This is a genomic window from Vibrio sp. J502 (assembly GCF_025397955.1).
GTDB classification, from domain to species: Bacteria; Pseudomonadota; Gammaproteobacteria; order Enterobacterales; family Vibrionaceae; genus Vibrio; species Vibrio anguillarum.
The window spans coordinates 1-922,746 of the sequence record NZ_CP104555.1; the positions used below are offsets into that span (position 1 = coordinate 1).

The 922,746-nt window shown below is 43.9% G+C and carries 777 protein-coding genes, 4 tRNA genes, 64 pseudogenes and 1 riboswitch (1 of these 846 only partly in view); of the genes and pseudogenes, 423 read left to right on the plus strand and 422 right to left on the minus strand.

Going from position 1 to position 922,746, the window contains the following annotated elements:
- Positions 1-882 (plus strand): annotated as a pseudogene (locus N5E84_RS15845) (glycogen debranching enzyme); the annotation flags it as partial.
- Positions 883-983: 101 nt separating this feature from the next.
- On the opposite strand, the gene ulaG reads toward N5E84_RS15845, so the two are convergent.
- Both ulaG and ulaR read right to left on the minus strand, forming a co-directional pair.
- On the minus strand, positions 984-2,051 hold the full coding sequence (gene ulaG, locus N5E84_RS15850) for an L-ascorbate 6-phosphate lactonase (protein ID WP_019282357.1): 1,068 nt from the start codon (positions 2,049-2,051) through the stop codon (positions 984-986).
- Positions 2,052-2,174: 123 nt separating this feature from the next.
- Positions 2,175-2,930: an HTH-type transcriptional regulator UlaR gene (ulaR, locus tag N5E84_RS15855; RefSeq protein WP_026027147.1), complete on the minus strand. Its 756-nt coding sequence runs from the start codon at positions 2,928-2,930 to the stop codon at positions 2,175-2,177.
- 390 nt (positions 2,931-3,320) lie between these two features.
- Between ulaR and N5E84_RS15860 the strand changes: the two genes are divergently transcribed.
- The 8 genes from N5E84_RS15860 to N5E84_RS15895 all read left to right on the plus strand — a co-directional run bounded on the left by N5E84_RS15860 (position 3,321) and on the right by N5E84_RS15895 (position 10,398).
- Positions 3,321-5,081: a PTS ascorbate-specific subunit IIBC gene (locus N5E84_RS15860; protein WP_026028425.1), complete on the plus strand. Its 1,761-nt coding sequence runs from the start codon at positions 3,321-3,323 to the stop codon at positions 5,079-5,081.
- Between the two features lie 77 nt (positions 5,082-5,158).
- Complete coding sequence (locus tag N5E84_RS15865; RefSeq protein ID WP_019282359.1) at positions 5,159-5,641, plus strand: PTS sugar transporter subunit IIA; 483 nt, start codon at positions 5,159-5,161, stop codon at positions 5,639-5,641.
- Between the two features lie 7 nt (positions 5,642-5,648).
- The gene (locus N5E84_RS15870; protein ID WP_019282360.1) at positions 5,649-6,341 is read left to right on the plus strand and encodes an L-ribulose-5-phosphate 4-epimerase; all 693 of its coding nucleotides are present in this window, start codon (positions 5,649-5,651) and stop codon (positions 6,339-6,341) included.
- Between the two features lie 5 nt (positions 6,342-6,346).
- Positions 6,347-7,168, plus strand: a complete 822-nt coding sequence (locus tag N5E84_RS15875) for a Cof-type HAD-IIB family hydrolase (RefSeq protein ID WP_019282361.1) — start codon at positions 6,347-6,349, stop codon at positions 7,166-7,168.
- 5 nt (positions 7,169-7,173) lie between these two features.
- Positions 7,174-7,821: a 3-keto-L-gulonate-6-phosphate decarboxylase UlaD gene (locus tag N5E84_RS15880; RefSeq protein WP_017049270.1), complete on the plus strand. Its 648-nt coding sequence runs from the start codon at positions 7,174-7,176 to the stop codon at positions 7,819-7,821.
- 8 nt (positions 7,822-7,829) lie between these two features.
- Positions 7,830-8,711 (plus strand): L-ribulose-5-phosphate 3-epimerase, encoded by an 882-nt coding sequence (locus N5E84_RS15885; RefSeq protein ID WP_029189691.1) that lies wholly within the window; start codon positions 7,830-7,832, stop codon positions 8,709-8,711.
- Positions 8,712-8,899: 188 nt separating this feature from the next.
- Positions 8,900-9,322, plus strand: a complete 423-nt coding sequence (locus N5E84_RS15890) for a hypothetical protein (RefSeq protein ID WP_017042894.1) — start codon at positions 8,900-8,902, stop codon at positions 9,320-9,322.
- Between the two features lie 119 nt (positions 9,323-9,441).
- The gene (locus tag N5E84_RS15895; RefSeq protein WP_026028163.1) at positions 9,442-10,398 is read left to right on the plus strand and encodes a diguanylate cyclase domain-containing protein; all 957 of its coding nucleotides are present in this window, start codon (positions 9,442-9,444) and stop codon (positions 10,396-10,398) included.
- Here the strand turns inward: N5E84_RS15895 and N5E84_RS15900 are convergent.
- Positions 10,388-11,359, minus strand: coding sequence for an arginine deiminase-related protein (locus N5E84_RS15900; protein WP_019282362.1), 972 nt, complete (start codon positions 11,357-11,359; stop codon positions 10,388-10,390). The two genes, N5E84_RS15895 and N5E84_RS15900, sit on opposite strands and share 11 nt — an antisense overlap.
- A 511-nt stretch (positions 11,360-11,870) precedes the next feature.
- Here N5E84_RS15900 and N5E84_RS15905 point away from each other — a divergent pair.
- Both N5E84_RS15905 and N5E84_RS15910 read left to right on the plus strand, forming a co-directional pair.
- Positions 11,871-13,715, plus strand: coding sequence for an ABC transporter ATP-binding protein (locus N5E84_RS15905; RefSeq protein WP_019282363.1), 1,845 nt, complete (start codon positions 11,871-11,873; stop codon positions 13,713-13,715).
- 97 nt (positions 13,716-13,812) lie between these two features.
- Entirely contained in the window at positions 13,813-14,517 is a 705-nt protein-coding gene (locus N5E84_RS15910) for a hypothetical protein (RefSeq protein WP_019282364.1), read from the plus strand.
- Positions 14,518-14,606: 89 nt separating this feature from the next.
- On the opposite strand, the gene N5E84_RS15915 is transcribed toward N5E84_RS15910, so the two are convergent.
- From N5E84_RS15915 to N5E84_RS15960, 10 genes are all read right to left on the minus strand, one after another.
- Entirely contained in the window at positions 14,607-15,362 is a 756-nt protein-coding gene (locus tag N5E84_RS15915; RefSeq protein WP_019282365.1) for a phosphatase PAP2 family protein, read from the minus strand.
- A gap of 313 nt (positions 15,363-15,675) precedes the next feature.
- Positions 15,676-17,553 carry a PhoX family protein gene (locus N5E84_RS15920; protein WP_019282366.1) on the minus strand — a complete coding sequence of 626 codons (1,878 nt, stop codon included), beginning with the start codon at positions 17,551-17,553 and terminating at the stop codon, positions 15,676-15,678.
- 106 nt (positions 17,554-17,659) lie between these two features.
- Positions 17,660-18,496: an arginase family protein gene (locus N5E84_RS15925; RefSeq protein WP_019282367.1), complete on the minus strand. Its 837-nt coding sequence runs from the start codon at positions 18,494-18,496 to the stop codon at positions 17,660-17,662.
- Between the two features lie 6 nt (positions 18,497-18,502).
- Positions 18,503-19,237 (minus strand): IclR family transcriptional regulator, encoded by a 735-nt coding sequence (locus N5E84_RS15930; RefSeq protein WP_010316838.1) that lies wholly within the window; start codon positions 19,235-19,237, stop codon positions 18,503-18,505.
- Between the two features lie 161 nt (positions 19,238-19,398).
- Positions 19,399-21,285: a methyl-accepting chemotaxis protein gene (locus N5E84_RS15935; RefSeq protein WP_019283166.1), complete on the minus strand. Its 1,887-nt coding sequence runs from the start codon at positions 21,283-21,285 to the stop codon at positions 19,399-19,401.
- 325 nt (positions 21,286-21,610) lie between these two features.
- Entirely contained in the window at positions 21,611-22,468 is an 858-nt protein-coding gene (locus tag N5E84_RS15940; RefSeq protein WP_017045015.1) for a hypothetical protein, read from the minus strand.
- Positions 22,468-23,331 (minus strand): ABC transporter ATP-binding protein, encoded by an 864-nt coding sequence (locus tag N5E84_RS15945; protein WP_019283165.1) that lies wholly within the window; start codon positions 23,329-23,331, stop codon positions 22,468-22,470. Before N5E84_RS15945 ends, N5E84_RS15940 begins: the two co-directional genes overlap by 1 nt.
- Positions 23,328-23,699 carry a GntR family transcriptional regulator gene (locus tag N5E84_RS15950; RefSeq protein ID WP_026028428.1) on the minus strand — a complete coding sequence of 124 codons (372 nt, stop codon included), beginning with the start codon at positions 23,697-23,699 and terminating at the stop codon, positions 23,328-23,330. Before N5E84_RS15950 ends, N5E84_RS15945 begins: the two co-directional genes overlap by 4 nt.
- 194 nt (positions 23,700-23,893) lie before the next feature.
- Positions 23,894-26,443, minus strand: coding sequence for a glycosyl hydrolase family 18 protein (locus tag N5E84_RS15955; RefSeq protein WP_019283163.1), 2,550 nt, complete (start codon positions 26,441-26,443; stop codon positions 23,894-23,896).
- Positions 26,444-26,455: 12 nt separating this feature from the next.
- Positions 26,456-27,487, minus strand: coding sequence for an IS630-like element ISVa15 family transposase (locus N5E84_RS15960; RefSeq protein ID WP_026027704.1), 1,032 nt, complete (start codon positions 27,485-27,487; stop codon positions 26,456-26,458).
- Between the two features lie 529 nt (positions 27,488-28,016).
- On the opposite strand from N5E84_RS15960, the gene N5E84_RS15965 reads away from it, so the two are divergent.
- Entirely contained in the window at positions 28,017-28,640 is a 624-nt protein-coding gene (locus tag N5E84_RS15965; protein ID WP_026027524.1) for a DUF2057 family protein, read from the plus strand.
- Between the two features lie 64 nt (positions 28,641-28,704).
- Here N5E84_RS15965 and N5E84_RS15970 read toward each other — a convergent pair whose 3' ends face one another.
- From N5E84_RS15970 to N5E84_RS15980, 3 genes are all read right to left on the minus strand, one after another.
- Positions 28,705-30,090, minus strand: coding sequence for an SLC13 family permease (locus tag N5E84_RS15970; RefSeq protein ID WP_017048120.1), 1,386 nt, complete (start codon positions 30,088-30,090; stop codon positions 28,705-28,707).
- Positions 30,091-30,284: 194 nt separating this feature from the next.
- The gene (locus tag N5E84_RS15975) at positions 30,285-31,142 is read right to left on the minus strand and encodes an alpha/beta fold hydrolase (protein ID WP_019283476.1); all 858 of its coding nucleotides are present in this window, start codon (positions 31,140-31,142) and stop codon (positions 30,285-30,287) included.
- 148 nt (positions 31,143-31,290) lie between these two features.
- The gene (locus N5E84_RS15980) at positions 31,291-31,899 is read right to left on the minus strand and encodes a TetR/AcrR family transcriptional regulator (protein WP_019283475.1); all 609 of its coding nucleotides are present in this window, start codon (positions 31,897-31,899) and stop codon (positions 31,291-31,293) included.
- 126 nt (positions 31,900-32,025) lie between these two features.
- On the opposite strand from N5E84_RS15980, the gene N5E84_RS15985 reads away from it, so the two are divergent.
- Complete coding sequence (locus N5E84_RS15985) at positions 32,026-32,982, plus strand: AEC family transporter (RefSeq protein WP_013868314.1); 957 nt, start codon at positions 32,026-32,028, stop codon at positions 32,980-32,982.
- Positions 32,983-33,039: 57 nt separating this feature from the next.
- Here N5E84_RS15985 and N5E84_RS15990 read toward each other — a convergent pair whose 3' ends face one another.
- The 4 genes and pseudogenes from N5E84_RS15990 to N5E84_RS16005 form a co-directional block, all read right to left on the minus strand.
- Positions 33,040-33,789, minus strand: coding sequence for a substrate-binding periplasmic protein (locus tag N5E84_RS15990; protein ID WP_019283474.1), 750 nt, complete (start codon positions 33,787-33,789; stop codon positions 33,040-33,042).
- An 89-nt stretch (positions 33,790-33,878) separates the two neighbouring features.
- A complete protein-coding gene (locus N5E84_RS15995) occupies positions 33,879-35,411 on the minus strand; it encodes an IS66-like element ISVa9 family transposase (RefSeq protein WP_069212063.1) in 1,533 nt (510 codons plus the stop codon).
- 59 nt (positions 35,412-35,470) lie between these two features.
- Positions 35,471-35,824 (minus strand): IS66 family insertion sequence element accessory protein TnpB, encoded by a 354-nt coding sequence (gene tnpB / locus N5E84_RS16000; protein WP_069212062.1) that lies wholly within the window; start codon positions 35,822-35,824, stop codon positions 35,471-35,473.
- Positions 35,821-35,955, minus strand: a pseudogene (locus tag N5E84_RS16005) (IS66 family insertion sequence element accessory protein TnpB); the annotation flags it as partial. The pseudogene N5E84_RS16005 and the gene tnpB (N5E84_RS16000), both read right to left, overlap by 4 nt.
- Positions 35,956-36,012: 57 nt before the next feature.
- Between N5E84_RS16005 and N5E84_RS16010 the strand changes: the two are divergent.
- A protein-coding gene (locus tag N5E84_RS16010) for an IS3 family transposase (protein ID WP_095661353.1) occupies positions 36,013-37,163 on the plus strand; the annotation gives its coding sequence in 2 pieces (ribosomal slippage) (positions 36,013-36,256 and positions 36,256-37,163; 1,152 coding nt in all).
- Positions 37,164-37,193: 30 nt separating this feature from the next.
- Here N5E84_RS16010 and N5E84_RS16015 read toward each other — a convergent pair.
- The 3 genes and pseudogenes from N5E84_RS16015 to tnpA (N5E84_RS16025) form a co-directional block, all read right to left on the minus strand.
- Positions 37,194-37,814: pseudogene (locus N5E84_RS16015) on the minus strand (IS66 family transposase zinc-finger binding domain-containing protein); the annotation flags it as partial.
- A 201-nt stretch (positions 37,815-38,015) separates the two neighbouring features.
- Positions 38,016-38,282 (minus strand): IS66 family insertion sequence element accessory protein TnpB, encoded by a 267-nt coding sequence (gene tnpB, locus N5E84_RS16020; protein ID WP_095661352.1) that lies wholly within the window; start codon positions 38,280-38,282, stop codon positions 38,016-38,018.
- Positions 38,279-38,599, minus strand: a complete 321-nt coding sequence (gene tnpA / locus N5E84_RS16025) for an IS66 family insertion sequence element accessory protein TnpA (protein ID WP_019281676.1) — start codon at positions 38,597-38,599, stop codon at positions 38,279-38,281. The genes tnpB (N5E84_RS16020) and tnpA (N5E84_RS16025) overlap by 4 nt, the downstream gene beginning before the upstream one ends.
- Positions 38,600-38,838: 239 nt before the next feature.
- Between tnpA (N5E84_RS16025) and N5E84_RS16030 the strand changes: the two are divergent.
- A pseudogene (locus tag N5E84_RS16030) lies at positions 38,839-38,967 on the plus strand (DUF3012 domain-containing protein); the annotation flags it as partial.
- A gap of 133 nt (positions 38,968-39,100) precedes the next feature.
- Here the strand turns inward: N5E84_RS16030 and N5E84_RS16035 are convergent.
- The 11 genes and pseudogenes from N5E84_RS16035 to tssJ form a co-directional block, all read right to left on the minus strand.
- A complete protein-coding gene (locus N5E84_RS16035) occupies positions 39,101-39,682 on the minus strand; it encodes a hypothetical protein (RefSeq protein ID WP_019281674.1) in 582 nt (193 codons plus the stop codon).
- 4 nt (positions 39,683-39,686) lie between these two features.
- A complete protein-coding gene (tssI, locus tag N5E84_RS16040) occupies positions 39,687-42,884 on the minus strand; it encodes a type VI secretion system tip protein TssI/VgrG (RefSeq protein ID WP_095661351.1) in 3,198 nt (1,065 codons plus the stop codon).
- Between the two features lie 167 nt (positions 42,885-43,051).
- Complete coding sequence (locus N5E84_RS16045) at positions 43,052-44,347, minus strand: type VI secretion system ImpA family N-terminal domain-containing protein (protein ID WP_019281677.1); 1,296 nt, start codon at positions 44,345-44,347, stop codon at positions 43,052-43,054.
- 57 nt (positions 44,348-44,404) lie between these two features.
- Positions 44,405-47,950 (minus strand): type VI secretion system membrane subunit TssM, encoded by a 3,546-nt coding sequence (gene tssM / locus N5E84_RS16050; RefSeq protein ID WP_017045001.1) that lies wholly within the window; start codon positions 47,948-47,950, stop codon positions 44,405-44,407.
- 17 nt (positions 47,951-47,967) lie between these two features.
- On the minus strand, positions 47,968-49,365 hold the full coding sequence (gene tssA, locus N5E84_RS16055; protein ID WP_019281678.1) for a type VI secretion system protein TssA: 1,398 nt from the start codon (positions 49,363-49,365) through the stop codon (positions 47,968-47,970).
- 9 nt (positions 49,366-49,374) lie between these two features.
- Positions 49,375-50,034, minus strand: coding sequence for a type VI secretion system-associated protein VasI (gene vasI / locus N5E84_RS16060; protein ID WP_019281679.1), 660 nt, complete (start codon positions 50,032-50,034; stop codon positions 49,375-49,377).
- On the minus strand, positions 50,031-51,593 hold the full coding sequence (locus N5E84_RS16065) for a sigma-54 interaction domain-containing protein (protein WP_029388109.1): 1,563 nt from the start codon (positions 51,591-51,593) through the stop codon (positions 50,031-50,033). The genes vasI and N5E84_RS16065 overlap by 4 nt, the downstream gene beginning before the upstream one ends.
- Before the next feature lie 2 nt (positions 51,594-51,595).
- On the minus strand, positions 51,596-54,214 hold the full coding sequence (gene tssH, locus N5E84_RS16070; RefSeq protein WP_029388110.1) for a type VI secretion system ATPase TssH: 2,619 nt from the start codon (positions 54,212-54,214) through the stop codon (positions 51,596-51,598).
- 23 nt (positions 54,215-54,237) lie between these two features.
- Positions 54,238-55,011: a type IVB secretion system protein IcmH/DotU gene (icmH, locus tag N5E84_RS16075; RefSeq protein WP_026028435.1), complete on the minus strand. Its 774-nt coding sequence runs from the start codon at positions 55,009-55,011 to the stop codon at positions 54,238-54,240.
- A 2-nt stretch (positions 55,012-55,013) separates the two neighbouring features.
- Positions 55,014-56,348, minus strand: coding sequence for a type VI secretion system baseplate subunit TssK (gene tssK / locus N5E84_RS16080; RefSeq protein WP_017044997.1), 1,335 nt, complete (start codon positions 56,346-56,348; stop codon positions 55,014-55,016).
- 4 nt (positions 56,349-56,352) lie between these two features.
- Positions 56,353-56,715 (minus strand): annotated as a pseudogene (gene tssJ / locus N5E84_RS16085) (type VI secretion system lipoprotein TssJ); the annotation flags it as partial.
- Between the two features lie 47 nt (positions 56,716-56,762).
- Between tssJ and N5E84_RS16090 the strand changes: the two are divergent.
- The gene (locus N5E84_RS16090; protein WP_026027704.1) at positions 56,763-57,794 is read left to right on the plus strand and encodes an IS630-like element ISVa15 family transposase; all 1,032 of its coding nucleotides are present in this window, start codon (positions 56,763-56,765) and stop codon (positions 57,792-57,794) included.
- On the opposite strand, the pseudogene N5E84_RS16095 reads toward N5E84_RS16090, so the two are convergent.
- From N5E84_RS16095 to N5E84_RS16135, 9 genes and pseudogenes are all read right to left on the minus strand, one after another.
- Positions 57,794-57,904 (minus strand): annotated as a pseudogene (locus tag N5E84_RS16095) (type VI secretion system lipoprotein TssJ); the annotation flags it as partial. The gene N5E84_RS16090 and the pseudogene N5E84_RS16095 sit on opposite strands and share 1 nt — an antisense overlap.
- Before the next feature lie 29 nt (positions 57,905-57,933).
- Positions 57,934-59,406: a type VI secretion system-associated FHA domain protein TagH gene (tagH, locus tag N5E84_RS16100; protein WP_019282043.1), complete on the minus strand. Its 1,473-nt coding sequence runs from the start codon at positions 59,404-59,406 to the stop codon at positions 57,934-57,936.
- A 4-nt stretch (positions 59,407-59,410) separates the two neighbouring features.
- Positions 59,411-60,433 (minus strand): type VI secretion system baseplate subunit TssG, encoded by a 1,023-nt coding sequence (gene tssG / locus N5E84_RS16105; RefSeq protein WP_029388193.1) that lies wholly within the window; start codon positions 60,431-60,433, stop codon positions 59,411-59,413.
- Positions 60,397-62,166 (minus strand): type VI secretion system baseplate subunit TssF, encoded by a 1,770-nt coding sequence (gene tssF / locus N5E84_RS16110; RefSeq protein ID WP_019282041.1) that lies wholly within the window; start codon positions 62,164-62,166, stop codon positions 60,397-60,399. Before tssF ends, tssG begins: the two co-directional genes overlap by 37 nt.
- Positions 62,167-62,172: 6 nt before the next feature.
- On the minus strand, positions 62,173-62,610 hold the full coding sequence (gene tssE, locus N5E84_RS16115) for a type VI secretion system baseplate subunit TssE (protein WP_013868295.1): 438 nt from the start codon (positions 62,608-62,610) through the stop codon (positions 62,173-62,175).
- Positions 62,611-62,612: 2 nt separating this feature from the next.
- On the minus strand, positions 62,613-64,088 hold the full coding sequence (gene tssC, locus N5E84_RS16120) for a type VI secretion system contractile sheath large subunit (protein WP_026027753.1): 1,476 nt from the start codon (positions 64,086-64,088) through the stop codon (positions 62,613-62,615).
- Positions 64,089-64,137: 49 nt separating this feature from the next.
- Positions 64,138-64,608 (minus strand): type VI secretion system contractile sheath small subunit, encoded by a 471-nt coding sequence (gene tssB, locus N5E84_RS16125; protein WP_069212229.1) that lies wholly within the window; start codon positions 64,606-64,608, stop codon positions 64,138-64,140.
- Positions 64,605-65,636 (minus strand): IS630-like element ISVa15 family transposase, encoded by a 1,032-nt coding sequence (locus N5E84_RS16130; protein WP_026027704.1) that lies wholly within the window; start codon positions 65,634-65,636, stop codon positions 64,605-64,607. Before N5E84_RS16130 ends, tssB begins: the two co-directional genes overlap by 4 nt.
- Positions 65,637-66,132: 496 nt before the next feature.
- Positions 66,133-67,221: a sel1 repeat family protein gene (locus N5E84_RS16135; RefSeq protein ID WP_019283171.1), complete on the minus strand. Its 1,089-nt coding sequence runs from the start codon at positions 67,219-67,221 to the stop codon at positions 66,133-66,135.
- 446 nt (positions 67,222-67,667) lie between these two features.
- On the opposite strand from N5E84_RS16135, the gene N5E84_RS16140 reads away from it, so the two are divergent.
- From N5E84_RS16140 to N5E84_RS16190, 11 genes are all read left to right on the plus strand, one after another.
- A complete protein-coding gene (locus N5E84_RS16140; protein ID WP_026027704.1) occupies positions 67,668-68,699 on the plus strand; it encodes an IS630-like element ISVa15 family transposase in 1,032 nt (343 codons plus the stop codon).
- 195 nt (positions 68,700-68,894) lie between these two features.
- Complete coding sequence (locus N5E84_RS16145) at positions 68,895-70,592, plus strand: RluA family pseudouridine synthase (RefSeq protein WP_019283072.1); 1,698 nt, start codon at positions 68,895-68,897, stop codon at positions 70,590-70,592.
- A 93-nt stretch (positions 70,593-70,685) separates the two neighbouring features.
- Positions 70,686-72,131 carry a DUF3404 domain-containing protein gene (locus N5E84_RS16150; protein ID WP_069211909.1) on the plus strand — a complete coding sequence of 482 codons (1,446 nt, stop codon included), beginning with the start codon at positions 70,686-70,688 and terminating at the stop codon, positions 72,129-72,131.
- The gene (locus tag N5E84_RS16155) at positions 72,128-72,781 is read left to right on the plus strand and encodes a response regulator transcription factor (RefSeq protein WP_013868288.1); all 654 of its coding nucleotides are present in this window, start codon (positions 72,128-72,130) and stop codon (positions 72,779-72,781) included. Before N5E84_RS16150 ends, N5E84_RS16155 begins: the two co-directional genes overlap by 4 nt.
- Positions 72,774-73,601 (plus strand): DUF2861 family protein, encoded by an 828-nt coding sequence (locus tag N5E84_RS16160; protein WP_019283071.1) that lies wholly within the window; start codon positions 72,774-72,776, stop codon positions 73,599-73,601. The genes N5E84_RS16155 and N5E84_RS16160 overlap by 8 nt, the downstream gene beginning before the upstream one ends.
- A gap of 75 nt (positions 73,602-73,676) precedes the next feature.
- Positions 73,677-75,974 (plus strand): glycoside hydrolase, encoded by a 2,298-nt coding sequence (locus N5E84_RS16165; protein WP_019283070.1) that lies wholly within the window; start codon positions 73,677-73,679, stop codon positions 75,972-75,974.
- A 173-nt stretch (positions 75,975-76,147) separates the two neighbouring features.
- On the plus strand, positions 76,148-76,744 hold the full coding sequence (locus N5E84_RS16170; RefSeq protein WP_038148298.1) for a TetR/AcrR family transcriptional regulator: 597 nt from the start codon (positions 76,148-76,150) through the stop codon (positions 76,742-76,744).
- Positions 76,745-76,827: 83 nt separating this feature from the next.
- Entirely contained in the window at positions 76,828-77,859 is a 1,032-nt protein-coding gene (locus N5E84_RS16175; protein WP_019283069.1) for an NADP-dependent oxidoreductase, read from the plus strand.
- Positions 77,860-77,872: 13 nt separating this feature from the next.
- Positions 77,873-78,478: a glutathione S-transferase family protein gene (locus N5E84_RS16180; protein WP_019283068.1), complete on the plus strand. Its 606-nt coding sequence runs from the start codon at positions 77,873-77,875 to the stop codon at positions 78,476-78,478.
- A gap of 145 nt (positions 78,479-78,623) precedes the next feature.
- Positions 78,624-80,177, plus strand: coding sequence for a YjjI family glycine radical enzyme (locus N5E84_RS16185; RefSeq protein ID WP_019283067.1), 1,554 nt, complete (start codon positions 78,624-78,626; stop codon positions 80,175-80,177).
- Positions 80,177-81,058 (plus strand): YjjW family glycine radical enzyme activase, encoded by an 882-nt coding sequence (locus tag N5E84_RS16190; RefSeq protein WP_019283066.1) that lies wholly within the window; start codon positions 80,177-80,179, stop codon positions 81,056-81,058. Before N5E84_RS16185 ends, N5E84_RS16190 begins: the two co-directional genes overlap by 1 nt.
- Positions 81,059-81,311: 253 nt before the next feature.
- Here the strand turns inward: N5E84_RS16190 and N5E84_RS16195 are convergent, their stop codons facing one another.
- Positions 81,312-83,048 carry a SulP family inorganic anion transporter gene (locus N5E84_RS16195; RefSeq protein ID WP_050934249.1) on the minus strand — a complete coding sequence of 579 codons (1,737 nt, stop codon included), beginning with the start codon at positions 83,046-83,048 and terminating at the stop codon, positions 81,312-81,314.
- Between the two features lie 216 nt (positions 83,049-83,264).
- Here N5E84_RS16195 and N5E84_RS16200 point away from each other — a divergent pair, with 216 nt between their 5' ends.
- Positions 83,265-83,921 (plus strand): HAD family hydrolase, encoded by a 657-nt coding sequence (locus tag N5E84_RS16200; RefSeq protein ID WP_017043597.1) that lies wholly within the window; start codon positions 83,265-83,267, stop codon positions 83,919-83,921.
- Between the two features lie 139 nt (positions 83,922-84,060).
- Here the strand turns inward: N5E84_RS16200 and N5E84_RS16205 are convergent, their stop codons facing one another.
- The 3 genes from N5E84_RS16205 to N5E84_RS16215 all read right to left on the minus strand — a co-directional run bounded on the left by N5E84_RS16205 (position 84,061) and on the right by N5E84_RS16215 (position 87,766).
- Positions 84,061-85,296: a RidA family protein gene (locus tag N5E84_RS16205; RefSeq protein WP_069211908.1), complete on the minus strand. Its 1,236-nt coding sequence runs from the start codon at positions 85,294-85,296 to the stop codon at positions 84,061-84,063.
- A gap of 445 nt (positions 85,297-85,741) precedes the next feature.
- Complete coding sequence (locus N5E84_RS16210) at positions 85,742-86,968, minus strand: DEAD/DEAH box helicase (RefSeq protein WP_069211907.1); 1,227 nt, start codon at positions 86,966-86,968, stop codon at positions 85,742-85,744.
- Positions 86,969-87,013: 45 nt separating this feature from the next.
- Positions 87,014-87,766 carry a UTRA domain-containing protein gene (locus N5E84_RS16215; RefSeq protein ID WP_019283065.1) on the minus strand — a complete coding sequence of 251 codons (753 nt, stop codon included), beginning with the start codon at positions 87,764-87,766 and terminating at the stop codon, positions 87,014-87,016.
- Between the two features lie 212 nt (positions 87,767-87,978).
- Between N5E84_RS16215 and N5E84_RS16220 the strand changes: the two genes are divergently transcribed.
- From N5E84_RS16220 to N5E84_RS16270, 11 genes are all read left to right on the plus strand, one after another.
- Positions 87,979-89,040, plus strand: coding sequence for an ABC transporter substrate-binding protein (locus tag N5E84_RS16220; protein WP_019283064.1), 1,062 nt, complete (start codon positions 87,979-87,981; stop codon positions 89,038-89,040).
- Positions 89,041-89,049: 9 nt separating this feature from the next.
- A complete protein-coding gene (locus N5E84_RS16225; RefSeq protein ID WP_017044979.1) occupies positions 89,050-89,853 on the plus strand; it encodes an alkaline phosphatase family protein in 804 nt (267 codons plus the stop codon).
- The gene (locus tag N5E84_RS16230; protein WP_026027756.1) at positions 89,853-90,752 is read left to right on the plus strand and encodes an ABC transporter permease; all 900 of its coding nucleotides are present in this window, start codon (positions 89,853-89,855) and stop codon (positions 90,750-90,752) included. The genes N5E84_RS16225 and N5E84_RS16230 overlap by 1 nt, the downstream gene beginning before the upstream one ends.
- Positions 90,739-91,542 carry an ABC transporter permease gene (locus N5E84_RS16235; protein WP_010318639.1) on the plus strand — a complete coding sequence of 268 codons (804 nt, stop codon included), beginning with the start codon at positions 90,739-90,741 and terminating at the stop codon, positions 91,540-91,542. The genes N5E84_RS16230 and N5E84_RS16235 overlap by 14 nt, the downstream gene beginning before the upstream one ends.
- Positions 91,539-92,588, plus strand: a complete 1,050-nt coding sequence (locus tag N5E84_RS16240; protein ID WP_019283063.1) for an ABC transporter ATP-binding protein — start codon at positions 91,539-91,541, stop codon at positions 92,586-92,588. The genes N5E84_RS16235 and N5E84_RS16240 overlap by 4 nt, the downstream gene beginning before the upstream one ends.
- A gap of 4 nt (positions 92,589-92,592) precedes the next feature.
- A complete protein-coding gene (locus N5E84_RS16245) occupies positions 92,593-93,252 on the plus strand; it encodes an HAD family hydrolase (RefSeq protein WP_017044976.1) in 660 nt (219 codons plus the stop codon).
- A 91-nt stretch (positions 93,253-93,343) separates the two neighbouring features.
- A complete protein-coding gene (locus tag N5E84_RS16250) occupies positions 93,344-94,306 on the plus strand; it encodes an HlyD family secretion protein (protein WP_019283062.1) in 963 nt (320 codons plus the stop codon).
- The gene (locus N5E84_RS16255) at positions 94,306-95,232 is read left to right on the plus strand and encodes an ABC transporter ATP-binding protein (protein WP_019283061.1); all 927 of its coding nucleotides are present in this window, start codon (positions 94,306-94,308) and stop codon (positions 95,230-95,232) included. The genes N5E84_RS16250 and N5E84_RS16255 overlap by 1 nt, the downstream gene beginning before the upstream one ends.
- A complete protein-coding gene (locus tag N5E84_RS16260; RefSeq protein WP_019283060.1) occupies positions 95,229-96,326 on the plus strand; it encodes an ABC transporter permease in 1,098 nt (365 codons plus the stop codon). The genes N5E84_RS16255 and N5E84_RS16260 overlap by 4 nt, the downstream gene beginning before the upstream one ends.
- 50 nt (positions 96,327-96,376) lie before the next feature.
- A complete protein-coding gene (locus N5E84_RS16265; protein ID WP_019283059.1) occupies positions 96,377-96,751 on the plus strand; it encodes a rhodanese-like domain-containing protein in 375 nt (124 codons plus the stop codon).
- 155 nt (positions 96,752-96,906) lie between these two features.
- The gene (locus N5E84_RS16270) at positions 96,907-98,460 is read left to right on the plus strand and encodes a cryptochrome/photolyase family protein (protein ID WP_019283057.1); all 1,554 of its coding nucleotides are present in this window, start codon (positions 96,907-96,909) and stop codon (positions 98,458-98,460) included.
- A 53-nt stretch (positions 98,461-98,513) separates the two neighbouring features.
- On the opposite strand, the gene N5E84_RS16275 is transcribed toward N5E84_RS16270, so the two are convergent.
- Positions 98,514-99,542, minus strand: a complete 1,029-nt coding sequence (locus N5E84_RS16275) for a VirK/YbjX family protein (RefSeq protein WP_017046842.1) — start codon at positions 99,540-99,542, stop codon at positions 98,514-98,516.
- A gap of 113 nt (positions 99,543-99,655) precedes the next feature.
- On the opposite strand from N5E84_RS16275, the gene slyA reads away from it, so the two are divergent.
- The 3 genes from slyA to N5E84_RS16290 are packed head-to-tail and all read left to right on the plus strand — an operon-like array spanning position 99,656 to position 102,247.
- On the plus strand, positions 99,656-100,138 hold the full coding sequence (gene slyA, locus N5E84_RS16280; protein WP_019283056.1) for a transcriptional regulator SlyA: 483 nt from the start codon (positions 99,656-99,658) through the stop codon (positions 100,136-100,138).
- 6 nt (positions 100,139-100,144) lie between these two features.
- The gene (locus N5E84_RS16285) at positions 100,145-101,200 is read left to right on the plus strand and encodes an HlyD family secretion protein (RefSeq protein ID WP_019283055.1); all 1,056 of its coding nucleotides are present in this window, start codon (positions 100,145-100,147) and stop codon (positions 101,198-101,200) included.
- 12 nt (positions 101,201-101,212) lie between these two features.
- Positions 101,213-102,247 carry a DUF2955 domain-containing protein gene (locus N5E84_RS16290; protein ID WP_019283054.1) on the plus strand — a complete coding sequence of 345 codons (1,035 nt, stop codon included), beginning with the start codon at positions 101,213-101,215 and terminating at the stop codon, positions 102,245-102,247.
- A 46-nt stretch (positions 102,248-102,293) separates the two neighbouring features.
- On the opposite strand, the gene N5E84_RS16295 is transcribed toward N5E84_RS16290, so the two are convergent.
- Both N5E84_RS16295 and N5E84_RS16300 read right to left on the minus strand, forming a co-directional pair.
- Entirely contained in the window at positions 102,294-103,529 is a 1,236-nt protein-coding gene (locus N5E84_RS16295) for a zinc-dependent metalloprotease family protein (RefSeq protein ID WP_019283053.1), read from the minus strand.
- 55 nt (positions 103,530-103,584) lie between these two features.
- Positions 103,585-104,241 (minus strand): hypothetical protein, encoded by a 657-nt coding sequence (locus N5E84_RS16300; RefSeq protein WP_019283052.1) that lies wholly within the window; start codon positions 104,239-104,241, stop codon positions 103,585-103,587.
- A gap of 1,177 nt (positions 104,242-105,418) precedes the next feature.
- Here N5E84_RS16300 and N5E84_RS16305 point away from each other — a divergent pair.
- The 3 genes from N5E84_RS16305 (at position 105,419) to nhaD (ending at position 109,267) form a co-directional block, all read left to right on the plus strand.
- A complete protein-coding gene (locus N5E84_RS16305; protein WP_013868258.1) occupies positions 105,419-105,862 on the plus strand; it encodes a DoxX family protein in 444 nt (147 codons plus the stop codon).
- 482 nt (positions 105,863-106,344) lie between these two features.
- On the plus strand, positions 106,345-107,649 hold the full coding sequence (locus N5E84_RS16310; protein WP_029388408.1) for a dicarboxylate/amino acid:cation symporter: 1,305 nt from the start codon (positions 106,345-106,347) through the stop codon (positions 107,647-107,649).
- A 169-nt stretch (positions 107,650-107,818) separates the two neighbouring features.
- Positions 107,819-109,267: a sodium:proton antiporter NhaD gene (gene nhaD, locus N5E84_RS16315; RefSeq protein ID WP_019283049.1), complete on the plus strand. Its 1,449-nt coding sequence runs from the start codon at positions 107,819-107,821 to the stop codon at positions 109,265-109,267.
- On the opposite strand, the gene N5E84_RS16320 is transcribed toward nhaD, so the two are convergent.
- The 4 genes from N5E84_RS16320 to N5E84_RS16335 form a co-directional block, all read right to left on the minus strand.
- On the minus strand, positions 109,264-110,193 hold the full coding sequence (locus N5E84_RS16320) for a Gfo/Idh/MocA family protein (protein WP_026027760.1): 930 nt from the start codon (positions 110,191-110,193) through the stop codon (positions 109,264-109,266). The two genes, nhaD and N5E84_RS16320, sit on opposite strands and share 4 nt — an antisense overlap.
- Positions 110,194-110,298: 105 nt before the next feature.
- Positions 110,299-110,829 carry an MltR family transcriptional regulator gene (locus tag N5E84_RS16325; RefSeq protein ID WP_010319258.1) on the minus strand — a complete coding sequence of 177 codons (531 nt, stop codon included), beginning with the start codon at positions 110,827-110,829 and terminating at the stop codon, positions 110,299-110,301.
- 61 nt (positions 110,830-110,890) lie between these two features.
- Positions 110,891-112,039, minus strand: a complete 1,149-nt coding sequence (locus N5E84_RS16330) for a mannitol-1-phosphate 5-dehydrogenase (RefSeq protein WP_029388407.1) — start codon at positions 112,037-112,039, stop codon at positions 110,891-110,893.
- Between the two features lie 116 nt (positions 112,040-112,155).
- On the minus strand, positions 112,156-114,105 hold the full coding sequence (locus N5E84_RS16335) for a PTS mannitol transporter subunit IICBA (protein WP_019283047.1): 1,950 nt from the start codon (positions 114,103-114,105) through the stop codon (positions 112,156-112,158).
- A 638-nt stretch (positions 114,106-114,743) separates the two neighbouring features.
- On the opposite strand from N5E84_RS16335, the gene N5E84_RS16340 reads away from it, so the two are divergent.
- Positions 114,744-115,691 (plus strand): M23 family metallopeptidase, encoded by a 948-nt coding sequence (locus N5E84_RS16340; RefSeq protein ID WP_017044959.1) that lies wholly within the window; start codon positions 114,744-114,746, stop codon positions 115,689-115,691.
- 8 nt (positions 115,692-115,699) lie between these two features.
- Positions 115,700-115,996, plus strand: a complete 297-nt coding sequence (locus N5E84_RS16345) for a polymer-forming cytoskeletal protein (protein ID WP_305951630.1) — start codon at positions 115,700-115,702, stop codon at positions 115,994-115,996.
- 127 nt (positions 115,997-116,123) lie between these two features.
- On the opposite strand, the gene nagB is transcribed toward N5E84_RS16345, so the two are convergent.
- Positions 116,124-116,924, minus strand: a complete 801-nt coding sequence (gene nagB, locus N5E84_RS16350) for a glucosamine-6-phosphate deaminase (RefSeq protein WP_019283046.1) — start codon at positions 116,922-116,924, stop codon at positions 116,124-116,126.
- 311 nt (positions 116,925-117,235) lie between these two features.
- Here nagB and N5E84_RS16355 point away from each other — a divergent pair, with 311 nt between their 5' ends.
- Positions 117,236-117,487: a DUF3081 domain-containing protein gene (locus tag N5E84_RS16355; RefSeq protein ID WP_017044957.1), complete on the plus strand. Its 252-nt coding sequence runs from the start codon at positions 117,236-117,238 to the stop codon at positions 117,485-117,487.
- Between the two features lie 266 nt (positions 117,488-117,753).
- Here the strand turns inward: N5E84_RS16355 and N5E84_RS16360 are convergent, their stop codons facing one another.
- Complete coding sequence (locus N5E84_RS16360) at positions 117,754-118,113, minus strand: DUF413 domain-containing protein (protein WP_017049330.1); 360 nt, start codon at positions 118,111-118,113, stop codon at positions 117,754-117,756.
- Between the two features lie 148 nt (positions 118,114-118,261).
- On the opposite strand from N5E84_RS16360, the gene N5E84_RS16365 reads away from it, so the two are divergent.
- The 4 genes from N5E84_RS16365 (at position 118,262) to N5E84_RS16380 (ending at position 121,579) form a co-directional block, all read left to right on the plus strand.
- Positions 118,262-119,152, plus strand: coding sequence for a LysR family transcriptional regulator (locus tag N5E84_RS16365; RefSeq protein ID WP_013868248.1), 891 nt, complete (start codon positions 118,262-118,264; stop codon positions 119,150-119,152).
- A 177-nt stretch (positions 119,153-119,329) separates the two neighbouring features.
- Entirely contained in the window at positions 119,330-120,682 is a 1,353-nt protein-coding gene (locus N5E84_RS16370) for a DNA-3-methyladenine glycosylase 2 family protein (RefSeq protein WP_019283045.1), read from the plus strand.
- Position 120,683: 1 nt separating this feature from the next.
- The gene (locus N5E84_RS16375) at positions 120,684-121,175 is read left to right on the plus strand and encodes a methylated-DNA--[protein]-cysteine S-methyltransferase (RefSeq protein WP_019283044.1); all 492 of its coding nucleotides are present in this window, start codon (positions 120,684-120,686) and stop codon (positions 121,173-121,175) included.
- On the plus strand, positions 121,172-121,579 hold the full coding sequence (locus tag N5E84_RS16380) for a hypothetical protein (protein ID WP_013868244.1): 408 nt from the start codon (positions 121,172-121,174) through the stop codon (positions 121,577-121,579). The genes N5E84_RS16375 and N5E84_RS16380 overlap by 4 nt, the downstream gene beginning before the upstream one ends.
- 15 nt (positions 121,580-121,594) lie before the next feature.
- On the opposite strand, the gene N5E84_RS16385 is transcribed toward N5E84_RS16380, so the two are convergent.
- Entirely contained in the window at positions 121,595-122,452 is an 858-nt protein-coding gene (locus tag N5E84_RS16385) for a Vmh family MBL fold metallo-hydrolase (protein ID WP_019283043.1), read from the minus strand.
- A gap of 241 nt (positions 122,453-122,693) precedes the next feature.
- Between N5E84_RS16385 and N5E84_RS16390 the strand changes: the two genes are divergently transcribed.
- Positions 122,694-123,560, plus strand: a complete 867-nt coding sequence (locus N5E84_RS16390) for a hypothetical protein (RefSeq protein WP_019283042.1) — start codon at positions 122,694-122,696, stop codon at positions 123,558-123,560.
- 79 nt (positions 123,561-123,639) lie between these two features.
- On the opposite strand, the gene N5E84_RS16395 is transcribed toward N5E84_RS16390, so the two are convergent.
- The 3 genes from N5E84_RS16395 to N5E84_RS16405 form a co-directional block, all read right to left on the minus strand.
- On the minus strand, positions 123,640-124,071 hold the full coding sequence (locus N5E84_RS16395) for a YccF domain-containing protein (RefSeq protein ID WP_029388405.1): 432 nt from the start codon (positions 124,069-124,071) through the stop codon (positions 123,640-123,642).
- Positions 124,072-124,144: 73 nt separating this feature from the next.
- Entirely contained in the window at positions 124,145-124,867 is a 723-nt protein-coding gene (locus N5E84_RS16400; RefSeq protein WP_019283040.1) for a sulfite exporter TauE/SafE family protein, read from the minus strand.
- A 115-nt stretch (positions 124,868-124,982) separates the two neighbouring features.
- The gene (locus tag N5E84_RS16405) at positions 124,983-125,621 is read right to left on the minus strand and encodes an NAD(P)-dependent oxidoreductase (protein WP_017043238.1); all 639 of its coding nucleotides are present in this window, start codon (positions 125,619-125,621) and stop codon (positions 124,983-124,985) included.
- Between the two features lie 125 nt (positions 125,622-125,746).
- Between N5E84_RS16405 and N5E84_RS16410 the strand changes: the two genes are divergently transcribed.
- The 6 genes from N5E84_RS16410 (at position 125,747) to N5E84_RS16435 (ending at position 131,370) form a co-directional block, all read left to right on the plus strand.
- A complete protein-coding gene (locus tag N5E84_RS16410; protein WP_019283039.1) occupies positions 125,747-126,634 on the plus strand; it encodes a LysR family transcriptional regulator in 888 nt (295 codons plus the stop codon).
- 625 nt (positions 126,635-127,259) lie between these two features.
- Positions 127,260-127,640 carry a hypothetical protein gene (locus N5E84_RS16415; protein WP_019283038.1) on the plus strand — a complete coding sequence of 127 codons (381 nt, stop codon included), beginning with the start codon at positions 127,260-127,262 and terminating at the stop codon, positions 127,638-127,640.
- Positions 127,641-127,664: 24 nt separating this feature from the next.
- Entirely contained in the window at positions 127,665-128,060 is a 396-nt protein-coding gene (locus N5E84_RS16420; protein ID WP_013868236.1) for a hypothetical protein, read from the plus strand.
- Positions 128,061-128,245: 185 nt separating this feature from the next.
- Positions 128,246-129,136, plus strand: coding sequence for a hypothetical protein (locus tag N5E84_RS16425; RefSeq protein ID WP_029388404.1), 891 nt, complete (start codon positions 128,246-128,248; stop codon positions 129,134-129,136).
- A 12-nt stretch (positions 129,137-129,148) separates the two neighbouring features.
- Positions 129,149-130,258, plus strand: a complete 1,110-nt coding sequence (gene makA, locus N5E84_RS16430) for a cytotoxin MakA (protein ID WP_019283035.1) — start codon at positions 129,149-129,151, stop codon at positions 130,256-130,258.
- 50 nt (positions 130,259-130,308) lie between these two features.
- Entirely contained in the window at positions 130,309-131,370 is a 1,062-nt protein-coding gene (locus N5E84_RS16435; protein ID WP_019283034.1) for an enterotoxin, read from the plus strand.
- Positions 131,371-131,405: 35 nt separating this feature from the next.
- Here the strand turns inward: N5E84_RS16435 and N5E84_RS16440 are convergent, their stop codons facing one another.
- From N5E84_RS16440 to N5E84_RS16460, 5 genes are all read right to left on the minus strand, one after another.
- Entirely contained in the window at positions 131,406-132,641 is a 1,236-nt protein-coding gene (locus tag N5E84_RS16440; RefSeq protein ID WP_206211622.1) for an aromatic amino acid transport family protein, read from the minus strand.
- A gap of 462 nt (positions 132,642-133,103) precedes the next feature.
- Complete coding sequence (locus tag N5E84_RS16445; RefSeq protein WP_019283033.1) at positions 133,104-133,967, minus strand: NAD(P)-dependent oxidoreductase; 864 nt, start codon at positions 133,965-133,967, stop codon at positions 133,104-133,106.
- Positions 133,968-134,134: 167 nt separating this feature from the next.
- Entirely contained in the window at positions 134,135-134,851 is a 717-nt protein-coding gene (locus N5E84_RS16450) for a YebC/PmpR family DNA-binding transcriptional regulator (protein ID WP_017044945.1), read from the minus strand.
- A gap of 89 nt (positions 134,852-134,940) precedes the next feature.
- Positions 134,941-135,150 carry a DUF3283 family protein gene (locus tag N5E84_RS16455; RefSeq protein ID WP_017046863.1) on the minus strand — a complete coding sequence of 70 codons (210 nt, stop codon included), beginning with the start codon at positions 135,148-135,150 and terminating at the stop codon, positions 134,941-134,943.
- Positions 135,151-135,309: 159 nt separating this feature from the next.
- On the minus strand, positions 135,310-135,507 hold the full coding sequence (locus N5E84_RS16460; protein WP_017043498.1) for a PA3496 family putative envelope integrity protein: 198 nt from the start codon (positions 135,505-135,507) through the stop codon (positions 135,310-135,312).
- A gap of 355 nt (positions 135,508-135,862) precedes the next feature.
- Between N5E84_RS16460 and N5E84_RS16465 the strand changes: the two genes are divergently transcribed.
- Entirely contained in the window at positions 135,863-136,318 is a 456-nt protein-coding gene (locus tag N5E84_RS16465) for a hypothetical protein (RefSeq protein WP_019283032.1), read from the plus strand.
- A 189-nt stretch (positions 136,319-136,507) separates the two neighbouring features.
- On the opposite strand, the gene N5E84_RS16470 is transcribed toward N5E84_RS16465, so the two are convergent.
- The gene (locus tag N5E84_RS16470; protein ID WP_017043500.1) at positions 136,508-138,484 is read right to left on the minus strand and encodes a replication initiator protein RctB domain-containing protein; all 1,977 of its coding nucleotides are present in this window, start codon (positions 138,482-138,484) and stop codon (positions 136,508-136,510) included.
- A 1,229-nt stretch (positions 138,485-139,713) separates the two neighbouring features.
- Here N5E84_RS16470 and N5E84_RS16475 point away from each other — a divergent pair.
- On the plus strand, positions 139,714-140,931 hold the full coding sequence (locus tag N5E84_RS16475) for a ParA family protein (protein WP_026027506.1): 1,218 nt from the start codon (positions 139,714-139,716) through the stop codon (positions 140,929-140,931).
- Positions 140,932-140,938: 7 nt separating this feature from the next.
- Positions 140,939-141,910: a ParB/RepB/Spo0J family partition protein gene (locus N5E84_RS16480; RefSeq protein ID WP_017049342.1), complete on the plus strand. Its 972-nt coding sequence runs from the start codon at positions 140,939-140,941 to the stop codon at positions 141,908-141,910.
- 71 nt (positions 141,911-141,981) lie between these two features.
- On the opposite strand, the gene N5E84_RS16485 is transcribed toward N5E84_RS16480, so the two are convergent.
- Positions 141,982-143,016, minus strand: a complete 1,035-nt coding sequence (locus N5E84_RS16485) for a PotD/PotF family extracellular solute-binding protein (RefSeq protein WP_017044942.1) — start codon at positions 143,014-143,016, stop codon at positions 141,982-141,984.
- Between the two features lie 173 nt (positions 143,017-143,189).
- On the opposite strand from N5E84_RS16485, the gene N5E84_RS16490 reads away from it, so the two are divergent.
- The 13 genes from N5E84_RS16490 (at position 143,190) to N5E84_RS16550 (ending at position 157,252) form a co-directional block, all read left to right on the plus strand.
- Positions 143,190-145,253 (plus strand): tRNA(Met) cytidine acetyltransferase TmcA, encoded by a 2,064-nt coding sequence (locus tag N5E84_RS16490; protein ID WP_019283031.1) that lies wholly within the window; start codon positions 143,190-143,192, stop codon positions 145,251-145,253.
- Between the two features lie 307 nt (positions 145,254-145,560).
- On the plus strand, positions 145,561-145,824 hold the full coding sequence (locus tag N5E84_RS16495) for a lipid asymmetry maintenance protein MlaB (RefSeq protein ID WP_019283030.1): 264 nt from the start codon (positions 145,561-145,563) through the stop codon (positions 145,822-145,824).
- 23 nt (positions 145,825-145,847) lie between these two features.
- A complete protein-coding gene (locus N5E84_RS16500) occupies positions 145,848-146,207 on the plus strand; it encodes a response regulator (protein ID WP_029388403.1) in 360 nt (119 codons plus the stop codon).
- Between the two features lie 59 nt (positions 146,208-146,266).
- Positions 146,267-148,423 carry a chemotaxis protein CheA gene (locus N5E84_RS16505; protein WP_069211905.1) on the plus strand — a complete coding sequence of 719 codons (2,157 nt, stop codon included), beginning with the start codon at positions 146,267-146,269 and terminating at the stop codon, positions 148,421-148,423.
- 21 nt (positions 148,424-148,444) lie between these two features.
- The gene (locus tag N5E84_RS16510; RefSeq protein WP_017044938.1) at positions 148,445-148,975 is read left to right on the plus strand and encodes a chemotaxis protein CheW; all 531 of its coding nucleotides are present in this window, start codon (positions 148,445-148,447) and stop codon (positions 148,973-148,975) included.
- Positions 148,975-149,439: a chemotaxis protein CheW gene (locus N5E84_RS16515; protein ID WP_017042330.1), complete on the plus strand. Its 465-nt coding sequence runs from the start codon at positions 148,975-148,977 to the stop codon at positions 149,437-149,439. The genes N5E84_RS16510 and N5E84_RS16515 overlap by 1 nt, the downstream gene beginning before the upstream one ends.
- A gap of 10 nt (positions 149,440-149,449) precedes the next feature.
- Positions 149,450-151,468 (plus strand): methyl-accepting chemotaxis protein, encoded by a 2,019-nt coding sequence (locus tag N5E84_RS16520; RefSeq protein ID WP_019283028.1) that lies wholly within the window; start codon positions 149,450-149,452, stop codon positions 151,466-151,468.
- On the plus strand, positions 151,453-152,313 hold the full coding sequence (locus tag N5E84_RS16525) for a CheR family methyltransferase (protein WP_017044936.1): 861 nt from the start codon (positions 151,453-151,455) through the stop codon (positions 152,311-152,313). The genes N5E84_RS16520 and N5E84_RS16525 overlap by 16 nt, the downstream gene beginning before the upstream one ends.
- Before the next feature lie 10 nt (positions 152,314-152,323).
- A complete protein-coding gene (locus N5E84_RS16530; RefSeq protein ID WP_019283027.1) occupies positions 152,324-152,965 on the plus strand; it encodes a chemotaxis protein CheD in 642 nt (213 codons plus the stop codon).
- The gene (locus tag N5E84_RS16535) at positions 152,962-154,005 is read left to right on the plus strand and encodes a chemotaxis response regulator protein-glutamate methylesterase (protein WP_017042334.1); all 1,044 of its coding nucleotides are present in this window, start codon (positions 152,962-152,964) and stop codon (positions 154,003-154,005) included. Before N5E84_RS16530 ends, N5E84_RS16535 begins: the two co-directional genes overlap by 4 nt.
- Positions 154,006-154,049: 44 nt before the next feature.
- Positions 154,050-155,228: a methyl-accepting chemotaxis protein gene (locus N5E84_RS16540; protein WP_017044935.1), complete on the plus strand. Its 1,179-nt coding sequence runs from the start codon at positions 154,050-154,052 to the stop codon at positions 155,226-155,228.
- Positions 155,229-155,239: 11 nt separating this feature from the next.
- Complete coding sequence (locus N5E84_RS16545) at positions 155,240-155,539, plus strand: STAS domain-containing protein (protein ID WP_013868210.1); 300 nt, start codon at positions 155,240-155,242, stop codon at positions 155,537-155,539.
- Positions 155,540-155,557: 18 nt separating this feature from the next.
- Positions 155,558-157,252, plus strand: a complete 1,695-nt coding sequence (locus N5E84_RS16550) for a fused response regulator/phosphatase (RefSeq protein WP_017044934.1) — start codon at positions 155,558-155,560, stop codon at positions 157,250-157,252.
- Between the two features lie 25 nt (positions 157,253-157,277).
- On the opposite strand, the gene N5E84_RS16555 is transcribed toward N5E84_RS16550, so the two are convergent.
- Complete coding sequence (locus tag N5E84_RS16555) at positions 157,278-158,309, minus strand: IS630-like element ISVa15 family transposase (protein ID WP_026027704.1); 1,032 nt, start codon at positions 158,307-158,309, stop codon at positions 157,278-157,280.
- Between the two features lie 230 nt (positions 158,310-158,539).
- On the opposite strand from N5E84_RS16555, the gene N5E84_RS16560 reads away from it, so the two are divergent.
- Entirely contained in the window at positions 158,540-160,216 is a 1,677-nt protein-coding gene (locus tag N5E84_RS16560; RefSeq protein WP_069211904.1) for a DUF342 domain-containing protein, read from the plus strand.
- Between the two features lie 81 nt (positions 160,217-160,297).
- Here the strand turns inward: N5E84_RS16560 and N5E84_RS16565 are convergent, their stop codons facing one another.
- From N5E84_RS16565 to N5E84_RS16580, 4 genes are read right to left on the minus strand one after another with little or no spacing between them, the layout of a single operon-like run.
- Positions 160,298-162,412 (minus strand): type I secretion system permease/ATPase, encoded by a 2,115-nt coding sequence (locus N5E84_RS16565; RefSeq protein WP_013868207.1) that lies wholly within the window; start codon positions 162,410-162,412, stop codon positions 160,298-160,300.
- Positions 162,413-162,427: 15 nt separating this feature from the next.
- The gene (locus tag N5E84_RS16570; protein WP_019283026.1) at positions 162,428-164,338 is read right to left on the minus strand and encodes an EAL domain-containing protein; all 1,911 of its coding nucleotides are present in this window, start codon (positions 164,336-164,338) and stop codon (positions 162,428-162,430) included.
- A gap of 5 nt (positions 164,339-164,343) precedes the next feature.
- On the minus strand, positions 164,344-165,006 hold the full coding sequence (locus tag N5E84_RS16575) for a transglutaminase-like cysteine peptidase (protein WP_026027195.1): 663 nt from the start codon (positions 165,004-165,006) through the stop codon (positions 164,344-164,346).
- A gap of 44 nt (positions 165,007-165,050) precedes the next feature.
- Entirely contained in the window at positions 165,051-166,442 is a 1,392-nt protein-coding gene (locus N5E84_RS16580) for an HlyD family type I secretion periplasmic adaptor subunit (RefSeq protein WP_019283025.1), read from the minus strand.
- 297 nt (positions 166,443-166,739) lie between these two features.
- On the opposite strand from N5E84_RS16580, the gene pdxH reads away from it, so the two are divergent.
- Positions 166,740-167,375, plus strand: a complete 636-nt coding sequence (gene pdxH / locus N5E84_RS16585) for a pyridoxamine 5'-phosphate oxidase (RefSeq protein WP_019283024.1) — start codon at positions 166,740-166,742, stop codon at positions 167,373-167,375.
- Between the two features lie 39 nt (positions 167,376-167,414).
- Here pdxH and N5E84_RS16590 read toward each other — a convergent pair whose 3' ends face one another.
- The 3 genes from N5E84_RS16590 to N5E84_RS16600 all read right to left on the minus strand — a co-directional run bounded on the left by N5E84_RS16590 (position 167,415) and on the right by N5E84_RS16600 (position 171,521).
- Positions 167,415-168,131 carry a PAS domain-containing protein gene (locus N5E84_RS16590; protein ID WP_017044931.1) on the minus strand — a complete coding sequence of 239 codons (717 nt, stop codon included), beginning with the start codon at positions 168,129-168,131 and terminating at the stop codon, positions 167,415-167,417.
- A 309-nt stretch (positions 168,132-168,440) separates the two neighbouring features.
- On the minus strand, positions 168,441-170,261 hold the full coding sequence (locus N5E84_RS16595) for an SUMF1/EgtB/PvdO family nonheme iron enzyme (RefSeq protein ID WP_019283023.1): 1,821 nt from the start codon (positions 170,259-170,261) through the stop codon (positions 168,441-168,443).
- Positions 170,262-170,417: 156 nt separating this feature from the next.
- Positions 170,418-171,521: a PEGA domain-containing protein gene (locus tag N5E84_RS16600; RefSeq protein ID WP_026028446.1), complete on the minus strand. Its 1,104-nt coding sequence runs from the start codon at positions 171,519-171,521 to the stop codon at positions 170,418-170,420.
- A 426-nt stretch (positions 171,522-171,947) separates the two neighbouring features.
- On the opposite strand from N5E84_RS16600, the gene N5E84_RS16605 reads away from it, so the two are divergent.
- The 6 genes and pseudogenes from N5E84_RS16605 to N5E84_RS16630 form a co-directional block, all read left to right on the plus strand.
- Complete coding sequence (locus N5E84_RS16605) at positions 171,948-172,772, plus strand: AraC family transcriptional regulator (RefSeq protein WP_017042345.1); 825 nt, start codon at positions 171,948-171,950, stop codon at positions 172,770-172,772.
- Positions 172,773-173,063: 291 nt separating this feature from the next.
- Positions 173,064-176,186, plus strand: a complete 3,123-nt coding sequence (gene putA / locus N5E84_RS16610) for a bifunctional proline dehydrogenase/L-glutamate gamma-semialdehyde dehydrogenase PutA (protein WP_069211903.1) — start codon at positions 173,064-173,066, stop codon at positions 176,184-176,186.
- A gap of 21 nt (positions 176,187-176,207) precedes the next feature.
- Positions 176,208-176,906 (plus strand): 1-pyrroline-5-carboxylate dehydrogenase, encoded by a 699-nt coding sequence (locus N5E84_RS16615; protein ID WP_017042347.1) that lies wholly within the window; start codon positions 176,208-176,210, stop codon positions 176,904-176,906.
- A gap of 68 nt (positions 176,907-176,974) precedes the next feature.
- Entirely contained in the window at positions 176,975-178,465 is a 1,491-nt protein-coding gene (gene putP, locus N5E84_RS16620; RefSeq protein ID WP_019283022.1) for a sodium/proline symporter PutP, read from the plus strand.
- A 215-nt stretch (positions 178,466-178,680) separates the two neighbouring features.
- A complete protein-coding gene (locus N5E84_RS16625) occupies positions 178,681-178,908 on the plus strand; it encodes a hypothetical protein (protein WP_013868195.1) in 228 nt (75 codons plus the stop codon).
- A 218-nt stretch (positions 178,909-179,126) separates the two neighbouring features.
- Positions 179,127-179,363, plus strand: a pseudogene (locus N5E84_RS16630) (methyl-accepting chemotaxis protein); the annotation flags it as partial.
- A 7-nt stretch (positions 179,364-179,370) separates the two neighbouring features.
- Here N5E84_RS16630 and N5E84_RS16635 read toward each other — a convergent pair.
- A complete protein-coding gene (locus N5E84_RS16635; protein ID WP_026027704.1) occupies positions 179,371-180,402 on the minus strand; it encodes an IS630-like element ISVa15 family transposase in 1,032 nt (343 codons plus the stop codon).
- Between the two features lie 57 nt (positions 180,403-180,459).
- On the opposite strand from N5E84_RS16635, the pseudogene N5E84_RS16640 reads away from it, so the two are divergent.
- The 3 genes and pseudogenes from N5E84_RS16640 to N5E84_RS16650 all read left to right on the plus strand — a co-directional run.
- Positions 180,460-182,115, plus strand: a pseudogene (locus N5E84_RS16640) (methyl-accepting chemotaxis protein); the annotation flags it as partial.
- Between the two features lie 221 nt (positions 182,116-182,336).
- Positions 182,337-182,819 (plus strand): Lrp/AsnC family transcriptional regulator, encoded by a 483-nt coding sequence (locus N5E84_RS16645; protein WP_019281759.1) that lies wholly within the window; start codon positions 182,337-182,339, stop codon positions 182,817-182,819.
- Positions 182,820-182,840: 21 nt separating this feature from the next.
- Positions 182,841-184,256, plus strand: coding sequence for a coniferyl aldehyde dehydrogenase (locus N5E84_RS16650; RefSeq protein WP_019281760.1), 1,416 nt, complete (start codon positions 182,841-182,843; stop codon positions 184,254-184,256).
- Here the strand turns inward: N5E84_RS16650 and N5E84_RS16655 are convergent.
- Positions 184,253-186,151: an SgrR family transcriptional regulator gene (locus tag N5E84_RS16655; protein WP_019281761.1), complete on the minus strand. Its 1,899-nt coding sequence runs from the start codon at positions 186,149-186,151 to the stop codon at positions 184,253-184,255. The genes N5E84_RS16650 and N5E84_RS16655 overlap by 4 nt on opposite strands.
- Before the next feature lie 148 nt (positions 186,152-186,299).
- On the opposite strand from N5E84_RS16655, the gene N5E84_RS16660 reads away from it, so the two are divergent.
- The 5 genes and pseudogenes from N5E84_RS16660 to N5E84_RS16675 all read left to right on the plus strand — a co-directional run bounded on the left by N5E84_RS16660 (position 186,300) and on the right by N5E84_RS16675 (position 189,356).
- Positions 186,300-186,434: a hypothetical protein gene (locus N5E84_RS16660; protein ID WP_017042351.1), complete on the plus strand. Its 135-nt coding sequence runs from the start codon at positions 186,300-186,302 to the stop codon at positions 186,432-186,434.
- Positions 186,435-186,615: 181 nt separating this feature from the next.
- Positions 186,616-186,772: riboswitch (FMN riboswitch) on the plus strand.
- A 92-nt stretch (positions 186,773-186,864) separates the two neighbouring features.
- Complete coding sequence (gene ribB, locus N5E84_RS16665; protein ID WP_019281762.1) at positions 186,865-187,521, plus strand: 3,4-dihydroxy-2-butanone-4-phosphate synthase; 657 nt, start codon at positions 186,865-186,867, stop codon at positions 187,519-187,521.
- A 336-nt stretch (positions 187,522-187,857) separates the two neighbouring features.
- Positions 187,858-188,331 (plus strand): annotated as a pseudogene (locus N5E84_RS21505) (methyl-accepting chemotaxis protein); the annotation flags it as partial.
- 42 nt (positions 188,332-188,373) lie between these two features.
- Complete coding sequence (locus N5E84_RS21510) at positions 188,374-188,754, plus strand: CZB domain-containing protein (RefSeq protein ID WP_410001445.1); 381 nt, start codon at positions 188,374-188,376, stop codon at positions 188,752-188,754.
- A gap of 119 nt (positions 188,755-188,873) precedes the next feature.
- A complete protein-coding gene (locus N5E84_RS16675) occupies positions 188,874-189,356 on the plus strand; it encodes a DUF1456 family protein (RefSeq protein WP_043004148.1) in 483 nt (160 codons plus the stop codon).
- Positions 189,357-189,485: 129 nt separating this feature from the next.
- On the opposite strand, the gene N5E84_RS16680 is transcribed toward N5E84_RS16675, so the two are convergent.
- A complete protein-coding gene (locus N5E84_RS16680) occupies positions 189,486-191,147 on the minus strand; it encodes a methyl-accepting chemotaxis protein (RefSeq protein WP_019281765.1) in 1,662 nt (553 codons plus the stop codon).
- 291 nt (positions 191,148-191,438) lie between these two features.
- Between N5E84_RS16680 and N5E84_RS16685 the strand changes: the two genes are divergently transcribed.
- Positions 191,439-191,795 (plus strand): YibL family ribosome-associated protein, encoded by a 357-nt coding sequence (locus N5E84_RS16685; protein ID WP_026027197.1) that lies wholly within the window; start codon positions 191,439-191,441, stop codon positions 191,793-191,795.
- 62 nt (positions 191,796-191,857) lie between these two features.
- Here N5E84_RS16685 and malT read toward each other — a convergent pair whose 3' ends face one another.
- Positions 191,858-194,566: an HTH-type transcriptional regulator MalT gene (gene malT, locus N5E84_RS16690; RefSeq protein ID WP_017046883.1), complete on the minus strand. Its 2,709-nt coding sequence runs from the start codon at positions 194,564-194,566 to the stop codon at positions 191,858-191,860.
- Between the two features lie 587 nt (positions 194,567-195,153).
- Between malT and N5E84_RS16695 the strand changes: the two genes are divergently transcribed.
- From N5E84_RS16695 to N5E84_RS16735, 9 genes are all read left to right on the plus strand, one after another.
- Positions 195,154-197,607 carry a glycogen/starch/alpha-glucan phosphorylase gene (locus N5E84_RS16695; protein WP_013868184.1) on the plus strand — a complete coding sequence of 818 codons (2,454 nt, stop codon included), beginning with the start codon at positions 195,154-195,156 and terminating at the stop codon, positions 197,605-197,607.
- 101 nt (positions 197,608-197,708) lie between these two features.
- Positions 197,709-199,886 carry a 4-alpha-glucanotransferase gene (gene malQ, locus N5E84_RS16700; protein WP_029388124.1) on the plus strand — a complete coding sequence of 726 codons (2,178 nt, stop codon included), beginning with the start codon at positions 197,709-197,711 and terminating at the stop codon, positions 199,884-199,886.
- Between the two features lie 181 nt (positions 199,887-200,067).
- Positions 200,068-202,257 (plus strand): 1,4-alpha-glucan branching protein GlgB, encoded by a 2,190-nt coding sequence (glgB, locus tag N5E84_RS16705; protein ID WP_019281768.1) that lies wholly within the window; start codon positions 200,068-200,070, stop codon positions 202,255-202,257.
- A gap of 290 nt (positions 202,258-202,547) precedes the next feature.
- The gene (locus tag N5E84_RS16710; protein ID WP_013868180.1) at positions 202,548-203,066 is read left to right on the plus strand and encodes an Hcp family type VI secretion system effector; all 519 of its coding nucleotides are present in this window, start codon (positions 202,548-202,550) and stop codon (positions 203,064-203,066) included.
- A 141-nt stretch (positions 203,067-203,207) separates the two neighbouring features.
- Positions 203,208-206,672: a type VI secretion system tip protein TssI/VgrG gene (gene tssI, locus N5E84_RS16715; RefSeq protein WP_095661395.1), complete on the plus strand. Its 3,465-nt coding sequence runs from the start codon at positions 203,208-203,210 to the stop codon at positions 206,670-206,672.
- Between the two features lie 21 nt (positions 206,673-206,693).
- Positions 206,694-207,494: a DUF4123 domain-containing protein gene (locus N5E84_RS16720; protein WP_232513696.1), complete on the plus strand. Its 801-nt coding sequence runs from the start codon at positions 206,694-206,696 to the stop codon at positions 207,492-207,494.
- Positions 207,491-209,632 (plus strand): phospholipase effector Tle1 domain-containing protein, encoded by a 2,142-nt coding sequence (locus N5E84_RS16725; protein WP_019283120.1) that lies wholly within the window; start codon positions 207,491-207,493, stop codon positions 209,630-209,632. The genes N5E84_RS16720 and N5E84_RS16725 overlap by 4 nt, the downstream gene beginning before the upstream one ends.
- A gap of 1 nt (position 209,633) precedes the next feature.
- Entirely contained in the window at positions 209,634-210,374 is a 741-nt protein-coding gene (locus tag N5E84_RS16730) for a DUF2931 family protein (protein WP_019283121.1), read from the plus strand.
- A 76-nt stretch (positions 210,375-210,450) separates the two neighbouring features.
- Complete coding sequence (locus N5E84_RS16735) at positions 210,451-210,846, plus strand: MAPEG family protein (RefSeq protein ID WP_017048116.1); 396 nt, start codon at positions 210,451-210,453, stop codon at positions 210,844-210,846.
- A 5-nt stretch (positions 210,847-210,851) separates the two neighbouring features.
- On the opposite strand, the gene N5E84_RS16740 is transcribed toward N5E84_RS16735, so the two are convergent.
- Positions 210,852-211,481: an START domain-containing protein gene (locus tag N5E84_RS16740; RefSeq protein ID WP_026028159.1), complete on the minus strand. Its 630-nt coding sequence runs from the start codon at positions 211,479-211,481 to the stop codon at positions 210,852-210,854.
- A 203-nt stretch (positions 211,482-211,684) separates the two neighbouring features.
- Between N5E84_RS16740 and tnpA (N5E84_RS16745) the strand changes: the two genes are divergently transcribed.
- From tnpA (N5E84_RS16745) to N5E84_RS16760, 4 genes and pseudogenes are all read left to right on the plus strand, one after another.
- On the plus strand, positions 211,685-212,005 hold the full coding sequence (tnpA, locus tag N5E84_RS16745) for an IS66 family insertion sequence element accessory protein TnpA (RefSeq protein WP_081245520.1): 321 nt from the start codon (positions 211,685-211,687) through the stop codon (positions 212,003-212,005).
- A complete protein-coding gene (gene tnpB / locus N5E84_RS16750; protein ID WP_069212062.1) occupies positions 212,002-212,355 on the plus strand; it encodes an IS66 family insertion sequence element accessory protein TnpB in 354 nt (117 codons plus the stop codon). The genes tnpA (N5E84_RS16745) and tnpB (N5E84_RS16750) overlap by 4 nt, the downstream gene beginning before the upstream one ends.
- A 59-nt stretch (positions 212,356-212,414) precedes the next feature.
- Entirely contained in the window at positions 212,415-213,947 is a 1,533-nt protein-coding gene (locus N5E84_RS16755; RefSeq protein WP_069212063.1) for an IS66-like element ISVa9 family transposase, read from the plus strand.
- 74 nt (positions 213,948-214,021) lie between these two features.
- A pseudogene (locus N5E84_RS16760) lies at positions 214,022-215,178 on the plus strand (IS256 family transposase).
- Between the two features lie 100 nt (positions 215,179-215,278).
- Here the strand turns inward: N5E84_RS16760 and N5E84_RS16765 are convergent.
- The gene (locus tag N5E84_RS16765; RefSeq protein ID WP_017050233.1) at positions 215,279-215,539 is read right to left on the minus strand and encodes a DUF3012 domain-containing protein; all 261 of its coding nucleotides are present in this window, start codon (positions 215,537-215,539) and stop codon (positions 215,279-215,281) included.
- Between the two features lie 306 nt (positions 215,540-215,845).
- Here N5E84_RS16765 and rbsD point away from each other — a divergent pair, with 306 nt between their 5' ends.
- The 6 genes from rbsD to N5E84_RS16795 all read left to right on the plus strand — a co-directional run bounded on the left by rbsD (position 215,846) and on the right by N5E84_RS16795 (position 221,843).
- Positions 215,846-216,265 carry a D-ribose pyranase gene (rbsD, locus tag N5E84_RS16770; protein WP_013868176.1) on the plus strand — a complete coding sequence of 140 codons (420 nt, stop codon included), beginning with the start codon at positions 215,846-215,848 and terminating at the stop codon, positions 216,263-216,265.
- Positions 216,266-216,285: 20 nt separating this feature from the next.
- Complete coding sequence (gene rbsA / locus N5E84_RS16775; RefSeq protein ID WP_019283134.1) at positions 216,286-217,791, plus strand: ribose ABC transporter ATP-binding protein RbsA; 1,506 nt, start codon at positions 216,286-216,288, stop codon at positions 217,789-217,791.
- An 11-nt stretch (positions 217,792-217,802) separates the two neighbouring features.
- On the plus strand, positions 217,803-218,771 hold the full coding sequence (rbsC, locus tag N5E84_RS16780) for a ribose ABC transporter permease (protein ID WP_010320544.1): 969 nt from the start codon (positions 217,803-217,805) through the stop codon (positions 218,769-218,771).
- Between the two features lie 73 nt (positions 218,772-218,844).
- On the plus strand, positions 218,845-219,723 hold the full coding sequence (rbsB, locus tag N5E84_RS16785; RefSeq protein WP_010320543.1) for a ribose ABC transporter substrate-binding protein RbsB: 879 nt from the start codon (positions 218,845-218,847) through the stop codon (positions 219,721-219,723).
- A gap of 175 nt (positions 219,724-219,898) precedes the next feature.
- Positions 219,899-220,819 carry a ribokinase gene (rbsK, locus tag N5E84_RS16790; RefSeq protein WP_026027599.1) on the plus strand — a complete coding sequence of 307 codons (921 nt, stop codon included), beginning with the start codon at positions 219,899-219,901 and terminating at the stop codon, positions 220,817-220,819.
- Between the two features lie 16 nt (positions 220,820-220,835).
- Complete coding sequence (locus N5E84_RS16795) at positions 220,836-221,843, plus strand: substrate-binding domain-containing protein (protein ID WP_069212039.1); 1,008 nt, start codon at positions 220,836-220,838, stop codon at positions 221,841-221,843.
- 45 nt (positions 221,844-221,888) lie between these two features.
- On the opposite strand, the gene N5E84_RS16800 is transcribed toward N5E84_RS16795, so the two are convergent.
- Together N5E84_RS16800 and N5E84_RS16805 are read right to left on the minus strand one after the other, a co-directional pair.
- Positions 221,889-222,512 (minus strand): DsbA family protein, encoded by a 624-nt coding sequence (locus N5E84_RS16800; protein ID WP_069212038.1) that lies wholly within the window; start codon positions 222,510-222,512, stop codon positions 221,889-221,891.
- Complete coding sequence (locus tag N5E84_RS16805) at positions 222,506-223,369, minus strand: MBL fold metallo-hydrolase (RefSeq protein WP_010320539.1); 864 nt, start codon at positions 223,367-223,369, stop codon at positions 222,506-222,508. The genes N5E84_RS16800 and N5E84_RS16805 overlap by 7 nt, the downstream gene beginning before the upstream one ends.
- Positions 223,370-223,479: 110 nt before the next feature.
- Here N5E84_RS16805 and N5E84_RS16810 point away from each other — a divergent pair, with 110 nt between their 5' ends.
- Positions 223,480-224,382: a LysR family transcriptional regulator gene (locus tag N5E84_RS16810; RefSeq protein WP_019283137.1), complete on the plus strand. Its 903-nt coding sequence runs from the start codon at positions 223,480-223,482 to the stop codon at positions 224,380-224,382.
- A gap of 53 nt (positions 224,383-224,435) precedes the next feature.
- Here N5E84_RS16810 and N5E84_RS16815 read toward each other — a convergent pair whose 3' ends face one another.
- The 5 genes from N5E84_RS16815 to N5E84_RS16835 form a co-directional block, all read right to left on the minus strand.
- Positions 224,436-224,576 (minus strand): hypothetical protein, encoded by a 141-nt coding sequence (locus N5E84_RS16815; protein WP_017050239.1) that lies wholly within the window; start codon positions 224,574-224,576, stop codon positions 224,436-224,438.
- A 133-nt stretch (positions 224,577-224,709) separates the two neighbouring features.
- Positions 224,710-226,158, minus strand: a complete 1,449-nt coding sequence (gene gnd / locus N5E84_RS16820) for a decarboxylating NADP(+)-dependent phosphogluconate dehydrogenase (protein WP_019283138.1) — start codon at positions 226,156-226,158, stop codon at positions 224,710-224,712.
- A gap of 13 nt (positions 226,159-226,171) precedes the next feature.
- A complete protein-coding gene (pgl, locus tag N5E84_RS16825) occupies positions 226,172-226,888 on the minus strand; it encodes a 6-phosphogluconolactonase (protein ID WP_019283139.1) in 717 nt (238 codons plus the stop codon).
- Complete coding sequence (zwf, locus tag N5E84_RS16830) at positions 226,885-228,387, minus strand: glucose-6-phosphate dehydrogenase (protein ID WP_029388423.1); 1,503 nt, start codon at positions 228,385-228,387, stop codon at positions 226,885-226,887. The genes pgl and zwf overlap by 4 nt, the downstream gene beginning before the upstream one ends.
- A 356-nt stretch (positions 228,388-228,743) precedes the next feature.
- On the minus strand, positions 228,744-229,256 hold the full coding sequence (locus N5E84_RS16835; protein ID WP_029388424.1) for a hypothetical protein: 513 nt from the start codon (positions 229,254-229,256) through the stop codon (positions 228,744-228,746).
- Positions 229,257-229,465: 209 nt separating this feature from the next.
- Here N5E84_RS16835 and N5E84_RS16840 point away from each other — a divergent pair, with 209 nt between their 5' ends.
- The 3 genes from N5E84_RS16840 to N5E84_RS16850 all read left to right on the plus strand — a co-directional run bounded on the left by N5E84_RS16840 (position 229,466) and on the right by N5E84_RS16850 (position 235,226).
- Positions 229,466-231,826, plus strand: a complete 2,361-nt coding sequence (locus N5E84_RS16840; RefSeq protein ID WP_026027772.1) for a Lon protease family protein — start codon at positions 229,466-229,468, stop codon at positions 231,824-231,826.
- 270 nt (positions 231,827-232,096) lie between these two features.
- Positions 232,097-233,725: a methyl-accepting chemotaxis protein gene (locus tag N5E84_RS16845; protein WP_116285039.1), complete on the plus strand. Its 1,629-nt coding sequence runs from the start codon at positions 232,097-232,099 to the stop codon at positions 233,723-233,725.
- A 256-nt stretch (positions 233,726-233,981) separates the two neighbouring features.
- A complete protein-coding gene (locus N5E84_RS16850; RefSeq protein WP_069212036.1) occupies positions 233,982-235,226 on the plus strand; it encodes an MDR family MFS transporter in 1,245 nt (414 codons plus the stop codon).
- A gap of 42 nt (positions 235,227-235,268) precedes the next feature.
- Here the strand turns inward: N5E84_RS16850 and N5E84_RS16855 are convergent, their stop codons facing one another.
- The 3 genes from N5E84_RS16855 to N5E84_RS16865 all read right to left on the minus strand — a co-directional run bounded on the left by N5E84_RS16855 (position 235,269) and on the right by N5E84_RS16865 (position 238,047).
- Positions 235,269-236,006, minus strand: a complete 738-nt coding sequence (locus N5E84_RS16855) for an MBL fold metallo-hydrolase (protein WP_013868161.1) — start codon at positions 236,004-236,006, stop codon at positions 235,269-235,271.
- A complete protein-coding gene (locus N5E84_RS16860; RefSeq protein WP_017043842.1) occupies positions 235,984-236,613 on the minus strand; it encodes a hypothetical protein in 630 nt (209 codons plus the stop codon). Before N5E84_RS16860 ends, N5E84_RS16855 begins: the two co-directional genes overlap by 23 nt.
- A gap of 99 nt (positions 236,614-236,712) precedes the next feature.
- Positions 236,713-238,047: an MATE family efflux transporter gene (locus tag N5E84_RS16865; RefSeq protein ID WP_069212035.1), complete on the minus strand. Its 1,335-nt coding sequence runs from the start codon at positions 238,045-238,047 to the stop codon at positions 236,713-236,715.
- A 363-nt stretch (positions 238,048-238,410) separates the two neighbouring features.
- Between N5E84_RS16865 and N5E84_RS16870 the strand changes: the two are divergent.
- From N5E84_RS16870 to N5E84_RS16880, 3 pseudogenes are all read left to right on the plus strand, one after another.
- A pseudogene (locus N5E84_RS16870) lies at positions 238,411-238,614 on the plus strand (ATP-binding cassette domain-containing protein); the annotation flags it as partial.
- Positions 238,602-239,587 (plus strand): annotated as a pseudogene (locus tag N5E84_RS16875) (glycoside hydrolase family 3 protein); the annotation flags it as partial. The pseudogenes N5E84_RS16870 and N5E84_RS16875, both read left to right, overlap by 13 nt.
- Positions 239,564-239,704: pseudogene (locus N5E84_RS16880) on the plus strand (LacI family transcriptional regulator); the annotation flags it as partial. The pseudogenes N5E84_RS16875 and N5E84_RS16880, both read left to right, overlap by 24 nt.
- Positions 239,705-239,741: 37 nt before the next feature.
- On the opposite strand, the gene N5E84_RS16885 reads toward N5E84_RS16880, so the two are convergent.
- Positions 239,742-241,298, minus strand: coding sequence for a PAS domain-containing methyl-accepting chemotaxis protein (locus N5E84_RS16885; RefSeq protein WP_069212034.1), 1,557 nt, complete (start codon positions 241,296-241,298; stop codon positions 239,742-239,744).
- Positions 241,299-241,533: 235 nt separating this feature from the next.
- Between N5E84_RS16885 and N5E84_RS16890 the strand changes: the two are divergent.
- Positions 241,534-241,890, plus strand: a pseudogene (locus N5E84_RS16890) (nucleotide pyrophosphatase); the annotation flags it as partial.
- A 1-nt stretch (position 241,891) separates the two neighbouring features.
- Here N5E84_RS16890 and N5E84_RS16895 read toward each other — a convergent pair.
- Complete coding sequence (locus N5E84_RS16895; RefSeq protein WP_026027704.1) at positions 241,892-242,923, minus strand: IS630-like element ISVa15 family transposase; 1,032 nt, start codon at positions 242,921-242,923, stop codon at positions 241,892-241,894.
- Between the two features lie 57 nt (positions 242,924-242,980).
- Here N5E84_RS16895 and N5E84_RS16900 point away from each other — a divergent pair.
- Positions 242,981-245,551 (plus strand): annotated as a pseudogene (locus N5E84_RS16900) (alkaline phosphatase family protein); the annotation flags it as partial.
- Between the two features lie 96 nt (positions 245,552-245,647).
- Here the strand turns inward: N5E84_RS16900 and N5E84_RS16905 are convergent.
- Positions 245,648-246,178, minus strand: coding sequence for an RNA methyltransferase (locus N5E84_RS16905; RefSeq protein ID WP_410001444.1), 531 nt, complete (start codon positions 246,176-246,178; stop codon positions 245,648-245,650).
- A 217-nt stretch (positions 246,179-246,395) separates the two neighbouring features.
- Between N5E84_RS16905 and N5E84_RS16910 the strand changes: the two genes are divergently transcribed.
- From N5E84_RS16910 to N5E84_RS16930, 5 genes are all read left to right on the plus strand, one after another.
- Positions 246,396-247,703: a sphingomyelin phosphodiesterase gene (locus N5E84_RS16910; RefSeq protein WP_214650816.1), complete on the plus strand. Its 1,308-nt coding sequence runs from the start codon at positions 246,396-246,398 to the stop codon at positions 247,701-247,703.
- Positions 247,704-248,651, plus strand: coding sequence for a hypothetical protein (locus N5E84_RS16915; RefSeq protein ID WP_231494643.1), 948 nt, complete (start codon positions 247,704-247,706; stop codon positions 248,649-248,651). It abuts the gene before it with no gap.
- An 83-nt stretch (positions 248,652-248,734) separates the two neighbouring features.
- Positions 248,735-249,256, plus strand: coding sequence for a DUF2058 domain-containing protein (locus N5E84_RS16920; protein ID WP_026027777.1), 522 nt, complete (start codon positions 248,735-248,737; stop codon positions 249,254-249,256).
- Positions 249,257-249,438: 182 nt separating this feature from the next.
- On the plus strand, positions 249,439-250,380 hold the full coding sequence (gene dmeF, locus N5E84_RS16925) for a CDF family Co(II)/Ni(II) efflux transporter DmeF (RefSeq protein WP_116285051.1): 942 nt from the start codon (positions 249,439-249,441) through the stop codon (positions 250,378-250,380).
- The gene (locus tag N5E84_RS16930) at positions 250,380-250,796 is read left to right on the plus strand and encodes a MarR family winged helix-turn-helix transcriptional regulator (RefSeq protein WP_069211994.1); all 417 of its coding nucleotides are present in this window, start codon (positions 250,380-250,382) and stop codon (positions 250,794-250,796) included. The genes dmeF and N5E84_RS16930 overlap by 1 nt, the downstream gene beginning before the upstream one ends.
- A gap of 53 nt (positions 250,797-250,849) precedes the next feature.
- On the opposite strand, the gene N5E84_RS16935 is transcribed toward N5E84_RS16930, so the two are convergent.
- Entirely contained in the window at positions 250,850-252,319 is a 1,470-nt protein-coding gene (locus N5E84_RS16935; RefSeq protein ID WP_069211995.1) for a serine protease, read from the minus strand.
- A 275-nt stretch (positions 252,320-252,594) separates the two neighbouring features.
- Here N5E84_RS16935 and N5E84_RS16940 point away from each other — a divergent pair, with 275 nt between their 5' ends.
- Together N5E84_RS16940 and N5E84_RS16945 are read left to right on the plus strand one after the other, a co-directional pair.
- Positions 252,595-253,146, plus strand: a complete 552-nt coding sequence (locus tag N5E84_RS16940) for a YbhB/YbcL family Raf kinase inhibitor-like protein (RefSeq protein WP_069211996.1) — start codon at positions 252,595-252,597, stop codon at positions 253,144-253,146.
- Positions 253,147-253,160: 14 nt separating this feature from the next.
- Positions 253,161-254,003: a helix-turn-helix transcriptional regulator gene (locus N5E84_RS16945; protein WP_212756370.1), complete on the plus strand. Its 843-nt coding sequence runs from the start codon at positions 253,161-253,163 to the stop codon at positions 254,001-254,003.
- Positions 254,004-254,016: 13 nt separating this feature from the next.
- Here the strand turns inward: N5E84_RS16945 and N5E84_RS16950 are convergent, their stop codons facing one another.
- The 3 genes from N5E84_RS16950 to N5E84_RS16960 form a co-directional block, all read right to left on the minus strand.
- Positions 254,017-256,857 carry an FAD-binding and (Fe-S)-binding domain-containing protein gene (locus N5E84_RS16950; protein ID WP_069211998.1) on the minus strand — a complete coding sequence of 947 codons (2,841 nt, stop codon included), beginning with the start codon at positions 256,855-256,857 and terminating at the stop codon, positions 254,017-254,019.
- A 69-nt stretch (positions 256,858-256,926) separates the two neighbouring features.
- A complete protein-coding gene (gene lldD / locus N5E84_RS16955) occupies positions 256,927-258,063 on the minus strand; it encodes an FMN-dependent L-lactate dehydrogenase LldD (protein ID WP_069211999.1) in 1,137 nt (378 codons plus the stop codon).
- Between the two features lie 107 nt (positions 258,064-258,170).
- Positions 258,171-259,871, minus strand: a complete 1,701-nt coding sequence (locus tag N5E84_RS16960) for an L-lactate permease (RefSeq protein ID WP_164732801.1) — start codon at positions 259,869-259,871, stop codon at positions 258,171-258,173.
- A 220-nt stretch (positions 259,872-260,091) separates the two neighbouring features.
- Between N5E84_RS16960 and N5E84_RS16965 the strand changes: the two genes are divergently transcribed.
- Positions 260,092-260,991 carry a LysR family transcriptional regulator gene (locus tag N5E84_RS16965; protein WP_013868134.1) on the plus strand — a complete coding sequence of 300 codons (900 nt, stop codon included), beginning with the start codon at positions 260,092-260,094 and terminating at the stop codon, positions 260,989-260,991.
- 515 nt (positions 260,992-261,506) lie between these two features.
- On the plus strand, positions 261,507-263,492 hold the full coding sequence (locus N5E84_RS16970) for a DUF262 domain-containing protein (protein WP_069212234.1): 1,986 nt from the start codon (positions 261,507-261,509) through the stop codon (positions 263,490-263,492).
- Between the two features lie 591 nt (positions 263,493-264,083).
- On the opposite strand, the gene N5E84_RS16975 is transcribed toward N5E84_RS16970, so the two are convergent.
- From N5E84_RS16975 to budA, 3 genes are all read right to left on the minus strand, one after another.
- Entirely contained in the window at positions 264,084-264,842 is a 759-nt protein-coding gene (locus tag N5E84_RS16975) for an SDR family NAD(P)-dependent oxidoreductase (RefSeq protein ID WP_069212235.1), read from the minus strand.
- On the minus strand, positions 264,839-266,542 hold the full coding sequence (alsS, locus tag N5E84_RS16980) for an acetolactate synthase AlsS (protein ID WP_069212236.1): 1,704 nt from the start codon (positions 266,540-266,542) through the stop codon (positions 264,839-264,841). Before alsS ends, N5E84_RS16975 begins: the two co-directional genes overlap by 4 nt.
- A 100-nt stretch (positions 266,543-266,642) precedes the next feature.
- Positions 266,643-267,440: an acetolactate decarboxylase gene (gene budA, locus N5E84_RS16985; protein WP_069212237.1), complete on the minus strand. Its 798-nt coding sequence runs from the start codon at positions 267,438-267,440 to the stop codon at positions 266,643-266,645.
- 85 nt (positions 267,441-267,525) lie between these two features.
- Here budA and N5E84_RS16990 point away from each other — a divergent pair, with 85 nt between their 5' ends.
- The gene (locus tag N5E84_RS16990) at positions 267,526-268,410 is read left to right on the plus strand and encodes a LysR family transcriptional regulator (RefSeq protein WP_069212238.1); all 885 of its coding nucleotides are present in this window, start codon (positions 267,526-267,528) and stop codon (positions 268,408-268,410) included.
- Between the two features lie 63 nt (positions 268,411-268,473).
- Here N5E84_RS16990 and glpQ read toward each other — a convergent pair whose 3' ends face one another.
- Positions 268,474-269,535, minus strand: a complete 1,062-nt coding sequence (gene glpQ, locus N5E84_RS16995) for a glycerophosphodiester phosphodiesterase (protein WP_026028651.1) — start codon at positions 269,533-269,535, stop codon at positions 268,474-268,476.
- A 99-nt stretch (positions 269,536-269,634) separates the two neighbouring features.
- A complete protein-coding gene (gene glpT, locus N5E84_RS17000; protein WP_069212239.1) occupies positions 269,635-271,011 on the minus strand; it encodes a glycerol-3-phosphate transporter in 1,377 nt (458 codons plus the stop codon).
- 494 nt (positions 271,012-271,505) lie between these two features.
- Between glpT and N5E84_RS17005 the strand changes: the two are divergent.
- Positions 271,506-272,682 (plus strand): annotated as a pseudogene (locus tag N5E84_RS17005) (lytic polysaccharide monooxygenase).
- A gap of 91 nt (positions 272,683-272,773) precedes the next feature.
- Here the strand turns inward: N5E84_RS17005 and N5E84_RS17010 are convergent.
- Positions 272,774-273,178: a cystatin domain-containing protein gene (locus tag N5E84_RS17010; protein WP_069212240.1), complete on the minus strand. Its 405-nt coding sequence runs from the start codon at positions 273,176-273,178 to the stop codon at positions 272,774-272,776.
- Between the two features lie 152 nt (positions 273,179-273,330).
- On the minus strand, positions 273,331-273,678 hold the full coding sequence (locus N5E84_RS17015) for a DUF3316 domain-containing protein (protein ID WP_069212241.1): 348 nt from the start codon (positions 273,676-273,678) through the stop codon (positions 273,331-273,333).
- Positions 273,679-274,118: 440 nt separating this feature from the next.
- Here N5E84_RS17015 and N5E84_RS17020 point away from each other — a divergent pair, with 440 nt between their 5' ends.
- From N5E84_RS17020 to N5E84_RS17030, 3 genes are all read left to right on the plus strand, one after another.
- Positions 274,119-274,262, plus strand: a complete 144-nt coding sequence (locus N5E84_RS17020) for a hypothetical protein (protein ID WP_019281242.1) — start codon at positions 274,119-274,121, stop codon at positions 274,260-274,262.
- A 41-nt stretch (positions 274,263-274,303) separates the two neighbouring features.
- Positions 274,304-276,139 carry a zinc metalloprotease EmpA gene (gene empA / locus N5E84_RS17025; RefSeq protein ID WP_069212243.1) on the plus strand — a complete coding sequence of 612 codons (1,836 nt, stop codon included), beginning with the start codon at positions 274,304-274,306 and terminating at the stop codon, positions 276,137-276,139.
- 227 nt (positions 276,140-276,366) lie between these two features.
- Positions 276,367-276,975 (plus strand): 2OG-Fe(II) oxygenase, encoded by a 609-nt coding sequence (locus N5E84_RS17030; RefSeq protein WP_026027933.1) that lies wholly within the window; start codon positions 276,367-276,369, stop codon positions 276,973-276,975.
- 51 nt (positions 276,976-277,026) lie between these two features.
- Here N5E84_RS17030 and N5E84_RS17035 read toward each other — a convergent pair whose 3' ends face one another.
- The 3 genes from N5E84_RS17035 to N5E84_RS17045 form a co-directional block, all read right to left on the minus strand.
- Entirely contained in the window at positions 277,027-277,272 is a 246-nt protein-coding gene (locus N5E84_RS17035; protein WP_017045964.1) for a Rho-binding antiterminator, read from the minus strand.
- A gap of 17 nt (positions 277,273-277,289) precedes the next feature.
- Positions 277,290-277,811 carry a spermidine N1-acetyltransferase gene (speG, locus tag N5E84_RS17040; protein ID WP_013868118.1) on the minus strand — a complete coding sequence of 174 codons (522 nt, stop codon included), beginning with the start codon at positions 277,809-277,811 and terminating at the stop codon, positions 277,290-277,292.
- 90 nt (positions 277,812-277,901) lie between these two features.
- Positions 277,902-279,347, minus strand: coding sequence for a PLP-dependent aminotransferase family protein (locus N5E84_RS17045; protein WP_069212244.1), 1,446 nt, complete (start codon positions 279,345-279,347; stop codon positions 277,902-277,904).
- A 97-nt stretch (positions 279,348-279,444) separates the two neighbouring features.
- Here N5E84_RS17045 and N5E84_RS17050 point away from each other — a divergent pair, with 97 nt between their 5' ends.
- The 5 genes from N5E84_RS17050 to pstB all read left to right on the plus strand — a co-directional run bounded on the left by N5E84_RS17050 (position 279,445) and on the right by pstB (position 284,259).
- Entirely contained in the window at positions 279,445-280,347 is a 903-nt protein-coding gene (locus tag N5E84_RS17050; RefSeq protein ID WP_069212245.1) for a DMT family transporter, read from the plus strand.
- A 282-nt stretch (positions 280,348-280,629) separates the two neighbouring features.
- Positions 280,630-281,451, plus strand: coding sequence for a phosphate ABC transporter substrate-binding protein (locus tag N5E84_RS17055; RefSeq protein WP_026027935.1), 822 nt, complete (start codon positions 280,630-280,632; stop codon positions 281,449-281,451).
- Positions 281,452-281,662: 211 nt separating this feature from the next.
- Positions 281,663-282,595, plus strand: a complete 933-nt coding sequence (pstC, locus tag N5E84_RS17060) for a phosphate ABC transporter permease subunit PstC (protein WP_017045968.1) — start codon at positions 281,663-281,665, stop codon at positions 282,593-282,595.
- A 5-nt stretch (positions 282,596-282,600) separates the two neighbouring features.
- Positions 282,601-283,464 (plus strand): phosphate ABC transporter permease PstA, encoded by an 864-nt coding sequence (gene pstA / locus N5E84_RS17065; protein ID WP_026027681.1) that lies wholly within the window; start codon positions 282,601-282,603, stop codon positions 283,462-283,464.
- A 45-nt stretch (positions 283,465-283,509) separates the two neighbouring features.
- Positions 283,510-284,259, plus strand: coding sequence for a phosphate ABC transporter ATP-binding protein PstB (pstB, locus tag N5E84_RS17070; RefSeq protein ID WP_013868112.1), 750 nt, complete (start codon positions 283,510-283,512; stop codon positions 284,257-284,259).
- A gap of 132 nt (positions 284,260-284,391) precedes the next feature.
- Here the strand turns inward: pstB and N5E84_RS17075 are convergent, their stop codons facing one another.
- From N5E84_RS17075 to N5E84_RS17095, 5 genes are all read right to left on the minus strand, one after another.
- The gene (locus tag N5E84_RS17075) at positions 284,392-285,561 is read right to left on the minus strand and encodes an ISL3-like element ISVa10 family transposase (RefSeq protein ID WP_076611988.1); all 1,170 of its coding nucleotides are present in this window, start codon (positions 285,559-285,561) and stop codon (positions 284,392-284,394) included.
- 145 nt (positions 285,562-285,706) lie between these two features.
- Positions 285,707-286,789, minus strand: a complete 1,083-nt coding sequence (locus tag N5E84_RS17080; protein WP_069211989.1) for a GGDEF domain-containing protein — start codon at positions 286,787-286,789, stop codon at positions 285,707-285,709.
- Positions 286,789-287,256 (minus strand): molybdopterin-dependent oxidoreductase, encoded by a 468-nt coding sequence (locus N5E84_RS17085; RefSeq protein ID WP_013868110.1) that lies wholly within the window; start codon positions 287,254-287,256, stop codon positions 286,789-286,791. Before N5E84_RS17085 ends, N5E84_RS17080 begins: the two co-directional genes overlap by 1 nt.
- Before the next feature lie 201 nt (positions 287,257-287,457).
- Complete coding sequence (locus N5E84_RS17090; RefSeq protein ID WP_026027937.1) at positions 287,458-288,834, minus strand: YjiH family protein; 1,377 nt, start codon at positions 288,832-288,834, stop codon at positions 287,458-287,460.
- Positions 288,835-289,185: 351 nt separating this feature from the next.
- Positions 289,186-290,847 carry a SulP family inorganic anion transporter gene (locus tag N5E84_RS17095; protein ID WP_019281935.1) on the minus strand — a complete coding sequence of 554 codons (1,662 nt, stop codon included), beginning with the start codon at positions 290,845-290,847 and terminating at the stop codon, positions 289,186-289,188.
- Between the two features lie 211 nt (positions 290,848-291,058).
- On the opposite strand from N5E84_RS17095, the gene N5E84_RS17100 reads away from it, so the two are divergent.
- Positions 291,059-291,358: an isoamylase early set domain-containing protein gene (locus N5E84_RS17100; protein WP_026028657.1), complete on the plus strand. Its 300-nt coding sequence runs from the start codon at positions 291,059-291,061 to the stop codon at positions 291,356-291,358.
- Positions 291,359-291,544: 186 nt separating this feature from the next.
- Positions 291,545-292,852: a peptidoglycan DD-metalloendopeptidase family protein gene (locus tag N5E84_RS17105; RefSeq protein ID WP_069211988.1), complete on the plus strand. Its 1,308-nt coding sequence runs from the start codon at positions 291,545-291,547 to the stop codon at positions 292,850-292,852.
- 52 nt (positions 292,853-292,904) lie between these two features.
- Here the strand turns inward: N5E84_RS17105 and N5E84_RS17110 are convergent, their stop codons facing one another.
- Both N5E84_RS17110 and N5E84_RS17115 read right to left on the minus strand, forming a co-directional pair.
- Positions 292,905-294,737 (minus strand): putative bifunctional diguanylate cyclase/phosphodiesterase, encoded by a 1,833-nt coding sequence (locus tag N5E84_RS17110; RefSeq protein WP_013868105.1) that lies wholly within the window; start codon positions 294,735-294,737, stop codon positions 292,905-292,907.
- Positions 294,738-294,952: 215 nt separating this feature from the next.
- Positions 294,953-295,837 carry a LysR family transcriptional regulator gene (locus tag N5E84_RS17115; RefSeq protein WP_175418683.1) on the minus strand — a complete coding sequence of 295 codons (885 nt, stop codon included), beginning with the start codon at positions 295,835-295,837 and terminating at the stop codon, positions 294,953-294,955.
- Positions 295,838-295,971: 134 nt separating this feature from the next.
- On the opposite strand from N5E84_RS17115, the gene N5E84_RS17120 reads away from it, so the two are divergent.
- The 3 genes from N5E84_RS17120 (at position 295,972) to N5E84_RS17130 (ending at position 297,881) form a co-directional block, all read left to right on the plus strand.
- Positions 295,972-297,168, plus strand: coding sequence for a multidrug effflux MFS transporter (locus tag N5E84_RS17120; RefSeq protein ID WP_019281938.1), 1,197 nt, complete (start codon positions 295,972-295,974; stop codon positions 297,166-297,168).
- A gap of 124 nt (positions 297,169-297,292) precedes the next feature.
- A complete protein-coding gene (locus tag N5E84_RS17125) occupies positions 297,293-297,643 on the plus strand; it encodes a hypothetical protein (RefSeq protein WP_026027570.1) in 351 nt (116 codons plus the stop codon).
- 103 nt (positions 297,644-297,746) lie between these two features.
- Complete coding sequence (locus N5E84_RS17130) at positions 297,747-297,881, plus strand: hypothetical protein (protein ID WP_013868100.1); 135 nt, start codon at positions 297,747-297,749, stop codon at positions 297,879-297,881.
- 198 nt (positions 297,882-298,079) lie between these two features.
- On the opposite strand, the gene N5E84_RS17135 is transcribed toward N5E84_RS17130, so the two are convergent.
- The 3 genes from N5E84_RS17135 to N5E84_RS17145 form a co-directional block, all read right to left on the minus strand.
- Positions 298,080-298,649, minus strand: a complete 570-nt coding sequence (locus N5E84_RS17135) for a glutaredoxin domain-containing protein (RefSeq protein ID WP_010320515.1) — start codon at positions 298,647-298,649, stop codon at positions 298,080-298,082.
- Positions 298,650-298,708: 59 nt separating this feature from the next.
- Complete coding sequence (locus N5E84_RS17140; RefSeq protein ID WP_069211986.1) at positions 298,709-299,593, minus strand: DMT family transporter; 885 nt, start codon at positions 299,591-299,593, stop codon at positions 298,709-298,711.
- Positions 299,594-300,053: 460 nt separating this feature from the next.
- Positions 300,054-301,049, minus strand: a complete 996-nt coding sequence (locus N5E84_RS17145; protein WP_029388158.1) for a porin — start codon at positions 301,047-301,049, stop codon at positions 300,054-300,056.
- 284 nt (positions 301,050-301,333) lie between these two features.
- On the opposite strand from N5E84_RS17145, the gene N5E84_RS17150 reads away from it, so the two are divergent.
- Positions 301,334-301,948: a fumarylacetoacetate hydrolase family protein gene (locus N5E84_RS17150; protein ID WP_019281942.1), complete on the plus strand. Its 615-nt coding sequence runs from the start codon at positions 301,334-301,336 to the stop codon at positions 301,946-301,948.
- Positions 301,949-302,006: 58 nt separating this feature from the next.
- Here N5E84_RS17150 and N5E84_RS17155 read toward each other — a convergent pair whose 3' ends face one another.
- The 8 genes from N5E84_RS17155 to N5E84_RS17190 all read right to left on the minus strand — a co-directional run bounded on the left by N5E84_RS17155 (position 302,007) and on the right by N5E84_RS17190 (position 309,378).
- On the minus strand, positions 302,007-302,327 hold the full coding sequence (locus N5E84_RS17155; RefSeq protein WP_013868095.1) for an AzlD domain-containing protein: 321 nt from the start codon (positions 302,325-302,327) through the stop codon (positions 302,007-302,009).
- Positions 302,324-303,055, minus strand: coding sequence for an AzlC family ABC transporter permease (locus N5E84_RS17160; RefSeq protein WP_029388159.1), 732 nt, complete (start codon positions 303,053-303,055; stop codon positions 302,324-302,326). Before N5E84_RS17160 ends, N5E84_RS17155 begins: the two co-directional genes overlap by 4 nt.
- A gap of 76 nt (positions 303,056-303,131) precedes the next feature.
- On the minus strand, positions 303,132-303,965 hold the full coding sequence (locus N5E84_RS17165) for an AraC family transcriptional regulator (RefSeq protein ID WP_029388160.1): 834 nt from the start codon (positions 303,963-303,965) through the stop codon (positions 303,132-303,134).
- A 207-nt stretch (positions 303,966-304,172) separates the two neighbouring features.
- Positions 304,173-305,876, minus strand: a complete 1,704-nt coding sequence (locus N5E84_RS17170; RefSeq protein ID WP_019281944.1) for a phospho-sugar mutase — start codon at positions 305,874-305,876, stop codon at positions 304,173-304,175.
- 158 nt (positions 305,877-306,034) lie between these two features.
- Positions 306,035-306,949 (minus strand): amino acid ABC transporter permease, encoded by a 915-nt coding sequence (locus N5E84_RS17175; RefSeq protein ID WP_170899085.1) that lies wholly within the window; start codon positions 306,947-306,949, stop codon positions 306,035-306,037.
- Positions 306,950-306,981: 32 nt separating this feature from the next.
- Positions 306,982-307,764 (minus strand): transporter substrate-binding domain-containing protein, encoded by a 783-nt coding sequence (locus N5E84_RS17180; RefSeq protein ID WP_095661402.1) that lies wholly within the window; start codon positions 307,762-307,764, stop codon positions 306,982-306,984.
- 97 nt (positions 307,765-307,861) lie between these two features.
- Positions 307,862-308,659 carry an amino acid ABC transporter permease gene (locus N5E84_RS17185; protein WP_029388161.1) on the minus strand — a complete coding sequence of 266 codons (798 nt, stop codon included), beginning with the start codon at positions 308,657-308,659 and terminating at the stop codon, positions 307,862-307,864.
- Positions 308,659-309,378 (minus strand): amino acid ABC transporter ATP-binding protein, encoded by a 720-nt coding sequence (locus tag N5E84_RS17190; RefSeq protein WP_029388162.1) that lies wholly within the window; start codon positions 309,376-309,378, stop codon positions 308,659-308,661. Before N5E84_RS17190 ends, N5E84_RS17185 begins: the two co-directional genes overlap by 1 nt.
- Positions 309,379-309,677: 299 nt before the next feature.
- On the opposite strand from N5E84_RS17190, the gene aroG reads away from it, so the two are divergent.
- A complete protein-coding gene (gene aroG / locus N5E84_RS17195) occupies positions 309,678-310,730 on the plus strand; it encodes a 3-deoxy-7-phosphoheptulonate synthase AroG (protein WP_013868087.1) in 1,053 nt (350 codons plus the stop codon).
- Positions 310,731-310,830: 100 nt separating this feature from the next.
- Here the strand turns inward: aroG and N5E84_RS17200 are convergent, their stop codons facing one another.
- Complete coding sequence (locus N5E84_RS17200; protein WP_026027337.1) at positions 310,831-311,274, minus strand: DUF2850 domain-containing protein; 444 nt, start codon at positions 311,272-311,274, stop codon at positions 310,831-310,833.
- A 369-nt stretch (positions 311,275-311,643) separates the two neighbouring features.
- On the opposite strand from N5E84_RS17200, the gene N5E84_RS17205 reads away from it, so the two are divergent.
- The gene (locus tag N5E84_RS17205; protein WP_029388163.1) at positions 311,644-311,925 is read left to right on the plus strand and encodes a pyrimidine/purine nucleoside phosphorylase; all 282 of its coding nucleotides are present in this window, start codon (positions 311,644-311,646) and stop codon (positions 311,923-311,925) included.
- Positions 311,926-311,953: 28 nt separating this feature from the next.
- Here N5E84_RS17205 and N5E84_RS17210 read toward each other — a convergent pair whose 3' ends face one another.
- Entirely contained in the window at positions 311,954-312,700 is a 747-nt protein-coding gene (locus N5E84_RS17210) for a substrate-binding periplasmic protein (RefSeq protein ID WP_017047426.1), read from the minus strand.
- Positions 312,701-312,797: 97 nt separating this feature from the next.
- The gene (locus N5E84_RS17215) at positions 312,798-313,646 is read right to left on the minus strand and encodes a pirin family protein (protein WP_019281951.1); all 849 of its coding nucleotides are present in this window, start codon (positions 313,644-313,646) and stop codon (positions 312,798-312,800) included.
- Between the two features lie 148 nt (positions 313,647-313,794).
- Between N5E84_RS17215 and N5E84_RS17220 the strand changes: the two genes are divergently transcribed.
- Positions 313,795-314,085 carry a hypothetical protein gene (locus tag N5E84_RS17220; protein ID WP_013868082.1) on the plus strand — a complete coding sequence of 97 codons (291 nt, stop codon included), beginning with the start codon at positions 313,795-313,797 and terminating at the stop codon, positions 314,083-314,085.
- Here N5E84_RS17220 and N5E84_RS17225 read toward each other — a convergent pair.
- Entirely contained in the window at positions 314,066-315,241 is a 1,176-nt protein-coding gene (locus N5E84_RS17225; protein ID WP_047687751.1) for a GGDEF domain-containing protein, read from the minus strand. The two genes, N5E84_RS17220 and N5E84_RS17225, sit on opposite strands and share 20 nt — an antisense overlap.
- Positions 315,242-315,566: 325 nt before the next feature.
- A pseudogene (locus N5E84_RS17230) lies at positions 315,567-316,474 on the minus strand (LysR substrate-binding domain-containing protein).
- Positions 316,475-316,564: 90 nt separating this feature from the next.
- Between N5E84_RS17230 and N5E84_RS17235 the strand changes: the two are divergent.
- Positions 316,565-317,491: pseudogene (locus N5E84_RS17235) on the plus strand (DMT family transporter).
- A gap of 11 nt (positions 317,492-317,502) precedes the next feature.
- Here the strand turns inward: N5E84_RS17235 and N5E84_RS17240 are convergent.
- Positions 317,503-318,594 (minus strand): DUF3541 domain-containing protein, encoded by a 1,092-nt coding sequence (locus N5E84_RS17240; RefSeq protein WP_019281952.1) that lies wholly within the window; start codon positions 318,592-318,594, stop codon positions 317,503-317,505.
- Between the two features lie 328 nt (positions 318,595-318,922).
- Here N5E84_RS17240 and N5E84_RS17245 point away from each other — a divergent pair, with 328 nt between their 5' ends.
- Complete coding sequence (locus tag N5E84_RS17245; protein WP_019281953.1) at positions 318,923-320,299, plus strand: diguanylate cyclase; 1,377 nt, start codon at positions 318,923-318,925, stop codon at positions 320,297-320,299.
- A 272-nt stretch (positions 320,300-320,571) separates the two neighbouring features.
- Here N5E84_RS17245 and N5E84_RS17250 read toward each other — a convergent pair whose 3' ends face one another.
- Positions 320,572-322,089 (minus strand): DUF3612 domain-containing protein, encoded by a 1,518-nt coding sequence (locus tag N5E84_RS17250; protein ID WP_017047432.1) that lies wholly within the window; start codon positions 322,087-322,089, stop codon positions 320,572-320,574.
- Positions 322,090-322,250: 161 nt separating this feature from the next.
- Between N5E84_RS17250 and N5E84_RS17255 the strand changes: the two genes are divergently transcribed.
- On the plus strand, positions 322,251-322,829 hold the full coding sequence (locus N5E84_RS17255; RefSeq protein ID WP_013868075.1) for a malate synthase: 579 nt from the start codon (positions 322,251-322,253) through the stop codon (positions 322,827-322,829).
- A 118-nt stretch (positions 322,830-322,947) separates the two neighbouring features.
- On the opposite strand, the gene N5E84_RS17260 is transcribed toward N5E84_RS17255, so the two are convergent.
- Both N5E84_RS17260 and N5E84_RS17265 read right to left on the minus strand, forming a co-directional pair.
- Positions 322,948-323,964: a GGDEF domain-containing protein gene (locus N5E84_RS17260; RefSeq protein ID WP_069211984.1), complete on the minus strand. Its 1,017-nt coding sequence runs from the start codon at positions 323,962-323,964 to the stop codon at positions 322,948-322,950.
- A 23-nt stretch (positions 323,965-323,987) separates the two neighbouring features.
- Positions 323,988-325,019: an IS630-like element ISVa15 family transposase gene (locus N5E84_RS17265; protein ID WP_026027704.1), complete on the minus strand. Its 1,032-nt coding sequence runs from the start codon at positions 325,017-325,019 to the stop codon at positions 323,988-323,990.
- Positions 325,020-325,295: 276 nt separating this feature from the next.
- Between N5E84_RS17265 and N5E84_RS17270 the strand changes: the two genes are divergently transcribed.
- Positions 325,296-325,673 carry an MmcQ/YjbR family DNA-binding protein gene (locus N5E84_RS17270; protein WP_019281769.1) on the plus strand — a complete coding sequence of 126 codons (378 nt, stop codon included), beginning with the start codon at positions 325,296-325,298 and terminating at the stop codon, positions 325,671-325,673.
- Here N5E84_RS17270 and N5E84_RS17275 read toward each other — a convergent pair.
- Together N5E84_RS17275 and N5E84_RS17280 are read right to left on the minus strand one after the other, a co-directional pair.
- Positions 325,670-326,587: a chemotaxis protein gene (locus tag N5E84_RS17275; protein ID WP_069212178.1), complete on the minus strand. Its 918-nt coding sequence runs from the start codon at positions 326,585-326,587 to the stop codon at positions 325,670-325,672. The two genes, N5E84_RS17270 and N5E84_RS17275, sit on opposite strands and share 4 nt — an antisense overlap.
- A 93-nt stretch (positions 326,588-326,680) precedes the next feature.
- On the minus strand, positions 326,681-327,712 hold the full coding sequence (locus N5E84_RS17280; protein ID WP_026027704.1) for an IS630-like element ISVa15 family transposase: 1,032 nt from the start codon (positions 327,710-327,712) through the stop codon (positions 326,681-326,683).
- Positions 327,713-327,871: 159 nt separating this feature from the next.
- On the opposite strand from N5E84_RS17280, the gene ppiC reads away from it, so the two are divergent.
- Entirely contained in the window at positions 327,872-328,150 is a 279-nt protein-coding gene (ppiC, locus tag N5E84_RS17285; RefSeq protein ID WP_026027858.1) for a peptidylprolyl isomerase PpiC, read from the plus strand.
- Positions 328,151-328,542: 392 nt separating this feature from the next.
- Complete coding sequence (locus N5E84_RS17290; RefSeq protein ID WP_410001446.1) at positions 328,543-329,196, plus strand: LuxR C-terminal-related transcriptional regulator; 654 nt, start codon at positions 328,543-328,545, stop codon at positions 329,194-329,196.
- 70 nt (positions 329,197-329,266) lie between these two features.
- Here the strand turns inward: N5E84_RS17290 and malK are convergent, their stop codons facing one another.
- A complete protein-coding gene (gene malK, locus N5E84_RS17295) occupies positions 329,267-330,385 on the minus strand; it encodes a maltose/maltodextrin ABC transporter ATP-binding protein MalK (RefSeq protein ID WP_017045996.1) in 1,119 nt (372 codons plus the stop codon).
- A 656-nt stretch (positions 330,386-331,041) separates the two neighbouring features.
- Here malK and malE point away from each other — a divergent pair.
- From malE to malG, 3 genes are all read left to right on the plus strand, one after another.
- The gene (gene malE, locus N5E84_RS17300) at positions 331,042-332,223 is read left to right on the plus strand and encodes a maltose/maltodextrin ABC transporter substrate-binding protein MalE (RefSeq protein ID WP_026027705.1); all 1,182 of its coding nucleotides are present in this window, start codon (positions 331,042-331,044) and stop codon (positions 332,221-332,223) included.
- A gap of 76 nt (positions 332,224-332,299) precedes the next feature.
- Complete coding sequence (gene malF, locus N5E84_RS17305) at positions 332,300-333,874, plus strand: maltose ABC transporter permease MalF (RefSeq protein ID WP_019281771.1); 1,575 nt, start codon at positions 332,300-332,302, stop codon at positions 333,872-333,874.
- Between the two features lie 12 nt (positions 333,875-333,886).
- Positions 333,887-334,777 (plus strand): maltose ABC transporter permease MalG, encoded by an 891-nt coding sequence (gene malG, locus N5E84_RS17310; protein ID WP_019281772.1) that lies wholly within the window; start codon positions 333,887-333,889, stop codon positions 334,775-334,777.
- Between the two features lie 319 nt (positions 334,778-335,096).
- On the opposite strand, the gene N5E84_RS17315 is transcribed toward malG, so the two are convergent.
- Both N5E84_RS17315 and N5E84_RS17320 read right to left on the minus strand, forming a co-directional pair.
- On the minus strand, positions 335,097-335,342 hold the full coding sequence (locus N5E84_RS17315) for a hypothetical protein (protein ID WP_017045998.1): 246 nt from the start codon (positions 335,340-335,342) through the stop codon (positions 335,097-335,099).
- Positions 335,343-335,435: 93 nt separating this feature from the next.
- The gene (locus tag N5E84_RS17320) at positions 335,436-335,921 is read right to left on the minus strand and encodes an acyl-CoA thioesterase (protein ID WP_026027856.1); all 486 of its coding nucleotides are present in this window, start codon (positions 335,919-335,921) and stop codon (positions 335,436-335,438) included.
- Between the two features lie 300 nt (positions 335,922-336,221).
- On the opposite strand from N5E84_RS17320, the gene N5E84_RS17325 reads away from it, so the two are divergent.
- The gene (locus N5E84_RS17325; protein WP_017046000.1) at positions 336,222-336,803 is read left to right on the plus strand and encodes an acyl-homoserine-lactone synthase; all 582 of its coding nucleotides are present in this window, start codon (positions 336,222-336,224) and stop codon (positions 336,801-336,803) included.
- A 3-nt stretch (positions 336,804-336,806) separates the two neighbouring features.
- Here the strand turns inward: N5E84_RS17325 and N5E84_RS17330 are convergent, their stop codons facing one another.
- The 4 genes from N5E84_RS17330 to N5E84_RS17345 form a co-directional block, all read right to left on the minus strand.
- Positions 336,807-337,529 (minus strand): LuxR family transcriptional regulator, encoded by a 723-nt coding sequence (locus tag N5E84_RS17330; protein ID WP_019281773.1) that lies wholly within the window; start codon positions 337,527-337,529, stop codon positions 336,807-336,809.
- A 139-nt stretch (positions 337,530-337,668) separates the two neighbouring features.
- Positions 337,669-338,430, minus strand: a complete 762-nt coding sequence (locus N5E84_RS17335; RefSeq protein ID WP_013868063.1) for a DeoR/GlpR family transcriptional regulator — start codon at positions 338,428-338,430, stop codon at positions 337,669-337,671.
- A 196-nt stretch (positions 338,431-338,626) separates the two neighbouring features.
- The gene (locus N5E84_RS17340; RefSeq protein WP_019281774.1) at positions 338,627-339,544 is read right to left on the minus strand and encodes a GGDEF domain-containing protein; all 918 of its coding nucleotides are present in this window, start codon (positions 339,542-339,544) and stop codon (positions 338,627-338,629) included.
- 129 nt (positions 339,545-339,673) lie between these two features.
- Positions 339,674-340,573 carry a DMT family transporter gene (locus N5E84_RS17345; protein ID WP_019281775.1) on the minus strand — a complete coding sequence of 300 codons (900 nt, stop codon included), beginning with the start codon at positions 340,571-340,573 and terminating at the stop codon, positions 339,674-339,676.
- A gap of 99 nt (positions 340,574-340,672) precedes the next feature.
- Here N5E84_RS17345 and N5E84_RS17350 point away from each other — a divergent pair, with 99 nt between their 5' ends.
- On the plus strand, positions 340,673-341,461 hold the full coding sequence (locus N5E84_RS17350) for an AraC family transcriptional regulator (RefSeq protein WP_069212179.1): 789 nt from the start codon (positions 340,673-340,675) through the stop codon (positions 341,459-341,461).
- 132 nt (positions 341,462-341,593) lie between these two features.
- On the opposite strand, the gene N5E84_RS17355 is transcribed toward N5E84_RS17350, so the two are convergent.
- Positions 341,594-342,505, minus strand: a complete 912-nt coding sequence (locus N5E84_RS17355; RefSeq protein WP_019281776.1) for a M14 family metallocarboxypeptidase — start codon at positions 342,503-342,505, stop codon at positions 341,594-341,596.
- A 318-nt stretch (positions 342,506-342,823) separates the two neighbouring features.
- On the opposite strand from N5E84_RS17355, the gene N5E84_RS17360 reads away from it, so the two are divergent.
- Positions 342,824-343,735: a DUF808 domain-containing protein gene (locus N5E84_RS17360; RefSeq protein ID WP_019281777.1), complete on the plus strand. Its 912-nt coding sequence runs from the start codon at positions 342,824-342,826 to the stop codon at positions 343,733-343,735.
- Positions 343,736-343,823: 88 nt separating this feature from the next.
- Positions 343,824-344,972, plus strand: coding sequence for a 23S rRNA (uracil(747)-C(5))-methyltransferase RlmC (gene rlmC / locus N5E84_RS17365; protein WP_029388127.1), 1,149 nt, complete (start codon positions 343,824-343,826; stop codon positions 344,970-344,972).
- Between the two features lie 73 nt (positions 344,973-345,045).
- Here rlmC and pyrC read toward each other — a convergent pair whose 3' ends face one another.
- Positions 345,046-346,074 carry a dihydroorotase gene (pyrC, locus tag N5E84_RS17370; RefSeq protein ID WP_017047152.1) on the minus strand — a complete coding sequence of 343 codons (1,029 nt, stop codon included), beginning with the start codon at positions 346,072-346,074 and terminating at the stop codon, positions 345,046-345,048.
- 208 nt (positions 346,075-346,282) lie between these two features.
- Between pyrC and N5E84_RS17375 the strand changes: the two genes are divergently transcribed.
- The 3 genes from N5E84_RS17375 to pepT all read left to right on the plus strand — a co-directional run bounded on the left by N5E84_RS17375 (position 346,283) and on the right by pepT (position 351,327).
- Positions 346,283-348,100: a hybrid-cluster NAD(P)-dependent oxidoreductase gene (locus N5E84_RS17375; protein WP_019281779.1), complete on the plus strand. Its 1,818-nt coding sequence runs from the start codon at positions 346,283-346,285 to the stop codon at positions 348,098-348,100.
- A 587-nt stretch (positions 348,101-348,687) separates the two neighbouring features.
- Positions 348,688-349,896, plus strand: coding sequence for a NupC/NupG family nucleoside CNT transporter (locus tag N5E84_RS17380; protein WP_013868046.1), 1,209 nt, complete (start codon positions 348,688-348,690; stop codon positions 349,894-349,896).
- A gap of 198 nt (positions 349,897-350,094) precedes the next feature.
- Positions 350,095-351,327, plus strand: a complete 1,233-nt coding sequence (gene pepT / locus N5E84_RS17385; protein WP_043004160.1) for a peptidase T — start codon at positions 350,095-350,097, stop codon at positions 351,325-351,327.
- Between the two features lie 218 nt (positions 351,328-351,545).
- Here pepT and N5E84_RS17390 read toward each other — a convergent pair whose 3' ends face one another.
- Positions 351,546-352,514 (minus strand): IS30 family transposase, encoded by a 969-nt coding sequence (locus N5E84_RS17390; RefSeq protein ID WP_081245536.1) that lies wholly within the window; start codon positions 352,512-352,514, stop codon positions 351,546-351,548.
- Positions 352,515-352,632: 118 nt separating this feature from the next.
- Between N5E84_RS17390 and N5E84_RS17395 the strand changes: the two genes are divergently transcribed.
- The gene (locus tag N5E84_RS17395) at positions 352,633-353,511 is read left to right on the plus strand and encodes a mechanosensitive ion channel family protein (RefSeq protein ID WP_069212099.1); all 879 of its coding nucleotides are present in this window, start codon (positions 352,633-352,635) and stop codon (positions 353,509-353,511) included.
- 93 nt (positions 353,512-353,604) lie between these two features.
- Here the strand turns inward: N5E84_RS17395 and norR are convergent, their stop codons facing one another.
- Positions 353,605-355,191 carry a nitric oxide reductase transcriptional regulator NorR gene (gene norR, locus N5E84_RS17400; protein WP_069212100.1) on the minus strand — a complete coding sequence of 529 codons (1,587 nt, stop codon included), beginning with the start codon at positions 355,189-355,191 and terminating at the stop codon, positions 353,605-353,607.
- A gap of 203 nt (positions 355,192-355,394) precedes the next feature.
- Between norR and hmpA the strand changes: the two genes are divergently transcribed.
- The gene (gene hmpA, locus N5E84_RS17405; RefSeq protein WP_019281659.1) at positions 355,395-356,582 is read left to right on the plus strand and encodes an NO-inducible flavohemoprotein; all 1,188 of its coding nucleotides are present in this window, start codon (positions 355,395-355,397) and stop codon (positions 356,580-356,582) included.
- A gap of 190 nt (positions 356,583-356,772) precedes the next feature.
- Here the strand turns inward: hmpA and N5E84_RS17410 are convergent, their stop codons facing one another.
- Positions 356,773-357,318, minus strand: a complete 546-nt coding sequence (locus N5E84_RS17410; RefSeq protein WP_019281660.1) for a YaeQ family protein — start codon at positions 357,316-357,318, stop codon at positions 356,773-356,775.
- Between the two features lie 71 nt (positions 357,319-357,389).
- The gene (locus N5E84_RS17415; protein ID WP_010318975.1) at positions 357,390-357,599 is read right to left on the minus strand and encodes a cold-shock protein; all 210 of its coding nucleotides are present in this window, start codon (positions 357,597-357,599) and stop codon (positions 357,390-357,392) included.
- 794 nt (positions 357,600-358,393) lie between these two features.
- Between N5E84_RS17415 and N5E84_RS17420 the strand changes: the two genes are divergently transcribed.
- The 4 genes from N5E84_RS17420 (at position 358,394) to N5E84_RS17435 (ending at position 360,817) form a co-directional block, all read left to right on the plus strand.
- Positions 358,394-358,756, plus strand: coding sequence for a hypothetical protein (locus N5E84_RS17420; RefSeq protein ID WP_029388108.1), 363 nt, complete (start codon positions 358,394-358,396; stop codon positions 358,754-358,756).
- Between the two features lie 209 nt (positions 358,757-358,965).
- On the plus strand, positions 358,966-359,205 hold the full coding sequence (locus N5E84_RS17425) for a hypothetical protein (protein ID WP_017046015.1): 240 nt from the start codon (positions 358,966-358,968) through the stop codon (positions 359,203-359,205).
- Positions 359,206-359,369: 164 nt separating this feature from the next.
- Positions 359,370-360,374: a response regulator gene (locus N5E84_RS17430; protein WP_019281663.1), complete on the plus strand. Its 1,005-nt coding sequence runs from the start codon at positions 359,370-359,372 to the stop codon at positions 360,372-360,374.
- A 2-nt stretch (positions 360,375-360,376) separates the two neighbouring features.
- Positions 360,377-360,817: a PAS domain-containing protein gene (locus tag N5E84_RS17435; RefSeq protein ID WP_019281664.1), complete on the plus strand. Its 441-nt coding sequence runs from the start codon at positions 360,377-360,379 to the stop codon at positions 360,815-360,817.
- Between the two features lie 75 nt (positions 360,818-360,892).
- Here the strand turns inward: N5E84_RS17435 and N5E84_RS17440 are convergent, their stop codons facing one another.
- Positions 360,893-361,894, minus strand: a complete 1,002-nt coding sequence (locus N5E84_RS17440; protein WP_019281665.1) for a 2-hydroxyacid dehydrogenase — start codon at positions 361,892-361,894, stop codon at positions 360,893-360,895.
- A 565-nt stretch (positions 361,895-362,459) separates the two neighbouring features.
- On the opposite strand from N5E84_RS17440, the gene N5E84_RS17445 reads away from it, so the two are divergent.
- From N5E84_RS17445 to N5E84_RS17460, 4 genes are all read left to right on the plus strand, one after another.
- The gene (locus N5E84_RS17445; RefSeq protein ID WP_019281666.1) at positions 362,460-363,503 is read left to right on the plus strand and encodes a GMP reductase; all 1,044 of its coding nucleotides are present in this window, start codon (positions 362,460-362,462) and stop codon (positions 363,501-363,503) included.
- A 122-nt stretch (positions 363,504-363,625) separates the two neighbouring features.
- The gene (locus N5E84_RS17450) at positions 363,626-364,249 is read left to right on the plus strand and encodes a heteromeric transposase endonuclease subunit TnsA (protein WP_069212101.1); all 624 of its coding nucleotides are present in this window, start codon (positions 363,626-363,628) and stop codon (positions 364,247-364,249) included.
- Positions 364,246-366,120, plus strand: a complete 1,875-nt coding sequence (locus tag N5E84_RS17455) for a Mu transposase C-terminal domain-containing protein (RefSeq protein ID WP_019281668.1) — start codon at positions 364,246-364,248, stop codon at positions 366,118-366,120. Before N5E84_RS17450 ends, N5E84_RS17455 begins: the two co-directional genes overlap by 4 nt.
- Positions 366,117-367,070, plus strand: coding sequence for a TniB family NTP-binding protein (locus N5E84_RS17460; RefSeq protein WP_069212102.1), 954 nt, complete (start codon positions 366,117-366,119; stop codon positions 367,068-367,070). The genes N5E84_RS17455 and N5E84_RS17460 overlap by 4 nt, the downstream gene beginning before the upstream one ends.
- A gap of 1,391 nt (positions 367,071-368,461) precedes the next feature.
- On the opposite strand, the gene N5E84_RS17465 is transcribed toward N5E84_RS17460, so the two are convergent.
- The 3 genes from N5E84_RS17465 to N5E84_RS17475 form a co-directional block, all read right to left on the minus strand.
- Positions 368,462-369,370 carry an IS5 family transposase gene (locus tag N5E84_RS17465; RefSeq protein WP_019281855.1) on the minus strand — a complete coding sequence of 303 codons (909 nt, stop codon included), beginning with the start codon at positions 369,368-369,370 and terminating at the stop codon, positions 368,462-368,464.
- A gap of 218 nt (positions 369,371-369,588) precedes the next feature.
- Positions 369,589-370,971, minus strand: a complete 1,383-nt coding sequence (locus tag N5E84_RS17470) for a DEAD/DEAH box helicase (RefSeq protein WP_081245513.1) — start codon at positions 370,969-370,971, stop codon at positions 369,589-369,591.
- Entirely contained in the window at positions 370,956-371,498 is a 543-nt protein-coding gene (locus N5E84_RS17475; protein ID WP_019281891.1) for a hypothetical protein, read from the minus strand. The genes N5E84_RS17470 and N5E84_RS17475 overlap by 16 nt, the downstream gene beginning before the upstream one ends.
- A 101-nt stretch (positions 371,499-371,599) precedes the next feature.
- On the opposite strand from N5E84_RS17475, the gene N5E84_RS17480 reads away from it, so the two are divergent.
- The 8 genes and pseudogenes from N5E84_RS17480 (at position 371,600) to N5E84_RS17515 (ending at position 379,211) form a co-directional block, all read left to right on the plus strand.
- On the plus strand, positions 371,600-371,929 hold the full coding sequence (locus tag N5E84_RS17480; RefSeq protein ID WP_019281890.1) for a helix-turn-helix domain-containing protein: 330 nt from the start codon (positions 371,600-371,602) through the stop codon (positions 371,927-371,929).
- A 244-nt stretch (positions 371,930-372,173) separates the two neighbouring features.
- On the plus strand, positions 372,174-372,692 hold the full coding sequence (locus N5E84_RS17485) for an Hcp family type VI secretion system effector (RefSeq protein WP_019281889.1): 519 nt from the start codon (positions 372,174-372,176) through the stop codon (positions 372,690-372,692).
- 139 nt (positions 372,693-372,831) lie between these two features.
- Positions 372,832-374,811 (plus strand): type VI secretion system tip protein VgrG, encoded by a 1,980-nt coding sequence (tssI, locus tag N5E84_RS17490; protein ID WP_019281888.1) that lies wholly within the window; start codon positions 372,832-372,834, stop codon positions 374,809-374,811.
- Positions 374,811-375,599 (plus strand): DUF4123 domain-containing protein, encoded by a 789-nt coding sequence (locus N5E84_RS17495; RefSeq protein WP_019281887.1) that lies wholly within the window; start codon positions 374,811-374,813, stop codon positions 375,597-375,599. Before tssI (N5E84_RS17490) ends, N5E84_RS17495 begins: the two co-directional genes overlap by 1 nt.
- Positions 375,589-377,205, plus strand: a complete 1,617-nt coding sequence (locus N5E84_RS17500) for a hypothetical protein (protein ID WP_095661392.1) — start codon at positions 375,589-375,591, stop codon at positions 377,203-377,205. The genes N5E84_RS17495 and N5E84_RS17500 overlap by 11 nt, the downstream gene beginning before the upstream one ends.
- A gap of 204 nt (positions 377,206-377,409) precedes the next feature.
- The gene (locus N5E84_RS17505) at positions 377,410-378,198 is read left to right on the plus strand and encodes a glycosyl hydrolase family 26 (RefSeq protein WP_081245289.1); all 789 of its coding nucleotides are present in this window, start codon (positions 377,410-377,412) and stop codon (positions 378,196-378,198) included.
- 9 nt (positions 378,199-378,207) lie between these two features.
- Entirely contained in the window at positions 378,208-378,507 is a 300-nt protein-coding gene (locus N5E84_RS17510; RefSeq protein ID WP_081245287.1) for a type VI secretion system PAAR protein, read from the plus strand.
- A gap of 496 nt (positions 378,508-379,003) precedes the next feature.
- Positions 379,004-379,211, plus strand: a pseudogene (locus tag N5E84_RS17515) (helix-turn-helix domain-containing protein).
- A gap of 375 nt (positions 379,212-379,586) precedes the next feature.
- On the opposite strand, the gene cas6f reads toward N5E84_RS17515, so the two are convergent.
- The 4 genes from cas6f to N5E84_RS17535 are packed head-to-tail and all read right to left on the minus strand — an operon-like array spanning position 379,587 to position 384,326.
- Positions 379,587-380,186 (minus strand): type I-F CRISPR-associated endoribonuclease Cas6/Csy4, encoded by a 600-nt coding sequence (gene cas6f / locus N5E84_RS17520; RefSeq protein ID WP_019283234.1) that lies wholly within the window; start codon positions 380,184-380,186, stop codon positions 379,587-379,589.
- 2 nt (positions 380,187-380,188) lie between these two features.
- Complete coding sequence (gene csy3, locus N5E84_RS17525) at positions 380,189-381,247, minus strand: type I-F CRISPR-associated protein Csy3 (protein WP_019283233.1); 1,059 nt, start codon at positions 381,245-381,247, stop codon at positions 380,189-380,191.
- Complete coding sequence (locus N5E84_RS17530) at positions 381,219-383,141, minus strand: type I-F CRISPR-associated protein Csy2 (RefSeq protein ID WP_019283232.1); 1,923 nt, start codon at positions 383,139-383,141, stop codon at positions 381,219-381,221. Before N5E84_RS17530 ends, csy3 begins: the two co-directional genes overlap by 29 nt.
- The gene (locus tag N5E84_RS17535; protein WP_019283231.1) at positions 383,142-384,326 is read right to left on the minus strand and encodes a TniQ family protein; all 1,185 of its coding nucleotides are present in this window, start codon (positions 384,324-384,326) and stop codon (positions 383,142-383,144) included. It abuts the gene before it with no gap.
- Between the two features lie 190 nt (positions 384,327-384,516).
- Here N5E84_RS17535 and N5E84_RS17540 point away from each other — a divergent pair, with 190 nt between their 5' ends.
- The 5 genes from N5E84_RS17540 to N5E84_RS17560 all read left to right on the plus strand — a co-directional run bounded on the left by N5E84_RS17540 (position 384,517) and on the right by N5E84_RS17560 (position 394,249).
- A complete protein-coding gene (locus tag N5E84_RS17540) occupies positions 384,517-386,001 on the plus strand; it encodes a sigma-54 interaction domain-containing protein (RefSeq protein WP_019283230.1) in 1,485 nt (494 codons plus the stop codon).
- Positions 386,002-386,063: 62 nt separating this feature from the next.
- Positions 386,064-389,495 (plus strand): DEAD/DEAH box helicase family protein, encoded by a 3,432-nt coding sequence (locus N5E84_RS17545; RefSeq protein WP_019283229.1) that lies wholly within the window; start codon positions 386,064-386,066, stop codon positions 389,493-389,495.
- Between the two features lie 162 nt (positions 389,496-389,657).
- Positions 389,658-391,253 carry a class I SAM-dependent DNA methyltransferase gene (locus N5E84_RS17550; RefSeq protein WP_019283228.1) on the plus strand — a complete coding sequence of 532 codons (1,596 nt, stop codon included), beginning with the start codon at positions 389,658-389,660 and terminating at the stop codon, positions 391,251-391,253.
- Positions 391,250-392,482 (plus strand): restriction endonuclease subunit S, encoded by a 1,233-nt coding sequence (locus N5E84_RS17555; RefSeq protein WP_019283227.1) that lies wholly within the window; start codon positions 391,250-391,252, stop codon positions 392,480-392,482. The genes N5E84_RS17550 and N5E84_RS17555 overlap by 4 nt, the downstream gene beginning before the upstream one ends.
- Before the next feature lie 378 nt (positions 392,483-392,860).
- Positions 392,861-394,249 carry an STY4851/ECs_5259 family protein gene (locus tag N5E84_RS17560; RefSeq protein ID WP_095661391.1) on the plus strand — a complete coding sequence of 463 codons (1,389 nt, stop codon included), beginning with the start codon at positions 392,861-392,863 and terminating at the stop codon, positions 394,247-394,249.
- Here the strand turns inward: N5E84_RS17560 and N5E84_RS17565 are convergent.
- Positions 394,219-395,250 carry an IS630-like element ISVa15 family transposase gene (locus tag N5E84_RS17565; RefSeq protein ID WP_026027704.1) on the minus strand — a complete coding sequence of 344 codons (1,032 nt, stop codon included), beginning with the start codon at positions 395,248-395,250 and terminating at the stop codon, positions 394,219-394,221. The two genes, N5E84_RS17560 and N5E84_RS17565, sit on opposite strands and share 31 nt — an antisense overlap.
- A gap of 38 nt (positions 395,251-395,288) precedes the next feature.
- Here N5E84_RS17565 and N5E84_RS17570 point away from each other — a divergent pair, with 38 nt between their 5' ends.
- From N5E84_RS17570 to qatC, 11 genes are all read left to right on the plus strand, one after another.
- Complete coding sequence (locus tag N5E84_RS17570) at positions 395,289-397,268, plus strand: STY4851/ECs_5259 family protein (protein WP_206499666.1); 1,980 nt, start codon at positions 395,289-395,291, stop codon at positions 397,266-397,268.
- The gene (locus N5E84_RS17575; RefSeq protein WP_019281655.1) at positions 397,269-403,598 is read left to right on the plus strand and encodes a DEAD/DEAH box helicase; all 6,330 of its coding nucleotides are present in this window, start codon (positions 397,269-397,271) and stop codon (positions 403,596-403,598) included. It begins immediately after the preceding gene.
- 26 nt (positions 403,599-403,624) lie between these two features.
- Entirely contained in the window at positions 403,625-405,067 is a 1,443-nt protein-coding gene (locus N5E84_RS17580) for an AAA family ATPase (RefSeq protein WP_069212166.1), read from the plus strand.
- A gap of 2 nt (positions 405,068-405,069) precedes the next feature.
- Complete coding sequence (locus N5E84_RS17585; protein ID WP_019281653.1) at positions 405,070-405,963, plus strand: hypothetical protein; 894 nt, start codon at positions 405,070-405,072, stop codon at positions 405,961-405,963.
- A gap of 69 nt (positions 405,964-406,032) precedes the next feature.
- Positions 406,033-406,689, plus strand: coding sequence for an amino acid adenylation (locus N5E84_RS17590; protein WP_069212165.1), 657 nt, complete (start codon positions 406,033-406,035; stop codon positions 406,687-406,689).
- Between the two features lie 164 nt (positions 406,690-406,853).
- The gene (locus N5E84_RS17595) at positions 406,854-407,945 is read left to right on the plus strand and encodes a ComEC/Rec2 family competence protein (RefSeq protein ID WP_069212164.1); all 1,092 of its coding nucleotides are present in this window, start codon (positions 406,854-406,856) and stop codon (positions 407,943-407,945) included.
- A gap of 14 nt (positions 407,946-407,959) precedes the next feature.
- Complete coding sequence (locus N5E84_RS17600; protein WP_237333967.1) at positions 407,960-408,568, plus strand: hypothetical protein; 609 nt, start codon at positions 407,960-407,962, stop codon at positions 408,566-408,568.
- A gap of 40 nt (positions 408,569-408,608) precedes the next feature.
- Positions 408,609-408,803, plus strand: coding sequence for an ATP-binding protein (locus tag N5E84_RS17605; protein WP_231494641.1), 195 nt, complete (start codon positions 408,609-408,611; stop codon positions 408,801-408,803).
- A gap of 638 nt (positions 408,804-409,441) precedes the next feature.
- A complete protein-coding gene (locus N5E84_RS17610; protein WP_019281649.1) occupies positions 409,442-411,211 on the plus strand; it encodes a P-loop NTPase fold protein in 1,770 nt (589 codons plus the stop codon).
- Positions 411,212-412,069: a hypothetical protein gene (locus N5E84_RS17615; protein WP_019281648.1), complete on the plus strand. Its 858-nt coding sequence runs from the start codon at positions 411,212-411,214 to the stop codon at positions 412,067-412,069.
- Positions 412,062-413,477: a Qat anti-phage system QueC-like protein QatC gene (gene qatC, locus N5E84_RS17620; protein WP_232513694.1), complete on the plus strand. Its 1,416-nt coding sequence runs from the start codon at positions 412,062-412,064 to the stop codon at positions 413,475-413,477. The genes N5E84_RS17615 and qatC overlap by 8 nt, the downstream gene beginning before the upstream one ends.
- On the opposite strand, the gene N5E84_RS17625 is transcribed toward qatC, so the two are convergent.
- Positions 413,409-414,377 (minus strand): IS30-like element ISVa6 family transposase, encoded by a 969-nt coding sequence (locus N5E84_RS17625; protein ID WP_081245537.1) that lies wholly within the window; start codon positions 414,375-414,377, stop codon positions 413,409-413,411. The two genes, qatC and N5E84_RS17625, sit on opposite strands and share 69 nt — an antisense overlap.
- A 109-nt stretch (positions 414,378-414,486) precedes the next feature.
- Here N5E84_RS17625 and qatD point away from each other — a divergent pair, with 109 nt between their 5' ends.
- The 3 genes from qatD to N5E84_RS17640 all read left to right on the plus strand — a co-directional run bounded on the left by qatD (position 414,487) and on the right by N5E84_RS17640 (position 419,333).
- Positions 414,487-415,227, plus strand: coding sequence for a Qat anti-phage system TatD family nuclease QatD (gene qatD, locus N5E84_RS17630; protein WP_029388143.1), 741 nt, complete (start codon positions 414,487-414,489; stop codon positions 415,225-415,227).
- A 760-nt stretch (positions 415,228-415,987) separates the two neighbouring features.
- On the plus strand, positions 415,988-417,643 hold the full coding sequence (locus tag N5E84_RS17635; RefSeq protein ID WP_017046020.1) for an ABC transporter ATP-binding protein: 1,656 nt from the start codon (positions 415,988-415,990) through the stop codon (positions 417,641-417,643).
- Entirely contained in the window at positions 417,636-419,333 is a 1,698-nt protein-coding gene (locus N5E84_RS17640) for an ABC transporter ATP-binding protein (RefSeq protein ID WP_019281884.1), read from the plus strand. The genes N5E84_RS17635 and N5E84_RS17640 overlap by 8 nt, the downstream gene beginning before the upstream one ends.
- 347 nt (positions 419,334-419,680) lie before the next feature.
- Here N5E84_RS17640 and N5E84_RS17645 read toward each other — a convergent pair whose 3' ends face one another.
- The 10 genes from N5E84_RS17645 to N5E84_RS17690 form a co-directional block, all read right to left on the minus strand.
- The gene (locus N5E84_RS17645) at positions 419,681-421,339 is read right to left on the minus strand and encodes a (2,3-dihydroxybenzoyl)adenylate synthase (RefSeq protein WP_019281883.1); all 1,659 of its coding nucleotides are present in this window, start codon (positions 421,337-421,339) and stop codon (positions 419,681-419,683) included.
- Positions 421,336-422,730 (minus strand): salicylate synthase, encoded by a 1,395-nt coding sequence (locus N5E84_RS17650; protein WP_019281882.1) that lies wholly within the window; start codon positions 422,728-422,730, stop codon positions 421,336-421,338. Before N5E84_RS17650 ends, N5E84_RS17645 begins: the two co-directional genes overlap by 4 nt.
- On the minus strand, positions 422,723-423,595 hold the full coding sequence (locus N5E84_RS17655) for a thioesterase II family protein (protein ID WP_019281881.1): 873 nt from the start codon (positions 423,593-423,595) through the stop codon (positions 422,723-422,725). Before N5E84_RS17655 ends, N5E84_RS17650 begins: the two co-directional genes overlap by 8 nt.
- Positions 423,592-424,692: a thiazolinyl imide reductase gene (locus tag N5E84_RS17660; protein WP_019281880.1), complete on the minus strand. Its 1,101-nt coding sequence runs from the start codon at positions 424,690-424,692 to the stop codon at positions 423,592-423,594. Before N5E84_RS17660 ends, N5E84_RS17655 begins: the two co-directional genes overlap by 4 nt.
- Complete coding sequence (locus N5E84_RS17665) at positions 424,679-436,582, minus strand: hybrid non-ribosomal peptide synthetase/type I polyketide synthase (protein ID WP_019281879.1); 11,904 nt, start codon at positions 436,580-436,582, stop codon at positions 424,679-424,681. The genes N5E84_RS17660 and N5E84_RS17665 overlap by 14 nt, the downstream gene beginning before the upstream one ends.
- Positions 436,583-436,656: 74 nt before the next feature.
- Positions 436,657-442,845, minus strand: a complete 6,189-nt coding sequence (locus tag N5E84_RS17670) for a non-ribosomal peptide synthetase (protein WP_019281878.1) — start codon at positions 442,843-442,845, stop codon at positions 436,657-436,659.
- 111 nt (positions 442,846-442,956) lie between these two features.
- Positions 442,957-444,225, minus strand: a complete 1,269-nt coding sequence (locus N5E84_RS17675) for an MFS transporter (RefSeq protein WP_019281877.1) — start codon at positions 444,223-444,225, stop codon at positions 442,957-442,959.
- A gap of 4 nt (positions 444,226-444,229) precedes the next feature.
- Positions 444,230-446,173, minus strand: a complete 1,944-nt coding sequence (locus N5E84_RS17680; RefSeq protein WP_019281876.1) for a TonB-dependent receptor — start codon at positions 446,171-446,173, stop codon at positions 444,230-444,232.
- 375 nt (positions 446,174-446,548) lie between these two features.
- Positions 446,549-447,427 carry a helix-turn-helix transcriptional regulator gene (locus N5E84_RS17685; RefSeq protein WP_019281875.1) on the minus strand — a complete coding sequence of 293 codons (879 nt, stop codon included), beginning with the start codon at positions 447,425-447,427 and terminating at the stop codon, positions 446,549-446,551.
- Positions 447,428-447,689: 262 nt separating this feature from the next.
- Positions 447,690-448,670, minus strand: a complete 981-nt coding sequence (locus N5E84_RS17690) for a helix-turn-helix transcriptional regulator (RefSeq protein ID WP_019281874.1) — start codon at positions 448,668-448,670, stop codon at positions 447,690-447,692.
- Positions 448,671-449,000: 330 nt separating this feature from the next.
- Between N5E84_RS17690 and N5E84_RS17695 the strand changes: the two genes are divergently transcribed.
- Positions 449,001-449,309, plus strand: a complete 309-nt coding sequence (locus N5E84_RS17695) for a hypothetical protein (RefSeq protein ID WP_017044469.1) — start codon at positions 449,001-449,003, stop codon at positions 449,307-449,309.
- A gap of 357 nt (positions 449,310-449,666) precedes the next feature.
- Here N5E84_RS17695 and N5E84_RS17700 read toward each other — a convergent pair whose 3' ends face one another.
- The 4 genes from N5E84_RS17700 to N5E84_RS17715 all read right to left on the minus strand — a co-directional run bounded on the left by N5E84_RS17700 (position 449,667) and on the right by N5E84_RS17715 (position 456,069).
- The gene (locus tag N5E84_RS17700; RefSeq protein WP_019281872.1) at positions 449,667-452,246 is read right to left on the minus strand and encodes a hybrid sensor histidine kinase/response regulator; all 2,580 of its coding nucleotides are present in this window, start codon (positions 452,244-452,246) and stop codon (positions 449,667-449,669) included.
- Positions 452,239-453,441, minus strand: coding sequence for an acyl-homoserine-lactone synthase VanM (gene vanM, locus N5E84_RS17705; RefSeq protein ID WP_019281871.1), 1,203 nt, complete (start codon positions 453,439-453,441; stop codon positions 452,239-452,241). The genes N5E84_RS17700 and vanM overlap by 8 nt, the downstream gene beginning before the upstream one ends.
- A gap of 278 nt (positions 453,442-453,719) precedes the next feature.
- Complete coding sequence (locus tag N5E84_RS17710) at positions 453,720-454,568, minus strand: universal stress protein (protein WP_019281870.1); 849 nt, start codon at positions 454,566-454,568, stop codon at positions 453,720-453,722.
- 10 nt (positions 454,569-454,578) lie between these two features.
- The gene (locus tag N5E84_RS17715) at positions 454,579-456,069 is read right to left on the minus strand and encodes a SulP family inorganic anion transporter (protein WP_013868030.1); all 1,491 of its coding nucleotides are present in this window, start codon (positions 456,067-456,069) and stop codon (positions 454,579-454,581) included.
- 294 nt (positions 456,070-456,363) lie between these two features.
- Between N5E84_RS17715 and N5E84_RS17720 the strand changes: the two genes are divergently transcribed.
- From N5E84_RS17720 to trmY, 7 genes are all read left to right on the plus strand, one after another.
- Positions 456,364-456,693: a metalloregulator ArsR/SmtB family transcription factor gene (locus N5E84_RS17720; RefSeq protein WP_069212032.1), complete on the plus strand. Its 330-nt coding sequence runs from the start codon at positions 456,364-456,366 to the stop codon at positions 456,691-456,693.
- Between the two features lie 84 nt (positions 456,694-456,777).
- Positions 456,778-457,836 (plus strand): ACR3 family arsenite efflux transporter, encoded by a 1,059-nt coding sequence (gene arsB, locus N5E84_RS17725; RefSeq protein ID WP_017046038.1) that lies wholly within the window; start codon positions 456,778-456,780, stop codon positions 457,834-457,836.
- 256 nt (positions 457,837-458,092) lie between these two features.
- Positions 458,093-458,434, plus strand: a complete 342-nt coding sequence (locus N5E84_RS17730) for a metalloregulator ArsR/SmtB family transcription factor (protein ID WP_017043720.1) — start codon at positions 458,093-458,095, stop codon at positions 458,432-458,434.
- A 21-nt stretch (positions 458,435-458,455) separates the two neighbouring features.
- Positions 458,456-459,457, plus strand: coding sequence for an ArsJ-associated glyceraldehyde-3-phosphate dehydrogenase (locus N5E84_RS17735; RefSeq protein WP_019281869.1), 1,002 nt, complete (start codon positions 458,456-458,458; stop codon positions 459,455-459,457).
- A 12-nt stretch (positions 459,458-459,469) separates the two neighbouring features.
- A complete protein-coding gene (locus tag N5E84_RS17740; RefSeq protein WP_019281868.1) occupies positions 459,470-459,967 on the plus strand; it encodes a cyclin-dependent kinase inhibitor 3 family protein in 498 nt (165 codons plus the stop codon).
- A 42-nt stretch (positions 459,968-460,009) separates the two neighbouring features.
- The gene (gene arsJ / locus N5E84_RS17745; protein ID WP_069212031.1) at positions 460,010-461,242 is read left to right on the plus strand and encodes an organoarsenical effux MFS transporter ArsJ; all 1,233 of its coding nucleotides are present in this window, start codon (positions 460,010-460,012) and stop codon (positions 461,240-461,242) included.
- A gap of 79 nt (positions 461,243-461,321) precedes the next feature.
- A complete protein-coding gene (gene trmY / locus N5E84_RS17750; protein WP_019281867.1) occupies positions 461,322-461,921 on the plus strand; it encodes a tRNA (pseudouridine(54)-N(1))-methyltransferase TrmY in 600 nt (199 codons plus the stop codon).
- On the opposite strand, the gene N5E84_RS17755 is transcribed toward trmY, so the two are convergent.
- Complete coding sequence (locus N5E84_RS17755; protein WP_069212030.1) at positions 461,918-464,794, minus strand: HD domain-containing phosphohydrolase; 2,877 nt, start codon at positions 464,792-464,794, stop codon at positions 461,918-461,920. The two genes, trmY and N5E84_RS17755, sit on opposite strands and share 4 nt — an antisense overlap.
- 189 nt (positions 464,795-464,983) lie before the next feature.
- Between N5E84_RS17755 and N5E84_RS17760 the strand changes: the two genes are divergently transcribed.
- Both N5E84_RS17760 and N5E84_RS17765 read left to right on the plus strand, forming a co-directional pair.
- Positions 464,984-465,727, plus strand: coding sequence for a phosphatase (locus tag N5E84_RS17760; RefSeq protein WP_013868021.1), 744 nt, complete (start codon positions 464,984-464,986; stop codon positions 465,725-465,727).
- A 98-nt stretch (positions 465,728-465,825) separates the two neighbouring features.
- The gene (locus N5E84_RS17765; RefSeq protein ID WP_019281866.1) at positions 465,826-466,212 is read left to right on the plus strand and encodes a cytochrome b562; all 387 of its coding nucleotides are present in this window, start codon (positions 465,826-465,828) and stop codon (positions 466,210-466,212) included.
- Between the two features lie 46 nt (positions 466,213-466,258).
- On the opposite strand, the gene N5E84_RS17770 is transcribed toward N5E84_RS17765, so the two are convergent.
- The 4 genes from N5E84_RS17770 to uhpT form a co-directional block, all read right to left on the minus strand.
- On the minus strand, positions 466,259-467,593 hold the full coding sequence (locus N5E84_RS17770) for an MFS transporter (protein ID WP_019281865.1): 1,335 nt from the start codon (positions 467,591-467,593) through the stop codon (positions 466,259-466,261).
- A 19-nt stretch (positions 467,594-467,612) separates the two neighbouring features.
- Positions 467,613-469,148: a signal transduction histidine-protein kinase/phosphatase UhpB gene (gene uhpB, locus N5E84_RS17775; RefSeq protein WP_069212029.1), complete on the minus strand. Its 1,536-nt coding sequence runs from the start codon at positions 469,146-469,148 to the stop codon at positions 467,613-467,615.
- Positions 469,148-469,753, minus strand: a complete 606-nt coding sequence (gene uhpA, locus N5E84_RS17780) for a transcriptional regulator UhpA (RefSeq protein WP_029388141.1) — start codon at positions 469,751-469,753, stop codon at positions 469,148-469,150. The genes uhpB and uhpA overlap by 1 nt, the downstream gene beginning before the upstream one ends.
- Before the next feature lie 195 nt (positions 469,754-469,948).
- Positions 469,949-471,343, minus strand: a complete 1,395-nt coding sequence (gene uhpT / locus N5E84_RS17785; RefSeq protein ID WP_069212028.1) for a hexose-6-phosphate:phosphate antiporter — start codon at positions 471,341-471,343, stop codon at positions 469,949-469,951.
- Between the two features lie 344 nt (positions 471,344-471,687).
- Between uhpT and N5E84_RS17790 the strand changes: the two genes are divergently transcribed.
- Complete coding sequence (locus N5E84_RS17790; protein WP_019281863.1) at positions 471,688-472,053, plus strand: hypothetical protein; 366 nt, start codon at positions 471,688-471,690, stop codon at positions 472,051-472,053.
- A 36-nt stretch (positions 472,054-472,089) separates the two neighbouring features.
- Here the strand turns inward: N5E84_RS17790 and N5E84_RS17795 are convergent, their stop codons facing one another.
- Positions 472,090-472,473, minus strand: coding sequence for a VOC family protein (locus N5E84_RS17795; RefSeq protein WP_017046047.1), 384 nt, complete (start codon positions 472,471-472,473; stop codon positions 472,090-472,092).
- A gap of 9 nt (positions 472,474-472,482) precedes the next feature.
- Positions 472,483-473,406, minus strand: coding sequence for a LysR family transcriptional regulator (locus tag N5E84_RS17800; protein ID WP_017046048.1), 924 nt, complete (start codon positions 473,404-473,406; stop codon positions 472,483-472,485).
- A gap of 174 nt (positions 473,407-473,580) precedes the next feature.
- Between N5E84_RS17800 and N5E84_RS17805 the strand changes: the two genes are divergently transcribed.
- The 3 genes from N5E84_RS17805 (at position 473,581) to N5E84_RS17815 (ending at position 476,752) form a co-directional block, all read left to right on the plus strand.
- Positions 473,581-474,777, plus strand: a complete 1,197-nt coding sequence (locus N5E84_RS17805) for a glycine C-acetyltransferase (RefSeq protein WP_029388140.1) — start codon at positions 473,581-473,583, stop codon at positions 474,775-474,777.
- On the plus strand, positions 474,774-475,805 hold the full coding sequence (gene tdh / locus N5E84_RS17810) for an L-threonine 3-dehydrogenase (RefSeq protein WP_019281861.1): 1,032 nt from the start codon (positions 474,774-474,776) through the stop codon (positions 475,803-475,805). The genes N5E84_RS17805 and tdh overlap by 4 nt, the downstream gene beginning before the upstream one ends.
- A 197-nt stretch (positions 475,806-476,002) precedes the next feature.
- Positions 476,003-476,752 (plus strand): substrate-binding periplasmic protein, encoded by a 750-nt coding sequence (locus N5E84_RS17815; protein WP_019281860.1) that lies wholly within the window; start codon positions 476,003-476,005, stop codon positions 476,750-476,752.
- 142 nt (positions 476,753-476,894) lie between these two features.
- Here the strand turns inward: N5E84_RS17815 and N5E84_RS17820 are convergent, their stop codons facing one another.
- Positions 476,895-477,761 (minus strand): LysR family transcriptional regulator, encoded by an 867-nt coding sequence (locus N5E84_RS17820; protein ID WP_019281859.1) that lies wholly within the window; start codon positions 477,759-477,761, stop codon positions 476,895-476,897.
- Positions 477,762-477,868: 107 nt separating this feature from the next.
- Here N5E84_RS17820 and N5E84_RS17825 point away from each other — a divergent pair, with 107 nt between their 5' ends.
- Positions 477,869-478,243 (plus strand): isochorismatase, encoded by a 375-nt coding sequence (locus N5E84_RS17825; RefSeq protein ID WP_019281858.1) that lies wholly within the window; start codon positions 477,869-477,871, stop codon positions 478,241-478,243.
- 126 nt (positions 478,244-478,369) lie between these two features.
- On the opposite strand, the gene N5E84_RS17830 is transcribed toward N5E84_RS17825, so the two are convergent.
- Positions 478,370-478,915 carry a hypothetical protein gene (locus N5E84_RS17830; protein WP_019281857.1) on the minus strand — a complete coding sequence of 182 codons (546 nt, stop codon included), beginning with the start codon at positions 478,913-478,915 and terminating at the stop codon, positions 478,370-478,372.
- An 85-nt stretch (positions 478,916-479,000) separates the two neighbouring features.
- Here N5E84_RS17830 and N5E84_RS17835 point away from each other — a divergent pair, with 85 nt between their 5' ends.
- The gene (locus tag N5E84_RS17835; protein ID WP_019281856.1) at positions 479,001-479,234 is read left to right on the plus strand and encodes a hypothetical protein; all 234 of its coding nucleotides are present in this window, start codon (positions 479,001-479,003) and stop codon (positions 479,232-479,234) included.
- A 138-nt stretch (positions 479,235-479,372) separates the two neighbouring features.
- Here the strand turns inward: N5E84_RS17835 and N5E84_RS17840 are convergent, their stop codons facing one another.
- A complete protein-coding gene (locus N5E84_RS17840) occupies positions 479,373-480,281 on the minus strand; it encodes an IS5 family transposase (RefSeq protein ID WP_019281855.1) in 909 nt (302 codons plus the stop codon).
- A 269-nt stretch (positions 480,282-480,550) separates the two neighbouring features.
- Between N5E84_RS17840 and N5E84_RS17845 the strand changes: the two are divergent.
- Positions 480,551-482,496: pseudogene (locus N5E84_RS17845) on the plus strand (M4 family metallopeptidase).
- A gap of 370 nt (positions 482,497-482,866) precedes the next feature.
- Here N5E84_RS17845 and N5E84_RS17850 read toward each other — a convergent pair.
- Both N5E84_RS17850 and N5E84_RS17855 read right to left on the minus strand, forming a co-directional pair.
- Positions 482,867-483,226 carry a diacylglycerol kinase gene (locus N5E84_RS17850; protein WP_013868010.1) on the minus strand — a complete coding sequence of 120 codons (360 nt, stop codon included), beginning with the start codon at positions 483,224-483,226 and terminating at the stop codon, positions 482,867-482,869.
- Between the two features lie 350 nt (positions 483,227-483,576).
- A complete protein-coding gene (locus N5E84_RS17855; RefSeq protein ID WP_069212158.1) occupies positions 483,577-484,086 on the minus strand; it encodes a cytochrome b/b6 domain-containing protein in 510 nt (169 codons plus the stop codon).
- 273 nt (positions 484,087-484,359) lie between these two features.
- Between N5E84_RS17855 and N5E84_RS17860 the strand changes: the two genes are divergently transcribed.
- Both N5E84_RS17860 and N5E84_RS17865 read left to right on the plus strand, forming a co-directional pair.
- On the plus strand, positions 484,360-486,315 hold the full coding sequence (locus tag N5E84_RS17860) for an LTA synthase family protein (RefSeq protein WP_038220420.1): 1,956 nt from the start codon (positions 484,360-484,362) through the stop codon (positions 486,313-486,315).
- A gap of 110 nt (positions 486,316-486,425) precedes the next feature.
- Entirely contained in the window at positions 486,426-486,641 is a 216-nt protein-coding gene (locus tag N5E84_RS17865) for a DUF3820 family protein (protein WP_026028221.1), read from the plus strand.
- Between the two features lie 17 nt (positions 486,642-486,658).
- On the opposite strand, the gene N5E84_RS17870 is transcribed toward N5E84_RS17865, so the two are convergent.
- Both N5E84_RS17870 and N5E84_RS17875 read right to left on the minus strand, forming a co-directional pair.
- Positions 486,659-487,003, minus strand: coding sequence for a YajD family HNH nuclease (locus N5E84_RS17870; RefSeq protein ID WP_010318547.1), 345 nt, complete (start codon positions 487,001-487,003; stop codon positions 486,659-486,661).
- A gap of 121 nt (positions 487,004-487,124) precedes the next feature.
- Complete coding sequence (locus tag N5E84_RS17875) at positions 487,125-487,607, minus strand: murein L,D-transpeptidase family protein (RefSeq protein ID WP_019281839.1); 483 nt, start codon at positions 487,605-487,607, stop codon at positions 487,125-487,127.
- A gap of 290 nt (positions 487,608-487,897) precedes the next feature.
- Between N5E84_RS17875 and N5E84_RS17880 the strand changes: the two genes are divergently transcribed.
- The gene (locus tag N5E84_RS17880; protein WP_019281840.1) at positions 487,898-490,045 is read left to right on the plus strand and encodes a GGDEF domain-containing protein; all 2,148 of its coding nucleotides are present in this window, start codon (positions 487,898-487,900) and stop codon (positions 490,043-490,045) included.
- A 47-nt stretch (positions 490,046-490,092) separates the two neighbouring features.
- On the opposite strand, the gene N5E84_RS17885 is transcribed toward N5E84_RS17880, so the two are convergent.
- The 7 genes and pseudogenes from N5E84_RS17885 to N5E84_RS17915 form a co-directional block, all read right to left on the minus strand.
- Positions 490,093-490,809 (minus strand): SIMPL domain-containing protein, encoded by a 717-nt coding sequence (locus N5E84_RS17885; RefSeq protein WP_026027736.1) that lies wholly within the window; start codon positions 490,807-490,809, stop codon positions 490,093-490,095.
- Positions 490,810-490,927: 118 nt separating this feature from the next.
- Entirely contained in the window at positions 490,928-492,580 is a 1,653-nt protein-coding gene (locus tag N5E84_RS17890; protein WP_069212159.1) for a BatD family protein, read from the minus strand.
- Positions 492,574-494,550 (minus strand): vWA domain-containing protein, encoded by a 1,977-nt coding sequence (locus tag N5E84_RS17895; RefSeq protein WP_261676536.1) that lies wholly within the window; start codon positions 494,548-494,550, stop codon positions 492,574-492,576. Before N5E84_RS17895 ends, N5E84_RS17890 begins: the two co-directional genes overlap by 7 nt.
- Positions 494,543-495,511 carry a vWA domain-containing protein gene (locus N5E84_RS17900; protein WP_019281842.1) on the minus strand — a complete coding sequence of 323 codons (969 nt, stop codon included), beginning with the start codon at positions 495,509-495,511 and terminating at the stop codon, positions 494,543-494,545. Before N5E84_RS17900 ends, N5E84_RS17895 begins: the two co-directional genes overlap by 8 nt.
- A 7-nt stretch (positions 495,512-495,518) precedes the next feature.
- A complete protein-coding gene (locus N5E84_RS17905) occupies positions 495,519-495,989 on the minus strand; it encodes a DUF4381 domain-containing protein (RefSeq protein WP_010318552.1) in 471 nt (156 codons plus the stop codon).
- Positions 495,986-496,911 (minus strand): annotated as a pseudogene (locus tag N5E84_RS17910) (DUF58 domain-containing protein). Before N5E84_RS17910 ends, N5E84_RS17905 begins: the two are co-directional and overlap by 4 nt.
- Positions 496,912-496,931: 20 nt before the next feature.
- Positions 496,932-497,879: an AAA family ATPase gene (locus tag N5E84_RS17915; RefSeq protein WP_050934213.1), complete on the minus strand. Its 948-nt coding sequence runs from the start codon at positions 497,877-497,879 to the stop codon at positions 496,932-496,934.
- 277 nt (positions 497,880-498,156) lie between these two features.
- On the opposite strand from N5E84_RS17915, the pseudogene N5E84_RS17920 reads away from it, so the two are divergent.
- Positions 498,157-500,080, plus strand: a pseudogene (locus N5E84_RS17920) (methyl-accepting chemotaxis protein).
- Positions 500,081-500,138: 58 nt separating this feature from the next.
- Complete coding sequence (locus N5E84_RS17925) at positions 500,139-500,339, plus strand: restriction endonuclease subunit S (protein ID WP_013867995.1); 201 nt, start codon at positions 500,139-500,141, stop codon at positions 500,337-500,339.
- 120 nt (positions 500,340-500,459) lie between these two features.
- On the opposite strand, the gene N5E84_RS17930 is transcribed toward N5E84_RS17925, so the two are convergent.
- Positions 500,460-501,140, minus strand: coding sequence for a DsbA family oxidoreductase (locus tag N5E84_RS17930; protein WP_019281843.1), 681 nt, complete (start codon positions 501,138-501,140; stop codon positions 500,460-500,462).
- A gap of 272 nt (positions 501,141-501,412) precedes the next feature.
- Here N5E84_RS17930 and N5E84_RS17935 point away from each other — a divergent pair, with 272 nt between their 5' ends.
- Positions 501,413-502,774, plus strand: a complete 1,362-nt coding sequence (locus N5E84_RS17935; RefSeq protein WP_019281844.1) for an alpha-amylase family protein — start codon at positions 501,413-501,415, stop codon at positions 502,772-502,774.
- A gap of 86 nt (positions 502,775-502,860) precedes the next feature.
- Here the strand turns inward: N5E84_RS17935 and N5E84_RS17940 are convergent, their stop codons facing one another.
- The 3 genes from N5E84_RS17940 to N5E84_RS17950 all read right to left on the minus strand — a co-directional run bounded on the left by N5E84_RS17940 (position 502,861) and on the right by N5E84_RS17950 (position 506,534).
- Positions 502,861-504,729 (minus strand): methyl-accepting chemotaxis protein, encoded by a 1,869-nt coding sequence (locus N5E84_RS17940; RefSeq protein ID WP_029388139.1) that lies wholly within the window; start codon positions 504,727-504,729, stop codon positions 502,861-502,863.
- A 54-nt stretch (positions 504,730-504,783) separates the two neighbouring features.
- Entirely contained in the window at positions 504,784-505,815 is a 1,032-nt protein-coding gene (locus tag N5E84_RS17945; RefSeq protein ID WP_164732806.1) for an IS630-like element ISVa15 family transposase, read from the minus strand.
- Between the two features lie 110 nt (positions 505,816-505,925).
- Positions 505,926-506,534, minus strand: a complete 609-nt coding sequence (locus tag N5E84_RS17950) for a hypothetical protein (protein ID WP_017043337.1) — start codon at positions 506,532-506,534, stop codon at positions 505,926-505,928.
- 176 nt (positions 506,535-506,710) lie between these two features.
- Between N5E84_RS17950 and N5E84_RS17955 the strand changes: the two genes are divergently transcribed.
- Positions 506,711-507,817 carry a 1-acyl-sn-glycerol-3-phosphate acyltransferase gene (locus N5E84_RS17955; RefSeq protein ID WP_026028217.1) on the plus strand — a complete coding sequence of 369 codons (1,107 nt, stop codon included), beginning with the start codon at positions 506,711-506,713 and terminating at the stop codon, positions 507,815-507,817.
- 54 nt (positions 507,818-507,871) lie between these two features.
- Here the strand turns inward: N5E84_RS17955 and N5E84_RS17960 are convergent, their stop codons facing one another.
- Complete coding sequence (locus N5E84_RS17960; RefSeq protein ID WP_013867989.1) at positions 507,872-508,498, minus strand: hypothetical protein; 627 nt, start codon at positions 508,496-508,498, stop codon at positions 507,872-507,874.
- 121 nt (positions 508,499-508,619) lie between these two features.
- On the minus strand, positions 508,620-508,922 hold the full coding sequence (locus N5E84_RS17965; RefSeq protein ID WP_010318562.1) for a YfcZ/YiiS family protein: 303 nt from the start codon (positions 508,920-508,922) through the stop codon (positions 508,620-508,622).
- A gap of 510 nt (positions 508,923-509,432) precedes the next feature.
- On the opposite strand from N5E84_RS17965, the gene N5E84_RS17970 reads away from it, so the two are divergent.
- The gene (locus N5E84_RS17970) at positions 509,433-509,894 is read left to right on the plus strand and encodes a TetR/AcrR family transcriptional regulator (RefSeq protein ID WP_013867986.1); all 462 of its coding nucleotides are present in this window, start codon (positions 509,433-509,435) and stop codon (positions 509,892-509,894) included.
- Positions 509,895-509,987: 93 nt separating this feature from the next.
- Here N5E84_RS17970 and nadE read toward each other — a convergent pair whose 3' ends face one another.
- Positions 509,988-510,818, minus strand: a complete 831-nt coding sequence (gene nadE, locus N5E84_RS17975; RefSeq protein WP_029388415.1) for an ammonia-dependent NAD(+) synthetase — start codon at positions 510,816-510,818, stop codon at positions 509,988-509,990.
- Positions 510,819-510,922: 104 nt separating this feature from the next.
- Between nadE and N5E84_RS17980 the strand changes: the two genes are divergently transcribed.
- The 6 genes from N5E84_RS17980 (at position 510,923) to N5E84_RS18005 (ending at position 516,179) form a co-directional block, all read left to right on the plus strand.
- The gene (locus tag N5E84_RS17980; RefSeq protein WP_029388414.1) at positions 510,923-511,435 is read left to right on the plus strand and encodes a nicotinate-nicotinamide nucleotide adenylyltransferase; all 513 of its coding nucleotides are present in this window, start codon (positions 510,923-510,925) and stop codon (positions 511,433-511,435) included.
- A 40-nt stretch (positions 511,436-511,475) separates the two neighbouring features.
- Positions 511,476-511,985: a hypothetical protein gene (locus N5E84_RS17985; RefSeq protein WP_017046067.1), complete on the plus strand. Its 510-nt coding sequence runs from the start codon at positions 511,476-511,478 to the stop codon at positions 511,983-511,985.
- 490 nt (positions 511,986-512,475) lie between these two features.
- On the plus strand, positions 512,476-513,042 hold the full coding sequence (gene ectA, locus N5E84_RS17990) for a diaminobutyrate acetyltransferase (RefSeq protein WP_017046068.1): 567 nt from the start codon (positions 512,476-512,478) through the stop codon (positions 513,040-513,042).
- A gap of 11 nt (positions 513,043-513,053) precedes the next feature.
- On the plus strand, positions 513,054-514,319 hold the full coding sequence (gene ectB / locus N5E84_RS17995) for a diaminobutyrate--2-oxoglutarate transaminase (protein WP_019283090.1): 1,266 nt from the start codon (positions 513,054-513,056) through the stop codon (positions 514,317-514,319).
- A gap of 9 nt (positions 514,320-514,328) precedes the next feature.
- Entirely contained in the window at positions 514,329-514,715 is a 387-nt protein-coding gene (locus tag N5E84_RS18000) for an ectoine synthase (RefSeq protein WP_019283089.1), read from the plus strand.
- Positions 514,716-514,763: 48 nt separating this feature from the next.
- Entirely contained in the window at positions 514,764-516,179 is a 1,416-nt protein-coding gene (locus tag N5E84_RS18005) for an aspartate kinase (RefSeq protein ID WP_019283088.1), read from the plus strand.
- Between the two features lie 124 nt (positions 516,180-516,303).
- Here N5E84_RS18005 and N5E84_RS18010 read toward each other — a convergent pair whose 3' ends face one another.
- From N5E84_RS18010 to proX, 4 genes are all read right to left on the minus strand, one after another.
- Positions 516,304-517,650, minus strand: a complete 1,347-nt coding sequence (locus N5E84_RS18010; protein WP_069212089.1) for a magnesium transporter — start codon at positions 517,648-517,650, stop codon at positions 516,304-516,306.
- Positions 517,647-518,213: a mechanosensitive ion channel domain-containing protein gene (locus N5E84_RS18015; RefSeq protein WP_013867977.1), complete on the minus strand. Its 567-nt coding sequence runs from the start codon at positions 518,211-518,213 to the stop codon at positions 517,647-517,649. The genes N5E84_RS18010 and N5E84_RS18015 overlap by 4 nt, the downstream gene beginning before the upstream one ends.
- 136 nt (positions 518,214-518,349) lie before the next feature.
- The gene (locus N5E84_RS18020; RefSeq protein WP_013867975.1) at positions 518,350-518,880 is read right to left on the minus strand and encodes a MarR family winged helix-turn-helix transcriptional regulator; all 531 of its coding nucleotides are present in this window, start codon (positions 518,878-518,880) and stop codon (positions 518,350-518,352) included.
- Between the two features lie 6 nt (positions 518,881-518,886).
- Entirely contained in the window at positions 518,887-519,894 is a 1,008-nt protein-coding gene (gene proX, locus N5E84_RS18025; protein ID WP_029388413.1) for a glycine betaine/L-proline ABC transporter substrate-binding protein ProX, read from the minus strand.
- A gap of 592 nt (positions 519,895-520,486) precedes the next feature.
- Here proX and ltrA point away from each other — a divergent pair.
- A complete protein-coding gene (ltrA, locus tag N5E84_RS18030; protein ID WP_019283123.1) occupies positions 520,487-521,959 on the plus strand; it encodes a group II intron reverse transcriptase/maturase in 1,473 nt (490 codons plus the stop codon).
- A 102-nt stretch (positions 521,960-522,061) separates the two neighbouring features.
- On the opposite strand, the gene proW is transcribed toward ltrA, so the two are convergent.
- On the minus strand, positions 522,062-523,165 hold the full coding sequence (proW, locus tag N5E84_RS18035) for a glycine betaine/L-proline ABC transporter permease ProW (protein ID WP_069212088.1): 1,104 nt from the start codon (positions 523,163-523,165) through the stop codon (positions 522,062-522,064).
- Between the two features lie 2 nt (positions 523,166-523,167).
- On the minus strand, positions 523,168-524,355 hold the full coding sequence (gene proV / locus N5E84_RS18040; RefSeq protein WP_019283216.1) for a glycine betaine/L-proline ABC transporter ATP-binding protein ProV: 1,188 nt from the start codon (positions 524,353-524,355) through the stop codon (positions 523,168-523,170).
- A 333-nt stretch (positions 524,356-524,688) separates the two neighbouring features.
- Here proV and N5E84_RS18045 point away from each other — a divergent pair, with 333 nt between their 5' ends.
- From N5E84_RS18045 to N5E84_RS18070, 6 genes are all read left to right on the plus strand, one after another.
- Positions 524,689-525,519, plus strand: coding sequence for a tetratricopeptide repeat protein (locus N5E84_RS18045; RefSeq protein WP_050934255.1), 831 nt, complete (start codon positions 524,689-524,691; stop codon positions 525,517-525,519).
- A gap of 187 nt (positions 525,520-525,706) precedes the next feature.
- Positions 525,707-527,617: an arginine decarboxylase gene (speA, locus tag N5E84_RS18050; protein WP_026027469.1), complete on the plus strand. Its 1,911-nt coding sequence runs from the start codon at positions 525,707-525,709 to the stop codon at positions 527,615-527,617.
- On the plus strand, positions 527,618-528,547 hold the full coding sequence (speB, locus tag N5E84_RS18055; protein WP_013867969.1) for an agmatinase: 930 nt from the start codon (positions 527,618-527,620) through the stop codon (positions 528,545-528,547).
- Between the two features lie 268 nt (positions 528,548-528,815).
- The gene (locus N5E84_RS18060) at positions 528,816-530,726 is read left to right on the plus strand and encodes a methyl-accepting chemotaxis protein (RefSeq protein ID WP_019283214.1); all 1,911 of its coding nucleotides are present in this window, start codon (positions 528,816-528,818) and stop codon (positions 530,724-530,726) included.
- 53 nt (positions 530,727-530,779) lie between these two features.
- Entirely contained in the window at positions 530,780-532,462 is a 1,683-nt protein-coding gene (locus tag N5E84_RS18065) for a pyridoxal phosphate-dependent decarboxylase family protein (protein WP_019283213.1), read from the plus strand.
- Between the two features lie 158 nt (positions 532,463-532,620).
- A complete protein-coding gene (locus N5E84_RS18070; protein WP_019283212.1) occupies positions 532,621-533,340 on the plus strand; it encodes a carbonic anhydrase in 720 nt (239 codons plus the stop codon).
- Between the two features lie 120 nt (positions 533,341-533,460).
- On the opposite strand, the pseudogene N5E84_RS18075 reads toward N5E84_RS18070, so the two are convergent.
- The 3 genes and pseudogenes from N5E84_RS18075 to N5E84_RS18085 form a co-directional block, all read right to left on the minus strand.
- Positions 533,461-535,177, minus strand: a pseudogene (locus N5E84_RS18075) (putative bifunctional diguanylate cyclase/phosphodiesterase).
- Between the two features lie 296 nt (positions 535,178-535,473).
- Entirely contained in the window at positions 535,474-536,778 is a 1,305-nt protein-coding gene (locus tag N5E84_RS18080) for an inosine/guanosine kinase (protein WP_019283210.1), read from the minus strand.
- A gap of 113 nt (positions 536,779-536,891) precedes the next feature.
- Positions 536,892-537,368 (minus strand): CreA family protein, encoded by a 477-nt coding sequence (locus N5E84_RS18085; protein ID WP_029388434.1) that lies wholly within the window; start codon positions 537,366-537,368, stop codon positions 536,892-536,894.
- Positions 537,369-537,556: 188 nt separating this feature from the next.
- Here N5E84_RS18085 and N5E84_RS18090 point away from each other — a divergent pair, with 188 nt between their 5' ends.
- Positions 537,557-538,066, plus strand: a complete 510-nt coding sequence (locus tag N5E84_RS18090; RefSeq protein WP_013867962.1) for a hypothetical protein — start codon at positions 537,557-537,559, stop codon at positions 538,064-538,066.
- A 233-nt stretch (positions 538,067-538,299) separates the two neighbouring features.
- A complete protein-coding gene (locus N5E84_RS18095; protein WP_029189709.1) occupies positions 538,300-538,992 on the plus strand; it encodes an HAD family hydrolase in 693 nt (230 codons plus the stop codon).
- Here N5E84_RS18095 and N5E84_RS21275 read toward each other — a convergent pair.
- Together N5E84_RS21275 and N5E84_RS18100 are read right to left on the minus strand one after the other, a co-directional pair.
- Positions 538,949-539,161, minus strand: coding sequence for a hypothetical protein (locus N5E84_RS21275; RefSeq protein ID WP_010318303.1), 213 nt, complete (start codon positions 539,159-539,161; stop codon positions 538,949-538,951). The genes N5E84_RS18095 and N5E84_RS21275 overlap by 44 nt on opposite strands.
- A 114-nt stretch (positions 539,162-539,275) precedes the next feature.
- Positions 539,276-539,944, minus strand: a complete 669-nt coding sequence (locus N5E84_RS18100) for a DUF2238 domain-containing protein (protein WP_017048994.1) — start codon at positions 539,942-539,944, stop codon at positions 539,276-539,278.
- Between the two features lie 306 nt (positions 539,945-540,250).
- On the opposite strand from N5E84_RS18100, the gene N5E84_RS18105 reads away from it, so the two are divergent.
- Positions 540,251-540,874 (plus strand): DNA-J related domain-containing protein, encoded by a 624-nt coding sequence (locus tag N5E84_RS18105; RefSeq protein ID WP_175418687.1) that lies wholly within the window; start codon positions 540,251-540,253, stop codon positions 540,872-540,874.
- Between the two features lie 166 nt (positions 540,875-541,040).
- Here the strand turns inward: N5E84_RS18105 and N5E84_RS18110 are convergent, their stop codons facing one another.
- From N5E84_RS18110 to tesA, 4 genes are all read right to left on the minus strand, one after another.
- On the minus strand, positions 541,041-542,696 hold the full coding sequence (locus N5E84_RS18110) for an ABC-ATPase domain-containing protein (protein WP_026028209.1): 1,656 nt from the start codon (positions 542,694-542,696) through the stop codon (positions 541,041-541,043).
- Between the two features lie 87 nt (positions 542,697-542,783).
- On the minus strand, positions 542,784-544,694 hold the full coding sequence (locus tag N5E84_RS18115) for an EAL domain-containing protein (RefSeq protein WP_029388433.1): 1,911 nt from the start codon (positions 544,692-544,694) through the stop codon (positions 542,784-542,786).
- A gap of 200 nt (positions 544,695-544,894) precedes the next feature.
- A complete protein-coding gene (fabV, locus tag N5E84_RS18120; RefSeq protein WP_017043170.1) occupies positions 544,895-546,094 on the minus strand; it encodes an enoyl-ACP reductase FabV in 1,200 nt (399 codons plus the stop codon).
- 81 nt (positions 546,095-546,175) lie between these two features.
- Positions 546,176-546,778, minus strand: coding sequence for a multifunctional acyl-CoA thioesterase I/protease I/lysophospholipase L1 (gene tesA / locus N5E84_RS18125; protein WP_069212086.1), 603 nt, complete (start codon positions 546,776-546,778; stop codon positions 546,176-546,178).
- Between tesA and N5E84_RS18130 the strand changes: the two genes are divergently transcribed.
- The 3 genes from N5E84_RS18130 (at position 546,777) to N5E84_RS18140 (ending at position 551,649) form a co-directional block, all read left to right on the plus strand.
- Positions 546,777-547,451, plus strand: coding sequence for an ABC transporter ATP-binding protein (locus tag N5E84_RS18130; protein ID WP_019283206.1), 675 nt, complete (start codon positions 546,777-546,779; stop codon positions 547,449-547,451). The genes tesA and N5E84_RS18130 overlap by 2 nt on opposite strands.
- Entirely contained in the window at positions 547,451-549,892 is a 2,442-nt protein-coding gene (locus N5E84_RS18135; protein ID WP_019283205.1) for an ABC transporter permease, read from the plus strand. Before N5E84_RS18130 ends, N5E84_RS18135 begins: the two co-directional genes overlap by 1 nt.
- Positions 549,893-550,167: 275 nt before the next feature.
- Positions 550,168-551,649 (plus strand): FAD-dependent oxidoreductase, encoded by a 1,482-nt coding sequence (locus N5E84_RS18140; RefSeq protein WP_019283204.1) that lies wholly within the window; start codon positions 550,168-550,170, stop codon positions 551,647-551,649.
- A gap of 44 nt (positions 551,650-551,693) precedes the next feature.
- Here N5E84_RS18140 and N5E84_RS18145 read toward each other — a convergent pair whose 3' ends face one another.
- Genes N5E84_RS18145 through N5E84_RS18155 form a run of 3 tightly spaced genes read right to left on the minus strand, consistent with a single transcriptional unit; the run spans position 551,694 to position 554,136 of the window.
- Positions 551,694-552,623 carry a biotin-dependent carboxyltransferase family protein gene (locus N5E84_RS18145; protein WP_043004960.1) on the minus strand — a complete coding sequence of 310 codons (930 nt, stop codon included), beginning with the start codon at positions 552,621-552,623 and terminating at the stop codon, positions 551,694-551,696.
- Positions 552,620-553,339, minus strand: a complete 720-nt coding sequence (locus tag N5E84_RS18150; RefSeq protein ID WP_019283202.1) for a 5-oxoprolinase subunit B family protein — start codon at positions 553,337-553,339, stop codon at positions 552,620-552,622. Before N5E84_RS18150 ends, N5E84_RS18145 begins: the two co-directional genes overlap by 4 nt.
- A 53-nt stretch (positions 553,340-553,392) precedes the next feature.
- A complete protein-coding gene (locus tag N5E84_RS18155; protein WP_026027410.1) occupies positions 553,393-554,136 on the minus strand; it encodes a 5-oxoprolinase subunit PxpA in 744 nt (247 codons plus the stop codon).
- A 208-nt stretch (positions 554,137-554,344) separates the two neighbouring features.
- On the opposite strand from N5E84_RS18155, the gene galE reads away from it, so the two are divergent.
- Positions 554,345-555,361: a UDP-glucose 4-epimerase GalE gene (gene galE, locus N5E84_RS18160; RefSeq protein WP_029388431.1), complete on the plus strand. Its 1,017-nt coding sequence runs from the start codon at positions 554,345-554,347 to the stop codon at positions 555,359-555,361.
- Positions 555,362-555,456: 95 nt separating this feature from the next.
- Here galE and N5E84_RS18165 read toward each other — a convergent pair whose 3' ends face one another.
- Both N5E84_RS18165 and N5E84_RS18170 read right to left on the minus strand, forming a co-directional pair.
- A complete protein-coding gene (locus N5E84_RS18165; RefSeq protein ID WP_029388430.1) occupies positions 555,457-556,884 on the minus strand; it encodes a methyl-accepting chemotaxis protein in 1,428 nt (475 codons plus the stop codon).
- Between the two features lie 186 nt (positions 556,885-557,070).
- Complete coding sequence (locus N5E84_RS18170) at positions 557,071-558,288, minus strand: aromatic amino acid transport family protein (protein ID WP_017047351.1); 1,218 nt, start codon at positions 558,286-558,288, stop codon at positions 557,071-557,073.
- Positions 558,289-558,904: 616 nt separating this feature from the next.
- Between N5E84_RS18170 and N5E84_RS18175 the strand changes: the two genes are divergently transcribed.
- Complete coding sequence (locus tag N5E84_RS18175) at positions 558,905-560,170, plus strand: DEAD/DEAH box helicase (protein WP_019283199.1); 1,266 nt, start codon at positions 558,905-558,907, stop codon at positions 560,168-560,170.
- Positions 560,171-560,180: 10 nt separating this feature from the next.
- Here N5E84_RS18175 and N5E84_RS18180 read toward each other — a convergent pair whose 3' ends face one another.
- The 3 genes from N5E84_RS18180 to N5E84_RS18190 form a co-directional block, all read right to left on the minus strand.
- Positions 560,181-560,891: a TetR/AcrR family transcriptional regulator gene (locus N5E84_RS18180; RefSeq protein WP_013867941.1), complete on the minus strand. Its 711-nt coding sequence runs from the start codon at positions 560,889-560,891 to the stop codon at positions 560,181-560,183.
- Between the two features lie 123 nt (positions 560,892-561,014).
- Entirely contained in the window at positions 561,015-562,019 is a 1,005-nt protein-coding gene (ltaE, locus tag N5E84_RS18185) for a low-specificity L-threonine aldolase (RefSeq protein ID WP_017043160.1), read from the minus strand.
- A gap of 109 nt (positions 562,020-562,128) precedes the next feature.
- Positions 562,129-562,644 (minus strand): NUDIX hydrolase, encoded by a 516-nt coding sequence (locus N5E84_RS18190; protein ID WP_017048791.1) that lies wholly within the window; start codon positions 562,642-562,644, stop codon positions 562,129-562,131.
- Between the two features lie 277 nt (positions 562,645-562,921).
- Here N5E84_RS18190 and N5E84_RS18195 point away from each other — a divergent pair, with 277 nt between their 5' ends.
- From N5E84_RS18195 to N5E84_RS18210, 4 genes are all read left to right on the plus strand, one after another.
- Entirely contained in the window at positions 562,922-564,580 is a 1,659-nt protein-coding gene (locus tag N5E84_RS18195; protein ID WP_013867938.1) for an ATPase RavA domain-containing protein, read from the plus strand.
- A gap of 9 nt (positions 564,581-564,589) precedes the next feature.
- On the plus strand, positions 564,590-566,035 hold the full coding sequence (viaA, locus tag N5E84_RS18200; RefSeq protein ID WP_019283198.1) for an ATPase RavA stimulator ViaA: 1,446 nt from the start codon (positions 564,590-564,592) through the stop codon (positions 566,033-566,035).
- Positions 566,036-566,381: 346 nt separating this feature from the next.
- Positions 566,382-566,468 (plus strand) — tRNA-Leu (locus tag N5E84_RS18205).
- 37 nt (positions 566,469-566,505) lie between these two features.
- A tRNA-Cys gene (locus N5E84_RS18210) sits at positions 566,506-566,579 on the plus strand.
- Positions 566,580-566,639: 60 nt separating this feature from the next.
- Here N5E84_RS18210 and N5E84_RS18215 read toward each other — a convergent pair.
- The 3 genes from N5E84_RS18215 to N5E84_RS18225 form a co-directional block, all read right to left on the minus strand.
- On the minus strand, positions 566,640-567,428 hold the full coding sequence (locus N5E84_RS18215) for a lipase family protein (protein WP_019283197.1): 789 nt from the start codon (positions 567,426-567,428) through the stop codon (positions 566,640-566,642).
- A 794-nt stretch (positions 567,429-568,222) separates the two neighbouring features.
- Complete coding sequence (locus tag N5E84_RS18220; RefSeq protein ID WP_019282619.1) at positions 568,223-569,257, minus strand: hypothetical protein; 1,035 nt, start codon at positions 569,255-569,257, stop codon at positions 568,223-568,225.
- A 785-nt stretch (positions 569,258-570,042) separates the two neighbouring features.
- A complete protein-coding gene (locus N5E84_RS18225) occupies positions 570,043-571,245 on the minus strand; it encodes an IS256 family transposase (RefSeq protein WP_095661319.1) in 1,203 nt (400 codons plus the stop codon).
- A 291-nt stretch (positions 571,246-571,536) separates the two neighbouring features.
- Here N5E84_RS18225 and nirB point away from each other — a divergent pair, with 291 nt between their 5' ends.
- The 5 genes from nirB (at position 571,537) to N5E84_RS18250 (ending at position 576,779) form a co-directional block, all read left to right on the plus strand.
- Positions 571,537-574,125, plus strand: a complete 2,589-nt coding sequence (nirB, locus tag N5E84_RS18230; RefSeq protein ID WP_019283180.1) for a nitrite reductase large subunit NirB — start codon at positions 571,537-571,539, stop codon at positions 574,123-574,125.
- Positions 574,126-574,127: 2 nt separating this feature from the next.
- Positions 574,128-574,463, plus strand: coding sequence for a nitrite reductase small subunit NirD (gene nirD / locus N5E84_RS18235; RefSeq protein WP_019283179.1), 336 nt, complete (start codon positions 574,128-574,130; stop codon positions 574,461-574,463).
- 142 nt (positions 574,464-574,605) lie between these two features.
- Entirely contained in the window at positions 574,606-575,418 is an 813-nt protein-coding gene (locus tag N5E84_RS18240; RefSeq protein WP_029189754.1) for a formate/nitrite transporter family protein, read from the plus strand.
- 68 nt (positions 575,419-575,486) lie between these two features.
- A complete protein-coding gene (gene cobA, locus N5E84_RS18245) occupies positions 575,487-576,242 on the plus strand; it encodes a uroporphyrinogen-III C-methyltransferase (protein WP_019283178.1) in 756 nt (251 codons plus the stop codon).
- Positions 576,243-576,305: 63 nt separating this feature from the next.
- Positions 576,306-576,779: an NYN domain-containing protein gene (locus tag N5E84_RS18250; RefSeq protein ID WP_010319683.1), complete on the plus strand. Its 474-nt coding sequence runs from the start codon at positions 576,306-576,308 to the stop codon at positions 576,777-576,779.
- On the opposite strand, the gene N5E84_RS18255 is transcribed toward N5E84_RS18250, so the two are convergent.
- Positions 576,768-576,968, minus strand: a complete 201-nt coding sequence (locus N5E84_RS18255; RefSeq protein WP_010319684.1) for a DUF2986 domain-containing protein — start codon at positions 576,966-576,968, stop codon at positions 576,768-576,770. The two genes, N5E84_RS18250 and N5E84_RS18255, sit on opposite strands and share 12 nt — an antisense overlap.
- 97 nt (positions 576,969-577,065) lie before the next feature.
- Here N5E84_RS18255 and N5E84_RS18260 point away from each other — a divergent pair, with 97 nt between their 5' ends.
- Complete coding sequence (locus N5E84_RS18260) at positions 577,066-577,470, plus strand: nitrous oxide-stimulated promoter family protein (RefSeq protein ID WP_214650808.1); 405 nt, start codon at positions 577,066-577,068, stop codon at positions 577,468-577,470.
- Between the two features lie 16 nt (positions 577,471-577,486).
- Here the strand turns inward: N5E84_RS18260 and N5E84_RS18265 are convergent, their stop codons facing one another.
- Together N5E84_RS18265 and N5E84_RS18270 are read right to left on the minus strand one after the other, a co-directional pair.
- A complete protein-coding gene (locus N5E84_RS18265) occupies positions 577,487-578,647 on the minus strand; it encodes an MFS transporter (RefSeq protein ID WP_017043321.1) in 1,161 nt (386 codons plus the stop codon).
- A gap of 193 nt (positions 578,648-578,840) precedes the next feature.
- Positions 578,841-579,065 (minus strand): annotated as a pseudogene (locus tag N5E84_RS18270) (thioredoxin domain-containing protein); the annotation flags it as partial.
- Between the two features lie 153 nt (positions 579,066-579,218).
- Here N5E84_RS18270 and N5E84_RS18275 point away from each other — a divergent pair.
- From N5E84_RS18275 to N5E84_RS18290, 4 genes are read left to right on the plus strand one after another with little or no spacing between them, the layout of a single operon-like run.
- Complete coding sequence (locus N5E84_RS18275) at positions 579,219-581,579, plus strand: hypothetical protein (protein ID WP_019283175.1); 2,361 nt, start codon at positions 579,219-579,221, stop codon at positions 581,577-581,579.
- The gene (locus N5E84_RS18280) at positions 581,573-584,041 is read left to right on the plus strand and encodes a hypothetical protein (protein ID WP_019283174.1); all 2,469 of its coding nucleotides are present in this window, start codon (positions 581,573-581,575) and stop codon (positions 584,039-584,041) included. The genes N5E84_RS18275 and N5E84_RS18280 overlap by 7 nt, the downstream gene beginning before the upstream one ends.
- On the plus strand, positions 584,041-584,568 hold the full coding sequence (locus tag N5E84_RS18285; RefSeq protein WP_234830729.1) for a hypothetical protein: 528 nt from the start codon (positions 584,041-584,043) through the stop codon (positions 584,566-584,568). The genes N5E84_RS18280 and N5E84_RS18285 overlap by 1 nt, the downstream gene beginning before the upstream one ends.
- Positions 584,565-586,019, plus strand: coding sequence for a tyrosine-type recombinase/integrase (locus N5E84_RS18290; RefSeq protein ID WP_069212258.1), 1,455 nt, complete (start codon positions 584,565-584,567; stop codon positions 586,017-586,019). Before N5E84_RS18285 ends, N5E84_RS18290 begins: the two co-directional genes overlap by 4 nt.
- Positions 586,020-586,285: 266 nt before the next feature.
- Here the strand turns inward: N5E84_RS18290 and N5E84_RS18295 are convergent, their stop codons facing one another.
- From N5E84_RS18295 to tnpA (N5E84_RS18305), 3 genes are read right to left on the minus strand one after another with little or no spacing between them, the layout of a single operon-like run.
- Positions 586,286-587,818 carry an IS66-like element ISVa11 family transposase gene (locus N5E84_RS18295; RefSeq protein ID WP_069211897.1) on the minus strand — a complete coding sequence of 511 codons (1,533 nt, stop codon included), beginning with the start codon at positions 587,816-587,818 and terminating at the stop codon, positions 586,286-586,288.
- 59 nt (positions 587,819-587,877) lie between these two features.
- Positions 587,878-588,231: an IS66 family insertion sequence element accessory protein TnpB gene (tnpB, locus tag N5E84_RS18300; protein WP_019283195.1), complete on the minus strand. Its 354-nt coding sequence runs from the start codon at positions 588,229-588,231 to the stop codon at positions 587,878-587,880.
- Positions 588,228-588,548, minus strand: a complete 321-nt coding sequence (gene tnpA, locus N5E84_RS18305; protein ID WP_019283194.1) for an IS66 family insertion sequence element accessory protein TnpA — start codon at positions 588,546-588,548, stop codon at positions 588,228-588,230. The genes tnpB (N5E84_RS18300) and tnpA (N5E84_RS18305) overlap by 4 nt, the downstream gene beginning before the upstream one ends.
- 231 nt (positions 588,549-588,779) lie before the next feature.
- Here tnpA (N5E84_RS18305) and N5E84_RS18310 point away from each other — a divergent pair, with 231 nt between their 5' ends.
- Positions 588,780-591,098, plus strand: coding sequence for a YecA family protein (locus N5E84_RS18310; RefSeq protein WP_019282231.1), 2,319 nt, complete (start codon positions 588,780-588,782; stop codon positions 591,096-591,098).
- A 485-nt stretch (positions 591,099-591,583) separates the two neighbouring features.
- Here N5E84_RS18310 and N5E84_RS18315 read toward each other — a convergent pair.
- A pseudogene (locus N5E84_RS18315) lies at positions 591,584-591,811 on the minus strand (thioredoxin domain-containing protein); the annotation flags it as partial.
- A gap of 189 nt (positions 591,812-592,000) precedes the next feature.
- On the opposite strand from N5E84_RS18315, the gene N5E84_RS18320 reads away from it, so the two are divergent.
- A complete protein-coding gene (locus N5E84_RS18320; protein ID WP_026027878.1) occupies positions 592,001-593,092 on the plus strand; it encodes a ketoacyl-ACP synthase III in 1,092 nt (363 codons plus the stop codon).
- Positions 593,093-593,181: 89 nt separating this feature from the next.
- On the opposite strand, the gene glpC is transcribed toward N5E84_RS18320, so the two are convergent.
- From glpC to glpA, 3 genes are read right to left on the minus strand one after another with little or no spacing between them, the layout of a single operon-like run.
- The gene (glpC, locus tag N5E84_RS18325; RefSeq protein ID WP_013867920.1) at positions 593,182-594,408 is read right to left on the minus strand and encodes an anaerobic glycerol-3-phosphate dehydrogenase subunit GlpC; all 1,227 of its coding nucleotides are present in this window, start codon (positions 594,406-594,408) and stop codon (positions 593,182-593,184) included.
- Positions 594,405-595,718 (minus strand): glycerol-3-phosphate dehydrogenase subunit GlpB, encoded by a 1,314-nt coding sequence (gene glpB, locus N5E84_RS18330; protein WP_019282230.1) that lies wholly within the window; start codon positions 595,716-595,718, stop codon positions 594,405-594,407. The genes glpC and glpB overlap by 4 nt, the downstream gene beginning before the upstream one ends.
- On the minus strand, positions 595,715-597,364 hold the full coding sequence (glpA, locus tag N5E84_RS18335) for an anaerobic glycerol-3-phosphate dehydrogenase subunit A (RefSeq protein WP_019282229.1): 1,650 nt from the start codon (positions 597,362-597,364) through the stop codon (positions 595,715-595,717). The genes glpB and glpA overlap by 4 nt, the downstream gene beginning before the upstream one ends.
- 529 nt (positions 597,365-597,893) lie before the next feature.
- Between glpA and N5E84_RS18340 the strand changes: the two genes are divergently transcribed.
- Together N5E84_RS18340 and glpK are read left to right on the plus strand one after the other, a co-directional pair.
- Positions 597,894-598,748 (plus strand): MIP/aquaporin family protein, encoded by an 855-nt coding sequence (locus N5E84_RS18340; RefSeq protein ID WP_069212119.1) that lies wholly within the window; start codon positions 597,894-597,896, stop codon positions 598,746-598,748.
- A 52-nt stretch (positions 598,749-598,800) separates the two neighbouring features.
- On the plus strand, positions 598,801-600,321 hold the full coding sequence (gene glpK / locus N5E84_RS18345; protein WP_026027462.1) for a glycerol kinase GlpK: 1,521 nt from the start codon (positions 598,801-598,803) through the stop codon (positions 600,319-600,321).
- 149 nt (positions 600,322-600,470) lie between these two features.
- Here glpK and N5E84_RS18350 read toward each other — a convergent pair whose 3' ends face one another.
- Together N5E84_RS18350 and N5E84_RS18355 are read right to left on the minus strand one after the other, a co-directional pair.
- A complete protein-coding gene (locus N5E84_RS18350; protein ID WP_010319896.1) occupies positions 600,471-600,722 on the minus strand; it encodes a YgjV family protein in 252 nt (83 codons plus the stop codon).
- Positions 600,723-601,029: 307 nt separating this feature from the next.
- Entirely contained in the window at positions 601,030-601,347 is a 318-nt protein-coding gene (locus N5E84_RS18355; RefSeq protein WP_010319897.1) for a DUF496 family protein, read from the minus strand.
- Between the two features lie 190 nt (positions 601,348-601,537).
- Here N5E84_RS18355 and N5E84_RS18360 point away from each other — a divergent pair, with 190 nt between their 5' ends.
- The 6 genes from N5E84_RS18360 (at position 601,538) to luxQ (ending at position 607,913) form a co-directional block, all read left to right on the plus strand.
- Entirely contained in the window at positions 601,538-601,741 is a 204-nt protein-coding gene (locus N5E84_RS18360; protein WP_026027876.1) for a hypothetical protein, read from the plus strand.
- Between the two features lie 57 nt (positions 601,742-601,798).
- Positions 601,799-602,452 carry a YceH family protein gene (locus N5E84_RS18365; RefSeq protein WP_019282227.1) on the plus strand — a complete coding sequence of 218 codons (654 nt, stop codon included), beginning with the start codon at positions 601,799-601,801 and terminating at the stop codon, positions 602,450-602,452.
- Entirely contained in the window at positions 602,453-602,776 is a 324-nt protein-coding gene (locus N5E84_RS18370) for a GIY-YIG nuclease family protein (RefSeq protein ID WP_013867913.1), read from the plus strand.
- Positions 602,777-602,871: 95 nt separating this feature from the next.
- Positions 602,872-604,023 (plus strand): conjugal transfer protein TraF, encoded by a 1,152-nt coding sequence (locus N5E84_RS18375; protein WP_019282226.1) that lies wholly within the window; start codon positions 602,872-602,874, stop codon positions 604,021-604,023.
- A gap of 224 nt (positions 604,024-604,247) precedes the next feature.
- A complete protein-coding gene (locus N5E84_RS18380) occupies positions 604,248-605,351 on the plus strand; it encodes an autoinducer 2-binding periplasmic protein LuxP (protein ID WP_069212120.1) in 1,104 nt (367 codons plus the stop codon).
- A gap of 15 nt (positions 605,352-605,366) precedes the next feature.
- Positions 605,367-607,913, plus strand: coding sequence for a quorum-sensing autoinducer 2 sensor kinase/phosphatase LuxQ (luxQ, locus tag N5E84_RS18385; RefSeq protein WP_069212121.1), 2,547 nt, complete (start codon positions 605,367-605,369; stop codon positions 607,911-607,913).
- 17 nt (positions 607,914-607,930) lie between these two features.
- Here the strand turns inward: luxQ and N5E84_RS18390 are convergent, their stop codons facing one another.
- The 6 genes from N5E84_RS18390 to yccS all read right to left on the minus strand — a co-directional run bounded on the left by N5E84_RS18390 (position 607,931) and on the right by yccS (position 614,701).
- Positions 607,931-608,596: a flagellar brake protein gene (locus N5E84_RS18390; RefSeq protein ID WP_019282225.1), complete on the minus strand. Its 666-nt coding sequence runs from the start codon at positions 608,594-608,596 to the stop codon at positions 607,931-607,933.
- Between the two features lie 143 nt (positions 608,597-608,739).
- Positions 608,740-610,284, minus strand: a complete 1,545-nt coding sequence (gene glpD, locus N5E84_RS18395; RefSeq protein ID WP_019282224.1) for a glycerol-3-phosphate dehydrogenase — start codon at positions 610,282-610,284, stop codon at positions 608,740-608,742.
- 186 nt (positions 610,285-610,470) lie between these two features.
- Entirely contained in the window at positions 610,471-611,730 is a 1,260-nt protein-coding gene (locus N5E84_RS18400; RefSeq protein ID WP_069212122.1) for a hydroxymethylglutaryl-CoA reductase, read from the minus strand.
- Positions 611,731-611,817: 87 nt separating this feature from the next.
- Entirely contained in the window at positions 611,818-612,117 is a 300-nt protein-coding gene (locus N5E84_RS18405) for a hypothetical protein (protein WP_017047233.1), read from the minus strand.
- 67 nt (positions 612,118-612,184) lie between these two features.
- Positions 612,185-612,409 (minus strand): hypothetical protein, encoded by a 225-nt coding sequence (locus N5E84_RS18410; protein ID WP_013867905.1) that lies wholly within the window; start codon positions 612,407-612,409, stop codon positions 612,185-612,187.
- Between the two features lie 138 nt (positions 612,410-612,547).
- Positions 612,548-614,701: a YccS family putative transporter gene (gene yccS, locus N5E84_RS18415; protein ID WP_013867904.1), complete on the minus strand. Its 2,154-nt coding sequence runs from the start codon at positions 614,699-614,701 to the stop codon at positions 612,548-612,550.
- Positions 614,702-614,883: 182 nt separating this feature from the next.
- Here yccS and helD point away from each other — a divergent pair, with 182 nt between their 5' ends.
- Positions 614,884-616,947 carry a DNA helicase IV gene (gene helD / locus N5E84_RS18420; RefSeq protein WP_029388232.1) on the plus strand — a complete coding sequence of 688 codons (2,064 nt, stop codon included), beginning with the start codon at positions 614,884-614,886 and terminating at the stop codon, positions 616,945-616,947.
- Positions 616,948-617,050: 103 nt separating this feature from the next.
- Here the strand turns inward: helD and N5E84_RS18425 are convergent, their stop codons facing one another.
- Both N5E84_RS18425 and torT read right to left on the minus strand, forming a co-directional pair.
- Complete coding sequence (locus tag N5E84_RS18425) at positions 617,051-617,506, minus strand: methylglyoxal synthase (protein ID WP_026027464.1); 456 nt, start codon at positions 617,504-617,506, stop codon at positions 617,051-617,053.
- 52 nt (positions 617,507-617,558) lie between these two features.
- Positions 617,559-618,560, minus strand: a complete 1,002-nt coding sequence (torT, locus tag N5E84_RS18430) for a TMAO reductase system periplasmic protein TorT (RefSeq protein ID WP_069212123.1) — start codon at positions 618,558-618,560, stop codon at positions 617,559-617,561.
- 88 nt (positions 618,561-618,648) lie between these two features.
- Here torT and torS point away from each other — a divergent pair, with 88 nt between their 5' ends.
- Entirely contained in the window at positions 618,649-621,546 is a 2,898-nt protein-coding gene (torS, locus tag N5E84_RS18435) for a TMAO reductase system sensor histidine kinase/response regulator TorS (protein ID WP_043004388.1), read from the plus strand.
- A gap of 143 nt (positions 621,547-621,689) precedes the next feature.
- On the opposite strand, the gene pyk is transcribed toward torS, so the two are convergent.
- Both pyk and N5E84_RS18445 read right to left on the minus strand, forming a co-directional pair.
- A complete protein-coding gene (gene pyk, locus N5E84_RS18440) occupies positions 621,690-623,153 on the minus strand; it encodes a pyruvate kinase (RefSeq protein WP_069212124.1) in 1,464 nt (487 codons plus the stop codon).
- A 187-nt stretch (positions 623,154-623,340) separates the two neighbouring features.
- The gene (locus tag N5E84_RS18445; protein ID WP_026028333.1) at positions 623,341-624,720 is read right to left on the minus strand and encodes an MFS transporter; all 1,380 of its coding nucleotides are present in this window, start codon (positions 624,718-624,720) and stop codon (positions 623,341-623,343) included.
- A 275-nt stretch (positions 624,721-624,995) separates the two neighbouring features.
- Here N5E84_RS18445 and N5E84_RS18450 point away from each other — a divergent pair, with 275 nt between their 5' ends.
- From N5E84_RS18450 to N5E84_RS18460, 3 genes are read left to right on the plus strand one after another with little or no spacing between them, the layout of a single operon-like run.
- A complete protein-coding gene (locus tag N5E84_RS18450) occupies positions 624,996-626,348 on the plus strand; it encodes an ABC transporter substrate-binding protein (RefSeq protein ID WP_019282221.1) in 1,353 nt (450 codons plus the stop codon).
- Positions 626,345-628,693 (plus strand): ATP-binding protein, encoded by a 2,349-nt coding sequence (locus N5E84_RS18455; protein WP_019282220.1) that lies wholly within the window; start codon positions 626,345-626,347, stop codon positions 628,691-628,693. Before N5E84_RS18450 ends, N5E84_RS18455 begins: the two co-directional genes overlap by 4 nt.
- The gene (locus N5E84_RS18460; protein WP_019282219.1) at positions 628,683-629,951 is read left to right on the plus strand and encodes a sigma-54-dependent transcriptional regulator; all 1,269 of its coding nucleotides are present in this window, start codon (positions 628,683-628,685) and stop codon (positions 629,949-629,951) included. Before N5E84_RS18455 ends, N5E84_RS18460 begins: the two co-directional genes overlap by 11 nt.
- A 181-nt stretch (positions 629,952-630,132) precedes the next feature.
- Here the strand turns inward: N5E84_RS18460 and N5E84_RS18465 are convergent, their stop codons facing one another.
- Positions 630,133-631,281, minus strand: a complete 1,149-nt coding sequence (locus N5E84_RS18465; protein ID WP_026029117.1) for an iron-containing alcohol dehydrogenase — start codon at positions 631,279-631,281, stop codon at positions 630,133-630,135.
- Between the two features lie 164 nt (positions 631,282-631,445).
- On the opposite strand from N5E84_RS18465, the gene N5E84_RS18470 reads away from it, so the two are divergent.
- Entirely contained in the window at positions 631,446-632,327 is an 882-nt protein-coding gene (locus N5E84_RS18470) for an AraC family transcriptional regulator (protein WP_017047225.1), read from the plus strand.
- A 356-nt stretch (positions 632,328-632,683) separates the two neighbouring features.
- Complete coding sequence (locus tag N5E84_RS18475; protein WP_019282218.1) at positions 632,684-635,827, plus strand: chitinase C-terminal domain-containing protein; 3,144 nt, start codon at positions 632,684-632,686, stop codon at positions 635,825-635,827.
- Positions 635,828-635,939: 112 nt separating this feature from the next.
- Here the strand turns inward: N5E84_RS18475 and glgC are convergent, their stop codons facing one another.
- The 4 genes from glgC to N5E84_RS18495 all read right to left on the minus strand — a co-directional run bounded on the left by glgC (position 635,940) and on the right by N5E84_RS18495 (position 640,450).
- Positions 635,940-637,154, minus strand: a complete 1,215-nt coding sequence (gene glgC, locus N5E84_RS18480) for a glucose-1-phosphate adenylyltransferase (RefSeq protein ID WP_019282217.1) — start codon at positions 637,152-637,154, stop codon at positions 635,940-635,942.
- Positions 637,155-637,322: 168 nt separating this feature from the next.
- Positions 637,323-639,233: a diguanylate cyclase gene (locus tag N5E84_RS18485; RefSeq protein WP_019282216.1), complete on the minus strand. Its 1,911-nt coding sequence runs from the start codon at positions 639,231-639,233 to the stop codon at positions 637,323-637,325.
- Positions 639,234-639,417: 184 nt separating this feature from the next.
- Complete coding sequence (locus N5E84_RS18490; protein ID WP_017046411.1) at positions 639,418-639,942, minus strand: hypothetical protein; 525 nt, start codon at positions 639,940-639,942, stop codon at positions 639,418-639,420.
- Between the two features lie 136 nt (positions 639,943-640,078).
- The gene (locus N5E84_RS18495; protein ID WP_029388231.1) at positions 640,079-640,450 is read right to left on the minus strand and encodes a YgiW/YdeI family stress tolerance OB fold protein; all 372 of its coding nucleotides are present in this window, start codon (positions 640,448-640,450) and stop codon (positions 640,079-640,081) included.
- A gap of 157 nt (positions 640,451-640,607) precedes the next feature.
- On the opposite strand from N5E84_RS18495, the gene N5E84_RS18500 reads away from it, so the two are divergent.
- From N5E84_RS18500 to modC, 4 genes are read left to right on the plus strand one after another with little or no spacing between them, the layout of a single operon-like run.
- Positions 640,608-642,083, plus strand: coding sequence for a cobyric acid synthase (locus N5E84_RS18500; protein WP_017042366.1), 1,476 nt, complete (start codon positions 640,608-640,610; stop codon positions 642,081-642,083).
- A 1-nt stretch (position 642,084) separates the two neighbouring features.
- Positions 642,085-642,858 carry a molybdate ABC transporter substrate-binding protein gene (gene modA, locus N5E84_RS18505; RefSeq protein ID WP_019282214.1) on the plus strand — a complete coding sequence of 258 codons (774 nt, stop codon included), beginning with the start codon at positions 642,085-642,087 and terminating at the stop codon, positions 642,856-642,858.
- Positions 642,848-643,537: a molybdate ABC transporter permease subunit gene (gene modB / locus N5E84_RS18510; protein WP_069212125.1), complete on the plus strand. Its 690-nt coding sequence runs from the start codon at positions 642,848-642,850 to the stop codon at positions 643,535-643,537. The genes modA and modB overlap by 11 nt, the downstream gene beginning before the upstream one ends.
- A complete protein-coding gene (gene modC / locus N5E84_RS18515; protein WP_029388229.1) occupies positions 643,537-644,643 on the plus strand; it encodes a molybdenum ABC transporter ATP-binding protein ModC in 1,107 nt (368 codons plus the stop codon). Before modB ends, modC begins: the two co-directional genes overlap by 1 nt.
- 117 nt (positions 644,644-644,760) lie before the next feature.
- Here modC and N5E84_RS18520 read toward each other — a convergent pair whose 3' ends face one another.
- Positions 644,761-645,198 carry a DUF3069 domain-containing protein gene (locus N5E84_RS18520; protein WP_017046416.1) on the minus strand — a complete coding sequence of 146 codons (438 nt, stop codon included), beginning with the start codon at positions 645,196-645,198 and terminating at the stop codon, positions 644,761-644,763.
- A gap of 138 nt (positions 645,199-645,336) precedes the next feature.
- Here N5E84_RS18520 and N5E84_RS18525 point away from each other — a divergent pair, with 138 nt between their 5' ends.
- The 16 genes and pseudogenes from N5E84_RS18525 to N5E84_RS18595 form a co-directional block, all read left to right on the plus strand.
- Positions 645,337-646,311 carry a diguanylate cyclase domain-containing protein gene (locus tag N5E84_RS18525; RefSeq protein ID WP_019282212.1) on the plus strand — a complete coding sequence of 325 codons (975 nt, stop codon included), beginning with the start codon at positions 645,337-645,339 and terminating at the stop codon, positions 646,309-646,311.
- Between the two features lie 164 nt (positions 646,312-646,475).
- Positions 646,476-646,781 carry an Hpt domain-containing protein gene (locus N5E84_RS18530; RefSeq protein WP_019282211.1) on the plus strand — a complete coding sequence of 102 codons (306 nt, stop codon included), beginning with the start codon at positions 646,476-646,478 and terminating at the stop codon, positions 646,779-646,781.
- A gap of 4 nt (positions 646,782-646,785) precedes the next feature.
- Positions 646,786-647,961 carry an HDOD domain-containing protein gene (locus tag N5E84_RS18535; protein WP_019282210.1) on the plus strand — a complete coding sequence of 392 codons (1,176 nt, stop codon included), beginning with the start codon at positions 646,786-646,788 and terminating at the stop codon, positions 647,959-647,961.
- A 36-nt stretch (positions 647,962-647,997) separates the two neighbouring features.
- Entirely contained in the window at positions 647,998-648,363 is a 366-nt protein-coding gene (locus N5E84_RS18540) for a response regulator (RefSeq protein ID WP_019282209.1), read from the plus strand.
- Positions 648,360-648,941 carry a chemotaxis protein CheC gene (locus N5E84_RS18545; protein WP_013867877.1) on the plus strand — a complete coding sequence of 194 codons (582 nt, stop codon included), beginning with the start codon at positions 648,360-648,362 and terminating at the stop codon, positions 648,939-648,941. Before N5E84_RS18540 ends, N5E84_RS18545 begins: the two co-directional genes overlap by 4 nt.
- Before the next feature lie 9 nt (positions 648,942-648,950).
- Positions 648,951-649,593: pseudogene (locus N5E84_RS21515) on the plus strand (PAS domain-containing protein); the annotation flags it as partial.
- Positions 649,594-649,658: 65 nt separating this feature from the next.
- Positions 649,659-650,258: pseudogene (locus tag N5E84_RS21520) on the plus strand (sensor histidine kinase); the annotation flags it as partial.
- 32 nt (positions 650,259-650,290) lie between these two features.
- Entirely contained in the window at positions 650,291-651,058 is a 768-nt protein-coding gene (locus N5E84_RS18555) for a histidine kinase dimerization/phospho-acceptor domain-containing protein (RefSeq protein WP_234830727.1), read from the plus strand.
- Positions 651,059-651,175: 117 nt separating this feature from the next.
- On the plus strand, positions 651,176-651,616 hold the full coding sequence (locus N5E84_RS18560; protein ID WP_232513691.1) for a sensor histidine kinase: 441 nt from the start codon (positions 651,176-651,178) through the stop codon (positions 651,614-651,616).
- A gap of 4 nt (positions 651,617-651,620) precedes the next feature.
- Positions 651,621-653,279, plus strand: coding sequence for an EAL domain-containing protein (locus N5E84_RS18565; RefSeq protein ID WP_013867874.1), 1,659 nt, complete (start codon positions 651,621-651,623; stop codon positions 653,277-653,279).
- The gene (locus N5E84_RS18570; RefSeq protein ID WP_019282651.1) at positions 653,255-654,610 is read left to right on the plus strand and encodes an HD domain-containing phosphohydrolase; all 1,356 of its coding nucleotides are present in this window, start codon (positions 653,255-653,257) and stop codon (positions 654,608-654,610) included. The genes N5E84_RS18565 and N5E84_RS18570 overlap by 25 nt, the downstream gene beginning before the upstream one ends.
- Positions 654,611-654,686: 76 nt before the next feature.
- Positions 654,687-654,860 (plus strand): annotated as a pseudogene (locus N5E84_RS18575) (IS256 family transposase); the annotation flags it as partial.
- 85 nt (positions 654,861-654,945) lie between these two features.
- Positions 654,946-655,266, plus strand: coding sequence for an IS66 family insertion sequence element accessory protein TnpA (gene tnpA, locus N5E84_RS18580; RefSeq protein ID WP_019283194.1), 321 nt, complete (start codon positions 654,946-654,948; stop codon positions 655,264-655,266).
- Positions 655,263-655,616 (plus strand): IS66 family insertion sequence element accessory protein TnpB, encoded by a 354-nt coding sequence (tnpB, locus tag N5E84_RS18585; RefSeq protein WP_019283195.1) that lies wholly within the window; start codon positions 655,263-655,265, stop codon positions 655,614-655,616. Before tnpA (N5E84_RS18580) ends, tnpB (N5E84_RS18585) begins: the two co-directional genes overlap by 4 nt.
- A gap of 59 nt (positions 655,617-655,675) precedes the next feature.
- The gene (locus tag N5E84_RS18590; RefSeq protein WP_069211897.1) at positions 655,676-657,208 is read left to right on the plus strand and encodes an IS66-like element ISVa11 family transposase; all 1,533 of its coding nucleotides are present in this window, start codon (positions 655,676-655,678) and stop codon (positions 657,206-657,208) included.
- A 33-nt stretch (positions 657,209-657,241) separates the two neighbouring features.
- Positions 657,242-657,346: pseudogene (locus tag N5E84_RS18595) on the plus strand (transposase); the annotation flags it as partial.
- Positions 657,347-657,373: 27 nt separating this feature from the next.
- Here N5E84_RS18595 and N5E84_RS18600 read toward each other — a convergent pair.
- The 6 genes from N5E84_RS18600 to N5E84_RS18630 all read right to left on the minus strand — a co-directional run bounded on the left by N5E84_RS18600 (position 657,374) and on the right by N5E84_RS18630 (position 661,294).
- The gene (locus tag N5E84_RS18600; protein ID WP_069212063.1) at positions 657,374-658,906 is read right to left on the minus strand and encodes an IS66-like element ISVa9 family transposase; all 1,533 of its coding nucleotides are present in this window, start codon (positions 658,904-658,906) and stop codon (positions 657,374-657,376) included.
- 59 nt (positions 658,907-658,965) lie between these two features.
- On the minus strand, positions 658,966-659,319 hold the full coding sequence (tnpB, locus tag N5E84_RS18605) for an IS66 family insertion sequence element accessory protein TnpB (RefSeq protein WP_069212062.1): 354 nt from the start codon (positions 659,317-659,319) through the stop codon (positions 658,966-658,968).
- Entirely contained in the window at positions 659,316-659,636 is a 321-nt protein-coding gene (gene tnpA / locus N5E84_RS18610; protein ID WP_081245520.1) for an IS66 family insertion sequence element accessory protein TnpA, read from the minus strand. Before tnpA (N5E84_RS18610) ends, tnpB (N5E84_RS18605) begins: the two co-directional genes overlap by 4 nt.
- A gap of 614 nt (positions 659,637-660,250) precedes the next feature.
- On the minus strand, positions 660,251-660,520 hold the full coding sequence (locus N5E84_RS18615) for a type II toxin-antitoxin system YafQ family toxin (RefSeq protein ID WP_069212181.1): 270 nt from the start codon (positions 660,518-660,520) through the stop codon (positions 660,251-660,253).
- Complete coding sequence (locus tag N5E84_RS18620) at positions 660,513-660,791, minus strand: type II toxin-antitoxin system RelB/DinJ family antitoxin (RefSeq protein WP_019283191.1); 279 nt, start codon at positions 660,789-660,791, stop codon at positions 660,513-660,515. The genes N5E84_RS18615 and N5E84_RS18620 overlap by 8 nt, the downstream gene beginning before the upstream one ends.
- Before the next feature lie 266 nt (positions 660,792-661,057).
- Positions 661,058-661,294 carry an RNA recognition motif domain-containing protein gene (locus N5E84_RS18630; protein WP_013867767.1) on the minus strand — a complete coding sequence of 79 codons (237 nt, stop codon included), beginning with the start codon at positions 661,292-661,294 and terminating at the stop codon, positions 661,058-661,060.
- Between the two features lie 786 nt (positions 661,295-662,080).
- Here N5E84_RS18630 and N5E84_RS18635 point away from each other — a divergent pair.
- Entirely contained in the window at positions 662,081-662,494 is a 414-nt protein-coding gene (locus tag N5E84_RS18635; protein WP_019283386.1) for an RDD family protein, read from the plus strand.
- Positions 662,495-662,696: 202 nt separating this feature from the next.
- On the plus strand, positions 662,697-663,167 hold the full coding sequence (locus N5E84_RS18640; protein ID WP_019282925.1) for a hypothetical protein: 471 nt from the start codon (positions 662,697-662,699) through the stop codon (positions 663,165-663,167).
- 34 nt (positions 663,168-663,201) lie between these two features.
- Here the strand turns inward: N5E84_RS18640 and N5E84_RS18645 are convergent, their stop codons facing one another.
- The gene (locus N5E84_RS18645; protein ID WP_081245536.1) at positions 663,202-664,170 is read right to left on the minus strand and encodes an IS30 family transposase; all 969 of its coding nucleotides are present in this window, start codon (positions 664,168-664,170) and stop codon (positions 663,202-663,204) included.
- A 255-nt stretch (positions 664,171-664,425) separates the two neighbouring features.
- Between N5E84_RS18645 and N5E84_RS18655 the strand changes: the two genes are divergently transcribed.
- The 4 genes from N5E84_RS18655 (at position 664,426) to N5E84_RS18670 (ending at position 669,144) form a co-directional block, all read left to right on the plus strand.
- Positions 664,426-664,833 carry a hypothetical protein gene (locus tag N5E84_RS18655; protein WP_175418697.1) on the plus strand — a complete coding sequence of 136 codons (408 nt, stop codon included), beginning with the start codon at positions 664,426-664,428 and terminating at the stop codon, positions 664,831-664,833.
- Positions 664,834-666,881: 2,048 nt separating this feature from the next.
- A complete protein-coding gene (gene tnpA, locus N5E84_RS18660; RefSeq protein WP_019283194.1) occupies positions 666,882-667,202 on the plus strand; it encodes an IS66 family insertion sequence element accessory protein TnpA in 321 nt (106 codons plus the stop codon).
- Positions 667,199-667,552: an IS66 family insertion sequence element accessory protein TnpB gene (gene tnpB / locus N5E84_RS18665; protein WP_019283195.1), complete on the plus strand. Its 354-nt coding sequence runs from the start codon at positions 667,199-667,201 to the stop codon at positions 667,550-667,552. The genes tnpA (N5E84_RS18660) and tnpB (N5E84_RS18665) overlap by 4 nt, the downstream gene beginning before the upstream one ends.
- Positions 667,553-667,611: 59 nt before the next feature.
- The gene (locus N5E84_RS18670; protein WP_069211897.1) at positions 667,612-669,144 is read left to right on the plus strand and encodes an IS66-like element ISVa11 family transposase; all 1,533 of its coding nucleotides are present in this window, start codon (positions 667,612-667,614) and stop codon (positions 669,142-669,144) included.
- Positions 669,145-669,370: 226 nt separating this feature from the next.
- On the opposite strand, the gene N5E84_RS18675 is transcribed toward N5E84_RS18670, so the two are convergent.
- The 4 genes from N5E84_RS18675 to N5E84_RS18690 form a co-directional block, all read right to left on the minus strand.
- Entirely contained in the window at positions 669,371-669,856 is a 486-nt protein-coding gene (locus tag N5E84_RS18675; protein WP_127170335.1) for a PIN domain-containing protein, read from the minus strand.
- A gap of 5 nt (positions 669,857-669,861) precedes the next feature.
- A complete protein-coding gene (locus N5E84_RS18680) occupies positions 669,862-670,110 on the minus strand; it encodes a hypothetical protein (protein ID WP_069212192.1) in 249 nt (82 codons plus the stop codon).
- A gap of 113 nt (positions 670,111-670,223) precedes the next feature.
- A complete protein-coding gene (locus tag N5E84_RS18685; RefSeq protein WP_019282910.1) occupies positions 670,224-671,195 on the minus strand; it encodes an IS110 family transposase in 972 nt (323 codons plus the stop codon).
- Positions 671,196-672,119: 924 nt separating this feature from the next.
- Positions 672,120-673,151, minus strand: coding sequence for an IS630-like element ISVa15 family transposase (locus N5E84_RS18690; RefSeq protein ID WP_026027704.1), 1,032 nt, complete (start codon positions 673,149-673,151; stop codon positions 672,120-672,122).
- Between the two features lie 45 nt (positions 673,152-673,196).
- On the opposite strand from N5E84_RS18690, the gene N5E84_RS18695 reads away from it, so the two are divergent.
- The 3 genes from N5E84_RS18695 to N5E84_RS18710 all read left to right on the plus strand — a co-directional run bounded on the left by N5E84_RS18695 (position 673,197) and on the right by N5E84_RS18710 (position 675,734).
- Positions 673,197-673,970: a hypothetical protein gene (locus tag N5E84_RS18695; protein ID WP_069211932.1), complete on the plus strand. Its 774-nt coding sequence runs from the start codon at positions 673,197-673,199 to the stop codon at positions 673,968-673,970.
- Between the two features lie 750 nt (positions 673,971-674,720).
- Positions 674,721-675,128 (plus strand): ASCH domain-containing protein, encoded by a 408-nt coding sequence (locus N5E84_RS18705; RefSeq protein WP_081245499.1) that lies wholly within the window; start codon positions 674,721-674,723, stop codon positions 675,126-675,128.
- A gap of 165 nt (positions 675,129-675,293) precedes the next feature.
- Positions 675,294-675,734, plus strand: a complete 441-nt coding sequence (locus N5E84_RS18710) for a hypothetical protein (RefSeq protein ID WP_029190018.1) — start codon at positions 675,294-675,296, stop codon at positions 675,732-675,734.
- A 13-nt stretch (positions 675,735-675,747) separates the two neighbouring features.
- On the opposite strand, the gene N5E84_RS18715 is transcribed toward N5E84_RS18710, so the two are convergent.
- The 3 genes and pseudogenes from N5E84_RS18715 to N5E84_RS18725 form a co-directional block, all read right to left on the minus strand.
- Positions 675,748-676,719 (minus strand): IS110 family transposase, encoded by a 972-nt coding sequence (locus N5E84_RS18715; protein ID WP_019282910.1) that lies wholly within the window; start codon positions 676,717-676,719, stop codon positions 675,748-675,750.
- Positions 676,720-677,181: 462 nt separating this feature from the next.
- A protein-coding gene (locus tag N5E84_RS18720) for an IS3 family transposase (protein ID WP_095661382.1) occupies positions 677,182-678,359 on the minus strand; the annotation gives its coding sequence in 2 pieces (ribosomal slippage) (positions 677,182-678,101 and positions 678,101-678,359; 1,179 coding nt in all).
- 73 nt (positions 678,360-678,432) lie between these two features.
- Positions 678,433-679,508 (minus strand): annotated as a pseudogene (locus N5E84_RS18725) (IS3 family transposase); the annotation flags it as partial.
- A 60-nt stretch (positions 679,509-679,568) separates the two neighbouring features.
- Here N5E84_RS18725 and N5E84_RS18730 point away from each other — a divergent pair.
- From N5E84_RS18730 to N5E84_RS18745, 4 genes and pseudogenes are all read left to right on the plus strand, one after another.
- A pseudogene (locus tag N5E84_RS18730) lies at positions 679,569-679,775 on the plus strand (IS4 family transposase); the annotation flags it as partial.
- 491 nt (positions 679,776-680,266) lie between these two features.
- Positions 680,267-680,536, plus strand: coding sequence for a DUF1778 domain-containing protein (locus N5E84_RS21280; RefSeq protein ID WP_069211913.1), 270 nt, complete (start codon positions 680,267-680,269; stop codon positions 680,534-680,536).
- Positions 680,533-681,066, plus strand: coding sequence for a GNAT family N-acetyltransferase (locus N5E84_RS18740; RefSeq protein ID WP_069211914.1), 534 nt, complete (start codon positions 680,533-680,535; stop codon positions 681,064-681,066). The genes N5E84_RS21280 and N5E84_RS18740 overlap by 4 nt, the downstream gene beginning before the upstream one ends.
- A 205-nt stretch (positions 681,067-681,271) precedes the next feature.
- Entirely contained in the window at positions 681,272-682,192 is a 921-nt protein-coding gene (locus N5E84_RS18745; RefSeq protein WP_069211915.1) for a hypothetical protein, read from the plus strand.
- 57 nt (positions 682,193-682,249) lie between these two features.
- On the opposite strand, the pseudogene N5E84_RS18750 reads toward N5E84_RS18745, so the two are convergent.
- A pseudogene (locus N5E84_RS18750) lies at positions 682,250-682,660 on the minus strand (IS30 family transposase); the annotation flags it as partial.
- Positions 682,661-682,724: 64 nt separating this feature from the next.
- Here N5E84_RS18750 and N5E84_RS18755 point away from each other — a divergent pair.
- From N5E84_RS18755 to N5E84_RS18765, 3 genes and pseudogenes are all read left to right on the plus strand, one after another.
- Positions 682,725-683,875 (plus strand): IS3 family transposase gene (locus N5E84_RS18755; RefSeq protein ID WP_095661380.1). Its coding sequence is split into 2 segments (ribosomal slippage): positions 682,725-682,962 and positions 682,962-683,875, totalling 1,152 coding nucleotides; the frame shifts between segments, so codons are not numbered across the junction.
- Between the two features lie 96 nt (positions 683,876-683,971).
- Positions 683,972-684,208, plus strand: a pseudogene (locus N5E84_RS18760) (gcrA cell cycle regulator family protein); the annotation flags it as partial.
- Complete coding sequence (locus N5E84_RS18765; protein WP_069212144.1) at positions 684,205-684,489, plus strand: hypothetical protein; 285 nt, start codon at positions 684,205-684,207, stop codon at positions 684,487-684,489. The pseudogene N5E84_RS18760 and the gene N5E84_RS18765, both read left to right, overlap by 4 nt.
- A gap of 269 nt (positions 684,490-684,758) precedes the next feature.
- Here N5E84_RS18765 and yciH read toward each other — a convergent pair whose 3' ends face one another.
- Together yciH and N5E84_RS18775 are read right to left on the minus strand one after the other, a co-directional pair.
- The gene (gene yciH, locus N5E84_RS18770; RefSeq protein ID WP_019282715.1) at positions 684,759-685,070 is read right to left on the minus strand and encodes a stress response translation initiation inhibitor YciH; all 312 of its coding nucleotides are present in this window, start codon (positions 685,068-685,070) and stop codon (positions 684,759-684,761) included.
- A gap of 7 nt (positions 685,071-685,077) precedes the next feature.
- Positions 685,078-685,449, minus strand: a complete 372-nt coding sequence (locus N5E84_RS18775; protein ID WP_013867787.1) for a DUF3319 domain-containing protein — start codon at positions 685,447-685,449, stop codon at positions 685,078-685,080.
- A 102-nt stretch (positions 685,450-685,551) separates the two neighbouring features.
- Here N5E84_RS18775 and N5E84_RS18780 point away from each other — a divergent pair, with 102 nt between their 5' ends.
- Complete coding sequence (locus tag N5E84_RS18780; RefSeq protein ID WP_069212145.1) at positions 685,552-686,511, plus strand: tyrosine-type recombinase/integrase; 960 nt, start codon at positions 685,552-685,554, stop codon at positions 686,509-686,511.
- Here the strand turns inward: N5E84_RS18780 and N5E84_RS18785 are convergent.
- Entirely contained in the window at positions 686,495-687,499 is a 1,005-nt protein-coding gene (locus N5E84_RS18785; protein ID WP_019282713.1) for a D-alanine--D-alanine ligase, read from the minus strand. The genes N5E84_RS18780 and N5E84_RS18785 overlap by 17 nt on opposite strands.
- A 171-nt stretch (positions 687,500-687,670) precedes the next feature.
- Entirely contained in the window at positions 687,671-688,252 is a 582-nt protein-coding gene (locus N5E84_RS18790; RefSeq protein WP_013867790.1) for an SPOR domain-containing protein, read from the minus strand.
- Between the two features lie 219 nt (positions 688,253-688,471).
- On the opposite strand from N5E84_RS18790, the gene N5E84_RS18795 reads away from it, so the two are divergent.
- A complete protein-coding gene (locus N5E84_RS18795) occupies positions 688,472-691,162 on the plus strand; it encodes a bifunctional acetate--CoA ligase family protein/GNAT family N-acetyltransferase (RefSeq protein WP_029189956.1) in 2,691 nt (896 codons plus the stop codon).
- Positions 691,163-691,205: 43 nt separating this feature from the next.
- On the opposite strand, the gene N5E84_RS18800 is transcribed toward N5E84_RS18795, so the two are convergent.
- Entirely contained in the window at positions 691,206-692,093 is an 888-nt protein-coding gene (locus N5E84_RS18800) for a LysR family transcriptional regulator (protein ID WP_069212146.1), read from the minus strand.
- 293 nt (positions 692,094-692,386) lie between these two features.
- On the opposite strand from N5E84_RS18800, the pseudogene N5E84_RS18805 reads away from it, so the two are divergent.
- From N5E84_RS18805 to N5E84_RS18820, 4 genes and pseudogenes are all read left to right on the plus strand, one after another.
- Positions 692,387-693,354 (plus strand): annotated as a pseudogene (locus tag N5E84_RS18805) (IS3 family transposase); the annotation flags it as partial.
- Positions 693,355-693,565: 211 nt separating this feature from the next.
- Positions 693,566-694,735 carry an ISL3-like element ISVa10 family transposase gene (locus N5E84_RS18810; RefSeq protein ID WP_076611988.1) on the plus strand — a complete coding sequence of 390 codons (1,170 nt, stop codon included), beginning with the start codon at positions 693,566-693,568 and terminating at the stop codon, positions 694,733-694,735.
- Between the two features lie 14 nt (positions 694,736-694,749).
- A pseudogene (tnpC, locus tag N5E84_RS18815) lies at positions 694,750-695,358 on the plus strand (IS66 family transposase); the annotation flags it as partial.
- A gap of 226 nt (positions 695,359-695,584) precedes the next feature.
- Positions 695,585-695,797, plus strand: coding sequence for a hypothetical protein (locus N5E84_RS18820; protein ID WP_019283130.1), 213 nt, complete (start codon positions 695,585-695,587; stop codon positions 695,795-695,797).
- A 341-nt stretch (positions 695,798-696,138) separates the two neighbouring features.
- Here N5E84_RS18820 and N5E84_RS18825 read toward each other — a convergent pair.
- The 22 genes and pseudogenes from N5E84_RS18825 to N5E84_RS18930 all read right to left on the minus strand — a co-directional run.
- Positions 696,139-696,915: pseudogene (locus tag N5E84_RS18825) on the minus strand (IS256 family transposase); the annotation flags it as partial.
- Between the two features lie 30 nt (positions 696,916-696,945).
- Positions 696,946-698,478: an IS66-like element ISVa9 family transposase gene (locus tag N5E84_RS18830; RefSeq protein ID WP_095661379.1), complete on the minus strand. Its 1,533-nt coding sequence runs from the start codon at positions 698,476-698,478 to the stop codon at positions 696,946-696,948.
- A 59-nt stretch (positions 698,479-698,537) separates the two neighbouring features.
- The gene (tnpB, locus tag N5E84_RS18835; RefSeq protein WP_069212062.1) at positions 698,538-698,891 is read right to left on the minus strand and encodes an IS66 family insertion sequence element accessory protein TnpB; all 354 of its coding nucleotides are present in this window, start codon (positions 698,889-698,891) and stop codon (positions 698,538-698,540) included.
- Complete coding sequence (tnpA, locus tag N5E84_RS18840) at positions 698,888-699,208, minus strand: IS66 family insertion sequence element accessory protein TnpA (protein WP_081245520.1); 321 nt, start codon at positions 699,206-699,208, stop codon at positions 698,888-698,890. The genes tnpB (N5E84_RS18835) and tnpA (N5E84_RS18840) overlap by 4 nt, the downstream gene beginning before the upstream one ends.
- 78 nt (positions 699,209-699,286) lie before the next feature.
- Positions 699,287-699,727 (minus strand): annotated as a pseudogene (locus N5E84_RS18845) (transposase); the annotation flags it as partial.
- 31 nt (positions 699,728-699,758) lie between these two features.
- A complete protein-coding gene (locus N5E84_RS18850; RefSeq protein WP_019283126.1) occupies positions 699,759-700,169 on the minus strand; it encodes a hypothetical protein in 411 nt (136 codons plus the stop codon).
- A 373-nt stretch (positions 700,170-700,542) separates the two neighbouring features.
- Positions 700,543-701,693 (minus strand): IS3 family transposase gene (locus N5E84_RS18855; RefSeq protein WP_095661212.1). Its coding sequence is split into 2 segments (ribosomal slippage): positions 700,543-701,450 and positions 701,450-701,693, totalling 1,152 coding nucleotides; the frame shifts between segments, so codons are not numbered across the junction.
- Between the two features lie 57 nt (positions 701,694-701,750).
- Positions 701,751-701,885: pseudogene (locus N5E84_RS18860) on the minus strand (transposase); the annotation flags it as partial.
- A gap of 33 nt (positions 701,886-701,918) precedes the next feature.
- Positions 701,919-703,451, minus strand: a complete 1,533-nt coding sequence (locus N5E84_RS18865; protein WP_069211897.1) for an IS66-like element ISVa11 family transposase — start codon at positions 703,449-703,451, stop codon at positions 701,919-701,921.
- A 59-nt stretch (positions 703,452-703,510) separates the two neighbouring features.
- Positions 703,511-703,864 carry an IS66 family insertion sequence element accessory protein TnpB gene (gene tnpB / locus N5E84_RS18870; protein ID WP_019283195.1) on the minus strand — a complete coding sequence of 118 codons (354 nt, stop codon included), beginning with the start codon at positions 703,862-703,864 and terminating at the stop codon, positions 703,511-703,513.
- Positions 703,861-704,181, minus strand: a complete 321-nt coding sequence (tnpA, locus tag N5E84_RS18875; RefSeq protein WP_019283194.1) for an IS66 family insertion sequence element accessory protein TnpA — start codon at positions 704,179-704,181, stop codon at positions 703,861-703,863. The genes tnpB (N5E84_RS18870) and tnpA (N5E84_RS18875) overlap by 4 nt, the downstream gene beginning before the upstream one ends.
- A 79-nt stretch (positions 704,182-704,260) precedes the next feature.
- A pseudogene (locus tag N5E84_RS18880) lies at positions 704,261-704,557 on the minus strand (transposase); the annotation flags it as partial.
- Between the two features lie 56 nt (positions 704,558-704,613).
- Positions 704,614-704,793, minus strand: a pseudogene (locus N5E84_RS18885) (transposase); the annotation flags it as partial.
- 145 nt (positions 704,794-704,938) lie between these two features.
- The gene (locus N5E84_RS18890; protein WP_013867794.1) at positions 704,939-705,094 is read right to left on the minus strand and encodes a YoaH family protein; all 156 of its coding nucleotides are present in this window, start codon (positions 705,092-705,094) and stop codon (positions 704,939-704,941) included.
- 45 nt (positions 705,095-705,139) lie between these two features.
- Entirely contained in the window at positions 705,140-706,330 is a 1,191-nt protein-coding gene (locus N5E84_RS18895) for a conjugal transfer protein TraF (RefSeq protein ID WP_013867795.1), read from the minus strand.
- A gap of 60 nt (positions 706,331-706,390) precedes the next feature.
- Positions 706,391-707,275 carry a DUF2861 family protein gene (locus N5E84_RS18900; RefSeq protein WP_019283274.1) on the minus strand — a complete coding sequence of 295 codons (885 nt, stop codon included), beginning with the start codon at positions 707,273-707,275 and terminating at the stop codon, positions 706,391-706,393.
- Entirely contained in the window at positions 707,272-707,931 is a 660-nt protein-coding gene (gene vxrB, locus N5E84_RS18905) for a response regulator transcription factor VxrB (RefSeq protein ID WP_013867797.1), read from the minus strand. The genes N5E84_RS18900 and vxrB overlap by 4 nt, the downstream gene beginning before the upstream one ends.
- Positions 707,906-709,360: a sensor histidine kinase VxrA gene (gene vxrA / locus N5E84_RS18910; RefSeq protein ID WP_013867798.1), complete on the minus strand. Its 1,455-nt coding sequence runs from the start codon at positions 709,358-709,360 to the stop codon at positions 707,906-707,908. The genes vxrB and vxrA overlap by 26 nt, the downstream gene beginning before the upstream one ends.
- Before the next feature lie 151 nt (positions 709,361-709,511).
- Complete coding sequence (pntB, locus tag N5E84_RS18915) at positions 709,512-710,888, minus strand: Re/Si-specific NAD(P)(+) transhydrogenase subunit beta (protein ID WP_017046914.1); 1,377 nt, start codon at positions 710,886-710,888, stop codon at positions 709,512-709,514.
- Positions 710,889-710,899: 11 nt separating this feature from the next.
- The gene (locus N5E84_RS18920; RefSeq protein WP_019283275.1) at positions 710,900-712,450 is read right to left on the minus strand and encodes a Re/Si-specific NAD(P)(+) transhydrogenase subunit alpha; all 1,551 of its coding nucleotides are present in this window, start codon (positions 712,448-712,450) and stop codon (positions 710,900-710,902) included.
- Between the two features lie 289 nt (positions 712,451-712,739).
- The gene (locus N5E84_RS18925; RefSeq protein ID WP_069212095.1) at positions 712,740-713,024 is read right to left on the minus strand and encodes an HlyU family transcriptional regulator; all 285 of its coding nucleotides are present in this window, start codon (positions 713,022-713,024) and stop codon (positions 712,740-712,742) included.
- 10 nt (positions 713,025-713,034) lie between these two features.
- Positions 713,035-713,403 (minus strand): late competence development ComFB family protein, encoded by a 369-nt coding sequence (locus tag N5E84_RS18930; RefSeq protein WP_013867802.1) that lies wholly within the window; start codon positions 713,401-713,403, stop codon positions 713,035-713,037.
- Between the two features lie 312 nt (positions 713,404-713,715).
- Here N5E84_RS18930 and N5E84_RS18935 point away from each other — a divergent pair, with 312 nt between their 5' ends.
- The 4 genes and pseudogenes from N5E84_RS18935 (at position 713,716) to N5E84_RS18950 (ending at position 716,369) form a co-directional block, all read left to right on the plus strand.
- Positions 713,716-714,468, plus strand: coding sequence for a hypothetical protein (locus N5E84_RS18935; RefSeq protein WP_261676535.1), 753 nt, complete (start codon positions 713,716-713,718; stop codon positions 714,466-714,468).
- A 49-nt stretch (positions 714,469-714,517) separates the two neighbouring features.
- Positions 714,518-715,549: an IS630-like element ISVa15 family transposase gene (locus tag N5E84_RS18940; protein WP_026027704.1), complete on the plus strand. Its 1,032-nt coding sequence runs from the start codon at positions 714,518-714,520 to the stop codon at positions 715,547-715,549.
- A gap of 6 nt (positions 715,550-715,555) precedes the next feature.
- Positions 715,556-715,981 (plus strand): annotated as a pseudogene (locus tag N5E84_RS18945) (GGDEF domain-containing protein); the annotation flags it as partial.
- A 175-nt stretch (positions 715,982-716,156) separates the two neighbouring features.
- Entirely contained in the window at positions 716,157-716,369 is a 213-nt protein-coding gene (locus tag N5E84_RS18950; RefSeq protein ID WP_013867804.1) for a cold-shock protein, read from the plus strand.
- Positions 716,370-716,450: 81 nt separating this feature from the next.
- Here N5E84_RS18950 and N5E84_RS18955 read toward each other — a convergent pair.
- Both N5E84_RS18955 and N5E84_RS18960 read right to left on the minus strand, forming a co-directional pair.
- A tRNA-Gly gene (locus N5E84_RS18955) sits at positions 716,451-716,525 on the minus strand.
- Between the two features lie 163 nt (positions 716,526-716,688).
- Complete coding sequence (locus N5E84_RS18960; RefSeq protein ID WP_029388468.1) at positions 716,689-718,686, minus strand: methyl-accepting chemotaxis protein; 1,998 nt, start codon at positions 718,684-718,686, stop codon at positions 716,689-716,691.
- 247 nt (positions 718,687-718,933) lie between these two features.
- Between N5E84_RS18960 and N5E84_RS18965 the strand changes: the two are divergent.
- Both N5E84_RS18965 and N5E84_RS18970 read left to right on the plus strand, forming a co-directional pair.
- Positions 718,934-721,281, plus strand: a pseudogene (locus tag N5E84_RS18965) (fatty acid cis/trans isomerase).
- Between the two features lie 35 nt (positions 721,282-721,316).
- On the plus strand, positions 721,317-721,505 hold the full coding sequence (locus N5E84_RS18970) for a hypothetical protein (RefSeq protein WP_013867807.1): 189 nt from the start codon (positions 721,317-721,319) through the stop codon (positions 721,503-721,505).
- A gap of 96 nt (positions 721,506-721,601) precedes the next feature.
- Here N5E84_RS18970 and N5E84_RS18975 read toward each other — a convergent pair whose 3' ends face one another.
- The 4 genes from N5E84_RS18975 to N5E84_RS18990 form a co-directional block, all read right to left on the minus strand.
- A complete protein-coding gene (locus tag N5E84_RS18975; protein WP_095661319.1) occupies positions 721,602-722,804 on the minus strand; it encodes an IS256 family transposase in 1,203 nt (400 codons plus the stop codon).
- 62 nt (positions 722,805-722,866) lie between these two features.
- Positions 722,867-723,316, minus strand: a complete 450-nt coding sequence (locus tag N5E84_RS18980) for an RNA-binding S4 domain-containing protein (RefSeq protein WP_010318258.1) — start codon at positions 723,314-723,316, stop codon at positions 722,867-722,869.
- A gap of 122 nt (positions 723,317-723,438) precedes the next feature.
- On the minus strand, positions 723,439-724,107 hold the full coding sequence (locus N5E84_RS18985) for a glutathione S-transferase family protein (RefSeq protein WP_019283377.1): 669 nt from the start codon (positions 724,105-724,107) through the stop codon (positions 723,439-723,441).
- Between the two features lie 2 nt (positions 724,108-724,109).
- Complete coding sequence (locus N5E84_RS18990; RefSeq protein ID WP_013867810.1) at positions 724,110-724,730, minus strand: glutathione S-transferase; 621 nt, start codon at positions 724,728-724,730, stop codon at positions 724,110-724,112.
- Between the two features lie 99 nt (positions 724,731-724,829).
- Between N5E84_RS18990 and N5E84_RS18995 the strand changes: the two genes are divergently transcribed.
- The 3 genes from N5E84_RS18995 (at position 724,830) to N5E84_RS19005 (ending at position 727,678) form a co-directional block, all read left to right on the plus strand.
- On the plus strand, positions 724,830-725,414 hold the full coding sequence (locus tag N5E84_RS18995; protein ID WP_013867811.1) for a TetR/AcrR family transcriptional regulator: 585 nt from the start codon (positions 724,830-724,832) through the stop codon (positions 725,412-725,414).
- Positions 725,411-725,806 (plus strand): PPC domain-containing DNA-binding protein, encoded by a 396-nt coding sequence (locus tag N5E84_RS19000; protein WP_019283376.1) that lies wholly within the window; start codon positions 725,411-725,413, stop codon positions 725,804-725,806. The genes N5E84_RS18995 and N5E84_RS19000 overlap by 4 nt, the downstream gene beginning before the upstream one ends.
- 267 nt (positions 725,807-726,073) lie before the next feature.
- Entirely contained in the window at positions 726,074-727,678 is a 1,605-nt protein-coding gene (locus tag N5E84_RS19005) for an ABC-F family ATPase (RefSeq protein WP_019283375.1), read from the plus strand.
- A gap of 156 nt (positions 727,679-727,834) precedes the next feature.
- On the opposite strand, the gene N5E84_RS19010 is transcribed toward N5E84_RS19005, so the two are convergent.
- The 4 genes from N5E84_RS19010 to N5E84_RS19025 all read right to left on the minus strand — a co-directional run bounded on the left by N5E84_RS19010 (position 727,835) and on the right by N5E84_RS19025 (position 731,644).
- Positions 727,835-729,523: an SgrR family transcriptional regulator gene (locus N5E84_RS19010; RefSeq protein WP_010320751.1), complete on the minus strand. Its 1,689-nt coding sequence runs from the start codon at positions 729,521-729,523 to the stop codon at positions 727,835-727,837.
- Positions 729,524-729,602: 79 nt separating this feature from the next.
- Complete coding sequence (locus N5E84_RS19015) at positions 729,603-729,836, minus strand: DUF3389 domain-containing protein (RefSeq protein ID WP_010320752.1); 234 nt, start codon at positions 729,834-729,836, stop codon at positions 729,603-729,605.
- Between the two features lies 1 nt (position 729,837).
- Positions 729,838-730,290 carry a hotdog fold thioesterase gene (locus N5E84_RS19020; protein WP_029388466.1) on the minus strand — a complete coding sequence of 151 codons (453 nt, stop codon included), beginning with the start codon at positions 730,288-730,290 and terminating at the stop codon, positions 729,838-729,840.
- Between the two features lie 271 nt (positions 730,291-730,561).
- On the minus strand, positions 730,562-731,644 hold the full coding sequence (locus N5E84_RS19025; RefSeq protein ID WP_026028966.1) for a site-2 protease family protein: 1,083 nt from the start codon (positions 731,642-731,644) through the stop codon (positions 730,562-730,564).
- A 203-nt stretch (positions 731,645-731,847) separates the two neighbouring features.
- Between N5E84_RS19025 and N5E84_RS19030 the strand changes: the two genes are divergently transcribed.
- The gene (locus N5E84_RS19030) at positions 731,848-732,405 is read left to right on the plus strand and encodes a PhnA domain-containing protein (RefSeq protein ID WP_029388465.1); all 558 of its coding nucleotides are present in this window, start codon (positions 731,848-731,850) and stop codon (positions 732,403-732,405) included.
- 150 nt (positions 732,406-732,555) lie between these two features.
- On the opposite strand, the gene N5E84_RS19035 is transcribed toward N5E84_RS19030, so the two are convergent.
- From N5E84_RS19035 to N5E84_RS19050, 4 genes are all read right to left on the minus strand, one after another.
- Complete coding sequence (locus N5E84_RS19035; RefSeq protein WP_017042819.1) at positions 732,556-732,747, minus strand: hypothetical protein; 192 nt, start codon at positions 732,745-732,747, stop codon at positions 732,556-732,558.
- Positions 732,748-733,009: 262 nt separating this feature from the next.
- Positions 733,010-734,179, minus strand: coding sequence for an ISL3-like element ISVa10 family transposase (locus N5E84_RS19040; protein ID WP_076611988.1), 1,170 nt, complete (start codon positions 734,177-734,179; stop codon positions 733,010-733,012).
- A gap of 247 nt (positions 734,180-734,426) precedes the next feature.
- Complete coding sequence (locus tag N5E84_RS19045; RefSeq protein WP_170900230.1) at positions 734,427-735,377, minus strand: TerC/Alx family metal homeostasis membrane protein; 951 nt, start codon at positions 735,375-735,377, stop codon at positions 734,427-734,429.
- 498 nt (positions 735,378-735,875) lie between these two features.
- Complete coding sequence (locus N5E84_RS19050; protein ID WP_019281897.1) at positions 735,876-737,615, minus strand: bifunctional metallophosphatase/5'-nucleotidase; 1,740 nt, start codon at positions 737,613-737,615, stop codon at positions 735,876-735,878.
- A gap of 259 nt (positions 737,616-737,874) precedes the next feature.
- On the opposite strand from N5E84_RS19050, the gene N5E84_RS19055 reads away from it, so the two are divergent.
- Positions 737,875-739,506 carry an ATP-dependent endonuclease gene (locus N5E84_RS19055; RefSeq protein WP_029388145.1) on the plus strand — a complete coding sequence of 544 codons (1,632 nt, stop codon included), beginning with the start codon at positions 737,875-737,877 and terminating at the stop codon, positions 739,504-739,506.
- A gap of 163 nt (positions 739,507-739,669) precedes the next feature.
- On the opposite strand, the gene N5E84_RS19060 is transcribed toward N5E84_RS19055, so the two are convergent.
- Positions 739,670-740,176, minus strand: coding sequence for a DUF1097 domain-containing protein (locus N5E84_RS19060; protein WP_019281895.1), 507 nt, complete (start codon positions 740,174-740,176; stop codon positions 739,670-739,672).
- A 326-nt stretch (positions 740,177-740,502) separates the two neighbouring features.
- Entirely contained in the window at positions 740,503-741,408 is a 906-nt protein-coding gene (locus N5E84_RS19065) for a LysR substrate-binding domain-containing protein (RefSeq protein WP_013867825.1), read from the minus strand.
- A gap of 239 nt (positions 741,409-741,647) precedes the next feature.
- Here N5E84_RS19065 and focA point away from each other — a divergent pair, with 239 nt between their 5' ends.
- On the plus strand, positions 741,648-743,099 hold the full coding sequence (gene focA, locus N5E84_RS19070) for a formate transporter FocA (RefSeq protein WP_026028498.1): 1,452 nt from the start codon (positions 741,648-741,650) through the stop codon (positions 743,097-743,099).
- Positions 743,100-743,206: 107 nt separating this feature from the next.
- Here the strand turns inward: focA and N5E84_RS19075 are convergent, their stop codons facing one another.
- Positions 743,207-744,079, minus strand: a complete 873-nt coding sequence (locus tag N5E84_RS19075) for a YdcF family protein (protein ID WP_019281894.1) — start codon at positions 744,077-744,079, stop codon at positions 743,207-743,209.
- A 305-nt stretch (positions 744,080-744,384) separates the two neighbouring features.
- Here N5E84_RS19075 and N5E84_RS19080 point away from each other — a divergent pair, with 305 nt between their 5' ends.
- Both N5E84_RS19080 and N5E84_RS19085 read left to right on the plus strand, forming a co-directional pair.
- The gene (locus N5E84_RS19080; protein ID WP_069212226.1) at positions 744,385-745,869 is read left to right on the plus strand and encodes a peptide MFS transporter; all 1,485 of its coding nucleotides are present in this window, start codon (positions 744,385-744,387) and stop codon (positions 745,867-745,869) included.
- Between the two features lie 187 nt (positions 745,870-746,056).
- A complete protein-coding gene (locus N5E84_RS19085; protein ID WP_017045538.1) occupies positions 746,057-746,848 on the plus strand; it encodes a siderophore-interacting protein in 792 nt (263 codons plus the stop codon).
- A 111-nt stretch (positions 746,849-746,959) separates the two neighbouring features.
- Here N5E84_RS19085 and phnR read toward each other — a convergent pair whose 3' ends face one another.
- Positions 746,960-747,670: a phosphonate utilization transcriptional regulator PhnR gene (gene phnR / locus N5E84_RS19090; protein ID WP_029388144.1), complete on the minus strand. Its 711-nt coding sequence runs from the start codon at positions 747,668-747,670 to the stop codon at positions 746,960-746,962.
- Between the two features lie 173 nt (positions 747,671-747,843).
- Between phnR and rnk the strand changes: the two genes are divergently transcribed.
- A complete protein-coding gene (rnk, locus tag N5E84_RS19095; protein WP_026027712.1) occupies positions 747,844-748,251 on the plus strand; it encodes a nucleoside diphosphate kinase regulator in 408 nt (135 codons plus the stop codon).
- A 68-nt stretch (positions 748,252-748,319) separates the two neighbouring features.
- Here rnk and yjjG read toward each other — a convergent pair whose 3' ends face one another.
- Both yjjG and N5E84_RS19105 read right to left on the minus strand, forming a co-directional pair.
- Entirely contained in the window at positions 748,320-748,994 is a 675-nt protein-coding gene (gene yjjG / locus N5E84_RS19100) for a pyrimidine 5'-nucleotidase (protein WP_017045536.1), read from the minus strand.
- A 158-nt stretch (positions 748,995-749,152) separates the two neighbouring features.
- Positions 749,153-750,772 carry an NAD(P)/FAD-dependent oxidoreductase gene (locus N5E84_RS19105; protein ID WP_043004902.1) on the minus strand — a complete coding sequence of 540 codons (1,620 nt, stop codon included), beginning with the start codon at positions 750,770-750,772 and terminating at the stop codon, positions 749,153-749,155.
- Between the two features lie 213 nt (positions 750,773-750,985).
- Here N5E84_RS19105 and fdxA point away from each other — a divergent pair, with 213 nt between their 5' ends.
- Positions 750,986-751,309 (plus strand): ferredoxin FdxA, encoded by a 324-nt coding sequence (fdxA, locus tag N5E84_RS19110; protein ID WP_019283144.1) that lies wholly within the window; start codon positions 750,986-750,988, stop codon positions 751,307-751,309.
- Between the two features lie 128 nt (positions 751,310-751,437).
- On the opposite strand, the gene N5E84_RS19115 is transcribed toward fdxA, so the two are convergent.
- Positions 751,438-752,172 carry an RNA methyltransferase gene (locus N5E84_RS19115; RefSeq protein ID WP_019283145.1) on the minus strand — a complete coding sequence of 245 codons (735 nt, stop codon included), beginning with the start codon at positions 752,170-752,172 and terminating at the stop codon, positions 751,438-751,440.
- Between the two features lie 132 nt (positions 752,173-752,304).
- On the opposite strand from N5E84_RS19115, the gene N5E84_RS19120 reads away from it, so the two are divergent.
- The 3 genes from N5E84_RS19120 (at position 752,305) to msrB (ending at position 755,595) form a co-directional block, all read left to right on the plus strand.
- On the plus strand, positions 752,305-752,487 hold the full coding sequence (locus N5E84_RS19120) for a hypothetical protein (protein ID WP_019283146.1): 183 nt from the start codon (positions 752,305-752,307) through the stop codon (positions 752,485-752,487).
- An 80-nt stretch (positions 752,488-752,567) separates the two neighbouring features.
- On the plus strand, positions 752,568-754,316 hold the full coding sequence (locus tag N5E84_RS19125; RefSeq protein ID WP_019283147.1) for a formate--tetrahydrofolate ligase: 1,749 nt from the start codon (positions 752,568-752,570) through the stop codon (positions 754,314-754,316).
- Between the two features lie 145 nt (positions 754,317-754,461).
- A complete protein-coding gene (gene msrB / locus N5E84_RS19130) occupies positions 754,462-755,595 on the plus strand; it encodes a peptide-methionine (R)-S-oxide reductase MsrB (RefSeq protein WP_019283148.1) in 1,134 nt (377 codons plus the stop codon).
- 114 nt (positions 755,596-755,709) lie between these two features.
- Here the strand turns inward: msrB and folE are convergent, their stop codons facing one another.
- Complete coding sequence (folE, locus tag N5E84_RS19135; protein ID WP_013867838.1) at positions 755,710-756,363, minus strand: GTP cyclohydrolase I FolE; 654 nt, start codon at positions 756,361-756,363, stop codon at positions 755,710-755,712.
- 151 nt (positions 756,364-756,514) lie between these two features.
- Here folE and moeA point away from each other — a divergent pair, with 151 nt between their 5' ends.
- From moeA to N5E84_RS19150, 3 genes are read left to right on the plus strand one after another with little or no spacing between them, the layout of a single operon-like run.
- Complete coding sequence (gene moeA, locus N5E84_RS19140) at positions 756,515-757,750, plus strand: molybdopterin molybdotransferase MoeA (protein WP_019283149.1); 1,236 nt, start codon at positions 756,515-756,517, stop codon at positions 757,748-757,750.
- An 8-nt stretch (positions 757,751-757,758) separates the two neighbouring features.
- Positions 757,759-758,508: a molybdopterin-synthase adenylyltransferase MoeB gene (moeB, locus tag N5E84_RS19145; protein WP_019283150.1), complete on the plus strand. Its 750-nt coding sequence runs from the start codon at positions 757,759-757,761 to the stop codon at positions 758,506-758,508.
- Positions 758,509-758,529: 21 nt separating this feature from the next.
- On the plus strand, positions 758,530-759,414 hold the full coding sequence (locus N5E84_RS19150; RefSeq protein WP_164732803.1) for a sulfurtransferase: 885 nt from the start codon (positions 758,530-758,532) through the stop codon (positions 759,412-759,414).
- A gap of 55 nt (positions 759,415-759,469) precedes the next feature.
- Here the strand turns inward: N5E84_RS19150 and N5E84_RS19155 are convergent.
- Positions 759,470-760,742, minus strand: a pseudogene (locus N5E84_RS19155) (glycoside hydrolase family 18 protein).
- 162 nt (positions 760,743-760,904) lie between these two features.
- Positions 760,905-761,897 (minus strand): sugar-binding transcriptional regulator, encoded by a 993-nt coding sequence (locus tag N5E84_RS19160; RefSeq protein ID WP_019283151.1) that lies wholly within the window; start codon positions 761,895-761,897, stop codon positions 760,905-760,907.
- Between the two features lie 455 nt (positions 761,898-762,352).
- Here N5E84_RS19160 and tal point away from each other — a divergent pair, with 455 nt between their 5' ends.
- Both tal and tkt read left to right on the plus strand, forming a co-directional pair.
- A complete protein-coding gene (gene tal, locus N5E84_RS19165) occupies positions 762,353-763,303 on the plus strand; it encodes a transaldolase (RefSeq protein ID WP_029388425.1) in 951 nt (316 codons plus the stop codon).
- Positions 763,304-763,378: 75 nt separating this feature from the next.
- A complete protein-coding gene (gene tkt / locus N5E84_RS19170) occupies positions 763,379-765,373 on the plus strand; it encodes a transketolase (RefSeq protein ID WP_164732804.1) in 1,995 nt (664 codons plus the stop codon).
- Positions 765,374-765,486: 113 nt separating this feature from the next.
- Here tkt and N5E84_RS19175 read toward each other — a convergent pair whose 3' ends face one another.
- On the minus strand, positions 765,487-766,104 hold the full coding sequence (locus N5E84_RS19175; RefSeq protein WP_013867846.1) for an OmpA family protein: 618 nt from the start codon (positions 766,102-766,104) through the stop codon (positions 765,487-765,489).
- A gap of 154 nt (positions 766,105-766,258) precedes the next feature.
- Between N5E84_RS19175 and N5E84_RS19180 the strand changes: the two genes are divergently transcribed.
- Both N5E84_RS19180 and N5E84_RS19185 read left to right on the plus strand, forming a co-directional pair.
- Positions 766,259-766,885 (plus strand): thiol:disulfide interchange protein DsbA/DsbL, encoded by a 627-nt coding sequence (locus tag N5E84_RS19180; RefSeq protein WP_019282283.1) that lies wholly within the window; start codon positions 766,259-766,261, stop codon positions 766,883-766,885.
- Positions 766,886-766,904: 19 nt separating this feature from the next.
- Positions 766,905-767,378 carry an FKBP-type peptidyl-prolyl cis-trans isomerase gene (locus N5E84_RS19185; RefSeq protein WP_017046439.1) on the plus strand — a complete coding sequence of 158 codons (474 nt, stop codon included), beginning with the start codon at positions 766,905-766,907 and terminating at the stop codon, positions 767,376-767,378.
- A 27-nt stretch (positions 767,379-767,405) separates the two neighbouring features.
- Here N5E84_RS19185 and N5E84_RS19190 read toward each other — a convergent pair whose 3' ends face one another.
- Positions 767,406-768,011, minus strand: a complete 606-nt coding sequence (locus N5E84_RS19190) for a beta-phosphoglucomutase family hydrolase (RefSeq protein WP_013867849.1) — start codon at positions 768,009-768,011, stop codon at positions 767,406-767,408.
- Between the two features lie 188 nt (positions 768,012-768,199).
- On the minus strand, positions 768,200-769,231 hold the full coding sequence (locus N5E84_RS19195) for an IS630-like element ISVa15 family transposase (protein WP_026027704.1): 1,032 nt from the start codon (positions 769,229-769,231) through the stop codon (positions 768,200-768,202).
- 73 nt (positions 769,232-769,304) lie between these two features.
- Here N5E84_RS19195 and N5E84_RS19200 point away from each other — a divergent pair, with 73 nt between their 5' ends.
- Positions 769,305-771,077 (plus strand): methyl-accepting chemotaxis protein, encoded by a 1,773-nt coding sequence (locus N5E84_RS19200; RefSeq protein ID WP_029388454.1) that lies wholly within the window; start codon positions 769,305-769,307, stop codon positions 771,075-771,077.
- 96 nt (positions 771,078-771,173) lie between these two features.
- Here the strand turns inward: N5E84_RS19200 and N5E84_RS19205 are convergent, their stop codons facing one another.
- Entirely contained in the window at positions 771,174-771,743 is a 570-nt protein-coding gene (locus N5E84_RS19205) for a YceI family protein (RefSeq protein WP_019283319.1), read from the minus strand.
- The gene (locus N5E84_RS19210; protein WP_013867852.1) at positions 771,740-772,279 is read right to left on the minus strand and encodes a cytochrome b; all 540 of its coding nucleotides are present in this window, start codon (positions 772,277-772,279) and stop codon (positions 771,740-771,742) included. The genes N5E84_RS19205 and N5E84_RS19210 overlap by 4 nt, the downstream gene beginning before the upstream one ends.
- A gap of 341 nt (positions 772,280-772,620) precedes the next feature.
- Here N5E84_RS19210 and N5E84_RS19215 point away from each other — a divergent pair, with 341 nt between their 5' ends.
- The 3 genes from N5E84_RS19215 (at position 772,621) to N5E84_RS19225 (ending at position 775,575) form a co-directional block, all read left to right on the plus strand.
- Positions 772,621-773,256: a hypothetical protein gene (locus N5E84_RS19215; protein WP_026027861.1), complete on the plus strand. Its 636-nt coding sequence runs from the start codon at positions 772,621-772,623 to the stop codon at positions 773,254-773,256.
- 132 nt (positions 773,257-773,388) lie between these two features.
- Positions 773,389-774,539, plus strand: a protein-coding gene (locus N5E84_RS19220) for an IS3 family transposase (protein WP_095661212.1) whose coding sequence is annotated in 2 segments (ribosomal slippage) — positions 773,389-773,632 and positions 773,632-774,539 — 1,152 coding nt in all. Because the reading frame shifts where the segments join, the coding sequence is not laid out codon by codon here.
- Between the two features lie 244 nt (positions 774,540-774,783).
- Positions 774,784-775,575 carry an EAL domain-containing protein gene (locus N5E84_RS19225; protein WP_013867855.1) on the plus strand — a complete coding sequence of 264 codons (792 nt, stop codon included), beginning with the start codon at positions 774,784-774,786 and terminating at the stop codon, positions 775,573-775,575.
- Between the two features lie 117 nt (positions 775,576-775,692).
- Here the strand turns inward: N5E84_RS19225 and N5E84_RS19230 are convergent, their stop codons facing one another.
- The 9 genes and pseudogenes from N5E84_RS19230 to N5E84_RS19270 form a co-directional block, all read right to left on the minus strand.
- Positions 775,693-777,285, minus strand: a complete 1,593-nt coding sequence (locus N5E84_RS19230; RefSeq protein WP_019282473.1) for an ABC transporter ATP-binding protein — start codon at positions 777,283-777,285, stop codon at positions 775,693-775,695.
- On the minus strand, positions 777,282-778,325 hold the full coding sequence (locus N5E84_RS19235) for an ABC transporter permease (RefSeq protein ID WP_017046433.1): 1,044 nt from the start codon (positions 778,323-778,325) through the stop codon (positions 777,282-777,284). The genes N5E84_RS19230 and N5E84_RS19235 overlap by 4 nt, the downstream gene beginning before the upstream one ends.
- Positions 778,322-779,407 (minus strand): microcin C ABC transporter permease YejB, encoded by a 1,086-nt coding sequence (locus tag N5E84_RS19240; protein ID WP_069212003.1) that lies wholly within the window; start codon positions 779,405-779,407, stop codon positions 778,322-778,324. Before N5E84_RS19240 ends, N5E84_RS19235 begins: the two co-directional genes overlap by 4 nt.
- 9 nt (positions 779,408-779,416) lie before the next feature.
- Positions 779,417-781,234, minus strand: a complete 1,818-nt coding sequence (locus tag N5E84_RS19245; protein WP_043004524.1) for an extracellular solute-binding protein — start codon at positions 781,232-781,234, stop codon at positions 779,417-779,419.
- Between the two features lie 251 nt (positions 781,235-781,485).
- Positions 781,486-782,433, minus strand: coding sequence for an exopolyphosphatase (locus N5E84_RS19250; RefSeq protein ID WP_038148427.1), 948 nt, complete (start codon positions 782,431-782,433; stop codon positions 781,486-781,488).
- 315 nt (positions 782,434-782,748) lie between these two features.
- Positions 782,749-783,369 (minus strand): ATP-dependent zinc protease, encoded by a 621-nt coding sequence (locus N5E84_RS19255; protein WP_019282470.1) that lies wholly within the window; start codon positions 783,367-783,369, stop codon positions 782,749-782,751.
- 28 nt (positions 783,370-783,397) lie between these two features.
- Positions 783,398-784,579, minus strand: coding sequence for an amino acid aminotransferase (locus N5E84_RS19260; RefSeq protein WP_019282469.1), 1,182 nt, complete (start codon positions 784,577-784,579; stop codon positions 783,398-783,400).
- Between the two features lie 62 nt (positions 784,580-784,641).
- A pseudogene (locus N5E84_RS19265) lies at positions 784,642-784,722 on the minus strand (anaerobic ribonucleoside-triphosphate reductase-activating protein); the annotation flags it as partial.
- 29 nt (positions 784,723-784,751) lie between these two features.
- A protein-coding gene (locus tag N5E84_RS19270) for an IS3 family transposase (RefSeq protein WP_095661212.1) occupies positions 784,752-785,902 on the minus strand; the annotation gives its coding sequence in 2 pieces (ribosomal slippage) (positions 784,752-785,659 and positions 785,659-785,902; 1,152 coding nt in all).
- Positions 785,903-786,144: 242 nt separating this feature from the next.
- On the opposite strand from N5E84_RS19270, the gene N5E84_RS19275 reads away from it, so the two are divergent.
- Together N5E84_RS19275 and N5E84_RS19280 are read left to right on the plus strand one after the other, a co-directional pair.
- Positions 786,145-786,387: a type II toxin-antitoxin system Phd/YefM family antitoxin gene (locus N5E84_RS19275; RefSeq protein ID WP_017045808.1), complete on the plus strand. Its 243-nt coding sequence runs from the start codon at positions 786,145-786,147 to the stop codon at positions 786,385-786,387.
- Between the two features lie 7 nt (positions 786,388-786,394).
- On the plus strand, positions 786,395-786,694 hold the full coding sequence (locus N5E84_RS19280) for a type II toxin-antitoxin system RelE/ParE family toxin (protein ID WP_017049509.1): 300 nt from the start codon (positions 786,395-786,397) through the stop codon (positions 786,692-786,694).
- Between the two features lie 167 nt (positions 786,695-786,861).
- Here the strand turns inward: N5E84_RS19280 and N5E84_RS19285 are convergent, their stop codons facing one another.
- The 4 genes from N5E84_RS19285 to N5E84_RS19305 all read right to left on the minus strand — a co-directional run bounded on the left by N5E84_RS19285 (position 786,862) and on the right by N5E84_RS19305 (position 789,503).
- Positions 786,862-787,326, minus strand: coding sequence for a GNAT family N-acetyltransferase (locus N5E84_RS19285; RefSeq protein WP_017046620.1), 465 nt, complete (start codon positions 787,324-787,326; stop codon positions 786,862-786,864).
- A 595-nt stretch (positions 787,327-787,921) separates the two neighbouring features.
- Positions 787,922-788,395, minus strand: coding sequence for a GNAT family N-acetyltransferase (locus N5E84_RS19295; RefSeq protein WP_019282174.1), 474 nt, complete (start codon positions 788,393-788,395; stop codon positions 787,922-787,924).
- A 140-nt stretch (positions 788,396-788,535) separates the two neighbouring features.
- Positions 788,536-789,051, minus strand: coding sequence for a lipocalin family protein (locus N5E84_RS19300; RefSeq protein WP_029388222.1), 516 nt, complete (start codon positions 789,049-789,051; stop codon positions 788,536-788,538).
- Positions 789,052-789,185: 134 nt separating this feature from the next.
- Complete coding sequence (locus tag N5E84_RS19305) at positions 789,186-789,503, minus strand: dihydrofolate reductase family protein (protein ID WP_069212157.1); 318 nt, start codon at positions 789,501-789,503, stop codon at positions 789,186-789,188.
- Positions 789,504-789,636: 133 nt separating this feature from the next.
- Here N5E84_RS19305 and N5E84_RS19310 point away from each other — a divergent pair, with 133 nt between their 5' ends.
- Positions 789,637-790,605, plus strand: coding sequence for an IS30-like element ISVa6 family transposase (locus N5E84_RS19310; RefSeq protein WP_081245537.1), 969 nt, complete (start codon positions 789,637-789,639; stop codon positions 790,603-790,605).
- Here N5E84_RS19310 and N5E84_RS19315 read toward each other — a convergent pair.
- From N5E84_RS19315 to N5E84_RS19355, 8 genes and pseudogenes are all read right to left on the minus strand, one after another.
- Complete coding sequence (locus N5E84_RS19315) at positions 790,537-791,004, minus strand: GNAT family N-acetyltransferase (protein ID WP_232513706.1); 468 nt, start codon at positions 791,002-791,004, stop codon at positions 790,537-790,539. The two genes, N5E84_RS19310 and N5E84_RS19315, sit on opposite strands and share 69 nt — an antisense overlap.
- Before the next feature lie 596 nt (positions 791,005-791,600).
- On the minus strand, positions 791,601-791,954 hold the full coding sequence (locus N5E84_RS19320; protein WP_069211916.1) for a hypothetical protein: 354 nt from the start codon (positions 791,952-791,954) through the stop codon (positions 791,601-791,603).
- Between the two features lie 135 nt (positions 791,955-792,089).
- Positions 792,090-792,494, minus strand: a pseudogene (locus N5E84_RS19330) (AAA family ATPase); the annotation flags it as partial.
- 35 nt (positions 792,495-792,529) lie between these two features.
- A complete protein-coding gene (locus tag N5E84_RS19335; RefSeq protein ID WP_069211897.1) occupies positions 792,530-794,062 on the minus strand; it encodes an IS66-like element ISVa11 family transposase in 1,533 nt (510 codons plus the stop codon).
- 59 nt (positions 794,063-794,121) lie between these two features.
- A complete protein-coding gene (tnpB, locus tag N5E84_RS19340) occupies positions 794,122-794,475 on the minus strand; it encodes an IS66 family insertion sequence element accessory protein TnpB (protein WP_019283195.1) in 354 nt (117 codons plus the stop codon).
- A complete protein-coding gene (gene tnpA, locus N5E84_RS19345; RefSeq protein WP_019283194.1) occupies positions 794,472-794,792 on the minus strand; it encodes an IS66 family insertion sequence element accessory protein TnpA in 321 nt (106 codons plus the stop codon). The genes tnpB (N5E84_RS19340) and tnpA (N5E84_RS19345) overlap by 4 nt, the downstream gene beginning before the upstream one ends.
- A gap of 80 nt (positions 794,793-794,872) precedes the next feature.
- Positions 794,873-794,965: pseudogene (locus N5E84_RS19350) on the minus strand (ATP-binding protein); the annotation flags it as partial.
- A gap of 827 nt (positions 794,966-795,792) precedes the next feature.
- Positions 795,793-796,943, minus strand: a protein-coding gene (locus tag N5E84_RS19355; RefSeq protein WP_095661212.1) for an IS3 family transposase whose coding sequence is annotated in 2 segments (ribosomal slippage) — positions 795,793-796,700 and positions 796,700-796,943 — 1,152 coding nt in all. Because the reading frame shifts where the segments join, the coding sequence is not laid out codon by codon here.
- A gap of 233 nt (positions 796,944-797,176) precedes the next feature.
- Between N5E84_RS19355 and N5E84_RS19360 the strand changes: the two genes are divergently transcribed.
- From N5E84_RS19360 to N5E84_RS19390, 6 genes are all read left to right on the plus strand, one after another.
- Entirely contained in the window at positions 797,177-798,250 is a 1,074-nt protein-coding gene (locus N5E84_RS19360) for a hypothetical protein (RefSeq protein WP_095661376.1), read from the plus strand.
- Positions 798,251-800,076: 1,826 nt separating this feature from the next.
- The gene (locus tag N5E84_RS19365) at positions 800,077-800,298 is read left to right on the plus strand and encodes a TA system antitoxin ParD family protein (RefSeq protein ID WP_017044326.1); all 222 of its coding nucleotides are present in this window, start codon (positions 800,077-800,079) and stop codon (positions 800,296-800,298) included.
- Complete coding sequence (locus N5E84_RS19370) at positions 800,291-800,581, plus strand: type II toxin-antitoxin system RelE/ParE family toxin (RefSeq protein ID WP_017044325.1); 291 nt, start codon at positions 800,291-800,293, stop codon at positions 800,579-800,581. The genes N5E84_RS19365 and N5E84_RS19370 overlap by 8 nt, the downstream gene beginning before the upstream one ends.
- Positions 800,582-800,918: 337 nt before the next feature.
- Positions 800,919-801,890, plus strand: coding sequence for an IS110 family transposase (locus tag N5E84_RS19380; protein ID WP_019282910.1), 972 nt, complete (start codon positions 800,919-800,921; stop codon positions 801,888-801,890).
- Positions 801,891-802,518: 628 nt separating this feature from the next.
- Positions 802,519-803,478: an IS30 family transposase gene (locus tag N5E84_RS19385; protein ID WP_095661375.1), complete on the plus strand. Its 960-nt coding sequence runs from the start codon at positions 802,519-802,521 to the stop codon at positions 803,476-803,478.
- 32 nt (positions 803,479-803,510) lie between these two features.
- Complete coding sequence (locus tag N5E84_RS19390; RefSeq protein WP_026027704.1) at positions 803,511-804,542, plus strand: IS630-like element ISVa15 family transposase; 1,032 nt, start codon at positions 803,511-803,513, stop codon at positions 804,540-804,542.
- A 1,225-nt stretch (positions 804,543-805,767) separates the two neighbouring features.
- On the opposite strand, the gene N5E84_RS19395 is transcribed toward N5E84_RS19390, so the two are convergent.
- The 3 genes from N5E84_RS19395 to N5E84_RS19405 form a co-directional block, all read right to left on the minus strand.
- On the minus strand, positions 805,768-806,106 hold the full coding sequence (locus tag N5E84_RS19395) for a hypothetical protein (RefSeq protein ID WP_019283167.1): 339 nt from the start codon (positions 806,104-806,106) through the stop codon (positions 805,768-805,770).
- 152 nt (positions 806,107-806,258) lie between these two features.
- Positions 806,259-806,780 carry a hypothetical protein gene (locus N5E84_RS19400; protein ID WP_019283456.1) on the minus strand — a complete coding sequence of 174 codons (522 nt, stop codon included), beginning with the start codon at positions 806,778-806,780 and terminating at the stop codon, positions 806,259-806,261.
- Between the two features lie 654 nt (positions 806,781-807,434).
- A complete protein-coding gene (locus N5E84_RS19405) occupies positions 807,435-808,184 on the minus strand; it encodes a hypothetical protein (RefSeq protein WP_029388480.1) in 750 nt (249 codons plus the stop codon).
- Between the two features lie 615 nt (positions 808,185-808,799).
- On the opposite strand from N5E84_RS19405, the gene N5E84_RS19410 reads away from it, so the two are divergent.
- From N5E84_RS19410 to N5E84_RS19420, 3 genes are all read left to right on the plus strand, one after another.
- The gene (locus N5E84_RS19410; RefSeq protein ID WP_081245536.1) at positions 808,800-809,768 is read left to right on the plus strand and encodes an IS30 family transposase; all 969 of its coding nucleotides are present in this window, start codon (positions 808,800-808,802) and stop codon (positions 809,766-809,768) included.
- A 117-nt stretch (positions 809,769-809,885) separates the two neighbouring features.
- On the plus strand, positions 809,886-810,110 hold the full coding sequence (locus N5E84_RS19415) for a hypothetical protein (RefSeq protein WP_019283271.1): 225 nt from the start codon (positions 809,886-809,888) through the stop codon (positions 810,108-810,110).
- A complete protein-coding gene (locus N5E84_RS19420) occupies positions 810,101-810,478 on the plus strand; it encodes a hypothetical protein (RefSeq protein WP_019283272.1) in 378 nt (125 codons plus the stop codon). Before N5E84_RS19415 ends, N5E84_RS19420 begins: the two co-directional genes overlap by 10 nt.
- Before the next feature lie 173 nt (positions 810,479-810,651).
- Here N5E84_RS19420 and N5E84_RS19425 read toward each other — a convergent pair whose 3' ends face one another.
- Positions 810,652-810,933: a hypothetical protein gene (locus N5E84_RS19425; protein ID WP_029388429.1), complete on the minus strand. Its 282-nt coding sequence runs from the start codon at positions 810,931-810,933 to the stop codon at positions 810,652-810,654.
- A 107-nt stretch (positions 810,934-811,040) separates the two neighbouring features.
- Here N5E84_RS19425 and tnpA (N5E84_RS19430) point away from each other — a divergent pair, with 107 nt between their 5' ends.
- Genes tnpA (N5E84_RS19430) through N5E84_RS19440 form a run of 3 tightly spaced genes read left to right on the plus strand, consistent with a single transcriptional unit; the run spans position 811,041 to position 813,303 of the window.
- Positions 811,041-811,361, plus strand: coding sequence for an IS66 family insertion sequence element accessory protein TnpA (gene tnpA, locus N5E84_RS19430; protein WP_095661309.1), 321 nt, complete (start codon positions 811,041-811,043; stop codon positions 811,359-811,361).
- A complete protein-coding gene (tnpB, locus tag N5E84_RS19435; protein WP_019283195.1) occupies positions 811,358-811,711 on the plus strand; it encodes an IS66 family insertion sequence element accessory protein TnpB in 354 nt (117 codons plus the stop codon). Before tnpA (N5E84_RS19430) ends, tnpB (N5E84_RS19435) begins: the two co-directional genes overlap by 4 nt.
- Positions 811,712-811,770: 59 nt before the next feature.
- On the plus strand, positions 811,771-813,303 hold the full coding sequence (locus tag N5E84_RS19440) for an IS66-like element ISVa11 family transposase (protein WP_069211897.1): 1,533 nt from the start codon (positions 811,771-811,773) through the stop codon (positions 813,301-813,303).
- Positions 813,304-813,901: 598 nt separating this feature from the next.
- Here N5E84_RS19440 and N5E84_RS19445 read toward each other — a convergent pair.
- Entirely contained in the window at positions 813,902-814,534 is a 633-nt protein-coding gene (locus N5E84_RS19445) for a hypothetical protein (RefSeq protein ID WP_069212064.1), read from the minus strand.
- A 244-nt stretch (positions 814,535-814,778) separates the two neighbouring features.
- Between N5E84_RS19445 and N5E84_RS19450 the strand changes: the two genes are divergently transcribed.
- The gene (locus N5E84_RS19450; protein ID WP_116285047.1) at positions 814,779-815,747 is read left to right on the plus strand and encodes an IS30 family transposase; all 969 of its coding nucleotides are present in this window, start codon (positions 814,779-814,781) and stop codon (positions 815,745-815,747) included.
- Between the two features lie 33 nt (positions 815,748-815,780).
- Here N5E84_RS19450 and N5E84_RS19455 read toward each other — a convergent pair whose 3' ends face one another.
- A complete protein-coding gene (locus N5E84_RS19455; RefSeq protein WP_017044157.1) occupies positions 815,781-816,380 on the minus strand; it encodes a pentapeptide repeat-containing protein in 600 nt (199 codons plus the stop codon).
- A gap of 816 nt (positions 816,381-817,196) precedes the next feature.
- Between N5E84_RS19455 and N5E84_RS19460 the strand changes: the two genes are divergently transcribed.
- Together N5E84_RS19460 and N5E84_RS19465 are read left to right on the plus strand one after the other, a co-directional pair.
- Positions 817,197-817,382, plus strand: a complete 186-nt coding sequence (locus tag N5E84_RS19460; protein WP_069212180.1) for a hypothetical protein — start codon at positions 817,197-817,199, stop codon at positions 817,380-817,382.
- 1,303 nt (positions 817,383-818,685) lie between these two features.
- Positions 818,686-819,657: an IS110 family transposase gene (locus tag N5E84_RS19465; RefSeq protein ID WP_019282910.1), complete on the plus strand. Its 972-nt coding sequence runs from the start codon at positions 818,686-818,688 to the stop codon at positions 819,655-819,657.
- A gap of 7 nt (positions 819,658-819,664) precedes the next feature.
- On the opposite strand, the gene N5E84_RS19470 is transcribed toward N5E84_RS19465, so the two are convergent.
- Both N5E84_RS19470 and N5E84_RS19475 read right to left on the minus strand, forming a co-directional pair.
- Positions 819,665-820,162 carry a GNAT family N-acetyltransferase gene (locus tag N5E84_RS19470; RefSeq protein ID WP_069212065.1) on the minus strand — a complete coding sequence of 166 codons (498 nt, stop codon included), beginning with the start codon at positions 820,160-820,162 and terminating at the stop codon, positions 819,665-819,667.
- 155 nt (positions 820,163-820,317) lie between these two features.
- A complete protein-coding gene (locus N5E84_RS19475) occupies positions 820,318-820,713 on the minus strand; it encodes a DUF3465 domain-containing protein (RefSeq protein ID WP_017049506.1) in 396 nt (131 codons plus the stop codon).
- A gap of 294 nt (positions 820,714-821,007) precedes the next feature.
- On the opposite strand from N5E84_RS19475, the gene N5E84_RS19485 reads away from it, so the two are divergent.
- Complete coding sequence (locus tag N5E84_RS19485) at positions 821,008-821,844, plus strand: beta-1,6-N-acetylglucosaminyltransferase (protein ID WP_019283469.1); 837 nt, start codon at positions 821,008-821,010, stop codon at positions 821,842-821,844.
- A 254-nt stretch (positions 821,845-822,098) separates the two neighbouring features.
- Here N5E84_RS19485 and N5E84_RS19490 read toward each other — a convergent pair whose 3' ends face one another.
- The 4 genes and pseudogenes from N5E84_RS19490 to N5E84_RS19505 all read right to left on the minus strand — a co-directional run.
- Entirely contained in the window at positions 822,099-823,631 is a 1,533-nt protein-coding gene (locus N5E84_RS19490) for an IS66-like element ISVa9 family transposase (protein ID WP_069212063.1), read from the minus strand.
- Between the two features lie 59 nt (positions 823,632-823,690).
- A complete protein-coding gene (gene tnpB / locus N5E84_RS19495) occupies positions 823,691-824,044 on the minus strand; it encodes an IS66 family insertion sequence element accessory protein TnpB (protein WP_069212062.1) in 354 nt (117 codons plus the stop codon).
- Entirely contained in the window at positions 824,041-824,361 is a 321-nt protein-coding gene (tnpA, locus tag N5E84_RS19500; protein WP_081245520.1) for an IS66 family insertion sequence element accessory protein TnpA, read from the minus strand. The genes tnpB (N5E84_RS19495) and tnpA (N5E84_RS19500) overlap by 4 nt, the downstream gene beginning before the upstream one ends.
- Positions 824,362-824,440: 79 nt before the next feature.
- Positions 824,441-825,315, minus strand: a pseudogene (locus N5E84_RS19505) (IS3-like element ISVch4 family transposase); the annotation flags it as partial.
- A 543-nt stretch (positions 825,316-825,858) separates the two neighbouring features.
- Here N5E84_RS19505 and nrdD (N5E84_RS19510) point away from each other — a divergent pair.
- From nrdD (N5E84_RS19510) to N5E84_RS19530, 5 genes are all read left to right on the plus strand, one after another.
- Positions 825,859-826,938, plus strand: a complete 1,080-nt coding sequence (gene nrdD, locus N5E84_RS19510) for an anaerobic ribonucleoside-triphosphate reductase (RefSeq protein WP_081245477.1) — start codon at positions 825,859-825,861, stop codon at positions 826,936-826,938.
- A gap of 27 nt (positions 826,939-826,965) precedes the next feature.
- Positions 826,966-829,104, plus strand: a complete 2,139-nt coding sequence (gene nrdD, locus N5E84_RS19515; RefSeq protein WP_019282045.1) for an anaerobic ribonucleoside-triphosphate reductase — start codon at positions 826,966-826,968, stop codon at positions 829,102-829,104.
- Between the two features lie 6 nt (positions 829,105-829,110).
- A complete protein-coding gene (gene nrdG, locus N5E84_RS19520) occupies positions 829,111-829,578 on the plus strand; it encodes an anaerobic ribonucleoside-triphosphate reductase-activating protein (RefSeq protein ID WP_019282044.1) in 468 nt (155 codons plus the stop codon).
- Positions 829,579-830,203: 625 nt separating this feature from the next.
- Positions 830,204-830,551: a hypothetical protein gene (locus tag N5E84_RS19525; RefSeq protein WP_069212150.1), complete on the plus strand. Its 348-nt coding sequence runs from the start codon at positions 830,204-830,206 to the stop codon at positions 830,549-830,551.
- A gap of 24 nt (positions 830,552-830,575) precedes the next feature.
- Positions 830,576-831,726 (plus strand): IS3 family transposase gene (locus N5E84_RS19530; RefSeq protein WP_095661212.1). Its coding sequence is split into 2 segments (ribosomal slippage): positions 830,576-830,819 and positions 830,819-831,726, totalling 1,152 coding nucleotides; the frame shifts between segments, so codons are not numbered across the junction.
- 379 nt (positions 831,727-832,105) lie between these two features.
- Here the strand turns inward: N5E84_RS19530 and N5E84_RS19535 are convergent.
- A pseudogene (locus tag N5E84_RS19535) lies at positions 832,106-832,315 on the minus strand (integrase core domain-containing protein); the annotation flags it as partial.
- Positions 832,316-832,393: 78 nt separating this feature from the next.
- Here N5E84_RS19535 and tnpA (N5E84_RS19540) point away from each other — a divergent pair.
- The 6 genes from tnpA (N5E84_RS19540) to N5E84_RS19565 are packed head-to-tail and all read left to right on the plus strand — an operon-like array spanning position 832,394 to position 836,932.
- Positions 832,394-832,714 (plus strand): IS66 family insertion sequence element accessory protein TnpA, encoded by a 321-nt coding sequence (tnpA, locus tag N5E84_RS19540; protein WP_095661309.1) that lies wholly within the window; start codon positions 832,394-832,396, stop codon positions 832,712-832,714.
- The gene (tnpB, locus tag N5E84_RS19545) at positions 832,711-833,064 is read left to right on the plus strand and encodes an IS66 family insertion sequence element accessory protein TnpB (RefSeq protein WP_019283195.1); all 354 of its coding nucleotides are present in this window, start codon (positions 832,711-832,713) and stop codon (positions 833,062-833,064) included. The genes tnpA (N5E84_RS19540) and tnpB (N5E84_RS19545) overlap by 4 nt, the downstream gene beginning before the upstream one ends.
- Before the next feature lie 59 nt (positions 833,065-833,123).
- Positions 833,124-834,656, plus strand: coding sequence for an IS66-like element ISVa11 family transposase (locus N5E84_RS19550; protein ID WP_069211897.1), 1,533 nt, complete (start codon positions 833,124-833,126; stop codon positions 834,654-834,656).
- A complete protein-coding gene (tnpA, locus tag N5E84_RS19555) occupies positions 834,625-834,990 on the plus strand; it encodes an IS66 family insertion sequence element accessory protein TnpA (protein ID WP_232513673.1) in 366 nt (121 codons plus the stop codon). Before N5E84_RS19550 ends, tnpA (N5E84_RS19555) begins: the two co-directional genes overlap by 32 nt.
- Positions 834,987-835,340 carry an IS66 family insertion sequence element accessory protein TnpB gene (gene tnpB, locus N5E84_RS19560; protein WP_069212062.1) on the plus strand — a complete coding sequence of 118 codons (354 nt, stop codon included), beginning with the start codon at positions 834,987-834,989 and terminating at the stop codon, positions 835,338-835,340. The genes tnpA (N5E84_RS19555) and tnpB (N5E84_RS19560) overlap by 4 nt, the downstream gene beginning before the upstream one ends.
- 59 nt (positions 835,341-835,399) lie before the next feature.
- A complete protein-coding gene (locus N5E84_RS19565) occupies positions 835,400-836,932 on the plus strand; it encodes an IS66-like element ISVa9 family transposase (RefSeq protein WP_069212063.1) in 1,533 nt (510 codons plus the stop codon).
- A gap of 163 nt (positions 836,933-837,095) precedes the next feature.
- Here N5E84_RS19565 and N5E84_RS19570 read toward each other — a convergent pair whose 3' ends face one another.
- The 3 genes from N5E84_RS19570 to N5E84_RS19585 form a co-directional block, all read right to left on the minus strand.
- On the minus strand, positions 837,096-837,566 hold the full coding sequence (locus N5E84_RS19570; RefSeq protein WP_127170334.1) for a hypothetical protein: 471 nt from the start codon (positions 837,564-837,566) through the stop codon (positions 837,096-837,098).
- The gene (locus tag N5E84_RS19575; protein ID WP_157731315.1) at positions 837,523-837,696 is read right to left on the minus strand and encodes a hypothetical protein; all 174 of its coding nucleotides are present in this window, start codon (positions 837,694-837,696) and stop codon (positions 837,523-837,525) included. Before N5E84_RS19575 ends, N5E84_RS19570 begins: the two co-directional genes overlap by 44 nt.
- Before the next feature lie 783 nt (positions 837,697-838,479).
- On the minus strand, positions 838,480-838,755 hold the full coding sequence (locus N5E84_RS19585) for a putative quinol monooxygenase (RefSeq protein WP_019283461.1): 276 nt from the start codon (positions 838,753-838,755) through the stop codon (positions 838,480-838,482).
- Positions 838,756-838,991: 236 nt separating this feature from the next.
- Here N5E84_RS19585 and N5E84_RS19590 point away from each other — a divergent pair, with 236 nt between their 5' ends.
- Positions 838,992-839,960, plus strand: a complete 969-nt coding sequence (locus N5E84_RS19590; protein ID WP_081245536.1) for an IS30 family transposase — start codon at positions 838,992-838,994, stop codon at positions 839,958-839,960.
- A gap of 1,702 nt (positions 839,961-841,662) precedes the next feature.
- Entirely contained in the window at positions 841,663-842,634 is a 972-nt protein-coding gene (locus N5E84_RS19600; RefSeq protein WP_019282910.1) for an IS110 family transposase, read from the plus strand.
- 7 nt (positions 842,635-842,641) lie between these two features.
- On the opposite strand, the pseudogene N5E84_RS19605 reads toward N5E84_RS19600, so the two are convergent.
- Positions 842,642-842,821 (minus strand): annotated as a pseudogene (locus N5E84_RS19605) (GNAT family N-acetyltransferase); the annotation flags it as partial.
- Between the two features lie 92 nt (positions 842,822-842,913).
- Here N5E84_RS19605 and N5E84_RS19610 point away from each other — a divergent pair.
- Positions 842,914-843,882: an IS30 family transposase gene (locus N5E84_RS19610; protein WP_095661356.1), complete on the plus strand. Its 969-nt coding sequence runs from the start codon at positions 842,914-842,916 to the stop codon at positions 843,880-843,882.
- Between the two features lie 290 nt (positions 843,883-844,172).
- Here the strand turns inward: N5E84_RS19610 and N5E84_RS19615 are convergent, their stop codons facing one another.
- From N5E84_RS19615 to tnpA (N5E84_RS19635), 5 genes are all read right to left on the minus strand, one after another.
- The gene (locus N5E84_RS19615; protein ID WP_009836584.1) at positions 844,173-844,436 is read right to left on the minus strand and encodes a Txe/YoeB family addiction module toxin; all 264 of its coding nucleotides are present in this window, start codon (positions 844,434-844,436) and stop codon (positions 844,173-844,175) included.
- Positions 844,429-844,683: a type II toxin-antitoxin system Phd/YefM family antitoxin gene (locus tag N5E84_RS19620; protein ID WP_019283323.1), complete on the minus strand. Its 255-nt coding sequence runs from the start codon at positions 844,681-844,683 to the stop codon at positions 844,429-844,431. Before N5E84_RS19620 ends, N5E84_RS19615 begins: the two co-directional genes overlap by 8 nt.
- 301 nt (positions 844,684-844,984) lie before the next feature.
- Positions 844,985-846,517, minus strand: coding sequence for an IS66-like element ISVa9 family transposase (locus tag N5E84_RS19625; RefSeq protein WP_069212063.1), 1,533 nt, complete (start codon positions 846,515-846,517; stop codon positions 844,985-844,987).
- A gap of 59 nt (positions 846,518-846,576) precedes the next feature.
- The gene (tnpB, locus tag N5E84_RS19630; RefSeq protein WP_069212062.1) at positions 846,577-846,930 is read right to left on the minus strand and encodes an IS66 family insertion sequence element accessory protein TnpB; all 354 of its coding nucleotides are present in this window, start codon (positions 846,928-846,930) and stop codon (positions 846,577-846,579) included.
- Positions 846,927-847,247: an IS66 family insertion sequence element accessory protein TnpA gene (gene tnpA / locus N5E84_RS19635; protein WP_081245520.1), complete on the minus strand. Its 321-nt coding sequence runs from the start codon at positions 847,245-847,247 to the stop codon at positions 846,927-846,929. The genes tnpB (N5E84_RS19630) and tnpA (N5E84_RS19635) overlap by 4 nt, the downstream gene beginning before the upstream one ends.
- Positions 847,248-847,327: 80 nt before the next feature.
- Here tnpA (N5E84_RS19635) and N5E84_RS19640 point away from each other — a divergent pair.
- A pseudogene (locus N5E84_RS19640) lies at positions 847,328-847,684 on the plus strand (transposase); the annotation flags it as partial.
- Positions 847,685-847,690: 6 nt separating this feature from the next.
- Here the strand turns inward: N5E84_RS19640 and N5E84_RS19645 are convergent.
- Positions 847,691-847,924, minus strand: a complete 234-nt coding sequence (locus N5E84_RS19645; RefSeq protein WP_116285044.1) for a hypothetical protein — start codon at positions 847,922-847,924, stop codon at positions 847,691-847,693.
- A gap of 332 nt (positions 847,925-848,256) precedes the next feature.
- On the opposite strand from N5E84_RS19645, the gene N5E84_RS19655 reads away from it, so the two are divergent.
- The gene (locus N5E84_RS19655; protein WP_019282910.1) at positions 848,257-849,228 is read left to right on the plus strand and encodes an IS110 family transposase; all 972 of its coding nucleotides are present in this window, start codon (positions 848,257-848,259) and stop codon (positions 849,226-849,228) included.
- Between the two features lie 12 nt (positions 849,229-849,240).
- Here N5E84_RS19655 and N5E84_RS19660 read toward each other — a convergent pair whose 3' ends face one another.
- The 3 genes from N5E84_RS19660 to N5E84_RS19675 all read right to left on the minus strand — a co-directional run bounded on the left by N5E84_RS19660 (position 849,241) and on the right by N5E84_RS19675 (position 850,421).
- Positions 849,241-849,657: a VOC family protein gene (locus N5E84_RS19660; RefSeq protein WP_017045395.1), complete on the minus strand. Its 417-nt coding sequence runs from the start codon at positions 849,655-849,657 to the stop codon at positions 849,241-849,243.
- A gap of 148 nt (positions 849,658-849,805) precedes the next feature.
- The gene (locus N5E84_RS19670; protein ID WP_001232701.1) at positions 849,806-850,123 is read right to left on the minus strand and encodes a HigA family addiction module antitoxin; all 318 of its coding nucleotides are present in this window, start codon (positions 850,121-850,123) and stop codon (positions 849,806-849,808) included.
- 10 nt (positions 850,124-850,133) lie between these two features.
- Positions 850,134-850,421: a type II toxin-antitoxin system RelE/ParE family toxin gene (locus tag N5E84_RS19675; protein ID WP_029388214.1), complete on the minus strand. Its 288-nt coding sequence runs from the start codon at positions 850,419-850,421 to the stop codon at positions 850,134-850,136.
- Between the two features lie 303 nt (positions 850,422-850,724).
- Here N5E84_RS19675 and N5E84_RS19680 point away from each other — a divergent pair, with 303 nt between their 5' ends.
- On the plus strand, positions 850,725-850,955 hold the full coding sequence (locus N5E84_RS19680) for a PAS factor family protein (protein ID WP_013868597.1): 231 nt from the start codon (positions 850,725-850,727) through the stop codon (positions 850,953-850,955).
- A 119-nt stretch (positions 850,956-851,074) separates the two neighbouring features.
- Here N5E84_RS19680 and N5E84_RS19685 read toward each other — a convergent pair whose 3' ends face one another.
- A complete protein-coding gene (locus tag N5E84_RS19685; RefSeq protein ID WP_081317735.1) occupies positions 851,075-851,269 on the minus strand; it encodes a DUF1289 domain-containing protein in 195 nt (64 codons plus the stop codon).
- Between the two features lie 46 nt (positions 851,270-851,315).
- Between N5E84_RS19685 and N5E84_RS19690 the strand changes: the two genes are divergently transcribed.
- Positions 851,316-852,466, plus strand: a protein-coding gene (locus tag N5E84_RS19690) for an IS3 family transposase (protein WP_095661212.1) whose coding sequence is annotated in 2 segments (ribosomal slippage) — positions 851,316-851,559 and positions 851,559-852,466 — 1,152 coding nt in all. Because the reading frame shifts where the segments join, the coding sequence is not laid out codon by codon here.
- A 306-nt stretch (positions 852,467-852,772) separates the two neighbouring features.
- Here the strand turns inward: N5E84_RS19690 and N5E84_RS19695 are convergent.
- Positions 852,773-853,278 (minus strand): annotated as a pseudogene (locus N5E84_RS19695) (lipocalin family protein).
- A gap of 197 nt (positions 853,279-853,475) precedes the next feature.
- On the opposite strand from N5E84_RS19695, the gene N5E84_RS19700 reads away from it, so the two are divergent.
- Positions 853,476-853,760, plus strand: a complete 285-nt coding sequence (locus tag N5E84_RS19700; protein ID WP_017040620.1) for a type II toxin-antitoxin system RelB/DinJ family antitoxin — start codon at positions 853,476-853,478, stop codon at positions 853,758-853,760.
- Positions 853,757-854,035 (plus strand): type II toxin-antitoxin system mRNA interferase toxin, RelE/StbE family, encoded by a 279-nt coding sequence (locus N5E84_RS19705; protein ID WP_010320663.1) that lies wholly within the window; start codon positions 853,757-853,759, stop codon positions 854,033-854,035. The genes N5E84_RS19700 and N5E84_RS19705 overlap by 4 nt, the downstream gene beginning before the upstream one ends.
- Positions 854,036-854,176: 141 nt before the next feature.
- Here the strand turns inward: N5E84_RS19705 and N5E84_RS19715 are convergent, their stop codons facing one another.
- Positions 854,177-854,656: a lecithin retinol acyltransferase family protein gene (locus N5E84_RS19715; RefSeq protein ID WP_017045717.1), complete on the minus strand. Its 480-nt coding sequence runs from the start codon at positions 854,654-854,656 to the stop codon at positions 854,177-854,179.
- 909 nt (positions 854,657-855,565) lie between these two features.
- On the opposite strand from N5E84_RS19715, the pseudogene tssD reads away from it, so the two are divergent.
- From tssD to N5E84_RS19750, 7 genes and pseudogenes are all read left to right on the plus strand, one after another.
- Positions 855,566-856,059: pseudogene (tssD, locus tag N5E84_RS19720) on the plus strand (type VI secretion system tube protein TssD).
- Positions 856,052-856,837 carry a DUF4225 domain-containing protein gene (locus N5E84_RS19725; RefSeq protein ID WP_019283218.1) on the plus strand — a complete coding sequence of 262 codons (786 nt, stop codon included), beginning with the start codon at positions 856,052-856,054 and terminating at the stop codon, positions 856,835-856,837. The pseudogene tssD and the gene N5E84_RS19725 overlap by 8 nt, the downstream one beginning before the upstream one ends.
- Before the next feature lie 655 nt (positions 856,838-857,492).
- Positions 857,493-857,786 (plus strand): annotated as a pseudogene (locus N5E84_RS19730) (helix-turn-helix domain-containing protein); the annotation flags it as partial.
- Between the two features lie 82 nt (positions 857,787-857,868).
- On the plus strand, positions 857,869-858,189 hold the full coding sequence (gene tnpA, locus N5E84_RS19735) for an IS66 family insertion sequence element accessory protein TnpA (protein ID WP_019283194.1): 321 nt from the start codon (positions 857,869-857,871) through the stop codon (positions 858,187-858,189).
- Entirely contained in the window at positions 858,186-858,539 is a 354-nt protein-coding gene (gene tnpB / locus N5E84_RS19740) for an IS66 family insertion sequence element accessory protein TnpB (protein WP_019283195.1), read from the plus strand. The genes tnpA (N5E84_RS19735) and tnpB (N5E84_RS19740) overlap by 4 nt, the downstream gene beginning before the upstream one ends.
- A gap of 59 nt (positions 858,540-858,598) precedes the next feature.
- Positions 858,599-860,131, plus strand: coding sequence for an IS66-like element ISVa11 family transposase (locus tag N5E84_RS19745; protein WP_069211897.1), 1,533 nt, complete (start codon positions 858,599-858,601; stop codon positions 860,129-860,131).
- Positions 860,132-860,154: 23 nt separating this feature from the next.
- Positions 860,155-860,325, plus strand: a pseudogene (locus N5E84_RS19750) (IS30 family transposase); the annotation flags it as partial.
- A 35-nt stretch (positions 860,326-860,360) separates the two neighbouring features.
- Here N5E84_RS19750 and N5E84_RS19755 read toward each other — a convergent pair.
- The 4 genes and pseudogenes from N5E84_RS19755 to N5E84_RS19770 form a co-directional block, all read right to left on the minus strand.
- Positions 860,361-860,708: an SH3 domain-containing protein gene (locus tag N5E84_RS19755; protein WP_019283292.1), complete on the minus strand. Its 348-nt coding sequence runs from the start codon at positions 860,706-860,708 to the stop codon at positions 860,361-860,363.
- 150 nt (positions 860,709-860,858) lie between these two features.
- Positions 860,859-861,380, minus strand: a complete 522-nt coding sequence (locus N5E84_RS19760) for a GNAT family N-acetyltransferase (protein WP_019283291.1) — start codon at positions 861,378-861,380, stop codon at positions 860,859-860,861.
- 143 nt (positions 861,381-861,523) lie between these two features.
- A pseudogene (locus tag N5E84_RS19765) lies at positions 861,524-861,974 on the minus strand (GyrI-like domain-containing protein).
- Between the two features lie 1,140 nt (positions 861,975-863,114).
- Positions 863,115-863,534, minus strand: a complete 420-nt coding sequence (locus N5E84_RS19770; protein WP_069212067.1) for a hypothetical protein — start codon at positions 863,532-863,534, stop codon at positions 863,115-863,117.
- Between the two features lie 749 nt (positions 863,535-864,283).
- Here N5E84_RS19770 and N5E84_RS19780 point away from each other — a divergent pair.
- Both N5E84_RS19780 and N5E84_RS19785 read left to right on the plus strand, forming a co-directional pair.
- Positions 864,284-864,556, plus strand: a complete 273-nt coding sequence (locus tag N5E84_RS19780; RefSeq protein WP_019283269.1) for a DUF1778 domain-containing protein — start codon at positions 864,284-864,286, stop codon at positions 864,554-864,556.
- On the plus strand, positions 864,553-865,050 hold the full coding sequence (locus N5E84_RS19785) for a GNAT family N-acetyltransferase (RefSeq protein ID WP_017045788.1): 498 nt from the start codon (positions 864,553-864,555) through the stop codon (positions 865,048-865,050). The genes N5E84_RS19780 and N5E84_RS19785 overlap by 4 nt, the downstream gene beginning before the upstream one ends.
- 156 nt (positions 865,051-865,206) lie before the next feature.
- Here N5E84_RS19785 and N5E84_RS19795 read toward each other — a convergent pair whose 3' ends face one another.
- The 4 genes from N5E84_RS19795 to def form a co-directional block, all read right to left on the minus strand.
- Positions 865,207-866,175, minus strand: coding sequence for an IS30 family transposase (locus N5E84_RS19795; protein ID WP_081245536.1), 969 nt, complete (start codon positions 866,173-866,175; stop codon positions 865,207-865,209).
- 115 nt (positions 866,176-866,290) lie between these two features.
- Positions 866,291-866,668, minus strand: a complete 378-nt coding sequence (locus N5E84_RS19800) for a hypothetical protein (protein ID WP_019283451.1) — start codon at positions 866,666-866,668, stop codon at positions 866,291-866,293.
- A gap of 156 nt (positions 866,669-866,824) precedes the next feature.
- Complete coding sequence (locus tag N5E84_RS19810; RefSeq protein ID WP_019283452.1) at positions 866,825-867,538, minus strand: Fic family protein; 714 nt, start codon at positions 867,536-867,538, stop codon at positions 866,825-866,827.
- 1,790 nt (positions 867,539-869,328) lie between these two features.
- Positions 869,329-869,844, minus strand: a complete 516-nt coding sequence (gene def, locus N5E84_RS19815; protein WP_019283453.1) for a peptide deformylase — start codon at positions 869,842-869,844, stop codon at positions 869,329-869,331.
- Between the two features lie 240 nt (positions 869,845-870,084).
- On the opposite strand from def, the gene N5E84_RS19820 reads away from it, so the two are divergent.
- From N5E84_RS19820 to N5E84_RS19830, 3 genes are all read left to right on the plus strand, one after another.
- Entirely contained in the window at positions 870,085-871,053 is a 969-nt protein-coding gene (locus N5E84_RS19820; RefSeq protein ID WP_081245536.1) for an IS30 family transposase, read from the plus strand.
- Between the two features lie 94 nt (positions 871,054-871,147).
- Positions 871,148-871,390: a type II toxin-antitoxin system ParD family antitoxin gene (locus N5E84_RS19825; RefSeq protein WP_019282620.1), complete on the plus strand. Its 243-nt coding sequence runs from the start codon at positions 871,148-871,150 to the stop codon at positions 871,388-871,390.
- Positions 871,387-871,686: a type II toxin-antitoxin system RelE/ParE family toxin gene (locus tag N5E84_RS19830; protein ID WP_019282621.1), complete on the plus strand. Its 300-nt coding sequence runs from the start codon at positions 871,387-871,389 to the stop codon at positions 871,684-871,686. The genes N5E84_RS19825 and N5E84_RS19830 overlap by 4 nt, the downstream gene beginning before the upstream one ends.
- A 50-nt stretch (positions 871,687-871,736) precedes the next feature.
- Here N5E84_RS19830 and N5E84_RS19835 read toward each other — a convergent pair.
- A pseudogene (locus N5E84_RS19835) lies at positions 871,737-872,626 on the minus strand (IS256 family transposase); the annotation flags it as partial.
- A gap of 81 nt (positions 872,627-872,707) precedes the next feature.
- On the opposite strand from N5E84_RS19835, the gene tnpA (N5E84_RS19840) reads away from it, so the two are divergent.
- Genes tnpA (N5E84_RS19840) through N5E84_RS19850 form a run of 3 tightly spaced genes read left to right on the plus strand, consistent with a single transcriptional unit; the run spans position 872,708 to position 874,970 of the window.
- Positions 872,708-873,028 carry an IS66 family insertion sequence element accessory protein TnpA gene (gene tnpA, locus N5E84_RS19840; RefSeq protein WP_081245520.1) on the plus strand — a complete coding sequence of 107 codons (321 nt, stop codon included), beginning with the start codon at positions 872,708-872,710 and terminating at the stop codon, positions 873,026-873,028.
- Complete coding sequence (gene tnpB / locus N5E84_RS19845; RefSeq protein WP_069212062.1) at positions 873,025-873,378, plus strand: IS66 family insertion sequence element accessory protein TnpB; 354 nt, start codon at positions 873,025-873,027, stop codon at positions 873,376-873,378. Before tnpA (N5E84_RS19840) ends, tnpB (N5E84_RS19845) begins: the two co-directional genes overlap by 4 nt.
- Before the next feature lie 59 nt (positions 873,379-873,437).
- On the plus strand, positions 873,438-874,970 hold the full coding sequence (locus N5E84_RS19850; RefSeq protein WP_069212063.1) for an IS66-like element ISVa9 family transposase: 1,533 nt from the start codon (positions 873,438-873,440) through the stop codon (positions 874,968-874,970).
- A gap of 193 nt (positions 874,971-875,163) precedes the next feature.
- Here the strand turns inward: N5E84_RS19850 and N5E84_RS19855 are convergent, their stop codons facing one another.
- Together N5E84_RS19855 and N5E84_RS19860 are read right to left on the minus strand one after the other, a co-directional pair.
- The gene (locus N5E84_RS19855) at positions 875,164-876,366 is read right to left on the minus strand and encodes a DUF3800 domain-containing protein (protein WP_029388116.1); all 1,203 of its coding nucleotides are present in this window, start codon (positions 876,364-876,366) and stop codon (positions 875,164-875,166) included.
- Between the two features lie 123 nt (positions 876,367-876,489).
- A complete protein-coding gene (locus tag N5E84_RS19860) occupies positions 876,490-877,419 on the minus strand; it encodes an S-4TM family putative pore-forming effector (RefSeq protein WP_069212233.1) in 930 nt (309 codons plus the stop codon).
- 137 nt (positions 877,420-877,556) lie between these two features.
- On the opposite strand from N5E84_RS19860, the gene N5E84_RS19865 reads away from it, so the two are divergent.
- Positions 877,557-878,525 carry an IS30 family transposase gene (locus tag N5E84_RS19865; RefSeq protein ID WP_081245536.1) on the plus strand — a complete coding sequence of 323 codons (969 nt, stop codon included), beginning with the start codon at positions 877,557-877,559 and terminating at the stop codon, positions 878,523-878,525.
- 36 nt (positions 878,526-878,561) lie between these two features.
- Here the strand turns inward: N5E84_RS19865 and N5E84_RS19870 are convergent, their stop codons facing one another.
- A complete protein-coding gene (locus tag N5E84_RS19870; protein WP_019283281.1) occupies positions 878,562-879,437 on the minus strand; it encodes an SMODS domain-containing nucleotidyltransferase in 876 nt (291 codons plus the stop codon).
- 332 nt (positions 879,438-879,769) lie between these two features.
- On the opposite strand from N5E84_RS19870, the gene N5E84_RS19880 reads away from it, so the two are divergent.
- Entirely contained in the window at positions 879,770-880,738 is a 969-nt protein-coding gene (locus N5E84_RS19880) for an IS30 family transposase (protein ID WP_095661356.1), read from the plus strand.
- 31 nt (positions 880,739-880,769) lie between these two features.
- On the opposite strand, the gene N5E84_RS19885 is transcribed toward N5E84_RS19880, so the two are convergent.
- Positions 880,770-881,711 carry a hypothetical protein gene (locus tag N5E84_RS19885; RefSeq protein ID WP_019283223.1) on the minus strand — a complete coding sequence of 314 codons (942 nt, stop codon included), beginning with the start codon at positions 881,709-881,711 and terminating at the stop codon, positions 880,770-880,772.
- 240 nt (positions 881,712-881,951) lie between these two features.
- Here N5E84_RS19885 and N5E84_RS19895 point away from each other — a divergent pair, with 240 nt between their 5' ends.
- Entirely contained in the window at positions 881,952-882,920 is a 969-nt protein-coding gene (locus N5E84_RS19895) for an IS30 family transposase (protein WP_081245536.1), read from the plus strand.
- A gap of 514 nt (positions 882,921-883,434) precedes the next feature.
- Here N5E84_RS19895 and N5E84_RS19900 read toward each other — a convergent pair.
- Positions 883,435-883,782 carry a DUF3024 domain-containing protein gene (locus tag N5E84_RS19900; protein ID WP_017042813.1) on the minus strand — a complete coding sequence of 116 codons (348 nt, stop codon included), beginning with the start codon at positions 883,780-883,782 and terminating at the stop codon, positions 883,435-883,437.
- Between the two features lie 732 nt (positions 883,783-884,514).
- Here N5E84_RS19900 and N5E84_RS19905 point away from each other — a divergent pair.
- Complete coding sequence (locus tag N5E84_RS19905; RefSeq protein ID WP_081245536.1) at positions 884,515-885,483, plus strand: IS30 family transposase; 969 nt, start codon at positions 884,515-884,517, stop codon at positions 885,481-885,483.
- Between the two features lie 25 nt (positions 885,484-885,508).
- Here the strand turns inward: N5E84_RS19905 and N5E84_RS19910 are convergent, their stop codons facing one another.
- From N5E84_RS19910 to N5E84_RS19925, 3 genes are all read right to left on the minus strand, one after another.
- Positions 885,509-886,018, minus strand: coding sequence for a ClbS/DfsB family four-helix bundle protein (locus tag N5E84_RS19910; protein WP_069212267.1), 510 nt, complete (start codon positions 886,016-886,018; stop codon positions 885,509-885,511).
- A 143-nt stretch (positions 886,019-886,161) separates the two neighbouring features.
- Entirely contained in the window at positions 886,162-886,482 is a 321-nt protein-coding gene (locus N5E84_RS19915) for a hypothetical protein (protein WP_069212182.1), read from the minus strand.
- A gap of 148 nt (positions 886,483-886,630) precedes the next feature.
- A complete protein-coding gene (locus N5E84_RS19925) occupies positions 886,631-886,996 on the minus strand; it encodes a hypothetical protein (protein ID WP_019283159.1) in 366 nt (121 codons plus the stop codon).
- Positions 886,997-887,253: 257 nt separating this feature from the next.
- Between N5E84_RS19925 and N5E84_RS19930 the strand changes: the two genes are divergently transcribed.
- Complete coding sequence (locus N5E84_RS19930; protein ID WP_081245536.1) at positions 887,254-888,222, plus strand: IS30 family transposase; 969 nt, start codon at positions 887,254-887,256, stop codon at positions 888,220-888,222.
- 25 nt (positions 888,223-888,247) lie between these two features.
- Here N5E84_RS19930 and N5E84_RS19935 read toward each other — a convergent pair whose 3' ends face one another.
- From N5E84_RS19935 to N5E84_RS19965, 6 genes are all read right to left on the minus strand, one after another.
- Positions 888,248-888,712, minus strand: a complete 465-nt coding sequence (locus N5E84_RS19935) for a GNAT family N-acetyltransferase (protein ID WP_069212199.1) — start codon at positions 888,710-888,712, stop codon at positions 888,248-888,250.
- 146 nt (positions 888,713-888,858) lie between these two features.
- Complete coding sequence (locus N5E84_RS19940; protein WP_029388418.1) at positions 888,859-889,236, minus strand: hypothetical protein; 378 nt, start codon at positions 889,234-889,236, stop codon at positions 888,859-888,861.
- Between the two features lie 233 nt (positions 889,237-889,469).
- The gene (locus N5E84_RS19945) at positions 889,470-890,597 is read right to left on the minus strand and encodes a hypothetical protein (protein ID WP_232513701.1); all 1,128 of its coding nucleotides are present in this window, start codon (positions 890,595-890,597) and stop codon (positions 889,470-889,472) included.
- A gap of 147 nt (positions 890,598-890,744) precedes the next feature.
- Positions 890,745-891,713: an IS30 family transposase gene (locus N5E84_RS19950; protein WP_081245536.1), complete on the minus strand. Its 969-nt coding sequence runs from the start codon at positions 891,711-891,713 to the stop codon at positions 890,745-890,747.
- 59 nt (positions 891,714-891,772) lie between these two features.
- Positions 891,773-891,931 (minus strand): hypothetical protein, encoded by a 159-nt coding sequence (locus tag N5E84_RS19955; protein WP_164732802.1) that lies wholly within the window; start codon positions 891,929-891,931, stop codon positions 891,773-891,775.
- A 229-nt stretch (positions 891,932-892,160) separates the two neighbouring features.
- Positions 892,161-893,213: a hypothetical protein gene (locus tag N5E84_RS19965; protein WP_198303358.1), complete on the minus strand. Its 1,053-nt coding sequence runs from the start codon at positions 893,211-893,213 to the stop codon at positions 892,161-892,163.
- A 322-nt stretch (positions 893,214-893,535) separates the two neighbouring features.
- Between N5E84_RS19965 and N5E84_RS19975 the strand changes: the two genes are divergently transcribed.
- The gene (locus tag N5E84_RS19975) at positions 893,536-894,507 is read left to right on the plus strand and encodes an IS110 family transposase (RefSeq protein ID WP_019282910.1); all 972 of its coding nucleotides are present in this window, start codon (positions 893,536-893,538) and stop codon (positions 894,505-894,507) included.
- A gap of 7 nt (positions 894,508-894,514) precedes the next feature.
- Here the strand turns inward: N5E84_RS19975 and N5E84_RS19980 are convergent, their stop codons facing one another.
- From N5E84_RS19980 to tnpA (N5E84_RS19995), 4 genes are all read right to left on the minus strand, one after another.
- Positions 894,515-895,003, minus strand: a complete 489-nt coding sequence (locus N5E84_RS19980) for an SLATT domain-containing protein (protein WP_069212263.1) — start codon at positions 895,001-895,003, stop codon at positions 894,515-894,517.
- 170 nt (positions 895,004-895,173) lie between these two features.
- The gene (locus N5E84_RS19985) at positions 895,174-896,706 is read right to left on the minus strand and encodes an IS66-like element ISVa11 family transposase (protein ID WP_069211897.1); all 1,533 of its coding nucleotides are present in this window, start codon (positions 896,704-896,706) and stop codon (positions 895,174-895,176) included.
- Between the two features lie 59 nt (positions 896,707-896,765).
- Entirely contained in the window at positions 896,766-897,119 is a 354-nt protein-coding gene (gene tnpB / locus N5E84_RS19990; RefSeq protein WP_019283195.1) for an IS66 family insertion sequence element accessory protein TnpB, read from the minus strand.
- Positions 897,116-897,436 carry an IS66 family insertion sequence element accessory protein TnpA gene (tnpA, locus tag N5E84_RS19995; RefSeq protein ID WP_019283194.1) on the minus strand — a complete coding sequence of 107 codons (321 nt, stop codon included), beginning with the start codon at positions 897,434-897,436 and terminating at the stop codon, positions 897,116-897,118. The genes tnpB (N5E84_RS19990) and tnpA (N5E84_RS19995) overlap by 4 nt, the downstream gene beginning before the upstream one ends.
- A gap of 213 nt (positions 897,437-897,649) precedes the next feature.
- Here tnpA (N5E84_RS19995) and N5E84_RS20000 point away from each other — a divergent pair, with 213 nt between their 5' ends.
- Positions 897,650-898,612 (plus strand): integron integrase, encoded by a 963-nt coding sequence (locus tag N5E84_RS20000; RefSeq protein ID WP_017043784.1) that lies wholly within the window; start codon positions 897,650-897,652, stop codon positions 898,610-898,612.
- Between the two features lie 62 nt (positions 898,613-898,674).
- On the opposite strand, the gene rplT is transcribed toward N5E84_RS20000, so the two are convergent.
- The 5 genes and pseudogenes from rplT to N5E84_RS20025 all read right to left on the minus strand — a co-directional run.
- Positions 898,675-899,028, minus strand: a complete 354-nt coding sequence (rplT, locus tag N5E84_RS20005) for a 50S ribosomal protein L20 (RefSeq protein ID WP_010319590.1) — start codon at positions 899,026-899,028, stop codon at positions 898,675-898,677.
- Positions 899,029-899,069: 41 nt separating this feature from the next.
- On the minus strand, positions 899,070-899,264 hold the full coding sequence (rpmI, locus tag N5E84_RS20010) for a 50S ribosomal protein L35 (RefSeq protein WP_010319591.1): 195 nt from the start codon (positions 899,262-899,264) through the stop codon (positions 899,070-899,072).
- Between the two features lie 103 nt (positions 899,265-899,367).
- The gene (gene infC / locus N5E84_RS20015) at positions 899,368-899,919 is read right to left on the minus strand and encodes a translation initiation factor IF-3 (protein WP_080569453.1); all 552 of its coding nucleotides are present in this window, start codon (positions 899,917-899,919) and stop codon (positions 899,368-899,370) included.
- A gap of 3 nt (positions 899,920-899,922) precedes the next feature.
- Positions 899,923-901,851, minus strand: coding sequence for a threonine--tRNA ligase (gene thrS / locus N5E84_RS20020; RefSeq protein WP_010319593.1), 1,929 nt, complete (start codon positions 901,849-901,851; stop codon positions 899,923-899,925).
- 459 nt (positions 901,852-902,310) lie between these two features.
- A pseudogene (locus tag N5E84_RS20025) lies at positions 902,311-902,899 on the minus strand (IS3 family transposase); the annotation flags it as partial.
- Between N5E84_RS20025 and N5E84_RS20030 the strand changes: the two are divergent.
- A complete protein-coding gene (locus tag N5E84_RS20030; RefSeq protein ID WP_164732800.1) occupies positions 902,845-903,090 on the plus strand; it encodes a hypothetical protein in 246 nt (81 codons plus the stop codon). The pseudogene N5E84_RS20025 and the gene N5E84_RS20030 overlap by 55 nt on opposite strands.
- Here the strand turns inward: N5E84_RS20030 and N5E84_RS20035 are convergent.
- Positions 903,017-903,425, minus strand: a pseudogene (locus N5E84_RS20035) (IS3 family transposase); the annotation flags it as partial. The gene N5E84_RS20030 and the pseudogene N5E84_RS20035 overlap by 74 nt on opposite strands.
- 130 nt (positions 903,426-903,555) lie before the next feature.
- Positions 903,556-904,011: an inner membrane protein YiaA gene (yiaA, locus tag N5E84_RS20040; protein ID WP_019281657.1), complete on the minus strand. Its 456-nt coding sequence runs from the start codon at positions 904,009-904,011 to the stop codon at positions 903,556-903,558.
- A gap of 296 nt (positions 904,012-904,307) precedes the next feature.
- Between yiaA and N5E84_RS20045 the strand changes: the two are divergent.
- Together N5E84_RS20045 and N5E84_RS20050 are read left to right on the plus strand one after the other, a co-directional pair.
- Positions 904,308-905,061, plus strand: a pseudogene (locus N5E84_RS20045) (IS30 family transposase); the annotation flags it as partial.
- Between the two features lie 63 nt (positions 905,062-905,124).
- Positions 905,125-906,275, plus strand: a protein-coding gene (locus tag N5E84_RS20050) for an IS3 family transposase (RefSeq protein WP_095661361.1) whose coding sequence is annotated in 2 segments (ribosomal slippage) — positions 905,125-905,362 and positions 905,362-906,275 — 1,152 coding nt in all. Because the reading frame shifts where the segments join, the coding sequence is not laid out codon by codon here.
- Between the two features lie 14 nt (positions 906,276-906,289).
- Here N5E84_RS20050 and N5E84_RS20055 read toward each other — a convergent pair.
- From N5E84_RS20055 to N5E84_RS20080, 6 genes and pseudogenes are all read right to left on the minus strand, one after another.
- Positions 906,290-906,589, minus strand: a pseudogene (locus N5E84_RS20055) (helix-turn-helix domain-containing protein); the annotation flags it as partial.
- Positions 906,590-906,621: 32 nt separating this feature from the next.
- On the minus strand, positions 906,622-907,167 hold the full coding sequence (locus N5E84_RS20060) for a hypothetical protein (protein ID WP_019281615.1): 546 nt from the start codon (positions 907,165-907,167) through the stop codon (positions 906,622-906,624).
- Between the two features lie 147 nt (positions 907,168-907,314).
- Positions 907,315-907,677: an SHOCT domain-containing protein gene (locus N5E84_RS20065; protein ID WP_019281616.1), complete on the minus strand. Its 363-nt coding sequence runs from the start codon at positions 907,675-907,677 to the stop codon at positions 907,315-907,317.
- 126 nt (positions 907,678-907,803) lie between these two features.
- On the minus strand, positions 907,804-908,202 hold the full coding sequence (locus N5E84_RS20070; protein ID WP_157731309.1) for an IS3 family transposase: 399 nt from the start codon (positions 908,200-908,202) through the stop codon (positions 907,804-907,806).
- Positions 908,108-908,698: an IS3 family transposase gene (locus N5E84_RS20075; RefSeq protein ID WP_103261216.1), complete on the minus strand. Its 591-nt coding sequence runs from the start codon at positions 908,696-908,698 to the stop codon at positions 908,108-908,110. The genes N5E84_RS20070 and N5E84_RS20075 overlap by 95 nt, the downstream gene beginning before the upstream one ends.
- Positions 908,653-908,961, minus strand: a complete 309-nt coding sequence (locus N5E84_RS20080; protein ID WP_019281617.1) for a transposase — start codon at positions 908,959-908,961, stop codon at positions 908,653-908,655. The genes N5E84_RS20075 and N5E84_RS20080 overlap by 46 nt, the downstream gene beginning before the upstream one ends.
- 394 nt (positions 908,962-909,355) lie before the next feature.
- Between N5E84_RS20080 and N5E84_RS20090 the strand changes: the two genes are divergently transcribed.
- From N5E84_RS20090 to N5E84_RS20105, 4 genes and pseudogenes are all read left to right on the plus strand, one after another.
- Positions 909,356-910,312: an IS110 family transposase gene (locus tag N5E84_RS20090; protein ID WP_019281619.1), complete on the plus strand. Its 957-nt coding sequence runs from the start codon at positions 909,356-909,358 to the stop codon at positions 910,310-910,312.
- Between the two features lie 276 nt (positions 910,313-910,588).
- Positions 910,589-911,384: pseudogene (locus N5E84_RS20095) on the plus strand (integrase core domain-containing protein); the annotation flags it as partial.
- 58 nt (positions 911,385-911,442) lie between these two features.
- Positions 911,443-911,665, plus strand: a pseudogene (locus N5E84_RS20100) (transposase); the annotation flags it as partial.
- Between the two features lie 144 nt (positions 911,666-911,809).
- Positions 911,810-911,914: pseudogene (locus tag N5E84_RS20105) on the plus strand (helix-turn-helix domain-containing protein); the annotation flags it as partial.
- 17 nt (positions 911,915-911,931) lie between these two features.
- Here N5E84_RS20105 and N5E84_RS20110 read toward each other — a convergent pair.
- Together N5E84_RS20110 and N5E84_RS20115 are read right to left on the minus strand one after the other, a co-directional pair.
- Positions 911,932-912,183: pseudogene (locus N5E84_RS20110) on the minus strand (Arm DNA-binding domain-containing protein); the annotation flags it as partial.
- A 380-nt stretch (positions 912,184-912,563) separates the two neighbouring features.
- Positions 912,564-914,576: a DEAD/DEAH box helicase gene (locus N5E84_RS20115; RefSeq protein ID WP_019281622.1), complete on the minus strand. Its 2,013-nt coding sequence runs from the start codon at positions 914,574-914,576 to the stop codon at positions 912,564-912,566.
- Positions 914,577-914,938: 362 nt separating this feature from the next.
- Between N5E84_RS20115 and rnb the strand changes: the two genes are divergently transcribed.
- Complete coding sequence (rnb, locus tag N5E84_RS20120) at positions 914,939-916,954, plus strand: exoribonuclease II (protein WP_029388103.1); 2,016 nt, start codon at positions 914,939-914,941, stop codon at positions 916,952-916,954.
- 60 nt (positions 916,955-917,014) lie between these two features.
- On the opposite strand, the gene N5E84_RS20125 is transcribed toward rnb, so the two are convergent.
- The gene (locus tag N5E84_RS20125) at positions 917,015-917,365 is read right to left on the minus strand and encodes a DUF3024 domain-containing protein (protein WP_029388104.1); all 351 of its coding nucleotides are present in this window, start codon (positions 917,363-917,365) and stop codon (positions 917,015-917,017) included.
- 174 nt (positions 917,366-917,539) lie between these two features.
- Between N5E84_RS20125 and N5E84_RS20130 the strand changes: the two genes are divergently transcribed.
- On the plus strand, positions 917,540-918,361 hold the full coding sequence (locus N5E84_RS20130) for a phosphate ABC transporter substrate-binding protein (protein WP_026027798.1): 822 nt from the start codon (positions 917,540-917,542) through the stop codon (positions 918,359-918,361).
- Between the two features lie 53 nt (positions 918,362-918,414).
- On the opposite strand, the gene N5E84_RS20135 is transcribed toward N5E84_RS20130, so the two are convergent.
- Positions 918,415-919,092, minus strand: a complete 678-nt coding sequence (locus N5E84_RS20135) for a MaoC family dehydratase (RefSeq protein WP_019281625.1) — start codon at positions 919,090-919,092, stop codon at positions 918,415-918,417.
- 315 nt (positions 919,093-919,407) lie between these two features.
- Between N5E84_RS20135 and N5E84_RS20140 the strand changes: the two genes are divergently transcribed.
- Positions 919,408-919,498, plus strand: a tRNA-Ser gene (locus tag N5E84_RS20140).
- Positions 919,499-919,687: 189 nt separating this feature from the next.
- Here the strand turns inward: N5E84_RS20140 and N5E84_RS20145 are convergent.
- Positions 919,688-920,230, minus strand: coding sequence for a GNAT family N-acetyltransferase (locus N5E84_RS20145; RefSeq protein WP_013868537.1), 543 nt, complete (start codon positions 920,228-920,230; stop codon positions 919,688-919,690).
- A gap of 174 nt (positions 920,231-920,404) precedes the next feature.
- On the opposite strand from N5E84_RS20145, the gene N5E84_RS20150 reads away from it, so the two are divergent.
- Entirely contained in the window at positions 920,405-921,532 is a 1,128-nt protein-coding gene (locus tag N5E84_RS20150) for an acyl-CoA desaturase (protein ID WP_019281626.1), read from the plus strand.
- A gap of 297 nt (positions 921,533-921,829) precedes the next feature.
- A protein-coding gene (gene dcuC / locus N5E84_RS20155; protein ID WP_019281627.1) for an anaerobic C4-dicarboxylate transporter DcuC crosses the window boundary here: on the plus strand, positions 921,830-922,746 show its 5' portion. 451 nt of this gene lie beyond the right edge of the window; the window shows 917 of its 1,368 coding nt (coding positions 1-917); its start codon is at positions 921,830-921,832; the stop codon falls past the right edge of the window.

Here is a 922,746-nt window from a genome sequence, read left to right on the forward strand (position 1 = left end):
GTAGGCAATTTTCCTTTCGGTTGGAATGAATGTAACGACAAATTACGTGATATCACACGCAGCTTCTGGCGCGGCGATCAAGGCTATTTAAAAGAGTTCGCCACACGCTTAATGGGCTCGCGCGACTTGTACAGTGCCGCCAACTGGCCCTACAAACTGACCGTCAATTACATCACTTATCATGATGGCTTCACCATGCAAGATTTGGTGTCATACAAGCATAAGCACAATGAATCGAATGGTGAACAAAACCGAGATGGTCACGGTGACAATCGCTCCGACAACTATGGCGTCGAAGGCGAAACAGAGAACATGGTGATAAAAGCAACTCGCGAAAAGCAAAAACGCAATATGATGGCGAGCTTACTTTTTGCTTTTGGCATTCCTCATATTCTCACCGCGGATGTGCTTTCTCATACTCAGCAAGGTAACAACAACGCTTATTGCCAAGACAATGAGATCAGTTGGCTTGACTGGAACATGACCGAACGCAAAAGCTACTTCAAACATTGGTTGAGTCAAATGGTGGCGGCAAGACACCTTTATATGGTGCCCTTTATTCGTGCTTTTAGTGGTGAGGAACGTAATGCCAACCGCGTATTCTGGCGACGCGTGGATGGCACACTGATGGAACATGATGATTGGAACCGCTTAAGTTCTGTGGCATTGCAGATGGGCATTGGATCGGATGGGGCTGAAATGCTCTATTTGATCAACCAAACCAATGCACCCGCTCGTTTTACTTTACCTAAAGATCGTAACCAAAACTGGGAAGTGATATGCGATACCAATTTACGTAACGTACAACCCGGCCATGCAGAAGGTGAGTTGTTACAGTCGCCTATATCAATGACAATTTTGCACTACCAACCTGAAGTATAAAATCAAGTGCTGCACATCATTACCGATAAGCAAAGAGATTACCAATAAACAAAGAGGCCCAATTGGCCTCTTTCTCTTCTCTAATTTTTGCTTTCAGAATATTACAAGAATGCTTTGAAAGGCAGCTCTGGTTCATCGACAAAAATGTCTTTAAAGCCTCTGAAATGCTGGTAATGCATACGTCCTTTGTCGCTTGGGTAGGTGTATTTTCCACCCACTTGCCAAAAGAATGGCGCAAAACCGTATTGCAGACGATCTTTTTTCATTTGCCACAATACTTCAATTTCACGCGGGTCATTTTGGAAGTTAGCCCAAATATCGTGATGGAATGGGATCACCACTTCACAATCTAACGCCTCGCCTGCGCGCAAAATATCAGATGCAGTCAGCTTATCTGTGATGCCTCGTGGGTTTTCACCGTATGAGAGCAGCGCCACATCAATCTTGTAGTCATTACCATGCTTGGCATAGTAGTTCGAATAATGCGAATCACCTGAATGGTAGATTGAGCCACCGGAGGTTTCCAATAAGTAGTTGACCGCGCGATCATCCATACCATCAAGAATCCCCTTATCATAAGATGAAACACCTTTAGGCAGCGTAATCAACGCAGTGCGATCAAAAGAGTCCAGCACTCGGATACTGATATCGCCGACTTCAATGCAATCACCCACTTTCGCCACAATGCAGCGCTCACTCGGTACTCCCCAGCCTTGCCACAGGTCAACGCAAGCTTGTGGCCCAATAAATTTCACATGCTCACCACAGTTTTGCAGCACAGCTGCTGCGACATTAATATCGATATGATCAGCGTGATCATGCGTCGCCAGTACCGCATCAATCTCTTTGATGCCAAATGGGTCCAACACAAAAGGAGACGTTCTTAAGTTGGGTTGCAGTTCACGCACGCCCCCCATACGCATCATCTGATGCTGTTGATTCATCAAGGCATTCTTTTGTGTTTTCTTACCCGTCCCACACCAAAAATCGATCGAAAGATTGGTATTACCGGCACTTTTTAGCCAAATGCCTGTACAACCAAGCCACCACATAGCAAAGGTGTTGGCTTCCACTTCGGTCTTTTCTATCTCTTCATTCAGCCAAGTTCCCCACTCAGGAAACGTACTGAGAACCCATGAATCGCGTGTGATTTCATCAATTTTACTCATAGCAACACCTTTTATTTCACGATCAGTTAGACAAATTTTGGATGTAGGGAGCCAAGCGTCTTAACCAAAGGTGAAGACACTGAGCCTGTGTTTATTATTAGAATGTGTAGAGCGAAGTGCTTTCTATACCAGAATCACTTCTGTCCCCTGCTGTTGTAGCGCTTGGATAACTTGCGGATCGGCGGCTTTGCCAGTGATAACAATATCAACCTTGCTGGCGGGGCAAAATAGCATGCCCGTACGCTGCCCAACTTTAGAACTATCCACTACCACCACTAACTTACCGATTTGCTCTAGCATTTGTTGCTCGGCAACGGCGGTGAGCATATCGGTTTTGTATAGGCCATTTTCCGTCAGCCCTTTGCCACTGGTGAACATCCAATGTCCGGCATAACCACCTAACGAATCAGGGGCGGGGTTGAGGAAAATGTTTTGTGCTTTGTTGTACTGCCCACCAATGATGATTACATCGTCGTGATCTTCATTGATAAGGTAACTGGCCAGTGGAAAATAGTTAGTCACGATTTGAACATCTTGGCCACACAACTCTTTACCGAGCAAGAAGGCGGTAGAACCACAGTTAATTACCACACTGTCACCTGGGTTGCAGAGCTTAGCCGCAGCCATGGCAATCTGTGATTTTTCATGGAAATGATCCGTACTGTCGATATTTAACGGCGTCCACGCTCGCTTTCTAATCTCTAAACGTTCAGCACCATTGCGAACTTTCTTCAGCTTACCTAGCTCATCTAACTTAGAAATATCGCGGCGGGCCGTTGCTGGTGACACGTTAAATTTCTCAATAATATGCGTGACGTTGATGGTGCGCATATTGTCTAGCAAAGACAGTATCTCGTTATGTCTTTGTACTTCGTTCATGGTTATCACCTTATCTTTTCATCAAGTGATTACTTGGTGATTATTTATGATTTGTTTTGATTCTATTTCTCATCCATCACAATGTCAAACACTGGACGAACAAAACTTCCCTCTCGCTCACAATAAAACATAACCAATTGATTTTATTTGAAATAAAATTTTAACTGTGACTTGAGTATCAAATAATGTCTCCATTTGGCGAAGAAATTGATAAAAATCAAAATAATCACAAATGAGCATTGAATGATTACTTTTGATTGGTAAAGTCTATTTCGTGAGCAAAACAGGATTGAAATCGGCATCACCTTGCTGATTCACTCTGACCTACACCCAGCTTCGAGTAAGACGGGAATACACATAACGATAAATAGAGAATCAAGGGGTAAAGATATGCAGTTCATCTACGATATCTTCTACATTTTTTATAGCCAAGTAATGACTAAAGCACCTTTGCTGCTGGGCTTAGTCACCCTTATCGGTTACTGGTTATTAAGAAGAGATACCACCACCATCATTAAAGGGTCGATCAAAACCATCGTCGGCTTTATGTTGGTACAGGTGGGTGCAGGGACCTTAGTGGCAGGCTTTAAGCCTGTGATTGAGAAATTATCGGAATATCATGGTTTAACTGGCTCGGTTATCGACCCGTACACCTCAATGATGGCCACCATGGAAATCATGGGGGATGATTATTCTTGGGTTGGTTATACCGTACTACTGGCACTGGCGATCAACATCTTGCTCGTTTTGCTGCGCCGCTACACAGGCATTCGCACCATCATGCTAACGGGGCATATTATGTTCCAACAGGCAGGATTAATTGCGGTGTTCTACCTTGTTCTGGGCGCAAGCATGTGGGAAACCATCCTTTATTCGGCTGTTTTGATGGCGCTCTACTGGTCTATCTCCTCCAACATTATGTTCAAACCTACCGAAGCCGTCACGGGTGGAGCCGGTTTCTCCATCGGCCACCAGCAACAAGTCGCGTCTTGGATTGCGGTTAAGATTGCCCCCAAATTGGGCGACAAAAACGAGAGTGTCGACCACCTTGAGCTGCCTAAATGGTTGCACATTTTCCACGACAGTATTGCCGCAACCGCGATTGTGATGACGCTATTTTTCGGCATTATTTTGCTCTCATTTGGTTTAGACAACCTGCAAGCAATGGCGGGAAAAACCCATTGGTCTATCTACATTCTGGAAACTGGCCTTAAATTTGCGGTAGCGATTCAAGTTATCGTAGCGGGTGTGCGTATGTTCGTTGCCGAACTGTCTGAAGCCTTTAAAGGTATCTCAGAGCGCGTCATTCCTAACGCGGTTTTAGCCATTGACTGCGCTGCTATCTACGCGTTCTCACCTAATGCCATGGTGTTTGGTTTTATGTGGGGCGCGATTGGTCAATTTACGGCGGTGCTGGCCATGCTCGCTTTTGATGCACCGATCATGATCATTCCCGGCTTTATCCCGATGTTCTTCTCCAACGCGACCATTGGTGTTTTTGCCAACCACTTTGGCGGCTGGCGCGCGGTCATGAAGATCTGTTTTGTGATGGGTATCATCGAAGTCGTTGGCTCAGCATGGGCCATTCACATCTTCAACCAATACGGCACCGAATTCAGTGGCTGGATGGGCATGGCCGACTGGGCGCTAGTCTTCCCACCGATCATGCAAGGCTTATCCGTCTCAAAACTGTTCTTCTTTGTACTGATTGCATTGGCTGGTGTGTACATGTTCTTTGCCTCTAAAAAACTGCGTGAAGAGGAAGATGCACAAGGTTTGGTGAACATCAGTGACGATCCAGAAGTCATCGCCGCCGTCGAACAAGCACTGAAAGTCAGTGATGGCGTGCGCCCGGTCAGCATTTTAGCCGTGTGTGGCAATGGGCAAGGCTCCTCAATGATGATGAAGATGAAAATCGGTAAGTATCTGGAGAAAAAAGGCATTCCACACGTGATGGATTCCTGCGCAGTGTCTGATTATAAATCTAAGCTCGCCACCACCGACATCATCGTCTCATCAAAACATCTCTCTGGTGAGATGGAGCCCGGAGAAGGCAAGTTTGTGCTCGGCGTACAAAACATGCTGAATCCGAACTCTTTTGGTGATGAGCTGCTCGATATCATCGATAAAAACTTTGTCACTTTGAAATAGCTATTTACTACAAAACGATAAGTACAAAAACAACAATAGGTGCCAGACGCACTGGCACCCACTCTGGAGATAGAACCATGGGACTGAAACAATCACTGATCGACAATGATTCCATCCAATTAAATGCACAGGCGAGCACTTGGCAAGAGGCAATCAAAATCGGTACGGATAGGCTGATCAAATCAGGAGCCATCCACCCCTGCTATCACGATGCCATCATCAGCAGCGTTGAACAATTAGGCCCGTATATCGTCATCGCGCCTAATCTTGCCCTGCCTCATGCTCGTCCTGAAAATGGCGTGATCAGAACCGCCTTTGCTTTAGTGACGCTGCAAACGCCTGTCTATTTTGACGGCGAAGATGAACCGGTCGATGTGCTGATCACCTTAGCGGGCAGCTCGTCTGATCAGCATATGGAAGGATTAATGGAAGTAACCCAAGTGCTGGATGATGAAGAGAGCGAGACTGGCGTTGATCTCGATAAACTGCGCCGTTGTCATACCGCGCAGGATGTTTACCAAGTGATTGATGAAGCGTTAGCGGCGCAATTGGTCGAGTGAGGATGTCATGTATAGCGAACTAAAACAGCGAGTATTTGCGGCAAATCTTAAGCTTCCCCAATACGGTTTAGTCACTTTCACTTGGGGCAATGTATCAGAAATAGACCGCGAGAAGGGCGTCATCGCCATCAAACCTTCAGGCGTAGAATACGATGTGATGAAAGTCGATGACATGGTGATCGTTGATCTTAACGGCGCGATTGTGGAAGGCACACTTAATCCATCCAGTGATACCGCCACTCACCTCGAACTCTATAAAGCTTATCCAGAGATTGGCGGAGTGGTACACACCCATTCGCGCAGTGCCACTATTTGGGCGCAAGCGGGCATTGACATACCCGCTTTAGGCACTACTCACGCCGATTATTTTTACGGTGACATCCCCTGCACACGCAAACTTTCTTGCGATGAAATCGCTGGCCAATATGAGAAAAATACCGGCCTTGTGATCATCGAAGAGTTCAAACATCGTCACATTGATCCGATGGCGGTGCCAAGTGTGATTGTCGCCGGGCACGCTCCTTTCTCTTGGGGCAAAGATGCTAACGATGCGGTTCATAACGCTGTCGTCTTGGAAGAGATTTCCGCCATGGCGCTGGCGACTCGTTCGCTCAACAGTGGCATCAAGATTCAACCGGAATTATCCGATAAACACTATCAACGTAAGCATGGTGATAACGCTTACTACGGTCAAAGGTAGCGGCTATGTATAAAGTTCTCGCGCTCGACCTTGATGGCACGGTGTTGACTGATGAACACACCATTCATCCTCAGCTAAAGCAGGCGATTCAACAAGTGCAGCAACACTGCCACGTGGTGATCGTGACTGGCCGTCACCACACGGCGGCTAAACCCTATTATCAAGAATTGGGGCTCACAACCCCCATAATCTGCTGCAACGGCACTTATGTGTATGACTACCAAAATGAAAAAGTGCTCAAGCACAATGCCATCACCAAACACGATGCATTGACCTTTCTTGCACTGGCTAAAGAATTTCAAATGAAACTGGTGATGTATGTGACCGACGCGATGACCTATTCCAAGCGTAGCCCAATCGCCTACATGCAAGCATTAGAAAAATGGGCCAGCCAGTACCCACCAACAGCACAGCCCAAAATCGAGCAAATTGACTCGTTTCGTCACCGCGTCGAGCAAGAAACGTTTATTTGGAAATTTGTGGTTGAAGGGCTACCGAGTTCCGTTGAACGCCTTGCCCAACAAGCTTGGGTACAAGAGACATTCAACGGTGAGCGTTCATGGTCGAATCGCATCGACTTTGCTGCCAAAGGCAACAGTAAAGGTCAGCGCTTGGCTGAATATGTGCAATCGCTTGGCTACCACGCTAATCACGTGCTGGCTGTCGGCGATAACCATAACGACATTTCAATGCTCGACTACGCCGGGCTCGGAGTGGCGATGCTCAATGCCGACGATACGGTGAAATCCCACGCCAAACTGATTTGTACAACCGATAACAATCACGACGGGCTCGCCCGTTTGATCCGTGACAAAATTCAAGGATAACTCTCATGACTAAACCAATGATCCAAATCGCTCTCGACCAAACTGACCTTATTTCTGCCATCGAAGTGGCAAAAAACGTAGCAAGCTTTGTTGATGTCATCGAAGTGGGCACCATCCTCGCCTTTGCTGAAGGCATGAAGGCCGTCAAAACGTTACGCCATAATCACCCTGACCATATTCTAGTGTGCGATATGAAAACCACCGATGGCGGCGCTATTTTAGCGCGGATGGCATTTGAAGCTGGCGCGGATTGGATCACCGTTTCTGCCGCAGCGCATATCGCCACCATCAGCGCTTGTAAGAAAGTCGCCGATGAACTGGATGGCGAAATCCAAATCGAAATTTACGGCAACTGGACCTTTGCTGATGCACAAGCGTGGATTGATCTTGGTATCACTCAAGCCATTTATCACCGTTCAAGAGATGCCGAACTGGCCGGTATTGGTTGGACAAGCGAAGATGTTGAGAAGATGCGAACTCTATCCGATATGGGGCTTGAACTTTCCATCACAGGTGGCATCGTGCCAGATGATCTCTATTTATTTGAAGGCATTAAGGCCAAAACGTTCATTGCGGGGCGTGCATTGGTCGGTGAAAAAGGTCGCGTCACTGCCGAAGCACTGCGCAGTCAAATCGATCGTTTTTGGTGCTAGGAGGCCGTATGTATCAACATTTGCCACGCCAACGTATCGGGTTGTATGAAAAAGCGCTCCCCAATCATTTCAGTTGGGAAGAAAAGCTCGCCACAACGAAAGAGCTGGGGTTTGATTTTTTAGAGATATCCGTCGATGAGTCGGATGAACGTCGTCAACGCTTAGACTGGGATGATGCAACCATCTATCAGCTACGAAGATGGTGTGAGCAATACCAAATCCCGCTGCAATCGATGTGCCTAAGTGCACACCGCAAGTTTCCTTTTGGCTCGTCAGACCCCGCCATTAGAGAGCAAGCCATTCTGCACATGGAGAAAGCAATTACCTTAGCTTACAAACTGGGCATTCGCACCATCCAACTCGCAGGCTATGATGTCTATTACGAACCCGCTAATAAAGAAACTCATCAACGTTTCATTGAAGGCATGCAGCTTGCCGCCAAACTGGCCGAGCGTGCTGGCGTGATGCTGGCAGTGGAGATCATGGATACCAGCTATCTTAATTCACTGAGCAAGTTCGAAATACTAAAGCGGGAAGTACCCTCCCCCTATTTTATGGCGTATCCAGATGTAGGCAACATTTCAGGTTGGAACTACGATGTGTGTACTGAATTGGCACTTGGTATGCCACACATTACTCAGATCCACCTTAAAGATACCCATTGCGTCACCTCTAGTTCCACGGGCCAATTTCGAGACTTGGTAATTGGTGAAGGAGAAGTCAATTTCGATGCTATTTCCCAAACGCTGAAAGAGGCAAACTGTGTTGTGCCGATGGTGATCGAAATGTGGGCGCAAGATGAACATTGGAAACACAATATTCGTGTTGCGCAGCATCGGCTAAATCAAGCCTGCGATGCCGCTGATTCGCCTCGTTTATTCAACCTATAGCTCATTTATTCAACCTATAAATTGTGCTCGGGTGCATCTTTTATGCACCCTTCATCCTCATATTGGATAATGCCGCGCCCTCTCCCCCGTGAGCGCGGTAGCTTTTCTTGGCAAATATTGACATCACCAACACAATCGCGCAGAGTTGCTTTTTGATAACGCCCCGATGCATAACACTCTGAGAACCAATGAAATTACTTCACTTACAACTCTTCTGGTATGAAAAGCATCACACCCTTTTAGAAATGGAAGCGCTCCCTACGCTCACCCCAACCCAAGAGCAAGCGCTGGCAGAATGGGTTAAGTGTCGACGCAAAATATTAAGCTTTGAGGCTCACCAGCATACTTGGGTAAAAGTGAATGTAGACGGTTTTTCTTCCGCTTTGCATTTAAAGCCTAATGGCACGTTAGTCGAGCGAGATCTGTTTGGTGAAAAAACGCTACAAGGATTATGGAAAGTCATCGACGGTTTCTTATTTATAAAAGTGATCAGCGGTGAATTTATTGTCGAATATCAGATTGTTGGCAATAACGAACAGAGCATTCACTGCGGTATTGAGTACATCAACGGCCGAGTCAGTACCTACAGCAAATTTATTCAAACCAAATAAGCTTTGTGACCCACGGGAAAAAATGAGATGTATATTGAACAAGATATCAACAACCTTGTGAATCCATCGGCAAACTGTGGCACACTCGACATAAATGCAGACTCGGTTCATCATGGTTTATGGAAGAGTACTTAAAACGAATCAAGCAGCTTGAAGAGCAAGTTGAGCATCTCAAAAAAGAAAACAGCTCTCTTGAAGAAAAACTGAATGCAACGCTAGAAGGCACTGGTCTTTGTCTTTGGGAACAACACATTCCTAGCGGAACCCTTAAAATATTCAATAGAGAATGGGGTGATATGCTTGGCTATCAATCACACGAGCTAGACGCCACCGTCGACATTTGGAAAAGCAAGCTCCACCCCGACGATTATGACTTAGCCGTGGGCGCTTTTGAGGACCATTTGAATGGCAAGGCTGACACCTATCAGGTCATACACAGGATGATCCGCAAAGATGGAGGTCAAAGCTGGGTGTCGGATCGCGGCCGAATCGTTGAATATGATGAGAATGGAAAGCCGCTGCGCATGATGGGCACCCACACGGATATTACCAATGAAAAACATTATGAATTAGAACTCTCCAAACTCGCCGCGCAAGATCCATTAACCAACCTATTAAATCGAAAAGCGCTAGAAACTAAGTTTGACGAGATGAATGATCTTGTCGAACACCCTGCGGCACTAATTTTTATCGATTTGGATGACTTTAAAACCGTCAATGATCATCTTGGGCACCAAGCTGGGGATTTCGTGCTACTCCAAGTTTCTCAATGGCTTCAAGAAAATGCGCCTCAACCATCATCGATTGCTCGTTTGGGCGGCGATGAGTTTGTCCTATTGTGCATCAACCAAAGCACAGAAACGTTAAAGCAGTTTATCGACAGTTTGCTCACCAAAGCCTATTCACCACTAAAATTAAGCCATGGAGAAGTGCAAATTGGCTTTAGTATTGGTGTTTGCCAATTCACAACCTCAACGCATACTTTTGAAACCTTATATGAATTGGCCGACCAAGCAATGTATCAGGTGAAGAAAAATGGCAAAAATGGCGTTGAGTACATCAATCTTAGCCAATAGAAGGCAAAAACACTTCCCCTAACATACATCTCACCGAACCACCGCCAATATCCTCAATGGTCTTCACATTACACGGCAGTAACTTACCGTGACTGGCCAGCTGCGCACGCTGCGCCGGCGAAAAGGCATCAAACGCCGATTGCGACATAGCGATCACTTTATCCCCTGCCGCCGTTTCTAATTGTAAAATGTTGCCGCAGAAACAGTTCATCTGCTCAAGTGAAATTGAGATGATCTGTTTATCTTTGGCCAGTGATTTAACCACAAAACGGCGTTCAAACTCCGGGATCACTTCATCGCAAATCACGCAGAATGCTTCACCAACCGCCATCATCACATTGGTGTGATAAACCGGTTGGCCTGAAGGCAACGCCGTTTGAAAAGAGACCACGCGATCATAACCGATACGTTTAGCGTACTCCTCTAGCACTTCACGGTCGCAGCGCTGTGACAACGCCGAATAGATGGTTCGATTAAGGTGATCCATCACCATCACACCGGTGCTTTCAAGATAAGCCTGCTGGTCTTGATACGCGAGCAACGAATCTTGCGCCAATACCTTACGGCCTGACAAAGTAAGAGCTTCAACCAACGCTTGTGGGCGCACTTCTTGCTGTCGATTTTTACAAGCCATCGGAAAGGTAAACAAAGTTCCCTCTGGCGTAGTGCTAAACCAGTTATTGGGAAAGACGGCATCTGGCGTTTCCACTTCAGATAATGGGTAATCAAACTCCACTACTTGTACGCCTTCGAGACGCAGTGTCTCAACCATGCTTTGATATTCGGCCATGGCTTGGATACGAACTTGTGCGGTACTCAATGCAACTTGGTGTTGAAATTCATTATCTTGTGCCGTTTGAGCGTTAAATTTGAACTCTTTTGGCGGCACCATTACGACACAATTGGCATTTTGCACCGTATTCACGGCTGGCTGTGTGATCACTTGTTCCTGCAACATCATAGAAACTTTCCCTTCTACTCACTTTAGGCCAATTGTAAGCATAATGTTAAAATAACATTGACTGAATTTTGGGTTATTTCATCGAATAACTCCTATTAATTACTGAGAAAACTACTTTTCACATTAAAAATTACGGCAAAATCCTCATCACACCTACAAATATTCACCATTATTCAAAAAATATTCACAGTAAAAACTCACTTAAAAGTAACGCAACTCGTTTATGGTTCTCTTATCGTCGATAACGATATTTTACTCGCTTCATTTTTTCATCCGATGGACGTTACTGACCATTCGAGCCGATGCTTGCTGCATTAACCACCGTATTAATCAGGCGCCGTTTTCTAGAGCCAAGCGCGAAAAGTAATCCGCCACTTATGTTGTGATTTCGTTATACTTCTGTTCGGCTTACTCCATCATTTGCTCCCCTTATAGGAGTTCAACGTTAGATTCTCGCGTTCTAGACTTTTGGTCTCTCATACTTTAGCGAGAATTGGCATAAGGATTTTCGATGTATAAAAAATTTGAAAGCTTTACCCAAGCCTTTCCCAAAGAAGAACCCAAACAGCCTCCTGCGACCTTATGGGCCTTTTGTCGTTACTACACGCGCGGCTTTGAAAAACCACTCATTTTAATGGCGTTAATCAGCACGTTAATTGCCGTTGTTGAAGTATCACTGTTCGGTTTTATGGGCCAACTGGTGGATTGGCTCTCATCCAGTAACCCAGAGACTTTCCTAACTGAGAACCGAGACACCTTGATCGGTTTATCTATTTTGGTACTCGTGATCATGCCACTTTTGATTGGCATCTATTCACTGTTGATCCACCAAACTATGCTCGGCAATTATCCCATGTCGATCCGTTGGTTGGCGCACCGTTATCTGCTCAAACAAAGCCTCTCTTTTTACCAAGATGACTTTGCGGGAAGAATTGCCACTAAAGTAATGCAAACGGCGTTATCCATCCGCGAAACAGTGATGAAGACCTTGGATGTGTTTGTCTATGTGTCAGTCTATTTCACTGCGATTGTGGTGATGTTGGCGCAAGCAGACTGGCGTTTAATGGTGCCGATGCTCGTCTGGCTCGCGGCCTACATTTGCATTCAACTTCACTTTGTACCACAGCTTAAAAAAGTAGCATCAGAACAAGCCGATGCTCGCTCAACCATGACGGGGCGCATTGTCGATAGCTACACCAATATAGCCACGGTCAAATTGTTCTCACACACCCGCCGAGAAACCGACTATGCCGAACAAGGCATGGAGAGCTTTTTAGACACGGTTCACCGCCAAATGCGTTTAGTGACTGGCTTTAACCTGTGCGTTGAACTCGCCAACTATATTTTGGTGTTCGTGATTGCGGCGACTTCGATTTATCTATGGATGCAGAGTGCCATCAGTATTGGTGCAATCGCGATTGCGATCAGCCTTTCATTGCGCATTAATGGCATGTCGAAATGGATCATGTGGGAAGTCGGTGCGCTCTTTGAAAACATGGGCACAGTCGTGGATGGCATGAAAACCCTCTCGAAACCGATCACCATTGAAGATAAACCCAACGCAAAACCGTTGCAGGTTGCACAAGGTGGCATCGAATTTGATGACGTGAGTTTCCACTATGGCGAGAATAAAGGCGTTATTAACCATTTAAACCTGACCATTAAACCGGGTGAAAAAGTGGGCTTAGTAGGGCGCTCTGGCGCTGGCAAATCGACTTTAGTCAATTTACTGCTTCGTTTTCATGATGTTGAAAGTGGGCAAATTCGTATCGATGGGCAAGCGATCAATGACGTCACCCAAGATTCATTGCGCAGCAAAATTGGTATGGTGACGCAAGATACTTCACTGTTGCATCGCTCGATCCGCGATAACATTTTGTATGGCAACCCTGATGCAAGTGAAGAACAACTGCTGCAAGCCACCCGACAGGCACACGCACATGAGTTTATCGAAACACTCACCGACCCATTTGGTAACCTAGGCTATGATGCGCAAGTGGGCGAGCGCGGCGTAAAACTGTCTGGCGGCCAGCGCCAGCGAATTGCTATTTCCCGCGTGCTGTTAAAGGATGCGCCACTGTTGGTACTCGACGAAGCCACATCCGCACTCGACTCCGAAGTGGAAGCGGCAATTCAAGAGAGCTTAAATGAGCTGATGCAAGGCAAAACCGTGATTGCCATTGCTCACCGTTTATCAACCATTGCCGCAATGGACAGGTTGATTGTACTCGATAAAGGTAACGTCGTTGAGCAAGGCACACACCAAGAGTTGATCGCTCAAAACGGCATTTATGCACACCTATGGGCGCACCAAACGGGTGGCTTTATCGGTTGCGACGACGTTGAGATTGCTTAATGGTTTATCAACGGAGTTTGCGCTCCGTTGATGCTTCCACAATTGACTCTTTTTCCTTAGAATTCGCCCATTCCCTTTATTTAACTAGATTTGGATTATGAACAAGAGCTTACTCACTAATATCATTGCGCTAGCGCTCCTTGCAGCGGGCTATCAACTGGATAACACTATTGCGCTGTATGCGGGCTTATTTGCCTTCTCTGGCGCAATCACCAACTGGCTTGCGATTCACATGCTGTTTGAAAAAGTGCCCGGACTATATGGCTCGGGTGTGATACCTGCTCGCTTTGAAGAGTTCAAAACCGCAATCAAGAGCCTGATGATGGAGCAATTTTTCACTCAGTCCAATATTGACCGCTTCCTCAGTAAAGAGATGACGGGCAGTAAAACGTTGGATCTTGAGCCTGTGATTGCCAAAGTTGACTTCAACCCAACCTTTGATTCTTTGGTCGAAGTGATTGCAAACTCTCCATTTGGCGGCATGCTGGCGATGTTTGGTGGAACCGACGCGCTACAACCACTCAAGCAACCGTTTGTCGAAAAAATGCAGCAATCTATGATTGATATCAGCCAAAGCGATAACGTTAAACAAACGCTCAAAGAGCAGTTAGAAGCTCCTGAGATGATTGAAGAGATCACCGCTAACATCGAAAACATCATCGATCAACGTCTCAATGAACTCACGCCTAAATTGGTGAAAGAGATGGTACAGAAGATGATTAAACAGCACCTTGGCTGGTTGGTTGTTTGGGGTGGAGTATTCGGTGGTTTGATTGGTGTGGCTTCCTCCTTCTTTGCCTGATTGCCGTTACTTATGTGATTGTAAAATGTGATTAAAAAAAAGCCAGCACGTTTAAATGTGCTGGCTTTTTTATGATGACTCGTGACCACTTAACAGAGATGAAGACGCGTTAATAACGGTTTTAATTTAGGGTGATCTAAGGGGTACACTTTGGGTATCACAAGGTAAATCATGCTGACAAACAGCAAGGAGCCGTATAAATCAACCGGACGATGCATCCCTAACCATAAGCGGCTAAAGGCGACCCCACAGGCCCAAAGCAGTAGACCCGCCGCAAAAATATAGCGCTTTTGTTCAATAAACAGGCCACCAAAGAAAGCCAGACAAATAGCAGCGAAGATCGTATGGCCAGAAGGAAATGAATAGTCCTTTTCACCCTGCCAATGACGTAAACGCCAGTCACTGACTTGGGTTGCGATGTCGGTCATCACACTTTCTTTTTGTAATTCACTCAATTTATAAAAATGCGCAGGGTTTGGGATAAGTAACTCATACGTCATTAATTCGGTGTATGGACGAGGGCTCTCTGTCAGATGTTTTAAACCCGTTTTGGCAGCCATACCAATCACCAATAACAAGCCAATTTGAATAATGCGGTTAAGCAGTTCAATGCGGGAAGTCGCTGTCCGTGTTGCCAAAAAAGCCAACAAAGCAAAGGTAAAGCCAAAACCTTGCCAACCAGCCGAATCGGTTAAATAGGTAAAAAATGCACCGACGCCCTCGCTCACTGGTGTGGTCAAATCAATCGAAGACCCAACCAATGAGATGGGAACTAACAGCAACGAGAACGAGGCTAAGAGTACTAAGCCCGATTTTTTCATTTGGATTTGCTTTTTCACGCTCAATAGACACCGCTGGATTATTGAAGATCAGCATAATAACGGACGACACGCAAAGAACGTATCAAGCAATTGTCAATTTGAGGGAAAATAATCGCCCCGGTCTCACCCTTTTTACTTATTTTCCTGACACAAAGAATTCATACATAACGTGTAGGAAAAGTAAACCAGACCATGTCCTGCCTAACCGAAACAACGTCTTCTTTCGTGCAAGATAGGAGGCGCCAAGAACGTGAATGGATGATGGTAACAGCGTTGACCGACAGCAGGAATGTTAAAAAGGGAGCCGCAGCTCCCTTCAGCGGAAAATGATCAGGGCTTATGCGCCAATCACCCCGCCGTCTTCACGAGTGATCATCATAATGGTCGAACGCGGCTTGGTGGTTCCACCGTATGGGAAATGCGATGGCGCTTCATCTTCCCCAGGGTGTTGAACGCCAACAAACATGGTTTTTTGATCCGGTGAAAAAGTTAACCCTGTTATTTCACAAGCAATCGGCCCAGTTAGGAAACGTTTCACTTCACCAGTAATTGGATCCCCGCACAACATTTGGTTGTTGCCTTGCCCGGCAAAATCCCCTTTGTTGGAATAGTTGCCATCGGTTTGAATCCACAAGCGACCCGCTTTGTCAAAGCCGATACCATCTGGGCTGTTGAACATGTTGTCTGCTGAGATATTGTCGCTGCCCGCATAGAGATCGCCTTTATGTACCGTTGGGTTGCCCGCAATCAAGTACAGATCCCATGCAAACACAGTGCTAGTGTGATCCTCATTGGCTGGCATCCAGCGCAGAATCTGGCCATAGTTATTCTTAGCGCGAGGGTTAGGGCCACCCACAGGCTGCCCCTCTTTACCTCGGTTTTTATTGTTGGTCAGTGTACAGAACACGTGCTTATTATCAGGGTGAATCGCAACCCATTCAGGACGATCCATTGTCGTAGCACCCACTTGAGTCGCTGCGCGGCGAGCAAAAATCATCACTTCTGCTTGGTCCTTAAAGCCATTTTCTGGCGTTAAACCATTTTTACCAAAGGTCAGTTCAAGCCATTTTCCCGAGCCTTTCAGTTCTTTATCATTCATATCAAACTTAGCGACAAAGAGGGTTCCTTCTTCTAATAAATTGCGATTCGCCGCATCGTTACCAGCTTGGTAGCGATTTTTTGAAACGAATTTGTATAGATGTTCACCGCGTTCATCATCCCCCAGATAGACCACAGCATGGCCATCTTTGTTGAGAGTAAGCGCCGCATTTTCATGTTTGAAACGGCCTAACGCCGTGCGTTTAAGTGGCGTCGATGTTGGATCGTTCGGATCAATTTCCACCACCCAACCAAAGCGGTTTGGCTCATTGGGGTTTTTCGCAACGTCAAAACGCTCATCATGTTGGTGCCACTGATAATCACTGGGTTTGGCTTCAATACCATAACGCTTATGATCAGCCGTTAACTTCACGCCATCTTGGTTACTACCAAAGAAATCATCAAAGTTCTCCTCACACGTTAAGTATGTCCCCCACGGCGTTTGACCATTCGCACAATTGTTAAAAGTTCCCAGTGGATTTAAGCCCTTAGGATCAGTGGCGGTTTTCATTAGCGTATGGCCTGCAGCTGGCCCTGTGAGCAACATTGGTGTGTTTGCCGTGATACGACGGTTACGCTTCCCTGCGCGGTCAACCGTCCACTGGCCATTTTTGTTCATCACTTCAACGACAGTAACGCCGACCGCAGCTTGCGCTTTACGCACATCATCTGCTGTCATCGATTTACCTTTGTGATCAAACAAGTATTCGTAGTTGGTGTATTCATTATTAATCGCAAGTACACCGCGATCATCCGAAATGGGGAAGAAGCTCATGCCATCAGTGTTATCACCAAATTGAAGCTCTTGTGCTCGTGAATCTTGTTTACCACTTTGGTCAAACTCAGGAGCATCAACAGAAATGGGGTCACCCCATGAAATCAACGGAGTCGCTTTATACCCTTTAGGAACAACGATGGCATCTGCCGTTGAGACAGGAATGGCTTCAAAATTGAGCAGTGAAGAGCTCGACTTTGCCGCCACAGCCTTAGCAACTGGATTTAAAGATAAAAACGCGCCTGCACTGACTGCCGCACTACCCGCCATAAAACGACGACGAGAGAGCCTCGCTTCGATCATTTCACTAAATTGAGACTCTTGCTCTTCACGCTTCCACATGTTTGCTCCTTGACTTTACTTGTCTTGTTATTGGATTTTGCAAGCAGCTTAGCGGTCTATCGTGACAAATAAGTTAAATTTACATTGCTTAACGGTGACAGTGCCACTACGCAGCGTGGATCACATTTGGCGATAAAGCACATAGCTCATCTAAAATTTCTTTGGTCTGCTTAGAATAAATCAATTTATCCTTCGCCCCCACCAGTTGGATAAGCTTTACCTTGCCCGAAAGCGCACATTGCCTTAACGTTCTTAATACCATCTGGTTATCTAACGCGTTGTTCTCATCAACCCCCACTCCCGGAACTAAAGAGGCTAAATCAATCGTCACGATCAGTTGATCACAATGCTCTATGTAGTGACCTAATTGGCTTTTTAGTTGATTACGATGACGAAAACCACACTCATTCAGCGTTAACCAATCACAGCCTAAATCTTCTGCATACTCCCACACTTGGTTGGATTGATGCATTTCATCAATTCCAATACAAAATAGGCGCGTATTGTTATAGCGAGAGAGTGCAAAATGAAATGCAGAGCCAACTTGTAGGTCCAGCGTTTGTTTCAGCTCAAAATGATGTCCGATACTCACAATACCAACTTCGTCATTCTCAAAAGCCATCACTGGTAATGCATTGAGCAGCATTTCGTGACAATTCGCTAGTACGACGGGCACTGAGCTCAGTGCTAATTGATGGCTCAAGGTGTCTTGAAAACGGGTGGCATTTTTATCTTTGACGACTATATGTCCCGCATCAGAGTAACAAGGCGTGGATTGACGCTGATAGAGCCAATCTGATGCAAATTCAAGGCTCTGCTGAGCAAATTCAAACTCTACTTGAGACATTGGCTTTATCTGTTCACAGAGTGTCATGAACGTGAATGGATAAGCGGGTTGGCTCTGTGTACGACTCATACGGTAGCGTTTGAATAAACTTAGCATTATGAATTACCTTTCTGGTGGCAACGCTCTTGCTGCCTGTAATACATGTAAAATGATCCGCTGCTTGTTGGTTTCAACACGATGGGCTGGAGCCATCACTGAAATTGCGCCGATCAACTTACTCCCTTTCATTACGGGGGCACTAATTCCGGAAACGCCAGGATCAATTTCTGACGTGCTCACGGCGTACCCATTACGACGTATTTTTTCCAACTCTGTCTGCCATTTTTCCATTTGGTGGTCTTCACCAAAATAACGAAGAATTTTTTCACAGCGCGGAGCGGGTAAATACGCCAACATCACTTTAGATGAGGCACCTCGAAGCAGGGGTTGACTTTGACCCTGGACGAAGCTGCATCGAAGTGCCTGCATACTTTCTTTTTGGCTAACGCACAAGGCTCGGTATCCCACCGGAACCATGTATGCCGCCATTTCGCCTGTCTGTTTCTGTAATCGACTTAACACCGCATCGACTGCATCTAAATTGTGTTGACTCGTTTCATAACTGCGCATTAAAAGTAGAGCCGCCGAACCGATGATCAACGTTTTGTCGTGTGGGCTCTCTTCGATCAAGTTCCACTCTTTCAAAATCTTCAGATGTCGGTACAAACTACTCAGCGGAACTTGCAATTGTTCGCTCAAGGTTTTCGCTGATACTGGCTCTTCATTTACCGCCACTTGCATCAATAATTGCAGTGACTTTTCATTAACTTGGCTGGCCGATAATTTCGTTTCGTTCATGTTTTCTTTTTAGCCTCATTTATTCCACGCCTCAACTATGATTCTTATATATCGAGAATTTAAGATTAATAACAGACTTGCTTTCTCATTAAGTGAGAAAACATAACAATCTGATCAAAAAAAGGCTCCGCAGAGCCTTTTGAACAAAAAAGAAACAACCGTTACGCTAATTTAAATGTCGCTACTTTTGCACTCAGCTCTTCCGCTTGCTGCTTGAGTTCATTGGATTGGCTCAAGCTATCTTCTGCACCAATGACCAGTTGCTCCGTCACATCCTTGATAGAAGTAACATTTTGTGTAATTTCACTAGTCACATGCGTTTGCTCTTCGGCTGCCGTCGCAATTTGCGTCGCCATATCACTGATCAAGGCAACCGCTGCTTTAATTTCTTCAAGCGCACCGGATGCTTTATCGGCATCTTCCACTGAGTTCTCAGCGAGCGTTGAGCTGCTTTGCATCAACGATACCGCACGTTTGGTCGTTTCTTGCAGGGTATCAATGGTTGATTTTATCTCTTCGGTAGAAGTATGGGTGCGCTGAGAAAGCACACGGACTTCGTCTGCTACCACGGCGAAACCTCGGCCTTGCTCACCGGCTCGCGCAGCTTCAATAGCCGCATTCAGCGCAAGTAAGTTGGTTTGCTCTGCAATGCCTTGAATGGTTGCCAGTACGGTCGAAATCTCTTGCGCGTGTTGGTTTAGTGCGGCAATCACGCCACTGGCCTCACTCACTGATTCTGCCAAGTTATTGATCGAGCCTTTGGTATGAATCACCAAGGCATGTCCATTGTTGGTGCTGGTTGCCGAGTCTTGCGCCGCTTTTGCCGTTTGCTCTGCGTGAGAGGCTATCTCTTGCGTTGCCGACGCCATTTCAGTGACCGCAGTAGCGACCATCACAATTTCTTGCTGCTGGTGACTAAGCTCTGATGCCGATTGATTAGCGCGATGCGCGCCATGTTCTGATTGCGCTTCCAATTGATGAGACTGGTGACGAATATGGCCAATAAGTTGTTGTAAGCTTTCCACAAAGGTATTGAAGTTTCTGGCCAATTCACCTACTTCATCGCTGTTCTCTACTTCAATACGTTGGGTTAAGTCACCACTACCGTTTGCAATTTGTGCCAACGCTTGAGAAACATTATTCAAAGGACGGAACAAAATATTACACAATAAGTTGAACAGCAGAGTACAGAGTATGACGACAACGGCAGTAACAATGAGCTGGCTGAAGGTAGCTTCAGATAAAGGTGCGATGAGCGAATCGTGATTGATGACCACAACAGTACTGAGATTCGTTCCGTTGATGCTTCGGGCGTAGAGAACATACTCCTCACCTCGAATATCCACCAATAAATCGCTGCTTTTCGCAATCGCTTGGCGGATATCAGCGAAATTTAAACCCAGATCAGAAACACTTTTATTGAGCAGCTTAGTATCACTATGGGTAAAAATATTGCCTTTATCGTTAGCAATAAACATATATCCCTCACCCGGCAAAATAACTTGCTTCATGCTGTTGAGGATGTCAGTAATTTCTACGTCGGCGCCTAAAACGACTTGTTGGCCATTTAAATTCAGTGCCTTACCTAATGAAACCACATTAGCGCCCGTTGCCGCAGCAACGGTTGGGTTATCCATAAACACTTTTGATGGGTTTGCTTTAGCGTTTGTATACCAGCCCCATTTGCGCGGATCATCGTTCCCCGGCGGCAAGATGACACCATTAGCGTTGTTTTGCGAACCGTCGGGGTAAGCAAGAAATACGTTGTCAAACGCTGCAGAATCTCGAACTTGTTTTAAATGTGTCACGATGGCTTGTTTCTCGGCATCTTGCGACAGCGAGGTTAAAGCACGCTCTTTCGAAAGTAACCAGTCCGTCACATACTGATTATAAGAAGCGGTGGTACTTTGCAGTCGCTGCTCAACATCAATATCTAATCGCTCCAGTGCAGCTCGATACGACAATGCTTCAACGAGTAATCCCCCAAGAATAATGGCAGCGCTGGCTGAAATCGCCAGTTTGTTTTTTAACGACATTTTTTTAAACATAGGTAGACCTATTTGTAATAGTAATTTAACTCAAACCGATAGAATTCTCGATCAATTGGACATTATAATTTCAAGCCTCAAAATAAAACTTGAAGCGGTCCACGTCTTTGTCATTGCTCACAAAGGACTACAAAATAGCATAGTGCATTTAACACATTTATATCATGTGAGTCAGAGAGTTGATTACTCATCACTTTGGAACTAACTTCTAATTTTGAGTGAATTTTTTGGTCTAACCTTTTCTAGCCTCACCATAGTAACCGCAGGAAATAGGCGAAAAAAAAGAGAACAAACGCTCTCTTTTTGACCACAATTAACCAGAAACTTATCGGGTCAACAGTGACTTCAATGAAAGTTCATCAGTACTATAGAGCTTGTGGCTAATCCAGTAACTGGCGATACCAATCATGATATACACAAATAAATTACCCCAACCAGCACCTTCAAAAGCCGTGAACATGTTTGAAGAAGTCATTAACTGCAACGGCAAGTTGAAAATCGCGTGGTAAAACTCCCCTACAATGTCAGAATTCAGCATAACAATCGAGATCCATTTAAGTGCGAAACCGCCCACGAACATCACAAGGATCGGCGAATTAAATATCTGTGAAATAACTAAAGTAAAGCAGGCTAATGGAAGCATTGTCACAGCAATCACCCACATGATACTGAGATAATTCAACCAGTGTTGAACGGCATATCCTAGAGAACGTTGTTCAAATAGTAGGGCTAAACGGTTTTCTGTCGCTAAGTTAAGCCCCCACAGCAGAACGTCCGCACAAATGACTAACACGGAACAGACCACAGGAATTACAAATAAGCCAAACCCCAGTTTCACTATGTGGGTCATATTGTTCGTCACTGGCATGCTGCGCCAGAACATCGAGCTTCCCTCTTTACGCTCCTTGCGGAATGTTCTGGGGAAATAGAGTGAACTGAGCATTAGCGAAATAAAACCAACAAGCATGATGATAAAGGTGTTGAAATCATCCACAAATTCAATATGGACATCACTGATGTCACCACCAAATTCCATCTCAAAAAACAGGTTGTGTTGCAGTGTATTGTTCATTAACAAACTGATGAACAATAGGGTTCCGCATACCAATAGAAACAAAGGAATACGCGTAACATTTTTGTTTTCAATCAGCTCTTTTTCAAGCATATAAATACTGGGGTGCATTATGCGTTCTCCTTCTGCAAGGCAAGAAATAGTTCAGCAAGTTTTACACTGTAAATAGAACCAAGCCCTTCAACGGCTTGACGGTGTTCTGAAGTCAACAACCACTTTGTTGTTCCCAAGCTTGGCTGAGATGCCAAAGGATGATAGGTTTGGATAACGTCTTGATGTGCGTTACTGGCCTCTAGAACAAAATACCCTTGTGTAATCGCCTCCATTGAGTCTTGCAGCACGACCTTACCTTGTTTCAAGATCAGCACATCCGTTAGCAAATGTTCAATTTCCGATACTTCATGACTAGCAATAATCAAGGCACGCTCACCATCATGGAACCATTCGAGTAAGTGACGATAGAAGGTATCACGGTAGATTAGGTCCAAACCAAGAGTTGGCTCATCCAAAATCAGCACTTTGGTATCGGTGGCAATCACAATGGCTAAATGCAGTTGTACTTTCATCCCTTTTGATAAGGTACGAATTTTACTTGATAAACGAATGTTGGTTTGTGCAAGGACTTGCGTGGCCTTGTCTAACGAGAAACTGGGATGCACGCCTGACGTATAACGCAAAATTTGTTTAACCGTCATCCAATCTGGCAACACATTGACGTCTGAAATGTAGGAAAGATGCGACATCACTTGCGCATGTTCCGTAATCGGATTTAAGCCCTGGATCAAAATGTCACCTTGATAATGGTGAGCACCGAGCAACGACTTAATTAAGGTCGACTTGCCCGCACCATTATGTCCGAGCAAACCGAGCACCTGTCCTGCGTAGAGCTTAAAGCTCACATTCTGCAGAGCTTCCGACTCGGCATGCTTTGCGTACTGTTTAGATACACCGTTGACTTCGACTAATGGATTCATTGGTCACCTTCAATATGCTGTTGTAGTTGGTTGATAAAATCCTCAAGCGGCATCGCCAATAGCTTGAGTGTTTGTGCAATTTCTGGGATCTGTTGCTCTAAAAAGTGCTGCTTTTGTTTCGCCTGTAATTGCGCTAGCGCTCCTTTCGCGACATACATACCTTGACCTCGTCTTTTTTCAACAATGCCTTCGTCAACAAGCAGTTGATAGCCTTTCATGACAGTTAAGTGATTGATTTTCATATCTGCCGAAACGGTTCTTACCGAAGGCAACGCACTATCTTCTAGCCAAATACCTTGTAGGATCTGCTCGGTAATTTTGTCGGCTAGCTGACGGAATATGGGTTGGTTATCTTGCCAATCTGTCACAATTTTATACCGATATAGTGTTATATACATATATAACACTAAAGCAAAAATATTGAATTGCAAGTGATGAATGAAAAAACATAGAAAAACGCACAAAAAAGCCTCGTGTTAGAACGAGGCTTGAAGTCATTGTTTGCAATAAAAAGTTTATTAAAACCCGTTAGCTTATTGAGGTAACTGGTTTATTAAAGCAATCAGCTTGTTGGGCAACTCGCAGGGCCAATCTCTTTCCATACTCCCCACACACCAGTAGTCGATGGGTTTTCGCCAGTTGTCCACCACTTGGCTTCCCATACTTTACCAGCCCAAGAAACTTGTTGACCGCCAGTATAAACCGCTGATTTATCCCACAAGTTACTGCAAGTGTCACCACCACCAGAATCTTTCTTCGCCACGATAACCGATGCACTTGCAGAGGCCGCCGCTTTACCATCACTGACAGTTACAGTGAAGCTTAGCGTGGTGTCTTGGGTATACTCAGGAGCAACAAACGAAACACTCGCACCTTGAATGGTTGCATTTAGGCCTGCAGGTACATCCCATGCGAAAGATAAGGTGTCTTGATCGACGTCACTTGAAGCGGAAGCGTCCACCACCACAACCTCACCAGCACTGGCATTGCTTGGCGCAGTAATCACCGCCACTGGTGGCGTGTTCACAGGCTCAGTTGCTTTAGGTTTGACCGTTACAGTCACAACATCAGAAGCCGTTGCGCCTTTGTTATCTGTGACCGTCAACTTGAACGTCAGCGTTTGTACTTGTACCACTTCGGCCGCGTCAAAACTGGCTCGTGCAGAATTAGCGTTTACTAAGCTCACTGCTGTGCCCGCCGTTTGCTGCCACACGTAACTGACAATAGTGCCATCACTGTCTTTTGATGCACCGCCATCAAGAACAACACTCACCGGACCAACCACCGATTGATCAACACCTGCATTTGCAGTAGGCACGCGGTTCGCAGGGGGTGTAGTACCTCCTCCTGCTAAGCTTTCATGCATCGCATTTAGGATGTCACCATTATCAGCGTCAATCTCCCAAGAGAACAACCCGGCCAAACCAAGGTTTCGAGCATAGGCGCCTTTGGCTTTGATTGAACGGTTATCATCAAAGGTAACCAGTTGGCCCGTTGTACGATTCCAAACCCAAGCTGCTTCAGCTTGTGCATCGTATCCATATTCAAAGCCATTAATACCGGTATTATTAGCCCCTAACATGAATGATTTGATGCCTTTATAGTCAATCACACCCGCTTCCCACACGCCTTGCGCGGAAGTGCCTTTCAATTTTCCGTTACCTACCCCTGTCATCGGGTCGGTTGGATCACTTAATGAAGCTGGCATCACCCCTTCCCAGCCACGGCCATACATAGCCGTACCTAAGACTAACTTATTAGCAGGGACACCCTGTGCTAGCAGTAACTGGATACCGTTATCCGCCGTATAGGCAGGGCCTTTATAAGGTTCGCCATTTTCATCCACACCTTTTCCGTCACACTGACCAGGGCGCATGAATGAACCACAATAAAGCGCGGTTTGGTGGCCTAATACGTTATTCCAACCGCCATAAAAATCATAAGTCATGGCAAAGATGTAATCCATATATTGAATGGCTTCGCCGTAATTAACATCTTCAATCTTGTCATGACCAACACCAATCGCTGATGTGAGCTCATAAGTGCGGCCGTTTTCAGCTTGCAATTCATCAAGCATGGCACGCAGTTCACGCATTAACGCAATGTACGCAGGACCATCATTGACTGGGTCACCGCGATCCGCCGCTTGGCCACCGCCTCCAGGATATTCCCAGTCGATATCCACGCCGTCGTAGAATTTCCACGTGGTTAGGAATTTCTTCACTGAGGCTACAAAAGTATCGCGGTTGGCTTTGGTGGTAAAATCAAAAAATGGGTCAGAGAGTGTCCAGCCACCGATAGAAGGGATAATTTTCAGATCCGGATTACGCTGTTTGAGCGCCATCAACATGGCGTAGTTACCCTTAATCGGGGAGCTATATTGGTGACCCGCTTGCGGGAAACTCTTTTGATACGCCGCCCAAGGATCATGAATCACCACTTCGTAGTCATCCACCCCATTACATGCGGTCATCAACGCGTTGTAGCTGTTTCCACCGACGGATTTCAATGATTCGTTAGGGCCACAAATTGGAATGAAGCCGTATAGAATATGCGTCAGATTATCGGCTGGGATGTTATCCACGGTATATTTCCGGTCATAGATGCCCCACTCAACAAAGTAGGTTCCAACCACCGTATCTTTATCGGTCGTGTAAGTCTTGTTATTGGGATCAATATTCATCACCAAAGGTTTGAGATGTGAGCCATCGGTATCGGCAATTGTTATCTCAACGGGTGCACTTTTGCTGCAACCTGTCGCATCGCAAGCTTCGATTTCCATTTGGTAAACCCCACCTTGTGCATAACTGAAGTTTGCGGTGGTTTGGTTGCTTGTGATTGGGCCTGTCGCGACCTGCGCGCCATCAAAGTAGATTTTATAAGTGTTGCCTGTTGTACCACTCCATTGGTTGAACTTAACGGCAATCGGCGCTTGATCATAATATTTGACCATTTGGTTATAACCAGCCGTGCTTTCCATGGCTAATTCAACTTTAGAAAACTGTAGATTATTCGACCCATAGACATCGACGCTAGGGGTTGCTGGTGCTGCCATTGCCGTGACCGAAAGAGCCATTGCAATACTTGCGGCGCACAAAGTAATACGATTCATACCTATACCGAATCAACTTGAAGATGCAGGCTTGAGAACCTGAAAATGATCATTAATTCGAGATGTCAAAGAGCCTGCGATCTCTGGAAGAGTCACAGAAAAAAATTGGTCTATTGCCGCCTTGAAGTCCCGTTTTCTTTTGAAGTAAACGTTGTTCCTCGACTTCTCATTCATTACTTTCCATAGCCGCTCTATTGGGTTGAGGTTTGGACTGTAAGGTGGAAGATAATGCAGTTTAATATTCAGGACAAACGCCGCATCTTTGACTAAGTCACTGCGGTGATATCCCGCACCATCTAATATGATATGAAGCTTATGGGCTAACGAATAACTCTCTCTTAACTTACAGAAAAAACGAACAATCGATTCACTGTTAATGCTCTCATAGTCGTGAACAATGGTTGCACCAATATCCGACAGGTTCAGTGCGCCAATAATGTTCAATCGGCTACGATTACCCGTTGTTTCAATCACTTTATCCTGACCAGTACGTATCCAGCCATGCGATATCTTTGTTGATAGTGTTGGGTGAACTGCATCGATAAAGACTATCGATTCATCCTCGCCACAGCTTGCCTTTAGCGCTTCATACGCCTCTATGAATGCTTGCTGTTTTGCTTCATCAAACTTGTGTGGTATGCCTTTCGGTTGCTTGTAGCTAAAACCATTATGGTGAAGCCATTTGTTCATACCAGAAACAGTATAATCAAGCCCAAACGTCTCTTTAACATAGGCGACAATTTGATGAGTATGAGAATAGGTTTTCTCAGTCAAATGCTCGATTAGGTGCATGGTTTGAATAGCAGAAAGCTTGCTTTGGCTTCCTCCATTCTCAGGCTTAAGTTTTTCAGAAAGTACGTAGTCACTGAGGTGACGTGCAACGGTCGATTCATGAATACGAAGAGCTTGTGAAATCATAGTCTGACTCCAGCCTTCAGAAGCCAGCAAAACAGCCTTAATACGGTCGCAAACTCGACTATCACGCTCAATGTCGTGCATCTGTTCGAGTTGCAGTTTCTGTTGAGGAGTCAGTGTGATTTTCATGGTTTGTAGCATGATCCTGATTCTATTGAAAATCAAGCATCTTCAATGATCACGGGTATATATCTCTCATTTCTGAATGTTTCACTTACATTTAAGCAAGCTGCTCTTCTGATAAGGCATTGAAGAACATCCATTTCAGTATTTACAAGACTTATTTTTTTTAGCAAAAAAATAAAAACGCTTTTCGAGTCATCGTTAAAATTTTGTTATGGGGATTCACCGTGTTACATCTTAAAAGCAATTTTGAGTCAGGAATTCAGAATTTTGACAAAGCAAAGCAGGTAAGTTTAATTTTTTACGCTAATTAAGGCCTTTGAAGAAGACTAAATGGAATAATTTAAAATTAAGAGAATGACATTATCACGTGACTAACGATCTGATAATATTGACGAATGCATGACGCATGCCTCGCACTAAAGATGTTACATTTCAATGAAAATTAGTCACTTATGCCGTTGAGAACTTGCTTTTACAACCAACTATCGGCAACCTCTACTCTATTGCTTGCAAGGATAAAATAATGAACCTAATTAAACCGGCTTTATGTACATTAACCATGATCTTTAGTGCCTCTGTATTGGCTAATATCACTCTTGAAATTCCAGACACCATTAACTTATTAGCGGTGAATGGTCAGAAGCCCGAAACTTCTGGCAGCCTATTTTCCTCAGCGAAAAGCCTTGAGCTGGCCGATGGTGAACAACAAATCGTCTTCAAATACGCGCCTTATTTTACGCAAGGGAATGACCGCGTGATTATCGAAAGCGATGCAGTTATTGCCACATTCACCGCAAAGGATGCAAAACTGAATTTTGCCATGCCTGAATACCGTGATGCACATCGAGCAGAGAAAGAGATTAAAACAATGCAATGGTCACTGATTGACCAAGCAGGCCAAACACTAGAGATAAAGCAAGATCGCCTTCTTAAAGAAGGGTATCAAGTAGGCCGTGACTATATCCGTGAAGCAAATGACTATAATCGCGCAGGGGGTATTGCGGCTATTGGAATGACGGATGTTGCTATGCTGCAAAATGAACTAGCTCAGTCAGGAAATGTACAAAACGCCGCCGAAGAAATGCTGCATTTTTGGTACAACAAGGCTGATGAGAAAACGAAAGCACGCTTTAAAGAATTCGTTAACCAACAGTAATAACATCTCAATATGAGCTCTCTGAATTGAGAGCTCATTAGTATTGAAGTAGTTTGTGCTTAGCTTACCAGAACAGCATCGCAATCATGGTCAACAAGCCAATACAAGCAATATTTAGCATCATACCCACTCGCATCATCTCACTTTGCTTAATGTGTCCAGAGGCAAACACAATCGCATTGGGTGGCGTTGCAACGGGCAACATAAATGCACAAGAAGCCGCAATAGCAATCAATACAGACAGAATCACGGGTGAGATACCAAAGGCTTCAGCAACACTGGCAAACACCGGAATAAGCAGCGCTGCACTGGCTGTATTACTCGCGAATTCCGTTAGGAACACCACGAACACAGCAATCACGAATACAATAAAAAACAGACCTAAATGAGAGATCAGGGCACTTAGTTCATTGGCTAGGAAAACGCTGGTTCCCGTTTGCTTAAGTACGTTGCTCAAGCAAATACCGCCACCAAACAGCAGTAATACCCCCCAATCTGCCGTTTTTTCTACATCTTTCCAGTGCACCACTCGGGCAAAATTGACCAAAACAATCGCACCCAGCGCAACCAGAGTATCAAAGCTCGCAAAACCACCCAGCATGGCATTGACTGGTTTGCTAAATATCCAACAAAAAACCGTTAATGCGAAAATACCAAGCGTGACGACTTTACCTTTATCCCAAGTAACAGGTTCATAATTAAGCTCGAACTCTCCATTAAGATCCGGTTTTAATGCGAAATATAAAATAGTAATCGCAATGGGCAGCATAATCGCCGCCGTTGGAGCACCAAATTTCATCCAATCTGTAAATGAAAGACCAACCTCAGCCGCGGCAATCGCGTTAGGAGGGCTTCCTACGATGGTGGCAATACCACCAATGCTGGCGCTGTAAGCAATACCTAAAAGCACAAAAACATAGGTAGAATGACCACGGTCTTTATCCACTTTGCTGAGCACTCCAAGCACAAGCGGTAGCATCATCGCAGCGGTGGCAGTGTTACTGATCCACATTGAAAGCGCGGCAGTCACACCAAACAACATGAATACCGCAACGCTCATTTTCCCGCGCGCCATGATAAGAACTTTATCGGCAATAACTTTATCCAGACCCTGCCGATGCATAGCAGCAGCCAATGCGAATCCACCTAAAAATAGGAAGATAATCGAGTTAGCAAAGTTATTGAGCGCCGTTTGGGTGTTAAAAACACCAAAAACGATGGCCATGATAGGCACAAGAATGGCTGTGACTGTGACGTGTAAAGCTTCCGTTAACCACAGCACAGCAATGAATGCCAGCATACTAATGCCCAAAGCGACATTAGAATCAACAGGTAAGGCATTGTACAAGATAAAAAACAGGACAATATCGGCTAGGATGATAAGGCTGTTACGGTTAAAAAACCATTCTCGGGTGTTGGAGGGTAAAGGGACACTATCATTTCTATTCATTATTATTTTCCTTATGAGGGCCTACTGGCAACAATATGATCACACATATTCAAACAAGGAGATAATAATTATTGCGAAATTGTTAACCTTATCAAGACTATGGTTAACAATTTAACACTTTGAAATAAATGAAAAACTATTGGTTAAATTACACTCATCCAATTACGGCTTCAAATTAACTTAAAACGAACACCTTAGCATGGTATTCCTGCCAACAAATCAAATCCGGACTTAACTTGTTCACCTTTCATCACACGTCCATGCCCTTGGTTTTGGGTGGTAATAAGTGACACTTTCTCGATTTCTTCTGCCGCTCGCTTTGACACAGAATATTTGGTGAACTTATCATTCTCATCGTGAACAATGACGCTGCGAGATTGACGCTGAGCAAGCTTATGGTAAGGATCAATAGATTGAATGGGATAACGATATTGATCAGCAACTTCCGCAACAACGGCCTCAAATAAGCGCATTGAATAGCCAGACCTTGCCACACTGCTGAATAAGTTATCCAAATAATCCAGCACGGGCGCAACCAATAGCATTGGACAATGCTCAATTTTATGATGTCGGCACTCTAATGCGGCGGCCGTCCCCATACTGTGTCCAACGATACCAGCAACATTGTCAATACTATCGAGTATCGCTTCCAACCCTCCAACAAACGCAGGAATGTGACCATACACGCCCTCGCTTTGACCATGTGCTGGGTGATCATAAGCTAATGCCGTATAACCACGTGCCGCAATATGCTCCATCAGTGGATAAAACTGACTTGCCGTGCCAGACCAACCATGAGTCAATAACCAAATGGGACCACTTCCGAGTTGATAAGTCGTCAGAGCCCCTTCAACGCACATTACACGGCCAGTTTTCAGGCCAATTGGCGGCTGGTTTTGAGGCTTACTTCTTGCCGGAGTCAACAATACATTTCGTGCAACTTTTTTGGCATGTGACGGTGCGAGCGTGTGATGAAGACGAGTGCTCATATTAACCAATGTACGTTTCACACTGAATGTGTTTGAGGTGCTAAAATAGATTTTTTCACTCACTGAGTTGCCCTTCCTCTCGAGAAAATAGAACGTTCGTACTATTTCTAATTAAAAATTTTTATTTTGTTAAGCATTTGATTTTGTTAAATAAAAGTGCATCTGCGCTGTTGCAGCGCTCGTTCTTCTCGCTGTGAAAAGCGAGAATTAGCTAACATTGCTGCTTCACTATATTTCGCCATCGAGACATTAAATCGTCCACGCCTTTCCAAAAATGTTGATAACTTTCCATTTGGCCGTAGATCGAGTAGAACAAATGAGCACTTAAATAGAGTCCATACAACTCATAAGCAGCCTGCTTTACATCCAACTTCGGATGAAACTGTGCGCTATCAACCCCTTTTTGAATTTGAATTTGCAAGTAATGAATCCAAGTCGCGATGGTTTTTTTAAGTACTTTTTGAATTGCGCAATCACAAGTTGCGGCATCTTTCCACGCATCTAAAAACATACAACTGCCTTGGAATGAATGATTCCAACCTAACCAGTGCTCTAACAGCACTCGCAATTTAGCTTCGATATTCTCGTCGCCAATCAGGCGAGCCGGTGTAATAACACGCTCAGTAAACACAGAATGGGCATGCTCTAATACTGCAATTTGCAAATTTTCTTTAGCATTAAAATGCGCAAACAAACCACTTTTTGATAAACCGCACTGTTTTGCCAACTCACCGATAGTGAGACTTTCCAAACCGTTTTCACTGGCTAATTCGAACGCTTTGTTCAGTACATTTTCTCTTGTAATTCTACCTTTGCTCATATTATGCCGACTCTCACTTCATACCATGCTATTTTTAGCACGTTCGTTCTTTTTTGCAAATTTGATTTTGCAAAATGAGGAACTGTGGAAGAATAGCAACGCTATGAGCAACTTCAATGGATTGATATGACAACGATTATCGAACAACTTTTGTTTTCGGCCTCAATTACAGGGCCTATCTGTTTGATGTTAGTACTGGGCGTTGTACTGAAGCGAACGGGGGTTATCAACGATAATTTCATCGATGTCGCGTCACGCATCGTATTCCAAGTCACCTTACCAGCCATGCTATTTCTTAGCATCGTCAAATCACAGCACGATTTTTCTTCCAGTGCAGCACTGATCGGCTATGGACTACTCGCTAATTTCCTATTTTTTCTTTTCACGACTTTTTTCACCAAAAAAGCGTTCCCACAACATCTGGATCACGGCGTGATCATCCAAGGCGGGTTTCGTGCGAATACCGCTATTATCGCTTTGGCTTATGTCGCAAATACTTATGGCGAACCTGGGCTAGCATTAGCGGCGATGTACGTTGCCGCAACCACTATCCTTTATAATATTCAAGCGGTGATAACACTCACGCCAAAAGGGGAAAGTTCAGGGCTCAAAGCCGCTGGAGTGATTGCCAAAACACTCACCAAAAACCCACTGATTATTGGTATTCTGCTCGGTGTTTTATGCTATTCCTTATCCCTTCCAATCCCGAAAATGGTTACTGATGCTGGCCAATATTTTGCCAATATGACACTACCATTAGCACTACTGTGTACTGGCGGCTCACTCAATATAGGTTCACTCAGAAGCGACAAAGCACCGGCTTGGTTTGCCACTGCCCATAAGCTGATTCTCGCCCCGATATTGATCACATCGGGTGCGTTACTTTTTGGCTTTCGCGGGTTAGATCTCGGGCTAGTCTTTTTGATGAGTGCATCCCCTACCGCTGCGGCCAGTTATGTTATGGCTAGAGCTATGGGAGGAAATGCAACCTTAGCGGCCAACATCATTGCATTGACGACCGTATTTTCACTGTTTACTTGTACACTAGGCATCTTCCTGCTCGCGTCTCTGAACTTAATCTAACCGCCTTTTAATTCACTGCGGAAAGGTAAGAAGGAAGGGCCATTCAAAAAAAGCGAATCATTCCATCATGGAGACATCGCTTTTTTTCAGTCCATGATTAAATAGCGTCAACAGTTGTTCACTTCGTTCACCCATTTTAGGGAACAACAGATAGTTATTATTGATGAGAAAAGGTTTGGGATGGTGCGTGATCATTTCTCGCCATTGCGGTAAGTATTTATCCAGAGTGTAATAACCGATATGAATTTCTTCTGGCATGAGATCAATCCTCTTTTTCACCAGCCGTTCGAAGTTCTGTTTTGGATCATTGACTCGAGACATTTTTATTTGCTGCGTTTCTAACAATCTGTCTAACTCGGCACCATAGCTGTAGGCAATGCCACCTCCTAAATGTAACCCCTTAAGATCATAGAGACTTTCCCAGTGAAAGTCGGTTTCTTTATGGTGAAAAAACACGAAGCGTTCATCGCTCACCGCTTCACTATAATAAAAATCTACCGTTCGCTCTTGGTTAAACATCCAAATAGCAGTTGCATCATAACGTCCAGCTTTGGCTTCGGCGTATGCTCTCGCCCATGGGAAAAAATGAAACTCAACTTCGTAGCCAGCATCCTTTAATACTTTACGGATGATCTCAGCAACAAAACCATTATTTTCAAGGTGTTGACCAATAAACGGCGGCCATTCACCAGCACTAATACGAATAATATGATTATTGTGTATTGAGGATGGCGCTGCCCATGCGGGAATAGAAATCCATGATAGGATGAGACAGAGCCAAACCTCATACCATCTTAAAGATTTCATTGCCGTACCTGAACATTGAGCAAACTTTCAAGAAACATAACAAAAACTAATAAAACAAAAGTATGCGCCCCATGATCCCACGGGGCGTTTTAATTTGAATGTGAGAAGTTCCAGGGAAGCAGTGAGTTGATATCAGGCTCAGACTTTGCCAGCTCTTTCATACATTTGACCATGTAATCGTAGAGTATCAGTCCGTTCGCTTTCGCCGTCTCGATGATGCTATACAGCAAAGCACTCGCATCAGCACCAAGCGGATTCGTCGAGAATAACCAATTTTTTCTGCCAATGACCAGCGATTTGATTGCGCGTTCCGCTCGGTTGTTGTCGATAGATAAATGCCCATCTTCAACATAGCGTATCAGCTTAGGCCACTGACCCAAGGTGTACTTGATGGCTTTACCAAGAGGACTCGATTCGATGACTTTCTGCGTGGTTAACCAGTCATAGATGTCATCCAACATCGGTTTAGCCTGCGCTTGTCTTTCTGCCCAACGCTCTTCGACCGAAGCCAGTTTTAATCGAGATTCAAGTGCGTACAACTTTTGGATTTTGGCTAACGCCACATCCGCTTTACCTGTTTTACCTTTGCCCTGAAGCTTCTTCGCTTCCATGAACTTACGACGTGCATGAGCGAAGCAACCGACATTGGTGACGTTGGTTAATCCATCATAAGCCGCGTAACCATCACTTTGCAGATAGCCTGAGTAATCACCCAAGAAGTTCACGGGGCACACTCTCGCGCGACTGTTTTGATAGTCGAACAAGACGATATTTTTCATGTCAGGGAGTTTAGCTTCAGGGGAGTCGGCTCCCGAGCAGTACAACCACATATAACATTGCTTGTCTTCCTTGAGCACATTGAGCGGCGTTTCATCGGCCTGAACCACCACTTGTTCGAGTAAGTGAGTCTTCAGTGCCTGATAAAGCGGTTTGAACTTTTCACTAACCTGGATTACCCACCTGGCCATGGTCGTTCTCGATAACTCGATACCTGATTGGGTGAACAAGGTTTCCTGACGATACAGCGGAAGCGCATACTGATATTTGCCTAAAATAATGTTGGCAAGCAGACTTTCGGTAGCGAAGCTTTTGGGGATGATACTTATCGGTGCGGGTTGTTGGTGAATGTGGCTTTTTTCAGCCTCTTGTTCACACTGACGACAGGCGTATTTCGGGCGAACATATTCCAACACTTTTAGGACGGCGGGCGTGAACTCAAGCTTTTCACTGCGGTCTTCGCCGATTTTATGCAAAATGTGTTGGCAGCATGAGCACTGTTTGTCGTGCTCATCTAGGTCAAGCTCGATAATTTCACGTGGCAAGTCTTTAGGAAGCGGTTGACGTTTACCACGACGTTTGATTGTCGTCGTGGTGATAACCTCATCTTCCGATTTCGCCGCTTCACATTCCGCCTCATTAAAGAGGTCACCCTGTGCTTCGTTATACGGCTTTAACGCTTCCGAGCGTTTGGCGAATTGACGGTCAAGGGCCAGTTTAAACTGCTCAATTAAGGATTGGCGCTCTTGTTGCCACTCTTTTTTCTCCGACATCAACGCTTTCACCATAGCTTGAAGCTCGGCGATGTCTTGGCTTTCTGGGTTAATATCGGGCGTCTTTTTCATGGCATTGATTATATTAAAAACACCACGTCAAGGCTTGGTATAACTCACTTTTATCGGGTTCAACTCATTGTAAAGTTGTCTATTTTTATCGGTTTATGGCCGATTATCGTGAAGCCAGATAACAGTCTGTCTAGGTCAAATTGAGTCAGGGTGTATACCTGCTTTTTCTCTTGAGTGGGCCATTTGAATTTGGCTTTTTCCAACCGTTTATACCACAGAGCGAAGCCCGTTTTATCCCAGTACAAGACTTTGACTTTATCGCGTTGTTTATTGGTAAACAGGAACAGCGCACCGCTTCCGAGCGGTAAATCGGTTTCAGATTCAATAATCGCCGCCAGACCATTAATGGACTTTCTAAAATCCACGAACTCCCGATACAGGTAAACATTAGGGGCACTCAGCATTCTCTTCATGACAGTGCTCCGATTAACTCTGCCAGATACGAGGCAGGTGTTCCCTGGGGGATGCTGAGTTCAACGTCATTAATCAATAGTGTCATGTTGGCAATCGGTGTTTGAGTCATCTGGTAGCGTGTCGTTTGATCCGCACCACCAGTTTTGGACACCTAATTAAGTGAGTACAATCACTAATGAGGTGAACCATGACAAACAAGAAAAAACGTATTCTCCATTCTGCTGAATTTAAAGCAGAAGCACTGAAGCTAGCAGAAAAGCTGGGAGTAGCTACGGCAGCGCAACATCTCTCGTTACACGAATCCCAGATCTACGGTTGGCGTAAAGCAGCCAAGAAAGATACTAGCACCAGTCAGCGGGAAAAAGATCTAGCCGCTGAAGTCGCAAAGCTCAAAAGGCAATTGGCCGAGCAAGCTGAAGAGCTAGATATCGTAAAAAAGGCCGCCACCTACTTCGCGAAAAATCTAAAGTAGATAGCTACGAATTTATGCTCGAACACCTGCTGTGCTTCAGTGCTGTCCGCATGGCTAAGGTGTTCGGGGTTTCACGAAGTGGGTTTTATTACTGGATTAAGCATCGCCACAAGGCCACTCAGCGCGAGGTAACTCGCCAAGAGCTTGATACGAAGGTCAAAAAGGCTTTTGACAACAGCAAAGGCCGTGATGGTTCAAGGCGTATCCAGAAAGAGCTGGCAGAGAACGGTGATAGCCGTAATGTTAAAACCATTGCCGCTAGTATGAAGCGTCAGGATTTAACGCCGAAAGCGGCACGTAAGTTTAGGTGCACTACGGATAGCAAACATAAAATGCCAGTTGCTCCGAACCTGCTAGCTCAGGATTTTAACGCGGAGGCTCCGAATCAAAAGTGGGCGGGAGACATCACCTATGTTGCGACAAGTGAAGGCTGGCTGTATTTGGCGGTAATTATTGACCTTTATTCAAGGCAAGTAGTCGGCTGGTCTATGGATACCAGAATGACCGCAACACTGGTCTGCGATGCATTATCAATGGCCTTGTTCCCTCGTGGGTTCCCTGAGCAGGTGATCGTTCATAGTGACCGAGGTAGTCAGTACTGCTCAAAAGATTATCGAGACATCATAACCGCTTATAATCTAAAGCAAAGTATGAGTAGGAAAGGAAACTGCTGGGATAATGCTTGTGTTGAGAGCTTCTTCCATTCAATGAAGGTTGAAGCGATCCAATATGAGCCGATCATGACGCGAGACGAGATGCGTCAAACGCTCTTTGAATACATCGAGGTTGATTATAATCGGACAAGAAGGCACAGTGCTCTTGGGTATCTAAGTCCAGTTAACTTTGAAAATAAAAATGTCGCTTAATGAAGTGTCCAGTCTGGCTGGAGCAGATCACGATAGCTCGATACCTGACTGGGTAAACAGGGATTCTTGGCGATAAAGTGGCATCGCGTATTGGTATTTGCCAAGGATGATATTGGCCAGCAAGCTTTCTGTGGCGAAGCTTTTAGGGATGATGCTTATCGGTGCGGGTTGTTGGTGAATGTGGCTTTTTTCAACCTGTTGTTCACACTGACGACAGGCGTATTTTGGACGAACATATTCCAACACTTTCAATACAGCGGGCGTGAACTCCAGTTTTTCATTGCGGTCTTCGCCGATTTTATGCAGAGCGTGTTGGCAGCATGAGCACTGTTTGTCGTGCTCATCTAGGTCAAGTTCGATGATTTCACGTGGCAAGTCTTTAGGAAGCGGTTGACGTTTACCACGACGTTTAATGGTCGTCGTTGTGGTGGTCATAACCTCATCTTTCGCCTTCGCCTTCGCCGTTTCACATTCTGCCTCATTAAAGAGGTCACCCTGTGCTTCGTTATATGGCTTTAACGCTTCCGAGCGTTTGGCGAACTGGCGGTCAAGGGCGGGCTTAAACTACTCAATTAAGGATTGGCGCTCTTGTTACCATTGCGCTTCCTTCTTTTTCAGCTCATTTTTCTCCGACATCAACGCTTTCACCATAGCTTGAAGCTCGGCGATGTCTTGGCTTTCTGGGTTAATATCGGGCGTCTTTTCATGGCATTGATTATACTAAAAACACCACGGCAAGGCTTGGTATAACTGACTTTTATTGAGGTTAACTCGTTGTAAAGTTTTCTATTTTCATCGGTTTATGGCCGATTATTGTGAAGCCAGATAACAGTCTATCTAAGTCAAATTGAGTCAAGGTGTAGACCTGCTTTTTCTCTTGATTGGGCCATTTGAATTTGGCTTTTCCAACCGTTTGTACCACAGGGCAAAGCCCGTTTTATCCCAGTACAACACTTTAACTTTGTCGCGTTGTTTATTGGTAAATAGGAACAGTGCGCCCGTGCCGAGCGGCAAATCGGTTTCGGACTCGATAATCGCCGCCAGGCCATTGATAGACTTTCTAAAATCCACGAACTCCCGATACAGGTAAACATTCGGGGCGCTCAACATTCGTTTCATGACAGTGCTCCGATTAACTCTGCCAGATACGAGGCAGGTGTACCCTGTGGAATGCTGAGTTCAGTGTCATGAATAAATAATGTCATGTGGGCGGCGGGTGTTTGAGTTAATTGGTAGCGAGTCGTTTTTTCGATAACTTCTGCTTTAACAAAACCACCGATATTGGTTGATTTCGTGGTTTGTAACTGCTGGCGTTTGGCATAAAAGGTAGACAGACTTAACCCGTTACGCTCACAGAAGACCCGCTGGGATAAATGACTGGATTGGTATTTTTCAAACAGGGTTTGCCATTCTTGGTCGGTACGTCGTTTTGCCATTTCAGATCTCCTTATGGTTGGAGATTTGATCGTATAGCGTGCTGAGGTTGATTAGAATGCGGTGTTTATGATACGCTTACGCTTCTACAACGATTTTAGCTCCCGCTTTAAGGCTGATGTCGCGCCCTGTTTGTATCGCGGTCAGTTTGGCCACTTTATGCTGTAATGATCCGCTAATCTCTACACTGTTATCTTTGGTTATGTTATCGCGGCTTTCGCCCTCCACCGCGGGCTTTGGTTACGCAAAGCACTGTGTCTTCCAATCACAAATTGGCAGCGACGCGTGGTGTGAAGATATGAAAGACAAGCCAAAAGGTGATTGGACAGCGAATGAGGCTGGCGACTTCGCTAAGCATTGTATTTTTTAGGATTGGTTTAAATAAAGAGCCTAGCTATGCTGGCTCTTTTAAATTTCATAATTTATTTAAAAAATTTTAATTTAATAAGGTCTTCAAAAACGACGTAAGATATTTTAACCCACTATATGATTACTACTGTATTTTAATCATTATTCGCGACACACAATTTAGATTCAAACAACCTCTCTATGACCTTATCATTGGTATAGAATGGATATTTAATTATTAATTTCTCATCATCAATAATTCTTCTAGAAAAGTAATCATCACCATAAAAATATTCATTTTCAAAATCATATAATCTTCTTACTAAACCAGCTTCAAGAGTAAATATGTACGGTGTAAACTGAATAAACCAAGGTGCTATATTATCAGAACTTGCATATCTAGTCTGAATAAAGACTCTCACGTTACTATCTGGTGCCTTACACGAAAAAACAAATACATCTTGTCCATATGGATTAAAATCCTTTTGTTTAAAGAGTATGCTTCGTTTGCCAGAAATCGTTATGAAACTGGTAAGGCTACCATCATTGATACCTACACTTTTGGCTATGCTCTCGTTCTCGAAAGAAATTTCAAATCCATCTCCTTGAAAATTTTTTATCATCTTATTTTGAGTTTCAAGATAAGATGATGCGATTAAATCACCAACGTTTCCATCACTAGCTTTAACCATACTAGAACACAGCATTAACAAAAGAAGATACGAAAATTTTTTCATAAAATCACAACCCTAATTTATTTTTTATTTTATTAAATTTTCCAATGCGGTCATCTAAACCATTAGAGTGCCCATAACGACCACCATTTACCGCTTGACTAACTAACTCAACATCATTCGGTGCATTTTCAATTAATATATTTATATCACCATTAGCGTTGAATTTTTTAGATAGTGCTCCCCAACTTCGCCAATAAATACAAGCCGACTCAACTGAATAATTAATATTTTCAGAAACCAGATTGGGATTAATAACAAAGTTTTGAGGGTCATCAGGATTATTACCATTATGTACACTTGTAAATTTATAATATTTGTCTTTCCCTGTGATTTGAATGATCCCTCTACCTCTATATGTATATCCATCGCCGGACTTTTCATCTCCATTACCATTGCTATTTGAGTAAACAAAGTTGAACAAATCAGGCTGTTTACATCTTGCTGGATTGTCTTCTCTTATAAATTTATTATTCGAACCAGGCTTCAATGAATCAACATAATACTTATATTTTGAAAACTTTATTTTCGCCGCCATATGGCTATAGTTACTTCCTTCTATCAAACTACTAAAACATCCACTTTCATGAGCAATTTGAGATAGAAAATGCGCAATCCTAATGGGCGTATCTATTTCATATTTAGGACAGTATTTATTTAATGAATCTAATAATTCCTTGTTATCACCTGAATTAGGGCATACAGCATTTAACATATCCTTGGTAATAAGAAGATAAACCCAACCATCCATCAACGCCTCATCCAGGGCAAGCAGTGTCCCTTGGCCAACAATACCATCAATGGAGCCAATGCAGTACGACGGATGCGTTTGATGACTGGGTTGATAACTTTTTTGGAACTGCTCAATGGCCGTTTTGGTTTTATTACCGAAATCACCATCGGCTTGCAAATCAAATTTCATTTTGATTAACGCTTGCTGAATCAAGCTCACTTCTTCGCCATTGTTGCCTTTTCTGAAAGCGCTGGCTTGTTTCTTCGCTAACTTTTCCAGCTCTTCTGAAGGTTTCAACACATCCGATTGTAGCAGTGATGCTTTATCTTCGTTTTGTGCATCCTCTTTTGGGCTCTCTTCCTGAGCGCTCTTTTCTGCCGCCTTAGATTCTGACTGCTTTTGTGGTGATGCAGATGATTTCTGCGCAACGGATTGTACTGCGGCAGCCTCAAAATGAGTGATCACATTCGCTTGGCCGCTTTGCATGGTCGCGCTAATAGCACTCGCTTGTAATTCGGCCGGAGCTTTCATATCAAGTAGTGGGGTTGCCAACATGGCGGATTGCCCACCATAAGCGCTACCGCTGCCCGCACTTCCGCCAGCATTGAGGTTAATCGCAGGACCAACGATGTGCACGCCACCGGCATCCACTTTGACAAAGCTGCCACCCGCTTTTAAAGTCACTTCAGCCCCAGCTTCTACAACGATTTTAGCTCCCGCTTTAAGACTGATTTCGCGCCCTGTCTGTATCGCGGTCAGTTTGGCCACTTTATGCTGTACTGACCCGCTAATCTCTACACTACTATCTTGGGTTATGTTATCGCGGCTTTCTCCCTCCACTGTGAGGTGGTGGTTATGTTTAATGTGCGTAAACTGGTCATTATCCACCGTGAGGTGCTGGTCGTGCTTGATGTGCGCCGTGGCGTCATTGAGCACCAAGGCATCTAAGTCTTTTTGCGCGTGTAGGTAGATTTTCTCTTGCGCCGCTTGGTCTTCAAAGCTCAGCTCGTTAAACCCTTCTCCTTGGTGCGTTTCACTGCGCAGCACGGTTTTGGTTTTGTTATCCGGTAGTGTGTACGGCGCTTTATTGGTCGCATGGTAGGTACGGCCTGTCACTATCGGTTGGTCTGGGTCGCCGTTGAGAAACGAGACGATGACTTCATGACCAATGCGCGGAATGGCTATCATGCCGTATTGGCTGCCGGCCCAACCTTGTGAGACGCGCACCCAGCATGAGCTGTGTTCATCGCCGTTGGAATATCTGTCCCACGGGAAATGCAATTTGACGCGGCCATGTTCGTCACAGAAGATTTCTTCGCCGTCAGGGCCCACGACTAACGCCATGCAAGGGCCATCCACTTGAGGTTTGGCTTGCGGTGTCGCACGCCACGTGACATCGGCAGGAATGAGCGTGAATTGGTTGCTGTACGTGGTCGCGCCACTGCCGCCCTCTTCTTCCAATGCTTGTGGCTGCTGCCCCTGATGATGCACTTGCACGACAACCCAATCGCGGTTCATGCTGTCGTCAAGATGCTCTTGTAAGTCGAACTTTGTGCCCGCTTGCAGGCCAGGATGGTTACTTTTTCCGGTCGCGGTACGCGCTTCTCGTCGTAAGTACTCTAAGCGAATTTGATTAAAGGCTTTGCCGTTGACGTCGTCTTTAAAGCGACCCGGTGCATCAAAGTGTTCGTAGGTCGCTTGCTGGTAATCCATTTCGCGCCCTTGCGCTTGCTGGGCAAACGAGTAGCTCGGCTTTTTAAAGCTGTAATCTTGCAGCGCGCTGTGGCTCACTTCGGTTTGGCTGTGTTGCGTTAATTGCGACACATAAGGGCTCTCCATCACGCCACCTGCGAGGGCATTGTAAGGGATAGGCGTTTCTCGCTTCGTCAGGCTTTGGCTGTCGTCACTGAAAAAGAGGGTGTGTTTCCCCTCTTCATGGATGAAGTGATACACCAAGCCCTCTTCGGCGGCTAAGCGGTGCAAGAAGTCGATATCCGTCTCACGGTACTGCACGCAGAATTCACGCTGCGCACACTCACGTTTCAGCGAGAAGGCGTAGTCGTTAATGCCCATTTCTTGCAGTACGATGGAGAGGATTTCGGGAACGGTTTTGAGCTGGAAAATACGGCTGTTTTGGCGCAGTGATAGCCGCTCTAATGCCGGGACTAAGGTAAGTGAGTAAAAGGTGTGATGATGGCCAATATCGCCTTTACTGAACTGGCGCACAATGCCGTGCACGCGCTGCACGACAAGGCCATCACGCAGCATCTCAAGCTGAGCGCTTTTGTCCACCAGCTCCAGCGCCGTTAAGCCAGATTGGCGACTGGCCAGTTTTATCTCATAGCGAAAACCGTAGCAACGCAGGCCCGCTTGCGCGCTATCAGACAGCGATTCCACGCCTTGGTATTCACGCACCACTAACGTGTCGTCTGCCAAACCCTCCACGGTGAGCCTAAAACTTAACCTTGCCATCTTTTTCCCTTCCACTCTTTTATCGCAAAATGACACTAGTACAGCAAGTGCAGTGCCAGATATTTTTCTTTGGTATTCATGAGCTTATAAATAGCTCGATTGACAAAGGCAACAAACTGCCTGATATGAGCAAAAAGTTGCCCTTCAATAACCAATTGTTGCTCAGCTTATTGAGTCTGAGCTTCCTGATTATGTGTCACAGTCAAATGCTCAAACTGCTTGTCGAGCTCGGCCATTTTCCAGCTCAAATTATTAAGCCGCTGCTTCAGAATCATAAACTCCTGTTCAGCCTGTACAACATCACCTTTTTTGAGCAACTCTTCGACATATGCAGCTCTCCCGTAAATAGGAGACAAACTAATAGCGAACTCCTCCAACGATTTGGTTTGTCTTTGCAGTTCGGTTAATTTTCCTTTTTGCGCGAGCAGCGCGATGTTGGCCATCTTGGTTCTCGTTTCACTAAAACGCTCCATAAAGCGCTCAGTTTGTTGCAGAGCTTCACGCTTAGCATCGGCAAACGCTTGATCAACCTCCAGTACCGATTCGGTTTGGGGATAAAGTTGCAATAACGCATCCAACACTTGCTGGGCTTCAACACGAGCCGATTCAAAAGAGCGCGCCATTTTTTGCTCAATCGCCTCTCGGTACAATGGCACAATCTCATTTGACAACCGTTCAAGCTTAGCTGGCGAGTTGGCCTGTTGAAACGTATTGACCTGCTCTGGCGTATGTAAAGCAGGTAACCTTAGGTTGGTTGCATAAGATATTGAGTTGAAAAACGGCAAATAAGTGACGGCCCCATACACCATCACAACACCAAGAACACCGGATATAAAAGCGGCCACATGCGTAACACGTGAGCGCTTTTGATTACGCACCTGCTCAACTTGTTCGGTTTGAGTATGGCGCTTTAGTAGCGAATGATATTGCGTTTCTAAACGATCAATATGTTCAAAAATAGCAAAACCTACTCCTTCGAAATCAACCAAATAGTCCGGCTGTTGCAGCTCTAAAATGGCATGCATGCGCTCACAAAAGCGCTCACAACGGTATAAATCACGCAGTGCTTCATGATTCGGACGCAGATCTTTTAACTCCCGCACTACACGAGCATTAACCCAATCGAGCACTTCCTTGCGCATTTTCGCCGATTTTACGTCCGGTTTTGGCAAATTACTTAAGCAGCAGCACAACAGTTCAACACCATTGGCGTATCCCGCTAAGCCCTGCATTTTTAAACAGGCTACGGTGTAATAACCGCACAGCAAAAGGTCAATCCCCGGGCCTTTTGCTAATGTTTCACAAGCAACTTTCACCACAGCCCAGTCTGGACCACCTGATAATGGGTTGTTACGACGGTTGATCTCATCTCTCACCTTTTGGTAGGCATCAATGTGACGAACAGCAGCAGCATCATCTATCAAATGAAAACGAGCGTGGTCGATAAATACAATATTGGACATGACTACAGCGTCCTAAGTGAGTTGAGGAGCGATGACCAATCGCTCCTCACTATTATTTTAGTAAAGGGTTTTCGAGAGTTTGAATGACTTAAATAACCGCTCGGTGAATGGGTTAATATCTGCCTCTGAATTGAGTCGATAAATCATCTCACCACCGTCAACTGCAAACTTAAAGTCAACCGACGTGGAACTAGCACCCACCACATCACCTTGTTCAAGTAAGCGGAAAAATGCCCACGGGCCTTGGATATTAATACTTCGTGGCGACATATTATTTTTAGTCGGCACTAACGTTACTTTAGAGATCGCAGAATCACGCAGCGTATTTGGCCAAATCAACTCGACACTGTCTCTTGGGCCGTGACTATAAGCGAGATATTGGCCATCAACATTCAGCACACTGCGGCGTTTGTTGTTGCTCAAGCGTAGTGGTTCAACCGAGAAACTAACGTCTAAGACCCCTTTGCGGTTAAAGAAAGCTTGCTGAATTTTCTTCGCCTGCTTGAGCTGTTCTAGAACGTCTTTGCGAATAATAGACTGCGCGTTATCGTCATCATTGACCGCAATATTTTCTTCCACAAACATTCTTAGCTGGTTGTTGTAGAAGTTGTCTAATGTGCCGTTGGGCGCAAAAAATGCTTCAAAGTCAGAAAGAGAACTGTCTTTGTTGGATGACTCATTAAATGGATAGCGCCCAGCTAATTTCTCTTCAAAGGTTTTGTAAACATCGTCATGCCAACGAACTTCAAGGTGCTTAATCGCTTCTTGTTTGACAACATACCAACTCTCATCCGCCAGTTTAGACACCATAGTATCGAGCGGTTTAGGCAAACCTGATGCAATACGTTTCACCGTGTAAATTGGATCAGCGTTCACTAATTTTACGCGTGCTTTAGTGGCATCAAGCGCAGCCATACCAACATCTGGCGCTTCTTGAATAGATTTGAGGTAATTTTGTAACTCTTCCACCGCCACTAATACTTCATTGATGTACGCTGGCTTATCACCGACTGGCTTGAGCATAGCGTTTAGTTCAGCAAAGGGTGCATCAATCTGCGAAGCAACTTTGTATTTTGGATTTTTTAACAGCTCTTTTTGCGCGGCTTCATCTTTAGGCACACTGGCATACATTTGAGTATTGCTTTCTAAAGTGCGAAGCAAACGCTGCATCGGTTCAATGTTGCCGGTAAAGTTTTCTAATACTGACACCGCGTCATTGATGTCGCTAAAATACTTAACGCTGATTTCATTAAGAGCCGCACGCCAGGTATTGGTGTAGTCCGCCACATACAAGCTGCGGATTTTGTTACGAAGGTCATGCTTATCCGCTTCGCTAAATTGAGCCGATTTGGATTGCCCTAGTACCCAACTGTCGATCAAGGCCAGCTCAGAAACGGATTCTGATTGCGGCATGAAGTAATCTTCAAACCCTTTTTTGGTAAGCATTTGCGGAATATACAGCGAGCTGCTGTTGACCACTCGCTCTTCAAAAACCACATCAAAGACGGGGCCAATCAAGTTGCGTAAATTGATCGAGGGGCCAAGAACCGTTTGTGCATTCAACTTCAAATTACGGTAAACACGTTGATCGTTAGGCATAGAACCAAGATCAGACTGCACTTTCGCCACCACCTGATCATAAGGCTTCATCACCGACTCTGCATTGCGATCACCGCGCGCGCGATCACCCGCTAAATCCGTGTGTAACATGGCGTAGTCTAAATGCCCCAGTAGTTCTTCTTGGATCACGCGTTGCCCAGCGAACTCTTGCTGCCAGTATTTGGAGAAATAATCGAGTACATAATCCTTATAGCGGCCACTTTTATCTACCATCATGCGATAAACACGCAGCACGGCCAGCTTCTCTTCATCTGTTTTGGCTTGGTTAAGCTGCACAACGACATCAGCCATGAGCAGAGGTAAAAAACGGTTTTCCAATAAATTCAAATAGGTCGCTTCAACCATTGGACCAATCGTGTGGCCTTGGTACAAACCAAAATCGGAAATATACTGTGGTTTATCACGGAAGAAGCCAAACTCTAACGTCGCTTCACGAATTTTATTGAGCGGCACGAGAACATCTTGCTGAGAGGCTAAATAAAGATTAGAGGGGAACTCGTTTTTGTACTCGTTTACTTTCGCTAACACCGCATCAGAGTGCTTCACGTTACTAAGGTAATAACGATGCCAAGTGCCGACTAATAACACAGTTGCAATAGAACAAGCCACTACTGACAAACCAATCAAGCGCCGTTTTTGCTTCGCAACACGAAAATTATCCGAGGCAAGTCCAGCTTCAGGATAGATGATGTTATTAAACAGTTTTTGTGTGAAATAAACCGTTGAGTTTTTGGCTTGCTGCGCTTTGTTGATCGCATGATCTAGCCCGTAACGACGTGAAGCGGCATCATCAAATGCGTTTGTGGGTACGCCCTGTTGATACACAGAAGTGAAATACGCACCACGCACCAAAGCCGACGTAGAGAACTGATCACTGGCCAATGCATCGTTGAAAAATTGTAATAAGATCTCTTTTAAACCGGAGATTTGACGCGTGAAGCTATAAATAGCATTGCGCTCTTCCAAATCCATCGGCACAGAAACCGCGTGCGGCAGTACATCATTAATGCGCTCAACAAACTGACTGTAGTCTTTTGAAAACTCGTTGAGCCAGTTATCCAAGTCATCAATAGAGTCGAGCGAAAAGGTAAAGCCCAGCACATCTTCACGCTGACTGCGCGAGTAATGTTTAAAGAAAGGTTCAAAACCGTGTAATAAATCCAATTTCGTCAATGCAATATAGACAGGTAGACGCGTGGATAACGTCTCCATCAGTTCACGTAAGCGAGCACGTAATAAATTGGCGTAAGCTTTACGCTCGGTTGCAGTTGCGGTTGCTAAGTGAGAAACGTCTAACGCTAAAACAATACCGTTGAGTGGACGACGGCTACGCGTTCTCTCCAACCAATTAACAAAATGAAGCCACAAACGGCGCTCCATCGCACCATCGTTATCATTGCTATGGTTACCTTGTGTCAGTAGCTCTCCATCTGGATCAATCAATACCGATTCATCGCCAATCCACCAATCAAACGAATACGGGTTTTCACTTTTTTGACCCGAGGCTCGCATTACCGAAGAAAAAACAAAGTTTTGCCCAGAGCGGTTGATGAGGCTGGTTTTACCGGCATTTTCCAAACCGAGCACTAAATACCATGGCAACGCATAAAGATAATTACGTTTATTGAGGTTCTCTTTCATGCTGACCATCACTTGGTTCAGCTCAACCTCTTGGCGCTCTTCATAGGCTTTAATTGGATCTTGGCGAAGCTGATCTTCACGCTTTTGCTCGGCTTTAAAACCTTGCAATTTTCGCCACTGCCAAACACCCCAAACGGCCAATGCACCTAAAGTGAACAAGCTACTTGCCACTGCGCGAGCGGTTATCGATTCAAGTGGCTTATTACCCGCGATCTCTAGCCAAGGGCCTGCCCACCAAATCGCAACATTCAATAGAATGAATGTGCTAAATAGCAAAATAGGCATCGCCGCGGCAATGCCCGGTGTTAACTTTCTTGCGATCCCAACAATAAATTTCCACATGGGTTTGTGTCCTTCGTTTACTCTGACGTTGTGTATTGTTCTAATTGCTCAACTAATGAGGGTTCCCAATCGGTAACGCTCATGGTGCTAACCTGAGCATGTAACGTTTGGTACTGTTCTTTCGCCATCGCATCTAAATTATTGCTATTTAACAAATCAGCCGATAATAACCGCCAATAGAATTTATCCCTTGGCTCACTGGCGCTGACCAGACCATCGTTGAGCATAGAGAGCGCCACCGCAATGCCTCCCTCTTTCGCTAAGCTAAACGCCTCTTTGCGTTTGTCTTGCCAATCACCTGCTACTTGGCCTTGGGCGCTACTTTGCTGCTGGCTGAGTAGCCACTCTTTTACGCTCGCATTGACAAAAGGCTCGCCTCCTTTGAATTTCAACTCGAGCAGCGCAGGTAGACGTGCCACAAACTGCTGGCTTTCACTCAAAATGGCTTCACTCCACGCCTTTTGGCCTAAGCTTTGCGCGATTTGATAGCTCATCATCTGCCCTTCAAACCAGTAAGGTGCCATGGTCAAACTCTGCTCTACCTTGCGCCATAAGGCTAAATCTGGGCTACGCATTTGGTCGTGATACTCTTTGATTCGTTCTTGCGCCATCGCCCGTAACAGTGTTTCACCGCTTACGTCGTGCTCAGGTAATGAGGTAATACTTGACCACACGGCAAAACGCCTGACTCGTATTGCCAAGGCAATGCCGAACTCTTGTTCAGACAAAAACTCAGCTACCTTTAGTAAGGTCTGCTTAGTGGCTTTGTCACTTGAACTGTCGACTGAGATGGCGCTCTGGGTGGTGGTTTTACGTTCAACCGCCGGAGTCTCTTGCACATGTTGAGTCGCTTGCTCACGTTCTGTTGCACGGCGCAGTTGGACTTGAACTTTAGCCACTAGACTTTCAACGCTTTCAGACATCAGTCCGGCTTGAGTAGTCGCTTGCTGTAGCGCGTCGATCGCGGTGTTTAACTCATCACGATCTGGCCCATCAAATTGTGCGAAATCTAACTTGTCGATGACTAAGGCTAACCGCTGCACAATCTGGCTGAAGAATTTGCGACGTGGCAAACTGCCTCTTTTGCCTGGCGCAGGGAAGCAATCTTCCCAGTAAAGGGACATGAAATCGCTCAGCAGCTGCAGCGACGTGGTGAAACGTAGCGGTGTGACTTGGTTATGCAAACACTGCAACAAGTAGATCAATAATTTGAGATCTTTACTTTTTTCGCTGAGCAGTTTGAGCGTACTGTGTTCGACTTCATCCCATTGCACACTAGCGTGGGAGAGTGACCCCACTTTCATCATTTGATCTTCAACAAAATCAAACAGTGGATCATCAATCAGGCGCTCCCCCACAGGGTTATCGGCTTGAATAGGCTGAGTAATACAGCGGCGATAATCGGTTAACTCCATTGGAACTCCTTACCAACCACAGCGTGTTTTTAGTGCCGTTAATGATTGCGAAAGCTCGCTCGCATCAAACTGCAATCCATCAACAAAAGGAGAGTTTGAACGCAGCACAAGGCGATTTTCTCGCGCCATCGCTTTCATCATCTCAATCGCTGGCATGCCTCTGCCTGAGGAAAAGAGCAAACCTAAATCGTCACTACGCCAAGATTGTGCCTGCATATTAGCAATCGAAACTTGGATATGAGGATCATCAATCGCGCTAGGAAACGCCAATTCCACTCGACTCAAATTGTCGATACAGCTCATCAGCAGCACAGGTTTAGCGTTATCGTCAAACTTTGTATTTTGATTTAACGCAACCAAAGTAATCCACGCATTCCCTTTATCATCGTCGCCCTCAACGGTTAAGTGACTTGCTTCCCCGTCTTGATACTGGCTGATGCTATCAAAGGCACGTTGCCAAGATAGCGGCGCATTGGGCGTTGCCGCTTGAGGCATCACCACGTCAGAAGGCGTTTTAAACAGGTGGTCAAAACAGCTCAATCGCTCTAACCGAGATGTGATCGTAGTGCATTGCTCTGCTTGTGCTACAGCGTCATTTTCCGCATTTGCCATGGGAAAATACAGCGTCATAGAGAGGCAAACTGTGAGCCTAAACAACCGTTTATTCATGGTGTTTTAATCTCCAATTTTTGGCATTTATAGGCCAAGGTCCGCTTGGGAATACCGAGGCTTTGGGCCGCTTTGGCCCTGTCACCAGCAAAATATTGGAGGCGCTCACGGATAATACGAGACTCAAATTCATTCACCGCTTGTTTTAAATCATCCACCACTCGGCTGACACCTGACTCAGCTTTAGCGACCTTATGCCCATGTCGTTCAGTCTCTGGCTGCTGTTCGGCTTTAGTGTATGCTAAACGTTGTGTAAAGCAGGACTCCTCCACCTGTGTGCCATCCAATGTTTGCGCACAACCAAATTCAATAAGGTGCTTGAGTTCACGCACATTACCGGGAAAGTCATAACGTTTTAGGCAATCGATCGCTTTATAGTGCACACCCCGAATGTTGGTTGCATGCTGCTGATTAAAGCTGCGCACAAAATGTTGGCTAAGCCGTTCAATGTCATCCATCCTTGCCGCAAGGCGTGGCAAAGTGATCGGGTACTGAAATAAGCGGTAATAAAGATCCTGACGAAACGATTTATTACGCACTTGTTCGAGGAGATTGACATGCGTTGCTGAAACCAAACGAAAATCAGAAGATTGTTCGTTTTTACCGCCAATCGGCCGAAAAGATCGAGATTCCAACACCCGCAGTAATTTGGCTTGCAGGCTCAAGGGCATATCACCGATTTCATCCAAAAACAGGGTTCCGCCATCGGCTTGCGCAATCAACCCTTGTTTATCGCTATCCGCGCCGGAAAACGCCCCTTTGCAGTAGCCGAACAGTTCACTTTCCAATAAGTTTTCAGGGATAGCCGCGCAGTTAATAGCAACAAATGGCGCTTGTTTACGGGGCGAGAGTTGGTGCACCGCTTGCGCGACCAACTCTTTACCTGTCCCTGTTTCACCTTGCACCATCACTGAAAGCTGTGATGGCGCGGCGTTGATGATCTGCTCTCTTAATTTTTTCATCGCCAAACTGTTACCGATTAAGGTTTCAGAGAGGCTCGCAATTAATGAGCGACGAGCGTTGTCTCGCTGGACGTCAGACAAGGATTCCGATAAGTTTTGTCGATTTTGTTCTTCCCGTTGCATCTCATTAAGCAACGACCACTGATGGCAAAACACATCCACATACTTGATAAAATCTGGCCGCTCAAATAGGCCTTCCAAGGTATGGGTTTCACCAATCAACAGCAAAATAGACTGAACTTGTGTATCCCCATTCGGTAACGGGTGTACAACCACGCTATCTAACATGCCGACCCGGCTAGTGAGTTGACTAAACAGGCGATTAGATTGCCAAAAAACCAATTCATCAGCGGTTAAGTGCATCGATTTGGCCGATTGCAATACATGGGCAAACGGACAATCAAAATCGGTGACCGACCAGCTTAAATTCAGCGGGTTATCCTGTGGCACTAAGGTACGGCCGTCTGAACTGGGAACCAGTAACAAGCAAGTATCGAGCCTTAGCTCTCGGCGCAGCGTTTCTACAAACAATGCGGCCAATTGGCTAGGCTTTCTCGCGACAACAAGCTCGGTTGCGTAAGCTAACCAGTGACTCATGATCACTCAACCTCTCCAATAAACTCACCCTCTTCCGCCGCTAAATAGATGCGTTGCACTGGTTGTTTATCAGCCAGTTTATTTAACAAAGCTAATGAAATCGGTGGTAGTAATTGACCTTCGATGATCGCTTCCAGCATACGAGCCCCATTTTCAGAGCGCGTTGCACGGCTTAAGATCTCTTCGATCAAGCTATCTTCAATCACCACGTCAGCGGCATAACGCTGTTTAAAGAGCTGCTCAAGGCGGGTTAACTTGCCACGTACAATCTGCTCTAGCACTTCTTTGCTGAGCGGTAGATACGGAATAATCTCCATACGAGCCAGTAAGGCGGGTTTGAAGAAAGCCGCAAGTTCTGGGTAAAGCTGCTCATCAAGCAACTGAGGCTGCTGCGCGTAATCGACTATGGTTTGGTAACCTAAATTCGAGGTGAGGAAGAAGACGATGTTTTGGCAGTCGATCAATCGACCTTCACCATCGGCCAGCTCACCTTTATCAAAGGCTTGGTAGAAAATATTGAGCACTTCTGGGTGCGCTTTTTCAACTTCGTCTAACAGCACCACAGAGTACGGCATTTTACGAATCGCTTCGGTAAGAATGCCACCCTCACCATAACCAACATAACCCGGAGGCGAACCAATCAGGCGTGAAACGGTATGCTTTTCTTGATATTCCGACATGTTGATAGTGGTTAAAAATTGTTTACCACCATAAAGTTGTTGCGCCAGTTGGACTACCGTTTCGGTTTTACCAACGCCACTTGGACCCACGAGTAGGAAGGAACCTTTTGGACGCCCCGGACGGCGCAAATCCGCGCGCGCCGTTAATAAGTTACGGTGAACACGCTCAATCGCAGTATCTTGCCCTTTGATTGCCTCACCTAAAATAGCCGTTAGGTGGGTGATTTTATGCAGCTCATCGCTGTTCATTTGGTCAACGGGCACGCCCGTCCAGTCCGCAATCACTTCCGCTATTTGCTGAGCATCGACTTGTGGATGCATGAGGCGATCATTATGAGGGATCTCTTCTAAAGCTCGATATTGCTCCTGCAATTGAACAAGTAACTCATCACGCTCAACTTGGGTCAGCTCACCATGATCCTCAGCGCCATCTAAGAGCTGATCGCGTAGGGTAATAATGCGCTCAATGATCGCTTTTTGCTCTTGCCAGCTTTGAGTCAAGGTCGCTTTTTCAGCTTCATCGGCCACTTCTTGGCTACATAGCTCATCCAAGCGATGCGAATCAACCACTTGACCTAAATATTGAGCACGCTCAAGCATATCAATTTCAAGTTGACGTTGATGGCAAGCGGTCTCTAGTTGCGCTAAGCGCTTCGGCGGTGTGGTGATATTAATTGCAATACGCGCGCAAGCAGTATCCAACACATCAATCGCTTTATCCGGCAGTTGTCTACCTGAAATGTAACGCGCTGAAAGCTCGGCGGCGGCTTTCAATGCATCATCAGTAATCAATACGTTATGGGCTTTTTCGTAAACACGATTCAAGCCGCGCAGAATATCTACTGCTTGGCTGATGCTCGGCTCTTCTAATTTCACCAATTGGAAACGACGAGTCAGCGCAGGATCTTTTTCAAAATACTTTTTGTACTCTTTCCATGTGGTGGCTGCGACAGTACTGAGCTCGCCTCGCGCAAGAGCTGGCTTGAGCAAGTTGGCCGCATCACTACCACCCTCTTGGTTGCCAGAACCAATTAAAGTGTGCGCTTCATCGATAAACAAAATGATCGGTTTAGGCGAGGTTTTGATCGCGTCAATCACGCCTTTAAGACGTTTTTCAAATTCACCTTTGACTGAAGCACCCGCTTGCAACAAGCCTAGATCGAGTGAGCACAACTCTACATTTTGCAACTGTGTCGGCACATTGCCCGCAACGACGCGCAATGCAAGCCCTTCAATCATGGCGCTTTTACCGACACCAGCGTCTCCCACAACGATGGGGTTGTTTTTACGACGACGACACAAGATGTCGATCATCAAATTGAGTTCGTTTTCACGACACAATACTGGGTCCAGTTCGCCGTTACGCGCTTGCGCCGTGACATTGGTGCAGTATTTATGCAGTGGCGAAGATGACGCTGCATCCAGCGCGGCAGGAACTTGAGAACCCGCTTTGCTTTTTTCAACCGCCGACTCGGAAGAGTCTTGCAACAGCGTATCAAACCCTTTGTTTAGGCTCTCTTTGTTGATGTGTTCAAAAAGACGGATTAGTTTAAGTGGTAGGTAACGATCAGCGCGCATCAACGCGGCTAAAAACACCACACCTGAACGAAGCTGATTCTGATTCAGCTCAGTGGTAGAAAGCAACCAAGCTTCCTGCAATAGCTCAACCAACAGTGGCGAGAATGCTGGATAGGTATCTAACACTTGTTCACGAGCGTAACTTGCACTGATGGCTTGTTTTACGGTTTCCACATCTAAGTTAGCGTGCTTAGCTATCACACGCACATCCGAAAGTGGGTTCTCTAGCAACACATGTAAGAAGTGCTCATAGGTCACTTCTGGGTGCTGACGTTCAATACATAATGAAGCGGCTTGCTCTAGGGCTAGCTTACTCTGTTCATTGAGTTTTGAAATTAATGTGGGTAATTCAATACGGATCACTACAATCACCTAGCCTTTTATAATTAGAGTATTTGGTTCAATTGGTTTAATACGTCTGCCGATTGGCTGTGCAGTAAATAGGAATAGCCTAAAAACACACCGACCCAAATAATGACAAAACCAAGCAGCACTGACCAAACCGGTAACTGCCTGCTTAACTTATATTTTGATTTCACCACATGGTCGGTGGCGGAGGTCAGTTCTTTCGGCTCGTTTTCATCCAACGAACTGACGGTGTCATGTAAACGACTGATCACCTTTTCACGCTCGTTGTGGCCGCTTTCCATCACACGGTATTTACCTTCAAAACCTAACACTAGGCATTGATAGATAAACTCTAGCAACGCGCGATAACGTTTAGGTTCACCTTCCAAGCGACTTAAGATGGTAAACACTTTTTCGCCGCCCCAAGTCTCACTGTGGAAACGAGACAGCATAGAATGTTCAGCCCACACACTAGATGCACCCCACTCGGTTCCCATGACGGCTTCATCCAAAAACGCGCACAGAATGTAGCGATAAGCCATCAAAATCGCATGCTCAAACCCTTGCTCGGCAAGCTCGATTTCAATCGCTTTAATCTCTTCCACCGTCTGTTTGTAGATCTGCTCAATGTTTTCGCACTCTGACAAGCTGCGTACCCGCAGCGACAAACCAAACAGAGGGGTAGCAGCATCAATCAAAACATTAGGGTTATCACCACGCAGTTGAAACCAGTAATCTTGGTCGTGGTTGATCTGCTCGACGCTGTCAAAAAGCAGACCGCTGTATTGGGTGTTTTTTTTATCAATGGCCATCATCAGCTCCTAATCGCCCAGAATTGCAGGTCAAGATCTTCAAACGCACCCGCGACATGGAAAGCAAAACCACTTGAGCGACCTAACATCGACCATGCTGAGCTGGTTTTATCCAATTGGTAATAGGTATAACCGGCGTGGTAAGGCAACTGCCTTGGTGCCACTGGTAACGGTGTAATTGGAATGCCCGGTAATTGCAGTGAAATGAGCTCGCGGATTTTCTCCACTGACGATACTTTGGTCTGCTGAGTAAAGAGACGACGCAGTTCATCTAATGGCATGCGTGCTTTCACCGCGATGATGAATTCTGCGCTTTCAACCAGTTGAGGGTCGTGGATTGGGGCAACCATCAGGCCGTACTTACGTTTATCCAACTGAATCGAGACCGCTCTAGGCTCAAGTACGATACTTAGGCTCTGTCTTAAGTTGCGGATCAGCGGCCCAAAAGAGTGGGTCGGCATTTCATGGTTGTAGCTCGGGATGCTCGGTGGTAAACGACTTTCATCGGTAAATGTAGCCAATTCTCCACATACGCATGACAGGCACTCAAATAAACGTTCCGGGTGCAAACTGCGTAGCTCTGCCAAGTGTTGCATCTGGGGTTGTAAGCGATTCAGGGCTTGCAACAGCATAAAATCAGACACATCCGCTACCCCGCCTTGAGAGGGAGAGCTGATACGTTGAGCAATGTTTTTGGCACGTTCGCGCATTAACCCGGATATTTCGTTAATAAAACGGTGCAAAGCCGCATTGCTCGCAACATTAAGATGGCACGGAATAAAATCCGGATCGAGCACGACACTGCCATCAGGACGTTTTTCTAAAATACGAGCGATCGCAATTGAGGCATAAGAGCTTCTGTCTTCTTTTTCAAGCATCAACTGCACACGAACAGGTGAGACATCTAGTGTCGTGGTGTCACCGCGCACGGTATGCACATCACGCACTTCTAGACGATTGCTTAAATAACGCCCGGTTCCACGCTCTTCAGGCCAGTTAATCTCCATTAACGATTCACTGCGAAGTGGCACCGCTAAATAGACCAACTGGTTTGCAAGCGAAGCATCGGCAATCTCAAGCGCATCGGGCAGCACATCTTCCTGAGGAATACGGAAAACGGTTCCATCAGGCATAATGCCGACCGCACGTTCGATCGCGATACGACCAAAAGAGAGATATTCAGGGTTAAGTGATAACTCTGATACTCCGTAAAGGTAGCCACTGACTGATGAGATGCGTTCATCAATATGATATTCAAAATAGCGTTGCTGCTGCTGGAAATGCTGCGGTTTAATGAATAGACCTTCATTCCAAATGACACGATTACGCGCAAACATCTTGTTATTCCACCCTTTCCAGTTTTACATCGTAGTCTTTGAAATACATCAAAAGATGGTATTCCCTACCTTTGTTAAGCACTTTGACGGCCTTTTTCCATTCACTCAGCTCAGGTTCAACAAAATGCGCCATGACCCCAATGTAGTTCGTGCCTTCATCAATCTCGAACGCGTTCACAAACTTAAACTGGCCTGGTGTCATTACATAATCGTAATTGGCGATAAAATTGCTGCGTAACGCTTTTTTGTAGTCTGCCTTTACTTGGTCATAATCGGCAGACATAAACATCGAATCATCTTTGAGCTCAAACACTTGAACCTCTATCGGCGACGCTTCACCCCAAATATTAGGGTTATACCCGTGATCATTGAAGATGCTTGATTTTCAATAGAATCAGGATCATGCTACAAACCATGAAAATCACACTGACTCCTCAACAGAAACTGCAACTCGAACAGATGCACGACATTGAGCGTGATAGTCGAGTTTGCGACCGTATTAAGGCTGTTTTGCTGGCTTCTGAAGGCTGGAGTCAGACTATGATTTCACAAGCTCTTCGTATTCATGAATCGACCGTTGCACGTCACCTCAGTGACTACGTACTTTCTGAAAAACTTAAGCCTGAGAATGGAGGAAGCCAAAGCAAGCTTTCTGCTATTCAAACCATGCACCTAATCGAGCATTTGACTGAGAAAACCTATTCTCATACTCATCAAATTGTCGCCTATGTTAAAGAGACGTTTGGGCTTGATTATACTGTTTCTGGTATGAACAAATGGCTTCACCATAATGGTTTTAGCTACAAGCAACCGAAAGGCATACCACACAAGTTTGATGAAGCAAAACAGCAAGCATTCATAGAGGCGTATGAAGCGCTAAAGGCAAGCTGTGGCGAGGATGAATCGATAGTCTTTATCGATGCAGTTCACCCAACACTATCAACAAAGATATCGCATGGCTGGATACGTACTGGTCAGGATAAAGTGATTGAAACAACGGGTAATCGTAGCCGATTGAACATTATTGGCGCACTGAACCTGTCGGATATTGGTGCAACCATTGTTCACGACTATGAGAGCATTAACAGTGAATCGATTGTTCGTTTTTTCTGTAAGTTAAGAGAGAGTTATTCGTTAGCCCATAAGCTTCATATCATATTAGATGGTGCGGGATATCACCGCAGTGACTTAGTCAAAGATGCGGCGTTTGTCCTGAATATTAAACTGCATTATCTTCCACCTTACAGTCCAAACCTCAACCCAATAGAGCGGCTATGGAAAGTAATGAATGAGAAGTCGAGGAACAACGTTTACTTCAAAAGAAAACGGGACTTCAAGGCGGCAATAGACCAATTTTTTTCTGTGACTCTTCCAGAGATCGCAGGCTCTTTGACATCTCGAATTAATGATCATTTTCAGGTTCTCAAGCCTGCATCTTCAAGTTGATTCGGTATAGTACCTTCATCACTAACGAGACTGAACGTTACCTTGGTCGGCTGTGTGGCTGGCTCATACTTTTCTGATGAGCTACAGGCGGTTAATACCGTCAGTAGCATCAGCAGGACAAAAGACCGCTTGTTCACCGTTATAGCTCCAGCTGTTTTTCACGAATTTTCTTGTCGTAAGACTGCTCGAAAATTTCCCAAAACAGTTTCTCAAATCCTTTTTGGCGATTAGAAGTGAGCTCTTGGTAGTAGTGGCAATACATCTCCCACGCCCAAGCATCTGAAGAGTGATTCTGTGCATCACTATTGCGCTTGTAATGTTGGAAACGGCGCAGTAGCACTTGAGGAGAAAAGGCATTAAGAATCTGATTTAGGGCTTCGCTAGTGGCGTGCTGCATTGCTTCGTTATGGTCGCGCACATTTTTTAGGCTTTCGGCAATCGCCGCTGGGGCAGACAAGTGCACCACACTTTTATCAGCATCATACAGAGTACGAATGGTTTCTTCGTATGATAGCCCCAAGCGAAGTGGGTTATCTTCAATCGGTTGCAAGTTACGATTCATCATACCAAAACGCCCTTCACTCACTTGCTGGTGAAGCTCAAGCAAACCTTGCACACACGCTTGCAACGATTGCCCAAGCTCTTCTGAAAGCATGTGCATTTTCGCCATATCGTGGCTATTGCCAACGTCAACACCTAGCCCGGTGAGCATAGGGCCGGTCAATAAGTGTGATGCATTGTTTGACGAGCTGTTGTGTTGCTCTGAGTGAGGGTGGTAGCTTCTCGCCACTTCTTCCTCAAGTAGATCTAATACTTTATCGTCCATCGCTAAGCCCTCAGGTACGTTGTAAATGCTGTTATTAATGTTCAAATGAGTCGGTGGTTGCGCAGTCTCATGGTGCTCAACAGCCGGAATAGGTGGTAAATCGGTGGAGGTTTTGCCAAAACCGAGAATTTTCTTTAATCGAATCGATGACGTCATCTCATACTCGCTGTCAGCTTGAGGCGTAAACTGCAGTTGCGACTGCTGGCTATCGTATTCTGGCACTAATGAATGTTGTGCTTGTGCGAGTGGTTTTTCCGTCTCTTCAAGCAACGACTCTTCTTGTTTAATGCCTTGCAATAAATCATCTAAAGCGGCGATAGGGTCCATTGAACTCGGCTCTGGTTCATCCTCGTCGCGGCTGATATCATCCAATGGACCATCTTTGAGTAGATCGAGCCCCTCTTTAGCAAACAGCTGATCCAAAGAGCCATTAATCAGAGAATCGTCTTCACCCACTTGACCAAAAATGACACGAATTTGGTAAGGGCCAATGGACACTTCATCTTTATGCTCCAACTTAGCCGAAGCACCTTGTCCTAACGGCTTATGGGAACCATTAACATAGGTATTACCAACCAGATCTTGAATGCAAAACGCACCATCAATCACACGGATGGCGCAGTGATGATTTTGAATTTTCCCTTTACCGTCACGAAGCTGCCAATGCGCATCACTTGCAGAGCCAATCACACCGCCTTGCACATTAAACATCGCTTGTGCGGATAATCCTGATTCCAGTAGTTGCACATTCGTCACTACCATTGAAAGCGTTCGCTTCTTCTGCATATCGCTATTGCCTTACTTGTATAAGCACGCTTTTGTCCGCCAAATCGCGCCCTAAAAATGATGACCAACCCAAAGCGACACCACTGTCATGGCATAAACTCATCACCGGAGCCTCGCTCTCGTGCATGGTCAGCTCAAGGTCGTAAGCCATCTGCTCTCGTAAAATAAACTCCACCAACTTACACAGCGGTTGATATTCTTTGCCTGATGGCAAAGAATCGGCAAATCGTTCTCGAGTTAAGTTTTTGATACAGATAACAAACTTACCGTTACAGTCCATCACTGACTCACCCAACATGCTGTTGATCCCAAGCTCACCATTCTGCTTACCTAAGCAAAACTGCTGATAAGGCTCTATCCGGACTTTGCGTCGAACCCACTGGCGAATACTGACTTCTTGTAGATCAAAGCAGTGCGCGATGATGCCAGACACCACTTGCGGTGAACGACTTCGGCCAGCCAAAGTGCCCGCATAAGCCAACATCTTGCACCAATTTATCGGTGTTTCGCCGCGCAAGTCCGCATCACCCAAACCGACTAAAGCAAACAGCTGTGATGAAAATTGATCCTGCGCACCCGCTTGAAAACGGACGTAATAGCGATACTTTCGCCATACGCGATATACAAGGTTAATCAACCGGTTATTGAAAAAATCTAAAAAGGGCCGCTTGAAACCACCGGGATCTTCTTCGACCAATTGCTGCAAAATAAAACCGGGCAACGGTGACTGCGCCCCAGTTAATCCAAAAAAATTGGTTTGTAAGATCAGGCGCTCATCCGCGAACTCACGTAAATCCGTTACGTCCGCTGGTGCAAAACCTAAACTGGGGTTGGCACTGAATACCAACTGGCATGTCCGCTCCCAATCTTCTGATTCAGGATTAAACGCATTAAGTTTTTGCAGCAGTTCCACCAACTGGTAGAAGTTGTACGTTCGTACATCGCTTGGTAAACCCAGTAGAGGCTCCGGCACAGCCGCCGCAGCCATCTCTAGATCAATGGCTGCATTCCTGTCTGTGTTCCCCATGTGTACTTCTCTTGATTGGACGCGTTAATAACGATCAGCTCATGAAACGAATTGATGCTGGCATAGAGGGCAAAAAAGTGGCTAAGCACGGTGCCAAAGAGGTAAAGCTCCCCTTCTGAACCAAAACAGTTTTGATCAATATGAATCGTCGATTGCAGCCCTCGCACTGGCAAACCGCGCAATATTTTATCCACGGGTTGCGACTCAATTTTTTGGATCCCTTCAAGACGCAAACGCGCAACACGCTCCGCTTGGCGATCCACCAAGGCTCTGAAATCGTAAGCTCGCAACACACTGCTTAAGGCATCTTTGGACAGCAGCGATAAATAATTCAGCGATAAGTTAGAAATCAATACCCACAATAGACTGCCATCCAGTACTGGGCGCAGAGATTGTGAAGGCACGGTAATATTGCTGAAAGTGGCAAAGGGGGGCGAGCTGTCTGTCGGCTCACAAATGTCACCGACACCGAGTTCGAGCGGTAATAAGCGATTGGTGCAGGTGAGTTTGAGCGAGATGGCTTCATCGATATGCATGGATTGCGTTTCATCTCCGCGAATGAAAGAGATGAAATTATCAAATCCATCGCCACGGATACTGTCTCTCACTCGTGTACGGTAGTAGAGCGCTTCACGATTTCGAACCCGCTCCACTTCATGCTGAAAACTTTCAAATGCTGAATAGACACGTTTTTCACCCCGAATTCGTTGACTGGCTTGAGTTTTGTCTTGCCAACCGAACACGCCGTCAACACTGAACACTTCATAGTGAGAAGGGTAACGACTAGAGGGAATAATACGATACTCTGAACGCTTGCCCGTTAAATCGATCGGATCGGCATCATGTTCAAACAAATTAATGACAGGGGTGCAGTACAACTGGAAATTATCCTGACGCACTCGAACGTCCGCTGGCAAGGTTTTCGAAAAACTGATTTTCAGTTTGAACGCACCATGCACTGATTTCGGCACTACGCTAGCCAGACGGGTAATGTCAACAAAGTGAAATGCTTCAGGAAACGACAAGTATTCCTGCAAAACGCGATAACCTTCATACACATTGGAAGGATAGGGCAAAAGCGACTGCTCGCTATCAAATCCAACCGTTTGGAAGCTATTGCGCGGCAGCGTAAATTCTACCCCCGCGACTTCAACAGAAATCTTATCGAGGTAGTGGTTGAGCCATAAATAGAGCATTTGTGAGCTGTATTTATCACCACCTAAGTAAAAGCGCAGATCATCAAGATGCGCATCACCAACGCTTATCTCACCCAACATATTAAGCGACACTTCGATGATGGTCGCTTCTCTAGTGTGTTGCGCAGTGACGTCAGTACATTTAAGTGGGTAAATCTGCACGTCACGACAGGTTCTAAAGTGACATTTGGTGCCGAAAACAGGCTTGCTATCGAGCTGAGTGCCACGAGCGATTTGCTGCTTATCACTGACACTTTTATCCGGTGTGAACGAGACAATACTCATGCTTGGCACAGGACGTAAGTAGTTTGGCCACAGCATATTGATGATGGAGTGCGTTAGCTCAGGAAATTCATCTTCAACTTTTTCGCGCAAGCGAGCGGTGAGAAAGGCGAAGCCTTCCAATAAACGTTCGACATCAGGATCCGTCGTTTTACCGTGTAAAAAGCGAGAGAGTTGAGGATGAATTTCAGTGAAATGCTTTCCTTGTTCTTTAAGGAAAGCAAGCTCTTCTCTGAAGTACTTATCTTGAGCCATAATTTTCTAATACACTCGGTACTTTCGGTTTTGATCCAGTAGCAGGTTGAACTGCACTTTCTCATGTAACGCATCACTGTTTATTTCGGCCACAATATGGAAGCGCAGCATCAAAGGGCTAAACACGTCCGACTCGGATCGAATCACAATATTTCGTAAACGGGGCTCATACACATCTAAGCAGCTTTGTATCGCAAGCTTAATCCGCAGCGATAAGTCTAAGGTTTCTAACGTTGCATCGTTAAAATCCACTAAACCTAACGTTGGAGCACTTTGTGCCTCACCCATGCGAGTATTCAAAATATTGGAAACATTGCGTTTGATTGATTGGAGCACATCCCATGCATTTGGCCCTTGGGTCAAAGACATAGGCTTGGTGCCAGCTTCTAAACGTTCAAAGAAGCCGACACCAAATGCACTCTCTTCAGGTGCAATATAAGTCATGGTTATGCTTGATCTAATCGACCAACCAATGACAATTCAAAGTTCGCGCCCATGTACTTAAAGTGAGGACGAACAGAGAGAGAGACCTGATACCAACCTGGTTCACCTTCAACATCCATGACTTCGATTTTTGCAGCACGAAGAGGACGACGGCTACGTACGTCTGCTGGTGGATTTTCTTGGTCAGCCACGTACTGTTTGATCCAACCATTAAGCTCGCGTTCAAGATCTTGACGCTCTTTCCAAGCACCAATTTGCTCACGCTGTAGCACTTTGACGTAGTGTGCAAGGCGATTGATGATCATCATATATGGCAGTTGCGTACCCAACTTGTAGTTGGTTTCCGCTTCTTTGCCTTCTTTGGTATTCGGGAATATTTTTGGCTTTTGGATCGAGTTTGCTGAGAAGAATGCGGCGTTATCACTGCCTTTACGCATGGTTAAAGCAATGAAACCTTCTTCTGCTAATTCAAACTCTTTACGGTCAGTCACCAACACTTCAGTTGGGATCTTACTTTGCAGTGCACCCATCGATTCAAACACGTGCACTGGCAGATCTTCAACCGCACCGCCACTTTGTGGGCCAATGATGTTTGGACACCAACGGTACTTGGCAAAGCTATCGGTTAAACGAGTAGCGAAAGCAAACGCGGTATTACCCCATAGATAGTGTTCGTGTGAAGCGCTGACACTTTCCACATAATTAAATGATTTAATTGGGTTTTCTGTTGGATCATAAGGTACACGCAACAAGAAACGAGGCGCAGTCAAGCCAAGGTAACGCGCATCTTCTGATTCACGTAGAGAACGCCATTTAGTGTATTTAGGGCTTTCAAATGTTGACTTAAGATCCTTGATATTTGGTAGCTCTTCAAAAGAATCGATACCAAAAAACTCAGGGCCTACACTAGAAATGAATGGAGCATGAGCCATCGCACCAAGTGCACCCATGTATTGCAGTAGCTTCATGTCAGGGGTTGATGGCGTGAAAGCAAAGTTACCGATGATAGCGCCAGTCGGCTCACCACCAAATTGGCCATAACCAGAAGAATAAACGTGCTTATAAAGACCAGATTGCGTCGTTTCTGGTGCAAATTCAAAGTCTTCAAGCAACTCGCCTTTCGTTACATGCAACAAATCAACCTTGTTGTTTTCACGAAAATCGGTACGGTCAATAAACAGTTTCAAACCACGCCATGACGATTCCATCTGCTGGAAACGCTCTTCGTGCAAAATCTCATCCATTTGAGCACTGATTTTCTTATCAAGCTCAACCAGCATTTGATCAACGAGTGATTTGTTAACCGGCTCTTCCGTTTGATTCGAACCGATGAGATTCTCAATAAACGCAGCAACCCCTTTCTTCGCAACATCATACCCTTCTTCAGTCGGTGCAATGCGCGTTTGTGCCATGATTTCATCAAGTAAACTGCCTTGGGTGGCACTTTGTCTCTCTAAGACGGCTTCAGTAGTAGACATCAATTTCGTTCCTAAATTTGATTAAATAAAAAGTTGGGTTGATCAAGCCTTATGCTTGAGGCTCTTCTTCTTTGCCGCTCACTAGGCTTAGCTCAGATAGAAGTTTTTCACGCGATTCTTCCGAATTTAGTAGCTCTTGTAGACGCTCTCTAAACGCGGGAATATTGCCCAAAGGACCTTTTAAGGCCACAAGAGCTTGGCGTAGCTCAACCAATTTATTTAATTCTGGAACTTGTGCTGCCACTGAATCCGGTTCGAAGTCAGCAAGAGATTTGAAACTAAGCTCAACAGGAAGCTCAGCATTTTCATCGCCACTCAGTTTATTGCGCACTGTAGTGGTCAGTTTCAAATCGCTTTCACGCATAACCGCTTCAAAGTTGTTCTTGTCCACTGAAACGGTTTGTCTCTCTTCAAGTGGGGTCTCTTCGGTATGGCCTTTAAAATCACCCACCACCAGAGTTTTTAGCGGTAACTCAACTTCAGCCTGTGCATCTCCCGTTGCTGGAATATACCGAATCAACTTGAAGATGCAGGCTTGAGAACCTGAAAATGATCATTAATTCGAGATGTCAAAGAGCCTGCGATCTCTGGAAGAGTCACAGAAAAAAATTGGTCTATTGCCGCCTTGAAGTCCCGTTTTCTTTTGAAGTAAACGTTGTTCCTCGACTTCTCATTCATTACTTTCCATAGCCGCTCTATTGGGTTGAGGTTTGGACTGTAAGGTGGAAGATAATGCAGTTTAATATTCAGGACAAACGCCGCATCTTTGACTAAGTCACTGCGGTGATATCCCGCACCATCTAATATGATATGAAGCTTATGGGCTAACGAATAACTCTCTCTTAACTTACAGAAAAAACGAACAATCGATTCACTGTTAATGCTCTCATAGTCGTGAACAATGGTTGCACCAATATCCGACAGGTTCAGTGCGCCAATAATGTTCAATCGGCTACGATTACCCGTTGTTTCAATCACTTTATCCTGACCAGTACGTATCCAGCCATGCGATATCTTTGTTGATAGTGTTGGGTGAACTGCATCGATAAAGACTATCGATTCATCCTCGCCACAGCTTGCCTTTAGCGCTTCATACGCCTCTATGAATGCTTGCTGTTTTGCTTCATCAAACTTGTGTGGTATGCCTTTCGGTTGCTTGTAGCTAAAACCATTATGGTGAAGCCATTTGTTCATACCAGAAACAGTATAATCAAGCCCAAACGTCTCTTTAACATAGGCGACAATTTGATGAGTATGAGAATAGGTTTTCTCAGTCAAATGCTCGATTAGGTGCATGGTTTGAATAGCAGAAAGCTTGCTTTGGCTTCCTCCATTCTCAGGCTTAAGTTTTTCAGAAAGTACGTAGTCACTGAGGTGACGTGCAACGGTCGATTCATGAATACGAAGAGCTTGTGAAATCATAGTCTGACTCCAGCCTTCAGAAGCCAGCAAAACAGCCTTAATACGGTCGCAAACTCGACTATCACGCTCAATGTCGTGCATCTGTTCGAGTTGCAGTTTCTGTTGAGGAGTCAGTGTGATTTTCATGGTTTGTAGCATGATCCTGATTCTATTGAAAATCAAGCATCTTCAATGATCACGGGTATATACTTAATATTAATCCGCTCTTTAGGAGCTACACTTCCTTCTTTAGACATATTACGTCTCCAATACCTATGCCAATCATTGTCAAAATTACGGACAAGAGCGTAGCTAAACTTAGTTACCACTTACTCAGGCCGAGGGTTACATAACGTTGTAAAAATTAAAGTTAAATCTATTGGACTTAAGTTCTAATAGAACTCAAGTCTCTTAATATTTATTATCTGGTAGATTTTAATGAGCATTTAAACAATAAATCCCATTAATTAGCATTAGCTATTAAACTCTTCCCTAAATTACCCCATTAGATTTATCGATATTTTCGTGGGGATTTAAAATTCTCGGCACATTCTATTCATATAGGAGCATTTTAAATATAAAAAATCACAAAAACATGATCTTCACCCAAAAAATATGCCGTTTCTAATACTGTATAATTTACCTAATTAATATCCCAAAAGACATCATGATAATAAAAATTCAGATTATTCTTATAGTTAACAAATATGTCATTAGCTTGTGCTTTTTCTTCCTCACTCATCTTACCAGCAAGGCTTTCTTCCTCTAATTCCAATATTGAGTAAAGCGACTGCATACGTTCAGTACCAGCAGCAGAGAGATATAAATCTAAATAGGCTTGCGCTTTGATCCGATCGGGAGTCACAAAATGATAGGATGCGCTATCGCCGAGCAGAATCTTAACTACCGTTGCCAAAGAGGTAATATCACCTTGCTCTAACGCCATCAGTCGCCATTGATAGGCATCTTCAAAACGGCCTTTGCTCTCTAAAATACCGATGTAGCGTCTCATCGCAGGGATATAGTTTGTCTTCGCAGCCGCGAGATAGAGCTCTCTCACCTTGGTCTCCCTTTCTCCAGGCATTAAAAACAGGCCTCCACCCGCTTGAACTTGCTTTGCTTTATCCATCAATGCTCGTGGATGATTAAAACTGACCGCTTTATCGAGATAGTAGCTATACATCTCGTTATCCATACCTTTGTAAAACTGGGCAAGCTCGTAAGTGGCTTGTGCAGGATCATCTCGTCCTAAACGAATCAAACTATCGTAATACTGGCTTTTCCAATACTGCACATCGCGATCTCTTAACCACTTAGCATCAGTATAAAGATGTTTCATGGCGCGACGATTGCCTAATTCTGCGGCTTTAAGCAGATATTCACGCGCTTCAGGAGGCGTTCTAATGGTCGTTTTGTAGTTCGAAAGCTCCATCGCGTAGAGAAAGGCGGCATCCGAATTGTCGTTGTCTGCCGCGTACTGGAGGTATGGTCGCGATTCCATATTTTTGTATTGCGCTCGAAGCAGTCGTCCGGTAGCAAACGCTTTTTCTGGAGACATATTTCCTACTTCATACACTTCTACTGCAGACGTTTCTTGCTCAGCATGTAACACCATCGAAGGAAATAAGGAGAGCGCTAAAATGGCATATGTTTTATTAATCCACATTGACGTGGCTTCCAAACTTGACGCTTGCGGAACACACAATGATAGACGTTGGCAGAAATCCATCATGAACCGTTTCCATATTACCCACTACAATACTCTGACTCATTATATTTCCTTAACTGACTAACCATTTATCCATAAACACGTAAGCAAAAATCATTCCCTTCAATTACGCTTACTTCAGAATAAAGCCCCACAGCCCGAGCGGGCAAAAAATTGCCCAACCGAGCAACAAATTGCCCGAGCGGGCATAATATTGCCTATATGATAATCAATACTCAGCCTTTACCCATCAAAATTAAAAACAATACGCTCATTAAATTAAATAGAATCAGGAACCAATCACTACAAATAGAATTAATGACAAAAAACTAACATAAAGATGACATTGTTTTGCATAGAAATAAAATGAATTAATCCTCCAATCATTCTATATGTTTTAAATAAACGCATATACCCGTGATCATTGAAGATGCTTGATTTTCAATAGAATCAGGATCATGCTACAAACCATGAAAATCACACTGACTCCTCAACAGAAACTGCAACTCGAACAGATGCACGACATTGAGCGTGATAGTCGAGTTTGCGACCGTATTAAGGCTGTTTTGCTGGCTTCTGAAGGCTGGAGTCAGACTATGATTTCACAAGCTCTTCGTATTCATGAATCGACCGTTGCACGTCACCTCAGTGACTACGTACTTTCTGAAAAACTTAAGCCTGAGAATGGAGGAAGCCAAAGCAAGCTTTCTGCTATTCAAACCATGCACCTAATCGAGCATTTGACTGAGAAAACCTATTCTCATACTCATCAAATTGTCGCCTATGTTAAAGAGACGTTTGGGCTTGATTATACTGTTTCTGGTATGAACAAATGGCTTCACCATAATGGTTTTAGCTACAAGCAACCGAAAGGCATACCACACAAGTTTGATGAAGCAAAACAGCAAGCATTCATAGAGGCGTATGAAGCGCTAAAGGCAAGCTGTGGCGAGGATGAATCGATAGTCTTTATCGATGCAGTTCACCCAACACTATCAACAAAGATATCGCATGGCTGGATACGTACTGGTCAGGATAAAGTGATTGAAACAACGGGTAATCGTAGCCGATTGAACATTATTGGCGCACTGAACCTGTCGGATATTGGTGCAACCATTGTTCACGACTATGAGAGCATTAACAGTGAATCGATTGTTCGTTTTTTCTGTAAGTTAAGAGAGAGTTATTCGTTAGCCCATAAGCTTCATATCATATTAGATGGTGCGGGATATCACCGCAGTGACTTAGTCAAAGATGCGGCGTTTGTCCTGAATATTAAACTGCATTATCTTCCACCTTACAGTCCAAACCTCAACCCAATAGAGCGGCTATGGAAAGTAATGAATGAGAAGTCGAGGAACAACGTTTACTTCAAAAGAAAACGGGACTTCAAGGCGGCAATAGACCAATTTTTTTCTGTGACTCTTCCAGAGATCGCAGGCTCTTTGACATCTCGAATTAATGATCATTTTCAGGTTCTCAAGCCTGCATCTTCAAGTTGATTCGGTATAGCATCAGGTTAAATCGACACTGTTAACTTATTTCTTTGGGATTCACTAAGCTATATTAATGATATTAATAAGCTAGTTACATTAATTAATCGTATCATCATCGCCGTTCAACCAGAAACTGGCATTTCTAGGTCAAATCAGTACAATTCTGCGTTCTCCACCACCATCCACTGCGAGCCAGAGAAAATGCCAACACCAGCGCCCTGTTTTACTGCCTTTAAAAAACCTATTGAAGGCTACTCTCTGCCTGAGCGCTTTACTTTCCCATTTTGTTACGAGCCGCATCCGCTAAGCGAATTAGCGGCAAGCCAGCTGCAACAACACCTGCTGAACCAGCAGAATTGGCAACATAATTTTGGGCTCGATAATCACGGCGTCCTAAACCAGCATCCGGAAGCTATCGGGAAAATGTTTGGCGTTTTAGTGGTGCGTAAACAAAGTGGAGAGCTAGGGTACCTGTCTGCATTCTCGGGGAAGTTAGCTGAGCAAAACCTGCTGCCGCATTTTGTGCCGCCTATATTTGACATGCTCACTAACGATGGTTTTTTCTTGGAAGGCAGCGTGCCAATCAATCAAATTAATCAGCAAGTTGAACAATTGGAGTGCGATCCACAGCGTGCGCTACTTCAGCGGCAATGGGCCACGGCCCAACAGCAGGCGCAAGATGAATTAGAAGCGCATCGCCAACTGATGATTCAAGGTCGTGAACAGCGTAAACAGCAACGCATCCTTGCCGAACAATCAAATGATGCCCAACAATTGCGTGAAACCTTAGATTGTCTCGCCAAACAAAGTGTGGCTGAAAAAACGTTCCTCAAGCAATTAAAACGAAAATGGGACGTCAACCTCAACGAACTACAAGCGCAAATAGACGCATTTCAAGAAAAGATTGATGCGTTAAAAGAGCAGCGTAAAAATCTCTCTAATGCGTTGCAGCAACGACTTTTTTCTCACTATCGATTTCTCAATCAATACGGCACTGAAAAATCTCTGGGGGAGATTTTCCGTCTTACGGCTAACCCTGTTCCACCAGCAGGATCTGGAGAATGCGCCGCACCAAAATTGCTGCACTACGCGTTTCAACATCAGATGACACCGATTTCACTCGCCGAATTCTGGTGGGGAGCGTCACCAAAATCTGAAATTCGTCAACACAAGAAATTCTATCCTGCTTGTCAAAACAAGTGCCAACCGATTTTGGCTCACATGCTTGATGGGCTGAAGCTCGATGATAACCCGCTATTGCATAACCCAGCGCAAGGCAAAGAGATCGACATCATCTATCAGGATGAAGCCATTATTGTCGTCAACAAACCTGCCGAGTTTCTATCCGTTCCCGGAGTCAACATTCAGGACTCGGTTTATACTCGTCTGCAACAAATGTTTAGCTCAGATGAAGGGCTTTTTGTGATCCACCGCCTCGATATGTCTACTTCAGGTTTATTGGTGTTTGCTCTCACCCGCCGAGCCAATAAAAGCCTGCAGAAGCAGTTTATTACTCGCGGCGTTGAAAAACGCTATCTTGCCTTACTCGCTGGTGAATTACAGCAATCGCATGGTGACATTCGCTTACCGCTGCGGGGCGATTTAGATGACAGGCCGCGTCAATTGGTCTGTTTTGAACATGGCAAACCCGCTGACACTCACTGGCAATTAATTGAATGCCGAGATGGATTCAGTAAAGTCTACCTCTACCCCAAAACAGGACGAACCCACCAATTGCGCGTGCATTGCGCTCATGTGGAAGGACTCAACCTGCCCATCGTTGGCGACGATCTTTATGGCACGAAAGGAGCGCGTTTACATCTACATGCTGAGTCGCTGAGCTTTGATCATCCTTATACCAAGCAAAGGATGGCATTCACGGTGGATGCCGAGTTTTGATCGACATTCCGCTTTAGTGACATTGAGGTGACAAATCCTGACTTAGCACAGCTATAATTTCGTGAATGCGAACCTTTTTCTAAGTGCTTAACGTTGAGAACACGGCTGCTGTACCTTTTGATCACACTCACCGCAGTGCTAGGGCAATCAAACCTAGCACACGGGCAAGAGCAAACGCTGCAAGATCGTTGGCAGCATTTTCTACGCCAAGCCGAATCGCTATCGGCTGCGCGAGCCTTGCCATTGCAAAGTATTAACTCATACCCTGTCGATCTTCTGCTCAGCGCCAGCGCCTATCCTGATTTTTCCCGTTATTCATGGCAAACCATAACCGAGCTCAAAGCGATAGCCTCACAGTGCGCACTGTCGCCCGGTTTATCAAAAACCTTGGCATCACGCCCTGAATTGCAAAAAGCAGCGTCGTTTGAACTCGCTTTATGCCAAGGCGATGAATTGCCCATCCGTTGGTTTAAGACTGCTCCGTTTCTGCATCCTGCAGGCGGGAGCTACGCAGAGCGATACTTAGCTTTTTCTACTCATAACATAACGGCCGAGCAAAGCGCCGAGCTACAGCCCTACACGACTCTCTCTGACCCTCAGCATCCGCTGTACACCTTTTTTACCAATTTAGAAACGGCAGGGCGAGATGCCTTGGTCAGCGGTTATCGCGCTTATATTGACCGTCAACAACGGCTATGGATCAGTGGCGATTTCGGTATTCGCGTACTGAGCGCATTGCAATGGAAAAAAGTCGCGCTCGATCAGCAATTGGTATTGTCGGCCATCACAGCGGCTACTCAAAGTTGCCAATTACGCTACAGTAATCTGTGTGTCTCTAGCCAAGAAAAACCCAATATCTCACTGTGGTTATCGGTCATATTACTGCTGTTGCTCGCAGCAACGCTGAGTAGGACGCTCTGGTTACGCCGCCAACAAGCCAAAGAAAAACGCTTTATTTTACAGTTGCTGACGCATGAACTACGCACCCCTATCACCAGTCTTGGCTTGACCGTTGAGCAGTTTCGCCAGCAATTTGATACTCTGCCAGAGCCAGCCCAAGATACATTCGGCCGCTTACTGGCCGATCACCAACGTTTAGCTCAGCTTGCTCAGACCAGTAAAGGATTTTTGAGTAGCGACCCAAATGAGCCGTTTCAATGTCAAACCGCTTATCTCTCAGATTGGTTAGATCACTGCGTAGCGAAACACGAACTCAGCTATGAACTGACACAAGATATCGAGCTCACACTGCCGTATTACTGGCTTGGGATCTGTTTGGATAACTTGATCCGTAATGCCAAGCAACATGGTCAAGGGACAATCTCAATAACGGCCAGCGTGACGGACACTCAACTGAGGCTTTGCGTTAGCGATGAAGGCGAGTTTCCCTCTCGTCTAAAACGGCTATTTTCCCGTTCTCGCACGACTTCCAATATGGGGATTGGGCTCCGTCTTGTGAGCCATTTGATGCTTAAAATGGGCGGCAAACTGACGTGTAAAGCCCACCCCACTCGCTGCCAATTGGAATTACCATTATGAACACACTGTTATTGGTCGAAGATGATCCTCTACTCGGGCAAGGTTTGCATGATTACTTGCTACAGCAAGGTTTTGATTGTTTGTGGGTACAGCAGCTCTCACAAGTCAAAAAAGCATGGTTTCGCGCCGATTTGGTGATTTTAGATAGACAACTGGCTCAAGGAGACAGCTTGGATCATCTACCTCAATGGCTAATGGCCAAAGCCGTGCCAGTGATCATCCTGACGGCCAAAATCGAGGTTGAGCAAAAAATAGCAGGTCTGATGGCGGGGGCGAAAGACTACGTCACTAAACCATTTTCGCAACAAGAATTACTGGCGCGAATTCAAGCGCAACTGCGACCATTAGGAGAAAGCTTGCTTTCCTACGCTGACATTGCCATTGATCTCTCAAAGCGCAGCGTTACCTTAGGTGAGCAGTTGATGACGCTAAAACCGAAACAGTTTCAGCTATTACTGCTGCTGGTTCAAAATCAAGGACGTGTTTTTCACCGTGATGAACTACTCAATAAAGTGTGGGGCTACCAAGCCTTTCCCTCAACTCGAACCGTCGATAATCATGTTTTACAGCTGAGGCAGCAGTTACCCTCACTCAATATCGAAACCGTTCGTGGCGTTGGGTATCGTTTAGTCGAGGTGTCCAATGCGTAACCTTTGGCTGTTTGTACTGTTCGTCGTTAGTCCAAGCCACGCCGTGAGTGATGATTGGTTTATGGCCACACCACTGCAATCAACCTATCGCGCTTTAGCGAACCATCAGCCACAGCTTGCCTGGCAAGAGTTGATCCTCGCACTCAATAACCAAACCATTGCCACGCCACACTGGGCAAGCGTCAAGCATGCCATTATTGAACAAACCCAATGTGGCCAACAGCTCTTAAGCGATGTGGTACCAAATGCGGCGCTGATCAAAGTCTCGATACAAAAAAAAACCAACGTGATGCAGCAAGGTTACCAGTTCAAATTATCAATGGAGGGAGCGAAGCTGCCTAGCAAGGTTGAACTTCTTGGCCCTGACAATAGCTTGCTCATCTCACAGAGCCAAGTAACGTCATCCGCCCCTTATATAGAATTAGAAAGCCCAGAACTGCTCTTTGCTCCGCAAGATGGCGTTTATCGACTGACACTCGACAAACAACACTATTGGTTAGTTCTTACCATGCCTTTTGGCTCCACATGGTTGCAATCCGCCTCTCCCAACGGTGGTTACCCACTAGCACTTGAGTCCCCCATAGCATTGACAAACTGCCCCCCAACAAGCCTTGCTTGGCAATGGTTTGACGACCAATTTCAGTTAATCAAGCAGCAAGATATGGTAGCAATAAGTAATACTCAGCAATTATTGGACAAACCAAGCTCATCCCCCAGCTCGGCTAAATGGCTCAGTACTCTGATCAAAACTGTCGAATATCAAGGAGCAATCAAAGTGGAATATGTACAACGTTTGACTCTGCCAAATCAGGCTCAATGAAGACATCAGGGTGACAATTGAGTTGTCGATTTCTTATGTAATCAACACACCGAGACACACTGGAAATGACAAACCATGTATAAACCACTTTGTTCTTTATTGATCACTTGTACGCCACTTTTGGCGTTGGCTAGCCAATCACAACCGGCGTCAATTACACTGCATAATCAAAACCAAACCGTGCAAATAGAGCCACAAAATTTTGCTATTGATTGGCAGCAAAATGCCCAGCTAACCATTAACCAAGGCCAGCTAACCGTTAACGGCCAGCCACAGCAAGTCAGCCAACTGCAACAAGATAATCAACATCACGCCTCTTGGCTGCTTGTTCCTAGCCAGTTAAAGGTTGAGGCCAATTTACAACAAACATTGAAGCTGTCGATTACCGCGAGCGCTGAGAGTAAGATCTCTCGTGCTAAACCGTTAACCGTACAGTGGTTTGAACTGCCTGAGCAGCAAAGCAAAACACTCATTCTTCCTTTTAGTGAAGGAATGCGGGTTCCAACTGATAACCCACAGTGGGTGAACTACCTCATAGCGGAACGCTCTGCCAGCAATACCACGCAAGATCTCAAAATGCCATTTTGGAGTGTGGAAGCTGGCAATGAGCAGTATGTGAGCTACCAACTCAATACCGCCACCAACAACAAACTCAATTTTAGCGCCAAGCAAAACAAGCTGGACATGCAAGCCACGCACGCTTTCACTGTGCTCAACAAAGATGAGCCTTTTGAGGTGGAAATCTCCCTTGGCAACTCACCACTAGATGGTGCCAAACGCTACCGTCAGTGGCGAAAAGAGAATGGGCTATCACAAACGCTCGAACAGAAAGCACAGCAAAACCCAGCCATAAAACAGCTTATCGGCGCAAGCCATGTCTATCTGTTTGGTAGAGACTTACTCTCTGAGCAAGATGTTAGCGACTTCTGGGCATTGAAAGCTTGGTATTTTGAGCAGCCGCAGTGGACAGCATCAAACGAAGCACTCAAAGAACTCAAACCGCTCATCAAGGGCAAAGATTTCTTAAGCCGCTATCATAAACGTTTGCTGATTGAAGAGGTGAATAATGGGCTGAACTCTTGGATCAAAGAGTCGCCCTCAAATAACGAGGCTGGGATCGCCAGCCAGTATCAAGCCGCTCAGGCACGAAAAGCATGGCTCGCAGAGCAGAAACTACCGTTTCTACGTGATGCCAGCACTTGGGGACAGGGGCTATCGACATCCATGATTGACGCACTCAGCTCAGCTGGTTTGCAGCACCTCTGGCTAGGTTTGGATAATTGGATGCCCGCCTTTTACCAGCCACAAGTGGTTGATCAAGCAAAACAGGCTGGCTACTTAGTTGGGGTGTACGACTCCTACAATACCGCCATTGCAAAAGGCATCAACGATGGTTGGCTTACCGCGCAGCTACCGGATGCAATGCGCAAGCAATGTGCGATAGAAAACGCCGACGGCAAAAAACAAAAAGGGTTTCGTGGCAACGGCTTTTACCTTAACCCAGCCTGCCAATTAGGCTTTGTGCAGCAACGCATTGAGGCGATTTTAAAATATGGCCGTTTTAACAGCCTGTTTCTTGATGTAGATGGGACCGGAATGGCCCGTGAAGATTACTCATACCAAGAGGGCCAAGGAATGAAAGAAAGCGCGATGCTGGAGGCATTTAATCAACGCATGCGCTGGATAGCCAATGAACAGAATGTGGTTCTCGGCTCTGAAGATGGTAACAGCCTGACGACACAAGGGCTCTCTTTTGCTCATGGTTTAGAAACGGTAGGATTTGGCTGGACAGATCCTGATATGAAAACTAACCGCCAATCGCCTTACTTTCTTGGAGCATGGTTCCCAACAACGAGCCCAGATTTTTTCTTTAAACCCACACAAGTCAAAGAGCCGTACAAAACACTGTTATTTGCACCGCAATACCGTATTCCTATCTATCAGACCGTGTTCCATGATGAGGTGATCAACAGTCACCACTGGCACAACGACAGCGTGAAGTTTTCCAACGTGCAAGCGGAGCGAGATTTAATCGCCATGCTGTACAACACCCCAGCGATGATTCACCTTAGCCGTGATGAAGCGACGCCTAACAGCGCACGAGTTAACGCATTACGCCTTTATCAGCAAGGGTTTGCACCAATCCATGGAGTCGTGTGGAACCAACCTTTAGTCGATTTTAAATGGCTTGATGAACAAGGGATGGTACAACAAACAACCTTTGGTGATGGCAGTAAAATTACCGCCAATTTCTCTACGCAACCATATAAAAAAGAGGATAAGGAAATAGTTCCAGCCTTGAGTATTCAAGCTGAGCTCAGCAATGGGCAAAACCTCATTTGGGCATCGGATACGCTAAAGACAGAAAAATAGTCTCATCTCTCACTCATTAAAAGATAAATAACTCATTAAAAAATAAATAATAGTGCGACACTTCAAGGAGGAAGTGTCCATTTCTATCATTCAGCAACCATAGCCAGTAGCACAAATACAATATGAACAAACAAAACTAGACGACTGGTCTAATTTGAATTATAGTGCCGTCCATGAATACAAAAACCCATGATACTCGCCAACACATCCTTGAGGTCGGTTACCAACTTGTCGTAACCAAAGGCTTCACCAGCGTAGGCTTGTCTGAATTATTAAAAACCGCTGATGTGCCCAAAGGCTCTTTCTATCACTACTTTAAGTCAAAAGAGCAATTTGGCGAGGCACTTATTACGGACTATTTTCAGCACTATTTAGTACGGATTAATGCCCTTTTTGACCAAGAAGAAGGCAATGCCTATCAACACTTGATGCATTATTGGCAATGTTGGTATGAGCAGAGCAATGGCTTATGTAACGCACAGCGCTGCTTGGTGGTGAAATTAAGCGCTGAAGTTTCAGACTTGTCTGATGCGATGCGTATTGCTTTACTTAAAGGTGCAGATAGCATTATTGAGGCGGTCGGAAAATGTATCCAGCAAGGGATCGACGACGGCTCCATTCACGTACAACACAGCCAGCAAACCGCAGAATTGCTTTATAACCTTTGGCTCGGCGCAAGTTTGCTCAGTAAACTGCGTCAAGATAACCAAGGGCTTGCACAAGCGCTTACGAGCACCGAACACATTTTGCAAGGCCAGTGCCCTAGTTAAGATTCACCCGCTATTTCGATAGCGGTTTTTTTGAAACCCAAACTAGACGACTGGTCTAATTTAAAATAATAAAGGACTCTCCAATGACTGAACAAACTAACCGCCGCATTGTACTCGCTTCACGCCCTGTCGGTGCACCAACGCCTGCTAACTTTCGCTTAGAACATGCGCCTAAACCAACACCTGCCGCTGGTGAAGTGCTGCTGCGTAGTGTTTATCTTTCACTTGACCCCTACATGCGCGGCCGCATGAGTGACGCTAAATCGTACGCCGATCCTGTCGCGATTGATGATGTCATGGTAGGCGGGACCGTGTGTCAAGTGGAAGTATCAAACCACCCAAAATTTGAGCAAGGTGAGTGGGTACTCGCTTATACCGGATGGCAGGATTACGCTATTTCTAACGGCGAAGGTTTACTCAAACTCGGTAAAAATCCAACCTCACCCTCATACGCACTAGGCATCATGGGAATGCCCGGTTTTACCGCTTATATGGGTTTGCTAGACATTGGCCAGCCGAAGCAAGGTGAAACTGTGGTAGTCGCCGCAGCTACTGGCCCAGTAGGGGCAACGGTTGGTCAAATTGCTAAAATCAAAGGCTGCCATGTGGTGGGCATTGCTGGCGGTGAGGAAAAATGTCGTTACGCTAAAGAAGTATTAGGTTTTGATAAATGTATTGATCACAAAGCTGACGATTTTGCAGAGCAATTGGCTAAAACATGTGCTCAAGGGATTGACGTTTACTACGAAAATGTCGGTGGCAAAGTATTTGATGCGGTTTTACCTCTGCTTAACACAGCAGCGCGAGTTCCGCTGTGTGGTTTGATTTCTCAATACAATGCAACGTCGCTGCCTGAAGGACCTGATCGTCTCTCTATGCTGATGGGCACCTTGCTTACCAAACGAATCCGCATGCAAGGTTTCATTATTTTTGATGACTACGGCCATCGCTATAACGAATTTGCTACTGATATGACTCAATGGCTAAGCGAAGGGAAAGTGAAATACCGCGAGCAACTGATTGACGGTTTAGAAAACGCACCACAAGCCTTTATTGGTCTATTGGAAGGCAAAAACTTTGGCAAACTGGTTATCCAAATCAACCAACCACTTTAATAAGGACCACATAATGATCAAACTTCACCATCTAAATAAATCACGCTCTAAGCGCATAATCTGGTTACTTGAAGAATTAGGGGTTGAGTATCAAGTGGTTCCATATCAACGTGATAGCGTGACCTTTCTGGCACCGCCCGAGCTAAAAAGCGTGCATCCGTTAGGTAAGTCACCTGTGATTGAAGACAATGGCTTGGTGATTGCTGAATCTGGCGCCATTACCGATTACTTGATAGAAAAATACGGCCAACACTTTGCGCCTCAGCGTGGCAGCGTGCAATATCAGCAATGGCTCCACTTTGCGGAAAGCTCTGCCATATTGCCGCTGCTATTAAAGATGTTTGTTGCCAAAGATGGCTGCCAAACCAATTTCCTTGGTGGCTATGCAGAAAGCGAAACGGCCAAAGTGATGAGTTATTTTGACCAGTGTTTAGCGGATAAACGCTACTTAGTGGCCGATCAACTCACTGGCGCTGATTTCATGATGTCATTCATTGCTGAAATATTGCTGACCAACGGAGCGATTACTCACTTCCCGAATATTGAACGTTACTTAGAGCAGCTCGCCACTCACCCTGCTTATCTAAAATCGAACCAAATCGAAGCGCAATACGCCTAACCTTAGGTTCCTGATGACGCCACTTCGACGATAACGAAGTGGCGTTTTCATTTCCATTATGGAAATGACTACTTGATGTATTATCAATAGTGAAAAGTAACCAAGCACATTAGGATTAAACCACAACAATATAAGGGTTTAATTCATGGGCCATTCACTCGATACACAGCAACGCTTCCAAGCCATCGTCACTGACGCACACCTCTCGCCCAAACAAAAGTCACACTTCCTTGCGCTAGAGGCCGAAGCAAGCTTGCCCTATCTGAAACTCTCTCCTGAGTCGGCTCGAGCAATGGAACAAGGCATTATCTGCGATATGTTTGAAGGCCATGCCCCTTTTAAACCACGTTACGTGTTGCCTGACTACGCAAAATTTTTAGCACAAGGCAGTGAGTATTTAGAGCTTTCGCCTGCCAGTAATTTTGATGAAGCACTCAATATGCTGACCATTTTGTACCATCACGTGCCTTCAGTGACCTCTATTCCTGTCTATTTGGGGCAATTGGATAGCGTGTTATTGCCCTATGTGGGCGAACTGAGCGAAGCGTCGATTTATCAAAAATTGAAGCTGTTTTGGATCATGCTTGATCGCACTCTTCCCGATGCTTTCATGCACGCCAACATCGGCCCGAGCGACAATATTATTTGTCGTACTATTTTACGTGTCGATGCTGAACTGAAACAGATCGCTCCCAACCTTACCTTCATGTATGACCCTTCTATCACTCCTGACGATTTACTGCGACAAGCGACCGATAATATCTGTCAATGCAGTAAACCGCACATCGCCAACTATCCGATTCATGCCACCGCCTATGGCGAGCAAGGTTTTGGTATCGTCAGTTGCTACAACTCACTTCCTTTAGCGGGAGGCTGCAATACTTTAGTCAGAATGAATTTAAAAGAGGCCGCGAAAAAAGCCAGTGACCGCCAAACATTTTTAGATCAGACTCTACCCACTTACAGCCAATATATGATTGAGCTGATGGATGTTCGAGCTGCTCATCTGCACCAACAATCTCATTTTTTTGAAGGTTTTCTGACTCAAGAAGGGTTGATTGAAGAATCTCGTTTCGCACCGATGTTTGGCATTTATGGCATGGCTGAAGCCGTTAATCTATTACTGGAAAAGGAGCAGAGTAACGCTCGTTATGGGCATGATGATATCGCCAACCAATTAGGCATCGCCATTTCCGCCAAGCTGGCCGACATTGTACAAAACTCACCAGTCAAATATGGCTTCAACGACCGTGCTTTACTGCACGCACAAGGTGGTATTAGCCTTGATCTTGATGTCACTCCGGGCGTGCGCATCCCTTATGGTACCGAACCCAACCCGATTGAATATGTGCAAGCAACGGCTGGACATCATCAATATTACACCTCTGGTATCAGCGATATTTTAACTCTGGATGAAACCATAAAGGCCAACCCAGAGGCGATGTTCAACCTATGTAAAGGAGCCCTCCACTCGGGCTATCGCGAATTTACGGCCAACGTGGCTTCGAACGATTTAGTTCGCATTACGGGTTACATGGTGAAATTGTCTGAAATAGCGCAATTTGAGCAGCGCGGATCACGCACCAACACCACATTTCTTGGGGCAGAAGCGGCCAAAAACACAGCCGTGCTCAAGCGAAAAGCACGCGTGGTTAGCCATGAAATGCAATCGGCTTATCAACCAAACTCTGTCAGCTAATGGTGAGTGGAAAACAGCCGCTCCGAGCAAAAGTCAGCCGAGTGCTGACTTTCTCCTGCGTTGATGGCCCGGGCAACCGACTGGTCATTTTTATGCAAGGTTGCAACTTCAATTGCTTGTCTTGCCATAACCCACATACGATTCGTCACTGTCACCATTGCGGTGATTGTGTGCCAACCTGCCCATCGCAAGCACTGCGCCTCAATGCTGACCAGCAAGTCGAATGGCTAGCGGAGAAATGCACTCACTGCGATCGCTGTATTGAGCACTGCGTGCACCAATCAAACCCCAAAATTCATCACTACAGTGTTAAACAACTCGTGGAACTTATCCGCCGAAATCATTATTTCTTAGCCGGTATTACCATTTCAGGAGGGGAAGCAACCCTACAACTTCCGTTTATCATCGCTCTTTTCAAAGCCATCAAACACGATGAAGAGTTGAAACATCTCAGCTGTTTTATTGATAGTAATGGCTCACTATCAGAATCGGGATGGGACAAAATATCGCCCTATTTGGATGGAGCAATGATCGATTTAAAAGCTTGGCAAGAGGAAACCCATCGGTGGCTAACCGGACGCAGTAACCATAGAGTGATACGCACTATTTTCCACCTCGCTACACTGAATAAACTGCACGAAGTGCGACTGCTGCATATACCGGACAAAAGTGATTTAGAGACTGAAATTACCGAAGTGGCGCATCTGATTAACCAGTTGCCTGCGAACGTCAGCATTCGGCTCAACGCCTTCCAACATCACGGTGTGGTCGGCAAGGCCTTAACTTGGCAACCATGCAGTGAAGGTGCAATGTTGCAGTTTCATCGAAAACTGGCCGCTCAAGTACAGCGAACTGTTTACCTGCCGACACGCTACGCCTAGCGTCGAAAACCACCATATCCATAGGCTACCTATATTAGATTAATAACCCGTACCATTTTGCCTAATGCATAACGCTCACCTATGCTTATCCAAACAGGCACCAACCGTTTAACAAAAGACCGAGCACTCGCTCTCATCACAGAAAAAGGAAAGCATCATGATTGAATGGGATTTCTTACATCTTTTCGATACTCAAGAGCTCTTTATCTTTTATTAACGAGAACCAATATTATTAACGAGAGCCAACCTCATTTTAAATAGCAGCCGCAATTTCACCTTCAATATCCTTTTGCGGCTCTTTTTGTACTGGTGGAACTTGCCCTTCTTCTACAGCGTGTTGGTAACATCCACTTAGCTTAATGGCTAAATACATGTCCGCACGAATCACCACGCCGCCATCACCCGTTGAAATTCCAGCGATCTCACACCATTTTCTCAAACTGCGTTTACGCCCCGCTAGCACTAAACGAATACCTCGTTTTTTCAGAATGCTTTGCACGTCCGATAACATCGCCATGACGCTTAAATCTAAATGGGTAAAACTCGACACCGCATCAATAATCACACACCCCACACTCATGCCCGCCGATTCAGTGTGAAATAAAATACGACGTTTAAAGTAAGGCGCATTGAAATAAGTCAGCGGAGAGTTGAAACGATAAATCACCAAACCCGGTATTGGTTTCGCCTTCGCTGACGTATCAATCGTGCGAATCGTGCCTTTATCATCCAAACCCAATGTTTGATCACTTGGCCGCATCACGGTGCGTAAGAACTGGAACAGACCCAGTAATACCGCAAGAGTGATGCCGGGGATAACGCCAATAACCAATACAGCGATGAAGGTTAAGCTTGCCAAATAGAAGGCGTCTTTATCACGCTTGTGTAAACTCCAAATCCCTTTCAGATCCAACAACGAGATAGACGCGATAATCAACACCACCCCCAATGCAGCAATCGGAATGTATTGTAGTGGCTGATACGCCACAATCGCGACAAATCCAATCACAATCGCTGCAATAATCGAAACTAATTGCGATTTTCCACCATTAGCGTCATTCACCGCCGTACGTGAATCCGCCCCACTGATGGCAAAACCTTGTGAAAATGCAGAAGCAATATTAGCTAAGCCAAGCGCGCGAAACTCTTTGTCGGCGTCAATATCGTAACCATTTTTTGCCGCAAAACTGCGCGCAGTGAGCATCATACTGACAAAGCTCACCATCGCTAAGTTCAAAGCGGGCATGACTAATTCACGGCTCACCCCTAGATCAAATAGAGGGGTTTGGAATATCGGTAACCCACCTTGGATTAAACCAACGACTTTAACGCCAAGATGTTCAGCGCCAAAAAACCACACCCAAAATGCAGCAGCGATGATAGCCAACATCGCTGCTGGCCAATTGGGCCTGACACGCTTACACAGAAAATAAACCACCACTGTCAGCGCACTTATCAATAAGGTTTGCCAATGCAAATCAATCAGCAAGGATGGCGCTTCCACGATACGCTCTAGTAGATATTGCTGCTCATATTTCAGCCCAAATACTTTAGCAAATTGACCCACGATAATGGTCAGAGCAACACCGTTTAACAACCCAAGTAGAATAGGGCGAGAGAGAAAATCGGCTAAAATACCGAGTTTGAAACGACTGGCCAGCAAACACCATACACCAGTCATTGCCGTCATTGTCATGACCAACTGCCAGTGTTTGAGAGGATCGCCCATCGCCAGCGGTGTCACTACCGCCGCAATCACTGCGCAAGTTGCCGCGTCTGGGCCTAAGATCAACTGCCTAGACGTGCCAAAAATCGCGTAAACCAACATCGGCAATACGCAGGAATATAAGCCGACAATCGCACTTACTCCAGTGAGCTGCGCGTACGCTATCGCGACAGGCAGTGCAACCGCAACCACAGAAAGCGCCGCACGTACGTCATCCATCAACCAGCGAGTTTCATAGTCTTTCAGTTGGTGTAAACCCGGCATCCACTGTTGTACAAATGCACTATTCAAATTGCCTCCCCCTCTTCTCGCAACAAGGTTTTCACATTAAGCATAACTCATTGCTAACAAACTAGCGCTTATAATTGGCTGATTTTATTGAAGTATGAGAAAAAGAAAAAGTGCAGGAAAAAGATCGCCTCCATAGGTCGACTTATGTGAAAATAGCCCACTCCATTTCACTCGCCTAAAGTTGTACTTATGAAATTTCAAGCTGCCATTTTTGATATGGATGGACTGTTACTCGACACGGAACGTGTCTGCCTTACAATATTCGAACAAGCTTGCCACGCAGTTGGCGTCCCATTTTTAAAAGAGGTTTATCTCTCGGCTATTGGTCGCAATGCGGCAGGCATTGAACAAGCACTGCGCGCAGGCTACGGGCCAGAATTAGACTATCCGGTATTACATACGGAGTGGCGTAAACGTTACGATGCCGTGGTGAAACACCAGGCGATCCCAGTGAAAGAAGGGGTTATCGAGTTATTACAATGGTTAAAAGCCAATCGTGTTCCTACTGCCGTCGCAACATCAACCCAAAAAGACGTGGCACAAATTAAGCTGCGCCTTTCAGGCCTTGAGCAATACTTTGACTCGTTCACAACTGGTTGTGAAGTGACACATGGCAAACCCGATCCTGAGATTTATCTACTCGCTGCGCAACGTCTTGGCGCTGAACCGACCCAATGCTTAGCCTTTGAAGATTCTAATAACGGCGTGCGATCCGCCGTGAGTGCGAATATGATCACCTACCAAATTCCTGATCTCGTCGAACCCAGTGAAGAGGTTTTGGCCCTTGGACACCATGTGGTCCCCTCACTACATCACGTTTTAACGGCCCTGAAAAACAGTAATTGATCGGTTTTTCATACGCCGCCTGTTTGATTTCGATTGCCATAACTAAACAGCGTGATATTGGTATTGTAATTACAGATAGCTAACAAGTAAGAAGGGGGTATCATTGATACCCCCTTCTTTAGTCAATAAGAAATATTCGTTAATATTTAGGTGGTGTACCTTCACAATTAGAAACTACAGCGTCAATTTGTATTAACGCATCCATAGGCAGTTCTGAAACACCAATCACGGTTCTCGCAGGTAGCTCATGGTTAAAGAAGGTTGTGTAAACTTCATTGACAATATTAATGTCATCCATATTTTTTATTTGAATATTGACTTTAACAATATCACCCATAACATGCTCAACACTCTCTACAATATTCTTTATATTTTCTAAACACTGCTTAACTTGTTCTTTTATTCCACCAGCAACAACTTCATTATTTTTTGGAGATAAAGGTAACTGACCTGAAATATGATTATAATGAGAAAAAGCAACAGAGTGGGAATAGTCGACTTCAGGTGCATTCACGGTATTATTTTCTTCAATCACAAGTAAGCGAGTATCTTCAGGAAGCTGTGGCGGTGTACCATCACCATGTGACACAACAACATCAATTTGCACCAATGCATTCATAGGCAAGTCAGCAACACTAACTAGGCTTCGCGCAGGCACATAACTTGGGAAAAATTGTCCACAGACTTCATTGATGGCTTCTGCATCAGATATATTTTTAAGAAATATCGTTGTTTTAACGATATCAGCCATCGTATGACCAATACTTTCTAAGATAGCATTAATATTATTCAAACACTGTTGACTCTGTTCTTTAATACCACCTTGTACTATTTCTCCCGTTTTAGGTTCAATCGGCAATTGAGCCGAGAGGTTATTATAATGAGAGAAGGCCGCGGTTTGAGAGTATAGACCTTGAGGTGCATGCTCAGTATTCCTTGAGACTTTGATGAGCTCACAAGGCGCTTGTGGAGCAGTGCCTTCACCGTTTGAAATAAGAGCATCAATTTGCACTAAAGCATCACTGACAGGTAAAGCCGCAACCGCCGCTATGGTCACTGTAGGAAGCGGCCCCTGAAAAAAAGTGGGGTATACTTTTTTGATGGCATCAATATCTGAAATATTCTTTACAAAAATATTAATTTTGACCACATCATCCATAACGTGACCAATACTTTCTACGATAGACTGTATATTATTCAGACATTGCTTTGTTTGGTCATTTATACAACCAATAACAATTTCACCTGTTTTAGGATCTATCGGTAGTTGTGCTGAAATATTATTATAATGAGAAAAAGCGACAGTTTGTGTAGAGACGGAACATATAGGTGCATTTTCTGTGTTTCTTGAAACCTTTACAATATCGGCAGCCATATCGAAATTTATCCTATTATTAGTGGAAATACGAATTTATATTTAATAAGTGTTTTTTGATAAACAATCAAAGTGGCAAAATGGTAAGTTAAAAAATTTTCAGTAAATGTGACATACATTAAAATATTATTTGACTAGAAAGTCATCGCTTATATTGATAATGATTGATTAACGACTAATTATCCACAATCGTGTTAATAACGTGGATTAAAGAATATTTATCCTAGAAATGATTCTAAAATTGTGAATATAATCTCATGAAACTAAATACTGCATTTTCTTGATTTAGTCCAATAATGATAGGTTGTTCACAATAAGCTGCTGAAAATTTACACATAAACTCGATTAATATGCCATTTCAATCGTGATAAATGCATAAATTTCCTGAGTCACTTAGTTTCCTTACTCCATCAAAACGCACAATAGCATGCGTATATTGAGCTACTTAATGGCTTGTTTTCTGTTGAAACTGCTTCACGCTGCGCTTTTGAGCACTGCGGCGGTTGGCTTGCTTATCACGCGGTTTGCGCTTCGGTTCACCGCTGGTCGGTTGGTCTGTCACTGGAAAATCGGTCAACGCCTGCAGCGGTAAAGCGCGCTGCGTTAAGCTGCGGATTGCCTCCAGCGCTTGGCTTTCACCATGGCAGACCAGCGAAATCGCCACACCACCTTGACCAGCACGCGCTGTGCGGCCAACGCGGTGAATATAAACTGGCGCACTAGGCGGTAAATCAAAATTGATCACCACTGGCAGCGCGTCAATGTGAATACCACGCGCCAGCAAATCGGTGGCCACCAGCACATCCACTTGATTAGCTTTGAAATCGGCTAACGTTTTCTCGCGAATAACTTGATCTTTTTCACCATGCAAAGCCGCCGCACGAATACCCGCTTTGAGTAATTTTTTCGCGACCGCGTCAGCACTATCACGAGCGCTAATGAACACTAATACTTGCTGCCCAGCTCGCTGCTTAATCAGAGCAATTAATGCTTGTGCTTTACTGCCCTTATTCACAAGGTAGAGCTGCTCTTCAATTTCTTCCACCACTTGATTGGCTTGATTCGCCTCTATCTTTACCGGATTATTTAACACGGCCAATGCCACCTGTTCGAGATCGGCGGCGAGTGTGGCGGAAAACAACAACGTTTGTTTGGTTTGGGGCATAAAACTGAGCAGGCGTTGTACATCCGGCCAAAACCCCATCTCTAACAGTCTGTCAGCTTCATCTAACACCACACTGTGCATCGACTCCAATGAGATCAGTTGCTGTGTGAGTAAATCAAGCAAGCGGCCCGGTGTCGCGACGATTAAATGCGGTAATTTGGCCAACTGCGCAAGCTGCTCTTCTTGGGCCACTCCCCCGCATAAAGTGCATAAGCTAATACCCATCTTGCTTGCCACAGCACTCAGCTCTTGGCTGACTTGTTGTGCTAATTCACGGGTAGGAACAATGACAACGGATTGAATTTCAAGAGTATTAACTTCAATCCGTTGCAGTAAAGGCAAACCATAAGCTAACGTTTTACCACTGCCCGTCTGCGCGAAGGCAAGCACATCTTGCCCAGAAAGTACGGCTGGAATAGCCAATTGTTGGATTTTGGTCGCCGTGTGTCGCGACGCAGGCAGCGCAGCCATCAAAGGGGCGCTTAAGTTAAGCTTAGAAAAATTCATAAACGACTAGCAGGGTGAAAAAGGTTGCGCCGAGTCTAAAGCTATTCATTCTCCATCACAACTGTCGATACGGATCAGGACTGAATCTGGCCGCCAGTACTCAAATTCGCAGTCCATGATCTCGCCATCTTGTTTGTAATTAACTCGACAAATTTTCATTACAGATTGGCCAGCAGCCAAGTTAAGGGCTTTTGCCACATGAAGAGGCGCAGCCGTAGGGATCACCTCAAAACGAGAACGCGTGGTGATGTAACCGTATTTTTGCTGATAGAGATGCGTTAACGAAGCGGTTAAATTTTCCTCTAATATCTTTGGAAACCACTGCGCAATCAGGCAGTTTTCGACAAACAGTACCGCTCGCCCGTCAATCGAGCGCAACCGTTCAATAATATGAATGGGCGTAATTCGGTCAATATCCATCGCTCTTGCATACTCACGAGAAGCCATCACGCTGCGTACCGCAACTAGCTTAGTTTCTGCGATTCGGTGCTGCTCGCGGAGCATCTGGTGGAAGTGGCAACGCGATAGCGGGTTATAATGAATTCGCGCCGGAGAGACAAACCAGCCACGCCGCTCTTCTCGGTAAATCAACCCTTCGGTTTCCAGTGAAACCAAAGCGTCTTTAATTGTAATGCGCGTTGTATTAAACAATTCACTCAATTCACGTTCAGATGGCAGTTTTTGTCTGTCGCTCAGCATCCCACTGCAAATTTGCTCACGAAGGGTGCCTTTAATATTACCAAGTTGGGTCTTTTCTAAAGGAGCATTTGCCACTGGCAAAGGGCTGCGAAATCTCATGCGTGACCTAGTCCAATATTATACAGAGTGAATAAACGTCTTTTAGACTACTTAAGGCAGATAACAGATTTATGACAGGCTAATTGATTGAATTTGAAATAAAAGTGCAATAGAAAATCATCAAAAATGTCAAATAACTACACCGAAAACGTCACAGTTCTTCCCTAGGATAAAAATCGAACTTACTGACCTAGTCCAGAAGGATAGCGACAATGAAAACCTTATTTACCCGCGCAACGACTGCCACAGCACTTGCGCTGACTCTTTCAACTTCGGCTTTTGCTAAAGAGGCTGATTTACAATCTTTGATCAACGCAGCGAAACAAGAAGGCCAAGTGTACAGCATTGGTATGCCCGGCAGTTGGGCTAACTGGCAAGATACGTGGAGCGATTTAGGTAAGATTTATGGCCTAAAACACCAAGATACGGATATGAGCTCAGCGCAAGAAATTGCCAAGTTTGAAGCCGAAAAGAAAAATGCGACCGCCGATATCGGTGATGTTGGCTTTGCATTTGCTCGCGTGGCGGTGAAAAAAGGCGTAACTCAAGCGTACAAACCGAGCACTTGGAATGACATCCCTGACTGGGCCAAAGATAAAGATGGCCACTGGGCTCTGGCTTATACGGGCACCATTTCATTTATCTCGAACAATAATCTAGTCAAGAATGCGCCAAAAACGTGGAACGATTTGCTCAAAGGCGATTACAAAATCAGTATTGGTAATGTCGGTGTTGCCGCGCAAGCAAATAATGCCGTACTAGCCGCTGCTTTTGCTCATGGTGGCAGTGAAAAGAACCTCGATCCGGCAATCGAATTTTTTGCCAAACTCGCCAAGCAAGGTCGCTTATCATTTACAGACCCAAGTATCGCTAACCTAGAAAAAGGTGAAGTTGAAGTGGCCGTATTGTGGGATTTCAACGCCCTAAGTTACCGTGACCAAATTGACCGTAACCGCTTTAGTGTTAACATTCCGCAAGATGGTTCTGTGATTTCCGGCTACACCACCATCATCAATAAATACGCCAAAAACCCAAACGCGGCCAAGCTAGCACGTGAATACATCTTTAGCGATCAAGGCCAGATCAACCTTGCACAAGGCTATGCTCGCCCGATCCGCAGCAACGTTGCACTGCCTGCTGCGGTACAAAGCAAATTGATTGCTAACGATCAATACCAGAACGTGAGCCCAATTAGCGACTTTAATGCTTGGGAAAAATCAGCTCGCCAATTGCCACGTCAATGGCAAGAAAATGTCATTATCCACCAGCAGTAAGAGGCAACCATGAACAATAAGGTGATCCTTGTTGTTCTTGATGGACTCAATTATTCCGTAGCCCGTGATTGCATGGGCTACTTAAACGGCTTAATTGAGCAGCAAAGAGCAACCTTATACTCCCTACAATGTGAATTGCCTTCGTTATCGCGTCCTTTGTATGAATGTCTACTCACTGGCGTAAAGCCTGTCGAAAGCGGCATTGTTCATAACCACATTGTGCGCCTTTCACATCATCAATCCATCTTCAGTTTGGCAAAAGAGCAAGGGCTGACAACAGCCGCAGCGGCGTATCATTGGGTCAGCGAGCTCTATAACCGCGCGCCTTTTGATGCAACGCGCGATCGTTTTACCTGTGATAAAACACTCAATATTCAGCATGGCTGTTTTTATCACTGGGATCACTATCCCGATGAAGCACTGTTTTTAGACGCCGAATACTTACGTCGTACTCATCAGCCTGATTTTTTACTGATCCATCCAATGAATATCGATGATGCTGGACATAAGTTTGGCCTTGATTCAGGACAGTATCGTAATAGTGCACGCATGGCCGATGCGCTGTTATCTCACTTTTTAGAAAGCTGGCTAAACGATGGCTACCAAGTGATGGTGACCAGCGATCACGGCATGAACAATGACAAGTCACACGGCGGAATATTAACCGAAGAGCGCAACGTCCCGCTTTTTGTATTGGGCGATCAATTTTCGCACCAAGCTTGTGAGATCAAACAAACTGAGCTCTGCGGCCTATGCTGCCAACTGCTTAATCTTGATCACAATAAGCCCTTTTCTGCGGAGTGCTTAGCATGATCAGTAGCCAAGTTATTAGCAAGCCTAGCGCCGTGCTGAGCCAATCAACACACTGGGCACGCAAACTCAAACCTGCGTTATGGCTTACTCCTTTTGCGCTGTTTTTCTACTTATTTCAGCTCGCCCCCATGCTGTGGGTTTTGTTCAACAGCTTTATCTCTGACGATCAATGGTCACTAGACCATTATCGCGAAATCTTCAGCTCATCCTTTATTTTACAAGGGCTGGGCAATAGTTTGTGGCTCGCCATATGGTCCAGCGTCGCGGGCCTTGCGATTGCGGCAATGTTGGTCGCCTCCTTACGCCGAGTCGATGGCAAGCTGCGCGATGGTGTGATCGCCTTTACCAATATGAGCAGTAATTTTGCGGGCGTCCCTTTGGCATTCGCTTTCATTATTATTCTTGGGGTCAACGGCGCACTGACTTTGCTGCTAAAGCAATACGGTTTGATTGAAGAGTTCAACCTGTACGGCAAATGGGGACTGCTGGCGATGTATATCTACTTTCAGATCCCTCTTGGCGTGCTGCTGCTCTATCCTGCATTTGATGCGCTCAGTGATGACTGGCAAGCGGCGGCGTCTACTCTGGGCGCCAACGGATGGCAATATTGGCAGAAAATCGCCTTGCCTGTGCTCTCACCAGCCCTACTCGGTACCTTGATTATCCTAATCGCCAATGCGATGGGCGCATATGCCAGCGTCTACGCACTCACATCCGGCAACTACAACGTCATTACGGTACGCATTGCCAGTTTAGTGGCGGGAGATCTGTTCTTAGAGCCCAATTTAGCCGCCGCCATTTCCGTGGTATTGATGCTAATTTTAGCCTTCATTACTGTGATCAATCAGTGGCTAATTGCGAAAAGCTATAGCGCAAGGAACACCCATGCAAAACGCTAATCCTACCCTTGATAAAATCACCTTTCATAAAAGTGTGGTCTATTCCATCGTGGGAGTGATGTTGCTGCCCATTTTAGCCACCTTGGTTTATTCCTTTTCTTCACGCTGGGGCGCAACGATTTTACCCGATGGCTTCACCTTTGACTGGTATCTCAAACTGCTGACCGACCCTCGCTTTCTCGATGCATTTGGCCGCTCATTGCTGATTGGCATCGCTTCTCTGACACTCAGCGCGGTTTTGATTATTCCGGCGATCTTCGTGGTGTTTTACTATTTCCCTCGTCTCGATAAAGTAATGAACCTGCTGATTTTAATTCCTTTTGCGGTACCGCCTGTGGTCTCTTCAGTTGGATTACTGCAACTGTACGCCGATAGCCAATTTCCAATTGTGGGTACACCTTGGATTTTGATTGGCACTTATTTCACCATTGCGCTGCCGTTTATGTACCGTGCAATTGCCAACAGTTTTGAGGCGATCCATCTACACGATCTCATGGATGCCGCGCACCTGCTCGGCGCAAGCACCAGCCGTGCTTTTTTACTGATCGTACTGCCAAACATTAGAAAAGGGTTGATGGCTTCGCTATTTCTATCCTTCTCTTTTCTACTTGGCGAGTTTGTATTTGCGAACATTCTGGTCGGCACGCGCTATGAAACCTTGCAGATTTATCTCTACAACATGCGTCAGACTAGTGGTCACTTCACCTCCGCGTTAGTGATGACTTACTTCCTATTTATCTTTTTACTGACTTGGCTCGCCAGTCGTTTTAGCCGAGGATCCACTCAATGAATTCCACGACCCACACAACCTCTCGCTCTGATTACGTCCACGTCGCCAACCTCACCAAACGCTTTGGCAACAATACCGTTTTTGAAGGGATTGAATTTTCCATTGAGCAAGGGGAATTTGTCACGCTACTTGGTCCGAGCGGCTGCGGGAAATCGACTCTATTACGCAGTTTGGCTGGCTTAAATCCCGTCGATGACGGCGAAATTTGGGTCAACGGTGAAAACATCACTAACCAAACACCACAGCAACGCGGCATTGGCATGGTGTTTCAATCCTACGCTCTGTTTCCGAATATGACGGTGGCTGAAAACATCGCTTTTGGCCTCAAAATGCAAGGGCAAGACAGAGCTTACATCGCGCGCGAAGTACAAAAAGTGGTCAAACTGGTTTCGCTGATAGGGAAAGAAAAACACTATCCCAACCAGCTCTCGGGTGGACAGCGTCAACGCGTCGCTTTAGCTCGAGCCTTAGTGGTCAAACCGCGTATTTTGCTACTTGATGAACCCCTTTCAGCACTGGATGCCAAAATTCGCAAACACTTACGCCAGCAGATCCGTGATATTCAAAAAGAGCTTAATCTCACCACCGTATTTGTAACCCATGATCAAGAAGAGGCGATGATTCTCTCTGATCGTATTTTTTTAATGCACCAAGGTGAAATCGTTCAGCAAGGCTCCCCAGAAAGCATTTATACTCAGCCAGCCAATGAGTTTGTGGCCGGTTTTATGGGCCATTACAATTTAGTAGAGGCGGCCACCGCCAAGCAGTTGTTTAACATAGACACGGCTTGGAAAGTGGCTATTCGCCCCGAATCCATCTACGTCAAGGAAGCTGGGCGGAGCTATGGTGCCCATGTTTCTGCACCGCAACATGGCACCATCAAGCATCACCAATTACTGGGTAATGTCATTCGCTACCATGTGGATGTGCGAGGCTGCGAGCTCACGGTCGATTTACTCAATCGTTCGTCAGAGCGATTATTTGCCACTGGCAGTCAGCTAGAATTACTGTTTAACCTTAACGAAATACAACCTGTGAGAGCCTAAATAGATGCCGACACCTCTATACGTTTTTGATATGGACGACACATTGATTGACGGCGACTGCGCAATGATTTGGAGCGAATATTTGGCCGATAAGGGCATAGCGAGCGACCCTGATTTTGTCGCGCAAGATAGGCTGATCATGTCACGCTATGCCAGCGGTGAAATGGACATGGAAGATTACCTCGATTTTGCGATGCAACCTTTACTCACCCTGCCCACAGAGCAAGTCCAGCGCTTGGCGGACGATTGTGTCGCTACACGCATCGTACCTAGGCTATTTCCTCAAGCCAAAGCACTCATTAAGCAGTTAACGGACGAGCGTATTCAAATGCTCATTATTTCGGCGTCGGTCAGTTTTTTGGTTAAAGCTGTCGCCCGTAAAATAGGCGTTGCAGAGGCGATGGGTATCGATATGGTCATAGAGAACAACCATTACACCACGCATATTTTGGGGACACCCACCTACCGAGACGGTAAAGTCACTCGCTTAAATGAATGGCTAGCTGAGCGCCCACAATACGTGGGTCAAGTGCATTTTTTCACTGACTCGATCAATGATTTACCTTTGTGTCTACACGCCGATTTCACCTATTTGGTCAACCCATGCACGCGTCTCATCCAATACGCTCAGCCCCAACAATGGCCGATATTAAAGTGGGGCTAATCACATCCTCTACTTTTGATGAACCATGTAGCTTGAGGCGCTGGCGGTAAACTTCTAATATGAAGACAATAAGTTAACCGAGCCTCTCGCCATGAGCATGAAACACCGCATTGCCTTTATCTCTCTTTTACTGTCAACTCTCAATGCTTGCTCGCCGGAAAATAGCGCGCAAGCATTGGGCACTTTAGAGCGAGACCGCATCACTTTTTCCACCACCGCCAATGAGATCATTCGCGCGCTTCCTGTCGCGGAAGGCAGCGCAGTGCATGCTGGCGAAGTATTGGTTCGACTGGATACCAGAAATCAGCAGGCGGTGCTGGCCCATGCACTCGCAGAGGCGGCCAAAGCGCAAGCGTATTTGCTCAAACTGAGTAATGGTGAACGCCAAGAAGACACGGCGGCCGCACAAGCCAAAGTCAATCGCGCGCAAGCCAAACTGACAGAGGCGTTGCAAAACTTCAAACGTGTGGAAGAACTGGTTGGTAAAAAGCTCCTCAGCCAATCAGAAAAAGACAGCGCCACCGCCACGCGTGATGCCGCTCGCGCCGAACTCGATTCTGCAAAAGAAGAGTTTGCTAAGCTCACCGCTGGCACTCGCCCTGAAGATATTGAACAAGCGCAAGCGGCGCTGACCGCCGCCAAAGCCGACGTCTCACTGCAACAGCAAAAGCTCGACGAGTTAACCATTGTCGCAACCCGCGATGGAATTTTGGATAACCTCCCATACAACTTGGGTGAGCGCGTCCCAAACAACGGCATTGTCGCTATCATCCAAGCCAGCCGCATCCCTTATGCTCGCGTCTACGTTCCCGCACCACATCGTTTAGCGGTCGTGCCGGGCGCACAGTTTCCAGTGCATATCGACGGTATAAAAGAGCCGCTGCAAGGCACTGTGCGTTGGGTGGCAACGGAACCCTCTTTCACGCCTTACTACGCACTGACCGAAAATGAACGCGCCCGCTTAATGTATCTAGCCGAAGTGGATCTGCCCGAATCCGCGCAATCGCTCCCTTCTGGCATTCCGGCGCAAGTCGATTTAGCGAGGCAAAAATAGTGACTGAACTCGCCATTCACGCCCGTAATGTGGTCAAAAAATTTGGGGATTTCACTGCGATTGAAGGCATCAATCTGAGTGTCCCCAAAGGAACCATTTACGGTTTTCTCGGCCCAAATGGTTGTGGCAAATCGACCACAATTCGCGTGCTCACGGGTTTATTAAGCCCTACCTCCGGCAGTGTTGATGTACTGGGGTTAGCGATCCCAAAACAATCCGAGCAATTGCGCCTAAAAATTGGTTATATGACGCAAAAATTTTCGTTATACGATGATTTAACCGTAGAGGAAAACCTACAATTTATTGGGCAAATTTTTGGTATGCCGCGCAAAGCATTGGCACAACGGCTCAATGAACAGTTGTGCACTTATGGGCTTGATCAGCGCCGAAAACAACGCGTAAGTGGGATGAGTGGCGGCCAAAAGCAGCGCTTGTCACTAGCAGCCGCCACGATGCATAAACCTGAACTGCTGTTTTTGGATGAACCAACGTCGGCGGTCGATCCTGAAAATAGACGGGAATTTTGGGAACAATTGTTCGATCTTTCAGACCAAGGCACCACCATTTTGATCACCACTCACTACATGGATGAAGCGGAACGCTGCCACCGTTTAGCCATCATGGAATCGGGTTTAATTCGTGCAGATGGTGAGCCAGAAACCTTAATGAACACGATGGGCGTCAACATTATCGAAGTCCGAGCCCATAATTTGCGCCAATTAAAAGAAAAAGTCATGGCTCGGGCGGAGGTTCGCTCTGCTGCGCAACTTGGCATCCGCTTGCGGATCCTTATTCATCAACAAGTCACACAACCTATCGCGTGGCTAAAAACAACCTTCCCTGAACTGGCTGAAGCTGAGATGAATCTAGCTCGCCCAAGTTTGGAAGATGTCTTTGTCACTGTGACTGGCAAGGGGCGTCAATGAAAGCACTGTTTCGAATGAAAGCGGTGATGGTGAAAGAGATACGCCAACTCTCGCGAGACAGAATTACGTTTGGCATGGTAGTGATGATCCCACTGATCCAGTTGTTGCTATTTGGCTTTGCCATCAATACTGACGTACGCAATATTCCGATCGCCATCGTTGATCAAAGTGAAAGTACCCTCGGACGGTTAATTGTAGAGTCAGTCAAAGCCACACAGGTTGTGAGCGTCAAACACACTTTTGCCACAGCAGAGCAAGCTGAACATGCGATTGCACAAGGTAACGTGAGAGCAGCGCTGATCCTGCCAAAAGATCTCACCCAGCGCGCGGTGCAAAAACGCGTGTTAGGTCAGTGGATTGTTGATGGCTCCGATACGATGATCAGTGCCTCCATTTTAGGTCTGCAATCCATGCCGCTGACCGATTTTGATTTTGACATTCGTCCAGCTACCGTCAAAACCTTTGAAGTCACGCTGTTTTATAACCCCACTCGCCGCTCTGCGGTCAATATCGTACCCGGTTTACTGGGGGTCATTTTAACCATGACGATGATCCTCTTCACCAGTGCCGCGATTGTGCGAGAAAAAGAGCGCGGCAATTTAGAACTGCTGATCACAACGCCAATTCACTCTATTGAGCTTATGGTCGCCAAAATTGTACCCTATATTTTTGTCGGATTAATTCAGGTCTTCATCATCTTGGGCTTAGGGCATTTTATTTTTGACGTGCCCATTAATGGTGCGATCAGCCAAATTCTCTTCGGTACGCTGCTGTTTATCGCCGCCAGTTTGACCTTAGGTTTGGTGATTTCAACCATTGCTTCCACTCAACTGCAAGCCATGCAAATGACTGTTTTTATTTTACTGCCTTCGATTTTACTTTCTGGATTTATGTTTCCCTACGAAGGCATGCCAGTCGCAGCGCAGTGGATTTCTGAAGCGTTGCCCGCGACCCACTTTATGCGCATGATCCGCGGGATTGTGTTGCGCGGTGCTAACCTCATGGATCTATGGCGAGATGCATTATGGATGTTAAGCTTTACCGTCGGTGGGATTATCGTCGCGTCGTTGAGATTTAAGAAATCCCTTGATTAACGCCATTCACATTTGAAGGCTAATTTTTAAGCCAAAAGAAGGAAACTAACATGTTAAAGTCACTGATGACCAAAGCGTTATTGTGTGTAGGCCTGATCTCCAATACCTCAGATGCATTGGCATTAGAGCGCTCAACGATAGCATGGCAATGGATTGAAAATGGCGCGCTTTTAGTCGATGTTCGAACCGCAGCAGAATTCGCAGCTGGCCATATTGAAGGTGCGTTAAACTACCCACTTGATACTGTTAGCAGTGCTTTTTCTCACATCGATAAACAACAACCGATTGTAGTTTACTGCCGCAGCGGCAATCGATCGGGCCAAGCCATGGCCTATTTACTCGAGCAAGGGTTCACTCAAGTACATAACGGCGGCGGTTTAGAGGAAATGATCATTTATCCTTCGGCAATAAAGCCGCTCAATTGATGTTAGCCTACTCACATTCACGTTATCGCTCTTGTTTGTTTTTAATTGGCTCTCAAAGCGCAACAGAAAGACAGCGCTTGTTATTCGGCAACAATGATCGATTTTTTGATTGGAACGTAGAAGATGTTCGATAACCAATCTCAACGGTATACAGCATGCGAACGTACAAAACCTTACGCTTGATCCTAGGCGATCAGCTCAATATCAAGCACTCTTGGTTTAACAAAACGGATGATTCCATACTGTACGTGATAGCTGAACTTAAACAAGAAACAGGCTATGTAAAACATCACATTCAAAAAATCTGCGCCTTTTTTGCCGCGATGGAAGCTTTTGCCGAATTATTGCAAAGTGAGGGACACCAGGTTCTCTACTTGACCCTTGATGAAACTGCCGATTATTTGCAGCTACCACCATTGATTAGTGATCTGTGTCATCAGATCAACGCAGAATACTTTCACTATCAGCGACCTGATGAATACCGAGTTTGGCAACAGTTGCAGGAGCTAAACCTCTCTCATACACAAGTGACTTGTTTTGATACTGAACACTTTTTATTGCCTTTTAACGAGATCACTCAGCATTTTAACACCAACAAAACCACTATTATGGAGCCGTTTTATCGCAAAATGCGTAAGCGATTCGGTATTCTTCTGCAAGATGATCATCAAACGCCTTTGGGTGGGCGTTGGAATTTTGACCACCAAAATCGCAATAAGCTCAGCGTACAAGACATAGAAAACCTACCCAAACCACTTAGCTTTCAAAACAATGTCAGTGCAATTTATAACCGTTTACAGCATCATAATATTCACGTTTTCGGCCTGTATACTCCTTCATTGTTATGGCCGATTAACCGCTCACAAGCGCTGTCATTATTGGCCCACTTTTGTCAGTACGGCTTGCCGCTGTTTGGTCGCTTTCAAGATGCAATGACGGCAAAGAGCCCACATCGTTGGAGCCTCTACCATAGCCGGCTCTCTTTTGCACTCAACTGCAAACTACTATCGCCTGCAGAAGTCATTCAAAGTGCACTCATGCGATTTGAGAATGACAATACGATGGATTTAGCACAAATCGAAGGATTCATTAGGCAAATTTTGGGCTGGCGTGAGTACATTCGAGGCATTTATTGGGCGAACATGCCCCAATACGCCAAGCACAACGCCCTTGACGCTCAACGACCTCTTCCTCACTACTATTGGACAGGGGATACTCGTATGCATTGTGTTAAACAAGCCGTAACTCAATCATTGGAGTTTTCCTACGCACACCATATCCAACGTTTGATGATCACGGGTAATTTCGCACTCCTATCAGGTTGCAAGCCAGATGAGGTGGATGAATGGTACTTAGGTATTTATATTGATGCATTGCAATGGGTAGAAATGCCCAATACCCGAGGTATGGCTCTGTTTGCTGATGGGGGAATTGTTGCCACCAAGCCTTATGCCGCAAGCGGCTCTTACATCAATAAAATGAGTGATTACTGCAAAGATTGTCACTACCAAGTAAAGAGCCGTAGTGGTCTAAATTCATGTCCATTCAATAGTTTACATTGGCAGTTCATGCTCACTCATCGTGAACGGTTAGCCAAAAATCCAAGGATAGGCATGATTTATAAAAATTGGGATAACACTGAAAACGCCACTCAACAAGCAATCTTAGATCAAGCTCAATACTATCTACACCATATTGAAGAGCTGTAGTTCGCCGGATTACTGGTCACGTTTTGAACCATAACATCAATTTTGTGGATCCATCAAACCACGAAATGCTTGGGCATAAGTTTCAACTGTTCAATACGGCCCGACATGGCTGTTTCCACCTCGGCTAACCACTCATAACGTTTAGTATATAGACGGCGTTTATTGCGATTTAGCGTCTCAACACCTTTACGGTTTGGTGTGGTTGGCAAACGGTACAAATATTTACTCATTTTCTCTGCTTCGTACTCTGTCCACAGTTCATCGTAATCAAAGCTTACTGATTTGCGCTTTGAGCCAATATAACGCAACGCTTGATACATATGGCCGCGGTTAGAAATCGCATACAGGTTCTCAACCCCTAAAATACGCGCTAGCGTCATGATCATTTCAACCATCAGTGCTTTAGTTCTTAAGCCGTGAGTCGTGCGCGTCAAATCTTTAATGATTTGATTACGATCGGTCACACCACTGCTTGGACCTTGTAGTGAACCAATGTAAATACTGCGCCCTTGATCAGAAACATTGAAACTGATCGAGTAAATTTTCTGCCCTTTTTCATCCGTCAGTTGCAGCCCCAACGAGCCTTCTCTTATCTCTCCACTGCACAGGCTTAATGAATAACTCGCCCCATTTTTGTCGTAAAAATCAAAAATAGAGAAGCCTGATTCTGAGAAAAACTTCGCAGCATTAAAGCCAAACTGTTCAACTAAGTAGATAAAATGTTGATTAATGTGCCATGTACGCTCTTTGGCAGACCAATTGACGCAGAGATAAGGTTTTAATGGTTTTTCCAAAAACTGTGGGCATTGCTTCAATACCTCCGCTAACTCGGAGCACGAAAACAGCCTCAGCATACTTTTTAGAGCATAGGCATTGGTCACGCCCCATAAACAAAAACGGATATTCTTCCTGATTTTAGACCAGCCTTTGGTATTGGGGTAAATCGTTTCGGAGAGTTCAGACAGGCTAAACAGGTAGTCGAGTTTATTTTCAATTATCATAGTATGGACCAGAATTTCAGCAGCTAGGACAGCCTCAAACATTGGGGAGTCGCTCATTGAAAATAATGTACAGTGTTTCATTGAGAGGTGCTGTCCTGAGTTTGTATGAAAATGTCAGCCTTCGTCATTAGCTATTTACTTAGCGCGCTAACTAAACCATATTACTTAGCACGCTAAGTAATATGTGACTCGTTATGATTGAAAACACACACACCCTGAAAGAATTATCACTCGCTGAGCAGTTTGCTCGTCTCTCACGCTTATGGAAAATGGTGGCGGACCGAGAACTCTCACCCTTGGGCCTTACCCATCCTCGTTGGACCGCATTGTGGAAATTACAGCGTCTCGGTGACAACGTCAGTCAAAAAACCTTAGCCGAAGCGTTAGAAATAGAACTGGCTTCTTTAATGCGAACTTTAAAGCAGCTCGAAGAACAATCGCTGATCGAACGTCACTGCTGTCACAACGATAAGCGCGCTCGAATCGTCAGTTTGACGAGTAACGGGCGTGCTCTTATCAAGCAGATGGAAACCCGTATTTTGCAAGTTCGCCAAAACTTACTGGGTAATATTGACGATCAACAATTGCACCAACTGACTCTTACGCTCGAACAAATCTCACACAACGCTCTAGATACGCTCAGCAAACCGATAGCAACACCTTCAAAGGAACAATAATTACTTATGACACCTGATCAAAAATTTGCACTTTGGATCAAATATTCCATCGTTGCTTTTGTGGCGCTCTTTGCCTATTTTTTGGTGGCCGATTTGGCTATGCCTTTAACACCGCAAGCCATGGCAACGCGGACTGTGACCAAAATATCTCCCCGAGTTAATGGTCAAATCAGTGATGTTTTTGTCACTAATAATCAAACCGTACACAAGGGTGAAGCACTTTTCACCATCGACCCACAACCCTATCAACTGGCGGTAGAGCAGGCCCAACTCAATTATGAACGTGCGGTACAAGGTAACGCTCAATTGGATGCATCGATTGCAGCCGCAGAAGCTAATGTCACGGCAAGCCGTATCGTTGCCGATCAAAAGTTGCGCGAAGCTAACCGATTAAACACTCTGTTTGCACGCAATGGGACTTCTCAGCAACTTAAAGACGATGCACAAAGTGGCGCTACCGCCGCGAAAGCCAATTTGGTTGCAGCGCAAGCTCACCTGCAAGAATTGCACGTCAGTCGAGGTAATAGTGACGAGAGTAATGTCAGCATTCGCGCCGCTTTGAACCAATTGGCGCAGGCCAAGCTAAACCTTGCCTACACACAAACGCTAGCAGAGCAAGATGGTGTCATTACCAACTTACAGCTTGAAACGGGCACCTACGCCGCAGCAGGTATGCCGTTAGTTGCGTTGGTAGCGACGGATGTAGACGTGATTGCTGATTTTAGAGAAAAAAGCTTACGCCATTTCCCAGACAATAGCCGCGCCCTAGTTGCTTTTGATAGCAAACCCGGCGAAGTCTTTACCGCGCGTATTCGTAGCCTGGATGCTGGGGTAAGCACTGGTCAGTTTGATGCGAATGGGCGTTTAGCCACTCCAACAGAATCTAATCGCTGGGTGCGTGATGCACAACGCATGCGTGTGCACCTTTCGCTCGATGAAACGATGTCAACATTGCCTTCCGGTGCTCGTGCGACGGTACAGTTGCTACCAGAAAGTGGCCCGTTTGCTTGGCTGGCAAAAATGCAAATTCAGTTTCTGAGCACTCTGCACTACGTCTATTAAGCGGAGTAAAAAATGCGACTTTGGGATCACCCATTATCTGAAAATGATTTTCGCCAATGCGTCAGAATTGCAACAGGTGCGACGCTTGGTTTTACCTTTTGTAAACTACTGGGTTGGAACTACGGGGTATTTTTTACCGTAACACCAATGCTGTTACTGGGCATGGTGCCCGTCATGAATGCGCACGCCGCAAAACAACTGCTCGCTTCCGCCGTCGTTTGTGGCTTAGAAGTAGCCATTCTCGGGGGGCTGTTTGGCGCTCATCCGGCACTGATGACGATGATGGCTTTCGTATTGTTTCTCTACAAATTTGCTTGTATGTCGAAAGGCAGCTTATTCTTGTTTGGAGCGAACAGCGTATTGAGCTTGAGCATCATGCTGCACTTTGCAAGCTACCCCACAACTGATCTTAACGATCTGATTAACAGCAACTTTATCGCGAATTTGCTTTCGGTAATGGTCGCTTATCTGGTGACATTTTGTATTACCGACGTACAGAAAAGGCAACCTCCCGCTCATGCAAGCGTGCCAAAAGAGTCACATCGTATGCGTCATGAAGCGCTCATGGGCGCAACCATTGCCACACTCTCTTTCGTTGTGTTTCAAATATTCGATCTGCAAGATTCAATGTCCGCGCAAGCCACAACCTTGTTGCTACTTTTCCCGATGCATTGGAACGGAGCGCTAGGCTACGCACGCAAACGCGCGATGGGTACTCTGCTTGGTGTCACTTTCGGTATTGCGGTCCAACTGTTGCTCTACGATTGGTCAGGTCAGCTTTTATTTGTTATTCCGCTGCTGTGGATAGGTGCGATGCTCTTTAGCTACTGGCATATAAAAGAATCCAGCGGTTCAGGGGTCGGCTTTGGCTCATTGACTACCTTGGGGATCTTGTTTGGTCAATATTTGACGCCGGGCAATGATTTAATTTTCAGTGCCCTGTACCGAGTCGGCAGTATTTTGTTTGCTATTGTCGCCACATTACTTACAACCTATGTGATCCATCGATTGCTGAATCAATTCAAAGCCACCCAATTTGGCCAGTAATTAAAAACCCTGCACATAGGTGCAGGGTCAACATCACAGCAAACCTTTATTCAAAGGATAAGCGTGCCGAATTTAATACACCCGTTAAACCTTGATAGTGATCCGCCACGACTAAACGCCACTGGCCTTGCACGTTCATTTGTTGCATTCCGCTGAGTGTAAAGCGAACACGATAAGCCGTGTTGCGATCATACTGGTTATACGATTTTAAGTTCCAATAGCCACCATCAGGTGCATACAACTTGACTGAAACATCACCCACAAATGGGTGTTCAATATTAAGTTGAATAGTGGCCGTTTCCGCATTTCCTTGATAAGTTACATTAATCGGAAGTGCTAACTCTCCTTGTGCATGATCGGGAATGGCAAAAGGCCCTTGTAAATCATAGATGGCTTGTTGGGGCGAAGTCGGTTCAGTGGGTGACGTTCCTCCGTCATTACTCCCATCTGGACGTGCATAAATCGCCGCAATGTGTGGTGCGCTCAGGCCAATCGCTCGCACCGAGTTCGCGTAGTCAGTGACACCACATGCTTGACCTTTACACACTTTGCTTGGGTTAGAGAATGTGTAAGAACGGCTATGAATACCAAATAAGAAACCATAGGCCATGGTCGTCGCAAATTGGCCTTGAACCCCATAACCATACGCATCTTGCTCTGTACCATTTGAAAGATGAGGTTCGCCATTGTACTGTTCATGAGCATGGTTCAAGCCCAAATTGTGGCCTAATTCGTGAATAAACGTATCATCGCCACACTCATTCAAATAGCTATGACTGTACATTCTAGATTGCGCATAACGCGCACTATTGTTCCAATACGCGGCAGGGATTATCCATGCTAGACCACAGCTCAGCATGTAAGTACCATTGCCTTTATCTTCATAATCAGGAGAATTTTTAATATCTAGATTACGAAACAGCGCCACCATATCCGCGCCAACCTGCTTACGATATTGCTCAATATCGGCAAACGCCGGATCTTGTTTATTGCCGGGAGTAATCGCATCAAGCGCCTGCTCTTGCGATTTTTTCAGCCCTCTTTGCGTATCGTATTTTACTTCTTTCGTGCCAATTAAGTTGACTTTGATGTCCAGACCACTTTGACGCAGAATTTCATTTCCCACGTTAAATCGGTGCTGGATTTCAGCCACGTGATCTTGCTGAAACCACTCAGCCGTGCCGGGTGTATAAACACCTAGAATATCAATTTCTGTGGTTGCGCTACTCGGTAACGCATGCGTTGCTAACACCACGGCTAATGCCAATGACGCTATTTTCATAAAAAACTCCTACATTATTTATTTTATTAACACACAAAGCCGTGCGTTTGAGGTATCAATGGCTGGTCGAGGTTTCGTCATAGCCATGATTCGGTGGTACTCGGTAAACCCATGCTTCACTGCCGTTGCCTTCAAGCTTCACTTGACCACTGGGATGACCAATAAAACCAAGTATTGCCGTTTTGCCGAAAGTGAATGTGGCCGGGTAAACTTCCCCGTCGAGTTCAAACTGCCCAGACCAAGTCCGGACGCCTTCATTCTGAATTTCTGATGAAGTGACTTGGATATTGACTGGCTGGTTATCAGGCATAGTGACCGTGACAGCATCGCCCGTTGCCAGAACTCGGAATTGTTCAATATTTTCGATTTCGATCGCTTTGATTTCCGTCACTGCATCACTTTTTGGCCTAATGGCTTGCAACGCTGGGCTTGGGTTGATGTCGTGCCATACTTCATCAACGGTTTGCGCCGCAAGCATGCGCTCTTCAGTGATAGGCTCTGAATTCAGAGCAGAACGAGCATCTCCTGCGCTCGATGCATCTTCTCGTGGTAGCTTCATCAGTTGACGCTCATCAGCAACTGTTGCGGCTTTAAAATCAGTATCCTCGTTATTATTCGGTGCTTTTTGGGCAGGCACTAATGTTAATGAACTATGGCTAATGTAATATTTACCAACAATGAGACCGAATATTACTAATAACAAAATGGTCATTATCTTAACTTTCAAACTTTATATCTCCGACAATTAGATGTGGCATATATATAGATACATAAGATGTATGAATACAATTAAATAATGTAATCTTAAGTCAATAAAGTTAAGGTTAAATATAATCAAACTTTATAGATTTGAATGATGATCTAATTTTCAAAAAAATGAACGCAATGCGCTAAATAAAATATCAAGCCAAAAGAAAAACAATAATCCGTAATTAATAAATTAGTTATTATCGTTTGATGGCAATAAACAGAGAAAATTAAAGAAGAGATGGTACTTTTGATAACGGCGAGTCTTATGAAAAAGGCACTTAAAAGCGCAAAAATACAGTTTAGGCTGTCTATGACTAAACAACTTGAAGTTGCAGGTCGATATGGTAAGTGAGCACCCCATAGCAATAGCTAAAAGCGTAGCCAACATCGCTACAGCTACAAGTGGGAAGGAAAAACCTTCATTCTCAACGCTCTTTAATCTATGGCTGAGCACTTTGCTGGAACTGCAAACCAACTAATTTGGTATTTTTTCAAAACGTAATTCACTATTTACCCTAATAACCAAAATAAGATATTTATCTACTCGGACATAAATCTGATTATTTCTTGACATTTATTCCATTATTTTAATATTTGCACTTTTTATAAACCATCGGAAAGAGAAAACAGATGATGAATGACATTGTAAAGAAAGATATAGCTAACGCCCCAAAGGTAGCCCGTTTACTTTAGTAACCTTCTTCGTTTTTTAATTCATTATCTGCTCCTTTGAAAAGACACTACTATGAAGTACAGGTCAATCCGAATACTATTAGCGTCCGTATAAATGATAATATTGTGTATAACTACACAACTTGAAGTTGCAGGTAGGTTGGAAAGTAAGTCTCCCCCATGAGCATAGATAAACGATTTGATGAAGTGAGCGAACGTAACCAACACCGCTGCAGCTTCAAGTAGGAAGGGGATATCAGACGATCAATCGACATGATTCATCATAGATAGAAGGTCACAACATTCCCCGCGCTAAGAAAAGTACTCGATAAATCTTGTTCAATTTTTTCGAACTTAATCATCAAACGGAGTGAGTTATCTCAGGTTACGAATCACTCTACACTGGCTCCAACAGCTAGGAAGCCGCTGAGCACCTACTACCTTTTAATGAATCTGAGGACACTTTAATGAAAGCACTATTGAAACAACTAACCACATCAACTTCTGGATTTTCTGCGCTTGCGCTTCGTTTCCCAATTGGCATCATTTTTATGGCGCACGGTGCGCAGAAACTCTTTGGCTGGTTTGGAGGATATGGATTAGAAGGCACTGGTCAATGGATGGCTTCAATTGGCTTAAACCCAGGTGTGCTGATGGCATTTTTAGCGGGTAGTGGTGAATTCTTTGGGGGCCTATTCATTTTGCTTGGCTTACTAACTCGCCCTGCCGCCTTGCTTCTTTCTATTACGATGATCGTCGCAATCGCTTCTGTACACTTAGGTAACGGCTTATTCATGGCTAATAACGGTTATGAGTTTGGCCTTGCGCTGCTTGCAGCCAGTGTATCGTTGGTTTTCTCTGGTGCTGGCAAATTGGCACTTGATAACTGGTTAAATAAAAAGCTCGCATAATCTATGCCTAAGGCCAGCATACCGTTTCATTGAAGGAGGCCAAGCCTCCTTCAAACGTTAAAATTTTCAGTCGATAACATTCAACTTAGTATCACTTTCCTTCCTTTCTCTACTTGTGTTGCATGCCCTTCTTTTTATGCTACATAAAAGTGCCGTTGAGACCCTATTCATATAAAGCAACCTTAATGGGTAAATATGCAACCAAACGAGCTTAAAATTGAATGAAAACTAGCGAATTACCATTAGATGAGAATAGTGATATTTGTTAACACAAAAGACTCATGTGTTGCCAAATGATAAAAAATAAAAATTTAAAACCAAAAATAGGTTATTAAAACGTAAAGGATGGGCGATTTTAAGTGATAAAGATCACAGCAATTAACCGTTAACATTATTTTACTTTTTGATTTGCACTCAGCCCTGCTAACCTGCGGCACGCTTTGAAATGATGTCGAAGTGCATAAAATAAAGGAGTGTTCACAATGAATACCAAAAAACCGATGTCGCTTACCGGCCGTGTTATTTTAGGTATGGTAGCGGGTATTTTGACTGGCTTTGCCATTCGAGCCCTATTTGCTGAAAACGGATTTGTTGACGCGTATATCGTTAACGGCTTATTCGATGTTGGCGGAAAAATCTTTATCGCCAGCTTAAAAATGTTAGTTGTACCCCTCGTGTTTGTTTCTCTCGTTTGTGGTACGAGCTCACTGAAAGATCTCACCACACTTGGCCGCATGGGCGGTAAAACCCTAGCCTTTTACATCGCAACCACTGCGATTGCCATCACACTGGCACTAACAATGGGCACTGTGTTTCAACCGGGGTCCGGAGCCGATTTAACCGCAGCAAGCTCATTCCAATCTGCGCAAGCCCCTTCTTTGGGCCAAGTGTTTATTGATATGTTCCCGACCAACCCAATCAGCGCGATGGCAGAAGGTAAAACACTGCAGGTCATCGTCTTTGCAGTACTATTTGGCATAGCCATCAGTGCCGCGGGTAAACCGGGCGAGCGTATTGCGGGCGTTTTTAATGACTTGAACGAAGTTATTATGAAACTAGTCGCCTTGTTGATGAACCTTGCTCCATACGGCGTATTTTTCCTGATGGCAAAACTGTTCACCAGCCTTGGTTTAAGTGCCATTTTGAACCTCGAAGAATACTTCGTAGTACTGACGGTTACCCTGCTGCTACACGGTTTTGTCACCTATAGTTTGATGTTGAAAGGCTTTACTGGTTTAAGTCCAATCACCTTCTTCCGTAAAATGGAAGATGCCATTATGTTCGCTTTCTCTACAGCCTCTTCCAATGCGACTATACCCGTCACCATGGAAACGGCTAAAAACCGCTTAGGGGTTGATAACAAGATAGCTTCTTTCACCATTCCGCTAGGTGCGACCGTTAACATGGATGGCACAGCGATCATGCAAGGCGTTGCGACAGCATTTATTGCCCAAGCGTTCAATATCGACCTAACCATGGGTGACTACGTGATGGTCATCCTCACGGCAACACTAGCCTCTGTTGGTACAGCAGGCGTTCCGGGTGTTGGTCTTGTCATGCTAGCGATGGTGCTAAACCAAGTCGGCTTGCCACTAGAAGGTATTGCTTTGATTATGGGTGTTGACCGCTTATTAGATATGATCCGCACCGCAGTCAATATTACTGGTGATAGCTGTGTGACTCTTATTGTGGCGAAAACAGAAGGCGCGTTAGATGAAGCTCGCTTTAATGATCCACAAGCTGGCGTGAAAGAAGAAGAAGTCCATTTAACAAAAGCTCAAGCCTAACTTTCTTCACTTCCACTAATCAAAATCAAACCCTGTCGCTATTGCTACAGGGTTTTTCTTTATTCGCTTTACAGGTCAAGAATAAGATTAAAAATCAAGTAGATCAGAGCTATCTCACACCGAACTATCTTCAATAGATCTAGAATTTTATCAGCCTAACTTTCTAGGAGTGAACACAATGATACCTCGACGCACATGGCTTCTTTTGTTCTGCACTTTACCCTTTCCTTCAGTCGCTCTCGCTTCCTCTAACGATATCGATTCGTTAGATCTAACACACTCAACGATTGGTTATGCCTCTTTAGTCATTTTTACTCTGGCATATACTTTGGTCATGATGGAGGAGTACCTTAAGCTACGAAAGTCTAAACCTGTGTTACTTGCAGCTGGTTTAATTTGGGCCATGATTGGTTATGTTTATCAGCAGTATGAATTAACCGAGATTGCCAAAAACGCGCTAGAGCATAATTTGCTGGAATACGCCGAATTATTGCTGTTTCTGTTAGTCGCGATGACCTACATCAGTGCAATGGAAGAGCGGCGATTATTTGATGCATTACAAGCGTGGATGGTGGGAAAAGGTTTTGATTTTCGTGCTCTTTTTTGGATCACGGGGCTACTTGCATTTTTCATCTCGCCAATTGCCGATAACCTAACCACCGCACTGTTGATGTGCGCTGTCGTACTAAAAGTGGCAGGAAACAACCCACGTTTTATCAACATTGCTTGTATTAATATCGTCGTAGCGGCTAACGCCGGAGGCGCTTTTAGCCCTTTTGGAGACATCACCACCTTAATGGTTTGGCAAGCGGGCCATGTGCCATTTTCACAGTTCCTTTTTCTGTTTCTCCCTTCTGTGATCAACTACCTTGTTCCTGCATTGCTGATGTCATTTTTTCTGCCCAAGGAAAAGCCAACCACCCTGCATGAACATGTCGAGCTTAAACGCGGAGCCCGCCGTATTGTCGTACTTTTCATGTTAACCATTGCTACCGCCGTAGCATTCCATGCTGTGGTGCGCTTTCCACCCGTGATAGGCATGATGATGGGGCTCGCTTACTTACAATTTTTTGGCTACTTCCTCAGGAAAACCTTACCTACTTCGCTGGCCAAAAAAACCGTAATTGCGATTGCAAATAATGACGAGGCCGCCCTAAAACGTATTGGCTCTGTGGTGCCATTCGATGTCTTTAAGCGAGTTTCACACGCCGAATGGGATACGCTACTGTTTTTCTACGGGGTGGTCATGTGCGTAGGAGGGCTAAGCTTACTGGGTTATTTAGGCTTGATCTCGGAAGTGATGTATAGCCAATGGAACCCCATATGGGCAAACGTGATGATTGGGTTTCTTTCGGCGATTGTCGATAACATTCCCGTCATGTTTGCAGTACTGACGATGGAACCCGATATGTCCACCGGAAACTGGTTGCTCGTCACATTAACAGCGGGCGTCGGCGGCAGTTTACTCTCGATTGGCTCAGCCGCTGGAGTGGCTCTGATGGGCGCTGCACACGGCAAATACACCTTTGTAGGCCATCTAAAATGGACACCGATTATTGCAACAGGCTACGCCGCAAGTATTGGTGTCCACTTACTACTCAATCACGCTTTGTTTTAACGAATTTGCTTCGCAATATAATGACACAGCGCCTCTGCCAGCTGGTGCGAGGCCAAGTTACGTGCCACCACTTCTGAAGCCAGCTTTCCGCTGTTTATCACGCCAATCCAATCGTCAATCATGGCGCTAAAGCCTTTACTGGTCAGCATTGGCGTCCAATCTTTTAAACTAAGGGCTTGCTCTTGCCCTTGATGCCAACGTTTTCCTTGTGTAAACGAATCAAACTCAAAACCTTCATTCACAAAGCTCGCGCTGACTCGCTCAGCGGTTATGCCGAACTGGCGATTCATTGAGGCATGCAGCAAACTTTCGCCGTGTTGCCATTGAACATCCAAGCGGGATAACTGACCTTGATGCTGCTGGTAGGTAATATAAGCATCATCCAATGTGGCTTTAGCATTCACGTTTACGCTGTCTAGCGGATGGATAAAATCATCAAAGATAAAGGTGCGCACATCACCGGGCAGATCATAGCGGTGCTTTTCCCAACGAAGCGAACGTAAGTCGTTTCTATTACCAGTTTGCACTGCATTTAGGTGTTGGTTATAGAGCGGAATATGACGGCGATTAAACCCCACATACAAAGGTTGACGATGCTTTTCTGCAAGCTCATACAACATTTCACAGGCGCTTGCGCTGTCGGCTAGCGGCTTATCAACAAAGGTTGGAATTCCGTGTTCAAGGAAAAATTGGGCGATTTGAGGGTGAGCCGAGGTCGCCGCATGGATCATAACCGCATCAACGTTATAGCCAAGTAGCTCTCGATAATCCGTGCAATTCTCTGAAATGCGGTAACGCTGCGCTAGTTGCGTAACAAGAGCTGGATTACGAGTACAAAATACCAATTCTAAATCTGGGCGTTGTGTGATGACCGGAAGATACGCCTTTTGCGCGATATCACCTAGACCAATAATGCCAATTTTCATCATCAAATCTCTTTTCGTTAGATGAAGGTTAGGCTAACACAAGAAGATTAAAAAGGGAGGTGTAGAACTCAGTGAAAAGGCAATCCTTGCCTGTCTGGGATGAGGCTAAAATGGGCTCTCTTTGTTCAGTTCATTGCAAATTTCAACAATCGCTAATGAGAGCCCGGATTTGATGATTTGTTGCTGACGCTGAAGTTGAAGCTGGTAAAAATCCAGTTCAATGTCGCCATCCGGTTCCAATACTTCCAACTGCACCATGCCCATTTTGGCCACCAAATGGAGCTTTTTTATCGGCACCAAAATTTTCGGGTCGGTGAACTCGTATTCAGCACCATCACTGTTGAGTTGATTACGCAGTTTGATGATATCTTCAATATCGTGGTAAACATCATCAGGTAATACCCCAAGGCCAAACAGCAGTTTTAGCCTGACAGACAAGTTGCCGAGTGGTCCAGAATCTTGCAATAGAGGGCCAACTACTGATTGGACAGCGAAGTTATCTTTGCGAAAAATGCGTTGCATCAATGCGTCAATCGCCTCATTGAACACTTCAACCGTCGTAATAAAGAATCCGCGCACCGAATGGGCACTATTCAGTCGTTCAATTATATCGCTTTCGTTAATTCTATCTGCCATACGCTGTACTAATTGTTGTTATAAAGGGAGGGCATTAGCGCCCTCCAAAGTATTTATGTGATTAAAGCTGTTTGTAGATCGCTTCAATTTGCTTAACCTGCTCGCTCTGCTCATCTAACCCTGTGTAATGGGCCAGTGTTTTACATACGCCATATTGGTTCAATGATGTTTGAAGCTCGACCGCTTGAGGATCGCTGTCGTTGGTATATTTAAGGGCCGCCGCAATCCCTTTCAATAGCGTTTTGTTGTCAATACCGTACTCGATTGTACCGAGTAATGGCTTGATTAATCTATCATTGGGGCCTAATTTTCGTATTGGCTGACGACCAACGCGATCCACTTCATCCACCAAATATGGGTTGGCAAAGCGGCTCAATATTTTTTCGATATAAGCGGCGTGCAATTTAGGGTCAAAACCGTAACGACGAATGAGTACTTCACCGCTTTCATGCATGGCTTGCTTCACTTGCTGACGAATTGCAGGATCTTCAATTGCTTCACGAATCGTCTTATGACCACTCAAACAACCCAAATAGGCGGTAATGCAGTGCCCAGTATTTAGAGTGAAAAGTTTACGCTCAACAAAAGCCATCAGATTATTGGTTTTTTCCATCCCTTCAATGTCGGGGATCTCACCTTTAAATTGCTGTTCATCAACAATCCATTCGCTGAAACTTTCAACCGTCACGGCCAACGGGTCATCGTTCGCGGCTTCGACAGGTGGCACAATGCGATCCACCGCGGAATCGACAAAACCAATTAACTCATCGGTTTTAGCATGCAGCGATGGGTCTAGATATTTATACACTTCGCCTTTCAGGTGTGTTGTACCGCGCACCATGTTTTCACAAGCGATCACATTGAGTGGCTGTTCATTGCCCGCTTCAAATCTTTTGGTGATGCCTTTGGCGATCGTTTTCGCAATGATATCAAGCACTGCAGGGCCGACAGCTGTAGTGACTAAATCCGTTTTTACAATGCGATCAATCACATCATTACTGGCTGAATTCACCGCAGTGACATGAGTGACAGTATCAATTTTGCACTCAGAACCCACTACCTTTACTTTGTATTCTTGACGATGACTCAATTGATCGACCAAAGGTTCATTGACATCGGCAAAAGTCACTTCAATGTCTGCATCGGCCAATAATTTACCAATAAAACCACGACCAATGTTACCCGCGCCAAAATGTACTGCATTTTTCATAATCTTACCTACCAAAAACTTATCTAAAAGAGAAAAGAGCGCTTAATACTTCAATTGAGGTGAGGTCAGCAGTATAGGGGAACAGCCGACCTCGTTTTGCCTCAGGAGCAAAAGCGTTACGCTGCTTGGTTACCCGATAGGATGGCCAAGATATCGCTCACGTCTCTGGTTGAGGTGAGCTTCTCGATAGCATCAGGCTCATCGAGTGCGTTGGTAATGGTGGTAATAACTTGAATATGTTCATCATTTTTGGCGGCAATACCGATAACCAGTTTCGCTACGCCATCTTGGTCGTCCGTAAACTGCACACCAGCAGGATATTGGCAAATCACAATACCCGTTTTAATCACACGGTCTTTGGCGGCGACGGTACCATGAGGAACGGCAATCGATTCTCCAAGATAAGTGGATACCATTTTCTCACGTTCAAACATGGCATCAACATACTCAGGCTCCGCATAGCCAAGCTCAACTAACTTATTGCCAGCGAAACGAATGGCTTCTTCTTTATTAGCGGCATTCAAACCTAAGTGAATGTTTTCTTTTTGGATTTGAAAAACGGACGGTTTTTGAATTTCAAAGCTGTCGTCATTCGCAGCGAGGATGGATACTTTAACCACATCGCTATCATTCGCCGCCTTAGGGCGTTGAGCTGCCAAAAGCTTAGTCACAAGCTGGTTGTACATTTCACTGTCTAAAAAGTTGCTCAGTGAAATATGCTGTGCACTGGGTGCATGTGTGCGTGCGCGGCCAGTCAGGTCTTTATGAGTAATCACGATTTCTGCGTTCTCCGGCAAACTATTGATGGCAAGGTTAGTGACATGAATCGCTAAGCCCGCATCTTTGATTTTTTTACGCAGCATGCTTGCGCCCATTGCGCTTGAACCCATACCCGCATCGCAAGCAACAATAATGCTTTTCACGTTGGCTAAATCAATATTGCTTTTTTGAGAAGCCGTCGTCACATTGCCCTTTGCGCTCGATTTCATCTCTTTCATTTGTGATGTGGCTTTTTCTAACGCCGCTTCATCACCTTCTTCCTCGGTGCTGCTCTGTGCTTTCATCAATAATGACGCAACGGTAAAGGACACACCTGCCGCACCAAATATTGAGCATAATACGCCAACAATCGATCCTTTCTGTGTCATCAGTAGCACTGCAAAGATAGAGCCAGGAGACGCTGGAGAAACAATACCTGCATTGAAGAGAGTCAAAATGAACACCCCTGTCATACCACCAGCAATCGCTGCAAGAATCAGACGTGGATTCATCAGTATGTATGGGAAATAAATCTCATGGATGCCGCCGAAGAAGTGAATGATGGAAGCGCCACCAGCTGTTTGACGTGCTGTACCTTTACCAAACACCATGTAAGCCAACAAAATACCGAGACCAGGGCCAGGGTTTGCTTCAATTAAGAAGAAGATTGACTGCCCCATTTCACTGGCTTGTTGAATACCTAACGGTGAGAAAATACCGTGGTTAATCGCGTTGTTAAGGAACAAGATCTTCGCGGGTTCAACAAAAATAGAGGTGAGTGGTAAAAGGTGTGCTGAAACTAGGAAGTTTACGCCTGCCGCTAAACCACCAGAGAGCACTTTGACAAATGGCCCAATGAGGTAAAACGCCAAGATTGCGCCAAGCATACCAATAATACCTGCCGAGAAGTTGTTTACCAACATCTCAAAACCGCTTTTTACTTTACCTTCAACACGTTGATCAAAGGTTTTGATCGCCCAACCACCCATAGGACCAACCATCATGGCTCCCATGAACATGGGAATGTCGGTTCCGACAATCACACCCATTGTGGTGATGGCACCGACAACAGCACCACGTTCTCCACCAACCAATTTACCACCCGTGTAACCAATCAGCAGTGGTAATAAGTAAGTAATCATCGGCCCAACCATAGATGCTAACGTTTCATTCGGTAGCCAACCTGTTGGGATAAATAGTGCGGTTATAAAGCCCCACGCGATAAACGCGCCAATGTTTGGCATAACCATGTTAGATAAGAAGCGACCAAAATTTTGTATCTTGATCTTTGCATCTGGTGATATCATGTGGATTCCCCGTTCGATGTTCTGATGAATATTGTTGTTGTAACGGTTCTGCGAAAAACCGTTGATTGCTTAGTACACAATCAATTTACCACACAATTTCATTCTGGAACTGACGACGGGTTTTTCGTGATCAGCCCCTCATAAATCCTAGCTTACAAATCATTTCTTCGTGATCATGGTCATTAAATTGACATGTAAATTTACAACAAAAACAAAAATACAACTTGTCAATAAGATTTAAACGACCAATGTCATACTTTTTGAATTTTAACTTTTAATAAAAAAGAGATTAAAATCACACTTTCACTTTAATTATTAAAAATTAAAGAACAAAAGGTGATGAACATCACAATTACATCTTTATTTTACTAATCAAAATAAAGCCACCACTTCCATATTGTCTATTTTGTAACTTATATACACAAAACCATATTAATATGAGCTCATACATTAATATGGCTTTTTTTACTAACAACATCGGATCTTCCTCTAAAAGCAGGCCAAGGATACGCTCCAATTCACAAACCGAACAATAAGAGGTGGGACGAGTATAGCCTTACAACGCAAAATGTTTTGACCCTGAGCATTCCCTGTTAGAATCGGCTGTACTGTTAACCATAGACGCTGTGAACGAATTCATGAAAGAAAGAGTGGTTGTTTCCGTTTCATCCATCCATGGGACGAAGCACTTTCATCTCGGTAAATGGTTCCGACATTTTTTAAAAGGTTTTGGCTATGTGCTGGTTGCCAGTATTCTCGCCACTGGCGGCGTTATCTATTACCTTCTTGATGAAGTTGATTTTGCTAAACTCAAGCAACAAGAGTTAGAGAGCCAGTCGATGTCACTGACCGAAGAAGTCACCTCTTTAAAGGAGCTAAAAAACAGCTTAGAGAATGACCTGCTCGAACGAGAAGAAAAGATGCAGGTTGTTTCAGACAGGCTCGGCGATCTTGAAAAAGTATTGGGTATGGATGAAAGCGGAGCGGAATTAGAATCACGTTTAGACACCGCCGCTATCACTTCTTCAGTTAGAATGGTGATGCTGACCCAAATACCCAGCGGTGCACCTGTGCATAATGCGAGAATTTCGTCAGGATACGGTGAGCGTATTCATCCTGTGACCGGCAACGTCAAAATTCACCGCGGGCAAGATTTTGCGGTTAACATAGGCACGCCAATTTATGCACCAGCCGATGGCGTTGCCGAAGTCACTCGCGCCAGTGATAAAGGGTCAGGCAATTTTTTACGCTTACAGCACTCTTATGGATTTACCAGCTCCTATTCTCATTTGCAAAAATTTGCCGTGAAAGGGGGCGATTTTGTACAGAAGGGCGACTTAATTGCTTATTCTGGAAACAGTGGGTTATCTTCTGGCCCACATTTGCACTATGAAATTCGATTTGTCGGCCGTTCATTAGATCCAAGACCTTTTGTTGATTGGGGCGTGAATGATTTTGAAACGATATTTAGTAAGGTAAGAGGTATCCGATGGGAATCTTTAGTAAACAAAGTCGAGCTAAGAGTCAGCACTCAGCTACAACTCTCATCGCAAAAGGCTGTTCCATTAGTGGGGAACTCAGGTTAGAAAGCGACATTCAAATTGACGGGTCGGTAGAAGGTCAATTGCACGTTGATAAAACCATCGTCATTAGTGAAACAGGCACGGTTAATGGTGAGCTGTACGCAGGCCACATAATCATTAATGGCGAGTTCCAAGGCACATGTCACGCGACTAAAATTGAAATTTTAAGCAAAGGGAGCGTCACAGGGTCTATTTATAGCGACGACTTGAGCATTGAACAAGGTGGGCGCTTTAATGGAGTAACCTACCCTGCCCCGGAGAAACAAGTAGTTGAATTAAAAGAAGCGAAAATCGCTGCTGAAGGTTAATTCAACTACCGATTTCGTTCGCACTTCCCCATTTGATAGAAAGTCCCATTTGCTACAAAGTGTAAAAAGGCCTGCTGATGTTAGCAGGCCTTTTGTTTATGAATGTCCTTTCCCAACTGGGAGAGACTTAGAAACCTTCGATATTTTTTGCTTCTAATTCCGCAAAGTATTTTACGGTTTTCACTTTTAGTTCTTGAGTCGATGGTTCATCACATACAATGACTGATTTCGCGTGAAGTTGTAGTGCGGAGACTGTCCACAAATGGTTGACGCTTCCTTCCACGGCCGCTTGCAAAGCCAGCGCCTTATTGTGGCCTGTCACCAAAATCATGATCTCTTCTGAATCTAGCAGTGTGCCTACACCAATCGTTAGCGCGTATTTAGGAACTTGGTTGATATCACCATCAAAGAAGCGAGAGTTTGCAATGCGTGTATCTTCTGTCAGTGTCTTAATGCGAGTGCGTGACGAAAGTGAAGAAGCAGGCTCGTTAAACGCGATGTGCCCATCATTACCCACACCGCCCATAAATAAATTAATGCGGCCGTATGATTTAATTTTATCTTCATAGCGCTTACATTCTGCATCAACATCTGGTGCGTTGCCATTCAGTAAGTTGATATTTTCTTCTTGAAGATCAACATGATTGAAGAAATTGTTATACATAAATGAGCGGTATGACTCCGGATGATTTTCAGGAATACCAATGTATTCATCCATATTAAATGTCACGACATGCTTAAAGCTCACCTCGCCTGCTTTATGCATTTCAATCAGTGCATTATAAGTCGTCAATGGTGTACCACCAGTAGGTAAACCCAATACAAAAGGACGGTCTGCCGTTGGGTTGAATGCGTTGATACGTTTTACGATGTGTGCTGCTGCCCACTTGCCGACTTGTGCAGCCTGTTTTAACGGGATAAGTCTCATGATTGGCCCCTAGTTATTGGAATATTATGGTGTAATAGAACATTAATTCGCATTATAAAATAAGTGTTGGGTAACTGCCATTGTTTTAGGTCAAATTTTCGCTCTTTCTTCAAATCTCAACCAGAAATGCGCTTAAATTTGTAGCAATTTCTACAGGTAAGCTTAACTAATACGGCACATGCTATAACCAAATGAGATAAAAATTCATCTATAAAATTAAGTGAAGTTTGAGTCGCTATCACTCCACTATCTGGCGAAGCGTGCATTCATTATCCATACTTGGAGTAACAAGCAAGAAAGGAGCAAATGCCATGAAAAACGAACTTGAACCCGCGAAAATTCTCCATGCTTATGAAACAGTAATGGCGCATGGTACACCGACTGAGTTCGGGAAAATCTATGAAGGTATCGAAGCTTTTTCAGACTATGACGGCTATAACATTTACATGCGAGGAAATGGTGTGGAGCTAAAAGTTGGCTTCCACAATACCTACCATCTCGATTATGACCAAGAGCATCTACGCGACAGCTTTTTGAAAAAAGTAGCCATTTTGGCTAAGTAGCGGTGTTGGCCCAGCTCATGGATTGGCTAAGCGCGACCAAATGAGCAGAGTGGCGATAATGCAAAGCCCGAGTGAGTCATCAATACTAGGGCTTTGAGCGAAAGCACTTTTCTCATCTTGATTGAGTCACACTCTTTTGCACAGAGATCTCTTATATGAAAGGCGATGCAAGTGAGTTTGTCAGCCTTATTGAGACAATAAGGCTGAAGAGATAAATGAGAAAGCTGACCAAATTACGGCTTAAGATCCTGCATTAGAGATACAGATTAATCTTCTTCCGTTAAGCTAACTTCTTCATCATTATAGTCGTCACCACTTTCAGGTTTATTGCGACCGTTCAACGTATGGAAACGCTTACGACCGCGAGCAAGTTGAGTGTATTTTAACCAGACACGCTCTAACTTAGATTTCGCTTTACCTGGGTTTTCAATCGCCTTAACAAAATGAGCTTCTTCGGCATTCTCTGGCGTGAGTTCACCAGATTCAAGACCAAGCATGGTACCACCATAAATGGTGAGAAGTTCTTCTTCTGCAAGAGTAAAATCACCAGACTTAGCAAAGCCTCGTGGAAACTTTGTATTGTCGTAAAAACGTTTTTTTCCGTGACGGAATTCAGTCTCAGACATATCAACCTCATGTGAATGGCGCTACTACCATGTAGCGATAGATCACGCGAAAATTAGGCGTAAATCTCCGAAAAGAAAAACAAAAATTTTTTATCGTCATAATTGCACTTCCTTGTTAATCTGACGGGGTAATTTCAGAGGATTTAATATGGATGTAAAAGTTTTTCGCACTTTTCTCGAACTCGCCAAAGTACGTCATTTTGGGCGAGCAGCTGAAAACCTTTATTTGACCCAAGCCGCCGTCAGCGCACGCATCAAGCAATTAGAAAATTATTTTGATGCTCAGCTGTTTACGCGTGATCGCAACAACATAAAGCTCACATCGGCAGGAGAACGACTCGTTGGCTATGCCGAAGTGATGGTGGCAACCTTGCAACAAGCCAAGTTTGAGCTCTCTTTGGAAAATGGCCGAGCTTTACAGCTGACATTAGGGGGAACGCCCAACGTTTGGGATGCTCATCTACAAAACTGTTTAAGCGTTGTGACTGATGCTTTTAGCGGTTATGGCTTTATGGCGGAAGTTATGGGGCGCGAGCAGCTCAACCGCAGCCTACTGGAGCGTACCTTAGATATGGCGTTTGCCTTTGACCCAATTAAAGCCGAAGAGCTAAACTGCAAAAAAGTCGCAGATTTAGTACTGGTGTTGGTTTCGACGCGTCCTGACACACTGGAAACCGCCTTTGATAATAAATACGTGTACGTCGATTGGGGAAGCCGTTTCGCCTCCGAGCATGCTGAGCGACATCCGAAGACGCCGACCCCCTATTTGCGCACCTCGACCGCTCGTATCGCACTTGATTTCATTTTAGAAAAAGGGGGAAGCGCTTACCTTCCTACCTCACTTGTTGAACCTTTTATCCACTCTGGCCAATTGTATCGAATTGACAATGTGGAAGATTGGCAGCGTCCCATCTTCCTCAGCTACCGAAAAAACAGCTCATCGATAGAAGCCATTATGCAAGTGGAAAAGTTAGTCAAAAACATCAACCCTAGTAGTGCTTACTCATTACAACAAGCGGGCGAGGTCATTCTCGACTGACCCAACAAATTCATAACGCTGTAGCGGGTATTGAATACAGCGTTATGGATATCCTTTTTCAAGAGAAACCGCAGAAAAAGCCATCCAGTTCCGAAAATGGCTAGTATCGACAGAATTCATGCATACACTTAGCTTATAAAAACTGCATAAGGCTCGTTATACCAAATGGCACCATGGATGGAACTCGATAAAGAACAATGCCAACAAGCTCGCACTAGCCGTGATCCGCGATTTGATGGACGATTTTTCGTTGCCGTCAAAACAACCAACATCTTTTGTCGCCCAATATGTCCGGCAACCCTGCCAAAAGAAAAGAATGTTGAATACTTCGCCAACTCCGCGCTGGCTCTACAAGCGGGTTATCGGCCATGCCTGCGTTGCCGCCCAGACAGTGCACCTCATTCTTGGGCATGGAAAGGAGTTGAAACCACCTTCTTGCGTGCAATCAAGCTTATTGAGCAAGGTGAATTACAATCGAGCAATCTGGCTCAATTTGCCGAACGTTTGGGGATCAGTGACCGCTACCTACGACAACTGTTTCAAACCCATTTAGGAGTGTCACCGAAACAATATGCTCAGTACCATCAGTTGATGTTTGCTAAACAGTTGTTGCATTCCAGTGCTCTGTCCATTACCGATATAGGATTCGCTTGTGGGTTCAACAGTACCCGCCGCTTTAACGATGCGTTTATCAAAACGTTGCAACTGACCCCCAGCCAAGTGCGGCAATCTAAAACTGCATTGATGACAAAAAACCTATTAACACTCTCTTTTCGCGGCCCTTTCGATTGGCAACATATGCTAGATTTCTATCGATTACGTGCAGTAAACGCCATTGAACAGGTCAGTAACAATCATTATCAACGCACCTTCAACATACACAATACGACCGGCTGGTTTCGTGCCAGCTTAACCTCTGAGACCCATTTAGAGGTTGAATTCGAGTTGCAAGACATCACCAAACTGCGTTACTTGGTGGCAAAACTACGCCGCCTATTTGACCTCGAAGCCGACATCAGCCACATCGAGGCCTATTTGGAAGACTGCGCTCCGGGTTTAGTCACTCGTTCAGGAATCCGCATTCCCGGCGTTTGGAATTGTTGGGAGGCGGGAGTCAGAGCTATTTTAGGTCAACAAGTTTCGATAAAAGCAGCCATTGGCCAGCTCAACCGATTAGTCGATGCGGTGAACCCAGCTCAAAACACGAGCAGTTACTTTCCAAGCCCGGAACAAATCGCACAGCTTGACTTGCACTTTTTAAAGATGCCACACAGCCGAAAAGAGACCTTAACACGCTTTGCTCAATTCATGTGCCAACACCCTGAAGCCGATGTTGATGCTTGGCTTTCACTAAAAGGTATTGGGCCGTGGACCGTAAACTACGCTAGGTTAAGAGGTCAGTCCGATTCAGATTGCTTTCTAGACACTGATTTGGTGGTTAAGAAGGCCTTAAGCCATTTTCCTGAGCTGAACGCAGACAAGGTTTCACCTTGGGGAAGTTACGCCACCTTTCACTGTTGGAATTACTAATATGAATAGCTTCACCCACTATCACAGCCCCTTAGGAATCATGACATTGCAAGCCTGCGAGCAAGGTTTATTGGGGGCTTGGTTTGAAACCGAAACCACCATGCCAACAGAGTTAGGGGTAAAATCCGAACACTGCACTATACTCATCAATACTATCAAACAGTTAGATGAGTACTTTTCCGGGAAACGGACTATATTTACTTTACCTTTAGCGGCAAAAGGCACCGAGTTCCAACAATCTGTGTGGCAAGCATTATGCAAGATACCTTATGGCGAAACTTGGAACTACCAACAGATTGCAGAGGCGATCGGTAACCCCAAAGCCGTAAGGGCTGTCGGCTTGGCCAATGGTAGAAATCCAATTTCGATCATCGTTCCTTGCCATAGAGTGATCGGAAAAAGTGGTAAACTCACTGGCTATGCGGGGGGCTTAAACCGTAAAGCGAGCTTATTAGAACTTGAGCGAACAACAACAGAGGTTGCAGCAACATGATAAGATCTACGGCAAAATCAATCAGTATTCTCGTCCTTACAGCCACTTTGCAAGGCTGTTTTCAAGATGACCTTGAACGTTGGTTAAACCGTGAAACTTATGAGTTCAAAGGGACTTATGACAACCAGTTCAATGATGACTTATTGATTTTCGAAGAGGGCGTTGTACGTGCTGAATCTGAAACTCAGCACTGGTCTCGCGCTTACAGCGTGGATGGTAATCAACTGACGATCCAGCTACGCAATAACTCGAAAGAAAAACGAGAAGATATCGTGCTTGTGATCCATGGCAAAGGAGAAGTGCTCACATGCAGTGTCTGCGCCATGTATAAATTGAGTAACGTATGGGTAAAAACAGGCAATGTTGAAGCCAAACCGTCTGGAGTAGAAAACGCGAGCCAATAACTCGCGTTGATACTGTTACCAAGTACGCTCACCCATATTCACTTGCGCACTTAATTCAAGGTCTTCTTTACCTGGAAGCGCTGGATAAGCTGTAACCATTTTAGATACCACTTGTGCCGAGTCTTTTGAGGTTGAAATAGCCTGTTCGAATTTCTCCAAGTATGTCTTAGTAAATTTTACGGCTTCGACACCCTGCGGTATATCAGCAAAATAATGTCCAGGAATGACTTTCTTTGGCTTAAGCATCTGCATTTTCTCTAAAGCTTGAACCCACTCACCACGCGCTTTCGGAGTTTGACTATCAGCCGTCCAAACATGCATACCAGAGACAACCGCTACACCACCGACAATCGTTTTCTCAGAAGGCACCCATAAGTAAGCTTGATGTGTATTAAGCTCTTTCACTTCGATCTTATCACCTTCTAATGAAAACTCGTGATGGTCAAAAATCTTAGGGACAATAATTTTATTTGGCGCACTCTCTCCTAGTATCGGGCCCCAAAACTGTAGCTTAGCGTCTTTCGTCGACTTGATATGCTCAACAATCGCTTGGCTTGCTAAAACATCAACGTTAGGAAACGCCGCAACCAACGGTTCTAGACCAAAATAATAATCAGGATCACCAGCGCTAATATAGATGGCCTTAAGTTCTTTACCTGACTGCTTAATCATGTCCACTAAAGCTTGGCCATCTTTTGTACCAAACTGAGCATCAATTAAAATCGCTTGTTTCTCACCACTAATCAGTGTTGAGCTGACTGGAAAGACTCCATTTTCTCCTGGGTTGTAGGTTTGAAACGTCAATGCGGCTAAGCTTGAGAAAGAAGTGCTTGCTAGCAAAAAACCCGTTATCAACGGTTTTGAAATTGTCATTGTGTTTACCTTTCATTCATTGTTCGAAGTAATAACATCTTATTGTTTTTTATTTAGAACAAATAGATCCAATAATGAACTTCACTGATTCAATTTAAGATACTAATAAAAGCATTATTCACTCAAATCACTCTGTTTTTTAAAAACGATCTCATGCACTCACACTGTCATTTATTAAAAATTCAAGTAAGGTAGGGATATCAATCTGTTGGATCGATTTCAAGAGGGATAGGAGAGAACGATGGTAGAAAAACATTCAACCTCGGCACTGGCTAAATTGCGCAATACCGACGCTAAACAACTATTCAGTAACCTCCAAAAAGCAGGGTACATTAACCGCTTCGACAACAAGTGGGTATTAACAGAACTAGGAGCAAAATTTGGCGGCGAATACGCCCAGCACACGCAATATGGCCAATTTATTGTCTGGCCGGAAAACTTGCTCGTCGACACACAAGCCACCAGCGGGAAAACGTTAAGTGCCACTCAGCTTGGCGATCATTTCAGGCTCAACCCCAAAAAAATAAATCAACTATTGAGTGAGTTAGGCTGGATATCTAAAACAGAAAAAGGCTGGCAAGTAACGGAGGCTGGGCTCAGAGCTGGCGCCCAGCAACGTGAAGATAAATCTTCTGAGCAATTCTTTGTTGTTTGGCATGATACGGTGACTCGCCATAAACGTCTGAAACAGTCCATCGTCGAATTTTTAGGGCAAGATGCTCATAGCCAATCGACCGATAAATCATTGTCTCACTTTCGCCAAAAATTTGAGGCAAAACATCGCACCTTAGACGGCCACTATGTTCGCTCAACCGGCGAATTACTGATCGATAATTGGCTCTATCTGGCAGGCGTCGTCCACGCTTATGAGCGTCAGTTGCCGATAGAAGCTGATGTGATGTGCGATTTTTATCTGCCAGCAGGAAAAGTGTATTTGCAATATTGGGGTTCAGATAGTGGCGTGACCGACGAAAAAACTCGCTTACACACACAAGCGATTTACCACGATCACGGCTTTGCTCTGATTAATATTCACCCGCAAGACATTGCCCATTTAGATGACATTCTGCCCAGAAAACTGCGAGAGTTTGGGATTAAAGCGTATTAATCGCCTTGGAAAAATGCCCCCTTCCCCTCGTCACTGAGAGAGAAAAACGAGAGGAAAGGAGCAAAAAACCAAACCTATATTAGCGATAAGAAGAATAGCGAGCTCTAGCCGCCTCTTCTTTCGGGACGATGGTTTTACCAATCGGAGCCAAAGAAATAACCGCGAGTTTCAAATGCTGTAGTGCGAAAGGAATGCCAATAATGGTAATAAAACACGCCACCGCCGATAAAATATGACCAACGGCTAACCAAAAACCAGCGAAAATAAACCAAATCACATTGCCGATTAAGCCAAATGGGCTGGTACCAATATCTTGCTGATTGGTCAATTCATCACGGGAAATCGCCTCTTGCCCAAAAGGAAAAAACGAAAAGTTACCGATAACAAAGCAAGCACGCCCCCATGGAATGCCAATAATGCTGATAAAGGCAAGGAGACCAAAAAACCACCAAGCGAGCCCCATAAACACTCCGCCCAGTAAAAACCAAATAATATTGCCGATTGTTCTCATCACTGTTACTCCGTATAAAATAGACCCATAAACCCTTTCAGTATCATTGCATGACCTGAACGGAAGATTAACGCTAGGCTAAACCATGCCATACCGCCGTAACGCCGCTTATCGTACAAAGCAGCAACGCAGCGAAACGGATGCTATCTTTGGGCAGTGATTGCGTGGTCATCATCGCCAACTTATAACCCAACCAAGCTGAGGGGATAAGCGGAATCGTTATCCATAAATGATGCAACGTCAGAAAACCTGCCGATATTTGAATGATCAAAGAGATGATCGAGCTAAACACAAAAAATGCCGAAAGATTGCCACGCAACTGATTCGCTTCTTGATGCTGTAGGATCAACGCCATCGGCGGTCCACCAATCGCGGAACTGGTGCCAAAGAAGCCGGAGAAAAAACCCGCAATACCCATTTTTATCGGGGTCGGTTCGATGCGATACGGCAATAAACTAACCGCCACGGCAAATAACACCAATAAACCAAGCCATAACGCCAGTACATCCGTCGAGACTAAAACCAGAAGGATACCGCCCGCAATTGAACCGGGAACGCGACCAATCAGCGCCATTTTTAAACCGCCGAGCTCAATGTTCGAGCGATGCTTTAAGGCGTTCAAGATAGAAATAAACAGCGCCACGATACAAATGGGGGCAGGAACGTAATCGGCGGAGATCAAAAACAGCAAGGGCGCTGCGACGATCGCTAAACCAAAACCAATCGCCGTTTGCACAAATGAACCCAAGAAAATAAGAAACATGGCGATAAGCGCCGTACTACTGAACATTTCCATTAAAATGCCTATAAGCGAAACAAAGAAAAGTAATGCCCATAGAGAGCATTACTTCGTTCACGTTATCAGCAATTTTCGATCCTGAGAATAGCCAAATGGATCTATCGGTCTGGTATCAGTAAGCAACACCAATGCGTTGACGAGGGTGAGCGGCACTTTCTAACTCATCAATCATCGCAAGGGCATAATCACTGACTGAGATTTTGCTGTTACCTTCAGCATCAGACAATAGAGCGTCACCGCCCACACGGTAAGCACCTTGTTTCTCACCCGGAAAAATCTCAGCGGCCGGGCTAACAAATGTCCAATTAACCTTGCTTGTACTCGCACGGAAGAGATCCAACGCTTCGCCTTGCGCTAATGCTTCCCCTTTGTACTCTTCAGGGAAACCTTCTACGGTCACCAATTTGATACCGGGAGCGACTTCCAATGAACCCGCACCACCAACCCACAGTAGGCGATCCACACCCACTTGCGGTAGATCCGACAGCAGTTTTTGCGCCGTAGCCGCAACAATATCGTGGTTGCCAGCTGCACGTCCGCCGATAGAAGCGATCACGACATCAACACCAGCTAACGCAGCGCTAATTTTTGACAAAGGCTGTTGTAAGTCAAATAATTGAACGCTAACACCTTCAGCATCGACTTTGCTTGAATCACGCACTAACGCGATCACCTCATGGCCCCGTGCTTTTGCTTCATTGACAATGTGACTACCAATCCAACCTGATGCGCCTAATACTGCAATTTTCATAATTTATTTCCTCATTCGGTTTCTGTTTCTCGACAACAATTGTAGTCTAGTAGTTAAACGAAGGAGGAAAAACACCCAAAAATGATGTAGATTGTATCAACATTCGTATCTAATAAAGGCCTACCATGGACAGACTAACCGCCATGCGCAGTTTTATCGAAGTGGCAAATACTGCCAGTTTTACCAAAGCCGCAGACAACTTGAGCTTAAGTCGATTACAAGTGTCACGTCATGTCCAAGAAGTTGAGGATTGGTTAAAGCAGAGGTTACTGCACCGCACGACACGCAAAGTCAGCCTAACCACCGCCGGTGAAGAGGCTTTAATCCGTTGCGAACAAATTTTGCACCAAACTGCCGAACTTGAAACACGAGCGTTGGAACAGTCACAACTCTTAAACGGTACCATTCGCATTGCCGCGCCGATAGGCCTTGCTCAAAACATGTTATTGGCCGTTGTTGAAGACTTCACGCAACGATACCCCAATGTGTTAATTGACATTGTCGCTTCAGATCGCCTTTCACAACTGGTCGATGAACGCGTGGATATTGCCCTGCGTTTTACCCAACAGCCGGATGATACGCTCATCGCTCGCCGTTTAATGAGCGTCGGCACCGTCATATGCGCTTCCCCTAGCTATCTCAACCAACACCCTCCTATCAATACACCCAATGACTTAACCCAGCACAACTGCTTTGTGCACATGAGTAATAACAAGTGGGATCTGGTTAAAGACAATGAACAGCTCTCTGTCACCGTGAATGGCAACATCCGCGCTAATGATATGGAAATTTTATGCCGTGCTGCCCTACATCACAAAGGCCTCGTACGGCTACCATGCGATCTTGCAAATGTCTTTATCGCCTCAGGAACACTAGTACGCGTTTTGCCAGAGTTTCACAGCCCAAGCAGCGCACTATGGGCTGTGTATCTTTCTCGTAGCTATCAAACCCCATTGGTTCGCCAATTCATTGATTTCATCGCTCAAAGCTGGAAAAACGATCTCATCGCTTAGCGTTAAGTCATTCTAGCTAATAATTTAATCAATATTATTAGCTAGATTAAACATAGTGTTAATGCCAAAAATGAAATTATCTATAATTAATATTGTAGATAACCTCATTTATCTCACAGACATACTATCTACCTATTAAAAAGTTAAGTAAAAATAAAAATATATTTTTACTTACACTAAAACAATCAACAATAAATGTGGATAAGTTACTTAATACTATTAGTAAAAATAACCAGCATTGTTGAAATCATCATTTAACCCTGAAATAAAAATTTCATCAAGTAAATGAGCATTTATTATCCCTTTCAATATCTCACGAAAAAACATGATTAAGCTAGCAAATTAAGCGCTTAATAAATAACAAAAATGAAATTAAACTTAAGATCTATCCATGAATATCATTATAAAATTATTTTATGTACATACTGATATGTACATATTAGTTATGCAACCTTGATTAACTGAAATCACTAACTATATTTATCCACATAAAGATTATAAACATGTAAATATCAACACTAATATCAATAAGATTTAATAGATATAACCCAAAAAACCATTCGAAATGGTTAAATCAGTACAGTGATATTCTGTGGATCCATAAATAAACGTCAGTAGGTATTGAATGAAAAAAATAGAAATACTTATCGTGGTTGATTGTGCCGGAGCATTAGCAACCACGAGCTTAATGGATAACGTTTACTTAATTGATAGTAACCAATGGCTTGGTTCTTGGGATGAAGGAACGTGCCAACTCCACACGGTATCTCAAGATGGTCAGTTTATTTGCTGGCGTAGCTGCGCCATTTCGCCAGATGACGAAGTCAATATAACGGGATTCTCTGGTGACATGATTGATCAAAACGCTTGCTTACCAAGCCCTGTTAATGACGCGTGGGAAGGCAGAGTTCAGACTCGCGGGGATACTGGGCGTTATCTATATACCATTTCTCTTTCAATAAACGGAATAACAATGAATTTTTCACCTTATCTCGAAGTTCAATAACTCCATCTAAATAAGGAACATTGTATGAAAAAAGTAGAAATACTCATGGTCGTAGATGCAGCAGCAGCGCTGGCAAGTCGAGATCTGCAAAGTAACATTTATCTCATTGATACAAATAAATATATGGGCTCGGGTAATGAAGGCCAAGCTGAGTTAAAAACAGCCTGTAAAGACGGTCAATTATTATGCTGGCGAGTTGTCGCTATTTCACCAGACAATGAAGTTGATATTGTCGAGTTTAATGGGCAAATGATAAATGACAGAGTTTGTATACCCACTAAGCAAGGACTAAGCGGTGATGAATTCTGGGAAGGCCGAGTTGAAGCGCAAGGACAAGCCAGCACACAACAATACAATGCGACCTTGTCTATTGATGGTGCAAGATTAACGTTTGATCCTTTCCTCGTTATTTCACTGTAGAGGGCGAACTCATGTTAAGCCCAAATGTTGATACCGCATTAAATATGCTGACCGACGTATATACTGATTTTTTAGGTATTAGTAACTACGATGCAACGTGCAACTCTCTCTTTATTGGCCATGTAGCAAAAGATCCAAACTGGCTCGTAGAAGTTCGAAGCAGGACTGAGATCTTAAGAGCGGTAATGAATGAGTTTATGCAGCAAAAGCCTAAAATTTTTGCGCAAATTATTACATCGTTTATTAATTATCAGACCACGTTCGATGCCTGCGCACAAAACAGTAAGGCGATAACAAGTACGAAGCAATGGATTGAATGCTTACAATTATTGCAAAAAACGTTAAAGCAAAATATCACGTTAACAAATGAAGCTCAGCAAGTTTTCACGAAATCTTACAGCCAAGCGAAAAATGCAGAGGAGCTGCTCGCATCCAGCATTCAAGATGGCTGGAATGAACTTGCGAGCGAAGAACAAGCAATGGTACGCATTGCAACAGAGATAGGCTCTCTATCGCAATCCATTGCCAGTTTAGGAGCCAATGTCACGGCGGCCCAATTAAGAGCAGGAAAAGCTTACATACAAAGTATGGTCACTATTTCCTACGGTGTCGTAATGGGAGCAACGACGTCTGTACCATTCCTTTCCTTTGCTGGTGCGCTATTCACGGTTGGTTACAGTGCATACAGCACAATATCGAGCGCGAAAGAGGTACAACAAGATTTAGACAAACTCACTCAATTACAAACACTAGCCAGTGAAGAAGCACAAGCGGCTGCCATTACTAAAGCCATTATTCAAACCCTCAGCAACATGAGCGAAGAATTCCTAAAAATTGATGATAGCTTGCCAGCACTTTCATTGTTATGGCAAGACGAATTAGACAAGGTAAACGAACTGATCAACGCCTTACAAAGCGGTTCAGACCCTGCCCTATTGACTGATTTGCAAACCATCAAGATTGCTTCAGCCTCATGGAAAACCATTTCAGAATTTGTGCAACTCATTAGTTTACCGCCAAACATTGGAAAACCCGTTTTAGTCAACACGCTAAATAACACCATTCAAGAACAGTAAAGGAGATACACAATGTCACAACAAGTTACTCAGTTGAACCCAACACAGCAAACCACTCAATCTGCATTTTTGGCAACCACAGTCATCACAGCGCAGTGCCATGCCATTTTAAATACACAATTTACGCCACCTACGGTAAAACCAGATTGGTTTGATGACCTGAGTAAAAAATTAGACTCAGCAAAATTGGTTGCTAAGCAATGGATTGACGATTTGGGACCACAAGTATCAGCATCGATTCCCTCCAGCGTAATTAATTTTGACGCCACTTTCCAAGCATCAATCGATGCCATTCATGAGTTATATAAAGCGGAGCCAACAGCAAGTGGCAAAGACAATACGACGGTTCAGCAAGCTTCACAGATTATGACCGCCCTATCTTCTCAAGTCAGCGGTATCGAAGCCACAGTCAAAGGGATGAATAAGGAACTCTCTGATTGGGGGGTGAAAATGCAAGCAGCACATGATGACTTAGTCAATGGTGCGACCAATATTCAAAAAACAATTATCGATTTACAAACAGATATTGAAAGTATGAATAACGCAATAGACAACAATCGTGCAGCCATTGAGAAACTGAATAAAGATCTAGTCTATGCACAAGTTGCGGTTGGTGTTGGCATCTTTATGCTCGTCGCAGGCGTTGCGCTTACCGTCGCAACCGCTGGCACCGCAGCTGTAGTCTCCGGCGGTATCGCCGCCGTTGGCGCGGCATCGATTATTGCTGGTGGTGTTACGTGGGGCGTATTACAAAATCAAATTGATGATGACTACGACAGCATCGCGCAAGAACAAAAACAAAAAGCTGAAGATCAGCAACAGATTATCGCTTTACAGGGGCTTTCCAATGCCAGTAGCGCCGTCGTTTCAGCGATTGAAACATCGACATCAGTATTATCTGATTTTGAAACGACGTGGACTGTCTTTGGTAACGAGTTAGATGATGTAGTAACCAAGCTTAATAATGGTGCATCCATGCAGAGCATTATTATGGAAAAAGTGATGTCTGACGCAGCGAAAAACGAATGGGATGATGCGGTTGAACTTGCTAAACAGCTAGCTAGCGCAAAAATAGCTATCGAAACGAAAGAGTTAGCACCTGCAGTAAAACAAGCAGCTTAAACATTACTAAAGGGGGTTACGCCCCCTTTTATTCTTTTTCGAGGACCATCATGAATCAATCAGCCAGCGAGCAACTTCAAACCGACATTCCTGCATCTATTAGCGCTATGGTGTTACTAAATTCTGCATGCCAAGGCGTTGTTGAAACTTATATTGATCAAGGCAATGCAGAACATTGGTATGCTCAGGTAGAACAAAATTTAAATGCGGTGCAAAAACTGGTACGACAATGGCGTTTGAGTGGTAATTTATATTTTTCAAATGACATTATGGACAGTGTTCTTTCCATTGCGAATACATTCAAAGATTCTAATGTTCAAATTTTAACCTTATTCAAAGCACTAGAAACCCGTTTTGACGCCGCTCAACTAAAGCAGCTCACTTCATTAATCTTAACATTACAAAATCCGATTCAAAGTCTTACATCAAATATAAAACGTTATGATGAGGGATTGAATGCTTGGGCTCGCCAAGTGGAAGATGCTCATAACACATTGCAACAAACTATTGCACAAATCCAGCAAGAAGAAGTTTCCATCCAAGCAGAAATTATCGCCACTAACGCCCAAATTGATCTAATGAAACAGCAGATAGCAGCATTTAAAACCGCCATTGCGAATGCTCAATCGCAGCGTAAGAAAGGGATATTTGAAACGATTTTTGGCGTGGTGCTTGCTCCGTTTACACTGGGAGGTTCTTTGATATTGGCAGGGTTTGGTGTTAGCTCTATTGTAGAAGCACAAAGTGAGATATCTAGCCTGCAAAGCGATATCCAATCATCTTTAAATACCATCAACCACGATCAACAAACGCTCTCTCAAGATCAACAACAAATCGCGTCTCTCAATGCCCTATTGCTAAGTGTCGATCAAGTTAACAACGATTGTGCGGCGATCAGCCGATCCTTAGATACACTACAAACCACGGTGCTCAGTTTATACAATGAAACCAACAACGTCGTTTCTAACCTTACCAAAGCACAAGATTCACAAGCTGTCATTCTGGAGCAAGTTTGGTACCAATCAGCTTACAATGAGTGGCAAGATATTCTGGAGGTAGCATCAACGCTCAATAATGCACAACCTCAAATAACAAAAGCTCAAATCAAGTAATTGATTTGGCTCCAGTGACGGAGCCAATGGCTGATTTAATTGAGCAAGTTATAAAGCAATGCCGATACCGCCAATAACCCTATTGCCATGACAAAGGGTGTACTCATCTGCTGTTGATACTTCGCCAGCGATGGCACTTTGAATACAGCAATCATCGGCATAATAAACAGAATCATAGCGATCACGGGGCCTGAAAACGCTTCCATCATTCCCAGAATGCTGGGGTTGAGTATCGCGACAATCCAAATCGTGACAAACAAAATCGCAATGGTGAGTCGCCCAGCAAAACGCAGTGACAGGCCAAAGTTTTTACACAGCAATCCAGTCAGGCTTTCTCGCGCACCAAGGAAATGCCCTAAAAAGGAAGAGGTAATGGCAATAAACGCCACTAAAGGGCCTAGTGTGGCGATAAAGGGATTATCTGTGACATTGGCAAGGTAAGTCAGCACTGAAATATTTTGCACTTTTGCTTCTTGCAATGCCTCTGGTGATAAAGCCAATACGCAAGAGAACACGAATAACAAGACAAACAGAATCAATACAAGACTGGTGTAACGCAGAATCTGCTCTGATTTTTTATCCGCTAGCGCGCCATAATGACGACGTTGAACATTGGCAAAACTTGAGATCGCCGCTGCGTGGCTAAAAGAAAACACCACGACAGGAATGGCTAACCACACTGTGTGTAAGAAATCACTCGTTTGCGGCAAGACTAATGACGGCACTGACCAATACGGGATCAAATAGAGCGAGAGAAATAATAAAATAGCCGCCAATGGATAAACCATAACAGCAAAAGCGCGCAACATGATCTTCTCGCCACCCAGCATAATGGCAATTAACGCAAAGACTAAGCCACCAGAAAGTAGCACCCGAGGGGGAGCGACCATCTGCGCTTGATTAACCAAAAAGCTATCAACCGTGTTAGTTAGACCTACACCGTAAATCAGTAAGATTGGGAAAATAGAGAGGAAATACAGCAAAGAGATCAAGCGACCAGCCCTTTGGCCAAAGTGTTCTTCAACAACGTCGGTAAAATCGGCATTAGGACGGCGCGATGAGAGAACAAAACGAGCAAGACCACGATGAGAGAGATAAGTCATCGGAAAAGCGAGTAAGACCATTAACACTAATGGCCAGAAACCACCTAACCCAATGTTGATTGGCAAAAATAGAATGCCAGCCCCAACGGCCGTACCAAATAAACTGAGTAGCCAATAGGTGTCGTGTTTAGTCCAATTGGAAATCTGAACATGACTAAAATGAGCCATTTCCTTAGTGTCTTTCACTGCTTTTTCACTTATATAAAAATAATAATGTCGCGAATCCTACTCCTATTAATCATTATGATCATTTTGAGACCTTGGTCATAATCACTATAATCAAGGGGCCTAGCTTGGATTGAAAACCATGAAAACACAGAATTAACAGCATATTAAACTGGCTTCATGTTAGTTTATTGAAACTAAAAACCAAATTTTAAAATTTTTCAGTAAATGTAATTAGCTGACGATTTATCCAGCACTGTCACGCACAGCAAACAAAAATGAAGGACATTTGTCCTCCCTAATCGGTAGGCGATCATGGTTTTATACAATTATTTTTCAAAAAGAGGCACACAGATAGACACTGTAGGTATGCGGAGCCAGAAGATAAATAGGAATCGATTTATAGGTTTACAGTGTAAATGGCCCTAAATAGGGCCAATTGAGTCTATCTCTGAGCTGTGATATTTATGAATTAACGGCTTTGATAAGGATAGAAGTATCCATTCTTCCCTCACCTTGCTCAGACAAGGCTTGGTAAGCATAATAAGTTTTTTCTGTCATCGGCAATTTTAGATCGTTTCGTTGCGCTTCATCCAAACAAAAGCCCAAGTCTTTGATCATCCAATCAATGGCAAAGCCGTAATCAAATTTACCTATTGACATGTTCACAGCGCGGTTTTCCATCTGCCATGAGCCTGCGGCTCCATTTTTCAAACAATCAACCAAAACGCCAATATCTAACCCTGACTTTTCCGCTAAGATCAATCCTTCCGACAGGCCATTTAATACGCCAGCAATGCAAATTTGATTGACCATTTTTGCGCGTTGTCCTTGCCCTGCTTTCCCCATCAGCACCGATGACTTGCCATAAGCACGAAATACGGGTTGCAGCTGCTCAAACAGTTCGGCATCTCCACCACACATAATGGTTAGCACACCATTTTCAGCCCCTGCTTGGCCACCAGAAACAGAAGCATCCATAAAGCGAATGCCCGCTTTATGAGCCGCAGACGCCAGCTCTTCGGCTAACAGTGCCGATGTGGTGGTGTGATCAACCAAAATTGCGCCGCGTTTCATCGCCCCTATCGCGCCGCCGTCACTGGTCGTCATGCTACGGACATCATCATCATTGCCAACGCAGGTTAAAACCACATCGGCATCTTGCACGCACTCTGCGACTGTTTGCGCTGCATGCCCATGATACTGCTGCGACCACTGCTGCGCTTTAGCTTGAGTGCGGTTGTAGACGCTAACATCAAATCCTGCGTTTTTTAGATGCCCAGCCATAGGGTATCCCATAACCCCTAATCCAATAAAACTGACTTTCATTAACTTCTCCTTTTATTATTACCCAGCAGCCCAAACGGACGAACACACGTAACTGAGTGTGGGCTGTATGTATCCTTGCGTCATTCTCTATGAATAAGACCACGGTTAGCAATGCACAGATAAAAAAAAGCCGAGTCAATCACTCGGCTTCTCATTAATTCGCTCTATTACAGCTCAGCGTTATGGTAAACCTGTTGTACATCATCACAGTCATCTAGCATGTCGAGGAACTTCTGGAATTTCTCCGCCTCTTCGCCCGTGACCGGTGTGTGTGTTTGTGGAACGAACGTGATTTCTTCCACATCGATAGTCAAATCAGGGAACTGATTATTTAGCGATGTTTTCACTTTGAAGAATTCAGTGTTAGGTGCAAATACAGTGATCACACCATCTTCCAGTTCAACATCCGTCACATCGACATCATCCATCATCAGTGCTTCAAGGATAGAATCTTCATCATCCCCTTTGAACTGAAATACCGCTTGGTGATCAAACATGTGTGATACGGTACCTGGAGTACCAATTTTCGCACCCGTTTTAACAAAGCATTGACGCACATCTTGGAACGTACGGTTGCCGTTATCTGTTAAGCAGTCAACGATAACACTTGCGCCGCCAGGGCCAAAACCTTCGTAACGAGCAGGTTGGTAGTCTTCACCACCACCACCACTGGCTTTATCTAGCGCTTTATCAATAACGTGGCCTGGAACTTGGTCTTTCTTCGCTTTTGTGATCAGGTGGCGCAAAGACAAGTTCATGTCTGGGTCCGAACCACCATTTTTCGCACACATGTAAATTTCTTTACCGTATTTGGAATAGACTTTAATTTTTGCGCCTTGAGTTTTCGCCATTGAGGCTTTGCGCACTTCAAAACTTCTTCCCATAGGGATGATCTCTCTAATTCAATTTAACGCGAGGGATTTTAGCAAAAAGTGGGATCATTTCAATTTTCCACTTAGCAAAGACATGAATGCTACGCAACACCCATCACTCTTTTGTATTTGTTCACCGATTGTAAAAACCACTCTTTTTCGGCCTCACTGGCAATTTTAGACTGCTGCTGAGTGATCGCTTCAGGCCCTGCTTTTCCTTGCTTGAGTTTCCAAACAAGAAAGGAAGCTTGTTTATCGAGCTCTACTTTGTTTTTTTCTTCAGCGGCAAGTAAAGATAGGTTGAAGGACATGAGTTAGCCTAGATCGGTAAATACGTGGCACGAAATATAGCATAGGACATAGGAAAATTAAGAGCATAAATGTGCAATTTATCGGTATGAAATCAAGAAAATTGGAAAATATAAAGGGTGGCTATGCGCCACCCTTAGGGGATTAATGGTGAGAACTCGTCAGTGAAGTATGCCTAGCTCCTTCGCTTCTTCAATGGTTAAACCACTTTCTCGAATCTCTCTTAATGCTTCAATACGACGGCGAGCTTCGGCTGATTTAAGGTTTTTAACTGGTTTTTGAGTTTCTACTTCTTCCGTGAAGTCCCACTTATTTGCAATATCAGTCATTTCGTCATGGTCAATAGAATTTATGGACATTGTTACCTCCGAACAAACCACGTAAGGGACATGTAATCTGTAGCAAACGACATTTGATTTGTTAAGCATATTTCGTCCATATTGTGATTTTGGCGATGGTTTAGAAACCTTATTTTTAAAACTATTAATATTACTTTGCCAACCTTGCTAGACGAGGCTAAATTTAAATATTACATACATGAATTCAAGCGTTTTAGCGCTCATTTTATTCTGTTGCATACTGTCGCAGCCCCCCCTACCCCACGCTCTTTCAATGTGCTGATTTTTAGCTCATGGTTCTCCATTTCTGTTTGGCAAATAAGCTTGAAATACACCAGACTGTAGTTAATGCATTTAAAGTTGTAGGTAAGACGCGATGTGTAAGCTTCACGACTGGTTAACTGAGATCCATCAATGGCATCTGAACAAGCGCTATGATCAGGTGGCTCAATTACAACCTCTGATCCTTAATGCTCCACAAGAGATCTGGGGGCCGGATCTGAGTGATGATCAAAGTAAAGCAATTGCTTGTTGGCTTGATGCTTGCCTGCGCCAATATGAGTACTACAAGCTTATTGACGGTGAGCTTGCCTTCCAATATCTGCAGCTTGCTTACGCTCGTTTTCAGCGTTGTGTCTCGGAGCCGAATAGTGAACTTGAGTTAAAATCTTGGTGTATAAAACGGATGCAGCAGTTGATGGTACTGAGTTTGGAACATCTCAACCAACAGCACGTTGATGAGGCCTTATCCCAAAGTTTAATTGATGCTCATGTTCGATTTCTTGCATATTACGCGTGGAACGATGATCAAGGTATAAAGCGAGGGTATTAATTGATTGCAGGGATCAACAGATAAAAAAATAGCGAGTTATATAACTCGCTAAAAACATATATGAGCCAATCTATTAATTCATCAGATAGGACAAAAGGTTGTCTATTCGTTTTCTATACTAACGAACCTTCTAAAACAAAATGTCAGCTACATGTCAAGGTTGTGTTGTAAATTGGTTTTAAATACCTTTTAAATACCAATAGCGACTTCATCAAGTGCCCGGAATACGGATTCATCTAAATGCCCCTCGTACACTTGCTTGCACACTTTGCGGCGTACCGCGAGACCCGAGATCAAACGTTCGATCGATAAATGTTTATTCTCGTTTTTCGTGTTATAGAGCTCGATCAATTTACTTAACGTCTCATAAGAGATCGCCTCATTTCCAACCCTCAGCCAATCCAGCTTATCAATCAGCTCTGTACACTCTTCCTTGATAGAGGATGGTGGATGTCCAGTCATTGCTGATAACGCCGTTATACTGCGTTCTAGGGCCTCTGGAGAGGTATATTTAGATAAGGTAATCGTAATTTCATCGGCATTGATCTCTACTAGGTGTTTGCGCTGCTTGACTCTTCGTCCTAGCTTACCCTTTGGAGACGGTGCTTTACGTTGAATCGGTTCAAACTCACCATCAATGATCTCAGAAAGCTCTTCTAGCTTTTGCTTAGAAACCATCTCATTGCGCAGTGGGTTAGGTAACGTTGGGGCCATGTTGCGTTTGCCTGCATTGGTGGTACGAGCGCGCGAGTAGCGCAGGACTTCTTCCACATCGCATTTAATGTCGACTTGGTAATCCATCACTTTTTCTTTATCCACCAGTGTGGTGACCGTCAAATGATAGCCCCAAAGATTCACGACAAATAACGAATCGCTGCCCTTTCCTTCCGATAATCGTTTTAGCTCACGGACAAGATCCATCGAAAAACGACGCCATTCGATATTACGGGCCAACTTTTGGTTCAATTCACTCAGTAGCATGCTGTCGGTATGGCGACGCGACATGCGACTGCGAAAATAGGAGTAGAGTTGGAAGACCAACGTATGTTGCTTTAGGATCTCTGGTGGAAACAAGAAAAAGTAATCGCGAGTGAGTAACTCTTCGTAGAATGAAGGCTCCCACACCAAAATGTACAAATTAGGTTTGATCCTAATTTCACCATCAGCGCCTTCCGTTGGCGCTTCTTCAGAAGCGGTGATCGTTCTTGCTAGGAACCGAAAACGATCACTCTTAAATCCTTCTGGCATGTTTTCACTCAGCCAACGGCCTGTTAACTCATGCAGTTGGAAGTCTGTAAATTCAATCCGATCAATACTATCGCGAATAGAATCTCTTGCTGGGCCACTATCTTTTTTACCGCGAAGCGACAAAATGTCAGTAATGTACAATGGGGTTTTATTCGGTGTGTGTTTGGTATTAAGTTGGTAATCTTCTTGGTGATGATCGTGGTATTGCACCGTTAAGGTGAACAGTGCAAACAGTGTCATTAGATCATCAACTGTCATGATATTTTTAGAAGAACGAGTTTCAATGATCGCACGGGTACCAGAAATCGACACCATTGATTTCTGGTAGCTTTTACGAGTTCTCGGTGGAGCTAATGCTTGATCAATGATCCCAGCCCAATTGGTGGGTGAAACCACAAACTGATCCGCTTCGTCTTTCATCGCTGGTGGAATATTTAGCCCATGCTCTGTCAACAAACGCTTATTGACCTGAGTTTGAGCCAGCGCTTTTGAACGCTTGCGTTTTTCTGTCTGTTTTACTGATTCAGTTACCAGACTGGTTGAACCAAGCACAGAGATGAGCTTATTTGGGTTAACAAATTTATGCAGCATTGTCTTGCCAGCTAAACCTTCTTCAAATCTCACCGGGATCTGTTTAAATAAACCAATACTTACTGCAGCACGCAGCCGTTGCTGAATAGCCGCTCTGGTCAATTGGCCATCGGTTGCTTCAATTAACTCTGTTGTTGAGACTAACCCATCTTGGCTGCGGAAACCTCTTAATGAGATCAGGTTAAGAAGTTCAACGATACTTTTGGTAACACCTTTAAAATGTTGGTATTGATCAACCCAATCAACAGCAGTTTCTGAAACTTCAAAAAGATGCCCATCTTTGTGGCTCCTTGGTGCTTTGATCAATATTTTTTCGTCTGCGTTCATTATTAGATCCGTATCACACTAGCCGTAATATCGCTATAGTTCCAATAGAATAAAGAAAAAGAGATCATAAATAAAGAAAAACTTATTGCTTTTAAATAACTGATCTTTTTGATTATTCTGATCTATATTGCTTATATGATCTAATGATCAGGCCTTAATGAGCAGCCTAATTGATTGTTTTATAGAGATAAAAAAAAATTCCCTTCAGAAGCATGATCATAGAAAACTGAAAACATGATCATTGTAGAGAAGAAAGCATGATCAATCACATTCCGAACGATGATCATCAGACGAATGAATCAATGATCAAACACTTTCTTAAAGCATGATCATGGCTCATGCACAACTTATCCACATGATGAGTTGAAGTGATTATTTTATTTGAGCTAGATGAAGAATATGGGCTTGGTTTTTCTTTGGAAAGATGATCAAGGAAGTGCATTAAATGTTCTTTCAAAGTCGATTTTGGCATAAACACGAATTGAAATGACAAATAACTCTTTTAACAGCTTCTATTATAAGGAGTGAGAGTGTGTCGAAAGCATGATCAAGAGCGTATTGAAGAAGGTTTTGTTATTTGGTGTGTTTTAAATTTTATTTGTTATGTACTAGGTATCTTGCTCAGCCCCTACTCCATCTGCAATCACCCGTAATTATGCGCTATTTTTACATGCTTCCGAGCTTAAATCACACTTGATCATTGATCCGATGAAGATCCATTTGTTTTCTGATTATTTGCTGATAAGGAAGGCGCTAATTCCTCTTGATCATTGTTCCTGTGGCGAGGGATCTCTTCGGACGCATGATCATCATGTTAGCCTTGATCATGCGTCCTGGTACCCTGACGAAAAGGATAAGTTTCCCCTGCCCTGTCGCTCTAGTTATTATTATTCATGTTCTGCGATTATTTAATTGATCTGCAGGGGGAACATCATTCCAAATGACACATACCGTAAATTATGCTGCTTCTCTAATCGTTCCGGGTATTTTAAGCTCATTTACAATGTAAATAAGTTACGTTGTAATATTTTTAATGTTCAAATAAATAATGGACTAAGTTGTCCATTATTTAAGGAAAAATGATGACCATAATGAGGTCAATTCATTAAATTCCGATATGTTTTTCTATTTATTGTGACATTAATCTAAAAGTGAATGTTCACCTTTTTGTTGAGTATTAAATTGTTTGCTGTACAATCTGCGTTAGGTACTTATTATGGAATTTGGCAATGAAAAGAGAACAAACCATAGCGAATCTCTACCAGCTCGCCGAGCAAACTCAACAGGTGCAAGCTGACCGAATTGAAATTGTTTTAGAAGAACGTAGTGATGACCATTTCCCAGCGATGTCAAAAGCGCTAATGGAAACTCGTTCAGGCTTAACACGCCGTAAGCTAGATGATGCCATTTCCAAAATGGAACAAGCTGGCCATCAATTTACTAAAAACAATGCAAATCACTATTCAATTTCTTTAGCGGAAGCCCACATGCTCATGGATGCCGCTGGTGTGCCTAAGTTCCACCAAAGGAAAAAGCATGGTGATCATAAGCCTTGGGTCATCAATGTTCAGAACCAAAAGGGGGGGACAGGTAAATCAATGACGGCTGTCCATCTAGCCGCGTGCCTCGCCCTGAATTTGGATCAGCGTTACCGTATCTGCTTGATTGACTTAGATCCGCAAGGTTCATTACGGTTATTTCTCAACCCGCAAATAAGTTTATCAGAGCACAGTAATATCTATTCTGCCGTTGATATTATGTTAGACAACGTGCCTGAAGACACTGAAGTGGACAAGGCGTTCTTACATAAGAACGTGATGTTGCCAACCCAATATCCCAATTTAAAAACCATCTCTGCATTTCCTGAAGATGCAATGTTTAACGCAGAAGCGTGGCAGTATCTTTCGCAAAACCAATCGCTTGATATTGTTCGACTGCTGAAAGAGAAACTTATCGATAAGATTGGCGATGATTTTGACATCATTATGATTGATACTGGCCCACACGTTGATCCATTGGTATGGAATGCAATGTATGCTTCCAATGCATTACTGATCCCGTGCGCGGCTAAGCGATTAGATTGGGCGTCAACCGTCAATTTCTTTCAACACCTTCCTACGGTTTATGAAATGTTTCCAGAAGATTGGAAAGGGTTAGAATTTGTACGTTTGATGCCGACGATGTTTGAAGATGATAATAAAAAGCAAGTCTCGGTATTAACGGAAATGAATTACCTGTTGGGTGATCAAGTCATGATGGCGACGATTCCGCGTAGCCGAGCATTTGAAACCTGTGCTGACACCTACAGCACCGTTTTTGATCTCACCACCAGCGATTTTGAAGGTGGTAAAAAGACGCTAGCGACTGCGCAAGACGCTGTGCAAAAAAGTGCACTGGAGCTTGAGCGAGTGCTTCACAGTCATTGGTCATCACTAAATCAGGGGTAAGTAAAACATGGCAATTAAAACGTCTGAACTAAATGCGAAACTGTTTGGTAAAGCGAATAAGCGACGTGCAACCACCCCGCAAGAAGCCCAAACGGCAGCGAAAGAACAAGCGCAAATCATCGAATTGGCGGTTGCGGGAGAAGAGTTAGTCACTTTCGAACTGGTCAGGATTCCCGCTGATCAAGTAGCGGAAAAGACGATTGTTTTTACGCAGAATGCGCGTGAACAAGCTTTTCTGAATGAGCATGCTCTATCTGATGTATTGAGTACATTACGCGAGCGTGGTCAGCAATATCCTGCGGTTGGTCGTAAAACCGCTGGGGGCAAAATTGAAGTCCTTGATGGCAGCCGTCGTCGAATGTCTTGTATCTTGGCGGGTAAAGAATTTTTGGTTTATGTCGCTGAAGACATAAACTCGGAACATGCGAAGTTTCTTTCGGATGTGGCAAACGCGCACAAGCCGCTTTCTCTTTATGAGAAGGGTAAAGAGATGCAAGCGAAGCTGGATAACGGTGAAGCGGAAGACCAAAAAGCTTTAGCCAAGATATTTCAGTGCAGTGAGGCCCTAGTAAGTGGTGCTCTAAAAGCAGCGGCTTTGCCACTTGAGCTATTGCAAGCTTATCCAAATGTGGTTGAATTAGGTCGTCCAACCATAGTTAAATTACATAAACAATTTAATGAACTCGATGCAAAGCAACAAGCAAATTTGTTGGAAAAGTGTCAATCTGAAGATGGATTTGTTTGGCAGCGTAGTAGCGTACAAGGTGTTGCCCGATTGACGAAAGAAGTCACAGAGACAATTGAGTCTTGGATACAAGAGTTGTTGCCACCTAAGCGCACTGAGCATGTAAAAATTGATCTGATCAAAGGCCGCGTAAGTTACAGTCGTAAAGGCAGTAATTTAGCGCTTAATTTGAAAAAGGTGGATGATGCTACGGTGCAAGAAATATTAGATTTTATTCAATCTAAGCTTGATTAAGCATCCATCATGTAAAGAATAAAAACCCGCCACGGCGGGTTTTTTAGTAACTAAGTCTATTCAGTTCGAATCTATTGATTTCTTAAACGCTGCCAGTATTTTTCGTAGATAGCGAGCGCTTCAGGCCCAACATCATTAATGAATTCTCCTTTAGCCATATCTTCATCGGCTGGGAAAATCGTTGGATTGTCGCGAAGTTCTGCTGGAAGCAACGCTCGGCCGCTTTTTGTTGCCGATGCATAACCTAAGCTATTTACAATCTCAGCTTGGTTCTCTGCTTGATACATGAAGTTGATGAATTTATGCGCCAACGCTTTGTTGTTGCTTCCTGATGGAATAGTAAAGTTATCCATCCACAAGACTGCGCCTTCTTCCGGCATTACAAATTTTAGCTCTGGCATCTCAACTTGGCCTTGGTAGGCATTCCCGTTCCATTGCATCCCTAACGCTGCTTCACCTGAGACATAAGGCACATGTGGCGCATCAGAGTTATACAACAGTACATTATCTTTTAACGCAACCAATGATTGGTAGGCTTTTTCAATCTCTTTTTCATTTTTTGTATTAATACTGAAGCCATTTAAGATCAGCGCCATACCAAAGACATCGCGAATATCGTCAATCAACATCACTTGTTGGCTATATTTCTTATCCCACAAATCAGCCCAGCGAGAGACACCTTCTGGTACTAATGCTTCGTTATAGCTGAGGCCAGTGATCCCCCAAATATAGGGCAGGGAATAACTATTTTTGGGATCGTGTGCTTGGCCGAGTAGTGAAGGCATGGCATCTTTCATGTTCGGGATTTGTGCATGATCCAGCTCGGTTAGTAACCCTTCACGTCCCATTTTTTCAATGAAATACGCTGAGGCAAAAACCACATCATAACCGCCACCTTTGAGCAACTTGAGCTTGGTATACATTGACTCGTTATTTTCAAAGGTCGAATAGTTAATCGTTACCCCTTCCTGCTGCTCAAACTGCTTGAGGGATTTTTCTGGAAGATATCCTCCCCATGCATAAACGTTGAGTGTTTTGTTGTCTGCGCTTACGTGTGAAGAAGTTAGAGCTGCTGCCAAAACCAATCCTTTGATGAAAGTTTTCATTGCATTTGAATTCCTTAAATAGCCCAGAAATGTACTGGGGTGTAGGTGAATAATTAGTTAAAAATGGTCACGATTAAAGCAAATATAATTTGTCGTAAAGAAAAATATTTTTAACGACGCACAGTGATTATAGCGGCTGTGCTACCATTGCGTTTCAGCGAGGTGGCGTAAATATGAACATGATAGCGGCTTATTTAGATGATTTGATGGTGCAGGCTGAGAATAGCCTATGGCGTATGGGGCTCTTAATCCGTGGTGAGCCTCAATGGCAACAACACGTGCTTATGCATTTTCTCGCAAAAAATGAGGGGCAAGCCATATTTCAGTTAGGCGGAGAACCGTTACCATGCGTTCGTTATGCCCCCTTCAACAAAGGGCAGCAGTTTCTTGGTCAAGAATGCCATTTACTTATTTGTGACAATCACCATGGTTTTGATGCGAACAGTTTCAGTGCTGCGCTGGGTTCACTGGTCGGTGGTGGGTTACTGTTGATCATTGAAGCCCCTCAGCGTAACGACTCTTTTGCTGAGCGCTGGTTAACGCGAGCGTTCGAACAGCTTGTTGTTATAGAACAGAATCAACCTTGCCCTCCTTTACCCGTTTATCCACGAGTCAGTTCTCAATCACCGATTTATGAACAGCAAGTTGATGCGGTTTCAGCAATTCTTCGTGTGATGGATGGGCATCGCAAGCGACCATTGGTTCTCACTGCCGATCGGGGACGAGGGAAAAGCAGTGCGCTTGGTATTGCTGCGGCTAAATTGATGGCGTCTCGTTCATTAGATATTGTGGTCACGGCACCCTCAATCCATGCCGTAGCGCCGATATTTGAACATGCGGCTAAAGGTTTAGCAGGCGCTCGCGTCACCAGACAATCCCTTACTTGGCAAAACTCGTCATTGACGTTTGTGGCACCGGATGAGCTGATTTTACATCGGCCACAGTGTGATCTCCTATTGGTAGATGAAGCGGCCGCGCTGCCTTTATCAATGTTAAAAAACTGGGTTGAACACTATCATCGTGCGGTCTTCTCTACCACCATTCATGGCTACGAAGGGTGTGGGAGAGGGTTCACGCTTAAGTTTCAAACTTGGTTAGCACACCATCGAGCTGGGACTCGAACTCTCCATTTAGATCAGCCGATCCGTTGGCGTCAGGGTGATCCGTTAGAAGCGTGGCATTACGATACTTTCCTCCTTCGTTATGATTTAGCTACATTGCCGACGATGACATCAGAACAGTTAGCGACACTTAACATTGAGCATCTGGATAAGGCTCAACTCATTGTCAACCCGACACGCTTAGCCGCTATTTTTTCGTTATTAGTGAATGCTCATTACCAGACATCACCGAACGATCTATTTCATTTTTTAGCGGACGATAAAGTTCAGCTAGTTGCTGCAATGGTAGGCGAGGTTTGTGTCGGTTGTTTGCTGACAGTACGTGAAGGTGGGCTTTGTAACGCTTTAGTGGAAGAAATCCAACGAGGAAAGCGACGTCCTAAAGGTCATCTAGTTCCTGTTTGCTTAGCTAATCAAGTTGGTATTACGCAGGCTGCGCAGAGTGTTTGTCAGCGCATCATGCGTATTGCAGTTCATCCCGAATTACAAAATCAAGGGTTGGGCAGCCGCTTGATTGAAGCGTGCATGCTGGAAAATGATGCCGACTATTTAGCGACGAGTTTTGGCGTAACGAGCGATTTAATGGCTTTTTGGGCTAAGAACCAATTTGTTCCGATAAAACTAGGGAGCCACAGAGACAGTGCGAGTGGCTGTTTTTCCTTAATCATGGTTCAAGCGAAAAAATTGGATTGGTTAACTCGGGCAGAACAGATTTTCGAACAGCATTTCATTTTCTCTCTATCTGATTCTTTACAAAGTTTAGAGCCGGCTTTGGTTCGGACCACCTTGTCATTGGTCCGAGATCGTGTCGCATGCGCGGATTCAAATGAAGTTAATTTCCTACCTTATTCATTGCTGCGTTGTTACGCACAAGGCGGTGCGGATTATGAGAGTGTGAGTGTATGGATTCATCGGCTAATTACTTCATTGGATAAAGCTGCTCTATCACGATTATCTGATCTACTTATTGTCAAAGTGTTGCAAAAGAAAAGCTGGCAAGAGTGTGCCAGTCAATTAAACCTCACTGGACGGAAAATGATTGAGGCTACCCTCCGTCATGACCTCAATCGACTATTAGATGATTTACACTGTAAAGTGGATCATTCAACGCAATGAACTGCAGCCAATTTACAGTGTAAAGCGTGAATAATGTAAGAGCAGACACCTTCTCCAGATGTACTGTGCTTGTCATATGACAAAAAAGTCCTACTACTTACGTCTTAAGAGTAGGATTTTTTGTTCTAGTCACAGAATAAAAAATCTAAACTATATTAATGAGTTAACCATACGGTCACCATTATTATGAGGTTTTTATTTTTGTTCCTAACGTGTTCAATCATTTGCTTAATGAGTATTCCCTCCTACACTCAAAGTCAGGTGTTCTCCTAAAACATAGAATATAAATAGTACGTAAGGATGAGATATGGATCTTTTGTTGGCGGAGTCTTTGGAAATTTCAACGGTACTAGATTCCAAAGCAAATTATCTTCAATGGCTAAGCCTAACTCCTCCTTTAACAATAGATGCATCACGAGTCAATAGCGTGGATGCTGCCGGTCTACAACTGCTTGCTACTTTGTTTATGACAGCAGAGCGAGCTGGAATTGAGATCACTTTAGTTAACGCAACAAACACGCTCAATGAAGGTATTGCGCTACTGGCTTTAGAAAGCTTGTTCGCAGAGTAATGAGATTTTGCAAGGAAGAGGCTATGACAAAGATCCTCGCGGTTGATGATTCGGTTTCAATTCGTCAAATGCTAAGCCATACATTGAAAGATGCAGGCTATGACGTTGAAACTGCTATTGATGGAAGTGATGCATTACGTAAGGCACAACAAACCAAATTTGATGTTGTTATTTCGGACGTCAACATGCCAGTGATGGGTGGTTTTGAGTTAGTTAAAGCGATACGTGGTCATGCTCAATATAAGTTTATTCCTATTTTGATGCTAACCACCGAAACGAGTATGGAAAAGAAACAAGAAGGAAAACTCGCTGGAGCTACAGGATGGTTGGTTAAACCGTTCAACCCTGAGACGCTATTGAAAACACTAAAACGGGTCATATAGAACACCGTATTTTATTAGAAGCTTCATTCGTTAAACGACGTTAACTGGCAGGAAGAGCTATGGCTTTAGACATGGAACTGTTGCGCAAGATGTTTTACGAAGAGTGTCGTGAAAATCTTGAAGTGCTTGAAAATGTACTGCTTAATCTTGACCCTAATCAGGTTGAGAAAGAGACTATTAATACCATTTTTCGGGCTGCCCATTCGATTAAAGGTGGCGCGGCGACCTTTAGTTTACTGGATATCAGTGAATTTACCCACTCTGTCGAAGCGTATCTTGACCTCGTCCGTAACGAAAAATCAACTCTCACCGCTCAAAGTGTGGACATTTTACTGAAAAGCGGTGATTGCATTCGCAATATGCTCGCGGGGCATGAGAGCCATGATGAGGTTGATAGTGAGCTTCAGCAGAGAGTCAGCCAGTCACTGCATGCTTTACTTGCCGACAATTCAACGGTTGATCATGAACTAGCAGACCATCACTCGCTTGACGCCGAAGATGAACAGACGTCATCGCTCTTAAAGGCTTCTGACAACGAGAACCACTTAGGTTGGAAAGTCGTTTTTACTCCGCATAGAGAACTTTATTTCAGTGGTAATGATCCACTTCGGTTGCTGCGAGAGCTTTATGAACTGGATGATCAGTGCAGGGCGGAAGCTCAGCTTGAACACCTTCCCGAATTGGCGGAAATAGAGGCTGAGCTTTGTTATTTAAGCTGGACTATTTTCCTCAGTAGCCAAGTGCAAGAGAGTGATATTCGCGAAATTTTTGAATGGGTTGAAGATGAATGTGACTTAATTGTTGAACCTTTAGTACAAGAATCGACGACCCAAGGTATGATCAGCGAGAGCGAGGAATCTTTGGCCGAGGTGCCACCTACGTTTCATGCGAACGCTGTTCCCCCTACCGCATCTGCAGAGCAAGTAGATCTCATAAAACCCATCGATCTCATAAAATCAATAGAGTCTACGCCCGCTGCTGCACCCAAAGTGGCGAAAGCAGAATCCAGCGTAAGCTCTATTCGCGTCGATATTGAGAAAGTCGACAGCCTGATTAATTTGGTTGGGGAACTTGTTATCACCCAATCAATGCTGACCGAAATCGGTAACGATTTCACCATGGATAAATTAGAAAAGTTGCAAGCAGGCCTAGTTCAGCTTTTGCAAAACAGTAAAGATTTACAAGAAAATGTGCTCAATATTCGCATGCTGCCGATGAGCTTTGCTTTTAGCCGCTTTCCTCGCCTTGTGCGAGACTTGTGCGGCCGACTTGAAAAAAAAGTAGAACTGAACATCATTGGCGAGCACACCGAGCTCGATAAAACCGTCCTTGAACGTATTGTTGATCCATTGGTTCATTTAGTCAGAAATGGTATTGACCACGGAATTGAGCAGCCACACATTCGCCTTGAACAAGGCAAACCAGAAATCGGCACCATTGAACTACATGCTTATCATCAAGGTGGCTCGATAGTGATCGAAGTGAAAGATGATGGCGCGGGGATAAACTGTGAAAGAATATTTCAAAAGGCGCTAGAAAAAGGTGTATTACCTAAAGATACACGGCGTGAAGATATCACCGACAAACAGATCCTTAACCTTATTTTTGCCGCAGGGTTTTCAACAGCAGAACAAGTGTCTGATATTTCAGGTCGTGGCGTCGGTATGGATGTTGTAAAACGTAATATCGAAGAGTTGGGTGGGCATATTGATGTCGAATCCACGTTAGGTAAAGGCAGCCATTTCACTATCTGTTTACCACTCACTTTAGCCATCCTCGATGGGCAATTGATCAAAGTAGGCGGGGAAGTTTACATCATCCCACTGCTCACCATTATCGAATCTATCCAAATCAACTTAGCTAATGTGAAGTATGCCGCCGGTGGGGTTGAGCTGTACCGGCTTCGTGACGAAAACATTCCTATCTTACGTCTGCAAGATGAACTGGAAATGGGATCAAGTGGTGCTTTGCCCGATAGAATACTCTGCTTTGTTGAAGCCGCTGGGTGTCGCGTTGGCTTATTGATTGACGAGCTGCTAGACCAGCAGCAAGTGGTTATAAAGAGCTTAGAGTCAAATTACTGCAAAGTGGCAGGCATATCAGGAGCTACGATTTTGGGAGATGGTTCCGTTTCGCTCATTTTAGATATTCAAGGGTTAATCTCCACGTACTCGAATCGACGTTCAAGTTTATCTCCCAAGATTATTGCCGCTTAGTGAAGGTGACAGGGAAGAGCCATGGAATATGATTATTCACCAAATCATCAACAAGAGAATCAAACACAGAGTGTTTTGAATGCTGTTTATGAAGAAAGAAGCTGTGAGGCCGATTTTCTGAGTTTCCGGTTAGCGAATGAGTTGTACGGGGTAGCAATTCAAGATGTTGAAGAGATTCGAGTATGGGAGCCACCTACGCCTATTCCTCGAGCGCCTAGCTTTGTGAAAGGTGTGATTAATTTACGCGGCATGATTGTGCCTATTATCGATCTGCGCCTTCGATTTGGTATGGAGGCTTGTGGCTACTTTCCCACGACTGTGGTGTTGGTACTTCGTAGCCTGCAACAAGAGCGGCCTCGTATTATGGGCTTAGTCGTTGATGCAGTGAGTGATGTGATTGGCCAGGGAGATAATGTGCTGTTTCCTGCCGTGGGGGAAACACCTGCCGCTGCGTATTCGCTCGGTTTGCTCAATGTTGGCGAAGAGGTCATGTCATTGCTCGATACCCAAGGGCTCCTTGATATGCACCGAATACTGAGTGAGGAACCCTGATGTCTAAACAAGAGTTTCTTAGTTTCGTGCTGGATAACGATGAGTACGCTGTGCCAATCCTTGAGGTCCGAGAAGTTCGCGGCTGGAGTGATGTGCGCTCTGTACCCAATGCACCGGATTACTTAGTTGGCTTACTCAATATCCGTGGTGAGTATGTACCGATTGTTGATCTTCGAATTCGTTTTCATCTGCCACCTGCACAGATTGGGGCCACGACAGTTGTTATTGTTTTGAATGACGCGCAACGCAATCCGCTCGGCATTATTGTCGATGGTGTTTCAGAAGTGTATGACTTAGCCGCTGAAGAGATAAAACCTGTACCAGCCTTATCCACCACGGTTGAACCACAATTTATGAAGGGAATTGCTAGTGTGGCTAACGGTCATTTGATCCTAATTAATATCGAGACCCTTTTTGATGTACCTGGGTTAAATCAGACATTCGTAGAAGACGCTATTTTGTGAGGGAATACTCATGGCATTTTGGAACCGCAAACCAGAACCAAAAAAATTTGTTGAGCAGATAGAAGATCCATTGGTCGATGAGAATGAAGGGCTCTCCAATCAGCAGCTTCTTTCTGCTCTTAATGCAGCAAAAACCGCATTGATGATGATTAACCGAGATTTTCAAATCACCTATCTCAATAAGCAGTCATTGATTCTACTCAAGCAGCATGAAGTACTTTTTCAAAGTGTCTGGCCTGATTTTAAAGCTGAAGAGTCGTCATTGATTGGCTACTGCATCGATGGTTTTCACGTCAATCCACAGCATCAACGCCACATGTTGTCGAATCCAGCCAACTTGCCTTTCACTACCATGATTACGATTAAAGGAGTGAAGATCGAGCTTAATGTTGGCGCCATTATTGATGAAGACGGTATTTATATCGGGAACACATTAGAGTGGCGTGATGTCACTCAAGAGATTGCAAAAGAGCAAGAAATTGGCCGCTTAGCTTCGGCAGTCGAGGGGATGACAACCAACCTAATGATGGCCGATAAAGAGGGTATTATTCAATACTTAAACCCTTCATTGACCAAGTTGATGCGTACAAGAGAAAGTGAGTTGAGGACAGTATTAACAAGCTTTGACGTCAATAATCTGGTCGGACAAAATATCGATATCTTTCATAAAAACCCGGGCCATCAACGTAGCATAATTGCCAACCCTGATCGTTTGCCATTTTCATCCAACATCAAAGTGGGGGCGCTGCAATTTAATTTAACTTGTATTGCGATGCACAATCACAAAGGGGAATACATTGGCCCTGCATTGCAATGGATCGATATTACCGAACAACAAGATGGTCAATACCAAGTAGAGAGCCTCATTCAAAAAGCGATCGCAGGGCAGTTGAATGAACGAATTGATACCACCGTGTACAGCGGATTTATGCGGGAGTTGGGTGAGGGGATTAATAACTTGCTTGATACCTTAGTTTCACCGCTGGCTCAGTGTATTGACGTCATGAGCAAAGTGGCGGATGGCGATTTGAATACCAAGATGGAAGAGGGCAGCCAAGGTGAGTTTGGTCAACTGCAAAATGCGGTCAATACCTCGATTGCTAACCTGCGCGATATGGTTGAAAAGATCACCATTTCTTCTGCCAGAGTGGCTACGGCGTCAACGGAAATCGCGCAAGGCAATAATGATTTGAGCCAACGGGTGGAAGCTCAAGCATCCAATTTAGAAGAAACGGCCGCCAGTATGGAAGAGATGACAGCGACCGTGCGCCAAAATGCAGATAACGCCAAAGGTGCGAACGATCTAGCGAGTGATGCTGCCAAAAAAGCCAGTAAAGGTGGTGAAGTGGTGGGGCAAGCGATCTCGGCCATGTCGGAAATTAATCGTTCGAGTAAGAAGATTGCCGATATTATTGGAGTGATAGACGAGATAGCCTTTCAAACCAATTTATTGGCTTTGAACGCAGCGGTAGAAGCGGCAAGAGCCGGAGAACAAGGGCGTGGATTTGCTGTTGTTGCTGGAGAGGTTCGAAACCTTGCGCAGCGTAGCGCAGCAGCGGCGAAAGAGATTAAAGGGCTGATTAAAGATAGTGTTGAGAAAGTCGAAGAGGGATCGCGTTTAGTTGATGAGTCAGGAGCAACGTTGAATGAGATTGTGGACGCTGTAGCAAAAGTATCTGATCTCATCGCCCAAATTGCATCATCCAGTATTGAACAATCGACGGGCATTGACGAAATCAATCGTGCAATTACAGCCATGGATGAGATGACGCAGCAAAATGCCTCTCTTGTTGAACAAACCTCTGCGGCCAGCCAATCGTTGAAAGATGAAGGGAAAGAGCTGATTAGCTTGATGAGCTATTTCACCACCGATGACAACATCAAAACGTTCGAGCCCAAAAGAACACCCATCTCCGCCCATCAACCCAAACCCAAGGTCAAGAAAGTGGCAGGCATTAAAGCCACCAATAACGTTGCCAATTCTGGGCTCAACCTCAATGAGGATGGAGATGAATGGGAAGAGTTCTAACAGATAGCCATCCAATCATGATGAACAATGACCAAGAATTTGAACTCACCGCAAAGGATTTCAAATTCATCCAGTGGTTTATGCACAAAACGGCCGGCATTTACTTGTCGGATGCGAAGCGAGCGATGGTTTACGGCCGTTTGAGCCGTCAGATGCGTCGACGGGGGATTCAGCGTTTCTGTGATTACAAGGAGCTTATTGAGCATAATGAGCAAGAGCGGATCCACTTCATCAATGCGTTAACGACTAACAAAACCCAGTTTTTTCGCGAGTATCACCACTTTGAGTTTTTAGAAAAAGTACTGCTCGATGAGTGGCGATCACAGGGCGTGCGTCATCCTAAAATTTGGTCTGCTGGCTGCTCTAGTGGTGAAGAGCCATACAGCTTTATTGCGTCGTTATACAGCAGCGGTTTATTTGATTTCGCAGACAATGTTGATATCTACGCAACAGATTTAGACACACAGGTTTTGGCACATGCGCAAGCGGGCATTTATACCGATGAGGCTGTGGTTACTATTCCACAGCACTATCTTAAAAAGTGCTTTGTAAAAGGGCGCGGTATCAAACAGGGAAAAATAAAAATCGCCAGCCAGTTGCAACGTTTTGTTCATTTTCAGCAACTGAATTTATTATCTCCTTGGACGTTACCTAAGAATTTAGACCTCATTTCGTGCCGAAACGTGATGATCTACTTTGATAAACCCACGCAGGAGGCTTTGATCGAAAGGTTCTATGAATGGTTGAAACCGAATGGGATTTTATTTTTGGGTCATTCAGAAAGTGTGGGGCGCTGTGCTGATGTTTTTCATCATCTCGGCCACACCATTTACGTGAAAAAATGAGGAACAATTAATGACCTCGTTGGCGATGCATTTGGCAACCGACAATCGGAATTTCAGCCGATTTTATCATCCCCAACAAAAAGTGGATTGGGTAAAGGTTTTGCCCGGTGGGTTGTACTGTACGATGCGACAAGAGGTCATTTGTACCGGTTTAGGTTCTTGCGTTACCGCCTGTATGTGGGACCAAGCGGCCAAAGTTGGGGGGATGAACCATTTTTTATTGCCTTTTGATAATTATTCACAAATTGATCACTGGCATCCTGATGATATTGCTTCAACCGCCTCTCGTTATGGTTGCTATGCGATGGAGCTACTGATTAATCAGTTGATCAAAATGGGGGCTGAGCGTCAGCGCTTACGAGTAAAACTCTTTGGTGGAGCACAAATGCTGGGTTTTAAAGCCATGATTGGCCAGAAAAACATAGATTTCATCAAAAACTATGTTGAGCAAGAAAGGCTTATTGTCGAAGCCAGTGACTTGGGGGGTGACGAACCGAGAAAAGTCATTTTCGAACCCATGACAGGTAAAGTGTGGCTAAAAAGAATTCCATTAACTGAAGTGAGCCGGTTAAGTTTTCAAGAAAAGGTTTATGCCACACAGTTGGATCGTAAAGCGCATAAAGAGAGTGATGATGTGGAGCTATTTAAATGAAAAAAATCAAAGTGCTGATTGTCGATGATTCTCCCGTTTTTAGAGCACTGCTCTGCGAGCTGATTAATGCTGACCCTATGTTAGACGTCGTCGCAATGGCACAAGATCCTTACCAAGCCCGAGAGCTTATCAAGCAGCACAACCCTGATGTGCTAACGCTAGATATTGAAATGCCAAAAATGAATGGCGTGCAATTTTTAAAAAATATTATGCGGTTACGCCCTATGCCGGTAGTGATGATTTCAACCTTGACCCAGCATGGCGCTCAAGCCACGTTAGAAGCATTAGAGCTTGGTGCAGTGGATTACTTCCCTAAACCGTCGGTCGAAAACACGGCTGAAATGGCAAGTTATAGGGAGCTGGTGAACGACAAAATAAAAATGGCGGCAGGGGCAAATGTCGTTCAATCGCATCATTCTGCGGCGGTTAATCAGGTCGAACTGATAGCGGCTAGCCACCAAGAGGCGCGTTATCAGTTGATCGCGATTGGAGCCTCAACGGGCGGAACAGAAGCATTAAAAAGCATATTCTCTGTTTTACCAGCAGGGTTGCCACCGATCGTGATCACTCAACATATCAGTGCGATGTTTACTCGCCCCTTTGCAGAGCGTTTGAATCTTTGTAGCGCCGTAGAGGTGAGAGAGTTGTCCGCTAATCAAGCGCCTTTAGTGAATGGATGCGCTTATGTTGCTCCCGGAGATAAGCATCTGATGGTGATAAAAAAAGGCACTCACCTTTACTGTCAAGTTGACGATAGACCTGCGGTCAATCGTCATAAACCCTCAGTAGATGTGATGTTTGATACGGTTGCTGAAAATGTGGGAGACAAAGCCATCGGTATCCTCTTAACCGGGATGGGTAAAGATGGAGCGCAAGGCATGCTCAAAATGAAGTTGTGTGGCGCATTGACTTTAGCTCAAGACGAAAAAACATCAGTGGTGTGGGGAATGCCCAAAGCGGCAGTAGAGATTGGCGCAACACAGAATATCAAAGCGTTAAATGCCATACCACAATGGATTTGTGATGAGCTCTATCGCTAGTGTTGTCTCATTAAATAAGCTCAACATAGAGAAGCAAGGAATGGGTGATGATAAATAAAACAGTGACACCAAAAGCAAAATATATTTTAGCTTTAGTTTTGCAGCTAATGGCCCTTTTTGCCGTCATGCTTCACTCCCCTAATTTATGGAGCATGGGGCTAATGATTTTTGCGGCAGCAATACCTTGGCTAGTATTGTCTATGAATTTTAGTGAACAAAACAAAGCTAAAGCTAACCAAAATAAGGTTGAAGAAGAATCCACTCTTGAAACGCAGCAACATCTACAGAGTATTGAAAAACTGTTCAAAGAGACGCTACCTAAAGTGAGTAGCCCTTTAACCATGCAGCACACCGTGATTGAAGGTTCAGTAGAGACATTAAATAACGCATTTTTTGGCTTGCAAGATATCAGCCAAAAACAGAGTCACGTCTCAAGTACCTTGGTCAATAACTTATTGGCAAACCAAGGCAGCGAATATGATCTCACCACCGTACTACCAAAGACTGAGGCGATTATTGATGGTTTTGTACAAATTCTGATTGATATTTCGGAGAAAAGCATTTCAGCGGTACACAGCATTCACGACATGTCAGAAAAATTGGATATGGTCTTTAAACTGTTAAATCAAGTGAGAAGCCTATCGGAACAGACCAACTTATTGGCGCTGAATGCGGCGATTGAAGCAGCGCGAGCGGGCGAGGCCGGGCGAGGCTTCGCGGTCGTGGCTCAAGAGGTGCGCGACTTGTCGGTTAAAGCAAGAACGCTGAATACTCAAATTGAATCAGAAATTAATGTTGCTCAACAAACAGTACAAAGAGCAAACAAAACCGTTGGCGAAATGGCATCGATAGATATGACTCACGTGATTGAGTCGAAAGAGAAAGTGGACCACATGCTGCGTGGTGTCCAACAAGTGAATATAGAAATAGAGCAAGAAGTGCAAAAAATTCAAGAATTAGGACAAGAATTAACCCAGCAAGTGAGTAATGGCGTCCGTGCCCTTCAATTTGCTGACATTGTGGTTCAACAAAGTGATTATGCGCATGCGTCTATTGATTATTTGCAAGAAGCAAATGAGCTATTGAACGCTTTACTAACACAAAGCATGACTAAAGCAGCATGGGCAGAACAACTTCACCAATTGACAGAGCGCTTGCACAATCGAAGTGGTCCCGCCGCAATCCAAACTAATATGGACGAAGGCGAAGTCGAGCTTTTCTAGGAGGGAGTACGATGAGTATAGAAACTGAAATAGATAGCAATGCGAAACACATTACTATCGCGATTGATGGTGCTTTTGGCTTTAACCTAGTTAAAGAATTTCGTAATAGTTATTCACCCTATCGAGGTTTTAGATTCACCATTGATTTACGCAAGGTGGACTATATTGACAGTGCTGGTCTTGGCATGCTGCTCAATATGCAGAAATATCTTGAGCAAAGTGATGGCATGATCCGAATTACCAATACCTTACCCCAAATAAGGAAAATCTTACTGATTTCTCGATTTGATAAAAAATTTAGTATCGAATAATGCTTAAGGAGTGAGCCGATGCGCGTAACGATTGTTGATGACCATAAATCAAATAGAGAGCTCTGTCGGTTTATTTTATCGCCTATTGTTGAGCACATAGATACCTTCGAAAATGGCGCTGATGCTGTTGAGGCGATGCTCGTCATGGACGTCTTACCCGACGTTATTTTGTTAGATGTGATGATGCCAGTTAAAGATGGTTTCACCACCGCAAAAGAGATCCGCGACTCTTTTCCAAATCACCATATCCCCATTATATTTTTGACCGTGCTTGATGATCATGATTCGTTTGAACGTTGCTTATCGCTGGGCGATGATTTTATTCTTAAACCAGTAGAGCGAAGCGTACTGCTCGCTAAAGTGCAGGCTCATTACCGTATTGTGAAAATGCATAATGAAGTCACTCAACAGCGAGATAAACTCAATTATTTCAACGAACAAGTACAATATGACTATGCCATCGCCGAATCCATTTTCACCAATTTAATGGAGGAGATGAGTGCAAAAGTCAGCAATATCTATGGCATCAGTTATATCTCCACACCTTCGACCATTTTTAATGGTGATCTCATCATTGTGGCGAACCGGCCCTATGGTGGCGTCTACATCATGATCGCCGATGCCACTGGGCATGGATTACCTGCCGCGATTTCAACGATCCCTGCTACGCGTACTTTTTTTTCAATGGCTGAAAAGGGGATGTCGCTTGGCGAAATGGTCGCTGAACTTAATAGTGCGCTAGTAAAGTTTTTGCCTGTTGGCATGATGCTTGCGGCCAGTGTATTTGAGATACGAGCCAACGGCTTCGAGGTTTCGTGGTGGGGAGGTGGTTTGCCTGATGGTTATTTACTGGATGAAGAGAGCAACATCGTTCGTCGTCTCGTTTCCACACATATGCCACTGGGAGTTCTGGATGCTGATGAATTTGAAGTAAATTTAGTTCATCTCAAATTAAAACCTAACCAAACTATCCTCTGTTATACCGACGGTATTACCGAAGCGATGAATGAAAACGGGGAACAATTTGGCCAGTTGCGACTCGAACAAGTTTTGCAACGGAACGGTAAGACTCAGATTTCAGATTTGTACGATGAAGTATGCCAGTTTTCCAATCGTGGTCATGGTGATGACCTCTCAATTCTTTCAATGACATTTCCAATTACCAATAATAATGAAATATTAGCGTCGCAAAAAAAACAGTTTCTTAGCCATATACCAATGCAAAGCCATCTCTTTTTTCCTGCTTCAATTCTTAAAAAGATTTCAATTATGGTCGAGATGCGTAACATTGTTCGCGGTTTTATCAGTGGTGGCGAGCATCTTGACCTCGTTTGCTCTGTATTGTCAGAACTGTTTGCTAATGCCATTGAGCATGGGTTATTAAAACTTAATTCTTCACTAAAAGATGACCCAGATGGATTTCTCACTTTTTACCAACGACGTGAAGAGTGTATGGATGAGTTAGATGAATCGTTATGGATTAAACTAGACATTGATTATGACCCAACGGTGGGACAATTGAGCTTTTCACTTGAGCATAATGGCGAAGGCTTTGACTACCAACATACGGTTGCAGACGGCAACTGTACACACGGTCGAGGGATTATTTTGGTCTCTAAATTGTGTGAGTCATTGGAATATTCAAAAGATGGTTGCACTGTTAAGGTGACTTACGCCTTTAACAGTAAACATGATTTTCCGATATTGTCTTAATACTGAACAGATTATTTATACCGAATCAACTTGAAGATGCAGGCTTGAGAACCTGAAAATGATCATTAATTCGAGATGTCAAAGAGCCTGCGATCTCTGGAAGAGTCACAGAAAAAAATTGGTCTATTGCCGCCTTGAAGTCCCGTTTTCTTTTGAAGTAAACGTTGTTCCTCGACTTCTCATTCATTACTTTCCATAGCCGCTCTATTGGGTTGAGGTTTGGACTGTAAGGTGGAAGATAATGCAGTTTAATATTCAGGACAAACGCCGCATCTTTGACTAAGTCACTGCGGTGATATCCCGCACCATCTAATATGATATGAAGCTTATGGGCTAACGAATAACTCTCTCTTAACTTACAGAAAAAACGAACAATCGATTCACTGTTAATGCTCTCATAGTCGTGAACAATGGTTGCACCAATATCCGACAGGTTCAGTGCGCCAATAATGTTCAATCGGCTACGATTACCCGTTGTTTCAATCACTTTATCCTGACCAGTACGTATCCAGCCATGCGATATCTTTGTTGATAGTGTTGGGTGAACTGCATCGATAAAGACTATCGATTCATCCTCGCCACAGCTTGCCTTTAGCGCTTCATACGCCTCTATGAATGCTTGCTGTTTTGCTTCATCAAACTTGTGTGGTATGCCTTTCGGTTGCTTGTAGCTAAAACCATTATGGTGAAGCCATTTGTTCATACCAGAAACAGTATAATCAAGCCCAAACGTCTCTTTAACATAGGCGACAATTTGATGAGTATGAGAATAGGTTTTCTCAGTCAAATGCTCGATTAGGTGCATGGTTTGAATAGCAGAAAGCTTGCTTTGGCTTCCTCCATTCTCAGGCTTAAGTTTTTCAGAAAGTACGTAGTCACTGAGGTGACGTGCAACGGTCGATTCATGAATACGAAGAGCTTGTGAAATCATAGTCTGACTCCAGCCTTCAGAAGCCAGCAAAACAGCCTTAATACGGTCGCAAACTCGACTATCACGCTCAATGTCGTGCATCTGTTCGAGTTGCAGTTTCTGTTGAGGAGTCAGTGTGATTTTCATGGTTTGTAGCATGATCCTGATTCTATTGAAAATCAAGCATCTTCAATGATCACGGGTATACACTGTAAAATTCTGCGTAACTCATTCTTTCGTTTATTTTTAGGTTATGTGGTTCGTTTCGTCGTGACTAAGTGATGTAGCCCTTAATTTGGTTGCCTAAAGATTTAGTCCATACTGTAAATTGTATACACTGCCATACGAACGGAATCTAACCATATGGGTTAAGTAGTATGTGGAAACGCTTAATTTCGCTTTCAGAGGACAAAAAACAAGTCATTGCCCAGCTGCCTGGGACGGAGTCCATCGACAAAAATTTTGACCAAGCAGGCTTGAAAGAAGCATTGTTTGAGTTATCTGCATCGACATTTTTCTTAAATGAAACTGAAGTTACCCGCTTTATCAACTATGCAAAAGAGGGTAAGGGTGAAGCATTCTCTGGAATCACCATTGCAGAGAAAAAGAACGCTTCGGTTGAGATTGAATTTAGTGATCGAGATATGTTAGCCAGCATGGTCGTGACGGGTGCATATGGTGGCAGAGCATTGCGCGGTAGTGAGTTGGTGTATGCATTGGCTCATTCCCATGTGACAAAAGGCATCAACAAACTGGCTTTAAAGAAAGTGTTAATGGTAAGTAATACCTTGAAGCCAGGGGAAGTATACACTCAACCTGTTGCGCAGGGGCGTGAACCCATTCAAGGTAAAGACGCACAATTTGTTCCTTTGGTTGAGGATGTCAGTAAGCGCGTGTTAGCTCCGACCAAAAAGCAAGGACAGAATAAAATTGATATGCGCAACTTAGGTGAAACCATCACTGTTGGTCAAGATGATGAAGTGATGCGTCGAATTCCTGCAACCAAAGGAACGCCAGGCTATACCGTGCAGGGAAAAGTGCTGGATCCTAAACCAGGTAAAGACTCAGCCTTAGTTGCAGGAAAGGGGTCTTACATCTCACCCAATGATCCGAATGTGCTACTGGCCAGTCAAGCGGGCATGCCTATCCTGAAAAGTAAAACGGTTGATGTCGATAACGCTTTATGTTTAAACAACGTCAGTGTAGCGACTGGCCACGTGAAATTTAAAGGATGTGTTGTCATCACGGGTGATGTCGAGCCTGGGATGATCGTGAGAGCGACGGGCTCAATCACCATCGGTGGGTTTGTTGAGTCTGCTGATGTTCAAGCCCAAGGTAATATTGATGTTGGTAAAGGCATTATTGGCCATACGGTGTTTGATGATGAAGCAAGAACGTGCATTATCAAATCAGGAGGCTCTATCACGGCTAACTATGCTCAATTTAGCGAACTGCAAGCGGCAGATGACATCAATTTAGCGGTTCACAGTATGAGCAATGAATTACGCTGTGGCAATGATCTAAAAGTATTAGATAGTAAAGAGAAGCAAGGCACGCTCAGCGGTGGCCACGCGAAAGTTGGTGGTAAGATCGTTTGCTTCAATCTAGGCGTTGAAGGCGATACCGCCACGGCTGTGCAGGCTTTTGCTCGTTATGCTGTGTATAAAGAACGGGTCGCGAAACACAAAGAGCATTATAAACAAGCGCAAGAAGCGACGATGGAAGTGATCCGCCGTGAAATTGAATTTAAGAAAAAGCCTAAAGCGGAACGCTCGGAAGAGGAATTGCTAAAAATTGATGAATTTAAGAAACAGACTAATGATCGTTTAGAAAAAGCAAAATTGGCGTTGGATATGCTGGGAGAGGAGTTTGAGCAATTGCTCGAAATGAATACGATCGAAGTCAAAAATAAAGTTTATACCCATGTTTCGGTGCAATTTGATGATGAGCGGATCATCACCAAGCGGGCTCATGGCGCTAGTATCTTCTCATTTAACCAGTATGAGATTAAATGTGCTTCGATGCTTGAAGATGAAGATGTCGGAGGGATCTAACATTCTTATCTCAGAGTGCTAAGCAAAAAACGAGGCATTTTGCCTCGTTTTTTGCATATTATGCTATTTCTAGTAAGGTGGTTATTGCACTGATCTCACTTTGCCCTGTTTGAGATCGTTTAACACCATCGATTTAGGACCATCGGCAATGACACAGCCTTTCTCCATAACAATGACGCGATCAACCACATCGAGCATTGACGTTTTATGAGTAATTAATATTAACGTCTCACTTGGTGTCAATTGAGACAGTTGATGTTTGATGTGCATTTCAGAGCGATTGTCCATGGCGCTGGTGGGCTCATCAAGTAGCAAAACGGGTGGGCGTCCGAGCAGTGCACGAGCAATGGCTACCGCTTGCCTCTGACCACCAGACAACAACAAGCCGCCTTCACCCACTTGTCGTTCTAACCCCGCAGGGTCTTGCTGTGTGAACGCGGTAACTCCCGCTCGGTTAGCGGCATCCATCACATCTCTATCATCAACTAAGGGACGCCCGAGCGTGATGTTATCGCGAATTGAACCGTAAAATAGGTTGCTGTCTTGAGGTACGCAACCAATATTACGTCTCACATCAATGTGATGCAGTTGCGCGATATCGGTGTCATCAATGCGAACATTCCCCTCGGTCGGTTGATATAACCCCATGATAAGGCGCTCTAAGGTGGTCTTCCCTGAGCCGATGCGGCCTATGATCGCTACTTTTTCACCCGGATGAATCGTTATACTTAAGTCACGTATTGATGCAACAGGCGCATTTGGATAGTGAAAAGTGATTTTGTCTAGCTCAATTTTACCTTGCACAATCGGACGATGAATATAGCGTTTACCTTCTTCTTGCTCATCTGGCATTTGCATCACTTGCTCAATGATTTTTAAGGACGATTTGGCTTGGTTGTAGCGTGTTGAAAGTAATGATAGTTGCACCATTGGGCCAATCGCACGGCCGCTGAGCATGGTTGCGGCGATGAGCCCACCCATAGTTAAATCGCCGTTGGATATCAGATAGACGCCTAAGATGATCATGCCAACGTTCGCGGCTTGCTGAACAAAGCCGGCAGTATTTTGAATACCATCAGTAATTCTACGGCTTTTAATGTTCCAGTTCGCCATGTGCGCGACCGCTTCTTCCCAGCGATATTGAAACTGACTTTGAGCGCCAAAGAGTTTCACCGTTTCAAGTCCAGCTAAACTTTCAATCAGGTTGGCGTATTTTTGTGATGCCAGTCGAGAGCCCTCTTCAATCGCACGTCGTAGAGGTGCTTGGATGAGCAGAGAATAGATAGCAATGATCAGTACACCAGCGATAGGTACCAGCACTAAGCTGCCCGCCATTAGCCAGATCAGCACTAAAAAGAGCAGTGCAAATGGCAGGTCAATCAATGATGAGATGGTTGCTGAGGTAAAGAATTCGCGTATGGATTCGAACTCTTGTAAATGTCGCGCAAACGCACCGACAGAGGGAGGACGAGACTCCATTCTGATCCCCATCACTTTACTAAAGAGCTTGGAAGAGATCAGAATGTCAGATTTTTTGCCCGCCACATCAATAAAATAACTGCGAAGTAGTTTGAGGAGCAGATCGAATAAGAAGATTACAAAAATCCCGCTCGCTAATACCCACAAGGTTTCAAACGCAAGGTTAGGCACGACTTTGTCATACACTAAACGGCTGAACATTGGTGCCGCAATGGCAAACAAATTGATTAAAATGGAAGCGATCAACACATCACGATAAATGTGCTTTGACTGCCATAACGTACCCCAAAACCAGTGGCCATCACGGGTCTTTAATATTTCTGGTGAGCGCTCGTCATAGCGAAACTGTTTTTTCACCATGAAGTAGCGGCCAATATAGCGTTCAGTCAGTTCCTCTAAGGGAATAGCTACGGGGATTAGACCAGACTCCGCAGTGACGACCTCAGCTTCTTGATTCGCTTCGTTGATGCTGCTGAGCACACAGGCTTCACCGCCTTTTAAAATTAAGATAACGGGGAAAACCAATTTTGGGATTTGATCCAATGCTGAGCGATTTTCCTTGGCGATTAACCCCGCTCTTTCGGCTGCTCGAGGAAAGAGAAAAGGCGTCAGTTTCCCATCTGATAAAGGTAGGCCGTTGATCAGTGCTTCTGGGGAATTCGCCAATCCATAATAACGACTCACATAGATAAGCGAATTGAGTAGCGTGTCTTGCATTACATCTGACCTTTTTTATTTATCCACAATAAAGCCTTGGAAGACTTCTATAAAATGCTCGGAAAGGAAATCAAGTTGAGTTTGCGTTTCTACCCTTGACGCAATTGTGGTGATTCCTAAATTGTGTGCTGTGCGAGAAATCGACGTTAAGGTGAATTTTTGCTTTTCATCGTCGAGATGGTGAGTAAATAGATAATCGAGTTTCACGTATTTTGGACGGTACTCGTTGATGTAGTCTAATGATTGGAAATTCCGGCCATAGTTATCGACACCAAAGTCTGCGCCAGCTGCTCTTATGGCATTACAAAATAGCGCCGTATGGTGAGGGGCGTTGAGGAATGCGTTTTCCGGTATTTCAAAGTGTAGGTTCTCACAGATAGAGCGATGCTTCGCCAGAGTCTGAGTGACCCAACGAATAAAACTGGGTTGAGAAAGGCTGCTTTGAGCGATATTAATGGCTAATGGTTCGGCTATCTCTCCCGTTTCGAGCTTGCGAATCATCGTTTCAATAACATATTCATCAAAAATATGGCTGGCATTGAGTTGGTCGAGTGCAAATAAGTATTGGTTAGCGCTGTAGCGTTTGCCATCGTGCTCAATCGCTGAAAAAACTTCGCGGTGGAAAGTTTGTCCCCAGCTATTATTGGCTGACTGCAAACGGAAACTGAACCAATCGCTATGGATAGCTTCTTCAACCAATGCTTTCCATTGCTGTTTACCCATCACAGTTTGTTTGGTTTCACTGCTGACAAAGCCGTAAATCAGCTCTGGATTTGCAGTTGCAATGGCTAACGCGTTGTCGAGCAAGGAAAGTAACTGCGTTGAAGATTTTGGTTCTTTATTATGAACAACACCTAAAGAGACTTTGGCTGATGCCATGCCAGTCGGGTCGGCTAGAGTGTCTTGCACAAAATTCATAATACTATCGGCGATGATTTTGAGTTCACTCTCTTCCATGTTGGGCAAAATAAAGCCAAACTCTTCGGTAGAAATGCGTGCCAGAGTCACATCAGGTGAAGTAATCGACACTTTTAGATGCTCAGCCAAATGGCGTACCATACCATCGCCTGCTTCATAACCCTTTTCTTCGTAAAGCTCTTTGATAAACTCTGCTTGCAAAATAGCAGCGCCACCTATGGCACTTTCTGATAGCCAACTACTGAGTTGACTCATGTAATAGGCGCGGTTGCCAAGTTGAGAAACTGGGTCAATATAAGCACGCTCACGCAGTTGCTGAGCTTCTTGCGCCTGAGCTTTGAACGCTTTTTCAACCTGCGCTGACATGCTATTGATACCATCAACTACATAAATCAGATCTTTGGTCGCTGGCCGCGGTAGCGGTTCACCAAAATGGTTGCGTGCGACTTGCTCCATTTTTTCGACAATCATTTGCAGCGGGCGTAAAGCGCGCTTCAGAATGAAAGCGATGGCGGCAAGGCCAATCACAAAAATAGCGCTAAACGCGATAAGTAGCCGAATCAGCGCCTTCCATAATTGCGCATAGGCCTCGCCAGGGTGGCTGACAATTTCGACTTCAGCAAGCTGCATCCAACCACTGGTTACAACGCGTTGATCATGGATCGGTGCAAACAGGTGTAAATTGGTAAACCATTGCGGAACGTTATTAGGTTTTACAGGGTAAGATCGCAGAATCTCTTCGTCATCGTCTAGAAAAATCAATCGTACGACTGAGTAAGAGCTGCCATCAAACAAGGCATTGATAACCGACTCAACCGCAATCTTATCTTTCTTCTCCAAATAAGGTGCCAGCGCCAAACCGACGGTGTTGATGGTGTTGTTGACTTCAGAGCGCTGCTGCTGCTCTAAGTTGTTGCGGGTCGTATTGAATTCAATAATAAAGACTGAAGTCATCAGCATAATGAAGACGGCAATCATTCCCGCGACAAGTTGTTTATATAGCGTCATATTACTTACTCATCGTAACTTACAATTGGTTTATTCAATTTTAGCGAGCGTTCCCGTTCACGTAAGTCATTCCAAAGACTTAATCGTGAAGAGTCTCCTGCAAGCTGGCCATTTTTGGATTTCATTAGCCATAAATTTTTACCGTTAAAGCTGTAGATCGGTAACAGATCACGGCGTGTTGATGCTGGCTTAATCTCAGGGTTTATATTGTCTAAAATTAAGGGCTCGGCATTGGGTGTTGAATAGTACGCAAGAACCATATGAAACTGATTTAATTCAATGGCTTTAACATACACGAGGCGCAACTTTTTATCATCGATACCCAGTTCAAGCAGGGAGAAGTACTTCGCAATTGTGAAATCTTCGCAATCCCCTGCGTTGCTTCCTAGAAACTCAAGTGGTGTCGCCCAGTAGTCATTTTTCCCCCATAAATCGATATCATTAACAAAGTACAGCTGATTGAAAAATCGATTTATTTCGGTCAATTTGTCACGTTCGGGAGCATTTTGGTGCTTGGCAATTTCTTTGCGCCATGTTTCGACGCGTTTTCCCGCTCTTGTGCCATAGGTAAGCGCGACCGCATCGACCCACTGCTGCTCTTTGGTGTTGAGCGCTTGGGGGGATGAGGGCATAAATAGCAATAAAACCAGTGGCAGCCAAAACTTCATCAAAAACCGTCAATCATGAATATATTAAAAAGCATAAGTGAACCTTATTCTCTTAGCGCATTTTTTTGTGCACTGAGTATGGGCTTTAGTAGATAATCCATCACGGTTCGTTTACCCGTAATAATATCAACAGAGGCCGTCATTCCTGAGATGATAGGCAGGTTAGCATCATGCCCTAAGCTGGTTTGATTGGTCCTTACTCGGACTAAATAATAGCTTTTGCCTTCTTCATCTTGAGTTGTGTCGGCACTGATATGCTCAAGTGTCCCTTCCAAGCCGCCATATTTGGTGAAATCATAGGCGCTGAATTTTACTATGGCAGGCAACTCTGGTCTTAAGAAGGCGATGTCTTGTGGGGCAATTTGCGCTTCCACAAGCAAGGTATCCTCTGTTGGGACTACTTCAACAATATCCATACCGGGCTGGATAACACCGCCAACGGTGTTGACGTAAAGCGTCTTAATCGTTCCTGTCACAGGCGATAGCACAACAGTGCGATTTACCTTATCTTCAAGCCCAACGGCTGATTCTGTGATTGCTGAAAGTCTATCTTGGGCTTCGTTCAGTTTGTCTTGCTGCTGTGAGCGAAACTTTTGAGCCGCATCAATACGGTTGAGCACCGCTTCGCGAATCGCTGATTTTAATACTGGGATGTTAAGCTCGCTGGTGGTCATTTCACGGCGAGTATCGTTTACTTGGCGCTGTAGTTTCAGCAGCTCAATTCGTGGCACGACACCTTCGTCTGCTAAAGGCTTGGTTATCTCAAGCTCTTTATTCGCAAAATCATAACTTTGGCGCAAATTTTTCACGCGCGCTTGTATTTCAACCAACTCTTGTAGTTTCTGTTTGACTTGTTGATCTAAAAGAGAAAGTTGGTTTCGTAAGTTATTAAGATCTTGCCGATAGGCGGCCCTTTGTCTATTAACTAAATCGGGTTGGTTGTCTGTTAACAGCGGTGGAAAGGCGAGTTTGTTATAGTCAATTTTGACGCTATTTTGCCAGTTGTCATCATCAATTTCTTCGTTAATCATCACGCTAGTAATGGAAGCGGATAGCTGTAGAACACTGGCGGTAAGGTTAGCGACTTGTTGTTCACGTTCGCGGTAGTCTGAGCGGAAACGAGTGTCATCAATTAATAACAGTTGTTGGCCTTTTTGCACTCGTTCACCTTCGCGAACCAATATCTGTTTGACTAAGCCTCCTTCCAAGTTTTGAACCACTTGAACTTGCGATGACGGAACGACTTTGCCTTGTCCAACTGTCACTTTGTCGACCTGTGCCCATGAGGTCCAGACGATGGCTAAGAGAAAAAAACAGACCATAACCCAGAGCATCACACGTGCACTGTTGGGCGTGTTCAGTAGCAGAGCCGCCGTTTTGTCGTCTACGTACTCCAATTCTGTCGAAGAGAGTTTGTTATAACTCTTGTTGCTCATCGCTTATCCTTTGCGCCTAATCGTAGTGTATTTCCCTTTTCTACTTAAAGCTGTAGAGGGAGGCTACAACTGTAAGTTGTTTGGGTATAGTTGCTTGATTTTATTACTTGTCTAGCAAAATGTTAAGGATTTGCCACTCATCATGAGATTACTATTCACCATTTGAATTGATTGTACTTCCTATTGCGTACGTTCTACAGAGTTTAGCTGTGAATTACTGATTTTGTTGAACCTGAGCACTCTTGAGTTATGACGATGATAGGCGCACAATCGTCAAAAATTTCATAAGGAGCAGAGATGGAACTTTCAGACATCCGCCGCGAATACATAAAAGGCGGTTTAAGACGCAAAGATTTGCTTTCAAATCCCATTGAGCAGTTTAATCTTTGGCTGCAACAGGCCATTGATGCCGGTCTTACCGATCCCACAGCGATGACAGTGGCAACGGTTGATGAAAATGGACAACCTTTCCAACGTATAGTGCTATTAAAAAATGTCGAAAAAGACAGTTTTGTTTTCTACACCAATTTAGGCAGTCGTAAAGCGCAGCATATTGAACACAACAATAAAGTCAGCTTGCACTTTCCTTGGCACCCATTAGAGAGACAAGTGCACATCACAGGAAAGGCTGAAAAATTGTCGGCTTTTGAAAACATGAAATATTTTACTTCTCGTCCTAAAGATAGCCAAATTGCCGCGATAGCGAGTCGCCAGAGCAGCCGTATCTCAGCACGTGGTATTTTGGAAGGTAAATACTTGGAGTTAAAAAAGAAATTTGAACAAGGTGAGATCCCAGTTCCGAGTTTTTGGGGAGGATATCGCGTTAAAGTTGAATCGATAGAATTTTGGCAAGGTGGTGAGCATCGTTTGCATGATCGCTTCTTGTTTACGCAACATGATCAACAGTGGGACGCTGAACGTTTAGCACCATAAGGCCTACTTGTTAAAAGTCAGTCGCAATGAATGCCTCATTTATATGGGGCATTCACTATTGAGTACCACGGATAATTGCGTTTTGAGCAAGGTCTTGGGGATGTTTGAGCCATAACCTTGGTCTAGAGCCATATCGATAAGTTGCTCTTTACTGTGGGCTGCAAATTTATGTCGCAATTTTGCTTCATAGCCTTCCACTGTTTTTATCGAAATCTTCATCACCCGAGCAATGTGTTTGGGCTTTTTTCCATAAAGCAGAAGAAAAAGAACCTCAGATTCTCTTGTGGTTAGGGGCCCGGAAATGGGCTCTAGAACACCCGCGGAATGCTGTGTGGTCGTTAAACCTGTTGCTCGGCATATCCAATGGCCTACTTCCAAAATCGCGGTATCAGTTAGCTCTTGCCCGAAAAAAATTGTACCTTGAACCTCACCTTGTGCGTTGAACCATGGGGTTTTGGTGAAAATATGAGCGCGCCAAGAACCGTCAGCATAGGGGTGGATATCCAGCACTTTTAACGGTTTTTTTGTGGAGATTACACATCGATCTTGTTGCTGGAATTCTGCGGCGCAAGCGGTTGTCGGGCTTGGCATTTCAAAGTCAGTTAATCCAATGCACTGTTTTGCATCACTAACACCAATTAATTTGCCATAAGCATTGTTTGCGTAAACAAAAACCGAATTAAGATCTTTGCAACCCCAATATCCCGGAAGCTGTTGAAACAATGAAATTTGTTCTGCGCTGAGGAAGTTGACCATAGCGGGTTCTCCTAACAATGATATTGATATAATACCAATGGCATGGCGGGTTGTAATCCATAGCGGCATTTGAACATAAAAAAGCCAGCCTGAAGAAGGGCTGGCATAAATACAAGAATTGCTTCTTGTCGACGTGCAGAAGAGGTTCTATGAATGCTGCGAGGGTGTTGCAAATTCATAGGGATACCACATGGATATCAAATATCAAACGTGTTTGATATTTAACACCACTTTAGACGACGAGAGTGCAATAACAAAGGGGGGAATTCCCCCCTTTGTTATATAAATGGTTGGGCTAGTTCAGCTTACCTAAAGTTCCCTAATGACCCTGAAGCCAACATAATTTGCAGAAGTAGCAGGAGCAATAAACAAATTACCATAAGCCGCCGCCGTTGCAGGGGAGAAGCTCCATGCTCCACCTTTTGCTTGACCCCTTGAGTCATTTGTCCATTCCCACACGTTACCGACAACATCATAAAGGCCTAGGCCATTGGGAGCGAAAGACTTCACAGGAGAGGTGCTTTTATTTGACCAAGGTGTACCACTCCAGCCAGTATTCGCTTTCCCAGTTCCGAAATCATCTCCCCACCAATAGTCTGTTTGTGTACCAGCGCGAGCGGCAATTTCCCACTCTTCTTCAGTCGGCAAACGGTATTTATAGCCAGTTTCCTTACTTAGCCAGCGAGTATAGGCCTTCGCATCATTTTGGCTAATACACACCACTGGCGAGTTGCTCAACTGCTTAAAACCAGGGTCGCGCCAATAGCTACCTGCAATCGGGGTAATTTCAGATTCGGCGACTGCTGTGCACAGTTTTTGTAGCTCAGCATCAGTTTGGTAGGTGGTTTGATTCACAAAGGTTTCAAATTGACCCACAGTTATGGGGGTTGAACCAATTGCGAAAGCATGATCAAGGAAAACTTGTTTCGATGCGTGCTCGCCAATCAAATATTCGCCTGAGATCAAAGTGACTAACTCAGGAGCTTTAATATCCCCTTTGAGGGAATCAGCAAATTTATGTCCAGGTTTAAGTAGGTTGTCTTTTTCTCGTAGGTTCGCTCTTAATGTATGATCTGAGGTAATTTTCAGCTCTTGATTAAATGAGTAATACCCTTCTTTCTCAATCGTAATCATGTGCGGTCCCACTGGAAGCATCACTTCGACGGGAGTACTACCATAGTTTACATTGTCGATAGAGACTTTATCACTGTATTGGTTCGAGCGAATCGATAGGGTAACCCAAGCAATTTCTTTCTGTTTTTCTGTATTGGCTGAGTATTCGCCTGGGGCGAAACAGTATTGTGATTCGACATTCAGCAACCGACATGGTGTGTTTTCATCCGGTCTTGCATCAAGCTGAACATCTAGTACGGCTTTGTACTTATTGCCATTGTAGAAACCTGAATCTACGGTTTTATGGCGCAGTACATGAATATTAAAAGAGACATTGGCCAGATGTTGTTGGACGAGCTTGGCCTCACTTGTGGCCTCTATTAACTTGGTTTGATACTGGTTTACCGCTTTCTGGAGCGCTAAGTCAGTGGTCTGTTTCGAGCATTGAGCCAATGTCATATCGGCACTACAAGCGTTAGTAAAGCTAACTTTCTCGGTGCTACTCTGTTTGAGTTCATCTCTTAAACGCTCAACTCGCGCGCGTAATTTATGCTGTTCTAGCTCATTGATATTTTTGCTGACCGTGTTCTGCTCGGCCCTTTTTTGTGCCAGCAGTGCTTCTGACTCTTGGCGTTTTTGCTCAGCTTCTAAACGGTTTTTTTGATTCTGCTTTACATTAGCCCAAGCTGCTTGGTAGGCATTTTGTGAAGGCATGATGTCCAGTTCAGGATCATCAATCATTTTCATGTACTCGCGTTCTAAGTCAGTTTTTGCTTTTGCAAGTGCCTTATCAAAGAGCTGGGCTTGCTTTGTTAGCCTGTCTAACTCACTGTTGTGGTTGTTCACAACCACTTGTTGTTCATGGGTGGCCTTCTGGGCTGCCTGTAATTCGGACTGTTTAGTAAACAACGCATCATCAATGGCAATTACTGAGGAAGGCGTTCCTTCTGCCATCGTCGATGTTGCCACTAAGCAAGGCGAAAGTGCTAATAAGAGAGCGGGTAAACCTTGTCGCATTATTATCTACTTCAGTTAAGTTATTAGTTCATTGTGTCTATTCTAAACGAAAACACCATTTTGTCTGAAGTCATCTTTCAATAACTTAATGACAAAATGGCGTTTTAACCGCATCTTTGTGAATTACGACAGAAAAACAGAGTTTTTTTGAGGTAATTAACCCTCTTTATTCGGTCTTAGCTTTATCCAAACCGTATCATTGCCGTTAATTGTTAATACCCGGTTGTAGGTTTCGTAGCCATCTTTAGAGACGGTAACTTGGTGGCGGCCATTGGGCAAAACAATCTCAACAGGTGTACTGCCGTAGTTAATACCGTTGATGGTTACGGCATCGTTGTATTGATCCGACCTTACGGTCACATTTGCCCACTGTTTGTCATTTTTTTGCGTACCTTCAGACACGCCGCCTTTCAAACAGTATCGAGTTGACACGTTAAGCAGTTTACACGCAGCCACCGCTTCTGGTTTCGCTTGAAGCTGAGCTTGCATTTGGGTGAAGTATTCGTTGTTGCCTTCAAAACCACTGCGAATAATTTGGCTATCTTGTACATGGATATTAAGTTCCACGCCTTTCAGATTTTGCTTGGCAATGACCGATTCGGTTAGGTCATCAAGCAACTTGGCCCGAAACGTTTTTACCGCTTTTTGTTTGGTAAGGTGCTGTCCCTGATTTGAACACTCACCGAGTGTCATTGTCGTTGAACAGGTGGTTTTATAGCCAGTTTCAAGAACACTACTTTCACGCAGTTCGGCTTCGAGACGTTTGACCCTAGCTTCAATGCGCGACTCTTCGAGGTTCGCATACTCATTACTGAGACGAGCTTGCTTCTGTTTGATTTGAGACAAGCGCATTTCAACTTCGGTCATCGCTTGATTATTCTCAAGGCCTTCAGCTTGGTTCTGCTTCACTGATGCCCATGTTTCTTGGTACTTCTTTTGAAACGAGGCTAAATCTGTGTCTGGATCATCTAAAAGACGGCTATATTGTTTGTCCAAAGCAGACTTGGCTCGATTGCGTTTAGCATCAAGTTCTTCACTTTCTCGTTTAATACGAACATGTTCATTTTTAAGTTGTTGAAGCTTGGCTCCCTCTGCTTCGTATTCTGCAGAAATCGCGTCGATTTCCGTCTGTTTAGTAGTCATTTTTTCATCGATAGCGGTGACAGGATCTACCTGAATAACTTCTTCCGCGTACACCGATGCAGATACCCAAAAAGGGCTTAGCGCAAGCAATAGCGCTGGGATGCGACGTGTGATCATAGGTCCCTGCAACAAATTAACGTTTAACCACAAAAGTGGGAAAGACAAACTTTTGACAGCTTTAATGGATAAGCTGTATTCATAATGCAAAATTTATTCCGAACAATAGCAAAATTCACTTAAATCTATTACTAGGTGACTGATTTTGTAAATTTTATAATTGTGCATCTTCATTTTGAGCCTAATAGCGAAATATGCAAGTCTCTATTTTCGATCTATTTAGGGGTTTTGGGATTGAACACACATTGACCGTAATTTATGTGCACTTGATCATTGTTCCGTTTTGAAAAATCGATCTCATTTCACCCCTAAGCTTAAGCTTCATATGCACTTTGATGTTTAATTTTTAAAAAAATACAGCTTTGTTTTCGCTCCTGATAGTTTTGTTATAACATCAGCTTCTAACCTCAACCATGATGCAGCAATATGAGTGACTTTTCTTCGGCTAAGCTATCTAACTATCAACAAAATGACAAAGTTTTGTCGCCTAGGCCAGCAGAGTTAGTGACATTACCCTCGTACATGGAGTGTCATGATCATAGTTATACCCAAGTCGTTATCGGATTAAAAGGCCAAGCTGAGTTTGAAGTACAAGGTGTAGGCAATTTGGTGGGGCCGGGGCAGGGTTGTGTCGTTACCTCTGGAACTGGTCATGCGTTTGGTGGTGTCGTTGGGCAGTCGGATATCTTAGTGCTTAACCTTCCAATCTCCTGTGGAGATGACCCTTTGCTTCTACAAAAAATGAATGAGTTGTCGAATGCGGATATTTACTTTCAGCTGGATGGGCAAATCCAAAAGCTGATCCAATTGCTAGTTAAAGAGATGCAATCGAGCCCTGATGATTTACTGTTGAGCCGTGCCTGCAATGACACCGTGATGGCATTACTGCAACGCCATATTTCTGTATTTGAAACGCATCGCAAAGAGTCTCGTTTTGATCTTGAAGCGATTGATCGTTATATCGATCTGCACCTTGGTCGTAAAATTTCAGTCGCTCAATTAGCGGGCCGCGTTTATTTAGGTGAAAGCCAATTTCATATGTTGTTCAAAGAACAAATGGGGATCACGCCTCATCAATATTTGTTAGGTAAACGAATTGATATGGCAAAAGATTTGATTGAGCAAGGTTGTTTGAGTTTTGGTCAAATTGCGGAATTAACAGGCTTTTCTGGACAAAGTACCTTCACTCATTCATTTACTCGCTTGCAAGGTATTTCTCCATCGCAATACCGAAAATTGTGTCGTCGCTAATTCTTTATATCCCTGCCTCTTTTTTGTTTGTAATTCCCACATCATTTTTATATTGCTTGCCTTGACCTATCGGCAACACGTGCATCTTTGGTTAAATTTTGGAAACAATGTTGCTGTTTTCTGCTTTGTACATGATGTCAATTGATGTGATTGTGTTTTTATTTTGTTAATAGCCAGAGTTTTTAGCAAAAAACTCGGAGTTTTTGACAAGTATTCTTCTCGCGCTCAAAATACACTGCCAGCCATTGCAGGAAACCCGACCTTTTTCGGGAGTGAGATTGAGGAAAACGCATGTTTACAGCAACAGATGTGTTGAATGCAGAGTTTATCGAGCAACCGCTTGATAAGCTGTGGTCGCTGATCTCTCCACTTTATATGGTGGACGAATCTCAATGGCTGAAGCAGTTATTACCGCTGGCAACAGCTACAGAATCAGAAAAATCGGCGATATTAAATAAAACAACCCAGTTAATCGAAGCGATCCGAGCCGACAAAAAAGCGGTGCAAATGATCGATGCCTTATTACTTGAGTACAGTTTAGATACGCAAGAAGGTATTTTGTTGATGTGTTTGGCTGAAGCTCTGATGCGCATTCCCGATGCGGAAACCGCGGATGCTTTTATTAAAGATCGCCTCAGCGTTGCGGATTGGAAATCTCATCTGAAAAATTCTGACTCTGTCTTTGTCAATGCGTCCACGTGGGGGTTGATGCTGACTGGTAAAGTGATTGGCCTTGCTGATGTGGATACGACTAGTCCAACGCAGGCGGTTAATCGTCTAGTGAATAAGCTTTCTGAGCCAGTGATTCGTAAGGCGATGCACCAAGCGATGAAGGTGATGGGCCACCAATTTGTGCTAGGCCGAACCATTGAAGAAGCACAAAAAAATGGCCGTCCTATGCGTGATAAAGGCTATACCTATTCATTTGATATGCTCGGTGAAGCGGCGTTAACCACGGCCGATGCCAATAAATATTTCAAAGATTATTTGATGGCGATTGAGGCGGTTGGCCGCGAGAAATATGGCTTATCAACCAGCTCGGCACCGTCCGTATCAATCAAGCTTTCTGCATTGCATCCGCGTTATGAGGTGGCTAATCAAGAGCGCGTGCTGAGCGAGCTTTATAGCACACTGCTACAGCTTTTAGCCCGTGCTATCGAGCTGGATGTGGCGATCACTATTGATGCAGAAGAAGCAGACCGTTTAGAGCTGTCATTAAAGCTATTTGAAAAGATATATCGCAGTGAGCCCGTGAAAGGGTGGGGGAAATTTGGTTTAGTTGTACAAGCTTACTCTAAGCGCGCTTTACCCGTTTTAGTTTGGCTTAATGGGTTGGCGAAACAGCAAGGTGATGTGATCCCACTGCGTTTAGTCAAAGGGGCGTATTGGGATAGCGAAGTGAAGTGGTCTCAGCAAAGTGGCTACAGCAACTATCCGGTATACACACGTAAAGAAGCTACTGATGTAGCCTATTTGGCTTGCGCTCGTTTTCTTTTAAGCGAGGGTGTTCGTGGTCATATTTTCCCTCAATTTGCCAGTCATAATGCACAAACCGTGACCGCGATTGCGGTGATGTCACAACACAAAGATTTTGAGTTCCAGCGTCTGCATGGCATGGGTGATGCTCTTTATCATCATGCAATGAAAGCCTATCAACAATCGGTGCGAATTTATGCTCCAGTAGGTAGTCATAAAGACTTACTGCCTTATTTAGTTCGTAGATTGCTTGAAAATGGTGCGAACAGTTCGTTTGTGCATCGTTTAGTTGATGCTCGTTGTCCTATTGATACGTTAACGCAACATCCCGTCGATATGTTGCTCTCGTTTGATTCTTTACCAAATACCAAAATCCCTTTGCCACCGCATATCTTTGCCGAGCGCGTTAATTCCTATGGTGTCAATATTGATATTGAAAGTGAGGCAACGCCTTTTGAAGCGAAAGTAGAATGTTGGCTCAGTAAACAGTGGCATGCTTCTCCTATCATCAATGGTGTTGCTCAGTTCGAAAGCATGATCAAGGTAGGGGCATCGCTGGAAGTTGTGACTGCGCCGTATGACCGTAGGAAGCATGTTGGACAAGTGGTATTTGCCAACCTTGATCATGTTTCCGAAGCTATCTCAATAGCGGAGCAATCCTTTGCTGCTTGGAAGCAAGAAGAGCACAGTGTTCGCGCGGGCAAACTTGATAAACTTGCTGATTTACTCGAAGAGAACTTGGCTGAACTGGTCGCCATTTGTCATCACGAAGCAGGGAAAACCATTCACGATAGCATTGATGAAGTCCGCGAAGCGGTAGATTTTTGTCGCTATTACGCCAAACAAGTTTCCGCGTTAACACCCTTTGAAGTGACGAGTTTTGATAATGAAAAGCGTAAAGTGAGTCGTGAAGGTCGTGGTGTTTTCGTGTGTATTAGCCCATGGAACTTCCCTCTTGCGATTTTTCTTGGGCAAATCACGGCAGCGTTAGTTGCGGGTAATACGGTCGTTGCCAAACCCGCAGAACAAACCAGTTTGATTGCTTCGCGTGCCGTGGAACTGATGTTGGAAGCTGGCTTTCCTGCTGGCGTTATCCAATTGTTACCCGGACGTGGTGCAGAAATTGGCAGTGCGCTGACTTCTCACCCTGCCATTGCAGGTGTCGCGTTCACTGGATCAACAGCGACCGCGCAACGTATCAATCAAGCTCTTGCTCAACGTGACGCCGCGCCAGTGCCGTTGATTGCAGAGACGGGTGGGCAAAATGCGATGATCGTTGATAGTACGGCTTTACCCGAGCAAGTGGTGAGAGATGTGATTCGTTCTGCCTTTGCTTCGGCCGGGCAGCGCTGCTCTGCATTACGAGTGCTATTTGTTCAACAGGATATTGCCGATCGCATCATCAGCTTGATTCATGGTGCGATGAATGAGCTCAAGATTGGTCTTCCTTACCTCCACAGTACAGATGTCGGCCCTGTTATTGATGAAAAAGCCAAACAAAAGTTGCTCTCTCACATTGAACAGATGACCAAGACACAGACCAAAGTTGCGCAATTAGAACTCAGTTCGGAGTGCCAACACGGCGATTTTGTACCGCCAGCGGCTTTTGAAATTTCAGATATTCACTGCTTAACCGAAGAACAATTTGGGCCGATCTTACATATCGTGCGTTTTAAAGCGCGTGAGCTGGCCGATGTCGTGCAGCAAATTAATCAAACTGGTTTTGGTTTAACCATGGGGATCCATAGCCGCAATGAAACGACGTATCGTTGGATAGAAAAACACGCCCGAGTAGGTAACTGTTACATCAACCGTGATCAAGTGGGTGCGGTGGTGGGCGTGCAACCATTTGGTGGGCAGGGGCTTTCTGGTACCGGACCAAAGGCAGGTGGCCCACATTACTTATACCGTTTTACTCAAACTGAATTTTCTCAGTAATAAAGGCTCAGGAGAATTAGCATGGTTCATCAAGTAACACGTTTTTCTGACGCTTTTTCAGCATGGGAAAATTGGAATATCACCGATTTTGATTCTAAATGTGAGTGCTTACTTTCATTTAAAAATCTACTAGAAAGCGCTATGCCACAACTGGCAACAGTGATTTCTTACCATCTTCATCAGGCATCGGCGCTGTTGGCGCATTCGCATCAATTGATCGGTCCTACTGGAGAAACCAATGAGCTATACACCGCAGGTCGGGGCGTGGCTGTGATCATCCAAGGTGAACACAGTGATAAAGCGCAACAGGCGGTGGCAGCTCAGCTTTGTGCCGCTCTTGTGGCAGGCAATAGCGTCGTCTTATGTAGTGACGATGCGATGTTGATTCGAACACTGCAAGCGGCATTTGAGCAGTCAACACTCCCTACTAATCTCATTCAGTTTACGTCTTTTGATGCTTATCATCCGTTGATGGCGTCGGACGTTCGAAGTGTAGGTTACGTTGGGAACACTTCGGTTGAGCGTAGCCTCAACCGTCAGCTAGCTGATCGTAATGGTGCGATTGTCAGCCTAGTTTCTGAAACGGACTTGAGCGCGATCCCCGTGGCTCATGATCCTCACTTATCGTTGCGCTTTATTACCGAGCGTACTCGCACAATAAATATAACAGCAGTGGGTGGTAATGCGACCTTGCTTGAGCTTGGTAGCGAAACCCATTAATCCTTTCTGTTTTATCCTCTTCTTCGGAAGAGGACATGGAAGGCGATCTTTTAAAGAGGACAAACACAATGGAAAATAGCTTTGCTATTACAACCACCTTTATCCTGTATCTTATTTTGATGCTGGCTATTGGTGTGGTTGCATACCTTCGAACGAAGAACTCCGCAGATTATTTCTTAGGAGGGCGATCACTGGGCCCTTGGCCTGCGGCTTTATCGGCGGGTGCATCTGATATGAGCGGTTGGTTATTGCTCGGTTTACCTGGTTACGCGTACGCCGCTGGTATTGAGGCTTTCTGGCTAGCGGGTGGCTTATTATTGGGCACATGGGCTAACTGGTTAGTGAATGCTAAGCGCTTGCGCACTTATAGCATCACGACAGATTCATTAACATTACCTGAATTTTTATCACGCCGTTTTAATGATAAATCTAAACTGATTCAAACCATTTCAGCCTTCTTTATTTTGCTGTTCTTCCTCTTTTATACCAGTTCTGGCCTTGTGGCTGGCGGTAAACTATTTGAAACGGTATTTGGTTTAGATTATTCAACCGCAGTTATTATTGGCACCATTTGTGTGGTCTCCTACACACTGTTTGGTGGATTTTTAGCCGTTTCTTGGACTGACTTAGTGCAAGGCCTATTGATGGCCGCGGCATTAATGATTGTGCCCATCGCGGCAATCAACGGTGGTTTGGGTCAACTGAGTCAAGATCTATCCGCAATAAACCCAGAGCTACTGACGCTGTGGCATGATGTGAAAGGTGAGCCGTTAACGGGCGTTGCCATTATCTCATTAATGGCATGGGGGCTTGGTTATTTTGGTCAACCCCATATTTTGGCGCGTTTTAAAGCGTCTCGCTCAAATAAAGATCTCACCACAGCACGTCGTATTGCGGTCATTTGGACCGGTTTATCCATGGCGGGAGCCTTGTTGGTTGGCTTAGTTGGGCTTGTTTATGTGACGAACACCAGTTCGCTGGAGCTGGCAGATGGTGAAAAAATCTTCATGCTGCTAGTGAATGCGATTTTCCATCCAGTTATTGCAGGTATTTTGCTTGCGGCTATTCTTGCGGCAATTATGAGTACCGCTGACTCGCAATTATTAGTTTCTTCCTCTGCGTTAGCGGAAGATTTTTATAAGCAAGTCATCAAGCAAGATGCAACGTCGGAGGAGATAGTTCGTGTTGGCCGCTTTGCTGTGATTCTAATTTCTATCGTTGCGTTAGTGCTGGCCATGACACCAGATAGTTCCGTGCTCGGCTTAGTTTCGTATGCATGGGCGGGCTTTGGCGCCGCATTTGGCCCTGCAGTGGTATTGAGCCTTTATTGGTCTCGAATGAACCGCAATGGTGCACTAGCCGGCATTATTGTTGGTGGCGTGACAATTGTGGTTTGGAAACAACTGTCTGGCGGTTGGTTTGATGTGTATGAAATTGTTCCTGGGATCATTTTCTCTGTACTTGCGATCGTTGTGGTGAGCTTAGCGACAGCTGAACCCGAAGAGAGCGTGAGAGCACAGCACGTGACCTTTAAAAAGCAGCTGGTTGAACTAGATTGACATTCATACCGTTGTTCAATAACTAGCCCCTTTCTGAGGGGCTTTTTTGTACAGGTTAGATTGTGTAGTGTGCTTAGCAGAAAATAAGGAGATTGGGATGGACGTTTTTTGAAGATAGCTCACGAAACACACACTAAAGTTTGAGGAAAATGAACCTGTAGGCGCAAAATGTGTCAATTATCAATAATGATGCAAATTGTAGGGATTATTGGACCATGTCAAAAGCTTATTGCACCTGTTGTCGTAAAGAGACACCACATAAAGTCGTGATGAAGCGCTGTCAGTCAGAACCTTGTTCAACGTGGCAAGGTGTTCAAAAGTTTTTTGCGCTCATTATACAAGGTGAACCTCATTACAAAATGGAAAAGCAAGGTTTTTGCCGAGTATGTAATCACCCATCAACATTAAGCCACACCGACTTCTCACGCGTCCGCGTTCTCTAAATACTTCCAGCACTGCGCTAAGGTTTTTGGCGTAGTGCGCCTCTCGCTCAAAAGATAATTTTGCTTTTATTCGGCTGACTAAGTTTGATTTAGTGCACATTTACGTGCCGTTCTATTGCACGAGTGTCAAGTATTGGGAACTTAGGCAAAGTAATAATCCATAGTTGTAATACTCTCAAGCCCATTACTTTGGTGAACAAGCTTCAAGGAGCATTGCAATGCAATTGAGTTTAAAGAGAAAAATGGTGTTCTCTGTGGTTGCTGCTATTACATTGACAGCCGCTGCATTGGTTATGGTTGGCTATCAAACCTTTAAAACCGACAGCTGGAGAGCGATTGAGAGTGAAGCGCGTAATACATTACAGGCTCATGCAAAAGGGATTGGTGACTGGTTTAATGGTAAACAAAAAACGCTGCTAGGATTAAAAAACGAAATTGAGCGTAATCCACAATTATACCGAATCAACTTGAAGATGCAGGCTTGAGAACCTGAAAATGATCATTAATTCGAGATGTCAAAGAGCCTGCGATCTCTGGAAGAGTCACAGAAAAAAATTGGTCTATTGCCGCCTTGAAGTCCCGTTTTCTTTTGAAGTAAACGTTGTTCCTCGACTTCTCATTCATTACTTTCCATAGCCGCTCTATTGGGTTGAGGTTTGGACTGTAAGGTGGAAGATAATGCAGTTTAATATTCAGGACAAACGCCGCATCTTTGACTAAGTCACTGCGGTGATATCCCGCACCATCTAATATGATATGAAGCTTATGGGCTAACGAATAACTCTCTCTTAACTTACAGAAAAAACGAACAATCGATTCACTGTTAATGCTCTCATAGTCGTGAACAATGGTTGCACCAATATCCGACAGGTTCAGTGCGCCAATAATGTTCAATCGGCTACGATTACCCGTTGTTTCAATCACTTTATCCTGACCAGTACGTATCCAGCCATGCGATATCTTTGTTGATAGTGTTGGGTGAACTGCATCGATAAAGACTATCGATTCATCCTCGCCACAGCTTGCCTTTAGCGCTTCATACGCCTCTATGAATGCTTGCTGTTTTGCTTCATCAAACTTGTGTGGTATGCCTTTCGGTTGCTTGTAGCTAAAACCATTATGGTGAAGCCATTTGTTCATACCAGAAACAGTATAATCAAGCCCAAACGTCTCTTTAACATAGGCGACAATTTGATGAGTATGAGAATAGGTTTTCTCAGTCAAATGCTCGATTAGGTGCATGGTTTGAATAGCAGAAAGCTTGCTTTGGCTTCCTCCATTCTCAGGCTTAAGTTTTTCAGAAAGTACGTAGTCACTGAGGTGACGTGCAACGGTCGATTCATGAATACGAAGAGCTTGTGAAATCATAGTCTGACTCCAGCCTTCAGAAGCCAGCAAAACAGCCTTAATACGGTCGCAAACTCGACTATCACGCTCAATGTCGTGCATCTGTTCGAGTTGCAGTTTCTGTTGAGGAGTCAGTGTGATTTTCATGGTTTGTAGCATGATCCTGATTCTATTGAAAATCAAGCATCTTCAATGATCACGGGTATAGACATTGTTCCTCACCTACGCCAAACCTTGGAGTCTGGTGAGTTTGGGCTGAGTTATTACGGTAATGAACAGGGCGATATGATCCGCAATGACGGATCGCGTAACCAAAATGGTTATGATCCTCGTGAGCGTGGTTGGTATAAAGAAGCCAAAGTCGCGGGTAAACCGATCACAACCGCCCCCTACGTCAGCGTTACCATGCAAACCTTAGTGGTGACATTGGCAGAACCTGTCCGTCAAAATGGCCAACTGATTGGCGTCGCCGCTTCCAATTTAGCTTTGGGTAAATTGATCAAGGACGTCTTAGCTATTGAGGTTCCCGGGAAGGGCAATGCTATTTTGGTGAATACCAAGGGGCTAATTGTTGCCCATCCCAATCAAGAGCTTATTTTAAAACCTACCCAAGAAATGGCCTCACAACTGACCATTCAAAGCATATCAGAGGCGGCAAATTCTCAATTACCACTCTTTGTTGATATTGATGGTCAGGCCAAAGTATTGATGGCGCAAAGTATTGAACATACCGACTGGCTGTTGGTTATGGTGATGGACAAAACGGTTCTTGAACAGCCACTCAATGACATGCTATTGAAACAGAGCTTGATTGGCTTGATGATTTTAGTGATCTTGGCATTAGCGACCTCATGGTTCGTCGCTCGTCAGTTGAATGAGTTGAGTAATATTGCTCAAGCTTTGTCAGATATCGCCGAAGGTGATGGCGATTTAACCCGTCGTTTAGCCGTTCGCAGTGACGATGAAGTCGGTATCTTAGCGGATAAGTTCAATAAATTTGTCGATCGCATCCATGTCATGGTGCAAAGCGTGCGTGATGTTTCCGTTTCCCTTAACCAAGGAGCGACACAGGCCGCAAGCTCAGCCAGTCAACGTAGTGAACGGATTCGTACTCAACAAGATGAAATTACTATGGTTGCAACTGCGGTAACTGAAATGGCATCTGCGACCGCTGAAATCGCGGGCAATGCTGATAATACCGCTAAAAATGCCAATGAATCGGTTGAGCTTGGCGCACAAGGCTATCGCCAGATGCAGCAAAGCAAACAGTCAATCAATCAGTTAGCACAAGAGCTTAGCAGTGCTGTGGGCATCATTGGTGAATTAGAAGTGCACGCTAATGAGATTTCAACCATTCTGTCGACCATTCGCTCGATTGCAGAGCAGACAAATTTGTTGGCCTTGAATGCGGCGATTGAAGCAGCGCGCGCCGGAGAGCAAGGTCGTGGCTTTGCCGTTGTAGCTGATGAAGTCCGAGTGCTTTCTCAGCGCACTCATGCCTCTACCGAGGAGATCCAGTCTAAAATTTCCGGTTTGCAGAAGGTAACGACCAATGCTGTTTCTGTCATGACGGAAAGCCATAAACTGGTCGAAACAAGTGTGCAAGATGTGAACCACACAGGAGAAAGCTTACACGCAATCAGCGAAGCCATTCAGATGATCAGTGATATGGCGACGCAAATTGCATCAGCAGCAGAAGAGCAATCTTTGGTGACAGCGGATATTAATGGCAACACCGAATCGGTACGTGAAGTCAGCGACCAACTCGCCAGTGATGCGCAAAATGCAGTGCAACAAGCTCATGAAATGCACCGTTTAGCGAATGAGTTAGATAAAGAAATTTCTCGTTTCAAACTGTAATCATCTCAACGTACTCAAAGTAAAGAGGCGATAAATAGATTACAACCAAGAAAGTGGGTTCTTGCTCACTTTCTTTTCCTTTTTTCTCCTCAGTCTTTTTATTCTAACGTTCCCCTATTCTATGTGATTTATATCACAATGCCTTGTGATGATAGGTTGGTTTAACGCTGTAAGCCATTATTGTATGCCATATCACTTTTTTTAGAGCGCCGTGTAAAACCATGAGCCTAGACCGCATCGACCAACAGATCTTACGTATTTTGCACAGTAAAGGACGGCTTCCCGTTGTTGAGCTGGCAAAGTTGGTGAATTTAACCACATCTCCTTGTTCTGATCGTGTCAAACGCTTAGAAAAGGAAGGGTACATCAAAGGCTACCATGCAGAACTGTGCCCAGAAAAGTTAGGTCTGGATGTACAAGTGTTCATTCATATTCGATTGGATCAAACCAGTTTCTCTATTTTTGAGCGTTTTTCACAAGCAGTGGCGGACATTCCAGAAATTGAAGCATGTTATTCATTGTCCGGTGATTTTGACACCATGATCAAAGTGATGGTGAAAGATATGAAAGCCTACCAAAGTTTTATGTCTGGCAAGTTGGGGACATTGCCGGGAGTGATTCAAACGCGCAGTGAATTTGTGATTGAAGAACATAAAGCCAGCTTTGGCATTAATCCTGAGCTCATTTCCAAGACGCTGCCTTAGCTGCGAATGAGGTGAAATACGGTGCAAGAAACAGAACAGCAACAGCCCTTAACTAAAGACGTTACGACACTTTTTACTAGGTTAAAACAGCAGACAATAGCAGAGCCGTATCCTAGCCTTGAGCAAAGACGTATTTGGTTGCAGCGCTTAAAAACCGCGTTACTCAGTGAACAGACCGCGCTCGTTGAGGCCTTAAATCGGGATTATGGTTATCGAAGTCGCTTTGATAGTACGGTTTGCGATCTGCTACCGGCCGTTTCACACATTAATTACACGCTAAAACACCTCAAATCGTGGACAAAATCGCAATCGCGTCATGCAGGTTGGCTATTATTGCCGTCGACAGTGAGCGTTCACTATCAACCCTTGGGCCTTGTGGGGGTGATTGTGCCTTGGAATTTTCCTATCGTGCTCAGTATGGCTCCATTAGTCACAGCATTGGCAGCAGGTAATCGCGCTATGGTCAAATTGAGTGAACATACGCCTTGCACCAACCAAGTGTTGATGCGTATTTTTGCGACGGTCGATGAAGCGGTTGATACTGTAGAAGGCGGGGCTGACGTTGCCGCACAGTTCAGTGCGTTACCCTTTGATCATCTGTTATTTACGGGGTCAACACCGGTAGGTAAATTGGTTGCCCAAGCGGCTGCGAAAAACCTAACACCAGTAACGTTAGAGCTTGGCGGGAAATCCCCCGTGATCATTGCACCTGATGCTGACCTTGCGCGTAGCGTTGATAACATCATGCTTGGCAAAGCCATCAATGCAGGGCAGATCTGTGTTGCTCCTGATTATGTTTTACTGCCGGAAGGCAAACAACAAGCCTTTGTGGAGCTCTATCTGCAACGCTTTAAGCGCTATTTTTCCACTAAAGATGGCTATGATACGTCACATATTATTAATCAAACCCAGTTTGATAGGCTGCAACAATACTTAGACGATGCTAAACAAAAAGGGGCCACATTGCATCCCGTAGAAGGCGATGCAAAAGCGGGAACGTATCAATTTTTGCCTTGCTTAGTGACGAATGTGAAGGTTGATATGTTGTTATCCCAACATGAGATATTTGGCCCCATATTGCCAGTATTGAGCTATCACAGTTTGGATGAAGCGATAGCTTATATCAACGCTCGCCCACGTCCGTTAGCTTTATATTTAATGAGTGATGATCACGAGGTGATCAAACAGGTTAGTACACAAACGCATAGTGGTGGCCTAGCGGTGAACGATACTCTGTTACATGTGGCCGCCGATGATGCCCCCTTTGGCGGTATTGGCGATTCTGGGGTTGGGCACTATCACGGGATTGAAGGTTTTAAGACCTTTTCACACGCCAAAACCGTATTGTTTTCTAAGCGTTGGTTGCCACGTAGCCAGTGGATGCTGCGTTATCGTTTAGTGATGCTGGCAATATTACGCAGGCTATTTATTCGCTAATCAATGGACCACACATTTTTAATATCAGGCCATCCCCAGTTGGTCAGTGCAACGTCTTTGAGCACACCCTGAAAACGTAATGTTTGCTTATGGTGGAACAAAGGGACGAGGCAGTATTCGTTGATCAAACTCGATGCTAGCGGTTCCAACGCGATAAGGTAGTGTGTCAATGGTGTCGTTGATCGAATGTCGATTAACGCTTTGAGCAGCCATTGGCTCTCTGCGGGGCCAATGCAATGGTGCAACATTGGGTTGCCAAATAAATGGCTAAATGCACTGAAATGCCGATTGTCATCTAAATTAATATTGGTGATAACTATGGTTTCGTACAATTTGCCTTGCTGGGCCAGAAAATTCAATTCTCGGTAGGAGTAAATGTTGACGGCAGCAGCCAGCCCCATCTCCTCTAAAATATGTTTCACACCGAAGGCGCAATGAATCAGTACCGTGTAGTCATAGACGGCAATCGAGATTTGATTTGGCAGGCTTGCTTTGGGCGCTGGTGGTCGCACCACAGGTTGCCATACTGGCAGTAGGTTACTGGCAACGACTGCGTCAAACTTAGTTGGTTGTTGTGCTAAATAGTGCTCTAGTTTTTCTCCAGATATCTCGGTAGCTAGGTAGCGTTTCTGATTTTCATTGAGAGGTGAATGAGCACCTTGATTGAACAAAATAAACATGCAGCCATCTTCCACTCTTGATGACTGATTAGAGGTGATGATCGCCAGTTCTTCAACGTTACTCAGCTCTACATCGTGGTGGCAAGAGATGTTTTGTTGCTGATTTTTTTGTTTGATATGCATGCCTTGAGGGTACAACTCGTCTTCATTTAAAATCCAAATTGTGACGTGATCCGTTAAAGCTCGGCAGCCATAGAATTGGTCAAATGCGCTTAAAATGAGTTTGTGAGGTGAGTGATCTTGAACTTGAAATGGGCCACAACCTGTCACCATTGGGGAGTATGCATTGTTCACTTGGCTGGCTGGTTGAATTGAATATTTGACGCCAGAGAGCAACCCTGCAAATCCTAAATCAGATTGATTAAGAGAAAATACTACTTTTTGTGGTTGTGGTGCGCTTACATCAACCAAATGCGCGAGCTCTTTTTTGTACTCTTCCAAACTAGAGAGTTTGGCAAATAAACTCACGATCGTATTAGCATCAATCGGTGAGCCATCGTGAAACGCCAATCCGGGGCGAAGATAAAATACCCACTGAAAATGTTGTGCATCATACTCCCAGTGATGGGCTAATTCTGGATGAAAGCGTCCTTGTTCATCACACTGGATGAGGCAGCAATAGATTTGCCTGAGCAGAAATCGCTCACTACTACGTTGTATTTGATGGGGCACTAGCCGTTCAAATGGTCGTTTATACGTCAGTTGAATGTGTAAGCGACCTTCGCGAATAGATGCTCCGGAAGTACTTTGCAACAAACGCCCAAACACTACCTCATCATTATCCAGTATGGTTAAGGCTTTTTCATATTTCCCAGCCAAAATTTGCTCTTTCGCGAGCGTTTGTTTGATTGTGTCTAAATCGAGGTTCAGGCGCAGTATCGAGCGTTGGTTACGTCCGACTTTGGGTTGCCACTTGAGCCAACCTTGTTGCTGCATTTTAGCCACCAGATTTCGTGCATGACGCGGTGAGGTGAATAAACATTCTGCAACCTGTGTTAACGACACTTTAATCTCTTGACCCACACCAAGCACGGTCAGGCGTGTGTAATAACGTAATAAAGTAAGATCAGACACTCGCAAATCCTCTGGATGAAAGGGAAGAGATAGGCAGTTCAGTTCTTCGCACGGCCTTGCGCTTTGCCCTCCTTGATGGTCAAGTTGTTTGGGTATAGTAGCGAATTTATGAAGAACTAAATAAGAAATATTAATGATCATTTGTTCCTCATTTATTGATTTTTAGTTTTTAAATATCGTTTTAAGGCTAATTTTGATGATATGAGGAATTAAAAAATAAAAAATTCTCAGTTTTTGTATTCCTTGTTTTGATTCACAATCAACGCATCGATAGCTGAGGAGGTGAATGATGAACGACCCCATAACGACTGACACCAAACAGCCAACACCGCTGGCGATCTATTACCGCCAGCGTTTAGAAAAATCACGTAACCCTATAGAGGTAATGGCGATTTTAGCTCTGATTCATTTATGTCACTGGTGACCATGAATAAAGGCATCTTGCATACCCTAAACTCTTGAGTTAGCTATGCTCCTGTTACCCCCAACTGCATAATTGCAGGATGCCTTTCCTTTTCGATGCACATCACTTTTTCTTCGTCCTACTTTTCATCTTTATCGTAAACGACTACCATGACATCGCTTTTTTAAAGCCAATTTATATTTTAAATTCTCAGGGCGGGGTGAAACTCCCCACCGGCGGTGTGTTTGTTTTTTCAGTTGAGAAGGCAGATGAGCCCGCGAGCGCTCGATGTATCGAGGTCAGCAGATCTGGTGAAAAACCAGAGCCGACGGTTATAGTCCGGATGAGAGAGAATGAAGAGACGCCAGTTAGTTCGCTAACTGGTGCAATTTGTTTTGGATTTGATCCCTCATAGCAGCCCTGATTCTGGTGATTTTTTAGGAGTACAACCATGAATCAGCTATCTCTACTTGCCAAATTTGGCGACCCTATTACTCGTGTTGAAAACGCACTGTCTGCGCTTAAAGAAGGGCGAGGCGTGTTGTTGCTTGATGATGAAGATCGTGAAAATGAAGGCGATATCATTTATGCGGTTGAGTCATTGACCACACAACAAATGGCACTGATGATCCGTGAATGCAGTGGCATCGTCTGCCTATGTTTGACCGATGAACAGGCTAATCAATTGCAACTGCCCCCGATGGTAATGCATAACAATAGCACAAACCAAACCGCTTTTACTGTCTCGATTGAAGCAAAAACAGGTGTAACCACGGGCGTTTCAGCGCAAGATCGAGTGACCACAATAAAAACCGCGGCCCGCTTTGATGCTAAAGCCGATGATCTTGCACGCCCCGGCCATGTCTTCCCACTTCGCGCTCGGGCGGGAGGTGTTTTGGCTCGTCGTGGGCATACAGAAGGGACGGTTGATCTTATGCAAATGGCAGGTTTAATGCCTGCGGGCGTATTGTGTGAACTCACCAATCCTGACGGTTCCATGGCCAAAACACCCGAGATCGTTGCGTTCGGGCAAAAGCACAATATGCCTGTATTGACGATTGAAGATATGGTGCTGTATCGAACAAGACTTGAACTCAAACAGGCTTAATGAATGTCGAAGGGAGGCTAGGTGCGTCCCTTCACATTACTCCGATTTAATCTGCTCATTTTGAAATGAGAAGTGCATAAAATTATTAACGTTCGATTAAACTTATGTAGATTGACGATGTTATTTTTGCCGAGGTTGAGCATGCTATTTAATAAGAAAATGCAAAAAGAAAATGATGATTTGAAGGCTCATATAGCTGCATTACAAGCACAGCAAAGACTTGAGCAACAAAAGTGGCAAGATGAAATTCAGCAGCTAAAAGAACAGCTGGCCTTATTGCGTACATCAACTCAATTAGAGTCTGATTTGATGGCCAGCCATTTGAGTGGTAGCCACATGCTAGAAGCCATCCGTTCTGGTCTAGCTCACAATGCTGAGAATTTATTGCGTGAGAACGAATCACTGAAGCAACTGAATAGTATTTTTGGTCAGACAAGCACAGCAATTAATCACTTATCTTCTCGAGCAGAAAAAATTGCAGAATACGCTCACGCTAGTATGGAGTCGGTGACTGTTCTAGATAAAACAACCATTTCGATTGGCCAGTTAGTCGGCACGATCCAAGAGATTTCGCAACAGACCAATTTATTGGCACTGAATGCAGCTATTGAAGCGGCACGCGCAGGTGAAGCGGGTCGAGGTTTCGCGGTCGTGGCCGATGAAGTACGGGCATTAGCTTCCAAAGCCAATGATGCCAGCACTAAGATTGAATCTTTAGTTGGGCAAGTTCAGAACCAAACGGAAAGTATTAAAGGTTCAATGAATCAGAGTCAAGAATGTGCAATCGAAGTAGAAAATGCTTCAAATGAATTAAAACAGACGGTAACAATCGTTTTAGACAAATCAAAACAAATGCAAGAAGTTATTCGTATTGCGACGGCGTGTTCTTTCCTTGATACGGTGAAATTGGATCACGCAGTTTGGAAAAATGAAGTGTACGATCACATCCTCAATCGTCGGTTTGAACATGGGATGAATACTCATCAAGAGTGCCGTTTAGGTAAATGGTATTTTGAGGGTGATGGTGCGCGTGAATACAGCCAGCTTCCCAGCTTTGCTGGTTTGAATGCTCCTCATAAATTGGTGCATGATTCAGGAAAGAGTGCACTGAAGTTTGGTCAGAATGGTGATTGGACACAACTGATTAAGCAAGTTGATACTATGGAGTTGGCCAGTAAATCGGTGGTTGATTCGATAGACCGATTACTAAAAGAGGTAGTAAACACACATTAAACTCAGACGGTATTACGTAAAATAGATAGGTGTCCGATCGCTCTTCTGCTACAGTGGCGCGCTATTTCTTCACAGTCTGTCATCTTGATGGCACTGGAAATCTAACCCTAGGATCTATTTTGACCAATAACGATATTTTACGCCGTATTCGCTACACTTTTGACTTTAAAGACTCAGCTATGGTTGAGATTTTTGCTGCTGCGGACGGCTGCGTTACTCAAGAGCAAGTGACTACTTGGCTAAACAAAGAGACGGAATCTGTGTTGAGTGATGTGGATCTAGCGATATTTCTCAATGGTTTAATCAATACAAAGCGTGGTAAACGCGATGGTGAACAACCTCAGCCTGAAACACGCTTAACCAATAATATGATTTTCATGAAATTGCGTATTGCGCTGGATATGAAAGCAGAAGATATTTTAGACACATTGGCTTTTATCGATTTTCGTTTAAGTAAGCACGAGCTCAATGCATTTTTCCGCAAGCCTGACAATAAACACTACCGTGAATGTAAAGATCAGATCCTGCGTAACTTTTTAATGAGTGTTCAGCGTCAGTTGCGTCCAGAAGATAAACGCGAATATCAAGAAAAAATCGATTAAACCAAAGAAATCTCCTGTAAGTCATTAGGGATCTCTTCATTGAAAAAAGCCATGTAGACATGGCTTTTTTACTTAGTGATCAACGATCTTCATTCTGACGCTTACGAATATCAGTTTTACTTCTTCTTGCTAAACTTTAAAGCGGTCCACCAACTCATAGAGTTCGTTGGCTCGGCTATTCAACTGCTGGCTACCCGCTTGGTTCTGATTAGCCAGTTCAGCCGATTGACTACTTTGATCAGATATCACCACAATGCGCTCTGATATCTCTTGCCCAACAATACTTTGCTCTTCTGTTGCCGTTGCGATCAGCGCGTTCATATCCATAATCGTGGCAATAGAGTCTTGAATTTTTTGTAATGCTGTCGATGCGGCATTGGCTTTTTCTACGGTGCTTAAGCTACGGCTTTGGCTTGAATCCATCGCTTTAACTGCGGCATCAGAGGCATTTTTCAGTTGCCCGATCATGGCATGAATTTGCCCTGTACTGTCTTGGGTACGGCTGGCTAATTTTCGGACTTCATCCGCTACCACGGCAAATCCTCGTCCTTGCTCGCCCGCGCGAGCCGCTTCAATAGCTGCGTTTAACGCCAGTAGATTGGTTTGTTCCGCAATATCTTGGATAACCGCAAGTAGAGACGAAATGTTTTTCACATCGCCTTCCAGTTTTGAAATCACAAGGCTCGCTTCAGCGACCTCTTTGGCGAGATCCTGTACCGATTGTGCGGCTGAATCAACAATTTCATGGGCATCTTTGGCGTTGTCGTCAGCATCTTTTGCTGATTGAGCGGCATGGTGGGCGTTGTTCGAGATCTCTGTTGCAGTCGTGGTCATTTCTGTCATCGCTGTCGCTACTTGATCGGTCTCTTCACGTTGCCCTGATGCAATGGCGTCAACTTGTTGTGCTCGTTGTGTCATGTCATTGGTTTCATCCACAACCTGTTGCCCAACTTGGTGCACGCGCGCAATGATACTTTGCAAGCTGGAGACAAAGGCATTGAAGTTATCACTTAATCTTGCAAATTCAGGGGCGTTGAATTTTTCCATTCTTGCAGTTAAATCAGCGTCACCGCTTGCAAATGAACGAATCGATAAATCAAATAGCTCGAGAGGACGCATGATACTGCGATTTAAAATGATGGCGAAAAAACCGACGATGAGGATAATGATCAAGCTCATCAAACCGATATTGACTAAACTGCTTTGCATATTTTCCGCAGCGAGTGTTTCCATGTTGGCGATTACGGCATCAATGTCATCGGTGTAAAAGCCAGTGCCTATCGTTAGATCCCATTGTGGTAAATAGGTAGAATAGGCCAATTTAGGTAGTGGTGTCGTCTCTCCCGGCTTGGGGAAATAGTAGGTAGTGAACTTATCTACTTTGGCATTTTTGATTAAATCTTGGATTAAATAGTTGCCATGCGTATCTTGCATGTTCCAAAAGTTATCGCCTAAACCAGCATTACTTTGGCCCAGTAGTAGTCGATCCCCTTTGCTATTGTAGCCAAAGATATAGCCACTATTTTCAAACGCGATGTCACGCAGTATGGTGATGGCTTCGCTGAGGGGAGCGTTCTTTTGTTTGAGTGATTTGAGCGCTGTATCGGCAATTTGCAGATATGAACGCAGCTCATTTTGTTTCATCTCCATCATGCTAGCGCGGGTAGCAGCCATTTGTTCGTGATTCAGTTTTTGTGTTTCTGAAAAACTGAGATACATCATACTTAACGAAATAATCAGTAGCGGAACAATGGATAGCACGTAGAGTCTTTGGCGAATAGTCAGGCTCATGGTTATTTCCTGTTGTTATGTTATTGGCCTTGGTACTTTAACTGACGGTTGACATGCTCGTTGTTGTTATAAATATAGCTTAGCTAAGTTTGCGGCACCGCGTCTTACAAAGAGCATATTTTCATATGAAAAATGGGTGTTATGTCAAATTGGAATGCTAAGTAGAGTTGTTATGCCCTCTATGACTTGCCAGTGGCTTTCATTTCACCGGTTTAAGCTTAATTTCTATATAGAGTATAGATAGGCTGTGATATACTCCGCGCCCACTTTACTTTCGAAGAGCCAGTGAGCATGAGCCTGAAAAATGAAATTCAACAACTCAATAACCGTTTAGATACGTGTCGCCATAAGCTCGATGCGGCTAAAGGTCGTGGCGATCAAGTAATGATCAGCAAATTTACCGATGAAGTAGAACAACTGACGAAAAAGCTCGCTCAAGCAAAACACAAGCAAAATTATACGGTGAGCAAAGAGCGTAAGAGTTTGCTCGATATGCCATTTTCTCGTGAGTTGACCAAAGCCGAACAGGCGGATTTAGGTCAATTGAAAAAGTCAGTTAAAGGTTTAATCGTGGTACACCCGATGACAACAATGGGCAAAGAACTGCGTTTAGAAGTGATGACTGGTTTCGCTCCAAAAACCTTCTAACCATCATTTTTTACGACAGAAAAGAGCCAGATAATCTGGCTCTTTTTGATCGTACCTGCGACTCAATAGCCCATAAGTTGCAATAAATTCTCGGCGGTGTGGATTGCCTCTTTGCGGTTAGCAATATTCAGTTTTTGGTATAGGTTGCGGATGTGGGTTTTGATGGTGGTTCCTGCGACATCCAGCTCTTGTGCAATTTGCTCATTGCTAAACCCAGAGTAAATAAGCCCCAAGACTTGCCATTCACGTTGAGTGAGTGGGCTGGTACGAACCAGCTCAGGAATATTTGGGTGATTAACCAGCTTCTCAACAAACTCTTCGTCGAAATGGACTGATCGGCTGCGCTGAGTGGTAGAGATCTCTTTCATTAACTGTTGTGCGCGGTGGCGTTCCAGATCTCCCAATTCGGATCGGCTAGAGAGTTTTTCCAATAAGTGGCCGATCTGCGAACCATCGATTAAAAAGTTACCCACCATACCCGTCTGATTGGTTAGCTGTAGGGCCTCTTTGAGTTTTTCTTTCGCCACTTCTTCGTTGTGCACTGTGGTGGCTAGAACGGCTTCGAGGATCAAATTACGATTTAGGTCAGTAATCAACTGATAAGTTTGCGCTTCGTGCTGCATAAACGTCAAAGTTTGAGTCGCATCTTCCAAATGACCTAAGTGAATCTGAACTCGAGCAATATTACGCCATTGAAGCTGTGAAAAGTGATTGCATGCTTTTTCTGGTCGAATGGTGGTCTTGAGCCACTGCAACATTGCTTCATCATTGCCACGAGCTTGCCAAAATAGAATCAGTGAGAGCGAAGCATTCGCCGTCCAGTCTACGTGATAAGTCGATTGTTTCAGTAAGTGCTGTATTTGTTCGATGAACTTACCCGCTTTATCGAGTTCACCACGGCCAATAGCAATACGCGCCAGCATTGAATAACTGTGCAGATGCTTGCTTGGAGAGTGGTTGCCCAATACGCGTAGTCCTTTATAAGCGCACTCTTCCGCTTCATCCAAGCGGTTCCAGCACCACAGGATTTGGGCACGTATCCGTAGTAAGAACTCATGCAATGGCACTTGCTGTAATTGCTGCTCTTCAATTAATTTGAAGGCAATATCTTGTACTTCAAAAGCGGCTTGCACATAACCTTGGGCAATCAAGATCTCGCTTTGCTGTAGTAATGCCCATAGCGCTTGGTGGTAAACCTGATACTGGCGTGCCAGCTTTTCGGTTTGTTGCATCATCGAGAGTGCGCGGCTTAATTGACCGAGCACGTGGTTCACTTCGCCGACGACTGAAGTGGCGACAATACGACTGCGGTAAACTGTGTGATCCAGTTGGCTGAGTGCTAACTCCGCAAGTTCTAAGGCTTTTTCTGGCTCATTTTGGTTGATCGCGACTTGAGCACGTAGGGCATTGAATTCGCCTTGTTCTTTGGTGCTTAGCTGAACATTGAGCGCTTTCATCTCGTTGGTCGATTTGGTTAGCAGATCCCCAACGTCAAAGTAGCGGTGCTGACTTTGAGCCAGCCAAGCTTGTAGCATACACAGTTTAGGCTCGCGATAGAGTTGGGCCGGAGAGAGTTGGTTAATGGCCTCTTCGAGAGCCAAAAGCTCGCCTTGGTTGAACATCTTCCAGCCAAATTGCGTCAAGATAGTAGCGAGTAAGTCAGTATCGTTGGCGAGCGTGGCGTGACGCAACGCTTGATGAGGTGTGGCTTCTTGCAACCAAGCGTGCGCGGCGGCACGGTGCAGATCGTGCTCCTGCTGCGGGATGCGCGCCAAGCGTTCATGAGAGAGGAATTCCGCAAATAAGTTGTGGAACCGGTACCAGTTGTGCTCACCTTCCAGTGGATAAATGAATAAACCATAGCGGTTGAGCGACTCAATCATGCTCAGCGCGTCGTCACGTTTGGTGAGTGCAGAGACTAACACGTCATTAAAGTGATCGAGCACCGAGCATTGCATCAAAAATTGGCGCGTTTCTTTATCGAGTAGATCAAACACTTCCTCAACTAAGTAATCCCATAAATGTGCATGATTAAACTGCGATACCGACTCCGCTGTCTGCGCCAACGTGCGCTTTTGGTGCTGTGCTTGTAAGGCAATCAATTGCAGTGCAGAGGGCCAGCCTTCGACATAGGTGCACAAGTTGTTGGCAGTATCATCATCCACGCCATCAGAGACCCGTTGATTAAAGAAGCGTGTTGTTTCTTCTGTATCAAAGGCGAGTAGCTCATTACCAATTTCTATCATCAAATCGCGTACGCGCAAGTTGGCCGTGCCTAATGGTGGTGTGGCACGGCTAGTGACGACCAGCGTTAGGTTGTCTGGCATGTGTTTGAGGAAAAAGCGCATCGCTTCGTGGATATCGTCATCGGCGATCAAATGGTAATCATCGAGAACCACATAGCACTCTTTGTTAAAGCCAGACATTTCCGAAAACACTTCACTAAATAACGAGTGTAAAGAAGAGAACTGGCGTCGCTCGGCCAGTTTTTGGGCATTTGGACAACTTTGCTGAGTCGCTTTATTAATCGCTTGCAGTAAGTAGTTGATAAATCGGAACGCATCATTGTCGCTTTCATCAATGCTATACCAACCCACATTGGTCTTGTCTGATAACCATTGCGCTGCCATGGTGGTTTTTCCATAACCAGCAGGCGAGCGAAATAGCACGAGTTTGTAGCAAGGTGCTTGGGCAAGCAGCTCTAACACACGCGGGCGAACGATGGCGTTGTGTAGGCGGCCGGGACGAGTAAGCTTAGAAGGTATCCACATCTTCCAGATTCCATTTATTGTTCTTGTTACTGACTTAAAAGCTGATCGCAGCTTTGGAGGCGCTTAGTAAGAAGAGCATCATTATTTAGGAGTACACAAGTGAACTATCACTCATTTTGTGTGGATGTTACTTGATGTCGTGACGCACGTTTATTGATCCATCCCGAGATTCTTGCAGGATTCACATTTACTCATCATCTACGCCCTGTAATTGTGACTTTAATCACTAAAACTTCTTTGTTATGCGCTATATAAAAACTGAGCATGTACAAAATCTCATGTAATTTGTAAATGAAGCTCATTTTTTTTGAGAGCCAATTCTCATATTGAGAGATTGATATTCCCGATCGAAACCTTAGCGTCATGAGCGGTATTTAGGCTAGTGAGCAAGGTGATGTGATCACAATCACTGCTTATGAACCGCTATGTGCAACGAATGAGAGATAGATCACTGCGACTCTGGTGCTCGCCCTCTACGCCCTGAGCCCTCCTCCTAAACGAGGTCATTTTTAGGAGGATGCCGACCTTGCGTAGCTGATGCACGATATGCCGAAGATGAATTAAAACGACTAAGTGAGATTTCGCTAATGAAACCTACGCAACAGAAGAAGTTTGATAAAGCTTCGTTCCAAGACAACGTAAAGAAACACCTGACTGCCACCTACGCCACCACCATTGAAAATGCAGATAGCCGCTCATGGTATCTCGCAATGGGGCGCGCACTGGCTGAATTAACGATGTTTGATCTACTCGAAACTGAGCAAGACGAGCGCATTGTTAACGCTAAGGGTCTGAACTACTTATCACTTGAGTTCTTGATTGGCCGTTTAACGGGCAACAACCTCATCAGCATGGGCCTGTATGAGCAAATCACGGAAGCGATGGCTGATTTAGGTCAGAACCTAACGGATTTATTAGAAGAAGAACGTGACCCATCCTTAGGTAATGGTGGTTTAGGGCGACTTGCGGCATGTTTCATGGATTCGTGTGCTGCGCAAGAGTACCCAACCGTAGGTTATGGTTTACATTATGAATATGGTTTGTTTAAGCAATCTTTTAGTGAGGGCCACCAACAAGAAGCTCCTGATGAGTGGCGTTGTGTTGAAGGCTACCCGTGGGAAGTGGCACGACCACACCTAGCACAAGAGATTGGTTTTTACGGCCATGTTGACGTTATCAATGACAATGGTGTGGAAAAACGCCGTTGGATTCCGAGTATGTTTGTCCAAGCAATGCCTTGGGATTTACCGATCGTTGGCTATGAAAGCGACACGGTTTACCCACTTCGTTTATGGGAATGTCGCGCAATTGCGCCTTTCTCACTGGCTGATTTCAACAACGGTAACTACTTTGAAGCACAGCATGCCTTGATTGATGCAGGCAACATTACCAAAGTACTTTATCCAAACGATAACCACGAAAAAGGCAAGACACTGCGTTTGATGCAGCAATATTTCCATAGCGCGGCGTCAATGCGTGACATTTTGCGTCGTCATGCGGCGGCGGGTCATGACATTGCTGATCTTCCTAAATATCAAACCGTTCAGCTAAACGATACTCACCCAACGATTTCCATTCCTGAATTGATGCGTATCTTGATTGATGAGAAAGGCATGGGCTGGGATGAAGCATGGGCGATCAGCTCAAAAACGTTCGCCTATACCAACCATACGCTACTGCCTGAAGCACTCGAAACGTGGAGCGAGTCGTTGATCCAGCGTTTGCTTCCTCGCCATATGGAAATCATTTACGAAATCAACCACCGCTTCCTGCAAGAAGTACGAGCCAAGTGGCCGGGTGATGTGTCGAAACAGCAAAAACTCTCCATCATTCAAGATGGTTTCCACCGTGTAGTGCGTATGGCAAACCTTTGTGTGGTTGGCTCTTATGCTGTGAACGGTGTGGCAGCGCTGCACTCGGAGTTGGTAAAACGCGATCTTTTCCCAGAATTCCACGAGCTTTACCCAACACGTTTGCACAACGTAACAAACGGCATTACGCCGCGTCGCTGGTTGAAATTTTGTAACCCAGGTTTGTCGGCGCTTATTTCGGAAAAAATTGGCACTGAGTGGCCAGCGCACCTTGACCAGCTAGAAGCGATTGCGCAATACGCTGACGATGCGAAATTCCAAAAAGAGTTTATGGCGGTTAAGAAACACAACAAGCAGCGTCTGGCTGATTGGGTATCAGAGAACATGGGTATTGAGCTTGATACCAATGCCATCTTTGATGTGCAGATCAAACGCTTGCATGAATACAAACGTCAGCATTTGAATATGTTACATATTCTCTCTTTGTATCATCGTTTAGTGAATGACCCAACGTTCGATATGACGCCGCGCGTGGTGTTCTTCGCGGCTAAAGCGGCACCGGGTTACCACCTAGCTAAAGAGATCATCTACGCCATCAATAAAATTGCGGAAAAAGTAAATAACGATCCGCGCATTGGTAACAAGCTAAAAGTAGTTTTCATTCCTGATTACCGCGTGAGCATAGCTGAAATCATCATTCCTGCTGCCGATGTATCCGAGCAAATTTCTACCGCAGGTAAAGAAGCATCCGGTACCGGTAACATGAAAATGGCGCTAAATGGTGCTTTAACCATAGGTACGATGGATGGTGCAAACGTGGAAATTCGTGAGGAAGTGGGTGATGACAACATCTACATCTTCGGTTTGGAAGTGGACGGAGTCGAAGCATTAAAAGCCAGTGGTTATAACCCATATGATTACTACAATGCGGATCCGCTGCTTAAGGCTTCACTGGATTTGTTGGTGGGTGAAGAGTTTACCCCAGGCGCTCCGGGCAAATTGAAAGCCACGTTCGATAGCTTGCTTGATGGTGGTGATCCATACCTAGTGCTGGCTGACTTCGCTTCGTATGTACAAGCGCATCAGGCGATGGACAAACAGTACCGTGACCAGGCTGGCTGGGCGAAGAAAGCGATTCTTAACACCGCGTTGGTGGGTAAGTTCAGCTCTGACCGCAGTATCCGTGACTACGTTAACAACATCTGGAAATTAGAAACCGTTAAACGTTAATTTTCAAGTAAGCCAAGGCCTTAGAGCCTTGGCTCTATGATGACTCATTATAATAAAACCCTACCCATTTGAAGGGGAAAGAAGTCCCTTCGGAGAAAGCGATGAAACAACTAAACGCATTAAAACAAGTAGCGGCGATGGCGAACATTGCCGACAGCTACATAAGCGCGTGGGGCGACGAAGCGAAAGTGGAAGATGAAACCATTATCCGCTTATTGGCGTCTTTGGGCTATGACACAACCAATGATGAAACGCTGCTGAAATCAGCAGAAAAGAAACACAAGAAAGATGTATTAGATCCTGTTCTCGTTATTCGTGAAGGTGAAGCGGTGGAAGTGCCACTTTATCTAGGTGCCAGCGCACGTGAAAGCGAATTTAACTGGCGCTTAGAAACCGAGCAAGGAGAGGTACTTGAAGGCTATCTTCAATCGCAAGTCGTTCGTGATGAACGCGCTGAGGGTGGCCCTTTAGTGTTTGCATTGCCAAGCGATTTGGCATGGGGATATCACAAACTGTTGGTGACACGGAAACGCCGTAAAACACCGTATGAGCTCACGCTGATAGTGACGCCAAAAGCCTGTTACAAACAAGCACCTATTATTGAAGGTAAAAAATTGTGGGGCCCGAGTGTGCAGCTTTACACGCTGCGTACTCAGCACAACTGGGGTATTGGTGATTTTGGCGACTTAAAACAGTTAGTGGCGGATATTGCCTCTCGTGGCGGCGATTTTGTCGGCCTTAACCCGATTCATTCTCTCTTTCCTGCAAACCCTGAAGGAGCGAGTCCTTACAGCCCATCGTCACGCCGTTGGCTCAATATTTTATACACAGACGTGAGTTCAGTGCCTGAATTTGCTTTGAGTGCGGATGCGCAGCAAAAAGTAGGCAGTGCGGAGTTTCAGCAACGTCTTCAGAAAGTACGTGAAGCGCATTGGGTAAACTATACCGAAGTTGCAACATTAAAAATGAGTGTCTTGCCACTCCTGTTCACCGAATTTAAAAAACGCCATTTAGATAAAAATAGCGATCGCGCACAAGCCTTTTTGAATTTCGTTGAAGAAGGTGGTGAGAGCTTAGTGCACCAAGCGGCATTCGATGCGCTGCATGTCGATTTACATGCCCAAGATCCGAATGTATGGGGTTGGCCGGTTTTCCCTGAAAAATATCGTCGGTTTGAAAACAGCGCAGTACAGAAATTTATCGAAGACAATCAAGATAAAGTTCACCTATACATGTACTTGCAGTGGATTGCTGATGGCCAAATTAATGAAGCCCAAGCACTCGCGGAAGAAAAAGGTATGGCGGTCGGCTTATACCGCGACCTTGCGGTGGGTGTGGCTGATTCTGGCTCTGAAACTTGGGCTGATGCCGGTAACTTGATTTTAGACGCCAGCATTGGCGCACCACCCGATATTCTTGGACCACTGGGTCAAAATTGGGGCTTACCACCGCTTAATCCACAAGTATTACAATCAACCGCTTACGATGCTTATATCAAGCTGCTGCGCGCCAATATGAAACATTGTGGCGCGCTGCGCATTGACCATGTACTTGGTCTACTGCGCTTGTGGTGGGTACCAAAAGGTGAAAATGCCACTAAGGGTGCTTACATCTACTACCCAGTACAAGATATGCTCGCGATTTTAGCGTTGGAATCTCACCGCCATCAATGCAGCGTGATTGGCGAAGATTTGGGTACAGTACCTGATGAGATCGTCGATATTTTAGCCGACGCGGGTGTTCACTCTTATAAAGTGTTCTTCTTTGAAACCGCAGAAGATGGCGGCTTTATCTCACCGAAACATTACGCCGCTCAGTCGATGTCTGCACTGTGCACACATGATATGCCAACGCTGCGTGGTTTCTGGCATTGCGATGATCTCAAAATGGGGAGCGAAATTGGTTTGTACCCCGATCAAGCCCAGCTCGAAGCCTTGTTTGAGGACCGTTTGAAATGTAAACAAGGCATTTTGGATTCGGTGGCATGGCATGGTTATTTGCCTGAGGGTGTGGGGCGCGACGCAAGCCTTGTTCCAATGGATTCATATTTAAGTGAGGCGCTGCAACTGCACGTTGCATCTGGTGCATCGACCTTGTTAAGTATTCAGTTAGAAGATTGGTTGGAAATGGATAAACCCGTTAATATTCCGGGTACCGTTAATGAGTACCCTAACTGGCGTCGTAAACTTTCAATGAATTTGGATGAAGTATTTGCGCGTGATAATGTCAATCGCATTGCTGCACGTTTAACGGAAGTGCGAGCGAGTGTAAGTAAATAATCACTTACTGAATAAACCTTGATGTGACTTAGTGTTATCTTTCTTAATCATGGCATGAAGAATTTTAGTCTAGGTCACTCAATGTAACAGCAGAGTTCGGTACACTGAACCTCGCTAGTATGCCCGCCATTTTAGCGGGCATTTTTATACGTTTAAAGAAAGTTAGGTTAGGAGTAGGGATATGAAAACAAAAAAGCTTTCAAAGCTAAAGCAGGCATATAGCCAACTTTCCCATGCATCATTTACAGATCCATTCTCATTTTTAGGCCCTTACCTCGCACCCGATCAAGGTGCGCTACGCGTTTGGATGCCGGGTGCCGAAAAAGTTGAGCTGGTGGTGGAAAATCAACCCCGCATTCTGCTTGAGCGTGAAGATGAGTCGGGTTTCATCCTAAAATCAAATATTGATTTACGTTTTACCCACTACCAATTGGCGGTCGATTGGGCAGGTGTCGAACAGCTCATCGATGACCCATATCAGTACCATGGTTTATACGCTGAATATGATGATTTACATACGCCGAAATCGATGTATCACCACATGGGTTCGCAGTTCGTGACCATGGAACGTGGTGGTAAACAAATCTCAGGTATCCGTTTTTTAGTCTACGCACCGCATGCCAAAGCGTGCAGTTTGATTGGCGCATTTAACCAATGGGATGGACGTCGTAATCCAATGCAGCGCCTTGATTACGGTATTTGGGGAATTTTCATGCCCAACTTACCCGAAGGTACGCAATACAAATTTGAATTGAAAGGGCCTCATGGTGAAGGGTTACCGCACAAAGCCGATCCTTGGGGTTACTACGCCGAGCAATACCCTTCGTTTGCTTCAGTGACGTATGATCATCGGCGTTATGAATGGCAAGACAGTACGTGGCAAGCTCGCCCCATCACCGAAAAGCGCAAGCAAGCGCTCTCTTTCTATGAGTTGCACGTGGGCTCTTGGCGTCGTAATTCGGCGGGGGAATTTCTAAATTATCGTGAGCTGGCTGATCAACTGGTGCCTTATTTGGTGGATTTAGGCTATACCCATGTAGAGTTTATGCCCGTTTCTGAACATCCATTTTATGGTTCTTGGGGATATCAACCTGTTGGCTTATTTGCGCCAACGAGCCGTTTTGGTACGCCCGATGATTTTAAATATTTCGTTGATCAATGTCACCAAGCCGGCCTTGGTGTGGTGCTCGATTGGGTTCCCGCACATTTTCCAGCCGATAGTCATGGTTTAGCCAATTTTGATGGCACTCCTTTATTCCATGACCCTGATCCACGCCGTGGTTGGCATCAAGATTGGAGTTCGTATATTTACGACCTTGGCCGCGAACATGTGCGCCGTTTCTTAGTCTCGAATGCGTTATATTGGTTTGAACAGTTCCATATCGATGGCATTCGAGTAGACGCCGTTGCTTCGATGCTCTATCTCGACTACTCACGCAGCCATGATCAGTGGATCCCAAATGTGGATGGCGGCAGAGAAAATTACGATGCGATTGCCACCTTAAAGTGGATGAACGAAGAAGTGTACAAACACTTCCCGAATGCTATGACCATTGCTGAAGAATCAACAGCTTTTCCCGGCGTTTCAGCGCCAACCTTTATGGGTGGCTTAGGCTTTGGTTTCAAATGGAATATGGGCTGGATGCATGACAGTTTGGCCTATATAAAAGAAGATCCCGTCCATCGTAAATACCATCACAACGTCATCACCTTCCCGTTAGTCTATGCACACAGTGAAAACTATGTGTTGTCGCTATCGCACGATGAAGTGGTGTACGGCAAGGGTTCGATCCACAACAAAATGCCCGGCGATGAGTGGCAACAAACGGCAAACTTGCGTGCTTATATGGGTTACATGTATGGCCAGCCGGGTAAAAAACTCAACTTCATGGGCACTGAATTTGGTCAAACGGCAGAATGGAATCATGATGACCAACTTCAGTGGTTCTTATTGCAGTTTGAACGCCATCGAGGAGTGCAGAATTTAACGCGAGATCTCAATAAGATGTATCAAGCCGAGCCTGCACTTTTTGAGTTAGACAGTGAGCCTCGTGGCTTTGAGTGGCGCTTACAAGATGCGGCCGATGCGAGCATTCTTGCGCATGAGCGCATGAGTGACTGTGGTGAACGTATTTTAATTATCACCAATTTTACCCCTGTTCCTCACCAAGCGTTTCGTTTAGGTATGCCTGTCAAAGGTGAGTATCAATTACTGCTTAATACAGATGATAGACACTATGGCGGTAGCGGTTTTGAAGTCAAAAACCGTGTACTGACTGAAAACGTTGAGAGTGAGGGTTTAGACCAATCTATTTTGGTCTGTGTACCGCCACTGGCAACTCTCTACTATAAGCTAGAGACAAGGGTATAGTTGTCAACCCCATTGCAATTTAATGAGTTGAATGGTTCCTTGTGAAGTCTCAACATCAAAATCCCGATTTACAGTGTGAATCGGGATTTTTACATCTGGCTGTCTCAGAATGAGGGTAAGTTTTTACCCATCGAAGCAATATCTTGCTCATACTGGGCAGGTTTTTGCTCAATCAAAAATACATACAATATAAGTGTTTGATTTTAAATAGTAATAGAGTTGGCACTGACTTTGCTCTATGACGAGTGAACTTGTTTCATACCATTCATCATTAAAGTAAGGAATTTGCAATGCCAACTCCATGTTATATCTCTATCGAAGGCGAAACTCAGGGCCTGATCACTGCTGGTGCTCTGTCTACTGATTCAATCGGTGATGCGTTCGTTGAAGGTCATGAAGACCAAATGTTGGTTCAACAATTTGACCACGTTGTAACTGTACCGACTGATCCACAATCAGGTCAGCCTTCTGGTCAACGTGTGCACAAACCATTTAAATTCACCGTAGCGCTAAACAAAGCGGTTCCTCTTCTTTATAACGCACTGGCGTCTGGCGAGAAGATGAAATCGGTTGAGCTAAAATGGTACCGCACTTCTATCGAAGGTAAGCAAGAGAACTTCTTCACTACTACACTCGAAAGCGCCTCTATCGTGGACATTCACTGTGAAATGCCACACTGCCAAGATCCAGCGAACGGCGACTTCACACAAAATGTTACGGTTTCTATGTCTTACCGTAAAATCCTGTGGGATCACGTGAATGCGGGTACTTCAGGCTCTGACGACTGGCGCAAGCCTGTTGAAGCGTAATCACGCTTAGTTTTTGGGTCGCTCACTCGTGTTTCATGTCCTTGGGGTGAGTGGCCCACACCAAAACCTTAAGCTCAGTACGTAGCCTAGTTATGTATTGAGCTTAAGGTTTTTCGACATTCAAATGTGGAAGGGAAAAAGATGGCAAGGTTAAGTTTTAGGCTCACTGTGGAGGGTTTGGCAGACGACACGTTAGTGGTGCGTGAATACCAAGGCGTGGAATCGCTGTCTGATAGCGCGCAAGCGGGCCTGCATTGCTACGGTTTTCGCTATGAGATAAAACTGGCCAGTCGCCAATCTAGCTTAACGGCGCTGGAGCTGGTGGACAAAAGCGCTCAGCTTGAGATGCTGCGTGATGGCCTTGTCGTGCAGCGCGTGCACGGCATTGTGCGCCAGTTCAGTAAAGGCGATATTGGCCATCATCACACCTTTTACTCACTTACCTTAGTCCCGGCATTAGAGCGGCTATCACTGCGCCAAAACAGCCGTATTTTCCAGCTCAAAACCGTTCCCGAAATCCTCTCCATCGTACTGCAAGAAATGGGCATTAACGACTACGCCTTCTCGCTGAAACGTGAGTGTGCGCAGCGTGAATTCTGCGTGCAGTACCGTGAGACGGATATCGACTTCTTGCACCGCTTAGCCGCCGAAGAGGGCTTGGTGTATCACTTCATCCATGAAGAGGGGAAACACACCCTCTTTTTCAGTGACGACAGCCAAAGCCTGACGAAGCGAGAAACGCCTAATGCCCTCGCAGGTGGCGTGATGGAGAGCCCTTATGTGTCGCAATTAACGCAACACAGCCAAACCGAAGTGAGCCACAGCGCGCTGCAAGATTACAGCTTTAAAAAGCCGAGCTACTCGTTTGCCCAGCAAGCGCAAGGGCGCGAAATGGATTACCAGCAAGCGACCTACGAACACTTTGATGCACCGGGTCGCTTTAAAGACGACGTCAACGGCAAAGCCTTTAATCAAATTCGCTTAGAGTACTTACGACGAGAAGCGCGTACCGCGACCGGAAAAAGTAACCATCCTGGCCTGCAAGCGGGCACAAAGTTCGACTTACAAGAGCATCTTGACGACAGCATGAACCGCGATTGGGTTGTCGTGCAAGTGCATCATCAGGGGCAGCAGCCACAAGCATTGGAAGAAGAGGGCGGCAGTGGCGCGACCACGTACAGCAACCAATTCACGCTCATTCCTGCCGATGTCACGTGGCGTGCGACACCGCAAGCCAAACCTCAAGTGGATGGCCCTTGCATGGCGTTAGTAGTGGGCCCTGATGGCGAAGAAATCTTCTGTGACGAACATGGCCGTGTCAAACTGCATTTCCCGTGGGACAGATATTCCAACGGCGATGAACACAGCTCGTGCTGGGTGCGCGTCTCACAAGGTTGGGCTGGCAGCCAATATGGCATGATAGCCATTCCGCGCATTGGCCATGAAGTCATCGTCTCGTTTCTCAACGGCGACCCAGACCAACCGATAGTGACAGGCCGTACCTACCATGCCACCAACAAAGCGCCGTACACACTGCCGGATAACAAAACCAAAACCGTGCTGCGCAGTGAAACGCACCAAGGAGAAGGGTTTAACGAGCTGAGTTTTGAAGACCAAGCGGCGCAAGAGAAAATCTACCTACACGCGCAAAAAGACTTAGACGCCTTGGTGCTCAATGACGCCACGGCGCACATCAAGCACGACCAGCACCTCACGGTGGATAACGACCAGTTTACGCACGTTAAACATAACCACCACCTCACGGTGGAGGGCGAAAGCCGCGAATCGGTTAAGGGTAGCTGTATATTAATGGTCGATGGTTCCTTGCACGTAAAATCAGGGCAAGTTTGGACTAATGAAAGTGGAGATGAAATCCATATCAAAGCTGGACAAAAAGTGGTGATCGAAGCTGGGTCAGAAATTACCGTGACAGCCGGCGGCAGTTTTGTCAAAGTCGATCCTGCTGGTGTCCATCTTTCTGGGGCGGGCGTTAATTTAAACTCAGGCGGCAGTGCGGGTAGTGGCAGTGGCTTTAGTGGTGATTTACCGTTATTACCTGGTGAGCTTGAACTGCAAAAATCCCCCGCGCCACCTCAAACCATTCTTTACCAAGCGCTATTGCAAGCTGAAGAGGCACGTATCCCTGCAGTAAGAGTTTGTCCTTTAGAGCAAACTCAAGGGTTAGTGAGCCCCCCACCGCCTCCATCTCCGCCATTAGCACCACCGCAACCTGTGCCGGTACAAGCAACGAATTTAGCATCAGATGCTCGTGTTCGAAATACAACTAAGCCTGCTCCGGAGTTTGGTACTCATTTCCCGACTTCTTCAATCGGTATCGAGAATGAGTTGAGTGGTTTGATTGTCGCGATGCCTGCCAATTCATCACAAAAATTTGGTTATGTAAAAAATGCAAAAGGCGAAGCGCTATTCATGTTGACCAAAGATATGAATCAAGGCAGTTATCATTGCCCGCCGCATCTTAAAAATGGTCGAGATTATACAGGGTGGCAAACTCATACAATTGATCTTATTACTTACCCTTGTGCAATGGATGATGAAAAAGCCGTCGAGGATCGTAAAGCAGGTATGCTTTGGTTAGCGAAGTATTTCACATCGCACATTAGCCAGTTTAACCATCAAACACTTGCGGCTACGAGTAGTGATGATGGTCAGTTTATTCTAGAAATCTCGAACGTGAATCATATTATTGCTGCTGGAAATGGTGTCTCTGCCGATTACCAAGGTCAAACAATCTCGATGACTCCGAGTGGGCAGCAGGTTACAGTTGGAGTTAGCGCTAAATTATTTGGAACGGGCGCTAATGCAGAGCTTCAGTTACTTGAATTAGCCCCTTGGTATAAAAAATCACTCAAGGATAAGTTTTTGTCATTAACTCGCGGTGAGCGGTTGGATGATGAAGAAACGGCTTCCTCAGTATTTGCTTACTTAACGTCCATCTATATTAAAACCGCTGAGTTGTCGAAAAAATTTGGTATTTATATCAACGAGTGGCAGCCAGAATCAGAAGGCATTACACCTAATGCTAATGGTTTAACGGACCCTAAAGTGAAAAATGCTTGGGAGATATTACCAAGAACTAAGCCTTCGAAAATGTTAGAGGTATTAAGTGCTAAGGATTCTCGAGTCGTGCGTAGCAAAATAACTCCAGAACTTTATTCGGCGTGTTCAAATGATCTCGCCGTTAATGTATTTCAATACTTTCAAAATGGTGGAGAAGTAGCTGGGCATGGCATCAATAACGCCACTATCGGTGATCCTAAAAGCCCACAAACAGCGATACTTTTTGAGTTTCGAACGGTTCCAAACGCACTGCAAGGTTATTTACCCAAGGTCGAATCTACTGCAAAAACAGACACCAAGCTACTCGATGCATTTGAGGGTAAAAAACGTACATTAGTCAATAATCAAGTTGACGCTGTTATCCAAAATAGTGGCGATCAATTTGATCTCTGGTACCAAAACTATCGGCAGAGTATAAACATGCCTCCAGTCAAAAATGCGAAAAAAAGCGCTTCAGCTAATCATAAAGCCGAATGGGTCAAGGCGGAAAAACCACAAGAATGGCAACGCATTACTAGCCAATAACCATCAAAATACAGGGATGTAATGATGATTAATCAATGGGTAACGCAACAAAGCGGATCGGTGTATTGGCTTGTTGGATACAAGACAATCAAGCATGCGATGCTTGAAAACGGCGGAATGAGTTTCGAAAACATGGCCGTACTATTTCATGGAGATACTTTTTCTTCAGTAATGGGCTTATCTCCGTGGCTCGTTCCAGTATCTGGGAAAGTGTTAAACCTGCCAGTCGAGATTTTGCAGCAAGGTCTATTTTTAACCAGTTCAACCCGTACTGAAGTAATGCTCGATCATTTACAAAGCTTATTGATAGCTTCACTTGATGGCGAAGAAGTGATGTTTCGCTTTTATGATCGTGATGTGATTATTCCCATACTACGAGCGATGGATGAAACTGAGGTGAATCACTTTTTAGGCAACATCAACCAATTGGTGGCGATTGATCACCATGAAGAAGACGCTCTCATTACCTTCAGTAATACCTCATGCAGTGAATTTGTGCTTCGCCACGGGACTTGGTGGAAGATGTTACCTCACCACCTAACGCCTTTGTATAACATAAATGTTCATGCCAATTCCTTAGAAAGACGTTGGTGGGAGCTATTGCCGCATCTTTTACAACGCCTAGAATCACCGCAGCAGACGATATTATCAGCCTTGCAATCAGCATTAGAAAAGCAAAATAGCTATGAGGTCGCAGAGCAGCATGCGTTAGTTGCGCTCGTCACTGCAACCGATACCGCGCTTGATGATTTATCCCATCCTTTACATTTAACATCGGATGAACTGAAAGAGTTAAAGGCCATTAAGGAGAGCTGGCAATGAGAAGTACAACAGGAGTTAGCCCTTTTTGTGCGCCGTGTGAAAATCGAACGCATTGGATTGAAATTATCATCCGTGATGAGTTCAATAAGCCATTTGAAGGCATCACTGGCACTATCACTGACTCTGCAAAGCATGAATTTCCCGTCGTATTAGGTGAAGCACCTATCTTGCTTAAAACGCTTGCCCCCGGCCCGGTGACGCTCACTCTCGATGCTGAACAATGGTTAAGAGAGTCTCAGGGTAAACTGAGAACACCCAATAATGAAGCCGACCCTACTTTGGATTTTGCCAAACAATACCAAGACCATTTAGGTAATAGTGCTAGTTTTCTAAACGTAACCAGTGGCGATCTAACCGAATTGACGGCAGAACAAGCTTTACCCGTAAGGCACCAAAAAGGTCAAGCGAATGCTTGCAACTTACTGACAGATAAAAGTTATGTTCTTAAAGTGAGAGGATTTAACTTTATTACCTTACGTGTAGGTATGTTTTTTGATGGTACGGCCAATAATAGCTACAGTGCGCAGTGGGGGAAGACTCAGTTAGAGAATTACTATCAAACATGGAAAATGAAATACAACGTTGATTGCGAAATTATTTCCAGAAAAACAGGGCGGCTTAAAAACGACATTCCTGCTACTCACTTATCGAGCGAGTGTTTTGATTATCCTAAAAAAGACAATTTTTTTATTTCTTTATTTAAAAATGATGAAGGCGAAGTAGAGACAGTGGCAGGTAGCGCCACTAATGAGTTAACCAATGTACAGAAGTTGTTTGAACGCTATATAAATAAAGAATTCTCGAACGATAAAGAAACCTATTTTCTTTCTGAATATATGACCGGAATTGGTACGGGGAATAGTACAAATATTACTCCGGCTGATGAATCGGAAATTTTTGGGCAGGGGGCAGGGATAGGTAAATATGGTGTGACAGCTAAAGTTAGTACTTCTGTAGATCAGCTTTCAACGTCAATTATGGAACTGAAGTCTACCTTTGCTAACGCACAGTCGAATATCGTTGACGGTTTTAATAAGTTGCAGTTTGATGTGTTCGGCTTTAGCCGTGGAGCTGCTGCTGCAAGACATTTCATTAATGTGGTGTTGGATGGCGAGCAGAGCGAGTTTGCTCAAACGTTTAGCAAGGCGTGCCAAAAGAGCGGCATTCCCTTAGCTTACGGGTTTGATTGGGATGAAGCAGATGAGGCTAAAGCCAGCTGTGAGATTACTTTTGCAGGCCTGTTTGATACCGTCGCTTCTGTGGTTGACCTACTCTCTTTTGATTTTTCAACTCATCATGACAATGGTGATGTGAGGTTATGGATTGATCCTCAGCGCGTTCGGCGTGCTGTTCACTTAACCGCAGATCCTACCATTGAGTGCCGCTATAACTTTAGCCTCAACCATCTTAACTCTGTTGATTCGGTGGCGCATTTTCATGAATTTGTCCTTCCTGGAGCCCATTCCGATATTGGTGGCGGTTACCATTCACGCCTGAGCTACAACAAGAGTGATTATCTCTTGCCGATCTTAGAAAAAAAGTTGGTGAAGCGTGCGAGCCGCTCTTTCTCTGACCGCTGGGATAAGGATCGCGCCGAGCAATACGTGAGAAGAAAGCTGGCTGAGTATAAACAGCGTGATTTAGCCACTGGCTGGCAGGAAAGTGACTATGTAGAGCCAGAAGTTGAGTTTATTAATCATGGCAAAAAAGAGGGCGGAAGAGTGGTTGGTCGCCTTTATATACAGCGCAAAGTGGAAGGTGAACTCTCTCGTTTATACCTCAGATTAATGTATGGTCTAGCTGAGTTTCATGGCGTTCCTCTTGAGGATTATGATGGCAAGATTTGGCATGTTCCGGATCCTTATGCGATTTATTACACAGTAAGAGATTTTCCAGAGCTAACCATAAATGGTTTAGCTGCCAGCTTTAAGGTTTTCAATCAAAAAGTACTGGATATGGCAAAGCAAGGACAGTATGCCAAGTTAGAGAGTGAGTTTGATGAAAAACGTAAACAAGAGTTGATGCAGTTAAACGTATTTCACCACTCGTCAGATGATAGTTTTGCACTTAAACCGCTTTGGGATGAAAGTAAAGGTTGCTATAAGCGCGCCAGCTACCCATGCGAAAAAGGAAAGTAGAATGTATTTGAAAAGTATATCTGTTTTGCTAATTACGGCATTGTTGAATGCTTGCTCATCGTATGCTGGGTCGATACCGGAGACGCCATGGAGTGTCAGTATCTCTATGCCCACTTTTTATCCTGTCAGTGTTACTCAAGCCTATGGGGTGAACGATGCGCAAGATTGGACATCCCCTTTACATACATTTTCTCAGTTTATGAGGATCAGTGCATTTGAAAATATCAAAAAAGAACTTCCTGACTATGATGGTTTTGGATTACCAATACATCCCTTCGCAATGAATCGACGAGGTGATCAGGTCATGCGAATTAAGCTACCACCTGATACTCTTTACTTGTATTGGGTTTCACTTATTAATACCCAGTTTTATGTCACCAAATATACTGTATCTGAAGACGTTAAAAGTTTGATGGCAAGAAAAAGTCTTTACCAAAATCGAGATGGTTCATTGGGTAATGTTTGTTATCGCACCGAATTCGTGTTCGGTTTACTGCCCAATGGACAAGCCAAGGTTTGGCTAAGAGGCTGTGGTGAAATCATCTATTTAGCTGAGCTGGGACCTGATAGAGTATTGGATCGTGATAGTAATGGGTTTGATGAAGAAAGATATAAACAGGGTTCTTTACTAAATGATATACAACAACGCGCAAAAGACGCAGGTGTATCAATTGACCCGATTCCTTGGGATAAAGTGGATAAGGTGTACTCGGCTCAGGAGATTAAGCCACTCCAGCACTAGAGATTGCTTTGAATCAGAGTGGTGACCTGAACGTGTTTGATGCACTACTATAGAGGCACTACTGACTTGAAAAGGAATGACCATGGTTACTGCTCTATATGCATCGATACTTTCAGTATTATTTTTGTGGCTAGCGATTAACGTTATTAAACAGCGTCGGGCTAACCAAGTGAGATATGTCGATGGTGGAGTACCAGCACTGCAATTAGCTCGCAGCGCGCAAGGAAATGCCGCAGAATACATTCCTATTACTTTAATCCTAATGGGGTTATTGGAGTTTAATGGTGCCAGCGTATGGTGGATCCACGGGGTGGGTATTACGTTTATCGTTGGCCGAATTTTACATGCCAGAGCGATTTTAAGTGATCAACTGAAAGGGCGGATTCGTGGTATGAAGCTAACGTTCAGTGCGCTGGTTATCTTGATCGTGCTGAATATTGTTTACCTGCCTTTTGGCCAAGTATTGGGTTAAGAATGCTATTCATTCACGGCAGGGTGAAGTTTATCTTGATAGGTGGCCAATTCTCGGCGCAAGCCTTTAAATGTGGTAAAGGCACTGTCAGTGGACAGTTTGTTCACTAACCAGTTAGGTAGTGCACCTCCTGGATTAGCGAAGGCAATATAATCGATGTGAGTCATACCATTAGTCAGTTTTTGCAGCGTCCAATGTGCGTTGACTTGAGTGATACGGATGTATCCCGGTTGTTCAGGCAAGTAATTTAGGGCATCCACTATGTCTAAACTTAAACCATTAGGTAGCATCTCAAATTTTGAATAAGTCACCATATCTCTGTTTTTAGCTGGCCATGGTGCCGAGAATTGGGTGTAAACAATATTCTCGGTATCTGAAATTTTTTGCAGCACACGGCTGTTACTCACGTTATCTATCCAGTTTGGTACATGTTCACTGTCATCTAATAGCCGCATAAAAGCGAAATAGCTAGTGGGTACGAACATTTGCGCCCGTATTTGGACTAAGCCATCGCTATGGTGGCGCGAGTAGATCGTAATGCCGTCTTCTGATTTTACCTGTAACCAATCGACCGAAGTCGCTGCCAAACTAGCAACATTGCTAAATAGTAGGCTTAAACCAACTATCCATTTCATCATGGTTCTTTCCTCATTGATGTTGTAGCACGTGGCCTTATTTTTGTCGTGTTGGTTACAAAAAGTGGGTTTAAGAACTGCACTAGCATAAAAACATAAATATATTATGTATACGTTTTGTTTGTAAGCGCGTCATAAACCCCACATTCTAATCAATCTCGGCACGCCATAAGATCAAATCTCCAACCTCAAGGAGATTTGAAATGGCAAAAAGACTCTCTCATCAAGAATGGCATACCCTATTCGATCAATACGAATCCAGTCATCTGTCTCAACGCGTGTTCTGTGAACAAAATGGGCTGAGCCTTTCAACCTTCCATGCCAAGCGACAGCAACTAAAGTTCATAGAGCAACCTAAGAGCAGTGGATTCGTTAAAGCTGAAGTCGTTGAAAAAACGACACGCTACCAGATGACTCAAACACCGATTGCCAACATGACACTATTGATTAATGACGTTGAACTCAGCATCCCCCAGGGAACACCTGCCTCGTATCTGGCAGAGTTAATCGGAGCACTGTCATGAAGAGAATGCTGAGTGCCCCTAATGTTTACCTGTATCGGGAGTTCGTGGATTTTAGAAAGTCCATTAATGGTCTGGCGGCGATTATTGAATCTGAAACCGATTTACCGCTCGGAAGCGGTGCGCTGTTCCTGTTTACCAATAAACAACGCGATAAAGTCAAAGTCTTGTACTGGGATAAAACGGGCTTCGCTCTGTGGTATAAACGGTTGGAAAAAGCCAAATTCAAATGGCCCACTCAAGAGAAAAAGCAGGTATACACCCTGACTCAATTTGACCTAGACAGACTGTTATCTGGCTTCACGATAATCGGCCATAAACCGATAAAAATAGACAACTTTACAATGAGTTGAACCCGATAAAAGTGAGTTATACCAAGCCTTGACGTGGTGTTTTTAATATAATCAATGCCATGAAAAAGACGCCCGATATTAACCCAGAAAGCCAAGACATCGCCGAGCTTCAAGCTATGGTGAAAGCGTTGATGTCGGAGAAAAAAGAGTGGCAACAAGAGCGCCAATCCTTAATTGAGCAGTTTAAACTGGCCCTTGACCGTCAATTCGCCAAACGCTCGGAAGCGTTAAAGCCGTATAACGAAGCACAGGGTGACCTCTTTAATGAGGCGGAATGTGAAGCGGCGAAATCGGAAGATGAGGTTATCACCACGACGACAATCAAACGTCGTGGTAAACGTCAACCGCTTCCTAAAGACTTGCCACGTGAAATTATCGAGCTTGACCTAGATGAGCACGACAAACAGTGCTCATGCTGCCAACACATTTTGCATAAAATCGGCGAAGACCGCAGTGAAAAGCTTGAGTTCACGCCCGCCGTCCTAAAAGTGTTGGAATATGTTCGCCCGAAATACGCCTGTCGTCAGTGTGAACAAGAGGCTGAAAAAAGCCACATTCACCAACAACCCGCACCGATAAGTATCATCCCCAAAAGCTTCGCTACCGAAAGTCTGCTTGCCAACATTATTTTAGGCAAATATCAGTATGCGCTTCCGCTGTATCGTCAGGAAACCTTGTTCACCCAATCAGGTATCGAGTTATCGAGAACGACCATGGCCAGGTGGGTAATCCAGGTTAGTGAAAAGTTCAAACCGCTTTATCAGGCACTGAAGACTCACTTACTCGAACAAGTGGTGGTTCAGGCCGATGAAACGCCGCTCAATGTGCTCAAGGAAGACAAGCAATGTTATATGTGGTTGTACTGCTCGGGAGCCGACTCCCCTGAAGCTAAACTCCCTGACATGAAAAATATCGTCTTGTTCGACTATCAAAACAGTCGCGCGAGAGTGTGCCCCGTGAACTTCTTGGGTGATTACTCAGGCTATCTGCAAAGTGATGGTTACGCGGCTTATGATGGATTAACCAACGTCACCAATGTCGGTTGCTTCGCTCATGCACGTCGTAAGTTCATGGAAGCGAAGAAGCTTCAGGGCAAAGGTAAAACAGGTAAAGCGGATGTGGCGTTAGCCAAAATCCAAAAGTTGTACGCACTTGAATCTCGATTAAAACTGGCTTCGGTCGAAGAGCGTTGGGCAGAAAGACAAGCGCAGGCTAAACCGATGTTGGATGACATCTATGACTGGTTAACCACGCAGAAAGTCATCGAATCGAGTCCTCTTGGTAAAGCCATCAAGTACACCTTGGGTCAGTGGCCTAAGCTGATACGCTATGTTGAAGATGGGCATTTATCTATCGACAACAACCGAGCGGAACGCGCAATCAAATCGCTGGTCATTGGCAGAAAAAATTGGTTATTCTCGACGAATCCGCTTGGTGCTGATGCGAGTGCTTTGCTGTATAGCATCATCGAGACGGCGAAAGCGAACGGACTGATACTCTACGATTACATGGTCAAATGTATGAAAGAGCTGGCAAAGTCTGAGCCTGATATCAACTCACTGCTTCCCTGGAACTTCTCACATTCAAATTAAAACGCCCCGTGGGATCATGGGGCGCATACGAAATCTGTGTCATTTCAGTATGATATACAAAACAGGAATGACACATGAACAAAGACTTCGATCTAGAACAAGCTATTAAAGCCCTTCAGTCAGGCCAAGACCTGGCAGGTAAAGATGGCTTCTTAACTCCGCTCATTAAACAAATCACAGAAGCTGCTTTGAAAGCAGAACTCGAACAGCACCTTGAAGGTGATGAGCAACCTAACCGTAAGAACGGCTCAAGCAAGAAAACGATTAAGTCTTCTGTCGGCACGTTTGAACTGGATACCCCACGCGACCGCTCTGGAACATTTGAACCCCAGTTAGTTAAGAAGAACCAGACTAAATTGACCGATGAGATCGACCGTAAGATCCTATCCATGTTCTCGCTCGGTATGAGCTACCGTGATATCCGTGGTCACGTAGAAGATATGTATGGCATTGATGTCTCTGAGGCCACCATCACAGGTGTTACCGACCGTTTGATACCTGAGCTGAAGGAGTGGCAGCAACGTCCGCTCGATGCACTTTATCCCTTTGTCTGGCTTGATGCCATCCACTATAAAATCAAAGAAGACGGACGCTACGTTAGCAAAGCGATATACACAATATTGGGCTTAGATGTTGAGGGGAAAAAGGAGCTGCTCGGTCTTTATCTGTCAGAGTCGGAAGGCGCTAATTACTGGCTCTCCGTGCTAACAGATCTGTATAACCGCGGCGTTGAAGATATCTTGATCGCCTGCGTAGATGGGCTAACAGGCTTCCCAGAAGCGATAGCAACCATCTATCCTGATACAGAAGTTCAGCAATGCATCAGAAGGCGTTTATGGCCGACTTGAAGCCAGTCTATCGGGCTGTCAGCAAAGAAGCGGCCGAGATGGAGTTGGATCGTTTGGAAGCCAAATGGGGACAGCAATACCCAATAGTGATTCGTTCCTGGCGGAACAAATGGGCAAATTTATCGGTTTACTTCAAATATCCAGAATACGTCCGAAAGGCTATTTACACGACAAATGCTATTGACGCCGTACATCGCCAATTCCGTAAACTGACCAAAACTAAGGGTGGGTTCCCAAATGAAAATAGCTTGCTTAAGCTACTGTATGCTGGGATATTGAATGCTTCTAAGAAATGGACAATGCCAATACAGAATTGGAATATGACATTGTCTCAACTGGCGATTCATTTTGAAGGTCGCTTGGATGACGTCTTAGATATTTAGCCAAAATTAGCTGACACAGAATTCTGAACGCCCTCTATTGTTTTAATTATTATGTAAATAGACTGCCTAGTAAATGCTAGGCAGTTTATTGAAACCAATCCTAAAAAATACAATGCTTAGCGAAGTCGCCAGCCTCATTCGCTGTCCAATCACCTTTTGGCTTGTCTTTCATATCTTCACACCACGCGTCGCTGCCAATTTGTGATTGGAAGACACAGTGCTTTGCATAATCCACCGCCTGCCCGGCGTTCCATTCGCCTTTTGGTTTCTCTTTCATATCTTGACACCATGCTTCGCTGCCCACTTCTGAGCAGGCGGCGAGTGAGAATGCAGTAAACAATACCAAGGCTATTTTTTTCATGTTTGAGTTCCAAATGGATGCGATTTTTGTTCGGAGTGACTATACCGAAAATCACGGTCTCAGTGTTAATCCTATGCTAAAAATGGGCATCTAATGACAAATCACTCAGTGATGGTCCTCACTCTTTTTTACTCCTCAGCTCACTAATCAACGATCAAAATCACATTACCTATTTTCGCATCGTGCAAATTATTTTTGCTACGCTAGGATTCATCGAAACGTTTCGATGAGATTTTCTTGAACGATTCAAGAGTGATAGAAAGGTGTCAGAAAGCGAAACATAAAGCCTAACGTGAAGGTATAACAATGAAAAAAAGTACCCTATTAAACTCGGAACTCTCTTACTTGGTGGCTACTTTAGGGCATACCGACGAAATCACAATTTGTGATGCAGGTTTGCCTATTCCCGATGAAGTGCAGCGTATTGATTTAGCATTAACTCACGGTATTCCCGGTTTTATTGACACGGTCCGCGTGATTCTTTCTGAATCTCAAATTGAAGGTGTGATCATTGCTGAAGAGTTTGCACAAGTAAGCCCTGAGCATCACAAAGCGCTGCTTGCTGAGCTGAAAGCGGAAGAGGAGTTATGCGAGAAAGCGATTGCTGTCACTTACCTCTCTCATCAAGATTTTAAAGAGCGCACTATGCGCAGCCGCGCCGTGGTAAGAACTGGCGAATGCACGCCGTATGCGAATGTTATTTTTCAAGCAGGCGTCGTGTTTTAAGCCGCGATTGAGGATCCACTATGACTCAAGCAATTTTAACTCTCAGTGAGATTGAAAAAGCGTTCCCCGGAGTGAAAGCGCTCGATAAAGCTAGCCTCAATGTTTACCCCGGCCGCGTGATGGCGTTGATGGGCGAAAACGGCGCGGGTAAATCAACCTTAATGAAAGTGTTGACGGGTATCTATTCATTGGATGCGGGTTCTATCACTTACCAAGGAAAACCAGCCGCCTTTAAAGGCCCACGGGATTCACAACAAGCGGGCATCAGCATTATTCACCAAGAGTTGAATTTGATTCCGGAATTAACCATTGCTGAAAACATTTTTCTAGGCAGAGAGATAACCGGTGCGATGGGGCGAATTTTATGGAATGAAATGTACCAAGCAGCCGACAAACTACTGGCTCGCTTAAACGTTAAACACAGCTCCAAGACCTTGTTGGGTGACTTAAGCCTTGGTGAGCAACAGATGGTTGAGATTGCAAAAGCGCTCTCATTTGAGTCGAAAGTGATCATCATGGATGAACCGACGGATGCGCTGACGGATACCGAAACTGAATCGTTATTTAATGTGATTAACGAGCTGCGTGAACAAGGTTGCGGCATCGTTTATATCTCACATCGGTTGAAAGAAATTTTTGAAATTTGTGACGACATTACCGTGTTACGTGATGGCAAATTCATTGGCCAGTGCAAAGTGTCTGACACCAATGAAGATGGCCTGATTGAGATGATGGTCGGCCGAAAATTAGAAGAACAGTACCCACGTATTGAGGTAAAGCAAGGCGACACTTGCCTTGAAGTGATAGGCCTCACGGGTTCAGGTGTGCATGACATTAATTTTACGCTCAAACGAGGTGAAATCCTCGGTGTCTCGGGTTTGATGGGCGCAGGGCGCACTGAATTAATGAAAGTGATTTACGGCGCGCTGCCCAGTGAGCGAGGCGTGATTAACCTTGAGAACAAAACCATCAACCCAGTCAGCCCACAAGATGGCCTTGCAAACGGTATCGCGTATATTTCAGAAGATCGCAAAGGGGACGGTTTGGTTCTTGGCCTGTCGGTGAAAGAGAACATGTCACTGTGTGCGTTGAATAAATTTAGCAAAGGTGTACAGATTCAACACAGTGATGAAGTAATCGCAGTGGAAGATTTTATTCGCCTATTCAACATCAAAACGCCATCTCGTGATCAAATCATTGGCAATTTGTCCGGTGGCAATCAGCAAAAAGTAGCGATTGCCAAAGGGTTGATGACACGTCCCAAAGTCTTGATTTTGGATGAACCCACACGTGGGGTTGACGTGGGAGCCAAAAAAGAGATTTACCAATTGATTAACCAATTTAAAGCCGAAGGGATGAGCATTATTTTGGTCTCGTCAGAGATGCCAGAAGTGCTAGGGATGAGTGACCGAATTTTGGTGATGCATGAAGGTCGAATCAGCGGCGAATTTTGTGCCAAACAAGCCAACCAAGAGATTCTACTCGCCTGCGCGGTAGGCAAAAAGATCAATGAGGAAGCAGCATGAGCAGTAACAGCATGAGTAATTCAACCCAAACTAACCGCAGAAAATGGATCAGTAAAGAGTGGCTCATTGAGCAAAAATCACTGATTGCTTTGCTTTTTTTAGTGGTCGTTGTCTCTTTTTTAAACCCCAATTTCTTCACGGTTGACAACATACTGAACATTTTGCGCCAAACCTCAGTCAACGCCATTATCGCTGTGGGGATGACCTTGGTTATTCTAACGGCAGGTATCGATTTGAGTGTTGGCTCGGTACTGGCGTTGTGCGGCGCTTTTGCTGCAACCATGATTGGTCTTGAAATTCCTGTCATTATCGCAGTCCCTACAGCGTTACTTGCTGGCGCGGCACTGGGGGCGATTAGCGGCATCATTATCGCCAAAGGTAAAGTGCAAGCGTTTATTGCCACCTTAGTCACCATGACCTTACTGCGTGGTGTGACCATGGTTTATACCGATGGGCGTCCAATTTCGACAGGTTTTACCGATACTGCAGATGCTTTTGCTTGGTTTGGTACAGGTTACGCGTTGGGTATTCCCGTTCCGGTGTGGATGATGGTGGTAGTCTTTGCTGCGGTTTGGTACTTACTCAACCATACACGTTTTGGCCGCTATGTTTACGCGCTAGGTGGCAATGAGTCTGCGACTCGATTGTCAGGTATTAATGTGGATCGCGTGAAAATTGGTGTGTACGCCATCTGCGGTCTATTGGCTGCGCTGGCTGGCATCATCGTCACGTCTCGCCTCTCTTCTGCGCAACCTACTGCTGGTATGGGTTATGAGCTGGATGCCATCGCTGCCGTCGTACTTGGTGGTACCAGCTTGATGGGTGGTAAAGGACGCATTATGGGCACGTTAATTGGGGCGCTGATCATCGGCTTTCTTAATAACGCGCTGAACCTGCTTGATGTCTCTTCTTACTACCAAATGATTGCGAAAGCCGTGGTTATTTTGCTCGCGGTACTCGTGGATAACAAAAATAAGTAACACGATAGAAAACCTCCGTTTTAAAGCGAGCCATATTAGCTTTAAAACGGCCCCTACAAAAAGGACTATAAAGATGAAAAAACTTGCAACTTTAATCTCTGCTGCTCTACTTTCCACCACTGTCTCTGTGGCTGCGCATGCGCAAGACACCATGGCGATTGTACTATCCACTCTGAACAACCCATTTTTTGTCACCATGAAAGATGGCGCAGAAGCGAAAGCGAAAGAGTTAGGCTACAACCTGATCGTCTTGGATTCACAAAATGATCCAAGCAAAGAGCTATCAAACGTAGAAGACTTAACCGTTCGTGGCGTTAAAGCGATTTTGATCAACCCAACCGATTCTGATGCCGTCTCTAACGCCATCCGTATGGCCAACCGCGCTAAAGTGCCAGTGTTGACACTGGATCGCGGTGCAAGCCGTGGTGATGTTGTGAGCCACATCGCTTCTGATAACGTAGTCGGTGGTGAAATGGCCGGTCACTTTATCGTCGAAAAAATCGGTGCAAAAGCCAAAGTTATTCAACTGGAAGGGATTGCTGGCACATCGGCCGCTCGTGAGCGTGGAGAAGGTTTCATGAACGCGGTGAAAGGCAGTGAAATGGAACTGCTTGCTAGCCAGCCTGCTGATTTTGACCGCACTAAAGGTTTGAATGTAATGGAAAACCTGCTAGCGGCAAACCCAGATGTTCAAGCTGTATTTGCCCAAAATGATGAAATGGCATTGGGTGCACTTCGCGCCGTTCAAGCATCAGGCAAAGAGGTGATGATCATCGGTTTTGATGGTACCGACGATGGTATCGCGGCGGTAGAACGCGGCCAACTTGCTGCGACTGTTGCTCAACAACCAGACATGATCGGTGCACTTGGCATTGAAACGGCCGATAAAATGCTAAAAGGCGAACAAGTGGATGAGTACATTCCGGTTCCTCTAAAAATCATCAGCAAATAATCTTTGCTGTAGGTAGCTCTTTACTGGCTCGTAGAGAGCTACCTCTTCTATAACCCCTCAGCCATTAATAACCAGTAATCAGGCTCGATAGGTTTGTTTTTTCAGGTGAAGCCACAAAAGCCAAACCTCTCCAGCTCTATTTCAAACATGTTCACTCATGAACAAAGGACAAATTATGAATCAGTTAGTGGTATTAGGTAGTGTTAACGCTGACCATGTTTTGCAAGTGCCTTCATTTCCTCGCCCGGGCGAGACGCTGCATGGTCGTCATTATCAAGTTATTCCCGGTGGTAAAGGGGCCAACCAAGCTGTAGCGGCCGCGCGATTAAAAGCGGACATTGGTTTTATTGCCTGCGTGGGTGACGATGCATTCGGTATCAATATTCGTGAGAATTTTAAGCTCGATGGTATCAACATTGCGGGAGTTAAAATGCAGCCCAATTGTCCGACGGGCATCGCGATGATCCAAGTCTCGGACAGCGGAGAAAACAGCATCTGTATTTCGGCAGAGGCGAATGACAAGCTGACGGCTGATGCCATTGAAGCGGATTTAGCCGCCATTGGCGCGGCCAAATATTTGTTGATGCAACTAGAAACGCCAATCGATGGCATTATTAAAGCTGCGCAAATCGCCAAACAAAATCGTACCAATGTGATTTTAAACCCAGCGCCTGCCCGAGATCTGCCTGATACTCTGCTAGAATGTGTCGATGTGATCACGCCAAACGAAACGGAAGCGCAGCGCTTAACGGGGATCACGGTTGATGATGATCACACGGCGCAATTAGCGGCCAATGAACTGCATAAAAAAGGGATTGAAATCGTCTTGATCACCTTAGGTGCAAAAGGCGTTTGGCTAAGCCAAAATGGGCGTGGTCAACTGATTGCTGGTTTTAAAGTCGATGTGACAGACACCACCGCGGCAGGTGATACGTTTAACGGTGCTTTGGTCACGGGTTTGTTGGAAGATATGCCTTTAGAATCAGCCATTAAATTTGCGCATGCTGCGGCAGCCATTTCTGTTACCCGTTTTGGCGCGCAAACCTCAATACCCACCCGAGTAGAAGTGGACGCGTTTCTCGCTCAGCATCAATAGAATAGGAAAAACAGACATGGCGACAATGAAAGATATTGCAAGATTAGCCGGCGTATCCACATCTACCGTCAGCCATGTCATTAATAAATCTCGCTATGTGAGCGATGAAATCGCTGAGCGTGTCAATAAAGCCGCGCAAGATCTGAACTATGCCCCGTCAGCATTGGCTCGCAGTCTCAAAATGAACCGAACGCGCACCATTGGTATGTTAGTGACCACTTCGACTAACCCCTTTTTTGGCGAAGTGGTCAAAGGGGTAGAGCGCAGTTGCTATCACAAAGGTTATAACCTTATTTTGTGTAATACCGAAGGGGATAGCCAGCGGATGCAAGCCTCTATCAACACGCTGCTGCAAAAGCGCGTTGATGGCTTACTTTTGATGTGCTCCACCTTAGAAGGTGAGCGGATTGACGTTTTTGAACGCTACCCAGATATCCCTGTCGTGGTGATGGATTGGGGCCCAATGCTCTTTCCTAGCGATAAAATACAAGATAACTCTTTACGTGGCGGTTATATTGCGGCGAACTATTTGATTGAGTGCGGTCATAAAGAAATCGGTTGTATTACCGGGCCATTGATTCGACACCAAGCTCAAATGCGTTATGAAGGCTATAAGCGCGCTGTCTTGGAAGCAGGTTTGGACATTCACCCTAATTGGATTGTGGAAGCCGATTTTGAATGTGAAGGTGGCTACGAAGCGTTCAATAAAATGTTAGCTAAAGGGCCATTGCCGAGTGCGATTTTTGTCTCTAATGACATGATGGCAATGGGTGTGATTAATGCAGCTAATGAAAAAGGGATCCGCATTCCTGAAGATCTTTCGCTGATGGGGTATGACGATATTCACATCGCCCGTTTTATGTCGCCAGCTCTAACCACTATTCATCAACCCAAATATCGTTTAGGTAAAGCGGCAGTTGACACCTTACTTGCCCGTTTAGAAAACGAAGCGCTCGAACCGCAAATTGTCCAATTAGAGCCGACTTTAGTGGTGCGTAAAAGCATCAAAATGATGAACAAGTAGATGGAAAAATCCCTCTCTTTACTAAAGAGAGGGATGAGGCACTAATTACTGAGCCATCTTTTTCCAGAAATCAGCCCATTGCTGCGGTCGATTATAGAAATGGCTAACAGATACGGTTCGCCATTGCCCCTCTGCTTCATACACAATCGAGGGAAAACCAGAAAGCTGATATTGCGCCATTAAGCTTTGCGTCTGCTCTAACTGCTCTGGTAACTGAGCTTTGGCTTGCTCCATCGCTTGTTCCCATTGATTTGGCTCTAGGTCAAGCGATTGGGCTAACAGTGTCAATGTTTCAGTATCGGCCACAGGCAAACCTTGCTGGTAGTGCGCTTGTTGAATGCTTTTGAGCATAACACTTGGCGATACACCGAGTAATTGTGCTGCAATAATGGCTTGAGCAGTAACGTATGAGTCCAATATCACGGTTTCGCCACTTTTGATTTTGGCGATGTAACCTTCCCCAAATACGGCTCCTGTTTGCTGAGCAATGCGCTGATCAGCTTGCAGTACATGTTGGCGAAAACCATCTGAAAGAGGCGATCGCTCGATCATTCCACCCGGATGAAGGTGCAGTTTGACTCCGCTCATTTCATTCAACTGCTGAATCAGAGAGGTTGCTCCGTAACACCAGCCACACATTGGGTCGAAAATATAGTGGACGTTTACCATTTCATCTCACCCATATGAACTTTGGCACCAATTTCTAAAGCCATTGGTAGGCCAGCATTAGGGTAAAGGTTTTGCATGGTTTGAATTAACTGAGCGCTGTCTTTGCTGTTTGCTTTGGCTTTAGCAAAATCCATAAGATATTGCTGTGCAAATTCAATTGAAGAAGCATCAAGCGCTGTGCCAGAAGTCATATGCCCCGGGATCACTACGTTTGGTTTGAGTGCTTTCATTTGATCAAGTTGTTGCGCCCAAGCTTGGCGGCTCGCATCACTTTGTGCATCGGCCATCCATAAATGAACATTTCCGTATACCGCGACGTTACCTAAAATCGCTTTATTGGCTGGTATCCATAAATAAGGACGATGCGCTAATGCTCCATCCGCATCGCGAATTTCAATAGTTTGCCCATCAATGGTTAAGGTTTTGCCATTATAAGCTGTTGGTAGTACTGGTTTTACAGGGGCATTTGCCCCCATTTTTGGAGCCCAAAATGCCAGTTTACCTTCGAGTTTTTCTGCAATCGTTGCACGTACGCCAGGAGTCGTCAGCACTTTCGCTTGTGGAAACATGTCATGCAGTACTTCAGCGCCAAAGTAGTAATCAGGGTCAGCTTGGCTAATAAAAATCGTGGTTAAGTTTTTGCCAGAGTCGAGAACTTTTGCTGCAATACGGAGTGCGTCGGCTTTAGTAAAGCCAGTGTCAACCACCATCGCTTCTGTTTCGCCATAAACCAAAGTGGAGTTGACATGGAAGCTATTGCCATCTGCATTGTAGACGTCAAGTGTCAAAGGTTGTTGTGCTGCAAACGCGGTGCTGCTGATGAGTGTGGTTGCTGTAAGTAGAGTCAGTGTTTTCATGATTATTTATCCAAAGAGTATGTTATCGGTTCGGGAGCTATCATACGAATTAGACTTGTTCGGATATATAGCTAATAATTGACATCATTGTTTCTTAATTAGAACTAATCATGGACAAACTCACAGCAGCTCAGGTCTTTTTAGATATAGCGATTACCCAAAGTTTTACGGCGACAGCGGAACGGCTGGATATTTCTCGTCCTATGGTGACTCGGCATGTTGAAACCATGGAAACTTGGTTACAAGCTCGGTTATTAAACCGAACCACACGAAAAGTATCGCTCACATCAGCAGGAGTTCAATGCCTAGACGCGATAAAATTATGGGTCGAGCAAGCGCAGCAATTAGAACATCAGTTGATGGATCAACAGTCGTTATCTGGAAAAATCCGGATTGCGACCAGCATGTCGTTTGGCTTTTCTCAACTGATCCCGGCCGTTAAACCTTTTTTGAATACGCATCCAAATATCGAAATTGATATTGATGTACAGGATAAAACCGCAGATTTGATTGCAGAGCGAATTGATTTAGCGATCCGTATTGCGGCCGATCCTGATCCTTCTTTAATCGGGCGCCCTATCGCCCAATGTGATTCTGTATTGGTTGCCTCTCCTGACTATCTCATGCGCTGTGAGCCAATAGTCACACCAAGCGATCTCTCACAGCATCGTTGTCTTGGATACAAAAACTTTGAGCGACATATTTGGCATTTAAAACAAGATGATAAGCACCAATCGGTGGAGGTGCCATGCCAGCTAACTGCGAATGAAGCCACCACTTTGTTACATGCGGCTATCCACGGGATGGGCGTTGCTTTGCAGCCGACTTATCTAGCCAAGGGTGCGTTAGAAAGGGGGGATTTACAGCAGGTGTTAGCGCATTGGCAACCGAAGAAAATGGACATTTACGCTTTATATCCTTCTCGGCGTCATTTATCACCCGCTGTCAGAGCTTTGATTGATCACTTAAAGGAGTATTTTATGCATCATGATTGGCAAACGATATGCCTATAGATGAGGTAGAGAGGAGTGATAAGCAGAGCGTGTTGCCACACTCTGCTTATGGATTATGCTACTGCGCCTTGTTTCTGCGCTTGTTGCACTAATGCCTGACGTTGAGCTTCCATAGCAGATTGAACTTCATTTTCCCTATGAGTGTCTTCTTCCACAGCCTGTGGGACAAGTACATAGAACTTATTGATGGTCATCTTTGGATCTCATGTAGTTTTGGAAACAAAAAAATAGAGGATGTTAACCTAGTTAACATCCTCCATGACGGTCAAATTATAGGCGTAGATGAAGGGGCTTAGCTAGTCCTTTTTTCATCGTAAGCCGAATTTTTTATACGTCGTAAGTGGTAGACGCCGTATCGCCGCCTGTACCGGTCCAGTTTGTGTGGAAGAATTCACCACGTGGACGATCAGTACGCTCATAAGTGTGAGCACCAAAGTAATCACGTTGTGCTTGCAGTAAATTAGCCGGTAAGCGAGCGGTGGTGTAGCCATCTAAGAAAGTGAGCGCGGAGGTCATACATGGCATTGGAATGCCGACTTCCATTGATTTGGCCGCTACTTTACGCCAAGCCGCTAGGCAGTTATCCAAAATGCCCTTGAAGTAGGCATCTGAACCTAAGAAGGCGATTTCTGGGTTAGCTTCGAACGCATCACGAATGTTGCTCAGGAATGCGGAGCGGATGATACAACCACCACGCCACATCAATGCCACGTTACCGTAGTTAAGATTCCAACCATTTTCGTTAGACGCTTGGCGCATTAGCATAAAGCCTTGTGCGTAAGAGATGATCTTAGACGCAAGTAGCGCTTGACGAAGTGCATCAACCCACTCTTGTTTATCACCGTCGATCTGCATATTGCTCTTACCAAACAGCGCTTCGGCAGCAACGCGTTGATCTTTCAATGCTGAAAGGCAACGAGAGAAAACTGACTCAGTGATCAGCGTCAGCGGAATACCCATATCGAGTGCGTTAATGCCCGTCCATTTACCTGTGCCTTTTTGGCCAGCAGTATCGAGGATTTTCTCAACCAGAGCTTCACCATCTTCGTCTTTGTAGCCTAAGATATCAGCGGTGATTTCCACTAGGTAGCTATCGAGCTCGGTCTTGTTCCAATCAGCAAACACTTTTTGCATTTCATCATGGTTTAAACCCAAGCCGTCTTTCATAAACTGATAAGCTTCGGTAATTAGCTGCATATCGCCATATTCGATACCGTTGTGTACCATTTTAACGAAGTGGCCCGCGCCGTCGTTACCCACCCAATCACAGCAAGGCTCACCAGCTTCGGTTTTTGCTGAGATACCTTGGAAAATTGGCTTCACGGCTTCCCAAGCTTCAGGTGCGCCACCTGGCATGATAGATGGGCCAAAACGTGCCCCTTCTTCGCCGCCAGAAACGCCTGTACCGATAAAGTGAATACCTTTTTCACGCAGTGCTGCAACACGGCGGTTGGTGTCTGGGAAGTTCGTGTTACCACCATCGATAATGATGTCGCCTTTATCGAGTAGCGGAACCAGTTGGTCGATGAAATCATCCACGACTTGGCCCGCACGCACCATCAGCATCACTTTGCGAGGTGTCGCCAGTTTGTCGACTAACTCTTGCAGTGAATAAGCACCAACAATATTGGTGTCTTTCGCTGGACCTGCTAGGAACTCATCGACTTTTGCCGCGGTACGGTTGTGAGCTACCACTTTAAAACCGTGGTCGTTCATATTTAGGATAAGGTTTTGGCCCATCACTGCTAGGCCGATTACACCGATATCACCTTTCATTTATTTCTCTCCTTCACGCAATCTTTGTTGCGGCATCTGAATCTAAAAACCACTCTGTTTCGCCAGTTGTTGATTTAACTTTGGCAGCCGGATAAGGAAGATCCTCGGCTTTCGTGGTGTGAATTTCGTGTACGATCTCGGCTTTACCTGCGCCAAGAACGAGGTAACTAATGCGTTTTGCAGCTTCCAACACTTTCGCTGTTTTAGAGACACGAAGTTGGCCTGATTCCGGATGCGTCGCCACTAAAGATAAATTCTCATCCTCGTAGTCGGTCACATTAGGGAACAGGGATGCCGTATGGCCATCTGCGCCAACACCGAGCAAAATCCAATCAAAAATAGGAGTACCGTTGACGGATGGAATGACTTTTGCCATTTCATCGGCAAAGCGCTTAGCTTCGGTTTGTGGATCATCTTCGCCGCGAATACGGTGAATATTTTGAGGTGGAATGTTCACTTGGCTAAACAGCAGTGTATTGGCTTCACCAAAGTTGCTTTCGGCATCGTCAGGAGCGACACAGCGTTCATCACCCCACCAGAAATGCAGGTTTTGCCATGCAATCGCCTGTGCATAAGGTTCACTGGCCAATAATTTGAACAGCATTTTGGGTGTGCTGCCACCGGAAAGGGAGATATGAACCGGCTGACCTTGCTCGCTATAGCGTTGCATTTCATTGGCGAGCGTTTCAACCACCTGTTCTGGGGTTTGAAAAATTTTATGATTGATCATAATTCGCAGTAATCCGTATCGGTCAAGTTTTTACACGGGAAGCGCCACGCGCGGCCATCATTGTGTAGCAGCAAATCGGACTCTTTTGGTCCCCACGTGCCACAGGCATAGCCAAACAGCGATTGAGGGTCTTGTTTAAAATCCAAAATAGGTTGCACGAACTTCCAACACGCTTCTACGGCATCGGTACGCGCAAATAAAGTTGCATCACCGTTGAGCGCATCCAAAAGAAGTCGTTCATAAGCGGTCAACATCTTGGTTTCTTCCAATGATGTGTAATGGAAGTTCATGGAGACTTCTTTGGCTTTAAAGCCCGCACCTGGCTCCTTCAAACCAAAGCTCATTTGAATGCCTTCATCGGGCTGAATGCGGATGATGAGCTTGTTTTCAGGGGCATTTTGCCCAAAAACAGGGTGTGGCGTACGCTTAAAGTGAATGACCACTTCGGTGACGCGCGTTGGTAAACGTTTACCTGAACGCACATAAAATGGCACGCCATTCCAGCGCCAGTTATTGATAAACATTTTCAAACCGACATAAGTTTCAGTGCGCGAATCTGCTGCCACACCATGTTCATCACGGTAACTGGGTAAAAACTGGCCACGAACTTCCGATTCCGTATATTGCCCCAGTACGAGGTTGTGGCGTAGGTCATCATCAGAAAGCGGTTGCAGGCTTTGCAGCACTTTATTGACTTCGTTACGAATTGAATCGGCATTAATGGCGGCTGGTGGTTCCATGCTAACCATAGCTAACACTTGCAGTAAATGGTTTTGGAACATATCACGCACCGCACCAGAACCGTCGTAATAGCCACCGCGTTCTTCGACGCCCAAAAATTCTGCGCCTGTAATTTCGACATAGTCAATGAAATTGCGGTTCCACAAAGGTTCGAACATCCCGTTAGCAAAACGGAAAACCAACAGGTTTTGTACCGTCTCTTTGCCTAAATAATGGTCGATACGGTAGATCTGGTGTTCTTGGAAATGGCGATGAATTTCGATATCAAGGCTTTGAGCCGATGCGAGGTCATAACCAAACGGTTTTTCGATGATCAAACGCTTCCAACCTTGCGCTTCGCTATTTAATCCATGCGCTGCGAGATTGGCCGGGATGATGCCATAAAGGCTCGGCGGCGTCGCGAGATAGAACAGAGTGTTGCGTTGCGTGAATTGGTATTGATCAGCCAAAGAGTCAAGACGCGTGGCGAGCTGCGCGTATTCTGCAACATCTGAAGTATTGATCGCTTGATAATGTAAGTGCTCGCAAAAGGCGTCGAGAATATCTGGGACGGTCTTTTCCATTTCCTGAAGAGAGCGCTTTAATTTTTCACGGTATGACTCATCGCTGTATTGGGTTCGGCTGACACCCAGAATAGCAAAGGATTTCGGCAGTTGATCACTGGCGAACAAGTGATACAGAGCAGGTATAAGCTTGCGATAGGTTAAGTCGCCTGAAGCACCAAAAATCACAATACTGCTGTTTTCAGGTATTACCATCATCTTTCCCTTAAAAACGAGGTATTTAGCATGCGCCAACGGTAGCAGCGTCATGCAAAAATAGAAAATAGGCTCTAACTATAATGTCGATAGCTAAAACCAATGCGCTCCTCCAAAAGTGCAGAACGCAGCCTAGGGATCGCCCCTAGACTCGGGTGCGTATTGTCTACGACAATTTGACATACATCAACTATTGATAACGCAATCGATTAAATTCTCATGCCATCTCGACACATTTTCAGGGTGAGAGGTTAGGTTCTGCCTAAGTCTCATCCCCTGACTACAGCACGTTACTTATAGCGGCTGTGAATGATGCTAGGTGGTCAGTCTTATCCGGAATGGTAACTCTATGGTGATTATTCAGTTGAACAATGACAGTTTGACGACGGAACTTGAGCCTGTACTTGGTTATAACGTTTGAGTTGGTTGAAGTAGTGGTGCGCTTTTTGTACGTGTTCGAACTCCAACATCCAAGTCGCGCTGCGCTGCGCTGAACAAAAAGCACCCATATGTTTGAGCAAGTCATCGCTTTGTTTGGTAAGTACGTTGGCAAGGCGGTTAACCAAGGCATTGGGCTCAATCGCAGTAAACTGCAGCAGAGCATAAGATTGATTTAAGACATCAAAGGCCTGTTTATGCTGACCCAAGTGGTTGAAAATTTCAGATTGAGAAACAGCAGCATCACATAGCCCAGAGATCAAGCACACCAACTGGCAAGGTTTTGTATGTTCGCAGTTTAGTGCTGATTGAATATGGCTTGGCATATGATGCAGTACATCTTCAAACAAACAGTGTGCTTGTGGCCAATGCCCCTGCGCTAATAGTTGTCCAGCCTTGAGATAGCTTGTCCAGCACTGTTGTAAGTCCATACTCAATTCTCCAGAATGACGGCGTTCACTTATTTAAATGCAATTTATTATCAAATGCAAATAATTGTTATTTGCGATTTTAAGTGTGGTGATTGTTTATTATTTGTTCGGTTAAACGCGAATAAGGTGTAACTCGCTAAAATATAAATGAATTGCTTCTATACTTAGGTCAAACTACAACAAGAATCCAAAAGCTAAGGAGCGGAGTGATGGCGATTCAACGATTGAATGCAGAGCAGCTCTACCACGTTGCCCAGTTAGAAAAACTCCCTTGTAAATCAACTAAGGAGTTAGACCCAGTTGATGAGATTGTGGGGCAAGAACGGGCGCAAAAAGCGGTCGAATTTGCAATGTCGATCAAAGAGAAGGGTTACAACATCTACGCTATTGGCCGTAATGGGTTGGGCAAACGTACGATGATTTTGCGCTATTTAAACCGCCATCAGCATGATGTCGATGCGTTGTTTGATTGGTGTTATGTGGCCAATTTCAGCGATATTCGAACCCCAAAAGTGCTGAAGTTACCTTCGGGTATTGGGGTTAAACTCAAGCAAGACATTGAAAAGTTAATGAATAAGTTGGTCAATGCGATCCCGTTAGCTTTTGATAACGAGATTTACTTTGCTCGTGCCGATAAACTGAAAAATCAGATGGCACAAAAACAGCAAAGTGAATTGGATAGCATCAGTAAAGAAGCCAAAGATAAAGGCATTAGCTTAACCATCACCACTCAAGGCGACTATCAATTTGTTGCGATGAACGGTGAAGAGATGCACACCGAAGAGTCCTTTGACGCCTTGTCTAAAAAAGAGCAAGAGCACTTTAGCCATACCATTGATGAGCTAGAAATCAGCCTACGCAATATGGTACGTCAACTGACCGAATGGGAAGACTCCTACAGTGAGAAGATCAAAAAGCTCAATGATGAAGTAACGCTTGGCGTCATTACCCACTTTATTAAGCAGCTTAAGCAAGATTATTCTGGCTACCCAGACATCAAAACGTATCTCACGGAGTTACAAAAAGACATCGTCGATAATGCGGACATTTTTTTAGATGAAGACAGTGAGCAAGGCGAAGTCGCGACAGCTTCTTTAGATAAGCGTCTACCGCGTCGCTACAAAGTCAATGTGCTGGTCAGCCAGCCTTCAGACAAGCTACCGATCGTGGTAGAAGAGAACCCGAACTACCACTCTCTATTTGGTTATATCGAAACGGCGACTTTTAAAGGCACAGTATTTACCGATTTTTCGTTGATTCGAGCGGGTAGTTTACATAAAGCCAATGGTGGTGTGCTGTTGATGGATGCGGTGAAAGTGCTTGAACAGCCCTATGTTTGGGACGGTTTAAAGCGTGCGCTGCGTTCACGTCAAATGAGTTTTACCTCTTTGGAAAAAGAGGTCACGCTAACAGGGACGGTTTCACTTGACCCAGAGCCTATCCCGCTAAATGTGAAAATCATCCTATTTGGTGATTACCACACCTATCAGCTGCTGACTCATTACGATCCTGAATTTAGCGAATTGTTCCGAGTAACGGCCGATTTTGAAGATGAGATGAAACGTACGCCCGATACCGAGCTACATTACGCGCGTTTTATTTCGAGCATAGTGCACGACAACAATATGCTGCATTGCGACCGTAAAGCGATTGCACGCATCATTGAACACAGTTCACGTACAACGGGCGATCAAGGCAAACTGTCACTTCATTCGGCGCATATTGCCAATTTGTTACGCGAATCTAACTATGTGGCGAAGCAGGCGAATTCAAACATGATCCGCCAGAATCATGTCGAAGAGGCGCTCAGCAACCAAGAGATGCGAGTGAGCCGCCTGCAAGACAGTGTGATGGAGTCGTATGTTAACGGTACAACGCTAATCCAAACGCAAGGCATGGCGGTCGGGCAGGTGAATGCGCTGTCGGTATTGAGCACCAGCGATCATATGTTTGGTGCGCCAAACCGTATTACCGCCACCACTTCCTATGGCGATGGTGACATTATCGATATCGAGCGCAGTGTCGATCTGGGTGGCAGCATCCACTCTAAAGGTGTGATGATTTTATCCGCGTATCTCTCTTCGGTATTTGGCCGTACGGCGCGCGTACCACTCACCACGACCATCACATTTGAGCAATCATACGGTGGTGTGGATGGTGATAGTGCCAGCATGGCCGAATTCTGTGCGATTGTGTCTGCGTTTTCTAAACGGCCTAATCGCCAAGATATTGCGATCACAGGTTCGATGAACCAATTTGGTGAGTCGCAGCCGATTGGCGGTGTGAATGAGAAAATTGAAGGTTTCTTTGATGTGTGTGCAATCAAAGGGCGCACCAGCCAGCAAGGTGTCATCATTCCTCGTTCAAACATGCACAATCTGATGTTACGCGCTGACGTTGTTAAAGCGGTCGAGAAAGGGGAGTTCAATATCTGGGCTATTGAACATGTCACTGAAGCGGTTGAGCTCTTTACTGGCAAACCCGCAGGCGAAGCAACAGAAGATGGCAGCTACCCGGTTGATACCATCTTCGGTTTAGCACAAGCCAAACTGAATGCGCTTAGAAAATAGCCTTATCGAAGAATAAATTCTTCAGTACTAACCACCTCAATGACCACCTAGCAAGTGGTCATTTTTCTTCATAAATCATCATAATTTAACTTATATTGTCTTATTGGTATCTAGTCATTGTTTTGACGACTATATGCTCATAACTATATGAATTGCATTATATTATTTCATGGACAAAAATGTGAATTTTGTCTATTGTTTGCTCTTGTTTAGTCCGTGGGATTAGTCCCAAGGCATGGATGCGAATGTTATTTTAATCGAGGCTTTTAAATGCATTTTTCACTGAAAAATTTGTCAATTCGCGTACAAGTTTTATTACCCGTTTTGTTAACCACTTTCGCTTTACTTATTGCACTGTGGATAACCAAAAGTAATCTCCAAAATGAACAAATCAAAGTGTCGAACAGTACTGATCGGCTCGTTGAATATAAAGATGCCCTTGCCAGTGTGGACGATACCGTTTATCCGCTGCGTATTAGTGCGGTATACGCTATTTATGATCCCGCTCGTCGCGCCACATTCTTAGCTGAGTTAAAAAATGGCCTGGAAGAAGTAGAGCGCAATTTGAGCAAAATGCGACAAGATGAGCTTTATCGGAGCGATGTTGAGGTAGTTCATAAAAGCATCGGACATTACGTTGATATGTCGACGAAAATGGTGGAATTTTTTAACCGTCGCGATCAAGGGATGACCTCTGAAGCTGAATACACAGCATTTATTGCGCAATTTCGTCAAAGTGGTGAGCAAATGGTCAATGCGATAAATGATCTTTCGCAGCAAGTGAACCAACAAGCGACGCAGTCATTGGCTCAAAGCGACAAAGACAACATTCGTGTTATGAACACGGCTATGGTCACTGTTCTGTCTGTACTTTCGCTTTCTCTTGCGATGGCTTGGATCCTTTCAAATATGATTGTGGCTCCGATTCAAAAGTTACAAGCTGTAATGCGTGAATTAGCGCAGGGGAACTTAACCATTCGCGCTGATGCGGATGGCGAGAATGAAATCTCAAAGTTGGGTAAAGATGTCAATACGACTACCTCTCAGTTACATGCTACGGTAGATCATTTAAACCGTATTAGTGAAGAAGTGGCGTCAGCTTCAACCGAGCTGGCTGCGGTGATGACGCAAGCAGAGTCAAATGCACAACAAGAGTTGAGTGAAATTGAACAAGTTGCTTCGGCGGTGAATGAACTTGCGAGCACAGCAAACAACGTGAGTGATAACGCAACGGTCGCTGATTCAACTGCTCGCGAAGCGGATGAACTTGCTAAATCAGGCTTAGCTATTTTTAAAGAGAGCGCCCAAGCGAGCTTACAAATGTCAGAAGCGCTGAATCATGCTGCGAGTGTAGTTCTGCGTCTAAAAGAGCAATCAGAGCAGATCAACGATGTCGTTGAAGTGATCCGAGGTGTCTCTGAGCAAACCAACTTATTGGCACTGAATGCGGCTATTGAAGCGGCACGTGCAGGTGAGACTGGTCGTGGTTTTGCGGTCGTGGCTGATGAAGTCCGCATGCTTGCTGCACGTACTGAGAGTTCAACTAAAGAGATTCGAGTTATCATTGAAGAGCTGCAAAGCCAATCGATTCTTGCAAACGATAGCATGCAAACCAGCATTGAGATGCTTGCGCGTAACGGTGAGTTAACGCAACGAGCAAATGATGCACTTATTGGGATCACGGAATCGGTTTCAGACATCAATGATTCAAATACCCAAGTGGCGACTGCGGCAGAAGAGCAGTCGCAAGTCACGCAAGATATTAACCGTAACGTGGTTAATATGTCTGAGCTTGTAAATCAAAACGTAACGGGTATCAGCCAGAGCGCCAGTGCCAGTGCCGAACTGTTACAATTGGCCGAGAAGCAAAAAGCGCAGCTCGCCTTCTTCAAACTATAAATCGACTACTATTTCCTAGTCTCAACCGCATAACTCGAAAGGTTATGCGGTTTTTTTATGAATCAAAGAATATCTAACCATCCGAAATAACTAGGTTTTTTTGGGTTAGCTGCTTGTTTTTATGATTCGATCCCCCCTGTATAAAAAACACTATCTTTATTAACATTATCTTCATATATTGACCCAATAAGAACTAGAAATGTGATGTTCATCGTGTGAACGCATGGTCAAGTGGCTGAAAGTAAGGAGTGTTTTTATGGCGAAAGAGGAAAGCTTATTTCGTTTAGAAAGGGTAAAAAGGTTTAATTTTTCAGTGTGGACGGTATTAACCGGAACATTGATTGCTCGTACTAGTTTTTTCATGGCATGGCCATTTTTGATCGTGTTTCTTTACCAAGATTATGGTGCATCGCCGATTGAAGTGGGTGGAATGTTGGCGACCTCTGTTGTTGTAGGAGCAATTACTGGGCTGTATTCAGGGTATCTTTCCGACAAATTTGGTCGCAAGTGGGTGATGGTTCTTGGCAGTGTGATGGCTGCATTTGCCTACAGTGGCATTGGTGTGGCTGATCAAATCTGGCAGTTTTACGTGCTTATCGTCCTTACTGGTTTAATGCGACCAATGATTGAAGCGCCGGGCAAAGCAGTGATTGGTGATAACTTGCCGAATTTGAAAGATCGCGAGCTGGCGCTTAACATCCGCTATTTCCTACTCAATCTAGGTGGTGCCATTGGGCCACTGCTTGGGATTACGTTTGGGCTTTCTCATCCACAAACTCTCTTTTTCTTTACTGGCGGCACGTATTTATTGTTTGGTTTCTGGCTGCTGCTCGGTATTGAACGTAAAGGGCGCTACACCAAACCCGATCGCTCTGGTTTGCCTAATTTTTCTTCGACGCTAAGAGTGATCAGTAAAGATAATATTTTTGTGAAGTTGATGGTGGCGAACTTCATCATGATGTTCATCTATGGGCAGGTAGAATCGTCTATTCCACAAGTGATTGTACGCACCAGTGCCGCCGATGCAGCGCAAATTGTCGCAGGGTTAGTGCTGGTAAATACCATGACCATTATCATCTTCCAATTTCCAATGCTGAAGTGGTTGGAAAACGTCCCGCTGTTTGTACGAACTCGGATCGGTATGTTATTGATGGGGCTTGCGCAACTCGGCTTTCTGTTTACCCCCGCAGATTTACCGATTGGTTGGGCGCTTGCTTGCTTTGTTTTGAGTATGGGCGAAGTCATTGCTTTTCCAACCTTAAACGTACAAATAGACCGTATGGCTCCCGCCGATTTGCGTGGTTCTTACTTTGGTGCCGCCGCGCTTTACTCATTAGGTTTTGCGATTGCGCCACTGGTTGGGGGGGCGGTGATTGGATACCTCAATTCAAACTGGCTGTTTGGTCTTTGCTTTGTGCTGTGCTTAGTGATGATTTGGCTTTACTGGGTCGCAGAGCATCAGCCCGATACGGTCGAGCGTGAACCCATTACTCAAGCTTAATTTGTTCTTTTTGTAAGGCTCTCATCGAGAGCCTTAACAGTGCTATTTTTTTATCGCTACGCCAACTTCCAGCTTATCTAGCCATTCCAAAAATCGTTGAACATCATCGCCCCGAAAAATAGCGCCATGTTGCGGACACATCATCTCAATATCCAGCTGGCTGACTCGCTCAATCCAATCACTTTTGGCGCGGTTAGATGGCATCCAACGTTGATGAAAATAAGTCATTTTTGGAATATGGCTTTGAAAATCTTCTACAAAAAAAGAGGCGTTAGGGCTGTCGAGCGCGGCACCAATATCGCCAGACATCAATATTTTTGCATCAGGGTCGTAAACCGAAAAGTTACCAGAAGAGTGCATGTAATGTGCTGGGATAAAGTGCAGGTCGTGACCTGATAAGGACACTTTTCCACCTTCATCTTTGATGGGGGAGAATTGAATTGACTCCATACCAAAATGGCGGATAAAACCTTCCCACAACCAAGGTGAATGTAATGTTGCACTGGGCAGTGCTTTATCCCATAAACCGAGGGAAGAGATGATATCCGGATCTTGGTGAGAGGCAAAAAGATGCTTGATATGTTCAATCGGCACTTCTTTCACGACGCAACCGAGCATCGCCGAAAACAGTTCAATGCCACCGGGGTCTAGCAATATCGCTTGATCACGATTGACTATCATATATTGGTTGGTATCAATGATTTTTTCTGGTTTGTTTGGATCGCGAGCAAACATCACCCAGCGATGATGGCCGCGTTCAAATAGTATTTTTGATTGCATAGTTCACCTGAGAAAAGAGCGAGAATGTTTTGAGCGATAGCATGACGTGAGCTTGAATTTCTTTTGCCAGTTCAGCGACGTTATTCGCAATGCTTTGCAGTTGGGCTTGATATCGCTCATCTGCTTGAGAGGCTTCCACGCTCAGCATGATCGAGATGATTTGTGCAATGCGCAGGTTGTCGTACAAGGTTTGCAATAACTCGTGCAGGTTTTGAGCTTCAGAGTAGAAACTGTGACTGAGTTTGCTATATTCCTCTTGGTTCTGATGATGTACGACATCCAAACTGTGTAAATGCCGAGCGTTATGCGCTTGTATATACACATTTTCAAAACGTTCAAGCGCAGCGCGTGCACGAGTCCTTGCGGTTGCGAGTTGGCTGATACGCTGCGCTTTTAAGTTGATGGTGTGCGACGCCTCTAGCGTGACGCGGACTAAATCATCAATCGAATCAGTAATTGGCCGAAAACCTGCGGCACTTTCGCCCGCACGCAGAGCCAGAGCTCTGGCATTGCTGGCGACAAGCAGTAATTTTTTTGCAATGAGTACGCTTTGGTTTAGCTCTGCTGCCACTTCCGCCGCAATCACGAAAACCGGTTTGTTGTCCATAGTTATCGAAAATATTCATCAACTTAACGTGTGTTAACTATAGACCAGATTCATATTCTTGAGACTAGATTGCTCGTTTGGGCTCTGTGTTACCTAAACTCAATGGTTTTTCTGCTGCTCAACTTGCCGAAGTGCACGTTGGTACATCGCCCACGCGGCAAGGCCTGCGAGGATATTACCGACCAACGCCCCGATAAACAGGCCATGCAGTGCCGCTATTTGAGCGCCAACCCATAAACAGGGCAAGAAGAACACAAACAGGCGCAGCGCGGAAATGGTTAAGGCGGTGTATGATTTTGCCAACGCATTAGAAACCGAGACCATTAACATGCAGATACCAAGCGGCCCTAAACTGATTGGTACAATCATTAAGTGCCAGTGCAAAATGGATTCGACACTTTGTTCGCTGGTCATCAGCGCGGCAAGGTGGCCGGATAATAGATAGGTCACTACGGCGATGATGAGCTGAAACCCAAGAATAAATTGGCACGCAACACGAACCAATTTTCGAATGTCTTGTAATTGGCCTGCGCCAAGCAAACGACCCACCATCGGTGGCATCGACATAGTTAATGCCAATATTGCGACCATCGCAAAAAACTCAAAACGAGATCCTAACGCCCAGGCCGCGACAGCTGCGGTGCCGAAACTGGCCAATAGTTTGGTTGCCAGCATCGAAGAAAGCGGTGGAAGAAGCTGGCTTATCATGGCCGGCCCCATGATATGGCTGATAGAGCGAATACTTTTCCCTACATCCAAATCTGACCAATCAAACAACATCCAGTGTCTTTTCGACACCTTGGGCGCAACCACGAATACGCCAATCCCAAAGGCTAGAATGGTCGCCAGCGCTGCGCCTTCAATACCCAAATCAAAAGTGAAGATAAAAATAGGGTCTAAAATCAGGTTTAAAATGCTGGTGACCATCATCATAGTACCCGGCAACATGGTATTACCATTAGCTCGACACAGACTGTATAAAAAGTACAGCACCGCACCCACCCAAGCACTGATTAACCAATAAATCCAGTAGCTGTCGACGATCTGATACACAGATTCAGGAGCGCTGAGTAGCGCTAAGATAGGGTGACGCAGTAAATAGATAATGACTGAAAACAGAGCAACCCCAATGCTGCCAATAGCGACGACCAACCCACCAAGCTGCTTCGCGTAGCGAATTTGGTTCGCACCCAATGCGCGAGCAATCACCGCTGTGGTCGCAATGCCAAGCCCAACCTGAAGGCCAATAATGATCATCTGAATGGGTAATGTAAACCCTTGCGCGGCAAGGGGTAACACGCCAAGTTGGCCGATAAACGCACTATCGACCAGTTGGAAGCTCATGAGGGACAGCACACCAAACATCATCGGCCAAGTCATTTGCAAGAGTTGGCGCGTGAGTGAAGGTGGAGATAACGGAGTGGTGTTTGACATTGCTCGGCTCAACTATATGGGTAGAGGTTTTAATATGTGGCCTGTGCGGTGAAAAACAAGCTCAGAATGGTTTGTACGTTATGTACGTTATGTGCGTTGAGTATGTTAACAGCTATACGTGAAGAGAGCGACGTCCATCCCCATCGAGTTGTTCCGTGCAATGACATGAAAATCATCATACTGATGAAATATTTCATAAAAACCTAACCATTTGGTGACTATCTATCTCTTTGCGTCCAAACAGATGATAAGCGGACTAACATCCGGTGCAGTAAAAGGCTAATTGGCCTTCAATCCCTCATTTTAGTTACTCACGCTGGCGTGGTTTTGTTGAAAGAAGGCGCAGTGTGAAGGAGAACAATGATGGCAAAAGTTGAATTTAAGAACATTAAGAAGTCGTTTGGTCATATGGATGTTGTTAGGCATTTTGATTTCACGGCGAATGATGCTGAGTTTGCGGTATTTCTTGGCCCATTGGGTTGCGGAAAATCAACCACATTACGCATGTTAGCGGGGCTGGAGTCGATTACTGCCGGTGACATTTACGTTGGTGACAAGTGGATGAATACTGGTTTACCGCAGAAAAAGCTTATCAAGGTCGCCCATTTCATATTCCGTTTATGTGGGGGACTGACGCAGTACACGGCCACAATAACGTCTTTGGTGCAACCGTATTTCCGCACAATATTGCGTTGGGGTGCGCGCGCAATCCTGCCTTAATTCGCAAAATTGTCCGTATTACCGCGCTGGAAATCGCCGCGACGGGTATTGATTGGACCTTTGCACCAACCGTGGCCACCCCTCGTGATTTGCGTTGGGGGCGCTGCTATGAAGGTTACGCTGAAGACCCTGAAGTGGCTTATGTTTATGCCAGCGAAATGGTCGCAGGTTTGCAAGGTGACGCCATTGACTTACAAGGTGAGCATCATGTGATCTCAAACGTCAAACATTGGGTGGGCGATGGCGGTACAGTGAATGGTGTTGATCGTGGCAGCAATACTTACAGTGAAAATCTGCTGCGTAACGTGCATGCCATGGGCTATTTCAGTGGCCTTAATGCAGGTGCGCAAGTGGTGATGTCTTCATTTAATTCGTGGGATAACCAAGCGAACTACGATCACGCACCGCACATTTCAGGTGATTACAACCTCAAAATTGATGACAGCAAGTACCTACTCACTGATGTTTTGAAAGATCAAATGGGCTTTGATGGATTAGTCGTAACCGATTGGCATGGTCATTCTGAAGTCAGTAAATGTACCGATGGTAATGCGACTTACGCTATCAATGCGGGTAACGATATTTTAATGATCCCTATCCGTGACATTGGCAATCAGTCTATCGTCAGGCGGTGAGCGATGCCAAAAGTGGAGTACTGAGCCAGAGCCGAATTGATGATGCTGTGACGCGTATTTTACGGGTAAAAATACGCGCGGGTTTATGGAAAAAACTGCATCCTTCAGCGCGAGCTTTGGCTGGTCAGCAGTCTCTGATTGGTTGCTCTGAACATCGTGCTACCGCTCGCCAACCAATTGAAGAGATCGGTGCGGTGTGTGCGTATTCCATTCTCAACTTGCTCAGTGGTGAAAGGCACGATACTAGGTTACCTCCTATCGATTTAATTGTGCGAGGGTCCACAAAGTCTATCTACCGTTAATAAAAAGCCCTCGTTAGAGGGCTGGTAGGGCATGAAATTATAACTTTCTAAATTGGCTAACTAATTGTCCTTGAGAACCAAGGTTTTCCACTAAATTCTCACATTCATCTCGTGTATCACTGGCCAAAATATTGGTCGCAACACAGACATCACTGATCGATTGAACGCTTGAGTTCATATCTTCAGTAACGCGTGCCATCTCTTCTACGGCTGTGGCAATTTGTTCATTTCTATCCGTAATATCAATCACCTGAGTAAGTAGCATATTGAGTTTATCACCAGAGACATTGGCACTATTAACACATAATTTAGATAATTGTGTGCCTTCATGCATTGCATCGACAGCTTGGTGGGTACTGGTTTGAATCAGCGCAATGACATTTTGGATCTCTTTAGTGGACTCATGGCTGCGTTGTGCCAAGGTGCGAACTTCGTCGGCGACGACCGCAAATCCACGGCCTTGCTCGCCAGCCCGAGCAGCTTCAATAGCGGCGTTGAGTGCAAGCAGGTTGGTTTGTTCAGCGACAGATTGGATCACAATTAACACTTGGCCAATGGTTTTCCCATGTTCTGATAGTTGCGTGACAACCGATGAGGCGCTGTCTAGTTGGGTGGCGAGCTGTTGCATTGCATTCAATGTATCTTTTACCGAATCCATGCCTTCTTCGGCGGCCAATTTTGCTTTCTCTGTTGCGTCTGATGCACTTTGCGCATTTTGTGCAATTTCATTCGCGGTAGAGTGCATTTCATTGATCGCGGCGGCAACTTGTTCTGTTTCTCGTGTTTGCCCCTCTAAATTGATCGCCGTAGTTTCGCTATTTTTAGAGGACGATTGAGCTGCATCTTTAATTTGTTGGTTTGAATCTTGGATGCGTCCAACGACCGCATTGAGTTCAGACTGGCGCATTTTTAAGGCCAATTTGATTTCAGAAATGTCATCAATATGGTTGTTATACACCAATTCCATTAGTGGGTTATTAAACACCTTGCGGGCTTCGGCACTGAGCGATTCTAAGCGGCGAGTTAAACTATAACCTGCAACCATTGACAGTAATAACATCAATACTAAACCTATGCCGGGAAGGAAAGTATCTGCAACAAAGCTGATACCCGCGATGGGTAATAAAGTTAGGGCTAAGCGCTGCCATAAACGAGTTCGAGGTAGCTTGAGTCGCCTAGGTGTTTTTCCCGCTTTGAGCTGCGCGTAGATTTTTTCTGCGTTGGTGATGTGTTCTCGACTTGGACACAAACGTACTGACTGAAACTCAACCGTTTTGCCATTTTCGACTATCGGAGAAGCAAACGCATCAACCCAATAATGATCGCCATTTTTACATCTATTTTTGACGATACCCATCCAAGATTGGCCGCGTTTTAAGTGCTCCCACATATCTTTAAACGCTTCTGCTGGCATGTCAGGGTGTCGCACCATATTGTGAGGCTGGTTTGTTAGTTCCTCTAATGAATAGCCAGCGACCTCACAAAATTCTTTACTGGCATAAGTGATATGGCTGCTTGGTTTAGTGACCGATAATAAATTATAGCTAGGTGGAAACTTGACTTCCTTTTGTGTAACAGGTTGATTGGTGCGCATGATACTGCCCCCGAATTAAATAAGTAAAAAACGAATTAAGCCAAGTTTCTCTATCGTGTGATGAGAGTTTTATTTATTTTTATTTGCATTATTTATAGAATCGAATCGGTAAAAAGGCAATGAAACTCGTCATTATCGAATAGTCAATTAGTATCATTACTTTTGATGTGGACATATGGCCGAGTTATAACGTAAATATAACTTACGGCTTGACCTTACGAGTAAGCTTGCCACAATGTGCGCATGCAATAACTGTAGGGAAAACAGTATGATATTTTATTCTTTTGGGCGGCTAAAACCCATCGCGTTACTCTTAACCTCTTTACTTTCATCAACCTCTTTCGCTGCTATCAGTGACGCGCCTGTGGTTGGCGGGCTGTTCAATTCGGCGCAAATATTGAAAAATCAAATGGCGTCGTCTTTAAGCTATTCAACGCGCTTTGCCCGTGATTCGACCTTATTTACCATCGCCGGGGTAACACTCGATAGCTATATCCTTATGTTGCCTTTAGATGCAAAAACAAAAGCTCGCGTTATTGCACAAATTTCTAACCCAACTTACGCCATCCCGCTGGGCTACTTTTTATACCGAATCAACTTGAAGATGCAGGCTTGAGAACCTGAAAATGATCATTAATTCGAGATGTCAAAGAGCCTGCGATCTCTGGAAGAGTCACAGAAAAAAATTGGTCTATTGCCGCCTTGAAGTCCCGTTTTCTTTTGAAGTAAACGTTGTTCCTCGACTTCTCATTCATTACTTTCCATAGCCGCTCTATTGGGTTGAGGTTTGGACTGTAAGGTGGAAGATAATGCAGTTTAATATTCAGGACAAACGCCGCATCTTTGACTAAGTCACTGCGGTGATATCCCGCACCATCTAATATGATATGAAGCTTATGGGCTAACGAATAACTCTCTCTTAACTTACAGAAAAAACGAACAATCGATTCACTGTTAATGCTCTCATAGTCGTGAACAATGGTTGCACCAATATCCGACAGGTTCAGTGCGCCAATAATGTTCAATCGGCTACGATTACCCGTTGTTTCAATCACTTTATCCTGACCAGTACGTATCCAGCCATGCGATATCTTTGTTGATAGTGTTGGGTGAACTGCATCGATAAAGACTATCGATTCATCCTCGCCACAGCTTGCCTTTAGCGCTTCATACGCCTCTATGAATGCTTGCTGTTTTGCTTCATCAAACTTGTGTGGTATGCCTTTCGGTTGCTTGTAGCTAAAACCATTATGGTGAAGCCATTTGTTCATACCAGAAACAGTATAATCAAGCCCAAACGTCTCTTTAACATAGGCGACAATTTGATGAGTATGAGAATAGGTTTTCTCAGTCAAATGCTCGATTAGGTGCATGGTTTGAATAGCAGAAAGCTTGCTTTGGCTTCCTCCATTCTCAGGCTTAAGTTTTTCAGAAAGTACGTAGTCACTGAGGTGACGTGCAACGGTCGATTCATGAATACGAAGAGCTTGTGAAATCATAGTCTGACTCCAGCCTTCAGAAGCCAGCAAAACAGCCTTAATACGGTCGCAAACTCGACTATCACGCTCAATGTCGTGCATCTGTTCGAGTTGCAGTTTCTGTTGAGGAGTCAGTGTGATTTTCATGGTTTGTAGCATGATCCTGATTCTATTGAAAATCAAGCATCTTCAATGATCACGGGTATATATCAATATTATGATCGTTATACGGGGTTAGAAAATGATGATGTATTTAAACAGTATTTAAGTACTGTTTATGACGCAAAGGTTTTAAAGGGATTCGAGCATAGCCTCTACCATTATGGGGAAGAGGTGGTGAGTGAACAAAAAGAAAATATTAAAGATCAAGGGCATCATGAAGGGATTAAAGTGGATGCCCAATTTATTGCGGCCATGGTGACTGTATATGATGCCTTGGTTGAAATTGGTGAGTGGCAACAGCTTGAGAGATTGCCGGATCACTATCAATATCTGACGTCAAGTGAACCCGATCGATTGCTGATTAATAAAATCCAACCGATAGTGATCCAAATCATTAGTCAGGCTGCTAATGGGATGGATGAAGGAGAGATGAAGCAAGCCCTTTTTGGGGTATTAGAAGATGCAAAGCCAGAAAATACAGCACGTGTGAACAACAAAGCAGAGGCAATCACGGTTACTTTGATTGATTTTGTGCGTATGAACGTATTAAAAGGCTACCGTCAATTTGTCTATCAGCAAGAGCGTGAACAAGCACTAAATTCCTGGTTACAAAAAGCACTTGATGATGATCCTCAAGCATTGGTTGCGTTTCTCCGCTCTCAGCAACAACGTCGTATGGCAGTGCAGATCACCGTGGATGGTTTGCAACAAGGGCTGATCGAAGGTTTGGTTGACCCGAGTAAGCCATTTATCCGCAAAGCTCACCAAGATCACAACAATCGATTGAGCACTAAGCCTTCTTCAATGGAGGTGGTTCAACCCGAACATCAGCAGCAAGTACGTTTCATGCAGATATTGGCTGAGCAGCCTTACCACGATCCACATTACTTGCCGTTTTTTAAACGCTTGTATCGTGATCATCGCGCTTCTATTACTCAAGTGGGTATTTCATCAACACCAACGATCAGTGTGCGTAATTTACCGATCATAAAAACAGGAGCGAAGGTGTCCGGCCAAGGCGGTACAGGCATACCCAATTTTCACTTTGTTGATCGCCCAACCGACCGAGCTTATTACTTTTTTGGTAATGATGCACTGCAGCTTGATCGCTTACTGGTTAAAAACCAAGTACAAACGATGTTTGATCGCCTCGCTTACCTCAACACCCTCAACTGCAATGCGCAATACGATTGGAATGCTCACACCACTTATGATGGTTTAGTGAATTTGGGGGCGGGTGAGGCACTACGTGATTTTGGTGAAAAGCGGTGTGTGCGTGAGCTGAAAGAGCGCGCGATTGTCGAACGTGAACTTCAACAGTTGCGAGCGACATTAGTTGAAGAGGTCACGCGCTATCAGCAGATAAGCAAGTGGGATTTTTATACTCGCTGGACTCGCCATCAAGTGCTTGCTAACCAGTTGAAACAACTTGCACAAAAAGAACTGAAAGGAATGCCCGACTATACGCTGATTTATAATCCATGGCCGGATCATTTTGCTCATTTTAGCGGCCCATTTAGCGATGAAGTCATCATGCCAACTGGGGAACTAAACCGCCTCGATTACTGGCTAGCGCAAATAGAAGCAACCTATCAAGACGCGGGAGTATATAACCGCACGTTATGGGGCATGGCTGGCGATCATGGTTTAGCTCCTGTTTATTTCTCCCTCAATCCAGAAAAACAGATCTTTGAACCGCTAGCGTCGCAACTGGGAATAAAACTCAAGGTGAAGAAAATCTCATCGGATGAGGGAGAAGGGCCAAAAATGACGAATGCGATTAACGCGCCGTCAAACAAAGGGATTGATGTGGTCGTCGCTTCCACTGCGGGTGGAAATTTTATGATGGATTTCTTTAATGCAGAAGCTGGATGGGAAGTTCAACCGGTTTATCAAGAGCTGATCCGTTGGCAACCGATCCATTCTAAGCTAGGGCAGCAGGTTGATGTGATCGATGAAACCGTAGCGCGACTTGCTGAAAGCCTAGATTATTTAGTCGTGAGAGAAAAACCATGTGATTTAACGGACTGTTCTGTACGGTTGGTTGGCGAGCGGCAAGGTAAACGAGTGGATGAGTGGATTGAAAAAAAGGGTGATAAACTGCGCTATTTTGCTAAATCGGAACAGCCATTGCTGCTTGGCGTTCAGCAGCTAAATGCTTATTTGTCGCCTCCTTCATCTGACGAGCTAGAACATTATGCACAACTCGTCGAACGTTGCGTTTATCACGCTAAAGCGAATCAAGCTGAGACGTGGTGCTCAAGTGCGCAGTGGCGAGAGTTAACACGTTTTACGCCCCGTCCAGATTCGGTTAATCAGCTCGCTGCTATTTATGAAGACGACCGTGCGGGCACCATTAACCTATTTCCTAAAGAGGGCGTTGGCTTTAATACTAAAGTTCCGGGGCGTCATGCGGGTGAAAGCTATCTAGAAAAAGATGCTTTTATCGGTTTTTGGGGGAGCCCAATTTGCAATCAAGCCACGCCGCTCGGTTCAGTCGAAAATGGCTCACTTGCGCCCACTCTTTATCACTATTTAACGGGAGACGAAGTTAAAGTTGGTGAAGATGGGTGGGGTTATCCATCGGTTCTTAAACAGCTGGATATTCGTTAGCGAGAGTTGGCCGTTATGACTGCCAATGAAATAAGTGAGCGTTAGGCTTTATTGAGTGAAGAACGTTCGCTTGTTTCATTGGCTTCGATTGCAGCCTTAAGTGGTAGGTTGATCAGCACGTTTAAACTTCAAACGATTTTTCACATCTCGGCTGCTCAGAATACGTTGGCTGTGGTCAATATCGAGCTTGGATTTTGCCAAGCGATCATACAGCAGCACATTGACGCTCGCGGCCAAATTCATGCAACCAATTGTTGGGATGTATACAACCTCACTGGCTTGGTTAACTATCTCTTGTGGAATAGAACCATCTTCAGGGCCAAACACATACAGCGCTTTTTCCGGGTGAATAAACTCGGGCAGTGGTGTCGCCCCTTCTGCCAGTTCAACACAGACGATTTTCATCTCACTTGGCAAGTCCTGCGTGATCTCTACCATCGCGGTGAGCGGGATTTTACTTTGAATGTTTTTTGTGTCGGTTTGAAATTTCACTGCGCGATCATAACGCTCACCACTGTAGCGAACCGCGCATGCTTGGTAGCAACCTGCCGCGCGCATCACACCACCTACGTTGGTTGGGCTTTTAGGGTTACACAAACCAATGATCACTGACATTTCACGTTCCACAAAAAATCCTCTCACAATTTGGGGCGGGCAGTATAACGCTAAAATTTGCCTTGAAAGAAAAAATATCGATAAATCGTTCAATAGTTTTTATATTTTTCGTGACCTTTCTTGGAGTACTCAAACTGTCGTATTTCTTACATCAATATTTCATAGGGGGATGGCTTAATTTATTTTTTCACAGTTAAAGGATGAAAACGTGAAGATTATTAATAAAGTCATGCTATTTGGGTTGTCTCTTGCTGCTCATGTGGTATTGGCGGACACCGATATTTATTTAACCAATAACTCTGCGCTGCCAATGTCTATTGCCGTGAAACAGACCGGATCTGATCAGTTGCAACAAGGCAGTGAATGGCAGCAACACAGTGAAACGCTAGGCCCGTGGGAAACTAAAATGGTGCTCAGCTTTAACCGCTGGCAAGGGGTGAAATCTGGCAAAACGTACCAATTTGAAACCATGGTGACTTTGCTGCAAGGGCAGGTTTTCTCTTTACAGCAGAAGATGGAAGGCCATTGGTATAACTCAAGCATTGAGCATGGGGTACAAGCACGAGATGTTCCTCTTCAGTGGCAAAATGATCGTGCGGTTCATCGTTATTACTCAACGCAGTTGATTGAACGTCCAACCGAGCTTGCGTTTAAATCCGTCAGCACCACTCGTTACGACGATATTTATTACACCATTACGCCAACGAATACAGAAGAAACACCCGACGCTGAGACCTTAAAAGTGATGACCTATAACGTTTGGGCGTTACCTGTGATTGCTTCAAATATTGCCGAGCGTTTTGCTATCATCCCTCAACACATCAAAGGATATGATGCCGTAATGCTGCAAGAAGTGTTTGTTGCGGGGCGTGATGCCTTTCTTCGAGAGCTGGCAAAAGAGTATCCGTACCAAACGAAGATGCTCGATAAGTCTGGGGTGAATATCCATGACGGTGGAGTGATCATCGTCAGCCGCTACCCAATTGTTAACCAAGGACAATATGTCTTCCCTGATTGCTCGGGAACTGACTGTTTTGCTGATAAAGGGGTGAATTATGCTGAAATCATCAAAAATGGTCAGGCTTATCATCTGTTTGCAACGCATACTGCCTCGTTTGATACCGATACCGCTCGCGATTATCGTCAACGTCAGTTCAGACAGATGCGCAGTTTTGCACAATCGTTCTCTATTCCCAGCACAGAAACGGTGATTTATGGCGGTGATTTTAACGTGAATAAACGTAAATTTGCCGATGACTATCAAAACATGCTCGCGAATCTTGCGTCAACCGAACCTAGCTACGCAGGCTATACCGAATCAACGTTTGATCCGCGTATCAATGATTTTGCAGGAGAACCCTTATCCGGTGGTGAAAACGTGGAGTACCTCGATTATGTGGTGGTAAGCCAAGAGTTTGCACAACCAAGCGAACAACAAAACCGCAATACTGTGCTGGTGCCAAGAACCACGGACGAGCGTTTATGGCAGCATTACAATTTATCGGATCACTTTCCGGTTAAAGCTGAGATCCGCTAGATGCGTTGGGTTAGGTTATTGATCTGCGTTGCCTTAGTCGGCAGCGCAAGTTATTGGTGGGTGAAGAGGGATGAGTTTCCCACTATCCAAACACCCCCCAATAGAATTGAGGTTGCATTGCCGGGCACGGTGCGTTTGCCAGAGCAAAGTAGCGTTGCTTTGCTGGCTAATCGCGATCATCAAACCCATGAAGAGTGGACACTCGTTGGTGAAACGCTGCAAACAGAAATAGGCAAAGCGCTGAGAGAGAGAATAGAGCAGTTTTGGCAACAGTGTCGTCAGCAAAATGTGTGCGCTGCGCGGCTACAACAATTACAAACGCAGTTGCCCCATGAACGCTATGAGCTGGTTGCACTCTATTGGCAAAAACAGGCGGAACGTGACGCGTTGCTTGGAATGGAACTCATCAGTCAGGATACGGAATTAGGTGACAAAATGGCTTATGTAAAATCGATTGATCAACAAGTATGGGGGCGACAAGCGGATATCTTGTTTGCTGATCAGTACGCTTATGATGATTTTGTACAGCAACCCAATGACTACGAAGGCATTGCTTCCGTAGAAGAGGCGTTGCAGAGCATTGAACAGCGGCTTACACAGCATCAATATCAATGGGATGCCTTTTCATTAAACACAGGTAATGCACGCTATGAACAAGCGATTCGGCTGATCCCTCAACATTTATCGTTAGAACAGCGCTTAGAAGTACAACAAGGTTTGGCCGAACTTTACTTAAATGAACATGAGCGCAGTGAGGTGGCCCATCGCCAAATCGAGCAACAAGCGCAGGCTGCTCAAGTCATTGACTACCAGCAAGCGTTAGCGCAGTTAGAAAAGATGCTCTCAAACCAGAGAAAGACAGCCTATGCCACCCTTTCGACAGAAGAATGGGTACGCTACGCGGCAAAGCAGCGTTATGAGTTTAGAAAAGCATTTTTTGCTCGTTAGGATGAATAAGATAACTACAGCGCTCTTTATTCACTCGCCATGAACCGTTAAACTCACCAGCAAATAACTGACTTGGATTGATCATGGCAACCTTATCTCTACAAGAGCAAATGCTAAAAGCGGGTTTAGTTAACGCCAAAAAACTCAGCAAAGCGAAAAAGAGCTCTAAAAAATCGCGCGTGCAAGCACGTGAAGTGAAAGCGGCAGTAGAAGCGAATAAAGTCGAGCAACAAGAGCGCGACAAGGCACTGAATAAACAGCAAAAAGAGCAGTTGTTGAGCAAAGAAATTCGTGCTCAAGTAAAACAACTGATTGAGATGAATAAGCTGGATCTAAAACACGGTGAAATCAAATACAACTTTGTTGATGGTAAGTTGGTGAAGTCACTTTATGTCGATTCATTGGTTCGTGATCAACTGAGTAAAGGAATCCTGGCTATCGCGCGTTATGAAGATGGCTATGCTGTCATCCCGGGTGTGGTAGCGGATAAAATCTTCATGCGTGATGAAGAGAGCATTATCGAAAATAAAACTGCCGATGAATCTCTACCTGCTGAAGATGATCCGTACGCGGATTTCGTAGTCCCTGATGATTTGATGTGGTAATTCCTTCCAGCTCTCCTTCTCAACGGAGGAGGGCTCTCGTTCTCCCTTCCTACCTCTACTTTCCACTTAGCCTATTTCCCCCAATGGTTTCGGTACTAATAGACAGAGTTTGTTGACAATGTTTGATGATCAAACTAAATTTAAATCAAATATTTTGATCGTCAAACTAAGTGGGTGGGATTTTGCAGTTTACTACCGAGCATCGTCATAACTTTATCGCTAGCGCAGACCAAAATGAGAAACGCACGTTTTACGTTCTTTTGCTCACGCTTGTCACCATGGTAGCGGAGATCATTTCTGGTACTATTTTCGGTTCGATGGCTTTACTTGCCGATGGTTGGCATATGGGTACTCATGCGGCTGCTTTCTGCATTACGCTGTTTGCTTACCGTTATGCTAGAAAGCATGCACACAGTGAGAAGTTCTCATTTGGTACAGGTAAAGTGAGTGTGTTGGGAGGCTACACCAGTGCGATTGCATTAGGTATTGTGGCGTTGCTGATGGTGGTGGAATCGGTTCATCGTTTATTCAATCCCGAAGCGATTCAATTTAATGAAGCGATTATTGTCGCCATCATTGGCTTGCTGGTGAACTTAGTGAGCATGCTATTGTTGCATGATAAGCATCACCACCATCATAGTGACCATGACCATGACCATGACCATGACCATGACCATGACCATGACCATGACCATGACCATGACCATCACGATCACAATTTACGAGCTGCCTATTTGCATGTTCTTGCCGATGCCTTGACTTCTCTTCTGGCGATTGTGGCGCTCTTGTTTGGAAAATATTATGGCTGGAACTGGTTAGATTCTGTTGTAGGCATCGTCGGCGCTGCCGTGATTGCTGAGTGGACAATAGTTCTTATCAAGCAGACTAGCCCCATTTTATTAGATGAAAGCATCGAGCAACCCTATCGACGTTTAATTGAAGAAGAGCTAGCCGCATTTGCGGTGATTAAAGATCTCCATATTTGGAAAATCAGTGGTCATCACTACTCAGCTGCGATTATCTTAGAATCTCATGTTGATAAAACCGTGGCAGAATATAAACAAATACTGGCGAAGTTTGATAAAATCCACCACCTTACCCTTGAAGTTCACCCGATGGCATGATGAGTAATATCGAAAAACTGAATCAACAATTAACGGAATTTTACGACAAGATGTCCTCATGGGAGCAATCTGTGGTGCGAGACACCGGCTACTCTCTGGCGCAGATCCACACCATCGAGGTGTTAGGTATTCATGGCGCGCTGAGAATGAAAGAGTTAGCGCAAAAGCTCGGTATCACAACTGGTACGCTCACCGTTCAAATAGAGAAGTTAGTGAATGCTAAGTTGATTGAACGCGGCGCGCACCCGGATGACAGAAGATCGATTGTCGTGACTTTAACCGCGGAAGGTCAGAAAATTCATCGCCAGCATAATCAGTTGCATGTGGAGTTAGTGAAAGATCTGACGAGATACTTGGATGCAAACGAAGAAGCAGTATTACTCAACAGCCTGCTAAAAATGAACCAAGAGTTTTAAACTATGACCAACCACTTGCGACTTGCAAGTGGTTGGTCAGCTAATTTTCAGTTTTATTCTACCTGTAACGTTACATCAGAAAAATTCGAGTATGCGTCGATCATGATATGCAGATCCTCAGCATTTGGCTCTGCTAGACATTGCTCATTACTTCCTGATTGGTAAGGCCGACAATCAAAGACTCTTTTGGTCGGTGGATTGCCTGAAAGGGTATAGAGATCGGCATCGCCTTGCCCAGAGGTTATCGAAATTTTTACCGCTGCTTGGCGTTCTGATGCAGGTAAAATGAATCGTTTTTGTTGGCCTTTGCTCAAGGTGATGCCAGTAATGCTTTGCCCACGCTGGATGACGCCATCTTGCGGAGGTGGAGTGCCTCCTTTTTTCCCTACGGGCAACTGGTTATCAAAGAATGGTGCAACCTGAGGCCAGATTTTGCTGATTTTGACCCCTTGGTTTTCACACCCCCCAAAGTGGTGTAGTGCAATGACTTTATGGCTCTCAGAGGCCAATACAGGTGAACCAGAAGAGCCGCCAATAGTGTCACAAAAATACCCTGTGTCGGTATTGGCACCGCGACCATTGGTAGAGGCTATATCAATTTGGCACATGCCAGAGCCATTTTGATCGCTTTCTATCGCCAACTCTTTGGGGTTACCAGCGCCGTGTTGTGGAATATAAATACTCGTGCCGTAGCTGGGCTCTGAATTGTCTAAGCCTAAGTAACTAAATTGTCCTAGCTGCTCGAAATTAGCCACCGTGAATAATGTGTAGTCCAAGGTATAATCGGTGCTTAATAACTGATCGCCCATGACCTTTACTGTGGTATCCAAGCTACCGCCGCAAGTTGTGCGTTGGTAATTAAACCATACTTCAGTATTTTTTAGTTCAGAGGCTGTTGATACACAGTGGTTATTGGTGATCATGTGATTATTGGGCCCGACACGCCAAGCTGTGCATAAACTACGGCCATCAATCAGTAGCCTTGCTACGGCGCTACTCCACGCCACTTTTTCAGGGTGTGAGTCGCTCCAACAAGCAACATCTTTTCTTTCATTGATGCCACAGGTTGAGAACAACCCAGAATTATCAGCGGCTAGGTTCGGTTGTGATAACGTGGCACTTTCATTCCCAGCCATAAAATAGTCAATTGAGATCTGTGCTTGGTCAGGATGTTCACCAGTTTTCCACTCCACGATAACGCTATCCCCATTAATCGAGCGGGCAAATAAAGGCCCGTTCTCTGAACTGTCGTAGGTGATACTTTCATTGCTGTGTGGAGAGCGTAGTGTGACGCTTCCCCCTTTGCTGAGCTGAAACTTATCAAAGTGGACCTTAATAAAGCTGGCTCCCGGCGAATGAATTGGATAGTGAGTGGTTAGAGATTGGTGGGTTGTTAAAGAATGCGGATGGATTACTTTATCCGCAATGGTGGGGAGTGATTCTTTTTCTATTGAAGCAGTCGCTTGAGTAGAACTCAACACCACTGCTGCTATTAAGCCAAGTAGACGTATTGATAATTGCATTTTGATCTCCTCTATGTGGCAATAAATGCCTCATAAAGCATATGAGCCTATGAGAGTATTGGCTCAAAAATAGTCTCGATATGTGTGTAAACTTAATTGTGCGTAATATTATCAATAGCAGTCCTCTCCAGTAGTCTCTCGAAGATGGTAGAGGAATGGGGCCAACAAAAAGTATCACTGTTCAATCTTTAAAGCGTTAAAATGATACTTTCTGTCGGATGTTGTATGGGTGATGCTGCTAGACTTGTTCATGAACTTATTCATAGGAGAAAACAATGAACTCGACGATTTTTAGCTCGGCCATCGTCACCACGACGTTAACCACCAGCTTATTATTTGCAGGGATGGCAAATGCTTTGCAACTCAGCAGCCGTGATATCCAAGAAGGTAACCCGATGGCAAAAACCTTTGAATTTTCAGGCTGGGGTTGTGCTGGGGAGAATCTTTCGCCGCACTTAATTTGGACCGATGCACCACAAGGAACCAAAAGTTTTGCTATTACGGCTTTTGATCCAGATGCTCCGACAGGAAGTGGCTTTTGGCATTGGATTGCGCTGGATATTCCAGCGACAGTGAGTGAGCTAGCACGTGGGGTTGAAGTCAAAAAGCTCGGTGCAATAGAAACACGTATCGATTATGGCAGCGTTGGTTTTGGTGGTGCTTGTCCGCCAGAAGGGCACGGAATGCACCGTTACCAGTTTACGGTATGGGCTCTCCCGACGGAAAAACTCAATTTGGCGGCCGATGTATCACCTGCGGTGGTTGGGTTTACCCTCAATAGTTTGGCGTTAGAAAAAGCGACGCTGACCGCAACCTATACACGCTAATTCATGGGGGAGTGATGAATCACCAATACCAAGTCACCACCTTTCGAGCCGCTCAGCAACAAAGGCTGAGAAATGTGAGGATTCACTCTCCAAGCTTGATTCAGATCCAATCTGGCAGTAAAAAACTGTTTCATAAAGAAGAGGCCACTAATCTATCGAGCACTTCGTTATTGTTGTGTGAGGCCTCAGCTTCGCTCAGTTTCGAAAATTTACCAGAACACGGTTACTTCTCTTCAAGGCTGTTCAGTTTCACCTACCGCCCGACCGAGGCGATGCTTGCGTTAAGCGCAAATCATGATCGCCCAGTTATGTGGCCTGTGATTTCAACCAGCCCCTCACTGAAAAGTTCGCTCAATGCGCTCGCCTCGTTCGATCTTTCGTTAATCAGCCAAGAAACCCAAGCCTATCTACTGATGGTGTTATACCAACAATTGGCTGAGCAAGGTGTACTGCATTGGCTCTTTGAGAGTAATTCTCTACCCTTTGAGCAGAAGCTGAGAAACTACCTCGCCCAGTCACCAGAAGAAGAACATCCACTTGAACGGGTAGCAACGCACTTTGCCATGAGCCGCGCGACCTTAATTCGACGCTTAAAGCAACATGGCACCCGTTACCGTGAGGTTTTGGCTGAAGTGCGTGTGAATCACGCGCTGAACTTAATGCAAAGTGGCCAACGAAATATAGCGATATTGGCGCAGTGTTGCGGCTACCAATCGGAACAGCGATTTAATCAACGTTTTCGCAGTCAGTTTGGTTTAAGCCCCAAAGCGTATTTACACACTCTTGGTATGCGAGGTAAAGGTACGCCAGATAAAGAGACAAAAAAACAGCCCATTTTATCCAATGAGCTATTTTAAGATTGAGGGTAGATCAAAGCGGTTTAGACACTTCATCAACCAAATACAAAATGGATTGATATGGAATGCCGCTGTGGTGCGACAGGCCAATTTCACAGGTACGGCTATTACTGAATCCGCGTTCGCAGTGAGCAGGGACTTGCTCTTTGAGCGGATGAACGGCCGCCGCATTCAGTTCTGGCGTGGTAAAGCCTTTATCGCCCGCCCAGCCGCAGCATTGAATATGCTCTGGCACAATCACTGTGCTGACGCAGGTTTGGGTCAATTTGAGCATCTCGGCTTCTAACCCCATTTTGCGCGCACTGCAGGTGATATGCAGCATCACAGTTTCTTCTTTGACTTTGATAGCTAAAGAATCCAGCAGATACTTATTGACAAAACCGACGGGTTCTAAGATCTCCAGTGGTTTGGTAAATTGTTCAATACTGCGTTTTGCACACGGGCTGGTATCCATCAATACCGGATATCGCCCTTGTTGGCTAGCTTGCCATAACGCGGCTTCTAACTGCTGCGCTTTTGACTGCGCAAGCTCATTCATTCCCTTGCTGTCATAGGGCATGCCACAACATTGGCTGTTGAGCTCATTAGGTAGAATCACCTCATATCCTGCTTTGTTAAGCAGCGATAAGGTCACTTCGGTTAATGGCCGCTGATCGCCCGCGCTGTTCTGCTGGCCCATATTTCGGCTCGCACAAGAGGGCAGATAGACAACTTTTTTCTCACGGCGCGGCAGGTTTTCTACTGCAATGGCTAAGTTCTGATGATTGGCTTGCGGCAGTTGTGGATACCAAATAGGCGTTTTGCCTTTGCTGAGTTTACGCAAGCCGTTGGTTGCGCCGCCGACTAACTTCTCGCCCAGCCATTTGCTAGCCAATTGGTTGGCACTGAGGCCGATTTTAGCCACGGCTGTGGTGGCGGCAAAGTGATCCGCCGTCCATGTAGCAATGGGGATGAATTTTTGGTATTTCGCGGTGCGCAGCTTTTTCACTAAATCGCCAGTGTTGATACCAACAGGGCAGCGCTCAGCGCATAAGCCAGTTGCGGCGCAGGTGTCTAATCCTTGGTATTCAAAGACTTTTTCAAGCTCAGAAGCTTCTACCGTTTCACCTTGCGCGCGTCGACGTTGTAGCTCGCGGTACAAGACGATTCGTTGACGGGGCGAGAGTGATAGCGTGCGAGACGGACAAACAGGTTCGCAAAACCCGCATTCGATGCAGCGATCGACCAAGGCATCGGCCGCTGGCATCGGCTTTAGGTTAGCTAAGTGGGAACGCGGATCATCGTTGATTATAACGCCGGGGTTGAGCAAGCCTTGTGGATCAAACAGTGTTTTGATTTGTTGCATTAAGGCGTAACCGTCTTTGCCCCATTCCAATTCCACATACGGTGCCATGTTGCGGCCCGTGCCGTGCTCGGCTTTGAGTGAGCCTTGATATTTCACTGCCACTAGTTCGGCCACTTCATCCATAAATGCGCCGTAGCGGTCGATTTCACTTTGGCTATCAAAGCCTTGTGTAAAGACAAAATGCAAGTTGCCTTCCAGAGCGTGGCCGAAGATGATGGCTTCGTGATAGTGGTAGTGATCAAACAGAGCCTGCAAATCGCGCACACCATTGGCAAGGCTTTCTACCGGAAACGCCACATCTTCAATGATGACGGTTGTCCCTACTTCGCGCACCGCGCCGACGGCAGGGAACATCCCTTTGCGAATGCCCCATAAGGTTGCCACCGTTTTGGTATCAGAGGTGAATGGTACGGATTCGATGATCTGGTAGTCGCTTAGTGCTGCCATCACGGCGCTGCATTGTGAATGAAGGGCCGCGTGATCGCTGGCGTGAGACTCAATCAGCAGCGCAGCGGCTTCTAGATCCAATTGCGCAATAAATGCGGGCATGCCAGCTTTGTCAGCGACAGAGCGCATCGCGCGTCCATCCATCATTTCCACTGCCGCAACTGGGGTTTTGGACAGGGTCGTAACCGCTTGGCTAGCCTGCTCAATATCAGCAAAGACAAGCAGCGCCGAGGCTTTGTGCGCGTGCTCAATGACGGTGTTGTAGGTGATGTCGGCAATAAAACCGAGTGTGCCTTCCGACCCAATCATCAAATGTTCAATAATTTCAATCGGATCAGAGTAATCAACGAGAGCATTTAGGGCGTAGCCAGTGGTGTTTTTTAGGCGATATTTGTGGTGAATAAGCCTTGATAGTGTGTGATTTTGCGCCGTTTGTGCATGAAGTTGAGCAATACCTTCAATTAATTCGGGTTTAGCGATTTTGAATGCAGCGATGCTTTCTGGGTTTGCGGTGTCGAGCACGGAACCGTCTGCGAAGACGATCTTCATACTATCGACAGTGCGGTAAGAATTTTGCGCGGTGCCGCAGCACATACCACTGGCGTTATTGGCGGCGATTCCACCAATTTTGCAGGTGTTAATTGAGGCTGGATCTGGGCCGATTTTGCGTTGAAAAGGGGCAAGGTATTTGTTGGCATCGGCTCCGATGACCCCCGGTTGTAGGGTGATTTTTTTGCCCTCATCGTGAATGCGATGGCCGCGCCAGTCATCGGTTAAGGCGATCAAGACCGAATCAGAAACTGCCTGACCAGATAAACTGGTGCCAGCGGCGCGAAACGTGCAGTGAACGCCAAGCTCGCGGCAGCTTTTAATGGCAAAAATGACCTCATCAAGGCTTTGTAAGCGCAGCACAATTTTCGGCACCAAGCGATAGAAACTGGCATCAGTGCCATAAGCAAGGCGTTTTGCCTGCTGCGTGATGATGCGCTCAGGATCGATACGTGTAGCGAGTTGCGTTTCCAGTTGACGATAGGTGGCGTCTGAAAGAGTGCTGGCCATCATTGTTTCCCATTTTAAATTGAGGTTGTGGATAGGTTAACGTGCGGCTACCGTTGGTTTGTCATCATGAGATTAAAGTTTGACTAACGAGTCTCGTGACAAATCGGCAATGGTTTTCGCTCCGGTTAAGGTCATGGCAACGCGCATCTCTTTTTCATATAAATCGAGCAAATTTTCAACGCCGCTTTGACCTTGCGCCGCCAATGCATAAACAAACGAGCGACCCAGCAGCGTACAGTCCGCGCCCAGTGCCAGCATGCGTACCACATCAAGCCCAGTGCGAATCCCCGAATCGACCAGAATTTTCAGGTCGCCCTTCACCGCATCAGCAATCGCAGGTAAGGCTTTGGCGGTTGACAACACTCCATCAAGCTGGCGACCACCGTGGTTGGATACGATAATGCCATCAGCGCCAAATCGCACCGCGTCTTTGGCATCTTCTGTATCTAGAATGCCTTTAATGATCATCGGGCCGTCCCAAAAGTCGCGGATCCATTCTAAATCTTTCCATGAAATGGAAGGATCAAAATTTTCACCAAGCCAACCAATGTAGTCTTCCAATTTAGTCGGCGTGCCACGGTAGGCAGAAATATTGCCTAAATCGTGTGGCTTGCCGAGCAAGCCGACATCCCACGCCCAGCTTGGGTGTTTCATCGCTTGAAACACTCGGCGCATCGCCGCATTAGGGCCGCTCATGCCAGAATGCATATCGCGGTAACGCGCGCCGGGAACGGGCATATCCACGGTAAACACGAGGTTTTTTACCCCCGCGGCTTTGGCGCGCTCCAACACATTTTTCATAAAACCGCGATCTTTAAGCACGTAGAGTTGAAACCAAATCGGCCGAGCCAGCGCCGATGATACTTCTTCGATCGGGCAAACCGATACGGTGGACAGTGTAAAAGGAATGCCTTTATTTTCAGCCGCGCGCGCCGCTTGCACTTCGCCGCGCCGCGCGTACATACCAGTTAAACCAACAGGGGCAAGGGCAATCGGCATTGCAAGCTGTTCGCCAAACAGTTGTGTTCCTAAACTGAGCTCTGACATGTCATTAAGCACGCGTTGGCGTAGTGCGATGTCGGCCAAATCCGCAGTATTGCGTGTGAGCGTGTGCTCACCGTATGAGCCACCATCAATATAATGAAACAGAAAAGGAGGCAATTTCGCTTTCGCGGCAGCGCGATAGTCGGTGGAGGCTGAAATAATCATAGATTGAATCCTAATTTGTACAGAGCCGCCGCCTAGCGAGCTCTGCATTTATTACACAAGATTAATGGTTATAAAAACCAAGTTGATACCAAATCACATTACCAAACTTAGGGTTGCGGGGTCATTAGTACATCGGTCATATTAAAGCCGTAAATCACCACTAAACCGATAAGGCCAGTCATCACAAGGTAGTAGAAAGTTGGGATAATGGTTTTGCGCAGCGTCGCTCCTTCTTGGCCCAATAAACCGACCGTTGCTGATGCCGCGACGACGTTGTGAATCGCAATCATATTGCCCGCCGCTGCGCCAACAGCTTGTAGCGCAATGATCATCACACTGGAGATAGAGAGTGTTTGCGCCACTTCAAACTGGAACTGGCTAAACATCATGTTCGACACCGTATTTGAGCCTGCGATGAACGCCCCAAGTGCACCAACGGTGGCACTTAATGCAGGGAAGGCATCACCGACTAAACCCGCGGCAAAATTGGCGGTAGTGACAGGCATGCTCGCAAGCTCTGCGCCATTGACGCCAGAGTTAATAAAAATGCGCACCATAGGGATAGTAAATACCAACACAAAGCCCGCACCGATCAGCGTTTTGCTTGATTCACCGAATGCTTTGATGAGTGGTGTCGCACTGCGTGACTGTAATATTACTGCCAGTAACGCGACAAAAACCAAGATGCCACCGGGAAGATAAAGCGGTTGAATGGCCGTGCTGACGCCCGTTTCAGCCAGAATGTTGTTAAAGGATAGGCTCACTCCAGCCAGCAGTGACTTAAATTCGCTGCTCACACGGCTTGCCACAAGGATAACCGCGAGCAGAACATAGGGAGTCCAAGCTAATGCAAGGCCCATCGGTTTAGCTTTGATCTCCTCAATATCAATTTTTAATGAGCCTAACCACTCTGCGGGCCACGATTTCTCTTCTGGAAAATCCCATTGTGATTTTGGTACTAAAAAGCCTTTTTTCGCAGCCGTGACAACTAGTGCCAAGCTGATCAAGCCACCGATTAATGAGGGAAATTCTGGGCCAAGAAAGACGCCCGTTAGCGCGTAAGGCACAGTAAAAGCCAAGCCAGAGAAAATCGCAAAAGGCAAAATATCTAACCCTTCGGTCCAGCTTTTGTTTTTACCGAAAAAGCGCGTCAACATCATCGCCATTAATACTGGCATCAATGTACCGACTATCGCATGGGTGATGGCGACACTGGCGGTGATTTGCTGTAAATACACATCCCAACTTGAACCGTTGCTGATCAGCGTTTCGGTGATGTTGTGCGTATCTAAGCCCTTGTTTACCCCAACAATAATGGGTGTGCCCACTGCGCCGAAAGAGACAGGAGTGGATTGGATCATCATCCCCATCAATACGGCAGCCAATGCGGGAAAGCCAATCGCAACCAGCAACGGAGCCGCGATAGCCGCCGGTGTACCAAAACCAGAAGCGCCTTCAATAAAAGAGCCAAAACACCACGCAATGATAATGGCTTGCACACGGCGATCAGCCGAAACATCGGTAAAACCGTTACGAATGGTGGTGATAGCACCAGTGTGTTTTAAGGTGTTGAGTAGGAAGATTGCGCCAAACACAATCCAGAGCACGGAAATCGTGATACCGAACCCTTGCAAAACAGAAGCGAGCACGCGGTTTGCCGACATATCCCAAAAGGTGAGGGCGATGGCCACGGTTAACGCAAAAGCCACGGGCATCGCCTTTTTCGCAGGCCAGTTGAGCCCGACTAAAAGAATCGCTGCCACCACTATGGGGGAGAAGGCCACTAGTGCCAGTAAGGTTTCGTTCATTGGATACTTCCTCGTAAAGTGTGCTCTTCGTACTAGCTCTAAATAGTAGGATAGTTGAGGAGCAGACATCCTGTAGGGGCTACAGACCTTTCGGCCACGTCGGGTAGCTAAATTATTATATTTGTGATGTTTTTGTTAATTCGGGGTGAATTTACTCCTTTATTTTTTATGGATATAGGGAAATAATGAAAATAATTAATTCCAAAATTGACATAATAAGATGCGAGCAGACGACCTAATATTGTTTTCACAAGTGATGGAACTGGGAAGTTTTAGTAAAGTAGCAGAACAGAATAGCCTTACAAATTCAGTAGTTAGTAAAAGAATGGCGCGTTTAGAAGAAGAGTTAGGCGTGCAGCTATTATATCGAACTACGCGTAAATTAACTCTGACTGAAGCGGGCAAGGCATTGTTACAGGGTGCGAAAAATGTGAAGCTTGCCACTCAAGAAGCCGTCGATGCGGTGGCTGGGTTTGGTGAAAATGTCAGCGGCCACATCAAAATGTCGGTACCCACCATATCAGGCGATCTAATATTGGCCGACGCGGTTGCGGAATTTTGCAATTTACACCCCGGCTTAACGGTAGACATGTCGCTTGATAACCGTTTTGTTGATTTAGTGGAAGGAGGTTTTGACCTAGTGATCCGCACTGGTTACTTGGAAGATTCAAGCCTAATTGCGCGGCATATTTTAGACTCACAGTGGGTTGTGTGCGCTTCTCCCTCTTATATTGCGAAAAATGGAAAACCGTTAAAACCGGAAGATTTAGTCAACCACAACTGCTTTCAATATGCCTACCAAACCACAGGCGCGAGCGAGTGGGAATTTAAAGGTCGCAAAGGAAACTACATTGTCACAGTCTCGGGCTGCTTTTCTACGGATAATGCCACGGCATTGAGAAAAGCGGCTTTAGGCGGCCACGGCATTGCTTATGTACCACGCTGTTTGGTTTATCATGATTTTCGGAACGGCCAACTAGTGGATATTTTCCCGGAACAAGTGGGCAAAAAATTGGGTATATATGCCGTGTATCCCTTTACTCGCCAACCCCCGAATAAAGTCCGCTTGCTGATAGAGCACATCCGTGCCCGCTATTTGACTATTTCACACTATTTTTGAGTGCCGACTTATGTAAAGCATGCCTTCAGTTTATTTTGTAAAGGATGTCTTCGGTCTGTATACCGTTCTGTTCCTCCCCCTTTTAGGGGGAGGGAATTAGTTTCGTGAGCGTTGATAGTGTGCCATTTATTATGATTGGTATGGCTTACTAAAACACTTTTGCCCCGAAATTCGTTAGGCTAAATACTCAACAAAAGTTAGGAGCGTGCGTTTCCCCTACCAAATCTAATCCGAAGTAAAAGGGGCAGACCATGCTCATATAGAACGTAATTAGGTTGGAAAAACGTATTTCTAGTTGCCACCGAAGTTATACGGTAAATTTCGCCAATTTCTGAAGCTCACCTTTTGGATGCTGGACGTTACAGACAGATGGATGTGATTACATGGGGGATATTCCTTTAAGTAAAAGAGCCTGTGGTATTGATCGTTGTAACGTGTAAAATGCCTGATGATGCTGGATTTTTGAATTACAAAAATCAATAAGTTAACTTGGTTTGTTATTGTTTTGAGGGCTTATGAAAACGGATTTATTTTCAATATCAAAAATTTTCACAGAACGATTGCTTAGAATTCCTGATTATCAAAGAGGTTATGCTTGGCAAGACAGGCATCTAAAGGATTTTTGGAATGATCTATTGCAATTGGAAGATGGCAAAAATCACTATGTCGGTGTTCTCACTTTGGAAGACGTAAGTTCGGAAGTCTACAATAACTGGGTTGATGATGCTTGGATTATAAAATCAAAAAATTATGAGCCGCATTATATTGTGGATGGACAGCAAAGGTTAACAACTTCGATCATATTAATTCAATCTATTCTAGAAACCATAGGTTCTGAAGGTGAGCTGAATTATACATCTTATGATGACATTAGGAAAAAATTCATATTCGAAACAAAAGATAAAGGTATTTCTAGATCTTACTTGTTCGGTTATGTTTCTGATAACCCTAGCTATGAGTTCCTAAAAAGGAATATATTTAATGAGAATTCTGATTATCAGAATGAAATTCAGGAAACAATATACACGAACAACCTTATTAATGCGAAAGAGTTTTTTATTGAGCGATTAAAATCATTTAGCAACACACAAATTGAATCTATATACACGAAGATAACCCAACATTTTCTTTTTAATATTTATTCTATGGGTGTTGATGTGGATGTCCATGTTTCATTTGAAACTATGAATAACCGCGGTAAGCCATTATCACATTTGGAATTGTTGAAAAATAGACTTATATATTTATCCACAAAAATCTCAAATGATGAGGATGAAGTTAAGAAATTACGACTTTCAACAAACGAATGCTGGAAGACTATATATCATCAACTAGGACGAAACAAAGATAACCCTTTGGATGATGATGCCTTCTTATTAAATCATTTTATCTTGTACTTTGATGATGTTTTTAATAAGGACGGTGATAAATATGATGATTACTACTTTATTATGAGATCTTTTAGGTATCGGTATCAAACATATTTATTAGAAGAGAAGTTCACAGTTAGGTCTATATCTTTAAATTGTGAATGTAAAGATAAATGTGATTGTGAAAAGGCCCTGACCGTTCAGGATATTTATGACTATGTTGGGAGTTTAAAGTCTTCAGTTGAAAAGTGGTATCAAATATGTAACCCAACAGATTCAGGCTTACCTGACAGTATCGTACTATATTTGGAAAGGTTTAATCGCTTAGAGATAGCCACAGATGAAGTGCGAACTTTGCTGATGGTTTGTTTACTAAAGTTAGATGAGAATGAATGTCTGAAACTTTTTAAAACTTTAGAAATAGTTATATTTAATCTTTATTTTCTTACTAGAGGTATGTCTGTAAACTTTTCACCTAGAGATCTTATTGGTTTAGCTTGCAAACTGTCCAATAACGAAATTTCTGTTGATAAGTTAATCGCAAAACTTAATGAAATAAAATCTGAGTTAACAACCAATTCCGAAACACTAAATTACATTTCAAAACATTTTAAGGAAAGTGGGTACTATAAGTGGGGCCTTATAAAGTATTTTCTTTATGAATATGAATTGCACCTTAAAAGCCTTTCAAAAACGCATCGAGATAAAATAAATCCAATTGATTTTTTCGAAGATCATCGAGATTATAAAACAGTAGAACATATATATCCTCAAAGAGCCACTCACCAATATTGGACGGATTTATATAATAATTACACGCAGAAAGAGCGTTCTATTCTGCGACATTCTATTGGTAACTTAGTTCCATTATCACGCTCAAAGAATTCTAGTTTTCAGAACAAACCATTCCCTGAAAAAATTAGCTCTAACAAACAATGTGTTGAATTTAAATATGGCTCGTACTCTGAAATAGAGCTTACAGAATATAAACAATGGACTCCAAATGATATTGTTAATCGTGGGGTTGTGTTGATGGAGTTTATGTCAAAGCGCTGGAAAATAAACTTCGGCACAAGAGAGGAAATCATTAAGTTTCTTAACTTGGACTTTGTTATACAAAGAGAAAAATAAACAATAATTTAAATTTTTGTCAAGATTAATATTAACTAGTCAAATAACAAGGATAGGCATCATAAAGAATAGTTGAGCTGAGTAGTGCTGCTTCCTCGACCTTAATGACTCAAGGCGCACTCGCGCTCGCCAAAAATTAAGAGGAGTTTGGGTCTTCATTACAAAAGATTCTCTGAAAAAGTCAGACATCTGCCACCGCTAAGGTGGCAGATGTCGTAGAGAGAAGTTTTGACCACTCCAATGTGCGTTGCTAGTTAGTTTTGCTATTTGCTATACCTTTAGTTATTCATCTATCACTAAATTAGCAAAGTTGGTTCCTAACTCTTGTCCAATTATATGCTCCAGAGTGGAAGCTGATACCGTTCTGTTCCTCTCCCTTTCAGGGGGAGGTTAGGAGGGGGTGCTGCCAGCAACCAAGAAACACTCCACCCTAACCCTCCCCAATTAGTTTCGTGTTTGTAGGAGTTGTACTAATTGTGGAAAAGGAGGCCTTTTAGGGCTGAAAGGTTTATGGGGCTTGTTTTGAATTATGCGGTTTTAAAATATCAGCCAGCACGGAAAATGGTTTGGGTACTGGCTGAGTTTTCGTGGTTAAACGATTTTAGGTTGGCCGTCGGAAGCGGTAGCGCCACCATCGACGGGTAAATTGACACCATTGATAAATGATGCATCGTCACTGGCTAAAAAGGCCACTGCGGCGGCAATTTCGCTCGGTTCTGCGGCGCGTCCTAGTGCGATGCGCTCGTTAAATTTATCTCTAATCTCTTGCGACCAACCATTGGTCATATTGGTTTTAACTAAGCTTGGGCACACGGCGTTAATTCGCACGCCAGCGGCACCGTGGTCTAACGCCATGGCGCGAGTGAGGTTGACTACCGCGCCTTTACTGGCGCAGTAAAATGCGGCACCCCAGTCGCCACCTAAGCCAGAGACTGAAGCGGTGTTGACTATGGCCCCCTGCGTTTTTAGCAGTTCAGGTAAGGCAAATTTAGAGCAATACACGACGCCATCAATATTCACCGCTGATATTTTCTTCCAATCTTCAACACTGCTTTCTAAGACGGAGCCGGGGATGTGGATGCCCGCATTGTTGACTAAAATGTCGAGCTTACCGAAGCGTGATACGGCGTTATCGATCATGGCTTTTACTTTTTTAGGATCGGAGACGTCAATCACTTGCGCCGCGACGCGTGTTGAGTCAAAAGCTTCGATGGCGGTGGCGAGTTGCTCTTCATTCCAGTCGGCCAGTACTACATTGGCCCCTTCATCATATAAACGCTGTGCTATCGCAAAGCCGATGCCGTTGGCGGCACCCGTGACTAAAGCGACTTTATGGGTTAAACCATTCATATTGTTTCTCCTTCGATATGCTCAAAAATTGGATCTCGATTTTCTTGTGTTCTGGGTAGCATCAACTTGTAGTTGTCGCTGTAATCAACGGGGATAGCGATGACAGCAGGTCCTTGAGTTTCCATGGCTTGATGCAGCATAGGCATCAGTTGATGACGTTCGGTCACGGCAAAGCCTTGCGCGCCAAATGATTCGGCATACGCTTTAAAGTCTATCGGGCCAAATTTTATTCCGGACGGGCGTTGATACTTTTTCATCTCTTGTATCTCGACCATGTTGTAGGCGTTATCGACCCAGATGATATGTACAATGTTGCATTTTAGGCGGACGGCAGTTTCTAACTCCATGCTTGATTGCATGAAGCCGCCATCACCAGAAACAGAGACCACTTTGGTACTGGGTTTAAGCAGGTTTGCACCAATCGCCCAAGGTAGGGCAACGCCCATGGTTTGCTGACCATTTGAGATCAGCATTTGACGGGCGCGAAAACAGCTTAAATAGCGCGCAATCCAGATATGGAAGCTGCCCATATCCAGACACAAGGTGGTGTCTGGGGTAATAATGGATTGCATCGCTTTGATTAAGGCTAATGGATGAAACCCATGTTGAGATTGACGAGTAGGGTAGGATTTTATTATCTGCCGCTGTTGTGCCACTTCCTCTAAAATCGATAAGGCTTTGGGAGAGAGGTGTGCGAAATTGGTGACACAATCGATCATATCATCCAGTGATTGAACGATATTGCCGACAATTTCCACACAAGGTTGGTAATTGAGCTGATACTCTGCTGGTTCAATGTCTAAGTGGATGATTGGGGACTGTTTTGCGTTCCAAAGCTCTGGGTCGTACTCGATGGGGTTAAAACCAATAGTGACAATCAGGTCAGCATCTTGCAGCAATACATCTCCGGGCTGATTGTTAAATAAACCTACGCGGCCAGCGAAATGGTGATAATAGTTAATATCAACTGCCCCAGCGGCTTGATAGGTTCCGACTACAGGCAGTTGAGTGGTGCGCAAAAAACGGCTGATGGCTTGAGCATTTTCAGCGCGACTGGCGTGTAAGCCAAGTAAGACGACGCAGCGCTGTGACCGCTCGATGCGGGTAATGGCTTCTTCGATCGCTTCTGGGCTGGCTTGGCTTGAATGAACATTACGTGATGGAACAATAATATCGGTGAGAGTGTGGTCGGATAACACATCTTGGGGAATGCTAACGAAACACGCCCCCGGCCGGCCTGATTCTGCTGTGCGAAAGGCATTGGCCATCACTTCGCTGGCGGCATCAACATGTTGAATTTCTGCACTGGATTTTGTGATAGAGCGGAAAATACTGACGGTATCCATACTCTGGTGCGTTTGCTTTTGTTGATCTGCTCGTTTGACCGCGCCGCCGATAGCGACCAGCGGGTCACCTTCTGAATTGGCAGTGGCAACCCCTGAAACCAAGTTTCCACAGCCCGGGCCTGAGGTCACCATGGTGACTCCGGCTTTGCCGGTTAAACGGCCGATGACGCCGGCCATAAAGGCCGCATTGGCTTCATGACGCACTGGGATCATTTGAATATTGGTGTCTTCAATGGCGTCAAATAACCGATCAATTTTGGCCCCCGGAATGCCAAAAATATAGCGGACATCCAAAGATTCCAGCTGTTGAGCGATTAATTGAGCGCCATTTCTAGTGGTAGGTTTTGTATTCATTTTTATACCCTTATTGTTGACTGACGTTGACACTTCTTGACGAAGTGGTGGTGCTATCTGGCGGCTTTTTTCAATTCAATTCTTTTTCTCCTGTTCAGCGCTATTTTTCCGCTTTTTCAATCGCGGTTCGGATGTCATTGGGAGCTAGGTTGGCTTTAAGGAAATCTAGCGAAGTCGGGGTATCAATTACCAAGCGCGATACTTTGCCAATTTGTAAAAAGCCCGACGAAATAGAGTAGTCCTGTATGTGGCCACCGCCTTTTCTATCTTCGGTAATGAAATGTTCGTGATACCCCGGAACGTTAATACCTGTGGTGTACTGCGGGCTTCTAAAACCGGCGATAACGCCTTGTTTGAAGGTGAAATTAAATGTGGGCTGCTCTTTTACAACATCCAACATTGGGCGAAATGGGCGAGTTTGACGCGGCACGGTACGCGTTCTGACAAACTGATATAAACCGTCAATGCGTACTGCGCAGAAAATATTGTCACTGGGTACTAGCTCATCAATCAGATGATGAACGTCAGCACGAGACATTTTAGAGGTGATAGGAACTTCGACATCAGGAGTGAAAAAAGTCATGACGGCGAAGGGGGTTTGCTGCGCTAAGTGTGCGGGGTTAGCCGAACCATCGGCTTTTAATTGGAAAACCTCTTTATCAAACGCGATCAGTTCACCGTCTAATTGATTGAATGTGCCCAAGCCAAAATCGCCATGTTGCAGCAGTTGTTCAACCGTTGTTGCGCCTTCATAAACGCCAGCAATCAACGCACTCATCAACGAAGTTTGGTAAATCTCTCCATCCCCCGTTACATGATGATATTCAGCAAACTCTTTTGCTACATCGAGAGAACAAGCACAAAGCGGAGTGTAGAATCCACGCATGAGAATAACCATTTATGCAATAAAGTGTATATTTAGATTGACTTCTCCACGTGGCTAAATCCAATATAAATAAGATTTATTTCTATATGGAAAAGATATGGAGTTTCGCTATCTCAAGTATTTTGTGGCGGTGGCACAAACGCGCCATTTCACACGAGCGGCTGAAGTGTTAGGTATTGCTCAACCACCGTTGAGTCAGCAGATAAAGAAATTGGAGCACGAGCTCGATACGCTGTTATTCAAGCGTTTACCACGTGGGGTAGAGCTGACCGAGGCTGGGCAAATGTTTTATGTCGATGCGGTCACCATCTTAAATGATGTGGATCGAGCGAAGGCGAAAGTAAAACAGCTGGCGCGTGGAGAAAAAAATGAAGTGCGGATGGGCTTTGCGACTTCGGTTGCGATGAATACCCAAATATTATCCCGAGTGCGGGAGATAAGGGACAGTTTTTCAAACGTGAATCTCACCGCGGTTGAGCAAGCGATGCCAGAGTTGGTTGAGCTGTTGAAAGCTAAGCAGTTGGATATAGCATTGGTGCGTTTACCTTGTTATGCCAGTGAGTCTTTACAGCGGGTGGTTTTATTTGAAGAGCCTTTTGTCGCGGTGATCCCTTTAGGGCATCCCTTGGCTGAAAAAGATCGCCTTACTTTAGTTCAGTTAAAAAATGAGCACGTGTTGTTGTTTCCTCGTGAAACGGGGCCAGCATTACATGATGGTATGAAAGCGCTGTTTGACGATGTAGGAATCCGTGTCGATCAACGTTTTTCGGCTCCGCAGTTGAGGTCGATGGTTGCAATGGCTCAGGCGGGATTTGGTGTAGCTGTTGTGCCCCAATCACTAGCTGAACATATCGATGATTCTGCCGTGATCACTCCCATCGAGGAGATGCCTTTTAACAGCCAAATTGCGGTGCTTTGGGAAGCCAGTAACTTAAATAAGCATGTACTTAAGGTGGTGAAGGCATTAAGTCACCAAAAATAACATCCCCAGCATGATGATACTGGGGATGAAGCGTGCCAAAGTGGTAAGGTTAATCACGCTTACTTAGCGAGTTGAATGCAAAAACTCCACTGCTTTATCGGGATAGTCAGTAAATAAACCATCTACTTTTACAGTGTTGTAGAACACATCGAGCATCCCATCAAAGCTGTCGGCATAAGGTGCAATGCGATCGGGTTCTGCGCGGAAGGTATAAGGGTGAACGACTAATCCGGCGGTTTTAGCGGCTTTCATCAATGGCTTGATGATGATGTTTTCTTTGGTTGAAGCGTCGTCAACCAACATAGGTTTCCACGGGCCAATGCCATCGGCGTAGGTGGCGACTTGCTTCATGCCGTTTGCTTCGAACATCCAATCATAGCTGTATGGCTGTGCTTGGTCGCCATCATAGATCATGGTCTCATTCCAATCGGTGTAGGCCATCAATTGAACCAGTTTGAGGTCCATGTTCATTGCTGGAAGCAGTTCATCATTAATGCGTTTTAGCTCGATAGGATCAAAACATTGCAGATAAACGTTCGACTCTTGACTGTCGTAACCATATTCCTTCAGCATTTTCAGTACCGCTTTACTGATGTCTTTACCTTCATGGCGGTGGAACCAAGGCGCTTTGATTTCTGGATAAATACCAATATCGTAACCGAGCGTTTTGTTCAGCCCTTGGATCAGCTCGATCTCTTCCGCTAAGGTTGGGACGGTGAAGTCTGATTTCCAAAGAGGGAAACGGTTGGGGAAACCAGCGGTTTTATTGCCTTTGTCATCGATATTAAAACCTTCAGTTACGCGCAGGCTTTTGATCTCTGCCAGCGTAAAATCGATGGCGTAATAGCGGCCATCACCACGTGCGCGGTCAGGGAAACGCTCCGCAACGTCAGTGACGCGGTCAAGATAGTGATCGTGCAGAACCACCAATTGGTCATCCTTGGTCATCACGACATCTTGTTCAATAAAATCAGGCTTCATGCCGTAAGCAAGCGCTTTGGCTTCAAGGGTATGTTCAGGCAGATAACCGGAAGCGCCGCGATGCGCTATCACCAATGGTTCTGCTTGAACCCACGCCGAGCTGGCTAAAGTAGCCATGGAAAGTGCGAGTAGTGTCAGTTTCATATTGTTATCCTTAAAAATTCCCCCTGACGTTGCAGGGGGAGAGTTTTGATTCAAAGTGAACAGTGCGTAACGCAAATTCAACACATTTAGGTGTCAGATTTATGATGGCGTTGACGCTTTTTCTTCCGCAAGTCTGTCTTTTTCTTTATGGTGAGCACGCTCGCCAATGTAGGCATACAGCAGACAAAGGATAGAAATACCGCATGAAGCGACTAGGATCATAAAGCCGCCATCCCAACCAAAGTGGTCAACGGTGTAGCCCAATACTGCATTTGCCGCTACTGCGCCGCCGAGATAACCAAATAAACCTGTTAAACCTGCTGCGGTACCTGCCGCTTTTTTCGGAGCCAGTTCCAGTGCGTATAAACCAATCAGCATTACTGGGCCATAAATTAAGAAACCAATCGCAATAAGAGCCGCCATGTCGATACCTGGGTTACCGGCAGGGTTAAACCAGTAAATGAGTACCGCAAAAGTAACGAGAACCATGAATAAGATGCCCGCAGGTGCACGACGGCCTTTGAATACTTTGTCGGATATCCAACCACACAATAGCGTTCCCGGAATACCTGCCCACTCATACAAGAAGTACGCCCAAGAAGATTTATCAACGGTGAACTCTTTAGCTTCTTTCAAATAAACAGGAGCCCAGTCCAATACGCCATAACGAATGAGATATACAAAAGCGTTGGCAATAGCGATAGACCACAACAATTTGTTAGAGAAAACGTACTTAAAGAAGATTTCCTTCGCGGTCATCTCATTCTCATGAGATTTATCGTAGTCGTCTGGGTAGTCATCTTTATACTCTTCAATCGGTGGTAAACCACAAGATTGCGGCGTATCGCGCAGCGTCATCCAAATGAAAATGGCAACTAAGGTCGCAAAAAAGGCAGGAACGTAAAATGCGGCGCGCCAGTCATCGTTAAATGCCCAAAGACCAAACAAGAAAAGAGGACCAATTAAGCCACCGCCGACGTTGTGGGCTACGTTCCATACAGAAACAATTTCCCCACGTTCTTTACGTGACCACCAGTGAACCATGGTACGGCCACAAGCAGGCCAGCCCATACCTTGGAACCAACCGTTTAAGAACAGCAAAATAAACATCGCAGTAATGCTGCCTGTTGCCCACGGCATAAAACCGAAACAGAACATCACTAACGCAGACATTAAAAGGCCTGCACTTAAGAAGTAGCGTGGGTTAGAGCGGTCAGAAACGCTCCCCATTAAAAATTTAGATAAGCCATAAGCAATCGATACGGCGGCAAGAGCTACCCCGAGATCACCGCGGCTAAAACCTTGGTCAATCAAATAAGGCATCGCCAAACTAAAGTTCTTACGAACAAGGTAGTAGCCTGCGTAGCCGAAGAAAATACTGATGAATAACTGCCAGCGCAAGCGGCTATAAGTGCTATCGAGCCGCTCAGTAGCGAGCCTCTCGATATGCGCTTGGGGTTTAAAGATACCAAACATAGTTGACCTCATTAATGTAGTGCGATGGTTCTAAAGCTCGAACGATAAAAAATGTTTCATTCGAAAGAGAACGGCATTGTCGTGTGCAACTGAATGTATTTCTGTGACAAATGTTACAAGGGAATTAATTTGCGCATAAAAACAAATGATTAGTTTTCATTTTTTCATGGTTAGTGCCATTAAATTGAGATGTAATCGTTTTCACTTTTGTTCGCGAGATGTTTGTTTTTGGTTGTTTTGTCGTCAATTAAATCGCAGATAAGGAAAGTTGGCAAAAATTGTTAAACCATGAAGTCACTCGAAACTCACTGTGAGTTCAATGATTCATATTCTTTTTGATTGGAAAGAGAGTGGCAAAATAAGCAAATAGTCCAGTATTCCTACCCAGATTTGACACTGTCTATTGATAATTCTTGCTAGCTTTGATTGGCAATTCATGTGTTACAGAGTGTCGTTCTGTGGCATTGATGCTAATAATACAAAAAGGAAGAATGATGAATAATTTTAATAAAGTCAGTGTGTTGGGTTTGCTTTCATTGAGCGGATTGCTTTCTGCTCATGCACAAGCTCATGGTTGGGTTGAATTTCCGAGCGCGCGGCAAAATACCTGTTACCTAGATGGTGGTTTCTGGAGTAATACGATCCCTAATGCAGCATGCCAAGCGGCTTTTGATCAGTCTGGAGCTTATCCTTTTGTACAACGCAATGAAGTGGCGGCCAATGTGGCAAATTATCGTGACATGGCTCATGTTCAAGCTGTTGTTCGCGACGGCTTGTTGTGCTCCGCAGGCAGCAACGCGAAAGCAGGGTTAGATGTTGCTTCACCTCATTGGCAAAAAACGGCCGTGAATTTAGACGCTAATCAACAAATCGAATTAGTCTTTAATGCTACCGCGCCACATAACCCCTCTTATTGGGAGTTTTATCTCTCTAAACCGACTTATACTGGTGAGGCCCCATTAACTTGGGATGATCTAGATCTTATTGATACCAAAGGTAATATCACCGTGGGGACGGATAAAAAATATCGCATAAAGATTACCCTGCCTGCCGATAGAAGTGGTGATGCTGTGCTTTATACTCGCTGGCAACGTATTGATGCCGCGGGCGAAGGTTTTTATAACTGCAGTGATATTAGTTTTAGCGGTGGTGGATCAAACCCAACGGATCCGACAGACCCATCAGAACCTGCGCAGAATCTCAGCGATCTTGGTGGTTATATTTCACAAGGTTTTGGTCCTGTTGAATCTGGCGATACGGTTCGTTTGCGTACCTTCGATGCCAATGGCAATGAAACGACCGATATCAGCTTAGCGATTTCAGCCAATAATACAGCAACGTGGCCAGCGGAAATGGCAGGTCAGTTTAACCAAGTAAAAAAAGGGGAGTGGTTTATTGGGATTTGGCACCAAGAAATGAATCACTATATGTACGATAGCCAGAATGTGTATGCTAACCGTGTATTTGCTCCAAACGCGACTTACAGTTATCAGCTTTCTTTGCTAAAAGAGGAAACGCCACAGCCACCTGTCCCCGATAATGCTTGGAATGGGACGTAAAATTTATACGTCCGGTGATGTCGTTATGCACAAGCAGCAAACTTGGACCGCACAGTGGTGGACAAAAAATGAAGAGCCCGGAACTACGGGTGAATGGGGTGTATGGCGATAGTATTAAATAGCTATAGTATCGAGTAGCAAAAAGAGGCCATGGCCTCTTTTTGCTCTCTAACTCTGGTTTAATCATGGCTTATAAGATGAGGTTATTCACACAATTTGCCTTGTTTTGCTGGTTGGGTTAACAAGTAATCACCTTCTAAACTGCGATAGATTATCGCATTCCAAATGCTGCCATCATCCATTTCAAACTCAATGGCATAATTCACCCCGTTAACCACTTGTGAGCGGACATCGATAATGTCTTTTAATTGTGCGTTGTTCTCCATTTGTGCTAAAGCGCTCTTCAACGCTTCTTTAGCTTCATCGGTAATTTCTGTCGCTTGCCAACCTCCCGGCATAAACTCGCTTGCACAGATGGGCGACGGTACGGCATCTGTTTCCGCCACCACGGCGGTGGGCTCTAGAGCCTTAGCACTTTCTGTTTGCGTTTGTTGATCACACCCCGCTAACGCGAGTAAACCAAAAATTGGGAACATTAACTTTTTCATTGTATTTTCTCAGTTTGTTAGTTTATTAAATGAAGTTAATTTCATCTCAAATGAACACTGCGTGTGTTCTTATCAAGAATGTTGATTCATTGTCTTAATGCTAAATCAGTGAAAAAGCCCTTATCTAGCGCAAAGATAAGGGCTCAATGAGGTTAATTACGATCGTTTTCGCTGTATTGGTATTGATAACTAACGTCAATAACCGCACGGTATTCCACTTGATCACGCACTTTTGAAAAAGGTTCTACGTGAACTTCTAAATCTTTAAGTTTGACGCTTTGACTTTTGAGTGAAGGCTCAAAAATAGGTAACTTTTTCGCTAATTCATCAGGTTGCATTTGCTTGAGTTGATCGACTAAATCGAAACCTGCATTGTAAGCCTGTTCTTGAGTAGTAAAGGCGCCTGTTTTTAGAGATGTCTCTGTTATCGAGGTGTATACACCCGCAAAAGCGGTAGCGCTCATTGCAAATACAGCAGCGAAGATCATGATTTTTTTCATTGGATAGCTCCTTCGTTTGTAGAAAATATAGAAAGTATTAATTCGATGGCGTGATACTAACAATCATGGTGTGAGCGGTGTAAGGAGTCTGTCAGGCTGTGTTAAGAGCATGATAAATTACGATGAGATTTTCTAACAAAGGGTTGCCAGTACAAACTTTAGCCAACCATGTCAGGTTTTGACCACACGGACTTTTGATTGCTCATGAATAGGTAGGCATAGATAAAATGCATCACATTACGGTGTGTTTTTACTTATAAAAGTGTTCGAAGGTTATAAGGGCTACTTGTTTGCCAATGAGATTTACAAATTAATTCTCATCAAAATCAAGCAAAAATTATATTGATAGTTATGCGCACTATTAAATGTACATATAATTATCATTTATGTTTATCTTGTTGACATGCAAGTTAATTATCATAAAAAATCTTCGAGTTGTTTTGGCTATTGTCTTTTTTGTGACCATTTTATTTGACGCTCGTTTTGCACTATTTTTCCGTGCTACTGGCGAGGTTGGTTTTCTTGATCCATTTTCAATGAGCGAATCATTCGCAGTCACGTCGCTGGTGGTTGATTGGATGTAAGTCGTCAGCGGATGCTAATAATAACTCTCTAGGATTGAGAAATGAAAAAAGTACAACGTCAAATGAAGTGGCTATTCCTCGCAGCCTCTATCAGCGCAGCACTACCAGTATCAGCCGCGAAAATGGTGCAGGTTGATGATCCAAGTCTACTAGAACAAGCTTTATCCATGCAGGCTCGCAGTATTGTGCCAACACAAAATGGCTTTCAGATGGTAAAAAGCGTCACTCTACCTAATGGTAAAGTCAAAGTCCGTTACCAGCAGATGTATCATGGTTTACCGGTCTTTAATACGTCAGTCGTAGCAACGCAAACTGAGAAAGGTATCGGCCAAGTTTACGGCATGATGGCGCAGCAAATTGATTCTGATGTGGTAAGTACTTCACCACAAGTTGAACAAAAGCAGGCGGTTAGTATTGCACTTACGCATTACCAACAACAAAACCCATCACTGACGAGTGCGGATCTTGTTACAGAAAACGAGCGCGCTCAATTGATGGTGCGTTTGGACGAAAACCAAATGGCTCAAATGGTTTATTTAGTCGACTTCTTTGTTGCAACCAATGAGCCTGCACGGCCATTTTTCTTTATTGATGCGAACTCTGGTGACGTATTACAAACTTGGGAAGGGTTAAACCATGCAGAGGCGACGGGTACTGGACCTGGTGGAAATCAGAAGACAGGTTTTTATCAGTACGGAACAGATTTCCCAGGGTTAGTGATAAATAAAGTAGGCAACACCTGTAGCATGGTGAATAGCGCTGTAAAAACCGTGGATATGAAGCATGCGACATCGGGTGGTTCAACGTTCAGCTATTCATGTACCGACGCGAGTAATTACAACGATTACAAAGCGATTAATGGCGCTTATTCACCGCTTAATGACGCACACTACTTTGGTAAAGTGGTGTTCGATATGTACAAAGACTGGATGAACACCACCCCATTAACCTTCCAGCTAACTATGCGTGTGCATTATGACAGCAACTATGAAAACGCCTTCTGGAACGGATCGTCCATGACCTTTGGTGATGGCCAAAATACATTTTATCCATTAGTGGATATCAACGTCAGCGCGCATGAAGTGAGCCACGGCTTTACCGAGCAGAACTCAGGGCTTGTTTATCAAAATATGTCTGGTGGTATCAATGAAGCGTTCTCTGATATTGCTGGGGAAGCAGCTGAATTTTATATGAAAGGCAGCGTTGACTGGGTGGTCGGGAGCGACATTTTCAAATCTTCCGGTGGCTTACGTTATTTTGATCAACCGTCAAAAGATGGCCGTTCTATCGATCACGCTTCTCAATACTACAATGGATTAAATGTTCACTATTCAAGTGGTGTGTTTAATCGCGCGTATTATTTGCTAGCCAACAAAGCCAATTGGTCGGTTCGTAAAGGTTTTGAAGTGTTCACCGTCGCTAACCAGTTATATTGGACAGCAAACAGTACCTTTGACCAAGGTGGATGTGGCGTCGCAAAAGCGGCACAAGACTTAGGTTATAACAAAGCGGATGTGGTTGATGCCTTTAACCAAGTGGGCGTAAATGCTAGCTGTGGCGTAGTGCCTCCAACGGAGAATGTGCTAGAAAAAGGCAAACCAGTAATAGGGTTACAAGGTACGCGAAGCTCCGAAGCCTTCTATACCTTTACGGTCGCAAGCTCAACCAGCGCTAAAGTTTCGATCAGTTTGGGCTCAGGTGATGCTGATTTGTATGTCAAAGCCGGCAGCAAACCAACCACTTCTTCGTGGGATTGTCGCCCTTACAAATCGGGCAACAATGAACAGTGCACAATTTCTGCAACACCAGGAACCACCTACCATGTGATGCTCAAAGGCTATAGTAATTACAGTGGTGTAACGTTAAGACTGGATTAATCATCTTTATTGATTAAATTTAAAGGGGCACGAGTCAGTGCCCCTTTGTTATGTAGGAGGGTATTCAACGATAGGTTGTTCAACAACCACGGTGTTTGTTTCTAGTCTTTTCTTGCCAGCTTCTCCGCCTCCACAAATTCGCCTTGTCTTAAGCATCGAAACACCGATTTGTTGTTATGGCTTGCTATCGATATAACCACAGCACTTTTGTTATATGTAGTGTGAAAATGTCGTTAGATAAATTGATGGACGCAATTGCCGATCAAGGTTGGTACATATGGGATGACTTTTTAACACCAGAGCAAACCAAAAACCTACGAGCGTGTACGCCACCGCAGTTACAAGTGGCGCGAATTGGCAGGCACGATGCCTTGCAATTAGAGGTTGAAATACGCAACGATAAAATCCAGTGGATTGAAAACAGCATGGGCCTGCCTGTGCAAGACTATTTGCAACGTATGGAGCAAATTCGGCAAGAGGTTAACCGCCACTTTTTTCTTGGGCTATTTGAATACGAAGCTCATTTTGCCAAATATGAAATAGGGGCATTCTACCAAAAACACCTCGATGCCTTTACAGGCAACGCCAGCCGCAAACTGACGACGGTATTTTATATGAATGATCGGTGGTGTGGTGCTGATGCAGGTGAGTTGGTTATTTACGATGTTCAAGATCAGTATCTCGCGACGGTTGCGCCGATAGCGGGGCGTTTACTGGTCTTTTTATCCGAACGTTTTCCGCATGAAGTACAACCTACCAATGCTGAGCGTTTCAGCATCGCTGGGTGGTTTCGCATTAATGGCGTGACAGGCAACAAGCTCGATATTGCCAGTTAACGCAAAAAAGCTAATAAGTAAGCGTGGCTTGTGTGTTGCCACGCTCTTTTATCAGTCAAATTTGATCAGGGTAAAATGAGGATGTGAGCTTAATGCCTCCATCATCAATAAGGCATTGGTTTCAATTAAGTGTTCACTTTGCTCATTTTTCAACACAATGCACTCTTGTTGGTGTTCATTGCGCAGAGTGTCCATCGCGGTACCTGAATAGGTAAGACCATTTTTTAAGGTGAGCTTGACGGGCAAATGAAACAAACACGCGAGCTCAATGTAATCATATTGACTGCAAGTGACCATTATTCACTCCTATGATGTTACGCGGGCTTATTAAGATACGCGTTTTGCAAAATGTACATGCGCTTTACGTCACGATATTGGCCATTAATGAAGAATTCTTCAACTAAGTGCCCTTCCTCAACAAAGCCGGCTTTTTGGTATAAATGGATGGCTTTTTCGTTTTCCGTCGACACATGCAGGTAGATTTTGTGTAGGTTCAAAATGGTGAAAGAGTAGTCTAAGGCTTTGTTGATCAAGGTTTGTGCAAACCCTTTTCCTTGGTGCTCTGGCGTGATGATGATCTGAAACTCGCCACTGCGGTGAATGTAATCAATTTCAATTAATTCAACGAGACCGATCAGTTCCTTATCTCGGTTCTCAACCACAAACCGACGCTCGGCGTTATCGTGAATGTGCTTGTTGTACAGCTCTTCCAGCTCATCAAAAGATTCATAAGGCTCTTCAAACCAGTAAGACATAATGTTGCGGTTGTTATTGAGATCATGGATAAAGCGTAAGTCACCGCGCTCTAACGCTCTTAATGATAATTGATTATTCATAGCAAACCTTCATTGAACTAAGGCATTCATCTTATGCCGACTTTGTTGCAATACAAGTGGTTAGTCAGCAATTTTTTAAAATGCGTACGCTTACGTCTTGTGATCTGATGCCGCGAGATGAATCAGTTCGGTCAGTTTGTTTATGCTTTCCTGCCATGCCATGTTGTCTTCAAAGTTCGCTACACTGAAACGGATACAGTGTTGGAATTGTCCCTGCGTTGCAAAAAGATGCCCCGGCAGGAGGCTGATTTTGTTTTGCAGGCCACGTTGATAAAGCTCAAAACTATCGATGAATGACGGAAGTGTCAGCCAGCATAAAAATGAACCTTCAGGTCGGCTTAATTGAAACTGCCCTTGCAGCGACGGGTAGTGATTGAGCGAGGTGGTGAGCAATTTGGCAAAGCGCTGCTGGTTCAGTTGGTAAGTGCGGCGCATTTTGGCTAGATGTTGGCGGTACTTACCACTTTCGAGAAATTCCGCTACGGCTGATTGGATTAAATTCAAGCTGCCCATATTCTCGCTGAGCAATATCTTTTCTATTTGCGCTTGATACTTTCCAGCGATGATCCAACCGATCCTCAGCCGTGAATCCAAGGTTTTGGAGAGCGAATTGATGTAAATAACGCGGCCTTTGCCATCCAGTATCTTCAAGCAAGGTATCGGTTTTTGAAAATACAGGCCACCAAACACATCATCTTCAATAATTGGTGTATCACCACTGACAGCCAAAAGCTGTTTACGTTTTTCCAGAGGCATTTGTGAACCGGTTGGGTTGTTAAAATTAGGCGTGACGAGAATCGCCTTAATCGGCCATTGAGATAGCGCTTGTTCGAGGGCGCTGATGTCGATGCCTTCGACACTATGGCTGGGGATCTCCACCACTTTTAAACCTAATGATTCAAGCAACAGCAGCGTGCCAAAATAACAAGGTGACTCAACGGCCACAATGTCTTCGCGCTTGGTTAATGCACGAAATGCGAGGCTAATGGCCTGCTGACCGCCATGCGTAATGGCGATTTCTTGTGCTTTGATTTGTAGGCCCAAATCTTGCGATATTTTTAGCAGTTGTTTGACTAAATGGCTATTACCTGGCGGTAGCTGATAGTGGCTAGGAATGTGCGTTTGCTGGCGGCTGTGGCGGCCAATTTCTGCATACAAACTACGAATCGCGGCGCTTTGCGTATTAGGATGCGCTGAGCCTGCGGGCATGTGATGTTTCACTGTGGGTTGAACCAAAATTGATTTAGATAAAGAGAGCAGGTCAATGCTATTGGGTTGTGGCAGCGGAATCTCCAAAGGGGTTACAGCACCTTGGACTCGATAGCCTGAACGAGGCTGAGAGTAGACGACATTCATCGCTTCTAACTCTTGATAAGCACGAATAACGGTATTTTTGCTGACAGACAGTTGTTCGCATAGCTGGCGAATGGAAGGCATTTTATCGTGTGCGTGGAATAAACCATCGTCGATGCTCTGCTTAAGATGACGTTTTACCTCAGTATATTTAGGATCCGTGTTTTTAAGCTTACTTTTCATTCTGTACCCACTAAATTATTCAAATCTGTGCCTTTTGCGCATAACTGTACCCAAATAAAGTAGCAGCATAGAATCGATTGTGGCTAGGAATTTTGTGATGTTTGTAAGAATGATCCCGTTCTTGTTTGTCGTGCTATGGGCATCTGGTTTCGTTGGCGCAAGGTTTGGCTTAATGTATGCGGAACCTGCCACGCTGCTCACGCTGCGCATGGTGGCGAACGTGGTGCTTTTTATTGGTTTGTTGTTATTGCTCAAAAGGCGCATTCCGCGTGGTCGCCATTTGTGGCATTCCTGTGTAACGGGTGTGTTGATTCATGGTTGCTATTTGGGCGGAACCTACCAAGCGATTTCTTGGGGAATGCCAGCAGGTTTAAGTGCTCTGCTGGTGGGGACACAACCCATTTTGACTGCGCTGCTGCTGGTTTTTATGAGTACAGAGCGCTTTAATCTGGCGCAGTGGTTAGGGTTAGCTCTTGGGTTTTCTGGGATAAGTCTCGTCTTGATGGGTAACATTGAGTGGCAATCGGAAGTGCACAAATGGCCTGCCATTAGTTTGTGTTTGTTATCTCTGCTCGGCATCACGCTCGGCACCTTATATCAGAAAAAATTTTGCCAAGGTGTCGATATGATTGGCAGCGCTACCGTGCAATATGTGGCTGCGTTATGCCTATTTTTACCTTGGGCTTGGAGCTTTGAAACCATGCAAGTGCAATGGACACCGACCTTTATCATGATACTGGTATGGCTGGTTGTGGTGCTGTCATGTGTCTCTATTTTATTGCTGTTGTATATGGTTGAACACGGTGCGGCCTCAAGTGTGGCTTCAGTGTTTTATCTTGTACCGCCAACCACCGCCATTCAAGCATGGCTTGCTTTTGATGAATCATTGGATGGGTTTGGTGTTGCGGGCTTCTGCCTTGCAGTTACGGCTGTTTATCTGGTGGTGAAAAAGCCGAATCTGCTGAGAAAATTGGCGAAACCGGTATTTGAGCGTTCATAAAATTCACCCCTATAAATCGAACTTAGAATGGGGTGCTCTGCTGGTGGTCGGGTAATAAATGGATAATTTCTGACTCGCGGCGGCACCTAATGACTTTGCCAATTTTTTCAGATTGATCTTAAGCGATGCACTCAAAAATGCGCTGCCCTTCCTCTGTTTTCCTAAAATATTTTACTGTGTCATCTAGTTTTAAACTAAGTGAAACACAACTGTCATATTTGCGTCCTAAAGTGAGTTTCGTTCAATACACAACGGCAATAAAGCCTCTTAAGGATATTTGTGATGAAAAAGACAGTAATCGGTGCAATCGCTCTTTTAGGTGCATTGGCAGTTAACCCAGTTTTTGCAAAAGAAACCATTTCTGCTGTTGGCTCTAGCAGCGTAACGCCATTGATGGAAGTTTTCTCTGAAACATATATGAAGAAAAACGCGGACGTGTTTATTGAGGTTCAAGGCCCAGGTTCTTCTGCCGGTATTAAAGCCGCTAAGAACGGCAGTGCGGATATTGGTATGTCTTCACGTGGCCTAAAAAGCTCAGAAAAAGAAGCATCATTAGTTGAAGAAAAGATCGCGCTTGATGGTATAGCGGTGGTTGTGCATCCAAGCAATAAAGTAAAAGGGTTGAGTGCTGAACAAGTCTCTGCCGTTTACCGAGGCGAGATCACGAATTGGAAAGATGTCGGTGGTGAAGACAAACCTATCGTTGCAATTACTCGCGATACCGCATCAGGGACTCGTGGTGCATTCGAAGAGATTATGAAACTGACAAAAAAAATCTCAGACAAGACGGTATCTGCTATCTCTCAACGAGCTCAAGTAGCTAACGGTAACGGCAGTTTGAAAACTATGGTTGCGTCTAACCCTTATTCCATCGGTTACATCTCTCTTGGCACCGTTGATAACACGGTTCATGCCTTAGCGGTAGACGGTACTGATGCATCGGTAGATAACGTGAAAAATGGTTCATATAAAGTGGCTCGTCCTTTCCTTGTACTGTACAAAAAAGGCCAACCATCCGCTCAAACGCAACAGTTCCTTGATTGGATGCTAACGCCTGAAGCTCAAAAACTCGTTGCAGAACATCACTATATCGCAGTGAACTAATTGACTCTCCCATTCGACTTGAAGTTGCAGCGACGTTGTTTCGTTCAGCCCAATCACATGCTTTATCCATGTGGATGGGAATTCACTGACTTGCTGTTTAGCCGCCACTTCAAGTTGTTTGGGGAAATAACTTTAAAAGTTTGCTTAGCCCATCGTTGGGGCTGAGCCTTTTCTATCCACGTCGATTCCATCGAATAGTGAGATTGATACTATGACCATCGCAACAAATAGTGAAAAGCTTATGAACAACGTTTCTACGCAAGCTTCCAAACGTGCACTTCGTGCTAAAAAGCGTGTGGACTGGAAAGAGCGCATTTTCCACGGGTTGTTTCTTACCAGTGCCATTATTGGCATTGTGTCTCTTGCCATCATTGCCTACTTCATTTTCCGCGAAAGTATTCCCGCATTTCAAGAAGTGGGTATCTCGGGTATCGTCCTTGGACAAGATTGGTTGCCGCCAGCTCTGTATGGTGTGGCAACTATGATTGTCGCTTCTGTGGTTTCAACGTTTGGTGCGGTTATCGTTGGTGTGCCTGTGGGCGTACTCACCGCTATCTTTATTGCCGAAGTCGCACCAAAACGTGTCGCGAATATCATTCGCCCAGCCGTTGAATTGCTCGCTGGTATTCCTTCCGTGGTCTATGGTTTCTTTGGTCTTGTGATTATTGTTCCTTTGATTCAGGACATTTTCCAAGTTCCTGCGGGCAATACCATTCTCGCGGGCATTATTGTGCTTGGTGTCATGATCTTACCGACGGTGATTACCGTGTCCGAGACTTCTATTCGCGCAGTCCCTCATGCGTACAAAGAAGGTTCTTTGGCATTAGGTGCATCCAGTATTTTTACCATCTTCAAATTGCTGGTACCGGCAGCTCGTTCCGGAATTATGACCGGCGTCATCTTAGGAATTGGGCGCGCGCTCGGTGAAACCATGGCCATTATTATGGTGATGGGCAACGCGCCAGCGATGCCTGAAGGTATTTTAGACTCAGCACGCACGCTGACAGCCAATATTGCGATTGAAATGTCTTACGCAAGTGGTGTTCATGCCAGTGCGCTTTATGCAACAGGCGTTGTGCTATTGGCATTCATCATGATCTTGAATGCCACATTGCTCTATTTAAACCGTGAGAGAGCGAGGTAATAGTGATGGATACAGTAAAACTAAAACGTGCCCGCCAGCTAAAAGATAACGTATTGAAAATATCTATTTGGATTGCGGCCGCTGTAACAGTCGGCTTCCTATTTTGGATTATCTGGTACATCCTTTCTAACGGGCTACAACACGTAGATTGGAATTTCGTTACTGACGATTACACCCGTACTGGCAATGAACACGGGATCTTCCCGATGATCATATCGACGATTTATATGGTGATCGCTTCTATTTCGGTGGCCGCCCCGTTGGGTATTATGACGGCGATTTATCTTACCGAATACGCCAAAATCGGTAGCCGCTTGGTGAAAGTGATCCGCTTTTGTACCGAATCTTTGGCGGGGATCCCCTCCATTATCTTTGGTCTATTTGGCATGACCTTCTTTGTGGTGATTCTAGGCTTAGGCTTCTCTATTTTGTCGGGTGCGCTAACGCTCAGCATTTTGATTTTGCCTGTGATCATTCGGACCACAGAAGAAGCGTTGATGGCCGTTCCTCAAACTTATCGCGAAGGTTCTTATGGTCTTGGAGCCTCAAAAATATACACCATTTGGCGTCTGATTTTGCCAAGTGCAATGCCCGGCATCCTCACGTCAATTATTTTGAGTATTGGTCGTGTTATTGGTGAATCGGCTCCTGTGTTTTTAACCGCAGGAATGGTGGCACGTATTCCTGATTCATTGCTCGATTCAGGCCGCACCCTAACCGTTCACCTTTACAAGCTCACAACAGAGCTGTTCACGGTTGAAGAGTGGAATCAAGCCTACGGCACAGCAACCGTGCTGATTGTGGTTGTGCTACTGATCAACATGGTGACGAAGCTAATCGCAAGACGATTTAATACCGCTTCTTATTAAGCAGAGCGTTGGGCGCGATTTACAGAATTTTGAGAGATAACAAGAATGAACAAATTTAATATTGAAAACCTAGACCTTTTTTATGGCGATAACCAAGCGCTAAAATCAATCAACCTGCCTATTCCAACTCGTCAAGTGACAGCGCTGATTGGCCCTTCTGGCTGTGGAAAATCGACTTTATTACGCTGTTTGAACCGAATGAATGACCTCATTGAAGGCGTGACTATCACCGGTAAATTGGCGATGGATGGGCAAGATATTTACGGCAATATTGATGTTGCAGATCTGCGTATCAAAGTGGGAATGGTGTTCCAAAAGCCAAATCCGTTCCCAATGAGTATTTATGAAAACGTGGCGTATGGGTTACGCGCACAAGGGATTAAAGATAAAAAGCACATCGATGAAGTGGTTGAGCGCTCATTGCGCGGCGCGGCGTTGTGGAATGAAGTAAAAGATCGCTTGAAGTCGCATGCGTTTGGTCTCTCTGGTGGTCAACAACAGCGTTTGTGCATCGCACGTACGATAGCGATGGAGCCGGATGTGATTTTGATGGATGAACCAACGTCCGCCCTTGACCCGATTGCAACACACAAAATTGAAGAATTGATGGAAGAGCTGAAAAAGAATTACACCATCGTTATTGTCACGCACTCAATGCAGCAAGCGCGTCGTATTTCTGATCGCACGGCGTTTTTCTTAATGGGGGAATTGGTTGAACACAATGATACACAAGTGATTTTCAACAATCCTAAAGATGATAGAACCATGGGATATGTCAATGGCGATTTCGGCTAATCACTTATTGCAGCGACTAACCTGAAATAATAGCGGACTCATTATAACTATAAAGCGATGGTAACTTTGCCCCTCATACAGAGGGGCTTTTTTGTAGAAACTTCATGGCATACATATTCGGCTCTTCTCCGCTTAGGTGAGCTTGATATTTGGGTAAAAAGTTGAGTGTGTATCGGGAACCGATGTTTGTCTGATCTTCAATTTGAAATAGTCTGTATCTCTCACCCCTCTTGCCCTTCGTCTGAGTAAGCCAATCGAGACATTACCTGCTTCTACCCGAGCGTTAGTCAGTTTGTATTTTCCGTAGTTACAAATACCCACTTTTCTTTCCAATAAAGCATCGGCAAAATTAATTAAGGAAAGTATTCTGGTCGATTTGGCAAGACGACACCAAGCTTCTAGAGCTGCCACCATTGTTTCGTAATCGGGTTCATCCCATATGGCTTGTAGCTGCTCTTTGAGCATGTAAACAACGCACAAAGTCTTGTTGCTCTCAAGTAAGTCATCAAGTCTGTCAGACTGCCTATCATCCAATTTGTGAGCGTTTTTCAGTAGGAGGAAGAGCGTTCCTTTCAACATTTTTTTTTCGTCGTGAGAGCCATTTCTAAAAGCTTTTGCTCTCTCTTTTTTGATTAAGATGCAGTAGTTCTGCATGACATGAAATCGGTCAAAAACAATATCAGCATTGGGAAGCATTTTCCTGACCGCCGACTGGTAAGACTGGCCCATATCCATTGATACTGCTTTGATTCCTGATTTGGTTTCTTCTGATAGTTGCTCAAAGAAGGAGATCAGAACTTCTGCTTTTCGGCCATGTTCAACCCAAATTAAATGCCCAGAGACGAGGTCATAAACAACCGTCATATAATCGTGTCTCTTGGCTCTGGCAACTTCATCGACGCCAATATGAACCAAGTTATTCAGTTTCTCGGGGTCTAATGCTGGTAGGCTTGAACGCAAGTATTCCCTATCGATATTTTTTACTGTTTCCCAGCGGATTCCTAAATGTTGAGAGACGGCATGTATGCTCATATGGCGACATAACCCACTGATGAACTTGCAAAAGCGAGCGGTATAACGACCACCTTTAGCCACATATTCAGTCTCTTCGATCAACCGTCGTCCTTCTTTGTCTCTAGTTTTAGCCAGCTCAACCTCAATCGTACAAGGTCGCCCACTCACAGGTAAATCTTGAAGACGTCTTTTAACGTAGTGATCGACGGTGCAGGAAGTCCCTGATATTGGCTCTTTGACTTTATACCTACGATCTCGACGACAGCGAACGAGTACGCCTTGGGACATTTCTTCTATTGAACAAGATTCAACACACTGGCCTTTAAAGCTAAATAACGAGGAAGACAAAGACGACAAAATAGACTACTGACTTATTTTTAAAATAAGCATTATAAATCATGTGATTATGATGAATGAGCCTGTGCATACAGACTCATGAAAGCGGAGAAGAGCCCATATTCTTATCCGCAATATGTATTAATTGATTAATATTGGCTGAATCTTTAGGAAAAGAGGCAATACCGATACTGGTTGAAAGCTTTGCTCCCACTCCATTATCCACGAAGAAATTCTCTTTAAAACACGCTTTAATGTGGCGTTGCATAATGCTCAGTTCCATCGCATCTACGCTATGGATGATCAGGGCAAACTCATCACCCCCCATACGAAATACCGAATAATCAAAGGTTGGAATCGAATGTGTTAAGCGAAACGCTACTTGCTGCAACACACTGTCCCCTGCTTTATGACCATTTTGGTCGTTAATGGGCTTAAAGCCATTTAAGTCGAGAAGAAAGAGAGAGAAGGGGTTGTTGGTAGAAATTTGATTCAGCTCTTCAAACATAGCAAGGCGGTTAGCAAGCCCAGTTAGAGGGTCAGTTAATGCTAAGGTACGCTGAGCAACCGCTTCTTTATGAAAAATATAGCTAACTAAGCCAATGCAACCCAGCATCAAGAACATCAGCAGAAATTGTACCTGTGTTAGCCTATTTGCTTTTTCTTTTTGCTCTAGATAGATAGGGCTTTGCAGTTGAAAGTTTTGGTTTACATAGCCGATAATCTGGTCGTAAATCAAGTGGGTATGTTTTTCAAATACAGCCAATGACTTTTGATCTTTAACGGCCAGCAATAAGCTTTCTAATATTTTGAAATCATCAAAGTTGTTCTTAAAGAAATGCTGGGAATCCGTTCTGCCCATAAAATTATCCGATTCCTTACTCGTTAGAATCAAGTCAAAACGGCTCCAAATCAGCTCATACTGCAGCCAAGTGTGCGATCTCTTCTCCTGTGAATCTAAGTAATAAGGAATCGAAGCAACCAGCTCAGAATACTCTTTGGTGAGCTGGAATAAATACCAAGTTGCATAGTTACGTTGGTCGGTATAGGAGTTGGCTAAAGAGCGTGTGGTCGAAAGTATATACAAATTAGCGACGATCAAGGTGGCTGACAGGACAATCAACAGTGTTTTTGCCCGGTATAGCAAGGGGTGTAAAGTGCTGTGTTTTGTAAAATTCATTATTTACCGTGAATCAATAGTTTTTCTAACTGCCACACCATTTGGGTGTAATAAATGCCATTGTCTATTTGTGGATATTTATCTAGATTGTAGATCAGCCAAAACGGCCCCTTGTTTCTTATTTTCATTTCATCGCCATTCATGTGATAAGCAATAATGGGTTCATAGCGAGTTAAGTTTTCAATTGCAATATTAGCGGCGTAATCATTAATGGCCAAAAATGATACAGAAGAAACCTGTCCAACTTGCAAATGATTAATTAAATCAATAACTTTAAAACCAGTGAAAGTATTTTCTTTTGGTAACCAAGGAAGCTGAGTCGTGAAGGTTTCACGAGGCAGTATCTCTGCCAATTGTGCAAGAGAATAAGTAACCCGATCTTGGTTTGGGAGGGTAATAGTTAAGCTTGCAGCATGAACAAATAAGCTGAAAAAAATAAGTGGTAAAGCGGTTATCCATCTCATCATAAACTACCTTATTTACTTCTGCTTTTTTCTTAGAGCATAGGCTAAAAGTATAAGGTGATAATTTAATCAATGAAATTATTTTCTATTTATATTTCTGTTAATTTGGTCGAATCAATCTTTAGTTTAGAACAAAAAAATCCCCACATAAGTGGGGACTTGCATATTGAAATGTTATTAGTGCCGTTACTGCTGCATTGTTTACTAAAAAATGAGATGTGCTACACCAGCTATCACTGGCAGTGTAATGAGCGTACGCAGAATAAATATGACAAACAGCTCAAGGATGTTGACAGGAATTTTGCTGCCTAACATTAACGCACCCACTTCAGACATATAGATCAACTGAGTCACTGACATGGCTGCAATCACGAAACGTGTCATTTCATTATCAATGGAAGCTGCAAGAATCGCGGGAATAAACATATCCGCAAAGCCGACCACAATGGTTTGAGATGCTTGAACAGCCTCAGGTACACCAAGTAATTCTAGAAAAGGAATAAACGGTTGGCCCAATACAGAAAATACAGAGGTGTATTCTGCAACAATCAGAGCCAGAGTACCCAAGCCCATCACGACAGGTAGCACACCAAACACCATATCAACAGCGTTACGCATGCCTTCAGCGAAGATCGATTTCGCAGATTTAACTTGGCTTGCTTTCGCCAGTGCTAATTCCATCCCCCATGAGAACGAGGTATGTCCGCTTGGAACTGCATCGGCATCTTTAGCTGGAGAGGTACCATCAATATAAGTGTTCTTTTTGAAACTTAATGGTGGCAGGCGAGGAATGATGATCGCTGCAACAAAGCCTGCAAGGCAAATGGTGCCATAAAAAGGTAGGAACAGATGCTCTAGCTTAACTTGCGCAATAACGACTAAGCTGAAGGTAATTGAAACGGCAGAAAACGTTGTACCAACAATAGCGGCTTCACGCTGTGTGTAGAATTTGCTTTCGTACTGTTTGCTGGTCAGCAAAATACCGACACTACCGTCGCCCAACCAAGAAGCCATGCAGTCGATTGCGCTACGGCCTGGAAGGTTGAAAACTGGACGCATGATTCTGCTTAATAAACTACCAAATAGCTCCAGTAGCCCGAAGTTAAGTAGTAAAGGCAGCAAAAGCCCTGCAAAAATAAATACAGAAAATAAAGTGGGTAATAAACCCTCAAGAACCATACCGCCAGTGTTTTCTTCCCAGATAGCCTTAGGGCCGATTTGGAAAAACGTCATAATGACGGCGATACCACCAAATACACGGACGGCTAACCAAAGAGCAGATGGATTAAAAAGCCCATTTAAGAAAGGACTCTTTGTAATGAATGCAGGTTGAAAAATTTTACATAAAATGGAAGCTGCAGACATAAAGGCGATGATCACTGTCACTATTGCAACAAGGTAATCACCCAAAATAGCTTGGATAGATTTAGCAAGGACGGCAACTGGAATGGTTAAGTCACCTTGGTAGCTAATTGGCGCCATAAACAAAAATAGACCAATTAACGAAGGGATGAAAAACATCCAAAAGCTACTTTGTGTTGGTGCTACAGGAGCTTCAATAGTTTGAGCGTTATCTTGCATGTCGTGTCTCGTATTACTGCGGGTCAATAGTCACCAACTGGTGGCATAAAAATGCACTAAATAGCTCTATTTAGTCATTGCAGGCAAGAATATCTATTTTTAAGATGGCTTGCAATACTATTCATTAATCAAGGTTAAGTATTCAAACAAAAGAGCTGTTATTCTCAGATAACATGGTCATTTGTTTTGTTATTGTTGCATTGGTTAATAATCTGTTGGTGGTTGAGGCGTGCGTTTTAAAAAGAGTTAAGGAGGGCTGAGGAAAATTGGGCGGTTAAGGTAAGAGGGACGGGTCAGTCAAAGGCCTTTAACCGTAGGCTAAAGGCCAAAAATGTATAGGTCCAATGAGCTTTATTGAGCTGTACTGATATTCAAACGTTGTAGGCTAACGCTGAGCGCATCATCGAATTGACTAAAGAAATTATCTTCACCGACCAAATCAACAATCCCCGCTTTTTTCAGTTTCATTGCAACACGAGTATTTGCACCAGAGATCAACACTTGCACATTCTTTTTATGGAAGTTTTCGATCATTTCCTCAATGGATTGCAGGCCAGTAATGTCCATAAATGGAACCCATTTAAGGCGAATAATTAAAATTTCTGGCTGCTCTTGAATGCTGCTCATCACACGCTCAAAGGTTTCAGCCGCAGCAAAGAAAAATGGGCCTTCTAAGGCATAAACGGCGAGCTCTCTTGGTAACTGAGTTTGCCCATGACGAAGCAGCTCAGCACTGAGCTCATGGTGTGTACTGGCTTTTACCTCAACACTAGATGCCATACGTTTTACAAAGTGAAGGGTAGCGATGATCACCCCGATGTTGACGGCGACAACTAAGTCAGCAAACACGGTTAATCCAAAGGTTAGCAACAAAATAACCACATCGGCTTTGGGTGCACGTTTAACCAATTTAATAAAGTGGGGAACTTCACTCATGTTCCATGCTACGACGAACAAAATCGCACTGAGTACTGCCAGTGGAATATTGACGGCTAATGGTGCAAGTGCAATAAGGATAATGACCAGAGTGAGCGAGTGCACCACGCCCGAAAGTGGGCTTGTCCCCCCGTTGCGTATATTGGTTGCAGTACGTGCAATGGCGCCTGTTGCTGCAATACCACCGAAGAGAGGAGCAACGATATTAGCGATACCTTGGCCGACTAATTCTTGGTTTGAGTTGTGTTTGGTGCCCGCCATACCATCGGCGACCACCGCCGAAAGCAATGATTCAATCGCACCTAGCATGGCAATCGCAAAAGCAGGGCCAATCAATAGAATAATTTGAGAGAAGCTAACTTCTGGAAGCGAAAACTCTGGCAGTCCTTGAGGTATGCCTCCAAAAGCCGATCCAATCGTGCGGATCCCTTCAAAGCCAACAAAATATTGCAACACGGTAACTGTGACGAGAGCAAGCAGTGGCCCTGGCACTTTCGAGAGCTTCGGGATCTTAGGACCGAAGATAACCAGCGCGAGTGAAAATAACGAAAGGCCTGTTGTGGCCCAATCCATCTGCGGAAAGGCATGGAAAATAGACACTAATTTTTGATGAAAATGCTCACCTTCGATCTTGGGGAGGCCGAAGAATTCTTGCCATTGCCCAACCCAGATAATGACACCGATACCGCTGGTGAAGCCGACGATTACGGGGTCAGGAATATAGCGGATGATGCTACCGAGTTTTGCGACCCCCAGAACCAATAGAATCACACCGGCCATCATAGTGGCTATCTGCAACCCGCTGACCCCATACTGGCTAACAATTCCAGCGAGTATCACGATGAAAGCGCCCGTTGGGCCGGCTATCTGCACTCGCGAGCCGCCAAACAGTGAAACGATAACGCCTGCAATAATGGCGGTGTATATCCCTTGCTCCGGTTTCACGCCAGAAGCAATAGCGAATGCCATCGCCAGTGGCAGAGCGACAACCCCTACAATCAAACCTGCACTGATATTATTTAGCCACTGTTTTGGTCGTAGCAGACCGGCTTTATAGGATTCATATACGGCAAACATAATTGATAACCTTATTGAAAGTAGGGGAAAATAGAAAGCGCGGTGGATTCTACGCTCATTTAAAATGCTGTAAAGAGGGGTGAATATTCAACTGAGGTTATAAATATAGTGGTTCGGCGGCGGAATTTTTACTATTTAGAGTTGTGGATGTGAGTCTATTTTCTTATGATTCATTAGGTAGGATGTTTTTTATACAGAGATGGAGTTTGTGATGATCAATAAACGTTTTTTTAAAACAAAAGAAGAAGTCGAAGTGACCTTTGAAGTGGACGTCCCAGATACGGCTGGCAATGTTGCGATAGTAGCGGACTTTCTTGACTGGCAACCAGAACCGATGAAAAAGGTGGCGAAAAGTAATAGTTTTAAATTTAAAACCCGTTTACCTAAAGATGCTGAATTTCAATTTCGTTACTTGTTGGATGACCAACAATGGGTTAACGATCCTAGCGCTGACCAGTACATTGCCAATGGTTTTGGCGAAGAAAATAGCCTAGTGACGACTTATCAATAGGTTGTTGATAAATCTTGTGAAAGCGTGAAATATGATTAGGACAGTACTCATTTTTACGTGTAATTGTTGATTTATTATAAGGCACTCCGGTGCCTTTTTTGACCATAGAATCACACGATATAGGTGACTTTTGAAACAGAAAGTCTTAATCTTGAGGCTCTTTTGACTTAATCCACAGGATAGATAGTGCTTCCTCGTTCTCTCATTCTGCGCTTTTCTGAGCTTTCACTTCCAAAAAAAGCGTCGATTATTGGCCTACCGATTGTCGCGGCCATCGCATTTTCCTCGTCTATTCAGGATAGCTCCTTACAGCGCCAAATTGAGCTCTCTATTACCGAAACTCAAATTGTTCAGTCGATTTTATCTGATGCTATTGAGGTAAAAAATCTTCCGGATTTTGAATATGAGATTAAATCTGGTGACAATTTAAGTACTATCTTTAATCAACTTGGCTTTGGTTACCAAGACTTGATGAAGATTATGGAAACCGATTTAAACTACCTCGCATTGGATACGTTAAAACCTGGCAACATCCTCAGGTTTTGGAAAGCGCAAAATGGAAATGCGCTTTCCAAAATGGAGCTAGAATTTAGCCTAGTCGAGCGCGCGGTATATTCACGTTTAGATGATGGTACCTATGAGTTTCAAGATGTTAAAATACCGGGTGTATGGAAAGAGTTCGCCATGGTTGGCGAGATCCAAGGCAGTTTTTCTCAGTCGGTCAATTCGATAGGGTTAGGCAGCGCTGAGATAGAACAGATCGTCTCTTTACTTAAAGATAAACTCAATTTCTCTCGTGATCTTAGGTTTGGCGATCGATTTGAAGTGGTTCAATCTCGTCAATTTGTCGGTGAGAAATTGACGGGCAATCGTGAAATCCAAGCGATTAAAATCTACAGTCGAGGCAAAGACGTTTCTGCTTATTTACACCGTGATGGGCAGTACTATGACAAAAATGGTGATAGTTTACAGCGCGCATTTCAACGCTATCCGACGACAAATAAACGCATTACCTCTAACTTTGATGCGCATCGCCTGCACCCAGTCACAAAAAGAGTGGCTCCGCACAATGGTACTGATTTTGGTGTACCAGTCGGTACTCCGGTATTCTCGACTGGCGATGGTACGGTGATCATGACGCGTAAGCACCCTTATGCGGGTAATTACGTGGTGATACAACATGGCAGTACTTACAAAACACGCTATTTGCATTTGAGTAAAATTTTAGTGCGTAAAGGTCAGAAAGTATCGCGAGGTGAGCGGATCGGTTTATCTGGGCAATCGGGCCGAGTCACTGGGCCTCATCTGCATTATGAGCTGATGGTTCGAGATCGCGCAGTGAATGCCATGACCGCCAACATACCAATGGCAAACTCAGTGCCTAAAAAAGAGATGGCGGGGTTTGTTGCAAGGCGTAATGAACTCGATTCTATGCTTCAGCAGCAAGAACTGCGGTATGCCACCAGTGAGTCTTCGGCTGACCAAGAGTCTTAATGTGATAGCATAATGGATATTAGTAATCCCTCACTTTCAGAGTGAGGGTTTTTTATGCGCGCCGTACATGGCTCATGTTGTTCCAGTGAGTCACGATAGAGTGCGGTGTTTCTGGCTTTGAAAAATAGTAACCTTGGATCTGTTCACAGCCCATAGCATAGAGTTTCTCCAGAGCTTCTTGGTTCTCCACCCCTTCTGCGACGAGATCAACTCGAAGTTGATTTGCCAATTGAATAATCAACCAAACTACGCGCTCCGCTGTTTCGTTACACACCATGTTTTTGATAAAAGTGGCATCAATTTTAATGCAATCGATGGGGTAGCTATGGATGTAATTCAAGCTCGAATAGCCAGTGCCAAAGTCATCAAGCGCGATGGTAAAACCAAGTAGTCTGAGCTTATCTAAGATGTATCTAACTTCACTGGTTTGTGAAAGTAGTACTGTTTCGGTGAGCTCAATTGTGAATTCATTAGGCTCAAAGCCGTATTGAGTAATGGTTTGCATTAAGTGTTCGAGATAGCGCTTGGAGTTGATCAGTTCATGTGCCGAACAGTTAAGTCCTAATTTTACCTTGTAGCCTAAGCCCTCCTCTAGCTCAACTTTTGCTAGGCATGCCAGCTCAACAATGCGTTCTCCTAATTCCACAATTAAACCTGACTGCTCAGCAGTATCGATAAACTCAATCGGTGAAATCGCACCCAGAGTTTCGCTATTCCAGCGAGTGAGAATCTCAAAATAGTTCCACTGTTCTTGGTGACGACTGACGATCGGTTGCGCCACCACAAATAGTTCACTATTTTTACTGGTTAACTTATTGAGTTCACGGCGTAGAGCTTCTGTGATTTGGGTTTGACGATGGTATTGGTCACTCAGATGGGTATCATAGCAACGGATATTACTACCGCGAGTTTGCTTACACTCTTTGAGTGCTAAACAGGCATTGAGAATCAGTTGATCGGCCGTGATTGTCTCTTGAGTTTTCCTTGAAATGCCAATGCTTAAGCTAATTTTAATGCGATGTGATGCATCGACATAACCTGTATTTAGCTTATCCAATATACAGCGGCAGATTTGCAACGGATCATTAGAGAAGGTGATAAACGCATATTCATCCCCAGCGATTCGAAATGCCAAATTCTCTTCCGGAACGCTTTTAATGATGGCATTAGCCACAAACTTAATGATTTGGTCGCCAATATAGTGCCCATATAAGTCATTGATCGATTTAAAATTATCGATGTCTAAATAAGCAAGAGTAAACGGTTCATTGGTTGTTTCAACTAAGCGTTCTAATTTGTCAGCTAGATAACTGCGGTTCATTAAATCGGTCAGGTTGTCGTGAGAAACTTCGTAACTAAGTTGATTAACCAAGCTGTCAGAGCGTTCGCTCAACCACTTATTGCGCAGGCTGTGAACGACTATGTTCGCAATGATTCGGTGGTAGCCAATCACGAATTCCTCATCTTCGATGGGAGAATAGAAGGTAGACACGAGCATTCCGAGTATTTCGCCATTCTTGGCACGTAGTGGAATACCGATATAGGCATCAATCTTATTTTCAATTAGAAACTTGTCATCAGGAAAAATTTTGGTCACTTGTGATGGGAACAGACAGTATTCCTGTTTTGATTTCCACACTTGCTCACACGGTGTTCCCCTGAGCGGATAACCCGTGTCGTTGTTGTCTGGCGTCTCACCAGCATGAGATAAGGTGTGAGCTCTGTAATGCCATTTGTCTAACTCGACGATGCATGTACAGCAGGTTTGAAAATGTGTATGCAGCACCAATGTGGCTCGATCATGTAACTCAGAGCCATCGAGCAGCATGAGCTCGTTAATGGTGTTTAGACTAACTGCATCCCTAGCCAATGATGTTTTAGTCATATGTCGTACTCTGTTTTTTTAGAATATGCACTTAGTGACTATGGTCGACATTGTGCAGTTTTGCCACTCGCAATGATGGGTACTTGAGACGCAAAAAAATAAAATATTGGTTATTCAGCGGCTTAGTTGCAGAGTTTTATGAGTACTTTTTTGTCTAGGATAAATTTGCTCTGGTGGACAATTGTGTGATGGAAATAGACGTAACCCCAATTTAGTTACCTAGCTTCATTCGTTAATTTTTCTTTTAAGTAGTTGAGAAATAAATGAGTTCGAGTGTGTTGATAATCAAGTTTAGGGTAATAAGCGTAAACCGTTGCTTGATCAACGGTGATATCGGGTAGCAAACGTACCAGATTGCCCAAACGTAGCTCTTCTTTGACCATCACGTCGTTGGTGACAATCACTCCCATGCCATTTTTGCCTGCATAGAAAAGTGCTTCTGGATTGGTTGTCGCGAAATTACCCGATAACGATAGGCGTTTGCCCGTTGAGGTTTTTAATTCGCGCGTTGTGTGTTCTCCCCAAATCAAGACATTGTGCTGCTGAAGCTGTTCGGCAGATTTGGGCATACCATATTTTTCAATATAGTTAGGAGAAGCATAAAAGCCGGCCCTATGTTCAAATAGGGGTGAGGCTTTAAAACTGAGGGAGTTGAGTTGGTCAATTTCTCGGCTGATGAATAAATCAAGGTGAAGTTCGGGCAATTGCCCCGGAGTTGTTGTGGTCAGTTGGATTCGAATGTCAGGGTAGCGCTGTAGAAATTCATCTAAATACTGCACCAAAAATTTTGAGCCCACAGAGAGTGTCGCCCCAATTTTTAGCAGGCCAGCGGGAGTTTGGCTGACAGATCGTGTTTCATCAACCACCGATTGCCAACTTTCAAGTTGTGCTTTTGCTCTCTCATAAAAGAGAGCACCCGCTTCGGTTTGTGTCACCGATCGTGTGGTGCGCTTAAGTAACTGCACGCCAATTTTCTCTTCCAGCCAATGTACTCGTTTACTGATGGCTGAGCTGGTGGTATTGAGCTTACGTGCCGCGCCGTTAAAGCTGCCTTCTTCAACCACTCGCATGTATGTTTTTACATTTTGTATCCAATCCATCGTTACCCTACTCATTCCTCATTGGAACTAATTCATTTCCTGAGTGCTTTATTATCAAATCTGAGTTGCCAATATATACTGAAAACGTATTTTGACACCACATCTACCGACGATAAGAGCTCACTTAGCAACCCATGAAAACTCTCGCTAGCACACCATTTAAAAAGACGCCGATGTTATTGGCGATGATGATCATTGCCACGGGCCAAGTTGGGGTGAGCATCTATTTACCTGCACTGCCGTTGATCAGCCGAGACTTAATGGTTGACCAAGCCAGTATTCAATGGCTCGTCACGCTTTTTTTAGTGGCGTTTGGAATGTCACAGCTTTTTTACGGGCCATTGTCTGATGCGGTTGGTAGACGCCCGACATTTTTACTCGGGCAGGGGATCTACTTGGCCGGTACAGTATTGTGTGTCTGTTTTTCGGATAATTTTCATGCGTTGGCTGCTGGTCGCCTACTGCAAGGGCTTGGCGCGGGAAGTGCTTCTGTTCTTGGCCGCAGTGTGCTGCGTGACAGTTATGATGGTCTGCAATTAACAAAGGCGCTTTCTTACATCGCCATCACCGCCTCAATTATGCCAATTATTGCCCCTGTGCTCGGTGGGTGGCTTGCCTTTCATTTAAGTTGGCAGTCCGTGTTTGTGTTCGTATTAGTGTATATCTGTACCATTTTTATTTTAGGTTGGTGGATATTGCCAGAAACGTTGCCATACGCGAAACATCGGTTTCAACCGAAGGCCGTATTGCATAACTACTTGCTACTCTTGAAAAATTCCCAAGTGCTGACAAGCGCCAGTTACAACTGGATCAGCTATTTATCTAGTTTAGTGACTCTGTCGGTGCTGCCTTTTCTCTTGCAAAACAAGCTGGGGTTAACGGCCGCCGATTATGGAACCGTAATGATCGTCCCTTCCGCGGGTTTGATGATAGGCAGTGTTGCCGTTAACTTACTCAATGATCGTTTTTCATCCCAACGTTTACTTGCTTTGGCGATTGTCATTATGGCTTTTGCCGGTGTTTGGTTACTGATAACACCGATGAGCGTGTTCAATTTAGTGTGGGGATTTACTTGGTTAACGATTGCGCAAGGTATCTCATTTCCATTATCCACCAGCATGCTGCTCGGGCCACACAAAACTCAAGCGGGTTCCGTTGCGGCTCTATCTGGCTCCATTCAAATGTGTTTAGCTGGATTTTTAGGGGGATACTTGGTGGAAAGATGGATCACGAGTCAGATGTCGCTAGGCTGGTTCTATTTAGTAACCAGTTGCGCTATGTTTTTGGTGTTGTGTTCTTCCTATCGCTTACGTCAAACCAAATTCGCTTAATGCTGTTTATACCCTTCCGGTTTGAAGCGGTTTAAGTCTAGTGGTGCATTTACATCGTACATGTCGGCACAAGAGAAATAATTTGAGGTATAATCTCGGCGACATTAATTCGACGGAAAAATCAATGCAACAAGATGAATTTCAAGCATTAGTCAAAAGCTTGTGCGAGCAAAAAACACTTCCTCAAGCGTTAGATATGCTGAAAGTATTTGAAGATCAAGATATTGCTGAAGCAGCCTTATCGTTAGTGGGTCAGTTTGCTTTAGCCGAAGTGGATGGGGAGCAACGCATTTACCACGTCGTGTTGCAAGAAAATGAGCAAGGTGAAGAAGAAGAGTTTGTCGAACACATTATGAATGAAGGCGATGACGTTATTAAGTTTGTTGCTTGGTTTTTTGAAACCATGTTTGAAGTTAAGCAGAAAGAAACTTACTTGGCTGCTGGTAAAACCTATAAGCAGCCTAAACGCGGTTAACTGAAAATTAATTACTTTATTTTGTGACTTAAGTCTTGTTTTTGTTCTTTTTTGGACTAATATACACCTCGTCAGGTAAATAAATTACATGTTGAGGTGATTCATGGGTTATGAATTAGGTGGTGCTTACGTTGGTCAACTGATCGCAAAAAAAGCGATGTATGATGCAATGCATGGCAAACCACAAGCAAAGAAAAAGTCTTTCATTAAAACGCTAGTGAAGAAATTCAGCAAATAGTGAATGCCTAAGAATTAAAAAGCCCTAGCTTGGTAACAAGCTGGGGCTTTGCTTTATTTACTGGGGTAAAAATGACTGTGCAAATTCGTCCACCATTCGTCCACAAAGAGCCCGTATACCATTACTGACTAAAGAGTCGGCGGTTTCTGAGGCGTCAGTACTTTTTCTTCTAAAGTAACCAGATACTCTGGGGGGGCACTACTGACTTTTTTTGGTTAGCCAATCTTCCAATTTATCACACCCGCCGATATAGCGGCTTTCTAGCCAAATTTGTGGCACGGTGACGGGCGTTTTTTGACCAATGATGGCTTTAACTTCTGGGATCATCCGGTACAGCGCCGCACTTTCTTTGACGACATCATGATAGGTGTATTGAATTCCTGCTTCATCCAGCAATTTCTTTGCTTTTACGCAGTACGGGCAAGTGGCTTTTCCATACACAATATTGCCAGTTAACTCGTCACGTTGTGCCCACTCTTTGATCACAGATTGAACCAAAACACCTCGATTTAACGCTTCTCCTTGGCTGATCACTTTACCTTCAACGACCAATATTGGGGCGTGCCATGCGCCCAATTTCAAGGGTTCCCACCAGTACGATAGCCAGTCTTTGACTTCTAACTCGATGGGAATGCCCTCCAGTTCATTATTGAAGGTGTCAGTCAAAATGTCCTTGGTGAGCGTACACTCGCCGCAAGGGATGGTGACTTTAAATGGACCCCAACTTCCAGCCCATCGGTATAGTGTGATTTTTATCGGTTTTGCCATCGTGTTTTCCTCAAGAAGCATTGCTTAGAGAATAGGAAAGAGTTGAGTGACTTTTTATTTCAACGCGAAGATTTTTTTGTTTCCCAGTGAGTAATAAAGGCCACTGAAGCGATAATGATGGCAGCGCCAAGCCATAATCGCCCGGGTGGTGCCCAGCCAAACACTAACCAACCCGCCAAAACATTCAGTGGCAGCTTCGCGTGATCAAAAGGTTGCACAAAAGACGCATCTGCCACCGCATAGGCTTTAACGATCGCCCATTGAGCCAGTGCTGTCATCGCACCCGCAAAAAGCAATATGAGCCATAGAGTGCCCCCTTGAGGTGTTTGCCAATCTGGTAAAGCGAGCAGTAGATTGAACGGTGTGATCAGTACTAAAAGGTAGACCACCATAGTAGACGGTGAGTCATGGGCAGACAGTTTTTTCACCATCAAAGAGTAACAAGCCCAAAAAAATGCCGCGCCAACAGGCAGCAACGATGCCCAGTTGAAATCGTCAGCCCAAGGTTCAAGGATGATCATCGCCCCGACAAAGCCAGTTAATGTTGCTCCCCAGCGCGCTGTCCCCACTTTCTCTTTTAAAAAAAGGCCTGAACCAATCGTGGCAAACAGAGGAGAGGTCATCAACAGTGCAATACCTTGCCAAATGGGTACGGGATAGGCGAGTGCCCATAACCAGAGTTGTATGCCAATCACAGATAAAAACACACGGAAAATATGCATGCTTAAATGCTTGGTGCGCAGCGAGTAGCGGATCCCTAACGTTGATAAATACGGCAAAATAACGACTAACGCGATGGCATATTGAACCAGCGCCACCGTGGTAGATGACAGGCCATAATTGATACTGGCGACTTGAGCAAGGCTATTGACTATCGCAAAGGCGAGGCCTGCGATTAGCATCCAACTTGCCCCTTGGATTGGGTGGTGAAGTATTTTGGTCATAGAGAAGAGGGTTATAGAAAAAGTCGTTGAATCATACTGACTTATCAGCGTTAAACCAATCTCTGAAATGAATGGAGTGGTTCAATAAATTTGAGCAAGTGTTATCCCTGCTGATTTCCACTTGTCTGAAACGCCAAACATTTTGCGTATGGGCTGTGGTGATGGGATAAAAAAAGCCCCCTAAAAAGAGGGCGAAAGAACATGAACGGCCAGTGCTCTGCCTTAGCACTGAAAAGAAGCACAAACGCTGCCATGCATTTGTACTTATTACAACGCAAGTTGTGTGCCACCTTTAACTTATTGAAAAATAGTGAACTTATATTGTTGGCTCTGTTAAGTATGGTCTAGCCTAGTGCAATGTGTTTCATTTTGGTGCAATGCGGAAAATAAAAAAGGCCAAGCGGGTGCCTGGCCAAAAGGACAAAATCCTTAGGGAGTATATGCGTTCGTATAATTAAAATTAGAAGTTGTAACGTAGGCCTAGGCGAATAGAGTCTTTTGCATCATACGCAGTGCCGAGGTCTTTTTTATCTAGGTAGTTCATTTTGTAGGCAACGTAAGTGTAGATTGATTTATTGAAATCATAACGCCCCGTCAACTCAGCAAAATCACTTTTCGTCGTTGTGACGTTTGCAGTTTCATTTTCCGTTTTTTGATACACACCAATCAAGCGGAAGTTACTTGTGATTTTGTATTGCGCAGCAAATTCAATCCCGTTGAATTCGCTCTTCGCTTTATCGTCCAAATCCCCTTGTGTATAGGTCAGGCCTAAGTACAAATCGTCCAACGTGTAATTTACACCGGCAATAATTTGATTCGCCGCACCTTGGCCTGTGCCATTATCGTTGCTTGCGTAGCCCAAACCGAAACCAAGGCCGATAGGTAAGTTATAAATTGCAGAAAGACCAAAGCCATCGGTGTCTTTTTCGTCGCCTGCAATAAAGCTTGCTTTCACATTGAGGGCATCAAATGTAGCTGCGTAGAGGAAGGTGTTGTTGATTTGCTCATTACCTGCGTTGATGAACTCTTTTTGAGCGCCAGTATAAGTACCGATGTCTGACATTTGAGAAATTTGCACGCCAGCTGTATCTTGGCGGCCGACAGAAATAGCACCAAAATCAGCTTGTAAACCTGCAAATAGGTAACGTTGGTTGAAATCAGAATTCTTATCGTTGCTGGCGGAGGAATTAACCGTTTGCTCTGCTTCATAGGTTGCAAAACCTTTCAAAGAGTCAGAGATTTCTGTTGAGCCTGTAATATTCAAACGCGCACGGCTTTTGTTTTTCATCGTGCCTTCAATTTCTTTGCCTTTGTCATCACCACCGAAATCGCCACGAAATTCTGCACGTCCACCAACTTTAAGCTCATTTCCATCCGCTTTGTAAACGGTCGCAGCAAAAGAAGAACCTGATACCAATGCTGTAAGAATTGCGGTTGCGATTGTTGCTTTTTTCATTTTATTTACCTTATCCATAATCAATGAGCTTCAGTGCTCGAACGGTTTGATGTGAGTAAAGTAGATGTTTTAAATGAATGTTTAATTACTGATTCATGATGTTTACATGTTGTTTTTATTGATGATTTATTAAAAAGAATGTTATTTAGTGATGTTCAAAATAGTCAAGGTGCCATGAATTTTGAGTCGAAGATCTTACTTTTATCTAATGAAGATGCAAATCCATTCACTCGCGCTGTAGATGAGGTAAACTCGACGATCTTAGTCATCTCAAGGAAGAGTATATGTATTCGGTTCGTTTGGATAAACAGAAGATAACCCCTTCTAAAGTGTTGTGTGTTGGACGGAACTATATTGAACATATTCAAGAGCTTAATAACACAATGCCAGAACAAATGGTGGTATTTAATAAACCCAATACGAGCATCACAACCACTCTATCCTCGTTTCACCAAGAGACGCTTCACTATGAAGCTGAAATTTGTTTTTTGATCAAAAAAGGTCAATATAGCGCGGTTGGTTTGGGGTTAGATCTGACTAAGCGGGTACTGCAATCTCAGCTTAAAGCAAAAGGTTTACCTTGGGAGAGGGCGAAAGCATTTGATGGTTCGGCTGTACTTAGCCGATTTGTGCCACTGCATGGTATCGATATCAATAAGTTGCAGTTAGAGCTATTCATCAACTGTGTTCGGGTTCAGTGCGGCGGTGTAAACCAAATGATCTATTCACCCGCCATCATTTTAGAAGAGCTGAAATCTTACACATCGCTGTGTGATGGTGACGTTGTGATGACCGGAACGCCACAAGGAGTTGGAGAAGTGCATTGTGGCGATCTCTTTTTAGGGCGTCTTAAATGTGGAGAGCAGACCTTAATCGAGATTGAATGGCTAGCGCAATAAAACTGATTTGCGCGATTCGGGCTGCGGTTATTATCAGTATTCACCGCAGCCTCTGTCTTTAATGGGCTAAGAGCGTTAAATTTAGCAAAAAGAAAGTCGCCATGCTGATGATCGTGGTCAGCAGGACATTCTTGGTTTTCCATGCAATCAGTCCCGCTAATGCTGCGGCCCACAAGTAGGGATTATGGCGATCAAGCCAAAGTGTTTGCTCTGGCAGGAACACAATCGGAGCCCAAATAGCAGTTAATACAGCAGGGCTAGAATAAGTGAGTAAGCGCTGGATAACTGGGTTGAGACGCAGCGGTAATTTAGGCTCTAAGAACAGATAACGGCTCATAAAGACCAAAGCGGTCATGGCGAGGATAGAAAGCAGAATCATCGTTGGTTCCTCCTGCTCGAACAGAGTAAAACTTCAGAAACATAACCTGCACACATTGCGCCAATGCTTGCTAGCATTAAGCTACCTTCAACTTGCCAAAGAGTCAGGCTTACCGATAACACTAGGGCACTGATGACAGCAACGAGTATCGGTATGTTTTTAATGTTCGGAATGACAATGGCGATAAAAGTAGCCGCGACTGCAAATTCCAACCCCAACTCGTTTAAAGCGGGGATGTAGCTGCCCGCAATAATGCCGACCAGTGTGGCCAAATTCCAAACTAAATAGAAGCTTAAACCTGCACCAAGCGCGTACCAACGGTTAAACTGTTTTTCATTTTGTTGTCCGCAGACCGCAAACAGCTCATCAGTGAGCAGAAAACCCAGAATTAAACGCCAACGTGTCGGGAGTGGGCTGATTTTGCTGCGTATGGAAACGCTGTAGAGAAAATGGCGAGAAGTGATGAAAAATGTGGTGATCAGCAGAGTCAACAGCCCTGCACCTGTTTTAAACATCCCCGTGGCGACGAGTTGCGCTGAGCCTGCAAATAAAACCGCAGAGAGTGCTTGGCTCTCTAATATGGTCAGGCCACTTTCAATCGCAAATGATCCTGCCAATAAGCCCCATGGTAAAACGGCAATGCTCAGCGGTAGCATGGCCAGTGCGCCTTGCCCAAAGAGGCGACCTCTAGGTTCCAAATGTACGTGGTTCAATAGTGTGCTATCCATAGTAATTCCTTTGCTGGAAGTGATGAATCTATCAAGCCACAAGGTTGGGTCAAGCGATTGTACAAAATTGCGCTTGCTATTTGGCTAAGAACTGTTTTGGCGTTAAGCCCATTGCACGCTTAAAGTGGCGATGTAGATGACTTTGGTCATGAAACCCAGATTCTTGCGCAGCATCTGAAATGGGATGACCACTTCTCAATAGTGTTTTAGCATAACGCAACCGCGCTTGAATTTGATAGGCATGCGGTGGGAAGCCATACATTTTTTGAAATGAACGAACCAAATGATAGGGGCTAACTCCAGCTAGTTTTGATAAATCTTCTAATGAGACATCGGCCTGAGGGAAGTCATCTAAGAATTCTTTAACCGTATAGAGCGACTGCTGAATTTTAGTTTTAGGTAGTGAGATAGGAGGACTTTTGGCATGACGTGCTACCAGTTTGGTTAGGGTCGCGTAAACTAATGTTTCGCGTAATAGACGGTTACTCGACTGCTCTAACGTATCAAAAACTAAACGAAATTGGTTTGCTAATTCAGGATCGTAGACTACGGGTTCTGGAAAATAAGGAGCGCATGAGTTAGAAGAACCTAACTCTTGAAGCACGGTACTAAATTGTTCTGGAAGTGGGTACATGGCTTTATAGGCCCAACCACCTTCTACAGCAGAATGGCCATTATGGACTTCTTCGGCATTAACCAAAATAATGCTGTCTTGTGGAGCAATATGATGACCACCGGTGCGGTAAAATCGTTGAGCACCGCGTTCAATAACTCCCACCGTGTACCCTTCGTGGCTGTGGCGCGAAAAGTTTTGTGTTTCGTATTGTGCATCGAGAAGCTCAATTCCGCCAAGTTCATTAGCGATATGAAACTTGGCTAGTTCTCTCTTTTTGCTTTTCTGCTTGGGCATTTCATATCCTACCTTTTTGCAACAACCAGTGTAGCCGATTTATTCAGAATGGTTTTGTACAAAATTGCGCATACAACTGTCATCCACTGGAGGGAAAAGAGCGTTGTAGTCGCAGGCATTGTTCACCTAAACAGATGAAATAAAAATGCCGCCAACAATGAACTGAAGACGGCCTGTTATTTCGTTGTGCTTGTCCGGCAGTGAGCGCTACAAGCTGTGTTGGTGTTCTGCGATGAGCATCGCCATTTGCTCGTCGGCTTTTTTCTCGGCGCTGGCGAAATCTTCTTCTGCTTCGAAGGCTCCGATGACCTCGTAATAGCATTTCAATTTAGGTTCAGTGCCCGACGGGCGCACAATCACTCTCGCTCCGCCTTCCAAGTGATAGGTCAATACATCGCTAGCAGGAAGTTGAATCGCTTGCGTTGTTCCATCGGCAATATAACGTGTGAGTGATTTGAGATCGTCGGTCATGAGCACTTTTCTACCAGAGATTTCCGTTGGCGGTGTGGCGCGAAGCTTGTCACCGATCGGCGGTGAGTTAGGGTCTAACTTAATGCTGCGTTGTGCATTAATGTAAAAACCGTGCTGGCGGTAAATGGTTTCGAGTTGATCCCAAATAGTCTTACCTTGGCTGTATAATTCGGCCGCTAGTTGTGCAAATGCCACCATGGCCGAAAGACCATCTTTATCCCAAACGGTTTGCCCTATGGTGTAACCCAATGCTTCTTCATAGGCGAATAAGAACTGCTGTTCATCGCTTTGTTGTTGCATCGCCACGTTGGTCAACCATTTAAAGCCAGTCAAGGTTTGGTAGTATTTTGCACCTTTCGCCTGCGCAATATTACCGAGTAAACTGGATGAGACGATGGTGTTGCCAACCAACTGTTTTGAGGCATCGGTTTTGGAGAGCAAATAGTCCCCAAATAGTGTGCCAACTTGATCGCCAGTCAGCATTTGGTATTGACCATCCGCTCGTTGTACGGCAACGGCAAATCGGTCGGCATCTGGGTCGTTGGCGCAGGCCAGTTGTGCATTTTGGGCATGGGCTAACGCGATAACCATATCCATCGCCCCAGGCTCTTCAGGGTTCGGGAAGTTGACGGTCGGGAAACGGCCATCCGGCTCTCGTTGTTCCTTTACACTGATGACATGGGTAAACCCAGAGTCATGCAGCAAAGTTTCAGCCATCTCAGCGCCGACACCATGCATCGCGGTATACGCAATGGTAAGGCATTGCGGATCAGTGTGGTGGTTTAACAATGGGCTTTGATTGAGGGTACGACGGTAAGTTTGGTAATACTCTTCTGTTAGCCATTGCAAAAGGCCTTGTTGGTGCGCGTTGTCTAACGGCATCAGAGAAATAGCTCGCGTTGCCGCTAAGTCGATTTCTGCTGCAATACCTGAATCGTGAGGCGGGATAATCTGTGCACCATTTTCCCAGTACACCTTAAAGCCATTGTATTCGGGTGGGTTGTGACTGGCGGTGACTACGACTGCGGCGGCGGCATTAAAGTGTTTTACCCCAAAAGCGACTACTGGGGTCGGTGCCACTTTATGCGTGAGATACACTTTGATCCCCAGCGCGGCGAGTACTGAGGCGGTATCATGTGCAAATCGCTGAGAATCTGGCCGGCCATCATAGCCAATCACCACCCCACGTGTTTTGGCATTGCTGACTTGTTGAATGAGGTAGTGCCCTAAACCCGTCGCCGTTTCTTGAATTACCAGGCGGTTCATACGATTAGGGCCGCATCCCACCATGCCGCGTAAACCTGCGGTGCCGAACTCAAGGCGTGATTGAAAGCGAGCTTTTATCTCATCTAACTGATGCTGATCGACTAGTGCTTGTAGTTCTTGGCGAGTTTTAGGATCGGGATCTTTTTCTAACCATTCGGAAACGTGTTGCATCATGGTTTCACCTTCTTACATTCATGTTGAATTGATCTTAACTGATATTCATTCTCAATAATGGGGGCGCAATCGCTAAACATCGTTCTTATTTTGTTTCTCATCACGTGTTGCTTCTCTTTGATTGGTTGCGCAACTGACGCTGACAAATTCAGTGTTATCTAGTTAGAGTGATGAAGCGAGAGATGGCGTAAACTGCGTAGCTCGAGCCGCCTAAACAGTAAAGAGAGGCTTAAACATAAACCCAAGTATGCACCGCCCACTAACAACCATATTTCAAAAATAAGCCCAGAAGAGTTAGCGATTTCTGTGCCAACAAACGTCATTTCTTGAATTGAAATTAGCGATACAATCGAAGAATCTTTGACCAAAGAAATCGCTTGCCCAGCTAAAGCCGGCGTGATCGCCGCCAATACTTGAGGGGCAATGACGTATCGGTATTTTACCCATCGAGACAGCCCTAAAGAGTGCGCTGCTTCCCACTGACCTTGAGCGATTCCGGCCAAACCTGAACGAACAACTTCAGCGATGTAGGCCGATGAAAGCATCCCAATACACACAATTCCAGAAAACAAATTTTCCCATAGATGAGAAGGACCAAACAGCCAATGCTGAATGACATTGGTTGGCTCATGGTGTTCCCGTAGTAGGTTTTCTAGGCCCAACAACGGGATCAGTTGATTGGAGACAAAAAAATAAAAAATGAACACGAAAACCAGCGGCGGAATGTTCCTAACTAATTGCACAAAAGCGTTAGCCGGAATTCTGAACCACGAAAAATGAGAGTGGCGTGCTACGCCAAGCAGTGTGCCTAACACAAGGGCCAGCACCATCGCCCAGACACTTAAGCGCAAAGTAGCAACTAACCCCTGAAAGAAATAAGGGATAGCACCATGGCTCGTTGGGGTGAAAATCAGAGCAAAAGCTTCTTGCCAACGCCAATTATAATTCACCCCAAGCTCGGCTCGGTGCGTTAACCAAATAACAAAGCCTAACAGTGCTACGAGTAACGCATAATCGAGCTTATTGAGCGATAATTGTAGCCATGGTTTAAGGTTCCGTTTTTCATACAGCACAGTTTTTGTTCTATTCACATCCGCCCCTCAGGCTATTGCCCTGAGACGATTTGGTTTTGCCAATCTAGCGTTGAGAACCAATATTCGTAGCGTTCACTTAACCAGCCGTCATTGGTTCGTTCAATAATCCATTGATCAAAAAAGGCTTTTTTGTCCTCTTCACCTAAGCGAACGGCAAACGCTTCGTTCCCTTTGGACAACCGTTCATTGAAAGGAATGAACAGTTTGTCACTGTGTTTCACTGTTTCATGTTCAGGTTTAGGGCTTGACGCAATCACGGCGTGTGCTTGGCCGTTTAATACTTCTTGAAAGGCTTGTGCATCGTCATCAAATTGCAGAATTTTGGCTTTGGGGAAGGTTTCACGAGCGACTTGAACGGTAAATGCTCCGCGTCGCGCAGCGATAGTCACTCGACGAGAGTTGAAGTCTTCAATGGTGGAAAAGCCATTAGCTAAGGATTGATTGGCAGCAAGCTGCACGCCTGAATGTGAGTAGGGGATGGTAAAGAGCACGCTTTTCGAGCGTTCTGGCGTGATAGACATGCCGCCGATAATGACATCAAATTTCTGTGCTAAGAGTGCTGGAATAATGCCATCCCACGCGGTAGGTACAAATTCCACTTTCCAACCTGAATCTTCAGCAAGACGTTTGGCAACATCAATTTCAAAGCCAATTAGGTCGCCTTGCTTGTCGCGCATTGCCCAAGGCACAAACGTAGACATACCCACACGCAATGTGCCTCGTTCAGTGATTTTATCAAGGCTAGGCGTTTCGCTGGCAAAGGCGGGTATGGAAATGGTTATCCCTAGTAACATGGTCAACCCGAGCGATAGAGCGGCGATAGCCTTCAATCCAGCGCGTTGCCACGCTTTTGGTGCAGATTGCTGCATGATGTTCTCCTTTTAAGGATGATTATTGAGCGCGCCATTGCGCCCCGAGTTTGTGTTCTAACCATGCTGAAAACCCTGATAAAGAAAGAGTTAACAGTAAATAAATTGCAGCGACGGTAAACCATATTTCAAATGGCATCGCCGTTTCTGAGACAATATTTCTACCTTGAGTGGTTAAGTCAAAAATAGCCATCACACTGACGATAGACGAGTTTTTAATTAATGACACGACTTCATTGGTCAGTGGAGGTAATGTACGTTGGATAAGTTGCGGTAAGATCACATCAACATAGGTATAAAAACGAGAAAGCCCTAATGTTCGTGCCGCTTCAAACTGTCCCTTCGGAATGCTGTTTAAACCACCACGAAACACTTCGGCAGTATAAGCGCCTTGAAACAGTGCCAAAGCTAAAATGGCAGTAGAGAAGCGATCTAAGCCCAGCACTGGGCCAAACACAAAATAGAGCAGGTATATCTGCACCAGTAGCGGCGTGTTGCGGATAAGCTCAATATAAATATTGGCCAACCAACGCCCTACCACAGAATTGGAAAGCTTCAACAAAGCGGTTGTTAAGCCAATGACCAGCGTAAAAAATAGGCTGACCGTTGAGATTTGCACCGTGACGGCTAACCCTTCGAGCAGTTCCGCGGGCCACCATTCCCCCTCGTCGTAAAAAGCGATGAAATCAGGCACACGATGCCATTGCCACTGGTAACCCATAGCATGTGCGCCAGAATCAAGTAGCCATATCATCCCCGCAAGCAATAGAACTATCTGTACTAGAGCGGAGAAGATCTGTTTTATCAGTACTTTTATCATCAATGGCTCAATATTTGGTTGAGAAACTGTTGAGTTCTTGGGTGTTTTGGCTGACGAAATATCTCTTCCGGCGTAGCGATCTCGAGAATTCTTCCTTCATCCATAAAAATGACGCGATCCGCTACTTTTCGGGCAAAACCCATTTCATGAGTGACGCACATCATGGTGATGCCATCTTGAGCAAGATCTACCATGACATCCAGTACCTCCTGGATGGTTTCAGGATCGAGAGCTGAAGTGGGTTCATCAAACAATAAAATTTCTGGTTGCATACAGAGTGAGCGTGCAATGGCAACACGCTGTTGCTGACCGCCAGATAATTGCACCGGATATTTGTCAGCTTGGTCAAGAATATTCACTCGCTGTAAAAAATGGCTCGCTCTTTGTCTTGCGGCTTGCTTACTCAATTTCAGTGTACGAATTGGAGCTAAAATAAGGTTTTCAATCACCGTCAAGTGAGGGAAAAGGTTGAAATGCTGGAAAACCATACCGATTTTCCCCGCAGGCTGTGTGATGTCGGAATGGTTAGAGTTCAGGGTGATCTTGCCCGCGCTGATAGCTTCTAACCCATTGACCGTTCGGATTAATGTTGATTTTCCTGAGCCTGAAGGGCCACAAACGACTAAGATTTCCCCTCGACGAACCTGAAGAGTAATGTCTTTCAAAGCGTGAAAATTATTGTACCACTTGTTTACTTTTTCAAACTCTATCGCATTCATGGTTGAATATCTTGTTGCTATTTTGTTATCACCTACCTTAGCAATATCAACGAGATAATGCACCTACGAAGCTCATATTAGCGTTAATTTGTGGGTTCCAGCATAAAGGTGTAACTATTTTTTTACGAAATGATAATCTTGTAAAAAAGTAGCCAATATTGCCTTTTGTTGAAAATAATGATTGAAGTTGTGGTTTTTAGTAGATAAGTTACAGGGGAGAGCCGAAAGCAAGGCTGCGTATAGATCCAACCTGTCCGTTGTTCGGTAGGCAGTAGAAAAGAATAAGGAAGAAGTAAGCAATGTTTCAGACTGATGATGTAAAAATTAAACGAGTTAAAGAGTTATTACCTCCTGTTGCGGTTCTAGAAAAGTTTCCGGCAACAGAAGTTGCTTCTTCAACCACATTTCAGGCTCGAGAAGCCATTCATAATATTCTACAAGATAAAGATGATCGCTTATTGGTGATCATTGGCCCATGTTCAATTCATGATCCTCAAGCGGCTGTTGAATATGGAAAACGTCTTAAAGTGTTACGTGATGAACTAGGTGATCGCCTTGAAATTGTCATGCGTGTCTATTTTGAAAAACCTCGTACGACCGTCGGATGGAAAGGGCTCATTAACGACCCTTATTTAAATGATACCTATAAAATTAACGATGGTTTACGCATGGCGCGTAAGTTACTGCTTGATTTGACCGATATGGGGATGCCAACAGCGAGCGAATTTTTGGATATGATCACACCGCAGTATGTGGCTGACCTTATCAGTTGGGGTGCTATTGGTGCTCGTACAACAGAATCTCAAGTTCACCGTGAGCTCGCATCGGGTCTATCTTGTCCGGTTGGGTTTAAAAATGGGACAGATGGCAATATCAAAATCGCTTCTGATGCGATTCGCTCTGCCAGTGCATCGCACCATTTCTTGTCGGTCACTAAGTATGGTCATTCGGCCATCATTCAAACGGCAGGCAACCCTGATTGCCATATCATTCTACGAGGTGGTAAAGAGCCAAACTACAACGCTCAACATGTCGCGGCTATCAAGCAGGAACTAGAAATCTCCGGTTTACCACAAAAAGTGATGATTGACTTTAGCCACGCAAACAGCTCTAAACAGTACCAGCGTCAACTTGTGGTATCACAAGATGTGAGCGAGCAGATTGCATCGGGTGAACATGCTATTTTTGGTGTGATGATTGAGTCTCATCTCGTTGAAGGACGTCAGGATCTCGTGGATGGTTGTGCGGCCACTTATGGTCAATCGATTACGGATGCATGTATTGGCTGGGATGATACTGAAGTGGTATTGCGTCAGTTGGCTGGTGCCGTAGAGGCGCGTCGCGCACGCTAAATATGGCGTCACTCTATAATATAAAGTATCAACAGAGCTCCCGATTTGGGGGCTTTTCTATTTAGGCTTAGACTCAGCTCTGATCGCGTCACTTTAAGCGCTATGGTTGTGCAAAATGCTCAGATAATGCTGAACGACGATTTTTGCTTGGGTCGCCGTTTTCATCGTTTTCTACCGTGCTTTCATAGCCTTGTTTGATAAAGCGTTGTAAAGGCATTACAGGTTCAATGCGCTTGAGTTGAGGGGAGTTTGTTGTCCCAGCAAGTTGGTAAATGGTCACGCCACTACCAGTGTTAATCACAATTTTATCCCCATCATATTCAAACTGAGTGCTGACTAAGCGATTATTTCGAAACACGCCATTTGAATTGAGAGTTAGAACCTCAGTGCTATAACTGGGTGTACCGATTTCGATCCATGAACCATAGACATTTTTGGGGCTTGTATACTCTTGATAGCTCACTAAAAGTAAAGTGGCAAAACTAGCTGCGATAGTGAACAGCACTATCCAAAAAAGACTTTTTAATACCCACTTTTTTTTCATAGGGTGACCTGAAGAGGCTTTATTTGCATGTGTGAAACCCTTAACTGCCATTCCCACTCCATAACGTAAGCAATCAGCGACTAGTACCGGTAAGGCTAACCAATTAAAACAAGGTTAGAGAGTGGAATATGTCGTGTGGTTTAGCAAATGTCACACTGGAAAATATGATCTTTTTTCCAAAACTAGTACTAATGGATGACAAGATGAACATTGCATCATGAATTTTGTTGACTTACTGATCAGTATAGGTCGCGTTTCACTATTTGTTTAATTCCAATTGCTACTTGTGTATTTTTATGATTTCAGATAAAACGGCTTACAAACGTGTTATTCACCATATTTTGGTGGTTTATTTTACAAGGAAGAGAAATGATCAAAGAAAACACATACTTCGATGGGGCTGTTAAATCTTTAGGTTTTGCTCACCAAAGTGGTGACAGTTCGGTGGGCGTAATGGCTGCTGGCGAATACACCTTTGGCACGGCCGCTCCTGAGCGTATGACAGTCATCAAAGGTTCGTTAACGATAAAGCGTTTAGGGGATGAACATTGGTCTACATTTAAAGCGAATGAATCTTTTGAAGTCGCTGAGAATTCGTCCTTTGATTTGAAAGTTGCCGAAGCAACAGCTTATTTGTGCGAATATTTGTAGTTGAAATAGGGCTTAAAAGCCCTATTTCTTATTGAGCTGTTAAGCCAAATTTTGCATAGATGGCTTCGATCCTTCCACTTTTTACCATTTCAGACAGAGCGTTTTGTAATGCATCCGCTTGTGGATGGCTTTTAGGCATACCGTAATAGTTGCCGATAGTGTTTGGATAGTAGTAGGTTGCTACTTGGTAGTTACTAAAATTGATTGTTTTTAATTCCACTTCTAGCGCAGGTAAATCCAATACGATAACGGTATCTATTCTCTTTGCCTCTAGCATTCTTGCTAGGTTGAAGTCATCATTAACAACCGTTCTATTTATCTCTTTGTCTTGATCAAACGCTTCGAAATAAGCGGTACCTCTTTTCACACCGACATTCAGCTCTCGTAAATCTTGATAATTGTTGATTGCTGGCCCATCACTGCGAGTGACAAAAACAATATTCCGTGTTTGCTCACTTATAGGACCGATAAAGCGAACAAATGCTTCTCTGTCTGCTGTTCGTATGACACGTGGAACAATGTCAACAGTACCATTTTCTAAAGTAGCAAGGCTGCGAGGAAATGGAATGTTTCGCCACTCGATATCGAAGCCTATATTTTTTGCTGCTTCTTCAATGATTTCCTTTAATGGACCGCTGATTTTTTGACCATCTGGACTGATCACCATTTCTGGTGGTCGATGCCTAAAATCAGCTTTAAGGGTGCTAGCAAAAAGCGTTGAGCTGATCAGCACTGCTGCCAATGAAATGAGAATATTTCTAGTCAATACCCACATATTTCGTGCCTCTCGTCAAATTTACTACTTGAGTATAGGCAAACTTTCTGAGAACCCCAAAATGATACTTAAGATCAGCCGGATGGCTACCCTATGATTAATACTGTTCAAACAGACCTGAGTTGTAGTCTTTAATTGCTTGTTCTATCTCAGAAAATGAGTTCATGACAAACGGCCCATAATGCACTACAGGTTCATCAATGGGTTGCCCCATTAGCAACAATACTCCGCTCGTATCATTGGCTTTTAATGTTAAGAACTCACCTTTTGAGAGCAACGCTAGCTCGCCTTGCTTCAACACTTTACTGCCTAGCTGTGCATTGCCTTTGTAGGTAAATGCCATGACATTAAAGTGATTTGGAGTGGCGATCTCTAATTGGCTACCCGGTGTTGCTTGCCAGTCTGCCACACTCAATTTAACGCCCGTTTTTGTTAATGGGCCAGTTACTATCTGCTTGTCACAAGTGACATCACCCGCAAGTACTCTCAGCAGGCCAGCTTCTTGAGAGTGGTATTCGGTAATGGTTTCGGGTTGAAAGTCGTGGTATTGCGCTGGCGCCATTTTTTGGCTAGCAGGCTGATTGATCCAAATCTGAAAACCGTGCAACTGACCTTCAGTCATAATTGGCATCTCGCTGTGAATAACACCTCTTCCTGCAGCCATCCATTGGGCACCACCAGAGCGTAATTCACCGACATTACCCATATGATCTTGATGTTGGAAATGCCCATTTAGCATATAAGTGAGAGTTTCGATTCCTCGGTGTGGATGAGGAGGGAATCCGCCAATATAATCGGCTTTTTGATCAGATTTAAATTCATCGAGCGTTAAAAATGGTGAAAAATTAGCGTTATTAAAGCCAGCAACGCGGCTAATTTTTACGCCATCTCCATCCGAAGTGGGTTGTGCGGGGATTATCTGTTTTATTTCACGTTGCGTTAGCATAATGATTCTCCTTGTCGGTATAACATCAGTTTAAGACAAGGTGCTGATAAAGAAGAGCGCTGTGTTTTGAAGGTCTTCGTCGAGAAATTCGAACATATCTTGAGGGGGGCTATAATTAAAGTAGGTTGGATCACGAGGAGGATGCCTAATGTCTATGTTGCCCAAACATGAAGATCAGAATCCGCATTATGATCCCAAAGAGGATTTTACGCTTGAGCAGATGCACCGATTTACCAAGGTGGCTAATCAAGCGCAGAAAAATCGCGATACGCTTGAACAGCTCAGTGATAAAGACGTTTCCATTGTTGAAGCAGCAAGGCGTGCGGCAATGAGGCCAGTGATTCACCCTAAACCAAATAAACCTAATACAGCACGCTACGCCGCATGGATGGTGGTGGTATGTGCAGTAGGTTTGTGGATTATGTATATGACTCGCTAGCTTTCTTTATTGGTGTCACTGTTGCTGAATGGGTTGCAGTAGATGCGTCAGTATGGTCAAGTGAAATATGTTGGTAATACTGATATTGATTTTTGCCGTTGTGTTTTGCTGCGTACATTGCTTTGTCTGCGCACCGAGTCAGCTCGGCCAAGTTATCAGCATCAGAAGGAAACAAAGCAGCGCCGATGCTGACGGTGAGGTTATTGATCATTTCTGACCCTTGATATTTATCCTCAAACAGATAACAAATCCGGTTGAGAACACCATCCAAATCCTTAACCGTTTTGATATCGTAAAGTAGTAGCACGAACTCATCTCCGGCAAATCTCGCGATGGAGTAATCGTGTTTATCGGTCTTCCGGTCTTTATTTCGGACGTTGTTTTTTAAACGATTGGCGAAATATTGCAAGACTCGATCCCCGACCTCATGTCCGTAGCTGTCATTAATGGACTTGAAATTATCAATGTCTAGAAAGACGAGTGCGGTGATGGTTTTTTTATCAGTCTGCTGGGAGAGTTTTTCACGTGCCCAAGTTTCGAAACTCCAACGATTGGCGAGCCCAGTCAGTTGGTCGGTGTAGGCAAGGTCTTCAATTCCCTCTTGATAAAGATGCTGGATATAGCAAACCGCTTTGTTGTAGTAGTAAGAGGAAATATGACACATGCAACAGAGTGCGATGAGACTGAGAAAAAACCGATCTATGGGGAGATATTGAGGAAGAATATCGGCACCGGAGAGTTGTACTGAGACGCCAATTAGCATAAAGAAACTACAGCTAAAAACTAAGCCTATTCGAAAGTCATTAATGAAGATCACCGCCGCAATAATTGGAAACAACCACAGCACATTGCCGACCATATGCTGTCCATATAGTAGTAATATGACCCCTTTTGTTAACAAGATGGCACTGAGGAATAAATCGGCATAGGAGGTGTTATCTGAGTGATGGTAGAAATAAAGGTAATTAGAGGCAATGGCGATCAAGCATAATAAATTAAAAGTGCTCAGGTAATATTGCTGTTCAAGAAAATGAAGAATGCCATAAAAGGCGAAAAGTAGCACAGACACAAACGAGCATAAGGCAACGACCCTACGCTTGCGTGACGCTCGCATATTGGCCATCTCTTCTAAATGTCTACCTACCAGTTCAGTCATACTCGATCTCGATGCTATCCTAAAGTATTAGATACCGAGTTAAGTCTAGAATAAATAACAGAGTTTTGCGGACGAAGTGCATGGAGTAAGTTGAAAAATACAATGGATAATCATTTGGCGTTTTCGTTAAGTCATTAGGCTATTAATAATCGGTGATCAATGGTCTTATAACTTATTGTATTATCAGCATGTTTTGTCGATTATTTTAACGTTGTCCAAATAAGCCATTATTTAAGCCATTATTTTTTTATAAAAAAATGAATATAAGCAAATGTGGATATAGCAAAAAAATCTAAGCCGTCCTGTCGTTACATTACAAATTTAGTTACATCGCAAATTCTTTTTTGATCCAACTTCTTAGCACTAAGATACTCTCTTGTTTCAGTTGCTCTTTGGCACAAACGAAGTAGTAGTCTGATAGGGATTAGTCACTGCGGAACCGAGTTCTTGTAGTAGGCCTAACTTGATGTCATCTTTTACAAAGAGGCGATGGGTAACGAAAATACCTAATTGGCGGATAGTAGCTTGTACAGCTTGTGCTGAAGAGACAAATGATAGGTTTTTGCGACTTGCTGGCATGGTAAGTTGATAAGCATCGCACCAAATTTGCCAGTCTTTTTTGCGGCGCTCGTTCACAGCGATAATCGCTGGGTGGCATTTAAGTATGGATGAAAGCGTCTGCTTATCACCTTGCTTTATGAGGTCAGGTTTTATGAGTTCAGGGCTGCATACCAGCACCAATTCATCTTCGGCAAGTTTCTCACAATAGTAGTCTTGCCACTCATCTTGTTTACCATGAACAATCGCGATATCAACGTTCTCTGATGTTAGAGAAAAAGTGCCTGTTAAACTCGATATTCTCACGTCTATATGTGGCGCGTGCTCTTGAAAGCGGTTAACTCGTGGTATCCACCAGTGCAGCGCTAATGAGTTGACCATGTTGAGTGTCAGTCGGTTATGGCGCTCATCTCTCATAAGCACTTCAGTTGCTTCAACGATTTGCTCCAAAGCAGGCGCAATTCTCCGATAGTATTTTTGACCAGCATTATTGAGTACGACGTGACGCCCAACGCGATTGAATAGCGGCTGGTTTAGCTGGTTCTCTAATGCTTTTATTGATTGACTGATGGCTGAATGACTAACATTAAGGTGCTTTGCTGCATCTGTCATGCTGCCTGTTTCTGCTACGGCAATAAATGAGTAGAGTGACTTGAGCGGAGGTAGTTTTCGCATTGGTAAGTTTCTCTTACAGGTTTGGTTAATATTACTCGTTATTTTTCCTTTCGTCATTGTTCTATGATGGCTGTACTAGAGGAGAGTTGTATGAACCCACGAATTTTGGCTCCATTATTTATGTTGTCCTCCACATTTAGCTTGTCATTGACAGGGCTACTGTCTAAGTTTCTTGCACATGAGATACCGCTACAAAGTCTCAGTTTTCTTCGATTTTTACTCCCCGCGCTTATATTGTTGGGAGTAATGAGCTTGACTCATTTCCGTTTTCCTCCCAAAGGTATGAAACGGGCTCTGTGGGTTCGCTCAGTATGTATTGCAGGCTGTCAGCTCTGTTTTATTTACTCACTTCAGCATCTTTCTTTGGTGGAAAGTGTTGTATTGTTTAGCACTGGTCCACTGTTTATTCCTTTGTTAGAAAAATTAATATTTGGTGTAGTGATGAAAGCAGGCACGGTTGTGAGCTTGGCCATTACATTTATCGGGGTGTTACTGCTGGCTGGCGATGTTTCGGGCATCCATTTACGGATGGAGTTATTGGTCGGTTTACTTGCGGGAGCGCTGAATGCGGGATCGCAGTTAAGCTTATATCGAGCGACGAAAAGTGATATGCGATCTATTGATATCAATGCTTGGACGTTTGTGTGTGCATCAATCTTATTACTGCCTTTGTTATTTCTTCCTACCTCGGACGCGAATGTACTTCAACAAACCTGGGGCAGCTTGCAGTAGTTAGCTGTGGTTATTGCCTTGAGCGGAGTCTCTATATTAGTCATCAACACTCAAATTTTTCGAGCCAAAGCCTACCGTCTGGCACACTCTGGCTCGCAGCTCGCTCCGTTGATTTTTACCAATTTGCTTTTTACCGCATTATGGCAACAGTTGTTTTTTAATGTGCAGTACTTGCCAACACAAATGGTAGGATTGGGCTTGATTGTGATGGCAACTTTTACCGGAATTCTTATCCCGAAGCTATTTAAATCCTCAGTATCGTCAAACCAGCTTAAATCAGCTTAACCCGCTTATTGCTACTGTCTGATGAGCCCACCAGGCAGGCTAGAAAATACCTTAGGATTATTTTTCACTGTGGGCGCTTGGTTGGTTTTCTGCCAATCAAGTAACATAATGGCAAGTACATTGCGGTGCTCTCCGTCGGCAAGGTCAAACACACCTGAGGTAGAGGGGATCATCCCTTTCTTTTTATCAATCGCTTGTTGAATTGCGAGACGAGTTTTTTCTACAACAGGATCCTTTTCTAAACCTGCGAGTAGAAAAGTGATCCCAACTTCAGCAACCACATCTTCCTTCGCTCTTAGCAAAATGGTATCGATATTATTGCGAAAGTAGTCGAAGATCCATTGATGCTGCTGCTCTTTAATGGGATTTTGATAGTATTCCGAATCGGCAAAAATAATGTGTGTCATGCCATACAGCTTATTGCCATATTGTTGCGTGGAGAGTGCTTTATCAGCAGAATCTGGGTATGTTTTCCTAAAGCTATCAATGAATGGTTGTACGACATCTTGTTCACCTAACTGGCGTAACCAATAGACTTGGTTAGCAAGTTGTGCGGCCCACGCTTTAATCATTTCTTCATCAGTGGCGTACTTAGTAAAATCATAACGGCGGATCACTTGGCGCAAAAGCTGATCTTCTTTATGTTTCAAACCATATTCGTTGGCACGGGCCATAGAGCCTAATAGGTCGACGCCTAAGTAGAGGTATTCTGGCATATGTTTAGTGGCGATATAGCGTAATTGGCTGCGTTCATCTTCGTCATCGAGGTATCCAGCCAAACGTTGCTCAGAGTAGAGAAAAACCTGTTCAGCAGTTGAAACTTCTGCGGAAAATTGATTAAGTCGGCTTGCTACGCGAGCAAGATCACTCCACACTGCTGCTGAATATTTAGGGTCTAGAGTTTGGCGATACATCCGTAACCCATAGTGCCCCTCTTTGAATGCCGGCAATGTGAAAAGTTGCTCTTCATAGGTTTGACGAATAAGCTCCGCAGATTCAGAAAAAGTGTTATTCGTTGTTGGCGCCGGCTCTGCATAGCCAGAGGCAGGCAACCACAATGCAATAGCTAATCCCAGAAATAGGCCACTCTTTTTTAATAACATGATGAAAACACACCTCTAAGCTAATATTCATAATAATATTAGCATTTCATGGATTTATTATTGTTGGTGATATGTCAGGTGTGCGTAAAATGACCGCTTTGAGCCGTCGTTAGGATAATGCGTTTAGCTGATTGTGCTTTTTACGCTATGCAAATGGATGAATTAAAATCTTACTATGTTAGCAAAAAGCTACGAGTTCATTTGGTTATATCAATAAATTTGTAATTAATTTGGGTATTCCCTCATTAATTACGTTAATCTTAAGTAAGAAGCACTATTCTAAATAGAGCAAGTAAAACCATACACATGTAGTGATTGCTACAGGCTAGTGAGGGAGAGTTGCATGAGACATATCTCAGGCAAACAGTGGTCTGTCAATTTGCTTCTCGTTGCCTTCATCATTTTTTGTGGAGGGTTGATCGAAATTATCAATTTCAATCAACGAAGTTTTATCCGAGATAATCTTCAAACCAGAGCAAAGGAAGAGCTTTCGATTATTCGAGCTCAGTTAGAAGCTGCCATTTTGTCTGACATCTATGTAGCAAATGGGTTAACCAGTTTAATTGCGATTAACGCCCATTCTCAGTTCGAAGATTGGGAAAAGATTGCGGCTAATATTTTACATGAAGGTAGACATTTGCGCGTGATTGGGCTTGCGCCTGATGATGTGATTCGTTACACCTATCCATTGAGTGGAAATCACAAAACGATAGGCTTAGATTACCGTACCGTTCCCAAACAGTGGGCCACGATCTTAAAAGCAAGGGAGATCCAAGAGATCTTCATTGCAGGCCCTGTGAACCTAGTTCAAGGTGGGCGAGGCCTTGTTGCTCGGATTCCTATATTTACTGACCCTCCTGATAACCAACAATATTGGGGAGTATGCAGTGTCGTGATCGATTTAGATTCGTTATTACTTTCCACTGGCGTTGAACGTTTTACTCACCGCTTTAACTTGGCGATACGTGGGGTAGACAGTACTGGTTCGGAAGGCGAGGTATTTTTTGGTGAACAAGAGGTGTTTACGAAAGCTTTTGCAAAACAAAGTGTTCATTTTCCCTATGGCGGCTGGGAAATTGCTGTTGCACAGAAAAGCGATGTTTTAGGTCAAGTGCCTTGGTATCAGGTCCACATTGTACGGTTGTTAGGCTATCCGATCTTAATCTTGTTGGTTGCGGCGTTTATTACGATATATCGCTTATACTCTATTGCTAATGAAAGAGCACTTCATGATGAATTAACTCAGCTTCCTAACCGTCGGTATTTCATGTATACGCTTGATCGATATTTTGAGCAGGCTATCAAAATGGACCAATCGGCTGGTTTTGTCATCCTCAACATTGATATTGATAAGTTCAAATCGATCAATGACACCTATGGGCATGCGGCGGGTGACAAGGTGTTGATTGCTTGTGCGGAGCGAGTGAAAAGCGTATTGCGTTCTTCGGATTTAGTTGCACGCATTGGCGGTGATGAGTTTCTGGTTTTGCTGTATCGAGTATCGGACAACGATGATATTGAGCGGATCAGTCTCAAAATAAAAAGTGCGTTGTGTAATGCGCCAGTCATTTATGAGCAGCACTTAATTAACCTACATGTCAGTGTAGGCGCAGCCGCATTTAGCCCAGAATTTGATAATGTGGATGCGATGTTGAAACTGGCTGATGAGCGGATGTATCAAGAAAAGAGGCAGCAGTACTACTAAATTATTTATTCAGATTTGCATTTTGAAATTTAATTGCAAAATGCAAATTTATTATGCGACACGTTGTAATGAAACCGCTCATAAAGTAGACAGATAAGGTGTTTTTTGGCAGTTTTAAAGTTGGCATGCATCCTGCTATGTAGTAAGTGACCCTTCTAAGCCGAGGGTCACCTAGCCAACTGACGTTGTTAGTGAACCTTATTTTTGTTCACACTTATTAATAGCCAATCATACTTTTTGTGATTGGCTTTTTTTATTTTTACGCTCTGCAACTAGCCAGCACATTTCTCATAGCAGCTTGGTTTTCTTGGACAGACAGCACCGCGTGAGCAGATTAAGCGCGCATTATTTTCAATTCCGCGTTCAATCCAATTAATATTAAGAATTTTAGCAATAGTCGTGAGATCTTTTTTGATGTGTCTTGGAATAAGAGAGCTCCCGCCGTTGCTGACGCATAACGCTTTAAGCTCCTCAGCAATTGAGTGAGCATCCCCACCTTGTGCATTGATGGCTGGATTCAAATCTATTCCAGCGCATAGCACTCGATTATTACCTGCTGGATCGATCATATTGACGGATTCACAGCAATATATTCTCGGCTCATCACCTACATTCAAAATCGAAATTTGCGCAGAGCTGCCACTTTGCGGCTCTGAAAGACGTCTAAACACGGCCCAATGCTGGCAAGGGTCATTCACTTTACGCATATTCCCCCACGGTAGAGGGATCCCATTGCCACGATAAACCGCTTTTAATTTGCCTTCACCATAAGCATCGAAATAGTGCCAATGCGGATAGGGTGACACGACCGTCATGCGCCTCATCGCAACAGAAGGAGAAACCCCTGCTTTCAAATGTACATCGATTTCGTAGCCGCTGCGATCAAGAAGTTGTCGATAAGGCACTTTGGGGCACAGCAGTGCGCCAGCAAAAAAACTCGATTCAAAATCTCGCCATGCCTGAAGGATATCTTGGGAATTTAATTCACAGGTGGCGGTGGCATCAGGCGTTTCTTCCCAACTGTTTGTGTGGCCAACCGTTAAGACACTTTTTAGTCCCTCTTTGCTGTGCAGAATATTGTGGCCAATATACACCGCGAGGTCGTACTTTAGGCGAGTTGGGTACTCACGTAGAATTTCATTGAGGTAGATCGTGCATGGTGGTTCAAAAAAAGAGGTAATAAGTTGTTTGGCGCTAACACCAAGCTCATCAACAACATCTTGCGGGGTTCTTGTGACCCAGCGGATAACCAAACCAAGGCTTTTGGCGATGTCGATAAGATCTTCAACAGCTAAGTTTAAGCGTTTTAAACCCACTTCTTCTGCTGCTCGCTCAAGATCTGGGAAGTGGTTTTGTAAACTCTCTTGGTGAGCACGGATCAATAGATGAGCAAACTGTTTGCCAGTGATCCCGGTTTGGGAAAGCATCTCTGGGATCGCGATTTGTAAAATATCATTTGAGAATAAAAAGCTAGGTTCAAGAGCCATACCGCTGATCCCACCTCTGTTACCCTTGTCAGGAGTAATATCCGTTTGACCTGGTTCATCATCTAAAAACCAAGCGGGATCTTTTTGGAAAACTTGGGCAATGACCTCCAACATATCAACACTAGGCACCCGTTTTCCACGCTCAATCATCGAAAGGTATGAAACGGAGGGGGCGTATTCTGGGTTGATACGAATACAGCGTGCCGATAAGTCTTCCATCGTTAGGTGATTACGCTTTCTTAAGTTTCTGACTTTTGTCCCTAAGAAATGTGACTGACGAACTAAGCTTTTTGATAAGGCCATTTTGTAAAATTCACACTGTAAAATTTTTGTTGTGAAATTGTAGTAAAAAATTGGTTAATCTACCAAGTAAGCAAGGTCACAAATTTGCACAAAGGTTAAACGCAAGTTTGGAATAATTGCTCTAGAACACAAAATGTTGAGTTACCTATAAGGAAAAGACGATGAATATGCTGACATTCGATAAAACAGAAATCCAAAAACTAGATAAACCCTTTATCGCTGAAGCCGTCTTCGCCGTCGAGACTATCAGTGCTAATCAACAAAATGAAAAGCAGAGTAGAGCGAAGCAACTACTCGATAGATTGTTCCCTTTGGCGACGGGCTCTCATCAAGATGTGACCAGTTATGTGATCGATTACCGCCATGTGTTGGCTTATTTCAAGGATGGGCGTCATAGTGGTTTGAAGCACCCCAAACATTTTGTTGCCTTCAATGGTGAAAAGGAGTCACCATGTTCGATCTTGTTCCGTGATGGAAGTGGTAGCCATGTTGAAGTGATGTTAGGCTGCACTAAAGGGACTGGGCGCGTTGAACTGATAGAGATTAATGATATTCAGTTAGAAACGTGTACCACATTTACCCAATCGGTGGAAGAAATGCCCAGCGCCGCAATGCGCCACTGGGTAAGCCTAGTCAAAGGTGATGAAAAGGGTAAGCCTCAAGCTTGTAGTGAAGATAAGGAGTACACCGCAAAAGATGGTGAAGACTATTACTTAAACTACAGTTTTAACCTTGCTTAGGTTATAGATGCGTATTGGGATTAAATGGGGCGTGGCGCCCCTTTTACTTTTCTATCCATAAATTGAGGTTTATGGAAATTGTGATTGCTTTTCAGCTACCCATAAGAGGTTGAAGCGATTAAAGCGGCATAACACGGTTGCGGCCTAATTGTTTTGCTTCATAGAGCAGTTTATCTGTTCTTTCTATCAAAGACTCGGACGTATCACCTAGTTGTAATTCTGTCACACCAAAAGAGGCGGTAATATTACCAACTTGGTTTCCTGAGCGGCGATCCTTCACACTCATTTTTTCTATCGAACGGCGCAGTGATTCTGCAAACTGTCTGGCAATGCGCAGTGTTTTATTTGGAACAATTAAAACAAACTCTTCGCCGCCAAATCGGTAGGCGGTAATGCCATCTCGACAGCTACTCTGAAGCTTTTTAGCGATGCCTTTGATGACGGTGTCACCAAATAGGTGGCCATAATTGTCATTAAAAGATTTGAAGTGATCGATATCTAATAAGATCAGGCTTATTGGTTGCTGCGCGCTTATTAGGGTAAAGAGATCATCATTGAACGAACGGCGGTTATATAAACCGGACAATCCATCGAATAAAGCCTCTTTTTGCACCTCGGCAAGCTGCTCTTTCAGTCGATGAATTTCTTTACTGGCACTATTAAGTTGACCATTTAAAAACTGAGTTGAATGGCGAATATCTCGCGATTCAGTGACCAATTGGCGAACCACTTTCATCACCTCTTCGATCGATAAATCATCGTTTTCGACTCGTTCTAATTCACTAAAACTTTTATCAATCACTCTGGCAAATTCGCTGGTATCGGTTAGGGTATCTGACATTGAACTTGCGACTTCATTAACTAATACTTCAATGTTGTTGCGTAGCGTGCTTAAGCTGGTTTCAGAGCGCGATGCGACATAGCTATTATAGAGTTGAGAGCTTGCCGCGGGAGGACAAAGGCCAAAGTTTTCCAATACAGAATCGAGTTCTAGATTGAGTTGAGGTATGGCGTTGTCAACATAGGTATACCAAAGTGCATAGTTAGCAGGTGTCGCCGCCACATGATTTTTCATCATCAACGGTACTGCTTTTTTTAAATTGGCTGTAGATCTCTTAAAGTCGTCGCTGGTCATTATCGTAAAATTAATATACCGAATCAACTTGAAGATGCAGGCTTGAGAACCTGAAAATGATCATTAATTCGAGATGTCAAAGAGCCTGCGATCTCTGGAAGAGTCACAGAAAAAAATTGGTCTATTGCCGCCTTGAAGTCCCGTTTTCTTTTGAAGTAAACGTTGTTCCTCGACTTCTCATTCATTACTTTCCATAGCCGCTCTATTGGGTTGAGGTTTGGACTGTAAGGTGGAAGATAATGCAGTTTAATATTCAGGACAAACGCCGCATCTTTGACTAAGTCACTGCGGTGATATCCCGCACCATCTAATATGATATGAAGCTTATGGGCTAACGAATAACTCTCTCTTAACTTACAGAAAAAACGAACAATCGATTCACTGTTAATGCTCTCATAGTCGTGAACAATGGTTGCACCAATATCCGACAGGTTCAGTGCGCCAATAATGTTCAATCGGCTACGATTACCCGTTGTTTCAATCACTTTATCCTGACCAGTACGTATCCAGCCATGCGATATCTTTGTTGATAGTGTTGGGTGAACTGCATCGATAAAGACTATCGATTCATCCTCGCCACAGCTTGCCTTTAGCGCTTCATACGCCTCTATGAATGCTTGCTGTTTTGCTTCATCAAACTTGTGTGGTATGCCTTTCGGTTGCTTGTAGCTAAAACCATTATGGTGAAGCCATTTGTTCATACCAGAAACAGTATAATCAAGCCCAAACGTCTCTTTAACATAGGCGACAATTTGATGAGTATGAGAATAGGTTTTCTCAGTCAAATGCTCGATTAGGTGCATGGTTTGAATAGCAGAAAGCTTGCTTTGGCTTCCTCCATTCTCAGGCTTAAGTTTTTCAGAAAGTACGTAGTCACTGAGGTGACGTGCAACGGTCGATTCATGAATACGAAGAGCTTGTGAAATCATAGTCTGACTCCAGCCTTCAGAAGCCAGCAAAACAGCCTTAATACGGTCGCAAACTCGACTATCACGCTCAATGTCGTGCATCTGTTCGAGTTGCAGTTTCTGTTGAGGAGTCAGTGTGATTTTCATGGTTTGTAGCATGATCCTGATTCTATTGAAAATCAAGCATCTTCAATGATCACGGGTATAGACAGTCACAGATATTCATACCGCTAAGATTAGCGGATATCCCAAAGTTATGCGCTAAAAAAATGCAACTAAAGTTTGAAGTTGAATTTTTATTTACGGTGAACAATCGATTCTTGATGTAGATCAAACACAACAGACAGACATAGTAGGGGTTTTTTTATATATTGAATCGCTGAATGATTAAAATAAGTTGGTTACTGAATCAAGGAGTAATAGATGGAGATGCATGATATTGAATCGTTTTTGGAGATTTTACCTCAGGTAGAAAGTAGCTATCCGTTTGGTCCTGACGCGTTGGTTTTCAAAATTCGTGGTAAAATGTTTGCCTATACTTCTCAGTCGAGAGAAGAGCCGTTTGTGACATTGAAGTGCACTCCCGAAGATGGTGAAGTTCTGACCAGTGCCTTTTCCGCTATTCGTCCTGGTTATCATATGAATAAAAGACACTGGATCTCCGTTAAGTTAAACGGAGATGTTGACCAGATGATGTTAGAGGAATTATGTGAACGCTCTTATCAGCTTGTGGTGAGTAAACTGAAAAAATCAGATAGAGAAGCGCTTCAGGCTCTGTTTGTGCAAGCAAAACTTGATTAAGCGGTATCCTTACGTTGTTCCAGTTTTTTTGCGCCACGCAGCATCGCTTCTATTAATTCTGTTGCGTTAAATTTTTCCAAAGCTTCGTGGGCTCCGACTTGGTGAGCTCTATCCAAACAGATCTCACTGGAAAGCGAGGTATGAAGAATACAATAAGCATGGCTCAGCATTGGATCATTTTGAACCTCAAAGGCCAGTTCATATCCATCAAGGCCCGGCATTTCAATATCACTGACCAGCAAATCGATCGCACGTTGATGTTGAGCGTCTTGACGCATCAGCTCAATGGCATCAAGCCCATTTTTACAGATTTGGTAAGGGATGTTGATACTGTCTAAGGCATCTGACAATTGTTTACGTGCAATAGATGAATCATCCACCAGTAAAATACGCAGTGCTTTTAATCGTTCACGTTCAATATCAGTCAGCATCGGGATCTTAGTTGATTCATACTGTGGATAAATTTTTGAAAGTAATAATTCGACGTCAAGTAACTGCACAATCTGTTTTTGATAGCGGGTTATGCCAGTGACAAAAACGTCTTTTCCCGCCACTGCAGGTGAAGACTCGATTGTTCGCCAGTCACACTCGATGATTTTTTCAATGCTACGTACCATAAACGCAACTACGGTTCGCAGGCAGTCCGTCACGATTAAGTAGCATTGTTTATATTCGCTAGGTTGAATTGCTCTAAAGCCAATGGCGGCAGCCATATCAATGACAGGTACCGTCAAGTTACGGATAGTCACCGTTCCGATCACATGGTGATGAGAATATGGGATTTGTGTCATTGGCATGTAAGGGACAATCTCTCGTACTTTCAGAGTCCCGATAGCAAAAAGCTGTTTCTGAGTGTTCAATGTGAACATCAACATGCCTTGGGATTGGTTTGCCTTACTGGGGGGTTTAGCCATAACACCTTACTCAACGTTGTTTCTTATGCTTAATACTAAACGATCTCTTACTGACGGCAATGCGTTAAATGCAAATAAACAGTATATACCGAATCAACTTGAAGATGCAGGCTTGAGAACCTGAAAATGATCATTAATTCGAGATGTCAAAGAGCCTGCGATCTCTGGAAGAGTCACAGAAAAAAATTGGTCTATTGCCGCCTTGAAGTCCCGTTTTCTTTTGAAGTAAACGTTGTTCCTCGACTTCTCATTCATTACTTTCCATAGCCGCTCTATTGGGTTGAGGTTTGGACTGTAAGGTGGAAGATAATGCAGTTTAATATTCAGGACAAACGCCGCATCTTTGACTAAGTCACTGCGGTGATATCCCGCACCATCTAATATGATATGAAGCTTATGGGCTAACGAATAACTCTCTCTTAACTTACAGAAAAAACGAACAATCGATTCACTGTTAATGCTCTCATAGTCGTGAACAATGGTTGCACCAATATCCGACAGGTTCAGTGCGCCAATAATGTTCAATCGGCTACGATTACCCGTTGTTTCAATCACTTTATCCTGACCAGTACGTATCCAGCCATGCGATATCTTTGTTGATAGTGTTGGGTGAACTGCATCGATAAAGACTATCGATTCATCCTCGCCACAGCTTGCCTTTAGCGCTTCATACGCCTCTATGAATGCTTGCTGTTTTGCTTCATCAAACTTGTGTGGTATGCCTTTCGGTTGCTTGTAGCTAAAACCATTATGGTGAAGCCATTTGTTCATACCAGAAACAGTATAATCAAGCCCAAACGTCTCTTTAACATAGGCGACAATTTGATGAGTATGAGAATAGGTTTTCTCAGTCAAATGCTCGATTAGGTGCATGGTTTGAATAGCAGAAAGCTTGCTTTGGCTTCCTCCATTCTCAGGCTTAAGTTTTTCAGAAAGTACGTAGTCACTGAGGTGACGTGCAACGGTCGATTCATGAATACGAAGAGCTTGTGAAATCATAGTCTGACTCCAGCCTTCAGAAGCCAGCAAAACAGCCTTAATACGGTCGCAAACTCGACTATCACGCTCAATGTCGTGCATCTGTTCGAGTTGCAGTTTCTGTTGAGGAGTCAGTGTGATTTTCATGGTTTGTAGCATGATCCTGATTCTATTGAAAATCAAGCATCTTCAATGATCACGGGTATAACCGTATGTTTATTGATCTTTTGCACTCTTACATTGGGGTTGGACTCTTGAAAAGCATCCGTTACACTATTTGCAGTAGCAAATTTATTGAGAAAAATGATGGCAAGAACGGCAGCGGCTCTTCACATTTTAGTGAAGCATAAAGAACAAGCTGAAGATATTATCGCTCAGTTAAAAAAAGGAGCGAAATTTCAAACATTAGCCAGAAAATATTCTACCTGTCCTTCGGGTAAAAAAGGGGGCGATCTGGGTGAGTTTCGTCAGGGGCAGATGGTACCTCAATTTGATAAAATCTGTTTCACTGGTGAGGTACTGACACCCCATTTGGTGAAAACCAAGTTTGGTTGGCATGTTGTAAAAGTTCTATATCGGACCTAGCCTCAATAGGGTGATTTTCTCATCGATGTTGATTTTTAAAGTAATAGTCAATGAGCAGTGAGTGCCACGCTTTTTCTTAACACCAGAAGTGCGTGGTGCTTTTCATTCGTTAGGAATGACACTCGATTCTTTATCTTTTTTATTCCATTACCTTTTATAGAATGGCCTACTACACCCAAACTACTTCAAGTAGTAAGGTATATAAATAAAACAGTCATTTGTTCTCATAAATAAGAATGCACAATAACTTCATGAATTAAATGGATTTATTCATTAGGTTTTTTATTAAAATGAGAGCGGGTTATTTTGAGATATTGACTTATAGTCGCTTAACGTTAGTTTTATCAAGTGAGCGGTATGATCTAGGAGTTTAAAATGAGTGAAGAAAAAAAATTAACGTTCGATTGCTTTCTGATGTTTGTATGCAGTCTCGCTTACTTAAAGATTCGCTAGAGTCAAAGTTGCCGATTAGTATTGATATCTCTCCGCTTTGCGATACGTGGATGAATGATAACAGTCTATCATCCTATAAAATTCAATTGGTTATCATCGACTATTCTCGCGTTGATGAAAATAATTTTGCTGATTACTCAGCATTTAAACGCTTATCCTGCCCTGATGCAAAAGAAGTGCTTATTAATTGCCCGCTAGATATTGAACCTAAAATGCTCTTTAAATGGCAGAATCTTGTGGGTGTATTTTATACCAATGATCAGCTTGAATCTTTAGTTAAGGGCATGGAAAAAGTGCTTGATGATGAAATGTGGTTTAATCGAGAATTGGCTCAGGAATATATACAGCATTATCGTGCAGGTAATTCATCTATTACCTCTCAAGCTTATGCTAAATTAACGAAAAGAGAGCAGCAAATAATTAAGCTACTTGGCTGTGGTGCATCTAATATGCAAATTGCAGATGAGTTGTTTGTAAGTGAAAATACAGTAAAAACACATTTACATAATGTATTTAAAAAGATAAATGCTAAAAATAGACTTCAGGCATTATTATGGGCAAAAGATAATATTGGTATTGAAGAGTTTAATTAAATTTTATTTATTTTTAAATAAGACAGCCCCTTTGATAGGGGCTGTCTTATTTTCTTAACTGAATTTCTTTTTATTCGGCTTCGATGCCTTTTTCTTTGTAAAGGCGGCGGCATGCACGTCCATCGCTGTGGAAGAGATGGCAGCGATGCCCTGGAATACCAATTGTCAATGTATCACCTGTTTCAACGCCCAAAGTATCAGGCTGGCGGTAAATTACATCAGAATCAGAGCCTTTCAAGTTCATGTAGACTTGTGTTTCATTGCCGAGTTTCTCAACCATCATCACTTTGCCTTCAATTTTCGCGTCACCATCTTCAGCGCTCAGCAAGTGCTCTGGACGCACACCTAATGACATACGCTCGCCGCGAGTGATCGTGGTGCCATCGACCAAAATCCAAAATGAGGTTCCATTAGAGAGTTGAACTTTCACGCGTTCGGCTTCGACATCTTCGATGAATACGCTCATGAAGTTCATTTTAGGAGAACCGATGAAGCCTGCGACGAAACGATTTTCTGGGTAATGATACAACTCAAGTGGTTTGCCTACTTGTGATACGAAACCAGCATCCAAGACCACGATTTTGTCAGCCATTGTCATTGCTTCGACTTGATCATGGGTAACGTAAATCATAGTACAGCCCAATTTGCGTTGCAGTTTGGTTATCTCTGAACGCATCTGTACGCGCAGCGCTGCATCTAGGTTAGACAGCGGCTCATCAAGCAAAAAGACATTCGGTTGTGAGACTAAAGTACGCCCAATCGCGACACGCTGACGTTGGCCACCTGAAAGAGACTTAGGTTGACGTTCGAGCAAATGGCTGAGCTGGAGAATATCGGCGGCGTGCTCAACACGTTGCTCGATCTCCTTTTTATCGGCTTTGGCCAACTTTAGGCCAAAAGACATGTTGTCGAAAAGATTAAGGTGCGGGTAGAGCGCATAGGATTGAAATACCATGCCGACGCCACGTTTAGAAGGTTCAACATCATTCATTCGCTTATCGCCAATAAACAAGTCACCCGAGGTGATATCTTCTAGGCCTGCTATGCAACGCAGTAGGGTGGATTTCCCACAACCTGACGGACCGACAAAGACGACAAATTCGCCTTCTTGAATTTCTAAGTCGACATTTTTAGAAATTAATACATCACCGTATGCTTTACATACATTTTTTAACGTGACACTCGCCATAGAGCTCGTCCTCGATCAATATTTTTTATAAATCACTGCCCATCATTATATGAGTTTTCTTGCAGGCAATGACAGCAGGAATTGGGTAAGGTGGTTAATAATGTAAGAAAAAGGGTGATGTCTTCAAATTAAGGGAGTTTGAAGAAAGCATCACCCATCCATGCCAATGATTTAGTTCACTTCCCCTGCACATTGAGCGTCTCCCCCGTTATAAAATCAATTACCACGAACGCTCATTTATGACAGCAAACCAATCTAGCGATGTAAGCCAGTAAACGATGAGTTACTGGAAAAGGCTCTTACTATCCACTCTGGGATGACTGTATTTTGTGTGATGTGTGTGTTTGATACATCCTCCTAATTGAGTTTTTATAGGGGGGAGTAGCGATGGATGCGATGGAGGAGGGGTTTAAGGGCTGAGTTAGATCCAGTTCAAATAATTAATGGCTGTTAAGTGGAAGCATGTCACAAAAAGGTATTTTTTTGTGATTGAGCTCTCTAACCTTGAGCGATGATGATCACGAAAATAGTCCATAATATCGAGGGCGTAGGGCGTAGGAGGATGAGTCAAGTTAGGTTTTCTCTGATTATATATGACGAAATACGGCGAAACCTGTTGGTGAGCCCTACAACACAAAAATAAAAAGGATATGAACATGAAAAACGCCCTAAGCACAGTCGCGCTAAGTACTCTAGTTGCTCTTGGTTCGTTTGGTGCACATGCTGCTATTGAAGAAGGACAACTCACCATTTGGATTAATGGTGATAAAGGCTATAACGGTTTGGCTGAAGTGGGTAAGAAATTTGAGGCGGACACGGGTATCAAAGTGACCGTGGCTCACCCTGACGCACTTCAAGATAAATTCCCACAAACCGCAGCAACGGGTGATGGACCTGATATTGTGTTCTGGGCTCATGACCGTTTTGGTGGTTATGCAGAAGCTGGCTTGCTGGCTGAAATTAAACCTTCAAAAGCGATTCAAGAGGGTATCGTGGATTTTGCCTGGGATGCGGTGAAATACAACGGTAAAATCATCGGCTACCCAGTCGCGGTAGAATCCTTGTCTCTCATCTATAATAAAGATCTTGTGCCAAACCCACCGAAAAGCTGGGAAGAAGTGGAAGCGTTGAACGCCAAACTTAAGAAAGAGGGCAAAACGGCCATCATGTGGAACTTGAAAGAACCGTATTTCACATGGCCTCTTATGGCGGCTGATGGCGGTTACGCATTCAAATACACGATTGATGGCTATGATGTGAAAGATGCGGGTATCGCGAATAAAGGCGTAAAAGACGCGATGAACTTCGTGAAAGGCTTAGTGGACAAAGGCGTGATCTCTCCGGATATGGACTACTCTGTTTCTGAAGCTGCGTTTAACCAAGGTAAAACGGCAATGACGATCAACGGTCCGTGGGCTTGGGGCAACATTGAAAAATCAGGCATTAACTACGGTGTGACGACATTACCGAAATTTAACGGGCAATCTTCCAAGCCGTTCGTGGGCGTATTGACGGCTGGTATCAGCACCGCTTCTCCAAATAAAGATCTCGCGATTGAGTTTATCGAAAACTACTTACTCACCAATGATGGTCTGCGCATGGTCAATAATGACAAACCTCTTGGCGCGGTGGCTCTTAACTCTTTCCAACGTGAGCTTGATGCAGATACACGCATCGCCGCGACAATGGATAACGCAATGAATGGCGAAATTATGCCGAACATCCCTCAGATGAATGCATTTTGGGGCAGCGCGAAAAGTGCAATTATCAATATTGTAGATGGCCGCCAAACTGTCGATGCCGCACTGGCTGATGCAGAAAAACAAATGACTAAATAATTCGGTTTTGGTCAAGCCCTTAAGGAGAGGGTAACCTCTCCTTCATTTTACGTTTATATCGCTAGCAGGTTCTTCTATGCAGTCAGTTCAAGGTACAGATGCTTTGTCAGCACCCGAAACGGCACTTCCTTCCAGTAAAAATGTGCTCATTAAATGGGCATTATTAGGTACGGTTGGTATCGTTAACGGTTACGCCACTATTCTTATGTATTCTCGCGGTGAGCTCGCCTTTGCGCTGCTTACTCTCATTCTTACCGCTCTGGCCCTTTATATTTTCGGCAGTAAACATACTTACGCACACCGCTATATTTATCCGGGTATCGCGGGAATGATCTTATTCATCCTCTTTCCTTTGGCCTACACCGTTGGTCTGGCTTTTACTAACTACAGTGCTAAAAACCAACTCTCTTTAGAACGTGCACAAACCGTGCTGTTGGATCGAACTTATCAGGGCGGGGAAAGCTATCCTTTCACTCTATACAAAACGGAAAGTGGCTATCGAATTGCAATCGAAGATGGAGAGCAGACGCTCGCTACCGACGTATTTTCCTTAAATGGCTTATCGGTGACCGATATGGACCTTCAACCTATTGAGGGTATTGAGGGCACCAAAGAGCCGATTAAAACCATTATTAATCACCGTGCTACGTTGAGCTCAATTGATCTGCATTTCCCTAGTGGTGAAGATGTACGCATGAGTGGCTTGCGCAAGTTTGCCGCCGTATCGCCGCTTTACACCATGCAAGATGATGGCGAAACGCTGGTCAATAATCAAACAGGCGAAATACTACGGCCGAATATGGATGTTGGCTTTTATCAACCAGTGGACGAAAGTGGTCAATTTATCGGTGCGACAGTATCGCCTGGTTTTGTGGTGAAAATTGGCACACATAACTTTGAGCGTGTATGGAAAGATGACGGTATTAAAGAGCCTTTCATCAATATCTTTATCTGGACGGTCGTTTTCTCAACCTTAACCGTGATTTTCACTCTTATGATAGGGTTAGTGTTGGCTAGTGTTGTGCAATGGGAAGAGCTTAAAGGCCGCGCCGTTTACCGAGTGCTATTAATCCTGCCTTATGCTGTTCCTGCCTTTATTTCTATTTTGATCTTCAAAGGCTTGTTCAACCAAAGCTTTGGTGAGATCAATATGGTGCTCAACAGTATTTTTAGCATTAGTCCTAGCTGGTTCTCAGACCCCTTTCTCGCTAAAAGTATGGTGCTGATCGTCAATACTTGGCTTGGTTTTCCTTACATGATGATTTTGTGTATGGGTCTTTTGAAAGCGATTCCAGAGGATTTATATGAAGCATCGGCGATTGATGGTGCAGGTTTTTTACACAACTTCACCCGTATCACATTGCCGCTCATGATCAAACCAATGACTCCGTTACTTATTGCGAGCTTTGCGTTTAACTTTAACAACTTTGTGATGATTCAACTTCTGACACAAGGTGGCCCGAATATGATTGGTACTTCAGAGCCAGCCGGCTACACCGATTTACTCGTAAGCTATACCTATCGTATTGCGTTTGAAGGAGCTGGTGGTCAAGACTTCGGTTTGGCTAGTGCCATCGCAACCTTGATCTTCTTACTGGTTGGTGGGTTAGCACTACTCAACTTACGTTTTACGAAGCTGTCACAGAATTAAGGAGTAATCGTTATGGCGATGGTACAAGGTCAATCTCTCAAATATCGCTTATGGGCGACTCATGTTGCTCTGTGGACATTTTTATCGCTGATCATTTTTCCACTATTGATGGTCATTGCGATTTCATTTCGTGAAGGGAACTTTGCCACGGGCAGCTTGATCCCAGATAACCCATCTCTAGAACACTGGAAATTGGCATTAGGTTTTGCTGTCACTAATACTGATGGCTCTGTTACACCGCCGCCATTTCCGGTTCTGACTTGGTTATGGAATTCAGTGAAAGTAGCAGGCATTACTTCAGTGCTCATTGTGGCCCTATCGACAACGTCTGCTTATGCCTTTGCGCGCATGCGTTTTAAAGGTAAAGACACCATCCTAAAAGCGATGATGATTTTTCAAATGTTCCCAGCGGTACTGGCACTGGTTGCGATGTATGCACTGTTTGACAAATTAGGTCAATACATCCCATTTCTTGGCTTAAATACGCATGGTGGTTTAATTTTCTCCTACCTAGGTGGTATCGCACTGCACGTATGGACGATCAAAGGCTATTTTGAAACGATAGATAACTCATTAGAAGAAGCGGCTGCTTTAGATGGAGCTACACCATGGCAAGCCTTTAGACTGGTGCTGCTACCACTCTCTGTGCCGATTCTTGCGGTTGTGTTTATTCTCTCGTTTATTGGGGTGGTTGGTGAAGTACCAGTGGCATCTTTGCTACTTTCTGATGTAAACTCATATACATTAGCGGTGGGTATGCAGCAGTATCTTTATCCTCAGAACTATTTGTGGGGAGATTTTGCAGCAGCAGCAGTGTTGTCTGCTTTACCTATCACTGTCGTATTTTTGCTTGCACAGCGCTGGTTAGTCGGAGGGCTTACGGCCGGTGGTGTGAAAGGATAATAACGATAGGGCGACCGTGAGGTCGCCCATATTGTATTAGCTTAACGTATTTGGTTTGGCCGCCGATCAGTTAAGTAATATGCAAATCTGGCGTTACGCATAGCTGGCTGTTAGCTTTATTCCTTACTATCCAACAAACTAACAGTTTTTGTAACCAAGACCCGAGCATTGCTTGGGTTTTTTTATACCTGTATTAAAGGGTGCTATTGGTAACGCGCATGCAGTATATGATGAATTGAATGTCTCAAAAGTGAAATGGTGTTTGGATGCGACCCACATCTGAAATCTTTGTGTAACGTCGTAAAGGAAGGCTAAAAAATCAGAACTCACGGCTAGAAGGGGCGCAGCCTAAGTATTGCAAAAGGACATACAAACTCTCTTGTTGCAGCGCAACGCGGCGAAACAAATCGGCGAAGGTGTCATCTCCGCCAAAGCAGGCACGGATATAGTGGTTAATTTCTTGGGGCTGGTAGCCTTCAACGTAAAGCGTTCGGACCCAGTGATACTCAATTGACTTTGGGTCGACTAATGTCGATTCGCTCAAGGTAATCTCTCTGGGAGTCAAAGCCTTTTCCTATCATCGATGCAAAATGTCAGAGGACTCGATTTAAGCAAATAAAGATGAAGAAAAAATGACAACTGAGCGCATCATGGGTGGTTATTTTAAGTACTTAACGTGAGCTTCCATCTCTTCCCCTATCTCTTTACGCATGTTCATTAAGCGTATCGCTGATTGGCGTAGAGCAATATCTTCTGCTGTTTGCGGTACCCATTCAGGTATAGGGGTGGGCTTACCTTGCCCATCGACAGCCACCATGATGACAATACAATGGGTAGTCAGCTGGTTTTTCAACTCTTTTGGATCGCTCGCTTGCACATCAATGGCAATATGCATTGAGCTCGTTCCCGTATAAATGACTTTTGCGCTGACTTCAACGAGGTTCCCTACGTGGATAGGAGCGACAAAGCGGATCCCTCCAGCATAAGCGGTGATGCAATATTTACCACTCCAGCCTGCAGAGCACGCATAGGCCGCTAGATCTATCCATTTCATGACAGCGCCACCGTGGACTTTACCACCAAAATTCACATCACCGGGCTCTGCTAAAAAACGCAAAGTTATTGCACGTTGGCCACTACTCATTGGGGAATCCTTGTTTTTTATTAACGGAATCATAAATAACAAAGCGTTAACCAAACTGCAATATTATTTTGAATGCAGCAGATATAAAAAATCCTCTTAGTTGCCTAAGAGGATTTTTAAAGCCGAGCGGTACGAGTTATTTACTTTATGTTGTACCTTATTAAGCCAACTGAACGTTAGTTATTCAGTTGCGTTAATAATAGTTTAAACAGTATTTCGACGTAACTGTTCGATCGAACAGGTTCTATCTCTGATGAGATTGTTTAGCGTGATTTCTCCAATAACCTAAGGAGAAGTCACATGACTATTTCAATTTATTCACATACCTTTCAAAGTGTCCCTCAAGCTGATTATGTGTCATTGCTGAAGTTACGCTATAAAGTTTTTTCGCAACGCTTGCAGTGGGAGCTAAAAACAAATCGAGAAATGGAGACTGATGAGTACGACGTTCCAGAAGCACACTATTTGTATGCCAAAGAGGAACAGGGTCATTTAGTGGGGTGTTGGCGAATTTTGCCAACGACGTCGCGTTATATGCTTAAAGATACTTTTTCGGAATTACTCGGTGTGCAGCAAGCACCCAAAGCAAAGGAGATTTATGAGCTGAGTCGTTTTGCGGTCGATAAAGATCATTCGGCGCAATTGGGCGGCGTGAGTAATGTTACGCTGCAGATGTTTCAGTCGCTGTATCATCACGCCCAGCAATATCACATCAATGCCTATGTAACGGTCACATCGGCCAGTGTGGAAAAATTGATTAAGCGAATGGGGATCCCATGCGAAAGACTCGGTGATAAAAAAGTGCATCTTTTGGGAAGTACACGTTCAGTCGCTTTGCATATTCCAATGAATGAAGCATATCGTGCAAGTGTCAATGCATAAGTCTTATAAATAGGGATTGATATAGCCACCTAAAATAGCTTTAGTGATCGCTTGGTAGCGATTCGTCGCGCCAAGCTTTTTACAAGCATTACTGAAATGGAACTTCACGGTACGTTCTGACGTATTAATAATCGTGGCAATTTCCCAAGCGCTTTTGCCTTCGGCCGCCCAAGCTAAGCATTGTACTTCACGTGCGGTGAGCACCGCTCTCGGTTTTGCGTCTTTATGGTAACGGGTGATGTTGCCAATATTATGAGCCAGTAACGGTACAATGAGCTGTGAGGTATAGATACTTTGTTGATTCAAATCGTAAGACTTGGTATCTGAGGTTGCAAAACTTATCATGCCAAATTCCCCCCTAAGTCCATGGATTGGAATGCTAAATCCCGCTTTGAGTCCATTGCAACGCGCCTCTTTGAAAATGACTCGTCCATCATCATTGACCCGCTTAGCGTCATCCCAGCGAATGGGCAAAAAATTGGTAATACTGTATTTGACAATTGGATCGATATGCATGAAGCCGGATTCATCATATTGCTGTCGCCAGCTATTGGGGTAATTGTCCGTGACAAGCGTTTCACTGGTTTTTAACGTGGGTTGAAAAGATAGGCCAAAGAGGAAAAATTCATGATCAATTAAGTTATTGAGCCCATTGAGTACATTTTCCAAATCATCGTGGCTAGTGATTTGTTGGTTCTCTTGGATCAGTCTCAGAATTTTGTACATAAGCCGAAAGTTCTAGATTGCGTCGTACTATATTGGCATTTATATCAAAAAAAACCGTAACAGTACGAGCAAATAATGAAATAGTTTATCTATTTGGCGGGAAAATCTAGTTCAAATGTCGGTTTTGGCCGCAATCTATCTATACCACCTGAATGGTTACTTCATTTTCACGAGCGAATGCATCAATTTCTTCTGGTGGTTGAGCATTGGTAATGATCAAATCTACATCGGCAATTGTGCCTAGCTTAACCATGGCATTACGTCCGAATTTGCTGTGGTCGACACCGAGATAAACACAGCGACTATTTTCGATGATCGCCCGTTTGACTCTCACTTCGTGATAATCGAAATCTAAAAGTGAGCCATCATAGTCAATGCCGCTAATCCCTAAAATACCAAAATCGAGACGAAATTGTGAAATGAAATCCAAAGTGGCTTCACCCGTCACGCCACCGTCTTTATTACGCACTTCACCGCCCGCTAAGATGACATTGAAATCCGGTTTGGCCATTAAAATCGTCGCCACGTTAATGTTGTTGGTGACAATGCGCAGATTTTCGTGATTGAGCATTAATGCCCGAGCGATAGCTTCAGGTGTCGTGCCTATGTCGATAAAGAGCGTTGCGCCATCGGGAATGTGTTTGACTAGCTCGGCAGCCACTTTCTCTTTTTCTTGCTGATAAGTTACTTGGCGAGTGTGGTAAGAGGAGTTTTCAGAACTAGACGCGATGGTAGCGCCGCCGTGATTGCGTCGTAACTTATTGGCATCTGCAAGTTCGTTGAGATCTCGGCGGATGGTTTGTGGGCTGACATTGAATCGCTCGACTAAATCATCGGTACTCACAAATCCGTGTGTTTGAACTAATTCGATAATTTCTTGATGGCGTTTAACTGCTTTCACCTTAAATATCCTTATTCATTGAAGCTTAAATAGGTCAATACCTTGAATGCTTACTTTGCGTAAGGCACTCCGATTTTGTGAGTGTACGGTTTAATCGACCAAATTCAATCATTAGTGAATGGGATACGCGAGTATTTGCTCGTTTTAAGTGATAATTCACATTAAACGAACATTATAGGCTCTTTATGGAACATAGTTATGTTTCTTGGAATGTGGCACATTGATTCCGTCCAGCGAGCTTGGCTTTATAAAGTGCTTTGTCTGAGCGGCGATAAATTTCGAAAAAATCGGCATCGCTACCCGTAATTTCAGAGATACCACAACTGATACTAAAGTGTGCGTCGTTGTCAAAAAATGCGTATGCATAAAATTCTTTACGTAAACGATCTGCCACTTGAAAGGCCTCATGCACATTGGCCTTATGCAAAACAATCAGAAACTCTTCACCACCAATTCTGCCGCAGGCGTCGCCATGGCGTGTGTGCTTTCTCGCCATCTCTGCTAACTGCCAAATCACGTCATCTCCTCGCTGGTGGCCATAGGTGTCGTTTACTAACTTGAAGTTGTCGATATCAATGGCAATACAACTTATCGGATAATGATCACGCTGAGCCAACGTAAATTCATTGCACGCTTCCCGCCACAGCTTGCGGCGATTGTAGAGCTGCGTTAAGTCATCGGTATTGGCCAGAGTGTGTAGTTGCTCTCGCAGTTCGACAATATCGATAATCTCAGTAGAAACACCGATAAGGCCAATCACTTCACCGGTTTGTGTACTTAGAATAGGTTTCTTCATGGCGCGGTAGACGCGTACTTTGGTATCAAATTTTGCTTGTGCACGTTCTTCACTGATGAAAGGCTGTTTGGTATCAAATACCATTTGATCGCTGTGTAAAATATCGGCGAGTAGGTCATCTTGAAAAAAATCATGATCAGTTTTGCCTCTGAGTTCTTCCAAAGTTGTGCCAAACAGTTTAAGTGTTAGCTGATTTGCATACAGATACTCACCTTGGCGGTTTTTTACGAATACGTATGAACCGAGCTCGTTTAAAACAAGCTCATGCAAGGCAAACAAATTATTGCTATACACATCTTCGATGTTATCAAGAATCATTATCTGGCCACCAAATTTGCTAGGTTGCCTAACGGATCTGACGTAAAGGATCCCTCAATACATTTCATTTTTGTTTATTTTTATTCTTCTTCCATAAACATAGCTCGAATCGATGCTAGATGCTCAATTTTATGGTTGTATTGCGCCCTCGATAGCTGTTGTACGGCTTTTTGTCAGTTTTATTTGGGATAAAATAACCCCGGAAATTACCATCGTTCCACCTAAAAGATGGTAGTTTTGCACTGTTTCACCTAACAGGGTTGTGGCAAGCGAAACCGCCACCACAGGTAACAAATTCATAAACATCGCACTAGAGTCTGCACCAATTAAGTCGATCGCTTTTACCCACATCCATGGAGCCAATAAGGATGCAGCGACAGAAGCGTAAGCGATTAGGGGCAGCGAGCCTTCCGTGGGTAGGAGATGTTCACTGGTCAACCATAATGGTGTCAGCATTAAGACAGCAAACAACCCTTGCATATAAATAAGCGTCCAATTGCTTAGCGGCATTTTCCACCGTTTAAGTAACACACAATAAAGTGCGTAAACGGTTGCAGCCACCACCATTAATGCATCACCATGTGTAATATCTTGATGCAAGAAGAAGCTCATATCGCCTTGACCTAGCATAAAAGCAAGCCCTGCGAGAGAGAGGACTCCTCCGACAACACTCAAAGCTGAAATGCGCTTATGGAGCAGAGGGACGCTGATGAACACACTGAGCAGTGGTATCAGCGAAGTGATCAACGACATATTTGATGCAGTAGTTGTTAGCCCTGCGTAATAGCCAAGAGACTGATTCAGTACCATGCCTAACATGGCTAAAAAAGCCAGTTTAGTTAAATGGGGCTTGATGGTTACCCATTGGCGGATCACGGTAGGTAAGCAAAAGGGGGTTAGCAACAGCATCGCGACAAACCAGCGATAAAAACTCATCGCACTTGGTTCAATGGTTTCTGCGGCGAGCTTGTTGATGATAGAGTTACCACCCCAAATTAGAACCGTGAATAGTGGAAGAAGATATACCATGTGAGCCTCGTCGCAAATTGTGCTGTGAAGTATAGTGTGGCAGGTCTCTATAATTATATATATCTCCAAAACGACATTGCGAGCGATAGGAAGACAAGTTTGAAAAAAGCGCCCAGAAATCTTCACCCTTCACTATCGATTGACAGTGCGCCATCGGATGTCTTTATGAATTTCGATGCGTTTTTGTCAAACACAGAAACGCGAACTCATAGCCATCCATGGGGACAAGTGCAGCTAATTTCCGGCGGGATTTTGGAAATGGAAGCGCAAGAAACGCGATTTCTCGCACCGCCTCATCTAGCGATTTGGGTTCCTGCGGGGGTGAAACACTGCAGCTATAATCGTAAGCCAATTGAATATTGTTCGCTCAATATTGATCGGGCTCTCACCCATGGTTTTCCCAAGCACACCAGTTTGATAAAAGTGACGCCCATCGTTTCTGCCATCATTGAGGATTTTCGATCGCGTGAAATCAGTGTGGCTCAAAACGCGCAAGATAAACGTTTAGTTCAAGTATTGCTCGACCAATTGGCAACGCAAGAAACGCAGCATCATTTTTTGCCTTCCACTAATCACAAATATTTAGCCCCGATTTTAGCGGCGGTAGAAGAAAACCCGACCGATGATACGACATTGGCTTTGTGGGCTGAAAAAGTACATACCACAGAGCGAACATTAGCGCGGCATTGCCAAACGGTACTAGGGATGAGTTTTACCGAATGGCGATTAAGAGTACGCTATCTCTATTCCATGGATTTACTGCGCACAGGGCATTCAGTGAAAGAGGTAGCATTAACTCTTGGCTACAACCAAGCCAGTCCTTTTATTACCATGTTTAAAAAATACTCCGGCCAAACGCCGGAACAGTATAAAAATCGCTTGTTATAATATTGCTTAAGCGTATGTAGGCACTTCATCCTGATCAAACTATAAAGAAGTGCCTTAGACTTAATTTGGTAATTTTTTACAACGTCTATTATTCATGAATCCATGACATAGGGGGTTGGGTGTTTTATCGTTTTAGCGGCACACGTAGTCCAAAGCGCCAACAATGGCGGCGACTTGTGCGTCATTACACTCTTGCGCTGTGACTTTTGGGCTATCTGGGTACACTTCGGTGGTGGTGCCGAAGTAGCAATTTGTGATGCCACCGCATAACCCTAACGCTTTCATGGGGTAGTTGATCACCCCTTCTTGAGTTATGGGAGAGCCGATGATCTCGCCTTTACTATCGGCTGGTGCAATGTGCGTGACTTTGCGTACCGATTCAATAATGGCTGCTTGGAATTCTGGCTGCGGATTTTCCGTATCGCCGACAGTATAAAACCCATCGGGAATCGTATCGGCTTCATATCTAATCCCATCGCGCGCTGCTAGTGCAGGACGAAATTCGCTTTCATCACTGTCTGTAGTTTCATGTAAATCAATATGCACCAACACGTCACCTAAGCTTGCGACCCAGCGCATTAAGCTTGCCGACTCTTCGGCTGGGCTATTGGCGTAAAATGAGCGATTAGGGTCAAGCGCTGATGGGTTCCAACGATTGATCGTTTCATAGCCCCAAGGGCTTACGCACGGGGCAACGGCAATGTTGAAATGAGATTGATACTGCTGTGCTTGAGTCGCTAAAAACTGCAACGCGCCGTGCACTCCGCTGGTTTCGTAACCGTGTACACCACCTGTGATCAACACCGTTGGTTTGTCAGGGTTCCATGAGCGACTTTTTAAGGCAAATAATGGGTAGCGATCTTTGTCTATTGATAGTGCACCGTATTGCTCTACCTCAAAATCCGTTGCCAAAGCATTAATCTTCGGCACGACTTCTTGCTGATATTCTCGTTTAATCGTCGTTTGCGCGAGCCACGCTTCGCGTTCGGTTTGCGTCCATTTTTGTCCGGGAGTACCTATAGGGTAATAGTGAGAGTGCTGCATGACATTCCTTTAAATCTCGGTGTAATGGACCAGAAGCTTAATGCGCAGATTAACCTGATGCAACACTCTTACCTTGATACAAGAGCATATATACCCTTCCTACTTTTGAAGCCGCAGCGGTGTTGGCTACGTTCGTTCACCCCAATCACATAGTTTGCCTATGCTCATGGGGACTCACTCACTGCCGCCTACCTGCAACTCCAAGTTGTTTGGGTATAGCTAGCAAAGAGAGACGTGAAACTTTTCATTACACTTGTTTATTGCTTGCTATGGTTGGTGTTACAGTTCTGCTCTTCGAAATAGCGAATGGAGAAAATGATGGCAGGCGCGAGCTTACTTACCCTTCTTGATGATATTGCAACCGTGCTCGATGATGTGGCGTTGATGTCAAAAATGGCCGCGAAAAAAACGGCAGGTGTATTGGGTGATGATTTGGCGCTCAATGCCCAGCAAGTGTCTGGTGTTGCCGCTGAACGAGAGATCCCAGTGGTATGGGCAGTGGCTAAAGGCTCATTTCGCAACAAATTAATTTTGGTCCCCGCCGCCTTGCTGATGAGCTCATTAGCCTCTTGGCTGATAATGCCGCTATTGTTAGTCGGTGGACTTTTTCTCTGCTTTGAAGGGGCAGAAAAAATCTTAGAAAAAGTGTTTCATACCAACCATCACAGCACCGCTGACGCGGATGAGCGCATGCTCACTGACGTATCGATTGATGACTATGAAAAACGTAAAGTCGCTGGGGCGATTCGGACCGATTTTATTTTATCGGCCGAGATCATCGTGATTGCGTTGGGGACAGTGCAAGGCCATAACATGGTGACACAAATTTTGGTGGTGAGTTTGATTGCAGTGGTCATGACCATCGGCGTTTATGGTTTGGTGGCAGGCATTGTGAAATTGGACGATTTAGGTTTCTACCTAGAGCGCACTTCAGATGGCGCAGGGCTGCGTGCTCGCTTTGGTAAAGGGTTGATCAGTTTCGCGCCTAAGCTCATGAAAGCATTAACTGTAGTGGGTACCGCCGCGATGTTTTTAGTGGGCGGTGGCATTGTGGTGCACAACGTCCCTTTTATTCACCACGTGCTTGAACCTGTGATTGCAGCCGTTGCTGAACTCTCTTTATTAGCAGTAGTGATGCCAACCTTGCTTAATGGTTTCGTTGGCTTACTCGCCGGGCTGGCTGTGGTTGCAGTGTGGGGGATGGTGAGTAAATTGAAACCGTCCTATTAATTTTTTTTATGGTTATGATAATCATATTGAATGGTGATTTGCCCGCAGACGAATAGACTAGCGCTTTTCGTTTTTGGCAGTTCCCATTATGCAGTGTGCGTTTTTTGATCAACAGCTGTGCCGTTCTTGTACTCATTGCGCGGTTTCTTATTCAGAGCAGGTGAAGCGCAAAGATTTGGCACTAAAAGCGCTGTTTTCAACGCAGATGCCACAGCAGTGGCTAGAACCTGTCATAAGTGAAGAGACGGGTTTTCGTAACAAAGCGAAAATGGTGGCTCTTGGCGCGGCCCATGCACCGATTTTGGGTGTTGAATCTATGGTTGATGGGCAATCAACGCCCGTGTCCTTGGTGCAATGTGGCCTCTACCCACAAGAGACACAAACGCTATTAACTTATCTACAAGATTGGATCCGTAGCTCGGGCATTCCTCCCTATAATAAAGCGAAGAAGAAAGGCGAACTCAAATACATATTGCTCACACGCAGCGAATATTCAGGTGAGTTTATGCTGCGTTTTGTACTGAGAAGCCGCGAAGCTTTAGGCCGAGTTGAGCAAAACCTCGCGCGGCTTCAGGCGCAGTTTCCAACCATTCGCGTCGTCTCGGTTAACCTTCAACCCATCCACATGGCGCGCCTAGAAGGTGAAGAAGAGATTTTTTTAACCGAGTGTGAGTATTTGATTGAGCAGTTTAATCAGGTGCCTATGGTTATCCGCCCGAAAAGTTTTTTCCAAACCAACCCGCATGTAGCTAAGCAGTTGTACGCGGCGGCGCGTGATTGGGTGAGAGAGATAAACCCAAGTCACATGTGGGATCTGTTTTGTGGCGTGGGCGGTTTTGCCCTACATTGTGCCAGTCCAACTACGGCAGTCACAGGAATTGAAATTGAACCAGAAGCGATCGCCAGTGCTAAACGCTCTGCCAAGACGATGGGCATTACCAATTTAGACTTTGCTGCGCTGGATTCTGCCCAATTCTCACAAGCTCAATCAACCGCGCCTGAGCTAGTGCTAGTCAACCCTCCGCGTCGTGGTTTAGGAGCTGAATTAGTTGAGCGATTGGTGGCTTTATCACCCAAACACATCATTTACTCAAGCTGTAACCCGCAAACGCTGATCACTGATATGCAAGGTATGGTGGGCTACTTACCCAAAAAACTGCAATGGTTTGATATGTTTCCACATACCGATCATAGCGAAGTGATGGTGCTGTTAGAGCGTCAGCCTAAGCTGAGATAAGCGCTGTGTGGTGCAAAAATGATAATGATAAAGAGAGGGAAGCCGCGGCTTCCCTTTTTGATGCATTAATGGGCTATTTTACTGCCCACGCGACCGTTTCACCGGCGCGGATCGGCACCACAATATCTGAGCCAAATGGCATACTTTCAGCAACTGGCCACTCTTCTTTGACCAAAGTAACGGTGTCGTTATTACGGGGTAGGCCGTAAAAATCAGGGCCATTGTGACTGGCAAACGCTTCAAGGTTGCCAATTTTACCAACTTGCTCAAACACCTCTGCGTATAACTCTAAGGCTGCGTGCGCTGTGTACGATCCAGCACAGCCGCAAGCGGCTTCTTTTTTGCCTTTGGCATGAGGCGCAGAATCAGTACCCAAGAAAAATTTCTTATTGCCCGATGTCGCTGCCTGAATCAGCGCAAGCTGGTGGGTGTTGCGCTTAAGGATTGGCAAACAGTAAAAATGAGGACGAATGCCACCAGCAAGCATGTGATTGCGGTTATAAAGTAGATGATGCGCCGTGATCGTTGCCGCTATATTCTGGTTCGCATTTTTTACAAACTCGGCAGCATCGGCGGTGGTGATGTGTTCTAACACTATTTTCAGATTTGGGAAATCATTAACAATAGGAGCAAGCACTGTATCGAGGAAGGCTTTTTCTCGGTCAAAAATATCCACATCGTGAGCGGTTACTTCGCCATGAATCAGCAGCAGCATGCCAACGTCTTGCATCGCTTCCAATACAGGGTAAATATTTTGAGCGCAGGTTACGCCAGAATCTGAATTGGTGGTCGCCCCAGCCGGATAAAGTTTGGCTGCCACGACAGCGCCAGAAGCTTTGGCTTTGCGTATCTCATCAGGTGTCGTGTTATCGGTGAGATAAAGCGCCATGAGTGGCTTGAAAGAATCACGTGGTTTTTGCGCCATGATGCGCTGTTGGTACGCTAATGCTAATTCTGTGGTGGTGATCGGCGGGACCGTATTGGGCATGATCAGTGCGCGGCCGTTGTAGCGACTGATGTCTCGTACTGTATCGGCCAACACATCACCATCACGTAAGTGAACATGCCAGTCGTCTGGACGAGTAATCGTTAATGTTTTCATTGGTTGCTCCCACCGGAAAATAAATTGATTGGAGCTTAAACGGGCTTCGCTTTTAATGTGCGCGCAATCGCTTACGTTTAAGCGACAGGATGATAGAGGAAACAGGGGTGAATTTCATCCTTTTATTTTCCATAGGGTTAGCCAGCTTTGGCGATTTCCATTATCATCGCGTTATAAAAATACCTTCAAAAAAGCATAAGGATAGGCCATGTCGTCAGCTCAACTTTCACAAATTAACGTTTACCCAGTCAAATCGATAGGTGGCCTCTCGCAGTCCACCGCTTGGGTTGAAAAACAGGGGCTGGCTTTTGATCGGCGCTTTATGATCGCGTTAGCTGATGGTTCAATGGTCACTGCACGTAAGTATCCAAATATGGTTAAGGTGAATTCAATACTGGTTGCGGATGGTTTGATCTTCACGGCGGTGAACCAATCTCCGTTAAAACTGCGTTATGCAGATTTCAAAATGCAACCTTCTCCAGCGCAAGTGTGGGACGATAACTTTACCGCTTACACCACAACCGATGAAGCGGATGATTGGTTTAGCCAAGTGTTAGGCCAGCGTGTTGAGTTGCTGTTTACCGGAGAGCAATCAAACCGAATGCGTGAAAAAGTGGGTCACAATGTCAGTTTTGCTGATGGCTATCCAGTGCTGGTCATCAGCCAAGCTTCACTTGATGAACTCAATCGCCGCAGCCCTGAAGTGCACAGCATGGATCAATTTCGTACCAATCTAGTGGTACGAACCGATGAGCCTTTCGCTGAAGACAGCTGGAAGCGGATCCGAATTGGTGAGGTAGAATTTGAAGCGGTAAAACCTTGCGAACGCTGTATTCTCACTACTGTTGATGTGAATAAAGGGGCTTTTCGTCCAACCAAAGAGCCGCTAAGAACCTTGTCACAATTTCGTGCTAACGAAAGAGGTGGGGTGTTTTTTGGGCAAAATTTAGTCGCAAAAAATGAGGGAATGATTCGAGTTGGCGACAGCGTTGAGGTGCTTGAGTACAAAGAGAAAGAGTTTTATCGAGATTTGGGTATGAGTCACCATGTGATGACCTGTGTTGAGCGTGAAGCGATTGCGCGTGATTTTGTCACGTTCTGGCTAGAGCCGAAAAAGGGTGAAATGCCAAATTATCAACCTGGGCAGCACCTACCAATCGAAGTTGTGATCGATGGCGAGAACGCGGTGCGCCGCTACACTTTGTCATCTAGCCCATCGCGCCCGGGTCGGTTAGCGATTTCAGTCAAACGTATTGATGGCGGTAGAGTTTCTAACTGGTTGCTTGATCACTTGCAGGTAGGAAGTACATTGACCACACAATCACCGGATGGCTCGTTTCATCTGTCGACTCAGTACCAACAACCGTTGTTACTGTTGTCGGCTGGAAGTGGCGTGACGCCTATGTTATCGATGTTGCGCTATCTTGCCGATAATCAACAAATTCAAGATGTGGTCTTTTATCATCAATGCCGCAGCGTTGAGGATATTCCTTGCCGTGTTGAACTTGAAGCGCTTAAGCAGCGACATCCGGGGTTGAAAGTCTTCATTTCTCTGACTCAAGCTCCAGTAGATTGGTTTGGCCTGAAAGGCCGGCTCTCTTTATCTCACCTTAAGCAAATCCAACATGTGACTGCTCGCCAAGTGTTTGTGTGTGGGCCTGATGGTTTTATGCAGAAAGCAAAAAGCTTATTGTTGAAAAAAGGGCTTGCGGAAGAATCTTACCACCAAGAAGCGTTTGGTGTGGCGCACACTGTCGCAGCTGAGCTGAAAACGTTACAACTGAGCGTCAATGGCCATGTATTTGAGGGTAATAACCAAACGACCTTATTAGATCAAGCCGAAGCCGCTGGCATTGCGATTGCCAACAGTTGCCGAGCAGGGTTCTGTGGTGCGTGCAAGGTGACTGTGCAGTCGGGCAAAGTGCATCAACCTGACGTGCCAGCACTGCCTGAACATGAGCGTCATCTTGGTATCGCTTTAGCGTGTTGTTGTATTCCTGAAACCGATATTGAGGTTGTAAACTAGTTTTCGCCTCACGCTGTTGCACTACAGTGACTTTGTCCAATAAAAATGCCTCTTGGGTCAGTGTTGACCGCAAGAGGCGTGACGTTGCTAGTGATTTTTATTCGAAACCGTTTCAGTCTCTTCAAAGTGACTCTCTTAAACATAGTTGGCAAAGTGCAGAAATACCAATTATTCGTTTTTATATAGTTAAATTAGTTTAAATTTGTGATGAAAATTCCATATTTTTTTTGTTTGTTTTCCATCCAATCTTGCCTGTGTTTGATGTTTTTTTAGAATAACTGTCGAATAAATGAGCGCTTGAACGTTTGCGTAAAAATATGTGATGAAACTCTCATTTTGTTCGCTATACTTTCCGCCCGGTTATGAGCTGGTGCTCAACCCATACAAGCCGTCACACGGAAATGTGAATGACCCCAAGGACTGGACCAGCTAAGTTCCTCTGCTTGTATAAGGTGATCTTAGATGAACAATATGTTCGCATACCCCTCTTTTTGTCATGCTTTTGTTGTGCAAAAGGGCAATGATTCCTCCTTCGCCAAGTTTTTTGGTTCTACCCTTATTTCCAAATTTCAAACTAGGTAAATACAATGAATATTCTTTTTGGCCTCGTCGGCATTTTAGCGCTGATCGCTTGCGCCTACCTGCTCTCTGAAAATCGATCCTTCATCAATTGGAAAACCGTATCACGTGCTTTATTACTGCAAGTTGGTTTTGCCGCACTGGTGCTCTACTTCCCATGGGGACAAAGCGCACTAGCCAGCATCAGCGGCGGTGTGTCGAGTTTGCTAGGTTTCGCCGATGCAGGAATCCGCTTTCTATTCGGTGATTTAGCCGATTCCGGATTTATTTTTGCTGTTCGTGTTCTGCCTATCATCATTTTCTTCAGCGCTCTTATCTCTGCCCTTTATTACCTTGGTATCATGCAAAAAGTCATCGAGTTTATCGGTGGTGGTATTCAAAAATTTTTAGGTACGAGCAAAGCAGAATCTCTGGTTGCTACAGGTAACATTTTCCTTTCACAAGGAGAATCACCACTGCTTGTGCGTCCCTTTTTGTCGCGCATGACACGTTCAGAACTGTTTGCCGTCATGGCCGGAGGCATGGCCTCTGTCGCAGGTAGCGTGTTGGGTGGCTATGCCGGTCTAGGTGTTGAGCTTAAATACCTTATTGCAGCCAGTTTTATGGCGGCACCCGGCAGTTTGATGATGGCAAAAATCATCGTACCAGAGCGCGATGTTCCACTTGATCAAACCAATATTGAGATGGATAAAGCGCAAGAAAGTAATGTGATTGACGCACTGGCGAGCGGGGCGATGAATGGCATGAAAGTGGCGGTGGCCGTCGGTACAATGCTGGTTGCATTTGTGAGTGTGATTGCGATGGTTAACACTGGGCTTGAAAGTTTCGGTGAGTTATTGGGTTTGAACGGTATAACCTTGCAACTGCTGTTCGGTTATCTATTTTCACCACTGGCTTGGTTGATTGGTGTACCAAGCCATGAAGTCTTGATGGCGGGCTCTTACATTGGGCAAAAAGTGGTGATGAACGAATTTGTGGCTTTCATTGATTTTGTTGACCACAAAGCGCTGTTGTCGGAACACACCCAAGTTATCATTACTTTTGCTCTGTGCGGCTTTGCCAATATTGGTTCTATCGCGATCCAATTAGGCTCTATCGGGGTTATCGCTCCTGAACGCCGTGCAGAAGTCGCGAATTTAGGTATTAAAGCGGTGATTGCAGGTACGCTAGCTAACTTAATGAGTGCATGTCTAGCGGGCATTTTCATTCTGCTTTAAACGCCCTGTTTGCTTCTCTCAATGCTCACTGCGGTGGGCATTTTTGATCCCTTTTTTGAATGATTGACACCTCAGTAATTGCTGAAAAGCTGATTTATAGCAAATTCCGTTTCTGATGAGCGCGTAGTATAGCTTGCAATTAACTGCGTATCCCAACATAGGCGATACGCTGACATGCTAACTTATTGAGTGCTTGCTATGGAAAATCTTGTTGAACGCTTTTTGCGTTATGTCTCTTTTGATACTCAATCTCACCCTGCCAGCCGCCGTTGCCCGAGTTCAGTAGGGCAAATGACGTTTGCCCATACACTGCATGAAGAATTAATCGCATTAGGCTTAACCGATGCTACGGTTGATGAACACGGCTATGTTATGGCGAAGTTGCAATCGAATGTTGATTACCCTGTTCCTGCGATTGGTTTTATTGCACATATGGATACCGCGCCAGACGCGTCAGGCAAACACGTTAAGCCGCAAATTGTGGAGAATTATCAAGGCGGAGACATTGCTTTAGGTAAAGGGGATGAGGTGCTGTCACCTATTCAATACCCGGATTTGCATCAACTGCATGGTTACAATCTGATCACGACTGACGGCACCACACTGCTTGGTGCCGATAATAAGGCAGGCATCGCTGAAATTATGACGGCCATTGAGAGGTTAATTGCTGACCCAAGCATCGCACATGGTGATATTTGTATCGGTTTCACTCCCGATGAAGAGATCGGCCGGGGCGCGGACTTATTTAATGTGGAGAAGTTTGGCGCACAGTGGGCTTATACCATTGATGGTGGTCCGGTGGGTGAGTTGGAGTATGAGAATTTCAATGCGGCGAGCGCCGATGTCATTTGCTATGGCGTGAATGTTCACCCTGGGACCGCGAAAGATAAAATGGTGAATGCCATCAACATCGCCGCACAATTTCAGCTTATGATGCCAGCCGATCAAACCCCAGAGACCACGCAGGGCTATCAAGGCTTTTACCATTTAAAATCCGCAAAGATGAGTGTGGCTCGCTCAACCTTGGGTTACATTATTAGAGACTTTGAACGAGAAGGCTTGGAAGCTCGTAAAGTGTTTATGCAGCAGCAAGTGGACCAGTTAAATGCCCGTCTTGAGAAAGGACGAGTTGAGTTGGTCGTGACGGACAGCTATTTCAATATGAAAGAGATGGTCGAGCCTCATCCACAAGTCATTGAACTGGCTAAACAAGCCATGATTGCTTGTGATGTTGAACCGCTGATCAAACCTATTCGAGGTGGTACGGATGGTGCGAGGCTCTCATTCATGGGCCTGCCATGCCCTAATATTTTCACTGGCGGTTATAATTTTCATGGTATTCATGAGTTCATTACCATTGAAGGGATGGAACAAGCGGTAAACGTGATTGTAAAACTGGCTGAAAAGACAGCGTTGGCGAATCAACACTGATAACAAATTTTTCCTTTCGCCAATCTCAAAGGGAGTTTCTCTTCCAAAGCTATGACAGGGCGCATAATAATTGCGCCTTATGCCGACGTTAACTATTCACTCAGTTACAATACCTTTCTAAAATTTCTAACACGATCTCAATCTGCTGCTCTCTAGTTGGCTTAGATGTGTTGCTGATCATTATGCATCTTAGTATCAAGTTTGAAGTGCGACACTTTCTACAGATGCGCATGAATATACTCCGTTGGTGTTCTATACCCAAGCCTTTTGCGTGGGCGTGTATTTAATTTATATGCAATTTCATTACACAGCTTCTGTGTCACGTGTGACATGGAGGTTCGTTTTGGTAAGTATTGTCGTATCAAACCATTGGTGTTTTCATTAGTGCCTCGTTCCCATGAATGGTATGGATTTGCAAAGTAAAACAGGCAGTTATGATGTTTTTCTAGTTGTGCATAACCATGAAATTCAGTGCCGTTATCTGATGTTATCGTTTTAAAAGGTAAGTCAGAGCGGGTCATGATTTTGCTCATTCTTACGTTGAGTGACTCGCTTGTTCTATCGTCCATTTGACCGATAAAAGTGTAGCCAGTCATTCTGTCGACTAAAGTGACGATACAGTGCTTGGTTCCGCGACCCACGACGGTATCAATTTCCCAGTGGCCAGGCTCTTTTCGATGCTCAGCGTCTGCAGGTCTTTCGGCAATATGACGCTTATTTGCCAGCCGTCCTCGACTGTCTTTTGAGTTGTACCTTTTACGCCTTTTCTTGGTGGATTGGCGTAGGTGTTTCCATAACGTTCCACCGAGAGTTTTATCGTTCCAAACGCGCTGATAAATGAGCTCGTGGCTCATTGTTGGATAGCCTCTCATTCTTAGGTATCCGACGATTTGGTCAGGGCTCCAATCCAGTCGTAGCAATGCTTCAGGTAGTCTGAAGTCAAGTTCGGTATAGCGTTTATTTCGCCGTGAACGACTAAGCCGGTTGCGCGCCATTTGCTGTGCTCGCTCTGGTTGATAAGAGTATCTATCGAAGAACTTGTTGTAACGACAATTACGTTCAATTTCTCGATAGATAGTGGCTTTGTGACGCCCCAGTTGTTTAGCTATTTTTGCGGTACTGATCCCTTGCTTTCTGAGCGCAGAAATCATATACCTTTCAATCTCAGTGAGGTGTGTGTATTTCATGTTTTTTACTTCTTGGCGGGAGCAAACTTCATGATTATCGCACCTTACTGTTTTTATGTTCAGAGGTGTCGCACTTCGTACTTGAATCCAAGCATAAAAATAAAAGAAGGGGATTGATATGGAGAAAGTGGTCGCGGTGTGGGACTTTCTTATCACTCATAAATTGGTGTTTAGTATTTTAATCATGACGTTGATTATTTTGACGCGGCGAGTTGTGCTTTCTCAAATTCGTGGCGATGTCGCACTGATTACCGAGAAGCAGCGTAAATGGATGTCACGCACTAAGAATGGCACCTTTGCGTTTACTTTGGTCATCCTCTTCGTATTGTGGCAATCGGAGATCAACGAATTTGCACTGTCAGTGACTGCGATAGCGGTCGCCATTGTAGTCGCATCAAAAGAGATCATCTTGTGTTTTACGGGTTCAATTCAGCGAGCGAGCTCTCGCTCATTTCGTATCGGGGATTGGATTGAAGTCGGAAAACTGAGCGGTGAAGTGATCGAACACAACTTGATGGCAACCGTGATCCAAGAAATCGATTTGAATCATGGTCAATATCACTACACTGGAAAAACCGCGACCTTGCCAAACAGTATGTTCTTCTCGTTTCCGGTAAAAAACCTTAATTTTATGAAGCGTTATGTGTTTCATAACTTTTCGATAGTAGTGCCTGAATTTGTAAATTTGTATCCTTTATTGCCGATTATGCATGAAAAAATTGAGAGCCACTTTGCCCACTTTATCGACGTTGCAAGGCGCTATAACAGCATGATTGAAAAACATGCGGGTGTAGATTTGCCCAGTGCTGAGCCGCACATTCAGATCAGCAGCGCAGCCGCAGGAGAGCAGGTCGTGCATTTCATGATTTTTTGCCCAACAGAGCGGGCCAACCATTTAGAGCAACTGATCCGCCAAGACTTTATGCAAGCGTATGAAAACGCATTTCCACGCACTTTAGTTGCAACAGAAGTGCTGCCGAGTGAAATGGGTAGCTAACCGCCGAATAATGAGCGCTCACACAGTATGGTGAGCGTCTTACCTGTAATTACTGTTTGGGTGAGAAAAGATATATTAGTGATGACAGTGAGATTAACGCTCAATTGCGTGTGTTTTTTTCACCGAAATCCCTAAGCGTTTTGAAAGCCGAGTGAGATTCGCGCGATCCACTTGCAATAATCTTCCCGCTTTTGCCCAATTGAAATCGGATTGGGTCAATGCTTCACTGATCAATTTACGCTGATATTCATCCGTTGCTTCTCGCAGCCCACGTTGCCACACCTTCGCTGTGACCTCTTTGCCGCTCAACGTACTTTGCGTGTTAACCAGAGGTAGGCTGAAATCTAACTCACCTATGTCGTAGCTGTTGACTGTGATTAACGCTTGTAAGCCTTGTCTAGCTCGTGCTTTCAGCGCTGCGCGGTTGATCACGTGTTCTAATTCGCGAACATTACCGGGCCATGAGTAGTTGAGTAACCCAGCCAGCGCGTTGGGATCGATTTTGAGCTGTGTGATACCGAGCTTGCGACGCGCTTGCTCTAAAAAATAACCTGCCAACAAGGTAACGTCACCATTTCGCTCTCTTAGCGGAGGGATATGAACAGGGTATACGCTGAGTCGATGGTAAAGATCGGCTCGGAATCTTCCCGCTTCCACCTCTTGCTTTAAATCTCGATTTGTCGCTGCCAATATTCGTACATCAATAGTTTGGACATGATCTTGTCCTACGGGCTGAATTTCATTGTTCTGCAATGCACGTAAAATCTTGCTTTGGGCAGCCAGTGGCAGTTCACCGATTTCATCGAGAAATAAGGTTCCACCGTCGGCTAATGCAAACTTGCCTAAGCGATGCCGTTCTGCTCCAGTAAAGGCTCCTTTGACGTGGCCAAATAGTTCACTTTCGACCAAGTTTTCTGGAATTGCGGCGCAGTTGACATAAATAAGGGGTTGGCGTTTACGCGCTGATAGTTGGTGCAGTGTTCGTGCGACCAGCTCTTTACCGACACCCGTTTCACCATGGATTAAAATGTTGAAATTAGAAGGGGCGACCACTTCCAGATCGGCTTTCATGGCCAGCATCGATGCACTTGAACCGATGATCTCTCCACCTTCTCTGTCCCATGCTTCTTCATTCAGCTCTTCTAAGCGTTGCTGTGATTGTTTGGCTTGTGCTTCAAGTTGAGAAAAGGTCAGTGCCATTTTCAAGGTAGAGGCCGCGATTGCCGACAGCGCTTCTAGGCTGCGTTTGGGAATATGCTCAAACATGTTGGGATTAAGGCTATCAAGCGTCAATATACCGAGCAGTTTATCACCAAATAAAAGGGGTAGGCCCATGCAAGAGTGCATGGGAAGGTCGCCATCATGATCCATTAATAAACCATCGAAAGGATCGGGTAGTGATGAATTAGCATCGAAAATAACCGGCCCATCAGCGTGGCAAATCTCACGAAAGCGGGGATGTTCATCAATTAAAAAGCGTCGGCCTAAGGTATCGCGAGTCAAGCCTTGCATCGCAAGGGGGATTAACAAATCACCTTGGCGTGAAAGCAGCATCACACAGTCGCATTGAATGGTTTTACGAATCGCATCAAGCAGGCGATTGAATCTATCTTGATCGTTCAAACCACTTGCGAGTCCTATGGTCATTTCAATCAAGGTAGAGATGGAAAAATCTTGCATGGTAAGCACTCAGGTGATGTTTTTGGATATTGTAGTGTCATAATGACATTTTTTGAAGTGTTATTTTGACCTGATCATTTAATGATTTTTTATTTTTTATTTAAAAATCAATAGATTAATGTTGGTATGCTTTGTGCTATACAAGCTTCAGTATCAGAGCGAATCTAATTCGCCATTTATAAAATCTGAGGAGAAAGCTCAATATGCTCAATAATCAACACATCGCCATTGTCAAAAGTACCATTCCTTTACTTGAATCTGCCGGGCCAGCGCTTACGGCTCATTTCTATCAGAGAATGTTTACTCACAATCCTGAGCTAAAAGATATTTTTAATATGACCCATCAACATACTGGCCGTCAGGGCGTTGCACTGTTTGAGGCGATTGCCGCGTATGCGAAAAATATTGAAAATCTCGCCGCATTAACCAGTGCAGTGGAACGTATTGCCCAAAAGCACACCAGCTTTAACATTCAGCCAGAGCACTATCAAATCGTCGGTCATCACCTTATTGAAACGTTGCGAGAGCTTGCTGCCGATGCCTTTACTCCTGACGTTGAAGCAGCATGGACGGCGGCTTATCTCTTTTTAGCGCAAGTCTTTATTGATAGAGAAGGGGAGTTGTATTTACAGCGTAAGCAGGCGATCGGTGGTTGGGAGAATGCGCGTGAGTTTGTGTTGCAAGATAAAGTGAAAGAGTCTGAATTCGTCACTAGCTTTATCTTTGAGCCTGCTGATGGCAAAGCAGTATTAGATTATCAGGTTGGTCAGTATATTGGGATTGAACTTAAGCCGGAAGGTGCGTCATACAGTGAAATTCGTCAATATTCCTTGTCACAAAAACCCAATGGAAAAAACTACCGCATTTCTGTGAAGCGTGAAGGCGTGGATACTGGACATCCTGGGGCAGTCTCTAACTATTTACATGATTACGTTGAAAAAGGCAGTCGAGTGAAACTTTATGCGCCAGCGGGTGATTTTTTCTATGTTGAGAAGCTCGCTCCCGTTGTACTTATCTCTGCAGGTGTCGGGGCAACACCGATGCAAGCCATACTTCAACAGCTTGCGTCAGTAGGAAAAAAAGAGGTGACGTATCTGCATGCTTGCAACAATTTATCACAACACTCCTTTATTGATGAAACCGCGACCTTAATGGCGGTGCATCCATCATGGCAGCAAGTGGTCTGGTATCTGGAAGGTGAGCAAACACCAGCCAAGCAAGGTTCTATGATCTTGCATGAAGTTTGCGAGCAACTGCCGCTAACACAGGGGGATTTTTATATCTGTGGCCCCGTTGGTTTTATGCAGTTCATTGTTGAACAGCTTGAATTGCTTGGCGTAGCAAGAGAGCGTATCCATTACGAAGTCTTTGGTCCACACGCCTATTTATAAAGTATAAAGCTTTATCTCAATCTAGGCTCTTTTAAGGGCCTATACCTTCACATTTAAAGCTTCAGCGGTGTTGGTTACGTTCGCTTACCCCAATCACATAGTTCATCTATGCTCATGGGGATGAGCTCACTTGCCGTCTACCTGCAACTTCAAGTTGTTTGGGTATAGATACTGAAAAGTGGGCTGGGAATTAATGCTCACTTTTTATTTGTAGTGCTTGCCAAGTAATTTCATCGGAATGGCTATCGCTATCAATAAAAATAGAAGAGCCACTAATCATCACTGAAATATCCATACCTCGGTTCAAGGAAGTAGAGAGTTTTTCAATCGCTGCAACATCAAAGCGAAATAGATCGACATTGAGGTGAGAGAACTTTCCCTTGTTCTGCTCCCACCAAACCTGTGATTTCGTGTTAAAGCTGTAGACTTTCACCTGTTTTGCAAGCCGTGTGGCTTTTTTAATGCGATCAGCATCGGGTTCGCCGACTTCAATCCAGAGCTGAATTTGGTCATCTAATGATTTTAGCCAGAGGTCAGGTTCTTCAATGGAAGAAAGTCCTCTAGTAAATGTTAGCTCGGGTGAAGCATTAAGACAAAACGCCAAAATGCGTGCCATCATTCGTTCGTTGCTTTCTGAAGGATGCTGAGCAATGGTGAGATTTAAAGAGTCATAATGATCGCGATTAGTATCCGTCAGCGCAATACGGAACTTATAGATTGTCGGTTTAAGAGCCATTGGAAGAATGCCAAGAGGTAAAAACGAAAATAGCCAGCAAATTGCTGGCTATTAGAATACTTAGTAAAAAATTATACTAGGCGGATGTTTTCAGCTTGAGGGCCTTTTTGACCTTGAGCTACTTCAAACTCTACCTTTTGACCTTCAGCAAGAGTGCGGAAACCGTCACCTTTAATTTGGCTGAAGTGTGCGAATACGTCTGGACCGTTTTCTTGTTGAATGAAACCGAAACCTTTAGTTTCGTTGAACCATTTTACTGTACCAGTAACTGTGTTAGCCATTTTTATACCCAAAATCAAAAAAAATTTTACAGCCGAATACGGCGCGGATAGCGTGGAAAAGTAGATTGCTATTGCGTACGACACGACGGGGGAGTTACAAGTAATCCAACGAGACGTATGTGTATACAAAGAACTGCTTTCTAGCTAGTGCAAAGTCTAGTTCAAACTTTTATCTTGTCAATCATAACTCGATAAAACTCGAAAAACTTTCTTAAAATTGTTAGGTTTTATGCTCTATGTTGCATTTTCTTATGATGAGGCTTGAAATTAACATTATTATTCTATTACCCATTGACATAGTTGAAGTTTTAGCCAGAGTTAGTGGTCAGATGAGTTCGATGGTTGAAGCCGTTTATTACTGGCCAACGTTCATTGAGTGAGGAGAAGGGTTAGGTTTACTTTCCTATTTAATGGCTCTCTTTTTGGCTGAATGACTCTCCTCAAAACTGAGGCAATTTTTCCCTATCAAATAGCATCTTCAAGTTGTTTTGGCGACAACTCGGAACGTTGCGCTGTACACATCACAAATTTGTACTTTCAATGAAATATTTACTCGGTTAAATATTTGTTACAAATAGTTCCATTTTGAAGTGTTTTTTTGGTAATGCTATGTCCCATCTAATTTTCGGGTTTTCTGTTTTTAACCACTGATTAACAATTATTTTATTCTAAGCCAATAAGGAAAAGTTGCTTATTTTTTGAACTTGAAATTCTTATTTAATGGAGGAAAATGTATGTAAACAAAGTTTTCGAAAATGAATGGATACTTTCTCATAAAAAGAGAGGTTTACAACATGAAACTAATACTGATTTTAATGGCGTCTGTCTCGGCGGGTATGGCCTCTGCTGATCACTTTCATTCATTTTTGCTTGGACTTTACATCGCGTCACTCGCAGTAGGCAGCTGTTACTGGTTTGCGTTTCGAAGTACTAAAGTGCCGGAGTTTGCCCTTTTTCTTCTCATATGCGGGCTTCTTGCTAAATTGACAGTGACCATTATCGGTGTTGCGTGGGGGATATCGGCGCAATTGATCACATCGCCTTTTATCTTTGCTTTGTCGTATCTCTTCTTCTCTATTGTCGTGACATACCTCTGGTTCAGTTATCGAGATAAATTAACCTCTGCAATCTCTAAAACAACGGCGCATCACGCGTAGCGCACTTAATGCATAGCGTCTTTATGCGTAACTTACGCGTAAGATGGTTAATGTGATAGTGAACTAAATTATTTCTGTTAATGCAAAAGGGCTTCCTCACTGGGCCCTTTTGGTGCTTTTGCACTTTAGACTTTTGTCCAAGAGTGGCGCTCATCTTTTCGATATACACTGTTGGCAATGATTATTTATCTCCTGAACAAGGAAGTACTATGGGCATCGGATTATTTTGGGCAGAGAAAGTTATCTTAATACTGGGCATCATTTTTATTCTGACGAGTATTGTGCGGTATGGTAAACGTAGCCATGACTGGAAAGGTGTCATCACGATGTTTTATCGTCGCATTCCCATGTCAATTGAGGAATATAAGTGGTACCGCTTGGGAGTGGCATTCATTGTTACCGCTATTGTGTTGCGGATTGCTGTACTGACCTTCTGGCCCTCACTATGAGGTTGAAATGAGCGAACATTGCTGTTTGCTAACCGATGTTTCGCTTGAGTGTGTAGCCTTTTATAACCCCTAAAACTTTTTAATTAATTTTTTGCGCAACTCGCATCTACGCGAGGTTTAGGTATACACTCTATTTATCGAATTAATAAATAGAAGGTGATTACATGTCTTTCCCCGTACTCATCTGTGATGACTCTGCACTGGCTCGGAAGCAGATGGCTCGTTCACTTCCCGCCTCTCTAAACGCCGATATTACTTTCGCAGTTCATGGTTTAGATGGCATTAAAAATCTTGAAGAGCATGATTTTAAATTAATGTTCCTCGATTTAACTATGCCTGAACTGGACGGCTACGGAACGCTAGAAGAGATGCAACGCAGAGGGATGACAACACCTGTTGTTGTTGTTTCTGGTGATATACAGCCGAAAGCGAAAGAGCGAGTATTGGCGTTAGGGGCGCGTGCTTTTATTCAAAAGCCGATTGATAAGGACGTGTTAAATAGCGTACTACGAGAGTTAGTCGAACCGCCAACACAGCCTCGTATCGTTACGCCTATCTCTGTTGAACTACCTATCTTAAAACGTCGTGACATCTATATGGAAGTTGCGAACGTTTCGATTGGTCGAGCGGCAGATGCTCTGGCGCGACACTTTGATGTATTTGTTCATTTACCGCTACCAAACGTCAATATTTTTGAAGTGAGTGAGCTACATATGGCACTTCGTGACTTGGCGGAAAATGATCAAGTTTCTGGTGTATGTCAAGGCTTTAGCGGTGAAGGCATTGCAGGTGAAGCACTAGTGCTTTTGAGTGATTCCAGTGTTTCTGACCTGAAAAAATTAATGAAAGTGCCAGCAGACAGTGAAGAGCTTGAAGAATTAGAACTGTTAATGGATGTATCAAACATATTAGTTGGTTCCTTTCTGAATGGATTAGGCGAGCAATCGGAGGTGCGTTTTTTTCAAAGCTCTCCAGTATTGCTTGGGCAACACATCTCCATTGACTCTGTGATCAATTCAACCGCTGGATCATTTAAAAAAACGATGACGTTTGAAGTGAGCTACAACATTGATCAAACAACGATCCGCTGTGACTTGCTCTTTATGTTTGTCGATGAGTCTCTTCCGTTGCTAGACAATAAATTATCGTACTTGATGGAGGATTTTTAACGATGAATCTCCCTGCAGAATTTGAACAGTTCCACTGGATGGTGGATATGGTGCAGAATGTCGATATGGGGCTTGTCGTGATTAATCGTGACTATGAAGTACAAGTCTGGAATGGATTCATGACACACCACAGTGGTATTCAAGGGCACGATGCGATTGGTAAAACCATTTTTGAACTGTTTCCTGAAATCCCCCAAGAGTGGTTTAAGCTCAAAACTAAACCTGTGTATGACTTAGGCTGTCGTAGTTTTATTACTTGGCAGCAGCGCCCATATCTCTTCAAATGTCGTAATGTTCGCCCTGTCACTCAGCAAGCCGATTATATGTACCAAAGCATTACTTTAAACCCGATGCGAACCACGACGGGTAAAATTAACTCATTGTTTTTATCAATACAGGATGCCACATCTGAAGCGTTAGCCTCTTTACAAATACGTTCATAGAATCAGGATGTTAATGATTTCGAAGCCTCCTTTTGGTGTTTCATCAAGGAGGCTTCATGTTAGTGATGGGTTCAATTAATCAAGCGTTACAAGCTCATTCCCGCAACGTTGATTGTTTGCAAAGGCATGAATGTTATCCAAAGTTGTCTGAGCGATATTGTGTAGCGCATCTTCAGTCAAAAAGGCTTGATGTCCCGTAAATAGTACATTGTGGCAAGCCGATAGGCGTCTGAATACATCATCGACAATCACATCATTCGACTTATCTTGGAAGAAAAGATCCTTTTCATTGTCGTAAACATCTAAACCAAGAGCGCCGATACGACCTTGTTTCAGTGCTTCAATTGCTGCAACTGAATCGAGTAATTCACCTCGGCTGGTGTTTACAATCATCACGCCATCTTTCATTTGGGAAAATGCGTGGCTGTTGAGTAAATGGTAGTTCTCTGGCGACATTGGGCAGTGAAGCGTAATCACATCACTTTGTTGGTAGATTTCCTCAAGGCTGCAGTAAGTTGCACCGAGTTCAATCGCCAGAGGGTTCTGATAAGGGTCGAAGCACAGTACCTTCATTCCCAACCCTTTCAAAATACGCATTGTGGCAATACCAATTTTTCCTGTGCCAACAACTCCCGCGGTTTTACCGAAGAAGTTAAACCCGACCAACCCCTCTAATGAGAAGTTAGCGTCTCGGGTACGCTGATATGCCTTGTGAAAGCGGCGGTTCAAACACATCATCATTCCTACCGTGTGCTCTGCCACCGATTCTGGTGAATATGCGGGCACTCGCACCACTTGAATACCCAACTCTTTTGCGGCATCGAGATCGACTTTATCAAATCCGGCACAGCGCATTGCGATAAGCCTCGTCCCATTTTCATACAATTGGCTCAATACTGGGCGACTTAAGTCGTCATTCACAAATGCACACACCACAGTGCATCCTTGGGCCATTTTAGCTGTGGTTGGGGTGAGTCGAAAATCGTGAAAGTGCAGCGAGAAGATTTTTGTATCACTGACCTCTGAGAAAGAACTCGCGTCATAAGATTTTGCGCTGAAAAATGCAATGTTGATCATGTTCTCTTCCTAATTAGACTTATAATTTTCACTATAAATACGCCTAATATCACAGAAAATAAACCACAAAATAACTATGCCTTTGGGATGGTAGGAGTTGCGGGGGGATGTCACTAAAATCGAAAACGGACGGATTAATGATAAACATTCACCACAATCTGTAAAAATCGCCGATAGAAATGTCTGAGTCACTTCTTTTATGAGTGTGATTTTCATCACATTTTCGGCGCAATACTGAACGAGGTAACGTTTGCTTATTGTATGAAAGATTTTGCTAAAATGATGGGTTTTTTAATAACGTATTGAAAAATAAAAATTTACACGATGAGTATTTGAGAGAGATAAACTTGAGAAGTGTCGGATATGAAAGTTTCGAGATAGTACCACAAAAAAAATGCAAATATCAGACTTGCCGATAAGAAATCCGGGCCTATAATGCTGAAAACCGGAGCGTCTGCCAACGCTCCGGTTTTTTTGTGTCCAAAATGTACTGACGTCTGCCAACGAAGGTACTACGCACTCTGCAAAAGAGACACAAATGGTCAATTAATCAAGGAATTACATAATGCGTATCGAACAAGAACTTAAGTTAGGTTTTAAAGATGTCCTGTTTCGCCCTAAGCGTTCAACACTAAAAAGCCGTTCTCAAGTAAATTTAACCCGCGATTTTACATTCAAGCATAGTGGGCGTCAATGGTCCGGCGTGCCTGTTATTGCGGCGAATATGGACTCGGTAGGCAGTTTTGCTATGGCAAAATCACTTGCTGAACATGAGGTAATGACAGCGGTTCATAAACATTACTCAGTAGCTGATTGGGCTGAGTTTGTTAAAAACGCCGATGCATCAACACTTAAGCATGTGATGGTTTCAACTGGCACATCTGATGCTGATTTTCAAAAAACCAAAGATATCATGGCGCTTAGTGACGATCTGATTTTCATTTGTGTTGATATTGCTAACGGCTACTCTGAGCACTTGGTCGATTACGTACAACGCGTGCGTGCGCAATTTCCAGATAAAGTGATCTCAGCTGGTAATGTTGTCACCGGAGACATGTGCGAAGAGCTCATTCTAGCGGGTGCGGATATCGTAAAAGTTGGTATCGGCCCGGGCTCGGTTTGTACCACTCGCGTGAAAACAGGTGTTGGTTATCCTCAGCTTTCAGCCATTATTGAATGTGCCGATGCGGCGCATGGATTAGGCGGGTGTATCATTGGTGATGGTGGCTGCACATGCGCAGGTGACGTTTCTAAAGCCTTTGGTGGTGGCGCTGATTTTGTCATGCTTGGTGGCATGCTAGCAGGCCATGAAGAGTCTGGCGGCGAAGTGTTTGAAAAAGAGGGCGTGAGCTACATGAAGTTCTACGGCATGTCGTCACAGTCTGCAATGGCGAAGCACTCTGGCGGCGTTGCAAAATACCGCGCAGCGGAAGGCAAAACTGTATTGCTACCTTTCCGTGGCAGCGTTCACGACACCATCTCTGATATTCTTGGTGGTGTGCGTTCAACTTGTACTTATGTCGGTGCAGCTAAGTTAAAAGAGCTCACAAAGCGCACCACATTTATCCGTGTTCAAGAGCAAGAAAATAACGTGTTTGGCCGCGAGTAAACTGAGAAATTTGGTTGTATCTGTAAATACAACCATACATTGCAATAAAACAACCATACCTTGCTGCTGTATAAAAAGTGTACCATACTTTTGAAAGTTTACTACAGGTGTGGTTGTTTGATATGAAAAAACGAATCCTCAAAAACTCTAAAGTAAAGAACATTTCCCGCTTTGTTAGCTTGAAGACAGATTCAGTTCAAACTACAGAATCTGATCTTGAGTTTGATGCTTGTTTTCATTTTGAATTCGCTCCCCAAATAAAGACATTCGAAACCCAACCATTGGGCTTTAAATATCGGATGAACGGACTTGTTCGTCGATATACGCCTGATATGCTTTGCTATTTTCATGATGGTTATGCACCATATTATGAAGTTAAGCCTAAATGGGTAACTGAACAGGATGAATTTAAAGAAAAATTTGATGCGCAGAGGCAACAAGCAATTGCCAACGGACACGATTTACTCGTTCTGACAGAAGAGGATATTCAAATTTCCCCTTTATTAGATAATTTGAAGATCATTCATCGCTATGCTTGTTCTGATAATCTTGATGATGTTCAGATTAGGCTTTTAAAGTTATTCCAAAATTACGGTGAAATGCGAATTTCGCAAGTATTAAAAGCTAGTCAGGGACAATCTGCATCTATATTGCCTGCGCTATATGATTTAATTGCAAAAAAAATTCTAGAGTTTGATTGGCATTGTCCAATTAGCCATGATTCTCTTATCTGGAGAGTTTCATGAGCGACAACTCTGAAGATGTTCATGCTTTTGGTGGTTTTTTCTCAGAGAAAAGCTCAGTTATTTCTGTGCCTAAGACATCAAAGGGTGCACCATTTGGGACCGAACTTCAAGAAAGGTATCAAGACCTATTTTCATTCGATGAAAAACGAAGAGATGAGGCAATTCATCGATACAACATATTAGATTACCTTATTGAATTGCATGGCCCTAGTCTAACCTTAAAGAAAATATTGGGTTCGATGAAAGGCCTTGAAGATAAATTTTATCCGAATGTACCATCTCCTCCATCGATATATCGTTATTGGAATACGTATAAGAAATCTGGTTTTGTACTTTCTTATTTGGTTCCTGGAGTAACTAGCGGTAATAGAGCTCCTCGGAAGGCCTTGGAACTGGAAGAGTACATAGATAACGCTATAAAGTCGTATTTTTCGGAAGAGTCTCCGACAATTCAACAAGCCTTTACGTTATTAGAAGTTGAATTGGATCGACATAATGAGTGTAATGACACCCAATTAACTTTTGAATACGAATCCTTTAGAAAACGAATTGTTAAAAAACCAGATTATGAAAGGTTGCTAATTAAAAAAGGAAAAAAAGCCGCCGATACATTCTACAAGAAAGTCGGACACCGACCGGAAACGACTCGAGTTTTACAGCGTGTTGAAGCTGATCACACCCGCTTAGATTTGTTTGTGATTGATGATGCTCGTACGCTTCCTCTTGGGCGTCCGTGGCTTACATTACTTTTTGATACTCATACGAAAAGTGTGGTTGGCTTCTATTTGGGCTTTGAGCCGCCAAGTTATTTATCGGTTTCTCTGGCGCTAGAAAATGCTATTTTGCCTAAGGATTATGTTAAAGAATTATATCCCGATGTAAAAAATGAATGGCCATGCTACGGTTTGCCAGAACACCTCATTGTTGATAATGGAGCAGAATTTAATAGTAAAGATTTTGTTAGTGCCTGTAAAAATTTACGCATTAAGGTTAAAAAGAATCCTGTTAAAAAACCATGGTTGAAGGGTTCCGTTGAACGTTATTTCCGAACAATCAACAATAAATTGCTTTCTGGAATTCCTGGTAAGAGCTTTAGTAATATTTTTGCTCGAGGTGATTATAATCCACAAAAAAATGCGATTATTACCCGTTCGGATTTGATGAAAGTTATTCATGTTTGGCTAATCGATATATACCAATCTAGCCCTAATGGTTTAGAAACTAATATCCCTAATCTTACTTGGGCGGATGCCATGCGAAGTGCTCTTCCGCCTCGCCCATTTAAGGGGACAATAGATGAACTAAGATTTAATCTCGGTAAAAATGCTGAGATTTCATTAGACAAAAACGGCATTCGTTTTAAAAAAACACTCCGCTATTCCAGTGCGTCACTTGCTCAATATTTTGGTAAGCATACCTATGATGGTAAGAGTATTAAGGTCAAAATAAAATATGATCCTACTTGCATGGGTAAAATATACGTTCTGGATGAAGATAAGCATGAATTTTTTGCCGTTGAATCAGTGGATCCTGACTACGCATATTCAGTGTCGGAGTGGCTTCACAAAGTATGTTGCGATTATGCACGAGACCACATAAGAAATAACTATAGACATCATGATGTTATCAAAGCTTGGCGAGTGATATACGATATCATCGATGAAGCACTGCACCTATCTGGCAATGATAAGCAAACTAATATTGGGATCAGAGAAGCCTCTAAATTTGAACGGGTACGAGAGCATTCTGAGCGGACAAAATCGCAGAAAAGGCCAGAGTTATCATATATTGATGAAGATGATATCGACTGGGGAATTGATGTGGATACAGATGGCTGGAAGATTGATTCTGTTCGAGGGAATCAATTATGACTGCTTCAGTTAAAATGTTACATCAACAGGTGAAAAATATTTTTATAAGTGATGCTCAAATTGATGAAATTTTGGCAGATATAGACGAATGTCGAGAAGATAGTGATCGTATTTCTGAACCGGAATGTTTAATTGTTGTTGGTGACAGCGGTTCGGGGAAAACGACAATTATAGATAAATATTTGTCGGATAATCCGAGGATGGAAGCTAATGATGGTTCCATTATTCCCATTCTATTCACGTCTTTACCTGCAAATGCTAATCCTGTCACGGCATCAGAAAGACTGTTGTCTTCGATGGGAGATCCGTTAGCATTTAATCATGGAAAAGATCCCGCCGAGTTAATGAAAATTGTAAAGGATTTGCTCCGCGAGTGTAGGGTTGAGCTCATTATTATAGATGAATTTCAACATATGATTGATCGTAAGAGTAAGGATGTACTTCATATCACAGCTGACTGGTTAAAGATGATAATTATTGAATCAAAAATACCGGTTGTGCTTTTTGGAATGCCTTATTCAACAGAGATTTTAAGGGCGAACAATCAATTACGTGGGCGTTTTGAATCTCAACACCATTTAAAGCCATTTAAGGTAAAAAAAACGAGTGAGCGTATCAGATACAAAACATTTTTGACGATGTTAGATGCGGCGCTCCCCTTTTCAACGAAATCTGGATTGGCATCTGAAGACTTAATGAAAAGGGTTTATGTTTTTTCTAAAGGAAACATGCGGTTAATCCGTCGTTTAATCAATAAGGCCGCCAAATTTGCTTTGTTAGAAAATGCTCCGTGCATCTCTTTAATGCATTTTGCACGTGCTGCCCCTAAAGTTAGTCGAGATGCTTGCGAATCATTTAACCCATTTGACGTAGATATCAAACAACTTAAAATTATTGAGCCCTCTGATGATGTGGGTTGGGAAAACTATCTCGCGGCTAAAGGAGATTGACCCCATTAATTAATAGCCTGTTTTAAGCTAATACGAACATAATATTTATATCGCCGAAAACGCTTCGATCACCCGTTCCCTAAAATGACTCCAAGTAACCGAACTGTACGCAGCGTAATGCTTTTCACCTGCCAAGTCACCGGTACCATCTGTCCATGTTACGCTTCCATGCCTGAAGAGGATATACCAAATGTTCTTGGAGGGGACGGTGGTTCGTATTCACTGAATTCTCTAGGTTTAACATACAAACAAGAATCTCGAATATTTTGTACACGCCCCATGATCCCACGGAGCGTTTTAGTGTGAGAAGTTCCAATAATAAACCTATTTCCTGGAAAAATCCTTTTGATGAGGGTGTTAAGATAACAGAAGATATGTTGCGGCCGCTACCAAACGATATTGGTTGGGAGGATTATTATCATAACGTTCAACCCAAATACCAAAGACGCAAGGGTGGTAATATGTTTGAGTAAGGTTAAATAAAGGGATTTGAGACCCCACTTGAATAATAAGGTGAGGTTACATTAAAAAATAAAAAGTGGTTAATTATCTTGACGCGGGTCGTTATTTTTCTAAATCCAGTTCCATTGAGTAATCAACCCTCTGACTGAGAAATAACAGGTCGCTAGGCAATCGCTGTGGGCTAAAGTGTATCGCATCCCGTTAATCTGGCCGCGTTTCTGATTTTAGAAAAACTCACTAATGCATTGTATGAATACATAAGCTTATTAGCTATTTTTTGTGGCATTTCTCAATCCTTCAATAATAGCGTCTTCAATTTTAAATGATTCCCAAATTTCATTTATTGTCCAATCAACCCCAACCCACAGTACAACACCTGCTAATATCGGTAGAGCAAGACTTCAACAACCACATAATCACTAGTAGAAAGAACGGTCATGGCTTTGGAAATATCATTTCCAACATGCCCAAACAAATCAACCAAATGATAATCATCATTAAGTACTAATTCGTTCGTGTTTATTCCGGCGGAGATAATTATGTTTAACACCGCTCCTTTTTTAAAGCTATTCACAGTATCTTTGCCAAAACACCTAATTGCTTTACCGTTGGATTAGATGTTGGATGGTGTTTCTTTATATTCAAACCATTAACAACGGCATAATGAATTTTTATCATTCCAAAGGCTCGATATGGTGATTTTTTCCTTGCCTTTAGCATCTAACTATTGAACTACTCAGAGATTTTGTTACCTTTGTAGCAGCAACGAGGCCAACACCGATATTAAATTTAGAATGAATCTTTTCTAACCGCTTCAATGTTTCGCCATTCATTTAGGATTGCCTATGATAACCCAAAAATCATAGGCAGAAAATGGCGTTGTTGATCAAATCAGCTTGAAAATCAACGACGCCATATATGACTAGCTGTCAGTTTCTGACAGGCATTCCTAGTCCTATGACTTTGTTTATGGCTTTGACATTCGCCATGATTTCGCCCACTTGAGCGTTATAACATCTCATACTCAATGTACCGCTAGTCAGTCCTTTATATCGGGACATTGCCGTCTCAGATATTGAGCGATAGTGATAACCAGACTCGGCTTTCCATTTCGGTATTGACCCATTTTTCAGAGCTGTTACTGCTCCGTTTCTGGGATGGCCATCTTCCCAAAGTGCTGCATTCTTTCGAGGCGGTATCAGCGGGATACAACCCTTCTTTTTCAGAGTATCATGGCAATTTTTGGTGTCATATGCTCCATCGGCAGATACGGCTGTGACCTTTCTGCGTAGCGGGTTGAGCAACGTAGGTAGTACTTCACTATCGCCCACATTGACAAGGCTGACTTCCGCACTTATCGCTTCGTGAGTGTCTACATCAACAGCTAAGTGCAGCTTACGCCATGTTCTGCGCTTTTCTGCACCATGCTTTTTCACTTTCCATTCACCCTCACCAAAGACTTTGAGGCCAGTCGAGTCAATGGCAATATGGCGAATAGCCCCTCTAGATTTATTGCGATATTTGACTTGAACTGTCTTTGAACGTTTACTGATACAGGTGTAGTCAGGAGATGTCAGCGGAACATCCAATAGCTCGAAAATCGAGTCGATAAAGCCTTGAAGTGCACGCAATGGCAGAGAGAAGATGCCCTTAATCATCAAAGCAGTTTCAATCGCTGTATCAGAGTACTGGAATCCTCTACCACGCTTACCATGGTGGGTTTTGCATTGCCATGCATCAATGGCTGAGTCATCTATCCAGAATGTAACCAAACCACGTTTGCACAAAGCCTTATTGTACTCCGCCCAGTTAGTTATCTTCTTTTTCGCTTTACCCATGTCACCACCGTTCCAATCCTCTCAAAGGATCAGATCACAGGATTTGGAAAAGGTTCAACTGATTTAGGCAACAACGCCGCAGAAAATTGCAAAGTATCTTATTACACAATTAAAAATTTATGTTTTAGTTCAGTAACTGACTTATATGTAAGGCTTTTCTACATCATTAATTGCAGACCAAACAAAGTAGAAACTCCACCCCCATTATCGGTCAACAACTACACAAACGCCGATATCACTCGCTGCTTAAAGCGCCCTAAATGTAACTCATCAAAGGGCTCATTTGAGCCATCAACTGACGTTCCATTTTTAATTGAAGAGTTCCAATCCAGAGTGGGGACGATTATGTCACCCTGTTCAGAAGTGGTCGATTGCAGTGGGCGGATATTCGAACCGTCGATGTGGAAAGCTTCGTTTTGACCCATTTTCGCAAACAGGCAGGTTTCAGGAATATCTTGCTCAATGCGTTCGGAATATTCGATAAGGCTTTGCTCTGCAAAAGTGAACAGCCAAGCCTCTTGGTTCGGCTCATCGTTCACTCTCAAAATACGGCCAAGTACTTGCCTAAAGTACAATTCGGTTTTCACTGAGCTGATATGGCAACAAACTTGCAATCTTGGGATATCTGTCCCCTCACTAATCATACCGACACTGACAATCCACTCGGTATTACCATGACGGTAAGCATTAATTTCAGACAGCGGCTCATCATGACGATAGGTAACAATCGCAGCCGATTGATGAAACTGAGTCACTAATATTTTTTGGATTTTCTTTGCATGTTGTACCGACGCCGCCACAACTAACCCTCCGGCATTGGGCGATTCCAGACGAATACTCGCCAGTTTGTTACAGCCCAAACCAAGGAGATATTCCATCGCTTCATCATTATGGATGATGCTCTGGTATGACGTTTTTGTCTGTTTCAGTAACTCTAATATAGAAGAAAACGATTGAACCTCTTTGCTACCGGTAATGGTGAGATGTTCGTTATCCACCAAAACAATCTTTGGTGAACGGCACACTCTGTCTTCAATCGCCTGTTTCAAGCTGTATTGATAATCGACGAGCAGTTGGCCATCAGGGTCACTGTATTCCGCCATCACAATCGGTAAGGAATCCGAGCGCCATGGCGTACCAGATAGCGCTAACGTATAAGTGGCGAGCCCTTGAACTTTGGAGAGTATTTGCTGCCCCCATGCATTCGCGCCTTCCATTTCAGATCCTGAACAATGATGGATTTCATCAAATACGACAAACACTCGGTATTTAGTCAGGATCCGCCAAAATTCATCATTTAAAAATTGAATGGATTGATAGGTCAGTGATTGCCCAATGGAGCCTAAGCCTCCATTGAACGTACAATGTAATGTCTTGGAAAAGGTTCCTTTTATACTGTCAGCCACACTGAGCGTTGGGGAGAAGCACAACACCAAGTCAATTAAGTTGCCCGCCAATAAGCGTTTAGCAATTTCGGCGGCGAGGATAGTTTTACCGGCCCCCGGGGTTGCTTGACAGAAAAAATGAGACTGTTCGCCTTGATACTTTGTTAACGCTCTCATCGAACAGTCTCTTTGCCAATCTCTTAACATCGAGCGCATCCTTCTGATAACGACGTTAGTACATTGGTTAATACATTGATTTTGCCCAATAATAATGCAGAACGTTCTCTCGCTATCTTAAGCAGTGGTGTGATTTGAGTACTCAATTCAGGAAAACGTTGACTCAACGACTGATATTCTTCTATTTCACCGAGAATAATTTCCAACTCACCCTGATGTTCACCACGCTCTGTCATCAAGACCGAGTATCCATCCATGGCTGAAGTTGACGGTTGGGAAATCCGAACCTTAGGCGATGAGCTTTCTCGGCTGATTATATCGAGTCCTCGAAAGAGTTCGGTTTGGAAATACTTTTTTTGCCTTCCGATCCCTTCACAACTCAGCCAACCTTTTTTCTCAAGCACTAAAATTTGACGATAAATGAACTTCCGGGCTTCTTCAGGATCGGGATCAACACCTTCAAGCAACAGCAATGCATCTCGAATTTCCACAACCGAAAAATTATCCATCTGTTTTTCAATCAACAGTTGATGCATAAACGCATTCATTTTTTGAGAACGATTCATTGACTATTCTAAAACCATAAAACTAAGGATTGCTTAGTATACATAAATCAGTAAAACTAAGAAAATCTTAGTTACATTGAGCCTAGAGATATGAATCCTAAGTGTCGTTCGACAACCCAATCCCAATACGCCTCAAAGAAGCGCGTAAAAAAGCCAAGCTCTCACAAAAAATGTTGGGAGTTCGCATAGGTATGGATGAAAGTTCAGCTAGTCCTAGGATGAATCAATACGAAAAGGGAAAACACACACCTGACGTCCACACGCTTAAGCTGATTGCTGATGAGCTTGGAGTGCCTTTGAACTATTTCTTTTGTGAAGATGAAGAGTCGGCTGAATTAGTTGTTGCTATCTCAAAATTATCTATAGAAAAGCGGCGTCAGTTACTTCAGTTTATTGCAAACATGCCAGAAGATGCTCCCCTTCCTAAGTGATAACAACTCGCTACCAGCGATAGCCCTTTGCCACTTTTACCTAATTACCGCCTTATCAGGTAATATTTCGTCACCGTGAGCAATTTTTTGCCCACGCGAGCAATTTATTGCTTGAGTGTTTGCTGGGTTTTTCTAACCACTTGATATATAGCTCTTTTTGATTTGGCATTTCTTTTGCGTAGAGAAGCATCAAACTGTGCGATGTGGTTCACATCGCTTTGATTCACTCAATAAGGATTAAGCTATGCCAACTCCATGTTATATCTCTATCGAAGGCGAAACACAGGGCCTCATCACTGCTGGTGCTCTTTCTACTGACTCTATCGGCGATGCATTCGTTGAAGGTCATGAAGACCAAATGTTGGTTCAAATGTTTGACCACGTTGTGACTGTACCGACTGACCCACAATCGGGTCAGCCTTCAGGTCAACGTGTGCACAAGCCATTCAAATTCACCGTCGCGCTCAACAAAGCGGTTCCTCTGCTTTATAACGCCCTCTCTTCGGGTGAGAAGATGAAATCGGTTGAGCTAAAATGGTACCGTACCTCTATCGAAGGTAAGCAAGAGAACTTCTTCACGACCAAACTCGAAAGCGCGTCTATCGTGGACATTCATTGCGAAATGCCACACTGCCAAGATCCAAAAAACGGCGACTTCACACAAAACGTTACGGTTTCTATGTCTTACCGTAAAATCCTGTGGGATCACGTGAACGCGGGTACTTCAGGCTCAGATGACTGGCGCAAACCCGTCGAAGCGTAAGCTTTGATTTGGGTGGCTGGCTGATGTTGCGTAAGCAAAGCCAATCGAGTCAGCCACCTTTTTTAGCCTTAAGCAAAGTGCATTCAATGAGTGTGACTTGCTTAAGGCTTTGCTGTTTCTAGTGTAAAGAGGATGGAAGATGGCCACGCTGAATTTTACGTTAAAGGTTGATGGACTCGCAGAGGATGTGTTTGTAGTGCGAGACTATCAAGGTCAGGAGTCGTTATCGGACACGCGACAGGTCAATGGTGAGCCTTGTTATGGGTTTCGTTATCACATTGAGCTGGCGAGTCGTCAATCCACGCTCAGTGCGATGGACGTGGTGGATAAAAACGCCCAGCTTGCGGTTATCCGTAATGGTCAGGTGGTTCAGTACGTGCATGGCATTGTTCGCCATTTTGGTATCGGAGATACCGGTCACAGCCACACCCACTATTCGCTGACTTTAGTCCCTGCATTAGAGCGGTTATCACTGCGCCATAACAGCCGTATTTTCCAGCTTAAAACGGTGCCTGAAATCCTTTCCGTTTTACTTGAAGAGATGGGCATCAGTGATTACGCCTTTTCACTCAAACGCGAGTGTGCTCAGCGTGAATTTTGTGTTCAGTACCGTGAAACCGACCTTGATTTCTTGCATCGCTTAGCCGCCGAAGAGGGGTTGGTGTATCACTTTGTTCATCAGGCTGGTAAGCACACGTTATTTTTCAGTGATGACAGCCAAAGCTTAAGCAAACTCGATAGCCCGGTGCCTTGGAATGCCCTGTCTGGAGGGGTAGCCGACACACCTTATGTGTCCAAGTGGGCTCAACACACTCAATCGCATGTGGCGCAGAGCCAATTAGCCGATTACAGCTTTAAAAAACCCGCTTACAGTTTCAGTCAAAACGCTCGTGGTACGGAGATGAATTACCAACAGCCGAACTATGAGCATTTTGATTTCCCCGGACGCTTTAAAGACGATGTGAGCGGTAAGGCGTTCAATCAAATTCGTTTAGAGTATTTACGCCGTGAAGCGCACACCGCGCAAGGCGCCAGTAATGAGCCTCGTTTACGCGCAGGGACAAAGTTTGACCTCATAGACCATTTGGACCCGCGCTTTAACCGTGATTGGGTCGTAGTGAGTATTGTCCATACCGGGAGCCAACCTCAAGCCCTCGAAGAATCGGGAGGCAGTGGCGCGACGACCTACTCCAACCATTTCACTGTGATACCCGCCCATGTGACGTGGCGAGCCACGCCGCAACCCAAACCACAAGTCGATGGCCCGTGCATGGCGAAAGTGGTTGGCCCAGACGGTGAGGAAATCTTTTGTGATGAGCATGGCCGGGTCAAACTGCATTTTCCATGGGATAGAGAGTCTGAGGGGAATGAGCTGAGCTCATGCTGGGTGCGCGTGTCTCAAGGATGGGCAGGAGGACAATATGGCATGATGGCCATTCCTCGTATTGGTCATGAAGTGATTGTGTCTTTTCTTCATGGCGACCCAGACCAACCGATTGTCACTGGGCGCACGTACCACGCGACCAATACGTCGCCTTACGTCTTGCCCGATCATAAAACCAAAACCGTGTTGCGCACGCAAACCCACCAAGGCGAAGGGTTTAATGAACTGAGCTTTGAAGACCAAGCTGGGCAAGAGTTGGTGTATGTGCACGCGCAAAAAGATATGCAAGTGAAGGTCGAGAACTCTCATCATGCCCGCATCAACTATGACCAGAGTGTGAGTATTGGTCATGATGAAATGCATGTCGTCGCCAATGACCGCAAGCTCACGGTAGATGGCTCACAAAGTCAGGTCACAAAAGGTAACTACCTCTCTGATACTCAGGGGGATAAACACGAATCCATCGGCGGTGATTTAGCACGCAAAATTGCGGGTGCCATCGGGGTCAGTGCCGACGGTGACATTACGATAAAAAGTGGCAGCAAAATTACCCTACAAGTTGGCGGAAGTTTTGTGGTGATTGATGCCAGTGGCGTTGCGATAGATGGTGGCACCATCTTGATTAAATCGGGAGGCTCACCCGGCTCACTAGCCCTTCCTTCAAGCGCGGAGGTTTTAGAAGCGGCCGCCTCAGCTGGGAGCGCTTTTGTCGCTAACTGCCCGGAGATGAGCTGATGCGTCATTTAGTCAATTATGCCGTGGTAGATCGAGCCGTGGCTCCTGAGTTTATTGCCGAAGTGAAAGAGTCGAATAACGAACATTGGTGTTTATTTCCAGAGCCAATCGAAGAAGACTTTGCCCTAGTGGCTCCTTTTCTGGTGCTCATGACACCAGAGCTTACCGCGCAGCTCATCACAAAAAATGCCCCTTGGGGATTTTTTCTTCAATCAGAACATGACCACAAGACGCTTCGCGCTCATCTTCGTCGTCTGATGAATATTGAGATCCTACAGACCAAAGAGCGGCTGTTTTTTCGTTACTACGATCCACGAGTATTATGGGCTGTCCTCGATGGATTTGAGCCACTCTGGCTAAACCACTTCCTCGGCCCGATACAGAGCGTTCATACCACATTCCCACAACAACGTGCGTCAGACTTCGAGCCATTGCTGACACCCTATCGCCGATTTGGGTATGAAACATTCACACCGTTTCCAATAGAGCGCATTCACTATCAAGCCATTCTTGCTCAGTGTGAGCAAAACTTGGTCGATGAAGTTGCCAGCATTGTTGGCGATACGGACAAAGTTTTTAGCGAAGCGCTGGTCAACCAATTGATTGAATGGGAGATCTCCCTTCCAACTTACATCAAAAGGGTTGCACAGTGGTGTTCAGATGAGAAAATTACTAGCCTGCTTAACTTTCCTAAGCCGTGGCAAACACTGTTGTCGAACACTCAATATCCAGCGGATTATCGAATCATGCGTCTTCAGTCTGAAGTAAGGACAACTCATGTCATGTAAACACCCGGCAGGTGTTGCCTGCCGCTGTAATCTAAAAGGCGATTGTTTAGTTCGCTACCAAATCACTAGCGATGCAGGACTATTCGAGTTTAAAAATGGCGATGTTGGCACTCGTACCGTCAAACTCGTGGATAAAGGGGAAGGCACTTCCGTTAATATTGCGATTGAAGGGAGCTGCGTCAATCATCTCTCTTCCTGCCCTACGGGGTACTTAAGCGATAACATCGCGTATTCTGAAGCGCTGTCGGCTTCACAATGTAAAAATCACACCTTGTATTATCGCGCGATACCCAGTGAAAGAATGGGGTTACTTGGGGCGATACAAAATTTACTGTCTGAAAACAAAGCCACCGCATTGAGCCATACCCGTTATAAAGTGTGTATCACGCAATGCGCCGGAAAACCGCAAGCCGAGCAGACACTGTGGCTTTCTCCACCTATTAGTTATCTTTTGGGGCCAATCCCCAATGACACCTTTATTGACGTGTATCCTCAGCTCACGCTGAAACCGAAGTTGACGTTGGCAGGAAAACACATCAAGAAAAGCATCTCAGATGAAGACCGACACAAAGCGTATCAGTACAAAGAGAGTACGGGGCAACTTGATGGTCTCAGTATTCCAACAAAGGAAATTGAAAAAGGCTTTTCTCTGTCAGGGAGTTTATCCATCAATGAAGGGAGCCAAATCACTCAGTATGGGGTGGGTTATACCCATACGGACTCTAATATCCCGGGTAAGCCCAGTACACGTGATTTAGACACGGAATTTGAGGGCATCAAAAAGAAAATGAAGCTCGTGAAAGCGGCGACCCAGATGGTGGAGCAGATACAATCGGGTCTTTATACGGAAAAGGCAGGCAAAAGTGAGGTGAAACTGTATCATTTCGATTTTCAGCCGCCCTCCTTAAGCCTTGAAGGGGAGCAGACCGTTAACGTGGCCAATAACGGGTTGGATGTCGACGGAAAGGTAACACTGGGTTTGGATCCCCTGATTGGCTTTGAGCTGAAGCTTGATATGCTGATGGCCGCGGCCATGTATTTTAAATTGGGCAACGTTGCGCAAACGGTGCGGGAGAAAGCCGCAGAGTTGGAGCAACGAGTCAAAGAAGGGAAAGCCGGAGCCTATGCCGGAGCCGAGTTTGATATCACGCTAAAAGCGGCGTTGAGCGCGAAAGGCAGCATTCAGTATACACCACAGAAAGCGCCGACTTACGATTTTGAAGCTGAAGTGGAAATGCCGATCAAGGGTGATTTGAATGCTCGCAGCGGCCTTCGTGTTTGGATGATGGAAGGTGCGTTTAATGTAAATGTAGAAAGCAATGTCAATGCCAAGGGGATGCTGGCGTTAACGACAGAGACGAAAGATCCAAACGCTCGGGTTGAGTTGGTATTTTATCATGGTGGGATCTGGGCGGAAGTGAACATTGAGAAGTCTTTGACGTTTAATGGTGACAAATCAGATTCATCAAATGGCGATGTTGGATTGGATGGCCTACAAACAAAAAATAAGGTGCAATCAGACGCTATTCCCCAAAAACACCGATGGGATTGGGTTGATGCTATGGATAAACAACATTCACCATATCGTGTTACGGTAATTGGATAAATCGAGGAAAAAATGAAAGTATACCTTTTGGCCGCATGTATAGCCTTACTAACCGCCTGTTCGGGAGACAATGAATTAATGAGCATTAGAGAGCAAGTATCCACAGTCGATATGAGCATTGAGAATGAGGGGCAAAAGCCCGAGGTGATATACACCACGAATATCCGAGCGCAAACCGTATATTGCTTTGGTCTATTTAATGAAATGCAGATGCTGGATAACTTAAAGACCCGTACTGGTACTTTTTCATCAGGTTTTAACCCCACCGCTTATTTACAACCTGGAGAAAATACACTGGAATTAGTTGTTGCTCCTATCGGTGTTTATGAAGATGATTATACTTATCATGGCGATAACCAGTGTGAAATGACGCTATACGGTGCTTTCCCTAATGGAGAGAAGGAGGAAATGTCCTCTTTGCATATCACCATCGAAGAGGGAAAACCAAACGCTAAGGCGTCGAAAACCTATCCGGCTAATCACCGAACACCTTTGGTTGATGTGGACGGGCTCATTAAAGGTTACACCAATCAATTCTCTCGCCCTGTTAACATTAAAACCATTCCTCGTTGGCGTTGGGTTGATGCGACGCCTATTCGAGAAGATAACCCAGAGCAGATGAAGCAGTTGTACCGCGCTTACAGTAACTTGATTGAGTTGATGGAAAAGCGCGATTTTGAAGGGTTAAAAATGGCGTACTCACTGTCAATGCGAGAGCATGCTAAAGCAGATGGGTATTTCGCTAAACCGGAAGATTTTTATGATGCAGTAGAGTTTGAAGACACATTTGCTACATACCCCGATGCAAAAGTGAAACCTCGTCGAGATTGGAGTGAGTATCAATTCAAATCCTACATGGATGGACGTCTTGTCAGGTTGATGGATAAGAAAAGTAGCTCCCCACTTCGAATTACATCTGCTAAAAATGACCTAGAACGTACATTCACTCCTTATTTTTCCATGATTGATGGTCGAGTTGTCGTATCGCGTTAGGAGGTAATGATGCCCGGTGCCGCAAGATTAGGTGATATAGGCTCAGAGCATGATTGCTTCCCGCCAACGCCGATTATTTCTGCCAGTAGTGGCGTGTTTATTAATGGACAACCCGCGGTGCGTCAAGGAGATGCACTGCAAGATCATGGATGCCCATGCTCTGAAAAACCACACGGTAGCCACCCACGAAGTATTTCTGGTGGTTCAAGTGGGGTGTTGATTGATGGCAAACCCGCCGCCCGTTTAGGCGATGCGATTGATTGTGGAGGCACCATCGCCTCCGCATCATCGGATGTGATGATTGGGTAAGGAAACAACGGTCAGCTAAAGCTAGCCGTTTTCTCTATACAATAATTAGGTCAACGGGTTGTAGACCAATTTAGAGCCGTGATTAGTGAAACACGCAGTTTCCCAAATTGTGCAAGGGTCTCTTGCACAAATGGCCTTTCTGTCAGGTACGATAAAGCCACAGATAATGTCTATGGCTTTGTCGTACGGCTACAGAGTGTTTGTCATTCGCTTTGACGAGGAAACGTATTCTGTGTGTAGTGCCAGCTGTTTTATCACCAAATATGGGAGGGGAAAATACCTAGGCTTATTACATATCCTCGATGGGCTGCTTTACAATTATGCCAAGTTCAAATTGATACTATTACTTCTGGCTAGACAGTAGATAGTAACGTTAAGAAAAAGCAGAGATACCCGAGGCTCTCTGCGTAGTCTAAAGCTGTAGGCTGTGTCGCAAGTTTACTTTGTTTTATAGTGGATTCGAACGGCGTTGTTGATCAAATCAGTCACCTATTAAATGAAAGAACTAGCAAAGTGCTTTGGTGCCAATTTACGCGGAAAACGTAGGGACAAAAAGGTTTTTCAAGACCAACTAGCTTTGTTGGCCGATATCGTTCGGAGTTGTATTGGCAGGATTGAACGAGGAGAAGTGAACATCACACTCGAAAAAAGCCTACCAATTAGCGAAGGTGCTCGAGTGTGATGTTAGAGACCTTCTTCCTTAGCTATCTACTTATTCAGCAGTAAATTGTTCTTGTACTCGAATGAAGGTGGTTCGTTTATTATCAACTACTTCGCAGTAGAGTTGAGGATTACAGTCCTCCTTTGGGGTTAAAACAAACAGCCGAGTGGCTGTTTGGAAAGTAACAGTGTTAATGTTGTGGGTGCACTCTACCTACTCGGCAGTACACTGTTTGGATGTATTTAATATTGTAGGTGGTACATTATCAGCTACCTACTCGGCAGTACACTGTTACTAATTAAAGAATAGTATGATTTTATCAATCAGTTAATCTATTTAGTTCTAATTAACCCTATTTTTTCATGCTCGGTTAAATGTTATTTAATTCAATAAGTTAATTTTTTCGATAAAAAGATGGTCAAATTAAGGGGACTGGTTGAAACGAATTGTCTGTATTCGACAGTCCGTAACTACTGAAAATAGAGTCACCCTCAAAACTTTGTTCTGACTTCATTTGTATGTTCAATGGAAAGATGCATTTTTTACTTTGACTGTCAATCTCGAGTGAGTGGTAGTGGGGAAGAATAATTGACTCTCTTTGTTTAATAAGAGCTGGATTAAAAGACTCTCCTCTAGCGGTTGCCCGCTTTTCAAGGCGTCTTAGCTTTCTTGTTTGACCTGCAGCAGAAGATTTGTCGATCGATTGATTACGTACAAACGAAACATATTCGCAACCATCGGGAATTTGAGCTGTTGCTGAAATATCGAAATAACTCAGCTTTCTCATTTGAATAAAGTATTGGTGCTTCAGTAATAAATCGAGCTCAACTTTACTCGTGCTGATAAAAGTGAGCTTCTTGCCTACAGTATCTTCACACCAACCAGGGAAAGAGATGCCGATACTTCGGGTATCATACTTGTAATTGAATGCGTGAAGAGTGCTCAAACACTTCGCTGCGAGCACCTCATTGTCACAGCGCTCAGGAAGAAACGTTATGGTCTTATTGTACCAATTCATAGCTAATCACCCTTATGCTGGAACATCCCACCCTTAATCAAGTTTGCCAGTAAGAAGTGCATATCGTTGATAGTTTCCTGATCTGGAGTTTTGTTAGCGTTCAACACTTCAATGTAATGTTCTGCTTGTTGCAGTATCGAAAACAAATCTTTTCCGGTAGACGGATGACGGTAGCAAGTGACATCTTCGCGATGAACGCCAAACCTTCCGACCCGAAGTGACTCAGTTGCCCCAGGATACCAGTCGTCAATGGTCGCAATGGCCGCTCCAGTTTTAAAGGCACCTAGTATTGGACTACGTTCGCCATCAATCGTTGTACTCTGAAAAACTCGACTGTTTTGAGATTTCGATTTGCTTTTACTGCCACTTTCTTTTTCCGTGAAAGCTTGGCTTGGCCGCACCATAGCATTAGTTGGCAAGTGCAAGGTGGCCTTGACTTCAAATATAGCCAGCCCATTAGAGCTAGAAAAAGCGGTTTTGATCATTTTTGTTATGGCCGACCAATCTTTATGACTTTCAAAGTCTTGTCGTGACCTGTAGCTACTACGGATATCTTCAAATTTAACCTTGTTCCCGTTCCATGGCCAAGGTGCTAGTTCAATGTTCCAGCAATAAGCTTTGCGGGTATTTTCCCACAGCCATGCACCGTTGCATATATTGATCAAATATCGGGTTGCTAGCTCAGTCCAGCCGATTTTCATTTCGTACAGCTCGATAAGTTGTACCAACGTTTGTTTGACTGAGCTTGAATTACACTTATACGGTTTGCGTAGTTCACACGAAAATGAGACGGAAAAGCAGCATTCGACATGACTAGCGCCAAACGGAACACGGCATATATCAACCTGATGAGGGTTTCCTTGAGCCAACGCCTCAGCGGTAGCACTTTTTATTGGTTGGCCTGATGCATCATAGGCTAATGATGCCGTTTCCATTTGCCCGAGCAGAGTACGAGATGTGTAGGTTAAAGGTGTTTTTTTATCATCGGGCCAGACGACAAAAAAGCAGACATCTGATGGGTCGATAGATCGCTCATAGGCTAGACTTGTCGGTAGTTTCATCGTTGATAATCCTTGGCTGTACCACTAGGTAGTTTTGATGGTTATTTAGCGACCAAAAGATTGTGTTGGCATCGGTCTCTGAGCTAAAGGTGATTGAGTTAATGAGCCCAATAATGCACTCGGCGAAAGCGTGTTTGTAACTTCTGAGTGAGTTTGGTTTATCTTTGGGCTCTTCTAACAAGTGGTAACCGACACAGCTTGCCATGAGCTGATGGTCTTCTTTCATGGCAGCTAATAGATCACCTAGGTTATTGTTTGGCTGTGCATAAAGTGATAACCACCTTCCAGCCTCTATTGGCAGAGATTGGATCGCTGCTTCTAATGTGGAGAATGAGTTGATATGTTTAAAGTCATCAATCGCAATCTTTGCTGAACCTCGAGCAAATCGCTTTGGTAGCAATGTAATTAACGTAGATTGGTCAATACGTTGAGCAAAGTTGGTGTTCAAAATAAGACTAAACACTACATCACACTGCCAGTCATCTCGGGTTGCGGGAGCTGATATTGTTCCGTTGCCTTTTTCCACAAATTCCGCTGTTAAACCTCGCTTTTCGACATGTAATTGGTGGACACATATCGCAAAGGATTCGACACGAAACGTAGGATTTAATCTATTCAATTTGCGTTCGAATGCGTGAACGAATCCAAAGAAAGCGGTGAGTGACGGAATCCCTACTGTGACCGGAGAGCTTAAAGCAGTTGCGCCGCAAACCCTGATGTTCGGTAGGACTAGAAATGAACCGTTAGAATAGTGCGTACTATCATTGAGCGAATTTGAGAGCGCTCGCTTCAAAAGTTCAGTAAAGAGCTTCGTCATTACTGGGTTGTATGCAAAACGCTTTGTGGCTCCAAGGCAAGATAAGTCATGATTCAAATGTTGAACAAGAATGATTGAATCAAGGGTGTGGTCTTGCATTGCCAACCAAACGCTGACCATATTTTGAATCTCGATTTTGTATTTTCTACGGAGCGCTTTTCGCGCATTTTCAGGTATGAGGCGTTTGTTAAGGCGCTGGTACTGTTTTAATGATTGAACATTCTCTGACGTTAACCAGCTTCGTTTGCTGTTTAATCGATGATGAGGGGTAATGGAAAACTTGGTGTTAGACTTTAACATTCTAAATGCGCCGCCACATGTCATCGCAGTGACACCCATGTTGGTGGCTCTGCTAAACCGCGTGGTCGATGCATGCCGATATTCATCTTGGAGCCCTTGATAAAAGTGGCTCTGCATTGATAGAGATGCAACAGGTGAGAGTGAAATGTAGGACGTATCGCTATTCGGGAGAGATATTTGAGTCAAGTAATTCGGGGCGAGTGGCATACTGATGGTTATGTGAGCAATTGAAGCTAACTTTTTTGCCATTGCTTTGCGAGTTTTTTGATAGCAACCCAATTTCGTTAAAGTTTTCCAAAGTGGATGATCAACATTTTTAAGAAGCTCAGCCAAGCATGATATCACCCCATTCCAACAAAACTCATTGGTGAGTAATGCGCTCTTGTTGACGTATTTTGAATCATGTGCGTATGACCAATGGTATGGCGGGATTTTTGAAGAGGAGAGTAGAAAGCTCGGTAACTCACCTAGGGCTTCGGTTCGAATAATGCCTTCAGAACGTATATCCGGAAATTTTGGGTTATGGCTTTGTCGATAGTTAACGCAATTTAAGCAGCTAGCCCACCATTTTTCATCTCGAAGTTTTTGCTTGCATTTGGCTCGGTCGAGCAGGTCTTTCTGATCATCAGTCTTATCGGTTAAATTGACTAATATCGTCAGTGCATCAAGTTCATTACCATCAATTGCAATATGCGGTGTGAGTGGACGAAATGCTCGCTTAAGTACTGTCGTTAAGTCGTCAGGCGTGGATTCGATTAACTCTTTCAGAGTTTGCATTTACCACCTCGACACATAGAACGAACGGTTAAACTCATCGGTTTGGAACTCAGCCAACCAAAGACAGAAAATATCTCCGAAATGAAATAAATAATCGGTAGTTTCAATAGGGCTATTGGGCTTGGTTCTTCGATTTGGCTTCAAAATACGTTGTTCAACCATTGATGCAATCTGTTCGAGGCTACAATTTAGCATTACCGACGCCTCTAAGGCGTTCATTTTAAGGTTTGCGATTAATCCCTTGTCTCGCCATAAACGCTTTTCTAAGTGGCTGAGAAGCTCACCTAGGATGATATTGTGTTGAAGATTCCGTTCAGGTAACCGAATTGAATGGAAAAATAACCGACCAAGAAGATCTTTTAATCGTAATTCAGATGTGCTGACAACGGCATGCTCTAGATTAAATTCAATTTCATCATCAATCATTGAATGAAATGATCTTGGCCAGTTTGAGAAAAAATGGGTGAATGACAGATGGTCGAACTCGTTGTCATTAAGATTCATCCACCAGTGTATCAAGCCCCAACGGTAGCTTCGAGGGATGTCTGGTAGATCTTGAGAGCCATTGCCAGCGAGCCAATTTGAAACAGTGGATGTCGCCTCATAACTATTCTCTTGATTCTTGGTGGTGATAGGCTCTTTGCAATTGTTGCAAATTCCTTTTAAGCCACATACTCGGTAGTCAAACTCAGCGCCACAACTACAGGCGTTAATTAAAGGTATATTATGAATGTGGCAGTGATCGTATCCCTTAAAATGCCAAAGATAAGAAGCGTAGCCATTTTCTTGTAAGCACAAAGGACAGCTAGAGATGGAGTTAGTCCGAAGCAAACTGCGAGGCAACACTTCCGCGCCCCGTATCACAGCACTTGTTGAGGGCGAGTATTGCAAGTTTGTTCGGTTTAATGCTAACCCGAGCAGTTCTGGCTGCTCATTAAACGTTAATTGAGCAAGTTTCAGGAGCGAGGCGGTTCGTGCTCTGGAACTGTTATTAGCCGAGCATGGGTTTATCCTAGTGATATCCGTAGGAAAGGTTTGATAGCCATGATGATCAATGTCTTGAAGGAAGCGCTTGGTGGCTTCTAGGAAGCGATGAACATCATCATATCCATTTTTGTTAGCAACTCGAATAAAGAAACTCTCGAGGCTTTCATCGCTATAAGGTTTAGGTCTTTGCAAAAACATAGAGCTCCTCCTGAATCTAATATAGGAGGTAAAGGCCCTATTAACAGGGTTTTACTTGGGATTGAGAGGCCAGCCACAACTTTTTGATTTTGCTTATGTTGGCGTAGCATTTAAGTGTAATTGAATATCAACTCAATGCGTAATACGGTAAGCTCCGTTCCCATAAGTAAAAATAGTTACGGATGTCAGAATGGCAACTTTACTCAGTTGGCTTGGCAGAACAGATCTTGACCAAATGAAGCAGGATAATCCCGCTTCAATTGCAACGATTGCTCTTAAAGGTAAAGCTCTAGACAGCATTATTATCCTTGCCAGTACATGGGAAGATGAATGGTGCGACTATAAAGAATGGCTGGAGAGAAAACTGGCTTGTGCGGGACGTTCCAAGACTTCAGTGACTATTCAGCGTGTTCGATTAGCATCACCAATAGACTATTCAGCTATAACTAAAGTGATGCAAAAACAGCTGAGTAAGATTTCTGCTGGCTCGGAACACATTTATTTAAATCTCACATCTGGAACGCCGGCAATGACGGTTGTTTCTGTCTTACTCGGCAAGAGCATTGCGAAATGCCAGTTACTTCAAACATCGCCCAAAGGTGAGTTAATTGAGGTTGATATACCTGTCGATTTCGCGACGGAATACACCAAATCCTCCACTAGCGCTATACAGTCACTGACATCAGATATCCCTCAATTAAGCTCGGCCTTTGAAGCTATAACAGCAAAATCGACAATCATGCAGCTTCTAGTGAAAAAAGCTCACAGACTCGCATTATCTGATTTACCTGTACTTGTGCTTGGTGAAAGTGGTTCAGGCAAAGAAGTCATGGCGACTGCAATTCACAATGCAAGTTCTCGCGCTGAAATGCCATTTAGAGCCGTTAACTGTGGTGCATTACCAGAAAATTTAGTGGACTCAATTCTATTTGGTCACGTTAAAGGGGCGTTTACCGGAGCTGATAAAGATCATTCAGGGCTATTTGAACAGGCAAATGGTGGCACCTTGTTTCTAGATGAAGTGGGCGAGCTGCCACTCAATGTCCAAGTTAAATTACTTAGAGCGCTACAACAAAAAGAAATCACGAGAGTCGGCGACGTTAAATCTAAGGTTGTTGATGTTCGCATTATTGCGGCTACGCACCAGGATCTGTTTCAGATGACATCACAAGGAGCCTTTCGGGAAGATTTATTCTACCGACTCGCCGTCGGGGTTATTGAAGTGCCACCACTTAGAGCAAGAGCGGAAGACATTCCAGAACTCATATCAATACTAATGAGTGATATCAACCAACAGGCCGAAAAGCATCCTCTGTTTGAAAGTAAGAAAATTTCCGCTGATGCAATAAATTTTTCGAAGTCTTATCCATGGCCCGGAAATATAAGGGAGCTTTGGAATACATTAAATAGAGCGGTTTTATGGTCTGAGTCGAATACTATTTCTGTCGAAGACCTTCAATCGTCAGTATTAAGTGCCGGTAGAAACCAATCTTCACAGGGTGAGTTTTCTGTGCCTGGAGATATACAGCAATATATTGATAATATTAAGAAAGATGCGGTCGAATCGGCTTTAGAGTATAGTCGTAATAATAAATCCAAAGCAGCTGAAGCACTAGGTCTAAAGAGTCATCAAACGTTAAGCGGCTGGATGACAAAATTAGGTATTGAAGAATAAGCAAGCAGGCTAAAGCAGGGTTGGCATACCCATTGCTCATTGAGGTCAGGAGTACAATAAGAGTGAAAACGTCAGTGAACTTTGAATATCTAAGAAAAGATTGGCCAGAATTGGCAGAGCTTGGTGCATTTGCTGAGGCTTATGCAGTGAGCGATCCTCAAAGTGCATTAGTTAAGCTGCGCTGTTATGTCGAAAAAATCGTCGGCTACCTCTATTACGAGCTTCGCCTTCCTGTTGCCCCCAATGCTTCTATGCACGATAAACTCATCAGTGGTTCATTTACCTCCATCGTTGATAAATCCATCGCGGATAAATTCCATGCTATTCGCCGAGGCGGAAACAAAGCCGCTCACGATGGCAATGTCACTCAGCATGATGCCATTTGGTTACTAAAAGAATCCTATTTCATTGGGTGTTGGCTTTATATTGCTTATGGTGAAGGCAAACGAGAAGAATGCCCCGACTTTACCACACCAGAGAATGTCCAAGGTGTAGAGGAATCAAAAGGCGAATTTAAGCGCAAGAATCGCCAATTACAGGAGAAGCTTAAGCAGAATGATGAAGTGCTTAAGCAAGCCATAAAAGAGCTGGAAGACGTCAAACAAGCTCAATTAGCGGCACAAAAAGAAGCGGCCTCACTAAAACAACAGGTCAATCAAGCCAAAGCCAACAATCTAAAACAAAATACCCTTAGCTTGAAAAACAGTTTTGACTTCAATGAGGCGGAAACCCGTAAGCGGTTAATTGATGCCGAATTGCGCAGTCAAGGCTGGGACGTTGCACTGGACGATGAAAGCACCGAGCAAGTGTCAAAAGAGTACCAAGTTGATGGCCAGCCAACACCGACAGGGAAAGGTTATTGCGACTATGTGCTTTGGGATGACAACGGCAAACCGCTAGCGGTAATTGAAGCAAAACGCACTCGAACAGACGCCAAAGCCGGACGTGAGCAAGCAAAGCTGTATGCCAATGCACTGGCAAAGCAAACTGGCCAACACCCGGTTATTTTTTACACCAACGGCTATGAAATCTACATTTGGGATGATGCCCAAGGCTATGCGCCGCGTTCAATTTTCGGTTATTACTCAAAAGACAGCCTGCAATATTTGATTCAGCAGCGAGAGCTAAAACAAGATCTTAACGAAACCCCAATTGATACCAAGGTCGCAGGGCGCATGTATCAAATGGAAAGCATCACACGGATATGCGAACGTTTTTCTGATAAACACCGCAAAGCACTGGTGGTTCAGGCAACCGGCACGGGTAAAACCCGCGTATCTATTGCATTGGCTAAGCGTTTGCTTGAGGCAGGCTGGGCCAAACGTATCCTGTTTTTGTGTGACCGCAAAGAGCTGCGTAAGCAGGCCGGCGGCGCATTTAACGAATACACCAACGAGCCTCTTTACATCAAAGGCAAAAGCAAGAAAGCCGCCGCCGCAAAGGCGCGTATCGTGATCGCCACCTATCCGGGCATGATCCAAAACTTTGAAGAATATGACGTTGGCCATTTCGATTTAATCATTGCTGACGAATCTCATCGCTCTATCTACAACAAGTATGGCGAGCTATTTAAATATTTTGATGCGTTGCAAGTGGGGTTAACCGCCACCCCAGTAGAAATGATCTCACGCTCTACTAGCCAGCTGTTTGGCTGTGACTACAAAATGCCAACGGCGAATTACCCCCTTGAGCAAGCGATCGAAGAAAAAAACCTTGTTCCCTTTAAGGTGGTGGCGCATACCACGCAATTTTTACGTGATGGTATCAAAGCAAGTGAACTCAGTGATGAGCAAATTGCTGAGCTAGAAGAGCAGGGCATTGACCCCAACACCTTGGATTTTGATTCAGAACTGATCGACAAGGCCATCTTCAACAAAGACACCAACCGAGCGATCATTCGCAACCTAATGGAAAAGGGCTTAAAAGATGCCGACAACCAGCTTCCAGGCAAGTCGATTATCTTTGCTCGCAGCATTGCTCACGCTGATCTATTGGCTGATCTGTTCCATGAAATGTATCCGGACTTAGGTGGCAACTTCTGTCGAGTGATCCACTCAAAATATGAACGCGCCGAAGACCTTATCGATAACTTCAAAAGCACAGAAGGCAGAGAAGACGACATCACCATCGCGGTGTCTGTCGATATGCTAGACACGGGCATTGATGTACCTGAGTGTGTTAACTTAGTGTTTGCCAAGCCGATTAAATCCAAAGTGAAATTTTGGCAAATGGTCGGGCGCGGCACGCGTTTGTGTGAAAACCTTTACGGAGCGGGTTTAGACAAAAAGCACTTCTTAATCTTCGATCATTGGGGCAACTTTGAATACTTCAAAATGAACCCAGAAGAAGACGAAGGCAGCCAAAGTAAATCCCTGCCGCAAAAAGTGTTTGAGGCCAAATTGATCCTAGCGGTAGAAGCCCTCAAAAAAGCAGAAATGGCAATCTTTGCTGATGTTGTTCAACAGATCAAAGCTGACATCGACGCACTCAATGATAAAACCATCGCCGTTCGGGAAAAGTGGCAGCTAAAAGCGCAGCTGAGTGAAGAAAAACGCCTAATGCAGATGGCTCCCGATACCAAAACTCGACTGTTTGAAGAAATGGCGCCCCTGATGCAGTGGAAAAAAACCACCGGTGAGAGTGAAGCACTGCGCTTAGATCTGCAGTTCTTGCAGTTGCAACTGACCAAACTGCAACAGCCAAGCAAGGTTGAAATAGAAGCTCAGCCCATTTTGGACAAGGTGACTAGCCTGTCGATGCACTTAAATGAGGTGCGCAGCAAAGCCAGCACTATTAAGCAAATACAACAGCCAAGCTACCTTAGCGATGCGGACTACTTTGTGGTTGAATCTTGCCGACAAAACCTGCGAAGCATTATTCACCTGCGTGATAAGGGGATTGCCCCAGCGCCGATGGCAACGCCAATTATTGACGTGCGTGAAGATAGAGGCCTTTATCAGTCACAAGAGATAAAAACCAATATCACCACCGTCGATTATGAAATTTATCGCCAAGAGGTGGAGAAAACCTTGTCCCCCTTGTTTGAATCAAACGAGGTATTGCAAAAAATTCGTAGTGGCCAAACTGTGACAGAGGCGGACTTAGCCACCTTGAGCGCGCTGGTGCATACCCAGAATCCCAATGTCGATTTGCAAACCCTGAAAGAGTTCTTCCCTGAATCATCAGCAGGCTTAGATCAGATCCTTCGCACCATCGTCGGCATGGACGCGCAGCAAATCGAGAAAGAGTTCACCACCTTTGTCCAGCAGGTGCATACCCACCTTAACGCAAGGCAGCAACGATTTATCGGTATGCTCAAAAACCACCTCTGTCGCTATGGCAGTGTCGATATTGAACAACTGTATGACGCGCCATTTAACCAAATTGACGATGCAGGGCTAGATGGGGTATTCCCTAACCCGGCGCAAGCCGATGTCGTTGAGCAATTTGTGCGCCGATTTAGCGTGGATTTAGGTAACAAACAACCAAGTTAGAGAAAGCATTGAATTAGCCCTTTGGTTAAACCACCAAGCTGATTACACTACCCCCATTAATAACCAGCGGCTAACCAAGTAACACAGCCGCCCGTTGTCCATGCAGAGCCTTTGCTAATATATTGTGCAAAGAGATCAAGCGAAAAACTAAAGAGAACAATAATGATCACATCAGGTGCACTAAAAAGCCAAATTGACAAGTTATGGGAAGAATTTTGGACTGGCGGGATCACCAACCCCTTAACTGTGGTCGAGCAAATCACCTACTTAATGTACGCCCGCATGCTGGATATGAATGAGCGTAACGACGAAAAGCGCAGCGCTCGCACAGGCAAGCCATTCACTCGTCGCTTCCCTGTGAGCGAAGATAAAAGCAAAGATAAACAACACATCCGCTGGGAAAACTTTCGCCACCTTGGCGCTGAAAAGCTCTATCCATTGGTAAAAGACGAGTTATTTCCATTCTTTAAAGAGCTGACCAATGACGACACCCTGTTTGCTGAGTTTATGAAAGACGCTCAGCTGATGATCCAAAAAAAATCGCTATTGGTGAAGGCGGTTGAGTTGGTGAGTGAACTGCCACTAGAAAACAAAGATGTTAAAGGTGACTTGTACGAATACTTGCTGTCTAAACTAACCACCGCAGGGATCAATGGTCAGTTCCGCACGCCGCGTCATATCATCCGCGCCATGATTGAAATGCTCGATGTCGAAGGAACTCACCGAGTGTGTGACCCAGCCTGCGGTACTGGTGGCTTTTTATCTTCTACCTACGAATACCTGCTAGAAAAGTATTCATCACCTGAAGGAGTAGAGAAAGAGCAAGCGTTTGATATTGAAGGTAAGCCAGTGCTCGATGTACATGGCAAGCCGGTATTTAACTACCTTTATGCTGGTGACTTACTAGAAAACCGTGCTCATATCGATTACGACATGTTCCACGGCTTTGATTTTGACTCTACCATGCTACGTGTTGCGGCAATGAACCTAGTCATGCACGGCGTAAAACAACCGGGGATTCACTACCAAGATACCCTAAGCCAAAGTTTTATTGAGCGTTTTCCGAGTGAAGCCAAAAACGGCTTTGATATTATCCTTGCTAACCCACCGTTTAAAGGCAGCTTAGATGAGGAAGACGTCGATCCGGCAATTCTTAAAGTGGTGAAAACCAAAAAGACCGAACTACTGTTTGTTGCGCTTATTCAGCGCATGTTAAAAGTCGGCGGGCGCAGCGCAACCATCGTGCCTGATGGCGTCTTATTTGGCAGCTCCAACGCCCACCAAATGCTGCGTCAACACCTTATCGAAGATAACCAGCTAGAAGCGGTGATCTCACTCCCTAGTGGCGTGTTTAAACCTTACGCAGGTGTTTCAACCGCGATCCTAATTTTCACTAAGGGTGGTAGCACAGACAAGGTTTGGTTTTACGATGTAGAGAATGATGGTTACTCGTTGGATGATAAACGTACCCCAATCAAAGACAACGATCTGCCAGATTTGGTCAAACAGTACAAAACCTATCAAGCGGCAATAATGGCAGGTGAGTCAACCGAACAATGGTCAGACAAAACTCAAAAAGCCTTCTTGGTAGCGAAAGACGACATCAAAGCGAACAAATATGACCTGTCGATCAACAGATATCAGAAAAAGCACTATAAGCCTGAGACCTACGAAGAACCGAAAGTGATTTTAGGCAAACTTAAAGTGTTAGAAAACGAGATTTTGGCAGACTTAAATGAGCTGGAGTCGATGCTATGATCAAGCTTGGATGCAACACGTCATTACCATCAGGGTGGCAATGGGCTGAAGCTGGCAAAGTAATTGATATTCGTGACGGTACACATGATTCACCTAAACCGGTTGAGGTTGGAATTCCATTAGTTACGTCAAAAAACCTAAAAAATGGGAAGATTGATTTTTCGATATGTACAAATATTTCAGCGGAAGACCATGAGCAGATAAGTAAACGTTCGGTTGTTGATGATGGTGATATTTTGTACGCCATGATTGGTACTATTGGTAATCCGGTGATTGTTCAAGGCGATAGAGATTTTTCTATTAAGAATGTTGCACTGTTCAAATTTTCAAAGTCCCAAGTATACAATAGGTATTTTTATCATTTGCTAGGTAGTTCTCTTGTAACTCAGCAGTTAGAAAAAAACGCTCGAGGGGGGACTCAAAAGTTTGTTTCATTGGGAAACATACGAGCTTTGCAAATTCCGCTCCCACCACTAGAAGAACAAAAACGCATCGCTGCCATTTTGGATAAAGCCGATGCGATTCGCCAGAAACGCAAACAAGCCATTGACCTTGCCGACGAATTCCTACACAGCGTGTTTTTGGATATGTTTGGTGATCCGGTAACGAATCCGAAGGGGTGGGAACAAGTTCCCTTATCGACTTTGTCAGATAAAATTCTTAATGGCACAACCCCTAAAGGGGGGAGTGATGTGTATGTTGAAAAAGGCATTGCATTTTTAAGAAGTCAAAACGTGTGGAAAAAGCGTATTGATCTAGATGACATCGTTTATCTTGATGATGTAACACATGCCAAAATGTCCAAAAGTAGTTTGAAATACAAGGATATATTGATAACTAAAACTGGTCGAATTAATACTGATAACAGTAGTTTGGGACGAGCTGCTATTTATTATGGAAAAGATGACGAGGCTAATATAAATGGGCATGTTTATTTAGTTAGGCTTAAACCAGATAACGTACATGAGTTTATTGAATTTATACTTACTACGAAAGAGTATCGAGACCATATAAGATCCGTATGTGTTGGTGGAATAGATAAGCGACAACTAAACAAGAACCATATTGAAGAGTTCCCGATAATCTGTCCGCCTAGTAGTCAACAACAGCGGTTTGTCAAAGTACTTCATCAAAGTCAAAAAGTAATGGACAACTATAAAGAGCAGTTAGTAGAGGCTCAAAACAACTTCTCGGCTCTCACCCAAAAAGCCTTTTCAGGCCAACTATAAATTTCAGAGGTGTCTTCGGATGCCTCTTTTTTGATCAAAGGTTAGGCCCTTTTTATTTTAAACAACGGAAAATAACATCCCTTATAGTTGGTGGTTTCAAAGGCATTAAGAACAAAGCCACGATTCCACTCGCACCTATCACATTAGTGGCTATTCAATAACTTCTTTCTTTTAAACTTAAACTTAATCGTAAAAATAATTACACCTTGGTAATTTAGCTTCCCAACTTAAAGTGTGATTACCGACTTATTCCCCGATAAATCAACTTGTTACTGAGTGGAATGTTTGTTGCAATGCATTGGTTTGTATAAAAATGGCTAAGTGCGAAATATTTGGCCAGATTACAGTTAAGGTTAAGTAAATAAGGTTAGGTTATCAATGGATACTACGTCCCCAAGCGTACTTGAACCTGCAAGTGCGATACTCGGCTCTACTTCGGTTTATGGTTGCCTACGAGCCATTTTGACGAAGCGAGAATTATCTCAGCCCACTGGCCAGCCGCTATTTACCTATCAATTAACAGAACCCGAATATCATCACTTACGAACCAGCTTAAAAAACCAAAAATTGCCAACAAGGTTACACGGGGATAGTAGCTGGTGTGCGGCTTTTTGTCTTTTCAGTGCTGAATGGTATCGACGTCAGTATCAAGGTGGTTGGAGCTGGAGTGGTATATCAAGCAGCTTAGGGTTTGAATTAGATGCTAACCAACGCAGTAAGGTAATAAAAATAGGTTTTAAGTATTGGCAGCGTACGGTTAGCCAATATAACGATGATAGACATAGCTTTCTTGGGTCAGTGTTTAGAGAGGGTGGTCTACCTTATGGATTATTAGCGAGCGAAGGTGGCCGATTCCAATCAATCTTTAAGCGTATTCTTAGGGTTTTTGATGACGCACAGGCATACGGTCAGTCGCCCTTTCAGTTGGTGTCGGAGGGGCTTGAACATTTACCTGAGGCATTTAGACAAGAAACGACGGTTGATCTTATCACGAATATGGCGGAGCTATTGCTGCGTTTAACTGATGAATACAATCTGCAGCAACAAGAGCAACCTGCCAACCATTTAGATAACCAATTGCCCAATTGGAGAGATCTATTTCCAATCCCACTTGATACAGACACTGGCAGCGAATTTCTCACAGGCTTGCTTACTTCTGCGTCCGTTCAGCGACAAAGCAAATCACAACAAACGAAACGAATTATTTGCTGGCAAAGGCTTTCAAACAATGAAGACTTGGGTTTTGTTACTCAAATTAAGTTGATGAAGGCGATACCTATGCCTTTTAAACGCGAAGCATTGATTAACAGTCGAGTTGAGTTATTTATACAAGAAGGCAATCGAGTCATTGCTGAGTTGGGTATTGGGCATGCAACCTTTGAAGGAGAGGCCACCAAGGTTATTTTACGAACTCCTGCTTGTGAGTTTCGTCGCCAAACCATAGAGCAAGATCTGTACTTAGTCGTATTGCAAGCCGGTGTTGAGCTTCATCGAGAAGAAATTCCTAACTCTGACCTCGCTATTAATGAGATGCCGATTGTACTTAGGTCAGACGGTGAGCATGATTGGGTCGTAGGGCAAGGAAGCGTGAGTACCAAAGCTGACCAACTCAAAGCTATCTTACTAAAAGATGCGGCTTACACGGCCGAGTTTCCAGAACTGTGCTCGACGGTAACAACTGATCACTATCAGCTTGTTGAGTTCAGTGGAGAAATTAAGGTTGATTATATACCGAATCAACTTGAAGATGCAGGCTTGAGAACCTGAAAATGATCATTAATTCGAGATGTCAAAGAGCCTGCGATCTCTGGAAGAGTCACAGAAAAAAATTGGTCTATTGCCGCCTTGAAGTCCCGTTTTCTTTTGAAGTAAACGTTGTTCCTCGACTTCTCATTCATTACTTTCCATAGCCGCTCTATTGGGTTGAGGTTTGGACTGTAAGGTGGAAGATAATGCAGTTTAATATTCAGGACAAACGCCGCATCTTTGACTAAGTCACTGCGGTGATATCCCGCACCATCTAATATGATATGAAGCTTATGGGCTAACGAATAACTCTCTCTTAACTTACAGAAAAAACGAACAATCGATTCACTGTTAATGCTCTCATAGTCGTGAACAATGGTTGCACCAATATCCGACAGGTTCAGTGCGCCAATAATGTTCAATCGGCTACGATTACCCGTTGTTTCAATCACTTTATCCTGACCAGTACGTATCCAGCCATGCGATATCTTTGTTGATAGTGTTGGGTGAACTGCATCGATAAAGACTATCGATTCATCCTCGCCACAGCTTGCCTTTAGCGCTTCATACGCCTCTATGAATGCTTGCTGTTTTGCTTCATCAAACTTGTGTGGTATGCCTTTCGGTTGCTTGTAGCTAAAACCATTATGGTGAAGCCATTTGTTCATACCAGAAACAGTATAATCAAGCCCAAACGTCTCTTTAACATAGGCGACAATTTGATGAGTATGAGAATAGGTTTTCTCAGTCAAATGCTCGATTAGGTGCATGGTTTGAATAGCAGAAAGCTTGCTTTGGCTTCCTCCATTCTCAGGCTTAAGTTTTTCAGAAAGTACGTAGTCACTGAGGTGACGTGCAACGGTCGATTCATGAATACGAAGAGCTTGTGAAATCATAGTCTGACTCCAGCCTTCAGAAGCCAGCAAAACAGCCTTAATACGGTCGCAAACTCGACTGTCACGCTCAATGTCGTGCATCTGTTCGAGTTGCAGTTTCTGTTGAGGAGTCAGTGTGATTTTCATGGTTTGTAGCATGATCCTGATTCTATTGAAAATCAAGCATCTTCAATGATCACGGGTATAGTACTGAAGAAGATGAGCACGATACCTATGTAATATCGACACGTCAGTCGGCAGTATTAGCCGATCAAGTCAGTGTTCGAGGGACTAAATTACAGTATTACTCTAGCACTGGACAACCTATCTATTTGGGCTTACCGACTATTACTAGTCAAGAACCAAATACAGAATTGTGGTTAGGTAATAAACGGCTAGGAGACGCTCATCAAGCGGGCTTGTTTGGTATTCAATCGGTACGTTTAAAGGCGAGTGGTAATCGCACAATGCTTCGTAAACGACTCGCTATTCTTCCGCAGTCATTCCACCTTGAGCTGAAGCCGTCTAAGCAGGCTAATAGTGGTTTTGTCGATCTTCATTGTGAAAGGAACTTATTTGTATCCATAGAAGGCGAACAGGTCTCCTATAAACAAACCAATATAGAAGGTGGCAAAAGAATCAAGGTGATAGCCGAAGGGTCACCACCAGCGGATATTATTCTCTCTATCAGCGCAAACCTGATGGCTGACCCGATAAAAGTACGGGTACCTTTTCCTGCCTCAGGAGCGTTAACCTTTGACAAACATGGTAACGGTTTAGCTAAGAGAATCACTATCGATGATTTATTAGGTGCGCGTATTCAGTTTTTCCCGCGTGTAGATGTAGCGGCGAGTTATTATATTGAATTGAAAGGGCCGATGAGGTCTCGTGATGCGTCTTATTATTGGGAGTACAAGGTTACCGATAAGGTCCTAGAGGTCAGTCTATATGAGTTTCGTCATCGAATTCGAGAACTACTGGCGGCATCTGGTGAGCTGGATGATGAAGTTCGAATGGTCATTGGAGGAGCTGGCTGTAGAGAGCAGCAAACAATCATTGGACGATATGCTACAGAAGCTCAACAGTTCAATGAGACAGTAAGTTTTAATGTAAAACTGGAAAATGACCTAGTTATTAAGCCAGAATTAATTAATTTGGCTGACCCTGCAGAAAAACCGCATGCCCTTCAACAAAGATATTCAAATGGCGTAGCGACAGGCGTATTCGAGCTAAATACAAAGTTATCTCAGCCAGCGTTAATCGTTCCTTCAAACAATACTCAGCTTGCTTTTCGAGCGAAGTTTATTCCGAGTAGTGAACCTATTGAACGTTCTAATGATGTAAAAACCTTAAATAAGGCTGTGGCGCTATTTCATCCAGTAACTAACCCAAACGCGATAGCCGATGTTCTTCCAATGTTAGCTAATGATTTTAACCACAGTAGTTGGCGATTTATTAACGACTTGTTTGCTAATTACTCACACTTGCCAATGGCGACCTTTGAAGTGTGGAAAGCATTAGTGAAACATACTGCTTGCTTATCTGCACTAGCGTTTAAAGCAGATAACCCCGTTCAATTAATGGAACGCTTGAAAGTTGAATTCAATGTTATTTGGGAGCTTATACCGCTGAGTATTTGGCGGTCACATATTGTTAAGTTTCGCCAGATGTTACTAGATATAGGGCTACCTGAAAAAGTGGTAGATAACAAAGTTAAGAGCAAGCTAGAAACTCTTTCTGAGTTTTCGCCACTGTTTGAAAAGCAGTGCTGTTCACTAATTGACGATCAATTTATACAACAAGAAGCGAATTTGCCAGCTGTCTTTCAATATTGTCTGCCTGAATGGAGCCAAGATTTGGTGCGAGTTCATTTGTCTGACCGTGAGTGGCCGGCAGCATTTAGTTTTGAGTTAGAAACATGGTGCAAAAAACACTGTGAATCGCTTATTCATTTCGAAGTCATTCGTGGGTTCCACAAGAGCGTCCTTTATTTTCCGGTCTTTGCAGCTGCAGTGGCGTGTGGAAAAGTTCATTTGGAAGAGCTGACACCGACACTTTATCCCTTAGATTATTTCCATTTACGACAGATTGTTGAGTTTGACCGCCATTGGTTTAACCCGGTATTTCAAAGTGCATTATGCGTATTTGCCCAAGAGGAAGCTTAAATGAAGCAATATTTTGCCACCCTAAAACAACAAGCTAATAGCCGAGCAAAAGAGTCGACTTTAAGTATTTTGGGTATTAAGAATCCGGCTCTTAGAAACCATTTAAGTGAGCGAATGGAAACGGATGAAAAGTTTGTTCACGGTCCTGTGTTTGAGCAAATGTTCGCTTGGGAAGCAGACGAGATAACGATAGAAGACCTCTCTACCTCCGCTCATAACAACTTACTCAGCCCTGAGTTACTAAATGCATTAGATGTTTCACCACATAAAGAAGGATGTAAAAAAGACAGTAGCTGCAAGTGTAAATATGTATTGAATAGAGAAATAAAACCCTACAAACATCAATTGAAAGCATGGAAAGGGTTACTTGATCCTCGCCCTCAATCTCAAATTATCACCAGTGGAACTGGATCAGGCAAGACTGAATGTTTCATGGTACCTATACTCGAAGATTTGTACAGAGAGACACAGCAGACAAGCCGTTCGCTAACAGGGGTGAGAGCGTTATTTCTATATCCTTTGAATGCGTTAATAAACTCGCAGAAAGAACGATTGAATGCTTGGACGACGCACTTTAATGGTGATATTCGATTTTGTCTGTATAACGGAAATACACCTAATGACCTTAAAGCCCAAGATAGGCAAAGGCAAAGAAAGCAGCCTCAGGAAGTACTTTCTAGAAAGTTGATGCGAGAAAACCCAGCTCCTATTTTGGTAACCAATGGAACCATGTTGGAGTATATGTTGGTGAGGCAAGCCGACGCACCCATCATCCAAAAGTCACAGGGTAAGTTGCGTTGGATCGTACTAGATGAAGCACATACGTATATTGGTTCGCAAGCCGCTGAACTTGCTTTGCAGCTAAGACGTGTTATGCAAGCTTTTGATGTTAAGCCTGAGGATATTCGATTTATTGCGACATCTGCAACAATTGCGGGTGCTGAAGCTGAAACACAACTTAAAGAATACCTCGCTAGGCTAGCTAATGTAGGCGTAGAGCAGGTAGCTGTCATTGGGGGGAGACGTGTAGTTCCTGGCTTACCCAAAGTAACGCCAGCAGATTTAACTCTTAGTGAAATAGAAGCGATAGAGCCAGAGGGTGAACAACCCAAAGATAAGAAGCGGAGCCAAAATTCGGAAGTATCAGAGCGTCGATACTCTGCTTTAGCGAGTTCTGCACTAGCCGTTAAAATACGAGAGTTGTTAGCTGGCGACAATGTAGGCCCGGTACATTACGCTGAATTACTCGATAAATTAAAACCTTATGATTTAAACGAAGCAGAGTTATGCCGATGGCTGGATATCTGTACCGGAACCAAACATTCTCATAGCAGTGAGGCGTTTTTAAAACTCAGAGCTCATTATTTTCAGCGAACGTTGCATGGTTTGTGGTGCTGTATTGACCCAAACTGCCCGAATAAACAGCAGTCTAAATTGAATGGCGCGTGGCCATTTGGGTTTGTTTATAGTGAGCATCGTCAGAAATGTCATTGTGGGGCAGCAGTGCTTGAATTAGCGTTTTGCAATGATTGTAACGAACCACATTTATTGGCAACTGATCACAATGGTCACTTGCAACAATGGACCGGAAAAATTAATGATGAGTTTTCATTGCTTGATGAAGAAGAAAAAGAGGTAGACGAGGAGCGCTCAGATCAGTTTTCTAAAAACAGAACCGCAAGTGATACTCAAGTTGTTATTGGAGCAAAACAGAGCGATGAATATAAATACCAATTAAAAGGATTTGATACTGCTGGGCGCGAAGAATCTTTGGAAAACAGTTCAATTCACTTAGCTGAGTTGATGAGTGAATCGCAACAGTGCTGCGAATGTGGTTACTCAGGTAGAGGTCAGTACAGTAAAGCGTTACGAAGAGGGTTACTGGGGGCGCCATTCTATACAGCGATTGCTGTACCAACAGTATTGGAATACTGCCCAGATATTGAGGTGGATAAAGAATCCAAGATAGGCCCTAACTCTGTTCCTGGTCGAGGACGTCGGTTAATTACCTTTACCGATAGTCGACAAGGAACGGCAAAAATGTCAATTCGTATGCAGCAAGAAGCCGAACGGTCGCGATTGCGAGGTTTGGTATTTAAGGAGCTTCGTAGGCATGTGGAAGAGAAAGTCGTTATAGATGAGGCGTTACTCGACAGCGTAAAAGACTACTTGAGTATGCCTATCGAAAAATTACGAGTTATGCTGCCATCCATCGAAAAATCCATGCCTGAAGATGCTAAGGCACTAAAAGAATATATTGATATTGCCAGTAGTTCGGTTGCTATACCTTTGCCTCAAACAATCACTTGGTCTGATCTTGCAGCTGTTATTAAACAAGATAATGATTTAAAAGAGTCGATGTTAAAAGAGAACAAGCGGTTATCGCCAGAAATTTTCGATGATTCGACAGGACCTCTACGACTGACTCAAATGCTACTGACGAGAGAGTTTGCAAGACGACCAAAAAATAGAAACAATCTAGAGACTCAGGGGTTAGTTAAAATAGTCTACCCGGCATTGGACAAAATCGAGGCTGTCCCGGAGCTTTGGGGGAATTATGGTCTAACGGTAAAAGATTGGCGTGATTACCTTAAAGTTTGTTTGGATTTTTTTGTACGTGAAAACTCTTATATAACCATTGATCGTGAATGGATTCGTTGGATCGGTATGCACTTTTCACCTAAAACTTTGTTAGGGCCTGACGCGAGTGATGTCGATGAAAACAGAGCCAAGAGTTGGCCGTTAGTACGAAAAGGCAGTAAACGTCAACAACGTATAATTACTTTGCTCACTGTCGCCACTGGCATTGATATTACGAGTACGGCAGGGGAGGACACGGTTAATGGCTGGTTGGTTTCTGCTTGGAATGCGTTAACCGGTTCGAAAATCTTGCAAGATTCAACAGCAGATAAACAATATAGTTTGAACCTGACTAATGTCAGTTTTTCATTGATGAATTCGGCTTATATATGTCCGATTACGAACAAACTGCTAGACACTACGTTTAAAGGAATTACTCCTTATATTCCGTTTAAAGGCCAGTTAGATGGCAACCTATGTGAAAAAGTGAAACTTCCCGCCGTATGGGCTTTCGAAGGAAGTGATGACTTCTTGCTTTCACTTATCTTAATGCGCAAAGATATTGCGAATTCACCGGAAGTAAGATCACTTAGAGAGCAGAATTTGTGGACGGATATTAATGATCGAACGGTAGAGGGTGGTTTTTACTATGCTTCAGCAGAACACTCTGCACAACAATCCGCTGAGCGACTTAAAATCTATGAGGATGAGTTTAAAGTTGGTAGGAAAAATGTCCTCAACTGCTCTACAACAATGGAAATGGGCGTTGATATCGGTGGTATTACTGCGGTAGTGATGAATAATGTACCACCACACCCAGCGAACTATCTTCAGCGAGCAGGCCGAGCTGGTCGATCTAAAGAATCTAGAGCGATAAGTTACACACTATGTAAAAGTAATCCCCATGATATGTTGGTTTTTAATAACCCGAAATGGCCATTTACTACTGTTATATCAGCCCCTCATGTTGCATTTTCGTCTGAGAAATTGGTGCAGAGACATGTAAACTCATTTTTGATGGGACGCTTTTTAATCGAAGAAGTTGGTTTAACAAGTAAAGAAAAATTTAACTTAGATCTTGAGTGGTTTAACACAAAGGTGAATGACGAAAAATCTATCGCAGAACGTTATATCAACTGGGTCAAAACGTGTGATAAGAGGTTTCAATCAGCCTTAGCTACTTTAGTTAAAGGTACAGCGTTGAGAAATGCTCCTTTAGCACACATCTGTAAACACTCAGCAAAGAAAATAGAGGAAATCACCACTCGGTGGGTAAATGAATATCAATACATAGAAAATGAATTGGTTGGCGTTGATCCTGATGGCCCTTATGCTTATAAGCTAAATAGTGAGAAGTCTCGTTTATGTCGAGAGTACTTACTACGGGATTTAGCAACAAGAGCGTTCCTTCCTGGGTATGGATTCCCTACTGATGTCGTAAACTTGGATACCGATAATATCGTTGATTTTAGAAGGCGGCTTCAATTTAGGAATGTTAGTAAACTCGATCGAGAGGATAATGTTTCTATCAATCGAGGATTGCCAAGTCGAAACCTAGCTGTTGCAATTCGAGAGTATGCTCCCGGTTCAGAAATAGTACTTGATGGCAGAGTACATAGAGCGGCAGGTATCTCGCTGAATTGGCAGAAAATTCACGTTGATGGTGCGAAAGATTCTCAGAAATTTGACTTAGCTTGGCGTTGCCCAAGTTGTGGTCAGACAGGCTACGAAACGGATCTAGAAATACAATCTGATTCAAATAACCTTATATGCACTAATATAGCTTGTGGCCAAAATGTCCCAGACAATACTGATTGTCGAAAAAAAGTGATTCAACCTACAGGCTTTGTTACTGATTATTATCGAGAACCAACAAATAATATTTCTAATAATAATTATGTTCCCGTTCAACCTTCTTGGGTTATTGCATCAGGTACAGCAACGCCATTACCAATGCCTGCACTTGGTTATATGGTGGCGGATGCCAATGGCAAGGTCTTCCATCATAGTTCTGGATTGTCGGGCAAAGGGTATGCGTTATGTATGGCTTGCGGCCGCGCAGAGTCAATGACAGCGAAAGGTGAGTTGCCAAAAGCACTTAACTTTGAAAAAACACATAAACCACCGCGTCCTAGTAAATTCGATAAAGATGAAGTAGGTCGACACGCTGATTGTGACGGGTCTGCCAAGATAATGTCTTCGATTCATTTAGGTATTAACTCCCGAACCGATGTATTTGAATTGGTGATTAAGAACCCTAAAACAGGTGAATACATACCTGATAATGAGCAGGGTCGAAAAATAGCGACCACATTAGCTGTGGCACTACGAAAGTGCTTAGTAGAGCAGCTCGGTGTCTCTACAAACGAAATCCAGTATAGCGTTAGGCCAACAGTTATTGGTGATAATCAACACGCATTAGTGCTTCAGTTGTTCGACAGCGTGGGCGGTGGTGCCGGATTTTCGACATCCGCGCCATTTCATATTTCCGAGATATTGAATGGATTAGTTGGAAAACTTGATTGTAGGAAGCAATGTGACGCGTTTTGTCCTGAATGCCTTTTAGAGTCGGATTCGAAACACGATACCGATAAACTCGATCGCATGTTAGCGATAGAATGGTTAGGGGATAATTTTAAACATTACGTATCACTCTCGACTAAGCACCAAAACCTTATCAAAGATGGAAAATACTGCCCTCAAACTATCGAGGCGCAGTTGACCGATTTACTCAATGAAAAGGTATCGGAATGTTTATTTGTTCTTTCTTCTGAAGTCGAAGGGTGGGATACCTCTCTTGTCTTGATGAAATCGAAATTGCATGAACTATTAGCGAAGAATATCGCTGTTTCAATAGTCGTCCCTAAAGTTGAATTCACAGATGAAATTGTGAGTTTCTTAAGGGAAATACAAAAAATTGGCGTTCAGCTTAAATATGGAAAAGAGTGTGGAGCTATTGTTTTTCAAGGCTTAACAGGTAGCGGTTGGTCTACACTAGCGAACCTTGATATTAAAGCAACCACCCCTGGAGAGCATTGGCTTACAGCGGAAGATATTTCCATTGTTTCTTATAGTGAACCAGAAATAGCGACAACCCCTTTCGAATTAGACTCCATGGAGCCAACCCACTTGTTAGGAGCCGTCCATGTTGATCTTACGACTGAATTGAATGGATCGTTATCAAACTTCGGCAGAGGTTTTGTTAACTTATTGAAGAGTAAAGATGAGCGATTAACAAAACTCTTCAAAGATGGTGAATTGAAGAGCATTTCGTACTCAGATAGGTATCTCCAAAGTCCGGTTTCTTTATTGTTGCTAGCTGAAGTACTCAAAGCGCTAGGAGAAACATCGGATTGCCAAATAGAAGTAAATAGCTGTTTTGATGAACAAAATCGAGGCCCATTTGCCGTTAATCATGATTGGAACAATCGCTACGATTACGATGCAATATTTAATGCCTGGTTGACTCATATGGCGGGCAAAAGAGTCGATATAAATATAATTGATAACAAACGCGAAGTACCGCACCGAAGAGCAATACAGTTGCATTTTTCTACCGGTGATATCGTTGAGGTCATTCTAGACCAAGGCTTTGGGTATTGGCGATTAGGTCTTGCTGGTGGGATGCATCGATTTGATTTCATGAGAGATACGCAAGATCAGATAAAGCGGCTAATTGATATTTATAAATTGGCTAAGGTGTCTAATAGTGCAAGCTGGTCTACTTGGATTGCAATTAACGTGTTGTAGGCATTTCGAATGTTAATAGGTTAAAAATGAAAATAACATCACTTACCGTTGGTGGATTCAAAGGTATTAAGAATAAAGCCACGATTCCACTCGCACCTATCACGTTGTTCTTTGGGGCAAACAGTACAGGTAAAAGCACTGTATTACATGCATTACTGTATCTGTATGAAGTGATCGCTAAACGTAATTTTGATGCACAGTACAGCTCAATCGCTGGGGAGTCGCTCTACTTTGGTGGTTTTCACAATATTGTTCATGGTAAGGATTTAAATGGAGTTATCACCTTAGGTGCAACACTAGATTTTAGAGATGGAGTGGCGGATATTTGGGATGATTATTTGTCCAGCTCTGAACAATGGTTACTAGAATCCCATTTAGGCTTTACACCAGATTCAGACGCTGATGTTGTATCATTTGAGTTAGACATTAAATGGGACCATACCAAAAGTCGTGCGTTTATCAGCCGATATGTATGTAAAAGCCACGGCATTGAGTATTTCAAAACAACAGCTCAAGCCGGTCGACCAGATTGCCAAATTGCTCACTATCAACCACTGCCACATTGGGAAGTAGATGAATCATTTAAAATCGAAAACCTCTTTGATTCTGGCCAGTGGGAAGATGTCTCAATAAATGGCCAAGATGCGTTGCCGAATATCCATAAAAGGCTTGATCTATCCAACGCACCTTTCGATTGGTCTGATGTTTTCGAAAGTCATCCGTTAGCCGCCCAGTTGTTTGCCGAAGCCTCACTCTCTCAAGCAGCGCTTGCGCCACTAAAGCTATTAGTGAATAAACTTGAAGATTTGCTTCATATTGGGCCGTTACGCATTATGCCAACACGCGCAACCGTCTTGAACAAAAAGACTAGTTCGCAGCGCTGGTATGACGGAACAGCTGGCTGGGAGACCTTCGCCTTTGCCAATGAAAGAGTAAAAGCCAAAACTAATGAAAAGTTCGTTAGTAGCCAGTTCTTTGGCACTAATTACTGCTTTGAGTCTCCAGCTTACGGCGAAGCAAGTTTGAGTGAAAAATCGGTCATCCTTAAAGACTCTCATACTAACATTCCTTTATTGCCATCAAGCGTCGGTGTTGGTGTATCACAAGTCTTCCCATTTGTAGTTGCAACGTCACTTGAACAAGATCTTATCGTGTCGTGCGAGCAGCCTGAATTGCATATTCACCCCAAGTGGCAGTTGGCTTTGGGGGATATGATGATTGAAGCAGTTAAGAATAACCCAGATAGAATGTTTCTCATCGAAACGCATAGTGAGCACTTGATGTTACGCCTTCTAAGAAGAACGGTTGATGAAGGGGCGCTTTCAATAACGCCTGATGAGATTAGCGTTATCAATGTGTTTAAACACGACGAAGAAATCCATTATCAACGCCAGCGTATTACAGACAGTGGGGATTTCGAACTTGATTGGCCAGAAGGTTTTTTTGAAGAGCGATATGGAGAGGTGTAAGAATGATCAGAGAATATGCCGTTGATCCTGATGCCTACACAAGAAATCGTGACTCCCTACAACGCTTCTTCACGGACTTTCGGGCTGAGCAGGGCAGAGTTGTGTCTGCAATCCCAAAAAACTGGGAAAGGGCACAACAAGCAAGTATACGCGCTATGGATTTGCAACCAGTAGAACGCAGGAAGTGCTTTGATGAGCTCAGAAAACTTTGTAATACATCTTTGATCCCAGGTATTACAGTACCTGAGCATATTGATGAATGGTTAGCTCAAGCTAGACATGCGAAGGAGAGCTTCGTTATTCAAGCAATAATTACATCTATCTTTAATGAAGCAAATAGTGAATACGATTACGCAAGTATGATGTTTACTCAGCCAAAAGATTGGATAATAAATCAAACCAATAGCGTACCTAGAAATGCCGAATCGTTAGCTGATGCTATTTCCGTGTCACTTGCGCTAGCTGATGTTGCTATGTTTATTGATCCTTACTTTCACCCTTCTGATGATAGATATAGAAGACCTTTTATCGAGTTTATTAATCGACTTGCAGGTGGCCGTCGGCAATGCCGAAGAGCGTTAGTGTTTACTGCAATCCAAGGGGATAAAACCAGGGCAGAATTGCAAAGAGGGCTAGTAGAACATGTTAAACCGTTATTACCAGCCAGATTTGAAGTAGAAATGTCTATTTGGCCATCAAATCAAATGCACGACCGCTTTGTATTAACCAAACAAGTGGGGTATTCATTTGGGCATGGCTTAGATGAAGCAACCTATCAAGACGCGATCGAAGTCAATATACACAGGTTAGCTGAAACGGCTAGGCATGCTGAGTATCGTAAGTTTTCGAACACAGCTATTCGTCAAGGAGAGCCAATTGTCATCGTTGGCACGTAGAAAACTACACAAATATTAATGTCATTGGTTTCTTCGGGTGCCTCTTTTTTGGTCAAAGGTTAGGTTTTTATGCGTCTTCAACTCAGTGCCACTAACGCACTAAACAAATGGCTTAAAGCCGATCTCCCTCGTTTGCCAGTGGAAGAAGGTAAACAAGCTGGAGTAAACAAACTGAGTTCAGATGCCAGCACCCTAAGCTGGCAGGTGCACTTTGTTGAAAACCGTTACCAATCCGTAGAGAAAACCCTGGTCGTCTGTGAAGCCAACAGCCGCTTCACCTATTTTATTCCGCTCAATGGCCTATTTATCACGCCCGACGAACTCGCTGAAAGGTTAGAAATAGAGTGGCAGTTTGCCTTTGTGGAATCCTTGGAAGCGAGCGGCTTAATTACCCATTATGACATCGCCAAACTGCTATCAAAGCTCAATGACATTGAGTTCACACCGCAGTGGATAAAAAACACCGACCTTAGTATTAACGGCCATATTGCTGACGCAGCACAGTGGGTCACGCAAACCTTAGACGATAGAAATATCGAGCGTTTAAACCTGCCACTGGCGTTCGAGATTTCTAACTATATCAATTGCCAAACTAAAAGCATTAAGGTGAACAACAAGAAGCACCGCTTCATCCCAATCGAGCGATTGCTTGACTATGTCCAACAAATTACTAAAGAAAACCCACCTTCTGATGATACGAGTAATGTAGTTCTGTTTAGGCGCTAGTTTGATTTTTTGATTTATCTGAAGGTAATAAAATTTACCACAGGTAAATATGGTTACGGGTTGTGTCGTTACGCTCTAACTTAATTTTAATAAAAACAAAAGGTTATGATTTGGCATGCTAGTTGATTAGTAACTCTTAACTTTCATAGAAAAAGGAAAAAGTTATGGGTTACGAAATAGATTTTTTAGGTGTTGGTGAAGAGTCTAAGAGCGGTGATGCGATCGCACTTCGCTACGGTAATTTACACGGTCATCGTGATGAGCAAACTGTAGTTGTGATTGATGGGGGCTTTCAAAGCACAGGTTCAAAGATTATTGAACACATCAACACTTGTTTCGGCACTTCTAAAGTGGATTTGGTCATCAATACTCACGCTGATCAAGACCACATTAACGGTTTGGAAGCCGTCCTTAATGAACTCGAAGTAAAAGAACTCTGGATTCATCAGCCTTGGCTACATAACCAAGGACTTGCTGATAAATTCAAAGATGGACGCGTAACGGACAACAGCTTAGGGGAACGTCTTAAACAAAACCTCGAAAAAGCGTGGTCACTGGTTAAATTAGCTGAATCGAAAGGGGTCACTATACGTGAACCTTTTACTGGTTTAATGGACACAGGCGGTGGTATTAAGGTTCTCGGTCCTTCTGTCGAATACTACGAATCCCTCATTCCTGATTTCGATGGCATGCCGGAAAAAGCCATTGCAACAAATGCTTTAGAAAGTTTTTTTGAAAAAGCGGCCGCATCTATTCGTCGTTTCTTTGCCACTTGGGGTGAAGACCAGATTGATGATGAAGGGGTCACATCAGCGAAGAATAACTCCAGTGTGATCACCCAATTAGTAGTCGAAGGAAGACGCTCTGTTTTTACCGGTGATGCGGGCATTCAGGCTCTGGAATACGCGGCAGATGAAATCGATCAGTGTACGAGTGGAGCAAACCTTCGATTTATGCAGATTCCTCATCATGGGAGTAAGCGCAATATAGGGGCGACAGTTCTAAATCGTTTAGTTGGAGAGCCTGTCAGCCAAGGTATTTCACGTAACATCACGGCAATTGCTTCTACGGCTAAAAATGGTGAGCCTAAGCACCCACGGAAAGCGGTGATGAATGCTTTCACTCACCGAGGTGTCAAAGCACTAGCGACGCGAGGTTCCGGTATTTGTCACCATTACAATGCGCCTGGCCGTGATGGATGGGATAGTATGAACCCTGATCCATATCACTTCGACTATGAAGAAGAGGTGGCATAATGGCGGGAATCTCTATGAAAACTAATAACATTATCCCGCTCTCAGTACTGATGGTTCTTCAGCTAACAGTGATATCACTTGTAAATCAAAGTGCTTTTGATATCAGTTATGTAGATATACTAAAAGACACGAGTGGTGCGATGTTAGCAATAGGTGCGGTTTCGGGGTGGCTTAGCCACCTCATGCCTCCTGACCTCAAGAGCGTCTTGGTATTTTGGCGATGGAACAATGTGTTACCAGGGCATCGCTTTATACAGTTATCAGAGAAAGATCGACGTATTGACACTGCGCTCCTTAAGGCCCGCGTGTCCGAGTTTGAATTGTTGAAGCAAAATAATAGAGAGCAGAACAGTTATTGGTACAAAGAGTTTTATCGTCCTTCCAATAAGCAGGACGAAGTGGCTTCAACTCACAGAGCTTACTTATTATATCGGGATGCAGCTGCTGTATCTTTTGTCAGTGCCTTTGCGTTACTGGCCGCGAAGCAGTTCTTGGGCGAGTATTTTTCAGAGGTAAGTTATCAGTCTTTGTGGGTATTTACCTTTGCAATCATAGGTTTTGCAATCGCAGCAAAAAATGCGGGGAACAGACTCGTAACAACGGCAATTGCCGTGAGTTTATGACGTGTTTCACTTGGCAACAAAATTAGAAAAGGAATTTATTGTGACAACAACAGTATGTGCAACAACGATGAATAGAAAAGGCAAGTTCCAAGCACTAATGGCTCAGATGAGCGATGGCTTATTGGAAAGGGAGCAGCAAGTCCGACTAATGATGTTAGCAGCACTTTCTGGTGAACATGTATTACTTGTAGGACCACCAGGAACCGCTAAAAGTGAATTGGCAAAGCGATTGTGAGCGGGGTTACTATCATAGAAAACATTGATGACCACCTAGATGTCGATGTTCAGTGTTTTGGCGAAGAGTTTGTTGCTCTGTACCACCAATACTGGACATACTATTAAGCGACTTCAGTTATACTTGATGTAATTAATGGATCGCTAAATTAGTAAGTGTAATAACTCGTTTGTGTCCATAACCTTCACAGTTGGCACTTCGTAACTCAAAAGTGCCCCGAAGTTTGCCAGACTCTGATTTGGGACACACTTCTCTTGTCATCATTTGACCTATTTTTCCTAATAACAGAATATGTATTTAGTTTGATATGGACTGTTATAGCTTTGGCAGAAATGAGGAAGATATGAACACTAAGGAAATCGAAGAGCTTCAAAGGAAAATTGATATTTTTTCAACGCCATTAGATGTTGAAAAGTAAATAGATGAAGGGCTCATTAGCCGCTACAAGAATACCAAAACTCAGTTTGTAATCCATTGTTCTAAAGATGAGTTACCTGAAGAAGTCAGTGTACGGGCAAATAAAATAGAAGTCGTAACAAACAAAGATGGTTCCAACACTCTAGTTTTGGGACTTAACTTAAAAGTCAGAAAATAGTGCGTGTTAAAAACAGCTATTTTGTAGACAAAATGGGGTTTAAATGTGGTCTGATAAAGAGTCCTCACTAGACTTTTTAAATTTTAGTGAAACTGCCGAATCGATTAAGGATCTAATCACCGAAAAGGAATTGATGCCAATATCTGTCGGCGTTTTTGGGGATTGGGGGGCAGGAAAATCAACAATCTTAGAGCTAACCAAAAAGTCAATATCTGAAGAGAAGCAAGACTACATTCAAGTCCATTTCGATGCGTGGATGTATCAAGGCTATGACGATGCTAAAGCGGCTCTATTAGAGACAATTGCATCGACCTTGGTAAAGCAAGCGAAAGACAACGCCAGCTTGAGCAAGAAGGCTAAAGAGTTTGCAGGACGTGTTGACATCATTAGATCTTTGGGATTATTGATGGATGGTGGTGCAGCTTTAGCTGGCGTTCCCACCATGGGTGGTTTTCAGAAGTTAATGGGGCTATTCAGTGGTGGAGAGGATCGCGAACTAGATTTTGGTGATGCCAAGGATGCAGTAGATGGTGCGAAGCAGATAGCTAAAGATAACAAAGAAATTTTAAAGCCTAAAAAGGCTTTTTCACCCCCAAAAGAAATTAAAGAGTTCCGCAAAGCGTACTCAGACTTGTTGAGTGAGTTTGATAAGCCACTCATAGTCTATGTCGATAACTTGGACCGTTGCTCACCATTTAATGCAATTTCGACGCTGGAAGCGATACGACTATTTTTGTTTTTACCAAATACAGCATTCGTGATTGCGGCAGACGAAGATATGATCCGCTTAGCTGTGCCGGAATATCACAAGGGAGCTTCGCAGCGCCATCAAACCGACTACCTTGATAAATTAATTCAAATCCCCGTGCACGTTCCAAGACCTGGTACTCTTGAGATCAGAGCTTACTTGATGATGTTGACTGCTCAAGATCATGGCGTTACGAGTGACCAGTTGGAGGAACTTAGAAAAAGCCTAGAACACTCTCTTCAGCTATCCTGGAAGCAGCCACCCATATCAGTCGATGAGCTATTAGAAATTGACAAGGTTCAAGGTATTCAGAGTAAGGACGAACTCAGAAGTAAGTTCATAGTGGCTGAACAACTTGCTCCATTACTCGCCGAGTCCTCCAATATAAATGGGAACCCTAGAATTGTTAAACGCCTTCTAAATCAGGTAAAGATGAGAAGAAAAACGGCGCTCCGTCGTGGTATGCAGCTAGATGAGAAAACTATTACCAAGTTGGTGATATTTGAGCGTTGCTTAGGTACTCAAGCAACAAACAAGCTGTATGAGTTGATTGATGCTGAGAGTGGATCCCCCAAGATTCTGGCACAACTGGAAGATCCCCAAATTGAATTCGATGATATGGATTTGCCGGAAGAGTGGAACTTGGACTTAGTCTTTCTTGACAAGTGGTCGAAACTACCACCGATGTTTGCAGATATTAATCTGACTCCAGCGGCATACTTAAGTAGAGAAAGCATCCCTATGGGCTCGATGAATGCAGTCATGTCCGGTGCGGCTCAAAACCTTGTCAAAGTATTGATGGAGCAAACTGAAAGACTGAGCCCTACAAGCAAAAATGCAATAGCAGCAACTCCAAAAGAAGATTATTTAGCTGTGATGGATGGATTAATTGAAAACTTCAGGGCTATGAGTGATTGGTCCAAAGCCCCCTCAGGTATGTATGGTGCAAGGTTGCTAGCTCTTGAGGAGCCAAGGTGCAAACAGACGCTATTAGCCTATTTGAAAGAGTTACCGAAGCAAAGGTGGCTAGGACGAATTATCAAGGAATTAGAAGGGAAAGTGTAAATGGGTACTTCAGCATCATCAACGGGTCCTAATAATCAGAGTCCACTTATTCCATCGTGGGCAGAACAAAGTCCATCTGTAACAGTTGAGCCAGCTCAAGGCTCTGAAGGTGAAAATGAGACAAATCAAGGCGGCAAGGAGACGGACAATGAAAAAGTTCAGCATGAGATTGGCAAGCCCATAGGTACTGCCAATTTTACAAACCGCTTTGCAGGAGCTAGAAGAGAATTCGGGAAGTATGCTAAGACTGGAGGTTCAAGCTCTGATTTAAGGCGAGCACTAAAGAGTTACTCTAAAAAAGGCTCTGGTGGTGGAAAAACCACAAGCCGAAGGTTGGCTAGTGGGATAACGGCTGGTACTGGTTTACTTGGCGTAATGCGTGGAGACACTGTTACAGTCAACAACCAAAACCTTTCCTTACGTGACTTGAAAGGTCTCTCCACTGACCAAGCTATTGATAGAATTGCTTCACATTTAGCTCCTGATAATGCCGACTCAGACTCTGTGAGAATTGCCTTAGATTATGCGCTGGAAGAAGCCCTACCAGATACCGAAGATTTCGATCCAAACAGTTTTACAGAAGAAGTGATTCAACAAGCCATCGGCTGCTATTTAACTGATTTGATTTTTCAAGATGTGGTTGAAGGTATGGGTAGGGCTTGGTTCCACGTAGAGCCTGCTAGCAAGCACCATAGCATGGAAGTTGAGCTAAGGGAGCTTATCAAGGTAATTGCTCAAGAGCAGCTAGATAAGGTCACCAATGGCAACCCTAGCAATATCACCAGAGATAACATTACCAAGATTCAAGCAGATGCCATTGCAATGACAGTTGAAGAATGGGAGAGTTTCGATGACTGAATTTTACTTTAATGATAATCCAAACCAATTACCCGAGTTTTCAGAGTCATGCCACCCAGTACAACTCTTCCATACTCACGAATATAATGAAAAAAAACACAGCTTAGCTTCAAGAGGGCTACTGCAAACAGTAAGAGATTTGGGTGTTGCTGTTGAGCCTAAGGCAATCGATTTGATCACAATTGCTTCCGCTGTTACCGCAGCAGATACTTTTGAGTTGAGAGATAAGGCTGAGAATGCTTGGTCAAGGCAAATGCACCTTCACATCCCAGTTAGTGATCCCTGCATGTGGAGTTCAGAAAGAGCTGAGTTGAGCTCAATATTGAACTTTCTTACTGGCGATCAGTGGACGTTCACTTTTGAACAAACAGCAATGAGATTGCCTAAACCGAAGATCAGCGAGCAGGCTAAATCAAAGGCTAAAACCCTGATAGGAAAAAATGCGGTTTGCCTCTTTTCTGGGGGGCTTGATAGCGCCGTGGGTGCCATTGATATCCTTAATGGTGCATCAGATTACAAACCTCTCTTAGTAAGTCATGCCTATCGCGGAGATGGTGCCAAACAGGAAGAAATTAAGACTTTGTTGTCTTCTCCATTTGCAGCGCTCTCCTATTCGATGTCTCCTCACATCATTAAAGCTTGCGAAGGTAGAACAGACATAAGTATGCGCGGGAGAAGCTTTAACTTCTTAGCGATGGCTGTATTGGGCATTTCCGCTCTGAGAAGCGCTAACGATAATACCAGTATTAAAACCATTATCGTTCCTGAGAATGGCTATATCTCAATCAATCCACCATTAACTAGAAGGCGAATAGGTAGTCACAGTACGAGAACTACGCACCCCAACTTCTTGCAGAGGTTGGAAGAATTGCTGAGGCGTACAGGTTTTGACGTCAAATTTGTAAACCCTTATCAGTTTAAAACAAAGGGGGAGATGTTGGCTGAGTGTGTTGACCAAAACGCTATCAGAAAAGCCGTACCGTTAAGCGTTTCATGCAGTCATTGGCACAGAGAACACATACAATGTGGGCACTGCTTGCCTTGTCTAATTAGAAGAGCATCGGTTCATCATGCTGGCTTTGATGATGATGCACCATATAAAACAAAGCGATTGAAAACGCTAATTAAAGAGAAGGATACAAGAGACGACCTGCAAGCAGTTCAAACAGCCATTATCCGGTTGAAGCAAACCAATAATTACAAATCTTGGCTACGTAAATCTGGTCCAATCCCACTAGATAAGTCTATACGTAATGCCTTGGAATCAACGCTTAAGCGTGGTTTGATGGAAGTTGAAGTGTTTATACAGCTTAGTATCAAGTTTGAAGTGCGACACTTTTTAAAGATGCGCATGAATATACTCCAGTGGTGTTCTATACCCAAGTCTTTTGCGTGGGCGCATATTTAATTTGTGTGCAATTTCATTGCAGAGCTTCTGTGTCACGTGTGACATAGAAGTTCGTTTTGGTAAGTATTGTCGTATTAAGCCATTGGTGTTTTCATTAGTTCCTCGCTCCCATGAGTGGTATGGATTTGCAAAGTAAAACAGACAGTTATGATGTTTTTCTAGTTGTGCATAACCATGAAATTCAGTGCCGTTATCCGCAGTTATCGTCTTAAAAGGTAAGTCAGAGCGGGTCACGATTTTGCTCATTCTTACGTTGAGCGACTCGCTTGTTCTATCGTCCATTTGCCCAATAAAAGTGTAGCCAGTCATTCTGTCGACTAAAGTCACGATGCAGTGCTTGGTTCCGCGGCCAACGACGGTATCAATTTCCCAATGGCCAGGCTCATTTCGATGCTCAGCTTTTGCAGGTCTTTCGGTAATATGACGCTTTGCTGCCAGCCGACCTCGGCTGTCTTTTGAGTTATACCTTTTGCGCCTTTTCTTGGTAGATTGGCGTAGGTGTTTCCATAGTGTTCCACCGAGAGTTTTGTCGTTCCAAATATGCTGATAAATGAGCTCGTGACTCATTGTTGGATAGCCTCTTACCCTTAGGTATCCGACGATTTGGTCAGGGCTCCAATCCAGTCGTAGCAAGGCTTCAGGTAACCTGAAGTCGATTTCGCTGTAGCGCTTATTTCTGCGCGAGCGACTCAGCCGGTTGCGAGCCATTTGTTGGGCTCTCCACGCCTGATAGGAGTACCTTTTAAAGTGTCTGTTGTATCGGGAATTGCGTTCAATTTCTCGATAGATAGTAGCTTTGTGACGACCCAGTTGTTTAGCTATTTTAGCGGTACTAATTCCTTGCTTTCTGAGTGCAGAAATCATATACCTTTCGTTCTCAGTGAGGTGCGTGTATCTCATGTTTTTTACTTCTTGGCGGGAGCAAACTTCATGATTATCGCATCTCACTGTTTTTATGTTCAGAGGTGTCGCACTTCGTACTTGAATCCAAGCAGGCAAACAAAACATCATGATGGATATGCATTGCCATGTTGATCTATACCCCGAACATCAGAAGGTATTGGATGACATTGAACGCTCAAACTATTACGTATTATCTGTAACAACAGTGCCTTCAGCCTTCGAAGGCACTGTTAATCTCACAAAAGGGCTTAAGCATTGCAAAACTGCTTTGGGATTGCACCCTCAGCTAGCTCATTTAAGGAAAAATGAACTACCAGTTTTCGATCGACTTATAGAGAAAACTAAATATATAGGTGAGATCGGACTAGATGGATCAAAAGGCTGGAGGGAGCATTTTGATGACCAATTATTGGTTTTTAATCACATTCTGAAAAAATGTGAGTCATTCAATGATAAAGTTCTAACAATACATAGCCTGAATGCGGTAGACGAAACCTTAATGTGTTTGAGAAAACACCCGAAAGCTGGCATCCCTGTTCTCCACTGGTTTTTGGGGACAAAAAAGCAGTTATTAGAAGCTGTCGATATAGGTTGTTATTTTTCAGTTGGACCAGCAATGCTTTTCTCAGCACGTGGAAAGCGACTTATATCTTGGTTACCAAAAGATAAGATTCTTCTAGAAACAGATGGGCCATTTGCGAAAGTTTCGGGGAAAATTCTGTTCCCCTCAGATGTTGATACCGTAATTCAGTATCTTTCTAAAGAATGGGAAGTGTCTCAATCAGATACAGTTAGACAGTTGAAGAATAATTTACGTCAATTGGTTGCTAATAAAGCAGGTTTTTGAATACATCTTCGTAGACAGGGAATAATGAACACAGTAATTCATGTTTATCTAATTTAGAAAAGTCACTGACAAGATTTTGTCGAGAAACGTGTTTCAGCGGATGGTCAAGACTTTGTGATCACCGAGCGATTCTATCGTACCTTAATTACCAAGCAACTTTGTCATATGTTAACTAGCGGCTGAATTTGTCGGTGAGGTGAGGGGGATATAGGGGTATTTCTCTGTAAGAAAGTTTCCTACATAAAAATTTGATCTCGATACTGCGTGTCACAAAAATATCAACTTATGGTTGTTTTGGGTGATATCAACATATGGTTGTTTTGTAGGTAAGTTACTGGTTATAAAGGATTATGAAATATCACTTTATGATTGTATCAACAGTATCGACATGTTTCAACATCAATAATTAATCTGAGCCGCTTTTGCGGCTCTTTTTTATACAAATGAGTTTGTTTCAATCAATAAGATTACCTATATATTCTATTTGATTCGGTTGGTTTTGATTTATACAACCAAACGTAATCTATACCACTTGACGATAAGGCGCGCTTAAATTGGTTGGTTACTGATGTACGGCCACCTAGTGCGATGCTGATACGATATTGAGCAATTGAGGATTAATGAATGTGGCCACTAATATACTAATACCGATTGCTGAGTGGTGGGCTAGTTACGACTAAACGCGACGATTTTATACCTAATTGCGTTAGCGATGGCATGCATATTCAGCAAAAATAGCCTCCATTTATGGAGCTTTATTATGTTGCTCTCGCATCACATGAGCCGGATGACGGCGCTGAAAAGCTTGTTGTTCAGTGAGCGAAATCGCGTCACCTTATCGATAACCAGTGCTATTCTATGCAGTGTCTTTGAGCTTATCTCTTGGATTTTTCTCTATTTAGCCGTCACTGCGATTTACCATAACGAATCGGCGACAGCTTATTTTCTAATGATGTGTTTGACGGTAATGGGTCGCTACGCCTTTTATGCATTAGCAGTATGGCAAGCACATTTAGCGGCCTATCACATTATTCAGAAAGTAAGGCAACACTTAGTGCGTGCGTTAGCCAAGATGAGAATGGATAAACTGCGCAGCTTGAGTCGGGGCGATATTGAAAAGCGCATCACCGATGAATGCCAGAGTCTTGAGCCGCTGATTGCTCACCATGGTACGGATATCATCAACGGACTTCTGATGCCCTTGTTTATGGTGGGATTGCTATTCTATATTGATTGGCGACTCGCCCTGATTGCTTTAATGCCACTGCCGTTGGCAATGACTGCACAAATTTGGATGATGCGTGGATTTGCTGAAAGACAGCAGAAATATAATCAAATCGTCGCTCATCTGCATCAAGCACAAATGGAATTTCTGCGCACCATAGGTGTAATGAAACTGTTTGCAGTTGATGCGGATTCCTACCTTGAACTCAGCCGAACCTTACAATCTCATCATAAGATTGTGACGGGATACACTCAAACGATGGTTAGCGCTTGGGTGACATTCGTCACGCTGGCACAAATTTCGCTGATCTTGGTGTTGCCTGTTGCCATCATGCTCGCCAATACGGGCCAATTAACCCTCATTGATTTGGTGATGGTGGCATGCGTGAGTGTGGGATTGCTTAAACCGTGGTTAGACTTAACGCAAGTGTTTGCGCAAATTCAGCAATCGTTCATTGCCATAGACAGAATCCTTCCCTTATGCGGTGAGCCTGAGTCTCATCCTTTCCATTACCCCTCGTCTTTGATGCTTCTTGAGTGCCGTGACCTTGTTGTGGCTCGCGACCCAAAGGTTGCCGTATTGCAACAGGTGAATTTGAAAGCGTATCCCGGACAACGCATAACGATTGAGGGAGCGTCTGGGGTTGGGAAAAGCACACTACTTGCGTCGTTACTCGGTGAGTTGGAGCCTACTTCGGGTGCTTGGTACATCAATGGTCAGCCAATAACTGATATTGACGATGAGAGCCGTAGTCATTATCTCGCCTCGGTTGATCAGCGAGTGGTCTTTTTTTCTGGATCCTTACGCGATAATTTAATCTTAACGAAACGTCACGTTGAAGAGCATGAAATCTGGCAATTACTGACTTGGTTTGGGCTTAAACCGTTAGTGCAAAGCCTACCTCAGCAGCTCGATTGCCCAATTGGAGAAGCGTGCCGATTGTTCAGTGGTGGTGAAATGCAGCGTTTGGCGATTATCCGCGCCGCTGTCACTAAAGCACCGATCCTAATTTTGGATGAGGCAACGGCCCATTTGGATGCGCTTTCAGAGCAGAGCGTTTTTGAGGCGTTACGCCATTATGCACCAGCTCAGATTCAACTGATCATTAGCCACCGTGCTAGTCAGATTCAGCAGGTTGATCGCCGCTTGGTACTGTTGAACGGTCAACTAGAGGAGAAAGCTGATGAATAGTCTGAGGCGCTTAATTGAACATAGTGGTGCAAAGACACAGCACTTTTGGTTTGGTTTACTGGGCAAAGTCGCTACTGAGCTGATTGGGCTACTGGTCTGGATTATGTTATTTACCTTTCTGCTCTCTTCCGAGTCATTACCGTTCACTGTCATGTTATTGATAGCGCTGTCGTTGATCTTAGCGCAGTGGATAGTAGGCCAGAGTACCAAGTTCAGTTTTCTTGGTGCCTATCAAATCACCCATCAATTACGTCATCAGTTATTGACCGATATCCGTCTTCAACCCTTGGCGGCTTTGCGTGGTAAACGCTTAGGTGAAAAAGTAAAGTTACTCACTTCTGATCTCAAACAGTTTGAAGATATTTTCAGTCACCTGCTGACCGAGTTTGTCGCAACTTGGGTAACACCGATCGTCATGACGATTGTACTTGCACTGATTCAGCCTTGGTTAGCCGTGACTCTAGTGCTGATTTTTGGGTTAGCGTTTAGCGTATTAGTGCTCGTAGAACGGAGATTTAGCCATCAGGCAGACCACACACATCATACCAATGTGCAAAGTAGTAACTTGTTGCTCGAATACCTAGACTGTTTGCCGATGCTGCGCAGCTTTGGACAGAGTGGGCGATTGGCGGACCCACTCTGCCAGCAGATTGAAAAGCAAAAAGATCAGGGACTAGGATTAGAGTGGCTTGGTGGAAGTGGTGTATTGTTAGCAACGCTGATCTTAGAGCTTGGCCTCGTGATCAATTTAGTTTTGGCTGCGTGGTTGGTGGATCTCGATTGGTTGAATCGCTCACAATTTTTGGTTGCTGTGGTTGTCACCGTGGTCTCTATTCGTCCACTAGCGCGGATGACGGTGTATGCAGCCTTACTCCGCTATATGTTAAAAGCAGCATCACGTTTACATCAGCTTTCCCAGTTGCCGCAACAAACCTCACAGGGCGTAGAACCTAGCACTTTTGATTTATCACTCAAGGATATTCATCTTTGCTTAGACGGCCAGCCAGTACTCAATGGGGTTAACCTTGAGGTGGCGGAGGGTGAGCATATTGTGCTGGTGGGCAAAAGTGGTTCAGGTAAAAGTAGTTTACTCGATGTGTTGGCTGTGTTTCATATCCCCACACAAGGTTGCTTAACTATGGGAGGAAAAACCTTGGATGAAATAGGTACTGAGCACTGGTATCGACATATCGCCTATGTCACGCAAGAGGTTCAGCTCCTTTGCGGTAGCCTACGTGATAACTTGCTATTGGCCAAACCCGAAGCGAGTGAGCAAGTGTTGTGCGAGGCAGTAGAGGCGGCGGGTTTGAGTGAGTTAGTGGCTAAGTTGCCGCACGGACTAGATTCGCGGATTGGCGAAAATGGTAACCAAATCTCTGGCGGGGAGCGGCAGCGTTTGTCGATTGCGCGAGCGCTATTGCATGATGCGCCTATCTTACTGCTTGATGAATTTACCTCCGCACTGGATAGCCAAACTCAGGCCCAAGTGTTGCAAGCGCTTGAGATTCTTTGCCAAGGGAAAACGGTGATTTCCGTAGCGCATCGCCTGGAGACTATTCAGCAAGCTGATACTGTTTATTTGATGGAGGCAGGGCAATTGCGCAAGGTTGAGCAGTATCAACAGGAGGTTACAACAGCCAACTCACAACTCTATAAACCACAACTCTGTAAAAAGAGCGAAATGGCTTAATGGAAAATGGTTCTTAAATCGAGCCAAGATATGTGCTCGGTTTATCCTTAACGATGTGAAGCTACCGCCATCTTGGCTGAGTTTTTTCGCCCCAATCACATGGTCTATTGCTGTGATTGGGGACTCACTCATTTACCGCTAGCCTGCGATTTCAAGTTGTTTGGCTATATCAACAATTAGCTGCTTTACTGTCTTCTCCATCGACGACTACCATGTCATCCTCGCCTATTTAACAAGAGCAGAAGGATGAAAGGCTGTTTCTGCGTGTTGGCGAATGAATGCATCCCCATGAGTCTCGACCGACTCGATGATTGGGGTGAACGAACGTAGCCAACACTGCTTCAGCTTCAGGTCGGAATGGTATTATAGCCAGTCTGAATATCCAGCATCCACGGTTTCCCACTGGGGCCTAAAATCGCTTTTTTATCTATTTTTCCGACGGCGGTTTTGGGTAGATGGCTGACGATGTGCAGTTCATCAGGAAGCTTAAATGAGGCGAGATTACGCTCTTTTAAAAACTGACGGAGTGCTTGTAATGTCAATCTAGAGTCTTTGGAGATGAGTGCGACACCGATCCGCTCGCCTAAATAAGAGTCGGGTACTGCAACCACTGCGACCTGCGCTACTTGAGGATGAGCTAATAAATGCTCTTCAATTTCATCCGTAGCAATACATTCCCCAGCTCGATTGACCACATCTTTAATCCGCCCGGTCACGGTGAGATATTGGTCGCTATCCATGCGCACTTTATCACCACTGCAATAAAAACCATCTGGAGTGAAAGCCTTTTGATTGTGTTCATTCGCTCGGTAGTAACCACGCAAGGTATAGGGGCCTCGCGTCAGCAATTCGCCTTCTTCTCCCTCGCCAACGGGATAACCTTGAGGGTCGACTACTCGAATTTCATCGAGTGCACAGACTGGACGACCTTGTCGAGACGCAATAATTTCAGGATGATCGCCCAAGCGAGTGCAACAGATAAGGCCTTCCGCCATACCAAATACTTGTTGTAGGGCATTAGGGAAGGCTTTTTGAATGGCTAAAGCATCAGTGTAGGCCAGTTTCGAGCCTCCAACTTGTATCAAGCGTAGGCTTGAAAGATCGCTTTCTTCCCATTGTGTGGCTTCTGTCCATAATTGAGCTAAGGATGGCACCAAAGCGGTGGCGCTGATTTGGTGCTGTTCAATTAACTCAAAACAGTGGTCTGGCCCCGCGTGTTGGGTAAACACGACCTTTCCACCTTTGGCGAGCACCCCTAAAAAGCCCGGGCAGCCGAGTGTGAAATTGTGTGCAGCTGGCAGCACGGCAAGATAAACATCCCGCTCATTTATCTCACTTGCCTGACAGCAACAACGAATATTGAACAGGTAATCGTTGTGGGTGCGAGGGATAAGCTTGGGTAGTCCTGTCGTGCCACCAGATACCAGAAATAGGGCAGGGTGGCCTGGATTTATGGTAGGAGCTATCAGTGGTGAGTGAAGCTGAATATTATTAAGAGAATGGTGGTTACCGTGCTCACCAAACAGATAAACCTGCTGTAAGCCTTGGCAGTTGGCTATTAAGTTATTTGCCAACGCCGCACCTTGAATTTCTTCACTAATATACGCTTTGGCATCGCCGAGCTGAGCCAAGTGTTTGATTTCAGAAAGCCCATGAGCAGGCAGCGCCAAAATAGGTACTAAACCAGCTCGTAGAGTGGCAAAAAGAGCGATTGGCAAACGGCAAGTATTTGAGAGTTGGATCACCACGCGCTCACCCACTTGCATTCCATCGGTTATCAAACGATGCGCGATACCATCCGCAGCGTTTAGCAGTGCTTGATAAGTTAGCTGATGATGCTCATCTAGCACGGCAATCTGCTCACCGTATTGTTCAACACCTTGAGTTAATAGGCACCAAAGCGGTGCGTCTTCCCAAAGTCCTGCTTGCTGATAACGCATCGCTTGTGCGGTTTGGTAGCCGATAAAGCCTCGGAGTAAATCTGCTGTCATTGGCCGGTTTTTCATGCGACTGCCTCACTGGTTAAGGAAGATGAGTTCTGTGCATCGCTGGTTTCAAGGACTAAATGATTGAGTACACAGGCCATTTTTTCACAAGTTTCTTCCCATTCTCGTTGAGGATTAGACAAACTGATAATGCCAGCTCCGGCTTGAAGCAGAGAAACAGAACCCGTTTTGTATCCCGCCCTTAACACCAAAGCCGCATCGAAAAATCCATTGCGGTCTGTAATGAATACGCTACCGCTGTACAGTTTTCTGGGTTGTTTCTCAAAACGAGCAATCGCGGCAACCGCCTCACGTTTAGGAATGCCAGAGGCAGTGATGGAAGGAAAGAGGACTCGGAATGCATCCCATGCGGATTTGTCTGTGGCGAGCTGACCTTTTACTCGCGATGCTAAATGTTGCACGCTACCTCTTTCTGATACGGTCATAAATTCAGACACATGAACGCTTGAGGGATCACAAACCTGTTCGAGCTCTTCGATAGCCAGCTTGACGGAAGCGGCATGTTCGGCAATTTCTTTAGGATCGTTAAGCAGTTCGTTCTTTAGCCTTGCTGCGTCGGTTTTATCTTGGGGTAGTAAGCGTGTTCCGGCCAAAGGTTGGGTGCTCAAGGTCCCCCGCTCATCGACTTCTAAGACTGTTTCTGGTGAGAAACCAAATGCTTGCATGTTATTTAGCTTGAGCATGAAAGAGCGAGCTGGCGTGTTGTTCATTCTACCGTTAATAAAGCTTTTGGTTATGTCGATATTAAACGGCAGTATGGCTGGCCGAGATAAAATCACTTTCTTGTATTGGTTGGCTTTGATTTCATTGACGGCTAAATCGACTGCCTGCTGATAGTGATGTTTCACTTCAATGCCACCAACAATATCCTGTTGAGAGCAGGGCTGCCCTTGCAGAGGCAATGGCGCAGGTAAGCATGATACCCGGGTAATGATGGCTTGAATTTGCGCAAGTACTGAGCTTTCAAAGGTACGGATGATAACGTGAGTGGCCGTAATGCGTAATTCGGTTTCGGCTACAAACAGTTCCAGCAGTGGATGTTGGCACTCTTGTTGTGGTAAATCGTGAGCGAAGCGACTGAATTCAAAATCAGCGCGGCCGAAGAGTCGCCAGTCCTCTCCACTCAGAGTTTGGGTTGCACGATGAATATATTGACACAGATGATGAGGGTTTACCTGTGCGACCTTTCCTTCAAAGTCACAAACTTCGCTTCTATGGTTGACGGTTAATTGCAGTCGTTTATTGATGCCGATCGCCCATTCATTCTCATGCTCATAGACCAGATATTTATGACAGAAAGAGGCCGAGGTCAGTTCGGCAACGAGTTGGAGTGGATGACATTGATGTTGCAATACCAAAGAATGTAAATATGCCGTATGAATGTTAGCCATGTTGTTCTCCAGAAACGTGAGAGTAATTTATTAAGGTTGTTGGTCGATGCTCCGACCTTGTTACTGTTGGTTCGCTAATCTTGCTGAGAAAGTGTTCAGGGGTTGCTGTGATGTAAAAGTGGTCGCCTGATATGGCTATCAGTGTTGGTTTGTCATCGATTGGCATCAACCATGGTTGCCATGCAGCGACTTCGGACTCCCAAGCTTCAGGGTCATGTTCGCCAAACACGAGTGTGCATGGGGTGTACTGTAGACATTTCGATGCTGTAACTTGTTGGTGGTAGTTAACTTGTTGGTGGTAGCACTCTGTGGCTAAAAAATCCGCTCTCAACATGGGTAGAAACAGCGGGAGTAGTTCAGGGTGCTGCTTGAGTATCGGACTGCCGCTGCCAATCGCGATCAGTTGGTCAATAAAGTCATCATCATTGAGTTGGCTCAATCGTCTTCGACTGCTTAAATGCGGGGCATGGCAGGCAGAAAGGATCAGATTTTTGATCGGTGATAGGGCTCCAAAACTGCTCTCAAATCGATGACATACTTCATAGGCCACTTGTGCCCCCATGCTATGTCCACAGAGTATTATTCGAGTCTCTTTAATGAAGGTTTGATCCGCTATCCAAGTCCTCAATCCCTCAGCAACATCCTCTGCTATTGCTTCAATACTCGTAAGGGGGCGCTCTCGCATTCGATGATCTCTGCCGGGGTAAGTGGCCAGCAGTACCAGCGTTTCTTTTGCTAGTGCATTGCAGTCAAGTGACATCCATGTTTTAAATGCACTTAAACTGCCTCCAGCAAAAGGACAAATAATCCATATTTCACGAGGTTGGGCACCATTCTGATAAAGTGTTTTGAACACCTGATTCATATCTCCACCTCTTTGGTCACTGCGCGATTGAATCGAAATGAAATTCGTGGTGGTGGAGTCATGGTCCTTTCTTGGGGTTGTCCACATAATGTGAGCATGTCTTCCCACAGTTGAGCAACCTTGAGTTGGTGACAGATAAGCAACAATGGCGCGGTGTCTTGCCCATCAATTAAACGGCAAAACTGCTCTAAAGTGTTGCATACCCCTTCAGGTCCGAATTCTTCAAACAGATCTTTAACGAGACAAGGTTGGTCGTAAAGTGTCTGCGTAGTCGGTTGATTGAGATAGTCTCCTTCAGCGAGGCTGACGACCTGATACAGGCTTTGCTGGTTATTCTGGTGCTTTTCGGCATGAAGCGCTGGTGTCCAATGTATCGGGCCATAGCTATCAACCATCGAAAGATAGCCAGATTCCCACCCTAACATAAGACGATGCATGGCGAGGCTGTGCATATCTGGATCTTGTGGATCCAGATAGTTTTGTAACTGCAACAGATAATCACCGTGAGGAGATTGAAGACTAATCAGATCAAAAAGGTGTTGTTTGCCTAATTTTATAGGTTGAATTTTGCCATCGCGGCCTAATGCCAACAGCAGTAAATCCAATGTTGAGTAAAGCAACTGCCGACTTGTCGTAATATTGCCGTAGCTGGCGGGCTGGCGCATTTGCAATGAGACTTGTTGTGCGCTTGAAATCATGGTTTGCCCCGCTTGAGACGAACTATAGAAACTGTTGACTCGGTATTGGACTCCACATTGCTCAGCAAGCGCATGATGCCGTTGTAATTCTTTCGCCGACACGGGATGCTCTTGCAAAACATGAATATGACGTTTGAGCAGCTCTTCGACCAATACGTTACCGCCCCCACCGATAACGGAGGCGCGAACAACCACGCAGGCAATAGCAATATCCTGAGGCAACTGTGACACCTTTTCATACAGTGGTATACCAAAGGCAGTGGCCAGATTCTTTGAACGCAGGCTACCTTGGGACAGAATCCCTGCCAGTTCGAGATCGGGATGAGATTCGATAAAGGCATTTAGGTACAGTTCACCAAATTTAGCCCCAACGATAATGACTTTCTTACGACTCTTCATTTTCTAGCTCTTTTACGTTTTGTTGGTGGAACGAATTTAATGAATGTGAAGGGTGACCGAGCAGAGTAGAGATCTCGTGCGCCAGTGTTTTCACATGAGGTTGTTGTAATAGGGTGTAGTGATCTCCCTGCATGCGATGAATGATGGGATGACAGCAATCACTCCAGCCATGGCAGCGGCGTTTTGCCATCTCAGGATGTTGGTAGCGCATAAAATCAAGCTGTGAATGGTTTTGTGCGCTATAAAGTGTGACGGGGAGCGTCTCCAAATAAGGTGGCTGATAGTCGAGCATGGCACGCAAGTTTTGCTGATAGATTGCTAGCAACTCAGCAAGACTTGCACTGTCTAATAAGCCTGATCCTGTCTCTAAAAATGCCTTGGCAAGCTCTGCGCAAAATTGCGTCTCTGATTCGAAGTTCGAAATCACATGCTCTTTCAGCGCCGGGAATCGGCCAATACAATCTGCGTAGAAGTATTGGCGGATCGACGCCTCGGTTAATCGCTGATTTGGGTTTTGGCTTGGTTTATAACTATCAATCAAGATGCAGTGGCTGACCTCTTCGCCCTGTTCCATGAGTTGTCGAGCCATTTCAAAAGCCACTACTCCGCCAAATGACCAACCTGCCAGTTGGTAAGGGCCAGTTGGCTGTACGTGACGAATCATAGATAGATAGTGTGCGGCTAAAGCCACAATGTCGGTTTTTGGCGCAGATTTATCGTGCCGATCTGGGTAGGCAAGTCCATACAAAGTGATCTGGCTGAGCTCTTTAGCTAATGCTTGATAGCTCAATAAGTGTCCGCCAATCGGATGCACAATAAAGAGTGTACTGGTTCGGTTACTTCCGTTTGATGAGAGTTTTACCGGTGCATGATGGAGCGGTTGGGTTTGCTCTGTCAGCAAGGTGGCGAGGCGCTCAACCGTATCATGGGTTTGTAACTGCCCTGCGCTGAGAGCAAGGTTTAAACGGTGATTGATTTGGTTAAGTAAGCGTACGGCGATCAATGAATTTCCGCCTAGATCGAAAAAGCTCTGATTGGCGGGAATAGGGGCGAAATTAAGGCATTCAGACCAGATCTGAGCCAGAAGTTGTTCCTGCTGTGAGTGCGGCATGCGTAATTGATCTGCTGCAATATGGGCATCTGGGCGCGGTAGTGCAGAACGATCCACCTTACCGTTGGCCGTCAATGGAAGGTGCTCTAAGGTTATGATCTGGCTTGGACATAAGTACTGGGGCAACAGTCGGCGAGCATGATCCAGTAAAGCCTGATTATCACGTCGACTGTGGGGAGCGTACTGAATATAAGCCACTAAACGTGCACCATTTTGCGCGGTTCTGTCTGGCTGAACGATGGCATCTAGGATGTCTATTTCGCTCGCGTTGAGTGCACACTGACGTAGAGCATTTTCCACTTCACCAAGCTCAATACGATAACCGTTAATTTTAACTTGGTGATCGTTTCTGCCCAGAAACTCAATGTTACCATCCGGTAAATAGCGGCCTAAATCCCCCGTTTTATACAAGCGTTGGCCAAGCGTTGGATGTTCGATAAAAGCGAAGTCGGTCTTTTCTTGATCATGCCAATAGCCGCGAGCGAGACCACGTCCACCAATGTAAAGCTCTCCTGTAACCCAATCTGCACAAGGATTGAGCTGTTCATCGAGCACATAAAATTGTTGATGAGTGAGCGGTTTTCCATAGGGAATACTGCTGTGTGTGGTATAGCTTTTCTCAATCGGATAGCAGATAGACCAAATGGCGGCCTCGGTAGCACCACCTAAGCTGAGCAATTTAGCCTGAGGCGTAAGGGTATTCAGTCGGTCTGGTAAGTTGACGGGTATCCAGTCTCCACTCATCATGATTTGACGTAAATGGGGCAGCGGATTTGATCGATTTTCTAGTAAATCTACCAATAACTGTGCGAAGGCTGGCACACTATTCCACACCGTAATCGCTGACTGCTGAGCTAAATGCACCAGTGCTTCAGGATCTTGACTTGGCGATGTCTGTGGTATTACCAATCTTGCCCCACAGCTTAGGGTGGAGAAAATATCAAACACAGAGAGATCAAAATTGAGAGAGGAAATCGCCAATACTCGGTCACGATGATCGAGTGCAATACGCTGGTTAATATCGAGCAGGGTATTGACTACGGCACCATGCTCCATCATTACCCCTTTAGGTTGGCCCGTGGAGCCAGAGGTGAAAATGACGTAAGCCAGATCGGTCGGTTGGTTTGCCACTGGGATAAAATGCGCTTGGGCTTCTGTCATTAACGCAGGGAATAGAACTCGATAGTCATCGGTGCGGCAAGGCTCAGAGCTATCGCTGATAATGGTTGAGACTGCTCCTTGCTTAAGCAGAGCTTGGATACGAGGTTCAGGATAAGCGCCATCAATGGGCATATAAGCTTTCCCTGCCAACAGAATGGCGAGAACAGCGACTACCTGTTGCCATCCTTTGTTCATCACAACCGCCACTAATGGTGCATCATCTTGCTGTTCGATAAGCTGCGCAGCTAAGTGCTGAGCGGAAAACCAAAGTGTTTGATAAGTCAGTTCTAGTTCGCCTTGCTCAATCGCAATTCGCTGTGGGTGCTGTTCCACACCGAGCCTTACTAAATCGCACAATGTCGCCACACAAGCCGTAGTTTGGTTGTCTAAAACCAGTTTGACTTCACCTTGTGTCGCATTGACTTGATCACGCTTCTGCTGCTGTGCAGAGGGGAGTGCTAGGGCGAGAGGTTGTTGCCAGTCTCGGCTTGTAAGCGTTTCTAACGTGTGGGTATAAGCGGCAAACATGGCTTCAAAGACACCACTTTTTAAGTAGTTTTCTTGAATCGTCCATTTGATGATAACGCCGCCGCATGGTGACGGAATCAACATACTGTCAAGGTAAACATGGGGGGTTTGTGCACCAAAGGCATTGAGCTTGCCATAGGGTAATGGTCTATGTTGCCCAACCGATAAGGTGTCGTTAAACACCACTGGCATGCCTGCATTGAGATTATGATTATGACGGTTTTTTTCAGTTAACACCGATTGACCATCAAATAAGGAATGTGCCATATCATCGGCCATCTGCTGTTGAATTTGCTCAACAAACGCGAGCAATGAACCGGGTTGGGTTCTTACTTCAAGCATGGATGTGGTTGAAAGGTTGCCAATGACGTCGGCGGATTGAGGCAGCATAGCCGGACGGTTACTGTGCAGTATATTGATGGCAAAATGCTTCTGGGCACTCCAATGGCTGATCACAAGGCAAAATGTGGACAGCATACTCATTGACGGCAATAAATTATGGGCAAATGAGACGGCTTGGATCTGACTCCACTGTTCAGCACTGAGGTGGTGAGTGAGTACACTTTGTGCTAAATGCTCTGAGCGTTTATCCGCTAACGGCAGTGCTGGAGCTTCTGGTAGTGTCGGTACTCGGTCAAGCCAGTAAGCTTGAGCTTGTTGGTAAGGCTCTGACTGTTTGAGCTGTTCAAGCTCAAGGAGATAGTTGTCGATACTCATCGTTGGCAATGCTAATTCGATACTCAGATCGTCATACAGTGCAAACCATTGTTGAAATAGAGTATTGAGGCTTTTGCCATCAGCCACGACCAAATCGAGTACCAAATGTACCAAAGAGGTTTCGCCGTCTACCTGCAGGATGCTGATATCAAACAGAGGCCATTGATGTGTCGCTACACCGTGGGCGGCGATCTGCGTCCTTGCCTCATCAATCCAGCGTGTTTTTTGTGGTTCATCCCATGAGCTTAAGTCGAGAAACTGTGGTTGATACTCTGGTACTTGGCGATGAATATGATATTGACCTGCATCGATTTCACCGCGTAACTGGTCGTGTAATTGCACCAGTCGATTCCATGCTTGGGTAAGTCTCAGACGATCAAGATGCTTAATTTCAAGCTCTGCATAGAAATGGGCAACCCCATTTCCCAAGGAAAACAAGGCATTTTCACCAAGCCAGTAGGCATTTTGTAGCGGTGTGAGTGGGTAATGTCGAACGCAAACGCCATTTTTCTGTTGTGTTGTATTATCTTGGGATTCAAGAGTTGTGTTTGGCTCAATAATGTCCGTTTCAACGGTTGTCGTTGCAGTAGACGGGGCACTCTCAAATTGGCAACAGAAGTCTTGGAATTTCGGATGCTCAAACAAGGATTGTAAGCTCGCTTGTTTGATTCCCGCATGTTGTAGTGCCACGATCATCTTTGTTGCCATTAAGCTATCACCACCGGCAAGGAAAAAATCGGTGTCGTGGTTAATCTCACCATGTAAAAACGTTTGCCATATACTTTTTATCTGCTCTATTTGTTGCTGATAGGACTCAGACTGACCTAAGGTCTGCGGACTATGTTGCGGACGTTTTTGGGTTACTATCAGATGTTGACGTAATGCTGATACCTCACTGTTGGGATAGCTCAACTGTGGCTCTAAACCTTGTTCCGCCAGCAGGGTAAGCCAAGCTGGTTGTGTCAGCATGCCACTTCCAGTGGATTGGCGAAAATCGTTGAATGCGTTGATTCCTTCAATAAACCCAACCGTCGCCAACTGCATTGGGCTGTGCTGATCGGTCGCCTCAATCAAAATCAAATAGCCATCATCGGCCAACAGAGCACGGAGACCTTGCAAACATTTTGCGAGATCGATGGCATCGTGCAGAACATTGACGGCCAAAATAACCTGATATCCACCATCCATTTTTAGTGCTTCATCAATGGGCTGATTAATATCAAATAGCCCATAGCTTACCTGTGGGTACTCAGACAATAGTTCGCGCGCTTCATGAAGGAACAGACGAGACACATCGGTAAACTGATAGTGGCGAATCGTTGAGGAGGCGAGGCTTAATACCTCTCGAGTGGTGGCTGCAGTGCCAGCCCCGACTTCAAGTATATTCAAACCTTGCGCCTGCTGTTGGCCAAGGGCATAAATGGCGCGCGCGGCACTTAAATTCAATATTTGCAGTGATGGATTACAACGGTAGAGGCTATCGGTGATCGCCGGGTCAGAAAATAGCAACTCGAGTGCAGAGTGGCGACCATTCAACAACGCCGGGTGTTGCTTGAGGCAATCCTCAAGATAGGTATCCAAACGCTGACACCAAGCTTGTTGAGGCAAAGGTAATCGTGGTGCTTTGGGGAAATCGTCTTGGAAGCGATACTCTCCATCCTTCTCCGTCAGCACGCCCTCTCGGCATAACTGATCTAACCAAAGTTGGATAAGCTTATGATGTTTATCGGTCACTTTAAGTTGTTGAATAATTTGTGGTGCGCGATAGGCTTGCTCCGGCGAAGTAAATAACTGGTGATTGCGTAAGGTTGTCCAGATCCCACGCAGTGCACGATGCTCAAGCTGCGCCCACGCTTGCGTCACCTCTTGTACAATCTGTGGTGAAATTTCGGGGAGAGACATGTTGTGCCAATCAAGGGTGGATTCGGCGATGACGTGATCAGGCGGCAGAAGGGGGTGCAGAGGCTCTGGTTGAGTCAATGATCGCTCGAAAAACTGCGGGTCTGCCGCACACTGTTGCAGCAAGCTTAGATATTGGTTGAATAAGTTTTCCAACAGATCTGGCGCCAGTACGCCGGCCATGCAATACCAGTTGAACGCCAAATTACCTTCAATTTCCATGATTTGATGATCAAGCCAGACTTGTGGGGTTTGACTCAGAACATAAACCGGATCCCCTAGTAAATGGGTCATGGCTTGTTCGATATCCATGCCATCCATCGACATTCCCAGCATGCTAGTAAATACCACCGGAGTTAACGGCAGTGCCGCTTCTTGCTCACTGAGCTGACCGGAGGATTTCCAGTGTTTGGCTAGTTCGCGGATCACCTCAACCCCATTGACTTGACTATGGCCTAAGCGTTGCCAAAGTTTGCTTTGGGTTTGTAAGATACGCTGTTTCAAATCGGTGCTTGAGTCGTGTTGGAAATCCATTAGAAGGACTGAGGTGAAGTCACCAATCAGATCTTGGACGGCCTCATGAAAAGGCTGACGATTAAAGAACGTCATGTTCAACGTAAAATCAGGGCTTGCAGTCCAATTGGCCAAGGTATGCGCAAATAGGGTCAGCAGGCCAGCTGAAGGGGTTACCCCCCATTGTTGCCAAACCGATTTTAGCGTTTGCCATTCAGAGTCGCTAAGGCGGCCTTCTAAGGTAATAAATTCCGGAGCATGGTGTTGATAATCCGGGTTCAGTGGCAACTGAGGCGCTTTAGGCAGAGTTGGGATCGTTTGTTGCCAGTAGTGCCATGAGTTTTGCCACTCGGCGGAATGGCGTAACGTTTGCTCATGCATCACGTAGTCACGGAAAGTGATCGACAGAGGCTCCAAGTCTTTGCCTTGATAGGCGGTGGCTAAATCATCCATCATGATTTTGAAGCTTTGTACATCAAACTGCAGTAAGTCGAGGTTTAGGTGCAAACGCACTTTGTGCTCAGATAAACGGCTGAGTTGGACATCAAAGAGTGGCCAGACATCCGCAGCCCGTACCTGATGACGCATTTGTTGGCGTATTTGCTCAAGCTCAACGTGTTGTGCTTCTTCTGAGAGTGAACGTAAGTCTCTCTCTACAATCGGAAAATAGTCAACCTCAGCGTGAACAACTTGTTCTCCTGCATGATTGACTGTCATGCGCAGCATGTCGTGACGCTTGATTAAGGCATTCCAAGCGGCTGCAAATTGTTGTGGGTTAAACTCGGTAAGATCCTTATCCCACTCAAAGACGACGTGACAGGCAATACCGCCATATTGAACCCAGGGTTCACGACCAATCCAATACGCGTGTTGAATAGGCGTGAGTGGGAAGGGGGTATAGCGGTTGTGAGGATCGTTCACAAAGTGTGTGAGCATTGAATCTGATTCTGGTGCAGCAGGGACACGGGCGATCGCTTCCACCAAACCTGAAATGGTTAAGTTTTGGTAGGCTTGTTCGGCATCGATCTTGACTGCGAACTGTTTTTGAATAACCGCACTAAGCTCAAGAAATTGCAGAGAGTCTAAACCTAATTGCAGTAAATCTTGATCGACTCGGATTGGTGTATCGTCACTCATACCCAATTGGTAACGAAGTCGTTCGGTTAACCATTGACCTACATCACTCACTGTGGGACGCGTTAGCGGCTTGGGTGATACCAAGCAATCTATGGTATCTACTGTATCTATTGCCGTGTTCAATGGGTCAAGATAAGGCTGGAAATTAGCATGCTGAGGTTCGATATTCATTGCCAGTACGAAAGGAGCGCTACTGAGCAGACTCTGACTGATCTGCCACAAACCTTCTTGTACGTTTAAGGTATGCATACCTTCTTTGGCCAGTGTATCGAGAAGCGCTGAATCGGCGGTCATTCCTATGCTATCCCAAGCTCCCCATCCAATACTCATCACGCGGCAACGGCTGCTGCCCTGTTGGGCGAGAGCATAGCCATCTAAGAAGGCATTGGCTAACGCATAAGCACCTTGTCCAACCGCACCTAGTGAAGCTGCGGAGGATAAACCCAGTAAATATTGGGCTTCTTGTGCTTCAAGCCACTGGTGTAGTGCGACAAAAGCGTGGCATTTGGTTTGAATAAGTAGGGCAGATTGCTGAGGATCCCATTGATTGATAAGGCCTGTTAGCGATGTTCCCGCAGCATGAAACGCACCTATGATAGGTAAAGTCCGCGGCCAATCATTAAGCATTCGTTGCAGCTCCCCTTCTTGGCTCACATCGCAAAGCAAGGTCATCACCTGACAGCCGAATCTGGCTATGGTTTGGCAAAACTCAGGCCAATCGCTGGGTTCTCGTCGCCCAATCACCGCAATATGGCGGGCACCGGATTGTGCTAGCCATTTAATGATGTGTCGGCCTATGCCCCCCATACCTCCAGTGACAAGATGCCAACCTGAAGTCGTAAACCAAGAGGAAGGGATGAGGTCAGGCACGGTTTTGGCGTGCACCAATTGAGGTATCCAGTAGCTGTGGTTGCGATAAGCTATCTCAGTCGCTAGATGGAAAGGAGCAGAGTTTAAAGCCTGACTCAGAATCAGGGCTTGATGGTGATGATTCTCAACAGACGGCTCAATATCAAGTAGATAGATACCTTGCTGTTTGTGTTCCGCGCGAGCAACTCGCAGCAGAGACATCAGTGCCACTTTCTCGGCAGCAACACTTTGCGTTGCATCTGTCGCCATGGCTTGTGAGGTCAAAACATACAGCGTTGTAAAATCAGCGCTTAGTGATTGGATGACTTTTTCAGCGCACTCGACAAGCTCACCATCAGGCAATACGAACAGGCTGACAGTCTCATTGACACGGTAAATCTCCCCTTGACACTGTAGGGCTTGTTGGAGATCAGACTCACTAACGTTGAGCCTAGCTTGGCTCGCGGCGACTGGCAGCCACTGCCACTCATAGCGCTGATGGGGGCTTGGTAACAGCGAGTGTGGTTGAGAATCATCAAAGTTTGGGGTTTGAATCTGACCTATCCAAGCCCATTCTCCTGAAGTTAAGCATCCTCTTAATTGGTATTGGACTTGTCCCCAGAGTTGAGTCGTTCTGTGTACAACCAGTTGCGTTATTGTTTTAGGGTCAAGAGATGGCGCTGCAACAATCAACCAGTCGCTACGCTCTTCTTGTACGAAACTCGGCATATGCAGGGTGATGAGTTGATGCCAGTCTGTTTCTGTTGGTGTCATTACCCAATCTACATAGAACAACTGCGTTTGATTGCTGAATGGTATTGCTAGGTTTGGCTGAATCGAAGGAGTCAGTGGACTGAGCAAACGCTGTTTTATTTCTGCCACTTGCTTTTTTAGTTGCAGTGGCGAAGTGTGATAACAACGTAATACTTGCTTAAGGCGCGCCGGAGTCTCGCATAAGGCTCGGATATCGCTCAATTGCACTGTCGCTGGCTCTTGATTGGTGGCCAAAGCATCACGCAGCCATTGTGCAACCACGTCTGTGGTTGGCAAAGACACGGCGGTGAATTGATAACACTGATGCCCTTGTTGCAAGTAGCCGTGTTCAAGTAAAGAGTTTAAAAGTGTTGTGATCAGATCTCGATGTTTTGGTAGCAAACGTCCCCCTCGGATCAGATCGCGCAGGGTAAAACGAGGCTGAGCCGTACAAGAGTGAATCAAATCGCGGATCACACAACAGCGCAGCATCGGATAGAGAGCCGCGATTGTGGTGGGTGGCGGTACACTCAAGGTTTGCTTAGGCAGTGCAGTTTCGATTGTTTTGACATCGGAGGTTGGATACCAATATCTCTGTTCATCGAACACATACAGAGGCAATCGACAAGGTCGACCCTGCAGCGCGAATAGCGCGGACCACTTATTATTGCAGCCCGCGACAAAAAGAGCGGCTAAGAGTTCAGTTTCTAAACGCTGTGTAGGGATGCTAGGGTGAGAGGTACCTAGCCATACACAATCTGTTGACCATGTTTCACGTTGCCCCATGGCTGTGAGGTGTGCACTTGGCCCCATTTCGACCAACAGCTTAGCCTGCTTGGCTAAGGCTGACTCTATTGCACGCTGGAATTGTACAGTATCGCGGACATGACGGGTCCAATACTCAGCGTTGAACGATGCCGCATTATCGGCGACCTGTCCTGTGACACTAGAAATCAGAGGTATAGTACCTTGCTTTGCGGTTATGGGAGCCGCAAACTCATGAAACGACGCTAGCATTTCATCCAATAGGCGTGAATGTGCGGCGCAGGATACGTCTAACTTTTTATAACGAATGGCATGCTTATCAAGTTCCAGTATCGCGTTGTCGACATCCCGTTGATGGCCAGAATATACCCAATGCTGCGCGCCATTATGCGCGGCCAGATCGAGTTCGCGCAAAGCCGGTATCGTCTCTAATGTGTTTGGCTTAGCGAAAATCGCTAACATAGAGCCCGCTTGGCGTTGCGCACATAAGTGCATCAGCCGTCCTCGTTCGCTGACAAGCGCAATCGCTTGTTGGTGAGTGAGGTATCCTGACACCACACAAGCAGCAAATTCACCTACCGAATGGCCCATCACCATATCTGGCCTAAACCCTTTACTTTGCCAGTGAGCGGCCATCGCGATTTCAAAAGCGACAATCGCTAATTGTGCGTAGTCGGTACGTTGGAGTAATTCTGTGCGGTGACCGAATAACGCATCAGTAAGCCGTATTTCTAAGCTGCCGAGCGCATATTGTTGGCTCAGTTCGATGCTGTCACGAAATGCGGCGCTGCGGTGATATAACTCTTGTCCCATATTGGCCCATTGGCTGCCTTGGCCAGTAAAGCACCACACCACCTTGCCTGTTGCTGAAGGCTGGCCAACATGTAAATCACGGCCAGCTTGCCCTGTTAGCGCGAAATCACGTAGGGCCTGAATTGCCGCAGAATTGCAATCAATTGCCAGTCGATAGGGGAGATCTAATGCTCGCTTTAACATGGCGGAGTAAGCAATATCACTGTGGTGTGTTGGCTGTTCTAAGCGTGTGGCATATTCACCGGCCAGTTTACGTAGCGAGGTTTCACTATTGGCGGAGATCAGTAGTTTTGCATTTTCGGATCGAGGATTGAGGGGCGTAGGATCCGCCAGCTCAGGGGCCGATTGCACAATCATATGGCAGTTGGTACCACCGATACCAAAGGAAGAGACCGCCGCAGTGCGAGTTTCGTTCAGCCAATCAATGGTAGTGGTCGCAAGCTGGAAACCAGAACCTGTAAGCTCTAGAGCCGGGTTAGCTTGAGAAACGTTGAGTGAGGCCGGGATTTTGCGGCGCGATACCGATAACACCGTCTTGATTAAAGAGGCGATACCTGCCGCTGTGTCCAGATGCCCGAATCCGCTTTTTACTGAACCCAAAAAGCAGGGTTTGGCTTCAATGCTGCGTTGATAAGCTTGTTTGATGGCTCGAACTTCGATAGGGTCACCGAGTTTAGTGCCTGTACCATGAGCCTCGATCATCTCCACTTCATCGGGTAATACATCAGCCAAATGCAGGGCATCGGATAGCACTTGTGCTTGGCCTTTTACCGAGGGAGCGGTAAACCCCACTTTATCCTGACCATCGTTGTTGATAGCACTACCACGCAACAACGCCAGAATAGTATCACCATCGCGTCGCGCATCCTCCCAGCGTTTGAGCACCACACAGCCTAGCCCGTGACCACCAAAAGTACCATTGGCATCAATATCAAACGGGCGACACAACCCATCTGGAGAAAAGATCATACCGGGTTGGTACAAGTAGCCTGAGCTTTGAGGAAATGACACCGCGACACCACCCGCAATCGCCATATCGCATTCCCCCGAACGCAGACTTTCGCAGGCGAGGTGGCAGGCGACCAAAGAGCTAGAACAAGCCGTTTGAACAGTAAACGCAGGACCCGTTAAGTTAAATTTATGGGCGACTCGCGTGGCAAGGTAATCTTTATCGTTACCCAATAAGGCTTGTAGCCCCTTGACTTGGCCAACTTGAGTGACATCAAAGTCGGCAAAAGAGGGGTAGGTACTGGTACGAATCGAGCCGAAGACACCAGTTTTCGATTGAATGGCGTTTGGTGCATACCCTGCATCTTCAAGCGCATGCCAAACTATCTGTAAAAATAGCCGCTGTTGGGGATCAATAGAGAGAGCTTCAGTTGGCGAATAACCAAACAAGCTTGCATCAAAGTAGTCTGGATTATCAATAATGGCACCGCTTGGCACGAAGTTCTCTTGCGCGGAGAGCGAAGTGGTTATTCCAGCCGTTTGTAGCTCTTGTTCCGAAAAATAGCTTTGCCCAGAAATACCATTCACCAAGTTGTGCCAAAATTGCTCCGCATTTGGTGCTTTCGGAAAGCGGCAAGCCAGTCCAATGACGGCGATGGGGTCACTGTTGCCAAAGCAAGGGTCGAGAGTGTTCATGGTTATCCTCGTAATTCAGTTGCAGGGTGGTCAGTTTCGCCACCCTGTTGTGCATTTGATAGATTCTGTTCACGTCAATCGATGTGGGGGGATGACGTGGCTCGTTGACGACGGTTGGCTTTTCGATCGCTCACTCTTTGTTGCCTGCTTTTCAATGCTTCGTTTGAGCTATCGACCTTTTCCGCCTTCGATAACCAAGCCGCGAGTAAAGCCGGAGAGGGGTAGGCAAAAAGGTCGGTAACCGATAGCGGCATCGCCAGTGAATGTAAGGCGGTGTGTAGTTGAACCAGTTGCAAAGAGTTAGCCCCCGCATCAAAGAAGTTTTCTCTTTCGCTGATCGGTACATTCACAATCTGCTGAAACTGTTCGCGAATGGTTAAAATGGTTACCGGGTCGCCGCCGACTGGGGGCAAGATCGCTTCGTGGTTATCAAGCTTGCTTGGGCTGGGAATCAATCGAGTTACCCCTTGCGGTGCGGGAACCAGCAAGTTTAATGGCTGTGACCAAGACTCTGGTTGAGTCGCCAGCGTTTGCAACAGAGAGAGGTACTGGCTGAACATCTGTTCCAGTAAGGGCTGAGGCAATAATTCCTCGACGGCATCCCAGTTGAGGCAGAGTTGTCCTGAGGACTCATAGACTTGGTGATCCAACCATACCTGAGGGGTTTGTGATAGACCTCCTACCGGTTTAAGCCAACCCGAATCAGAGAGGAAATCGCGCTCAGAAGTGCCCAAGGCGCTGGTAAACACCACCGGCATAGTGGCGCTGGTACGCTGCTGCTGACGAGCCAATTCACGCATCACCCACACCGCAGAAACTTGGCTGTGTTTGAGATCGTTGACTAGCTGGTGTTGTAGACGCTGCAGGCTCGCGAGCCAATGCTGATCAGGCTGCCATGCGAGCAGCAGTAGGGTGGTGAAATCGCCCATGATCTGCCCAATATTTGGATGGACATCAGGTCTATCAAATAAAGTGAGGTTGAGGGTGAGTGCTTGCTGATCGCTCCAAGCGGAGAGGACACTGGCATATGCATTGATCAAGAGAGCCGATGGTGTGACTTGGTGTCTGGCGGCCAGCTTTTTCAAAGCTTGCCACTCTTGTGGAGACAGTGAGCCTGCGGCACGAATAAACTTAGGCTTGTGAATCTGGTTTGGATCACTTTGCAGAGGCAAAGCCGGGGGCGCAGGCAGATCGGCCAAGCGCTGCAGCCAATATTTTTTCGCCGTTGAACGTGTTTGCTCGGTGACCGCTTGTTGCTGCCATTCAACATAATCTCTAAAGGTGATCGCAAGCTCTTCTAAAACAAGATCGGGATTGTGATAGAGCGCTTGCAGCTCAGAAAAGAAGATCTGCATGCTCAAGCCATCGAGCATCATATTATCGAGATTGACAAAAATGCGCGCCTCGCCGTGGGAAGCGCTAACTGCCTCAACCGTAAACAGCGGCCATAGCGCACTATTTTTTACCTGATGGGCTAATGCATCACGCAGGGCATTGGCTTGAAAACCATCAATATCATCCAATAAATGACAAGTCAGCGTAAAAGCAGGAACCTGAATCAAAACCTGCTGTTGATGATCACGCACTACGGCACGGAGCATATCGTGGCGCTGGATTAAGCGATTCATCGCTTGGTTAAAGCGCTCAACATCCAGTTGTTCAGCTCGAAACTCAATAAAGAATTGAGAGCTTATTTCTCCAAGTGCAAACCCAGATTGACGACCAACCCAATAGGCTTGCTGCACTTCCGTCATTGGGAAAGGCAGAAAACGCCGGCTGGGCTGTGCGACTAAAGGAGCAAGCGGGCTTGATTCATCAGCCGTCATTTCAATTAAACTGGCGGCGAATTGTGACAAAGTGGGATGGCTAAACAGAGCGGTTAAATCCGCCTGGTAACCCTGTTTGCGTAATTCCCCCATACAACGCGTTGCCAGTAAACTATCCCCTCCGATCAGGAAGAAATCACTGTCAGCTTGTAAATCTGAGCGATGAAATAACGCCTGCCAGACTTGAGCGACGATTTGCTCTTTGGTGGTCCGTACGGGTTGAGATTGTTCTTGCTGACGGCTGGTATCACGAGTGGATTCCATTAACGCTTTTCTATCGACTTTGCCATTTGTCGTGAGTGGCAGAGATTCAACAAAGGTAAAGCGTTTAGGCACCATATAAGCCGGTAGTAGTGAACTGAGTTTGGCGGATAATTGGCTGCTATCAGGGCTGAGCAAGACACGTTGATTTCTGAGCACATAAAGTCGTTGCTCTGTGGCCAGTGCCTCATGTTGTAAGTACAGTTTGGCGAGCTCAAAGTGGGTTGCGAGCTGCTGGTCCGATAAAAGAGTCGGGGCCTGTTGTAAAACCTGAGCACTGATCAAACTGGCTTCAGGTAAGCTTGCCATCTCATTGACCAACAGCATGGCTTCCGGCTTGAGTAATCGGGTGCTGTGTTGCAAATAGTCAATAGGGTTGGTTTGGCGGTGCAACACATTATTGAGTAGCACTACGTCAGCTTGCCCAACAAGTGTATCCAGATGAGTCAGTGAACCATGTTGGATTGTGACATGGCTAAAACGTTGTAAACGTTGTGCGGCACGTTGGGTGAAGCTTAATGAAGAGTCTAAGGCATAGTAATACACCTTTTCAGGACCGAGCGCAGAGCAGATATGCTGTGCCAACAAGCCACTGCGCGCTTCGGTTTCAATCAAGACTATTGGTCTGCACAGTTGCTCTGCCAAGCTCGATATTGCCTTGATTGTGTGTGACAGCAAGGCCTGAAATGCTGGCGTTTTGAAGAGCATCACCTCAGGCGCAAGTTCTGTCTCCAGTATCACAGAAGGGGCCGCTTGGCCGGTGATGATTTGTTGCAGCAGTGGGCTGACTTGAGAAAAATTTGTGCAAAGTGCGCTGGTCTGTGGTTGTACACTAGATTGAGAAACGAGTTGATAGTAGTGTTCAGCGCCTTGTTGCTCTGTGGTGGCTTGACCTCTAGAACACAGCAGTTGCCACCACTGCTTAAAGAGTTCTAAATAGGGTGCACAGACACCATAAGATTGGGCGAGTTTGGCTAAAGGTTGAGATTGCAGGCTATTAGGCAGCGTCTGAAGTAAATGCCAGGATAAGAAATCCGCAACCTGAGATCCGGTGTCCTCAATGTCGGTATTAGGCTGCATTTCGAAAAGTGTTGCATAATCTTGTGGCAGCCGTGGGTCGGATTTTAATTGCGAGCAGAGCGTGGTTCCTTCGAGCACCACCACGCATTCCAGTTGTTTATCTCGGCTGCCGGCGAGCTCAGTGGCCAGAGTGACGCCATGACGCACACCTTGAATACGATTCAAGGCTGCATCAATCTCTCCCAACTCAATGCGATGCCCCCCCACTTTGACTTGGTTATCCTTGCGGCCAAGGAACTCAAGAGTGCCGTCAGGCCAATAACAGCCCATATCTCCTGTACGATACCAACGTTGGATTTGATGGCTATCTGGACAAACAGCATGAACAAATTGTGTTGCTGTTCGCGGTTCATCATTCCAGTAACCTTGAGCAACCCCAAGACCCCCAATCCAAAGTTCACCTTGCACCCAATCAGGGCAGTCTCGGCCAGCCTCATCCACCACTCGATAAGCTTGATTGGTCAATGGGTAGCCATAAGGGATGGATCGCCAGTGCGGTTCAACGTGATTAACCAGATATTCGTTTGACCAAATCGCCGCCTCCGTTGCGCCGCCCATGGCACTGAAGGTACCGAGCGGACGGAAAGAGCGGTAGCGGCCGGGTAGCGAGAGATCAATCCAATCACCAGAGAGCATCACTGTTCTCAGTTGTTGCGGTGTGTTGAATTTCATCCCCTCGCAAAAAGTGAGGAACATGTCGAACAGCGCAGGCACACTATTCCAAAGCGTGACACTATGCTGCGTGACCAGTGAATTCCAAGCCATAGGATCACGAGTTTGCTGCTCTTTAGGTAGCACTAAGGCTCCGCCGGCCGATAACACACCGAAAATGTCATAAACCGAGAGGTCAAAATGCAGTGCAGCAACGGCGAATATTCGATCGGTATGGCAAACACGATGACGTTGGTTGATATCAAGACAAGTATTGAGCGCAGATTGGTGGGAGACTACCACCCCTTTCGGTGTCCCGGTTGAGCCGGAAGTGTAGATAATATAAGCCGCTTGCTCGGGTTGACATGAGTATGGCGATGTCTCAAGAGCAATATCGCCATGGGTTTGCCAATCAATGTGAGTGGCTGAGCTCCATGCAAACTTTTGCGCGCAGGTCTCACAGCGCAGCACAATGCGTACATTAGCACTCTCTTCAATCGCTTGACGACGGCTAAGAGGCTGATTAGGGGCAATAGGGACATAAACACCACCGGCGTGCAAAATAGCCAAAACGGCAACGATTTGTCCAACCCCTTTTTCCATACTGATGGCGACATGCTCACCACTTTGCATTCCAGCGTTGAGCAGTGTCTGGGCTAGCCGTTTGGCTTGGCTTACCAGATCGTTATAACTTAGGATTTGTTCCGCAGTGATAAGGGCGGTGTTGCTTGGGTTGGCTTGCGCTTGCTCAAAAATTCGCTGATGCAGTAAACCCTGAGGCGGCTCACTAGAGGTCTGATTACGTTCAGCCCGGATTTGGCGTTGGCTGGTTGGAAGCAAGTCTGGTAAGGGTGACCGCCATGCTGCTTGTCCTTGTAGTGTATGCTCAACCAACTGAATAAAGGCGCTAAACAGCGTATCCAGTAGACCTTGCGCAAACAGTTCATCCACCCCATCCCATTGCAGTGCAATACCATCACCTTGCTTAGATGCAACAAAATCGAGCCACACTTGTGGAGTTTGTGAAATTCCCCAACCGAGTTCACCCAGTGGGCTATGGGTATCATCACCAAATAGTGAATGGTTAAGATTACTAGTGAATACGATAGGGGCTCCGTAAGGATGGCTACCATGGCGTTTTAACTCACGCAACACCTCAACGCCAGACACAAAACGGTGTTCATAAATCTCAGCAAAACGTTGTTGCTGGGTTTGGCAAAGCTCAGCCAGACTGGCTTGGTTAATCTCGGTCGGTAAGAGCAGAATGTTAGTAAAGTCCGCGAGCATCTGCTGGACATGCTGGTTAAATGGGTGACAGTCAAATAAGGTTAGGTTAAGCAACAACTGGCTTTGCCCACTCCAACGTGACAGTACTGCTGCAAACAAAGTGGCAAGAGTCATGGTCGGTGTGACCTGATTGGCGGCGCAGAGCGTTTGCAGTTGTTGCCACTGAGTTGGATTTAACCAATGTTTACGCCGATGGAAAGTCGGTTTTTTAACTAAGGATGGGTCCTGCACTAAGGGTAAGTTGGGCGCAGGGGGCAGCAGGGGGGATTGCGTTTGCCAAAAATCATTAGCCGCCTTCTTTTGCGCCGCAAACTCTTGCTGTTCCTGCTGCAAATAACTGCAAAAATCATAATCGGAAGTATGAGTAGGCAAGGTTTTGTTTTGTAAGAGTAGCGAGAGCTCATTGAAAAACAAGCTAAAGCTGGAAGCATCCATCACCAGCAGATCAATGCTGACATACAGACGCCGCCGCTCATGAGAGAGTAAGGCAATCTGAAAATCGAAGGTTTGCCCATGTTCTACATCCAACACTTGATGACTCAATTGTTCACGAAGCGTCAGCATGGCTTGTTCAGCGTCATCATCGGTTAAATGACGTAAGTCGTGCACCGTAATATGGTATGGGGCGCTAGGCGCTTTCCAGCATTGAGTACCATCATTTTGGAAATGCACACAGAGCATGGGATGGCGTAGACGTAATTGATTCAGTGCCTGTTCAAGCGCGGAGGTTTCAAGACCGACACTATTAAACTCCTGATACAGATGACAACCATTGCCACCTAAGGCTTGCTGCGGATCACGGCCAATATAATAAGCCAGTTGTACCGAGGTCATTGCAAAGGGTGTTCCCTCTCTCATAGTGGGTAACAAGTTGGGTTGGCGTTGTTCACTGACCGCGCCAGCATTACCTGTGAGATTACCCGCGAGCTTGCTTTGAATAAGCTCACCAATTTGTGCCAATGTTGGATTTTGGTATATTTCTTTTAAGGTGAGCTTGCATCCGGCTCTGCGGCATTGATTTACCATACGCATCATCAGCATTGAATCGACCCCCAGCTCAAACAGATTGTCTGTTGCACTGATCGTGTCAATGGAGAGGCCTAATGATTGGCAAATTGCCTCTCGAAAGGTGGATAAAATCAGGTGTTGTTCTGACATAAGACATCATACCCCGGCAAATTTTAGGCAAAACTCTCCCGCCTGATGAACCGTGTCATCATGCAGAAAGTTAATGGAATAGCCCGCGTTATCGCGGGCGAAGTTTAGAAATTAAGCGTGTTCAGAGACATGGTAAATATCCTTATTGCCTAGCCTTAGCTGGTAGGCGTGAAATTGATACAGTGTCAGTAGGGCGCAGAGAGTAACGGAGAATGTCAGCAGGTAATGAACTTGGTAACCAAATTGAGCAATCACCCAGCCACACAGCATCGCCATTAGTATCGCGATCAACATATCCATCGATTGGAAAAGAGAGAAATCAACGCCTGCTTGATTACCATAGGACCATTCCATCATTAGGGTATATAGAGCAACAAATTTGGCGGCAACCAGAACCGTATTGAGTACATACAGCCCCTCTAGGCCATAGGTTAGCGGTATAATGTGTGCTGCATAGAAAGTGAATCCACTATATATCAACGCCTCCAACCCAAGACAAAAGAGAACAATGCTGATGGCGCTCACTTTTTTCATCAACCAACCACTTAGCCCTATCCCGATAAATGCGGTGATAATACCGCCACCAGCAACCAACAGACCAAGTGCTTCCAGTTCAATACCTTGATCGTATAAAAAGGGCATCATCATCGATTGCACCCCCCGAGTGCCTAACTGGCAAAGCGCGACTAATCCTAAACCCAAAGTTACCTTGGGGTTAGTAAGGGCTGCTTTCAGAGATGGATGGTGCTCATGATGAAGGTTTTGCACTGTTTTCAGTTTGCCAAATAAAGAGGTAGTTGGTAGCGACATGAAAAGGAGCAACGCCATCAGCAGTAGAATGGCATTTTGCCAACTGACACTGGCAGTGAGATAAATGAATAAGCCTCCACCAAACACGGCTCCTAGATAAGCACCACCTACTTGCATCACATTGCCGAAACGTCTTTGATCGGCAGGTAACTCATCAACTGCTAAGCCATCCGTGGTGATATCAGCAAAGGTTGAGAGTAAAGCCAATATGAGTACACCAACAAACAACAGCGTTTGGTCACTGATCACGGCGTTAAATGAGAAGGCTCCTAAAACCAGTAGTATACTTGTCTGTGCCAAGCCAATCAGGTAAGCGTGACGAGTCAAAGTGATGCCCTGTTGTCGAATGCTCTCCACATAAGGTGCCCAAAGAAATTTCAGCGCCCACGGCAGCATAGCTAAGTAGAAAAGCCCAATCTGAGAGGTAGAGACGCCTTCTGAACGCAGCACTGCAGGGAGACCCTGCAGTGTGAACATACCAATCAGGCTTTGGGTGGTATAAACCCCCGCTAACAGACTGAGCAAGGAAGCTTTGCTCAGCGTGGAATGTTTGGCTGTTTGAAAACCCATCCTATTACCACTCAAGTTTGATGTTAAGTCCGACTTCACGGCCGACCCCGTAGTTACTCAAGGCTGCGCTGGCGTTTGGCATTGCGAACGAATAGGTTTTGTAATCTTGATCGGTCACATTATTGCTAAACAGGCGCATGGAAAGGTGTGGGTTTGCTTGGTACTGAATGGCTAAGTCGACTAAGGTGTAACCCGCTTGTGACAAGGTGTTTTTTTCATCGAAAAAGACGCTTGAGGTATAGCGAGCATTCGAGGAAAGGGAGACTGCGCCATTAAACCAAGCTTGTGGTAATACATAGTCTATCCCCGCTACCAGTGTGGTTTTAGGTGCGTACGGTAGCGTGTTCCCCTCAATATCTTGATTCCCTGATTTGAAGCTTGATTTACCGAAAGTACCGCCTAGATTCAAGGTTAAATCATCCGTGGGATAGAAAGCGAGCTGCAGCTCTAAGCCTCGGCTTTGCGCTTCCCCTAAATTACGCAGCACTTGGCTACCAGGAGTCCCAGTATAGAGTTGAATATCATCCGTTTCTATCCAATACAGAGCCCCGCTTAGATCAACCATGTTGTCAGCTAAGCGAGTACGCCAGCCCAACTCTCCATTAAGGGATTTCTCAGCGCTGTAGCCATTTTTATCGCCGCTACTGCGTGGCTGTAAACTGAAGCCTCCGGGACGATAGCCACTTGATATGGAAGTAAACACCCGAGAGTCCGGTGTGATTTGCCAACCTAAAGCGGCTTTGGGGGATAGGGTGTTTTCTGATTTATTTTGTGCGTAAGCATCAATCATCCAGGACGGATTACCACTGTAATCCGCACGAGTCGAAAGGTGAGTGGCACGCAGTCCTAAAGTGAGGTCAATCTGTTCATTGAGCGCATAAATGGCTTGGCCAAACAGAGCGTATTGAGTTGCTTCAACCTGATTTGTGACTTGGGAGCCTACGCCAGATTTTGCGTCGAAGTCGCGTTGTTCAAAATAAGCACCAAATAGCGTTGATAAGGCATCGCTGACTTGCGTATTGGCACGTAGCTCTTGGCTAAAAGTATTTTGGTCTTCTTGCCAAGCTCCTCCAATAAACTGGCGATAGATGTTACGGTTTTGATAAGCCGTAACACTGGTCAATTGAGTTTCACCTAAATCGTAACCCATTTGCAGCGCATAGCTGTTAACGATACGTTTGAGCTGAGGGATCGCTTGGCTCGTCATTTTTTGGTCAAATTCAGCTTGGGTGAGATACCACTCTTCATGGCTATCCAGATTGCTATTGGCGACTGATAAGGTCAGAGTGAACGGCGAGTTGTGTGGTAAATAGTGTAAGCGAGCTAACCCACTGAATTGTTGACTATTATTAGCATCTTTCTGCTGACTTGGTAGGTGTTCAATGCTGCCATTGTCTTTGATTACGCGCAGTGCGATATCGGCGGAAAGCGAGTCATTGAGTGAGAGAGCTGCCGAAGCATTGAGTTGCTCATTGAGGTTACTGTAGCTCGCGGTAGCAACGGTTGTGTTCTGTCCAACGGTTTTTTGGGTGATGATATTGATAATACCACCTTGAGCATTACCACCGTACAAAGTGCCTTGCGGGCCTCTTAGCAGTTCGACGCGCTCAACATTAACAAGTGGTTGAGTTAAAAAGGCGCTGTCTTGCAACACACCATCAACATACAAGCTAATAGTGGGGGAATAATAATCCGGTGAACTGATGCCACGAATCGTCGTGTTGGCATAAGTACGATTACCGCGAGTTTGGATCAATAGACCCGGGAACACTTTCTCCAAGTCTTGAACTTGATCGACTCCGGCTTGCTCAAGCTCTTCTCCTGTTTTAATCAAGACCGAACTGTCCATCTGTTCAAGAAGGGTCGACTGCTTGCTCGATTCTACCACCATGACATCATGGCCACTTTCGAGTGCGAAAGCGGTTGAAGTGAACATAGTTAAGGTCATCGCTAAAGTTAATGGTGAAAGTTTAAGGCTGTTCCTATGCATCGAATCTGTTTTCCTGTGGTATCCATATTGAACTTATAGTGCCGATTCTGTCTTTTACCTGCTAACTGAATAAGGCATAAAAAGAGCGTGAATCGACGTTTATGATTGTTATTTTAAACAAGCTTGAATAGATCGGGTCGTCTATTTTTGAACTTAATTAAAATTAAGCATTTAATTTTGTTGATTTTTATTTTATTTTCTGGTTTTGTTTTAGATGAGTTTCAAACAAATGACTGTCAAAGTGATAACTGGTGGTGTTGGGCCAGAAATAGAGGATCGCCGTATGGCTCATGACGCTTTTTGGACCATCTTTTTAGGCGTGAGAGCACCCTGTTATGCTAGGTATTTGGATGGCGTGCAACCGAATTCTTTTTTAAAAGCGGCGGAAAAATGTCCATGATTGGAGTAACCCACCTCATGAGCAATATGCGAAATAGTGTAGATTTCTGCGCTGAGTAGTTCAGCCGCTTTTGTCATTCTTTGCTGAGTGATGTACTGATGAATGGTGGTATTTAGTTCTTTTCGAAACCCCTGTTTGAGAGAGGTCTCATTGGTTCCAATTCGTCGAGCCAGTTCGGTAATGGTGGGTGGCAAAGTGTACTCACTATCAAGAATCCCCATCGCTTTTTCTAGGAGATTGTGATTATCGCCTTGTTGTTGAGTGCTGCCATCGCAGACTAGATATCGGGCTGCATCACTGATGAATGAGTAGCAAAGCTGGCGTTGAATCGCGCTGTTTTGATTATGGGTCTCTGAAAGTTTTACGGCCATAAATTGCAACGCAGCAGAAGCTGTTCTGATTAGGAAAAACGGCTCTCGACGTCCTAACTTATCTGCTAGTGGCTCACTTATTTGCATGACGTTGATGTACTCAAGCAATAGAAGTCTTGGGACTTGCAGTGCAAATAACTGAGTGATTTGCGGCTGATAGCGACAGAAGCCATGACGTGTATCGGAATAACAAAGAGCAATAGTGTTGGCCGGAAAAATCTTTGCCGTATTTAGGCCATTAATTTGATAGTAAACGGCATTCCCTAAATTCAGCATGATCGTCACACTGTCGTATTCGGTTTTATCGGCTGTATCGAGTTGGGTAGGTGTTTCAAACCTTCCCTTAAATTGGCTCATCACCATGTCATCATTGATCACACAGCAACGTAACGAAAATTCGCAATGTTCATGCTTAAAAACGATATTGCCATTAGTTTGCATGGACTCTTCCAGTAAATCCAAATTAAATGGAACTCGATAGTAAGGCATAGTGAAATCACGTCCGATTGGTTTTATGAGAAAAGTTATCATTATCATGATTATCTGTCTAGGGAGTGATTGATGATGGCTATTCAACTGTTCAACAAAAAAGCGTATTCAACAAAATGCGCATAAAAAAGGCACAAGATGACTTCACCAGCACGACTGCGGTTCTGTTAGGAAAGAGAAACCTTGACTGGTTTAAGCTTTATTTATCGATATTTTAGGGACGTTGACGATGTTTCCGATATTGTAGAGGGTTCTGCCCAAAGTGTTGTTTGAATAGTTTGCTAAAGTGAGAAGGGCTGGCATATCCCACTTGATAAGCGATGTCGATAATCGGACGATCGGTCTGTTCTAATGATTCAGCTGCTATTTTCATTCGTGTGTGTTGAAGAAGTTTGGAAAATGTCGTATTAAAAAGCACTTTAAAACCGCGTTTAAAGCTGGTTTCATTCGTGCCTACTTGTCGACAAAGCTCGTTTAAGCTCCAATTTTTTTCTGGTTCTGAAGCAATCATCGAGTGTGCTTTGCGTATCCGATTTAAGGTTCGACTGGAAAGGGATGAGCACTCACTGTCTTTTTTGTTGCTTTTTATCATCTCAAGCTGGCTGAGTAGTTTGGCCAAACATTGATAAGCCTGTGAGACGGCATACAAGCTACCGGCACCCGTTTGGTTGGTTAAGCCAGTTTGCAACTGGTTAATAAATTGCTGAATTTCAACACTGGTATCAAAGACAAAACGGCGTTTTTCCGTTAAAGGATTAATACCATTGTCACGCAAACTCTCACTCATTTGCTGGTAAATAGTCGCGAGAAGTTGGCAGTCAAAGCGCATATCGGCAATCTCGACGTAACTCTCTGTTTCACTAATGAATACGTCGTTAAAGGTATTAACTGAGAAAATCAGTACACTTTTTCCGTTGTGTAAACTGATGGGCTCATTATCATGACTGTACCAAATGAGCTGCTCGCCTTTAATTACGGTCAGTAAACGTAGGCAGTATCGTTCAGAGTGAGTCTTCGGTTCATACGACGTACAGCCACCATATCCCGATAGCGTATGTATATTGCAGCCAAGGCATCCCCCAAAAGATTGACAGGCAAGCGGTTGTCGCGGAGTCGGCACGCTTGACTGATGGCTTAAGCAACGTTTCGGTAAGCGTATGGATGTGGAGTTTGGTTTTAAATCAACACGATTCATTTTAGATACCATTCAAAAATGCTTGGGTCGGATTTGCCCCTAGTGTTTCGTTTGTGTAATGAAAAGCGTGCCACGCAAAGAAGTCATGAGTTCTATCGAGATCTCTCATCGTTATTATTATTCGTTTTATAAAACTGAAAGTTATTTTGTGGCGTTTTATGATTACCGTCTGCTCAATTTGGAAGTGATTTTTCATGATTAGGAGTCTGAATTGAGTAGTGGACTGGCGTGACTATGCTGCAAGAGCGAACAAATTAAGGAACCATGTTTGTCCTCAATCTCTGCCGTCTTCTATACTATGGATAGAAGTGTCATTTTTTAGGGGAAGAAATGCCAAGTAAATTCAATACTCTGATAGGAGTTGTATTGCTTTCTCCTACCTTGACTTTCGCCAAGATCAATATGGCTGAAGTGAATGCCTATGCTTACGAAGGATTGGCGGATATGTGTGCCAATTCGCGCTCTATCTCCAGAGATCAGCAGAAAGAGATGCAGGCTATCTACCTCAAGATCAAAAATCAGCGTAAAAAAAGCTTACCCGCCGATGATGATTTTGCCCATTATGCTGCGAAACAGTTGTGGGACATCCATAGTACCCCCCACTACGAAGAGTGTATCGCGCTGTTAAAAAGAAAATAATTGCCTAGTAAGAAAAAAGCCGCCAAAAATAGGCGGCTAAAAGTGTGCAAGCAAAGGTGTTGTTTAAGTCGAACCTGTCTTTCGCTACAAACAATAGACTGAAAAGGTGCGGTGCTCAACCCTGTCGTTCATGAAATGAGATTTGCAACAGGGTGCATATGTAATTGTTGCATGTATAACTTGCATGGGTTCATTAGATATTCAGCTAGAACTACTTGGGATAGCTCAGGTCAAGGCTTGGCGAGTGTAGGTAGTAGACGGTTTATAATAGATTATGCAGTTTAAAATGTCAGCCAGCACCGAAATGGTTTTGGTACTGGCTGAGTTTTTCTCTGGATGTTGGTGTCTTCAATTACGTCAAATAACCGTTCCACTCTTTGCTGTATGAGCATTGGGTACAACGTCTCTATTTAACCAATGGCTGATTATTTGCTGTAACGCATTTAATGACGTCGGTTTCTCTAAACGACCGTCCATCAGCTTGCTAATCATTTCTAGCTCACGTTCGCCAGATTCACCTGACAGCGCAATGATCGGAACCTGCGGAGAATGCGCCTTAATGATTTGGCTGGCTTCAAAACCATTCATAACTGGCATTTGAATATCCATCAAGATCAAATCGATGGAGTTCACTTTAAAGATTTCTACTGCATTTTCACCGTTGTTTGCCTGCAAGTTGTTAACACCAAGTTGGTTCAGATACATTTGAACTAGTGAGCGTTGTACTTCTTTATCGTCAACGATGAGCACCGTGGGTGCTTTGTTATTGATTAGAAATGACTTATCGATTGGTTGTATATTGTCAACGGTTCTTTGCTCTGTATTCGGTTTAGGTTGTTGCCAATTTTTGAAATCAGGAGTACGAAGCGAGTCGGCTTGGGGAGCATTGGGTACCATAGGAAAGTATAAGTGGAATTCCGTAAACTCCCCCAGTTTCGATTTGCATTCAACTCGGCCGCCAAAAGAGCGCATGACACGCTGGCAATAGCCGAGCCCCAGACCGCTGCCTCCGCTTTTTTGATAAGAGAAAAAGTCATCGAAAATCTTATAAGAAATGGCGTCGTCAATCCCCGGGCCTGTATCTCTGAAGATTAAAATATTTTCATAAGTACCGATTTGAGTTGTGATCTCAATTTGGCTATTTGGGTAGGAATCAAAATAATAAATTGCGTTACGAATCAAGTTGAAAATAACAAAGTTGAATAAGGTTTCATTAAGTTTTGCTACGAAGTCATCTTGTTGTGGTAAGTGAATTCGCTCAATTACTTTCTCGTTCTCAAAGCCATATTGACTGACCGCCTGATCAACGGCTTTGTGGATCGACGTCATCGTAATCGGTTCGTGTTCAGGCGAACTATCGCTGACCTCGCGCAAGATAATATCAATCAACTGTCGCCCACGTTGAATAGCCGCTTGGCCGTTCTCAATATCCTGTTTAATTTGTTGTGCGGGCGCTTGACTATCAATATGTTGCTTTAAAATTTCAAAATGCAATTGTACTTGAGCGAGCGGGTTACGCATTTCATGCGCAATTGAATTCGCTAATGCACGACTTTGGCAGACACGTCTATCCGCTTCAATAATACTTTGTATTCGTGTTAGCAAGGTTTGAAGTGCAGCGATTTCTTCATTAGAAAACATCTGATTATTGATTTTGTGTGGCGAGATTAATAAATGTGTGACCAATTTGCTGTGCCCAAACAGTGGCATGACCAAGGCCGTATTGTTTGAGCTCATTTTGTCATAAAGGGCTTTGATCGAGTTTTTTGCCGCGGTTTTGTTGTCTAATTTTTCAAACAATTCATCAAACACTAGTGCGGTTTGTTTGGATGAAAGGTAACGTTCGTAGACGGTTTCGTTATAGTTACTATTAACGAACTGCAGCTTATCATCGGCGATGTATAATAACTGGCCTAAACGGCGCATCGCATCATCAATTGACCGTTTGAAATCGTCTTCCAAAGCGAGAATTTGCTCTACAGGAGTCTGCTGATTGCCGTAAATGAGTAAAGAGGCGTAACGGCTCAAGCGTTTGTAGAGTGGATTCCAAGTAATACCAATAAGCGCACAAAGTGGTATTGCCATCAGCCATTGGTTGCTGTCGGTGAGAGGGATGAAGATTGCGCCGAGCGGTATGAATAAAACCCCACATACTAACGCAGTATTGAGACACAGGTAAGCAAGGTATTTCACACTGTAGAAGCGTGAAGTGATAAGAGCATAGCCAACAAACATCATTTCGCTAATGGAGAGTGCCGGAGGTAGCCAAGAGAGTGAGAAATCTTGAAAGAAAAAGGTGATTCCTATGTGGATAACTAGTGTTGAAAGCATGTATACCAATATACCTGCAATAATATAATTGGTTTTGGCCAGTGCTAGCTTACTACTATTGGTTCGCATTACGACCAAGTTGAATAACGTCAGTATCACTGAACATAGCATGGCATTAAAGAAGTAAGGCGTATGGGGCCCAAATTCAATGACAAACTCGCTCGGTCCGACAATATCAACATGTTTCACCGTGAGGTTAGATTGCAAGTTAATAAGTACGGAGTAGGCCGCTATAGTAATAAATATCAGCCGTTGCCAAAGGTGTACTTTGCCTTTTCTTTGTTCGGCAGAGAGCTGACATGAGAAATAGTAAGCAAAAACAAATGCAAGGGATGCAGAAATATTGGCAATTTCTGCCATAAAGATTGCTCTATTTACACCAAGCTCAACTAGCCAATCAGTATGGAAATATGCATTACTTCCTATCCAAGCGATGATACACGAGGAATAAGCGATGTAGGAGGCGTGGTGTGTGCCAAAAATTACTTCATTTTTTTGTTTAAGACGATAGCAATAGTAAGTTAACCAAACGAGCACCATGGCTACTGCTGCGATAAGCGTTATCGCTTTGGGATAGAGAATTGGATCTAAGTTGAGGTTAAGCATACTCTTTCTCTTTCCTTTTGGTTAAATCGTACTTCCTACGCTGAGAAACTGCATGTCGATAGTCACGAAAATTGGTATCACTGAAAACCTTATCCATCCTTTCAATAATCCAGAATCCACGATAACTTTGTTTTCCGTTATTATTTAAGTCGTTATATCCAGAACGGAAATACGATTTTGGTTCGATAGTTTGATAAAAATTGAGTATGAAAGGTTGTTCGATAATGGTGAAACCAATTTTATACCCCATTTGATTTAGTATTTGGATGAGCTTTTTTTGAGCAAGGTAGAGAAAATAGAGCTTTTGTTGAGCGTTACCACTGACGGTTAAACGCAGCACTTCACAGACCGCTTGCGTACCAGTCAATTGTCGCCGAAATTGATGATCGAATTCTGGGAGAGAGTCGCATTTCGACAGTGCTGGTTTGAAAAGCTGTAATTCCATCAAAACATCGTAACTATGATCGGGTAAACAGAATTGCCACTGTTCGTTACTGAATTGTTGTGCGTAACTAAGCCAAGTCTGATTTACTGACCAATCTTGCACCAACATTGAAGCGACTAGTGTAGGAGATGCTTCGTTATCAGGATGCTTGAGTAAAACAAAGTGCTTCCCTTTTTGTGATAAGGACAATAAAGGCAGCATCTCGTACCACTTTTCGCCTTTAATAAATAGCTCAAGATTGCTCAAGGTGATCGCATCTTTGATGGGCATTTTTTGCGGGTGACTGGGCGTTGTGACCCAAAGTTCAGAATCCTCTATCTGGTCGATCAAAAAACCACGGTAAGCACAGTCTTTAAGTGGCAGTTCGATACGAGGAGGAGCATCCGCTTCGATAGGGAATAGTGTTTTTATAGCCGCAATTTCGCATTCACACCAGAAATCTAGCCAATGCGAATAGCACTCGCTGACGGCTTGCTCAAGATATGCTATCTCTTCATCTAATGTATTCGGATAGCGCCGGATGAGCTCTCGGTAGTCCATCAATTCAAACAGTACTGAGAAGCTTTTATTGTGATGTTCAGGAAATAGGTTGAGTAATTGGTTTTTGCGGTGATCTGTAACGGCGCGGAAAAGATCAGCCCGTTGCTGTGGTTGATAAGTATTGATGACGAACTCTACCAGAGCCCGCTGTTTTTTTTCAATAGGCAGACTGCTTGTCAGCCGTGAGCCTAAAGATGATATTATTTTCATAGAGTTAACCTAGCCTAGGTTTATTTAATTATTTAATTATTTAATTATTTTTTATTAGTTTTATTAGATAGGCTCCAGTAAATGAGACTTTGATTTAGGAGAGTATTTGGCATCACGTTAATTAGTACCAGTAACCGCGATTTTATTTGTACCTAACATCCTAAGTACCAGTTGCATATCCGCAGCAAGTTTACTACTTGCACTTACCCTTCACAACAGAGTTTTATAATAAAAGCCTTCCGAAGAAGGCTTTATCTATATGGTTAATTTATCAATTATTATCGTATCAATAGCATCGGTACGCTTGATTCGGCTAAGAGCCGAGTGGTGTTACTGCCAACGAAGAACTGACGAAGTTTAGAGTGTCCAAACGCGCCCATGACGATCATGCCAAGTTGGTTTTGTTGTTGGTACTGAAGAATCGCCTTATGAACTTCGCCAGATAAGCACGCTTCCACAACGTGAATACCGTTCGCACATAATTTCTCGGCGGCAGCTTTAAACGCGCTCGCTTTATCGTGGTTATCTTCCACCATCACCAAATGGCACTCCAGCCCTTTTAGCAGCGGTGTTTTAATCGCTTTATCCACTAATTTCTGGCTAATTTCACTGCCATCAAAGGCTAATAGATAACTTTGTGGTGGCGTAAAATCACCCGTTGCCACTAAGGTGTGCGACTTCATTGTACGCACGATACTCTCTAATTGAGATCCAACAGCCATGGCGTCGTTTTGGTGCACTTCACCTGATTTACCGACCACCAATACACGAATTTCGTTTTCAAGATCAAGCAAAGTCTCCAGCAGGTTTCCGTGCTTTTGCAGTTTATGCACATCTTGTAAACCTTGTTCATGAGCTTTAGTTTCTAGCTCATTGAGTAACGCTTTACCGTGCCTTAAGGCCAGTTTAGAACGCTTTTCGTCTAGTTCAATAAGCTCTTTCAATAGCTGTTCTCGGCTGCCTAAACCGATGTTACCAGACAGCTCACTTTCGGTTTGATTGGCCGCTTTATCAAGTACGTGCAGTAATGTTAACGGTGCTTGTAAGCTTTTGGCGGCCCACACGCTTAAATTGGCGACCGACTGTGAATAAATCGATCCATCGATGCAAGCAATAATATTGGTCATAATCTGTTCCTTAATGTCCGCCCATCAGCTTTTCAACTTCTTCTGGCTTACCATGCACGCCGAATTTATCGACAATCGTTGCTGTTGCTTCATTCATACCGATGATGTTTACATCGGTCCCTTCGCGTCGGAATTTGATAACAGCACGATCTAGCGAAGAAACCGAAGTAATATCCCAAAAGTGCGCTGCAGAGAGGTCGATAGTGACACGCTCTAAGACCTCTTTGAAGTCAAACGCGTTCATAAATTGATCTGACGAAGCAAAGAAGACTTGCCCAACAACACGATAGGTACGCTCTTCTCCATTTTCAGAGAGTTCACTTTTAACCACCATGAAGCGGCCAATTTTGTTAGCAAAGAAGAGAGAAGCAAGCAGCACGCCGACACCGACACCGATCGCTAAGTTATGGGTTGCAACCACAACAACGACGGTCGCGATCATCACGATGCTGGTAGAAAGTGGGTGAGTTTTGAGATCCTTTACCGAACTCCAAGAGAAGGTCCCAATGGAAACCATGATCATTACCGCGACTAAAGCCGCCATCGGGATGAGTTTGAGCCAATCACTTAAAAACACCACCATGATGATCAGTAGAATACCGGCGCAAAAAGTAGAGAGCCTGCCGCGTCCGCCGGATTTAATGTTGATGATCGATTGACCAATCATCGCACAACCGGCCATGCCGCCAAGAAAGCCGGTGGCAATGTTGGCGATACCTTGGCCTTTACATTCACGATTTTTATCACTGCTGGTATCGGTTAAATCGTCAACAATGGTTGCTGTCATCATTGATTCTAATAAACCGACAACGGCCAATCCGGCTGAATAAGGAAATATAATCCATAAGGTTTCAAGGTTGAGCGGAACATCTGGCCATAAAAATATCGGCAAAGTATCTGGTAATTCACCCATATCGCCCACAGTGCGAATATCAATGCCAAAGCTGATAGCAATCAGAGTTAAGGCGATAATGCACACTAATGGCGAAGGTAGCAATTTGCCAATCACAGGAACGTAGGGGAATAGATAGATAATCGCCAGCCCACCGAGTGTCATGGCGTAAACGTGCCATGTTACATTGGTCAGCTCTGGTAATTGCGCCATAAAAATCAGAATCGCCAGCGCGTTAACAAACCCCGTCACGACCGAACGTGATACAAAACGCATCAAATCGCCCAGTTTGAGGTAACCGGCCAGTATTTGTAGAACCCCGGTCAAAACAGTGGCTGCCAGTAGATATTGCAAGCCATGCTCTTTGACTAAAGTGACCATCAACAGCGCCATTGCTCCAGTGGCTGCTGAGATCATGCCGGGTCGTCCACCGACAATTGAAATGATCACGGCAATACTGAATGAAGCGTAAAGGCCGATTTTAGGGTCTACACCTGCGATGATAGAAAAGGCTATTGCCTCAGGAACTAATGCTAACGCAACGACAGTGCCAGCTAGAACATCCCCTCGCACATTGGAAAACCAATCGCGCTTAATATTTTGTAGCATACTTGATCTCTAAAAAATGAAATAAAAAGGTGAGTTGTGAGAGGTAAAGATCAATCTAGGGCGGCGTAAGCAGCATTCGCAACGTCTCTTAGTTGATTTTTAAAATGTGATCCTAATCATTGATGTGGTATAGGTCAACCAAACGATCGTTATTTGTATTGCAGTAATCATTTCTCCCGTTATCACGCTGCTTTTCAAGCGCCGCCCGTCGTGCGAGAGGATAGTTCTGGTGTTTGACTTCTACTCTTTTGCTCCTTACACTTAAACACATTCGATATTCCATATGTATTGTTTATGTGCCGCATTTTATCTTTTTATAAATCCTTGTCTGAAGAAACGAGGCTTAAATCCTTGCTGTTGATGAAGCACAAAGGGCAGTTGTGTGTGTGTGATTTAATGAATGCGTTGCAATTAAGTCAGCCCAAAGTGTCCCGTCATTTAGCTGAACTGAGAAAAAATGAGCTAGTGATTGATGAACGTCGCGGCAAGTGGGTGTACTACCAAATCAATCCTGAGCTGGAAAGTTGGATGGTGCAGATATTGGACATCACGCTGAACCACAATGCTGCATTGATTGCGCAAGAGCTAACGCGCATTGCTCACCCATCTTGTCAAAATGAATGAAATTTTAGCGTTGCTATTTCGCCATGGCTGTAAGTAGAAAGTTGTGTGCGGCTCCCTTTTTAGACTGACCGAGAGATGTGATGTATGAGTGAATTACCTGTCTGCGCAGAAGCCTCTGCAGCCGAAAAAATGAGTTTTCTCGATCGCTATCTAACCTTGTGGATTTTCCTTGCGATGGGGTTAGGGGTAGCGATCGGTGTCTTCTTTCCGCAAGTGGCGCAGTGGAATGAGAGCATGTCGGTCGGTTCGACCAATATTCCGCTGGCGATCGGTTTGATTTTGATGATGTATCCACCACTGGCAAAAGTGAATTACAGCCTACTAGGTGAAGTGACTCGTGATAAACGCGCCATCACACTCTCTTTAGTGATGAACTGGATTATCGGGCCTATCTTGATGTTTGCATTGGCGATCATTTTCTTACGCGATTATCCCGGTTATATGGTCGGACTGATCTTAATTGGTCTGGCGCGTTGCATCGCGATGGTATTGGTGTGGAATGATATCAGCGGTGGGAACAAAGAGTACGGCGCAGCGTTGGTGGCGCTCAACAGTGCATTTCAAATTGTCACTTACAGTTTTATGGCGTGGCTATTTATTACTGTTTTGCCGCCGTATTTTGGGCTCGAGAGCTTTGTGGTTGATATTACCATTCTCGATATCGCAGAAAGTGTGCTGATTTATCTCGGTATCCCATTTTTAGCTGGCTTTTTGAGCCGCAAATGGTTGGTGGCCGCGAAAGGTGAGCAATGGTACAACGAGGAGTTTATTCCGCGTATTTCACCGATTACGCTAGTGGCACTACTAGCGACGATAGTTTTGATGTTCAGCCTGAAAGGCGAGATGATCATTGAACTGCCGATGGACGTGATACGCGTTGCCATCCCTTTAGTGATTTATTTCTTAGTGATGTTTTTTGTCAGCTTTTTCATTGGTAAAAAACTGGGCATTCCTTACGATCAAAATGCCTCAATTGCTTTTACCTCATCAGGCAACAACTTTGAACTGGCGATTGCGGTCTCCATTGCCGTGTTCGGTTTAAATTCCGATCAAGCATTTGCGGGTGTGATTGGGCCCTTGGTTGAAGTGCCGGTGTTGATTGCCTTGGTCAACGTCGCGCTGCGTATGAAAAAGAAATACTAGCGCTCTCTGAGTCCGAACTTCAGGATATTTTTCTCATTAAATTTCATAACCGTAGACTGTTTTAAAAATGTGAGATGTTTGTGAATGAATTAGAAACGTCATCTATGTTCTGCTACGCACGAACTCTTGATCCCAATGTTGCGATGCATCGGGGTATGATCGGCGTATCAAAAATAGATCTATTGGGAAATCGATTGTAATCAAAATGCCACAAAAGCCCTGCAACATACCATCCGCATATGCAGAGATAAGTAAAATGCTACCTCATCAGTTTTTTAAGTTGCTGTCCGATGAAACGCGGGTGCGCTGTTTGCTCATGATTGCTCGCGAGCAACGAGTGTGTGTCGGCGAGTTGACGCAAGCGTTAAATGAAAGCCAACCGAAAATTTCTCGCCATCTGGCTCTACTTCGTTCCAGTGGCGTGGTGGTTGATACAAGGCAAGGACAATGGGTGTTTTATCGGCTATCAGAGCAGTTACCCGGATGGATGAAAAAACAAATTCAAGGGCTGGTGGAATCCAACTGCCTGAAAAAAGAATACCAACAAGATATGCAAAGGCTGGCAGAGATGAAATCTCGCCCAGAATGCTGTGTTTAGAAGGGATAAAAGGAAATAAAAATGTCTATTAAAGTCGGAATTAACGGGTTTGGTCGTATTGGTCGTTTAGCATTAAGAGCCTCATTTGATTGGCCTGAGATCGAATTTGTGCAGATTAACGACGTTGCGGGAGACGCGGCGACCTTGGCTCATTTGCTCGAATTTGATTCAATACAAGGCCGTTGGCATCACGAAGTGACAAGCGACGGTAATGCGATCATTGCCAACGGTCAGGTTATTCGTACCTCACAACAAAAAGCGATCAGTGACGTCGATTGGTCTGGTTGCGATGTGGTCATCGAAGCAACAGGCAAACACCGCAAGTCTGAGTTTTTGAATCAGTATTTAGCACAAGGTGTCAAACGCGTGGTGGTATCGGCCCCGGTAAAAGAAGCGGGGATTGCCAATATCGTGGTTGGGGTCAATGACCACATCTTTGATCCACAAATACATCGGATTGTTACGGCCGCTTCTTGCACTACCAACTGCATTGCACCTATCGTCAAAGTGATTCACGAGCAACTGGGTATTGAACACTCATCGTTTACGACCATTCACGACTTGACCAACACGCAAACCATTTTGGATGCACCGCATAAAGATCTACGCCGCGCCCGCGCATGTGGTATGAGCCTTATCCCTACCACAACAGGTTCTGCGACAGCGATTGTGGAAATCTTCCCCGATCTGAAAGACAAAATTAACGGTCACGCGGTGCGTGTGCCGCTAGCCAATGCCTCGTTAACCGACATTATTTTTGATGTGAAACGCGATACCAGCGCGGAAGAAGTCAACGCGCTACTGAAAGCGGCTTCAGAAAATGAGCTCAAAGGCATTCTCGGTTTTGAAGCGCGGCCATTGGTATCGATTGATTATAAAGGCGACCAACGCTCAACGATTGTCGACGCACTCTCGACCATGGTGGTGGGCAAGCGCATGGTGAAAATTTACGCTTGGTACGATAACGAAATGGGTTACGCAACGCGTACCGCAGAATTAGTACGCAAAGTCGGTTTGGCATAAAGGAGCAAAGAAATGACACATCCTACATGGGAACTGCCTGTTGCAGAAAACAGCGCTGGTTTGGTATTGACGCCTTGCCCGGGGACAAAAGATCTTCCTTTGGTTGAGAGTATTGAACAACTGAAATCTCAAGGTGTTACCGTTGTGGTGACGGCTCTCAGTCACGAAGAGATGCAAGAGAAAGGCGTTGGCGACTTGCCTAAAGTGGTTGAGCAAGCGGGGCTGCAATGGTTTCATGCCCCAATTGAAGATGATTGCGCGCCCGATCATGAGTTTCAAACGCATTGGCAAAGTATCTCCCCGTCACTTCATCAGGCACTTGCCAAGGGAGATAAGATTGCCATGCATTGCATGGGTGGCTCTGGTCGTACTGGTTTACTTGCTGCTCATTTATTGCTGGAGAAAGGTTGGGAACTGCAAAACATTATTACTCAAGTTCAATCATTAAGGCCGGGTGCATTTACCAAAGATGTACAAGTTGAGTACATCAAACAATTTGTTAATCAATAACAGTCCCAAAGAGCTGCCTTAGGCGGCTCTTTGGCAAAGAGAGTGATTATGTTGTCTCAACTCAACCAAAACGTTCGCCAGTACATGCTAGTGACTTTTAATTATTGGAATTTTACCGTCACTGACGGCGCGCTGCGCATGTTGGTGGTGTTGTATTTTTATGATTTGGGTTATTCGACCTTAGCGATTGCGTCTTTGTTTCTCTTTTATGAATTTTTTGGCGTGGTCACTAACCTGATTGGCGGTTGGCTTGGTGCGCGTTTAGGGCTGAATCGCACCATGAATATTGGCCTTGGCATGCAAATATTCGCGCTCTTGATGCTTGCTGTACCTGCTGCATGGTTAACCATTCCTTGGGTGATGGCGGCGCAGGCGTTATCGGGCATCGCAAAAGATCTCAATAAAATGAGTGCAAAAAGTGCGATCAAAACGTTAGTCCCTGAGAATGCACAAGGCGCACTCTACAAGTGGATAGCCATTCTTACGGGTTCAAAAAACGCCCTAAAAGGGGCCGGCTTTTTTCTCGGTGGCGTCTTGCTCTCTTGGATCGGCTTTCAATATGCGGTAGCGGCTATGGCGGCGGTATTGTTATTGGTTTTTATCGGCAGTTTGCTCAGCTTGCAAGCCGATATTGGCAAAGCCAAAAACAAACCGAAATTTTCAGAGATTTTTTCCAAATCACGCAGCGTGAACATCTTATCAGCGGCTCGCCTGTTTTTGTTTGGCGCGCGAGACGTTTGGTTTGTGATTGCTTTACCCATTTATCTGGGCAGTGTTTTTGGTTGGGATCATAGCGCCGTGGGCGGCTTTTTAGCACTGTGGGTGATTGGCTACGGAGTGATCCAAGGTTTTGCCCCTAAAATAACGGGCAGTACTTCAGGTCAAGTACCGGATGGGCGTTCGGCTATCGGTTGGGCGGCGCTATTGGCGCTGATCACAGGTTTAATCGCCTACAGCATTCAAGCGCAGTGGCATCCGGAAGTCGTAATCATCGCGGGATTACTGCTTTTCGGCGCTGTCTTTGCAATTAACTCATCGCTGCATTCCTATTTAATCGTGAGCTATGCCAAGGGTGATGGTGTATCGCTTGATGTTGGTTTTTACTACATGGCAAACGCGATGGGGCGTTTAATCGGTACCGTGCTTTCCGGGTGGGTTTTCCAACTTTGGGGATTAGCGGCGTGTTTGTGGGTTTCGTTTGGTTTTCTGCTGCTGACCACTCTCATTTCATTGGGGCTCCCGAAAAGCAAAGCTGTGTTGACGAGCGAACCGTAGCTTCACCAGCAGATCACTATTCCAGTAGATGGAGATTGTGATAGAGTCCGTGCTTTATTGAATGAATTGAGTTAGTCACATGAGAGCTTTTGTTGTAAGGGCCCGCGCCGCTTCTACGGATAAACAGACTTTTTTAGCCTCTGTTGGGCAAGAAGCCCACACCGAAATTTTGGCCCACGTACTCATGAACGCTATTTTTACCGCGCAGTCGCATCGTGATGACGTGGTGGTCTACTTAGTGCTGGAAAGTACGCAAGATTTCTCGCGGACTTTATGCTTTGAGTCGAGCCAGTTGCACAATATCGGTGGCTTTCACGAGCAAGCCTTGCTGACCAAAATAGGCCACGCCTTAGACGTTTCTATGGGTATGGGCAAAGAGCAAACCCGAGAGGTCGAGCAAGGACTCACGGTTGAAACGATCAGTTTTGAAAAGTTGGTGCAGCGCCTTTCGGATAGTTACCATTTGTATTTACTGGATAAAAAAGGCGAAAGTGTCCGTGAGCATCAATTTTCTGACGACAGCTGCTTTTTGCTTACTGACCACATCCCGATGCCGAAAAAAAGTTGGAACAGTTTAAAGCGCCTTAATACACAGAAAATCAGCCTTGGGCCTCGAATGCTGTTTGCCTCGCAGTGCATTGTGCTGATCCAGAATGAGTTAGATATTCGCGGTCTTTAAAAAGTCTTTTTCAAACTCATTTTTACTTTTTTTATCTGTGCTTCTTTATCAATTGGGCTGTGCTGATCGGAGTGTAAAAATCGATCCGCATAGTCTTGATAAATCTCTTTTTCTAAAAAGAGTAAGTAAAGCTTCGGATCTATATGGCCTGTGGTGGCCATGGTGGTCATGATCGCGATCGATTCACTGAGCGTTTTGGCCTTTTTATAGGGGCGATCGCTGGAGGTCAGTGCTTCAAACACATCGGCTATCGCCATCACTCGAGCGGGGATCGAAAGCTGCTCTTCACTTAAACCTCTTGGATAACCCGCGCCATCCATTCGTTCATGGTGGCTTCCCGCAATATCAGGAACGTTTTTCATATGTTCAGGATAAGGTAGCCGCTTGAGCATCATGATGGTTTGCACAATGTGATCATTAATCATAAAGCGTTCTTCGTTGGTGAGCGTGCCACGGCGAATGGACAAATTATAGAGCTCACCTCGGTTATAACGCAGTTCTCCCGGTTGTAAAATAAAGTTTTCTTGCCACAGATCTTGTGGACGGCAACCGTTCACCCAGTGCAACTGGTGTACGGGTTTATCATCAAGCAGGCGCTCCATAGTGGGCAATGGTTTTGACTCTCCTGCACGTTGGTTCTCTATCCAAGAAGTACCGAGTTGATCATCTAAGGTGCGTTTCCACTCTCTTTGCGCAATTCGCTCTAAGCGGGAAAGGTCATCATCGCTCATAAACTCACTGCCAATATTACATTGCGCGACGAAAGCAAATTCCTCATCGAGGATTTGTTGGTTCGTCAGCAACTGCTGTTTGAGATCTGGCTCGTTCTTGCCCTGCGCAACACCTTGCCAGTAGTCCGTTTCAGCTTGACATTTGAGCAGCTCAAAACGCATTCTAATTTCGTGAATTCTGTCGTAGATCGTTTCTAATTTGGTTGCTTTATCAATCACATATTCAGGCGTGGTCACTTTTCCACAATCATGCAACCAAGCGGCGAGAGTGAGCTCTTCCCACTCTTCATTGGTCATGGAAAATTGTGGGAAATAGGTGCGATCGTTTTCCGCCGCTTTAGTGATCATTTTTGTTAATTCAGGAACTCGCTGACAATGGCCGCCCGTGTAAGGGGATTTGGTATCAATGGCTGAGGCAATCAATTCAATAAACGAGTTGAGCATCTCCTTTTGCCGTTGCATTTTGTCGATATTGTCTTTAGCGATTTCGGCAAAACTGAGTAGCTCTCGTAAAAATGCATGTTTGTCTTGCTGATCGGGAGTGATGGCCCGTTCGTAGCCTAGGTTTAATACGCCAACCAACTGCTTGTCTCGGTTGAGCAGTGGGAAAAGATAAAGATCAGAATTATACAGCTCATCTTTATGCTTACGCATCGAATTATCGGTTTTAGATAAGTGAACCGTTTGGCCTTTACGCAGTTCAGAAAGTAGCCACGGCATCTCTTGAGACAACTGATTGATATCAAGCTTAAAGGGAATGATGGCGTGGTTTGCTGCGGTGATAAATTGGTTATTTTCGTTGGCATAAGTGTAGAGCAAAATAGTTTCAGCTCGAGTGATCAAATAGCTTTGATGGGTAATCGTTTTGGCTAACACACCGAATTCTTGGTTGCTGGCGGTTTCGCGTAATAGTCGCAGCAAGTCGTGCAGTGTATGTTCCATGAGCTCTATCGATTGGGTTAAATTGGCAACTTCGCGGATCCGGCTTTTTGGGTAGCGTGTCTTTTTAAATTCAAAGCGCGTGATGTTGTCGGTCAATTGCACTAGGTTACCTAAAGGGCTGGCGAGCCTTTGCGCCACAAAACCAACCACTGCAAAAGCGATAGCGAGCATGATTAACGCGACAAAAATCTGCTGATCTCGCATCGAGAGCAAATCTGCGATCAAATCGTCTTGCGGTACCGCTTCTGCCAGCAACAAGCGTACATTGTCGTTTAAAAGTACCGGCGTTAACGTCACCGACCACGTTGTGCCATTCATATTGACCGTTTCATACAAAGTTTGGCTGCTGACCCGATTCAATATTGGTGCAAAAGTACTTTGCTGCAGCTGCTGTGCAATCTGTGAGGGGTCTTGTTGTAGCTCGAACTTAGTATTGTGTTGGGCGAGTGGTCTAAATTGATTATCGAACAAAATGAGCTGAGCACTGTCAGAAAAACCCATCGTACTCATCTGTTTTGACAGTGAGTCAAGCGTGAAATCAGCGCCAAGAACACTCTTTCCATCGGCCGATCTACGTGACAGTGTGACGCCGCTCGTTTGTAGGAAGAAAAAGAAATAAGGTTCCGTTAAGCGTATCGCGCCATCTTGACTTGCCGAGGTAAACCAAGGACGCACGCGAGGATCAAATTTATTATTGTTATCTTGTTTGTCGAGCAGGCTTTCAAGGTTCTGGTCTAAATAGATAAAGCGGTTAGTGCCATCAACTTGAGTGTAATGGGCCAATAGCTGAGCTTGCGCGGGGGCATCAAAACGCTGTTTGGCTTTATCAAAGCTCAGCGAGCGAAATGTAGTACAAGCTCCGGCTTCGTCACAATAATAGAGCGCGACCAACTGTGGATTACGTTGGAAGGTCAGCCAAACGGTGGCGAGTTGGCGTGGGTCCGAGATGACTTTATCCGGTTGATCAATTACGTTACTAAAAGCTAAAAAATCGAGCGTAGTCAAGATAGGTGCGGCACTTTGTTTAAATGCTGATTCCAGTTTTTTGCTGTTTTCGCTACTTAATCCTTGTGCACTTACCGTCAGTAGTTGCTGACTATGGTGATAACTTATGCCAATCAATACAATGCCGATCACCATGGCGAGCACTAAAAAGAGACTCGTAATGTGAATGCTCAGTGAGTAACGACGTCGTTTCATAACCAACTCCGAATTGGATGACATTGCTAAGTATTGTTCAATGTGGGTAAGTTGCAAAAAACCATTTCACATCGGTGTGTTTTCATCCGGTCAGAAAGTGTCGATATGGTGAATATATCGCCCTTAGATTGAAGTGCCATCAGCGAGGCTGTTACACTGAAGCATCGCTGTTGGAATGGAATAATTAAAATGAATCTTGTCGTTGATACTCATACTCACACTTATGCAAGTGGTCACGCTTACAGCACGCTTATTGAAAACGCGCGTTCAGCTAAAGAAAATGGATTGGCAATGTTTTGCACAACCGATCATGCGCAGTCGATGCCTGGAGCGCCGCATTATTGGTTCTTCTCCAATCAACGTATTTTGCCGCGCTTTTTAGACGGTGTTGCCATTATCCGAGGCATTGAGTCCAACATCATGAATCGTGCTGGCGAGATTGATGTTCACCCTTCTGTTGACCAAAACTTAGATTGGGTGATCGCCAGTTTTCATGAGCCCGTATTTCAGCCTGCCGATAAAGCAGCGCATACCGAAGCGTTGATCAATGTGATTAAAGGTGGACGAGTGGATGCGCTAGGGCACTTAGGTAACCCTAATTTCGATTTTGATTTTGATGAGGTGATCGCCTGCGCCGCCCAGCATCACGTTGCGATAGAAATTAATAACAGCACCTTAAAAGGACACAGCAGGGTAGGGAGTGTCGATCGCTGTTATGAAATTGCTAAGGTGGCGAAAGCACATGGTGCTTATGTTACCACTGGCAGCGATGCCCATTTTTGTCAAGATATCGGCCAACTTCAACTGGCCAGTGAACTGCTTGAGAACGTTGGTATTGCTGCTGAGAAAGTGATTACGCACAGTGTCGAGCAGTTTCTGGCCTTTTTAGCACTGCGCGGGCGAAAAGCGATCGCAGAATATCAAACACTATAAGCCGTAAAGAGGTCATAAAAAATGACAAAAATTTGTCCCTCTTTTATCTTGAGATCCATTAAACTTGGCACTTCTTGCCAGAATAAAAAGAAATAATTATGAAAAAAATAATGATACTAACAGCTTGCGCATTATTTGCGGCTAGCGTGTCGGCGGCTAATGTTGACTTAAAACAGAACATGAAACAAATGAAGCTTGAATTTAAACAAGCGGCAGAAGCGACCAGCGTTGAAACAATGCAAGCACCCATTGAGAGATTAAGTCAGGTGGTTGAAGAGTCAAAACGAGGAAATTATCCACCGGAGAAGCAAGATCTCTATTTAGAAGGGTTTAATAAGCTTTCAGTGGCATTAGACAAAATCGAAGTGGATCTTGAGCAAGGAAATTTAGAGCAAGCTCAACAAACGCTGCGGACGGTAGACGAACTGCGTGTTGAATACCACGAGCAGCGTAACCCAAGTATCTGGAAGCGCTTATTTGGTTAATCAGCTTTGTGGCCCCCTCACGATAACGTTGGATTGGTTATAACGTTCAATGGTTCGTGGGGTGGTCACTGCTTGAAAACTGAGCTTGTAAGAAAGGCAGCAGTAGTAAGCCGATCACAGCGGCGCAAACAGAAATGGTGACAAAAAAACCTCGCCATTCGAATTGCTCGACAATAATGGCTAACGGGTAACCGGCGAGCGCTGCGCCCATATACGCAAATAACCCCACAAACCCAGTTGCTGCGCCAGCCGAATCTTTGTGAGAACACTCCGCGGCGGCCATACCAATTAACATTTGTGGGCCAAAGACAAAAAAGCCAATCGTAAAAAAGCCAGCGGCTTGGAATACAAACCCCGTTAACGGCATCAGCCACAGCGCTGCCACCGAAAGAAAAATGCCCATTGAAAAAATCAGGTTCATTGGCCCACGGTTGCCGCCAAACAGTTTGTCTGAACCCCAGCCTGCGACTAACGATCCAATAAACCCACCGACTTCAAACAGCGAAAGCGCGCCATTAGCCGTGATCAAATCATAGCCTTGTTGCTCGGTAAGGTAGATATTTCCCCAATCATTGATGGCAGTACGCACTATGTAGACCAGTACATAGCTCAAGGCGAGTAACCAAATGTACTTATTTCCTAACACATATGTGTGCAAGATCTGTTTAGTGCTAAGGCCGAGGCCTTCATTTTCTTGCGCCAGTTCAAGGGCGTCATTACGCCATTGACCAACGCTGGGTAAACCTTGGGTCATTGGTTTATCACGCAATCGCCAACATAAGAAAACCCCGCCAATAACGGCTAAACAGCCCGGTACAATAAAACCTTCGCGCCAACTAAAATGGAAAGTGAGAAAGCCAACCAGTAATGGGATCAACGCGCCACCCACGTTATGAGCGGTATTCCATAACGCCCACCAAAAACCACGTTCAGAGCGCGAATACCAAGTTGTCAGGAGTTTAGAGCAAGAAGGCCATCCCCAACCTTGGAACCAAGCATTGAGCACCCAGAGTAAGATGAACATACTGATTGAGCTTGAAAAACCAAACAGAATATTGATAAAACCCGTTGCCATTAACCCTAGGCCCATAAAATAGCGCGGGTTGGAGCGGTCCGACAAAATCCCAGACAGAAATTTTGAGATACCATAGGTGATGTAAAACAACGTGCCCATGATGCCAATATCACTCTTATCTAAACCGAGGTCAGCAATCATCGCGGGCATGGCGTAATTCAAACTTTTACGCGTGAAGTAGAAAAGCGCATAACCGACATACATCGCCATCATGATGTGAAAGCGCCAATAACGGTACTGCTGGTTAACCTCCTGCGCTGATGCAAGAAGCGGTTGCGGTGGTTGAGAGCGTAGAAAATTTATCATAGTGCTTTATATTCCACGATTATAAGTGGGGCAGTGTGACGGTAAGCTGAGTGCCATTCTCGCTTAGATCGTGGTTGGTTGTTGTAGACTGACAGTGGCTAATAATCTGAAAGTGGCCACCCAATGCCTCGACTCGCTCACGCATCCCCCGTAAACCAAAGCCGTTCAGCTGCGCTTGTGCTTTGAAACCGATGCCATCATCGTGAATGCGCAGTGTGACATCACTTGTCAACGAAAACTCAATCACAATGTGGCTAGCTTTCGCGTATTTTAAGGCGTTATTGAGCGCCTCTTGGCACAATCGATAAAGGGTCACCTTGGTGGCATCACTTAACTTTTGCAGTTGAGTGGTTGAGTTCCCCGTCCAAACCACTTGGGTTTGAATGCCGTGCGTCTCAAATTCAAGGTCACGCAGCAGTTGATCCAGTGCTTCGACTAGGCCTAAATCATCTAAGGTTTTAGGGCGTAAACGGGTTAGCAAACTTTTAGTTGTGTCGTAAACATTTAAAGAGAGAGATTCAATGGTTTTAGCACAATTGCTGGTGACGGGCTGAGATTCGACGCGTTGAATAATGCTGGCTTGAGTACGGATAGCGGTAATGTTTTGACCGATCTCATCGTGCAACTCGCGAGCAATATCGCGCCGAACGGATTCTTCAGCTTTGACTAATTGGCGGGACAAATTTTGGTTACGATCAAGCTGTTGGCGCAGCTTGGTGTTGAGATCTCTTTGTCGCTGCACACCCATTCCCAGCAAAATGCCAGTTAAACTTTGTGCTGAAAGAGAGAGCAGGAGATCAGTGACTTCCATATTAGAGACACCACTACGAGCCGCGATCAATGCAATGCTATTGAGCAGAGTGCCGAGCAATGCACCTTGCCAGCCGTAGCGAAAAGCGAGCAAAATGATCGGGATGGCTAAACAAAATGGCGCAAAACGCCGAAGCTCATCAGGTAAACCAATTTGCAGCGCAATGCTTAAAATAAATAGTAAAGAGTAGAGTAAGACGTGACGCGTGCGAAATTCGATATGACGAGAGACTAAGTTCGCCGTCAGTGGAACCCAAGTGCTTTGGAAAAGATAATTCCATATCAAATAGCAGCTTGGCACAATCATTAAGCCAGCTGTGATGCTGACTAACATCACCATTGACGCGGCATGGCCGTGGTAGGTGGTGGCCAGCGTATTAATGATAGCGCTGGCGAGGATCAACCCGCCCATCACAATAAAGCGACGCCACTGACTTCCGTGGTAGTAGCGCTGGGCGAGCAGGTTTAAGGGCAGCGTTGCGATACTGGCGGCGAGTACGGTCAGCCATTGAGGTTGTTCCATTAGCATGGCGAGCGCAATCGTCAGCCACCATTCTGCACCATAAATCGCGGGCCAGTAACGTTGTGGACTGTGCAGCGCAGTGCCTAAACGCAGAGCAAAAGGAAAGAAGAAGATCGCCAGTTCCGGATCGTTGACAAAATAGTAGGCGATAACCCACAAGCAAAACCAACTGCAAGAGAGTAGAAACCAAGCGCAGAGTGACGTAATAAAATAGCGTGGCATTAGAATGAGTCAGAAAAATATTTCGCTAAGGCCACGTTATTGCTCACACCTAACTTATCCATGGCATTGGCGCGATGGACATGAATGGTTTTGTGGCTAAGTCCAAGCTCATTGGCGACCGCTTTCACATCCAGCCCGGCAGCCAGCATTTCACTGATTTGCCGCTCACGTTTGGTCAACTGTGCTAATAGCTTTACCTCGCGCTTGGGAGAGGTGAGTTTAAGCGCAATATCGGGTGTTAAGTAGCAACCACCGTGGGCGCTGGTTCGTACGGCTTGGATGAGTTCATCGGGGCTACAACGTTTACTTAAGTAGCCTCTTGCTCCAGCCTCCAAGGCTTTTTCGACCATGGCCGCGGAATCGTGAACGCTCAGCATAATGCATGCTATCCCAGAGGGGAGATCTTGAAGCAGCGACAGCCCGCTTTCATCAGGCATTGAAATATCAAGAATACAGACGTTTGCCCCCGTGCCGGGAAGCCCTGCGCGCGCTTCGGCCGCCGAGCTAAATTGGCCGACCACTTGAATGTCGTCTTCAAGGTTCATGAGTTGGGCAAAGCCTGAACGTACCACGATATGGTCATCCACTAGTGCTACTTTGATCATCACAATCCCCGCTGTTTATATTGCCTGAGTAAAAAGGGAGCTTAAACTAACGCCACAGAGACAATTAAACAAGCAATATATCCCTTTGCTATGGATGCCATTGTAGAGGAGTCTAGCGCGTCAAAAAGGAAGGGGTGGCACAATAAAACGCGACACACTCATAAAAGAGAATATCGCGTTTGATTTTGCTGGGAGCTAAGCGGCAGCTGCGGCCAGCTTTAGCCTTTTCTCATGGCGGATCTTACGCTCTTCTGCGATCGCGACAAGAATCAGCAGTACGATACAGATCATCGCTGAAGTGTCGAGCGCAGCAAAGGTGCCCTTCCAGCCAGTGAGGCCAAAAATCGGTGTACCGTCGGCGATCATACCTAGGCCAAGTTTGGCAAAACTATCACCAATTAAGTAAGCAAAGGTGCCTTTAACGCCATCTGCGACACTGATCGCTTTTTTCGGCACAAAGCCAACCGCAGCAACACCAATCAGTAATTGTGGGCCAAAAACAAGGAAACCTAGCACAAACAGTGACCCGAGATACATAAACTCGCTGGTGGCGTGCTGATAGAATTCGAGCGCAACAATGATGAGTCCCAGAGAGACACAGGCGACCAAAGCTCGGCGGCCATTAGCAAGATCGGACAGATAACCCCACATTAAAGTGCCGACTAATGCGCCCACTTCAAAGAGAGTGAAGCCTGAAATGGCCGCTTCTTTTGACAAACCAAGTTCTTGATAGGCATACACAGTAGACCACTGGTCGATGCCGATACGCACGATGTAGAGGAAGATGTTGGCAAAGCAGAGTAACCAAATCACTTTGTTTTTCAAAATGTATTCAACAAAGATCTCACGTTTGGTCATTTGGTTTTCTTCCGCAGCAATATCTTCCTCACTGACCGCTTCATCAAACAACTCTTCGACCGTACCTAAACCGTATGCTTCAGGAGAGTCACTACCGTAACGCAAACCAATGAAACCCACCACTAATGCGATGATTGATGGGAACACAAACATGCCCACAACGTGACCATTAAAGAGATAGTTTGCACCAAACAGTGCTACGCCTGCCGCACCTGCGCCGCCGACATTGTGCGACATATTCCATAAACCTAAGTAGGTGCCGCGTTTATTTTTGGGCGTCCATTTGGTGATAGTGGAGTAGCTTGATGGCCCACCAGTACTTTGGAAAAAACCGCTTAGCGCATAAAAAGCAACCATTAGGAAAATGCTGACGCTTGAACCGCCCATGCTCATGCTAAATCCAAGCATTGCAATACCAGAAAGGATCAGCATAAAAGGTAGGAACTGTTTCGTGTTCTTGCCATCGGCGTAGTAAGAGACCACTGTCTTACCAATCCCGTAAGTGATGGAGAAACCAAGACCAATCAGCCCTAGCTGTGTCATCGACAAGCCGTAGGTTGAAATCATATCGTTTTGTGCAACGTTGAAGTTTTTGCGCACTAAATACATCGCCATGTAGCCAATAAACACCACAAGGTATGATTGTAAAAATGGTTTGAACCACATTTTACGGCGTTCTGCTGCGGGGAGATCGAGGGTCGGTAGCCGAACCTGTTGCAAAAGTTTTAGCATGTGAAATCCTTAGAAAATCACGTCAAAGAAATCTCTGCTGTCAGTCAATTCACACCAGAGTCGAATGGCTAGCAACCGTCTGGCTGCATTATAGAGTGATTGTAAAAATCGGCTTGGCGATTGACTTGAGGGCATGGCCTAACTGAGTTAGGAATATTTCCTAGTTTGGGTGGATTGATAGACAAAGCGTGAATGGAGTCACATTGATATGCATCTTGAAACGTCGTCTTTAAGCTAACGATTTGTAGCGAACTTGAGGGTATTTGTTAAGTTTTTAGCGCTGCCGCACTGTTATTTTTATCATTGCGTTATAGAGTGTCGACAAGAAAAAATTGAGTGTTGCTATGATTCGCCTAAACCGTTTTAACAGAATAATGTTGCTCACCAGCGCGCTCAGTTGGGTGTTGGTGTCGCTTATGCCTGTAATAAACGCGCATGGCAATATGGCGGGGGTTTGGGCCACACTGTGCACCATTAATGGTTTTGAGCTGGTTCAAATTGAAGAGGGAGAAGTACAGACACAGCATACGAAACCCTGTCCCTTTGCTCATTTCTCCACCTTTCATCAAGATTCACTTTCAACGACACCTTTACTGACACGACTGAACTTGTTTGTTTCAGACAGCTACACTTTTTTGGCTCTAAGTGTACGATTTGAAAAACAAGTTCCTCGTGCGCCACCATTATTTAATCTGTTGTACTGGCGTTAGAAAATAGCCTTGATTCCTTCCACTATTCACTATTCACTATTCAGAATAAAGCTCTAACGGTAAACCATCTGGGTCGGCGAAAAATGTGTATTCGCGACCAGTGAACTCATCAACGCGGATGGGCTCGACGATGACGCCTTTTTCCTCTAAATACGCTTTGACTTCACTGACACTGTCCACCACAAACGCTAAATGTCGTAGCCCTTGAGCTTCAGGGAAGCTTGGTCTTGGTGGTGTATTTGGAAATGAGAACAGTTCAATTTGTCCGCCATCGGGCAAAGCAAGATCCAGCTTGTATGAATCGCGAGCGGCGCGGTAATTTTCAGCAATAACAGGCAGCCCTAAGATCTGAGTATAAAACGCTTTGGAACGTGCGTAGTCTGAACAAATAATTGCCGCGTGGTGGATTCGTTTTAGCATGATTACCCTTTATTTGTTGAGTTGGCTGACCAAATGTTCAGTGACGTAATCAATGAACACCCGCAACCTTGCTGGCATGTACTTGGTTTGCGGATATTGCATGGCAATCGAGCCGTAGTAATTACTTTTGATCGTCCAATCGGCTAATAGCCGGACGACGCTGCCTTCAACGAGCGCTTGCTGAATGACAAAATCATGGAAGATGCCGATACCTAAGCCATTTTTCACGCCGTTCAAACGCATTTGTGAGTGGTTTACTGCATAGCGGCCTGAGACGGCCACTGTATGGAACTCATCTTCTTTATGAAAATCCCAGAGATGGTCACGCTCGGTTTCGGCAAGATACAAGCAGTCGTGATCCGTTAATTCGATAGGGTGGATTGGCGTGCCTCTGGCCGCTATATATTCTGGGCTGGCGCACAACACTAAGTGGGTTTTGCCAATTTCACGCAGTACCAAGTTTTCATCTGGCTTATCAGTCAGTTTAAACGCCACATCAATATTGTGTTTGAATAAATCGATCGCACCATCTGCAGCTCTCAGCTTAAGTTGAATTTCAGGGTATTGAGTTAGAAAAGGAAGCACAAGGGGTTGCAGAACTGAGTTCAAAAATGCTTCAGGTGCCGCAACAGTGAGTGCGCCTGCAGGTTCGGTGTGGTCAGAGGTTGAAAGCTCAACCGCTTGCTGCGCAGCGTTGACCATCAACAGACTTTGATCATAAACGCGCTTTCCTGCCTGAGTGATTAAGAGTTGGCGCGTGGTTCGCTCAAATAACTTCACTGATAGCGCTTGTTCTAAACGGGTAATCAATTTACTTAATGCCGAAGGTGTTACCCCCAGCTTTTGAGCGGCTGCCGTAAAGCTACCTTCATTGACGACGAGAATGAAAGCCGCTAAATCAGGCAGCAGGGCGATAAGACGATGCGTGATCATAATTGTATTTGTGCCTGAAGTTCACGAATGGTTTTCCATGTCATGGGATAATAGTCGTAAATGGGATCAACTAAAATACCATTAAGCGATTTTACAGTGTAAATGAAGGATCTATTTTCGTTTAGGCTGCCCTACACCATAGCTATTGCGCTATATAAAAATAAGGACGTAGCAATGTCTTCTGCATTTTATCAACAGATCCAAAACCAGCTTGAGGAAATCAAAGCGGAAGGTCTGTATAAATCTGAACGTGTGATTACCTCGCAACAACAAGCGTCGGTCGAGATTTCTACTGGTGAAGAAGTGTTGAACTTTTGTGCCAACAACTACCTTGGTTTGGCTAATCACCCTGCGCTGGTTGAAGCGGCGAAGCAAGGCATGGACAGTCACGGCTTTGGTATGGCTTCGGTACGTTTCATCTGTGGTACGCAAGATATCCATAAGCAACTGGAACAGAAGCTCTCTCAATTCTTAGGTAAAGAAGATACGATTCTTTACACCTCATGTTTTGATGCAAACACCGGTTTATTTGAAACTATTTTAGATAAAGAAGACGCGATTATCTCTGACGCGTTAAACCATGCCTCAATCATTGATGGTGTGCGTTTATGTAAAGCGATGCGTTTTCGTTACTCCAACAATAACATGCAAGAGTTGGAACAGCAGTTGATCGCAGCCGATGCGGCGGGTGCTCGTAATAAGCTCATCGTAACGGATGGCGTATTCTCAATGGATGGCGTGGTAGCTAATTTACCCGCAATTTGCGACTTAGCCGATCGATATAACGCGCTCGTCATGGTGGATGATTCACACGCGGTTGGATTTATGGGTGCAAATGGCCGTGGCACGCATGAATACCATGATGTGATTGACCGTATTGATATCATCACCGGTACCCTTGGTAAAGCCATGGGTGGTGCTTCAGGTGGCTACACTTCCGGTAAAAAAGAGGTGATTGATTGGCTTCGTCAACGTTCACGTCCTTATTTATTCTCTAATTCGGTTGCGCCAGCGATTGTTGCAGCATCGATTCGCGTGCTGGATTTGCTAGCAGAAAGCGCCGCGCTTCGCGACCAACTTTGGGATAACGCTGCGCATTTCCGTACTCGAATGGAAGGCGCGGGGTTCACTATGGGTGGTGCGGATCACGCCATCATCCCAATTATGCTCGGCGATGCTATCGTTGCAGCAGAGTTTGCAGAACGAGCATTAGCTAAGGGCATTTATGTTGTTGGTTTCTCGTTCCCTGTTGTGCCCAAAGGCCAAGCTCGTATTCGTACACAAATGTCAGCCGCGCATAGCCGCGAGCAACTCGACCACGCCATTGATGCGTTTATTGCTGTTGGCCAAGAAATGGGGCTCATTAAATGAAAATTAAAGCATTATCCAAACTCAAACCAGAGCAAGGCATTTGGATGACCGAAGTACCAATGCCTGAACTTGGTCACAACGATCTGCTGATTAAAATTAAGAAAACCGCAATTTGTGGCACCGATGTTCACATCTATAACTGGGATGAGTGGTCACAAAAAACCATCCCAGTGCCAATGGTGGTTGGCCATGAATACGTCGGTGAAGTGGTTGGCATTGGTCAAGAAGTTCGCGGTTTTGAATTAGGTGATCGTGTGTCTGGCGAAGGTCATATTACTTGCGGCCATTGTCGAAATTGCCGCGGTGGTCGTACTCACTTATGTCGTAATACTGTGGGTGTTGGTGTGAACCGCACGGGTGCATTTTCTGAATACTTAGTTATCCCTGCGTTTAATGCTTTCAAGATCCCAGATGGTATTTCCGATGATCTAGCCTCGATTTTTGACCCATTTGGTAACGCGGTACATACCGCATTGTCATTTGATTTAGTCGGCGAAGATGTGCTGATCACTGGTGCTGGTCCAATAGGTATCATGGCGGCCGCAGTGGCGAAACACGTTGGTGCTCGCCATGTGGTGATCACCGATGTCAACGAATACCGCCTTGAGCTTGCACGCAAAATGGGCGTGACACGCGCCGTGAATGTTGCGGAACAAAAGTTAGAAGAGGTCATGAGTGAACTTGGCATGACAGAAGGTTTTGACGTCGGCCTTGAAATGTCAGGCGTACCGAGTGCCTTTAGTTCTATGCTGAAAACCATGAATCACGGTGGTCGTATTGCTTTATTAGGTATTCCACCTTCAGATATGGCGATCGATTGGAACCAAGTGATCTTCAAAGGTTTGGTGATTAAAGGTATCTATGGCCGTGAAATGTTCGAAACTTGGTATAAGATGGCGAGCCTGATCCAGTCTGGCCTCGATTTAACGCCTATCATCACTCACCATTACAAAATTGATGACTTCCAAACGGGCTTCGATGCTATGCGCAGCGGGCTTTCTGGCAAAGTTATCCTTGATTGGCAGTAACTCACTAATCTACTAACACCATGAAGGGGCTTTTTAGTCCCTTTATTCTATAAATTTCTATTACGAAGTTTAATTGTTATCCCTGATCTAATTGGCACTATCGAATCTATCTCTTTTGCTCCTTTCACGAAATTTTTCGTAAATTTTCAAAGCTTAACTATGCTAAATGGAAATACACCTCAGAAAGGAAACTATTCATGCAACTTCTTAAACCGTCGCTAGCTGGCTGTGCGCTATTGCTAGTTAGTCAATTTTCATCATTCTCGGTCAAAGCTGATGTGTTAACGCTTACCTCACTTGAATGGCCGCCTTATTCATCACCCAAACTTATGCAAAATGGAGCCTCGATTGCGGTTGTCTCTGCTGCGATTCAAGCTATGGGGCATGAACTTAAAGTTGAATTTTATCCTTGGGAGAGGGCTGTATACTTAGCGACTAATGATGCTCAGTATGCAGGATATTTTCCAGAATACTTATTTGAATCTAAAGATATTCTCTTTTCTAACTCGATTGGTTTAGGTCCACTTGGGTTTGTTGAAAATAGTGCAACCCCTGTAACTTGGGCGAGTTTATCCGATCTAAAACCATATAAAATTGGTGTGGTGCGGGGCTATGTTAACACCGAAGAATTGGACCAAATGATCGCAACTGGAGAGCTAAAATCAGAAGCGGTCAGCAGCGACAGTCAGAATCTTGCGAAAGTCGGCCATGGACGGATCTCACTTGCGGTGATTGATAGTAATGTTTTTCAATATTTGTTAGAAAATACGCCAGCGATTGATCCTATAAAAGCCAATTTACAAATGAACAGCCAATTGCTGGTGGAAAAGTCGCTGCATGTTGCTTTTACCAATAATCCAGAAGGCGAGCGTTGGAAAAATATTCTCAATGACGGGTTAAGTCGTATTGATGTGGAAAAAATCATGGCGGATTATTTGTCGAAATAAATAAAAAGCGGTTCCGAAAGCAGTGTTAGACGTTTGCTGTAAATCTAGCTTGAGCGGTAGATTTTTATCCACCGTTCAAGATGGTCAGACAATGTAGCCTTTTAATGTATTAATTTCTTTCTTAAATAGTGGAGCAAAGCATTTATTTAGACAGTTTGCTTGCCAAGCACTGCTCTAAATTATGAATACATAGTTTGACTATCGAGGGAACGTGGCTTGCGAACGGAGTTAAGGTGTAGACGGTGTTGAGAGGTAAAGTGTGTTCGGGCATTAAGTTCACTAGATTTTGCTCCATTTCAGTTAAATAAAAATCAGGAATAATACCAATGCCAGCACCGGAACGAATCAAAGATAGGCAGCTATGAAATGAATTTGCAATACAATTTGCATGTTTAGTATAAATAAAAGATGTACCGCTAGTGTGGTGAAATTGGTGTATTATTTTCTCTGATTGCCAAACATTAGCAATATATGGCAATTCATTGATATTCTTTTTCTTTTCTGATACTCCGCATAGAACATCCCTAAACTCACCAATGCGTTTTTGTTTAATATTACTATCATGTGAGGCCCCAATTCTGATGGCAATATCGATGTCGTGGGCTATTAAATCAAGGTGCTGATCATCACAAATTAGCTCTGGTTTCAGCTTTGGATAGGTCTTCATCAAATCAGCAATAACGGGAACCACTAAACTATCCATCAATGCATTGGGAGCTGTAATTCGAAAGCGCCCCTGAGGTTCAAGTTGATATTCGCTAGCGATATCCCAAGCGCAATTGGCAAGTATATTTAATTCCTTGCATTTTAGGTAAAAACGTTCACCGACATCGGTCAATATTTGCCGTCTTGTTGTCCTTTTCATCAGGATCATACCCAGCTCTTTTTCTAAGAGCTTTAAATGCTGGCTAACCACTGACTTAGAAATATTGAGTTTATCAGCTGCTGCGGATACCGAGCCTGCTTCGACGATATGAGCAAAAATGGACATTTGTCTTAATCTATTCATGATTATTGTTCTTTTTTACTAAACAGTAATTTCTATTATTGCTGTTTTTCATGGAGATGAGTAGCGGTAATCTATAGCGGACAATATCACTTAGAGGTATAAAAACGATGGTAAATAACTCAGTATTAGCCGCTTGCCAGCAAGGCATTGAAGCGTGGCAAAGCGCATTTAACCAGCAAGATGCTAAAGGTTGTGCAGATCAATACATTTCCACATCAACAATGCATGCTCGCCCATTTGGAGTTTTTGAAGGTAAAAGTGCCATTGAGGCTTTCTGGCAAGATATTATGGATCAAGGTTTTAAGGAGGTTTCTTATACGAATGTTTACTGGGAACCCGCTGGGCAAAATGGATATATACTAACGGCTGAGTGGCAAATGAATAAAGCATTTGGTGTCATACATAAAGAGCATTGGGTAGTGGAGAGTGATGGGAAAGCTCGTTTAGCTAGCGATGACTTTGAAGTGTTGGGTGAGCGGTAAATCTTTGAGGCATCCTGATGCTTTTCATTCTGAAGCGTTGCCTCTTCGGTTGTAGCGGTTTTTAGTGGAAAAAGTAAGGAGGAAGCCCCTCCTTACTGATTGAAGTATTGTGCCTAAATTATTTCTCTATTCGCTCTTTGATTCTGCTGGAGACAAAGGCGCTTCATCTTCATGCCATAATAAGTCGGCGCGGTTTTCATAGCGCTCTGCAAATGACATTTCAGGGCTTAAATCATACTTAAGCGTATTTTTTAACCGTTCGAATGCTTGTGTGGCCACTTCAGGTGTTGCGGTTGCATGAGGATTAATCAGCAATTCAGCACTACGATAACGATAATTAGGCTTGCTGATCAAATCATGATACCCAATATCAGCACCGTTAAACGGGCCTACAGCAAATATGATATCTTCTGGCGGAATATTAAGTGTTGCGACTTCGTGAAGTGAAGCACCTCGTACAGAGGTCTTTACAGCTTTGCCTCCATGATTGAGTTCTACTGCGTAGACGTAGCCACGCTGCTGATGCAATGCGTAATTTACGGCGACAGACTGCTCGGAACTTGTCGAAATCACACCGCGAATACCTCTGGTATGGTGGGCGAGTTCAAAATACTCTACCACTCCCGGTTTTCGGTTAAAACCAGAGTGGAAAAGTTCATCAGTACATAGCATGAGCCAGGAAGTTCATAATCCGAAGTGTTCACACAAACTTGGCCTAGTGCATACTATAGCTAGGCATAAACGTAGGTAAATCAGTATGCAGATAATCCACCGAATTGAAATTTGTTGTAATGAAAAGCTTTTGGCAAGTGCTGAGGCAATAGGTCACGATGGAAGCCTGCTATTGGAGCAGTTCAGTGAAATAGTAAAAGAGCGTGACTCTTTTACGATTAAGGAATACATATCAAACGGCGAACGACGTATTCTTGAAAGTACGCCATATGGAATGAAGGTCATTAGCAAGGAGATACTATTTACTCCTAAATCATAGCAGCAATGGGGTAGTTAGATAAAAGTGAACAATTTGCTCGTAATAAGGAGAGTGGTGATTTCGTTTTTGCTTGTATTTTTGAGCGGCGTTGTTGATCAAATCAGCTTGAAAATCAACGACGCCATATATGACTAGCTGTCAGTTTCTGACAGGCATTCCTAGTCCTATGACTTTGTTTATGGCTTTGACATTCGCCATGATTTCGCCCACTTGAGCGTTATAACATCTCATACTCAATGTACCGCTAGTCAGTCCTTTATATCGGGACATTGCCGTCTCAGATATTGAGCGATAGTGATAACCAGACTCGGCTTTCCATTTCGGTATTGACCCATTTTTCAGAGCTGTTACTGCTCCGTTTCTGGGATGGCCATCTTCCCAAAGTGCTGCATTCTTTCGAGGCGGTATCAGCGGGATACAACCCTTCTTTTTCAGAGTATCATGGCAATTTTTGGTGTCATATGCTCCATCGGCAGATACGGCTGTGACCTTTCTGCGTAGCGGGTTGAGCAACGTAGGTAGTACTTCACTATCGCCCACATTGACAAGGCTGACTTCCGCACTTATCGCTTCGTGAGTGTCTACATCAACAGCTAAGTGCAGCTTACGCCATGTTCTGCGCTTTTCTGCACCATGCTTTTTCACTTTCCATTCACCCTCACCAAAGACTTTGAGGCCAGTCGAGTCAATGGCAATATGGCGAATAGCCCCTCTAGATTTATTGCGATATTTGACTTGAACTGTCTTTGAACGTTTACTGATACAGGTGTAGTCAGGAGATGTCAGCGGAACATCCAATAGCTCGAAAATCGAGTCGATAAAGCCTTGAAGTGCACGCAATGGCAGAGAGAAGATGCCCTTAATCATCAAAGCAGTTTCAATCGCTGTATCAGAGTACTGGAATCCTCTACCACGCTTACCATGGTGGGTTTTGCATTGCCATGCATCAATGGCTGAGTCATCTATCCAGAATGTAACCAAACCACGTTTGCACAAAGCCTTATTGTACTCCGCCCAGTTAGTTATCTTCTTTTTCGCTTTACCCATGTCACCACCGTTCCAATCCTCTCAAAGGATCAGATCACAGGATTTGGAAAAGGTTCAACTGATTTAGGCAACAACGCCTTTTTGAGCGTATCGAGTTGACTTAATTCCATTTGGTTTGGAAATAAGATCACATTATTTTAGGGGATAAAAAATTATTCTGAATCAATATCATATATCAAACTATTTGCACTTAATTGTTGTGTTGAGTTATCCGTAATATGGATGGGCATTATACATTTAAACACACAATAAAAAGACAAAGGTAAGCTATGCCTATTATTATATTAATATTATTGTCGGCCGTATTTTCGGTACAGGCTGCCAATTTAATTGACTATTCACAAATCGATCTCTCAAAGGTGATCAACGAAAATAATACAAGAGGATTCTCTGCTTCTTCTCGGTCACTTAGCTATCGTGATGCGAATGTCGTTAGAGTAGGACAGGAAACACTCGTTCGTAAACAACAGCTCCATTATGGGCTTCCGGTCTATGGTCATTTTGTGGTCACGGATGTTTCTAATCGTGGTTTTGCAAAGGCAATTGATGGCCATGTCTTAACGGGGATTGAATCAGATATTGGTTCAACTTTACCGATGATTAATGTTGACCAAGCAATCGATGCCGCCAAAGGAAAGCTACAAGGTATTACTGCTACAAGTGTGCAGGATGCACAGACTGAATTGATGATTTGGGTAGATGATCAGCAAACCGCTTATTTGGTCTATAAAGTCGATTTTCTCTCTAGGAACGGAATGACCCCATCTCGCCCAATCTCCTTAGTCGATGCTAAATCAGGACAAATACTTGATGAGTGGGAGGGGCTGACTTTTATTGAAGCCGAGGGTCCAGGCGGTAATCAAAAAAGTGGCCGCTACTACTTTGGTGCTAATACAAAATATGGTGGTTTCCAGGTTAGCAAAGACTGCCGCATGGATAGCGCTAATGTTGTTACGCTCAATATGAATAATCAAGAGTATGGCGGATGGGTCCATCAATTTGATTGTCACGTCAACAACCATCGGGCTGTTAACGGAGCTTATGCACCAATGAATGACGCTCACTATTTTGGCCAACGTGTTTTTGACATGTATATGGAGTGGCTCAATACTCGACCTATTCAGCAGAAACTCACTATGCGTGTTCATTACGGTTATAACTACGGTAATGCATTCTGGGATGGCCGTCAGATGACCTTTGGTGATGGTAATCAATCAATGTATCCACTTGCGACGTGGGATGTGATTGCACATGAAGTGAGTCATGGCTTTACTGAGCAAAATTCAGGTTTAGAGTATCGTGGAATGTCTGGCGGGATGAATGAATCCTTTTCTGATGTTGCAGCCGCAGCATTAAGTGAATATGTTCATGGCAGCTTTAACTGGAAGATGGGTGAGCACGTGATGAAATATTCAGACGCGATGCGTTATTTCATTCGCCCAAGTCGAGACGGCAGTTCGATTGACCATATTAACCAGTATTATCAAGGTATAGACGTCCACCATAGCTCAGGGATTTTCAACAAAGCGTTTTACCATCTTGCAACCAGCCATGGCTGGAATATTAAGCAAGCCTTCATTGCTTATGCAACGGCGAATCAACTGTATTGGCGACCAAATTCAAACTTTCAGCAAGGTGCTGATGGCGTTTGCAAAGCAGCGCCTTTGCTCAAGTTGGGATCCAAGTACAAAACTGTGGTTCAAGCCAACCAGAGCCTAACATTGTTACATTATCGAGTAATAAACCAGTAATCATCGATGCTAATTATGGTAATGAACAACATTATGTTCTGAAAAATCTTTCAACAGATGAAGCCTCAGTTTATACATACCATGGTCATGGCAACGTTGATCTTTATGTAGCCATTAATAGACCTGTATCAGTGAATGACTTTGATTGCGTTTCTCGTAATCAGACTAATGACGAATATTGTGGTTTTAGTGGTATAAAAGGAACTGATATTTATGTATTAGTTACTGGTGCTGACCGTTCTGTAGATACTCACCTTGTTGTGATTGCAGAAGGTTTATTACCCGCTCCACCCGAACCTCAAGATTTATGTACTACTCTGAGCGAATGGTCCCCTTCTTATTACTACCCTACGGGTATGCAAGTTCAATACTACGGACATCGATTTACTGCAATTCAAGATAATTGGGGAGCAGATCCATTTGATAATTATTGGTATTGGAATTATCAAGGCAGTTGTAAGTAATTCAGTGGCTGTAAAGCTTATCTGAGCATATATAAGTGCCACTTTTATCACTCGATCTCAATCGGCATGCTTTTATGCAGCGGAAGAACTAATATGGCTAACCATGTAATAAGTGGAAACAGAACATCATAAGTGTGTGTTAACATTTAGGATATAAAAACATAGAGTGCAAATTTTCGGTAGACTTACCGGAGTAATGCCAGTCAGCTTAGCTGACTGGCATTACTCCGGTTGGGGCGCTTTTTTTGAACAGCATTTACTCCGCGACTACAGAATAAACAAGCAAGTTAACGGCGGTGGCAAAATATAGCGCTAGGAGAAAACTAATACCGACGTAAGAAAACGAATAATTTTCAAACGCTCACTTCATTTAGCGTACCAAAATAAAAATCCATGTAAATGCAGCAAAAAGTAGTGCAATCAAAACTGCAGCTGATCCTATATCCTTCGCACGGCCACTGAGCTCATGCCACTCACTACCTACGCGATCAACTACAGCTTCCACGGCTGAATTCATAAGCTCAACGATGACAATCAGTACTAAGCTACCGATCATCATTAACTGTTCTAATTCATTGACCGGCAAGAAAAAAGTGATCGCAATTAGAATGATAGAAGCGACGATTTCTTGCCTAAAGGCGGCTTCATTTTTCCATGCAGCCTGAAGGCCTTTCATTGAATAACCTGTAGCGTAAAATAAACGACTTATTCCTGTACGGCCTGGTTTCATAAAGTGAGTAACCTAATAGTTAATAATGAGATAATAAAAATGTCGATAGCTTGAGTTGACTCTCATCTTATTAAAAAGTGCTATCGGATGTAGCATACTGTATCTATCTATTATTTTTCTATATGAAAATTCATTGCCATGTCACTTTTTTGAAATAATACAAAGTTGATGTTATCCCTATTAACAAAAATCGCCATAGTAATGATTAAAATTTAGACGGCATCTTCAGTCATGAATACTAATTAAAAGTTAAATAGAGCATTAAATACGGATCTTTTTGTAAAGACACCCCTGTTACTTAGTCGATTAAACCTGATGAACCTAAGCACTCAGGTTCAATGAACATATTTCTATTTTTTATGTAACAGCATATTTTTTAAATAATTGTGGCCAGTCCAGTGGCTCATTATCACAATGGCGGCTATATGGCTTACCGTTGCCAGCATCGTTAGATTTGCGAGCGCTCCATGCAATTCGCTGAGCCAGTCATTTGCCCATAACATGTCCAGTTGTGTTGCCCAGCCGCTAAGTCTTGTTATGAGGAGGCCAGACCACAAGATCCAGACCATAACAGCTCCAGCTGGGTTGTGCCCTTCATGGTGATCTTCTTTTGTTTCTATTACTTGCTTTATGTGAATAAACGCATTGTGTATTGAAGGCTTAAAGGCAGACAAGCGAGCAGGGGAATGGACAATAAGACCCCAAATGAGACGAAGGCATATCGTGATCATCAGTAGATAGCCAATCCATTGGTGTGTTTTACTACCTTCTTCTGTTATGAGGTAATTGGTTAAGAAAGATCCCGCCACAATCCAATGTGTCAAGCGAACAAATAGATCCCATTTGTAAGTTTTAGGCATTTTAGCGTTCCTCTATTTTGTTTATATTATCAAGATTGAAATGGATTTCTGTCGTTTAATTAATCTAAATAAATCCCGCCACTCTTAATTCTGTCAGTGTTCGATAAAGGAATTTGCCATATTAATCTTAAGAAAAACTTAAGACATTTAACGCATGAAGATAAAATAGGCGATAGTTTTTCGTTTTACAAAATGAAATGGAACTTATTTCTTTTATCAATGCCTTAACGTATTATCTAATCATTCATTTAATCTTAATAGTTGTTGAAATTTATGCTCAATAAAATCAAACCCTACTTAGGGCCTCTCTATCCAATTGCTGCTGTATTCGTGGTGGGGTTAGTTATCTTTTTTGTCTCTCGTTTAGGACTGGCTATCTGGCATTTTGAACGGGTGAGTGATGCTGGTGGATGGCTCACCATTTTCTTAAGTGGTCTGCGAGTTGATATTGTTTCTCTTTGTTATTTGCTCATTTTACCAGCGTTGTTATCTAGCCTACTGTCTGGCGATCATGCTGTCGGTCGGGTTTGGCATTGGTTTTTACGTGTGTGGATTACCGGCGGTTTGTGGTTGATTGTTTACATGGAAGCAGCAACACCGCCATTTATTATTGAGTACGATCTGCGACCTAATCGAATTTTTATCGAATATCTCATTTATCCCAAAGAAGTTTTCAGTATGCTTTGGAGTGGCTATAAATTTGAACTTTTCCTTGGTGCCGTAGTTTCCACGTTCACACTTTTTGTCGGTTGGAAATGGAGCAAGCAGCTTGTTTCGAACTTAAGCTTTCCTAAATGGTATTGGCGTCCGCTGATTGCTATTTTTGTTGTGGCTATTGGTATTTTGGGGGCGCGTTCTTCACTGGGACACCGTCCATTAAATCCGGCGATGGTGGCTTTTTCTAGTGACCCTTTGGTGAATGATTTAACGTTAAACTCCTCATTTTCAGCGATTTTTGCTGCCAAACAGATGAAATCTGAAGCGAGTGCTTTTGAGTTTTACCCGAAAATGGATAAGCAGGAGATCGTCCAAGAAATTCGTGCATCCATGAATGTCGACAATAAAGACTTTGTCTCTGCACAACAACCTAGCATGGCAATGCATCAAGCGACCTATCAAGGCCAGCCTAAAAATATCGTAATCCTTCTGCTTGAAAGTCACGGTGCACGTTATGTTAGCCGCCTTGGTGGTATCGATGCGTCACCCAATATCGATAAACTGATTGATGAGGGGTGGGCATTCACCCGTTTGTACGCAACGGGAACGCGTTCTGTTCGTGGTATTGAAGCGGTGACCACTGGGTTTTCTCCGACTCCTGCACGTTCGGTGGTCAAGTTAGGTAAAAGCCAAACGAATTTCTTTTCAATTGCGGATTTATTAAAGTCTCGAAATTACCACACACAATTTATTTACGGTGGTGAAAGCCACTTTGACAATATGAAGAGTTTCTTCTTAGGTAACGGTTTTGTCGATATGCAAGACTTCCCAACTTTTGAGTCGCCTAAATATGTTGGTTCATGGGGCGCGTCAGATGAAGATCTCTACAATAAGGCAGATCAGCAATTTACGAAGATGAGTCGTGAAGGTAAACCGTTCTTTAGCTTAGTTTTTAGCTCATCGAACCACAGCCCATTTGAATACCCTGATAACGTGATTGAACCGTATAATGAGCCAAAGCAAACGGTGGAAAATGCGGTGAAATATGCAGACTATGCGCTTGGACAGTTCATTGAAAAAGCGAAAAAGTCACCATATTGGGATAACACGGTGTTTGTTGCTGTGGCAGATCATGATGCTAGAACACAGGGTAATCAGCCTGTACCAGTCGATTACTTTCGAATTCCAGCGGTGATTTTTGGTGGCGGCATTGAACACCGCATTGACGATCGTCTAGTTAGTCAAATTGACCTTGCACCCACACTGCTTTCTTTGGCCGGTATCAGTAGCCAAAACCCAATGATTGGGTTCGATTTAACTCATGATGTTCCTGCTGAGAAGCAGCGAGTAATGATGCAACGAGATAAAAACTATGGCTATATGACAGCAGACAACCAACTGGTTGTTATTCGGCCTGAGCAAGGTATTTCTACTTATCAATATGATTTTAAATCAGATACCCTGACAGAAAAAGAGTTGGATCCAGAAGTGGTTAAACGTGCCCATGCCAATGCTATGTGGGGAAGCTTAGCGTTTAAAGAAAACTACTATACCGCATCTGATTCATATTGATTATATTTTTATCCACCTACAGCGTTATGCGATAAATCAGTACCCAAAAGTAGCTGAGAAACATAAACTGGTTGGACTTAAACAAGTTTAGCCAGTTTGTGAGACGCAAAATGTTAGAAAAAGAGAACCTGATTAAACTTGCGCGTATGCCAATGCCGTTTGGTAAGTATGCAGGGCGAGCGCTTATCGACTTACCAGAAGAGTATTTGCTGTGGTTTGATAAGAAGGGCTTCCCTGAAGGGGAGCTCGGGCGTTTGCTGCAACTTTGCTTAGCGTTGAAAATTGAAGGATTGGATAGCGTGGTTAAGCCACTAAAGCGTATGTGATCTAGTGGCTAACCGCGTTATTTTTTCATCAGTTTGGCGAGATCGGCAAAGGGGTTATAGGTCGCGCTTTGATGATCGTCTAATCTCGCAACAGGCTCAGCGCCAAATCGGTCGTGGTCTGAATATTTAGAGTGCTCATGATCGTGACAATAGAGGCATAAAAGCTCCCAGTTACTGCCATCTTCAGGGTTATTGGTGTGATCGTGATCTTTGTGGTGCACAGTTAATTCCCGTAAATTTGAATAAACGAATTCACGCGCGCAATTGCCACACACCCAAGGGTAAAGTTTAAGTGCTTTTTCTCGGTAACCGCTCTCTTTACGAGCATAATTGGCACTTGAACCATAAAAATCTGACGACATCTTAATTCCAACCATTGATTAAAAATACTTTTTCGATATTAAAAACCAAAAATCTGCGCTAATCAAAGTTTGTGTGATTTATTTTAATGCACGCCCTCACACCTTAGCGTAAGTGTCACTTTTACCACTCAATCTCAATCGGCGTGCCTTCTTTGACTTGGCTCAAAAATTCATCCATTTCTGAGTTAGTCAGTGCAATACACCCATTAGTCCAATCAAAACTTTGCACATATTCTGGTCGTTGCTTGTCGCCATTTTTTAGACCATGGATTTTTATATCACCACCGGGATTGATGCTTAAGCGCTGTGCATGCACTTTATCTTGATGATTCGGGTAACTGATATGAATCGAACGATAATAGCCAGAATCATTACTGATAGCTTCAAGATAGTATCGACCTTCTGGAGTACGTTGATCGCCTTCTTGCTGTTTATGTCCTTTGGGTTCTTTACCCAAGGCAATTCGATACTCTTGAATGATCTGCTGTCCCGAGATCAAGTACATGCGACGCTTAGATTTATCCACTTTGACCAGATCAATCTCAGCCGCTGCGCTGTTGAGTGAAAAACATAGAAACAAAAGTAGCCTAAAGTATCGGGTCATAAGAGAGTGTCAGTACTGATAAGGTGGCAAATAGAGAGACATTATGCAGCGGAAGAATGAACGTGGCTAGTTGTCAATGTTGTCTTGCAAATAAGACAATGCTAAAAATAATAGGGCTAACCATGTAATAAATGGAAACAGAATCTCAAAAATGTAGGTTAACTCTAGGATGTAAAAACATAGAGTGCAAATTTGCGGCCGACTTAACAGCGACCTTTTTAAGAGTTTGATTGCACATGATCTTTTGTCTAATTTTGCAATGAAAATTATTAAAATGTCAGGCCGCTCATATGTTCTCTCGTACTTTACTCAAACAGATTTCTTCTGCTCGCAACCATCGTATGCTCGCGGAAGCAACGTTTGATTTTCTTCAAAGTTTCATTTCTCCCAAATCAATGCGGATCTTTCATGCACCAACATTAAACAAGCGCCATGAGCCATTATTTGAGTACAACTTACCGACAGCTCTGCAAAATTATCCAAATACCTTTTGGAATTGGGCCGCACAATTTGACACCTCTGATGGTCTAATTCCACTAGCGATCAACACCTGCAATTGGGACTACCGTAGTGTGATGGGCGGTGAGTCTTATCTTTTTATGTTAGATAACCACCCTGATTTAAGAACCTATTTGCTGCTTGAGGCAATTGATAACGTCAACATTCATGCGAAAACAGAATCCGGAGAGCTCGATTGTTTGCAACTGATTGCGGCTCGTTGGCAATGTCTTCGCGCGGAATCTGAAGCGGCAAAGGAGTTTAAAAATAGAGATATCCGCGAAGCAAAGTATTTGGATGAAATTAAACAGCGCGAAATGTTCATTGATAATATGAAGCTGGTTCATCAATTAGCGATTGAACTGGCTAACCCAGACAATTTAGATGCGCTGCACAGAGCGGCCGTTGATGTAACGAAAACACGCTTAGGATTTGATCGAGCCGCTTTTTTAGTTCTTGATATGAAAAAACGTTGTTTTAGCGGAACTTATGGTACGGATGAAAGCGGAAAAACGGTAAATGAACACCATACTCAATACGATTTGCACCAGCTAGAAGAAAGTTATTTAAGCGGTCTTTCTGATGATACTAAAAGTTTGGTGCTGATCGACGATGCCCCTCTATACACGGCGGGCAATGTGGTAGGACAAGGGTGGAATGGGATGTTAATCCTACGTGATGGTAATGAAACCATTGGTTGGATCGCGATTGATAACTACATTAATCGACAGCCCATTACTGAATACCAAAAGCAGATGTTGGAATCTTTTGGTTCATTGCTTGCGCAAATTTATATTCGCAAGCGTCAGGAGCAAAATGTTCGCATGTTGCATGCGAGCATGGTTGAACTGTCACGTTGTATGACGGTGAGTGACGTGTGCAAATCGGCGGTCAGTTTTGCGATTAACCGCATGGGTATTGATCGTCTGGCGGTGTTTTTGACCGATAAACACTGCTCGTACATTCAAGGAACGTGGGGAACCGATATCCAAGGCAACATTGTGGATGAATCCTATTTTCGTTCTGGGACCACCAATAATATGATTGTTGATATGGCCAAAGCCAACCCCAATGAGGTGGTGTTTGAAGAGTCAGTCCCTATTTATCATGACAGCAACATTGTTGGTTTTGGCTGGACAGCCATGACCATGCTTACCAACAATGGCGAGCCTATTGCTTTTATTGCTGCGGACAATTTGATCCGCCGCTCACCACTGACTTCACAACTGCGAGAAGTGATCCGCATGTTCGCCTCGAATTTAACCGAAGTATTGATGCGTACCAGTGCTCAGCAGGCGATCAGTGAACTGAATGAGAATTTAGAAATTGAGGTGCGTAACCGTACCTATGAGTTACAAAAAGTGAACGACAAACTGGACTTAATGGCCAAAATGGATCCATTAACTCGCCTTGGAAATCGTCGGATGTTATCTCATTTATTGGAACGCATCGGTTCGAGAGTACAAGCGGAGACCGTAAGCTATGGTTTAATTTTGCTTGATATTGATCACTTTGGTTTATTTAATAATTACTACGGTCACTTAGAAGGGGATATTGCTTTGATTCGTATTGGCCATATTCTCAACCAACATGCTCAGGCAGAGAATGAACTCTTTTGCCGAATTGGTGGTGAAGAATTTATATTGTTGGTGGCCAACCGCGATGCAGCAGAAGTGAAAGCGTTGGCTGAAAGCATACGCTTTAGTATTGAACGAGAGCAGATTGAACATAGTGAGAACCCTGATGGTGACTGCTTAAGTGTCTCGATTGGTTACACTATTGCCCAGTACCTTCCCAGTGAACTTAAGTTTGAGGAGATGTACAGCAAAGCAGATAAGGCACTTTACCAAGCAAAAGATAATGGTAGAAACCAAGTCGTTGGTTACTCTGAGCAAAAACACCATACTCGAAGTGATAAAGTCGCCGCGCCAAATTCATAGTGTTGGCGCGGCGAGTCATGGCAAGGATAATGAGAACAGCAGATTATTCAGTCTGAGAGGTAATATTCAACCGTTGAAACGACGCGTACTTTTTTGATGTAAGGAGTATTGTTATCACGATCCACAATACTAAATTGTCCCTGTGAAGCACGTTTAATCTTGCCAAGTGAGCTTTGCGAATCTTTGGCAAATTTCTCTGCGACTTCTCTTGCTTGTTTGGTCGCTTCTTCAATCATGTCGGGTTTGATTTCATTCAGTCCAGAGAATGAATAATCAACGCGGTTGTTGTAAGGATCTTGATTAAAAACGATGCCTTGTTTTCCTAAATTGCCGAGCTTATTAATGGCCTCGCGCACTAGGTCAACTTGATTGCTGTACACCGTAATGGTTTGGTTCGCTAAATAACGAAACTCGACTAAATTTTCTCCACCATACTGCTGTGCTTTTTTGTCGATCACCGCTGGCGATGATAGCGAGACACTTTTTTCATCAATGCCTTGTTGAGCTAAAAATGCGGTCACCAGTTGGCTCTGCTTTTCAATCGTGTTGAACATGGTGGGTAAATCATTATCGGCCACACTAAATTGGATCGGCCAAACAACGGTGTCGGCGGGATATTCTCGCTCTGATAATCCTTTAACGGTCACCACGCGCTCATACTCTTTATATTTCACAGCCGTTTGCTGCACAAAGTAACCGAGGGTTGCGAGCCCGAGTATTAAACTCAAACCGATGATCAATGAAGCGCTACTTTTTATTTGCATGCCTTGTTTTCCTTTTGTTGGCAACAGTCCCAAAATGACTTGAAGTCACAGCGGTGAGCCGTTTGAATATAACAACACACCTTAGATTTGAGATTGTGATTTCGACAGCCATTTTCGGTTAGAGTTTTGCTAGAGATTCTAACTTTTTATGCTGGCGCTTAGTTTGCTTTTTTTGAATGGCATCAATCATAGAGATTAACGCTGAGCCATCCCAATCACTTTTCTGAGGTGCGTACAAAGTTTTAAGTTGCTGGTTGACTTGTGCATCTAGTGCGGTTTTCTCTTCATCACTTAATACGACTGAATCGCGCCAGAGGGTGAAGTAATAGCTGATTTTGGCACCATCTCGGCTTTGTACCGCTTCTTTTAACTGTTGATATGGGTGGCCTTCAAGCGGTTGATGATGAGCGTCGGTTTCTTGTGTTGCTGTCTGTGGTGCGTTACGAAATGACCAAGCGACTACCATAGTCGCCATCCATAACAGTGCAAAAAATGCGGTAAAGTAGGGCCAGTATCCTGCATCTTTAACGGTGACGGTTTGTACTGTTGGTGGTGTCAGCACAGAGGTGGATGGGTTGAGTAATTCACCTGGCGAAACCTCTAGCGTTAGTCCTTTGGCTTGCGCGCTTTGCTGAGATTCGTTTTTGGTGTCCCACCAACTGACGGTGAGATCCGCTAGATCAACCTTACCGACGGTTTTTGGGATGAGTACTTGTTTTAGCGTCATTTGCACATCGCCATTATCTAAGCTTTTAAACTGAGGCTTTTCAGCATAGAGCCGAATTGAGTCTGGATATTGCACTGAGAGGTTAGGCAACTGCGTCTGCGTAAGGCCTTTCACTGTCAGAATCCATTCACGAGTCAACGATTCACCCACTTTGGTTTTAAAGCTCTCGGCGGTGATGATCTGCCCTGTGGCATCTCGCCACGTTTGGTTGAGTGTTAGTTTTGGTGTAGGTAGCCAAGTGCCTTGATAGATATCTGGTTTCGGCAGTACGGTGAGCGAAAAGGTTTTGGCCGGAATATCGACTTGCAGCAAGCGGGTGCTGCCCGTTTGGTTGTTACCATAGATGAGGCCAGCTTTAAACGCAGGGCCGGATAACGTGAAAGTTCCTGCCTCTTGGGCCGTGACTCTAAATTTTTGGTCTACAACGGTGACTTCAACCCCATCCAATAAGCTTTGGTACTGGTTAGCTTCTCCCTCGGTCGTCAGTTCTAATCCTTGTACAGCGGGTGGTGTAATTTGTGGATTTTGCAGCCTTCTTGGATCAGCTTTGATGATTAGGCGAGCATTGAGAAAAGTGCTTTCACTCGGGTAGAGTTTGCTACGTTCTAGATCGGCTTGTATTTCAACAAGGTCAGATTGCTTGGGCGATTCACCATCAGCGATAACTTGAATCGCGATCGGTTGAGTAGTAGCGCCATTGACGGTAAAACTAGGAATGGTCAATATGCCAAGTTTGTTGGCTGCCAACGATACATTCCATTCACTGCGCGTGCTGCGATCGCCATTGATGATGTTCACCGAAGTACCAAAACTTGGGCGGCCGAGGAAAAAATCGCCTTCTAACACCTTAAAGTCGATCGCATCGGTCGATACTTTTTCATCGGCGACAATTCGTAATTGGAATACTTCATTTTTCGCGACCTTATTTTTACTGACGCTGGCGTAAAGTGCAGCCGCGTTAGCGGCCGAGCTCAGTAGAGCAACAGAAACTAGGCTGATAATCGCAGCCCAAAATGAACGCTTGATCGATTTCATACTTACCACTTCTTGCTGTTGTTTTGTGGAGGTTGTGCTTGGTCTTCTTGCCGTTGTTTTGCTTGTAGCAACAATTGTGCTTTGAGTAAGCCGCTAGGGTCTCGTGCACTTTCGACTTGTTCTAGCTTGCGAAGTTGCGGGTCAACGGTTTGGCTATCGCCTTGCGGTTGCGATTGCTTCTGTGTTTGCTGCTCAGAGGCTTCTTTGTCACTGACCTCATCTTCGTTGTTCATTGATTCATTTGTTTGAGTCGCTTCAGTCGGCTGTTGAGAGGCAGGCGATTCATCCGCCGTGTTGGCCTTGGATCGCTCACTTTGCTCATCTTTACTTTGTGCCGATTGAGGCGAAGACTGAGAGCCGTCGTTCTGCGGTGAGTTATCGCTTTGGTCGTCAGGTTGATCTCCAGTTTGTTCGCCATCTTGTTGTTCGTCGTTTTTATTCTGCGCATTATTTTTATTTTCTGAGCGATTTTGATCTTGATTTGGATCGGAAGGCTCACCAGACTGTTGCTGTTGCTGTTGCTGTTGCTGTTGCTGTTGCTGTTGCTGTTGCTGTTGCTGTTGCTGTTGCTGTTGCTGTTGCTGTTGCTGTTGCTGTTGCTGTTGCTGTTGCTGTTGCTGTTGCTGTTGCTGTTGCTGTTGCTGTTGCTGCGCTTTTTTTACGATTTCCAAATTATGCTGAGCATCTTTATGGTTTGGGTCGCGCTTTAACACCTCTTCATACAAGGTTTGGGCCTTTTCCAATTCTCCATTTTGCGCGTAGGCGTTGGCCAAGTTGTATTGCACTCGCACACTGTCTTGTGGCAGTTGAGAGAGGGTCTCCACCGCTGCCTGATATTCTCCAGCCTGATATTGAGCGATGCCTTTCCACTCTAAGTCTGTAAATTGTTCACTGGCCGCTTGATACTCCTTTGCATCAAACGCTTTTTTAGCTTGTTGATTGCTATTTAGCCAAGGTGAAGCCTGTACACTATTGCTGTGCAGTGTAGGGATGAAGAGCAGTAACAAAGAAAAAACGACGCCACGGCGAAACAAAAGCAAACACGGGATAATGAGGAGCAGCACTAACCAATAGCCATTGTTAACGCGCTCTTTCACCATTTGTTGACTCTTGGTTGTACTGTGTGGTTGTTCGTTTTGGTCTAGCTTAGCGATCATTGCGACATCGCTATTGTCTAAGTTGATTGGCGTAAATAACCCATTTATATTCTGCGCGAGCGACTGCATATTGGCAAAGTTGGTCTTGGCCACCACAGTCTGCCCTTGTGCATTTTTCAGTAAGCTGCCATCGCTGAGCGTAATGGGTGCCCCCGCTTGTGTACCAATGCCTAAGATCACCAATTTCCAACGCGTATTGGTAAGCTGTGTTTCAATCTGAGCTTGCTCTTGTGAGTCGATGTCATCGGTCAATAACACAATGTCACCTTGTGCAAGGCCAGCATTTTTCATTATGTCGATGGCTAATTGAACCGCGCGAGCTGCATCTGCGCCGGGGTAGGGCATAATATCGGGCGATAGATTGGGCACTAAGTTGCTTAGGGTTGCGGTGTCGGTGGTTAATGGGCTAACGGTATAGGCATCACCTGCATAGGCGACAAGACCTGTGCTACCTTCTTGCCATTGCGTGAGTAAGTCGAGCGCTTTATAACGCGCTTGCGTTAAGCGGTTGGGTTTTATATCAGTAGCGTACATCGATAGTGACATGTCCATCACTAATACGCGCGCGTTACTATTGCTGTAACTGGGGCGTGTTTGAGATTCAAAACTCGGACCAGCCAGCGCCAGTACTGCGATCAGCCAACTGATGCCGATGATTACGATGGCCGCGTTATGTTTTTTAGCGTTCAAACCCATCGCCTTAGCCAGATGCGGTGCTATCAAAGAGTGTCGTTTGGCACGCAGAGTGAACCAGCCCAGCAGTAGTGCTAAGGGGAATAGTGCGGTTAACCACCAAGGTGTAAGAAAAACAAACTCAGACATGATTTCTCCTTAGTAGCGCTAAGAGTACAGAAAGCGCGAGCGCCATCGCCAACGGATAACCAAACCATTCGCTTTGTGGACGCCAAGTTTGGCTTGCTTGGCTTATGGGTTCTAATTGATTAATGGTGTCGTATATTTTGGCGAGATCTTGGCTATTTCGTGCGCGAAAATATTGGCCACCAGTCATGGTCGCTATTTGTGTTAACGTCTTCTCATCTAAATCTTCCGCGGTATTGATTTTTCGAGTCATAAAAAACTCTTTGACCATCATTTCGCCAGCGCCAACGCCGACTGTGTAAATGGTGGCATTGTATTTTTGGGCAATTTTCGCCGCTTCGATTGGGTCGAGCACGCCAGCGGTATTGCTGCCATCGCTGAGTAAAATCATCACCCGCTGTGGGGCATCACTATCGATAAACGTTTTGGTCGCAAGCCCAATCCCTTCACCAATGGAGGTTTGGGTGCCGATCAGCTTAAGGACGGCCTGATTAAGTTGCTGGCGAATGGTGTTTCTATCCAGAGTCAGAGGCGTTTGTAGATAGGCGTGATCGGCAAATAAGACTAACCCAAGGCGATCACCTTCGCGCTTGTCAATAAAATCAGAGAGCACATTTTTAACGGCGCTCAAACGATCAATGTACTGATCGTCAAGCAGCATATCTTCTTGGCTCATGGAGTAAGAGAGGTCAACCACCAGCATCAGATCTCGGTGTTTGGGCTGAGCAATAACCGGTTCGCCAAACCACACAGGACGGGCGGCGGCGATCACTACTAAGCACCAAATAACGCTGGCAATGATTTTAGCGATGATCTGGTTTGGTGCTTGACGCTGATTATCTTTAGGAAGGTAGGGCAGGTGAATCGCTGCCCTTTCTTTTGCTGGTGGTAAGAATCGATAAACGACCAGCGGGAGTGGCAGCAGGCATAGCATCCACCACCACAATAACTCTATATTTGCCAAAGCCTAGCTATCTCCGTTTTTTAGGCGGCAAAGCATCATTAACCCATTGATAGCAGTGATTAATCAGCTCTTGACTATGTTCTGTTTTCTGCTTTTGGTATAACGCTTGCTGCCACAATGTTTCATTGGGAACAAAAAGAGGGTAAGAAATTTGTGAATCTAAAAAGGTGTACCACTCTTTGCCGGTAAGATGTGCGATTTCCATACGAGGGTAGTAACAAAGCGCGGCTTGACGAAGTAGCTCAATCGCTGAAGAAGGAGTTAAATGCCCAAATTGGGGGTTGAGTAAACGCAGCGCCGTTTTTTTCGGGGCTAAGCGTTTACGACGCCAACGAATGGCTAACACCAGAATCAGCAGACAGAGCAGTATGCCCGCCGCGCTTGCCCACCATCCCCAAGCCAAGGGAAACCAAGAGGGTAGCTCAGGCAGTTGCATCGCGCTTAAATCTAAAAGTGTAGCTATTGATGATTCCTTCATTCTTTATATCCGGATAGTTGTTGCAACAAAGGTTTCTCACTAGAGAGTGAGGTATAAGAAATTGCCATAGTTTGACTCAATGATTTTAGTTTTTCTTTTTGAGATTCAAAGGCTTTTTTAACCCTAAGCGCGTACTATTTTCCGAAAAGTTGAGCCAGCTCGTCTGTTGGTCATCGGTTACGCGTTCTACACCGCGAAATTGGGTATCTCCTTGCTCTAATGGATCGTAAATGTGCACAATTTTTACACGATTATGTCGCTGCAATTGGTTGAGTATTGGTTGTAATGTGGCATTGAAATGGACGAAGTCACTGATCAAAATCACTTCACTGCCTTTAGGGCACAAACGATTCAACGCAGTTAGGCCGCGCTGCATGCTGTGTGATTTCGTTTTATCAAGCTCCAACAGCTGTTGGTTTTGTAGTGTCACCAACTGTTGCAACAGCTGTAATGGCCCTTTTTGGCGGCTAGTCGGTTTTAACTCAACCAGTGTCGAACCAGTATCAATCACCGCGCCCACTCGGTCCTTATTGGCAATGCTTAACCAACTGAGCAAGCTTGCCATGTGCGCCGCTTGCACTGATTTGAGCATTAACTGCGATCCAAACTGCATAGAGCGGCTCAGATCAACGTAAAGAATGACGGGTTTTTCTCGTTCTTCACTGAACAGTTTGGTATGAGGCTTTCCCGTACGCGCAGTAACGCGCCAGTCGATGGTCCGAATATCATCTCCTGCTTGGTATTGCCTGACCTCAGCAAAGTCCATTCCTCGGCCGAGTTGCTTGCTCTGATGCTGCCCCAATACTTGCGCCCATAAACTTTTAGCAGGTGGCAGCCAGCGAATAGCGTGCTGCTTGTAAGGCAACAGTTCAGCCAATGAAAGTGTGACACCCGTACTAAACGGTGGAAGTGACTCTTGCATAGTAAACCTTAGTCTTAGTGCTAAGCACTACCAACCAGTGAAAGTAAGTGAGTGATAACTTGGTTGGGATGTACGCCCTCAGCCTGTGCTTGGTAGCTCAATAATAGACGGTGGCGCAAAACCGGAAATACCATCGCTTGAACATCTTCAGGGCTGACAAAATCACGCCCACTGAGCCATGCATGAGCGCGAGCGCATCGATCAAGCGCGATGGTTGCTCGCGGGCTGACGCCCATCTCTAGCCATTGTGCCAACGTGGTATCGTAGTCTGCGGGTTTACGCGTTGCCATGATCAGGCGAATAATATATTGCTCAATAGGTTCGGCCATGTGAATGTTCAGCACCGCTTGTCGAGCACTGAAAATATCGCTTTGGCTTAATGTGGGCGGAGAGACTTTCTCAATTCCCTGCGCTTCCCCGCGGTTCAAACGTAAAATGGCGAGTTCATTTTCAGCGTCTGGATAATCAACATTTAAATGCAATAAAAAACGATCCAACTGCGCTTCGGGTAGAGGATAAGTACCCTCTTGCTCGATAGGGTTTTGGGTAGCCATCACTAAAAAAAGTTCAGGTAACGGGTAGGTTTTTCGACCTGCCGTGATCTGTTTTTCGGCCATCGCCTCGAGCATCGCAGCTTGTACTTTGGCTGGAGCGCGGTTGATTTCATCAGCCAATACTAATGAGTTAAAAATCGGGCCCGCTTGAAAGGTGAACTCACCTGTTTCAGGGCGGAAGATATCGGTACCGGTTAAATCGGCAGGGAGCAGATCAGGCGTAAATTGAATTCGATGAAAATCACCTTCAATGCAATCGGCGAGTGATTTCACAGCACGGGTTTTTGCAAGGCCAGGAGGCCCCTCGACCAAAATGTGTCCATCAGCAAGAAGTGCAACTAATAACTGCTTAACCAAACCTGTCTGGCCTATGACAGTGTTGTAGCGATTGAAACGCGTGCGATGGCATTGAATGGGTCTCCTGCTGTTTTGCTGAATTAGTAATTTATTGATTCGAAAAGTTCCATGAAAAGTGTGATACATCAACTAATTGGCGAATTATTATCCATTTGGCGAAACGAAAGAATGTTTGGTCACCATACTCGACTATGCTTAGGAACAACCATTGTTGGCCATGATCACATTCTACGTGAAGATAAATCGATTCTATCGATAAATTTCTCAAGAGAGAGGGTTTGTTGCCGATACAAAAAAGTTATTCATGACAAGCCAATAATAAAGAGCGCAAATAATGTTCAAACTTAATTCGATGAGTATTAAGCAAAAGGTTGTATTAGGAATTACGTTCGCGGTACTCGCTTCGACGGTTATCGTTGGTGTAATGGCGCAGCGTCAAGCACGAGAGGTACTGGAGCACCGATTAATTGATATCGAACTTCCCTCGTTACTTGATCAAATCAGTAGCCAGATAGATCGAGAAGTATCGCAATTGCTCTTTTCTGCTGAGCAACTAGCCAATAATGAATTCATCAAGCAAGCCGTTCAGACGACCGATATTAATGCTGACGCAGAGGCGATGCTGATTAAGCAGCTCAATAATGTACGCGATCAATATTCGTTAAATGATGCTTCTGTGGCTAACCGAAAAACGGCGTATTACTGGAACCAAAATGGTTTTCTGCGTCAGCTTAATCAACAGCAAGATGGCTGGTTTTTTGGTTTTACGCAATCGGGACAAAAGACCATGGTCAGTATGTTCCAAGAGGCAAGAGGCAAGTGGCGAAGTGAAAATGTTTGCCAACTACCAAAATGTCAGTGGCGATACGATGTCTGGTTTGTCGAAATCAATGGATGACATGGTGAACCTGCTCAATGGATTTAAAATCGAGGACACAGGTTTTGTCTTTTTGACCAACTCGAAAGGGGAAGTGCAAATCCATCGCCAAAAAGAGAAAGCTAAAGCCTCATTGACACAATTGTACGGTGCAAACGCAAACCAGCTATTGAATAAAAGCCGCTTCAACCTGATTTCGACAACCTATCAAAACCAAGATGTTTTTGTCGCTAGTGTCTACGTGAAATCGATGGACTGGTTTGTGATTGGTTCAGTACCTGTGTCGGAAGTCTTCGCCGAATTAAATGCTGTTGCGCAAAAAATGTTGTTCACAACCTTAGCTGTGGCGGGTTTGTTTATTTTGATGGGCCTTTTTCTGGCCAATAGTATTGCTAACCCAATTAAACAGATTGCACAACGCTTTACCGATTTAGGTAAAGGCGATGGTGATTTATCGCAACGGATTGAGGTATTGGGCCGCGATGAAATCGCTCAATTATCAGCGGGCTTCAACGGTTTTATTGAGAAGATTCATCAATCGATGAAAGAAGTTGCTTCTACCAGTCATGCATTGCAGTCGGCGGCGGGTCGGGTGTCGGAAAAATCGACGCGAACTCATGACAATAGCCAAGAACAGCGTGACCAAACTATACAAGTGGTGGCGGCGATCAATCAAATGGGAGCCACTATCAGTGAAATTGCTTCTAACGCGGCGACGGCAGCTGAAACAGCAAATCACGCGGCTGATAACACTGAAGTAGGACGTGAAGTGGTAAGCAAAGCCAAAGATGCCATCAGTCGTTTAGCCGCGGATATTGAAAATACGGGTAAAGTGGTGGAGCAGCTAGCATCGACCACTCAAGATATTGGCTCTATTTTAGGTGTTATCCGTGGTATTTCTGAACAAACCAACTTGCTGGCATTAAACGCTGCAATTGAAGCGGCGAGAGCTGGAGAGCAAGGCCGAGGTTTTGCTGTTGTGGCAGACGAAGTGCGAAATTTGGCCAGCCGCACGGCCTCTTCAACGGAAGAAATTCAAAAGATGATCAATCAATTACAAAACGATGTAAAAGATGCGGTCTCGGCGATGTCTTCCGGTAAGGCTGTTACACAGGAAGGGGTTGACGCTTCCGATGAAGCGGTGAACGTTTTAGTGAATATTTCAAACAGGATCCACGATATTTCCGATCGGAACACTCAGGTTGCCACGGCGACTGAAGAGCAATCAACGGTGGTGCACACAATCAATCAAAATATTGAAGAGATCAACGCCATCAATGAAGTGACCACCAGCACCGCAGAAGAGTTGGCAGAAGCGAGCCAAGAGCTGCGTGATCTGTCTGGCCGTTTAGATAAAATGGTGGGTAGCTTTAAGCTCTAGAATCATGAGGGGGAAATCGGTACACTTCCCCCATTATGTTTATGTTTAGGTAAGTAAAATGAGTGATTTCGAAAAAGAGTTAGCACAATTGTCGCAACAGGTGGCGGGTGAACCTGAAGTGAAACTGCCTTCGTTGGAAGAGCAAAAAGCGATTGTGGCTGAGCTTAAGCAGCTAGAAGCGGAAGGCAAGTTGACGCCAGAAGTGCTGGAAAAGCATTTTGGGCAATTCTTTACAGAAACGGATACCCCCGTCCATTAATTCAAACCCACTTTATTTAATTTAGAGCACACAAGTTTATTTAGAGTACACAATAGTATTTAGAGTACACAATAGTATTTTAGGGCACACAGTAGTGGTGCCCTTTTTTATCAGAAAACGTTATTGAGTCATAGGAAGCTGTTGCGCGATATCTTCGAGTACCTGTTGAAGGATCTCTGTCGTTTGCGCGCCTGAGATAAGATGGCGTTGCTCAATGATCAAGGCTGGCACAGCTTGAATTCCTGCCTCTAACCACTGTTGCTCTGTGACAGAAACGGTTTTCGCCCACGACTCATCAGTTAAAACTGCGCGGCAGATTTCTCTGTCTAAACCAAGGCTCTGTACTAGGTCGAGCAAGACATCATCGTCATCTAAGGCTTGCCCGAAAGTGAAATAAGCACGAAATAGTGCCATTTCCAGCTCTAATTGTTTTCCTTGGCTATTCGCCCACATTAATAATTGATGTGCTTTACGGGTATTATAAATACGCATGTCGTCACTGAAATTGAATTGAAAGCCGACTTCTTGCCCTAGGGCGCTGAGGGTTTGGCGTGCTTGTAAACTTGCTTCTATCGACGTGCCATATTTTTTGGCTAAATGTTGCTGTAGGTGTTCACCACCTATAGGCATAGCAGGGTTGAGTTCAAAAGGGTGCCAATGGATGTCTGCATCGATCGTATCGCTGAGAGCCAGCAGCGCTTGCTCTAACCGCTTATAGCCAATGATGCACCAAGGGCAGACAACATCTGACACGATATCAATGCGTAGTTTTTTCATTTTCTTCCCTACCGCGATTGGCAATTCACTGACCTTAATTATAGCGAGATTATCAGCATAAACTGTGACTTGTTGTGTAGCCCTTTGGAAAGCTAGGCGCTTTTTTATCGCTCTACGCCTTTTCTCTCATACAAACAATATTGCAATAAGGCTGATGGAATTGCTGAAACGCTCTCTATACTCTAAAAACGTTAAATGCAGAGAATTAAACTGCGCTTTGAGAAACAAGTGACGTATTGTGAGGTTTCGCCTCTTTCAACTTGTGAGTTAACCATGATGAACAGGGACATTGACGTATGACAAATGTTCAACCAACCGATGTGATTTTGCATGCTTTTGATTGGCCGTATCGTTTAGTCGCTGAGCGTGCAGAGCAAATTTTTCAACTGGGTTATAAAACGGTGTTGATTTCACCGCCGATGAAATCGTTCAAAACCGCTCAAGGTACAAAATGGTGGCAACGATACCAGCCGCAAGATTATCGCATCATTGATAATCAACTGGGCAATACCCATGATTTTAAACAAATGGTTAAAACCTTAACCGCATTAGGCTTGCGAATTTATGCCGATGTGGTGTTCAACCACATGGCCAACGAATCTAAATTGCGTTTGGATTTACAATACCCGAGCACACAAGACTTAGCTTCCTACCAGAATAAAAGCGATGAGTACCAAGCGCTGCGCCTCTTTGGTGATCTGACCCAGCCACTCTTTGATAAAGATGACTTTGTGGAAGCGTTTGGTATAAAAGATTGGAAGGATCGTTGGCAAGTACAAAATGGACGCATTACTGGAGGGGCGCATGATCCGGGCCTACCCAAGTTGCGTGATAATGAACACGTGGTTGTACAACAACAGGCTTATTTAAGGGCGTTGAAAGCGTTAGGAGTCAAAGGATTTCGAATTGATGCTGCTAAGCATATGTCTATTGAGCATTTGAAGAAAGTATGGGCCGATGACATTACGCAAGGCATGCATATTTTTGGCGAGATCATTACTGATGGCGGCGCAACCAAAGAAGAGTACCAACTTTTTCTCGAGCCTTATCTGCAAGAAACAAAGTTGGGTGCTTATGATTTTCCACTATTTCAAACGGTATACGATGCGTTACAAACAAAAGGTAGCCTGAAATGGCTGATTGACCCTTATTGTTTTGGTCAGGCGCTTTCCAACAACCGAGCGATTACGTTTACCATTACGCATGATATCCCCAACAACGCTGTGTTTGCTGACCTAGTCATGGATGAAGCCTTAGAAAATATCGCCTACAGCTACATTCTTGGTCGCGATGGGGGAGTGCCATTAATTTACACCGATTTAAACACCAGTGGCATTCTGAACCATGCTGGTCTTCCGCGCTGGCAAGAGGCATGGTGTTCGCCACAAATGGCGGCGTGTATTGCTTTTCATAATAAAATGCATGCGTTGCCAATGAAAACGCTAGAAGCGAGCGATGACTTGTTAGTGTTCAGCCGCGGTAAGGAAGGGATAGTGGTTTTGAACAAATCTCAACGCAGTCAGCGCGTTGAAATTGATTGGACAAATCCAATGCTAGAATTGTTTACGAAGCAGCAGTATCAACCCAATAACCAAAAGATTGTCATGGATATCGCCGCTCGTTCTAGCGCCATGCTTTGTCGGCTATCAAATGTCTGATGGTGAATCAAACGGTGAGTCGTTAGAAAAGTAAAGGCGCGTAATCAGCGCCTTTACTGAGTCTACCCAGTTGCTGCGGTAGAGGATTAAACGATAAATTTATTCAATATAGCATCTTGCTCTCTGATATTTTCGGTTTGAGCTTGCATGGCGATATTGGCATTGTCAGCGGCGTCTGCAACTTGAACGGAAAGATCTTTGATCTTAACCGTGTTGTTGTTGATCTCTTCTGCTACCAAGCTTTGTTCTTCGGCTGCCGAAGCTATTTGGATATTCATATCACTAATTTGCTGAATAGCATCGCGGATTTTCAGCAGAGCATTATTTGCTTCTTCGGCACGATTGACCGCCTCAGCTGCCGTTGTTTTACTCTGATTCATCGCATTGGCAACAGAAGTAGCGCTCGACTGCAACTTCTCAATCATATTACGGATCTCCGTCGTGGATTGCTGCGTTCTTTGCGCCAGCGTACGCACTTCGTCTGCAACGACCGCAAAGCCTCGGCCTGACTCTCCAGCCCGAGCCGCTTCGATCGCTGCGTTTAGTGCCAGCAAGTTGGTTTGGTCGGCAATGTCGTTGATCACTTTCAAAATGGTTTCGATGTTTGCCGTTGCATTTTCTAGTGCACTTACCTCTGTTACTGCTTCATCAATACGCGTCGAAAGATTATCGATCGCTTGCGTGGTTTGGGTCACAACATTGGTACCAAATTCTGTCGCGTCATCAGCATCTTTTGCCGCCGATGCCGCGCCTTGCGCGTTGTTGGCGACATCGCCAGAAGTGGTGGCCATCTCATGCATGGCCGTGGCTAATTGCTCAAGTTCATGCAGTTGATCACGCATCGCTTCGGCCGATTCTTGCAACCCCATCGAGGTCATTTCCGAACCGCGTAAAATTTCTGAACCGATGGCTTTAGACTGGGTAATTTGTTGTTGTAAGGCTTCAGTAAAGGTATTGAAACCGACCGCTAATACCGAGAATTCTTTATCCGTGTCGGTGGCTAAGCGTTGGGTTAAGTCACCACTACCAGAGGCAACGTTCTGTATTGCATTATTGAGTGCATCAAGCGGTTTCATCAACAGACGGATAAGCACAAGCAGTATCGCAATACTGAAAACTAAAGCGATTAACGTATAGATGATCGAACTGTTGCGCAGTGTTGCTAAAGACGCATAGGCGATCTCTTCATCCAAAACGACACCGACATACCAGTTCTCTCCGGGTACTTTTGAAAAATCGAGTGTGTAGTGTTTGCCATCAATCAGCACTTGTTTAGGCTCTTCGGCGATAACAGCATTGCCTAAGTATTCTTTCATTGGCTTGCCGTTCATCTCTGCTCGGGGGTGGGCTATGGTTGTGCCGTCGGATGAAACAATAAACACATAGCCTGCATCAAATAATTTTACGGTGTTGACCAATTCTGCTAACCCAGCAAGGCTAACATCGTAGAAGATGGCGCCGATAAATTTGCCGTTATCTTTAACTGGGGTAGCAATAGACACTAATATTTCATTAGTGGCAGAGTCGGCGTAAGGTGCAGTAATAATCAGTTTGTCGGCATTTTTTGCATCAATATACCAAGGGCGCACGCGTGGATTCCATGATGCGCCTGGGTTCCAAGTAGGATCATTACTGATGTAAGAGCCATCACTCTCAAAACCGACCCCAGCCAGTAAAAAAGTTTGTTTGACAATCGGCCTTGTGATGACCTTAGACATACTTTCTCGGTTAATGTCGACTTCCAACATGCTGGTGGCGTAAGCGGCAATGGCCTTGCGGCCATTGATCTCTGCACCAGCTGTATTGCTAACCCCATCCACTATTTCAGTTACACTCGCTTCAACTTGTGACTTCACTTCTTTTTGGACGGTGAAGTATTGTTGTATCGTCAGCAGAGTAACGGTGACCAACAGCAGCAAAGATGACGCCGCGACGATCTTATGGCTGAATTTCATGGCAATCCCTTCCATCAATAAATATTAATATTATTAATAAATGTATATACCGAATCAACTTAAAGATGCAGGCTTGAGAACCTGAAAATGATCATTAATTCGAGATGTCAAAGAGCCTGCGATCTCTGGAAGAGTCACAGAAAAAAATTGGTCTATTGCCGCCTTGAAGTCCCGTTTTCTTTTGAAGTAAACGTTGTTCCTCGACTTCTCATTCATTACTTTCCATAGCCGCTCTATTGGGTTGAGGTTTGGACTGTAAGGTGGAAGATAATGCAGTTTAATATTCAGGACAAACGCCGCATCTTTGACTAAGTCACTGCGGTGATATCCCGCACCATCTAATATGATATGAAGCTTATGGGCTAACGAATAACTCTCTCTTAACTTACAGAAAAAACGAACAATCGATTCACTGTTAATGCTCTCATAGTCGTGAACAATGGTTGCACCAATATCCGACAGGTTCAGTGCGCCAATAATGTTCAATCGGCTACGATTACCCGTTGTTTCAATCACTTTATCCTGACCAGTACGTATCCAGCCATGCGATATCTTTGTTGATAGTGTTGGGTGAACTGCATCGATAAAGACTATCGATTCATCCTCGCCACAGCTTGCCTTTAGCGCTTCATACGCCTCTATGAATGCTTGCTGTTTTGCTTCATCAAACTTGTGTGGTATGCCTTTCGGTTGCTTGTAGCTAAAACCATTATGGTGAAGCCATTTGTTCATACCAGAAACAGTATAATCAAGCCCAAACGTCTCTTTAACATAGGCGACAATTTGATGAGTATGAGAATAGGTTTTCTCAGTCAAATGCTCGATTAGGTGCATGGTTTGAATAGCAGAAAGCTTGCTTTGGCTTCCTCCATTCTCAGGCTTAAGTTTTTCAGAAAGTACGTAGTCACTGAGGTGACGTGCAACGGTCGATTCATGAATACGAAGAGCTTGTGAAATCATAGTCTGACTCCAGCCTTCAGAAGCCAGCAAAACAGCCTTAATACGGTCGCAAACTCGACTATCACGCTCAATGTCGTGCATCTGTTCGAGTTGCAGTTTCTGTTGAGGAGTCAGTGTGATTTTCATGGTTTGTAGCATGATCCTGATTCTATTGAAAATCAAGCATCTTCAATGATCACGGGTATAGTTAGGGATTAATCATTCAGCCAGTAAACAATCCATTTTTAAGCGAAAAATTACAAATTTCGCCCGAGAACTAAAAGCGCAAGTTGTTGGCACTCTTGTTCATTTCCTTGGAAAAGCTCATCGACGATTTGGTTCAGCTTGATGCCAGACAGTTTGCGCTTTTGTGCCTCACGAACACGTAGTGCTATTTGACATTCAATTGGTAGCTCACTTACTTGATGTGGTTGCCACGCTGATAGCTTTTCGCTGAAGTTGTTTAACGATAATTTGGGTTTAAAATGCGTGGCTTCACTTTTTAGTACATGAAGAAGGTGCGAATAGATTTCATCGTTAGGTTGACATTGACTCAGGTGATCACAAGCGGCTTGGCTCAGTTCAGATAAGGTGACGTAACCCGCTTGATGGGAAAAATCGGCGGTTAAACGTACTGAAAAATCGACACGCTGCCACTGCGTATTAGGAAAAATAGTCAGCGAGCATAAACAGTCAAAAGGGATCCAAAAACTCTGCTTTGCTTCAACTGAATATTCATGTTTGCCAAGTTTACACAGTACTAATCCGCTCATTACTCGAATCAAACTGTGTTTGATGACTTTCTTGCGAGGGGTGACAACTAAGTTAGCAGACAGTAAGGCTTCAAATTGAATCGCGTAGTTCATGGTACTTCTCACTGATTTTGGGGCGCTAAGAGTACCTTGTCTCACAGAAAATGCCAAATATGCGAACTAAAATCACCTTATTCTGGTCTGACCTTAGTGAATCTGTTACGACTGTAGCTGCGAGCTACGTCAACTATGCGTAGAATGAGCCAGCTTTTTATTTGATGTATGAATATATGACCACCACAACTGATCCTTATGTAGATATCCGTCCTTACAACGACGATGAGATTCCAGCGGCTATTGACCGTTTAATTAATGATGAAGAATTTATCTCAGCTATTTTGCAACATCGTTTTGACAAACGATCTGCTTGGCTAAAATCGATACTGAGCCCTTTTGTAAAAGCATACTTAAAGTTTAAATGGGCCAAACTCACGTCCGTGGAAGCAATCCAACTTGAAGTGAAGAAATACCTCACGAAAACACTAGAATCAACGACACAAGGTGTCACCTTCAGTGGTCTCGATAAATTGGATAAACAGACGGCTTATTTATTTATCTCGAACCACCGTGATATCGCGATGGACCCAGCATTGGTCAACTATGGTCTGTATATGTCTGGGCATAAAACTGTACGTATTGCGATTGGTGATAACTTATTGAAAAAGCCTTGTGCTACAGAGCTGATGCGTCTTAATAAGAGCTTTATTGTGAAACGCTCGGCTAAAGGCCCGCGCGAGATGATGAAAGCGCTCAGTACCTTATCTGCTTACATTAAACACTCACTTGAAACTGGAAATTCTATCTGGATAGCGCAAAAAGAGGGACGAGCAAAAGATGGTAACGATTTTACCGATCCGGCCATTTTGAAAATGTTCCATGTGGAAGGGCGCAAGCAGAAAATAGAGTTTGCTCAGTATATTCAATCGCTCAAAATTGTCCCGGTCGCGATTTCATATGAAAACGATCCGTGTGATATGGCCAAAGCGTGTGAGTTATATGAAAAAGCGACGCATGGGCGTTATGAAAAAGGGGAATTTGAAGATATTGAAAGCATTGTCCAAGGTATTGTCGGTGAGAAAGGCCGAGTGCATGTTGGCTTTGGTGAAGTGATTACTCAAGCATTTGAAACGCCAGAAGCATTGGCGCAAGAGATCGATCGCCAAATTCACGCAAACTACAAATTATTCCCGATCAATAAGTTAGCGGCTGGGATAGAAAGTAGTGATATCACGCCAGATATCCGCGCTCACTTAGAAAGCAAGCTGACTCAGATCCCTGAAGGGGCACAGCGCTATTTACTCGATAGCTACGCCAACCCAGTAAAGAATCAGCAATAATCATTAAACGATGAAGAGAGGGGCTCACGGCTTCTTCTCTTCTCTTTTTCTAGCCTATCTTGCGACCGCGCCGCCAAGGGTCAGTTTGCTTGGCCATTTACTGATGACATTACCTCCCAAATAAATATTGCCATTGACGGTCATCGTGTCAGGAAATTCGGTGATTTTGGAACCGCCAATAAACAAACTCCCTTCCACAACCAAACCTTCGGGCAATTGGGTTAATGGCGTTCGAATTACGCTCAAATCCCCCTTGACTAAGAGATTCGCAGGCAGCGTTTCAAGCGGTGTATCCGTGAAATTCAGGTAACCACCGACCTTGATTCTCATTGGCCACGATTTGATTTTACTACCCAGTAAGTTCGCATAACCACGAATGGTGGTACCTTTTGGAATATTCTCTAGCAAGCTATTAGATGCTTCTAAACTACCCTGCACATTCAAGCCCTTAGGCAGGGATTTTATCGATGTCTTAGCAATATTTAGGTTGCCTTTGAGCGTGAGATTTTCGGGTAGTGTTGTGTAGGGTTTATTACGCAAATAGAGATTGCCATAATTATCAAGGTGGTTAAGGATTTGATATTGATCGAGCGGCTGTGACCATGCACAAGAGGCATAGAGAAGGTTGCATAATGTTAGTAAAAGCGAAAACTTATTCATAAAGCCTGCAGATGAAGACACGATACCTAGAGTATCGGCAGATTACGGTTAAGCTTCAATAATGCATTGCCTAGGATGAGAAAGCAAAGTGCTTGGGCGATAAAAAAGCGAGCCATGATTAGGCCCGCTAAGAGCAATTAGATTAACGAGCCAAAGAGCGCGACTTCAGTTCAAAAATAAGTTTTTCGGCACTGACTTCAAATTTGAAACGTGCATGCAATTCAGTAGAGTTATCGTCTAACGGTGAAACTTCAAACTCAACATTATCTGAAACCTGTTTGGCAAGAGCGAGGTACTTCTCAAATTCAGCTTCTAGCTGAGCTTTGTTGGGGGCCATGACCATCACTTCGGCAACTTCATCACCTTCTTTGATAATAAAGCCAATTTCGCCAGCGCAGCCACATGCTTCGCAGACTTGGATATCAACGTCTTTTTCGATACTCATTGTGAATCCTCTTAGTAAATGTATGGACATTCTAACGGGCAAATCGTTTATCAGCCACAAAAAGCCAATCAGGTTTGGGGTAAATCGCGTCTTATTTTGGTTGTTCGAAAGTTTTTAGCCATCGTTATGAATTAATGAGTGTGATACTGCTCAAATAATCACTAGTTTTTGTGTCATAAATTTGTCAGAACAGTGTTCAGTTCGTTGCGAATTGTTGATGATTGTAAGATTATTCGGTTGAAACAATTATTAATATTATAAATTGCGCTTCATCCATTAGTGGTGATGACTAATAAACTGGAAATTTAAGTTTTATTAGTGATAGCTAAAGGAGTGACAGTAACAAGCCAATAGATAACGCTTTTAACAAGATAATTCTGGTTTGAATTTACTGTTTTAAGGGATGGTTTTTTAGACAGAAAATGCCATACCACGAGGGGTGATTCGCGAAACGGCACTATCATCGCAATTGAGTTAGATGGATTAATAAAAAAGAGAAGAGTCTGGACCATGCCAAAGCGTAGTAAAGAAGATACTGAAATCACCATTCAGAGAATAATGGATGCTGTTGTCGATCAGCTATTGAGACTGGGTTACGACAAAATGTCGTATACCACGTTGAGTCAGCAAACAGGGGTTTCACGAACGGGGATTAGCCACCATTTTCCAAAGAAAACCGATTTTACGGCCGCTTTAGATGGGCGGATTTTTAAGCTGTTTGTTGAGCATTTAGATTTTGAAAATGACCTTTCAAGTTTTTCAAATAGCTGGATAAATGCGCTAGAAAATGCACAATTTTTGGCTATTTTGCGTTTATTATTTCATCATGTTGTGACGACTGAAAATGCGGATGAATTTGCAGCAAATGGTGTCGATCGGTTATACAAAACGGTGGCTGTACAGTTTGGCAAAGAGAGCGCAAGGGAGCTTGAGTGGCTGATTGGTAAATCACTGATTAAAATGAGTCAATAATTTGGCACTTTGTGCAAGCTTGTATTGTCGACTTTAACACTAAAGCCAACTGAGAAGTTGGCTTTAGTGCTTTTTATAGAGAGATTGTGTCGATCAATCGTACAACGTTGGGATCGGTTGACGTTTATGCTGAGTTGCTGTGTAAATCGCGATAAGACGGTCAATCACGTGCTGGGAAACAGGCTTCCCTTCTAAAAAATCATCGATTTGGTCATAACTTAAGTTTAACGCATCTTCATCTGCTTTTTGTGGTGCGAGCTCTTCTAAATCCGCGGTGGGTGTTTTTTGAACCAATTGCTGTGGTGCGCCTAATTGAGCCGCTACCGCGCGCACTTGACGTTTACTCAAGCCAAAAAGTGGTGCTAAATCACACGCGCCATCACCAAATTTAGTATAAAAACCGGTGATGTTTTCTGCGGAATGATCCGTGCCGAGTACTAACGCACCAACAAAACCTGCAATTTCGTACTGTGCAACCATGCGAGCGCGCGCCTTTACATTTCCTTTCACGAAATCAATTTTGGCACTGTCAGTTGGAGTTAAGCTTGTGCCTTGTAGCGCATCAAGAGAGGCTGAGTGCAGGCCATCTACACCCGCTTTAATGTTGACCGAAATTGAGTGAGTAGGTTGAATGAAGGAGAGAGCAAGCTGCGCTTCATCCTCATCTTTTTGTTCGCCATAGGGTAAACGAACGGCGATAAACTGATAGTCGTTAACAGCGTATTCTTGGTTGAGTTGTGTCACGGCGAGCTGGGCTAGACGGCCGCACGTTGTTGAGTCGACGCCACCACTGATGCCAAGCACTAAAGACTTACAACCAGATTCAATCAATTTGCGTTTAATAAACTCAACGCGCCGTTCAATTTCATAAACAGGGTCAATGGATGAGAGAACACGCATCTCATCACGGATCATTTGTTCCATTAGGGTTCCTTTTCCTGCAAGCAATATAAATCTTTGGTGTATCATACCGAAATCATCAGATTAGAAAACCGAGAAAATGGTTTTCAGACTTGAATAGGATTGCTATGACCAAAATTGCCGTCTTTGGGAGTGCTTTTAACCCTCCGAGCTTAGGACATAAAAGTGTGATTGAATCGCTAAGCCATTTCGATTTAATTCTGTTGGTACCGAGCATTTCACACGCTTGGGGTAAGCAGATGCTCAGTTATGAGATCCGTTGTGAACTTATTGATGCTTTTATTCATGATTTGCAGTCAGATAAGATACAACGCTCAATAGTCGAAGAGGAACTGCAACAGCCCGGGCAGAGCGTCACAACTCACGCTGTTTTGTCATTACTGCAAAAACAATCACCTGATGCTGACATTACTTTTGTAATGGGCCCGGATAATCTGTTCAATTTTGCGAAATTCTATAAAGCTCAAGATATCTTGCAACGCTGGTCAGTCATGGCCTGTCCTGAAAAAGTCGCGATTCGTAGTACTGATATTCGTCAGCGGTTAGCTGAAAATTTAGATATTGCCGATTTAACGACTATCTCTGTTAGGAAAATCTTGCAGCAAAGAAAACTTTACTAGACAATCCACGCCCTTTTCGTGGTCGGAGCTGTTTGCATTCATGAAGTTAAATGTGGCTGTTTGTGCGTTAATCATGTTTTCGTCGCTGACGGAAGCTTGCGATCTCTATTCCGGTTCATTATTAACGCCAGAGTTAGAATTAACACTAGGTGCAGATAGTAGCCCAACAATGTTACCAGCATCGGGCGTCTGCTTTTCTATATTAGATAGTATGGGCTACGCATCGAAACAACTGCTGGCTTTAGGTTTATTTGAAGAATCTCCAGCCGACTCTTCTTACTGGGCCGATTGGTTTTTAAAAGCCGATTCGGATCCCCTGTTTACTCAGAAATTGGCCACAAGCTACATTGGCTTTGGAGTCTGGATACCCTCTGAATTGCTTGACGAGCAAAGTGATATGTCAACCGAAGAGTGGTTAATGAGTCACGGCTTACAGCTAAGTATCGGTTTTGGCGAGAAAAAAGCGGGTGAGCCGCGCATGCGTTTTGACTATCGTTGGCATGAAGATTTCGACAGTGTTGTCATGATGCAAATTGAAGTTCCCTTCTAACGTTTTCCCTCAGTAAACACACTCCCTCAGAAAACAAAAAAGCCAACCGCAATATTCGCGATTGGCCTATGTAAATTGTGAACAAAGAGTATTCACTAACAACGTCAGTTGGCTAGGTGACCCTCGGCTTAAGAAGGGTCGATATAGTTATTGCAGCATACGTGCCAAGTTTTATAGCGCTTAGTTGCTATTGTTTCCTTGTTTTTTCAAACTTCCCCAAGAAAATTTTTGCAGGCTGCAAATGCAAACTGCAAAAACGACTCAGATTGCTAATGCCGCTAGGTTCAATCACATTCACTCTGCTATCTCACTTTTATTTAGTTACACATCTAACTAATTGATGGTTTTTTGGTTAAATATTCAATCTTATTTATTTATTTTAAATCAGTGAGTTATATGTATTGTTGTTGTTTTTTTGAATTTTTGGGTTGAATTTTTCATTTGTACTGTTAGTTTATATAGAGGTTTTTAATTAGAGCTCTAACTATTCATGTGGCAGACAATGATTACAGCAGCACCTTGGGTTGCATACCCGGAAATTATGCAAACAAAGACAGAACAATGGACGTTTCGTACCCCTAATCAAGCCGACGGGCAGCGTGTACATGATTTGATTGGGCTATGCCCTCCCTTAGATGAAAACTCCTCATACTGTAATTTCCTACAAGCGATTCACTTTCAAGAGACCTGCATCTTAGCGGAAAGAAATGGCGAAACCGTGGGGTTTATTTCGGCCTATTTAAAGCCTGACAATTCTGATGAATTGTTTATTTGGCAAGTGGCCGTGCATCCAAATGCTCGTGGGCTAGGGCTTGCCTCACATTTGTTACATGAATTGCTCGCTCGTGACGTTATGGCTGATGTTCGTGTATTGGAAACGACTATCACGAAAAACAATCAAGGTTCATGGAGCCTCTTTAAGAAGTTTGATCGAGCACATGGCGAGCAAGGAGAGGTATCGACCTTTCTCGATCAAACTCGTCACTTTGAAGGTGAACATGATACCGAGTATTTGTACCGCATTCCGCTCAAACCTCGTTCTAACTTAACAGGATAACTATCATCGTTATGGACATTTTTAAAAAGAAAGAATCAAACGTGCAATCTTATGCCAATCACTTTCCCGTGGTTTTCTCTACGGCAAAAGGGAGCTGGCTATTTACCGATTCTGGTGATCGCTACTTAGATTTTTTGGCTGGAGCTGGTTCGTTAAATTATGGTCACAATAACGCCCTCTTTAAGCAGGCGCTATTGGAGTACATTGATAAAGACGGCATTACTCACGGCTTGGATATGCACTCCTCTGCCAAGGCTGAGTTCCTCGCGGTATTTGAAAGTCTCATTCTTGAACCAAGAAACCTCGACTACAAAGTGCAGTTTACTGGTCCAACTGGGACTAATGCTGTAGAGGCGGCAATGAAGCTGGCCAGAAAAGCCACGGGTAGAAGTAATATTGTGGCTTTCACTAACGGCTTTCATGGTTGCTCTTATGGCGCACTTGCCGCAACTGGAAATCAACATCATCGAGGCGGCGCTGGGCTTAGCTTAGGTTGCGTGACGCGGCTCCCTTATGATGGCTATGCCAATGTTGATGGCCTGTCGCTATTTGAAAATATGCTGAATGACAACTCATCGGGTTTAGACAAACCGGCTGCGGTATTATTGGAGGTTGTTCAAGGCGAAGGTGGCTTAAATTGCGCGTCCAACGAGTGGTTGCAACGCTTAAGTCGTCTCTGTAAGAAAAACGACATTTTGCTTATCGTTGACGATATTCAAGCTGGTTGTGGACGTACGGGAACCTTTTTCAGTTTTGAGCCATCAGCAATAAAACCAGATATAGTGACGCTATCGAAATCGCTCAGTGGTTATGGGTTACCTATGGCGATTGTGTTGCTGAAACCTGAGTTAGATGTGTGGAAACCGGGAGAGCACAACGGAACCTTTCGCGGTAATAATCACGCCTTTGTAACCGCTACAAAAGCGCTGGAAACCTATTGGTCAAATGATGATTTTACCACTCATATCGCACATCGAGCCAAGCAAGTGACGCATGTCATTCAAACCACACTGCGTCGTTTCCCCACACTGTTTAACCGCCACAAAGGGCGTGGACTAATGCAAGGCATTGAATGTAGCAGTGGTGAGATCGCCCATAAAATTGCTCGTCGTTGTTTTCAACTAGGGATGGTGATTGAAACCGCAGGCCCAAATGACGAAGTGATTAAGTTTTTCTGTCCACTCACTATCACGGAAACCGAACTCGACCAAGGTTTAGATATTTTTGCACAAGCGGTAGAAGAGCTAGCCTCTCAGTTAATAAAAAAAGCATCTTAGGAATAAAAAATGATTGTTAGAACATTAGAAGAGTGTCGCCAAAGTGAGCGCCGGGTTGTTGCTCAAACTTGGGAAAGCGTTCGTATGCTGCTGAAAGATGACAATATGGGTTTTTCATTCCATGTTACGACCATTTTTAAAGGCGGCGAGACCCATATTCACTATCAAAACCATTTGGAATCAGTGTATTGCATGTCAGGTGAAGGGGAAGTCGAAGTGGTAGGAGGGGAAACTTACCCGATAAAGCCCGGCACTTTGTACATCCTTGATCAACATGATGAACACTATTTAAGAGCTTATTCTGGTGCAGATATGGTTATGGCATGTGTTTTTAACCCGCCACTGACAGGAACTGAAACGCATGATGAAAAAGGTGTTTACCCAATCATTGAGTAATCACTCGCGACGATTCACTGCATTCAATTTAAAAGAAAAGGAGATCCCATGTCTTACACCGTAGAAAAAATCGGTGGAACATCAATGAGCGCTTTTGATGCTGTGCTCGACAATATTTTACTAAGGCCTCATCACCCTTATGATCGAGTGTTTGTGGTATCAGCGTATGCAACTATTACCGATGCCCTACTGGAATGCAAACGCACTGGCAAGCCCGGTATTTACCAGATGATCGCGAAACATGATACGCAATGGCAAGAAGCCATGTACCAACTTGAGCAACGTATGTTGCTGATTAATGAGCATTTGTTCGCCGATCCTATGAGTCGTATTCGCGCGGATAAATTTATTCGTTCGCGGATCTCAGAAGCAGTCAACTGCATTAATAATATTCTAGAAACGTGTCAATACGGGCAGTTTTCATTGCGTCAGTATTTGCCTCAGGTGCGAGAATTTTTATCTTCAATAGGTGAGGCTCATAGTGCCTATAACACCAGTTTGAAGCTAAAAACTCTTGGGATTAATGCATGCTTCATTGATCTCTCCGGATGGAATAATGGGCAAGCAGGAAGCTTAGATGAGGTGATTTTGGCTGCCTTCGAAGACATTGATGTAGCAACGCAATTGCCAATCGTGACTGGCTACGCCTACTGTAATGAAGGATTAATGAAAACCTATGATCGTGGCTATAGTGAAATGACCTTTAGCCGCATTGCCGCATTAACCAACGCAACGCAAGCGATCATCCATAAAGAGTATCACTTAAGCTCCGCAGACCCGAGAATTGTAGGCGCGGATAAGGTTAGCCCGATGGGATTGACGAACTTTGACGTAGCAGACCAACTGGCTAATTTAGGTATGGAAGCGATTCATCCGAATGCGGCAGCTGGGCTGCGTCAGCAGGGGATTGAGCTCAGAATCAAAAATACGTTCGAACCAGAGCATAAAGGTACTCTCATTTCCAATGTTCATAAGCCTCAGAACAATAAGGTAGAGATTATTGCGGGCAAGGACAAAGTGTTCGCCTTGCATATTTTTGACCAAAGCATGGTCGGGAAAATTGATAATGCCAGTTATGAATTGATGGAAGTGATCGCCGAAGCTAAGGTACATCTCGTTGGTAAAGAGATGAATGCAAACTCGATGACGTATTACCTCAGTGGCAGCAGCGATAACTTAAACCACGTGTTGTACAAAATAGAGAAGCGCTACCCGAATGCATCCGTATCAGGAAAAATGGTCGCCCTCATTTCTGCAATCGGTGCATCAATGAACACCAACAACGTATTAACGCAAGGCATGCAAGCATTAGTTAACGCAAAAATTAGCCCTATTGCCGCTCACTCGTCGATGCGTAATGTCAATGTACAATTCGTCGTAGAAGACAACGATTACAATCGCGCGATTTGTGTTTTACATAATGTGTTGATTGCGAAACCGCTATCTACCAAAAAAGCGGCTTAGCGGTTCAGATTGAAGCATCGTTCCCCCCAATCACATAGTAATCTACGTGATTGGGGATTTATTTTCGGAGCGGCTGTTTTTTTTAAGTGGCTTAGCTCGCTTGGGTTTCAAGCGGTTTGGAAAGCTACAACATCACTAAACTTGCTGTGCCCAAGAAGGCAAAGAAGCCGACAACATCCGTTACTGTGGTTAAGATGACAGAGCCCGCTAATGCTGGGTCAAGCTTAAACTTATCAAGCGTGATCGGGATGAGTACCCCAAACAGCGCGGCGGTAATGATATTTACGACAATGGCCAGTGAAATGGTGGCGCCAATCATCGCTGACTGGAACCAGAGCCCTGCCAAGGCACCAATGATCAACGCCCATAACAAACCGTTAATGGAACCAATACCAATTTCATTTTTGAGCAACGCAAAACGGTTACCCGGTGTAATTTGGTTCAATGCCATGGCACGTACCATCAAGGTTAAGGTTTGACTTCCCGCAATACCTCCCATCGAGGCAACAATTGGCATCAACACCGCTAACGCGACAACTTGCGAGATGACCGTTTCAAACATACCTATAGTGACCGAAGCGAGGATGGCGGTCAGCAGGTTGATCCCGAGCCAAAGGCCTCGTTTTTTGGAACTTTTAATGATGGGTGCAAATAAGTCATCTCCTTCATCCATACCTGTACCGGCCATTAAGCGCGATTCGTAAATCTCTCGTTGTGTACTCAGGGCAAATTGCCAGTCTATTTCACCCACTAAGATTTCATGGTTATCAATGATGGCGACGGTCGGCAATTGGGAATGTTCTAACGCTTCTACTGCTTCAGAAAGTGATTGGTGAGCATTCAGCGTAAAGAGATCATCTTGCTTGATGTTTTTCAGTAAAGTTTTGCTTTCAGCAAGCAAAATTTCTGTATAACTCACGATACCTTGGAATTTTTTTGTTTTGTTGATCAAATAGATATGTTGTGGAGAGTCATAATGATATTTCTCCAATAGTATCTTGGCTTTGTCGACACTGATGCTGAAAGGCAAGGTATACACTTTACGGTTTGCCCAGTGGCCAACTTCAGTATCTTCATAGGCATTGGCTTGATCATACAATTCAAGCTCGTCGCGACTAATTAAGCGCAGCGCTTCACTGATGATTTCATCAGGCAGAGAATCGGCCCATTCGAGCAGAGATAAGTTATCGAGTTTGGCGAGAGTCAGTTTTAGTTCTATTTCTGACAGTGCGTTGATGATAGAAAAACGTACTTCAGCACGCATCTCTGTCAGTACATCAATGTGTAGCTCTAAGGGTAGGCTACGCCACAGACGTACCCGCTGCTCGACAGGAAAAGCTTCTAAGATGATTGCGATCGAACTTTCATCAAGCCCACTTTCCACGTACTCGCCGAGTAAGTCGATTTGTTGCTGTTCATCGGCTTTTGAAATCGTTTCAATATGCAGTGAAAGGTCTTGATATTCGTTCAACGTTTTACTCCGATAGGAAGTTGTTTCTTCTCGATTTTTTTCACGGCTTTTTCTGGAGTTTTGTTTAATACAATTACAGGGCGAACAATAAAGAGGTTGTTTGGATAGAGCACTGTATTGCCATCAACATTCTCTAATACGACATTGAGTAGGTTCATGTCGACGATTTTACCTTCAACAAAATTTGCGCCATCCACCACTCGCACCCATAAACCGATGCGACAGTGGTTTTGTACAAATAAAACCAGAAATGAGGTGACGTTGCTCAGCAAAGACCAACCTGCAAACAAACCGACGCCAAGCAACGCAAAAAGTGATGAGCCAACAACCAATAACCCACGCAGTTCCACGCCCCACATCATTAGCAGAGTCAACACTAACACCAAGAAGAGTAAGGTCTTCACCAGCCAACGTGCTCGTTTAAGCCGATGAATATCGACTTTGCCTATGACCATATTCTCAAACCATCGCACGGTGTAGCTGGCTGTTTTAGGATAAATAAGCAACGCCATGATCGTGATGATCCATTGATAATTTTTTTGAAATAAGTCTAAGTATTCCATGACGAATCAGAAAAAAGAGATTTGGTTCAAAATAACCGAAATTCAGTCAATTACAACCTCTAATCTGGCTGAGGTTGATAATTGGAATTGGGTTGAGAAAAAAGTAACCAATTTGCTTTAGTCGGTCGAATAAAAACTAGAGAGGATCATCGGGTTCTAGACTAGACAATAGCGTCGATGCTTCTATTTCTGGTGTTTTCATCATCATCGATAACCGCTGTAAAGTGGAGAGAATGAGAGTTTGTTCCCATGCGTTTAACGCCTGAAATTGTTCAATAAAGCTATCTTTTAGCAGTGTGGGTGCTTTGAGTAATAATTCATCTCCTGTTGGGGTCAACAATGCATGAACTTTACGTTTATCTTGTTGATCTCGCTCTCGAATGATCAGTGCGCGCTTTTCTAAGCGATCCAAAATGCTGGTCGCTGTAGCTTGGCTCATATTAGTATGATCGGAGAGTTGCTTTATGGTCATATCGGCCGAGTTTTGGATCGCACGCATTAACAATAGTTGGGGGCTAGTGAGGCCAAAATCTTTGTTTATTTTTTTGGAATGGAGATCTGTCGCACGAATAATTTGGCGTATAGCGACCAGTACTTCTTCATGAATATCCAATACTTTCCTCCTTGAAAATAAGCAGAGCCACCCTTTTGATATGGGTGGCTCCATACTCTCTTACTTAGCGGCTTCTTTGGCGGTTTTTATCCACGAATCGAATTCAGATTGGTGAGCTTTTATCCAACCATTGGCATGAGCTTCAATATCTTTGGCAGAGTTTTTACCTTTACTCATGATCATGTTTTGCGCACTGATATCATTAATATTCAACTTCATGATTTCAAAAAGTTTTGCTGCGGCTGGGTTTTCTAGAGCGAATTTTTTATTGGCGACAATCAGCATACTGTTCATCTCAAAGCCGAAGTTCTTTCCGTTGGGTAGGGTTGTATCGATATTTTTGCGCTCACCAGGTAGGGCAGAGAAAGGGACTTCAAGCCAAGTGACATCCTTACCTGGGACCAAAACCCCACTCACCCAATAAGGTGTCCAAGTGTAATAAAGGATGGGGTCGCCTTTCTTGTAGCGTGAAATCGTATCGGCAATGATAGCGGCATAGTTACCTTGATTGTGAGTAACGGTCGATCGTAAACCGTAGGCGGTTAAGTGCTCCTCAATCACCATCTCACAACCCCAGCCGGGTGTGCAGCCAGTTAAGTCTGCTTTACCATCGCCATTTGCATCAAACAGTTTGGCGATTTTAGGGTCTTTTAACTGAGCAATGTTGGTGATGCCGTACTTATCTGCCGTTTTTTTATCAATCAAGTAGCCTTGCGCCGCTCCTGAGATGTATTGACCTTTTCGATAGAACTTAGTGTCGCCGCCCGCCATCGAGTATTTGTTGGCGTGTAAAGGAAAGCACCCAACGGCGAGATAGGTTGCATCGCCTTCGGCAATCGAAGTATAAGCCACGTTGTAGTCGACTTCTTTGGTCGGTTTGACATGATACCCCAGCGCTTCCATCGCTTTGTTCACGATGAGAGTTTGAAATGTTTCTTCAGCCACTGTCGATTGTACGGGTTGTACACTAATACCTTTGCCAGGAAGTTTATCAGCCCAAGCGCTGATGGGTAATACCGCCGATGCGATTAAATTGGTTGAGATTAACGTCTTCCATGCGTAATTCATTTCTGTTCGTGCGACCTGAAGTCGTATGAAGCGTTGTTCACCACGACAAGAGTGAACCATCTGTATCACCAGATGACCCTAGGATCCTGAATAAAGCAGCGGATCCGACAATGTAACGAAACTCGGTTGTTAGACCGAGTGGGAACTGAATCGTGAGAGGACGTTCTTCCTGATAACCACAAATCGGGTAAGTGCTAGGGTGTCAGTATGATGAACGTAAGTGAATCCACGTAAGGCGCGTTATATGATGAAGCAGCGGAAGTGGTTAATACGCTGTGGCCAAAATGGCAATGAGAGTCGGAAAGAAGTTGGACAGTACTCTTTCGTGATCGATGTACTCTCCGCACTATAGTGGGCATCTAAGCTGATATTTTGCGCGACATACGGAACAGGGTAAGCCTGTATATCTCCCATTGGGAAAGCAGTCTGCGAAGATTGCCGATAGGTGTGCAGGTAAAGGAGGTTAGAAAAAGCAAAGGCCGCTTTGTAATGAAGTGGATACAGGTTTATATCTGGCGCGAAAGCGAGCTGACTTCTAACTGGTCTCCCGTTGCAAGATGATTTGAAGAACTTTATTTAAGGAGAAACGCAAATGGTGGCTTCATCAGAAGTTAGTGCTTCTCCTAATGGCACTCAATGGCAATCCATCGATTGGAAAGCTGTCGAGTCGCACGTGTTAAAGCTTCAAATGCGCATTGCAAAAGCAACTCGAGAGGGAAAACACAGTAAAGCGAAGGCTTTGCAGTGGATCTTAACGCACTCCAGATCAGCGAAATTACTTGCTGTGAAGCGGGTGTCCCAAAACAAAGGCAGTAACACTCCAGGAATCGATGGTGTCATTTGGAATACGGATACCCGTCGAATGACCGCAGTGGATCAATTGAATCGCAAAGGCTACCGAGCTAAACCGCTCAGACGTATCTACATCCCGAAAAAGAATGGCAAACTTAGACCCCTCGGCATTCCATGCATGATAGACCGAGCGCAACAAGCGCTTTATCTGCTTGCTTTGGAACCGATATCGGAAACGATAGCAGATCCAAATAGCTACGGTTTTCGCCCTAATCGCAGTACGGCTGACGCAATAGCACAATGCTTCAAATGCTTGTGTCTTAAGCGCTCAGGTCGCTGGGTTTTGGAGGGGGATATTAAAGCTTGCTTTGACAAGATTGGGCATGAATGGCTACTTGAACATGTTCAAATAGACAAAAGGATGCTGAAGCAGTGGTTAGGCTCTGGCTATATCGATAAGGGCTTGTTCTACCGAACGTCGGAGGGAACTCCGCAAGGAGGAATTATCTCTCCAACGCTTATGTTACTGACGCTTGCGGGCCTAGAAAAGCTCGTGAAAGAAGTCGCTAAGAAATCGGGAGAACGAGTTAACTTTATCGGTTATGCGGATGATTTTGTGATAACAGGTTCGTCAAAAGATGTGCTTGTTAACGAAGTCAAACCAAGGGTGATTGATTTTCTAAAAGAAAGAGGGTTGACACTCTCTGAAGAGAAAACACACATTACTCATATAGATGATGGCTTTGATTTTCTGGGCTTTAACCTCAGGAAGTACAAAGGCAAACTACTCATCAAACCGAGTAAGAGCAACGTTCTCTCTTTCTTGGGTAACTTGCGTGAACTCATCAAGAAGCACGCAACAATGCCAGTCAATGATCTCATTAGATTACTGAACCCTAAGCTGAAAGGTTGGGCGAACTATTATCGCCACTGCGTTGCAAAACGCACTTTCGGTTACCTCGGTCATCAAATCTTCTGGTTACTGTGGCGATGGGCGGTAAGACGCCATCCTACTAAATCAAAAGACTGGGTAAGGCGCAAATACTATATGAACAGAAGTGGTGGTTGGCAATTTCACGGTTGGCAGAAAATCGCCAATATGGACTGTCACTACAACCTAATTCAAATAGCGAAAACGCCGATCAAAAGGCATGTGAAAATTAGAAGTGCAGCAACCCCATTCGATCCGCTTTACCAAGATTACTTAGCAAAGAGGAAGCCGAAAAAGGAAAGTCGTCACTCTTGGTTTGACCCTGCCTTAACTGCTATCTAGGTTGCTGGGTAACGTAATACGCCTTAGCGGAGGCTTGAGCCGTATGCAGTGAAAGTTGCACGTACGGTTCTTAGGAGGGCGGCACTTGGTAACAAGTGTCGCCTATCCGACTCCTAGATTGTTTGCACTCTGATGAGTTAGTTTTTGCTTCAGTAAATAAAAGGGTGAGATAGGGCCGGTTTGATACCAGCGTACTTTTTGATCGCGATTTTCTGTACCGATATGCTGAGTTAGGCGATCAAGTAAGATGGCGAGAATGACAATGCCAAGTCCCCCCACGGCAGCGAGTCCCATATCAAGTCGGCCAATACCACGCAAAACCATTTGCCCCAAGCCACCGACAGCAATCATGGATGCAATCACAACCATCGACAGCGATAGCATCAGTGTTTGATTGACACCGGCCATAATGGTCGGCATGGCTAGTGGTAACTGAATACGGTAGAGCATCTGTTTTGGACTTGCGCCGAATGCATGGCCAGCTTCGATAAGCTCTTCCGGAACTTGTTGAATACCTAATATGGTTAAACGAACAATCGGTGGCAGGGCGAAAATAATGGTTACCACCACGCCAGGTACGTTGCCAATTCCGAACAGCATCACGATCGGGACTAAATACACAAATGCGGGTGTGGTTTGCATCGCATCCAAAACGGGGCGGATGAATTTTGCAGCCGTTTGATTTCTGGCCAGCCAAATCCCAAGTGGCAAGCCAATCAATAGGCAAAAGAATACCGAGGTCATGACCAAGGCGAGGGTGACCATTGCTTGTGACCACGCTCCGATTAATCCAATCGTAATCAGTGAGGCTAATGAAGCGATACCCATTTTAGGTCCAGCAAGTTGCCATGTGATCAAAAATAAAATCAACAACATCACAGGCGCTGGCGTTGAAACTAACGTGGTTTCAAATGAACTTAAAATAAAATCAACAGGTACTCTGACAGCTTGAAATAATGGCCTACCGTGTTCCACTAACCAACCCAGCCCGGTTTCAACCCAGTGATCAAAGGGGATAATTGCATCTTGAAATGGGTGCAGCCAATCGAAAGGCGCGGGAGCGTCGGTTGCGCCATTTAACCAATCACCTGCTGTAGTTGGGGATGCAGTAGTCGCTGACCAAGGATCGCTGCTGACAGGCGTTTGCGCGGTAGACGCCCATGGGTCAAGCGCCTCTGTGGATTGAATGTTGGTTTCTGTTGTCATAATTATTCCCTATCCAAAGTCTGCAATAAGCGTGATTTGGTGATCACGCCGTAATAATTTCCCTGCTGATCGACAACAGGCACGGCGTAGGGGACTTCAGCAACTTGGCTGATTAATTCACTAACAGACAGCTCCGGATCAACCGTCACAATATCAGGCAGTAGTGCCGCGCTAAGCGATGTTTGTTGCTTGAGAGCTTGTTTCAGAGAGTCGAGCGACACAATGCCAGAGTATTTATTCGTACGGTCAACTACAATTCCGTAGTCTCGGTCATGATCCATCAGTAACTGCATTGCTGCAGCCGGGCCATCATTGTCGTGTTTTTTAAAAACGGCCGCGGATTTTTTGCGGGCAATGTCTTTAGCTGAAAAAACACTGGCAACATTAACGCCACGAAAGAATGAACTGACGTAATCGTTAGCAGGATGATGCAATATTTCATCGGGCGTGCCCGTTTGTACGACGATGCCATCTTGCATAATGGCGATACGGTCACCAATTCTCATTGCTTCATCAAGGTCATGAGAAATAAAAACGATGGTTCGCTTATCATCATTTTGCAGGCGGATTAGTTCATCTTGCATTTCGGTGCGGATTAACGGGTCGAGTGCGGAAAATGCTTCGTCCATTAACAAAATGTCAGGGTCGTTGGCGAGTGCACGAGCCAAACCAACGCGTTGTTTCATCCCACCCGATAACTCATCAGGGAATGACTCACAGTAGGCGTCTAAGCCAACCCGAGCAAGCGCTTCTTTTGCACTTTTATTACGTTCATGAACCACCACTCCTGATAATTCTAATCCAAAGGCAGCGTTTTCAAGAACGGTCATATGTGGCATGAGTGCGAAGTTCTGAAATACCATTGAGATATTTTTACGTCTTACATCGCGCAGCTCTTGCTCTGAAATATGAGCAATATCCTTACCCTTCAGTAAAACACTTCCTTGGGTTGGCTCAATCAGGCGGTTCAACAATCGAACTAAAGTGGACTTGCCCGAACCGGACAAACCCATAATGACAAAAATCTCCCCTTCATTGATTGAAAGAGACACATCCTTGACCCCAACAGTGAGCCCGGTTTGCTCGAAAATTTGGTCCTTATCCAACCCTTTTTCTAACAGCGGGAAAGCCTGTTGCGGAGTCTCTCCAAATACCTTGTAGAGGTTCTTAACTTCTAACACGGGTGACATGATTTACATCCTTTGTTCTTCATGGCTATTTAATGTTTAGCCGTAAATATGTATAGTACACTAAACATTAATTTGACGGTTTTCAAGTTTTAACCCAATTGCCATTAGCTATTTTGTCATTAACTTACTGATTTTTTATATCAAAAATAAATTTAAAAAAACAAAAAATAGTTTGAGTTAAAATGGTTGTATGTGGATGACAGGCCAGAGAAATTTGGGTCCATAGGTGTGCAGATTTGAAAATGGCGACGAATAAATCGACAACGTGTCTGATGAAAGAGGTAGAGAGTGAGAAAAATAAATGAGCAACCGATTGTGCTGCAATTATTGCAGATGTTCTTGTTCCTGATAGTGCTAACGTCTTTCCCAACCCTGGCACAGGAAGAGCCTTATTCTGAATCGCCAATACTGGATCGTCCTTTGGTTGAGCGCTACATATTGGATGAGCTGAAAGCGTTAAGACAAGATCAACAAGATCTTGAACGGCGACTCACGATTCAAATTACCGACAGAGAACTGTCCGTTGCAGACAAGTCACTGAATTACTCGAATGTGACGGTGACCTATTTTTTCTATGTCATCGCTGGTGTTGCCTCATTAGTTGCATTAATTGGTTGGCAGTCACTTAAAGAAGTGAAGCACAACACGCGTGAGCTGGCCGATAAACGGCTAAATCAAATTGCGCAGGAATATGAGAAAAAATTCCTCGCCTTGGAGCGAGATCTTAAGCGCAAAACACGCATCATTACTGAAAACAACCGTGAAATTGAAATTATTAATGAAATCCATAACTTATGGTTGAGAGCGCAAAGTGTCCAAACACCAGAACAGCGTATTGAAGTGTATGACGAAATTTTAAAAATCCGTCCCGGAGATTTGGAAGCGTTGACATACAAAGCAGATGCTGCGATGGAAATTCGAGAATACTACTGGGCACTGAGCCTATGTAATCGCGTGCTAGAGTTAGATGATGCTAATGCACCAGCCTTGTACCAACGAGCATGTGCGTATGCGCGTATCGGAGCTGAAGAACAAGCGGTTGAGGATTTACAAAGAGCCACGGAAATTAGCGCTTCATTGCGAGATTTAATTGCAGAAGAAGCTGATTTAGAAGGGCTACACGGCAATAAGAAGTTTGACGGGCTGATCAGTGGCAACGTTTGATTTTGTATTAAATTTCATCCACTTTTTATAACGAACTTGTGATAATCAAACGTAATCTTAACGACAAATTATTATCATTAGACACACATACGCTTTTAACCGTTAATGCGCCTGACGTTACAGGCGTCAAGTCGTGATATCAGACTTTCTGATTCACTTTTTACTCTCTGTTTTTGTGAGATTAGATGTGGAACAACCATCCAAATTAGATCGCGTTCGCGCTGACTACAATGTTCATTATTGGAGCCAAGGCTTCTTCGGTATTGACAATCAAGGCGAAGTTTATGTTTCGCCGCGCCATGATAAGGCGCACCAAACCCCCTTGAGTTCGATCGTAAAGCAGCTTGAAGCGCGTGATTTAAATTTGCCTGTGCTTGTACGTTTTCCGCAGATCCTGCATCAACGCGTACATAACATCTGTGACGCCTTTAATCAGGCGATTGAAGAATACCAATATCCAAACAACTACCTGTTGGTCTACCCAATCAAAGTGAACCAACAAAAAGAGGTGGTAGATGAGATTTTAGCCAGCCAAGCGCAGCTAGAGACTAAACAGCTTGGATTGGAAGCGGGCAGTAAGCCAGAATTATTGGCGGTATTGGCTTTAGCCCAACAAGCAAGTTCAGTGATTGTATGTAACGGCTACAAAGACAGAGAGTACATTCGTCTGGCCCTGATTGGTGAAAAGCTTGGCCATAAAGTATTCATCGTTTTGGAAAAATTGTCTGAGCTGGATCTCGTGCTGAAAGAAGCGAAAAGCCTAGGCGTGAAACCACGTTTAGGGCTCCGTATTCGTTTAGCTTCTCAAGGCGCGGGGAAATGGCAGGCGAGTGGTGGTGAAAAATCGAAGTTTGGGCTCTCTGCATCTCAAGTGTTGACCGTTATCGAACGCCTTAAAAAAGAGCAGCAATTAGAAGCATTGCAACTGGTGCATTTCCACTTAGGTTCGCAAATGGCGAATATTCGTGATGTGCGTAATGGCGTGAACGAAGCGGCGCGTTTTTACTGCGAGCTGCGTGATATTGGTGCGGAGATTGACTTCTTCGATGTGGGTGGCGGTTTGGCGGTGGACTACGACGGTACACGCAGTCAATCATCCAACTCGATGAACTATGGTTTAGCTGAATATGCACGCAATATCGTAAGCACGGTAAGCGATGTGTGCCAGTTATATAGTCAGCCAAGGCCAGTCATTATTTCTGAATCAGGCCGCTCGATTACCGCGCACCACGCCGTACTTATCACTAATGTTATTGGTACAGAAGCGTATTACCCAGAAGAGATTCCAGAAGTCGGTGAAGAAGCTCCGGTATTGCTACAAAACATGTGGCGTAACTGGCAAAGCTTAAGTGAAGGTTCTGATGCGCGTGCACTGATTGAAATTTACAACGATACGCAAAGCGATCTGTCGGAAGCGCACAACCAGTTTTCGACTGGCGTTATTAACCTTCAGCACCGTGCTTGGGCTGAACAGCTATCGCTGCGCATTTATCACGAACTGACACTGCAAATGAGCACCAAAAACCGCTTCCATCGTCCTATTTTGGATGAACTGAATGAGCGTTTGGCGGATAAGTTTTTTGTTAACTTTTCACTGTTTCAATCATTGCCAGATGCGTGGGGAATCGACCAAGTTTTCCCTGTGTTGCCATTGTCTGGCCTTGAAAAAGTGGAAGATCGCCGCGCCGTGATGCTGGATATCACCTGTGATTCTGATGGTGCCATCGAGCAATACGTCGAGGGGCAAGGTATTGAAACAACGCTGCCAGTGCCAGCATGGAATGCCGATGAACCGTATTTGATGGGATTCTTCCTTGTAGGGGCCTATCAAGAGATCTTAGGTGATATGCATAACCTATTTGGCGACACACACAGCGTGGTGGTGAACATGGCAGAGAATGGCGAAACCGAAATCGTATCGATCAACGAAGGAGACACGGTTGAAGATATGATGCGCTATGTCCATATTGATGTGGATGCCATCCGTAAAAACTACCGCGAATTAGTTAGCCAGCGAGTGGCGGTTGAAGAACAAGAAAATGTATTGCAAGAGCTTGAGCAAGGCTTGAGCGGTTATACCTATCTAGAGGATTTCTAAATGAATGATTTGTTTACTAAAACTGATTATTCCCTGTATTCCAATGCGATGACGTTTGTACGTCGTCCTTATGTTAAAGACCCAGTAAGTGCAGATGCCGATGTCGTGGTACTGGGCGTACCTTTGGATATGGCTACATCAGGTCGCCCAGGGGCGAGAATGGGTCCAGATGCGATTCGTCGCGCTTCAGTGAACCTTGCATGGGAAGGTAAAAAGTTTCCTTGGAACTTTAACTTGTTCCAAGATACCAAAGTGATCGACGCGGGCGATTTGGTGTTTGATTGTGGTGACGCTGAAGATTTCACTTATCGCTTAGAAGCGGCGACTAGCGAAATTCTAAAAAGTGGCAAAACCATGCTTGCTTTAGGTGGTGACCACTTTATCACGCTGCCTATATTGCGCGCTTATGCCAAATATTATGGCGAAATGGCATTGATTCACTTTGATGCTCATACAGACACCTATGCCAATGGCAGCGCTTATGATCACGGCACTATGTTCTATCATGCGCCGAAGGAAGGGTTAATCTCAGCCAAGCATTCTGTGCAAGTGGGTATTCGTACCGAATACAAACAGGAAGGCCACGGTTTTAATGTCATCAATGCGATGCAAGCGAATGATATGTCAGTGGAAGAGATCGTCGCTAATATTCGTCAAACTATTGGTGATAAACCCGTATACCTAACGTTTGATATTGACTGCTTAGATCCTGCTTTTGCTCCTGGAACGGGTACACCAGTATGTGGTGGATTGAATTCCGATAAAGTGCTGAAAATCATTCGTGCATTGGCCGGTATTAATTTGGTGGGAATGGATGTTGTTGAAGTTTCTCCTCCGTACGATCAAAGTGAGCTAACGGCTTTGGCTGGTGCGACAATTGCTCTAGAGCTGCTTTACGTTTGGGCTTCTAAGCCAAACGTGGCGTCATAAAAATAAGTCAGCGCGCAGCATCACCACTGCGCGTTTTTCTTAACCATCATCTCAACGTATTTCCATTAAAAATCATCATCTTGTCTTTCAATGTAAAATTCACTTTGCGCACTCAATAATAAATATTAATGACATAACTTGCATAAGTGTTCGCCGTGTACCAATTTTATTAGGTTGGCTAGGTGTCTCATTGGTCTACCATTCATATTAATAATATGATCAAGTTTCACCTTAATCTTTCTAGCTGTTATACGGTGAGGGTGAATTTATGACTTTAGGTTTTAAAAGCAGAATATATGTGAGCGTAGCGCTGCTCGTTGCGATTTCTTTAATCGTTTTGGGTACCATCAACATGCTGTCGTTAAAAGAGAAGATGATTACCTCTTTAACCACAGAAACTCAAAACAAGCTCAACTATCACGTTTCTGAACTCGAATCTTGGGTGAAAACACGTTATCAAGCCGTAGTTAAAGGTTCACAACATTTCCGATCTGCTCTTTCTGATCAAGAGAATGTCAACTTAGTTCGATTGTTAGCTGAGAGTGCGCAAATTTCAAATGTCATTATGGCGTATGACGATGGCCGTGCCTATATGTCGTTTGACAAAGACAACGGAGTTGTTACAGGTCAACAAAATTTCACCAGTAGGGATTGGTATCAGCAAGCAAAAACCTCTCGAACTGCTCAGGTAACTGAAATTTATGAAGATAAAATCACCGGTAAACAGGTTATTAGTGTAGTTATGCCTGTCTACCAACAAAGCCGTTTCATTGGTGTTTTGCTGGGAGATATCCAACTGGATGAAGTCATTGTCCAAGTTAGTAATATGCGCTTTGCCGGCGGTGCAGCGACACTAACCGACAAGAATGCTGTCTTTTTTGCTAGTGATGATCCTAGTGATATTGGGCGAACGCCCTCGCAAGTCAGCCCTAATTTCCTCGAAATGGAGAAACTTTTTAGCCAGCAAGATGCTGGTCATTTGTCATTTCCTTATTTAGGTATTGAGTTTGATGGTTATTTCAAGCGCGTTAACCTAACCGATAACATGTACTGGACCATGATGGTGTTCGTCGACAAAGGTACAGCGTTAGCTAATGTGTATGAAGCGCAAAGTAGTGCTATTTACACTGGAGTGACTTTGCTCATTATCAGCGTCGCGGCAATCTTCGTCATTCTTAATTATATCTACAAGCCTTTGCTACGCCTGAAAAAAGCGGTGCTTGATCTTTCGAAAGGCTCCGGTGATTTGACACGCCGCTTGGAGGTGAATGGTGATGATGATTTAGCGCAGATAAGCCAAGGCTTCAATTTATTCTCAGAAAATCTACAAAAAATGATGTTGCAAATATCTGATGCCAGTCAAAACATCTCCTCTAATATTGAGCAGTTAGGTCAAACGGCAAAGGAAAATGAGCGCATGCTGCTTTCGCACTCATCTGAAACAGAGCAAGTGGTGACGGCCATTACTGAAATGAGTGAAAGTGCACGTACTGTGGCAGAGAGCGTTACGCAATCGAATCACATTACTGACTCGGCGAGCAAAGAGGCCAAACAATCGATTATTATTGTGAATAATGCGGTTGAAACGGTCAGCTCATTGGTGAGTGACGTCGAACAGATGTCTGAGCGCATTGCCAATATGAACAAAGATGCGATCAAGATCAGCGAAGTATTGACCGTGATTTGCGCTATTTCAGAGCAAACGAACTTGCTTGCGTTGAATGCGGCGATCGAAGCGGCGCGTGCGGGTGAGCAAGGCCGTGGGTTTGCGGTGGTTGCAGATGAAGTTCGTGCTTTAGCAGCGAGAACGCAAAACAGCACTACTGAAATATCAGATATGCTGGCCAAGCTACTTGAAGGGACGGATAGCGTTGTAGCCGCAATGGACAAAACTAAAAACCAATGTCAAACCACAGCAGATAAAACGTCTGAAGTTTCTGGCAGTTTAAACATCATGAGCACTTCCGTTTCCGAAATTGATGATTTGAGTACGCAGATTGCTGCTGCGACCGAACAGCAAAGTACCGTCGCAGAAGAGCTCAGTCGCAATATGCTAGCGATAAGAGACATCGTTGAATCATTGGTGGTGAGTGGCAGACAAACCGTTAGTGCTACAGAGTCACTCTCTTACTCAAACCATGAGCTTGACCGCTTGGTCTCCAACTTTAAATTAAAGTAATAAAACGCCGCTAACGCGGCGTTTTATTTGGGATTAAGCATGGAGAGAGCATCATGAAAACAGCGTATTATAGCGTGTGGCTAGATGAGCACGCCAACCAACTGAACCCTGCGTTTGAGCAAATTTTCCAGACAGTGAAAGCGCATTTTTTTGCTCGCGATCCCAATCGTTGGCCTTTGTATCGTATTCACGAGATCGCCCGTTGGCTTGAAGAGCGAAAAATTGATGCGCCAACCGTGGTAAATACTGCATTGCAGCAACAATTACGGCATTCAAACACCATTCCTCGACACTCGAGCCACGCCATTCACCCTTTTAACGACTTAGCGCTTTATGCAGCCAAACGTTCAAAAAACTGGGATGACCCTCGCTCAGTGGAAAATGTGATCTCGACACCTTGTGATCCGGCCATTCACGGTGCGCTACTTGCGACTATCGCCAACCCTAACTTGGTTTATAGCGAATATGCGGGAGATGCCATTGAACTGGAAAAATTAGTCGTGCGGCAAATCGCGCATTTAGCTGGTTATGATAGTGATCAAGCGACTGGAGTATTCACACAAGGAGGTACATTTTGTAATTTGTACGGCTATCTATTAGGTATTCGAAAAGTGTTGCCAAAGTCAGCTCTGAATGGTTTGGCGGGAGAAGATTACAGGATATTCAATTCAGAAGCAGGTCACTATTCAAACATGACAAATTTGTCGTTGTTGGGGGTTGATGTTCAAGGTAAAGCGATTCGGATCAAAGTTAAAGATAACAATGAAATGGATTTGGCTGAATTAGACCAACAATTGATTTTCTGTTTTAAAAATGGCATTGCTGTTCCTAGCATAATGCTGACATTTGGCAGTACCGATACCTTCGCAACTGATGATATTGAACAGGTTTATGCGATAAGAGAAAGAAGATGCCAAGAATATGCGATTTCGATAAAACCACATATTCATGTTGATGCTGCTGTTGGGTGGAGTATGTTGTTTTTTCAAGAGTATGATTTTGAACGCAACCCTTTATCGCTTAATCGGGCAACACTGACGGGTATTGAATCCTTATTGCCGAGGATTAAAAGTTTACAATTAGCGGATTCATTTACGGTCGATTTTCAAAAATGGGGTTATGTCCCTTATACTTCCAGCTTGGTGATGCTCAAAAACAAACACGATCTCGCGGTATTAAAAACAGATCCCGGTTATTACTCCTACTTTGAACATGCTCAAAGAGAAGAGAGCCATTTGCAATCGACCATTGAATGTTCACGCAGTGCCGTGGGTGTTTTTTCTGCCTATTCAGCACTGCAACATTTAGGTATCGAAGGCTACCAAACCGTGATTGGTCATACATTGCAAAATGCTAATTATTTACGCTGCCAATTAGCCGCTCTACCACACTGCAAGGTGGCAGCAGTAGAAAACCAAGGGCCAAGTGTTACTTTTCGTCTCTATGACCCACAGAAAGTGACGTGTGCTGAATCGATGTTTGATCAAGAAATGAACGTCGCACGTCAGGGGTCTATGGTTGATTCGATAGTAGAGAATACGCTCTACCATCGTCATCAGTTCTTATCTCATAAAGGCCAGTATCTTAACACCAATTGGGTCGATTCGATTGCGCGCACTCATTATGATGACACTGGACATTGTTTACATATTCCGGGAGAAAAAGCGGTTTTAATGAACCCCAATACCACCCGAAAACATATCGAACAGTTTTGCCAAAACATTGTTCGGCGCTAGCCATGGAAAGGGTGAGCGCGAACTGAAATGAATGACTAGTCACGTCAATGTAATGTTATTTTTCACCACGGATGCGGTATGAAGAATGTATTACCATGTGCGCGTGATATTAACCTGAATGTTACATTTTAGATAACAAGCTGTCTCAAGGAACGATAATGAAAAAACAACTGTTGACCCTAGCAATTAGCGTTTGCTTTACCTATGTGGCGCAAGCAAATGAATGGGGATATGAAGGTGAACGTGGCCCTGAACATTGGGGACATGTTTCTAAAATTTGTGAAATGGGCAAAAATCAAAGCCCAATTGATATCAATGGCCTCGTTGAAGCTGATTTAAAATCTTTAGATATCCACTATTCAGGCGTTGTGGGTGCATTGACCAACAATGGACACACGCTGCAAGCCTCAGTTTCAGGGAAAAATACACTGGTAGTGGATGGTACAGAATTTGAACTCAAACAATTTCACTTCCATACCCCTTCTGAAAACTTAATTAAAGGACATCAATATCCTTTAGAAGCGCATTTTGTGCATGCTGATGCGGCTGGCAATCTGGCAGTTTTGGCGGTGATGTTTGAAACGGGCGCACAGAACGAACCATTAGCCCAGCTTACTGCGGAGTTGCCTAAAGTTGGGACGAGTGTGCCGTTAGCAAAAGGGTTAGCAGTACAGTCACTGTTACCTAAGCTAGATGAGTATTACCGTTTTAATGGGTCACTCACAACGCCGCCTTGCAGTGAAGGCGTGAGATGGTTGGTGGTCAAACAGCCGAAAAGTTTGTCACAGCAGCAAAGTGTAGCGCTACATAGTGTGATGGGAAATAACAATCGGCCCATACAAGCTCACAATGCTCGCTTAGTGCTAGAAAAAGAATAACAACGCTCTTTGAGCGATTTGAAGTCGCAGTCGGGCTCACAGGGTTTACTATTTCCTTTCCGCTCTGCTTCTTCAAATTTTAGGTGTAAGTGCTTAATTTAGCTAAGCTATTTTTTATGCTTATTCATTGACAGCATTTAATGTATAGCGGCTTGCACTGGCTAAAGATAGTGGTTTTGAAAACCAATAGCCTTGTAAATAAGTTGCCCCCATCTCTTTAAATTTTTGGTACATGTCGCCATTTTCAACCCCCTCAATAACAATGTCGACGCCATTGGTGTGACAAAACTGGATGAGAAAGGCTAAATATTGTTCTGATGCTGGGTTAGTCAGTGTTTTCCATACAATGCTTTTGTCTATTTTAATTTGATTGAGGGGCAAATCAAAGAAGCTATTGAGTGAGCTAAAACCAGCTCCAAAATCATCCAGCGACAGTTGAAACCCCATTTCATTTAAGGAGTGAAGCTGGTTAATCGCATTTTTATCGCCATCGAGTATGACAGTTTCCGTCAGTTCTAACACAATAGAAGAGGGCAATACACCGGAAGCCTTAGCCATTGTTAGTATCTGTTGTGGGAAGTCACTTTTCAGAAGTTGAAGGACTGAAACATTAATATTAACCCGAATATTAACCCCATTTTGTTTATTGTAACGGCCAATAAACTCACAGGCTTTTTTGAAGACAAAATAGCCTAAATCAACAATCAGCCCCTTTTTTTCTGCAACGGGAATAAATTCGTCCGGGAAAATCTCACCAAACTCTTTTGAGCGCCAGCGGACCAAGGCTTCAAAGCTGGATACCTGCCCTGATTGTGCATGAATAATGGGTTGGAATTTCACGGACAATGAACGTTGATCTAATGCTTCCTTTAAGCCTCTTTCGATGAAGAAATAACGATCAACGTTTTTTTGAATTCGGCCACTGTAAATTTCGATACGAGAATGATTTTTGGCACTAGCAAATTGGCAAGTTCGTGATGCAATATTTAACAACTCATCGGCAGATATAGCACGGTTTATCTCAGGATAGACACCAATGCTAATATCATTACCATAGAGGTGCCCATGCTCCGTGGCTGATTTCGAATAGTGCTTCATTATTTGAGAGCAGATATGCTTGAGCTCATCGTATGAGCGTTCTCCTCTAAGTAATATGGCAAAATCGTCAGAGCGAATACGGTAAAAATCAGCAAATTCATCGGGCAGTTCACGCAGTGCACTGACGACGTGATTCAGTAAATCTTTAACAATATCTGAGCCGTATTGATTGAGATAAGACTTAATATCTTCAAGTTGGATGTAGATAAGTGAATAAGGCTCTCCAATTTTGAGTGCTTTCTCATCAATATCGAGTAGTAATTTACTTCGATTATAGAGGCCTGATGAGCTGTCAAAAAAATGCAGCTTGATGAATGTAATCTTCCATCAATTTTTGATCGGAGATATCTTTATGGCTACCCACCATAAAATGTTCACCGTTCACACTTTTTGTGACCGCATTCCCCTCCAACCAGATATATTGACCATTTGCTTTTTTGACTCGGTATTGAATCGATTCCCTTGATTCAGTGGTGCTGATATGCTTGTCGACGCGGCTGTTGAGCAGTGCACGATCCATAGGATGAACCAAACTCAGCCAATCAGCATAGGAAATAGTTTCGCTGTTTACACCAAATTGTACATAAAATGTTGGATTATAGAGCACCATGTTTCCATCGCTGCTCATATAAAACAGACCTTGACTAAAAAAATCGAGAATATGAACCAGACGCTGCTTTGCAACGGCACTGTCTAGGTCTGAAATTGAATACTCTTCCTGCGGAAATGACATGGTCATGTTAATCCTAATTCAAGCGAAAGCAGCAATGGATGATAATAGTGAGTCTTGATCCAAAACATTGCTTTATGACTCATCTTTAAAGAGTACTATAACGCTTGTACTAAGATGTCTCAATTATAAAACTATTGATTCATCAATTAGGCACAAGTTATCAGTTTATTTCACGGAAGTTGTTATTTCTGAAACGAAATGGTGAGACTTAAATAACGTAGGATCGCATCGTGCGGTTTATTCGTTGTGGAAATAATAAAAGCGACAAATTGTCGCTTTTATTCATGTAGAAGTCATACGATTTAACGATCCCAATACGCTTCTTCTAGGCTATCTTCACGTTCTGGTAATGCTCGCGATAAACGAGGAGAGTGCTGTGTGAGTACTTCGTAGCTGACACGGTTTGCATATTTGCAGATCTGAGATAACGAAGAGTAAGTGAGGTACGGCACATCATGTTTGGCAGAGTTTGGAACATTGCGTTGATGATAACTATTCGCGGCCATATCGTGCAATAAAGCCGATAGCGCTCCGTCTCCCGCTCCGTTAGTGTTTTTGATTTCCAATGGGCCACCCAAGTAAGGGCCAATGTGTGAATACACTTTTATTGGGTTGAGGCAGTCTTGTTTTCGCATCGCACGGCTAAATTCGTACTTGTTAAATTCAGCAATATTACCCGGTAGGAGAGGTAATTCAGTTTCGCGCTTTGCGCTTTCATCGGTGTAGCTAGCCATATAAAGACCTACGGGCCCCGCGGTGCAGAGGATTAAATCTACCCATTCGAGTGCTTTGTTAGCTGCAAGCAGTGGATCTTTCTCACCAGTTAACGCTTCACCTTCTTCTTCATTCATGGCGACGACTGTGATGTTTTCTTTGATGTAGTCTTGCCACCACTTCGCATTACCTTCAATTACATACTTAGTGCCTAGGGTTAACACCACTGGAATGTGCTTGGATTTAGCGATCTCAATAGCGCGTTTGACCGCAAGTGGCATTGGATCTTCGGGTTTTCCACGCATTAAGTAAGAAGAAACAACTAAAGCGGAAGCTTTTTCAAAAACCTCTTCAGGAATACTATCAGGGCGAAGTTTATTCATATGCCCTTCATTAATGGCGAAGGTGCGCTCTCCATCATCAGAAATTAGGGTGTAGCAACGCCCGATAGGACCATCGACAGTTTGAAGATGGTTTAGGTTCATGCGCGATGAGGTTCTACACAAATAACGATAGCTGTATGAGCCGACTTCAATATTTTTGGACATCACGCCAAGCAAAACGGATTTGCTATCGGCCAACACAGAGTAGTTGTGCAGTGTGTTGCCAATCGTATCTCCCGGGTATTGGTGAGTAATTAAACCTCGTTCGACTAGCTCTTCATAGAGCGCATCGGCTTTGCTCTCTTCGAGCACCAGTGAGTGACCTTTACTCAATTGATGTTTCTCTAAGAACTCATTGTCTACACGGGCTTCAATATCAACAATGGTTTGCCCAACACCGACCACTGTTGGGCGGTGGAGCATAGCCGTTTGTTGAATTTGATTGACGAGAGGGTCACGAGCATGAGTCGGAAAATAGTGCTTAGATTTACGCTGTCCAGGAAACTTCATGTTGAAAAATGAGAATTGAAAATTTCCCGTATCATATCACGGATATGAAATCTTCCTTTCATTTTTATTACATAAAAAGGTGAGCTAAATCCAGGTTACCGAGGCGTTAGCGGCTATTTAGTGAGCGTTATGTCCGTACTATAAGCCTTAGTCCCCCAAAGCGGTACGGTCGATAGGCTGTGCTTGAAGCTACCATCTGTTTCTTTGGTAGTATAAGACAAGTAGATCAGGGTTTTATTTTCTGCATCGTAGATACGTCTGACTTTCATTGACTTGAAGAAAATACTTTTTGACTTCTTAAACACGATTTCGCCTGATTTGCTCTTATCAATTTTTGCAATCATCTCTGGCGTAATGTCACCAGTCTGACGACACGAGATTGAGCTATCACTTGGATCAGAAAGACTCAAATTAGCCTCAATTGAAGCAATATGGCACGTAACACCAGTCACAATATCATCACTTAGATTTTCGATTTTTACGTCTTTAAGCGTGAAAAATCCGAGCGATACATCGCCAACTTCATTGCTATCGCAGCCAACTAAACCAAAGCTAAGTATGAATGCGGTGGTGATGAGTTTCTTGTTCATGTCTATAATCCATTTATCCATCTTTCTGCACATGATAGCAGCATCAAAGGAGAATGATATAGGCTGTTATGTTGATGTTTTGGCCAGCATATCTGCAGTTTAGATGAGGATAATGTGAGTAATGGCTTGTCGCATATCGATCTGGTCAGTATCCTGCTTGCAACAATTAGAAGAAGAAGTACATAACAATGATTAACCAACCTGACGTTGCCGCCATTAAAAACCAATGGCTATTTGACCAAGTGAATGTCGAATTTCCAACAGAGGAGAGCTTACAAGGTCGAGATCTCTACCAAAAAGCGGTTGTTCAACGCAGTTCTCGCCCTTTTATTGAGCTCACTGAGGAGCCTAACCTATCGTTGCTTGAAGAGGTTTATTTGGTTGATTTTCATCGGATGACAATATGGTTTGCTCTGTTGCAAGCAAGCTTATGGAGCGATAAAAACGATCAATCAAAAGTTATCGAATTCTTTACCCAAATCATTTATTCAGCACCTTGCGAGCTTTACTTAGGTTTTCAAAACGGGGAGCCTGTGGCTGCTGGTATCGTCACCTCCACTTCACATGAGATACTCATCTCTGACATCGTTACTCTGGATAAAAATGCATTTGGAGGTGAAGATGTATTCACGCGGTTGTTGCTCGCAAAATGGCGTGCTAATCATGAGTGCAATGGTAATGTTTTTATAGAACAGTAGATTGTCCTGTTAAAGCGCCTCATTCAGAGAGTCTAGAATCATATTTATTCTGAATTTGCATTTCGATACGACAGGTGGTGATAACGTCAGCTGCAACATCGTATTGAGCGTAAAAGAGTGATGCGGATATAAGTTATGCATATCAACTCTTATCTTCGCTTCATTCTGTTAACTCAATCATTTTATACATTCACCCAGCGGTTAAAATTAAGCATTGGATGAAGGAAGTGTTTATGACTGAGAAAAAAATAAAATGTATTATTTTCGACTGTGAAGGTACTTTAGTTGATAGTGAGCGTTTGTGCTGCGAAGCGCTAGTCAATGTATTGAACCAACTAGGAGCCCACCTTACTTTTGCACAAGTGAGTAACCATTTTGAAGGTGGGAAGATTGCGGACATACTGTTTCAGGCGCTTGAACATACGAACATTAACGCCGATCTTGATCTTTTAGAGAACCTTTATCGGGATAAAGTTAATGAGCTCTTCCAGCAATATCTTTCACCCATGGATGGTGCGATAGAACTACTTGAGTATTTACGCCAGCAGGGTATTGAATACTGTGTCACCTCTAATGCACCTAAAGAAAAAATATCATCAATTTTACAACGGAGCGGTTTGCTCCCTTTGTTTGAAGGACGCATTTTTTCAGCCTTTGATGCGAATAGCTGGAAGCCTGAACCTGATTTAATTCGTTATTGTGCGATGAATATGGGATTTCTTTTGCAAGAATGTATTTATGTGGATGATTCAGCAAAAGGGGTTGAAGCGGGTATCAATGCAGAGGTACCAACCGTTCAGCTAGCACCTCTTAACCCACAGGGTTTTTCTCAAGCGCCTAATGTCGTTGTTATCGACACATTACTCGAGCTTAAACCATGGCTCAATGCACATTGTTGGCCAAGCAATGAATGTGTTTATGACTGATTAGCGCTGTGTGTACACCAATCATTTGCTGGACGCTTTGTAAGTGGTCGGTTTTAAAACCACATTGTGCGCAGATAAACTTTTCATTGTTTGTGGAAATAAAGTATTCGTCATGTTGACAAAGTGGACAGCAGTCTATTTTTTCAAGTGTTTTATTTATATTTTTCATAATCAATTCTCAGCAGCAAAAAGGGAGAGTCATGTTCTCCGTACTCACAGAATAAACACTAATCAAAACTTGCTCTCGGTAATATTTACCTTAGTTCCAAAAATTAGAGGCATTTCATACTTCACTGTAAGGAATGTTTGATTTTGGCCTAAACCATAATAGGCAAAGTGCCGTCATTGCCCCAAGGGTATCGCATAACATGTCTTTTTGTGCGTCCCAAATGTCGCCTTGTGAACCCAGAAAAGCGATTCCCTCATCACCACCCGCGATTGAGGCATACCACCATTCAAGAATTTCGTAACCTGCTGCGATACTCATGATAGAGAAAAGCCCGAACAATGAGGCAATTAGCGGTTTACAGAGCTGCTTTCTAATTAAATATTCAGCGATAGGGTAGGCATAAAAGCCAATTGAGAAATGAGCGACGCGATCAAAATTATTACGAGATGATCCGATCAGTTCGTTGAACCAAGCAAACGGAACATCTGCAAATGTATATTTAGCCCCAATGGTATGCAAACTAAGCCACACAAACATCAGAATATAAGCCGTTGAGCTAAAGCGTAGTTTTGTTGAAGCCCAATAGACGAGTGCTAAGATCCCTAGCGCAGGGATGATTTCTGCTAACCAGACAGCACGAGAAACCGGCGCGATCGCTGAAAATAGAAAGAGTACACCGTAGATCGCCGTCAAAAATAAAAGCGTGCGTGAGAAGTTGAGAGACATGTTTTTTCCTATGACAAAATACCGATGGATAGTGCCACTATTTTGCACGATGTTCAATTTTGTTGAATTCTGTATCTTATAGACGTAGAAATTTGTGTTTGAGATGTGCGTATCTACCTTCGTTTTGTGATTGATTTTCGCATTGTCTTGGCAAAGAGATCTGCAAGGTGGAGAAGATCATGCAACAACTCGATCTTTCTCTTTTTATGTATTGATAGATAGTGCGTGTGATAAACGGACTCTAGTTCAAAAAGCCAAGATAATATGCGGTAAGAAACTCGACAAAAAAGCGATATTGGATTTGAATGAAGAGAGAACCTTAATGTGAACGTCGAGACTATGTCCCAAAGTAGGCCCGAAAGTATGTCTGAAAGCTTAGAACTTACCGCTCAGTTTCAATCTTACATGGAAAATCCGCTGCTTTGGCCAATGTTGGCGGTGTTGCGTAAACAGCCTTCCGGTTGGAAAGTCCATACGTTAGCGGCACATTTAAGTGAACAGGGATTCATGCCTGTACTTGATAGCGCACCTGAAAAAGATCTCTTTAAGCGTAATTTTTTGATCATGAACGCGCTCTATCAGCTTCAAGAGACGCTTTACCCTGAAAAGTGGTTACAAGTATCAGCAATGGACATTGTACTAATGCCTGCGCATCGTGCCGTTAGTTGCGAAATCGACCCAGATGATCCATTGCGTGATTATTACACTCAGTGGAAAAATTATGAGGCTGATGAAGGAGAAGTGCGCCGCTTGTTGAACGAATTTTGGACTCGTTACCGTAAAGCAATGGGTGGAACGAGTAACCTTAATATGAATCGTCTTCAAGCATTGAGGCTGTTTAAATTACCAGTGGAAGCGACGCAAATTGAAATCCGGAAAACATGGCGCAAGTTGGCACTAAAGTGGCATCCAGATAGAGACAATGGCAATGCTGAAACGTTTCGAGTGTTGTGTGAAGCATGGAATATTTTGCGGCAAAATAGTTAAAGCCCAAACCTTAAACTCTAGACAAGATATTTGTCGAATAAGGTCAACTGGCACTGTAAGGCATACCTAAGCTAACTACCTGTAATGTACTGAAGCAATAAGGTACTGAAGTAAAAAAGAAGCGATCTCTCGCTTCTTTTGGCTTTTGTTGTAGGGGAGTTAATCTTTACTGGTGGTTTTTAAATTGCGACTTGCGCATACGGTTCAACGCCGCCATCACATCGATGACACGTGGTTTCGCCAAGTCACCGTGGTTTGGCATATTTTGGTGCCATGTTCCTGCTAATAAAGCCATCATCTCTTTGCTTGGTTGCGCTGACCACCCCGGAGTCTGCGCAAACTGGAACCAAGTCCAGCCAATCGCATTGACTTCAGAAGGTGACTCCAATTGTTCTAACGCATTTAAATCCGTAAATTCTTTGCCAAAGCGAAGCGAATCAACGCCTTTGGCAGAGACTCGGAATTTACCATCAACCAGTAATTTTTGCAGCGCAGTGCGATTCACAGCGCGTTCTGGGAAAATAGCCAGTGGCGTTTCACATTCGTTGTGACGAGCAGTTGGGTGCTGTTTGATGACTTCTTTAGCTTTGTTAGTCACATCAACGGCGTGGTAGTCATGCATCTGGATGACAGTATCGGCGACATCTAAGTAATCACCGGATCCCCCCATGACGATCAGTGTTGAGATATCCAAATCATCGCGAAGTTGCCCGATACGATCAACCAATGGTGTAATGGGCTCATCACCTTTACTAACCAGCGCTTGCATACGCTCATCACGGATCATGAAGTTGGTGGCGGAAGTATCTTCATCAATTAGTAATGTACTAGCGCCAGATTCAATGGATTCTTGTAACCACGCTGCTTGCGATGTTGAACCGGACGCATCTTGAGTGCTGAAATCGGAGGTTTCTTTACCCATAGGTAGGTGATTGATGTAGTTGGACAAATTTAAATTATGTACGCAACGGCCATCTTCAGCGCGAATTTTCATGGCTTGATGATCCGTAACAATTCGCTCACGGCCATCGCCGGGAATATGGTTGTAAATTGAACGCTCAATCGCCGTTAACAAAGTCGATTTACCGTGAAAACCACCGCCGACGATAAGGGTTATACCTTTGGGGATGCCGAGTCCTTTAATTTTGCCTTGGTTTGGTGTCTCAAGCTCGACTTCTAACGATGTGGGGGCTTGGAAAGTAACGGCGTCTTTCATCGGCAGATCACAGTTACCTGCCAAGCGAGGTAATACGCTGCCATTGGCCACAAAAGCAACCAGATTGTGCTGTGCCAGTTGTGCACGCATTGCTTCTTGATCTTCGATCACAGCGCAATGCTCAAGTAGGGCATCTTTATCCAGTTCACGTTCAATGGTGGCCCGGCGAATGAATTTTGGCAGGTAGAAGGTGATGATGTTGAGCGCTTTCTTGGCCAGAATGTCACGACCTTCAGCGGGTAAATTGATGCGAAAACGAAGCTCAATACCATGCTCCGTAAAGAGAACAGCTGTACTATCAAGCACCGTTTGGCCCGTCAATGCGATGGCAATATGGTTCTCTTGCTTAGCAAACTCCGCAAAACTACGAGCGATAAAATCTCTTGCAGCCATTTGATAAGCAGGTGATTTCTCTTTTAACCATTCCAGACCGGTCAGAGACCATGCTCGAGTAGCGCGAAAGCGAGATGCAGAAGCGTAAGGGTCCGCTTGGATATGATCGATATGCAAGGTGAAATCACCAAATTCGTATTGACCTTTGATCTGCTGATAGGCGCGGTAGTTCTGTTTTTCTAGCTTTTTGAGAATTGATGTTAATAAATCCATCTCGATATCGCTCGTTTGGAAAGGAAAGGCGGCGATTATAGGAACCGCCACACTGAGAGTAAAGACATGATAAGGGATTCCTTTATCCTACAAAACCTTTGTCTCGACAGGGTGTGCATAATTTTGGTTCAGTAGCCCAGCCTCAAACTCGTCACAAGGCATCGGTTTACCATAGAAATAGCCTTGGCCAAACTCACACCCTTCACTGATGATAAAGTCTTCTTGGCTTTGATTTTCAATCCCTTCGAGGATCACTTTCAGCTTTAATTTTTTGGCAACGTGAATGATTGAGCGAACAATTTCTTTATCTTCCTCACTTTGATCCAATTGATGTACAAAGCTTTTATCTATTTTTATGCAATCGAAGGGAAATTTTTTCAAATAGCTGAAAGAGGCGTAGCCCGTGCCGAAATCATTAAGTGACAACGTCACGCCTAGTTGGTGTAGAATTCGCAGTGTGTTGCGAGCCACCACTTCATCCGCAATCAAACAGCTTTCTGTTACTTCCAACTCTAAGTACCGAGCTGGAAGTTGGTAGGTGTTCAGTAGCTCACGAACTTGGTCTGCGAATTGGGCATTCTTTAATTGGACGGCTGAAACGTTAATGGCCATTTTGAAATTATCGACCTGTTTTGCCCATTGGCTCGTTTTTTCGATGGCCGATCGCAGGACAAAGTTACCCACTTCAAAAATCAGTCCATTTTGTTCGGCCATGTGAATTAAGGTTTCATTGGATATATCGCCCAATACGGGATGGCGCCAACGTAGTAGCGCTTCTGCCCCCGTCCAGCGATGAGTGGTTGGAGAGACCTTAGGTTGAAAATAGAGCATGAGCTCATCGTTGCGCACTGCTCGTAATAAGTAGCTTTCTAATTGGTTGATTTGCCGGAGTGAGTCACTGAATACTTGCGAGTGATAGCAAAACTTATGACCGGAATCTTTGCAAGAGACCATGGCAGCAGAAGCTTGTTTGAGCAGTTCTATAGCATTGTCAGTGTCTAAACTCGTTGCAATACCAATATAGGAATGAAGATGAACATTATGGTCATCGAGCTTAAATTCAGAATGACCGATTTCGACCAATTTATGGCACAACTTTTCCAGGTGACGCGCTAATAGTTTTGTTTTGACGATCAAGACTAAATCTGTCGACGTGGGTCGAGCGGTCAATATTTCAATTTTATCGCAGCGGCCTAGTCGCTCACGATATCGAGCGATGACTTGATCCCATGCTCGGTAGCCAAAGTGAGATTGAATATGACGAGCATTAGTGAAACCAATATGAATGGCGGCAACTTCGGTGTGCTGCTTTGTTGCTTGTAAAAGGCTATTTTTGAGCTCCAGTTCAAGTGCGTTGCGATTTAAAAAACCTGTGCTGATGTCATGCCACTTTTGATATTGAATCTGTTGTTCTGCGGCGCGGCGTTTATCGATTTCTTGCGTGAGCGAGTAGTTGAGATCAGCAAGATCTTGTGTTCGGTTATCGACGCGGAGCTGAAGCTCATCATTGAGCTGCTGAAGTCTTACCTGTTGGTATAAGGTGGTGAGCTGGGATTCAATGGTATCGCGAAAACTTTCCAGTAACTGCCGATAGGTGGGGCTAAAATGGTTCTCCTTGCTATCGAGTACGCAAATGGTGCCAAACATATCACCATTCGGCCACTTTAATGGGATGCCACAATAGGCAATCATGCCCAGTGGTACATCTGGATTATGCATCCATTTTTTATCGGCTAAAGCATTCGGGACCAATAGTTCCTGCTGTGTTTGCATCACAGTTTCACAGTACAGACCTTGTCCTAAGGGTTCTTTATGTCCGGTTTGATAGGGGTTGTCGACGTTGGTATTTTTACAGAATATTTCGAGTTTTTGCTGGCTAGCACGCATGATCAATGCGCTCGGGACGTTTAAAATTTCAGCGAGTAAATTCACAATGCGTTGCCATCCATCCATCATTGAAGAGGGGATGAGCATCTCATGTGTCTTTATTTTCGACATATTATCAAATTCCTTTGGACGACAAAGCTTAAAAAAGCCGAGCATTCATTGCTCTAGACTGACGATGACAAGATCCGCTCCTATGCCCATAGTATGGTATTAAGAATAAGAACGCGCCGCCAATGTAACAAAAAAAAGCCCCAATAAAATATTGGGGCATTGAGATAGTTAGCTGTGTCTCGTAAATGATACGGAAGGAGTTAATCGGCTTGCTTGATATAATGGTCGATATTAATTTCTTGAGCATAATCAACACAGTCAAAGTCGAAGCCATTGAGCTGCATGAATTCTCGCTTAAAGCCCTTATAGTCACCTAGTTGCTTAAAGTTGTACTGATCCATTTTCTCCAGTAAATCGGCCACTTTTTGCTGAGTATCTGGGTTGAGCTCCCAATCATCCATACGGATCAGTCGTTCGCCATCAACGGGTACTTTGCCTTTGCTAGAGAGTTTTTCGCTAAACAGACGCTGCATCTGCTCGATACATCCTTCGTGCGTCTCTTTTTCTTTCATCACCTTATACAATGCGACAATGTAAGGGCTTAAATTGGGAATGAACACGCTCGCCTTCGTGACTAAAGCTTTACAAACAGTCGCATAAGCCCCGCCGCCATAGTTAGACAATTTTAGGTTGAGAGAGTGGCTGGTTTGGTGCAAATCAATTTTGGCGCGCCCCAGTGTACCGTCAAGATAAATGGGGTGAGTAATCTGAGGGCCGATGTATGAAAAAGCAATGGTTTTACACCCTTGTGCAATCGATTCAGTGTTGATCAGCGTATCTATCCAGTTTTCCCAATCCTCGCCACCCATTACTTTCAGTGTACTTTCGATCTCTTCGTCATTTGCAGGGGCAATGGTGGTTTCTACCCACGTATCGTTTTCTAGTAATATTGTCGCACCAGAAACGGCCTCACCAATCGGTTTAATGGCGGAGCGCCAATACTGATCTGAATTGGGTTTTGGTCTCATGCCGCTGGCGATACTGTAAATGACTAAATCGACTTCCCCTTCAAAATAGGTCTCTATCGCTTCAATCACTTGCTCGCGTACTGATGGTGAAAAAACATCCCCATCGATATTGACGGCGACTCGACCCGCTTGCTCGGCCTGTTGTTTAAAAAAGAGATTGTTGTACCAACCAGCACTACCAACCCCTTTTTCTGATGGCGTTTTTTCAAAGGAAACGCCAATCGTATCGGCTTCTGAACCACCAAAGGTCAGGGCAATGCGGGCGGCGAGCCCAAAGCCTGAAGATGCGCCTAAAATGAGAACTCGTTTTGGCCCGTGAGTGATCGGTCTGCAAGATTTTACGTAATTAATCTGTTGTAACACAGCTTGTTCGCATCCTAGTGGATGAGCAGAGCGAGCGACCACACCTTTGATCACAGGTTCAATGTGCATAGTTTGTACCTTTGCGGTTAGGGGAATGGTCTAAAAAATATCGTAAAACTAGGTAAAGTTCATTGAGCTGAGGCATTAAAATCAGAGATGCTCTGCTAAATGTTGCGCAACAAAATTGGCGATCCACGGCTGAGCGTCGACCGTCGGATGTAAGCCATCAGCCATCATCCACTCGGGTTTAATGATCACTTGCTCTAAGAAAAAGGGCAGTAACGGCACAGTATGTTGGAGGCTAAGCTCAGAATAGAGGCTATAAAAGGCATCGCTGTAGCGTTTGCCATAATTTGGTGGAATGCGGATCTGCATCAAAAGAGGGGTTGAGCCTGCTTTTTTTATTTGGCCAATGATGGCGGTTAAATTGCTGCTGATCAATTGAGGTGGGAAGCCACGCAATCCGTCGTTCGCACCAAGCTCAATAAGCACCGCATCAGGGGTATGCAGGGTGAGTAGTGACGGTAAGCGGGCTAGGCCATTGCCCGTTGTATCGCCAGAAATACTGGCATTAATGACATCAATGTCTGATTTACCTTCAGCTTGTAACGCATTAGGTAGCAAGCTAGGCCAAGCTTTTTCAATCGGCATTTGGTAACCGGCGCTTAAACTATCACCCAATATCAAGAGTGTGGTACTACTAGCGCTAGCCGAGAATAATAAAATACAAATCAAGGAAAGAAGTCGAGTCATGCAAACATCCGTTATTAGGGCACATTCATTATCTAAAACAGTCTCTACCAATCAAGAGCATTTAACAATCCTAAAAGAGGTAAACCTAGAGATCAAAAGTGGTGAAAGCGTGGCGATAGTCGGAACGTCTGGTGCGGGGAAATCAACCCTGATGACGCTGTTGGCTGGGCTTGATACGCCGACACGCGGAGAGGTAGAGCTATTGGGTCAGCCATTGTCTCAACTGGACGATGAAGGACGTGCGGCGATCCGCAGTCAATCGGTTGGCTTTGTGTTTCAAAGCTTTTTGCTGATCCCAAGTTTGTCTGCGTTAGAGAACGTGACGCTACCTTGTTTGTTAAAAGGCGAAAAAGAGGATGTGGATCGTGCTAAATCCTTGTTGACGGCCGTTGGTTTATCGCATCGAATGCATCACTCTCCTGCACAACTTTCAGGGGGCGAGCAGCAACGAGTCGCGCTAGCAAGAGCTTTTATGATCAATCCGAAAGTGCTGTTTGCCGATGAGCCTACTGGCAACCTTGATCAAGAAACCGCGGCAAAAGTGGTTTCATTATTGTTTGAATTAAATAAGCAGCACGGAACGACCTTAGTGCTGGTTACTCATGATCCCGCTCTTGCGGATCAATGTGATCGTATTTTCCACATGCAAGCCGGTATGTTGGAGGAGCGGTAATGAGCGAGATGTCGAGCCGTTCACTCAATAAACGATTAATTCGCTGGAGCTTAGGTGAAATCCGCCACGGACAGCTGTGGCCTATTTCAGTGGCGTTAACCTTGATCATTGCTTGTATTTTTGCGCTGACTGCCTTAGCTGAGCGTATGGAGCAAGTGATTGTTAAACAAGGTAAAGACGCACTCACTGCCGATAGTGTGTTTGTTTCCGCAAACCCACCCCCAGCGTCATTGCTCGATCAGATCGAGCGCTTGCAATTGCCGTCTTCACTACTTACACGTTACGCGACAATGGCATTCAGTGAGCGCGGTATGCAGTTAGTCACTGTCAAAGCAGTGGATAGTGCTTATCCGCTACGCGGTGAAATGCGTCTTTCTGATGATGTGACGACATTTCAGCACCTTGCGCCGAATCAACTGTGGTTAGATGAACGAGTATTTGCGCAATTAGACGTTCAAATTGGTGATCAGGTCACGCTGGGCGATGCCGACTTTACGGTCTCGGGACGCATCCTTGAGGAGCCGGGACTCAGCTTTAATCCGTTTCAACAGATGCCCGCGGTGTTGATCCACCAAGACGATGTGGCTCGTACTGGTGCACTTCAATTGGGGAGCCGAGTGCAATTTAGCGTGTTCATTAATGGTGATGATGGACAGATTGAAGCAGTAAAACAGCCCGTTACTTTAACGCCTAGCGATCGTTGGCGCGACCGAAATAGCGCCAGCCGAACGAATGAGGTTTTTGAACGCACAGAGCAATATTTGTCGTTAACCGTAGCGATTGTGATCATCATGGCGGCAACCACATTAGTCCTGACTTGTCAGCACTATGTTTCTACGCGGCAAAAAACCATCGCCATGTTAAAAAGCCTTGGAGCGAGCAAACGTTGGATCCGCCAATGGTTGATCGTACAAGTGGTGATTTTGTTTGTTTCTGCTGCGGTGCTTGGGGTATTGATCGGCATTGGCCTAGAGTCTTTATTACGCGTGCCGCTGGTGGATTTATTGCCTACGCCTTTACCGAGTTATGGCGCTAAACCCGCTTTTATTGCGCTGATGGCGAGTGTATTGATCGCTTTTCCTGCACTCGGCATTCCTTTACTGCATTTGCTAGATACCAGTGCGCTCAATGTCATGCAAACAGAGCGAGCGAAACCGAATCATCGCCGTAATGGGTTGCTCATCTTGATTCCGTTAGTGCCGATGCTGTGGGCTTATTGGAATAATCTCTTAGTGTGGATTGTGTTGGCTGGGATGGTGACGCTTTTTGCAGTGCTTGCTGTGGTCAGTGTTTTGGTTGCTCGTAGTTTAGGACGTCTTCCGCTCTCTACCGCGCTTAAATTAGCGCTCAGCCGAATCAATCGTTCGGCAATCACGACCGGAGTCCAGTTTGGTGCGTTAGGATTATCGTTAATGTTATTGGCGATCATCTGGTTGGTGCGTACCGATTTACTCTCTGATTGGCAGCGAACCTTACCCAGCGATGCTCATAACGCATTTGCACTCAACATTTCACCAAATGAAGTTAATGATTACCTTAACACGTTAGACAGCGCCAACATTGTGCGTTCGCAAGCCTATCCGATCATCCGAGGGCGTTTATCGACTATTAATGGCATAGAGGCCAAGCAACAAGCTCAAGGTGAAGAGGGGAGTGATGCGTTGAGGCGAGAGCTCAATTTCACTTGGGGAGAATCGCTACCCAGCAATAACCAACTGACGGCAGGAGCGTGGACAGAGCAAGGTGGCGTTTCGGTTGAATCCGACGTTGCTCGTGATTTGGGGCTGAAACTGGGTGATAGTTTGGGGTTTGTGATCAATAGCCAAACCGTGGAAGCGAAAGTAAATTCCATTCGCCAAGTCGAGTGGCGAGAAATGAAGCCTAACTTCTATTTCATTTTTACCCCAGACCTATTACAGGAGATCCCTGCCACGTGGCTGGTGAGTTTCAGAGCGCAAGATCAAGATAACGCTTTGCTTGCCACCCTTGCTCGCACTTACCCTACGGTCAGTTTGATGGATATCCGGGCAATGGGCGATAAAATTCAAACTTTGCTGACGCAAATTATCTGGTCAGTGACAGTACTGGCTGCAATGGGTGTGATGGCTGGTATTTTACTGATTTTTACCCTGTTGCGTTTAAGTTTAAGCCAGAGGCAACAAGAAATTCGCTTATACCGCACTTTAGGGGCCAGCAAGCGCCGCGTCGAGCAGACTATTTGGGCTGAATACGGTTTGATGGCGCTCATTGCCGGAGTTGTCGCAAGCCTTGGCTCTGACGCGGTGGTGGCCAGCGTCATGAAGTTCGGTTTTGAACTAGAACCTATGGCGCATTACAGCCTGTGGTTGGTGCTACCCTTGGCGACGTTTTGCACATTATCGCTGGTCGTGAGTAGTTTAATTAAGCGGCTGCTAACCCCTATAAATAAAGAGTTTAACTAGCGATATCCATAATCCCAGACTGAGTTATCCACAAAAACAGTGGATAAAGTTTGGGATAACTCGACGGCTTGATAACGGCCTATTTGCGCTTAGCCCCGTAGTTACCTTGGGTTGCGCAGTTTTGTTATTCACAAGGTTGAAAAAACGTCGTTTTGGCTTTATTGAGTCAAGCAATTTTTTAAGTTATTTGTCGATTATGCGTATTGCTTGTTAGTCGTAAAACAGATAAGACCACGTGAAAAATGTGATTTTAATAACGCTTTACAAGCTTTAGAATGCATCCGGGTTTTCCAGAGTACTCGTATCTTATGTCATATAAAAAGTTCAATACAGATTCTCCATGTGTCGCAATTATTGGTGGGGGTGTGGCTGGTGCCACTGCCGCCGTTCATATGGGAGAACTGGGGCTCAATGTGCTGCTTTTGGAAAAAAGCGCCGGTCTCGTTAATGGGCCGCCGATTTGCCATCTGCACGCGGGCGGTAACCTCTATCGCGAAATTTCGCAGCAGCAGTGTCTTGAGTTACTTAAGCAGTCGATTGAAACCGTCAGGCTCTACCCCCACACGCTGAATAAGCGACCTACTGTGATTGCTGTTCCGCATAGTGATGGCGGTGAGCCGCAAGCCTTATTACCAAGGCTAGAGCTTATTCAGCGCAGCTATCAACAATTGGTTGATAAAGACCCATGTAATCAGAAGCTTGGTCAACCCCAAGAGTATTTCAAACTCTACAGCCGTGAAGCACTGCAGGTATTAGCAACTCAGCAACAGAGTGATCAACCGACATCATTCGATGATTGGGTGATCCCTTTTGCTCAACATGCAGATTTAAATCAGTTGAAATACCCAGTCATTGCGGTGCAAGAATACGGTTGGAGTGTTTTTCGTCTGGCGGCCAGTGCTGAGCTTGCGTTAGCGGCGATGCCTCATTGCCAAGTTTTAACGCACGCTAAATTAATCAAATCTGATTTTATTGATGAGCAATGGCAGCTCGTTTATTTGGATGATCAAGAGCATGAACACGTTATCCATGCCGATTATTTAGTCAATGCATGCGGTTATGAAACGGGAATAGTCGATGATTTGGCTAAGGCTCCGCGTCAACGCTTGGTGGAATTTAAAGCGGCTTACGTTACCCGTTGGGCAGAATGCGACCAGCAATGGCCAGAAGTGATTTTTCACGGGCCAAGAGGCACCCCACAAGGAATGGCTCAGCTAACACCGTATGCTGATGGTCTATTTCAGTTGCATGGTATGACCGAGGGAATCACGTTATTTAAAGATGGGTTAGTGGCCTCGCAAGCTGGATCATCACAGCCCGTATTGCCTGATTATCTCGAACGCAAAATTAAGAACGGCTGGCAACAGGACGCACTACAAGAGCGCAGTGAACGAGCCATACACCACATGAGTCAGTTCATCCCACAGTATATTCAAGCACAAGTGGCTGGTAAGCCACTGTTTGGTGCGCAGCAAATTCCCGGCCAAGATGCCACATTACGAGCCGCTGATGTTACGTTTGAAGCTCATAATTATGCGCGAATCGAAGTGGTCAAAGGTTCATCTGCGTTGGAAGCGGCAACTAAAATTGTTCAGCATTGGCAGTTAGTGAACGATGAAGACTTGCTACAATCGATAGAGGTTCGTCACCCCATCAGCATGAGTTTGGCTCTTGAACAGGTGGAAGAGAAAGCCATCGCGTTAGCTAAGGCACGTGCTTATCCTGAAGAATTAGCAAAAATTGTCGGTATGGTTTGATTGGTAACACCTTGCGGTTTTCTAAAGGAGCAAGGTGATAGTCGTTAGTAGCCGAAATAATGTGCCCATTGGCACCAAACCTCTTGCAGGCCTTGTATATCACCTTTGACAAAACGTATTTTCTGCCCCGGTTTTGCTTGTGCCAAACGGGGCAGATCAATGCGAGCCACACACCCTAATTTAGGGTAACCGCCGATGGTTTGGCGATCGTTGAGTAAAATGATCGGTTGGCCATCTGGCGGGATTTGAATCGCGCCCAAAGCAATTCCTTCCGATAAAATAGGTGTCGCGGGTGGGGTAACCGTATCGCCATTAAGACGATAGCCCATGCGATCGGCATGCTGACTGACAGTGAAGCTGGTTTGATAAAAGCGATCGAGTTGCTGCGATGAAAATTGCAGGGCTTGGTAGCCTTCAATGACGCGTAATTTAAGTGGCAGATTATAATCAGGCTTATAACGAAAAGTGATGTGTACGGGTTTGTTATCGATAGCGTGGGGATTAAAGTGCAGTGAATCGCCCGCTTGCAGTGGTACGCCGTTTTGCGTTAACCCACCAAGCTGTTCTTTGGGTACGGTGGCAACACTACCTAAATGGTGAGGCACAATGAACCCTCCGCGCACGGCCAAATAAGCTCTTAAGCCATTTTTGGCTAGGCCAAATTTCAGTGTTTGCCCGGCTTGCGCGCTAAAGCTTTGCCAATTACCAATCAGTTTTCCATCTAACGTGGCCGATAAATCACCACCTGCAATTGCCAGCATACATGGATGTTCAACATGAAATTCCGCCTGACCAAGCGTGATTTCAAGCGTTGCTAAATTGACTCGGTTACCCAGTAAATGGTTGGCCCAACTGTAGGCATAATCATCGACTGGTCCTGATTGAGTAACACCGATATGACTGAGACCAAAGCGTCCAAAATCTTGAATTAAGCTCAGTTGACCGGGTTTCATCACCTGTAGTAGGGGGCTCATGAATGGTGCTCCCACTGCGCGGCTAATTGAGGTATTTCACCTCCTAATGATAAAAATTCCTCGCGAGTCATCGCTGTAAACTTCACTTTAGTTCCAATCGAAAAAGGCGTCATTGGTGTTTGATGAGGAGAAAAGAGCGCATGGGGGCAATTGGCGATGATATTCCATCCTCCGGGAGAGTTGTTCGGATAGACGGCCGTTTGCTGTTCTGCAATCGCGACGCTGCCTTTGGCCACACTAAGGCGTGGGGTGGCATGGCGCGGTAAGCGTAATTGTTCATCTACTTCAGCCATAAAGGCAAAGCCTGGTGCAAAACCGACGGCACAAACGGTGTAGACCGTTTGAGTGTGCAGCGCGATAACTTGTTGCGTGGATAAACCAAGCGCATGGTAGCGCTTCAAATCTGGGCCGACACTTTCATCGTAGTAAGCACCAAGCTCAACCAAATTGTGGGTGGCTTCCACAGCTAAAGATAAGGCTGCGATCGCTGTGATCAATTGCTGCTCTAGCTCCCTTTGACTTATACGATAAGGAAGGTAATCGATCAAAATGGTAGTGTAAGAAGGGGTGACATTCATCAGGTAAGCAGAAAACTGCACCATGATCTGTTGCGCAATTTGTCCGATATCGAGTGAGAGATCGGCCGATGGCGGGTGAGCAAAACGCAATAAGAGGCTGCATTCCGCAACGGGTTCAATGCTGTAGTCCAATGTCACTTAACACTCCTTGTGATGACGTTGTGGCTGCTAGGAGATACACGTGTAATGGTTCAACGCTCTCGTAGACAAATTCGGATTTTCTCTATCAGTTCAATCGCCGCCGGGTTATCGCCATGCACGCAAATCGTATCGGCTTCGATAGGGATCACAAAGCCATCTGAACTGGTCACTTTTCCGTAATCAACCAGTTGTTTAATTTGATTGATGATCGCCTCTTCATTCGTCAGCACTGCATTGGCTTGGCCTCTTGGAGTGAGCATACCATTAGCGAGATAAGTCCGGTCGGCAAAGGCTTCAAACAGCAATGGCACGTCATAAATATCGGCGATATCAAGGTAATCTTGGTTATTGCCTGAAGCTAAGATCATCAAGGGCACATTGAAGCAAGAAACTGCATCGACCACTGCGCGAAAGACAGATTTGTCACGCATCATATCGTTATATAAAGCCCCATGAGGTTTGACGTAGCTTATCTCGGCATTTTTGCTCTCACATAATGCCTTGAGTGCGCCAATCTGGTAAATCAGTAACTCGCATATCTCTTCTTCGCTAAAACTCATTGAACGGCGACCAAAACCTTGCAAATCGGGGTAACCCGGGTGAGCGCCAATCATTACATCAAATTGAATCGCCAGCTCAATCGTTCGGCTCATCACGTGTGGGTCAGAGGCATGAAAGCCACACGCAATATTGGCCATGTCAATCCAAGGCATCACCAACTCATCAGCGCCCATTTGCCATGCACCGAAGCTCTCGCCCATGTCACAATTGAGAGTGATTGTTCTTTTTGTCACGGGTTGCATCATCCTTGAGTGTCCATGTTGAGTAACTTGCCGTAATCAAAAGCAATATACAGTGATCCGATTCATTGTTTGGCGATAAGTATGGGCCGAAAGAGAGCGAATTGGCCTGATAGACAAACATTAAAGCAGATTGATTTATAAGTGAAGTTTAGGTTGAAAGTCGTTAAACTTGCACAACCAATGTCAGAAGGTAAAAACAATGAAAGTATTAGTGACAGGCGGGATGGGGTATATCGGCAGCCATACCTGCATTCAAATGATCCACGCCGGTATGACACCCGTAATTTTTGACAACTTATACAATAGTAAAGCATCGGTTTTAGAGCGCATCGAAAAAGTGTCCGGTGTGAAGCCGATGTTCGTCCATGGTGATGTACGCAACCAAGCACAACTGGTTGAAGTGATGAAAACGCAAAATATTCAAGCGGTGATCCATTTCGCAGGCTTAAAAGCAGTCGGTGAGTCAGTAGAAAAGCCATTGGAATATTACGATAACAATGTGAATGGCACATTGGTACTGGTGGCGGCCATGCGTGAAGCTGGCGTGAAGGCACTTGTTTTTAGTTCATCTGCAACCGTATACGGTGACCCAGCCTCAGTGCCTATTACCGAAGATTTCCCAACCAGCGCGACCAACCCTTATGGCCGTAGTAAGTTAATGGTTGAAGAGTGCTTGGCCGATTTCCATAAAGCCAACCCAGATTGGAGCATTACACTGCTGCGCTATTTTAACCCTGTAGGTTCACATCCATCAGGCGAGTTAGGTGAAGATCCACAAGGCATTCCGAACAACCTAATGCCTTTTGTCTCGCAAGTGGCCGTGGGTCGAAGAGCATTTCTCTCTGTTTTTGGCAGTGATTACCCAACTAAAGACGGCACAGGGGTTCGCGATTATATTCACGTAATGGACCTAGCTGATGGTCATATTGCTGCGCTGGAAAAAGTAGGCCAACAAGCAGGCTTGCACATTTATAACCTAGGCACAGGAAATGGCTACAGTGTACTAGAGATGGTGAAAGCGTTTGAACAAGCGTCAGGTAAAAGCGTGCCGTACCAATTGGTCGAACGCCGCGCTGGTGATATTGCGGAGTGTTGGGCAGATCCAAGCAAAGCGATGGCGGATCTAGGTTGGAAAGCGACTCGCAGCCTAGAAGCGATGACACAAGATACGTGGCGTTGGCAGTCAAATAATCCACAAGGTTATCCTGAGTCTTAAGCTCTTGCTTCAACTTCTCTGCGATGAATGAAATAAATAGCCAGTCAAATGACTGGCTATTTTGATCTGACTTGATTACTCAAGCAATCCAATGATCAGTTAGTCCGATAACGGCTTAAAATTTCACCAAGGTTGCGCGAAGCGTTTGCAAGGCTAGCGACACCTTGCGATGAGGTTTGCGCAACACTGCAAATCGCATTGGATTGTGTACGAATATCACTCAGCTCAGCAGCAATATCATTAGCAACGGCGCTTTGCTCTTCGGCTGAAGTTGAAATTTGAATACTCATGTCATTGATCATTTTTGCTGATTCAGCAATTTGATTGACGTTATTGCCGATGTTAGCGACTAAATCACTACTGGTTTGAGCTTGACTAACCGTTTGCTCAGTAATGCGTGCGATATCTTGACTTTCGGTTTGCAGCTTCTCAATCATGGATTGAATTTCAACAGTAGCCGCTTGCGTGCGGCTAGCTAAGGTGCGAACTTCATCAGCTACCACGGCAAAACCGCGCCCTTGTTCACCAGCACGTGCCGCTTCTATTGCAGCGTTCAGTGCCAATAAGTTCGTCTGTTGCGAAATGGCATTGATGGTGGTGATCACATCGTTAATCTGCGCCGTATTTTCATTCAATGTAGACACCGAATGAGAGGCTTGTTCAATGAATTTTGACAACTGGGAAATTTCATTAATCGCTTGCTGAACTAGCTGTGAGCTCTCTTCCGCTTGTTTTGAATCTTGCTCGGCTTGCTGATTGGCTTGTTGGGAAATAGTGGACACTTCTTGCGCCGAGGCCGTCATCTCTTCCATGGCCGTGGCGACGGAATCCAATGAAGCGTATTGGCTACTGATTTGTTGCTCGCTCTCTTTCATCTCATGGGCAAAAGAGCTGGATGTCTCACCGAGAGTGGTGGCGTTTTGTTTTACTGAAACTACCAGTTCGGTCAAGGTGTCCATGGCGTTATCGAGCGCGCAGCCGATGGTACCAAACTCATCTCGACCGGGGTGAAAACCTAATCGTGAAGTTAAATCACCTTTTGAAATTTTCAAGGTTGTTGTGTATAGCACCCACAATGCACCGCCAATAAAAGTAGCGACCCAATAGAGGAAAATAGCAAAAGGGATTGCCCACAAATAGCTCAACAGAAAAGTCGAGAGTGCCGATCGCTGAGCGTCTTTTTCAAGATAAGAGAGATTCTCTGTTAGCGAGTAAACTTTGCCATCGCTGTGTTTTGCTGTGGCGGTAATCACCCCTTTTTGATAACTAGTTGCGGCTAAAGAATGGCGAGTTTCAACCGCTGAAAGGGTTTGTGGATCTGCGCCGCTGGCAAGCAGACCTTGCAGTTTGTACTCAACGGCCAACTTCGATTGCGCTTCTATCTGGGCCAGTGAATCAACATAGCGATTTCCTGCGACAAAGCTTAAAGCGGTGAGGAATAAAGCGAAGATCACCCACATCTTGTCATTAATTGACATTTTAATGAACACGCGGTCAATCGTCCTGAACTGAACTTCTTTCATTGCTGCTCCGATATGCAAAAAAGTAATAGTAAATTTTATAAATATACTAAGGCTAAATGTGTGTGTTCGTGCAGAATTTTATGAAATGAATGTTGACTTAAATATCAAGATTGAGACTTTGATCTTATTTTAGGTTAAAAAAGTGGGGAGAGTAATATTACTCTCCCCACTTTTAACTTTAATTGATTAACCCAGAGCGGGTAGTACACCAAGGCTAATAAAGATTTGCGAAGTGACGATCATCAAACCAATGGTTGCTGTCATGGTCAGAGCCAGTTTGCCGCCTCTGACTTGATATTGTGTTCCACCCTGCGGTTGGAATACTTGGTTTGAACGCACTTTAATCACCATCACAATCGGTAAGAATATGGCCAAAATAGTCAACGCAATAGCCGCGTAACCGAGCGCCATAATAAAGCCTTGAGGGTAAAATAGCGCAAAGACTAATGGTGGCAGATAGGTGATGACGGAGGCAGCCATACGGTGCAATGGAATGTTCTTTTTCTTAATCGTATCGCCCATGAATTCAAACAAGCCCAAGCTTACGCCTAAGAATGACGTCAAAAGTGCAAGGTCGGCAAACACGCCAATAATGCTGCTTAAATTGGATTGATGAACGGTTTGCCCTAATGTCACAATTAGCGCACTCAGACCGGAATTCTCAACCAGCTGAGGTTGGCTAACGACACCTAACGTGACGATCTGCCAAAAAATGTAAATAATCAACGGGATAGCAGAACCAATTAAGATGGCTTTGCGCAGCGAAGGGGTGTCGCCATCTAAGTAATTCACAATCGCCGGAATACTGCCATGGAAACCGAATGAGGTGAAAATGACGGGAATTGCAGCAACGATTAAGCCTTGCTCAAGTGGCATACTAAGCAAGTATGACTGAGAAACATTAGGTGCAAGAAATGAGAGCACTATAATCATCGCGACCATTTTACCGGCAAACAGCAGGCGGTTCACTTTATCAACCGTGCTGGTGCCGATCGTCACCACAAGTGCAACCAGTAAAGTAAAAAGCAAGGTGCCTAGCGGATTGCTGATCTCAATGCCAGCAAACTCTGTCAGGCGATGAGTGAATTGTGCGCCGCCACCGGCAATGTAAGCTGCACAAAGCGAATAGAACAAAAATAGCATAGCAAAGCTCGCTACCCATTTTCCTTTTTGCCCTAAGATCTGTTTAGCCAATGTATGTAAGGTGGCGTCTTTGTCTGCATATTGATGGATTTCAACCATTAACAATGCAGTGAAAGCCATTAATGCCCAGAGGGCGATCATAATCAGTAATGATGTGCCAAAGCCGATACCTGCAGAAGCGAGCGGTAGAGCTAGCATGCCTGCACCGATAGTGGTCCCTGCGATGATCAAAGTACTGCCGAAAATCTTTGATTGAGTCATGGTGTAAAGTTCTTTATACGTTATGTTGTGTTTCAGGGAGTGATATATATGAATACAACGGGGTGTTGACCATTAATCCACTCATTTTGGGCTATATTGTAGAACTTCGGATTCATTTTCAACAGCTTTGTAAAAATAAAAATCCATTAGTGTATTTTTTTGTTTACATGGCAAGGTGGCGGCTAAATAAGAGTGGTCGAAATCGTTTCGCTGTGATAGATATTGTGGTGATGATTAATTTGACTATTCGCTTTCAAAAAACTGTCATATAAATCATTTAAAAAGGATCTTGCGACGTGATAATCTCGTCTCAGTAAATATCAAAGGAGGTCGATTAATGAGTGACCAATATAAAAACGATGAGTGCTTAGAGTGGCTCGACGCCATGGAGATCGGATTTGATTTATCCGATTATGACTCTGTATCTCATGAATGCTCTGAACAGAGCGCAGAATAGTACCAGCCAGCAGCCTATGCAGCCTATGCTGGCTATGCTCCTTACATTCCCCCCTCATGTATCAATTCCCTAACACTGTTGATTTCCGCTGATTTTGAATAGGCGATTACCTTGCGCTTTGTTACAATCCGCGCCCTGATTTCCAATAGGTAAGCTGCAATGTCTGATACTGTGCACCCATTCCAACGTTTAGGACTTTCAACCACATTAGTTAGCGCTCTGCAATCTTTAGGTTTTGAACAACCGACGGATGTTCAATCTCAAGCTATCCCGCATGTTTTGGCTGGTAAAGATGTCATGGCTGGGGCGCAAACGGGTACCGGCAAAACGGCAGCTTTCGGTTTACCTATTTTGCAACGTTTTCTTGATAACCAAGCCGAGCGAGAAACCAATAGTAAAGTTGTGCGCGCGCTTGTTTTGGTTCCGACTCGTGAGCTGGCTCAACAAGTTTTTGATAGCTTAAGTGCTTATGCACAAAGCACTACATTGAAGATCGTCACCGCGTACGGTGGAACCAGCATGCAAGTGCAAACACGTAATTTACGTGGCGGTGCGGATATTTTAATTGCGACGCCTGGGCGGTTAATTGACCATCTGTTTGTGCGCAACATTATCCTGACGCAAACCGAAGTGTTGGTGCTGGATGAAGCCGATCGCATGCTCGATATGGGTTTTTTGCCTGATATCCAACGTATTTTGAAACGCATGAATGATGAACGCCAAACGCTGTTTTTCTCGGCCACCTTTGATCACAAAATCAAAGCATTAGCACACAAAATGATGCGCGACCCTGTCGGCGTGCAAATTTCACCAGCCAATGCGACCGCTGATACTGTAAAACAGATCGTTTATCCAGTGGATAAAAAACGTAAAAGTGAGTTATTAGCTTATCTAATTGGTTCACGTAATTGGCAGCAAGTCTTGGTATTTACCAGAACCAAACAAGGCAGCGATGAGCTAGCCAAAGAACTGAAATTGGACGGCATCAAAGCGGCCTCGATCAATGGCGATAAAAGCCAAGGGGCGCGCCAAAAAGCATTGGATGATTTTAAATCAGGTAAAGTTAGAGCGTTGATCGCTACCGATGTTGCAGCTCGTGGAATTGACATTCAGCAACTTGAGCAAGTGGTTAACTACGACATGCCCTATAAAGCGGAAGATTACGTGCACCGGATTGGTCGCACGGGCCGGGCCGGGCTAACGGGCTTCGCGGTCTCTTTGATGAGCCGAGATGAAGAGTATCTGCTTGAAGCGATAGAGGCCTTACTCAATCAACGCCTGCCACAAGAGTGGTTAAAAGGGTTTGAGCCGAGTTTGTTGGAAGCCTTACCGACTGAGCGTAGCAGCCGTAAACCTAGCCGTTCAGCGGAAAAAAGAAAGATGAAAGCAAAACTAAACATCCATGCAGGTAGAGGTAAGCGATAAAGCGCCCGCTTTATCTGGCCCAGTCACATTCAATATCATACAGCAACTCATTGATGGAGTTCGGACAGAGCGTCTGAGCTTCGTCGATATGGAACTTGGCGATCATCAAGTCATTAAAGAGTTGCCAATGTTTTAGTAAGCATTGGTTCACATCTTGAGTTTCATCTGACCATGTTTCTTTTAAAAATGGCGTGAGGCTCGCCGCGCCGTGCGCGTACATGATCATCTGCCATTTTATCTCCCACACCTTTATTGGTGTGGCTGAAAATTCACGGTTGTATTGCTCGGCAAGTTGTTCGACGAGCTGCTCAATTTCACCTGCACTGTCGATAAAATAATCAAACAGAGCATCTTCTTGCCTTACCGCATCGGCGATCAGTTGAATCGGCTGTTTGACGGTCAGCATATGCGCGAGCAGCCGTACAATGAACAAATACAACTGCACGTTGGCGGGGGTGTTGGCTGGGATCTCTTTCAATATATGACGTAAATAATTCTCCATATAAAGATGGAGACCATCGCTGATACTGCGCCATATTTGCTCTTTACTACCGAAATGATGACGCAGCAAACTGTGCGAAACCCCAGCTTTTTCGCTGATCGTTCGTAATGACACTCGTGCATAACCTAGCTCGCAAAACAGATCCGCAGCGACCACTAGAATGTCTCTTTTGGTTTTTTGGGCATCAGTGGCACTTCGGCGGCCTTGTCTTTTGGTCATTTTTTAACTCGTCTCATTTTTTAACGAGCGCAGTTGTACCAGATTTGAGAGGTAGTTTCACGGAAAAAACGCTTTGTCAGTCATAACCGATGATAAGGTTATGACTGCACAATGTTAATTGGATCAGAGATAAAGGGATAGTTTGCTGATTAGAAAATCAATATCATCGCGTGAGACGTCTTTATGGGTCACAAAACGTACCGGATTGCCTGGCGAAACTTTTATTCCATCTTGCGCCAACTGATTGGTAATTGTATGGATATCGATAGAATCAGCTAATTTGGCAAATACGATGTTAGTTTGCACTAAATCTGGATTGACGGAAAACCCGTTTAAGTCCGCTAATTTGCGCGCTAAATATTGGGCATTGTCGTGATCAGTCTTCAGCTGAGTGACTTGTTCAGTCAATGCAAGATGGCCTGCTGCGGCCAAAATGCCTGCTTGACGCATGCCGCCACCGAGCATTTTTCTTAAACGTCGAGCCTTGGCAATGTAGGTTTTTGAACCCAACAGCAGTGAGCCGATAGGAGCTGAAAGCCCTTTAGATAAACAGACCGTCATTGAGTCAAAGTATTGCGCAATCTCTTTAACATCCACATCCAGCGCTACAGCGGCGTTGTATACGCGCGCGCCATCTAAATGCAGTGCCAAATGGTGTTGATCAACAAACGCTCGCGCTTGCGCTAAATAGGCGAGTGGTAGAACTTTGCCATTGATGGTGTTTTCAAGGCTAAGTAATCGAGTGCGAGCAAAGTGGGCATCATCAGGTTTAATGGCCGCGCGCAGTTTATCGAAGTCTAACGTGCCATCAGGGTTATTTTCGATTGGCTGCGGCTGAATAGAGCCAAGAACCGCGGCGCCACCCGCTTCATATTTGTAGTTGTGCGCTTGTTGGCCACACAGGTACTCATCACCACGCTCACAATGTGACATTAAACCCAGCAGGTTGGCTTGTGTGCCTGACGTGGTAAATAGCGCCGCTTCAAAACCGTGTCGCTGCGCGGCCCACTCTTCTAAGGCGTTGACGGTTGGGTCATCGCCATACACATCATCACCCACATCGGCATTAGCCATTGCTTCACGCATCGCGGCGGTGGGTTTAGTAACGGTATCTGATCGAAAATCCATATAATCTCCTCATGCGTTTTTCTATTTTTGCTAGAAGCATTTTCACTTCAATTCTTATCTGTGCTTGTACTTTATTGATAGCTAAGCACTTTATCGATAGCTAAGTATTTTATAGATAACCACACAGCTTCGCCTTACTTAGGCAGGCAATGGTTTTTGAATCTGTGATTTGCCCAGTGATGATTTTTTGCTCCAATTCCTGGATCGAAAGCGTCACCACCTCAATGACTTCATCATCGTCGCATGATAATCGTGCAGTTTTGCTTAACTGTTTAGCGACAAACAGGTGCTGTATTTCGTCACAAAATCCAGCTAATGGTGTGACTTGCCCTAAAGTGATCAGCTCACTTGCGCTGTATCCTGTCTCTTCTTCAAGCTCACGGTGCGCGCATTCGGCTGGAAGCTCCCCCTTTTCTAAAGTGCCTGCTGGGAGCTCTAACAACCACTTTTTGAGTGAGGGGCGAAACTGATTAATCAGAATAATATCGCCTTGTTCTGTGATCGGCAAAATCACGGCCGCGCCCGGATGGACTATGGTGGTGTGCTCAATGCTTTTGCCCGTAGGAAGGGTGACATCCTCTTGCACTAATGAAATGGTTTTCCATGTATGTATGGTTTTGCTCATGCAAACTCTTCTTTAATTGTGGCTAGCCAATGACTGATATGGTGATAAGGGTTCAACCTTACCGAGAATCTGTGGCTAAGACAAAGTAAAACGATAACCTAAGTATCAATATTGCTTGCACAATCAGTGATGTCAGTCTCATATATGCAAACATTGATTTCGAAGAATTTCACAGAAAAGAGATCTGCTATAAGTGGGCGCTTATACTAAAATCTATTTGTAACAAAACAATAACAGTCGTATAAAGTTATGTATACAAACCATTTGGAGCGCTTAAGTGATCAATTTTACTCCTGCATCTCATGCGCAAAAAGCGCTACTTTCAGAGCGCATAAATAAGCTTGCTAAGGCTTTATCGGATGGTGTTTATGAGCGTGAAGACACCATCAAACTTTGTCTACTGGCTGCTTTAGCGGGGGAAAGTGTTTTCCTACTCGGCCCTCCTGGCATTGCAAAAAGTTTGATTGCGAAACGTCTGATCCAAGCCTTCGATAACAGCAGTTATTTTGAATACCTCATGACGCGTTTCTCAACACCAGAAGAGGTATTTGGTCCATTAAGCATTCAAGAATTAAAAGATAATGGGCGCTATGTTCGCCTAACCAAAGGTTATCTTCCTACCGCACAAGTGGTTTTTCTTGATGAAATTTGGAAAGCAGGCCCCGCCATTTTGAACACCTTATTAACGGTTGTGAATGAAAAGACCTTCAAAAATGGCAGCGATATTGAACGTGTACCAATGCGTCTTCTGGTTTCGGCATCGAACGAATTACCGGATGAAGAGAGTGGTTTAGATGCCTTGTACGATCGCATGTTAGTGCGTGTGTTTGTCAACCGTATTCAAAATAAGCAGAATTTCAAATCGATGCTAACTGTCGGTACGCCACAAGAAGCGCGCATCCCTGAAGGGCTTGCGATTACCGATGAAGAGTATCACTCATGGCAGCGACAACTTGACGATTTACTGTTGACAGATGACGTGTTTGAAAAGTTATTTGAGCTGAAAAACATGCTAGAGCATGCCGTTGAAAACCAGCCCGCTGCGGCAAGTATTGATATGTACGTTTCAGACCGCCGTTGGAAAAAAGCGGTGAAGTTGCTCAAAGCGAGTGCGTTTTTTAATGGCCGCGACTCAATCAACCCGCTTGATTTACTGCTGCTGCAAGATTGTCTTTGGAATAGCCCCGATTCTCGCGATATTGTGCGCCGCGTTATCCGCGACTTTGCGTTGAAACATGCTTTTGACCAACAAGAAGTTGAACATCAAATCGTAGTGTGTCGTGAAGAGCTGGCTGAGATTCAAGAAGAGCTAGAGTCTGAATTTGGCATGTTGCTCTCGTTGGAAACATCATCCGGTTTGATTAAAAAGCAAGTGCATCAGTTTGATACCAAATCAGCAAAAACCTATCAGGTAGGCACCGCTCATGACTTGGTCAAATTGGTATTGCTGCAAAGCAATATGTCCGTCTCTGAGGCCGAAAAAGGCGATAGCCGCTGGGTTTATGTGCCTAAAAGCGAGCTTGAAAGAACGATCAAAGAGGGGCATGGCGATGTGTATGGTTATGTGAATCAAAATACCAATTTGTGCCGTTTAAGGTTTGATTTAGATGCTGGTAATAACCTCGTTCTTAAAGATATTGCTAATCGCTCGGTGTTGGTGAGTTTGGTGACTGAGCAAGGTTTAGACGAAAGTCTTTATCAAGAGTGGCTTACGAAAGCGGATCAAGCCGTTGCACAGTTGCAACATGCCGAACACCATTTGCGTAAAGTACGTTCTAAGTTTCACGGCGCTTTGCCGCATAACTTCATTGATCCGGAGCTGCCCACCGCTATGGAAGCGACGCTGCAGCATCTGCAGCAATTACTTGAATCGACTCATACCGAATGCGAAAAAACGGTGCTTCGTTTTAAAAACCTAAACCAGTTTTTTGCGTAAGGAGAGAAGATGCTTGGTGCCGATGGTTTAAATTTAGCGTTAATGATTGCCGATTCGGGCATCATTGATACGGCAGTGAATGATTTGCTTGCGCGCTCGCAAGTGATGATGATGGCTGAAAATCGCGGCGTGGCGAATTCAGTTAAAAATCACCTAACTAAGTGGCGTGGTAGCGTCAAAAAACGCATTACAAAAGTGTGTGAAACTGAGCGTTTTCAACAAGAGCTGACCTTATACCAAGAGGTAATTCACTGGGATGAAGAGACCTTCTTTACTCGAATTAACGAGATAATCAAACAGTTGGAATGGCATTCGGCATTTTATCTCCAAGCACGTCGTTTAATCGAAAAAAACAAGGGGTTGCATAACCCCATGTTCCCTCATTTCTTTTGTGATCAATGGTATCAAAGCCTTTGCCATGCGATTAAACAAGCGCAAATCAACGAACTTGAAAGTAACAAAGAAAAAGTGTTGGCCGATTTGTACCAGCGTATGGAAACCATGAAAAACATGGATAAAGTCACGGAATCGGGTGATGAAAGCAGCGTCGGTCGCTTGTGGGATATGGCATCGGCGAAGCTCAGTAAAACAGACATTAGTGTTATGAAGCGCCATGCGGAATTTTTGAAAAAGAACAAAGGATTGCAAGAGATTGCTGAACAGCTTGGGCGCATGGCTGGCGAAGTAGATGACCCGGATCTCAACCGCACTCCAGCCGAAGCGCTGCAAATGGTGGAGGAGAAATCGGACGAAGCGACGGATGACATCGTCGGCATCCACGAAAGTGATGATCTGAACAAGCTGCTGCCCAACGAAACCATGTTTCTTGCCTATCCTGAACTTGAGGTGGTTTTCTACAAGCATTTAGTGGATAAGCGCTTGATGAACTATCGCATGCAAGGCAAGTCTCGCACCTTGCGTAAAGTCAAAGCGTACCAACCAGAACACAAACAGTTTGAGATTGAAAAAGGGCCGTTCATCGTATGTGTGGATGCTTCTGGTTCCATGAGTGGTTTCCCAGAACAGTGTGCAAAAGCGATGGCTTATGCTCTGATGCAGATCGCTCTCGCTGAGAGGCGCGAGTGCTACGTGATGCTGTTTTCTACTCAGCAAATTACCTATGAGCTGACCAAGCAAGATGGCTTGCGTGAAGCGAGTGATTTTTTAAGTTATTCATTTCACGGTGGAACGGATTTAGACCCTGTGCTAGAACAATCGGTTGAACTGATGAACAGTGACAAATACCGCAATGCAGATTTGGTCGTATTGTCGGATTTCATCGCACCTAAACCGCCGGAAGCTCTGCTAGAAAAAATCGCGACCTTAAAACATCAAAAAAATCGTTTCCATGCGGTGAGTTTGTCTCGCTATGGTAATCCACAGTTGATGGCGATGTTTGATCACTGCTGGGCATACCATCCTAATCTCGTCGGGCGACTGATGAAAAAATGGTAACGATCACTTGATAAAAGCTGATGAATTGTTGCTCTAATTGTTCGCCTTCTATCCTTTGCGGGTCGATTCTTAGTCACTTGATTCATAAGTGGAAAATTTATTGTTGACTCATTTTCTTAATCCGTTAAAGTACGCCTCGTTCTCACGGCAAAGCTCGAAAGAACAATATCAGGAGTTAGTTGCTCAGCAAGATGAGCAGAGTTATTAAAAGCTGAAAAGCAATGTTTAATAACAAATGTTGTTAATAACCAAATGTTATTAATAATAAAGCTAGAGAATGTACTTCAAAAAATTTTCGATGGTGTGTAACTGATTCAGTTGACGGCATCGCAATCCAGAATTGCGTGCCCTGGTGGTGAAATTGGTAGACACAAGGGATTTAAAATCCCTCGACTTTCGAGTCGTGCCGGTTCAAGTCCGGCCCGGGGCACCATCTATTCTTTGCTCATTAAGAGCAACAAAAAATTAAAGGCGCGATGGCAGACTGGTTATGCAGCGGATTGCAAATCCGTGGACCTCGGTTCGACTCCGGGTCGCGCCTCCATTATCGAAGATCCCAGCCAATTGCTGGGATTTCTCGTTTCAAAATAGTCTCGATCAATGGCTACCTTTCATCAAAAAAATCCTTATTGCGAATGTACTTACTCATCAAATGATATGAAAACGGACGAACTAACCAGCTCAATAAAGATCGACCTAACCGGATGAGTGTTGGTGTGTTTTCGTAAATACGCCCATTGTAAAGCCACAGCAATTTACCCACATGCCAATAGATTAAAGGAATGGGTGGCATAAAGGTGACGATGTCGAGGTCACAACAGATACGATAGGTTTTGTGACTAAGCGCGTAGCGTTGACGAAAACGCCAATTACCAATCGCGGGTTGGCCGAATGTCACAATGCGTTTGATGCATTTTGGGTATTTCTTTTCGATGTAGTCAGCAAAGATACACCCAATAGCCCCACCCGAAGAGTGACCAGTGATGGCAATGCGTTTACCGCTCTCGATCAGAGGAACAACGACGGCTTCCAGCCGCTGTAAAACCGATAGGCCGAGTTTATCTTCGTTGCGCGTTGGCAGGCTCTCTTGATGCAGGAGATGGTAAAAGCCCGCATGAATACGGTAATCCAATCCTAAGTGCTTACAACTGCGTGTCCACATTGCAAAGTTCAAAAGCCAATCACTGACACTGTGCGAACCTTTGATGACCACCACGGCCTCTTCTTGGTTTTTACTCCACAGCACTCGAATCATGATTTTACCAAACTGGTTACGGATGATGTGCTGACCGTTCGGATCAAAACCGTAACGTGTCTGCCTAAACACTCTGGGATAAGCAAGGTTGCACAGCACGGCATAGAGTTCGTATTGATAGCGTTTAAGTGGTTTCACATGGCAGCTCTCGAAGATATTGAGCTAACGTAGCGATTGAATGTGAACACTTTATGAATGATGCAGTTTAGGGTGGGGGAGTATTGGTATCTCAATGTTGGGGCGTTAGCCGTTTGAACATTTTCGATGCTCGAAGGCATTGCTCGTAGCGAGCGAGCTTTAGCGGATGGCAAGGTCGTCAGCTATAAAGATGCTAAGGAAAGAATGTCACATTAATTATGTGGGATTCGTCAAGAAAATCTTTCATAGAAAGATACCGCTACCTCTCAACGCTCACGAAACTAATTCCCTCCCCTTCAAGGGGAGGGGTAGGGTGGGGTGTTTCTTGATTGCTGACACCTCTGTACACCCCCTCCTAACCTCCCCCTTAAAGGGGGAGGAACAGAACGGTTCAGCTTCCACTCTGGAGCATAATGTGGCAAAAATGAGCCAGCGAAGATCGGCCTGACAAAAGTTTGCAAGCATTGTTGCTAAATTAGTAAAGAATGGATAACCACAGATATTGAAAGTGACTTGGTATAGTATTAATAATTCAGACCAGTTTCGCTGGCAGTCGTTAAGCAAAAAGAAGCAATGAAGATGGAATATTGTGTCCATTTCGGCGAAAAATCTAGGTATGAACGTAAAAAGAGTACATATCCGTAAGCAACATATTAGGTCTTAACCAAAAAATTATCCACGAACGGCTGTATACCTATCGTTCGTGGATAATATTGGATTTATGTGAAGACCGAAAATATATAGTTCTGCGTTTTACCATGATACAGCGTAACGTAGAACGGTAATAATTTTCACTATGAGATTGCTTCCTCTACTTCATTTTCATCACTCAGCATATGCTTAGGTCGCCCGGCAGTAATTTTCCAGTCTCCACTTGCAGTGTAAGTAACGGTAGCCGCACCACCTTTAAATTTGTCTAACGTCAACTCCGCAGAATTGTCAGATACGGTAGTATAATCAGCCAATTTATTAGCCGTATAGTCTCCGGTAGAAATATAAAACTTCACTTCAGGAGCAATCGATACTTGTTTTCCTGGGCGAGCTTCCCAGCTCATACCAACAAAGCCTGATGCAGTTTCTAAACCAAAGCTTTGGCTCGGGTACCATTCATTCGCAATGGCGTCGTCAGGATCAAAGTGGTTATCTTTATAGATAATTTCATTATCTTTTGCTTTTCCGGAGACTTTTGTGAGATCTGGAGCCTGATGATCTTCGCCAGTATAGAAATTAGCTTCCCAAACATCTGTTAAATTAATATTTTCGGTCTGCGACGTTGATACTTTGACATTTAAACCTACCGCTCGATTGATAGATTTAGCGCTAAGCTTGAATTGAAGTGGTATTTCGAATTCTGCCACAGGCTGGGAGCCAGTATTAATCGTCAGACGAGCAGCTGAATTCGCGAAAATCTCGCTACCAACATTAAGCTGTTTTGGTTTATCTAGGAATAACCAAAAGGTTTCTTTTGTTGTTGATTCATTGATTATATATATCTTGAACAAATCTGCTTGAGCTTCTAGACGTTGAACTGAGAAATCATCACTCACCATTTTTTGGCAGGATACTAGCTCTACATCTTGGCAGTGGCTACTACTATTACTATCGGCCAGATTCTTCTTGAACCAACTATTGATGGTTTCTTTCATTAAATCTGAGGCGTTTCCACAATCTGTTGATGCTTTGAAACCAAACTCGATTCCCTTACCGTCAATTTTTGGCCACATAAACTGCACTTTTTGCGTACAAGTTTCCATTTTGCTTTTAGCAAATTCAGCACTTTGCTCAGAGTCAAATGTCGCATTCGCTTTCCCTTTACTTTCGTTACACATATTCTTTTTCCTTAAAATTACAGTTAGTTAACCAGGCAACATTGCCGTTTTTGTTATTCACAAACAGCTGAGTTTTTCAACGACCTAATTTCTGAACAAAAGTCGCTAGACACCTAAATGATACTAGGTGCATATATATCTAGGACATAGAAAAGATCTTGTCAAATGGATTTATGAATTTTATTTATCTTCACCAACCTGACTGATGAATTGCTCTTTCCGTTATGATGGAAAGTTGACTTTGGATAAAACTCAAACAAACTTAGTAGACTAAGGGATATTTCCGAAACTCAATTTACTACCTAAAATGCCTTAATATAGCTAGATTTCATTCCTAAACAGAGTTAAGCAACAAAACCACTATACCTTTGGAGATAACTAAAGAATTGTGAGTTGGATATTGATAATTTAATGTGAAGGGTGAGTGTACTATCGGATTTATCCCCGAGATCTCCTATTACGACACAGAATAGGGGTGATCATCAAACAGCATTATGAGAATGGATAACTTTTAGGTGGGCTAAAATCGATAAACAGGTTGTGAATGAGTAAAGGTCTAACGCGAAATGAGGCAAAATTGTTCATCATAAATAGAATACCTAATACTCACGAAATTAATTCCCTCCCCCTAAAAGGGGGAGGAACAACACCGTGATGATCTTCCACTTTAAAGCACAATAGGGCAGCGTGTTTACGTTGCGTATATAACTTCTGCCAAGTGCTTTGACAGAGGAAAACTGACAAATTTTGGAGGGCGTTCAGAATTCTGTGTCAGCTAATTTTGGCTAAATATCTAAGACGTCATCCAAGCGACCTTCAAAATGAATCGCCAGTTGAGACAATGTCATATTCCAATTCTGTATTGGCATTGTCCATTTCTTAGAAGCATTCAATATCCCAGCATACAGTAGCTTAAGCAAGCTATTTTCATTTGGGAACCCACCCTTAGTTTTGGTCAGTTTACGGAATTGGCGATGTACGGCTTCAATAGCATTTGTCGTGTAAATAGCCTTTCGGACGTATTCTGGATATTTAAAGTAAACCGATAAATTTGCCCATTTGTTCCGCCAGGAACGAATCACTATTGGGTATTGCTGTCCCCATTTGGCTTCCAAACGATCCAACTCCATCTCGGCCGCTTCTTTGCTGACAGCCCGATAGACTGGCTTCAAGTCGGCCATAAACGCCTTCTGATGCTTAGAGGCAACATATTTCATAGAGTTACGGATTTGGTGAATGATGCATTGCTGAACTTCTGTATCAGGATAGATGGTTGCTATCGCTTCTGGGAAGCCTGTTAGCCCATCTACGCAGGCGATCAAGATATCTTCAACGCCGCGGTTATACAGATCTGTTAGCACGGAGAGCCAGTAATTAGCGCCTTCCGACTCTGACAGATAAAGACCGAGTAGCTCCTTTTTCCCCTCAACATCTAAGCCCAATATTGTGTATATCGCTTTGCTAACGTAGCGTCCGTCTTCTTTGATTTTATAGTGGATGGCATCAAGCCAGACAAAGGGATAAAGTGCATCGAGCGGACGTTGCTGCCACTCCTTCAGCTCAGGTATCAAACGGTCGGTAACACCTGTGATGGTGGCCTCAGAGACATCAATGCCATACATATCTTCTACGTGACCACGGATATCACGGTAGCTCATACCGAGCGAGAACATGGATAGGATCTTACGGTCGATCTCATCGGTCAATTTAGTCTGGTTCTTCTTAACTAACTGGGGTTCAAATGTTCCAGAGCGGTCGCGTGGGGTATCCAGTTCAAACGTGCCGACAGAAGACTTAATCGTTTTCTTGCTTGAGCCGTTCTTACGGTTAGGTTGCTCATCACCTTCAAGGTGCTGTTCGAGTTCTGCTTTCAAAGCAGCTTCTGTGATTTGTTTAATGAGCGGAGTTAAGAAGCCATCTTTACCTGTCAGGTCTTGGCCTGACTGAAGGGCTTTAATAGCTTGTTCTAGATCGAAGTCTTTGTTCATGTGTCATTCCTGTTTTGTATATCATACTGAAATGACACAGATTTCTAAACACTACCAAATTTTGTTGTAAATGATCAAGTTTGATTAGAAGCGATCATACTATATTAATTATTTTCCTATACCTGTCGGCCCTTAGTATTCACGGTAAGGTGTTTATTTCTCTCTGATATTCCTCTTTATGGCTACCTCTTTAGGGTAGTTTGAGTTTGTAATTGATTTACATCAGTAATTCATTTTCTTTCATAATTAAAAATCTCGGTCAATGAAACGTTACCATAATTAGGAACCCATATGAGCAGGATGAAGCTGGTTGTCATCGGTAATGGCATGGTTGGCCATCGCTATATCGAAGATTTGGTCGAAAAAATGGAGGCATCGGCTGTTGATGTCACGGTTTTTTGTGAGGAACCGCGTGTTGCCTACGATCGCGTCCATCTTTCTTCCTACTTTTCACACCATACTGCTGAAGAGCTTTCGCTTGTTAAGCCGGGTTTCTATCAAAAACATGCGATTAATGTCTTGATGGGCGAGCGAGCGATTAACATTAACCGCGAAAAGCGCGTGGTCTATTCAAATACTGGCCGTGAAGTGAGCTATGACAAATTAGTCTTAGCGACGGGCTCTTATCCCTTTGTACCGCCGATCAAAGGCAATGAAAGTAAAGACTGCTTTGTCTACCGCACCATTGAAGATCTAAAGGCTATCGAAACGTGCGCGAAAAAGAGCAAAAGTGGCGTAGTGATAGGCGGTGGTTTACTTGGCCTTGAAGCGGCTGGCGCGCTGAAAGCGTTGGGCGTACAAACCCATGTGATTGAGTTTGCTCCGGTATTAATGGCTGAGCAACTTGACTTGCAAGGCGGTTTACAACTGCGTAATAAAATTGAGCGGATGGGGGTGCAAGTTCACACTAGCAAAAATACGCTAGAGATCGTTGCTCAAGGCGAGACCGCTCGTAATACCATGAAATTTGCCGACGGTTCGGATTTGGAGGTTGACTTCATCGTATTTTCCGCAGGGATACGTCCTCAGGACAAATTAGCTCGTGAAATGGGCTTAGACATCGCGCCGCGTGGTGGCGTTGCCATTAACGATCACTGCCAAACATCCGATCCTGATATTTACGCGATTGGTGAATGTGCTTCTTGGAATCAAACTTTCTTCGGTCTGGTCGCTCCTGGTTACAAAATGGCAACGGTTGCGGTTGATCATCTTGTGGGCAATGAGAGCCAATTTAGTGGTGCAGACATGAGCGCCAAGCTCAAACTGCTGGGTGTGAAGGTGGGATCGATTGGCGATGCCAATGGACGAACTCCGGGTTGTAAAAGCTACGTCTATCAAAATGAAGAAGATGAAGTTTATAAGCGCATTATCGTTTCTGAAGATGGTAAAAAACTGCTTGGTGCAGTTTTAGTCGGCGACACGTCAGATTACGGCGATTTACTGCAACTCAAACTCAATGATATTGAGCTGCCCAAACACCCAGACACCTTGATTCTACCCGCGCATGCTGGCGCTGAAAAACCGGCATTAGGCGCGGATGCACTACCTGATACTGCGGTGATCTGTTCTTGTTTTGATGTGACTAAAGCGAAAATTGCCCAAGCCGTGGCCGATGGTCATCATACGCTCGGCGCGATTAAAGCCGTGACAGGGGCAGGAACCGGTTGTGGTGGTTGCGTGCCTTTAGTGACGTCGGTTCTGAATGCGGAACTGGCTAAATCGGGTGTGGAAGTCAAAAACGACATTTGTGAGCACTTTGCGTATTCACGCCAAGAGCTGTTCCATTTGATCCGCATTAACGGTATCAAACGTTTTGATGAGATGTTGGCAAAACATGGTCGCGGCTATGGGTGCGAAGTCTGTAAGCCAACAATTGGTTCGATTCTGGCCTCGTGTTGGGGGGATCATGTGCTCTCGCCATCGCTGGTCAGTTTGCAAGACACCAATGATAACTTCTTGGGCAACATGCAAAAAGACGGTACTTATTCGGTGATCCCACGCATGGCAGGTGGTGAAGTCACACCACAAGCGCTTGCGGTGCTAGCGAATGTCGCTCAAGAATACAAACTTTACACCAAAGTGACGGGCGCGCAGCGCATTGGTCTGTTTGGTGCTCAAAAAGACGATTTACCTGAGATTTGGCGCAAACTGATTGATGCTGGATACGAGACAGGCCAAGCCTATGCCAAAGCTCTGCGCATGGCAAAAACGTGTGTCGGTAGTACGTGGTGTCGTTTTGGTGTGCAAGACAGCGTCGGTTTGGGTGTGCTGATTGAAAACCGCTACAAAGGTATCCGTACACCACACAAAATGAAGTTTGGTGTCTCAGGCTGTACCCGCGAATGTGCCGAAGCGCAAGGGAAAGATTTAGGCCTGATCGCGACCGATGCGGGTTGGAATATGTATGTCTGCGGTAATGGTGGTATGAAGCCTCGACATGCGGATCTGCTGGCCTCTGATTTAGATGAAGCAACACTACTGAAATACATCGACCGTTTCATGATGTTCTACATTCGCACAGCCGATAAATTACAACGCACCTCAGTGTGGCTAGACAACCTAGAAGGTGGTGTTGATTACCTGCGTGAAGTGATTGTGGACGATAAGTTGGGCATTAACGATCAACTCGAAGTGGATGTGGCGAAGCTTATTGCTGATTATCGCTGTGAATGGACAGAAACGCTTAATCATCCTGAGCAATTAACTCGTTTTACTCACTTCATTAATTCTGATTTACGCGATGAGAACGTCGTGTTCGTCAGCGCTCGTGAGCAGCACCGTCCTGCGACTTATAGCGAAAAACACCCAGAAGCGAAAGGCGATATATTCCACATTGCGCTTGCTGATTCAGCAATTTCTACCCCTGTTTTGGAGAAATAACTATGGCCAATAACACAGTATTTCAAGCCATCTGTGACATTAATGACATTGTTCCCGGAACGGGTGTGTGTGCACTGGTGAATGGTGAGCAAGTGGCTATCTTCCGTCCGACTGAAGCGCAAGAAGTGATGGCGATAAGCAATATGGATCCCTTTGCTCGAGCCAATGTGTTGTCACGCGGTTTTATTTGCCAACATCAAGAGCAGTTCTGGGTAGCAAGCCCGCTTAAAAAGCAGCGTTTCAATCTCATAACAGGCCAATGTATGGAAGATGAACGCTTTAGCGTGAAAGCTTATGCCGCACGAGTCACCGACGGTGTGGTCGAAGTCGCGGCTTAACAGCCGCTTTTGAGACGATGAGATTCAATAGCAAAAAGGTTCCTTGTTCATCGAGTTCTCTTGGTGAAGCATCGATGGCTGGGAGCCTTTATCTATTCAATTTCCCTTTTTAATTTTAACTTTGGTGACAATAAGGACCATTATGTCTTATGTAAAACCTGCCGATTTTGTGCAAACAATGATTGACGCTGGCGAAAGCAAAATCTTCATGTCAACGCGCGATACCCTGATTCGCGGCATTATGGCGGGGGCGATTCTTGCTATCGCCGTCGCTGTGGCCATTACTGCGGCTGTGCAAACCGGAGTGCCTATTGTTGGCGCTCTGGTCTTCCCTGTGGGGTTTTGTATTTTGAACCTAATGGGCTTTGATTTATTAACGGGTGTTTTTGCTTTAGCGCCTTTAGCTTTGTTTGAAAAACGCGCCGGAGTAACCAAAGCGGGCGTTCTACGGAATTGGGGCTTGGTTGGGCTAGGTAACTTAATCGGTGCCGTTGCCGTCGCCTTTTTAGTGGCGCTAACCTTCACCATGAATTTCAGTATCGAGCCGAGCGCGGTTGGGCAAGCGTTTATCAAAGCGTCTACTGCTCGCACACTTGGCTTTGCCGAACACGGTATTAATGGCTGGATCACCGTGTTTGTGAAAGGCATCTTGTGTAACTGGATGGTGTGCCTAGGTGTTGTCGGTGCTATGACATCAACTACTGTGAGCGGCAAAGTGGTTGCAATGTGGTTACCTATTTTTATCTTCTTCGGTTTGGTTTTTGAACACGCCGTAGTGAACATGTATCTGTTCCCACTTGGCATGATGTTGGGCGCTAAATTCACCATCGTCGATTGGTTGGTGTGGAACCAAATTCCGGCCACATTGGGTAACTTAGTGGGCGGCTTGTTATTTACCGGGTTAAGCCTTTACATGACTCACGGTAAAACCTTGCCACAACGCAACCTTGGCTAACCATTGTTAAGTGAGGTTTAACCTCGCTTAATGACGATATCCTTTTGTCGATAAGGTAGAGAGTAATCATGGTAAGCAGTGTAACGAGTCGCGGTTTTGTCTCTTTAGTAGGCGCAGGGCCGGGCGATCCCGATCTACTGACGGTTAAGGGGCTACGCGTGATCAGCCAAGCGCAAGTGGTGGTGTATGATCGTTTAGTTTCGCAAGCGATTTTAGATCTGGCGCCAAGCCGCGCGGAGATGATCTACGTTGGCAAACAGTTGGATTTTCATTGTGTGCCGCAAGATCAGATCAACCAAATTCTGGTCGATAAAGCCAAAGAAGGTAAAAAAGTTGTCCGTTTGAAAGGCGGCGATTCCTTTATTTTTGGCCGAGGTGGTGAAGAGCTCGAAACGCTGGCTGAACATCATATCGCTTATGAAGTGGTTCCGGGGATCACGGCAGCAGCAGGCTGCACGGCTTACGCGGGGATTCCGCTGACGCACCGTGATCACGCGCAAAGTGTGCAGTTCATTACGGGTCACTTACAAAAAGAAGGTAAAGCGATCAATTGGCGATGTTTAGCGCAAGACAATCAAACCTTGGTTTTTTATATGGGGTTAAAGCAGTGCCCGAATATCACACGAAACTTGTTGGATGCTGGCCTGAGCGCAGAAACGCCTTGCGCGATTATCGAACGCGGCACTACAGATAAACAGAGAGTATTGACGGGCTCGCTTGACGATTTACCCCTTTTAGCGCAACAAGCACAAAGCCCAGCCTTGATTGTGGTCGGCAGTGTGACTCGCTTGCACGACAAATTGAAGTGGTTTGGCGTATACTAGGCGCAATTTGCAAAGCAGCGGCGAACAGGCCGCTGTTTTTGTTTCTATTTGAGAAGAGAGCTCATGGAAAAAGTTGCCATTCTTGTCGACGTTCAAAACGTCTATTACACCTGTAAAGAGAAGTACCGCCAGCATTTTGATTACAACCAATTTTGGTATGTAGCCACTCAAGGGCGAGAGGTGATTAAAGCCAATGCCTATGCGATTGCTAGCCAAGATCCTAAGCAGCGCCAGTTCCACCATATTTTGCGCGGTATTGGTTTTGAGGTTCAGCTTAAGCCCTTCATTCAGCGTCGTGATGGCAGTGCAAAAGGGGATTGGGATGTCGGTATTACTCTCGATGCGATTGAGCTGGCAGAGCAAGCGGATGTGATTGTTCTGGTATCAGGAGATGGTGATTTCGAGCTATTGGTCGAACGGATTAAACAGCGTTTTAACAAAAAAGTAGAAGTGTACGGAGTGCCAAGGCTGACGGCTCAAAGCCTTATTGATGTCGCCAGCCAGTTTGTTCCAATCGAGCAAGACTTACTGTTGTAGCTCACCTTCAGCAGGCACAATCTCACTATGTTGGGTATCTACCGTGCTGGTTGAAGCGGCTTGCTCTGCGTCTAATTTTTCACGTTCAGCTTTTGAAATATAACGAGGCTTATTGCTGCCGTGCAGCTTGGCATGCTTCTTTTTAAGATGCTTTTGCAGTGTTTGGTTAATTTTCTTTTTGCGGTTCATAGTCGTCTGCTCTTTGACACAAAGTCTTGGGTACATGAGGAACAAGGTGGCGCAGGATACTTGTTTTTATCTGCGATCTCAATGGGAGTTATTGGCAATGGAAAAAATGCATAGCGATCTTTTAACGGGAGAGCTGCTCAGTGAGTTTCGCACCGTAGAGGCGATGGTGAACATTTATTGTCAGCGCCATCATCGCTGTCAATCTGGACTCTGTACGTGTTGCAAAACCTTGTTGGAATATGCGCAAGTACGCTTAGATCGCTGTCCTTATGGCCAACATAAACCCACCTGTAACCGTTGCCCAATTCATTGCTATAAGCCTGAGCCGAAAGAACAAATGAGATTGGTGATGCGTTACTCAGGGCCAAGAATGTTGCTCTCTCACCTTATATTGGCGATCCGCCATCTACTGCATGAAAAACGTGCACTACCAGAAAAACCAAAGGCGCATGCATCAAATCGCCATCAACGATTGAACCGTACGCCTTGCGATAAAATATGATTCGCTTTGCTGCGAATTATTTCCCCGCCACCCATTGGCGTTTAGTTTTGAGGCTTGAAGCCAACATATAAATACAAGTCGCCAGTAAAGCAATAAAGAGATAACCCATTAAGCCTTGCGATCTTTGCATAAACCAATCAGCGATCACGGGGCCAACCACGGAGCCGATACTGTAGCTAAACAGCATAACTTGTGTCGCTGAGACAATGTAATTGGCATCGAGCTTATCACAACCTAAGTTGATGGCGATTGGGTAAAGGGCAAACGTCGCCATACCTAAGAAAAACAAGCTGGCAGCTAATATCATCATCGTTGAATCGAACAAGGTCATGGTAATCGCCGCAGAGCCAATCAAGCAAAATAGTGCCATTAATAGTGTTCGGCCCAAAAACTTTGATAGCCAAGGCACCATAGGTTGCACCGCCATGCCACCTAAAACTACAAGCGCCATTAAGCTACCAATATCGGTATGGCTGATACCGCGTTGTTCCAATTCAACAGGCATTAGACCGTAGATAGCCCCCAAAGTGAGCCCTGAAACTCCGCAACCGAGCAAGGCGGCATGGTTTAGTTTGAGTACCTGTTTCAGTGATAGGCTGACGGCATGCTGAGTTGATGGCTGATCAGATTCGCCGTAAATCAACACCAAACTGGCGATTAATAGCAAGGTAATGATGGCAATGAAAGGCACGCCGCCTGATACGCCTAAATAACCAATCCCTAATTGGCCCAATGCCGTACCGCCGTAAAGCGCCGCCATATAAATACCAAGGCGTTTTGCTCGGCCTTTTTCATCACCGTGTAATAGCCAAGACTCGACGACAACAAAGACACCCGCCACCGCAATACCAGCAACAAAACGTGCCACTAACCAAGCACTGGCATAGTGCAGAGCAGGTAATGCAAAAATGGTTAACATGAGCAGCGCTAAGCACCATACAAAAGCGTTTCGGTGGCCAACGCGGTTGACAACAGGTTCAACGACTAATGCGCCGATCAATAAGCCAGCGTAAAAGGCACTGGCAAGCCAGCTTGCCAATGAACTCTCAAGCCCGTAGTGCGGCAACATCAATGGGATCAGGCTCATTAAATAGCCTGAGGCAATCGCATAAAGCGATAGCGCAATGACCGGAACGGAAATGCGAGGTGAAGACGCGTTCACAGTGATGTTGTCCATTGACTTTGCCTCAAAACCAGAATTGATGGGATATTTTGCGGCGAATATGGAGCTGATATTGAGAAAGGTAAAACGAAAAATTATGTTCTTAACGATTAATTTTATTAATCGAAAATAAAGCAAGAGAAATGAGCAGTAAAGTTGGCATAAATCGATAAAAAATGCCAACTTTATTATTGGTTATAATGATAGATTATTTCAATATGGCTTGGTTTAACCATTGATCAAATTGACTTTTTGGTAAAGCGCCATTGATCATATCGACTCGTTGACCATTTTTAAACACCATAATGGTTGGAATGCTGCGAATTTGAAATTTTGTGGCGAGGCTTTGTTCACTTTCAGTATCAATTTTTATAAAGCGAATGTTTCCTTTTCGTTCCGTCGCAGCATCACTGAATACAGGAGCAAAACCCACAACTAGGGTTAATGGATGCATATAACTTGTCATTGTATTAATTGGCTATTTAATATAGTGGGCCTATTCCGATTTGATGCTGACAGCATTCATTGACAACTTGTCATCCTAAAACTAATTTTAAATTAGCTATCAAAAAGGATGATTTCACGTATGAATACTACAATCTTATCAAACCTATCACTTCTATCCAGTGCTTTAGCTAAACCATACCGAAATCAATTAAAAGAAGTGATAAACAAAACTTGCTCGAAGCACAGAAAACAAAGGATAGAACAACATTTGAATATCTATGCGGCTTTCGTTTACTCGCAAGGTTTTGATAACTTCAACGCTCTTGAGATCATTAATAATAAAGATAAACTGCAAGAGCATCTCGATTGTCTAGTCGGTTTTATATATTCAACTAGTAAAAAATCATTAGAATCAAGAGGAGAATATTCAAAAACTCTCTCTGATATTTTTATTGAATTAGCTAAATCAGTCAGCATAACACTTACTGAGTTCTCTTTCTCAAGAGCGAAAATTAACGAATATGCACAAAGCTGTATTGAGAAATATGAAGCGTTACCGATTCACAGTGAGAGACTAGAATACCTTAATGGCTGGACAGTTACCTCCCAAAGCCGTAAGACAGTATTGGTTAACCTCGATATACTCTACGTAAGATATGGTCGTAACTTTTCCTTAAAAATCAATGGAAATCTCAAAGCGTATGCACTTACCCAAAAAACCAGTACGCTGAATCGAAAGGTATTAGGATTTGTATCTTTGCTCAATTCTGTTGCCATGCTGGACACTCGTGGCTCGGTTAAATCTTTTGAGAAACTTTTAAGTGCAAGTCATGTTCACACGACCTTCTATAAGGCATATCAAATTCAACTGACGCAATGTATCGCTAAAGGTAATGATTTATACGGCTTTAATAGAGACTTCATAGATTCGATAGCTAGTTATCAATCTGCATTTATCAACACGAAAACTTACCCATCCCCACTCAAACCACTTCTTAAGCCTGATGTTAAAACTGTAAAAAATCCACCAAGTTTCTCTACAGGTGGTAAACCTAGTGACTCAGAAAAGCTCATCTGGTTCTCTAACATTCCCCTACATATCAAAGATGAAGAAGCGATAGATATCATTGAAATACGGCTTAGTCGAGTTATGGGTTTTATGCGCCAAGCTTTCGATAGACACTTTGAAAAGCTCAAAGAGTTGCAATCCAGAAATGAAAAGCTTCGTAATGAAGGCTTGGTAAAGCCTCTTTTGGGCAATCAAGGTGGAAGCGGTGAAAGAAGGCGTAGTTTTTCTATCGGTGGTGAGGACCTTGCGAATACTATTGCCACCTTTTATCATTATGGTATCAACGGATATACTGGTGGGGAGTACAATGCGTTCCTTGGGTTTGTTGGCGACACAGGAGCACTATCAAAAGAGCTTAATTTACCAACAAACTCAACGCTTCTAACATTAACAACGCTTCTTGTGATGGAGCACCCTAAAATTACGCCAAGCTGGTTGCAGAAACTTCAACTGTTTGATGAATATGGCAAAAAGTGTGGTTACTTTCAATCAGGCGAACAATACATCTTATCAAGTGAAAAAGAGCGCAGAGGTCGGAACTTAGCTCAGCAAGATGTCATTCTGAATGAATACTCAAAATCGATTATTGATTTCATTATTGAGCATACTCAATTAGCCAGAGAGCATCTTAAGTCCATCGGAAATCCTGATTGGAAATACCTGTTGTTGACCTGCTCACTATATCGAGCCGTAAAACCAACGTCTAAACACGAACTCTATAGGCGTCATCAGTCGCGTCTAAGGGATCTCTTTAGCTATAGCAATCAGATTTTGGATGATGATAGCTTATCGAGTGAAGAAATCGAATTAATTTCAAGTACCTCGATTCACAGGGTAGTTCGCCGTCATAAAGGGCTACAAATTTACTTGGAAACTCGCTCACAAAGTGCGGTTGCTGACGCCCTTGGGCATAAAGAAGTACAACCTCAATTGCTTGAATCTTATCTGCCCAAACCCCTTATGGAATTTTTCACTGAGCGTGTTGTTCGACAGTTTCAAAAAGCAATCATTTTAAAAGCAATGGAGGGTTCACTGTATTTGCTTGATGCCGTTAATATGTCCTATGAAGAAATGGAAGAGTTTCTTGAAAATCATGGTATTGCTGATATTCCCGATTTGAACGCCAAAGCGTTTGAGAACTCCACATCGGATACTGAGCTGAGCCTCTTTGACAGTATCGTGTTTACGGTAACAGTGTCTTTGATTCAGCTCCTTATTAGCATTAAAAAGGTTATAGAGGGCGATTCAAGTAAAGGTGAACTCAACTTTAAAGATGAGCTTGTTGAGCATTGGTATAACTGCGCTGTTTACCTTTTAGGGTGTTTCGAACAAGGTGATTTCAAGGGTAATGATGACATCGAAGATATGTATACAGAGGCGATAAATAACCCACTCAACCCAAATGTCATTAAAGGCGCGATCTCATGCTAGTTGCTGTTGATAGTTATGCTTGTATCGAAGATCTAATGGAGGATATTTTAGATAATCCTGAAATACTCAATGGTATGCACGTTGATACGCTGTCGAAACTGACTTCCTACGCCATTGAAAAAGATGATTTTCGAGTGCTTTCGCTTGTCTCTGAGCTACATACAGGCATCCCATCCACTGACAATCACTTGCCTGAATGGTGGCTTTCTGATTTCTACGATGACGTTACACAAATTAAATTTGAACACCAAAAGAGCATCAAAGAAATTCGCTGGAGTGATGTCATTTTAGATGACGGAGAGCGACTCACAAGCAAGAAACACCAACCACTTTTAAATGCTTTCAAGTATTGGGCCATTGCTTGCGATAACCCCTTTGAAAATGGCGGCAAACTAACATCACCAAAGTTTGCTTCAAGAAAACTCGACAACATACTGACATTGATTGATGTTATTTTGCTCAACAGTGCCGCATTAAAACTCTCGAAGCTCCACCTTCAAAAAGTCGATGATGCTTTCTGGATGGGGGTGTTAATGACTATTGCTGAACACAGTGGTTCAGTTATCAATGACCTATACCAAGTTAATCACCGCATTAAGACCCTCTTGGATTATGTAGTAGTATCGCAAGACGATATAAATGTCTTTGTTGCAAAGTACCCTCATGTAACAAGAGAAGTTGCTAGCGATGACATTATCTTAAACTTAAAAGACAGAGTAAAAGCTTGTTGTTGGCTTCACCAACATCGCTATTACGTTCATAATTCTCGTGATAAATATGGGGATAGAAAATCTCAAGGAAATAACACTTTTTTGACTGAGATGCTTTTTAGTGGAAAAACCTTAAAAACAGCTCTTAGTCCTAGCGTTTACCCTGAATTAGAATTAAAGCCTATTGCCATCCGCACTGAATTTAAAGCCGTGCAGAATAGCGAGAAAGGTAGTGGCATTTCTAAGAAACACCTTCATGAGTGGGTCAAGGTAATAAAACTTATTAACACTAACCTTGATAAGAATAACGCCTGTACGGTGAACCCTGTTTCTGATGATGTTTCTACTGATTCTATTACTCGCATCACAACGCTTAGAAAGCAAGGTCGCACTAAAACGCTGCCCCCTAAGTTTGTTTTTAACTTATTTAGAAACAGCTACGAGCTATTAGAGCAGTTTTGCCCTGCGCCCAACGAGAATGAAAGATGCTTTTGGGAAAATGTACTGGAGCTATTGATAGAAGCAAGCACAAAATCAACCAAATCTCACTCTAACCCTCACCGACCTCATTATAATTTAAACGCATTTAATGAAGAACTTCATCGCCATTTACCTTCAAGTGAGCAAGGACATTGGCTTCAATTTGAAGTGATGGATAGGGTCGATTCCAAATTTAAATCGCTTGGCATTCAACAGTTTGAGTGCATACTTTTAACTACTGAAAATCGATATGAGCGCATTCGAAATAACGAATCTATGCTGGAGATGTTTGAGGTTCTACAAGGTGCAATTCAATTGTTACTTGGCGTAGTCATGGCAAGGAGACAAGATGAATTGGTTCAACTCAAACCATTTGGAAACCTTATTTACATTGATGACAAAGGCGCTGTCTCTAGAGAGGCCAACCCTTATGACAATAACAACGAACGGTGGCATTTGCACTTCAAGGTCAAAAAAACAGGCGTTAAAGGGAAGAATCTTGATGAAAAAAGACCTATTCCTTTGTCAATCGCACGATTTGTTTGGCAGCTTGAGCAATTTAACCGACAAGCCATAGAAAAAGGTCTTGCTAAGAAAAGTGACCTCGTTTTGTTTAGCAATGTCAAAGCTCAAACCTTTGAATTAAAAAAACGTACCGCAGATAGATTTAATGCTTCGTTTGATGCTCTCTGTGATTATTTCGAAACGGCAATGGTTGAAATGGACAATAATGAATATCGCCGCCACTACGTGAGACAGCACCAATTAAGACGCTTTTTTGCACTCGTTTTCTTCTGGTCAAAGGGTTACGAAAATATGGAAGCTTTACGCTGGATGTTGGCGCATTCAGATTTAGAACACCTTCATAATTACATTACTGAGAACGTTGATGGAGCAGTAATTAAGAGTGCACAAGCTAATGTTATCGCGCAAAGCATTACACGCAGCAAAGGCATGATCAGTAACGCTGATGAAATTGAAATACTTAGAGGGGTTATCGCTAAAAGGCTCTCGGCTGACAGTAAGGCGAGACTCTCTATCTCTACGCTAGATGATGCCATTTTTGATTACGAAGATACTTCTGAATATAAAACTGTCCCACACATTTCAAAGCTTAATGCTGAGCAAGAGTTAGAAAATGAAGTGCTTACCATGCTAGAAGATGGAAAAATTGCTTTAAATCTCACATGGAATGATGCTGAAGTGATTGATGGTGAAGAGGTGAAAAGTTTTAACCTTGTTCTACAAGTTAACGAGTTAGAGGAAGAATGATGGATAAGGAAAAGAACCTGCTTAAAGTCTTAAAAACAAGAGACTTTCTAAAGGAAATCATTAAAGCTCCAAAGTCATTTTATGAGGATAAAACCTTACTCAAACAACTGAAATCACAAGGTGGACTTGCTAAGTTTGAGTCTCAAGAACGTAATATAGAGCGATGCGCGTTAAACACCTTTAAGGCGAACGCTGATGAAGTTATCGGTGGAGGCTTTAATGAGATTGATGATTTACGTAAAAACGCTGTGATTGCCCTTGAGTTTGAAATTAAAGGCAATAAGTCACGTAAAGGCAGCATAACCACCCATGCAGGCAAACAGCAGCGCATCGTTGAGCAGAAGAAAGAGATAGATGCCTTGCAGCGAGAGAACATGTTGCTTACTGCCTTACTTCGTGAATCGCGCTCTAAGATTAAGGCACTCGCCATGCACAAAGGCTCTGAACAAGAACGCTGGGAGTTGTATCGTACCGCAAATGAGCAAATCCAAAATGTCAGTGACCTCTATTTCGAAGGCGAAATATGATTTCTAGTACGCTAAAAGATGTCGAGCTCTGGACGCACCTAGGTGTACCTTCAGAAGCAAGAAAGTTAAAACCCATTGATGTGCCGTTTCTTAGTTACTCTACCTATAAACCATGCGTAGAAGCTAACGCATTTATGCACCACTTAACTGTGCAGAGAAATCTAAAAGCTTCGACTTTAAAAACGTATGCAAGCTACCTTGTGCATTTAATTCGTTTTATAGAAAACCAACCTTTATTAAGTCGGTTTAGCCAACTAACTGATGCATCTTTTAGACTTTTCATTCAAAACCTCACAGTTGAAACGAAACCCAATGGTGAGCCTCAACGAACATCTACAGAGGTGGCGAAAATTGGTGAGACTTGCATTCGGTTTCTTCAATTTATTCAGCAATTTCATGATTTAAATAACTTTATTGGTCAGAAAGACGTTTGCGCCATATCTATCATCGAGAAGAGACATTCTATTTTTATCGAGGGTAGAAAAAACAAAAAAGAAGTCATCACAATAACCCACGCTTCTTTACCAAAAAAGGGAGCTATCAAAAAACGTCACCCTGTTAGCCAAGCGGATGCGCTAAAAATATGGGATTACATTTGTAGCCAGAAGAAAGACATTTCACACATCAAAGACCAAAAATTAAAGCGTCAAGCTAAAAGGGAGCAGTACGATAAACGGTATCGTGATAAAGCGATTTACACGACTATGGAAATCACTGGTGGGCGTGTGAAGGAGCTACATTCGCTTCAATACGGCGATGTAGTTGAAGCGAGAACAACACGTTCTTTACGGATTGATACACTCAAAAAACGTAACGATGATATTAATGAGCGCTATATTCCTGTAGACCACTTATTCCTTGACCAAATTGATAGCTATCTCGATGTTAGAAAACGGGTTATGAAAAAGCATGGAGTCACGCACAATTACCTTTTCATTAATCTCAATGACGGTCAGCCCTTGAGTGCGGAAACATGGAAAAAGTACATCGGTGGTTGGGGTAAGGAGCTCGGCATCGAAGGTCGTGTTTCACCGCATTTGTGGAGACACTCTCGATTCACCAACTGGATGATAGACCGCATTCTTGCCTCAAGAGAGATTAACAGCAAAGATGATTTCAAAAAGAATGTGCTTCATACCATGCAGTTCAAGAAAGAATTACAGCAGTTCTCAGGTCACACCCTTATAAGTTCATTAGATATTTATCTAGATCTAGCTTGGGAGCAACTTCACGGTTATACAAAGGTTTATAGTGCCGCCTCTCTAAAAACAACCGTAGAGAGTGTAGAGCGTAGAATCGAAGATATAGAGTCTCAGATGGGAAGGAATGAACTCACAGCCGTACAAGCTATGCAGAGCGTTAAATCACTACTTTCGGCATTTAAGAAAGATATTGATACCGCCATAGTTAATGAGAGTAAAGATGAACTGTCTGTGAATAACAAAGATTAGTACTTAGACTTAATCAGCGAGCCTATTTAAAATACATCTTGTTCTAGCAAGCTTCTGTCCAGAGACGTGCCGAAGGGGCATGTAACGCAGAAATGCCCCATTCCGTGCTGATAACTAGGAAGAAATCCTTCTCAGTTGCTTTTCAACTCATAAGTTTTTCTTAGTAGTTGTTTTCTCACTAACCGCGACAAACTTCTGCCCCATTCTTACTTAGAGTCATTACTCGCAACATTGTATCCGCCCCATGATCCCACGGGGCGATATTGTTAGTGTTGGAAGTTCCAAGGCAGGAGTGCATCGATATCAGGCTCAGATTTCGCTAGCTCTTTCATGCACTTAACCATGTAGTCGTAAAGGATAAGGCCGTTGGCTTTCGCTGTCTCGACGATACTGTAAAGCATCGCGCTCGCTTCAGCTCCATTGGGATTGGTCGAGAAGAGCCAGTTCTTTCTGCCTATAACCAGCGGTTTTATTGCGCGTTCAGCACGATTATTGTCTATCGATAAGTGACCGTCATCGATATAGCGGCTCAGCTTCGGCCACTGACCGAGCGTGTATTTTATCGCTTTACCCAGCGGGCTAGACTCAAGCACTTTCTGAGTTGTCATCCATTCATAAAGCTCATCCAGTATCGGCTTAGCATGCTCTTGGCGCTCTGCTTTCCGTTTTTCGGCACAGGCACCTTTTAAGCGTGATTCTATTCCATAGAGTTTCTGGATTTTAGCCAATGCACTATCCGCTTTGCCTGACTTGCCTTTGCCTTGCAGCTTTTTCGCCTCCATGAACTTGCGCCGAGCATGCGCCAAGCAACCGACATTGGTGACGAGATGAAGCCCATCATAAACACCATAGCCATCGGTTTGTAGATAACCACTGTAATCCCCCAAGAAGGCAACAGGGCACGCCCTAGCTCGACTGTTTTGATAGTCGTACAAGACGATATTTCTCACATTAGGGAGGGCGGCTTCAGGCGAGTCTGCGCCCGAGCAGTAAAGCCACATATAACACTGTTTATCTTCTTTGAGGACATTGAGCGGCGTTTCATCCGCCTGAATCACCACTTGCTCAAGTAGGTGCGTTTTTAAGGCCGCGTAAAGTGGAGCGAACTTCTCACTGACTTGGATAATCCACCTTGCCATGGTGGTTCGTGAGAGTTCGATACCCGACTGGGTAAACAGGGATTCTTGGCGGTAAAGTGGCATCGCGTATTGATATTTGCCGAGGATGATATTGGCCAACAAGCTTTCTGTGGCGAAGCTCTTCGGGATAATGCTTTGCGGCGCTGGCTTTTGAACGACGTGGTTTTTGTCTTCTGTTTGCTCGCATTGGCGGCAAGCATATTTAGGACGAACATATTCCAACACTTTTAGTACCGCTGGCGTGAACTCAAGTTTCTCGCTACGGTCTTCACCGATTTTATGCAGGTTATGTTGACAGCAAGTGCACTGCTTTTCATCGTCGTTTAAATCGAGTTCGATAACTTCACGAGGCAAGGTCTTTGGCAGTGGTTTGCGTTTACCACGTTTCTTCTTTGTGATGGTCGTTGTGACAACTTCAACCTCTTCTTCCTTAGCGGCCTCACACTCCGCTTCGTTGAAGAGATCACCTTGAGATTCATCGTAAGGCTTTAACGCCTCCGAGCGTTTAGCGAACTGACGGTCGAAGGCAAGTTTGAGCTGTTCAAGCAGCGATTGACGCTCTTGTTTCAATTGGGTTTCTGACGCCAACAGCGCTTTCACCATCGCTTGTAGCTCGGCAACATCTTGGCTTTCTGAGTTGATATTTGGCGTCTTTTTCATGGCATTGATTATACTAAAATCATGCCGTTAATGCTTGGTGGATATGGCTATATTATCGCTTAAGTCATTGTAAAATCGTTTATTCTAACGGGTTTATGGCCGATAATCGTGAAGCCAGAAAGCAGTCTGTCAAGCTCGAATTGAGTTAGGGTAAACACCTCATTTTGCTCTTTTGATGGCCACTTGTACTTGGCTTTTTCAAGGCGCTTGTACCAAAGAGCAAAGCCTGTTTTATCCCAGTACAGCACTTTGATTTTGTCGCGCTGTTTGTTGGTGAACAGGAACAGTGCGCCGCTGCCCAAGGGCAAGTCGGTGTCATTTTCGATAATCGCAGCGAGGCCGTTGATGGACTTTCTAAAATCGACGCTTTCGCGATAGAGATAGATTTCGGGAGCACTGAGCATACGTTTCATGACAGCGCACCGATAAGCTCTGCGAGATAGGTCGCTGGCGTGCCTTGTGGGATGCTCAGTTCAACATCATTGACGAGCAGCGTCATATTGGCAACGACAACGTGAGTGGCTTGATACTTTGTGGTCTTTTCAACGACTTCTGCTTTAACAAAGCCAACCGTGTTCGGTTTTTCGATGTGCTTTAACTGTTGGCGCTTAGCGTAAAAAGTGGAGAGGCTCAGTCCGTTACGTTCACAGAATAATCGTTGTGATAGTTGGCTGGATTCATAGTGTTCGAACAGGGTTCGCCATTCTTGGTTAGTGCGTCGTTTGGCCATTTCAAATCTCCTTTGGGTTGGAGGTTTGATCTTATTATTCGGGCTAGGTGATTAGAATGCGGGGTTTATGACGCGCTTACGCAACATTCTTGAATCTCATTATTTGACCAAATTTCCTTTATGACTCAATATGCCAATAGTTGGGTAATCGTACAGGCATGCTTGTGTCCATCGATTTCGTAGCGGTTCAGTAACGAGCTAAATTTCCACTTTATCTATAAGGTACTTCAATTGATTGAACAAGCACAAGTTGCGGCAGACATTCTGAAAGAAATGAAAGAACTTGCGGCCAAAATACGTCTTTTAGTAAATGGAATGCCACCAGAAGAACTCCTAGGGTACATCTATGCCCAACTGTTGATGATGAGTAACAGCACTACTTCGCCTGAACTCGATACAGAGGTTCCTAGTGAAGAAAGAAACGAAGTTCAGTTTTTATTGGAATACGTTCATGCGGTTCTAGCATCAGATGTTGCTCCTGATGATGTAGAGTTCGATGAAACTAAATGTAGCGAACTGTTTACACTTAGTAGGAGTTTACGAGAAAAAGCAATGTTCTTTGCTATGGTGTCCTCTGCAAACACTGATAATAAAGACTTCGGTTCTGATACTGCGGATATCGAATTTCACGCAAAATCATCTTGGGTGATGCTCAGAGGTAATCGATATCAGGTTTTAGAGGGCGAGTTTTATCAATACGTGCTCGCTCAACATGATGACATTTTAAACGATATTTATGGTGTTGGAGCTGTTGATATTGCAGAGGGATTTCAGCAGTTAGCTAATACAACTCGTACAGGGCAAGCTAACGCTATTGAAGAAATGCTTAAGCAATTTGAAGCCGCTCAAAGGTTTGCGACAGAGAAAGGAAAACAGCTCGAAGAGGTTATGGAAGAGTGGGTTGAAGTAAATGCGCAACAAACAAAGCGTGCAGGCTTAGCCGTAGATGATATGTTGAGAGGTGGCATTGCAAATGTTAGCAGGCATACAAAATTACCATCAGAATTTTTAGCTGATCTGGCGTATCAACGTGGTGAAGAGGTCGATTTTTTCAGTGATGGTGACTACTCAGGCACACCTTACAGGACATTACCTGCCAGAAAAAAACCTCTAATCAAACTTAATGAAGACTATTATGCGGTAGACCCCTGTTTTATTCGAGATGCTGGCTACCGTTCACTTCTTTTCAATTTATTGCAAAAGAAACCTGAATATAAAGAACAGTTTAAAGAGCGGCAGAAGGTCATGAGCGAAGCTGCCTTTCCTGAAATACTTGCTGAACAGCTCGCTAATGCTACCGTTTATCAAGAAGTCTATTATAAGGATCCCAAGACTAAACAATGGGCAGAGAATGACACACTAGTTTTAATTGATGATGTACTTTACCTTGTTGAGGCTAAAGCGGGAGCTGCTGCAACAATAGCGTCACCCGAACTCGATTTTAAACGCCATTCACAGTCTATAAAAGACTTGATATTAAAAGCTTACAAACAATGTGAGCGTTTTTTTGAATATTTAAAATCTGCGGATGAAGTCTCAATATTCAACCTAGTCAACGGAAAGTATGAGGAGATAGGAAAACTTCGCCATTCAGATTACCGTGTAATGATCCCTATTGGATTAACAGTTGAATCATTCTCACCCTTTTCAGCATTTTCTAAAAACTTACCACAAGTAAAACCGCTCTTAGGACAACATAGCTTTGTATCAATTTCAATCGATGATCTTTTTGTTCTAAAACGGATGTTGCCTACACCAGGGATATTTGCGCATTACATGGAAGTGCGTCAGGCAATTGCAGGTGTAAAACAAGGGCTTCTTTTTGATGAGTTTGATCATTTAGGAGCATACCTAACTAACAATCGGTTTGATCAGGAAATTATTGAAAAAACTAAGAGCGAAAATTCTGGTTTAGTCATATGTAACGGATTAAGTCGTGTTGTCGACAAATTTTTCGAAAGCGGGCAATGGGACACAAGCCCTATACCTACTCAGGAGTTCCCTGATGCGGTTTCGAAGGCACTTACGGCACTAGATGTTTCTCGCAAACCTGGATGGCTTTCTGTGGACAGCCTTATTCGAGATTTTGGCGAGGAAACTCGTATTAGCTTTGGAAAATACCTTTCTGATTTAGATAACTCTATAGAAAAGCACCCTGCACGTTACTTCGCATTTGGCGGAGAAGGAAAGCCAATTTTTGTTTGGATACAAAACTCCAAGTATGACGTTGAGTGGGAGAAGGTCAACGATACGGCAAGTGCAGTTGCCATTTCTATTAATACGAAAGAACTAATGGGAATGCTTATTAAAGTTGGGAAAGGCAGAGTTTATGAAGCTGCCCAATATTTCAGGGTTGATGTGCCGACTGAACAAACTGAATCTAATGAGCACATTTATAAAGAAGCCCAAAGCATGAGAGAGCGTACCAAAAGCCCAACCTCTGTTAATAAACAACATTATTTAGAACCTAAAAAAAAGCGGAAAATAGGCAGAAATGAACCATGCCCTTGTGGAAGCGGAAAAAAGTATAAAAAATGCCACGGTCGTTAGCAAATATGAAGTTATCTTTCTCTTGAAGAGAGATTTGTCGTGGTACGCTGAGTTTAGTCACTGAATTAGGTGTGAGCGATGACGGCATCTAGCCATTTGCATTACTTGACATTATCCGAAGACAAATAGAAGAACTTAGCTTCTAAGTAGCTTTTGTCCAAAAATGTGCCAGAGCAAAAAACAGGCAGTGACGCACAGCCAGAGAAAAAGCCTCCAAACTTAGTGTAAAAGTTCCAATCTGTATTGTTAGGTAGCAAACTTAGTTACCTACTGACACAAAGATGAATATGTTGATTGGTTATGCACTGTATGTGAATACTTAATTGTCAATTGATGATTGATAATTAAACCAGTTATAGAAGTGGCTTTTAAAGAATGGGTTCTCGATATGAGTTAAAGTGTTCCGCTGGTATTTGAAGCGATGCGCTACACAGATTTAGGTAGTAGGGCATAATCTGCTTATTTTTTGACAATATTTACTGAGCAGCTACCACATCAATAAAACACGGATTACACCAAGGTGCCCAGAAATCGACGACAACGGGTTGGCGACTATTAAGTAGTGCTTCGAAATTGGCTTCCGTTCCTTCAATGGGCGCTCCATCAAATAGGGGAGCTTGGCATTTACCGCAATTTGGGCTTTCTGTCACTCGTTCTATCGGAACTCGGTTCATTGCGTGACACGAAGGGCAACGAGTATTGAATGTTGACATGGTTTCCTCTCTTTATTTTTGCGTTTTGTTCCAGTCGCATTTGACGCACTAGACTTAACGTCGGAGTAAAAGCGCGTATACTGACTGACATCAAAAGGACCTTTTGAGTCTCATTTCTCTTTCATACGATGAGTTTTTAATTTTAGGTCTTTGGATTGCATTAGAAAATACAACAAAAACAGGTTAACAATGACAAAATTCTATGCCGAAATTACAGGTTGGGGTAAATGCCTACCACCTGCAACGCTCTCAAACCATGACCTTAGCACCTTTATTGAAACTTCCGATGAGTGGATTAAAACTCGCACCGGGATTGAACAGCGCCGCATTAGCCATGTGAATACCTCGGATTTAGCTACGGTGGCTGCCCAACACGCCATCGCTTGTGCTGGGATTGATGCAACTGAGATTGATCTCATCATCATCGCAACCTGTTCGCCAGATTCTCTTATCCCAAATATTGCCTCGAAAGTGCAGCAGAACCTTGGGATTAAAAATGCAGCCGCTTTTGACTTAAATGCAGCCTGTACCGGTTTTGTTTATGGATTAGAAACTGCGACGCGTTTAATGCAAGCAAGCCATTACCGCCATGCGTTAGTGGTGGGTGCTGAGCGTCTCTCTTTTTACATTGATTGGACCAAACGTGATACCGCCGTGTTGTTTGGTGACGGTGCTGGTGCTGTTGTCTTGAGTAAAACCGATAAAGTAGTGGGTTTGCAAGATGCACAAATCGGTTGTGATGCAGAAGGGCGTGATATTTTGGCGGTGCCTAAATTTGGCTCATCGATGGATCGTTTTGCCGCTGACAATGGGTATTGGGATTTTGATTTTGTTGGGAAAGAGATTTTTAAACGCGCGGTTCGAGGCATGGGCGCAGCGGCGCAAACTGTGTTGGCGCGTTCCGGTCTTTCAACCGAACAAGTCGATGTGGTGATCCCGCATCAAGCGAATATTCGCATCATTCAAACCTTGTGTGACTTATCAGGTATTAGCCAAGATAAAGCATTCGTTAACATTCAACACTATGGTAATACGTCTGCCGCGACCGTACCTATTGCATTGTGTGAAGCGGTAGAACAAGGGAAAATCAAACCGAATGATAACCTGCTGGTGGCTGCTTTCGGGGCGGGCTTAACTTGGGGGGCTGGGCACATCAAATGGGGCGAGCGTGTTACCGCGATTAGCCGTAGCCAAGCGCAGTTACCAGAGTCTCAGTCCAGTGCGTTAGAATTATTGGCCAATGCAATTGAGCACTGCCAGCAGCGCCCGCTATCTAAATAACGCTTAGAAAACGAATGTTCACACAGTACAAGCAGTATGAAAACAGGCCACAATGTGGCCTGTTTTACTCTCAATGCTAGGTGTATAAACTAGGCAATCGCCATGGCGAGCAGGCTAATTGGATGAATGGTTTCTAACGCGGTATTTTCTTCAATTTGCCATTTACAGGTTTCACAATCGGTAATCGCATAGTCAGCTTGCGATGTTTTGATTGCATCAAACAGGTGCGCGCCAATTTTCATTGAAACGTCATAGTTCTCTTCTTTAAAACCGTAGGTTCCCGCTAAGCCGCAGCATTCGCTGTCTAAGACCACTAACTCCAATCCTGGGATCATTTTTAATAATTCAATGGTAAAAATGACATTACCGCTGCGTTCAAGGTGGCAAGGGGTGTGGTAAACCACTTTCAAGTTAACGGGTTTCATTTTAGGCGCATTACCGCTCATGAACTCTTTGAGTAGAAAGCGTGTGACGTACTCGATTTGTTTGACCACCTTACTATTATCAACCCCTAAAACATGAGGGTATTCTTGTTGTAAGGTAAACGAACACGTTGATGAGGTGGAGAGGAGCGTCGTTTGACGATCAACTACCGCGGCTTCGATATTTTTCACATTCAATAGCGCATTTTTACGTGCTTTATCGTGAAAACCATTGGCAATCAGCGGTACACCACAGCATTTCTCGTTATCCAGTAACCGTACGCCGATATTCATCGCATTCATCACAGAGACAAAATCTTTACCTAACTGCGGGTGGTTATAGTTAACGTAGCAGCCGTGGAAATAGGTCACTTGCCGGTTATACAGGGGTTGGCGTGTGCAGTTCTGCTTAAACCAACGACGAAACGTGCCGTGTGAATATTTGGGAAGTGATTTATGATCGTGCACACCAATGGTCTTGTGCATCAGTTTTTTTACCATCGGCATAGCCGTAGCAGCGTTCACAATCGGTGCAAATGGTGTGGCGATCGTGCCAAAAAGATCGGTATGGCTCAGCACGTAATCACGCACCAGCTTTGGACTCAGCGTTTTTTTACCATGTTTGCCACGCGCCACAGCAATGATATCGCCAATTTTTACTCCGGAAGGACAGGCGGTTTCACACCGTTTGCAGTTGGTGCAGAGCTTGAGTAGGTCGTCATAATACTCTGCGCTTTTAATCCTCAAGCGTTCGCCATCCGGCCCGCACTGTTTTGGCCCCGGATAGAGTGGGTTTGCTTTAGCAACCGGGCAATAAACGGTACAAACAGTGCATTTGATGCATTGATCAAAAGAGGTATTTTTGGGTGCGGCTTCAACAAAAGAGGTGCTCATACTAATACCTCCTGAATGACGGGTCGAGATTGAGTTTGAGCCATAATTTGAGAGGTAGCGTGGTAAGCGCTGGCAATAGCAACGCCTCCACCGCTGCCTTCAAAGACAGGATCATAACCCGCGAGCATCGAACCACAGCAGTATAAATTGGTAATGATATTACCTTGATGAGTTGGGTTCAGTGACGTGTTGGTCAGCACACCAAAGGTCATGAAAGGGTGAGAGTTTGCCGAGAAAAAGGCATGGTTTCGCCATAGAGCGCGATCATGACAGCTTTCCGTCTCTAATTGGAACACGGGTTCGCTAATACCGTGATGAGAAGCCTGTAAACCTTGGCTGAAATAGCTCCCTGTAGCCATCACGAAATGGTCAGCTTGAATCGGCATATCATTGAGATTTTGAGTATGAATGGCGGTTAAACGGTTGCCATCAAATTCACCACTGATGACTTTATCGCCTTTTAAATGGGTACCACCCATGGTTAAAAAAGCTCGGCTGAGTGTCTCTTCAATGCGGATGCCCATTAATGATGGCGGCATGGTCGGGACTTCATGCAACTGCAAGTTGGTTTCCAATTTGAGTTTGTTCAGTAAGGTTAACCCATCACCATTGCCCATGATGGCAGGTAGGATCACTAGATCTTGCACAGTGGCATGACGGATCAGTTGATCACAAAAACTGCGCCATGCATGTGGTTGTTTGAGCAAACGAGCAATATCGATGGATCGCAGTTCGTTGGGATTATGGCGAAGTGCTTCGAAACCCGGAATCGTGATATTGATGATCTCACTTGGGATAGCCGAAAATGCAGGTAGAGCGCGTAAGTTATCTTGCAGCATGTGTGGTTGAAAATCTCGATAACCATCGATGGCGAGCAGCACAATACGCTTGAAATCAGCATTCGTTTTATGTTGATAAACATAAGGTTGTGATAACCAAGTGGCTTTCAGTGTCCCCATCGGAGTAATGCGATAGTGGTTACTATTATCCGCTTGGTGTGTCAGCGGCATGCCGCGCTGCTGCAGCGTTTTTTGAAACCACATTAACCCTTGCGAAATAGTGTCAGCGCCAATTTTACTGTAAGGGTGATTCGAGGCTTGTTGACGTAATGCTTCCATGGCGAGCAAAGGGGATTCAACCGCTTCGCCGCTAGGCAGTTTACCCAGAACATCGATGGAACCGGATGAAAAATGCAGAGCACTTTGGCCTTGACTGATCAGTGCAGTTTTTAGACCCGCTTGTAAGCAGCGAAGACCTGCACTGTAACCTGCAATTCCACCACCGATAATTGTGACGTCGTATTTCATCATAACGTCTCCTCACTTTCATTTTGCTTGTGTTGCGTTGGAATGTCATTGGCTCCGAACAAGCCTTCATAAATCCAGTAACTGAATTCAGCTTCGCGCAGTGCATCTCCCCAGAAAATCGGTTTAATGCCTTTCCAGCGCTCTTCTAAAAACTCAACCAACAGTTGGCTCGATTGGTTTCCCGAAACGTGACCATATTCTTGAAATAAGCTGGCGGCGCGATAGCTGCAAAGCTCTCCTTGGCATGGCCCCATACCTAAACGAGTGCGGCGACGTAAATCGACCAAGTTATTTACATCGAGTTGTTTAATTGCGTATTCAATTTCGCCCGCGGTCACCATTTCACATTCACAAATAACCGCTTGGCTCTTTGCATCATCAGATAAGAAATTTTGTGCGCGCTCACCATGGCGATAAAGAGCCGATTCATAGACTGGCTTAGCAATGCTGGCGGTTTTTTTGACCTGTTTTGGGGTTTCGTGGGAGCCGGGTAGGGCGCGAGTATGAGTTTCGCAAGGGGTATTATTGCCCAGTTTTTTAGCGACTAAATCGGTCGCCCATTCTGCCATTAGGCGGTAAGTCATTAATTTACCGCCTGTAATAGTGGTGAGGCCTTTCAATCCATCGCGTTGTTCGTGGTCAAGTAATACGATGCCGCGACTGATGTTTCGGCCGCTGCCATCATCATTAATAGAGACCAATGGACGCACACCCGCATAAGCGCGTAATACACGAGTATTCGCCATGATGGGGGCCAGTTTCGCGCCTTCGGCCAGTAGTATATCGACCTCTTTTTCAGTCACGTGCAGGTTGTCAATTTGGTCGTAGTCAATGTGTTCAGAGGTAGTACCGATCAGTGAAATGGTATCACCAGGGACAAGAATATCGGCATCAGAAGGCTTGCGACAGCGGTTGATCACAAGGTTGTTGATACGATAATCAAGGATCAACAATGAGCCTTTCGCGGGGAACATTTTGATGTTGAGATCGGCGTATTCACAGATGTTTTGTCCCCATATTCCAGCTGCGTTAATCACTTCTTTGGCGAAAATCTCATACTGTTGATGAGTGCTGAGCTGTAAACAGCGTACGCCTAATACTGTGTCACCTTGGCGGATCAGCGACGTCACAATGGTTTTGTTCATGATCCGCGCACCATGCTCTTTGGCGTCTAGTACATTGGAAGCACATAAACGAAAAGGATCGAGTGTGCCATCGGGTACTTTGACCGCGCCAACAAGGTTTGGGTTAACGTGAGGCTCTAAACGCAGTGCTTCTTTGGCAGAAAGCGGCTCGGTTGTAATCCCAGCTTGAGCGCACGCGTCGATAAACGTGCTCTGAAAAGCAAGATCGTCTTCAGGCAGAGTAATGAACAGGCCGTCGGTTTTCTCTACACAATGTCTGGCGATATTTTTTAAAATTTGATTCTCTTGGATGCACTCTTTGGCCGATTCAGGATCGGTAACTGCGTAACGTGCCCCTGAGTGTAATAAACCGTGATTTCGCCCGGTGGTACCAGAAGCAATATCATCCTTTTCTAGCAAAATACACGCAATGCCGCGCAGTGCGCAGTCGCGCATGATCCCAGTACCGGTTGCTCCGCCACCAATGATAACAACATCGGTTTCAAATCGTGTGGTTGTGGTCATGGTGAAACCTTATTCGATGAAAAACTTATATTTAGTGTGGCATTTTCAATAGAAAATGTTCGATATGTTGCTCACAAAAGCGCGAATGAGCGAAATTGTGTTTCATTTTGGCGGTAATTTTATCTTTGTATGTTATTTCATATCAAAATGATGAACGGTTTAACAATTTAGGTTGTGTTAATTTAACAACTGGAGTGGATTTTAGAGAACAAATGCGCTTACGAGCTGATCCGATGACTTCATCATCATGCCTCTCTTAGCAGTATGAAATCATATCTCTATCCGTTATTGCACTTGATTATGTCGTTGTTTATAGAGACACCCTTAGTTTCCTATCATTTGTTAAGCTCTGCGTTAATGAGCAGAAGATCAAAATAATGAGTTAATTAACAAAAAACGATATTGCAAGTAACAAAATTGTGTTCGAACGCTCATAAATGCGGTTTTTTAATTTTCGTGGGAAGAAAAATGTGCAAAATTTGCCACACACAAACATTGTGTACACAAAAAATAAACAAGGACACTTACTATGACTCGAACAAAACAACATACTCTTCTCGGAGAGTGTATCGCGGAGTTTATCGGCACCGGATTGCTGATTTTTTTCGGTGTAGGCTGTGTTGCTGCCTTAGTTCTTACTGGCGCACAATTTGGTCAGTGGGAAATCAGCATCATGTGGGGCTTAGGTGTGGCAATTGCCATCTATTGTACTGCGGGTGTTTCTGGAGCTCACATTAATCCGGCGGTGACCATTGCACTGGCCGCCTTCCACGGCTTCAACAAAGCAAAAGTACTTCCCTATATTGCGGCGCAAATGCTCGGTGCATTCTGCTCTGCTGCTCTGGTTTACGGCTTGTACAGCAACCTTTTTACTGATTATGAAATCGCATACAATTTTGTACGTAGCAGCCAAGAAGCGTTAGCCACAGCGGGTATTTTTTCTACCTACCCTAATGCTTCATTATCATTTGTTGGTGCATTGGCGGTCGAATTTGTCATCACAGCAGTATTAATGTTCGCTATTTTGGCACTAGGTGATGAAAATAACGGCGCACATCGCAATGCAATGAACCCATTGCTGATTGGTATTCTGATTGCGGTTATCGGTGGTTCACTTGGCCCATTGACTGGCTTTGCGATGAACCCTGCGCGTGATTTTGGCCCTAAATTGTTTGCCTACTTAGCTGGCTGGGACTACGCACTAACAGGTGCAAAAGATATCCCATACTTCATCGTACCTATCATTGCTCCTATTGCTGGTGCCTGTTTTGGGGCATGGGCTTACCCTAAATTTATTGGCGCGTACTTACCTACTGTCGGCGTAGGCTGCACCATTCCAAACCAGTGTGATGACGTAGAAGAAAGTGAGCAAGCTCACGTCTAAAATAACGATAACACTTCATAAAACGATTAACGTGAAAGATAAGGAAAAGACCATGACTGAGCAGAAATATATTGTTGCTCTTGACCAAGGAACAACAAGCTCACGTGCTGTAGTGTTAGATCATGATGCTAACATTGTCAGTGTTTCTCAGCGTGAATTTACCCAGATCTACCCTCAAGCTGGCTGGGTTGAACATGATCCACTGGAAATTTATGCGACGCAAAGTTCGACGCTAGTAGAAGCACTTGGCAAAGCTGGTATTCGCAGTGATGAAATTGCGGCGATTGGTATTACCAACCAACGTGAAACTACGGTGGTGTGGAACAAAGAAACGGGTAAACCAGTCTACAATGCGATTGTATGGCAATGTCGACGTACCGCATCCATTTGTGAAGAATTGAAAGCACGCCCAGGGCTAGAAGAGTATATCCGCGAGAATACAGGCCTAGTGCTTGACCCTTACTTCTCTGGCACCAAAATCAAATGGATTTTGGATAATGTCGAAGGGGCTCGTGAAGACGCCGAGGCTGGAAAATTGCTGTTTGGTACGATTGACTCGTGGCTCGTTTGGAACATGACACAAGGCCGTGTTCACGTTACTGATTATACCAATGCATCTCGCACTATGCTTTTCAATATCAATAACTTGCATTGGGATGAAAAGATCCTAAAAGAGTTTGATATTCCTTTGTCTATGATGCCTGAAGTGAAGAACTCTTCCGAAGTTTACGGCCAAACCAACATTGGTGGTAAAGGGGGGACACGTATTCCTATTGCTGGGATTGCGGGTGACCAGCAAGCTGCACTTTATGGGCAGATGTGTGTTGAGGCGGGCCAAGCAAAAAATACTTACGGCACTGGCTGTTTCTTATTGATGAACACAGGTAAAGAGAAAGTCACCTCACACAATGGCTTGCTAACAACTCTGGCTTGTGGCCCTGCTGGTGAACCTTACTATGCACTTGAAGGTGCAGTCTTTATGGGCGGTGCATCGATTCAATGGTTGCGTGATGAATTGAAACTGATTTCCGATGCGCATGACTCGGAATATTTCGCTACGAAAGTTGATACGGCCAACGGCGTTTATGTTGTGCCAGCGTTTACTGGTTTAGGCGCGCCATATTGGGATGCTTATGCCCGTGGTACGATTGTCGGTTTAACCCGTGGCGTGAATTCGAACCATATTATTCGAGCGACCTTGGAAAGTGTCGCTTACCAAACACGTGATGTACTTGATGCAATGCAAGCTGATTCTGGCATTAAACTGTCTGCGTTACGTGTAGACGGTGGCGCGGTAGCCAATAATTTCTTAATGCAATTCCAATCTGATGTGCTTGCTACCGAAGTGCACCGTCCTAAAGTGACAGAAGTGACCGCGCTAGGGGCAGCCTATTTAGCTGGTCTTGCGGTTGGCTTTTGGGGAAGCTTGGATGAGCTTGCTGATAAAGCCGTGATCGATAAAACATTCGTTCCTCATCAAGATGAAGAGAAGCGCGATCGTCGCTATAAAGGTTGGAAACGTGCGGTGAAATGTGCGCAAGCTTGGGCAACTATGCACGATGACGAAGAGTAATACTTAGCCTTATGGCCTCTATGTATCCCCCTGCTAGAGGCTTTTTGCTTGGCTATCTATGTTTTTGCTCTCTGATTTATCGATAAAAAATGCTCTGTCATCGTGGCAGAGCATTTTTTTACACGTCAATTTTTATTATTTTGGGTTTATCATGCAGCGTTTTTGGCGTCAGCCGTTTTTTTTTCTCGCTGCATCTTTGCTAAAAAGTATATGTTTACGCAGGCGATAAAGCCGTTGGTGAGCACTACAGGCCATGAGTCAATCATTAGTCCGTAAGCGGTAAACAGTGCACAACCAACAAAATTAAGAATACGCAGTTTAACGATATCTTTCATTGTCAGCGAGATTGCCACCATGATTGAGGCGGCATAGCCTAAAATTTCAACCACATTCATTTCCATAATTTGACCCTCTTAATATATGCCGAACGATGTCGGTACCAATCTTCTCGCCGTGAGATAAGTGAGGAAGCTCCGTGCCTCGAATGGTCATAATTGATTTACTGTGTATAAATATAACAATAGCTAATATGTGATAAAAGACTCAAAACTAGGTTCGGTGAAGGTTAGCGATTACGCAAACGTTTAATGTCTATCACATAAAATTTATCGCACTTTTTGTTGATAGAAATATTGATTTGCTTTGTGAATGTTTTGGCCATAAAAAAACCCGTCTTAAGACGGGTTTCGAAGATGGTCGGCATCAATTTTACTTTTTGCCTTGAGTCATTTGTTTATCTTTATCGGTCAGCTCGCGAATACGACGGCTAATATCACGGCGCTCTTTTGAAATTTCTGCGCTTTTGATGATGTGATCATCGACGCGATCTTCGTAATCGGCTTTCATGTTATTGATGATCGCCATGACTTCTTCGTGGGTCATATCCGGTTTCATGTAATCGAGTAAGTTTTCAAGCAGTTCAACTCTTTTACGGTTATCACGAACTTTTTTCTCGTTATCTAGCAGTTCACGTTTCAGTTTATTTTTACGGCGAGCTTGGTTAACAATTTCAAATACGATACTCATAGGTTCCTTTTCCCAACTTGAATGTCAATGCCATTGATTAAATCATATCGAGCTGATTCATAACAGCCTTTAGATCAATCCTGACTCACTCTTGATTAAGAAATAATCACTCTAGTCATGAGTGATTGTATTGGTACGGATAGGCGCTATATCATGTACCTTTCAAATCGCTATCTTATGGTATTTAGAGATGCAACTTTCAGAAATTTTAGTACCTAAAAGAAAAGATGTACCTGCAAACGCTGAACTGCATCACAGTGTTAAATTGCGTGAAGCTTATATTAGCGAGCGTGAGAAGCTGGAGATGACCGAGTTAGAGTTAAGCCGTGCAAAGATTGTGATGATTGATAGCAATGGGAAAATCATCCGAATTTCACTGTTGTTAGAACACTAATGCAACATCGATTGTGGCCTCGATTAGGAAACTCCGCTTAGAAAAAAGGAAATTATAATGAACATTGAGCTCTCTCCCCTAGAAGCACGAATTATTGGCTGCTTAATTGAAAAAGAAGTGACCACGCCTGATTACTACCCATTAACGCTCAACAGCTTGACCACCGCATGTAACCAAAAAAGTAACCGTGAGCCAGTGCTGTCATTAACCGAAGCTGAGGTTCAAGATGCCGCTGAGGGCTTGATCGCTCGTCACCTGATGAGTGATGAAAGTGGTTTTAATAGCCGAGTGAGCAAATATCAGCACCGTTTCTGCAATACCGAATTTGGCGATTTAAAGCTGTCAAATCAAGAGCTTGGTTTGGTGTGCTGCATGCTGCTGCGTGGGCCACAAACGCCGGGAGAGTTGCGCACTCGCACTAACCGATTATGCAGTTTTACCGATGTAAAAGAAGTCGAAACTATTTTAGACGCTTTAGCCAACCGTGAATCAGGCCCGCTGGTGGTGAAGCTGCCACGTGAACCGGGTAAGCGAGAGTCGCGTTATCAACATCTCTTTTCTGGAGAGGTTGACGTTGAAAGTTTAGAGCAAACCTTTGCTCATGCTCCGGAAGGTGGGGCGACTGCTCGTATTGATCAGCTTGAACATGAGGTTCACGCATTAAAAAATGAAGTCGCCGAGTTACGCGCTTTGGTGGAAAGCTTACTGTAAGTGAATAAGGTTTCCCACAAAGATAGCCCGGACTGGTGGGTTTATTTGGTTCGAACCCGCCATCAAGCACTGTATTGCGGTATTACAACGGATGTTGAACGACGCTTTGTACAACACCAAACAGGGAAGGGTGCAAAAGCGTTACGAGGCAAAGGGCCGTTATTATTGGTTTGGTCTCAACGTGTAGAAGGCGGTAAAAGCCTCGCTTTAAAAACTGAGCTAGCGATTAAAAAACTGACCAAATTGCAAAAAGAACAGTTGGTGGCAGGGCAAGAGAATGTTCATTTCTCTGTTAGTGGCATGGATGATTTTGGTGACGATTAGGTTTGGTCAGCGGCATTATTCGCCAATTTCATGTGCAATGTAAAAAATTGTATTAACCTTGTTTAGGGAATAATAACAACAGGGTTGGTTGCAATATGAACAGTTACAACAAATGGTCAGTGGTCTCGTTGCTCTTGTTGGCTTGTGCTTCTGCGCAAGCGGCGAACACGATAGCTGACGCACGTGGTAATGGAATGGGGAATACTGGCGTAACAACGGCCGATTATCTGCTAGCCCCATTCTATAATCCTGCTTTGGTGGCCGTGTATCGGAATAATGACACGTTTGGCGTGCTTTTCCCTGCGGTAGGTGGTGCGGCTAGAGACCCAGACAAAAGCCTAAAATCCATTGATGACCTGCAAGATAGCATCAAAGCGTTTGAAAATTCCGGTACACCCAATCAAAGTGATATTGATAAACTCAATCAGTATTTAGACCAGCTTGCCGATGACAAACCTCTTGCAGCATCGGCGGGCATTGGTATGGCGATAGCAATTCCTCTCGATCTAGTTTCACTTAATATTTTTGCGCGTGGGCACGCGGAGGTGATTGCGCGTTCTGATATTGCGGCAAATACGGGTAATAGTGGCGCCGATGTTGAGAATCGTTATAAAAATTCAACCGTTGATCTGATTGCATTTGGTTACTCAGAATTTGGCCTAGCACTGGCCAAAATATACAACATTCGTGGCCAACAATTTTCATTTGGCATTACGCCAAAAATTCAACAATTAAGAACCTATAAGCAAAATGTTTCGGTAAAAGAATTCGATCTTGCTGATTATGACAAAAGCGAAACGAACGATAATGCCTTCAACCTTGATTTAGGGGCTGTGTGGTTAATTAACGATTTCCGAGTGGGTGTTGCGGTAAAGGATCTTTTTGCTCAAGAATTAAAAACCATTGATGGTTTAAGCTCGTATGATTTGGATACGCAAGTCACAATCTCGGGTGGATATGTCACTGAGTTTTTCACTGCTGCAATCGATTTAGATACAACAAAGCAGAGTCGCTTCCAAGACCAAAAAGATGATACACAATACCTACGCTTTGGCTTAGAAGGTAATGCTTGGGGATGGGCGCAGCTTCGTGCGGGTTATGAAATCGATTTAGAAGATACTTTGGACAACGCCGTGACGTTTGGCATTGGCATCAGCCCCGGAGATCTTGTCAGTTTCGATCTTGCAGGAAACTATGCTGGAGATAATCAATTTGGCATTTCTGGAAATTTAGCTTTCACCTTTTAAGTATAGGAAAGCATTCTGATGCTTTTGTTTAGTAAATGAGCGGTTATGAGTGCAAGTCAGCTTTTTTAGTGGTTTGCACTATCATTTATGAGGAACATACTTAATAATCAAGATGATATACGGGCTACTTGTTTGATCCTTCATTGGATAGTCCGAGAATATGATGAGTGCGAAATCAGCCATTGTGTGTCATTAAATCCAGAAGTTAGTGTAACGAGAATGCCATGAGAAAAATCCTGCTCCTTTCATTTGTATTCAGTGTCAGTTTGGCAGCCTCCACTCAGGCTGCAGCGCAAGTTTTAAATGGCTATTGGCGATATCAAGAGTTTTTAGATCTTAATCCTGCGCAACAGGCTCTTACCGACCAGATGATACAGGCAGTGCGTCAACCTCCCGCTGTACTCTCAATAGAGCAAGATAAACCTATTCATATTTCTGTTGTTTATCCAGGTCAACAAGTTTCCGATTATTGGGCGCGCAATATCAAAGCCTTTGAGATGCGCTTAGACGAACTTGGGATTAGATACCAAATTAACCAAGTCTTCACTCGTCCGAATGTCGATATTCGCCAACAAAGTTTATCGTTGATGGAAGCGATCAGAAACAAATCCGATTACTTGGTGTTTACGCTTGATACCATCCGCCACCGTAAATTTATCGAGCAGTTGTTAAGTTCAAATCAAACCAAAATTATTCTGCAAAATATCACTACGCCAGTAAAAAGTTGGGGAGATCGCCAGCCTTTTATGTACGTGGGGTTTGATCATGAAATTGGCACAATGAAACTGGTGGATTACTACAAAAAGTCGGCGCCAAAGAATAGTGCTTATTCCGTACTCTATTATTCTGAAGGCTATGTTAGCGATGCACGCGGTGATAGTTTTATCCAAGAAATGAGTCGAGACAGCAAATATCACTTGGCCTCTTCGTTTTATACAAAAGCGACACGAGATAGTGCATTTGATGCAACTTTGCGTATTCTTAAACAAACACCAGATATTAATTTTATTTACGCATGCTCTACTGATGTTGCACTCGGTGCCATGGATGCGTTGCAGCAGCAAAAAAATAGAGAAGATATTACGTTAAACGGCTGGGGCGGTGGTGAGGCTGAATTGGACGCGCTGCAAAATAGCACACTTGATGTGACTATCATGCGTGTCAATGATGATGCCGGTGTTGCTATGGCGGAAGCCATTAAGTGGGATCTTGAAGGAAAGCCGGTACCTACGGTTTACTCTGGTGATTTTGAATTGGTAACCAAAGAGGTCTCTTCAGCGGATATTGAAAAGCTCAAAAAACGAGCATTTCGTTACTCTGACCATTGATATATCGAGTCATTAATGAGTTTAAGGTCAAGCACCGTCAAGAAAAAACAAAAGATAGCTACCGTGATCACCAAATCAATGATTGCGGTGATTGGCGCATTGACGCTCAGCGTTTTATTTCAAAGTTATCAGATCAGTAGCAAAATCATTGCTCAAGAAGTGCAACGTACGGCTTCTCAAACCTCTAGTCTCATCCAGAACCTCTTTAACTTCCGTCTTTCATTACTGCAGATAAACCAAGATAGCAGCGCAAAAAATGCAGGTTTAGTTAAAGCAATTCGTAAGGGCGATAATGACAGCATTGATCAGTTCTTTTTTGGAGTTGACCAGCTAGAAGTAGCCAACACGCCTGACATTCGTTTCATTTCTGATTCTGACAGCCTGATGTGGGAAGATGGCAATGCTCAGTTTTATGGTATTGAACAAAACGAGCTGGTAAACATGTCTCGTAAAGTCGCGTTAAGTAATAACTGGCATATGAGCAAATCGCCCTCTCAATTGGGCTATGCCTACCTAATGGTCAGACGTACTCCCGTTATTGACTCGCAGTCCGGAGAGGTGATTGGTTTTTTGCATCTTGCTACCGTACTTAACAACAATTACGTGCTGGCAGAAACATTACGTGAAGGGAGTAACTCAGAAAATCTCGTGATGACGACGGGTGAAAAGGTCTTAGCCTCAACAATTAATGGTGATGAGACCTACACGGAACGTGATGTTTTAGAAGATAATTTTGACGCCTATAGTTTTGCCGATTACATGGTAAGCCGTACCGCGTTAACCATAGAAGGCGTACCAATTTATATTAACGTCCTCAGTGTGCAGAGCAATGAGAACGTATTGCAATTACGTGAAAATTATTTTTTTTGGATGATTTTTGCCCTTTTTGCGATGGTGATAGTCTCTATTTTGACTCGTTGGTGGTTACAGCAGCGTGTCAAAAATGAAATCAGTAGCTTGATGAATTACACCCACAAAGCTGCAGAAGCTGGGAGTTATGAGCTTTTTTCTGGTTCTAAAATCTATGAATTTGATCACTTCGGCAGAACGCTAGAACACACATTTCAACGTTTATCTGAGCAAGAAAAACAATTTGAAGATCTGTTCAATTTTTCACTTTCGCCCATCATAGTATGGAGTATCGACGGTGATATCATCAAAATGAACCCATCAGCAAAGAAATATTTCATGCGTCGCAATGATCAACAGCAATGCATTCTTGATGCATTAAAGCAAGAACTGCAGCCAAAGATACGCCTTGCGGTTGAACAAGAAACGTTCCGAGAGATAAACGTTGAAGTTGGCAACAAGGTTTTTCGCTGGAATTTATCGCCCATTATTTTTGAGCAGAGAATTGAGTCAATCATCACTCAAGGACAAGATATTACGACAATCGCTGAGGCGGCCAAACAGAGCCGACTCGCAAGACAAGAAGCGGAAGAGTCGGCGCGTATTCGTGCTGAATTTCTTGCAAAAATGAGCCATGAGCTGAGAACACCATTGAATGGAATTTTAGGGGTTTCTCAATTACTTAAGCGTGAAATCAGTGACCATGAGCAACTTGAACAAGTGAATGTGTTATGCAGTAGTGGTGAACATTTATTGGCGGTGCTGAATGATATCCTTGATTTTTCAAAGATAGAGCAGGGACAGTTTAGAATTCAAGAGTCTGACTTTAAGCTGGTTGAGGTCATCTCTGCCGTGGAAAGTATCTATCGGCCATTATGTGCGGAAAAAGAGATTGAGTTCAGCCTAAAGAGCAATATTCCGCCTGATATGATGATCCATAGCGATCAAGTCCGCCTGAACCAAATTCTGTTTAATTTATTAAATAATGCGACTAAGTTTACCCATAATGGGTTGATTAGCATTGAGTTCCAGCAAAAGAATAACCACCAATTGTTTATTTCGATTAGTGATACAGGTATCGGCATCAGAGAGCAAGATCTCGCGCTTATTTTTGAGCCTTTTACTCAAGTAGAATCAAACACCACACGAGAATACGGCGGTAGTGGTTTGGGGCTTGCGATTGTCAAAAGCTTAATTGAGATGCTTGGTGGTGCCGTAAACGTGAAAAGCCAATTTGGAGTAGGTACTACATTTTCTGTTGAACTCCCGCTGGTTGTCGTGAGTGACTGCGGGAAGGATATACCATCTTATGAGCGCGCGCCGCCACATGAAATGTTTGAAAAACCAATCAAAGTGTTGCTAGTCGAAGATAATCATACCAACGCTTTTATTGCTCAAGCATTTTGCAAAAAATACGGTATGGAAGTGACAAGAGTAGAGGATGGTCTACAGGCGATTGATTATGTGAAAGATCATCCAGTGGATCTTATCTTAATGGATAACCAACTGCCTTACTTAGGAGGGGTTGAAACAACCCATTTAATCAAACACGAGATGATGATGGATGTACCCATTTATGCGTGTACAGCTGATGGCATGCAATCGACTAACGAAGCATTTATGGCCGCAGGTGCAGAGTATGTGATAGTTAAACCTATCAAAGAGAAAGCATTGCATGAGGCTTTTTGTCACTTCCAAAAACGGCAGAAATAAAGCACTGCGTAACATTCTTATACGCTACCAGCCATAAAAGCGCGTTCTAATATTTCTTTTTTCAATGCAGCTGTCATTGCAATTGATTCAAGAAATTTAACGCCTACTAACATTCCTTTACCTTGTTGACGCACACTGACGATTTGGCAAGCGAGATCTTGTGGTAGAAGTGGGGAGAGTGTGGACTTTATCTCAATAAACATATCTTTTTCTAAATGGTGCAAGCCAGGAATAAATAGCGCGCAGCCAGAAATAGAAAAGTCGATCAATTTCCCTTTAAATTGATGCTCTCCTTCATGCATAACGGCTGGCAAAGAGAGTTTATAGCGCTCGTGCTCACGGATTGGTTTGGTCACAAAGTGCTTAGGAAACTTGATAAACAGTAATCCGAACGGTTTAGAGATACTACGAATAATCGAGGTTTTGAACGCGAGTATATGACCTAATTCAGTGTCACAAATCCCACGCAAAATGATTTGGATATTAACTATTTTTCGCATCACCAAGTCTTCACGAGCTTTTACGGGCATATCGATCAGTACATATCTTTCACGTTTGCATCCGACAATTGTCGTTGAAAAGCTGTAAGAATCCTCAGGTCCAAATTCAATAGTGACGAGGATTTTCATGCATGGCTTAAGGAGTTTGATGAGATCGTCGCTGTTAGTATTCGGAATTGGCATTGAGTGGCATCGTCGTTACGGAAATATAGCTTTACTATACCCCGTGATTTTTACGTCACCTACTAAGAAAAAGTAAAAAACTCTCAGAAGATCATGTTTCTAAGAGCTTTTCTCAAGTTTAATTCTAGTGGCTACATCTTGTGTTAAGCACTGATGCGTTGACATTCGCAAGTTGATGATTGGTCGATATAATCATTTAACTGATCAATTTGTTCAGTGTTAAATGTTAAGCCGAGTTTACTTCTGCGCCATAGGATATCTTCACATGAAGAAGCAAATTCATAATGTAAGAGATAATCGACTTCGCATTGATAGAGCCCAAACGCAAAATGTTTACCCAGATCAGCACTACTTTGCACATTATCGAGCATCACCGAAACTCGGCTACCATAATTAGTGATCCAGCGGTTAATGGTCGCTTTATCAAGATCTGGGAAGCGCTGCTCAAGCTGCTGTTTGAGCTGTGCTGGATAAAAGGCTTCTCCACCAGGCAGTGGTTTGTTTGCAGTCCAACTGTCAGACATTTGATTAAAAAATGGTTTTAATTGACCCATAGCAGATTCAGCTAACTTGCGATAAGTGGTTAACTTTCCACCAAAAATAGAAAGTAGTGGCGCATTATCAGCTTGTTGATCCAATGAGAGTGTATAGTCCCGAGTAATGGCTTGTGGTGAGTCAGACTCGTCATCACAAAGCGGGCGTACACCGCTGAAGTCAGCCACAATATCATCTAATGTGAGCTGATGGATAAAGTGCTTATTCACCACATCCAATAAGTACTGTTTTTCTTCGACGCTAATTTTCACTTGACGAGGATCACCTCGGTATTCGACATCGGTGGTGCCTATCATTGAATAGTGATCAAGATAGGGGATCACAAAGACGATCCGTTTATCTTCGTTTTGTAAAATATACGCCTGCTCTTCATCGTGAATTTTCGGCACGATAATATGTGATCCTTTGATAAGCCGGATACCGTAGGGAGAAGTAATTTCAATCTGCTCATCAATGAACTGTTTAACCCAGGGACCTGTTGCGTTGACAAGCGCGTGACTGCGGCGAGTAAAACGAGTTTGTGTTTTTTCATCAAACAAAGTCACATGCCATAACTCGTCAACACGACGAGCTGATTCAACGCGGCAATAGTTTTTTACTTCGGAACCGAGTTCACGTGCTTGCATCGCATTCAGTATCACTAAACGAGCATCATCGACCCAGCAGTCTGAGTATTCGAAACCCATTTTCATCTCATTTTTAGTCACCACACCCGCGTTAAGGGCTATTTTTTTGCTGGCAGGTAGTGAGGTTCGTTTGCCTAAATGGTCATAAAGAAAAAGTCCGGCACGAATCATCCAAGCAGGTCTTAGAAAAGGTCGGTGTGGTAGACGAAATCGCATTGGTTTTGCAATGTGAGGCGCTTTGCGCAACAGTACTTCGCGTTCAGCCAATGACTCACCGACTAAACGAAATTCATAATGTTCTAGGTATCTCAACCCACCATGAATTAATTTTGAGCTCGCAGAAGAGGTAGCGCTAGCAAAGTCTTTTGCTTCATACAGGCCAACTTTCAGCCCGCGGCCAGCAGCATCTACGGCGATGCCTGCCCCATTGATACCGCCACCGACAACAATAATGTCGAGCACATTGTTTTCGGCTTCAATCGAGTTGCAAACAGAATGGTTGTTCATTGAGCGTACCTATTTCGTTTTTTGTTCTGTAATGTTCGTATGAAACCATTTTTTAGTCGAAATAGTTAGTTTTTTGTTTTTTTATTTTGATCTCGATCATTATTTTCTAATGCATATGCTCACTTAACCAATAAAAAAGGCGCTACGTCTTCACGTAACGCCTTTTCGGTTGTGAAAAGTAATACCTCAACGAGCGAGTTTACGATGAGCGCGTGAAAAATGGCCAGCGCAGAACGCACCGACAATAGAAAGTTCACCAGCCAGACAGAGTGATGCTGCCACTTCGGCTAACGCTTGCGAATGACCAGTACCGTGCAGACCGAGAATATCCAAACATGCTTTTTGACTCGGTAACCCTGTACCGCCACCAACGGTCCCTAACATTAAATTGGGTAAGGTTACACTGGCGTACAAACCACCATTTTTGTCCACTTCCATGCGTGTCATACCAATTGCCGATTCAGCAACGCAAGCGGCGTCTTGCCCACAGGCAATATACAAAGCAGCGAGTGCATTAGCGTAATGCGCGTTAATGCCTATCGCGCCGCTTAATGCCCCACCAACAGTCGTCATTTGGCCAAATTGCATCATAGACTGTGGCGTCGTATGCAGATGTTTATGGATGAGTTCGGCAGATAAATGCACCTCGGCAGTCACTTTTTTTCCTCTCACACTACGCAGTGTTTGGCTAGTGGCTTTTTTATCACCCGATAGGTTGCCATCAAGGAATGCGTATTCAGGCTGCACAGGAGTATTCGCCAGAATGGTTTGGAACACGGCATTGGTGGCAATAGTGACCATGTTTTGCCCTGATGCATCGCCGGTTAAAAACTCAAACACGAGGTAGACATGGTTCCCTTCAATATTGACATTAATGTCTGACAGTTTTCCGTGTGCTGTCGTGTTTTCTGCAACTTGTTTAAAGTGGTCATATTGAGTCACTATCCACGCCACAAACTGCCCAGCTTCGATTAAGTTATAAAATGCAAAGCCTGGCGTGCGAGTAACGCCTTCATTTAACAACATGGCGCTTGCACCTCCTGCCGCAGTAAGCAGTTTTGCACCACGATGATAAGAGGCAACCAAAGCGGCTTCGGTTGTAGCTAGCGGGACGAGATAATCACCTTTGGCAAACAGTCCGTTGACTCGTAATGGCCCTGCGATCCCAACTGGAACTTTGACTGTGCCAATAAAATGCTCAATATTTTTGTGGTAGCTGAGCATATCTTGCTCTGTTGAGTCATCTAAAAGCGCACTTTTGTTCGTTCGCGTGTTAAGTACTTGCCAACAGCGTTCTACATTTTTTGCGGTTAAATACGGACTTGGTGTTAATTTGAGCGTTGGAGAAGTGAGTTTGGGTTGGAGTATTTGCTCTAGCTGCTGTGCTGATATATCACCACCCAAAATAGAAACATAATCTCTTCGATGCAGGTTTAGCTTAGGCATAGCGAATCATGGTAAAGAATTTGCGGGCATTGTACTCACCATGCACATAAACACAATATTTGCTTGTGTTGCAAGTTGTGTGAAGAGTTAGGCTTGGATATCCAATATTGAACCCAGCATGTCTTGATCTCGTTGGATAATATTGGTGCCAATGCGGCTGTATTGTGTAGCTTGGTTCAATTTTAGTAGGCTATCAATTTCTTCAGGTTTTTCTTCAGCTTTAGCAACAACTTTATCAAACTCAACTTTATTAAAAGCAAGCGCTTTGTCCGCTTTATCAACAGGAGAGATGTCTTTTTCCATATTGAGCTCACGAGCCGCATCCTCAGCCATTTTATTTGACTGATTGATCAGTTGATAGCCAGAATGAACACCAGATATAGACATAAGCTTACCCTCGTCGATGTCTAAAGTTTAGGCTCCGTTTACTTTTTGCACAAGAAGAAATTCGTGACTAGGAAAAGAGGCTCGAAAGCACATTCAGCTCATCATCAGTGAGTAAATTATTCGATTCATTTTCCAAAGAGTGCTTTATCTCGCCTTGTAATAAACGCAGTTGTTGAGGTGTTAAATGCTGTAATTGTGATTTTAAAGACTCAAATTGATTATGCGTCATCGACTCATGCCTCAGTAAAAAATGCGCTGCCTTCTCACCGCGGTAAGTTTGATGTCCTTTCATGGCCTTACACCTGTAAGAAAATACTTAATCTGAGATTATTCTCGACGTGGCGATTTTTTGTCCGAAAAATGTCAAGTTATAACAAGAGAAAGGTGAGAGCAGCCCGAAATTGAGCCGCTCTCATTATTACGACAATTGCTAGTTTACACGGACGGCAAACTTACTGGCGAGAGAGTGAAGCTCAGGTAGCATGCGATAAATAAGGTGCAGCTGTTGTAAGACCATTCTTACCGAGCTTTCATCTTCTTCACGCCATTCGGCTAAGCGTTTCTCTAAGCCTGCATCGTCAATGTCGCTGGTATCGCATTCATCACAATGTTCATAAAGTTGTTTGTGCAACACCTCTAGGTGTTGGTGGATCACTCGGTGAGTTTCAAGTACCAGTTGGTGCGTTGCTTCATCTTCGATGCGTGTCCGATGGGCTCCAAGAGCAGAGATATAGCTGAGCAGTGCATGGTTCAGTGTCAGAAAACGGAAACTTTCATCGATTGCCGCGCGATATTTACCCGGTTCTGCCAGCATATTACTGATCGCTGCGGTTAAATTTGCGTCTTGGTTGTGGGCATTGCGCCGTGAGATGCGATAGCTCAAGTTGTCTTTTTTACCGATACGGTACTGACCAATAATCTGTCCCAAATAGGCTTTATTGGCATCGATCGCATCCGCCATGACTTTATGTAATCGTTTTGATTGCCAGTCAGGGAGGATCAGCACTACCGCTGCGACGGCCAATGCGCAGCCAATCAGAGTATCGGCAAGCCGAGGCAGTACCACGGCGTAACCTTCACCCAATTGATTAAAGCAAAACAGCACTAAAAGAGTAATAAAGCCAGTCGCATAGCCGTAGTTGTTTAGTCTAAAGGCGAAAAACATCACACCTGATAGTACGATAAAGACCAATTGGCTTTCTGGCGATGGGAACAAGGTTAATAGCAGCACGCCTAAAAACAGCCCCGATAACGTACCAATGATTCGGGCCGTCAGTTTTTGCCGAGTGGCTGAGTAGTTTGGCTGACAAACAAACAGTGTCGTGAGTAAAATCCAATAGCCTCGTTCAATACCAAAACCTTGGATGATTCCGTAACCGATAGTGAGTGCGATAGACATACGCAGCGCATGACGAAATAGCATGGAATCTTTATGCAGATTTGCCTTCACCCGTAACCACATGGCTTTAAGAGTGTGGGCTTCTGTATCATACAACATACCCTCTTCGAGCTTGTTAGCATCAGGGTTGTTAACGTTATTGAGTTGCTTTTCTACTGTTGCTAAGTTATTGAAAAGATAACCTAATTGCGCTAGTAGCATTCGCCAGTCAGGGCGTTGTTGTTCTTGTAGGTAGTTTAATGAGCTTTGCAATTCATCCAGAGCCATGATTGACTCTGAATGGTGCTGATAGCTTCGCCCTAACTGAATCGATTGGGCTATTTCACGGCAGGCTTTAGCCTGTGTTTCTAATAAATGTTTAAAGCGAAACAGCACATCTGAGCGGCCAAAGTGTTCGGCAAGCTCTTGATAGCGATAATGACTTGAATTGACACGTTCATGGATATCTTGTGCCATAAAATAGATGTTGAGAAATCGGTCACTGGCACCATCAATATGGCCTCTTTTTGAACGACTCAACAAAGTGGCTTTACATTGATTGAGTGCGGTAACCGTTGCCGCGTTTAAATTGGCTTCAGCAATTCGATATGGCTGAGGGACTAAGTTCGATACGGGATGGAAGAGATGGCTTTTGGACTCAAGATAATTGGCCAATTGCAAAAAAACATTCGCTAAGCTTTGCTGTACTGGTTGCATTGGCCAAAACATATGCCAAATCATCGACATGAAGTAATACCAAGCGGCACCCGTCAGGAGCAAAACGGGTTGAAACCACAAATTCACGCTTTGGTGTGCACCCAACATGGTGTAGATGGCGATAAGTAAGGAGCCAAAGGCGATGCTGGCATAACGTGGGCCAATTGCGCCAAGAATGATAAAACCAAACGAGGAGATGAATAACCCAATCGCAAACAGTGGCGGGGTATGGAAAAGCAGTTCGATAGAAAATGCAGCGATAGCAAAGCAGATAAATGTCAGAGTGAGGGATTTTAACCGTCCACTGAAACTATCATCACTTTCAGCCAGTGCTGCGGCAATCACGCCAAGGATCAGTGGCGTAATCCAAGTATTGAGGTTGTAGTGCCACGCAGGAATGACCACACCTAATAGAGTGATCAAAATGAGAATGCTGTAATTGACAGTTTTATTCGCCCAATAAAGGCGAATTTTGCTAGAGAGCGGCACGATACTTCAACATCCAAAAAGAAAACCATAGTGTAGCAGAAGCGTTGATTAACACTCTGATCAAGATAAAGAAAAACGTCTACTTGATTACAAAATCAACAACAGTAATCTTGACATTAATTTTTCAATGCCCACTGTGATTGGTATATCATATTCACATTCTTATAAAAGAGCATAAAACCATGCAGCTGAGCGCAAATAAGCCTGCACAATTTCTCATTCAAGACGAATATAACCAAGTTGAACTTGACCAACAGCGTTTGATTATCTCCTCGGCTGTCAGCGAAGAGCGGATCCCGTTCACGGTTTGGAACGGTAAAGTCCGTGTTAAGCGTGGTTTGTTTTGGGGAGCATTGCAGTTTTTTGCGCATGAAGATGAAGGTGTTCAACAATCATGGTTGGTGCAAGGTTTGCCTTGGCCCGAGTGCCGACAGTTTGCCCATACGGCGGTAGCGGCTTATCAACAATGGCACAATCGTCAATGTGTGCAGTTGAGTCAGTATCTGCCTCGCTGGGAGCAAGAGCTCAATCGCTTGAAGCGTTTACCCTCTTTTTTGCCGCACTCCTTATTGGATGTTTGGGCTTTGCAAGTGGAAGCTGATTTTTCGACGATGGACATGAAATTAGCCGAAGCACGTCAACGGCTACCTGATGCTATTGCTCAGCTCTCGCCTTGGCTTACGGATCGCTCGGCGTCCCTTGCCCAGCGAAATCAACACTGGCTTGAATTGGAACGTCAAAACTGGGAAGTCTTATTCTCTCAAGTCGAAAGTTCTCCACTTAATTTGTCGCAGCAACACGCAGTGCTACTCAATGATGATCACAACCTCATCCTTGCGGGTGCAGGTTCGGGCAAAACCAGCGTTTTGACGGCGCGTGTTGCGTATCTACTCCAAAGTCACCTTGCACAGGCCCACGAAATTCTACTGGTGGCTTTTGGTCGCGATGCGTCGAAAGAGATGGAACAGCGATTAGATAGCAAAATCGGCATGGCGGCGGAACACGTTCGCGTTAATACCTTCCATCAGTTAGGGCTGAAAATTTTAAACGAGGTTGAAGGGCGAGAAGCGATCATTTCGCCAGTGGCTCTAGACAGTAACTTAAAGTTGGCATGGTGTATTGATTGGTTGAAGAAACATTGGATGACGCCGACCAATTTTAAGCGTTGGCAGAAGCATTTATCTAAATGGCCAATTGCTTATTTAGCTGGTGATGATGAACTGGGCAGCCATGTTGAAAACCCCAAGCTGATTGCATGGTTGGAAAAGCAGCTTGAGCAACTGGCTATGCTTGGTCTTGGAAAAAAGGAGCTGCAACAACGTTTGATTGACCATCCAGACTATTCACGGCTGAACAGTGAGCTCTCTTTGTGCTGGCCATGTTACCAAGCTTGGTTACAAATGCTCAAAGAGCAAAATCAAATCGATTTTAATATGATGATCAGCCGCGCAACGGAATACGTTGAAAAGGGCAAATTTAAATCGAATTGGAAATTCATCATGATCGATGAATACCAAGATATTTCACCACAGCGATTGGCGTTGATCCAATCTTTATGTGAGCAGCAGCCAGGAGCGTGTAACTTGTTTGCAGTGGGTGATGATTGGCAGTCAATCTATCAATTTGCTGGTTCTGACGTTGATCTTACGACTGGGTTTAGTGAACGCTTCCCACACTCGACGGTTCATTATCTGGATACGACTTATCGTTTTAATGATCAGTTGGGTGCGGTGGCTAACCAGTTTATTCAAGCCAATCCGAATCAGTTACCAAAAACACTTAACAGCTTCAAGCAGCAAAAACAAAAATCAGTTTTTATTGCACCAAGTAACAACATTGAAAAGATCTTGGATCAGCTCAATCGCCAAGCGAATGGTACACAATCTGTGCTATTGCTTGGACGAAACCATTATCATAAACCAGAGCGGCTTAACGACTGGAAAAAGCATTACCGCTCACTCAATATAGAATTTATGACTTGTCACGCCAGTAAAGGTAAAGAAGCCGATTTTGTGATTGTGCTCGGTGTTGATGAGGGACAGTTTCCGGCTCGAGTGAAAGCACTGCATATCGATAGTGCATTGAGCCAATCGAATGATGATTTCCCCTACGCCGAAGAGCGCCGTTTATTCTACGTTGCAATGACCCGCGCTAAAGAGAAAGTGTGGATCACGCACTCGGGCAGTGGCTCGGTTTTTGTTCGCGAATTGCTATCAGGGGATTACCCAGTGGTGAAGCAGAAATAACGCATCCTTTGGAAGGGGATGCGTTCACGCAGGCGATCAAGTTGTTTTATGTGGTGATTTGGATTTTGACTGTGTGTCTCTGTGCGTATGTAAAGGTTATAGGTTACATGCGTTCAGCTAGATAAGCTTGGTAATCAGGGATCTCGATATCGACCTCTTGCTCTATCAACTGTGAAGAGAACAAAAATTTAGCACTGGCGCGGTTTGTGGCAACTGGAATGTTCCAAACGCTGGCAATTCGTAGCAGAGCTTTTACATCGGGATCATGCGGTACGGCATTGAGTGGGTCCCAGAAGAAGATCAACACATCAATTTTACCTTCAGAAATCAACGCGCCAATTTGTTGGTCGCCACCCATCGGACCACTGATCATGCTTTTTATAGCAAGGCCAGTCTCTTTGCTGAGCATGTTGCCAGTGGTTCCTGTCGCGTATAAAAAATGGCGCTGTAGTTTTTCTTTATTTTCTTTTACCCAGCGAAGTAGTTCCGGTTTGCAGTTGTCGTGAGCGACGAGAGCGACATGCTTATGCGCAGGCATAGTCCGAGTCGTTGTTTGCATTGAAGAGTCCCTATGATTCAAATCAGTATGTTAAATAGCGAAATCGCCACTTTTATTCAATCTCTTTTACGCTAAAAGTCGGCCTATATTCAGATGGAGATAACGAATCTGCAATTATCTGCGGATTGAGTGACATAGGCGTTAAGGATTCGATAATCGGGGCGGCTTTTTTTTCATAAGGTTGCTGATTGAAAAAAGCCGCAGCTTGTTGAATGGAAAGCCTGCCTTGCTCGACCATTTTATCCGTTGGCGCAAATTCGACTCGGCCACGCAGCAGCCCGCGGTAGACGCCATGACTTAAATAGGTTGCCACCAAACCGATGTGGTTTGTCATCCCTGAGGTTCTCAATTCGCTGATCGCCGCTTCAATCGCGACGGCGCTGCCCACAATATAGCGAAGGTCAGCTCGCTCCAGCGCTTGTTGTACTAAATTACGCTGCAGTTCTTTATCATTATCTGCCCATAGGCTTTCCACTACGTTGATATCGCTGTCTTGTATTGCGCGATAAAAACCTTGGCTAACAGGTTGAGTACCACCACTGGTTTTCGGGCCAAGTAGCAAGGCTATATTGGTTTTTCCACTGCCTTGTGGGTGCTTATCAGCAAGATATTTTCCCGCGTAGTATCCCATCCAATACCAATCGACACCCACTTGACCTTGTAGCCGCGCAGCCTGCTGCTGATTGAGAATGAGCTGATTAACCGTTGCAAACACAGGCGTAGAAGCGACGTATGTGCTTAAGTCCGTTGAGTAAAGATCCGGTGCCACAGTACCGAGAATAATCGCATCAGCGCCCCAACGAACGCACAATGAAAGCTGTTCTTTTTGTCGTTCATGATTAGGATAACCACCCGATTCTAACACGCGTAAATTCAACTTCTGTTTTCTCGCCTCGTCAACCATTCCATAGTTGACTGATAACCAATAGGAATCTTTGAGGTGAGGGTATAAAGCGCAGACTTTCTTATGGGGTTCGGCGAATGTTGTGTTGCTAACTAAGCTTAAAATCAGCAGTAAAAGCGTTGGGGAAATAAGGTTTAAGATCAATTGCATTCGCTATTCGTTGGCATAACGTGAGTAAACACTGCAAAATATAGCCCATTCCGTGTTGCTTAAGAAGTAATGTTTGAGGTTGGGTGCCATGTTGTTAGCCAAAGCCAGTATTGGCCGAAAATTAATGTTGTCCTTTTCGGCAATGGCCCTGCTCGTTTTGTTATCGGCGTTGATCGGTGTGTTTGGTTTTTCGCTGGTGGCTAAAACCGAACGTAATGTGGTGAATTCTGCCATTCCTTCGATGCTGGAAGCGCGTCAAGTGTCGGAGTTAAGCACACGAATCATTACGTCTGTGCAAATGTTAACCAACTCTAAAACAGAGCAAGAGCGCCAGCAGTATGGCAAAGCGCTTTTCGAACAGCTTCAATCTTTGCTTAATCACATCAAGCAGTTGGGTGCCGATTCCTTTGATTCAGAACTGCTGACGCGCCTAGAAAATGATGTTCAAAGCGTTATCGATACATTGGCTCAGCTTGGTATTACGGTTGAGCGTAAGTTGTATCTGGCACATGACTTAAGTGTTCGAGTGGAAGAGATGCGACAACTGGCGCTGCAATTGGAAGAGCTGACGCGTACTCAAGTGCTCAATACCAGTACCATCGCAGTGGCGAATGTGACGCACATTTATGACTTGCTGCAAGCCGATAAAACGTCACAAGCGTACCAAGCGTTAGACGCTTTAGTGGAAGTGGACCTCGATCTTTCAGAGCGCTTGCATGAGCTTCATTTGTTGGCGTTCAAAATGCTCAGCCACATCGAAGAGACACGCACGGTTACCGATGTTGAGCGTATCCAACAGATCCAAACCGAGTTTTTGCATAATCTCACCATCATGCAGCGCAGAGTACGCGCGGTAGAAGACCCGACGCGTTCGAAGCAAATGACAGAGCTGCTTAATGAGTTAGAAAAGCGCAAAGTGGTTTTTAGTGTTTTACAGCAACGTTATGATAACGAACAGGTCGCGAAATCGCTCACACAAAATACCTTACTACAGTTTTCAGATCTCAATACCACCGTCAGCCGCTTAGTGGATGACTCCAATCGTACAACGACCCGCGCTGTTGAGCAGCTCTCTACAACCTTGAACGTGGCCCAGTATACATTGACCTTACTAACCTTGGTTGGCCTTCTCATTGCAGCTTTCATTATGTGGAAGGTCGTCTATCTGTCGGTGGTAAAACGTTTAGCTGAATATTCATCGGCACTGTTATCCATCGCAAAAGGGCAACTGCAGGTGGAAGTGGTAGTCCAAGGAGAGGATGAACTGGCGCAAATGGGGCAGGCGATCATCACGGCTCGCAATACCGCGCAGTCTCTTAAAGTGGTAGCGGAAAGCGAGGCGCAGGCGAGAGAGGCGTTACAAGAACATAAAGAGCACTTAGAGGAAGTGGTTACCGAGCGAACAGAGCAATTACAACACACCAATAAGAAACTCAATATGGAAGTGTTGAATCATGCTAAAGCTCGCAACTTAGCCGAACAAGCCAACCGCGCTAAATCGGCATTTTTGGCCACCATGAGCCATGAAATCCGCACACCAATGAATGGCGTATTGGGCACGGCTCGTTTATTACAAGAGATGCCATTAACGGTTCAACAGCGCCAGTATGTGGACGTGATTAACCGCAGCGGCCACACCTTGCTGTCCATTTTGAATGATGTGCTGGATTATTCAAAAATTGAGGCCGGACACTTAGAAATTCGCAATGCCAACTTTAATTTGCACCAAGTGGTGGACGATGTTTACCAACTAATGAAAGGACGTGCTGAAGAAAAGTCGCTTGAATTTACCAAGCAGATTGAACTGGATGTTGCTCCTTTTTGGGTGGGTGATATGACTCGCTTAGGTCAAGTGCTGACGAACCTTGTGGGTAATGCCATCAAATTTACCGATCAAGGTTATGTGGATATTTATGTCGGTCTTGATGCTGAAATGCCTAATCAAGTGACATTTGAAGTGTCGGATTCCGGTGTTGGAGTCAGTGAACAGGATCAAATCAGGCTGTTTGATGCGTTTACTCAAGCTTCCAGTGAGCAAAGTTACAAAGGCGGTACTGGGCTTGGTTTGGCTATCAGCAAACGGCTTGTTGAAGCCATGGGCGGCGAGCTTAAGCTTGAATCAGATTTAGGCAAAGGAAGCCGTTTTGAGTTTACTGTTCCTTTACAGCGAGGAGAGGCAGTGAATGACGTGGTTAAAAGGCCGATAGCCGCGACGCGAGAGGCCAACATCTTGCTGGTGGAGGATAACCCTGTCAACTGCATGGTTGCTGAAGGGTTTTTGACCAGTCTCGGTCATAATGTGCTCACCGCGAAAACAGGCGCTGAAGCTCGGGTTCTGTTTAGTGAAGACAGGTTTGATATCGCACTGCTCGATATTAATCTACCTGACGTTAATGGTGTTGAGCTGTTGGCGCAGCTCAAAATTATCGAACGTGAACAGTATTCGTATCTACGCCCCACACCGATGGTTGCTATTTCGGCGCATGTGTTTAATGAAGAGGTGGAAAGCTATTTAGCAGCTGGTTTTGATGGCTATTTGCCCAAACCTTTAGTCAAAGAAGATCTTGCACAACTTGTCCAGCAACGTATTGAACACAATACCTTACCCGTTGAGTTGATTGTGCCTACGCACGTAACCTCGGATAGCCAAAAATCCGCTCGTCCGATTATGGACGAGCGGATCCTACTCGCGGATATTGAGGTGCTAGGGCGTGACAAGATGAATGAAATCATTGAGCTGTTCGCAGATTGCACGCATGAATACCTACACGAGTTTCGTCAATCGAGGGAACAGGCTCAGGTCGTTAAGTCGTTAGCACACAAATTGAAAGGTTCAGCTGGCAGCTTAGGTTTGCATGCCTTGTTTGATCTGTGTTTAGTCATTGAGAAAAGTGCTGACTCTGCGCAAACTTATCAAGAGCTACAAGCGGAATTAGAAGCCTTAGCTGCTCAATCCATTCATTCACTCAGGTTACTGTTTATATAAATAATTGGCTGTTGGCATCATTAAAAAGGGCCTGCGACAAGCGCAGGCCAAGTTCCCTGTGGAGCAAGGTTTTTTAGGGGGAGGTGTTGAGATCACTGAATAATTTTAATGATCTCATGATTAGCGGCGCAGAACCCTACATTCTACGCGGCTAATTCTTTTACTACTGGCAACGTCAATAAACGACAGACGTTAATATTACCCACGCCTTCGATCGATTCTAATTGTGTCATCAAAATGGATGAAATATGGCGGTTAGCTGCGTCTTGTACCAGAGCATTAAGCACTTGCTGAGACAGCAAATCTGCTTGTGTCGCTAGTGATGGAATATAGGTTGGTGTAACGCCGCGCAAAATGGTTAATTTACGCAGCAGTTCAGGCCTGTCGGAGAGTGCCCAAATGGTAGCTTGGCTTTGACAGCGAGACATCAACAGTGGTGTTTCTCCCTGTTGAGTTAAAATGGCGACCCCAAGATCTTTGTGAACCTTAGTCGCCGATATCATGGAAGAAAGCGCGAAGCTTTTGCCCGCATCGCTGCACAAATGATGCAGTTTATCCCATGAATTTTGCGCACAGCCTAACTCTTGTTCTGCACCATAAGCGATACGCACCATCGCTTCTACTGCTTCAATGGGATAGCTTCCCGCCGCTGATTCTGCTGATAGCATAATAGCGTCAGTGCCATCAATAATCGCGTTTGCTACATCAAGCACTTCTGCGCGTGTTGGCAGCGGGTTGTCAATCATCGACTCCAGCATCTGTGTTGCGGTGATAACGGGTTTGCCTAAATAGTTTGAGCGCGCAATCAACGCTTTTTGTACGCCAGGTAGGCGAGCATCACCGATTTCAACGCCTAAATCACCACGAGCAACCATCACTACGTCGGATGCATTGATGACCGCGTCCATATTTTTTTGATCGCTTACCACTTCGGCTCGCTCTACTTTGGCGACAATGTGTGCATGACAGCCGGCTTGTACCGCTAACCGGCGCGCTTCATGTAAATCCTGGGCATTACGTGGAAATGAGACAGCTAGAAAATCGGCTTGGAGTTTCGCGGCAGTGATGATGTCTCGTTTGTCTTTGTCCGTCAGTGCCGGCGCGGAGAGGCCACCACCGAGCAAATTAATGCCTTTGCGATTAGACAGCTTACCGTTGTTTATGACGCGAGTTTTTACCCACTGCTGTGGTTTGTTGAGTTCTTCGACCCGGAGTTGTACTCGGCCATCATCAAGCAGTAAAGTATCACCCAACTTCAAGTCTTGAATCAGTTGCGGGTAATCTAAGCCTACACGTTCTTGGTTACCAGCCATTGTGGGGTGAAGCCCATCGAGAATAAATGAGTCACCCGCTTTTAGAGTGATCGCACCGTCTTCAAAACAGGAAATACGGATCTTAGGTCCTTGTAAATCGACTAATATGCCGACACTGACACCAAGCTTTTGTGAAATGTCACGTACTAACATCGCGCGTTCAATATGCTCGTCAGCGGTGCCGTGAGAAAAGTTTAAACGTACAACGTTAACACCAGCATTAATGAGCTTGGTGATCATCTCACGGCTTTGGCTTGCAGGGCCAAGCGTTGCAACGATTTTTGTTTTACACATAGTGGTATCCTATAACGACACTCGCTATAGCCATTTTACTTGAAGTTATGGTGGTGCTAATTGCACTTGTCCATTGCTCTCGGCCGACATTTGGTCGATTTTTCAAGTGATTTGGATATAGAAAATAAGAATGAAAATAAGAAAATAACAGGGAGGATTATCCTCCCTGTATCAAGGGTGTTATAGATTAGAGACTTGGTTTCGTTTCCAGTATCTGGCCCGTAGGAGCATCAATATCCGTTACTTTCTTGGCATTCCATACCGTAGTCGCAAGCAGTAAAGAAATCACGCCAGCGGCCAACCAGAAATATTGTGCTTGAGTAAAGTCATATTTGGTTACGCCATCCACTTCCGTCATTTTAATCAATGATGAAGACACCAGTTCTTGAGCCGAAGCGGCTAAGTAAGAGAACAAACCAATAAAGCCCTTTACGGCACCGACGGCATTTTTAGGCATTAAGTCACAAGCCGTTAGGCCAGCAAGAAATACGACAAGCCCGCCAATCGCAAAGCCAATTAAGCCTAGAGCAACAGCATCTACCATACGGTTATCGGGGCCGAAGAACATCAAGCACATACCTGCAATGTTGGCAAATCCGTAAAGTAGCGTTGGGATATGACGGTTAGCGTTGAATACTTTATCTGAAATGATACCAGACAAAATAGCGCCCGCGAGGCCTGCAATAGGGTAAGTGGACATTGCAAAACCAGCATCAATCAGTGAATAGCCTTTGGTTTCTTGTAGGTATAACACCGCCCAAGAAGACATCGCATAGCGAGAGATATACATCGCGGCACAAGCAGCGGCAATCAGCCAGACAGTCGGCTGCTTCAAAATGAACAGTTGAGCGCGACGTGTTTCTTTTGGATCGTTGGCTTTTTTGAACTCGGGCTCTTCACCAAATGCTGTTGCAACATCAGGTAAACCATAGGTTTGTGGACGATCTTTCAGTACAAAGAACATAATCAATGCAGCGATGATGGCAGCAATGCCCGCACCGATGAAACCTGCTTGCCAACCTAAATAACTCACTAGCGTTGCTGTTAGAATCCAAGTGATGCCTTCGCCGATATTTCGAGATCCTCCCCAAATTGAATAACGGCTTCCGCGTTGTTTAGGTGAGAACCATTGGAAAAGCGAGACGCAAGAAGGCGCAGAACCCACCGATTGGAACCAACCATTGACGGCCCAAAGTAACACAAAGAAGAATGCCGTGGTGTTCAACCCCATGAATATGGCAGTGGCACCGGAAAGCAGTAGTGAGAACGACATAAATCGGCCGATGTTGGCGTAGTCAGAAAGGAAACCGTTCGAAAACTTACCAAATGCGTAGGTGAAGAAGAAGGCTGATCCCATGATCCCGAGTTCTTCTATCGATACGATGCCCGCATCAAGCATCGGTTTTTTAACGACGCCTAAACTCATACGAACCACATAGAACATGGCGTATCCAAAGACTAAGCCTAAGAATACTTGCCATTGAAAACTTTTGAAACGCGATTGCATTGCGCCCTCAGAGCTATCCGATAGCGGTAGATCTGGGCGAGTTTTAAAAAAGTTAAGCATGGAGCTCTCCATTCATCAAATACTAAATAGGGTTATTACTAAATAGGGTTGTTTCGTTGTCGGAATGCATCTTCAAACAAATGGGTATGGGGCTCAAAAGTGCCAATTTGAGGCAGAAATGACTCAAATTGAGAGTGTGAATGGGTCAAAAATGGGAATTCTGCGAAGGGTAAATTATGTTTTGCTGATAAAATTGAAATTGTAATACGCTGTTTTGCGTCATAACTGACACAAATGTTTAATAATTTATTTTTAGCTAAACGGTAGAGTTTTGAGTGAACGCACAATTTTTAGGGTTTTATGATTTAAAAGCGGTTTTCCGTTCTTGTACCTTATTACGCTGGTGCAAATGGATGGTGCTACTAGGATCGATAGCGGCGGCTATCAATACCGCTTATGCAAAAGAGAATGAGTTAGTCATACTGACTACATTTTCACGTGAACCCTTGCTACCTCTTATTGAAGAGTTCAGCAAACAGTATCAAGGGGTTGATGTGCAAGTTGTCCACCGTAGAGCACAATCGAGTATTCAACTGCTTAATAAAAGCTATATCCAGAATATTGATGTAGTGCTGAGCTCATCGCCTTTTTTAATGCAGCATTTAGCAAATAGCAATAAGCTCGCAACCTTACCTGTCCATTTGCAACCACCAGAATGGTTAAAACCCTACATGTTACCGCCAACTGATAAAGTCGTGACGATAGGCTATTCTGGCGCTGGTTTGGTATGGAATCGTGACTATCTCAGCTTACATCATTTACCGACGCCTACGTCGTTCACCGATCTGGCTAATTTTATCTATTTTGACCACATCACGATGAGTACCCCAACACGTTCGGGTACTACTCAGTTAATGGTCGAGAGCATTCTTGCTAAATATGGTTGGCAACAAGGGTGGCGGATTTTACTGAACGTGGGGGCAAATTTAGGGACAATTTCCTCACGCAGTTTTGGTGTGAGTGATTATGTAGCCAAAGGGCAATTTGGGATAGGCCCAACGATTGATAGCTATGCCAGCATATTAGAACGAAAATTTGAGCACGTTCAATTTCGCTATGATGAAAGTTTTACCCTAATGCCCACATACGTCGCCCAAGTGAGCCTGCGTGAAAATGATCAATATGCGAAGGCATTCATCGATTTATTGATGTCAAAATCGGTACAAACGAATATGGATAGCAATGATTTTTCTAAACATGCGATAAACGATAAATCCCTGTTTAATGAGGCATATACACAGTTGTCCATGGCATCCATTACACATCGTGAGGAGTTAGTTAACTTATTGTTTGAAATTGCGATTACCAAACGCTTACCTCAGTTAAAAGACACTTGGCTCGCAATCAATCATGCTAAAACCAAGTACGCACACAATGAACCCGCTCTGAAGCTCATTGAAAATATTGAAACTCGAGTGTTCTCTTTACCTGTGACCGAAACAGAGTTAGCCGTGGTATATCAGTCATGGCAAAAAATCAGTGTTGATGAGGCGCAGTATGAGACACACTCCGCCGCCATTTCTATGCAAGTAGCGGAGCTGACGCATCGTTGGAAGATGCAGTTGACATTAACCTTAGAAGAAGCTTTGTCCGATCTAAAAAACTTGGACCGGGTCGATACGCCATGATTTTTCCGAAATACAACACGATTGGCGCGAGACTGGTTTTAGCCTTTGCTTGTAGTACCTTGCTGTTGACGATTGTCAGCATCGTCGCATGGGGAACATGGAATAGTTTAGATAATCAAGTGAGCGAGCTGCTTGATAAAAGTGTTCCTAAATATAATGCCAGTTATCTGCTCGAAAGCAGTAGTTCGGAAATTAAAAGACGGATCGAAATCATCTCAAATACGCGTAACAAAGTTGAGTTGGATGAGCAACGGCAACGTTTGGATAACAATTTAACGACGATCAGCAAAATATTAAGCGAGATTGAATTGAACAGCGAGCAGCAACGGCTGCTTGCTGGGTATCAACGGCTACGTAATCTTAGTGAGCAATTTGGTCTTCTGGTCGGGCAACGGATTGATCAAAGTCGTCAAATTGAGTTACTTCAAGAGCAGATCCAATGGCTACATCAAGATATTGGTTCTGAGTTGACCCCGCTGCGCCAAGAAATACAGTGGCAGCTAGAGCGTAAAATGAAAGGCAATGAAAGCGACATGCTGTTTGCGAGTTTAGGGGCTGTCCAGTCTATCCTAGATGGTGAGGCTCAAACGTTTATGTTCGCAAAAGAGCTCATCCAATCTAAGCATATTAGCCAAGTGAATAATGGCATGAAAGTACTACAGTACCGCCTTGAAGAACTGTACGCACAGAGTGCGCCGATTTTTTCACAACCTGCAACCATCGCCTATCAACAATTACTCAGTGAGCTAATGGATGTATTGAGTTTGAATGGCTCTTTCCATCAAAACTTACGTTCTATGGTGCGTTTAAATGCCCAGCTTGATGATATTCGAGCTGAAGTTCAGCAACAGCTTCTCCACCAACATACTGATATTGCGATGTTGGTCGCCAACGCCGATGAGTCGTTTGTTCAAGCGAAAAAAGAGACCACGGAACTGGTTTCTCATGGTAACCGTATTCTGTTTGTCTGCTTTAGCTTATCGATCATTATCAGTTTGTTTTTGACTTACTATTTCATCAATCGTCGGATTGTGGGCCGACTTAACCGCCTTAGCGACAGTTTAGATGCCATCATTCATAATGATCTTTCACACCCTATTGTGGTAGACGGCAGAGATGAAATTGGCCGGATCAGTGAAAAATTGGTTCAGTATGGTAAAAAAGTGGAGGAAATGGACCGAACCAACGCACTGAGTTTGATTAACAATACGCAAGCGAGTTTAATCACTTGTGATTTGGATGGTTATATTGAATCGGCTAACTTAAGCGCTCGTGTTCGCTTGAATATAGACCAGAATGAGGACCCGAAAGCCTTTTGGCTCTGTTTTTCAACGTCAACTCAATCGCAGTTGCAAGCACTGTTTAACCCAGAGGCTAAGTTGATCGAAAATGGTGCAGATGTCATTACGTTATCGTTAGGCGATGTAAATAAACCTTATTACTTGCGCTTGTATTTACGTAAGTATACCCACGGTTTAAGCGATAAAGTTATCATCACGATTACGGATGTTACCGATCAAGAGCACGCTAATCGATTATTAGAAGAGCGAGTTCGAGCAAAAACTCATTCATTACGTGAAAAAAATCATCAGTTACTCGCTGAAATTGAGCAGCACCACCGGACCGAAAACCATCTTAAAAAAACACAAAGTGAGTTAGTACAAGCCGCTAAAATGGCGGTGGTCGGGCAAACGATGACCAGTTTAGCGCACGAATTGAATCAACCATTAAGCGCGATGTCGACTTATCTCTATAGCGTAAACCTTGCTTTAGAGCAGAAGAAAACAGAGCAAATCAGACATTCCATCGATCATATTGAACATTTAACAGAGCGAATGGGCAAAATCATCAATGGGTTACGTCATTTTTCTCGTAAAAGTAGCAGTGATGAAACCCTTACCCCTGTCTTGATTACTGATGTTATCGGTCAGGCTATGTTGTTGGTTGAAACGAAAGCGAAACGTCAACAAATAGTATTGCAAAGCCATATTCATCAACCAATTCAAGTCATTGCAGATCAAATCGGCTTGGAACAGGTATTGATTAATTTGTTGGTAAATGGCTGTGAAGCGGTTGTGGGATGTGGGCACAAAAAAGTTGACGTGATATTGCTGTCGAGTACGCCAACGCATCACGTTGTTGCAGTATGCGATTCAGGGGCTGGATTTGCTCATGATGTCGTTGAAAAACTCTTTACGCCCTTTACCACGACCAAAGAAGTAGGGTTGGGCTTAGGGCTGAATATTTGCCGCTCGCTCATAGGAAAAATAAAGGGTCAAATTTATCTTGCCTCGACAGTCAGTCGAGGTGCAATGGTCGTGCTGGAGTTGCCTTATGAATCATAATTATTCTGTTTTATTGATTGATGATGACCAAGATGTCCTTGACTCATATTCGCATCTTATGTCGATAGCTAATTTGCCGTCAAAAGCACTTCTTAACCCCACCAAAGCGTGTGAGTTTATCCATTCTGATTGGGCTGGAGTGATATTGCTTGATGTCTATATGCCACAAATGAACGGCATTGAATTGCTTAAAGCGATTAAATCGATTGATGAGCATATTCCTGTGATTGTCATTACTGGCCACGGAGACATTCCTATGGCGGTAGAGGCGGTCAAAATAGGGGCATGCGATTTTCTTGAAAAGCCAATCAATCCTGCGGAGTTATTGAGCTTAGTGAAGAAAAATCTCGATATTCGTCGTCATTTTATACAACAAAAAACGGCTATGGCCAACTCAATCAAATGCGAACTCATCGGAAAATCCGCTCAAATGGGGCAAATTCGCCACCATATTGCTCAGTATTCAATGCTCAACAGTCATGTTGTTATTTGTGGAGAATCGGGTGTTGGGCGGCATACTATTGCATATCTCATTCACCAACTGACACAGGGTAATCATGCTTCATCGCTGGTGGAATTAACCGTTTCATCAGCGACCACGCTCGCACAGATTGAACAAAAATTAGATGCAAGTGAAAACGGTACATTGCTAATAGACCACATCGAATTACTTTCTGAAGAATTGCAGCGTTATTTGACTCAGAGGATGCTTAACCAAGAACGCCTAAGCAAAGCTCGAACGCGCGTTATTGCTATTTTAGGTACGGAACCTGAGGCCTTGATTACGGCTAATCGGTTGCAGCCAGAACTCTATTATTTGCTAAACCAAGGCGTGATAGAGGTGCCTGTACTTCGACATCGTCCCGATGATATCGCTACTTTGTTCCATTATTTTCTCAAGCAGAGTTGTAATAAATTGGCGAAACCTTTGCCAGCGGTAGAACTGAGTTATTTGTCGCTACTGCGTGCACATCAATGGCCGGGAAATGTACGAGAGCTGAGAAATGTAGCTGAATTATATGCGATAGGTATTGTAAAACTGACGGGAAAAGAGCGTTTGTACAATCAGTCTGATCTTTTATCACCGCTTGATGAATTGGTGGATGATTACGAAAAGCAAATTATTGAAGATGCATTATTTCTCCATTCTGGTCGCGTCGCTGATGCCGCAAATTATCTGCAAGTACCGCGTAAAAAGCTCTACTTACGAATGAAAAAACATGGTTTAGAAAAGGATGACTTTAAAAGTCGTTATTAGTTTTTCAATTTTAGGTGGTGGATCAGTTTGATAATGCTGGCATGGTAATGAAAGGCCGCTACATAAAGTATCCAATACAAAAAAAGTACAAAAAAAGCAGCGCCCAATTGCGCTGCTTGATGTAGCTGAATCTATGCTATTGGAATGTTGAAATCACTACTCACTCGTCTAAAAAATGAGGCTAAATGATAGCTTGTTCCAAAATTTCCCGTGATTTTTCAAGCGTGATGGCTTGCTGTTCACCCAAAACAAGCATTCCATGTGCGTTCAGTTGAGCGATAACTGCGTCTATGGCCGCTTGCTTGCTACTGTTATGATCCGCAAATTGAGTTGGAACATTCAAGCTGTGGTAGAAGGCTTCAATCGCATCGATTGTGCGTAAGGCAAGATCGCTAGTTTGATTGAGTCCAAAGACATTTTTGCCCATTTGCTCAAGTTTAGCGCGTTTGTTCTCAAGTTGATTGCGCAGTAGGGAAGGCTGCACAATCGCTAGCGAACGGGCGTGATCAACATGCCATAATGCGGTGAACTCGTGACCAATCATATGAGTCGCCCAATCTTGTGGAACGCCAGTACCAATCAGGCCATTTAGTGCTTGGTTCGCTGTCCACATCAGGTTTGCTCGCCATCCATCATTATCACGCTGGTCATATTGTTGACCCAATACCAGCAAGTTTTTAAGTAAAGTTTCGGCATAGCCGTCTTGAACCATTGCATTGGTTGGCAAGGTTAAATATTGCTCACAGACGTGTACCCAAGCATCAACAATACCGTTGATCAACTGGCGCTCAGGCAGTGATTTCATTACATCTGGATCAAGCACTGCGAACTTAGGCTGTACCGCTGGAGCCATAAAGGCCAGTTTGTCTTGTGTTTGTGCTTTGGTAATGACCGCGCCCATGTTGGATTCAGAACCGGTTGCTGGCAGAGTCAGAATTGCACCGATAGGCGTAGCTTCAGTAACTTGATGTTTACCCACCATGATGTCCCAGCCATCCCCATCATACTTAGCCGCCGCGGCAACGTATTTTGAACCATCGATAACCGAACCACCACCCACGGCAAGAATAAAGTCGATGTCCTGTTCTTTGACGATAGCAACCGCTTTATCTAAGGTTTCTTTGGTTGGGTTTGCTTCTACACCTGAAAACTCGACCCATTGGTGGTCAGTGAGTGCACTCACGACTTGGTCATAAACACCATTTTTTTTGATCGAACCGCCACCGTAGATCACCAGCACTTTTTGGTCAGTTGGAATCGCCTGACTGATCGCAGAGATTTGGCCTTGGCCGAAGTGAATTAGAGTAGGGTTAACATAAGTAAATTTCATTATTCTCACCTTTGCTTATAGAAAAGGAGGCGGCGCCTCCAAGGCAGTGTTTACGATGTGCATATTAGTATTAATTATCCAGTCAATATAGACCAATTTCTCGAAATTAATTGCCTAATTCTCTAATTGTCGTATTCTTCCTTCAATTTTGATAAGGGAGCATTATGAGTAAACTGGCGCAACTGATGCAGCAATACATTGAAAAACAATCTTTAGATCATTTGGAAGGTATTCACCAAACGGCAGTGCCGGGCGTATTGTTTTATCGCAGCAGCCGCGGTAATGGTAGACAGCCCCTTGTGTATCAATCCGGTATCATATTGTTGGGGCAAGGACATAAACGCATTCATATTGGTAGCCAACCCGTAAATTATGGCCCCAATGATTACTTGGTTGTTGGGGTACCTTTACCACTTGAGTGCGAAGCTTTTGCGTCAGAAAGTGAACCGTTATTGGGCTTGACTATTAATATCGATCACTCACTTCTCCTTAAACAGGTTGATCGACTTGAGGCTTCTGGTTTTTTATCTGATTGCATAGACAAATCAAAATGCGGGCTGAAATCAGTAGAAATGGGCGCAAAGATGCAAGCAAGTGCGATTCGTTTGATGTCTGCATTGGTTGATGATCTTGAAGCTAAAGTGCTTGGCGAAAGCTTAGTCGAGGAGATTGTGTTTCGGGCATTAACCAGCGAGCACGGTTATGTGCTTTTTGATCTCGCTCATCAAGAAGGACACTACGCCCGGATAGCCAAAGCGTTGAGTAAAGTACATCAAGAATATGATCAGTCCATTACCGTTCAGTTACTCGCCGAAGAAGCCAATATGAGTGTTTCGGCGTTTCACCACGCCTTTAGGCTGGTGACGTTAGAATCTCCTTTACAATATTTAAAAAAAGTCAGGCTTAACAGAGCGAAAGAGCTGATTCGTGTGGAAGGCAAGCGTGTGAACGATGCCGCTCGTTTAGTTGGTTATGCCAGCGCATCTCAGTTTAGTCGAGAATATAAGCGACATTTTAATGAAACCCCAAGAGGAGTACAGCGTTAGAAATAGCGCATAAAGTTAAACTCTACATTTTTGTAACAATTAGTGTTGTTGCATGTTTTTTGCTCTTTTTGATGGTGTGTAAGTTAAATAACCGGCAGGCAGTCCGTATATTGTTCTGATTTCGGCGCTTTTTTTAGAATCGGAAAATTAACCAATAATTAGTTGTTGATGCAAAATAACGATGTCTCTTTTGCAGAAATAGTGCAACTTGTTGCGAGTGATTTTTGATATTTGAACAAATTGAGGTGCTTATTTATCGCTCTGTCCTACAGTTGTTTCACGTGAGAATTAAAGTCTGGTTTCTTCTTGATACGAGGCTTTTTATAGTGAAACAATAACTTAAGGAATGAGCAGCTATGCATTTAAACAACAGGACAGTGGCAAAGGGTGTTTTTACACTGAGCACTTTAACGGCCTCTTGCTTGATGGCTTTTAACAGCTATGCAGCCGTTGATTGCACGACACTAAGCCCTTGGGAATCGTCAAAAGTTTATACTGGCGGTAACAAGGTTCAGCACAGTGGTACCGCCTACCAAGCCAACTATTGGACTCAAGGTAACGATCCAGCCAACTTTTCTGGTGATTATGCCCAGTGGAAAGTGTTGGATGTTTGCGCCACTTCCGGTGGTGAGAACCAGCTACCGACCGCGAATCTCTCTTCACCTTCCGCAGCAGATGTGATTGCTGTCGGTGATACCGTAATATTAAGTGCGAACGCAACCGATAGTGACGGCAGCGTTGCTCGAGTCGAGTTTTCTGTCGATGGTGCAATTGTGGGTATAGTCACCACGGCACCTTATAAAGCCACGTGGGTCGCAACCGCTGGTCAGCATGAATTCAGTGTTGTAGCCATCGATGATAAAGGTGATGCCAGCGTGAAAAGTGCAACGACCTTAACGGTGAAAGAGGCACAGCAACCAGGCAATCAGGCTCCAACCGTTGATATTACGCTCTCTGCGGTTTCCGTTGACGTGGGGGCTTTAGTCACCTTAACCGCAAACGCTGCTGATACTGATGGAAGCGTCGATAAAGTTGATTTCTTCGTTGCGGGAACGCTGGTTGGAACGGCTGTTAGTGCTCCGTATACCTTAGAATACACTGCGACAAAAGCGGGTAACTTGGCGGTGTTTGCACGCGCCACTGATAACCTTGGTGCGACGACAGATTCCACGTTAGCGACTTTAACAGTCAGTGGCGCGCCAATAGCTAATAATTGTCGTCCTGATGGTTTATATCAAACCGAAGGTGTGAATGTACCTTATTGCACCGTTTATGATGCGGAAGGTCGTGAGATCATGGGGGCGGATCATCCACGTCGTGTGATCGGTTATTTCACCAGTTGGCGTGCGGGTGATGATCCGCAATCGGCTTACCTTGTAAAAGACATCCCGTGGGAGCAGCTCACGCACATTAACTATGCCTTCGTCAGCATAGGTTCCGATGGCAAAGTGAATGTGGGCGATGTGAACGATCCCAATAATGCGGCAGTGGGCAAAGAGTGGCCAGGGGTTGAGATTGATCCTGCATTAGGCTTTAAAGGTCATTTTGGTGCGTTGGCAACAGCGAAGAAAAAATTTGATGTTAAGACCTTAATTTCTATCGGAGGCTGGGCTGAAACTGGCGGGCACTTTGATACGGCAGGCAACCGTGTCGCCGATGGTGGTTTTTATACGATGACAACCAACGCTGATGGCTCTATTAACCACGTTGGTATTGAAAAATTTGCAACATCGGCTGTTGAAATGATTCGTAAATATCAATTCGATGGTGTCGATATCGACTATGAATATCCAACCTCAATGGCGGGCGCAGGTAATCCAGATGATAAAGCGATTATGGAACCTCGCCGTGCTTATTTATGGGCGTCGTACCAAGAGTTAATGAAGGTACTACGTCAGAAGCTTGATCAAGCATCGGCACAAGATGGTCACCATTACATGCTGACGATTGCAGCACCGTCTTCTGGTTATCTATTGCGTGGTATGGAGACGTTTGATGTCACTCAGTATCTTGATTATGTGAACATCATGTCTTATGACTTACACGGCGCATGGAATGATCACGTGGGTCACAACGCGGCTTTGTATGACACTGGTAAAGATTCAGAGTTAGCACAGTGGAACGTATATGGTACGGCTCAATACGGTGGTATTGGTTATCTCAACACTGACTGGGCTTATCATTATTTCCGCGGTTCTATGCCCGCAGGGCGCATCAACATCGGCGTTCCTTACTACACGCGCGGCTGGCAAGGTGTCACGGGTGGAGAGAATGGTTTATGGGGGCGAGCGGCATTACCTAACCAAGCTGAATGTGCTCCGGGCACTGGTGAGGGTGAGAAAAACAACTGTGGCCACGGCGCGGTGGGTATTGACAACATGTGGCACGACACCGATCCGAAAGGAAACGAGATGGGTGCAGGTTCAAACCCAATGTGGCATGCCAAAAACCTAGAGAAGGGAATTTGGGGCTCTTACGCCCAGGCTTATAATCTTGATCCAGTGAATGAACCTGCCGATCAACTTGTCGGTCTTTACCAACGTCACTATGACAGCGTTGCCGTCGCGCCTTGGCTGTGGAATGCCGATAAAGGGGTGTTCTTATCAACTGAAGATAAAGAGTCTATCAACACCAAAGCCGATTATGTCATCGATAAAGAGATCGGCGGCATCATGTTTTGGGAGTTAGCAGGCGATTATAACTGTTATGTATTGGACGCTAATGGTCAACGCACTCAAGTGGATTCAACAGAGCAAGCTTGTGCAAGCGGAAATGGCGAATACCACATGGGTAATACCATGACGAAAGCAATTTATGACAAGTTTAAGTCGGCAACGCCTTATGGCAATACGCTTGCAACAGGAACGATTGCCAGTGAAACCGTAGACATCGCGGTCTCCGTTGGTGGATTTAAGGTGGGTGATCAAAACTACCCAATCAATCCTAAAATCAGCTTTACTAACAACACAGGTCAAGAGATCCCTGGTGGTACTGAGTTCCAGTTTGATATCCCCGTATCTGCACCTGATAATGCTAAAGACCAATCTGGTGGTGGTTTGAAGGTGATTGCTTCTGGCCATACTCGCGCCAACAACGTCGGTGGTTTAGACGGCGTCATGCACCGCGTAGCGTTTAGCTTACCTAATTGGAAAGCTCTGCCCGCAGGCGGCGTGTATGAACTGGATATGGTTTACTATCTGCCTATTTCTGGGCCTGCAAATTACAGCGTAAACATTAATGGTGTCGATTACGCCTTCAAGTTTGAACAACCGGATCTTCCACTTGCTGACCTATCTTCTGGTGGAGATACTGGCGGTGGCGATACCGGTGGTACCACGAATCCTAGCAATGTCATTACTTGGGTTCCCGGATCCACACAGGTGAAAACTGGCGATGTTGTGACTTACAACGGGAAATGTTTTATTGCCAAAAACAACCCCGGCGTTTGGGAGTCACCGACTCAGTCAAATTGGTTTTGGGATGCAACAACGTGCCCATAACCGAGCGTGATTAATCGGTATGTTTTGAACTCAGTGTAAAGTAAGAAGCCTTAGCGTGTGCTAAGGCTTCATTTTAATGAGGGATAAATTGAGTGGGCAAAAAAATATAGGTTTAGAATTGATAACTTTCGGGTACCACAACAATGCCATTTTCTGAAATACGAAAACGCTGGGCATCTTCAACTGGGTTTAAGCCAATTTGAGTATGTGGAGGGATTTTTACATGTTTATCAATAATACACCTTATGAGCTGACACCCTGCGCCGACTTCAACATCATCAAATAAAATGCTATCGACCACTGTTGCACCATCATCAATTCTGACGTTTGAAGAAATAATGGAGTGTTGTACAGAACCTCCAGAGTTAATCACACCGTTTGAAATAATCGAATTAATGAATATACCTTCGTTACCTGTTGCAGAAGAAACCGTGCGCGCAGGTGGGTATTGCGCTTCGTATGTTCGAATGGCCCAGTTTTTTTGGTATAAGTTCATTGGTGGAACGGGTTCGAGTAAATCCATGTTAGCGTTATAAAAAGAATCAAGTGTTCCGACATCTCGCCAGTAACAATCTTTAGCGACTCGCCCCCGGTCACCGCAAAACTCATACGCATAAACAGCATGGCTTTCAATCAATTTGGGAATGATGTCATTGCCAAAATCGTGACTCGAGTTTTCCAGTTCAGCATCATTAATCAAAGCACTTTTTAATACTTCCATATCAAAAATGTAGATCCCCATAGAAACTAAGCTGCGATGCGGATTATTAGGCATGGAGGGTGGGTCACTTGGTTTTTCGATGAATGAGGTGATCTTGAAGTCATTATCCACATTCATCACGCCAAAGGCAGAAGCTTGTTCTCTTGGGACATCCATGCAGGCGATAGTCAGTGCAGCATTTTTTTGCTTATGAGCTTCGAGCATAGAGGCATAGTCCATCCGGTAGATATGATCACCAGATAAAACAACGACGTGTTTGGCATCACTGCGTGAAAGTAGCCACATATTGTGATAGATAGCGTCCGCCGTTCCTTCGTACCATTTTCCGCCTTTTCTCATCTGCGGGGGGATCACAGAAATGAATTCGCCGAGTTCTGGATTGAAAATAGACCAGCCATCACGTAAATGTTTTTGTAATGAATGAGATTTATATTGAGTCAGGACCAAAATCTTTCGCAGCCCTGAGTGTAGGCAGTTGGTGAGTGTAAAATCAATGATTCGATATTTTCCACCAAAAGGTACAGCAGGTTTTGCTCTGTCATCGGTTAGCGGAGATAGCCGCGAACCGACGCCACCTGCTAACACAACGGTTAGTGTTTCTTGCATCTTATTTCTCCCTAAATATGTGCAATCTATTTACCATATTAGAGAGTAGTACAAGTTTTAAGCCAAAAGTAAAAATGATAGCGAACAATACGTTACAAACTAAGTTTGCGATAATTGCACGAAAATAAACCCATTTTATTTCTCGATGCACTTAAATGGTACTAATTGTTAAGCAAATTCTTCCATCTCGACACTGGTCAATACCGAGACAAGATTACGCCCCGAAGCTTTTGACTCATACAATGCAATATCGGCCCGTTTATACACTTCTTCTGGTTTTTCTGTAATGTCAGTGATGCCACCGCTGATCGACACTTCTAAACGATGATTTAAGTGAACGGCTACTCGTAAACGGTGCATGACCAACTCAGCTTCTGCCAGTGGTGTATGAGGCATAATGATGGCAAACTCTTCGCCTCCGATGCGAGCTAAAAAGTCCGTTTCTCTTAGGTGCTCACTTAATTGTGTTGCGACAGAACGAATGATCTTATCGCCTTCTGCGTGGCCTAATTTATCATTAATGCGTTTAAAATGGTCGATATCAATAATCGCTAAGCACGACTGCACTTGAGCTTGGTAACGTTTTACGCGTAAGCATTCGGAGCGCATTTCTTGATCAAATTTCCTGCGGTTCCAAATGTTGGTGAGCGCATCTTTCTCGCTGAGCTCACGCAGGCGATTTTCTAGCTCTTTGCGATGACTAATATCAACAAAGGAGGCCACATAAAACTGAATAATTCCGTCTGAATCACGGATGGTTTGAATACGTAAGATCTCGGTTTGCATTGAGCCATCTTTACGCTTATTAATGACTTCACCTTCCCATAACCCTTCGTCTTGCAGCACTTTCCACATATTCATGTAAAAAGCTTGATTGTGCTTACCGGAGGAAAAAACGGAAGGTTGTTTACCTCTTACCTCGGCTAAGGTGTAGCCGCTGATCCGGGTAAACTCATTGTTTACTTTGATAATGCGGTTATTACGATCGGTAATCACCATAGCTGACATACCATTCATCGCCGCCCTAGCCAGTTTGCTCTCGATACTGTTTTTATCGTGGTTTGCGTTCCAACGAATAAAACCGGCGGCAATCGTCATTACTAATAGCGCGATGCCAACCGCTTGAAAGCCAATTTTTAGCTCTGTGGCAGAAAGCAATTTATTGAGGGCATCACCATTTAATGACTGAATTAGGTAAATTGGCTCCATTTCTGGGAATATGGATTGCAAAGGAACTTGAGTAAAACTATACCAGCAGTTGTTATCCCATACCGTGCCAGAAGCTTGCTCTTGCATACTTTTCCAGAGTATAGGGGCGACACTGTTAATATTCAGCAGGTGGTATTTTGACGGGTTTTCTTGCTGAGATAAGATCTCATTTTCATGATGAATATACTGCCCCTTGAAACTGATGATGTCTGGGCGACTCAGTGAATTTAAACTCTGGTTAAATTTTTTGTACAATTGGGTTAAGTTAAGATTTGCTACAAAATAGCCTTGCCTTTTTCCATCAAAATCTATTGGTGCAATAATCCTAAATACTGCGGTTATCTGGGAAGCAGTACCATAATTTTCTTCTTCTCTTTCACTATCAACACCGAAGATCCCAATTTGGTTTGGGGAAAGGTTTTGCGCATACTGAAAATAGTCTCGGTGCAATTTGTTTTTTAGTGGTGATCTTGGCACTGCTTCTGTTGATCCATTACTCTGATTCACGCGAATTAATTCGTTACCCGCTATATCAAAAAGCCTGAGCCGAGAATAAAGGGTTTGAATACGAGCTGCTAATAACCAAAACGCCTGTACCGCTTCGATATTTTCGGTGGAGGGAAGACGTAATGCGCTGTACAACATGGTGTTGTTTGACAATATTTGAGTTGAATTGTAAACGTCATTAAACGCAGTAAGCAGTTCGTGCTTATTGTATTCGAGTTGAGCATGGCTTTTTTGTTCGATCATTTGCACAGTTTGTTCGTGAGCTTTGTCGAATTCTTTGACGAAATAAAGAAAGGGCACAACCCCAAGCACGACACTAACAAATAGCCATTGAGCTAAGTATTTATAGAAAGAGCGAAACATAGCGGCACATATAAGTTATTGAGTGCATAGTATATCGCTGATATATGAGAAGTCGCTTCCAAATATCTGATATCGTGGAGTACATCAAATTTGTGGGGTAATTCTGTTGATACAAAGAGTAAAAAGAAGCGCACAAGTAGCGAAGAAGCATCATGCGCTTAAGCCTGAAGGCCGCTTTACGTTTTTAGAACTGAAAACGAACATTCATGACGATCTGTGGGCCGTAAACGCCGTTGTTTTTGGTTTCAGCTCCTAACGATAATTGTTCGGTAGAGTGAAAACGTAATCCAGCGCAAAATACCGAGTGTTCATCGTTCTTACCCAGTTTAATATTGGCTTCAATTTGGCTCGATAACCAGATCCGGCTGCCAATATTAAACTCCAACTGGGTTTCGCTTTTGCCACCCTGTTCATCGGTAGGTCTAATGTGGTGAACAAGCATTTGTCCGTAGACATCAGCAAATTGGTTTATTGGACCGTTAAAGCCAATTCCGCCAGCGGCATCCCAATCTCCGTCAAATCTCGAATCGTAACGAGCGACCAGGTGTGTGTTATCGGTTAAATAAGTACTAAATTCTGCACCTGAGGATTCAGGGCTGATAGCGGTTCTGACTTCAAAGAAGTTATAATTAAAATTGTTAGCTTGCGCAGAGAAAGAAAGAACGCATGACAAACCGACTAGGCCTAGTGAGTACGCTTTTTTATACATGTACGCTTCGTCCTGAAAAGATGAAAATTAAGCTGAATAAGATACAGCAATGGCCTGCAAATTACAGGCCATTTTCACAAAAAAATCCATCTTATTTTTTGTGTTTTACCATCAAGAGAGCAATAAACAGTAATGATTATAGAACTTGGATCTGATCCACTTCGATTTCAGGTGTCAGCCCTCCTTCATATTCGCCATAAAGGCGAACCTTAGTCTCGGCATTGAGTGGCGCTGTGAAGTGGATATCATCATCCAGTTCTACTTGAATCTCACCGTTGCCATCACTGAATACGAATGTGTCTTTTCTGATTTGACGAATCAACTTTCCTTCAACCACAATATGCTTTTCTGTAAACATATTGGTGTCTTTTAGCAACGATTCCACAGACGTAAGTTCGATAGGACCATTGTAATTGATGGCACTACTGTTTTGGTTATGGTTACCTGCAAAAGCGAAAACAGGAGCAATAATCATCGAAGCTGCTAGGGCTAGTGTTGTACGTTTCATTTTTAATTCCTCTATGGGTTTGTTGTTTTGATGAAGCGATTTAAACACTAAGATGTTGAACACACTCTGAGCGGAACATTAATATTCCATTCATTTTATTGAGTGAGTAGCAGCTGTGACGGTATGATTACCAGCAAACGCCTATCGTAGAGTTAATATGGAATCAACATTAAGGTCATTGATGGTGCAGGGCACCACTTCCGACGCTGGAAAAAGTGTGCTAGTTGCAGGCTTGTGCCGAGTGTTAGCACGTCGAGGAATAAAAGTAGCCCCTTTTAAGCCGCAAAACATGGCCCTCAATAGTGCGGTGACGGCCGATGGTGGCGAAATCGGGAGAGCGCAAGCTGTTCAGGCTCAAGCGTGTGGCGTTGAGCCATCGGTACACATGAACCCTGTATTACTCAAGCCAAATTCAGACACGGGTGCGCAGGTTATCCTGCAAGGCAGAGCGCTCTCTAATATGGAAGCAACGGGTTATCACGATTATAAGAAAGTCGCGATGAATACTGTGCTTGATTCCTACGCTCGGTTACAAGCCGAGTATCAAAGTGTCATGATTGAAGGGGCGGGAAGCCCGGCTGAAATTAACCTACGCGAAAACGACATTGCTAACATGGGGTTTGCTGAAGCGGCCGATGTACCTGTAATTATCATTGCCGATATTGATAGAGGCGGTGTATTTGCTCATCTGTATGGCACGTTAGCACTGCTTTCTGAATCGGAACAGCTACGTGTAAAAGGGTTTGTGATTAACCGCTTTCGAGGTGATATTGCGTTACTGCAATCTGGCCTTGATTGGTTAGAAGCAAAAACGGGTAAACCCGTCATTGGTGTGCTGCCTTATTTACATGGCTTTGATTTAGAAGCTGAAGATGCGATCACTCAAGCGCAAACCCTCAGCAGCAACAGTAAATTGAATATTGTGGTGCCAGTGTTAACTCGCATTAGTAACCATACTGATTTTGATGCGTTGCGTTTAAATCCTGATGTTGACTTACGTTATGTGGGAAAGGGTGAACGGATCGAAAATGCGGATCTGATTCTGCTTCCGGGCAGTAAATCTGTAAGGGACGATCTTGCGTATCTGCGCTCGCAAGGTTGGGATCAGGATATCAAACGTCACTTGCGTTTCGGAGGCAAAGTGATGGGCATTTGTGGTGGTTACCAAATGTTAGGTCGGGTAATTCGCGATCCACTCGGCGTTGAAGGTGAAGCGGGCGAAAGTGAAGGACTGGGGTTGTTGAACGTCAGTACAGAACTTACCGCTGAAAAAACGCTCAGGAATGTTCAAGGCGAGCTTATTTTACCGCAAGGTAAAGCGAAGGTCTCAGGCTATGAGATCCACGTTGGACGCACAACGCTCGATGATGCATCATCCTCAGCAATCATCACGTTAGACAATGGCAACCGTGACGGTTTATTAAGTGATTGCCAGCAAGTGTTGGGGACTTACATGCACGGAATTTTTGATAGTTTTCCTGCAACTGAGCTTATCTGTCGCTGGGCTGGTGCCGCTGATATAAGTTATTACGATCATGTGGCGCAAAAAGAACAAGCCATTAACCGCATTGCGGATGCGATTGAAGAGCATTTGAACTTGGCCTTATTATGGCCAGAATTAACGGAGCGTTAACATGAGAAAAATACTGCTCTCGATCGTCGCCATGCTGTGCTGCACGGCGGTTTATGCACAAGAGAAAATCACTGTTTATGCAGCGTCATCCATGACGAATGCGGTTAATGAATTGATTGCGGCTTACCAGCCGAAACAACCGTTAGATATTGTGCCCGTTTATGCGGGTTCATCCGCGCTTGCTCGTCAAATTGAGCAAGGTGCACCAGCGGATATTTTTATTTCAGCCAATGATAACTGGGTTACTCACTTACTTAACAAGAACATTGTGACGAGCGATAAGGTTACATTGTTGGCTGGAAATCAGCTGGTGCTTATCGCCCCTCAATCGTCGAAGCTCAATTCGCTGGTGGTAAATGATGTTGCGGCATGGCTTGACGCCTTGAACGGTTCACGTTTAGCGATAGGTAACACAATGGCAGTGCCTGTGGGAATGTATGCCAAAGAGGCACTAGAAAAGTTAAAAGTGTGGTCGTCGCTCGCCCCTATGCTGGCTCAAACCAATAACGTACGTTTAGCGCTTGCGCTAGTGGAACGTCAAGAAGCCACACTTGGTATTGTATATAAGACGGATGCATTGATGAGCAATAAGGTCAAAGTGGTACACGAATTTGATTCAAGCCTACACAGCGCCATCCATTATCCTTTAGTGCAGCTAACTGAGCGTGATACGGTGAATCAATTCATGCTTTTTTTACGCAGCGATCAAGCAAAAAGTATCTTACAGAACTACGGTTTTAGCGTGATGACAGGAACGGATTCCTTTGCTTTCTGAGTACGAATGGGTTGCACTGCGACTGAGCTTAAAAGTCGCGATTTATACCGTGCTTTGGCTCTTACCGCTGGGAATGTTTTTTGCGTGGCTACTCGCCAGAAAGCAGTTTTGGGGTAAAAGTATATTGGATAGCCTAGTGCATTTGCCGCTCGTTTTACCGCCAGTGGTCGTGGGGTATCTTCTGTTGATCACCATGGGTAAACAAGGCGTAATTGGGCAGTGGTTTGATAATATGTTTGGCTTGCGTTTCAGCTTCAGTTGGCGTGGAGCCGTGTTGGCGTGTGTCATCATCGCACTGCCCTTGATGGTTCGTGCGATTCGTTTAAGCCTTGAAAGCGTCGATCCTAAGTTAGAGCAAGCGGCTCGAACCTTAGGCGCTTCACCACTCAAAGTTTTTTTGACCATTACATTACCCTTAACGATACCCGGGCTGATCACTGGCGCGATGCTCTCTTTTGCTCGCAGCCTAGGTGAGTTTGGAGCCACCATTAGCTTTGTGTCCAATATTCCCGGTGAAACACAAACGCTTCCTCTTGCGATGTATAACTTTTTAGAAACGCCAGGAGCCGAAATGGAAGCGATGCGTTTATGTATTATCTCCATCGCGATTGCCTTGGCTTCGTTATTCATTTCTGAAGTGATTAGCCGCCGAATGACGCGGCGCTTAGGGAATCAATGATGAGTGGGTTAAAGATTCAATTTGAAAAACAGTTAGGTGATATCAAGCTTAATGCGGATTTGGTTTTACCAAGCCGTGGTATTTGTGCGGTTTTCGGGCGTTCAGGGGCGGGGAAAACCTCCTTCATCAATATTATTAGTGGATTGGTGAAGCCTGAACTTGGTGAAATCGAGATCAATGGCCGCATCCTATTTAGCCAACGAAAAAAGATTAACTTGCCTGTTGAAAAGCGCAACGTTGGTTACGTTTTTCAAGATGCTCGATTGTTTCCACATTACACCGTTCATGGCAATTTAAACTATGGTGTCAAAAAAAAAGATGCCGACCACTTCGCCGCTATCGTAAAATTATTGGCTTTAGCGCCATTACTTACACGTTATCCGCATGATTTATCGGGTGGGGAGAAACAGCGAGTAGCGATTGGCCGAGCCTTACTATCCAAGCCAGATATTTTATTGATGGATGAGCCGTTGGCATCGCTCGATATGCCGCGCAAACGTGAAGTGATGCCTTTTTTGGAAGAGCTGGCTCATAGCGTACATATTCCAATTCTCTATGTGACGCACAGCATGAATGAAATTTTGCGTCTGGCTAATCATTTAGTTGTGTTAGAACAGGGCGCTGTGCTGATAAGCGGTGAGCTAGAGCAAGTGTGGTCTTCAAATTATATGCGTCCTTGGCAATCATTTGCCGACCAAAGTAGTCTGTTTTCTGCCCACATCTGCCAGCACAACAAAGATTATGCGCTCACACAAGTCTCGCTTGCAGATGATGTCAAACTTTGGGTGCAATATGTGGAAGGCGAGGTAGGCTCTGCACTGCGATTACAGATCCGTGCAAATGATGTTTCGGTGGCGCTTGATAAGCCAAACCGGACGTCAATTCGTAATATTCTGCCTGCGCAGATTTGTCAGATTGAAAAGCAGCCTCAAGGTACTGATAAACAGAGTGTGGGGATAAAACTCAAGTTAGTCGAAGGGTGTTACCTGTGGGCTACGGTAACCAAATGGGCGGCCGATGAGCTACAACTGGATGTTGGTGATTCGCTGTATGTGCAAATTAAAGGCGTGAGCGTGTCGCAGCGTGATATCGTCTTAACGCATTAATATTTTTCATTATTAATGTATTGATTCAATAACCTAAGCCTCTCTTATCCTGAGTTCAGGTTCAATAGAAAAAGCCGTCATATAAAATTGACGGCTTTATGCTCAATGGTGTGCGTTTTATTTTGCAAACACGTCTTTAAAGTCGCGTTTTAGAATCGGGTCGCGGCGTGCTTTTTTGATCTGTTTAACCATATCTTTCACACAGTTATGCAGCACTTGATCAAGAAGCTCTGCTCGGTACTCTTCTTTATCTTGGTCTGTCATCTCTTTCGGTAAATTCAATGTTGGGAACTCCTCCATGACATTGACACCAGCAAAAGCTTGGCTAACAGAGATCAACGCATGAAACTGTTCAAAATTATCCAACACATTTTGCGCACTGGCTGGTAGAGAGTTCCAAGACTCTCGTACCGCTTCTTCAGAGACTTCATGTATAGACACGACCATGTAGTACATCTCTTGTGGCACTTGATCAAATTCAATTACTTGGCGCAATTCTGGCGAGATGGCGTCTAAGTCCACTACAGGTTGTTCGGTTTGCTTTACTTCAGACATGAAGATATCTCTTTAGGGGAAAAGCTACATGCTAAAAATTTATAGCGAAAAGTCAATATTGTGCGCAAAATTAAACAAAGAAAGTGAATAAATCTATGTTATACGTAAGCATATGATTGAAATTTAAAGGGGTTACAGATGGTAAGTTCGGGCTCTTCTATGAGGATCTTACTGGTCGATGACGTACAACTGGATCGAATGCAACTCACCATTCGTCTTAAACAGCTCGGTCATCACGTGGAAGCGGTTGCCAGTGGACAAGCGGCACTGGATATTTATCGAAAATTTGATCCAGAATTGATTTTGATGGATATTTCGATGCCCGGAATGAATGGTTTTGAATTGTCGAAAAAAATACGTTTACAACACCATGAATGGGTGCCGATTATCTTTTTAAGTGGACATGATGAACCATCGATGATTGCTAAAGCGATAGAGGCAGGTGGGGATGACTACTTAACCAAGCCAGTTGATAAGCTTGTGCTTAATTCCAAATTACTCGCGATGCAGCGTATTGCCAGCATGCGTCGAGAGCTGAAGCGAGCGACAGTCAAATTGGAAGAACTCAATCGAGTTTTGCAGCAGCAAGCGAATGAAGATGGTTTAACGCAGCTCTTCAATCGCCGATTTATGGACGATAAACTTAAAGAGATGATCAGCTGGCATGGGCGGCACAAATTTCCAATGAGCCTCATTTTGATCGATGTGGACTATTTCAAACGGTTTAACGATAACTACGGCCATATAGAAGGAGATAACTGCTTGATTAGCATTGCGCAAACGGTGAATCAGTTATTTGTGCGCACTGGTGAGTATGTAGGGCGATATGGCGGTGAAGAGTTTTTAGTGCTGCTGGGTAATGCCAATTATGAACAAGCACTGATTGCCGCTGAGCGAATCCAACAATCAATGATCAAGGCACACTATCCTCATCAATACAGCGAAATTGCTGATCATGTCACCTTATCTCAAGGTGTCATCTCGTTAACGCCGAATGGCACTGAGTCTATCGCTAATATTTACAATCTGGCCGACGAAGCCTTGTACCAAGCAAAGCATCAAGGTAGAAATTGCTTTATTTCTTACGATGTTACCAATGCAGCATTAAGCTAATACACACACTTCACTCGCTCTTTTTTGTTAGCACATAAGCAATATGGTCTACACTAGTACTAACGCTTTGGATTAGAAGTCAGGATGCATATATCAACTTTTTTGGCTTATGGGTGCACTTTATGGACGGATTGCAGTATTTTTCACCAGATAGGGTAGCGGACATGGTGGGTGAAGAGAATGTGAATGAGATGCTGTGCGGCTATCGAAAAAGCCTGTTGGAAGCTTTGAACAAACTTAGCAATGCGTTTTGTGGCAACCAAGTTGAGGTGATTCACCACATTTCACACACCATGAAATCGTCATCTCGGTTTGTCGGAGCGGATGTATTAGCATCTGAATTCCAGAAACTTGAAGCCGCAACTGATAATCTAACCAATGTTACTCAAGACACCGAGTTTTCAATCAGTTCTATCAATGATCAAAGTAAGTTGTTGTTGGACGAAATCAACCAATATATGAATAAATAAAACGATGAAGCTAAGTGAGAATCAAATGGAAAAAGTACATTTGAAAGTCATGTGCATAGATGATGATGTTTTTATGCTTAAAGCCATTGCTCGTTTGATCAGGCGTATTCGTCCAGAATGGGAAATTATACTCGTTTCAGAGCCACTAGATTGGTTGTCAGAATGGAATAAGCATAATTGCCAACCGCCAGCCATTATCATTTCAGATTTACTCATGCCGCATAAATGTGGCGATGAGCTTTTAAAAGAGGTAAAGCAGTCTTACCCGCAAGTAGTGAGAGCTCTTTTAACTGGGAATACGCAGGAGAATTTGCCTCAAAAAGCGCATGCGTATTCCCACTTCGTTCTGCCTAAGCCATTCACACAAGAGGACTTTGAACGCTTATTTGAATGTACCGAACGTCTTTATCAAATGCCGTTTAACAGTGAGTGTCGAACTAAACTCGGAAGCTTGAAAGATCTTCCGGTGTTACCCAATTCGATACACCGTTTACAACAAACTATTGCCTCTCCTACTTGTGATCTTCAATCGATAGCAGACACCATTAGCCATGAGCCTGTATTAGTTGCACGAGTGTTTCAAATTGCCAATTCTTCTTACTTGGGTTTTCGTCGAACCACAGATTCATTATCGGAAGCTGTTGGACGTTTAGGCGCGACTTTAGTGGAGAGTATCGCCATATCGTTATTGAGCCATCACGCTAACAGCTTAGTTTCAAAAAAGGCCCACCAAGATATTTCAGAACAGGCGCTGAGGGTCAGCTATATATCCCGTTTACTGGCTAAAAACTTGGGGTACTCTCTACAAGATAAAGATCGGGTGTTTGTCTCAAGCTTGCTTACCGCAATCGGAAAATTGATTTTGATGGAGGAAGGCGCTGATATCCATAATGTTGATTCTTTCTTGGAGCTTCAACAAGAATATGCTGATTACTACATAGTAACGGCATACATGCTGATGATATGGGGATACGGTTCAGAGATTGGAGAGATCGTTCTTAATCAAAGTAAGAGTGATTTTTTTTCAGATGACAAATCTGTTGTACTTGGCAGTATTGTGGGGCTTGCAAATCGTATAGAAGCATGTAAGGAAAATGAGAGCTACCAAACACTGATTGACGGTGTACCAAGTTCCATTGCAAGCGTATTAGTTGAGCTAAAACCCATATTTATTGAGTAATTATATAATTACTTTTTTTGGTTAGAGGGAGCGAACATGGCAATTAAAATTACAATAGCAGACGATTCAAAGATGTCGAGAAAAGCGGTAATGAGGGCGATTCCTGAAGAGTGGGATGTGGAAATCAACGAAGCCCAAAATGGCAAAGAAGCCCTAGTCAATTACCAAAATGGGTGCGCTGAAGTGATGTTTTTAGATTTGACCATGCCAGAAATGGATGGCTTCCAAGTCCTTGAATATTTGCATAGCATTGATGCTAAAAGTATTGTCATTGTCATTAGTGCCGATATTCAACCTTTTGCTCAGCAGCGCGTAAGAGAACTCGGTGCCGTCACCTTTTTGCAAAAACCACTTGACCCAGCACAGCTAAAACAAACATTGCACGAGGTAGGACTATTATGACAATGGCACTTTCAGAAGACCATAAAGACGCCCTGCAAGAATTTATGAATATCTCTATGGGCAGAGCAGCAAATAAACTGGCTACCTTACTTAATTTACACGTCACTATATCTGTACCCAGTATTGGAGTGGCAACGGATGAGGATTTAGCGCAACTGCAATCTTATGAAACCGATTATTACTACACTCGGCAGTCTTTTTTTGGTGGCATGGATGGTGAGTTAGTGACCTTAATGAGCAGAAAAGGCTGTGAACAGATAGTGAGCGATCTAAAACAATCAACAGGTGATGCTCAAGATGTCGTGAGCCTAGAGGAGAGCATTTTAGATATCTCGAATATTTTATCTGGTGCAAGTCTAAAGGGTCTATGTCAGCAAATAGACATAAAAACTAAAATTCAGTCTCCAGTGCTGTTTTATCCGTCAACACAGCCGCTCCCCATTTCTCAGTGGAAGCTATCTTTAATTATGGAAATCTCTTTTTTAGTCGAAAAAGCGTCATTCTCTGCTAAAACCATCATCTGTTTTGCAGACAACGAATTGGATAAGGTACTCATTCACCTCGATGAGTTGATGTAGGAGTTTGGAATGGGAAAAAGCCGCTTACTGCTTTCTGATCTGCTGGATCAACTCTCTTTTGCGTTGTGCATAGTACGGCAGGATTACATTATCGTGAAAGCGAATGACTATTTCCAATCCCGAGTCATTTTTGATGGTGATGTGATGCAAGGAAAGAACATACTTGAACTATTTCCCCATTCCGCAGACTACCTTAAACGAAAAATTGATACGGCATTGGTGATTGAAACTTCAAGCTTTAGTAGCTGGGAGCAAAAGCCTCATCTACTGCCCTTTAAAAGCTCCCGCCCTGTATCGGGCGAAGAAGATCAGATGTATCAAGATTTGGAGATCATCCCTATTCATAGTGAAGATGGGACCATCGAGCATGTTTGTATATGTGTCTATGATGTAACGATACAAGCTAGCCAGCAGCAGGAACTTAAGCGCATTTCTTATCAATTAGAACAAGAACATCAAGCGCAAAAAGTGTTGATTAAAAAACTCGAAGATGCACAAGGACAACTACTGCAATCAGAGAAAATGGCCTCTATTGGGCAGCTTTCGGCAGGCATTGCTCATGAGATCAATAATCCAGTGGGTTTTATTACATCCAATATTCAAACACTTAGTGACTATTTTCAAACGCTAGCCGCCGTTTTAGAAGGGATAAAACAACAGGTTTCACAAGCAAATAATACCGTTTTAGCGGCAAAGTGTGAGTCATTACTACAAGAGAAACAGATTGATTTTATTTTAGAAGATACGGCTGATTTGATTTCAGAATCACTAGAAGGTTCATCTCGAGTAATGGCCATTGTGAAAAATTTAAAAGAGTTTTCACACGTTGATGGTTCTGAATGGAGCTACGCAAATTTGGAAAACTGTATCGAATCAACGCTGAAAATCATCAATAACGAAATCAAATACAACATTACTTTAGAGAAAATATATCAAGAAAACGTGCCTGAAGTGTATTGCCAGCCGATGCAGATTAACCAAGTCCTTCTTAATATTCTTGTCAATGCAAGTCAGGCGATTGTCGGAGAAGGCACCATCACCATCTCATTAGCCAAGTTAAATGAGAAACAGGTTGAAATTCGCATTAAAGATACGGGAAGCGGTATTCCTGATGCGATTAAAGATCGCATCTTTGAACCCTTCTTTACCACCAAAGCGGTTGGGTCCGGCACAGGATTAGGTTTATCAGTTTCGTACGGGATCATCAATGGTCATAAAGGCACCATTGCAGTTCATAGCGAAGTGAATAAAGGTACTGAATTCATCATTACGTTACCGATAGACGCAGTCGAATTGGCTACACTAGCAATAGAGTGAAAATGATCGTTATCTGATTAGGGAGTATGCATGTGAGTAAAACCCAGCAACAGGAAGAAAATAGACGCTTTCAAGAAGAACACAGCTTGGACTCAACATTTCACTACGTCGTACTTTCTTTGCTAGGAGTTATGTTTTCAAATCAATCACAAGAAGACAAGTTAGATCAGTTTATTACTCATGTTCAGCCTTTATTCCCTAATACACATATCGTGCTATTTTCTTACAATTCTGAGCAGAGGCTCAAGATACTGCGTTCTAGTTTTCCAATCACCGATGCAATAAAGTTAGGCACATACCCAACCTTAGCCGATACGGAGTTTAGTTACTTCCCTGATTTAGCCAATGATACGGGGAAATTCTCAGACTATCACAATGACTTTCCTGCTTGGAAAAGTGGCGTTACCTTTTCCGTCTCCTCTCCGACGCGGCGCTATAGCCTGTTTCTTGCGCGAACAACGCTGAATGCTTTTGATTTAAGTGAATTAGAAAAAATCCAAGAAGGTATGTTACTGGTTGAGATGGCCTTAAAATTACTGTCGTCTATGCGGGAGAGCAGTAGTGATCTTCAACGAAATGAGCAAGATGCAAAAAGGGTTTCTTTAGGTAAATTGGCCGCCGGTGTTGCGCATGAAATCAATAATCCACTCGGCTTTGTGATGAGTAATTTCAACACGTTAAGTTCCTATCTTGCCCAAGTGAAGGCACACCCAGAGATCCAGCAGATCAACGACCGTCAGTTGGCAGAAATACTGGATGATAGCGAGTCTATCATTGTGGAAAGTTTAGAGGGGCTTTAGCGTATTAAAAACATTGTAGCGAGCTTGAATGTGTATTATCACGAGTCCAAATTATCAGTTGGAATGGTCGATTTAAGAGACGTGGTTAGCTCTGCAACTAATATGGTGTTGGGTGAAATGAAGCTGAAAGTACGCTTAAATTATGAACCTCCTCAAATACCATTTTATGTTCTAGGGCAAACCCATAAGCTCCAACAAGTACTGATTAATTTGTTAGTCAATGCGTTACAGTCATTCTCTCAAACTGATGGTGAAGTCAATGTCGCCTTGTATATGGAAAACAGCTTATTAATCGAGAATAAATCTAGTGTCTGTCTATCGGTATGCGATAACGGTAAAGGCATTTGTCCGGAAGATTTAGTGTACGTTTTTGATCCTTTTTTTACCACCAAGCGTATCGGTGATGGCGCAGGACTTGGATTATCTGTTGCGAAAGAAATCATAGAAGAGCACCTCGGAAAAATTGAAATTCAGTCGACGATAGGTCAAGGAACCTGCGTCTATATTCGTTTACCGCTTTATGTTGCACCTCATCATTCGATGAAAGGATTGGGGTAATTGTATGTTTCGATATAAAGAAATTCTGCTTGTAGATGATGAGCCAGCGGTACTTAAAGCTTTAACTCGTGAATTCAAACCGCATTTTTCTGTGGTTCATTGTGCGAGTAGCGGTCTTGAGGCTCTGACTATTTTAGAGCGGCACCCTATCGAAATTGTGATTTCTGATTATCGAATGCCTAATATGGATGGGACAGAGCTGGTCGTCAATATTCGCAATAAGTATCCTCATGTTGTAACCATTATTCTATCTGGTCAAGCTGACATCAAAGGTTTGTCTCGTGCTTTGAACGAAGGGAAATTGCATCGTTTTCTCCAAAAACCATGGGATAGAGAGGAGCTGATTGAAACCATACGTTTGAGTTTATTGGAGCGTGAAGCATTGCTAGGTAGTGATGTGCTGACGAACTTAAAAAACCGGCGCACGTTAGATGAACAGATTATCGAATTGAAAAAACATGGTGACTCCTCATACGCTTTGGTCATGGTGAATATTGCTAATCTAGACGAAATTAACCATCAATACGGCGGAGCGCTTGGTAATCAATTTATTAAAACGCTGGCGTGGCATCTGAGTGATGGTAATACAGAGCCGGAAACCATATATCGCTACAAAGATAAGCTGTTTATGTGCATTCCATACAGCCCCAAAGGTTATCAAGTTGTGATGCGCCTATGTTCGCGGCTCTCTCAGCCTGTTGAAGTCGACACACATCTTATTAAAACCAGATACACGGTTTTGCTCTGTGATGTTAAATCGTTGCATCAAGTCGATGATATATCTATTGCTGACCTTAATGAACGCTCGCGAGTGCGTTTGCATCATCAACTGCCGATTTACTGGCTCGATAATGATCCTCAATCCCGAGAGTTATTGGCGCTATTTTCTGTATTAAACGATATCGATAGACGCTATTTCTGCGCGTTTTATCAGCCGCAACTATCGACGGTAACTGGTGATGTTTGTGGATTTGAAGCATTAGCTAGGCGCAAAACAGTTGAGAATGAGTGGCAATATCCAGCCAGTTTCTTACCCATAATTGAGCAGTATGGTTTAACTAAAGTGTTGACCGAAAAAATATTGGAAGACGTACTGATGTTCATCAAACAACATCAGAAACTAATTAAAGATCGAAATATCAGTGTTAATGTGCCTGGGAACATGTTGATAAATGGGCAATTTTACGAATTATTGACTAAGCTAACTACAAAGCTCAGTTGCGGTTTGAATAACTTGTCAATAGAGATAACGGAGCATGACTTTATTGAGGATTTTATTCAGGCGAAACAAGAACTCAGTAAACTGAAAGGGTTGGGATTGAGCTGTGCACTGGATGATTTTGGAACTGGATATGCGGGTTATGAATATCTGTGCGAAATGCCTTTCGATGTACTTAAAATTGATGGACGATTTGTCCAAGCAATTGGCAAATCAGCGTCCAATGAAGTTATTCTGAGGGCAATGATAGACAGTGCTGAATCACTTGAAATGGGAGTGATCGCCGAATGGGTTGATACTCAGGAGCAAGCGGATAAATTGAAAACCTTGGGCTGTTCCATTATCCAGGGGCATTTGGTGAGTCAGGCATTATCATCAGACGACGTGGTCAGTTATTTGTCTAGAATGGAGGAGGAACGATGGAAAATGTCGCACAAAAAATAGCGATTGGTGGTGATAGACTTAGCCTTCTGCTGCTAGATGATGAGAGCGAAATTCTAAAATCACTAACGAGGGTTTTGCGTACAGATTATGACATAGTTTCTTTTAATAGCGGAAAGGAAGCCTTGGAATATTTAGAGCAACATGAGGTCTCTATTATTATCTCTGATATGCGGATGCCAGAGATGGATGGTGCCGATTTTCTCGCAAAATCAAAAGAATTATATCCTGAGACGATTCGTATCCTGCTTACTGGATATAGTGATATTCAGTCAACCGTCAGGGCAGTAAATTCCGGCGGAATTCATACCTATATTGGCAAACCATGGGATAACGAAAACCTAAAATTGATCGTTTCAAAAGCAGCGGAGTTTTATCGTCTGACAAAAGAGCGAGAACATTTGGCTATCGAGTTAGAAAAACGCAATAGCGAGCTCGAAGTGGTGAATCTAGCCTTGGAAGACAATAATCGTAAGCTGGCTGAATTTAATCAAGATTTAGAGCAGAAGGTAAAAGAGAGAACGTTAGAGCTGCAATCATCTAATAAAAAGTTAGAACATTTATTGATAAGTCGTAACAAGACGTTTAAAGACATATTGGGTATGGTTACTGCGATCATTCAATATCGAACGGGACACCCAGCCGATCACGCAGAGCGTATTGCTAACCAAGCGAAGGTAGTAGCGCAGCGGTTAAAACTACCTGAAAGCCAAGTGAGTCATGTCTATTTGTGTGGTTTGATGCACCAAATAGGATTAATCGGCGCGAAAGATAAAGAACTTGAAAAGTTGATTGTTGATCCAGAAACCTCAATTCCTCAGAGTCCTAATGCCAATTCTGTATTAGGTGCCGAGATTTTAGGCCGAATTAAGCGCTTTGAACCACTAGTTGAGATCATTCGCCACCAAGATGAGTTGTATAACGGTACTGGTAAGCCAGGCCATTTACATGGTGAAGAAATACCTTTGTGTTCACGTATTATTAAAGTGGTTAAAGATTATGACTACTATATTGCATCACCAAATAATCCACGTCGTATGCATACCAAAAGTGCGCAGAGTTATATAAAAGAGCAGGCTGGAACCTTATATGACCCCACAGTCGTGGATGCTTTTTTAATGGTAGTAACTTCGTTAAAACACTTGGAGGATGGCCTAGAATTGTGCATTGGTTTGAGTGAAGTGAAACCGGGTATGAAAATTAAGCGTGATTTGTACTTACCCAATGGAAACTTAATGTTGACCGCTGGCAATCAAATTAACTCAGCTTTGTTGGCGAAATTAAAAGAGCTTGAAGAACAGACTAATATGCCAATCGCGGTTTACATCGGTTAACTTAAAAAGAGTGCCGCATCGGTAGTGTTTAGAAATCTGTGTCATTTCAGTATGATATACAAAACAGGAATGACACATGAACAAAGACTTCGATCTAGAACAAGCTATTAAAGCCCTTCAGTCAGGCCAAGACCTGACAGGTAAAGATGGCTTCTTAACTCCGCTCATTAAACAAATCACAGAAGCTGCTTTGAAAGCAGAACTCGAACAGCACCTTGAAGGTGATGAGCAACCTAACCGTAAGAACGGCTCAAGGTAAGCGCGTCATAAACCCCGCATTCTAATCACCTAGCCCGAATAATAAGATCAAACCTCCAACCCAAAGGAGATTTGAAATGGCCAAACGACGCACTAACCAAGAATGGCGAACCCTGTTCGAACACTATGAATCCAGCCAACTATCACAACGATTATTCTGTGAACGTAACGGACTGAGCCTCTCCACTTTTTACGCTAAGCGCCAACAGTTAAAGCACATCGAAAAACCGAACACGGTTGGCTTTGTTAAAGCAGAAGTCGTTGAAAAGACCACAAAGTATCAAGCCACTCACGTTGTCGTTGCCAATATGACGCTGCTCGTCAATGATGTTGAACTGAGCATCCCACAAGGCACGCCAGCGACCTATCTCGCAGAGCTTATCGGTGCGCTGTCATGAAACGTATGCTCAGTGCTCCCGAAATCTATCTCTATCGCGAAAGCGTCGATTTTAGAAAGTCCATCAACGGCCTCGCTGCGATTATCGAAAATGACACCGACTTGCCCTTGGGCAGCGGCGCACTGTTCCTGTTCACCAACAAACAGCGCGACAAAATCAAAGTGCTGTACTGGGATAAAACAGGCTTTGCTCTTTGGTACAAGCGCCTTGAAAAAGCCAAGTACAAGTGGCCATCAAAAGAGCAAAATGAGGTGTTTACCCTAACTCAATTCGAGCTTGACAGACTGCTTTCTGGCTTCACGATTATCGGCCATAAACCCGTTAGAATAAACGATTTTACAATGACTTAAGCGATAATATAGCCATATCCACCAAGCATTAACGGCATGATTTTAGTATAATCAATGCCATGAAAAAGACGCCAAATATCAACTCAGAAAGCCAAGATGTTGCCGAGCTACAAGCGATGGTGAAAGCGCTGTTGGCGTCAGAAACCCAATTGAAACAAGAGCGTCAATCGCTGCTTGAACAGCTCAAACTTGCCTTCGACCGTCAGTTCGCTAAACGCTCGGAGGCGTTAAAGCCTTACGATGAATCTCAAGGTGATCTCTTCAACGAAGCGGAGTGTGAGGCCGCTAAGGAAGAAGAGGTTGAAGTTGTCACAACGACCATCACAAAGAAGAAACGTGGTAAACGCAAACCACTGCCAAAGACCTTGCCTCGTGAAGTTATCGAACTCGATTTAAACGACGATGAAAAGCAGTGCACTTGCTGTCAACATAACCTGCATAAAATCGGTGAAGACCGTAGCGAGAAACTTGAGTTCACGCCAGCGGTACTAAAAGTGTTGGAATATGTTCGTCCTAAATATGCTTGCCGCCAATGCGAGCAAACAGAAGACAAAAACCACGTCGTTCAAAAGCCAGCGCCGCAAAGCATTATCCCGAAGAGCTTCGCCACAGAAAGCTTGTTGGCCAATATCATCCTCGGCAAATATCAATACGCGATGCCACTTTACCGCCAAGAATCCCTGTTTACCCAGTCGGGTATCGAACTCTCACGAACCACCATGGCAAGGTGGATTATCCAAGTCAGTGAGAAGTTCGCTCCACTTTACGCGGCCTTAAAAACGCACCTACTTGAGCAAGTGGTGATTCAGGCGGATGAAACGCCGCTCAATGTCCTCAAAGAAGATAAACAGTGTTATATGTGGCTTTACTGCTCGGGCGCAGACTCGCCTGAAGCCGCCCTCCCTAATGTGAGAAATATCGTCTTGTACGACTATCAAAACAGTCGAGCTAGGGCGTGCCCTGTTGCCTTCTTGGGGGATTACAGTGGTTATCTACAAACCGATGGCTATGGTGTTTATGATGGGCTTCATCTCGTCACCAATGTCGGTTGCTTGGCGCATGCTCGGCGCAAGTTCATGGAGGCGAAAAAGCTGCAAGGCAAAGGCAAGTCAGGCAAAGCGGATAGTGCATTGGCTAAAATCCAGAAACTCTATGGAATAGAATCACGCTTAAAAGGTGCCTGTGCCGAAAAACGGAAAGCAGAGCGCCAAGAGCATGCTAAGCCGATACTGGATGAGCTTTATGAATGGATGACAACTCAGAAAGTGCTTGAGTCTAGCCCGCTGGGTAAAGCGATAAAATACACGCTCGGTCAGTGGCCGAAGCTGAGCCGCTATATCGATGACGGTCACTTATCGATAGACAATAATCGTGCTGAACGCGCAATAAAACCGCTGGTTATAGGCAGAAAGAACTGGCTCTTCTCGACCAATCCCAATGGAGCTGAAGCGAGCGCGATGCTTTACAGTATCGTCGAGACAGCGAAAGCCAACGGCCTTATCCTTTACGACTACATGGTTAAGTGCATGAAAGAGCTAGCGAAATCTGAGCCTGATATCGATGCACTCCTGCCTTGGAACTTCCAACACTAACAATATCGCCCCGTGGGATCATGGGGCGGATACGGCTCAAGCAAGAAAACGATTAAGTCTTCTGTCGGCACGTTTGAACTGGATACCCCACGCGACCGCTCTGGAACATTTGAACCCCAGTTAGTTAAGAAGAACCGTATGCGCCCCATGATCCCACGGGGCGTTTTAATTTGAATGTGAGAAGTTCCAGGGAAGCAGTGAGTTGATATCAGGCTCAGACTTTGCCAGCTCTTTCATACATTTGACCATGTAATCGTAGAGTATCAGTCCGTTCGCTTTCGCCGTCTCGATGATGCTATACAGCAAAGCACTCGCATCAGCACCAAGCGGATTCGTCGAGAATAACCAATTTTTTCTGCCAATGACCAGCGATTTGATTGCGCGTTCCGCTCGGTTGTTGTCGATAGATAAATGCCCATCTTCAACATAGCGTATCAGCTTAGGCCACTGACCCAAGGTGTACTTGATGGCTTTACCAAGAGGACTCGATTCGATGACTTTCTGCGTGGTTAACCAGTCATAGATGTCATCCAACATCGGTTTAGCCTGCGCTTGTCTTTCTGCCCAACGCTCTTCGACCGAAGCCAGTTTTAATCGAGATTCAAGTGCGTACAACTTTTGGATTTTGGCTAACGCCACATCCGCTTTACCTGTTTTACCTTTGCCCTGAAGCTTCTTCGCTTCCATGAACTTACGACGTGCATGAGCGAAGCAACCGACATTGGTGACGTTGGTTAATCCATCATAAGCCGCGTAACCATCACTTTGCAGATAGCCTGAGTAATCACCCAAGAAGTTCACGGGGCACACTCTCGCGCGACTGTTTTGATAGTCGAACAAGACGATATTTTTCATGTCAGGGAGTTTAGCTTCAGGGGAGTCGGCTCCCGAGCAGTACAACCACATATAACATTGCTTGTCTTCCTTGAGCACATTGAGCGGCGTTTCATCGGCCTGAACCACCACTTGTTCGAGTAAGTGAGTCTTCAGTGCCTGATAAAGCGGTTTGAACTTTTCACTAACCTGGATTACCCACCTGGCCATGGTCGTTCTCGATAACTCGATACCTGATTGGGTGAACAAGGTTTCCTGACGATACAGCGGAAGCGCATACTGATATTTGCCTAAAATAATGTTGGCAAGCAGACTTTCGGTAGCGAAGCTTTTGGGGATGATACTTATCGGTGCGGGTTGTTGGTGAATGTGGCTTTTTTCAGCCTCTTGTTCACACTGACGACAGGCGTATTTCGGGCGAACATATTCCAACACTTTTAGGACGGCGGGCGTGAACTCAAGCTTTTCACTGCGGTCTTCGCCGATTTTATGCAAAATGTGTTGGCAGCATGAGCACTGTTTGTCGTGCTCATCTAGGTCAAGCTCGATAATTTCACGTGGCAAGTCTTTAGGAAGCGGTTGACGTTTACCACGACGTTTGATTGTCGTCGTGGTGATAACCTCATCTTCCGATTTCGCCGCTTCACATTCCGCCTCATTAAAGAGGTCACCCTGTGCTTCGTTATACGGCTTTAACGCTTCCGAGCGTTTGGCGAATTGACGGTCAAGGGCCAGTTTAAACTGCTCAATTAAGGATTGGCGCTCTTGTTGCCACTCTTTTTTCTCCGACATCAACGCTTTCACCATAGCTTGAAGCTCGGCGATGTCTTGGCTTTCTGGGTTAATATCGGGCGTCTTTTTCATGGCATTGATTATATTAAAAACACCACGTCAAGGCTTGGTATAACTCACTTTTATCGGGTTCAACTCATTGTAAAGTTGTCTATTTTTATCGGTTTATGGCCGATTATCGTGAAGCCAGATAACAGTCTGTCTAGGTCAAATTGAGTCAGGGTGTATACCTGCTTTTTCTCTTGAGTGGGCCATTTGAATTTGGCTTTTTCCAACCGTTTATACCACAGAGCGAAGCCCGTTTTATCCCAGTACAAGACTTTGACTTTATCGCGTTGTTTATTGGTAAACAGGAACAGCGCACCGCTTCCGAGCGGTAAATCGGTTTCAGATTCAATAATCGCCGCCAGACCATTAATGGACTTTCTAAAATCCACGAACTCCCGATACAGGTAAACATTAGGGGCACTCAGCATTCTCTTCATGACAGTGCTCCGATTAACTCTGCCAGATACGAGGCAGGTGTTCCCTGGGGGATGCTGAGTTCAACGTCATTAATCAATAGTGTCATGTTGGCAATCGGTGTTTGAGTCATCTGGTAGCGTGTCGTTTTTTCAACGACTTCAGCTTTAACGAATCCACTGCTCTTAGGTTGCTCTATGAACTTTAGTTGCTGTCGCTTGGCATGGAAGGTTGAAAGGCTCAGCCCATTTTGTTCACAGAACACGCGTTGAGACAGATGACTGGATTCGTATTGATCGAATAGGGTATGCCATTCTTGATGAGAGAGTCTTTTTGCCATTTCAAATCTCCTTGAGGTTGGAGATTTGATCTTATGGCGTGCCGAGATTGATTAGAATGTGGGGTTTATGACGCGCTTACGAAAGGCTTTCGGTTTTCTAGCTACACACCGGACAGATTTCAGCTTCTTAACTATCTCGCCAGTGGCACTTTTCGGGAAGTGTTTGAACTTAACGAAGTCTGCTTACGGGAAGTGTTGTGTTTGTTAAGTTCGTTGGCGCGGCTTTTTTGATGTTGAAATTTATGCATTCTTAAATTCGTTTCGTGTGCTTTGTCGTTGGCTTTTTCGATAGAATTCTTTGCAAATTACCATGCTCAGGAATGGGGGATTTCCTCGGTCATTTCTTCTTTGCCAAGCGCATTTCGTGGATTAGGTTTTAATTTCACAGCTGTCCGTTTTACTTTGCCGTTTGAAAGCAATAATGTGTTTCAAATTAGGCATTTTGGCGCAAGTTGTTAACAAAAGTGCAGCAGCTAACTAGGCATTTAAGACGGATTCGCAACGCTTGGCGGCTTTAGTGTAAATTCAGTTTTTGTGTTTTAGGTGGTTTGTCGATACTTCGGTGTTTAGCGTCGCTCACCACTTAATGCGGCGTTATGTGCCACTGAGGTTCATCAGAACAAATCACTATGAGAGCCAATTCTAGCTAATTGGAGTTGACCATCAAAAATGCGATAAATGAGCACTAGATCTGGTTTAACGTGACAGTCTCGGAATCCAACCCATCCGCCAGTTAAAGGATGATCAACATTTTTAGGATCGAGTTTTTCGCCTCTTTGCAGCTTTGATATGACGTTGCCGACTTCAATGATGTCCGAAATCGGCATTTTGGTGATTTTTTTAAAGTCTTTTTTGAATTGTGTTGAGTATTCTAAACTATACATTCTTAACTTTGCCTTCAGTTAGCTCAGTAAGCATAGCGCCAACAGATTCGGCTTTATGTCCATGACCTTGAACGAGTTCATTCATTGCAGAAATCGTTGTTTCATTTGGTTGAGGTACACGTAAATCAAATGGAATACCACCATGATTAATCACGGCTTTTGCAAAAATTTTAATAGCTTGTGATGTACTAAGACCCATTTCGTCACAGATGCTAGTAAAAGCAACTTTGGTATCATGGTCTATGCGAGTACTTAGCATTTCTGTTCTCATAAGAGCACCTTTGGTTGTACAATGTATTACATAGTTAAACGTCAGTATAATGGCACATAACAAACGCTTCAAGAGGGACAGCCAACGCGTGGCATTTTTACTATGCGTTGGTTTGTGTGGTTACGGTGTTATGCGGAAACTTGGTAGTAGCGTTGTCTGCCCCTTAAGCGGGCGTTATGCAGTTCTACAGGTTCAACGGAAACTAAAAAACGTCAGCCCAATGTATTTGAACTGACGGAGCTTTACTCTTTTTGTATGTAAGGTGTTTATTCTGCGGCTTTTACTCTGATTTTGCTTTTAGCTACGTCAGAAAGGTTTAGGCTAGAAATTGCAGCATTAGCTTCGTTTTCGTTTGGCATTTCGACAAAAGCAAAGCCTTTTGATTGACCCGTTACTTGGTCTAAAACAAGCGTACATTCGGCTACGGAGCCATGAGCTGAGAATAAAACACGAAGTTCTTGTTCAGTTGTAGAGCGAGATAGATTGCGAACTAAAAGTTTCATGATGAACCAATTGGTAGTAAATGACAGTGCGAATTGTGGCAGCTAAAGATAAGTTTGGCTAAGCAATTCGTTCTCTATACTGAGTATTGGTTAAAAAACTGCATAACAAACGGCTCAAGAGGGATTGCCAACGCGTGGCGACTTTAGTGCAAAATTGAAATTCAGTGTTTATAGTGTGTTTTTTGAGTTCGGCGTTGCGTTGTCAACCCCTTAGCCGGGCGTTATGCAACTCAGGTAAAATTAGGGGTTCAATCTTGTGGGATTTCTCCGGCCATTCGTTTTGTGTTGTCGGCAAATGAGCATTTTTACCCTAAAATTCGTGGTTTACTCAAGCCGTAAAACAGGCAAGGTTCTTTGTTTGCCTCAATCAGTTTTAGCGTTGGCGCGTTGTAAATTCAGTGGGAACAAAGTGTGGAAAGGGCAAGTTTATCGGGCATTTTGTACTTGCTGAAGTTTTCGCTCGTTGAGTTTTCCTGACACAAAAGCTTGGTTTGGTGCTGAAAGGTGGACTTTGTTTTGGCTGCTCATTTATCACAGTTCTTGCTTGGGTTGATTCTTGAATCACTCAACCATTGCAATTGTGGTTTTTGAACGAGTAAAATTAGCTTATCTTATTGAATTTGCATAACAAACAATTCAAGTGGATTCTCAACGCGTGGCAGTTTTACTATGCGTTAGGTAAAGTGTTTTACGGTGCAATGCAGCGGCTTGGTCAGTGCGTTGTTCACCACTTAATTGGGCGTTAGCAAATTTATTCGACATCTAACTCGCATGGAGGAAAAGTAAGTGGAAATAGATAGAGATTCGATCATTGAATCACATAGGCTAGCAAGCCCGGGTCTTCGTTATCTAGGGCAAATCATTGATGGTGCAATAAGTGCCACAATATTCATTTTCTTTCTTTGGCTCGGTACTTTGATTGGTTTATCCCAAGCTTCATCAAGCTTAATAGCATTTTCGGCGGCTGCTTTATATTTTCTACTTTCTGACGGTTTACCTAAAGGGCAAAGTCTTGGTAAGAAACTACTAGGGATCTCAGTTATAGATTCGGTTACAGGAAAAAGTTGTAGTTTCCCTCAGTCATTTTTTCGTAACCTTCTGACACCAATAATTGGTATGATCGACGCGGTCTTTATTCTTGGCAAAAGAAGACAGAGGTTAGGTGACAAGCTGGCAAAAACAATCGTTGTAGTAAATTAGCTAACAAACGGCTCAAGAGGGATTGCCAACGCGTGGCGACTTTAGTGCAAAATTGCAGTTCAGTGTTTAAGTGTGTTTTTTAAGTTCGGCGGTGCGTTGTCAACCCCTTAGCCGGGCGTTATGTAGCAATTCAATTTCCCCAACTAAAACAAGGTCAATATGCAATTGTATGATATGCTCAATGTTTTAATTGGTGAGTTGTATGAATGAATTACAAAACCCTATGACAGGGTTTAAAACATTAGAGTTGGCGTTTTCACAAGGCTTCCGCATGAAGCGAGTTCCTTTTACCGATGACATATACTTTGTCCGTGATAAAGCGCTCGGCTATTTCCGTTACACTTACGCTCGTCTAGCCAAACTTAAAGTTCTCCAGACTGTTGTACTCAACGGTACAGAAGAGCTAAATGGTTTGCCTTGTTTCTCTCTCTACTATGGAACACTAGAAGACCTCCGAGGTACGGGAGTTACAGTTCCATATATTGAGAAAGTTCTAGAAGAGTTCAAAAAAGGTCAAAAACTCAAGGAATATTACATTGAAACTAGTGTCGATATTTCTAACGAAGCCTCTTTAGCAGTAGCTCAGAAATTGTTTGGTGACTCGACATTAGATAGTGTTGATCATTCTACTGGTGAACCTATTAGAGTGTGGCAAACGAAGGTAACACGATAAGCAACTTAGTATCAAGTTTGAAGTGCGACACTTTCTACAGATGCGCATGAATATACTCCGTTGGTGTTCTATACCCAAGCCTTTTGCGTGGGCGTGTATTTAATTTATATGCAATTTCATTACACAGCTTCTGTGTCACGTGTGACATGGAGGTTCGTTTTGGTAAGTATTGTCGTATCAAACCATTGGTGTTTTCATTAGTGCCTCGTTCCCATGAATGGTATGGATTTGCAAAGTAAAACAGGCAGTTATGATGTTTTTCTAGTTGTGCATAACCATGAAATTCAGTGCCGTTATCTGATGTTATCGTTTTAAAAGGTAAGTCAGAGCGGGTCATGATTTTGCTCATTCTTACGTTGAGTGACTCGCTTGTTCTATCGTCCATTTGACCGATAAAAGTGTAGCCAGTCATTCTGTCGACTAAAGTGACGATACAGTGCTTGGTTCCGCGACCCACGACGGTATCAATTTCCCAGTGGCCAGGCTCTTTTCGATGCTCAGCGTCTGCAGGTCTTTCGGCAATATGACGCTTATTTGCCAGCCGTCCTCGACTGTCTTTTGAGTTGTACCTTTTACGCCTTTTCTTGGTGGATTGGCGTAGGTGTTTCCATAACGTTCCACCGAGAGTTTTATCGTTCCAAACGCGCTGATAAATGAGCTCGTGGCTCATTGTTGGATAGCCTCTCATTCTTAGGTATCCGACGATTTGGTCAGGGCTCCAATCCAGTCGTAGCAATGCTTCAGGTAGTCTGAAGTCAAGTTCGGTATAGCGTTTATTTCGCCGTGAACGACTAAGCCGGTTGCGCGCCATTTGCTGTGCTCGCTCTGGTTGATAAGAGTATCTATCGAAGAACTTGTTGTAACGACAATTACGTTCAATTTCTCGATAGATAGTGGCTTTGTGACGCCCCAGTTGTTTAGCTATTTTTGCGGTACTGATCCCTTGCTTTCTGAGCGCAGAAATCATATACCTTTCAATCTCAGTGAGGTGTGTGTATTTCATGTTTTTTACTTCTTGGCGGGAGCAAACTTCATGATTATCGCACCTTACTGTTTTTATGTTCAGAGGTGTCGCACTTCGTACTTGAATCCAAGCAACATAACAATCTGTTTAAGAGTGATTCGCAACGCTTGGCATTTTTGCTATGCGTTGCGTTTAGTGTATAAGGTGGTATGCGGGAGCTTCGGTATTGCGTTGCTCACACCTTAACAGGGCGTTATGTGATCTTGTAAATTCAGCTACATAAAGGAGAATTTAGTGGCTAATTCAGTGATAATTCAGCAATTAGATAATCAATTGAAAGTAAATTCAGATGCTTATGATTTAAGTCGAATTGTTGGTGTTGAAGTGAAAGTTTTGACGTTCAAAGACTATCTTATGAGAATGTTTCTGTTGGGTGCAATTTCATCGAGTTTACTTTTTATCTTTATCCCATCAGAGCATCAGGAATATGGATTAGCGTATGCATCCTTTTTGCCATTGGTAGCATTTGTATTCGGTGCATTTTTGGGTTTTGTTAGCAGTAATAAGTATGAATTTCGTTTAGAGTTTAATCACTTAGATGAAACTGGGGTTCAATGGTTTACAGCGGCGAAGAGTAAAAAATCTAGTGATTACGTTTTGTTCAAAGAGCAAGAAATGGAGTTAAAACGAAAAATCACATAACAAACGGCTCAAGAGGGATTGCCAACGCGTGGCGACTTTAGTGCAAAATTGAAGTTCAGTGTTTACGGTGTGTTTTTTTGAGTTCGGCGGTGCGTTGTCAACCCCTTAGCCGGGCGTTATGCAACTCAGGGAAATTTAGGGGTTCAATCTTTTTAAATTTCTCCGGCCATTCGTTTTGCGTTGTCGGCAAATGAGCATTTTTACCCTAAAATTCGTGGTTAACTCAAACCGTAAAACAGGCAAGGTTCTTTGTTTGCCTCAATGAGTTTTTGGCGCTGGTTTGTTGTCAATTCAGCGTGCGCAAAGTGTGGAAAGTGCAAGTTTATCGAGCGTTTTGCACTTGCTGAATTTTCCGCCCGTTGAACTTGTCTCATTCAAAAGCTTGGTTTGTTGTTGAACGGTGGACTTTGTTTTGGCGGCTCATTTATCACCGCTCTGGCTTGGGTTGATTCTTGAATCACTCAACCATTGCAATCGTGGATTTTGGTCGTGTAAAGTCAGTTTATCTCATTGAATTTGCATAACAAACGGCTCAAGAGGGATTGCCAACGCGTGGCGACTTTAGTGCAAAATTGCAGTTCAATGTTTACAGTGTGTTTTTTAAGTTCGGCGGTGCGTTGTCAACCCCTTAGCCGGGCGTTAGGCAAAGTGAGTTTTTATCAGCTAAATCGGGTTTGAATTGAACGGCGAATTCCATGTTCTCATGGCTGGACTTAAGCAATAAATCGTCATCACATATTTGTTGTTTCTTGATCGTGTTGGGTTGCTTTTCGTTGTGAATTCATCGGTGAAATAACCTTCAGCATCCAAACGTCCGCCGAGCATGCTACGCTCATCACTTTTCTTCCAAATCGCTAAATTTGAGTTTTTTGTTTCTTTGCTGACTTGGCATTTTGGTTTATAAATTAATCGGTTAGTTTGTTTTAAGTTTATAAAAAAGTTCGTTCTTTAGTTTTGAAAGTGTCGGTGTCAATCAGTTGGCCTAACAAACGGCTCAAGAGGGATTGCCAACGCTTGGCGACTTTAGTGCAAAATTGAAGTTCAGAGTTGACAGTGTGTTTTTTTGAGTTCGGCGGTGCGTTGTCAACCCCTTAGCCGGGCGTTAGGCAAAGTGAGTTTTTATCAGCTAAATCGAGTTGAAATTGAACGGTAAATTCCATGTTCTCATGGCTGAACTTAAGCAATAAATAATCATCACATATTTTTTGTTTCTTGATCGCGTTGGGTTACTTTTCGCTGTGAATTCATCGGCAAAATAACTTTCAGCATTCAAACGTCCGCCGAGCATGCTACGTTAGTCACTTTTCTTCCAAACCGCTCAATTTGAGTTTTTTGTTTCTTTGCAAAGTTAGAGTTTTAGTTTATAAATTAATGGTTTAGTTTGTTTGAGTTTTACAAAAAGACTTGTTCTTGGGTTGTGAAAGTGTCGGTGTCAATTGGTTGGCCTAACAAACGGCTCAAGAGGGATTGTCAACGCGTGGCGGCTTTAGTGCAAAATTGAAATTCAGTATTTACAGTATGTTTTTTTAGTTCGGTGGTGCGTTGTCAACCCCTTAGCCGGGCGTTATGTGTTTGATGCGTTTTTAAGGTCAAAGCTACGATTTCATTGAGAATTCGTTCCGTGTTTTCGGCAAGTTGGCTTGGTCGAAATGGATTCTTGAACAATCTGAGATTGATCGTTTTCAAGGTTCTTGGGTTGCCTCAATTAAGTTTTGGATCTGGTTTGTGCTGAGTTTTATCGGTTTCAAATCGATTCAATTGAAATGCATTTTTGACTGATTCACTTGCTGATATTCAGCACTGAAAGTCTGGTGAAGCAAAAAGTTTAGCGGTTGCTGAAAGGGCGCTTTCTTTGTTGTTGATTCTGTAAGTGGTTTTCTTTGGCTAAGATTGCTGTGAAATTTAGGTTTTGGTAAGCATCGTTTTTGTACGTAACTTATTCAAATCTCTTCATTTCTACGGTGGTTTGTAAGCGCGTCATAAACCCCGCATTCTAATCACCTAGCCCGAATAATAAGATCAAACCTCCAACCCAAAGGAGATTTGAAATGGCCAAACGACGCACTAACCAAGAATGGCGAACCCTGTTCGAACACTATGAATCCAGCCAACTATCACAACGATTATTCTGTGAACGTAACGGACTGAGCCTCTCCACTTTTTACGCTAAGCGCCAACAGTTAAAGCACATCGAAAAACCGAACACGGTTGGCTTTGTTAAAGCAGAAGTCGTTGAAAAGACCACAAAGTATCAAGCCACTCACGTTGTCGTTGCCAATATGACGCTGCTCGTCAATGATGTTGAACTGAGCATCCCACAAGGCACGCCAGCGACCTATCTCGCAGAGCTTATCGGTGCGCTGTCATGAAACGTATGCTCAGTGCTCCCGAAATCTATCTCTATCGCGAAAGCGTCGATTTTAGAAAGTCCATCAACGGCCTCGCTGCGATTATCGAAAATGACACCGACTTGCCCTTGGGCAGCGGCGCACTGTTCCTGTTCACCAACAAACAGCGCGACAAAATCAAAGTGCTGTACTGGGATAAAACAGGCTTTGCTCTTTGGTACAAGCGCCTTGAAAAAGCCAAGTACAAGTGGCCATCAAAAGAGCAAAATGAGGTGTTTACCCTAACTCAATTCGAGCTTGACAGACTGCTTTCTGGCTTCACGATTATCGGCCATAAACCCGTTAGAATAAACGATTTTACAATGACTTAAGCGATAATATAGCCATATCCACCAAGCATTAACGGCATGATTTTAGTATAATCAATGCCATGAAAAAGACGCCAAATATCAACTCAGAAAGCCAAGATGTTGCCGAGCTACAAGCGATGGTGAAAGCGCTGTTGGCGTCAGAAACCCAATTGAAACAAGAGCGTCAATCGCTGCTTGAACAGCTCAAACTTGCCTTCGACCGTCAGTTCGCTAAACGCTCGGAGGCGTTAAAGCCTTACGATGAATCTCAAGGTGATCTCTTCAACGAAGCGGAGTGTGAGGCCGCTAAGGAAGAAGAGGTTGAAGTTGTCACAACGACCATCACAAAGAAGAAACGTGGTAAACGCAAACCACTGCCAAAGACCTTGCCTCGTGAAGTTATCGAACTCGATTTAAACGACGATGAAAAGCAGTGCACTTGCTGTCAACATAACCTGCATAAAATCGGTGAAGACCGTAGCGAGAAACTTGAGTTCACGCCAGCGGTACTAAAAGTGTTGGAATATGTTCGTCCTAAATATGCTTGCCGCCAATGCGAGCAAACAGAAGACAAAAACCACGTCGTTCAAAAGCCAGCGCCGCAAAGCATTATCCCGAAGAGCTTCGCCACAGAAAGCTTGTTGGCCAATATCATCCTCGGCAAATATCAATACGCGATGCCACTTTACCGCCAAGAATCCCTGTTTACCCAGTCGGGTATCGAACTCTCACGAACCACCATGGCAAGGTGGATTATCCAAGTCAGTGAGAAGTTCGCTCCACTTTACGCGGCCTTAAAAACGCACCTACTTGAGCAAGTGGTGATTCAGGCGGATGAAACGCCGCTCAATGTCCTCAAAGAAGATAAACAGTGTTATATGTGGCTTTACTGCTCGGGCGCAGACTCGCCTGAAGCCGCCCTCCCTAATGTGAGAAATATCGTCTTGTACGACTATCAAAACAGTCGAGCTAGGGCGTGCCCTGTTGCCTTCTTGGGGGATTACAGTGGTTATCTACAAACCGATGGCTATGGTGTTTATGATGGGCTTCATCTCGTCACCAATGTCGGTTGCTTGGCGCATGCTCGGCGCAAGTTCATGGAGGCGAAAAAGCTGCAAGGCAAAGGCAAGTCAGGCAAAGCGGATAGTGCATTGGCTAAAATCCAGAAACTCTATGGAATAGAATCACGCTTAAAAGGTGCCTGTGCCGAAAAACGGAAAGCAGAGCGCCAAGAGCATGCTAAGCCGATACTGGATGAGCTTTATGAATGGATGACAACTCAGAAAGTGCTTGAGTCTAGCCCGCTGGGTAAAGCGATAAAATACACGCTCGGTCAGTGGCCGAAGCTGAGCCGCTATATCGATGACGGTCACTTATCGATAGACAATAATCGTGCTGAACGCGCAATAAAACCGCTGGTTATAGGCAGAAAGAACTGGCTCTTCTCGACCAATCCCAATGGAGCTGAAGCGAGCGCGATGCTTTACAGTATCGTCGAGACAGCGAAAGCCAACGGCCTTATCCTTTACGACTACATGGTTAAGTGCATGAAAGAGCTAGCGAAATCTGAGCCTGATATCGATGCACTCCTGCCTTGGAACTTCCAACACTAACAATATCGCCCCGTGGGATCATGGGGCGGATACGGTGGTTTACTTTGAATTCACGGTAAAATTCACATAACAAGCAATTCAAGTGGATTCTCAACGCGTGGCAGTTTTACTATGCGTTGAGTAAAGTGTTTTATGGTGCAATGCAGCGGCTTGGCCAGTGCGTTGTTCACCACTTAATTGGGCGTTATGCCTTTGGGGCTAGAGATAGTGATACCCAGAGAGGGTATCAAATAGTTCTAAGGTGGTTGATGTTAATAGTTTCAACACCATTTTCGAAGAAGTGGGTATAAGCTCTAAGATCATCGGTAATTACGAAGCACTTTTTTGACTTGGCTGCTTGAATAACAGCCATATCCGTAATACCGATGTAGCTAAATCCTTTAGATGAAAGCAGAGTTTTTTTATTGACATACTCTTCTTCAAACACTTCTATATGAGGTACTACTTTAGAAAGGAAATCATCAAACTGGTGTTTGGGGATTTTCTCAATAAAATTCCATGTTTCTGCCAAAACATGTGGAGTAACTATTAACTTATCAAACTGACCTACATAGAATTCTAGAAACTCAAAATCATCAACAGAATATTTTTCAGTTCTTTTGAACTGGGGCACTAGTTCTTTGTCATATACACCTATTAGGTACATTACTAAGAGGTTAGTATCCAACATAACCCCAGCTCTGCGGTATCTACGAAGTAAGTCATCTAACATTGACATTAGTTAAGCGTGCGAATTTTCATCGACAGTACTTCGCCTGTCTCTAAGTCAACTTTGAATTGCTTATACTCTTTAGCCGCCGGGTTACTTATGGAGTATGTTTTTTGTGCAAAACCCAAGGTGATCAGCCAGTGATCTACGTTTTTTTCGATTTCTTCCACAGTAATGTTCAAGTTGTAAACATCTTGGGTGAACTCTCGAAAATACTCTGCTGCTTTATGGGATGCTTCTTGTGCTGAAATAGTCATGTGAACTCCTAGTGAACGTTTGCTGCATTGTAAAGTTTACATGGTGCGTATACTAGTCAAATCTGTATAGATCTCAAGTTTTAGTTTCTCAAGATCAAAGGCATAACAAACGACTATGGCGTCAATCCTTTATTTTGGGCGATGTTTTGGTCCCACATGACGCCATCTCGAAGCATAGAGTTTAGGATGACCACCATCTTGCGAACGCAAGCGATAATCGCCACTTTCTTTGGTTTTCCAGCTTCGAGTAATCGAGCGTAAGTGTCCTTGAAAACAGGGTTACATTGCATGGCTGACATCATGGCCATGTACAAAACGGTTCTCACCTGTGCGCGGCCTCCTTGGATGACTCGTTTCCCTTTGTAGCGTCCGCTTTCACGTGTAATAGGGGCGACGCCGATGAGTGAAGCTGCTTGCTTGTTGGTAATGTAGCCTAACTCAGGCACATTGCTGATGATAGACGCAGCGGCGATATTGCCGATACCAGGTACGCTTTGTAAGAGGGTATTTTTAGTTTGGTATTCGGGGCAATCTTCGATGAGTTTGACAAGCTTATTTTCAATCTTTGAGACTTGATTTTTTATCGCTGTCAGGATGGGTGTGATTGTCGAATGTAGGTACTTAGGCAAAATTTGAATACGATTTTTTTCCATGGTTTGCATCGCGAGTAGCTGATTGCGGCGAATTACTAAGTCACTCATTAAACGTATGTTTTTAGCCTTTATGACTGTCAAGTCAGGTTTAATTGCTTCACCATAATGAGCAATAAGCTGTGCATCTAAGCGGTCATTTTTGGCTCTACGACCAATAGCGCCGGCAAAGCGTTTGATATGAACAGGATTGGCACGAACAATAGGCAATTTGGCCTCGGTACAGGCTAACACGAAGGGCATTTCTAGGCGCCCAGTTGCTTCGATAACGATACGCTGTGGGTTGTGTTTTTTGATGGTGGTTAAGGCTTGTTTGATACCTTTTTCGTTGTTTGGCACGGTAAAAAAGACATCGAGTGGACGGATGTAAATATCGAGCTGTGATTTGCCAGTATCAACACCGATATTAATGTTTTGAAGTGTTTTTGTATTCATAATAAGCTAACTCTTGCTTGCGAAATGCGGGTTCGAGACCCAGTCGACTATTCGAGGTTTATGCTTGGAGTCCTATGAGGTGTTCATGTTTGTTATCGGTCTCTCGACAGAGGAGCCAGCGTTCAATCGAACTACCACATAGAAAGCTTTAGTTGCCGCTAAAGCCTGGGTCTCATTTTACCCTTTTGGCTTGGTTATTATCCATACAAACGGTTCAAGAGGGACTGCCAACGCGTGGCGGTTTTTGTTCAAATCAGCATTTGTGATTACGGTTGTTATTTTAGGTTCAGTGTTTTGCGTTGTCAGCCCCTTAACCGGGCGTTAGGCAAGGTGAGTTTTTATCAGCTAAATCGAGTTTAAATTGAACGGTAAATTCCATGTTTTGTGGTTTAATTTAAGCAATAAATAATCATCACATATTTGTTGTTTCTTGATCGCGTTGGGTTGTTTAGCGCTGTGAGTTTAGCGGCAAAATAACCTTCAGCATCCAAACGTCCGCCGAGCATGCTACGCTCGTCACTTTTCTTCCAAACCGCTCAATTTGAGTTTTTTTGTTTCTTTGCTGATTTAGCGTTTTGGTTTATAAATGAATGGTTTAATTTGCTTCAAATTTACAAAAAAGCTCGTTCTTTGGTTTTGAAAATGTCGTTGCCAATCGGTTGGCCTAACAAACGGCTCAAGAGGGATTGCCAACGCGTGGCGACTTTAGTGCAAAATTGAAGTTCAGTGTTTACAGTGTGTTTTTTAAGTTCAGCGGTGCGTTGTCAACCCCTTAGCCGGGCGTTATACCGTTTTTAGGCTCAGGAGGTCATTTGGATATTTTTAATAATCGAGAGTTAGCTACAGCTACTCTGGTAATTGCTGTCTTAATTTGGGCTTCCATAAAAAGTAAGGATGTTCTACCGGCTATAGAGTTATACCGAATCAACTTGAAGATGCAGGCTTGAGAACCTGAAAATGATCATTAATTCGAGATGTCAAAGAGCCTGCGATCTCTGGAAGAGTCACAGAAAAAAATTGGTCTATTGCCGCCTTGAAGTCCCGTTTTCTTTTGAAGTAAACGTTGTTCCTCGACTTCTCATTCATTACTTTCCATAGCCGCTCTATTGGGTTGAGGTTTGGACTGTAAGGTGGAAGATAATGCAGTTTAATATTCAGGACAAACGCCGCATCTTTGACTAAGTCACTGCGGTGATATCCCGCACCATCTAATATGATATGAAGCTTATGGGCTAACGAATAACTCTCTCTTAACTTACAGAAAAAACGAACAATCGATTCACTGTTAATGCTCTCATAGTCGTGAACAATGGTTGCACCAATATCCGACAGGTTCAGTGCGCCAATAATGTTCAATCGGCTACGATTACCCGTTGTTTCAATCACTTTATCCTGACCAGTACGTATCCAGCCATGCGATATCTTTGTTGATAGTGTTGGGTGAACTGCATCGATAAAGACTATCGATTCATCCTCGCCACAGCTTGCCTTTAGCGCTTCATACGCCTCTATGAATGCTTGCTGTTTTGCTTCATCAAACTTGTGTGGTATGCCTTTCGGTTGCTTGTAGCTAAAACCATTATGGTGAAGCCATTTGTTCATACCAGAAACAGTATAATCAAGCCCAAACGTCTCTTTAACATAGGCGACAATTTGATGAGTATGAGAATAGGTTTTCTCAGTCAAATGCTCGATTAGGTGCATGGTTTGAATAGCAGAAAGCTTGCTTTGGCTTCCTCCATTCTCAGGCTTAAGTTTTTCAGAAAGTACGTAGTCACTGAGGTGACGTGCAACGGTCGATTCATGAATACGAAGAGCTTGTGAAATCATAGTCTGACTCCAGCCTTCAGAAGCCAGCAAAACAGCCTTAATACGGTCGCAAACTCGACTATCACGCTCAATGTCGTGCATCTGTTCGAGTTGCAGTTTCTGTTGAGGAGTCAGTGTGATTTTCATGGTTTGTAGCATGATCCTGATTCTATTGAAAATCAAGCATCTTCAATGATCACGGGTATAGTCCTAAAATCCTTTTGCCATAAGTCTATACTGATAACCACAGGCACTCTGCTTTTATATATTTCAATTGTCGTATATTTACTTTATAGCATTGATGTTTGGAATGCAGGGCAACTTAAAAATACGATAGTGTGGTTTGTGTTTATTGGCTTTGTTCAGCTCATGAATACGACTAAGATCACCGATCCCAAAGAGTACTTGAAAGCATCGTTAAATTCTCAGTTTAAGTTGATTGTACTAATTGAGTTCCTAGTAGCGTTTCATTCTTATGGCTTTATAACTGAGCTATTTCTAGTAACGGTAGCTACACTATTTGCGTGTTGTAGTGCTTTTGCAAAAGGTAAGCCAGAGTATAAGCAAGTACAAAAAATATCTGACTATATTTTAGTCGTAATGGGAACTTTGATTTTCATCGACTCAATCTTAAATATATATAATGAGCCAGGTAAGTTTTTCAGTGTTAATACATTTCGGGATTTCTTGGTTCCGATGTTGCTGTCGGTATCTTTGCTACCATATGTGTATGTATTTTATTATTTTTTAGCTTACGAGAGAGCGTTTGTTATAACTCATATCTATACTGACTCTAAACAACTTCAACGGTACGCAAAAATACGCTCATTTGTTGCCTTCAAAGGAAAGCCTAGCCTTATCCATAAATGGCTGATCTATTCTTGTATTCCTGAGTTTGAGTCAAAAAAAACGATCCGAACTTCAATCGATAAATTTAAAGAGCAGCAGCGTGAATCAACGGTATAACAAGGCGTTAAAGAGGGACAGCCAACGCGTGGCATTTTTATCATGCGTTGGTTTTTGTGGTTACGGTGTTATGCGGAAGCTTGGTAATAGCGTTGGCTGCCCCTTAACGCGGCGTTAGCTGAGGTTAAGAAAAATCATAAAGTTAAGCGTTTATTTTTCTTAGTCTGAGGCTCTAGCTTTACACCTGAAAGTCAGCACTTTTCCGCGTATCTCGCCAGTGGCACTGTTCGTGAAGTGGTTGAACTAACCGAAGTCTATTTACGGGAAGTGGTGTGTTTGTTTATTTCTTTGGTGCGGCTTCTTTGGTTTTGAAGCTCTTTTGCACTAAATGGATTTCGCGTACTTGGTTGTTGGCTTCTTAGAAAGGATTCTTTGTAAATTGAAGTCTTAGAAGCTCGCCAGTTTTCCTGTTATTTCTTCTTTGCCAAGTGCTTTTCGTGGGTTAGGTTTTGGTTTTTCAGTTGTCCATTTTATTTTGTCGCTTGAAAGCAATAATGTGTTTTAAATTAGGCCGTTGGGTAGCCAATCTCCGGCTAAAGTGCAGCAGCTAACAAACGGCTCAAGAGGGATTGCCAACGCGTGGCAACTTTGGTGCAAAATTGAAGTTCAGTGTTTACAGTGGTTTTTTTGAGTCTGGCGGTGCGTTTTTAACCCCTTAGCCGGGCGTTATGTTTTTAATCAGGTTCAGGGAATCAGGAAGAAAAGAGTCAGTTATTTTTACAGCAGTACTTTCGAACTTTACCTAGTGAAGTGTCTGAAAAATATACATCATTTAGTTCGGATTATTTTTGCGCAGATGAGTATAACGCAAATCTATGTGCTGATTTAATCCTACGTGGCGAGAAACGAGCATCATGCAGCATGGAATACTGGTATAGCCATGAGGGTGAAGTTTTACCAAGAGTTGGTCATCTTCAAGTTGTCACAAACTGGGATGGTGAACCAATTTGTATAATTGAGATAACATCGGTCTCAAATTGTCGATTCAATGAAGTGTCAGAAGAGTTTGCGGCAAGTGAGGGTGAAGGCGACAAATCATTAGAATGGTGGCGTAAAGCTCATTGGAAATTTTTCTCACGTGAATGTGAAGATTTAGGTATAGAGCCTAGTGAGGATATGCTATTGGTTTTAGAGCACTTTAAGGTCGTATATCACTAAAAACATAACAAACGGTTCAAGAGGGACTGCCAACGCGTGGCGGTTTTTGTTCAAATCGGCCTTTGTGATTACGGTTGTTATTTTGGGTTCAGCGGTTTGCGTTGTCAGCCCCTTAACCGGGCGTTATGCTCTAGTCACAATCAAACTATTTTGGAATTTATCACAATGAAAAAATTAACAATTCTAGCTCTTTCATCACTAGCTTTCTTCTCATCTAACACTTTTGCTAGAGATGATGTGGGTAATTATTCGATTACAAAGGCAATGAGCTCTGAAGTGGCTAAATCTAAATTAGGCACTGAAGTTTCATTTTACTTTGGCGAGCAGAGTTACGGTAAAGTTCTCAAAGAATTAGGTGAATTTAAAACCAGTAAAAAAACGAACGCTTTCAATAAAACAGATGAAGAAGCGTGCAATTGGGTTTTTCTTTCCGCCATGATTGCTCTTAAAGACAGAGCGATAAAAGAGGGTGGAAATGCAGTAGTTAATATCAAATCAAATTACAAAAATAATCTCACTTCAAGCAACGATACTTTTCAATGTGGTGCTGGAGCCGTAATGGCTGGAGTTGCATTGAGTGGTGAAGTTGTGAAGCTCAAAAAATAAGCATAACAAACGACTATGGCGTCAATCCTTTATTTTGGGCGATGTTTTGGTCCCACATGACGCCATCTCGAAGCATAGAGTTTAGGATGACCACCATCTTGCGAACGCAAGCGATAATCGCCACTTTCTTTGGTTTTCCAGCTTCGAGTAATCGAGCGTAAGTGTCCTTGAAAACAGGGTTACATTGCATGGCTGACATCATGGCCATGTACAAAACGGTTCTCACCTGTGCGCGGCCTCCTTGGATGACTCGTTTCCCTTTGTAGCGTCCGCTTTCACGTGTAATAGGGGCGACGCCGATGAGTGAAGCTGCTTGCTTGTTGGTAATGTAGCCTAACTCAGGCACATTGCTGATGATAGACGCAGCGGCGATATTGCCGATACCAGGTACGCTTTGTAAGAGGGTATTTTTAGTTTGGTATTCGGGGCAATCTTCGATGAGTTTGACAAGCTTATTTTCAATCTTTGAGACTTGATTTTTTATCGCTGTCAGGATGGGTGTGATTGTCGAATGTAGGTACTTAGGCAAAATTTGAATACGATTTTTTTCCATGGTTTGCATCGCGAGTAGCTGATTGCGGCGAATTACTAAGTCACTCATTAAACGTATGTTTTTAGCCTTTATGACTGTCAAGTCAGGTTTAATTGCTTCACCATAATGAGCAATAAGCTGTGCATCTAAGCGGTCATTTTTGGCTCTACGACCAATAGCGCCGGCAAAGCGTTTGATATGAACAGGATTGGCACGAACAATAGGCAATTTGGCCTCGGTACAGGCTAACACGAAGGGCATTTCTAGGCGCCCAGTTGCTTCGATAACGATACGCTGTGGGTTGTGTTTTTTGATGGTGGTTAAGGCTTGTTTGATACCTTTTTCGTTGTTTGGCACGGTAAAAAAGACATCGAGTGGACGGATGTAAATATCGAGCTGTGATTTGCCAGTATCAACACCGATATTAATGTTTTGAAGTGTTTTTGTATTCATAATAAGCTAACTCTTGCTTGCGAAATGCGGGTTCGAGACCCAGTCGACTATTCGAGGTTTATGCTTGGAGTCCTATGAGGTGTTCATGTTTGTTATCGGTCTCTCGACAGAGGAGCCAGCGTTCAATCGAACTACCACATAGAAAGCTTTAGTTGCCGCTAAAGCCTGGGTCTCATTTTACCCTTTTGGCTTGGTTATTATCCATACAAACGGTTAAAGAGGGATTGCCAACGCTCGTCGACTTTAGTTAAAAATTGAAATTCAGCGTTTACGGCGCGTTTTTTGAGTTAAGTGGTGCGTTGTCAACCCCTTAACCGGGCGTTAGCATGCAGAGGTAGCATGAAAAAGATCCTTATCATCGGAAACTCTGGTTCAGGTAAAAGTTGGTTGTCAGAACAGTTATCAAAGAGACTTAGACTAAAAGAAGTTCACTTGGATTCAGTTGTTTGGGAACTGTAGTGGTCAACTAAAATTGGCCACGGTTTTAGAGTTTTCCCAATATAATCGTTCTGATTCATTGGGAGTTAGACCACCGTTATACTGATGTGGCCTGAGTTGGCAGTAATATCCGATAATGTAGCGGGTGATCTCTTGTTGAGCCTCAACGAAGCTATGATAACCCACAGTTGGCACCCATTCCGTCTTCAGACTTCTAAAGAAGCGCTCTATCGGCGCATTATCCCAACAGTTTCCTCGGCGAGATAAACTCTGTTTTATTTGAAAGCGCCACAGTAATTGACGGTATTTACGGCTGGTATAGTGACTGCCTTGATCGCTATGGAACATGACACCTTTTGACTTTCCGCGAGATTCATAGGCCATAGACAGAGCTTTACCTGTCAACCGACTATCAGGCGACAAAGACATTGACCAACCGATCACTTTGCGGGCAAAAAGATCGATAACGACCACTAAATACATCCACCGATTACCTGTCCAAATATACGTAACATCACCAGCCCAGACTTCATTTGGAGCCGTAACAGCAAATTGACGACTTAAGTGATTTGGAACGTCAATATGTTCTTGTGAAGCCTTTCTGTAACGATGCTTTGGTTCTTGGCAGCTCACTAAACCAAGAGTTCTCATTAGCTTTGTTGCTCGGTATCGGCTCAGCTTTACACCCTGATTTGTGACTATATCTGCAATGGTTCTCGCTCCCGCAGAGCCATTGCTTGCGGCGTAAGCCTCGCTAATCAAGCTGCGCAGCTTTATTGTGTCCGCATTAATTACCGTTGGGCGTTTAAGCCAATAGTGATAACTACTTCGATGAACATTGAAGACTTCGCATAATGTTTTTACGCTGTAGCTCTGCTTGAGTTTCTTGATTATCAAGAATTGTTCAGTGAATCCGACATCAACAGAGCCGTGGCTTTTTTTAATATTTCATTATGCTCTTCAAGGCGAGCCAGCTTCTTTTTCAATTCCCGAATTTCTATTTGCTCAGGGGTCATAGGTGTAGCTTTCGGTGTTTTCCCTTGGCGTTCTTCTCTAAGCTGGCGAACCCATTTATCCATCGTGGACTTGCCCACATTCATGGCTTGGGCTGCTTCAGTCACTGAGTAATTTTGGTCTAAGACTAGCTGCGCTGCTTCTAACTTAAATTCTGCGCTAAATAGTCGTCTTATATGTTTTGTCATAATGTCACCTGTTAACTTATGAGGTGATGATATCACCTCTAACTAAGTGACCAAATTCACTATGCCACTACAAATCAACCTCTATATACTCGAAGATCGTTTGGCGCATCTGGTCTCTCGTCATAATCGGCTCATATTGGATCGCTTCCACTTTCATAGAATGGAAGAAGCTCTCAACACAAGCATTGTCCCAGCAATTTTCTTTCCTACTCATACTTTGTTTTAGATTATAAGCAGTTATGAGATCTCGATAATCTTTTGAGCAGTACTGACTACCTCGATCACTATGAACGATAACCTGCTCGGGGAATCCGCGACGGAACAACGCCATTGATAGCGCATCACAGACCAGCGTAGCCGTCATTCTGGTATCCATAGACCATCCAATTACTTGTCTTGAGTAAAGGTCAATAATTACTGCCAAGTACAGCCAGCCTTCGCTTGTCGCAACATAGGTGATGTCTCCCGCCCATTTTTCATTCGGAGCAGATGCGCTAAAGTTCTGAGCCAACAGGTTTGGAGCAACAGGCATTTGATGCTTGCTGTCCGTAGTGCACTTAAACTTGCGTGCAGCTTTCGGCGTTAAATCTTGACGCTTCATACTGGCAGCAATGGTTTTAACATTGTAGCTATCACCGCTCTCAGACAGTTCTTTTTGGATACGCCTTGAACCATCTCGGCCTTTGCTGTTGGCGAAAGCTTCTTTAACTTTTGTATCAAGCTGTTGGCGAATAGCCTCGCGTTGGATGGCGTTGTGTCGATGCTTAATCCAGTAATAAAACCCACTTCGGGATATCCCGAACACCTTAGCCATACGTACTATACTGAAGCACAGCAGGTGTTCGAGTATAAACTCGTAGCAATCTACTTTAGATTCTTCGCGAAGTAGGTGGCGGCCTTTTTTACAATTTCTAGCTTTTCTGCTTGCTCAGCCAACTCCCTTTTGAGCTTAGCAACCTCTGCGGCTAGCTCTTGCTCTCGCTGACTAGTACTGGTGTCTTTCTTCGAGTTCTTCCGCCACCCGTAGATTTGAGATTCGTGTAAAGAAAGCTGTCTTGCTGTCGCAGCTACTCCCACTTTATCTGCTAACTTCAGGGCTTCTGCTTTAAATTCAGGGGAATGTTTAATTCTAGTTTTCTTAGTTGTCATTGTTCACCTCGTTAGTGATTGTACTCACTTAACTCAGTGTCCAAAACTGCTGGGGCGGATCACAAGGTCTGGAAGAGTGAAGGAACCGGAGTTGAAGGGCGTCGGGTACAGAGTAAAGGCAACTTAGATAGATTAGCGACTATTTTTGCCTTTTTAGCCGTAAGGCTCTTCCAGTTAACGCACGGCTTGGCGGTTGGAAAGACAGTAAAAGAAATGGAAGAGCGTCAAGGCTACGAACTCGCTCTGTCTCTTGAGCAGGACTTTTGATCGAGTCAAACTGCATTGAAGGTAACGTGACTTGTGATGACGTAACTTATACTGGTAAATCAAAGAGATCTGGCAATGAGATTATCCTTACTGGCCATACTTTACATACATATTTATCAGATGGCACACCATCAATATTTATTGGTTATGAGCTTGTAAATGGCGATTTTGTTTACGTAATTTCAGATTCAGGATTGTTGACAGTTACCCAAGACCAAAGAGTTTTGGTCAAGGAGCAAGGAAATTGGGACTGGTCGAAATAAACACATAACAAACGGCTCAAGAGGGATTGCCAACGCGTGGCGGCTTTGGTGCAAAATTGAAGTTCAGTGTTTACAGTGTATTTTTTGAGTTCGGCGGTGCGTTGGCAACCCCTTAGCCGGGCGTTATACTCTCTCTCGTTCCGTAAATTTTCTGTACTAATTGAATATGCCTTAAGTTTGCACTATAATCAATCAGCTTACGGAACATATCCGTACATTGGAGGGGTTATGGCAACGGCACGTTTAGATATCCGCCTTGATGAAGAGATCAAGGCAAAAGCCGAAAAAGCATCGGCTTTACTTGGTTTAAAAAGTCTCACTGAATATGTAGTGAGACTTATGGACGAAGATGCGACTCATGTTATTGAGGAGTATGAAAGTATTATGGTTAAAGACAGTGTTTTTGACGAATTTATGGCTGCGTGTAATAAAGTAAAAGCACCGAATCAAGCTTTGCTTGAAGCTGTTAAATTTACAGAGAAGAGTGGTATCAAGTGAGTTGGGGTAAAGAGTTTGTAGAACTTAGTAAGTCAAAGCATGACCGCGATTCATTTGACTGTGGAGAGCAAGAGCTAAACACATTTATCAAAACTCAAGCTGCAAAGCGCATGCAAGCAGGTATTAGCCGAACAATGGTTTTACCTAGTGCTCAACCACTGTTAAATCAAAAATTCGCTATTTGTGTATTTTATAGTGTTGCACCGAGTTCAATCAGTCGAGAAACATTGCCGGCACAACTAGCAAAGAAACTTCCTAGGTATCCAATCCCTGTTTTTCTTTTGGCTCAATTAGCTGTGCACAAAGAGTATCATGGCTCTGGGCTCGGAAAAATTAGTCTAATTCGCGCACTGAAGTACTTATGGGAAGTGAATCATCACATGAGGGTATACGCAATAGTTGTGGACTGTCTGACAGATTCCGCTCAAGCGTTCTATACGAAGTTTGGCTTTGAAGTATTGTGCGAATATAATGAGCGTATTCGTATGTTCTTACCAATGAAAACGGTAGAACAGCTTTTTAATCAATAGGCTACGAATATAACAAACAATTCAAGCAGACCCTCAACGCGTGGCATTTTCGTTTTTCGTTTTTCGTTTTTCGTTTTTCGTTTTTCGTTGAGTTTAGTGTTTACTGCGTTGTGCGGAAAGTTGGTCGTTGCGTTTCGGGCTACTTAATTGGGCGTTATATAGGCCCATTACGTATCAAAATTAACTGTATATAGAGAGGTTTTAATTGTTTAGGATTTCTGTCATTCTGAAAACATTACTGATCAGTATTGGACTTCTCAGCAGTGGATTTATTTTTGCCAAGTGTTCGGTAGAAGAAATAAAAAATGTCAGGGATAAGGCATTAAGTTCATACAAGGATAGAAAGTACGAAGTCGCAGAGAATACTTTAAGCCTCTATTACGACAATGAATGTAGTTTTTATGATATGGCTAAAGATTCAGATGATGTACTAAATAGTGGGCTATGGCTAATCAGTGACTTGATGTTCTACCGAAACGCAAGGAAAGACTACCTCGGTTGTTTATCTTTGGAAGATGAGGTTTACTGGTCTTGGATGGTAAGTGATCCTAATCGTCACTTGAGTAAAGTCGAAAAAGCGCTTCAAACAAACATATCAGTATGCCAAGACGTTCTCAATAAACTGTACCCCGATCCTAAGCAATGCTCTGTGGAAGGTTATAAAAATTTATTTGCAGTTCCAGTTTCGTGGGGAACAGAAAACGAACTACTTTATGAAGTTGCTTGTATTGGCTTCAAAGGAAATGAACAAAACTTGCTGACTTTAGATCAGAGAGATTCCCCTAAATTTCAAAGTGAAGGGATGAATTCATTTCCAAGGTTGGAAATACTCTATGTAAATAAAGTAAAAAAACACAATAAAATGGGTACTGACGAAGCTAAGTGGACAAAAGAGTATAAGTTGGACCCTATTTATTTCTTGTCTAAGAGTGGGGAATTGTGGGGCGCTGAGCGTTGTTATTGGTTTACGATACGCTTTGGGAGTCAAGCGGGGACTATTTTCTTAGATGGCGGCTCAAATTGGTGTGTTGGAGGGAGTGCTAGAAACATAAATCGAGTAATTGCTCAGCTTGATTATCCTTTTAAGGCTCAAGTGCTTTACGAGACGTTCCACTCTGTTAAGTAAGTTGGGAAGTTTGGTGTTGTGGGGCTACTTAGTATCAAGTTTGAAGTGCGACACTTTCTACAGATACTCATGAATATACTCCGTTGGTGTTCGGTACCCAAGTCTTTTGTGTGGGCGCGTATTTAATTTGTGTGCAATTTCATTACACCGCTTCTGTGTCACGTGTGACATGGAGGTTCGTTTTGGTAAGTATTGTCGTATCAAGCCATTGGTGTTTTCATTAGTGCCTCGTTCCCATGAATGGTATGGATTCGCAAGGTAAAACAGACAGTTATGATGTTTTTCTAGTTGTGCGTAACCATGAAATTCAGTGCCGTTATCCGCAGTTATTGTCTTAAAAGGTAAGTCAGAGCGGGTCATGATTTTGCTCATTATTACGTTGAGTGATTCGCTTGTTCTATTGTCCATTTGCCCAATAAAAGTGTAGCCAGTCATTCTGTCGACTAAAGTGACGATACAGTGCTTGGTTTGAATAGCCACCGACTTGATAGACACCTTTTAGTTAGACAAAATGACTAATAGAGAGGTGCTTATGAGCAGCAAGAGATATCCAGAAGAATTTAAAATTGAAGCAGTCAAACATGTGACTGCAAAAGGTCATAGCGTGTCTGAAGTTGCAGCGCGACTAGGAACAACGAGCCACAGTTTGTATGCGTGGATTAAACGCTACGGTCCCAACTCCTCACAATACCAAGCTCAATCTGATGAAAGTGCTGAAATTCGTCGACTTAAAAAGGAATTGCAGCGAGTAACAGAAGAGCGAGACATACTAAAAAAAGCCGCGGTGTACTTCGCAAGCCAGTCCGACTGAGGTATGCCTTTATTAAAGCGAATAAGACAATCTGGTCTGTTCGACGCATGTGTAAAGTCTTTGGAATTCACCCAAGTGGTTATTATTCTTGGCTAAAAAATCCAGATAGTAGACAAGAAAAGCGGCGAAAATACCTTCTCGGACTGATAAAGCAGTTTTGGCTGGAGTCAGGCTGTGTGTATGGTTATCGAAAAATCTACAGTGACCTGCGAGATGAAGGGGAAATCTGTGGAATTAACCAAGTTCATTGTCTAATGAAGCGAGAAGGTATTCAGTCGCAAAGAGGTTATCGAAAGCCACGCCCCAAAGGTGGTGTCGAAAACATCATTGTTTCTAACAAGCTCGCCCGAGAGTTCAACCCACACAAGCCCAATCAATCGTGGGTAACTGATATTACATACATCAAAACGCACGAAGGTTGGCTGTATCTGGCGGTAGTTGTAGACCTGTTCTCTCGGCGGGTAATTGGTTGGTCAATGAAAAGTAGAATAACCAAAGAGCTTGTCCTTGATGCTTTGCTGATGGCTATTTGGCGTCATTCACCAGTAGAAAAAGTGCTCGTTCACTCAGATCAAGGAAGCCAGTATACCAGCCATGACTGGGACAGGTTTTTGAAACAGCATGGTCTTGAATCAAGTATGAGTCGCTGTGGTAACTGTCATGACAATGCGGTTGCCGAGAGTTTTTTCCAGTTACTCAAAAGAGAAAGAATTAAGCGGAAGATCTACACCACGAGAGAGGAAGCTCGTATGGACATCTTCGAATATATTGAGATGTTCTACAACATTAAACGCCGACATGGTTCCAATAATCAGTTGTCGCCAGTAGAGTATGAAAAGCAATATGAAATCAAGTTAAAGAGTGTCTACTAATTTGGTGGCTATTCAGTTCCGCGACCCACGGCGGTATCAATTTCCCAGTGGCCAGGCTCTTTTCGATGCTCAGCGTCTGCAGGTCTTTCGGCAATTATACCACGCAAATCATTACCTTATGACATGGTGCAACGTGTCTCTGTGCTTGAGCAAGAATGTCCAACATCAACGAACCGCATCCAAGACTCGGTCGTCATTTTTTACGACAAGACAGGACCATCTACACCGATGATGGCCATGCACTTGGCCGACTTACTGACAGCATTAGAAATTCACTTTAACCGACGCTCAGGTGTGGTAACTGGCGCATTATTACAGGGGTATAAACGATGAAAGAGCCGAATTTAACAGATATCAAACTCCGCTCTGAAATTCCAACCGGTGCTAAGTTATTAGGTTGGATTATCTACAGTCCAATACAAGATGACTTCTTATGGAATTTTAGGGAAACGGCTCACATGCTGGCTAAGCGTTGGATCATTTATCCCGACATGGCGATGAGATTTAAGAAGTACCAACAGGCTGTTAAAATGCGAGATGATTTAGACCTACGTGGACACGCAACCATTGTAGGCGCATTTGATTGCGGCCCTGAGATACGCATAGGTAATTAGCGAAAATGGCGACAGTGCAAGCGTGGATGCTGTGGTGTGAAACACAGCGCTGCGCTGCACGTAGCCATTAACGGTTTCTAATCCACGACAATAATTAAGTTAATAAAGTGCGTATTATATATCTTATGTTAAATAAACAATGACAAAATGAAAGCGCCACGCCTTTGTACGCTTTCTAGGGATGTGGCCATTAAACATAATCAGTATTTACCATAAAATACCTAATAACTAGTCTGATAATCGAAGATTTCATTCTAGTTATTAATACGTTAATTTCCGGCTAGTTTAACTCTGAAACCTTTCTTTTCTAAATAAGCTTTAATTTTATCTCGAGCATCACCCTGGATCTCTATTTCACCATCTTTTACTGAGCCACCACACCCACAACTTTTCTTGAGTTCTGCCGCGAATAGCTTTAGTGCAGTATCATCTAAATCCAAGCCGGTCACGATACTCACGCCTTTCCCTTTTCGCCCTTTTGTTTGACGATGGATTCTAACCACTCCATCTCCTTTAGGGCGTTCTATAATTTCAGGCTCAGCTTTGATACGGCCTAAATCCGTAGAATATACAAGTGTCATAAATCATTTACTTCTTTAATTGTTCTGCTTTCTGTTTTGCAAGCAAATAAGCTTCGATATGTTTTTGAATAGCTACTTTTGAACCTTTGATTAAGCGACCATTGAAAAAGCAATACCACCCATTGAGCTCACCTGTGTCATTCTTCAGTGTAAAGCCGCCAAATTGCTCTTGTTTACCATTTGGAGCTTCTCTCTTCTTACCTACCGCACTGAACTCTCTAGGATCAATGATAGAGGCAGTATCACACCACCAGTCTATGCTTTTTTTAACTGCCGCAAGGTTACCAGTCAAAACATGGTTTTTGATCTTAACTTGCCATATATCTGTAGAGTTAGGCGCAGATGTAAGGGTAAATCCTCGATACGTCGCTATAGCCATATGTTATTGGTCTTTTTAATTATAGGTTAGTTAAATAATAATTGTATCTTCACCGTTATCAAGTATATTTATCGATAAACCATATTGTTATAGTGCATCAAGATGAAAAAAAACATCCCTCTCATCACAGATCCTATGATTTTAAAACAAAAGGTTACCGAATTTTCCGACACAGTTTGCTTTGAACAATTTCAACATTTGACACATTGGCAATATTCGAAGAACTCCGCTTTGGCCATGGCTAAAGATTGGAATCATTTTGTTACATTTTGCAAAATAAGATGTGTTACTCCTCTTCCTGGCTCAACAACAGCTGTTAGGCAATTTATCGAAACGGAAGCTCGTGTGAGAAAATACGCGACTATCAGGCGTTACATGGTCACCATTGGTATCATCCATCACCTACTTTCGATGAAAGACCCCACGCAAAACCGACTCACTCAACTTTCTTTGTTTCGTCTTAAAGGAGAGAAAGGTGATGATGCTAAGCAAGCGACACCGTTAACGAAAAAACATTTATTAGCACTAGATATACAACTTATTCATTCATCTCACAAAAAGGATATCCGCGATCTTGCCATCTATTATGTGATGTTTGAGTGTGCTTTGAAACGAAGTGAGCTTAAAAAACTAAGTATAGGCCAAGCCTTAACTGTGGATGGGCAAATGAAGATCATCGTGGGAAATGTCGATTATTATCTTTCTGAATCGGCCTCTCTTGCACTTAAAAAGTGGCTACAATTACTCAATAAAGAGTCGAACATTGTATTTTGTTCAATCGATCGCCATGGCAATATTTCAAATAGATCTTTAAATGATGCGTCTATTTTCCGTATCTTACGTCATGCAGGGCAACGTTTAGGCATATTTGAATTGAGGTTTTCAGGCCAATCAACCCGTGTTGGTGCGGCTCAAGAACTGGCTAAACAAGGTTATAAAACTCAAGATATTCAGCAATTTGGACGATGGTTAAGCCCTGCAATGCCAGCTCAATACATTGGTAAGCTCGACATTGCAGAAAGTGAACAGATGAAATTTAAGGTCATTAAACCTTTTGATTGAGTGACGTTGTCACGCAATTGGCTAGAAATCCATGAAACCTATGCCCATTATGCTCTAACATTTTAGGAAACATTGAAATGGGAGTCATGCCTGGGAAGGTGTTAACTTCATTAAGATAAATGTTTCCTTCTGGGGTTAAAAAGAAATCAATACGTGCAAGGTGCCTAAGCTTCATGTGGGTAAAAACCCTAGCAGCACAATCACTTATTATTTCTAATTGATCTCTAGTTAAATTCTGAGCTTGTACTTCAGTCATCGAATGGCTAGTCGCACTGTATTTTTCTTCATAAGTATAAAATGCGTCTTCTGGTGCGATGATCTCACCCGGCTTAGAAAGATATAAAACACCATCAAGCTGATAAGCGGCAACTTCTAATTCCCTAGGTTTCACTGCTTTTTCAACCAGAACTTGTTCCGAGTAGCTAAAAGCCGCATCGATTGCGCTGTTGAGCTGGGAAACCTCGGTGACTTTGTAACAACCAACAGATGAACCTTGCCTCGCCGCTTTAATAAACACACTTCCCCATTTTTCCAGAGCTTGCTTACACTGCTGATGCGCTTGTGCATTATTTTCTGAAAGAAAAAGATAAGGTGTATTAGGAATACCCAGCGCATCGTACCAAAGCTTAGATGTAATTTTATTAAAGCTGTTAGCACTGGCTTCTGGACCACAACCTAAATATGGGATGCCAGCCAGCTCGAGCATCGATTGAATGTCGCCCGTTTCCCCTGGATAACCATGAATGCAAGGAACCACAAAATCGATATTGACGGCGACACCATTGGTATTCAATGTTGCAGCATTCGTATCTAAGAAACTCAGATCGCCCTTTTCACTGTACCAACCATCGGGTCGCATTTCGACGCGAATAACTTGAAAACCTTCTGTTTTTTCAAGTTGTGCTTGTAAATAGTTGGCTGACACAAGTGAAACTTCATGTTCTGACGAACCGCCACCACATAATAATAGAATTGTTGTTTGAGTCATTAAAATCTGTCCATGCTGCTGACGAATAAACTATAAAGCATGATAATCAATTCAGTGTGAAGTTACACGGTTTTAGCCAAGGAAAACCTTTTTACTGTTGTAACAGGCTAAGTTATAAGCAATAAAGGGGCATAAGCCCCTTTGATCATTTATTCGCGATAAAATCCAGAATCAGTTCAACTTATTGAGTGTCGGAAATTCCGAATTTTTGATGGTATCAATACTTTTGGCAAAAGGTTTCATTGCTTGAAACTCGGTTGGCAGTGTTTTAATTGCTTCAACAGCATCGGCTCGAGTTGCGTAGTCACCATAAAGTACGGTGTACCACTTGGTTCCATTCACTACTTTATAATTTTCCCAAATAGGTTGGCCGTCAGAATTGGGCAGTTTACTGGCAAACTGATCAACTTTATTCTGTGATCCAACAGCAACGACCTGAATGGTGTAGCCAAAACGCGGATTCATTGCCGTCTGTTTAGCTGTCGGTGGAATGAGCGCTACTGCGGCTTTGCTTTGAGGGCTCATCTTAACGACTTTTTTCTCTGTATCGTTAGGAGACATCTTCACCACATTCGTTTCGACATTGCTCTCAGAAATTCCAGTAGCCATGCCTTCTTGAGCGACTACTGGTTGCTGAACCGGAGCAACTTTGTACTCTTCACGATGGCTTTCAGAGGTGACATCGGTAATGTATGTATCAGATGCACAGGCAGCCAGAAGCACTGATAAACCGACAATTGTGATTTTTTTCATGAATTGTTCAACGCCTTAAGTAGAAATTACTATAAATCATGCCGATAGCGACGCTCAGAATCAAGCTCGCTTTGTGATTATATACCCTTGTACTGTGATTTATGGCACAAAGTCGCAGTTGTTTCACGACGTAATGATCACAATCAAACCAATATAGTGAACAAGGATAGCATTTGTTCGCTAAGCTAACGGTAATTTGTGAGTGAAAGGTTCATCAACATGAACAATTTAAATCCATTCCTGAAACCAAAATCGATCGCGGTTGTTGGTGCATCAGTACGCTCGCTTCGTGCTGGCAATATCGTGATGAAGAACCTACTTCAAGGAGGCTTCGATGGTGCGATTATGCCTGTCACGCCTTATTATCCATCCGTCTGTGGCGTATTGGCCTACAAAAGTATCGCATCTCTGCCTATCGTCCCTGATATTGCGATTTTATGCACGCACGCAACACGCAACGTCACCTTATTTAAGCAATTGGCAGATAAAGGCATCAGCTCCGTCATCGTACTTTCATCTGATATGTATACTGAAGATGCTCAAGGAGTCGAAATCCAAGCCCAATGTTCTAGAATTGCAAAATCGGCAGGAATGCGCATTTTGGGCCCCAATAGCTTAGGGCTGATCCTACCTTGGTTAAATTTCAACGCTTCGTTTTCTCCTGTCACAGCCTTAAAAGGTAACATTGCCTTTATTTCACAATCTGCAGCGGTTTGTACCACGATTTTAGATTGGGCAAATGACAAAGAAATCGGATTTTCAGCATTTATTTCTCTTGGTAATGCCAGCGACATCGATTTCTCTGACTTGCTTGATTGCCTGAGCACGGATAGACACACCCAAGCCATTTTGCTTTATGTTGATACGATTAAGGATGCTCGCCGTTTTATGTCGGCAGCGCGTGCCGCGTCACGTAACCGGCGAATCTTAGTATTAAAAGGAGGAAGAACGCTTGCTGGACGTAAAGCGGCGCAAGCACATACTGGTGGAGACAATACACTCGACATTATTTATGACTCCGCAATTCAACGCACGGGTATGTTACGGGTGAATAATACCCATGAACTCTTTGCCGCTGTTGAAACACTCACTCACTCCGTTCCATTACGAGGTGAACGTCTTGCTATTATTACCAATGGTGGCGGGCCAGCTATTATGGCCGTCGATACCTTGTTAGATCGAGGCGGAAAGCTTGCCGATCTTGAAGAGTCTACTTATCAAAAACTAAATCAGTGCCTGCCTAAAAGTTGGTCTCACAGTAATCCGGTCGATATGGTGGGTGATGCGGATCATACTCGCTACGTTAATACACTAAATGTGCTGCTAGATAGTGATAAAACCGATGCCATTCTCATTATGCACAGCCCATCTGCGATTGCGCAGTCTGAACAAACCGCTCAAGCGGTGGTCGACGCGATTAAAGCGCACCCTCGCCATAAACGTTTTAACATCCTAACCAATTGGTCAGGTGAACTTACCGCGCGCCCGGCTAGACAAATATTTACCCAAGCGGGCATTCCAACCTATCGAACGCCAGAAAGTGCAGTAGTGGCATTCATGCACTTAGTCGAGTACCGTCGAAATCAAAAGCAACTAATGGAAACGCCGACGACCGCAGAACCCGTTCACGTGTCAGAAATACACAGCGCGCAGCAATGGATAGCGGAGCAACTGGATATACACCCTACCCGCCACCTTGATACACACCAAATAGGCAAGCTATTTAAATGTTTTAATTTTAACGTATTACCAACTTGGATAGCTTCTGATGCCAGTGAAGCGGTACATATTGCCGAGCAAATTGGTTACCCAGTCGTGGTGAAATTGCGTTCGCCCGATATTACGCATAAATCAGATGTGCAAGGCGTGATGCTCAATCTACGCAACCGCCACGAAGTGGCAAGCGCAGCACAAGCGATATTGGATCGCACGCAGATCTCGTATCCTTCCGCTAATGTTCATGGGTTATTGGTTCAGGCAATGGCAAAGCTCGCTGGCGGTGAAGAGCTCAGGATCAAAGTGATCACTGATACAACCTTTGGCCCGGTCATTTTACTGGGACAAGGTGGTTCAGAATGGGATGAATCAATCGATGCCGCCGCCGCACTCCCCCCACTGAATATGACGCTCGCTCGTTATCTGATTGTCAGAGCAATACGCAGCGGGAAAATTCGGCTGCAAAAACTACCAGAGCCAATGAATATTGATGGGTTATCTGAGTTTTTAGTTCGTATCTCGCAGATGATTATTGAATGTCCACAAATAGATGAATTAGATATTCACCCGGTTTTAGCCAATGGCAATCAATTCACCATATTGGATGCCAACTTAGTCCTAAAAGATTACCAAGGCGACGGACAAAGTAGATTAGCTATCCGCCCCTATCCAAGTGAGTTTGAAGAAAGTGTGATCCTGAAGGACAACTCGGCCATTACCTTACGCCCAATCTTGCCCGAAGATGAGCCGCATCATGCAGAGTTTATCCGTAACGTATCAAAAGAAGATTTGTACAAACGCTTTTTTTCGGATGTCGGCGAGTTTAACCATGAAGCCTTAGCCAATTTTACTCAAATTGACTATGATCGAGAAATGGCTTTTGTCGCAGTGGATCATACCAATGATCAAGAGAGTATTATTGGCGTTTCACGAGCACTCATTAACCCTGAGAATAGCGATGCTGAGTTCGCCATCTTGATCCGTTCGGATTTAAAAGGAAAAGGTTTAGGTAAAATCTTGCTGCAAAAAATCATCGACTATTGTCGCTTGAAAGGAACCTTACAAATTTCCGGCATGACCATGCCAACCAACCGAGGCATGTTGACGCTAGCGCAAAAATTAGGTTTTGAGATTGAAGTGCATTTCGAAGATGGGACGGCAGATATGGTTTTGATCTTAAATAAACCAGAATAAAGCCGTGGCGATCAGATTTGATCACTGCGATCCGCCCAAAATTTTAACTTAGCACCCAGTTTTTCTTGAGGTATTGCACACACCACGACTTTGCTTCGCCCATTTTATTACGCCGCCATGCCATAATGATCTGCATCGATTTTTCTTCAGATCCGCTAATTGCTTTCAGTTTACCTGCGGCGATCAATGGTTCTGCTATCTGTTTCGGTAATGTGCCAATACCTAGCCCTTCCACTAACGCGGCACATTTTGCGCTGAAATTAGTTACCGTCAGACGCGGTTGTTTTTGCAAAATATTCACGCTCATTGCAGGCTGGTCACGCGCGGTATCGGCAATCGCAATCACTCGATACTTTTGCCTTGCTTCTTCATCAAATGCACCGCTTCGTTTGTGCACGTAATGCGAGCTGGCCGCTACCCAAACCATTGACATAGTTCCTATGGTTTCTGCTTTTACATCTTGTGGTAACGTATCGATACGTGGGCAAATCAGCAAATCGGCTCGATCGGTTGAAAGTGACTCCCAACACCCCGCTAAAATTTCTTCTTGAAGACGGATTCGTGTTTTACTGACATTACCTAACGCTTCAACCATTGGGAAAAAATTATGAATAGGGATAATACCGTCAAATGCGACCGTCAAATCCAGTTCCCAACCATTCGCTAACAAGGTTGCGTCATTCACCAATTTTTCTGTCGCCGATAAAATGGCTCTACCCCGCTCAAGAATGAGCAAGCCGGCTTCAGTAAACGTCGCTTTATGCCCTGAACGGTCAAAAATAGTGATGTCTAAATCTTGTTCCAATTTTTGGATCTGATAACTCAGCGATGATGGTGCACGGCTTAGCTCATTTGCCGCCGCAGCAAAGCTGCCTCGTCTATCAATCGCATCTAAAATATGAAGCGCTTCTAAGGTAATTGGACTTTGCAAAATGGACATCCTTTGGTGAAATTGCAGTGAGTATGCAATAACGAGTATGCCTTATTTATCATCGTTGTGGTATCTCTGACGGGATGGAAAATAGATGAGGGGGACTGGTTTGGAACCAAAAATCGTAGAAATAACAAAGCCAGTTTAATACTGGCTTTGAGACACATTCATTTAAAAAGGGGTAGAAAAGTTATCAATGTGTGAGTCTATTTCTTATTTTCTGACATCTCTTGATCCGCCCCAGCAGTTTTGGACACCGAGTTAAGTGAGTACAATCACTAACGAGGTGAACAATGACAACTAAGAAAACTAGAATTAAACATTCCCCTGAATTTAAAGCAGAAACTCTGAAGCTAGCAGAGAAAGTCGGAGTAGCTGCCGCAGCAAGACAGCTTTCTTTACATGAATCTCAAATCTATGGGTGGCGGAAGAACTCGAAGAAAGACACCAACACGAGTCAGCGAGAGCAAGACCTAGCCGCAGAGGTTGCCAAGCTCAAAAGGCAGTTGGCTGAGCAAGCCGAAGAGCTAGAAATTGTAAAAAAGGCCTCCACCTACTTCGCGAAAAATCTAAAGTAAATTGCTATGAATTTATGCTCGAACACCTGCTGTGCTTCAATATTGTGCGTATGGCTAAGGTGTTCGGGGTATCCCGAAGAGGGTTTTATTACTGGATTAAACATTGCCATAAGGCCATTCAACGCGAGGCAATACGTCAAAAGCTTGATACAAAGGTCAAAGAAGCTTTTGACAACAGCAAAGGCCGAGATGGTTCAAGGCGTATCCAAAAAGAACTGTCTGAAAGCGGTAATAACCACAATGTTAAAACCATTGCGGCCAGTATAAAGCGTCAAGATTTAACGCCGAAAGCGGCACGTAAATTTAAGTGCACTACGGACAGCAAGCATCAAATGCCTGTTGCTCCAAACTTGTTGGTTCAGAACTTTAACGCAGCGGCTCCGAATGAAAAATGGGCGGGAGACATCACCTATGTTGCGACAAGCGAAGGCTGGCTGTACTTGGCAGTAATTATTGACCTTTACTCAAGACAAGTAATCGGATGGTCTATGGATACCAGAATGACGGCTACGCTGGTCTGTGACGCACTATCAATCAATGGCTTTGTTCCGTCGTGGGTTCCCTGAGCAGGTTATCGTTCATAGTGATCGAGGTAGTCAGTACTGCTCAAAAGATTATCGAGACCTCATAACTATTTATAATCTAAAACAAAGTATGAGTAGGAAGGAAATTGCTGGGACAGTCGCGCGAGAGCAGGCCCCGTGAACTTCTTGGGTGATTACTCCGGCGGCTCTTCTCCGCTTTCATGAGTCTGTATGCACAGGCTCATTCATCATAATCACATGATTTATAATGCTTATTTTAAAAATAAGTCAGTAGTCTATTTTGTCGTCTTTGTCTTCCTCGTTATTTAGCTTTAAAGGCCAGTGTGTTGAATCTTGTTCAATAGAAGAAATGTCCCAAGGCGTACTCGTTCGCTGTCGTCGAGATCGTAGGTATAAAGTCAAAGAGCCAATATCAGGGACTTCCTGCACCGTCGATCACTACGTTAAAAGACGTCTTCAAGATTTACCTGTGAGTGGGCGACCTTGTACGATTGAGGTTGAGCTGGCTAAAACTAGAGACAAAGAAGGACGACGGTTGATCGAAGAGACTGAATATGTGGCTAAAGGTGGTCGTTATACCGCTCGCTTTTGCAAGTTCATCAGTGGGTTATGTCGCCATATGAGCATACATGCCGTCTCTCAACATTTAGGAATCCGCTGGGAAACAGTAAAAAATATCGATAGGGAATACTTGCGTTCAAGCCTACCAGCATTAGACCCCGAGAAACTGAATAACTTGGTTCATATTGGCGTCGATGAAGTTGCCAGAGCCAAGAGACACGATTATATGACGGTTGTTTATGACCTCGTCTCTGGGCATTTAATTTGGGTTGAACATGGCCGAAAAGCAGAAGTTCTGATCTCCTTCTTTGAGCAACTATCAGAAGAAACCAAATCAGGAATCAAAGCAGTATCAATGGATATGGGCCAGTCTTACCAGTCGGCGGTCAGGAAAATGCTTCCCAATGCTGATATTGTTTTTGACCGATTTCATGTCATGCAGAACTACTGCATCTTAATCAAAAAAGAGAGAGCAAAAGCTTTTAGAAATGGCTCTCACGACGAAAAAAAAATGTTGAAAGGAACGCTCTTCCTCCTACTGAAAAACGCTCACAAATTGGATGATAGGCAGTCTGACAGACTTGATGACTTACTTGAGAGCAACAAGACTTTGTGCGTTGTTTACATGCTCAAAGAGCAGCTACAAGCCATATGGGATGAACCCGATTACGAAACAATGGTGGCAGCTCTAGAAGCTTGGTGTCGTCTTGCCAAATCGACCAGAATACTTTCCTTAATTAATTTTGCCGATGCTTTATTGGAAAGAAAAGTGGGTATTTGTAACTACGGAAAATACAAACTGACTAACGCTCGGGTAGAAGCAGGTAATGTCTCGATTGGCTTACTCAGACGAAGGGCAAGAGGGGTGAGAGATACAGACTATTTCAAATTGAAGATCAGACAAACATCGGTTCCCGATACACACTCAACTTTTTACCCAAATATCAAGCTCACCTAAGCGGAGAAGAGCCCTCCGGCTATCTACAAAGTGATGGTTACGCGGCTTATGACGGATTAACCAACGTGGCCAATGTTGATTGCTTCGCTCACGCACGCCGTAAGTTCATGGAGGCGAAAAAGCTTCAGGGCAAAGGTAAGTCAGGTAAAGCGGATGTGGCGTTATCCAAAATCCAAAAGTTGTACGCACTTGAATCTCGATTAAAACTGGCTTCGGTCGAAGAGCGTTGAACAGAAAGACAAGCGCAGGCTAAACCGATGTTGGATGACTTCTATGACTGGTTAACCACGCAGAAAGTCATCGAATCGAGTCCTCTTGATAAAGCCATCAAGTACACCTTGGGTCAGTGGTCTAAGCTGATACGCTATGTTGAAGATGGGCATTTATCTATCGACAACAACCGAGCGGAACGCGCAATCAAATCGCTGGTTATTGGTAGAAAAAATTGGTTATTCTCGACGAATCCGCTTGGTGCTGATGCGAGTGCTTTGCTGTATAGCATCATCGAGACGGCGAAAGCTAACGGACTGATACTCTAGGATTACATGGTCAAATGTATGAGGGAGCTGGCAAAGCCAGAGCCTGATATCAACTCACTTCTTCCTTGGAACTTCTCACACTAAAACGCCCCGTGGGATCGTGGGGCGCTTACGAATGTTCTATCAATATTTATCGGTGCATCAGCAATGTTTGATATTTTTGCTGGCAACGGAGTAATTGGATCGTCATACAAAATAGCAACAACTGATTTTGAATTGTTAGCTAAATCAATGCAATCTTCTAATCCTATTTTATTATCTGATAACAATAAGAAATCAACGCATTCAACAATGCTCAAACTCTTCGGAAATGAAAGCTCTAATCAACGAAATTGCCAGTTCAAAATCAGTAGATATAGATACACTTTCTGACAGATATCTTTCAATTTATCTTGAAAGGCAATTAAATTCCTTTTCAGAAGCTCAGAAAGAAAAACTAAGGAACATCGATCTCGCTCTAGCCGATAGAAGCTTAGAAACTGATCTAGTTGCACTTTGGGAAAAATTAAAAGAACAACAATAGACAAACAAAAGAAATTAAAAAACCAACTAAACTCATTACTTTAACCACGTCGTCAGGGTAATGAGTTTGGATGTTTGGAAATAAAAACAAAAAATATGATATGGAGGGTATACCAACATAAAAGCTACCCAGATAAGAATTTAATGGTAATTCTGATAGAAAAGTTAAATCAACAGAATAAGCCACAAATGAAACAGTAAAAAACCAATCAAATATAAACATTATATACAAAAAGAGTAAAGCTCCGTCAGTTCAAATACATTGGGCGGGCGTTTGTTAGGCTATATTGATTTTACTCATGCTTTACAGACCCTGTAAATAATTCTGTGTAACTGTCGGGGTTACATGTATTGAGTGAGTCGGTCTTCGAACATAATCATAAAGCGGTTTAGAGCTTGTCGCCAGTTTCTGATCGGCATCGTCCATTTCTTGGAAGCATCTCGGATAGCCAGGTAGATCACCTTTCTAGCTGATTCATCCGTTGGGAAGAGCTTGCGCTTCTTAATCGCTTTTCTAATAACGCTGTTGAGGGATTCAATGGCGTTAGTCGTGTAAATGGCTCGGCGAATATCCTCTGGGTAGTTAAACAGGGTGTTGAGGTTGTCCCAATGCGCCGTCCAAGAGCGACTGATTTGAGGATACTTACTATCCCATCGGTCAGAGAACTGCGCTAGAGCCAGCAAAGCCTCATCTTCTGTGGCTGATTGGTAGATTTTCTTCAGGTCAGTCGCCACCGCTTTATAGTCTTTCCAAGGGACGTACTTGACCGAGTTTCGCACCATATGGACGATACAGAGCTGTATTTGCGTCTCTGGGAACGCAGTGTTGATGGCGTCAGGAAAGCCTTTTAGCCCGTCAACGCAAGCGATAAGGATGTCTTTTACCCCACGGTTTTGAAGCTCAGTCAGCACGTTAAGCCAGAATTTGGCACCTTCCGTTTCAGAGAGCCACATGCCGAGCAGCTCTTTTTGGCCTTCCATGTTGACGCCTAACGCAAGATAGACCGCTTTGTTGATGACTTGCTTGTCTTGACGCACCTTAACCACGATGCAATCGAGATAGACGATAGGGTAAATTTCGTCGAGAGGTCGCGACTGCCATTCAATCACTTGCTCAAGCGTATGCGCCCCATGATCCCACGGGGCGTTTTAATTTGAATGTGAGAAGTTCCAGGGAAGCAGTGAGTTGATATCAGGCTCAGACTTTGCCAGCTCTTTCATACATTTGACCATGTAATCGTAGAGTATCAGTCCGTTCGCTTTCGCCGTCTCGATGATGCTATACAGCAAAGCACTCGCATCAGCACCAAGCGGATTCGTCGAGAATAACCAATTTTTTCTGCCAATGACCAGCGATTTGATTGCGCGTTCCGCTCGGTTGTTGTCGATAGATAAATGCCCATCTTCAACATAGCGTATCAGCTTAGGCCACTGACCCAAGGTGTACTTGATGGCTTTACCAAGAGGACTCGATTCGATGACTTTCTGCGTGGTTAACCAGTCATAGAAGTCATCCAACATCGGTTTAGCCTGCGCTTGTCTTTCTGCCCAACGCTCTTCGACCGAAGCCAGTTTTAATCGAGATTCAAGTGCGTACAACTTTTGGATTTTGGCTAACGCCACATCCGCTTTACCTGTTTTACCTTTGCCCTGAAGCTTCTTCGCTTCCATGAACTTACGACGTGCATGAGCGAAGCAACCGACATTGGTGACGTTGGTTAATCCATCATAAGCCGCGTAACCATCACTTTGCAGATAGCCTGAGTAATCACCCAAGAAGTTCACGGGGCACACTCTCGCGCGACTGTTTTGATAGTCGAACAAGACGATATTTTTCATGTCAGGGAGTTTAGCTTCAGGGGAGTCGGCTCCCGAGCAGTACAACCACATATAACATTGCTTGTCTTCCTTGAGCACATTGAGCGGCGTTTCATCGGCCTGAACCACCACTTGTTCGAGTAAGTGAGTCTTCAGTGCCTGATAAAGCGGTTTGAACTTTTCACTAACCTGGATTACCCACCTGGCCATGGTCGTTCTCGATAACTCGATACCTGATTGGGTGAACAAGGTTTCCTGACGATACAGCGGAAGCGCATACTGATATTTGCCTAAAATAATGTTGGCAAGCAGACTTTCGGTAGCGAAGCTTTTGGGGATGATACTTATCGGTGCGGGTTGTTGGTGAATGTGGCTTTTTTCAGCCTCTTGTTCACACTGACGACAGGCGTATTTCGGGCGAACATATTCCAACACTTTTAGGACGGCGGGCGTGAACTCAAGCTTTTCACTGCGGTCTTCGCCGATTTTATGCAAAATGTGTTGGCAGCATGAGCACTGTTTGTCGTGCTCATCTAGGTCAAGCTCGATAATTTCACGTGGCAAGTCTTTAGGAAGCGGTTGACGTTTACCACGACGTTTGATTGTCGTCGTGGTGATAACCTCATCTTCCGATTTCGCCGCTTCACATTCCGCCTCATTAAAGAGGTCACCCTGTGCTTCGTTATACGGCTTTAACGCTTCCGAGCGTTTGGCGAATTGACGGTCAAGGGCCAGTTTAAACTGCTCAATTAAGGATTGGCGCTCTTGTTGCCACTCTTTTTTCTCCGACATCAACGCTTTCACCATAGCTTGAAGCTCGGCGATGTCTTGGCTTTCTGGGTTAATATCGGGCGTCTTTTTCATGGCATTGATTATACTAAAAACACCACGTCAAGGCTTGGTATAACTCACTTTTATCGGGTTCAACTCATTGTAAAGTTGTCTATTTTTATCGGTTTATGGCCGATTATCGTGAAGCCAGATAACAGTCTGTCTAGGTCAAATTGAGTCAGGGTGTAGACCTGCTTTTTCTCTTGAGTGGGCCATTTGAATTTGGCTTTTTCGAGCCGTTTGTACCACAGAGCGAAGCCCGTTTTATCCCAGTACAAGACTTTGACTTTATCGCGTTGTTTATTGGTAAACAGGAACAGCGCACCGCTTCCGAGCGGTAAATCGGTTTCAGATTCAATAATCGCCGCCAGACCATTAATGGACTTTCTAAAATCCACGAACTCCCGATACAGGTAAACATTAGGGGCACTCAGCATTCTCTTCATGACAGTGCTCCGATTAACTCTGCCAGATACGAGGCAGGTGTTCCCTGGGGGATGCTGAGTTCAACGTCATTAATCAATAGTGTCATGTTGGCAATCGGTGTTTGAGTCATCTGGTAGCGTGTCGTTTTTTCAACGACTTCAGCTTTAACGAATCCACTGCTCTTAGGTTGCTCTATGAACTTTAGTTGCTGTCGCTTGGCATGGAAGGTTGAAAGGCTCAGCCCATTTTGTTCACAGAACACGCGTTGAGACAGATGACTGGATTCGTATTGATCGAATAGGGTATGCCATTCTTGATGAGAGAGTCTTTTTGCCATTTCAAATCTCCTTGAGGTTGGAGATTTGATCTTATGGCGTGCCGAGATTGATTAGAATGTGGGGTTTATGACGCGCTTACGCTCAAGCACTGAGTCCGTTACTTTTGATATCAGCGTTGGCGAGACATCGGCATCATACATTTCCTTGAACGTTGCGACGATTTCACGTGTGGTCATGCCTTTCGCGTACAAGCTCAATATCTTGTCGTCCATGGATTGGAATCGAGTTTGGTGCTTGCGGACGAGTTGAGGTTCAAAGCTGGCTTCACGGTCGCGGGGAACGTCGATATCGATTTCTCCATCATCGGTGATGATTGACTTGCCCGAGTAGCCATTGCGGGAGTTGGAGCTGGTTCTAGATTGGTGTTTTTGATATCCAAGGTGCTCATCGAGTTCAGCGTTTAACGCCGTTTCAACGGTCACCTTGGTTAACATTTTGCGGAAGTCATCAAGATCAGATTCTGTCTTAATTGACTTTGCTGCTTCACGAGCAAAAGCTTCGAGTGCTTTCTTATCCATATTGTCCATCCTTAGCCTTTAAGGCTTAAGTTTAGACAGTTACACAGAATTCAGGACACTCTCGCTTTACATAATGTCCGTTGAAGGAGACATTCAGACCACCACAACCATTGTCATCACTGACTACCAATACATTATACTCCAGACTAATTAGAAGCTCACAACCATCGATATCATAATGTATTTGGTTACCATCTAAGGCCACAATTCCACCTATCTCCCCGACATTTATAAGGCCAGATGTGGGATCTCCAATCCAAGACGATGTACCTGACACTCTATATTTGTTTAAATCAATCTTGATCAAATCAATAAAAGCAGAATTAGAATCTAGCTGCCCATTAACATAGCGCTCGTAGTTGCCTTGAACGTGAAGATCAATTTCTGCGTTTACTAATAAAGGAAAAATCAGAATACTTAAGAAAGTAATTACATTCTTCAACAGAAAGTCTCCTCAATAGCCTAACGCCCGCCTAAGGGGTTGGCAACGCATTAACACGTAACTCAAACGCAACAGCCGTAATCACTTCGGCTCAATAGGACTAGAAACGCCACGCGTTGACAGTCACTCTTGAGGCTTTTGTTAGTTGCTACAAGCCAAATGTTCCACGAATTAATAACACAACCAACGCAAAGAGAATGAAGGTTGAAAAGTAGTATAAAATCCCATGAAATGTGCCTCCGCCACCTTTGCTAAATGCTACATGTTTTGTCATCGGGCATTCATAAGTTTTCGCTATGTGCCTATAAGCAACGAAGTACCAAATCGACACTAAAGGCTAAAGTGATCTGCTCCAGCCAGACTGGACACTTCATTAAGCGACATTTTTATTTTCAAAGTTAACTGGACTTAGATACCCAAGAGCACTGTGCCTTCTTGTCCGATTATAATCAACCTCGATGTATTCAAAGAGCGTTTGACGCATCTCGTCTCGCGTCATGATCGGCTCATATTGGATCGCTTCAACCTTCATTGAATGGAAGAAGCTCTCAACACAAGCATTATCCCAGCAGTTTCCTTTCCTACTCATACTTTGCTTTAGATTATAAGCGGTTATGATGTCTCGATAATCTTTTGAGCAGTACTGACTACCTCGGTCACTATGAACGATCACCTGCTCAGGGAACCCACGACGGAACAAGGCCATTGATAATGCATCGCAGACCAGTGTTGCGGTCATTCTGGTATCCATAGACCAGCCGACTACTTGCCTTGAATAAAGGTCAATAATTACCGCCAAATACAGCCAGCCTTCACTTGTCGCAACATAGGTGATGTCTCCCGCCCACTTTTGATTCGGAGCCTCCGCGTTAAAATCCTGAGCTAGCAGGTTCGGAGCAACTGGCATTTTATGTTTGCTATCCGTAGTGCACCTAAACTTACGTGCCGCTTTCGGCGTTAAATCCTGACGCTTCATACTAGCGGCAATGGTTTTAACATTACGGCTATCACCGTTCTCTGCCAGCTCTTTCTGGATACGCCTTGAACCATCACGGCCTTTGCTGTTGTCAAAAGCCTTTTTGACCTTCGTATCAAGCTCTTGGCGAGTTACCTCGCGCTGAGTGGCCTTGTGGCGATGCTTAATCCAGTAATAAAACCCACTTCGTGAAACCCCGAACACCTTAGCCATGCGGACAGCACTGAAGCACAGCAGGTGTTCGAGCATAAATTCGTAGCTATCTACTTTAGATTTTTCGCGAAGTAGGTGGCGGCCTTTTTTACGATATCTAGCTCTTCAGCTTGCTCGGCCAATTGCCTTTTGAGCTTTGCGACTTCAGCGGCTAGATCTTTTTCCCGCTGACTGGTGCTAGTATCTTTCTTGGCTGCTTTACGCCAACCGTAGATCTGGGATTCGTGTAACGAGAGATGCTGCGCTGCCGTAGCTACTCCCAGCTTTTCTGCTAGCTTCAGTGCTTCTGCTTTAAATTCAGCAGAATGGAGAATACGTTTTTTCTTGTTTGTCATGGTTCACCTCATTAGTGATTGTACTCACTTAATTAGGTGTCCAAAACTGGTGGTGCGGATCAAACGGTCGGTAACACCTGTGATGGTGGCCTCAGAGACATCAATGCCATACATATCTTCTACGTGACCACGGATATCACGGTAGCTCATACCGAGCGAGAACATGGATAGGATCTTACGGTCGATCTCATCGTATCCGCCCCATGATCCCACGGGGCGATATTGTTAGTGTTGGAAGTTCCAAGGCAGGAGTGCATCGATATCAGGCTCAGATTTCGCTAGCTCTTTCATGCACTTAACCATGTAGTCGTAAAGGATAAGGCCGTTGGCTTTCGCTGTCTCGACGATACTGTAAAGCATCGCGCTCGCTTCAGCTCCATTGGGATTGGTCGAGAAGAGCCAGTTCTTTCTGCCTATAACCAGCGGTTTTATTGCGCGTTCAGCACGATTATTGTCTATCGATAAGTGACCGTCATCGATATAGCGGCTCAGCTTCGGCCACTGACCGAGCGTGTATTTTATCGCTTTACCCAGCGGGCTAGACTCAAGCACTTTCTGAGTTGTCATCCATTCATAAAGCTCATCCAGTATCGGCTTAGCATGCTCTTGGCGCTCTGCTTTCCGTTTTTCGGCACAGGCACCTTTTAAGCGTGATTCTATTCCATAGAGTTTCTGGATTTTAGCCAATGCACTATCCGCTTTGCCTGACTTGCCTTTGCCTTGCAGCTTTTTCGCCTCCATGAACTTGCGCCGAGCATGCGCCAAGCAACCGACATTGGTGACGAGATGAAGCCCATCATAAACACCATAGCCATCGGTTTGTAGATAACCACTGTAATCCCCCAAGAAGGCAACAGGGCACGCCCTAGCTCGACTGTTTTGATAGTCGTACAAGACGATATTTCTCACATTAGGGAGGGCGGCTTCAGGCGAGTCTGCGCCCGAGCAGTAAAGCCACATATAACACTGTTTATCTTCTTTGAGGACATTGAGCGGCGTTTCATCCGCCTGAATCACCACTTGCTCAAGTAGGTGCGTTTTTAAGGCCGCGTAAAGTGGAGCGAACTTCTCACTGACTTGGATAATCCACCTTGCCATGGTGGTTCGTGAGAGTTCGATACCCGACTGGGTAAACAGGGATTCTTGGCGGTAAAGTGGCATCGCGTATTGATATTTGCCGAGGATGATATTGGCCAACAAGCTTTCTGTGGCGAAGCTCTTCGGGATAATGCTTTGCGGCGCTGGCTTTTGAACGACGTGGTTTTTGTCTTCTGTTTGCTCGCATTGGCGGCAAGCATATTTAGGACGAACATATTCCAACACTTTTAGTACCGCTGGCGTGAACTCAAGTTTCTCGCTACGGTCTTCACCGATTTTATGCAGGTTATGTTGACAGCAAGTGCACTGCTTTTCATCGTCGTTTAAATCGAGTTCGATAACTTCACGAGGCAAGGTCTTTGGCAGTGGTTTGCGTTTACCACGTTTCTTCTTTGTGATGGTCGTTGTGACAACTTCAACCTCTTCTTCCTTAGCGGCCTCACACTCCGCTTCGTTGAAGAGATCACCTTGAGATTCATCGTAAGGCTTTAACGCCTCCGAGCGTTTAGCGAACTGACGGTCGAAGGCAAGTTTGAGCTGTTCAAGCAGCGATTGACGCTCTTGTTTCAATTGGGTTTCTGACGCCAACAGCGCTTTCACCATCGCTTGTAGCTCGGCAACATCTTGGCTTTCTGAGTTGATATTTGGCGTCTTTTTCATGGCATTGATTATACTAAAATCATGCCGTTAATGCTTGGTGGATATGGCTATATTATCGCTTAAGTCATTGTAAAATCGTTTATTCTAACGGGTTTATGGCCGATAATCGTGAAGCCAGAAAGCAGTCTGTCAAGCTCGAATTGAGTTAGGGTAAACACCTCATTTTGCTCTTTTGATGGCCACTTGTACTTGGCTTTTTCAAGGCGCTTGTACCAAAGAGCAAAGCCTGTTTTATCCCAGTACAGCACTTTGATTTTGTCGCGCTGTTTGTTGGTGAACAGGAACAGTGCGCCGCTGCCCAAGGGCAAGTCGGTGTCATTTTCGATAATCGCAGCGAGGCCGTTGATGGACTTTCTAAAATCGACGCTTTCGCGATAGAGATAGATTTCGGGAGCACTGAGCATACGTTTCATGACAGCGCACCGATAAGCTCTGCGAGATAGGTCGCTGGCGTGCCTTGTGGGATGCTCAGTTCAACATCATTGACGAGCAGCGTCATATTGGCAACGACAACGTGAGTGGCTTGATACTTTGTGGTCTTTTCAACGACTTCTGCTTTAACAAAGCCAACCGTGTTCGGTTTTTCGATGTGCTTTAACTGTTGGCGCTTAGCGTAAAAAGTGGAGAGGCTCAGTCCGTTACGTTCACAGAATAATCGTTGTGATAGTTGGCTGGATTCATAGTGTTCGAACAGGGTTCGCCATTCTTGGTTAGTGCGTCGTTTGGCCATTTCAAATCTCCTTTGGGTTGGAGGTTTGATCTTATTATTCGGGCTAGGTGATTAGAATGCGGGGTTTATGACGCGCTTACATCTCATCGGTCAATTTAGTCTGGTTCTTCTTAACTAACTGGGGTTCAAATGTTCCAGAGCGGTCGCGTGGGGTATCCAGTTCAAACGTGCCGACAGAAGACTTAATCGTTTTCTTGCTTGAGCCGTTCTTACGGTTAGGTTGCTCATCACCTTCAAGGTGCTGTTCGAGTTCTGCTTTCAAAGCAGCTTCTGTGATTTGTTTAATGAGCGGAGTTAAGAAGCCATCTTTACCTGTCAGGTCTTGGCCTGACTGAAGGGCTTTAATAGCTTGTTCTAGATCGAAGTCTTTGTTCATGTGTCATTCCTGTTTTGTATATCATACTGAAATGACACAGATTTCTAAACACTACCGCGAATAAACCGGTAAGCGCCCTCCATGCTTGCTGGTGAAGGGGAAGATTTGACTACCGATTTACCCGGATGCTGAGCTAAATCTGAAGCCATTTTTACGAGTCTAGCCGTTCTTCTTGGGTCTCCAAGTCTAGCATGCCCAAATTGTTCTTCAGCCCAATCATTATTGCTTTTTATCATCTCAGGAGTCCTCAACTAAGTCCCTCACATCATGTGAGGGACTTCTGTATAAAAGACAGCCAGCCTAGCTAGGGGTTTCTCGATACAAAAAAGCGTCCACTAGTGAGTGAACGCTCTTATGCAATGGAAATAGTTAGGTTGAGAATTAATTCGTTTTATCTGCAGATTTTTCTGCTCTAATTTGGGATGCAACGATTTTTATGGCTTCTGCGGTACTGATACCTTGAGCCATTAGTTGTTGAATTTTCTCAACAGCTTCTTGCTGTTCTTGGTGAGATAAAGTTGGAATATCATCAAACATTTAAAAAGGCTCCGGTTGATTAGGAGCCTGACTATAGAGATCGAGTTAATAACTAGCAAGGAAATTTATGTAAGCTCCCATCGCATTATCGTTTGTATAGCTAGCTCCAATGTCCAGTTGGAAGAGATTGAGAGGTGAGATCCCTACCCCTGCTGTGATTGTTCCATCAACATTATCGTATGCTAAGTTCTTCTTATATCCTGCTCTTAATTTTAACTGACGCATGATATCGATTTCACCACCTACTCGAATCATCTGTGTATTGTCGTTAAAATTAGTGTAGCGCTCTTCTTCATTAAGATCATAATCCACGCTTAATGTGGCATAGTCTGCAACAATGCCTACGCCTACTGTATAAAGTGGCCTCATTTGGTATGCGTAGCCAATATTGATGTCTCGTGTTTTACCGAATTGGCTCTTAAGACTCTTAGTGTAAGATTGAGTTTGAATGTCTCTCTTGACTAAATTGGTTGCGGAAAATCCAACTCTTAAAGGCCCATAAAACCACAATGCGCCGGCATCAAGGTTGAACATGGTTTCACCTTGGCCATTATCTCGTGCATCTTTGATATCGTAATCGGTTACGCTTGCTGAATATACATAGGTGTAGATGCGTTGAAGTTTAGGTGTTACACCAAAGGCAATATGTTGGCCTAAAAATGTTTGGTACTTGGCTAGCGAGAAACCCACTTCTGTTACCCCAACGGAAACAGCGTTCACTGCGCTGAGCTCTGCGTTTTCGACAGTTTGTAGCTCAGGAGTTAATGATGCAGTATTTTCGCCGCTGTAAATATCAGGAGTGACAAACGTTTCGGTATAGGCTTTGGCGAATAAATTAGCCGCTATAAATTGGTTAGGAATGGCAAAGGCGACAACACCGCCAATTTCGGCTTTTAGTTTATCATTTTGTAAATTATCTAAACTTTTCTGCAGCTGTTCAGTATTTGTGTAATCTTTTTTTTCTATGAAGCTTGAAATGCTGTCTAAATCATCGACCATGTGGTCTTCATCATTATAAGAAATCCCGAAACTCGGAACGATCATACCTACGTCATCGTTACGACGATAAATAGCCACAAGTGCAGGGTTATAAAATGGAGCCGTGAGAAAGTTCGCAGATACAACCCCTACACCACCCATCGCATCCCCTCGTGCCTCTATTGCATAATTGGCTGCGAAGCTGAAAGATGGTGTAAGTACGACTGCAAGTGGGAGTATTTTAATGAAATTTTTCATAATGTTATAAACGTGTCGTTTCCTTTATGTCTATAACGGCACATTGTCTATTATCTTTAATTATTCATCTACTGAAACATCGTAGGTTTTACTGATTACTTGAGATTGCTCAATGATAATCGGCCCTTGCCAACGCTGTTGAGTCATTGATACCGCTAGTACATAACGGTCTGCAGCTAAATTAGTGATTTCAAGTTCATTAGGATACTCAGACTCGTAGCGTTGACTCCATATTTCAGAGTATTTTCCATCGATGTAATCATACAGCGATACATTGAGTTCAGGTAAAGGACAATATGGATTGAGTAGCGCTTTTTTTTCAATTTTCCATTGATCTTTCGAAGCCCAACGTACAATTTGCTTTGCTTTGGGTTCACCAAGCACAATCCATGCGCTCCAAGATTGCTGATCTTTGGCTGTTATATCAAGACGGTATAAACCCATTGTAATTTTACTATTGAGATTATAACGCTTTAAGTAATGTGTCTTTCCAGTGACGCTGTCACTCGAAGTGGTCGTTAATAAACTATCGGTTGATAAACTTTTATCGACCCACTGCGCCAGCCTAATATCAGCAAGTGGTTTTTCAGCGTCCACTTCTATATCAACATGAAATGCATCTCTTCCTGGGCTCTGGATCTCTTGCCTATTAATGGTGATTGATTTAAGCCATTCAGGGAGTGGTTTTTTGTCTAAACTTTTACCGCAATCAACGGTTAATGATTGTAATAATAATTCATTGAGATGGCTCTGAATGTTTTTGTTATGTTCAAGCTGCCACACTTCGACAAGTGAGTTAAACATTGCTTCTAAATTATTATTTAAAAGATTCTGATGCGCTTGGGTAAGCGGTGTGATTTGATCAAACCACTCAACATTTTGTGCTTTGGTAGGAATAGTCACAAATGCTATGCCTACCAATAGTAAACGAGATTTCTGCATCACGCTTTCATCTTGTATCCAACACCGCGCAAAGTTTCAATCTCTAAGCCTGGAAGTTTTTGGCGCAATTGCAACACGTGGGTATCTACGGTTCTTGTCGTTGGAAAGTGGTTATAACCCCATACATGATCAAGCAATTCGTCACGCGTAAACACTCTCCCGAGATTGCTTGCTAAAAATAAGAGTAAGTCAAATTCAGTACGCGTTAAGGTAATTGAATCTTCTTTAAAAAAAACTTCTCTTGTGGCTTTATCAATAACAAGATTGGGTGTAACCACTTTCGTGTCATCCTGCCCTTCTGATTCTGGTGAACGAAGCTGGGCTCGAATTCGTGCAAATAATTCAGCCTCGGCAAAAGGCTTGGTTAAGTAATCATTTGCCCCCGCGTCCAATCCGGCCACTTTGTCTTTGACCGTAACAAGTGCGGTTAAAAGAATTACTGGCAACTCTTTTATTTTACGCCATTCTGGCAAATGCTGAACAGAATCGCCATCGGGTAATTGGCGATCGAGGATGACTAAGTCTGCACTGTCCCAATGCTGTTTAACATCTGCAATAGTTTCTGCATGTAAACAGTCATACCCTGCTTGTTCAAGGCTTACTAATAAGCCATCGGCAAGGTTTTTATCATCTTCAACGAGAAGCAATGTCTGTTTCACAGGGGATCTCCAATATAAATGTGGTTGGCGGGCCTGCGAGTGTCATCTTACCACCCATCCGACCTACCATTGATTCTACAATAGTCAAACCTAAACCTAAGCCACTTTTGCTGACGAAAGGTTTACGTAAATTTCTCCAATCTCGATGATTTAACAGACCTTGATCTGTAACTTTGATCGTGATTGAATTTTGTTTAGTTGTTACCTCTAACGTAACTGGAGCAACACCGTATTTTACTGCGTTTCTAATTAAGTTATCGATACATGTCCCAAGCCAATAAACATTCAGTTTAGCTGCAATATCTTTGTTTATAACAAGATCTATGCTTTCACGAAACTCTTCTTCCACTTTGTATTGTAACCATTCTTCAACGGAAGGTACCCAGTCTGTTGCAAGCGGCCTGCTCTCTGACTGTAAATAATCCTTACTGGCTTCGGCCAGTTGCCGTAAACGTCTGGAATCTTCGCATAGGCGTCTAAACTCATCGTAAACAGTTGATGGTAACCTTTCAAATTCGCGCCGAAATCCTTCAACGGTTAGCGATAGACTTGCAATGGGTGTTCTAAGCTCGTGAGTAAGAATCTGCAGCACCAACATGCGACTTTTCATTTCCTGTCGTTTTGAATTCCAACGATAAAGGGACCAGCCTAATACAAGTATTATGTTAGCTAGGACAAGAATTACCATACTTATCCGTAACACGTTGGAATGATCTTCAACATTCCAACAAATGTTGCCTCTTTGAATAAAACAGGTCGAATTTTCCGAGGCCATGCTATAGCTGAGTCCTGCTTTACTCGCGTTGTCTAACCATACGTCTTCGTTAAAAACGTAATACATATCCCCTTTTCTCAGCCAAAGATCGCTGTTCTCTACAAACATGGTTGCACCTGATATAAGTGCTAAGATCGTATCTTCATTCATGTTTTGGATGCGGCCAAGCAAAGAATCCACACTTGCTTTGGTGCGCTCTCGTATGTGCATATATTGTTGCAATTCTACAAATTTCTCAGGGTATTTTTTCACATAACGAGCCGCATATGTTCCACCTCCTGGGTGAATCAAAGCGCTTCTCGCAAACCATTTCGATGGTAATTGAGATCCTTTACAGATAGCTCTCGTGAAGACTAATGGCTCTGTTATGAGTGGGCTCAGCGGCAACTTACCTGTACAGCTTTGAGATAATTTGTATAACAACTGTAGATCTTTTAAAGGGTATTCAGCCGTTTGCGGTAACATTGATTCGGGAGTCAATAAGCGAGTTGGATAATCAACCTGCAAAGTACGGATATCATAACTTACATCAGCGGTACTATAATCAAAAAGCGACGCAAAAAGGTCGATGCGTTCTGGCAACGAATCGGCATAGGTTTGAATAGGTATTAGAACTAAAATAGCCCAAAAGTAGGTCTTAATCGCTTTAAACAAGTTTTATTTTCATTAATGGTTTAGATTAAAAACTATATAACATTATTAACTAATAATACATTGCACGTGTTATATCCATGTCAATAATGATTGCTCAAAAACAGAAGAAGCCAGCATTTTGCTGGCTTCTTCATTATCCTAATCGTAGATGCTATAACGCTTTTGAGATGGCGTCTACACTCTCTTTTGCATCACCAAAAAGCATATAGGTATTATCTTTAAAGAAAAGAGGGTTTTGTACACCTGCGTAGCCAGTATTCATTGAACGCTTGAATACAATGACATTTTGCGCTTTCCATACTTCCAACACTGGCATTCCGGCGATCGGACTGTTCGGATCTTCTAATGCTGCTGGGTTTACTGTGTCATTTGCACCGATCACCAAAACCGTATCCGTTTCAGTAAAATCATCGTTTATTTCGTCCATTTCTAACACAATGTCATAAGGCACTTTTGCTTCAGCAAGCAGTACGTTCATATGGCCAGGCAAACGTCCCGCTACTGGGTGAATACCAAAGCGAACTTTAATGCCTTGTGCACGTAACTTCTCCGTGATTTCGTGAACAGGATACTGTGCTTGAGCTACTGCCATGCCATACCCTGGAGTGATGATCACTGACTTAGAGTTTTTCAGCATTTCGGCTACTTCTTCAGCGTTTATTTCACGGTGTTCACCGTACTCAACGTCTGCGCTGATAGCCACATCTTGACCAAAGCCCCCGGCAATCACACTAACAAAAGAGCGGTTCATCGCTTTACACATAATGTAAGAAAGAATGGCACCTGAAGAACCAACCAGTGCTCCGGTTACGATCAGCAAATCATTCGCTAACATAAAGCCAGCCGCTGCCGCTGCCCAACCTGAATAGGAGTTAAGCATCGATACCACAACGGGCATGTCTGCACCACCAATCGAAGCCACCAAATGGTAGCCAAACGCGAACGCTATCAGAGTCATAATAATCAATGCAAACATGCTGCCACCATTATTAACAAAGTAAATCATTAATAATGTGGAGACAACAATGGCCGCGAGGTTGAGCTTATGCTTATGAGGGAGATTGAGCGACGACGACGAAATGATTCCACGCAGTTTACCAAAGGCGACGATAGATCCTGTAAAGGTGACGGCACCAATAAATACCCCAATGAACACTTCAACCAAATGAATCACGTGTTCAGCGTGATCGAGTACAATTGGCGCATCGATATAGCTGTTATAACCCACTAATACCGCAGCCATGCCCACAAAACTGTGGAGAATAGCCACAAGTTCGGGCATTTCGGTCATTTCTACTTTTTTAGCATAATGAATACCGATACCGCCCCCAATTACCATCGCCAGCAATACCCAAGCTAAGCCCTGCGCATCTGGACGAAAAATAGTGGCGATGAGTGCGATAGCCATACCCGCTATACCATAGTAGTTACCAGCTCTTGCTGATTCCTGCTTTGATAATCCAGCAAGGCTCATGATGAAGAAGATAGCAGCAATAATATATGCGGCTTGTACTAATCCTGCAGACATATATTACTCCCTTAGTCTTTACGGAACATTTCAAGCATACGTTTGGTGACTGTAAAACCACCAAAGATGTTAATGCTTGCAATTAAAACAGCGATAAACGCGAGGAAAGTGACCACACCACTCCCTTGACCTATCTGCAATAAAGCTCCGACCACAATAATGCCGGAAATTGCATTGGTAACGGACATCAAAGGAGTATGTAAAGCATGAGTAACATTCCAAACGACGTAGTAACCCACAACACACGCTAAAACAAAAACGGTGAAATGGCTTAAGAAAGCCGCAGGTGCGACCGATGCGATCCAAGCAAAAGCGCCAACGGCAGCAACTAAGCCAGTAATTTTTTTCGTCGCAGAAACGGGTTCTTGTTTTTTGGGTTCAGGTCTAGTTGGTGCGGTCTTGACTTGCGGTTGAGCAGAGACTTGGATCGGTGGTGCTGGCCACGTTATTTCGCCTTCTTTCACGACCGTCACACCACGTAAAACAACGTCTTCAAAGTCAATATTGATGGACCCATTTTTTTCCTTGCATAACAATTTCAGCAAGTTAACGATGTTTGTTGAATATAATTGAGAGGATTGTGTTGGTAAGCGGCCAACCATATCAGTATAACCGACCACTTTCACACCATTGGCGGTTGTAATCACCTGATCGGCAACCGTGTATTCACAGTTCCCCCCGTTTGCAGCTGCAAGATCGACGATCACGCTACCAGCGCTCATACTGTCGACCATCTCTTTGGTGATCAGCTTAGGGGCTGGACGTCCAGGGATCAAAGCCGTCGTGATAATGATGTCGACATCTTTAGCTTGCGCTGCATACAGTTCAGCGGCCTTTTTATTAAAGTCGTCAGACATCTCTTTGGCGTAACCATCGCCTGAACCAGCCGTTTCTTGGAAATCGACTTCCAAAAACTCTGCACCCATAGATTGAACTTGTTCTTTTACTTCTGGGCGAACATCAAAAGCTCGTACAATTGCCCCCAAACTTCCTGCGGCACCGATAGCAGCGAGGCCAGCAACGCCAGCTCCGGCAACCAGTACTTTTGCCGGCGGGACTTTGCCCGCTGCGGTAATTTGCCCTGTAAAGAAGCGGCCAAATTCATGTGCAGCTTCAACAACAGCGCGGTAGCCAGCAATGTTAGCCATTGATGACAAAGCGTCTAAAGCTTGTGCTCTGGATATTCTCGGCACTGAGTCCATCGCCAGCACGTTGATTTTTTTACTTGATAACTGTTCCATCAATTCTGGGTTTTGTGCAGGCCAGATAAAACTGATTAGGCTTGCCCCTTCTTTGATCAAAGCAACCTCATCAATCGATTGTTTTTCATCAACAATCGGCGCATTGACCTTCAAGATAATGTCTGAATTCCAAACATCTTGTGTCGAAACAATCGTGGCACCAGCCGCCTCAAAAGCCGGATCATCAAAACTGGCTAAAACCCCAGCTTGAGTTTCAATGGAGACGTCGAAGCCTAGTTTGATTAATTGCGCTACCGAACTCGGTGAAGCTGCAACCCGTGTTTCACCCGTAAGGGTCTCTTTTGGTACACCAATTTGCATAGTTATTCCTTGACTATTGGCACAATGATTATTCTGTTTTTATCTAACCACCAGCATAACTGCAAGCAGTTTGTAATAAAAATACAAAATGCTATTACATATAAGGTTAAGTAATGAGTGATTGTCATAGGTGAAAGACAAAAACACAACGACATCCAAACAAAGCAGAGGTCGAACCACTTATCACAAAGCTCTATAAAAACAGGATATTAGCCATGTATTTTACTCAATGAATAAGGGTATCGACTAATGAGGATATTCATTATGATTTTTATCAAGTTGGACGATGTTAGGAAAAGATTTTCTCGCCCATCTGATCGATGAGCATTTTTGCTTTTTTAAGCATAAGATCATCAGCGTCGCTTTTGCTAGCTACGACATCGGAGCGGATAAAACGGTGAGTACATATTTCACCATTAACATCTTTACTAATTTTACCAGCGACACGATATTGCCCTGATTCAGACATTGCATCTTGGTAAATTAAAAAACCTTTATATTCAATGGGATCCAAAAGCTTCATTTTTGAGTCATTGCCTGACCCTTGATTAAATAAACGAGAAAAAAATCCCACAAGAACTCCTTTAAGACTTGTTTGTTTCAATAATCGGCTTCTCGAACCACTCTAGTTCTAAGTTATCGTCAAAGCGCAATTGGCCTAGAATGATAGGAATATCATCTTCTCTGTGTCTACGTCGATCATTAACGATCATGCTTTCCGCCGATTCAACGGCAACTTGTGCATTCTCTTTAAGTATGACCAATTTTTCTTCAGGTAGCGCAGAGAGAAAATCTATGTCGTATCGAATATAGATCGGTCTCAATTGAGCAAGGGATAAGCAAGCGAGATCGGCAAGCTGCTCATTATCATAGTGATTTACATACTTATCTTCAGCCAATACGCGTCCGACAAGTGTTTCCATGTAATTATGTACATCAACACTGATTTGCATCCTTACACTCCTTCCTCTTCGTACTAATCAAAATATTTAGATAGAACTTAGCAGTAACAACTTAGCGTACCTTGGTGATTTTATACAACTTTTAGATGCGTTGTCGTCTAAACTTTGTTCAAGTGCTCGCTTTCATTTAGTAAGTCTAGCAAAAAGCTTGGCAATCTATTAAATAAAAGTATGCTATGGGCCTTATTATCAATTTTAATTTTAAATGCCACAAAGGTCATATTTGTATTATTAATGCCGACAAGTTTTGTATCATCTCATTGGTTTCGATTCTTATTCCCAATAGGGTTGCTAATAGCCATTATGTTGGGGATGGAAAACGTCATTCTGATCACTAGCGCCAATATTGGCTTCGCTAGTAACCTGCCTTATATTCTTTTCACGGTAGCAATCGCATTAGGACACATTTTTAAGCAAGGGCGTTTGGCTATGATCTCGACAGCGATGATGGTGGCCTACGCAATCATCCAGTGGCGCTTACAGATGCCCCTTTCTACGGGAACAACCTTGCTAGAGCTTTCGTTATTAAGTTTGTTATTACCCGTTTTGTGTTTAGTACCTTATGCGTTAGGAAGTAATGCTACTGTATTGAGTAAAACTTATGGCTTATACATCGCTATTTTGCTGCTGTTAATGTTTTGGGCCGTTGTTACTTTGATGTACGTCAGTGATGGCGGATTTGAGAATTTTAGCCAGGTTTTGTTAGTAACTATACCGAAAATATCGAAATTGCCATTTTTGTTGGTGATGTACCTCTTGGCATTAATTGGGGTCTCCGCAATATTTGTGCTCACGCGAAACCAGATCTTAGACACCAGCATTTACGCCAGTATTTTACTCTCCTCCGTCACCTTTATTTTTTTCCACGTGAGTTATATCTCAAGCACACTTTTCTCTCTAGCCGGGGTTTTATTGATCTTATATCTAATTTCGGCGGGCCATAAAATGGCGTTTATTGATCGCTTAACGGGTATCCCAGGTCGCCACGCCTTAGATCTTGACATCAAATACTTAGGCAAAAAATATGCGATAGCGATGCTAGATATATACCCGTGATCATTGAAGATGCTTGATTTTCAATAGAATCAGGATCATGCTACAAACCATGAAAATCACACTGACTCCTCAACAGAAACTGCAACTCGAACAGATGCACGACATTGAGCGTGATAGTCGAGTTTGCGACCGTATTAAGGCTGTTTTGCTGGCTTCTGAAGGCTGGAGTCAGACTATGATTTCACAAGCTCTTCGTATTCATGAATCGACCGTTGCACGTCACCTCAGTGACTACGTACTTTCTGAAAAACTTAAGCCTGAGAATGGAGGAAGCCAAAGCAAGCTTTCTGCTATTCAAACCATGCACCTAATCGAGCATTTGACTGAGAAAACCTATTCTCATACTCATCAAATTGTCGCCTATGTTAAAGAGACGTTTGGGCTTGATTATACTGTTTCTGGTATGAACAAATGGCTTCACCATAATGGTTTTAGCTACAAGCAACCGAAAGGCATACCACACAAGTTTGATGAAGCAAAACAGCAAGCATTCATAGAGGCGTATGAAGCGCTAAAGGCAAGCTGTGGCGAGGATGAATCGATAGTCTTTATCGATGCAGTTCACCCAACACTATCAACAAAGATATCGCATGGCTGGATACGTACTGGTCAGGATAAAGTGATTGAAACAACGGGTAATCGTAGCCGATTGAACATTATTGGCGCACTGAACCTGTCGGATATTGGTGCAACCATTGTTCACGACTATGAGAGCATTAACAGTGAATCGATTGTTCGTTTTTTCTGTAAGTTAAGAGAGAGTTATTCGTTAGCCCATAAGCTTCATATCATATTAGATGGTGCGGGATATCACCGCAGTGACTTAGTCAAAGATGCGGCGTTTGTCCTGAATATTAAACTGCATTATCTTCCACCTTACAGTCCAAACCTCAACCCAATAGAGCGGCTATGGAAAGTAATGAATGAGAAGTCGAGGAACAACGTTTACTTCAAAAGAAAACGGGACTTCAAGGCGGCAATAGACCAATTTTTTTCTGTGACTCTTCCAGAGATCGCAGGCTCTTTGACATCTCGAATTAATGATCATTTTCAGGTTCTCAAGCCTGCATCTTCAAGTTGATTCGGTATAGACCATTTTAAGCAGTTCAATGATCGCTATGGTCATGACACTGGTGATGATGTGCTTAAGTTGATTGCTAGCCGTTTATTGTTGACTCAAGGAAACGCACGTGTTTATCGCTACGGTGGTGAAGAGTTTACCATCCTATTTAAAGGAAAAAATGCACAGCAAGCTGCAATCTACTTAGATTTGCTTCGTAAAGATATTGAACAATACCAAATGGTCATTAGGAACGCAGAAGACAGACCAAAAGACGATAAGCTCGGTTCCAAGAAGCGTGAGCAGAAAACACCATCAAATCTTGTCTCTATTACGGTTAGTATTGGCGTTGCTGATAGCTACACCTCAGAAAAACCTGAAGCAGTGTTAAAAATTGCGGATCAAGCGCTCTATAAAGCTAAACAAAATGGCAGAAATAGAGTTGAAGTATGAACAGTTACCTTGATTTAATACATCACATTTTGGTATAGAAATCGCAAAATTTGATATTCAACAAGGCGTACATCACATTCACAGAAACTTCATTAGATTGTGCAAAATACTTTGGTTAAGTTATTCATGTTGCAACTGTTTCGCAACGTCAAAACAACATAGCAAGAGTAAGATTATGAGTGAAAAAGTAAACGGAATTGTAAAGTGGTTCAACCAAGATAAAGGTTTTGGCTTTATTACCCCAGATAATGGCAGCAAAGATGTATTTGTACATTTTTCCGCTATTACGGGTGAAGGGCGCCGCAACTTAGTCGATGGCCAAAAGGTGAGTTTTGTAATCACTGATGGTCAAAAAGGGCCACAAGCTGAGAGCGTCAGTCCCGTTTAAATTTTTAAAAAGAACGACTCTAATCCACTCTTTCTAGGGTGGATTTTTTGTTTCTAGTAGACTTGATAAATACGAGAATATTGGAGCGGGCAGCGGGAATCGAACCCGCATCATCAGCTTGGAAGGCTGAGGTAATAGCCATTATACGATGCCCGCGCACCGAATTGACGCTGTCACTATGCCACAGTTAGCAAAAAAGAAAACCCATTTTTTATCAAAACCCGTTCAAGCGAACAGTAAATAAACAAAGTAAATTCAATTGGTTGAGATTTGTGTGCTTTTGGTTATTTTTAACTCAATTGAATATCTACTCTTGCGTTTAAATTTTGAACTTTTCCATTTCTTGATTGAGTACAGTGACATTATCTTTTACTTGCGCTGACGTTTGGTTTGAGATTTGGCTAATACTTGCCACACTTTCCACCGAATTGACAACTTCTTGCATGAATTGAGTCATTTGGTGTGTTGATTGTTGTTGCAGATCGGCCGCCGAGGATAACTGGTGCATTTCCTTATCTAACGCCGTTATTTTTCCTTGTACGTCCATCATTTTGTTGAAGGCGTGGATGGTCTGCGCCGCACCTTCATTGGCAAGGTTCTGACTCATGTTAATTTCATTGACCACAGCCGCAGTCGCTGACTGTATGGCGTTTATAATAGTGTTAATTTCTGTGGTTGATTGAGTGGTTCGAGTCGCCAGCAGCCTAACTTCATCCGCTACCACAGCAAAGCCTCGTCCATATTCTCCGGCTCTTGCGGCCTCAATCGCCGCATTTAAGGCCAGAAGGTTAGTTTGTTCCGCTAATCCCTCTATTACTTCGGTCACACGCCCAATCGATTCGCTTTCTCGACTAAGATCGAGCACCAATTGCGTTGCCTTTTGTATGGTTTGATCAAGCTTATCAATACTTTTTCTATTTTGTTCTAGCGCCGAGGCTCCCTCTTTGAGCTCATTTTGTGATAACAAAAGAGATTGCGTAGATTGTTCAGCTTTTTCTGCGGTCGCCATAGAATACTGCGCCACATCGCTCAAACGTACTGTAACCTGCTCAATACTTGCTCGCTGCTGCTGTACTTGCTGCCGAGTGTTTGAGTTATAGTTCAGAAGCTCATCCATGTTTTGACTGACCTGTTGCGCTTTGGTACTGACTCCCTGAACGATCGTTCGCAGTGAGTTGTTCATATTGTTTATCGCGGCGGTAAGCTGAGATAGCTCGTCGCTACCTTCACACAAAAGTGCTGGTTGAGAGACATCTCCTGCCGCAATGATTTCGGCTCTCTTTCCGATTCGACTCACTCTGCGGCCGATATTCTTACCTAAGTAATTGGAAAGCAAAACAGCAACTGAAACAGTCACGGCAATCATGATAAATAACACGTTAATCACATTACTAATGCTACGACTCATCCTTTCACCACTTTGCTCTGCTTTTGATTGTTGAGTGGCGATAACATCTTCAAGACGGTTAGTCATTTTATCTACGGCAGGCATAAGTTGTGTGGCCATTTTTTGATTGACGCCGTTCCATTGCTCAGATTGGCGTATTGCAATCACCTGCTGTGCGAGTGGGAAATAAAGCTGCTGCATCTCATTAAATAATGACCACAGACTCTGTTCATCATCCGATAGCAAAGAGGACTTTTCCACAATTTCAGCAACAGATTGGTTGTGAGAGTTAATTAGGTCTTGATATTTTTCGAGATGTTCAGGCTTCGCATACAGTAAGAAATCTCGCAACGATGCCAGTGCATTAGCTAACGAATTATAGCTGTCAGCATACAATTTAAAGAGACGTTTCCGCTCCCCTCCTTCTTTGTTAGTCGACTCGTCGTTAATCAGCCCTTGTAACTGGTCAAGGGCAACTTCTGCTATGGGGGCGGCCTCGTTAATGAATAATGTGTGGGCAGGTAAATTATCCTCACTTTGGCTCAGTAATACGATGCCTTGGATATGCGCTTTGATTGCTGCCCATTCGCTTATGATCGCGGTGTATTGCTCACTGAGAATCAGCGTTTCTAACACCGGTACCGTTTTGTCCATCTGTCCAATAATAGTTTCAAGTTTTGTCAGTTGCGTTGCACCCACTACACTTTGAGAACCCACCAATAAATAGGCGCGTAACGTTGAAATAACCTCTTGCATCGACTGCTGAATATTTCGGCTAGTATTCACGGTTGGCAGATCCGTTTGCAGCAATGAATTGGTGTGAGTTTCGACTTGCGTAATACTGCGATAGGTAAAAAAGGTCGAAATGATAAGAAGCACCACCAGCAATAAAAAACTTAATTGCAGCTTCCCTGATATCGAGAGCTTCATCCTTTGACTCCTCAAAATTTTCTTCGTTTAACTATAGCGGGTTCAATGGGTTTATTAAATGCGTATAGCCAATGCGAGTCTACCGTATACTCGTCTTATAACCCTAAATTGAGCATTGTGCGTTCAGTTGTGGCGTTTATTCCACTCGGGCGATTTATCATCCCTAATGCGCTATTTTCATCGTTTTGTGGTGCATTTTGTTAATCTTTGCTTTAATTGGGACAAATATTCCTAAATTTCTCATGTTATGTCTTTTCATCGACTTATTATTCTTAGCATCGTGTTTTTTTCAGGATGTGCAATGTATGCGGGCTTGAACTATGACCAACTGTTTGGTGAAGCAAGCGTTCAATCAAGACAATCGCCAGTAGATTCAAAAAAAGCCTCTTTCTTTTTAAATGATGTTAAACCCATCATCGATCATCGATCAGCGCTGCGTGGTCTGTCACGCCTGTTATGATGCGCCCTGCCAGCTAAAAATGTCATCAGTTGAAGGGATTGATCGTGGAGCCAGTAAAGCGTTGGTTTATCATGGTACGCGTCTGACGGCGTCGGCTCCTACCCGTTTGTTTGAAGATGCACAATACACACAGCAGTGGCGAGATTTTGGTTTTCATCCTGTGCTGAACGAGAGATCTCAAACGCCGACCGCGAATCTAGAAGCAGGATTAGTCGCGAAATTATTGATGCAAAAAGAGGAACATCCGTTACCAGAACAAGATCAGCTAAAAGGTTTTGATTTTTCGATAGATCGCGAACAAGTTTGCCCAACAATTGAAGAGTACGGACAGTACAAACAAGATCACCCAACGTGGGGAATGCCTTATGGCATGCCAAATCTTAGCCCTCTTGAATACAATACGCTACTCACGTGGCTCAGAGATGGCGCAATCATGAATGGCCATATTCCGCTCACTTCTGATCAGGAGAAATCGGTTGCGCAATACGAAAACTTTTTAAATAAAGAATCAGTTAATGGCTCGTTATATCTACGAGCATCTTTTTCTTTCTCACCTTTATTTTTCTGAACTTGCTGGTCAGCCTAGATTTTTCACTTTGATACGTTCGACAACGCCCCCGGGCGAGCCGGTTAACCGAATTGCGACAAGGCGTCCTTACGATAATCCTGGTGTAGAACGCGTCTACTACCGTTTGATCCCTGAGCAAGGCAGTATCGTAGATAAAACTCATTTACCCTATGCGTTGAATAAAAAACGTCTTGATGATTGGCAGGCATGGTTCATTCAACCTAATTATCAAGTCTCGGTTTTGCCTAGCTATGATATTGAAGTTGCCGCCAATCCGATGACGGCATTTGATGCCCTTCCGGTTAAAGCACGCTTTCGATTTATGTTAGACAATGCTCAAAACACCATCATGGCTTTCATCAAAGGGCCAGTGTGTCGTGGTCAGCTAGCCCTGAATGTTATTAACGACCATTTTTGGGTGTTCTTTCTAGACCCAGAGAAAGCTGATTTACCCGAAGTGAATCAATTTTATCGCTCGCAAACCGCGAATCTAAAACTGCCAAGCGAGTTGGAAAGTAACACGTTGCCTATTACTCATTGGGTCCGCTATGCGCATCAACAAGCACGTTATTTGAAAGCAAAATCTGAATTTACTAATCAGTGGTTCAAAAATGGCGAGAACTTAACCATGGATGTACTGTGGATGGGTGATGGCTATAACCCGAATGCGGCACTAACTATTTTTAGGCATTTCGATAGTGCATCGGTAGTGCAAGGTTTGGTGGGAGAAAAACCCAAAACAGCATGGGTGTTAGACTATGCCCTACTAGAAAGAATCCATTATTTACTGGTGGCGGGTTTTGATGTTTACGGCAATTTCGGCCACCAGCTCATTACTCGCATGTTTATGGATTTTCTGCGTCTTGAAGGTGAAAGTAATTTTGTCTCTCTGCTGCCTAGAGAGATAAGGCACCAAGAGCAGTCAAGTTGGTATCAAAATCAAAGCACTCAGCTCAGTGACTTTTTGCAACGTAACGTTGCCCCTTTTGATCAACCGACCAGTATTGTTTACCACACTCAAGATCCAAAATCTGAGTTATTTGATCTTTTGAAGTCTGAGCTTCAACCTGTGTTATCAAATCGTTATTCGATAATTGACACTGGTTTTTCAAAGCGCAGTGAACAGATGTTAAATAGCATTAATAAGATCAAAGGCGAAGGGTTGCTGGCTGTGCCACAAATTATGATGTTGATGATCACGGCTGAAAACGGAGAGGATCAACTTTTTACTTTGTTGCACAATAACGCCCATCTCAATATTTCAAGTCTATTTGATGAACAAAGCAACCGTGACCCAGCGAATGATGGTTTGACTCTAGTGAGAGGTGTCATTGGCAGTTACCCTTCTGCTTATCTGTCACTGCATGAACACGAGATTGAAGAATTGGTGATCTTATTGAGTAAAATGCAAAATGAGCAGGACTACGTTAAGTTGCTCGATAGGTTCGCTATTCGCCGCAGTTCTTCGAAGTTTTGGCCGTTCAGCGATAAAGTTCATGCATGGTATCGAAAAAATCAACCTGTCGAATCTGGTTTACTTGACTACAATAGATTTGAAAACAGATAAAAGTCACCTTTAATGGGTGAGATGAGAGGTGCCAAATGACCATACGCGACAGCATTGAAGCACTAGAACAACAAATTTATGTAGCCTGTTCTGAAGGTGACTATGAGACAGTCAATCAGTTAGAACATCAGTTGGAAGTGTTACTGTATAAGGCACAACACCCTTTTGATGATGATCCTAATGGGTTAAATAGCGGTTCGACGACAAATGACGAATGGCGCTGAATAAAAGACGGGAGCCACATCGCTCCCGTCTATTTATCAGATCATTAAAAAACAGAAAATTGAGGGCGTTCAGAATTCTGTGTCAGCTAATTTTGGCTAAATATCTAAGACGTCATCCAAGCGACCTTCAAAATGAATCGCCAGTTGAGACAATGTCATATTCCAATTCTGTATTGGCATTGTCCATTTCTTAGAAGCATTCAATATCCCAGCATACAGTAGCTTAAGCAAGCTATTTTCATTTGGGAACCCACCCTTAGTTTTGGTCAGTTTACGGAATTGGCGATGTACGGCTTCAATAGCATTTGTCGTGTAAATAGCCTTTCGGACGTATTCTGGATATTTAAAGTAAACCGATAAATTTGCCCATTTGTTCCGCCAGGAACGAATCACTATTGGGTATTGCTGTCCCCATTTGGCTTCCAAACGATCCAACTCCATCTCGGCCGCTTCTTTGCTGACAGCCCGATAGACTGGCTTCAAGTCGGCCATAAACGCCTTCTGATGCTTAGAGGCAACATATTTCATAGAGTTACGGATTTGGTGAATGATGCATTGCTGAACTTCTGTATCAGGATAGATGGTTGCTATCGCTTCTGGGAAGCCTGTTAGCCCATCTACGCAGGCGATCAAGATATCTTCAACGCCGCGGTTATACAGATCTGTTAGCACGGAGAGCCAGTAATTAGCGCCTTCCGACTCTGACAGATAAAGACCGAGTAGCTCCTTTTTCCCCTCAACATCTAAGCCCAATATTGTGTATATCGCTTTGCTAACGTAGCGTCCGTCTTCTTTGATTTTATAGTGGATGGCATCAAGCCAGACAAAGGGATAAAGTGCATCGAGCGGACGTTGCTGCCACTCCTTCAGCTCAGGTATCAAACGGTCGGTAACACCTGTGATGGTGGCCTCAGAGACATCAATGCCATACATATCTTCTACGTGACCACGGATATCACGGTAGCTCATACCGAGCGAGAACATGGATAGGATCTTACGGTCGATCTCATCGGTCAATTTAGTCTGGTTCTTCTTAACTAACTGGGGTTCAAATGTTCCAGAGCGGTCGCGTGGGGTATCCAGTTCAAACGTGCCGACAGAAGACTTAATCGTTTTCTTGCTTGAGCCGTTCTTACGGTTAGGTTGCTCATCACCTTCAAGGTGCTGTTCGAGTTCTGCTTTCAAAGCAGCTTCTGTGATTTGTTTAATGAGCGGAGTTAAGAAGCCATCTTTACCTGTCAGGTCTTGGCCTGACTGAAGGGCTTTAATAGCTTGTTCTAGATCGAAGTCTTTGTTCATGTGTCATTCCTGTTTTGTATATCATACTGAAATGACACAGATTTCTAAACACTACCAGAAAATTAGAAAAAGTCTATTGAGTTACGGCCACTTTCAGCATCTTTGCTTTTAGGTGCATCGGAGTTCTCTTTCTTTGTGGTCGTCGGCTTATTTCTAGCCGGCTTGGCTTTTGACGCCTTTTGCTTCGGTTTAGGCGCATTTATTGCTGCCACTACCGACGTCACCTCAGTTTCAGGTGCTTCAATCACTGGTTGGTCACACAATACAACGTAGTACTCTTGGTTAAATTCAAGAAAATCCCCATTGTACATTTTACGTCGTTTTCGAGTTTCAAGTTCTCCATTGACCGCCACATAACCATCGCTAATCAGGAATTTTGCTTGCCCGCCACCATCCACTAGGTTAGCAATCTTTAACACCTTATAAAGCTCAATAGGTTGCGTTGAAACTTCAATACCAATCGCCTCTATTTCAATTTCTTCGTTTTCTAATGTGTCTTTATCGTTAATCATTACGTTTTTCTTATCACGAATTTTCACGCAGTGTAATGCTAAATGCACAAATTAGGAACCACAGTTAAATACTTCAACTGAACTTATAAGCCCACAGTTTTGTCATACACACATCACTCAGGTTACCTTGTCACCATTTTCTGAATGCGTTCCGCTCGCTGTTCATCGCTTTCTTGACTTGGTGGTGGCACAGTAAGCCCCTTAATCACTGCAGGGCGTTGCGCGATTTCCGCCAACCAACGTTGTAGGTGCTCAAGCCCGTCAATATTAATGCCACTCCATTCGTAAATTCTCACCCATGGCCATGTTGCGATATCGGCGATGGTGTATTCATCACCCGCAAGATAACGGTGATGCTCTAATTGGCTATCCATGACTTCAAATAGACGTCGCCCTTCTTTTTGGTAACGATCAATGGCAGGTTGTATTTTTTCTGGAAAGTAACGAAAGAAAACATTAGCTTGTCCCATCATCGGCCCTACGCCTCCCATTTGAAACATTAACCATTGGATCACTTGAGAGCGGGCTTTCGGATCTACGGGCAGAAATTTTCCCGTTTTTTCTGCCAAGTAAAGCAAAATTGCCCCAGATTCAAATACTGGAAAATCATCGTTATCTTTATCTACAATTGCGGGAATACGTCCATTCGGATTGATGGCCGTAAACTCAGGCTCTTTTTGCTGATTGGTTGAAAGATCAAAAGCGTTGGCCTTGTATGGCAGCCCCATTTCTTCTAATGCAATGGAGATTTTCTGGCCATTCGGCGTTGCGGCGGTATACAGTTCAATCATTCTTAGGCTCCTCGGTGAAATGATGGACGTTGCTCAACGGATTTAAACCAGCGAGCAATATTTGAGTAATCCTTTAATACTGTAAGCTCTAATGCATTTTCTGCAAACTCAATAAAAATATAGGCCGTGATGTCTACAATAGTGAATGCATCGGTTGCAAGATATTCTGATTCGGATAGGCGTTCATCTAGGATTGGCAGAAATGCACCAACACGATTTCGACTTTCGTACCCCCATTCAACAATGCAATTTTCTCGGTCTTTATAGATACCTGAAATATTTCGAAATGCTTGGAATCCTGCATAAAGCCCTTGAAATTCAACCACTCGGTGCCACATCTCAACTTTAGCTTGTTCTAGAGCTGTTTGGCCGAAGAGAAAATGCTTATGGTTAACTAAATGATCGAAATAGCGGCAAATAGCAATACTCTCGCAAAGAGTGGTGCCATCATCTAATTCCAATACGGGAATCTTCCCAGTAATACTTTTCGACTGAAATTCATCAGAAAGATTCTCACCATCCCTTACATTGATAACCTGGCGAGGGATATCAATGCCTATTTCTTTCAAAAATATGTTAACCCGACGACAGCTAGGCGTTGCAGCCAATTCATACAATTTCATCTTAATTTCCTTTCAATGCTTTTTCAGAACGATCGTTCAGGTTAAACTTTAAGTGTTTTATAAACGATCAGTCAACAATTTTTGTAGAGAAACTTAATTATGGCTCGTAAAAGTAATTTCGATAGAGAGGAAAAACTGATTGTGGCAATGGATCTGTTTTGGAAAAAAGGGTACTCCAATACCGCCATTTCCGATCTAATTGATACGCTGAAAATTAACCGTTTTAGCCTTTATAATGCGTATGGTGATAAAAAAACGCTCTATTACGAAGCATTGGATAAATATCTGGTATCAGTGCCACTCCCTCGCCTTGCTGAACTTAACCAAACGAACTCAGCGTTTGAAGAATTGACTGCTTTTCTTAAAGAATTTGCAAAATTGCAAAAGACAAGTTCATCGGGATGCTTCATGCAAAACGCCCTGATTGAACACGCAGGGCAAGATGAGTATGTGTTAGCAAAAGGCCAACAACTTTTTGACCAGTTACTAGCCGTTATTAGTCACGCACTACGAAACGCCCAGGAGCAAAAACAAATTGGTACATTGCTGGATGCAAATCAATTAGCAAAACTGGTACTGGTCCAGATGCAAGGAATTCGTGTAATGGGAAAAGCTAAGCGTTATGACGACATTAATGCTGCCTTAGAATCGTTATTGATATTGCTTAAGGGAAATGCTCCATGATAAAAGTGACAGTGTCTCGCTTAATAAAAGGCCACGACTTAAAGCAATCTATTGCCGCGTTGATAAAGCAAGAGAATATACAAGCAGGTAACATCGCTTCTTGTGTCGGGTGCCTATCTGAAATGCGCATCCGCCTCGCTGATGGCTCTTCAGATCTACACCTTGTTGATGCATTTGAAATTGTCTCTTTGATTGGCACGCTAACCGCATCTCATCAACACTTGCACATTGCGGTTGCAGATAAAACAGGCAAAGTGATCGGTGGTCATCTTTTGGATGGTTGTTTTGTCAATACTACCGCAGAGCTGATTTTACATTCCTACCCTAACTTAGTGTTTGAGCGAGAATTTGATAATCAAACGGGCTACAGTGAGCTGGTGGCACCTTGTTAAAATCCCTTTAATGGTAAAAGTGAATGCGCATATACTAGTCTACATTCTGTAAAATGTGGTGAAGCGTGTTTTTTATTCACCCATTTCTCCCCAATAACGATAGGCAATTCGACGTTGAGCAATTTCCATCTGTGAGCTATCTCTCACATCTGTTCTTTTTGTAATAACTCTGTATAATTCGCCGCCTATTTAACCATTGTTTATGTTCTGTTGATTTGGCGTCTGCACATCACTGATTCGCTAAACTGAATACCTAGGAAAACTCTCTTGATCTCTACCGCAAATATCACCATGCAATTTGGCGCTGAGCCTTTATTTGAAAACATTTCTGCAAAATTCGGTAACGGCAATCGCTACGGTTTGATTGGCGCTAACGGCTGTGGTAAATCGACGTTCATGAAGATCTTGAGTGGCGCGTTAACTCCCAGCTCAGGCAACGTTTCCATTACACCAGGGCTAAAATTGGGTGTGCTGAGCCAAGATCAGTTTGCTTTCGAACAATACACAGTAATTGATGCCGTGATTATGGGTGACCGTAAACTATGGGAGATCAAGCAAGAGCGTGACCGCATTTATTCATTAGCCGAGATGAGCGAAGCCGACGGCATGAAAGTCGCCGAGCTTGAAAGCGAATACGCTGAAATGGATGGTTACACCGCCGAAAGTCGCGCGGGTGATATTTTGTTAAAAGCGGGTATTGAGGAATCGTTTCATTTTGGTTTGATGCAGCAAGTGGCTCCTGGTTGGAAACTGCGCGTTTTGTTGGCGCAAGCCTTGTTTGCCAACCCAGATATTTTGCTGCTCGATGAGCCAACCAACAACTTAGACATCCACACCATTGGTTGGTTGGCTGAAGAACTTAATCAGCGTAAATGCACCATGATTATTATTTCCCATGACCGTCACTTTTTGAACTCAGTGTGTACCCATATGGCTGATATTGATTACGGTGAACTGCGTATTTATCCGGGTAATTATGAGTTTTTTCTTGAAGCGTCAAGCTTGATTCGAGAGCAGTTACTCTCTGGCAACGCGAAAAAAGCGGCCGAGATCAACGAACTGCAAGACTTCGTTAACCGCTTTGGTGCCAATGCTTCAAAAGCAAAACAAGCTAGCTCACGCGCAAAAAAAATGGACAAGATCAAGCTTGATGAAGTGAAATCCTCAAGCCGCATCAGTCCTTCGATTGATTTTGGTGAAGGTAAGAAACTGCATCGCCTTGCACTTGAACTACAAAATCTCGGCCACGCTTTTGACGATGAACAGCTCTTCAACGGTGGTAATCTGCTGCTTGAGGCGGGCTCGCGTTTGGCGGTAATTGGTGAAAACGGCGTCGGTAAAACGACCTTTCTACGCTGCTTAGTCAAAGAGCTTCAGGCCAACCAAGGTGTGGTGAAATGGTCTGAGAATGCCTCAATTGGCTATTGCCCTCAAGACAGTACTGTCGATTTTGATAACGATCTGACTATCTTTGATTGGATCTCGCAGTGGCGCACCGTAAAACATGATGATTTGATGGTGCGTGCCATTCTTGGCCGACTACTCTTTACAGCTGATGATGTGAATAAGAAAGCAAGAAACTGCTCGGGTGGTGAGAAGAACCGTCTGCTATTTGGCAAACTAATGATGCAAGATATCAACGTGCTGATCATGGACGAGCCAACCAACCACATGGATATGGAAGCGATTGAGGCGCTCAATAACGCGCTAAAGTCCTACACGGGGACACTGATTTTTGTTAGCCACGATCGCGAGTTTGTCTCTTCGCTGGCCACTTCGATCATTGATGTGAAAAACAAACAGTTGGTCTACTTCCAAGGAACGTACGATGAATACTTGGCTCATCAACAGAAGTTGTTAGCTGCGGCGTAATCAAACCAACGTCATAATTCTTGATACTTGTTGCCGCCAGAAATGACGGCAACAACGGATAATTTAGATTCTGCTGTTTACTCTTAGCTTATTTTATCGGCCACTGACAAGCCGCCTACTTGTAACTCCAAGTCGTTTGGGTATCACTGTGATTTGTTATAACTCTGGTTTAACCCAAACATTGCTAAAATCAAACCAGCCTAACGCGTTGCATTTCGCGTTTTGTAATGCACCACATTGATCTTTGCTTATCCCTAACCAACAGTGGAACATCGGGATAACTTGCTGTTTTTCTATCAAAGACTTGCCAATCTCTTTGGCCGGAAATATGGCATTTGGATCGGCGCGCCATTCATCCACTAACTGACACCAATACGAAAAATCTTCAGCGCGGCTTAAATGCTCGATATCACTGTAATCAAGTAACCATCCTGCTAACGCATCTTCTCTGTGGTTGGCAATTCCCATCGGTTTGACCCAAACATCGACAGCATCGGTGTCTTCAACCGTCAAATCATATTTAACAAGCTCCACCGAAATCCCATCTTCTTTTAACAGCTGTTGTATTGTTTTCACTAAGCTTGGAAACATAGGATGTTGAGCATGATATGCAATGGTGATCGAACGCTCACCCGGCGGTGTAGCGGCAACATCTCCCGATGACTGATGATACCAGCCCGGTTTCAAACCATAAGCAGGTAACACCCCCAATTCGACCACTTTGTCTTCTGGTAATTGACGAAATAGGTTGAGAGTACTGAGTTTATTAGTGAGGTAGCGAGCCCAATTTTCATCAGCGGCAACACCATTTTTTCGATTGAGTAACAAATAAGTACAGCCGGGATCAAGATCCACGTCTTCTGTGAATGAACCTCGCTTTGTTTTTATCGGATGCGATAAGCTAGGAAAAACCATCGAAGAATGTACTTCGTCAATCACCCACACTTCGACCCGGTCAAGCAAAGGCCTAAATCCAAAATATCCATCAAACGCTTGCAAAACTAAGCGTTTTTCATCATTTAAAATGACTTTATAAGGGCCAGTACCAATCGGCATTAAATCAAAATTATCACTACGATTGGACTCTGGTAGTAAAATCTTGGCACATGACTCAGATAAAAGAAGCGGTAAGCGGCTATCCGCTTTTTGTAAAAAGATATCGATAACCCAGTTGGAGGGCGAGCTGATCCTATCAAGATGAGAGAATAAATTCAGAAATCGCAGTTCCCACAAACTTTGGATAACACCGTCGGTGGTAAGCAAATCACCATTGTGGAAACGAACCCCTGGGCGAAGATAAAAACGCCAATGTGTTGCTGTCACCGATTCCCATGTATGTGCGAGATCTGGCTGCAGCTGTTCATACTCATCTAGCCGCGTTAATCCACTAAAAATTTGCATTACGATATGTTGCTCAGATCGACGCATGGATTTTAGCGGGTTTAGCATTGAAAGCGGGCGATAATAAGGCAACCGTATGACTTGCAGACCTTCTTGATGCTGAACACCAAGATAGCTTTGGATCACTTGCGTCAGTTTCGCAGCATCTTGATCCAGTACTGAAAATGCATGGCCAATTTTACCTTCATCCAAGTATCGACGCGCAAGGTTTTCACTGACATCACTGCGACTACGTTTAAAAATGAGATCGGATAATTTTCCACGCCCCGCCGCAGGACGCCATTCTATCCAGCCTTCATCCTCCATTTTATTTAGAACAATACGCGCATTACGGCGTGTGCAGAAAAGGATCTCGGTGATCTCTTCTAGCTGGACACCAACATCTTGGCCGTTAAAGTGCTCAAATAAGGATTCAAATTGAACGCGAAGTCGTGGGCTACTCATAAAGAGGAAATCTCAGTTTATAAAAAACAGAGATAGTTTCCTCATTTTATATTGGTTATGCAATAGTCTTAATCACTGTTTAAAGAATATTACAGCCGAGTTGTTGAGAAAGTTGCTGAATTTGCTCTTCGTTGTCCAACTTAATCGACCATTTACTTTCTGAGCAATTTACAGAGATGACATTCGCCCCTCTCCCAATGAGCTGAACAGCATCGGCTTGGGCTTGTAGCGTGATGGCGAGATCACCCAATACTCGTACCACTAATTCATGGGGTGTTACGATGATTTTTCCACCTGAAAATTCAATCACCATTTTATAAATCAACCTTGATAGCTTGAGAACGGTTACGAATTTTTTGTACTGCGACCGTCAAACGGCTGGTGCACACCAAACGTTCGCGCTCATCAGTGATATTGATTTGCCATACTTGCGTTGAAATACCAAGATGGATAGGTGTCGCTGTTCCTATAACTATCCCCTCTCGCATGGCGCGAACATGATTAGCATTAATGTCTAACCCTACACAATAGTGTTCTTGATCCACACTGAAATTCGCGGCAACTGAACCTAGGGTTTCCGCAAGTACCACCGAGGCGCCACCATGCAGCATACCAAGCGGCTGATGGGTAAAGTGACAAACAGGCATGGTCGCAGACAAAGAGTGATCAGTATAATCGGTATAAATAATATTGAGATGCTCTATCAAGGTGTTTTTGGAGGTGGCGTTTAATGTTATTAAATCGATAGGCTTCTTCCAAATATCCATGCTTTTTTGTCTCATTCATCGTAAAAGAGATTCATTCTATACTTAAAAGGTAACAACTTGCAGCGAGTAATCAGTCAGTTCCAGCGATTGAGATCCTGCCAACTAAACATTTTCGAGACAGATCCGATCGCTCATAAATATTAACTGCAGTGTTGTCATTAGCCGTTTATCGGTGCTAAGAAGCCTCTTCATACAAAGATGTCATTTAAGCGCTTAAAGATGAGCACAAAAAGTGCTCTGATACATGGCTTACAGGTGCCAACGTACCGACTCAAGTACCTAAAATGCGTAATGGCAGTTGTAGCAGCTCATCCCCTGTCGTTGCAAAACCCCAAATAATAGCGATAAGCGCAGCCACTAAACTGACATACCAAAGTGAAGCTACAATTTGTCCATATCGATTCAGAGGTAGCAAATGACTTTGATGACGCTGCTTCCATTCCATCACAATTTCAATGCTGCCCATAATCAATAAAAAGCCGAACAGGGTTAATCCAAGCCAATAGCTCAAAATGACACCAGCGATCGCCGCAAGAGCACACAACGCAATCCCCAAAGTGCTGTTCATAGAAAAGCTGATGCTTTTTAACACGTGACCACCATCAAGCGGCAATATAGGCAATAGATTGAAGAGATTGAGAAAGGCATTAAAAACAGCAAGGCCGGCAAAAAATATCTCTCCCGTTATCCAATAAACGACAACCAGTACAACCGAGAGAAGCAAACCAAAAAATGGCCCCATAATTGAGATCACTACATCTTGCCAACGTGTATTGATTTTTTCATCACTTAATGCCAAGCCACCAAGAAATGGAATGAGATAAATGCCTTTAGTCTTCATACCAAAATACTTCATCGCTTTGATATGGCCAAATTCATGGAACACCAAACAGGCAATAAGCGCCATAGCAAACTGGAAGGAAAATAACCACGAATAGGCTGCGATACTTGCTGACGCCAGAACAACTTTAATCAGCTTGGCACTTTTCAGTGCTTTCATACCAAGTGAGACTAGACCAATAAGGCTAAAACGTCGCTCCGGTTTTGGCGGGCTATATGGTGTTTGTTTTTCAATGTCTTTTTCTGAACGCTCGCCCTGCGTGACAATGTCACCATTAACTAATGCTTGATAACGAAGTTTAAAAGGTTGCCAACTCAGCTCGACATTTAGTTCACATTGGATCGGCGTTTCACCACTTAACAACTGAAATCTATGGGTCGTTGTCGCCTCGATATTCCCTGTCGCATCGCATTGCGCGACCAGTTGATTATCCCAATAGAGTTGCTGCCAGCCTGACATTGAACCTTCGAGACGAAGTGATTTTCCTAAAAATGGAGCGGAAAGGAGTTCCACAGTGATACCTACATACAAACATAAAAACGGCGTTCATTATGCCTTTGGGCAATAACAGCGTAAAGCACGATGCCCATTTTCTTACTATTGAAGATGACTTAGTTCAATTCCCTCACGAATACCAAGCTTTTTGCCATCTCCCCTTTTAATTCCAGTCGTAACGTGGATAATACGCGCTTACATATTTTTACAAGGTGGGTACTATGTCTACTGAAGCAACTTTACTTGAACGCAGCCAATCAAAATGTGAGCTTTGTTCATCAGAATCTCCATTTGTGGTAGCGCCACACACTATGGTTACTGTTGACCATGCCGTTATGTTGTGTGATGTCTGCAAAGGCCAAATTGAGAACCCAGAAACAGTAGATGTGAACCATTGGCGTTGTTTGAACGACAGCATGTGGAGCCAAGAGCAACCCGTTCAAGTACTGGCGTGGCGTCAACTTAAGCGCCTTGCGGCCACTGAAGGTTGGGCTCAAGACCTACTTGATATGATGTATCTTGAAGAAGAAGCTGCAAAATGGGCTGAAATTGGTATGGATGATGATGCAGAAAAGCCTCGTGATGTGAATGGCGTAGAACTGAAAAAAGGCGACGACGTAACCATCATTAAAGATCTCCCTATCAAAGGCTCAAGCCAAGTCATTAAACAGGGTACTGTGGTTCGCGGTATCAGTTTAAGCGACGATCCTAAGTTGATCTCTGGTAAAGCTAATGGCCAATCGATGTATATCATTGCTGAATACTGTCGCAAAAAATAATAGCCATTGACGAATAAAATAAAGGCGCAACTTAGTTTGCGCCTTTGTTTTTCGGAAACCGTTGTTTTCATGAGCAGTGAAACTAGTAAATTTTAAATACAAAAAAGCCGACTATTTAATCCGTCGGCTTTTACATCTCTACACATTGAATTAACGGTATAAACCGATATCTTTCTGCATGTGACCAGACAAATTATTCGCGTAGTAGCTGCGAGGTTCGCTGTGGTCGACAAACAGAATATCAACTAAATGTGCAATCAATCCTTTGAAGTTAACCGCGTAGGTTTTTTTATCCATAGAGGTAGGTGCTGTAATCGTACCCATATTCATTGCTTGTGCCATGATAGCCTCTCTGTTAATTCGGTAACTTACTTTGTTGAAATGAATTCTAGGTGATATTTTTTTGGTTAAAAAATGACAAATTTTCCACATTCAAATTAGTTATTCTAATGAAACAACCCCATAACAATGCATACTTTTATTATCCACGATAATCGACTACTTATTCACATTAAGTTTGATTTGGTGAATTTAAATCGCAATGAAAAACAAAAACACCGGTTATTTACAAAATTTTCACATTAATGTTTTGGCTCTTCTCCGCTTAGGTGAGCTTGATATTTGGGTAAAAAGTTGAGTGTGTATCGGGAACCGATGTTTGTCTGATCTTCAATTTGAAATAGTCTGTATCTCTCACCCCTCTTGCCCTTCGTCTGAGTAAGCCAATCGAGACATTACCTGCTTCTACCCGAGCGTTAGTCAGTTTGTATTTTCCGTAGTTACAAATACCCACTTTTCTTTCCAATAAAGCATCGGCAAAATTAATTAAGGAAAGTATTCTGGTCGATTTGGCAAGACGACACCAAGCTTCTAGAGCTGCCACCATTGTTTCGTAATCGGGTTCATCCCATATGGCTTGTAGCTGCTCTTTGAGCATGTAAACAACGCACAAAGTCTTGTTGCTCTCAAGTAAGTCATCAAGTCTGTCAGACTGCCTATCATCCAATTTGTGAGCGTTTTTCAGTAGGAGGAAGAGCGTTCCTTTCAACATTTTTTTTTCGTCGTGAGAGCCATTTCTAAAAGCTTTTGCTCTCTCTTTTTTGATTAAGATGCAGTAGTTCTGCATGACATGAAATCGGTCAAAAACAATATCAGCATTGGGAAGCATTTTCCTGACCGCCGACTGGTAAGACTGGCCCATATCCATTGATACTGCTTTGATTCCTGATTTGGTTTCTTCTGATAGTTGCTCAAAGAAGGAGATCAGAACTTCTGCTTTTCGGCCATGTTCAACCCAAATTAAATGCCCAGAGACGAGGTCATAAACAACCGTCATATAATCGTGTCTCTTGGCTCTGGCAACTTCATCGACGCCAATATGAACCAAGTTATTCAGTTTCTCGGGGTCTAATGCTGGTAGGCTTGAACGCAAGTATTCCCTATCGATATTTTTTACTGTTTCCCAGCGGATTCCTAAATGTTGAGAGACGGCATGTATGCTCATATGGCGACATAACCCACTGATGAACTTGCAAAAGCGAGCGGTATAACGACCACCTTTAGCCACATATTCAGTCTCTTCGATCAACCGTCGTCCTTCTTTGTCTCTAGTTTTAGCCAGCTCAACCTCAATCGTACAAGGTCGCCCACTCACAGGTAAATCTTGAAGACGTCTTTTAACGTAGTGATCGACGGTGCAGGAAGTCCCTGATATTGGCTCTTTGACTTTATACCTACGATCTCGACGACAGCGAACGAGTACGCCTTGGGACATTTCTTCTATTGAACAAGATTCAACACACTGGCCTTTAAAGCTAAATAACGAGGAAGACAAAGACGACAAAATAGACTACTGACTTATTTTTAAAATAAGCATTATAAATCATGTGATTATGATGAATGAGCCTGTGCATACAGACTCATGAAAGCGGAGAAGAGCCATGTTTTTATCGTTGGTTAGATAAAGGATAAATAAAGGAGAGAGGTAAGTATTGTCAAACACTTACCTCTGTTTACTTATATTATGACTTATGAGTAGCAGGTAATGGACTTCTCTGCTTATAGACAGAAGCCAACACCGCAATAATCATAGTGACTAACAGTACGCCCAGTGAGACTGGTGTCGGAATTTCCCACGCAGAACCGACTAGCATCATCTTAATACCAATGAAGATCATGATGAAGGAAAGCGCTGGTTTTAGGTAAATAAACTTATCCATCATCCCTTGCAACACAAAGTACAAAGATCGCAAACCAAGTAACGCAAACACGTTCGCTGCTAACACTAAAAAGGGTTCGCGGGTCACGGCAAAAATAGCCGGTATTGAATCTAATGCGAACATGACATCCATAAAAGCAATCACGCCAATCACAATCATCATTGGAGTCACAAACCATTGCTTATTGCGGCTCACAACCAAAGCATTCCCTTCGTAATGATCCGTCACATTGAACCAACGTCGAATCAGCTTCTCCGGCATTGGGTTTAGCTGTTCATCGCCTTTCTCACGCGCAAGTTGAATACCGGTCCACATAAGAAATAATGCAAACACATAAAGTAACCAATGATATTGTTCAAGCAGCTGCGCACCAATCACAATCATCACCGCTCGTAAACACAAAGCGCCGATCACTCCCCACAATAGAGCCCGCGGGCGTAAATGCTCAGGGACTGCGTATTGATGAAAAATAATCGCAAAGACGAATAAGTTATCAACACTTAACGATTTTTCTAACAAGTAGCCAGTAATAAACGAGATCGTCGCCTTTTCGGCACTGTATGAACTGGTTGGTGCGTAACTATCCCAAAAGAAATAGATACTCGCGGCGAATGCAAACGCCAGCATAAACCAAATCACGCTCCAAACGGCCGCTTTAGTGATCGTGACTTTACCGCCACGGGTTTGCCAAATATCGATAACAACAAGAAATAGAGTCAGAATTGCAAAGCTGAGATAGGTTGTTGGGGTCATATATCCTCCAAAGGCGGAAGGATAAGATGGGATTAACCGATCGAAACCTTCCGCAAACAAAAACCGCTGTTCATAATGAACAGAGCTGAATGCGTTGGTCTCGTCGAAATAAGCATTCCGTTTTTAACAGAAGGCTATTTATACTTACCGGATAAGCATGCGCTTAACGAGCTGACGATAAGTAAACAAAGGCGACTACTCCCCAATCAGCGCGGATTTTATGCCTATTGGATGCAAAGGTCCATAGCCGTGATCAAAAAAAGGAGCCATTTATGCTCCTTTTTAGCTTAGATTTTTATACGCCTGCCAGTGGTAATAAATACACCAATACAGACCATGCACTGACCCAAGCAACGACGACAGCAGCATCTAACCAATCTCTAATCCACATTATACTTTCCCCTTTCACATCTTCATGCACCTTCATCGGGTTGAAGATGCGTTAAGACTGAAAGTTAAAAAGCAAAGTCTATGCCAGTAAATTTATATCAAACCGAGTTACTGATAATGATGTTGGGGTTGAGTTCCTGCGTGGTTAAGTATTTCAGGTTTTTCCGTCAGCAGTTCAATAAACGCATCGGCCATTGACACATTCGAAACAAAACCTTCTCCCTTCATTTTCAGTATCGTATCATATCCCTCTTTGCCTTTCATGGTATAGGCCGAAGAGGTTCCACAATAATAACGATTAAGATCAATTGGTTGCCAACCTTTTTGCTCATCAAATAACAACACATTTGTGATGCGTTGTCCTACAGGCCGATCGGCGGCATAAGTAAACGAGAGATTGTGGGTGTAAGGATAACTGCCAGAACCTGTGCCGTCGACCCCATTGCCCAGCGCATTATTAATCGCCCCTTCAAGCATCTCAATTAAGGTTTCTCCCTGCACTCGGTAGACACCAATAGGAACGGCAAAAGGCAATAAATTTCCGGCAATGTCTGCCACCGAAACTTGTCCGGCGTTGAGCGAGTTTCTGACTCCACCAGCGTTATGTATTGCAAACTGCACGGGGTGCCCTCTTTGCCGCATGGCATAGACAAATGATTGAGCCACCAAAGGAGCCAACTCACTCGGCCCAATTTCATCAGGAATTCTGACGTGTCTTAAGAAACGATCAGCATGTGCGATAATATTTTGTTGCAGCTGACGTACTCGCGGCATGTATTTATCGATCAATATTCCTTGGACCTGCGGATCTTTCTTACACACCACCACATTAGGGTGTTGGCTTAAAAATTCGCACGCCGCTAAATGGGTGTTATCGGTGCCCGCTTCGCTCATGCTGGCATCAAGAAACAGTCGACGGCCAAGTAACAGTTCATTACGACCCTGAAATTTGTCCACTTTGCCATCGGCTGAAAAGTCGATATAACAATGACCTAAGCTCAAAGAATGATAACCGGATTGGACGACATAAGTGTCGTTAATTCTTAAACCATACTCGTCATCTTTCATCAGCCCTAGTGCACTAAAATCGCCTTGTAATCGGTGGCTATGCCCGCCGACGACAACACTAATGCCTTCCACTTGCTGTGCGAGCTCAATGTCCGCTTCATAACCTAAATGGCTAAGTAGAACAATTTTGTTGATCCCTTTAGCGCGTATTTCAGCAACCGTATTTTTTGCCGTTTGGATAGCGTTAATAAATGGAGTATCTAGATCTGGGTTGGCAATATCAGCCATTTTATCGAGTGACAAGCCGAAAATTGCAATCGTTTCATCACCAGCCTGTTTTTCTATCCAGCGAGCGTATTTACCTTGAGGTTGATAACTTATCACTTGCGGGCTACCGGCTATTGGAAAAGGCTTATTCGATCTTTCATTGGAAAGATCCCAATTGCCAGCTAGCAATGGAAATTGAATACGTTTAACAAAATGGGCAACGGGTTCATTACCCATATCCAGTTCGTGATTGCCTAATGCCATCGCATCAAGATTCAATGCGTTGAGCATGTCCGCATTGGCTTTACCTTTAAATAGCGAGAAATAGAGCGTGCCTTGGAAACAATCCCCAGCGTGTAAAAATACAAAGGCTCGCTTCATACGCGCCGCATCTTCTTTCAATTGCTGAACTCGTGTTGCAATTCGAGCAAAGCCGCCAGCGCTTACATACGGTGTTAAAGTCTGCTGTTGGATGTGGAGAGTCAATTGCAGCGATGTCGGTTCAAAATATGAGTGAGTGTCATTAATGTGTGCCAGCATAATTGATGCTGGTCTATTCTTTTTATGCATCATTTATCTTTCTCTTCTTTTTCCACTCTATCCTAGCTGAAGAATCATGACAGAATCGTGACTTTTATGAAACGAGTTTGAAAATATAATTACGCTAAGTCAACCTCATCACGCTTTGTAGCCTTTGTTTCATTCGGCTGCCCCAGCATAAACACTTGATATGCGAGCCAGCAGCCTACTTATCTGCATAATTTCCATTATGCTTAAAGAAAAACAGACTCAGCGAGAAGCTAACTTGTTGAGTTATAAAAGGAGTCTGCCTATGCATCTAGAGCGAATTGAAATTTCCGGATTCAGAGGAATCAAACGTTTATCGCTCGCTTTTGATGAACTCACCACATTGATCGGTGAAAATACTTGGGGTAAGTCCTCATTGTTGGATGCATTATCAGTGGTGCTGCCAGCCAACGGCGTACCTTATCAATTTGAAATGCAAGATTTCCACGTCGATTACTCTATCGCTCACCCTCAAACTCAACATTTACAAATCGTCCTAAGCTTTGTTTCTACAGACAAAAATGAATCTCGCTCCGGTCGTTATCGTAAGCTGAGGCCGATTTGGGTTGAAGATGAAACCGGTACGAAACGGATATTCTATCGTATCAGCGCTACTCGTGAGCAATATGATATTACCACTCGCTACCTGTTTTTAGACCTCGAAGGCAACCCACTACCGCTGCATCATTCTGAGAAATTGGCGCAAGAGCTGATGAGCTTACACCCAGTGATCCGTTTGAAAGATTCACGGCGTTTCGAGCGACCTTTCATCAATGGTAATGGTAAAAATTCTCGCGCCGAAAAACGTATTGATAATACCTGTCGTCGTTTACTGGCCATTCCTGGGCATGTCAACAAAGGCGAGATGAGAAGTAGCCTTAACTCAATGAATGTATTAGTTGATCACTATTTTTCATTCAAAAGTCAGACACGTAAAAACCCAAGACAGCAACGTGACAGCTTAGTCTATTCCAGCCCAACCGCCGATAAAAACATAAGCCAATTTGTTGAAGAGACTAAAAATAAGCAAACTCGTTTGCTGTTGATGGGCTTACTCAATGCTTATCTACAAGCCAAAGGCCCGACTGACCTACGACGTTGCGCTAGGCCGCTGCTGATTATCGAAGATCCCGAAGGTCGATTGCACCCTACTCATCTGGCGCGCGCTTGGAGTTTACTTCAACTATTACCCATGCAAAAAATTCTCACAACGAACAGTGGTGATCTGCTTGGCTCTGTTCCCCTTCATTCGATTCGGCGTTTGGTGCGTACTTCTGACCGTACCATTGCAAATTCGATGGTCTCCCGTGGATTGAGTAAGGACGAACTACGACGTATCGGTTTTCATATCCGTTTTCATCGCTCAGGAGTGCTTTTTGCTCGCTGCTGGTTGTTGGTTGAAGGAGAAACTGAGGTGTGGCTGTTTAGTGAGCTGGCTCGCCAGTGTGGCTATAATCTAGCCGCCGAAGGAGTACAAATTGTCGAATTTGCTCAGTCTGGTCTGAAGTCCTTAATTAAAGTGGCGAAAGCGTTTGGCATTGATTGGCATGTCGTGACTGATGGCGATCCCGCTGGCAAAAAATATTCGTCAACGGTACGCGGTATGCTAACAGGTGATCAAGAACGGCATCGCCTGACCGAACTTCCCGATCGAGATATCGAACATTTTCTGTACTCTCATGGCTTTGAACACTTCTTCAAAGATTTGATTAAAATACCTTACGATCATCCAATCCCTGCGAAAAAAGTGGTCACACGTGTGCTGAAAAAACACGCGAAACCTGATTTGGCGCTTGCCATCGTTTCCCATTGTGAACAACAAGGTGTGGACTTTATTCCTGTACTGCTGCGCTGGACACTAAAACGCGTGATTACGATGGCCAATGGCCACACGTAAAAAAAGGCACACATGATTGTGTGCCTCGTATCATTTCCATTTCGCTATATGTGACTAATCTTATATTGAATGGGTATATCAACAATTTTGATGAATCGATACGGATCAATTGAGGGTAACCTTTACCAATGCAGATTTCACCAGCATTAGTCTTAAACATAAATTAACAAGTTGAGGATTTAGAACGCGTTTCAACAGTTGCGCTGTCGCTCAGCGTTGGCTGGTTAGATCGTTGATGCAACCACATACCACTTGTTTTCATCGCAAAGCCAAAAATGCCACCGAATAGAAGTGATGGAATAACCAGTTGCCAATCACCACCCGCAGCAAAAGTGGCACAAGCGCCAATAAAGGTTCCAGGGATATAACCAAGCCACGCTTTCGACGCTTGAATGCACATTAAAAATGCCACTACCGCAGTGACAACGTAACCCAAAATATCCAAGCTCACCAAACTGGATGAATGAATAATGACCATTGCCCAAAAAACGCCACTGATATTAGTTATCAAACTTTCTGCAAGACCTTTAATACCCTCGGTTGGAGAGGCAAAATAACTCGTACATCCTAAAAAGCCAGCCCATGATAGTAAGCCTAACGAAACGGCTATCCAGCCCCAAACACCAGAAAGAATGCCTGTCGTTAGTGAAATTGCAAATAGTGTGCTCATAGCGCCCTCATTTAGCCGCTATCTGCCTGTCATTTAACAAGCCGTTGCTATAGCGACATCAATAAATCAAGTGCCGATATTAAAAGCTTCAACCACGGATGACTAGTGACCTAAGTCATGAAATAAATGCAATGATTTCACTTATTTCATTGAAATGTTGACGCAAACGATAAATCAACACATTTGAAGTGCTTTTTAATCGAGCATGAGCGTTAGATTAGGTAATGAGGGTGTGACATGATGATAAATGCGAACACTCAATAGCTTCACTTATCACACCCCATATTGAGAAGTAACAAAGTAAATCATAACCAAGATTAACAAGCTTAAAGTACGCTTGGTCGTCCTTTCATCATGCGCAGTCCTTCACGCTTAATGCACTCAACCAACGGGTTTTCAGCCATATCTGCTCGCCAAATAAACGACAACGTTCTTTCCATATTCAGATCAGGCACATTGAGCGCTACCAGTTGGCCATTCTCAATAAAGCGTTCTACATCGAGGTAAGGTAAACAAGTTAAGTACGGACCATTCGCAACCATACTGCGTAGCACAGGAACATGTTCGTACTCTCGCCACACATCTAAATCGGAAATAAGATGGTGAATCGAGCTATCAAAAATATTGCGAGTACCAGAACCGTGTTCTCTTAACACCCATTTGGCTTGTTCAAGCTGTGCAAGACTCACCGTTTTACATTTGGCAAAAGGATGATGAGCCGAAGCTATCACTGTTAGGTGATCTCGACACCACACTTCTTGGGAAATACGGTTATCATCGCATCGACCTTCAATGATACCAAGGTCATATTTGTAGTCGAGGATGCCATCGATCACCCCTTTGGTGCTTTTCACACCAAGCTCAATACGCATCTCTGGGAAATCGTTATCAAGAATGCTGATAAGGTCTGGAACGAGGTGCTCGGCAGGGGTCTGGCTGGCTCCCATACTGATTTCACCGCTAAGCAAGTGCTGATCATAAAAGCCCATTTCGATCTGCTGAGCATCTTGTAATAAACGCTTCGCTTTCGGCCTAAGCCACATTCCCCAATGAGTTAATGCCATCTGCTTTCCTTGTCTTTCGAACAAAGGGCGACCTAACATTTTTTCCAATTGTGCTAGCGACATACTGGTCGCGGATTGAGTTAACGCTAATTTATCCGCAGCTTGACTGACGCTGCCACTATCGGCAACAGCATCGAAAACTGCTAATTGTTTGAGTGAATACCGCACTGCTTTTCCTATTTAGCTTTCATCTACTGCGCGCCACACCTTTAATTTCAAGGGAGTTAATATGCGCAAACGGTTTCATTCTACTCTTTCATTTATTCATATCAATTCATTTGATGAGTAATCTAAAAATTATCAATTTTACTACTTCATGACTCGTTCGTTAGTCTGTATGGGAAGCAAGGCATGACGCTTTGTTTGAACTTGGGAGGTAATTATGAAATTGAGCTTTGGGAGCGTGTATGTCAGCAGCCTACTCTGAAAATAAACAGCTGTTCTCACCGATTGAGATGATGGCAGAAGCCGAGAAATTCGCATTAAGCAAAGCCAAGAAAAGCAGCGGTATGACACTGAGCCTTGCCATTATGGCGGGTGCTTTTATCGGCTTAGCATTTTTGTTCTACATCACTGTCACCACAGGCAGTGCTAACGCAGGTTGGGGGCTCAGTCGGTTAGCGGGTGGTTTAGCCTTTAGCATGGGGCTGATTTTAATCGTGATTTGTGGCGGTGAACTGTTCACCAGTTCCGTATTGTCGAGCATTTCTTGGGCCAATAAACAAATCAGCTTTAGCAAAATGTTATCCATTTGGGGCAAGGTTTATATCGGTAACTTCATTGGTGCCATGTTCTTACTGCTTTTGGTTACTGGGGCGGGTCTCTATCAGTTGGATGATGGTCAATGGGGATTGAATGCGCTGAACATCGCACAGCACAAACTACACCATACACCTGTTCAAGCATTTTCTCTTGGGGTGCTATGTAACTTACTGGTTTGTCTTGCTATTTGGTTAACGTTTAGCTCAGCCAATGCAATGACCAAAGCCGCAATGACAATTTTGCCTGTGGCGATGTTCGTCTCTAGTGGCTTCGAGCACTGCGTAGCCAACATGTTTATGGTCCCTTTAGGCATTGTGATTCAAAACTTTGCACCAGAGAGCTTCTGGCAGCAGATCGGTATCAGTGCCACTCATTACGCAGATTTGAACATTCATCAATTTGTGGTGGCAAACCTTATCCCAGTGACTTTAGGCAATATTGTCGGCGGTGCTGTGTTGGTTGGTCTCGCCAACTGGTCTATTTTCCGCCGTCCACAACTTAAAGCCGCAAACATTAGCACTATTACGGAAACAGCAACAATTACGTCAGTGAAGGAAACGAAAATGAATAAAACAATTACAGTTAAAGACATTATGAACACCCAACCTGTAACTCTAGGCGTGGAAATGCCAACCGCAGTAGCGATTGATATGTTGCTGGATAACCAGCTCGATAGTGCTCCTGTGGTTGATGTGGCTGGTCGTTTGGTCGGATTTTTCTCAGCTCACGATGTCATGGTGGATTTATGGTGCCAAGACTACCTCCCTACCGAAGGGCAAAAAGTGGTGGATCTTATGAGCCGCGATGTTATCGCCATCGATGCATCTGACCGTCTGATTGATATCGCCGAATTTTTATGTATCGATAAAGAACAATTATACCCTACCACTAGCATGGGTATTGCTACTCGTTTTAGCTCACTCTCTTTAGAAGAGCGCGCAAAAAGCATGAAAGTGAACAAACCACAAAATCTCCCCGTCCTTGAAGATGGCAAGTTTGTCGGTATGCTAACTCGTAACCATGTACTGGCAGCACTACGTCCAATTTATGGCGAGCGTCTAAGCGTGGTCAAAGAGCGTACGTTAGAAACGGCTTAACACGTTGTTTTGTTCAAAACGGTTTTTGGTCAGGAAATAAGTCGCTTGGCTAAAAAGCAAAGACCCCGCATTGCGGGGTCTCTTTGATTCATCTATTTCGCTTGTTACTATCCCTGACGCCACCAGCGTCCGACGCATGGGTTTTCAGGATCAAGATATCGATTCAATAACGTTAAGTTGCTGTCGAACAAAATGAGATAAGGTTGAATCTCACTGACACTTAACGCCCCCTTTGTGGCATTGATACACTGCATCAATAAATCCGTAAGACAGCGAACAAAAACCCACTTTGGGTTGTCTGCGATTTTATGGTTGATCGCTAAAATAGCCTCATATGCGATTTGGTAGGGAATGGCTCTCACTTGCGTGAGATCGCGCAAAAATGAGCCAGCAACAACACCTTCAAGGTAGACACGGTAAGTCGTTAGTTGATCGACCAATAGAAACAGTTCCGCGGCTAAATGCGTATAAGGGTATTTCACCGCGAGGTGATCGTGCAGATCCGGTGAAATAGCCAGCGTGATCCCCATCATTTCACAGCGTTGTTTAAGCACTCGCAGTAACCCTTGCTCATCCATTAGTTGCTGAATTTCAAAAATACGCTGCAAGTGATAGTCGTTAGAAATGAAAGTGACAGGTAATATTTTTTGCGTATCAATACCACCGTTTTTTTGCAGCTCTAACGCGACGTTTTCGATATTTTCTACCGTGCTGGTTGAGTACTCTTCCAGCAAAATGCGGTTATTCGAAAGTGACACATTGAGCCGAGTAAGTTCCGATTGAAGATAATGATACATAGCCTTCGCTTCAGAAATCTGTTGCCCTAGCGTGAGCCCACCACATAAAGCAATGACACTATGATCGATGTCATGACGTTGTAACGCCTTAACAAGGCCATCAACACGGCTACGCCCTTCTAATGTTAATTGCTGATCAACAAGTCGTTTACCTAATACGATATAAAGATGCTCGGCTACCATCGTTATTTTTCTCTCTCCATTCCAGCCACCATAAAACTTGTGTCATAGCAATCGACATCAAGAAAGCAGCAGTATTAAAACGTATGGTTTGATAACACGTAAATACTCCTACATGTGCATAGTGCTTGAGTCAAAAAATAAAATAAACAATCGCTTTTTAAACATTACTCAAACGATAGCCACGCATTAGAAATGCTCGTGCATAAAGTAAGGTTTCTGCGATAATTGTTTCAATTTATTTATAACTACCGATGATAAAATCCACAGGAATAAACTCTAAAAATCCACTACATGGAGAGATTAATATGTGGAATAAACTCAATAAATCAATGATGTTCTGCCAAATGATGTTTGGCTTATCATTTTACGGGGTAATGGTTATCCTAACCCGTTTTTTTCTAGAAGATTTGGATTATAACGAAGCCGATACCATGATGGTGGTAGGAGCATTTTCATCCATTGGCCCCCTTTTTGCGATCGCTGGTGGTTTTATTGCCGATAAGTTCCTTGGCGCTTATCGTTCATTAACCATTGCCTACGGCGCTTTTGCTCTTGGCTACACACTACTGGTGCTGGGTGCCTCAACAACCAACGTCGCGATGGCATTAGCAGGCATCGCTTTAGCGAGCTACGCACGCGGATTAATGTCTCCTTCTTACCCCAGTTTATATAAACGCACTTTTAGCTCTCAAGAACATTTTGAAAACTGTTACCCTGTCAATTATTCGGTAAACAATGTGGGAGCACTACTTGGTCAATATTTATTCCCGATGTTTGTTTTAGTGATCGGCTTTCACGGTAGCTTTATGCTCTCAGCCATTTTGGCAGCGTTCGCCTTTGCCACTTTAATTGTGTTTAATAAATCATTAGTGAATGCTGCAGCTGAGATTGATCAAACTCCCGTAAGCGTGAAAAACTGGATCGCCTTTTGTGCAGTATCGTGCGCGATGGTTGGGCTAGTTTTCTTCATGTTTTCTAATATGGACATCGGTCAAAACATCGTTTATGCCATTGGTGCAGCTGCCATTTTTTACTTCATCTTTTTGATGTTTAAAGCGAATCGATCCGATACCTTGAAAATGGGCACTATTCTTATCATGACGGTGCTCACCACCTGTTTCTTTGTCTATTACGGGCAAATGATGACCTCCATGACCATGGTAACCATTAATACGATGCGTGGTGACTTATTTGGATTAATCCCAATCGCTCCTGAAGCATCAATGGCGATGAACCCACTGTGGTGCATTGTTGCTGGGCCTGTCATTGCTATGACTTTCTCTTCACTGGAAAAGCGAGGCATTAATTTTTCAACAGCCACTAAAATTGGCTTTGCATTCATCTTTACCGCCATTGCATTTGGCATTTTAACCATGGCAGTCATGAATATTGGTGCTGATGTTATCATCAGACCAGAAGTCTTTTTGATGATCCACTTCTTCCAAGCTTTTGCGGAAGTCATTGTTGGTAGTTTAGTAGTGGCCTTCATTTTGTCAGTGGCTCCCAAGCACATCGAAAACTTTTCGGTTAGCCTCTTTTCAGTCGCCATCGCCTTAAGCGGCATTGTGGGTGCGGTGTTCTCAACCTCCATCGCATTAGAAAAAGGTCAAGTGATCAGTCAGCATATCGTCCAAAGCGTTTATGGCGACTACTTTAAAATGCTCACGATCTTAGCCGTAGTGATGGTAGCAGTGGCCATCGTCGCTTCATTGGTTGTTCGAAAAATGCTTGAAGCATCAAAAATGAACGAACGGGATGAACTTGCAGAAGTTGCACCTAACGAAGTTTAAACATCAGCAAAATGTGAGCATTATTAAGCCTCATACCATTATGCGTATGGGGCTTTTTATCTGCAAAGTTACATATTCCCATCTCTTCAAAGTAAAATAACGTAAATGATAGTTATTATCATTGAATCAATTGAGCACTCAGTTTAAGGTTATACCTACAAAAGACAAAACGGTAATCTAGAGAATAATGAAAAAAGAAACAGAACCTAAACGCTCTTTCTATCCACTCACGGTTGCGGATAGCCAGCAAATTTCGCCTTCCCTGCAACGCATTACGTTACAGGGTGACTCAATTGGGCATTTTACACTTGAAAACGAAGGCGATTATATCAAGCTGTTGTTTAGTGAAGATGGTGGCACTGATTTGTCACGGTTAACCCCTGATCAGCGCCCAATAATGCGCACTTATACCATTCGAAGCTTTGATACGACCAACAATCGCATTGAAATCGATTTTGTACGGCATGAGGCGGAAGATAAGCAGTGTGGATTTGCAGTCAGATGGGCGATGCATACGGCCATTGGCGATACGATTTCAATCGCTGGCCCAGGTAAAGCTCAAGGGTTGAATCCCAATGGGAAATGGTTTTTCTTAGCCGCTGACATGACCGCGATCCCTGCCCTTGCAGCTCAATTAAAACGCTTACCGCGTGATGCAAAAGGTTATGCAGTAATTGAAATTGAGCATGTGGATGACAAACAGGCACTACAGGCTCCGGAGAACATAGAGATCTCTTGGGTAGTGAAAGACAGCAGCACCAATTTGGCGACTTCGGTTATCGAGAAAAATTGGCTGGGTGAGAATGGCTCGGTATGGTGTGCGTGTGAATTTGATACTATGCGCGCGCTAAGAGAGTATTTTCGCAATGAAAAAGAGATAGCGAAAGACTATATTTATATCAGCAGCTACTGGAAACGTGGCGTCAGTGAAGATGGGCATAAACAGCTCAAACAAACGGATGCACAAACTCAGTCATAAACAGCAATAACACAGTAAAAAGGTGACTTAATAGAGGTCGCCTTTTTCATTGAATGCGCTCAATTTTCAACGAACATAGCTTTAACAAACCTAGCTTTAACGGACATAGCCTCAGCGGGCCACAGTGAGCTTGGCTAACGATTCAATACAAATCGCGTCATGTCGCCAGTATTCGATGCCACAATCGATCAGTTCACCCTGTTGATTATAATTAATGCGCTCAACGACCATCGCCGGAGTGCCTGATGTAGCGCGTAGCGCTTGCGCCATATGACCAAGCAAAGAGCTAGTGGTAATTCGATAACGGACTGTTTGATACTCCACGGCAAAATGGTCGCGATAAATATCCGTCAGTGATTGAGACAAATCGAAAGTCAGCAAGTTGGGAAACCATTCAGAGCGCACGTAATTCGTCACATAGACCACGGGGCGATCTTCTAAATAACGCACACGATCAATTTGGTAAACATCCGAAAATGGCTTTAATCCCAATAAGAGCGATGCTTGTTTATTAGCTAATAGCGCTTTTGCCATCATCAGTTCCGTTTTTGGTACTCGTTTTTGTGCTAAAGCCATGTTGGTAAAATTCAGAGTTTGGGTTGGGTCGTAACGTATCGGCTCGGGAGAAATAAACCAACCTCGCCGATCTTCTCGGTAGATCTTGCCATCCGCTTCCAACAGAGACAAAGCCTCACGCAGGGTAACGCGTGTGGTATTAAACGACTCTGCAAGTTTTCGTTCAGAAGGTAATTTTTGACGAGGGGCAAGCATGCCAGCATCGATTTGTTCAACAATCACATCTTTAATTTTTACGTACTGCACAACATCCACTCCCAGCCTAAATACGTGCATGCCAAATTCATAACAAACTGATACCGTATTATTTGCATTCTATGTCGAACAAGATTAATGTCATAGCCTGAATCGCAATAACATTGACGTTAATTTTTATACCGCCTAGCTTTTGGGCGGTATTTCTTTTTGGAGTATTAAAAATGTCAAACTTAGCACCTGTCTTAGTTTCAAGCCTTGATATGGACAGAATATCCGCATTACTGGATGGCATGCCTAAACTAACGCCAGAGTTAGAAAAGCTCGAGGCTGAGTTGGATAGAGCCACCATTGTCGCCCCACAAGAGATGCCAAATAATGTGGTGAGCATGAATTCGACCGTACGCTTCAAGTTTATCGACAGTGATGAAGTGATCGAAAAAAATCTTGTGTATCCGCATGAAGTGAAAAGCAGTCAAGATATCTCTGTTTTTGCCCCAGTAGGCAGTGCATTGTTGGGCCTAGCTGTTGGTCAACAGCTCAGTTGGCCAATGCCAGGTGGTAGAGAAAGAGTGATTGAGATTCTTGATGTAGTTTATCAACCTGAGCGTGACGGTGAATTCAACCGCTAACGAATCGATTTGTTGGTGTGGAGGTCGATATCATCACTCCACACCCCAAGCCACATCATTGTAAATAATTATGCGACCAAAATATCTTTAAGTTCGTGCAATGAACGCACATGGTAGTGTGGCTCGATACCCTCAACAGCACTTGCGCCAGTAGAGTTTAGCCAACAGGTCTCAATACCAAAATTCAAGCCACCTAGAATATCGGAATGCGGGTTATCCCCTACCATCAATACACGATTTTTAGCAGGGTTGCCCATTTTGTCTAACGCGTAGGCAAAAATCCCGTGATCGGGTTTCGCTACACCAACCTCTTCTGAAATAATCACGTGGTCAAAGTATTCACTCATCCCCGTTCTTTGCAAACGAATCGCTTGAAGTTCGGTAAAACCATTAGTAATGATGCCAAGTTTCGCTCGACCTGTAAGGGCATCCAATAACTCTTTTGCTCCTGGTAGTGGAGTGCAGATATCAGCCATGGCTTCAAGAAATGCGCTGTTTAATTCCGTGGTTGTCGTCGCGAGCTTTTCTGCCCACTCTGCAAAACGAGTATGCTTCAACTGCGCCGCCGTGATATCACCATTTTGGTAATCGACCCACAGTGGCTTGTTAACTTCTTGGTACTGCGCAAAATCTTGCTCAGTAAACAACACACCTTTGCGCTCAAACATCAGCTGCATACCTTTGAAAGCATCAAAATGAAACAAGGTCTCGTCAGCGTCAAATAAAATCCAGTCGTACTTCATGATCTCTCCTCATAATGTTCGGGCTAGTTTAGATTGTTTTTAGTTAAATGATAATCTCTATCAGAAGAAACTTTTAAAATTCAATGTGATAACGAATCTAATCGTCCCTGTAATAAAAAAGGCTCGAATGAGCCTTTTCTTATGCTTAATATTGCAAATTATGATGCTTTTTCAGCTTCGTTAACCATAGAAAGCGCCAATGCTTCAGCCGCTTTAATACCATCAATGCCTGCTGATAAAATCCCGCCCGCATAACCTGCACCTTCACCTGCCGGATAAAAGCCTTTCAGGTTGATGCTTTGGAAATCTTTACCCCGTTTAATGCAAATAGGTGATGACGTGCGAGTTTCTACTCCAGTTAACAAACCATCATCAGAGGCAAATCCTTTGATCTGCTTATCAAACGCTGGGATCGCTTCACGAATGGCTTCAATAGCAAAATCAGGCAACGCTTTTGAAATATCCGTCAACTTGATGCCGGGTGTAAAAGAGGGTTCGACATCACCTAACGCACTCGGATCACGACCTTGTAAAAAGTCACCAATTTTTTGTGCTGGCGCATCGTAGTTTTCGCCGCCAAGTTGATAAGCTCGTGATTCAAGTTCACGTTGGAAGCGCACGCCCGCTAGCGGATCACCGGGATAATCACGTTCAGGATCAATACCCACTACAATCGCACTGTTAGCATTACGTTCTGCGCGAGAATATTGGCTCATGCCATTGGTCACAACGCGCCCCTCTTCAGAAGTAGCCGCCACTACCGTGCCACCGGGGCACATGCAGAAGCTATAAACAGTGCGGCCATTCTTACAGTGGTGAACCAATTTGTAGTCCGCCGCGCCAAGAATGGGGTTACCCGCATTCGCACCAAAACGCGCTTCATCAATCATTGATTGTTTATGTTCAATACGGAACCCTACTGAAAAGGGTTTGGCTTCCATATAAACGCCACGTTCATGCAGCATTTCAAAGGTATCACGTGCGCTATGACCGACCGCAAGGACAACATGACGCGTTTTAATTTCTTCACCATTTGACAGCGTAAGCCCGGTAATTTGCCCTTCTTCGATGTGAATGTCATCAACACGAGTACTAAAACGAATTTCACCGCCTAATTCGATAATTTTGGCACGCATTTTTTCAATCATGGTCACCAATTTGAACGTACCAATGTGCGGTTTGCTCACGTACATGATTTCGGCAGGTGCGCCCGCAGCGACAAATTCTGTAGTGACCTTACGACCATAGAAGTTAGGATCTTTAACTTGGCTATAGAGTTTTCCATCAGAAAAAGTTCCCGCTCCACCTTCGCCAAACTGCACGTTAGATTCAGTATTCAATGTACGCTTACGCCAAAAACCAAAGGTATCTTTGGTGCGTTCGCGCACTTCTTTACCACGCTCGACAATGATTGGGTTAAACCCCATTTGAGCAAGAATCAGTCCTGCGAATAGACCACAAGGGCCAAAGCCTATCACCACTGGGCGCTCAGTAAGATTCGCTGGCGCTTGAGCAACGAATTTGTACTCCATATCCGGCGTCACTTTCACATGCGGATCGTCAGCAAACTGAGCAAGCAACTCTGTTTCATTCTCCACGCTCACATCTAGCGTGTAAATCAGCATGATTTTCGTTTTCTTACGAGCATCGTAGCCACGTTTAAACATATTGAATGAAAGAACTTGTTCATCAGCAATATCAAGTTTTTCAGTAATAGCAGCAAAAATTGCCCCTTCCTCGTGGTCCAAAGGAAGTTTAATTTCGGTTAAACGTATCATGTCGGTGTCTCGTTTTAGTCGGTGTCTTAGCCAAAGCCGCAAGCGGCCCGCTCACAATGGCGCGCATTTTACGGGAAATAGCGTTATCTGTCATACTAAATCCCGAATTCATCACACGTTACGCTAGATATTCATAGCGTTTGATGTTGAAATTTAACTTGGGATGCGTATTATCCCCATTCTTCATTTTTGACTAACTAAGAGCTGATCATCATGGCGTTTGTCGTAACGGATAATTGCATCCAATGTAAATTTACTGACTGTGTCGCGGTATGCCCTGCTGATGCCTTTCACGAAGGCCCCAATTTTATGGTGATCAACCCCATTGAATGCATTGATTGCGGTTTATGTGTTCCTGAATGTGCAGCTCAAGCTATCTTTCAAGAAGATGAACTCCCAGAAGATCAGAAGATTTACATCGAACTCAATGCTGAGCTTGCCGACATATGGCCGGTGCAAACCGAAGTCAAACCAGCCATGGATGATGCTGAAAAATGGGATGGCGTGCCAAACAAACTGGGGATGTTAGAGAAGTAGTCTTTTCTTCTTATAACTAAGCGTTATAAAAAAAGCGCAAACACGGCATCCGTTATCACGCTTTTTGACGACAATCCAAAGCAACAACTTTTAAGCTTTACTTATTGATCGAGTGATCTTGGTTTGATCTAGTGATGTTGGCGGCGCAGGTTATCCAAAATAATACCCGTAGCCATTGCTACGTTAAGTGACTCAGCTCCCCCGAAGGCGGGAATGGTAATTTTGTCGGTGACATATTGAGCCGCTTCGGCACGAATACCATGCGATTCACTGCCCATCAATAAAATCCCTTCTGCTGCAAATTTCGTATGATGAACGTTCTCACCTTCTAAAAAAGCCCCATAAACAGGTAGATTTGAACTCTGTAAATAAGCGCTCAAATCCACTTGGCTCACCGTAACACGCCCAAAGCTACCCATGGTGGCACTGATGGTCTTCGGATTGTATGGATCGGCGCAATCGTGGCTAGCGACAATGTGTTTAATGCCATACCAATCAGCAACACGGATAATCGTCCCTAAATTACCGGGGTCAGAAACACCATCGAGAGCGATCATCAATCCTTTCGCTTCAGGCACCGTCACTTCGGGGATCTCAACGACGGCGATTGCCGCATTATTGCTCACCAAGGTGCTGGCTTTGGTTAAGTCATCTAATGTGGCCTCAATGCATTCAAAAACACTAAGCTCAACGCGGTTTTGTGCGATAAACTCCGCAGTGGCAAAAACCTGCTTCACCGTCAGTTGGCTGTTAATCAATTCCAACACGTTCTTTTCGCCTTGCACTAAAAACAGGCCATGAGCCTTGCGCTGTTTCTTTTGGCCTAAAGCACGAAGTAGTTTCAGTTGGTTTTTTGAAATCATAAAATATCCGCAGTGAGGTAAGGTTGGCCTAGTAAAAACGCCGCATTATAGAGTAAAGGCCGTCAGAGCTAAAGCAGTGTAAGCCGAGTTTCAATACCATATGTTCAGTTACTAACAAACAAGGAAATCCATATGAAACGTTTTCTTCCCTCTTCCGTTATGTTAACCCCCTTTGTCGTCAAGCATTATGATCAACAAGATAGTGATCAACTTGAAGATGATCATCATAAAGAGCCCAACGACAATGACACAAATAGAGAACGAAGAATCGAGCTAAAAGCTCAGACATTAGTTTATAATCTACTCATTAAATAACTTTACAACCCATTTTTTGACGTTATTATCGCGACGCAAACGTTTTCCCAACCCGTACAATACTAAATAATGAGGGTTTTATGCTGCCTGATATTGAAATTTGCCGCGCCACTTCATTAACCTCCATAGAGGCTATCGCTAACAAAGCAGGATTCACCGCCAGCGAATTCCACAGCCAAGGCCGCTTTAAGGCGAAAATTTCATTAAGTTGCCTTGAACGTTTGCAAACACAAACGGTTGGAAAGTTAATCCTTGTGACTGCCATTACCCCAACGCCATTAGGGGAAGGAAAAACCGTCACGACCATCGGCCTATCACAAGGAATGGCAAAATTGGGTCATTCGGTGATGGCATGTATTCGTCAACCCTCAATGGGACCAATCTTTGGTGTTAAGGGCGGAGCCGCTGGCGGCGGTTATTCACAAGTGGCACCAATGGAAGAGCTCAATTTGCATCTCACTGGCGATATCCACGCCGTCACAGCGGCGCATAACCTAGCGGCAGCGGCGATAGATGCCCGGATCTATCACGAACAGCGCCTTGGTTATGACGATTTCGAGCAGCGCACCGCAATGAAAGCACTGCGTATCGACCCAAATAATGTGGTTTGGAAGCGAGTGATGGATCACAACGATCGCGCATTGCGCATGGTTACCGTTGGCCGAAATGAAACGGATAAATCAATCAATGGCTTTGAGCGTGAAGATGGTTTTGATATTTCAGCGGCTTCTGAGCTGATGGCGATTCTTGCATTAGCCAAAAACTTAAACGATCTGCGTCAACGGATTGGGCGGATTGTCGTCGCCTATAGTCACCATGGTACACCGATTACCACTGAAGATTTGCAAGTCGCTGGGGCGATGGCTGTCAGTATGAAAGAGGCGATTGAACCTACATTAATGCAAACGTTAGAAGGCGTACCGACACTGATTCACGCCGGGCCTTTTGCCAATATCGCTCACGGTAACTCTTCTATTATCGCTGATGACATCGCCACAAGGTTAGCCGAATTTACTGTAACAGAAGGCGGCTTTGGCTCTGATATGGGATTTGAAAAGGCGTGTAATATTAAAGCCGCGACATCTGGGAAAGCGCCAGATTGCGCCGTTATCGTCACCACACTTCGCGGCTTAAAAGCGAACTCTGGTCTGTATGAATTGCGTCCCGGCCAGCCAGTTCCCGACACTCTATTTCAGCCAGACCATGCCGCGTTGGTGTCCGGTTTTGAAAATCTCAAATGGCATATTGAAAATGTGAGTAAGTATGGAATACCCGCCGTGGTTGCCATTAACCGCTTTCCACAAGACAGCCAAGAAGAGCTTGAGCAGCTCGCAATGATGATTCACGCACTACCCTACCAGGTAGAGGTTGCACTGAGTGAAGGTTTTGCTCTTGGAGGCGAAGGGACGACTGAGCTTGCTTCCAAAGTCATTAAGCAGTGTCAAAAAGTGAGTACGTTCACACCGTTATACCAAGCACAGCAGACGATCGAAGATAAGATCAACGCCGTAGCGAAAAAGGGCTATGGCGCGGCAAGCGTCACTTTTAGTGATAAAGCACGACGTCAAATGCACAACATGCAAGAGCAAGGTTACGGTAAACTTGCTGTCTGTTTGGCGAAGACGCCGCTTTCAATTTCAACCAACGCTGCGATTAAAGGCGCACCAAAAGGTTTTGATGTACCGATTCGCGAATTAAAGCTCTGTGCGGGTGCTGGCTTTATCTATGCGCTATGCGGCAACGTGATGACCATACCGGGCCTTCCTGAAAAACCCGCCTTCATGTATTTAGACATTGATTCTAAAGGAAATATTATCGGCCTAACCTGATATTATTGTTCGAAATTAACCTTTCTGAGCACAAATCTTCGGGCTCAGAAAGGTTTTCTTCACGCTATTTGTTTTCTTTCTCTGTAATTTTTTGCGCTTTTCACCGTTCTTTACCAGTATCAATAAAAAATAAGTAAGGTCGGTTATGAAACGTTTTACTCCCTTTATATTCTCAATAGCGCTTATTGTGCCTATTCTGTTTTCGCTATTTAGCCAAGCAGAAACTCAGCCTAAAACCATGCCCAGCATTGGTAATCAGCAAATCGCGACATTAGCTGGGGGCTGTTTTTGGTGTACAGAATCTGATCTTGAAAAACTCAACGGTGTCATTAGCGTTGTCTCTGGTTATGCGGGTGGCAGCTTTGAAAATCCAACCTATAAACAAGTCTCATCAGGAAAATCGGGCCACATTGAAGTGATTCAAGTGACCTTTGATCCGCAAGTTGTCAGCTACGAGAATGTATTGGATCATTTTTTCCGCCACATTGATCCAACGGATGATCAAGGCTCGTTTGTTGATAGAGGCCCACAGTATCGGCCTGCCATTTTTTATCACAACAGTGAACAGAAGCAGACCGCGCAGCGCTTTATGCAAGAAATCGATGCGCTAGGGATCTTCAAAAAGCCGCTCAAAACAGAGCTGATTCAATACAGCCAATTTTGGCCTGCTGAAGAGTACCACCAAGATTTTTATAAAAAGAGCAAAGTACGTTACACCTACTATCGTCATGCTTCCGGACGTGATCAATATCTTGATACCATCTTCGGTAAAGATCGTAATGAGCATCCAAAAACCTTACGTCAATTGATCGAAGCGCAAAAAATGCAAAACAACGTTAAGGTATACACCAAACCTTCGAATGAAAAGATACGCGCCAAATTGACTGATTTGCAATATTACGTGACGCAAGAAGAAGGTACTGAACGCGCATTTAACAATGAGTATTGGGATAACAAAGCCGATGGTATTTATGTCGATGTGGTCAGCGGAGAGCCATTATTCTCTTCTACCGACAAATACCGTTCTGGTACAGGCTGGCCCAGTTTTACTCGGCCAATTAATGAAGCGTATATTGCGACCAAAAGCGATTCTCGGCTTTTTTATACCAGAACCGAAGTGCGCAGCCGTTTTGCAGATTCTCACCTAGGCCATGTCTTTGAGGATGGACCAGCACCAACCGGCTTACGCTACTGCATGAACTCTGCCGCGATGCGATTTGTACCAAAAGAGGCGATGCAAGCTGAAGGCTATGGCGAGTACTTGGTTCTGTTTAAATAAAATTTGGTTCTGTTTCAATAAGGCGTGCGTGGTAAAACGAAAAAGCCCTCGACTTCACTTGCGAGGGCTTTTTTAGTTGATCAACGTTAATCGATGGACTCAACTGAGATTCGATTAATGTAAACCATGGAAAAATTCGGCGCGGGTGGCAGGGTTAGATTTAAAAATACCGCCTAATGCTGTGGTGGTCGTTTCACTGGTCGCATCCATAACACCACGTGACTTAACGCAGTAATGAGTGGCATCAATAGTGACTGCGACATCGTCTGAACCGAGTAAGGTTTGCAAAGCCACCAGAATCTGCTGTGTCATTCGCTCTTGAACTTGGGGGCGCTGAGCAAAAAAACGTACAATACGGTTAATCTTAGAAAGACCAATTATCTTGCCTCTTGGGATATACGCCACCGCGGCTTTACCATCGATAGTCACTAGGTGATGCTCACAGGTACTGGTTACGGTAATCTCTTTTACGCGCACCATTTCACTGACGTTCATCTTGTTTTCGATCACAGTAATTTTAGGGAAGTTTTGATAATCAAGGCCGGAAAACACTTCATCCACATACATTTTCGCAATTCGATGGGGTGTCTCTTCTAAACTGTCGTCGGTCAGGTCAAGACCGAGTAGTGTGAGGATCTCACGCATATGGTGTTCGATTTTTTCTTTCTTTTCTTCACGAGTAACCTCATTTGGACGCATAGGCGTTTCCAAACCTCGGCTCTCTAGCGCATCTTTGACCAACTTTGCTGATTCGCTAAGACCTAGCATTCCGATTCCTCTTACTTTTTACCCCTTTCGGATGGCAGACAAGGATACTCGGAATTTTGAATAATTACATCCATATTTTAAGGATGGTCATTATTGCCTGTAAGCAATGTATGATAAAGTCCTCGCAAAGAAAAAGCTATAGGAACCGATCATGGGCTGTTGTGATTCACCGGGCTTAATGCCTATCGAACAAGCGTTAGAGACAATGCTAGCGAATATCAAACCCATCCAAACGACGCTGAAACTACCGCTAGCCGACGCATTAGGCTATGTGTTGGCCGAAGAGTTACTCTCACCCATTTTTGTGCCGCCTTTCGATAACTCAGCGATGGATGGATACGCTATTCGATTAGCTGATCTGCAACAGTCAACCACCCTGCCTCTGGCTGGCAAATCTTTTGCCGGTCTTCCATTTGAAGGGCCGTGGCCAGCCAACAGTTGCGTGCGAATTATGACTGGCGCGAAAATTCCAGCTGGTTGCGACGCGGTGATCATGCAAGAGCAAACGACCGAAAACGAAAATGGTATCTGCTTTCTACAGCCGAATGCAAAGCCTCAGCAAAATATTCGCCCCACTGGTGATGACATCAAACAAGGCGATGTAGTGCTACATAAAGGGGCTCGCTTGACTTCGCGTGATATCCCAATGATTGCCACACTCGGCATCAGCCATGTGACCGTTTTTCGTAAACCCAAAGTGGCCTTTTTCTCAACTGGAGATGAGCTAAAACCACTCGGTGAACCTCTTGCTGAGGGGCAAATCTATGACAGCAATCGTTATGGCATTAAACCATTAATTGAGAATTTTGGTTGTGAAGCGATTGATCTTGGGATCATTGCTGATTGCCCTGCCACTTTAAAAGCTACCTTTGATAAAGCTCAACATTTGGCCGATGTGGTTATTACTTCTGGCGGCGTAAGTGTAGGCGAAGCTGACTATACCAAAGATATTTTGCAAGAACTCGGAGAAATCGGTTTTTGGAAACTGGCAATAAAACCGGGCAAACCGTTTGCATTTGGAGCATTAGATCATGCTTGGTTCTGTGGCTTACCTGGCAACCCCGTCTCAGCCGTATTAACCCTATACGTCTTGGTGCAACCTATGCTGGCTAAATTGGCTGGACACACTCAGTGGAAAGCACCGGAGTCCATTCCAGCTATCACTAAAAATGCCTTTAAAAAATCACCGGGCCGTACTGACTACCAACGCGGTATTTACACAATTGAAAATGGCCAGTTTGTTGTTGAAACTACCGGAAACCAAAGTTCGGGGGCATTTCGTTCGATGAGTCTCGCCAACTGTTTTGTGGTGTTAGAACAAGATCGTGGCCGAGTGGAAGTGGGCGAAACCGTCAATATCCAACTTTTTAATCCCAGCTTGTATTAAGGATCACTATGGAGATCCTATCTGATCAAGAGCTACTGCGCTACAACCGACAAATCATTCTCAAACAGTTTGATTTTGAAGGACAAGAAGCACTTAAACAAAGCTCTATTTTAATTCTTGGCGCAGGAGGATTGGGCTGCGCTGCAAGCCAATACCTTGCCACGGCAGGTGTTGGTTCACTCACGCTCATCGATGATGATGTGGTTGAGCTCTCTAATTTACAGCGCCAAGTGCTGCACAGCGATGCCGATATTGGACGTAAAAAAGTGGACTCAGCGGCAGAGTCACTGCGTATGCTTAACCCGTATTTAACGGTAAATACCGTTGATCAACGCCTTGAAGATGCACAATTGAAAGCATTAATTGAACAGCATTCTTTGGTGCTGGATGCATCAGATAACCTTGATACTCGTAACCAATTGAATAAACTCTGCTTTCAAACTAAAACACCACTGGTATCTGGTGCTGCGATTCGTATGGAAGGGCAAGTCAGCGTGTTTATGTATCAGCACCCAGACGAGCCCTGTTACCAATGTTTAAGCGCTCTTTTTGGTAGTAACGTACTCACTTGCGTCGAAGCGGGCGTAATGGCCCCTGTCGTCGGGATTATTGGCGCGGTACAAGCGATGGAAGCGATCAAAGTGATCGCCCAATATGGGCAGGTAAAACAAGGCAAAATTTTGATATTGGACGCTCTTTCAATGACGTGGAGAGAAATGAACTTAATCAAACTCACCCACTGCCAGACTTGCCAGTAAATGAACGACAAAGACTCAATAATGTCTTTCTCGTTCGTCCACCGCATCAGCCCACACAATAGGAGAGTTAAACTCATGTCACCACTCGTCTCCCCCCAATGGCTAGCACAAAAGTTAGGCGACCCGCGCACCGTTATTCTTGATTGCAGTATTGAATTCCAAATTCCCAGTGAAACTGAGAAAGATACTCTGCATAGCATTCCCGGCGCTCGCCGCTTTGATTATGATGGTGAATTTTGTGACCTACAATCGCCACTACCTCATATGATGCCTAGTGAAGAGCGCTTTAATCAATTAGCACAATCGATCGGTTTAAACCACGATTCGATCGTCGTTGTCTATGACAATAGCGGAACGTTTGCATCACCGAGGGCATGGTGGATGCTCAAAGCAATGGGACATGCGTCGGTATACGTTCTTGATGGTGGATTAACAGAATGGAAACGCCAAGGTTTACCCGTTGTAAAAGAGTACACACATGCCTTTAAACACGGAAACTTCCATGGCACGCTCGATCCTCGCTATTTTGTGAACGCAGACTATGTGCTTGCACAAATAGAGAACCCAGAGATCTTAACTGTTGATGCACGTTCACAAGCCCGTTTTTTGGGTCAAATAAAAGAACCAAGAGAAGGCGTGCGCAGCGGCCATATTCCTCACTCTATTTGCTTACCTTTTACAGAGTTGATGAATGGGCATAAGCTTAAATCAACGCAAGATCTACAACCTATTATGCAAGCGACGCTGGCTGCTGGAAAAGAGCAATACATATTCAGCTGTGGCTCAGGCGTAACCGCCTGTATTGTGCTGCTGGCTGCGCAAATTTGCGGCTACGAAAAACTGTGCGTTTACGATGGTTCGTGGACAGAATGGGGGCAACGCACTGAGCTGCCTATTGAGCTTTAGTCTCTGAATCAAATCCCCATCATTGTGGGGATTTGATCATGTTTTACAAAGCGTGCTATTTCAACTCATCAGCCATTGCTTTGATCAATTCATTTGAAGGATCACCTGAAAGTTCCCATGTGAAAATTCCCCCTAGCTTCGCTGATTTTGCCCATTTGGCTTTGGCGCGCACTGAACGTTCATCTTCATACGAGATAAATACTTTCTTTTCTGCATTCCATAAATATGGTGCTTGCGATTCTTGATCGTAACCATATTGATACCCTTGTGCCGCGCGATAATTTTTCATCAAATCCCAGAACATGAAATAGCCATTTTCACCGGTCCCAAACGGCGCTCCCTGCTCAGACACGAGATCAGCCGTAGGCAAACCACCCTCATAATCTTGAGTGCCTTGCCAACCACGTCCATAAAACGCCGCGCCGATAACCAATTTCTCGCTTGGTATACCCAATTCGATCATTTGATTGATAAACACATCGGCTCCCATTCCCCACCAACTGCGATCCGTCGCATGTAAATTGGTTAAATGGCCCGTTTGCGTTCCCCAACCACCCAGAAAATCATAAGTCATCGCAAACATATTGGTTAAATAAGGGGATACGGCGGGCCAATTTATCTGAGCCGCTTTCGCTCCAACACCAACAGCAGTAGAAAGTTCATAGTGGCGAGCCGTCTTTTTACTCAACGTATCCAAATCAGCACGTAATGTTTTCATCAGCTCGGTATAGGCCTGTTTTTCTGCTTCTTTTTGTTCGTCGGTTAATTTCGTATCCGGATTCCAAGGCGAAGTAGTTAAACCGCCACCACCCGGATATTCCCAATCGATATCGATGCCGTCAAAGAAGGCGTACTGCTCTATAAGTTCAACCGCTGTTTTGGAAAAATGCTTGATCGTAGCAGGATCTTTTATCATTGCGTGGAACGGTTCAGACATTGTCCAGCCGCCAAATGAAGGCAGAATCTTAAGCGTCGGATAGTCTTTCTTCATTTGTGCAAGTTGAGCCTTTGTAAGGAACTGGTACATTGACTGCGCCAAACTCTTTTTCTAGTGCGGATTTAGTATCAACAACAATCGCACTAAATGGTGCTTTTCCTTCACATTGCTTAGCGATTTGCTTTTGTACGGTTTCACTGGCTCCAGAATGGGGGCCACACATACTCAAAAAGGCGTAAATAACATGAGTCAAGTTCTCTGCTGGAATATCTTTAACTGTGTAGGGGTTTTCCTCATTTTCATATTGCCAATCAGCAAAGTAGCCCGCCACGACGGGTTTGGTTGTCTCTGCGGTAGCGTTAAATGACGCAACAACGAGAAGGGCGATCATCAACTTGTTCATAAGTTTCTCCTTGGGTTTGCGTCAATACAGCAGAGAAATATATTTTAAGTTTAAAAATAATCAGCCAATGCGAGCCAAACTCAGATCTTAAAATCACGTTACAGTTATTGCAGATTAATTTATGAGCCTAAATTCACTAACCTGAATCCACTAACCAATGACGGTTTGTATCTGCTCATCTAAATTCAATACCGTTAACGCGTTGCTTACGCTGGTGGCAATCACATCAATTGCACCGGTGCGTAGCGCCCCAAGCAGCGCTAAAGGTTTGCTGTTTTCAGCCGCGATAGCGATCACCTCAGCAATCGGTCGAAATTCGTCAATCCCTAACCCAATAACACGATCGCTCATCACCGTATTGGCAGCTTTACCGTGGATATCAAAAAAATCATAACCAGCGAAATCCCCCACCACACCTTGCTGTAAACGCGACTGCACCACTTCATCGGCGGTAAACCAACCGAGATCGACCATGTAGCTGTTTTCACTCATATCCCCAATACCCACTAACGCAATGTCTGCCTTACGTGCTAAATCTAAGGTTTGTTTGACGGTTGCATTTTGCATAAACGCCAATTTTTGTTCGCGATTTTCAGCATAGGCAGGCGCATAAAGCGTTTCAGAGCTTCCACCGTATTTTTTGGCCAGTTGCCGACAGATATGATCCGCATTAAACATCCCACCTCTTGGGTGAATGCCACCAATACTACAGACAAACTTACACTCTCGTGGTGTGATCACGCCAATATGATGCGCAACGGCCGATACATTTCGGCCTTGACCAACGGTCACAACCATGCCGTTTTTTAGCGTACTGGTCAGGTAATTGGAAACCAACCCCGCCACTTGTTGGCGCTGCAACTCTTCGCTAGGTTGGTCAAGTGCAACCAGCGCACGTTTTACGCCAAAGCGTTCAATCAGTCGCTGCTCAATTTTGGCGCTAAAAACAGGGTGATATTTCACCGTAATTTCGACAATCCCTTCATCGCGTGCCTGTCTAAGCATTCGCCCTACTTTGGCTCGTGAAAGAGAAAACTTTTTCGAGATCTCTTCTTGAGTTGCACCATCTTGGTAATAAGCCACTGAAATTTCAGTTAATAAGTCAGTATTTTCGATAGAAATGTCTTGATTGGGAGTGGTCATACGGGATCTCATGGTCAATATTGTGCGCAGAATAACGACAATTGAGCATTTGCTCATTGACCTAGCATAGGTTAAGCCTCATTTACTTTGCAACATTTGCTCACGGAAATTACATTTTCTCACTCTAATCAATGCGCAGTAACGTTCGCTTTCAACCCTTGATAAATCTAAGCAAACGTTTATTTATCAGCACTGAGATTAATTCACAAAAAAATAGTTGATTGATATCACTATAACCTCAGAACAGCGATTGACTTTCCCAGTGGATAAGATAAATATGGCTACATCATTTACTCAACGAACGAGCAAATGTTCAACACAAATGTTCGGTCGCTGGAAATAATTGAGTTAGCTTTTCTGGCATGTGTAAGACATGACTATGTGATTGCTAACCCGCTTGCAAATGCCCAGCAAACTCAAAATCTGGCTTGGCCCAAAGAAATAGGATGATCGATATGAGCAATAAATTAGAGCAACTTCGTAAAATGACGACTGTTGTTGCTGACACTGGTGAAATTGACGCAATCAAAAAATACCAACCAGAAGATGCGACCACTAACCCATCTCTCATTCTTAAAGCGGCTCAAATTGCAGAATACGCGCCACTGATTGATGCTTCTATCGCATACGCAAAAACACAGAGCTCAGACAAGGCTCAACAAGTTCAAGATACTTGTGACATGCTTGCTGTCAATATCGGTAAAGAGATCTTAAAAACGATTCCAGGGCGTATTTCTACCGAGGTCGATGCTCGCCTCTCTTATGATATGGCAGGCAGCGTGGCAAAAGCGCGCCAACTGATCAAAATGTACAACGATGCTGGCATTACTAACGACCGTATTTTGATCAAACTGGCTTCAACCTGGGAAGGTATTCGCGCAGCAGAGATCCTTGAAAAAGAAGGCATCAACTGTAACCTGACTCTATTATTCTCCTTTGCTCAAGCACGCGCGTGTGCAGAAGCAGGCGTATTCCTGATTTCTCCATTCGTCGGCCGCATTATGGATTGGTATAAAGCCAAAGAAGGCCGTGATTTTGCACCGCAAGAAGATCCTGGTGTATTGTCCGTGACTGCTATTTACAATTACTACAAAGAGCATGGCTACAAGACAGTCGTGATGGGCGCAAGCTTCCGTAATATTGGTGAAATTTTAGAGCTAGCAGGCTGTGATCGTTTGACTATTGCCCCTTCTTTACTGGCAGAACTCGAAGCAGCTGAAGGTGAAGTGGTTGAAAAACTGGTTGACTCTCAAGGTAACAAAGAACGCCCTTCAGCAATGACCCATGCAGAGTTCCTATGGGAACATAACCAAGACCCAATGGCCGTAGAAAAATTAGCGGAAGGCATCCGTAACTTTGCCATTGACCAAGGCAAACTTGAAGTCATGATTGCAGCCAAGTTGTAATCCACTTACGAATTAAAATTTGGGGAACGATTAACGTTCCCCTTTCCTTTCTAACTCTATTATTTGTCGGTAATTATTATGGAACGTAAACAATTAGCCAATGCCATCCGTGCTCTTAGTATGGACGGTGTTCAACAAGCTAACTCTGGTCACCCTGGTGCACCGATGGGTATGGCGGATATCGCTGAAGTGCTTTGGCGTAGCCACTTAAACCATAACCCACAAAACCCGCAATGGGCTGACCGCGACCGTTTTGTGCTGTCAAACGGCCACGGCTCAATGCTGATTTACTCTTTATTGCACCTGAGCGGTTACGCGCTGTCGATTGATGATTTGAAAAACTTCCGTCAATTGCACTCAAAAACACCGGGTCACCCAGAATACGGTTACGCGCCGGGCATTGAAACCACCACGGGCCCATTGGGTCAAGGTATTACCAATGCGGTCGGCATGGCGATGGCTGAAAAAGCACTGGCGGCGCAGTTCAACAAACCGGGTCACGACATCGTTGACCACTTCACTTATGTGTTCATGGGTGATGGTTGTTTGATGGAAGGCATCTCGCACGAGGCGTGTTCTCTGGCCGGCACACTGGGCCTTGGCAAACTGATTGCGTTTTGGGATGACAACGGCATCTCTATCGATGGTCATGTGGAAGGCTGGTTCTCTGATGACACGCCAAAACGTTTTGAAGCGTACGGCTGGCATGTTATTGCTGCGGTTGATGGCCATAACGCTGAAGCGATTAATGCCGCGATTGAGGCTGCGAAAGCAGACCCTCGTCCAACCTTGATTTGCACCAAAACCATCATCGGTTTTGGTTCGCCAAACAAAGCAGGCTCACACGACTGTCACGGTGCCCCTTTAGGCGCTGAAGAAATCAAAGCAGCGCGTGAATTCCTGGGTTGGCCGCATGCACCTTTCCACATCCCTGCCGACATTTACGCGCAGTGGGATGCCAAAGAAGCTGGCCAAGCGAAAGAAACCGATTGGAACGCCAAGTTTGAAGCCTACGCCGCCGCTTACCCAGCCGAAGCCGCTGAGTTCAAACGCCGCGTAAACGGCGAGTTGCCAGCAGAATGGGAAGCGAAAGCGAGTCAAATTATCGCTGACCTTCAAGCTAACCCAGCCAATATTGCGTCACGTAAAGCGTCACAAAATGCGCTGGAAGCGTTTGGTAAAATGCTGCCAGAATTTATGGGCGGCTCGGCGGACTTGGCACCGTCTAACCTCACCATGTGGTCGGGCTCTCAATCGCTCACGGCGGAAGACTTCTCGGGTAACTATATTCACTACGGTGTGCGTGAATTCGGTATGACGGCCATCATGAATGGTATCGCGTTGCACGGTGGTTTCGTACCTTACGGCGCAACCTTCCTGATGTTTATGGAATACGCCCGTAACGCGATGCGCATGGCGGCGTTGATGAAAATCCAGAACATCCAAGTCTACACTCATGACTCGATTGGCTTGGGTGAAGATGGTCCAACCCATCAACCGGTTGAGCAAGTGGCTTCACTGCGTTTGACACCAAACATGAGCACATGGCGTCCGTGTGACCAAGTGGAATCAGCCGTCGCATGGAAGTTGGCGATTGAGCGTAAAGATGGCCCATCAGCGCTGATTTTCTCTCGTCAAAACCTAGCGCAGCAGCCACGCAGTGAAACGCAAGTTGCGGATATCGCGAAAGGTGGTTACATCCTAAAAGAGTGCACTGGTCAGCCTGAGCTTATCCTGATTGCCACTGGCTCTGAAGTTGAACTGGCGGTAAAAGCCGCAGAGCAACTTACAGCAGAAGGTAAGAAAGTGCGCGTAGTTTCGATGCCATCGACCGATGCGTTTGATAAACAAGACGCAGCTTACCGCGAAGCCGTACTACCAGCCGCCGTGACTAAGCGTATTGCAATTGAAGCAGGTATCGCCGACTTCTGGTACAAGTACGTTGGTTTTGGCGGCAAGATCATCGGTATGACTACCTTTGGTGAGTCAGCACCGGCGGATCAACTGTTCAAAATGTTCGGCTTTACGACTGAAAACGTGGTGAAACAAGCACAAGAGCTGCTTGCTTAAGTCGTTTAGTTTTTAATGCAAAAGCCCAGCGAATCATTCGCTGGGCTTTTTTGATCTTGTCGCGTGTGAAAAGAGATACATCACTTAAAAGGCACGCCACCAAAAGGCATAACTTAATTATTGGAAACAATAAATAACACTTCCACACGACGGTTACATGCTTTACCTGCATTGGTTTTATTCGTACAAGCCGGAACGTATTCACCATATCCACGGGTAAAAATAGAGTCCATCGCCACATTACTTTTCACTAAAGTGTTCTTTACCGCTTTCGCTCGACGTTCAGATAAACCATCATTAAAAGTTGGCGCTCCACTACTGTCCGTATGGCCATCAATCACAATATCAATACCGGGTTCTGAGGCTAAATAACGTCCCATCATAGTAAGCCAGTCACCAGAGCCAGAGGAGACGGTGGACGAGCCCGTTTCAAATTTCACCGTATCTTTCAATTTAACCATAATATGGTTACCAGGGAGAACCTCGTAATCAACGCCATTCTTCAATAAAAAACTTTGCAAAGAATCATAACTACTCACGCGCTGCTGTCCCATCGGGCCTTGAACACCTGTTGAAGCAATCTTCGGCGCATAGCCCCATTCAGGGTAGAGCACGTCAAAATCACCTTTTGGCGCTGCATCCAATAGATTGTCGCTAAACATCCGATCTGCGGTGGCTAATGTTCCACACCCCGTTAACAACATCAATAACGGTAAGGCTAAATACTTCATTCAAGCATCACTCCATTCTCTTACTACCTAAACTGTATCGGCCAAGACTGTAAAACTTTATATATATTTGGTAGCAATTTCGTGGTTGTTTCTGTTTTCCTTGTCACGGTAAGCCGTTAGAATTCAAGTATTCTTTTTTAACTCAATACTCGTTATGAAAAAAAACACACGCTATTGGTTGACTCTCATCACAACACTACTGATTCTAGCAGGCTGCGGTGACAACACTACGCCACAAAAAGGGAAACAATATGATGAGCTTCCCGTAAGTCTTGCAACATACCGCCTGCCAGCCGTCACGGAAGTGTTTTCGCTGACTTGCGGACACTGTCGTTCAATGGAAAAGGTCATCCCAGAGCTAGAGAAAATAACAGGCGAAACATTTGGTAAACTGCATGTCACCTTTAACGAAGGCGCACAGATTGGAGCCATGATTTACTATTCAGCCGTGATGCAACTGGGAGCAATTCCCGATCATGCCATGATGGAACAGCTATTTTCGGTCGTGCAAATGGATGAAGAAGTAACGTTAAGTGAGCGTAAAGAAGCGATTGATTTGGCCTTCAGCCAGCGAGGGCTAATCAGCCCGTATTCGTTAGATGATGAGCAGCAAAAACAGTTATTCCAAGAGATTCAGCTCGCTGATGATATTTCAGTAAAAGGCCAAATCAATGCCGTTCCAACCTTTATTGTGAAAGGCAAATATTTAGTCATCACCTCCGGTCATAAAGATGCAGCAGATATCGCGAATACCATCTCATATTTATTGACTCCCCCCTAATCCACAAGGCTTTAAAAATATGTCTAAATTTGTATTTCCAATTATTATTTTTTTACTGGCTGGCTTTTTTATCTATCGTACGTGGAATAACCACAAAATTGCCGATGAAAATTTTGCTAAAGGCCAAGCGTTTTTGGCTGAAAATACTCAGCAAGATGGCGTGATAACAACCGAAAGTGGCCTGCAATATCTCGTACTCCAACAAGGTACTGGCACCGTTCATCCGAAAGCCAACAGTCGTGTAAAAGTGCATTATCACGGAACTTTACTTGACGGTTCGGTGTTTGATAGCTCAGTTGAACGTAACGACCCGATTGTGTTTGGTTTGAAGCAAGTGATTCAAGGATGGCAGGAAGGTCTACAACTGATGGTGGAAGGACAAAAAATGCGCCTGTTCATACCCAGTAATTTAGGTTATGGCAAAAGTGGCAGCGGCCCTATCCCGCCCGCATCCGTACTGATTTTTGATGTGGAATTAATTGAAATCCAGTAAAGCGGTGTTGAGCCGCATTACGCGGCTCTATTCTTGAGAAGGGACTGGATAAAACACCAGTTTTCCCTCCTCTACCATCACACAATCCATTCCTCCAGCGTGAGCGGCTTGTTTACCCAAATGAGTATCTTCAAATACCACACAATGCTTAGGTTCGAGATCTAATAAAAAGGCTGCACGCAAAAATGTATCTGGATTCGGCTTATGGTTTTCAACATCAGACGCCGTTACTACAGCATCAAAGCGATTTAATAGCCCAGACTTTTTAAGCAATGCGAGTGCACTTTGCCTTTGGCTTCCAGTCCCAACCGCAAGCTTCTTTTTACCATAAAACTGCTCAACAACTTCATGAGTACAAGAAATTACCTCACCACTATTTTCGATAGAAGAAAATGCCGCCATTTTAAATTGAGCGACCAGCTCTGGCACCAATTTGAGATCGTGCAGCTTATTGATTTGTGAAACGATTTTAGCGCTAGGCATGCCACCTAAACTGTGCAACCACTGTTCTGAGAATGGGAAACGAAAATGTCGCGCTGTTTTTGACCAAGCCTCTAAATGCGCTGGCATGGTGTCAAGCAACGTACCATCCATATCAAAAATAAGTCCTTGGTAATTTTCTAATTCAATCATGTTTACAGAGCGCCTCTAACAAATTCTATGGGAATCAACAAAATAAAAGTTCCAATATTGTGTCACGATAATGAATGTAATTTATATTTTTGCGTTCATTGATATACGCTTCATTTAATCCTAACATTCTAATTAAACATACTAATAATTACATTTTCATCAATTATTGTCATTTTACTTATACCGAATCAACTTGAAGATGCAGGCTTGAGAACCTGAAAATGATCATTAATTCGAGATGTCAAAGAGCCTGCGATCTCTGGAAGAGTCACAGAAAAAAATTGGTCTATTGCCGCCTTGAAGTCCCGTTTTCTTTTGAAGTAAACGTTGTTCCTCGACTTCTCATTCATTACTTTCCATAGCCGCTCTATTGGGTTGAGGTTTGGACTGTAAGGTGGAAGATAATGCAGTTTAATATTCAGGACAAACGCCGCATCTTTGACTAAGTCACTGCGGTGATATCCCGCACCATCTAATATGATATGAAGCTTATGGGCTAACGAATAACTCTCTCTTAACTTACAGAAAAAACGAACAATCGATTCACTGTTAATGCTCTCATAGTCGTGAACAATGGTTGCACCAATATCCGACAGGTTCAGTGCGCCAATAATGTTCAATCGGCTACGATTACCCGTTGTTTCAATCACTTTATCCTGACCAGTACGTATCCAGCCATGCGATATCTTTGTTGATAGTGTTGGGTGAACTGCATCGATAAAGACTATCGATTCATCCTCGCCACAGCTTGCCTTTAGCGCTTCATACGCCTCTATGAATGCTTGCTGTTTTGCTTCATCAAACTTGTGTGGTATGCCTTTCGGTTGCTTGTAGCTAAAACCATTATGGTGAAGCCATTTGTTCATACCAGAAACAGTATAATCAAGCCCAAACGTCTCTTTAACATAGGCGACAATTTGATGAGTATGAGAATAGGTTTTCTCAGTCAAATGCTCGATTAGGTGCATGGTTTGAATAGCAGAAAGCTTGCTTTGGCTTCCTCCATTCTCAGGCTTAAGTTTTTCAGAAAGTACGTAGTCACTGAGGTGACGTGCAACGGTCGATTCATGAATACGAAGAGCTTGTGAAATCATAGTCTGACTCCAGCCTTCAGAAGCCAGCAAAACAGCCTTAATACGGTCGCAAACTCGACTATCACGCTCAATGTCGTGCATCTGTTCGAGTTGCAGTTTCTGTTGAGGAGTCAGTGTGATTTTCATGGTTTGTAGCATGATCCTGATTCTATTGAAAATCAAGCATCTTCAATGATCACGGGTATAGGTGTATAATCTCATGAGTATCAAACAAAAATTATATTCACTGGGTGCTATTGCGGTTATCGGGGTTCTGGTAATGTTAGCCACTACCACACATTTTTCCCAAACCACCGAAACGCTCAATCAAGCCATTAACTTAGTCGATAAACTTGAAATTAGACTGCTCAATTTGCGGCGCAATGAGAAAGATTTTCTTCTGCGAAGCGACGTGAAATACCTTGAAACCTTTAAAAAAAACAGCACTCTTTTTTTAGATCTGGAACAGCAACTTTCCCTCATCCTGTTAGATCGAGATCTCCCCTCTAGTAGCCAACTCCGACAAGATCTTTTGGCTTATAAACAAGGTTTTGAAAAATTGGTGCAGGCTTATAGCCTATACGGATTAAATGAAAAATCCGGCCTTTTAGCCACTTATTTACAAGCATTGGAAACCATAAAACCTAATGCTGATGATGCATTACTTTTAGAGCTGATGGCGTTTGATCAAAGCGTGCAGGTTGGAGAGCTGCAAAACAGCACAGTGACTAACCGTTTTCCGGCATTAGCACAGGCCGCCCAACAGCTTGTCGATCAGAAAAAAGTGATTGGTTTGAAATATAATCAAGGGCTACTTGGTGAAGTACGTAACCTTTCTCATAATGTTGAACAACAGTTTGTTACCTTTTCTGAAGTGTTAAATAAAGAGATTACAAGTATTGAGCAAGAACTTAACTATGTGAAGCAAGGGCTCAGTGCATTAGTGATCGTGCTAATCCTTGGATTTATTCTCCAAATAGCGCGCTCCATTAACGTGCAAGTGAGTAAGTTGTTATCAGTGATGCAAATGATTTCAAACAGCAACAACATCAGTTTGCGTGTTGAACTGACTGGCCGCAACGAGCTGGTATCGATCGCAACTTATTTTAATACCTTACTCGATAAGTTCGAAACTCTTATCGCTGGCTCTCAAACAAAGTCTCACCAGCTATCGAACAGTACATCAAGTATGCATAACGAATTAGAAGATGTGATTGAACAGTTTCACGTTCAGGCTGACCACACCACGACAATGGCAACGGCCGTTCAAGAAATGGTGTCCACCATCAGCGAAATTTCAGAAAGTACTAGTGTAGCAGTAGAAGGTGTACACAAAGCCGCGCACAATGCTCAGCAAGGACGTTTAGTGGTGGAATCAACGGTAAAAAATGTCGATGAACTCTCACGAACATTGGAAAAAAGTCAAATCTCCATCGCCTCATTGAACAAGCATGTCGAACAAATTGGCGGTGCTGTTAACATCATTCAAGGTATCGCAGAGCAGACCAATTTACTGGCATTAAATGCCGCGATTGAAGCCGCTCGCGCCGGAGAACAAGGCAGAGGCTTTGCTGTGGTCGCCGATGAAGTCCGCGCACTTGCCAGCCGCACGCATCAGTCAACGGAAGAGATCACCAATGTCGTTTCTGCAATTCAAAGCCAAATGAGCACCGTTGTCACTGATATTGCACAATGCAATACCCAAGGCCATGCGACGCTAACTGCTTCAGGAGAACTGGATAATAGTTTACGTCAGATTCTCTCTGACATGGAAATGATACAAAGTAACTCTGAGCGAATCGCCTCTGCAATTGAAGAACAAGGCATTGTGATGAACCAAGTCAGTGAATCGATCACCGAACTTAACTCTATCTCTGATAATAATATGCACTCAGCTAAACAGTGTTTGATTGAAGTCGATATCGTTTCCAAACAAGCAAACGACATGGACAACGCGGTCGCCGAATTCCAGACTCAGAAATCCGTCAATTAGCCAATGTATAGATATAAAATATAGCGAGAGTTAGTGAAAAGGGTCTAGAGTTAGACCCTTTTATTCATGTTTGCTTAAAGCATAACAAGATGTGGATTACTTTTGTATTCCTTCAACATAGAGTTCCATATCGACATAGCTTGAAGCGCCCATTACTGCAATATTGAAATCCGCGAGTTCGATACGTGTTGTCCCCGAAAAGCCAGCGCGTTGGCCACCCCATGGGTCTTTACCTGCACCAATAAATTCTGCATCAATAGTAATGGGTTTGGTTTGACCATGCAGAGTAAGATCACCGAGCACTTCTAGTTTACCATTCCCTTTATCAACTACTTGAGTACTGGTAAACGTGGCTTGTGAATATTTTGATGCATCAATGAAATCAGCACTACGAATATGTTTATCACGTTCAGCATGGTTACTGTCCAGGCTGCGAGTATCCACATTAACTTTCACTTTTGAGCTTGCAAGGTCGTTAGGATCGTAGGAAAACTCACCATCAAACTTGTTAAAGCGGCCCTTGGTAAAGCTATAACCAAGATGGCTGACTTTAAAGTTAATTGAAGCATGCGCACCTTTGGTATCTATAACATAGTCAGCAGCGTTTGCACCTAGCGGCATGAGTGTTGCGAAAGTCAATCCAGTAGCAAGTAACGTTTTCTTCATTTAGAAGCTCCTATCATTTTTCGTAGCGTATCGTCTTTATCAATAAAATGGTGCTTGAGTGCGGCAACAGCGTGCACGCCTGCTAAAATAATCAGCGTCCAAGCTGCGTAAAAGTGAACCGTACCAGAGAGATCGGCTTGTCCTTCAAACAACAAGCCCATACTTGGTACAGTAAACCAATTGAAAACATCAATCCCTCGGCCATCTTCTGTTGAGATCAAATAGCCTGATACAAACAGCGTCATCAATAATAAATACATTAATCCGTGCGCCGCTTTAGCCGCAATGCGCTCATAGTGGCCGCCACCAATGGCAGGAGAGACACTCACCAATTTCCATAGTATGCGGAACAGGGTGACCGCGAGCAGCAACAAACCGACAGATTTATGCCAATGTGGCGCGGTGTTATACCATTGACTGTAATAGGTTAACTCAACCATCCAGATCCCAACACCAAACATACCAATGATAACGAGTGCGGATAACCAATGGATAAGACGCGTGACTAAGTTGTAATTTTTAACTTCAGTTGTCATAAATTTTCTAAACCAGCAAGTGAAACAGCAACAAAGTGAATTGAATCTATATTCTAGCCTAAATTATTAACACAGTATTTACCATACTTTACATTGTAGACATACTTTAGTACTGATTGAGTTATTCGAAAAAACTGAAGGAACTTATTGTGGATATAGATAACCACGACTTAGGCTCAAACAACTTGAAACAACGGTAGCTTCAAATCATAAGGGTATAACACCTGTAGAATGCTCGTATTAGAAGAATAGTGTGAAAGATCAAGAACTCGCTATTTGCTGCTCGTGCTTGTTGATAACTGTGGTAATCTTGCTTGGCTTTATTAAAGGAGAACAACGAGTTGCTATTGGATATACTCACGCAAAGCGTCAACGAATTTCAAGCTGACTGCCTAAAACTTTGTGAAAAGCACTACCCCACCATACACAACCAAGGAATGAGTGAACATCACTTAGGACTGGCTTTTGCTCGCAGGTTGGCTCGTACACTCAGTGAATTTGGGCACCCATGCCACTATTCTGTTATTGAATCAATCCCTCAGCGAGACATGCCACACCATTACCGAGTGAGCAGTGATGCAGGAACAGTATGGATCCTGACTCACCATATGGTCAGTGCTGGTAAAACCTGTCGAGAAAAGTTGATGCAAGACATTGCGCAGTGGAAATATGAGTACGCTTACGCGATTCAACCGAATGATTTACTGTTATTACTGACCGATCACTGGATCAGTCGTAGCCAAAAAAGTCGCGAGTTACTTCATTGGTGGACAGGGCAATTACCCGATGAAATAGATCAATACCTCGCACAAGGTATCACGCTGTATGAAAGTGACTCATTGCTAACTCAATCTTTAGAGAACCGTTTTCAAATTAGCCCTTGTTATATTAAATTTAGCCATCCTTTAAAACGCTCTAAAAACCAGCAACTAGTCCGAAAATACGTTCAATTATATGCCGTATTACAATGGGCGTAACGTAAACAAACCGCCCTCATTTTCTTCCAAGTTCTAGATTTTACCTTATTACCCTCTTCATTGTGCTGTCTGATCCGCACCACCAGTTTTGGACACCTAATTAAGTGAGTACAATCACTAATGAGGTGAACCATGACAAACAAGAAAAAACGTATTCTCCATTCTGCTGAATTTAAAGCAGAAGCACTGAAGCTAGCAGAAAAGCTGGGAGTAGCTACGGCAGCGCAGCATCTCTCGTTACACGAATCCCAGATCTACGGTTGGCGTAAAGCAGCCAAGAAAGATACTAGCACCAGTCAGCGGGAAAAAGATCTAGCCGCTGAAGTCGCAAAGCTCAAAAGGCAATTGGCCGAGCAAGCTGAAGAGCTAGATATCGTAAAAAAGGCCGCCACCTACTTCGCGAAAAATCTAAAGTAGATAGCTACGAATTTATGCTCGAACACCTGCTGTGCTTCAGTGCTGTCCGCATGGCTAAGGTGTTCGGGGTTTCACGAAGTGGGTTTTATTACTGGATTAAGCATCGCCACAAGGCCACTCAGCGCGAGGTAACTCGCCAAGAGCTTGATACGAAGGTCAAAAAGGCTTTTGACAACAGCAAAGGCCGTGATGGTTCAAGGCGTATCCAGAAAGAGCTGGCAGAGAACGGTGATAGCCGTAATGTTAAAACCATTGCCGCTAGTATGAAGCGTCAGGATTTAACGCCGAAAGCGGCACGTAAGTTTAGGTGCACTACGGATAGCAAACATAAAATGCCAGTTGCTCCGAACCTGCTAGCTCAGGATTTTAACGCGGAGGCTCCGAATCAAAAGTGGGCGGGAGACATCACCTATGTTGCGACAAGTGAAGGCTGGCTGTATTTGGCGGTAATTATTGACCTTTATTCAAGGCAAGTAGTCGGCTGGTCTATGGATACCAGAATGACCGCAACACTGGTCTGCGATGCATTATCAATGGCCTTGTTCCGTCGTGGGTTCCCTGAGCAGGTGATCGTTCATAGTGACCGAGGTAGTCAGTACTGCTCAAAAGATTATCGAGACATCATAACCGCTTATAATCTAAAGCAAAGTATGAGTAGGAAAGGAAACTGCTGGGATAATGCTTGTGTTGAGAGCTTCTTCCATTCAATGAAGGTTGAAGCGATCCAATATGAGCCGATCATGACGCGAGACGAGATGCGTCAAACGCTCTTTGAATACATCGAGGTTGATTATAATCGGACAAGAAGGCACAGTGCTCTTGGGTATCTAAGTCCAGTTAACTTTGAAAATAAAAATGTCGCTTAATGAAGTGTCCAGTCTGGCTGGAGCAGATCAGTCTTCTGATTTAGCACACACTCAATCAATTGAACCTGCCACATCACATTCACTAAATAATTCAATATTTGTGATGCTGTTTTGACAACCCACAAATTTTCATCTTAGCCAAAGGTACAATTGACAAAGGTCAAGGTGAGTCAATAATATGGCATGGCATATTGGCGCTCGGATGCTTCAAGCAAAAATTAATGATTAGGATGTCGAAAATTGTATGCTTTTAACTAACAAAACTCAGTTTTCAAAATGCATGTCTCTGGATTCCGATGGCCAGTTTATTGCTCATTACCAGCATCTTGTGCTGCGAAGCGTTTTCCAGCCGATATTCTCGCGGGATAACCGTATTGTGGGCGTTGAAGCCCTAGTGAGAATAACCGCCAATGGCAGCACGACCATTCGCCCCGATTGTTTTTTCCATTCCGACACTATTAATCCTATCGACAAACTTAACGTAGAAAGACTCAGCCGAGTTATCCACATCCGAAACTATGCCCTTTCCGAATATCGTCAATGCCAATTATTTCTAAATTTACTGCCTGTCGCGGGTGAATTGTTTGCCATCAGCGACATCAACAAAGCATTGCTATGCGATCGCCTCAAAGAACTGCATATAGAACATAATCAACTAGTCATGGAATTGATTGAAATCGATTCAGAAAATGAAAGCAAGCTGCAATGCGCAACGCAAAGTCTGGCTGCAAATGGTTTTAAAATTGCCATTGATGATTTTGGTACTCAAGCCTCAACACCACAACGGGTTAATTTGGTGACGCCTGATATCATCAAATTTGATCGAAGCTTATTACTCAAATATATGCAAGGTGATTGTGACCCACTTATGGATGGCATTACCCTTGCGAAACAGAATGGTTCCAATACCGTTGTAGAAGGCATCGAAACCCAAGCACAACTCGAAGCAATGCAAAAACTCGATATTGATATGTTTCAAGGCTATTTTTTAGCCATGCCGGAAGCGATAGTACCAGCCATTAAGATGGCCATTTAATAACGATATTCTTTACATTCGCGATAGCGCCCCAACTTTACCGCTACTTTCAATATTCACTCACTGTTTTCCTAGCGACAACATCACGTTATTTAACTGTATGACATAGCGTGATGTTTAATAAGAAAAGGAAATAAGCTCTTGGGTATAAGGGTGCTGAGGATTGAGAAACAGCTGTTGCGTTTCCCCTTGCTCAACGACTTCACCCTGTTTCATCATCATAGTGTAGTGGCATAATGATTTCACCACATGTAAATCATGGCTAATGAACAAGTACGTTAATCCATATTTTTGTTGCAGCGATTTAAGCAAATCCAACACTTGCGCTTGAATCGTACGATCTAAAGAAGAAGTTGGTTCATCAAGTAAAATGAACTCAGGTTTAAGCACCAATGCCCGAGCAATCGCGATACGTTGTCGTTGCCCACCTGAAAACTCATTGGGATAACGGTAGCGAGTGGCTGGGTCGAGTTCAACTTCTCGCATCACATCACAAATCATTCGTTCAACAGTTTGTCGATCATAACGGCTATGAACCTCTAACCCTTCACCAATAATCTGCGCCACCGACATTCTCGGATTCAGTGCTGAAAATGGATCTTGAAAAACGACTTGCATCTTGCTGCGATAAGGTAACATAGCTTTCCTATCTAACCCTTGCAGCTCATTATTGTCGTAACAAATCGAGCCTTCCGAATGGACTAATTTTAGTATCGCCATACCAGTGGTCGATTTACCCGAACCGCTCTCGCCAACAATTCCTAATGAATGTCCTCTTTTAAGCTTAAACTGCATGTCGGTGACAGCTTTAATATGCGAGATCGTGCGCTTGAATAAGCCGCCAGTGATGGGAAACCAGACTTTGAGATGCTGAAGCTGCACTAGAATTGGGTTGTCAGGGTTTACGTCAACGGGCAAACCTCGAGGATCGGATTCAATCAATTTTTTGGTATAAGAGTGAGAGGGTGATGAGAACAGCGTTTTGGCATCATTCACCTCGATCACTTGCCCATTTTGCATCACTGCAACGCGATCAGCGATACGCTTAACAATACTGAGATCATGAGTAATGAACAACATGGCCATACCCAGTTCTTGTTGCAGGTTTTTAAGTAGATCTAATATTTGCGCCTGCACAGAAACATCAAGCGCAGTGGTTGGCTCATCAGCAATCAGTAATTCAGGCTCATTGATCAAAGCCATCGCAATCATGACTCGCTGGCGTTCTCCCCCAGAAAGTTCATGTGGATAAGCATTGATCTTAATTTCTGGCGATCGAATACCAACTTTTTCTAACCATGCAATGGCCAACTGACGTGCTTTGCTGCCTCTTAGTCCTCGATGAATCTCAACAACTTCGATCAACTGTTTACCAACTTTGTGCAGAGGGTTGAGTGAGACCATTGGCTCTTGGAAAATCATACCAATCCGCCCGCCTCGTATACCTCTTAATTGCCTCTCGCTACAGTTCAACATGTTGATACCATCAAAAAAGATCTCCCCTTGCAAATAGTGGGCAGCACTTTTCGGTAACAACTTCAAAATGGCATTCGCCGTCACTGATTTACCAGAACCACTTTCCCCCACCAGCGCTAAAGTTTCCCCTGCGGAGAGAGAAAGTGACACCGCTTTAATCACAGGTTCAATATTGTCTTTTTGACCAAACCCGACCGAAAGATTTTGGATAGAGAGTACGGTTTTACTCATCATCTTCTCCCTGTCGAATGCGGGTCAAAAGCATCGCGTACAGCTTCGCCGATAAAGACCAATAATGTCAGCATTAACGAGAGCACCACAAATGCTGAAATACCTAACCATGGAGCTTGTAAATTGGCTTTCCCTTGCGCCAATAATTCGCCCAAAGAGGGCGAGCCGACTGGCAAGCCAAAACCGAGAAAATCTAAGGATGTTAAAGTCGTAACTGAGCCTGAAAGAATAAAGGGCATCATAGTTAAAGAAGCCACCATCGCGTTAGGTAGCATGTGGCGAAGCATAATGCGGCGATCACTCACCCCCATCGCTTGCGCAGCCCGCACATAATCAAAATTACGACAGCGTAAAAACTCCGCTCTCACCACGCCCACTAAACTCATCCAACTAAAAAGCACCATAATACCAAGCAACCACCAAAAATTCGGTTCGACGAAACTCGATAAAATGATCAGCAGAAAAAGCGTTGGCATCCCTGACCAAACTTCAATAAAACGTTGCCCAAGTAAATCAAGCCAGCCGCCATAATAACCTTGAGTGGCACCAACGATAACGCCTATCACTGACGAGACGAGTGTTAATACAAAGCCAAACAAAACCGAAATACGAAACCCGTAAATAATACGAGCCAGCACATCGCGCCCTTTATCATCAGTACCAAGCCAGTTCACTGAATCTGGCGCTGACGGCACTGCATTATTGATATTAAAGTTGATGGTGTCGTAACTAAATGGGATCAATGGCCAAACAATAAAACCTTTTTGTTCAATCAGATCGATGACGTAAGGATCGGTATAATCCGCTTCGGTTTCAAACTCACCACCAAAACGAGTTTCTGCATATTGTTGAAAGGTGGGGAAAAACCACTGCTGATCGTACTCAACCAAAAGGGGTTTATCATTTGCAATCAGCTCAGCAAATAGGCTCACCACAAATAAAAGCGTAAACAACCATAGTGAATAAAAACCGCGCCGATTGGACTTAAAACCGTGCCAGCGCAATACGTTTAATGGGTTGGACAGCCTTTTTTTTACCATCATGAACGAGCCTCAAAGTCGATTCGAGGATCAACCCAAATATAGGTCAAATCGGAAATGATGCTGAGGACTAATCCAAGTAACGTCATGATGTATAAAGAACTAAACACTACAGGATAATCCCGTTGAATGGTCGATTCAAAACCAAGTAGCCCTATACCTTCCAGTGAAAACATCACTTCAATCAGCATCGAACCGGTGAAAAATATGCTGATAAAAGCACTCGGAAAACCGGCAATAATAATCAGCATCGCATTACGAAAAACGTGCTGATAAAGAATACGTCCTTCATCCAGTCCTTTTGCTCGAGCCGTCACCACATACTGTTTGTTGATCTCATCAAGAAATGAGTTTTTCGTTAGCATACTCAAAGTGGCAAACCCGCCGATCACCATTGCAAAGATGGGCAAAGCCAAATGCCAAAAATAGTCGCCAATTTGTTGATACCAAGTCAGATCAGCAAAATTATTTGATACTAAACCACGCAGTGGGAACCAATTGAAATAATTTCCGCTGGCAAAAATAATGATCAAAATGATCGCAAATAAGAAGCCAGGAATGGCGTAACCTATAATGACCACCGCGCTTGACCATACATCAAACCTTGAACCGTGGTGAATGGCTTTTAAAATACCGAGAGGAATGGAGATAAGGTAGATGATCAGCGTACTCCACAGCCCTAAAGAGATCGAAACGGGCAAACGCTCAGTGATCAAATCAATCACATTGCCCCCTTTGAATAAGCTGTCACCAAAATTAAAGGTTGCGTAATTTTTTAGCATTTCAAAATAACGGACATGAAGTGGCTTATCGAAACCAAACTGTTTTTTTATCGCTTCGACTACCTCGGGGTCTAAACCTCGAGAACCTTTATATCCTCCAGTGTTAGCCGACAGCGACATATCCACCTCTTGGCCGCCTCCAGTAAATCGCTCCATAATTCCGTCACCATGCCCTTCCATTTGTGCAATCGCTTGCTCAACTGGGCCTCCGGGGGCAATTTGGATGATAAAAAAATTAATGGTAATAATCGCCCACAGCGTGGGCACAACGAGCAGCAATCGGCGGAAAATATAAGCAGTCATTGCATCCTCTTAACGGCGTTTTTCTGGTAGCAATTGCGCTTTCTGCTCCGAAACCCACCAAGTATCAAGACCAATATCATATTTTGGCATCACACTAGGGCGCTCGAATTTGTCCCAAGTTGCGATACGATATTGGCTCAGATACCACTGTGGGATCAGATAAAAATTCCATTGTAGAACGCGATCTAATGCTCGGCCTAAAGGCAATAATTTTTCTGGATGCTCTTGATTGGCGGCAATTTGTTCAGTGAGGAAGTCGACAACTGGGTCTGCCACTCCGGCGCGATTGTACGTGGAATCGATGTAGTTTGAATTCCAGATAATCAACAAGTTAGGACTTGGGTAAGGATTCGCCGCATAGGCCGACGAAAGCATGTCAAAATATCTATCGCGCAAACGCTTAAGATATTGTGTGGTATCCACTGAGCGAATCTTCATCTCGATACCAAGCTGTTTTAGATTTTTTTGCAAAGGAATGGCAATACGTTCCGTGGTCGGACTGTAGATCAATAACTCAAACTCAAACGCTTTACCCGTTTCCTTATGGGTCATCACTTTATCTTTCAGCTCCCACCCCGCCTCTTTGAGCAATTGAAAAGCGACTCGTAGTTGTTGACGAATACGACCAGACCCATCCGTCACTGGTGGTTGGTATTCTTGGGTAAAAACACGTTCTGGGATCTTATCTTTTAGTGGTGTAAGAATAGTGAGTTCATCAGTAGAGGGAAGACCTTTCGCTTCATACTCTGTGTTTTGAAAATAGCTACGCGTTCGTGAGTATTGATCGTAGAACATATTTTTGTTCATCCATTCAAAATCCATCGCATAGGTCAAAGCCTCGCGCACTTTCGGATCACTAAACACTTCTCGTTGAATATTAAATACAAAACCTTGGGTTGAAGCTGGACTATTATGCGCGATCGCTTCTTTCTTGATGAATCCTTTATCGAAGTTCAATCCAGTGTATGAGCTGGCCCAAAACTTCGCCGAACTCTCTTGGCGAATATCACATTCCCCAGCTTTAAATGCCTCAAGCATTACGGTATCGTCGCGGTAATAGTCGTATTGGATCTGCTTGAAATTATGTCGCCCAATGCTGACTGGTAAGTTGGCAGCCCAATAATCTTTCTGCAACTCATAAGTGACACTCTGCCCAGTTTGATAACGTACGACTTTGTAAGGACCGCTGCCGACTGGCGGTTCATTTAATGGTTCTGCTAAGTTTTTATCCTGCCAATAGTGCTTAGGCAACACTTGAGTTGATTGAGCCAAACTAAAAAGCTTTTCTCTATTAGGTTCTGACATCTCAATACGAACCGTTAAAGGATGGATCGCCGTTACCGATTTAACCACTTTGTAAAACAGTCGATATTGAGGCACTCCTTCTGTCATGAACTTGTTGAACGTAAACTCAACATCTTGCGCGGTGATCGGTTTACCGTCTTGAAAACGTGCGTTCGGGTTGATATCTAGTTCTAGCCACGAATAGTCATCAGAATAACGAACTTTAGAAGCAATCAATGGATAATAGGTATCAATTTCGTCGCTGGGGGCAAACATCAGTGAATCATAAAGCTCACCACTGCCTGCCGCCGGAGCGCCTCGGGAAGCAAAGCGGTTAAAATTGTCGTAAGTACCCACCTCGCCATAAGTTACTTTTCCGTACTTAGGCGCGCTTGGATTAACATAATCGAAATGAGAAAAATTGGCGGGATATTTGGCTTGCCCAACGCCGGATAATTTTGTGGTTTCTACAACATCCGCAGTCGCCAAAGCACTCATCAGCAGCACAGCCACACCTAAAAGCGTAGGCTTAATTTTTCTCATACTAGAATCCTTCCATTGATAACTTCGCGACATTCCATCGGTGTAAACTATTAATAATTCAGTCACTTGGGTAAGTATAGAGAAAAATAAGATTTACGAAACCCCAAGCTGCAATTATAACGAAACAACTTGTCATTGCTGGTAAGTGGTGCGTCGCAATAAGAACTGGTAACTTTGTGGTTTTAGGAACGAAACGTATAGAAAACGCCGCGATGAGATAAAAAGCCCCGCCATGCAGGGCTTCATCGGCTTTAACCATCTGTGGTAATTTGGCTGATCAGCTCTTTTTCTACCTGCTCGGCCATTTCAAGAGCAATTTGGCACGTTCCAGCCGCTTGATGGCCTCCACCACCATATTTGAGCATTAATCCGCCCACATTGGTTTTAGAGCCACGATCAAAAATAGATTTCCCCGTAGCAAACACGATATTTTGCTTCTGAAAGCCCCACATTTTGTGAATCGAGATATTACACTGGGGAAATAAGGCATAAATGATAAACCGATTCCCCGCGTAAATAATTTCTTCGCCCGTCAAATCAAGAATGACAAGGTTTTTATAGACTTTGGCACAACGTTGAATCTGCTGTTTAGATAGAATTTCATGCTCACGGTACAAAGTAACGCGCTCTTGAACGTCCGGCAGAGCAAGAATCTCAGCAATGGAGTGGTTCGCACAGTAGTCGATGAGATCCATCATTAACTGATAATTGGAGATACGAAATTCATGGAAGCGCCCTAAACCTGTTCTTGCATCCATCAGGAAATTCAGTAAATTCCATCCCGCAGAATCAAGCACTTCATCCCGAGTAAACTGCGCGGAGTCACCTTTGTCGACAGCAATCAGCATCTCTTGCCACTGAGAGGGAAACGTATCTAGTCCGCCATAATATTGCCATACTACATGCGCGGCAGATGGCGCGTTTGGATCAATAATATGATTCGGCCTTTCACCTTGATTGCGAATAGTTTCCGATAGGTGATGATCAAAAATTAAGTGAGCATTAGCGACGTAAGGCAGGTTAGTGACAATGTCACGCTCAGTTGTCGTCACCTTCCCATCTTGCATATCCTTTGGGTGAACAAACACGATCTCGTCAATTAGGTTGAGTTTTTTGAGCAACACGGCACAAACCAGCCCATCAAAATCGCTGCGTGTCACTAATCTAAATTTACTTTCAGCTTGTTGATGCTCAGACATAGACAATTTCCTTATTAGCAGTCATATCACTGCTCGGCGTGGGTTTAAGCAGTGTTTTGTATATCAGATCCTGAGTTAACACCTTCTAGGTTTACCAATGCAGGTGGTATGTTTTCATTTTAGACGCCATCGTTTTTTTAACAAACTTAACACAATGGTTTTTAAACATTATTCAACACAGCGCATCATTTTATTGAGCAAATATCGAATAAAGTAATGAGGAATGAAGACTGCTGTTACAACTAGGGAATTAGAGGTAAGAAAAAGCCAGCAACAAGTGCTGGCTGTTAGGTTGAGCTAAGAAATGAGGTATCTCTATTTACGTTTATCCTGCACGTACTTTCGGCTCACATCAACAAGCGCTACATCTTTAAAGAAACTACGACCAAGTAACAGTGGGTAAGTCAGATGTGTACGATCGGCAAGCGTAAACTCGGTTCTTTCTTTGAGATCACCAATTTCAATCCAAGCGACAACGACCGCACGTCTTTGTGTACCCTCTGCACTGGATTGCCGAATTCTAACCCAGCGTTCAACAGGTAAACTTATCTCATCACTTTTGATGTCATCGTGTTCAATCCTGAACTTGACCCAATCATTTCCATCGCGTTCAAAAGCAACAACATCCACGGCACTAATTGAAGAGGTGGCCGCCCCGGTATCGATACGCGCTTTGAAGCTTTCGTTCAAACTCGGCACATAAACCCACTCTTTTTCGCCCAAAATAAGCTTACCATCAGAGGTTTTTTTGGCCTTCACCACCACTGGCTCTTTTGAGGGTTTTTCAACCGGTTTTTGTGCCTCAGTATTTTGTTGTTTTAGCTCTTCAACTTTTGGCTTTTGCTCTGGTTGTGTTGAGGTTTGGTTTAGCGTACTACATGCCATCAAACCAGTACTCAACATTAAAAGAGCAATAAGTTTCAAGTGTTGTTTCATTGACCCACCTAATCAAACTGATAAATATTTAAGAGACATTCACTATGGCTTGAGCAACATACGGAATATGTTGTTCTGATAAGCCTGCAATGTTAATTCGGCCATCACCTACCCCATAGATTCCATATTGATCACGTAGCTGAGCCATCTGTTCTGGAGTAAAGCCTAGCACAGTAAACATCCCTTTGTGACTTTCGATAAAATCGAATTGTGAAGTATTGTGCTGATTTCTCAAATGATTACACAAGGTTTGACGCAGGTTTAACAAACGCTGTTGCATTTCACTTAACTCTTGCTTCCAAATCGCGGTTAATGCTTGATTTTGTAAAATAGTTTTCACCAGTGCAGCACCATGATCGGGCGGCATAGTATAGGTCGAACGGGCTAACGTTAGTAATTTACCTTTTGCATTCGCTACATCTTGTGCGTTTTTACCGACAACAATCGCGGCACCAGTTCGTTCTCGGTAGAGACCAAAGTTCTTTGAACAAGAGGTGGTGATCAACATCTCTTCGACGTTGTTTGCCATAAAACGCAGCCCTTTCACATCCTCTTCAAGACCTTCACCAAACCCTTGGTAGGCAACATCAACAAAAGGGATGAAGCCATTTCTCTGCGCAAGACTGGTGATCGCTTGCCATGCGGCGAAATCAATATCCGCGCCAGTTGGGTTATGGCAGCAACCATGGATAAGCACCACATCTTTTGGCCCTGCTTGCGATAAATCATCAAGCATCCGTGCAGTATCGACTTGCTTAGTCTCGCGACAGAAGTAAGAATAATATTTCACTTTTAAACCCGCAGCTTCCATCACAGGTTTATGATTGACGTAACTTGGGTCAGTAATCCACACCGTCGTTTCTGGTTGTGCTACGTGCATTAAGTCACCGAGCATACGCAGCGCACCGCTTGCTCCGGGCGTTTGAATCGCAGCCACACGATCAAGCACTGAAGTGCCAGACAATAATAAGTTCACCATGCTTTGGTTAAACTCTTCACACCCAGCAAGTCCAACATACGATTTAGTGGTTTGTGTGGCAATCACGTGCTCTTGCGCTTTAGCAATGGCGCGCATAATCGGCGTCTCTCCTTGGCTATTACGATAAACGCCAATGCCTAGGTCAACTTTTTCGCTGCGAGGATCGTTGCGGTATGCAACCGATAATGAAAGTATTGGATCGAGTGTTGGTGTTGGTAAATGTGAAAACATGAAGGTCACAACCCTTTGAAATTCAAGTAATGACCTTCAAGTTAGCACTAGATACATAATTTTTACAGTTTAAATTGATGGATTATTTGATTGGCACTGCCTCGCCATTCTAAGCTTGGATCGGCTTTATCCTGTTCAAATTTGATCTGCTCCAGCCAGACTGGACACTTCATTAAGCGACATTTTTATTTTCAAAGTTAACTGGACTTAGATACCCAAGAGCACTGTGCCTTCTTGTCCGATTATAATCAACCTCGATGTATTCAAAGAGCGTTTGACGCATCTCGTCTCGCGTCATGATCGGCTCATATTGGATCGCTTCAACCTTCATTGAATGGAAGAAGCTCTCAACACAAGCATTATCCCAGCAGTTTCCTTTCCTACTCATACTTTGCTTTAGATTATAAGCGGTTATGATGTCTCGATAATCTTTTGAGCAGTACTGACTACCTCGGTCACTATGAACGATCACCTGCTCAGGGAACCCACGACGGAACAAGGCCATTGATAATGCATCGCAGACCAGTGTTGCGGTCATTCTGGTATCCATAGACCAGCCGACTACTTGCCTTGAATAAAGGTCAATAATTACCGCCAAATACAGCCAGCCTTCACTTGTCGCAACATAGGTGATGTCTCCCGCCCACTTTTGATTCGGAGCCTCCGCGTTAAAATCCTGAGCTAGCAGGTTCGGAGCAACTGGCATTTTATGTTTGCTATCCGTAGTGCACCTAAACTTACGTGCCGCTTTCGGCGTTAAATCCTGACGCTTCATACTAGCGGCAATGGTTTTAACATTACGGCTATCACCGTTCTCTGCCAGCTCTTTCTGGATACGCCTTGAACCATCACGGCCTTTGCTGTTGTCAAAAGCCTTTTTGACCTTCGTATCAAGCTCTTGGCGAGTTACCTCGCGCTGAGTGGCCTTGTGGCGATGCTTAATCCAGTAATAAAACCCACTTCGTGAAACCCCGAACACCTTAGCCATGCGGACAGCACTGAAGCACAGCAGGTGTTCGAGCATAAATTCGTAGCTATCTACTTTAGATTTTTCGCGAAGTAGGTGGCGGCCTTTTTTACGATATCTAGCTCTTCAGCTTGCTCGGCCAATTGCCTTTTGAGCTTTGCGACTTCAGCGGCTAGATCTTTTTCCCGCTGACTGGTGCTAGTATCTTTCTTGGCTGCTTTACGCCAACCGTAGATCTGGGATTCGTGTAACGAGAGATGCTGCGCTGCCGTAGCTACTCCCAGCTTTTCTGCTAGCTTCAGTGCTTCTGCTTTAAATTCAGCAGAATGGAGAATACGTTTTTTCTTGTTTGTCATGGTTCACCTCATTAGTGATTGTACTCACTTAATTAGGTGTCCAAAACTGGTGGTGCGGATCATGCCGCGACAAACCACTTAAAACGGAAAAACTGAATTTACACTAAAACCGCCAAGCGTTGCGAATCCATCTTAAATGCTTTGTTAGTTTACTTTTTACACCAATCGCACGATTTAATTAAATTGCACATTTGGCTCGATACCCTATAATATTACTGCACTTACAGACTTGGAGCTTAACCATGTACACATTAACAGCAAATGATGCCAAACGTAATTTCGGTGAACTGCTTCTAAACGCTCAACGTGAGCCAGTTAAAATTAGTAAAAACAATAAAGATGCCGTTGTTGTGATGTCGATTAGAGACTATGAAGAACTTGAAGTCATGAAAGCCGATTACATAAAACATTGTTTTGAGTCCGCAAAAGCAGACTTAGCCCAAGGCAATATAGTTGACGGTGAAAACTTCCTAAACGCGTTGTAAGTAAAGTATGCACAAGAGTAAATATAAACTAAGTAAATTAGCACAGGCTCATTTACATAAAATCAAAAATTATACCGTTACAAACTTTTCCGAGATGCAGTGGAACGCATACAAAGACACTCTTCTTACTGGGTTTCAGATGCTCGCTGACAACCCCGCTGTAGGCAGAAGCTGCAACGATTTATATCAAAATGGTTTTTACTTCCCTATAGGCAAGCATACGGCTTACTTTACCAAGGAAGACAGTTTTATTTTGGTCGTTGCAGTCCTTGGGCAATCGCAATTGCCACAAAACCATCTGCGATAATTATCACACCCTAGCGTATTGAGTTAGGGTGCAATTTTGATTGGTAAACTAACGCCCGGCTAAGGGGTTGACAACGCACCGCCGAACTTAAAAAACACACCGTAAACACTGAATTTCAATTTTGCACTAAAGCCGCCACGCGTTGACAATCCCTCTTGAGCCGTTTGTTATGAAGCAATTTCACACGCCATACTAACGAAGTTTTCATCACCACTATCTGTGATTTGATAACCTAAACTACTATAAAAGCCTATGGCTGATTTGTTGCTTTTAAAACTAGATAATGTAATGAGATTTCTATTTGCTTCAGCCGCTAGTTGATGGATGTGATTGATAACCTTAAAACCCAATTTTTTCTTCTGATGATCTGGAAAGATGATCAACAAGTGGATATGAAATGCTTGATCGTACGGTTTGAAGCAAATAAGACCGACTCTTTGATTTCGATAAGTTACCCAATAATACCAGCTATGCTGATATTCAGTAGTTAAGCGATGATACTGGTATTCATCATCCCACCCATAAACGGGTTCAACATGAAGTTTAAGAGCTTGCTTTGTCGCCGAAAATACATTGCAAAACTCTGATTCAGCTACTGGTTCCAGTACGATATTTTCATGTGGTTTAGTCATGATTGCCTCCTGCTTCATAACGCCCGGCTAAGGGGTTGACAACGCACCACCGAACTCAAAAAACATACTGTAAACAGTGAACTTCAATTTTGAACTAAAGCCGCCACGCGTTGGCAATCCCTCTTGAGCCGTTTGTTAGGCCAACCGATTGACACCGACACTTTCACAACCAAAGAACAAGGCTTGTTTGAAAACTGAAAACCAACTAAGCGATTCATTTATAAACCAAAACCTAAATCAGCAAAGAAACAAAAAATTCAAATTGAGCGATTTGGAAGAAAAGTGACGAGCGTAGCATGCTCGGCGGACGTTTGGATGCTGAAGGTTATTTCACCGCTGAATTCACAACGCTAAACAACCTAACGCGATCAAGAAACAACAAATATGTGATCATTATTTATGGCTTAAGTTAAGCCACAAAACATGGAATTTACTGCTCAATCCCAACTCTATTTAGCTGATAACAACTCACTTTGCCTAACGCCCGCTTAAGGGGCTGACAACGCTACTACCAAGTTTCCGCATAACACCGTAAACACAAAAACCAACGCATAATAAAAATGCCACGCGTTGGAAGTCCCTCTTGAAGCGTTTGTTAGGAATTTTCCAACGCATTGATATTATTGCTTAATTCCCAGCACTCTAATGATTCGCCATCACTATCCACAGCAATATTTTTATAAATAAATCCATTTTTGCGAACAACATTTAGTGACGCCGAATTTTTAGAAGAGATTAATGCAAAGACAACTTTGACTAAACCAGATTCAAACGCAATTTGGCAAAGTTTGTTAACTGCAAATGTTGCAATACCTTTGCCTTGAGCCCCAAAAGCTACGTTGTAACCGATTTCGACTCGACAGTTGAACGGTGGGTTCTTGAATCCACAACTACCAATTAGCTGGTCATTTGACTTTATAAAGTATGCTTCACAAATTGAATCACGATAATGATTAAGAGAGCGTTCTAAAACATGATTTGGTGGAATTCCGTCAATCATATACTTGAGCTCAGATTGACCATCACGCAACATTTTTAGCTCACTCTCATTTAGCTGAATGAGTTCCATAATTTCCTTATGCCTAACGCCCGGCTAAGGGGTTGACAACGCACTGCCGAACTCAAAAAACACACCGTAAACACTGAACTTCAATTTTGTACTAAAGCCGCCACGCGTTGGCAATCCCTCTTGAGCCGTTTGTTAGATATTTATTGCTGCCGAACGTAAATGAGCCGATTTGTATCAAAGCCACGCTCTTTCGACATTTGAACGAACTTCTCCAGAATGTCTGGTGCGACTCTAGGCGTTCTTGAAAGTAACCACAGATATTCTGTATTCGGCCCTGATACGAAGGCATAACTGTAGTTTTCACGCTCTAACTCAAACACCACGTAAGAGCCATAAAACGGACCAAAAAATGAAACCTTCAGATAACCGTCTGTTGGACTATTTACAAAGTAAGCTTTGCCTTCAGCCTCTTTCCACTCACCTTTCTCTTCGGAATAACCACGATTAAGAACCGAAACACCGCCATCATTTCGAACACTGTATTCCGCAGTAACCTGACTTAAACCTCTTTCAAAAGAGTGATCAAGTCGAGCAACCTCGTACCATTTACCTAAATAATTGTTCAGTTCAAAATCCGACACAGGCTTTACTGATTCGGGCATACCCAAGCAGCCGTTTAATAAAACAGTACAAATAATCAACAAGATTGATCTCATGATGCCTCCAAATACCTAACGCCCGGCTAAGGGGTTGACAACGCACCGCCGAACTCAAAAAACACACTGTAAACTCTGAACTGCAATTTTGCACTAAAACCGCCAAGCGTTGGCAATCCCTCTTGAGCCGTTTGTTATAAGTAATTTACGGAATACTTTGTTTGAATGCAATCATTAGGAAACACTGTTGTTGAAGCTTCTCGCAACTGAATAGCTTTTTCCAATTTACCAAAAAGTGGAATACCTCCACCTAGGATCACAGGAACTCTTGTTATTGTGACTTCATTGATCAGTTGTTGATTTAAAAATGAGGTAATTGTAGAGCCACCATCAATATAAGCGTGCTTATAACCGTCTTGATCAAGTTTACGCACTAAATCAGATAGGCCTCCAGAGTACATTTCAACTTTACCTGAAAGGTTTTCAGGTGCTGCTTTAAGTGTATTACTCAAGACATAAATTTTTATATCACCATAAGGCCACTGTTCAGAGGCTTGGATTCAAGTACGAAGTGCGACACCTCTGAACATAAAAACAGTGAGATGCGATAATCATGAAGTTTGCTCCCGCCAAGAAGTAAAAAACATGAGATACACGCACCTCACTGAGAACGAAAGGTATATGATTTCTGCACTCAGAAAGCAAGGAATTAGTACCGCTAAAATAGCTAAACAACTGGGTCGTCACAAAGCTACTATCTATCGAGAAATTGAACGCAATTCCCGATACAACAGACACTTTAAAAGGTACTCCTATCAGGCGTGGAGAGCCCAACAAATGGCTCGCAACCGGCTGAGTCGCTCGCGCAGAAATAAGCGCTACAGCGAAATCGACTTCAGGTTACCTGAAGCCTTGCTACGACTGGATTGGAGCCCTGACCAAATCGTCGGATACCTAAGGGTAAGAGGCTATCCAACAATGAGTCACGAGCTCATTTATCAGCATATTTGGAACGACAAAACTCTCGGTGGAACACTATGGAAACACCTACGCCAATCTACCAAGAAAAGGCGCAAAAGGTATAACTCAAAAGACAGCCGAGGTCGGCTGGCAGCAAAGCGTCATATTACCGAAAGACCTGCAAAAGCTGAGCATCGAAATGAGCCTGGCCATTGGGAAATTGATACCGTCGTTGGCCGCGGAACCAAGCACTGCATCGTGACTTTAGTCGACAGAATGACTGGCTACACTTTTATTGGGCAAATGGACGATAGAACAAGCGAGTCGCTCAACGTAAGAATGAGCAAAATCGTGACCCGCTCTGACTTACCTTTTAAGACGATAACTGCGGATAACGGCACTGAATTTCATGGTTATGCACAACTAGAAAAACATCATAACTGTCTGTTTTACTTTGCAAATCCATACCACTCATGGGAGCGAGGAACTAATGAAAACACCAATGGCTTAATACGACAATACTTACCAAAACGAACTTCTATGTCACACGTGACACAGAAGCTCTGCAATGAAATTGCACACAAATTAAATATGCGCCCACGCAAAAGACTTGGGTATAGAACACCACTGGAGTATATTCATGCGCATCTTTAAAAAGTGTCGCACTTCAAACTTGATACTAAGCTCAGTAAAAGCCAAGTCGGTCAGTTTTAAAACTGACTTACTCACGATACCTTTACCTTGGTATTCAGAGCTTAACCAGTAGCCAATCTCTACTTTTTTAAGTTGACGGTTAATACTGTTAAAACTGATATTTCCAACCAACTTATCTTGGTAAATCATCCCACAAACCAAGGATTTTCCATCAGCATAATCATGCAATGAACTTTTGATAAAGCTAAGAAAAAACTCTTCATTGGTTGCATGAGGAGGCCAAGCTAACCATTGACTCAAGTATTCCCTCTCTCGACTGACAATTTCAAGATAGGCCGAAGCAAACTTGGGAGTAACCAAAGCCAGTTTCAGATCGGTATCAACATCCAATGTAAACATGATTTCCTCTTAAAAACATAACGCCCGGCTAAGGGGTTGACAACGCACCGCCGAACTCAAAAAACACACTTAAACACTGAACTGCAATTTTGCACTAAAGTCGCCACGCGTTGGCAATCCCTCTTGAGCCGTTTGTTATGTTGAGATCACATTACTATCTAATTCGCCACACGTACTGCACACGACTTTACCCTTGCTAATATTCCCTGAGCAATTAGGGCACGATCGTTCGGGCAAACTAGGATCATAGTAAGTATCAAGCCTCTTGCACTCACTACCATCTTGCTGAGCACAACTTGCAGACTTATCTTTTGACATAGAGAACACAGCTAGCAATAAGAAACCTATACCACCCAAAATAATTATTAGGAATATAGCTAGTGGTAAAATGCCTGACATCGCAAGAAACTCTATAATCCCCTGATTTTTACTCATATGACCTCGTAGTAGCTTGAGACAAATAGCGACATAACGCCCGGCTAAGGGGTTGACAACGCATAGTCGAACGCAAAAAAACACACTGTAAACGCTGGACTTCAATTTTGTACTAAAGCCGCCACGCGTTGACAATCCCTCTTGAGCCGTTTGTTATGTGTTTATTTCGACCAGTCCCAATTTCCTTGCTCCTTGACCAAAACTCTTTGGTCTTGGGTAACTGTCAACAATCCTGAATCTGAAATTACGTAAACAAAATCGCCATTTACAAACTCATAACCAATAAATCTTGATGGTGTGCCATCTGATAAATATGTATGTAAAGTATGGCCAGTAAGAATAATCTCATTGCCAGATCTCTTTGATTTACCAGTATAAGTTACGTCATCACAAGTCACGTTACCTTCAATGCATTTTGACTCGATCAAAACCACATAGTTTTCTGTCACCAACGTCGCTGAGATACTGGAAAAACTCGCAAAAAACAGTACAAACAATAGCCCAAATTTACGCACGATAATCTCCAAAACACATAACGCCCTGTTAAGGTGTGAGCAACGCAATACTGATGCCGCCGCATAACACCTTAAACACTAAACGCAACGCATAGTAAAAATGCCACGCGTTGGCAATCCCTCTTGAGCCGTTTGTTATAAGCGTGGTTGAGTATCCCTATGAACCCAAACAACATTTTCATTCGACGCTGGTGTTTCAAACCAAGACCAGAACAATTTCAACATTTCAGGTGTAATTTCATACGATTTGCCATCCAAATCTGAATTACGTGAAAGTGCCCTTTGTTGGCATGTTTCGAAGGGAACATCAAGATAATGAACTTCACTCTCAACACCCACCTCTGATGCCCAACCAGTAAAAGTTTCTCGGTCAGCTTTGCGCCAAAAACCAAAATCGAAAATAACTGGGACACCAAGAGCAAAAAGCTGGCGAGCAGAGTCTTTGAATAAGTCTTGAAGCGTAGCCAAACGGCTATCGAAGACTTCACGCTCCATATGTTCACCATATAAAGGAATCATCCATTCATCGATGGAGAAACGAAGTATCCGCCCCATGATCCCACGGGGCGATATTGTTAGTGTTGGAAGTTCCAAGGCAGGAGTGCATCGATATCAGGCTCAGATTTCGCTAGCTCTTTCATGCACTTAACCATGTAGTCGTAAAGGATAAGGCCGTTGGCTTTCGCTGTCTCGACGATACTGTAAAGCATCGCGCTCGCTTCAGCTCCATTGGGATTGGTCGAGAAGAGCCAGTTCTTTCTGCCTATAACCAGCGGTTTTATTGCGCGTTCAGCACGATTATTGTCTATCGATAAGTGACCGTCATCGATATAGCGGCTCAGCTTCGGCCACTGACCGAGCGTGTATTTTATCGCTTTACCCAGCGGGCTAGACTCAAGCACTTTCTGAGTTGTCATCCATTCATAAAGCTCATCCAGTATCGGCTTAGCATGCTCTTGGCGCTCTGCTTTCCGTTTTTCGGCACAGGCACCTTTTAAGCGTGATTCTATTCCATAGAGTTTCTGGATTTTAGCCAATGCACTATCCGCTTTGCCTGACTTGCCTTTGCCTTGCAGCTTTTTCGCCTCCATGAACTTGCGCCGAGCATGCGCCAAGCAACCGACATTGGTGACGAGATGAAGCCCATCATAAACACCATAGCCATCGGTTTGTAGATAACCACTGTAATCCCCCAAGAAGGCAACAGGGCACGCCCTAGCTCGACTGTTTTGATAGTCGTACAAGACGATATTTCTCACATTAGGGAGGGCGGCTTCAGGCGAGTCTGCGCCCGAGCAGTAAAGCCACATATAACACTGTTTATCTTCTTTGAGGACATTGAGCGGCGTTTCATCCGCCTGAATCACCACTTGCTCAAGTAGGTGCGTTTTTAAGGCCGCGTAAAGTGGAGCGAACTTCTCACTGACTTGGATAATCCACCTTGCCATGGTGGTTCGTGAGAGTTCGATACCCGACTGGGTAAACAGGGATTCTTGGCGGTAAAGTGGCATCGCGTATTGATATTTGCCGAGGATGATATTGGCCAACAAGCTTTCTGTGGCGAAGCTCTTCGGGATAATGCTTTGCGGCGCTGGCTTTTGAACGACGTGGTTTTTGTCTTCTGTTTGCTCGCATTGGCGGCAAGCATATTTAGGACGAACATATTCCAACACTTTTAGTACCGCTGGCGTGAACTCAAGTTTCTCGCTACGGTCTTCACCGATTTTATGCAGGTTATGTTGACAGCAAGTGCACTGCTTTTCATCGTCGTTTAAATCGAGTTCGATAACTTCACGAGGCAAGGTCTTTGGCAGTGGTTTGCGTTTACCACGTTTCTTCTTTGTGATGGTCGTTGTGACAACTTCAACCTCTTCTTCCTTAGCGGCCTCACACTCCGCTTCGTTGAAGAGATCACCTTGAGATTCATCGTAAGGCTTTAACGCCTCCGAGCGTTTAGCGAACTGACGGTCGAAGGCAAGTTTGAGCTGTTCAAGCAGCGATTGACGCTCTTGTTTCAATTGGGTTTCTGACGCCAACAGCGCTTTCACCATCGCTTGTAGCTCGGCAACATCTTGGCTTTCTGAGTTGATATTTGGCGTCTTTTTCATGGCATTGATTATACTAAAATCATGCCGTTAATGCTTGGTGGATATGGCTATATTATCGCTTAAGTCATTGTAAAATCGTTTATTCTAACGGGTTTATGGCCGATAATCGTGAAGCCAGAAAGCAGTCTGTCAAGCTCGAATTGAGTTAGGGTAAACACCTCATTTTGCTCTTTTGATGGCCACTTGTACTTGGCTTTTTCAAGGCGCTTGTACCAAAGAGCAAAGCCTGTTTTATCCCAGTACAGCACTTTGATTTTGTCGCGCTGTTTGTTGGTGAACAGGAACAGTGCGCCGCTGCCCAAGGGCAAGTCGGTGTCATTTTCGATAATCGCAGCGAGGCCGTTGATGGACTTTCTAAAATCGACGCTTTCGCGATAGAGATAGATTTCGGGAGCACTGAGCATACGTTTCATGACAGCGCACCGATAAGCTCTGCGAGATAGGTCGCTGGCGTGCCTTGTGGGATGCTCAGTTCAACATCATTGACGAGCAGCGTCATATTGGCAACGACAACGTGAGTGGCTTGATACTTTGTGGTCTTTTCAACGACTTCTGCTTTAACAAAGCCAACCGTGTTCGGTTTTTCGATGTGCTTTAACTGTTGGCGCTTAGCGTAAAAAGTGGAGAGGCTCAGTCCGTTACGTTCACAGAATAATCGTTGTGATAGTTGGCTGGATTCATAGTGTTCGAACAGGGTTCGCCATTCTTGGTTAGTGCGTCGTTTGGCCATTTCAAATCTCCTTTGGGTTGGAGGTTTGATCTTATTATTCGGGCTAGGTGATTAGAATGCGGGGTTTATGACGCGCTTACGAAACGAAAGGCTCCATGTTTATTTGCAAGCTTCTTAGAGTAGGTAGTTTTACCCGAACCAATAAAGCCACATACGAAATAGATTTTGGTCATAATTCCTCTTTAGCTTATAACGCCCAATTAAGGGGTGAGCAACGCTACCACCCAGCCTAAAGCATTGTACTGTAACCACTAAAGTTGAAGTAGAAGCAAAAATGCCAAGCGTTGGGAATCCCTCTTAAATTGCTTGTTATGTTTGTTACTTCAAGTACTTATGGTTACTCTTTATGGCCATTGCAAGCTCTTTACACTTAACAACATTTGTTGATGAATGAATCTTTATCGACGTCAGGTCACTAAGCTCATATTCCGAGAAGTCGAACTTATTTGAACGCAGAGCAAACTCGAAGAACTGGCTTTCAGATAGGCATGGATAGCTCAAATCCTTTTCCTCAAAAGGCGTCGTTTTATACTCTGATATCGATCGAGTAAGTAACAACGCCTGTGTACCTTTACTCTTAGATATAAACTCAATTTTATGTAGAGTAACAGGACGCCTTCCACTATTCACAATCTTAAAATAAACACCATCAGCCATATGTTCCCACGACTCTAGATATTCACCATGTACAATGAATTTCCGTCGATCACGCCACATAACATAAAACGAAATGAACATACTAATTGTAGCTATCACAATACTAACTGACGCAGTATCTATATTCATTATTACACCTTACTCATGTAGAAACATAACGCCCGGCTAAGGGGTTGACAACGCACCGCCGAACTTAAAAAACACACTTAAACACTGAACTGCAATTTTGCACTAAAGTAGCCACGCGTTGGCAATCCCTCTTGAGCCGTTTGTATGGATAATAACTAACGCAATCGGGTAAGGTGAGACCCAGTGATCTGCTCCAGCCAGACTGGACACTTCATTAAGCGACATTTTTATTTTCAAAGTTAACTGGACTTAGATACCCAAGAGCACTGTGCCTTCTTGTCCGATTATAATCAACCTCGATGTATTCAAAGAGCGTTTGACGCATCTCGTCTCGCGTCATGATCGGCTCATATTGGATCGCTTCAACCTTCATTGAATGGAAGAAGCTCTCAACACAAGCATTATCCCAGCAGTTTCCTTTCCTACTCATACTTTGCTTTAGATTATAAGCGGTTATGATGTCTCGATAATCTTTTGAGCAGTACTGACTACCTCGGTCACTATGAACGATCACCTGCTCAGGGAACCCACGACGGAACAAGGCCATTGATAATGCATCGCAGACCAGTGTTGCGGTCATTCTGGTATCCATAGACCAGCCGACTACTTGCCTTGAATAAAGGTCAATAATTACCGCCAAATACAGCCAGCCTTCACTTGTCGCAACATAGGTGATGTCTCCCGCCCACTTTTGATTCGGAGCCTCCGCGTTAAAATCCTGAGCTAGCAGGTTCGGAGCAACTGGCATTTTATGTTTGCTATCCGTAGTGCACCTAAACTTACGTGCCGCTTTCGGCGTTAAATCCTGACGCTTCATACTAGCGGCAATGGTTTTAACATTACGGCTATCACCGTTCTCTGCCAGCTCTTTCTGGATACGCCTTGAACCATCACGGCCTTTGCTGTTGTCAAAAGCCTTTTTGACCTTCGTATCAAGCTCTTGGCGAGTTACCTCGCGCTGAGTGGCCTTGTGGCGATGCTTAATCCAGTAATAAAACCCACTTCGTGAAACCCCGAACACCTTAGCCATGCGGACAGCACTGAAGCACAGCAGGTGTTCGAGCATAAATTCGTAGCTATCTACTTTAGATTTTTCGCGAAGTAGGTGGCGGCCTTTTTTACGATATCTAGCTCTTCAGCTTGCTCGGCCAATTGCCTTTTGAGCTTTGCGACTTCAGCGGCTAGATCTTTTTCCCGCTGACTGGTGCTAGTATCTTTCTTGGCTGCTTTACGCCAACCGTAGATCTGGGATTCGTGTAACGAGAGATGCTGCGCTGCCGTAGCTACTCCCAGCTTTTCTGCTAGCTTCAGTGCTTCTGCTTTAAATTCAGCAGAATGGAGAATACGTTTTTTCTTGTTTGTCATGGTTCACCTCATTAGTGATTGTACTCACTTAATTAGGTGTCCAAAACTGGTGGTGCGGATCAATCGGCATTAAAGAAGAAGATGGAACAACACAGTTTTCTATTCAGCTCAAAGTAAATGACATTAGTACACAAGTACGTGGAACAGTCATAACTACACGTCCTTTGATTGTTAAATACCTTTCAGATAGTCGACTACTAAAACGAGATACTATCGGTCTAAAAGTAAACTTTTTGAACACCCCGGATGATATTCGCGCACTGAAATGGGAGATTTTTCGACCAGAGCGAAACTTCCCACTCGTACTCGTTAGTAAAAACAAATTCATCCACAATATTGGATTGCAACAGCAATTACTCGGACTAGCTCAAGTTGTCGTTTTCCCCGAAGATACCGATGACGGCTTAATGGAAAGCATCTTAACCAAACGATATTCTGCATGGGGTGGGGCCGTAAATATCGTACAGCCTCTTTTTGGTGGTGAAGTTCCTAGAAACTCACTAATTCTTAGTGACCAGATTGAAAAATGGAAACAAAACAACGTTCATGTTTTACATGAACTGCTTTCTTTTGTAACTCATACAACCAACGGCAAGTACCGAAAAGAGCATTTTTCACCTACCGACGTTCGAGCAAAACGCCAAAAAGATCAACGAATTGCATTAACTAAAAAAGTTTCTTCTTTGACAGATGATTCTGACTATAAAGAGCTTTTGGAAGAGGCTATGCAAGAATTAGATCGCCAGCAAGAAGCATCAAATGCCGAGATCGAGAAACTAACGACGAACCTTACAGATACAGAAAGCATGTACTTTGATGCTGAATCGGACAAGGAAGAATTAGAAAACAATCTCCTTATGCTTCGTGCAAAAGTTGAACACTTAGAAACTCACTTTGATGGTAAAACCGTCGGTTTACCAGCGCTAAACCGTGGTAAAGAAAGTGACCTTTATGATGGTGAAATTTTAAACATTCTATTGGATATTCTGAAACCTGCGTATGAATCCGCAAAGCAATATTCGCGTAGGAAAGACGTTCTTCTCGATATTATCGAGCATAACAAATCATCAGAGCTGAAAGAGCAGTTCTTCGATGAACTCAAAAAAGAGCTTAAAGACTATCGTTCTCTAACACCAAAGTTAAGAGAAATCTTTGCTATGGCAAACATCGAAGTCATTACCGATGGGAGCCACAATAAAGCTAAATTTATTAGTGAAGAGCGCTATAGCGTAACATTTGCCAAAACTGCTAGTGATGCACATGCTGGCAGAAATAACGTATCAACAATTCGAGATAACTTATTCTAGACATCTAATGCTTTCCCGCACTCTTTGATGGTGCGGGAAAAACTAACGCCCGGCTAAGGGGTTGACAACGCACCGCCGAACTCAAAAAACACACTGTAAACACTGAACTTCAATTTTGCACTAAAGCCGCCACGCGTTGGCAATCCCTCTTGAGCCGTTTGTTATGCAAATTCAATGAGATAAACTGAATTTACACGACCAAAAGCCACAATTGCAATGGTTGAGTGATTCAAGAACCAACCGAAGCCAGAGCCGTGATAAATAAGCCGCCAAAACAAAGCCCACCTTTCAGCAACAAGCCAAGCTTTTGAATGAGACAAACTCACCGAGCGAAAACTTCAGCAAGTGCAAAATGCTCGATTAACTTGCCCTTTCCACACTTTGCGCACGCTGAATTGACAACAAACCAGCACCAAAACTCATTGAGGCAAACAAAGAACCTTGCCTGTTTTACGGCTTGAGTAAACCACGAATTTTAGGGTAAAAAAGCTCATTTGCCGACAATACCAAACGAATGGCCGGAGAAATCCAAAAGATTGAGCCCCTAAATTTACCTGAGTTGCATAACGCCCGGCTAAGGGGTTGACAACGCACCGCCGAACTTAAAAAACACACTTAAACACTGAACTTCAATTTTGCACCAAAGTCGCCATGCGTTGGCAATCCCTCTTGAGCCGTTTGTTATGCAAATTCAATGAGATAAACTGAATTTACACAACCAAAAGCCACAATTGCAATGGTTGAGTGATTCAAGAATCAACCCAAGTAAGAGCCGTGATGTATAAGCCGCCAAAACAAAGTCCACCGTTCAGCAACAAATCAAGCTTTTGAATGAGACAAACTCAACAAGCAAGGCTTTCAGCAAGTGCGAAATGCTCGATAACATTGTCCTTTCCACACTTTGTGCACGCTGAATTGACAACAAACCAGCATCAAAACTTATTGAGGCAAACAAAGAACCTTGCCTGTTTTATGGTTTGAGTTAACCACAAATTTGAGGGTAAAAATGCTCATTTGCCGACAACACAAAACGAATGGCCAGAGAAATCCCAAAAGATTGAGCCCCTAAATTTACCTGAGTTGCATAACGCCCGGCTAAGGGGTTGACAACGCACCGCCGAACTTAAAAAACACACTGTAAACGCTGAACTGCAATTTTGCACTAAAGCCGCCACGCGTTGACAATCCCTCTTGAGCCGTTTGTTAGCTGCTGCACTTTAGCCGGAGATTTACGACCCAACGGCCTAATTTAAAAAACATTATTGTTTTCAAGCGACAAAGTAAAACGGACAACTTAGAAACTAAAACCTAATCCACGAAACGCACTTGGCAAAGAAGAAATAGCAGGAAAACTGACGAGCTTCTAAGACTTCAATTTACAAAGAACTCTTTCGAAGAAGCCAACAACCAAGTGCACGAAATCCATTTAAGCGCGAAAGAGCCTCAAAACCAAAGAAGCCGCACCAAAGAAATAAACAAACACACCACTTCCCGTAAGAAGACTTCGGTTAGTTCAAACACTTCACGAACAGTGCCACTGGCGAGATACGCGGAAAAATGATGACTTTCAGGTGTAAAGCTAGAGCCTCAGACTAAGAAAAATAAACACGTAATTTCATGATTTTTATTAACCTCAGCTAACGCCCGGCTAAGGGGTTGACAACGCACCACCGAACTTAAAAAACACACTGTAAACACTGAACTTCAATTTTGCACTAAAGTTGCCAAGCGTTGGCAATCCCTCTTGAGCCGTTTGTTATGATTCATCTTGCTACCTTCGCAGCGCCACGCTACAATTATTAAAACTTTAAATGAAGGAGCACATTATGTCTACCGCTAGCATACGCCTTGATCAAGACCTCGTAGATAAAGCCGCTATCATGGCCAAAGCATTGAATCGCACTACACCAAAACAAATTGAACACTGGGCTAAAATTGGGGAAATGATGGAAGATAACCCAGATTTACCTTATGAATTTGTTCGACAAGCCATTATAGCTAAAGCTGAAAAAGAAGCCGGAAAACTTGAGGCATACAACTTTGGCTAATATTACACAGGTTCTTCAAACGCCATCATTCAAGAAAACCGTTAAAAAACTCCACCAAAATCAGAAAGTGGATCTGGACAATGCGGTCAAAGCACTTATCGAAGATCCGCTTTTAGGCGAGCAGAAAAAAGGAGATTTGTCCTTTCTCCGTGTTTATAAATTCAAAATGGTTAAGCAACTCACTCTTCTTGGCTATAGCTATCAAGATGGGACGGTAACTCTTGAACTCATCGCCCTAGGCGCGCATGAAAATTTTTACCGAGATATCAAGATGTTTTACTGAATCCGGGTGAATCATAACGCCCTGTTAAGGGGTGAACAACGCAATACCGAAGTACCCGCACACCACCTTAATCACTTAAACAAACGCATAGTAAAAATGCCACGCGTTGTGAATCCCTCTTGAACAGTTTGTATGGATAATAACCAAGCCAAAAGGGTAAAATGAGACCCAGGCTTTAGCGGCAACTAAAGCTTTCTATGTGGTAGTTCGATTGAACGCTGGCTCCTCTGTCGAGAGACCGATAACAAACATGAACACCTCATAGGACTCCAAGCATAAACCTCGAATAGTCGACTGGGTCTCGAACCCGCATTTCGCAAGCAAGAGTTAGCTTATTATGAATACAAAAACACTTCAAAACATTAATATCGGTGTTGATACTGGCAAATCACAGCTCGATATTTACATCCGTCCACTCGATGTCTTTTTTACCGTGCCAAACAACGAAAAAGGTATCAAACAAGCCTTAACCACCATCAAAAAACACAACCCACAGCGTATCGTTATCGAAGCAACTGGGCGCCTAGAAATGCCCTTCGTGTTAGCCTGTACCGAGGCCAAATTGCCTATTGTTCGTGCCAATCCTGTTCATATCAAACGCTTTGCCGGCGCTATTGGTCGTAGAGCCAAAAATGACCGCTTAGATGCACAGCTTATTGCTCATTATGGTGAAGCAATTAAACCTGACTTGACAGTCATAAAGGCTAAAAACATACGTTTAATGAGTGACTTAGTAATTCGCCGCAATCAGCTACTCGCGATGCAAACCATGGAAAAAAATCGTATTCAAATTTTGCCTAAGTACCTACATTCGACAATCACACCCATCCTGACAGCGATAAAAAATCAAGTCTCAAAGATTGAAAATAAGCTTGTCAAACTCATCGAAGATTGCCCCGAATACCAAACTAAAAATACCCTCTTACAAAGCGTACCTGGTATCGGCAATATCGCCGCTGCGTCTATCATCAGCAATGTGCCTGAGTTAGGCTACATTACCAACAAGCAAGCAGCTTCACTCATCGGCGTCGCCCCTATTACACGTGAAAGCGGACGCTACAAAGGGAAACGAGTCATCCAAGGAGGCCGCGCACAGGTGAGAACCGTTTTGTACATGGCCATGATGTCAGCCATGCAATGTAACCCTGTTTTCAAGGACACTTACGCTCGATTACTCGAAGCTGGAAAACCAAAGAAAGTGGCGATTATCGCTTGCGTTCGCAAGATGGTGGTCATCCTAAACTCTATGCTTCGAGATGGCGTCATGTGGGACCAAAACATCGCCCAAAATAAAGGATTGACGCCATAGTCGTTTGTTATGCAAATTCAATGAGATAAAACCACTTTACACGACCAAAAACCACAATTGCAATGATTGAGTGATTCAAGAACCAACCCAAACCAGAGCCATGATAAATAAGCCGCCAAAACAAAGTCCACCCTTCAGCAACAAACCAAGCTTTTGAATCAGACAAACTCAACAAGCAAGACTTTCAGCAAATGCGAAATACTCGATAAACTTGCCCTTTCCACACTTTGCGCCTGCCAAACTGACAACGCGCCAGCGCTAAAACCGATTGAGGCAAACAAAGAACCTTGTCTGTTTTACGGTTTAAGTTAACCACAAATTTGAGGGTAAAAATGCTCATTTGCCGACAACACAAAACGAATAGCCGGAGAAATACCAAAAGATTGAACCCCTAAATTTACCTGAGTTGCATAACGCCCGCTTAAGTGGTGAGCAACGTTACCACGACACTCAATTGTTACAGCGTAAACACACAAGCCAAATCAAACCAAAACTACCAAGCGTTGTGAATCCATCTTAAAGCGATTGTTATGCTACTTGGATTCAAGTACGAAGTGCAACACCTCTGAACATAAAAACAGTAAGGTGCGATAATCATGAAGTTTGCTCCCGCCAAGAAGTAAAAAACATGAAATACACACACCTCACTGAGATTGAAAGGTATATGATTTCTGCGCTCAGAAAGCAAGGGATCAGTACCGCAAAAATAGCTAAACAACTGGGGCGTCACAAAGCCACTATCTATCGAGAAATTGAACGTAATTGTCGTTACAACAAGTTCTTCGATAGATACTCTTATCAACCAGAGCGAGCACAGCAAATGGCGCGCAACCGGCTTAGTCGTTCACGGCGAAATAAACGCTATACCGAACTTGACTTCAGACTACCTGAAGCATTGCTACGACTGGATTGGAGCCCTGACCAAATCGTCGGATACCTAAGAATGAGAGGCTATCCAACAATGAGCCACGAGCTCATTTATCAGCGCGTTTGGAACGATAAAACTCTCGGTGGAACGTTATGGAAACACCTACGCCAATCCACCAAGAAAAGGCGTAAAAGGTACAACTCAAAAGACAGTCGAGGACGGCTGGCAAATAAGCGTCATATTGCCGAAAGACCTGCAGACGCTGAGCATCGAAAAGAGCCTGGCCACTGGGAAATTGATACCGTCGTGGGTCGCGGAACCAAGCACTGTATCGTCACTTTAGTCGACAGAATGACTGGCTACACTTTTATCGGTCAAATGGACGATAGAACAAGCGAGTCACTCAACGTAAGAATGAGCAAAATCATGACCCGCTCTGACTTACCTTTTAAAACGATAACATCAGATAACGGCACTGAATTTCATGGTTATGCACAACTAGAAAAACATCATAACTGCCTGTTTTACTTTGCAAATCCATACCATTCATGGGAACGAGGCACTAATGAAAACACCAATGGTTTGATACGACAATACTTACCAAAACGAACCTCCATGTCACACGTGACACAGAAGCTGTGTAATGAAATTGCATATAAATTAAATACACGCCCACGCAAAAGGCTTGGGTATATACCCGTGATCATTGAAGATGCTTGATTTTCAATAGAATCAGGATCATGCTACAAACCATGAAAATCACACTGACTCCTCAACAGAAACTGCAACTCGAACAGATGCACGACATTGAGCGTGATAGTCGAGTTTGCGACCGTATTAAGGCTGTTTTGCTGGCTTCTGAAGGCTGGAGTCAGACTATGATTTCACAAGCTCTTCGTATTCATGAATCGACCGTTGCACGTCACCTCAGTGACTACGTACTTTCTGAAAAACTTAAGCCTGAGAATGGAGGAAGCCAAAGCAAGCTTTCTGCTATTCAAACCATGCACCTAATCGAGCATTTGACTGAGAAAACCTATTCTCATACTCATCAAATTGTCGCCTATGTTAAAGAGACGTTTGGGCTTGATTATACTGTTTCTGGTATGAACAAATGGCTTCACCATAATGGTTTTAGCTACAAGCAACCGAAAGGCATACCACACAAGTTTGATGAAGCAAAACAGCAAGCATTCATAGAGGCGTATGAAGCGCTAAAGGCAAGCTGTGGCGAGGATGAATCGATAGTCTTTATCGATGCAGTTCACCCAACACTATCAACAAAGATATCGCATGGCTGGATACGTACTGGTCAGGATAAAGTGATTGAAACAACGGGTAATCGTAGCCGATTGAACATTATTGGCGCACTGAACCTGTCGGATATTGGTGCAACCATTGTTCACGACTATGAGAGCATTAACAGTGAATCGATTGTTCGTTTTTTCTGTAAGTTAAGAGAGAGTTATTCGTTAGCCCATAAGCTTCATATCATATTAGATGGTGCGGGATATCACCGCAGTGACTTAGTCAAAGATGCGGCGTTTGTCCTGAATATTAAACTGCATTATCTTCCACCTTACAGTCCAAACCTCAACCCAATAGAGCGGCTATGGAAAGTAATGAATGAGAAGTCGAGGAACAACGTTTACTTCAAAAGAAAACGGGACTTCAAGGCGGCAATAGACCAATTTTTTTCTGTGACTCTTCCAGAGATCGCAGGCTCTTTGACATCTCGAATTAATGATCATTTTCAGGTTCTCAAGCCTGCATCTTCAAGTTGATTCGGTATAGAACACCAACGGAGTATATTCATGCGCATCTGTAGAAAGTGTCGCACTTCAAACTTGATACTAAGCTAATTGTTCCATCACAGGTAGACAATTCCTACACCAATTACTATCAATAAAAGTGGAGTATAATAGCCAAATATGATTAAACACACTGATTTTCCTCGGAATAATCTGACTCTGAGCTTATCGCCAACCTTAGTCGCCACATAGGAGTTGGCAACCCATCCGATCAGAAAGCATAAGACACTCATAACATTAGCCACACCACCTTGGGAAAAATACATCAACCCTGCGGGTATAAGCAGCACAACAGGAATATATGGAATAGATGCAAACGGTCCGTACCCCATATAAGTGTTCGAAAATAAATTAACGATACTAACCCTCAGCATACGATTTAACTTCTGTTTCAGTGATGGATTACAATCTTCACATATGGGTTTTACCAAACCTTTCGATCTGTAATATTTTTCTTGGCTCGGTTTATGTTTCCATCCGCACTTAGGGCATGTATATGCCATTTCTACTCTATGCTCCCCTAGTATTGTGGCTCACCATTAGCATAACGCCCGGCTAAGGGGTTGACAACGCACCACCGAACTCAAAAAACACACCGTAAACACTAAACTTTAATTTTGTACTAAAGCCGCCACGCGTTGGCAATCCCTCTTGAGCCGTTTGTTATGCAAATTCAATGAGATAAACAGAATTTACACGACCAAAAGCCACAATTGCAATGGTTGAGTGATTCAAGAATCAACCCAAGCAAGAACTGTGATAAATGAGCCGCCAAAACAAAGTCCACCTTTCAACAACAAACCAAGCTTTTGTGTCAGGAAAACTCAACGGGCGAAAACTTCAGCAAGTACAAAATGCTCGATAACCTTGTCCTTTCCACACTTTGCGCCCGCTGAATTAGCAGCAAGCCAACGCTAAAAATGATTGAGGCAAACAAAGAACCTTGCCTGTTTTACGGCTCGAGTAAACCTCGAATTTTAGGGTAAAAATGCTCATTTTCCGACAATACAAAACGAATAGCCGGAGAAATCCCACAAGATTGAACCTCTAAATTTACCTGAGTTGCATAACGCCCGGCTAAGGGGTTGACAACGCACCGCCGAACTTAAAAAAACACACTGTAAACACTGAGCTTCAATTTTGTACTAAAGTCGCCAAGCGTTGGCAATCCATCTTGAGCCGTTTGTTATGCTTGTGCTCAAGTAAACTGCAGAACTAGACAACCAATTAATGCGGGTAAACCCGCAATAAAGAGAACCAAGCCTGTTTGGTAGTTAGCTCGATAATGCTCAACTTGCTCTTCTTCAAAATCATGTCCCTTTACCATTTTGTATACTTTATCGGTAACCGGATCATCTAATCGTGTCGTTTTGCTGTGTATACCACCTTCCCACATTAACTTTGCTAAAAGCCAAATAACAATCACGACAAAAAACAAAAAATCAGCTGGCCGCGTTGTAACAAAAAGAGGAACATAATTAGATAAAGCGAAAACAATCAAAAAGGCCACTATATTGATTAAAAAGACTTTTCTCATCAATTCGGTCAATTTTTACTCCTAGAGCATAACGCCCGGCTAAGGGGTTGACAACGCACCGCCGAACTTAAAAAACACACTTAAACACTGAACTGCAATTTTGCACTAAAGTCGCCACGCGTTGGCAATCCCTCTTGAGCCGTTTGTTATGTTTAATTTTCAGCCAATGATAACTTTCCTGTTTTTTGATCTCTGATTAGTTCATTACTGTCCAAAAGCATTTTGGTTACTTCAACTACCACTCTTGGAGAATAACCAGTAACTACAGTCAGTGTTCCACAAGAGTCATAACCTTGGGCTACAGCTGACAATATATGCTCCTTTTCAATTTTATATATATTTTTCTGAATAGCCTGATTTAACCTAAATTCTAAACTTTTCGAATCACCACCTTCAATATTTTCATTATTTATCACTTCTGATACGGCTTCCCTAATTTTTAATGTTGTTAAAAACATACCTTCATCTTTATAGTCGCTTGGGGCATAAAGAACGTATGGTTTGAAAAATAAAACAATAAAAAATGCCACAACAATTAAAATGGGAAAGAACATAACGAAATAGATGAAAATAGCTTGCATTTCTTGAGGTAAATTTATTAGTGCTACTGTTGCAAAACACTCCGCTACACCAGAGAAAATAGCGATTATTGTCAATGGATTACTAACCTTCATTCTTACCTCTTAAACATAACGCCCGGCTAAGGGGTTGACAACGCACCGCCAGACTCAAAAAACACACCGTAAACCCTGAACTTCAATTTTGCGCTAAAGTCGCCACGCGTTGGCAATCCCTCTTGAGCCGTTTGTTATGCAAATTCAATAAGATAAATCGACTTTACACGACCAAAAGCCACAATTGCAATGGTTGAGTGATTCAAGAATCAACCCAAGCCAGAGCCGTGATAAATAAGCCGCCAAAACAAAGTCCACCTTTCAGCGACAAACCAAGCTTTTGAATCAGACAAACTCAACGAGCGAAAACTTCAGCAAAAGCAAAATGCTCGATTAACGTGCCCTTTCCACACTTTGCACCCGCTAAATTGACAACGCACCAACGCTAAAACTGATTGAGGCAAACAAAGAAATTTGCCTGTTTTACGGTTTGAGTTAACCACGAATTTGAGGGTAAAAATGCTCATTTGCCGACAACACAAAACCAATGGCCGGAGAAATCCAAAAGATTGACCCCCTAAATTTACCTGAGTTGCATAACGCCCGCTTAAGGGGCAGATAACGCTACTACCAACTTACTGCATAACACCGTAATCACAAAAACCAACGCATAATAAAAATTCCGCGCGTTGGCTGTCCCTCTTGAAGCGTTTGTTATGTGTTCCAACGCTTACCATGATTTCTTTCAGTGAAAATTTTTAAGTCTTCATTTTCCTCTATATCTATATTCCACAGCCTATAGAAAGAAAAGAAAGAGCTTGCACTCAAAGCGCTATTATCAAAGCCCGTTGTACCTCTTGCATAGTCAAACAATTGGCTCATTAGGCTTTGTAACTCAGCCAATGCAAACACTTGAGTCATCAAGCTTATTGAAACAGGCGTAATTTTGCTTTCTGGCAAAAACTCCTCAACAAGTGACTCCGTTCGTGAGTGATGAATTTGTAATCGAACCAAGATATAGGCTAAGTGTTCAGCGACTTCAGGCGTTGCTTCTGAAATGCAGTCTTTGAATACTTGCTGATAACTATCAGGCAATTTTGGAAGCTTACTAGTTAAAGGAGTATTACAGCGATCAGTACGATCCTGAGTTCGCCTCCATGCTTCAATCACTAACGGCGCACACGCATTACAATACGAACTCAATTCCGATAAGGCTTGAGGAAGAAACGCTTTAGAAGCGATAAAATTGCGTTGTCTCTTCTTTTCTTCACTATACCGCACTGCATTAAGAGCCAAAATACTCGCTACAAATGCTAGTACACCTGTGTTTAATGATTGCCATGTAAACCAAACGGCATGGACATGCTCCCAGTCACCAACAGTAAATGGATACACCAACATTGACAACACATAGGGGATAGCCAGAACAACACAAACCCAATTAAGAGGCACTAACCAATACAATCACTTATCTCCGTTGTTTAAAGAACACATAACGCCGCACTAAGCGGCTAAAAATAGTGGGCTAAAATACAAGCGAAGCGCAGTAGCCCACTGTTTTTAGTCCGTTTGAGTGCCTTGTTAGTTGCCGTTTGGTAACGACACAAATTGCAACACATTACACTTTACTAAAACCTAACTGCCCCGTTTTTTGCCGAAAGCCAATACAAGAATGAAGCCCGTATTTAGCATGCAAAAGTCTGGTGAGCTTTATGCCGCTAAGGTTTTAATAAAAAGCGAAGCTCTATTAGCGGCAGACTCAACACTGCGGCTGAATGAGCTGACTTGTAACTGCCAGCAGATTAGAATGGATGAGTATTTCATAACTCAAAACAAATTCATAACTGCCTGATCTGTTAATGCAAAGCCAATCAACATTACGGCCAACTAACGCTGTATTAAGTGGTGAACAACGCATAGTTGTGAACCTTAACTCTTGCTCGGAACACCGAGCGTTGTGAATCCACTTAAATGCTTTGTTATACGCCTTGGATTCAAGTACGAAGTGCGACACCTCTGAACATAAAAACAGTAAGGTGCGATAATCATGAAGTTTGCTCCCGCCAAGAAGTAAAAAACATGAAATACACACACCTCACTGAGATTGAAAGGTATATGATTTCTGCGCTCAGAAAGCAAGGGATCAGTACCGCAAAAATAGCTAAACAACTGGGGCGTCACAAAGCCACTATCTATCGAGAAATTGAACGTAATTGTCGTTACAACAAGTTCTTCGATAGATACTCTTATCAACCAGAGCGAGCACAGCAAATGGCGCGCAACCGGCTTAGTCGTTCACGGCGAAATAAACGCTATACCGAACTTGACTTCAGACTACCTGAAGCATTGCTACGACTGGATTGGAGCCCTGACCAAATCGTCGGATACCTAAGAATGAGAGGCTATCCAACAATGAGCCACGAGCTCATTTATCAGCGCGTTTGGAACGATAAAACTCTCGGTGGAACGTTATGGAAACACCTACGCCAATCCACCAAGAAAAGGCGTAAAAGGTACAACTCAAAAGACAGTCGAGGACGGCTGGCAAATAAGCGTCATATTGCCGAAAGACCTGCAGACGCTGAGCATCGAAAAGAGCCTGGCCACTGGGAAATTGATACCGTCGTGGGTCGCGGAACCAAGCACTGTATCGTCACTTTAGTCGACAGAATGACTGGCTACACTTTTATCGGTCAAATGGACGATAGAACAAGCGAGTCACTCAACGTAAGAATGAGCAAAATCATGACCCGCTCTGACTTACCTTTTAAAACGATAACATCAGATAACGGCACTGAATTTCATGGTTATGCACAACTAGAAAAACATCATAACTGCCTGTTTTACTTTGCAAATCCATACCATTCATGGGAACGAGGCACTAATGAAAACACCAATGGTTTGATACGACAATACTTACCAAAACGAACCTCCATGTCACACGTGACACAGAAGCTGTGTAATGAAATTGCATATAAATTAAATACACGCCCACGCAAAAGGCTTGGGTATAGAACACCAACGGAGTATATTCATGCGCATCTGTAGAAAGTGTCGCACTTCAAACTTGATACTAAGCGCGCAGGTGCACACAGGATTCAAACTTATGTTGTGTTTCTACTATACTAAATTTATAATCAGGGTCATGAAAAAAGAGGTGGTTATATGATCAACTTTGAAATGACAACAAAAGAAAACTTTGCATCATTCATCGACCCAGAAAGTGGTGTCATGGTGTTTGTAGATTCTTTTGACAATCAAGAGTTTGATGTCCGAGTAGGTAGCCTTTTTGAAAGTCAACCAGTAGGTATCATCAAAGCTGCTGATGATAAGACATTAAACAAAAAACTATCTGAACTATACAAAATACAAGTACAACAATGCCAATAACTCAAGCAGATATTACCGCGCTTGAAGCGCGAATTAACAGTCAGTTGTCCCAATACAATGCACAGTTCATAATGACTGTGCATTTTTCTGTTGATAGACTAAACGATGCACGAAATGTACCCCCAATCACAATTGGTGAATTGGACACCATATTTACTGCATTAATATCACAACACATTACCTCGATTGTGGCTTTAAACCATGGTGACACTTTCAACATTCGCTGCTCAACAAGTCATATTAACATGCCTTGTGGGGTTGCAAAAGAATCCACCAACAATGGTACAATTACTCACAAGAATATCGTGATAACAGTAATGCGCAAAGAGACATTTTTCGCAAAAGATTCTGTAGAGTTTATTGTTTAATACTGTTCGACCTAACAAAGCACCATAATTGGTGCTTTTTAGTTTTTGCGCATAACGCCCGCTTAAGGGGCAGACAACGCTACTACCAACTTACCGCATAACACCGTAATCACAAAAACCAACGCATAGTAAAAATGCCGCGCATTGGCTGTCCCTCTTGAAGCGTTTGTTAGCTATTTTTTCCCAGTTACTGATTTGAATGATTCAAAAATGAATGTCGCCAATCCACCTGCAACATTTGAATTTGCATAATCCTTCAAAGGCTCACAAAAATTTGATTTGAATTTATCAATAGCCTCTTCTGGAGAAGAAGCATAAATCGTATCACCTTCCACCTCTAACCCCGAGCTCAAGAGTTCTTCCTTTTCAAAAAGATAAGTTTCTGAACTCATATCCAGATAAGTAAATGCATTACGATTTGAATTTGGTTTACAGAAAAATTGATACTTTGACATCTTTAATTTCCTTGCTGCTGAATAAAAGTAAGCGCGTCATAAACCCCGCATTCTAATCACCTAGCCCGAATAATAAGATCAAACCTCCAACCCAAAGGAGATTTGAAATGGCCAAACGACGCACTAACCAAGAATGGCGAACCCTGTTCGAACACTATGAATCCAGCCAACTATCACAACGATTATTCTGTGAACGTAACGGACTGAGCCTCTCCACTTTTTACGCTAAGCGCCAACAGTTAAAGCACATCGAAAAACCGAACACGGTTGGCTTTGTTAAAGCAGAAGTCGTTGAAAAGACCACAAAGTATCAAGCCACTCACGTTGTCGTTGCCAATATGGCGCTGCTCGTCAATGATGTTGAACTGAGCATCCCACAAGGCACGCCAGCGACCTATCTCGCAGAGCTTATCGGTGCGCTGTCATGAAACGTATGCTCAGTGCTCCCGAAATCTATCTCTATCGCGAAAGCGTCGATTTTAGAAAGTCCATCAACGGCCTCGCTGCGATTATCGAAAATGACACCGACTTGCCCTTGGGCAGCGGCGCACTGTTCCTGTTCACCAACAAACAGCGCGACAAAATCAAAGTGCTGTACTGGGATAAAACAGGCTTTGCTCTTTGGTACAAGCGCCTTGAAAAAGCCAAGTACAAGTGGCCATCAAAAGAGCAAAATGAGGTGTTTACCCTAACTCAATTCGAGCTTGACAGACTGCTTTCTGGCTTCACGATTATCGGCCATAAACCCGTTAGAATAAACGATTTTACAATGACTTAAGCGATAATATAGCCATATCCACCAAGCATTAACGGCATGATTTTAGTATAATCAATGCCATGAAAAAGACGCCAAATATCAACTCAGAAAGCCAAGATGTTGCCGAGCTACAAGCGATGGTGAAAGCGCTGTTGGCGTCAGAAACCCAATTGAAACAAGAGCGTCAATCGCTGCTTGAACAGCTCAAACTTGCCTTCGACCGTCAGTTCGCTAAACGCTCGGAGGCGTTAAAGCCTTACGATGAATCTCAAGGTGATCTCTTCAACGAAGCGGAGTGTGAGGCCGCTAAGGAAGAAGAGGTTGAAGTTGTCACAACGACCATCACAAAGAAGAAACGTGGTAAACGCAAACCACTGCCAAAGACCTTGCCTCGTGAAGTTATCGAACTCGATTTAAACGACGATGAAAAGCAGTGCACTTGCTGTCAACATAACCTGCATAAAATCGGTGAAGACCGTAGCGAGAAACTTGAGTTCACGCCAGCGGTACTAAAAGTGTTGGAATATGTTCGTCCTAAATATGCTTGCCGCCAATGCGAGCAAACAGAAGACAAAAACCACGTCGTTCAAAAGCCAGCGCCGCAAAGCATTATCCCGAAGAGCTTCGCCACAGAAAGCTTGTTGGCCAATATCATCCTCGGCAAATATCAATACGCGATGCCACTTTACCGCCAAGAATCCCTGTTTACCCAGTCGGGTATCGAACTCTCACGAACCACCATGGCAAGGTGGATTATCCAAGTCAGTGAGAAGTTCGCTCCACTTTACGCGGCCTTAAAAACGCACCTACTTGAGCAAGTGGTGATTCAGGCGGATGAAACGCCGCTCAATGTCCTCAAAGAAGATAAACAGTGTTATATGTGGCTTTACTGCTCGGGCGCAGACTCGCCTGAAGCCGCCCTCCCTAATGTGAGAAATATCGTCTTGTACGACTATCAAAACAGTCGAGCTAGGGCGTGCCCTGTTGCCTTCTTGGGGGATTACAGTGGTTATCTACAAACCGATGGCTATGGTGTTTATGATGGGCTTCATCTCGTCACCAATGTCGGTTGCTTGGCGCATGCTCGGCGCAAGTTCATGGAGGCGAAAAAGCTGCAAGGCAAAGGCAAGTCAGGCAAAGCGGATAGTGCATTGGCTAAAATCCAGAAACTCTATGGAATAGAATCACGCTTAAAAGGTGCCTGTGCCGAAAAACGGAAAGCAGAGCGCCAAGAGCATGCTAAGCCGATACTGGATGAGCTTTATGAATGGATGACAACTCAGAAAGTGCTTGAGTCTAGCCCGCTGGGTAAAGCGATAAAATACACGCTCGGTCAGTGGCCGAAGCTGAGCCGCTATATCGATGACGGTCACTTATCGATAGACAATAATCGTGCTGAACGCGCAATAAAACCGCTGGTTATAGGCAGAAAGAACTGGCTCTTCTCGACCAATCCCAATGGAGCTGAAGCGAGCGCGATGCTTTACAGTATCGTCGAGACAGCGAAAGCCAACGGCCTTATCCTTTACGACTACATGGTTAAGTGCATGAAAGAGCTAGCGAAATCTGAGCCTGATATCGATGCACTCCTGCCTTGGAACTTCCAACACTAACAATATCGCCCCGTGGGATCATGGGGCGGATACGAATAAAACAATAGCTAACGCCCGGCTAAGGGGTTGACAACGCACCGCCGAACTTAAAAAACACACTTAAACACTGAACTGCAATTTTGCACTAAAGTCGCCACGCGTTGGCAATCCCTCTTGAGCCGTTTGTTAGCTGCTGCACTCTAGCCGGAGATTGACTACCAAACGGCCTAATTTAAAAAACATTATTGCTTTCAAGCGGCAAAGTAAAACGGACAACTGAGAAACTAAAACCTAACCCACGAAATGCACTTGGCAAAGAAGAAATAACAGGAAAACTGACGAGCTTCTAGGATTTAAATTTACAAAGAATTCTTTCGAAGAAGCCAACGACCAAGTGCGCGAAATCCATTTAAGCGCGACAAAACTTCAAAACCAAAGAAGCCACACCAAAGAAATAAACAAACACACCACTTCCCGTAAACAGACTTCGGTTAGTTCAAGCACTTCACGAGCAGTGCCACTGGCGAGATACGCGGAAAAGTGCTGACTTTCAGGTGTAAAGCTAGAGCCTCAGACTAAGAAAAATAAGCGCTTAATTTTATGGTTTTTTTAACCTCAGCTAACGCCCAATTAAGGTGTGAAGCACGCGACCAATAGTTAAAATAAATAAAATAGCCCAACCATTTTTAGGCAGCTTGTATGAATCTTTTTGGTCTTGGAATGCTTTAGCAAGTTCAACATTTGTTGCACCAGTAAGAGCCCCTTCAATTTGAAGTAAAAGTTCTTCCGCTTTAGTTCTATTGGTTTTTAGACTTGATTCATAGTCTTTTGCTAAAGTTCTTAGCTTTGACTCTAACCCATCATTTTGATGACCATATAACAGCTCGGAAGATTGGTTGAAGGATTTCATCAACGCATAGCATTCATCGTACACACCCTTGATATCAGTGTGTATAGATTCAATGCTTGGGACTAGACCATCATGAGAATTTGTTATTAGCTCATATTTTTCTTCTGTGTTCTCTAACAGCGCGCTAATTTCTTCTAGTTTTTTGTTTGCTTCTTCTCTGGCGTTTAGTACCTCAGATTGAATCGATATACCATCATCATCGTCCTCCAAAAGAAGCACTCTCATTTCTTCAATTTGATCACGCTTCTCTTTAATTTCAGCAATTAGGGCTTCAAATTCGTCTTTGATTTGATTACGTAGACGAGTAAATGAACTTTTTTGACCACTACTTAAATTTTCCATTACTACATACTTTCCTAAAATTGCTTATAACGCCCGGCTAAGGGGTTGACAACGCACCGCCGAACTCAAAAAACCACTGTAAACACTGAACTGTAATTTTGCACTAAAGTCGCCACGCGTTGGCAATCCCTCTTGAGCCGTTTGTTAGGCTACTTGGATTCAAGTACGAAGTGCGACACCTCTGAACATAAAAACAGTAAGGTGCGATAATCATGAAGTTTGCTCCCGCCAAGAAGTAAAAAACATGAAATACACACACCTCACTGAGATTGAAAGGTATATGATTTCTGCGCTCAGAAAGCAAGGGATCAGTACCGCAAAAATAGCTAAACAACTGGGGCGTCACAAAGCCACTATCTATCGAGAAATTGAACGTAATTGTCGTTACAACAAGTTCTTCGATAGATACTCTTATCAACCAGAGCGAGCACAGCAAATGGCGCGCAACCGGCTTAGTCGTTCACGGCGAAATAAACGCTATACCGAACTTGACTTCAGACTACCTGAAGCATTGCTACGACTGGATTGGAGCCCTGACCAAATCGTCGGATACCTAAGAATGAGAGGCTATCCAACAATGAGCCACGAGCTCATTTATCAGCGCGTTTGGAACGATAAAACTCTCGGTGGAACGTTATGGAAACACCTACGCCAATCCACCAAGAAAAGGCGTAAAAGGTACAACTCAAAAGACAGTCGAGGACGGCTGGCAAATAAGCGTCATATTACCGAAAGACCTGCAGACGCTGAGCATCGAAAAGAGCCTGGCCACTGGGAAATTGATACCGTCGTGGGTCGCGGAACCAAGCACTGTATCGTCACTTTAGTCGACAGAATGACTGGCTACACTTTTATCGGTCAAATGGACGATAGAACAAGCGAGTCACTCAACGTAAGAATGAGCAAAATCATGACCCGCTCTGACTTACCTTTTAAAACGATAACATCAGATAACGGCACTGAATTTCATGGTTATGCACAACTAGAAAAACATCATAACTGCCTGTTTTACTTTGCAAATCCATACCATTCATGGGAACGAGGCACTAATGAAAACACCAATGGTTTGATACGACAATACTTACCAAAACGAACCTCCATGTCACACGTGACACAGAAGCTGTGTAATGAAATTGCATATAAATTAAATACACGCCCACGCAAAAGGCTTGGGTATAGAACACCAACGGAGTATATTCATGCGCATCTGTAGAAAGTGTCGCACTTCAAACTTGATACTAAGCTATTAATCCACCAATTCAATACCTAAGCTTTCTAATAAGCTCAACGCTTCATATCGTGAAAACTTAGCCTTTTTAACGTTATTTTCTAGTACGTCAATTGAGTATGCTGTTGATTCACTGAAATCAACCCCTTGCAAATTTGTTCTCATAAATAAACTGTGGCTAAAATCACTATAAATCATTATTGAACCTGCAAAGTTACCTTCACGGAAATCAACATCATGCAACTTACATTCATCCAAAACCAATTCATTTAAGGTCAGGCCAAAGAAAGACGAGTCATTTAAAATACAACGCTTAAAACTTAGCTCAAAGTCTGAGTGATAAACTGGCCATGTCGCTTTCGTCCAATCAACGCCAACTAACTTACTGTCTTGAAATTTAAGCTCAAAGAGCTTTGAGTTTGTAAAATCCACCAAGCTCAAATTGCAGCGTTCAAATGTGCAGTTTGTAAACTTACATTTCTGGAATTTAACCGCTGAAAAATCGCAGTCGGAGAATTGGCAATCTTCAAACTCGACGTCGCTATATTTCTCATCAGGTGAGGAAAGCTTCTCAAAAGAAACGTCGAAATATTGCTCATTATTTTTTAAATCTGTCATCGCATCCTCTGAATAGCCTAACGCCCGGCTAAGGGGTTGACAACGCACCGCCGAACTCAAAAAACCACTGTAAACACTAAACTTCAATTTTGCACTAAAGTCGCCACGCGTTGGCAATCCCTCTTGAGCCGTTTGTTATGCAAATTCAATGAGATAAACTGACTTTACTCGATCAAAAGCCACGATTGCAATGGTTGAGTGATTCAAGAACCAACCCAAGTAGGAGCCGAGATAAATAAGCCGCCAAAACAAAGTCCACCGTTCAACAACAAACCAAGCTTTTGAATGAGACAAACCCTACAAGCAAGACTTTCAGCAAGTACAAAATGCTCGATAAACTTGCCCTTTCCACACTTTGCGCACGCTGAATTTACAACGCGCCAGCGCTAAAACTGATTGAAGCAAACAAAGAACCTTGCCTGTTTTACGGTTTAAGTTAACCACGAATTTGAGGGTAAAAAAGCTCATTTGCCGACAACACAAAACGAATGGCCAGAGAAATCCTAAAAGATTGAACCCCTAAATTTACCTGAGTTGCATAACGCCCGGCTAAGGGGTTGACAACGCACTACTGAACTTAAAAAAACACTGTAAACACTGAACTTCAATTTTGCACTAAAGTCGCCAAGCGTTGACAATCCCTCTTGAGCCGTTTGTTAGGCCAACCAATTGACAACGATACTTTCAAAACCAAAGAACGAGCTTTTTGTAAACTTAAAACAAACTAACCCATTCATTTATAAACCAAAACCCTAAATCAACAAAGAAACAAAAAATTCAAATTAAGCGATTTGGAAGAAAAGTGACGAGCGTAGCATGCTCGGCGGACGTTTGGATGCTGAAGGTTATTTTGCCGATGAATTCACAGCGATAAACAACCCAACGCGATTAAGAAACAACAAATATGTGATGATTATTCATTTGCTTAAGTTCAGCCATGAGAACATGGAATTTACCGTTCAATTTCAACTCGATTTAGCTGATAAAACTCACTTTGCCTAACGCCCGGCTAAGGGGTTGACAACGCACCGCCGAACTCAAAAAAACACACCGTAAATACTGAACTTCAATTTTGTACTAAAGCCGCCACGCGTTGACAATCCCTCTTGAGCCGTTTGTTAGGCCAACCAATTGACACCGGCACTTTCACAACCAAAGAACGAGCTTTTTTGTAAACTTGAAACAAACTAACCGATTCATTTATAAACCAAAATGCTGAATCAGCAAAGAAACAAAAAACTAAAATTGAGCGATTTGGAAGAAAAGTGACGAGCGTAGCATTCTCGGCGGACGTTTGGATGCTGAAGGTTATTTTGCCGCTAAACTCACAACGAAAAGCAACTCAACGCGATCAAGAAACAACAAATATGTGATGATTATTTATTGCTTAACTTAAGCCAGAAAACATGGAATTTACCGCTCAATTCCAACTCGATTTAGCTGATAAAAACTCACTTTGCCTAACGCCCGGTTAAGGGGCTGACAACGCAAAACACTGAACTCAAAATAACAACCGTAATCACAAAGGCCGATTTGAACAAAAACCGCCACGCGTTGGCAGTCCCTCTTTAACCGTTTGTTATGCAAATTCAATAAGATAAACTGACTTTACACGACCAAAAGCCACCATTGCAATGGTTGAGTGATTCAAGAACCAACCCAAGCCAGAACTGTGATAAATAAGCCGCCAAAACAAAGTCCACCTTTCAACAACAAACCAAGCTTTTGAATCAGGAAAACTCAACGAGCGAAAACTTCAGCAAAAGCAAAATGATAGATTAACTTGCCGTTTCCACACTTTGCGCTCACTGAATTTACAACGCGCCAACGCCAAAACCGATTGAGGCAAACAAAGAACCTTGTCTGTTTTACGGTTTAAGTTAACCACGAATTTGAGGGTAAAAGTGCTCATTTGCCGACAACACAAAACGAATGGCCGGAGAAATCCAAAAGATTGAACCCCTAAATTTACCTGAGTTGCATAACGCCCAATTAAGGTGTGAAGCACGCTACTACAAAACTCAATTTGAACACCGTAAACACGAAACCTGACCCAAACCAAGATTGCCGAGCGTGCTGAATCACTCTTAAATTGTTTGTATGGATAATAACCAAGCCAAAAGGGTAAAATGAGACCCAGGCTTTAGCGGCAACTAAAGCTTTCTATGTGGTAGTTCGATTGAACGCTGGCTCCTCTGTCGAGAGACCGATAACAAACATGAACACCTCATAGGACTCCAAGCATAAACCTCGAATAGTCGACTGGGTCTCGAACCCGCATTTCGCAAGCAAGAGTTAGCTTATTATGAATACAAAAACACTTCAAAACATTAATATCGGTGTTGATACTGGCAAATCACAGCTCGATATTTACATCCGTCCACTCGATGTCTTTTTTACCGTGCCAAACAACGAAAAAGGTATCAAACAAGCCTTAACCACCATCAAAAAACACAACCCACAGCGTATCGTTATCGAAGCAACTGGGCGCCTAGAAATGCCCTTCGTGTTAGCCTGTACCGAGGCCAAATTGCCTATTGTTCGTGCCAATCCTGTTCATATCAAACGCTTTGCCGGCGCTATTGGTCGTAGAGCCAAAAATGACCGCTTAGATGCACAGCTTATTGCTCATTATGGTGAAGCAATTAAACCTGACTTGACAGTCATAAAGGCTAAAAACATACGTTTAATGAGTGACTTAGTAATTCGCCGCAATCAGCTACTCGCGATGCAAACCATGGAAAAAAATCGTATTCAAATTTTGCCTAAGTACCTACATTCGACAATCACACCCATCCTGACAGCGATAAAAAATCAAGTCTCAAAGATTGAAAATAAGCTTGTCAAACTCATCGAAGATTGCCCCGAATACCAAACTAAAAATACCCTCTTACAAAGCGTACCTGGTATCGGCAATATCGCCGCTGCGTCTATCATCAGCAATGTGCCTGAGTTAGGCTACATTACCAACAAGCAAGCAGCTTCACTCATCGGCGTCGCCCCTATTACACGTGAAAGCGGACGCTACAAAGGGAAACGAGTCATCCAAGGAGGCCGCGCACAGGTGAGAACCGTTTTGTACATGGCCATGATGTCAGCCATGCAATGTAACCCTGTTTTCAAGGACACTTACGCTCGATTACTCGAAGCTGGAAAACCAAAGAAAGTGGCGATTATCGCTTGCGTTCGCAAGATGGTGGTCATCCTAAACTCTATGCTTCGAGATGGCGTCATGTGGGACCAAAACATCGCCCAAAATAAAGGATTGACGCCATAGTCGTTTGTTATGCATGTGCCACAACGCGAGCCATATGGTAAACGTCAACGTAGCTACCATTTCTGAACGCATAAGCTTTCGACTCACCTTCAATTTCAAAACCGAACTTCTTGTACAAATTGATCGCTCGTTCATTGTCCACATAGACCGTCAATTCGATTCGTTTCAAATTCAGCCAGTTATCCGCTAAATCGATAACCGTTTTCAGTAAAGCACTACCAACACCTAAACCTTGAGCATCGTCTTTAACGCCCATACCGAATGTACCTACGTGACGTCGTCTCGGATTGGTACATAGCTCAAAGCCCAAATTACCTACTACTTCACCGTCCACTACTGCCACATACGCATAAACGTGCTCTGGAATATTCTGGAAACGTTTTTCCCACATATCTGAGGATGGAAGCGGAAGTTGTAATGTGCCAGTATAGGCATTTGGGCACTCATAAATTCCTTTTATCGCTTTAGCATCTGATGGCTCTGCTCGCCTGACTTCAACAACCATAGTTCCTCTTTTCCTAAAAAAATGCATAACGCCCGGCTAAGGGGTTGACAACGCACAGCCGAACCCAAAAAACACACTGCAAACACTGAACTTCAATTTTGCACTAAAGCCGCCACGCGTTGACAATCCCTCTTGAGCCGTTTGTTATGTGAATTTTACTCGTACGTCTTACCGTTGTGCTTTAACCAACCTTGCGGGTGTTTATTGTTTGGATCCTTGTGCGTCCAGTGCATGACACCACCTTTTTTGTTCCATTCATATTCACCGTAAAACTGGACTCGATCGCCAACTTTTAGATTTGGAACCCTAGGAGCTAAATCAATATTGTGAGCAACAAGTAAAGTTTGTTTACTGTCCAGTTTCAATATGAATTTTTGATGCCTACTTCCTTCGTTGTCATCAGGTAACAAGCGAATGACTGTGCCTGAGCCCTGAACTTGAATATCACTTTGATGATTTTCATACGCATTTTTTAACTGATGATCATTAGCTTGAGCACCAATCGAAGCTAGACAAAAGACGGCTATAAATATAGCGATTAACTTCTTCATATACTCAATTTCTCCAATTCACATAACGCCCGCTTAAGGGGCAGACAACGCTACTACCAACTTTCCGCATAACACCATAATCACGAAAACCAACGCATGATAAAAATGCCACGCGTTGGCTGTCCCTCTTGAAGCGTTTGTTAGGTTTATATTTCATTGCTATTGATTAATCAAGACTGAACCCCCATATAGTCTATGGATAAGAACACGCCTTACCACTCAGAACATACGTTCCCTAACTGAGATAACTGGAGCGTGAAAATAAATATTCCAGATTTCTCAAGGAATGATCTAATGATTGCTTATCTTATTCTCGTTCACCGCTATCCAGATCAATTTAAACGGCTATTTCATGCAATATACCACCCAAATAATCATTACGTTATCCATGTTGACAAAACTTCTGGAAAAGAAATTTCAGATGAAATAACTTTGTTTCTAAATGATTACCAAAATGCTGAAATTCTTGAATCAGAAAATGCACTATGGGGTGGGTATAGTTTAGTTAATATTGAACTTCGTGGTATGGCTAAGCTATTGAATATGAACAAAAGCTGGACGCATTTTATAAACCTAAGTGGACAAGATTTTCCATTGAAAACTCAGCCATATATTCATGAGTTTTTGTCAAATAATAAAGACAAGGAATTTATTCGAGCACTAGACCAAAATGAAGCTAGGCCTGAAACGATGAATCGCATACAAAATATGTGCTTTGAATATAAAAAGCATATTTACCGACCTAAAATAGCTAGAAAATTCATGTCAGGGATAACACCATTTATTGGCACCCAATGGATGATTGTGTCACGAAAATTCTGTGATTTTGTTTGTAACACGGATGCATCTCAGCCCTATAAAGAATTTTATAAAAATACATTTATTGCTGATGAAGGATTTTTCCAAACAGTTATGATGAATAACGATTGTCATGGTGAAATAATTCAAGATGACTTGCGACTTATCGATTGGGTACCAGATGGAGATATAAAGCTTAGACCGAGGACGTTTACAATGGCCGATATTTCTAACTTAATTTCGAGCCCTAACCTTTTCGCTCGAAAATTTGACCTATTAGAAGATGCTAAAGTCTTGGATAGGATCGAACATCACCTCGCTGCAACAGTCTAATTTTTAATGAGCTACCCTCAACGGGGTGGCTCAAAAAAACCTAACGCCCGGCTAAGGGGTTGACAACGCATAGCCGAACTCAAAAAACTCACTGTAAACACTGAATTTCAATTTTGCACTAAAGCCACCACGCGTTGGCAATCCCTCTTGAGCCGTTTGTTAGGCCAACCAATTGACACCGAGACTTTCAAAACCAGAGAACGAGCTTTTTTGTAAACTTGAAACGTATGCGCCCCATGATCCCACGGGGCGTTTTAATTTGAATGTGAGAAGTTCCAGGGAAGCAGTGAGTTGATATCAGGCTCAGACTTTGCCAGCTCTTTCATACATTTGACCATGTAATCGTAGAGTATCAGTCCGTTCGCTTTCGCCGTCTCGATGATGCTATACAGCAAAGCACTCGCATCAGCACCAAGCGGATTCGTCGAGAATAACCAATTTTTTCTGCCAATGACCAGCGATTTGATTGCGCGTTCCGCTCGGTTGTTGTCGATAGATAAATGCCCATCTTCAACATAGCGTATCAGCTTAGGCCACTGACCCAAGGTGTACTTGATGGCTTTACCAAGAGGACTCGATTCGATGACTTTCTGCGTGGTTAACCAGTCATAGATGTCATCCAACATCGGTTTAGCCTGCGCTTGTCTTTCTGCCCAACGCTCTTCGACCGAAGCCAGTTTTAATCGAGATTCAAGTGCGTACAACTTTTGGATTTTGGCTAACGCCACATCCGCTTTACCTGTTTTACCTTTGCCCTGAAGCTTCTTCGCTTCCATGAACTTACGACGTGCATGAGCGAAGCAACCGACATTGGTGACGTTGGTTAATCCATCATAAGCCGCGTAACCATCACTTTGCAGATAGCCTGAGTAATCACCCAAGAAGTTCACGGGGCACACTCTCGCGCGACTGTTTTGATAGTCGAACAAGACGATATTTTTCATGTCAGGGAGTTTAGCTTCAGGGGAGTCGGCTCCCGAGCAGTACAACCACATATAACATTGCTTGTCTTCCTTGAGCACATTGAGCGGCGTTTCATCGGCCTGAACCACCACTTGTTCGAGTAAGTGAGTCTTCAGTGCCTGATAAAGCGGTTTGAACTTTTCACTAACCTGGATTACCCACCTGGCCATGGTCGTTCTCGATAACTCGATACCTGATTGGGTGAACAAGGTTTCCTGACGATACAGCGGAAGCGCATACTGATATTTGCCTAAAATAATGTTGGCAAGCAGACTTTCGGTAGCGAAGCTTTTGGGGATGATACTTATCGGTGCGGGTTGTTGGTGAATGTGGCTTTTTTCAGCCTCTTGTTCACACTGACGACAGGCGTATTTCGGGCGAACATATTCCAACACTTTTAGGACGGCGGGCGTGAACTCAAGCTTTTCACTGCGGTCTTCGCCGATTTTATGCAAAATGTGTTGGCAGCATGAGCACTGTTTGTCGTGCTCATCTAGGTCAAGCTCGATAATTTCACGTGGCAAGTCTTTAGGAAGCGGTTGACGTTTACCACGACGTTTGATTGTCGTCGTGGTGATAACCTCATCTTCCGATTTCGCCGCTTCACATTCCGCCTCATTAAAGAGGTCACCCTGTGCTTCGTTATACGGCTTTAACGCTTCCGAGCGTTTGGCGAATTGACGGTCAAGGGCCAGTTTAAACTGCTCAATTAAGGATTGGCGCTCTTGTTGCCACTCTTTTTTCTCCGACATCAACGCTTTCACCATAGCTTGAAGCTCGGCGATGTCTTGGCTTTCTGGGTTAATATCGGGCGTCTTTTTCATGGCATTGATTATATTAAAAACACCACGTCAAGGCTTGGTATAACTCACTTTTATCGGGTTCAACTCATTGTAAAGTTGTCTATTTTTATCGGTTTATGGCCGATTATCGTGAAGCCAGATAACAGTCTGTCTAGGTCAAATTGAGTCAGGGTGTATACCTGCTTTTTCTCTTGAGTGGGCCATTTGAATTTGGCTTTTTCCAACCGTTTATACCACAGAGCGAAGCCCGTTTTATCCCAGTACAAGACTTTGACTTTATCGCGTTGTTTATTGGTAAACAGGAACAGCGCACCGCTTCCGAGCGGTAAATCGGTTTCAGATTCAATAATCGCCGCCAGACCATTAATGGACTTTCTAAAATCCACGAACTCCCGATACAGGTAAACATTAGGGGCACTCAGCATTCTCTTCATGACAGTGCTCCGATTAACTCTGCCAGATACGAGGCAGGTGTTCCCTGGGGGATGCTGAGTTCAACGTCATTAATCAATAGTGTCATGTTGGCAATCGGTGTTTGAGTCATCTGGTAGCGTGTCGTTTTTTCAACGACTTCAGCTTTAACGAATCCACTGCTCTTAGGTTGCTCTATGAACTTTAGTTGCTGTCGCTTGGCATGGAAGGTTGAAAGGCTCAGCCCATTTTGTTCACAGAACACGCGTTGAGACAGATGACTGGATTCGTATTGATCGAATAGGGTATGCCATTCTTGATGAGAGAGTCTTTTTGCCATTTCAAATCTCCTTGAGGTTGGAGATTTGATCTTATGGCGTGCCGAGATTGATTAGAATGTGGGGTTTATGACGCGCTTACCCTTGATCGCTATGGAACATAACACCTTTAGGCTTACCACGAGACTCATAGGCCATCGAAAGAGCTTTGCCTGTTAGCCTAGAATCCGGTGATAAAGACATCGACCAACCGATCACTTTGCGGGCAAAAAGATCGATAACGACCGCTAAATACATCCACCGATTACCTGTCCAAATATACGTAACATCACCAGCCCAGACCTCATTTGGGGCGGTAACCGCAAACTGACGACCTAAGTGATTTGGAACGTCAATATGTTCTTGTGAAGCTTTTCTGTAACGATGCTTTGGTTCTTGACAGCTCACTAAACCAAGAGTTCTCATTAGCTTTGTTGCTCGGTATCGGCTCAGCTTTACACCCTGATTTGTGACTATATCTGCAATGGTTCTCGCTCCCGCAGAGCCATTGCTTGCGGCGTAAGCCTCGCTAATCAAGCTGCGCAGCTTTATTGTTTCCGCATTAATTAACGCTGGGCGTTTAAGCCAATAGTTATAACTACTTCGATGAACATTGAAGACTTCGCATAATATTTTTACGCTGTGGCTCTGCTTGAGTTTCTTGATTATCAAGAATTGTTCAGTGAGTCCGACATCAAGAGAGCCGTGGCTTTTTTTAGTATTTCATTATGCTCTTCAAGGCGCGCCAGCTTCTTTTTCAATTCCCGAATTTCTATTTGCTCAGGGGTCATAGGTGAAGCTTTCGGTGTTTTCCCTTGGCGTTCTTCTCTAAGCTGGCGAACCCATTTATCCATCGTGGACTTGCCCACATTCATGGCTTGGGCTGCTTCAGTCACTGAGTAATTTTGGTCTAAGACTAGCTGCGCTGCTTCTAACTTAAATTCTGCGCTAAATAGTCGTCTTGTATGTTTTGTCATAATGTCACCTGTTAACTTATGAGGTGATGATATCACCTCTAACTAAGTGACCAAATTCACTATACCACTACAATTCCAAGAAAAGTATGGACGATGTTTTTTGGCAACGAAATGACCTCGATTAATCATGAAATAGTGTGCTGGAATTCGACATTCCATGTCGCTAATGTGAGACTTTGTGCCCAAGTCGCGAAAGAGGGGATAAAGAGTATTGCTGCCGCTAATCGACATACACATTTTGATTTTAACATCGCAACACCTCACTGATCGAATCCGAAGGCTTAGCCTATCAGGCTCGGTGAAATTTCAAGAGGAAAAATCAAAAATTTGCAATTTTCATCGTTTCTTTTCTAAGTGAGATCTACTACTCCAAGATCGCATTGATCTTGTTCAATGCTCGGTTTTTATTGATCCAAATCAATACCCTGAGTTGGGAGTTTTCGTTAAATGCACCACAATATATTGTGTCAGTCGGATAATGAACTGCTCTATATAGTGTATTTATGGGTAACTCTGTGAGTATGCTAGGGGTAAGGAGAAATGGTGAAACCTATCGTAATCAAACGTGACGGATCGAGAGCCCCGTTCAACCGTGATCGCATTCAATCTGCCGTGGAAAGTGCAGCTGAACATATTGATAAAGAGATCGCTATTTACGCACTTAATGTGGCGTTGGTGGTAGAACTGAAGCTCAAAGATTACGATGAAGTCCATATCGCCGAGATTCAAACCTTAGTAGAGAACGAGCTAATGCAAGGGCCCTATAAAGCATTAGCTCGTTCATACATCGAGTACCGACACGATCGTGATATCGCGCGTGAAAAGCAAAGTGCCTTGACGCAAGAGATTGAAGGCCTTATCGAAGAAAGTAATGCCGATCTGCTCAATGAAAATGCGAATAAAGACGGCAAAGTTATCCCAACGCAACGTGACTTACTGGCTGGTATTGTGGCGAAACACTACGCTAAAACCCGAATTTTACCGCGTGATATTGTGCAAGCGCATGAAGAGGGTGATATCCACTATCATGACTTGGATTACGCTCCCTTTTTCCCAATGTTTAACTGCATGCTGATTGATTTAAAAGGCATGCTCACTCATGGTTTTAAGATGGGTAATGCGGAAATTGATACGCCAAAATCAATTTCAACCGCCACCGCAGTGACCGCGCAAATTATCGCTCAGGTTGCGAGCCATATTTACGGCGGCACCACCATCAACCGTATCGATGAAGTGCTTGAACCTTATGTGACAGCCAGTTACGACAAACATTTAGAAATAGCAAAAGAGTGGGATATTCATCATCCCGAAGCCTTTGCTATATCTCGTACAGAAAAAGAGTGCTACGACGCATTCCAGTCACTTGAATATGAAGTCAACACTTTGCATACCGCGAATGGGCATTATGTAGTAAAGCACTTTATGAATTTTTTATGTGTGTGTGCGTGCTGTTTCTCTCGGTTTGATTTTTCACTGGTAATTAAGGCCTATAAACAAATAACTTTAATGGGAATGCAGAAATCATTTCACCTAGCTGAACTAGCTGTTTTTTCGCGAGAGTACTCTCGTAAGTTTTGGGAAGAGCAAAACTTTAAAAAACAAGCTTTTCAAAATGCAGCTTAAAAACAAAAACGATAAGGAGAAATGGATATGATGAAACAGCATAAATCAGTTGTTGTAGTTAAACGCGATGGTGCAAAGGCAACTTTCAATGCCAATTTAATCAAGAGTGCGGTACAAGCAGCAGCAAATAGTATTAACTCTACTAACAACAAGCTGGGCGAGATCATCTCCGCTAACGTTTGTGAGAAAATGAATGGTCTAGTAGAGATCAACATTTCTGAGATCCAAAAGCTGGTAGAAAAAGAATTGATGCACATCGATGAGGATGTTGCTCGTGCTTACATTGAGTATCGCCATGACCGTGATGTACAGCGTGAGAAAGCGAGTGCATTGAGTGCCGAAATTTCAGGATTGATAGAGCAAAGTAACGCGGACCTACTGAATGAAAATGCAAACAAAGATAGTAAGGTAATTCCTACGCAGCGTGATCTTCTGGCTGGTATTATCTCTAAACATTATGCAAAGCATCACATTTTACCCCGTGATATCGTTCAAGCACATGAGAAGGGTGAAATCCATTATCATGATCTCGATTACTCTCCTTTTTTTCCGATGTTTAACTGCATGATTGTTGACCTAGATAACATGTTAAAAAATGGTTTTCGCATGGGGAATGCAGAAATTGACACTCCTAGGTCAATTCAAACAGCCACAGCAGTTACAGCCCAAATCGTAGCGCAAGTAGCAAGCCATACCTATGGTGGAACTACATTAAACCGTCTGGATGAGGTACTAGCGCCGTACGTTACTATAAGTTATGAGAAGCATCTAGCTACTGCAAAAGAATGGGATGTACCGAATACTGAAGCATATGCACGTAAACTTACCGAGAAGGAAGTTTATGATGCATTCCAATCTCTAGAATATGAGATTAATACGCTTTTTAGTTCCAATGGGCAGACGCCATTTTTGTCTGTGAACTTTGGCTTAGGTACTAGTTGGGAATCCAAGCTGATCCAAAGGTCTATTTTTCTAAATAGAATCAAAGGATTGGGGAAAAATAAGAAGACTGCTGTTTTCCCTAAACTACTATATACGATCAAAGATGGTATTAACTTAAAAAGAGAAGATCCAAACTATGACATTAAGCAACTTGCGCTTGAGTGTGCCTCAAAACGCATGTACCCAGATATTCTTAACTATGACAAAGTTGTTGAAGTGACTGGCTCATTTAAGGCTCCTATGGGTTGTCGCAGTTTCCTCGGTCTTTATGTGGATGAGAATGGAAATGAGATTCATGAAGGACGTAACAACCTGGGCGTAGTTAGCCTAAACTTGCCACGTATTGCGATAGAAGCTAATGGTGATGAAGCTAGGTTCTATGAAATCTTGGAAGAGCGAACCGAACTTGTTCGTCGAGCACTTGAGACACGTATTGAGCGCCTTCGTGGGGTCAAAGCTCGCGTTGCACCTATTTTGTACACGGAAGGAGCACTAGGTATTCGCTTAAATCCTGATGATGAAGTCCTGGATATCTTTAAGAATGGCCGAGCGTCTATCTCAATGGGTTACATTGGTATTCACGAGACTATCAATGCACTATATGCCAAAGATGGCGAACATATCTTTGATAATGAATCTCTGCGCCAAAAAGGCACCGAGATTGTTAAATTTATGAAGAGCAAAGTTGATGGCTGGAAAGAAGAGAGTGGGTGGGGCTATAGCTTATACAGCACTCCCTCAGAAAATCTATGTACTCGATTCTGTTCACTAGATACCAAAGAATTCGGTGTATTGGTCGGAGTCACTGATAAAGGTTACTACACAAACAGTTTCCACCTTGATGTGCAAAAGAAAGTTAATCCATATGACAAGATAGATTTCGAAATGCCATACCCTGAACTTGCAAGCGGTGGTTTCATTTGTTATGGCGAGTTCCCTAATATGCAGCGTAACATCGAAGCTCTGGAGGATGTATGGGATTATAGCTACGAAAGAGTTCCATATTATGGCACTAACACGCCAATTGATGAGTGTTACGAGTGTGGCTTCTCTGGAGAGTTCACATGTACCAGCAAAGGTTTTACTTGTCCTAAATGTGGTAATCATGATCCTAAGAAGGTTTCAGTTACGCGTCGCGTGTGTGGTTACTTGGGTTCTCCTGACGCTCGACCATTTAACTCTGGTAAGCAAGAAGAAGTTCTTCGACGTGTGAAACATATGTAGGTTCAAATGAACTACCATAAATATCAGCAAGTTGATGTTGTAAATGGCGAAGGCACACGTTGCACCCTGTTTGTCGCAGGGTGTGAACACAATTGCCGAGGCTGCTACAACAAGTCAACGTTAAATCCAAATTCAGGTCATCCATTTACCAAAGAGATGGAAGATCAGATAATTGCAGACCTCAAAGATACTCGTATTAAGAGGCGTGGATTGTCACTATCTGGTGGTGACCCGCTGCATCCTGCAAATGCAAACAGTATCTACAAGTTAGTTCTAAGAGTGAAAGAGGAATGCCCTGACAAAGATATTTGGATGTGGACTGGATACACTATTGATGAGTTGTCCTCAGAGCAAAGGTCTATCATAGAGCATGTTGATGTTCTAATTGATGGTAGGTTTGAGCAAGATAAGTATGATCCTGAACTGCTATGGCGCGGAAGCTCGAATCAAATCATACATAAGTTTAATATTTAGTGCCAAAATTCTGAAATGATGTTGTAGCACTCCGACTCCAGAAAAATTAGGGGAGATATCTTAGCTTTTCTAACACCAAGATACGACAAGAGTCACTAGAAATGGCTCTATTACGCGCTAACTGCGGCCAATACTGTATGAGCGGAAGAGAACAGGGCTATTTGAATTCATCCGTCTACAAGTGGAGCCGAAGCCGCGTTTCTTATAGCAAGCATCAGTAGTGTATGCTTGTAACCTATCTAATTCAAATCTAGCTGCTCATGCAGGCACTGCTGGAAAACTTATCGCCCATTATGAGCTTGACGCCCTGATTTTTTCATAACTATTTATAATAATGTTAAGTGCTTATTCATTTTCTCATTTTTGTTGTCCTTCTTCATGTGATAAAGTTTGCACATTGTTTGTTTAAGGTGTTGTGGCGTTAAATTGCCAGAGGCTTGTCAGTTCCAATCAGGACAAACACACATTTTTGGTCGGTAAACCCCACGTTTTAGTCAATCCAATACGCGACCATTAAACCTATAAATGCAGAAAATAAATCATGTTCGATCAAGTGTATCGTTGTCCAATAGGAAGTTTCGACCCCAAGACCTGTACTTGTAGCACTTGCTATTTAGAAAATGAGATGGAAAAAAGTAAGGCGGTCTTAGAAGCAGCGAAAGCGCGTAACTTTGCTCCCACAGGAAGACTTTTTGCTAGCGTTTATGAGGTTCCAGAGCCAGTGTTAACCTGGGAAACGACACGAGAAAAAATCGAACGACAACGCAGAGAGCGTTATGCCGAAAGAGAAAAAAGCTGGGCGAATATACAAGATAATGAAGCGCGATATGCTGCTCATCAAGAGAAAGTTTTAGCAGAGCGTGAGGCTATCAAAATGAATCCCAATAATATGTATTGGCCTCCTTATAATCCGTTAGCGTCAGAAGTAAAAAAACTGATCCGCACCACCAGTTTTGGACACCTAATTAAGTGAGTACAATCACTAATGAGGTGAACCATGACAAACAAGAAAAAACGTATTCTCCATTCTGCTGAATTTAAAGCAGAAGCACTGAAGCTAGCAGAAAAGCTGGGAGTAGCTACGGCAGCGCAACATCTCTCGTTACACGAATCCCAGATCTACGGTTGGCGTAAAGCAGCCAAGAAAGATACTAGCACCAGTCAGCGGGAAAAAGATCTAGCCGCTGAAGTCGCAAAGCTCAAAAGGCAATTGGCCGAGCAAGCTGAAGAGCTAGATATCGTAAAAAAGGCCGCCACCTACTTCGCGAAAAATCTAAAGTAGATAGCTACGAATTTATGCTCGAACACCTGCTGTGCTTCAGTGCTGTCCGCATGGCTAAGGTGTTCGGGGTTTCACGAAGTGGGTTTTATTACTGGATTAAGCATCGCCACAAGGCCACTCAGCGCGAGGTAACTCGCCAAGAGCTTGATACGAAGGTCAAAAAGGCTTTTGACAACAGCAAAGGCCGTGATGGTTCAAGGCGTATCCAGAAAGAGCTGGCAGAGAACGGTGATAGCCGTAATGTTAAAACCATTGCCGCTAGTATGAAGCGTCAGGATTTAACGCCGAAAGCGGCACGTAAGTTTAGGTGCACTACGGATAGCAAACATAAAATGCCAGTTGCTCCGAACCTGCTAGCTCAGGATTTTAACGCGGAGGCTCCGAATCAAAAGTGGGCGGGAGACATCACCTATGTTGCGACAAGTGAAGGCTGGCTGTATTTGGCGGTAATTATTGACCTTTATTCAAGGCAAGTAGTCGGCTGGTCTATGGATACCAGAATGACCGCAACACTGGTCTGCGATGCATTATCAATGGCCTTGTTCCGTCGTGGGTTCCCTGAGCAGGTGATCGTTCATAGTGACCGAGGTAGTCAGTACTGCTCAAAAGATTATCGAGACATCATAACCGCTTATAATCTAAAGCAAAGTATGAGTAGGAAAGGAAACTGCTGGGATAATGCTTGTGTTGAGAGCTTCTTCCATTCAATGAAGGTTGAAGCGATCCAATATGAGCCGATCATGACGCGAGACGAGATGCGTCAAACGCTCTTTGAATACATCGAGGTTGATTATAATCGGACAAGAAGGCACAGTGCTCTTGGGTATCTAAGTCCAGTTAACTTTGAAAATAAAAATGTCGCTTAATGAAGTGTCCAGTCTGGCTGGAGCAGATCATACTGAAATGACACAGATTTCTAAACACTACTTACGGACCCACAGTACTATCGCATTGCGTTCGAATCTCATGCTTATGCCTTTTTTCGTTGTTTACACGCTTTAATTGAATCAGTACCTTATTTGCTTAACATTGCTATGCAAATTAATCTAGATTTTGAAAGTAGGCATATTGGCTGGAATACAATAAAAAAATATTCTACTAAAGAAAAATTTGGGCGTGGTCTAGATCTTGTCTCTCAGATCTGCGATTCAGATTCATATGAAGAACTATCTCACCTTGTGAATGTATCGAAACATAGAAGAATACCAAGGATAGATAGTGGTGTTTTGAGTCGAGGTGTAGTGGTCAACTAAAATTGGCCACGGTTTTAGAGTTTTCCCAATATAATCGTTCTGATTCATTGGGAGTTAGACCACCGTTATACTGATGTGGCCTGAGTTGGCAGTAATATCCGATAATGTAGCGGGTGATCTCTTGTTGAGCCTCAGCGAAGCTATGATAACCCACAGTTGGCACCCATTCCGTCTTCAAACTTCTAAAGAAGCGCTCTATCGTAAGCGCGTCATAAACCCCGCATTCTAATCACCTAGCCCGAATAATAAGATCAAACCTCCAACCCAAAGGAGATTTGAAATGGCCAAACGACGCACTAACCAAGAATGGCGAACCCTGTTCGAACACTATGAATCCAGCCAACTATCACAACGATTATTCTGTGAACGTAACGGACTGAGCCTCTCCACTTTTTACGCTAAGCGCCAACAGTTAAAGCACATCGAAAAACCGAACACGGTTGGCTTTGTTAAAGCAGAAGTCGTTGAAAAGACCACAAAGTATCAAGCCACTCACGTTGTCGTTGCCAATATGGCGCTGCTCGTCAATGATGTTGAACTGAGCATCCCACAAGGCACGCCAGCGACCTATCTCGCAGAGCTTATCGGTGCGCTGTCATGAAACGTATGCTCAGTGCTCCCGAAATCTATCTCTATCGCGAAAGCGTCGATTTTAGAAAGTCCATCAACGGCCTCGCTGCGATTATCGAAAATGACACCGACTTGCCCTTGGGCAGCGGCGCACTGTTCCTGTTCACCAACAAACAGCGCGACAAAATCAAAGTGCTGTACTGGGATAAAACAGGCTTTGCTCTTTGGTACAAGCGCCTTGAAAAAGCCAAGTACAAGTGGCCATCAAAAGAGCAAAATGAGGTGTTTACCCTAACTCAATTCGAGCTTGACAGACTGCTTTCTGGCTTCACGATTATCGGCCATAAACCCGTTAGAATAAACGATTTTACAATGACTTAAGCGATAATATAGCCATATCCACCAAGCATTAACGGCATGATTTTAGTATAATCAATGCCATGAAAAAGACGCCAAATATCAACTCAGAAAGCCAAGATGTTGCCGAGCTACAAGCGATGGTGAAAGCGCTGTTGGCGTCAGAAACCCAATTGAAACAAGAGCGTCAATCGCTGCTTGAACAGCTCAAACTTGCCTTCGACCGTCAGTTCGCTAAACGCTCGGAGGCGTTAAAGCCTTACGATGAATCTCAAGGTGATCTCTTCAACGAAGCGGAGTGTGAGGCCGCTAAGGAAGAAGAGGTTGAAGTTGTCACAACGACCATCACAAAGAAGAAACGTGGTAAACGCAAACCACTGCCAAAGACCTTGCCTCGTGAAGTTATCGAACTCGATTTAAACGACGATGAAAAGCAGTGCACTTGCTGTCAACATAACCTGCATAAAATCGGTGAAGACCGTAGCGAGAAACTTGAGTTCACGCCAGCGGTACTAAAAGTGTTGGAATATGTTCGTCCTAAATATGCTTGCCGCCAATGCGAGCAAACAGAAGACAAAAACCACGTCGTTCAAAAGCCAGCGCCGCAAAGCATTATCCCGAAGAGCTTCGCCACAGAAAGCTTGTTGGCCAATATCATCCTCGGCAAATATCAATACGCGATGCCACTTTACCGCCAAGAATCCCTGTTTACCCAGTCGGGTATCGAACTCTCACGAACCACCATGGCAAGGTGGATTATCCAAGTCAGTGAGAAGTTCGCTCCACTTTACGCGGCCTTAAAAACGCACCTACTTGAGCAAGTGGTGATTCAGGCGGATGAAACGCCGCTCAATGTCCTCAAAGAAGATAAACAGTGTTATATGTGGCTTTACTGCTCGGGCGCAGACTCGCCTGAAGCCGCCCTCCCTAATGTGAGAAATATCGTCTTGTACGACTATCAAAACAGTCGAGCTAGGGCGTGCCCTGTTGCCTTCTTGGGGGATTACAGTGGTTATCTACAAACCGATGGCTATGGTGTTTATGATGGGCTTCATCTCGTCACCAATGTCGGTTGCTTGGCGCATGCTCGGCGCAAGTTCATGGAGGCGAAAAAGCTGCAAGGCAAAGGCAAGTCAGGCAAAGCGGATAGTGCATTGGCTAAAATCCAGAAACTCTATGGAATAGAATCACGCTTAAAAGGTGCCTGTGCCGAAAAACGGAAAGCAGAGCGCCAAGAGCATGCTAAGCCGATACTGGATGAGCTTTATGAATGGATGACAACTCAGAAAGTGCTTGAGTCTAGCCCGCTGGGTAAAGCGATAAAATACACGCTCGGTCAGTGGCCGAAGCTGAGCCGCTATATCGATGACGGTCACTTATCGATAGACAATAATCGTGCTGAACGCGCAATAAAACCGCTGGTTATAGGCAGAAAGAACTGGCTCTTCTCGACCAATCCCAATGGAGCTGAAGCGAGCGCGATGCTTTACAGTATCGTCGAGACAGCGAAAGCCAACGGCCTTATCCTTTACGACTACATGGTTAAGTGCATGAAAGAGCTAGCGAAATCTGAGCCTGATATCGATGCACTCCTGCCTTGGAACTTCCAACACTAACAATATCGCCCCGTGGGATCATGGGGCGGATACTCAAGAATGGCATACCCTATTCGATCAATACGAATCCAGTCATCTGTCTCAACGCGTGTTCTGTGAACAAAATGGGCTGAGCCTTTCAACCTTCCATGCCAAGCGACAGCAACTAAAGTTCATAGAGCAACCTAAGAGCAGTGGATTCGTTAAAGCTGAAGTCGTTGAAAAAACGACACGCTACCAGATGACTCAAACACCGATTGCCAACATGACACTATTGATTAATGACGTTGAACTCAGCATCCCCCAGGGAACACCTGCCTCGTATCTGGCAGAGTTAATCGGAGCACTGTCATGAAGAGAATGCTGAGTGCCCCTAATGTTTACCTGTATCGGGAGTTCGTGGATTTTAGAAAGTCCATTAATGGTCTGGCGGCGATTATTGAATCTGAAACCGATTTACCGCTCGGAAGCGGTGCGCTGTTCCTGTTTACCAATAAACAACGCGATAAAGTCAAAGTCTTGTACTGGGATAAAACGGGCTTCGCTCTGTGGTACAAACGGCTCGAAAAAGCCAAATTCAAATGGCCCACTCAAGAGAAAAAGCAGGTCTACACCCTGACTCAATTTGACCTAGACAGACTGTTATCTGGCTTCACGATAATCGGCCATAAACCGATAAAAATAGACAACTTTACAATGAGTTGAACCCGATAAAAGTGAGTTATACCAAGCCTTGACGTGGTGTTTTTAGTATAATCAATGCCATGAAAAAGACGCCCGATATTAACCCAGAAAGCCAAGACATCGCCGAGCTTCAAGCTATGGTGAAAGCGTTGATGTCGGAGAAAAAAGAGTGGCAACAAGAGCGCCAATCCTTAATTGAGCAGTTTAAACTGGCCCTTGACCGTCAATTCGCCAAACGCTCGGAAGCGTTAAAGCCGTATAACGAAGCACAGGGTGACCTCTTTAATGAGGCGGAATGTGAAGCGGCGAAATCGGAAGATGAGGTTATCACCACGACGACAATCAAACGTCGTGGTAAACGTCAACCGCTTCCTAAAGACTTGCCACGTGAAATTATCGAGCTTGACCTAGATGAGCACGACAAACAGTGCTCATGCTGCCAACACATTTTGCATAAAATCGGCGAAGACCGCAGTGAAAAGCTTGAGTTCACGCCCGCCGTCCTAAAAGTGTTGGAATATGTTCGCCCGAAATACGCCTGTCGTCAGTGTGAACAAGAGGCTGAAAAAAGCCACATTCACCAACAACCCGCACCGATAAGTATCATCCCCAAAAGCTTCGCTACCGAAAGTCTGCTTGCCAACATTATTTTAGGCAAATATCAGTATGCGCTTCCGCTGTATCGTCAGGAAACCTTGTTCACCCAATCAGGTATCGAGTTATCGAGAACGACCATGGCCAGGTGGGTAATCCAGGTTAGTGAAAAGTTCAAACCGCTTTATCAGGCACTGAAGACTCACTTACTCGAACAAGTGGTGGTTCAGGCCGATGAAACGCCGCTCAATGTGCTCAAGGAAGACAAGCAATGTTATATGTGGTTGTACTGCTCGGGAGCCGACTCCCCTGAAGCTAAACTCCCTGACATGAAAAATATCGTCTTGTTCGACTATCAAAACAGTCGCGCGAGAGTGTGCCCCGTGAACTTCTTGGGTGATTACTCAGGCTATCTGCAAAGTGATGGTTACGCGGCTTATGATGGATTAACCAACGTCACCAATGTCGGTTGCTTCGCTCATGCACGTCGTAAGTTCATGGAAGCGAAGAAGCTTCAGGGCAAAGGTAAAACAGGTAAAGCGGATGTGGCGTTAGCCAAAATCCAAAAGTTGTACGCACTTGAATCTCGATTAAAACTGGCTTCGGTCGAAGAGCGTTGGGCAGAAAGACAAGCGCAGGCTAAACCGATGTTGGATGACATCTATGACTGGTTAACCACGCAGAAAGTCATCGAATCGAGTCCTCTTGGTAAAGCCATCAAGTACACCTTGGGTCAGTGGCCTAAGCTGATACGCTATGTTGAAGATGGGCATTTATCTATCGACAACAACCGAGCGGAACGCGCAATCAAATCGCTGGTCATTGGCAGAAAAAATTGGTTATTCTCGACGAATCCGCTTGGTGCTGATGCGAGTGCTTTGCTGTATAGCATCATCGAGACGGCGAAAGCGAACGGACTGATACTCTACGATTACATGGTCAAATGTATGAAAGAGCTGGCAAAGTCTGAGCCTGATATCAACTCACTGCTTCCCTGGAACTTCTCACATTCAAATTAAAACGCCCCGTGGGATCATGGGGCGCATACCATTAAGGTGTGAGCTACGCTACCACAAAACTAAACCATACCACCATAAACACAAAACCCAACGATGGCACCAAAAATGCCAAGCGTTGGGAATCACTCTTAAATGCTTTGTTATGTACGTTCTCGAACTGGAGTTATGAAGAATCACCCTCGTCGATTTTACCCTTTACCTCCAACCACATTTCTCTTAATGCAGCAGGATCTCTTTTAACACTAGCTGTGCCAAAGAAGTCCTCATGATCTATCATAAAACGCATATCAACAGCTTCTGTAGCAGATTCAGTATGATATTGAATTTCATCTTCGTAGAACTTAACGACAACTAATGGATCATGCTCGCCCTCGACTAAGCGTGCGTGATACAGACCTATATAGTAAGGAGCGAGTACACCCTTACTGTTAAGTTCGGACGACTTAATCATTCCGTACTCTCGGTCTTGAATTGTTTGATATACTTCAACGTGACCTTGATCGGTCCACTGTTGCAGGAGTGCGGCTATCTCGGGAACATACTTGGTTGAATCATAGCCGAAATAGTCGCTGATTTCTTGAAAGGAAGGGTTAACGAGAGCTCTTGTTATTGGTTTCTGTTCGATGTTGCTCATTACTAGCCTTAAACATGGTAAGAAGATTAGCCATTGTTTCTTCTTTAGTTTTGCCAACCACTGAAACACCTCGATGTTTATCACCGATGTCACTTGCCATTTTGAGCAGGTCTAAGTTTGGGTTAGTCATAATAATTTACCTTTGTTCCTTTAACGGATGTATCAATATTACGATACGTAGTTAATATTACTAGATAGAGCCTGAAGGATCAATTTTTTCATTCGAAACATCTAGCTTTCAAGAACCCCTTAGTTTACGCAAGTACATAACGCCCGGCTAAGGGGTTGACAACGCATAGCCGAACTCAAAAAACACACTTAAACACTGAACTGCAATTTTGCACTAAAGTCGCCACGCGTTGGCAATCCCTCTTGAGCCGTTTGTTATGCAAATTCAATGAGATAAACCAACTTTATACGACCAAAAACCACAATTGCAATAGTTGAGTGATTCAAGAACCAACCCAAGCCAGAGCGGTGATAAATAAGCCGCCAAAACAAAGCCCACCTTTCAGCAACCAACCAAGCTTTTGAATCAGGAAAACTCAACGAGCGAAAACTTCAGCAAGTACAAAATGCTCGATAAACTTGCCCTTTCCACACTTTGCGCACGCTGAATTGACAACAAACCAGCACCAAAACTGATTGAGGCAAACAAAGAACCTTGCCTGTTTTACGGCTTGAGTAAACCACGAATTTTAGGGTAAAAAAGCTCATTTGCCGACAACACAAAACGAATGGCCAGAGAAATCCCAAAAGATTGAGCCCCTAAATTTACCTGAGTTGCATAACGCCCGCTTAAGGGGCAGCCAACGCTACTACCCAGTTTCCGCATAACACCGTAATCACAAAAACCCACGCATAGTAAAAATGCCGCGCGTTGGCTGTCCCTCTTGAAGCGTTTGTTATGCGTTTACTCGAAGATTTCATAGTAACGTTCAACATTTACCGTCACTTTGCCCCAGTTAGAAGCCTTAACTCTTTTTTGATGGTGCTCGAAAGCAGCTTTATCAGTGAACTCTTCGTAAACGTCAAAACGAAGAGGATTCTCTGAATTTTCAGTGACGCTAAACGTAATACAACCAATCTCTTCTAGAGTAAGACGCTTATGGTTCACCAACTCATTTTTTACCAATTCAAGATCCGATTCAGGAACTAAAATAAAACCTTTTAATGTTACTTTTGACATGAATTCCCTCGTGACGCATAACGCCCAATTAAGTGGTGAACAACGCACTGGCCAAGCCGCTGCATTGCACCGTAAAACACTTTACTTGACGCATAGTAAAACTGCCACGCGTTGAGAATCACTCTTAAATGCTTTGTTATGCCTCTTGGATTCAAGTACGAAGTGCGACACCTCTGAACATAAAAACAGTAAGGTGCGATAATCATGAAGTTTGCTCCCGCCAAGAAGTAAAAAACATGAAATACACACACCTCACTGAGATTGAAAGGTATATGATTTCTGCGCTCAGAAAGCAAGGGATCAGTACCGCAAAAATAGCTAAACAACTGGGGCGTCACAAAGCCACTATCTATCGAGAAATTGAACGTAATTGTCGTTACAACAAGTTCTTCGATAGATACTCTTATCAACCAGAGCGAGCACAGCAAATGGCGCGCAACCGGCTTAGTCGTTCACGGCGAAATAAACGCTATACCGAACTTGACTTCAGACTACCTGAAGCATTGCTACGACTGGATTGGAGCCCTGACCAAATCGTCGGATACCTAAGAATGAGAGGCTATCCAACAATGAGCCACGAGCTCATTTATCAGCGCGTTTGGAACGATAAAACTCTCGGTGGAACGTTATGGAAACACCTACGCCAATCCACCAAGAAAAGGCGTAAAAGGTACAACTCAAAAGACAGTCGAGGACGGCTGGCAAATAAGCGTCATATTGCCGAAAGACCTGCAGACGCTGAGCATCGAAAAGAGCCTGGCCACTGGGAAATTGATACCGTCGTGGGTCGCGGAACCAAGCACTGTATCGTCACTTTAGTCGACAGAATGACTGGCTACACTTTTATCGGTCAAATGGACGATAGAACAAGCGAGTCACTCAACGTAAGAATGAGCAAAATCATGACCCGCTCTGACTTACCTTTTAAAACGATAACATCAGATAACGGCACTGAATTTCATGGTTATGCACAACTAGAAAAACATCATAACTGCCTGTTTTACTTTGCAAATCCATACCATTCATGGGAACGAGGCACTAATGAAAACACCAATGGTTTGATACGACAATACTTACCAAAACGAACCTCCATGTCACACGTGACACAGAAGCTGTGTAATGAAATTGCATATAAATTAAATACACGCCCACGCAAAAGGCTTGGGTATAGAACACCAACGGAGTATATTCATGCGCATCTGTAGAAAGTGTCGCACTTCAAACTTGATACTAAGCGAATTTCCCCATGAATTCAAAGTAAACCACCGTAGAAATGAAGAAATTTTAATAAGTTACGTGAAAAACTAATGCTTACCAAACCCTAAATTTCACAGCGATCTGAGCCAAAGGGAACCACTTGCAGGATCAACAACAAAGAAAGCGCCCTTTCAGCCATAACCAAACCTTTTGCGTCACCAGACTTTCAGTGCTGAATGTCAGCAAGCAAATCAGTCAAAAATGCATTTCAATTGAAGCGATTTGAAACCGATAAAACTCAACACAAACCAGATCCAAAACTTAATTGAGGCAACCCAAGAACCTTGAAAACGATCAATCTCAAATTGTTCAAGAATCCATTTCGACCAAGCCAACTTGCCGAAAACACGGAACGAATTCTCAATGAAATCGTAGCTTTGACCTTAAAAACTCATCAAACACATAACGCCCGGCTAAGGGGTTGACAACGCACCGCCGAACTCAAAAAAACCACTGTAAACACTGAACTTCAATTTTGCACTAAAATCGCCAAGCGTTAGCAATCCCTCTTGAGCCGTTTGTTAGGCCAACAGATTGACAACGATACTTTCAAAACCAAAGAACAAGACTTGTTTAAAAACTGAAAACCAACTAAGCGATTCATTTATAAACCAAAATCTCAAATCAGAAAAGAAACCAAAAAACTCAAATTGAGCGATTTGGAAGAAAAGTGACGAGCGTAGCATGCTCGGCGGACGTTTGGATGCCGAAGGTTATTTTGCCGATGAATTCACAGCGATAAACAACCCAACGCGATCAAGAAACAACAAATATGTGATGACGATTTATTGCTTAAGTTAAGCCACAAAACATAGAATTCACTGCTCAATTTCAACTCGATTTAGCTGATAAAAACTCACCTTGCCTAACGCCCGGCTAAGGGGTTGACAACGCACCGCCGAACTCAAAAAACCACTGTAAACACTGAACTTCAATTTTGCACTAAAGTCGCCAAGCGTTGGCAATCCCTCTTGAGCCGTTTGTTATGCAAATTCAATAAGATAAACTGACTTTACTCGATCAAAAGCCACGATTGCAATGGTTGAGTGATTCAAGAACCAACCAAGCTTTTGAATGAGACAAACTCAACAAGCAAGACTTTCAGCAGTTGTAAAACGCTCGATAAACTTGCTCTTTCCACACTTTGCGCACGCTGAATTGGCAACGAACCAGCGCTAAAATTGATTGAGGCAAACAAAGAACCTTAGCTGTTTTACGGCTTGAGTGAACCACGGATTTGAGGGTAAAAGTGCTCATTTGCCGACAACACAAAACGAATGGCCGGAGAAATCCAAAAGATTGAACCCCTAAATTTACCTGAGTTGCATAACGCCCTGTTAAGGGGTGAGCAACGCAATACCGATGCCGCCACATACCACCTTAATCACTAAAACCAACGCATAGTGAAAATGCCACGCGTTGCGAATCACTCTTAAACAGATTGTATGGATAATAACCAAGCCAAAAGGGTAAAATGAGACCCAGGCTTTAGCGGCAACTAAAGCTTTCTATGTGGTAGTTCGATTGAACGCTGGCTCCTCTGTCGAGAGACCGATAACAAACATGAACACCTCATAGGACTCCAAGCATAAACCTCGAATAGTCGACTGGGTCTCGAACCCGCATTTCGCAAGCAAGAGTTAGCTTATTATGAATACAAAAACACTTCAAAACATTAATATCGGTGTTGATACTGGCAAATCACAGCTCGATATTTACATCCGTCCACTCGATGTCTTTTTTACCGTGCCAAACAACGAAAAAGGTATCAAACAAGCCTTAACCACCATCAAAAAACACAACCCACAGCGTATCGTTATCGAAGCAACTGGGCGCCTAGAAATGCCCTTCGTGTTAGCCTGTACCGAGGCCAAATTGCCTATTGTTCGTGCCAATCCTGTTCATATCAAACGCTTTGCCGGCGCTATTGGTCGTAGAGCCAAAAATGACCGCTTAGATGCACAGCTTATTGCTCATTATGGTGAAGCAATTAAACCTGACTTGACAGTCATAAAGGCTAAAAACATACGTTTAATGAGTGACTTAGTAATTCGCCGCAATCAGCTACTCGCGATGCAAACCATGGAAAAAAATCGTATTCAAATTTTGCCTAAGTACCTACATTCGACAATCACACCCATCCTGACAGCGATAAAAAATCAAGTCTCAAAGATTGAAAATAAGCTTGTCAAACTCATCGAAGATTGCCCCGAATACCAAACTAAAAATACCCTCTTACAAAGCGTACCTGGTATCGGCAATATCGCCGCTGCGTCTATCATCAGCAATGTGCCTGAGTTAGGCTACATTACCAACAAGCAAGCAGCTTCACTCATCGGCGTCGCCCCTATTACACGTGAAAGCGGACGCTACAAAGGGAAACGAGTCATCCAAGGAGGCCGCGCACAGGTGAGAACCGTTTTGTACATGGCCATGATGTCAGCCATGCAATGTAACCCTGTTTTCAAGGACACTTACGCTCGATTACTCGAAGCTGGAAAACCAAAGAAAGTGGCGATTATCGCTTGCGTTCGCAAGATGGTGGTCATCCTAAACTCTATGCTTCGAGATGGCGTCATGTGGGACCAAAACATCGCCCAAAATAAAGGATTGACGCCATAGTCGTTTGTTATGTTTTGGGCCAATGGGTACGATTTAGACCATAAACAGCATGATCTACAACTCGGCCATTCAAATTTTCTGCGCGACTGATTATGCCCTCAAGCAAGAAACCTAAACGTTCACATACATTACGACTTGGAATATTTTCGCTTGCTGCTGATATCTGAACCTTTTCCATATCAAACTCCTTGGATTCAAGTACGAAGTGCGACACCTCTGAACATAAAAACAGTAAGGTGCGATAATCATGAAGTTTGCTCCCGCCAAGAAGTAAAAAACATGAAATACACACACCTCACTGAGATTGAAAGGTATATGATTTCTGCGCTCAGAAAGCAAGGGATCAGTACCGCAAAAATAGCTAAACAACTGGGGCGTCACAAAGCCACTATCTATCGAGAAATTGAACGTAATTGTCGTTACAACAAGTTCTTCGATAGATACTCTTATCAACCAGAGCGAGCACAGCAAATGGCGCGCAACCGGCTTAGTCGTTCACGGCGAAATAAACGCTATACCGAACTTGACTTCAGACTACCTGAAGCATTGCTACGACTGGATTGGAGCCCTGACCAAATCGTCGGATACCTAAGAATGAGAGGCTATCCAACAATGAGCCACGAGCTCATTTATCAGCACGTTTGGAACGATAAAACTCTCGGTGGAACGTTATGGAAACACCTACGCCAATCCACCAAGAAAAGGCGTAAAAGGTACAACTCAAAAGACAGTCGAGGACGGCTGGCAAATAAGCGTCATATTGCCGAAAGACCTGCAGACGCTGAGCATCGAAAAGAGCCTGGCCACTGGGAAATTGATACCGTCGTGGGTCGCGGAACCAAGCACTGTATCGTCACTTTAGTCGACAGAATGACTGGCTACACTTTTATCGGTCAAATGGACGATAGAACAAGCGAGTCACTCAACGTAAGAATGAGCAAAATCATGACCCGCTCTGACTTACCTTTTAAAACGATAACATCAGATAACGGCACTGAATTTCATGGTTATGCACAACTAGAAAAACATCATAACTGCCTGTTTTACTTTGCAAATCCATACCATTCATGGGAACGAGGCACTAATGAAAACACCAATGGTTTGATACGACAATACTTACCAAAACGAACCTCCATGTCACACGTGACACAGAAGCTGTGTAATGAAATTGCATATAAATTAAATACACGCCCACGCAAAAGGCTTGGGTATAGAACACCAACGGAGTATATTCATGCGCATCTGTAGAAAGTGTCGCACTTCAAACTTGATACTAAGAGGTGAACATTCAGATAAAACTTCACCTGAAATCGGATCGATTCTATTTGCTAGTGCTTCAACATTTTTTAACGCTGTCAAAATATCCATATACTCTCCAATTTTTCGATTGCATTTAACGCCCGGCTAAGGGGTTGACAACGCATAGCTGAACTCAAAAAATACACTGTAAACGCTGAACTTCAATTTTGCACTAAAGTCGCCACGCGTTGGCAATCCCTCTTGAGCCGTTTGTTAGCTACCTGACGATAAAGCCTAAATTAATAGTGATAACGGCAAGAAATAATCGTGATAGCACTATCATCAACCGCATAAACTAACCTATTCGCATCGTCTATTCGTCGCGACCAAAAACCAGATAAGTTTTCTTTTAGTGGCTCAGGTTTACCTATGCCCTCGAAAGGAGAACGCTTAGCATCCGTGATGAGTTTATTTATACGTTTAAGTGTTTTCTTGTCTTGCGTCTGCCAATAAACATAATCATTCCAAGATTCATCAGTCCAAGATAATAAACGACTACTCATCGATTAAATCTCTTTGGCTCGCCTTACCCGCTTTAAATTGAGCAATTGAACGATGTAAGTGCTCAGCATTTGCCGGAGAACGAAGTAAATGAACCGTTTCCATTAAGCTATTGTAATAATCCAGTGACATAACAACGGCATCTTCAGAATCACGACGTGTGATCACGGTTGTATCTGCGTCATTAACAACAGCATCCAAAACGCTCTTCAAGCTATTTCTAGCTTCTGTAAAAGATACAATTCTCATAAAACCTCCACATGTACATTTAATGAGACAAGTATATGACTAAAAAACCAACTTGTACAGCTAATGGAACATGCGAACTTGTAAGCAGCTAACGCCCGGCTAAGGGGTTGACAACGCATAGCCGAACTCAAAAAACACACGGTAAACACTGAACTTCAATTTTGTACTAAAGCCGCCACGCGTTGGCAATCCCTCTTGAGCCGTTTGTTAGGCCAACCAATTGACACCGACACTTTCACAACCAAAGAACAAGGCTTTTGTAAATTTTAAAAGTATGCGCCCCATGATCCCACGGGGCGTTTTAATTTGAATGTGAGAAGTTCCAGGGAAGCAGTGAGTTGATATCAGGCTCAGACTTTGCCAGCTCTTTCATACATTTGACCATGTAATCGTAGAGTATCAGTCCGTTCGCTTTCGCCGTCTCGATGATGCTATACAGCAAAGCACTCGCATCAGCACCAAGCGGATTCGTCGAGAATAACCAATTTTTTCTGCCAATGACCAGCGATTTGATTGCGCGTTCCGCTCGGTTGTTGTCGATAGATAAATGCCCATCTTCAACATAGCGTATCAGCTTAGGCCACTGACCCAAGGTGTACTTGATGGCTTTACCAAGAGGACTCGATTCGATGACTTTCTGCGTGGTTAACCAGTCATAGATGTCATCCAACATCGGTTTAGCCTGCGCTTGTCTTTCTGCCCAACGCTCTTCGACCGAAGCCAGTTTTAATCGAGATTCAAGTGCGTACAACTTTTGGATTTTGGCTAACGCCACATCCGCTTTACCTGTTTTACCTTTGCCCTGAAGCTTCTTCGCTTCCATGAACTTACGACGTGCATGAGCGAAGCAACCGACATTGGTGACGTTGGTTAATCCATCATAAGCCGCGTAACCATCACTTTGCAGATAGCCTGAGTAATCACCCAAGAAGTTCACGGGGCACACTCTCGCGCGACTGTTTTGATAGTCGAACAAGACGATATTTTTCATGTCAGGGAGTTTAGCTTCAGGGGAGTCGGCTCCCGAGCAGTACAACCACATATAACATTGCTTGTCTTCCTTGAGCACATTGAGCGGCGTTTCATCGGCCTGAACCACCACTTGTTCGAGTAAGTGAGTCTTCAGTGCCTGATAAAGCGGTTTGAACTTTTCACTAACCTGGATTACCCACCTGGCCATGGTCGTTCTCGATAACTCGATACCTGATTGGGTGAACAAGGTTTCCTGACGATACAGCGGAAGCGCATACTGATATTTGCCTAAAATAATGTTGGCAAGCAGACTTTCGGTAGCGAAGCTTTTGGGGATGATACTTATCGGTGCGGGTTGTTGGTGAATGTGGCTTTTTTCAGCCTCTTGTTCACACTGACGACAGGCGTATTTCGGGCGAACATATTCCAACACTTTTAGGACGGCGGGCGTGAACTCAAGCTTTTCACTGCGGTCTTCGCCGATTTTATGCAAAATGTGTTGGCAGCATGAGCACTGTTTGTCGTGCTCATCTAGGTCAAGCTCGATAATTTCACGTGGCAAGTCTTTAGGAAGCGGTTGACGTTTACCACGACGTTTGATTGTCGTCGTGGTGATAACCTCATCTTCCGATTTCGCCGCTTCACATTCCGCCTCATTAAAGAGGTCACCCTGTGCTTCGTTATACGGCTTTAACGCTTCCGAGCGTTTGGCGAATTGACGGTCAAGGGCCAGTTTAAACTGCTCAATTAAGGATTGGCGCTCTTGTTGCCACTCTTTTTTCTCCGACATCAACGCTTTCACCATAGCTTGAAGCTCGGCGATGTCTTGGCTTTCTGGGTTAATATCGGGCGTCTTTTTCATGGCATTGATTATACTAAAAACACCACGTCAAGGCTTGGTATAACTCACTTTTATCGGGTTCAACTCATTGTAAAGTTGTCTATTTTTATCGGTTTATGGCCGATTATCGTGAAGCCAGATAACAGTCTGTCTAGGTCAAATTGAGTCAGGGTGTAGACCTGCTTTTTCTCTTGAGTGGGCCATTTGAATTTGGCTTTTTCGAGCCGTTTGTACCACAGAGCGAAGCCCGTTTTATCCCAGTACAAGACTTTGACTTTATCGCGTTGTTTATTGGTAAACAGGAACAGCGCACCGCTTCCGAGCGGTAAATCGGTTTCAGATTCAATAATCGCCGCCAGACCATTAATGGACTTTCTAAAATCCACGAACTCCCGATACAGGTAAACATTAGGGGCACTCAGCATTCTCTTCATGACAGTGCTCCGATTAACTCTGCCAGATACGAGGCAGGTGTTCCCTGGGGGATGCTGAGTTCAACGTCATTAATCAATAGTGTCATGTTGGCAATCGGTGTTTGAGTCATCTGGTAGCGTGTCGTTTTTTCAACGACTTCAGCTTTAACGAATCCACTGCTCTTAGGTTGCTCTATGAACTTTAGTTGCTGTCGCTTGGCATGGAAGGTTGAAAGGCTCAGCCCATTTTGTTCACAGAACACGCGTTGAGACAGATGACTGGATTCGTATTGATCGAATAGGGTATGCCATTCTTGATGAGAGAGTCTTTTTGCCATTTCAAATCTCCTTGAGGTTGGAGATTTGATCTTATGGCGTGCCGAGATTGATTAGAATGTGGGGTTTATGACGCGCTTACGAAGCGGCCGAGATGGAGTTGGATCGTTTGGAAGCCAAATGGGGACAGCAATACCCAATAGTGATTCGTTCCTGGCGGAACAAATGGGCAAATTTATCGGTTTACTTCAAATATCCAGAATACGTCCGAAAGGCTATTTACACGACAAATGCTATTGAAGCCGTACATCGCCAATTCCGTAAACTGACCAAAACTAAGGGTGGGTTCCCAAATGAAAATAGCTTGCTTAAGCTACTGTATGCTGGGATATTGAATGCTTCTAAGAAATGGACAATGCCAATACAGAATTGGAATATGACATTGTCTCAACTGGCGATTCATTTTGAAGGTCGCTTGGATGACGTCTTAGATATTTAGCCAAAATTAGCTGACACAGAATTCTGAACGCCCTCGGTCCGTAGTACTTTCCACATCAAGCTTACCCATCATAGCCAACTCATGTTTTTCACATGATTTTAGAAACTCTTCGTAATGAAAACTACAGTATTCACTTTGGTAGGCTAATCCTTGAAAAGTACTTTCAAACCTACTCAAAGTTTCTAGAGGCAGGCTTAAGTTTAAAACTTTATCTAATGTCGATCTTTCTAGAAGTTCCATAATAAATCCTAACGCCCGCTTAAGGGGCAGACAACGCTACTACCAACTTACCGCATAACACCGTAATCACCGAAACCAACGCATAGTAAAAATGCCACGCGTTGGCTGTCCCTCTTGAAGCGTTTGTATGGATAATAACCAAGCCAAAAGGGTAAAATGAGACCCAGGCTTTAGCGGCAACTAAAGCTTTCTATGTGGTAGTTCGATTGAACGCTGGCTCCTCTGTCGAGAGACCGATAACAAACATGAACACCTCATAGGACTCCAAGCATAAACCTCGAATAGTCGACTGGGTCTCGAACCCGCATTTCGCAAGCAAGAGTTAGCTTATTATGAATACAAAAACACTTCAAAACATTAATATCGGTGTTGATACTGGCAAATCACAGCTCGATATTTACATCCGTCCACTCGATGTCTTTTTTACCGTGCCAAACAACGAAAAAGGTATCAAACAAGCCTTAACCACCATCAAAAAACACAACCCACAGCGTATCGTTATCGAAGCAACTGGGCGCCTAGAAATGCCCTTCGTGTTAGCCTGTACCGAGGCCAAATTGCCTATTGTTCGTGCCAATCCTGTTCATATCAAACGCTTTGCCGGCGCTATTGGTCGTAGAGCCAAAAATGACCGCTTAGATGCACAGCTTATTGCTCATTATGGTGAAGCAATTAAACCTGACTTGACAGTCATAAAGGCTAAAAACATACGTTTAATGAGTGACTTAGTAATTCGCCGCAATCAGCTACTCGCGATGCAAACCATGGAAAAAAATCGTATTCAAATTTTGCCTAAGTACCTACATTCGACAATCACACCCATCCTGACAGCGATAAAAAATCAAGTCTCAAAGATTGAAAATAAGCTTGTCAAACTCATCGAAGATTGCCCCGAATACCAAACTAAAAATACCCTCTTACAAAGCGTACCTGGTATCGGCAATATCGCCGCTGCGTCTATCATCAGCAATGTGCCTGAGTTAGGCTACATTACCAACAAGCAAGCAGCTTCACTCATCGGCGTCGCCCCTATTACACGTGAAAGCGGACGCTACAAAGGGAAACGAGTCATCCAAGGAGGCCGCGCACAGGTGAGAACCGTTTTGTACATGGCCATGATGTCAGCCATGCAATGTAACCCTGTTTTCAAGGACACTTACGCTCGATTACTCGAAGCTGGAAAACCAAAGAAAGTGGCGATTATCGCTTGCGTTCGCAAGATGGTGGTCATCCTAAACTCTATGCTTCGAGATGGCGTCATGTGGGACCAAAACATCGCCCAAAATAAAGGATTGACGCCATAGTCGTTTGTTATGCTACCTTTTTGCCATTGGATGGCTTGGATTCAATTGAAGAAGATCCCACAAGTTTCCATACAAGTCTTCAAACACTGCTACCGTTCCATAGTCTTCTTCTGTTGGCTCGCGGACGAAGTTAATACCAATCGATTTCATACGCTTAAAGTCACGCCAGAAATCATCAGTATTTAGGAACAGGAATACTCGACCGCCTGCTTGATTCCCAATGAAATCATGCTGCTCTGGCTTCGAGGCTCTGGCAAGTAACAACGTAACACCATGAGAATTTGGTGGAGCCACAACCACCCAACGTTTGTCTTGTTCAGGTTGATGAGTATCTTCAATAAGTTCAAATTTGAGTTTGTTTACATAAAAATCAATGGCTTCATCATAATCTTTTACAACTAAAGCAATATGGACAATGTTCTGTTTCATAGTATTCCTTATTGAAGATTTCGACTGGTAGCATAGCCCGCTTAAGGGGCAGCCAACGCTACTACCAGCTTTCCGCATAACAACGTAATCACAACAACCAACGCATGGTAAAAATGCCGCGCGTTGGCTGTCCCTCTTGAAGCGTTTGTTATGTACGTGCGCTTTGTTCCAGCGAAACAAACAACGGCTTTACAAACTTTGCTTCTTCTTGATAACGATTTCTCGTATCCCAAAGATCAACTGCATGTTGAATGTTAAGCCAAAATTCTGGTGTGTTGCCTAATGCCGCTGCTAACTTGATTGCTACCGGAGCTGTTAACACACCACCATTAATCAAATTACTCACCGTATTTCTGTGTACGCCCATCGCTTCAGCGAGCGCTTTTGATGTGATGCCCATTGGTTCAAGAAATTCAACTTTTAACATTTCCCCAACGCTAACTGGACGACGTTTTGTCTTACGCATAGTCGTTACCTCAATACCTATGTGGGTCTAAGTAAGTATTTAGTGCAACACCATCAACCCACTGAAAAATCAAACGATACTGTTTGTTCACTCGAATTGAACACCAACCTTTAAGATTTCCTTCAAGATGTTCAAAACGATTACCCGGCGGAATTCTTAAGTCTGATTCAGCTTGAGCTGCATCTAAGATTTCCAGCTTCCGAAATAGAGCACTCTCTATGCTACTTGGAATTAAACGATGTCGTTTATCATCCTCGTAAAACTGCTCTAACCACTTATCTTTAAATTCTAATGCCATTGCAACTTGCACTGTCTCATTGTGCATCCATAGACAAAGACTAACGCATAATGACACTGTGCACAAGTTTGATTTGTAGGAAGGATTTCAGAAAAGTACATAACGCCCGGCTAAGGGGTTGACAACGCACCGCCGAACTCAAAAAACACACTGTAAACGCTGAACTTCAATTTTGCACTAAAGCCGCCACGCGTTGGCAATCCCTCTTGAGCCGTTTGTTATGTGATTGTTGCACAAGATTTACATTAAGGGCTCAGCTATAATCCATACGCACCAAATTAACTATAATAAAATGGACATGATATGAAAGCTCTTATTTATGAAACACTTATTAGCCTTGCAAACCAAGACCCTGAACAACATGCAAAAATTCGCGAAAATCTGTATGAACAGTTGGGCTTACCTTTGGACAAACAATTAGCTCTATACTCTAGAGCCCTTGGGCCAGCAAGTTCAGGAAAACTTGAAAATGACCAAGCGATCAATAATGCAGTTGAAAGTGCAATTAAGCTGCTAGAAACACCTGAGCACTAGCCTTGCATTACTAAATATCAGCGGCCCACGACGTCAAGGGCCGTTTTTATATGCTCATTTTCTAACAAATTCTCAGCCAACTTAGACAAAATTATCACCAGTAATACTTTTAGAGAAAGCTAAAACCTCGATTTTTGAGCCAATTCCCTTCTTTGACGGCATGCAATAAGAATCTTGTTCTTTTCAATTATCGTTGAAGAATGCCAATCAATAATTTCATTCAACGATCTGAAACATCCCAAACAAATATCCATTTCATCTAAACAGCACTGTCTAATACACGGTGACTTGGGATCTTTGATCCGCACCACCAGTTTTGGACACCTAATTAAGTGAGTACAATCACTAATGAGGTGAACCATGACAAACAAGAAAAAACGTATTCTCCATTCTGCTGAATTTAAAGCAGAAGCACTGAAGCTAGCAGAAAAGCTGGGAGTAGCTACGGCAGCGCAGCATCTCTCGTTACACGAATCCCAGATCTACGGTTGGCGTAAAGCAGCCAAGAAAGATACTAGCACCAGTCAGCGGGAAAAAGATCTAGCCGCTGAAGTCGCAAAGCTCAAAAGGCAATTGGCCGAGCAAGCTGAAGAGCTAGATATCGTAAAAAAGGCCGCCACCTACTTCGCGAAAAATCTAAAGTAGATAGCTACGAATTTATGCTCGAACACCTGCTGTGCTTCAGTGCTGTCCGCATGGCTAAGGTGTTCGGGGTTTCACGAAGTGGGTTTTATTACTGGATTAAGCATCGCCACAAGGCCACTCAGCGCGAGGTAACTCGCCAAGAGCTTGATACGAAGGTCAAAAAGGCTTTTGACAACAGCAAAGGCCGTGATGGTTCAAGGCGTATCCAGAAAGAGCTGGCAGAGAACGGTGATAGCCGTAATGTTAAAACCATTGCCGCTAGTATGAAGCGTCAGGATTTAACGCCGAAAGCGGCACGTAAGTTTAGGTGCACTACGGATAGCAAACATAAAATGCCAGTTGCTCCGAACCTGCTAGCTCAGGATTTTAACGCGGAGGCTCCGAATCAAAAGTGGGCGGGAGACATCACCTATGTTGCGACAAGTGAAGGCTGGCTGTATTTGGCGGTAATTATTGACCTTTATTCAAGGCAAGTAGTCGGCTGGTCTATGGATACCAGAATGACCGCAACACTGGTCTGCGATGCATTATCAATGGCCTTGTTCCGTCGTGGGTTCCCTGAGCAGGTGATCGTTCATAGTGACCGAGGTAGTCAGTACTGCTCAAAAGATTATCGAGACATCATAACCGCTTATAATCTAAAGCAAAGTATGAGTAGGAAAGGAAACTGCTGGGATAATGCTTGTGTTGAGAGCTTCTTCCATTCAATGAAGGTTGAAGCGATCCAATATGAGCCGATCATGACGCGAGACGAGATGCGTCAAACGCTCTTTGAATACATCGAGGTTGATTATAATCGGACAAGAAGGCACAGTGCTCTTGGGTATCTAAGTCCAGTTAACTTTGAAAATAAAAATGTCGCTTAATGAAGTGTCCAGTCTGGCTGGAGCAGATCATAAAGTCTAAAGACATAACAACTCCTATCACTCTTCTTTCTTGAACTAGTATAGACAACATTTGATTTCCGATCTTTGGTTAAATTGTAAGAATAGACAGCAAGTATCATATCAAATTTCAGCGACTTACAAAACATTTTGTATGTGCTAACGCCCGCCTAAGGGGCTGGCAACGCATTACCACTAAACTCAAACACAACAGCCGAAACCACCGCGGCTCAATGGGACTGGAAACGCCGCGCGTTGACAGTCCCTCTTGAGGCGTTTGTTAGGTATTTATTGCTGCTGAACGTAAATGAGCCGATTTGTATCAAAACCACGCTCTTTCGACATTTCTATGAACTTGTCCAGAATGCCTCGTTCTACAGTCGGCGTTCTTGAAAGTAACCACAGATATTCTGTATTCGGCCCTGACACAAAAGCATAACTGTAGTTTTCACGGTCTAACTCAAACACTACGTAGGAGCCATAAAACGGGCCAAAAAATGAAACCTTCAGATAGCCGTCTGTTGAGCCATTCACAAAGTAAGCTTTGCCTTCCACTCACCTTTCTCTTCAGAATAGCCACGATTAAGAACCGAAATACCACCATCATTTCGAGCACTGTATTCCGCAGTAACCTGACTTAAACCTCTTTCAAAGAAGTGATCGAGTCGAGCAACCTCGTACCATTTACCTAAATAGTTGTTCAGTTCAAAATCCGACACCGGTTTTACTGATTCGGGCATGCCCAAGCAGCCATTCAATAAAACGGCGCAAAGAATCAAAACGATAGCTCTCATGATAACTCCAAATACCTAACGCCCGGCTAAGGGGTTGACAACGCACCGCCGAACTCAAAAAACACACCGTAAACACTGAACTTTAATTTTGTACCAAAGCCGCCACGCGTTGGCAATCCCTCTTGAGCCGTTTGTTAGTTGCCCTTGCTCGATTCTAGTGCTAACATTTGTACACACGCAAACTTAGGGAGCTGCTCATGGACACTAGAATTCAATTTCGTGTTGATGACGAAATTAAACGTTTAGCCCAACAAATGGCTGAGAGCCAAGGCCGCACACTCAGCGATGCTTGCCGTGAACTTACTGAACAAATGGCTGAGCAACAAAGAAAAACATTATCTCATGACGCTTGGTTAACTGAACAAATAAATCTAGCATTTGAGAAGTTTGACTCAGGAAAATCTTCATTTGTTGAACATAATTCAGCTAAAGCACGAATGGCTGAACGAAAGGCCAAAATTCGTAATCGAGGCCAGCAATGATTTTATGGGAAGAAGAATCGCTAAATGATCGTGAGAAGATCTTTGAGTTTCTTTATGACTTTAACCCTGATGCGGCTGAAAAAACTGATGACATTATTGAGGCTAAAGTAGAAAACTTACTCGAACAACCATTGATGGGTGTTCAACGGGATGGAATTCGAGGACGATTGCTCATTATTCCCGAAATCTCAATGATCGTTTCGTACTGGGTAGAAGGTTCAATTATTCGCATAATGCGAGTTCTACACCAGAAGCAGAAATTCCCTACCGATTGATTGTAATTGGTGGGCAACTAACGCCCGCTTAAGGGGCAGCCAACGCTACTACTAACTTTCCGCATAACACCGTAATCACCAAAACCAACGCATAGTAAAAATGCCGCGCGTTGGCTGTCCCTCTTGAAGCGTTTGTTATACCTATTTTTTCTCGACTGCTTTAGTCGCTAAAACAGCTAAACTACCAAGAGCTAAAGCACCACCAAGAAATTTAGCAAACTTCGGATTTTCTGAATATAAACCAACTAGGCTTGCGCCTAAAACAGCACCAGTTGCACCTGCAATAACTTGAGTCGAAGACATTTTTAACCCTGTAGCCCATTTAGCAAAATGCTCACAGTTTCGGTCTGTTAATGAGTATTTCCACGTTCCAATTTGAGAGCGAGCAAGTTCGAGCACCTCTGACACCGGACGGTCGTAAGTAACTTTAGCTGGATATGTATGTTTACCTTGAGTTACAACATCCCAACTTTCTTCTTGAACTGTGCCATTTCGCTGAGTTGCAGAAATGAGCATAGGTAAACCCTTTTCGCATAAAGAATCTGAGACTAGAGACCAGTGCTGATAAACACCGAAGTTGCTGACAACAATATCGCCGGCATTTAGATTTTGAAATGACATATGTATCCCTACATTAGATTAATTGACGATATCAATATGTGGGCATGTTTTGGAAACTCAAGTGATTGCATAGGTATAACGCCCGGCTAAGGGGTTGACAACGCACCACCGAACTCAAAAAACACACTGTAAACACTGAACTTTAATTTTGCACTAAAGTCGCCACGCGTTGGCAATCCCTCTTGAGCCGTTTGTTAGCTGCTGTACTTTAGCCGGAGATTTACTACCCAACAACCTAATTTAAAACACATTATTGCTTTCAAGCGACAAAATAAAATGGACAACTGAAAAACTAAAACCTAACCCACGAAACGCACTTGGTAAAGAAGAAATAGCAGAGAAACTGACGAGCTTCTAGGACTTAAATTTACAAAGAATTCTTTCGAAGAAGCCAACAACCAAGTGCGCGAAATCCATTTAAGCGCGAAAGAGCTTCAAAACCAAAGAAGCCACACCAAAGAAATAAACAAACACAACACTTCCCGTAAACAGACTTCAGTTAGTTCAACCGCTTCACGAACAGTGCCACTGGCGAGATACGCGGAAAAGTGCGGACTTTCAGATGTAAAGCTAGAACCTCAGACTAAGAAAAATAAACACGTAATTTCATAATTTTTCTTAACCTCAGCTAACGCCCGGCTAAGGGGTTGACAACGCACCGCCGAACTTAAAAAACACACTGTAAACACTGAACTTCAATTGTGCACTAAAACCGCCACGCGTTGGCAATCCCTCTTGAGCCGTTTGTTATGTGCCATTTTGTGCACTGCACCATAACTTATCTGCCTTTCATAGGCAAGATGTTGCCCATGCGTGATCTTCTGTGCAAATTTGACAATTATCTTTTAATAGACTTAGGCTCAGCATTAAACTCTGCCTAACTTTAAAATGTCCTCTTAAGGAAAACTCATGGCTCACACTGCCTACCTAACCATTGTTGGTGAAAAACAAGGCTTAATTTCTAGTGGCTGTAACACCAAGGACTCAATGGGCAATAAATTTCAAACTGAGCATATGAATGAAATTACCGTATTGTGTTGTGAACATAATATGAATAAGCAACCAGAGGATACTCGAAAAACACACTGCCCACTCTACATCACCAAAATATCGATAAAGCCTCACCACTTTTAGCCACGGCATTTGCAAGCCAAGAATACTTAGATTGTGTCATTGATTTCTTCAGAACAAACGAGCAAGGGTATAACGAAAAGTTTTATACCATTGAACTTAAAAAAGCACTGGTTACAGGCATTGACTTTACACAACCCCACACTGTTCTTTCACACAATGAAGAAATGCATGAAAACATCGCACTAAGTTACAAAGAAATTGTCTGGAAACACAATATCGCAGGGACGATGGGGTACGACAATTGGGAAAATGGTGGATTACATGGCTAGACCCGATTTATACGAATTTTGGGAAGTTCAAAAGGCAACAAAGAACTTAACCATGCAAGCCTCTATTTTATCTCAACGGCATATTAAGAACGGTGCATTACGGTCTAAATTCACACGAGAAATTGATGTCTTTGGACAGTGTTTAGTTGAGGACTTCGAAAATGGCCGAAAAACTAAAAACCAAGTATTTAATGAGGTGCAAAAAGAAAACCGCAATCTTCTTGACCAAGGAAAACTGATTGCTCAAAAAGGTATTGGCCTCATTGCAGGTGTAATGCAAACCGTAGCTGGAGGAGCGACATGTTATTATTCCGCGGGAATGCTATGCGCTGTTTATGGTGCCCCTCTAGCGTTACATGGAGCGAATAATATTTATGAAAATGGTAAATATTTCGTTGATGGCGATGAAAATGCAACTGGTCTAGTTCGCCAAGGTTATCAAAATGCAGCCCAATTTATAGGCTTTGATCAACACGTTGGAAATATGGCTTACTACGGTGTTGATTTAGGGTTGTCTTTTCGTGGTGCATTTGGTCGCTCAACCACCGTAAAACCACCATCAGCGTCAAATGAACTTCATTATGCACCAAACTTGCTACCGCTAAAACCAGTACAAACATGGAATCGTCGCCAACATGCTAAACGCTTTAAATTGTTCAGATACTCATCTGAAGATTATTTAAGAGGCTATCAAGCAACTAGCAAAGCAGCGCTAGGAGCCGAAGCTCTTGGAGATGCAGCCACACTGGAACAATTATACAAGGAATCTAACAATTGATAGAAAATATTTTATTTTGGATTGTTTCTTTTATGTTAATTATTATATTTAGAAAAGCATCAAAATTAAATTATTCCAGATCATTTCACATATGGATATATGCATTTTTTTGGTTGTTAGTAGGTAGTCAATATTATTCTATATTCATCAATGGCGATCCAATGTTTTTTATGGATGCGATTATACCAAGCTTTAGTGGTAATTATTTCATCCAATATTCCAGCCTATTCATATCATTAATCTTTTGTATTTTCTGTCTACCTAAAACGAGAGTACCTAAAAATGATTAGTACACGGGCACATAACGCCCGGCTAAGGGGTTAACAACGCACCACCGAACTTAAAAAACACACCGTAAACACTGAACTTCAATTTTGCACTAAAGTCGCCACGCGTTGGCAATCCCTCTTGAGCCGTTTGTTATGCAAATTCAATGAGATAAACTGAATTTACACGACCCAAAGCCACAATTGCAATGGTTGAGTGACTCAAGAACCAACCCAAGTAGGAGCAGAGATAAATAAGCCGCCAAAACAAAGTCCACCTTTCAACAACCAACCAAGCTTGGATTCAAGTACGAAGTGCGACACCTCTGAACATAAAAACAGTGAGATGCGATAATCATGAAGTTTGCTCCCGCCAAGAAGTAAAAAACATGAGATACACGCACCTCACTGAGAACGAAAGGTATATGATTTCTGCGCTCAGAAAGCAAGGAGTTAGTACCGCTAAAATAGCTAAACAACTGGGTCGTCACAAAGCTACGATCTATCGAGAAATTGAACGCAATTCCCGATACAACAGACACTTTAAAAGGTACTCCTATCAGGCGTGGAGAGCCCAACAAATGGCTCGCAACCGGCTGAGCCGCTCGCGCAGAAATAAGCGTTACAGCGAAATCGACTTCAGGTTACCTGAAGCCTTGCTACGCCTAGATTGGAGCCCTGACCCGTAAGCGCGTCATAAACCCCGCATTCTAATCACCTAGCCCGAATAATAAGATCAAACCTCCAACCCAAAGGAGATTTGAAATGGCCAAACGACGCACTAACCAAGAATGGCGAACCCTGTTCGAACACTATGAATCCAGCCAACTATCACAACGATTATTCTGTGAACGTAACGGACTGAGCCTCTCCACTTTTTACGCTAAGCGCCAACAGTTAAAGCACATCGAAAAACCGAACACGGTTGGCTTTGTTAAAGCAGAAGTCGTTGAAAAGACCACAAAGTATCAAGCCACTCACGTTGTCGTTGCCAATATGACGCTGCTCGTCAATGATGTTGAACTGAGCATCCCACAAGGCACGCCAGCGACCTATCTCGCAGAGCTTATCGGTGCGCTGTCATGAAACGTATGCTCAGTGCTCCCGAAATCTATCTCTATCGCGAAAGCGTCGATTTTAGAAAGTCCATCAACGGCCTCGCTGCGATTATCGAAAATGACACCGACTTGCCCTTGGGCAGCGGCGCACTGTTCCTGTTCACCAACAAACAGCGCGACAAAATCAAAGTGCTGTACTGGGATAAAACAGGCTTTGCTCTTTGGTACAAGCGCCTTGAAAAAGCCAAGTACAAGTGGCCATCAAAAGAGCAAAATGAGGTGTTTACCCTAACTCAATTCGAGCTTGACAGACTGCTTTCTGGCTTCACGATTATCGGCCATAAACCCGTTAGAATAAACGATTTTACAATGACTTAAGCGATAATATAGCCATATCCACCAAGCATTAACGGCATGATTTTAGTATAATCAATGCCATGAAAAAGACGCCAAATATCAACTCAGAAAGCCAAGATGTTGCCGAGCTACAAGCGATGGTGAAAGCGCTGTTGGCGTCAGAAACCCAATTGAAACAAGAGCGTCAATCGCTGCTTGAACAGCTCAAACTTGCCTTCGACCGTCAGTTCGCTAAACGCTCGGAGGCGTTAAAGCCTTACGATGAATCTCAAGGTGATCTCTTCAACGAAGCGGAGTGTGAGGCCGCTAAGGAAGAAGAGGTTGAAGTTGTCACAACGACCATCACAAAGAAGAAACGTGGTAAACGCAAACCACTGCCAAAGACCTTGCCTCGTGAAGTTATCGAACTCGATTTAAACGACGATGAAAAGCAGTGCACTTGCTGTCAACATAACCTGCATAAAATCGGTGAAGACCGTAGCGAGAAACTTGAGTTCACGCCAGCGGTACTAAAAGTGTTGGAATATGTTCGTCCTAAATATGCTTGCCGCCAATGCGAGCAAACAGAAGACAAAAACCACGTCGTTCAAAAGCCAGCGCCGCAAAGCATTATCCCGAAGAGCTTCGCCACAGAAAGCTTGTTGGCCAATATCATCCTCGGCAAATATCAATACGCGATGCCACTTTACCGCCAAGAATCCCTGTTTACCCAGTCGGGTATCGAACTCTCACGAACCACCATGGCAAGGTGGATTATCCAAGTCAGTGAGAAGTTCGCTCCACTTTACGCGGCCTTAAAAACGCACCTACTTGAGCAAGTGGTGATTCAGGCGGATGAAACGCCGCTCAATGTCCTCAAAGAAGATAAACAGTGTTATATGTGGCTTTACTGCTCGGGCGCAGACTCGCCTGAAGCCGCCCTCCCTAATGTGAGAAATATCGTCTTGTACGACTATCAAAACAGTCGAGCTAGGGCGTGCCCTGTTGCCTTCTTGGGGGATTACAGTGGTTATCTACAAACCGATGGCTATGGTGTTTATGATGGGCTTCATCTCGTCACCAATGTCGGTTGCTTGGCGCATGCTCGGCGCAAGTTCATGGAGGCGAAAAAGCTGCAAGGCAAAGGCAAGTCAGGCAAAGCGGATAGTGCATTGGCTAAAATCCAGAAACTCTATGGAATAGAATCACGCTTAAAAGGTGCCTGTGCCGAAAAACGGAAAGCAGAGCGCCAAGAGCATGCTAAGCCGATACTGGATGAGCTTTATGAATGGATGACAACTCAGAAAGTGCTTGAGTCTAGCCCGCTGGGTAAAGCGATAAAATACACGCTCGGTCAGTGGCCGAAGCTGAGCCGCTATATCGATGACGGTCACTTATCGATAGACAATAATCGTGCTGAACGCGCAATAAAACCGCTGGTTATAGGCAGAAAGAACTGGCTCTTCTCGACCAATCCCAATGGAGCTGAAGCGAGCGCGATGCTTTACAGTATCGTCGAGACAGCGAAAGCCAACGGCCTTATCCTTTACGACTACATGGTTAAGTGCATGAAAGAGCTAGCGAAATCTGAGCCTGATATCGATGCACTCCTGCCTTGGAACTTCCAACACTAACAATATCGCCCCGTGGGATCATGGGGCGGATACAAAACACCAATGGTTTGATACGACAATACTTACCAAAACGAACCTCCATGTCACACGTGACACAGAAGCTGTGTAATGAAATTGCATATAAATTAAATACACGCCCACGCAAAAGGCTTGGGTATAGAACACCAACGGAGTATATTCATGCGCATCTGTAGAAAGTGTCGCACTTCAAACTTGATACTAAGTGAATTTACACAGCGCACAAATGATTTAAAGGAGCCCATGCCAGTTCTTTCGGACTACCCATTTTACTACTCCAGATCCAGCCGTTTAACTCATGTTCTTTTACTAGAATTTCACCGATAGCCAAACGATGCTCCTTGGCGAAATAATCCTCAAGTGCAGTTACCTCGCCATTGTCGATAGCTAGTATTTGTTTAGGAACCCAACCTTCTTTGTTTTCTCCTCGGCAGAAAATCCAGTTTGCCCAGTCACCTTCTTGATTGGATTCCTCTACAAACTCCAATTTTTCGCCTGAAACGATTCTAATCGGCGATTCTGGAGCATCTTGATATTCTTTAACGACTTTGTATTTCATAGCTTATTCCACTCCATTCACATAACGCCCGGCTAAGGGGTTGACAACGCACCGCCGAACTCAAAAAACACGCCGTAAACACTGAATTTCAATTTTGCACTAAAGCCGCCACGCGTTGACAATCCCTCTTGAGCCGTTTGTTAGGTGAATTTATACCGCTGAAATATAAACACAAACCTCTCGCTCACCACCTTGCATACGAAGTGTTTGGTTTTCTATGTAAGTAACACCAAGTTTATCGATAACTGACTTTGAACGTTCATTGCCAACAAGATGCATAACCTTTAACTCTGTCAATCCATGACATTCTATTGCGTACTCTATTAATGCCTTTGAAGCTTCTGTCGCATAACCTTGCCCCCAAAAATCGACACCCAACCAATAACCTAAGATACCTTGGCCATCTTTTAAACTCGGCAAACTCACTGCACCAATAAGCTCGCACGATTCTTTATGTACAACCGCATAAACAATACTCTCACCGCTGGCAAAGCCGGTTTCATGTGTTTCAATCCATGAAATTGCATCTGACACTTCGTATGGATGCGGTATGTTTGCCGTCATCTCTGCGATTCGTTTATCACCAGCCAATACTGATACTTGCTCTGCATCAGAGAGCTCAAATGGCCTAAGGATTAAACGTTCCGTTTCTAAAACTAAAACTTGCTGCATTATTCCACCAATTCACCTAACGCCCGGCTAAGGGGTTGATAACGCACCACCGAACTCAAAAAACACACTGTAAACACTGAACTTCAATTTTGTACTAAAGCCGCCACGCGTTGGCAATCCCTCTTGAGCCGTTTGTTATGTAACTATTTGACAGAAATAGAGATCTCGACTTCATGAGCACTTTTATAATATTCAAAGTCTGTTGTGTATGCTCGTTCATGAGGACAGTTTTCAGAGCTAAAGTAATTCCAAACTTCACCCCAAAGATCTATAACTGCTTGTGGCATTTCACCGCTCGCAGCAAAAGTCACGTACTTGCCAGAAGTAACATTTACTTTTACTGAGTCTGGTAATATTTCTGGTGATAAGGTATCCGAACAAGCGATAACGTCAAAAGCACCTGTAAAATCAGACTCATAGTTTGTGTACAAACCATAAACTTTTTGATTTTTCATCTAACTTTGGATCAGCATTTGTGTAAAATTTAGCCCAAAGATTTCCAATTTTTGCAGTCGATGAATTTACTTCATCCGCATTAGTTGTACGAATGACAAAACCAGTAACTTCAAAACCATTCATTTCATTGATGCTCATTTTTTCTCCTAGTTACATAACGCCGCGTTAAGGGGCGCAGGCACGCAATACAGAAGTGACCGCATGACAACTTAACCACTAAACCCAACGCAAATTGAAAATGCCACGCGTGCCAAGTCCCTCTTTAACGCTTTGTTATGTTTAAGCTTCAAGGGCTTACGTTTACCAAAACCAAGATTAACTCAGCATTGACTCACAAACAAAAGCCAAGACCTAAAAAACTGAAATGACTCATAGATTTGAAAAACAGACTTCGAATTTTGGCAACTCAAGCCCAAAAACTTGTGGTCAAAATACTGATTGAGCCAGCCGCACCTACCTCGCGCTTACTCGAAAATTGACTGAGGCAACACTCTGAATTTCCAGCGCCAAAGAATAAATGTCCGGAAAACAGCGCCAAACGAAGCCAACTTGCCGACAAACACAAAACCAACAAGCCGAGGGAGCAAAGAAAAGATGCAACCAACTGATTTTGCGTAATTAAACATAACGCCCGGCTAAGGGGTTGACAACGCACCGCCGAACTCAAAAAACACACTGTAAACACTGAACTGCAATTTTGCACTAAAGTCGCCACGCGTTGGCAATCCCTCTTGAGCCGTTTGTTATGCAAATTCAATAAGATAAACTGACTTTACTCGATCAAAAGCCACCATTGCAATGGTTGAGTGATTCAATAATCAACCCAAGCAAGAACTGTGATAAATAAGCCGCCAAAACAAAGTCCACCTTTCAACAACAAACCAAGCTTTTGAATCAGGAAAACTCAACGAGCGAAATCTTCAGCAAGTACAAAATGCTCGATAAACTTGCCCTTTCCACACTTTACGCACGCTGAATTGACAACAAACCAGCGCTAAAACTGATTGAGGCAAACAAAGAACCTTGCTTGTTTTACGGCTTGAGTTAACCACGAATCTAAGGGTGAAAAAGCTCATTTGCCGACAACATAAAACGAATGGCCGGAGAAATCCCAAACGATTGAGCCCCTAAATTTACCTGAGTTGCATAACGCCCAATTAAGGGGTGAACAACGCCTCCACTCAAACCTAAAGCATTGTGCCATAAACACTAAATTTGAAGTAGAAGCAAAAATGCCAAGCGTTGTGAATCCCTCTTAAATTGCTTGTTATACAAAAACTAGCCTTGCTTCAAAAACTTTCCACTTTTTTCGCTTAGCCAAGATGTAAAATGCTCTTCTTGTTCACCCAAAATAACGATCGCTACTGGTGAAGTAGAGCTTTCCATACTCTCTAATGCCTTATTACTCGGATGAAAAGCACAAAATACGCCATAACTTTGGTAACTCTTTATCGAAAATGGCGACTTTAAATTTACAGCTACACCTTGAAATTGAAGAGTAACCCCTTTAGCAAGTTTATTAGTCGCTGTTTGATCTAAGAACTTGCTGATAAAATCCGAATACTGAGCAACGTTGTTAACGACTAGGGTTAACTCTTTGTTATTGTCTTTTGCAATCTTGACCGCGTAGTGAAATACCGCTTTGAACACTTCTGGAGTCAACTTATCCCATGTATCTAAATACGCAAACCGTTCCATTTTATCTCCTTTTTGTATAACGCCCGGCTAAGGGGTTGACAACGCAACGCCGAACTCAAAAAACACACTGTAAACATTGAACTTCAATTTTGCGCTAAAGTCGCCACGCGTTGGCAATCCCTCTTGAGCCATTTGTTATGCAAATTCAATGAGATAAACTGACTTTACTCGATCAAAAGCCACAATTGCAATGGTTGAGTGATTCAAGAATCAACCCAAGCCAGAGCCGTGATAAATAAGCCGCCAAAACAAAGCCCACCTTTCAACAACAAACCAAGCTTTTGAATCAGACAAACTCAACAAGCAAGGCTTTCAGCAAGTGCGAAATGCTCGATAAACTTGCCCTTTCCACACTTTGCGAACGCTGATTTGACAACAAGCCAGCGCCAAAACTGATTGAGGCAAACAAAGAAATTTGCCTGTTTTACGGTTTGAGTTAACCACGAATTTGAAGGTAAAAATGCTCATTTGCCGACAACACAAAACGAATGGCCGGAGAAATCCAAAGGATTGAACCCCTAAATTTACCTGAGTTGCATAACGCCTGCTTAAGGGGCAGCCAACGCTACTACCAACTTCCCGCACAACACCGTAATCACAAAAACCAACGCATAGTAAAAATGCCACGCGTTGGCTGTCCCTCTTGAAGCGTTTGTTAGCTTGCGTGCCAAAGTGACACAATGATTGCTTTTTGTATATTTAAACACCATAATGACAATGTGACATTTTGACACAAAGGAGAACACATTATGGCTACCACTTTACCTCGTATCACTGCGAGAGTTGATGTCGATACACAAAACTTATTAACCAAAGCGGCTGCTCTCGCTGGCATGTCTAGTATTAACTCATTTGTACTCAATGCTGCAATCGAAAAAGCAAAGCAAGTGATTGAACGCGAACAAACACTAAAATTAAGCCAAACAGACGCCATTTTACTTATGGAAGCTCTCGATAAACCAACAACATTAAATCAAAAGCTTAAAACTGCCGCCGAACGCTATGAGACCAGAACCCAATGATGAAAACGGTATTACTCGATAAAGATAAACACGACAGAAACCGATTCAACTGCGGAATTGATGCGCTTAATAACTATTTGAAAGTCATGGCAAGTCAGCAAGCTAAAAAAGATAATACCCGAACATTTGTTTTAGAGGATGAAAATAACACCTCACTTATCATCGGTTTTTACACTTTAACAATGACACCCATTGACCTAAAAACATTGCCTGATAAGTTACAGAAAAAGCATCAGTCATCAACTTCTGGCGGACTCATTGCTCGCTTAGCTATCGATGATAGCTATAAAGGTAAAGGATTTGGCGAGTGGTTACTTATCGATGCTCTACGAAAACTACTAGCAGCTAGTGATAGCGTGGCATTTCCCGTCGTTATTGTTGACGCAAAAGATGGCGCCAAACATTTCTATGAGCGCTATGGTTTTAAAGCGTTTCAAGATGCAGAAAATAAGCTATTTATCACCATTTCAGATATTAGGGCAAGTTTAGGCTAGTTTATTGCTAGCCTTAAGCAAGCTAACGCCCGCTTAAGGGGCAGACAACGCTACTACCAAGCTTCCGCATAACACCGTAATCACAAAAACAAACGCATAGTAAAAATGCTACGCGTTGGCTGTCCCCTTAGTATCAAGTTTGAAGTGCGACACTTTCTACAGATGCGCATGAATATACTCCGTTGGTGTTCTATACCCAAGCCTTTTGCGTGGGCGTGTATTTAATTTATATGCAATTTCATTACACAGCTTCTGTGTCACGTGTGACATGGAGGTTCGTTTTGGTAAGTATTGTCGTATCAAACCATTGGTGTTTTCATTAGTGCCTCGTTCCCATGAATGGTATGGATTTGCAAAGTAAAACAGGCAGTTATGATGTTTTTCTAGTTGTGCATAACCATGAAATTCAGTGCCGTTATCTGATGTTATCGTTTTAAAAGGTAAGTCAGAGCGGGTCATGATTTTGCTCATTCTTACGTTGAGTGACTCGCTTGTTCTATCGTCCATTTGACCGATAAAAGTGTAGCCAGTCATTCTGTCGACTAAAGTGACGATACAGTGCTTGGTTCCGCGACCCACGACGGTATCAATTTCCCAGTGGCCAGGCTCTTTTCGATGCTCAGCGTCTGCAGGTCTTTCGGCAATATGACGCTTATTTGCCAGCCGTCCTCGACTGTCTTTTGAGTTGTACCTTTTACGCCTTTTCTTGGTGGATTGGCGTAGGTGTTTCCATAACGTTCCACCGAGAGTTTTATCGTTCCAAACGCGCTGATAAATGAGCTCGTGGCTCATTGTTGGATAGCCTCTCATTCTTAGGTATCCGACGATTTGGTCAGGGCTCCAATCCAGTCGTAGCAATGCTTCAGGTAGTCTGAAGTCAAGTTCGGTATAGCGTTTATTTCGCCGTGAACGACTAAGCCGGTTGCGCGCCATTTGCTGTGCTCGCTCTGGTTGATAAGAGTATCTATCGAAGAACTTGTTGTAACGACAATTACGTTCAATTTCTCGATAGATAGTGGCTTTGTGACGCCCCAGTTGTTTAGCTATTTTTGCGGTACTGATCCCTTGCTTTCTGAGCGCAGAAATCATATACCTTTCAATCTCAGTGAGGTGTGTGTATTTCATGTTTTTTACTTCTTGGCGGGAGCAAACTTCATGATTATCGCACCTTACTGTTTTTATGTTCAGAGGTGTCGCACTTCGTACTTGAATCCAAGCCCTCTTGAAGCGTTTGTTAGCTTTAGACTGTTTTATATGACTTGCCTTCTAGCAAACCATTTGGCGATAAAGTTAGGCTAAAACGTTTGAACAAACCAAAAAATTCCTTGTATGACATACCGATTTCAAGTTCATTTAAAGTAAACTCTGCGCCTTCAGCTACCATTTTTTGTTGAATATTTTCATAGCCAGCGACATTTGAATGTAGAAACCTAACAGAAAGAGTATTGTCTCGAACATGATGTACGGATGAATAAACTTGAATACCAAATACAAAGTGATCTTGTGGAATATTGTGATGTTGTCTTAAATAATCAGTTGCGTCTTGAGTGTCATCTCGATCAGCATGAACGCCTCCATTTAAATCTTTATATTGAACGCCTGGTTCGAAAATTGTCATAAATAATCCTTCTATGTTAATTAAGAATGTGAAAAAAGCTAACGCCCGCTTAAGGGGCAGACAACGCTACTACCGAGCTTCCGCATAACACCATTATCACAAAAACCAACGCATGATAAAAATGCCACGCGTTGGCTGTCCTTCTTGAAGCGTTTGTTAGCCGATTTTCAGATCTAGCTTGAAATTACGAATAATCTTTTCATCCAAACAGCTTCGTAAAAACTTATTCATTTGTATCATGTCATTAGAAGAGTAAAAATCGAGCATGAGCGTATTAAACTCTTGCTGACGCTTGGCTTGCACATTAATGATAGGAAAACCATTAGCCAACAAAATACCGTTCATCATGAACCGACCGGTACGTTTGTTAACATCCCAAAAAAATTGAGCGCGTGCCATTTGTAAAAATGCAGTAATTGCTTGATCGTAAACATCAGATTCACTATTAACCTGACTCTCAACTTCAAGCCATTTATCGTCCAACTCATCTGAAGCGGGGGGCTCATACTCTGAACCCGTAATGGAAACGTAACCAGAGCGAAACTTACCCCACTCTAACGCTTCTTCTTTGCCAGCTATATTGTGAATTTTTAAAGCGGTTTCTTTATTAAATTGAAACTCACCTTGATCAACTAAGCCAAAAATAAGTTCCCATGCTCGAGCTTGGTTCATTGCCATATTTTGATCACTAATTCGATGGCCACCTACGGTGATCCCATCAAGAATCGTTTGCACCTCAGGCAAAGTCATTGCTACACCCTCGAGGTTAACAGCGTCATAAACCAAAGCTGGAACATCTCTTTTGGCAAGTTGTTTAGCCAACGGTATATTTGGTTTCATATTCCACATGTTATCTGTCAATGCTGTCATTGTGGTCTTCTTCAATGTAAGTAAAACTTGGCTAAGTATACACTTACTGATGAGTAAGGTGGTAGAAGTCGGCTAACGCCCGGCTAAGGGGTTGACAACGCATAGCCGAACTCAAAAAACACACCGTAAACATTGAAGTTCAATTTTGAACTAAAGTCGCCACGCGTTGGCAATCCCTCTTGAGCCGTTTGTTAGCTGCTGCACTTTAGCCGGAGATTGACTACCCAATGGCCTAATTTAAAACACATTATTGCTTTCAAACGACAAAGTAAAACGGACAATTTAGAAACTAAAACCTAATCCACGAAACGCACTTGGCAAAGAAGAAATAACAGGAAAACTTGACGAGCTTCTAGGACTTAAATTTACAAAGAATTCTTTCGAAGAAGCCAACAACCAAGTGCGCAAAACCCATTTAGGCGCGAAAGAGCTTCAAAACCAAAGAAGCCACACCAAAGAAATAAACAAACACACCACTTCCCGTAAACAGACTTCGGTTAGTTCAAGCACTTCACGAACAGTGCCACTGGCGAGATACATGGAAAAGTGCTGACTTTCAGGTGTAAAGCTAGAGCCTCAGACCAAGAAAAAATGAACACGGAGTTTTATGATTTTTCTTAACCTCAGCTAACGCCCGGCTAAGGGGTTGACAACGCACTGCCGAACTAAAAAAACACACCTTAAACACTGAATTTCAATTTTGTACTAAAGTCGCCACGCGTTGGCAATCCCTCTTGAGCCGTTTGTTATGCAAATTCAATGAGATAAACTGACTTTACACGACCAAAATCCACAATTGCAATGGTTGAGTGATTCAAGAATCAACCCAAGCAAGAACTGTGATAAATGAGCCGCCAAAACAAAGTCCACCTTTCAACAACAAACCAAGCTTTTGAATCAGGAAAACTCAACCAGCAAGACTTTCAGCAAGTACAAAATGCTCGATAAACTTGCCCTTTCCACACTTTGCGCCCACAAGATTCACAACACGCCAACGCTAAAACTGATTGAGGCAAACAAAGAACCTTGCCTGTTTTACGGTTTGAGTGAACCACGAATCTGAGGGTAAAAGTGCTCATTTGCCGATAACACAAAACGAATGGCCGGAGAAATCTAAAAAGATTGAACCCCTAAATTTCCCTGAGTTGCATAACGCCCGGCTAAGGGGTTGACAACGCACCGCCGAACTAAAAAAACACACTGTAAACGCTGAATTTCAATTTTGCACTAAAGTCGCCACGCGTTGGCAATCCCTCTTGAGCCGTTTGTTATGCAAATTCAATAAGATAAACTGACTTTACTCGATCAAAAGCCACCATTGCAATGGTTGAGTGATTCAAGAATCAACCCAAGCAAGAACTGTGATAAATCAGCCGCCAAAACAAAGTCCACCTTTCAACAACAAACCAAGCTTTTGAATGAGACAAACTCAACAATCAAGACTTTCAGCAACTGTAAAACGCTCGATAAACTTGCTCTTTCCACACTTTGCGCCCACTGAATTGACAACAAACCAGCACCAAAACTCATTGAGGCAAACAAAGAACCTTGCCTGTTTTACGGCTTGAGTGAACCACGAATTTTAGGGTAAAAGTGCTCATTTGCCGACAACACAAAACGAATGGCCGGAGAAATCTAAAAAGATTGAACCCCTAAATTTACCTGAGTTGCATAACGCCGCGTTAAGGGGTGAGCAACGCGACTACCAAGTAACCGCATTGCACTAAAAACTAATAAAATCAACGCATAAAGAAAATGCTACGCGTTGCGAATCCCTCTTTAACGCTTTGTTATGTGCGTGGTTGAGAGTGCGATTTGACGTACTTTTTCACCTTTTTCATCGCCATTTGACGCTTTAACGGCGAAAGATAATCAATGAATAAATTACCAGAAAGATGGTCAATTTCATGCTGCATAACGATAGCTAGAAAATCATCACTTTCGATCGTGATTCGCTGACCTGTTCGATCTAACGCCGATACCACAACTGATGTATAACGCTCCACCTCTGCATAATAATCTGGAACTGAAAGACACCCCTCTTGACCTAAAGCTTTGTTGCTACCGCTCACTACTTCAGGGTTAATCAATATCAATGGCTGATCTCGATTATCTGAAAGATCAATAATAACAACCGCTTCTTTGCGACCCACTTGAACTGAAGCTAGACCTATACCATTATCAGTTGAATATAGGGTTTCCAACATATCATCGATTAACTTCTGAACCGATTCAATATCCTGCACTTTCTCTGCTGTAATCTTAAGCCTTAGATCTGGTGCTTTAAGAATTTCTAAAACTGCCATATTTACCTTTATATTTTAAGCACATAACGCCCAATTAAGTGGTGAACAACGCACTGGCCAAGCCGCTGCATTACACCGTAAACACTTTACCTGACGCATAGTAAAACTGCCACGCGTTGAGAATCCACTTGAATTGTTTGTATGGATACTTGGATTCAAGTACGAAGTGCGACACCTCTGAACATAAAAACAGTAAGGTGCGATAATCATGAAGTTTGCTCCCGCCAAGAAGTAAAAAACATGAAATACACACACCTCACTGAGATTGAAAGGTATATGATTTCTGCGCTCAGAAAGCAAGGGATCAGTACCGCAAAAATAGCTAAACAACTGGGGCGTCACAAAGCCACTATCTATCGAGAAATTGAACGTAATTGTCGTTACAACAAGTTCTTCGATAGATACTCTTATCAACCAGAGCGAGCACAGCAAATGGCGCGCAACCGGCTTAGTCGTTCACGGCGAAATAAACGCTATACCGAACTTGACTTCAGACTACCTGAAGCATTGCTACGACTGGATTGGAGCCCTGACCAAATCGTCGGATACCTAAGAATGAGAGGCTATCCAACAATGAGCCACGAGCTCATTTATCAGCGCGTTTGGAACGATAAAACTCTCGGTGGAACGTTATGGAAACACCTACGCCAATCCACCAAGAAAAGGCGTAAAAGGTACAACTCAAAAGACAGTCGAGGACGGCTGGCAAATAAGCGTCATATTGCCGAAAGACCTGCAGACGCTGAGCATCGAAAAGAGCCTGGCCACTGGGAAATTGATACCGTCGTGGGTCGCGGAACCAAGCACTGTATCGTCACTTTAGTCGACAGAATGACTGGCTACACTTTTATCGGTCAAATGGACGATAGAACAAGCGAGTCACTCAACGTAAGAATGAGCAAAATCATGACCCGCTCTGACTTACCTTTTAAAACGATAACATCAGATAACGGCACTGAATTTCATGGTTATGCACAACTAGAAAAACATCATAACTGCCTGTTTTACTTTGCAAATCCATACCATTCATGGGAACGAGGCACTAATGAAAACACCAATGGTTTGATACGACAATACTTACCAAAACGAACCTCCATGTCACACGTGACACAGAAGCTGTGTAATGAAATTGCATATAAATTAAATACACGCCCACGCAAAAGGCTTGGGTATAGAACACCAACGGAGTATATTCATGCGCATCTGTAGAAAGTGTCGCACTTCAAACTTGATACTAAGCGCCACTTGCGATTACATCAAATTAATACCATAATTAGGTACTATTTGGTATTAGGAGATTACAATGGCTAAAAATACTAGCATCACTCTCGGCGACCACTTTGATGGTTTCATTAGTAGCCAAATCCAAAGTGGACGCTATGGCTCAGCAAGTGAAGTAATTCGTTCCGCTCTACGTTTACTCGAAACACAAGAAACGAAAATGAACACTTTACGACAACTGCTCGTTGAAGGTGAAGAAAGTGGTATGGCTGATTATGACCTCAATTCGTTTATCAGTGAACTAGATAGTGAAGAAAGAAAATGAAACCATTCCAACTAACCAACAAGGCAAAATCCGATTTAAAAGATATTGCCTTATTTACCTCTCGCAGGTGGGGCCGCGAGCAACGAAATATTTATCTCAAACAATTCGATGAATCATTTTGGCTACTCGCTGAAAATCCTGATATCGGTAAAACTTGTGATGAAATCAGAGATGGCTACCGAAAATTTCCACAAGGAAGCCATGTTATTTTTTATCAACAAATTGGTAGCCAAAACATCCAGATCATAAGAATCTTGCATAAGAGTATGGATGTAAATCCAATCTTTGGCGCATAACGCCGCGTTAAGTAGGAGGGCGTTCAGAATTCTGTGTCAGCTAATTTTGGCTAAATATCTAAGACGTCATCCAAGCGACCTTCAAAATGAATCGCCAGTTGAGACAATGTCATATTCCAATTCTGTATTGGCATTGTCCATTTCTTAGAAGCATTCAATATCCCAGCATACAGTAGCTTAAGCAAGCTATTTTCATTTGGGAACCCACCCTTAGTTTTGGTCAGTTTACGGAATTGGCGATGTACGGCTTCAATAGCATTTGTCGTGTAAATAGCCTTTCGGACGTATTCTGGATATTTGAAGTAAACCGATAAATTTGCCCATTTGTTCCGCCAGGAACGAATCACTATTGGGTATTGCTGTCCCCACTTGGCTTCCAAACGATCCAACTCCATCTCGGCCGCTTCTTTGCTGACAGCCCGATAGACTGGCTTCAAGTCGGCCATAAACGCCTTCTGATGCATTGCTGAACTTCTGTATCAGGATAGATGGTTGCTATCGCTTCTGGGAAGCCTGTTAGCCCATCTACGCAGGCGATCAAGATATCTTCAACGCCGCGGTTATACAGATCTGTTAGCACGGAGAGCCAGCAATTAGCGCCTTCCGACTCTGACAGATAAAGACCGAGTAGCTCCTTTTTCCCCTCAACATCTAAGCCCAATATTGTGTATATCGCTTTGCTAACGTAGCGTCCGTCTTCTTTGATTTTATAGTGGATGGCATCAAGCCAGACAAAGGGATAAAGTGCATCGAGCGGACGTTGCTGCCACTCCTTCAGCTCAGGTATCAAACGGTCGGTAACACCTGTGATGGTGGCCTCAGAGACATCAATGCCATACATATCTTCTACGTGACCACGGATATCACGGTAGCTCATACCGAGCGAGAACATGGATAGGATCTTACGGTCGATCTCATCGGTCAATTTAGTCTGGTTCTTCGTAAGCGCGTCATAAACCCCACATTCTAATCAATCTCGGCACGCCATAAGATCAAATCTCCAACCTCAAGGAGATTTGAAATGGCAAAAAGACTCTCTCATCAAGAATGGCATACCCTATTCGATCAATACGAATCCAGTCATCTGTCTCAACGCGTGTTCTGTGAACAAAATGGGCTGAGCCTTTCAACCTTCCATGCCAAGCGACAGCAACTAAAGTTCATAGAGCAACCTAAGAGCAGTGGATTCGTTAAAGCTGAAGTCGTTGAAAAAACGACACGCTACCAGATGACTCAAACACCGATTGCCAACATGACACTATTGATTAATGACGTTGAACTCAGCATCCCCCAGGGAACACCTGCCTCGTATCTGGCAGAGTTAATCGGAGCACTGTCATGAAGAGAATGCTGAGTGCCCCTAATGTTTACCTGTATCGGGAGTTCGTGGATTTTAGAAAGTCCATTAATGGTCTGGCGGCGATTATTGAATCTGAAACCGATTTACCGCTCGGAAGCGGTGCGCTGTTCCTGTTTACCAATAAACAACGCGATAAAGTCAAAGTCTTGTACTGGGATAAAACGGGCTTCGCTCTGTGGTATAAACGGTTGGAAAAAGCCAAATTCAAATGGCCCACTCAAGAGAAAAAGCAGGTATACACCCTGACTCAATTTGACCTAGACAGACTGTTATCTGGCTTCACGATAATCGGCCATAAACCGATAAAAATAGACAACTTTACAATGAGTTGAACCCGATAAAAGTGAGTTATACCAAGCCTTGACGTGGTGTTTTTAATATAATCAATGCCATGAAAAAGACGCCCGATATTAACCCAGAAAGCCAAGACATCGCCGAGCTTCAAGCTATGGTGAAAGCGTTGATGTCGGAGAAAAAAGAGTGGCAACAAGAGCGCCAATCCTTAATTGAGCAGTTTAAACTGGCCCTTGACCGTCAATTCGCCAAACGCTCGGAAGCGTTAAAGCCGTATAACGAAGCACAGGGTGACCTCTTTAATGAGGCGGAATGTGAAGCGGCGAAATCGGAAGATGAGGTTATCACCACGACGACAATCAAACGTCGTGGTAAACGTCAACCGCTTCCTAAAGACTTGCCACGTGAAATTATCGAGCTTGACCTAGATGAGCACGACAAACAGTGCTCATGCTGCCAACACATTTTGCATAAAATCGGCGAAGACCGCAGTGAAAAGCTTGAGTTCACGCCCGCCGTCCTAAAAGTGTTGGAATATGTTCGCCCGAAATACGCCTGTCGTCAGTGTGAACAAGAGGCTGAAAAAAGCCACATTCACCAACAACCCGCACCGATAAGTATCATCCCCAAAAGCTTCGCTACCGAAAGTCTGCTTGCCAACATTATTTTAGGCAAATATCAGTATGCGCTTCCGCTGTATCGTCAGGAAACCTTGTTCACCCAATCAGGTATCGAGTTATCGAGAACGACCATGGCCAGGTGGGTAATCCAGGTTAGTGAAAAGTTCAAACCGCTTTATCAGGCACTGAAGACTCACTTACTCGAACAAGTGGTGGTTCAGGCCGATGAAACGCCGCTCAATGTGCTCAAGGAAGACAAGCAATGTTATATGTGGTTGTACTGCTCGGGAGCCGACTCCCCTGAAGCTAAACTCCCTGACATGAAAAATATCGTCTTGTTCGACTATCAAAACAGTCGCGCGAGAGTGTGCCCCGTGAACTTCTTGGGTGATTACTCAGGCTATCTGCAAAGTGATGGTTACGCGGCTTATGATGGATTAACCAACGTCACCAATGTCGGTTGCTTCGCTCATGCACGTCGTAAGTTCATGGAAGCGAAGAAGCTTCAGGGCAAAGGTAAAACAGGTAAAGCGGATGTGGCGTTAGCCAAAATCCAAAAGTTGTACGCACTTGAATCTCGATTAAAACTGGCTTCGGTCGAAGAGCGTTGGGCAGAAAGACAAGCGCAGGCTAAACCGATGTTGGATGACATCTATGACTGGTTAACCACGCAGAAAGTCATCGAATCGAGTCCTCTTGGTAAAGCCATCAAGTACACCTTGGGTCAGTGGCCTAAGCTGATACGCTATGTTGAAGATGGGCATTTATCTATCGACAACAACCGAGCGGAACGCGCAATCAAATCGCTGGTCATTGGCAGAAAAAATTGGTTATTCTCGACGAATCCGCTTGGTGCTGATGCGAGTGCTTTGCTGTATAGCATCATCGAGACGGCGAAAGCGAACGGACTGATACTCTACGATTACATGGTCAAATGTATGAAAGAGCTGGCAAAGTCTGAGCCTGATATCAACTCACTGCTTCCCTGGAACTTCTCACATTCAAATTAAAACGCCCCGTGGGATCATGGGGCGCATACCATTTATCTATCCTAATGATGTATGAAAAAAGGTGCTTAATTTTATATTAAAGCATGAAAAGCTCAAATAGAGATATAACGCCGCATTAAGGTGTGAGCGGCGCTTGGCTATACTTGAGCGAAGCGAAAATGCCAAGCGTTGCGAATCACTCTTAAATGCTTTGTTAACTGGCTGCTTCTGCAACCCTTGGATTAGGAATTGATTGAGCTAAAAACTCCGGCATATGATTTGCTGCATTTAAACCACCATCGTGAACTGTGCCTAAATCTTTAGGGTCAACATCAGCAGTCGGCCAAATTTTATTGTGTCCAATAAAGCGATCTAGATTCAATTTATCTAACTCTAGGAAGAAGTAATCCTCCGTTTCACCTCTAGACACACCCGCGGCCCAATACGCAAATGAGCTTGCAATAATGTCCGCAACTTGTACTTGTTTGTGTTTCTTTGAGTCAGCAAACTTGAGGGACTTACCTTTTAGCGGCAAGTCAAACTTACGGCGATCATACCCCAGTTCTACATTTTCCTGAGTCCAATCCATGAGCATAGCGAACATCTCTCTTTGTTTTTCAATGCTATGAGAGTCATCGTGAACTAAATGGAAGCCTTTAGGATACTCTTTACCCCATTGAATACATTGTGTAAATAAAGCAGGAATTGACGGATCAAGTGCTGATTTGTCTATGTTCGCCAGTGCGCTATCAATTACCTGTTTAGTTTCAAGAATCTGATTAATATCAGACTTAAAGCCTTCGCTTGAAGATGACGCCTTAACCAATTCAACGCTTGAGTAAAATGCTTCAATTGAAGCTGGCGTTTGTTCCTTAATCATGTTGACAAATAGCTTATACATTTCATCAACTAAATCTTCGGAGCAGAATGACTGTAAACAAATGAACAACATATTTGACAAGGCGATATTTTGACCGTTTACATATAAGTCAACTCCTCTAAGGTGCAACATATGTTCAATCAATAAGTCTACAATTTTTGATGTGACCATAAATCGTTTTAAGAAAACATTCATCTTCACACTAGTAGGGTTGACCGCTGGATCACGCAACATTCGGATAATGCCATCTTGACCTGCTTTGTTTCGTTTAAGCCTTTTGAAATGAAGTTCACTCTCTGCGCGAGAGCCTATCAACTGAAGAAGTCTGTCGGCTTCTTTCTGGGGAAAATCACAACTAGCCAACGTAAATACTGGTTGGTCATTATCCAGTAGATTTGAACCCGTGTTCCCCGACTCATCGAAATAGATAGTAGGAATTAAGCTTTGCTTTCTACGAGTAGCTTCAGCCTTTTGGTTCGCTACCTTTTTCGCTTTAGCTTGCTTTTGCATTCTTTTTTGTTTGCTATTTTTGCTCATTTTTACTCCTGCCAGTTAACGCCTGCAATAAGGTGTGCCCCACTGAATTAGCAAAGCACACCGAACTTCACACCAAAATCGCCGAGTGTAACGCATCACCTTGATTGCTTTGTTAACCGCTAGCTAACGTGAAGTGTCATTATTTACACTGTTATCAGTTGCATAGCTAACAGCCCTTTGATTTGTACCTTTGTGAATCTTATAAAACCAATCGAAAATTAAAGCATTATTTTTTCGATTCAAATAAATGAGATCTTGTACATTCCGCACTGTTTTTCTTGTTGGATTTGATTCTGCAATAGCAGCATCAATAACAGTTGCTAATCCTTTTTTATCTCTAATTGATTCACTATTTTCATAGTTATTTACCACACAAAAATTAACGAGTGGCCAACATGGTATAACAACTGACAATATAAATGACTCAAGAGTTAACCCATAATAAATTGAAATAGAAAAACTTATAAATACAAAGGAAAATGTAATTAAATTAACTAGTGATACAAACGACTTCCGTTGTGCCAAATCCCAAGATAAATTTTCTTGTTGACATAATAGCGTTGCTTTAACTTTAGACTCTTGAAGTACTTCAACTGATGGAGTATACCAATCAACAAGATCCTCCCAATTCGAATGTTTTTTTTGATAAGCATCAGAAGCTGTCTTTATATCAAAATCATTTACTTCCGAACCACAAATCACTTTGTTCCATTTAATATCTAATGCATAACAATCAAATATTTCCTGAATTTTTGCTCCCTTTTCTTTCATCGATGGAATGATTTTTTTTAAGTACACAAGCTCGACAAACGATAGTAAAAGCGCATAAATTGCAATATAATTTGTAATATCTATCTTTTTGAAGCCAATAATGTTTAAAAACTCATCATTTATTAACAATGGCTTTGCTATGAAATTTAAAAGTATCATTATAAAGACTGAAAAAACAAGGTAAATTCCAATCCTTAATTTAGCCTCGCTGTATGTTTGCCTTTGTGCTGCAATCCGCTCTAATGATATTCTTTCATTTTGTCTTACATTTATATTTGTCATCATACATCCAATGATAAAGAGCCCAATAATGAGCTCTTTATCGTTCTTGGATTCAAGTACGAAGTGCGACACCTCTGAACATAAAAACAGTAAGGTGCGATAATCATGAAGTTTGCTCCCGCCAAGAAGTAAAAAACATGAAATACACACACCTCACTGAGATTGAAAGGTATATGATTTCTGCGCTCAGAAAGCAAGGGATCAGTACCGCAAAAATAGCTAAACAACTGGGGCGTCACAAAGCCACTATCTATCGAGAAATTGAACGTAATTGTCGTTACAACAAGTTCTTCGATAGATACTCTTATCAACCAGAGCGAGCACAGCAAATGGCGCGCAACCGGCTTAGTCGTTCACGGCGAAATAAACGCTATACCGAACTTGACTTCAGACTACCTGAAGCATTGCTACGACTGGATTGGAGCCCTGACCAAATCGTCGGATACCTAAGAATGAGAGGCTATCCAACAATGAGCCACGAGCTCATTTATCAGCGCGTTTGGAACGATAAAACTCTCGGTGGAACGTTATGGAAACACCTACGCCAATCCACCAAGAAAAGGCGTAAAAGGTACAACTCAAAAGACAGTCGAGGACGGCTGGCAAATAAGCGTCATATTGCCGAAAGACCTGCAGACGCTGAGCATCGAAAAGAGCCTGGCCACTGGGAAATTGATACCGTCGTGGGTCGCGGAACCAAGCACTGTATCGTCACTTTAGTCGACAGAATGACTGGCTACACTTTTATCGGTCAAATGGACGATAGAACAAGCGAGTCACTCAACGTAAGAATGAGCAAAATCATGACCCGCTCTGACTTACCTTTTAAAACGATAACATCAGATAACGGCACTGAATTTCATGGTTATGCACAACTAGAAAAACATCATAACTGCCTGTTTTACTTTGCAAATCCATACCATTCATGGGAACGAGGCACTAATGAAAACACCAATGGTTTGATACGACAATACTTACCAAAACGAACCTCCATGTCACACGTGACACAGAAGCTGTGTAATGAAATTGCATATAAATTAAATACACGCCCACGCAAAAGGCTTGGGTATAGAACACCAACGGAGTATATTCATGCGCATCTGTAGAAAGTGTCGCACTTCAAACTTGATACTAAGGTTTAATTATAAGTAGTAATTTGGGAATTTATCATTATAGAGAAGGTTATACCAATCGAAAGCCTCTTTTGTTTTTCCTGCTTCTTCTGCAGTCAGAGCTTTACTTGCTCTAGTGTAAGCCGTTCTTAATTTTGAAAGTGCTGAATCTTTCTGAACATCAGAACCACAAGCAGAAATCAATCCAGAAACTTTCATGGGATCCTGCATACTTGCTAATTCGTTTGATAATAAAACATTAAATACACCTTTTATATCAAAACGATGAACGATTGTTGACTCAGAGTCACAATATCTTGCAGTCTGCAATTCTAAATAAAATGACGAAATAGGAACATCATTATAATACTTCCATGCCTTAATAAATCGAATTAATTCTTTAACCTTTCCGTTATGCTTATCATCAATTCTTTTTACATACGAATTGTGCGATGCTGGACTAGATTTTAGCCAACCTCCAGAACCATTCGCAATTTCATAGACCTTAAAACCATTATCGTTAGTACTAACATGGTCACATGGTGCAACCTCTGTCCATTCAGACTTGGATGTACCAAATGGAACCAAAACTGTTGGGCATGATACTCGTACACCAGTATTAGGGAAGCGAGCCGCTAACCTTTCTCGTACATTAACCAAACTAGTTGCTGAGTTTACATTTAATTGTGGCGATGGAAACACCGCAAAATAATCAACATCACTGTAACCAGAAATGCTAGTTCCATTACCAAAAGAACCTGTTCTAAAGAAATTCGTCATTTTAAAATGCGTATCTAAAACAGATTTTATAGAAGCTCGATGCGATTTTGCGGCCGCCGTTTCACTTGAAGTTGGAGTCAACTTCGTTACGAAATCACGAAATCCCTGATCTAATGTTTTTGGCATAAGCAACCCTTATAATTTTACTGAATCTATTGATTTTAATGCTATTACAACACCATTAATATGCACCAAGTCAAGTGCAAGAAAGATGTACGATGATTTAACATACAAAAGCGGTTAACGCCCTGTTAAGGTGTGAGCAACGCAATACCGAAGCTCCCGCATACCACCTTAAACACCAAACGCAACGCATAGTAAAAATGCCATGCGTTGCGAATCACTCTTAAACAGATTGTTAAATTTCTTGGATTCAAGTACGAAGTGCGACACCTCTGAACATAAAAACAGTAAGGTGCGATAATCATGAAGTTTGCTCCCGCCAAGAAGTAAAAAACATGAAATACACACACCTCACTGAGATTGAAAGGTATATGATTTCTGCGCTCAGAAAGCAAGGGATCAGTACCGCAAAAATAGCTAAACAACTGGGGCGTCACAAAGCCACTATCTATCGAGAAATTGAACGTAATTGTCGTTACAACAAGTTCTTCGATAGATACTCTTATCAACCAGAGCGAGCACAGCAAATGGCGCGCAACCGGCTTAGTCGTTCACGGCGAAATAAACGCTATACCGAACTTGACTTCAGACTACCTGAAGCATTGCTACGACTGGATTGGAGCCCTGACCAAATCGTCGGATACCTAAGAATGAGAGGCTATCCAACAATGAGCCACGAGCTCATTTATCAGCACGTTTGGAACGATAAAACTCTCGGTGGAACGTTATGGAAACACCTACGCCAATCCACCAAGAAAAGGCGTAAAAGGTACAACTCAAAAGACAGTCGAGGACGGCTGGCAAATAAGCGTCATATTGCCGAAAGACCTGCAGACGCTGAGCATCGAAAAGAGCCTGGCCACTGGGAAATTGATACCGTCGTGGGTCGCGGAACCAAGCACTGTATCGTCACTTTAGTCGACAGAATGACTGGCTACACTTTTATCGGTCAAATGGACGATAGAACAAGCGAGTCACTCAACGTAAGAATGAGCAAAATCATGACCCGCTCTGACTTACCTTTTAAAACGATAACATCAGATAACGGCACTGAATTTCATGGTTATGCACAACTAGAAAAACATCATAACTGCCTGTTTTACTTTGCAAATCCATACCATTCATGGGAACGAGGCACTAATGAAAACACCAATGGTTTGATACGACAATACTTACCAAAACGAACCTCCATGTCACACGTGACACAGAAGCTGTGTAATGAAATTGCATATAAATTAAATACACGCCCACGCAAAAGGCTTGGGTATAGAACACCAACGGAGTATATTCATGCGCATCTGTAGAAAGTGTCGCACTTCAAACTTGATACTAAGTTCATTTTGCCCAAGGGTCTTCAAGACAAATATCGATCATGTCTAAATTTGTAATGTCGATGTTTGCATACCTGTCATTTCGTTCGTTAACTCTTGGCGTACCATAGATAAAAACATAAGCAGTCGGGTTCGGAGACTTATAAAGTTTTTCAATCCTTTTTGCTACCAACTTTTTCATCTTGTAATGTTCAATTAGCCGGTCACCAATCATAACCGTGGTGGTGAACTCTTTGGTTCTGCTATTACCCTTTAGTTTCTTCTTGAATTTTATCTGGTAACCGTGACCTGATGGTAGCCTGTTGATAAATGCCCAACCGTGATAAATAGAAGGCATTTGCGGCAAGTCAGAAACTATCTGATTTTCTATTTTACTAAAAAGGCTTGTGTAAGGTTTATCTTTACCCGCAATATTTAGTCTGCGTAGTTCTAAAGTTCCATCTTTCTTGTACCTAGCATACCTACTAACAACTGTCCTTACCGAATAGATACTACTAGTGACACCAATTTCTTTCAGTTGCCTTTCAGCTTTTGACTTCAGTATGTTAACCATTCGTACTTTGGCGTTTTTAGCGCGGCTATTAGTTTTATAATGGTCGTAATACGATTCAGGTCTTTTCTCTAAGAATGTGTCTACGATTGAAGTATCAAGCGTTTTATGAGTCGCTGTTTGCGTTGTTGGCTCTGCGTACTGAAGCTTCAGAGGTACATTTCTAGAAACTTCACACCCTTTGGTGTGAGAACCAAATACTCGGAAATGAGGCACTACTTTTAGTGAGCTAGTATCTTTATCAAGGTTTGCACAAGTAACATTAGCTGAACAGTTTGTACCCGGACACAAAAATGCTCTCTTGTCTTCGAGCATTCCCGACCAGTAAAGCTCATATGCTTTATCTGGGTCGATAAAATCATCTATTTCAATAGAATATGCCACATCTAAAGACATATTATGTTACCTCCGAATGAATATAACGCCGCGTTAAGGGGTGAGTGCCGCCTAAACCAACTTTCCGCATACCACTTTCACCACCAAAATCACCGCATACCAAAAATGCCACGCGGCACGAATCCCTCTTTAACGCTTTGTTATGTTTCTTGGATTCAAGTACGAAGTGCGACACCTCTGAACATAAAAACAGTAAGGTGCGATAATCATGAAGTTTGCTCCCGCCAAGAAGTAAAAAACATGAAATACACACACCTCACTGAGATTGAAAGGTATATGATTTCTGCGCTCAGAAAGCAAGGGATCAGTACCGCAAAAATAGCTAAACAACTGGGGCGTCACAAAGCCACTATCTATCGAGAAATTGAACGTAATTGTCGTTACAACAAGTTCTTCGATAGATACTCTTATCAACCAGAGCGAGCACAGCAAATGGCGCGCAACCGGCTTAGTCGTTCACGGCGAAATAAACGCTATACCGAACTTGACTTCAGACTACCTGAAGCATTGCTACGACTGGATTGGAGCCCTGACCAAATCGTCGGATACCTAAGAATGAGAGGCTATCCAACAATGAGCCACGAGCTCATTTATCAGCGCGTTTGGAACGATAAAACTCTCGGTGGAACGTTATGGAAACACCTACGCCAATCCACCAAGAAAAGGCGTAAAAGGTACAACTCAAAAGACAGTCGAGGACGGCTGGCAAATAAGCGTCATATTGCCGAAAGACCTGCAGACGCTGAGCATCGAAAAGAGCCTGGCCACTGGGAAATTGATACCGTCGTGGGTCGCGGAACCAAGCACTGTATCGTCACTTTAGTCGACAGAATGACTGGCTACACTTTTATCGGTCAAATGGACGATAGAACAAGCGAGTCACTCAACGTAAGAATGAGCAAAATCATGACCCGCTCTGACTTACCTTTTAAAACGATAACATCAGATAACGGCACTGAATTTCATGGTTATGCACAACTAGAAAAACATCATAACTGCCTGTTTTACTTTGCAAATCCATACCATTCATGGGAACGAGGCACTAATGAAAACACCAATGGTTTGATACGACAATACTTACCAAAACGAACCTCCATGTCACACGTGACACAGAAGCTGTGTAATGAAATTGCATATAAATTAAATACACGCCCACGCAAAAGGCTTGGGTATAGAACACCAACGGAGTATATTCATGCGCATCTGTAGAAAGTGTCGCACTTCAAACTTGATACTAAGTTTAAGCTTCAAGGGCTTACGTTTTACCAAAACCACGATTAACTCAGCGTTGACTCACAAACAAAAGCCAAAACCTAAAAAACTGAAATGACTCATAAATTTGAAAAACAGACTTCGAATTTTGGCAATTCAACCCCAAAAACTTGTGGTCGAAATACTGATTGAGCCAGCCGCACCAACCTCGCGCTTACTCGAAAATTGACTGAGGCAATTCTCTGAATTTCCAGCGCCAAAGAATAAATGTCCGGAAAACAACGCCAAACGAAGCCAACTTGCCGACAAAAACAAAACCAAAAAGCCGAATGAGCAATGAAAAGATGCAACCAACTGATTTTTGGTGATTAAACATAACGCCCGGCTAAGGGGTTGATAACGCACCACCGAACTCAAAAAACACACCGTAAACACTGAACTGCAATTTTGCACTAAAGTCGCCAAGCGTTGGCAATCCCTCTTAAGCCGTTTGTTATGTACGTGGTTGGTTCTATCCCCAGAAACACCCATAAGTATCGTCTTCTAGTATTTCCAAGAAAGCTTCTAGAAGTTGAATCTCTGGGATTGGCTCATACGAATGCCATTTTTGGTCGGATTTCATCCAGTAAATTTTCCACGCGTCACGCGACTTATAATATTTGACTTTGGCTACTGGGCACTCCATTTTTTCGGATGGATCATTCCACTTAGGACGTATCTCGAAGATTTCGATGACCTGCCCCTCTAACCGATACCCAATATCAAGTTGATTGCGGATCTCTTCTGGCGGTCGACAAGAATCAAGGTACTTCTCCACTGCCTTTCTGTAACGCTGTTGCTCAATTTCTGAAAATGCCATATCTATCACCTAACCCTTTAATTAAGCTAAGTTTACGACCTAATTTCATACGTTGGCTAGGTTAATTTTCGAGAAAGTACATAACGCCCGGCTAAGGGGTTGACAACGCACCGCTGAACTTAAAAAACACACTGTAAACACTGAACTTCAATTTTGCACTAAAGTCGCCACGCGTTGGCAATCCCTCTTGAGCCGTTTGTTAGGCCAACCGATTGACAACGATACTTTCAAAACCAAAGAACGAGTTTTTTTGTAAACTTGAAACAAACTAACCGATTCATTTATAAACCAAAACGCTAAATCAGCAAAGAAACAAAAAACTCAAATTTAGCGGTTTGGAAGAAAAGTGACGAGCGTAGCATTCTCGGCGGACGTTTGGATGCTGAAGGTTATTTTACCGATGAATTCACAACGATAAACAACCCAACGCGATCAAGAAACAACAAATATGTGATGACTATTTATCGCTTAAGTTAAGCCACAAAACATGGTATTTACCGTTCAATTCCAACTCGATTTAGCTGATAAAAACTCACTTTGCCTAACGCCCAATTAAGTGGACAAAAATAGTTGGCTAAAATTTGTGAGGCACGAACAAAAGCCAACTGTTTTTGTTCCACTTGAATTGCTTGTTAGTAGGCTTGGATTCAAGTACGAAGTGCGACACCTCTGAACATAAAAACAGTAAGGTGCGATAATCATGAAGTTTGCTCCCGCCAAGAAGTAAAAAACATGAAATACACACACCTCACTGAGATTGAAAGGTATATGATTTCTGCGCTCAGAAAGCAAGGGATCAGTACCGCAAAAATAGCTAAACAACTGGGGCGTCACAAAGCCACTATCTATCGAGAAATTGAACGTAATTGTCGTTACAACAAGTTCTTCGATAGATACTCTTATCAACCAGAGCGAGCACAGCAAATGGCGCGCAACCGGCTTAGTCGTTCACGGCGAAATAAACGCTATACCGAACTTGACTTCAGACTACCTGAAGCATTGCTACGACTGGATTGGAGCCCTGACCAAATCGTCGGATACCTAAGAATGAGAGGCTATCCAACAATGAGCCACGAGCTCATTTATCAGCGCGTTTGGAACGATAAAACTCTCGGTGGAACGTTATGGAAACACCTACGCCAATCCACCAAGAAAAGGCGTAAAAGGTACAACTCAAAAGACAGTCGAGGACGGCTGGCAAATAAGCGTCATATTGCCGAAAGACCTGCAGACGCTGAGCATCGAAAAGAGCCTGGCCACTGGGAAATTGATACCGTCGTGGGTCGCGGAACCAAGCACTGTATCGTCACTTTAGTCGACAGAATGACTGGCTACACTTTTATCGGTCAAATGGACGATAGAACAAGCGAGTCACTCAACGTAAGAATGAGCAAAATCATGACCCGCTCTGACTTACCTTTTAAAACGATAACATCAGATAACGGCACTGAATTTCATGGTTATGCACAACTAGAAAAACATCATAACTGCCTGTTTTACTTTGCAAATCCATACCATTCATGGGAACGAGGCACTAATGAAAACACCAATGGTTTGATACGACAATACTTACCAAAACGAACCTCCATGTCACACGTGACACAGAAGCTGTGTAATGAAATTGCATATAAATTAAATACACGCCCACGCAAAAGGCTTGGGTATAGAACACCAACGGAGTATATTCATGCGCATCTGTAGAAAGTGTCGCACTTCAAACTTGATACTAAGTGAATTCTCGATTGAAACGCCGAACTTTTGTACGCATATTTTTCATAGGTGACGATGTATTAAACTGAATCATGCGCCCCAAAGTCCATTGTTCATACCACGCAACACCATACAAATCATGGTCACTTAAGCTTGAAATGAGTAAAAGTATCTCGTTAACCGTAGACTCAAGCTCAATGAGTAAATCGTCATATTTCCACTCACAATACTCTTCGTGGAAGCTTTCAGCGAGTGAACCTAATTGGTTCCATTTATAACCAGTTTCCGGGAAATCAACATGTTGGTTTTGAGATCTTAAGTGATGCCATTTAAGAACGAGTCTTCCCCAACCAATCAAGTAAGCCACTGTATCACTAACGCTAATGACTGTACCTTTGACGTTTCCCTCTACTCCAGATTTGCGAGCTTTGCTTTCCGGAATTGAACGATAGTCAGCCATGAGTTTCGGAAATATTGAGTTTATAGTTAACTCCAATTCATCCTTATTTCTTGGCACAGAAGACATTTTGACCTCCATTCACATAACGCCGCATTAAGGGGCAGGCAACGCAAATAACTGTACTAAAACCAACCAGCCGTAACCTCAAATGCTCAACCAAACCAAAACTGCCAAGCGTTGACTGTCCCTCTTAAATGCTTTGTTAGTTGCTATAGACCAAATGTTCCACGGATTAACACCACAACCAACATTAAGATAATAAAGGTGGAAAGATAGAATAAAATCCCGTGAAACGTGCCACCACCACCTCTACTAAATGCGAGATGTTTTGTCATTTGGCACTCATAACCTTTCGCTATGTATCTATAGGTAATGAAATACCAAACAGACCCTAATGGCCATGCAATCAACAACAGACCACGTCCATTCGACTTATCTGTTAACGCAGTAACTACTAATGGAAGCAACAACATTAGAAAATAAGTCACCGCTTTTTTTCGTAATTTTTTTGTTCTTTGATTATCGTTCATAAGCATCCAAATACAACTAACGCCCGCTTAAGGGGCAGACAACGCTACTACCAACTTTCCGCATAACACCGTAACCACCGAAATCAACGCACAGTAAAAATGCCGCGCGTTGGCTGTCCCTCTTGAAGCGTTTGTTATGGCTTTGAGCTTATTCGCGCATGAAACTATCTCTTGCAGCGGAGTCACTATTAGCATTTCCTTGGCAAGCTTCACATAGAAAAGATTCGTTTTGGTAGCATTCAACCAAATCATCGTCTTCTAGGATATTTGGACATTCGTTCTGATCTTCGCCAAATAAGCCTTGGTATCCGTCACAAGATACATCCTCAATAAGAGGTCGAACAGCATTATCAAATACCCAAATTTGGCGACCAACTAAAGCATCGTACCCACGATCATCGACGATTAACGCAGCAGCTCGCACTGATTGCTCTTCAAGCCCCATACTTTGGGCACGCTCCACCAATAAGTGTTCGTGATTTTCAATAATCTCTCTTAATGCATTTATGTTCATTTTATTTCCTTTTTATTTGTACTGAATTAGAGAAAGCCATAACGCCCGGCTAAGGGGTTGACAACGCACCGCCGAACTCAAAAAACACACTGTAAACACTGAATTGCAATTTTGCACCAAAGTCGCCACGCGTTGGCAATCCCTCTTGAGCCGTTTGTTATGAAGCTTGGATTCAAGTACGAAGTGCGACACCTCTGAACATAAAAACAGTAAGGTGCGATAATCATGAAGTTTGCTCCCGCCAAGAAGTAAAAAACATGAAATACACACACCTCACTGAGATTGAAAGGTATATGATTTCTGCGCTCAGAAAGCAAGGGATCAGTACCGCAAAAATAGCTAAACAACTGGGGCGTCACAAAGCCACTATCTATCGAGAAATTGAACGTAATTGTCGTTACAACAAGTTCTTCGATAGATACTCTTATCAACCAGAGCGAGCACAGCAAATGGCGCGCAACCGGCTTAGTCGTTCACGGCGAAATAAACGCTATACCGAACTTGACTTCAGACTACCTGAAGCATTGCTACGACTGGATTGGAGCCCTGACCAAATCGTCGGATACCTAAGAATGAGAGGCTATCCAACAATGAGCCACGAGCTCATTTATCAGCGCGTTTGGAACGATAAAACTCTCGGTGGAACGTTATGGAAACACCTACGCCAATCCACCAAGAAAAGGCGTAAAAGGTACAACTCAAAAGACAGTCGAGGACGGCTGGCAAATAAGCGTCATATTGCCGAAAGACCTGCAGACGCTGAGCATCGAAAAGAGCCTGGCCACTGGGAAATTGATACCGTCGTGGGTCGCGGAACCAAGCACTGTATCGTCACTTTAGTCGACAGAATGACTGGCTACACTTTTATCGGTCAAATGGACGATAGAACAAGCGAGTCACTCAACGTAAGAATGAGCAAAATCATGACCCGCTCTGACTTACCTTTTAAAACGATAACATCAGATAACGGCACTGAATTTCATGGTTATGCACAACTAGAAAAACATCATAACTGCCTGTTTTACTTTGCAAATCCATACCATTCATGGGAACGAGGCACTAATGAAAACACCAATGGTTTGATACGACAATACTTACCAAAACGAACCTCCATGTCACACGTGACACAGAAGCTGTGTAATGAAATTGCATATAAATTAAATACACGCCCACGCAAAAGGCTTGGGTATAGAACACCAACGGAGTATATTCATGCGCATCTGTAGAAAGTGTCGCACTTCAAACTTGATACTAAGAAGCAATTTCACACGCCATACTAACGAAGTTTTCATCACCACTATCTGTGATTTGGTAGCCTAAACTACTATAAAAGCCTATGGCTGATTTGTTGCTTTTAAAACTAGATAATGTAATGAGATTTCTATTTGCTTCAGCAGCTAGTTGATGGATGTGATTGATAACCTTAAAACCCAATTTTTTCTTCTGATGATCTGGAAAGATGATCAACAAGTGGATATGAAATGCTTGATCGTACGGTTTGAAGCAAATAAGACCGACTCTTTGATTTCGATAAGTTACCCAATAATACCAGCTATGCTGATATTCAGTAGTTAAGCGATGATACTGGTATTCATCATCCCACCCATAAATGGGTTCAACATGAAGTTTAAGAGCTTGCTTTGTCGCCGAAAATACATTGCAAAACTCTGATGGAGCTACTGGTTCCAGTACGATATTTTCATGTGGTTTAGTCATGATTGCCTCCTGCTTCATAACGCCGCAATAACACGTTTATTACTACGACGACTTAATTGAATTTTACCGCCTTAAACACCGAAACCAAAGACAAACCTACAACGCCGAATGTAATAAATCGTGTTGATTGCTTTGTTATGTGTGTACTACTTTGCCAAACAAGTACCATAATATTGAGATGGAATAAGAGCACCACCAAAACCTACTGTATTTCTGCTATGAACACTTTTAAGATCTTCGGTAATCGTTGTAACCATTACATTTCCAGAGCCTGTCGTTTCTAAAAATGAAACATGATTTCCACCCGATATTTTTACTACTTCGTTACTGCCATTATTCCCTAATACATAAACTTTATTTATATCAGGATCGATAAGGTACCGTAGAATAAAGTCATTTTTCACAGTATGGCCACCTTCAGAATCGGAATATTTGTTATAAGTACATTCAATCGTGGTCGTAGAAGCAAAAGACAACGTGCTCATAAAAAGTAAAGCAGCAATGCTAATCTGTATTTTTTTCATTTTAAAATTTTTATTTATGTAATTGAATTATGAATACTACTCTTGATATCATCAATTTCTGTGATATAAATCATACTATATTGATACTTGATTTATAGATCCCGAAAAAACACATAACGCCGCGTTAAGTAGTGAGCAACGCCACCACAGAACCTAACCATACCACCTTAAACACAAGACCCAACGATGGAATGAAAAGTGCCAGGCGTTGGGAATCTGCCTTAAACGCTTTGTTAGTTTTTTGATGCGTAAAACTGTTGCTGTTCCCCACATTCGGTACATAGAAGCGTTAAAGAGTTTTTGTCCGTTTTAATTGTGATATCTGCTGAACCACAAATTACACAACTAGCCTCTTTGCTACTTTCTTTTGTTGATTTAGAACTATCAAATATCTTATATAACTCATTATTCCAAAGAACTTCTGGAGATTTATAGAATGCAATATCGTCACCACCACCAATGACCAAATCAAATAACGCAATGTTTAACTGAGACCGTTCAGTACTATAAGTACGATTATATTTATAAACGTCCCACCCTTCATTGCTAGCTCTTGTCGCCAAATATAAGATCTTACTTGGGATTGTATTTACCGCATGTTTTCGACTCTCCGCCTTACCCTTTGCATAAAATAAGTGAGCGTTTTCTGTGGCTTTCTTTATAAAATAGTATATTTCTGATACAGAAAACTCATTGAGGATTTCTTTTATAACTTCATTTGTTTTCTTTGGAGCCTCAGGTAATTGAAGTTGTTCTAGGCAAGCATCTAAATATGTAACAACTTCTTCTTCAGCGAGCCTAAATACTAGCTCCTTGAGATCGTCTTCCCACTCAATCTGTATACCATCGCGTAACTCAACATAAACTAACTTGAATAATTCTTCGAGGCTTAACCTATTAGAACCATCTAATGAAACATTAACAACCCAAAGTACATCTCGATAATAGAATGATTTAAAGTCGTCTGAGGAATCAAATGCCGAAACAGGAGAGCTTGGATCCACAACAATCACACCATCACGATGTAACTTTAAAATAATTTCATTGTCGAAATTAGATGTAGGAGATAAATCCACGGCACTGCCAGAATTGTTCAACGACTTAATATGATTAAGCTCTGACTCTGATTGCATTAAAAACAGGGATAGCAAATAGCACTTATGACTAAACGATAACTTTGAATAACTAAACATAGCCTTTTTATCAAGGTCATACTCTTGAGAAATTTTCTCAAGATCTGCGGCTAGTTTTACTCTAACGGCTTCAGCTCTTTTCTCAGAACACGGTAAACAAGTACAAACAAGTGGTCTGTTGTAATGATGACCTTCCTTGTGACTGCACTCTATACAAAAGTATTCCATAGAGTATGAGCTGCCCGACTTGCTTTTTCGTTTATAAAATAGAGGCAAAGCACAATATGCACATTCAAGTGATTCATGTATGACAGGTGGAAATAATGACACTAGTTTATTAGGATGCTTAGTATCAAGTTTGAAGTGCGACACTTTCTACAGATGCGCATGAATATACTCCGTTGGTGTTCTATACCCAAGCCTTTTGCGTGGGCGTGTATTTAATTTATATGCAATTTCATTACACAGCTTCTGTGTCACGTGTGACATGGAGGTTCGTTTTGGTAAGTATTGTCGTATCAAACCATTGGTGTTTTCATTAGTGCCTCGTTCCCATGAATGGTATGGATTTGCAAAGTAAAACAGGCAGTTATGATGTTTTTCTAGTTGTGCATAACCATGAAATTCAGTGCCGTTATCTGATGTTATCGTTTTAAAAGGTAAGTCAGAGCGGGTCATGATTTTGCTCATTCTTACGTTGAGTGACTCGCTTGTTCTATCGTCCATTTGACCGATAAAAGTGTAGCCAGTCATTCTGTCGACTAAAGTGACGATACAGTGCTTGGTTCCGCGACCCACGACGGTATCAATTTCCCAGTGGCCAGGCTCTTTTCGATGCTCAGCGTCTGCAGGTCTTTCGGCAATATGACGCTTATTTGCCAGCCGTCCTCGACTGTCTTTTGAGTTGTACCTTTTACGCCTTTTCTTGGTGGATTGGCGTAGGTGTTTCCATAACGTTCCACCGAGAGTTTTATCGTTCCAAACGCGCTGATAAATGAGCTCGTGGCTCATTGTTGGATAGCCTCTCATTCTTAGGTATCCGACGATTTGGTCAGGGCTCCAATCCAGTCGTAGCAATGCTTCAGGTAGTCTGAAGTCAAGTTCGGTATAGCGTTTATTTCGCCGTGAACGACTAAGCCGGTTGCGCGCCATTTGCTGTGCTCGCTCTGGTTGATAAGAGTATCTATCGAAGAACTTGTTGTAACGACAATTACGTTCAATTTCTCGATAGATAGTGGCTTTGTGACGCCCCAGTTGTTTAGCTATTTTTGCGGTACTGATCCCTTGCTTTCTGAGCGCAGAAATCATATACCTTTCAATCTCAGTGAGGTGTGTGTATTTCATGTTTTTTACTTCTTGGCGGGAGCAAACTTCATGATTATCGCACCTTACTGTTTTTATGTTCAGAGGTGTCGCACTTCGTACTTGAATCCAAGATGAGCATCTATCCCATATTCTTCCATGAGCTCTTGGTTTTTCTCACCCGAAATGTACCTTTCGTATAGCTCTTCAAGTTCCTCTAAAGTTAAGTGCTTAACTTCTTCAGCCAATTTTATTTTCATGAGATAGCACCATTAACCATTGATATAATGGGGGATTTTACATTTTTCACGTTCACAGAGCTAGTAAAAACTAACGCCCTGTTAAGGTGTGAGCAACGCAACACCGAGGCTTCCGCATACCACCTTAAACACTAAACGCAACGCATAGTAAAAATGCCACGCGTTGCGAATCACTCTTGAACAGTTTGTTATGAAGCAGGAAGATACACGATCTGTTAATAAAAAAGATCTAAGGTACAACTACTTTCATAACTTCATTAAAAACCAAGTCAGCCTGTTGAGCGCGAGTTTTATGATTACGAGGCTCCCAGGTAGAAATTGAGTCATAATGTTTCTTAATACCTGATGGGTCAAAAGCATCTAATTTATCAGTAATAGTTATCGCATAACCATAAAGCTCTAACCAATGATTTATAAAACGACCCTTTTCGCCTTGAATATACTTGATGTCTTGATAGCCTCTCATTCGCAAATATAAATCCAAAACTTCACACCAAGCCCTATTTGTTTGGTCTTCTACAAGATCGAAACCTACAGGAATAACACTCCAGTTCAACTTATCGAGAGCCATATTAAATTCAGTAAATTCGTTCTCAATAAACTTGGGCTTCAAGTCTAACTTAATACGATATTTTTCAACTTCATCATATGCTTCTCGCAATGTTTTGATACCCCTTAGGGGATCATCTCTATCATCTTCTAAACGCGAGAAATAACATTCTAGAGCTTGTTTTAACTCACTACTAAACTCAGAGCTTATTGCTTCTATTATCGTGATGCACAGTGAACTAAGAAAAAACATCTCTGCTATAGAATTAGGGCAGTCAGGATGTTTGCTATAATCACTTATTAAAACAACATCTTCTTTTTTACTATCATGTCTAAAATTATGAGCTGCGAGTGCATTTCTATAACGTCTTAACCCTTTAACCCCTTCAATCCTTTTTAAAGCTGGCTTAACCAGTTTGCAGAGATTTTTAACTCTCTCATTGTCTTTAGCTAATGCTCGAAATACATTAAACTCATCTAAAAAAGCACATACATCAATGACTTGCTTAAGAAACAATGATTGTTTGAGATCTTCATTAAAGTGAGATATGTCTTTGCACCTCTTCCCATATTTCTTTGTAGAAGAAACAGAAAACTCCATTAAGTACAGATCTCTTTCAAACTTTTCCTTAAAGAAATCAAAAATTACCAAGCTATTACTTAGTTGATTCATCAAACTACCTTTATCATGCTCAACATTAACTAAACTGGATGCGACATAGCTTTGCTTCATAACGCCCTGTTAAGGTGTGAGCAACGCAATACCGAAGCTCCCGCATACCACCTTAAACACTAAACGCAACGCATAGTATAAATGCCACGCGTTGCGAATCATTCTTAAACAGTTTGTATGGATAATAACCAAGCCAAAAGGGTAAAATGAGACCCAGGCTTTAGCGGCAACTAAAGCTTTCTATGTGGTAGTTCGATTGAACGCTGGCTCCTCTGTCGAGAGACCGATAACAAACATGAACACCTCATAGGACTCCAAGCATAAACCTCGAATAGTCGACTGGGTCTCGAACCCGCATTTCGCAAGCAAGAGTTAGCTTATTATGAATACAAAAACACTTCAAAACATTAATATCGGTGTTGATACTGGCAAATCACAGCTCGATATTTACATCCGTCCACTCGATGTCTTTTTTACCGTGCCAAACAACGAAAAAGGTATCAAACAAGCCTTAACCACCATCAAAAAACACAACCCACAGCGTATCGTTATCGAAGCAACTGGGCGCCTAGAAATGCCCTTCGTGTTAGCCTGTACCGAGGCCAAATTGCCTATTGTTCGTGCCAATCCTGTTCATATCAAACGCTTTGCCGGCGCTATTGGTCGTAGAGCCAAAAATGACCGCTTAGATGCACAGCTTATTGCTCATTATGGTGAAGCAATTAAACCTGACTTGACAGTCATAAAGGCTAAAAACATACGTTTAATGAGTGACTTAGTAATTCGCCGCAATCAGCTACTCGCGATGCAAACCATGGAAAAAAATCGTATTCAAATTTTGCCTAAGTACCTACATTCGACAATCACACCCATCCTGACAGCGATAAAAAATCAAGTCTCAAAGATTGAAAATAAGCTTGTCAAACTCATCGAAGATTGCCCCGAATACCAAACTAAAAATACCCTCTTACAAAGCGTACCTGGTATCGGCAATATCGCCGCTGCGTCTATCATCAGCAATGTGCCTGAGTTAGGCTACATTACCAACAAGCAAGCAGCTTCACTCATCGGCGTCGCCCCTATTACACGTGAAAGCGGACGCTACAAAGGGAAACGAGTCATCCAAGGAGGCCGCGCACAGGTGAGAACCGTTTTGTACATGGCCATGATGTCAGCCATGCAATGTAACCCTGTTTTCAAGGACACTTACGCTCGATTACTCGAAGCTGGAAAACCAAAGAAAGTGGCGATTATCGCTTGCGTTCGCAAGATGGTGGTCATCCTAAACTCTATGCTTCGAGATGGCGTCATGTGGGACCAAAACATCGCCCAAAATAAAGGATTGACGCCATAGTCGTTTGTTATGTGTTGTTGCGGATACTATACCCATTATTTTCATTGATGGTTTCTTTTTTAGCTCGCTTCCAATTATAAGAAATCGTATTCGGTGATTCTTGAGAAATTTCACTTTCCTTTTGTCTTATGGAGTCAACGCGTTCTGATAGCGTTCTTTCGTCAGAGTCGAAGGTAATAATGAACTCTATTTCTTTCTTGATTTCACCATACCGGCGAGCTGATACCTTATGTATATCAGCCCTCTCAGAAAACTTCATAAATGTCTGAAATGCTGCAAAAATAGTTGCCGCAATGCTTACTGTTGCCGGTAACCACGGATAATCAGGAAAATCGGAAAAGATTAGCACACTCGAAAAGGTAGTTAAGACAATAAGCATCACCCCAAGTGACATATGAAATCTACGAAAGCTAATTTCATTATAATTATGCGCCATTTGAGCTCTTTTGCAGCGAGCTCGCCATTTCAGCAACATAGTCTTTTGATTTTCTTCCATTATTTCACTCTAAATTGATAATTTATGGGTAGACACATAACGCTATCTATACAACAAAATGCGACCTAATTTACCACGCTACCGCCACTTATCATGAACTTTGATAATTAGAAATCTATCATATAAATCTTTTTTATGTATCCGCCCCATGATCCCACGGGGCGATATTGTTAGTGTTGGAAGTTCCAAGGCAGGAGTGCATCGATATCAGGCTCAGATTTCGCTAGCTCTTTCATGCACTTAACCATGTAGTCGTAAAGGATAAGGCCGTTGGCTTTCGCTGTCTCGACGATACTGTAAAGCATCGCGCTCGCTTCAGCTCCATTGGGATTGGTCGAGAAGAGCCAGTTCTTTCTGCCTATAACCAGCGGTTTTATTGCGCGTTCAGCACGATTATTGTCTATCGATAAGTGACCGTCATCGATATAGCGGCTCAGCTTCGGCCACTGACCGAGCGTGTATTTTATCGCTTTACCCAGCGGGCTAGACTCAAGCACTTTCTGAGTTGTCATCCATTCATAAAGCTCATCCAGTATCGGCTTAGCATGCTCTTGGCGCTCTGCTTTCCGTTTTTCGGCACAGGCACCTTTTAAGCGTGATTCTATTCCATAGAGTTTCTGGATTTTAGCCAATGCACTATCCGCTTTGCCTGACTTGCCTTTGCCTTGCAGCTTTTTCGCCTCCATGAACTTGCGCCGAGCATGCGCCAAGCAACCGACATTGGTGACGAGATGAAGCCCATCATAAACACCATAGCCATCGGTTTGTAGATAACCACTGTAATCCCCCAAGAAGGCAACAGGGCACGCCCTAGCTCGACTGTTTTGATAGTCGTACAAGACGATATTTCTCACATTAGGGAGGGCGGCTTCAGGCGAGTCTGCGCCCGAGCAGTAAAGCCACATATAACACTGTTTATCTTCTTTGAGGACATTGAGCGGCGTTTCATCCGCCTGAATCACCACTTGCTCAAGTAGGTGCGTTTTTAAGGCCGCGTAAAGTGGAGCGAACTTCTCACTGACTTGGATAATCCACCTTGCCATGGTGGTTCGTGAGAGTTCGATACCCGACTGGGTAAACAGGGATTCTTGGCGGTAAAGTGGCATCGCGTATTGATATTTGCCGAGGATGATATTGGCCAACAAGCTTTCTGTGGCGAAGCTCTTCGGGATAATGCTTTGCGGCGCTGGCTTTTGAACGACGTGGTTTTTGTCTTCTGTTTGCTCGCATTGGCGGCAAGCATATTTAGGACGAACATATTCCAACACTTTTAGTACCGCTGGCGTGAACTCAAGTTTCTCGCTACGGTCTTCACCGATTTTATGCAGGTTATGTTGACAGCAAGTGCACTGCTTTTCATCGTCGTTTAAATCGAGTTCGATAACTTCACGAGGCAAGGTCTTTGGCAGTGGTTTGCGTTTACCACGTTTCTTCTTTGTGATGGTCGTTGTGACAACTTCAACCTCTTCTTCCTTAGCGGCCTCACACTCCGCTTCGTTGAAGAGATCACCTTGAGATTCATCGTAAGGCTTTAACGCCTCCGAGCGTTTAGCGAACTGACGGTCGAAGGCAAGTTTGAGCTGTTCAAGCAGCGATTGACGCTCTTGTTTCAATTGGGTTTCTGACGCCAACAGCGCTTTCACCATCGCTTGTAGCTCGGCAACATCTTGGCTTTCTGAGTTGATATTTGGCGTCTTTTTCATGGCATTGATTATACTAAAATCATGCCGTTAATGCTTGGTGGATATGGCTATATTATCGCTTAAGTCATTGTAAAATCGTTTATTCTAACGGGTTTATGGCCGATAATCGTGAAGCCAGAAAGCAGTCTGTCAAGCTCGAATTGAGTTAGGGTAAACACCTCATTTTGCTCTTTTGATGGCCACTTGTACTTGGCTTTTTCAAGGCGCTTGTACCAAAGAGCAAAGCCTGTTTTATCCCAGTACAGCACTTTGATTTTGTCGCGCTGTTTGTTGGTGAACAGGAACAGTGCGCCGCTGCCCAAGGGCAAGTCGGTGTCATTTTCGATAATCGCAGCGAGGCCGTTGATGGACTTTCTAAAATCGACGCTTTCGCGATAGAGATAGATTTCGGGAGCACTGAGCATACGTTTCATGACAGCGCACCGATAAGCTCTGCGAGATAGGTCGCTGGCGTGCCTTGTGGGATGCTCAGTTCAACATCATTGACGAGCAGCGTCATATTGGCAACGACAACGTGAGTGGCTTGATACTTTGTGGTCTTTTCAACGACTTCTGCTTTAACAAAGCCAACCGTGTTCGGTTTTTCGATGTGCTTTAACTGTTGGCGCTTAGCGTAAAAAGTGGAGAGGCTCAGTCCGTTACGTTCACAGAATAATCGTTGTGATAGTTGGCTGGATTCATAGTGTTCGAACAGGGTTCGCCATTCTTGGTTAGTGCGTCGTTTGGCCATTTCAAATCTCCTTTGGGTTGGAGGTTTGATCTTATTATTCGGGCTAGGTGATTAGAATGCGGGGTTTATGACGCGCTTACTTTTTTATCAGATGGTTAGTTGAATAAAAACTGCGTCAGACTTCACATTAGACGACTTTATGCAACTTAGTTTGTTGACTAAACCAAAAACAATAATACTGTATATAAAAACAGGCAGTTTTGTTGGGGAAATATGAAATCACAATTTATTTTAAGCATTAAAGAGTATATGCAAGCGCGACACTATGCAAAGAAAACTATAGAGGCATATTTGCACTGGATAACACGATTCATCTACTTCAATAACAAAACACATCCAATGAGAATGGGTAGTAAAGAAGTTGAGATGTTTTTAACTGACTTAGCTGTTAATGGGAAAGTAGCCGCGAAAACACAAGCGTTAGCGCTTAACTCTCTCCATTTTCTGTACCGTGAAATCATTAAAGAACCGCTATCAATTAGCATGAATTTCAAGAAATCTCAACTTGCTCAGAAATTACCAGTAGTGATGACAAGAACTGAAATTAAGCGGTTTTTAGAACATATTGAGCCACGATATCAATTGCAAATTATGCTCTTATACGGATCAGGGTTGCGGCTGATGGAATGTGTCAGACTCCGAATACAGGATATTGATTTAGATTATGGTGCGGTTCGGGTATGGCAAGGAAAAGGAGGAAAAAACCGCACCGTCACACTTGCTAAGGAGCTTTATCCACAACTAGCTGAGCAACAAGCATTAGCTAAGCGTTACTATGATAAGGATATGCAAACCAAAGGTTATGGAGGAGTCTGGTTACCCAATGCGTTGCGAGAAAAATATCCTTCAGCTCCTTATGAGTTTAATTGGCACTACTTGTTCCCATCTAATTTACTTACCTTAGATGAGAATAGTGGGTTGAAACGAAGGCACCATATTAATGAGTCGGCATTGCAGCGAGCAGTTCGAAAAACCGCTCATGATGCTGAGATACAAAAGTCAGTTTCATGCCATACGCTAAGGCATAGCTTTGCGACACACTTGCTAGAAGCGGGAGCGGACATTAGAACAGTACAAGAACAATTAGGGCATAGTGATGTAAAAACAACTCAGATTTACACTCACGTACTGGATAGAGGCGCCAGCGGTGTATTAAGCCCATTGTCGCGCTTATAAATAAGCGCAATAAAAAAGGAGAGCATACTTGCCCTCCTTTTCTTTAAACCTTCACTGCTAAATTAAAGAGCAGTTTTTGCTTTTTCAACAAGCACTGCAAATGCAGCTTTGTCGAATACCGCGATATCAGCAAGGATCTTACGATCGATCTCAATAGATGCTTTCTTAAGACCGTTAATGAAACGGCTGTAAGATAGACCATTTTGACGAGATGCTGCGTTAATACGCGCAATCCATAGCTGACGGAACTGACGCTTTTTAGTGCGACGGTCACGGTAAGCGTATTGACCAGCTTTGGTTACAGCTTGGAAAGCTACGCGGTAAACACGTGAACGTGCTCCGTAGTAGCCTTTAGCTTGTTTTAGAACTTTCTTATGACGTGCACGAGCTTGTACACCACGTTTTACGCGAGGCATTATGCTTCTCCTAAACTAAACGATAAATAAACTAAAAAGAATTAAGCGTATGGCAACATGCGCATAACACCAGCCACTTCACATTTTGGAAGAATTGAGTTAGGGCGTAGTTGACGCTTGTTCTTAGTAGTACGCTTAGTCAGGATATGACGTTTTGTAGCGTGCTTAAATTTAATACCGCCAGCAGTTTTCTTAAAACGCTTAGCTGCACCTTTGTTGGTTTTCATCTTAGGCATGATGAATAACTCCGCATTGTAGTAGTTTAAATAACATGTAATTAGGGCGAATAATACACCACCGTCTTTCAACGGCGAGGTCTCATTACTTGTAAGCCGTTAATTACTTCTTTTTAGGGGCAAGCATCATGATCATCTGGCGTGCTTCAATTCGACTCGGGAAAGACTCAACTACTGCAATTTCAGCAGTATCCTCTTTCAAACGATGAAGAACATCGACACCGATGTCTTGGTGCGCCATCTCACGGCCACGGAAGCGAATAGTAACTTTCACTTTGTTGCCTTCTTCTAGGAAACGGGTCAGGTTGCGTAGTTTTACCTGATAGTCTCCAATATCAGTCCCAGGACGGAATTTAATTTCCTTAATCTGGATCTGTTTTTGCTTCTTCTTCTGCTCTTTAGCAGTCTTGCTCTTTTCAAAGAGGAACTTGCCATAGTCCATCACACGACAAACTGGTGGCTCGGCGTTAGGGCTGATCTCTACAAGATCCATACCAGCTTCTACAGCAGCTTCTAATGCTTCGTTGATTGATACAACACCAACGGATTCACCATCTGCGCCAGTTAAACGAACTTCACGAACGCCACGAATTTCACCGTTTAAACGGTGCTGGTTTGGTTTGGCCGGCTGTTGGCCACGTCTTCCGCCTTTAATAGTTTATTCCTCCAGATTGAGCTTACGGCTAGAAACTTCGGCTTGGATATACGCAATAAAGTCATCCAATTTAAATTTACCTAAGTCCTTGCCCCTGCGGGTACGTACTGCGATCTCTCCGGCTTCCATCTCTTGGTCACCACAAACAAGCATATACGGTACACGCTTTAAAGTGTGTTCGCGGATTTTAAAGCCAATCTTCTCATTTCTCAAGTCTGCTTTGGCTCTAATTCCACATTTTTGTAGTTTTTGTGCTACTTCCTGAGCGTAAACTGACTGTTTATCAGTAATGTTCATAATTACCGCTTGTTCCGGCGCTAACCACGTAGGGAAGAAACCTGCATACTCTTCGATAAGGATACCGATAAAGCGCTCAAGTGAACCCAAGATTGCACGGTGAATCATAACCGGAACAAGACGCTCGTTACTTTCGCCAACATATGTCGCGCCTAGACGAGCAGGTAAATTGAAATCCAGCTGCACTGTACCACATTGCCACGCACGATCTAAGCAATCATGCAAAGTAAATTCAATTTTAGGGCCGTAGAATGCGCCTTCACCTTCTTGAATTTCAAATGGGATATCCATTGCCTGCAGTGAAAGCTTTAATGCTTCTTCCGATTTATCCCAAATTTCATCACTACCAACACGTTTTTCTGGGCGTGTAGACAGCTTAACAACGATGTTATCAAAACCGAACGTCGTGTAGGTGTCGTAGACCATCTTGATACAAGATGTCACTTCTTGTTGAATTTGATCTTCGGTACAGAAAATATGGGCGTCATCTTGAGTAAAGCCACGAACACGCATAATACCATGTAATGAACCTGATGGTTCATTGCGGTGGCAAGATCCAAACTCAGCCATACGCAATGGCAGATCACGGTATGATTTCAAACCTTGATTAAATATTTGAACGTGGCCTGGGCAGTTCATCGGTTTAATTGCATATTCACGGTTTTCAGATGACGTCGTGAACATGGCATCCGCATATTTATCCCAGTGACCAGAACGCTCCCATAGAACTCGGTCCATCATTAATGGACCTTTTACTTCTTGGTAGTCGTACTCACTGAGTTTTTGGCGAATGAACACTTCAAGATCACGGAATATAGACCAACCGTTATGGTGCCAGAATACCATCCCTGGAGCTTCTTGTTGCATATGGAATAGATCGAGCTGCTTACCAATTTTACGATGGTCACGTTTAGCCGCTTCTTCTAAACGCGTTAAATGGGCTTGAAGTGCTTTCTTGTCATGGAATGCCGTACCATAGATGCGCTGTAGCATCTTGTTATCGCTGTTACCACGCCAGTACGCGCCAGCGATGCTAAGCAGGGTAAAGTGTTGGCAGAAGCTCATGTTAGGTACGTGAGGGCCACGACACATGTCAATGTATTCTTCATGATGGTATAGACCCGGTCTGTCATCACGAGCCACGTTCTGATCCAAGATTTCCATCTTGTATGTTTCACCGCGAGCTTCAAAAGCATCACGGGCTTCCTGCCAACTGACTTTCTTTTTGACAACTTGATATTTTGTCTTGGCAAGCTCTTTCATGCGCTTTTCGATTTGCTCTAAATCATCCTGCGTGAGTGATTGCTCAAGATCGATATCATAGTAGAAGCCGCTGTCGATCGTCGGACCAATCGCCATTTTGGCTTGTGGATAAAGTTGCTTTAATGCATGGCCAAGTAAGTGCGCACAAGAGTGGCGTACGATCTCTAAACCATCAACTTCATCTTTTGTCGTTATAATTTCAAGGCTAGCATCATTTTCGATAAGATCGCACGCATCGACGCGCACACCATCGACACGGCCTGCGATCGTTGCTTTTGCAAGACCAGGGCCGATAGAAGCTGCAACTTCCATTGTCGATACAGGGTGTTCAAAATGACGTTGACTGCCGTCAGGAAGAGTAATAATAGGCATGTATAATCCTTACAGTGGTGTTGCATACCAAGCAACACTTGCTAAGTTTGTTTTTCATTAAAATCAAATAGTTAGAGGTTAATGATGGAAATATTAAGTAAATTGGTACAATGTCAGGTACAAATACGGATGCACCGCACAATGTAACAAGCAGCATTCTAATGGATAGATTTAAAATCACAATGTATTCATTAAAAAAACTTCATAATCAAGCATGCATTTTTAACTAACTAAAATGAAGAATTCTAAACGGCAAGCCACCAAAACTCTGCAGCAGACTTATCTATCCATAAAGATATACATAATGCGTTACTAATCACGCAGTAAGTAAATCGCTGTTTCTTAATCGAACAAGAAGCGTTGTTGGTGGTGCCTTAGAGGGGTGAAAAATTTTTATTTCCCGAGGGTTGCCCTCGTTTGCAACCACAAAGGTCTAGAAAGTACCTTTTACTGTAGTGGTCAGCTAAAATTGGCCACGATTTTAGAGTTTTCCCAATATAATCGTTCTGATTCATTGGGAGTTAGACCACCGTTATACTGATGTGGCCTGAATTGGCAGTAATATCCGATAATGTAGCGGGGGATCTCTTGTTGAGCCTCAGCGAAGCTACGATAACCCACAGTTGGCACCCATTCCGTCTTCAGACTTATAAAGAAGCGCTCTATCGGCGTATTATCCCAACAATTTCCTCGGCGAGATAAACTCTGTTTTATTTGAAAGCGCCACAGTAATTGACGGTATTTACAGCTGGTATAGTGACTACCTTGATCGCTATGGAACATAACACCTTTTGGCTTTCCGCGAGATTCATAGGCCATAGACAGCGCTTTACCTGTCAACCGACTATCAGGCGACAAAGACATTGACCAACCGACCACTTTGCGGGCAAAAAGATCGATAACGACCGCTAAATACATCCATCGATTACCTGTCCAAATATATGTAACATCGCCAGCCCAGACTTCATTTGGATCCGTAACAGCACAAGTGATTTGGAACGTCCATATGTTCTTGTAAAGCCTTTCTGTAACGATGCTTTGGTTCTTGGGGTTCTTGGGGTTCTTGGGGTTCTTGGGGTTCTTGGGGTTCTTGGGGTTCTTGGGGTTCTTGGGGTTCTTGGGGTTCTTGGGGTTCTTGGGGTTCTTGGGGTTCTTGGGGTTCTTGGCAGCTCACGAGCCCAAGAGTTCTCATTAGCTTTGTTGCTCGGTATCGGCTCAGCTTTATACCCTGATTTGTGACTATATCTGCAATGGTTCTCGCTCCCGCAGAGCCATTGCTTGCGGCGTAAGCCTCGCTAATCAAGCTGCGCAGCTTTATTGTGTCCGCATTAATTACCGTTGGGCGATTAATTACCGTTGGGCGTTTAAGCCAATAGTGATAACTACTTCGATGAACATTGAAGACTTCGCATAATGTTTTTACGCTGTGGCTCTGCTTGAGTTTCTTGATTATCAAGAATTGTTCAGTGAGTCGGACATCAAGAGAGCCGTGGCTTTTTTAGTATTTCATTATGCTCTTCAAGGCGAGCAAGCTTCTTTTTCAATTCCCGAATTTCTATTTGCTCAGGTGTCATTTAACTCTTGGAGTTGCCAGACCACAAGGCGTTTTTATCAAATTGAAAGGAGTTATATAACTGACTTATAGCTGTAAGCTTTACTAAACCCCCAGCCTAGCTGGGGGTTTTCACATTTACTTATTGTAATCTAGTTGTGCGCATCCTCAAGAGTTTCTATAGAACTTTTATACTCTGATTTTGAACTACTCTTAAAGTATGCAAGATCGCGCACATTCTTTTGCACCACGATTGAACTAAACAAGCTCATGACAAACGCGATACCAAAAAAACCTTTCTCATTAAGAAGAAGCGTGTCCACATTGTAAAGACCAATGAAAATTAAAGCACATGCTGTAATTACACAGAATATGTTTAGGTTTTTGTATGCTGAAGTGACCTTTAAACCCTCTGCTTCATCTCGAATGGTTTTTTGTAGCGTGATTACACTAAACAAACCAAAGACCAAAACCACAAAGTAATAACCTTTTTCATTGAATTGAAGGTTTGCATTTATCAATCCTATCAAATAGGTGAATATTCCTATACCCAAAGCAACCAATGCCGTTAATACGTATGGTCTGGTAGGTGCTAATGATTTATCCATTATATGTACTCATTTGATTACTTGGTTTATGTTAACTGTGTATCTTTAAATAATCAACTAATTGAGAATCGGTATAGAGATTAAATAATAAAAGCCTCGATGCAGCCTTTTGTGAAACCAAAATTTCCGCATGGGACGACATCCAACAAAATTGGAACACCTTAGTATCAAACTTGAAGTGCAACGATCAGCGATAATATCCAACTTGGATTCAAGTGCGAAGTGCGACACCTCTGAACATAAAAACAATAAGGTGCGATAATCATAAAGTTTGCTCGCGCCAATAAGTAAAAAACATGAAATACACACACCTCGCTGGGACTGAAAAGTATATGATTTCTGCGCTCAGAAAGCAAGGGACCAGTACCGCAAAAATAGCTAAACAACTGGGGCGTCACAAAGCACTATCTATCGAGAAATTGAACGTAATTGTCGTTACAACAAGTTCTTCGATAGGTACTCTTATCAACCAGAGCGGGCACAGCAAATGACGCTCAACCTGCTTAGTCGTTCACGGCGAAATAAACGCTATACCAAACTTGACTTCAGACTACCTGAAGCATTGCTACGACTGGATTGGAGCCCTGACCAAATAGTCGGATACCTAAGAATGAGAGGCTATCCAACAATGAGTCACGAGCTCATTTATCAGTACGTTTGGAACGACAAAACTCTCGGTGGAACGCTCTGGAAACACCTACGCCTAGCAGCAAAGCGTCATATTACCGAAAGATCGGTAAAAGCTGAGCATCGAAAAGAGCCTGGCCACTGGGAAATTGATACCGTCGTGGGTCGCGGAACCAAGCACTGTATCGTCACTTTAGTCGACAGAATGACTGGCTACACTTTTATTGGGCAAATGGACAATAGAACAAGCGAATCACTCAACGTAAGAATGAGCAAAATCATGACCCGCTCTGACTTACCTTTTAAGACGATAACTGCACTGAATTTCACGGTTACGCACAACTAGAAAAACATCATAACTGTCTGTTTTACCTTGCGAATCCATACCATTCATGGGAACGAAGCACTAATGAAAACACCAATTGAATAGCCACCGACTTGATAGACACCTTTTAGTTAGACAAAATGACTAATAGAGAGGTGCTTATGAGCAGCAAGAGATATCCAGAAGAATTTAAAATTGAAGCAGTCAAACAAGTGACTGCAAAAGGTCATAGCGTGTCTGAAGTTGCAGCGCGACTAGGAACAACGAGCCACAGTTTGTATGCGTGGATTAAACGCTACGGTCCCAACTCCTCACAATACCAAGCTCAATCTGATGAAAGTGCTGAAATTCGTCGACTTAAAAAGGAATTGCAGCGAGTAACAGAAGAGCGAGACATACTAAAAAAAGCCGCGGTGTACTTCGCAAGCCAGTCCGACTGAGGTATGCCTTTATTAAAGCGAATAAGACAATCTGGTCTGTTCGACGCATGTGTAAAGTCTTTGGAATTCACCCAAGTGGTTATTATTCTTGGCTAAAAAATCCAGATAGTAGACAAGAAAAGCGGCGAAAATACCTTCTCGGACTGATAAAGCAGTTTTGGCTGGAGTCAGGCTGTGTGTATGGTTATCGAAAAATCTACAGTGACCTGCGAGATGAAGGGGAAATCTGTGGAATTAACCAAGTTCATTGTCTAATGAAGCGAGAAGGTATTCAGTCGCAAAGAGGTTATCGAAAGCCACGCCCCAAAGGTGGTGTCGAAAACATCATTGTTTCTAACAAGCTCGCCCGAGAGTTCAACCCACACAAGCCCAATCAATCGTGGGTAACTGATATTACATACATCAAAACGCACGAAGGTTGGCTGTATCTGGCGGTAGTTGTAGACCTGTTCTCTCGGCGGGTAATTGGTTGGTCAATGAAAAGTAGAATAACCAAAGAGCTTGTCCTTGATGCTTTGCTGATGGCTATTTGGCGTCATTCACCAGTAGAAAAAGTGCTCGTTCACTCAGATCAAGGAAGCCAGTATACCAGCCATGACTGGGACAGGTTTTTGAAACAGCATGGTCTTGAATCAAGTATGAGTCGCTGTGGTAACTGTCATGACAATGCGGTTGCCGAGAGTTTTTTCCAGTTACTCAAAAGAGAAAGAATTAAGCGGAAGATCTACACCACGAGAGAGGAAGCTCGTATGGACATCTTCGAATATATTGAGATGTTCTACAACATTAAACGCCGACATGGTTCCAATAATCAGTTGTCGCCAGTAGAGTATGAAAAGCAATATGAAATCAAGTTAAAGAGTGTCTACTAATTTGGTGGCTATTCAACTTGGTGAAGTCGGGTTAGTTCTGTTTGTATGCGCCGCGCCCCTAAATTGCGGTTCACACGCATCTCAAGGATCAATGCACCTAATACATCAGTAATCTTGGCATTTGGAGAAGAATGAGGGCGTTTGCTTTGGCTTTCCAGACCAGCGATTCCATCCTGCTTATGCCGCTTTACCCATTTACGCAATGTTGGTCTGGAAATGCCACAACGGCGGCATACGAGGCCTGCATCACCAGATTCCTCATACATCTTTACCCACAGTAATCTTTGTTGAATTTCTCTGTCATAGACATCCAGTATAGTTGAAAGGATGTCTATGAATCACACATCTAAGCGCTGATATTTGTTTGCACACCAAGTTTTTCTACCTGCTTTAACAGTTCAAGCAATGAGTTGCTATCAAAAGCTTTGAGGGCTAGATCTAGTTTAAGCATTTCTCCTGATTTAAGTACTACCACCAATCGAGAAGCAACTAAATCCTTGATAGCAGGGTGTCCAGATAAATTTTCAATCGCATTGGTTTGAGAACCAATATAGATTCCCTTAATTTCATTTATTGGTACCTTTCTATTTATTCCTTTAAATCCACCGGACTTGATAATCAAGTGGGAACCTTCAATCTCCAAGCGAAAAGTATCCAATATTTTGGCTGACCAAATAAAGTAAATAGACACTATCACGCACAGTAGCGCTCCCGCTAAGGGAAATGATACCTCTCGAGCTTCAACTTCAGAGAAACTTAAATAGCTTTGGAAAAGCCACATTATACCAGCCCACAACATCACAAAATAAAAGATTAATGAAGCCAATAAAAGTGGAACCCAGCTAATAAATGATTTAACAATACTTATTTTTGTATTCAACTTTACTTTCATATTACTCCGAGGCGCATAACGCCCGCCTAAGGGGCTGACAACGCATTACCACCAAACTCAAACACAACCACATAACCACCACGGCTCATTGGGACTGGAAACGCCACGCGTTGACAGTCCCTCTTGAGGCGTTTGTTATGTGGTTTTTTACAGCTGTATTAGTTCCTTCTCTTTGGCGTTGAATTCATCCTCAGAGATAACACCTCTCTCTTTCAAAGAGTGGAGCTTATCAAGCTCATCTGCAACGCTAGCTATGCTCGCAGCTTTCTTTTCTGGGACAATAAAACACCAAATCAAAGCAATTAACCATCCAGCCCACCACAATAAACCACCTAAAATATTTATCAGAACGATAGGAATCTTATAAGGATGATTTTTCTTTAACGCGATAATTGATGGAAGAAATGCAAATGGGATCAATACAATGAGTATAAGCAACAACTGCCCAATACTGACACCTAACAAATGACTTAGCACATACAACAACTGCCAAATCCTGTCATCTGACATAATGAAGACCTCGTAATTAACAATAAAACTAACAGCATAACACCATGGATAATCTGAACACTACACCCTTAATTTTTAGTACGTCCAAATACCTGGTGTACCCCACAAAAAGTGGACACAACATAACTACACACTTTCGTACGCAACTGGACTGACGTAGCCCAACGCTGAGTGCTTTCTATTTCGATTGTAATAGATCTCGATGTATTCGAAGATCCCCATTCGAGCTTCTTCGATATTCTGGTAGTCTTCTGCATATATCAGCTCGACTTTCAGTCGACTGTAAAACGACTCCATCACCGCATTATCCCAGCAGTTGCCCTTACAGCTCATGCTCGGCACGCCACCATGCTTACGCATGAAGTCCTGATATTCATGTGCTCTGTATTGTACACCACGGTCTGAATGGATTATGACGCCTTTCGGCGGCTTACGTGACTTGAACGCCATTTTCAGGGCATTGGTAATCAGTTGAACCGTCATCGTCGTATCTAACGACCAACCAACAATACGGCGTGAATGCAAGTCCAGAACCGTAGCTAGGTAGAGCCAACGGCTCTTCACCCCAGATGTACGTAATGTCTGTCACCCACTTTTGATTAGGGCGCGCTGCTTCAAAGTCTCTACGTAATAAATTATCAGCTACATTCGTCATCGCGGCAATATCCTTAGTGTATTTGAATCCTATACCGTTGCGCGCTTTGATACCCTTTTCTTTCATAATATCAGCAACATAGTTAACGCAACAGGCATGGCCTGCTTCGTTCAACTCATCGGTAATTCGAACAGAACCATAACGAGCACGATGCTTGGCAAAGGTGCACATCACTAACTGTTCAAAACGGCACCGCCGCTTTGAGCGTTCACTTGGCTCTCGATTCAACCACTTGTAATAACCACTAGGCGATACATCAAGGGCGTGACACATATGGGTAACTTTGTATTCCCCAACATAACTTTCGATATACTCGTACTTCACTCTTGCTGCTTCGCGAAGTACGCCGACACCTTTTTTAGGCATTCCATTTCATCTTTGAGCCGCTTGTTCTCGCGCCTAAGCGCGCGAAGCTCTTCGGACTCTTTCTTCGAGTAGTCAACACCGTCTAAGGTGTTAAACTGTTTATCAGATAGTCGTGTGAACTGGCGCTTCCAGTTCCGGATTTGTTGGGCACTGATGCCCAACTCCTTGGCAACGGAGACGGCTGTTCGGCCAGGAAGACCGGCCAAGCGAACTGCTTCTTTGCGGAACTCATCGGTGTACGCTGGATTACGATGTTTAGCCATAAATCACCTCTCAATTAGACCCTAGATCTAACTTAGTAAAGTGTCTACTAAACGTGGGGTACTCGGAAGCATAACGCCCGCTTAAGGGGTAGACAACGCTACTATCAAGCTTCCGCATAACACCGTAACCACAAAAACCAACTCATAGTAAAAATGCCGCGCGTGCCAAATCCCACTTGAACGCCTTGTATGGATAATAACTAACGCAATCGGGTAAGGTGAGACCCAGACTTTAGCTGCAACTAAAGTTCTTCTATCTGGCAGTTCGATTGAACGATGGCTCCTCAATTGAGAGACCGATAACAAGTACGAACGCCTGATAGAACTCCAAGCACCACTCTCGAATAGTCTTCTGGGTCTCGAGCCCGAATTTGCAAGCAAGAGTTAGCTTATTATGAATACAAACACACTTCAAAACATTAATGTCGGCGTTGATACGGGTAAGTCACAATTAGATATCTATATCCGCCCACTCGACATTTACTTCACCGCCCCAAACACCGAAAAAGGCATCAGCCATGCCATAAAAACCATTAAGAAACACAAACCTCAACGCGTCGTTATCGAAGCAACGGGTCGATTAGAAATGCCCTTTATACTCGCCTGTGATAAAGCAAAATTACCTTATGTCATTGCCAATCCACTGCGCATTAAACGATTTGCCGGTGCTATTGGCCAACGAGCTAAGAACGACCGTTTAGATGCGGCCCTCATCGCACATTATGCCGAACGGGTTCAGCCCGAACTGACCAAGATAAAAAGCGAAAATATACCCCTTATGAGTGACTTAGTCACTAGGCGCAACCAACTACTCACCATGCAAACCATGGAAAAAAACCGACTACAAATATTACCAAAGAACATCTCATCGACTATCACCCCCATTCTTACCGCTCTGAAAAATCAGATTGAAAAAGTAGAAGCAAAGATAGCGAAACTGATTGATAGCTGTCCTGAGTATCAAGCCAAAAATACTCTTCTCCAAAGCATGCCAGGCGTTGGCAAAGTCCTTGCGGCCTCCTTAATTAGTAATGTGCCCGAGTTGGGCTATATCACGAACAAACAAGCTTCTTCTCTCATTGGCGTCGCACCAATAACAAGAGAAAGTGGCCGCTTTAAAGGCAAGCGGATGATACAAGGGGGACGGGCTCAAGTTAGGACCGTTATGTATATGGCGATGATGTCGGCTATCCAATGTAATCCTGTTTTTAAGGCAGCATATGAACGATTACTTGCGGCAGGAAAACCGGAAAAAGTAGCCATTGTTGCTTGTATGAGAAAGAGGGTGGTGATCTTAAATTCGATGCTAAGAGACGGTGTGATGTGGGATAAAGATAGCGTCAAAAATTAACTATTGACGCCATAGTCTCTTGTTAGCTGCTGCACTTTAGCCGGAGATTTACGACCCAACGGCCTAATTTAAAACACATTATTGCTTTCAAGCAGCAAAGTAAAACGGACAACTGAGAAACTAAAAGCTAACCCACGAAACGCACTTGGCAAAGAAGAAATAACAGGGAAACTGGCGAGCTTCTAGGACTTAAATTTACAAAGAATTCTTTCGAAGAAGCCAACAACCAAGTGCGTGAAATCAACTTAAGCGCGAAAGAGCTTCAAAACCAAAGAAGCCATCGATTTCCCTGCTTACAGGCAAGTGAGAACAAGCAACGAGCTACGTAAACTCGGTGTCTTTATCTCTCCAAGTGGCGTTCGCTCAATCTGGCTTCGTAATGACTTAGAAAACTTCAAAAAGCGCCTTATTGCCTTAGAAAAACAGGTCGCTGTATCATTCTAACGGACGAGCAAGTTGCAGCCTTTGAGCGCAAGAAACATGATGACGAGGCTTGTGGTGAGATTGAAACAGCGCACCCAGGCTATCTCGGGTCTCAAGACACGTTTTATGTTGGCAACCTTAAAGGTGTTGGACGCATCTATCAGCAGACGTTCGTTGATACCTACAGCAAAATCGCCTTCGCTAAGCTCTACACGACAAAAACACCCATCACGGCTGCTGATATGTTGAATGACAGGTGCTCCCGTTCTTCGAAGCACATGAGCTGCTTATGCTCAGGATCTTGACTGACCGAGGTACTGGATGCTGTGGCCGTGTTGAACAGCACGATTACCAACTCTATCTTGCCATCAATGATATCGACCACACGAAAACGAAAGCGATGTCGCCACAGACAAATGGTATCTGCGAGCGCTTCCACAAGACCATATTAAATGAGTTCTACCAAGTGACATTCAGAAAGAAACTGTATGGTTCAATAGAAGAGTTACAGAAAGATCTGGACGAATGGATGGACTACTACAACAATCATCGTACCCATCAAGGAAAAATGTGCTGTGGCAGAACGCCAATAGAGACATTAGAGGATGGGAAATCAATCTGGGCTGAAAAGAATCTAGCCCAAATATAATCTGGCAGGCACCGAGTCGAAAAGTGGGTAACTGTCAGATCAGGTCTGAATTAGTACACTTCATTACTTACCACCATACAGCCCAAACTTGAATCCAATAGAGCGACTTTGGAAAGTAATGAATGAGCATGTGAGGAACAATGTTTATTTTTCCTCCAAAGTGGCATTTACCTCTGCAATCAAAAACTTTTTTCGATGTGACGCTACCAGAAGTTGCAGGCTCACTGGCATCCAGAATTACGGATAATTTTCAGATATTAAAACCTGCATCTTCAAGTTGAATGGGTATAGATCACATGTATACAGATCTTTAACAGGGCAACTATTAATTATCTAGGATTCAAGTACGAAGTGCGACACCTCTGAACATAAAAACAGTAAGGTGCGTTAATCATGAAGTTTGCTCCCGCCAAGAAGTAAAAAACATGAAATACACACACCTCACTGAGATTGAAAGGTATATGATTTCTGCGCTCAGAAAGCAAGGAATCAGTACCGCAAAAATAGCTAAACAACTGGGGCGTCACAAAGAAAGGTTAACGCCAACGCGAGGATCAACACCCAACATAACGAGTTCAGCTTTTTTATCGCGCTCACGCAATGCGTCACGCATTTTCATTGCCGGGTATTCACCAAGCTTCATTTTTATGGGTTTGCTTAGGTAAATCACCCGGTAAATCCACGTGATTTTTCCCTTAGGGCTAACGCGTACGCCTAGGCCGTCACGGTGAGTGACTTCGGGTTTTCCCTTATAGGGTTTCCCTTGGGTGGCTCTAAGCCAAGCGTCTGTGATTGCCATTCGTTTGTACCAAAAATATTTGGTACAAATAGACTGTGAATGCAAGTGAAACCTGTTAGGTATGGGTGATCTAACGTTGAATTATAGAAATGATATAAAGAAAGCTAAGTGTTTGGATGTTATGGATTAATTAGATGGTCATGAATGGGTGTCGAAAGGAGGGGATTTGTTCGGTTATGTTGCCTTGTAACATACCAAGCAACACGTGTTGAGTTTGATTGAAAATAACCCATCGAAGCTCACTCGGTAACACGAATACCGGAACTTCAATGAAGCGAAGATTTTAACTAGCTCACGCTAGAAATGCAAAGATCGAATTATATAAATCAAAAGAAAAAGCCCATGATAAATATCACGGGCTTTGGAGTTTCAATAATTGATTATGCTTCAGCGCGACGAGGACGACTTAACGTACCCGCATTGGCATTAGCACTAGCATTGCCGTGACCACGTTCACCACGGAAGTTACCACGATGGTCGCCACCACGGTTGCGGTCAAAACGACGCTCACCATCACGACCAGTCGCCGCTGCACCGTCACGGTTGCCACGGAAGCCACCTTCACGGCCACCACGACCTGCGCCAGCCGCAGGAGCAGCGCCTTCACGATTACGGAAGCCACCGTTTCCGCCTTCACGACGGGCACCACCACCGTTACTACCTTCACGACGACCACGAGACTCGCGGAAGTCATCAAAGTCACATACAACAGCACCGACTTCTTTTTGGCGAATACGCAGTTTACGCAATTTGCCTTCAACATCTGAAGACATTGATTTAGGAAGCTGTACGAATGTATGCCCTTGAGCAAGTTTAATTGCACCAATTGAACCTTTGGTTAAACCAAGTTCATTAGCTAAAGCACCAACGATGTCTTTCACTTGCACGCCTTGCTCGCGGCCGACTTGTAACTGATAAGTATCCCAGTCATTGCTCGCGGTACCATACTCGCGGCGACCTTCGCGTCCATCACGGCTATCGCGACCGCCTTCACGGCGTTCACCACGCTCACTACCCTCTTTACGATCACGGCGACGTGATTTTTCACGCTCGATCGCGTCAACCATTGGATCTGGGCCGACATAGAACAGTGGACGATTGCCTTGTTGGCGCTTCAGTAAAATGGCCGCCAGTGTTGTGGCATCAATCTCTAGGCTTTGTTGAAGTTTTTCAATGAGCTCAACAAATTTGTCTAAAGCAGTATGACCTTTGTCAGCTTCTAGCTCTGCACCTAGTTTGATGAGACGAGCTTCAGCAACTTTGTCACGCATTGGAAGTTGAATCTCTTCCATTTGAGAACGAGTTACGCGCTCAATCGTACGCAACATACGAATTTGGTTCGTGCGAACTAGAAGGATCGCTTTACCTTTGCGTCCAGCACGGCCAGTACGGCCAATACGGTGGATGTATGATTCTACATCGAATGGGATATCATAGTTGAACACGTGTGTAATACGTGGAACATCAAGACCACGAGCAACAACGTCTGTCGCAACAAGAATGTCGATTACACCCTGTTTGATATGATCAACCGTGCGCTCACGCAGTGATTGCGGAATATCACCATGAAGCGCTGCCGCTTTAAAGCCACGAGATAATAACCAATCAGCTAAACGCTCGGTGTCTTGACGAGTACGTACAAAGACGATTGACGCATCGGTTTCTTCTGTTTCAAGAAGACGAGCCATCGCTTCATCTTTTTCAACACCTTTAACAACCCAATATTGCTGCTCTACTTTCGCAACAGTTTGGTTTGAACCTGCTACGTCAACACGAGCTGGATCACGTAGGTAACGGTCAACAATCGTCTTCACCATAGGAGGCATAGTCGCAGAGAACAGCACGCGTTGAGCGGTGCCAGGTGCTTGTTCCATTATCCAAGTTACGTCATCAACGAAGCCCATTTTGAGCATTTCGTCAGCTTCATCAAGGACGAAGGTATGACATTCGTCTAAATGAAGGCGGTCACGAGTGATCAAATCTTTTACACGGCCAGGTGTGCCAACCACAATATGAGCACCATTTTTCAGAGCGCGCATTTGGTCAACAATAGAAGCACCGCCATAGATCTCAAGTACTTTAAGGCCTTGAATCTTTTGGCCAAGGTTTTTGATTTCTGCCGCAACTTGGATAGCAAGTTCACGAGTTGGTGCCATCACAATTGCTTGTGGCTTGTGTTGAGAAAGGTTTAATTTGTTCAGTAGAGGTAGAGAAAACGCAGCCGTTTTACCTGTACCGGTTTGTGCTTTACCTAGCGCATCTCTTCCTTCAAGAAGAAATGGAATAGCAGCAGCTTGGATAGGAGTTGGAGAAACGAAACCCATTTCATTTAGAGCAGAAAGGATTGAGTCGTTTAGAGCTAATTCACTAAATTGAATTACAAAGTCTTGCATGGAGATCCCACTAGATTAATTAACAAAAGGTCCCACGTGCTCTACCAATTCCAATACCGATCCATTAAAAAGAGCTGAGTTCCGTTCAGATGCGGATAAGTCTTAAAACGCATCAAGCCGCTAGGGACATATAAGGGACGCGGATTATTCCCTAAAAGCATAAAAAAAGCTAGTAAAAATTGAATTACATCACAAAAATTCGTCATAAATGACCATTAAACTCATTAATTCACCCAAAACGAACACAGAAGCTGCATTTACAGCGCACTGTTAAAGCAGACTAGCAAAAATAACGCTTTCGGTAGTAATCATCCCGCTCAATGATTATAGTGTGCCCAATCGCATTTGTTAGAAAAAGAAACATGTTTCAAGATAATCCGCTCCTTGCTCAACTCAAGCAACAAATCCAAGAGAACTTACCTAAGAAAGAAGGCACGATAAAAGCCACTGAAAAAGGCTTCGGCTTTTTAGAAGTTGACAGTAAGAACAGCTTCTTTATTCCGCCTCCGTATATGAAGAAATGTCTACACGGAGATAAAGTGGTGGCCATCATTCGCACCGAGAATGAGAAAGAAGTGGCTGAGCCTCAAGAGCTGCTTGAGCCTTCATTAACTCGCTTCATTGGCCGTGTAAAGCTGTACAAAGGTAAGCTGAATGTCACGCCCGATAACCCGCAACTAAAAAGGCAATCGCTGAAAGCCAAGGTGCAAAAAGGATTAAACCCTGAACATTTCTCTGAAGGTGATTGGGTTGTTGCACAGCTTATTAACCATCCACTGAAAGACGATAGCGGTTTTATGGTTGAAATCACCCATAAAATTACGGATGCCAACGATAAGATTGCGCCTTGGTGGGTGACTTTAGCTGAAAATGACCTGCCTAACAGTGAGCCGGCTGGTATTGAACATTGGCAGCTAAAAGATGATGCCGACCTACAACGCATCGATATGACCCACCTTCCTTTCGTGACCATCGATGGGGCATCAACTAAAGATATGGATGATGCACTGTTCGCCCAAAGAACCGAGAACGGTGACTTCACATTAACCATTGCCATTGCAGACCCAACCGCATACATCACGCCAGATGACGAGATGGACAGTGTCGCGCGTGAGCGGGGTTTCACTATTTATCTCCCTGGCCGCAATATCCCAATGTTGCCACGTGATTTAGCCGATGATTTGTGTTCGTTGATGGAAAATGAAGTTCGCCCTGCCCTTTGCTGTACCGTAACAGTGACTAAAGAAGGTGTGATTGGCGATGACATTACCTTTTTTGCGGCCAACATTAAATCGCACGCTCGATTGATTTATGATCATGTATCAGATTGGTTAGAAATGGGCACTTCTGCCGATTGGCAACCAAGTGACCAAATCGCTTCCGTTGTGCGTGATTTGTATGATTTTTCATTAGCGCGCGCACAATGGCGCGAAACATACGCGGTCGTGTTTCCTGATCACCCTGATTATCGATTCGAACTGAGTGAAGACAATGACGTAGTGGCAATTCATGCGGATCTTCGCCGTAGTGCTAACCGTCTTGTTGAGGAAGCGATGATAACCGCGAATATCTGTGCGGGAAAAACGCTCAAAGCGCATTTTGGCCAAGGCGTGTTCAATACGCACGCGGGGTTCAAACCCGAAAAAATTGCCGATGTTGTCGAATTAGTCAACCCAACGGGTGAGCTTGAATACACTGCCGATAACTTAGCGACTCTAGAAGGCTTTGCCTCTTTACGTCGCTGGTTATGTAAGCAAGATACCCGCTATCTGGATAATCGTATCCGCAAGTATCAAGCTTACAGTGAAATAGGAAACCAACCTCTTCCGCATTACGCAATGGGTTTGGATATCTATGCCACTTGGACTTCTCCTATCCGTAAATATGGCGATATGATCAACCATCGTATGTTGAAAGCACATATTTTAAACAAAGAGCCCGTACAAACACCGGATGAAACCGTTGGTGAAGAGTTGGCACTACACCGCAAACACCACAAAATGGCCGAACGTAACGTAGGCGACTGGCTCTATGCTAGAACGCTAGTAAACGAACCGAGCAAAGGCACCCGTTTTACGGCTGAAATTTTTGATATCAATCGCGCTGGCATGCGCGTACGTCTTTTGGAAAATGGCGCTGCCGCATTCATTCCTGGTTCTTTAATCTTAGACAACAAAGAACGTATTGAATGTAATGCGGAAAGTGGAACGCTGCTTGTCGATAAAGAGGTCGTCTTTAAGCTCGGTGATACGCTCGAAGTCGTGCTCGCAGAAGTGAATATGGAAAACCGCAATCTGATTGCAAAACCGACTCAGGTTTTCGAACCGTTACTTATACCTTCAGAAGCTAATGCTAATACCACTATCCAAGGGGAGTGATTTTAGCAGCATAGACATTTCTATCAGGCATTCTTCGGAGTGCCTTTTTATGCTTATTGATCACCAAAAGTAAGATTTAGGATCTTTTTCAATTTCGCGGATCAACGCCGTCAAATCCGTTGTTTTAGGGAGAAAAGGATACGGCAACCAATCTTCAATTTCTTTATCGGGATCCGTATTGGGAATATACAGCGCCCATTTAGCTTCTTCCCAAATCACTTTCGCCACGATACTTGAATAGTCGCAATGCGTTGAATCTAATTTGTAATGGTGTTTGATGAAATACACACCGTTAACGATCGGCTCAAAACAGGATTTGCCTAATTCAACAGACACACTTTGGTTACGATTATGGCAAACAAGCTCTGCTCTTCGTTCTAGTTGACGTTGCAACAAATTCACTACCGCCATTTTACCCTCGCTCAAACACGGCTTCCTGACATCTCGACTATAGCTGACTTCGCTTATCTCTGATATGAAAAACCGTAAGGCTACAAACCACTTACCTTTGTGGTTCACAAAAGTGTCATCTATACGACATATTATGGTGGCTCAATTTTTCTAAATAACCATATTGGAGCCACTATGTTTCGAGTCGCGCTTGCTACACTGCTTTCAACTTTGCTACATACCCAGTTTGCCTTCGCAAGTGAAGTTAATATTTCTGGCTCGACCTCGGTCGCTAGGATCATGGAAGTATTCGCCGAGGACTACAATACCGCACACCCTGAAACTTATATCGCGGTTCAAGCCGTAGGTTCGAGTGCTGGCATCACATTACTGAAAAAAGGTGTCGCAGATATCGCCATGAGCTCGCGCTACCTCACAGAAAGTGAGCAAGATGAGACGATGAGCACCCTACCGATTGCCTATGATGGGTTAGCTGTTGTAATCAATCGCTTAAACAGTATTGAAAATCTGACTCGTGAGCAGTTATTTGATATTTATAAAGGGAAAATAACCAACTGGAAACAAGTCGGTGGTGCTGATCAAAAAATCGCAGTTGTGACCAGAGAAGCATCATCAGGTTCCCGCTATAGCTTTGAAAGCTTATTAGGCCTGACTCGTGTGATTAATGATCGCTTAGTGTCAGACATCAGTTCCAATAACTTAGTGGTCAATAGCAATAGTATGGTTAAAACACTGATTAACCATAACCCTCAAGCGATCGGTTTCATCTCTACGGGATCGGTAGATAAATCGATTAAAGCGATAAAATTTGAGGGAGTAGAAGCCACTGCAAAAAATATTGTCACTCATGAATATAAACTTTCCATGCCATTTTTAGTGGTCTATTACCCTGAAAAAATCACTAAAGAGACTCAAGCTTTTATTGCATCTTTAAAATCAGCGGAAGCAAAGGCTCGCATAGAAGAATATGGTTATATTCCTTTGAAAAACAAATAAATACAAAAAAGGAGAGTGATCGACTCTCCTGTTTCTATGCCATTTTTCTAAAGTTAAAAATGGAGTTGGATTACTGAAACCACGACACAGCCTGGGCGACGAATACCTTCAATCTCAACTTTAATTTCTCTCTCGATCTCCAAACCTTTTTTGATTGGTGTAACTTTCAATAGAGTACTAATGGCTCTTACCCGGTTTCCTGATTTCACTGGATACGGGAAACGAACTTCATTTAAACCGATATTTACCACCATTTTTGCGGTCGGAAATATTGGTTTGTCAGGATCAACGCTATCCGTCAATTTAGGTAACAAGGCCAAGGTCAAAAAGCCGTGCGCAATTGTGGTCCTAAATGGAGAATCAACTTCCGCTTTTTGAGGGTCGGTATGAATCCACTGCATATCCTCAGTTACTTGACCAAACTGGTTAATGCGCTCTTGATCAACCACCAGCCATTTACCCGTATGAATGACTTCACCAATCTGAGTCTGGAGCTGTTTATACAGACGTTGCGCTTCAGGTTTGAGTATCAAGGGTTCGGCAATAGGAGCATCTTCATTCACTGCTGGTTGGTGAAAATCTCTAACCCAAGAAAACAACTGGCGACTGTTTGTTTTATGTAGAAGATCGCCCCAGTACTCACGTATTGAAGGTGATACCCACTGCATAAGCTCAGAGGAGTACTTGTTCATTGAATCGCCACGATGCTTAAAAAGATTCTCGACTTTCATCTAAACCTCGGTGATTAGTTAGAATGCCCTTGGATTGAGGTAATTTTGAAGTACTTCACACTTAGCTGCAAACACTTTCGAGCGTACAAGCGTTCCCTGAAACACACAAATTGCATATAAATCAATCAAATAAAAATAAAACACCATTTTATTAGATAACTAGGTTGTAGAGTATATAGCTCATAAAATCAAGGGAAGCGGTAAAAACAGTGCTTTACTGTAACTGAAAACGTTATTGCGGTTAGCCAAACCGAGTCGATGACTCAACTTATTGCTTTACAATATTATGGTGGCTATCTATTATGCGCACCACACGGAGAGATGGCTGAGTGGTTTAAAGCACTGGTCTTGAAAACCGGCGATGGTTAATAGCTATCCTAGGGTTCAAATCCCTATCTCTCCGCCAAATATCAAGAAAAAGCCTTTGATTATCAGAGGCTTTTTCTATTTATAGCATTTGGAAACTTTAGATCACTAAAAACTCATGTGTCTGGAAGATGCAATCATGTTTGGTCATCGCCTCTTCCTCAATACATCAAGAACGAATCACACGAATACCGATAAGTAAGAAGACATAGCCCGCGCACTATGCGTTTCAATCAACCGTAGAAGAGACCGAAGCCAGCAAATCTGTTGGGCTAGTCCAAGTATAAACCCACTCTTTAATATCTTGCCCACAGGGAGACCGCCATAAACGCTCTCCTTTAGGTCGACCAGCTAAGTAGTCGTAAAATTCGATGGCTTGCTTATTGTCTGCCATCACTTCCAAATACACACCGCTATTAGGGAAATACTGCTCAAACCATGCCGCCATCTCTTGAATCAACTGGCGACCAATCCCCCTTCCTCGATAATTTTCATCAATGTGCAGAGACTCGATAATGCTGCCTTTGTCAAAATCGTGGTTACCAAAGGCGCAGATAAACCCACACAGCAGCCCTCCCTCTTCAATCAGTAGGACATGTTGATTAAATGGTGGATTGATTAAGCGAGTTTGCCAAATCAGTAAACGGTCTTCTAGAACGTCATTATCAAGGTACTCTTTGCCTAATATGCCTTGGTAGTGAGTTCGCCAACTTTGAGCGTGTAGCTGAGCAATTCTTTCAAAATCGCAATATTCAGCTGCTTTTATTTCCATATTCTAGTCCTTATTACTTCCTGTAAGGATTAACATCGTCTTTCATACTATTCGGTTCAAATAGAAAAGCAAAATATACTAGTCACAATCCCTTAAAAGAATCATTAAACCTCTTTGACTTACAGTTGTTCGCTGATATTCTAGCGAACAACTGTAAGCTCAAGGATTTTAATCATGAAATCGGCATCAAAACCACCACTTATCTGGATAAACATCGTCATTTTTAGCTTCAGCTTGGGCTTAGCGACGATTGCAGCCCCTTTGTATGGATGGCAATTTGGCTACGGCATGGAGCATTGGCTTTGGCTGATGATTTGTTTTTCCTTTTGCAACCTTTCCATTACCGCGGGATATCACCGTTTATGGTCACATAAAGCCTATGAAGCACATTGGGCACTGAGATTATTGTTTGCATTAGGTGGGGCGTTTGCACTGCAAAACAGTGCGCTACATTGGTCTTCTGATCACCGAGTTCATCACAAGCATGTAGACAATAATGACAAAGATCCTTATTCAGCCAAACGTGGATTCTGGTTTTCACACATAGGTTGGATGCTGCGTCACTACAATAAAACTACGTACGATGACTACTCCAACTGCCGTGACCTGCAAAAAGATAAGATCGTCATGTGGCAGCATAAATATTATGTGCCTTTGGCACTCGCAATGAACTTGGGCGTTCCTCTGCTCCTTGGTTTTATTTATCACGATATACTGGGCATGTTACTGATCGTGGGTGCGCTGCGTTTAGTGCTCAATCATCACACGACATTTTTCATCAATTCACTGGCTCACATATGGGGTAACCAGCCTTATACTGATAAAAATACAGCCCGCGATAACGGTATTTTGGCTTTCTTCACTTTTGGCGAGGGCTACCACAACTATCACCATATCTTTGAAAATGATTATCGGAATGGGATTTATTGGTGGCAATACGACCCCACAAAATGGCTGATCAAGCTCTGTTCGTGGTTTGGTTTGGCTGGTAAACTGCGCACTTCGCCTCCCCTTAAGGTAGAAAAAGCGAAAGCGTTAATGGCATTAAGCCATGCGCAAAAACAGATCGCCGCGTTACCCAATCAGCAACTCGTTATGGCCAGCATACAACGTGAATTTGACGCTTTAGTCATGCAGTTGCAAGAGTATTATGAATTAAAGAAACAGCTAATCGAAAGTAAGAAAAGTACTATGATTCGCCGATATGAGCACTCCCTATTGGTGCTGCGTTATCTGCAAGTAAAGCATCAATTAGCACTACAAAAGTCCAATTGGCAGCTCATTGTCCGTCAATACTCCTAAATTCATACTTTGCGTGTTCAGTGAAGCCATGGCTTAAATGGCTTCATTTTCCCTAGCTTAAATTAGCCCGCTCCCTAACAGAACTTCTAGCCGCATATTTGCTAAATGAATAGTTAGAACGACCAAAATATATTCAAAGTTAAAGTGTTTTCAACTAGCTTATCAATTGATAATTTTATTGTTTTAGATCATCTAAAGCTCAACTTGCTCTCGTGCTACAGTACTCTTTTCGGTAAATTCCTTGTCATAAATTGATACACGTTTTTTCAATATTGTTGATAATTTCAGGAGACTTAAATGCTAGAGCTTTTAATTGGCTTGGCGGTAACAGTAGCGGTGGGTTATTTCATTGTTAAAGGTTACAAGCCAGCCGGTGTGTTACTCACCGCAGGTATCGTTTTGCTGCTATTAACCGGCGCACTTGGCTATTCAGTACTGCCAGCTAAAGTACCCTCAACCGGTAACACAGTAACAGATGCACTCGAATTCGTGAAATACATGCTACGTTACAGTGGTGGCGGTTTAGGCATGCAAATTATGTTGCTGTGTGGTTTTGCTTCGTACATGACACACATCGGCGCCAACAATGTGGTTGTAAAACAGTTTTCTAAACCTCTTTCGGTTATTACATCCCCTTATATCTTGCTGGTTGCTGCTTACATTGTGGCATGTTTGATGTCTTTAGCAGTGAGCTCAGCAACGGGTCTTGGCGTGCTGTTAATGGCCACTTTATTTCCGATGATGGTAGCGATGGGGATCTCTCGCCCGGCCGCAGTTGCAGTATGTGCATCTCCTGCTGCGATCATCCTTTCCCCGACATCCGGTGATGTGGTTATTGCGGCGGAAAAATCAGGCCTACCTTTACACGTTTTTGCCGTGGAAACGGTTCTTCCTGTTTCGATCTGCGCCATTATCGTCATGGCGATCGCGGCCTTCTTCTGGAACAAATATCTCGATAAGAAAGACAACACACCGATGGAAAAAATCGATGTTTCCGCCATCGAAGTGAAAGCACCCGCTTACTATGCGGCTCTTCCATTCTTACCTATTGTGGGTGTGTTCTTATTCAACGGAGAAACCATTCAAGGTTTGAGCCTTGATATTTACACCATTGTGGTCGGATCCATCTTCATCGGTGCATTGGTTGACTTCGTGACGAAGCGTTTTAAAGGTAAAGAGACGTTAGAAGATCTAGAATCGTGCTACGCAGGCAT

What these genes read in the sequence shown, in the direction of transcription:
- ulaG (WP_019282357.1), bottom strand. Translation starts at nt 2,051, where the DNA reads ATGAGTAAAATTGATGAAATCACACGCGATTCATGGGTTCTCAGTACG.
- ulaR (WP_026027147.1), bottom strand. Translation starts at nt 2,930, where the DNA reads ATGAACGAAGTACAAAGACATAACGAGATACTGTCTTTGCTAGACAAT.
- N5E84_RS15860 (WP_026028425.1), top strand. Translation starts at nt 3,321, where the DNA reads ATGCAGTTCATCTACGATATCTTCTACATTTTTTATAGCCAAGTAATG.
- N5E84_RS15865 (WP_019282359.1), top strand. Translation starts at nt 5,159, where the DNA reads ATGGGACTGAAACAATCACTGATCGACAATGATTCCATCCAATTAAAT.
- N5E84_RS15870 (WP_019282360.1), top strand. Translation starts at nt 5,649, where the DNA reads ATGTATAGCGAACTAAAACAGCGAGTATTTGCGGCAAATCTTAAGCTT.
- N5E84_RS15875 (WP_019282361.1), top strand. Translation starts at nt 6,347, where the DNA reads ATGTATAAAGTTCTCGCGCTCGACCTTGATGGCACGGTGTTGACTGAT.
- N5E84_RS15880 (WP_017049270.1), top strand. Translation starts at nt 7,174, where the DNA reads ATGACTAAACCAATGATCCAAATCGCTCTCGACCAAACTGACCTTATT.
- N5E84_RS15885 (WP_029189691.1), top strand. Translation starts at nt 7,830, where the DNA reads ATGTATCAACATTTGCCACGCCAACGTATCGGGTTGTATGAAAAAGCG.
- N5E84_RS15890 (WP_017042894.1), top strand. Translation starts at nt 8,900, where the DNA reads ATGAAATTACTTCACTTACAACTCTTCTGGTATGAAAAGCATCACACC.
- N5E84_RS15895 (WP_026028163.1), top strand. Translation starts at nt 9,442, where the DNA reads ATGGAAGAGTACTTAAAACGAATCAAGCAGCTTGAAGAGCAAGTTGAG.
- N5E84_RS15900 (WP_019282362.1), bottom strand. Translation starts at nt 11,359, where the DNA reads ATGATGTTGCAGGAACAAGTGATCACACAGCCAGCCGTGAATACGGTG.
- N5E84_RS15905 (WP_019282363.1), top strand. Translation starts at nt 11,871, where the DNA reads ATGTATAAAAAATTTGAAAGCTTTACCCAAGCCTTTCCCAAAGAAGAA.
- N5E84_RS15910 (WP_019282364.1), top strand. Translation starts at nt 13,813, where the DNA reads ATGAACAAGAGCTTACTCACTAATATCATTGCGCTAGCGCTCCTTGCA.
- N5E84_RS15920 (WP_019282366.1), bottom strand. Translation starts at nt 17,553, where the DNA reads ATGTGGAAGCGTGAAGAGCAAGAGTCTCAATTTAGTGAAATGATCGAA.
- N5E84_RS15925 (WP_019282367.1), bottom strand. Translation starts at nt 18,496, where the DNA reads ATGCTAAGTTTATTCAAACGCTACCGTATGAGTCGTACACAGAGCCAA.
- N5E84_RS15930 (WP_010316838.1), bottom strand. Translation starts at nt 19,237, where the DNA reads ATGAACGAAACGAAATTATCGGCCAGCCAAGTTAATGAAAAGTCACTG.
- N5E84_RS15935 (WP_019283166.1), bottom strand. Translation starts at nt 21,285, where the DNA reads ATGTTTAAAAAAATGTCGTTAAAAAACAAACTGGCGATTTCAGCCAGC.
- N5E84_RS15940 (WP_017045015.1), bottom strand. Translation starts at nt 22,468, where the DNA reads ATGCACCCCAGTATTTATATGCTTGAAAAAGAGCTGATTGAAAACAAA.
- N5E84_RS15945 (WP_019283165.1), bottom strand. Translation starts at nt 23,331, where the DNA reads ATGAATCCATTAGTCGAAGTCAACGGTGTATCTAAACAGTACGCAAAG.
- N5E84_RS15955 (WP_019283163.1), bottom strand. Translation starts at nt 26,443, where the DNA reads ATGAATCGTATTACTTTGTGCGCCGCAAGTATTGCAATGGCTCTTTCG.
- N5E84_RS15960 (WP_026027704.1), bottom strand. Translation starts at nt 27,487, where the DNA reads ATGAAAATCACACTGACTCCTCAACAGAAACTGCAACTCGAACAGATG.
- N5E84_RS15970 (WP_017048120.1), bottom strand. Translation starts at nt 30,090, where the DNA reads ATGAATAGAAATGATAGTGTCCCTTTACCCTCCAACACCCGAGAATGG.
- N5E84_RS15980 (WP_019283475.1), bottom strand. Translation starts at nt 31,899, where the DNA reads ATGAGCAAAGGTAGAATTACAAGAGAAAATGTACTGAACAAAGCGTTC.
- N5E84_RS15985 (WP_013868314.1), top strand. Translation starts at nt 32,026, where the DNA reads ATGACAACGATTATCGAACAACTTTTGTTTTCGGCCTCAATTACAGGG.
- N5E84_RS15990 (WP_019283474.1), bottom strand. Translation starts at nt 33,789, where the DNA reads ATGAAATCTTTAAGATGGTATGAGGTTTGGCTCTGTCTCATCCTATCA.
- N5E84_RS15995 (WP_069212063.1), bottom strand. Translation starts at nt 35,411, where the DNA reads ATGAAAAAGACGCCCGATATTAACCCAGAAAGCCAAGACATCGCCGAG.
- tnpB (WP_069212062.1), bottom strand. Translation starts at nt 35,824, where the DNA reads ATGAAGAGAATGCTGAGTGCCCCTAATGTTTACCTGTATCGGGAGTTC.
- tnpB (WP_095661352.1), bottom strand. Translation starts at nt 38,282, where the DNA reads ATGAAACGAATGTTGAGCGCCCCGAATGTTTACCTGTATCGGGAGTTC.
- tnpA (WP_019281676.1), bottom strand. Translation starts at nt 38,599, where the DNA reads ATGGCAAAACGACGTACCGACCAAGAATGGCAAACCCTGTTTGAAAAA.
- N5E84_RS16035 (WP_019281674.1), bottom strand. Translation starts at nt 39,682, where the DNA reads ATGAAAAAATTTTCGTATCTTCTTTTGTTAATGCTGTGTTCTAGTATG.
- tssI (WP_095661351.1), bottom strand. Translation starts at nt 42,884, where the DNA reads ATGGCAAGGTTAAGTTTTAGGCTCACCGTGGAGGGTTTGGCAGACGAC.
- N5E84_RS16045 (WP_019281677.1), bottom strand. Translation starts at nt 44,347, where the DNA reads ATGTCCAATATTGTATTTATCGACCACGCTCGTTTTCATTTGATAGAT.
- tssM (WP_017045001.1), bottom strand. Translation starts at nt 47,950, where the DNA reads ATGTGGAAATTTATTGTTGGGATCGCAAGAAAGTTAACACCGGGCATT.
- tssA (WP_019281678.1), bottom strand. Translation starts at nt 49,365, where the DNA reads ATGGAGTTAACCGATTATCGCCGCTGTATTACTCAGCCTATTCAAGCC.
- vasI (WP_019281679.1), bottom strand. Translation starts at nt 50,034, where the DNA reads ATGAATAAACGGTTGTTTAGGCTCACAGTTTGCCTCTCTATGACGCTG.
- N5E84_RS16065 (WP_029388109.1), bottom strand. Translation starts at nt 51,593, where the DNA reads ATGAGTCACTGGTTAGCTTACGCAACCGAGCTTGTTGTCGCGAGAAAG.
- icmH (WP_026028435.1), bottom strand. Translation starts at nt 55,011, where the DNA reads ATGGCCATTGATAAAAAAAACACCCAATACAGCGGTCTGCTTTTTGAC.
- tssK (WP_017044997.1), bottom strand. Translation starts at nt 56,348, where the DNA reads ATGTTTGCGCGTAATCGTGTCATTTGGAATGAAGGTCTATTCATTAAA.
- N5E84_RS16090 (WP_026027704.1), top strand. Translation starts at nt 56,763, where the DNA reads ATGAAAATCACACTGACTCCTCAACAGAAACTGCAACTCGAACAGATG.
- tagH (WP_019282043.1), bottom strand. Translation starts at nt 59,406, where the DNA reads ATGCAGAAGAAGCGAACGCTTTCAATGGTAGTGACGAATGTGCAACTA.
- tssG (WP_029388193.1), bottom strand. Translation starts at nt 60,433, where the DNA reads ATGGGGAACACAGACAGGAATGCAGCCATTGATCTAGAGATGGCTGCG.
- tssF (WP_019282041.1), bottom strand. Translation starts at nt 62,166, where the DNA reads ATGGCTCAAGATAAGTACTTCAGAGAAGAGCTTGCTTTCCTTAAAGAA.
- tssE (WP_013868295.1), bottom strand. Translation starts at nt 62,610, where the DNA reads ATGACTTATATTGCACCTGAAGAGAGTGCATTTGGTGTCGGCTTCTTT.
- tssC (WP_026027753.1), bottom strand. Translation starts at nt 64,088, where the DNA reads ATGTCTACTACTGAAGCCGTCTTAGAGAGACAAAGTGCCACCCAAGGC.
- N5E84_RS16130 (WP_026027704.1), bottom strand. Translation starts at nt 65,636, where the DNA reads ATGAAAATCACACTGACTCCTCAACAGAAACTGCAACTCGAACAGATG.
- N5E84_RS16135 (WP_019283171.1), bottom strand. Translation starts at nt 67,221, where the DNA reads ATGATGGATTTCTGCCAACGTCTATCATTGTGTGTTCCGCAAGCGTCA.
- N5E84_RS16140 (WP_026027704.1), top strand. Translation starts at nt 67,668, where the DNA reads ATGAAAATCACACTGACTCCTCAACAGAAACTGCAACTCGAACAGATG.
- N5E84_RS16145 (WP_019283072.1), top strand. Translation starts at nt 68,895, where the DNA reads ATGCCAACACCAGCGCCCTGTTTTACTGCCTTTAAAAAACCTATTGAA.
- N5E84_RS16155 (WP_013868288.1), top strand. Translation starts at nt 72,128, where the DNA reads ATGAACACACTGTTATTGGTCGAAGATGATCCTCTACTCGGGCAAGGT.
- N5E84_RS16160 (WP_019283071.1), top strand. Translation starts at nt 72,774, where the DNA reads ATGCGTAACCTTTGGCTGTTTGTACTGTTCGTCGTTAGTCCAAGCCAC.
- N5E84_RS16165 (WP_019283070.1), top strand. Translation starts at nt 73,677, where the DNA reads ATGTATAAACCACTTTGTTCTTTATTGATCACTTGTACGCCACTTTTG.
- N5E84_RS16170 (WP_038148298.1), top strand. Translation starts at nt 76,148, where the DNA reads ATGAATACAAAAACCCATGATACTCGCCAACACATCCTTGAGGTCGGT.
- N5E84_RS16175 (WP_019283069.1), top strand. Translation starts at nt 76,828, where the DNA reads ATGACTGAACAAACTAACCGCCGCATTGTACTCGCTTCACGCCCTGTC.
- N5E84_RS16180 (WP_019283068.1), top strand. Translation starts at nt 77,873, where the DNA reads ATGATCAAACTTCACCATCTAAATAAATCACGCTCTAAGCGCATAATC.
- N5E84_RS16185 (WP_019283067.1), top strand. Translation starts at nt 78,624, where the DNA reads ATGGGCCATTCACTCGATACACAGCAACGCTTCCAAGCCATCGTCACT.
- N5E84_RS16190 (WP_019283066.1), top strand. Translation starts at nt 80,177, where the DNA reads ATGGTGAGTGGAAAACAGCCGCTCCGAGCAAAAGTCAGCCGAGTGCTG.
- N5E84_RS16195 (WP_050934249.1), bottom strand. Translation starts at nt 83,048, where the DNA reads ATGCCGGGTTTACACCAACTGAAAGACTATGAAACTCGCTGGTTGATG.
- N5E84_RS16200 (WP_017043597.1), top strand. Translation starts at nt 83,265, where the DNA reads ATGAAATTTCAAGCTGCCATTTTTGATATGGATGGACTGTTACTCGAC.
- N5E84_RS16205 (WP_069211908.1), bottom strand. Translation starts at nt 85,296, where the DNA reads ATGGCTGCCGATATTGTAAAGGTTTCAAGAAACACAGAAAATGCACCT.
- N5E84_RS16210 (WP_069211907.1), bottom strand. Translation starts at nt 86,968, where the DNA reads ATGAATTTTTCTAAGCTTAACTTAAGCGCCCCTTTGATGGCTGCGCTG.
- N5E84_RS16215 (WP_019283065.1), bottom strand. Translation starts at nt 87,766, where the DNA reads ATGAGATTTCGCAGCCCTTTGCCAGTGGCAAATGCTCCTTTAGAAAAG.
- N5E84_RS16220 (WP_019283064.1), top strand. Translation starts at nt 87,979, where the DNA reads ATGAAAACCTTATTTACCCGCGCAACGACTGCCACAGCACTTGCGCTG.
- N5E84_RS16225 (WP_017044979.1), top strand. Translation starts at nt 89,050, where the DNA reads ATGAACAATAAGGTGATCCTTGTTGTTCTTGATGGACTCAATTATTCC.
- N5E84_RS16235 (WP_010318639.1), top strand. Translation starts at nt 90,739, where the DNA reads ATGCAAAACGCTAATCCTACCCTTGATAAAATCACCTTTCATAAAAGT.
- N5E84_RS16240 (WP_019283063.1), top strand. Translation starts at nt 91,539, where the DNA reads ATGAATTCCACGACCCACACAACCTCTCGCTCTGATTACGTCCACGTC.
- N5E84_RS16245 (WP_017044976.1), top strand. Translation starts at nt 92,593, where the DNA reads ATGCCGACACCTCTATACGTTTTTGATATGGACGACACATTGATTGAC.
- N5E84_RS16250 (WP_019283062.1), top strand. Translation starts at nt 93,344, where the DNA reads ATGAGCATGAAACACCGCATTGCCTTTATCTCTCTTTTACTGTCAACT.
- N5E84_RS16260 (WP_019283060.1), top strand. Translation starts at nt 95,229, where the DNA reads ATGAAAGCACTGTTTCGAATGAAAGCGGTGATGGTGAAAGAGATACGC.
- N5E84_RS16265 (WP_019283059.1), top strand. Translation starts at nt 96,377, where the DNA reads ATGTTAAAGTCACTGATGACCAAAGCGTTATTGTGTGTAGGCCTGATC.
- N5E84_RS16270 (WP_019283057.1), top strand. Translation starts at nt 96,907, where the DNA reads ATGCGAACGTACAAAACCTTACGCTTGATCCTAGGCGATCAGCTCAAT.
- N5E84_RS16275 (WP_017046842.1), bottom strand. Translation starts at nt 99,542, where the DNA reads ATGAAACACTGTACATTATTTTCAATGAGCGACTCCCCAATGTTTGAG.
- slyA (WP_019283056.1), top strand. Translation starts at nt 99,656, where the DNA reads ATGATTGAAAACACACACACCCTGAAAGAATTATCACTCGCTGAGCAG.
- N5E84_RS16285 (WP_019283055.1), top strand. Translation starts at nt 100,145, where the DNA reads ATGACACCTGATCAAAAATTTGCACTTTGGATCAAATATTCCATCGTT.
- N5E84_RS16290 (WP_019283054.1), top strand. Translation starts at nt 101,213, where the DNA reads ATGCGACTTTGGGATCACCCATTATCTGAAAATGATTTTCGCCAATGC.
- N5E84_RS16295 (WP_019283053.1), bottom strand. Translation starts at nt 103,529, where the DNA reads ATGAAAATAGCGTCATTGGCATTAGCCGTGGTGTTAGCAACGCATGCG.
- N5E84_RS16300 (WP_019283052.1), bottom strand. Translation starts at nt 104,241, where the DNA reads ATGACCATTTTGTTATTAGTAATATTCGGTCTCATTGTTGGTAAATAT.
- N5E84_RS16305 (WP_013868258.1), top strand. Translation starts at nt 105,419, where the DNA reads ATGAAAGCACTATTGAAACAACTAACCACATCAACTTCTGGATTTTCT.
- N5E84_RS16310 (WP_029388408.1), top strand. Translation starts at nt 106,345, where the DNA reads ATGAATACCAAAAAACCGATGTCGCTTACCGGCCGTGTTATTTTAGGT.
- N5E84_RS16320 (WP_026027760.1), bottom strand. Translation starts at nt 110,193, where the DNA reads ATGAAAATTGGCATTATTGGTCTAGGTGATATCGCGCAAAAGGCGTAT.
- N5E84_RS16325 (WP_010319258.1), bottom strand. Translation starts at nt 110,829, where the DNA reads ATGGCAGATAGAATTAACGAAAGCGATATAATTGAACGACTGAATAGT.
- N5E84_RS16330 (WP_029388407.1), bottom strand. Translation starts at nt 112,039, where the DNA reads ATGAAAAATGCAGTACATTTTGGCGCGGGTAACATTGGTCGTGGTTTT.
- N5E84_RS16335 (WP_019283047.1), bottom strand. Translation starts at nt 114,105, where the DNA reads ATGATATCACCAGATGCAAAGATCAAGATACAAAATTTTGGTCGCTTC.
- N5E84_RS16340 (WP_017044959.1), top strand. Translation starts at nt 114,744, where the DNA reads ATGAAAGAAAGAGTGGTTGTTTCCGTTTCATCCATCCATGGGACGAAG.
- nagB (WP_019283046.1), bottom strand. Translation starts at nt 116,924, where the DNA reads ATGAGACTTATCCCGTTAAAACAGGCTGCACAAGTCGGCAAGTGGGCA.
- N5E84_RS16355 (WP_017044957.1), top strand. Translation starts at nt 117,236, where the DNA reads ATGAAAAACGAACTTGAACCCGCGAAAATTCTCCATGCTTATGAAACA.
- N5E84_RS16360 (WP_017049330.1), bottom strand. Translation starts at nt 118,113, where the DNA reads ATGTCTGAGACTGAATTCCGTCACGGAAAAAAACGTTTTTACGACAAT.
- N5E84_RS16365 (WP_013868248.1), top strand. Translation starts at nt 118,262, where the DNA reads ATGGATGTAAAAGTTTTTCGCACTTTTCTCGAACTCGCCAAAGTACGT.
- N5E84_RS16370 (WP_019283045.1), top strand. Translation starts at nt 119,330, where the DNA reads ATGGAACTCGATAAAGAACAATGCCAACAAGCTCGCACTAGCCGTGAT.
- N5E84_RS16375 (WP_019283044.1), top strand. Translation starts at nt 120,684, where the DNA reads ATGAATAGCTTCACCCACTATCACAGCCCCTTAGGAATCATGACATTG.
- N5E84_RS16380 (WP_013868244.1), top strand. Translation starts at nt 121,172, where the DNA reads ATGATAAGATCTACGGCAAAATCAATCAGTATTCTCGTCCTTACAGCC.
- N5E84_RS16385 (WP_019283043.1), bottom strand. Translation starts at nt 122,452, where the DNA reads ATGACAATTTCAAAACCGTTGATAACGGGTTTTTTGCTAGCAAGCACT.
- N5E84_RS16390 (WP_019283042.1), top strand. Translation starts at nt 122,694, where the DNA reads ATGGTAGAAAAACATTCAACCTCGGCACTGGCTAAATTGCGCAATACC.
- N5E84_RS16395 (WP_029388405.1), bottom strand. Translation starts at nt 124,071, where the DNA reads ATGAGAACAATCGGCAATATTATTTGGTTTTTACTGGGCGGAGTGTTT.
- N5E84_RS16400 (WP_019283040.1), bottom strand. Translation starts at nt 124,867, where the DNA reads ATGGAAATGTTCAGTAGTACGGCGCTTATCGCCATGTTTCTTATTTTC.
- N5E84_RS16405 (WP_017043238.1), bottom strand. Translation starts at nt 125,621, where the DNA reads ATGAAAATTGCAGTATTAGGCGCATCAGGTTGGATTGGTAGTCACATT.
- N5E84_RS16410 (WP_019283039.1), top strand. Translation starts at nt 125,747, where the DNA reads ATGGACAGACTAACCGCCATGCGCAGTTTTATCGAAGTGGCAAATACT.
- N5E84_RS16415 (WP_019283038.1), top strand. Translation starts at nt 127,260, where the DNA reads ATGAAAAAAATAGAAATACTTATCGTGGTTGATTGTGCCGGAGCATTA.
- N5E84_RS16420 (WP_013868236.1), top strand. Translation starts at nt 127,665, where the DNA reads ATGAAAAAAGTAGAAATACTCATGGTCGTAGATGCAGCAGCAGCGCTG.
- N5E84_RS16425 (WP_029388404.1), top strand. Translation starts at nt 128,246, where the DNA reads ATGAATGAGTTTATGCAGCAAAAGCCTAAAATTTTTGCGCAAATTATT.
- makA (WP_019283035.1), top strand. Translation starts at nt 129,149, where the DNA reads ATGTCACAACAAGTTACTCAGTTGAACCCAACACAGCAAACCACTCAA.
- N5E84_RS16435 (WP_019283034.1), top strand. Translation starts at nt 130,309, where the DNA reads ATGAATCAATCAGCCAGCGAGCAACTTCAAACCGACATTCCTGCATCT.
- N5E84_RS16440 (WP_206211622.1), bottom strand. Translation starts at nt 132,641, where the DNA reads ATGGCTCATTTTAGTCATGTTCAGATTTCCAATTGGACTAAACACGAC.
- N5E84_RS16445 (WP_019283033.1), bottom strand. Translation starts at nt 133,967, where the DNA reads ATGAAAGTCAGTTTTATTGGATTAGGGGTTATGGGATACCCTATGGCT.
- N5E84_RS16450 (WP_017044945.1), bottom strand. Translation starts at nt 134,851, where the DNA reads ATGGGAAGAAGTTTTGAAGTGCGCAAAGCCTCAATGGCGAAAACTCAA.
- N5E84_RS16455 (WP_017046863.1), bottom strand. Translation starts at nt 135,150, where the DNA reads ATGTCCTTCAACCTATCTTTACTTGCCGCTGAAGAAAAAAACAAAGTA.
- N5E84_RS16460 (WP_017043498.1), bottom strand. Translation starts at nt 135,507, where the DNA reads ATGTCCATAAATTCTATTGACCATGACGAAATGACTGATATTGCAAAT.
- N5E84_RS16465 (WP_019283032.1), top strand. Translation starts at nt 135,863, where the DNA reads ATGTGTAAGCTTCACGACTGGTTAACTGAGATCCATCAATGGCATCTG.
- N5E84_RS16470 (WP_017043500.1), bottom strand. Translation starts at nt 138,484, where the DNA reads ATGAACGCAGACGAAAAAATATTGATCAAAGCACCAAGGAGCCACAAA.
- N5E84_RS16475 (WP_026027506.1), top strand. Translation starts at nt 139,714, where the DNA reads ATGAAAAGAGAACAAACCATAGCGAATCTCTACCAGCTCGCCGAGCAA.
- N5E84_RS16480 (WP_017049342.1), top strand. Translation starts at nt 140,939, where the DNA reads ATGGCAATTAAAACGTCTGAACTAAATGCGAAACTGTTTGGTAAAGCG.
- N5E84_RS16485 (WP_017044942.1), bottom strand. Translation starts at nt 143,016, where the DNA reads ATGAAAACTTTCATCAAAGGATTGGTTTTGGCAGCAGCTCTAACTTCT.
- N5E84_RS16490 (WP_019283031.1), top strand. Translation starts at nt 143,190, where the DNA reads ATGAACATGATAGCGGCTTATTTAGATGATTTGATGGTGCAGGCTGAG.
- N5E84_RS16495 (WP_019283030.1), top strand. Translation starts at nt 145,561, where the DNA reads ATGGATCTTTTGTTGGCGGAGTCTTTGGAAATTTCAACGGTACTAGAT.
- N5E84_RS16500 (WP_029388403.1), top strand. Translation starts at nt 145,848, where the DNA reads ATGACAAAGATCCTCGCGGTTGATGATTCGGTTTCAATTCGTCAAATG.
- N5E84_RS16505 (WP_069211905.1), top strand. Translation starts at nt 146,267, where the DNA reads ATGGCTTTAGACATGGAACTGTTGCGCAAGATGTTTTACGAAGAGTGT.
- N5E84_RS16510 (WP_017044938.1), top strand. Translation starts at nt 148,445, where the DNA reads ATGGAATATGATTATTCACCAAATCATCAACAAGAGAATCAAACACAG.
- N5E84_RS16515 (WP_017042330.1), top strand. Translation starts at nt 148,975, where the DNA reads ATGTCTAAACAAGAGTTTCTTAGTTTCGTGCTGGATAACGATGAGTAC.
- N5E84_RS16520 (WP_019283028.1), top strand. Translation starts at nt 149,450, where the DNA reads ATGGCATTTTGGAACCGCAAACCAGAACCAAAAAAATTTGTTGAGCAG.
- N5E84_RS16525 (WP_017044936.1), top strand. Translation starts at nt 151,453, where the DNA reads ATGGGAAGAGTTCTAACAGATAGCCATCCAATCATGATGAACAATGAC.
- N5E84_RS16530 (WP_019283027.1), top strand. Translation starts at nt 152,324, where the DNA reads ATGACCTCGTTGGCGATGCATTTGGCAACCGACAATCGGAATTTCAGC.
- N5E84_RS16535 (WP_017042334.1), top strand. Translation starts at nt 152,962, where the DNA reads ATGAAAAAAATCAAAGTGCTGATTGTCGATGATTCTCCCGTTTTTAGA.
- N5E84_RS16545 (WP_013868210.1), top strand. Translation starts at nt 155,240, where the DNA reads ATGAGTATAGAAACTGAAATAGATAGCAATGCGAAACACATTACTATC.
- N5E84_RS16550 (WP_017044934.1), top strand. Translation starts at nt 155,558, where the DNA reads ATGCGCGTAACGATTGTTGATGACCATAAATCAAATAGAGAGCTCTGT.
- N5E84_RS16555 (WP_026027704.1), bottom strand. Translation starts at nt 158,309, where the DNA reads ATGAAAATCACACTGACTCCTCAACAGAAACTGCAACTCGAACAGATG.
- N5E84_RS16560 (WP_069211904.1), top strand. Translation starts at nt 158,540, where the DNA reads ATGTGGAAACGCTTAATTTCGCTTTCAGAGGACAAAAAACAAGTCATT.
- N5E84_RS16565 (WP_013868207.1), bottom strand. Translation starts at nt 162,412, where the DNA reads ATGCAAGACACGCTACTCAATTCGCTTATCTATGTGAGTCGTTATTAT.
- N5E84_RS16570 (WP_019283026.1), bottom strand. Translation starts at nt 164,338, where the DNA reads ATGACGCTATATAAACAACTTGTCGCGGGAATGATTGCCGTCTTCATT.
- N5E84_RS16575 (WP_026027195.1), bottom strand. Translation starts at nt 165,006, where the DNA reads ATGAAGTTTTGGCTGCCACTGGTTTTATTGCTATTTATGCCCTCATCC.
- N5E84_RS16580 (WP_019283025.1), bottom strand. Translation starts at nt 166,442, where the DNA reads ATGAGCAACAAGAGTTATAACAAACTCTCTTCGACAGAATTGGAGTAC.
- pdxH (WP_019283024.1), top strand. Translation starts at nt 166,740, where the DNA reads ATGGAACTTTCAGACATCCGCCGCGAATACATAAAAGGCGGTTTAAGA.
- N5E84_RS16590 (WP_017044931.1), bottom strand. Translation starts at nt 168,131, where the DNA reads ATGGTCAACTTCCTCAGCGCAGAACAAATTTCATTGTTTCAACAGCTT.
- N5E84_RS16595 (WP_019283023.1), bottom strand. Translation starts at nt 170,261, where the DNA reads ATGCGACAAGGTTTACCCGCTCTCTTATTAGCACTTTCGCCTTGCTTA.
- N5E84_RS16600 (WP_026028446.1), bottom strand. Translation starts at nt 171,521, where the DNA reads ATGATCACACGTCGCATCCCAGCGCTATTGCTTGCGCTAAGCCCTTTT.
- N5E84_RS16605 (WP_017042345.1), top strand. Translation starts at nt 171,948, where the DNA reads ATGAGTGACTTTTCTTCGGCTAAGCTATCTAACTATCAACAAAATGAC.
- putA (WP_069211903.1), top strand. Translation starts at nt 173,064, where the DNA reads ATGTTTACAGCAACAGATGTGTTGAATGCAGAGTTTATCGAGCAACCG.
- N5E84_RS16615 (WP_017042347.1), top strand. Translation starts at nt 176,208, where the DNA reads ATGGTTCATCAAGTAACACGTTTTTCTGACGCTTTTTCAGCATGGGAA.
- putP (WP_019283022.1), top strand. Translation starts at nt 176,975, where the DNA reads ATGGAAAATAGCTTTGCTATTACAACCACCTTTATCCTGTATCTTATT.
- N5E84_RS16625 (WP_013868195.1), top strand. Translation starts at nt 178,681, where the DNA reads ATGTCAAAAGCTTATTGCACCTGTTGTCGTAAAGAGACACCACATAAA.
- N5E84_RS16635 (WP_026027704.1), bottom strand. Translation starts at nt 180,402, where the DNA reads ATGAAAATCACACTGACTCCTCAACAGAAACTGCAACTCGAACAGATG.
- N5E84_RS16645 (WP_019281759.1), top strand. Translation starts at nt 182,337, where the DNA reads ATGAGCCTAGACCGCATCGACCAACAGATCTTACGTATTTTGCACAGT.
- N5E84_RS16655 (WP_019281761.1), bottom strand. Translation starts at nt 186,151, where the DNA reads ATGATCATTAATATTTCTTATTTAGTTCTTCATAAATTCGCTACTATA.
- N5E84_RS16660 (WP_017042351.1), top strand. Translation starts at nt 186,300, where the DNA reads ATGAACGACCCCATAACGACTGACACCAAACAGCCAACACCGCTGGCG.
- ribB (WP_019281762.1), top strand. Translation starts at nt 186,865, where the DNA reads ATGAATCAGCTATCTCTACTTGCCAAATTTGGCGACCCTATTACTCGT.
- N5E84_RS21510 (WP_410001445.1), top strand. Translation starts at nt 188,374, where the DNA reads ATGCAAGAAGTTATTCGTATTGCGACGGCGTGTTCTTTCCTTGATACG.
- N5E84_RS16680 (WP_019281765.1), bottom strand. Translation starts at nt 191,147, where the DNA reads ATGAGCCTGACTATTCGCCAAAGACTCTACGTGCTATCCATTGTTCCG.
- N5E84_RS16685 (WP_026027197.1), top strand. Translation starts at nt 191,439, where the DNA reads ATGAGCCTGAAAAATGAAATTCAACAACTCAATAACCGTTTAGATACG.
- malT (WP_017046883.1), bottom strand. Translation starts at nt 194,566, where the DNA reads ATGTGGATACCTTCTAAGCTTACTCGTCCCGGCCGCCTACACAACGCC.
- N5E84_RS16695 (WP_013868184.1), top strand. Translation starts at nt 195,154, where the DNA reads ATGAAACCTACGCAACAGAAGAAGTTTGATAAAGCTTCGTTCCAAGAC.
- malQ (WP_029388124.1), top strand. Translation starts at nt 197,709, where the DNA reads ATGAAACAACTAAACGCATTAAAACAAGTAGCGGCGATGGCGAACATT.
- glgB (WP_019281768.1), top strand. Translation starts at nt 200,068, where the DNA reads ATGAAAACAAAAAAGCTTTCAAAGCTAAAGCAGGCATATAGCCAACTT.
- N5E84_RS16710 (WP_013868180.1), top strand. Translation starts at nt 202,548, where the DNA reads ATGCCAACTCCATGTTATATCTCTATCGAAGGCGAAACTCAGGGCCTG.
- tssI (WP_095661395.1), top strand. Translation starts at nt 203,208, where the DNA reads ATGGCAAGGTTAAGTTTTAGGCTCACTGTGGAGGGTTTGGCAGACGAC.
- N5E84_RS16720 (WP_232513696.1), top strand. Translation starts at nt 206,694, where the DNA reads ATGATGATTAATCAATGGGTAACGCAACAAAGCGGATCGGTGTATTGG.
- N5E84_RS16725 (WP_019283120.1), top strand. Translation starts at nt 207,491, where the DNA reads ATGAGAAGTACAACAGGAGTTAGCCCTTTTTGTGCGCCGTGTGAAAAT.
- N5E84_RS16730 (WP_019283121.1), top strand. Translation starts at nt 209,634, where the DNA reads ATGTATTTGAAAAGTATATCTGTTTTGCTAATTACGGCATTGTTGAAT.
- N5E84_RS16735 (WP_017048116.1), top strand. Translation starts at nt 210,451, where the DNA reads ATGACCATGGTTACTGCTCTATATGCATCGATACTTTCAGTATTATTT.
- N5E84_RS16740 (WP_026028159.1), bottom strand. Translation starts at nt 211,481, where the DNA reads ATGAAATGGATAGTTGGTTTAAGCCTACTATTTAGCAATGTTGCTAGT.
- tnpA (WP_081245520.1), top strand. Translation starts at nt 211,685, where the DNA reads ATGGCAAAAAGACTCTCTCATCAAGAATGGCATACCCTATTCGATCAA.
- tnpB (WP_069212062.1), top strand. Translation starts at nt 212,002, where the DNA reads ATGAAGAGAATGCTGAGTGCCCCTAATGTTTACCTGTATCGGGAGTTC.
- N5E84_RS16755 (WP_069212063.1), top strand. Translation starts at nt 212,415, where the DNA reads ATGAAAAAGACGCCCGATATTAACCCAGAAAGCCAAGACATCGCCGAG.
- N5E84_RS16765 (WP_017050233.1), bottom strand. Translation starts at nt 215,539, where the DNA reads ATGAAAAAAATAGCCTTGGTATTGTTTACTGCATTCTCACTCGCCGCC.
- rbsD (WP_013868176.1), top strand. Translation starts at nt 215,846, where the DNA reads ATGAAAAAAAGTACCCTATTAAACTCGGAACTCTCTTACTTGGTGGCT.
- rbsA (WP_019283134.1), top strand. Translation starts at nt 216,286, where the DNA reads ATGACTCAAGCAATTTTAACTCTCAGTGAGATTGAAAAAGCGTTCCCC.
- rbsC (WP_010320544.1), top strand. Translation starts at nt 217,803, where the DNA reads ATGAGTAATTCAACCCAAACTAACCGCAGAAAATGGATCAGTAAAGAG.
- rbsB (WP_010320543.1), top strand. Translation starts at nt 218,845, where the DNA reads ATGAAAAAACTTGCAACTTTAATCTCTGCTGCTCTACTTTCCACCACT.
- rbsK (WP_026027599.1), top strand. Translation starts at nt 219,899, where the DNA reads ATGAATCAGTTAGTGGTATTAGGTAGTGTTAACGCTGACCATGTTTTG.
- N5E84_RS16795 (WP_069212039.1), top strand. Translation starts at nt 220,836, where the DNA reads ATGGCGACAATGAAAGATATTGCAAGATTAGCCGGCGTATCCACATCT.
- N5E84_RS16800 (WP_069212038.1), bottom strand. Translation starts at nt 222,512, where the DNA reads ATGGTAAACGTCCACTATATTTTCGACCCAATGTGTGGCTGGTGTTAC.
- N5E84_RS16805 (WP_010320539.1), bottom strand. Translation starts at nt 223,369, where the DNA reads ATGAAAACACTGACTCTACTTACAGCAACCACACTCATCAGCAGCACC.
- N5E84_RS16810 (WP_019283137.1), top strand. Translation starts at nt 223,480, where the DNA reads ATGGACAAACTCACAGCAGCTCAGGTCTTTTTAGATATAGCGATTACC.
- N5E84_RS16815 (WP_017050239.1), bottom strand. Translation starts at nt 224,576, where the DNA reads ATGACCATCAATAAGTTCTATGTACTTGTCCCACAGGCTGTGGAAGAA.
- gnd (WP_019283138.1), bottom strand. Translation starts at nt 226,158, where the DNA reads ATGAAAGGTGATATCGGTGTAATCGGCCTAGCAGTGATGGGCCAAAAC.
- pgl (WP_019283139.1), bottom strand. Translation starts at nt 226,888, where the DNA reads ATGATCAATCATAAAATTTTTCAAACCCCAGAACAGGTGGTTGAAACG.
- zwf (WP_029388423.1), bottom strand. Translation starts at nt 228,387, where the DNA reads ATGGTAATACCTGAAAACAGCAGTATTGTGATTTTTGGTGCTTCAGGC.
- N5E84_RS16835 (WP_029388424.1), bottom strand. Translation starts at nt 229,256, where the DNA reads ATGGACTTACAACAGTGCTGGACAAGCTATCTCAAGGCTGGACAACTA.
- N5E84_RS16840 (WP_026027772.1), top strand. Translation starts at nt 229,466, where the DNA reads ATGGCGATTCAACGATTGAATGCAGAGCAGCTCTACCACGTTGCCCAG.
- N5E84_RS16845 (WP_116285039.1), top strand. Translation starts at nt 232,097, where the DNA reads ATGCATTTTTCACTGAAAAATTTGTCAATTCGCGTACAAGTTTTATTA.
- N5E84_RS16850 (WP_069212036.1), top strand. Translation starts at nt 233,982, where the DNA reads ATGGCGAAAGAGGAAAGCTTATTTCGTTTAGAAAGGGTAAAAAGGTTT.
- N5E84_RS16855 (WP_013868161.1), bottom strand. Translation starts at nt 236,006, where the DNA reads ATGCAATCAAAAATACTATTTGAACGCGGCCATCATCGCTGGGTGATG.
- N5E84_RS16860 (WP_017043842.1), bottom strand. Translation starts at nt 236,613, where the DNA reads ATGGACAACAAACCGGTTTTCGTGATTGCGGCGGAAGTGGCAGCAGAG.
- N5E84_RS16865 (WP_069212035.1), bottom strand. Translation starts at nt 238,047, where the DNA reads ATGTCAAACACCACTCCGTTATCTCCACCTTCACTCACGCGCCAACTC.
- N5E84_RS16885 (WP_069212034.1), bottom strand. Translation starts at nt 241,298, where the DNA reads ATGCGCACCAATCAACCTGTTACACAAAAGGAAGTCAAGTTTCCACCT.
- N5E84_RS16895 (WP_026027704.1), bottom strand. Translation starts at nt 242,923, where the DNA reads ATGAAAATCACACTGACTCCTCAACAGAAACTGCAACTCGAACAGATG.
- N5E84_RS16910 (WP_214650816.1), top strand. Translation starts at nt 246,396, where the DNA reads ATGCTATTTGGGTTGTCTCTTGCTGCTCATGTGGTATTGGCGGACACC.
- N5E84_RS16915 (WP_231494643.1), top strand. Translation starts at nt 247,704, where the DNA reads ATGCGTTGGGTTAGGTTATTGATCTGCGTTGCCTTAGTCGGCAGCGCA.
- N5E84_RS16920 (WP_026027777.1), top strand. Translation starts at nt 248,735, where the DNA reads ATGGCAACCTTATCTCTACAAGAGCAAATGCTAAAAGCGGGTTTAGTT.
- N5E84_RS16930 (WP_069211994.1), top strand. Translation starts at nt 250,380, where the DNA reads ATGAGTAATATCGAAAAACTGAATCAACAATTAACGGAATTTTACGAC.
- N5E84_RS16935 (WP_069211995.1), bottom strand. Translation starts at nt 252,319, where the DNA reads ATGCAATTATCAATACGTCTACTTGGCTTAATAGCAGCAGTGGTGTTG.
- N5E84_RS16940 (WP_069211996.1), top strand. Translation starts at nt 252,595, where the DNA reads ATGAACTCGACGATTTTTAGCTCGGCCATCGTCACCACGACGTTAACC.
- N5E84_RS16945 (WP_212756370.1), top strand. Translation starts at nt 253,161, where the DNA reads ATGAATCACCAATACCAAGTCACCACCTTTCGAGCCGCTCAGCAACAA.
- N5E84_RS16950 (WP_069211998.1), bottom strand. Translation starts at nt 256,857, where the DNA reads ATGATGGCCAGCACTCTTTCAGACGCCACCTATCGTCAACTGGAAACG.
- lldD (WP_069211999.1), bottom strand. Translation starts at nt 258,063, where the DNA reads ATGATTATTTCAGCCTCCACCGACTATCGCGCTGCCGCGAAAGCGAAA.
- N5E84_RS16960 (WP_164732801.1), bottom strand. Translation starts at nt 259,871, where the DNA reads ATGAACGAAACCTTACTGGCACTAGTGGCCTTCTCCCCCATAGTGGTG.
- N5E84_RS16965 (WP_013868134.1), top strand. Translation starts at nt 260,092, where the DNA reads ATGCGAGCAGACGACCTAATATTGTTTTCACAAGTGATGGAACTGGGA.
- N5E84_RS16970 (WP_069212234.1), top strand. Translation starts at nt 261,507, where the DNA reads ATGAAAACGGATTTATTTTCAATATCAAAAATTTTCACAGAACGATTG.
- N5E84_RS16975 (WP_069212235.1), bottom strand. Translation starts at nt 264,842, where the DNA reads ATGAATGGTTTAACCCATAAAGTCGCTTTAGTCACGGGTGCCGCCAAC.
- alsS (WP_069212236.1), bottom strand. Translation starts at nt 266,542, where the DNA reads ATGAATACAAAACCTACCACTAGAAATGGCGCTCAATTAATCGCTCAA.
- budA (WP_069212237.1), bottom strand. Translation starts at nt 267,440, where the DNA reads ATGGTTATTCTCATGCGTGGATTCTACACTCCGCTTTGTGCTTGTTCT.
- N5E84_RS16990 (WP_069212238.1), top strand. Translation starts at nt 267,526, where the DNA reads ATGGAGTTTCGCTATCTCAAGTATTTTGTGGCGGTGGCACAAACGCGC.
- glpQ (WP_026028651.1), bottom strand. Translation starts at nt 269,535, where the DNA reads ATGAAACTGACACTACTCGCACTTTCCATGGCTACTTTAGCCAGCTCG.
- glpT (WP_069212239.1), bottom strand. Translation starts at nt 271,011, where the DNA reads ATGTTTGGTATCTTTAAACCCCAAGCGCATATCGAGAGGCTCGCTACT.
- N5E84_RS17010 (WP_069212240.1), bottom strand. Translation starts at nt 273,178, where the DNA reads ATGAAAAAGTTAATGTTCCCAATTTTTGGTTTACTCGCGTTAGCGGGG.
- N5E84_RS17015 (WP_069212241.1), bottom strand. Translation starts at nt 273,678, where the DNA reads ATGAAAAAAATCATGATCTTCGCTGCTGTATTTGCAATGAGCGCTACC.
- empA (WP_069212243.1), top strand. Translation starts at nt 274,304, where the DNA reads ATGAAAAAAGTACAACGTCAAATGAAGTGGCTATTCCTCGCAGCCTCT.
- N5E84_RS17030 (WP_026027933.1), top strand. Translation starts at nt 276,367, where the DNA reads ATGTCGTTAGATAAATTGATGGACGCAATTGCCGATCAAGGTTGGTAC.
- N5E84_RS17035 (WP_017045964.1), bottom strand. Translation starts at nt 277,272, where the DNA reads ATGGTCACTTGCAGTCAATATGATTACATTGAGCTCGCGTGTTTGTTT.
- speG (WP_013868118.1), bottom strand. Translation starts at nt 277,811, where the DNA reads ATGAATAATCAATTATCATTAAGAGCGTTAGAGCGCGGTGACTTACGC.
- N5E84_RS17045 (WP_069212244.1), bottom strand. Translation starts at nt 279,347, where the DNA reads ATGAAAAGTAAGCTTAAAAACACGGATCCTAAATATACTGAGGTAAAA.
- N5E84_RS17050 (WP_069212245.1), top strand. Translation starts at nt 279,445, where the DNA reads ATGTTTGTAAGAATGATCCCGTTCTTGTTTGTCGTGCTATGGGCATCT.
- N5E84_RS17055 (WP_026027935.1), top strand. Translation starts at nt 280,630, where the DNA reads ATGAAAAAGACAGTAATCGGTGCAATCGCTCTTTTAGGTGCATTGGCA.
- pstC (WP_017045968.1), top strand. Translation starts at nt 281,663, where the DNA reads ATGACCATCGCAACAAATAGTGAAAAGCTTATGAACAACGTTTCTACG.
- pstA (WP_026027681.1), top strand. Translation starts at nt 282,601, where the DNA reads ATGGATACAGTAAAACTAAAACGTGCCCGCCAGCTAAAAGATAACGTA.
- pstB (WP_013868112.1), top strand. Translation starts at nt 283,510, where the DNA reads ATGAACAAATTTAATATTGAAAACCTAGACCTTTTTTATGGCGATAAC.
- N5E84_RS17075 (WP_076611988.1), bottom strand. Translation starts at nt 285,561, where the DNA reads ATGTCCCAAGGCGTACTCGTTCGCTGTCGTCGAGATCGTAGGTATAAA.
- N5E84_RS17080 (WP_069211989.1), bottom strand. Translation starts at nt 286,789, where the DNA reads ATGAATTTTACAAAACACAGCACTTTACACCCCTTGCTATACCGGGCA.
- N5E84_RS17085 (WP_013868110.1), bottom strand. Translation starts at nt 287,256, where the DNA reads ATGATGAGATGGATAACCGCTTTACCACTTATTTTTTTCAGCTTATTT.
- N5E84_RS17090 (WP_026027937.1), bottom strand. Translation starts at nt 288,834, where the DNA reads ATGCAAGATAACGCTCAAACTATTGAAGCTCCTGTAGCACCAACACAA.
- N5E84_RS17095 (WP_019281935.1), bottom strand. Translation starts at nt 290,847, where the DNA reads ATGTTTGCCGTATATGAATCCTATAAAGCCGGTCTGCTACGACCAAAA.
- N5E84_RS17100 (WP_026028657.1), top strand. Translation starts at nt 291,059, where the DNA reads ATGATCAATAAACGTTTTTTTAAAACAAAAGAAGAAGTCGAAGTGACC.
- N5E84_RS17110 (WP_013868105.1), bottom strand. Translation starts at nt 294,737, where the DNA reads ATGACTAAAACATCATTGGCTAGGGATGCAGTTAGTCTAAACACCATT.
- N5E84_RS17115 (WP_175418683.1), bottom strand. Translation starts at nt 295,837, where the DNA reads ATGGATTGGATACAAAATGTAAAAACATACATGCGAGTGGTTGAAGAA.
- N5E84_RS17120 (WP_019281938.1), top strand. Translation starts at nt 295,972, where the DNA reads ATGAAAACTCTCGCTAGCACACCATTTAAAAAGACGCCGATGTTATTG.
- N5E84_RS17125 (WP_026027570.1), top strand. Translation starts at nt 297,293, where the DNA reads ATGCAACAAGATGAATTTCAAGCATTAGTCAAAAGCTTGTGCGAGCAA.
- N5E84_RS17130 (WP_013868100.1), top strand. Translation starts at nt 297,747, where the DNA reads ATGGGTTATGAATTAGGTGGTGCTTACGTTGGTCAACTGATCGCAAAA.
- N5E84_RS17135 (WP_010320515.1), bottom strand. Translation starts at nt 298,649, where the DNA reads ATGGCAAAACCGATAAAAATCACACTATACCGATGGGCTGGAAGTTGG.
- N5E84_RS17140 (WP_069211986.1), bottom strand. Translation starts at nt 299,593, where the DNA reads ATGACCAAAATACTTCACCACCCAATCCAAGGGGCAAGTTGGATGCTA.
- N5E84_RS17145 (WP_029388158.1), bottom strand. Translation starts at nt 301,049, where the DNA reads ATGAAAAAAGCAACAATCGCAACCGCAATTCTTACAGCATTGGTATCA.
- N5E84_RS17150 (WP_019281942.1), top strand. Translation starts at nt 301,334, where the DNA reads ATGTATTCGGTTCGTTTGGATAAACAGAAGATAACCCCTTCTAAAGTG.
- N5E84_RS17155 (WP_013868095.1), bottom strand. Translation starts at nt 302,327, where the DNA reads ATGATTCTGCTTTCTATCCTCGCCATGACCGCTTTGGTCTTTATGAGC.
- N5E84_RS17160 (WP_029388159.1), bottom strand. Translation starts at nt 303,055, where the DNA reads ATGGATAGCACACTATTGAACCACGTACATTTGGAACCTAGAGGTCGC.
- N5E84_RS17165 (WP_029388160.1), bottom strand. Translation starts at nt 303,965, where the DNA reads ATGCCCAAGCAGAAAAGCAAAAAGAGAGAACTAGCCAAGTTTCATATC.
- N5E84_RS17170 (WP_019281944.1), bottom strand. Translation starts at nt 305,876, where the DNA reads ATGATGCAACACGTTTCCGAATGGTTAGAAAAAGATCCCGATCCTAAA.
- N5E84_RS17180 (WP_095661402.1), bottom strand. Translation starts at nt 307,764, where the DNA reads ATGTTACTAGGGATAACCATTTCCATACCCGCCTTTGCCAGCGAAACG.
- N5E84_RS17185 (WP_029388161.1), bottom strand. Translation starts at nt 308,659, where the DNA reads ATGATAAAAGTACTGATAAAACAGATCTTCTCCGCTCTAGTACAGATA.
- N5E84_RS17190 (WP_029388162.1), bottom strand. Translation starts at nt 309,378, where the DNA reads ATGAATGCGATAGAGTTTGAAAAAGTAAACAAGTGGTACAATAATTTT.
- aroG (WP_013868087.1), top strand. Translation starts at nt 309,678, where the DNA reads ATGTTTCAGACTGATGATGTAAAAATTAAACGAGTTAAAGAGTTATTA.
- N5E84_RS17200 (WP_026027337.1), bottom strand. Translation starts at nt 311,274, where the DNA reads ATGAAAAAAAAGTGGGTATTAAAAAGTCTTTTTTGGATAGTGCTGTTC.
- N5E84_RS17205 (WP_029388163.1), top strand. Translation starts at nt 311,644, where the DNA reads ATGATCAAAGAAAACACATACTTCGATGGGGCTGTTAAATCTTTAGGT.
- N5E84_RS17210 (WP_017047426.1), bottom strand. Translation starts at nt 312,700, where the DNA reads ATGTGGGTATTGACTAGAAATATTCTCATTTCATTGGCAGCAGTGCTG.
- N5E84_RS17215 (WP_019281951.1), bottom strand. Translation starts at nt 313,646, where the DNA reads ATGCTAACGCAACGTGAAATAAAACAGATAATCCCCGCACAACCCACT.
- N5E84_RS17220 (WP_013868082.1), top strand. Translation starts at nt 313,795, where the DNA reads ATGTCTATGTTGCCCAAACATGAAGATCAGAATCCGCATTATGATCCC.
- N5E84_RS17225 (WP_047687751.1), bottom strand. Translation starts at nt 315,241, where the DNA reads ATGACTGAACTGGTAGGTAGACATTTAGAAGAGATGGCCAATATGCGA.
- N5E84_RS17240 (WP_019281952.1), bottom strand. Translation starts at nt 318,594, where the DNA reads ATGTTATTAAAAAAGAGTGGCCTATTTCTGGGATTAGCTATTGCATTG.
- N5E84_RS17250 (WP_017047432.1), bottom strand. Translation starts at nt 322,089, where the DNA reads ATGGCCTTATCAAAAAGCTTAGTTCGTCAGTCACATTTCTTAGGGACA.
- N5E84_RS17255 (WP_013868075.1), top strand. Translation starts at nt 322,251, where the DNA reads ATGAATATGCTGACATTCGATAAAACAGAAATCCAAAAACTAGATAAA.
- N5E84_RS17260 (WP_069211984.1), bottom strand. Translation starts at nt 323,964, where the DNA reads ATGACCAGCGACGACTTTAAGAGATCTACAGCCAATTTAAAAAAAGCA.
- N5E84_RS17265 (WP_026027704.1), bottom strand. Translation starts at nt 325,019, where the DNA reads ATGAAAATCACACTGACTCCTCAACAGAAACTGCAACTCGAACAGATG.
- N5E84_RS17270 (WP_019281769.1), top strand. Translation starts at nt 325,296, where the DNA reads ATGGAGATGCATGATATTGAATCGTTTTTGGAGATTTTACCTCAGGTA.
- N5E84_RS17275 (WP_069212178.1), bottom strand. Translation starts at nt 326,587, where the DNA reads ATGGCTAAACCCCCCAGTAAGGCAAACCAATCCCAAGGCATGTTGATG.
- N5E84_RS17280 (WP_026027704.1), bottom strand. Translation starts at nt 327,712, where the DNA reads ATGAAAATCACACTGACTCCTCAACAGAAACTGCAACTCGAACAGATG.
- ppiC (WP_026027858.1), top strand. Translation starts at nt 327,872, where the DNA reads ATGGCAAGAACGGCAGCGGCTCTTCACATTTTAGTGAAGCATAAAGAA.
- malK (WP_017045996.1), bottom strand. Translation starts at nt 330,385, where the DNA reads ATGGCGAGTGTCACGTTAAAAAATGTATGTAAAGCATACGGTGATGTA.
- malE (WP_026027705.1), top strand. Translation starts at nt 331,042, where the DNA reads ATGAAAAACGCCCTAAGCACAGTCGCGCTAAGTACTCTAGTTGCTCTT.
- malF (WP_019281771.1), top strand. Translation starts at nt 332,300, where the DNA reads ATGCAGTCAGTTCAAGGTACAGATGCTTTGTCAGCACCCGAAACGGCA.
- malG (WP_019281772.1), top strand. Translation starts at nt 333,887, where the DNA reads ATGGCGATGGTACAAGGTCAATCTCTCAAATATCGCTTATGGGCGACT.
- N5E84_RS17320 (WP_026027856.1), bottom strand. Translation starts at nt 335,921, where the DNA reads ATGAGTAGTGGCCAACGTGCAATAACTTTGCGTTTTTTAGCAGAGCCC.
- N5E84_RS17325 (WP_017046000.1), top strand. Translation starts at nt 336,222, where the DNA reads ATGACTATTTCAATTTATTCACATACCTTTCAAAGTGTCCCTCAAGCT.
- N5E84_RS17330 (WP_019281773.1), bottom strand. Translation starts at nt 337,529, where the DNA reads ATGTACAAAATTCTGAGACTGATCCAAGAGAACCAACAAATCACTAGC.
- N5E84_RS17340 (WP_019281774.1), bottom strand. Translation starts at nt 339,544, where the DNA reads ATGATTCTTGATAACATCGAAGATGTGTATAGCAATAATTTGTTTGCC.
- N5E84_RS17345 (WP_019281775.1), bottom strand. Translation starts at nt 340,573, where the DNA reads ATGGTATATCTTCTTCCACTATTCACGGTTCTAATTTGGGGTGGTAAC.
- N5E84_RS17355 (WP_019281776.1), bottom strand. Translation starts at nt 342,505, where the DNA reads ATGCAGCACTCTCACTATTACCCTATAGGTACTCCCGGACAAAAATGG.
- N5E84_RS17360 (WP_019281777.1), top strand. Translation starts at nt 342,824, where the DNA reads ATGGCAGGCGCGAGCTTACTTACCCTTCTTGATGATATTGCAACCGTG.
- rlmC (WP_029388127.1), top strand. Translation starts at nt 343,824, where the DNA reads ATGCAGTGTGCGTTTTTTGATCAACAGCTGTGCCGTTCTTGTACTCAT.
- pyrC (WP_017047152.1), bottom strand. Translation starts at nt 346,074, where the DNA reads ATGAAAACATTAACGATTACTCGTCCAGACGACTGGCATGTTCACTTA.
- N5E84_RS17375 (WP_019281779.1), top strand. Translation starts at nt 346,283, where the DNA reads ATGTCGTCAGCTCAACTTTCACAAATTAACGTTTACCCAGTCAAATCG.
- N5E84_RS17380 (WP_013868046.1), top strand. Translation starts at nt 348,688, where the DNA reads ATGAATATTCTTTTTGGCCTCGTCGGCATTTTAGCGCTGATCGCTTGC.
- pepT (WP_043004160.1), top strand. Translation starts at nt 350,095, where the DNA reads ATGGAAAATCTTGTTGAACGCTTTTTGCGTTATGTCTCTTTTGATACT.
- N5E84_RS17390 (WP_081245536.1), bottom strand. Translation starts at nt 352,514, where the DNA reads ATGAAATACACACACCTCACTGAGATTGAAAGGTATATGATTTCTGCG.
- N5E84_RS17395 (WP_069212099.1), top strand. Translation starts at nt 352,633, where the DNA reads ATGGAGAAAGTGGTCGCGGTGTGGGACTTTCTTATCACTCATAAATTG.
- norR (WP_069212100.1), bottom strand. Translation starts at nt 355,191, where the DNA reads ATGCAAGATTTTTCCATCTCTACCTTGATTGAAATGACCATAGGACTC.
- hmpA (WP_019281659.1), top strand. Translation starts at nt 355,395, where the DNA reads ATGCTCAATAATCAACACATCGCCATTGTCAAAAGTACCATTCCTTTA.
- N5E84_RS17410 (WP_019281660.1), bottom strand. Translation starts at nt 357,318, where the DNA reads ATGGCTCTTAAACCGACAATCTATAAGTTCCGTATTGCGCTGACGGAT.
- N5E84_RS17415 (WP_010318975.1), bottom strand. Translation starts at nt 357,599, where the DNA reads ATGGCTAACACAGTTACTGGTACAGTAAAATGGTTCAACGAAACTAAA.
- N5E84_RS17420 (WP_029388108.1), top strand. Translation starts at nt 358,394, where the DNA reads ATGAAACTAATACTGATTTTAATGGCGTCTGTCTCGGCGGGTATGGCC.
- N5E84_RS17425 (WP_017046015.1), top strand. Translation starts at nt 358,966, where the DNA reads ATGGGCATCGGATTATTTTGGGCAGAGAAAGTTATCTTAATACTGGGC.
- N5E84_RS17430 (WP_019281663.1), top strand. Translation starts at nt 359,370, where the DNA reads ATGTCTTTCCCCGTACTCATCTGTGATGACTCTGCACTGGCTCGGAAG.
- N5E84_RS17435 (WP_019281664.1), top strand. Translation starts at nt 360,377, where the DNA reads ATGAATCTCCCTGCAGAATTTGAACAGTTCCACTGGATGGTGGATATG.
- N5E84_RS17440 (WP_019281665.1), bottom strand. Translation starts at nt 361,894, where the DNA reads ATGATCAACATTGCATTTTTCAGCGCAAAATCTTATGACGCGAGTTCT.
- N5E84_RS17445 (WP_019281666.1), top strand. Translation starts at nt 362,460, where the DNA reads ATGCGTATCGAACAAGAACTTAAGTTAGGTTTTAAAGATGTCCTGTTT.
- N5E84_RS17450 (WP_069212101.1), top strand. Translation starts at nt 363,626, where the DNA reads ATGAAAAAACGAATCCTCAAAAACTCTAAAGTAAAGAACATTTCCCGC.
- N5E84_RS17455 (WP_019281668.1), top strand. Translation starts at nt 364,246, where the DNA reads ATGAGCGACAACTCTGAAGATGTTCATGCTTTTGGTGGTTTTTTCTCA.
- N5E84_RS17460 (WP_069212102.1), top strand. Translation starts at nt 366,117, where the DNA reads ATGACTGCTTCAGTTAAAATGTTACATCAACAGGTGAAAAATATTTTT.
- N5E84_RS17465 (WP_019281855.1), bottom strand. Translation starts at nt 369,370, where the DNA reads ATGGGTAAAGCGAAAAAGAAGATAACTAACTGGGCGGAGTACAATAAG.
- N5E84_RS17470 (WP_081245513.1), bottom strand. Translation starts at nt 370,971, where the DNA reads ATGCGCTCGATGTTAAGAGATTGGCAAAGAGACTGTTCGATGAGAGCG.
- N5E84_RS17475 (WP_019281891.1), bottom strand. Translation starts at nt 371,498, where the DNA reads ATGAATCGTTCTCAAAAAATGAATGCGTTTATGCATCAACTGTTGATT.
- N5E84_RS17485 (WP_019281889.1), top strand. Translation starts at nt 372,174, where the DNA reads ATGCCAACTCCATGTTATATCTCTATCGAAGGCGAAACACAGGGCCTC.
- tssI (WP_019281888.1), top strand. Translation starts at nt 372,832, where the DNA reads ATGGCCACGCTGAATTTTACGTTAAAGGTTGATGGACTCGCAGAGGAT.
- N5E84_RS17495 (WP_019281887.1), top strand. Translation starts at nt 374,811, where the DNA reads ATGCGTCATTTAGTCAATTATGCCGTGGTAGATCGAGCCGTGGCTCCT.
- N5E84_RS17500 (WP_095661392.1), top strand. Translation starts at nt 375,589, where the DNA reads ATGTCATGTAAACACCCGGCAGGTGTTGCCTGCCGCTGTAATCTAAAA.
- N5E84_RS17505 (WP_081245289.1), top strand. Translation starts at nt 377,410, where the DNA reads ATGCAGATGCTGGATAACTTAAAGACCCGTACTGGTACTTTTTCATCA.
- N5E84_RS17510 (WP_081245287.1), top strand. Translation starts at nt 378,208, where the DNA reads ATGCCCGGTGCCGCAAGATTAGGTGATATAGGCTCAGAGCATGATTGC.
- cas6f (WP_019283234.1), bottom strand. Translation starts at nt 380,186, where the DNA reads ATGAATTGGTACAATAAGACCATAACGTTTCTTCCTGAGCGCTGTGAC.
- csy3 (WP_019283233.1), bottom strand. Translation starts at nt 381,247, where the DNA reads ATGAAACTACCGACAAGTCTAGCCTATGAGCGATCTATCGACCCATCA.
- N5E84_RS17530 (WP_019283232.1), bottom strand. Translation starts at nt 383,141, where the DNA reads ATGCAAACTCTGAAAGAGTTAATCGAATCCACGCCTGACGACTTAACG.
- N5E84_RS17535 (WP_019283231.1), bottom strand. Translation starts at nt 384,326, where the DNA reads ATGTTTTTGCAAAGACCTAAACCTTATAGCGATGAAAGCCTCGAGAGT.
- N5E84_RS17540 (WP_019283230.1), top strand. Translation starts at nt 384,517, where the DNA reads ATGGCAACTTTACTCAGTTGGCTTGGCAGAACAGATCTTGACCAAATG.
- N5E84_RS17550 (WP_019283228.1), top strand. Translation starts at nt 389,658, where the DNA reads ATGATCACATCAGGTGCACTAAAAAGCCAAATTGACAAGTTATGGGAA.
- N5E84_RS17555 (WP_019283227.1), top strand. Translation starts at nt 391,250, where the DNA reads ATGATCAAGCTTGGATGCAACACGTCATTACCATCAGGGTGGCAATGG.
- N5E84_RS17560 (WP_095661391.1), top strand. Translation starts at nt 392,861, where the DNA reads ATGGATACTACGTCCCCAAGCGTACTTGAACCTGCAAGTGCGATACTC.
- N5E84_RS17565 (WP_026027704.1), bottom strand. Translation starts at nt 395,250, where the DNA reads ATGAAAATCACACTGACTCCTCAACAGAAACTGCAACTCGAACAGATG.
- N5E84_RS17575 (WP_019281655.1), top strand. Translation starts at nt 397,269, where the DNA reads ATGAAGCAATATTTTGCCACCCTAAAACAACAAGCTAATAGCCGAGCA.
- N5E84_RS17580 (WP_069212166.1), top strand. Translation starts at nt 403,625, where the DNA reads ATGAAAATAACATCACTTACCGTTGGTGGATTCAAAGGTATTAAGAAT.
- N5E84_RS17585 (WP_019281653.1), top strand. Translation starts at nt 405,070, where the DNA reads ATGATCAGAGAATATGCCGTTGATCCTGATGCCTACACAAGAAATCGT.
- N5E84_RS17590 (WP_069212165.1), top strand. Translation starts at nt 406,033, where the DNA reads ATGCGTCTTCAACTCAGTGCCACTAACGCACTAAACAAATGGCTTAAA.
- N5E84_RS17595 (WP_069212164.1), top strand. Translation starts at nt 406,854, where the DNA reads ATGGGTTACGAAATAGATTTTTTAGGTGTTGGTGAAGAGTCTAAGAGC.
- N5E84_RS17600 (WP_237333967.1), top strand. Translation starts at nt 407,960, where the DNA reads ATGAAAACTAATAACATTATCCCGCTCTCAGTACTGATGGTTCTTCAG.
- N5E84_RS17610 (WP_019281649.1), top strand. Translation starts at nt 409,442, where the DNA reads ATGTGGTCTGATAAAGAGTCCTCACTAGACTTTTTAAATTTTAGTGAA.
- N5E84_RS17615 (WP_019281648.1), top strand. Translation starts at nt 411,212, where the DNA reads ATGGGTACTTCAGCATCATCAACGGGTCCTAATAATCAGAGTCCACTT.
- qatC (WP_232513694.1), top strand. Translation starts at nt 412,062, where the DNA reads ATGACTGAATTTTACTTTAATGATAATCCAAACCAATTACCCGAGTTT.
- N5E84_RS17625 (WP_081245537.1), bottom strand. Translation starts at nt 414,377, where the DNA reads ATGAGATACACGCACCTCACTGAGAACGAAAGGTATATGATTTCTGCA.
- qatD (WP_029388143.1), top strand. Translation starts at nt 414,487, where the DNA reads ATGATGGATATGCATTGCCATGTTGATCTATACCCCGAACATCAGAAG.
- N5E84_RS17635 (WP_017046020.1), top strand. Translation starts at nt 415,988, where the DNA reads ATGTTGCTCTCGCATCACATGAGCCGGATGACGGCGCTGAAAAGCTTG.
- N5E84_RS17640 (WP_019281884.1), top strand. Translation starts at nt 417,636, where the DNA reads ATGAATAGTCTGAGGCGCTTAATTGAACATAGTGGTGCAAAGACACAG.
- N5E84_RS17645 (WP_019281883.1), bottom strand. Translation starts at nt 421,339, where the DNA reads ATGAAAAACCGGCCAATGACAGCAGATTTACTCCGAGGCTTTATCGGC.
- N5E84_RS17650 (WP_019281882.1), bottom strand. Translation starts at nt 422,730, where the DNA reads ATGGCTAACATTCATACGGCATATTTACATTCTTTGGTATTGCAACAT.
- N5E84_RS17655 (WP_019281881.1), bottom strand. Translation starts at nt 423,595, where the DNA reads ATGAATCAGGTGTTCAAAACACTTTATCAGAATGGTGCCCAACCTCGT.
- N5E84_RS17660 (WP_019281880.1), bottom strand. Translation starts at nt 424,692, where the DNA reads ATGAAGAGTCGTAAGAAAGTCATTATCGTTGGGGCTAAATTTGGTGAA.
- N5E84_RS17665 (WP_019281879.1), bottom strand. Translation starts at nt 436,582, where the DNA reads ATGAACACTCTCGACCCTTGCTTTGGCAACAGTGACCCCATCGCCGTC.
- N5E84_RS17670 (WP_019281878.1), bottom strand. Translation starts at nt 442,845, where the DNA reads ATGTCAGAACAACACCTGATTTTATCCACCTTTCGAGAGGCAATTTGC.
- N5E84_RS17675 (WP_019281877.1), bottom strand. Translation starts at nt 444,225, where the DNA reads ATGGGTTTTCAAACAGCCAAACATTCCACGCTGAGCAAAGCTTCCTTG.
- N5E84_RS17680 (WP_019281876.1), bottom strand. Translation starts at nt 446,173, where the DNA reads ATGACCTTAACTATGTTCACTTCAACCGCTTTCGCACTCGAAAGTGGC.
- N5E84_RS17685 (WP_019281875.1), bottom strand. Translation starts at nt 447,427, where the DNA reads ATGCAAACTAATGGCAATATCGTTTTTAAGCATGAACATTGCGAATTT.
- N5E84_RS17690 (WP_019281874.1), bottom strand. Translation starts at nt 448,670, where the DNA reads ATGAATCGTGTTGATTTAAAACCAAACTCCACATCCATACGCTTACCG.
- N5E84_RS17695 (WP_017044469.1), top strand. Translation starts at nt 449,001, where the DNA reads ATGCCAAGTAAATTCAATACTCTGATAGGAGTTGTATTGCTTTCTCCT.
- N5E84_RS17700 (WP_019281872.1), bottom strand. Translation starts at nt 452,246, where the DNA reads ATGCTTAACCTCAACTTAGATCCAATTCTCTATCCCAAAGCGATAACG.
- vanM (WP_019281871.1), bottom strand. Translation starts at nt 453,441, where the DNA reads ATGAAAATAATATCATCTTTAGGCTCACGGCTGACAAGCAGTCTGCCT.
- N5E84_RS17710 (WP_019281870.1), bottom strand. Translation starts at nt 454,568, where the DNA reads ATGACCAATATTATTGCTTGCATCGATGGATCGATTTATTCACAGTCG.
- N5E84_RS17715 (WP_013868030.1), bottom strand. Translation starts at nt 456,069, where the DNA reads ATGCTACAAAATATTAAGCGCGATTGGTTTTCCAATGTGCGAGGGGAT.
- N5E84_RS17720 (WP_069212032.1), top strand. Translation starts at nt 456,364, where the DNA reads ATGTGCCGCATTTTATCTTTTTATAAATCCTTGTCTGAAGAAACGAGG.
- arsB (WP_017046038.1), top strand. Translation starts at nt 456,778, where the DNA reads ATGAGTGAATTACCTGTCTGCGCAGAAGCCTCTGCAGCCGAAAAAATG.
- N5E84_RS17730 (WP_017043720.1), top strand. Translation starts at nt 458,093, where the DNA reads ATGCTACCTCATCAGTTTTTTAAGTTGCTGTCCGATGAAACGCGGGTG.
- N5E84_RS17735 (WP_019281869.1), top strand. Translation starts at nt 458,456, where the DNA reads ATGTCTATTAAAGTCGGAATTAACGGGTTTGGTCGTATTGGTCGTTTA.
- N5E84_RS17740 (WP_019281868.1), top strand. Translation starts at nt 459,470, where the DNA reads ATGACACATCCTACATGGGAACTGCCTGTTGCAGAAAACAGCGCTGGT.
- trmY (WP_019281867.1), top strand. Translation starts at nt 461,322, where the DNA reads ATGAGAGCTTTTGTTGTAAGGGCCCGCGCCGCTTCTACGGATAAACAG.
- N5E84_RS17755 (WP_069212030.1), bottom strand. Translation starts at nt 464,794, where the DNA reads ATGAAACGACGTCGTTACTCACTGAGCATTCACATTACGAGTCTCTTT.
- N5E84_RS17760 (WP_013868021.1), top strand. Translation starts at nt 464,984, where the DNA reads ATGAATCTTGTCGTTGATACTCATACTCACACTTATGCAAGTGGTCAC.
- N5E84_RS17765 (WP_019281866.1), top strand. Translation starts at nt 465,826, where the DNA reads ATGAAAAAAATAATGATACTAACAGCTTGCGCATTATTTGCGGCTAGC.
- N5E84_RS17770 (WP_019281865.1), bottom strand. Translation starts at nt 467,593, where the DNA reads ATGATAAATTTTCTACGCTCTCAACCACCGCAACCGCTTCTTGCATCA.
- uhpB (WP_069212029.1), bottom strand. Translation starts at nt 469,148, where the DNA reads ATGCCACGCTATTTTATTACGTCACTCTGCGCTTGGTTTCTACTCTCT.
- uhpA (WP_029388141.1), bottom strand. Translation starts at nt 469,753, where the DNA reads ATGATCAAAGTAGCACTAGTGGATGACCATATCGTGGTACGTTCAGGC.
- uhpT (WP_069212028.1), bottom strand. Translation starts at nt 471,343, where the DNA reads ATGCTAAAACTTTTGCAACAGGTTCGGCTACCGACCCTCGATCTCCCC.
- N5E84_RS17790 (WP_019281863.1), top strand. Translation starts at nt 471,688, where the DNA reads ATGATTCGCCTAAACCGTTTTAACAGAATAATGTTGCTCACCAGCGCG.
- N5E84_RS17795 (WP_017046047.1), bottom strand. Translation starts at nt 472,473, where the DNA reads ATGCTAAAACGAATCCACCACGCGGCAATTATTTGTTCAGACTACGCA.
- N5E84_RS17800 (WP_017046048.1), bottom strand. Translation starts at nt 473,406, where the DNA reads ATGATCACGCATCGTCTTATCGCCCTGCTGCCTGATTTAGCGGCTTTC.
- N5E84_RS17805 (WP_029388140.1), top strand. Translation starts at nt 473,581, where the DNA reads ATGTCTTCTGCATTTTATCAACAGATCCAAAACCAGCTTGAGGAAATC.
- tdh (WP_019281861.1), top strand. Translation starts at nt 474,774, where the DNA reads ATGAAAATTAAAGCATTATCCAAACTCAAACCAGAGCAAGGCATTTGG.
- N5E84_RS17815 (WP_019281860.1), top strand. Translation starts at nt 476,003, where the DNA reads ATGCAACTTCTTAAACCGTCGCTAGCTGGCTGTGCGCTATTGCTAGTT.
- N5E84_RS17820 (WP_019281859.1), bottom strand. Translation starts at nt 477,761, where the DNA reads ATGAATAGATTAAGACAAATGTCCATTTTTGCTCATATCGTCGAAGCA.
- N5E84_RS17825 (WP_019281858.1), top strand. Translation starts at nt 477,869, where the DNA reads ATGGTAAATAACTCAGTATTAGCCGCTTGCCAGCAAGGCATTGAAGCG.
- N5E84_RS17830 (WP_019281857.1), bottom strand. Translation starts at nt 478,915, where the DNA reads ATGCTATGTACTGATGAACTTTTCCACTCTGGTTTTAACCGAAAACCG.
- N5E84_RS17835 (WP_019281856.1), top strand. Translation starts at nt 479,001, where the DNA reads ATGCAGATAATCCACCGAATTGAAATTTGTTGTAATGAAAAGCTTTTG.
- N5E84_RS17840 (WP_019281855.1), bottom strand. Translation starts at nt 480,281, where the DNA reads ATGGGTAAAGCGAAAAAGAAGATAACTAACTGGGCGGAGTACAATAAG.
- N5E84_RS17850 (WP_013868010.1), bottom strand. Translation starts at nt 483,226, where the DNA reads ATGAAACCAGGCCGTACAGGAATAAGTCGTTTATTTTACGCTACAGGT.
- N5E84_RS17855 (WP_069212158.1), bottom strand. Translation starts at nt 484,086, where the DNA reads ATGCCTAAAACTTACAAATGGGATCTATTTGTTCGCTTGACACATTGG.
- N5E84_RS17860 (WP_038220420.1), top strand. Translation starts at nt 484,360, where the DNA reads ATGCTCAATAAAATCAAACCCTACTTAGGGCCTCTCTATCCAATTGCT.
- N5E84_RS17865 (WP_026028221.1), top strand. Translation starts at nt 486,426, where the DNA reads ATGTTAGAAAAAGAGAACCTGATTAAACTTGCGCGTATGCCAATGCCG.
- N5E84_RS17870 (WP_010318547.1), bottom strand. Translation starts at nt 487,003, where the DNA reads ATGTCGTCAGATTTTTATGGTTCAAGTGCCAATTATGCTCGTAAAGAG.
- N5E84_RS17875 (WP_019281839.1), bottom strand. Translation starts at nt 487,607, where the DNA reads ATGACCCGATACTTTAGGCTACTTTTGTTTCTATGTTTTTCACTCAAC.
- N5E84_RS17880 (WP_019281840.1), top strand. Translation starts at nt 487,898, where the DNA reads ATGTTCTCTCGTACTTTACTCAAACAGATTTCTTCTGCTCGCAACCAT.
- N5E84_RS17885 (WP_026027736.1), bottom strand. Translation starts at nt 490,809, where the DNA reads ATGCAAATAAAAAGTAGCGCTTCATTGATCATCGGTTTGAGTTTAATA.
- N5E84_RS17895 (WP_261676536.1), bottom strand. Translation starts at nt 494,550, where the DNA reads ATGTCTGAGTTTGTTTTTCTTACACCTTGGTGGTTAACCGCACTATTC.
- N5E84_RS17905 (WP_010318552.1), bottom strand. Translation starts at nt 495,989, where the DNA reads ATGAAGGAATCATCAATAGCTACACTTTTAGATTTAAGCGCGATGCAA.
- N5E84_RS17925 (WP_013867995.1), top strand. Translation starts at nt 500,139, where the DNA reads ATGAGTGATTTCGAAAAAGAGTTAGCACAATTGTCGCAACAGGTGGCG.
- N5E84_RS17935 (WP_019281844.1), top strand. Translation starts at nt 501,413, where the DNA reads ATGACAAATGTTCAACCAACCGATGTGATTTTGCATGCTTTTGATTGG.
- N5E84_RS17940 (WP_029388139.1), bottom strand. Translation starts at nt 504,729, where the DNA reads ATGAAATTCAGCCATAAGATCGTCGCGGCGTCATCTTTGCTGCTGTTG.
- N5E84_RS17945 (WP_164732806.1), bottom strand. Translation starts at nt 505,815, where the DNA reads ATGAAAATCACACTGACTCCTCAACAGAAACTGCAACTCGAACAGATG.
- N5E84_RS17950 (WP_017043337.1), bottom strand. Translation starts at nt 506,534, where the DNA reads ATGAACTACGCGATTCAATTTGAAGCCTTACTGTCTGCTAACTTAGTT.
- N5E84_RS17955 (WP_026028217.1), top strand. Translation starts at nt 506,711, where the DNA reads ATGACCACCACAACTGATCCTTATGTAGATATCCGTCCTTACAACGAC.
- N5E84_RS17965 (WP_010318562.1), bottom strand. Translation starts at nt 508,922, where the DNA reads ATGAGTATCGAAAAAGACGTTGATATCCAAGTCTGCGAAGCATGTGGC.
- N5E84_RS17970 (WP_013867986.1), top strand. Translation starts at nt 509,433, where the DNA reads ATGCCAAAGCGTAGTAAAGAAGATACTGAAATCACCATTCAGAGAATA.
- nadE (WP_029388415.1), bottom strand. Translation starts at nt 510,818, where the DNA reads ATGGAACAAATGATCCGTGATGAGATGCGTGTTCTCTCATCCATTGAC.
- N5E84_RS17980 (WP_029388414.1), top strand. Translation starts at nt 510,923, where the DNA reads ATGACCAAAATTGCCGTCTTTGGGAGTGCTTTTAACCCTCCGAGCTTA.
- N5E84_RS17985 (WP_017046067.1), top strand. Translation starts at nt 511,476, where the DNA reads ATGAAGTTAAATGTGGCTGTTTGTGCGTTAATCATGTTTTCGTCGCTG.
- ectA (WP_017046068.1), top strand. Translation starts at nt 512,476, where the DNA reads ATGTGGCAGACAATGATTACAGCAGCACCTTGGGTTGCATACCCGGAA.
- ectB (WP_019283090.1), top strand. Translation starts at nt 513,054, where the DNA reads ATGGACATTTTTAAAAAGAAAGAATCAAACGTGCAATCTTATGCCAAT.
- N5E84_RS18000 (WP_019283089.1), top strand. Translation starts at nt 514,329, where the DNA reads ATGATTGTTAGAACATTAGAAGAGTGTCGCCAAAGTGAGCGCCGGGTT.
- N5E84_RS18005 (WP_019283088.1), top strand. Translation starts at nt 514,764, where the DNA reads ATGTCTTACACCGTAGAAAAAATCGGTGGAACATCAATGAGCGCTTTT.
- N5E84_RS18015 (WP_013867977.1), bottom strand. Translation starts at nt 518,213, where the DNA reads ATGGAATACTTAGACTTATTTCAAAAAAATTATCAATGGATCATCACG.
- N5E84_RS18020 (WP_013867975.1), bottom strand. Translation starts at nt 518,880, where the DNA reads ATGGAGCCACCCATATCAAAAGGGTGGCTCTGCTTATTTTCAAGGAGG.
- proX (WP_029388413.1), bottom strand. Translation starts at nt 519,894, where the DNA reads ATGAATTACGCATGGAAGACGTTAATCTCAACCAATTTAATCGCATCG.
- ltrA (WP_019283123.1), top strand. Translation starts at nt 520,487, where the DNA reads ATGGTGGCTTCATCAGAAGTTAGTGCTTCTCCTAATGGCACTCAATGG.
- proW (WP_069212088.1), bottom strand. Translation starts at nt 523,165, where the DNA reads ATGACAACAGAAACCAACATTCAATCCACAGAGGCGCTTGACCCATGG.
- proV (WP_019283216.1), bottom strand. Translation starts at nt 524,355, where the DNA reads ATGTCACCCGTGTTAGAAGTTAAGAACCTCTACAAGGTATTTGGAGAG.
- N5E84_RS18045 (WP_050934255.1), top strand. Translation starts at nt 524,689, where the DNA reads ATGTTCTTGTTCCTGATAGTGCTAACGTCTTTCCCAACCCTGGCACAG.
- speB (WP_013867969.1), top strand. Translation starts at nt 527,618, where the DNA reads ATGAATGATTTGTTTACTAAAACTGATTATTCCCTGTATTCCAATGCG.
- N5E84_RS18060 (WP_019283214.1), top strand. Translation starts at nt 528,816, where the DNA reads ATGACTTTAGGTTTTAAAAGCAGAATATATGTGAGCGTAGCGCTGCTC.
- N5E84_RS18065 (WP_019283213.1), top strand. Translation starts at nt 530,780, where the DNA reads ATGAAAACAGCGTATTATAGCGTGTGGCTAGATGAGCACGCCAACCAA.
- N5E84_RS18070 (WP_019283212.1), top strand. Translation starts at nt 532,621, where the DNA reads ATGAAAAAACAACTGTTGACCCTAGCAATTAGCGTTTGCTTTACCTAT.
- N5E84_RS18080 (WP_019283210.1), bottom strand. Translation starts at nt 536,778, where the DNA reads ATGAAGTTTCCTGGACAGCGTAAATCTAAGCACTATTTTCCGACTCAT.
- N5E84_RS18085 (WP_029388434.1), bottom strand. Translation starts at nt 537,368, where the DNA reads ATGAACAAGAAACTCATCACCACCGCATTCATACTTAGCTTTGGTTTA.
- N5E84_RS18090 (WP_013867962.1), top strand. Translation starts at nt 537,557, where the DNA reads ATGATTAACCAACCTGACGTTGCCGCCATTAAAAACCAATGGCTATTT.
- N5E84_RS18095 (WP_029189709.1), top strand. Translation starts at nt 538,300, where the DNA reads ATGACTGAGAAAAAAATAAAATGTATTATTTTCGACTGTGAAGGTACT.
- N5E84_RS21275 (WP_010318303.1), bottom strand. Translation starts at nt 539,161, where the DNA reads ATGAAAAATATAAATAAAACACTTGAAAAAATAGACTGCTGTCCACTT.
- N5E84_RS18105 (WP_175418687.1), top strand. Translation starts at nt 540,251, where the DNA reads ATGTCTGAAAGCTTAGAACTTACCGCTCAGTTTCAATCTTACATGGAA.
- N5E84_RS18110 (WP_026028209.1), bottom strand. Translation starts at nt 542,696, where the DNA reads ATGGATTTATTAACATCAATTCTCAAAAAGCTAGAAAAACAGAACTAC.
- N5E84_RS18115 (WP_029388433.1), bottom strand. Translation starts at nt 544,694, where the DNA reads ATGTCGAAAATAAAGACACATGAGATGCTCATCCCCTCTTCAATGATG.
- fabV (WP_017043170.1), bottom strand. Translation starts at nt 546,094, where the DNA reads ATGCACATTGAACCTGTGATCAAAGGTGTGGTCGCTCGCTCTGCTCAT.
- N5E84_RS18130 (WP_019283206.1), top strand. Translation starts at nt 546,777, where the DNA reads ATGCAAACATCCGTTATTAGGGCACATTCATTATCTAAAACAGTCTCT.
- tesA (WP_069212086.1), bottom strand. Translation starts at nt 546,778, where the DNA reads ATGACTCGACTTCTTTCCTTGATTTGTATTTTATTATTCTCGGCTAGC.
- N5E84_RS18135 (WP_019283205.1), top strand. Translation starts at nt 547,451, where the DNA reads ATGAGCGAGATGTCGAGCCGTTCACTCAATAAACGATTAATTCGCTGG.
- N5E84_RS18140 (WP_019283204.1), top strand. Translation starts at nt 550,168, where the DNA reads ATGCATCCGGGTTTTCCAGAGTACTCGTATCTTATGTCATATAAAAAG.
- N5E84_RS18145 (WP_043004960.1), bottom strand. Translation starts at nt 552,623, where the DNA reads ATGAGCCCCCTACTACAGGTGATGAAACCCGGTCAACTGAGCTTAATT.
- galE (WP_029388431.1), top strand. Translation starts at nt 554,345, where the DNA reads ATGAAAGTATTAGTGACAGGCGGGATGGGGTATATCGGCAGCCATACC.
- N5E84_RS18165 (WP_029388430.1), bottom strand. Translation starts at nt 556,884, where the DNA reads ATGAAAGAAGTTCAGTTCAGGACGATTGACCGCGTGTTCATTAAAATG.
- N5E84_RS18170 (WP_017047351.1), bottom strand. Translation starts at nt 558,288, where the DNA reads ATGACTCAATCAAAGATTTTCGGCAGTACTTTGATCATCGCAGGGACC.
- N5E84_RS18175 (WP_019283199.1), top strand. Translation starts at nt 558,905, where the DNA reads ATGTCTGATACTGTGCACCCATTCCAACGTTTAGGACTTTCAACCACA.
- N5E84_RS18180 (WP_013867941.1), bottom strand. Translation starts at nt 560,891, where the DNA reads ATGACCAAAAGACAAGGCCGCCGAAGTGCCACTGATGCCCAAAAAACC.
- ltaE (WP_017043160.1), bottom strand. Translation starts at nt 562,019, where the DNA reads ATGGATTTTCGATCAGATACCGTTACTAAACCCACCGCCGCGATGCGT.
- N5E84_RS18190 (WP_017048791.1), bottom strand. Translation starts at nt 562,644, where the DNA reads ATGAGCAAAACCATACATACATGGAAAACCATTTCATTAGTGCAAGAG.
- viaA (WP_019283198.1), top strand. Translation starts at nt 564,590, where the DNA reads ATGCTTGGTGCCGATGGTTTAAATTTAGCGTTAATGATTGCCGATTCG.
- N5E84_RS18220 (WP_019282619.1), bottom strand. Translation starts at nt 569,257, where the DNA reads ATGTGTAACGAAAGTAAAGGGAAAGCGAATGCGACATTTGACTCTGAG.
- N5E84_RS18225 (WP_095661319.1), bottom strand. Translation starts at nt 571,245, where the DNA reads ATGAACAAAGACTTCGATCTAGAACAAGCTATTAAAGCCCTTCAGTCA.
- nirB (WP_019283180.1), top strand. Translation starts at nt 571,537, where the DNA reads ATGAGCAGGATGAAGCTGGTTGTCATCGGTAATGGCATGGTTGGCCAT.
- nirD (WP_019283179.1), top strand. Translation starts at nt 574,128, where the DNA reads ATGGCCAATAACACAGTATTTCAAGCCATCTGTGACATTAATGACATT.
- N5E84_RS18240 (WP_029189754.1), top strand. Translation starts at nt 574,606, where the DNA reads ATGTCTTATGTAAAACCTGCCGATTTTGTGCAAACAATGATTGACGCT.
- cobA (WP_019283178.1), top strand. Translation starts at nt 575,487, where the DNA reads ATGGTAAGCAGTGTAACGAGTCGCGGTTTTGTCTCTTTAGTAGGCGCA.
- N5E84_RS18250 (WP_010319683.1), top strand. Translation starts at nt 576,306, where the DNA reads ATGGAAAAAGTTGCCATTCTTGTCGACGTTCAAAACGTCTATTACACC.
- N5E84_RS18255 (WP_010319684.1), bottom strand. Translation starts at nt 576,968, where the DNA reads ATGAACCGCAAAAAGAAAATTAACCAAACACTGCAAAAGCATCTTAAA.
- N5E84_RS18260 (WP_214650808.1), top strand. Translation starts at nt 577,066, where the DNA reads ATGGAAAAAATGCATAGCGATCTTTTAACGGGAGAGCTGCTCAGTGAG.
- N5E84_RS18265 (WP_017043321.1), bottom strand. Translation starts at nt 578,647, where the DNA reads ATGGACAACATCACTGTGAACGCGTCTTCACCTCGCATTTCCGTTCCG.
- N5E84_RS18275 (WP_019283175.1), top strand. Translation starts at nt 579,219, where the DNA reads ATGAATACTACAATCTTATCAAACCTATCACTTCTATCCAGTGCTTTA.
- N5E84_RS18280 (WP_019283174.1), top strand. Translation starts at nt 581,573, where the DNA reads ATGCTAGTTGCTGTTGATAGTTATGCTTGTATCGAAGATCTAATGGAG.
- N5E84_RS18285 (WP_234830729.1), top strand. Translation starts at nt 584,041, where the DNA reads ATGGATAAGGAAAAGAACCTGCTTAAAGTCTTAAAAACAAGAGACTTT.
- N5E84_RS18290 (WP_069212258.1), top strand. Translation starts at nt 584,565, where the DNA reads ATGATTTCTAGTACGCTAAAAGATGTCGAGCTCTGGACGCACCTAGGT.
- N5E84_RS18295 (WP_069211897.1), bottom strand. Translation starts at nt 587,818, where the DNA reads ATGAAAAAGACGCCAAATATCAACTCAGAAAGCCAAGATGTTGCCGAG.
- tnpB (WP_019283195.1), bottom strand. Translation starts at nt 588,231, where the DNA reads ATGAAACGTATGCTCAGTGCTCCCGAAATCTATCTCTATCGCGAAAGC.
- tnpA (WP_019283194.1), bottom strand. Translation starts at nt 588,548, where the DNA reads ATGGCCAAACGACGCACTAACCAAGAATGGCGAACCCTGTTCGAACAC.
- N5E84_RS18320 (WP_026027878.1), top strand. Translation starts at nt 592,001, where the DNA reads ATGACAAAATTCTATGCCGAAATTACAGGTTGGGGTAAATGCCTACCA.
- glpC (WP_013867920.1), bottom strand. Translation starts at nt 594,408, where the DNA reads ATGAGCACCTCTTTTGTTGAAGCCGCACCCAAAAATACCTCTTTTGAT.
- glpB (WP_019282230.1), bottom strand. Translation starts at nt 595,718, where the DNA reads ATGATGAAATACGACGTCACAATTATCGGTGGTGGAATTGCAGGTTAC.
- glpA (WP_019282229.1), bottom strand. Translation starts at nt 597,364, where the DNA reads ATGACCACAACCACACGATTTGAAACCGATGTTGTTATCATTGGTGGC.
- N5E84_RS18340 (WP_069212119.1), top strand. Translation starts at nt 597,894, where the DNA reads ATGACTCGAACAAAACAACATACTCTTCTCGGAGAGTGTATCGCGGAG.
- glpK (WP_026027462.1), top strand. Translation starts at nt 598,801, where the DNA reads ATGACTGAGCAGAAATATATTGTTGCTCTTGACCAAGGAACAACAAGC.
- N5E84_RS18350 (WP_010319896.1), bottom strand. Translation starts at nt 600,722, where the DNA reads ATGGAAATGAATGTGGTTGAAATTTTAGGCTATGCCGCCTCAATCATG.
- N5E84_RS18355 (WP_010319897.1), bottom strand. Translation starts at nt 601,347, where the DNA reads ATGAGTATCGTATTTGAAATTGTTAACCAAGCTCGCCGTAAAAATAAA.
- N5E84_RS18360 (WP_026027876.1), top strand. Translation starts at nt 601,538, where the DNA reads ATGCAACTTTCAGAAATTTTAGTACCTAAAAGAAAAGATGTACCTGCA.
- N5E84_RS18365 (WP_019282227.1), top strand. Translation starts at nt 601,799, where the DNA reads ATGAACATTGAGCTCTCTCCCCTAGAAGCACGAATTATTGGCTGCTTA.
- N5E84_RS18375 (WP_019282226.1), top strand. Translation starts at nt 602,872, where the DNA reads ATGAACAGTTACAACAAATGGTCAGTGGTCTCGTTGCTCTTGTTGGCT.
- N5E84_RS18380 (WP_069212120.1), top strand. Translation starts at nt 604,248, where the DNA reads ATGAGAAAAATCCTGCTCCTTTCATTTGTATTCAGTGTCAGTTTGGCA.
- luxQ (WP_069212121.1), top strand. Translation starts at nt 605,367, where the DNA reads ATGAGTTTAAGGTCAAGCACCGTCAAGAAAAAACAAAAGATAGCTACC.
- N5E84_RS18390 (WP_019282225.1), bottom strand. Translation starts at nt 608,596, where the DNA reads ATGCCAATTCCGAATACTAACAGCGACGATCTCATCAAACTCCTTAAG.
- glpD (WP_019282224.1), bottom strand. Translation starts at nt 610,284, where the DNA reads ATGAACAACCATTCTGTTTGCAACTCGATTGAAGCCGAAAACAATGTG.
- N5E84_RS18400 (WP_069212122.1), bottom strand. Translation starts at nt 611,730, where the DNA reads ATGCCTAAGCTAAACCTGCATCGAAGAGATTATGTTTCTATTTTGGGT.
- N5E84_RS18405 (WP_017047233.1), bottom strand. Translation starts at nt 612,117, where the DNA reads ATGTCTATATCTGGTGTTCATTCTGGCTATCAACTGATCAATCAGTCA.
- N5E84_RS18410 (WP_013867905.1), bottom strand. Translation starts at nt 612,409, where the DNA reads ATGAAAGGACATCAAACTTACCGCGGTGAGAAGGCAGCGCATTTTTTA.
- helD (WP_029388232.1), top strand. Translation starts at nt 614,884, where the DNA reads ATGCAGCTGAGCGCAAATAAGCCTGCACAATTTCTCATTCAAGACGAA.
- N5E84_RS18425 (WP_026027464.1), bottom strand. Translation starts at nt 617,506, where the DNA reads ATGCAAACAACGACTCGGACTATGCCTGCGCATAAGCATGTCGCTCTC.
- torT (WP_069212123.1), bottom strand. Translation starts at nt 618,560, where the DNA reads ATGCAATTGATCTTAAACCTTATTTCCCCAACGCTTTTACTGCTGATT.
- torS (WP_043004388.1), top strand. Translation starts at nt 618,649, where the DNA reads ATGTTGTTAGCCAAAGCCAGTATTGGCCGAAAATTAATGTTGTCCTTT.
- pyk (WP_069212124.1), bottom strand. Translation starts at nt 623,153, where the DNA reads ATGTGTAAAACAAAAATCGTTGCAACGCTTGGCCCTGCAAGCCAAAGC.
- N5E84_RS18445 (WP_026028333.1), bottom strand. Translation starts at nt 624,720, where the DNA reads ATGCTTAACTTTTTTAAAACTCGCCCAGATCTACCGCTATCGGATAGC.
- N5E84_RS18455 (WP_019282220.1), top strand. Translation starts at nt 626,345, where the DNA reads ATGATTTTTCCGAAATACAACACGATTGGCGCGAGACTGGTTTTAGCC.
- N5E84_RS18460 (WP_019282219.1), top strand. Translation starts at nt 628,683, where the DNA reads ATGAATCATAATTATTCTGTTTTATTGATTGATGATGACCAAGATGTC.
- N5E84_RS18465 (WP_026029117.1), bottom strand. Translation starts at nt 631,281, where the DNA reads ATGAAATTTACTTATGTTAACCCTACTCTAATTCACTTCGGCCAAGGC.
- N5E84_RS18470 (WP_017047225.1), top strand. Translation starts at nt 631,446, where the DNA reads ATGAGTAAACTGGCGCAACTGATGCAGCAATACATTGAAAAACAATCT.
- N5E84_RS18475 (WP_019282218.1), top strand. Translation starts at nt 632,684, where the DNA reads ATGCATTTAAACAACAGGACAGTGGCAAAGGGTGTTTTTACACTGAGC.
- glgC (WP_019282217.1), bottom strand. Translation starts at nt 637,154, where the DNA reads ATGCAAGAAACACTAACCGTTGTGTTAGCAGGTGGCGTCGGTTCGCGG.
- N5E84_RS18485 (WP_019282216.1), bottom strand. Translation starts at nt 639,233, where the DNA reads ATGTTTCGCTCTTTCTATAAATACTTAGCTCAATGGCTATTTGTTAGT.
- N5E84_RS18490 (WP_017046411.1), bottom strand. Translation starts at nt 639,942, where the DNA reads ATGTATAAAAAAGCGTACTCACTAGGCCTAGTCGGTTTGTCATGCGTT.
- N5E84_RS18495 (WP_029388231.1), bottom strand. Translation starts at nt 640,450, where the DNA reads ATGAAACGTACAACACTAGCCCTAGCAGCTTCGATGATTATTGCTCCT.
- N5E84_RS18500 (WP_017042366.1), top strand. Translation starts at nt 640,608, where the DNA reads ATGGAATCAACATTAAGGTCATTGATGGTGCAGGGCACCACTTCCGAC.
- modA (WP_019282214.1), top strand. Translation starts at nt 642,085, where the DNA reads ATGAGAAAAATACTGCTCTCGATCGTCGCCATGCTGTGCTGCACGGCG.
- modC (WP_029388229.1), top strand. Translation starts at nt 643,537, where the DNA reads ATGAGTGGGTTAAAGATTCAATTTGAAAAACAGTTAGGTGATATCAAG.
- N5E84_RS18520 (WP_017046416.1), bottom strand. Translation starts at nt 645,198, where the DNA reads ATGTCTGAAGTAAAGCAAACCGAACAACCTGTAGTGGACTTAGACGCC.
- N5E84_RS18525 (WP_019282212.1), top strand. Translation starts at nt 645,337, where the DNA reads ATGGTAAGTTCGGGCTCTTCTATGAGGATCTTACTGGTCGATGACGTA.
- N5E84_RS18530 (WP_019282211.1), top strand. Translation starts at nt 646,476, where the DNA reads ATGGTGGGTGAAGAGAATGTGAATGAGATGCTGTGCGGCTATCGAAAA.
- N5E84_RS18535 (WP_019282210.1), top strand. Translation starts at nt 646,786, where the DNA reads ATGAAGCTAAGTGAGAATCAAATGGAAAAAGTACATTTGAAAGTCATG.
- N5E84_RS18540 (WP_019282209.1), top strand. Translation starts at nt 647,998, where the DNA reads ATGGCAATTAAAATTACAATAGCAGACGATTCAAAGATGTCGAGAAAA.
- N5E84_RS18545 (WP_013867877.1), top strand. Translation starts at nt 648,360, where the DNA reads ATGACAATGGCACTTTCAGAAGACCATAAAGACGCCCTGCAAGAATTT.
- N5E84_RS18560 (WP_232513691.1), top strand. Translation starts at nt 651,176, where the DNA reads ATGAAGCTGAAAGTACGCTTAAATTATGAACCTCCTCAAATACCATTT.
- N5E84_RS18565 (WP_013867874.1), top strand. Translation starts at nt 651,621, where the DNA reads ATGTTTCGATATAAAGAAATTCTGCTTGTAGATGATGAGCCAGCGGTA.
- N5E84_RS18570 (WP_019282651.1), top strand. Translation starts at nt 653,255, where the DNA reads ATGGAAAATGTCGCACAAAAAATAGCGATTGGTGGTGATAGACTTAGC.
- tnpA (WP_019283194.1), top strand. Translation starts at nt 654,946, where the DNA reads ATGGCCAAACGACGCACTAACCAAGAATGGCGAACCCTGTTCGAACAC.
- tnpB (WP_019283195.1), top strand. Translation starts at nt 655,263, where the DNA reads ATGAAACGTATGCTCAGTGCTCCCGAAATCTATCTCTATCGCGAAAGC.
- N5E84_RS18590 (WP_069211897.1), top strand. Translation starts at nt 655,676, where the DNA reads ATGAAAAAGACGCCAAATATCAACTCAGAAAGCCAAGATGTTGCCGAG.
- N5E84_RS18600 (WP_069212063.1), bottom strand. Translation starts at nt 658,906, where the DNA reads ATGAAAAAGACGCCCGATATTAACCCAGAAAGCCAAGACATCGCCGAG.
- tnpB (WP_069212062.1), bottom strand. Translation starts at nt 659,319, where the DNA reads ATGAAGAGAATGCTGAGTGCCCCTAATGTTTACCTGTATCGGGAGTTC.
- tnpA (WP_081245520.1), bottom strand. Translation starts at nt 659,636, where the DNA reads ATGGCAAAAAGACTCTCTCATCAAGAATGGCATACCCTATTCGATCAA.
- N5E84_RS18615 (WP_069212181.1), bottom strand. Translation starts at nt 660,520, where the DNA reads ATGTATAGTTTAGAATACTCAACACAATTCAAAAAAGACTTTAAAAAA.
- N5E84_RS18620 (WP_019283191.1), bottom strand. Translation starts at nt 660,791, where the DNA reads ATGAGAACAGAAATGCTAAGTACTCGCATAGACCATGATACCAAAGTT.
- N5E84_RS18630 (WP_013867767.1), bottom strand. Translation starts at nt 661,294, where the DNA reads ATGAAACTTTTAGTTCGCAATCTATCTCGCTCTACAACTGAACAAGAA.
- N5E84_RS18640 (WP_019282925.1), top strand. Translation starts at nt 662,697, where the DNA reads ATGAATGAATTACAAAACCCTATGACAGGGTTTAAAACATTAGAGTTG.
- N5E84_RS18645 (WP_081245536.1), bottom strand. Translation starts at nt 664,170, where the DNA reads ATGAAATACACACACCTCACTGAGATTGAAAGGTATATGATTTCTGCG.
- tnpA (WP_019283194.1), top strand. Translation starts at nt 666,882, where the DNA reads ATGGCCAAACGACGCACTAACCAAGAATGGCGAACCCTGTTCGAACAC.
- tnpB (WP_019283195.1), top strand. Translation starts at nt 667,199, where the DNA reads ATGAAACGTATGCTCAGTGCTCCCGAAATCTATCTCTATCGCGAAAGC.
- N5E84_RS18670 (WP_069211897.1), top strand. Translation starts at nt 667,612, where the DNA reads ATGAAAAAGACGCCAAATATCAACTCAGAAAGCCAAGATGTTGCCGAG.
- N5E84_RS18675 (WP_127170335.1), bottom strand. Translation starts at nt 669,856, where the DNA reads ATGTTAGATGACTTACTTCGTAGATACCGCAGAGCTGGGGTTATGTTG.
- N5E84_RS18680 (WP_069212192.1), bottom strand. Translation starts at nt 670,110, where the DNA reads ATGACTATTTCAGCACAAGAAGCATCCCATAAAGCAGCAGAGTATTTT.
- N5E84_RS18685 (WP_019282910.1), bottom strand. Translation starts at nt 671,195, where the DNA reads ATGAATACAAAAACACTTCAAAACATTAATATCGGTGTTGATACTGGC.
- N5E84_RS18690 (WP_026027704.1), bottom strand. Translation starts at nt 673,151, where the DNA reads ATGAAAATCACACTGACTCCTCAACAGAAACTGCAACTCGAACAGATG.
- N5E84_RS18695 (WP_069211932.1), top strand. Translation starts at nt 673,197, where the DNA reads ATGATCACGGGTATAGTCCTAAAATCCTTTTGCCATAAGTCTATACTG.
- N5E84_RS18710 (WP_029190018.1), top strand. Translation starts at nt 675,294, where the DNA reads ATGAAAAAATTAACAATTCTAGCTCTTTCATCACTAGCTTTCTTCTCA.
- N5E84_RS18715 (WP_019282910.1), bottom strand. Translation starts at nt 676,719, where the DNA reads ATGAATACAAAAACACTTCAAAACATTAATATCGGTGTTGATACTGGC.
- N5E84_RS21280 (WP_069211913.1), top strand. Translation starts at nt 680,267, where the DNA reads ATGGCAACGGCACGTTTAGATATCCGCCTTGATGAAGAGATCAAGGCA.
- N5E84_RS18765 (WP_069212144.1), top strand. Translation starts at nt 684,205, where the DNA reads ATGAAAGAGCCGAATTTAACAGATATCAAACTCCGCTCTGAAATTCCA.
- yciH (WP_019282715.1), bottom strand. Translation starts at nt 685,070, where the DNA reads ATGACACTTGTATATTCTACGGATTTAGGCCGTATCAAAGCTGAGCCT.
- N5E84_RS18775 (WP_013867787.1), bottom strand. Translation starts at nt 685,449, where the DNA reads ATGGCTATAGCGACGTATCGAGGATTTACCCTTACATCTGCGCCTAAC.
- N5E84_RS18780 (WP_069212145.1), top strand. Translation starts at nt 685,552, where the DNA reads ATGAAAAAAAACATCCCTCTCATCACAGATCCTATGATTTTAAAACAA.
- N5E84_RS18785 (WP_019282713.1), bottom strand. Translation starts at nt 687,499, where the DNA reads ATGACTCAAACAACAATTCTATTATTATGTGGTGGCGGTTCGTCAGAA.
- N5E84_RS18790 (WP_013867790.1), bottom strand. Translation starts at nt 688,252, where the DNA reads ATGAAAAAAATCACAATTGTCGGTTTATCAGTGCTTCTGGCTGCCTGT.
- N5E84_RS18795 (WP_029189956.1), top strand. Translation starts at nt 688,472, where the DNA reads ATGAACAATTTAAATCCATTCCTGAAACCAAAATCGATCGCGGTTGTT.
- N5E84_RS18810 (WP_076611988.1), top strand. Translation starts at nt 693,566, where the DNA reads ATGTCCCAAGGCGTACTCGTTCGCTGTCGTCGAGATCGTAGGTATAAA.
- N5E84_RS18820 (WP_019283130.1), top strand. Translation starts at nt 695,585, where the DNA reads ATGAAAGCTCTAATCAACGAAATTGCCAGTTCAAAATCAGTAGATATA.
- N5E84_RS18830 (WP_095661379.1), bottom strand. Translation starts at nt 698,478, where the DNA reads ATGAAAAAGACGCCCGATATTAACCCAGAAAGCCAAGACATCGCCGAG.
- tnpB (WP_069212062.1), bottom strand. Translation starts at nt 698,891, where the DNA reads ATGAAGAGAATGCTGAGTGCCCCTAATGTTTACCTGTATCGGGAGTTC.
- tnpA (WP_081245520.1), bottom strand. Translation starts at nt 699,208, where the DNA reads ATGGCAAAAAGACTCTCTCATCAAGAATGGCATACCCTATTCGATCAA.
- N5E84_RS18865 (WP_069211897.1), bottom strand. Translation starts at nt 703,451, where the DNA reads ATGAAAAAGACGCCAAATATCAACTCAGAAAGCCAAGATGTTGCCGAG.
- tnpB (WP_019283195.1), bottom strand. Translation starts at nt 703,864, where the DNA reads ATGAAACGTATGCTCAGTGCTCCCGAAATCTATCTCTATCGCGAAAGC.
- tnpA (WP_019283194.1), bottom strand. Translation starts at nt 704,181, where the DNA reads ATGGCCAAACGACGCACTAACCAAGAATGGCGAACCCTGTTCGAACAC.
- N5E84_RS18890 (WP_013867794.1), bottom strand. Translation starts at nt 705,094, where the DNA reads ATGTTTGATGATATTCCAACTTTATCTCACCAAGAACAGCAAGAAGCT.
- N5E84_RS18895 (WP_013867795.1), bottom strand. Translation starts at nt 706,330, where the DNA reads ATGAAAAATTTCATTAAAATACTCCCACTTGCAGTCGTACTTACACCA.
- pntB (WP_017046914.1), bottom strand. Translation starts at nt 710,888, where the DNA reads ATGTCTGCAGGATTAGTACAAGCCGCATATATTATTGCTGCTATCTTC.
- N5E84_RS18920 (WP_019283275.1), bottom strand. Translation starts at nt 712,450, where the DNA reads ATGCAAATTGGTGTACCAAAAGAGACCCTTACGGGTGAAACACGGGTT.
- N5E84_RS18930 (WP_013867802.1), bottom strand. Translation starts at nt 713,403, where the DNA reads ATGCAAATCAGTGTTGATGTACATAATTACATGGAAACACTTGTCGGA.
- N5E84_RS18935 (WP_261676535.1), top strand. Translation starts at nt 713,716, where the DNA reads ATGTTGGGGATGGAAAACGTCATTCTGATCACTAGCGCCAATATTGGC.
- N5E84_RS18940 (WP_026027704.1), top strand. Translation starts at nt 714,518, where the DNA reads ATGAAAATCACACTGACTCCTCAACAGAAACTGCAACTCGAACAGATG.
- N5E84_RS18950 (WP_013867804.1), top strand. Translation starts at nt 716,157, where the DNA reads ATGAGTGAAAAAGTAAACGGAATTGTAAAGTGGTTCAACCAAGATAAA.
- N5E84_RS18960 (WP_029388468.1), bottom strand. Translation starts at nt 718,686, where the DNA reads ATGAAGCTCTCGATATCAGGGAAGCTGCAATTAAGTTTTTTATTGCTG.
- N5E84_RS18970 (WP_013867807.1), top strand. Translation starts at nt 721,317, where the DNA reads ATGACCATACGCGACAGCATTGAAGCACTAGAACAACAAATTTATGTA.
- N5E84_RS18975 (WP_095661319.1), bottom strand. Translation starts at nt 722,804, where the DNA reads ATGAACAAAGACTTCGATCTAGAACAAGCTATTAAAGCCCTTCAGTCA.
- N5E84_RS18980 (WP_010318258.1), bottom strand. Translation starts at nt 723,316, where the DNA reads ATGATTAACGATAAAGACACATTAGAAAACGAAGAAATTGAAATAGAG.
- N5E84_RS18985 (WP_019283377.1), bottom strand. Translation starts at nt 724,107, where the DNA reads ATGATTGAACTGTATACCGCCGCAACGCCGAATGGCCAGAAAATCTCC.
- N5E84_RS18990 (WP_013867810.1), bottom strand. Translation starts at nt 724,730, where the DNA reads ATGAAATTGTATGAATTGGCTGCAACGCCTAGCTGTCGTCGGGTTAAC.
- N5E84_RS18995 (WP_013867811.1), top strand. Translation starts at nt 724,830, where the DNA reads ATGGCTCGTAAAAGTAATTTCGATAGAGAGGAAAAACTGATTGTGGCA.
- N5E84_RS19000 (WP_019283376.1), top strand. Translation starts at nt 725,411, where the DNA reads ATGATAAAAGTGACAGTGTCTCGCTTAATAAAAGGCCACGACTTAAAG.
- N5E84_RS19010 (WP_010320751.1), bottom strand. Translation starts at nt 729,523, where the DNA reads ATGAGTAGCCCACGACTTCGCGTTCAATTTGAATCCTTATTTGAGCAC.
- N5E84_RS19015 (WP_010320752.1), bottom strand. Translation starts at nt 729,836, where the DNA reads ATGGTGATTGAATTTTCAGGTGGAAAAATCATCGTAACACCCCATGAA.
- N5E84_RS19020 (WP_029388466.1), bottom strand. Translation starts at nt 730,290, where the DNA reads ATGGATATTTGGAAGAAGCCTATCGATTTAATAACATTAAACGCCACC.
- N5E84_RS19030 (WP_029388465.1), top strand. Translation starts at nt 731,848, where the DNA reads ATGTCTACTGAAGCAACTTTACTTGAACGCAGCCAATCAAAATGTGAG.
- N5E84_RS19035 (WP_017042819.1), bottom strand. Translation starts at nt 732,747, where the DNA reads ATGGCACAAGCAATGAATATGGGTACGATTACAGCACCTACCTCTATG.
- N5E84_RS19040 (WP_076611988.1), bottom strand. Translation starts at nt 734,179, where the DNA reads ATGTCCCAAGGCGTACTCGTTCGCTGTCGTCGAGATCGTAGGTATAAA.
- N5E84_RS19045 (WP_170900230.1), bottom strand. Translation starts at nt 735,377, where the DNA reads ATGACCCCAACAACCTATCTCAGCTTTGCAATTCTGACTCTATTTCTT.
- N5E84_RS19050 (WP_019281897.1), bottom strand. Translation starts at nt 737,615, where the DNA reads ATGATGCATAAAAAGAATAGACCAGCATCAATTATGCTGGCACACATT.
- N5E84_RS19055 (WP_029388145.1), top strand. Translation starts at nt 737,875, where the DNA reads ATGCATCTAGAGCGAATTGAAATTTCCGGATTCAGAGGAATCAAACGT.
- N5E84_RS19060 (WP_019281895.1), bottom strand. Translation starts at nt 740,176, where the DNA reads ATGAGCACACTATTTGCAATTTCACTAACGACAGGCATTCTTTCTGGT.
- focA (WP_026028498.1), top strand. Translation starts at nt 741,648, where the DNA reads ATGTCAGCAGCCTACTCTGAAAATAAACAGCTGTTCTCACCGATTGAG.
- N5E84_RS19075 (WP_019281894.1), bottom strand. Translation starts at nt 744,079, where the DNA reads ATGGTAGCCGAGCATCTTTATATCGTATTAGGTAAACGACTTGTTGAT.
- N5E84_RS19080 (WP_069212226.1), top strand. Translation starts at nt 744,385, where the DNA reads ATGTGGAATAAACTCAATAAATCAATGATGTTCTGCCAAATGATGTTT.
- N5E84_RS19085 (WP_017045538.1), top strand. Translation starts at nt 746,057, where the DNA reads ATGAAAAAAGAAACAGAACCTAAACGCTCTTTCTATCCACTCACGGTT.
- rnk (WP_026027712.1), top strand. Translation starts at nt 747,844, where the DNA reads ATGTCAAACTTAGCACCTGTCTTAGTTTCAAGCCTTGATATGGACAGA.
- yjjG (WP_017045536.1), bottom strand. Translation starts at nt 748,994, where the DNA reads ATGAAGTACGACTGGATTTTATTTGACGCTGACGAGACCTTGTTTCAT.
- N5E84_RS19105 (WP_043004902.1), bottom strand. Translation starts at nt 750,772, where the DNA reads ATGATACGTTTAACCGAAATTAAACTTCCTTTGGACCACGAGGAAGGG.
- fdxA (WP_019283144.1), top strand. Translation starts at nt 750,986, where the DNA reads ATGGCGTTTGTCGTAACGGATAATTGCATCCAATGTAAATTTACTGAC.
- N5E84_RS19115 (WP_019283145.1), bottom strand. Translation starts at nt 752,172, where the DNA reads ATGATTTCAAAAAACCAACTGAAACTACTTCGTGCTTTAGGCCAAAAG.
- N5E84_RS19120 (WP_019283146.1), top strand. Translation starts at nt 752,305, where the DNA reads ATGAAACGTTTTCTTCCCTCTTCCGTTATGTTAACCCCCTTTGTCGTC.
- N5E84_RS19125 (WP_019283147.1), top strand. Translation starts at nt 752,568, where the DNA reads ATGCTGCCTGATATTGAAATTTGCCGCGCCACTTCATTAACCTCCATA.
- msrB (WP_019283148.1), top strand. Translation starts at nt 754,462, where the DNA reads ATGAAACGTTTTACTCCCTTTATATTCTCAATAGCGCTTATTGTGCCT.
- folE (WP_013867838.1), bottom strand. Translation starts at nt 756,363, where the DNA reads ATGCTAGGTCTTAGCGAATCAGCAAAGTTGGTCAAAGATGCGCTAGAG.
- moeA (WP_019283149.1), top strand. Translation starts at nt 756,515, where the DNA reads ATGGGCTGTTGTGATTCACCGGGCTTAATGCCTATCGAACAAGCGTTA.
- moeB (WP_019283150.1), top strand. Translation starts at nt 757,759, where the DNA reads ATGGAGATCCTATCTGATCAAGAGCTACTGCGCTACAACCGACAAATC.
- N5E84_RS19150 (WP_164732803.1), top strand. Translation starts at nt 758,530, where the DNA reads ATGTCTTTCTCGTTCGTCCACCGCATCAGCCCACACAATAGGAGAGTT.
- N5E84_RS19160 (WP_019283151.1), bottom strand. Translation starts at nt 761,897, where the DNA reads ATGACCACTCCCAATCAAGACATTTCTATCGAAAATACTGACTTATTA.
- tal (WP_029388425.1), top strand. Translation starts at nt 762,353, where the DNA reads ATGAGCAATAAATTAGAGCAACTTCGTAAAATGACGACTGTTGTTGCT.
- N5E84_RS19175 (WP_013867846.1), bottom strand. Translation starts at nt 766,104, where the DNA reads ATGAAGTATTTAGCCTTACCGTTATTGATGTTGTTAACGGGGTGTGGA.
- N5E84_RS19180 (WP_019282283.1), top strand. Translation starts at nt 766,259, where the DNA reads ATGAAAAAAAACACACGCTATTGGTTGACTCTCATCACAACACTACTG.
- N5E84_RS19185 (WP_017046439.1), top strand. Translation starts at nt 766,905, where the DNA reads ATGTCTAAATTTGTATTTCCAATTATTATTTTTTTACTGGCTGGCTTT.
- N5E84_RS19190 (WP_013867849.1), bottom strand. Translation starts at nt 768,011, where the DNA reads ATGATTGAATTAGAAAATTACCAAGGACTTATTTTTGATATGGATGGT.
- N5E84_RS19195 (WP_026027704.1), bottom strand. Translation starts at nt 769,231, where the DNA reads ATGAAAATCACACTGACTCCTCAACAGAAACTGCAACTCGAACAGATG.
- N5E84_RS19200 (WP_029388454.1), top strand. Translation starts at nt 769,305, where the DNA reads ATGAGTATCAAACAAAAATTATATTCACTGGGTGCTATTGCGGTTATC.
- N5E84_RS19205 (WP_019283319.1), bottom strand. Translation starts at nt 771,743, where the DNA reads ATGAAGAAAACGTTACTTGCTACTGGATTGACTTTCGCAACACTCATG.
- N5E84_RS19210 (WP_013867852.1), bottom strand. Translation starts at nt 772,279, where the DNA reads ATGACAACTGAAGTTAAAAATTACAACTTAGTCACGCGTCTTATCCAT.
- N5E84_RS19225 (WP_013867855.1), top strand. Translation starts at nt 774,784, where the DNA reads ATGCTTTTAACTAACAAAACTCAGTTTTCAAAATGCATGTCTCTGGAT.
- N5E84_RS19230 (WP_019282473.1), bottom strand. Translation starts at nt 777,285, where the DNA reads ATGATGAGTAAAACCGTACTCTCTATCCAAAATCTTTCGGTCGGGTTT.
- N5E84_RS19235 (WP_017046433.1), bottom strand. Translation starts at nt 778,325, where the DNA reads ATGATGGTAAAAAAAAGGCTGTCCAACCCATTAAACGTATTGCGCTGG.
- N5E84_RS19240 (WP_069212003.1), bottom strand. Translation starts at nt 779,407, where the DNA reads ATGACTGCTTATATTTTCCGCCGATTGCTGCTCGTTGTGCCCACGCTG.
- N5E84_RS19245 (WP_043004524.1), bottom strand. Translation starts at nt 781,234, where the DNA reads ATGAGAAAAATTAAGCCTACGCTTTTAGGTGTGGCTGTGCTGCTGATG.
- N5E84_RS19250 (WP_038148427.1), bottom strand. Translation starts at nt 782,433, where the DNA reads ATGTCTGAGCATCAACAAGCTGAAAGTAAATTTAGATTAGTGACACGC.
- N5E84_RS19255 (WP_019282470.1), bottom strand. Translation starts at nt 783,369, where the DNA reads ATGAAACAACACTTGAAACTTATTGCTCTTTTAATGTTGAGTACTGGT.
- N5E84_RS19260 (WP_019282469.1), bottom strand. Translation starts at nt 784,579, where the DNA reads ATGTTTTCACATTTACCAACACCAACACTCGATCCAATACTTTCATTA.
- N5E84_RS19275 (WP_017045808.1), top strand. Translation starts at nt 786,145, where the DNA reads ATGTACACATTAACAGCAAATGATGCCAAACGTAATTTCGGTGAACTG.
- N5E84_RS19280 (WP_017049509.1), top strand. Translation starts at nt 786,395, where the DNA reads ATGCACAAGAGTAAATATAAACTAAGTAAATTAGCACAGGCTCATTTA.
- N5E84_RS19285 (WP_017046620.1), bottom strand. Translation starts at nt 787,326, where the DNA reads ATGACTAAACCACATGAAAATATCGTACTGGAACCAGTAGCTGAATCA.
- N5E84_RS19295 (WP_019282174.1), bottom strand. Translation starts at nt 788,395, where the DNA reads ATGGAACTCATTCAGCTAAATGAGAGTGAGCTAAAAATGTTGCGTGAT.
- N5E84_RS19300 (WP_029388222.1), bottom strand. Translation starts at nt 789,051, where the DNA reads ATGAGATCAATCTTGTTGATTATTTGTACTGTTTTATTAAACGGCTGC.
- N5E84_RS19310 (WP_081245537.1), top strand. Translation starts at nt 789,637, where the DNA reads ATGAGATACACGCACCTCACTGAGAACGAAAGGTATATGATTTCTGCA.
- N5E84_RS19315 (WP_232513706.1), bottom strand. Translation starts at nt 791,004, where the DNA reads ATGTTTACATTGGATGTTGATACCGATCTGAAACTGGCTTTGGTTACT.
- N5E84_RS19335 (WP_069211897.1), bottom strand. Translation starts at nt 794,062, where the DNA reads ATGAAAAAGACGCCAAATATCAACTCAGAAAGCCAAGATGTTGCCGAG.
- tnpB (WP_019283195.1), bottom strand. Translation starts at nt 794,475, where the DNA reads ATGAAACGTATGCTCAGTGCTCCCGAAATCTATCTCTATCGCGAAAGC.
- tnpA (WP_019283194.1), bottom strand. Translation starts at nt 794,792, where the DNA reads ATGGCCAAACGACGCACTAACCAAGAATGGCGAACCCTGTTCGAACAC.
- N5E84_RS19365 (WP_017044326.1), top strand. Translation starts at nt 800,077, where the DNA reads ATGTCTACCGCTAGCATACGCCTTGATCAAGACCTCGTAGATAAAGCC.
- N5E84_RS19380 (WP_019282910.1), top strand. Translation starts at nt 800,919, where the DNA reads ATGAATACAAAAACACTTCAAAACATTAATATCGGTGTTGATACTGGC.
- N5E84_RS19385 (WP_095661375.1), top strand. Translation starts at nt 802,519, where the DNA reads ATGAAATACACACACCTCACTGAGATTGAAAGGTATATGATTTCTGCG.
- N5E84_RS19390 (WP_026027704.1), top strand. Translation starts at nt 803,511, where the DNA reads ATGAAAATCACACTGACTCCTCAACAGAAACTGCAACTCGAACAGATG.
- N5E84_RS19395 (WP_019283167.1), bottom strand. Translation starts at nt 806,106, where the DNA reads ATGAGAAAAGTCTTTTTAATCAATATAGTGGCCTTTTTGATTGTTTTC.
- N5E84_RS19400 (WP_019283456.1), bottom strand. Translation starts at nt 806,780, where the DNA reads ATGAAGGTTAGTAATCCATTGACAATAATCGCTATTTTCTCTGGTGTA.
- N5E84_RS19410 (WP_081245536.1), top strand. Translation starts at nt 808,800, where the DNA reads ATGAAATACACACACCTCACTGAGATTGAAAGGTATATGATTTCTGCG.
- N5E84_RS19415 (WP_019283271.1), top strand. Translation starts at nt 809,886, where the DNA reads ATGATCAACTTTGAAATGACAACAAAAGAAAACTTTGCATCATTCATC.
- N5E84_RS19420 (WP_019283272.1), top strand. Translation starts at nt 810,101, where the DNA reads ATGCCAATAACTCAAGCAGATATTACCGCGCTTGAAGCGCGAATTAAC.
- N5E84_RS19425 (WP_029388429.1), bottom strand. Translation starts at nt 810,933, where the DNA reads ATGTCAAAGTATCAATTTTTCTGTAAACCAAATTCAAATCGTAATGCA.
- tnpA (WP_095661309.1), top strand. Translation starts at nt 811,041, where the DNA reads ATGGCCAAACGACGCACTAACCAAGAATGGCGAACCCTGTTCGAACAC.
- tnpB (WP_019283195.1), top strand. Translation starts at nt 811,358, where the DNA reads ATGAAACGTATGCTCAGTGCTCCCGAAATCTATCTCTATCGCGAAAGC.
- N5E84_RS19440 (WP_069211897.1), top strand. Translation starts at nt 811,771, where the DNA reads ATGAAAAAGACGCCAAATATCAACTCAGAAAGCCAAGATGTTGCCGAG.
- N5E84_RS19445 (WP_069212064.1), bottom strand. Translation starts at nt 814,534, where the DNA reads ATGGAAAATTTAAGTAGTGGTCAAAAAAGTTCATTTACTCGTCTACGT.
- N5E84_RS19450 (WP_116285047.1), top strand. Translation starts at nt 814,779, where the DNA reads ATGAAATACACACACCTCACTGAGATTGAAAGGTATATGATTTCTGCG.
- N5E84_RS19455 (WP_017044157.1), bottom strand. Translation starts at nt 816,380, where the DNA reads ATGACAGATTTAAAAAATAATGAGCAATATTTCGACGTTTCTTTTGAG.
- N5E84_RS19460 (WP_069212180.1), top strand. Translation starts at nt 817,197, where the DNA reads ATGCTCGGCGGACGTTTGGATGCTGAAGGTTATTTTGCCGATGAATTC.
- N5E84_RS19465 (WP_019282910.1), top strand. Translation starts at nt 818,686, where the DNA reads ATGAATACAAAAACACTTCAAAACATTAATATCGGTGTTGATACTGGC.
- N5E84_RS19470 (WP_069212065.1), bottom strand. Translation starts at nt 820,162, where the DNA reads ATGGTTGTTGAAGTCAGGCGAGCAGAGCCATCAGATGCTAAAGCGATA.
- N5E84_RS19475 (WP_017049506.1), bottom strand. Translation starts at nt 820,713, where the DNA reads ATGAAGAAGTTAATCGCTATATTTATAGCCGTCTTTTGTCTAGCTTCG.
- N5E84_RS19485 (WP_019283469.1), top strand. Translation starts at nt 821,008, where the DNA reads ATGATTGCTTATCTTATTCTCGTTCACCGCTATCCAGATCAATTTAAA.
- N5E84_RS19490 (WP_069212063.1), bottom strand. Translation starts at nt 823,631, where the DNA reads ATGAAAAAGACGCCCGATATTAACCCAGAAAGCCAAGACATCGCCGAG.
- tnpB (WP_069212062.1), bottom strand. Translation starts at nt 824,044, where the DNA reads ATGAAGAGAATGCTGAGTGCCCCTAATGTTTACCTGTATCGGGAGTTC.
- tnpA (WP_081245520.1), bottom strand. Translation starts at nt 824,361, where the DNA reads ATGGCAAAAAGACTCTCTCATCAAGAATGGCATACCCTATTCGATCAA.
- nrdD (WP_019282045.1), top strand. Translation starts at nt 826,966, where the DNA reads ATGATGAAACAGCATAAATCAGTTGTTGTAGTTAAACGCGATGGTGCA.
- nrdG (WP_019282044.1), top strand. Translation starts at nt 829,111, where the DNA reads ATGAACTACCATAAATATCAGCAAGTTGATGTTGTAAATGGCGAAGGC.
- N5E84_RS19525 (WP_069212150.1), top strand. Translation starts at nt 830,204, where the DNA reads ATGGAAAAAAGTAAGGCGGTCTTAGAAGCAGCGAAAGCGCGTAACTTT.
- tnpA (WP_095661309.1), top strand. Translation starts at nt 832,394, where the DNA reads ATGGCCAAACGACGCACTAACCAAGAATGGCGAACCCTGTTCGAACAC.
- tnpB (WP_019283195.1), top strand. Translation starts at nt 832,711, where the DNA reads ATGAAACGTATGCTCAGTGCTCCCGAAATCTATCTCTATCGCGAAAGC.
- N5E84_RS19550 (WP_069211897.1), top strand. Translation starts at nt 833,124, where the DNA reads ATGAAAAAGACGCCAAATATCAACTCAGAAAGCCAAGATGTTGCCGAG.
- tnpA (WP_232513673.1), top strand. Translation starts at nt 834,625, where the DNA reads ATGCACTCCTGCCTTGGAACTTCCAACACTAACAATATCGCCCCGTGG.
- tnpB (WP_069212062.1), top strand. Translation starts at nt 834,987, where the DNA reads ATGAAGAGAATGCTGAGTGCCCCTAATGTTTACCTGTATCGGGAGTTC.
- N5E84_RS19565 (WP_069212063.1), top strand. Translation starts at nt 835,400, where the DNA reads ATGAAAAAGACGCCCGATATTAACCCAGAAAGCCAAGACATCGCCGAG.
- N5E84_RS19570 (WP_127170334.1), bottom strand. Translation starts at nt 837,566, where the DNA reads ATGAGCAACATCGAACAGAAACCAATAACAAGAGCTCTCGTTAACCCT.
- N5E84_RS19575 (WP_157731315.1), bottom strand. Translation starts at nt 837,696, where the DNA reads ATGACTAACCCAAACTTAGACCTGCTCAAAATGGCAAGTGACATCGGT.
- N5E84_RS19585 (WP_019283461.1), bottom strand. Translation starts at nt 838,755, where the DNA reads ATGTCAAAAGTAACATTAAAAGGTTTTATTTTAGTTCCTGAATCGGAT.
- N5E84_RS19590 (WP_081245536.1), top strand. Translation starts at nt 838,992, where the DNA reads ATGAAATACACACACCTCACTGAGATTGAAAGGTATATGATTTCTGCG.
- N5E84_RS19600 (WP_019282910.1), top strand. Translation starts at nt 841,663, where the DNA reads ATGAATACAAAAACACTTCAAAACATTAATATCGGTGTTGATACTGGC.
- N5E84_RS19610 (WP_095661356.1), top strand. Translation starts at nt 842,914, where the DNA reads ATGAAATACACACACCTCACTGAGATTGAAAGGTATATGATTTCTGCG.
- N5E84_RS19615 (WP_009836584.1), bottom strand. Translation starts at nt 844,436, where the DNA reads ATGAGTAGTCGTTTATTATCTTGGACTGATGAATCTTGGAATGATTAT.
- N5E84_RS19620 (WP_019283323.1), bottom strand. Translation starts at nt 844,683, where the DNA reads ATGAGAATTGTATCTTTTACAGAAGCTAGAAATAGCTTGAAGAGCGTT.
- N5E84_RS19625 (WP_069212063.1), bottom strand. Translation starts at nt 846,517, where the DNA reads ATGAAAAAGACGCCCGATATTAACCCAGAAAGCCAAGACATCGCCGAG.
- tnpB (WP_069212062.1), bottom strand. Translation starts at nt 846,930, where the DNA reads ATGAAGAGAATGCTGAGTGCCCCTAATGTTTACCTGTATCGGGAGTTC.
- tnpA (WP_081245520.1), bottom strand. Translation starts at nt 847,247, where the DNA reads ATGGCAAAAAGACTCTCTCATCAAGAATGGCATACCCTATTCGATCAA.
- N5E84_RS19645 (WP_116285044.1), bottom strand. Translation starts at nt 847,924, where the DNA reads ATGGAACTTCTAGAAAGATCGACATTAGATAAAGTTTTAAACTTAAGC.
- N5E84_RS19655 (WP_019282910.1), top strand. Translation starts at nt 848,257, where the DNA reads ATGAATACAAAAACACTTCAAAACATTAATATCGGTGTTGATACTGGC.
- N5E84_RS19660 (WP_017045395.1), bottom strand. Translation starts at nt 849,657, where the DNA reads ATGAAACAGAACATTGTCCATATTGCTTTAGTTGTAAAAGATTATGAT.
- N5E84_RS19670 (WP_001232701.1), bottom strand. Translation starts at nt 850,123, where the DNA reads ATGCGTAAGACAAAACGTCGTCCAGTTAGCGTTGGGGAAATGTTAAAA.
- N5E84_RS19675 (WP_029388214.1), bottom strand. Translation starts at nt 850,421, where the DNA reads ATGGCATTAGAATTTAAAGATAAGTGGTTAGAGCAGTTTTACGAGGAT.
- N5E84_RS19680 (WP_013868597.1), top strand. Translation starts at nt 850,725, where the DNA reads ATGAAAGCTCTTATTTATGAAACACTTATTAGCCTTGCAAACCAAGAC.
- N5E84_RS19700 (WP_017040620.1), top strand. Translation starts at nt 853,476, where the DNA reads ATGGACACTAGAATTCAATTTCGTGTTGATGACGAAATTAAACGTTTA.
- N5E84_RS19705 (WP_010320663.1), top strand. Translation starts at nt 853,757, where the DNA reads ATGATTTTATGGGAAGAAGAATCGCTAAATGATCGTGAGAAGATCTTT.
- N5E84_RS19715 (WP_017045717.1), bottom strand. Translation starts at nt 854,656, where the DNA reads ATGTCATTTCAAAATCTAAATGCCGGCGATATTGTTGTCAGCAACTTC.
- N5E84_RS19725 (WP_019283218.1), top strand. Translation starts at nt 856,052, where the DNA reads ATGGCTAGACCCGATTTATACGAATTTTGGGAAGTTCAAAAGGCAACA.
- tnpA (WP_019283194.1), top strand. Translation starts at nt 857,869, where the DNA reads ATGGCCAAACGACGCACTAACCAAGAATGGCGAACCCTGTTCGAACAC.
- tnpB (WP_019283195.1), top strand. Translation starts at nt 858,186, where the DNA reads ATGAAACGTATGCTCAGTGCTCCCGAAATCTATCTCTATCGCGAAAGC.
- N5E84_RS19745 (WP_069211897.1), top strand. Translation starts at nt 858,599, where the DNA reads ATGAAAAAGACGCCAAATATCAACTCAGAAAGCCAAGATGTTGCCGAG.
- N5E84_RS19755 (WP_019283292.1), bottom strand. Translation starts at nt 860,708, where the DNA reads ATGAAATACAAAGTCGTTAAAGAATATCAAGATGCTCCAGAATCGCCG.
- N5E84_RS19760 (WP_019283291.1), bottom strand. Translation starts at nt 861,380, where the DNA reads ATGCAGCAAGTTTTAGTTTTAGAAACGGAACGTTTAATCCTTAGGCCA.
- N5E84_RS19770 (WP_069212067.1), bottom strand. Translation starts at nt 863,534, where the DNA reads ATGGAACGGTTTGCGTATTTAGATACATGGGATAAGTTGACTCCAGAA.
- N5E84_RS19780 (WP_019283269.1), top strand. Translation starts at nt 864,284, where the DNA reads ATGGCTACCACTTTACCTCGTATCACTGCGAGAGTTGATGTCGATACA.
- N5E84_RS19785 (WP_017045788.1), top strand. Translation starts at nt 864,553, where the DNA reads ATGATGAAAACGGTATTACTCGATAAAGATAAACACGACAGAAACCGA.
- N5E84_RS19795 (WP_081245536.1), bottom strand. Translation starts at nt 866,175, where the DNA reads ATGAAATACACACACCTCACTGAGATTGAAAGGTATATGATTTCTGCG.
- N5E84_RS19800 (WP_019283451.1), bottom strand. Translation starts at nt 866,668, where the DNA reads ATGACAATTTTCGAACCAGGCGTTCAATATAAAGATTTAAATGGAGGC.
- N5E84_RS19810 (WP_019283452.1), bottom strand. Translation starts at nt 867,538, where the DNA reads ATGACAGCATTGACAGATAACATGTGGAATATGAAACCAAATATACCG.
- def (WP_019283453.1), bottom strand. Translation starts at nt 869,844, where the DNA reads ATGGCAGTTTTAGAAATTCTTAAAGCACCAGATCTAAGGCTTAAGATT.
- N5E84_RS19820 (WP_081245536.1), top strand. Translation starts at nt 870,085, where the DNA reads ATGAAATACACACACCTCACTGAGATTGAAAGGTATATGATTTCTGCG.
- N5E84_RS19825 (WP_019282620.1), top strand. Translation starts at nt 871,148, where the DNA reads ATGGCTAAAAATACTAGCATCACTCTCGGCGACCACTTTGATGGTTTC.
- N5E84_RS19830 (WP_019282621.1), top strand. Translation starts at nt 871,387, where the DNA reads ATGAAACCATTCCAACTAACCAACAAGGCAAAATCCGATTTAAAAGAT.
- tnpA (WP_081245520.1), top strand. Translation starts at nt 872,708, where the DNA reads ATGGCAAAAAGACTCTCTCATCAAGAATGGCATACCCTATTCGATCAA.
- tnpB (WP_069212062.1), top strand. Translation starts at nt 873,025, where the DNA reads ATGAAGAGAATGCTGAGTGCCCCTAATGTTTACCTGTATCGGGAGTTC.
- N5E84_RS19850 (WP_069212063.1), top strand. Translation starts at nt 873,438, where the DNA reads ATGAAAAAGACGCCCGATATTAACCCAGAAAGCCAAGACATCGCCGAG.
- N5E84_RS19855 (WP_029388116.1), bottom strand. Translation starts at nt 876,366, where the DNA reads ATGAGCAAAAATAGCAAACAAAAAAGAATGCAAAAGCAAGCTAAAGCG.
- N5E84_RS19860 (WP_069212233.1), bottom strand. Translation starts at nt 877,419, where the DNA reads ATGACAAATATAAATGTAAGACAAAATGAAAGAATATCATTAGAGCGG.
- N5E84_RS19865 (WP_081245536.1), top strand. Translation starts at nt 877,557, where the DNA reads ATGAAATACACACACCTCACTGAGATTGAAAGGTATATGATTTCTGCG.
- N5E84_RS19870 (WP_019283281.1), bottom strand. Translation starts at nt 879,437, where the DNA reads ATGCCAAAAACATTAGATCAGGGATTTCGTGATTTCGTAACGAAGTTG.
- N5E84_RS19880 (WP_095661356.1), top strand. Translation starts at nt 879,770, where the DNA reads ATGAAATACACACACCTCACTGAGATTGAAAGGTATATGATTTCTGCG.
- N5E84_RS19885 (WP_019283223.1), bottom strand. Translation starts at nt 881,711, where the DNA reads ATGTCTTTAGATGTGGCATATTCTATTGAAATAGATGATTTTATCGAC.
- N5E84_RS19895 (WP_081245536.1), top strand. Translation starts at nt 881,952, where the DNA reads ATGAAATACACACACCTCACTGAGATTGAAAGGTATATGATTTCTGCG.
- N5E84_RS19900 (WP_017042813.1), bottom strand. Translation starts at nt 883,782, where the DNA reads ATGGCATTTTCAGAAATTGAGCAACAGCGTTACAGAAAGGCAGTGGAG.
- N5E84_RS19905 (WP_081245536.1), top strand. Translation starts at nt 884,515, where the DNA reads ATGAAATACACACACCTCACTGAGATTGAAAGGTATATGATTTCTGCG.
- N5E84_RS19910 (WP_069212267.1), bottom strand. Translation starts at nt 886,018, where the DNA reads ATGTCTTCTGTGCCAAGAAATAAGGATGAATTGGAGTTAACTATAAAC.
- N5E84_RS19915 (WP_069212182.1), bottom strand. Translation starts at nt 886,482, where the DNA reads ATGAACGATAATCAAAGAACAAAAAAATTACGAAAAAAAGCGGTGACT.
- N5E84_RS19925 (WP_019283159.1), bottom strand. Translation starts at nt 886,996, where the DNA reads ATGAACATAAATGCATTAAGAGAGATTATTGAAAATCACGAACACTTA.
- N5E84_RS19930 (WP_081245536.1), top strand. Translation starts at nt 887,254, where the DNA reads ATGAAATACACACACCTCACTGAGATTGAAAGGTATATGATTTCTGCG.
- N5E84_RS19935 (WP_069212199.1), bottom strand. Translation starts at nt 888,712, where the DNA reads ATGACTAAACCACATGAAAATATCGTACTGGAACCAGTAGCTCCATCA.
- N5E84_RS19940 (WP_029388418.1), bottom strand. Translation starts at nt 889,236, where the DNA reads ATGAAAAAAATACAGATTAGCATTGCTGCTTTACTTTTTATGAGCACG.
- N5E84_RS19945 (WP_232513701.1), bottom strand. Translation starts at nt 890,597, where the DNA reads ATGGAATACTTTTGTATAGAGTGCAGTCACAAGGAAGGTCATCATTAC.
- N5E84_RS19950 (WP_081245536.1), bottom strand. Translation starts at nt 891,713, where the DNA reads ATGAAATACACACACCTCACTGAGATTGAAAGGTATATGATTTCTGCG.
- N5E84_RS19955 (WP_164732802.1), bottom strand. Translation starts at nt 891,931, where the DNA reads ATGAAAATAAAATTGGCTGAAGAAGTTAAGCACTTAACTTTAGAGGAA.
- N5E84_RS19965 (WP_198303358.1), bottom strand. Translation starts at nt 893,213, where the DNA reads ATGAAGCAAAGCTATGTCGCATCCAGTTTAGTTAATGTTGAGCATGAT.
- N5E84_RS19975 (WP_019282910.1), top strand. Translation starts at nt 893,536, where the DNA reads ATGAATACAAAAACACTTCAAAACATTAATATCGGTGTTGATACTGGC.
- N5E84_RS19980 (WP_069212263.1), bottom strand. Translation starts at nt 895,003, where the DNA reads ATGGAAGAAAATCAAAAGACTATGTTGCTGAAATGGCGAGCTCGCTGC.
- N5E84_RS19985 (WP_069211897.1), bottom strand. Translation starts at nt 896,706, where the DNA reads ATGAAAAAGACGCCAAATATCAACTCAGAAAGCCAAGATGTTGCCGAG.
- tnpB (WP_019283195.1), bottom strand. Translation starts at nt 897,119, where the DNA reads ATGAAACGTATGCTCAGTGCTCCCGAAATCTATCTCTATCGCGAAAGC.
- tnpA (WP_019283194.1), bottom strand. Translation starts at nt 897,436, where the DNA reads ATGGCCAAACGACGCACTAACCAAGAATGGCGAACCCTGTTCGAACAC.
- N5E84_RS20000 (WP_017043784.1), top strand. Translation starts at nt 897,650, where the DNA reads ATGAAATCACAATTTATTTTAAGCATTAAAGAGTATATGCAAGCGCGA.
- rplT (WP_010319590.1), bottom strand. Translation starts at nt 899,028, where the DNA reads ATGCCTCGCGTAAAACGTGGTGTACAAGCTCGTGCACGTCATAAGAAA.
- rpmI (WP_010319591.1), bottom strand. Translation starts at nt 899,264, where the DNA reads ATGCCTAAGATGAAAACCAACAAAGGTGCAGCTAAGCGTTTTAAGAAA.
- thrS (WP_010319593.1), bottom strand. Translation starts at nt 901,851, where the DNA reads ATGCCTATTATTACTCTTCCTGACGGCAGTCAACGTCATTTTGAACAC.
- yiaA (WP_019281657.1), bottom strand. Translation starts at nt 904,011, where the DNA reads ATGGATAAATCATTAGCACCTACCAGACCATACGTATTAACGGCATTG.
- N5E84_RS20060 (WP_019281615.1), bottom strand. Translation starts at nt 907,167, where the DNA reads ATGAAAGTAAAGTTGAATACAAAAATAAGTATTGTTAAATCATTTATT.
- N5E84_RS20065 (WP_019281616.1), bottom strand. Translation starts at nt 907,677, where the DNA reads ATGTCAGATGACAGGATTTGGCAGTTGTTGTATGTGCTAAGTCATTTG.
- N5E84_RS20075 (WP_103261216.1), bottom strand. Translation starts at nt 908,698, where the DNA reads ATGCCTAAAAAAGGTGTCGGCGTACTTCGCGAAGCAGCAAGAGTGAAG.
- N5E84_RS20080 (WP_019281617.1), bottom strand. Translation starts at nt 908,961, where the DNA reads ATGGCTAAACATCGTAATCCAGCGTACACCGATGAGTTCCGCAAAGAA.
- N5E84_RS20090 (WP_019281619.1), top strand. Translation starts at nt 909,356, where the DNA reads ATGAATACAAACACACTTCAAAACATTAATGTCGGCGTTGATACGGGT.
- N5E84_RS20115 (WP_019281622.1), bottom strand. Translation starts at nt 914,576, where the DNA reads ATGCAAGACTTTGTAATTCAATTTAGTGAATTAGCTCTAAACGACTCA.
- rnb (WP_029388103.1), top strand. Translation starts at nt 914,939, where the DNA reads ATGTTTCAAGATAATCCGCTCCTTGCTCAACTCAAGCAACAAATCCAA.
- N5E84_RS20125 (WP_029388104.1), bottom strand. Translation starts at nt 917,365, where the DNA reads ATGGCGGTAGTGAATTTGTTGCAACGTCAACTAGAACGAAGAGCAGAG.
- N5E84_RS20130 (WP_026027798.1), top strand. Translation starts at nt 917,540, where the DNA reads ATGTTTCGAGTCGCGCTTGCTACACTGCTTTCAACTTTGCTACATACC.
- N5E84_RS20135 (WP_019281625.1), bottom strand. Translation starts at nt 919,092, where the DNA reads ATGAAAGTCGAGAATCTTTTTAAGCATCGTGGCGATTCAATGAACAAG.
- N5E84_RS20145 (WP_013868537.1), bottom strand. Translation starts at nt 920,230, where the DNA reads ATGGAAATAAAAGCAGCTGAATATTGCGATTTTGAAAGAATTGCTCAG.
- N5E84_RS20150 (WP_019281626.1), top strand. Translation starts at nt 920,405, where the DNA reads ATGAAATCGGCATCAAAACCACCACTTATCTGGATAAACATCGTCATT.